Annotated in this window: 696 protein-coding genes, 5 tRNA genes, 16 pseudogenes and 1 riboswitch (2 of these 718 cut by a window edge); of the genes and pseudogenes, 351 read left to right on the plus strand and 366 right to left on the minus strand. The window is 46.3% G+C overall.

Annotated features, from left to right (window positions below; all coding sequences use genetic code 11):
- The 18 genes from AC51G0_RS22395 to AC51G0_RS22480 all read left to right on the plus strand — a co-directional run.
- Positions 1-609: the end of an undecaprenyl-phosphate glucose phosphotransferase gene (locus AC51G0_RS22395; protein WP_496304182.1), read on the plus strand. The gene continues 792 nt to the left of window position 1, outside the view; only the last 609 of its 1,401 coding nucleotides appear in the window; its start codon lies beyond the left edge, outside the window; its stop codon occupies positions 607-609.
- Positions 610-628: 19 nt separating this feature from the next.
- Positions 629-1,834: an outer membrane beta-barrel protein gene (locus AC51G0_RS22400; RefSeq protein WP_496303860.1), complete on the plus strand. Its 1,206-nt coding sequence runs from the start codon at positions 629-631 to the stop codon at positions 1,832-1,834.
- 35 nt (positions 1,835-1,869) lie between these two features.
- Positions 1,870-2,397 (plus strand): polysaccharide biosynthesis/export family protein, encoded by a 528-nt coding sequence (locus AC51G0_RS22405; RefSeq protein ID WP_496303862.1) that lies wholly within the window; start codon positions 1,870-1,872, stop codon positions 2,395-2,397.
- A 51-nt stretch (positions 2,398-2,448) separates the two neighbouring features.
- Positions 2,449-4,662, plus strand: a complete 2,214-nt coding sequence (locus tag AC51G0_RS22410; protein WP_496303863.1) for a GumC family protein — start codon at positions 2,449-2,451, stop codon at positions 4,660-4,662.
- A gap of 136 nt (positions 4,663-4,798) precedes the next feature.
- Positions 4,799-5,929, plus strand: coding sequence for a non-hydrolyzing UDP-N-acetylglucosamine 2-epimerase (gene wecB / locus AC51G0_RS22415; RefSeq protein ID WP_496303864.1), 1,131 nt, complete (start codon positions 4,799-4,801; stop codon positions 5,927-5,929).
- 28 nt (positions 5,930-5,957) lie between these two features.
- A complete protein-coding gene (wecC, locus tag AC51G0_RS22420; RefSeq protein WP_496303865.1) occupies positions 5,958-7,208 on the plus strand; it encodes a UDP-N-acetyl-D-mannosamine dehydrogenase in 1,251 nt (416 codons plus the stop codon).
- 38 nt (positions 7,209-7,246) lie between these two features.
- Positions 7,247-8,470 (plus strand): hypothetical protein, encoded by a 1,224-nt coding sequence (locus AC51G0_RS22425; protein WP_496303866.1) that lies wholly within the window; start codon positions 7,247-7,249, stop codon positions 8,468-8,470.
- Positions 8,457-9,716 carry an O-antigen ligase family protein gene (locus tag AC51G0_RS22430; RefSeq protein ID WP_496303867.1) on the plus strand — a complete coding sequence of 420 codons (1,260 nt, stop codon included), beginning with the start codon at positions 8,457-8,459 and terminating at the stop codon, positions 9,714-9,716. Before AC51G0_RS22425 ends, AC51G0_RS22430 begins: the two co-directional genes overlap by 14 nt.
- An 82-nt stretch (positions 9,717-9,798) precedes the next feature.
- Entirely contained in the window at positions 9,799-11,142 is a 1,344-nt protein-coding gene (locus AC51G0_RS22435; protein WP_496303868.1) for a phenylacetate--CoA ligase family protein, read from the plus strand.
- A 64-nt stretch (positions 11,143-11,206) separates the two neighbouring features.
- The gene (locus tag AC51G0_RS22440; RefSeq protein ID WP_496303869.1) at positions 11,207-12,391 is read left to right on the plus strand and encodes a hypothetical protein; all 1,185 of its coding nucleotides are present in this window, start codon (positions 11,207-11,209) and stop codon (positions 12,389-12,391) included.
- Positions 12,375-13,349 (plus strand): AAC(3) family N-acetyltransferase, encoded by a 975-nt coding sequence (locus AC51G0_RS22445; RefSeq protein WP_496303870.1) that lies wholly within the window; start codon positions 12,375-12,377, stop codon positions 13,347-13,349. Before AC51G0_RS22440 ends, AC51G0_RS22445 begins: the two co-directional genes overlap by 17 nt.
- On the plus strand, positions 13,327-14,352 hold the full coding sequence (locus AC51G0_RS22450; protein WP_496303871.1) for a polysaccharide deacetylase family protein: 1,026 nt from the start codon (positions 13,327-13,329) through the stop codon (positions 14,350-14,352). Before AC51G0_RS22445 ends, AC51G0_RS22450 begins: the two co-directional genes overlap by 23 nt.
- A 9-nt stretch (positions 14,353-14,361) precedes the next feature.
- On the plus strand, positions 14,362-15,099 hold the full coding sequence (locus AC51G0_RS22455) for a WecB/TagA/CpsF family glycosyltransferase (RefSeq protein WP_496303873.1): 738 nt from the start codon (positions 14,362-14,364) through the stop codon (positions 15,097-15,099).
- 282 nt (positions 15,100-15,381) lie between these two features.
- Positions 15,382-17,334 (plus strand): asparagine synthase (glutamine-hydrolyzing), encoded by a 1,953-nt coding sequence (asnB, locus tag AC51G0_RS22460; protein ID WP_496303874.1) that lies wholly within the window; start codon positions 15,382-15,384, stop codon positions 17,332-17,334.
- Positions 17,335-17,359: 25 nt separating this feature from the next.
- Positions 17,360-17,605 (plus strand): acyl carrier protein, encoded by a 246-nt coding sequence (locus tag AC51G0_RS22465; protein ID WP_496303875.1) that lies wholly within the window; start codon positions 17,360-17,362, stop codon positions 17,603-17,605.
- Between the two features lie 52 nt (positions 17,606-17,657).
- Positions 17,658-19,229 carry a class I adenylate-forming enzyme family protein gene (locus tag AC51G0_RS22470; RefSeq protein ID WP_496303876.1) on the plus strand — a complete coding sequence of 524 codons (1,572 nt, stop codon included), beginning with the start codon at positions 17,658-17,660 and terminating at the stop codon, positions 19,227-19,229.
- Positions 19,230-19,272: 43 nt separating this feature from the next.
- Entirely contained in the window at positions 19,273-20,271 is a 999-nt protein-coding gene (nadE, locus tag AC51G0_RS22475) for an NAD(+) synthase (RefSeq protein WP_496303877.1), read from the plus strand.
- A 249-nt stretch (positions 20,272-20,520) separates the two neighbouring features.
- Complete coding sequence (locus tag AC51G0_RS22480; RefSeq protein WP_496303878.1) at positions 20,521-21,645, plus strand: sugar-transfer associated ATP-grasp domain-containing protein; 1,125 nt, start codon at positions 20,521-20,523, stop codon at positions 21,643-21,645.
- Between the two features lie 138 nt (positions 21,646-21,783).
- On the opposite strand, the gene AC51G0_RS22485 is transcribed toward AC51G0_RS22480, so the two are convergent.
- The 5 genes from AC51G0_RS22485 to AC51G0_RS22505 all read right to left on the minus strand — a co-directional run bounded on the left by AC51G0_RS22485 (position 21,784) and on the right by AC51G0_RS22505 (position 28,566).
- Positions 21,784-24,696 (minus strand): heparinase II/III domain-containing protein, encoded by a 2,913-nt coding sequence (locus AC51G0_RS22485; protein ID WP_496303879.1) that lies wholly within the window; start codon positions 24,694-24,696, stop codon positions 21,784-21,786.
- Positions 24,697-24,940: 244 nt separating this feature from the next.
- A complete protein-coding gene (locus AC51G0_RS22490) occupies positions 24,941-25,420 on the minus strand; it encodes an acyl-CoA thioesterase (RefSeq protein ID WP_496303881.1) in 480 nt (159 codons plus the stop codon).
- A 95-nt stretch (positions 25,421-25,515) separates the two neighbouring features.
- On the minus strand, positions 25,516-26,937 hold the full coding sequence (locus AC51G0_RS22495; RefSeq protein WP_496303882.1) for a methyl-accepting chemotaxis protein: 1,422 nt from the start codon (positions 26,935-26,937) through the stop codon (positions 25,516-25,518).
- Positions 26,938-26,999: 62 nt separating this feature from the next.
- Positions 27,000-27,422: a hypothetical protein gene (locus AC51G0_RS22500; RefSeq protein ID WP_496303883.1), complete on the minus strand. Its 423-nt coding sequence runs from the start codon at positions 27,420-27,422 to the stop codon at positions 27,000-27,002.
- Between the two features lie 247 nt (positions 27,423-27,669).
- Positions 27,670-28,566, minus strand: coding sequence for a cation efflux transmembrane domain-containing protein (locus AC51G0_RS22505; RefSeq protein ID WP_496303884.1), 897 nt, complete (start codon positions 28,564-28,566; stop codon positions 27,670-27,672).
- 184 nt (positions 28,567-28,750) lie between these two features.
- On the opposite strand from AC51G0_RS22505, the gene AC51G0_RS22510 reads away from it, so the two are divergent.
- Positions 28,751-28,918 carry a hypothetical protein gene (locus tag AC51G0_RS22510; RefSeq protein WP_496303885.1) on the plus strand — a complete coding sequence of 56 codons (168 nt, stop codon included), beginning with the start codon at positions 28,751-28,753 and terminating at the stop codon, positions 28,916-28,918.
- A 247-nt stretch (positions 28,919-29,165) separates the two neighbouring features.
- On the opposite strand, the gene AC51G0_RS22515 is transcribed toward AC51G0_RS22510, so the two are convergent.
- From AC51G0_RS22515 to AC51G0_RS22545, 7 genes are all read right to left on the minus strand, one after another.
- On the minus strand, positions 29,166-30,044 hold the full coding sequence (locus AC51G0_RS22515; RefSeq protein WP_496303886.1) for a LysR family transcriptional regulator: 879 nt from the start codon (positions 30,042-30,044) through the stop codon (positions 29,166-29,168).
- A gap of 107 nt (positions 30,045-30,151) precedes the next feature.
- Positions 30,152-30,964 carry a nucleoside-specific channel-forming Tsx family protein gene (locus AC51G0_RS22520; RefSeq protein ID WP_496303887.1) on the minus strand — a complete coding sequence of 271 codons (813 nt, stop codon included), beginning with the start codon at positions 30,962-30,964 and terminating at the stop codon, positions 30,152-30,154.
- A gap of 65 nt (positions 30,965-31,029) precedes the next feature.
- A complete protein-coding gene (locus AC51G0_RS22525) occupies positions 31,030-32,202 on the minus strand; it encodes an Ldh family oxidoreductase (RefSeq protein WP_496303888.1) in 1,173 nt (390 codons plus the stop codon).
- Between the two features lie 255 nt (positions 32,203-32,457).
- On the minus strand, positions 32,458-33,597 hold the full coding sequence (locus AC51G0_RS22530) for an arginase family protein (RefSeq protein WP_496303889.1): 1,140 nt from the start codon (positions 33,595-33,597) through the stop codon (positions 32,458-32,460).
- Between the two features lie 134 nt (positions 33,598-33,731).
- Positions 33,732-34,880: an arginase family protein gene (locus AC51G0_RS22535; protein WP_496303890.1), complete on the minus strand. Its 1,149-nt coding sequence runs from the start codon at positions 34,878-34,880 to the stop codon at positions 33,732-33,734.
- Between the two features lie 236 nt (positions 34,881-35,116).
- Entirely contained in the window at positions 35,117-36,688 is a 1,572-nt protein-coding gene (locus AC51G0_RS22540; protein WP_496303891.1) for a hypothetical protein, read from the minus strand.
- A gap of 230 nt (positions 36,689-36,918) precedes the next feature.
- The gene (locus tag AC51G0_RS22545; RefSeq protein ID WP_496303892.1) at positions 36,919-38,154 is read right to left on the minus strand and encodes an MFS transporter; all 1,236 of its coding nucleotides are present in this window, start codon (positions 38,152-38,154) and stop codon (positions 36,919-36,921) included.
- 333 nt (positions 38,155-38,487) lie between these two features.
- Between AC51G0_RS22545 and AC51G0_RS22550 the strand changes: the two genes are divergently transcribed.
- Positions 38,488-38,838, plus strand: coding sequence for a hypothetical protein (locus AC51G0_RS22550; RefSeq protein WP_496303893.1), 351 nt, complete (start codon positions 38,488-38,490; stop codon positions 38,836-38,838).
- A 92-nt stretch (positions 38,839-38,930) separates the two neighbouring features.
- On the opposite strand, the gene AC51G0_RS22555 is transcribed toward AC51G0_RS22550, so the two are convergent.
- Positions 38,931-40,322 carry a diaminopimelate decarboxylase family protein gene (locus tag AC51G0_RS22555; protein ID WP_496303894.1) on the minus strand — a complete coding sequence of 464 codons (1,392 nt, stop codon included), beginning with the start codon at positions 40,320-40,322 and terminating at the stop codon, positions 38,931-38,933.
- Between the two features lie 715 nt (positions 40,323-41,037).
- On the opposite strand from AC51G0_RS22555, the gene AC51G0_RS22560 reads away from it, so the two are divergent.
- The 3 genes from AC51G0_RS22560 (at position 41,038) to AC51G0_RS22570 (ending at position 44,574) form a co-directional block, all read left to right on the plus strand.
- Positions 41,038-41,979 (plus strand): phosphate acyltransferase, encoded by a 942-nt coding sequence (locus AC51G0_RS22560; RefSeq protein ID WP_496303895.1) that lies wholly within the window; start codon positions 41,038-41,040, stop codon positions 41,977-41,979.
- Positions 41,980-42,041: 62 nt separating this feature from the next.
- Positions 42,042-43,100, plus strand: a complete 1,059-nt coding sequence (buk, locus tag AC51G0_RS22565) for a butyrate kinase (protein ID WP_496303896.1) — start codon at positions 42,042-42,044, stop codon at positions 43,098-43,100.
- Between the two features lie 97 nt (positions 43,101-43,197).
- Entirely contained in the window at positions 43,198-44,574 is a 1,377-nt protein-coding gene (locus tag AC51G0_RS22570; RefSeq protein WP_496303897.1) for an aldehyde dehydrogenase, read from the plus strand.
- Positions 44,575-44,727: 153 nt separating this feature from the next.
- On the opposite strand, the gene AC51G0_RS22575 is transcribed toward AC51G0_RS22570, so the two are convergent.
- The 11 genes from AC51G0_RS22575 to AC51G0_RS22625 all read right to left on the minus strand — a co-directional run bounded on the left by AC51G0_RS22575 (position 44,728) and on the right by AC51G0_RS22625 (position 69,613).
- On the minus strand, positions 44,728-45,609 hold the full coding sequence (locus AC51G0_RS22575) for a LysR family transcriptional regulator (protein WP_496303898.1): 882 nt from the start codon (positions 45,607-45,609) through the stop codon (positions 44,728-44,730).
- A 437-nt stretch (positions 45,610-46,046) separates the two neighbouring features.
- Positions 46,047-46,123, minus strand: a tRNA-Asp gene (locus tag AC51G0_RS22580).
- A 44-nt stretch (positions 46,124-46,167) separates the two neighbouring features.
- Positions 46,168-46,258 (minus strand) — tRNA-Ser (locus AC51G0_RS22585).
- Between the two features lie 124 nt (positions 46,259-46,382).
- The gene (locus AC51G0_RS22590) at positions 46,383-64,328 is read right to left on the minus strand and encodes an Ig-like domain-containing protein (protein WP_496303899.1); all 17,946 of its coding nucleotides are present in this window, start codon (positions 64,326-64,328) and stop codon (positions 46,383-46,385) included.
- A 64-nt stretch (positions 64,329-64,392) separates the two neighbouring features.
- Positions 64,393-65,220: a sulfotransferase family protein gene (locus AC51G0_RS22595; RefSeq protein ID WP_496303900.1), complete on the minus strand. Its 828-nt coding sequence runs from the start codon at positions 65,218-65,220 to the stop codon at positions 64,393-64,395.
- 117 nt (positions 65,221-65,337) lie between these two features.
- Positions 65,338-65,964, minus strand: a complete 627-nt coding sequence (locus AC51G0_RS22600) for a phage tail protein (protein WP_496303901.1) — start codon at positions 65,962-65,964, stop codon at positions 65,338-65,340.
- A 64-nt stretch (positions 65,965-66,028) separates the two neighbouring features.
- Positions 66,029-66,661, minus strand: a complete 633-nt coding sequence (locus AC51G0_RS22605) for a phage tail protein (protein ID WP_496303902.1) — start codon at positions 66,659-66,661, stop codon at positions 66,029-66,031.
- A 48-nt stretch (positions 66,662-66,709) separates the two neighbouring features.
- A complete protein-coding gene (locus AC51G0_RS22610) occupies positions 66,710-67,660 on the minus strand; it encodes a hypothetical protein (protein ID WP_496303903.1) in 951 nt (316 codons plus the stop codon).
- Entirely contained in the window at positions 67,657-68,964 is a 1,308-nt protein-coding gene (locus AC51G0_RS22615) for an SAM-dependent methyltransferase (protein ID WP_496303904.1), read from the minus strand. The genes AC51G0_RS22610 and AC51G0_RS22615 overlap by 4 nt, the downstream gene beginning before the upstream one ends.
- A 14-nt stretch (positions 68,965-68,978) precedes the next feature.
- Positions 68,979-69,467 (minus strand): GNAT family N-acetyltransferase, encoded by a 489-nt coding sequence (locus AC51G0_RS22620; RefSeq protein ID WP_496303905.1) that lies wholly within the window; start codon positions 69,465-69,467, stop codon positions 68,979-68,981.
- Positions 69,464-69,613, minus strand: coding sequence for a hypothetical protein (locus AC51G0_RS22625; protein WP_496303906.1), 150 nt, complete (start codon positions 69,611-69,613; stop codon positions 69,464-69,466). The genes AC51G0_RS22620 and AC51G0_RS22625 overlap by 4 nt, the downstream gene beginning before the upstream one ends.
- Before the next feature lie 306 nt (positions 69,614-69,919).
- Between AC51G0_RS22625 and AC51G0_RS22630 the strand changes: the two genes are divergently transcribed.
- Complete coding sequence (locus tag AC51G0_RS22630) at positions 69,920-70,642, plus strand: YebC/PmpR family DNA-binding transcriptional regulator (RefSeq protein ID WP_496303907.1); 723 nt, start codon at positions 69,920-69,922, stop codon at positions 70,640-70,642.
- Between the two features lie 178 nt (positions 70,643-70,820).
- Here AC51G0_RS22630 and AC51G0_RS22635 read toward each other — a convergent pair whose 3' ends face one another.
- Positions 70,821-72,212, minus strand: a complete 1,392-nt coding sequence (locus AC51G0_RS22635) for a carbohydrate porin (protein ID WP_496304183.1) — start codon at positions 72,210-72,212, stop codon at positions 70,821-70,823.
- A 602-nt stretch (positions 72,213-72,814) separates the two neighbouring features.
- Between AC51G0_RS22635 and AC51G0_RS22640 the strand changes: the two genes are divergently transcribed.
- Positions 72,815-74,938 carry a methyl-accepting chemotaxis protein gene (locus AC51G0_RS22640; protein WP_496303908.1) on the plus strand — a complete coding sequence of 708 codons (2,124 nt, stop codon included), beginning with the start codon at positions 72,815-72,817 and terminating at the stop codon, positions 74,936-74,938.
- Between the two features lie 14 nt (positions 74,939-74,952).
- Here AC51G0_RS22640 and AC51G0_RS22645 read toward each other — a convergent pair whose 3' ends face one another.
- The 7 genes and pseudogenes from AC51G0_RS22645 to AC51G0_RS22675 all read right to left on the minus strand — a co-directional run bounded on the left by AC51G0_RS22645 (position 74,953) and on the right by AC51G0_RS22675 (position 83,733).
- A complete protein-coding gene (locus AC51G0_RS22645) occupies positions 74,953-75,972 on the minus strand; it encodes a LacI family DNA-binding transcriptional regulator (RefSeq protein ID WP_496303909.1) in 1,020 nt (339 codons plus the stop codon).
- A gap of 146 nt (positions 75,973-76,118) precedes the next feature.
- Positions 76,119-76,649: an MltR family transcriptional regulator gene (locus AC51G0_RS22650; protein ID WP_496303910.1), complete on the minus strand. Its 531-nt coding sequence runs from the start codon at positions 76,647-76,649 to the stop codon at positions 76,119-76,121.
- A 125-nt stretch (positions 76,650-76,774) separates the two neighbouring features.
- A pseudogene (locus AC51G0_RS22655) lies at positions 76,775-77,809 on the minus strand (PTS mannitol transporter subunit IICBA); the annotation flags it as partial.
- 272 nt (positions 77,810-78,081) lie between these two features.
- A complete protein-coding gene (locus AC51G0_RS22660) occupies positions 78,082-78,444 on the minus strand; it encodes a hypothetical protein (protein WP_496303911.1) in 363 nt (120 codons plus the stop codon).
- A gap of 65 nt (positions 78,445-78,509) precedes the next feature.
- A complete protein-coding gene (locus AC51G0_RS22665) occupies positions 78,510-79,655 on the minus strand; it encodes a mannitol-1-phosphate 5-dehydrogenase (RefSeq protein WP_496303912.1) in 1,146 nt (381 codons plus the stop codon).
- 81 nt (positions 79,656-79,736) lie between these two features.
- Positions 79,737-81,686 carry a PTS mannitol transporter subunit IICBA gene (locus AC51G0_RS22670; protein ID WP_496303913.1) on the minus strand — a complete coding sequence of 650 codons (1,950 nt, stop codon included), beginning with the start codon at positions 81,684-81,686 and terminating at the stop codon, positions 79,737-79,739.
- A 610-nt stretch (positions 81,687-82,296) separates the two neighbouring features.
- Positions 82,297-83,733 carry a sucrose-specific PTS transporter subunit IIBC gene (locus tag AC51G0_RS22675; RefSeq protein WP_496303914.1) on the minus strand — a complete coding sequence of 479 codons (1,437 nt, stop codon included), beginning with the start codon at positions 83,731-83,733 and terminating at the stop codon, positions 82,297-82,299.
- A gap of 343 nt (positions 83,734-84,076) precedes the next feature.
- Here AC51G0_RS22675 and AC51G0_RS22680 point away from each other — a divergent pair, with 343 nt between their 5' ends.
- The 4 genes from AC51G0_RS22680 to ptsG all read left to right on the plus strand — a co-directional run bounded on the left by AC51G0_RS22680 (position 84,077) and on the right by ptsG (position 90,281).
- Positions 84,077-85,066, plus strand: coding sequence for a LacI family DNA-binding transcriptional regulator (locus AC51G0_RS22680; protein WP_496303915.1), 990 nt, complete (start codon positions 84,077-84,079; stop codon positions 85,064-85,066).
- Positions 85,067-85,289: 223 nt separating this feature from the next.
- The gene (locus AC51G0_RS22685; RefSeq protein ID WP_496303916.1) at positions 85,290-86,939 is read left to right on the plus strand and encodes a glycoside hydrolase family 32 protein; all 1,650 of its coding nucleotides are present in this window, start codon (positions 85,290-85,292) and stop codon (positions 86,937-86,939) included.
- 239 nt (positions 86,940-87,178) lie between these two features.
- Positions 87,179-87,943 carry a PAS domain-containing protein gene (locus AC51G0_RS22690; protein WP_496303917.1) on the plus strand — a complete coding sequence of 255 codons (765 nt, stop codon included), beginning with the start codon at positions 87,179-87,181 and terminating at the stop codon, positions 87,941-87,943.
- 949 nt (positions 87,944-88,892) lie between these two features.
- Positions 88,893-90,281 (plus strand): PTS glucose transporter subunit IIBC, encoded by a 1,389-nt coding sequence (gene ptsG, locus AC51G0_RS22695; protein ID WP_496303918.1) that lies wholly within the window; start codon positions 88,893-88,895, stop codon positions 90,279-90,281.
- 146 nt (positions 90,282-90,427) lie between these two features.
- On the opposite strand, the gene cscK is transcribed toward ptsG, so the two are convergent.
- Positions 90,428-91,354 carry a fructokinase gene (gene cscK / locus AC51G0_RS22700; protein WP_496303919.1) on the minus strand — a complete coding sequence of 309 codons (927 nt, stop codon included), beginning with the start codon at positions 91,352-91,354 and terminating at the stop codon, positions 90,428-90,430.
- Between the two features lie 310 nt (positions 91,355-91,664).
- Between cscK and AC51G0_RS22705 the strand changes: the two genes are divergently transcribed.
- On the plus strand, positions 91,665-94,706 hold the full coding sequence (locus AC51G0_RS22705; protein WP_496303920.1) for an EAL domain-containing protein: 3,042 nt from the start codon (positions 91,665-91,667) through the stop codon (positions 94,704-94,706).
- Between the two features lie 17 nt (positions 94,707-94,723).
- Here the strand turns inward: AC51G0_RS22705 and AC51G0_RS22710 are convergent, their stop codons facing one another.
- The 9 genes from AC51G0_RS22710 to glyA all read right to left on the minus strand — a co-directional run bounded on the left by AC51G0_RS22710 (position 94,724) and on the right by glyA (position 106,145).
- On the minus strand, positions 94,724-95,404 hold the full coding sequence (locus AC51G0_RS22710) for a DUF4336 domain-containing protein (RefSeq protein ID WP_496303921.1): 681 nt from the start codon (positions 95,402-95,404) through the stop codon (positions 94,724-94,726).
- Positions 95,405-95,608: 204 nt separating this feature from the next.
- Positions 95,609-97,051 carry a Na+/H+ antiporter NhaC gene (gene nhaC / locus AC51G0_RS22715; RefSeq protein ID WP_496303923.1) on the minus strand — a complete coding sequence of 481 codons (1,443 nt, stop codon included), beginning with the start codon at positions 97,049-97,051 and terminating at the stop codon, positions 95,609-95,611.
- A 178-nt stretch (positions 97,052-97,229) separates the two neighbouring features.
- Positions 97,230-98,102 carry a formyltetrahydrofolate deformylase gene (purU, locus tag AC51G0_RS22720; protein WP_496303924.1) on the minus strand — a complete coding sequence of 291 codons (873 nt, stop codon included), beginning with the start codon at positions 98,100-98,102 and terminating at the stop codon, positions 97,230-97,232.
- Between the two features lie 76 nt (positions 98,103-98,178).
- Positions 98,179-98,835: a sarcosine oxidase subunit gamma gene (locus AC51G0_RS22725; protein WP_496303925.1), complete on the minus strand. Its 657-nt coding sequence runs from the start codon at positions 98,833-98,835 to the stop codon at positions 98,179-98,181.
- Positions 98,828-101,848 (minus strand): sarcosine oxidase subunit alpha, encoded by a 3,021-nt coding sequence (locus tag AC51G0_RS22730; protein WP_496303926.1) that lies wholly within the window; start codon positions 101,846-101,848, stop codon positions 98,828-98,830. Before AC51G0_RS22730 ends, AC51G0_RS22725 begins: the two co-directional genes overlap by 8 nt.
- Positions 101,845-102,141, minus strand: a complete 297-nt coding sequence (locus AC51G0_RS22735) for a sarcosine oxidase subunit delta (protein ID WP_496303927.1) — start codon at positions 102,139-102,141, stop codon at positions 101,845-101,847. Before AC51G0_RS22735 ends, AC51G0_RS22730 begins: the two co-directional genes overlap by 4 nt.
- A gap of 17 nt (positions 102,142-102,158) precedes the next feature.
- Positions 102,159-103,409 (minus strand): sarcosine oxidase subunit beta family protein, encoded by a 1,251-nt coding sequence (locus AC51G0_RS22740; RefSeq protein WP_496303928.1) that lies wholly within the window; start codon positions 103,407-103,409, stop codon positions 102,159-102,161.
- Between the two features lie 57 nt (positions 103,410-103,466).
- Positions 103,467-104,843 carry an L-serine ammonia-lyase gene (locus AC51G0_RS22745; protein ID WP_496303929.1) on the minus strand — a complete coding sequence of 459 codons (1,377 nt, stop codon included), beginning with the start codon at positions 104,841-104,843 and terminating at the stop codon, positions 103,467-103,469.
- A gap of 48 nt (positions 104,844-104,891) precedes the next feature.
- Positions 104,892-106,145: a serine hydroxymethyltransferase gene (gene glyA / locus AC51G0_RS22750; protein ID WP_496303930.1), complete on the minus strand. Its 1,254-nt coding sequence runs from the start codon at positions 106,143-106,145 to the stop codon at positions 104,892-104,894.
- Positions 106,146-106,475: 330 nt separating this feature from the next.
- On the opposite strand from glyA, the gene AC51G0_RS22755 reads away from it, so the two are divergent.
- Positions 106,476-107,513 (plus strand): GlxA family transcriptional regulator, encoded by a 1,038-nt coding sequence (locus AC51G0_RS22755; RefSeq protein ID WP_496303931.1) that lies wholly within the window; start codon positions 106,476-106,478, stop codon positions 107,511-107,513.
- A 213-nt stretch (positions 107,514-107,726) separates the two neighbouring features.
- On the opposite strand, the gene hspQ is transcribed toward AC51G0_RS22755, so the two are convergent.
- The 5 genes from hspQ to AC51G0_RS22780 all read right to left on the minus strand — a co-directional run bounded on the left by hspQ (position 107,727) and on the right by AC51G0_RS22780 (position 111,825).
- Complete coding sequence (hspQ, locus tag AC51G0_RS22760) at positions 107,727-108,059, minus strand: heat shock protein HspQ (RefSeq protein ID WP_496303932.1); 333 nt, start codon at positions 108,057-108,059, stop codon at positions 107,727-107,729.
- 22 nt (positions 108,060-108,081) lie between these two features.
- Positions 108,082-108,525 (minus strand): GNAT family N-acetyltransferase, encoded by a 444-nt coding sequence (locus AC51G0_RS22765; RefSeq protein ID WP_496303934.1) that lies wholly within the window; start codon positions 108,523-108,525, stop codon positions 108,082-108,084.
- A 39-nt stretch (positions 108,526-108,564) separates the two neighbouring features.
- On the minus strand, positions 108,565-109,152 hold the full coding sequence (locus AC51G0_RS22770; RefSeq protein WP_496303935.1) for a hypothetical protein: 588 nt from the start codon (positions 109,150-109,152) through the stop codon (positions 108,565-108,567).
- A gap of 88 nt (positions 109,153-109,240) precedes the next feature.
- Entirely contained in the window at positions 109,241-110,161 is a 921-nt protein-coding gene (locus tag AC51G0_RS22775; RefSeq protein WP_496303936.1) for a DUF808 domain-containing protein, read from the minus strand.
- Between the two features lie 173 nt (positions 110,162-110,334).
- Positions 110,335-111,825 (minus strand): serine hydrolase domain-containing protein, encoded by a 1,491-nt coding sequence (locus tag AC51G0_RS22780; RefSeq protein WP_496303937.1) that lies wholly within the window; start codon positions 111,823-111,825, stop codon positions 110,335-110,337.
- A gap of 387 nt (positions 111,826-112,212) precedes the next feature.
- Between AC51G0_RS22780 and AC51G0_RS22785 the strand changes: the two genes are divergently transcribed.
- Genes AC51G0_RS22785 through AC51G0_RS22805 form a run of 5 tightly spaced genes read left to right on the plus strand, consistent with a single transcriptional unit; the run spans position 112,213 to position 116,803 of the window.
- Positions 112,213-113,322 carry a cytochrome c oxidase subunit II gene (locus tag AC51G0_RS22785; RefSeq protein WP_496304184.1) on the plus strand — a complete coding sequence of 370 codons (1,110 nt, stop codon included), beginning with the start codon at positions 112,213-112,215 and terminating at the stop codon, positions 113,320-113,322.
- 33 nt (positions 113,323-113,355) lie between these two features.
- Complete coding sequence (gene ctaD, locus AC51G0_RS22790) at positions 113,356-115,149, plus strand: cytochrome c oxidase subunit I (RefSeq protein ID WP_496303938.1); 1,794 nt, start codon at positions 113,356-113,358, stop codon at positions 115,147-115,149.
- Positions 115,139-115,759 carry a cytochrome c oxidase subunit 3 gene (locus AC51G0_RS22795; protein WP_496303939.1) on the plus strand — a complete coding sequence of 207 codons (621 nt, stop codon included), beginning with the start codon at positions 115,139-115,141 and terminating at the stop codon, positions 115,757-115,759. Before ctaD ends, AC51G0_RS22795 begins: the two co-directional genes overlap by 11 nt.
- Before the next feature lie 13 nt (positions 115,760-115,772).
- Positions 115,773-116,444, plus strand: a complete 672-nt coding sequence (locus tag AC51G0_RS22800) for a heme-copper oxidase subunit III family protein (RefSeq protein ID WP_496303940.1) — start codon at positions 115,773-115,775, stop codon at positions 116,442-116,444.
- 11 nt (positions 116,445-116,455) lie between these two features.
- Positions 116,456-116,803, plus strand: coding sequence for a cytochrome C oxidase subunit IV family protein (locus tag AC51G0_RS22805; RefSeq protein WP_496303941.1), 348 nt, complete (start codon positions 116,456-116,458; stop codon positions 116,801-116,803).
- Positions 116,804-116,879: 76 nt separating this feature from the next.
- Here AC51G0_RS22805 and AC51G0_RS22810 read toward each other — a convergent pair whose 3' ends face one another.
- Positions 116,880-117,437: an NAD/FAD-utilizing enzyme gene (locus AC51G0_RS22810; RefSeq protein WP_496303942.1), complete on the minus strand. Its 558-nt coding sequence runs from the start codon at positions 117,435-117,437 to the stop codon at positions 116,880-116,882.
- A 226-nt stretch (positions 117,438-117,663) separates the two neighbouring features.
- On the opposite strand from AC51G0_RS22810, the gene AC51G0_RS22815 reads away from it, so the two are divergent.
- Complete coding sequence (locus AC51G0_RS22815; protein ID WP_496303943.1) at positions 117,664-117,846, plus strand: hypothetical protein; 183 nt, start codon at positions 117,664-117,666, stop codon at positions 117,844-117,846.
- Positions 117,847-117,971: 125 nt separating this feature from the next.
- Here AC51G0_RS22815 and AC51G0_RS22820 read toward each other — a convergent pair whose 3' ends face one another.
- Positions 117,972-119,228 carry a D-amino acid dehydrogenase gene (locus AC51G0_RS22820; protein ID WP_496303944.1) on the minus strand — a complete coding sequence of 419 codons (1,257 nt, stop codon included), beginning with the start codon at positions 119,226-119,228 and terminating at the stop codon, positions 117,972-117,974.
- 126 nt (positions 119,229-119,354) lie between these two features.
- Here AC51G0_RS22820 and AC51G0_RS22825 point away from each other — a divergent pair, with 126 nt between their 5' ends.
- Together AC51G0_RS22825 and AC51G0_RS22830 are read left to right on the plus strand one after the other, a co-directional pair.
- Positions 119,355-120,251 carry a LysR substrate-binding domain-containing protein gene (locus AC51G0_RS22825; protein WP_496303945.1) on the plus strand — a complete coding sequence of 299 codons (897 nt, stop codon included), beginning with the start codon at positions 119,355-119,357 and terminating at the stop codon, positions 120,249-120,251.
- Positions 120,241-120,492, plus strand: coding sequence for a PTS sugar transporter subunit IIB (locus AC51G0_RS22830; protein ID WP_496303946.1), 252 nt, complete (start codon positions 120,241-120,243; stop codon positions 120,490-120,492). Before AC51G0_RS22825 ends, AC51G0_RS22830 begins: the two co-directional genes overlap by 11 nt.
- 11 nt (positions 120,493-120,503) lie before the next feature.
- On the opposite strand, the gene AC51G0_RS22835 is transcribed toward AC51G0_RS22830, so the two are convergent.
- The 4 genes from AC51G0_RS22835 to AC51G0_RS22850 are packed head-to-tail and all read right to left on the minus strand — an operon-like array spanning position 120,504 to position 123,621.
- Positions 120,504-121,406 carry a methyl-accepting chemotaxis protein gene (locus AC51G0_RS22835; protein ID WP_496303947.1) on the minus strand — a complete coding sequence of 301 codons (903 nt, stop codon included), beginning with the start codon at positions 121,404-121,406 and terminating at the stop codon, positions 120,504-120,506.
- A 19-nt stretch (positions 121,407-121,425) separates the two neighbouring features.
- Complete coding sequence (nrtS, locus tag AC51G0_RS22840) at positions 121,426-121,668, minus strand: nitrate/nitrite transporter NrtS (protein ID WP_496303948.1); 243 nt, start codon at positions 121,666-121,668, stop codon at positions 121,426-121,428.
- Positions 121,669-121,706: 38 nt separating this feature from the next.
- Entirely contained in the window at positions 121,707-122,636 is a 930-nt protein-coding gene (locus AC51G0_RS22845; protein ID WP_496303949.1) for a 3'(2'),5'-bisphosphate nucleotidase CysQ family protein, read from the minus strand.
- A 4-nt stretch (positions 122,637-122,640) separates the two neighbouring features.
- On the minus strand, positions 122,641-123,621 hold the full coding sequence (locus AC51G0_RS22850) for a phosphotransferase (RefSeq protein WP_496303950.1): 981 nt from the start codon (positions 123,619-123,621) through the stop codon (positions 122,641-122,643).
- A gap of 287 nt (positions 123,622-123,908) precedes the next feature.
- Between AC51G0_RS22850 and AC51G0_RS22855 the strand changes: the two genes are divergently transcribed.
- On the plus strand, positions 123,909-124,364 hold the full coding sequence (locus AC51G0_RS22855; RefSeq protein ID WP_496303951.1) for a tetratricopeptide repeat protein: 456 nt from the start codon (positions 123,909-123,911) through the stop codon (positions 124,362-124,364).
- Between the two features lie 661 nt (positions 124,365-125,025).
- On the opposite strand, the gene AC51G0_RS22860 is transcribed toward AC51G0_RS22855, so the two are convergent.
- Together AC51G0_RS22860 and AC51G0_RS22865 are read right to left on the minus strand one after the other, a co-directional pair.
- Complete coding sequence (locus AC51G0_RS22860; protein WP_496303952.1) at positions 125,026-125,796, minus strand: ABC transporter permease; 771 nt, start codon at positions 125,794-125,796, stop codon at positions 125,026-125,028.
- The gene (locus tag AC51G0_RS22865) at positions 125,789-126,430 is read right to left on the minus strand and encodes an ABC transporter ATP-binding protein (RefSeq protein ID WP_496303953.1); all 642 of its coding nucleotides are present in this window, start codon (positions 126,428-126,430) and stop codon (positions 125,789-125,791) included. The genes AC51G0_RS22860 and AC51G0_RS22865 overlap by 8 nt, the downstream gene beginning before the upstream one ends.
- Before the next feature lie 291 nt (positions 126,431-126,721).
- Here AC51G0_RS22865 and AC51G0_RS22870 point away from each other — a divergent pair, with 291 nt between their 5' ends.
- Positions 126,722-130,672: an AsmA family protein gene (locus tag AC51G0_RS22870; protein WP_496303954.1), complete on the plus strand. Its 3,951-nt coding sequence runs from the start codon at positions 126,722-126,724 to the stop codon at positions 130,670-130,672.
- 239 nt (positions 130,673-130,911) lie between these two features.
- Here AC51G0_RS22870 and AC51G0_RS22875 read toward each other — a convergent pair whose 3' ends face one another.
- The 6 genes from AC51G0_RS22875 to AC51G0_RS22900 form a co-directional block, all read right to left on the minus strand.
- Entirely contained in the window at positions 130,912-133,983 is a 3,072-nt protein-coding gene (locus AC51G0_RS22875; protein WP_496303955.1) for an efflux RND transporter permease subunit, read from the minus strand.
- 3 nt (positions 133,984-133,986) lie between these two features.
- Complete coding sequence (locus AC51G0_RS22880; RefSeq protein WP_496303956.1) at positions 133,987-135,066, minus strand: efflux RND transporter periplasmic adaptor subunit; 1,080 nt, start codon at positions 135,064-135,066, stop codon at positions 133,987-133,989.
- Between the two features lie 2 nt (positions 135,067-135,068).
- Positions 135,069-136,136 (minus strand): efflux RND transporter periplasmic adaptor subunit, encoded by a 1,068-nt coding sequence (locus AC51G0_RS22885; protein WP_496303957.1) that lies wholly within the window; start codon positions 136,134-136,136, stop codon positions 135,069-135,071.
- Positions 136,137-136,554: 418 nt separating this feature from the next.
- Positions 136,555-139,215 carry a M14 family zinc carboxypeptidase gene (locus AC51G0_RS22890; protein ID WP_496303958.1) on the minus strand — a complete coding sequence of 887 codons (2,661 nt, stop codon included), beginning with the start codon at positions 139,213-139,215 and terminating at the stop codon, positions 136,555-136,557.
- 9 nt (positions 139,216-139,224) lie between these two features.
- Positions 139,225-140,667: an ATP-grasp domain-containing protein gene (locus AC51G0_RS22895; RefSeq protein WP_496303959.1), complete on the minus strand. Its 1,443-nt coding sequence runs from the start codon at positions 140,665-140,667 to the stop codon at positions 139,225-139,227.
- Entirely contained in the window at positions 140,664-141,662 is a 999-nt protein-coding gene (locus AC51G0_RS22900; protein ID WP_496303960.1) for an ATP-grasp domain-containing protein, read from the minus strand. Before AC51G0_RS22900 ends, AC51G0_RS22895 begins: the two co-directional genes overlap by 4 nt.
- 179 nt (positions 141,663-141,841) lie before the next feature.
- On the opposite strand from AC51G0_RS22900, the gene AC51G0_RS22905 reads away from it, so the two are divergent.
- On the plus strand, positions 141,842-142,951 hold the full coding sequence (locus AC51G0_RS22905) for a M20 family metallopeptidase (protein ID WP_496303961.1): 1,110 nt from the start codon (positions 141,842-141,844) through the stop codon (positions 142,949-142,951).
- Between the two features lie 245 nt (positions 142,952-143,196).
- A complete protein-coding gene (locus AC51G0_RS22910; RefSeq protein WP_496303962.1) occupies positions 143,197-146,040 on the plus strand; it encodes an AMP-binding protein in 2,844 nt (947 codons plus the stop codon).
- A 111-nt stretch (positions 146,041-146,151) separates the two neighbouring features.
- Here the strand turns inward: AC51G0_RS22910 and AC51G0_RS22915 are convergent, their stop codons facing one another.
- Positions 146,152-148,188 carry a methyl-accepting chemotaxis protein gene (locus AC51G0_RS22915; RefSeq protein WP_496303963.1) on the minus strand — a complete coding sequence of 679 codons (2,037 nt, stop codon included), beginning with the start codon at positions 148,186-148,188 and terminating at the stop codon, positions 146,152-146,154.
- Positions 148,189-149,140: 952 nt separating this feature from the next.
- Positions 149,141-149,500 (minus strand): diacylglycerol kinase, encoded by a 360-nt coding sequence (locus AC51G0_RS22920; RefSeq protein WP_496303964.1) that lies wholly within the window; start codon positions 149,498-149,500, stop codon positions 149,141-149,143.
- A gap of 484 nt (positions 149,501-149,984) precedes the next feature.
- Between AC51G0_RS22920 and AC51G0_RS22925 the strand changes: the two genes are divergently transcribed.
- On the plus strand, positions 149,985-151,661 hold the full coding sequence (locus AC51G0_RS22925; RefSeq protein WP_496303965.1) for an amidohydrolase: 1,677 nt from the start codon (positions 149,985-149,987) through the stop codon (positions 151,659-151,661).
- 122 nt (positions 151,662-151,783) lie between these two features.
- Positions 151,784-152,332: a GNAT family N-acetyltransferase gene (locus AC51G0_RS22930; RefSeq protein ID WP_496303966.1), complete on the plus strand. Its 549-nt coding sequence runs from the start codon at positions 151,784-151,786 to the stop codon at positions 152,330-152,332.
- Positions 152,333-152,374: 42 nt separating this feature from the next.
- Here AC51G0_RS22930 and AC51G0_RS22935 read toward each other — a convergent pair whose 3' ends face one another.
- The 3 genes from AC51G0_RS22935 to AC51G0_RS22945 form a co-directional block, all read right to left on the minus strand.
- The gene (locus tag AC51G0_RS22935; RefSeq protein ID WP_496303967.1) at positions 152,375-152,806 is read right to left on the minus strand and encodes a universal stress protein; all 432 of its coding nucleotides are present in this window, start codon (positions 152,804-152,806) and stop codon (positions 152,375-152,377) included.
- A 122-nt stretch (positions 152,807-152,928) separates the two neighbouring features.
- Positions 152,929-155,439, minus strand: a complete 2,511-nt coding sequence (locus AC51G0_RS22940; protein WP_496303968.1) for an EAL domain-containing protein — start codon at positions 155,437-155,439, stop codon at positions 152,929-152,931.
- 14 nt (positions 155,440-155,453) lie between these two features.
- On the minus strand, positions 155,454-156,413 hold the full coding sequence (locus AC51G0_RS22945) for a phosphate/phosphite/phosphonate ABC transporter substrate-binding protein (RefSeq protein ID WP_496303969.1): 960 nt from the start codon (positions 156,411-156,413) through the stop codon (positions 155,454-155,456).
- A 635-nt stretch (positions 156,414-157,048) separates the two neighbouring features.
- Between AC51G0_RS22945 and AC51G0_RS22950 the strand changes: the two genes are divergently transcribed.
- The 5 genes from AC51G0_RS22950 to AC51G0_RS22970 all read left to right on the plus strand — a co-directional run bounded on the left by AC51G0_RS22950 (position 157,049) and on the right by AC51G0_RS22970 (position 162,790).
- Entirely contained in the window at positions 157,049-157,165 is a 117-nt protein-coding gene (locus tag AC51G0_RS22950) for a hypothetical protein (protein WP_164918460.1), read from the plus strand.
- Positions 157,166-157,175: 10 nt separating this feature from the next.
- On the plus strand, positions 157,176-158,354 hold the full coding sequence (gene torC, locus AC51G0_RS22955) for a pentaheme c-type cytochrome TorC (protein WP_496303970.1): 1,179 nt from the start codon (positions 157,176-157,178) through the stop codon (positions 158,352-158,354).
- A gap of 123 nt (positions 158,355-158,477) precedes the next feature.
- Complete coding sequence (gene torA / locus AC51G0_RS22960; protein WP_496303971.1) at positions 158,478-160,955, plus strand: trimethylamine-N-oxide reductase TorA; 2,478 nt, start codon at positions 158,478-158,480, stop codon at positions 160,953-160,955.
- A 136-nt stretch (positions 160,956-161,091) separates the two neighbouring features.
- A complete protein-coding gene (gene torD / locus AC51G0_RS22965; protein WP_496303972.1) occupies positions 161,092-161,745 on the plus strand; it encodes a molecular chaperone TorD in 654 nt (217 codons plus the stop codon).
- 232 nt (positions 161,746-161,977) lie between these two features.
- Positions 161,978-162,790, plus strand: a complete 813-nt coding sequence (locus AC51G0_RS22970) for a bestrophin-like domain (RefSeq protein WP_496303973.1) — start codon at positions 161,978-161,980, stop codon at positions 162,788-162,790.
- A gap of 377 nt (positions 162,791-163,167) precedes the next feature.
- Here the strand turns inward: AC51G0_RS22970 and AC51G0_RS22975 are convergent, their stop codons facing one another.
- The 9 genes from AC51G0_RS22975 to AC51G0_RS23015 form a co-directional block, all read right to left on the minus strand.
- Complete coding sequence (locus AC51G0_RS22975; RefSeq protein ID WP_496303974.1) at positions 163,168-163,383, minus strand: hypothetical protein; 216 nt, start codon at positions 163,381-163,383, stop codon at positions 163,168-163,170.
- A 118-nt stretch (positions 163,384-163,501) separates the two neighbouring features.
- A complete protein-coding gene (locus AC51G0_RS22980; RefSeq protein ID WP_496303975.1) occupies positions 163,502-164,953 on the minus strand; it encodes a bifunctional 2-methylcitrate dehydratase/aconitate hydratase in 1,452 nt (483 codons plus the stop codon).
- A gap of 201 nt (positions 164,954-165,154) precedes the next feature.
- The gene (locus AC51G0_RS22985) at positions 165,155-167,029 is read right to left on the minus strand and encodes a propionyl-CoA synthetase (RefSeq protein ID WP_496303976.1); all 1,875 of its coding nucleotides are present in this window, start codon (positions 167,027-167,029) and stop codon (positions 165,155-165,157) included.
- A gap of 79 nt (positions 167,030-167,108) precedes the next feature.
- Entirely contained in the window at positions 167,109-168,308 is a 1,200-nt protein-coding gene (prpF, locus tag AC51G0_RS22990; RefSeq protein ID WP_496303977.1) for a 2-methylaconitate cis-trans isomerase PrpF, read from the minus strand.
- A 12-nt stretch (positions 168,309-168,320) separates the two neighbouring features.
- A complete protein-coding gene (acnD, locus tag AC51G0_RS22995; RefSeq protein WP_496303978.1) occupies positions 168,321-170,906 on the minus strand; it encodes a Fe/S-dependent 2-methylisocitrate dehydratase AcnD in 2,586 nt (861 codons plus the stop codon).
- A gap of 112 nt (positions 170,907-171,018) precedes the next feature.
- Positions 171,019-172,179, minus strand: coding sequence for a bifunctional 2-methylcitrate synthase/citrate synthase (gene prpC, locus AC51G0_RS23000; RefSeq protein ID WP_496303979.1), 1,161 nt, complete (start codon positions 172,177-172,179; stop codon positions 171,019-171,021).
- Between the two features lie 324 nt (positions 172,180-172,503).
- Positions 172,504-173,373, minus strand: coding sequence for a methylisocitrate lyase (gene prpB, locus AC51G0_RS23005; protein ID WP_496303980.1), 870 nt, complete (start codon positions 173,371-173,373; stop codon positions 172,504-172,506).
- On the minus strand, positions 173,370-174,131 hold the full coding sequence (locus AC51G0_RS23010; RefSeq protein WP_496303981.1) for a GntR family transcriptional regulator: 762 nt from the start codon (positions 174,129-174,131) through the stop codon (positions 173,370-173,372). The genes prpB and AC51G0_RS23010 overlap by 4 nt, the downstream gene beginning before the upstream one ends.
- A gap of 253 nt (positions 174,132-174,384) precedes the next feature.
- Positions 174,385-175,641 (minus strand): multidrug effflux MFS transporter, encoded by a 1,257-nt coding sequence (locus AC51G0_RS23015; protein WP_496303982.1) that lies wholly within the window; start codon positions 175,639-175,641, stop codon positions 174,385-174,387.
- 239 nt (positions 175,642-175,880) lie between these two features.
- On the opposite strand from AC51G0_RS23015, the gene AC51G0_RS23020 reads away from it, so the two are divergent.
- The gene (locus tag AC51G0_RS23020) at positions 175,881-176,783 is read left to right on the plus strand and encodes a LysR family transcriptional regulator (protein WP_496303983.1); all 903 of its coding nucleotides are present in this window, start codon (positions 175,881-175,883) and stop codon (positions 176,781-176,783) included.
- A 190-nt stretch (positions 176,784-176,973) separates the two neighbouring features.
- Here AC51G0_RS23020 and AC51G0_RS23025 read toward each other — a convergent pair whose 3' ends face one another.
- Positions 176,974-177,252: a hypothetical protein gene (locus tag AC51G0_RS23025; protein WP_496303984.1), complete on the minus strand. Its 279-nt coding sequence runs from the start codon at positions 177,250-177,252 to the stop codon at positions 176,974-176,976.
- Between the two features lie 1,041 nt (positions 177,253-178,293).
- Here AC51G0_RS23025 and AC51G0_RS23030 point away from each other — a divergent pair.
- A complete protein-coding gene (locus AC51G0_RS23030; protein ID WP_496303985.1) occupies positions 178,294-178,650 on the plus strand; it encodes a nuclear transport factor 2 family protein in 357 nt (118 codons plus the stop codon).
- A 202-nt stretch (positions 178,651-178,852) separates the two neighbouring features.
- Here AC51G0_RS23030 and AC51G0_RS23035 read toward each other — a convergent pair whose 3' ends face one another.
- Entirely contained in the window at positions 178,853-179,185 is a 333-nt protein-coding gene (locus AC51G0_RS23035) for a hypothetical protein (protein WP_496303986.1), read from the minus strand.
- Between the two features lie 486 nt (positions 179,186-179,671).
- Here AC51G0_RS23035 and vcdP point away from each other — a divergent pair, with 486 nt between their 5' ends.
- Positions 179,672-179,758 (plus strand): small protein VcdP, encoded by an 87-nt coding sequence (gene vcdP, locus AC51G0_RS23040; RefSeq protein ID WP_496304185.1) that lies wholly within the window; start codon positions 179,672-179,674, stop codon positions 179,756-179,758.
- 258 nt (positions 179,759-180,016) lie between these two features.
- Here the strand turns inward: vcdP and AC51G0_RS23045 are convergent, their stop codons facing one another.
- A complete protein-coding gene (locus AC51G0_RS23045; RefSeq protein WP_496303987.1) occupies positions 180,017-180,892 on the minus strand; it encodes a LysR family transcriptional regulator in 876 nt (291 codons plus the stop codon).
- Between the two features lie 171 nt (positions 180,893-181,063).
- On the opposite strand from AC51G0_RS23045, the gene AC51G0_RS23050 reads away from it, so the two are divergent.
- From AC51G0_RS23050 to AC51G0_RS23065, 4 genes are all read left to right on the plus strand, one after another.
- Complete coding sequence (locus AC51G0_RS23050) at positions 181,064-181,687, plus strand: glutathione S-transferase family protein (protein WP_496303989.1); 624 nt, start codon at positions 181,064-181,066, stop codon at positions 181,685-181,687.
- An 11-nt stretch (positions 181,688-181,698) separates the two neighbouring features.
- A complete protein-coding gene (locus tag AC51G0_RS23055; protein ID WP_496303990.1) occupies positions 181,699-182,067 on the plus strand; it encodes a nuclear transport factor 2 family protein in 369 nt (122 codons plus the stop codon).
- Between the two features lie 19 nt (positions 182,068-182,086).
- A complete protein-coding gene (locus tag AC51G0_RS23060; RefSeq protein WP_496303991.1) occupies positions 182,087-182,293 on the plus strand; it encodes a tautomerase family protein in 207 nt (68 codons plus the stop codon).
- 405 nt (positions 182,294-182,698) lie between these two features.
- A complete protein-coding gene (locus AC51G0_RS23065) occupies positions 182,699-185,416 on the plus strand; it encodes a cation-transporting P-type ATPase (protein WP_496303992.1) in 2,718 nt (905 codons plus the stop codon).
- A 937-nt stretch (positions 185,417-186,353) separates the two neighbouring features.
- Here AC51G0_RS23065 and AC51G0_RS23070 read toward each other — a convergent pair.
- On the minus strand, positions 186,354-187,118 hold the full coding sequence (locus AC51G0_RS23070; protein ID WP_496303993.1) for a DNA repair protein: 765 nt from the start codon (positions 187,116-187,118) through the stop codon (positions 186,354-186,356).
- A gap of 215 nt (positions 187,119-187,333) precedes the next feature.
- A complete protein-coding gene (locus tag AC51G0_RS23075; RefSeq protein ID WP_496303994.1) occupies positions 187,334-189,517 on the minus strand; it encodes a bifunctional diguanylate cyclase/phosphodiesterase in 2,184 nt (727 codons plus the stop codon).
- Between the two features lie 376 nt (positions 189,518-189,893).
- Between AC51G0_RS23075 and AC51G0_RS23080 the strand changes: the two genes are divergently transcribed.
- Complete coding sequence (locus AC51G0_RS23080) at positions 189,894-192,080, plus strand: thioredoxin domain-containing protein (RefSeq protein ID WP_496303995.1); 2,187 nt, start codon at positions 189,894-189,896, stop codon at positions 192,078-192,080.
- Positions 192,077-193,828 carry a SagB/ThcOx family dehydrogenase gene (locus AC51G0_RS23085; protein WP_496303996.1) on the plus strand — a complete coding sequence of 584 codons (1,752 nt, stop codon included), beginning with the start codon at positions 192,077-192,079 and terminating at the stop codon, positions 193,826-193,828. The genes AC51G0_RS23080 and AC51G0_RS23085 overlap by 4 nt, the downstream gene beginning before the upstream one ends.
- Here the strand turns inward: AC51G0_RS23085 and sigZ are convergent.
- From sigZ to AC51G0_RS23100, 3 genes are all read right to left on the minus strand, one after another.
- Entirely contained in the window at positions 193,825-194,367 is a 543-nt protein-coding gene (sigZ, locus tag AC51G0_RS23090) for an RNA polymerase sigma factor SigZ (protein ID WP_496303997.1), read from the minus strand. The two genes, AC51G0_RS23085 and sigZ, sit on opposite strands and share 4 nt — an antisense overlap.
- Positions 194,368-194,621: 254 nt before the next feature.
- A complete protein-coding gene (locus AC51G0_RS23095) occupies positions 194,622-195,320 on the minus strand; it encodes a glutathione S-transferase family protein (protein ID WP_496303998.1) in 699 nt (232 codons plus the stop codon).
- A 200-nt stretch (positions 195,321-195,520) separates the two neighbouring features.
- The gene (locus AC51G0_RS23100) at positions 195,521-196,318 is read right to left on the minus strand and encodes a helix-turn-helix domain-containing protein (RefSeq protein ID WP_496303999.1); all 798 of its coding nucleotides are present in this window, start codon (positions 196,316-196,318) and stop codon (positions 195,521-195,523) included.
- Positions 196,319-196,508: 190 nt separating this feature from the next.
- Between AC51G0_RS23100 and AC51G0_RS23105 the strand changes: the two genes are divergently transcribed.
- The 8 genes from AC51G0_RS23105 (at position 196,509) to AC51G0_RS23140 (ending at position 203,939) form a co-directional block, all read left to right on the plus strand.
- Entirely contained in the window at positions 196,509-197,915 is a 1,407-nt protein-coding gene (locus AC51G0_RS23105) for a Na+/H+ antiporter NhaC family protein (protein ID WP_496304000.1), read from the plus strand.
- Between the two features lie 117 nt (positions 197,916-198,032).
- Entirely contained in the window at positions 198,033-198,536 is a 504-nt protein-coding gene (locus AC51G0_RS23110) for an asparaginase domain-containing protein (RefSeq protein WP_496304001.1), read from the plus strand.
- A 274-nt stretch (positions 198,537-198,810) separates the two neighbouring features.
- Positions 198,811-199,584, plus strand: coding sequence for a DUF3450 family protein (locus AC51G0_RS23115; protein WP_496304002.1), 774 nt, complete (start codon positions 198,811-198,813; stop codon positions 199,582-199,584).
- Positions 199,574-201,067 (plus strand): MotA/TolQ/ExbB proton channel family protein, encoded by a 1,494-nt coding sequence (locus AC51G0_RS23120; RefSeq protein WP_496304004.1) that lies wholly within the window; start codon positions 199,574-199,576, stop codon positions 201,065-201,067. Before AC51G0_RS23115 ends, AC51G0_RS23120 begins: the two co-directional genes overlap by 11 nt.
- A complete protein-coding gene (locus AC51G0_RS23125; protein WP_496304005.1) occupies positions 201,060-201,545 on the plus strand; it encodes a MotA/TolQ/ExbB proton channel family protein in 486 nt (161 codons plus the stop codon). The genes AC51G0_RS23120 and AC51G0_RS23125 overlap by 8 nt, the downstream gene beginning before the upstream one ends.
- Positions 201,545-201,949, plus strand: coding sequence for an ExbD/TolR family protein (locus AC51G0_RS23130; protein ID WP_496304006.1), 405 nt, complete (start codon positions 201,545-201,547; stop codon positions 201,947-201,949). Before AC51G0_RS23125 ends, AC51G0_RS23130 begins: the two co-directional genes overlap by 1 nt.
- Before the next feature lie 2 nt (positions 201,950-201,951).
- On the plus strand, positions 201,952-202,605 hold the full coding sequence (locus tag AC51G0_RS23135; RefSeq protein ID WP_496304007.1) for an energy transducer TonB: 654 nt from the start codon (positions 201,952-201,954) through the stop codon (positions 202,603-202,605).
- Complete coding sequence (locus AC51G0_RS23140; protein WP_496304008.1) at positions 202,605-203,939, plus strand: tetratricopeptide repeat protein; 1,335 nt, start codon at positions 202,605-202,607, stop codon at positions 203,937-203,939. Before AC51G0_RS23135 ends, AC51G0_RS23140 begins: the two co-directional genes overlap by 1 nt.
- A 123-nt stretch (positions 203,940-204,062) precedes the next feature.
- Here AC51G0_RS23140 and AC51G0_RS23145 read toward each other — a convergent pair whose 3' ends face one another.
- Entirely contained in the window at positions 204,063-204,875 is an 813-nt protein-coding gene (locus AC51G0_RS23145; protein WP_496304009.1) for an AraC family transcriptional regulator, read from the minus strand.
- Positions 204,876-204,957: 82 nt separating this feature from the next.
- Between AC51G0_RS23145 and AC51G0_RS23150 the strand changes: the two genes are divergently transcribed.
- Positions 204,958-206,145, plus strand: a complete 1,188-nt coding sequence (locus AC51G0_RS23150; protein WP_496304010.1) for an MFS transporter — start codon at positions 204,958-204,960, stop codon at positions 206,143-206,145.
- Between the two features lie 140 nt (positions 206,146-206,285).
- On the opposite strand, the gene AC51G0_RS23155 is transcribed toward AC51G0_RS23150, so the two are convergent.
- From AC51G0_RS23155 to AC51G0_RS23180, 6 genes are all read right to left on the minus strand, one after another.
- On the minus strand, positions 206,286-208,385 hold the full coding sequence (locus AC51G0_RS23155; RefSeq protein ID WP_496304011.1) for a TonB-dependent receptor family protein: 2,100 nt from the start codon (positions 208,383-208,385) through the stop codon (positions 206,286-206,288).
- A gap of 161 nt (positions 208,386-208,546) precedes the next feature.
- On the minus strand, positions 208,547-209,311 hold the full coding sequence (fecE, locus tag AC51G0_RS23160; protein WP_496304012.1) for a Fe(3+) dicitrate ABC transporter ATP-binding protein FecE: 765 nt from the start codon (positions 209,309-209,311) through the stop codon (positions 208,547-208,549).
- Entirely contained in the window at positions 209,312-210,331 is a 1,020-nt protein-coding gene (locus AC51G0_RS23165; protein ID WP_496304013.1) for a FecCD family ABC transporter permease, read from the minus strand.
- Positions 210,328-211,332: a FecCD family ABC transporter permease gene (locus AC51G0_RS23170; RefSeq protein WP_496304014.1), complete on the minus strand. Its 1,005-nt coding sequence runs from the start codon at positions 211,330-211,332 to the stop codon at positions 210,328-210,330. The genes AC51G0_RS23165 and AC51G0_RS23170 overlap by 4 nt, the downstream gene beginning before the upstream one ends.
- A gap of 4 nt (positions 211,333-211,336) precedes the next feature.
- Positions 211,337-212,221 (minus strand): Fe(3+) dicitrate ABC transporter substrate-binding protein, encoded by an 885-nt coding sequence (locus tag AC51G0_RS23175; protein ID WP_496304015.1) that lies wholly within the window; start codon positions 212,219-212,221, stop codon positions 211,337-211,339.
- 192 nt (positions 212,222-212,413) lie between these two features.
- A complete protein-coding gene (locus AC51G0_RS23180) occupies positions 212,414-214,444 on the minus strand; it encodes a TonB-dependent receptor (RefSeq protein ID WP_496304016.1) in 2,031 nt (676 codons plus the stop codon).
- Between the two features lie 346 nt (positions 214,445-214,790).
- Here AC51G0_RS23180 and AC51G0_RS23185 point away from each other — a divergent pair, with 346 nt between their 5' ends.
- Positions 214,791-215,810: a type III PLP-dependent enzyme gene (locus tag AC51G0_RS23185; protein ID WP_496304017.1), complete on the plus strand. Its 1,020-nt coding sequence runs from the start codon at positions 214,791-214,793 to the stop codon at positions 215,808-215,810.
- Positions 215,811-215,934: 124 nt separating this feature from the next.
- Here AC51G0_RS23185 and AC51G0_RS23190 read toward each other — a convergent pair whose 3' ends face one another.
- Entirely contained in the window at positions 215,935-216,627 is a 693-nt protein-coding gene (locus tag AC51G0_RS23190; RefSeq protein WP_496304018.1) for a 4'-phosphopantetheinyl transferase family protein, read from the minus strand.
- A 148-nt stretch (positions 216,628-216,775) separates the two neighbouring features.
- Positions 216,776-218,353 carry an N-acyl-D-amino-acid deacylase family protein gene (locus tag AC51G0_RS23195; RefSeq protein ID WP_496304019.1) on the minus strand — a complete coding sequence of 526 codons (1,578 nt, stop codon included), beginning with the start codon at positions 218,351-218,353 and terminating at the stop codon, positions 216,776-216,778.
- A 211-nt stretch (positions 218,354-218,564) separates the two neighbouring features.
- On the opposite strand from AC51G0_RS23195, the gene AC51G0_RS23200 reads away from it, so the two are divergent.
- The 5 genes from AC51G0_RS23200 to AC51G0_RS23220 all read left to right on the plus strand — a co-directional run bounded on the left by AC51G0_RS23200 (position 218,565) and on the right by AC51G0_RS23220 (position 223,884).
- A complete protein-coding gene (locus AC51G0_RS23200; RefSeq protein ID WP_496304020.1) occupies positions 218,565-219,017 on the plus strand; it encodes a hypothetical protein in 453 nt (150 codons plus the stop codon).
- A 285-nt stretch (positions 219,018-219,302) separates the two neighbouring features.
- A complete protein-coding gene (locus AC51G0_RS23205; RefSeq protein WP_496304021.1) occupies positions 219,303-221,009 on the plus strand; it encodes an L-lactate permease in 1,707 nt (568 codons plus the stop codon).
- Positions 221,010-221,025: 16 nt separating this feature from the next.
- Positions 221,026-221,811, plus strand: a complete 786-nt coding sequence (locus tag AC51G0_RS23210) for a (Fe-S)-binding protein (RefSeq protein WP_496304022.1) — start codon at positions 221,026-221,028, stop codon at positions 221,809-221,811.
- Entirely contained in the window at positions 221,804-223,234 is a 1,431-nt protein-coding gene (locus AC51G0_RS23215) for a LutB/LldF family L-lactate oxidation iron-sulfur protein (RefSeq protein ID WP_496304023.1), read from the plus strand. The genes AC51G0_RS23210 and AC51G0_RS23215 overlap by 8 nt, the downstream gene beginning before the upstream one ends.
- Positions 223,231-223,884 (plus strand): LutC/YkgG family protein, encoded by a 654-nt coding sequence (locus AC51G0_RS23220; RefSeq protein WP_496304024.1) that lies wholly within the window; start codon positions 223,231-223,233, stop codon positions 223,882-223,884. The genes AC51G0_RS23215 and AC51G0_RS23220 overlap by 4 nt, the downstream gene beginning before the upstream one ends.
- A gap of 208 nt (positions 223,885-224,092) precedes the next feature.
- Here AC51G0_RS23220 and AC51G0_RS23225 read toward each other — a convergent pair.
- The 6 genes from AC51G0_RS23225 to dbpA all read right to left on the minus strand — a co-directional run bounded on the left by AC51G0_RS23225 (position 224,093) and on the right by dbpA (position 229,539).
- Positions 224,093-224,183: transfer RNA gene (locus AC51G0_RS23225), tRNA-Ser, on the minus strand.
- Between the two features lie 171 nt (positions 224,184-224,354).
- Positions 224,355-225,827 (minus strand): C69 family dipeptidase, encoded by a 1,473-nt coding sequence (locus AC51G0_RS23230; protein WP_496304025.1) that lies wholly within the window; start codon positions 225,825-225,827, stop codon positions 224,355-224,357.
- A gap of 321 nt (positions 225,828-226,148) precedes the next feature.
- Positions 226,149-226,403 (minus strand): DUF2164 domain-containing protein, encoded by a 255-nt coding sequence (locus AC51G0_RS23235; protein WP_496304026.1) that lies wholly within the window; start codon positions 226,401-226,403, stop codon positions 226,149-226,151.
- Between the two features lie 77 nt (positions 226,404-226,480).
- The gene (locus AC51G0_RS23240; protein WP_496304027.1) at positions 226,481-226,969 is read right to left on the minus strand and encodes a GNAT family N-acetyltransferase; all 489 of its coding nucleotides are present in this window, start codon (positions 226,967-226,969) and stop codon (positions 226,481-226,483) included.
- On the minus strand, positions 226,956-227,846 hold the full coding sequence (locus AC51G0_RS23245; protein WP_496304028.1) for a PhzF family phenazine biosynthesis protein: 891 nt from the start codon (positions 227,844-227,846) through the stop codon (positions 226,956-226,958). The genes AC51G0_RS23240 and AC51G0_RS23245 overlap by 14 nt, the downstream gene beginning before the upstream one ends.
- Positions 227,847-228,150: 304 nt before the next feature.
- A complete protein-coding gene (gene dbpA, locus AC51G0_RS23250; RefSeq protein ID WP_496304029.1) occupies positions 228,151-229,539 on the minus strand; it encodes an ATP-dependent RNA helicase DbpA in 1,389 nt (462 codons plus the stop codon).
- Between the two features lie 289 nt (positions 229,540-229,828).
- Here dbpA and AC51G0_RS23255 point away from each other — a divergent pair, with 289 nt between their 5' ends.
- Positions 229,829-230,467 carry a glutathione S-transferase family protein gene (locus tag AC51G0_RS23255; RefSeq protein ID WP_496304030.1) on the plus strand — a complete coding sequence of 213 codons (639 nt, stop codon included), beginning with the start codon at positions 229,829-229,831 and terminating at the stop codon, positions 230,465-230,467.
- Between the two features lie 211 nt (positions 230,468-230,678).
- On the opposite strand, the pseudogene AC51G0_RS23260 reads toward AC51G0_RS23255, so the two are convergent.
- Together AC51G0_RS23260 and AC51G0_RS23265 are read right to left on the minus strand one after the other, a co-directional pair.
- A pseudogene (locus AC51G0_RS23260) lies at positions 230,679-230,870 on the minus strand (alanine:cation symporter family protein); the annotation flags it as partial.
- 452 nt (positions 230,871-231,322) lie between these two features.
- Positions 231,323-231,880 (minus strand): TetR/AcrR family transcriptional regulator, encoded by a 558-nt coding sequence (locus tag AC51G0_RS23265; RefSeq protein WP_496304031.1) that lies wholly within the window; start codon positions 231,878-231,880, stop codon positions 231,323-231,325.
- A 147-nt stretch (positions 231,881-232,027) separates the two neighbouring features.
- On the opposite strand from AC51G0_RS23265, the gene AC51G0_RS23270 reads away from it, so the two are divergent.
- A complete protein-coding gene (locus AC51G0_RS23270; protein WP_496304032.1) occupies positions 232,028-232,393 on the plus strand; it encodes a hypothetical protein in 366 nt (121 codons plus the stop codon).
- A 253-nt stretch (positions 232,394-232,646) separates the two neighbouring features.
- Here AC51G0_RS23270 and AC51G0_RS23275 read toward each other — a convergent pair whose 3' ends face one another.
- From AC51G0_RS23275 to AC51G0_RS23325, 11 genes are all read right to left on the minus strand, one after another.
- Complete coding sequence (locus AC51G0_RS23275) at positions 232,647-233,204, minus strand: TetR/AcrR family transcriptional regulator (protein ID WP_496304033.1); 558 nt, start codon at positions 233,202-233,204, stop codon at positions 232,647-232,649.
- Positions 233,205-233,481: 277 nt separating this feature from the next.
- Positions 233,482-238,056 carry an amino acid adenylation domain-containing protein gene (locus AC51G0_RS23280; RefSeq protein WP_496304034.1) on the minus strand — a complete coding sequence of 1,525 codons (4,575 nt, stop codon included), beginning with the start codon at positions 238,054-238,056 and terminating at the stop codon, positions 233,482-233,484.
- On the minus strand, positions 238,053-241,475 hold the full coding sequence (locus tag AC51G0_RS23285; protein WP_496304035.1) for a non-ribosomal peptide synthetase: 3,423 nt from the start codon (positions 241,473-241,475) through the stop codon (positions 238,053-238,055). The genes AC51G0_RS23280 and AC51G0_RS23285 overlap by 4 nt, the downstream gene beginning before the upstream one ends.
- Positions 241,475-249,466, minus strand: coding sequence for an amino acid adenylation domain-containing protein (locus AC51G0_RS23290; RefSeq protein WP_496304036.1), 7,992 nt, complete (start codon positions 249,464-249,466; stop codon positions 241,475-241,477). Before AC51G0_RS23290 ends, AC51G0_RS23285 begins: the two co-directional genes overlap by 1 nt.
- Complete coding sequence (locus AC51G0_RS23295) at positions 249,463-260,613, minus strand: amino acid adenylation domain-containing protein (protein ID WP_496304037.1); 11,151 nt, start codon at positions 260,611-260,613, stop codon at positions 249,463-249,465. Before AC51G0_RS23295 ends, AC51G0_RS23290 begins: the two co-directional genes overlap by 4 nt.
- Before the next feature lie 98 nt (positions 260,614-260,711).
- Complete coding sequence (locus AC51G0_RS23300; protein ID WP_496304038.1) at positions 260,712-262,028, minus strand: serine hydrolase domain-containing protein; 1,317 nt, start codon at positions 262,026-262,028, stop codon at positions 260,712-260,714.
- A 40-nt stretch (positions 262,029-262,068) separates the two neighbouring features.
- Positions 262,069-263,673 carry an aminotransferase class V-fold PLP-dependent enzyme gene (locus AC51G0_RS23305; RefSeq protein WP_496304039.1) on the minus strand — a complete coding sequence of 535 codons (1,605 nt, stop codon included), beginning with the start codon at positions 263,671-263,673 and terminating at the stop codon, positions 262,069-262,071.
- Entirely contained in the window at positions 263,670-268,952 is a 5,283-nt protein-coding gene (locus AC51G0_RS23310) for a beta-ketoacyl synthase N-terminal-like domain-containing protein (protein ID WP_496304040.1), read from the minus strand. Before AC51G0_RS23310 ends, AC51G0_RS23305 begins: the two co-directional genes overlap by 4 nt.
- A 71-nt stretch (positions 268,953-269,023) precedes the next feature.
- A complete protein-coding gene (locus AC51G0_RS23315; protein ID WP_496304186.1) occupies positions 269,024-270,130 on the minus strand; it encodes a class I SAM-dependent methyltransferase in 1,107 nt (368 codons plus the stop codon).
- Positions 270,131-270,152: 22 nt separating this feature from the next.
- The gene (locus AC51G0_RS23320; protein ID WP_496304041.1) at positions 270,153-271,511 is read right to left on the minus strand and encodes an HlyD family type I secretion periplasmic adaptor subunit; all 1,359 of its coding nucleotides are present in this window, start codon (positions 271,509-271,511) and stop codon (positions 270,153-270,155) included.
- Positions 271,493-273,604, minus strand: a complete 2,112-nt coding sequence (locus AC51G0_RS23325) for a peptidase domain-containing ABC transporter (RefSeq protein WP_496304042.1) — start codon at positions 273,602-273,604, stop codon at positions 271,493-271,495. Before AC51G0_RS23325 ends, AC51G0_RS23320 begins: the two co-directional genes overlap by 19 nt.
- A gap of 642 nt (positions 273,605-274,246) precedes the next feature.
- Between AC51G0_RS23325 and AC51G0_RS23330 the strand changes: the two genes are divergently transcribed.
- Positions 274,247-276,835 carry a beta-N-acetylhexosaminidase gene (locus AC51G0_RS23330; RefSeq protein ID WP_496304043.1) on the plus strand — a complete coding sequence of 863 codons (2,589 nt, stop codon included), beginning with the start codon at positions 274,247-274,249 and terminating at the stop codon, positions 276,833-276,835.
- A 125-nt stretch (positions 276,836-276,960) separates the two neighbouring features.
- Here AC51G0_RS23330 and AC51G0_RS23335 read toward each other — a convergent pair whose 3' ends face one another.
- Positions 276,961-277,605 (minus strand): TetR/AcrR family transcriptional regulator, encoded by a 645-nt coding sequence (locus AC51G0_RS23335; RefSeq protein WP_496304044.1) that lies wholly within the window; start codon positions 277,603-277,605, stop codon positions 276,961-276,963.
- Positions 277,606-278,126: 521 nt separating this feature from the next.
- Here AC51G0_RS23335 and AC51G0_RS23340 point away from each other — a divergent pair.
- Both AC51G0_RS23340 and adeD read left to right on the plus strand, forming a co-directional pair.
- Entirely contained in the window at positions 278,127-279,425 is a 1,299-nt protein-coding gene (locus AC51G0_RS23340) for an NCS2 family permease (protein ID WP_496304187.1), read from the plus strand.
- Positions 279,426-279,439: 14 nt separating this feature from the next.
- Positions 279,440-281,215, plus strand: coding sequence for an adenine deaminase (gene adeD / locus AC51G0_RS23345; protein WP_496304045.1), 1,776 nt, complete (start codon positions 279,440-279,442; stop codon positions 281,213-281,215).
- A 107-nt stretch (positions 281,216-281,322) separates the two neighbouring features.
- Here the strand turns inward: adeD and AC51G0_RS23350 are convergent, their stop codons facing one another.
- The 8 genes and pseudogenes from AC51G0_RS23350 to AC51G0_RS23385 all read right to left on the minus strand — a co-directional run bounded on the left by AC51G0_RS23350 (position 281,323) and on the right by AC51G0_RS23385 (position 290,985).
- Complete coding sequence (locus AC51G0_RS23350; RefSeq protein ID WP_496304046.1) at positions 281,323-282,879, minus strand: alanine/glycine:cation symporter family protein; 1,557 nt, start codon at positions 282,877-282,879, stop codon at positions 281,323-281,325.
- 407 nt (positions 282,880-283,286) lie between these two features.
- Positions 283,287-283,742 carry a methylated-DNA--[protein]-cysteine S-methyltransferase gene (locus tag AC51G0_RS23355; protein ID WP_496304047.1) on the minus strand — a complete coding sequence of 152 codons (456 nt, stop codon included), beginning with the start codon at positions 283,740-283,742 and terminating at the stop codon, positions 283,287-283,289.
- Positions 283,739-285,115 (minus strand): DNA-3-methyladenine glycosylase 2 family protein, encoded by a 1,377-nt coding sequence (locus AC51G0_RS23360; protein ID WP_496304048.1) that lies wholly within the window; start codon positions 285,113-285,115, stop codon positions 283,739-283,741. The genes AC51G0_RS23355 and AC51G0_RS23360 overlap by 4 nt, the downstream gene beginning before the upstream one ends.
- 176 nt (positions 285,116-285,291) lie before the next feature.
- Positions 285,292-285,492, minus strand: a pseudogene (locus AC51G0_RS23365) (alanine racemase C-terminal domain-containing protein); the annotation flags it as partial.
- A gap of 184 nt (positions 285,493-285,676) precedes the next feature.
- Entirely contained in the window at positions 285,677-286,942 is a 1,266-nt protein-coding gene (locus AC51G0_RS23370; RefSeq protein WP_496304049.1) for a RidA family protein, read from the minus strand.
- 398 nt (positions 286,943-287,340) lie between these two features.
- The gene (argF, locus tag AC51G0_RS23375) at positions 287,341-288,387 is read right to left on the minus strand and encodes an ornithine carbamoyltransferase (protein WP_496304050.1); all 1,047 of its coding nucleotides are present in this window, start codon (positions 288,385-288,387) and stop codon (positions 287,341-287,343) included.
- An 84-nt stretch (positions 288,388-288,471) separates the two neighbouring features.
- Positions 288,472-289,563, minus strand: coding sequence for an agmatine deiminase (gene aguA / locus AC51G0_RS23380; protein WP_496304051.1), 1,092 nt, complete (start codon positions 289,561-289,563; stop codon positions 288,472-288,474).
- A 15-nt stretch (positions 289,564-289,578) separates the two neighbouring features.
- Positions 289,579-290,985 (minus strand): APC family permease, encoded by a 1,407-nt coding sequence (locus tag AC51G0_RS23385; protein ID WP_496304052.1) that lies wholly within the window; start codon positions 290,983-290,985, stop codon positions 289,579-289,581.
- A gap of 400 nt (positions 290,986-291,385) precedes the next feature.
- On the opposite strand from AC51G0_RS23385, the gene arcC reads away from it, so the two are divergent.
- From arcC to AC51G0_RS23400, 3 genes are all read left to right on the plus strand, one after another.
- A complete protein-coding gene (gene arcC, locus AC51G0_RS23390) occupies positions 291,386-292,294 on the plus strand; it encodes a carbamate kinase (protein WP_496304053.1) in 909 nt (302 codons plus the stop codon).
- A gap of 133 nt (positions 292,295-292,427) precedes the next feature.
- Positions 292,428-293,054: a TetR/AcrR family transcriptional regulator gene (locus AC51G0_RS23395; protein ID WP_496304054.1), complete on the plus strand. Its 627-nt coding sequence runs from the start codon at positions 292,428-292,430 to the stop codon at positions 293,052-293,054.
- Between the two features lie 433 nt (positions 293,055-293,487).
- Positions 293,488-295,374, plus strand: coding sequence for a methyl-accepting chemotaxis protein (locus AC51G0_RS23400; RefSeq protein WP_496304055.1), 1,887 nt, complete (start codon positions 293,488-293,490; stop codon positions 295,372-295,374).
- A gap of 270 nt (positions 295,375-295,644) precedes the next feature.
- Here AC51G0_RS23400 and AC51G0_RS23405 read toward each other — a convergent pair whose 3' ends face one another.
- From AC51G0_RS23405 to AC51G0_RS23430, 6 genes are all read right to left on the minus strand, one after another.
- Positions 295,645-296,139 carry a YcxB family protein gene (locus AC51G0_RS23405; RefSeq protein WP_107282443.1) on the minus strand — a complete coding sequence of 165 codons (495 nt, stop codon included), beginning with the start codon at positions 296,137-296,139 and terminating at the stop codon, positions 295,645-295,647.
- A gap of 712 nt (positions 296,140-296,851) precedes the next feature.
- A complete protein-coding gene (locus AC51G0_RS23410) occupies positions 296,852-299,722 on the minus strand; it encodes an AAA family ATPase (protein ID WP_496304056.1) in 2,871 nt (956 codons plus the stop codon).
- Positions 299,723-300,200: 478 nt separating this feature from the next.
- On the minus strand, positions 300,201-302,531 hold the full coding sequence (locus tag AC51G0_RS23415; protein WP_496304057.1) for an ATP-binding protein: 2,331 nt from the start codon (positions 302,529-302,531) through the stop codon (positions 300,201-300,203).
- A 599-nt stretch (positions 302,532-303,130) separates the two neighbouring features.
- Positions 303,131-303,445 carry a heavy metal-binding domain-containing protein gene (locus tag AC51G0_RS23420; protein ID WP_496304058.1) on the minus strand — a complete coding sequence of 105 codons (315 nt, stop codon included), beginning with the start codon at positions 303,443-303,445 and terminating at the stop codon, positions 303,131-303,133.
- Between the two features lie 68 nt (positions 303,446-303,513).
- A complete protein-coding gene (locus tag AC51G0_RS23425; RefSeq protein ID WP_496304059.1) occupies positions 303,514-304,497 on the minus strand; it encodes a Gfo/Idh/MocA family protein in 984 nt (327 codons plus the stop codon).
- A 146-nt stretch (positions 304,498-304,643) separates the two neighbouring features.
- Entirely contained in the window at positions 304,644-305,381 is a 738-nt protein-coding gene (locus AC51G0_RS23430) for a dienelactone hydrolase family protein (protein WP_496304061.1), read from the minus strand.
- A gap of 137 nt (positions 305,382-305,518) precedes the next feature.
- Between AC51G0_RS23430 and AC51G0_RS23435 the strand changes: the two genes are divergently transcribed.
- The 4 genes from AC51G0_RS23435 (at position 305,519) to AC51G0_RS23450 (ending at position 309,574) form a co-directional block, all read left to right on the plus strand.
- A complete protein-coding gene (locus AC51G0_RS23435) occupies positions 305,519-306,490 on the plus strand; it encodes a glycosyl transferase family protein (protein WP_496304062.1) in 972 nt (323 codons plus the stop codon).
- A 164-nt stretch (positions 306,491-306,654) separates the two neighbouring features.
- Positions 306,655-307,380, plus strand: coding sequence for a beta-ketoacyl synthase chain length factor (locus tag AC51G0_RS23440; protein ID WP_496304063.1), 726 nt, complete (start codon positions 306,655-306,657; stop codon positions 307,378-307,380).
- A 138-nt stretch (positions 307,381-307,518) separates the two neighbouring features.
- Entirely contained in the window at positions 307,519-307,779 is a 261-nt protein-coding gene (locus tag AC51G0_RS23445; protein ID WP_496304064.1) for a phosphopantetheine-binding protein, read from the plus strand.
- A gap of 247 nt (positions 307,780-308,026) precedes the next feature.
- The gene (locus AC51G0_RS23450) at positions 308,027-309,574 is read left to right on the plus strand and encodes an HAL/PAL/TAL family ammonia-lyase (protein WP_496304065.1); all 1,548 of its coding nucleotides are present in this window, start codon (positions 308,027-308,029) and stop codon (positions 309,572-309,574) included.
- 121 nt (positions 309,575-309,695) lie between these two features.
- On the opposite strand, the gene AC51G0_RS23455 is transcribed toward AC51G0_RS23450, so the two are convergent.
- Positions 309,696-311,732, minus strand: a complete 2,037-nt coding sequence (locus tag AC51G0_RS23455) for a methyl-accepting chemotaxis protein (RefSeq protein ID WP_496304066.1) — start codon at positions 311,730-311,732, stop codon at positions 309,696-309,698.
- A gap of 562 nt (positions 311,733-312,294) precedes the next feature.
- Positions 312,295-313,053 (minus strand): TIGR01458 family HAD-type hydrolase, encoded by a 759-nt coding sequence (locus AC51G0_RS23460; RefSeq protein ID WP_496304067.1) that lies wholly within the window; start codon positions 313,051-313,053, stop codon positions 312,295-312,297.
- Between the two features lie 260 nt (positions 313,054-313,313).
- Between AC51G0_RS23460 and AC51G0_RS23465 the strand changes: the two genes are divergently transcribed.
- Positions 313,314-314,450, plus strand: a complete 1,137-nt coding sequence (locus AC51G0_RS23465) for a bactofilin family protein (protein WP_496304068.1) — start codon at positions 313,314-313,316, stop codon at positions 314,448-314,450.
- Positions 314,451-315,151: 701 nt separating this feature from the next.
- Positions 315,152-316,114, plus strand: coding sequence for a TDT family transporter (locus AC51G0_RS23470; RefSeq protein ID WP_496304069.1), 963 nt, complete (start codon positions 315,152-315,154; stop codon positions 316,112-316,114).
- Here the strand turns inward: AC51G0_RS23470 and soxR are convergent.
- Entirely contained in the window at positions 316,111-316,596 is a 486-nt protein-coding gene (soxR, locus tag AC51G0_RS23475; protein ID WP_496304070.1) for a redox-sensitive transcriptional activator SoxR, read from the minus strand. The two genes, AC51G0_RS23470 and soxR, sit on opposite strands and share 4 nt — an antisense overlap.
- A 123-nt stretch (positions 316,597-316,719) precedes the next feature.
- Here soxR and AC51G0_RS23480 point away from each other — a divergent pair, with 123 nt between their 5' ends.
- The gene (locus tag AC51G0_RS23480; protein ID WP_496304071.1) at positions 316,720-317,931 is read left to right on the plus strand and encodes an MFS transporter; all 1,212 of its coding nucleotides are present in this window, start codon (positions 316,720-316,722) and stop codon (positions 317,929-317,931) included.
- Positions 317,932-318,084: 153 nt separating this feature from the next.
- Here AC51G0_RS23480 and AC51G0_RS23485 read toward each other — a convergent pair whose 3' ends face one another.
- On the minus strand, positions 318,085-318,456 hold the full coding sequence (locus tag AC51G0_RS23485; RefSeq protein WP_496304072.1) for a hypothetical protein: 372 nt from the start codon (positions 318,454-318,456) through the stop codon (positions 318,085-318,087).
- On the minus strand, positions 318,449-318,772 hold the full coding sequence (locus AC51G0_RS23490; RefSeq protein ID WP_496304073.1) for a monooxygenase: 324 nt from the start codon (positions 318,770-318,772) through the stop codon (positions 318,449-318,451). The genes AC51G0_RS23485 and AC51G0_RS23490 overlap by 8 nt, the downstream gene beginning before the upstream one ends.
- A gap of 129 nt (positions 318,773-318,901) precedes the next feature.
- Here AC51G0_RS23490 and AC51G0_RS23495 point away from each other — a divergent pair, with 129 nt between their 5' ends.
- Positions 318,902-319,798: a LysR family transcriptional regulator gene (locus AC51G0_RS23495; protein WP_496304074.1), complete on the plus strand. Its 897-nt coding sequence runs from the start codon at positions 318,902-318,904 to the stop codon at positions 319,796-319,798.
- Between the two features lie 156 nt (positions 319,799-319,954).
- On the plus strand, positions 319,955-321,532 hold the full coding sequence (locus AC51G0_RS23500; RefSeq protein ID WP_496304075.1) for an alkaline phosphatase: 1,578 nt from the start codon (positions 319,955-319,957) through the stop codon (positions 321,530-321,532).
- A gap of 237 nt (positions 321,533-321,769) precedes the next feature.
- Here the strand turns inward: AC51G0_RS23500 and AC51G0_RS23505 are convergent, their stop codons facing one another.
- The 4 genes and pseudogenes from AC51G0_RS23505 to AC51G0_RS23520 form a co-directional block, all read right to left on the minus strand.
- Positions 321,770-323,659 carry a methyl-accepting chemotaxis protein gene (locus AC51G0_RS23505; RefSeq protein ID WP_496304077.1) on the minus strand — a complete coding sequence of 630 codons (1,890 nt, stop codon included), beginning with the start codon at positions 323,657-323,659 and terminating at the stop codon, positions 321,770-321,772.
- Positions 323,660-324,001: 342 nt separating this feature from the next.
- The gene (locus AC51G0_RS23510) at positions 324,002-324,844 is read right to left on the minus strand and encodes a putative bifunctional diguanylate cyclase/phosphodiesterase (protein WP_496304188.1); all 843 of its coding nucleotides are present in this window, start codon (positions 324,842-324,844) and stop codon (positions 324,002-324,004) included.
- A gap of 36 nt (positions 324,845-324,880) precedes the next feature.
- A pseudogene (locus tag AC51G0_RS23515) lies at positions 324,881-325,849 on the minus strand (diguanylate cyclase domain-containing protein); the annotation flags it as partial.
- Between the two features lie 28 nt (positions 325,850-325,877).
- Positions 325,878-327,827 carry a HAMP domain-containing methyl-accepting chemotaxis protein gene (locus AC51G0_RS23520; RefSeq protein WP_496304078.1) on the minus strand — a complete coding sequence of 650 codons (1,950 nt, stop codon included), beginning with the start codon at positions 327,825-327,827 and terminating at the stop codon, positions 325,878-325,880.
- Between the two features lie 624 nt (positions 327,828-328,451).
- Between AC51G0_RS23520 and AC51G0_RS23525 the strand changes: the two genes are divergently transcribed.
- Positions 328,452-328,670 carry a hypothetical protein gene (locus tag AC51G0_RS23525; protein WP_496304079.1) on the plus strand — a complete coding sequence of 73 codons (219 nt, stop codon included), beginning with the start codon at positions 328,452-328,454 and terminating at the stop codon, positions 328,668-328,670.
- Between the two features lie 277 nt (positions 328,671-328,947).
- Here the strand turns inward: AC51G0_RS23525 and AC51G0_RS23530 are convergent, their stop codons facing one another.
- Complete coding sequence (locus AC51G0_RS23530) at positions 328,948-329,559, minus strand: hypothetical protein (RefSeq protein ID WP_496304080.1); 612 nt, start codon at positions 329,557-329,559, stop codon at positions 328,948-328,950.
- A 1,050-nt stretch (positions 329,560-330,609) separates the two neighbouring features.
- On the opposite strand from AC51G0_RS23530, the gene AC51G0_RS23535 reads away from it, so the two are divergent.
- Complete coding sequence (locus tag AC51G0_RS23535) at positions 330,610-331,515, plus strand: chemotaxis protein (RefSeq protein WP_496304081.1); 906 nt, start codon at positions 330,610-330,612, stop codon at positions 331,513-331,515.
- Positions 331,516-332,577: 1,062 nt separating this feature from the next.
- Positions 332,578-334,581 carry a methyl-accepting chemotaxis protein gene (locus AC51G0_RS23540; RefSeq protein ID WP_496304082.1) on the plus strand — a complete coding sequence of 668 codons (2,004 nt, stop codon included), beginning with the start codon at positions 332,578-332,580 and terminating at the stop codon, positions 334,579-334,581.
- Between the two features lie 324 nt (positions 334,582-334,905).
- Here the strand turns inward: AC51G0_RS23540 and ohr are convergent, their stop codons facing one another.
- The gene (ohr, locus tag AC51G0_RS23545) at positions 334,906-335,328 is read right to left on the minus strand and encodes an organic hydroperoxide reductase Ohr (RefSeq protein WP_496304083.1); all 423 of its coding nucleotides are present in this window, start codon (positions 335,326-335,328) and stop codon (positions 334,906-334,908) included.
- A gap of 68 nt (positions 335,329-335,396) precedes the next feature.
- Between ohr and ohrR the strand changes: the two genes are divergently transcribed.
- Positions 335,397-335,873 (plus strand): transcriptional regulator OhrR, encoded by a 477-nt coding sequence (gene ohrR / locus AC51G0_RS23550; RefSeq protein ID WP_496304084.1) that lies wholly within the window; start codon positions 335,397-335,399, stop codon positions 335,871-335,873.
- A 310-nt stretch (positions 335,874-336,183) separates the two neighbouring features.
- Here the strand turns inward: ohrR and AC51G0_RS23555 are convergent, their stop codons facing one another.
- Positions 336,184-337,377 (minus strand): acetate/propionate family kinase, encoded by a 1,194-nt coding sequence (locus AC51G0_RS23555; protein WP_496304085.1) that lies wholly within the window; start codon positions 337,375-337,377, stop codon positions 336,184-336,186.
- 361 nt (positions 337,378-337,738) lie between these two features.
- Here AC51G0_RS23555 and fabV point away from each other — a divergent pair, with 361 nt between their 5' ends.
- A complete protein-coding gene (gene fabV, locus AC51G0_RS23560) occupies positions 337,739-338,941 on the plus strand; it encodes an enoyl-ACP reductase FabV (RefSeq protein ID WP_496304086.1) in 1,203 nt (400 codons plus the stop codon).
- A gap of 133 nt (positions 338,942-339,074) precedes the next feature.
- Here the strand turns inward: fabV and AC51G0_RS23565 are convergent, their stop codons facing one another.
- Complete coding sequence (locus tag AC51G0_RS23565) at positions 339,075-339,737, minus strand: CatB-related O-acetyltransferase (RefSeq protein ID WP_496304087.1); 663 nt, start codon at positions 339,735-339,737, stop codon at positions 339,075-339,077.
- Between AC51G0_RS23565 and AC51G0_RS23570 the strand changes: the two genes are divergently transcribed.
- Together AC51G0_RS23570 and yieH are read left to right on the plus strand one after the other, a co-directional pair.
- Complete coding sequence (locus tag AC51G0_RS23570) at positions 339,724-339,924, plus strand: hypothetical protein (protein WP_496304088.1); 201 nt, start codon at positions 339,724-339,726, stop codon at positions 339,922-339,924. The genes AC51G0_RS23565 and AC51G0_RS23570 overlap by 14 nt on opposite strands.
- A gap of 178 nt (positions 339,925-340,102) precedes the next feature.
- Positions 340,103-340,783 (plus strand): 6-phosphogluconate phosphatase, encoded by a 681-nt coding sequence (yieH, locus tag AC51G0_RS23575; protein ID WP_496304089.1) that lies wholly within the window; start codon positions 340,103-340,105, stop codon positions 340,781-340,783.
- Between the two features lie 25 nt (positions 340,784-340,808).
- Here yieH and AC51G0_RS23580 read toward each other — a convergent pair whose 3' ends face one another.
- A complete protein-coding gene (locus AC51G0_RS23580; protein WP_496304091.1) occupies positions 340,809-342,080 on the minus strand; it encodes a tetratricopeptide repeat protein in 1,272 nt (423 codons plus the stop codon).
- 324 nt (positions 342,081-342,404) lie between these two features.
- Here AC51G0_RS23580 and AC51G0_RS23585 point away from each other — a divergent pair, with 324 nt between their 5' ends.
- The gene (locus AC51G0_RS23585) at positions 342,405-343,775 is read left to right on the plus strand and encodes an L-serine ammonia-lyase (protein ID WP_496304092.1); all 1,371 of its coding nucleotides are present in this window, start codon (positions 342,405-342,407) and stop codon (positions 343,773-343,775) included.
- A 57-nt stretch (positions 343,776-343,832) separates the two neighbouring features.
- Here AC51G0_RS23585 and putP read toward each other — a convergent pair whose 3' ends face one another.
- The 4 genes from putP to AC51G0_RS23605 all read right to left on the minus strand — a co-directional run bounded on the left by putP (position 343,833) and on the right by AC51G0_RS23605 (position 350,547).
- Positions 343,833-345,329 carry a sodium/proline symporter PutP gene (gene putP / locus AC51G0_RS23590; RefSeq protein WP_496304093.1) on the minus strand — a complete coding sequence of 499 codons (1,497 nt, stop codon included), beginning with the start codon at positions 345,327-345,329 and terminating at the stop codon, positions 343,833-343,835.
- Between the two features lie 150 nt (positions 345,330-345,479).
- Positions 345,480-346,178: an aldehyde dehydrogenase family protein gene (locus AC51G0_RS23595; RefSeq protein WP_496304094.1), complete on the minus strand. Its 699-nt coding sequence runs from the start codon at positions 346,176-346,178 to the stop codon at positions 345,480-345,482.
- A 28-nt stretch (positions 346,179-346,206) separates the two neighbouring features.
- Entirely contained in the window at positions 346,207-349,335 is a 3,129-nt protein-coding gene (putA, locus tag AC51G0_RS23600) for a bifunctional proline dehydrogenase/L-glutamate gamma-semialdehyde dehydrogenase PutA (protein ID WP_496304095.1), read from the minus strand.
- Positions 349,336-349,761: 426 nt separating this feature from the next.
- Entirely contained in the window at positions 349,762-350,547 is a 786-nt protein-coding gene (locus AC51G0_RS23605; RefSeq protein WP_496304096.1) for a helix-turn-helix domain-containing protein, read from the minus strand.
- Between the two features lie 656 nt (positions 350,548-351,203).
- Between AC51G0_RS23605 and AC51G0_RS23610 the strand changes: the two genes are divergently transcribed.
- The 4 genes from AC51G0_RS23610 (at position 351,204) to AC51G0_RS23625 (ending at position 355,042) form a co-directional block, all read left to right on the plus strand.
- Positions 351,204-352,163: an AEC family transporter gene (locus AC51G0_RS23610; RefSeq protein WP_496304097.1), complete on the plus strand. Its 960-nt coding sequence runs from the start codon at positions 351,204-351,206 to the stop codon at positions 352,161-352,163.
- 109 nt (positions 352,164-352,272) lie between these two features.
- Positions 352,273-353,463 carry a putative manganese transporter gene (locus AC51G0_RS23615; protein ID WP_496304098.1) on the plus strand — a complete coding sequence of 397 codons (1,191 nt, stop codon included), beginning with the start codon at positions 352,273-352,275 and terminating at the stop codon, positions 353,461-353,463.
- 516 nt (positions 353,464-353,979) lie between these two features.
- A complete protein-coding gene (locus AC51G0_RS23620) occupies positions 353,980-354,690 on the plus strand; it encodes a helix-turn-helix transcriptional regulator (RefSeq protein WP_496304099.1) in 711 nt (236 codons plus the stop codon).
- Between the two features lie 187 nt (positions 354,691-354,877).
- Positions 354,878-355,042, plus strand: a complete 165-nt coding sequence (locus AC51G0_RS23625) for an addiction module component (RefSeq protein WP_496304100.1) — start codon at positions 354,878-354,880, stop codon at positions 355,040-355,042.
- A 78-nt stretch (positions 355,043-355,120) separates the two neighbouring features.
- On the opposite strand, the gene pdxH is transcribed toward AC51G0_RS23625, so the two are convergent.
- Complete coding sequence (gene pdxH, locus AC51G0_RS23630) at positions 355,121-355,756, minus strand: pyridoxamine 5'-phosphate oxidase (RefSeq protein WP_496304101.1); 636 nt, start codon at positions 355,754-355,756, stop codon at positions 355,121-355,123.
- 199 nt (positions 355,757-355,955) lie between these two features.
- Between pdxH and AC51G0_RS23635 the strand changes: the two genes are divergently transcribed.
- The 3 genes from AC51G0_RS23635 (at position 355,956) to AC51G0_RS23645 (ending at position 361,603) form a co-directional block, all read left to right on the plus strand.
- Complete coding sequence (locus AC51G0_RS23635) at positions 355,956-357,773, plus strand: sensor histidine kinase (protein ID WP_496304102.1); 1,818 nt, start codon at positions 355,956-355,958, stop codon at positions 357,771-357,773.
- Entirely contained in the window at positions 357,770-359,122 is a 1,353-nt protein-coding gene (locus AC51G0_RS23640) for a sigma-54-dependent transcriptional regulator (RefSeq protein WP_496304103.1), read from the plus strand. The genes AC51G0_RS23635 and AC51G0_RS23640 overlap by 4 nt, the downstream gene beginning before the upstream one ends.
- Before the next feature lie 528 nt (positions 359,123-359,650).
- Positions 359,651-361,603 carry an EAL domain-containing protein gene (locus AC51G0_RS23645; protein ID WP_496304104.1) on the plus strand — a complete coding sequence of 651 codons (1,953 nt, stop codon included), beginning with the start codon at positions 359,651-359,653 and terminating at the stop codon, positions 361,601-361,603.
- A gap of 268 nt (positions 361,604-361,871) precedes the next feature.
- Here AC51G0_RS23645 and AC51G0_RS23650 read toward each other — a convergent pair whose 3' ends face one another.
- The 6 genes from AC51G0_RS23650 to AC51G0_RS23675 all read right to left on the minus strand — a co-directional run bounded on the left by AC51G0_RS23650 (position 361,872) and on the right by AC51G0_RS23675 (position 370,109).
- Positions 361,872-363,551 (minus strand): flagellar assembly protein A, encoded by a 1,680-nt coding sequence (locus AC51G0_RS23650; protein ID WP_496304105.1) that lies wholly within the window; start codon positions 363,549-363,551, stop codon positions 361,872-361,874.
- 569 nt (positions 363,552-364,120) lie between these two features.
- A complete protein-coding gene (locus tag AC51G0_RS23655) occupies positions 364,121-364,516 on the minus strand; it encodes a hypothetical protein (RefSeq protein ID WP_496304106.1) in 396 nt (131 codons plus the stop codon).
- A gap of 363 nt (positions 364,517-364,879) precedes the next feature.
- Positions 364,880-365,620 carry a phosphatase gene (locus AC51G0_RS23660; protein WP_496304107.1) on the minus strand — a complete coding sequence of 247 codons (741 nt, stop codon included), beginning with the start codon at positions 365,618-365,620 and terminating at the stop codon, positions 364,880-364,882.
- A gap of 67 nt (positions 365,621-365,687) precedes the next feature.
- Positions 365,688-367,784, minus strand: coding sequence for a tRNA(Met) cytidine acetyltransferase TmcA (locus AC51G0_RS23665; protein WP_496304108.1), 2,097 nt, complete (start codon positions 367,782-367,784; stop codon positions 365,688-365,690).
- A 127-nt stretch (positions 367,785-367,911) separates the two neighbouring features.
- Positions 367,912-368,886: a ParB/RepB/Spo0J family partition protein gene (locus tag AC51G0_RS23670; protein ID WP_496304109.1), complete on the minus strand. Its 975-nt coding sequence runs from the start codon at positions 368,884-368,886 to the stop codon at positions 367,912-367,914.
- Between the two features lie 8 nt (positions 368,887-368,894).
- Complete coding sequence (locus AC51G0_RS23675) at positions 368,895-370,109, minus strand: AAA family ATPase (protein WP_496304110.1); 1,215 nt, start codon at positions 370,107-370,109, stop codon at positions 368,895-368,897.
- A gap of 1,286 nt (positions 370,110-371,395) precedes the next feature.
- Here AC51G0_RS23675 and AC51G0_RS23680 point away from each other — a divergent pair.
- The 5 genes from AC51G0_RS23680 (at position 371,396) to ptsP (ending at position 380,697) form a co-directional block, all read left to right on the plus strand.
- The gene (locus tag AC51G0_RS23680; protein ID WP_496304111.1) at positions 371,396-373,396 is read left to right on the plus strand and encodes a replication initiator protein RctB domain-containing protein; all 2,001 of its coding nucleotides are present in this window, start codon (positions 371,396-371,398) and stop codon (positions 373,394-373,396) included.
- A 264-nt stretch (positions 373,397-373,660) separates the two neighbouring features.
- Complete coding sequence (locus AC51G0_RS23685) at positions 373,661-375,949, plus strand: patatin-like phospholipase family protein (RefSeq protein WP_496304112.1); 2,289 nt, start codon at positions 373,661-373,663, stop codon at positions 375,947-375,949.
- A 489-nt stretch (positions 375,950-376,438) separates the two neighbouring features.
- Positions 376,439-377,506, plus strand: a complete 1,068-nt coding sequence (dhaK, locus tag AC51G0_RS23690) for a dihydroxyacetone kinase subunit DhaK (RefSeq protein WP_496304113.1) — start codon at positions 376,439-376,441, stop codon at positions 377,504-377,506.
- Between the two features lie 18 nt (positions 377,507-377,524).
- Positions 377,525-378,151, plus strand: coding sequence for a dihydroxyacetone kinase subunit DhaL (gene dhaL / locus AC51G0_RS23695; RefSeq protein ID WP_496304189.1), 627 nt, complete (start codon positions 377,525-377,527; stop codon positions 378,149-378,151).
- Between the two features lie 56 nt (positions 378,152-378,207).
- A complete protein-coding gene (ptsP, locus tag AC51G0_RS23700) occupies positions 378,208-380,697 on the plus strand; it encodes a phosphoenolpyruvate--protein phosphotransferase (RefSeq protein ID WP_496304114.1) in 2,490 nt (829 codons plus the stop codon).
- A 40-nt stretch (positions 380,698-380,737) separates the two neighbouring features.
- Here the strand turns inward: ptsP and dhaR are convergent, their stop codons facing one another.
- Positions 380,738-382,693 (minus strand): dihydroxyacetone kinase operon transcriptional regulator DhaR, encoded by a 1,956-nt coding sequence (dhaR, locus tag AC51G0_RS23705; RefSeq protein ID WP_496304115.1) that lies wholly within the window; start codon positions 382,691-382,693, stop codon positions 380,738-380,740.
- A gap of 229 nt (positions 382,694-382,922) precedes the next feature.
- Between dhaR and AC51G0_RS23710 the strand changes: the two genes are divergently transcribed.
- Together AC51G0_RS23710 and AC51G0_RS23715 are read left to right on the plus strand one after the other, a co-directional pair.
- Positions 382,923-383,996 carry an efflux RND transporter periplasmic adaptor subunit gene (locus AC51G0_RS23710; RefSeq protein WP_496304116.1) on the plus strand — a complete coding sequence of 358 codons (1,074 nt, stop codon included), beginning with the start codon at positions 382,923-382,925 and terminating at the stop codon, positions 383,994-383,996.
- Positions 383,996-387,118, plus strand: a complete 3,123-nt coding sequence (locus AC51G0_RS23715; RefSeq protein WP_496304117.1) for an efflux RND transporter permease subunit — start codon at positions 383,996-383,998, stop codon at positions 387,116-387,118. Before AC51G0_RS23710 ends, AC51G0_RS23715 begins: the two co-directional genes overlap by 1 nt.
- Here AC51G0_RS23715 and AC51G0_RS23720 read toward each other — a convergent pair.
- Both AC51G0_RS23720 and AC51G0_RS23725 read right to left on the minus strand, forming a co-directional pair.
- Complete coding sequence (locus AC51G0_RS23720; RefSeq protein WP_496304118.1) at positions 387,115-387,336, minus strand: hypothetical protein; 222 nt, start codon at positions 387,334-387,336, stop codon at positions 387,115-387,117. The two genes, AC51G0_RS23715 and AC51G0_RS23720, sit on opposite strands and share 4 nt — an antisense overlap.
- A 196-nt stretch (positions 387,337-387,532) precedes the next feature.
- Entirely contained in the window at positions 387,533-388,126 is a 594-nt protein-coding gene (locus tag AC51G0_RS23725; protein ID WP_496304119.1) for an HD domain-containing protein, read from the minus strand.
- A 193-nt stretch (positions 388,127-388,319) separates the two neighbouring features.
- On the opposite strand from AC51G0_RS23725, the gene AC51G0_RS23730 reads away from it, so the two are divergent.
- A complete protein-coding gene (locus AC51G0_RS23730; protein WP_496304120.1) occupies positions 388,320-389,231 on the plus strand; it encodes a LysR family transcriptional regulator in 912 nt (303 codons plus the stop codon).
- On the opposite strand, the gene AC51G0_RS23735 is transcribed toward AC51G0_RS23730, so the two are convergent.
- From AC51G0_RS23735 to def, 3 genes are all read right to left on the minus strand, one after another.
- Positions 389,228-389,359, minus strand: a complete 132-nt coding sequence (locus tag AC51G0_RS23735; RefSeq protein WP_496304121.1) for a hypothetical protein — start codon at positions 389,357-389,359, stop codon at positions 389,228-389,230. The genes AC51G0_RS23730 and AC51G0_RS23735 overlap by 4 nt on opposite strands.
- Entirely contained in the window at positions 389,352-389,564 is a 213-nt protein-coding gene (locus tag AC51G0_RS23740; RefSeq protein ID WP_496304122.1) for a dodecin, read from the minus strand. The genes AC51G0_RS23735 and AC51G0_RS23740 overlap by 8 nt, the downstream gene beginning before the upstream one ends.
- 162 nt (positions 389,565-389,726) lie before the next feature.
- Entirely contained in the window at positions 389,727-390,254 is a 528-nt protein-coding gene (gene def, locus AC51G0_RS23745) for a peptide deformylase (RefSeq protein ID WP_496304123.1), read from the minus strand.
- Positions 390,255-390,530: 276 nt separating this feature from the next.
- Between def and AC51G0_RS23750 the strand changes: the two genes are divergently transcribed.
- Together AC51G0_RS23750 and AC51G0_RS23755 are read left to right on the plus strand one after the other, a co-directional pair.
- Positions 390,531-390,842 carry a hypothetical protein gene (locus tag AC51G0_RS23750; RefSeq protein ID WP_496304124.1) on the plus strand — a complete coding sequence of 104 codons (312 nt, stop codon included), beginning with the start codon at positions 390,531-390,533 and terminating at the stop codon, positions 390,840-390,842.
- 112 nt (positions 390,843-390,954) lie between these two features.
- Complete coding sequence (locus AC51G0_RS23755; RefSeq protein ID WP_496304125.1) at positions 390,955-391,287, plus strand: hypothetical protein; 333 nt, start codon at positions 390,955-390,957, stop codon at positions 391,285-391,287.
- Positions 391,288-391,516: 229 nt separating this feature from the next.
- On the opposite strand, the gene AC51G0_RS23760 is transcribed toward AC51G0_RS23755, so the two are convergent.
- Entirely contained in the window at positions 391,517-394,867 is a 3,351-nt protein-coding gene (locus tag AC51G0_RS23760) for a S41 family peptidase (protein WP_496304126.1), read from the minus strand.
- A 525-nt stretch (positions 394,868-395,392) separates the two neighbouring features.
- Here AC51G0_RS23760 and AC51G0_RS23765 point away from each other — a divergent pair.
- Positions 395,393-397,240: a M3 family metallopeptidase gene (locus AC51G0_RS23765; RefSeq protein ID WP_496304127.1), complete on the plus strand. Its 1,848-nt coding sequence runs from the start codon at positions 395,393-395,395 to the stop codon at positions 397,238-397,240.
- 281 nt (positions 397,241-397,521) lie between these two features.
- Here AC51G0_RS23765 and glgB read toward each other — a convergent pair whose 3' ends face one another.
- From glgB to glgC, 3 genes are all read right to left on the minus strand, one after another.
- Positions 397,522-399,705: a 1,4-alpha-glucan branching protein GlgB gene (gene glgB / locus AC51G0_RS23770; protein WP_496304128.1), complete on the minus strand. Its 2,184-nt coding sequence runs from the start codon at positions 399,703-399,705 to the stop codon at positions 397,522-397,524.
- A 160-nt stretch (positions 399,706-399,865) separates the two neighbouring features.
- Positions 399,866-401,392 carry a glycogen synthase GlgA gene (gene glgA, locus AC51G0_RS23775; protein WP_496304190.1) on the minus strand — a complete coding sequence of 509 codons (1,527 nt, stop codon included), beginning with the start codon at positions 401,390-401,392 and terminating at the stop codon, positions 399,866-399,868.
- A 4-nt stretch (positions 401,393-401,396) separates the two neighbouring features.
- Positions 401,397-402,614, minus strand: coding sequence for a glucose-1-phosphate adenylyltransferase (gene glgC, locus AC51G0_RS23780; protein ID WP_496304129.1), 1,218 nt, complete (start codon positions 402,612-402,614; stop codon positions 401,397-401,399).
- A 780-nt stretch (positions 402,615-403,394) separates the two neighbouring features.
- On the opposite strand from glgC, the gene AC51G0_RS23785 reads away from it, so the two are divergent.
- Positions 403,395-404,261 carry a hypothetical protein gene (locus tag AC51G0_RS23785; protein WP_496304130.1) on the plus strand — a complete coding sequence of 289 codons (867 nt, stop codon included), beginning with the start codon at positions 403,395-403,397 and terminating at the stop codon, positions 404,259-404,261.
- 115 nt (positions 404,262-404,376) lie between these two features.
- On the opposite strand, the gene AC51G0_RS23790 is transcribed toward AC51G0_RS23785, so the two are convergent.
- The 6 genes from AC51G0_RS23790 to AC51G0_RS23815 all read right to left on the minus strand — a co-directional run bounded on the left by AC51G0_RS23790 (position 404,377) and on the right by AC51G0_RS23815 (position 409,173).
- Complete coding sequence (locus tag AC51G0_RS23790; protein WP_496304131.1) at positions 404,377-405,747, minus strand: sensor histidine kinase; 1,371 nt, start codon at positions 405,745-405,747, stop codon at positions 404,377-404,379.
- Positions 405,747-406,433 (minus strand): response regulator transcription factor, encoded by a 687-nt coding sequence (locus tag AC51G0_RS23795; RefSeq protein ID WP_496304132.1) that lies wholly within the window; start codon positions 406,431-406,433, stop codon positions 405,747-405,749. Before AC51G0_RS23795 ends, AC51G0_RS23790 begins: the two co-directional genes overlap by 1 nt.
- A gap of 131 nt (positions 406,434-406,564) precedes the next feature.
- On the minus strand, positions 406,565-407,107 hold the full coding sequence (locus AC51G0_RS23800; RefSeq protein WP_496304133.1) for a PepSY domain-containing protein: 543 nt from the start codon (positions 407,105-407,107) through the stop codon (positions 406,565-406,567).
- Between the two features lie 212 nt (positions 407,108-407,319).
- Positions 407,320-407,853: an NADPH-dependent FMN reductase gene (locus AC51G0_RS23805; protein WP_496304134.1), complete on the minus strand. Its 534-nt coding sequence runs from the start codon at positions 407,851-407,853 to the stop codon at positions 407,320-407,322.
- Between the two features lie 141 nt (positions 407,854-407,994).
- Positions 407,995-408,690, minus strand: coding sequence for a pirin family protein (locus AC51G0_RS23810; RefSeq protein WP_496304135.1), 696 nt, complete (start codon positions 408,688-408,690; stop codon positions 407,995-407,997).
- Positions 408,691-408,723: 33 nt separating this feature from the next.
- Entirely contained in the window at positions 408,724-409,173 is a 450-nt protein-coding gene (locus tag AC51G0_RS23815) for a DoxX family protein (protein ID WP_496304136.1), read from the minus strand.
- A 157-nt stretch (positions 409,174-409,330) separates the two neighbouring features.
- On the opposite strand from AC51G0_RS23815, the gene AC51G0_RS23820 reads away from it, so the two are divergent.
- Together AC51G0_RS23820 and AC51G0_RS23825 are read left to right on the plus strand one after the other, a co-directional pair.
- A complete protein-coding gene (locus tag AC51G0_RS23820; protein WP_496304137.1) occupies positions 409,331-410,236 on the plus strand; it encodes a LysR family transcriptional regulator in 906 nt (301 codons plus the stop codon).
- Between the two features lie 73 nt (positions 410,237-410,309).
- Positions 410,310-410,735, plus strand: a complete 426-nt coding sequence (locus AC51G0_RS23825) for a GNAT family N-acetyltransferase (protein WP_496304138.1) — start codon at positions 410,310-410,312, stop codon at positions 410,733-410,735.
- 100 nt (positions 410,736-410,835) lie between these two features.
- On the opposite strand, the gene AC51G0_RS23830 is transcribed toward AC51G0_RS23825, so the two are convergent.
- Positions 410,836-411,963 (minus strand): right-handed parallel beta-helix repeat-containing protein, encoded by a 1,128-nt coding sequence (locus AC51G0_RS23830; protein WP_496304139.1) that lies wholly within the window; start codon positions 411,961-411,963, stop codon positions 410,836-410,838.
- Positions 411,964-412,185: 222 nt separating this feature from the next.
- On the opposite strand from AC51G0_RS23830, the gene AC51G0_RS23835 reads away from it, so the two are divergent.
- From AC51G0_RS23835 to AC51G0_RS23870, 8 genes are all read left to right on the plus strand, one after another.
- Positions 412,186-412,992 carry a PEP-CTERM sorting domain-containing protein gene (locus AC51G0_RS23835; protein ID WP_496304140.1) on the plus strand — a complete coding sequence of 269 codons (807 nt, stop codon included), beginning with the start codon at positions 412,186-412,188 and terminating at the stop codon, positions 412,990-412,992.
- A 182-nt stretch (positions 412,993-413,174) separates the two neighbouring features.
- The gene (gene prsK, locus AC51G0_RS23840) at positions 413,175-415,247 is read left to right on the plus strand and encodes an XrtA/PEP-CTERM system histidine kinase PrsK (protein ID WP_496304191.1); all 2,073 of its coding nucleotides are present in this window, start codon (positions 413,175-413,177) and stop codon (positions 415,245-415,247) included.
- Positions 415,248-415,250: 3 nt separating this feature from the next.
- The gene (gene prsR, locus AC51G0_RS23845; RefSeq protein WP_496304141.1) at positions 415,251-416,600 is read left to right on the plus strand and encodes a PEP-CTERM-box response regulator transcription factor; all 1,350 of its coding nucleotides are present in this window, start codon (positions 415,251-415,253) and stop codon (positions 416,598-416,600) included.
- 170 nt (positions 416,601-416,770) lie between these two features.
- On the plus strand, positions 416,771-417,577 hold the full coding sequence (locus AC51G0_RS23850) for a hypothetical protein (RefSeq protein ID WP_496304142.1): 807 nt from the start codon (positions 416,771-416,773) through the stop codon (positions 417,575-417,577).
- 15 nt (positions 417,578-417,592) lie between these two features.
- Positions 417,593-417,862, plus strand: coding sequence for a hypothetical protein (locus AC51G0_RS23855; protein ID WP_496304143.1), 270 nt, complete (start codon positions 417,593-417,595; stop codon positions 417,860-417,862).
- A gap of 12 nt (positions 417,863-417,874) precedes the next feature.
- Complete coding sequence (locus AC51G0_RS23860; RefSeq protein WP_496304144.1) at positions 417,875-418,819, plus strand: HprK-related kinase A; 945 nt, start codon at positions 417,875-417,877, stop codon at positions 418,817-418,819.
- Positions 418,820-418,856: 37 nt separating this feature from the next.
- Positions 418,857-419,855, plus strand: coding sequence for a nucleotidyltransferase family protein (locus AC51G0_RS23865; protein WP_496304192.1), 999 nt, complete (start codon positions 418,857-418,859; stop codon positions 419,853-419,855).
- A gap of 228 nt (positions 419,856-420,083) precedes the next feature.
- Positions 420,084-420,890, plus strand: coding sequence for a PEP-CTERM sorting domain-containing protein (locus tag AC51G0_RS23870; protein ID WP_496304145.1), 807 nt, complete (start codon positions 420,084-420,086; stop codon positions 420,888-420,890).
- A gap of 12 nt (positions 420,891-420,902) precedes the next feature.
- Here AC51G0_RS23870 and AC51G0_RS23875 read toward each other — a convergent pair whose 3' ends face one another.
- Genes AC51G0_RS23875 through prsT form a run of 3 tightly spaced genes read right to left on the minus strand, consistent with a single transcriptional unit; the run spans position 420,903 to position 424,851 of the window.
- Positions 420,903-421,283, minus strand: coding sequence for a VanZ family protein (locus AC51G0_RS23875; RefSeq protein WP_496304146.1), 381 nt, complete (start codon positions 421,281-421,283; stop codon positions 420,903-420,905).
- The gene (locus AC51G0_RS23880) at positions 421,283-422,029 is read right to left on the minus strand and encodes a S1 family peptidase (RefSeq protein ID WP_496304147.1); all 747 of its coding nucleotides are present in this window, start codon (positions 422,027-422,029) and stop codon (positions 421,283-421,285) included. The genes AC51G0_RS23875 and AC51G0_RS23880 overlap by 1 nt, the downstream gene beginning before the upstream one ends.
- Positions 422,030-422,067: 38 nt before the next feature.
- The gene (gene prsT, locus AC51G0_RS23885) at positions 422,068-424,851 is read right to left on the minus strand and encodes an XrtA/PEP-CTERM system TPR-repeat protein PrsT (protein ID WP_496304148.1); all 2,784 of its coding nucleotides are present in this window, start codon (positions 424,849-424,851) and stop codon (positions 422,068-422,070) included.
- A gap of 166 nt (positions 424,852-425,017) precedes the next feature.
- Between prsT and AC51G0_RS23890 the strand changes: the two genes are divergently transcribed.
- On the plus strand, positions 425,018-426,145 hold the full coding sequence (locus tag AC51G0_RS23890) for a GNAT family N-acetyltransferase (protein ID WP_496302034.1): 1,128 nt from the start codon (positions 425,018-425,020) through the stop codon (positions 426,143-426,145).
- Here the strand turns inward: AC51G0_RS23890 and AC51G0_RS23895 are convergent.
- The gene (locus AC51G0_RS23895; RefSeq protein ID WP_496302035.1) at positions 426,090-427,604 is read right to left on the minus strand and encodes a chondroitinase-B domain-containing protein; all 1,515 of its coding nucleotides are present in this window, start codon (positions 427,602-427,604) and stop codon (positions 426,090-426,092) included. The genes AC51G0_RS23890 and AC51G0_RS23895 overlap by 56 nt on opposite strands.
- A 467-nt stretch (positions 427,605-428,071) precedes the next feature.
- Between AC51G0_RS23895 and AC51G0_RS23900 the strand changes: the two genes are divergently transcribed.
- The 5 genes from AC51G0_RS23900 (at position 428,072) to AC51G0_RS23920 (ending at position 434,962) form a co-directional block, all read left to right on the plus strand.
- On the plus strand, positions 428,072-429,811 hold the full coding sequence (locus AC51G0_RS23900) for an arsenate reductase/protein-tyrosine-phosphatase family protein (protein WP_496302036.1): 1,740 nt from the start codon (positions 428,072-428,074) through the stop codon (positions 429,809-429,811).
- A complete protein-coding gene (locus AC51G0_RS23905) occupies positions 429,801-430,781 on the plus strand; it encodes a polysaccharide deacetylase family protein (RefSeq protein WP_496302037.1) in 981 nt (326 codons plus the stop codon). Before AC51G0_RS23900 ends, AC51G0_RS23905 begins: the two co-directional genes overlap by 11 nt.
- A 103-nt stretch (positions 430,782-430,884) precedes the next feature.
- Positions 430,885-432,357 carry an oligosaccharide flippase family protein gene (locus AC51G0_RS23910; RefSeq protein WP_496302038.1) on the plus strand — a complete coding sequence of 491 codons (1,473 nt, stop codon included), beginning with the start codon at positions 430,885-430,887 and terminating at the stop codon, positions 432,355-432,357.
- 170 nt (positions 432,358-432,527) lie between these two features.
- Positions 432,528-433,832: a putative O-glycosylation ligase, exosortase A system-associated gene (locus AC51G0_RS23915; protein ID WP_496302039.1), complete on the plus strand. Its 1,305-nt coding sequence runs from the start codon at positions 432,528-432,530 to the stop codon at positions 433,830-433,832.
- Positions 433,833-434,062: 230 nt separating this feature from the next.
- Positions 434,063-434,962 carry a hypothetical protein gene (locus tag AC51G0_RS23920; RefSeq protein ID WP_496302040.1) on the plus strand — a complete coding sequence of 300 codons (900 nt, stop codon included), beginning with the start codon at positions 434,063-434,065 and terminating at the stop codon, positions 434,960-434,962.
- Positions 434,963-435,155: 193 nt separating this feature from the next.
- Here the strand turns inward: AC51G0_RS23920 and AC51G0_RS23925 are convergent, their stop codons facing one another.
- From AC51G0_RS23925 to AC51G0_RS23945, 5 genes are read right to left on the minus strand one after another with little or no spacing between them, the layout of a single operon-like run.
- The gene (locus AC51G0_RS23925; protein WP_496302041.1) at positions 435,156-436,277 is read right to left on the minus strand and encodes an XrtA/PEP-CTERM system-associated ATPase; all 1,122 of its coding nucleotides are present in this window, start codon (positions 436,275-436,277) and stop codon (positions 435,156-435,158) included.
- Positions 436,278-436,279: 2 nt separating this feature from the next.
- Entirely contained in the window at positions 436,280-437,740 is a 1,461-nt protein-coding gene (locus AC51G0_RS23930; RefSeq protein WP_496302042.1) for a TIGR03016 family PEP-CTERM system-associated outer membrane protein, read from the minus strand.
- Positions 437,709-438,605: an XrtA-associated tyrosine autokinase gene (locus AC51G0_RS23935; RefSeq protein WP_496302043.1), complete on the minus strand. Its 897-nt coding sequence runs from the start codon at positions 438,603-438,605 to the stop codon at positions 437,709-437,711. The genes AC51G0_RS23930 and AC51G0_RS23935 overlap by 32 nt, the downstream gene beginning before the upstream one ends.
- On the minus strand, positions 438,602-440,149 hold the full coding sequence (locus AC51G0_RS23940; RefSeq protein ID WP_496302044.1) for an XrtA system polysaccharide chain length determinant: 1,548 nt from the start codon (positions 440,147-440,149) through the stop codon (positions 438,602-438,604). The genes AC51G0_RS23935 and AC51G0_RS23940 overlap by 4 nt, the downstream gene beginning before the upstream one ends.
- Before the next feature lie 11 nt (positions 440,150-440,160).
- Entirely contained in the window at positions 440,161-440,805 is a 645-nt protein-coding gene (locus tag AC51G0_RS23945) for an XrtA/PEP-CTERM system exopolysaccharide export protein (protein WP_496302045.1), read from the minus strand.
- A 216-nt stretch (positions 440,806-441,021) separates the two neighbouring features.
- On the opposite strand from AC51G0_RS23945, the gene AC51G0_RS23950 reads away from it, so the two are divergent.
- Genes AC51G0_RS23950 through AC51G0_RS23995 form a run of 10 tightly spaced genes read left to right on the plus strand, consistent with a single transcriptional unit; the run spans position 441,022 to position 454,167 of the window.
- Positions 441,022-442,380: a TIGR03013 family XrtA/PEP-CTERM system glycosyltransferase gene (locus AC51G0_RS23950; protein ID WP_496302046.1), complete on the plus strand. Its 1,359-nt coding sequence runs from the start codon at positions 441,022-441,024 to the stop codon at positions 442,378-442,380.
- 3 nt (positions 442,381-442,383) lie between these two features.
- Positions 442,384-443,313: an XrtA system polysaccharide deacetylase gene (locus AC51G0_RS23955; RefSeq protein ID WP_496302047.1), complete on the plus strand. Its 930-nt coding sequence runs from the start codon at positions 442,384-442,386 to the stop codon at positions 443,311-443,313.
- The gene (locus AC51G0_RS23960) at positions 443,249-444,289 is read left to right on the plus strand and encodes a FemAB family XrtA/PEP-CTERM system-associated protein (protein ID WP_496302048.1); all 1,041 of its coding nucleotides are present in this window, start codon (positions 443,249-443,251) and stop codon (positions 444,287-444,289) included. The genes AC51G0_RS23955 and AC51G0_RS23960 overlap by 65 nt, the downstream gene beginning before the upstream one ends.
- 4 nt (positions 444,290-444,293) lie before the next feature.
- Positions 444,294-445,508 (plus strand): TIGR03087 family PEP-CTERM/XrtA system glycosyltransferase, encoded by a 1,215-nt coding sequence (locus tag AC51G0_RS23965; RefSeq protein WP_496302049.1) that lies wholly within the window; start codon positions 444,294-444,296, stop codon positions 445,506-445,508.
- Complete coding sequence (xrtA, locus tag AC51G0_RS23970) at positions 445,501-446,928, plus strand: exosortase A (RefSeq protein ID WP_496302050.1); 1,428 nt, start codon at positions 445,501-445,503, stop codon at positions 446,926-446,928. The genes AC51G0_RS23965 and xrtA overlap by 8 nt, the downstream gene beginning before the upstream one ends.
- 47 nt (positions 446,929-446,975) lie before the next feature.
- Entirely contained in the window at positions 446,976-448,856 is a 1,881-nt protein-coding gene (locus AC51G0_RS23975; protein WP_496302051.1) for an XrtA/PEP-CTERM system amidotransferase, read from the plus strand.
- A 2-nt stretch (positions 448,857-448,858) separates the two neighbouring features.
- Positions 448,859-450,112 carry a glycosyltransferase family 4 protein gene (locus AC51G0_RS23980; RefSeq protein ID WP_496302052.1) on the plus strand — a complete coding sequence of 418 codons (1,254 nt, stop codon included), beginning with the start codon at positions 448,859-448,861 and terminating at the stop codon, positions 450,110-450,112.
- Positions 450,109-451,320, plus strand: a complete 1,212-nt coding sequence (locus AC51G0_RS23985) for a glycosyltransferase family 4 protein (protein ID WP_496302053.1) — start codon at positions 450,109-450,111, stop codon at positions 451,318-451,320. Before AC51G0_RS23980 ends, AC51G0_RS23985 begins: the two co-directional genes overlap by 4 nt.
- Before the next feature lie 19 nt (positions 451,321-451,339).
- Entirely contained in the window at positions 451,340-452,758 is a 1,419-nt protein-coding gene (locus AC51G0_RS23990) for a mannose-1-phosphate guanylyltransferase/mannose-6-phosphate isomerase (RefSeq protein WP_496302055.1), read from the plus strand.
- Positions 452,755-454,167: a phosphohexomutase domain-containing protein gene (locus tag AC51G0_RS23995; RefSeq protein WP_496302057.1), complete on the plus strand. Its 1,413-nt coding sequence runs from the start codon at positions 452,755-452,757 to the stop codon at positions 454,165-454,167. Before AC51G0_RS23990 ends, AC51G0_RS23995 begins: the two co-directional genes overlap by 4 nt.
- A 183-nt stretch (positions 454,168-454,350) precedes the next feature.
- Here the strand turns inward: AC51G0_RS23995 and AC51G0_RS24000 are convergent, their stop codons facing one another.
- Positions 454,351-455,136: a class I SAM-dependent methyltransferase gene (locus AC51G0_RS24000; protein WP_496302058.1), complete on the minus strand. Its 786-nt coding sequence runs from the start codon at positions 455,134-455,136 to the stop codon at positions 454,351-454,353.
- A gap of 276 nt (positions 455,137-455,412) precedes the next feature.
- On the opposite strand from AC51G0_RS24000, the gene AC51G0_RS24005 reads away from it, so the two are divergent.
- Positions 455,413-455,613, plus strand: a complete 201-nt coding sequence (locus AC51G0_RS24005; protein ID WP_496302060.1) for a hypothetical protein — start codon at positions 455,413-455,415, stop codon at positions 455,611-455,613.
- Between the two features lie 465 nt (positions 455,614-456,078).
- Here the strand turns inward: AC51G0_RS24005 and AC51G0_RS24010 are convergent, their stop codons facing one another.
- On the minus strand, positions 456,079-458,934 hold the full coding sequence (locus AC51G0_RS24010; RefSeq protein ID WP_496302061.1) for a cation:proton antiporter: 2,856 nt from the start codon (positions 458,932-458,934) through the stop codon (positions 456,079-456,081).
- A gap of 120 nt (positions 458,935-459,054) precedes the next feature.
- Positions 459,055-460,389: an ABC transporter substrate-binding protein gene (locus AC51G0_RS24015; protein ID WP_496302062.1), complete on the minus strand. Its 1,335-nt coding sequence runs from the start codon at positions 460,387-460,389 to the stop codon at positions 459,055-459,057.
- 210 nt (positions 460,390-460,599) lie between these two features.
- On the opposite strand from AC51G0_RS24015, the gene AC51G0_RS24020 reads away from it, so the two are divergent.
- The 3 genes from AC51G0_RS24020 to AC51G0_RS24030 all read left to right on the plus strand — a co-directional run bounded on the left by AC51G0_RS24020 (position 460,600) and on the right by AC51G0_RS24030 (position 464,667).
- Positions 460,600-462,384, plus strand: coding sequence for an adenylate/guanylate cyclase domain-containing protein (locus AC51G0_RS24020; protein ID WP_496302063.1), 1,785 nt, complete (start codon positions 460,600-460,602; stop codon positions 462,382-462,384).
- A 12-nt stretch (positions 462,385-462,396) separates the two neighbouring features.
- Complete coding sequence (locus tag AC51G0_RS24025; RefSeq protein WP_496302064.1) at positions 462,397-463,533, plus strand: ABC transporter substrate-binding protein; 1,137 nt, start codon at positions 462,397-462,399, stop codon at positions 463,531-463,533.
- Positions 463,534-463,713: 180 nt separating this feature from the next.
- Positions 463,714-464,667: an alpha/beta hydrolase gene (locus AC51G0_RS24030; protein ID WP_496302065.1), complete on the plus strand. Its 954-nt coding sequence runs from the start codon at positions 463,714-463,716 to the stop codon at positions 464,665-464,667.
- A 207-nt stretch (positions 464,668-464,874) separates the two neighbouring features.
- Here the strand turns inward: AC51G0_RS24030 and AC51G0_RS24035 are convergent, their stop codons facing one another.
- Together AC51G0_RS24035 and AC51G0_RS24040 are read right to left on the minus strand one after the other, a co-directional pair.
- On the minus strand, positions 464,875-465,507 hold the full coding sequence (locus tag AC51G0_RS24035; RefSeq protein WP_496302066.1) for a TetR/AcrR family transcriptional regulator: 633 nt from the start codon (positions 465,505-465,507) through the stop codon (positions 464,875-464,877).
- A gap of 68 nt (positions 465,508-465,575) precedes the next feature.
- A complete protein-coding gene (locus tag AC51G0_RS24040; RefSeq protein WP_496302068.1) occupies positions 465,576-466,175 on the minus strand; it encodes a response regulator transcription factor in 600 nt (199 codons plus the stop codon).
- Positions 466,176-466,543: 368 nt separating this feature from the next.
- On the opposite strand from AC51G0_RS24040, the pseudogene AC51G0_RS24045 reads away from it, so the two are divergent.
- A pseudogene (locus tag AC51G0_RS24045) lies at positions 466,544-466,772 on the plus strand (ATP-binding protein); the annotation flags it as partial.
- Positions 466,773-467,148: 376 nt separating this feature from the next.
- Here the strand turns inward: AC51G0_RS24045 and AC51G0_RS24050 are convergent.
- Both AC51G0_RS24050 and AC51G0_RS24055 read right to left on the minus strand, forming a co-directional pair.
- Positions 467,149-467,310 carry a hypothetical protein gene (locus AC51G0_RS24050; RefSeq protein ID WP_496302069.1) on the minus strand — a complete coding sequence of 54 codons (162 nt, stop codon included), beginning with the start codon at positions 467,308-467,310 and terminating at the stop codon, positions 467,149-467,151.
- Between the two features lie 521 nt (positions 467,311-467,831).
- Positions 467,832-467,990: a hypothetical protein gene (locus AC51G0_RS24055; RefSeq protein ID WP_496302070.1), complete on the minus strand. Its 159-nt coding sequence runs from the start codon at positions 467,988-467,990 to the stop codon at positions 467,832-467,834.
- Between the two features lie 481 nt (positions 467,991-468,471).
- On the opposite strand from AC51G0_RS24055, the gene AC51G0_RS24060 reads away from it, so the two are divergent.
- The 5 genes from AC51G0_RS24060 (at position 468,472) to AC51G0_RS24080 (ending at position 476,172) form a co-directional block, all read left to right on the plus strand.
- A complete protein-coding gene (locus tag AC51G0_RS24060; RefSeq protein WP_496302071.1) occupies positions 468,472-469,035 on the plus strand; it encodes an outer membrane beta-barrel protein in 564 nt (187 codons plus the stop codon).
- A gap of 139 nt (positions 469,036-469,174) precedes the next feature.
- Positions 469,175-470,161: a DUF2860 domain-containing protein gene (locus tag AC51G0_RS24065; protein WP_496302072.1), complete on the plus strand. Its 987-nt coding sequence runs from the start codon at positions 469,175-469,177 to the stop codon at positions 470,159-470,161.
- A 141-nt stretch (positions 470,162-470,302) separates the two neighbouring features.
- On the plus strand, positions 470,303-471,394 hold the full coding sequence (locus AC51G0_RS24070; protein WP_496302073.1) for an efflux RND transporter periplasmic adaptor subunit: 1,092 nt from the start codon (positions 470,303-470,305) through the stop codon (positions 471,392-471,394).
- Positions 471,395-471,397: 3 nt separating this feature from the next.
- The gene (locus AC51G0_RS24075; protein WP_496302074.1) at positions 471,398-474,547 is read left to right on the plus strand and encodes an efflux RND transporter permease subunit; all 3,150 of its coding nucleotides are present in this window, start codon (positions 471,398-471,400) and stop codon (positions 474,545-474,547) included.
- A 38-nt stretch (positions 474,548-474,585) separates the two neighbouring features.
- Positions 474,586-476,172, plus strand: coding sequence for a phytoene desaturase family protein (locus AC51G0_RS24080; RefSeq protein ID WP_496302075.1), 1,587 nt, complete (start codon positions 474,586-474,588; stop codon positions 476,170-476,172).
- Positions 476,173-476,573: 401 nt separating this feature from the next.
- Here the strand turns inward: AC51G0_RS24080 and AC51G0_RS24085 are convergent, their stop codons facing one another.
- Positions 476,574-477,035 (minus strand): DUF2141 domain-containing protein, encoded by a 462-nt coding sequence (locus AC51G0_RS24085; protein WP_496302076.1) that lies wholly within the window; start codon positions 477,033-477,035, stop codon positions 476,574-476,576.
- Positions 477,036-477,724: 689 nt separating this feature from the next.
- On the opposite strand from AC51G0_RS24085, the gene AC51G0_RS24090 reads away from it, so the two are divergent.
- Together AC51G0_RS24090 and AC51G0_RS24095 are read left to right on the plus strand one after the other, a co-directional pair.
- Entirely contained in the window at positions 477,725-479,362 is a 1,638-nt protein-coding gene (locus AC51G0_RS24090; RefSeq protein WP_496302077.1) for an ATP-binding protein, read from the plus strand.
- Positions 479,355-480,062: a response regulator gene (locus AC51G0_RS24095; RefSeq protein ID WP_496302078.1), complete on the plus strand. Its 708-nt coding sequence runs from the start codon at positions 479,355-479,357 to the stop codon at positions 480,060-480,062. The genes AC51G0_RS24090 and AC51G0_RS24095 overlap by 8 nt, the downstream gene beginning before the upstream one ends.
- A 1-nt stretch (position 480,063) precedes the next feature.
- Here AC51G0_RS24095 and AC51G0_RS24100 read toward each other — a convergent pair whose 3' ends face one another.
- The 3 genes from AC51G0_RS24100 to AC51G0_RS24110 form a co-directional block, all read right to left on the minus strand.
- Positions 480,064-481,158 (minus strand): sensor histidine kinase, encoded by a 1,095-nt coding sequence (locus AC51G0_RS24100; RefSeq protein ID WP_496302079.1) that lies wholly within the window; start codon positions 481,156-481,158, stop codon positions 480,064-480,066.
- Between the two features lie 67 nt (positions 481,159-481,225).
- On the minus strand, positions 481,226-482,293 hold the full coding sequence (locus tag AC51G0_RS24105) for a sensor histidine kinase (protein ID WP_496302080.1): 1,068 nt from the start codon (positions 482,291-482,293) through the stop codon (positions 481,226-481,228).
- A 3-nt stretch (positions 482,294-482,296) separates the two neighbouring features.
- Positions 482,297-482,899, minus strand: a complete 603-nt coding sequence (locus tag AC51G0_RS24110) for a response regulator transcription factor (protein WP_496302081.1) — start codon at positions 482,897-482,899, stop codon at positions 482,297-482,299.
- A 407-nt stretch (positions 482,900-483,306) separates the two neighbouring features.
- Between AC51G0_RS24110 and AC51G0_RS24115 the strand changes: the two genes are divergently transcribed.
- A complete protein-coding gene (locus AC51G0_RS24115; protein ID WP_496302082.1) occupies positions 483,307-483,555 on the plus strand; it encodes a YciI family protein in 249 nt (82 codons plus the stop codon).
- Between the two features lie 415 nt (positions 483,556-483,970).
- Here the strand turns inward: AC51G0_RS24115 and rihA are convergent, their stop codons facing one another.
- Positions 483,971-484,906 carry a pyrimidine-specific ribonucleoside hydrolase RihA gene (gene rihA / locus AC51G0_RS24120; protein ID WP_496302083.1) on the minus strand — a complete coding sequence of 312 codons (936 nt, stop codon included), beginning with the start codon at positions 484,904-484,906 and terminating at the stop codon, positions 483,971-483,973.
- A gap of 335 nt (positions 484,907-485,241) precedes the next feature.
- Between rihA and AC51G0_RS24125 the strand changes: the two genes are divergently transcribed.
- The 4 genes and pseudogenes from AC51G0_RS24125 to AC51G0_RS24140 all read left to right on the plus strand — a co-directional run bounded on the left by AC51G0_RS24125 (position 485,242) and on the right by AC51G0_RS24140 (position 488,030).
- Entirely contained in the window at positions 485,242-486,255 is a 1,014-nt protein-coding gene (locus AC51G0_RS24125) for a manganese-dependent inorganic pyrophosphatase (protein WP_496302084.1), read from the plus strand.
- A gap of 369 nt (positions 486,256-486,624) precedes the next feature.
- Entirely contained in the window at positions 486,625-487,092 is a 468-nt protein-coding gene (locus AC51G0_RS24130) for a DM13 domain-containing protein (RefSeq protein WP_496304193.1), read from the plus strand.
- A 40-nt stretch (positions 487,093-487,132) separates the two neighbouring features.
- Positions 487,133-487,267: pseudogene (locus tag AC51G0_RS24135) on the plus strand (VOC family protein); the annotation flags it as partial.
- A gap of 121 nt (positions 487,268-487,388) precedes the next feature.
- Positions 487,389-488,030, plus strand: a complete 642-nt coding sequence (locus tag AC51G0_RS24140; protein WP_496302085.1) for an HAD family hydrolase — start codon at positions 487,389-487,391, stop codon at positions 488,028-488,030.
- Between the two features lie 50 nt (positions 488,031-488,080).
- Here the strand turns inward: AC51G0_RS24140 and AC51G0_RS24145 are convergent, their stop codons facing one another.
- From AC51G0_RS24145 to AC51G0_RS24180, 8 genes are all read right to left on the minus strand, one after another.
- A complete protein-coding gene (locus AC51G0_RS24145; protein WP_496302086.1) occupies positions 488,081-488,458 on the minus strand; it encodes a hypothetical protein in 378 nt (125 codons plus the stop codon).
- A gap of 508 nt (positions 488,459-488,966) precedes the next feature.
- A complete protein-coding gene (locus AC51G0_RS24150) occupies positions 488,967-490,385 on the minus strand; it encodes an aspartate kinase (protein ID WP_496302087.1) in 1,419 nt (472 codons plus the stop codon).
- A 69-nt stretch (positions 490,386-490,454) separates the two neighbouring features.
- Positions 490,455-490,841, minus strand: coding sequence for an ectoine synthase (locus tag AC51G0_RS24155; RefSeq protein WP_496302088.1), 387 nt, complete (start codon positions 490,839-490,841; stop codon positions 490,455-490,457).
- 11 nt (positions 490,842-490,852) lie between these two features.
- Positions 490,853-492,118: a diaminobutyrate--2-oxoglutarate transaminase gene (gene ectB / locus AC51G0_RS24160; RefSeq protein WP_496302089.1), complete on the minus strand. Its 1,266-nt coding sequence runs from the start codon at positions 492,116-492,118 to the stop codon at positions 490,853-490,855.
- 23 nt (positions 492,119-492,141) lie between these two features.
- Entirely contained in the window at positions 492,142-492,684 is a 543-nt protein-coding gene (gene ectA, locus AC51G0_RS24165) for a diaminobutyrate acetyltransferase (protein ID WP_496302090.1), read from the minus strand.
- A 539-nt stretch (positions 492,685-493,223) separates the two neighbouring features.
- Positions 493,224-494,159 carry an ectoine hydroxylase gene (gene thpD / locus AC51G0_RS24170; RefSeq protein ID WP_496302091.1) on the minus strand — a complete coding sequence of 312 codons (936 nt, stop codon included), beginning with the start codon at positions 494,157-494,159 and terminating at the stop codon, positions 493,224-493,226.
- Positions 494,160-494,169: 10 nt separating this feature from the next.
- Positions 494,170-494,310: an ectoine synthase gene (locus AC51G0_RS24175; protein ID WP_496302092.1), complete on the minus strand. Its 141-nt coding sequence runs from the start codon at positions 494,308-494,310 to the stop codon at positions 494,170-494,172.
- A gap of 497 nt (positions 494,311-494,807) precedes the next feature.
- Entirely contained in the window at positions 494,808-496,073 is a 1,266-nt protein-coding gene (locus tag AC51G0_RS24180; RefSeq protein ID WP_496302093.1) for a RidA family protein, read from the minus strand.
- Positions 496,074-496,935: 862 nt separating this feature from the next.
- On the opposite strand from AC51G0_RS24180, the pseudogene AC51G0_RS24185 reads away from it, so the two are divergent.
- The 3 genes and pseudogenes from AC51G0_RS24185 to AC51G0_RS24195 all read left to right on the plus strand — a co-directional run.
- Positions 496,936-497,022 (plus strand): annotated as a pseudogene (locus tag AC51G0_RS24185) (transposase); the annotation flags it as partial.
- A gap of 565 nt (positions 497,023-497,587) precedes the next feature.
- Positions 497,588-498,010 (plus strand): MarR family winged helix-turn-helix transcriptional regulator, encoded by a 423-nt coding sequence (locus tag AC51G0_RS24190; RefSeq protein WP_496302094.1) that lies wholly within the window; start codon positions 497,588-497,590, stop codon positions 498,008-498,010.
- Positions 498,011-498,747: 737 nt separating this feature from the next.
- Positions 498,748-500,343 (plus strand): methyl-accepting chemotaxis protein, encoded by a 1,596-nt coding sequence (locus AC51G0_RS24195; RefSeq protein ID WP_496302095.1) that lies wholly within the window; start codon positions 498,748-498,750, stop codon positions 500,341-500,343.
- Between the two features lie 129 nt (positions 500,344-500,472).
- Here AC51G0_RS24195 and aptA read toward each other — a convergent pair whose 3' ends face one another.
- Entirely contained in the window at positions 500,473-501,789 is a 1,317-nt protein-coding gene (aptA, locus tag AC51G0_RS24200) for an omega-aminotransferase AptA (protein WP_496302096.1), read from the minus strand.
- Between the two features lie 96 nt (positions 501,790-501,885).
- Positions 501,886-502,776, minus strand: coding sequence for a LysR family transcriptional regulator (locus AC51G0_RS24205; RefSeq protein ID WP_496302097.1), 891 nt, complete (start codon positions 502,774-502,776; stop codon positions 501,886-501,888).
- A 206-nt stretch (positions 502,777-502,982) separates the two neighbouring features.
- On the opposite strand from AC51G0_RS24205, the gene glaH reads away from it, so the two are divergent.
- Positions 502,983-503,942 carry a glutarate dioxygenase GlaH gene (gene glaH, locus AC51G0_RS24210; protein ID WP_496302098.1) on the plus strand — a complete coding sequence of 320 codons (960 nt, stop codon included), beginning with the start codon at positions 502,983-502,985 and terminating at the stop codon, positions 503,940-503,942.
- 250 nt (positions 503,943-504,192) lie between these two features.
- Complete coding sequence (lhgO, locus tag AC51G0_RS24215) at positions 504,193-505,431, plus strand: L-2-hydroxyglutarate oxidase (protein ID WP_496302099.1); 1,239 nt, start codon at positions 504,193-504,195, stop codon at positions 505,429-505,431.
- 60 nt (positions 505,432-505,491) lie between these two features.
- Here lhgO and AC51G0_RS24220 read toward each other — a convergent pair whose 3' ends face one another.
- Entirely contained in the window at positions 505,492-506,418 is a 927-nt protein-coding gene (locus AC51G0_RS24220) for a LysR family transcriptional regulator (protein ID WP_496302100.1), read from the minus strand.
- 146 nt (positions 506,419-506,564) lie between these two features.
- Between AC51G0_RS24220 and AC51G0_RS24225 the strand changes: the two genes are divergently transcribed.
- The 7 genes from AC51G0_RS24225 (at position 506,565) to AC51G0_RS24255 (ending at position 513,039) form a co-directional block, all read left to right on the plus strand.
- Positions 506,565-508,016: an NAD-dependent succinate-semialdehyde dehydrogenase gene (locus AC51G0_RS24225; RefSeq protein WP_496302101.1), complete on the plus strand. Its 1,452-nt coding sequence runs from the start codon at positions 506,565-506,567 to the stop codon at positions 508,014-508,016.
- Positions 508,017-508,383: 367 nt separating this feature from the next.
- The gene (locus tag AC51G0_RS24230) at positions 508,384-509,412 is read left to right on the plus strand and encodes a TRAP transporter substrate-binding protein (protein WP_496302102.1); all 1,029 of its coding nucleotides are present in this window, start codon (positions 508,384-508,386) and stop codon (positions 509,410-509,412) included.
- Positions 509,413-509,478: 66 nt separating this feature from the next.
- Complete coding sequence (locus AC51G0_RS24235; protein ID WP_496302103.1) at positions 509,479-510,066, plus strand: TRAP transporter small permease subunit; 588 nt, start codon at positions 509,479-509,481, stop codon at positions 510,064-510,066.
- Positions 510,063-511,385: a TRAP transporter large permease gene (locus AC51G0_RS24240; protein WP_496302104.1), complete on the plus strand. Its 1,323-nt coding sequence runs from the start codon at positions 510,063-510,065 to the stop codon at positions 511,383-511,385. Before AC51G0_RS24235 ends, AC51G0_RS24240 begins: the two co-directional genes overlap by 4 nt.
- A gap of 1 nt (position 511,386) precedes the next feature.
- A complete protein-coding gene (locus AC51G0_RS24245) occupies positions 511,387-511,812 on the plus strand; it encodes a universal stress protein (protein ID WP_496302105.1) in 426 nt (141 codons plus the stop codon).
- Positions 511,813-512,274: 462 nt separating this feature from the next.
- Positions 512,275-512,487 (plus strand): transcription antiterminator/RNA stability regulator CspE, encoded by a 213-nt coding sequence (cspE, locus tag AC51G0_RS24250; RefSeq protein WP_016960596.1) that lies wholly within the window; start codon positions 512,275-512,277, stop codon positions 512,485-512,487.
- A 342-nt stretch (positions 512,488-512,829) separates the two neighbouring features.
- Positions 512,830-513,039 carry a hypothetical protein gene (locus tag AC51G0_RS24255; protein WP_496302106.1) on the plus strand — a complete coding sequence of 70 codons (210 nt, stop codon included), beginning with the start codon at positions 512,830-512,832 and terminating at the stop codon, positions 513,037-513,039.
- 72 nt (positions 513,040-513,111) lie between these two features.
- On the opposite strand, the gene AC51G0_RS24260 is transcribed toward AC51G0_RS24255, so the two are convergent.
- Positions 513,112-513,993, minus strand: coding sequence for a LysR family transcriptional regulator (locus AC51G0_RS24260; RefSeq protein WP_496302107.1), 882 nt, complete (start codon positions 513,991-513,993; stop codon positions 513,112-513,114).
- A gap of 240 nt (positions 513,994-514,233) precedes the next feature.
- On the opposite strand from AC51G0_RS24260, the gene AC51G0_RS24265 reads away from it, so the two are divergent.
- From AC51G0_RS24265 to AC51G0_RS24280, 4 genes are all read left to right on the plus strand, one after another.
- The gene (locus AC51G0_RS24265; RefSeq protein ID WP_496302108.1) at positions 514,234-514,629 is read left to right on the plus strand and encodes a hypothetical protein; all 396 of its coding nucleotides are present in this window, start codon (positions 514,234-514,236) and stop codon (positions 514,627-514,629) included.
- 152 nt (positions 514,630-514,781) lie between these two features.
- Positions 514,782-515,708, plus strand: a complete 927-nt coding sequence (locus tag AC51G0_RS24270) for an ABC transporter ATP-binding protein (protein WP_496302109.1) — start codon at positions 514,782-514,784, stop codon at positions 515,706-515,708.
- Positions 515,705-516,466: an ABC transporter permease gene (locus AC51G0_RS24275; RefSeq protein ID WP_496302110.1), complete on the plus strand. Its 762-nt coding sequence runs from the start codon at positions 515,705-515,707 to the stop codon at positions 516,464-516,466. Before AC51G0_RS24270 ends, AC51G0_RS24275 begins: the two co-directional genes overlap by 4 nt.
- A gap of 168 nt (positions 516,467-516,634) precedes the next feature.
- Positions 516,635-517,417, plus strand: a complete 783-nt coding sequence (locus AC51G0_RS24280) for a regulatory protein RecX (protein WP_496302111.1) — start codon at positions 516,635-516,637, stop codon at positions 517,415-517,417.
- A 108-nt stretch (positions 517,418-517,525) separates the two neighbouring features.
- Here the strand turns inward: AC51G0_RS24280 and AC51G0_RS24285 are convergent, their stop codons facing one another.
- The 3 genes from AC51G0_RS24285 to AC51G0_RS24295 form a co-directional block, all read right to left on the minus strand.
- On the minus strand, positions 517,526-517,891 hold the full coding sequence (locus AC51G0_RS24285) for a LysR substrate-binding domain-containing protein (RefSeq protein WP_496302112.1): 366 nt from the start codon (positions 517,889-517,891) through the stop codon (positions 517,526-517,528).
- 110 nt (positions 517,892-518,001) lie between these two features.
- A complete protein-coding gene (locus AC51G0_RS24290; protein ID WP_496302113.1) occupies positions 518,002-518,169 on the minus strand; it encodes a hypothetical protein in 168 nt (55 codons plus the stop codon).
- A gap of 37 nt (positions 518,170-518,206) precedes the next feature.
- Complete coding sequence (locus AC51G0_RS24295; protein WP_496302114.1) at positions 518,207-519,952, minus strand: SgrR family transcriptional regulator; 1,746 nt, start codon at positions 519,950-519,952, stop codon at positions 518,207-518,209.
- A gap of 174 nt (positions 519,953-520,126) precedes the next feature.
- Between AC51G0_RS24295 and AC51G0_RS24300 the strand changes: the two genes are divergently transcribed.
- The 3 genes from AC51G0_RS24300 to AC51G0_RS24310 all read left to right on the plus strand — a co-directional run bounded on the left by AC51G0_RS24300 (position 520,127) and on the right by AC51G0_RS24310 (position 520,965).
- A complete protein-coding gene (locus tag AC51G0_RS24300) occupies positions 520,127-520,315 on the plus strand; it encodes a hypothetical protein (RefSeq protein ID WP_496302115.1) in 189 nt (62 codons plus the stop codon).
- Positions 520,312-520,701, plus strand: coding sequence for a VOC family protein (locus tag AC51G0_RS24305; protein ID WP_496302116.1), 390 nt, complete (start codon positions 520,312-520,314; stop codon positions 520,699-520,701). The genes AC51G0_RS24300 and AC51G0_RS24305 overlap by 4 nt, the downstream gene beginning before the upstream one ends.
- Positions 520,702-520,881: 180 nt before the next feature.
- Complete coding sequence (locus AC51G0_RS24310; RefSeq protein WP_496304194.1) at positions 520,882-520,965, plus strand: maltose acetyltransferase domain-containing protein; 84 nt, start codon at positions 520,882-520,884, stop codon at positions 520,963-520,965.
- Between the two features lie 249 nt (positions 520,966-521,214).
- Here the strand turns inward: AC51G0_RS24310 and AC51G0_RS24315 are convergent, their stop codons facing one another.
- Positions 521,215-521,850, minus strand: coding sequence for an alternative oxidase (locus AC51G0_RS24315; protein WP_496302117.1), 636 nt, complete (start codon positions 521,848-521,850; stop codon positions 521,215-521,217).
- A gap of 256 nt (positions 521,851-522,106) precedes the next feature.
- Positions 522,107-522,883, minus strand: a complete 777-nt coding sequence (gene deoC / locus AC51G0_RS24320; RefSeq protein WP_496302118.1) for a deoxyribose-phosphate aldolase — start codon at positions 522,881-522,883, stop codon at positions 522,107-522,109.
- 265 nt (positions 522,884-523,148) lie between these two features.
- Here deoC and AC51G0_RS24325 point away from each other — a divergent pair, with 265 nt between their 5' ends.
- Positions 523,149-524,564, plus strand: coding sequence for an aminotransferase-like domain-containing protein (locus tag AC51G0_RS24325; protein ID WP_496302119.1), 1,416 nt, complete (start codon positions 523,149-523,151; stop codon positions 524,562-524,564).
- A gap of 636 nt (positions 524,565-525,200) precedes the next feature.
- Positions 525,201-526,487 carry a NupC/NupG family nucleoside CNT transporter gene (locus AC51G0_RS24330; RefSeq protein ID WP_496302120.1) on the plus strand — a complete coding sequence of 429 codons (1,287 nt, stop codon included), beginning with the start codon at positions 525,201-525,203 and terminating at the stop codon, positions 526,485-526,487.
- Between the two features lie 390 nt (positions 526,488-526,877).
- Here AC51G0_RS24330 and AC51G0_RS24335 read toward each other — a convergent pair whose 3' ends face one another.
- From AC51G0_RS24335 to AC51G0_RS24350, 4 genes are all read right to left on the minus strand, one after another.
- Positions 526,878-527,069, minus strand: a complete 192-nt coding sequence (locus AC51G0_RS24335) for a YwbE family protein (protein WP_160650618.1) — start codon at positions 527,067-527,069, stop codon at positions 526,878-526,880.
- 153 nt (positions 527,070-527,222) lie between these two features.
- Positions 527,223-528,515, minus strand: coding sequence for a DEAD/DEAH box helicase (locus AC51G0_RS24340; protein ID WP_496302121.1), 1,293 nt, complete (start codon positions 528,513-528,515; stop codon positions 527,223-527,225).
- A gap of 527 nt (positions 528,516-529,042) precedes the next feature.
- Positions 529,043-529,396, minus strand: a complete 354-nt coding sequence (locus tag AC51G0_RS24345; RefSeq protein ID WP_496302122.1) for an NADH:ubiquinone oxidoreductase — start codon at positions 529,394-529,396, stop codon at positions 529,043-529,045.
- Between the two features lie 954 nt (positions 529,397-530,350).
- Positions 530,351-531,229, minus strand: a complete 879-nt coding sequence (locus AC51G0_RS24350; RefSeq protein WP_496302123.1) for a LysR family transcriptional regulator — start codon at positions 531,227-531,229, stop codon at positions 530,351-530,353.
- Positions 531,230-531,377: 148 nt separating this feature from the next.
- Here AC51G0_RS24350 and AC51G0_RS24355 point away from each other — a divergent pair, with 148 nt between their 5' ends.
- Entirely contained in the window at positions 531,378-532,070 is a 693-nt protein-coding gene (locus AC51G0_RS24355; RefSeq protein WP_496302124.1) for an outer membrane protein, read from the plus strand.
- 128 nt (positions 532,071-532,198) lie between these two features.
- Complete coding sequence (locus AC51G0_RS24360) at positions 532,199-532,612, plus strand: MoaF-related domain-containing protein (protein ID WP_496302125.1); 414 nt, start codon at positions 532,199-532,201, stop codon at positions 532,610-532,612.
- A 524-nt stretch (positions 532,613-533,136) separates the two neighbouring features.
- Here the strand turns inward: AC51G0_RS24360 and AC51G0_RS24365 are convergent.
- Positions 533,137-534,018 (minus strand): LysR family transcriptional regulator, encoded by an 882-nt coding sequence (locus AC51G0_RS24365; protein WP_496302126.1) that lies wholly within the window; start codon positions 534,016-534,018, stop codon positions 533,137-533,139.
- A gap of 117 nt (positions 534,019-534,135) precedes the next feature.
- Between AC51G0_RS24365 and AC51G0_RS24370 the strand changes: the two genes are divergently transcribed.
- Positions 534,136-535,212 carry an NAD(P)/FAD-dependent oxidoreductase gene (locus tag AC51G0_RS24370; RefSeq protein WP_496302127.1) on the plus strand — a complete coding sequence of 359 codons (1,077 nt, stop codon included), beginning with the start codon at positions 534,136-534,138 and terminating at the stop codon, positions 535,210-535,212.
- Between the two features lie 185 nt (positions 535,213-535,397).
- Here the strand turns inward: AC51G0_RS24370 and AC51G0_RS24375 are convergent, their stop codons facing one another.
- The 4 genes from AC51G0_RS24375 to AC51G0_RS24390 form a co-directional block, all read right to left on the minus strand.
- Complete coding sequence (locus tag AC51G0_RS24375; protein ID WP_496302128.1) at positions 535,398-537,353, minus strand: methyl-accepting chemotaxis protein; 1,956 nt, start codon at positions 537,351-537,353, stop codon at positions 535,398-535,400.
- Between the two features lie 427 nt (positions 537,354-537,780).
- Positions 537,781-538,974 (minus strand): diaminopropionate ammonia-lyase, encoded by a 1,194-nt coding sequence (gene dpaL, locus AC51G0_RS24380; RefSeq protein WP_496302129.1) that lies wholly within the window; start codon positions 538,972-538,974, stop codon positions 537,781-537,783.
- Between the two features lie 68 nt (positions 538,975-539,042).
- Positions 539,043-539,429 (minus strand): RidA family protein, encoded by a 387-nt coding sequence (locus AC51G0_RS24385; RefSeq protein WP_496302130.1) that lies wholly within the window; start codon positions 539,427-539,429, stop codon positions 539,043-539,045.
- Between the two features lie 24 nt (positions 539,430-539,453).
- Positions 539,454-540,131: a helix-turn-helix transcriptional regulator gene (locus AC51G0_RS24390; RefSeq protein ID WP_496302131.1), complete on the minus strand. Its 678-nt coding sequence runs from the start codon at positions 540,129-540,131 to the stop codon at positions 539,454-539,456.
- Positions 540,132-540,493: 362 nt separating this feature from the next.
- On the opposite strand from AC51G0_RS24390, the gene AC51G0_RS24395 reads away from it, so the two are divergent.
- From AC51G0_RS24395 to AC51G0_RS24415, 5 genes are all read left to right on the plus strand, one after another.
- On the plus strand, positions 540,494-541,660 hold the full coding sequence (locus AC51G0_RS24395) for a M24 family metallopeptidase (RefSeq protein ID WP_496302132.1): 1,167 nt from the start codon (positions 540,494-540,496) through the stop codon (positions 541,658-541,660).
- A gap of 19 nt (positions 541,661-541,679) precedes the next feature.
- Positions 541,680-543,266, plus strand: coding sequence for a BCCT family transporter (locus tag AC51G0_RS24400; RefSeq protein WP_496302133.1), 1,587 nt, complete (start codon positions 541,680-541,682; stop codon positions 543,264-543,266).
- 79 nt (positions 543,267-543,345) lie between these two features.
- Positions 543,346-544,500: a M20 aminoacylase family protein gene (locus tag AC51G0_RS24405; RefSeq protein WP_496302135.1), complete on the plus strand. Its 1,155-nt coding sequence runs from the start codon at positions 543,346-543,348 to the stop codon at positions 544,498-544,500.
- A 334-nt stretch (positions 544,501-544,834) separates the two neighbouring features.
- A complete protein-coding gene (locus AC51G0_RS24410) occupies positions 544,835-545,971 on the plus strand; it encodes a serine hydrolase domain-containing protein (protein WP_496302136.1) in 1,137 nt (378 codons plus the stop codon).
- Positions 545,972-546,146: 175 nt separating this feature from the next.
- A complete protein-coding gene (locus AC51G0_RS24415; RefSeq protein ID WP_496302137.1) occupies positions 546,147-546,563 on the plus strand; it encodes a VOC family protein in 417 nt (138 codons plus the stop codon).
- A gap of 264 nt (positions 546,564-546,827) precedes the next feature.
- Here AC51G0_RS24415 and AC51G0_RS24420 read toward each other — a convergent pair whose 3' ends face one another.
- The 7 genes from AC51G0_RS24420 to AC51G0_RS24450 all read right to left on the minus strand — a co-directional run bounded on the left by AC51G0_RS24420 (position 546,828) and on the right by AC51G0_RS24450 (position 552,921).
- Entirely contained in the window at positions 546,828-547,184 is a 357-nt protein-coding gene (locus AC51G0_RS24420) for a RidA family protein (RefSeq protein ID WP_496302138.1), read from the minus strand.
- A complete protein-coding gene (locus tag AC51G0_RS24425; protein ID WP_496302139.1) occupies positions 547,181-548,626 on the minus strand; it encodes an FAD/NAD(P)-dependent oxidoreductase in 1,446 nt (481 codons plus the stop codon). Before AC51G0_RS24425 ends, AC51G0_RS24420 begins: the two co-directional genes overlap by 4 nt.
- A 17-nt stretch (positions 548,627-548,643) precedes the next feature.
- Positions 548,644-548,946: a (2Fe-2S)-binding protein gene (locus tag AC51G0_RS24430; RefSeq protein ID WP_496302140.1), complete on the minus strand. Its 303-nt coding sequence runs from the start codon at positions 548,944-548,946 to the stop codon at positions 548,644-548,646.
- Positions 548,912-550,027, minus strand: a complete 1,116-nt coding sequence (locus AC51G0_RS24435; protein WP_496302141.1) for an NAD(P)/FAD-dependent oxidoreductase — start codon at positions 550,025-550,027, stop codon at positions 548,912-548,914. The genes AC51G0_RS24430 and AC51G0_RS24435 overlap by 35 nt, the downstream gene beginning before the upstream one ends.
- Before the next feature lie 68 nt (positions 550,028-550,095).
- A complete protein-coding gene (gene dctP / locus AC51G0_RS24440) occupies positions 550,096-551,121 on the minus strand; it encodes a TRAP transporter substrate-binding protein DctP (protein WP_496302142.1) in 1,026 nt (341 codons plus the stop codon).
- A gap of 14 nt (positions 551,122-551,135) precedes the next feature.
- Positions 551,136-552,434: a TRAP transporter large permease gene (locus tag AC51G0_RS24445; RefSeq protein WP_496302143.1), complete on the minus strand. Its 1,299-nt coding sequence runs from the start codon at positions 552,432-552,434 to the stop codon at positions 551,136-551,138.
- 4 nt (positions 552,435-552,438) lie between these two features.
- Positions 552,439-552,921 carry a TRAP transporter small permease gene (locus tag AC51G0_RS24450; RefSeq protein ID WP_496302144.1) on the minus strand — a complete coding sequence of 161 codons (483 nt, stop codon included), beginning with the start codon at positions 552,919-552,921 and terminating at the stop codon, positions 552,439-552,441.
- A 113-nt stretch (positions 552,922-553,034) separates the two neighbouring features.
- On the opposite strand from AC51G0_RS24450, the gene AC51G0_RS24455 reads away from it, so the two are divergent.
- Complete coding sequence (locus AC51G0_RS24455) at positions 553,035-553,958, plus strand: LysR family transcriptional regulator (RefSeq protein WP_496302145.1); 924 nt, start codon at positions 553,035-553,037, stop codon at positions 553,956-553,958.
- Between the two features lie 180 nt (positions 553,959-554,138).
- Entirely contained in the window at positions 554,139-554,831 is a 693-nt protein-coding gene (locus AC51G0_RS24460; protein ID WP_496302146.1) for a DUF4336 domain-containing protein, read from the plus strand.
- A 73-nt stretch (positions 554,832-554,904) separates the two neighbouring features.
- On the opposite strand, the gene AC51G0_RS24465 is transcribed toward AC51G0_RS24460, so the two are convergent.
- The gene (locus AC51G0_RS24465) at positions 554,905-555,978 is read right to left on the minus strand and encodes an SGNH/GDSL hydrolase family protein (protein ID WP_496302147.1); all 1,074 of its coding nucleotides are present in this window, start codon (positions 555,976-555,978) and stop codon (positions 554,905-554,907) included.
- 425 nt (positions 555,979-556,403) lie between these two features.
- On the minus strand, positions 556,404-556,877 hold the full coding sequence (locus AC51G0_RS24470; protein WP_496302148.1) for a hypothetical protein: 474 nt from the start codon (positions 556,875-556,877) through the stop codon (positions 556,404-556,406).
- 201 nt (positions 556,878-557,078) lie between these two features.
- Here AC51G0_RS24470 and AC51G0_RS24475 point away from each other — a divergent pair, with 201 nt between their 5' ends.
- The 5 genes from AC51G0_RS24475 to AC51G0_RS24495 all read left to right on the plus strand — a co-directional run bounded on the left by AC51G0_RS24475 (position 557,079) and on the right by AC51G0_RS24495 (position 564,636).
- Positions 557,079-557,822: a response regulator gene (locus AC51G0_RS24475; RefSeq protein WP_496304195.1), complete on the plus strand. Its 744-nt coding sequence runs from the start codon at positions 557,079-557,081 to the stop codon at positions 557,820-557,822.
- 9 nt (positions 557,823-557,831) lie between these two features.
- Positions 557,832-559,124 carry an ATP-binding protein gene (locus tag AC51G0_RS24480; protein WP_496302149.1) on the plus strand — a complete coding sequence of 431 codons (1,293 nt, stop codon included), beginning with the start codon at positions 557,832-557,834 and terminating at the stop codon, positions 559,122-559,124.
- A 492-nt stretch (positions 559,125-559,616) separates the two neighbouring features.
- Complete coding sequence (locus AC51G0_RS24485; protein ID WP_496302150.1) at positions 559,617-561,179, plus strand: BCCT family transporter; 1,563 nt, start codon at positions 559,617-559,619, stop codon at positions 561,177-561,179.
- A 171-nt stretch (positions 561,180-561,350) separates the two neighbouring features.
- Positions 561,351-562,310: a formate dehydrogenase accessory sulfurtransferase FdhD gene (fdhD, locus tag AC51G0_RS24490; protein WP_496302151.1), complete on the plus strand. Its 960-nt coding sequence runs from the start codon at positions 561,351-561,353 to the stop codon at positions 562,308-562,310.
- 10 nt (positions 562,311-562,320) lie between these two features.
- Positions 562,321-564,636: an FdhF/YdeP family oxidoreductase gene (locus tag AC51G0_RS24495; RefSeq protein ID WP_496302152.1), complete on the plus strand. Its 2,316-nt coding sequence runs from the start codon at positions 562,321-562,323 to the stop codon at positions 564,634-564,636.
- Between the two features lie 67 nt (positions 564,637-564,703).
- Here AC51G0_RS24495 and fbp read toward each other — a convergent pair whose 3' ends face one another.
- Together fbp and AC51G0_RS24505 are read right to left on the minus strand one after the other, a co-directional pair.
- A complete protein-coding gene (gene fbp / locus AC51G0_RS24500) occupies positions 564,704-565,750 on the minus strand; it encodes a class 1 fructose-bisphosphatase (RefSeq protein WP_496302153.1) in 1,047 nt (348 codons plus the stop codon).
- Positions 565,751-566,764: 1,014 nt separating this feature from the next.
- Positions 566,765-566,914 (minus strand): annotated as a pseudogene (locus AC51G0_RS24505) (IS6 family transposase); the annotation flags it as partial.
- Between the two features lie 413 nt (positions 566,915-567,327).
- Between AC51G0_RS24505 and AC51G0_RS24510 the strand changes: the two are divergent.
- The 12 genes and pseudogenes from AC51G0_RS24510 to AC51G0_RS24565 form a co-directional block, all read left to right on the plus strand.
- Positions 567,328-568,071: a methyl-accepting chemotaxis protein gene (locus tag AC51G0_RS24510; protein WP_496302154.1), complete on the plus strand. Its 744-nt coding sequence runs from the start codon at positions 567,328-567,330 to the stop codon at positions 568,069-568,071.
- Between the two features lie 374 nt (positions 568,072-568,445).
- Entirely contained in the window at positions 568,446-569,765 is a 1,320-nt protein-coding gene (locus tag AC51G0_RS24515; protein WP_496302155.1) for a methyl-accepting chemotaxis protein, read from the plus strand.
- A 307-nt stretch (positions 569,766-570,072) separates the two neighbouring features.
- Positions 570,073-570,465, plus strand: a complete 393-nt coding sequence (locus tag AC51G0_RS24520; RefSeq protein WP_496302156.1) for an MAPEG family protein — start codon at positions 570,073-570,075, stop codon at positions 570,463-570,465.
- 136 nt (positions 570,466-570,601) lie between these two features.
- The gene (locus AC51G0_RS24525) at positions 570,602-571,063 is read left to right on the plus strand and encodes a chemotaxis protein CheX (RefSeq protein WP_496302157.1); all 462 of its coding nucleotides are present in this window, start codon (positions 570,602-570,604) and stop codon (positions 571,061-571,063) included.
- A gap of 111 nt (positions 571,064-571,174) precedes the next feature.
- Entirely contained in the window at positions 571,175-572,398 is a 1,224-nt protein-coding gene (locus AC51G0_RS24530; RefSeq protein WP_496302158.1) for an HDOD domain-containing protein, read from the plus strand.
- A gap of 156 nt (positions 572,399-572,554) precedes the next feature.
- Positions 572,555-572,923, plus strand: a pseudogene (locus tag AC51G0_RS24535) (IS6 family transposase); the annotation flags it as partial.
- Between the two features lie 63 nt (positions 572,924-572,986).
- Positions 572,987-573,648: pseudogene (locus AC51G0_RS24540) on the plus strand (transposase); the annotation flags it as partial.
- Positions 573,649-573,896: 248 nt separating this feature from the next.
- Positions 573,897-574,172, plus strand: a pseudogene (locus AC51G0_RS24545) (ISAs1 family transposase); the annotation flags it as partial.
- A gap of 159 nt (positions 574,173-574,331) precedes the next feature.
- Positions 574,332-574,709, plus strand: a complete 378-nt coding sequence (locus AC51G0_RS24550; RefSeq protein ID WP_496302159.1) for a hypothetical protein — start codon at positions 574,332-574,334, stop codon at positions 574,707-574,709.
- A gap of 175 nt (positions 574,710-574,884) precedes the next feature.
- Positions 574,885-575,472, plus strand: a complete 588-nt coding sequence (locus AC51G0_RS24555; RefSeq protein ID WP_496302160.1) for a hypothetical protein — start codon at positions 574,885-574,887, stop codon at positions 575,470-575,472.
- A 401-nt stretch (positions 575,473-575,873) separates the two neighbouring features.
- A complete protein-coding gene (locus AC51G0_RS24560) occupies positions 575,874-576,455 on the plus strand; it encodes a TfoX/Sxy family DNA transformation protein (protein ID WP_496302162.1) in 582 nt (193 codons plus the stop codon).
- 41 nt (positions 576,456-576,496) lie between these two features.
- Positions 576,497-577,041: pseudogene (locus AC51G0_RS24565) on the plus strand (transposase); the annotation flags it as partial.
- Between the two features lie 153 nt (positions 577,042-577,194).
- On the opposite strand, the gene AC51G0_RS24570 reads toward AC51G0_RS24565, so the two are convergent.
- The gene (locus AC51G0_RS24570) at positions 577,195-577,695 is read right to left on the minus strand and encodes a transposase (protein WP_496302164.1); all 501 of its coding nucleotides are present in this window, start codon (positions 577,693-577,695) and stop codon (positions 577,195-577,197) included.
- A 74-nt stretch (positions 577,696-577,769) separates the two neighbouring features.
- On the opposite strand from AC51G0_RS24570, the pseudogene AC51G0_RS24575 reads away from it, so the two are divergent.
- From AC51G0_RS24575 to AC51G0_RS24590, 4 genes and pseudogenes are all read left to right on the plus strand, one after another.
- Positions 577,770-577,946, plus strand: a pseudogene (locus AC51G0_RS24575) (IS3 family transposase); the annotation flags it as partial.
- 676 nt (positions 577,947-578,622) lie between these two features.
- Positions 578,623-580,131 carry a group II intron reverse transcriptase/maturase gene (gene ltrA, locus AC51G0_RS24580; RefSeq protein ID WP_496302166.1) on the plus strand — a complete coding sequence of 503 codons (1,509 nt, stop codon included), beginning with the start codon at positions 578,623-578,625 and terminating at the stop codon, positions 580,129-580,131.
- Positions 580,132-580,689: 558 nt separating this feature from the next.
- Complete coding sequence (locus AC51G0_RS24585) at positions 580,690-582,477, plus strand: reverse transcriptase/maturase family protein (RefSeq protein ID WP_496302168.1); 1,788 nt, start codon at positions 580,690-580,692, stop codon at positions 582,475-582,477.
- Positions 582,478-582,643: 166 nt separating this feature from the next.
- Positions 582,644-583,096 (plus strand): annotated as a pseudogene (locus tag AC51G0_RS24590) (IS3 family transposase); the annotation flags it as partial.
- Here AC51G0_RS24590 and AC51G0_RS24595 read toward each other — a convergent pair.
- From AC51G0_RS24595 to AC51G0_RS24605, 3 genes are all read right to left on the minus strand, one after another.
- A complete protein-coding gene (locus AC51G0_RS24595; protein WP_496302169.1) occupies positions 583,093-583,392 on the minus strand; it encodes a transposase in 300 nt (99 codons plus the stop codon). The pseudogene AC51G0_RS24590 and the gene AC51G0_RS24595 overlap by 4 nt on opposite strands.
- Positions 583,393-583,511: 119 nt before the next feature.
- Positions 583,512-584,279: a substrate-binding periplasmic protein gene (locus AC51G0_RS24600; protein WP_496302171.1), complete on the minus strand. Its 768-nt coding sequence runs from the start codon at positions 584,277-584,279 to the stop codon at positions 583,512-583,514.
- 8 nt (positions 584,280-584,287) lie between these two features.
- Positions 584,288-585,769 carry a methyl-accepting chemotaxis protein gene (locus AC51G0_RS24605; RefSeq protein WP_496302173.1) on the minus strand — a complete coding sequence of 494 codons (1,482 nt, stop codon included), beginning with the start codon at positions 585,767-585,769 and terminating at the stop codon, positions 584,288-584,290.
- A 477-nt stretch (positions 585,770-586,246) separates the two neighbouring features.
- Here AC51G0_RS24605 and AC51G0_RS24610 point away from each other — a divergent pair, with 477 nt between their 5' ends.
- The 3 genes from AC51G0_RS24610 to AC51G0_RS24620 all read left to right on the plus strand — a co-directional run bounded on the left by AC51G0_RS24610 (position 586,247) and on the right by AC51G0_RS24620 (position 588,201).
- Entirely contained in the window at positions 586,247-587,257 is a 1,011-nt protein-coding gene (locus AC51G0_RS24610; RefSeq protein WP_496302174.1) for an AraC family transcriptional regulator, read from the plus strand.
- A gap of 68 nt (positions 587,258-587,325) precedes the next feature.
- The gene (locus tag AC51G0_RS24615) at positions 587,326-588,015 is read left to right on the plus strand and encodes an IS6 family transposase (protein WP_496302175.1); all 690 of its coding nucleotides are present in this window, start codon (positions 587,326-587,328) and stop codon (positions 588,013-588,015) included.
- Positions 588,016-588,201 (plus strand): hypothetical protein, encoded by a 186-nt coding sequence (locus tag AC51G0_RS24620; RefSeq protein WP_496302176.1) that lies wholly within the window; start codon positions 588,016-588,018, stop codon positions 588,199-588,201.
- A 38-nt stretch (positions 588,202-588,239) separates the two neighbouring features.
- Here the strand turns inward: AC51G0_RS24620 and AC51G0_RS24625 are convergent, their stop codons facing one another.
- The 7 genes from AC51G0_RS24625 to nosR form a co-directional block, all read right to left on the minus strand.
- On the minus strand, positions 588,240-588,812 hold the full coding sequence (locus AC51G0_RS24625) for an SOS response-associated peptidase (RefSeq protein WP_496302178.1): 573 nt from the start codon (positions 588,810-588,812) through the stop codon (positions 588,240-588,242).
- Between the two features lie 194 nt (positions 588,813-589,006).
- Positions 589,007-589,510, minus strand: coding sequence for a nitrous oxide reductase accessory protein NosL (locus tag AC51G0_RS24630; protein WP_496302179.1), 504 nt, complete (start codon positions 589,508-589,510; stop codon positions 589,007-589,009).
- Positions 589,511-589,567: 57 nt separating this feature from the next.
- The gene (locus AC51G0_RS24635; RefSeq protein WP_496302181.1) at positions 589,568-590,386 is read right to left on the minus strand and encodes an ABC transporter permease; all 819 of its coding nucleotides are present in this window, start codon (positions 590,384-590,386) and stop codon (positions 589,568-589,570) included.
- On the minus strand, positions 590,383-591,375 hold the full coding sequence (locus AC51G0_RS24640; protein WP_496302182.1) for an ABC transporter ATP-binding protein: 993 nt from the start codon (positions 591,373-591,375) through the stop codon (positions 590,383-590,385). Before AC51G0_RS24640 ends, AC51G0_RS24635 begins: the two co-directional genes overlap by 4 nt.
- A gap of 10 nt (positions 591,376-591,385) precedes the next feature.
- Complete coding sequence (locus AC51G0_RS24645) at positions 591,386-592,711, minus strand: nitrous oxide reductase family maturation protein NosD (protein WP_496302184.1); 1,326 nt, start codon at positions 592,709-592,711, stop codon at positions 591,386-591,388.
- Positions 592,712-592,961: 250 nt separating this feature from the next.
- The gene (gene nosZ, locus AC51G0_RS24650; RefSeq protein WP_496302185.1) at positions 592,962-594,866 is read right to left on the minus strand and encodes a TAT-dependent nitrous-oxide reductase; all 1,905 of its coding nucleotides are present in this window, start codon (positions 594,864-594,866) and stop codon (positions 592,962-592,964) included.
- Between the two features lie 145 nt (positions 594,867-595,011).
- Complete coding sequence (gene nosR, locus AC51G0_RS24655) at positions 595,012-597,144, minus strand: transcriptional regulator NosR (protein ID WP_496302187.1); 2,133 nt, start codon at positions 597,142-597,144, stop codon at positions 595,012-595,014.
- A 457-nt stretch (positions 597,145-597,601) separates the two neighbouring features.
- Here nosR and AC51G0_RS24660 point away from each other — a divergent pair, with 457 nt between their 5' ends.
- Entirely contained in the window at positions 597,602-598,093 is a 492-nt protein-coding gene (locus tag AC51G0_RS24660) for a hypothetical protein (protein WP_496302188.1), read from the plus strand.
- A 45-nt stretch (positions 598,094-598,138) separates the two neighbouring features.
- On the opposite strand, the gene AC51G0_RS24665 is transcribed toward AC51G0_RS24660, so the two are convergent.
- Together AC51G0_RS24665 and AC51G0_RS24670 are read right to left on the minus strand one after the other, a co-directional pair.
- A complete protein-coding gene (locus tag AC51G0_RS24665; protein WP_496302190.1) occupies positions 598,139-598,588 on the minus strand; it encodes a DUF3429 domain-containing protein in 450 nt (149 codons plus the stop codon).
- Positions 598,589-598,779: 191 nt separating this feature from the next.
- A complete protein-coding gene (locus AC51G0_RS24670) occupies positions 598,780-600,612 on the minus strand; it encodes an ABC transporter ATP-binding protein (protein ID WP_496302192.1) in 1,833 nt (610 codons plus the stop codon).
- A gap of 278 nt (positions 600,613-600,890) precedes the next feature.
- Between AC51G0_RS24670 and AC51G0_RS24675 the strand changes: the two genes are divergently transcribed.
- Positions 600,891-601,070: a hypothetical protein gene (locus tag AC51G0_RS24675; protein ID WP_496302194.1), complete on the plus strand. Its 180-nt coding sequence runs from the start codon at positions 600,891-600,893 to the stop codon at positions 601,068-601,070.
- Between the two features lie 36 nt (positions 601,071-601,106).
- On the opposite strand, the gene AC51G0_RS24680 is transcribed toward AC51G0_RS24675, so the two are convergent.
- Complete coding sequence (locus tag AC51G0_RS24680; RefSeq protein ID WP_496302196.1) at positions 601,107-602,330, minus strand: response regulator; 1,224 nt, start codon at positions 602,328-602,330, stop codon at positions 601,107-601,109.
- Between the two features lie 668 nt (positions 602,331-602,998).
- Between AC51G0_RS24680 and AC51G0_RS24685 the strand changes: the two genes are divergently transcribed.
- Positions 602,999-603,628 carry a LysE family translocator gene (locus AC51G0_RS24685; RefSeq protein WP_496302198.1) on the plus strand — a complete coding sequence of 210 codons (630 nt, stop codon included), beginning with the start codon at positions 602,999-603,001 and terminating at the stop codon, positions 603,626-603,628.
- A gap of 80 nt (positions 603,629-603,708) precedes the next feature.
- On the opposite strand, the gene AC51G0_RS24690 is transcribed toward AC51G0_RS24685, so the two are convergent.
- Positions 603,709-605,394 (minus strand): NAD-dependent malic enzyme, encoded by a 1,686-nt coding sequence (locus AC51G0_RS24690; protein WP_496302200.1) that lies wholly within the window; start codon positions 605,392-605,394, stop codon positions 603,709-603,711.
- An 86-nt stretch (positions 605,395-605,480) separates the two neighbouring features.
- A complete protein-coding gene (locus AC51G0_RS24695) occupies positions 605,481-606,668 on the minus strand; it encodes a dicarboxylate/amino acid:cation symporter (RefSeq protein ID WP_496302201.1) in 1,188 nt (395 codons plus the stop codon).
- Between the two features lie 391 nt (positions 606,669-607,059).
- Here AC51G0_RS24695 and AC51G0_RS24700 point away from each other — a divergent pair, with 391 nt between their 5' ends.
- The gene (locus AC51G0_RS24700; RefSeq protein WP_496302202.1) at positions 607,060-607,959 is read left to right on the plus strand and encodes a LysR substrate-binding domain-containing protein; all 900 of its coding nucleotides are present in this window, start codon (positions 607,060-607,062) and stop codon (positions 607,957-607,959) included.
- A 138-nt stretch (positions 607,960-608,097) separates the two neighbouring features.
- Here AC51G0_RS24700 and aspA read toward each other — a convergent pair whose 3' ends face one another.
- Complete coding sequence (aspA, locus tag AC51G0_RS24705) at positions 608,098-609,528, minus strand: aspartate ammonia-lyase (protein ID WP_496302203.1); 1,431 nt, start codon at positions 609,526-609,528, stop codon at positions 608,098-608,100.
- 953 nt (positions 609,529-610,481) lie between these two features.
- Here aspA and AC51G0_RS24710 point away from each other — a divergent pair.
- Positions 610,482-611,786, plus strand: a complete 1,305-nt coding sequence (locus tag AC51G0_RS24710) for an anaerobic C4-dicarboxylate transporter (protein WP_496302205.1) — start codon at positions 610,482-610,484, stop codon at positions 611,784-611,786.
- Positions 611,787-611,879: 93 nt separating this feature from the next.
- Here the strand turns inward: AC51G0_RS24710 and AC51G0_RS24715 are convergent, their stop codons facing one another.
- The 5 genes from AC51G0_RS24715 to AC51G0_RS24735 form a co-directional block, all read right to left on the minus strand.
- Positions 611,880-613,169, minus strand: coding sequence for a dicarboxylate/amino acid:cation symporter (locus tag AC51G0_RS24715; RefSeq protein WP_496302206.1), 1,290 nt, complete (start codon positions 613,167-613,169; stop codon positions 611,880-611,882).
- A 353-nt stretch (positions 613,170-613,522) separates the two neighbouring features.
- Entirely contained in the window at positions 613,523-614,932 is a 1,410-nt protein-coding gene (locus tag AC51G0_RS24720; RefSeq protein ID WP_496302208.1) for a sigma-54-dependent transcriptional regulator, read from the minus strand.
- Complete coding sequence (locus AC51G0_RS24725; protein WP_496302210.1) at positions 614,922-616,631, minus strand: transporter substrate-binding domain-containing protein; 1,710 nt, start codon at positions 616,629-616,631, stop codon at positions 614,922-614,924. Before AC51G0_RS24725 ends, AC51G0_RS24720 begins: the two co-directional genes overlap by 11 nt.
- Before the next feature lie 222 nt (positions 616,632-616,853).
- Positions 616,854-617,609, minus strand: a complete 756-nt coding sequence (locus AC51G0_RS24730) for a glutathione S-transferase N-terminal domain-containing protein (RefSeq protein WP_496302211.1) — start codon at positions 617,607-617,609, stop codon at positions 616,854-616,856.
- Positions 617,610-617,768: 159 nt separating this feature from the next.
- A complete protein-coding gene (locus tag AC51G0_RS24735; protein WP_496302213.1) occupies positions 617,769-618,701 on the minus strand; it encodes a LysR family transcriptional regulator in 933 nt (310 codons plus the stop codon).
- A 134-nt stretch (positions 618,702-618,835) separates the two neighbouring features.
- On the opposite strand from AC51G0_RS24735, the gene AC51G0_RS24740 reads away from it, so the two are divergent.
- The 5 genes from AC51G0_RS24740 to AC51G0_RS24760 all read left to right on the plus strand — a co-directional run bounded on the left by AC51G0_RS24740 (position 618,836) and on the right by AC51G0_RS24760 (position 626,045).
- Positions 618,836-620,296, plus strand: a complete 1,461-nt coding sequence (locus tag AC51G0_RS24740; RefSeq protein WP_496302215.1) for an aspartate ammonia-lyase — start codon at positions 618,836-618,838, stop codon at positions 620,294-620,296.
- Positions 620,293-621,657, plus strand: coding sequence for an MmgE/PrpD family protein (locus tag AC51G0_RS24745; RefSeq protein WP_496302217.1), 1,365 nt, complete (start codon positions 620,293-620,295; stop codon positions 621,655-621,657). The genes AC51G0_RS24740 and AC51G0_RS24745 overlap by 4 nt, the downstream gene beginning before the upstream one ends.
- Before the next feature lie 39 nt (positions 621,658-621,696).
- Complete coding sequence (locus AC51G0_RS24750) at positions 621,697-623,001, plus strand: anaerobic C4-dicarboxylate transporter (protein ID WP_496302219.1); 1,305 nt, start codon at positions 621,697-621,699, stop codon at positions 622,999-623,001.
- A gap of 267 nt (positions 623,002-623,268) precedes the next feature.
- A complete protein-coding gene (locus AC51G0_RS24755; protein ID WP_496302221.1) occupies positions 623,269-624,729 on the plus strand; it encodes a pyridoxal phosphate-dependent decarboxylase family protein in 1,461 nt (486 codons plus the stop codon).
- A gap of 41 nt (positions 624,730-624,770) precedes the next feature.
- Entirely contained in the window at positions 624,771-626,045 is a 1,275-nt protein-coding gene (locus AC51G0_RS24760) for a metal-dependent hydrolase family protein (protein WP_496302223.1), read from the plus strand.
- Between the two features lie 116 nt (positions 626,046-626,161).
- Here AC51G0_RS24760 and AC51G0_RS24765 read toward each other — a convergent pair whose 3' ends face one another.
- Positions 626,162-627,181, minus strand: a complete 1,020-nt coding sequence (locus AC51G0_RS24765) for a helix-turn-helix domain-containing protein (RefSeq protein ID WP_496302224.1) — start codon at positions 627,179-627,181, stop codon at positions 626,162-626,164.
- 102 nt (positions 627,182-627,283) lie between these two features.
- Positions 627,284-627,565 carry a hypothetical protein gene (locus AC51G0_RS24770; protein ID WP_496302225.1) on the minus strand — a complete coding sequence of 94 codons (282 nt, stop codon included), beginning with the start codon at positions 627,563-627,565 and terminating at the stop codon, positions 627,284-627,286.
- 130 nt (positions 627,566-627,695) lie between these two features.
- Here AC51G0_RS24770 and AC51G0_RS24775 point away from each other — a divergent pair, with 130 nt between their 5' ends.
- The 3 genes from AC51G0_RS24775 to AC51G0_RS24785 all read left to right on the plus strand — a co-directional run bounded on the left by AC51G0_RS24775 (position 627,696) and on the right by AC51G0_RS24785 (position 630,813).
- Positions 627,696-627,839 (plus strand): hypothetical protein, encoded by a 144-nt coding sequence (locus AC51G0_RS24775; protein ID WP_496302226.1) that lies wholly within the window; start codon positions 627,696-627,698, stop codon positions 627,837-627,839.
- A gap of 114 nt (positions 627,840-627,953) precedes the next feature.
- A complete protein-coding gene (locus tag AC51G0_RS24780) occupies positions 627,954-629,456 on the plus strand; it encodes a Mur ligase family protein (RefSeq protein ID WP_496302227.1) in 1,503 nt (500 codons plus the stop codon).
- A gap of 148 nt (positions 629,457-629,604) precedes the next feature.
- Positions 629,605-630,813, plus strand: a complete 1,209-nt coding sequence (locus tag AC51G0_RS24785; protein ID WP_496302228.1) for an MFS transporter — start codon at positions 629,605-629,607, stop codon at positions 630,811-630,813.
- Here the strand turns inward: AC51G0_RS24785 and AC51G0_RS24790 are convergent.
- Together AC51G0_RS24790 and exaC are read right to left on the minus strand one after the other, a co-directional pair.
- Positions 630,810-632,132 (minus strand): hemolysin family protein, encoded by a 1,323-nt coding sequence (locus AC51G0_RS24790; protein WP_496302229.1) that lies wholly within the window; start codon positions 632,130-632,132, stop codon positions 630,810-630,812. The genes AC51G0_RS24785 and AC51G0_RS24790 overlap by 4 nt on opposite strands.
- 627 nt (positions 632,133-632,759) lie before the next feature.
- A complete protein-coding gene (gene exaC, locus AC51G0_RS24795; RefSeq protein WP_496302230.1) occupies positions 632,760-634,280 on the minus strand; it encodes an acetaldehyde dehydrogenase ExaC in 1,521 nt (506 codons plus the stop codon).
- Positions 634,281-634,566: 286 nt separating this feature from the next.
- On the opposite strand from exaC, the gene AC51G0_RS24800 reads away from it, so the two are divergent.
- A complete protein-coding gene (locus AC51G0_RS24800; protein ID WP_496302231.1) occupies positions 634,567-636,363 on the plus strand; it encodes a sigma-54-dependent Fis family transcriptional regulator in 1,797 nt (598 codons plus the stop codon).
- Here AC51G0_RS24800 and AC51G0_RS24805 read toward each other — a convergent pair whose 3' ends face one another.
- On the minus strand, positions 636,364-637,233 hold the full coding sequence (locus tag AC51G0_RS24805) for a LysR substrate-binding domain-containing protein (RefSeq protein ID WP_496302232.1): 870 nt from the start codon (positions 637,231-637,233) through the stop codon (positions 636,364-636,366).
- Positions 637,234-637,481: 248 nt separating this feature from the next.
- On the opposite strand from AC51G0_RS24805, the gene AC51G0_RS24810 reads away from it, so the two are divergent.
- The 4 genes from AC51G0_RS24810 to AC51G0_RS24825 all read left to right on the plus strand — a co-directional run bounded on the left by AC51G0_RS24810 (position 637,482) and on the right by AC51G0_RS24825 (position 645,986).
- Positions 637,482-638,612: an S-(hydroxymethyl)glutathione dehydrogenase/class III alcohol dehydrogenase gene (locus AC51G0_RS24810; protein ID WP_496302233.1), complete on the plus strand. Its 1,131-nt coding sequence runs from the start codon at positions 637,482-637,484 to the stop codon at positions 638,610-638,612.
- A gap of 62 nt (positions 638,613-638,674) precedes the next feature.
- Positions 638,675-639,514, plus strand: coding sequence for an S-formylglutathione hydrolase (gene fghA, locus AC51G0_RS24815; protein ID WP_496302234.1), 840 nt, complete (start codon positions 638,675-638,677; stop codon positions 639,512-639,514).
- A 371-nt stretch (positions 639,515-639,885) separates the two neighbouring features.
- Entirely contained in the window at positions 639,886-645,003 is a 5,118-nt protein-coding gene (locus AC51G0_RS24820; protein ID WP_496302235.1) for a putative Ig domain-containing protein, read from the plus strand.
- A 23-nt stretch (positions 645,004-645,026) separates the two neighbouring features.
- Positions 645,027-645,986, plus strand: a complete 960-nt coding sequence (locus AC51G0_RS24825; RefSeq protein ID WP_496302236.1) for a hypothetical protein — start codon at positions 645,027-645,029, stop codon at positions 645,984-645,986.
- A 94-nt stretch (positions 645,987-646,080) separates the two neighbouring features.
- Here AC51G0_RS24825 and AC51G0_RS24830 read toward each other — a convergent pair whose 3' ends face one another.
- Entirely contained in the window at positions 646,081-646,281 is a 201-nt protein-coding gene (locus AC51G0_RS24830; RefSeq protein ID WP_496302237.1) for a hypothetical protein, read from the minus strand.
- A 1,119-nt stretch (positions 646,282-647,400) separates the two neighbouring features.
- Between AC51G0_RS24830 and AC51G0_RS24835 the strand changes: the two genes are divergently transcribed.
- The 6 genes from AC51G0_RS24835 (at position 647,401) to AC51G0_RS24860 (ending at position 655,955) form a co-directional block, all read left to right on the plus strand.
- A complete protein-coding gene (locus AC51G0_RS24835; RefSeq protein WP_496302238.1) occupies positions 647,401-648,801 on the plus strand; it encodes a tryptophanase in 1,401 nt (466 codons plus the stop codon).
- Between the two features lie 475 nt (positions 648,802-649,276).
- Positions 649,277-650,485 carry an ammonium transporter gene (locus AC51G0_RS24840; RefSeq protein WP_496302239.1) on the plus strand — a complete coding sequence of 403 codons (1,209 nt, stop codon included), beginning with the start codon at positions 649,277-649,279 and terminating at the stop codon, positions 650,483-650,485.
- A 204-nt stretch (positions 650,486-650,689) separates the two neighbouring features.
- Positions 650,690-651,175 (plus strand): copper resistance protein NlpE, encoded by a 486-nt coding sequence (locus tag AC51G0_RS24845; protein ID WP_496302240.1) that lies wholly within the window; start codon positions 650,690-650,692, stop codon positions 651,173-651,175.
- Between the two features lie 484 nt (positions 651,176-651,659).
- Positions 651,660-653,717: a DUF885 domain-containing protein gene (locus AC51G0_RS24850; RefSeq protein WP_496302241.1), complete on the plus strand. Its 2,058-nt coding sequence runs from the start codon at positions 651,660-651,662 to the stop codon at positions 653,715-653,717.
- A 151-nt stretch (positions 653,718-653,868) separates the two neighbouring features.
- Positions 653,869-654,774, plus strand: coding sequence for an N-acetylmuramic acid 6-phosphate etherase (gene murQ, locus AC51G0_RS24855; protein WP_496302242.1), 906 nt, complete (start codon positions 653,869-653,871; stop codon positions 654,772-654,774).
- Between the two features lie 200 nt (positions 654,775-654,974).
- Entirely contained in the window at positions 654,975-655,955 is a 981-nt protein-coding gene (locus AC51G0_RS24860; protein WP_496302243.1) for an aldo/keto reductase, read from the plus strand.
- 87 nt (positions 655,956-656,042) lie between these two features.
- Here the strand turns inward: AC51G0_RS24860 and AC51G0_RS24865 are convergent, their stop codons facing one another.
- The 7 genes from AC51G0_RS24865 to AC51G0_RS24895 all read right to left on the minus strand — a co-directional run bounded on the left by AC51G0_RS24865 (position 656,043) and on the right by AC51G0_RS24895 (position 666,231).
- On the minus strand, positions 656,043-657,896 hold the full coding sequence (locus AC51G0_RS24865; protein ID WP_496302244.1) for an MOSC N-terminal beta barrel domain-containing protein: 1,854 nt from the start codon (positions 657,894-657,896) through the stop codon (positions 656,043-656,045).
- A 175-nt stretch (positions 657,897-658,071) separates the two neighbouring features.
- Positions 658,072-659,127 carry a ferric ABC transporter ATP-binding protein gene (fbpC, locus tag AC51G0_RS24870; protein WP_496302245.1) on the minus strand — a complete coding sequence of 352 codons (1,056 nt, stop codon included), beginning with the start codon at positions 659,125-659,127 and terminating at the stop codon, positions 658,072-658,074.
- Positions 659,128-659,145: 18 nt separating this feature from the next.
- Entirely contained in the window at positions 659,146-661,242 is a 2,097-nt protein-coding gene (locus tag AC51G0_RS24875) for an ABC transporter permease (protein WP_496302246.1), read from the minus strand.
- 164 nt (positions 661,243-661,406) lie between these two features.
- A complete protein-coding gene (locus AC51G0_RS24880; protein ID WP_496302247.1) occupies positions 661,407-662,441 on the minus strand; it encodes an ABC transporter substrate-binding protein in 1,035 nt (344 codons plus the stop codon).
- A 167-nt stretch (positions 662,442-662,608) separates the two neighbouring features.
- Positions 662,609-663,937 (minus strand): MFS transporter, encoded by a 1,329-nt coding sequence (locus tag AC51G0_RS24885; protein ID WP_496302248.1) that lies wholly within the window; start codon positions 663,935-663,937, stop codon positions 662,609-662,611.
- A 90-nt stretch (positions 663,938-664,027) separates the two neighbouring features.
- A complete protein-coding gene (gene uhpB / locus AC51G0_RS24890; protein WP_496302249.1) occupies positions 664,028-665,605 on the minus strand; it encodes a signal transduction histidine-protein kinase/phosphatase UhpB in 1,578 nt (525 codons plus the stop codon).
- Positions 665,605-666,231, minus strand: coding sequence for a response regulator (locus tag AC51G0_RS24895; protein ID WP_496302250.1), 627 nt, complete (start codon positions 666,229-666,231; stop codon positions 665,605-665,607). Before AC51G0_RS24895 ends, uhpB begins: the two co-directional genes overlap by 1 nt.
- 492 nt (positions 666,232-666,723) lie before the next feature.
- Here AC51G0_RS24895 and AC51G0_RS24900 point away from each other — a divergent pair, with 492 nt between their 5' ends.
- From AC51G0_RS24900 to AC51G0_RS24930, 7 genes are all read left to right on the plus strand, one after another.
- Positions 666,724-666,999 carry a chaperone NapD gene (locus AC51G0_RS24900; RefSeq protein ID WP_496302251.1) on the plus strand — a complete coding sequence of 92 codons (276 nt, stop codon included), beginning with the start codon at positions 666,724-666,726 and terminating at the stop codon, positions 666,997-666,999.
- Entirely contained in the window at positions 666,986-669,472 is a 2,487-nt protein-coding gene (gene napA, locus AC51G0_RS24905) for a nitrate reductase catalytic subunit NapA (RefSeq protein ID WP_496302252.1), read from the plus strand. Before AC51G0_RS24900 ends, napA begins: the two co-directional genes overlap by 14 nt.
- A 179-nt stretch (positions 669,473-669,651) precedes the next feature.
- Positions 669,652-670,416, plus strand: a complete 765-nt coding sequence (napG, locus tag AC51G0_RS24910; protein ID WP_496302253.1) for a ferredoxin-type protein NapG — start codon at positions 669,652-669,654, stop codon at positions 670,414-670,416.
- Positions 670,416-671,282, plus strand: a complete 867-nt coding sequence (napH, locus tag AC51G0_RS24915) for a quinol dehydrogenase ferredoxin subunit NapH (RefSeq protein ID WP_496302254.1) — start codon at positions 670,416-670,418, stop codon at positions 671,280-671,282. The genes napG and napH overlap by 1 nt, the downstream gene beginning before the upstream one ends.
- Positions 671,272-671,706 carry a nitrate reductase cytochrome c-type subunit gene (locus AC51G0_RS24920; RefSeq protein WP_496302255.1) on the plus strand — a complete coding sequence of 145 codons (435 nt, stop codon included), beginning with the start codon at positions 671,272-671,274 and terminating at the stop codon, positions 671,704-671,706. The genes napH and AC51G0_RS24920 overlap by 11 nt, the downstream gene beginning before the upstream one ends.
- A 14-nt stretch (positions 671,707-671,720) precedes the next feature.
- Positions 671,721-672,311, plus strand: coding sequence for a cytochrome c-type protein NapC (gene napC / locus AC51G0_RS24925; RefSeq protein WP_496304196.1), 591 nt, complete (start codon positions 671,721-671,723; stop codon positions 672,309-672,311).
- A gap of 541 nt (positions 672,312-672,852) precedes the next feature.
- On the plus strand, positions 672,853-673,839 hold the full coding sequence (locus AC51G0_RS24930; protein WP_496302256.1) for a DHH family phosphoesterase: 987 nt from the start codon (positions 672,853-672,855) through the stop codon (positions 673,837-673,839).
- 62 nt (positions 673,840-673,901) lie between these two features.
- Here the strand turns inward: AC51G0_RS24930 and AC51G0_RS24935 are convergent, their stop codons facing one another.
- From AC51G0_RS24935 to AC51G0_RS24960, 6 genes are all read right to left on the minus strand, one after another.
- Complete coding sequence (locus AC51G0_RS24935; protein WP_496302257.1) at positions 673,902-675,239, minus strand: transglycosylase SLT domain-containing protein; 1,338 nt, start codon at positions 675,237-675,239, stop codon at positions 673,902-673,904.
- A 165-nt stretch (positions 675,240-675,404) separates the two neighbouring features.
- On the minus strand, positions 675,405-676,004 hold the full coding sequence (locus AC51G0_RS24940; protein ID WP_496302258.1) for an LPP20 family lipoprotein: 600 nt from the start codon (positions 676,002-676,004) through the stop codon (positions 675,405-675,407).
- A 12-nt stretch (positions 676,005-676,016) separates the two neighbouring features.
- The gene (locus AC51G0_RS24945) at positions 676,017-677,045 is read right to left on the minus strand and encodes a hypothetical protein (RefSeq protein ID WP_496302259.1); all 1,029 of its coding nucleotides are present in this window, start codon (positions 677,043-677,045) and stop codon (positions 676,017-676,019) included.
- Between the two features lie 29 nt (positions 677,046-677,074).
- Positions 677,075-678,058, minus strand: coding sequence for a hypothetical protein (locus tag AC51G0_RS24950; RefSeq protein ID WP_496302260.1), 984 nt, complete (start codon positions 678,056-678,058; stop codon positions 677,075-677,077).
- 4 nt (positions 678,059-678,062) lie between these two features.
- Positions 678,063-678,839: an ETEC_3214 domain-containing protein gene (locus tag AC51G0_RS24955; RefSeq protein ID WP_496302261.1), complete on the minus strand. Its 777-nt coding sequence runs from the start codon at positions 678,837-678,839 to the stop codon at positions 678,063-678,065.
- Between the two features lie 443 nt (positions 678,840-679,282).
- Positions 679,283-679,777, minus strand: a complete 495-nt coding sequence (locus AC51G0_RS24960) for a hypothetical protein (RefSeq protein ID WP_496302262.1) — start codon at positions 679,775-679,777, stop codon at positions 679,283-679,285.
- Positions 679,778-680,219: 442 nt separating this feature from the next.
- Between AC51G0_RS24960 and AC51G0_RS24965 the strand changes: the two genes are divergently transcribed.
- A complete protein-coding gene (locus AC51G0_RS24965) occupies positions 680,220-681,500 on the plus strand; it encodes a sensor domain-containing diguanylate cyclase (protein ID WP_496302264.1) in 1,281 nt (426 codons plus the stop codon).
- 605 nt (positions 681,501-682,105) lie between these two features.
- Here AC51G0_RS24965 and AC51G0_RS24970 read toward each other — a convergent pair.
- The 3 genes from AC51G0_RS24970 to AC51G0_RS24980 form a co-directional block, all read right to left on the minus strand.
- Entirely contained in the window at positions 682,106-684,862 is a 2,757-nt protein-coding gene (locus AC51G0_RS24970) for an EAL domain-containing protein (RefSeq protein ID WP_496302265.1), read from the minus strand.
- A 199-nt stretch (positions 684,863-685,061) separates the two neighbouring features.
- Entirely contained in the window at positions 685,062-685,184 is a 123-nt protein-coding gene (locus tag AC51G0_RS24975) for a hypothetical protein (RefSeq protein WP_496302266.1), read from the minus strand.
- Between the two features lie 518 nt (positions 685,185-685,702).
- Complete coding sequence (locus AC51G0_RS24980) at positions 685,703-687,778, minus strand: methyl-accepting chemotaxis protein (RefSeq protein ID WP_496302268.1); 2,076 nt, start codon at positions 687,776-687,778, stop codon at positions 685,703-685,705.
- Positions 687,779-688,296: 518 nt separating this feature from the next.
- Between AC51G0_RS24980 and AC51G0_RS24985 the strand changes: the two genes are divergently transcribed.
- Complete coding sequence (locus AC51G0_RS24985; protein WP_496302269.1) at positions 688,297-689,409, plus strand: methyl-accepting chemotaxis protein; 1,113 nt, start codon at positions 688,297-688,299, stop codon at positions 689,407-689,409.
- An 82-nt stretch (positions 689,410-689,491) separates the two neighbouring features.
- Here AC51G0_RS24985 and AC51G0_RS24990 read toward each other — a convergent pair whose 3' ends face one another.
- Positions 689,492-690,103, minus strand: a complete 612-nt coding sequence (locus AC51G0_RS24990; protein ID WP_496302270.1) for a LysE family translocator — start codon at positions 690,101-690,103, stop codon at positions 689,492-689,494.
- 130 nt (positions 690,104-690,233) lie between these two features.
- Here AC51G0_RS24990 and AC51G0_RS24995 point away from each other — a divergent pair, with 130 nt between their 5' ends.
- On the plus strand, positions 690,234-691,259 hold the full coding sequence (locus tag AC51G0_RS24995) for a GlxA family transcriptional regulator (RefSeq protein WP_496302271.1): 1,026 nt from the start codon (positions 690,234-690,236) through the stop codon (positions 691,257-691,259).
- 154 nt (positions 691,260-691,413) lie between these two features.
- Entirely contained in the window at positions 691,414-692,286 is an 873-nt protein-coding gene (locus AC51G0_RS25000) for a DMT family transporter (protein WP_496302272.1), read from the plus strand.
- Positions 692,287-692,339: 53 nt separating this feature from the next.
- Here AC51G0_RS25000 and AC51G0_RS25005 read toward each other — a convergent pair whose 3' ends face one another.
- Complete coding sequence (locus tag AC51G0_RS25005) at positions 692,340-692,885, minus strand: sugar O-acetyltransferase (protein ID WP_496302273.1); 546 nt, start codon at positions 692,883-692,885, stop codon at positions 692,340-692,342.
- 981 nt (positions 692,886-693,866) lie between these two features.
- Positions 693,867-694,787 (minus strand): DMT family transporter, encoded by a 921-nt coding sequence (locus AC51G0_RS25010; RefSeq protein WP_496302274.1) that lies wholly within the window; start codon positions 694,785-694,787, stop codon positions 693,867-693,869.
- Positions 694,788-694,960: 173 nt separating this feature from the next.
- On the opposite strand from AC51G0_RS25010, the gene AC51G0_RS25015 reads away from it, so the two are divergent.
- On the plus strand, positions 694,961-695,857 hold the full coding sequence (locus tag AC51G0_RS25015; protein ID WP_496302275.1) for a LysR substrate-binding domain-containing protein: 897 nt from the start codon (positions 694,961-694,963) through the stop codon (positions 695,855-695,857).
- A gap of 215 nt (positions 695,858-696,072) precedes the next feature.
- Positions 696,073-696,633: a sugar O-acetyltransferase gene (locus tag AC51G0_RS25020; protein WP_496302276.1), complete on the plus strand. Its 561-nt coding sequence runs from the start codon at positions 696,073-696,075 to the stop codon at positions 696,631-696,633.
- Positions 696,634-696,722: 89 nt separating this feature from the next.
- Here the strand turns inward: AC51G0_RS25020 and AC51G0_RS25025 are convergent, their stop codons facing one another.
- The 5 genes from AC51G0_RS25025 to AC51G0_RS25045 all read right to left on the minus strand — a co-directional run bounded on the left by AC51G0_RS25025 (position 696,723) and on the right by AC51G0_RS25045 (position 702,294).
- Positions 696,723-697,343: a nitroreductase family protein gene (locus AC51G0_RS25025; RefSeq protein ID WP_496302277.1), complete on the minus strand. Its 621-nt coding sequence runs from the start codon at positions 697,341-697,343 to the stop codon at positions 696,723-696,725.
- A 19-nt stretch (positions 697,344-697,362) separates the two neighbouring features.
- A complete protein-coding gene (locus AC51G0_RS25030) occupies positions 697,363-698,253 on the minus strand; it encodes an EamA family transporter (RefSeq protein ID WP_496302278.1) in 891 nt (296 codons plus the stop codon).
- 193 nt (positions 698,254-698,446) lie between these two features.
- A complete protein-coding gene (locus AC51G0_RS25035) occupies positions 698,447-699,301 on the minus strand; it encodes a LysR family transcriptional regulator (RefSeq protein ID WP_496302279.1) in 855 nt (284 codons plus the stop codon).
- Between the two features lie 195 nt (positions 699,302-699,496).
- Positions 699,497-700,057 carry a porin family protein gene (locus tag AC51G0_RS25040; protein WP_496302280.1) on the minus strand — a complete coding sequence of 187 codons (561 nt, stop codon included), beginning with the start codon at positions 700,055-700,057 and terminating at the stop codon, positions 699,497-699,499.
- Between the two features lie 461 nt (positions 700,058-700,518).
- Positions 700,519-702,294 (minus strand): acyl-CoA dehydrogenase family protein, encoded by a 1,776-nt coding sequence (locus AC51G0_RS25045; protein ID WP_496302281.1) that lies wholly within the window; start codon positions 702,292-702,294, stop codon positions 700,519-700,521.
- A gap of 818 nt (positions 702,295-703,112) precedes the next feature.
- Between AC51G0_RS25045 and AC51G0_RS25050 the strand changes: the two genes are divergently transcribed.
- Positions 703,113-704,300: a dicarboxylate/amino acid:cation symporter gene (locus tag AC51G0_RS25050; protein WP_496302282.1), complete on the plus strand. Its 1,188-nt coding sequence runs from the start codon at positions 703,113-703,115 to the stop codon at positions 704,298-704,300.
- Between the two features lie 114 nt (positions 704,301-704,414).
- On the opposite strand, the gene AC51G0_RS25055 is transcribed toward AC51G0_RS25050, so the two are convergent.
- Together AC51G0_RS25055 and AC51G0_RS25060 are read right to left on the minus strand one after the other, a co-directional pair.
- Positions 704,415-705,353, minus strand: coding sequence for a DUF3179 domain-containing protein (locus tag AC51G0_RS25055; RefSeq protein WP_496302283.1), 939 nt, complete (start codon positions 705,351-705,353; stop codon positions 704,415-704,417).
- 82 nt (positions 705,354-705,435) lie between these two features.
- The gene (locus tag AC51G0_RS25060) at positions 705,436-706,230 is read right to left on the minus strand and encodes an AraC family transcriptional regulator (protein WP_496302284.1); all 795 of its coding nucleotides are present in this window, start codon (positions 706,228-706,230) and stop codon (positions 705,436-705,438) included.
- Positions 706,231-706,435: 205 nt separating this feature from the next.
- Between AC51G0_RS25060 and AC51G0_RS25065 the strand changes: the two genes are divergently transcribed.
- The gene (locus AC51G0_RS25065) at positions 706,436-707,281 is read left to right on the plus strand and encodes an MBL fold metallo-hydrolase (RefSeq protein WP_496302285.1); all 846 of its coding nucleotides are present in this window, start codon (positions 706,436-706,438) and stop codon (positions 707,279-707,281) included.
- A gap of 88 nt (positions 707,282-707,369) precedes the next feature.
- On the opposite strand, the gene AC51G0_RS25070 is transcribed toward AC51G0_RS25065, so the two are convergent.
- From AC51G0_RS25070 to AC51G0_RS25080, 3 genes are all read right to left on the minus strand, one after another.
- Positions 707,370-709,241, minus strand: coding sequence for a methyl-accepting chemotaxis protein (locus AC51G0_RS25070; protein WP_496302286.1), 1,872 nt, complete (start codon positions 709,239-709,241; stop codon positions 707,370-707,372).
- A 538-nt stretch (positions 709,242-709,779) separates the two neighbouring features.
- Positions 709,780-710,196, minus strand: coding sequence for a GNAT family N-acetyltransferase (locus tag AC51G0_RS25075; protein WP_496302287.1), 417 nt, complete (start codon positions 710,194-710,196; stop codon positions 709,780-709,782).
- 147 nt (positions 710,197-710,343) lie between these two features.
- On the minus strand, positions 710,344-710,526 hold the full coding sequence (locus AC51G0_RS25080) for a hypothetical protein (RefSeq protein ID WP_496302288.1): 183 nt from the start codon (positions 710,524-710,526) through the stop codon (positions 710,344-710,346).
- 47 nt (positions 710,527-710,573) lie between these two features.
- Here AC51G0_RS25080 and AC51G0_RS25085 point away from each other — a divergent pair, with 47 nt between their 5' ends.
- Complete coding sequence (locus AC51G0_RS25085) at positions 710,574-711,395, plus strand: NAD(P)H-binding protein (protein WP_496302289.1); 822 nt, start codon at positions 710,574-710,576, stop codon at positions 711,393-711,395.
- A gap of 88 nt (positions 711,396-711,483) precedes the next feature.
- Here the strand turns inward: AC51G0_RS25085 and AC51G0_RS25090 are convergent, their stop codons facing one another.
- Positions 711,484-712,692, minus strand: coding sequence for a serine hydrolase domain-containing protein (locus AC51G0_RS25090; protein ID WP_496302290.1), 1,209 nt, complete (start codon positions 712,690-712,692; stop codon positions 711,484-711,486).
- A 153-nt stretch (positions 712,693-712,845) separates the two neighbouring features.
- Positions 712,846-713,766: a LysR family transcriptional regulator gene (locus AC51G0_RS25095; protein WP_496302291.1), complete on the minus strand. Its 921-nt coding sequence runs from the start codon at positions 713,764-713,766 to the stop codon at positions 712,846-712,848.
- A gap of 123 nt (positions 713,767-713,889) precedes the next feature.
- Here AC51G0_RS25095 and AC51G0_RS25100 point away from each other — a divergent pair, with 123 nt between their 5' ends.
- Positions 713,890-714,528 carry an NAD(P)-dependent oxidoreductase gene (locus AC51G0_RS25100; RefSeq protein WP_496302292.1) on the plus strand — a complete coding sequence of 213 codons (639 nt, stop codon included), beginning with the start codon at positions 713,890-713,892 and terminating at the stop codon, positions 714,526-714,528.
- A gap of 247 nt (positions 714,529-714,775) precedes the next feature.
- Here the strand turns inward: AC51G0_RS25100 and AC51G0_RS25105 are convergent, their stop codons facing one another.
- The 3 genes from AC51G0_RS25105 to AC51G0_RS25115 form a co-directional block, all read right to left on the minus strand.
- Entirely contained in the window at positions 714,776-717,835 is a 3,060-nt protein-coding gene (locus AC51G0_RS25105; protein ID WP_496302294.1) for an efflux RND transporter permease subunit, read from the minus strand.
- On the minus strand, positions 717,832-718,914 hold the full coding sequence (locus AC51G0_RS25110) for an efflux RND transporter periplasmic adaptor subunit (RefSeq protein WP_496302295.1): 1,083 nt from the start codon (positions 718,912-718,914) through the stop codon (positions 717,832-717,834). The genes AC51G0_RS25105 and AC51G0_RS25110 overlap by 4 nt, the downstream gene beginning before the upstream one ends.
- 87 nt (positions 718,915-719,001) lie before the next feature.
- Complete coding sequence (locus AC51G0_RS25115) at positions 719,002-719,622, minus strand: TetR/AcrR family transcriptional regulator (RefSeq protein WP_496302296.1); 621 nt, start codon at positions 719,620-719,622, stop codon at positions 719,002-719,004.
- Positions 719,623-719,810: 188 nt separating this feature from the next.
- Here AC51G0_RS25115 and AC51G0_RS25120 point away from each other — a divergent pair, with 188 nt between their 5' ends.
- The 7 genes from AC51G0_RS25120 (at position 719,811) to AC51G0_RS25150 (ending at position 725,694) form a co-directional block, all read left to right on the plus strand.
- Positions 719,811-720,245, plus strand: coding sequence for a MarR family winged helix-turn-helix transcriptional regulator (locus tag AC51G0_RS25120; RefSeq protein ID WP_496302297.1), 435 nt, complete (start codon positions 719,811-719,813; stop codon positions 720,243-720,245).
- Between the two features lie 148 nt (positions 720,246-720,393).
- Positions 720,394-720,999 carry an SDR family NAD(P)-dependent oxidoreductase gene (locus AC51G0_RS25125; RefSeq protein WP_496302298.1) on the plus strand — a complete coding sequence of 202 codons (606 nt, stop codon included), beginning with the start codon at positions 720,394-720,396 and terminating at the stop codon, positions 720,997-720,999.
- Positions 721,000-721,221: 222 nt separating this feature from the next.
- On the plus strand, positions 721,222-721,881 hold the full coding sequence (locus tag AC51G0_RS25130; protein WP_496302299.1) for a glutathione S-transferase family protein: 660 nt from the start codon (positions 721,222-721,224) through the stop codon (positions 721,879-721,881).
- 132 nt (positions 721,882-722,013) lie between these two features.
- Positions 722,014-723,231: a beta-ketoacyl-ACP synthase I gene (fabB, locus tag AC51G0_RS25135; RefSeq protein ID WP_496302300.1), complete on the plus strand. Its 1,218-nt coding sequence runs from the start codon at positions 722,014-722,016 to the stop codon at positions 723,229-723,231.
- Positions 723,232-723,412: 181 nt separating this feature from the next.
- Positions 723,413-724,294 carry an NAD-dependent epimerase/dehydratase family protein gene (locus AC51G0_RS25140; RefSeq protein WP_496302301.1) on the plus strand — a complete coding sequence of 294 codons (882 nt, stop codon included), beginning with the start codon at positions 723,413-723,415 and terminating at the stop codon, positions 724,292-724,294.
- 88 nt (positions 724,295-724,382) lie between these two features.
- Complete coding sequence (locus AC51G0_RS25145) at positions 724,383-725,111, plus strand: PhzF family phenazine biosynthesis protein (RefSeq protein ID WP_496302302.1); 729 nt, start codon at positions 724,383-724,385, stop codon at positions 725,109-725,111.
- Positions 725,112-725,295: 184 nt separating this feature from the next.
- A complete protein-coding gene (locus AC51G0_RS25150; protein ID WP_496302303.1) occupies positions 725,296-725,694 on the plus strand; it encodes an H-NS family histone-like protein in 399 nt (132 codons plus the stop codon).
- A gap of 102 nt (positions 725,695-725,796) precedes the next feature.
- Here AC51G0_RS25150 and AC51G0_RS25155 read toward each other — a convergent pair whose 3' ends face one another.
- Positions 725,797-726,357, minus strand: coding sequence for an NnrU family protein (locus AC51G0_RS25155; protein WP_496302304.1), 561 nt, complete (start codon positions 726,355-726,357; stop codon positions 725,797-725,799).
- A 1,164-nt stretch (positions 726,358-727,521) separates the two neighbouring features.
- Between AC51G0_RS25155 and AC51G0_RS25160 the strand changes: the two genes are divergently transcribed.
- The 5 genes from AC51G0_RS25160 (at position 727,522) to AC51G0_RS25180 (ending at position 733,288) form a co-directional block, all read left to right on the plus strand.
- The gene (locus tag AC51G0_RS25160; RefSeq protein ID WP_496302305.1) at positions 727,522-730,047 is read left to right on the plus strand and encodes a molybdopterin-dependent oxidoreductase; all 2,526 of its coding nucleotides are present in this window, start codon (positions 727,522-727,524) and stop codon (positions 730,045-730,047) included.
- An 11-nt stretch (positions 730,048-730,058) separates the two neighbouring features.
- Positions 730,059-730,760, plus strand: coding sequence for a 4Fe-4S dicluster domain-containing protein (locus AC51G0_RS25165; RefSeq protein ID WP_496302306.1), 702 nt, complete (start codon positions 730,059-730,061; stop codon positions 730,758-730,760).
- A 12-nt stretch (positions 730,761-730,772) separates the two neighbouring features.
- Positions 730,773-731,813 carry a hypothetical protein gene (locus tag AC51G0_RS25170; RefSeq protein ID WP_496302307.1) on the plus strand — a complete coding sequence of 347 codons (1,041 nt, stop codon included), beginning with the start codon at positions 730,773-730,775 and terminating at the stop codon, positions 731,811-731,813.
- A 343-nt stretch (positions 731,814-732,156) separates the two neighbouring features.
- Positions 732,157-732,702, plus strand: coding sequence for a 3'-5' exonuclease (locus AC51G0_RS25175; protein ID WP_496302309.1), 546 nt, complete (start codon positions 732,157-732,159; stop codon positions 732,700-732,702).
- A gap of 139 nt (positions 732,703-732,841) precedes the next feature.
- A complete protein-coding gene (locus AC51G0_RS25180; protein ID WP_496302310.1) occupies positions 732,842-733,288 on the plus strand; it encodes a hypothetical protein in 447 nt (148 codons plus the stop codon).
- 44 nt (positions 733,289-733,332) lie between these two features.
- Here the strand turns inward: AC51G0_RS25180 and AC51G0_RS25185 are convergent, their stop codons facing one another.
- Positions 733,333-733,788, minus strand: a complete 456-nt coding sequence (locus AC51G0_RS25185; RefSeq protein ID WP_496302311.1) for a hotdog fold domain-containing protein — start codon at positions 733,786-733,788, stop codon at positions 733,333-733,335.
- Between the two features lie 360 nt (positions 733,789-734,148).
- Here AC51G0_RS25185 and AC51G0_RS25190 point away from each other — a divergent pair, with 360 nt between their 5' ends.
- Together AC51G0_RS25190 and AC51G0_RS25195 are read left to right on the plus strand one after the other, a co-directional pair.
- Positions 734,149-735,036 carry a DMT family transporter gene (locus tag AC51G0_RS25190; RefSeq protein ID WP_496302312.1) on the plus strand — a complete coding sequence of 296 codons (888 nt, stop codon included), beginning with the start codon at positions 734,149-734,151 and terminating at the stop codon, positions 735,034-735,036.
- 171 nt (positions 735,037-735,207) lie between these two features.
- The gene (locus AC51G0_RS25195) at positions 735,208-735,387 is read left to right on the plus strand and encodes a c-type cytochrome (protein WP_496302313.1); all 180 of its coding nucleotides are present in this window, start codon (positions 735,208-735,210) and stop codon (positions 735,385-735,387) included.
- A gap of 71 nt (positions 735,388-735,458) precedes the next feature.
- Here the strand turns inward: AC51G0_RS25195 and AC51G0_RS25200 are convergent, their stop codons facing one another.
- Both AC51G0_RS25200 and AC51G0_RS25205 read right to left on the minus strand, forming a co-directional pair.
- Positions 735,459-737,039, minus strand: coding sequence for a DHA2 family efflux MFS transporter permease subunit (locus AC51G0_RS25200; protein WP_496302314.1), 1,581 nt, complete (start codon positions 737,037-737,039; stop codon positions 735,459-735,461).
- A gap of 4 nt (positions 737,040-737,043) precedes the next feature.
- Positions 737,044-738,087 (minus strand): HlyD family secretion protein, encoded by a 1,044-nt coding sequence (locus AC51G0_RS25205; RefSeq protein WP_496302315.1) that lies wholly within the window; start codon positions 738,085-738,087, stop codon positions 737,044-737,046.
- A 129-nt stretch (positions 738,088-738,216) separates the two neighbouring features.
- Between AC51G0_RS25205 and AC51G0_RS25210 the strand changes: the two genes are divergently transcribed.
- Positions 738,217-739,137, plus strand: a complete 921-nt coding sequence (locus AC51G0_RS25210; RefSeq protein ID WP_496302316.1) for a LysR family transcriptional regulator — start codon at positions 738,217-738,219, stop codon at positions 739,135-739,137.
- A gap of 84 nt (positions 739,138-739,221) precedes the next feature.
- Here the strand turns inward: AC51G0_RS25210 and AC51G0_RS25215 are convergent, their stop codons facing one another.
- The 3 genes from AC51G0_RS25215 to AC51G0_RS25225 all read right to left on the minus strand — a co-directional run bounded on the left by AC51G0_RS25215 (position 739,222) and on the right by AC51G0_RS25225 (position 743,741).
- The gene (locus tag AC51G0_RS25215; protein WP_496302317.1) at positions 739,222-740,208 is read right to left on the minus strand and encodes a DUF3187 family protein; all 987 of its coding nucleotides are present in this window, start codon (positions 740,206-740,208) and stop codon (positions 739,222-739,224) included.
- Positions 740,209-740,522: 314 nt separating this feature from the next.
- Positions 740,523-742,097: a hypothetical protein gene (locus AC51G0_RS25220; protein WP_496302318.1), complete on the minus strand. Its 1,575-nt coding sequence runs from the start codon at positions 742,095-742,097 to the stop codon at positions 740,523-740,525.
- 192 nt (positions 742,098-742,289) lie between these two features.
- On the minus strand, positions 742,290-743,741 hold the full coding sequence (locus AC51G0_RS25225) for a hypothetical protein (RefSeq protein ID WP_496302319.1): 1,452 nt from the start codon (positions 743,739-743,741) through the stop codon (positions 742,290-742,292).
- Between the two features lie 314 nt (positions 743,742-744,055).
- Between AC51G0_RS25225 and AC51G0_RS25230 the strand changes: the two genes are divergently transcribed.
- Positions 744,056-744,940 carry a radical SAM protein gene (locus tag AC51G0_RS25230; protein WP_496302320.1) on the plus strand — a complete coding sequence of 295 codons (885 nt, stop codon included), beginning with the start codon at positions 744,056-744,058 and terminating at the stop codon, positions 744,938-744,940.
- 14 nt (positions 744,941-744,954) lie between these two features.
- Here AC51G0_RS25230 and AC51G0_RS25235 read toward each other — a convergent pair whose 3' ends face one another.
- Together AC51G0_RS25235 and AC51G0_RS25240 are read right to left on the minus strand one after the other, a co-directional pair.
- Positions 744,955-745,773: an AraC family transcriptional regulator gene (locus AC51G0_RS25235; protein WP_496302321.1), complete on the minus strand. Its 819-nt coding sequence runs from the start codon at positions 745,771-745,773 to the stop codon at positions 744,955-744,957.
- Positions 745,774-745,783: 10 nt separating this feature from the next.
- Positions 745,784-746,389, minus strand: a complete 606-nt coding sequence (locus AC51G0_RS25240; RefSeq protein ID WP_496302322.1) for a LysE family translocator — start codon at positions 746,387-746,389, stop codon at positions 745,784-745,786.
- Between the two features lie 244 nt (positions 746,390-746,633).
- Here AC51G0_RS25240 and AC51G0_RS25245 point away from each other — a divergent pair, with 244 nt between their 5' ends.
- Together AC51G0_RS25245 and AC51G0_RS25250 are read left to right on the plus strand one after the other, a co-directional pair.
- On the plus strand, positions 746,634-747,377 hold the full coding sequence (locus AC51G0_RS25245; RefSeq protein ID WP_496302324.1) for a helix-turn-helix transcriptional regulator: 744 nt from the start codon (positions 746,634-746,636) through the stop codon (positions 747,375-747,377).
- Positions 747,378-747,446: 69 nt separating this feature from the next.
- The gene (locus AC51G0_RS25250) at positions 747,447-748,187 is read left to right on the plus strand and encodes a transglutaminase-like domain-containing protein (RefSeq protein WP_496302325.1); all 741 of its coding nucleotides are present in this window, start codon (positions 747,447-747,449) and stop codon (positions 748,185-748,187) included.
- A 383-nt stretch (positions 748,188-748,570) separates the two neighbouring features.
- Here the strand turns inward: AC51G0_RS25250 and AC51G0_RS25255 are convergent, their stop codons facing one another.
- The gene (locus AC51G0_RS25255) at positions 748,571-749,455 is read right to left on the minus strand and encodes an SMP-30/gluconolactonase/LRE family protein (protein ID WP_496302326.1); all 885 of its coding nucleotides are present in this window, start codon (positions 749,453-749,455) and stop codon (positions 748,571-748,573) included.
- A 15-nt stretch (positions 749,456-749,470) separates the two neighbouring features.
- On the minus strand, positions 749,471-750,085 hold the full coding sequence (locus AC51G0_RS25260; RefSeq protein ID WP_496302327.1) for a short chain dehydrogenase: 615 nt from the start codon (positions 750,083-750,085) through the stop codon (positions 749,471-749,473).
- A gap of 99 nt (positions 750,086-750,184) precedes the next feature.
- On the opposite strand from AC51G0_RS25260, the pseudogene AC51G0_RS25265 reads away from it, so the two are divergent.
- Positions 750,185-751,070, plus strand: a pseudogene (locus tag AC51G0_RS25265) (LysR family transcriptional regulator).
- 363 nt (positions 751,071-751,433) lie between these two features.
- On the opposite strand, the gene AC51G0_RS25270 reads toward AC51G0_RS25265, so the two are convergent.
- From AC51G0_RS25270 to AC51G0_RS25285, 4 genes are all read right to left on the minus strand, one after another.
- Positions 751,434-751,832, minus strand: coding sequence for a hypothetical protein (locus AC51G0_RS25270; RefSeq protein WP_496302328.1), 399 nt, complete (start codon positions 751,830-751,832; stop codon positions 751,434-751,436).
- Between the two features lie 99 nt (positions 751,833-751,931).
- A complete protein-coding gene (locus tag AC51G0_RS25275; RefSeq protein WP_496302329.1) occupies positions 751,932-754,391 on the minus strand; it encodes a glycogen/starch/alpha-glucan phosphorylase in 2,460 nt (819 codons plus the stop codon).
- A 368-nt stretch (positions 754,392-754,759) separates the two neighbouring features.
- Positions 754,760-755,923, minus strand: a complete 1,164-nt coding sequence (locus AC51G0_RS25280) for a glutathionylspermidine synthase family protein (protein ID WP_496302330.1) — start codon at positions 755,921-755,923, stop codon at positions 754,760-754,762.
- A 74-nt stretch (positions 755,924-755,997) separates the two neighbouring features.
- Positions 755,998-756,882, minus strand: coding sequence for a LysR family transcriptional regulator (locus AC51G0_RS25285; RefSeq protein ID WP_496302331.1), 885 nt, complete (start codon positions 756,880-756,882; stop codon positions 755,998-756,000).
- 110 nt (positions 756,883-756,992) lie between these two features.
- Between AC51G0_RS25285 and AC51G0_RS25290 the strand changes: the two genes are divergently transcribed.
- Positions 756,993-758,015: an NADH:flavin oxidoreductase gene (locus tag AC51G0_RS25290; protein WP_496302332.1), complete on the plus strand. Its 1,023-nt coding sequence runs from the start codon at positions 756,993-756,995 to the stop codon at positions 758,013-758,015.
- A 300-nt stretch (positions 758,016-758,315) separates the two neighbouring features.
- Here AC51G0_RS25290 and AC51G0_RS25295 read toward each other — a convergent pair whose 3' ends face one another.
- The 3 genes from AC51G0_RS25295 to AC51G0_RS25305 all read right to left on the minus strand — a co-directional run bounded on the left by AC51G0_RS25295 (position 758,316) and on the right by AC51G0_RS25305 (position 760,148).
- Positions 758,316-758,990: a ChrR family anti-sigma-E factor gene (locus tag AC51G0_RS25295; protein WP_496302333.1), complete on the minus strand. Its 675-nt coding sequence runs from the start codon at positions 758,988-758,990 to the stop codon at positions 758,316-758,318.
- Positions 758,983-759,552 carry a sigma-70 family RNA polymerase sigma factor gene (locus AC51G0_RS25300; protein ID WP_496302334.1) on the minus strand — a complete coding sequence of 190 codons (570 nt, stop codon included), beginning with the start codon at positions 759,550-759,552 and terminating at the stop codon, positions 758,983-758,985. Before AC51G0_RS25300 ends, AC51G0_RS25295 begins: the two co-directional genes overlap by 8 nt.
- Positions 759,553-759,632: 80 nt before the next feature.
- A complete protein-coding gene (locus AC51G0_RS25305) occupies positions 759,633-760,148 on the minus strand; it encodes a hypothetical protein (protein ID WP_496302335.1) in 516 nt (171 codons plus the stop codon).
- A 287-nt stretch (positions 760,149-760,435) separates the two neighbouring features.
- On the opposite strand from AC51G0_RS25305, the gene AC51G0_RS25310 reads away from it, so the two are divergent.
- The 3 genes from AC51G0_RS25310 (at position 760,436) to AC51G0_RS25320 (ending at position 763,696) form a co-directional block, all read left to right on the plus strand.
- Positions 760,436-761,779 carry a DUF4397 domain-containing protein gene (locus tag AC51G0_RS25310; RefSeq protein WP_496302336.1) on the plus strand — a complete coding sequence of 448 codons (1,344 nt, stop codon included), beginning with the start codon at positions 760,436-760,438 and terminating at the stop codon, positions 761,777-761,779.
- Between the two features lie 229 nt (positions 761,780-762,008).
- Entirely contained in the window at positions 762,009-763,256 is a 1,248-nt protein-coding gene (locus AC51G0_RS25315; RefSeq protein ID WP_496302337.1) for an MFS transporter, read from the plus strand.
- Positions 763,257-763,438: 182 nt separating this feature from the next.
- Positions 763,439-763,696 carry a hypothetical protein gene (locus tag AC51G0_RS25320; protein WP_496302338.1) on the plus strand — a complete coding sequence of 86 codons (258 nt, stop codon included), beginning with the start codon at positions 763,439-763,441 and terminating at the stop codon, positions 763,694-763,696.
- 47 nt (positions 763,697-763,743) lie between these two features.
- Here AC51G0_RS25320 and AC51G0_RS25325 read toward each other — a convergent pair whose 3' ends face one another.
- Both AC51G0_RS25325 and AC51G0_RS25330 read right to left on the minus strand, forming a co-directional pair.
- A complete protein-coding gene (locus AC51G0_RS25325; RefSeq protein WP_496302339.1) occupies positions 763,744-765,651 on the minus strand; it encodes a methyl-accepting chemotaxis protein in 1,908 nt (635 codons plus the stop codon).
- 429 nt (positions 765,652-766,080) lie between these two features.
- The gene (locus AC51G0_RS25330; RefSeq protein ID WP_496302340.1) at positions 766,081-766,692 is read right to left on the minus strand and encodes a TetR/AcrR family transcriptional regulator; all 612 of its coding nucleotides are present in this window, start codon (positions 766,690-766,692) and stop codon (positions 766,081-766,083) included.
- Positions 766,693-766,800: 108 nt separating this feature from the next.
- Between AC51G0_RS25330 and AC51G0_RS25335 the strand changes: the two genes are divergently transcribed.
- Complete coding sequence (locus AC51G0_RS25335) at positions 766,801-767,964, plus strand: MBL fold metallo-hydrolase (RefSeq protein ID WP_496302341.1); 1,164 nt, start codon at positions 766,801-766,803, stop codon at positions 767,962-767,964.
- Between the two features lie 166 nt (positions 767,965-768,130).
- Positions 768,131-769,798: an EAL domain-containing protein gene (locus AC51G0_RS25340; RefSeq protein WP_496302342.1), complete on the plus strand. Its 1,668-nt coding sequence runs from the start codon at positions 768,131-768,133 to the stop codon at positions 769,796-769,798.
- On the opposite strand, the gene AC51G0_RS25345 is transcribed toward AC51G0_RS25340, so the two are convergent.
- Positions 769,795-770,166, minus strand: coding sequence for a DUF3316 domain-containing protein (locus tag AC51G0_RS25345; protein WP_496302343.1), 372 nt, complete (start codon positions 770,164-770,166; stop codon positions 769,795-769,797). The genes AC51G0_RS25340 and AC51G0_RS25345 overlap by 4 nt on opposite strands.
- Before the next feature lie 122 nt (positions 770,167-770,288).
- Positions 770,289-770,388: riboswitch (purine riboswitch) on the plus strand.
- Between the two features lie 25 nt (positions 770,389-770,413).
- On the opposite strand from AC51G0_RS25345, the gene add reads away from it, so the two are divergent.
- From add to AC51G0_RS25360, 3 genes are all read left to right on the plus strand, one after another.
- The gene (gene add, locus AC51G0_RS25350) at positions 770,414-771,409 is read left to right on the plus strand and encodes an adenosine deaminase (protein ID WP_496302344.1); all 996 of its coding nucleotides are present in this window, start codon (positions 770,414-770,416) and stop codon (positions 771,407-771,409) included.
- 255 nt (positions 771,410-771,664) lie between these two features.
- Positions 771,665-772,225: an HD domain-containing protein gene (locus AC51G0_RS25355; protein ID WP_496304197.1), complete on the plus strand. Its 561-nt coding sequence runs from the start codon at positions 771,665-771,667 to the stop codon at positions 772,223-772,225.
- Between the two features lie 172 nt (positions 772,226-772,397).
- Entirely contained in the window at positions 772,398-772,673 is a 276-nt protein-coding gene (locus tag AC51G0_RS25360) for a flagellar basal body rod C-terminal domain-containing protein (RefSeq protein WP_496302345.1), read from the plus strand.
- 58 nt (positions 772,674-772,731) lie between these two features.
- On the opposite strand, the gene AC51G0_RS25365 is transcribed toward AC51G0_RS25360, so the two are convergent.
- Together AC51G0_RS25365 and AC51G0_RS25370 are read right to left on the minus strand one after the other, a co-directional pair.
- Positions 772,732-773,169, minus strand: a complete 438-nt coding sequence (locus tag AC51G0_RS25365) for a GntR family transcriptional regulator (RefSeq protein WP_496304198.1) — start codon at positions 773,167-773,169, stop codon at positions 772,732-772,734.
- 21 nt (positions 773,170-773,190) lie between these two features.
- A pseudogene (locus AC51G0_RS25370) lies at positions 773,191-773,238 on the minus strand (hypothetical protein); the annotation flags it as partial.
- A 286-nt stretch (positions 773,239-773,524) separates the two neighbouring features.
- Here AC51G0_RS25370 and AC51G0_RS25375 point away from each other — a divergent pair.
- Positions 773,525-774,817: a cytochrome-c peroxidase gene (locus AC51G0_RS25375; RefSeq protein WP_496302346.1), complete on the plus strand. Its 1,293-nt coding sequence runs from the start codon at positions 773,525-773,527 to the stop codon at positions 774,815-774,817.
- An 84-nt stretch (positions 774,818-774,901) separates the two neighbouring features.
- Here the strand turns inward: AC51G0_RS25375 and AC51G0_RS25380 are convergent, their stop codons facing one another.
- From AC51G0_RS25380 to AC51G0_RS25430, 11 genes are all read right to left on the minus strand, one after another.
- The gene (locus AC51G0_RS25380; RefSeq protein ID WP_496302347.1) at positions 774,902-775,519 is read right to left on the minus strand and encodes a DUF1190 family protein; all 618 of its coding nucleotides are present in this window, start codon (positions 775,517-775,519) and stop codon (positions 774,902-774,904) included.
- An 11-nt stretch (positions 775,520-775,530) separates the two neighbouring features.
- Positions 775,531-775,947 (minus strand): DUF350 domain-containing protein, encoded by a 417-nt coding sequence (locus AC51G0_RS25385; protein WP_496302348.1) that lies wholly within the window; start codon positions 775,945-775,947, stop codon positions 775,531-775,533.
- A gap of 30 nt (positions 775,948-775,977) precedes the next feature.
- The gene (locus AC51G0_RS25390; RefSeq protein WP_496302349.1) at positions 775,978-776,613 is read right to left on the minus strand and encodes a YjfK family protein; all 636 of its coding nucleotides are present in this window, start codon (positions 776,611-776,613) and stop codon (positions 775,978-775,980) included.
- 61 nt (positions 776,614-776,674) lie between these two features.
- A complete protein-coding gene (locus AC51G0_RS25395) occupies positions 776,675-777,703 on the minus strand; it encodes an ion channel (protein WP_496302350.1) in 1,029 nt (342 codons plus the stop codon).
- Between the two features lie 60 nt (positions 777,704-777,763).
- Positions 777,764-778,450: a PspA/IM30 family protein gene (locus AC51G0_RS25400; RefSeq protein ID WP_496302351.1), complete on the minus strand. Its 687-nt coding sequence runs from the start codon at positions 778,448-778,450 to the stop codon at positions 777,764-777,766.
- Complete coding sequence (locus tag AC51G0_RS25405; protein WP_496302352.1) at positions 778,447-778,848, minus strand: DUF2170 family protein; 402 nt, start codon at positions 778,846-778,848, stop codon at positions 778,447-778,449. The genes AC51G0_RS25400 and AC51G0_RS25405 overlap by 4 nt, the downstream gene beginning before the upstream one ends.
- A 342-nt stretch (positions 778,849-779,190) precedes the next feature.
- A complete protein-coding gene (gene tkt, locus AC51G0_RS25410; RefSeq protein WP_496302353.1) occupies positions 779,191-781,185 on the minus strand; it encodes a transketolase in 1,995 nt (664 codons plus the stop codon).
- A gap of 82 nt (positions 781,186-781,267) precedes the next feature.
- A complete protein-coding gene (gene tal, locus AC51G0_RS25415) occupies positions 781,268-782,218 on the minus strand; it encodes a transaldolase (protein WP_496302354.1) in 951 nt (316 codons plus the stop codon).
- 494 nt (positions 782,219-782,712) lie between these two features.
- Positions 782,713-783,105: a SirB2 family protein gene (locus tag AC51G0_RS25420; RefSeq protein WP_496302356.1), complete on the minus strand. Its 393-nt coding sequence runs from the start codon at positions 783,103-783,105 to the stop codon at positions 782,713-782,715.
- 79 nt (positions 783,106-783,184) lie between these two features.
- Complete coding sequence (locus tag AC51G0_RS25425) at positions 783,185-783,328, minus strand: hypothetical protein (RefSeq protein WP_496302358.1); 144 nt, start codon at positions 783,326-783,328, stop codon at positions 783,185-783,187.
- Positions 783,325-785,598, minus strand: coding sequence for a nitric-oxide reductase large subunit (locus AC51G0_RS25430; RefSeq protein WP_496302360.1), 2,274 nt, complete (start codon positions 785,596-785,598; stop codon positions 783,325-783,327). Before AC51G0_RS25430 ends, AC51G0_RS25425 begins: the two co-directional genes overlap by 4 nt.
- 342 nt (positions 785,599-785,940) lie before the next feature.
- Between AC51G0_RS25430 and norR the strand changes: the two genes are divergently transcribed.
- On the plus strand, positions 785,941-787,476 hold the full coding sequence (gene norR, locus AC51G0_RS25435; RefSeq protein WP_496302361.1) for a nitric oxide reductase transcriptional regulator NorR: 1,536 nt from the start codon (positions 785,941-785,943) through the stop codon (positions 787,474-787,476).
- Positions 787,477-787,548: 72 nt separating this feature from the next.
- Here the strand turns inward: norR and AC51G0_RS25440 are convergent, their stop codons facing one another.
- From AC51G0_RS25440 to AC51G0_RS25455, 4 genes are all read right to left on the minus strand, one after another.
- On the minus strand, positions 787,549-788,961 hold the full coding sequence (locus tag AC51G0_RS25440) for a YfcC family protein (protein WP_496302362.1): 1,413 nt from the start codon (positions 788,959-788,961) through the stop codon (positions 787,549-787,551).
- A 54-nt stretch (positions 788,962-789,015) separates the two neighbouring features.
- Positions 789,016-790,080 carry an alanine/ornithine racemase family PLP-dependent enzyme gene (locus AC51G0_RS25445; RefSeq protein ID WP_496302363.1) on the minus strand — a complete coding sequence of 355 codons (1,065 nt, stop codon included), beginning with the start codon at positions 790,078-790,080 and terminating at the stop codon, positions 789,016-789,018.
- 179 nt (positions 790,081-790,259) lie between these two features.
- The gene (locus AC51G0_RS25450; protein ID WP_496302364.1) at positions 790,260-791,186 is read right to left on the minus strand and encodes a LysR family transcriptional regulator; all 927 of its coding nucleotides are present in this window, start codon (positions 791,184-791,186) and stop codon (positions 790,260-790,262) included.
- Positions 791,187-791,389: 203 nt separating this feature from the next.
- Positions 791,390-794,134: a hybrid sensor histidine kinase/response regulator gene (locus tag AC51G0_RS25455; protein ID WP_496302365.1), complete on the minus strand. Its 2,745-nt coding sequence runs from the start codon at positions 794,132-794,134 to the stop codon at positions 791,390-791,392.
- A 703-nt stretch (positions 794,135-794,837) separates the two neighbouring features.
- On the opposite strand from AC51G0_RS25455, the gene AC51G0_RS25460 reads away from it, so the two are divergent.
- On the plus strand, positions 794,838-796,022 hold the full coding sequence (locus tag AC51G0_RS25460) for an acyltransferase family protein (protein WP_496302366.1): 1,185 nt from the start codon (positions 794,838-794,840) through the stop codon (positions 796,020-796,022).
- 235 nt (positions 796,023-796,257) lie between these two features.
- On the opposite strand, the gene AC51G0_RS25465 is transcribed toward AC51G0_RS25460, so the two are convergent.
- The 3 genes from AC51G0_RS25465 to AC51G0_RS25475 form a co-directional block, all read right to left on the minus strand.
- Complete coding sequence (locus tag AC51G0_RS25465) at positions 796,258-797,748, minus strand: transposase (protein ID WP_496302367.1); 1,491 nt, start codon at positions 797,746-797,748, stop codon at positions 796,258-796,260.
- A 380-nt stretch (positions 797,749-798,128) separates the two neighbouring features.
- Complete coding sequence (gene deoD / locus AC51G0_RS25470; RefSeq protein WP_496302368.1) at positions 798,129-798,839, minus strand: purine-nucleoside phosphorylase; 711 nt, start codon at positions 798,837-798,839, stop codon at positions 798,129-798,131.
- Positions 798,840-798,879: 40 nt separating this feature from the next.
- Positions 798,880-799,050, minus strand: coding sequence for a XapX domain-containing protein (locus AC51G0_RS25475; protein WP_128783553.1), 171 nt, complete (start codon positions 799,048-799,050; stop codon positions 798,880-798,882).
- A gap of 665 nt (positions 799,051-799,715) precedes the next feature.
- Here AC51G0_RS25475 and AC51G0_RS25480 point away from each other — a divergent pair.
- Entirely contained in the window at positions 799,716-800,231 is a 516-nt protein-coding gene (locus AC51G0_RS25480) for a porin family protein (RefSeq protein WP_496302369.1), read from the plus strand.
- Between the two features lie 110 nt (positions 800,232-800,341).
- On the opposite strand, the gene AC51G0_RS25485 is transcribed toward AC51G0_RS25480, so the two are convergent.
- Positions 800,342-802,144, minus strand: a complete 1,803-nt coding sequence (locus AC51G0_RS25485) for an ATP-dependent zinc protease family protein (protein ID WP_496302370.1) — start codon at positions 802,142-802,144, stop codon at positions 800,342-800,344.
- 469 nt (positions 802,145-802,613) lie between these two features.
- Here AC51G0_RS25485 and AC51G0_RS25490 point away from each other — a divergent pair, with 469 nt between their 5' ends.
- The 7 genes from AC51G0_RS25490 to AC51G0_RS25520 all read left to right on the plus strand — a co-directional run bounded on the left by AC51G0_RS25490 (position 802,614) and on the right by AC51G0_RS25520 (position 808,450).
- A complete protein-coding gene (locus AC51G0_RS25490) occupies positions 802,614-803,402 on the plus strand; it encodes a hypothetical protein (protein WP_496302371.1) in 789 nt (262 codons plus the stop codon).
- A gap of 154 nt (positions 803,403-803,556) precedes the next feature.
- On the plus strand, positions 803,557-803,763 hold the full coding sequence (locus tag AC51G0_RS25495) for a DUF3283 family protein (protein ID WP_496302372.1): 207 nt from the start codon (positions 803,557-803,559) through the stop codon (positions 803,761-803,763).
- Between the two features lie 362 nt (positions 803,764-804,125).
- Positions 804,126-804,854: a response regulator gene (locus AC51G0_RS25500; protein ID WP_496302373.1), complete on the plus strand. Its 729-nt coding sequence runs from the start codon at positions 804,126-804,128 to the stop codon at positions 804,852-804,854.
- A 35-nt stretch (positions 804,855-804,889) separates the two neighbouring features.
- A complete protein-coding gene (locus AC51G0_RS25505) occupies positions 804,890-806,332 on the plus strand; it encodes an ATP-binding protein (RefSeq protein ID WP_496302374.1) in 1,443 nt (480 codons plus the stop codon).
- 29 nt (positions 806,333-806,361) lie between these two features.
- The gene (locus tag AC51G0_RS25510; RefSeq protein ID WP_496304199.1) at positions 806,362-807,609 is read left to right on the plus strand and encodes an ABC transporter substrate-binding protein; all 1,248 of its coding nucleotides are present in this window, start codon (positions 806,362-806,364) and stop codon (positions 807,607-807,609) included.
- 142 nt (positions 807,610-807,751) lie between these two features.
- Positions 807,752-808,264, plus strand: coding sequence for a SixA phosphatase family protein (locus tag AC51G0_RS25515; protein ID WP_496302375.1), 513 nt, complete (start codon positions 807,752-807,754; stop codon positions 808,262-808,264).
- Positions 808,265-808,359: 95 nt separating this feature from the next.
- Positions 808,360-808,450, plus strand: a tRNA-Ser gene (locus AC51G0_RS25520).
- Positions 808,451-808,742: 292 nt separating this feature from the next.
- On the opposite strand, the gene AC51G0_RS25525 is transcribed toward AC51G0_RS25520, so the two are convergent.
- Complete coding sequence (locus tag AC51G0_RS25525; RefSeq protein ID WP_496302376.1) at positions 808,743-810,224, minus strand: lactate dehydrogenase; 1,482 nt, start codon at positions 810,222-810,224, stop codon at positions 808,743-808,745.
- A gap of 395 nt (positions 810,225-810,619) precedes the next feature.
- Positions 810,620-812,056, minus strand: a complete 1,437-nt coding sequence (locus AC51G0_RS25530) for a phospholipase D-like domain-containing protein (RefSeq protein WP_496302377.1) — start codon at positions 812,054-812,056, stop codon at positions 810,620-810,622.
- Between the two features lie 961 nt (positions 812,057-813,017).
- Between AC51G0_RS25530 and AC51G0_RS25535 the strand changes: the two genes are divergently transcribed.
- Positions 813,018-814,118 carry an HD-GYP domain-containing protein gene (locus AC51G0_RS25535; RefSeq protein WP_496302378.1) on the plus strand — a complete coding sequence of 367 codons (1,101 nt, stop codon included), beginning with the start codon at positions 813,018-813,020 and terminating at the stop codon, positions 814,116-814,118.
- A gap of 140 nt (positions 814,119-814,258) precedes the next feature.
- Here AC51G0_RS25535 and AC51G0_RS25540 read toward each other — a convergent pair whose 3' ends face one another.
- The 4 genes from AC51G0_RS25540 to AC51G0_RS25555 all read right to left on the minus strand — a co-directional run bounded on the left by AC51G0_RS25540 (position 814,259) and on the right by AC51G0_RS25555 (position 819,921).
- Positions 814,259-814,654, minus strand: a complete 396-nt coding sequence (locus AC51G0_RS25540) for a hypothetical protein (protein ID WP_496302379.1) — start codon at positions 814,652-814,654, stop codon at positions 814,259-814,261.
- A gap of 403 nt (positions 814,655-815,057) precedes the next feature.
- Positions 815,058-815,945, minus strand: a complete 888-nt coding sequence (locus tag AC51G0_RS25545; RefSeq protein ID WP_496302380.1) for an endonuclease I family protein — start codon at positions 815,943-815,945, stop codon at positions 815,058-815,060.
- 53 nt (positions 815,946-815,998) lie between these two features.
- Positions 815,999-818,635: an ExeM/NucH family extracellular endonuclease gene (locus AC51G0_RS25550; protein WP_496302381.1), complete on the minus strand. Its 2,637-nt coding sequence runs from the start codon at positions 818,633-818,635 to the stop codon at positions 815,999-816,001.
- 266 nt (positions 818,636-818,901) lie between these two features.
- Complete coding sequence (locus tag AC51G0_RS25555) at positions 818,902-819,921, minus strand: porin (protein ID WP_496302382.1); 1,020 nt, start codon at positions 819,919-819,921, stop codon at positions 818,902-818,904.
- 1,067 nt (positions 819,922-820,988) lie between these two features.
- On the opposite strand from AC51G0_RS25555, the gene AC51G0_RS25560 reads away from it, so the two are divergent.
- The 5 genes from AC51G0_RS25560 (at position 820,989) to AC51G0_RS25580 (ending at position 827,463) form a co-directional block, all read left to right on the plus strand.
- On the plus strand, positions 820,989-822,185 hold the full coding sequence (locus AC51G0_RS25560; RefSeq protein ID WP_496302383.1) for an RtcB family protein: 1,197 nt from the start codon (positions 820,989-820,991) through the stop codon (positions 822,183-822,185).
- Between the two features lie 61 nt (positions 822,186-822,246).
- Positions 822,247-824,193, plus strand: a complete 1,947-nt coding sequence (locus tag AC51G0_RS25565) for a Clp1/GlmU family protein (RefSeq protein WP_496302384.1) — start codon at positions 822,247-822,249, stop codon at positions 824,191-824,193.
- 175 nt (positions 824,194-824,368) lie between these two features.
- Positions 824,369-825,151: a hypothetical protein gene (locus AC51G0_RS25570; RefSeq protein ID WP_496302385.1), complete on the plus strand. Its 783-nt coding sequence runs from the start codon at positions 824,369-824,371 to the stop codon at positions 825,149-825,151.
- Positions 825,152-825,395: 244 nt separating this feature from the next.
- Entirely contained in the window at positions 825,396-826,079 is a 684-nt protein-coding gene (locus AC51G0_RS25575) for a winged helix-turn-helix domain-containing protein (protein WP_496302386.1), read from the plus strand.
- The gene (locus AC51G0_RS25580) at positions 826,054-827,463 is read left to right on the plus strand and encodes a sensor histidine kinase (RefSeq protein ID WP_496302387.1); all 1,410 of its coding nucleotides are present in this window, start codon (positions 826,054-826,056) and stop codon (positions 827,461-827,463) included. The genes AC51G0_RS25575 and AC51G0_RS25580 overlap by 26 nt, the downstream gene beginning before the upstream one ends.
- A gap of 42 nt (positions 827,464-827,505) precedes the next feature.
- Here the strand turns inward: AC51G0_RS25580 and pcaF are convergent, their stop codons facing one another.
- The 5 genes from pcaF to AC51G0_RS25605 all read right to left on the minus strand — a co-directional run bounded on the left by pcaF (position 827,506) and on the right by AC51G0_RS25605 (position 833,249).
- Positions 827,506-828,705: a 3-oxoadipyl-CoA thiolase gene (gene pcaF / locus AC51G0_RS25585; RefSeq protein WP_496302388.1), complete on the minus strand. Its 1,200-nt coding sequence runs from the start codon at positions 828,703-828,705 to the stop codon at positions 827,506-827,508.
- A 12-nt stretch (positions 828,706-828,717) separates the two neighbouring features.
- Positions 828,718-830,064 carry an aspartate aminotransferase family protein gene (locus tag AC51G0_RS25590; RefSeq protein WP_496302389.1) on the minus strand — a complete coding sequence of 449 codons (1,347 nt, stop codon included), beginning with the start codon at positions 830,062-830,064 and terminating at the stop codon, positions 828,718-828,720.
- Between the two features lie 14 nt (positions 830,065-830,078).
- Positions 830,079-830,831 (minus strand): 3-oxoacid CoA-transferase subunit B, encoded by a 753-nt coding sequence (locus AC51G0_RS25595; protein ID WP_496302390.1) that lies wholly within the window; start codon positions 830,829-830,831, stop codon positions 830,079-830,081.
- On the minus strand, positions 830,828-831,538 hold the full coding sequence (locus AC51G0_RS25600) for a 3-oxoacid CoA-transferase subunit A (RefSeq protein ID WP_496302392.1): 711 nt from the start codon (positions 831,536-831,538) through the stop codon (positions 830,828-830,830). Before AC51G0_RS25600 ends, AC51G0_RS25595 begins: the two co-directional genes overlap by 4 nt.
- A 103-nt stretch (positions 831,539-831,641) precedes the next feature.
- Positions 831,642-833,249 (minus strand): hypothetical protein, encoded by a 1,608-nt coding sequence (locus tag AC51G0_RS25605; RefSeq protein ID WP_496302393.1) that lies wholly within the window; start codon positions 833,247-833,249, stop codon positions 831,642-831,644.
- Between the two features lie 233 nt (positions 833,250-833,482).
- On the opposite strand from AC51G0_RS25605, the gene AC51G0_RS25610 reads away from it, so the two are divergent.
- The 3 genes from AC51G0_RS25610 (at position 833,483) to AC51G0_RS25620 (ending at position 836,815) form a co-directional block, all read left to right on the plus strand.
- On the plus strand, positions 833,483-834,325 hold the full coding sequence (locus AC51G0_RS25610; protein WP_496302394.1) for a LysR family transcriptional regulator: 843 nt from the start codon (positions 833,483-833,485) through the stop codon (positions 834,323-834,325).
- Positions 834,326-834,552: 227 nt separating this feature from the next.
- The gene (locus tag AC51G0_RS25615) at positions 834,553-836,550 is read left to right on the plus strand and encodes a HAMP domain-containing methyl-accepting chemotaxis protein (protein ID WP_496302395.1); all 1,998 of its coding nucleotides are present in this window, start codon (positions 834,553-834,555) and stop codon (positions 836,548-836,550) included.
- A 174-nt stretch (positions 836,551-836,724) separates the two neighbouring features.
- Positions 836,725-836,815, plus strand: a tRNA-Ser gene (locus AC51G0_RS25620).
- Between the two features lie 278 nt (positions 836,816-837,093).
- Here AC51G0_RS25620 and AC51G0_RS25625 read toward each other — a convergent pair.
- Both AC51G0_RS25625 and AC51G0_RS25630 read right to left on the minus strand, forming a co-directional pair.
- Positions 837,094-837,387, minus strand: a complete 294-nt coding sequence (locus AC51G0_RS25625) for a hypothetical protein (RefSeq protein ID WP_496302396.1) — start codon at positions 837,385-837,387, stop codon at positions 837,094-837,096.
- Between the two features lie 226 nt (positions 837,388-837,613).
- Positions 837,614-838,678 carry a LacI family DNA-binding transcriptional regulator gene (locus AC51G0_RS25630; protein WP_496302397.1) on the minus strand — a complete coding sequence of 355 codons (1,065 nt, stop codon included), beginning with the start codon at positions 838,676-838,678 and terminating at the stop codon, positions 837,614-837,616.
- A 244-nt stretch (positions 838,679-838,922) separates the two neighbouring features.
- On the opposite strand from AC51G0_RS25630, the gene AC51G0_RS25635 reads away from it, so the two are divergent.
- Entirely contained in the window at positions 838,923-841,025 is a 2,103-nt protein-coding gene (locus AC51G0_RS25635) for an alpha-galactosidase (RefSeq protein ID WP_496302398.1), read from the plus strand.
- Between the two features lie 297 nt (positions 841,026-841,322).
- On the opposite strand, the gene AC51G0_RS25640 is transcribed toward AC51G0_RS25635, so the two are convergent.
- From AC51G0_RS25640 to AC51G0_RS25655, 4 genes are all read right to left on the minus strand, one after another.
- Complete coding sequence (locus AC51G0_RS25640; RefSeq protein WP_496302399.1) at positions 841,323-842,579, minus strand: carbohydrate porin; 1,257 nt, start codon at positions 842,577-842,579, stop codon at positions 841,323-841,325.
- 538 nt (positions 842,580-843,117) lie between these two features.
- The gene (locus AC51G0_RS25645; RefSeq protein ID WP_496304200.1) at positions 843,118-844,347 is read right to left on the minus strand and encodes an ABC transporter substrate-binding protein; all 1,230 of its coding nucleotides are present in this window, start codon (positions 844,345-844,347) and stop codon (positions 843,118-843,120) included.
- 58 nt (positions 844,348-844,405) lie between these two features.
- Positions 844,406-845,257 (minus strand): carbohydrate ABC transporter permease, encoded by an 852-nt coding sequence (locus AC51G0_RS25650; RefSeq protein WP_496302400.1) that lies wholly within the window; start codon positions 845,255-845,257, stop codon positions 844,406-844,408.
- On the minus strand, positions 845,257-846,153 hold the full coding sequence (locus tag AC51G0_RS25655; protein WP_496304201.1) for a carbohydrate ABC transporter permease: 897 nt from the start codon (positions 846,151-846,153) through the stop codon (positions 845,257-845,259). Before AC51G0_RS25655 ends, AC51G0_RS25650 begins: the two co-directional genes overlap by 1 nt.
- 551 nt (positions 846,154-846,704) lie before the next feature.
- Here AC51G0_RS25655 and AC51G0_RS25660 point away from each other — a divergent pair.
- The 5 genes from AC51G0_RS25660 (at position 846,705) to galM (ending at position 852,967) form a co-directional block, all read left to right on the plus strand.
- Positions 846,705-847,832: an ABC transporter ATP-binding protein gene (locus AC51G0_RS25660; RefSeq protein WP_496302401.1), complete on the plus strand. Its 1,128-nt coding sequence runs from the start codon at positions 846,705-846,707 to the stop codon at positions 847,830-847,832.
- Between the two features lie 668 nt (positions 847,833-848,500).
- Positions 848,501-849,511 carry a UDP-glucose 4-epimerase GalE gene (galE, locus tag AC51G0_RS25665; protein ID WP_496302402.1) on the plus strand — a complete coding sequence of 337 codons (1,011 nt, stop codon included), beginning with the start codon at positions 848,501-848,503 and terminating at the stop codon, positions 849,509-849,511.
- A gap of 99 nt (positions 849,512-849,610) precedes the next feature.
- Positions 849,611-850,666 carry a UDP-glucose--hexose-1-phosphate uridylyltransferase gene (locus AC51G0_RS25670; protein WP_496302403.1) on the plus strand — a complete coding sequence of 352 codons (1,056 nt, stop codon included), beginning with the start codon at positions 849,611-849,613 and terminating at the stop codon, positions 850,664-850,666.
- A 24-nt stretch (positions 850,667-850,690) separates the two neighbouring features.
- Positions 850,691-851,881, plus strand: coding sequence for a galactokinase (gene galK, locus AC51G0_RS25675; protein WP_496302404.1), 1,191 nt, complete (start codon positions 850,691-850,693; stop codon positions 851,879-851,881).
- Positions 851,882-851,899: 18 nt separating this feature from the next.
- The gene (galM, locus tag AC51G0_RS25680; protein ID WP_496302405.1) at positions 851,900-852,967 is read left to right on the plus strand and encodes a galactose-1-epimerase; all 1,068 of its coding nucleotides are present in this window, start codon (positions 851,900-851,902) and stop codon (positions 852,965-852,967) included.
- 116 nt (positions 852,968-853,083) lie between these two features.
- Here the strand turns inward: galM and AC51G0_RS25685 are convergent, their stop codons facing one another.
- Entirely contained in the window at positions 853,084-854,088 is a 1,005-nt protein-coding gene (locus AC51G0_RS25685; RefSeq protein WP_496302406.1) for a substrate-binding domain-containing protein, read from the minus strand.
- A 527-nt stretch (positions 854,089-854,615) separates the two neighbouring features.
- Between AC51G0_RS25685 and AC51G0_RS25690 the strand changes: the two genes are divergently transcribed.
- The 9 genes from AC51G0_RS25690 to AC51G0_RS25730 all read left to right on the plus strand — a co-directional run bounded on the left by AC51G0_RS25690 (position 854,616) and on the right by AC51G0_RS25730 (position 869,112).
- A complete protein-coding gene (locus AC51G0_RS25690; RefSeq protein ID WP_496302407.1) occupies positions 854,616-856,067 on the plus strand; it encodes an SLC5 family protein in 1,452 nt (483 codons plus the stop codon).
- Positions 856,068-856,169: 102 nt separating this feature from the next.
- The gene (locus AC51G0_RS25695; RefSeq protein ID WP_496302408.1) at positions 856,170-856,307 is read left to right on the plus strand and encodes a hypothetical protein; all 138 of its coding nucleotides are present in this window, start codon (positions 856,170-856,172) and stop codon (positions 856,305-856,307) included.
- A 128-nt stretch (positions 856,308-856,435) separates the two neighbouring features.
- Positions 856,436-859,528, plus strand: a complete 3,093-nt coding sequence (locus AC51G0_RS25700; RefSeq protein ID WP_496302409.1) for a beta-galactosidase — start codon at positions 856,436-856,438, stop codon at positions 859,526-859,528.
- A gap of 126 nt (positions 859,529-859,654) precedes the next feature.
- Positions 859,655-861,517, plus strand: coding sequence for a DUF294 nucleotidyltransferase-like domain-containing protein (locus tag AC51G0_RS25705; protein ID WP_496302410.1), 1,863 nt, complete (start codon positions 859,655-859,657; stop codon positions 861,515-861,517).
- Between the two features lie 5 nt (positions 861,518-861,522).
- Positions 861,523-862,233: a 3'-5' exonuclease gene (locus AC51G0_RS25710; protein WP_496302411.1), complete on the plus strand. Its 711-nt coding sequence runs from the start codon at positions 861,523-861,525 to the stop codon at positions 862,231-862,233.
- Positions 862,234-862,536: 303 nt separating this feature from the next.
- On the plus strand, positions 862,537-863,901 hold the full coding sequence (gene melB / locus AC51G0_RS25715) for a melibiose:sodium transporter MelB (RefSeq protein WP_496304202.1): 1,365 nt from the start codon (positions 862,537-862,539) through the stop codon (positions 863,899-863,901).
- A 125-nt stretch (positions 863,902-864,026) separates the two neighbouring features.
- A complete protein-coding gene (locus tag AC51G0_RS25720; protein ID WP_496302412.1) occupies positions 864,027-866,138 on the plus strand; it encodes an alpha-galactosidase in 2,112 nt (703 codons plus the stop codon).
- A gap of 194 nt (positions 866,139-866,332) precedes the next feature.
- Positions 866,333-867,577, plus strand: coding sequence for an ABC transporter substrate-binding protein (locus AC51G0_RS25725; protein WP_496302413.1), 1,245 nt, complete (start codon positions 866,333-866,335; stop codon positions 867,575-867,577).
- Between the two features lie 14 nt (positions 867,578-867,591).
- Positions 867,592-869,112 carry a methyl-accepting chemotaxis protein gene (locus AC51G0_RS25730; RefSeq protein WP_496302414.1) on the plus strand — a complete coding sequence of 507 codons (1,521 nt, stop codon included), beginning with the start codon at positions 867,592-867,594 and terminating at the stop codon, positions 869,110-869,112.
- Between the two features lie 164 nt (positions 869,113-869,276).
- Here AC51G0_RS25730 and AC51G0_RS25735 read toward each other — a convergent pair whose 3' ends face one another.
- Positions 869,277-870,299: a PTS sugar transporter subunit IIC gene (locus AC51G0_RS25735; protein ID WP_496302415.1), complete on the minus strand. Its 1,023-nt coding sequence runs from the start codon at positions 870,297-870,299 to the stop codon at positions 869,277-869,279.
- Positions 870,300-870,439: 140 nt separating this feature from the next.
- On the opposite strand from AC51G0_RS25735, the gene AC51G0_RS25740 reads away from it, so the two are divergent.
- Positions 870,440-870,640 (plus strand): IS1 family transposase, encoded by a 201-nt coding sequence (locus AC51G0_RS25740; RefSeq protein WP_496304204.1) that lies wholly within the window; start codon positions 870,440-870,442, stop codon positions 870,638-870,640.
- A 157-nt stretch (positions 870,641-870,797) separates the two neighbouring features.
- On the opposite strand, the gene AC51G0_RS25745 is transcribed toward AC51G0_RS25740, so the two are convergent.
- Positions 870,798-871,742, minus strand: a complete 945-nt coding sequence (locus AC51G0_RS25745) for a LysR family transcriptional regulator (RefSeq protein WP_496302416.1) — start codon at positions 871,740-871,742, stop codon at positions 870,798-870,800.
- Positions 871,743-872,345: 603 nt separating this feature from the next.
- Between AC51G0_RS25745 and AC51G0_RS25750 the strand changes: the two genes are divergently transcribed.
- The 3 genes from AC51G0_RS25750 to AC51G0_RS25760 all read left to right on the plus strand — a co-directional run bounded on the left by AC51G0_RS25750 (position 872,346) and on the right by AC51G0_RS25760 (position 876,317).
- Positions 872,346-873,599 carry an OmpP1/FadL family transporter gene (locus AC51G0_RS25750; protein WP_496302417.1) on the plus strand — a complete coding sequence of 418 codons (1,254 nt, stop codon included), beginning with the start codon at positions 872,346-872,348 and terminating at the stop codon, positions 873,597-873,599.
- Between the two features lie 549 nt (positions 873,600-874,148).
- Positions 874,149-874,343 (plus strand): hypothetical protein, encoded by a 195-nt coding sequence (locus tag AC51G0_RS25755; protein WP_496302418.1) that lies wholly within the window; start codon positions 874,149-874,151, stop codon positions 874,341-874,343.
- A 66-nt stretch (positions 874,344-874,409) separates the two neighbouring features.
- Positions 874,410-876,317 carry a methyl-accepting chemotaxis protein gene (locus AC51G0_RS25760; RefSeq protein ID WP_496302419.1) on the plus strand — a complete coding sequence of 636 codons (1,908 nt, stop codon included), beginning with the start codon at positions 874,410-874,412 and terminating at the stop codon, positions 876,315-876,317.
- A 207-nt stretch (positions 876,318-876,524) separates the two neighbouring features.
- On the opposite strand, the gene AC51G0_RS25765 is transcribed toward AC51G0_RS25760, so the two are convergent.
- The 3 genes from AC51G0_RS25765 to AC51G0_RS25775 all read right to left on the minus strand — a co-directional run bounded on the left by AC51G0_RS25765 (position 876,525) and on the right by AC51G0_RS25775 (position 878,801).
- Positions 876,525-877,019, minus strand: a complete 495-nt coding sequence (locus tag AC51G0_RS25765) for a CreA family protein (protein ID WP_496302420.1) — start codon at positions 877,017-877,019, stop codon at positions 876,525-876,527.
- A gap of 208 nt (positions 877,020-877,227) precedes the next feature.
- On the minus strand, positions 877,228-878,274 hold the full coding sequence (locus AC51G0_RS25770; RefSeq protein WP_496302421.1) for a hypothetical protein: 1,047 nt from the start codon (positions 878,272-878,274) through the stop codon (positions 877,228-877,230).
- Between the two features lie 77 nt (positions 878,275-878,351).
- Entirely contained in the window at positions 878,352-878,801 is a 450-nt protein-coding gene (locus AC51G0_RS25775; RefSeq protein WP_496302423.1) for an META domain-containing protein, read from the minus strand.
- Positions 878,802-879,357: 556 nt separating this feature from the next.
- Between AC51G0_RS25775 and opgC the strand changes: the two genes are divergently transcribed.
- Positions 879,358-880,494: an OpgC domain-containing protein gene (gene opgC / locus AC51G0_RS25780; protein WP_496302424.1), complete on the plus strand. Its 1,137-nt coding sequence runs from the start codon at positions 879,358-879,360 to the stop codon at positions 880,492-880,494.
- Between the two features lie 86 nt (positions 880,495-880,580).
- Here the strand turns inward: opgC and AC51G0_RS25785 are convergent, their stop codons facing one another.
- Positions 880,581-880,892 carry a DUF1289 domain-containing protein gene (locus AC51G0_RS25785; RefSeq protein ID WP_496302425.1) on the minus strand — a complete coding sequence of 104 codons (312 nt, stop codon included), beginning with the start codon at positions 880,890-880,892 and terminating at the stop codon, positions 880,581-880,583.
- 64 nt (positions 880,893-880,956) lie between these two features.
- Entirely contained in the window at positions 880,957-883,071 is a 2,115-nt protein-coding gene (gene ovoA, locus AC51G0_RS25790; RefSeq protein ID WP_496302426.1) for a 5-histidylcysteine sulfoxide synthase, read from the minus strand.
- A 235-nt stretch (positions 883,072-883,306) separates the two neighbouring features.
- Between ovoA and AC51G0_RS25795 the strand changes: the two genes are divergently transcribed.
- Entirely contained in the window at positions 883,307-883,855 is a 549-nt protein-coding gene (locus AC51G0_RS25795; RefSeq protein WP_496302427.1) for a hypothetical protein, read from the plus strand.
- A gap of 36 nt (positions 883,856-883,891) precedes the next feature.
- Here AC51G0_RS25795 and AC51G0_RS25800 read toward each other — a convergent pair whose 3' ends face one another.
- The gene (locus AC51G0_RS25800) at positions 883,892-884,200 is read right to left on the minus strand and encodes a hypothetical protein (protein ID WP_496302428.1); all 309 of its coding nucleotides are present in this window, start codon (positions 884,198-884,200) and stop codon (positions 883,892-883,894) included.
- Between the two features lie 733 nt (positions 884,201-884,933).
- On the opposite strand from AC51G0_RS25800, the gene AC51G0_RS25805 reads away from it, so the two are divergent.
- Positions 884,934-885,425, plus strand: coding sequence for a GNAT family N-acetyltransferase (locus AC51G0_RS25805; RefSeq protein ID WP_496304205.1), 492 nt, complete (start codon positions 884,934-884,936; stop codon positions 885,423-885,425).
- Between the two features lie 22 nt (positions 885,426-885,447).
- On the opposite strand, the gene AC51G0_RS25810 is transcribed toward AC51G0_RS25805, so the two are convergent.
- The 3 genes from AC51G0_RS25810 to AC51G0_RS25820 all read right to left on the minus strand — a co-directional run bounded on the left by AC51G0_RS25810 (position 885,448) and on the right by AC51G0_RS25820 (position 888,457).
- Entirely contained in the window at positions 885,448-885,987 is a 540-nt protein-coding gene (locus AC51G0_RS25810) for a GNAT family N-acetyltransferase (protein ID WP_496302429.1), read from the minus strand.
- 343 nt (positions 885,988-886,330) lie between these two features.
- Positions 886,331-886,777, minus strand: a complete 447-nt coding sequence (locus AC51G0_RS25815) for an SRPBCC family protein (protein WP_496302430.1) — start codon at positions 886,775-886,777, stop codon at positions 886,331-886,333.
- Between the two features lie 1,086 nt (positions 886,778-887,863).
- The gene (locus tag AC51G0_RS25820; protein WP_496302431.1) at positions 887,864-888,457 is read right to left on the minus strand and encodes a hypothetical protein; all 594 of its coding nucleotides are present in this window, start codon (positions 888,455-888,457) and stop codon (positions 887,864-887,866) included.
- A 592-nt stretch (positions 888,458-889,049) separates the two neighbouring features.
- Here AC51G0_RS25820 and AC51G0_RS25825 point away from each other — a divergent pair.
- Together AC51G0_RS25825 and AC51G0_RS25830 are read left to right on the plus strand one after the other, a co-directional pair.
- On the plus strand, positions 889,050-890,258 hold the full coding sequence (locus AC51G0_RS25825) for a NupC/NupG family nucleoside CNT transporter (protein WP_496302432.1): 1,209 nt from the start codon (positions 889,050-889,052) through the stop codon (positions 890,256-890,258).
- A gap of 192 nt (positions 890,259-890,450) precedes the next feature.
- Positions 890,451-890,678, plus strand: a complete 228-nt coding sequence (locus tag AC51G0_RS25830) for a hypothetical protein (RefSeq protein ID WP_496302433.1) — start codon at positions 890,451-890,453, stop codon at positions 890,676-890,678.
- 90 nt (positions 890,679-890,768) lie between these two features.
- On the opposite strand, the gene AC51G0_RS25835 is transcribed toward AC51G0_RS25830, so the two are convergent.
- Entirely contained in the window at positions 890,769-891,641 is an 873-nt protein-coding gene (locus AC51G0_RS25835; RefSeq protein WP_496302434.1) for an NAD(P)-dependent oxidoreductase, read from the minus strand.
- 249 nt (positions 891,642-891,890) lie between these two features.
- On the opposite strand from AC51G0_RS25835, the gene AC51G0_RS25840 reads away from it, so the two are divergent.
- The 5 genes from AC51G0_RS25840 to AC51G0_RS25860 all read left to right on the plus strand — a co-directional run bounded on the left by AC51G0_RS25840 (position 891,891) and on the right by AC51G0_RS25860 (position 897,715).
- On the plus strand, positions 891,891-892,463 hold the full coding sequence (locus AC51G0_RS25840) for a hypothetical protein (protein ID WP_496302435.1): 573 nt from the start codon (positions 891,891-891,893) through the stop codon (positions 892,461-892,463).
- A gap of 246 nt (positions 892,464-892,709) precedes the next feature.
- Entirely contained in the window at positions 892,710-894,536 is a 1,827-nt protein-coding gene (gene secD, locus AC51G0_RS25845) for a protein translocase subunit SecD (protein WP_496302436.1), read from the plus strand.
- Positions 894,537-894,540: 4 nt separating this feature from the next.
- Positions 894,541-895,440 (plus strand): protein translocase subunit SecF, encoded by a 900-nt coding sequence (secF, locus tag AC51G0_RS25850; protein ID WP_496302437.1) that lies wholly within the window; start codon positions 894,541-894,543, stop codon positions 895,438-895,440.
- Positions 895,441-895,738: 298 nt separating this feature from the next.
- Positions 895,739-896,446 carry a hypothetical protein gene (locus AC51G0_RS25855; protein WP_496302438.1) on the plus strand — a complete coding sequence of 236 codons (708 nt, stop codon included), beginning with the start codon at positions 895,739-895,741 and terminating at the stop codon, positions 896,444-896,446.
- 81 nt (positions 896,447-896,527) lie between these two features.
- Entirely contained in the window at positions 896,528-897,715 is a 1,188-nt protein-coding gene (locus tag AC51G0_RS25860; RefSeq protein ID WP_496302439.1) for a cystathionine beta-lyase, read from the plus strand.
- A gap of 324 nt (positions 897,716-898,039) precedes the next feature.
- On the opposite strand, the gene AC51G0_RS25865 is transcribed toward AC51G0_RS25860, so the two are convergent.
- Positions 898,040-898,627: an HD domain-containing protein gene (locus AC51G0_RS25865; protein WP_496304206.1), complete on the minus strand. Its 588-nt coding sequence runs from the start codon at positions 898,625-898,627 to the stop codon at positions 898,040-898,042.
- Between the two features lie 201 nt (positions 898,628-898,828).
- Between AC51G0_RS25865 and AC51G0_RS25870 the strand changes: the two genes are divergently transcribed.
- Complete coding sequence (locus AC51G0_RS25870) at positions 898,829-899,170, plus strand: hypothetical protein (protein WP_496302440.1); 342 nt, start codon at positions 898,829-898,831, stop codon at positions 899,168-899,170.
- Between the two features lie 217 nt (positions 899,171-899,387).
- On the opposite strand, the gene AC51G0_RS25875 is transcribed toward AC51G0_RS25870, so the two are convergent.
- A complete protein-coding gene (locus AC51G0_RS25875; RefSeq protein ID WP_496302441.1) occupies positions 899,388-899,675 on the minus strand; it encodes a hypothetical protein in 288 nt (95 codons plus the stop codon).
- Between the two features lie 914 nt (positions 899,676-900,589).
- Positions 900,590-901,414: a substrate-binding periplasmic protein gene (locus tag AC51G0_RS25880; protein ID WP_496302442.1), complete on the minus strand. Its 825-nt coding sequence runs from the start codon at positions 901,412-901,414 to the stop codon at positions 900,590-900,592.
- Between the two features lie 180 nt (positions 901,415-901,594).
- Here AC51G0_RS25880 and AC51G0_RS25885 point away from each other — a divergent pair, with 180 nt between their 5' ends.
- From AC51G0_RS25885 to AC51G0_RS25915, 7 genes are all read left to right on the plus strand, one after another.
- Entirely contained in the window at positions 901,595-902,518 is a 924-nt protein-coding gene (locus AC51G0_RS25885) for a cation diffusion facilitator family transporter (protein WP_496302443.1), read from the plus strand.
- 195 nt (positions 902,519-902,713) lie between these two features.
- Positions 902,714-903,100 carry a hypothetical protein gene (locus tag AC51G0_RS25890; protein ID WP_496302444.1) on the plus strand — a complete coding sequence of 129 codons (387 nt, stop codon included), beginning with the start codon at positions 902,714-902,716 and terminating at the stop codon, positions 903,098-903,100.
- Positions 903,101-903,475: 375 nt separating this feature from the next.
- Complete coding sequence (gene astB, locus AC51G0_RS25895; RefSeq protein ID WP_496302445.1) at positions 903,476-904,810, plus strand: N-succinylarginine dihydrolase; 1,335 nt, start codon at positions 903,476-903,478, stop codon at positions 904,808-904,810.
- 263 nt (positions 904,811-905,073) lie between these two features.
- Positions 905,074-905,442 carry a hypothetical protein gene (locus AC51G0_RS25900; RefSeq protein ID WP_496302446.1) on the plus strand — a complete coding sequence of 123 codons (369 nt, stop codon included), beginning with the start codon at positions 905,074-905,076 and terminating at the stop codon, positions 905,440-905,442.
- Positions 905,443-905,450: 8 nt separating this feature from the next.
- Entirely contained in the window at positions 905,451-906,929 is a 1,479-nt protein-coding gene (locus tag AC51G0_RS25905) for an LruC domain-containing protein (RefSeq protein ID WP_496302447.1), read from the plus strand.
- 184 nt (positions 906,930-907,113) lie between these two features.
- Positions 907,114-907,635, plus strand: coding sequence for a DUF2058 domain-containing protein (locus AC51G0_RS25910; RefSeq protein WP_496302448.1), 522 nt, complete (start codon positions 907,114-907,116; stop codon positions 907,633-907,635).
- A gap of 409 nt (positions 907,636-908,044) precedes the next feature.
- Positions 908,045-909,754: a phospho-sugar mutase gene (locus AC51G0_RS25915; protein WP_496302449.1), complete on the plus strand. Its 1,710-nt coding sequence runs from the start codon at positions 908,045-908,047 to the stop codon at positions 909,752-909,754.
- Between the two features lie 67 nt (positions 909,755-909,821).
- On the opposite strand, the gene AC51G0_RS25920 is transcribed toward AC51G0_RS25915, so the two are convergent.
- Positions 909,822-910,277, minus strand: coding sequence for an exoribonuclease R (locus tag AC51G0_RS25920; RefSeq protein ID WP_496302450.1), 456 nt, complete (start codon positions 910,275-910,277; stop codon positions 909,822-909,824).
- Positions 910,278-910,645: 368 nt separating this feature from the next.
- On the opposite strand from AC51G0_RS25920, the gene mrcB reads away from it, so the two are divergent.
- The 9 genes from mrcB to AC51G0_RS25965 all read left to right on the plus strand — a co-directional run bounded on the left by mrcB (position 910,646) and on the right by AC51G0_RS25965 (position 921,894).
- A complete protein-coding gene (mrcB, locus tag AC51G0_RS25925; RefSeq protein ID WP_496302451.1) occupies positions 910,646-913,030 on the plus strand; it encodes a penicillin-binding protein 1B in 2,385 nt (794 codons plus the stop codon).
- 152 nt (positions 913,031-913,182) lie between these two features.
- Positions 913,183-914,856 (plus strand): asparagine synthase-related protein, encoded by a 1,674-nt coding sequence (locus tag AC51G0_RS25930; RefSeq protein ID WP_496302452.1) that lies wholly within the window; start codon positions 913,183-913,185, stop codon positions 914,854-914,856.
- A gap of 89 nt (positions 914,857-914,945) precedes the next feature.
- Positions 914,946-915,488, plus strand: coding sequence for an NUDIX hydrolase (locus AC51G0_RS25935; RefSeq protein ID WP_496302453.1), 543 nt, complete (start codon positions 914,946-914,948; stop codon positions 915,486-915,488).
- Positions 915,489-915,903: 415 nt separating this feature from the next.
- Positions 915,904-917,985 (plus strand): NHL repeat-containing protein, encoded by a 2,082-nt coding sequence (locus tag AC51G0_RS25940; RefSeq protein WP_496302454.1) that lies wholly within the window; start codon positions 915,904-915,906, stop codon positions 917,983-917,985.
- On the plus strand, positions 917,982-918,233 hold the full coding sequence (locus AC51G0_RS25945; RefSeq protein ID WP_496302455.1) for a hypothetical protein: 252 nt from the start codon (positions 917,982-917,984) through the stop codon (positions 918,231-918,233). The genes AC51G0_RS25940 and AC51G0_RS25945 overlap by 4 nt, the downstream gene beginning before the upstream one ends.
- A 23-nt stretch (positions 918,234-918,256) precedes the next feature.
- Positions 918,257-919,894: a methyl-accepting chemotaxis protein gene (locus AC51G0_RS25950; protein ID WP_496302456.1), complete on the plus strand. Its 1,638-nt coding sequence runs from the start codon at positions 918,257-918,259 to the stop codon at positions 919,892-919,894.
- A 144-nt stretch (positions 919,895-920,038) separates the two neighbouring features.
- On the plus strand, positions 920,039-920,623 hold the full coding sequence (locus AC51G0_RS25955; protein ID WP_496302457.1) for a YceI family protein: 585 nt from the start codon (positions 920,039-920,041) through the stop codon (positions 920,621-920,623).
- Positions 920,624-920,990: 367 nt separating this feature from the next.
- Positions 920,991-921,605 (plus strand): fumarylacetoacetate hydrolase family protein, encoded by a 615-nt coding sequence (locus AC51G0_RS25960; protein WP_496302458.1) that lies wholly within the window; start codon positions 920,991-920,993, stop codon positions 921,603-921,605.
- A 73-nt stretch (positions 921,606-921,678) separates the two neighbouring features.
- Positions 921,679-921,894 (plus strand): DUF3820 family protein, encoded by a 216-nt coding sequence (locus AC51G0_RS25965; protein ID WP_496302459.1) that lies wholly within the window; start codon positions 921,679-921,681, stop codon positions 921,892-921,894.
- A 70-nt stretch (positions 921,895-921,964) separates the two neighbouring features.
- Here the strand turns inward: AC51G0_RS25965 and AC51G0_RS25970 are convergent, their stop codons facing one another.
- A complete protein-coding gene (locus tag AC51G0_RS25970) occupies positions 921,965-922,387 on the minus strand; it encodes a DUF3010 family protein (protein ID WP_496302460.1) in 423 nt (140 codons plus the stop codon).
- 160 nt (positions 922,388-922,547) lie between these two features.
- Positions 922,548-922,746, minus strand: partial view of a M48 family metallopeptidase gene (locus AC51G0_RS25975; RefSeq protein ID WP_496304207.1) — the final stretch only. Its footprint extends 311 nt past the window's final position; 199 of the gene's 510 nt are visible here — the last part of the coding sequence; the start codon falls outside the window, past its right edge — the gene reads right to left on this strand; it ends in the stop codon at positions 922,548-922,550.

Here is a 922,746-nt window from a genome sequence, read left to right on the forward strand (position 1 = left end):
GATACACCATTTAACGGCCTGACGGCATGGGTGAAACGCACTGAAGATATTGTGCTGTCCTCCATAATTCTGGTGCTGGTTTCACCACTCCTGATTGCAATTGCTCTTGGTGTGAAGTGCTCTTCACCCGGTCCTGTTCTCTTTAAACAAGATCGTTATGGCCTTGATGGAAAAAAAATTAAAGTATGGAAATTTCGTTCAATGAGCACGACGGATAATGGTTACATAGTAAAACAAGCCACCAGAAACGATCCCCGTGTAACACCTTTTGGACTGTTTCTTAGACGTACTTCTTTAGACGAATTACCGCAGTTCATTAATGTTTTGCAAGGAACAATGTCTATTGTCGGACCTCGCCCCCATGCCGTGGCTCACAACGAAGAATACAGGGCGATTGTCGGGCGTTATATGCTTCGCCACAAAGTCAAACCTGGTATTACCGGTTGGGCTCAAATAAATGGTTACCGCGGTGAAATAGACACCTTAGATAAGATGGAATCAAGAGTGAAATTTGATCTTGCTTACATCCAACGCTGGTCATTAGCAATGGATATCAAAATTATATATCTCACTATTATTAGAGGCTTTACAGATAAAATGGCTTACTGATGTATAAAAGGACGTTAATATGTCAATTAAATACCATGCTCTGGCTCTGGCTCTGTTTCTTTTCTCACAAGCGACGATGGCTGCGCTTACACCCAATCCATATTTAACTGAGTCAGGCATCAAAGTAACCCCTTTTATTGCTGTTTCGCTTAAGCATAATGACAACATCACCAATGAGAAAGAGAGCCAAGACAAAATATCGTCAATATTATTAGAGCTAGAGCCTTCGGTTATAGCTGTTGCGGAGCATGGTGACAATACTTATTCGGCTAACTACATACTGACTAATGGATCTTATTTTGATAGCTCCGCAGATAACTACTTAGACCATCGTTTTAATTTAGCTGGATTATGGCGCATAAACTTACGAAATTCCTTAAACTTGAGTTACGAACTGAATCGCCTACATGAAGCACGTGGTAGTGGTATCTCTGAAGGTGTAAGCAATACCACAGAAGGATTTGATGAGCCTATCGAATATGTCACTAACTATGTCAATGCTAGCTATACTTATGGATCTGAAGATGCAAAAGGACGTTTAGAAGGCACGATTGGCTATTTCGACAGATCATACAAAAACTTTCGCAATATAACGCAGTTCCGTGATTTTGACGAAAATAGCTATGAAGCGGTCTTTTACTATCGGGTCGCTCCCAACACTGACTTGCTATTTAACATTAAAAAGGAAGATCGTCGCTACGATAAAATTTCATCAGGACAAGTGAGTCAAGATAACGATGCCATCTACTATTATATTGGTGCTGAATGGGACATAACAGGAAAGACAACAGGTACGGCTAAACTGGGGTTGCAAGATAAGAATTTTAAAGACGAACGGCGTGAAGATTTCGATGATACGAGTTGGGATATTGGTGTCACTTGGTCGCCAAAAAGCTATTCGACACTAAGCTTTGCCACCTCACAAAAAGCCAAAGATCCAGACCAGAATGGTGATTATATTAAAGAAACAATTTACGCCTTCGGTTGGCAGCATTCTTGGCGAGAGCGTTTTACTACCGATGTCAGTTATATCTATACCGATGAAGATTACACAGGTGTCCGTCGTAAGGATGAAATTGACACATGGGGTGTTTCGGCAAGCTACGACATACGCCGCTGGCTATCTATTACTTGTGGATGGGATTACACAGACAAGACATCGTCCCAGATCAATATCGGTCACGACCAGCAAATTTGGTATATCACTGCACTCCTTACCCTGTGATGTTTACCATAATGCCATTCTTAGTGAGGTGTTGTATGAAAACCATCAGCTATATTTTATTCAACCTATTAATAGTTTTTGCTGTAAATGCCGCTAATATTGAAGAAACATACAAGCTAGATGCCGGCGATAAAATTCAAATCCAAGTATATGGTGAAGAAGACCTATCAATCGATGAGTTGCTATTAAGCTCAAGTGGTACGTTCGACTATCCGTATCTTGGTCAAATTTTCGCAAAAGGAAAAACCCCTGAACAACTTAAAGATAAAATATATAACGGGCTTCTTGGTGATTATTTAATTGCTCCAAAAGTAAGAGTAAACATTGTCAATTTTCGCCAAATTTATGTCAATGGCGAAGTTAAAAGACCGGGTGGGTATGAATATAAGCCAGGGTTAACCGTAGAGAAGGCTGTTGCTTTAGCTGGAGGATTTACTGACCGCGCTTCACGCAATGCGATCAGTATCAGCCCAGCCAAGGGAGGAAAAGAACTTAAAAATGTCAATCTAAAGCATGCTATCACAGCAGGTGACATTCTTGTCATTGACCAAAGTTTCTTTTAACGAATGCCTTCTCCTCCTTTAATCGGTTCTGATAAATAACTGGGTATGCTTATGCTGGAAAAAACAACTGACAGCCTTCAACTTAAAGAAGAAGTGATTGACTTAGGAAAGTTCCTATTTACTTTGCAAAAATATTGGCTGACGATCTTTCGGCTCACTATCCTGACGACGGCCATTACTGTATTGGTGGTGCTATCTATCACCCCAGTTTATCGCGCTACTGCTGTCTTGCTAATCGAAGCCCAACAACAGAAAGCGGTATCCATTGAAGAAATTGTCGGGATCGACACCAGCCAAAAGGAGTACTACCTAACCCAGTTTGAAATCCTTAAATCGAACCAGATTGCAGAACGCGTTATCGATAAACTCAATTTATCCGCCTTGCCAGAATTTAACGGTCAGCATGAAAGTCAGGGTCTACTGGAAAACATTAAATCTAAGTTTCAATCCCTTGTACTTAACCAGCCTTACCGGCATGAAGAGCTGTCGCAAGAAGCACTCAAGCAGAGAGTTTTAACTACCTTCAAAGAAAAACTGACCATCGCACCATTACCACAAACCCAACTGGTGAACATCAGCTTTGAATCGGAAAATCCTAAGCTGGCTGCTCGTATCGCGAATGAAGTCGGCAACAGCTACATTGAGTCCAATTTGGAAGCCCGGCTAACAATGACAACTCAAACCTCTGGTTGGCTAACCGGGCGCCTGAGCGAGTTGAAGCAGCAGCTCGTTAACTCTAAACAGCAATTAGCCAATTTCTTGCAGCAGGAAGGGCTGATCGACTTAAGTGGCATTGACGGATTAGCATCAACTGAACTGTCTGATCTATCCACTAGACTATCAGCAGCGCGAGATCGCCGAATCGCCGCAGAATCATTATCGTACCTACTCAAACAAAACAAAAGTGCCGACTTAGCCAGCCTGTCATCAGTCTCGGAAATCTCTAATCACCCACAAATGCGTGATATTCGACTAAGTGAAATTGATGCTGAACAACGAGTATCTGAGCTATCAAATCGATATGGCCCAAAGCATGACAAGATGATTCAAGCACAGGCGCAGCTGAAAACCGTCAAAAATAGTGCAACCAAGCTGCTAACACAGCTTGTAAAAGGGCTGGACAAAGAACGCCAAATAGCCCGCCAACAAGAAGTCAGCCTACAGAAAACGCTGACCGCAAAAAAAACCGAATACCAACACCTAACTGTCAAAGAAGCGAAATACGATGCACTGAAGCAGGAAGTCGAGAGCAACCGCCAATTGTACGACCTGTTTCTTAACCGACAGAAAGAAACCAGTGCAACCAGCGACTTTAAAGCGGCTAACGCCCGTTTCTCAGACTACGCAATGACGCCATTGAAACCAGCTAAACCTCGAAAAGCCATGATAGTCAGTATCGCGGCTATCGCCGGAATGGTGCTAGCAACAGCACTGGTCTTTATGCTGGAATCATTTCGCAACACCATTGAACACACCGCAGATATTGAAGACAAACTCGGTTTACATCTGTTGGGGGCTATTCCCTCAGTAAAATCAAAAAAATTGCGCAATGAAGCGCTGGATGCGAGCCTATTTTTCGACACAAAACAGCGCCTCTTCACGGAGTCTGTTCGATCGATCCGGACATCATTACTGCTTAACCAGGCCAACCAGCCACATAAGCGAATTGCAGTGACATCTTCCATACACGGTGAAGGCAAGACCACGACGGCCATCAGCCTTGCTGTAGCCATGGCCACTATGGAAAAAGTGTTGCTGATCGACTGTGATTTGCGACACCCGGCCATTGGTAAACGTTTTGGCCTGGAAACAAACAACTTGGGCCTCACCAATTTACTCGTAATGGGGGCGGCTATTGATAAGTGTATCTATCATGACGACCAATCCGGCCTGGATGTACTATCGGCCGGCCAGCTACAACCAAACCCATTGGAGTTATTAAGCTCGAAGAAGCTAGCTGAATTACTGTCTCAACTTGAAGGGCAATATGACCGAATTATCATCGATACGCCACCCGCTCTAGTTGTAAGTGATGCACTTGTTCTAGGGCGATTAGCCGATGCAACCATCATTGTGGCGAAAGCAGGTGAAACTAAACTCAAGCAGCTCATTGCCACTACCTCAAATATGAACAAACACGATATAGCCATCGATGGCGTGATCCTGAATAAGCTAGAGAAAAAAGACTCCATAACCTACGGTCATACCGATAAGTGTGATGACTATGAAAAGAGTGAGCCTACTAGGCCTGATGCAGCAAGTTAACCAAACTTACACCTGATCAACACCCATTTTCTGCTATCTCAAGACGCTCAGCTTTATAACAGTACAAAATCCAAACAGCAGACAGTGGGCAGCGTTCGGCCTAACTGTTGATTTAGCCACACAGCGAAGTGAAAGTATGAAAAAGATCCTCACCATTTTCGGTACTCGGCCCGAAGCCATTAAAATGGCTCCTTTAGTAACGGCACTCAACAATGATCCCCGTTTTGATGCCAAAACGTGCGTCACCGGACAGCATCGAGAAATGTTGGACCAAGTTCTGGAACTGTTCGAGATCAGCCCAGAATACGATCTGAACATCATGCAACCTGGTCAAAATCTAGGCCAGGTTACGTCACGAATTTTGCAGAAATTGGAGCCTGTACTTGAAGAGTTCGATCCCGATGTCGTCTTGGTGCACGGTGATACCGCCACTACGTTTTCTGCCTCGTTAGCCGCTTACTACCGCCAGATCCAAGTCGGTCATGTCGAAGCTGGGCTCAGAACAGGCAATATCTATTCTCCCTGGCCGGAGGAGGCAAACCGCAAGCTCACTGGCTGCCTGACCCACTACCACTTTACACCAACCGAAAGTTCAAAAAACAATCTATTGAGCGAAGGTTATAATGCTAAAAATATTTTTGTCACGGGCAATACGGTGATTGACGCGTTGTTTATGATCCTTGAGCGCATCAAAAATAACCCGGACCTTTTCGCCACCATAGGATCTGTACTTCCACAGTTAGATTCCGAGAAAAAGCTGATCCTGGTAACAGGCCATCGTCGTGAAAGTTTTGGTGGCGGCTTTGAGCGTATTTGCGAAGCATTAGCAAACACAGCAAAAGCACACCCTGAGTGCCAGATCATCTACCCGGTTCACCTTAATCCCAATGTTCAGGAACCCGTAAACCGCCTGCTAGCTAGCTTCAGCAATATTCTGCTGATTGAGCCACAGCAGTACCTACCCTTTGTTTATTTGATGGATCAAGCCGATATCATATTAACCGACTCCGGCGGTATTCAGGAAGAAGCCCCGTCCCTTGGCAAGCCAGTACTTGTCATGCGTGATACTACCGAGCGCCCCGAAGCCGTTGATACCGGAACCGTGAAACTGGTGGGAACAAACAGCAAAACAATTACTAACGAACTACACAGACTACTAACAGATAAAGCTGCCTATCGCCAGATGAGCCAGGCAACCAACCCCTATGGTGATGGCAAGGCCTGTGCTCGCATTCTCGATGCATTAGCAACTAACACTTACAAGTAAAAATCCATTGCATAGCTAGGAGGTAATAATGTCTTTCAAAAAAGTCTCGGTGATCGGTCTAGGATATATCGGCCTGCCAACAGCTGCAGTGGTCGCATCACGTGGCATAGATGTTATAGGTGTTGATGTAATCCAAGCATCTGTAGAAACCATCAATGCCGGTAAAGTCCACATTGTCGAGCCTGACTTAGACATTATTGTTCGCGGTGTGGTGAACACAGGTAAGTTAAGAGCGACGACTAGCCCAGAGCCGGCTGACGCTTTTGTTATTGCGGTGCCGACACCTTTTAAACAAAATGAAGAAAGTAACCATGACCCAGACATTTCCTTCATTGAAGCGGCAGCAAAAGCGATTGCACCAGTATTGGAAAAAGGTAACTTGGTTATTTTGGAATCGACATCTCCTGTTGGTACCACTGAAAAATTATCCAACTGGTTAAAAGAGTTACGCGATGATCTAACATTTCCACAAGAAAAAGGGGATATTGCCGATATTAAAATAGCCCATTGCCCGGAACGGGTTCTACCCGGTTATGTATTGCAAGAGCTGGTTTCCAATGATCGTTTAATCGGCGGCCTGTCCAAAGCCAGCTCAGAGAGAGCTGTTGAATTCTATAAAACCTTTGTTCGTGGCGAGTGTATTATCACCAACGCTCGAACAGCTGAGATGGCAAAGCTGACAGAAAATGCCTTCCGTGATGTTAATATCGCTTTCGCGAACGAACTATCCGTTATTTGTGATAAATTAAAGATTAACGTGTGGGAACTGGTAAAACTATCTAACCGCCATCCACGTGTTAATATCCTAAATCCAGGACCTGGAGTCGGCGGACATTGTATCGCAGTTGATCCCTGGTTTATTGTCAATAGCTGCCCGGAAGAAGCTACGTTAATCCGTCAAGCGCGGGAGACAAATGATGCCAAGCCGAACTATGTAATCAGCCAGGTTATTAGAGCAGCAAATGAGTTTAAACGCCCGGTTATTGCCTTTTTAGGGCTTTCTTTTAAAGCTGATATTGATGATTTGCGTGAAAGTCCGGCTCTGCAAATCGTTGAAAGCTTGGTGAGTCAAAAGATTGGTCAACTGTTTGCAGTCGAACCAAATATACAATCTATACCAAAAGTTCTTGTTGAAGCAGGTGTCGAGTTATCCTCATTAGATGAAGCTCTAGAAAAGGCTAACATAGTCGTTATTCTTGTTGACCACAAAGAATTTCAGACTGTGGATAGAAGCCGGCTTGTAACTAAGGTTGTGATTGATACTCGCGGTATTGTTTAAAAAGAAGTTGATATATTTTTGTTATGGGCATCATAAACATGAAATATAAATGTTTAGCTGATAATTTGTTAATTATTTTTTGTACTGGCATGCCTGGTGTACAAAGAGTATTGATGTTCATAATTGTTGAACGCTTGTATACATTAATTGAATTAGGTAACTTTTCGAGCGACTTGTCTATTCTAAACGTAATATCCTATTTTACCGCTATAGGTTGGTCAAGTTTAGTCATGACAAAAATACCTAAATTACAGGATCAAGAACAATATTTATTTAGATTGATGATTACGAGCATTATTTATTATATTATTTTTGCACTCATGCTTTATCTTATATCTACATTCGGATTAGTTAAAGACATACTGGGATCTTTGATTTTTCTTTTTTCGTGGATGCTTTATCAAATACTCAGACATTTTAACCTGACATTAAGGGCATATAAAAAAATTCTCGCTGTTGACGTTTCATGCATTATAATAACAACGTCATTGATATTAACAGGTATAGCTCCATTGATATCAATCGGTGTTACTTATCTATTAGCAGCATTTTTATTTATTCCAAATTTATTCAATCATAAATTTCATTTTATTTCTATATCAGATCAAATTAAAGCCGGAGAAGTTGGACTCAGCAACTTTTTATTAAGTGCAGCCGCTGGCGGATTACCATTTATTTGTGGGTTAGTAATTGATATTAAATACTCTGCTCTAATTGGTTTTTCGTTATCATTCTTTTATATAATGCATTTAGTTCCTAGAGCTATCAGCTCTTATTTCGTGCCAAAAATGTCGAAGATGGTGGTAGATGATAAATATAAGTTCATGCAAGTGTCCTTAAAGCAATTCACCTTCAGCACAATAAGTCTGCTCCTTTTTTCCATATTGCTAACAATGACCATTTACATAATTCATCTGTACAAAACCCCACCTTTAATCAATGTCAGTGATTCTCTATACATTATGTACTTACTATTAGCTCACAGTATACTTATCGTATTTTCACAGCCAGCAACCGACTTTTTTTTGTCCATAGAAAAAACAACATATACTTTAAAATCTAGTTATCTATATTCAATAATAACAATTTTATCTGCTTCGATATTCCTTAAGTTTGGCAGCAAATCAGATGACATCATTTATTTATTAGTGATGCTGTGCTTTGCCGGAATTATACGCAATATCTATTTGTATATTAGTGTTTTAAAAAACAGAAGAGACTATATTTCAAACATAGGGAAAGCTATCAATGAACTTAAATAGCTTTATCATCGCAAAAAGAATTTCCATTGTTTTTATACTATTTATTCTGTCATTTTCAGTTTTTTTACCAGACGCCATTCGTGATGTTAAAGTCTTTATTGTTATCTTAGCCATGGGAATAGCACTTGCAGCATTAAGAATAAAAAATGGAATACCAAAAAATAACTCATTGATTATTCTCTTTGTATTTTGTACTTTATGTTTTATATACACATTGTTTTCTATGTTATTCGGTAATTGGACAGATAATTATCTATATGACTTTAACTATATATTTAGGCATTCATACTTTTCATTATTGATGCCAATCATTATTTTAGCTTCAATGCTTATTTTTAAAACCACCAGCAAGGATATAAATTCATTTATAACAAATAATGCTATAAAGATAATATTTTCTTTCATTTCATTAGATATGTTGCTTGCATACTATTTGGGTAGTCAAAACTTTTTGATTAACAATGATTATACATTTTATCAAGAAAAAGGATTTATCTGGCTTTTAGTTTGTTATGTGTTTTTCTTTTGCATGGCAAATAAAATAAGACATCATATTATATTTTTAATTATCACAATTGGCTTTTTCGCAGAAAGAACATTAGGCTACGGCAGTACTTTTAACGCTTCTACAGGGGCATTGTTTTATCTGATAATGGTCGCAAGTTATTTCTCATGGGGTCTTTTTACATTAAATAAATTATTCTATTTATACTTGAAATTGATGATCATTACCGCTCTGTTGTTTGTGTTTATCGCCCCATATTATTCTGATAATTTTTTATCTGACTTAAACACCTATTGGCGATTAGAATCATGGAAAAGTAATTTAGATTCAGTTGTTGATAATAATAGCTTTGGTTCTGGTTTCGGCATCTCATACTTCCCATTAAGGCAAGATGTAATCGATTGGGCTTATCATGCATATGACTCTGGAATATCAGATCTTTACCTAGTAGAACACATGTTTATTAGAGGTCAGCACTCTTCGATTATTAATATAACTTTCAGAGTAGGCTTGATTGGGGTTGCAATATTTTTGTCATTTTTAGCCTCAGTTTTTCTGAATTATTCACAGAAAGATAAAACTGCTGAGTACAAGTATCTTGCTCCAGTATTTACATGCGGAATTTTAAACATATCTGTACATGTTGGATTAGAATCACCTCCGTTTTTAATTACATTTTCTATAGCAACAGGATTTCTAATTGAAGCAGCACAAATCAAGAGCAGGAAGGTCTGTAATTAAAGCTAGATTGGAATCTCTTGTTCGTATGGGCCAGCTTGATATGAACCTAGCCACGAAAAATAACGCATAGGGGGAATTTATTATGTTTACAAGTAATATATATAAGCTCTCACCAATAATCATTCAAAACATAATGTTAACATGCAGAGGTTTTATACGAAAAGTAGCAAGGGAAAATAAATTACAGCGCATAATTTTAAAAGAAATAAAAAGAAATGAGTTTGATCGTAACATATCAAGTGATTTCTCAAAAAAAATGTTAAAAAGTGCATTGGTTAATGCAAAAGAAAAGGCCGCATTTTATAGCCAGAAAGATGAAATTGACAACAATAATGTAAAATCGTTTCCATTTATAGGAAAAACAGACTTACGAGATGATCCAGAAGGATTTTTGTGTGCTGATTATAAAGGAATTATTATCAATGGTTCAACAAGTGGAACCACAGGTACTCCCCTGACGATTAAGCAAGATATGATGTCAGTGATAAGAGAACAAGCTTTTATTGCAAGACATTTAGAGTGGGCCGGGTTTAAAAAAGGGGATAAGCGTGCCTGGATACGTGGAGATATGATCGTTCCTTTAGAACAAAAGCAACAGCCATTTTGGCGCTTCTCCTATTTTGAAGATATGATCTTACTCTCATCGTTCCATATGGCACCTGAAAACCTGCCTTTATATCTCCAGGCGATGGTGGACTATGGTGTTGATATTATTCAAGCCTACCCTTCTTCGATTCTTACTTTAGCAAAATATCTAGATATTAGAAATGAGTATTACCCGGGTAAGCTAAAGTCAATAATAACCAGCTCTGAATCACTCTCAGCCGATAATAAAAAGCTAATAGAAAAACGCTTCAACTGTACTATCTTTGATTTGTATGGCTCATTTGAACGAGTCGCGGCTATAGCGAGCTGTGAACATGGCCGCTACCATATTTTATCAGACTACTCCCATGTGGAATTACTAGATGCTGGAGATGGAAGGCACGAAATTGTTGGTACGAATTTCAACAACACTCTTTTACCTCTTATCCGCTATAAAACCGGTGATCATGTTATTTTATCTGATGAAGAATCTTGCCCATGTGGACGAGTATTTCCATTAGTTGATCATATTGATGGCCGAAATGGTGACTACCTTATTGGTGAGGATGGTCAGAAAATACATATACTTAATCACATTCCCAAGAATGTAATGGGATTGATTAGTTGTCAATTTGTCCAAAAATCACTAACGAGAATTCAAGTATTGGCAGTAGTCGATAAAAATTTGTTTACTACTGAACAAAAAACACAGTTGATCGCTAATACCAAAGAACGTGTTGGACGTTCTATTGATGTTGAAGTGAATATCGTTTCGCTATTACCAAAGAGAACAAAAAACGGGAAAGTTCGACAAGCCGTTAGGGAAATAGAGGAATGCTAGCTCGACATATTGCTATTACTTTTTTCATCGACTTGGTGTCAGGATTCAAATTGAGGACGCGTTAATGCTTATAGGAAACAACGTTATATTAGAAGAGTCTTTTCTTCGATTAAAAAAGTTTATCGAAGATCAGAATTATAAGGGTTATGACCCTTTTGATGGCCTCTCTGGAAAATTTAACAGTACTTTCCTTTTTAAATACAGACTCCCCCGACTCGTCATCCAGCAGCTGATCAAAAGGTCTCCAGTCAACCTTAGAAGGGTACTGGGGATCAAGAAGCAATATATACCCAAAGGGTTGGGATTGCTGCTGTCGGGTTATTCTGCCCACTATAAGCTCACAGGTTCGAAAGACTCATACCAACGTTGCTATGAACTGTTTGAGTTGCTAGTTGAAATGAAAACACCAGGTTATAGCGGTAACTGTTGGGGTTTTCCAGGCTACTGGCAAACAAGAGCTTTCTTTCAACCTTATAGCGCCCCACAAATCGTGGCATCAACATACATTGGTTGTGCAATGTTGGATTTTTATGAAATATCCAAGGATGAAAAAGTTCTTAATGAAGCAATTGGAATAATCCCATTTATTCTCAATGATCTGAATAACGTTGAACATGAGGATGGCACAATTTCTGTCTCCTATACCTGCTTCGACCAATCTGCGGTATACAATGCAACAGCCTTAGCATCCAGGTTCGCAGCTAGAGTGTACAGCTTCACCCAAGACAAATCGCTATTGGACTTTTGCAAAAAGACAATGGCATACGTTGAGTCCGGACAAAATATAGATGGATCCTGGCCATATAGCCCGCTACCGTTTCATCAATGGGTTGATGGCTTTCATAGTGGTTATAACCTGGAGTGTATGGCTCAGTACCAGGAATACACAGGAGATAATTCTTTTTCCGACTGCCTTGATAAAGGGTTTGATTATTATATAAATACCTTCTTTACCGATACAGGTGTCCCTAAGTACTACAACAATTCAACATACCCTATAGATGTTCATTCTCCTGCACAGTTGATTATAACGCTTTCAAAAATGAACCGGTTTAGTGAAGGCAAAGACGTTGCACTGAAAGTTTTACACTGGACAATTGATAATATGCAGTCAAAAAACGGTAACTTCTACTACCAAATCAACCGGTTATTTACTTCAAGGATACCGTATATAAGGTGGTCTCAAGCTTGGATGTTTTATGCTTTATCAACTTGCTTGCTGGAGTTAAATAATGAAAAGGCTTATTAAAACGGCTAAAGCGTATCTACCGATTTTTTTTCAAAAGAAAGTAGATAAACTTGTTCTCGATAGGAAGTTATCTCGTTGCAAGGAAAGAAGGCTCCGGGTACAAGTTCCTATCGAGGATGTTAGAGCCGTACTTGAAAAATTTGATTTTAACTCTGATGTTCTCATCCACTCTTCTATTTCAAATATCGGCAGGATTCGAGGTGGAGCGCCAGCAGTCGTTGCTACAATCACAGAGCTCATGGATCTCAATAAACGCACCCTTCTTGCACCTGCACTGCCCTTTATGGGTTATGTTCAAGATTATTTAGGTTCACTTGACAATTTTAGTGTTTGCTCCGCAAAAAATTGTATGGGTGACATTTCAAATTTGTTGATGAGAAGAGATGATTGTGTTCGAAGTTTGCACCCATCACATTCGGTCATCGCCGTAGGTAAAAAAAGCCGAGAATATATTGGTGAACATCATTTATCAAAAACGCCGTTTGACAAACATAGTCCCTACTCTAAGTTATCTCTATTCAATGGACAGATCCTGATGTTCGGCGTTGGGCTGAACTCTGTCACTAGCAATCATGTTTATGAAGACATGCTAGGCAGCCTTTTGCCATTCAACGTTTATTCTGAAGAGCTTTATGAGATACCTTGTATTGGTGTAAGCGAAGAAGACTATCATACTGTTTCAACACGGGCTCACAATCCAGCTTATTCCGCTAAACGAGATGCTGAATTAGCAAGGTGTTATTTAGAAAAAGCCGGTGCCATAAAAACGTTTAGTCTTGGAGATTCAGAGGTTTCTATGCTTAATGCAAGAAAACTGAACCAGGTTTTACTTGAAATGCTGTTAGATGGCAAAAGTATCTATGGCAAAGTCAGATTAAATAAATTGCAGCGAGATAAAGTGACGCAGCTCATTTCAGAGTTTGAAGAGGAACCTCATGAAGCCAATCTTAACGCTTGATTATGAGATTTTTTTCGGCCAGAAAGTAGGGACACCGCAGGTTTCCATGGTCACGGCAACCAATAAACTGCTTGAGACGTTAGATCAGTTCAAAGCCAAAGCCGTATTTTTTGTTGACGCGACCTACTTGCTCGCATTAAAGAGCAACATGCTGTCTCATCCTACTTTACAAAAAGACTATAGTGACATAATTCACCATATACAATTTCTCGAAAATTGCGGCCATCAGATACAACTCCATATTCATCCACACTGGATGAACTCACGTTTTACTGATGAAGGATGGCATATTGCTAGAGATCGTTTTCGTCTGTTTGACTGGAGCCCTTGCGAAGCTGCTGACATTATTAAGCAATCAACGACTGAACTAAACTCCCACTTGAACCATAAGGTTTTCGCTTTCAGAGCCGGGGGCTGGTGCATTCAGCCTTTTCCTCATATTAGCAGAGCTTTATCGAGCAATGGAATCACACTTGATTCAACAGTCTTCCAAGGTGGCTGTGCTAATTCTTCAAGTCATAGTTTCGATTTCACTTCCGCACCAGGCCTGGACTCCTGGTGGTTTCATCATGATCCGTGCATACCCGATAAGGACGGAGTATTCTACGAAGTTCCAATCTCTTCACAAGTCGTCTCCCCTTTATTCTTTTGGAAATTCGCGGCAACTAAGTTTTTTGGAAACAAATCAAAACATCGTTGTTTTGGTGACGGTGTGGCAATCAAAAACAGCAGGAAAGATACACTGAGAATGCTGACCCGGAGTTCGAGTTCAGTGGTCTCCGTTGATGGTTATAAATCATCTCTACTACTTGATAATTATAAAAAAGCAGAGCACAGCGGACCCAAGAACTTTGTTGTAATTGGACACCCTAAAGCACTCAGTGAGTTTTCACTTAGCAACATAACTAACTGGCTGTCCTATATTCAATCCCAAGGCCAGTCGCTAGGCTTATTCTCCAAGCCTAGCCCTATTCATCACTTACCGACTTCAACCAATTTGTAGGAGTGCATTATGCAACGGATTAACTTTCTGGGTGCGCCCATGGACTCTGCTTCTATGACAGATACGGTATGCCTTATTTCTGAAAGGATTAAAACACATCACTTCACCCAGCATGTGGTCGTCAATGTCGCCAAGTTGGTGAATATGCGGAAGGATGATGAACTGAAACGCTCGGTAACCGAGTGTGACATCATCAATATTGACGGTATGGGAGTGGTTTTAGGAGCGCGCTTTCTGGGCCATGATGTTTGTCAGAGAGTAGCTGGCATAGACTTGTTTCATGAACTACTCAAGATGTCTGCTGATGAACAGTTTCCGGTATTCTTATTAGGAGCAAGACAAGAAATAGTCTCCAAGACTGCACAGGCCGTACAAGAAAAGTACCCCACGTTACCGCTTGCCGGTTATCACAATGGTTATTTCTGGGATGATGAACAAGCCGTTGTCGACAAGATCAAAGCTTCTGGGGCTCGATTGTTGTTTGTAGCCATCACCTCCCCCAAGAAAGAAAACTTCATCAATAAATGGAAAGATGAGCTGGGAGTCGATTTTGTGATGGGGGTTGGTGGTACGTTTGACGTTGTGGCAGGAAAAGTAAAACGAGCGCCCCTTTGGATGCAAAAATATGGGCTGGAATGGCTGTATCGCATCATCCAAGAGCCACGTCGGATGTGGAAGCGTTATCTTGTCACCAATACTAAATTCGCTTATCTTCTGCTGAAAGAGAAGATTAGTTCTGAACGATAGCCTTATCACTAGAGAAATAGTGTTCTTTCTTTAACGCCCCACACATATTTCTCTATTTTTTGACACACTGGTGAAAGGGCTGCTGACCAATATCATATTACCCGTGAATAAATGGCAAAATTCTCGTCTTAGATTATGATTAATCCTATATGTTAAACACAAACTCAGTTTCAGGATCTTTTCCTAAAATAAGAAAAGAGAATCTAGCAATTACTGATCACTGAAACGAGACTACAATTCTAAATTGGCTGATTTTAAAAAACGGTCTAAAGGAATAGTACTATGTGCGGAATCGCTGGAATATTTGGTCTTCGAGAACAATTTCGATTAGAACGCGAAAGTCTTCAGGGGATGATCGAAATGCTCAACCATCGTGGTCCAGATGGTCAAGGCATCTATATTGATGAGAAAATCGGCCTGGCTCATGCCAGACTCAGCATTATCGATCTAGAAGGCGGTGCGCAACCTATTCATAATGAAGACAAGACAGTATGGACAGTGTTTAACGGAGAGATTTTTAATTACATTGAATTACGACAAGAGCTCATAAGTCGGGGCCATTCCTTTTATACTCATACGGATACCGAAGTAATCGTCCACCTTTACGAGGAGTATGGTGAGGATTTTGTCTCAAAATTAAATGGTCAATTTGCTATCGCCGTTTGGGATATAACAAACGAAAAACTAATTCTCGTACGAGACCGAGCAGGCATATTGCCCTTATTCTATACTGCCCTGAATGGTAAATTGCAGTTTGGTTCGGAAGTAAAGGCAATTCTTGCATCACAACAGGCCGCACCATCAATTAATCCAGCAGCTCTCGAGCAGCTAATGACATTTTGGTCTCCGGTCTCTCCCGGAACGATGTTTAAAGATATCTTTGAATTATCGCCAGGACATATTCTCGTCGCCCAACACGGCAATATTTCAACTCATCGCTATTGGGACTGGCGCTTCCCGCAAAAAAATGACTTCCGTATCGGTTCAGAATCAGAATTACGTGAAGAGTTGCTACATCTGCTTATTGACGCCACTCAAATTCGACTGCGGGCTGATGTCCCGGTTGGGGCTTATTTATCTGGCGGATTAGACTCTTCAAGTTTGGTCTCCTTGATTCATCACTTTAGTGATGCACCTTTGCGAACATTTTCCATCGGTTTTGATAGTAAATCATTTGATGAAAGAGAGCATCAAAAGCAGATGATTGAACGGATCAATGCCAACAATAGTCATATCATATGCCATGACCGAGACATTGCCGAACACTTCATCGATACCATTTGGCATACTGAATCACCAGTATTACGGACAGCTCCCGTACCTATGAAATTATTATCAAATTTGGTTCGGGATAAAGGCTACAAAGTTGTGCTGACCGGTGAGGGTGCTGATGAAATTCTTGGTGGTTACGATATTTTCAAAGAAAGTAAATTAAGGCAATTCTGGGCCAAACAATCTTCTTCTGCAATACGCCCAATGTTACTTAAACGGTTATACCCTTATCTGGATGTATCGCCTGGTCGCGCACAGACGTATCTGCAAAATTTCTATGGTGTGAGTCTTGATGAGCCTAATGCCGCTTTCTTCGGGCATATCCCTCGTTGGATCACGACATCAAAATGTAAGCATTTTTTCAGCTCCTCTTTCAAAGAGCAATTACAGGAAAATGCAGAAAACGTTTTAGCTGCGCATTTATCGCCGAATTTGAAAAACTGGCATCACTTTAATCGGGCGCAATATGTTGAGGCAAAGACTTTGATGGCAGGATATCTACTTTGCTCTCAAGGAGACCGTATGTTGATGGCAAATTCAGTCGAGGGGCGCTTCCCGTTCTTGGATCACCGCGTAATTGAATTTGCGAACCAACTTCATCCCAACATAAAAATGAAGGTATTAAACGAAAAATACCTACTCAAGCAGGCGATGAAGAAGTATATCCCAAAGAATATTGTACAACGACATAAGCAGCCCTACCGGGCACCAGACATAGCGGCATTCTTTTCAGGTAAAATACCTGATTACGTACACGAATTGCTAAGCAAAGATTGTCTCACACGTTATGGCTATTTCGATTCGAGAAAAGTAGAACTTTTGATGGCTAAAATCAAGGCTGGTCATGTCATCGGATTCAAAGATAACATGGCTTTTATAGGGATATTATCAACCCAAGTTTGGCACAATCTATATATTGAACAATTTTCGAGTAACTTCTCGAAACAGCAATATTATAAGTAATACAAAAAATAATTGGAGGTCAGTCATGACAATTAGCTCTATCATCCGAACCTATATTTTAGAAAATTTTCTGTTTACCGACGATGAGGCAGAACTAGATAGTAATGCTTCATTTTTAGAGAACGGTATCATTGATTCAACTGGCGTTCTTGAGATCATACTTTTTCTGGAGCAACAATTCGGAATTAAAATAAAAGATGAAGAAATGGTTCCAAATAACCTTGATTCTGTAGCGAACATAGTTAACTTCGTAGAGATGAAGCAAGGGTAAAAAGTAAGGATAATTAGTAATGTATCAATAACTCTGACAGGTATCGATGCTTATGATTAAGCCCAGAACGCATAGACTTGTTTCTGACAGTCTGAAATTTGCTACACATTCTTCACCTGATAAAGTTGCTGTGATTGCTAATGACGTTAGTTATACGTATCAGCAATTGCTTGAGGCAAGCCAACGGCTCGCAGCCCATCTATTATCGAGCGGTGTAAAGCGAAATGATCGGGTTGTATTATATATGGATAACACATGGGAATGTATTGTATCCATTTATGCCGTACAGCTCTGTGGTGCAGTGTTTGTAATAGTAAACCCACAGACAAAAACAGAAAAGTTGCTGTATATTTTGAAAGACAGCGAAGCCACCGCCTTGATTACCGAAAGCGCCTTGCACAAAGTATTTTTACCTACATTGTCTGAAACAACAAATCTCCAGACCGTGATCTGCTGTGGAGATCTCAAGGCACATACTGAACTTGTACGTTTTAAAAACATTGTGTCTCAGCCAGCGGATCTTGATATGCTGGAGAATGAGCAACCAATCACCTTGGATTTAGCTGCACTTATCTACACCTCAGGCAGCACAGGCGATCCCAAAGGCGTAATGCATTCACATCAGTCTATGGTGTTTGCGCTTGAAAGCATATCTGAGTACTTAAGGTTATCAAAGGATGATCGCATTTTATGTGTATTACCCTTAGCTTTTGACTATGGGCTTTATCAATTATTGATGTCGATATATATGGGCGCAACATTAATATTAGAGCGTTCATTTTTATACCCAGCTCAAGTTTTTCAAACAATGGTAAATAATCAAGTTACTGTTTTCCCAGGGGTTCCAACAATATTCTCAATGATAAATGAAGCTCATGGGCGAAGTCCTTTATTATTTCCAAATGTCACACGAGTTACAAATACTGCAGCAGCGCTACCGGCTGAATTCATTCCTATTATGAAAGATATTTTCCCCAATGCACTGATCTATAAAATGTATGGATTAACAGAATGCAAACGTGCAAGTTATCTTGAACCAGAACTTGTAGATAAGAAACCAACATCAGTGGGAAAACCAATACCTGGCACTGAAATGTTTCTATTAACTCCTGAAGGTGAAATATTGGAGTCAGGGAAAAAAGGTCAAGGAATTCTACATATTCGAGGTCCTAATGTGATGTTGGGTTACTGGAATAAACCTGAGCAAACAAACAAAACATTAAAGCCCGGTAAGTTTAGCAGCGAACGTGTCTTATGCACAGGCGACGTATTTTATCAAGATGAAGAAGGTTTTTTCTATTTCGTCGGTCGAAGTGATGACATCATCAAAACTCGTGGCGAAAAAGTCAGCCCAGTTGAAGTAGAAAACATCTTACATAGTATGGCTGGTGTCAAAGATGCAGCCGTAGTGGGTGTTGAAGATAAACTATTGGGTGAATTTATCCGAGCCTTTGTGTCATTTGAGGAAAATGTAATACTTGAGCAACAACATATAAAAAAACATTGCATGCAGCATCTTGAAAATTACATGGTACCCAAAGAAATCATCGTTATGCCAGAATTGAGCAAAACGACTAATGGTAAAATTGACAAGAAATCTCTGAAGCAATGGTCTAATACGTAAAAAACTAACTAAATGACCATTTTAAACAATGTCGAGGGATAACATGGATATTCGAGAAAAACTACAATTAGATGAAGCAGCGGAAGTTGACAAAATTTCAAAACAACTTCGTCTTAGTTTAAAAGGTAACTTGCATAAAAGGGGGTATATTATAGCGTTATCCGGTGGTGTAGATAGTTCAGTTTGTGCCGCTTTAGCTGTCAAGGCTGTTGGACCCAAGAAAGTATTTGCTCTACTTTTACCAGAAAAGGATTCGTCAGGTGAAAGTAGTCGTCTTGGCAAAATGGTCGCAGAGCAATTAGGCATTGAATACGAGCACTTTGATATTGCATCCACCTTAGAGGCTATTGGCTGTTATAAACAACGTGATCAAGCCATTCGTCGCATATTTCCTGATTACGCTGGTGATTGGAAATGTAAAATAGCCATCAGTGGTAGTCAAGATGGGCAATTCAATCATTTCAACTTAATTGTTCAAGATCCAGATGGAAACTTATTGCAAGAGCGCATGGGCTTAAATGAATATTTGCAAATCGTTGCTGCAACCAATTATAAACAACGAATTCGAAAAACAGTAGAGTACTTTCATGCCGATCGTTTAAATTATGCTGTTCTTGGTACCCCAAATCGTCTTGAATATGATCAGGGTTTTTTTGTTAAAAATGGAGATGGGGCCGCCGATATAAAACCCATTGCTCATCTTTATAAAACACAAGTCTATGCATTAGCTCGGTATTTAGATTTACCTTCAAAAATATGTGAAGCAGTACCATCTACCGATACATATAGCTTGGATCAAGGGCAGGATGAATTTTATTTCTCTTTACCCTACGACAAAATGGATATTGCATTATGGGGATATAACCACAATGTATCATTGAGTGAATTAAGTGAAAGCTTATGTATATCAAATGAACAATCCAAGCGTATATATTGTGATATTGAAACGAAACGTAAAACAACAGCTTATCTTCATTGGAACGCTTTACTCATCGAGCCAGTTAGTGGGCCGGTAAAAAAACCAGACCCAACTAGTCGTTAACAAGATAGTTGTATTTGGGCATTTACTCCTTACAGGGAAGATGACCCAATAGAAAGTTGTACTTACGGGCAAATGATATCGTTAGTTGCGAATTTAATCATAGATTAGTATATCAAGGTTTTCATTCATGGATATATATCAAGCCGTTTTGATTATAAAGGACTCAGACTCTGCCAGATCTTCGTCCGATCATTATAGAAAACAATCGAATTATCAAAGAATTAGTGAAATTATTGGAGCTACCAATCTATGAAATATCTAAGCCGTATTAAACACTTTCTTGTTGATTATGCGCGTTATATGTACTTTGCGACAAGCAATGACGAATATAAGGCGAACATGAAAAGATACAGAACGTGTCCAAACAAAAAGCCAAGAAATCAAATAAAGACTGAGCTGCGCGAATTACATAATTACTGGGGTTGCATCCCAATGCAATATTATGCACATGACTTTTACTCAAAAGATTGCCACCTCTCTCTCGATGAAATGAAGACATACATTCCTGGTTACTACTATTACAAAGTGCTTCACCCTGAATTTGATAGCATCAAGCAAGCATTGTTGCTTTGTGAAAATAAAATAATCATGCACACCATGCTTCAGGGTTTAGGGCTTCCGACAGCAGAGGCAATATTCATAAAGAAAGCAGGCACTCTATTAGATACATCAGGTAATGTTGTAGACGATTCCAAGTCGGATACAATATTGTCAAACAATTTAAGTGATAGAATTTTTGTTAAACCAATCGAAGGTCGAGGTGGTAAAGGCATCATTGTTGGCACTAAAAATGAGAAAGGTCATTACGAAGCTAAAGGAAATATCATAAATTTCAAATACCTATCTTCATTAAAGGGTGATTACATCATTGAGTCAGGGTTAAAGCAGAATGAATACTTAGATAAGGTCTATCCCAACAGCATTAACACATTAAGGGTTGTTACGAAACGTGATAAAAATGGTGACACCGAGATCGTTGCAATAACATGCCGAATGGGCATAAAAGGCATGCAGATAGACAATGGTTCTGCAGGTGGTATATCGATAGGGATTGATAAAAACTCAGGTAAAACTGCAACAGACTATGCTCAATATGCCTTAGGTGATGAAAAATTTTATTGTCACCCTGATACTGGCTTCCAATTTTCCCAGTTACAAATTCAGAACTGGGATGATATCAAGAAAGAAGTTTTGAGTTTTTCTAGAAAGTTGGTTCTCATTAATCTTGTTGGCTGGGATATTGCGCTTACCGATAATGGTCCGGTCGTCATTGAGGTCAATACATTATCTGCGTTAGATCCAATGCAGACATTACTCGGCGGATTTAGGGATATATTTGTCTCCGATAACCCGAAAGAGAAGCTATATTCATGAAGGTAACTCATGATGATCACCAAGCCTCAGTCATAAGTGAGGGCAGAAATTTATCTCTGCCCTAAAGTCATGCTGTGAACAGAAAACAATCAGCCACCCTATCCCCAGCTGATTGGTTTAACGAAAGTTACTTGCCTATCAATGCGTTCCGTTCGGAGAAACATTAACCAAGCCTTCCATCGCATCCTCTTCATCTAGATATAATGTGCCTTCCGATGTACTGCGATATCTCCCCAACTTATCTTCTGAAATCTGTACCTGCTCTTTTGTATTAGTGACACTATAGCGAGTGTAAGGAAGCAGACCAATCACCAGTAATTTGTGATAGCTCTTGTCGGCTGTGATATTAAGAACTTGGTCAAGATCAACATTACTTATTACAAAGACAACTAATGTTTTTTCAATATCATCCTTGTCCCTTACAAGTACAGCATCTAAATGTTCAGAGGAAATATAATCAGCTTGCACTTTTTCAACAACAGATCCGTTATCATCGGTAACAGAAAGAACATGTAAAAAACGGTCATCTAAGCTAGGATTTACCGGACTGACTTCTACACGCCACTGACCCGCTTCTCGCAGAACTCGCGCACTTGCGCTATTTTCATTGGCTCCCGTTTTCTTCTCAATATAATTACGCCCCTGAGGAATGCAATCACCTTTTATACCAACGCATTGACCATCATCATCAACCCAAAACTCATAACCTGGCCCTCCAATAATTTTTATATGATTCATGGTAGGCAATAATGTTTGCTGATAAAGGCTTGCTTTATCTTTGGAGTCCATTCCTCTATCAATAGAAACCTTCACTGTATCGGTCGTGTCAGATGCCTGTTCGCTGTTATCTATGAAAGTAGGCTTATTAATACTATGTAGTAAATATGTTTTCTTAAAGTCTTTATTTTTTGAAATCACCTTATCATATACGATAACTACAGGGTGACTGCCAGAGTGATTACGTAACGAAACCAAATGACGTTGAAACAGTTCTACTTTATTATTCTTGTACGCTTTTGTTGCATCTCCCATAGTATAGGTGAAATCTTTATGTTCCTGGAAATTTATAATACCATCAAGATGACTAGAACCTCCTGCTTTCATCTCTTCTAAGGTAGGGTAATGAGAATCGCGGATAATTTGTCCGCCATCGTTGGAGAGGTTATCTATCTGATTGATCCTGAATTTTTCATTTTTATCGTAAACCAACATAGTATTGTGAGCCACACTACGAGTGTAGTAATTTCTCCAATGTTTACTTCCATAACCTCCCATTACGCTGTAGCCACCGGAATCTATTGCCAATGGCCCCTTATAAAAAATCGTAAAAGAGTTTTGATCCCTATGATGGTGATTAATTGAAGAAAATGAAGTGGACTTAAAGACTGTTAACGTATTCTCTGAAGGTTCCCATGAATCACGAATGATTACTTGCCCAGAGTTGTAAAAATGGCGCGACAAAGGTAATTTTATGGCTTTAGGTACTCTTGTTAGATCAGACTCTAAGTAGAGCAGATCCCAGTATGAGCGGTCTTGCGGCATTGTTTTATAAAGCCACTTAGCATGCTCATTATTGTAATAAGTTAAAGCTATCAGTATTGGGAGCCCTTGGTTATGTCGATTGTAATTAGTCGCCCAGGTATCGCCATAATAAGGAAAGTTATGATAACCACCTGCTCTATAACTTCTATAGTTATTGGTGTTTCGCATTCCATATAGGTATATGAAAAACCTGTCACCATGTGATTTCTCAAACCATGAATCCTCGTTAGTCGCATATTCCCATATTAGATGCGCTTCTAAAGACCCATAACTTATGCCATAACTCCAGTCTTTTTCATTACCACCATTGGTCGACACCCATGATAAGTAAGGGTTATAGCCTGATTCGAAATTATTTAGTACTGTTTCCAAGTAATTATAATATCGTTGTTGAAATTCAGCAGTAGTGTTAGGAATGTCATGGTATATAGCCAATAAGGCCGCCAAAGCGTATATATTAGCTTTTCGGCTGTGCCCTCCTGTATATGATGGATTTGAGAAATAGTGTGATCGATTTTCCAAGTAATCCATTTGTTTTATTATTTCTTCACGGATTGCGCTCTTTTCATCTTCATTTAAATGTGCATATATCCAGTCATAGATTATGCCTAATACACCAAACGTTTTTCCACGCAGGTTGTTATCACTAGTTTTACTATTAAATTCTATAGTAGCGAGAGCGAATTCACGCGCATACTCTACAGATTCTGGCGTATTGTTAAAATAAGCTTTAATGCCATAATACATAGATGCATCAAAAAACTCACCGAAATTACTATAACGGCTCACTTTGCATACCATATATGCTCTAGTGTCAGCCCCCCCATTTGAACAAGGATCTTCTTTATTATTATCGATATAGTATCTTTTCATAACGCTATCGATAAATTGCAAATCTTCATATTTAGCTGGCGATGAAATCAAATCAATTAATCTTGTGTCTACAAAGAGATAAGGATGCTTTTTTTTGACATCAAGACTTAGCATATTACCGCCATTTGTTCTTCGCCATTTGATAGGCTCAACAACAACCTTAGTTTCAGCCCGTAATGAGCTTGCACCCACATCATCGATAGCTATCGCACTGAATCTTTGGCTTCCCACATTCGGTTTAAGCGCAACTTCATAAGGAGGCTGTTTAAGTGTCTCTATTTCGTTACCATCAAGCATAAACTTAACAGCAGAAATCTGGCCATCACTGTCGCTAGCTGTAGCAATTAGTTTGAGTGTCTCTTGGTGAATGATCGTCGATTTGTTGCTATTCAAACTTACCGTAGGAGGACTATTTTCTTTTCTTTCTAGTATCGTAATTTCTTCACTGTCCCTAAGCTTTTCATTTTTACCACCACATGTCGTCAGTATTAGGATTATGCAAATCAACATCCACTTAAGCTGGGGATGAAGCTTATCAAAGCTATAGGTGAGTTTGGCATGGCTCTCTTTCGGTATATCATAGAGGGTGCTTGAGAAATCAGACCAAATGACGTTGTTTCTATCATTTTCAGCCATGATGACACTCCTTTATTATCCTTATGTTAGCCATCTGATGAACTGAATTAAAGAATAGTTCGGATTGGTGTTCTGTGTGACTTATTTGTGCTCACACGAGCTTTTTTGATTTCACGCGTTATAACCTGACCTTCATGATGGAATGTATAGCACATTGCTGTCGTTTCTTTGTTTTGGGAGCTTTTTGGTCAAAGCCTCAGCATCTCTTCTGAGGCTTCATTATCATGCTTAACAAAATACACTATTACCCTTTTATATGCCCTTCCATTTCCTGACCAACGTTTTTACGTACATCCATTAACCTAACCGCCGAGGCATGCATTTTTTTCTCATCCTCAGTCTTCGGTACCCACTCAGGTACTCTAATAGGATGGCCTGATTCATCAACAGCCACCATAATTACAATACAGTGAGTCGTTAGCCTTAAATCCAGAGACTTAGGATCACAAGCCTGAACATCAAGCGCAACATGCATTGACGATCTACCGGTATAAATCACCTTGGCGCTGACTTCCACCAGGTTGCCAACATTAATAGGGGCAACAAACTGGATCCCTCCAACGTAAGCTGTAATACAATAACGTCCGCTCCATCCAGCAGCACAGGCATACGCGGCTAAGTCAATCCATTTCATTACCGCACCACCATGGACTTTGCCTCCAAAATTGACATCGCCAGGCTCAGCCAAAAACCTCAGTGTGACTTCACGCTGCTCTCCAACCATATAATGACTCCTATAAATCTGTTATTACGATGCTAGTGATTTCTATCAATTCACTCTGTTGGCTTAACTTTCATGTTCTTTTGTCAAAGAGCCCTTCATTCCAACCTAAATTTTCTGATAACAGATTTTAATTGGCTGTTTGCCGTTGCAAGGTTGATGGTTTCATTAGTCGTTGATTCTCCGTTTGTTGTAAGTTCAACAACGATTTCGCGAATAGCGGTCATATTGTGACTGATTTCATTAGTCACAGAGCTCTGCTGCTCGGCAGCGGTTGCTATCTGTGTACTTAACTCATTAATATGACCCATAGCTTGGTCGACTGCATCCAAGTCCTTTGCTATCAAGGTGGCGTTTTCTTCTGTTTTCTCGCATGTTGATTTGGTGATCCCCATAGCGTCAATTGTTGCGCCTGAACCTGCTCGCAGGTTCGCCAACGTTTGTTCGATTTCAGCAGTGCTGGTTTGTGTTCGAGCTGCAAGCGCCCTGACTTCGTCAGCGACGACGGCAAAACCTCTACCTTGATCTCCGGCACGGGCGGCTTCTATGGCTGCATTCAATGCTAGCAAGTTGGTTTGCTCTGCAATTTCACCAATGATTGTCAGTACATTAGTGATCTCCGTAGTACCTTTGCCGATGTCTGCGATACGGGCAGAGGTATTCTTAACCTCCTCAACCATTTGAGAGGCTGTATTTGTTGCTTCAGTCACACCATCTTTCGACTTTGATACTTGCGTATTTGTTTTTTCGATGAATTGTGAAGCTTCTGATGCGTTGTTCGCAACATCACTCGCTGTAGTGCTCAATTCTTCAATCGCGGTAACAATCTGTTCTGTCTCGGTAGTGTGGGCTATTAATACTTCGTTGTTTGCATCTGTTTGCTGTTTAAGCTGCTCAACACTGCGGGAAATATGCTCTGAAGAGTGTGACACTTCCAACATCAGGGATTGTAGGTTGTCGATAAAGGTATTAATACCTTCTGAGATTTGGCCCAAATCATCACTGCTTGTAACTGGTAGCCGACGGGTGAGATCACCGTCACCTTTCGATAAGTCAAATACAACGTCTTTAAGTAACACTATTGGTCGATAGAGAGCATTTAATATAGCAATGATAAGTAGCGCAGCAATGAATACCATCATCAAGGAATAGGTAATCTCTTCGCTCAACGTTCCATCAACGGCAGCGTAAGCTACAGCTTTGTCAACGCCAATAGATAGATACCACTTTTTACCATTCACCAACTCGATCGACTGGGTGAAAAATAGCTTTTCTACACCATCAAGTGAATACGTTGTATCGCTCTCGTCTTGCGATAGCATTACTCTCTGCACATCAGCCATTCCAATGTCGGTTAGCCGGGTTCCAACAGTTAAAACTGATGAATTAGAAGCTAATGCTGTTCCCGTTTCGTCAAAAACTGCTGCCACTGCGCCAGGGAAATCAACACCTTTCAGGGTCTCAGCCAGGATAGATAACGTAAAGCTGCCTAGAACCACACCGTCCCCGAGGTTTTCCACAATAGAGACAACGGGTTCTCTTGTGCCTGCATCAAGATATACATCAGTAACGTCTAGACCGTTTACTGTCTTGCTTGTTGATACCAGGGCTGAGAGCGAGGATCATATTTGCCAGGGATCACAACACCATCAATCCAACTATTACTAGTTGCTGTTGAATATGCTTTTCCATCATCAAAGCCGAAAAGGATGACGGTTAGATCGCTTGCTTCCTTAGAGAACATTGCGATGTCTACATAGTTGTTGTCAATTTTTCCACTTTTATAATGAGAAGCTAATGAGTCGACAGCCAGGGCTTTACTATGGAACCAGTTTTCAATTTTCCTGGCTTCATATTTAACAATAGATTGTGATTGGGCATTAATTTTTTGAATAGTGCTATCTTTGATATAAACATAGTAGAGCCAGTTCGATGTGAATAAGCACACAGTGACTAACACTATTGTCGATATTATTATTGTTCTTTTAAATCCTAGTGACTTCATTTTTTCTTCGTTATTTGTTTGATTTTAGGAATAGAGAGTAGCTGAAGACATCGGGATGACCATAAACGTTAAATTACTTCATATTTCTCTCCAGTCATATTGCTGTTGTTTTAAGTCTGTATTAACAGAACTAGCAACTCCTATCTAACCATACTTCCTGACAAATATAATAACTTCATCGAATATTACAATTCTGGCTGCCAATAATTTTGACACCCGGTGCTTAGATTGACATCAGACAGCTTTATTACTCTTGTTCAATAGCCTCAATAATGATTTCAGTATATGACTCGGTATAATGACGACTTATTAACGTCCTAGCCTTTTGTTTCAGCTCCATGAATCTGCGCACGTTTATCTCATCTTCTTCCGGATTCAATATAATGGTGACCCAGGTATGTCGCCCTGTTTTTATTATATCCAAAGCAACGATATTGAGCTTGTATTCTAAGCTTAACAGAGCAATCTCTTTCTCGATCGGTGCAACAAACTCTTCACTTGGCCTGGCCAATAGCAATTCTCGCACACCACCTCTTACTAGTTTTATCGGCTCACCAATAAAGGCTAGACTAAATAGGATCACTAAGATTTGGTCTATATACCTAGATATCCAAGCCAATGATGTTGATGCAAGCAACAAGACGATCACAAGAGCTAGACCAATAGCGCCAGAAATCACAGCATTAATCAGCCATGCTTGTTTTTCAGCTTTAAGTAAATCAGATGGATTGGCTCTGTAGCCTAAATAACAAATGTAATAAAGAATAAAACAGCCAGCAACAGCTGGAAATACATAAATTGCCATTAGCTCAATAGCAGGCTCTCTGCCTCCTGAAAGCAACACAGGTAAATTGGATGAGATTGCGATTACAATTAATACCAACATGGAAATGCCCTTAATCAACACGATTAACGACTCGAAAGAGTAATACCCAAGCGGAAATTCTTGATCGCTTCCTTTTGATGTAAGATGGGCAATCCGGATGGAAAAAAAGGCGACAATGGCTGAAATTAAATTAAATGCTCCATCAAGCAAGATTGCTTCTGACTGTGAGTAAATGGACATTCCCAGCCCCCATAGCGACAGAACAAATGCACCAACCATTGAATATTTGAGCGACTGCTGCTCAGTAAAATCAGACATAACCTCACCTATACATTAATATGAAATTCAATACTAACGGATCGAACAACTTATAAACACCCCCACATTTAACCTATCTATACAACAGATACTAGCCATCTTTCAGACAGAAAAATAATTTGTTATAACATCTAAATAAAACAGGCACCACACAATATACATCATGCTATTAGGTTGAATTTACATGCAAGAGACTAAAAAAGAACAAGTTTCAGACGTTGAGAAAGAAAGAATCGCATTAATGGAAAGACTTAAAAACACCAAAAGCACGCTTAATTCTTCATCTCAAAGTAAAACCGACTCAGGAGAGTTATTATCCGTCGTAGTTAAAAGTACAGCTACATTTGAATAAAATCAGTTATCTGTTATAGAGGAGATATGCCTACACCTGAAGAGGCATATCTCAATTTCCTTATTGAATATACCCAACTACCTCAAGATACTCGTTTCAGCGAGAATTACTTTGCTACTAGGTCGGGCCGCGCAGGCTAGGTGCCGATTAGAAAATCTAGTGGTTCTAAATTAAAAATCGGTAACAACGCATAGAAGCCAAGTAAACTCGCCCCTTGGGAGTGAGGTAGCTTGGGTATATGACCATTCTAGAGTTTTATTTCTTTTAACAACTGCAGTAAATTTTTTCCCGCTGGCCCTAATGCTTGCTGTGTCGACCAAGCTATATCAACCCCCTGGTGCCAGGGCTGTGACTCAAAGTCCAGTGAAAGCCTAGAAAGAATACCGGACTCTATGACATCGCGTACCATTTCAGCAGGCAACGCCGTCCAACCAACTCCACTACTGACTAGCTGCATGGCTGATATTACATTCTCTGTTTTCCACACCAAGTCAGCCACTTGCCAACGATGCTGATCCTGCCCGTAGCGTCCAGTAAGCAAGATCTGTCGGTGCTGTTGCAAATCTCTCCAGCTTGGCGCTTTGATCTTCGCAAGCGGATGGCTAGCAGCAGAGATACACCACATTTCTAACGTACCGATACCGTAAAACTCAAAGCATGGCTTAGGCTTATCTAACTGGAGCAAGACGGCAAACTGAGCTCTTCCTTCTTCAAGTAACTGAAGCACATCACCCGCTCCCGCGCTCAAAATTTCAACTTCGACTTGCGGATATGCCAATTCGAATGCTTTAAGTTTGTCTGCCATGGCCTGAGTCATCGCCATGGATTCCACTGCTAGAGTGAGCTTTTGCTCAACACCCCGTTGAAATTCATCAGCCGTAGCAAGCAAAATTCCACACTCATTAAGAATGCGCTTGGCTTTCACCAGCAACGCCTGCCCATGCATAGTTAATACTGGCGAGCGCCCTGTTCGCTCAAACAAGCTGAGATTCAAATCCATCTCTAGATTAGCCACTGCTGTACTGACTACAGACTGTGCTTTACCAAGATGCCTTGCCCCCGCTGAAAATGAACCACACTCAGCTGATGCGACAAAAGCTTCCAACTGTTCAACGGAAAAGCGCATACAACAACCTCATATTTAATGCTTTGTTTATGTAAGTAACATTAAAATTAAACGCAGCAAGTTAAAGAGACACAGCAGTGCCTCTTTTTTAGCAACTCGATAGCTGATTAGAATTTATACGATGCTGTAAAGTAATGAGTAAAACCAGTCGATTCAAATTCCTTTGAATCTTTAATAAGATACCCATCTTTAACATAGTCTAGGCTGTAGCCCAATGCGTAACGCTCTGAATGCCAGAAAATACCATTGGACATGACACCGCCTTGTTTTGCAATAAACTCATTTCCATAGGTATCTACATCGAACAACCAATCCAAATAACCCTGGTAAGAAATAAAGCTGCCGTTATCGAAAAAGTAAAATGGCGTAAACCAGTTCATACTAAATTGATAACCATTCCATTTCCCTTCTTCCTCGGTAAAAAAGGCATTATTAATTGAGTGACGTGCATACAGGTTCATTCCCATTTTGCCTAACACTGGCACTTCAACGTCAGCACCAAGGCCAATTAATGTATCAAAAGCTGGATCAGAGATATTGTTGAGGTTTGAAATATATACTTCTTTTACCGGACCAAAGGAAAGATCTTGACCTGTCAGTGCATCCAGTGAAAAACGTGGTGCCAACTTCATGAAGAGATTTTGCTCACCATGCATATCACTGCTTGATGAATTTGTAATATCAAATATATCAACATAGCCATACAAATCGAGAAAACCTGAACGTCCACCAAATTCTACCTCGAGGAAAGTATCACTGAACCCATCTGGTCCATGTGGCTTTTGATCGATAACATGCCATAAATTGAATTGTGACCATTGATAATCATTTTTATGGATGTCATCAGAGTAATCTGCAGCCCAGGCACTAGACATCACAATATTGGATATAACAAATAAAGCGGAGAATATTTTTTTCATAATTTTGAATTCGTTTTTATTTATATATGGAATGAGCCCTAAGAGTAGGGCTCAACTTTAAAAAACTAATTACGCACAGTCGCAGCCGCACGTTCAGGGCCAACGAGAGATTCCCAGCGCGCATTGATTTCGTCAATACAACAACCATGACGTTCCAAGAAGGCTTTGTATCCGTCCCAATGAGAGTCCATAACTTCATGCTCGGTTTTACCTTCACGCATTGCGCGCAAGCCCCACTCGTCAGGAATATACACCTCAGAAAAACCTTTGCGTGGACGATTTTCTTTAATGGCACGGACAAAGCGGTCGCTTTTACGTTTTACTTCTTCGATTGGGCCAAAGTGGCTAGGATCGATAACCAGAATGTAAGAACCACCAACCGGACACGGCGCATCTTCTTTCAGGTAATCCGACGGCATTGCAGGGAGATCTGAACAAATCACCCCTTTCGGGTTGACGATGGCGGTCATCGCTTCATTCCACAAGTTCAGTGAATAAAGACGTGGATTGGTAAAATTCCAAGGTGCCTTACAGTCAGCAACTCGACCGTAGCCAGGGATCAACTCTCCCCACTTACGGGCATCCGCTGTTAGTTCTCCCGTTTCCGGATCAACAAGTAGCGGTGCCTTGAGATCACGATCGTTAAGAATAGCGTCAGAAATATCGGCATCATAACCTTCGCACAACTTCACAGATGTAACGAGAGGCAGCTCTTCACCACCGACACAAGCGGCATCAAATGGTGGAACTGAAATACCAAAGTCCATACCACCGAATGGTGCCGATAGCGGAACTGAGTTATTTGAGGTCATTGCAAACATGCCGGCTTCCATCGCCATTTGCGAGTAAGAAGAGAAAGAGCCAGCATCACAGTGGTTATGACCATATACGATAGCAATACCATGCTCGCGCGCTTTCTCGATGGCTTTTTCAGCCATCATTTTCACGGTATAGTGACCAGATGACTTGTTACCATTAAAAACAGCCCAAGTCGGTCCTTCAGACTCCATTTCTGGCTCAGCTTTAGTATTCAACACACCGGCTTCATAAGGGATAGTAATCGCTTCAATGACGCCCAGCCCCTGATAGATTTTTCCCTGCATGCCTGCTCGTAGCAAGTTATCAGCCACCGCATCGGCATGCGGTTGTGATGCGCCAACATGTTTCCAGCCTTCTGATACAACGAAGTGAAAATACTCGTTGTCGAACATCGTCGTTGGACTACTTTGCGTCGTCATGTTATTCCCTCTCGATACTTCTTAAGAATGAATGAGTTCTGCAGTACACCTACAGACCATGAATTCAATCTAATGAATTGAAGTTCGGATTATGAGTATCTAACCGTTAACTCAGGTAACAGTTACCCAAGTAAAGAACGATTGGTTAACTTGGTGGCGCAGAATTGTTGTGATGGCAAGAGGGAAGAGAAAGATCGTAAAAAGGCAGCTCAGTGGCTGCCTTCATATTGTACTGAATATGAGTGAAAGGACACCCTAGAACTCAATGTTCCTGCCAAAGTTCATTGGCCAATGGGTTGGACGCTTGATACCTTCGCGAATATGGCGACACTCAGCCAGCCAAACCAATAGCTCCCAGCCAAATGCCGCGGTTAATAGTGCATCTTTTTCATCACTATTTTTCTGGGGGGCAAACTCAGCAATGTCGGCGCCGACCAGGTTAATACGCTTGCTGGCACGCAACTTACGGAAAATATCATAGTACATGCGTGCAGACACGCCGAAAGGATCAGGGCTTGAATTAGCACTATGATCGAGAAGATCTAATCCATCGAGATCGAAAGTAAGATAAACAGGACGGCCATCGCCTTGTTTTTCTAAGATCTGGTCGACGATATAATCAACCCCCAAATCATAAATCTCATCAGCCAGGTAGAAGTTACCCCCAATCGCTTTTGCTTTACCTTGTTGAGTGGCACACCAGCGACCTCGCATCCCTAAACTGATGCTTGATGTAGGATCAATGGCACCTTCTGAAGCGAGCCGGCAGTACCAGTTACCAGAATAAGACTCGTAGTCGAAATCTTTACGGGTTAGCAGATCAAAGTGACCGTCGATATGGATCAGTGACACTGGACCATGAACCTTAGCTAAAGCTGCAGGGGCTGGATAAGCTACCGTGTGATCACCGCCAAAAAAGAAAGGCGTACAGTTATGGTTGATCACCATATCATCAACAACTTTCTGAATAGCACGCATCTCTTCATCAAGGTTAAACTGGCCCAAACCGTCCCAGTTACCATAATCAATGATATTGCACAGCTCAAACGGCATGGTGCCATCCTGATGCATCATCCCCATTCCGGTTTTAGATGCGTCACGGATAGCGGCCGGGCCAAATTTATGCGCGCCAGCATTCGGTGAACACTTATCGACGGTCAGACCATACATAACAATATCTGCGCCCTCAACAGTGTTTATATAAGGCGCACCGTAAGCTCCTACATGTTGTTTGCCCAGTAGGCTATACGCTTCAACGCCTTGTTCTGACATACGCTGCTGCATCGGTGTAATGTCATCATTGATATAATAATCAGCGTCAGATTTGTTCCAATATATATCTTTGTATAATTCTAACTTCTCAGGCGCAATTTCAATCCGTTTAGGCTCAAACATTTCACTTTCCTCTCGTTAGCAATTTGTGACTTCTGGGTATAAGGAATTAAGCTTTGGCATTCGTACTTGTGGCGGCGGAGAACAGGTTTTTCTTGGAAAAGCCCGCAGAATACGGGCTTTATCTTTATATAGGCTTAGAGTGAAACTGAGCCAAAAGCCTGTGGCCAGACTGTAGGTCGGTTTTCACCATTCTCTTTTTGTTTTTCATCGGCCAGCCAGCACAATAGCTCCCAGCCAAAACCAGCAGCAATGATGCCGTCTTTATCTGTTGGGTCAGTATCTGGCGTGTACTCGGCAATATCAGCCCCCACCAGATGAACCTTGCCTGACTCTTTTACCTTACGAATGATTTCATACACTTGAAAATGTGTCAGACCAAATGGATCGGGGCTTGAATTGGCTCGGCAATAAGCCGTATCTAACGCGTCTAAATCAAAGGTCAGATACGTTGGGCCACCATCACCACAGAGTTCCAGGATCTTATCAATCACAGGTTGAACACCATGATCCCAGACCTCATTGGAAGTAAATGCTGTTGTGCCAAAGGCTATATGATTCCCTTTTACCATCGCCGTCTGGCGTCCGCGTACGCCAACTTGTACCGTACGTTCAGGATCGGCATGGCCTTCTGAATACAACTTAGGTAGCCAATGACCAGAGGTATAGGGATAATCGAAATCTGCGCGGGTTGACAGATCATAGTGGGCATCAAAATGAATCACACGCAGCGGGCCATAGCGCTCGGCTAAAGCTCTCATCGTTGGGTACGGAATTGTATGGTCGCCACCAAATACTAATGGGGTCAGTTGTTTTTCAACTACTAAATTTGTCATCAGTTCTGTGAGCTGCTCAACCTCAGCTTTAAGCTCAAACTGACCAAGACAATCCCAGTTTCCGTAGTCGATGATCCTGCACTGCTCGAAAGGAATTTCGCCGTTGTCACCGACAGTCCCCATCCCCATTTTGCTGAGATGGCGTAAACGCTGCGGGGCAAATTTATGAGAAGAACCTGTTGGTGAGCATTTCTCAATCCCCATCCCATAAATAACCAGATCGGCATTATCAACATCTTGAGAAAATGGAGCTTGATAAAAGCCCAAATAATCCTTGTTGATAAAACTGAGCTGCTCAATCCCTTTTCCGTTTCCCTGCTCTTTCACCCGAGCAAGATAAGCCGCAACATCAGCAGGAAGATTGTCGGCTGCTGAAACGTTTTCCCAGATATGCTTGTAGTTAGCAACGCGATCCGGTTCGATGGCTGGCCATTTTTTTACTTCAGGCATTTGTCGTATCTCCATACTGAAAGCAATCGTTGAAGACAGAAGGTCACTTCCTCCTGTCGGTACAAACAAGTATTGCGAGAAATGGGGAGGTACGGATAGTGTGTTACGGTTTGTATCCCAGTAACAGGCGAAGAATCTGTTAAGACAATATTGAAGAAAAATGCATGGGAGGTGGCATCAATGCTCGAACATAGAAACAACACACCAGAAGTGTATTCTGGCGTGGTTTTGCATCCTTAACTATTTCGAATCTCTTTTAATGCAATAATCAGCATCTCTGACAGATCGGGAGCCACAACGTAACTGCTGATCCGTTGGTCTGCAGTCTGATCAAAGTCAGGACAAAGGGCCAATACTTGGTGATAGGCCAATTTAGCTTCTTGAACCAAGCCTTGTCGCTGTAGCGCAGCGGCCCTTAGCAACGGGGACCAAAACAGCTCAGTATGAGAAAACTGATCCAGCTGTTTAAGCGCGACGTCAAATTCACCGCGCTTAAAGTAAAACAGATAATGAGCCAAATTAAACCAGGCTGGCTGGTATGCATTAAGCCGCATTGACTGAGACATCAACGCCATACCGCGTTCAAATTTGCCTGCCAGGCATAAAAGCTGCCCGGCCAGCCCAACCATGTAAGCATTATTGGGGTTCAGCTCAACCACACGTTCAGCACTGGTTATTACACCGTCTCTATCAGCTTCTGCCTGATACAACAGAGCCTGCATCATCGCAGTCCCTTGCCGGTTAGGCTCCATTTCAATGGCCTTATTGGCATATTGAATAGCCGTTTCCCTGGCGTTCGGAATATCTTCGATGCCTAACGTAAACGCATCAAGATATAAAACAGCTAAGATCGTCGAAATTCCGGCATGTTCAGGTTCATTCCGATAGGCTTGTTGGGCGCATGACAAAGCACTATTGAAAGTGTCCTTGGTGAGTGCCATCAAATAATGACGATATTTAAGGCTAGCCTGATAGTAATTTGGCAGGCACAACGCATTCTCGTTAGTAATATGAAGCTTATAAAGATGACGGTGTATAACCCCGAAAGTACTTGCGATCTCACCGACAACAGAGCTGATCACTTCATCCAGCATCGTAAATAAGTCATGTTCCTGGTAAACAAAATCATAGCGCTCGGCCCAGATTTGCTGCCTGGTATCGCTGCGTTGCAGCAAGGCATGGACCCTCACCCGCTCGCCCAACTGACGAATATTTCCAGACACGATAAACAATGTCTCATCCTGCCTATCTTGGAAATACCCCTCGTTCTGTGCCAGGTTGGAGACAACATTCAGATTATCAAAACGGCTCAGTTCAAGGCTAATCTCGTCACTGAGCCCGCCGCACAATAACACCAGTTCAGGATCGCTGGCATTACAAGTAAAAGGAAGTACCCCAATCTTCGGCACTTGGCCAAATTGTCCCGCTTTGGGGGCCTCTCCTAATTTCTCATCTATCTCATTCGTTTCAGCTTTCAAAAAACGGATGGCATAGGAACCCTTGGGGATATCAAATATTACCGCATCGTCTTTACCCAAGGTTAAATAATAAGTCTCTAAAGCCCGGCGTAATCGCCCCATCTGAACACGCACGATAGGATCAGACTGGGAATCAAAACTTTGATCGCGTCCAAACACTTCGACAGCAATAGTAAACTGCTTGAGCCGATCACTGCGCCCCTCTATCTCTTCTTTTACGACATAACGAAGCAAGTCACACATCCTTGGAGCATTCTGGAAAGTGTCACTGTTGGTTATATTTTCAAGCTGCTGATATATCGCCGACTGAACATCAGCCGACTGTAACATTGATAAATCGATAGGATGCAAGCTCTCTCTCCGCGACGGCTATAACAAGGAGTATATTACACAATTACACCGGGTCGACCCACATCAACTCAAAGACCGAACCAAAGGAAGGCTTAACTATGTGAAGAGGTTACAAATCGGTTTTATTCGTTAGCTAATCTAGCGACCAGGGGATTGGCAGAGGAAGGTGGCAAACAAACCCTCGATGGGGTTTGTTTGCACTAGTGAAATCACACTGATTGGGCTGCCGCGATCTTCTGGCGGTGACGAATGGTCAAAGCTGCAAAGACGCCACCGGCAAAAAGAAGAACCGCTACAATGTAGGCAATAGACTTCCAGCCAATCCCTTCAGCCACAAAGCCTGAAGCTGCATTCCCCGCAGCATAGGAAATCGATATGATAAACATCAGTAGCCCCTGGGTCAGGCCTGAACCTACACGTGACAATTTGGCAATCGAAGACGGTGTTGTCATATCCCAAACAGTAATAGACATAACAAAGAGTACCGACAGCCCAAGAGGAATATAGGCAGCTACAGCTGAATCACTCAATGACTGCAAATACATCGCCATCATAGCTCCACCAGCAACCAGTGAGAACAATACCCATACGGCCGTACTACCGATACGTTTGACCAAAGGCTCAACAAACATAATCAGGAAAAATCCAGCCACTGCAGATACCGACAGCGCAACCGATGAGTCGGCAGGAGCGATCTCAAAGACCTTTTCCATGTAGTTAGGATACTGCCCCATGATCAGGCCCTGTCCCGCAACCAAACAGAAGATCGCCATCAAGAAAATGCCAAACTTGGAGAACAGGATCTCAATCAGACCGATCTTGCTAGTGCCTTCTTTTTCACTGGCAGAAGCAATTTTCTCGTTTTGTAGTGCGACTAACGCTGCTTGTCGTTTATTGGTTGTTGCAGTAACCGCAAGCAATACCAATACAACGGCTGCAATCAAAGCCATTATATCGATATAGCCCCACCCGGCTTCCATCAACATGGCCAACACCAACCCGGCAATAATGGAACCTAATACGTTCATCTGGACCAGTCGGGTCAGCTTACGGGTCTCTGTAACATGATCATAACCGGCAGAAACAATAAACGCTGGATTCATCATCAGCAATGCAGCCGAACCCAGACCAAAGAAGAACGCCCCGGCACACATCATGGAAAAGCTGCTGCCTGCAATCATATAAAAGCCTAAGGCAATCAGGTAAAAAACAAAGCCAGAATTTTGTACAGCCCGATGACCTTGGTGCTTATCCGCCCAAACCCCCATCAAAGGCGCTAGCAATCCTGCCAGGCCAAAAATTGCCATCGCAATACCAACTTTCTCCGCACTACCTGTCATATCCAGAATAAAAAGAGGCAGGATAATGGGGATAAAAACAATTTGGACCACGCCGTAAGTGAAGTGCGAAAAAAACCACGCTTCAATACCTAATTTCTTAAACATAATGAGAACTCCTTAAATGTATTTTTTGCTCTCGCTGAACTTGCGAACGAATGTATCAGAACCAATAAGGAGTAACTGTGAACTAAAATTTTCGCTAACCACCCTTTGTGGCGCCCAGTGTCAGTAATGCTGACACCAAACTTTTCCCTCTTTAAATAGATTGATACCAATCAATTCATGCCTACTTTTACTGACAACAGAGGCAATCTAATTAATCCCAAGTTCAATGCCTCAATATGACAGCTCTAGTCATCCTACAATTACTATGGATGTCCAATCAGCCTTGCCAATTCAATCTGCTTACATTGGTGATTGATTTAAGAGGAGTATCAAATGTCATTAACTATCCAAGATTGCCAATTCATATTAGACAACCTGTCGTCCATCCCTGACCACCAGCAACCTGTAGTCGCATGGCTTGATGAGAGTGTAGAGAAAAGTATTGAAGCGGCTCAACAGCGCCTAGACAAAGGTGATGTACCGAAGAGTATGACTATTGGCGCCATAGACAAAACTGGCCAGCACTGGAACTACATTGAGATCAGCCGAACGCCAATCGGTTTCATACTAAAACCCGATGAGCACTCTGGTGTGGAGCATGCCGCCGTTGAAAGGTATGAGCAGATCTTTCCCGCAGTAAAACACCTACTGAAACTACAGGGCAGCATGCAAAGTAATGACTGAAAGGCATGGCGACTCCAAATAACCTAAAAAAAACCAGCCATTTTTGATGGCTGGTTTTTTTATATCTTTAACACTTTTTCGTGACAATACTACTAACGAACAATCTCTGCCTTCAAACGTTCAGGAAATACTTGTGTTGCAAACACATCTTCAATCGTTTCAGCTCTTTTGATCAAATCAACTTCACCGTTATTGACCAATACCGTCGCCGGGCGTGGTAGCGAATTGAACTGGCTAGCCTGAGATTCAGCGTAGTGGCCCACGTCCATGATCGCCAGGATATCATTCCTCTCAAGCTCCGGCATTTTAGCCGCACCAGCCCACAAAGATGGAATACAGATAGGACCAACAATGTCAGACGTCATTGTCAGCTCGTCATCCATCTTCGTCGCTGGCAGCACCATGTTCTTAGACTCTTGAGACTCTACCAAAATGGCCAGGTAAGTAGAGGCATCGCAGGTAGTATAAGCAAGATCCGCATCGCGCTTAACCACATTAACCGATGTCAGCAGGGTACCGATGTTTCCTGCGATATAACGTCCCGGTTCAAGCCACAATTGCGGAACTGGGAAGTCAGCCTTGGTGAACTCATCAAGCATCCCCTGACAAACCACTTCGGCGTATTGCTCAATGGTATGTGGGTTTTGTTCCACACCACGGGATTCCGGATCACGCTCACGAGGCCAGCCGCCCCCTAGATCCACCATAAATGGCGTCACATTGCACTCACGAGATATTTCAATCACATCTTTCGCATACTGGCGGTAAAGCGCTTCCCAGCCTTCCAGCTGCTTACCAAATCGACCTAGGTGAGTGTGGAACCCATAGAATTCAAATGCCGGGATTTCTTTCACTCGTTCGATAATCTTAATCGCTGTATCTTTAAGCAAACCAAATTTAATCCAGCGCATCGCACCCAGGAAATCAGGGAATGGATAAGCGTCAGCGACATAGTCTTTAAAGAACGTATCAGTAAGCACTTTTAGACGTACGCCGATTCGAACGCCAGTGGCACCCAGCTCGTTGGCGATCTGTTCAACAATATCTATCTCTTCATATGAATCCAAGTGAATGGCATAACCGTACTTAATCGCTCTGCGGATTGCTTCTTCGCTCTTCACCGTGCCATTCAATGCTATGCGTTTCGGATCGGCACCACCAATGTATGTCGCTTCTACTTCACCAGGACCGAAGCAATCACCACCAATACCTTCTTCATTACAGATTGCACGTACTGCAAAATTCGTATTGGCTTTGATTGCAAACATTACGTTCACTGGCTGCGGCCAGTTACTTTCGAAAGTGGCCTTTACTCGACGCAAATTGCTACGCAGTGTGTTCTCGCTCAGGACAAACAGAGGGCTGCCATGCTGGGCAACCAAGTCAGACACTTTACAACCGTCTATCGTCAACTCGCCATTGTCAGTCACACTCAGTTGATCCGTTGGTGTGGTTACGGCTTCAAGCTGCTTTCTATAAGACATCAGAGGTTCCTCATACTTATCTAACGATGCACCAAAAGCGGCAGAGTCCGGATCTGGCACGTTATAAATTGATAAGTATTTTAGAACTCAGAGGCTCGCTGATAACATCACTCAGTGTCAGTATTATTGACAGCAAAACCAACGCTGAAATGCTGGATTAGATCACAGGTAAACAGCACAAAGTGAATTGTGATAGATCTCTCAACTCTGTCACAGCAATCCTGCCACAGTCTTACAGAATGACGTTATTGATGTACCCAAACGGAACAAATATCACCCTTCAATCTGACACGAAAACAACCCAGAAAATACTATCATCAAGGAGCTCATGCTCTCTCTTCGTCGAGTCCTACCTGCCATTTTCGTTGGATCATAACGCTATACGTCATCGCTCTCTGCACTCAACTAGGTAACAGCCACCAAAACACTATAACCGCCTGTTTTCAAAGGCTACAACCAATCATAAAACTCATTCTTGCTAAATTTAATCCCACCTTTTTTAGCCCATATTTGCATACACCATTTATTTCTTCCGCTGTCACTGCCCCCAACGGCTGGACTAACAACCAAAGCTCCAATTTTGAGGTGACTGCTGAACTCGGCAAGCACGCCTTGCTGTCAATTAATTTGACACTCACTGAAATTTAAGCTGAGAAGGGTTCAGTAATATGGCGTTGAAAATTGAAGGCGTTATCAGAATTAAAAGGTAGAACCTATGTACGACAAGAATTTCTTTATTGAGCAGGCCAAAAAAGGCAATACCAAGCAACGAGTGGTTGTCTGCGCTGCTCATGATGAAGCAACCATCGATGCTGCAAACAAAGCATTCCTTGACGGCATCATTGATGTCACTCTGGTGGGAGAGCGCTCTCTAATCACTCAGGCTGCTCAGGCATGTGGTGCTAACTTGTCTCACTTTGAGATTATCGAAGCCAACGGCCTGGAAGCCATCGCTTACGAATCAGTAAACGCTATCGCCCAGGGTCACGGTGATGTACTCATGAAGGGGCTGATCGAAACCTCTACCCTGCTCAAAGAAACCCTAAAGAAAGAACATGGGCTGCGTACAGGTAACGTACTGAGCCACGCTGGTGTTCTATTCAAGGAAGGTGGCGAACAATTCCATATCTTCACTGACGCTGCAATGAACATCGCGCCTAACTTGGAGCAAAAGAAAGGCATCATCCGCAACGCCGTTGAATTGGCCCACTCTCTGGGCATCAAAATACCGAAGGTGGCCAATCTCTGCGCCAAAGAAAAGCCATACGACAAAATGCCAGCCACCCTTGATGCTGCCGAACTGCAAAAAGCAAACCAAGAAGGTGAAATTACAGACTGCATCGTTTCTGGTCCGCTTCAGCTGGACATTGCTATCTCCAAGTACGCCGCCAACCTGAAAGGCGTTCAAGATCCTGTAGCCGGTGAAGCCGACATCCTGATGACACCAAATATTGAAGTGGGCAACGTTTTTGCCAAGGCCCTTCAATACATGGCGGGCTTCAGCATGGCAGGTGTACTGCTGGGAGCCCGTATCCCTGTGGTTCTGGTTTCTCGTGCCGACGGCGAGGCGGAGAAAACCATCTCTATTGCACTGGCATGTGCAGTCGCTGCAATGAAAAAACCACAAGTTCAACCAGAACCAGAAGCAACCATTTAACTAAAGCCCACTGCCGCTGCATATCGGTAGCAAGCTCATGCTGTAAATACAGGTAGAAGCACATGAAAGTCTTAGCAATTAACCCAGGATCTACATCAACAAAAATCGGCCTTTTCGAGGATTCTACTGAAATATTCGAAAAAACCTTACGCCACAGTGCCGAGGAATTGGCTCAATACACACGAGTTGCGGATCAAAAAGAATTCCGCAAAGCCGCTATTCTGCTAGCGCTGGCTGAAAATGGCGTGTCCCCAGCCGATCTGACAGCGATTGCCTGTCGTGGCGGAGCATGTAACCCAGTTGAAGGCGGTACCTACAATGTTGACGAGAAACTGGTCGCGGATCTAGTCAATGCTCAAATTCAGCACCCTGCAAATCTGGCTAGCATCATTGGTAAAGAGCTCGCGGACGAGAATGGTATCAAAGCATTTTTCACCGATGCCCCTGTCACCTACGAACTGTCTGAACTAGCAGCGTTTTCTGGCCACAAAGCCATTAAGCGCAAAGGCCGCTTCCACGCACTAAACCAAAAAGCAATCGCTCGGAAATTTGCTGAAGAAAACGGCAAAAAGTACAACGACGTCAACGTGATCGTATGTCACATGGGCGGAGGTATCACTATTGGTGCCCATCAGAAGGGTCGTACCGTTGATGCCACTGACGCAATTTCTGAAGGCCCATTCACACCTGAACGCTGCGGCGATTTGCCAACCCGCGAACTAATTGACCTGTGCTTCAGCGGCCAATTTACCCACGCCGATATGAAGGGCTTCATTCAAGGCAAAGGGGGCGTATTCAGCTACACCGGCACCATCGACATGCGTGATGTTGAAGAGCAAGCACAAGCCGGCGACACCGCAGCAAAAGAAGTCACTGATGCAATGGCTTACCAGGTATCTAAACAAATCGCCGCAATGGGTGCGGTATTCGGCGGACAGGTTGACGGCATTTTGCTGACGGGTGGTATCGCATACAGCAAGTACATCACAGCTGAAATTGCCAAGCGCGTTGGGTTCATTGCCCCAGTCAACGTCTATCCGGGCGAGGTTGAGTTAGAAGCGCTAGTTCTAGGCACTCTGCGAGTACTGAACGGCGAAGAAGCAGCCAAAACCTACGCTTAATTCCATTTTTAACGATTTTGTTAAGGCTGAGCAGTGTGCTCTAAAGCCTTGCAACGCGGTGGTTCGCCACCCAATTAACCACTGAGGTATGTATACTATGTCTTTTGATATCAACACAGCTAAAGGCGTTTTCAATTCAGTTGAAGATGCAATCCAAGCCACTCATCAAGCTCAAGTTGAGTTCTACGCCAACTCAACCAAAGAATCTCGCGAAGCCATTATCGCAGCCATCCGCAACGCTGTGCTATCTCACGCTGAAGATTTCGCAAAAATGGTTCTAGAAGAAACCAAACTGGGTCGTGTTGAAGACAAGGTTGCTAAGCATCAACTAACAGCACTTAAAACACCAGGCACCGAAGTGCTGGAAACGAAAGTATGGTCTGGTGACCACGGCATCTCCATCGAAGAACGCGCTCCTTACGGTGTGATCGGTGCAGTAACGCCGGTGACAAACCCGACAGAAACCGTAGTTAACAATGCTATCTCCATGCTGGCATCAGGTAATGCTGTTGTATTCAATGTTCACCCGTCGGCAAAAGTTGTTTCTGCCGTGATGATCGACCTGCTCAACAAAACTATTGTTGAAGCTGGCGGTATTGAAAACCTGATCACTATGGTTAAAGAGCCGACACTAGAAACGCTAGGTGAAATCGCAAAATCACCTCTAGTAAACATGTTGGTAGGAACCGGTGGCCCGGGCCTGGTAAAAGCCATCTTACAATCCGGTAAAAAAGGTGTTGGCGCAGGTGCTGGTAACCCCCCAGTGATCGTTGATGCTTCTGCAAACCTGGATCTGGCTGCGGCTGGTGTCTACGCCGGTGCCGCTTTTGATAACAACCTGCTATGTATTGGTGAAAAAGAAGTTTTCGTTGAAGACGCTGTTGCTGACGAACTCATCGCGAAACTGTCAGAGCTTGGTGCTTACGTTCTGAGCAAAGACGAAGCTGAGAAACTAACAGATCAAATCCTGACAATGGACGAAATTGACGGTGCTAAACCTTGTACCGCTCAAGAAATCGCCCGCGTATGGCACCCAGTGAAACAGTTCGTCGGTCAAGATGCTGGTGAGATCCTAAAATCAATTGGTGTTGAGTCTGACACCCGCCTGGCTGTTATGGATGTTGATAACTGCCATCCGCTGGTACATGTTGAGCAAATGATGCCGGTTCTACCGATTGTTCGTTGCAAAGACATCAATGAAGCCATCGAGCGCGCCGTCGCTGCAGAGCGTGGCAACAAGCACTCGGCATGTATCTACTCTGGCAATATTGAAAACGTCACCCAGTTTGGCCGCCGTATTAATACGACGATCTTCGCTCATAACGGCCCAACCCTGTCAGGTGTCGGCTACAATGCAGAAGGTACTTCAACCTTTACCATCGCTGGACCTACTGGTGAAGGGATTACCAATGCATTGTCATTCACCCGAGCACGTCGCTTTGCGATTGCCCAAGGCGGCCTACGTATCGTCTAATTAAAAGTTACCACTACATTAACGGATAATTAAAAGCCGGGCTAAGCTCGGCTTTTCTATCTAACCCAAATAATATCCATTTCCCAAACGATTTTGACTAGTTTAATTTTCGTAAGCAATCAACGCATATATTCATAGACAACAACCGTTAAGTTATAAAATATCGTAAATACTCTCTTCAATATTCTCGGCTAACTGCAGTGCCAATTCTGGATGTTGCTCATTTGGCCTCGAGAGTTCTGCAAAGTTTTCATAAAACATGCCATTGGGATGCTTCACTACTTTCACCGTTTCTTTACGCAATTCATTTTTTACCAGTGGCTCGGGCACAATCGCCCAACCTAAATTATCCAGAACAGCATCAAGTACTTCATGGTAACTAGAAAAGCTGATATTGCTACTCGCCAAAGGCTTATACTCAGGGTGAACATCTTCAGATAAATGCGCCAATACAATCTGTCGATGTGTGCTGATTTCAACACTCGATACTTTGGGCATATCCGCTAATGGGTGATTAGCGGCACATACCACCATCATTCGGATCCGGTGAAGCACATTCACATTAAGGCTCGGATCATCCGTCGTGTTTATCATCAATCCATAGGCGACATCTACTTGTTTGTCTTTCACCAGAGTTGGAAGATCAGGGCTGGAGGCTTTAATCGCCGAAAACGTTGCATCTTGATCACTTTCAGATATTAGCGCCAACTGTTTACGCCAAAAGCTCAACGGCAAACTATCATCGTAGGCAACGCGAATATTATTACTCACGCCTTCAGCTAAACGTAGTGACTTGGAATAAATATTATCTGCAATATTGACGATATTCTTACAGTCAGCAAATAACTCTTGGCCTGCTTCACTTAACGTTAACTTGTTTTTAGTTCTATAAAATAACTCAACACCTAACTCATCTTCTAAGCTAGATAATGACATACTAAGTGAAGTCCGGCTTTTTCCCATGATCCTAGCAACATGTGACAACGAACCACTTTCAGCTGTCAACACAAACGTGCGCAATTTAAGTATATTCATAGGGTTTCCTATATCTACAGTTCTGTCATTATCCATGTCATTATACAGTTTATTATTACTTTTTTGATAGCAAAGATAGTGTGCGGTACCAGGCCTTGGTTAATATCATTTTTGATTAATGTCAGAGATTGGCTTGATAATAAAGTGTGCGCATTTTCCACCAATTATGACCTACACAATAACTAAATAAGCTTAAATTTTAATAATACGAATCCGTGTTATTAGATAATGATTACATTAAATAATCAGTTGAACGCATACCCAAAAGCCCCAGCATTTCTGCCGGGACGCGTAGTCTGAGGCTTCGTTGTAATGGCGGAACGGCGGGGACGCCCAGTCCGGGCTTGCGCACAAGCGGGACTCATTCGACCGTAGGGCGAACTCAAACGCAACACATACAAAAAAGCCTCAGCATTTCTGCTGAGGCTTCGTTGTAGTGGCGGAGCGGACGGGACTCGAACCCGCGACCCCCGGCGTGACAGGCCGGTATTCTAACCAACTGAACTACCGCTCCAATTCTGTACGAAACCCGATGGTAATCATCCAATTTCTAGAATGTGGCGGAGAGATAGGGATTTGAACCCTAGATACGCTACAAACGTATGCCGGTTTTCAAGACCGGTGCTTTCAACCACTCAGCCATCTCTCCGTAAGTGCGGCGAATAATACGGGGCAACCCGTTCCTTGTAAAGCAGTTTTTTCAACTTTTCAAACAAGCGCTTAAAGCTTGAGCGATAACGAATTGCCCAGTTTGGAAGTTAGCCTGGCTAGGGCTAATCTTCTTCGCTAAATCGGTATTTCAGCCTAAGAGCAAAGCTATCGACGTCATTGGCATCGATAAAATATCGTGTTGCCCCCAGCCCTATCGCCCAGTTTTCACCTATGTCATACCCAAGCTCAAGCCCTAGATAAGGATCAATGCCATCATCGCTGGATTTGATTGTGCTTCCTTGGTAGCGACTCTCAAAGTCCGTCTCCCAGTGCATTCCCCCTAGGCTAACGGCCACATTGAAGCGATCTGCTTGCCAGAGCGAATAACTGACATCAAGCCCCACGCCACTTACCAGTACCGGGGAAACTCGGGCCACACTCTGATGGTACTCATCAGGTGAGGCTGAACTGCTGCTGATTGTGGCACTGCCTTGCCCCTGATCGATATAGCGTGCTGTCAGCGCCCACTCCGTATTAAACGAATAGCCGACCCCTGCCGTCCAATATAAATCGGAGTCATCACTGTCGATGACAGTGTCCGCCTTCACATCTGAGCGTTCATGCGCATTGCTAAGCCCGATATCCGCTTCAACAAACCAATTGGCCTGGCTGTTAAAACTCAGAAGAAGCAGTAGCCCCAACCACAGTTTTCGACCATAGCGACGGGCAACACCAAGCAGTGCCAACAGCATGACCATACTTCCTCCTAAGCCTCCTCCGGCCTCATTTTCAATCACAACAGAACGTTTCAAGCTGGTCTGGACCTTAACCACAGCAGTCGCTTCCAGCCCATTCAGGTCACGAATACGATAGGTTATGGTATCAATCCCTTCGAAGCCCTTCTGAGGTGTATAGGTTAGTGTTTGGTCGGTATTGATACTCACCTGGCCGTTCTGAGCCGCTGCGGTGACCACCGTCAGGCTGTCGCCATCCGGATCACTGTCGTTGCCCAGCACATTAATAACCACAGCTGTTTGATCATCTGTTACAGCCTGATCATCCACGGCTACCGGTGACAAGCTATTAACAACGTTTACGGTGACATCTGCAAAACCTGTACCGCCACTATTATCTGTCACGCTGTAGCTGACGGTCGCAACGCCATAGAATGTGTCTTCCGCGGTATAATTCAGCTGATTATTTTCTATCACAACGGCCCCGAAATCTGAGGTTGCATTCGCAATGTCGAGCACATCACCGTCAGCATCACTATCGTTGGCAAGAACATCGATCATCGCACTGCTATTTCGGCTTATTGTGATGCTATCGTCCTGGGCGACTGGCAATGTATTATTGCTAGCCCTCGCAGCGACACCACTTGGGTCAATAACACTACCGTTAGCAATACCGTCATCATCGTTCGGGCCACCATCCTGAATTGTTATCTGTACACACCAGTGGCCTTCTGTCAGGCCAAGGCTCCAGCTATTATCGCCCGGAGGTGGACAATAACCTGCTTCTCCCTGAGTAGAAGACAGGTAGTTAAACTCATCGGTAACAAAATCAACCCAGCCTGTCTCTTGCTTAAACTTCCGATATACCGCATCAGCCGGAATAGGCAGGCGCTGTGGGAAGACAACCTGATAGTTCTGCCCTACCTGAGGTAAGCCATAGGCCACAAAATCAAAAATACCGCCAATATTATCCGCTTCAGAATCATCTCCGAGCTTGGTTAAAATTTCACTATCAAGCAACTGGGCACCGCCTGTTTCATTGCCAGCCAGAGTAACCCCTTTACGCAAGCAAACCCCGGGCTCCCCTTCAACAAGATATCGTTCAGACTCTATGGCTTGTTCCTGTATCACGTTACATTCACTAATGGCATCCTGATAATCGGGAATACCATCACTGTCTGAATCAGAGAAACCTTCCTGATTATCCGGGATCAAATCGCCATCAGTATCCTCACTGCCTAATACTGCTAGCTGCTCGACCACCTCAATATAGATATCTGTCGATACCGACAACGGCTCACTGGCATTATCGGTTACCGTCAGCTTGAGAAGGTAGATACCAGGGCTCAACTGTGACGGTGAGAATATAAACTGTTCAGGTGCTGAGCTAGTATTCGTCAACTGAGATTCTTCGCTTGTCCATAGGTAATCATGGCTATCGCCTTTATTAGCATCGGTCACCAGTGCATTGACTGTGACAAGCTCATCATTATTCTCAATAAGCTGTCGTTGCTCGGATTGCTGGGCGACAGATATCGCTACCTTCGGTGCGACATTCTGCTCATAGATAGCCAGAGTGTACTCTTTTTTGCTTCCAAGATTACTAGCCGAATCAAGAGTAACGGTCAGTGACTCCTGCCCTTCATCCTCTTGATCTTCAGAGATACTGAACAGGATCTCACCGACTGTACCGCTTTCGATCACGACATTGCCATCGCGCAGGTCGTGGTCACTTTCACCACTGGTACCCGACACGGTATAAGGGATCACTACCGGGTAGCTCGGCGATTGGCCATTAAGGTAAACCTGCACGCTGTGCGACGTCCCCTCTGTCGTTTCGCTATCCTTAGCAATCGTCACCAGCGGGTGGACTGTTACTTTCTGGCTAGCCTCAGCAATATTTCCCTGAGAATCTTCGGTGCGCCAGTACGCGATGTTATTACCCGGCTTGAAGAAGATCTGATTATCAACCAGTGAAACAGGCAAGGCGTTACCGTTGCTGTCACTGGCTGTCGCGACACCCAGATCGACCTTAGTAAACAACGCTGTGGCATTGAGCTCGACGTCCTCTGGCGGAGTGATCTCAGGAGCCAGCAGTGCATCGCTTTCTATCGTCAACCGAACCTGGCCAGTGTCACTGCCGCCATTGCCATCAGTGACACTATAACCAAGCGTCAACGTCCCGCTTTGCTGGGCAGTAAACACCACAGTGCCATTTTGAATAGAGGCTGATCCCCACTCGGCACTGACCCACTCAAGCTGCAGGCCATCATTGTCGATATCGGTATCATTGCTTAGTACATCCAGCGAGTAACTACCACTGCTGTTTGCCGTTACCACAAAGCTGTCATCTACAGCTACCGGGGTATCGTTGACCGCAACGACGGTAATATCCACCGAGTAGGTAGCAGATGCTAACTGGCCATCCGTTACCTGGTAGCTGAATGTATCATCCCCGTAATAGTTGGCCTGCGGGGTATAACGCCAGCCCAAACCATCACTTTCCAGCGAACCATGCTGCGGAGACGTTGTCACCAGCAAGCCTAGGGTATCGCCATCCACATCCTCAAGGTTTGGTGCAATCGTGACACTATTGTCTTCGGCAACGCTAGCAGACAGCGATTCACCAACCGGCATATCATTCACGTTACTGACCGTAATACCAAACGCTGGTAGGGAGGCACTTTCTTCACCATCAGTAACACTGATAACAATGCCGCTGGCAAGGCCAACATCACTGTTTGTCGGGGTACCGCTCAAAGTACCAGTTGATGTATCAAAGCTCGCCCAGCCCGGCTTGTTGGCAATAGTGAAGGTTAATGCATCATCTTCATCAATCTCTGTGGTTTGCGGCGTAAAGGTATAGCTACTGTCCTCATCAACCTGAGTCGTCGGCGTTCCCGTTATCGTCGGTGCATCATTCACATTGGTGACCGTTATGGCAAAGACCGGAAGCGATACCGACTCAGTCCCATCACTGACACTGATCACAATACCGGAGTGAACACCCACATCATCGTTATCCGGGCTACCGCTCAACGTACCGCTTGATACGTCAAATTCCGTCCATGATGGCTGGTTAGATATGCTAAAAGTGAGATTGTCCCCATCGATATCACTACCTTGCGGGGTGAAGCTATAATTCTCTCCCTGAGCGACTTCGGTTTCAGGTTCACCCGACAACGTCGGGGCATCGTTAACAGCTTCAATATCTATGGATACCGTCGCGCTATTGGATGCCTCGCCCTCATTATCGCTAATGGTGTAAGTGAAGCTGTCACTACCCTGGCTATTTTCATCTGGTGTGTAGATAAGTGTGCCGTCACCGTTATTGCTTAGCGAGCCGCTTGTCGGCGTGGTACCGATAGTTAGCGTCGTCGTATCCAGGCTGCCATCTACATCGCTGTCATTGACAATAACATTGATGGTAACCGCGCTGTCTTCTGACGTACTCACATTGTCATCGTTGGCTAGCGGCGCATCATTCACCGCTTGCACGGTGATCGTCACAGTCGCCGTATTCGATACAATGCCCAGTTCATCTCGCACTTGATAAGTGAAGCTGTCTTCACCACTGAAGTTTCCTGTCGGCGTAAATAGAATGGCTCCATTTTCGGCGACGCTTACACTTCCCTGTTCTGGTTGGCTGATAACGGTCACACTGCTGCTATCTAGCTGGCCGTCAACATCATTATCATTACCCAATACATTTATTGAGTGGGTACTGTCTTCCAGCAGGGTAGCAATATCATCACTGGCAACTGGTGCATCATTGACACTGTTGACGGTCAGGCTCACTGCTGCAGCTTCCGAAGTCGCTCCTTCATTGTCTTTCACGACATAGGTAAAGCTGTCTGCACCATTAAAGTTAGCCCTCGGTGTATAAGTCACCACACCGAGTTCGGATACACTGACGGTACCATTAGCTGGCTGGCTGACAATCGCGACAGTCGCGGCATCCAGAGAGCCATCAATATCGCTGTCGTTCGACAGCACCGATACCTCAACAGCTGTATCTTCATCCGTTACCGCTTCATCGGCGACGGTTTCTGGTGCATCATTAATCCCGACAATATTAATCCGGACCTCTGCAGCATTGGACAAGCGTCCGCTAGTATCGCGCACGGTATAGGTAAAGGCATCGCTGCCCGTATAGTTCTCATCCGGCGTGTAGCGTACCTGCCCCTCTTCAATGGTCGCTGCACCTTGTTCTGGCTGAATAACAATAGCCAAGGTACTGCTGTCTGCACCGTCCCCCGCATCAGGATCGGTATCATTGGCCAGTACGTCGATCAGCACTGATTGCTCTTCATCCGTCGAGGCTAAATCAGACACGGCGACAGGAGCATCATCCACAGCCGTTACCGTAATCGTAACCTTCACCGCTTCCGACTGACCGCCATACACATCTCCCACCCGATAGTAGAAACTGTCGGCACCGGCAAAATCCTCATCAGGCGTATAGGTCACAACACCTGTTCCTGTGTTCACACTGGTGCTGCCATAAAGAGGCTGAGTCATGACGATAACACTGGCAAGGTTTATTTCGCTGTCGCTATCACTATCATTGTCCAACACGGCAATCGCCACGCTATTGTCTTCAGCTACCGCAGCCGAATCTGCCGAGACATCAGGAATATTATTGCCAATGGTAAAGTTATAGCTATTGGCGTCATCGATACCGGTAAAGGCATTGCCCGCCGAATCAAACAGGGCATCTGATGAAATGTGGACATAGTAACTATGTGTCGGGGTAAAAGTAGCTACTGGGTCAATCGTCACCCGCACGCCGTCAATAGCCACTTGAACATCACTCAGGCTAATGGATTCAAGTAAGCTATCATCATCTGCATCATAGATGCTGATACTACCCTCACCTGCGACAACGGACTCGTTAAATTCCAACACCAGTGACGCATTATGCTGCACACTGCCAGCATCATCATCTGGTGTTAGCGACTGGAGATATGGCCGCGCGCCATCAAACTCAAGGCTAAACTGCTCAGCAGCTACGCTAGCATTGCCAGCACTATCAGACGCTCCTCCGGCAGCGATATCGAGAGATACCGTACCATCACTATCTGGCGTCACTGTGACTTGATAGCGGCCTTCACCCTGATGAGTAAACTCACTCAAGCTAGCATTAACAGCCGTGATCTTATCTAGGACAAACCCTGTAACTGTTTCACCAAAATCAATATCAGCAATGAAGTCAGCATTAGTAATCGTATCGGCACTGCTTGAAATAACCGGCTTAGGCGTAGTGATATCATAAGTGCGGCTCAGCTGGGTCGCCGCAGTATTGGTATTGCCCGCCGCATCGCTGAAGGCACCGGCCGCCACGTTTACAGTGACAACACCTTCATTATTCGGTGTTACCGTCGCTGTGTAACTTGTCCCATTGCCAATGAAGTCGCCCAGAATACCACCGCTTACCGCCACGTCCTCAGCAGCAAAATCGCTGCTCGACTCGGAAAGGGTAAAGGTCACCTCAAAAGCATCATTCAGCTCTGCATCACTGGTTGAGGCAATGGTGATTGTCGGTTCCGAGCTGTCATAGCCAAAGGACAATTGGGTTGCCGCTGTATTACTGTTACCAGACGCATCAGTAAACACATCGGCATTGATATCTACCGTCACTACGCCATCCGAGCTTGGGGTGACTGTCGCAGTATAGCTGGTATCTGAGCCAGCAAAGTCACTCAAAATACCGTTGACGACTGTCACATCCGAAGCCGTAAAATCCGTACTGGTTCCGCTGAGTGTGAACGTCAATGTTGCTATTTCACCTGCTTTCAACGTGCTCTTATCACTGGCCACCGACACGCTCGGCACCGCCGTATCGAGCGTAATGCTCAGCTGGCTTGCCGCGGTATTGTTATTGCCTGCCGCATCGACAAAGGTATTGGCTGCCACATCGATGGTCGCCGCTTCGGTGCGGTCCGTGTCCGGCGTGAATATCACCGTATAGCTGGTACCGCTGCCGGCAAAGCTGCTGAGGTTACCACCGACAACCGTAATATCCCCGACTGCAAAGTCACTGCTGGCCTCGCTTAGGGTAAAGGTCAGCGTCGCCGTTTCGCCTGCTTTCAACGTGCTCTTATCACTGGCCACCGAGATACTCGGCACCGCCGTATCTAGCGTAATACTCAGCTGGCTTGCCGCGGTATTGTTGTTGCCTGCCGCATCGACAAAGGTATTGGCTGCCACATCGATGGTCGCCGCTTCTGTGCGATCTGTATCTGGCGTGAAGGTTACTGTATAGCTGGTACCGCTGCCGCTAAAGCCACTGAGACTACCACCGACAACAGTAATATCACCCACTGCAAAGTCACTGCTGGACTCGCTCAGGGTAAAGGTTAAGGTCGCCGTCTCGCCCGCCTTGAGGCTGGCTTTGTCACTGGCCACCGAGATACTCGGCACTGCCGTATCGAGCGTAATACTGAGCTGGCTTGCCGCGGTATTGTTGTTGCCTGCCGCATCGGTAAAGGTATTGGCTACCACATCCACCGTCGCCGCTGCTGTGCGGTCCGTGTCCGGGGTGAAAGTCGCGGTATAGCTGGTACCGCTGCCGCTAAAGTCATTCAGGCTACCACCGACAACCGTGATATCACCGACCGCAAAGTCACTGCTGGCCTCGCTCAGGGTAAAGGTTAACGTCGCAGTCTCGCCTGCCTTGAGGCTGGCTTTGTCACTGGCCACCGACACACTCGGCACTGCCGTATCCAGTGTGATGCTGAGCTGGGTGGCCGCGGTATTGTTGTTACCTGCCGCATCGGCAAAGGTATTGGCCGCCACATCGATGGTCGCCGCTGCCGTGCGATCCGAGTCCGGCGTAAAGGTCGCCGTGTAGCTGGTACCGCTGCCTGCAAAGCCGCTGAGGCTACCACCGACAACCGTGATATCTCCCACCGCAAAGTCACTGCTGGATTCACTGAGCGTAAAGGTTAAGGTCGCGGTTTCACCCGCCTTAAGGCTGGCTTTATCACTGGCCACCGACACACTCGGCACCGCCGTATCGAGCGTAATGCTCAGCTGGGTGGCCGCGGTATTGTTGTTACCTGCCGCATCAGCAAAGGTATTGGCCGCCACATCGATGGTGGCCGCTGCCGTGCGGTCGCTATCTGGCGAGAAGGTGGCGGTATAGCTGGTACCGCTGCCGCTAAAGCCACTCAGGCTGCCGCCCACCATGGTGATATCACCGACAGTAAAGTCACTGCTGGATTCGCTTAGGGTGAAGGTTAAGGTCGCCGTTTCACCTGCTTTGAGGCTGGCTTTGTCACTGGCCACCGAGATACCCGGCAGTGCCGTATCTAGCGTAATGCTGAGCTGGCTTGCCGCGGTATTGTTGTTGCCCGCCGCATCAATAAAGGTATTGGCGGCTACATCGATGGTTGCCGCAGCAGTACGGTCAGTATCCGGGGTAAAGGTCGCCGTGTAGCTGGTACCGCTGCCTGCAAAGTTACTCAGGCTACCACCGACAACCGTGATGTCACTGGCCGCAAAGTCACTGCTGGCCTCGCTAAGGGTAAAGGTTAAGGTCGCGGTCTCGCCCGCCTTGAGGCTGGCTTTGTCACTGGCCACCGAGATACTCGGCACCGCCGTATCGAGCGTAATACTCAGCTGGCTTGCGGCGGTATTATTATTACCTGCCGCATCGGTAAAGGCATTGGCTGCCACATCAATGGTGGCCGCTGCCGTGCGGTCACTATCCGGGGTGAAGGTGGCGGTATAGCTGGTGCCGCTGCCGCTAAAGCCACTGAGGCTACCACCGACAACAGTAATATCCCCCACAGCAAAGTCACTGCTGGACTCGCTTAGGGTAAAGGTTAAGGTCGCCGTCTCGCCCGCCTTGAGGCTGGCTTTGTCACTGGCCACCGAGATACTCGGCACCGCCGTATCCAGCGTAATGCTGAGCTGGCTTGCCGCAGTATTGTTGTTGCCTGCCGTATCAGCAAAGGTATTGGCTGCCACATCAATGGTAGCCGCTGCCGTGCGGTCCGTGTCTGGGGTGAAGGTTGCGGTATAGCTGGTGCCGCTGCCTGCAAAGCCGCTGAGGCTACCACCGACAACCGTGATATCTCCCACTGCAAAGTCACTGCTGGCCTCGCTTAGGGTGAAGGTTAAGGTGGCCGTTTCACCTGCCTTGAGACTGGCTTTATCACTGGCCACCGAGATACCCGGCACCGCCGTATCAAGGGTGATGCTGAGCTGGGTCGCCGCTGTATTGGTGTTGCCCGCACTGTCGGCAAAGGTATTGGCTGCCACATCAATGGTGGCCGCAGCAGTACGGTCGCTATCTGGCGTAAAGGTCGCCGTGTAGCTGGTGCCGCTGCCGCTAAAGCTGCTGAGGCTACCACCGACAGCGGTGATATCCCCGACCGCAAAGTCACTGCTGGCCTCGCTTAGGGTAAAGGTTAAGGTCGCCGTCTCGCCCGCCTTGAGGCTGGCTTTGTCACTGGCCACCGACACACTCGGCACCGCCGTATCCAGCGTAATACTGAGCTGGCTTGCCGCAGTATTGTTGTTGCCTGCCGTATCAGCAAAGGTATTGGCTGCCACATCAATGGTAGCCGCTGCCGTGCGGTCCGTGTCTGGGGTGAAGGTTGCGGTATAGCTGGTGCCGCTGCCTGCAAAGCCGCTGAGGCTACCACCGACAACCGTGATATCTCCCACTGCAAAGTCACTGCTGGCCTCGCTTAGGGTGAAGGTTAAGGTGGCCGTTTCACCTGCCTTGAGACTGGCTTTATCACTGGCCACCGAGATACCCGGCACCGCCGTATCAAGGGTGATGCTGAGCTGGGTCGCCGCTGTATTGGTGTTGCCCGCACTGTCGGCAAAGGTATTGGCTGCCACATCAATGGTGGCCGCAGCAGTACGGTCGCTATCTGGCGTAAAGGTCGCCGTGTAGCTGGTGCCGCTGCCGCTAAAGCTGCTGAGGCTACCACCGACAGCGGTGATATCCCCGACCGCAAAGTCACTGCTGGCCTCGCTTAGGGTAAAGGTTAAGGTCGCCGTCTCGCCCGCCTTGAGGCTGGCTTTGTCACTGGCCACCGACACACTCGGCACCGCCGTATCCAGCGTAATACTGAGCTGGCTTGCCGCAGTATTGTTGTTGCCTGCCGTATCAGCAAAGGTATTGGCTGCCACATCAATGGTAGCCGCTGCCGTGCGGTCCGTGTCTGGGGTGAAGGTTGCGGTATAGCTGGTGCCGCTGCCTGCAAAGCCGCTGAGGCTACCACCGACAACCGTGATATCTCCCACTGCAAAGTCACTGCTGGCCTCGCTTAGGGTGAAGGTTAAGGTGGCCGTTTCACCTGCCTTGAGACTGGCTTTATCACTGGCCACCGAGATACCCGGCACCGCCGTATCGAGCGTAATACTCAGCTGGGTTGCCGCTGTATTGTTGTTGCCTGCCGCATCAGCAAAGGTATTGGCTGCCACATCAATGGTGGCCGCTGCCGTGCGATCCGTATCTGGCGTGAAGGTTGCCGTGTAGCTGGTACCGCTGCCAGCAAAGCCACTCAGGCTACCGCCGACAACAGTAATATCTCCGACCGCAAAGTCACTGCTGGCCTCGCTCAGGGTAAAGGTTAAGGTCGCCGTCTCTCCAGCCTTAAGACTGGCTTTGTCACTGGCCACCGACACACTCGGCACCGCCGTATCCAGCGTAATACTGAGCTGGCTTGCCGCAGTATTGTTGTTGCCTGCCGTATCAGCAAAGGTATTGGCTGCCACATCAATGGTAGCCGCTGCCGTGCGGTCCGTGTCTGGGGTGAAGGTTGCGGTATAGCTGGTGCCGCTGCCTGCAAAGCCGCTGAGGCTACCACCGACAACCGTGATATCTCCCACTGCAAAGTCACTGCTGGCCTCGCTTAGGGTGAAGGTTAAGGTGGCCGTTTCACCTGCCTTGAGACTGGCTTTATCACTGGCCACCGAGATACCCGGCACCGCCGTATCGAGCGTAATACTCAGCTGGGTTGCCGCTGTATTGTTGTTGCCTGCCGCATCAGCAAAGGTATTGGCTGCCACATCAATGGTGGCCGCTGCCGTGCGATCCGTATCTGGCGTGAAGGTTGCCGTGTAGCTGGTACCGCTGCCAGCAAAGCCACTCAGGCTACCGCCGACAACAGTAATATCTCCGACCGCAAAGTCACTGCTGGCCTCGCTCAGGGTAAAGGTTAAGGTCGCCGTCTCTCCAGCCTTAAGACTGGCTTTGTCACTGGCCACCGACACACTCGGCACCGCCGTATCCAGCGTAATACTGAGCTGGCTTGCCGCAGTATTGTTGTTGCCCACCGCATCAGCAAAGGTATTGGCGGCCACATCAATGGTCGCGGATTCAGTGCGGTCGCTATCAGGGGTGAAGGTGGCGGTATAGCTGGTGCCACTGCCAGCAAAGCCGCTCAGGCTACCACCGACAACCGTGATATCACCCACCGCAAAGTCACTGCTGGATTCACTGAGCGTAAAGGTTAAGGTCGCGGTTTCGCCTGCTTTCAACGTGCTCTTATCACTGGCCACCGAGATACCCGGCAGTGCCGTATCCAGCGTAATGCTCAGCTGGCTTGCCGCGGTATTGTTGTTGCCCGCCGCATCAATAAAGGTATTGGCAGCTACATCGATGGTTGCCGCAGCAGTACGGTCAGTATCCGGGGTAAAGGTCGCCGTGTAGCTGGTGCCGCTGCCGCTAAAGCCGCTGAGGTTACCACCGACAACGGTGATGTCACTAGCCGCAAAATCACTGCTGGATTCACTGAGCGTGAAGGTTAACGTCGCGGTTTCACCCGCCTTGAGGCTGGCTTTGTCACTGGCCACCGAGATACCCGGCAGCGCCGTATCTAGCGTAATGCTCAGCTGGCTTGCCGCGGTATTGTTGTTGCCCGCCGCATCAATAAAGGTATTGGCGGCTACATCGATGGTCGCCGCTTCGGTGCGGTCCGTGTCCGGGGTGAAGGTTACCGTGTAGCTGGTGCCGCTGCCTGCAAAGCTACTCAGGCTACCACCGACTACAGTGATATCACCCACCGCAAAATCACTGCTGGATTCACTGAGCGTGAAGGTTAACGTCGCGGTTTCACCGGCTTTCAACGTGCTCTTATCACTGGCTACCGAGATACCCGGCAGTGCCGTATCTAGCGTAATACTGAGCTGGGTCGCTGCGGTATTGTTGTTGCCTGCCGCATCGGCAAAGGTATTGGCTGCCACATCAATGGTGGCCGCTGCCGTGCGGTCGCTATCCGGCGTAAAGGTCGCCGTGTAGCTGGTACCGCTGCCTGCAAAGCTACTCAGGCTGCCGCCCACTACGGTGACATCACCCTGGGCAAAGTCATTGCTGGACTCGCTTAGGGTGAAGGTTAACGTCGCGGTTTCGCCCGCCTTGAGGCTGGCTTTGTCACTGGCCACCGAGATACCCGGCAGCGCCGTATCGAGCGTAATACTGAGCTGGCTTGCCGCTGTATTGTTGTTGCCTGCCGCATCAGCAAAGGTATTGGCGGCTACATTGATGGTCGCCGCTTCGGTGCGATCCGTGTCCGGCGTGAAGGTGGCGGTATAGCTGGTACCGCTGCCTGCAAAGCTGCTGAGGCTACCGCCGACAACAGTGATATCACCCACAGCAAAATCACTGCTGGACTCGCTCAGGGTAAAGGTTAAGGTCGCCGTTTCACCGGCTTTCAACGTGCTCTTATCACTGGCCACCGACACACTCGGCACCGCCGTATCTAGCGTAATGCTGAGCTGGGTTGCCGCGGTATTGTTGTTGCCTGCCGCATCAGCAAAGGTATTGGCTGCCACATCGATGGTGGCCGCTTCGGTGCGATCCGTGTCCGGGGTGAAGGTTGCCGTATAGCTGGTGCCACTGCCACTAAAGCCGCTGAGGCTACCGCCCACCACCGTGATATCCCCCACAGCAAAGTCACTGCTTGATTCACTAAGCGTAAAGGTCAACGTGGTGGTTTCGCCCGCCTTGAGGCTGGCTTTGTCACTGGCCACCGAGATACCCGGCACCGCCGTATCGAGCGTAATGCTGAGCTGGGTCGCTGCGGTATTGTTGTTGCCTGCCGCATCAGCAAAGGTATTGGCGGCAACATCAATGGTGGCTGCTGCCGTGCGGTCGCTATCTGGCGAGAAGGTTGCCGTATAGCTTGTACCGCTGCCTGCAAAGTTGCTCAGGCTGCCGCCGACAGCGGTGATGTCACCCACCGCAAAGTCACTGCTGGATTCACTGAGTGTAAAGGTTAAGGTCGCGGTTTCGCCCGCCTTGAGGCTGGCTTTGTCACTGGCCACCGAGATACTCGGCACTGCCGTATCGAGCGTAATACTGAGCTGGCTTGCTGCGGTATTGTTGTTGCCTGCCGCATCAGCAAAGGTATTGGCGGCAACATCAATGGTGGCTGCTGCCGTGCGTTCTGTATCCGGGGTGAAGATTGCCGTGTAGCTGGTGCCACTGCCGCTAAAGCTACTCAGGCTGCCACCGACAACCGTGATGTCACTGGCCACAAAGTCACTGCTCGATTCGCTCAGGGTAAAGGTTAACGTCGCCGTTTCACCTGCTTTCAACGTGCTCTTATCACTGGCCACCGAGATACCCGGCACCGCCGTATCGAGCGTAATACTGAGCTGGCTTGCGGCGGTATTATTATTACCTGCCGCATCGGTAAAGGCATTGGCTGCCACATCAATGGTGGCCGCAGCAGTACGATCGCTATCCGGGGTGAAGGTGGCGGTATAGCTGGTACCGCTGCCAGCAAAGCTACTAAGGCTACCGCCGACAACCGTGATATCTCCCACCGCAAAGTCACTGCTGGATTCACTCAGAGTGAAGGTTAAGGTCGCCGTTTCACCTGCCTTGAGGCTGGCTTTGTCACTGGCCACCGAGATACCCGGCACCGCCGTATCTAGCGTAATACTCAGCTGGGTTGCAGCGGTATTATTATTACCTGCCGCATCGGTAAAGGCATTGGCTGCCACATCAATGGTGGCCGCTGCCGTGCGGTCACTATCCGGGGTGAAGGTGGCGGTATAGCTGGTACCGCTGCCGGCAAAGCTGCTCAGGCTACCACCGACAACAGTAATATCTCCCACCGTAAAGTCACTGCTCGATTCACTCAGAGTGAAGGTTAAGGTCGCCGTTTCACCTGCCTTGAGGCTGGCTTTGTCACTGGCCACCGAGATACCCGGCACCGCCGTATCGAGCGTAATACTCAGCTGGGTTGCGGCGGTATTATTATTACCTGCCGCATCGGTAAAGGCATTGGCTGCCACATCAATGGTGGCCGCAGCAGTACGGTCGCTATCCGGGGTGAAGGTGGCGGTATAGCTGGTACCGCTGCCGGCAAAGCTGCTCAGGCTACCGCCGACAACCGTGATATCTCCCACCGTAAAGTCACTGCTCGATTCACTCAGAGTGAAGGTTAAGGTCACCGTTTCACCTGCCTTGAGGCTGGCTTTGTCACTGGCCACCGAGATACCCGGCACCGCCGTATCGAGCGTAATACTCAGCTGGGTTGCGGCGGTATTATTATTACCTGCCGCATCAGCAAAGGTATTGGCTGCCACATCAATGGTGGCCGCAGCAGTACGGTCGCTATCCGGGGTGAAGGTGGCGGTATAGCTGGTACCGCTGCCAGCAAAGCTACTAAGGCTACCGCCGACAACCGTGATATCTCCCACCGCAAAGTCACTGCTGGATTCACTCAGAGTGAAGGTTAAGGTCGCCGTTTCACCTGCCTTGAGGCTGGCTTTGTCACTGGCCACCGAGATACCCGGCACCGCCGTATCGAGCGTAATACTGAGCTGGCTTGCGGCGGTATTATTATTACCTGCCGCATCGGTAAAGGCATTGGCTGCCACATCAATGGTGGCCGCTGCCGTGCGGTCACTATCCGGGGTGAAGGTGGCGGTATAGCTGGTGCCGCTGCCGCTAAAGCCACTGAGGCTACCACCGACAACAGTAATATCCCCCACAGCAAAGTCACTGCTGGATTCACTTAGGGTAAAGGTTAAGGTCGCGGTTTCGCCTGCCTTGAGGCTGGCTTTATCACTGGCCACTGAGATACCCGGCACCGCCGTATCAATCACAATCGCCTTGTTGGCACCCAGGCTGTTAGCTGAACCTGGAGATGCCAACGTCAGATCTGCTGCATTACCATGACTGTCATTAATGGTAGCGCTGTTAAGCTCCAACGCCGATGTGCTGGCATAATCGAGATCACTGGCGGTATCACCCGCCTGCACTGTGTATTGAAAAACTAATGCCGTACTACCCGAACCAGAGGTATAGGTCGCATAGCGATCTGTGGTACCCGTCTCCAACAATAATCGCGGTGTGCCTGTTACTGTTACCGCTTCGTCAAAACTAACTGTGAGAGAAATCGTATCTCCTTCATTGTATTGACCATCAGCCGTACTGGCACTCACTCCCGTTACCGTTGGCGCCACACTATCAACCTGCACATTTGTCAGCGAACCGACTGAATTAAGTGCAACATTTAAGTCATTCCCTGCCGCGTCCTGGATCTCGTCCGCACTCATGCTCAATGCTGTGACTGAGATACCATCATTATCGAGCAGGCCGGATTCGACAGAATAAGTAAAGACCAATGCCTGAGAGCCAGAACCTGAAACATAAGCAGCTGATTTTGTGGTTCCACCAATATCCAGCGTCAGGCTGGGCGAGCCGCTGACTGTCACAATTTCATCGGTATTAACGGTAAAAGTGATTGATTGCCCCGCAACATAGGTATTATCAGCAGGTACAGACACACTGGCTATCACAGGCTGGGTTGTATCGTCATCATCACTGATCGTGATTGTCTGTTGCTGAGCGCCATTTTCGGAAGCACCGCCACCTGCAACATTGCTGACATCAATAATAATGGTTTCAGCACCTTCCTCGTCACCATCATCACTGCCGGTTATACCCGTTGCAGCATTGGCCGAAGTAGTGCCACTTGAAATGGTGATGCTACTGCTCGGTGTCGCAAAGTCGGTACCACTTGTCGCGGTACCCGAATAGCTCAGGCCAACTGTTACATCTTCATAGGTCGCATGATCCAACGTCGCCGTTATGCTGGCAGTACCATTGTTTTCGGCCACCGTACTTGAGCCCACGGACAGAGACACAGTAGGAGCTGCTTCGGCATCAGTAATTGAAATTGTCTGTTGCTGAGTACCATCTTCAGTGCCAACCGACACAGTAGAAACGTCAACAATCACTATTTCTGCGCTGGCCGCATCATACAAGGTATCCGCCACGCCCGTAACCGCAGCGGTGCCAGAACTACTGCCCGCTGAAATAGAAATACTGTTGGATTTTGTATAGTCCGTCGTGACCGTGGCTGTACCCGAATAAGACAAGTTAACGGTAATATCTTCGGGCCATTGGTTGTTTAAACTGTTTGCGAGTGAAGCCGTGAGGGTGCTGGCCCCGCCATCTTCATTGATAGTATTGGTATCGGCCCCCAGCGAAATTTTAGGGTAGTTAGCATAAATGGCATCACCTGACTGACTGATTGCTGTTGAATAGGTGCTAGAGGTATTACCGACGCTATCTGTGAGGGTAACGTTAACCGCTACATTACTGCCCGCAGCCACATCGGTACCGCCGTCGGTAATTGTGAACTGAGCAGTATAGGTAGTGTCACTGGTTCTCGATAAATTACTTAGGTTGTAACCATTAATAGTGCCCGAAATGCCACCGCTGCCCGAGGTGTAATCGTCAGTATCTGAACTGACTGTAATAGTTGCGGTAACCGTATCGCCGACTTTATGCGAAGAGTTGGGAATAGTAACGGAAGTAATTGTTGGCCCTTGCCTATCTACAGTATGCGTTGAGCCTGATGTATATTCAGCAACATAACCGTTGGTATTATTACCATTTCCTGAGTCGTCAGTAATATTGGTATTTGAATTTAGATCTAAGCGAATTGTCCCTGCGCCAGTAATACTATTTACCGTAACATCAATACTACTACCTGAAGATGCCGATATAGCCGAAACCGTACCTGTCGCAGTGCCTGATGCAGTAGTAACCGTAAAGTCATCGGTACTGATGTTATTGGCATTTTCATCAAATGCCACAGTAAACTGCATAGAGGCATCATTTGTGTTTGGCGAGCCTTTTACGGTAATACCTGTTACAGAGGGAGGGCTTGTATCACCAGCCTGAACACTCGCTACTACAATATCATCTAGTTTCAGCCATCTCATTTGGCTACCGTCAGAGTACTGAATGGTAAATTTATTAATTCCCGTCCAGCCCTCGCCAGAGAAATTGATGGTCGTGCTAGCATTCTGAGATAAACTCGAGCTTGAGTCCTGCTGCCCCCCCTTATTCGAAGTTACGCGGATAGTTTTGTTTGAGCTTGCTCCATTCCTGACATATAGACTAGTAAGGTTAAAGGTTTCACTACTCCCAAAATAAACATCTGCCGTGGTGTTGGTTGAATAGTTTGCACCTAAGTAAACATAACTAGAATAATTGTACAAATCCTTATCACCAGCCCCCCCCGACTTCACCGTAAAGACATAACTGGTTCCCGGTACGGTATAACTTTTCTTATTGGCGTAACCGGTTGGCATATTCCCTAGAGACAAAGTACCATCGTAAGCGAGCACATGGGTAAAATCGCGCATAGCGACTGAGTCAAACATCGGCGATGTCGATATTTCACCTGTGGCTATTTCTAATTCCCAATCACCACCTAATTCCTCTAAACCCGTTAAATCATCTGATGCAGCGACATTAACGCTGGCATTGGTGGCAATTGTTTCGAGTAGTGTTTTTCCCTTGTTACTTTTGGCTAGATCACACCCATAAAGTAATACATCAGCACCGTCTTTTAATGAAAAATCTATCGCAGATAACGCATTGATCTTTTCTTGTAACAAGGAGTCCGTCACTTGGGAAGAGCCAAGATATATAACACCATCATCAGCATGGGATATAATATGTAATGCATCTAGGTCTTGGTAATCTTTCAGAATATACTTGAGTTGATCCAACCCTTTTTGATCTGACTCTATGAGTCGAATATCGACGCCCGGTTTTACCTGACTATAAAATTGCTCTTTATCCGAAACGGATTCATCGATTATGACGAGTTCTCTTGTTTGCTGGCCAGCTTGTATTGCCAATAAACCGCTACTATTACTTTCTGCTCGCAAAATATCAGAGTTATTTACGGTATGATTTTTATGATCACCAAAGCCTCGAAAAGAGGTACTGGCCAAATAGCTCCGTTGATAACTACCAAGCTGTTGGGCTGAAGCTGCATAAATGCCTACTGAGGCAAAAGCTGCAGCCAAACCTGTAAACAAAATTTTATTCATCTCTTTGAATCCCTTTAAGACATGAAATATATTTTGGAAAACTAGTATCCTGTTTAGATACTAATCATAAATTATTACTTTTTGCCTTGATGATATTTGCTTTGGTGCCACTGGTATCTAACCAAAAAGCCATATCACTGTATTGCTTAAATAACTCAGGGGGTAAAATTGTGCTGCGCGGCTTGTAACAAACCTTCCGCTTCACGTCATGCAGTCCTTTAACACCAATATTGCAATCAAACTCATTTTCACTGTAATCGACATCATTAAAGTCATGACGATAGTCTGGTTCATCAATAAACTGATAAAGAAGTTGAATGCATTGTTCGGGTTTCTGAGCAAGCAGATCGTAATCAACCAGCAAAAGCCTATCTGAAAATTCACCATAGAAAGCTTCTTTCAATGCTGACCACGCGCTACCAAAAGAACCCGCGCTGCTGGCTAAAGATTCGCAGCGCGTATAGACAGTTTGCCTTGTATGAGGTGTATACATCTGGCTATAGTCAAACGGATTATTACGATAAATACGCTCAAAACTATCCATTACCCAAGCGGGATTGCGGACACAGCAAACCACTTTACAACCGTCATACATTTGCATTAATTGATGTAATCTTGCGGCCCACATCCGGTTGGTATCAAAGATAATATCCTTATCGTTTTTATCTTGATAATAAGAATCAAAAAGTCCCTGGCAGATCTGCTTTTTCTTCGTTGAGTCAAAGAAAGTGTTGAACTCTCCACTCGCTCCCATATATTCGAGAGCTCCGGTAGTAAGGCCCAACAGCGGACTTGTCATGGTTGCATGAATGCGTGGATTTTGACGAAGGATCCCGGCTAATAATGTAGATCCCGAACGTGGCAAACCCGCAATAAAATGATACTTGGGCACAATAATCTTCCATAATGAACTAGCAAAAAAGCACCTAGCTAAAACTACTAACCTGTATTTTTGAAGGCAGAATCTGAAAGTTACGTCGTATTTGTTTTCAGAACTGCCTCACTAGAATTATGATCGTGGCGGATAGGTGCCGACGTGGGCCATACAGTAATTCATGGCCAGCACCGGTTGGATAATGTTAAACCGCTGCGACCCGCCATTGGCGTTTACCGTCACATTACCGCCCGCGACGCCACTGACGGTGACCCCACCCAACTGAACTAAGCTGGCGCTATCCGGGCCGCTTTTGTATATCTGCTCCGGTTGGTCCGGCCCGCCCCCTGGGGGTAATGCGGCGGCAAGATAGGCTCCGGTGGACGGTGATGCACTGTCCCCGTTCTCTGTGGTGGCCTGCAACGTCACACCGGTGGTGCCGCTGGTTTGGGTAAACGTAGCGACATGAGAATGTTGCGCCATTTCCGGAATACTTAATGTGTGTGTCTCTTCGCCACCTTTAGTACCTATTCTCCAGTCATACCCACTACCGGGGTGACGTCCTTTGCTCATAGGAGTACGGCCGCGCAAATCCGGTAGTCCAAAGGTAGTACGACCGTCACCGCCATAAAACGTGCCAATCAAAGAAAATAGCGTGGAATTACTGGCTATGGGCAACAATGCACCAGCGCACATATACCAACCACGGGGATTAAAATTAAACGCCATAAGTGAAACTTGACCAATGAATGGATCTGCCATTATTAAACCCTCAAGCTGTTAAATTGGTTGTTAAAATTACAAATCGTTGTCTACTGTCAAGCCGCTATGAGCGAGACGGAAACAAGCCTTGCAACGCGATTGAGTAGTTCATCGCCACACAAGGTTGCAACAAGTTAAACTGAGTGCTGTTGCCAGTGTTACCAACAGTTACAACGCCATGCTCTCCACTGGTAAATGCAGTGATACCGCCAAGTGAAACTTTGTCTCCTTCCGCAGGTGTTCCGGAGAAATAAGTCAACTCCGGTTTGTCCGGTCCGCCACCTGGCGGCAAGGCGGTGGCACGATAGGCACCGGTGCTTGGAGCACTATTGTCCCCGTGTTCCTCAGAAGCCCTGACACTGACTTCCAAATCGCCTGCTGTTCCAGAAATTGTGGCAGTATGCGAGTGAGCAGCGAGTTCTGCGAGACTCATGGTATGGACCTCCGTGCCCTTACGGTCACCGACTTTGTAGTTGTATTGACTCCCCAAGCCTGCCCCTTGGCTCACCGCGATGGTGCCCCGCATGTCAGGCAGGCCGAAGCTGGTTCGTCCATCCCCGCCATAGGCCGTGCCAACTAGCGAGAACAGTGCCTGATTGTTACTGATCTGCTCTAATTGACCGTTACACCATGCCCACATTTCCGGCGCAAAGTCGAACCCGTACAGGTCCACCTGTCCGATAAAAGGTTCTGCCATAATGATATTCCCCCCAATTTACGGCGACCTAATAAGCCGTCGTCGTTACTATTTCGCAGGCATTATCTCAAACGCCATACCCGCACTGATTTGAAACCGTTCGGCAAACACATCACCGCCGAATACTCCGTCAATATTGGCTATCACATCTAGCCGTATCGCACCGTCACATGTAGCAACTATCAACCCGTCCGGCATACCGCTGTGGCAAATGGTACCGGGCTTGACCCCGTGTGTCGGAAAGTGCGATGGCGAGGCCTGCAAAAGGCTCAACGATGTTTGTCCAATTTGAATAACACAGCCATTGAACACCGGGTTACCGGCACGGGCCATGTCGACAATTTGTTTAGCACTCATGGTACTAAAGTCGACCTGCAAACCGACCTCATCAGGCACAGGGAAACCTTCGGCGTTCTCACTATCGCTTTGTATTGTCGATAATTGCCTGTCATTGATGACAGCCTCAACGAAAGCTTCAACACACTTAGCTGCCTTGCCGGCAACCTTGTTCTCAAGCAATTTATAGGTATCCAGCGGATCGATACGGTAATCGACTGTGAAGGCGATACCCGTACCATCAGCAGTCTTACCGACACGTTGCAGTGCTACTTTGCCTTGGCTTACGCCCTGGCGAATTTGCCAATAAAGCGGCACCGGGCCGTTAAAGCGGTTTGGGTCTGCCAGTAACAGGTTGTAATAACCGAACTCAGTGGCATCGCTTAGCACTGGTGGAACTTCGCCACTAAAACCAAACGCGAGTACCATATCTGCTTCCCAACGTTTGAGTTGTGCGGCGGCCTCTTCTTCTTCACCGAACTTTAGGTAGTGACAAGGTAGTTGCAGTTGTTGCAACCAGCTATGCAGTTGTTGTAAGAAAGGATCTGCCTGTGGAGCTAATACAACACCAGCAAGTTGGCCTTGCTCTGCCAGCATTTGCAATGTCGGCATAGCAGTTGGGTGGACAACGAACAAGGCGACCTTCAAGGGTATCTTATTCATGATGCATCTCCTTGCATCCAAGTAGCCAAAAAGCCAGGCAAGCCATTGATACGATAATAAAACTGTATTACATCACCACTGTTCACTAATAGATCACCTGGACGCGCTTCACGAGGGGTAAAGTTAATACAAACCTGTTGGTCCGGTAACGGGTGAGTAATGCCAGAGTCGTACTCATGCACCCATTCATCTTCGAAAACCTGAACTTCCGAGCACATCAGTAATACCTGCTCAGGTGTATCTTCAGGGAAGCTTGGGATCTGTACTTTTCCAAACTCAATCAATGTAGTGTGCTCATCAAGTACCCGCTCTTTACAATGGTTCAGTGAATCGCGATTAATTCGTGCCACCTCGCCAAGCTCAATACGCTCAGCCAATATGCCAGCATTGCTCTCAGCTCTAGAAACCTGTTTGGCATCTTGCCACTGGGCAACAAATTCGCGATTGGGATCATTCAATGCTGCTGTCACTATTACTTGCTGCGGCAACAAAATACCGTCTGGTTGCAATAGGCTGGCAAAATAGCGGGCGATACCAAAATGGCCTTCACGACTAAAACCATGTTGCATCGCTTCCAACACCACAATATCCACAGGCAGCTCGCCAGGGTCGTAACTCAACGCATCGATGCACAAATTCTGACGAATGTAACCTTTCACCCCCATCTGTTCGGCCAACGCCTCAAGCGATGCGAATGCTCCTGGCTGCATATCAATAAAGGTAACTTTCAACTGTTGCGGACTGAACAAACGGTGATGTAGGTAATAGCCTAGTAACGGCATTAACAACGGTGCAAAAGGTCCACAGGCCGGGTAGACCACATGTACAGGTCCTTCTTTCTCACCCGCCATTGCCGTTATCGCCTTGTTAACAGCCCGGATATAGGCTCTAACCCGCAGGTCGTCCAGTTGAGTGGTAATACAGTTATCCGGCGACATGACCAGCCCGCAATGGGTAATGTACTGGCGTTTACGTAAGGCAGGCTCAATGTCGATATCTTCATACACTGCTTTTTGCTGATGAAACAGTTGGCTGAGCTTGTCATGCAGCACTGTACGGTCAAAGGTGGTTGCGTTAAGGACTTCATACATCGCATCGACAGCAGTAGACAACAAAGTGATGGTTTGGGTGGAAGTTTGAGGCTCAACCACTCCCACAGGATCAGTTTTCGCCTTGGTCGGCATCAATTGCTCCCTTAACAGCTGGTTGAGCATACCTGCGCGTAATGAACCTGCCAGCAAGTCATCTTCTCTATCCAGCATGGGAGCATGGGTGTGCTCTAAGCGGTCGTTGTTTTGAGTCATAATTACCTTTGATATTATTTATGCCATTGTAAGTAATAATGTTCTTGCTCACTGCGGAGGCAGACAAAGCCTATAGCTTTATAGAACTTGAAAGCAGGATTGAGAAAATGCACGTTAAGAGAAAGCGTGGCATTTACTGAAGCTGCTCTTGATTTCAAGCCGTCGATAAAGAAACGGCCGATGCCCCGTCCGCGAAATTCCCTTAACAAGGTGATATCGATAATATGAAGCCTATTGTCTTTGACGTTAAAGTCGGTATAGAGCCTGCCTATCGGCTTGCCATCTTTAACGATGATCTTCAGATCGGCATCGCGATAGACTATGTCGTAGTGTTTTTTTTGAAGCGCAAACTGCTGACGCAAAAAGACTTTTTTATGATTATCAGGCATATCAACCTGGTTCATTTCATAGTCTCTAGATGTACAGTACAAATCACGTAAAAAGCGCAGATCGGATTTTCTGACTGGACGTAACACCAGATTGTCGAACGTCGGTTCTGTCATACCCCTACCCCCCGGAGGTACACCGCATGCTCTTGACTGGCATTGGGATCCCACAGCTCACCATCCGAAAGCGCTTCGATAGAAGCCAGTAACGTTGGAGAGATAGGAAAGTTTATCGGCAGACGACGGAAACCTATGTCTAACATTTCACACCAATATGCAAATAAATACATACACAATACTAACCAACGTATTCATGAGAGCAAATTTTAGCCTGGTGTTATTGGAACTAAATGCTACATATGCAACGCGAGTCACAATTGTATGCGAAAAACAAATATCGCAATTACTAACCATAACGACATCAATAGATTGCTTGCACACCATTCACAACGGCTGGAATCCCCCCAGCCGCCGTTATTACGCTTAAACCCCTAGCCTTTCCTACCCACAAACTGGTAAAATCCGCGTCCAACAGAAGTCCCAAATATCAGCAAAGAGAGTGATTCCTCATGGGAAGAAAGTTCGAAGTACGCAAATTGTCGATGGCAAAAACGGCAGGCGCAAAGATCAAGGTTTACTCAAAATACGGTAAAGAGATCTACGTCTGTGCTAAGAACGGTAGCACTGACCCAGATAGCAACCTTGCACTTAAGCGTTTGATCGAAAAAGCGAAAAAAGACCAAGTGCCATCTCACGTTATCGAAAAAGCAATCGATAAAGCTAAAGGCGGCGGCGGTGAAGATTTTGCAACTGCGCGCTACGAAGGTTTCGGTCCGGGTAACTGCATGGTTATCGTTGATTGCCTAACTGACAACAACAACCGTACTTTCATGGATGTTCGTCAAGCGTTCGTTAAGAACCACGCGAAAATTGGTGGCCCAGGTACTGTTGGCCACATGTTCGAACATCAGGCTGTATTTCAGTTTAACGGTGACGACGAAGAAGCCGTACTAGAAAACCTAATGATGGAAGATGTTGACGTAAGCGACATCGAATGCGAAGACGGTGTTATCACTGTTTACGCGCCACATACAGAGTTTTTCAAGGTAAAGAATGCGCTAACCGCAACTATGCCTGATGTTACGCTTGACGTTGAAGAGATCTCTTTCGTGCCTCAGACGATGACTGAAATTTCTGGCGACGATGTAGCAGCATTCGAGAAGTTCCTCGATGCGCTGAACGACTGTGATGACGTGCAGAACGTTTACCACAACGCTGAAATCGCAGACTAATCTGCTGTAGCGTTGCAGGAAGAAAGCCGGGCAATGCCCGGCTTTTTTGTTTTCTATACAGCCCGCACAAGAACGCAAATCAAAAAAAAACGGTGGCACTAGGCCACCGAAAAACTGAGAACATTCAAAAAATTACAAATTCAAAAAGGCTGCTCCAAAAGATTCATGAATGCTGATGTTAGAACCAAGTCTCCATCTGCATTGCAAACATCACTTCACCACCTTCACCCATCGTGCTCGCACCGTCAGCTAGGCTCACAGAGTAGTTGTTCAGATCTTCGCTCCAATCAACATAAGATGCGGCAAAACGAATTTCCGGACGCTGGAAGAAACCACCAGAAGTATCTAGCTTAAAGGTTGGTGCAACAGTGGCTTTGTAGAAACTACCGTCAGCTTGTTCGGTGCCGTTATCCAAATCCATGTACTGGTAAGAACCCTCGTACACCATTTCAAAGTTTTTGGTCAGCTCTTGAGCCAAACGAACATTCACCGTTGCCCACATGAACTCGTCACCGTCTTTTACACGGTCCTTGCTGTATTCACCCAAGAATGCAGGAGCGATACGCCAGTTATCGGCAAAACGAGTAACACCGTAACTAAACAGACGCACAGCCTGAGCATCTTCATTTAGGTCGCCATTGGAACCGATCCCCTTCAGTTCAGCACCTAGCCCCTGGCCGACAATCACACCAGATTTTGAGAAACCTTCGCCACCACCGTAGAAATTATTACCGTGATAGGCCAGCAATGCGTGGAAACCATCTTCCGCACGTTTGGTCGGTGATGTGGTCGTAACATCTCTACCTTCATTGTCAGCCGCTGTCATTGCGTTCAGCATCAACTGCCACTGGCCAATGTAGTTGTTCATCGTAACAATGTAGTTTTCCACTTCCAGGCTTTCACTGTCGATGGCGCCAAAGTCACGTCCGTAAACAGAGAAGTTGGTCTGCCAATCTTCACTGAACTGGACATCATAAAGACCAGCACCAGTTCCTGATAGGAAGACAATATCAGTATCCATGAAGTGAATATCGAAGTTATCACGGTCAAAACGCTTACCTGCCCAAATGGAAGCATATGACAGCGCACCATCAAAAGACTCCAATCCACCTAGCTCAGCATAGATTTGGCGAACGTTCAGCTTAGACTCATCAGCCGTCCATTCATTGTTGGTTTCTGTACTGTCGGCCAGCATTACACGGTACTTCGACCATGAACCATCATCCTGCTTGATGTTGTGATCAAGAATCACTTCCACATAGTTATCATCTTCAACACCCAGACGACCAACAGCACCACCTAGCGCGCCAGCCGCTGTCATGTACGGCCCTGTAACAGCTGATGCCCCATTCAAGTTGTCATCAATCAGCAAACCTGCACGGGCATAACCGTGAAACTCAAACGAAGATGCTTGGCTTTCAGCATCAGCAGCCACCTGCTCGGTTTTTTCCAGGCGCTGCTCTAAATCAGCAATCCTTTGCTCTAAGCTCGCTGCATCGCCTTGGGCCAAAGCGGCACCAGAGCAAGTTACGGCAAAAGACACTGCCAGTGATAAGAGGCTTTTTTTCATCATTCTAATTCCATCTAATTATTAATTTGTAAACTGCTAAACAACGGAACTGATTATTGCTAAACCGGTTTAGTTGATCGAGCAAAACTTGCTAAAACCGTTTAGCTTTGTGATCGTAGTGTCAAATTTGCACATTATGTGATCTAGAAATATGCCGGGTGCGAATATTATTCAGGAGGGAGATTGCTTACAAATCACACATAAGCCCAAAATGCGCTGTAAATGTGACTCTTATACTGACTGCTGGTTTATTAAGATCGCTAAGATCAAATGAGGGCAATATAATGGTGCATCCGCACTTATATGGTGCAAAGCTGAAAACATCTATCACTACGTTTGAATTCATACTGAAACTTTGAATAGAAGAAAGGTGCTAATCGCGTAATTTATCCTTTTAATCCCTTGTAGTTAGCTCAATCCCCTCCCTTTTTATTCATATTAATCATGGCACTAACCTTGCTTTAAACGCATATATACCCAAGTGACTTTAATCTGCTTGTTCCGCGAGAGTTTATTGGCTCTAAGCCAAGACGCTGAACTTACGCTAAATCTACATATTGAGGTTACTTGGGTATATAGCATCGAGTTAAGGAAGACATAAGATGAACTTGTCGGAAAAAGAAAAGCGTTGGTTACCTCTCTGGGGGGCGACGGGAAAAATAGCCATGCGCAAAGCCTGTCGGCTAAATCGATCCCGCCGCTCTACGCTAGAGCAAACTTTTGAAAGTATCGCCAATAACCGTGTTCAGATACTCCAGTCATGGGTTAATAGCCAGTGGGACTTCCTGGAAAATGCCGCCCTGTATGCCGCTACAAAACCAGACAATGAGAAGAACGACGTACTAAGACATTTGCTAGAACGCAACGGTGATTTCTCTGAACTGTTCATTGTTCAGGCTAATGGCGACGTGAGTTTCTCAAGCTACTCCAAACGTATCAGCACCCAGCATGCTGACAAAACAATGCTTGAAAAAGGGTTGAAGAGTCAGTTTCTGCATGGCCCCTATATCGATAAGGCAACTGAGCAGATCGGTCCGTCCAGCTCAGCCTTTCATGATGCGGTGACGCTGATGTTCTATCAACCTCTGATCTTTGACAACCAAGTTGTCGGCTGCCTCTGCGGCCGCGTTCCCAATGATGTGATGGGTGATTTGATCCAGCGGGAAGCCGGCCATATCTATAGCGAGTCAGGTGATAACTACATATTCATGGTCGAATCTCACCTCAATCCTAACATTCTGCCTGGTACTGCGCTCTCCCGCTCCCGTTTTGAAGACAATACTTTTTCCCATGGCGAGAACCTAAAATCAGGTGTGAATACTAACTGGGGAATGGTCAAAATCCACCAGCATACCGAGTTTGAGATCCGGTTTACCGATCCAGCAACCAAAGAGCTACACCCCGGCGTACGGGAAACCATCGCCAATGGATCTAACCTCTATATCAATTATCCGGGCTACTCCGATTATCGGCATATTCCTGTGATCGGAAAAGGAGTAACATTCCAGCTGAAAGGCTCTCCAGATCGCTGGGGGATGATGTGTGAAGCCGACCTAGAAGAGGTCTACCGCCACCGTTCTCTCGGCTTCACCCTAAGCAAACAATACACGCTGGCGCTGATATTCTCACTGCTTACACCGCTGATACTCACCCACTGGCTATCACTGTCAGTCTTTCAGCAAGGACTTGTCACCTTATTGACCATTGTTATCAGTACCCTGAGCTTTACCCTTCTGGCAGCGAAACCCATCACCAGGCAATTACAAAAAATGTCGGATGTGATTCAAACCATCGCCGAAGGTAATGGCAACCTCAAGCAGCGGTTAGATACAAAGCAGTTCAAGCCAGATGAATCTGGCGATATGGGTCGCTGGATCAACAGTTTCATCGATAACCTTGACGGGATCATGAGTGAAATGATCCATGCCTCCAATGAAGTTAAGCAGGTTAGTGAATCCATGTTAAGGCGCTGCGAAAACGTCGATGAGTCGACGATTGAGACCGCAAGTTCTATTGAGGCAATGCTATTACTTGCCGGAAGTCAGCAACAGGAAATAACCAATGCCACTGTAGCTGCCAATACGATGCAGCAAGAGATGCACAACACGGTTGATAACGCCCAGAAGGAGTATCAACAAGCCGTCAGCAATACCAATAAAATCAAGGAGATTGTTGAAGCATCAGCGCAGAGTGTCAACGATGTAAATAACCAGATGAAAGAGATTGACGATATAGTCAAGCTGATTTCGGAGATCACCGACCAGACCAATTTGCTGGCCTTAAACGCCGCCATTGAAGCTGCCCGGGCTGGCGAGCATGGCCGGGGGTTCTCAGTTGTGGCTGATGAGGTGCGAAATCTCGCGACCAAGACATCACAGGCAGCAAATCACATCGGTAGCATTATGAACAAGCTACGACAGGAATCAGAGACCGCCGTTAATTTCATGGAACAAGGAGTCAAGAATGTCGAGCAGAATTCTCTCCGCCTGGATGACGGACAACGAAGCCAGAAGCTACAGCAAGCAGTCGACACTATGTTCGATAATATCAGTCACATCGCCAGTACGAGTGAAGAACACACCAACACCGCTAAAAGGGCTCAGGCCACTACACAATCGCTGGAGATTTCATCACAGCAGCTAGGCCGAAGAACGACGCTACTCAAAAATGCGATCACCCGGTTAAACCAGCTCGTCGATCGGTTTGAGGTGTCTAAAGCCGCCTAGCTATCAAAGAGCTCTTATTGACTCCGCCAACAAATATTTGCATCAAGGGCAAAAGAGGTTGGCGTAACACGTTGGCTCGACAACAGTAGCCGGATCAGCTGAAAGCTGGTCTGGGCTATTTTTTCACTGTCTTGGGCGACGGAGTCAATATTCAGCGGTAGACAGTCTAGCAGATCATGGTTATCGAAAGTTGCCAGGCGCATCTCTTTGCTGACAAGTGCCTCGAGACAATGGTGCTCTTTAAGGTAGCGCAAAACCCCTTCGAGCAAGGTATATGATGCAGTGAACAATGCATCAGGCAAACGTCCTAGCTCCTGGTGCAGCTGTTGCATCAATATATAGCCCGACTCAGTCTGGTAATCACGATGGCGGATCCACTCTGGCTTTTCTTCAAGCCCTGCCCGTTTAAGGCCCAGTTCAAAACCGGCCAGACGATGGCGGCTCGGGGACAACTCTAACTGGCCGCCAAAATAGTAAAATTCGGAAACAGGCGAGGTCGCAATAGTCTCAACCAGATCTGCCGTCACTTTGGCTGCATCGGTCAATACCAGAGGCAACTCAGACTGGCCTATGTGTCTGTCTATCTGCAAAACGGGGAGCTGTTTGGTCAAGGTTTGGTAGAACTCATCCGTCACTTCACTTGACGCTACAATTAGCCCATCAATCTGACGGCGGATCAGCCCTTCTACCGCTTGTCGCTCTATGTCGGGATCATCCTCAGAGCAAGCAATCAGCAACTGCAGCCCTGCCTGACGGCAAAGACGTTCCAACTCGCGAGCTATCGATGCAAAACCAAAGTTGGTCAAGTCGGGAATAACCAAACCAATTGCATCAGAGCGGTTTGCCTGCAATGACTTTGCGTGCAAGTTGGGCGAATAATTGTTTTCTCGTGCAACAGCCATCACCCGTTCGCGGGTTTCTTCTTTGATCCGGAACGTGGATGCTCGGCCATTGAGCACCATACTCGCTGTTGTTTTAGAGACACCCGCCAGTTTGGCTATGTCAGCAATTGTTATACGTTTTCTCTTTTCCACAACTAAACCGTTTTAGCTATTTCCATCTACTTATTATCTGGCCTATTAACGCGAATGGAAAGCAAAACGAATTAAAACTGGCTTTGGATCAAAATAAATTAGGCAGGATTAATACAAATTCTGGACAATCAAGGCGTTAGTAGCGTTTAGAATGGACTATCTTTATCGAGTTCACCGCAAATCCCAGCAACCGCAAGTGCAAGTGCCGATTTGATAACCTGCTCCTGTCTGGCTAGCTGCATCTGATAGAAGGTGATATCTACATCATCGGTTGGCGGTGCAATTTCTAACTGAACCACTCCCATTTTTTGTACCATAGAGAGCTGTTTAACGGGCTCTAAAATAGCCGGATCAGTAAAACTGTACTCACTCCCCTCCTGATTCAGGAAGTCACGCATTTTGATTATGGCTTCAATATCATGGTAGACAGCATCAGGAACAACCCCCAAACCAAATAATAGCTTTAACCTTACTGTCAGCTCTCCAAGCGGGCCAGAATTCCCTAACAGTGGCTCAACCACTGATTTAACTGCAAAATCATCCTTGCGAAATACACGTTGGATCAAGCAATCGACCGCTTCATCAAATACGTCAACCGAGATAATAAAAAAACCTCGTACGGTTGGAGCATCATTTAAACGCTCTAGAATGTCAGACTCTTGGTCACTGTGCGCCATAACTATTTTATTCTCTATAAAGCAAAGAAGAGGACACCCTCCTCCCGTATTTCTCATGGATTATTTCATTTTTTGGTACTGGGCTTCAATTTATTTGGCATTTCCTCTCTGAAAACTCAAGCACTATCGGTCTCAGTATCATGATCCGGCATTTTCAACAAAACAGCTGCAAAGATAAAAGAAACCGCAGTCGCCGCAAAAATCGACAAGACAACACCAACAAATGATGTTTTTGGCGCCAGCAGTAAAATAGCAAAGATTGAGCCTGGTGATGCCGGCGACACAATGCCAGCTTCAAATATCGCCAATGTAAATACGCCAGCCACCCCCCCTGCAATCGCAGCCAAAATCAAACGTGGTTTCATCAAAATATACGGGAAGTAAATCTCATGAATACCGCCGAAGAAATGAATAATGGATGCGCCACCCGCTGTCTGTTTTGCCATACCGCGGCCAAACAACATGTACGCCAGCAAAATACCTAACCCCGGCCCCGGATTGGCTTCTATTAGAAAGAAGATAGACTGACCGACTTCAGCTGCCTGCTGAATACCCAAAGGCGAAAAAATACCGTGGTTAACCGCATTGTTCAGAAATAAGATCTTAGCTGGCTCAACAAAAATAGAGGTAAAAGGCAACAAGCCCACATCAACCATAACGTTAACGCCGCTCGCCAACCCTATGGAAATCATCTTCACAAAGGGGCCAATCATATAAAAAGCAATGATGGCGCAAGTCATCCCCACGATACCTGCCGAGAAGTTATTGATTAACATCTCGAAACCGCTTTTGATCTTGCCTTCCACCGCTTGATCGAATTTTTTTATTACCCAACCACCCATGGGACCAACTATCATCGCCCCCATAAACATTGGAATATCCGTCCCAACAATCGCTCCCATCGTTGTGACAGCCCCCACAACAGCACCACGCTCACCGCCAACAAGTTTACCGCCGGTATACCCAATCAGAAGTGGTAGCAGATAGGTGATCATAGGGCTGACAAGTTGTGCCAGAGTATCATTAGGGAACCAACCCGTCGGGATGAATAAAGCGGTAATGAAGCCCCACGCGAGAAACGCACCAATGTTGGGCAATACCATGTTAGAAAGGAAACGACCGAAATGTTGAATATTGATCTTAGTGGCAGGTGATAGCATGGCATTTCCCCGATGGTGTTCTGTGGTTACTTAATGTCAGATACTGTCTCACAAAAAGCGTTATATCTCAGTACCTCTCGAATCTAACACAGAATATTAAAACGAAGTGATGAGAACTACTTTATGGGGCTCCCTGTCACGACTCTCGATTTACTTCTCTTTATCATAGCTTCTAAATCGGTTATCTCACCTGTCAAAAATTAGCAACATCCGAGACTACCAATCAGTCAACTCTTACCGATACTTTCTATCCTTTATCAAGCTAGCACTTGTTATAACAAGTGCCTAGATAAGTACTCATTAATGATGTCATCAGGTTTTTTCACTCTTGCATAAGCATAGAAATAATCCAGGTCAAACCCGCCTGAATGGCACTCAATTTCACTTCCTGCTAGATACATACTTTCAAAATCAAGGCACTGTTCTACACAGGCCATTCTCAATGGGTTATCCATTATATTTAGTGTGTATCTGTCCCACTTGACGTTATATAAGAGGCCAAGCCTGTCATCTGCCTCTATATTACTGATAATGCCAGCCCAACCTCCTATTTCTCTGCCAAAGTCAGGATCAATGACACCTGCTTTTACAACTACCACATCACCTATTTTTAACTGATTGCGAATGACTTTCATAACAACAAAATATACTCAGGTTACAGAGGCAGGAAAGAGTACGACACACTTCCCTGCCAGATATTTTATAGGGTTAGATATAGCGCCTCGATCTCCTTCGCGGCATCACTGTCAGCATCAAGGCCAGTATAGTGAGCCAGTGTCGGGCGAAGTCCTTTCTCTTTCAGCGAAGCCTGTAATTCAATCGCCTGTGGATCGGTTTCGTTGGTGTATTTAAATGCAGCCGCGATCCCTTTTAACAGCGTAATATTGTCTGTACCGTATTCCATGGTTCCAAGCAGTGGCTTGATTAATCGATCATTGGCGCCAAGTTTACGAATTGGCTGACGGCCGACACGGTCAATTTCATCACGCAAGTAAGGATTGGCAAAACGACTAAGGATCTTCTCAATGTAGGCATTGTGTGTTTCGCGGTCAAAACCATAGCGACGGATTAATACTTCACCGCTTTCCTGCATTGCAGTTTTGACTTGCTCACGAATTTCTTCATCTTCAATCGCATCACGCACTGTCTCGTGGCCTTTCAACGCACCAAGGTAGGCAGTAATAATGTGGCCAGTGTTTAAGGTAAACAATTTTCGCTCGACAAATGCCATCAGGTTATCAGTGGTTTCCATTCCTTCTATTGCCGGGATGCCTCCTTTAAACTGTTGCTTGTCGACAATCCATTCACTAAAGCTCTCCACCGTCACTTCAAGTGGATCATCATTCGCGGCTTCTGAAGGCGGTACAATACGGTCAACCGCTGAGTCTACAAAACCCACCAATTCATCTGCCTGAGCGTGATAAATTCCATTGAGATGTTTATATACCTGCTCTTTCAGGTGTGTGGTACCACGCACCATATTTTCACAAGCAATGATATTCAATGGATTATTGTTACCCGACTCAAAACGGTGGGTAAGACCCGTTGCGATTGTTTTTGCAATAATGTCCAAGACATTCGGACCGACCGCCGTGGTCACCATATCGGTATGGATGATCTGTTCAATCACATCCTGGCTGGCTGAGTTAACCGCCGTTACGTGGGTTACTGTATCAATCTGGCATTCTATTCCAACCACTTTCACTTTATACGATTGATCATGACTTAATTGATCCACCAGAGGCTCATCAACGTCGGCAAATGTCACTGCAACATTAGCATCTGAAAGTAATTTGCCAATAAAACCGCGGCCGATATTGCCTGCACCAAAATGAACAGCTTTCATAATAATTCCTACCATATTAAAAATTGGGTTGAGACCGGAGGGAGATACCGGCCTCGGGGGTCACTTGAGGATCGTTCTGGATTAAGCCGCTTTCTGGCCTGCCAAAATGTTCAGCACTTCATTGACATCATGAGTACTGATCAGACGCTCAATCGCATCCGGATCATCAAGCGCATTGGTGATGGTAGTTATTACCTGAATGTGCTCATCATTCTTAGCGGCAATACCGATAACCAATTTAGCTACGTCATCTTCATCGTCGGTGAACAGGACTCCTGCAGGGTATTGGCAAATTACAATACCGGTTTTAATAACACGGTCTTTGGCTTCTACCGTGCCGTGAGGAACAGCAATGGATTCGCCAAGATAAGTGGGCACTAACTTCTCACGTTCAAACATGGCATCAACATACTCAGGCTCTGCATAGCCAAGCTTGACCAGCTGCTCACCTGCGTAGCGAATAGCCTGCTCTTTGTTGCTTGCCTTCAGGCCAAGGTGGATGTTTTCAGCCTGGATTTGGAACACCTGCGGTGCTTGAGCTTCGAAACTGTCATCGTTCACTGCCACTGGTGATACCTTGACCATCGCTGGGTCGTTTGCTGCATCCGGGCTTCCTGCCGCGACAATGCTCGTCACTAAGTCGTTGTACACCTGGCTATCAAGGAAGTTAGTCAGCGAAATATGTTTTGCATTGGCCGCATGCTTACGAGCACGGTCTGTTAAATCTTTATGAGTAATCACGATATCTACCTCTTGCGGCAAGCTGTTAATAGCACAGTTGGTCACACTAATGTTGAGTCCGGCTTCCTGTACTTTCTTACGCAGCAGGCTTGCCCCCATTGCACTTGAGCCCATTCCGGCATCACAGGCAACAATGATGTTGCGGACATTCGCCAGGTTGATATTGCTGTTGCCTTCAGCAAAAGCTGTTGCGCTACCACTTTTCGAGTCGGCTTTCATGCCTTTCATTTTTGACGTTGCCGAAGCCAGGGTATCGTCATCTTCATCGGTTACACGCTGGGTTTTCATCAGCAGCGCAGCGACACAAAATGACACAGTTGCCGACGCGATTACCGACAGGATGACACCAACAAATGACGCTTTAGGGGTCATCAGCAAGACTGCAAAGATTGAACCCGGCGATGCTGGTGACACAATACCGGCATCAAACATTGTCAGAGTGAACACACCTGTCATACCGCCAGCGATAACGGCCAGGATCAAACGTGGGTTCATCAGAATGTACGGGAAGTAAATCTCATGAATACCACCAAAGAAGTGAATAATTGAGGCACCACCTGCCGTTTGTTTTGCTGTACCGCGGCCAAACACCATGTAGGCAAGCAAAATACCAAGGCCCGGACCTGGGTTGGCTTCAATCAGGAAGAAGATAGATTGACCAACTTCGTTCGCCTGCTGAATACCCAATGGCGAGAAAATACCGTGATTAATCGCGTTGTTCAGGAACAGGATCTTAGCTGGTTCAACAAAAATGGACGTTAGAGGTAGTAGACCTGCTTCAACAAGGAAATTAACCCCACCCGCCAAACCTGCCGATAAGACTTTTACAAATGGACCAATCATGTAGAACGCCATAATGGCACAGATCATACCCACAATACCGGCCGAGAAGTTATTGACTAACATCTCAAAGCCGCTTTTTACTTTACCGTCGACCCAGCTATCAAATTTCTTAATTGCCCAGCCACCCATAGGGCCAACTATCATGGCACCCATGAACATTGGAATATCTGTACCGACGATAACGCCGATGGTAGTGATTGCGCCCACTACAGCACCGCGGTCACCACCAACTAATTTACCCCCGGTATAACCGATAAGTAGCGGCAATAAATACGTGATCATTGGGCCAACAAGCTTGGCTAATTCCTCATTCGGAAACCAGCCTGTTGGAATAAAGAGTGCAGTGATGAAGCCCCATGCGATGAAAGCACCGATATTGGGCATCACCATATTCGATAAGAAGCGACCAAAATTTTGTACCTTGATCTTTGCATCTGGTGATATCATTAGGATTCCCCGTTTGATGTTCAGTTTTAATCTGTTTTAGGTAACGGTTCGCCAAAACCGTCGATTGCTTAGTACCCAATTAATCTAACACAGATATTCAAAGCCGAACTGATAACGGGTTTTTCGTGACCCTCCTCAAATTTTTCTCTCATTTTATTAAAATCCACGTGATCTCCGCTGCAAACCTTGGTTGTAACTTTCAAACAAAATACACACTCAGAAAAAGTCAATCACTTTTTCAATACACAGATCACAAAAGCAAGATGAGCGAAATATAATCTCTTGGTGATCCAGATCACACATATAGCATTTCGACAACCTATAAAGAATCTCAAGCGTGATAAGGGTCACACCCAGAACCCTGTTCATCCCGAATAAATATCGAGTTCGATTTCAAACGCTTCATTTTGTAATTTTTTTTCATATGCTATCGTTGACTTAATAACTTATTGCCAGTCATACCCAAAACCGCAATGAAGCCCTTCTATTCACATCACGAAGCTATAGTTGTGTCTTATGCTTCGAGTCGGTCACACATTGTCACCAAATACAAAAAAGCCGGCGTAACGCCGGCTTAAAACAGATTCTGTATTATAGTAATGGGCTGTGATTAAGCGGTAGCAGCAACCGCTTTAAACTTTGCTCGAGTACCTAGTACCAGCGTCAAACTAAAGGCCACTGCAAAAGAAATCGCCATACCAATAACATAGAACCACACGCTATCTGGGCTGATTGATATGATACCCGGTAGGCCTGCCGCACCCAGCGCTGTTGCCTTCACTTTGAACAAAGTGATAAACGCACTGGCCGATGCTGCACCGATCACCGCAGCAATAAACGGGTAACGGTATTTAAGGTTCACACCAAACATCGCTGGCTCGGTAATACCCAGCAGAGCTGTAACACCCGATGGCATTGCAATCCCTTTTGCCTTCTTATCTTTAGTGGTGAAGCCAAAGGCCAGAGCTGCAGCGCCTTGTGCCACATTAGACATTGCTGCAATAGGGAAAATAAAGGTACCGCCAGTTACCGCGATATCTGCCAATAGCTGGGTTTCGAATGCAATGAAGCTGTGGTGCATACCGGTAATTACAAACGGCGCATAGACTAAACCGAACAATGCACCACCGATGAAGCCTGCTGATTCATACAGCCAGTTCAGGCCATCACCTAATAGGAAACCAGCATCACGAGTGATTGGACCTACTAAGGTGAAAGTCAGGAAACCGGTAATGAAGATAGCCAACATTGGAGTGAGCAAGTTATCCAACACTGACGGGATCACTTTGCGCAGGCCATTCTCGACTTTTGCCAGGATGAAGGCTGATACCAGCACCGGTAGTACCGAACCTTGATAACCCACTTTCTGGATTTCAAAACCAAAGATGTTCCAGACAGGGATGTCACCACTGACACTGGCGCCGCCGAAACCCCAGCCATTGAGCAGATCTGGGTGAACCATCAGCATACCCAGTGCCGCTCCTAAGAACGGATTACCGCCAAACTTTTTACTTGCCGAAAACGCTAATAGAACAGGAAGGTAAACAAAAGGCGCGTTAGCAAATGTGTTGATCATCGAGGCGAGATCGGCCATTCCCGGGTAGGCATCAATCAGAGACTGGCCATCAATAAACAGGCCCGTCGCAGTAAGAACATTAAACAGACCCATCAATAGACCGCCAGCCACAATGGCCGGGATGATCGGAACAAATATATCTGACAGCCCTTTGACCGCCCGCTGCACAATATTTTGTTTTTCAGCACCCGCAGAAGCAACGTCCTTGGTCGACATTTCAGTCTGGCCAGTTTGCTCTGTCATTGCGGCGTATACCTGGTTAACGATGCCAGAGCCAAAAATAATTTGGATTTGCCCCGCCACCTGAAACTGACCCTTTACGCCTTCGATGTCATCGATAGCTTTCAGATCCGCTTTGTTCTCATCATGAAGCGCCAAACGCAAACGCGTTGCGCAGTGCGCTGCTGCTGCAATATTATCTTTACCGCCCAGTTTTTCGATTAATTGTTGGGCAATGACAGGAAAATCCATCTTATACCTCCGTCGTGAACAGGATTCACGCTCAGACTGTTTTAATACATCTTAACCCTAAGCTTAGGTTAAGCACTTGTGTGGTTTGCATGGTGAACATTTCCAATCTCGCACTGCGGGGTGGAGCAGTGTTTTTCGTTTTCGGTAACGTTCCCGAAATTAAGTTTTATTGAAGCCCCCAATTACGTCAAGCGCCTAATTTTCTTGTGTGAGGGTGATCGGTAAATAAACGGATCATTGGCAGCGAACCGTGATCACGATCACTCTATTTGGGGCTAAATGCGGATCTCAATTGCAAACTATCCCAATAGTGGAGGATCATGGCCTAAACAAAGGAGTATCTATGGCGAGCTTACACGACGTCGCCCGTCTGGCTGGGGTCTCTAAGTCCACGGTTTCCCGGGTAATTAATGACGAATATGGCGTTAAAGAAGCAACAAAAATTAAAGTACGTCGCGCTATCGAAGAATGCGGATATGTCGTTAACCAGGTTGCAAAAGACTTAAAGTCCAATAAAACCAACCTGATAGGTATAATAGTGCCGCGGGTAGCCTCGAATGCGGTTTCACAAGGTGTCGACGGCCTCAGCAAAGCCTTTGAGCAGGCAGGCAAGCACGTACTACTGGCCAACAGCAATCTCGAAGCCGGCAAAGAGATCCAGTACATTGAGCTATTCAACCAGAAGCGGGTTGAAGGTATCGTGATGTTTGCCACCCACATAGACGATGTGCTGATCACGGCGATCAAGCGCTCCAAAGCGCCGGTGGTATTGATCGGCCAGGATGGTTCTAGCTACAACATCCCAAGTGTTATTCATGATGATTACCGAGTTGGCTACTGCGCCGCCGAACAGCTACATCAGGCAGGCTGCAACTCTGTCGGCTTTTTAGGTGTTCAGAGCGAAGATATCGCGGTTGACCGCCAGCGTTATGATGGATTTGCTAATTCATTGAATCATCTAGGTTTATCTGCCCCTCAATTTCATACCCAAGGCCAATTTTCCATTGATTCCGGCCGTGAGGAAATGACCCGGTTACTGGCGGCAGATCAACGTCCGGATGGCGTTTTCTGCGCTACTGACCGGATTGCCATTGGTGCTATTCAGGCCATTACTGCCGCAGGACTAAAGCCAGGCAAAGACATCAAGGTGATTGGTGTGGGTAACGATGAAATGGCATCAGTTGTTTCACCCGGCCTGTCGACATTTGCCTATGCCTTTGAGCCTGCCGGTAGCAACGCTGCCAAAATGCTGTTGGAAATCATTGAGCTAGGACGAAGCCAGGTTGCCAAGCTAGTATTAGGCTTTGACTGGGTATCACGACAGAGCTGCTAAGCAGCTCTGCTCTTCTTGCTCTCCCTTTTCTTCCTTTCCGATTTATTCACCATACCTGGCAATAATTAGATCCCCCGCACAATTTTTCGTTGAGTTTTACAGTTTATGCCATGTCAGCTTGCCTGGTTCTCATTTCTGCTTTATTTTTGGAACGTTCCCGGAAATTGGAACTAGACTAAATAATGCTAACGCGACATCGCCTATCAATTTAAGGCTATAACCAATGACACTGACAGAACTGATCACCGCTTGTGGTGGCAAAGAAAACTTACTGCGAGCACTACGAGTTGAAGAGCAGGTAATCCTTGAGCTGGCCGATCCTGCCCTTCGAACTGCAGACGCCAGCGGATTGCCGTTTAATAGCGTACTTTCCCAGCTCACTTGGCAGCCTGAAACCCTGCTCACTGAACAAGAATGGCAACAGCTCGGTCAGTCCATCGAAACCAATCAGCGCAAACAGCTGCTTGAGGTTCAGGAAATCTCAAGTTCTGCTCATCGCCCGGCTTGGCATATGGCCCCGCCACAGGGCCTGCTCAATGATCCCAACGGCTTTATCTTCCACCAGGGTGAATACCACCTGTTCTATCAGCTGTATCCTTTCGGTTGTGTCCACAAGGACAAATACTGGGCCCATGTTACCAGCACCGATCTGGTGAACTGGACAACCCAGCGTATAGCACTATGCCCTTCAGACTGGTTCGATAGCCATGGCGTGTTTTCCGGGCATGCTGTCAGCAACAACGATGAGCTGATGCTGTTTTATACCGGTAACGTACGTATCGGCGAACAACGTGACCGCATCACTACACAGTGCCTGGCAACATCAAAAGACGGGATCCATTTTACCAAGCATGGGCCCGTTATCAGTGAGCTACCACCATCTGTAACCCCTCACTGCCGCGATCCGAAACTTGTCCGAAATGCTGACCATTGGCTAATGTTGCTCGGTGCCCAGCAACAAACACCTGACAACCAGCTTCAAGGCCGCCTAGCTATTTACCGTTCTGATGATCTCTATAGCTGGTCATATGTCGGCCTGTATGGTGATGAGCTTGGTCAGTTTGGTTATATGTGGGAGTGCCCGGATCTGTTTGAGCTCAATGGACAGCTTTTGGGTATTATCTGCCCGCAGGGAATAGAATCAGGCAGCAAGCACTACAACGTCCCTCATCACAATGGATTCGTCAAAGCCAAGTTAGACCAGCAAGACAACCTGACCCTCGAAGACTTTACCACTCTCGATTACGGTTTTGACTTCTATGCACCACAAACGACCGAAGCCCCGGATGGACGGCGCCTGCTTATCGGATGGATGGGCTTGCCTGATGAAATAGATCAGCCTAGCACCCAAGATAACTGGCTTCACCAGCTAACCTGCATGCGCGAACTAAGCTGGGAAAACGGTAAGCTATACCAGCGCCCGACCCGCGAGCTGCGAACACTGCGGGGAATGGAGCAGCTCCATACCTTCAGCACCGAATCAATTCAACAAACTCTTGAACTCAATACCAAGAGCTATGAATTGAAAACCTCGCTGGCGTGGCCGGAAAAGGGGCTAGTCACGCTGCGCCTGATGAGTAATGGCAACCAATACTGTGATCTGATCCTCGATGCCGACAGCCAGCGTATCCTGCTGGATCGTAGCCACGCCCTATCAACTGATGGTGAGTTAATCCGCGAGATCCCATGGACAAGCGGTGATGATGTAGCTCTCCAGGTACTGGCTGATCATTCATCACTGGAACTGTTCATCAATGACGGTGAATTCGTTATGACAGCAAGGGTATTCACCCCAAAAGATGCGACCAATATTCAATTAATCGCCAGTCAGAATACACAGTGGCAGGCGATCCATTACTGGCCACTAGGATGATTGATTAACGTAATTTATGCCCGCTAGGCTTCATGGTGTTCATCAATAAACAGCCGCTAATTGCGGCTGTTTATCTCCCTAGCAAAGCACAATAGTTATACGGCCAACGTATAACTATTTCCAGCCCCATAGTGAAACAAACTGCATAGCACCACACTTCCTGATAGTATCTTATTGAAATACCCTGAAATCATATTTATGTCGGTAGAGTAAAATAACGTTGTGGTAAGGAGTGAAGTGTGCGATTTGACATTGAAAAGTTATTTAACCTGTCACTAGATATGCTCTGTATTGCCAGTGTAGATGGCTATTTCAAGCGTGTTAATCCTGCATTTAAACGCGTATTAGGCTGGAACCAAGAGCAGCTATTAAACAAGCCATTTGCCGACTTCATCCATCCCGATGACTTGGCTGACACATTACTTGAAGTAGAAAAACTCGTCCGTGGTATTCCGACGGTATCATTTGAAAACCGATACCGCTGCCTAGATGGCTCATACAAGTATTTAATGTGGACAGCCTACCCAGAGAAGCATTCGGGACTTCTTTACGCCGTTGCCAGAGATATCACCAAGCAAAAACAGAATGAGTCTATCCTCCACCTTGTGATCGAAGCTTCTCCGAGCGCGATGATAATGGTCGATACCCACGGTAAAATTGTAATGGCTAACAAACAAGCCACGCAGGTATTTGCAGCAACGCTTAACCAATTACTCGATAAATCTATCAATGATTTGATCCCTGAACGCTACCGGGCACAACACCCAGGTAATTTCCACGCTTTCTTGGAAAACCCTGGCGTACGAGCGATGGGAAAAGGTCGCGATCTGATGGCTCTACGCCAAGATGGCACTGAGTTTCCAATTGAAATTGGATTAAACCCCATTCATACCGAAGATGGCATGTTTATTCTAAGTGCAATTGTCGATATTTCTGAACGTAAACAGAATGAAGAAAACATTCATAGCCATGCCTCTTTGCTGGCAAAGCAGCTATTCCGATAACATTCATTTTTGCTCAAATTGCTACTGTAACTGATTATAAATAGACTGGTGTTCACCCTTAATAGCGATCATGAAGAAATGGAAGACAAGAAACACTTCACAAAACGTACTTTACATACGTTCATTATTTACTGTGTATCTAAATACCTCTGCAATATTCAACAATGAGTATATTAACTAAACCATTTAGGAATTGAGATAGGTTTATGTCAGTTTATATATCCCTCTTTGTGTTATATAAACATACAGACTCTGTATTATTACTGTGACATAATTTTCTCCCATTGAACTTACCACTCATATAAAACACAGCAGGGCATAAGTTATAAGTACCTTCCAATGATATGAGCGGAATATCACGACAACATAATGTAAGATCAATCACAAAAAACAATTCAACAGCGCAATTCAAGGCTCCTGACTGTAACGTAACAAAGTTATCACTCTCCTCGATAGAACATAACAACTTGATTTTAAATGAATTACATCTAAATCAACCAGCATTTTACTTACCTAAAGGCCCCGACCAATACGTTACATGTTACGTTTCACTTACATTAATCAGTTTTTTCGTTACCTAAAGAAACTATAAATTACACTATGTTACATCCAGTGTGACGTACAACTCGTAATTATTTTAAATCCTGTCATATGATTAGTTCCATCAATTGGAGAGGACAAAACGAGAGAACTCCAATTAATTAATCTTAAATCAAAGTAGCATTAAGAGGGTTCTTCACAGTATTTAATAATACGACGTGATTATTGAACAAGGATAATCAGAGTGTCTAATTAGTTTAATAGACAACTGGTATCTTAACAGTTACACCGCTGTTGTTTTATCTATATCACTCACTAGATAATTTATTTTCAGCGTTATTAAACATTTTTAATTATATATTTAATCTAAAAATATTGTCTTAAAAGTTCATAATGAATGGGGGTTCAAATGAACGTTTTTAGTACTATGCAAAAAATGGGGCGTAGCCTCATGCTACCTGTAGCATGTATGCCTGCAGCAGGTATCCTTCTAGGTATCGGTGGTAACTCAGAAGTTGCTAAATTCCTGCCAGAAATCGTAGCACAAGTTATGACCGAGGCCGGTCTGGGTGTGTTCGCCAACATGGCATTGCTATTTGCCATCGGTGTTGCACTGGGCTTTACCAAAAATGACGGTGTAGCTGCTCTGGCTGCTGGTCTTGGTTATCTAACGATGACCCGCGTTCTAGGTGTTGTTGCCGAAGGTACAGACACTGGTGTATTCGGCGGTGTTATCATGGGCTTGGTAGCCGCACATCTTTTCAACAAATATCATGCTATTAAGCTACCAACATACCTTGGCTTCTTCGGCGGTAAACGTTTTGTTCCAATCGTTACCTCGCTAGCAGCGTGTGTGGTTGCCGCTATCCTGGCTATCGTTTGGCAGCCAATAGGTGCTGGTATTGCTACATTCTCTGAGTGGGCTGCTTACCAGTCTCCAGAAGTTGCATTCGGTATCTACGGTATTGTTGAGCGTTCTCTGATTCCATTCGGTCTACACCACATCTGGAATGCACCTTTCTTCTACGAAGTTGGTGAGTTCACTACAGCTGCTGGTGAAGTTGTTCGCGGTGAAATCCCTCGCTACCTAGCAGGTGATGGCACAGCGGGTAACCTGGCTGGTGGTTACATGTTCAAGATGTTTGGTCTACCTGCTGCATGTCTTGCAATGTACGTAACAGCTAAACCAGAGAACAAACTAAAAGTTGCTTCAATCCTAGGTTCTGCTGCACTAACTTCGTTCCTAACAGGTATTACTGAACCAATCGAGTTTGCATTCCTGTTCGTTGCTCCTGTGCTTTACGTTGCTCACGCACTACTAGCTGGTTCTGCATTCGTAGTAATGATTGTTCTAGGCATCAAGCACGGTACAACATTCAGCCACGGTCTGTTTGACTTCACCCTACTATTCGGTCAGTCAACTAACGGTTGGTTGCTACCAGTAATCGGTGTTATCTACGCAGTTATCTACTTCCTAGTATTCGTAACGCTAATCAAAGCGCTTGACCTGAAAACGGTTGGTCGTGAAGACGAAGACGAGTCAAAAGTTGAAGTGAACACAGCTTCTGACGGCCTTGCTCAAGACATTACTGAAGCGTTCGGCGGCAAAGCTAACATCAAAGACCTAGAGGCATGTATCACTCGCCTACGTGTAACGGTTCTTGATGGCTCAAAAGTTGACACAGCTCGCTTGAAAGCACTAGGCGCAGCCGGTGTATTCGCTAAAGGTGATAACTTCCAGGCGGTATTCGGTACCCACTCTGAAATCATCAAAGGTCAGATGGAAGCACTAGCTTAATATTGAACAGTCTGAGTGAGACTTTGACAAAACCGGGCCTTGGCCCGGTTTTTTTATATCTGAACTTTGTTGTGTGCAATAAAGAAAAAGGGCAAACCTCATGTTTGCCCTTTGTGTTTTTCTGGCTCAATAATGTGTTCGCGTTGCTAGTCCGCGAGGTACTCACCTAATTGAATTGCCGTTGGCAATGCCGTCATTGCCCCTTTTGCCGTAGTCGCCAGCGCGCCACAGGCATTGGCTTGCTGAATAATACCCAACAACTGCTCCGCCTCTTGCCAATCATCGCTAGCAACAAGGCCAGCCAATAAACCTCCGACAAAGGCATCTCCAGCACCTGTCGTATCTACCGGGCTGACGGGCTTGCCTGAAACCAACTGCTGCTGTTCACCTTGCACAACCAACGCGCCTTTTTTGCCCTGGGTAATAATCACAAGTGGTAAATGGTAGCTACTGTTTAGCCACACCAAAGCAGACTGCAAATCATCTTTTTCTGTCAGGAACAATAACTCATCATCCGAGAATTTCACCACGTCAGCCAAAGCAACAGCTTCCAGTACCACCGACTTCAATTCTTCAGGTTTAGCCCATACTTCCTCACGTAGGTTAGGATCAAATGACACAAACCCACCAGCGGCTTTAATCGCTTTCATCGCACCTAATGTCGTCGAACGCGAAGGCTCATTTGCCAAAGCAATCGAGCAAGCATGCAACCATTCACCTGATTGGAATACAGGCACATCTTCTGGCGCAGTAAACTGATCGGCACTTGGCTTCACCATAAAGGTAAAGCTACGCTCACCACTATCATCCAGATCGACAATCACGGTAGAAGTACGCTGCAGCGGATCCAGGATCATTTTGTCGGTATTCACGCCCTCATCAGATAGCACCAGCTTCATAAACCGACCCAGCGGATCTTGTCCGACGCGGCCAAAGAAAGCACTCTCGCCCCCAAGCCGGGAAATACCTACAGCTACATTAGCCGGCGCACCACCAGGGCATTTTAAATAAGTCCCTTCTCCCTCAGGGATCAAGTCAACTACCGCGTCCCCGGTTACCCATACTTTTGTCATCTTTTTTACTCCAGAAGGTTAATGCCTTATTATTGCTAAACCGATTTAGCCAAACAATAGAAAACGATTCAAATCCGAATAAAATGTGATCTCAGTGTGGTTTTGAAAGCCTCTCGATCCAGCCATTCACAGCATATCTTTCATCGCTGAAACCAAATTTGCTGCACACAATCACATATCCAAACAATAATGATAAACAATACTATAAAGGGCTATATTCAACGCTTGGCTTAAGTTGTTATCATTGAGCATAGTTGTGCAACAAAAAAATTATATAAACAACACAAATCAATAAGGGACCTACCTTGGCATGAATCACGCCAGCCTTCTCGCCTTGACCCATAACGCCGCCTTATTACTGGCTATGATTTTTATCTACGACATGGCCACCAGCCATGGCCGTTCCGTATTCGATCAGCTCTGGAAGGTCTTTACCGGTATTGCCGTAGGGCTGATCGGCATTATCATTATGCTCACACCGTGGGAATACGCACCGGGAATTATCTTTGATACCCGCTCGGTACTCCTCGGGATCTCCGGACTTTTTTTCGGTCCAACCCCCACTATTATCGCCATGGCAATGACCGCAACATTGCGCCTTTTCCAAGGAGGTGAAGCCGCAATCACCGGGGTGACAGTCATAATGGCCTCAGGTGCTTTAGGTATTGCCTGGCACTATTATCGTCAACGTCCGCTGGCAGAGTTGTCAGCTCGTGAGATTTACCTATTCGGGATCATTATCCATGGGGTGATGCTAGCGCTGATGTTTACTTTGCCTTGGGATGTGGCACTACAGGTACTGTCCAATATTACCTTTCCGGTAATGCTCATTTACCCGCTGATAACAGTAGCAATGGGGATGCTGTTTGTCCGGCGGCTACAACGAGATCAAACGACAAAAGCATTGAAGGAGAGTGAGTTTTTATTTCGCTCACAATTCGATTTGGGCAACATAGGGATCGCCATCACCCATCCAGCGACAAACTGGCTAAGGGCAAACCCCCGGCTGTGCGATATGCTTGGCTACAGCGAAAAAGAGCTAACACAAATGACCTGGAAGGAGCTCACTCACCCTGATGATCTACTGTTGGATTTAGCCCAATTTGATCGAATGATGGCAGGTGAAATCGACGGCTACTCGCTAGATAAGCGTTTCATCCGCAAGGATGAAGGTATCCTTTATGTTCACATGACAATTGCCTGCTACCGTGTTGATGGAGATGTCCAGTTTGTGATTGCCGGTATGTTAGATACCACAGAAAATAATCATGCCGAGGCCAAACTGCGAGCCAAGAAAGAGCAGCTTATTTCCGTGTTGGCTGGCAGTGAGCTCGGCTTCTGGGACTGGGATATTGAGGCAAGCACAGTACAGAGGAATGCCCGTTGGGCTGAAATCCTCGGCTACAGCTACGAAGACATCAAAGCGGACTCCACCCTATGGCTTAACAACATCCACCCCGATGATAGGCCAGCTGCCTGGCAATCCTTAACAGACCATCTCGAAGGGCGCAGCTCACAGCATAAAGTCGAATACCGTATGCTCACCAAGCAGGGCGACTACAAGTGGATCTTGGACTGCGCCAAAATCGTTAACTTCAGTCAGGATGGCCGTCCGCTTCGTGTGTGCGGTACCCATACCGATATTACAGAACGCAAGTTAGCTGAAGAATCGATGCAACTGGCCTCTATGGTCTACCAAAACAGCAGCGAGGCAATGGTCGTCACCGACAGTAATGGGGAAATAATCACCACCAACCCTGCTTTTACTGACATAACGGGTTACTCGCTTGATGAAATCAAAGAAAGAAACCCCAAGCTCCTTGTTTCCCGCCATCAAGATAAAGACGTTTTCAAAACAATGCTACACACCTTAAATACGACAGGACACTGGCAGGGTGAGATACAGAATCGCCGCAAGAACGGTGAAACTTACATGGCCTTGCTGACTATCAACTCCATTCGTAACTCAGATGGTTCTATCCAACGTCGGGTTGCCCAGTTCTCTGATATTACCGACAAGAAGAAGTCCGACGAGATTATCTGGACCCAGGCCAACTTTGACTCCTTAACCGGGCTTCCCAATCGCCATATGTTCCTTAATCAGCTGGAACAGGAAAAGAAAAAGGCCCACCGTGCCGACAGGCCAATGGCCCTACTGTTTCTTGACCTTGACCGCTTTAAAGAAGTGAACGATACCCTAGGCCATGATATGGGCGATTTGCTGCTCAAGGATGTTGCACAACGCCTGCAAAACTGTGTAGGAGATACCGATACGGTATCACGCCTGGGAGGTGACGAGTTTACGGTGATCCTTGGCGAATTGGAAAGCTCCCATAGTGCCGAGCGTGTCGCTCAGGAGATCTTATACCAATTTTCTGAACCTTTCTTGCTCGGTGTTGAAACTATTTATATTTCACCCAGTATCGGTATTACTCTCTACCCCTATGACGGAACACAATCGACAACCCTGCTTAAAAATGCCGATCAAGCCATGTATGCCGCCAAGGAACAGGGGCGCAACCGCTATCGCTATTTCACCGCCTCGATGCAGGAAAAAGCACAACACCGCCGCAAGCTAGCCAATGATTTACGCCAGGCACTGCAAAACAACCAACTGGAGCTTCATTATCAGCCGATTGTTGAGCTGGCAACAGGTAATATCAGCAAAGCCGAAGCGTTGATCCGCTGGCAGCATCCGGATCTCGGCCTGGTAAGCCCTAACGAATTTATCCCGGTGGCAGAAGAAACTGGCATGATTGTGGATCTTGGCGACTGGGTGTTCCGCCAGGCCGCGCACCAAGCATCACGCTGGCGTGCCTTACACCACCATGACTTTCAGATCAGTATCAATAAATCCCCGATGCAATTCCGTGACAGGGGGAATGATATCTCAAGCTGGCTAAACCATCTCCAAAGCCTTGGCCTTCCCGGACAAGCAGTCACTGTTGAAATCACCGAAGGCCTGCTACTTGATGCCAGCAAAACAGTAACGGATAAACTGTTCGCATTCCGCGATGCCGGTATTCAGGTCTCACTCGATGACTTTGGCACAGGCTATTCTTCAATGTCCTATATCCAAAAGTTCCACGTCGACAATATCAAAATTGATCAATCGTTTGTTCGTGATCTCAAAGCAAATTCAGATGATATGGCGGTGTGCGAAGCCATCATCGTCATGGCGCACAAACTCGGTATGAAAGTCGTCGCGGAGGGGATCGAAACTGAGGAGCAGCGTGACCTGCTGGCCGCTGCTGGGTGTGATTATGGTCAGGGCTTCCTGTTTTCCACTGCATTGCCAGAGGAAGAATTCAACCGGCTGCTCTCCTCCCCTGCAGAGACGATGATGGAATAACACAAAAAATCAATAATTTACAAAAACCACTTAAATGAACGGTGCAGAAAATCGCTGGCATTGCAGTTAACAATTTCGCCGTGGGCCATCACGATCCTTTCTGGCTGCCAAAGTAGAATTTGCTGAATATGCGCTTTCACTTCTGCCTTCTTGAAGCTCAGTCGCCAATCTATCGGAGTTTTACCGTTGGGTGCGATGATCCCAGCACCCTTTGCCAATAGGCGTCGCCAGCCTTTGAAGTGATCCTGGGGAAAGTTTTCAATCAAATCTGTCACAATTAAAGTTCGTGTTGAGTGGTGAAAGAAAACACACTCTTGCATCAATTTTGATCCCGTCACCAGCCGCTGTTCGATCTCCGCTTGCCACGGCCACTGGAGATCATGATTCAAGGAACAGTCGAAATGCAGTTCAGGGCGCTTTTTGATTACTTCATCAGTTCCGCACACGCAGGCATCCGGATAATGTTCAATCCAGTCAGCCAAATAGAGATGGTGAAGATGATTGGGGGCCACAAGGTATTTAACTGTCCCAAGTACTGCTAATTGTTCAGCTAGCTGGTGGGAATACCGGATAGGACTGTGCAACCATAACTCACCACTTTGCAGCCGAACCACGGTCATTCTGGTTGTAAAAGGGCAGCAATAAAAAGAGACAGTATCCCCGTCGATAATCCAGAGATCATTCGCTAGCTGTTCCATGCCTTTTCCTTATTCAAGCTTTGGCCGTTTATACAAAACGCTGAATAATCATAACGCGCTAATGGCCCGGTTAATTAAACAAGTGGCTTAATAAAACAACATAATAAGAAAAATGAGAGCACCTCGTCATTCCATTGCAGCAAACAGACAATAATTCAGGGGGAGCTTGTAAAGCTCCCCCCTTTTCCGCTTAGACAACAGCCGCTATTTACCCTCCACCTGTGGCTCGCCGGGTGATGGTGCTAGTACGGTAAACTTATTAGTCGCCGCATACACAATGCTAAGTAACGGTGATATCCAACAAGCAAACGCCAACGGAATATACAGCAGGTTTTCGATATTGCCATCCGCAATACCCAGTCCCAGCGCACTGATCACCACCGAGCCGCCCGCATTCCAAGGAACCAGCGGTGAAATCAGCGTCCCGCCCTCTTCTACCGCACGGGAGAGGTTCAACTTCGAATACCCCCGTTCAACATAAACTGGAGCAAACATACGTCCCGGCAAGCTGATAGACAGGTAAGGGTCGCCGGCGACAAGGTTTGTCGCCATTGCGGTACCAATGGCCGAGCTTTGCAGCCGAACGAAAGACTGGGTTTTCTTAAGAATGGCCTCAACAATGGTTTCCAGGCAGCGGGTACGCTCCAGAGCGCCGCCAAAGCCCAAGGAAATCATTACCAGAGTGATCACCCAGGTCATTGACTGGATCCCGCCCCGGCCCAATAGCGAGTCAATTTCCGAAACCCCGGTATTGATTTCATATCCGCTTTGCATGTAGCGGAATACATCATGGATCGTCACACCTTGTGCGACAACCGCCAGCGCCGCGCCACTCACGACCCCAACAAACAGCGACGGCAAGGTTGGCAGGCGGGCGAACGAGCACCCGAAGACCAACAGTGGCGGCAACAACAACCAACCAGACAGGGTAAAATTGCTTTCAATGCCCTCAATGATCAGCGCCACCTTGGCGAAATCGGTAGACTGTAAACCGCTGGCATCAAAGCCAACAAAAAGGTAGATACCAAAGGCCATAAGCATGGCGGGTACCGTGGTGGGCAGCATGTTTTTAATATGGTCAAACAAGCTCACCCCGATAACCGCTGGTGCAAGGTTGGTAGTATCCGACAGGGGTGACATTTTATCGCCGAAAAATGCCCCGGAAACCACCGCTCCGGCCGTCCAGTAAACCGGAATATCAAAACCGACGCCTATCCCGACCAATGCCAGACCCACGGTACTCACTGTTCCCCAGGACGTTCCCAGTGACAGCGAAACAACCGAGCACAGCAACATACTGGCAGCCAGGAAAATCTCAGGGCTCAAGATATTGAGGCCGTAATAAATCAAAATCGGCACTGTTCCGCTGGCTATCCATACGCCAACTATCATCCCGACAAGCATCAAGATGGCAATCGACTGCAACGCCACCCGCACCGTGTGCAGCATGCCATCTTCAATATCATGCCAGCGGTAGCCCCGCATCCAGGCCAGAGAAGCCGTCAGCCCTATTCCGATAACCAATGGTATATGCGGAGTAAAGTCATCAAATACAAACAGCTGAACCGCTAGTACTGACAGCGTTAGCACTATCGGAAGCAGTGCCATCATCAAGCTGGGTTTTGCGCTTTGACTCTGTTTTGTCATACCTCATCTTCCTTGTTTCAAGTTTATGGCCGAATAACAGGTGCAAGCACCCGGGGCATGCCAGCCAGCAGTGATCTGCCGGCCTGACAACCCTTTCCTTTGTTGTTACGTTTACAGCATGAATACCAACAGCCGCATAAACCTCTCAGCGAAGCTGTTGGTAAAACTTACCTTTGGCTCACGAGCGCTCGAACACCACGGTTTTGTCGTTGAACAGGAATACCCGTTTCTCGACGTGATATTGAATAGCCCGGGCCAGTGTCAGGGATTCGACATCCATCCCTTTCCTGGCCAAATCAGCGGGGTAATAGGTATGATCTACCGTTTCCATTCCCTGGGTAATAATCGGCCCTTCATCCAGATCGTCACTGACATAATGGGCGGTAGCCCCCACCATCTTGACCCCTTTGTTATAGGCCTGGTGGTAAGGCTTGGCGCCTTTGAAACCCGGTAACAGCGAGTGGTGGATATTAATGGCCTTGCCCGCCCAGCGAACGCACATTTCATGGGAGAGCACCTGCATGTAGCGGGCAAGCACCAACAGCTCGCAGCCAGTTTCATCTAAAACGGCTTGAACCTGAGCTTCCTGCTGCGGCTTGGTGTCGGCGGTGATTGGAAAGTGGTAGTAAGGAATATCGTGCCACTGGGTCAGTGACTGTAGGTCGGGGTGGTTGGAAATCACGGCTCGAATATCAACCGGAAGATTGCCGGTTCGGTAACGGTATAGCAGGTCGTTCAGGCAGTGATCGTATTTAGAGACCATGATCACCACTCTAGGCCGATAATCTGGCGGCGTCAGCTCCCACTCCATCTCAAACGGTTCGGCCCGCTCGGCAAAGGTGGCGCAAAACGCAGATTGGTCAAGCGGGGCATTATCTTCCACGCGAAATACCGCGCGAATGAAAAAGCGGTGGTTCAGGGCATCGTCAAAGGAATTAAGCTCTGTGATATAGCAGCCAAATTCCCGCAGGAAACGGGTTACAACATCCACCGTACCCGATCTCCCGGGACAGCTTGCAGTCAAAATATACGTCAAACTTTGCTGGTTCATATCCTCGTCCTATTCAGTACCAAGTCCGGCAACATGGCTCTAGCCAGCCCACGCTGCCGGATCAATTACAGAAGTATCATCGCCGGTACGCCACACCATATTCCTGACAGGCATCCAGCAGCCACATCCACAGATAGTCGGCAAAACTGCGGCGCAAGATCAATTCAAACGCCTGCTCACCGGTGCGGCGCAGCTGAACTTGCGACTTCGCAAATGCCGTGCCGACCACCTTGCCGATGGGAAAGTGACTAATATGGACATCATAAAGCGTCGACTTTTTCAGCACGTTTTCAGCATTAATGCCGGACAATGACACTAACGTCTGTCCACCGCTGACATCGGTCACGGCAAAATGTCCGCTAAGGTGTTCACGCAATGCCGCTTCAATTCCGGCGGCTTGCTCCGGCTCACCAATGATCAGCCACTCATCAGGCGACTGCCAGTACACCCGCAACCCTTCGTTCTGCACTGTGGTGCCCGGTATCATCGGCAGTGCTATCCCCAGCGCGGCTTCTACCCCTTCGACAAAAGCCAGATTGGTCGCATTGCCTCTCAGCACCAGGTGGCTCATCCCTTTCAGCTCCTCGATACATACCGTCGGTTGCTGCGAGGGCTGGGTCAGCTTCACCATCTCGACATGGTGCAAAGGGGATTCCGACCGTGGCGACCAATCTGATCCAGGCTGCACCTTCACTTTGTTTTCGACCTTATTTACAGCTGTAACATCAGACATTCTGGCGTTCTCCTTTAGGATCATAGAATACGGAACTGGTTATTTCGGCCTCGACAGTGGTGCCGTCTGCCAGCGGGAAGTACACCTTCTCACCAATGCGAGACAAACCACCTTTAATCACACCTAGGGCTATTGAGCGACCAAGGCAAGCACTGTAGTAACTGGAAGTGATATGCCCCACCATGGTCATCGGAATAGACTCATTAGGATCACGCACCGCTTGTGCCCCCTCCGGCAGTACCTGATCAGGATTGGTCGTAAGCAGGCCGACAAACTGCTTACGGTCATCACGCTGATTGTCCGGCCGGGTCCACGACCGCTTGCCGAGATAACTGAACGGTTTGTTCTTGCCGACAATCCAATTCATGTCCATATCCTGAGGCGAGACGGAGCCGTCCGTATCCTGTCCAGCGATAATAAAGCCCTTCTCAGCCCGCAGAATATGCATGGTTTCCGTACCATAAGGGGTAATATCAAATTCCTTGCCGGCAGCCATAACCTGCTCCCAGACATACAGCCCGTGGTTAGCCTGAACATTGATTTCAAACGACAGCTCACCAGTAAAGCTGATCCGGAAGATCCGGGCATCGACACCGGCAACCTTGACCGACTGCCAACTCATATACGGGAACCCTTCATTCGAGACATCATGGCCATCAACCAGCTTTTCCAGCAGCTTGCGGCTGTTCGGGCCGGAAATGGTCATTGTTGCCCAGTGGTCGGTCACGCTGGCAAAATAGACCTCGAGCTCAGGCCACTCTGTCTGGTGCCACAGCTCCAGCCATTCCAGCACCGCCGCCGCTCCCCCGGAAGTGGTGGTCATTATGAAGTGGTTATCATCAATACAGGATGTCACGCCATCATCGAAGATCATGCCGTCTTCTTTGCACATGATGCCGTATCGACAACGTCCCGGTGCCAGCTTGCTCCATGGGTTGGTGTAAATACGATTGAGGAACTCACGGGCGTCTTTGCCTTGGATATCAATCTTGCCGAGGGTGGAAGCATCCAGGATTCCGACACTTTGTCGCGTCGCCAGACATTCGCGATCAAGCGTCTCCTGCATGGTTTCACCTTCTTTCGGGAAATACCACGGTCGCTTCCACTGACCGACATCTTCAAATTTCGCGCCGTGCTGAATATGCCATAGATGCATTGCTGTAAATCGGGCAGGATCAAACAAGTGTCCTGCATCCCGGCCAGCCAGGGCCCCGAAAGTCACCGGGGTATACATCGGACGGAAAATCGTAGTGCCAGTCTGTTCAATTGTCTGATTCAACGACCTGGCCGCAATGGCCATACCGTTAATATTCGAGGTCTTGCCCTGATCGGTACCAAACCCCATCGCAGTGTAGCGTTTGACGTGTTCGATAGACTCAAAGCCTTCCCGGATCGCCAGCTCGATCCCGGCAGCGGTGACATCATTCTGGAAGTCGACAAACTGCTTCGGTGCCCGACTGGTTAGCTGGGTATGCGGCACGTGATACAGCGCCATCGCCGGGGCTTCTTTGGGATCATTGGCAACCGGTGTAGCAAAATGCCGCTCAACCAACATACCACCCAGCGCTTCTCCGGCCGCGAGTCCGGCTCCAGCGCCCTCGGCCAGCACTTCAGTCAATTTATAAGTGCCTACAATACCACCAGCATTAAGGTGATTCTGCGTCGTCGCCCCCGGTACAAACCCTGCGATATCATCCCGCCAGACAGGCTTGCTGCCAGAGTGGCAAGACAGGTGCACCACCGGACTCCAGCCTCCCGAGCTGGCAATCGTGTCACAATCAAGCGAAGTCACTTTACCGGTAAGCTCGCTGCCATCCTCATTGATTGGTGCAATCTCAGCGGCTTTCATCCGCTTTTTGCCTTTAACATTTATCACGGCATGACCAGTGATCACCTTGATCCCCAGATCACGGGCAAGCGCCGGTAACTCGCCTTCTGCCTGCTGGCGGGTGTCAATCACCGCCACCACTTCCCGACCGGCGCGATGCCAGTCAATCGCTGCATGGTAGGCATGATCATTGGCCGTCATCAGCACCAACTTGTTACCGGGTACCACAGCATAGCGCTGAATATAGGTCGACACGGCAGAGGCCAGCATACAGCCCGGCACATCATTGTTACCAAATACCAACGGCCGCTCAAGCGAGCCTGTTGCAAGGATCACCTTCTTGGCCCGGATGCGATGCAAACGCTGGCGGGCACCGGGTACGCTCTCACCCAAATGATCGGTACGCCGCTCGACCGCGCCGACAAAATTCTGATCGTAATAGCCAAAAGCGGTGGTACGAGGCAGCAAGGTAAAATCTGGATCGGCGTACAACATCTCCAGCGTCTCTGCCAGCCATGCCGACGCAGGCTGATCATCCAAGGTCAAGGAAGTCGATAGCAACGCGCCGCCTAACTCGTTTTGCTCATCGACCAGCATGACTCGCAGGCCGCCGCCACACAAGGTTCGTGCCGCGGCCAGACCAGCCGCCCCACCGCCAACAATCAGTACCTCACAATGGTGATTCATTTTGTCGTAAGTGTCGGGATCAGGGGTGCCAGGCACCTTGCCCAAACCGGCCGCCTTGCGAATATACTTCTCATAGGTCGGCCACAGGCTTTGTGGCTGCATAAAGGTTTTGTAATAAAACCCCGGCGGCATCATGGCGCCCCCCACTTTGCCCACCGTTTCCATCAGGTCTAAATCAACATTGGGCCAGCCAGCCACAGAGGTTGCCTGCAGATTCGGATAGAGCTCCGCCTGGGTTGCCCGAATATTGGGGATTGTGGTGCTTTCATTACTGCCGACCTGCAAAATGGCATTCGGCTCTTCTGCACCCGCACCGAGAATGCCTCGGGGACGCGAGTATTTGAAACTGCGGCCAACGACATCAATGCCGTTAGCCAGCAGGGCCGATGCTATGGTATCGCCCTGGAAGCCCTGGTATTGCTGACCATTAAATGTAAACTGCATAGTGGTTCGGCGGTCAATCCGCCCACCGGTATCGAGTCGGTTTTGCTGGCTCATCCTTGGGCCTCCTCACAACTTGACGGTGCACTCTCGCCCATCTTGTATACGTGCTCAATTTGATAGGTCACCGTATTGCGGGTGACGTTAAAGAACTTGCGGCATCCCGCTGCGTGAAGCCACATCTCATGATGCTGGCCTTTGATGTTCTTTCGGTGAAACAGGTAACGCCCCCATGCTTCATCATTGAGTGACTCCGGATCGGCAGGCCGGACAATATGGGCCTCCCCACCATAGTGGAACTCATCCTCTTCACGCGTTTCGCCACAGTAAGGGCAGTAAATTTGCAACATCGTTTCTCCTCCCTGCGCTAGTGCGCGACACCGGCTGCACCGTGCTCATCAATCAGATGGCCGGTAACAAAGCGGTCGATATTGAATGGTTTGGCAAGCGGGTGCGGCTCATCATGGGCAATCGTGTGGGCAAACACATGACCTGATCCCGGCGTCGCCTTAAATCCACCCGTCCCCCAGCCACAGTTAAAATAAAGGCCGTCGATATGGGTCTTACTGATGATCGGACAAGCGTCCGGACAGGTGTCGACAATGCCGCCCCAATGACGGTTCAGGCGAACCCGACTGACAATCGGGAACATTTCGATAATCGCCGCAATAGTGTGCTCGATGACCGGGAACGAACCGCGCTGACCATATCCCAAATAGCTGTCTATTCCAGCGCCGATAACTAAATCACCTTTATCTGACTGGCTCATATAGCCATGGACATGGTTCGACATCACCACCGTATCAAGGCACGGTTTCAGCGGCTCCGACACCATGGCCTGCAACGGGTGCGATTCGAGCGGCAGGGTCATATTCACCATTTTCGCCAGCTCGCCCGAATTCCCGGCAGCGACGCAGGCGACTTTACTGGCTCCGATAAACCCTTTCTTGGTTTCCACCCCTTCCACTTTGCCGCCGCTAACACGGATGCCGGTGACTTCGTTTTGCTGGATGAGATCAACCCCTAGCTGATCGGCTGCCCGGGCAAAGCCCCAGGCCACCGCATCATGGCGGGCTGTACCGCCCCGCGCCTGCCAGCTGGCTCCCAATACGGGATAACGGGCATCCGGGGAGCAATTGAGGATAGGCACCATCTCCTGCACTTCAGCCGCAGTGAGTACTTCGCCATCAATCCCGTTGAGCCGGTTAGCATTCACCCGGCGCTCGATATCCCGCATATCCTGCAGGGTATGCCCCAGGTTCAACACCCCGCGCTGGCTGAACATCATGTTGTAATTAAGATCCTGGGACAAACCTTCCCACAGCTTCATTGAGTGCTCATATAAATGGGCAGCTTCATCCCACAGATAGTTGGAACGTACAATGGTGGTATTACGGGCTGTATTACCGCCCCCCAAATACCCTTTTTCAATCACCGCCACATTGGTGATCCCGTGCTCTTTGGCCAGATAATAAGCGGTTGCCAGGCCGTGCCCGCCACCGCCGATAATCACCACGTCATACTTTTTTTTCGGGGTTGGATTACGCCACACCCGCTGCCAGTTTTCATGGTAGCTCAGGGCATGTTTAAACAGCCCGAATCCAGAATAGTTGTTCATTCTTCACCTTCCGTAGAGCGGTACAGATGCCAGTTGCCTGCACCGAATAGGATTAACTCAGCACTCGATAACATTCACCGCCAGACCGCCGCGAGATGTTTCCTTGTACTTGTCCATCATGTCTTTACCGGTTTCGCGCATGGTGCGGATCACACTGTCAAGCGAAACAAAATGTTCACCGTCTCCCCGCATAGCGATAGCCGCTGCATTAATGGCTTTAACCGCTGCCATGGCGTTGCGCTCGATGCAGGGCACCTGCACCAAGCCACCAATCGGATCACAGGTCAGCCCCAGGTTATGCTCCATGCCGATTTCCGCCGCGTTTTCCACCTGCTCAGGCGTCGCCCCAAGCACTTCAGCCAGCCCCGCAGCCGCCATGGCACAGGCCGAACCCACCTCGCCCTGACAACCGACTTCTGCCCCGGATATCGACGCGTTCATTTTAATCAGCGCCCCAATGGCAGATGCCGTCAGCAAGAATCGGATCACGCCTTCTTCATCAGCGCCATCGCAGAAATTCACGTAGTAATGCAACACGGCAGGGATGATGCCTGCGGCCCCGTTGGTCGGTGCCGTTACAATCCGTCCGCCGCCCGCATTCTCTTCATTGACAGCCAAGGCATAGAGGTTGACCCAATCCATTGCCGCCAGATGATGATTTTTGGCACTGCCGGACTCCTCGATTAGCTGGCGGTGCATGGCCGCGGCTCGGCGCTTGACCTTAAGTCCGCCGGGCAAAATACCTTCCTGGGAAAGACCGCGTTGGACGCACCCCTGCATCACCTGCCAAAATGCCAGGATGCCCTGACGAACCTCATGCTCTGGACGAAGTGCCTTTTCGTTTTCCAGCATCAGCTCTGAGATCCGCAACCCATTCTCTTTACACAGCGACAGCAACTCCTCAGCTGAAACAAACGGATACGGCCACTCAACCTGCTCGTTGGCAGAAGGCTGTTCGATCTCCTCCTCATCCAGCACGAACCCGCCGCCGACGCTGTAATAAACCTTGTCCAGCAGCACGTTCCCGCCTTCTGAAAAGGCTCTCAAGCGCATGCCGTTGGGGTGTTGTGGCAGGCTCTCAAGCGGGATATAAAGCAAGTCATCGGCGTCTATAAAGTCAATCTGCCGCTCGCCAGCCAGGTTCAGCATGCCTTGGTGATAAATGGCTGCCACTCGTTCACTAACACTACCCGGGTCGATAGTTTCCGGCTCCTGGCCTTCCAGCCCCATCAACACCGCCGGCCCGGTCCCGTGTCCCACTCCGGTGGCCCCGAGTGAGCCGTATAAATGGCAGCTAACCCGTCGGGTATGCGCTAGCAGACCTTCAGAGCGCAGCTGGCCGGCAAAACGCCAGGCCGCACGCATCGGACCGACCGTGTGTGAACTGGAAGGGCCAATGCCAATCTTCAGCATGTCAAACAAACTGATAGCCATCACAATATCCTCCGTCGGGCCCATAGCAGGGCCCGTACTCCTTCGTGCTTAGCGATAAACCGGATATTCAGCGCAAAGTGAAGCCACTTGGCTGCGAACCGTTGCGATCACGTCATCGTTGTGCAGATCATCAAGAATGTCGCAAATCCACTCAGTCAGCTGGGCGACTTGCTCTTCTTTGAAGCCACGCGATGTCACGGCTGGGGTACCTATACGGAGCCCGCTGGTCACAAAAGGCGACTGCGGATCATTCGGTACAGCATTCTTGTTCACCGTGATATGTGCCTTTCCGAGCGCGGCATCGGCGTCTTTGCCAGTAATCCCCTGATGGATCAGGCTGACCAGGAACAGATGGTTATCGGTACCGCCGGAAACCACGTCATAACCTCGCTTGATAAAGCCGTCGGCCATGACACGGGCGTTCTTCACTACCTGAGCCTGATAGTCGGTAAACTCAGGTAACAGTGCCTCTTGGAAAGCAACCGCTTTAGCTGCGATCACATGCATCAGCGGGCCCCCTTGCCCGCCCGGGAAGACGGCGGAATTGAGTTTCTTCTCCAGCTCTTCATTGCGACGAGCCAAGATCAGGCCGCCACGCGGGCCACGTAATGTCTTGTGGGTGGTGGTGGTAACCACATCAGCAAACGGGATAGGATTCGGGTAATGGCCTGTTGCCACCAGCCCGGCAACATGGGCCATATCAACAAACAGGTAAGCACCCACTTCATCAGCAATCTCGCGAAAACGCTGCCAGTCTATGATCCGTGAGTAAGCCGAGAAACCGGCCACAATCATTTTGGGTTGATGTTCACGGGCCAGCGCCGCTACTTCGTCGTAATCAATTTCGCCAGTGGCTTCATTCAAGCCATACTGCACAGAGTGATAGATTTTGCCGGAGAAACTGACTTTCGCACCATGGGTCAAATGTCCACCATGGGCCAGGCTCATTCCCAGTACGGTATCTCCCGGATTCAACAATGCCATATACACGGCTGCATTGGCCTGTGAGCCCGAATGCGGCTGCACATTGACATAATCAGCGCCGAACAAGGCTTTAGCACGCTCTATCGCCAACACTTCTACCTTATCGACATGCTCACAACCACCGTAATAACGCTTGGCCGGATACCCCTCGGCATACTTGTTAGTCAGCTGGCTTCCCTGAGCTTCCATCACTCGCTTGCTGGTGTAATTTTCAGAAGCGATGAGTTCGATGTGGTCTTGCTGGCGCAAATCTTCAGCCTGCATCGCCTGCCACAGTTCGTCGTCAAATCCCTGAATACGATCATCGTTATAAAACATGCCTTGCTCTCCGTCCGGTCAAACGTAATTACAGGCCACAACCTGTAAAAGAATTGTTAAAACAGGATTAATAGTACAAGGCACGTGCCACAGACGAGTGACCGTTTACGGCGATAAATGATGATTTTGCGACAGGAGGCAATTAGCATTCAATTTATCTAACTCACCTAAAAAAGCCCTAAATGCTTGACACGACGGCATATAGAGTGACATCACACTTGTTTGGTTTTGTTATTCCTCTATCCAATGAGGTGATGTAAATTCATCATTTATGTCATTATTAACCGCAACTAAAAATTCAACAAAATCACAACAATCGAGGCTAATCCGATGAGCCAGAAAAGACAATTCACCGGCACACTACGCGATACCAACAGCTCTTTTCTCCCCCCTCAGCTCTCGGATAACGCACCGATCCATGTTGTCTTCGTGCTGCTGGATCACTTCTCATTAGTTTCGTTCACCAGTGCAGCCGATACCCTGGTTACGTCTAACCTGGTAACGACCTCGCAAAGATTTACCTTCTCGACTGTGGGGATCGATAGCTGTGCGGTTACCAGTGATTTGGGGATCACAATCTCTGCAGATCAAACGTTGGATGAGCTTTCTCATGATACGCAAATTGATTTACTGATAGTCTGCGGGGGATTCAGAAGTCAGCTTGAAGAAATACCGAAACTGTCCCGCAAATTGCGCCAGATTGCCGCTCGAAAAGCCAGGTTCGGGGGTATATGGAATGGGGCGCTTTCTCTGGCCCATGCCGGCGTACTCAAAGAAACCAGGTATGCCCTGCATCCTGACAATCATGCCTATGCCAGAGAGCACTTCCCCGTCAGTAAAGTCACCGACTTAGCTTATATCATCGAAGATAAGATCGTTTCTGCGGCAGGCCCGAGCAGCTCCCTGGAAATGATGCTAAAACTGATTGAACAGCTGCAGGGAGTAGAGATCGTTAATGCCGTCAGAGAAATCCTGTCCTGTGATCGTGCTACCCAGCCCACTGAGCTTCCAAAAGTCCGGGAAGTGTTTGCCCCCTCAACGCCGCAAGCTCTGAAGGATACGGTCCAGTTAATGGCTGGCAATATGGAGGAACCTCTATCCATCGACGAACTTGCCAGTTGGATAGGCTCTTCACGCCGTAAGCTAGAGCGCTTATTTCGTATCCACTTACAAACGTCCCCCTCCCGATACTACCTGGAGCTGCGCTTGACCCATGCCAGGCAGTTACTTCTGCAGTCAAATGACTCTATTGCCACCATTGCGGCGGCCTCCGGATTTGTCACAGCCACCTATTTCAGCCGCTGCTTTAAAGAGTTTTTCTCAATTTCGCCTCTGGCATTGCGAAATCAAAGACAGGGAAATGAATAGAAGTGGGGTTTAGGTAACTTTCAACTAAAAAATCAATGCCCTGCTCGCCACAAGACAAAAAAAGGCTGCCAGATATCGGGCAGCCTGTTCACATTTCGTGGTCTTCACGACACTAGAGCGGCCAGTGATCAAAATCGATATGGGCCTGCCTTCCAGCAAATTATGGGCCGCCAGTATCTTGAAGCCGGATAAGCACAAACAGGCCAAAAATCTTCAGTTAACTCTTCCAACATTCACATACCGCCCATTTTTTAAACCCGTAAAAAACTGCTCGATCATTGGATGATTAATTTTATCGCCACTCGGATCGGGCTCCAGGTTTTGTTCTGCTACATAGGTTAAATTTGTAGCGTCATGAACTAACACATGATACCAGGGCTCATTTTTCGGCGGTCTACTACGCGCAACGGCTTCGTACCATTCGTCAGTCAATTGAAAATGAGGGTCTATATCGACGATCACTCCTCGATAATCAAATAACTTGTGATGAACCAGCTCACCAATGAAATACTTAGCCATGGTAGCCTTAAACGTTGATTCTTTCATTTGTTAGCACCTCAAATAAATATTAGTTCTTTGCTGACAAACGCTCCATATAGATAAATTGCCTATCTTCCCCAACGTTATTGAAACCATAGCGCTCATAAAGCCTACCGACACGATTACCCTGAAGGTAAACCAACTTACATATTTTTCTATCTCGATCCGCTATATTGACAACATCAGACAATATAGCGCTACCGATTCCCCTGCCATGGTACTTAGGCAGCAAAAAGAACCGGCAAAAATATAAGTGATCCTCTCTTTCCTCAACCATAAAAGAGCCAATCGGTTTGTCACCAGCCAAGATCAAAGTGGGTTTACCTTCAGACCATTCTTGTTGATGAATCTTCTTTTGCAGTACCTCATCCCAGCCAAATACAGCCTTAATCGGTCCGTACTCAGCCGCTTTCTTGAGCTTGAAAGCAAATCCGAAATCATCATCGGTTGCTATTCTTGTTGTTATTTTCACGTCGGCTTCTACTTTTTATTGCAGCAATTTAACTTGTTATTACTCAACTTCCTCATACGTCTTGGCCATCTCTTCCGGGGCAATACCATAGCCGCCATCAGCAAGATAGCCGTCTTTATACACCGTCATCCCCTGCTCATTCCATTCAACAGCAATCACTGCGGTTTCTCCGTCTTCGCTGCCAAGCAAAGCTAATACTTCATCTGTGATCGGAATAGCTTTAATCATTTTAATCCGTTTAAAGGGTGCAAACTCGGTAAATTGCGGCAGTTCTCCGTAGGTCGTTTCCCACTTGTCTTTTGGCACCAGCCACTCATTGAACACTGCGCCACTAACAGGCTCGGGATTGCGGGCGATCACCATAGTATCGGAAACCTCATTTTCGGTTTCCAGCTTAGGCTTGCCATTTTCAGCAGCAACATACGTCGGGAATGCACGGCCCATTTCGCGTCGGTGTGGCAAACGGCCATAGGTCAGCGCCTTCTTGCGATACTCTTTGGCAGAGTCAAACTCGACCATAAGATCTGGAATATTCTGGAAGGCTACTGGAGCCGTTTCAGCTGCAACACTATAGCTCGAGAGCCCCATCAAGGAAGCCACGGAAGCTGCAAGCAAGACTTTTTTCATTCAATTTCTCTATCGGATCAGGCTGAATATACTGGGTTATATTAATGCCAAATTCCCCCATCGCATAATTCAGCAAGACAAGTTTAGGTCAGGTTTGTTTTGCCATCGCCTTAACCCGGCCAAAGACTGATAACCCTGCAAGCACGGTTGCCCCGGAAAGTAGTCCTATCGCCGCGTTAATCAACGCCGGTAGCATCAAAGCACCGCCCGGTACCATGGCAACCTGCTCTGTTAGATGATGAACCAACACATGGGAATTCGGGATACTGTGAACAACAATCCCCCCTCCCACCAGGAACATCGCAATGGTACCGACAACGGCCAGAAACTTCATTAGATAAGGTGCTGCATTGATCAATCCATTGCCAATGGCATGCTTGAATGAGGCGACATAGCTGTTTTTAACCAGGTACAGTCCTAGATCATCGAGCTTGACGATGCCTGCCACCAAACCATAGACACCGATTGTCATTAATACAGCAATTAAGCTGATCACCATTACCTGGGTAACAAGGGGAACCTCTTGTACCGTGCCCAGCGCGATCACGATAATTTCTGCCGACAGAATAAAATCAGTGCGGATCGCCCCTTTGATCTTTTGTTTTTCGAACTCAAGAATATCATCGGCCTTGTCCATCTCTTCCAGCAGATCGGACTCTTCAAGCCGGGGAGGGTGGAACAGCTTTTCGACTACTTTTTCAAACCCTTCGTAGCAGAGGAATAATCCCCCTAGCAACAGCATCGGGGTGATCAGCCACGGGGCTATTGCACTGATCAACAAGGCAGCCGGCACAAGAATTAACTTATTTCGAAAGGAGCCTTTGGCAACAGCCCAGACGACCGGAATTTCCCGCTCGGCCCGTACGCCAGAGACCTGCTGGGCATTGAGCGCCAAATCATCGCCCAAGACACCTGCTGTCTTGCGTGCAGCGACTTTACTCATCACCGCGACATCGTCGAGCACGGTCGCGATATCATCTAACAAGGTTAATAAACTTGCCCCAGCCACATATCACTCCTAACAATCAGATTTTATAAGAATATTTTCTAACCATAGCGAACATTCTCATTTTTTCACCTAACTATTCGTGATTGGTCACTCATTGTTTGATATCGATTGTCATATCAATAGCCGACAAGAATAGGGCCCGCACACTTTCAATACGGGCAAGGTTAATCCTATCAATTGGCAAACGTTGGCAATATGCTGTCAACCATCATCCGGCCCAGCAACGAGGCTGCATGGAAGTTTGCTGCGGTTTTGACCACGACCAAGTCAAGATCTTTGACAATCGCTATATCCTGGCCACCATACCCCCTGGCCAAGACCGCAGGGTATTGTTTGCCTTTATAGTAATAAGTGGTATTCCACCAGAAATAGCTATATTTCAGGCCCGGTACACCAGTTGTCAGCAACGGCCTGGTTGACTCGCTAAGCCACTCCGGTTCAATCAGCTGCTTGCCGTGCCATTTTCCCCCATCGAGCACCAGCTGGCCCAGCTTCATCATATCCCTAGGTCGCAATGAGATACCACCAGCAACATTAGGTCGCTGATCATTTTGCTTCATCCAGAAAGCATTATCGAAACATAGCACCGACAATGGCCCTTTCATGGCGTAATCACTCACCGAAGGCTGCTTAGTCGCGACACGGAGCGCTTCCCCTAACACGCTGACCGTACCACCACTGTAGGTAAATTGTTTGCCCGGAGCATGACTAACCCGCTGCGACAATGTAAAAGCGACAGAATCATCACTCTCGATCTCTTTTCTGCGCATATTTTCCGGGTCTTCATAGGTTTTCGACCACTCATCCCAATACAGGCCAGGTGACATAGTTAATAGATCGCGGAGGGTAATTTTCCCTTTTTCACCCTCAAAATACTGCTTGTAGCTTGGCAGGTAACGGGAGGCTGGCTGGCTGACATCTTCAATGTCGCCTTGCTTAACTGCTATTCCGGCCAGTAGCGACATTACGCTCTTGCTGATCGATTGAATGCTGTGGGAATCACTTGCCTGCCAGCCATTGAAATAGCGTTCAAATACCAGTTTTCCGTCTTTCAAAATCAGTAGGCTATTAATATTCGCGTAGTCAAAGCGGCTATGTTCAATTTTGTTGACCAGTGACTTCATCCTTGGCGACTGTGCAAGCAGCTGTTCACTGGCAGCCTCAACATCGGGATAGGGAGCGGCACACTGCTCATTGGCCGGGTGGCTAAACTCACTGAAGAAATGCTTGTCGCTATACAGAGCTGACATATAGTCTTGCTGTGCCATCTCTTCTCGCTCATACACATAAGGTGTCCCATAGAGGTTCACCGTTTTCAGCTGGTATAGGCCATCCACCTTGTTTTCGAATTGCCCGCTGATATCAATGCTCGCATTTTTGGCTTTGAAACTGCCGTTTGCTTTCACCACCAGTTCAGCCGAACCTGACGGCGTAACAGCAAAATAACGCTGCCCGTGCTTTTTGATCTCGGTATAGGGAATAAAGTCTATGTCGGCTTTGTACATTCCCACAAACGGATCAACATCACCGGCGATTGCACTCGCCTGGAAGATCAAGCCGGAAGTTAGCCATAACAAACACCGCTTCATCTGAAAAATAGAGCCTAAGCGTTGCTGAGTGACGGAGCCAATACTGTCGCCAGTAAAACTGATACGCAATTTCATACTTATCCTTGATTGAATACGTTGTAACTAAACAGGGGCACTCTTATTTAGTCATATGTAACAGTTAGTTATCGTATCAACGTGAGCTCTATCGTGTTGGTTACGAATAAAAAAGCCGCAGACAGTTCACGTAAAAGTGTGCTTTGTGGCATAACATTGCAGTAGCAGTTAGAAAGCGCACAATCAGCCTCTGATTTTCAACACCTAACAAGTAAACACTATTCTCAGTTCTGCGCCTGAAAGGCAGAAAGCTTTTCAGCCACTCGCAGACAACCAATTCCTCCACTAAGCTAATTGACTATTAGTTAACAAGAAAATTTAAAATCTTTGGGCTTTGTTTTTCCGTTCTTTTTTTCAGGGATGCTACCAATAATGATTTAAGGTGTGATGTGTATGGCTATTGCCATTGCCTTGATATTGATTGTTATTGCATCCATTGCATTTCATTACTACAGCCCGTGGTGGCTGACACCGGCGGCGTCCAACTGGGGCGAGATTGATGATGCTTTCACGCTAACGCTCATCATCACTGGCGCATTCTTTATTGTCATCAACCTATTGATTGCCTGGATGGTGATCCGCTATCGCCATAAGCCAGGTCGCAAGTCCACCTACCAGCCTGACAATAAAAAACTCGAAGCCTGGCTGATCGGCCTTACCACTGTCGGCATTGTTGCCCTGCTGGCACCAGGATTGGTCGTCTATGGCAAGTTCGTCAATGTGCCTGATGAAGCACAAACTGTTGAAGTCGTCGGCGAACAGTGGAAATGGAGCTTTCGCTTTCCCGGCAAAGATAACCTACTGGGCCAGAGCGACATTCGCTTTATTAGCCCCACCAATCCCCTTGGGCTAGACCCTGAAGATCCCGCCTCAGCCGATGACAGAATCATCCTCAGCCCAGAGCTGCATCTACCGCTGTTCATGTCATTCAAAGTCCTGCTGCGGTCGAAGGATGTACTGCATGATTTCAACGTGCCGCAATTTCGCGCCAAAATGGACTTGGTGCCCGGCACTGTTACCTATTTCTGGTTTACCCCAACCCAACGCGGTACGTTCGATATTCTTTGTGCCGAGCTGTGCGGAATCGGCCATTTCAACATGCGCGGGCGGGTCGTGGTGGAAGATGATGCCACCTTTGGGGTCTGGCTGGCCTCACAGCCCACGTTTGCTGACACCCAGCAACCACAAACTGTCGGCGATACCACAGACATTATTGCGCTGGGGAAAACCCTGTCTGAAGTGAACGGTTGTATCGCCTGCCACAGCCTGGACGGCAAACCGGGCGTCGGCCCCACCTGGCTTGGTCTGTACGGAAAGACTGAGCTGATGTCTGACGATGCCGAAGTGGTGGTTGATGACGCCTACCTGCGTACCGCGATCCTCCAAGCCAATGCAGAAGTCGTCAAGGGGTATCCGGCCATCATGCCGGTCTATCAATTTAGTGAGCAGGAAGTCGAGGCCTTGATTGCCTATATCAAAGCCGTGTCAGCGCCATAGCCAACGATCATCTATAACGGGGAGGAAGGGACTATGTCCAATTACAACACGTCACACTCCAGCGATTCTGACGACCATCCCCAGTCATTCTGGACCAAGTATATCTGGAGCCAGGACCATAAAGTGATCGCCATCCAGTATTCGATCACGGCAATATTCATGGGGCTGATCGCACTGATACTATCCTGGCTGATGCGCCTGCAGCTTGGCTTCCCCGGTCAGTTTGACTTTATTGATGTCAATACTTACTACCAGTCTATGACCCTACACGGCATGATCATGGTTGTGTATCTGCTAACTGCGTTATTCCTCGGCGGCTTTGGCAATTACCTGATCCCGTTAATGGTCGGCGCACGCGATATGGTCTTCCCTTTCCTCAATATGCTCAGCTATTGGTTCTACCTACTGGCCTCGCTGATCCTTATTGCCAGCTTCTTCGTAACCGGTGGGCCGACAGGAGCGGGCTGGACGCTCTACCCACCTCAGGCCATTATGCCCGGTACTCCCGGTACCGACTGGGGTATCGTCCTGATGCTGGTTTCACTGGCCGTGTTTATCGTCGCAGCCACTATGGGCGGGTTAAACTATGTCACGACGGTTCTTCAGGCCCGTACCGAGGGCATGACCTTATTGCGTATGCCTCTGACGGTATGGGGCATTTTTACCGCCTCCATCATGGCACTGCTGGCATTCCCTGCCCTGCTGGTCAGTGCCATCATGATGCTGTTTGATAAACTGCTCGGATCGAGCTTCTTCATGCCGGCAGTGATCTCAATGGGTCAGCAAACCGACTACGGCGGCGGCAGCCCAATCTTATTCCAGCACCTGTTCTGGTTTTTCGGCCACCCAGAAGTGTATATTGTCGCCCTGCCTGCCTTTGGAATTGTCTCTGATTTGATCAGTATCCATGCCCGCAAGAACATCTTTGGCTACAAAATGATGGTATGGGCGATATTGGGGATCGCCGCCCTGAGTTTTATCGTCTGGGCCCACCACATGTATGTCAGCGGCATGAATCCTTACTTTGGCTTCTTCTTTGCCACCACCACATTAGTGATCGCCGTACCGACAGCGATCAAGGTCTACAACTGGCTATTCACTCTCTGGCGCGGCGACATTCACCTCAGCCTGCCAATGCTTTTCGCCATTGCCTTTATGAGTAGCTTTATCATTGGCGGGCTAACCGGTCTATTCCTTGGCAATGTAATTGTCGACATTCCCCTGTCAGATACCTACTTTGTCGTTGCCCACTTCCATATGGTGATGGGTGTCTCACCGATCCTGGTTATTTTTGGCGGAATATATCACTGGTATCCAAAAGTCACCGGCCGGATGCTCAATGAGCCGCTCGGTCACCTGCATTTCTGGATCACCTTCCTCGGCACCTATGCGATTTATTTCCCCATGCACTATCTGGGGATCCTCGGTATGCCACGGCGATACTATGCTTATGATGACTACAGTTTTATTCCGGAATCAGCCCAAAGCCTCAATGCCTTTATAACCATTGCAGCCTTGATTGTCGGTGCCGCGCAGCTGGTTTTCATCTTCAACCTCTTCTGGAGCTATGTGAAAGGTAAACAAGCATCAGGAAACCCGTGGCTGGCCACGTCGCTGGAATGGCAGACACCGGATACGCCGCCCAAACATGGTAACTGGGGCAAAACGCTCCCTGTTGTCCACCGCTGGGCCTATGACTTCAGCGTGCCGGGGCATGACGAAGACTATATTCCACAAAACATCCCACCCAATGATCAACAGCCCAGTGAAGATGAAACCTCCGGCATTCCAGCAGACAACTTACGGAGTGACAGCGATGAAGCGTAAGCTCGACAACCCCAAGGCGGAGCAGCAAAAAGTAACCCTCAGCCCAGATGCCAACACGGTTTATTTCCCGTCACCGAAAAGGGCTTCCGCCTCAATCGGGCTATGGATCCTAATGGGCGTGGTCACCATGCTGTTTTTCTTGTTTACCGTCGCCTACCGGATCCGTATGACGCTTAATGACTGGCAGCCACTCAGCGAGCCGTGGCAGCTCAGTGTCAGCACTGCTATGCTTGTGATGAGCTGCGTGGCTATGCACCTTAGCTGTCGGAAAGCGGCCCTGTTGCCATCGATCCATGCGTGTCGCTCGTTACTAAAACTCGCGGTGTTTTTCACCCTAGGCTTTATCCTCGCCCAGCTATGGGCGTGGCAACAACTGCTTAACTTAAATTACAGTGTCGGGGGCAACCCGGCCAATAGCTTTTTCTACCTATTAACAGGCCTGCATGGACTGCATGTACTGGGAGGGCTGATAGCCCTGGCAATAGCGGTGTACCATGCTATCAAAAGGCACAGTGATTCACTCTACCCTTCTCTGAGCCTGTGTACCCGGTACTGGCATTTTTTACTTTTTATCTGGCTATTTTTATTGGGGCTGTTGCGATTTACATAAGAGGTAAATACGTATGGCCGACACCCCGTCTACCCAGCCCGGACAATGGTCTTCCATCGTCGCGGATTACTCCGCCGACCAAGCCGTGTTCAGGATCTCTTCCAACAAAGCCATGATGTGGCTGTTTCTGCTCAGTGACATCTTTGTCTTTGGCTGTTTTCTTACCGGCTATATGGCAGTACGGATGACCACCACAACCCCCTGGCCGATCCCCAGTGAAATCTTTGCCCTGACGATTGGCGGCCAGTCGATCCCGTTGATCCTGATTGCCATCATGACCTTCATTCTGATCACCAGTAGCGGCACCATGGCGATGGCGGTAAATTCAGGCTACCAGCGCAAGCGGCGTTTAACGGCACTACTGATGGTGATCACAGCGCTATTTGGGCTCAGTTTTGTCGGGATGCAGGCATTCGAGTGGACCAAGCTGATTGAAGAAGGCGTCAGACCTTGGGGCAATGAAGCCGGGGCAGCACAGTTCGGCGCCAGTTTCTTTATGATCACCGGCTTTCACGGCCTGCACGTCAGCATTGGGGTGATTTATTTGCTGATAGTGGCCATCAAAGTGTGGCGAGGAAACTATGAGCGCAGCGGTAATTACGAGATTGTCGAAATCGCCGGGCTGTACTGGCACTTCGTCGATCTGGTTTGGGTCTTTATCTTTGCCTTTTTCTACTTGTGGTAGGAGGGTCGGCTATGAACACGTCACTTTCGGGCTCAACCGAGCATAAGCAGCAACATCCCATTAGCCTGTACCTCAAAGTATGGGGACTACTCTTTATTCTCAGCACTCTGTCTTATCTGGTTGACTACTTCCACCTTGAGGGGTTGCTTCGCTGGAGCTTGATCTTAATCTTCATGGCACTAAAAGCCGGACTTATCGCGAGTGTTTTCATGCACATGATGTGGGAGCGGCTGGCATTGGTTTACACCATCTTTTTGCCGCCGTTGGTATTGTTAGTATTGGTCGCCTTAATGGCCAGTGAAGCAGAGTATATTTTCCAGCTTCGGGCTATTTTCTTTAATGAAGCAGGGGGGCCTTAACACACGTTTCTCGGGCGAACACAAACAGGGAGGGGAGGCTAACTCACCTCCCCTTTTTCTTTCCTGCTATGGGAAATTATGGGAGAGTACGCTTCATTTTCTCCCAATTATTTTGCGTTGATATCAGCCAGTGTGGGGGAGCCTTGCCGGTACCTGCAGGCTTCAACTTATCATGAGCCAATGTCACATTAGCCAATGTGATTTCCTGGTTAGGCTCCACATCCACCATCAGCACATGTTTGCCAGACTTCAGTACTTGCTTGAAGCGACGGAACTGATAGTGCAGTTCCTGAATGCCAAACAAACCACCTTCCCAGGTGATAAACCCCAACATGACAATGGCCAACATCACAAAGGGTACCCAACCTACCGTTTCTGTCGCACCTGACAGAAATGCCGCTAGCAATACAAAGGCAGCCGCACAAACACCGACGACAGCACCAATCTCTGTCGAGTGGATAATGTCGTTACGCATAATAGACTTCACAGGGTGAAGATGATGATGGCTGGCAACCTCAGCGTCATTGTCTGTAAGCACGTGGATTTGCGGAGAACTAATACCGCTCAGTTCTAGTTCATACTCCACCAGCTCCAGGTCGTCTAAGTCATCGCTAATGTAAAAGACCCGCTTCATTACGGCCTCCCATTATTGAATGCCAAACTGAGCAAATATCTAGTCCATTCAGAATGATGTCAGTGATTTAATAACAGTACAAAAAACTATTCGTAATTAAATTCTAATACACATTCAGCTGAATATTTTAGGTTACTGACATTTATCTGACTTTCACCTAACAATCACCAATACAACAACGCATATACTCGCAAGAACTATTGTTTGATTAACCCACTTTACAGCAATGAAAAAGCACACATTTTTTAGCCTAGCTCTGTTTACCCTGTTTCTCGGCGGCTGCCAACTGACACATGTCGAAGGTGAAGTTGACGGCGTAAATATTAAGGCAACAACCAACGAAAGCAGTAGCAATCACGGAAACGGAAACTTCTGCCCACCAGGCCAGGCTAAGAAGGGGAATTGCTAAACATCATCTACCCCGTGTAGCGTCATCCCCTAAAAAGCAGGATGAGGCTACGCAGGTGAGTACTATCGAGTTAACCAACTGTCTCATTCTTTAGGGGAAATTAAAGGGCTAAACCATAAGCACCTTTAGCTGGCATAGCGGAATACATCCAAACCATCAGGATCAATATCTGCAGAGCAGCCACTGACGATATCTGCCAGCATTTTTCCCGAGCCACATGCCATCGTCCAACCCAGCGTGCCGTGCCCGGTGTTGGTAAACAGATTATCAAAAGGAGTTTTGCCGATTACCGGCGTCCCATCCGGCGTCATTGGTCGCAGACCACTCCAAAATTCAGCTTGATTGATATCTCCCCCTTCAGGAAACAGATCCTGGATCACCATCGCTATGGTCTCTTGACGCTTCTGGGTCAGGCTAACATCATACCCTGCCAGTTCAGCAGTACCGGCAACCCGAATACGGTCATCAAAACGCGTCATGGCTACTTTATAGGTCTCATCCATCACAGTAGAAACAGGGGCTGCTCCAACATTGGTGACAGGCATCGTCAGCGAGTACCCTTTAACTGGATACACTGGGATATCAATCCCTAGCGTTGACAGCAGTGAAGCAGAATAACTGCCCATAGCGACAACATAGGCATCGGCTGTTAACTCTCCGGCACTGGTGGTGACAGAAGTAATTTTCCCACTTGTCTGATTGAGGCTGTGCACTGATATGTCGAACAGGAATTTGACCCCGGCCTGTTTAGCCAGTTCGGTCAGTTGCTGACAAAAGAGATAACAATCACCTGTTTCGTCATCCGGCAAACGCAGGCCGCCAACGAGTTTGTCTTTCACTTTGGCCAAGGCAGGCTCAGCGGCAATACAGCCCGCCACATCAAGCTCTTCATATTGGGTACCGCTTTCAGCCAGGACCTGAATATCCTTGGCAACTGCCTCTATCTGGGCTTCATTACGGAACACCTGTAACGTACCCTGTTGCCTACCCTCGTAGTTCAAGTCATGCTGCTGTCGCAGATCTAACAGACACTGGCGGCTGTAATTAGCCACCCGCAACATTCTGGCTTTATTCACCTGATACTTTTTCTGGTTGCAGTTCGCCAGCATTTTCGATGCCCACAAGTACAGCTCCGGTGATACCGACGGCTTGATTTTGAGCGGCGCATGCTTTTGCATCAGCCACTTCATTGCTTTCACTGGAATACCCGGCGCCGCCCACGGCGATGAATAGCCATACGAAATTTGTCCGGCATTGGCAAAACTAGTCTCTTCAGCACTCTTTGGCTGGCGTTCCACCACCGTCACATCGTGCCCCGCTTCGGCCAGATACCAGGCTGATGTCAGGCCAATCACACCGCTACCTAAAACAATCACTTCCATCTCACGACTCTCTTTTTTTGTAGGCGACTTTATGGAACGGAGAATGCTTTATTTACATTTGCATAACAATCGATAATATTTAACAGCAGCGTTTAGTTTTTCTAAAGGCAAGTAAAAAGGATATCCATGCAGCCGCTCAAAAACAGTACCCTGTCAGGCCTAGCAACCTTTGATATTGCCGCCCGCTTCGGCAGTTTCACCCAAGCCGCCGAACACCTGCACATCACCACGGGAGCGATAAGCCAGCAGATCAGACAGTTGGAGCAACAACTTAATTTTCCTTTGTTTTACAGGCATTCACGAGGGATCCGCTTAACCGAAAAAGGGCAACAGCTGTACAATGTAGTCAGCCAAAACCTCAATGAGATCAACCAGGCTATTACCCACCTTCAGCAACCTGCTGCCGAGGGAGAAATTCGCCTCAAACTTACGCCATCATTTGCCTTCAAGTGGTTGGTTCCCAGGCTTCAGGATTTCTATCAGCAGTACCCAGAGATCAAAATTCAGACCTTTGCCGAGGGCGCCCTGGTTGATCATCAAGACACCACTTTTGATCTGGTGATCGACTACTGCCGTCAGCCTCAAACCAGTGGCACATTGTTGCTTAATGAGTACTTACTACCCGTAATGAGCCCTGACTATAAGCAGAAATTCGACTGGAACAATAAGGCATGCTGGGAGAAAGTTGCCCTTTTGCATGATGCGATGCCCTGGCGAGATGCTCGCCAGGATTACGAGTGGCATTACTGGTTCAAAAACATGACAATCACCGCCAACAGCCAGCAGGGGCATTACTTTAACCGAACCGACATGGCAATGGCTGCAGCAGAGGCCGGACTCGGGGTGGCGATGGCACGTTGCGCGCTGATCAAAGACGACTTTGCGACCGGTAAGCTCGTCTCCCCTTTCGAGGCCATTCCTGCCAATGCTGGCTACTATCTTATCCAGCATCGGGACAGCCAGGCGATAACCTATTTTGTCGACTGGCTATCCAGTCAAGCTCAAGGTGCCGATGGCCAATAAGAACATTACCGAACTAGCAACAGCCTATGTTCAGGCCATTGGTGGCAAGGAGAATATCATCGAGGTTGATAACTGTATTACCCACCTACGTTGTTTAACAGCAAAAGACTCCTCCATTGCTGATGCAGCTACAATGAAAGAGCTGGGAGCTGGGAACTGCTACTGTGGTACCGCTATTTTCCTCAGGTTCAGCTCAATGCTCGAATCACAAAAAAAGAAGGATTCATATGCATCAAGCTAAACCTGCTTGCCTCAGTTTTTCAGCACCACCAGCTCTTTCATCAGGGATTCGCCCAGCTCATGGTTAGAAGCTGAAAGGGCAACGGCGCTGCGGGTATCTTCCACCAGCTGCTGCATATTTTCCTGAATGGTGGCCGAATTGACCAGCTGTTGTTGTACGCTGGCAATAACGGATTCAACCGCACTTTTACTCTGGTTAGCCATTGCGACCAACGACTCAATATCTTCCAGGGTCACTTCGGCGATGTCGACACTGTTATTGATAATGTCTGTCATCCCTTTTTGCTTGCTGATAATTGACCCCGAGATATCCATAATGGTTTTCATCTCACTGTTAATTTTATCAGCCGATTGATTAGCCGTATTCGCCAAAGCCCGGACTTCGTCGGCAACGACCGCAAACCCTCTCCCGTGCTCACCTGCCCGGGCGGCTTCAATCGCGGCATTCAATGCCAGCAGGTTCGTTTGGTCAGCGATGCCTTTGATTGATTCAACCAGCTGGCCAATATTTTTATTATTGCCATCTAGCGAGGAAAGCAATTCAGTGAACTCACTAATATTCTCTTTCGAACTGTGGATATTCGCAGAAAGGTTATGCAGCTGCTTGATCGACTGTGCACTCGTCGCGGCTGTTTTACTGGCGGCATCATAGGAGTCAGTGGATAAGCTCTCTATCTGCCCCGACTGGTTTATGAAGTCTTCGATCAATTCAAAGTTGTGGTTAATTGCATCCAGGCGGTTAGCCGATGCCTTGTTAACATTGCAGGCGTTATTGGCAATTTGGCTGGCAATATCTAATGGCTGGTTAGTACGCAACTGGTCAAACAGAGCCGCCTTGGCTTTCAGCTCTTCGAGCTCCGCTTTGTCTATCAAGGTTTGATGTTCAGGGATCGGGGCTGTAAAAATTTTGAGCATAATTCTAATCACCTAGTCATTATTTTTTGAATTCGAGCGTAGCAGCTACGCCAGCCTGGGTAGATACGAGATAAGGGACCATGTATGTCAGCAGTATCTTTGCTATCCGGTATTGATCTAGATCCCCCGCCAATATCGCATCACCATGATTAATAAACATTAATATCGAGCCAACAAGCAATGATACTTTGATGGAGCGCTGGACAATCGCTGGGGATCGTGCGGTATCGAGTATCTCTTTAAAAGAGTATTTTTTTGACATCGTTGGAGATTGTCCTTAATCATCACAAAGCGCTTGGGCTACTGTACGCTATCCATCTGCAGTAATACAGATAGATCCCGCAGGAATACTTCATGGTCAACACCGTGGAGGTACAAGGCACCCTTATGGTTCATGAAATTGGAATCGGAGCGATTAAGATCCAATGGCCCACCGTAGATATCGCTGGCCCATAGCGACGTTGATGCCTGGGCGATTGCCGCCGTTGCGGCGAAATCCCATAAGCTACCGCCCCCTTTCGCTGCCTTGGTGAGCTTGAGATAACATGCAGGGGCATTTTCAAATACGCCAATTGCATTCATGACCGCGCCGCAGCTGTTGACGACCTTCAGCCCGCTATAGCCTTGCTGCTGAACCATAGTGTCAATACTTTCAATACAGCGCGAATAACGCGGATCATTTTCAAAACTTCGGTCGATATACAAGGTAAAGTGTGAGTTATCCGCTGTGGGGAGCCAAGGCGAGCCGTTTTTCAACAATACTTTCGCACCAGAACCATCGATAGAATTGAGCGCCTGATAGGTATCTCCGGTTGACGGATTATAAACCGCACCAATGACAGGCTTGCCGGACTGCTCAACCAAGGCAACTGAAACGGCAAAACCTTCCAGGCCTTCAATAAACGGCAACGTACCATCGAGCGGATCGATACACCAAAAATAAGCTTTCTGAAACCGCGGATGGCCGGAGACATTGTCCTCGCTGGCATTTTCCTCACTGAGAACTGCGAAATCATATTGCTCAATACTTGGCTGGAGAATATCGAGGATGATGGCCTGGCTATCCAGATCAACCTGGGTCACAACCTGCGAGCTCAGGCTATTACCCGCCGCCTTGTGGTCGACCTGCAGCTGCGAACGATCAAAGGCCGCAATATAGTGCCCTGCTTTAACCGCCGCCTCGGTTGCCGGCGCCAGCAACTGCTGTAACTGCAAAGTGGAAAGCATCATAGTATTACCTCAATTGTGCCAGCGCTTGCTGGGTTAAACCTTCCGTATAAGCGTTGATCTTCCAGTGATCCGGGCTCCAGCCTTTAACAAAACGCTGAAAGTCCGCCCATGCTACGCAATACAGCGGTCGCCATTCTTGCTCAACCTGCTCAGGATCAATGTGAGGCTGCAGTAGTACAACGGCCTGCTTAAGCTCACTGAAATAATAATCCAGCAAACCTGGAACACGATTTTCACATTCTGCAAAAGGGATACAGCTGCTAATGAACAAAATGACATCTTTCATACCGCACCCTTTGCCCACATACTGGAAATCGACGCCAGCAGCCCGATCCCCTTCAGGCGTGAAGCAGAAATTGGCCAATTTGGCATCCCCGTGTACCAGGGTCTGGAAACGGCACTGTTTTAACGTTAAATCAATTTTCTCCGCCGCCTCTTTCAGCGCTGTGTCAGCCAATACAGCCAGTTCATCAGGACGGGTTTCCAGGTGCCAGTAGGTACCACTGTCCCACAGACCATGTGGTTCTACAGCTAGGTGCTGGGCATGAAAGTATGCCAGCCAGCGTAAACAAGCTTTTACCTGTAACTGTCCAACCGCTTTATGAACCTCACTAAAACCAAGTGTATTCAGATCTTCGAGAATGAGCAGGATCTCATCGCCCTGAATGTCAGCCAATAAACATTTCGGCACTGGGCATTGCGATACACAATGGTTGGCAAAATGCTGATACCAGTTCACTTCGACTTGATAAGAGGTGAGTTTGCGCTGGTGAGAAATTGCCGTATTCCAGCCTCTGGGATGATCTTTTGGCTGCGGGAGTTTGATATGTTTAACGATCACTGATGAATACTGGCTATTGTTTAACCTGACTCGGAAAAGATCACCATATCCACCCCACAATGATTGGATTAACTGCGTCTCGACAATGCTCTCAGCCTTCATCGCTTGAGTGATCCTGTGCAAGGTATCTGTAGAAATGGTCATAGGTCTCTATTGGTGAAGATCAGAAGTGATAGTGTACAAAATTGTGACGGATAAAGCCTTCATAAGAAGGCTGGCCGACGCAATCGTTCAAATAATAAGCAAACGAACCACATTTTCGTGATTATCACCGCATTTTTTCGACTTATTAAGCAACTGAAATCACAAATAAATTACAAAAAGCAAAAACTAGCATATTGATTTAATATCACTTTTCAAAAGCTAACACTATTTTATTATATTTTTTTGTTCTGTTATTTTATTCGCTCATTCTATTATCTGAGCTAGTTATGAAAAACAACAATACGAATTTATCCCTCGATGAAATTGAAGATAAATTATTAAGTCCTTCAGTTTCCGATGATTTTTTGGAGCTGTTAAAAGAAGCTTCATCAGACGATGCTGACATTGCTGAAGCATTGTATAAATATTACCTAGATTCAAATGATTACAATAATGCCGTTTATTTTCTTGAACTGGGTGCTAAGTTAAACGATAGCTATGCACAGCTATATTTATCCTCGCTATATCAACAAGGCAAGCACTGCTCTAAGGATGAAGAACGATCGCTTGCATTGCTTGAGAAATCTGCGCTGAACGGCGAATCTGAAGCCCAGTACGCACTCGGCACTAGCCTAGTTTTGGGGGCAAGCAGCCAAGAAGATATTGAACTGGGCTCATATTGGTTGAATGAATCTTTCCTAAACGGTAATGATGATTCAAAAATACTTTTAGATTCGTTCTAAAAGAAAATTTCAAAAAAATAGTGGCATTAAATAATAGGATAACAACAAATCAAACAAGAACCTGCGCTAACTTAATAACTAAACAACTCATATATAATACTATATTCCCCAATTCAACAAGGGGAATATTGCATTATTTCCACCACAGCTTTATCTCACGACATCATTCATATAATCTATTCAATCTTAAAACCTTTTCTATTATTTACTTCTTGAATACACCCAAACACCCCCCCCACCAATAATACCCATCAAAATCATAAGCCAGACAAATACCATATCGTAAGCATTTGATAATCTGTTGGCTGTAATTGTAACAAAACATCTCAATAGACCAAGTTACAGTTGCGAATAAAAACTCACTAATGCAGCATTAATAAGCAAAGAGAAGATGGCTACCCTGAAAAACGACCCTAAGAAAATTGCGATGGCAAACAATGAATGGAGATTAGAAAATGAAGCTAAAAGTGTATTTCCCATCAGGTAAAACTGTTACCTACTACAGGAATATTAAAGCCTTAATGGCATCATTCGATGATGCAAGTATCCGCTACGAACTTGTTTCATAGCAGGGTGCAAGCCAATGTTCAAATCGATGAGGTGGCAAGGATACGGCTTTTTCATTGCAATAAATGCCACCTTGCAAGGTGGAAATGAGAGCTTAAATTATCAGCTGTCCATAACGATTAAAGGCATAACGGCTGACTACGGCCAATGACGTAGCAACAGACAAAGTGGCAGAAATGAATATCGCCACCATGATCACTAGTTGGTACTTGACGGCAAGTAGTGGCTCTGTGCCACCCAGGATCTGACCAGTCATCATCCCCGGTAAACTAACAATGCCTAATGTGCTCATCGATGCCAATTGAGGGGCCAGTGCCGCTTTAACGGCAGTTTTAATAAATGGCTGTACCGGATTGGGAGCCCCCATTGCGAGATAGAACTGATAGTCATTCTGCTTCTCCCGCAAACTGCTATACCAACGCTCGATTGCCAGGACATTGGCGGTCAAACAGTTTCCCAACAGCATTCCCGCCACCGGGATCATATACTGTGCCTGCCACCAAGGCTCAGCCTTGATAACACCAGCCAGCAAAGATGGCAATATGACCAATAAAGCCACGACTTGCCCGGCTATCACCGCAGGCATGACTGCCTTCACTTTAACTTCGGCCCGGCGACAGATACTGTATCCGGCCACCATGATCATCACCGATAGCCACAGGACATTTAGCCCCAGGTTCTGAAACTCAAACAGGGTCTGTAAGTAAAGGCCAACAACGGCCAGCTGCAAGGTCATGCGCAACGCCGCTTCAACCAATGTACGGCTTAAGCCAAGCTGCCAGCGGTGAAAGAGAAACAGGGGGATCAACAGCAGCAAATAGAAACCGCCCATCGCAAGATTGCTGATATTCAAAGCGTTATCCATGACTTGTACCCATTGAATGTTGATAATCGCAGGCTTGCAACCAAACCGGATCATGCGAGACGGAAACCAGGGTCAGCTGTTGCTCAGCCAGCAATGCAATGACGTTATTACGGCTAGCCGGATCTAAAGCTGAGGTCGGTTCATCAAGCAACCACAACGGCCGTGCCATTAACAATGCCCTGGCAATAGCCAAGCGCTGTTTTTCGCCACCAGAAAGCTGGGAAACTGGTTGATTCAGGGGATGCGACAAAGCGAGCTTGTCGAGTACGGCCAAGCATTGCTGATCGTCCGGCACCGTTGATTTCATCGCCTTCAGCTGCCACGGCAGGCGCAGTACCTGCCCAATGCTATCTGCTCCCATAACGGGTAGTTGCGGCAAATAACAAAATTGCTGGCGCCACCAAGTTAGAGACTCCGCATCGATAGGCCTTCCTTGCCAGGAAAATGTTCCATTCGCCGCAGGACGTAAACCGGCAAGCACCTGCAGCAAGCTGGTTTTTCCACAGCCAGATGGGCCGGAAATAGCCAGGTGCTCCCCTTGCCGTAGTGCTTGGGTTAAGCAATAACGTTCAGAGCTTTCCAACCCTGATCCCAAGTGGCTTACTGCCAGAACGCTATTAAGCATTTGCGTCATAAATCCATAATCCAAGCCTTCCCCGACCTTTGCAGTCTAAAGAATGCATAACCATGATTCAAATTGATGAAAGGCATTCATTAAACCAATATGACTAATAGTTTACCGCTCTGCCGTGTGATTTCAGCTCAATAACAATCAACAGCGGATGTAGCGTCCATTTCGGGCGGTGTTATCTCGTTATCAATTTTCCTTGAGCCATACCAACAAACCCTACCAACATGGTATCTTTACAAAATAAAACGCCATCCAATAAATTACAGCCAGACGGATATATTTCGCACCCAGTCCATGACCCAAGAAAATAACAAACCTGATTCAAGTTCACCGCTGCCCAATCGCCGCTTCAGACTAAAAGCAGTCGCTAAATGGGCCGGTATCGCTCTGCTAAGCCCTGTTGTCATCGCGACCGCGGCTTTGAGCTATGGTATCGGGGTCGATCTCACCCCACATCGAGAACAGATCAACCAGTGGCTCTCAGATAACCTGCAGCGAGAAGCCAGCATCAGTGGCGATATTGAGCTAGTTCTGTCATTTAGCCCGGAAGTGCGCTTAAGTGGCGTCGAAATTGCCAATATCGATACTTTTAGTTGGAAACCCATGCTCTCCTCTGGCCAGCTCAATGCCAAAGTTTCGGTGCTGCCGCTATTGAACAATACGTTAGAAGTAGACTACCTAGAACTTGAGAATATCAGCCTCCACCTTGCGAAAAGCTATGATGGCGATAGCAACTGGCACTTTACCCAGCCAGTTCAACCGAAACAACAAGCGGCTCAACAAACCAAAACGACGAGCAGCCCATCTGCCTTTAAGCTCAAGCTGAACGACAAAATCAGCGCTAAAAATATAACCCTGCTTTATGAAGATCAGAGCCAGGGACAATTCGTTGACTGGTATTTGGAAACACTGGAGCTCAACAAACCCTCTTCTGAATGGCAGCTTACAGCACGTGGTTCGGCACTAGGGCAAGGATATAACCTTGCACTCACTGGCGAACTGGATTCTTTGGTTAACCACCAGCAGGGCAGTATCAAAGCCCATGGTGAGTTTGCAGGGGCCGAGCTAAGCATCGACGCAAACATTGTCCCGCCACAGCAGGGGCAATCTGAAGCAGATGTTGCCTTGCATTGGCAAAATACCCAGCCGATTGAGGATTTATTTGGTCTCGATGTCAAACACATCGCACCATTGACCCTCACCACCCATGTCAGTGCTTCGGCCGAACGTATCGCGGTACAAAATCTGGCTATCGACAGTCCAATTACCCAAGGAAAAGGCTTCTTAGACATTACGCTGGGTGATCACAATACCATTGATGGCGAACTGACCATTCCTTTGATTGATCTTCGCCCATGGTTACAACCAGAGCCCAAGCCTCAGCCTCAGCCTATGATGATGGCATATAGATCAGCACCGACTCAGTCGCCACTACAAAAAGCGCTGGATCAGTGGCTAATGAAGACGACCACCCAATTAGAGCTGGCTATCCATGAGGTCAAAGGGCTGGGTACCCCGGTAGAAAACCTGTCGCTGTCTGTTAAAGGCAAAGACGGCAGCCTATCTGCCCCCATGACGGCTGATATCGCCGAGGTTCCTTTCCGCGGTATAGCAACGGTCGATGCAACCGGGTGGGTCTCAACCGTTGACATTTCCCTGGGGGCCAAAGACTCCTCACTGGGTGAAATGGCGCGCTGGCTAACAGGTATGCCCTACGCCCGTGGTAGCCTGACCACTGCCGAGTTAACAGTTACCACCCAGGGCATCAAATTATCCCAATGGCTGAAAAACAGTGAAATAGCACTTTCTATTGATGAGGCCAACGTCGAATGGGGCAGCGAAGCCAATTTCAGTATTGACCAGGCAAGATTGAATACCGGGATAAACCTGCCTTTTAGCTCTGATATTCAAGGTCAGCTAATGGGGATCCCAGCCCATATTACAGCCAATGCAGGCACATTAGCCGATATTCTCAATGGCAACGACTGGCCAACCAGATTTAGCTTTACCAGCCCGGCAATCGAGATAAATGCGGAAGGCTTATTGAAAAATACCCGCTGGGAAGAAGGCAGCTGGTTCAACCTAGCCATCACCAGCGATGATGCCAGCAAGCTTAGTCCTTGGCTGGGCACACAAGCCGATATCAGCGGTGCAATCCGTATCGACGGCAAACTACACTACCAAAATGGCTGGATAGATCTCGTGATGCCCGAACTGTCGCTCATGCACAGTAAAGGGAGCGTGTCGATGCGCTGGCGCCCAGACCAAATGCGCCCATTTTTGATCTTCGACGGTCACTTCCAGCAACTTGATTTCACCCAGTTTGGCCAGTTCGTCAATGACCCAGAGCTACCTCAGGTTGAGAAAACGGTGCCGACGCAGGGTGTTAACCTTGATGTCCCTCTACTCAGCAACGAAATCGTCATTGCCGATGCCGATATATCGCTAGCCGTCGACAAACTCAACTGGGCCAACCAGCAGGTGGAAGCCATGGCCTTCAAGGGCCAGATCCGCAACGGACAAATGCCTGCCTCGCCGTTTTCAGCCACCTATGCTGGAAGCCAGTATCAGGGCGATCTGGCTTTTGCTATCGATGCCGCTACGATTGGTGCCCAGCTCAACCTTAGTGTAAACAACCCGGATATCGGCACCATTATGTCCCGGTTTGATATCACTGATGAACTCGACATGCGCCTTAAACGCGCCCAGATCGCAGTGGCCCTCTCTGGCCGTACTGTACTTGAACTGATGGAGCAGGCCGAAGTCGATGCTCGCCTGTTTGGCGGCGAGGTTAGCGTTACCGATGTCTATACCGGTAAAGCTTTAGATGTGTTTCTCGATAACGGCTATTTTGTGACTGGCCCGGACACGGCAACTCAGCTTGCACTTGCAGGCAAGGCGGCAGGACAAGCGGCTACCCTCAAGCTTGATTCCATTTCACTGAAACAAGCCAATGATGGTCGTAGCACCATGCCAGTCAGCCTGGCGGTTAAACTGGGGGACATGCACTTCAATGCCAGCTCTCAAGTCGCATTGCCTGTAAACCCGCAGCAGCTCAATATCGAGTTTGATGCATTTACCCCAAGCCTGGCCCGGTTTAACGCTTTTGCCGGCGTCGAGCTACCGCCGTATGGACCTGTTACACTGGCAGCCAAACTGTCACTGGACAAACTTGGCTACCACCTAAGCGATATGCTGGTGAAGGTCAATGACAGTAAGCTCACTGGCAACGGGACATTCCTGCCACCGCTAAAAACAGGTGCACGGCCGGAAATAGATCTGACTCTACACGCTCCGTTTATCCAGCTCGATGATTTCAAGGTTGATGGCTGGAAAGCCTGGGCATCCGACAGTGAAACATCTGCTGCCAATGAAAACCTGAATACTAACGATGATGTCGTATCGGTGATCAGCCCTGAAGGCCTAGATTTTGCCAATGCACGCTTTAAACTCGATGTCGACGAGGTGCGTTCCGGCAGTGATTGGCTAGGTGCCGGGCAGCTTAACTGGCAATTAAAAGACGGTGAGTTTGAGCTGCACCCCATGCACATCCAGCTACCAGGGGGCGATATCAACCTGGCCAGCCAGATCAAAGCCAAAGGTGAGCTGTTCGACATTGCCATACAAGGTGATATCAACAACTTCGATTATGGGGTACTCGCCAGGCGAATCGCCCCCGACACAGGTATGCATGGCCGGATCAGTACCCACTTCAACCTGACCAGCCTGGCTAACTCGCCCGATAGCCTAATGAACAATGCCAATGGCTTCATTGGCTTTGCCGCTTGGCCACAAGCCTTCGAATCCGATCTGATTGATCTGTGGGCCGTCAGCCTGACTGATGCCATTATTCCAAGTTTTACCAATAATGATCCTTCGGTACTGAACTGTGTAGCAGCAGGGGTAGATATCAATCAGGGTACGATGAAGCAACGCAACCTGCTGCTAGATACCACCCGTATTCAGGTCAACGGCCAGTTTGATGCCAGCTACGCCGATCGTGCCTTTTCTCTGTACCTGCGGCCACAATCAAAAAAGGCACAAATTTTCAGCCTGCAAACACCAGTGGAGATCTTTGGCCAGTTTGAAGATTTCGATTTTTCAGTACCGCTCTCTGCCATTTTGGAAACCTCAGTGCGATTTACCACCAGCCCAGTAGTATCACCCATACGCTGGCTGATCGAAAAGCCGCTCGCCAAAGATGGCAGCCAGCAGTGCGAGATGATCTGGCGAGCTAGAAGTTAGTACCCACTGCCGGTACATATACCCAAGCTACCTCAAGATGCAGGATTCAGAGTGAGACCAGCGTGCTCAGTTCAAGGAAAATAATGGTAGGAATGGCAATCCCTTTCAACGTTATTTGACACAGAAATGGGTTCGCTGGCTCACTCCCAAAGGGCGAGTTTACTTGGGTATAACGCCAAAACAAAAAATCCCCAGCGCTTCCGATGCGTTGGGGATTTACAGTTTGAAACCAGTAAAAACTAGAACTCTTTGTAACTACGGTACTGAATACTAAAGAATATTGTATAAAGCACTGGCACGATGATCAGCGTCAGTATGGTTGCAACGCCTAAACCAAACATGATCACCGCGGCCATAGATTCAAAGAAAGCATCTGTCACCAACGGCAACATACCCAGAATCGTCGTAATCGCCGCCATACAAACTGGACGGACACGGCTTACCGTTGATTCAAAGACTGCCTGAAACGGCTCTTTACCCTCAGAAATATCGAGATTGATCTGATCGAGCAATACGATACCGTTTTTAAGCAACATCCCAGACAAACTCAACATAGCAAGCAGTGCCATAAAGCCAAACGGGGTTCCCATTACCAGCAACCCCAATGTAATACCGATCATGGCCAAGGGAATACAGCACCAGATAACCAAAGGCTTGCGTACCGAGTTAAACAGGAACACAGTGATCAAGAACATCAACATAAAACCCATCGGCAACGACGCGAACAGCGCGGCACTAGCATCACCAGATGACTCATACTCCCCTCCCCAGGTTAATTCGTAGCCAGGCGGGAGTTTTATTGCTTCAACTTGAGGACGCATCTGAGTAAATAACTCAGCAGGCAAAATATCATATTCAAAGTCCGCATCGGCAAATACGGTTAAAGTCCGCTTCCGGTCGCGGCGCTGAATAATCGGATCTTCAAACTTAACATCGAAACCACTTACCACTTGCTGCATAGGCACAAAGACTGACAGCGCCGGACTCCAGATCCGCAGGCTATCGATAGACTCGATATCGACCCGCTCCTCATCGGGTAAACGCGAAATGATAGGTAAAAGTTTAGTACCTTCACGATAAAGACCGGTATTCTGCCCCGAAAATGCTTGGTTCAGGGCATTATCGATATCCTCTTTATTGATACCAAGGCGACGAGCCTGAGTCTCATTAAATTTAGGTTCAATAAACTTAGCCCTTTCTCGCCAATCGTGCCGTACGTTCACCGTGCCCGGTGTAGCATTGAATATCGCCATCACCTCAACGGCTATCGCGCGCAAGACATCAGGATCGGCACCTTGGATCCTGGCCTCAATTTTAGCATCCGTTGACGGCCCGATTTCCAGCCGTTTGAACTTAAACTGGGCTTGTGGGAAGTCTGCCTCAATGTCGCGACGATATGCCGTCATTACTGGTCCAAGCGTCTCAAATGCAGATGTACGTATCGCTATCTGAGCAAAGGCTGCATAGCTTTTCTGAGGCTCATAGGTCAGCATAAATCGCTGAAAACCTTTACCAACACTGGATGAGATAAATTCAACATTATCCAGCTTACTGGCTGTCTGCTCCATACTCGCAACCGCTTCCCGGGTTTCACGGATATCCGTTCCCTCCGGCAACCACACGTCCACCAGAAAGATTGGGGTTGTTGAAGGCGGAAAGAAAGATTGTTTGACGAAACCGAAACCAAGAATCGAAATGACAAAGACACCCACAACAGCAATAACCGATACCCAACGAAATCGCATACATACATCAAGCAAGGCTTTATAACTGACAAAGAATGCCCCTTTATAGGGGTCATTGTCTTCACCTCCACTCGGCGCCTCCCCCTCTTTGCCAAAGAAAAGCTGGGCGAAAAATGGTGTTAAGGTAATTGCGGTTATCCAAGATAAGAGCAGGGAAAAGAGCAGAACCCAAAATAAAGAGCCAGCAAATTCACCGGTAGAGTCTGGTGAAAGGCCGATAGGCGCAAAAGCAGTGATCGCAATAATCGTAGCCCCCAATAGTGGCCACATTGTCTGGCCAACAATGGCCTCTGCCGCTTTGAGCGTGGATAGCCCCCGCTGACGCCCCATCAAGATCCCTTCAACAACTACGATGGCATTATCGACCAGCATCCCCAAGGCAATAATAAGTGCACCGAGGGAGATACGCTGCAGCTCTATTTCTGCCTGAAGCATTAAAGTAAAGGTGCCTAAGCAGGTCAAAAAGAGAATGAGCCCAATCAGGATCCCACTCTTGATCCCCATAAATACCAGCAGCACAACAATCACAATCACGACAGCAGCCAGCAGGTTTAACACAAAATCACGCACCGAATTATCAACTTCCACCGGCTGGTTATACATAAACTTCATTGTCATGCCAGCAGGACGGGCAAAATCAATCTCGGCCAATCTATCGTTAACCGCTTTACCCACTTCAACAACATTTACCCCTTGGGTAAAGGAGATACCAATATTGATAGCTTGGCTTTGGTCAAAAGTAACAAGGTGATCAGGTATATCCTGAAAGCCACGATGGACAGTTGCGACATCTCTTAGGTAAATAAGCTTATTACCTGAAGTACCAGGAATAATAAGATCGCCTAGCTCTTCAACAGATTGAAAAGCCCCGGTAGGGCGTAAGTTTAAGTTTTCACTTGCAATTCGGATGCTGCCTGAGTCGACCACCATATTCTGGGAGTTAAGCAGGCTGGTAATCAATGCCGGATCAATTTGGAACGACGCCAGTTTATTTAAAGAGATCTCAATAAATACCTGCTCTTGCTGCTGTCCTGCCAGCGTCACCTTACTGACGCCCGGGACCAGTGCCAATTCACGTTTTACGTAATCAACATAGTCCAGCAGATCTTTGTAGCTGTAATCATCGCCACTGGCCATCAGCATGACACCATATACATCGCCAAAGTCGTCATTAACCAATGGGGCATAAACACCTGGTGGCAACTGGCTCGTCATGTCACCCACTTTACGCCGCAGCTCATCCCAAATTTGAGGTAACTCATCAGGGCCATAAGAGTTTTGCATGGTTACTGTAATTTGAGACATACCGGGGGTACTAATGGAAACAATCTCATCCACATAAGCCAGCGCCTGAATCGCTTCTTCTATGGGATAGGTAACCTCTTCTTCGACTTCTGTGGCCGTCGCCCCCGGATATAACGTCACGACAACGGCATCTTTTATCGTAAAGGGCGGATCTTCCAGCTGACCCAAACCAAAAAAGGACATTCCCCCGCCAATTAGCAGGATCAGTGCAAACATCCAACTGATGACGCTGTTTTTTACAAAATAGCTTGCAATATTCATCGGCTACCCTTCTATCCGCTCGACTTTCTGGCCTTCGGTCAAACGTGAAGCGCCGTCAGAAACAATCATTTCCCCGTCCTGCAAACCTTCCTTAACTTCTATCATATCGCCAACAAGAGTGCCTAAACGGACCTCCCGGCGTGTTACTGTCTGGCTATCACTGTTATATACCCAGACATTGGCAATTTGTTTATCTAACGACAGTCCATCTTGCATCATTACCGCATTAACAGGTACCAAGTACTCGCGACTATAGGTGTAAGTCACATCCCCTAGATCAACCTTTACCCTGGCCGGCATCCCTTCAAGCACCTTATGCTCAGGATCAAAGTCAACCGCCAGTGTGGCGATATAGCTTTGAGTCACAGGATCCTTGGCCATATTCAGTTCCAACGCTCGGCCTTGATAAGTGATATCGGGATAGGCTTCAAACGTCACATCAAATAGTTTCTTGCCTTGCCCATTTTCCTTTCGTACCGCAACAGCAAGGATCATATCGGGTATTTCCACATCCACTTCAATCAAGTTGATTTTGTGCATACTCAATACAGAGACGCCTGGCTGGATATTTTCAAACGCATCGAGGAACACATCGCCAACAACACCGTCAAAGGGTGCCCTTAACTCGGTATATTCAAGTGCAAGCTCTGCCATGCGGAGCTCAGCCTTAGCCACCAAATATTCAGCTCGCATCTTGTCGTACTCTGACTGTGACATCAGTTTTTTCTTAAGCATCGACCTGCCACGTCGGTATTGGTTATAAGTCTGCTCATTTTTGGCCTTGCGATCATCGAGCGCAATTTCATAGTCGCGCTTATCTAACACCGCGAGCAGGTCACCTTTTTTCACCCTCTCCCCTTTAGAAACAGGGATCGTCGCAACTTTGCCATCAACACGAAAGGAGAGCTCTGCCAGAGCATGTGCTTTAGCGACACCATTAAATATACGTGCTACTTCATTTTTAGGTTCTGGTAACTGATAAACCTGAACGCGAGTAATTGGTGTTTCAAATTCAACTTTATCGCTACACCCTAGCAAGGCTATGCAGCTCAGTAACGTAACCGCTATGAATGCCCTCTTCATACTCACAGCCCCCGCTCTTTAACCCAACGCACTGCGGCTTGGCCATCTTGCAATTCGGCAGCCCCCGTTAATACGAGCCAGTCGCCATCTTGTAACCCTTCCACTAAGCGGCCATCAGCAAGCTCCACGGCTACTTTTTCCAGTTTTTTGGTCTCTGGTCGCCAACGGAAAACAAAATCCTGACCATTATCGTTAACGAGCGCACTCGCCGGAATTTTAGGCGGCTTGCTATTGCCTAAACTCGGTACCAGTATCTTCACTTTTGCATTCATACCTGACAATACATTCACCTGTTCAGGAACTGGCAAAGTGACAACAACGGTATAGCTTGCCGTTGATGGATCAGCGACCGTACTCAACTCTTTAAGTCGAGCTTCAAACCACTGATCTCTCCCTTCGAAAAACACTCCGGCTTTAGGTGCCCCCTCACCTTGCTTCTGTACAACTTGAAATGCTCCTATATATTGCTCAGCCAACTGAAAACTTACATCAATGGAGGATTCTACTTGAATACCCATTACTTGCTGTTTCTCGCTGACAAACTCAAACTGTTCAGCGTAGCGAGTTGAGATAGCACCGCCATAAGGTGCCAGCAACTTGGTATAGTCACGATCGTTATCCGCCTGATCTAACGCTGACTTAGCGGTTGCAAGTTGACTCTTCGATTTGTCAAAATCATTTCTGGATATAAAACCTTTCTTCACCAGCTGCCTAGCGCGTTTATAAAGAACTCGCGCTAATTCATATCGGGCCTTTGCAACCTGATAAGACTGTTCGTACATAGCCGGATCTAAGGTTGCTAACAGATCACCGGCCCGAACTTCTTCACCGGGCCTTACCAATATTTTATTCACTTCACCCGAGACACGAAAAGAAAGTACAGCCTGATCTGAAGCCTGTACCTCGCCTGGTAATATTCGTTCTTTTTGACTATCGCCAATTTGAATCTGCATCAGCTTCACTGGCCTTGGGTAATCAGGCTTACTCTCGACTTCTTCCTCCCCCAAACACGCGGTAAGAAAGATCAATCCGGTAGCCAGCCAACAAGCCCTGATATAACGCGATTTCATAGAGAAAACACACCTTCAACAAATTTACACTATCAACCTAAACGTCACACACGAAATATTATTTCCCTCACTAATAATAACTTTCATTTCAAATGCTGATGAATTATTAAAGAGATTTATTCCGTCACAATAATGATTGTATTAAATATGAGTCACTGTAATAAATTTAAGAACATTCTCATATATTGGATATTAAGGTTGGTGTTATTTTGCGTTGGCAGCTTATCGTTATTTCTATCTATCGGTTATCATGATTTTGTGGAAAGTCTTATTAAAAAGGCTTGTGCATAGCAAAAACCAACAATATAGATATTTTCATCATCAACCAGTAGTGATAATAATTGACAACCAATTAATACAAAAAAGCCGTTCGCACCTTAGCTACAAACGGCTTTTTTAATTAGCTTAGTAAAACAATTTAATCACCATCGCGATAACGTTTCTCTACCTCATCCTGCGGCTCGAACTCGTCATACACAACTGGTGTAACTTCATCGGTACTGAATTTCAGCGTCGCCGGAACAGAATAGTTAGGCACATTATCGTAACTAAATACCGAGTAGTATTTAGGGATATTGGCATTGCCAAACCGATCGAAAGTGTAGCTGTCTTTGCCAGCATATAACTTCACCCCATCAAAAGGTGAACGCGGCGGATGAAAACTATTGCGAACCACATACGAGCCAACAAAATCCGGGTGATCCGGATTGCCCCAGGTCAGCTTCACCAAACCGTTATCCAGTGTCGCTTGAAGCTCCTGAGGCGTCTCAAGCGCTTGCTTGCGACGTTCAATATACTCGATGACCAGCTGCGGGCGCTTGTCACTATCGAGTGACTGCCAGTTCACCATTGCGTCTTTCTGGCGCGATGCAGAGGTGGCCCTAATGATCAAGTTGACGGTTTTCTTCTCGTTATGAAACAACTCAAGGTGCTGCCTTGCCGAGCTATCGAACATGAAGGTCTGCCGCGGCGCTTTTGCCAATTCCTGGCTGCTCACTTCATAACCAAGATACTCTATTTTTTCCCGGTGTTTAACACCACTAAAATCCAGATCATCCAGCTCGGCAATTTCCACGGTAAATCGCATTGGCTGCGATACCCCTGCCAATGATTCGCTCTCGAGTACAAAATAGGCCTGAGTGATCACAATGTCGGATTGGTCGCTGATACAAGCCATTGAAAATGCAACCTGACCGAAGACCGTATCACCTTCACCATCAAAACCACATTGCAGTACGCCTTGCTGCGGCCCAACCTCGCGGCTGATGGTATGACAATCACTCGCCGCGACGGCAACCTGATTGGGACGTCGGGTATAGATAAGATCAAGGCAAGGCCGATAATGGATACCACCGCCGAAGCGACCATAGCCAATATCAAACTGCATCATCTGGGAATCATTGCCCAGCGGCAGGCTGTCAGGCCCTTGCAGCCGCAGTAACAACCGGCCCTTTTCAAGCTGATCCTGTATCAATTGTTTCTCCAGCGCACTAAAGCGCCAGCTCTTCCAGATCCCCTGGGTCAGCTGATCAGAATCAATCGCATCGCCCAATGTCTGCAGCGGCATAGCAGCATGGATGTCTTCGTAATGGGTAATATCGTTGATATCATCCGGGTTCAGGATAGACACTGACCACTCGCCATAGTTTTCGATTTTGGCTCCAACCCGGTTCATCGGATAAAGGGAAAACATCGCATTTTTAATGATGGCATCAGATGGGATCCTATCCATATCGAACGCAATGACGCCGTAACACACGCCCTTGGTTTTATTGACCCCGATAAACAGAGAATTATGGCCAAAGTGATCGCTATTTTGCACTTGGGTCAGCTCACCGACATAGCCAATTTGCTCAGGCTTGGGGAACAAGGTGAATGCATACTCATCTTTCTCAAGGCTGGTCTTGATCTTCACCTCAGGCGCAAACGGCGACTTGACGCGGCTCACCCGGTTCACTTTACGCAAGTTGTAGTAATAACGATGGCCTGACTTTAACTGCTTGTCGGTGTATTCATTCTGCGAGGTAATAGCAATCAAGTTTTCACGGGTACAGTGATACTTTGGCGAATCACTGCGGTAGACCTGATAGTAGCAACCTTCGTCATCTGGCGAGTGATCCCAGACCAGCTCAACCTGATTGGCCGACACGCCTTTGGTCGAAAAGTTATCCGGACGCTTAGGGGCTAAATCAGAATAGTTAATCGCACTGCCCAGCGCGTACAGCAAGGCCGGGATATTTTCGTCCACACTTTGCGACATGTTGATCAAGTAGTCCGGTATATTCCTGCTACCCACTTCGACCACTGTCGAGAGGATCCCGCGATCATAGTAGTACTCACGGCCACTGCCGTGGATCAGGTTGGCTGGCGGTTTGCCACGATGAATACCATACTGGCGCTGGGTCACCTTATGGATTTCCTGCGCCATATTGGCGCACAAAATATTAAGATCCGTCCCTTCAATTTCTGCTTCGTGATTAAATTTATGCGCAGGGAAGAACACATTGCCCTGTGAATGATAATCCAGGGCAATACGGATATTGTTGTGGCTTTCAACAAACCCTTTGACCGCTTGCGTTTCAGGCTCGGAGAAAGGGGCTGGCCCGCCATAGATATTCGACTGGGTATCACTCGAGTGGCGGAAATTGATACCAAAATTGCGGTTCAAATCCACCCCGAACGTACCATCGCCATTATCTCTTCTGTTCTTGCGCCAGAAAGAAAAGTGCTTACGGGAATACTCAAAGCCATCCGGATTTAAACACGGCACCATGTAGAGCGTGTTACGCGTCAGCGCCTCAACCACATCCGGATTACTGGGGTAATTATTCAGCAGGTACTGAATGAAGTTCACCGCCAGCTCGATACCGATCCATTCCCGTGCATGGATTGTCCCGGTATACAATAGAGCCGGTTTGAGATCAGCATAGGCCACATCCTGTGACACCGTCACCATCATGATCGGACGGCCTTCATGGGTCTCGCCGATACTTTCAAGCCGGATCAGATTCGGGTGCTTTGCCATTGCCTGGGCCAGAAAGTCGATCGTCTCCTGATAAGACAGATATTGTTTTTTCATGACCGTTCCTTAACAGACCAGCTCACTGTCATTCCAATAGCTAAGAATAGCCTCTAGCTTCTTCTGCTTCAGATTCTTGAATGTTGTTAATTGCTGTGGCTCATGCTCCAGTGCGTATATGGCACCGTCAACCCCCAGCGTTTCTACTATCTCTTGCGCCAGAGTCTGGCCGATGCCTTTCACGCTATGAAAAAACGCCACCAGTTGTTCTGGCTCAAGTGTTTGAACGGATTTGGCTAGCTGTTCGCTGGCTTCAGCCACATGCGAGTGATCTTCAATACCGCTATCAAGCGGTTGCTGCAGCGATTGTTGTTCCTGTTTCTTTGGGGCTAGCTCAGAAGATTGCTCTTGATTTACGTAGGGGTTCGCTGTCCCAGTTGGGTACATCCCCTGAAAATTCCAGGCTTCACTTGGCCACTCTTCATTATGCAGGTCATGTATTTTTTGCAGCGAATACTGCTCATCGGCTGGAGCATACTCTCCGGTATCTGTCGAATGGCTGGCTTGGCCAAACGCAATATGACGCATTGTGCGCAGTAGCGAAGCGTCTATTTTGCCCAGCTCTTCCCAGTTCTTATGGGCAAAACACGGCTTGTCAAAGCGCTGTGGGGCCAACAGCCACATCAGGTATTGTCCGATCCAGTCGCGAATATATGGGAATGCCGCAAAGGCCGTCGCACACTCCAGGATGGTGTACTCATCTTTGGTGCTCACCGCAATATCGCAGGCCCAGTATTCGGCATTCGCCGCTTTCGATGCGCGCACCGCCAAGTCCAGTACCTCTTCAGGAACATCCTGGTAATCCATGCTGCCACCCTGGCTAGTATTGGTCAGCCACTCCCCTTCAGGAGGACGGCGCCAGAATGCACACACGGGCTGATGCCCCACCAGCATGACACGAATATCCGCCTTCATTGGCACAAAATCCTGGATATACGCCGGGTAATAGCGTTTTTCAGAGAAGAGACGCACCGCCTCCTCTGCACTATCGACCTTATGGACAAAGTAGCCGCCATAATTTGAAGGACCATAAGATCGCTTCACGATTTTGGGGTACTGAGTATTGTTGATATAGGCCAATGCTTCATCAACCTGATAGAAAATTTTGGTTTTGGGGATCGGCAGCTGGTACTTCTCGCAAAAGTGGGTGACGTTTTCCTTCGACTTGTTACTAAACTGGCTATCCAGCGTCGGAATAAACTTCACCTCGGGCAGTGCGCGGGCGATTTCACGAAATGTCTCATATGCCGTTGCCGGCACGTTGCCGATCAATACATCTATTTTCTTTCGTTTGACTTCGTCAATGAAACGCAGCTTGTCGTTCCCCCAATGGTAAACGACCTGTTCAATCTTATCAGGCCATCCTTTGAAGTTGGACTTGTCGAAAAAGCGCAGAACGTGGTCTAGATAAAGCATACCGATAGTTGGCAAAGACTGCTTTGGCGAGGTCATAGTGTTTCTTCCTTAACGAGAGGGCTTGAGGTTGAGGCTAGATCTATAGTGGCAAGGTCGATGGCTGAGGCTTCAAATATATCGGTCTTATCTTTGCTGACCGTGCGCTCAATAAGATCGACCAGGTACGAAATCTTGGTATCGTTGAAGTTAAGCCCGGCTTGCTCTTGATCGGGCGTCGCGAAGGCCGGGATCCCGTTCACTTCCAGTACCACATATTGCTGGTGTTCAATGTCATAGATAATATCGACGCCAGCCACTTCCAACCCCGTGACTCGGGCGGCCTTCAATGCCAGTTCAATCACCTCGGGGATCGGTTCCCGCCGGATCACGCTCCCCCCGCTGGTCACATTGGTTTTCCAGCTTCCCGACGCCGCTTTGCGGCCATAGCAAGCCACAAACTTGTTATCGACAATATCAATCCGGTAGTCAGTAAAGTCATTCTCTATCACCCGCTCGATATAAAACTGGGGAGAGCTCTGCTTGGTGATATAAGGATGGATCAGATCAAGATCGCGTTCACTTTCCAGCTTGATGATCCCATTACCGCCCCAGCCATTTACCGGCTTGCAAATCGCCTTGCCCTGCCAAAAACGGAGGTGCTCCTTGAGTTGCTCAATGTTGTTCTTGTTACACACAATATAATCCGCGGTGGGTATGCCGTGTTTCTTTAACAAGTGAGCAGTACGGAATTTGTCTTCGGTCAATTCAAACGCCACATAGTTATTGATAGTCGGGATCATGCTGCTCAAGGTCTGGTACAGATAAACCTGAAACGGACTCTGCTGACCCGCGTTATAGGAAAAAAACAGATCTAACTCATCCATCATATGGCCGTTACAGAAAATACTACCGTTATGTGCCGAGGCTTTACTCAAGTCCAGCCCGGTAATTGCTTCAATATTTCTGTCATTTAACTGAGCGACAATCTTACGCTCTATCTCTGTTCCGCCTGAATTTTGATACATCCACAAACCAACACGAGGGGAGGCCATGAGTTACTCCTTAATCACTCTAACTTCAAAAATATGCCCTGTGGGCACACATACAAAACAACAAGGTAGTAATATAGTTTCACATCATAGTGTTGCACATTTTTGATAACAGTGAGCCAGGTGGAAATTCTCTGTGAGGATTGCCAGCCAGGCGTAAATTCTGCGGAGGAAATCAAGTTGTGAAAAGTATCGATTTTGCTGATCTAAAAATCTTGATAGAGGAAAACTCATGGACCCAAAACAAAGCGGGAGTCGATGCGAACGGAAAGCTAATGCAAGGCTGGCTGGAAGTACTGGGAATGGAGACCACCATTTTTCATCGTGAGCATATCGGCAACCACCTGCTCTTTAGCAGCCCCAAAGTAAAAGACAAGCCAAAACTGCTCCTGATGGGGCATTTAGATACTGTTTTCCCACCGCATTCCTTTGAGGGGTTTCGCGAAAATGAGGAATGGATATACGGCCCGGGTGCCTGTGATATGAAAGGCGGCAATTTTGTTGCCCTTTCTGCCCTACGCAATGTCTTTGCCGAGCATGGGCAACTTAGCAACGTCGATTTCCTATTGGTCAGTGACGAAGAAACCGGCAGTGATGACAGCAAAGCAATCACCCGGGATCTTGCCGCTAATTATGATGCCTGCCTAGATTTCGAGGCCGCAGGTGAAGCTCATGAAGTAGTCAATGGTCGTAAGGGAGTGGCGACCTTTTGTGTCGAACTCAAGGGCGTCGCCGCGCATGCTGGCAACCATTATAGCCGCGGAAAAAATGCCAACCTCGCTGCCGCCAAGCTGCTCATTGCCCTAACTGAACTTAGCGATATCGAACAAGGCACCACCGTCAATGTCGGGAAAATCAAAGGGGGGATCAGCACCAACACTATCTCTCCTCATGCCCAACTTATGGTCGAGGCACGCTTTACCCAGACTGATCAGCAACAACGGATCCTTGAGGCTATTCCGCAGGTGATCAGCCAACATGGGATTGAAGGCGTCACAACGTCGATAAATGGCGGACTACAACGGGATGTCATGATGCCATCTGAAGGACAGCAACAGCTTATCGACACACTGTCGGATATACTCGGCTACCCACTAAAAACCGAGCAACGCGGTGGGGTGAGTGATGCAAACGTCACCTCTGGTGCCGGGCTGCCCACCTTAGATGGCTTTGGTCCTTATGGCGACGGTGACCATACCGAGTTTGAGCGGGCCTCCAAGCGCAGCTTCAGCCGCCGTATTGAGGAAGTTACCGCAATCGTCCACCACTACAGCTCTAGGCAACCGCTTTAACAGAATGCTCCTCCCCCTTTTCAAGGGGGGGGGCGGGAGTGGGTTATGTGAAACCAATCATTGACACCGATAGCGGTTAAGCCCGTACTCTTCCCTAACGTTCTCAAATTTAAACAGCAATTTCCCTAGATATCGCTGAAGTTAGCTACACTTCAAACAGACTCTACCAAACACAACCATACATTACGCGCGATGAGAACTTCATAAATTCGCCTGAAATAATACTCAGCTGCAGGATGCTTGCTATGCAGGTCAATACAAAGCGCCAATTCGATGAAACACCGGAGCACACGGCTGAATTAGTATTGCAGCTGGTTAAAGAGCTCGTGGATGAATTGCGGCAGGGGCAACAGCCTGATACTCCTTTGCAACTTGATTGCCGGTTTGATCAGGATCTGGGCTTCGACAGCCTGGCCCGGGCAGAGCTTATTCAGCGTACTGAGAAACAGTTTAGTATCACCCTACCCGATCAAACACTGGCAAGTATCGAAACGCCCCGTGACCTAGTGCGGGAACTGCTACAGGCGGTAAATCGCGGTAATACCTCGATTTCCGAACAGGTCATCGAGCAAATCCAGCTTGATGTGGTCGAATCGGCACCCGAGCATGTCCAATCCCTGCAGCAGGTGCTTGACTGGCATGTCAAAGCCCATCCTGACAGGCCGCACCTGTATGTTTACCAGACTGCCGACCAAGTCACCGAAATTAGCTATCGCACGGTCCGGGACAGAGCCTTGCAAATCGCCAATGGGTTAATCGAGCAGGATATAGCCCCGGGGGAATGTGTCGCGATTATGCTGCCGACCAGCAATGACTATTTTTACTGTTTCTTCGGAGTACTGTATGCCCGCGCCATTCCTGTACCGATTTATCCCCCGGCGCGACCTTCGCAGATAGAAGACCATTTGAAGCGCCATGCCAATATCTTGCAAAATGCTGAGGCCCGCCTGCTTATCACGGTGCCCGAGGCCAAACCCCTTTCGCAGCTACTTCGATTGCAGGTTCCCTCTATTAAAGCGGTGGTGACGGTATCAGAGCTCCAACAGGCACCTGAGCCACTTGATGTCGGGGATGCCAGTTCTTCAGATATCGCTTTCTTGCAATATACCTCAGGCAGTACAGGCATTCCCAAAGGGGTGGCTCTTACCCATGCCAACCTGCTGGCCAACATCCGGGCAATGGGCAAGGTCGTCAAAGCCAGTTCCAGCGATGTGTTCGTCAGCTGGCTCCCGGTGTATCACGATATGGGGCTGATCGGTACCTGGTTCGGTAGCCTCTACCATGCCATGCCGCTGGTGATCATGTCGCCTTTGGTGTTTTTATCAAAGCCCCAACGCTGGCTGTGGGCTATCCATCGTCACCGGGGGACATTGTCACCAGCACCGAATTTTGCCTATGAGCTTTGCATCAACAAAATCGATGAAAGCGAGCTTGAAGGGCTGGATCTCAGCAGCTGGCGACTGTCGTGGAACGGCGCCGAGCCAGTTAGCCCCAGTACCATTCAGCGCTTTAGCGAACGATTCGCCAAGTATGGATTTCGCCCCGAGACCATGTCACCGGTATACGGTCTGGCGGAATCAACGGTTGGACTGACTTTCCCAACCGAGGTAAGAAAGCCTCGCATAGAGCGGATTAAGCGGGAACCAATGACGCGCTTCGGCCGTGCCGAGGCTGCCAGCAGCGACGACCCTGATGCTATCCAAGCCATCGGCTTGGGCTTGCCGTTGCCTGGTCACCAAATCCGGATCATGGATGATCTTGGTCGGGAATTACCTGAACGAGAAGAGGGTGAATTGGAATTCAAAGGCCCTTCCGCCACCGCTGGCTATTACCGCGAGCCTGAAAAGACCAAGGCTCTGTACCACGGCGAATGGCTAGATACCGGTGACCGTGCTTTTACCATCGGCGGTGAACTGTTTCTAACTGGCCGCAGCAAAGACATCATTATTCGTGCAGGTCGGAACATCTACCCCCATGAGCTGGAAGAAGCCGTCTGCAGTATCCCCGGGATCCGCAAGGGGTGTGTTGCAGCCTTTGCCAGCCATGATAACCGTTCAGGTACCGAACGCCTTATTGTATTGGCGGAAAGCAGAGAAACAGACACCACCAAGCACCAACACTTAAAGCACCAAATCAATAACTTGGCATTGGATTTACTCGGCAGCCCAGCGGATGATGTCATCATTGGCCCCCCACATACAATCCCAAAAACCTCAAGCGGAAAGATTCGCCGGGCAGCCTGCAGGGAGCTTTATGAACAAGACAGCCTCGATATCCGCCAACGTGCGGTCTGGTGGCAGACGCTCAGACTGATGAAGGCCGGGATCTCGCCACAGCTCAAACGTTACTGGCGGATAGGACTGGATATCGGGTATGCCGCCTATATGTGGCTAGTGATGGGGATACTCGCCTCTTGTGTGTGGAGCTTTGTTGCCGTGGTGCCAAATAAAAACTGGTGCTGGTCTGTTACCCGGGCCGGAGCCCGGACACTCATTAGATTGACAGGCACCAAACTCACAATAAACGGCAAAGAAAACCGTCCCAACAACGAGACGCCCTGTATATTAGTCTCTAACCACGCCAGCTACCTTGACGGACTAGTGATGGTCGCGGCAACTGATTTCAAATGCCGGTTCGTGGCCAAGTCCGAGCTATTAAAAAATCCTTTTACCCGTATTTTCCTATCAAAACTGGATACCGAGTTTGTCGAGCGCTTTGATGTTGAGAAAGGCGTTCTGGACGCCAAGCGAATAGCCGATAGCGCCAACAGCAGCCAGCCATTATGCCTATTCCCAGAAGGGACTCTCTACCGAATGGCCGGGTTGCATGAATTTCATATGGGGGCATTTATGGCGGCAGCGGAGGCCGGACTCCCCGTTCTTCCCGTCACCCTGTTCGGTACCCGTTCCAAGCTCAGAAATAGATCACTATTCCCGAGGCGGGGTGATATCACTATCACTTTTAGCCCATTGCACTACCCGCAAGGTAAGGACTGGAATGCGGCCCTGCAGCTAAGGGATCAGGCCAGAGCCGAAATACTGCGCCACTGCGGTGAGCCGGATCTGGCCCACAGCACCAACAACCGCTAATAAGGAAGCATCATGGCGGTCGTCGATGATTTCATGGTTATAGAAGGCCATACAAAAACAGGAAGAGGCCCCAACCTCTTCCTGTTTGAATATAACCGTCAGCTTGACTAGCTAGTGGAAATAATCAACCTGTTGTTTCAGTTCAACAGACAGTTCTTGCAGATGATCCGCACTCTTCGACGTCTGGGCTGCAATATCCCTTCCCTGACGGTTCAAATTACTGATTTCTGTCGCATTGGTTGCGATCTCTTGTGTCACCTGAGCCTGCTCTTCGGACGTTGCGGCAATTGTCTCAGACTGGGCGGCGATAGCCGTTACCTGTGTCGTAATGCCCTCGAGCGCCAAGCCTGCCTGGGTTGCCTGCTCGGTTACCAGCTTCCCTTTCTTCTGGCTCTCGGCCATCATCGATACTGCACTGCTAGTACAGCCGCGCAGCTGTTCGATAATACTGACCACTTCCTTAACAGATTCCTGAGTCCGGTGTGCCAGGGTTCTGACTTCATCAGCGACCACGGCAAATCCGCGCCCTTGCTCGCCAGCGCGGGCAGCCTCAATGGCAGCATTAAGTGCCAATAGGTTGGTCTGCTCGGCAATCTCATCGATCATACGGGTGACGGTCTGAATATTGTCGCTTTCACGGCTAACCATATTGATCGCTTCAGCCGACTGCCTCAATTGCTCATTCAGGCTCGCGATTTCAACGCTAACCTGCGCAACCAGGTCAGATCCAGAAACACTGTCATCATTGGCCGAACGGACACTCTCGGCAATCGCCTCGACCTGCTCCGCCACCGACTTCGCCGACGATGCCATTTCTTCAATGGCAGTGACGACTTGCTCGACCTGCTCCTGCTGGACATCAGACTGACTCAAGCTATGCTGGGCATCACTAGACAGGCTGCTCGCCTGGGTCTGTACTGATTCACTGGTAGTTCGAATTTCACCGACCAAGCCATTTAGCTTAGCCGCCATCGAAGAGACGCCATAGGTCAGGCGTTCAATTTCATTGCCAGACTGACCATTGCCTTGCTCCATCAATAAAGTTACTTCACCTTTGCCCAAACGATCCATATAACCGGTCAGCGTCGTCAGTGGCCTTGTTAGCCTGCTCAGAAACATACTTAGGATCACAAAGGTAACCAGACCCGCGACTAAGGCCACAATAGCAATCACAGTCAATAGATGCTGGCTGCCCTTAGTAACCTCACTAATGAATGTGCCGCCTAGCAGCTTCCAGTTCCAGCCTGGTACTTCGGTATAAACAAGGTACTTGTCACCGACAACCCCATTATATTCATACGGATATGTCATCAGGCCGCTTTTGGACTCAAACAACTGGCCAAACGGCTTATTGCCTTCATAGTCCGCCACATCAAGGATAGATGCCCCTTCTTCCCTAAACTCCGGGTGGAAAAGGTATTCACCCCGCTCACTATCATCGTTGTCAACCACAATGGTATAGCCAGTATCGCCCCAACGGATATTGGCCAAACTCGAGAAGACCGCTTTAGTTGCTTCATCAATCGGAATACCAATAAAGGATATAGCAACCACCTGATTGCTTTGATCTTTAATCGGTGAGTAATAAGTCAGATAGGGATTACTGAACAGTTCGACTTTGGCGTAGTATGGCTGACCGCTACTTAGCTGATTAAAGCCTGGATGCCCATGGCCCAGCTTGGTCCCCAGCGCCCGTTTGCCGCTGTTGTTTTTCAACGATGTCGCGACACGAACAAAATCATTACCTGTTGCAACAAACAAGGTTGCAATCGCACCAGTGTCCTTGCTAAAACGATCAACGATATCGGTATTGTTGATCATCGACTCACTGTTCAGCGTGACATTTTGCACCTGCTGCCCGGCAAAACTTACCCTTTCATCTTCAAAAGACAAGCCGTGCAGATAACCCTGACGAAATGCACTCTCTAGCTCCCGAGCATTATCCAGGTAAATCTCAAACTGGCTGGATATCGTCACCGCCAATGCATCTAGCTTCGACTGCTGCTCTTTGAGTGTATGCTCCAGTAGTATTTCAGAAGAATTACGGTAAACAATTGTTGCTACTGAAGAAAAAGCAATCATGATTAACAAGCTAATCATCAGCTTTAACTGAAACCCTATACTTTTATTATTAATTTTCTTCCACATATCCCTGCCATAGAGGATGGTCGCCCTCTCACCTTTCTGTACAAAAAAGCAAATACTGTATTCACGACAAGTATATGTAAACCAATAATTATTATATTAGTTAATAATCATTCATTTTTTTGATCTTGGCGAGCCAAGAAGTGCAATTAGTGGATATGACCACAGGTGAATAGATATAGGGAAATATAAAGCAACGATATTCTTATCTGTATTCATCCCCCCAGATAAGCACAATGCACCTAATAATGGCTTATGCATTACTTCACTTAACCATTGCAACAAGGTTCATCAATTTTTCATACAGCAGCACATTCATTGCGTCCTTGATAATATAAAATACTTAAAAACACTTCTTACCAAGAGGAAAATGTGAAGTACTGATAATTACCTGTTAAATATCATAAGATAAGGTGGATTATTAGGATTTTCTATCAAATGCACAAATAATGACCATGATCAATGAATATATAATGAACATTCAACATCTATAGTCTTTTATCAATTGCAGTGATATTAAATACCCCATTATTGGTATAAACGTCCTATTTTTGATAAAAGGAGTGTTATTAAATGTTATGTCCAGACTGCAAACAGCCGATGGTGAAATCAACGGACAAAGATAATCACTGTGTCGATATTAACTGTCCACCATCTAGAACACAATGTCCAAAATGCGAATCATCTGATACTTATATCAAATCAAAAAGTATTTCGGATGCTGAAATGGAGTGTAAGAATTGTTCTGAAAACTGGACTATATCTCGCACTTAACATGTATAAACCTAAATACCATATCAACTTAATTAAATTGTAATAAAGAAAACTGCTTTCCTTTATTACAATTATTTTTCTGTCGTGATCTGTTATTTAATATGGCTCGACAGAATCGTATCGAACTGTCGAGCCTGGTTAATATTAAGCCATCCACATGGCATCCATGGGATAATAGGGCTTAAACAAACAACACTACAAACCAAGTGATCCCTGCCAATATCATTGCAACAAAAACAGCTGCAGACCCAATATCTTTGGCTCTACCAGACAGCTCGTGGTAATCAGATCCAATACGATCAACCACAGCCTCAACAGCCGAATTAAGCAGTTCAACAATCACAACCAGAAATAGGCTAGCAATCATTACCAATTGCTCAAGCTTGGTCACCGATAAAAAGAAAGTGATGACCGTGAGCACAATCAGTAACACAATTTCCTGACGAAATGCCGCTTCATATTTCCAGGCGGCTTTAAGTCCCTGGATTGAATAGATAGTGGCATCAAATACTCGTTTTAACCCTGTTTCTCCTGGTTTCATTCCCTTAACTCGCTCTATTATATATATTTCTTATCTTAATATTATTGCATGTTACTCAAACTATTATGCCTCATTCTGTCAATAGCCTTTCTCTACTTGCCACCTCTGTCACAACCCGAGTGCAAAAACCTTCTCAGGGACCTCTATCCCTATTTGATAACCATACAGAACTTCCTCACTCAGGCTTAATTGTTAAAAGTACTTACGGATATAGGCATACCCCAGTATCACAATTTCCTGATACTGGGTATTTTTCATTATCAACCCCTATCCCTTATGCTCTTCATCAACAAACAGATTGATACCTACCGTAATAAGCAAGTATTCAGATAATTGCGCAGGAAAGATCACTTAAGACAAGGATGAGTGATCAAATACTTCTGCAGGCTGGTATCATTTATTTTGTCAGGAATAACGAATGCAACCAGTAAGCGACTACAGTTCTGTTTTACTTGCAATCTTGAATGAAATTAGGACCATAATAATGAAAAAAGCCCAACTAGCTGCCCTGCTAGGCATTACTCTGATATCAACACCCGGTGCAATTGCTGCCGGACAAGCTGATACCATTTTCAAAAATGCCAACGTTTATGCTGACAAACCCGCCGAGGCTGTCGCTATCAGCAACGGGAAAATCCTCTATGTCGGTAGCAACCAAATAGCTGAACGTTTTCGCCAGGTACAGACTGACGTTATCGATCTCAAAGGTGCCATGCTCATGCCGGGCTTTGTCGATAACCATAATCATGTTTTTGAAGCCGCTTCGGAAGCAGGGGGGAATTGCGAACTCAATACAGACGCCTCCCTGAACGAGCAAATCCCCTACCTCAAACAATGCCGGAAACGTGCCAAAGAAGGCGAATGGCTGATGGGGTATGGCTTCACGCTCAATCTAACCCTAAACGAAGACAATGCCGAGACGCCGCTGGAAGTACTGGACCGCATTTTCCCGGATCAGCCCGTCGTCATCATGGAACAAACCTCGCATTCAATGTGGGTAAACTCACAGGCACTTAAGCGTACCGGGATCAGCAATACCTCACCAGAGCCCCAAGGCGGGAAAATCCTCAAAGATCCCGATTCCGGTGAGCTTAACGGGATCTTGCTTGATAATGCCGGTGACATTGTTATGGAGCTGGCCTGGAACAGCCTAAGCAATCCATTTAACCAAAGCTACAATGGACTGATGAACGGTTTGGAAGAAGCTAAAGCCTATGGGATTACCACTATCGGTGATGGTCGTCTGTATTGGAAGCGGGGATGGTATGAGGTATGGAAAGAGGCAGAGGCCACTGGCGATCTGACGGCCCGGGTTTCACTCAGACCATGGATCTATCCCGGTGAAAACCAGACACCACAGTTGACGTATCTGAAAGGTATTCAAAGCCGTGATCCTGAATCACGGCTCATTGTCGATCAGGTAAAAATGTACAGTGACGGTATCATTATCAACGGGACAGCCAAAACACTAGCCCCGTACCTGTTTACCTACATCGAGGATGAGCCATACGGCATTAACTACATCCCGCCGTCGCAGATGAAGAGCTGGCTGACCGCGCTGGATAAAATCGGCTATGGTGCCCATATCCATGCCATTGGCGACGGGGCAATTAGGGAGTCGCTAAATGCAATAGAATTTGCCCGCCAGCAAGGCGCTGACCGTAACTACACCCTAACCCATGTCGAAATGGTCAACAGCAGTGACATCAAGCGCTTTAAGCCCTTGCAGGTCACCGCTGATTTTCAGGTCGGCTCAGACTATATTGCAGAACATGATCATAGCTGGGCCGAGCCGTTCCTTGGCGCACAGCGTACCCGTTCATTGATGCAAGTCCGCCGCCTGTATGATATTGGAGCCAATGTCAGCCTGAGCAGCGACTGGAATGTTAATGATATCAATCCATTGGTTGGCATTGCCAACAGCCTGCGAATGGGAGGAACAGGTATGCCGGATATCAACGCGGCCATTGATGCCTATACGATCAATGCCGCTATCAGCCTGGGGCTTGACGACATCACTGGATCAATCGAAGAAGGAAAATCAGCCGATCTGGTGGTTCTCGACCGTGATATCACCCAACTTACCCCAGAAGACATTGCACAGTCCAAAGTGGTAATGACCGTTCTGCAGGGAAACGTCGTGTTTGATAACCTGGAATAACCATTAGCAATAATAACTCTCGCCCCTCGGACACCTTGGAATAATCGAGGGGCGCTAGTATTAGCAAGCACACGCTTTTATTGAACGTTGCACTCAGATAAAAGGAATTAGAAGGGTATTTAATGATTGAAATTAGGGTTGCCTCTACAAATGACATGGAACAGATTTCGGCTTTGCACTCTTCAAGCTGGCAAGAGGTTTACCGGGGAATATTATCCGATGATTATCTTTGTCATGATGTTCACAAAGACCGAAAAATAACCTGGCAACAGCGCTTCACTGCTCCCGAGCCCCACCAGCGAATTTTAGTTGCCAGCAAAGAAAAGGCCCTCTGCGGCTTTATCTGTATATATTTGGGTAGCCACCCTGAATGGGGTACGCTGGTTGAAAATCTTCATATTGGTAAACACTACCAAGGCCTGGGACTGGGCAAGCAACTCTTACAGTCGGCTGCTGAGCTTGCATATGACCAGGCTCCGGATGAAGGTATGTATCTTGAAGTGTTAGCTGAAAATCATGCTGCTCAAGCGTTTTACCAAAAACTAGGTGCCTTTAATACCAAAGCGCAATCATGGCAAGCTCCTGACGGCAGCGACATTGATGAGTATGTCTATCGATGGCAATCCATTGAGCAACTCATCGGCCACCAACAGAAGAGCAAACAAGACTAAATCGATAAACAACGCCGCATTTTTATTGCGGCATTAAAACCGCTATGTTTCTAATTTCAGCAATTGAATATCACACGGCATTTGCCTAACCAGTGGCTCGCTGAGCGATAGCATCAATTGGCGGAAAATATTGGACTGGTGGTGGCCTAAGATAAGCAAATCAACATCATACTGCTTTATCGCATTCACCATCTGATCTTCAATATAGCCGGTATAAAAGAGATGTTTATAGAGCGGGTAATTCGTCCCTTTTAGTAATCGCTTCATGGCTGCTACAGATTCGTAATGATTGCTCTCATCAATATTGACGGCGTCAAATTCCCGTACGCCTTGTTCCAGGTGCCCAAGATCAGGGTCAATGTGGATCACGCTGAACAACGCATGATGAATGCGGGCCATCTCGGCCGCTTTTAGCACCAAATACTCTGCATTCTCATCCAGGTTCAGTGCTAGCAATACATGCTTATATCCCATGGTGTCCTCCTTCGAAAAGCGCCGCCAATCGCGCGATATCACTATATAGAAACATAGAAGAAAATCTCAAACAGGGCCGGATAATAAAAGAAGGTAAGAGCCTTATTATCTAGATCTGATGATTAGGTCATAACAGAGAGGGACACACTTTTTCGATTCAGTAGCTTAGTCAACTCATCAGGGGCTAAAGGGCGACTAAAGTAATACCCTTGCATTTCATCGCAGCTGTTTAAGGTTAAAAACTCCATCTGGGATTGGGTTTCAACGCCCTCCGCAATCACTTTTAGGCCTAGACTGCGAGCCATTGCAATGATAGCGCACACAATGGCTGTATCTTCTGCATTGTTGGGAATATCAGTAACAAAAGCACGATCAATTTTGAGTCTATCGATAGGAAAGCGTTTTAGATAACTCAGGCTTGAATAGCCAGTACCAAAATCATCAATGGCCAAGCCTACCCCCATATCTTTAATCTTTTCCATACACTTAATCGCATGCTCAGCATTACGGATCAGCATACTTTCAGTGATTTCCAACTCAAGACTATGTGGAGCCAGACCGGTCTCCTGCAATATCTCCGTTATCACTCTTGCTATATTGGTGTGCTCAAATTGCCTCGCTGAAAGATTAACGGAGATACGTATAGCTGGGAATCCTATTTCCTGCCATTTTCTAGCCTGCTGACAGGCCGTCCTTAGCACCCACTCTCCAATAGGTATAATCAGCCCGGTCTGCTCGGCAATAGGGATGAAGGTGTCCGGCGGTATACTTCCCAACACCGGGTGGTGCCAGCGCAGCAAGGCTTCGCAGCCGATGATAGTATTTGTATTCAAATCAAGCTGAGGTTGGTATACAAGTTGGAACTCATCATTGGCTAGCGCACTATGTAATGACTGCTCTATTACAAGATGATTGAGATCCCCCATCCCCATAGAGGCATTATAAAGTTGATAGCAGCCTTTACCGTTATGTTTTGCTTCATACATAGCGGTATCGGCAAACTTAAACAAGCTTTCTATATCATTACCATCATTGGGAAAAACCGAAATACCAATACTGCAGCTAATAGAAATACTATAGCCGGAAAGCTGGAAAGGTTCTGTCAGGGCTTTTAACAACCGCTTTGCCACAAGTGAAGGGGTATCAGTATTCTCTTGATAAGGTAGAAGAATAGTAAATTCATCCCCCCCTAGCCGGGCAATAATCAAATTTTCATTTGACGATCTGTCGCCCACACCGGACAAGCGCAAAGTGCCCACTAGGCGCTGGCCAACCGCTTTAAGCAATAAATCACCCACAACGTGACCCAATGTATCGTTGATGCGTTTAAAGTTATCTAAATCAATAAACAGTATGGCGACTGAAAACTGCTCACGCTGGGCTTTGAGCAAAGTTTGCTGTGCAAGATTCTTAAAGTGGTAACGATTTGATAAGCCTGTGAGGCTATCGCTCTCTGCTAATCGCCGGATCTCTGCTTCAGCCTGCTTTATTTCCGTAATATCATGAAAAACATAAAGTGTTTCACCGCGGAATCCATTAGATTCTCCCAACCGGGTAGCAGAAAGGAGTACATGCTTATCGACATTTCCGCCCAGCGAAACTAAACCTACTTGGCTTGTAATTGTCCCATCACGCTCTATTACCTGAGCCAACTCGCACTTTTCACTGTCACTTAAATCCAAAAGTTCCAATGGCTTAAGCTCTAGCAGCTCCTGCTCCTCTAAATCAAACAGGGCAGTCATTGCCGGGTTCATCATGCGAATTTTTCCAGAACCTGACGTGACAATGATAGCATCCTGCATACTTTGGAGAACTTGATCCAGTTGATCACGGGTGATAATGGTTCGCCTCAAATCATCCACCATCGTACGGTATGCCGCTGCCAAATCGCCTATTTCATCGGCACGATTAACAACGATGTTGGCCTCATAATCCCCACGTCCAACACGCAGAAGTTGTTGGGTCAAGTTGATAATCGGCGCACTCAGGCTTCGGGACAGACACAAAGAAGCGACCAGGGAAATGATGATTAGCACAGTCCCCGTAATAAACAACGACCGTTGGCTCGCATCTCGAATCATCTCGCTATTGTTAATAAGCACGTTATGAAGATTATCAAGCTGTATTGTCAGCGATGTCAGCGGCATGGAGATATAAATACCGCCAATAGTCTCATCAAGCATCTGCACTGGCGAAAAAACATGAATAGAATCATTGTTGCGGAAAGAAACTAAGCTATCAGGCACACCTTTTAGTTCAGGCTGCAAGTCCAAGATGTTAGTACCATTTAGTTTCAGCTCTGCCGTTCCATCATGCAGAACTGAACCATTTTTATCGTAAACATAAACCTGAGTAATATCATATTCGGCATACAGAGCATGGAGCAACTCACCGATTGCATCAACATCATTCAATATTAATGGGTTAATGAGAGCACTTGCACTCATCGCTGATAGTTGCTGACCACGTTCCTTATACTGATCAATTATCGCCGAGCGTAATACGCGATCGCTCTCTTGCCTCATATTGCCAATACTCTTATATACCTGCTGACCAAGGATCACAGATACCATGCTGAACATAATCAAGAGTAACAGACCAATAACAATAAAGTACTTATAGCGAATACGCATATTAGCCGCCTTTATTATAGAGAATCCCCATGCTTTCTCAGTTGCTCATGGAACCAGGTTAACTCTCCCTCTTTGAGTAGCTCGTAACCGGTAACGCCTCGATAACGCTTAAGCTCTTCAATATCACTAGGGTTACTTTCTATAGCCAATAATACATCTTGAATCGATAGCTTTAGAGACTCTGGCAGGCCACTCCTAACCGCCCAAACAGCCCTAGGGAAAGGTTCTGTACGATGAAAAACGCGGAGTTCTTTCTTCACCCCTTCAGGTACACGCTTGGGGTTATTCCAGTCACGACTACTGATTGCTCCGGCATGTACCCGGCCAGAAGAAATCGACTGGACGATATTGATTTCTTTCTTTGCAAATAGGTAGCCAATTTGGGTCTGATCTGGTGTAGCGCCTCCGTCATTAGTATCCATTAAAGGCAGCCCCTGGGACTCAAGCACTATTCTTGGAACAAAATAAGAAGGGGTTGAATGACGAGTTTCAAAAGCAATGGTTTTGCCGAGCAAATCAGAAAGATCGTTAATATCACTGGTTTTGCTTGTGACAAAAAACGTCTGATAGCTCTTCATACCATTGCGCCATTCTTTCAGAAGCAACTCGGCACCCGCTTGCTCTTTAAGCACCATACCGGTATAAACAGCCGCTGGTACAATATCAACCTTGCCTTCGCGAAGATAATCACTCATCTGCTCCTGACTGGTAGCAAAAACAACTTCCCAATCAGAAACTCCCGCGCCTTTCAGACGTTTAACCAAAAAATCCCCAAGTGTCTTGTACTTAGGGTAGTCTTTACGGGGGTTAACCGATACTCGCCCAAACTTCAGTACATACCCCTTAGCCGTTGCGCCAGAGTCTGCCTGATTTTGCTCAGGCGCAGCCTGAGCTGGGACGGTAATACCCATCAAACAGATTGCGGCTGCCATGAGAAAGGGACGAAAAAAATAACGAAGCGAACTGATTTCCATTCCAATATCCTTTTGTTAAGGCTTATCCCCAAAAGCCACTGTGGCAAGATCCAGTTCTGTTACCTCTACTCAGCTTGAAAAATGACTGAATAAACAGACAACCACCACGTATACTTTCAGTGATCACCATTCCTACACGCATACTACATATTAGGCACAAGCATATAATTTTCGCGAACATTATTTTACATAAAATCAACACACCTTTATTCCAAGCCAAAGAAAGCCAACCTTTCTTCTTCTCGTAATGACTAGGAATGTGGACACTGACAATTGACAGGACAAGCGTTACAGAATTACCTAACTACATGTGCGAAAAATCAGTACAGAAAGGAAATCTAGCTGCCCGTTTATCAACGGCAATTATTTTCAAGCAGGCAACCAAATAGCCACAAAAGAGGTATTGCACATCGCTTTGATTTATGAGAAACCATACCGCCATCACATTCCCATCAATTATTGAAAATAAAATCAAATTCACCCACCAAATACCATAAATATAAAATGGTTATTTTTCATTAACCTACAAAAAATCCATTAACAATAATTCATAAACGCTCACATCCACTCGCAACCCAACACCACCCATTAATATTCGCTCACTAGAATAAACAAAAAAACGCAAGGTGAGCTTTATGACAGCAATAAAACAACAAGAATTGAAATCAACATTTCTTTATACATTTGTTATTTTTCCTGCACTTACAGTTGGTGCAGTAGGCCTCTATGGCATGGCAGCGTGGCTGTTGTAAGGGAAACGTAATGAAGTCAATTAAACAAATACTGCAACACTTCTTTACACCCAGTAAAACCATCGGTTTAGGCATTTTGATCTTAGCGGGTTTTATTGGCGGCGTAGGGTTCTGGACCACATTTGATGCCGGCCTTGAGTACACCAATCAGGAACAATTCTGTATTGGTTGCCATGAAATGGAAAACAACGTTTACCAGGAACTACAAAGCACAATTCATTTTAAAAACCGTACTGGCGTTCGCGCAACTTGTCCGGACTGCCATGTTCCACACAATTTTACCGACAAGATAGCGCGCAAAGCTCAGGCATCGATGGAAGTGTGGGCAAAGCTGACCGGCTCTGTTGATACACCAGAGAAATTTGGCAAACACCGCCTGGAAATGGCCAAGCGCGAATGGGCACGAATGTCAGCCAATGGCTCTGCTGAATGCCGCAGTTGCCATGACTATAAGAGCATGGACTTTGAAAAAATGTCCGTAGATGCCCGCGATCAGATGATGGACGCCGCTGAAAATGATCAAAGCTGTATCGACTGCCACAAGGGTATTGCCCATCACATGCCAGATATGTCTGCAGGCTATAAAGCCATCATGGATGATCTGAACGCCCAGGCTCTGGAAACGTCGGTTAATAAAGGCAACACCTACTATACGCTGCACAACAAGAAGCTGTTCCTGGATCCGGAGATGACAAAAAAAGCAGGCCTGATGATCTCATCAGTGCCAGTGGAAGTTGTCGGCAGCCAAGGCGAAGCCATTGAAGTTAAAATTACTGGCTGGCGTAAGAAAAAAGGCAGCGGCAAGATCATTATGCAAGACTTTGCCCGCAACATTCGCGTCGCTTCACTTCAGCGGAAGGTCGCAAAAACCAAGGGCTTCTTCAACGTACTTGATGCCAAAGAAGACGAGGATACCAGCATTACCTGGCAGAACGTCGACTTTACACTTTGGACCGATAAAAACGATCTGGTGGAAGACGTAGAGCCAATCTGGGAATACGCCAAAGAAGCCTACACAGCAACATGCAGCCGTTGTCACTCACAACCAGCAGAAGCTCATTTCGACTCAAACACTTGGGTCGGAATGTTCAAAGGCATGCTTGATTTCGCCGACTTTGAAAAAGAAGAAGAGCAAATCGTTTTACGTTACCTGCAGATGCACTCTTCGGACTATAGCGACGAACACTAACCAAGTTTGGAGGTCGTTATCGGCGGCCTCCTTCCCCTAATACCACGCTGAATAATCAGGCGCCTCTCGGCGAGAATTAATTGTTCAGCTTGGTATCAATAATAACTGATAAGCGAGGCTATCATGAGTGGTTCAAGTTTTAACCTGAAACGCCGTGACTTTTTGAAAGGTATTTCCGCCGGTGCCGCTGGCGTAGTTGTGGGCCCAAGTTTGCTAACTGCCAGCAAGGCAATGGCTTCTGAAGCACCTAAGTGGAGACTGACAGGCTCTCACTGGGGCGCGTTCCGTGCGCGTATCGAAGATGGACGCGTGGCTGAAATTAAGCCATTTGAACTCGATACCCATCCAACCGACATGCTAAACGGCATGAAGGGCATGATCTACAACCCATCCCGTGTCCGTTACCCTATGGTACGTGTGGACTGGCTGAAAAACGGCAGCAAGAGCGACACCAGCAAGCGCGGTGATAATCGCTTTGTTCGTGTAAGCTGGGATAAGGCTCTGGATCTGTTCCACAACGAGCTAGATCGTGTCCAGAAGACCTATGGTTCTTCAGCACTTCACGCAGGCCAAAGCGGCTGGCGCTCTACCGGTGCACTGCATAGCGCAGGTAACCATATGCAGCGTGCTGTTGCTTACCATGGCTCTTTTACTAAGAAAGTCGGTGACTACTCTACCGGTGCTGGTCAGCACATTCTTCCATACGTACTGGGCAACTCTGAAGTTTACGCACAGGGTACGTCTTGGGAGCACATTTTCAACGAGACCAAGTTCCTGGTGCTGTGGGCCAACGATCCAGTGAAAAACCTGCAGGTTGGCTGGAACTGTGAGACCCATGAAGCCTATCCGCATCTGGATGCACTGAAAGCTAAAATTGCCAGCGGCGATATCCGCGTGATCAGCATTGACCCGGTAGCAACCAAGACCCAGAAGTTCCTTGGCTGTGAGCAGATGCGTATCAACCCGCAAACTGACGTTGCTCTGATGATGGCGATTGCCCATACCCTGGTAACTGAAGAGCTGGCTGACGTAGACTTCCTTGATGAATACACAATGGGTTACGAAAAATTCGTGCCTTACCTAATGGGTAAAACCGAAGACAAGATCGAGAAAACGCCAGAGTGGGCAGCCAAGATCTGTGGCGTAGCGGCTGATGATATCCGTCAACTGGCCCGCGCTATGGCAGCAGATCGTACTCAGCTGATGCTGGGCTGGTGTGTACAGCGTCAGCAGCACGGTGAGCAGCCATACTGGATGGCGGCGGTACTGGCTTCAATGCTCGGTCAAATCGGCCTGCCTGGTGGCGGCATCTCTTATGCCCACCACTACAGCTCAATCGGTGTTCCTTCTTCAGGTGCTTCAGGTCCAGGCGCATTCCCTTCAACGCCGGATAAGGGCTACAAGCCGGTTCACGGCGAGAAGTTCAATGGCTTCAGCAAAGTGATCCCGGTCGCCCGGTGGGTAGATTGTCTGGTTAACCCAGGCGAAACTATCGACTATAACGGCAAGAAAGTGAAACTGCCTGAAGTCAAGATGATGGTATTCAGCGGTAACAATCCGTGGCATCACCACCAGGACCGCAACCGCATGAAGCAGGCGCAGAAGTCGCTGGAAACTGTGGTCACCGTTGATTACCGCTGGACAGCAACTTGTCGTTTCTCTGACATCGTTCTGCCTGCAACTACGCCATTCGAGCGTAACGATATCGACGTGTACGGTTCATACTCTGCCCGCGGTATTATTGCAATGCAGAAGCTGGTTGAGCCTCAGTTCGAAGCGAAAAGTGACTTCGAAATCTTCACCGAGCTGACTAAGCGCTTCGGTAAAGATCGTGAGTACACCCGTGGTATGAGCGAAATGCAGTGGCTGAAGGAAATCTACAAAAATTGCCGCAAAGCCAACAAAGGCAAGTTTGACATGCCTGAGTTCGACAAATTCTGGGAAGAAGGCTTTGTTGAGTTTGGTAAAGGCAAGCCTTGGGTTCGTCACGCCGACTTCCGTGAAGACCCTGAAGAATACGCGCTGGGTACTCCTTCTGGTCTGATCGAAATCTTCTCTAACAAGATTGCGAAATACGGCTACAACGACTGTAAAGGTCACCCAATGTGGTTCGAGAAAATCGAACGTAGCCACGGTGGTCCTGGCTCTGACAAATACCCGCTTCAGTTGCAGTCTTGCCACCCGGATCATCGCCTTCACTCTCAGCTATGTGAATCTGAAGAGTACCGTGCAACCTATACCGTTCAGGGGCGTGAGCCAATCTACATGAGCCCTGAAGATGCAAAAGCACGTGGCATTAAAGATGGCGACATCGTACGCGTACACAACGATCGCGGCCAGCTACTGGCAGGTGCAGTTGTTACTCCAGACTACATGCCTGGCGTAATGCGTATTCATGAAGGTGCTTGGTATGGCCCTCAAGACGAGAAAGTGGGTTCACTCGATACCTATGGCGATCCAAACACAGTGAGCCTGGATATTGGTGCATCTAAACTGTCTCAGGCAACCAGTGCCCACACTTGTATCGTTGAAGTTGAAAAGTTCGTAGGCAAAGCACCTGCAGTTACCGCTTTCGGTGGCCCACAGGAAGTTGAAGCTTAATACTTTTCGGACTCATTACTAAAATCAAAGCCTCACATATGCGAGGCTTTTTATTTTTGGCTCAACCTCAATATGTTTTATACAGTCCGGCAGGATAAAACCTAATAAGTCGGCACTGCTTTACTCTGGAGTACCCATGCAAGAGTTTATTGATTTCAACGAACAACGTGCAGAGATTTACTGGTGGATGTCTTCTCTACTTTCTCGTGAGCTGACAGAAGATGATCTTAATGAGTATCTCGGAGGTGAGATGCTCACCTTCTTATCTGGCCTTGGTATGACACCGGAGCTAAAACAACCTGTTGAAGCGTTCCGTGATGCACTGAATCGTCTAGACACTCGTGAAGATGCCCAGCTTGAGCTTGCCGCAGATTTCTGTGGTCTGTTTCTGAGTACACCAAAATCTGGCGCCCTACCTTACGCTTCCATATATGTTGGTGAAAGTGGCCTGCTTAATGATAAGCCCGCACAGGACATGAACAAGCTGATGGAAGAATACAGCATTGCTCAGCGAAAAGAATTCAATGAGCCTGCTGACCATATTGCGGTCGAGCTGGATTTCATGGGTAACCTGATCATTCTTGCTAATCAGCAAGAAAACGAAGAAAAAGCCGAAACGGTGATGCAAGCACAGCTTAATTTCATCAATACCATGCTGTTGAACTGGCTACCGACTTTTACCAAGTCCTGTGACTCTCGCGACAATTTCGGTTTCTACGCCGCTGCTGTGAATCTGCTGCTCGCGTTCTGTCAATTAGATGCTGCATTTCTTGCAGGCGAAGAACAATAATCCAATCCGTTATCATAAAAACTGAAATCACTATTTCGAGTTGCCGGCATATGGATTGCCGGCTTAATTAGATGGTCCGCCTCACTCCAAAGCCGCTATCAATAGGCAGTTGACACTTGTGCCACTATTCAATTATCCCTCTTAACCTCCTGTCTCTGCGTAAGCCGCTATACTTTTGACTTACCAAAAGCGTTAAAACGCTACCAATAAAAACAAAGGTTCGAGACTATTTATGTATCAAGAAACCTTCATTGATTCGTTGTCTATCTTTCTCGTTCTGGCACTGGTTTTTAGTGCAATTTCCATCATGTTTGAGTTTGGCTATAGCCTCACACGACGTTTCGCCTCTAGCCAGATCAGCAAAGCCATCAGCCCGATGGCTACTGGGCTTGCCAGCCTGCTCGCCTTTATCCTGGCAATTACTTTTAGCATGGCGGCATCAAAAAATGACGTCAGAAAACAGTTAGTATTAAAAGAAGCTAATGCAGTAGGAACTGCAATGCTGCGGACTGGGCTACTGGACGAGCCCTATCGAACCCAGAGTCGTGAGTTGTTAGTCAAGTATGTCAATATTCGTGTCGTTGAAGACCAAAGTCAGGCTAAAAAAATTGTTAATCAAGTAATCAGTGAAAGCGAACAAATCCAGCAAGAGTTGTGGCAAATTGCGATCAACGCCCACCACAGCTCACCACCAACCCAAAACTTGCTGTATATCGACTCCCTCAATATTGTCTTTGATATCCATAGCGAACGAGTCAACTACGGGCTAAGAGGACGGATCCCGATCAGCATCTGGATCACACTCACTCTTCTTACCTTCCTAACCATTGCCCTCAATGGGGTTCAGGTCGGTGCACAAGGGGAAAGCCGATTGCTGATTGCCGCACTTCCCTTCGCGATGGCCTTCTCTCTGGTACTCACCCTGATAGTCGAACTCGACCGGCCAGCACGCAGTATTATTGAAGTCAGCCAGCAAGCGCTGATTGATTTACGTGACAGCCTAGAAAACAAGCAACAACTCAACCCCTTAAATTCAAAAACTTAGCCAAAAAACACACAAACAATCAACACCAAACGTGAGCCCGATCGCACTTATTGAGATATTCGCTAAGGGCATTAACACCCACATACCACTTAGGTGGTAGATGGGGTATATTCCTTTTTAGCCTCTGCATTTGGAACAGATATCACCACTAGAGGCTAAATTTTGCATGTAATAGACGCCTATTACTGTTATTAATTAGCAACGTTAGTTAAGCATGCATGGAGTGCATTGAGTCATTACTATGAGTAAGGACACAAAGCTGGTTAGGAAAAAATTAAAAAAACAATCTCAGTCTGCACTGAGAAAAACAAAAAACTCTTTTTTGAAGAGATACGATCAAGCCGCCTAGTGCGGCTTTTTTTGTTCTGGGATCACAGTTACTGCTCGATAAACAAGACACCAAGAACAACGCCACGGCGGTGTTTCTCAACCAAAGCCTGGCCTTCATGTTTTTGTACGGTAGGGAGCATTGTCGCAACTTCAGCATCTCGATAAACAAATTGTGAATACCCAGCGGGATCACGCTCGTCAGCCAATTGACTCAGGGCCACAGCCGCTATTGCAATACATAACACTGATAGGTTCATTGACATTACTGCACGACTCCATGAGTGCTTTACAACTTCTATGAACTATAGTGCATTTAATAATACTTTGACTGCTTAACGCACGGCAGTAAGCCAATCCCTAGCCAAGTTATTAGTGATGCTGTTAATTGATAACGAACAATTCCATAAACTCGTTAACAGGTGTTGCTTCAAGCGCGGCCTGATCGCTACATAGTTCAAAGATCTTCTGGCTGGTCCCCACAGGGAAACGGGTCTGCAGGTTACGCTGGAACTTACGCTCCAGAACCGGGATCCCTTCTTCACGGCGGCGGCGGTGCCCAATCGGATATTCCACTGCCACTTTCTCCGTTGACGTGCCGTCATTGAAGAACACCTGGATAGCATTGGCGATCGCGCGTTTGTCCGGCTCCAGGTACTCTGCGCTGTAACGGGTATCTTCAATGATTTCCATCTTGTTACGCAGGGCATCAATACGGGCGTCACCCTTGTGGAAATCATCTTCATAGTGCTCGGCTACCAGATCTCCATAAAGCAGCGGCACCGCAATCATATATTGCAAACAGTGGTCACGGTCTGCAGGGTTAGCCAAATCACCAGCTTTCGAGATAATTCGAATTGCCGACTCATGAGTGGTGACGACAATACGCTCGATTTGATCGATCTTGTCCTTCACTTGCTCATGCAGCGTTACGGCGCACTCTACTGCTGTCTGGGCATGGAATTCCGCCGGGAAAGAGATCTTGAACAGCACATTTTCCATTACGTAACTGTTGAAGCCTTGGTCAACCTTGAACGGTTCGCCGTTGAACAACACATCGTAGTAACCCCATTGCGGCGCAGTCAGTACAGAGGGCAGCCCCATCTCGCCTTTCATGGTGATCATAGCCAGACGTACTGCACGTGAAGTGGCATCACCCGCCGCCCAGGACTTGCGAGATCCGGCATTCGGCGCATGGCGGTAGGTACGTAACGAGCAGCCGTCTACCCAAGCCTGCGAAACAGCATCAATGATCTGATCGCGGTTACCGCCCAGCATTTTAGTCACGACAGCGGTCGAAGCGACACGCACCAGCAACACATGATCCAGGCCAACGCGGTTATAGCTATTTTCTAACGCTAATACGCCCTGGATTTCATGGGCCTTGATCATCGCCGTCAGCACATCTCGCATAATAAGCGGCGCTTTGCCGTGCGATACGGCAACACGGCTCAGGTAGTCCGCTGTTGCCAAAATGCCGCCCAGGTTATCCGACGGGTGGCCCCACTCCGCAGCCAGCCAGGTATCATTGAAATCGAGCCAACGGATAATACAGCCAATATTAAAGGCCGCCATGACCGGATCCAGCTCATGGGATGTTCCCGGTACACGAGCACCATTTTGTACCGTAGTTCCCGGAACGATAGCACCAAGGTGCTTGGTACATTCTGGGAATCGTAGAGCCAACAGTCCACAGCCTAGGGTATCTATCAGGCAGTTACGGGCCGTGTTATAGGCTTCCTGCGATTCTATCTCGGCGTTAGCCACATATTCAGCGACCTGTACCAGCAGCTTATCCGGTTGCGGGCGTTCATTAATATCGACGTTCATGCTCATTGTTCTGCTCCTTTGATGAGCCAACCCTGATACTCCGGCCCCTTATAATCGGCAGAGAGTTTCTTCGACCATGCTTTAATTAAAGCATTACGAGGATCGGATTCATGATAAATTCATGCCAGCCAGACATAAAAAAACAGCCAGAGCATCTTTCGATGCAAAGGCTGTTTGCTCAGGGAGTCTTTCAATTATTTAGGGGAATTACTCCAGTACCCGCTCAATTTCCTGCAGGCTGGACGGATCATCAATCGTTGAAGGCACGACATATTGCTCGCCGTCGGCGATCTGGCGGATCACCCGGCGCAAGATCTTACCGGATCGTGTTTTTGGCAGACGATCAACAATCAATGCGCGTTTGAAGCAGGCTACAGCCCCAATTTCCTGCCGCACTTTTTGCAATAGCTCATTTTCGATGGTGCCGCCTTCTGACACGTAACCATCTTTCAGCACCACCAGCCCCAACGGCAACTGGCCCTTGAGCTCATCGTGGATACCTATTACTGCACATTCGGCAACCGCCTCATGACCACCGACTACCTCTTCCATTTCACCGGTAGACAAGCGGTGACCAGCCACATTGATCACATCATCAATGCGTCCCATGACAAACAGGTAGCCATCTTCATCGATATAGCCGCCATCACCAGAGACATAATAGCCCGGGAACTGGCTCAGATAGCCGGATTCAAAACGGTCATGGTTGCGCCATACCGTAGGCAGGCAGCCTGGTGGCAGCGGTCGCTTAATCGCAATATAGCCTTGCTCGCTGGCTTGTTTCTGTTCACCAATTTCATTAAGTACTTCGACCTGGTAACCAGGGATAGGCTTAGTCGCCGAGCCTGGTTTCACTGCAAAGTTCTCCAACCCAATCGGGTTTCCGGCAATTGCCCAGCCCGTCTCGGTCTGCCACCAGTGATCGACCACCGGACGCCCGGTCTTGCTTTCGACCCATTCCAATGTTGGTGGATCCAACCGCTCGCCTGCCATAAAAATCGTTTTCAGCGATGGCATCGGGTACTGCTTCAAGTGTTCGCCTTCAGGATCTTCTTTTTTGATTGCCCTAAACGCTGTTGGTGCCGAGAACAGAACTTTGACCCCGTACTCCTGACACACCCGCCAGAAAGCACCTGGATCCGGTGTACGTACCGGTTTGCCCTCATACATGATGGTCGTGCAACCATGGATCAGTGGTGCATAGACAATATAAGAATGACCAACAACCCAACCAACATCCGATGCCGCCCAATACACATCCCCTGGTTCGACATCATAGATAGTCCCCATGCTGTATTTCATCGCTACAGCATGACCACCGTTATCACGCACCACCCCCTTGGGTTTACCCGTCGTACCTGAGGTATAAAGGATATACAGCGGATCGGTAGCCTTCACCGGCACACAGTCATGTGCTTTCGCCGTACGCAATAGTGCAGACCAGTCCTTGTCGCGTTCCTGATTCAGATCCGCCAGACATGCTTTACGCTGATGCACCACAACATGATCGGGCTTCCAACGGCTGTCCATGATGGCTTTATCCACCAACGGTTTATAAGGGAGGACTTTATTGATTTCGACCCCACAGCTGGCTGTCATGATCACCTTCGGCTCAGCATCTTCAATACGTACCGCCAGTTCATTCGGAGCAAAGCCGCCAAAGACGACCGAATGGATCGCCCCCAGCCGGGCACAGGCCAACATAGCCATCGCGGCTTCCGGGATCATTGGCATATAAATCACCACCCGGTCCCCTTTGCTTACCCCCAAGCTAGCCAACATACCCGCGGTCTTGGCGACCTGGTCGCGCAAAACACGATAGCTATAACGGGCTTTCTGTCCGGTGACAGGGGAGTCATAAATCAATGCGGTTTGATCACCTCGCCCTTGCTCGACATGATAGTCCAGGGCTAAGTAAGCGGTATTGAGTTCACCGTCGGCAAACCAGCGGTCGATTCCATACTCATCCTGGCTGAGAATGGTTTGAGGAAATTTGAACCAAGCAATCTCGTTGGCTTGCTGTTTCCAAAATTCTTTCGGCGCTGTTTGAGCACACTGATATTCTTTTTGATACGCAGACATAATGCTTCCTCCAGTATGTCCTAACATTGCTTATTTTCGACTATTAAGCCGTGCAAAATTCTTACTCAAAGACTCTTATTCACAGGCTCGATTCAAAGACATTAGAGGGAACACGTACAAAGCCCTCCATCAAAATGCGAGCACTGCGACTCATAATGGCCTTCTCAACAACCCAGCCTTGATCCGCCTGTTTGGCTTGTGCGCCCACTTTTAACGTTCCGGACGGATGCCCGAACGTCACCGATTCTTTTTCACCGCCTCCAGCAGCCAAATTAACCAGCGTCCCCGGAACACAGGCTGCTGATGCAATCGCGACCGCTGCTGTTCCCATCATAGCGTGGTGTAACTTACCCATAGAAAGTGCTCGAACCAAAATGTCCACCTCACTTTCAGCAACCGTTTTGCCACTCGAAGACTGATACGTCTTCGGCTTGGAAACAAAGGCGATTTTAGGCGTATGCTGACGTGTCTCAGCATCTTCTAGGCGTTTAATTAAACCCATTTCCAGAGCGCCATAAGCACGAATGGTTTCGAACATAGCCAACGCTTTTTCATCATTGTTGATGTCATCTTGCAGCTCGGTTCCGGTGTATCCAATTGCCTCAGCATCGACAAAAATGGTCGGGATCCCCGCATTGATCAATGTGGCATTGAAAGTGCCAATACCCGGCACTTCAAGATCATCAACCAGATTGCCTGTTGGGAACATGGAGCCATCACCATCTGCCGGATCCATAAAATCCACCTGAATTTCGGCTGCAGGGAACGTCACCCCATCTAGCTCAAACTCACCGGTTTCCTGTACAAAGCTATTCACAATGGGCACATGTATCAGGATAGTTTTCTCGATATTAGCTTGCCAAACACGAACCGTGACAATGCCGTTTTCGGGAATACGATCTTGAGGGAGCAAGCCGGCATGAATCGCGAATGGCCCCACCGCCGCAGAGAGATTTCCGCAGTTACCGCTCCAGTCAACAAAGGGCTTATCTATCGACACCTGACCAAACAGATAATCGACATCGTGATCAACTTTGCTACTTTTGGAGACGATAACGGTTTTGCTGGTACTCGACGTAGCACCACCCATACCATCAATCTGCTTGGCATATGGATCAGGGCTGCCAATGACTCGCAGCAGCAACTGGTCTCGGGCTTTGCCAGGTACCTGAGCTTCAGGCGGCAAATCGTCCAAATTGAAGAACACACCTTTGCTGGTGCCACCACGCATATAGGTGGCAGGCACTTTGAATTGTGATTGAGGCGTTAAACTTGTCATAGTTACCTCCCCTTACTGAGCCAGAAAGTCTTGCGCAAAACGCTGTAGCACACCGCCTGCATCATAGACTTCCACTTCATCTGCAGTATCAAGGCGGCAAGTCACTGGCACATCGATTTTTTCACCGTTGGTGCGAGTTATCACCAGGGCTAAATCTGCACCAGGTTTAATCTCACCGACAACGTCGTAAAGCTCAGTACCGTCCAACGCTAAGGTGTTACGGTTAACGCCTTGTTTAAACTGAAGTGGCAGTACGCCCATACCCACCAGGTTAGTTCGGTGAATACGTTCGAAGCCTTCAGCAACGATGGCTTCCACCCCAGCCAAGCGAACCCCTTTCGCCGCCCAGTCACGGGATGAGCCCTGACCGTAATCCGCGCCTGCCACCACAATCAGAGGCTGCTTACGGTTCATATAGGTTTCAATCGCTTCCCACATGCGAGTAACCTTGCCTTCCGGCTCAATGCGAGCCGACGACCCCTGCACGACTTCGCCATTTTCTTTGACCATTTCATTAAAGAGTTTCGGGTTAGCGAACGTGGCACGCTGCGCCGTTAGGTGGTCACCACGGTGCGTTGCGTAAGAGTTAAAGTCCTCTTCCGGTACACTCATTTTGGCCAGATATTCCCCTGCTGCGCTGGAAGCCATAATCGCATTGGATGGTGACAAATGGTCGGTCGTGATGTTGTCGCCCAAAATCGCCAATGGACGCATGCCCGACAGCGTTCGCTCACCCGCTAAAGCGCCTTCCCAATAAGGTGGGCGACGAATATAGGTACTCATCGGACGCCAATCATAAAGCGGATTGCTATTGCGCGCTTCGTCATTCAGTTTGAACATCTGGATGTAGACCTGATTGAACTGCTCCGGCTTAACGCACTTGCCGACAACCGCATCGATCTCTTCATCACTTGGCCACAAATCATTGAGGTAAATGGGATTACCCTGACTATCACTGCCAAGGGCATCACGCTCGATGTCAAAGCGAATTGAACCTGCTAACGCATACGCAACAACCAGAGGTGGTGAGGCCAAAAACGCCTGCTTTGCGTAGGGATGGATACGACCATCAAAATTACGGTTACCGGACAATACAGCAGTTGCGTACAAGTCACGGTCGATGATCTCTTGCTGGATTTCTGGATCCAGTGCACCACTCATGCCGTTACAGGTCGTACAGGCGTAACCAACAATACCAAAGCCTAGTTTTTCCAGTTCAGGCAGCAGTCCTGCTTCTTCCAGATACAATTTGGCCACTTTCGACCCCGGTGCAAACGACGATTTCACCCAGGGTTTACGGACCAGACCCAACTCATTGGCTTTCTTGGCTAAAAGTGCTGCAGCAATTACGTTGCGAGGGTTGCTGGTGTTGGTACAAGAGGTAATGGCTGCGATGATCACTGCGCCATCTGGCAGTTCGCCCTCTTTCTCTTCCCACTCGCCGGAAATCCCCCGAGATGCAAGTTCTGACGTTGGTAAGCGACGGTGAGGGTTCGATGGCCCTGCCATGTTGCGGGACACTTTCGATAAATCGAATTCCAGCACTCGTTCGTAAACCGCGTCTTCCAGATCGTCGACCCACAAGCCTGTTTGCTTAGCGTATTGTTCCACCAGCTCTACTTGCTGCTCATCTCGACCGGTTAATTTGAGATAGTTAATGGTCTGTTCGTCGATATAGAACATACCCGCAGTGGCACCATACTCTGGCGTCATATTGGATATCGTTGCGCGGTCACCGATGGTGAGATCTTTCGCCCCTTCACCATAGAATTCCAGATAAGATGAAACCACACGCTCATTACGTAAGAATTCGGTGATCGCGAGAACAATATCGGTTGCAGTAATGCCTGGCTGGCGCTTACCTGTCAGTTTCACACCCACAATATCTGGCAGACGCATCATGGATGGGCGACCCAGCATCACCGTCTCCGCTTCAAGACCACCCACACCAATCGCGATCACACCCAGCGCATCGACGTGCGGTGTGTGGCTGTCGGTACCTACACAAGTATCAGGGTAAGCGATACCGTTCTTGGCCTGAACCACTGGCGACATCTTCTCCAGATTAATCTGGTGCATGATGCCGTTACCCGCTGGAATAACATTGATGTTTTCAAAGGCGGTTTTACACCACTCGATAAAGTGAAAACGGTCTTCGTTGCGACGCTCTTCTATCGCGCGGTTTTTATCAAATGCATCAGGGTCAAAGCCAGCGTGCTCAACCGCTAATGAATGGTCGACAATCAATTGAGTTTCCACAACCGGGTTAACTTTCGCCGGATCGCCGCCTTGCTCTGCAATAGCATCTCGCAGACCAGCTAAATCTACTAATGCCGTTTGTCCCAGGATGTCATGACACACCACTCGCGCTGGATACCATGGAAAATCAAGGTCGCGCTTGTGTTCGATAATCTGCTTCAAACAATCCGTTAATGAGTCTGGATCACAGCGTCTGACCAGCTGCTCGGCCAAAACACGTGAGGTATAAGGTAGGGTCTCGTACGCGCCAGGCGATATCTCGTTTACGGCTTCTCGGGTATCAAAGAAATCAAGTCCGCTGCCCGCAAGAGGCTTACGGTATTTTGTATTTATATTCATAGCTTCCATCCTGAATTTACTGCTCTCAGACCTATTGGGCGACTCATCCTCCCCCCCTTGATGGGGGGAGTTAGCGGAGGCTCCTCCTTCGCGCGAAGTCCGTGTTTAAGCGTTAACTTCGCTCTTCAATTGGCAGCCAATCCTGATGCTCAGGTCCTTCATAATCGGCGCTCGGACGGATAATCCGGTTATTGGCACGCTGCTCATACACATGGGCAGCCCAACCGGTGACTCGACTCATAACAAAAATAGGGGTAAACAGCTTGGTCGGGATCCCCATAAAGTGATAGGCCGAGGCATGGAAAAAATCAGCATTACAGAACAGGCCTTTTTCCCGCTTCATCACCTGCTCGACCCGCTCGGAAACAGCATACAGGTGGGTGTCGCCAACATCGGCAGAAAGTTTTTCCGACCATGTTTTAATTAAAGCATTACGGGGGTCTGATTCACGATAAATCGCATGGCCAAAGCCCATGATTTTGTCTTTGTTGGCCAGCATCTGCATGATGCCGACTTCCGCCTCATCCGCTGTCTGCCACTGTTCAATCATTGCCATGGCTGCTTCATTGGCACCGCCATGCAATGGACCGCGCAAACTACCGATAGCGGCTGTAATACAGGAATGAAGATCAGACAATGTCGATGCACAAACACGGGCCGTAAATGTCGAGGCATTGAACTCATGCTCGGCATACAGTACCAACGAGCAGTGCATGACCTGCTTATGCAGCTTTGACGGTGCTTTGCCAGTCAGCATTTCAAGGAAATAGCCGCCGATGCTGTCTTGCTGGCTATTAGCTGTGTCAATTCGAACACCGTCATGGCTGTAGCGATACCAGTAGCAAATAATGGCCGGAAGCATGGCTAGCAGGGTATCGGTTTTCTCATCCTGCTCGGCAAAGTCGAGCTCTTGATCCAGGTTACCCAACATTGAACAACCGGTACGCATCACATCCATCGGATGGGCATCGGCCGGGATAGCTTCCAGAACCTGACACAGTGCCGGTGGCAACCCGCGGGCATTCTTCAATACCTGCTTATAGCCATCCAATTCTGCCTGATTTGGCAGTTTGCCTTTCAATAGCAAGTAAGCCACTTCCTCAAACTCGGCATGATTGGCCAGATCGGTGATGTCATATCCGCGGTAAGTCAAACCCGTACCGCTTTGGCCCACGGTACACAGTGAGGTTGTTCCGGCACTCTGCCCACGCAGGCCAGCACCACTTAATTGCTTCTTGTCCTTATTCGTATCAGCTACGGCTATCGCAGTCATAGCAGACTCCTTTATTTTGTTCACGTTAATCTATTGCGACTTCGTTAGCTGCAGGTGATAAAACACCTCGCACCTAGTGAAATGGCAGCGACTGAATCAGTACTAAATAAATAGTCAATTATTCGTAATATTGTTATTGGTATTAAATTTCTTAGGCTTCCCGCTTATTAGCGAGGTGGCTTCCCTGCCTATATTTATTATTAATGTTGTTATCTGTATTTTTATTATTGGGTTATTTCTTATTGTTATTGCAGCTATTTCTTAAAATAAGCCACATCTACTACACCCGTTAAGTTATGTCCTATAACCTAACTGAATTCAGGTTTACTTCTCGTTGAACAGTTTGTCGAGCTTCTGCTCATAGTCGTGGTAACCCAGATAATGGTAGAGCTGTTCACGGGTTTGCATCTGATCGACCACATTGCGCTGATGGCCATCTTTTCTGATGTGCTGATAAACATTCAGCGCCGCCTGGTTCATGGCCCGGAAGGCCGACAACGGGTACAGCACCATATCGACACCGCACTCTGCCAGCTCTTCGCCACTGAACAACGGCGTTTGGCCAAACTCGGTGATATTAGCAAGGATTGGCACCTTTACGGCATCTGAAAATTGCTGATACTGCTCAAGGGTATTAATGGCCTCTGGGAAAATCATATCTGCGCCAGCTTCAACACAAGCTATCGCCCGTTCAATGGCTGCATCCATACCTTCCACGGCCAACGCATCGGTACGTGCCATAATGACAAAATCTTCATCAACACGGGCATCAACAGCCGCCTTGATACGGTCAACCATTTCAGATTGACTAACAATGGCCTTATTCGGACGGTGACCACAGCGCTTCTGCGCAACCTGATCTTCCATGTGTATTGCCCCAGCACCCGCTCGCTCCATCTCCTTCACAGTACGGGCAATATTAAACGCACCACCAAAACCGGTATCGATATCTACCAACAGCGGCAAAGTCGTTGCTGCGGTAATTCGACGTACATCTTCCAGGACATCATTTAAGGTTGTGATCCCCAGATCCGGCAGACCGTATGAAGCATTAGCAATCCCGCCGCCTGACAGATATATGGCCTGGTGTCCTACCTGCTCTGCCATCATGGCGCAGTAAGGGTTAACAGTGCCGACTATCTGCAGCGGATTGTTGGCAGCAACAGCATGCCGGAAGCTTTTCCCTGGACTCATGAGGCTATCTCCTTGTCATCTTTCAGTTGTTGTTCAATCAGCAGGCGGCTACGCATGATATGACGTCGCATCAGCATTTCCGCCAGCTCTCCATCCCTTTCCCGCAATGCGGCTAGCAAATGGAAGTGTTCGTTCAATGCCTGTTGTGGGCGCGAATGCGAACGCTGAGACTGGTAGCGGTACATCCGGAGCAAATGATAAAGCTCGTCACACAACAGGCTGATTAACTTACTATTCTTACTTGCCTTGATAATTCGATAATGAAAATCAAAGTCACCCTGTTGATGGAAATAGGAGGCGCCATCAACCTGATCGATATGCTGCTTATGGGTTTCCAGCAACTGCTGCAGGGCATCAATTTCTTCATCAGTTATATTGATACACGCCAGGCGTGCAGCCATGCCTTCCAGCGCTTCACGTACCGAATATATTTCAATCAGCTTTTCCTGGCTCAGGGTAACAACACGCGCCCCCACATGTGGTACACGCTCCACTAGCCCCAGAGACTCTACCCGCATCATTGCTTCGCGAAGCGGGCCCCGGCTGACATCAAAGCGGCGGGCTAGCTCGGGTTCGGAAATTTTACTGCCTGCCGGATAATCGCCATTCACGATTAAATCAATCAGCTGCTCTGTCAGGTTCTCTGACTTGGTCAACTCCTTGGCAACGAGGCCCTTGGTAACTGGATTTTTGGCAATCCCGTCATCAGCAAGATTGTCGACAGTTTTCAGTGTTACTTCTTGTTTACTCATCATCATTGTCAACAATTGGTTAACTTGAGTACAAATTTAGCCCTAAAATCGGGATTGATCAAGCCAATTGTTAACAATATGTATTAGACCTTAGTCTAGATTGTTGACAATGAGGAGTAAAATGAGAGGCGAGAGGCGAGAGGCGAGAGGCGAGAGGCGAGAGGCGAGAGGCGAGACAACCTCTCGAAGTATAGAAGGAGGGGCAAGCTATTTTTACAACTTATCAAGTCCGGCATATTCGATCAGCTCAATAACATTGTTATCGTCGAATTGGGGCTGGCCGCTTTGACTTCAAGAAAAGTACAAAGATCAAAGTCAACAAGCCACATACCGCCATCGTCGCGTTCATTGGCATCGCACCGGTACTTGTGCTCAAGCTGATCACTGCACTGGCTAGTGCTCCGAAACCGAACTGCAAGACTCCATTAATACCCGATACCAAGCCTGCGTTTTCACCAGCATTGGCCAGTGCTCCGGCAATGGCATTGGCCGACGTCAGGCCCAGACAACCGACATACATCACGACACCCACCACAACGAAAACCAGCGACAACTGCAGCCAGGCTACCAGTAACAAATAAACTGCGATCCCACCTAGCATCATTCCACCCGCAATCAACTTGCGTGTCGGGTCGATGTGGCTTAACAAGCGCGCATTAATGATATTCACGCTCACCATTGCCACTGCATTCAGGGCCACCAGCCAGCTATATTGCTGTGGGCTGAGCTCAAACAGTTCTATATAGACAAAAGGCGAGCCTGAAATGAAAGCAAATAGCCCTGCAAACGAAGACGCTCCGGCAAACACATAAGATAAGGTTACAGGGTCACTGAATGTTTGTTTATAGCCATTAAGCAGAGAACCGAGCTTCAACGGTTTGATAACGCTCTTTGACACCTTCGGCATCGTCTTTTTCTTCATAACGAGCAGAACCAACAAGGTGATCACGGCATAAATCGTCAACCCAAAGAAGATCCACTGCCAGCCCAGATGCGTTAAGATCTGGCTACCAATCATTGGCGCTACCATGGGTGCCACCACCACAACCGCCATAATATATGAGATGACCTGGCTGCTACGCTTGATGCCGTACTTTTGCTGGATCAAGGCAAACACCACCACCGTGGCACCACCGGAGAATGCCTGAACCGCCCGCCAAAAATACAGTTGCGCCGGACTGTCACTGACACCGACCAACGCACTCGTGAGGGTGAACGCCACCAGGCCTCCCAGCAGCAATTTAGTCTTATCAACACTGTCGGCCAGCGCACCAAGCACCAATTGGCCAAGCGCAAAACCAAAGAGATACACCGCTACGGAAGCCTCCATCGCATCGATTTTGGTACCGAAATGCATCGCCATATCGGGCAACGCGGGCAGGTACATATCGATAGCAAATGGCGACAAGGAAAAAATCATCGCCATCAAGCAAACAAATAGCCAGAACTCACGGCCAGTTCCCGCATCACTCCTGCTCTCTATGCTTTGTTGAGTGATAGCTTCCAGGCGACTCATGCTACTAGCTCTTTTGTTACATTTTTCATAATAATCTTCCTTCGTATCTCTCTAATTGGCGCTGTCTTGACGCTAAGAAAAGCTTAGATTGAGTACAAAAAATGATAAATAAGCCAAATGTAAATGCATTGTTTCCATATAGCTCTTAATAGCTGTTACTATCGGATGTAGCTCGCCTTATCGTCCTACTTCACAGTCGGTAAGCACCACAGAAGCCGGAAGCTAAACAGAGGGGATAAATGACTTTTAACGGCAAATTGCTTGATGGCATGGTTATTTTTACCGAAGTGATCAAGACAGGCAGCTTTACCAATGCTGCACTGAGCAGCGGCCACTCCACCTCTTATATCAGTAAAGAAATCAACAAACTTGAAGCACGCCTTGGGGTTCGCCTGCTGCATCGCACTACTCGTTCTATAAGCCTGACACCAGAGGGGGAGCTGTACTACCGTCAATGCCAGCAAATCATCGGTGATGCAGAACAGCTGGAAAATGCGGTCAGCGGACGCCAAAGCGAGCCCAAAGGAGAGTTACGGATCAGCTGCCCGCTCAGCTTCGGGCTGTCACATATACGGCCGATTTTGTCGACCTTCCTGAAAAAATACCCGCTGATTGATATTGAGCTGGATCTGAATGACCGTAAGGTCGATGTGGTTGCCGATGGGTTCGATGTCGTACTCCGGGCATCCGGCCAGCTAGAAGACTCCAGTTTGATCTGCCAGAAAGTCATGAGCTCGCACGGGGTAACCATTGCCTCGCCGCAGTACCTAGAGGAGTATGGTATACCAGAGCACCCCAATGATCTCATTCACCACCGGGCTATCTGCTACCGACATGCCAAGCAGCCCAACACCTGGGGCTATCTTTCTAAGGAAAACCAGCCATTTCAGGTACAGGTCAATAGCCGCGTTGTCACTAGCAGCCCGGAAATGGAACTCTCTCTGTGCCTCGACGGCCAGGGGATCACCCGGCTGCCGAAGTTCATTCTGACCGACGAGATCGAAACCGGGCGGCTGGTTCCCCTATTTACCGACCTACCGCCGATTGATGTGGACATTTACCTGGTCTATCCAAGCCGCAAATACATGTCTTCCAAGGTAAAATGTTTCATTGATTTTATTAAGGAAGAGCTGGGGAGTTAAGCCTGCAAGATAGATAACAACCTCAAGCTTTATTATTGTCACGAGCGCATTAAGCGTACATGGGAAATAATAGAGGAATGTCGACTCCTGTGACCTATGCAACCATCTTCCAGATTGGCTTTCATGGCAATTTCAATGTTGAGCTCTCGCATAAACCAACTCAGGCAATAAAGACGTTCACGCCACTGCTCTATATTTCCTGAGCCTCCCGGTGTTCGGCTTCAGACTTGAGCTCCTGATTAAGAAAACGCTGGATCAGTACCGGCTTTAAATGAAGCAGCGACCAGCGCTCTATCACTTCTATATCTGTCAGGGATTCAGCTTGTTCCTTATTGATATGAACAACCTGATGATAGTGGTTGCTCATTACCGCATAAGCGCAAATGTCGATGCAGTAAATGGAGCTCAGCTCCTTGATACGTACTTCAATCCAGCCTCTGCGATGCTCGTAGCTTCTGTTCGACTGCACATCATATTGTCATCTCGCTCTCCTTGCAGTTTTCAACAGCCAATATAGTTCGATGGGAGTTAATGGAAATACGCCCTCACCAACCGTACGACAGATAGTTTAATTTACTAAATTTAAGAAAGTTCTCTCTTTCAGAAGGTGCCTGTCCTGTTAAAATTAGCGAAATATCCCTGGATAGGGTGCAAAGAGGAAAAAACAGCCGTACTTGGCCCTGTTAATTTTGCCCTTCCATCAACTTCGATAATACTTGATAAGTTAGAGGTTCGAGTTGGTCATGAGGATTGAAAATATAGCCATTGTGACGGAAGGATTGGCATTGACACTGCTAAAGGTATGTCCATGCATATCGACTTCACCAATGCAACTTTTGATATAAAACATTAAGTTAGAACCCCGCAATTATGGCTATAATTAAAGTTCAGGGGTTTCATTTCCCGATAAGGATTTTCGCAAGTGGCAAATCAATATCGCGGAGTATTGCAATCACTTTTAACTGTTCTGTTACTACTTGGCATCGTATTCGGTGGAATATGGCTGGAGTATATCGGAGTTAAATCCAATACTGAGTGGGGAACAATTGTGGATACGCGCTGCACAACACTGGCCCATGGCAGTATATGTTACAGCAGCATAATGACCACAACAGGCGAGAACATTAGAGCCATCTCCAATTGCCATAATGATCATGACGGCCTTACCCTTGCCTACCTGGTGGGAACTGGGTTGTTTACTGGTAAAACACGCTATTCAGTGGACTGTTTCTAACAATTAGCCAAGTTTGGCGCACCTATATACAGTTAATGGTTAGGTAACTTACGTCAAAGATGAGTAGTTTAGCGGTATCCAATCGTCCTATAGGAAAAAGTTATCATTTTCATCTGAAATATCAATTTTCATTCACAACCATTCATCAATAAGATTATTCATAGTTTGGTAATGCTCAGTTACAACCTAAGTCAATTGCTTGCGTGCGCTTGCCAAATAAAGAACAACTCTAGTGAAGATAGTTATTACCTATCAATTAGTGAAGAGGAAATTAAAATGAAGAATACGCATGAATATATGGAAAAACTATACCAGGCAGTTGATAGCTTAGATGTAAATGCTCTAAGTAAATTCCTGCATGATGATGTTTTATTTCAATTTTCAAATGCCAATCCAGTGGCAGGAAAAAACGCTGTGCTGGATGTTAACAGGCAATTTTTCGACTCGACAACCAGTATGTCCCATACACTGAAGGGGAGCTGGCAGCAAGGCAGTGAACACATCTGCAACGGCCAAGTTGATTATGTCAGAAAAGACGGCAGTCAGTTTTCAGCCCAGTTTGCCACAATTCTAACTACCCGGGAGGGACTAATCACCAATTACCGGATCTACGCTGATGTGTCAGAGCTCTGATACCATGACCAGCGTAGCACCAGTATGCTTACCCGGCAGGTTGAATAAGATAAAACCAATCAGCTCAAAGGCCACCTGTAGATAAGGTGGCCTTACAATTATCGGCTTTAATTTATCAATTTAGCGATACTAATTTATACCGTTCAATAAACAGCATCTTAATGCTTAATCACTAAGATCGCATTGTGCAAAATACTCACAGTTATAATGCTTGCTTGCGTAACTCAGTGGCATGCCGAGTTGATACAGGTTCATCACGATCATATTGTACGGATGGCTCAACAGAGCGAACAGGTACATTCACTGCTTGCTTGCGTAATTCAGTAGCGTGCCGTACTGACACTGGCTCATCTCGGTCTACCAACAGCAGTGGACTTACTGTTACTTGATAACTACTCTGTCCTTCAAAGGCTTTCAGACGAAGTTCCTTCGCATAGCGATCAGTGTCGTTGTCATCACGATAGGTGTTTTGACCTGCAAAAGCACCAAAAGAAATTAGGCCCAATAGAGTTACTGTAAGTACGGAATTTTTCATGTTTATCTCCACGATCTTAATGTTAAAGATTTACGCAGTGTTGAAAACTTGTCATTCCCTCTAGAAGTAATCCCTTTTACCTTCTCGGTTCAGACTTCGTTCCTATTTATATAAAGCGTAAACTGTGATCGACTTCAAAAAAAGACGGAAAATTAGAACTAGTTGATTGAAAAATTCGTTGAAAGAAAAAGGCCACTTATGCGGCCCCGGTAAGATGACATGCCGATATGACACCGTAACGAGCGTTAAGAGAGGCGGCAGTGAAAAAAAATTACATCATTGGTTCAGCCATACGCTAGTTAACGTCTTTTTTGTGATCTACTTCAAATAAATGTTGTAATTAAATTTCATTGGGATATAGTAACCACATCTTCAAACGAAGTGACGAAAATGCTCAAAGGATGAGTCCGTTATTCGCCTCCAAGGAACCGAGATCAACAGAACTCAATGTTTAAACATAATAAATTGATTAAGAAGGTGATAATTATGAAAGGTTTAGTCTCTGCAACATTCTGGAATGCACGTTCTATTTACACAACTAACTTCCAGTACCCATCAAGCTTCGGCTACTAATTTCTGTTGCAGCTCATGCTGTGACCAAAAAAGCCGCCTCTCGAGGCGGCTTTTTTTGTTCTGCAACCTGTCGATTAGATCTACTGACAAATCTTGTGGCATACGGCAATAGCGATAGTGAGATCAGCATGTGATGAGGCTCTCTCCAGAACTTGTGATTATGTCGGCCCGCGCCAGTTTACTAATACATAATGGCGAGTTTTGCGCTTTACCTGAACTAATAGCTGATTGACTTATTGTGCTTAGTTGAAGCGGAAATTACTGCTTTTCAAACCACTGTTCAAGAAAGTTAATGCACTGTAAAACGGCAGGGGGCACAAAATGACGGGCCGGATAAAGAGCGTAAAGGGTAAGGTTAGGCTTTTCACTTTCAGGCAAAACCTCTACTAACTCACCTGTTTTCAGCAAATCTCGGCAGGCAAATTCAGGTAAGAATCCAATGCCTAGATCGGCTTTAATCACCTGCAGCATAAACAGCACACTGTTGACACGAAGTGATCCAGAGGTTGAAACAAACCCATCCACGGGCCAAATGTTTTTGCCTTTAAAGTAAGCGTACTCAAAACAATTGTGCGCTAACAAATCCTGTGATTTTTCAATTTTGGAGTGACGCTCTAGATAGCGAGGACTGGCACAAAGATGGTAACAAAAATCAGTTAAAGGCCGGCCAACATAACTGGAATCAAATGGTCGGCTAGAGGCCCGAAAACCTAAATCAAAACCTTCGGCGACCAAATCTACATCTTCATCTCCTAAATGAATATCGAGGTCTACATCTGGGTACGAATGCATAAAATCGGCAAACACCCTGGACAGGTCTGTAATGCCTAATGCCATAGGGGCATTAATCTTGAGTTTTCCTCGTGGTGTTTGTCGTAGCGCCTGTACAAAGGCATCCGCATCATCGAGTTTAGCTAAAATGTCACGAGCATATTTAAGATACCCCTCGCCAACATGGGTGAGCTTTATATTGCGGGTCGTTCTATGCAGCAACCGGGCACCCAGCTCATCTTCAAGACGGGTTATTTCTTTACTAATCATTGATTTAGATGTGTGATTTTGTTCCGCAACCCGAGTAAAACTACCCACTTCAGCTAAACGCACAAATAGCTCAATGGCTCTTAACTTATTCATTGTCTGCCCACGCATTGGCTCTATTGTTTTCAAATTGGAAACATAGGGTTCGTATTGTCACTATATATCGCACCAGTCTATTTCTCTAATCTTTTCTCTGTCAGCAAAGCAAAGCTGAAAAACACACTTCACCATGCCGGGAAGTCAATGTAGTCAATACGGAGATAAGATATGTATACCTTGTATTTTTTGCCTAGTGCCTGTTCGCTTGCCACTCAAGTAGTGCTCCGCGAATTGGGGCTGGAATTCACTCTAATAGATAAGCAAAAAGTTGAAAGCTTTACACAGATCAACCCTGTGAACACTGTACCTGTGCTGCTCGATGGTGATCAAACGTTGGCCGAGGGTGCGGCGGTAATGATTCACCTTCTAACCAAACATCCAAATCAGATATGGCCAGATAACGACCCTGTTGCAAAGCAATCCGCGATTCAAGACATTATGTTTGCCAACGCAACCATGCATCCTGCCTACGGTCGACTCTTTTTTGCGGCGAATTCAATTGAGAATATTGAACTAAGAAATCAGGTCGTTGAGGCAGCAGCATCGAATATTCGCACCCTATGGCAAGTGGTCGAAGATAAACTGATCAGCCATCCCTTCTTGGGTGGTGAGCACGTTTCTGCCGCTGACATCATGTTAGCCGTATACTCCCGTTGGTGTGAAGGGTTTCCAGTGGACATCACCATTCCCCCAAAAGCACAAAATATGATTGATCATGTCTTGTCTATGCCAAGTTTTACCGCCTCTCTTGCTGCTGAGCAAGACGCATCTGCTTTGGTTAGCGCTGTATAAAAGGAGAGGTGATGAAGCTTAGTGATCATAAATTCACCGAACTCAAGCAAATAAACCAAGTCATACAGAGCTACTTTGACGGCCTTCATCATGGGGATACAAAAAAACTGCGCGAAATATTTCATTCCGATGCGTTCCTCAAGGCACCTGGGTTAAGACGTAGCCTGGATGAATGGTTAACGCTAGTGAAACAGAGGCAGACGCCAGTAACCAATGGTGATGAGTATGCATACCGGATCTTGTCTGTCGATGTTGTCGGTCAGCAAGCGATGGTGAAGGTGTTGTGTCCACTGTTAGGAAGTATCTATATCGACTTTCTGGGTTTGTTAAAAGAGGACGGTCATTGGCATATCGTCAACAAAATGTACGCAGACGCATAGCGAATAAGGAAATAACCAAATGCCATATATTAATGTAAAAGTGACCGATGAAGGGGTAAGTTGTGAGCAGAAAAGCGCAATTATTAAAGGCGTGACTCAACTTATGGTGGATGTTTTAGACAAGGATCCGAAAACGACCTTTGTGGTGATTGATGAGATCAACACCGATAACTGGGGGATAGGTTTTGATCAAGTGTCCCAGTTACGAAAACACCAGTCGACATAATAGAGCGATGGCCAAGGTAGGTTACATGCCTTGGCTGTTTTCATTGGTCAAATGTTGTGTAGTATCCAACTCACAATGTCTCGCCTAGAGGCATTTTTTGTAACAAGCCCATCCGATGAAATCGATCGATCAAATCTGCACTAAACTACCGCGATCATGTAATACCAAAAGCGATTGCTTTCATTATTTACACAATGATCACAAACCGAAACATACCCCTTTAGGGGTGTGTTGACCTTTGATAATCTACATATCAACCCTTGCTCATATAAATAAAGTCGTGATGAAAACGAAAATGCCCACAAGCAACAGTCGCGTCAGCTTCTTGGTGCAATGCTTGGCGAGGGTGATCTGCAAGACAAAGAACTCTTTGTATTCAATCGTTGGTCTTTCGGAGCATAGGCAATGAACAAAGTCATCGAAAAAAAAATAAAGACTAACTGGCACGCTGCGACCATCAATACCGTGCTGGATACTTTGCATGTGGATGCGGATGGTCTCTCTAAGGACGAGGCCGCAGCTCGACTCGAAACCTGCGGACCGAATCGCCTGCCGGAGCCTGTCAAACGCAACTCTATCAGTCGTTTTCTTCGCCATTTTCACAATATTCTTATCTATGTGCTCTTGGCCTCAGCAGTTATTACGGCGACGCTGGAGCATATGGTCGATACGCTGGTTATTTTGACAGTGGTTGTCGCCAACGCTGCCATCGGCTTCGTGCAGGAAGGCAAAGCTGAGAAGGCGATGGACGCCATCCGCCGGATGCTCGCCCTTAAGGCCTCCGTGCTGCGTGACGGAAACCGCCGTTCAATTGAAGGCGATACACTGGTTCCGGGAGACATCGTCTTGCTGGAGGCCGGGGACAAGGTGCCTGCCGACCTGCGCCTACTTAAGGCGCATGGCCTTAAGATCCAGGAATCGATAATCACTGGCGAATCCGTGCCCGTCGAGAAGAGCACACCACAAGTGGCCGTCGATGCGTCTCTTGGTGATAGGATATGCATGGCGTATAGCGGCACGCTGGTGACCAGTGGACTCGGCAGAGGCGTTGTCGTCGCAACGGGCTGTGATACTGAGATTGGCCGCATCAGCGGTATGCTTTCCACTGTCGAGACACTTACCACTCCGCTTGTGCAGCAGATGAACGTGTTTGCGCGGTGGCTCACCGTACTCATCTTGCTTATTGCTGCAACACTTCTCGTATTCGGGTATTTCGTCCAACATTTCGCGTTCTCCGAAATGTTCATGGCGGTGGTGGGACTGTCAGTCGCCGCCATACCCGAGGGTTTACCTGCCGTCTTGACAATCACGTTGGCCGTGGGTGTCCAGGCTATGGCGCGGCGCAGTGCCATTGTCCGGCGCTTGCCCGCCATAGAAACGCTAGGCTCAGTATCGGTGATCTGCAGCGATAAGACTGGCACCCTGACGCGTAACGAGATGATGGTCGCATCCATTGTAACGCAGGCGCATACATTCTCGTTGGAAGGGGCAGGATATGAACCAAGAGGGGTCATCAAACTCAATGACGCCACCGTGAGCGCGCGCGAACACGTGATCCTCGAAGAACTTGGCCGTTCTGCTGCGTTGTGCAACGACGCATCGCTGCATAAACGTGGCGGCGTATGGGTCGTTGAAGGTGATCCGATGGAGGGCGCCTTACTGGCATTATCCGGCAAGATCGGCATGGATATCAGCAAAGAACTTGCGGGATGGACACGCACGGATGCCATCCCCTTCGATGCCAAGCATCGCTTCATGGCAACTCTCAACCACGACCATGAAAACAACGCGTTTATTTCCGTCAAAGGCGCACCAGAGCAGATCCTCTCCATGTGTAACGAGCAGAAAACTGTCTTCGACGGAACCGAACCTCTTAACATTGACTATTGGTACGAGAAAGCCGAGCGCATTGCCGAACAGGGCCAGCGTGTGCTGGCTTTCGCGGTCAAGCCGGTTCCGCCGAAGCATACTGTCCTCGAATTCACTGATGTCGAGGATGGGTTAATATTGCTCGGCCTAGTCGGGCTGCTCGATCCTCCGCGTCCAGAAGCTATCGAAGCCGTTGCAGAATGCCAAGGCGCGGGAATACGCGTGAAGATGATTACCGGAGATCACAAGGGAACGGCCGCCGCTATCGGCAAGCAAATCGGGCTGCAAAACCCCGACGCGGTGCTGACCGGCTCTGATATTGACGGCATGGACGATTCTGCGCTTACCGCCGCCATTCTCGAAACCGATATATTTGCCCGCACAAGTCCTGAACACAAACTCCGGCTGGTAATGGCGTTGCAGTTGCACGGCTTGTCCGTCGCCATGACCGGAGACGGGGTAAACGATGCGCCTGCGCTCAAACGCGCCGATGTGGGTATTGCTATGGGGATGAAAGGCAGCGAGGCGGCTAAGGAAGCCTCAGAGTTTGTTCTTGCAGATGACAATTTTGCCTCGATAGTCGCCGCAGTACGCGAGGGGCGAACGGTCTACGACAACATCAAGAAAGTCATCAGCTGGACCTTGCCGACCAATGCAGGCGAAGCTTTGACAATCGTTGTCGCGCTGCTTTTCGGCATGACCCTGCCGATTACCCCAATACAGATCCTCTGGGTCAACCTGATCACCGCCATCACGCTGGGTATCGCTTTGGCGTTCGAGCCGACGGAGGCGGACACCATGAACCGACCGCCGCGACCAAAGAACGAACCGCTTCTTACCGGAGAACTGGCCTGGCATATCGTGCTGGTGTCGGTGCTATTTCTTGGTGGCGTATTCGGCATGTTCACCTATGCGGTAGACCGGGGTTATTCGCTCGAACTAGCGCGCACCATCGCACTGAACACGCTGGTCGTTATGGAGATATTTCACCTGTTCTTTATTCGAAACATCTACGGCACATCGCTCACATGGATGGCAGTGCGCGGTACGAAGGTGGTTTGGTCTACGGTCATCGGCGTTACCGTTGCTCAGTTCGCCATTACCTTCTTACCGCCACTTCAGGAGTTGTTCGGTACCCGGACCGTACCTTTTTTCGACGGAGTGCTTATCGTCGGCGTGGGTGTCATGCTGTTCGCGATCATTGAAACCGAAAAGCAACTTCGTCTGCGTTTGTATAAATTGCGATCGATGTGAAATGAGTATTATTAATCCTGGGAAACACAATCATGCGTTACTTGGTTGCGTTGCAAAGTTATGCTGAAGTACAAACGTACTGATTTTCAGATGCAATTAGGTACAAGCACGTAAAATTCACCCCAAACAGATATACCTTCTTCAGGTAAGCCGTTATGGCCTATCGCCTTGTTGAAGAAGGCGAGAGCTGCTTTCTCATCATGAGGACCCGGTTGAGGTGCAACCTACTAGTGTGATGCCAAACGCTAAAATAGCAATAAAGCCAATTTTATATATAGAGCGACAGACTCTGTCGAAAGCTACCATCATTTTTTCCATTTGGTTAATACAAATAATGGTTTCAGTAGTTCAATCGAGGTGTTACCGGAATGACTAGGCCGTCTGGTGTGAGTTTGACAGCTGGCTCAAAAAAAAGCCCCCGCACAGCGAGGGCTAAATAAGCGAGATTCCGGCCTCAAAAAGTTGTCGAGACTCTAGCCAGAACAAGAAGCGTCAAGATTAATTCATCTAGTTAACGCAATGATTATACACCCTTTCACTATGCACACCTATGCCTAACAGGTCTGACCATCAAGTTCGCAAAATAGAGGCATAAACTAAATCAGAGTAAATACTCAGCGCAAGATTCACAAAAATTCAAAGCAAGCAGCATTAAATAACAGATCTGGCAAATAACTCAGCATAAAAGAAAGGCAGTCACTAATGTTGTTCAGTAAGCTATGCCCGGCTTGCAATCAGCGTACTAACTACTAACTTTTTACAGCTACATAGAACGTCTTTCGAAAAATATGTTGCTGCATATAAAAAACAGATGGAAAGAGAGAAGCAAGATAGAGAGCATATTGATTCGCAACAGCCAAGTTGCTATTGATAGCTTTATGGATTGGATCATGGCATTTCTTGAGCCAATGTTGTCCAGTCGCTCAAGTATAATTTATCACCACCACTTTTTTTTAGATTCGAACATTGCCTCAAATGAGTCATGATCTTGCTCGATCATACGCTGACACTCGTCTTCATGTTTTTTTGACTGGGTCACCCAAACATCACTGAGCATTTGCTGCAGAGTAGAGCACACCCTCTTCGAATAACTATCTGTCCGCAACTCCAGTATCGCAATTCCTTTTTGCAATAATTGAATGTATGTACCATATTGATATGCGCATTTTGCTTTTTCTGCACGATTTATAAGATTTTCAATATTGATTTTCATCCGAATGAAATCTAATCGTTGGTTCTCATTCACATAGTCATAAATGGGTAAATGACCTTTTCTGTATTCAGTCATGATTACGACTTTTAGAGCTTTGACAAATCTTAGCATTGCAATTGCTTGTTTATCAGAATCTGGGATTTTTATTTCTACATTAACTTTTTCACCATTGCCACTCTCGAGGTAGGCAACCTGCTTTTTCATTTCTATCATACGGTTATAATAGCTTTCATTGTTTTTATCTATCTCGCACACACTTTGCAAAGCAAAGAGTATTCGCCGGCTTAAGCAAAGTAACAATGTACGGCTATACGATACAGTATGAATGTTGCTTAGTAAGTCGTCAGTTGAATTAATAATAGAGCTATACATTGCAACTTTCTTTTTTCTTTCAGCAATAAGCCGCTCTTGTTGCTGCCTAAAAAGATTATGGCCAATAAATAAAATAAAAAGTAATCCAACAAGAATAAGTAAGGCTGTTATGTCCATAAGCCACCGCCTAATTGATCTCTTTCAGCATGGTTTAATGCTGTTTTCAGTCCTATTTCACCTTTGTAAAATACACTTTTCAACAATTTGAGGACTATATTCACCTCTTCATCTTAACAAAATATAGTCCATACCTATTGTAAGTTCACTCCTTAAGTTTGAATTACATTTCTTCTTAGCAGGATATAGTGAATTGAAACTGATAATGGTTTTATCTATCCCTCCTCGACTAAGGAATCTGACTTGTAACTCAAATATTGTGACATCTCAGCTTTACTAACTGGCCTGGCTTTCAGGAAACCCTGAATAGAGTTACAGCCATAGTTGTGCAGTGCTGTAAGCTGGCTTTGTGTTTCGACACCTTCAGCCACAACCTCTAACGAGATAGCATGAGACATATTAATAATTGCCCGGCACAGCTGGGCTGACTTATGGCCCTGCTGGTCAATATTACGAATAAAGCTGCGATCCATTTTCAGTATATCGACGGGGTACTCGCTGAGTATCGACAGGGAAGAATACCCCGTACCAAAATCATCAAGATAGATAACAGCACCCAGCTTTTTAATCTCCTCAAGCGCATTAAGCGTACATGAAGAATCACTGAGCAACAGCGACTCGGTGATCTCAATCCCCAGCAAATGAGGGGGAAAGTGGCACTGGCCAAGCGTATCTCGCAAAGTATCAATGATATGATCAGACTCGAACTGTTTTGCCGATACATTGATATTGATCCTAGGCATATAAGCCAATGACTGGCTCTGCCATAGCTTTTCTAATATCTGGCATGCTTGCCTAACCACCCAATCCCCCATTTTCAGGATCAGCCCCGTTTCTTCTGCAATCGGGATAAACTCAGCCGGTGAGATTGAGCCATGCTCGGGATGGTTCCAACGCAGCAAGGCTTCAAAACCAGAAACCTGATCGGTTTCCAGGCAATAGATCGGCTGAAAGGCAAGCGAAAGCTGTTCCAGCTTGACCGCTTTAGTCAGCTCTTGCTCTAACACAAATCGCTGCTTGGCCTGAGTAAACATATTCTCATCGAAAAACACCACTTTCTCAGTTCCTGAGCTCTTGGCCTTGTACATCGCTGTATCCGCTTCACGGAGAATATTAGCCACAGATCGCACATGTGAGGTAACAATGGATACTCCAAAGCTGGCACCCAAATGGCAAGCCTGACGGTTAATGTAATACGGCTTCGAGAGAAGCCTGGAAAAATGTTGGCATCTGTTCTGTAACGCAGGCTGATCAACAAGATTTGACATGCACACAACAAACTCGTCCCCACCAAACCGAAAGCAAGCATCGCCCTTGCGGATATTGGTTTTGAGACGACAAGCCATCTGCTGCAGAACTAGATCACCAAGCAAATGTCCCATTGAATCATTGATCACCTTAAACCGGTCGAGATCGATAAATAAAATCGAAAAGCCGCTGCTTTCTCCCGCCTTGATTTTTTCCAACTGTTGTTCGAGGTGCGTATTAAGAGCCGGCCGATTAAACAGCCCGGTAAGTTCATCCCGGGTCGCCTGGAACTCAAGGCTTCGAGTTTTCTCCTTAACTAGCTGATTTGATATTTTAAGCCGGTTGGCATAAAAACCAACGCCACACGAAACGGACGCTGTCAGCAACAAGATAAGTACAACGGCAACCGAGCTGTAGATCAGCAAACTTTGCTGGTTCTCTAAGATAGAGACCGATATTTGCCAGCGCTGCGTCACAATAGGTACCGTAAACTCTTTGGTGTAAGAAACTTCCTTTTCGTAGCCAGAGCTCTTCTTCAAGGCAACATTTTTATGTGACTGGAAAATGGATGTGAGTACCTCTTCACTGAGGTTAAACACTTCAATATTCAGTTTCTCCGAGTTGATTTCATTTTGCCAAGTCACACCGAGAAACTCGTGAACAAGGATACTAGCTACAACAAAACCTTGTAGCTTGTCTTCATTCTCCATCAGAGGAAGAAACAGCTTAATACCATGGTTACCATTTTCCTTGAAGCTGCTGGTCGTAATTTGCTGCAGCTCTAAGGCACGCTCCATCGCTGTTGCATCATTGCAATTGGTGTCTAACCGATACCCCAAATCATCACTGGCTTCGAACTGGGGCGAGACATAATAAACAGGTAGGGTGGCCTTCCCCAGCCAACCTGCACAAGGCCTTGGTTGCTGGATATTTGGCAACAGCTGGAAACCAAGCAAGCCACTTTTCCTCGCTTGCTGCTCAAACTGTTTCACGTCATCTAAAGCTGTGAGTGGCAACCAATATACCGAATGAATACCTGAGCCAATTCCCGTTCGGTTGCCCAAAAAGTGCTGGAACTGCTCCTGGGTAGGGCTGTTTCCATTTTGCAGAAAGTTATGGGTGGAATAGAGCAATTCCGAAAGGGATCTCATCGATTGTTCAAGCGATTTAACTTTACTGTGAAATTGAATTTCCACTTGGTCGTGTAACCGTCTCGACTCATAGAATTCCACAGTGAAGAAACTAAAAAGTGCGGCAATAAAGCCTACCACCCAGATATAAATGGATGATTTGTGAACAAACGAGAACTTCAAGGTAACCTAACTCGAATAGTGATACTGATTATTATTGATAATATATACAAACAGATATCATGCAAACGATAATTGTTATCAATATAAAGTATTGCCAACCAAGTGGGAATTTTTCAGCCTCGACAGCCCCCATTAGACAGGCTTCTACATTGTGCCTAGACTGATCTTCAGAGCCCTCTGCGACTCCCCCCTAGATACGTGTAGGTATCACCTTATGGCACTTCATCAGCTTGGTATTCCCAGTGAAGAGGAACTTCAAAAACTGCCTGCTAACGGTGGTGGGTACTGGAATCGGTTGGTCTTCCAGCAAAGTCCTTACTTGCTGCAACATGCGGCCAATCCTGTCGACTGGTACCCATGGTGCGAAGAGGCATTCGAGGAAGCCAAACGTCAAAACAAGCCCATTTTTCTCTCTATCGGCTATGCCACCTGCCATTGGTGCCATGTCATGGAACGCGAGTCATTTGAGAATGAAGAGGTGGCAGCACTGCTTAACCGCAGTTTTGTCGCAATCAAGGTCGACAGGGAAGAACGCCCAGATATAGACCAGCTCCATATGGCCGCCTGCCAGTCGATGACAGGCAGTGGCGGTTGGCCGCTGAACTGCTTCCTGACACCGGAAGGCAATGTCTTCTATGCCACCACTTACCTTGCCAAACAGAGCCGCCATGGACGCCCTGGTATGATGGAACTATTACCTAGCGTTGCTCATGCCTGGCAAAATCAGCGTAAGACGCTACTCAACGGTGCCACACAGCTAAACAACCAGCTCCAGGCCATAACTGGGCATACAACTAAGGACAAGCTTGCCGACAATATTGAACACCAGGCATTCGAACGGTTGAAAGAACACTTTGATGACATTCACGGTGGCTTTGGCAACGCCCCTAAATTCCCGACCCCGCACCAGTACCTGTTCTTGCTACGCTACTGGCATTACTACGGCAACAAGCAGGCGCTTGTAATGGTTCAACAATCACTGCAAGCCATGCGTCTGGGCGGCCTGTTCGACCACATCGGTTTGGGCTTTCACCGTTACAGTACCGACAACCACTGGCTGCTGCCCCACTTTGAAAAGATGCTCTATGACCAGGCCATGCTGCTGATGGCCTACAGCGAAGCCTATACAGCCACAGGCGATGATTTATTCAAGCAAACAGTCAGTGAGATTATCAACTACCTGACCTTACGGATGCAGCACCCTGAAGGTGGGTTTTACAGTGCCGAAGACGCCGACAGTGAAGGCATAGAGGGCAAGTTCTATGTCTGGCGACATAAAGAGCTAAAAGCAACCTTAGACAATAGTGAGCTAAGCTGGTTATCCCGCCATTTCAATATCTCCGAGCTGGGTAACTACCGTGATGAAGCAAGCGGCCAGTTGACCGGAGCCAATATTCCCCACCTTTCCCAGTTGCCGCAACAACTGGCAGGCCAAGGGGAGGCTGCATTCAATAACTGGCAAAACCAATGGCAAGCTATTCGCCTCAAACTGTTTCGACAGCGAGAGAAACGAGTACACCCATTGCTCGATGACAAGGTTTTAACCGACTGGAATGGCTTGGCGATCGCGGCGCTAGCTCGGAGCTCATTATTGCTGAACGACACAAACTGTCTTCAAATGGCAGAAAGGGCCTATGGTTTTGTTCGCCAATACCTAAGAGATGACAACGATCACCTTGTAAAACGCTACCGCAATGGCAAAACGGGCTTGCCAGCTCATTTGGACGACTATGCCAGCATGATCTGGGCGGCACTGGAGTTATATCAAGCCAGTTTGAAGCCGGATTATCTACAACAAGCGCTTGGTTGGACAGAAATCACCTTGAACAAGTTTTGGGATGACACAAACGGCGGCTTTTACTTCACCGAAGCCGATACCGAGCTCGCCGTCCGCGCCAAAGAAGCGTATGACGGTGCAATCCCCTCAGGCAATGCTGTCATGGCCCGAAATATAGCACACCTATATCAACTCACAGGGCAAAGCACCTGGCACACATACTTTGATAGTTTAGTCACTGCGTTCGCTTCCCAAATCAACCGCTACCCTCCTGGCTACACACTGTTTTTGATGGCACTGGATTTAATGCATAGCCCCGGCCACCGCCTGGTACTGGCAGGCCCGAAAGTGAGCGCCGATGTTATTGCCCCCCTCAAAGGGCATTATTTACCCAACACGGTTTGGCTCAAGCTAAATGACGATGATAGAACTCAAATAAACCAGCTCGCCAGCCGTTATACCAACTGGCTTGCTCCCTTCACCCCTGAACTCAGCGGGAATGATCTTACGCTTTTCCTCTGCCAGCAATTTTCCTGCGAGCAGCCGATAACTGGGAGCAAAAAAGTTCAGGCCAGATTGAAAGAACTTGCCGCCGACCATCACGTTTCAGGTTCGAGACAATGATCCAAAAATGCAAGACCGACAGACAGAGCCCTGCCGCTCAAGAGCCTGAAACGTCCGATCCCCTCGCCACAGTTTTCGACTACCACGAGCGCACCAAACATCACTTTCATCGTTATGCCATGGGACCAGAAGGCTTAGATTGGGCTAGCCAACCCTGTCCGTTTCGCCGCTATCAAGGGGCACCTGAAAGCCCGCTGCTACTACCTGAGCAGGATATCACTCCCGGCTATGACTCTTTCTTTGCCGGACAAACAATAGAGAGCCAGCCGCTTAACCTAGACAGCCTTTCCAACTTTTTCTACTTTTCGCTGGCTCTTTCGGCCTGGAAAAGCTGCTTTGACAACCGCTGGTCACTCAGGGTCAACCCGTCGAGTGGTAACTTGCACCCCACTGAGTGCTACCTGCTCACTGATTCGATACCAGAGCTGTCAGAACACCCCGGGCTCTACCACTATTTCCCTCTCCGCCACCAGCTCGAATGCCGGACACAATTTCAACACTCTAACTGGCAAACAATCACCGAGGGCTTATCTCTAGACAGGCCGCTACCAGAAGGCAGCTTTCTCATTGCCCTAAGTTCGATCCACTGGCGAGAATCCTGGAAATATGGTGAACGTGCCTTTCGCTATTGCCAGCACGATTGCGGCCATGCATTGGCGGCAGTAAACATTGCCGCGGGTTTGATGGGCTGGCAGCTGACCCTGATTGAAGGAATTTCAGATTGTCATTTAGCACGCCTGATAGGTGTCGATCGCAATGAAGACTTTCCCAACCAGCAGGAACGGGAAGAGCCAGATCTGCTCGCCGTAGTCACCCCTGGCAGGACAAGAATCGAAGCTGACTGGGCACCAAGCCAAGCTGCGCTAACCGCAATTGTCGCTGGCAAGTGGCAAGGAAAAGCCAACCAGCTCAGCAACAGCCACCGCCCCTGGCCATGGATCGATAAAGTTGCAGCAGCCTGCGAAAAGCCAGAGACAACAAACCAACAAGGTTATCTCTCACGACATGTTGATTCAAATAACCTAAGCCCCTCAATGTCAGGCACGGCTCCAAGTACAACACTCAATGCAGGGAAAATAATCCGCCAGCGGCGCAGCGCACTTGATATGGACGGTAAAACCCGAATTGGCAAGACAATGTTCTACCAGATCTTAAGCCGCACCTTACCAGAGCAAAACCCAAGGCTGTTTTCTGCCACCACATGGCCAGCCAGGGTTCACTTGGGCCTGTTTGTCCATCGTGTCGATGAGTTAACACCCGGTTTATACCTGTTGCTCAGAGATCCGGCCAAAGCCAAACAGCTGCAAGCGTTAATGAACAACGATTTTATCTGGCAAAAACCGCCTGACTGCCCAGAAGATTTACCGCTTTATTGCCTGTATCCAGCAGACACTCAGGAAGCGGCCAAGATTTTGAGCTGCCATCAAGAGATAGCCAGCGGCGGGGTATTCAGCTGTGCCATGCTGGCTGAATTTTCCGAGCCTCTGAGGCAACTCGGCACCTGGTGGTATCGGCGGCTGTTCTGGGAAACGGGCATGATCGGCCAGATGCTCTATCTGGAAGCGGAAGCCAAGGGCATTCGGGCAACCGGCATAGGCTGCTTCTTTGATGATCCTGTCCACCAAGTATTCGGGTTAAGCGATAACAGCTATCAGAGCCTCTACCACTTCACGATGGGTGGCCCAGTTGAAGATACTCGCCTGGAAACCCTCCCTGCCTACCATTTTCTTAAAGCCGAAAGCCACTAACAATTCTTGCATCTGTTTCTTTTTGCATGAAAGTCTATGATATTTCCATGCTTATCAATCGATAACTCACAACATTCAGTAAAGAGCATACTCAACTTCTCTCTGCTTTTTTGTACCCGTGACTTTAGTGTCGAGTACTTGATGCCAGTTTTCTCCGCATACTCTTTCTGAGACAGGCCGTGAATGTCTATTGATGTCAGCAGATCTGCCTCATCACCTGGCAGTGCCTGAATAAAGGGCAATACACATTTTGATAATTGCTGATGGACGGTGACATCTCCCTCGGTGTACCACAGCTCATCCTGGGCAAGATCTCTGTCTTTGCCCCTTTTGCGGTAAAAATCGATTATCGAGTTGTTAGCTACTTGGAATAACCAGGACTTAACCTTAGTCGCCTCCTTCACTTCCCCCAGGTTGTGGTAGGTCTTGATCAGGATTTCCTGCAAGAGATCGTCCACATCATCAGGGTTGGAAACATTGGAGTGCAAAAATGCCTTTAAGCTGGCCCGGTACTCTTTCCAAATCAAATCCAGGTTCATTTTTCTCTCTTACATTTTGATGTTTAGGCACGATACGATAACTGTCATAAGCTGCCATCTGTTCAATGACTAAAGGGATCACAGTATTCACATGAGTATACGGCAGATCAATGCGCCTTATTCTTTCAGAACAAAAACACAAAAAGGCTATGAACCCTGAGGCTCATAACCTTACTAATTAATCACTTACCTGAGTGAACGATAATGCCCCCCACAAGTAATGCTATTTGTCAGGATTTCACTGCCCTGACAGATTAACCACAGCAGCTGCTTGATGAGCAAACGCTGCTTTGCTGCACATCTTCACCCGTTCCGAGGTAGGTGTTAGAGAGATAGAAGTCGGTAAATTGCTGTTCAAAATCTTCCGATACTGTCTTTTCCGCAAGTCCTGTTTCTAATAACGCTGACTGCCAAGCCTGAGTTTTTGGCAAGCCACACAGGAAGTCAAAATCGGTATGTTTTTTAATAATTGCCGCACGGTGTAGCAAAGGAAGCCAGGCCATATCGACATTGCTTAGCGCATCAGATTTGAAGAACTTGGTCTCACCCGACAGGTGCGCTTCAACCTTGGCAAATGCCTTGGTAAATTTTTCAACACGCTCTTCAAACGTAGCCTTATCTTTGCTGCTCATCGTGCCGCACTGAGTCAGGTAATTTTTAGAACCCAGGTAGCTCCAGGCACGATCCAGAGCGCGTTGCTCGTTAGTCACGCCATCTTCGATAGGACCAAACTCGTCTTCGATGTATTCAATAATGGCATCTGATTCGAAAAGCGCCGTGCCCGATTCTGTGACAAGGACAGGAACCTGGCCATTAGGGGTCAAATCCAAGAACCACTGTGGCTTATCTTTCAGGCTGATATATTCGATTTCGTAAGAAATTTGCTTCGCTTCCAGAGCCGCAGTAACACGCTGGACAAACGGACAGATTTTAAAACTAATTACTTTGATCATCTTGAACTCTAGCTCTTATCTTTTGTTTAAGTACCTATAAGACGAGCAGGCGGCAGAAAAGACGATAAATATATTAATTTATTTATCAGACTTAACATTTACACTGTAAAAGCAACACCTTATGTGCAAGAAAAATTTCACCAACACTTTCAAATAGCCTGAGCTTGTCCGTTATTGGCACCCATTAGCCAACACCACCCTCACGATAGCCGATGTTTAATACTGGAACTGATGCTGTCTGAGTCAGGCGAATACAGGCTGCATGTTTTTAACGCTTTCAGCACATCAATGTTTTTCCCCAAATACTCAAATATCACCTTTGCCGACGTCGGTGTCCGCGCCCCGGTTGCTGCAACCCCTATTTTCATTCCTTCCAATAAAGATATGCGCTGCTGATAACTAGGAAAAAGAATGGTTTCAACAATTTCATTTTGGGTCAACGACTCATAATCGATCATAAAAATTCTATCGTTAAGGAAGAATGTCATTCCTTGATATTTACAATAACTTGTTTGGCCAAACTCCCCCTCAGCGGCGAGGCGCTCCGTACGCTGGTGATATACACCGCCCTGCTTGCGTTCAATACAGACTAATCCTTTTAGTATGTAGCCGGGTGAAGACATCGAGTAATAATACTCATAGTAATACCCTAAATAAGGCTCAAGCATTTCATTGTTTTGCCCACTTAATTGGTTAATTGGCACCGAAAAGGGTTGGTGTACGCCTTTAGTACTCCCATCAACCCGGCTATTCACCAATGAAACAAATTGACTATGTGGTAACAATAATTCTTTTTTGCTCAAGCCAAAATAATCGCAAATTTGCCGCATATTGTAACTTCGCGGGCAGTTTTCACCATTAAGATAGCGGTTAAATTGCTGCCGATTAATGCCGATCCCGCGACAAATTTCCGCAATTGATGGATAAAAACCACACAGATATTTCAAATTGTGATGTAGGCTCATTTTAAAAACCCTGTTTTTTTGACTGTTTATCAAACACTTAAAAACCACTATTCGTAAAGTGAAACAGTCACTGCGTCACTCTACGTCAGTTAAGGAAAAATTACGGAATTATCTTGCTTCACTTTTACTGTTGTAATTATTCCCACATCAACTCAACACCCAATAAAACCGGTACTTTCTATTTATCAAGCGGAAGCAAATATATATCACTGAGGGAAATATTATGAAAGATCATAAATTGAGTTTTTATGGTGGGCCATGGGTTTCATTTACCCCGATACTCATTTTTGTGGTTGTCGCTATTTATGTAGCGACAACGGTTGTAGGCGGTTCAATTCAAGGGATGTGGGTCGGCGCTATTATTGGCCTGCTGGTTTCTTTTTTACTTGCCAAAGACAAAGCTATTTTTGGAAAGACTGTTTTAAAAGGCATGAGTTCCGAAACGGCAATAGCGCCAGTTGCCTGCTGGATTTTTGCCGGTATCTTTGCAACCGTATTGCGAGACTCCGGTTTAGTGAATGGTATCTTATGGGCGGCATATCATACCGGCACAACAGGCACCCTGTTTATTATAATTACCTTCTTTGCCAGTGCCCTATTTGCAACTGCCGCCGGTACCGGGTTCGGGACAATCACCGCTGGCATGGGGATGCTGTATCCGGCGGGTGTATTATTAGGCGCCGATCCGGCGATATTGGCCGGAGCCATCATTGGCGGCGGGGCCTTCGGTGATAACTTGGCGCCGATCTCGGATACGACGATTTCTGCCGCTACATCGCAAAATACAGATATTGGAGGCGTTGTTAAACACCGCATCCGCTATGTTATTCCTGCAGCCACCATGACTATTATCGCCATGGTAGTTTTAAGCATGTTCCAGTCCAAATCTGCCGGCGCAGTCCCTCTTGAAAAAATCCAGGATGTTATGGACCCTAGAGGGTTATGGATGTTGCTTCCGGCGGTCGCTACCATTTATACCGCCATTAAAAAAGGCGACATTGTTTTTGCAACCATCATCGGTATTTTATTAGGTTCAGCTGTTTCAATCGTTACCGGTCTAAATACGCTTGCAAATATTATTGCCGTTGACGGCGGCTTATTATTACGCGGAGTCTCTGGTTGGATGGCTGATCTTTGTATTCTGGTGATATTACTGTCTGCTGGCATTCAAATGATGTTAGACGGTGGGGGGAGCCAGCGCCTGCTTGAGGCATTTGGTAATGTGAAAAGTGCGCGTGCCTATGAGATCATTTCAGGCTTCCTTGCACTTGTTATGTCATCTTTAATGAGCATTAATGCCCCCGCTATTCTGGCTGTCGGACTGTCATTTGCCAAGCCTATGGGCGAGAAGTTTGGCGTCTCTCCTTATCGCCGCGCAAATGTCATTGGCAACCTTGCTTGTACCCTGGTGTATTCTCTGCCTTGGTCCGCCGCACTGCTATTGGCCGCAAGCCTATCTCAGCAAGCTAGCGAAAGCTTTTCAGGGGTACCGGCTTTATCACCTCTGGAGCTGACCCCTATGGTGTTATACGCATGGTTCATGCTTGCAACAATGATCTTCGCCATCTTCACCGGCTGGGGACGAGGCGAGCTTGAAGCGCCTGAATTAAAGGTGAATGAGGCCATTTAACTCTCAAGGGTAAGAGGTAATTCCTTTTTATCTCTTGCCCTTCTGTGTGCCACACCATCACTATATTTTAATTACTCGTTACACTATTTATTAGCCACTTTTTTGTTGGAGACCCACATGAGCAGTACCAATGACAAGCAAAAAGTACAACTTGTAGTTACCGGGGGTACGATTGACTCCTATTATGATACCGACCAATGTACAGCGGTATGTCATAACGAAACCGCCATTCCTGAGTTCCTAACAAAATTTGCCCAAATTCCCCAAGATGAGCTAGAGCTTTCCAAGGTTTGCATGAAAGATAGCCGGGAGATCAAAGGCAAAGAGATCCAAGAAGTTAGCACTGCAATTATGAATAGCCGTTGCTCCCGTCATATTGTCACTCACGGTACCTTTACCATGTTTGAAAGTGCGCGAAAGCTGATGGCAATTCTGCCTGAAGATCATGGTCGTGTTATTGTTTTCACCGGTGCAATGTGGCCATTAGTCGGATTTTCTCCCAACGACGCCGGTTTTAACTTAGGCTCTGCGTTTATTGCCGCACGCTTGGCTGAACCAGGTATCTATATTGCCTTTAACGGCAAGTTATATCGGCCAAATGACCTCGAAGGGTTGCACTAAAGCCTTGCTACAAATCATGTTTCATTACGCCTGATAGCATGTATTGTCAGGCGTAATTATCTTAATCAAAAAGCATACGAGTTTCGGAAACTAATCTCTCGGTTGCTCACCCTCCTTTGCTATGACTGCCACTCTACTTCTGTAGAAATATTGGCAACCAACTCTTGCTTGCATTCAATTTACCTTTCCTTTAAGCAACACAATTCATTGACTCTATCAATAAATTATGTGTAAATACGAATCAAAATCATTAACACTCAAACCATAAAAAACCATGAACAAGCAACTACTTTCTTCAGTAGTTCTGTCTAGCTTACTTTGGTGCTCTCCGTCATGGGGGAATACAGCGCAGGAAATGGATGCCTTAGTAAAACAATGGATGGAAACTGAAACTGCCCGAGCCGACCTTCAGTCCCGCTGGGCTTTTGAAAAACACCAAATCTCTTCCCTCATCGAATTATATCAAGCCGAAAAAAAGGCCCTGACTGATAAAGTCACTTCAGCCTCCGTATCTGCATCCGAAGTGGACAAGGCTCGTATTGCCTTAGCTGAACAACAAGATGGCTATGAGGCTAATGCCACTCAGGCCGAGCTAGCACTAGTTAGCGCTAGCTCAACGATGAAGCAATTGTGGCCCTGGCTACCAGTACCATTGCAGCGGCAGCTAGAGGAAGCGAATGCATCCCTGCTCGATAACAGCGCCTCTTTGTCTAACCGCATGCAAAGCTTGCTGAGTATGCTCGATGAAATGCAGCGCTTTAACACCATGCTAACCCTGAATGAAGAAATCCTAAGCCTAGACAATGGCAAAAAGGTGGCTGTAAAACAGCTGTATTTGGGGCTAAGTCAAGCATGGTTTATTTCTGCAGACGGTAAAACGGCCGGTATCGGTTCTGCCTCGGCACAAGGCTGGCAGTGGCAGGTTATGCCCGATCATGCCGCAGCTATCGCAGAGGCGCTAGCAGTGTTTAAACGTACCCGGCAAGCAAGCTTCATCAATTTACCCGTCATAACGTCTAGCAGTGCGGAGAACACTAATGTTCAATGATCTCGTTCAGGTTAATCCCCAATCCAACTGCGCTCATCAACAAAAGCATCGTTCTAAAACCCTGGCTGCAGCTTTTCTCGCTATAAGTGCTTTTTCTGTCAATTTTTCAGGCCATGCCGCCACAATTTCTACTGTGGAAAACAGCATTAAAAGCGATTTAAAAAAATCGATTCAGCAGTATAAAGCAGCAGAAAAAAAAGTTCGAAATGAGCGTCAGCCATTATCTGAACAGCTTAATAAGCTTGAAAAAGAACTCTCCTCACTACGCATAGATGCCGCTGCGATACAGCGGCAAAAAGACGAACAGTATTTAGGCATAGAACAGCTTAAAGAACGGTTAGCCCAGTGGAAAGTGCAAGATGCTTATATCAATAATCTATTGCGGGAGTTTACCCATAATCAACCCAGCATAGCGGCTCCCCCCAGCCTGACAGTCCAAGCTAGTAAGCAAGAGCTGGCGGTACCATCTCCATTCAGGGCCATAGAGCTCTCACTCAATACCATTCAGCAAGCCCTAAGCCCCAAATGGGTAAGCAATAGTTCTGTCTTATCATCATCCGGTGAGATCATTCAGGGGCAGACATTAACCGCCGGCCCGGTGCAGTGGTTCTCCAATGCCACTCAGGCTGGCTTGGTGGATCGTACTCATCAACCGCTGCCAATGCTGACCTACGTATTCGATGACAACCAAAGCTCCCAGCTCAACCTCCATCAGCAAGGGCAAATGACACACCTGCCACTGGATCCGACATTGACTCGTGCAGCTGCGCTTGAGAGCCAGCAAGAATCGATACAAGATCACCTGACAAAAGGTGGGCTCTGGACTATACCGATCCTGGCTTTCGGTGCATTCGCACTGATCATCGCCCTATTCAAGGCGATACAACTTGTGCGCTTACCTAAACGAGAGCCTGCACTGATCAGCCAGCTACTTAGTGGCGAGGTTGCACCACAGCAGGCACTAACGCAGACAACAGGCTATCAGCATGAACTGATCCGGCTTGCCGTGACTCATCAGCATGGCGGACGAGAAGTTCTTGATGACCTGATGTACCAATACTTGTTGCTGGCCAAAGGCAAGCTCGAACGTATGCTGACAGGTATTGCCGCCACAGCTGCCGTTGCCCCTTTATTAGGCTTGCTGGGTACCGTAACAGGCATGATCAGCACCTTTAAACTGCTCACGCTATTTGGCTCCGGTGATGAAAGCATGTTGTCGACGGGGATTGCCCAAGCGCTGATCACCACTGAATTAGGCTTGATTGTGGCTATCCCAGCCCTGATCTGTCACGCCTATCTAACCCGTTACGCTCGTCGCTACCTGACCGCTCTGGAAGCTGACAGCATATTACTCAGCCAACTTGGTCACCCAGCCCATTCGGTAGAAACAAACCCTGTCACAGACAAAACTGAACCCGCTAAGTGCTCAACGGTAATGACAACATCAGAGAACACAATCAAAAGGGAGCCAGACTATGCCTGATCGTTTCTCTGACTATGAACTTATCCAGCCTATTGAGCAGCTGTTTAGCCAAGGCGGCATCATCATGCTGGTGCTTGCCGCCGTGGCATTCATCATTTATCACCAGGTCATTGAGCTCTGGCTGGCTATGCGGGATCACGCCTTCTGTCGGCAACACCATGATCTCAATGAAAAGACCAAAACACTTGCGGTATGGGTCTCAGTCGCTCCGTTATTAGGTCTATTAGGCACGGTCATCGGCATGCTAACCACTTTCCGGAGCATGGGAGCCAACCAAGATCCTATGGATGGTATCGCAACAGGAATATCCGAAGCATTACTGACGACCCAGGCCGGATTGATTATCGCGATACCGGCGCTACTGCTAAACATTTCATACCAGCGGAAATTGCAAACGCGCACAATGTCTGCAGCGACAAACCAGACTGCCAGCGCAACACCTTCTCACCATCATCATGCTAAGGGAGACGGGTTCTAATGGCACGACGCTCTATATTTAATGATGATCAGCAAGGGTTAGGTATCGATATGTCACCATTATTGGATGTGGTGTTTATCCTGCTGATCTTTTTCATTGTCACCACAGTTTTTGTCAAAGAATCCGGCGTCGACATTGATCGGCCTCAGGCACTATCCGCTTCTCAGCTTGCCAAAAAGAGCATCTTTATTGCAATTTCGAGCGATGGGGAAGTTTGGTATGGCGGCTCACGGATTGGTATCGCGGGCATTAAGCCAACCATCAAACAATTGATGGCGACTAAACCTCAGCCAGTCATTATCCAGGCGGACAAAAAGGTTTCAGCTGAACGGCTGATTAATGTATTGGATGAAATCAAACTGGCTGGTGCGACCCATGTGAATGTCGCCACTCAAGGAGAATAGCAGTGCGATTCAACCAACGTCTGCTGACCTACCTGTTAACGTTGATCCCACTGAGTATGATCCTGCTACTGATCATAGTCAGCCAGGGCATTTCGTTTTCAAAGCCAGAAAAGCTCACAGTCAGGCAAGTGGAAACCGTGGTATTACCCCCTCCTCCACCGCCACCTTCCCGCCCCCAACACCAGCCACAGGAAACAACAAAACCCAAGCTGGAACTCACTCAGGTAGCCAGTGAGATTAGGCTTGAAATTCAACCGATAGAGATTGACTTGAAAACACAAAAGCCGGATTTAAGCGTAGAAACCAATATCGAGTTCGATTTACCTCAGCAAGAGATCGTCCAGGAAGTGATCAAAACCGTAGCTAAGTTCGCGGTTGCTGAGCTCGATCAGGTTCCAACCCTAATTAACACACTTCAGGTACCCAGCCTACCACGCCAGCTTACTCGTCGGGGTATCAAATTCGCCGATGTGGTTTTACATATCGAGATTGACGAACACGGCCAGGCCAGTTTGAAGAATATCCGAAAAATGGAATACCCAATTCTTAAACCTATTGTAATAAAAGTGGTTAATTCCGCCCGTTTTACCGCCCCAACCAAAGATGGGATGCCGGTAAGAACAGAATTTCTATGGCCAGTACGGATCACTGAATAATGAAAATATTTTCCCAATCCATCGCATTATTAATGATGACGCTCATCAGCCCGGTATCTTATGCCAGTGTCACGGTGTCAAAACCGTCGATCACCGTTGATATCAGCCGTGAACCACTATTAAAGCGGGAAGCAACGTTCTCCGATAGCGAAGCCAGAGTCTTAGCAAAAATTCAGCCATTACTTGAAGAACTGCAATACGCTAAGACGTTAAAACAACTTAAAGCCAATCAGCCCAAAGAGAGCAGTGCTGCCTATGACTTTCTGCTTGGGCAACTGGCATTCAGCCAGCAGGACACCCGCACAGCAGAGACATATTTCCTTTCTGCACTGAAAAAACAACCGGACTTTGTCCGTGCTCACGACAACCTTGGCATACTTTATCTGCAAAAAAATCAGTACCAGAAAGCCAAACACCACCTGACCCAGTCCATCTCTCTCGGCGGCGCGAATGGTCGGCTATATGGCTATCTTGGTTACATTCACCTGCAATCTGAAAACTACCAAGGTGCAACTGCCGCTTACCAGCAAGCCGCGTTGTTGGATCCAGAAGATAAATCTTGGCAACAAGGATTACTGCAGAGCTATGTCGCATCAGGCGCTAACTCCCAGGCAAAATCAATGCTGGAGCCAATGCTGGAGAAAAGTCCGACTGACGCTCAATTGTGGTTGCTACGGGCAAATATCGCACTCAGTGAAGGCAACACCATCGAGTCAATCAGTAGCTTAGAAGTTGCCTACCGGCTAGGTAAAAAACAAAGTACGGCCTGGCAGCTAGCTGATCTGTACTTGCAACAGGAACAGTTTTCGCTGGCAAGTTACTATTATCTTAGCCAGCCCGCTGAGATAGCTAAAAACTACCAGAGACTAGATAGGGCAATTCAGTATTTGCTCAGCATTGATGAGCTCAACATTGCCAAAAAATTAATCGTAGCGGCATCGAAACAGCATCCAAAGTTATCAACCAATGCCAGCGGCAAGCTCTATACCCGTGCCGGGCAATTGGCACTCAAACAAGGGCAACTTAAAACGGCAACGATTAATCTCAACAAAGCGTTAAAGCGATCTCCTGTCAATGGCGAAGCATTACTGGCCCTGGCTGAAGTCAAAGCAGAGCAAGGCAATAATAGCGATGCAGAGCTGTTGCTAATTCGAGCGGCAGGAAACAGCGAGTACCGCCAGCAAGCTTTGTTGCAACATGCCCAGCTAGCCCTTAACCAAAGCCGCTATAGCAAAGCATTGTCATTGCTAGAGCAAGCTAAACAATTAGCCCCAGGCGATACCCGCCAATTCGATCAGCGTATCAAAGTCGTTGAACGGTTAGCGAGCCGTTAGAACAGTGGATGTATTGGTGTCGTGCCAGCATTCCAACAACGAGGGATGTGCAGGCTCTGAGCTTGCCCCCTCGTATCTTAAGCGAACATCATCATGTGCAAAATAGGATGGGAAGACCTATTTTCATTTAGTAAAATAGCCCCTTGGCGAGCAGTCGAAACACTGTTGAAAAGCGTGAGTAAAAGCAGAAGGAGAACTATAACCCACATCCAATGCCACTTGGGTCACGGGCTTGCCCTGCTCAAGCAAAGTCAGTGAATGCAGTAATCTTAACCTTTGCCTCCATTCTCTAAAGCCCATGCCTGTCTCAGATACAAAGATCCGGGTTAAAGTCCGACTAGAGACCCCCAGTTTGGACGCCCACGCTTGCATACTTAGATCGTTTTCCGGGCTGAGTTGCAGCGTTTTCACCAATGCATCTAGCCTGGCATCTTGCGGCATCAATAGCGACAACGAGTCCTGAGGCTGGGCACTAAGCTGGTCCAATAGTACTGTCAATAAGTTGAAGTCTGGCTGCTGCCACTCGGTATCAACATCACAGCGATCAACCACTGCCAATATCAGCTCTCGAGTCAAATTTGTAATACCAAATACTTTGCAAAAATGCCCTAGGTCTCCAACTTGATCTGGCCGAAAATACAGGCTTCGGAACTTAGCGCCGCTCGGTGCAAACGCCCGGTGGACACATTCAGGCGGAAGCCAAACGGCCCTTTGCGGCGGGACGACCATAGCCTGATCGCTAACATCTACATTTAATACCCCTTCAGACGCATACATCAGCTGATACCACGTGTGACTATGGAATGTCCCCTTGTGCCCGAACGGCATGTCCACCTGATGGGCCAAAACCCGTTTGTCACCGGCATCGGCTATCTGCTCATTGGAGCTTCTATGAGATAGCCCTGCTTTTACCTCACTTTGTCTTTTTGGCGACATAACTTGGCCCATTGTCGAAAGTAAGCCACCAACATACTTGATAGTCTACAAAGCATCAAATCCCTTGCAGTTAGGACAGCCTATGAAGACCACAGCGCCGAACAGATCCTGGCAAACGCCACAAACGTTTTTAATTCTTATCTCTATTGTCGTACCTATCGCCTTTGCCAGCTGGCAAGCTTTGCTCAATAACTTTGTGATTGAGAAAGCAGCATTTACGGGTGCCGACATCGGCATTTTACAAAGCGTACGGGAAATTCCTGGTTTTCTGGCTTTTACTGCAGTCTTTATGCTGTTGTTTATCAAAGAGCAGAAGTTCATCATTCTATCTTTGGCCATGTTAGCCATAGGCGTCGCGATCACGGGGTTCTTCCCCTCGTTCTCAGGGCTACTGTGTACGACCTTGCTGATGTCTGTGGGCTTTCATTACTTCGAGACCCTGAAACAGTCTCTCTCATTGCAGTGGCTGTCAAAAGAACAAGCTCCCGAGGTATTGGGCAAGCTGATTTCAATTGGTGCCCTGGCCTCGCTCATCACCTACGCCGGGCTTTGGGTTTTGCTTGAACAGTTAGCACTGGACTTTAAATGGGTTTACCTACTCGCTGGTGCTGTATCCTTAAGCCTTGTTATATTCATCTGGCTAGGTTTCCCCACTTTTGAAGCGAAAACCGTTCAGCATAAAAAGCTTATTCTACGCAAGAGGTATTGGCTTTATTACGCGCTCACCTTTATGAGTGGTGCCAGAAGACAAATATTTACCGTCTTTGCTGGCTTTCTAATGGTTGAGAAGTTTGGTTATTCCGCTGCCGATATTACGCTGCTATTTTTAATTAACTATTTGTTCAACTGGTTATTTGCAAGAAAAATCGGCCAAATCATAGGCAAGGTCGGCGAGCGAAAAGCACTAATATTTGAATACGTTGGCTTAATACTGGTCTTTGTGGGATATGCGTTTGTCGACTCCGCGCAATGGGCGGCTGGGTTATACGTTGTCGATCACCTGTTTTTTGCCCTAGCACTCGCCATCAAGACCTATTTTCAGAAAATTGCTGATCCGGCAGATATTGCCTCTACCGCTGGTGTCGCTTTTACCATTAATCATATTGCTGCTGTTGTGATACCGGTATCTTTCGGTTTGCTGTGGCTGATCTCACCCGCAAGTGTCTTCATTGCTGGTTCCTTGATGGCAGGTGTATCTTTGATTCTTGCTTTCAACATTCCCTGTCAGCCTGAACAAGGAAATGAGGTAAGAAAGCTAAGGTGGGCTTAAACTAATAAGCCCAAGTCAGATATGGCAATTGCCAGTATTACCGAGTTTTTAGCAATCAGCTAAACGAGTAAGCAAAATCAGACGGTAAAAGGCCGCTTTAACAAAGTTAAGGCGGCCTAAATTTAGCTTCTTACAAACAGTTAGAAGGTGTATTTAACATCAAGGCTAAATGAGCGCCCTGGTGCCGGGTAGCGGCCTACTGGGCTGACATCGATGCCACGGAAGTAATACTCTTCGTTAAACAGGTTATTGACCGAGATACCTGCACGCAGTACAGAGTCATCCTTCTTATACAGATCTTTGCTGATGTTGAAATTCCACACCGTGTAGGCTGGAACCTCACCTTTAGCACCCGTTTCATCTTCCTCTTTGGTATTTGCATTGTCACTGAAGGACTCGCTGAAATACACACCTGATACCGTTGTCTCAAACCCGTTCAGATCGTAGCTCGCATCCCACAATAGCTGATGCTTAGAGGCATAAGGCAGCTCATTGCCTTTGTTGTCACCCTCTTTTTGTTCTGTATCGAGATAGTTATAACCCATGTGCAAGGTTAGAAGCGGCAATGCCTCTGGGACATAGAAGCCTTCGACTTCAAAGCCCTGATGCAGGGTCCGGCCAATATTTTCAAAAGTCTGGTCTGTACTGTTCCACTGTAGCTGGTCATCAAAATCAATACGGTAGAGAGCAAGGTTCAGGCTGTTTCTTCCCAGGGTATAACGTCCACCCAGTTCATAGTTCCATGCCAGCTCTGCGCCTTCTTCGCCCTTACCTCGAATATAGGCAATTTGCGGTGCTCGCAATGAACGTTGAGCATTGGTATAAGCCAGCCAGGTGTCAGTTAACTGGTAAGAGGCGGAGAAACCAGGCAGCCACTCTTTGACGGTATTTTCATCCTCGGAACTTTTACCAATATCGGTAAAGTCCATAGCGATGTGTTCATATCGAATACCCGGAGTGATTGTTAACTTGTCGCCGGCCAGTTTGATCTCATCACTGATATACGCAGCCCATCCCTTGGTTTCCAAGTTCCAGTCACGTGGTACTGTCGTGGTGTTATCCGTAAAGCTGGTTTGGGTCAGCTTGTAATCAATGTCCTCGGTAACGAAACGTGTACCTACGATCAGTTTTTGATTAACCGCTTCACCATCCAGGTAGAAACTGGCTCTTGGCTCAACACCCAGCACATTGAATTCACGAGGTGATGTTCTCAGGTGCGTGGATGGTTTGCCCGGATCCGCCCAGTGGCCATCTCCGGCATTGAAGCCCCACTCAAAATTTCGTTTCGCAGTATGGCCAAAGACCAAGGCATCAAACTCACCATAGTCTGCAAACAAGAACTGGTTAAACTGGCGGTTATAACGCACATTCCAACGGGTTGTTTCCCCTTCAAAGTGATCATAAGGGCGGGTTGATTGGCTGCGATCCTGATCATAGTCCGCAGGCGTTAGTGCGCCCGGCATATCGGTGTCTGCATCATATTGCTGGATGAAAGCAGTCAGCATCTGCATGTCATCAATTAGCCACTCCGTTTTCACCTGGAAGTTGGTTACATCGGTATCGGTATTCTCCCGGAAAGTTTCACCTTGTAGTACATTACCTTCCAGCTGAATCGCAAACTCATCCGAAATCCAGCCACCCGTACGGATATACAAATCGTTTAGCGGCTTGTCCCCACCTTCAAATACGGTCAGCTTGTTCTCAATCGACGTTTGCCACTTCTCAGGAATAGATTTAGTGACCAGGTTAATAACACCGCCAACATTGTTCGGACCATATTGGACCGCCGCTCCCCCTCTGACGACATCAATACGATCAAGCATACTCAGTGTGGCCGGGAATATTGATTGCCCGGTATGGCCATAAGGTGCCAACGTCATTGGCACACCATCCATCAGGAACTGAGCATGCCCACTACGGCTCGCTTTCAACCCGCGCACAGAGATGTTTGGCAAGACCCCGGTTCCTGATTCGTCTTGAACCTGGACACCCGGTACTCGTTGCAATGCGTCATCAATGGATAGTACTGCTGTTTTTTCCATCTGCTCGCTGGTCACCACGGTTCGGTTACCGGCATAGTTTTTCACTTCATCAATGTGTGACTCACCAATCACACTGCTGTTCACGACAGTTTGTTCGAGAACTTGTAACTCTTGAGCTAAAGCAGCATTCGCCATGAAGCTAGCACCGATTGCCGTTGCCAGCATTGAATACTGAAAATTTGTCCTTGTTGATTTCATAACTTATTTCTTTAACCTTTATTAACTTTAATCAATTCAGCACCACAGCACTGATTGATGAGTAAAAGGCTCCATTGCTTTCCTTGTGGAATAATTACCGGGCTGATATCAGCCTCTTTTTATTGTGTAAATTCGTTGAATCCGCAGGTTCCAAAATCTATTTAATAGGGAACACACATTGGCGTGCCTGCAACCGGATCCGGTATGACGGTGGCTTTCAGATTAAATACGTCATTCAGTAATTCGGAATTAAAAACAGTACCCGGTTCGCCTTCTGTCACAATAGCTCCCTCTTTCAGTACCACCAGGTGATCGCAATAACGACAAGCCTGATTGAGATCGTGCAGCACAACGATCACGGTTTTCCCGTTGTCATTCATCGCTCGCATCATGTTCATCAGTTCAACCTGATGGGAGAGATCCAGATAGGTCGTTGGTTCATCGAGCATGACAATGTCTGTATTCTGAGCCAGGATCATTGCTATCCAGACTCGTTGCCGCTGCCCGCCAGATAATGCCTCCAATGGCCGCTCTGCTAAATCAACAACCCCGGTTTCTTCCATCGCCATTGCTACCTGAATGCGGTCTTCCTCACTTAACCGCCCCCAGTGTGACAAATACGGCGTGCGCCCATACTCCACCAGCTGTTGTACTGTTATGCCTTCTGGGTTGACCAGCGTTTGCGGTAACAGAGAGATTTTCTGGGCAACCGCCTTTTCTGACATGCCATGGACGGTTTCGCCATTGAGCGAAACCCTGCCAGATGATGGTGTTAAAATACGGGATAACGCTTTTAATAGCGTCGATTTACCACAGCCATTCGGACCAATCAGGGCGGTAATTTTACCTTTTGGTAGCCTTACGCTCAGCTCTGAAAGTATGGTGTTTCCATCGTAACCAACGGTGATATGTTCAGCTTGTAGCATTTACCAGCCCTTATAACGGGAAAGAAGGAAAATAAAGTACGGCGCGCCAATTAAAGACGTCAGCACACCTGCGGGTAACTCCATAGGTGGCTGGATGCCCCGAGCCAACATATCAGCCATTAAGACTAACAATGCGCCACAGCTCGCCGCGACTGGCAATAACCAGCGATGCTGGCTGCCAACCAGCAACCGCGCTAAATGCGGTGCCAGCAGACCAACAAAGCTGATGGTGCCAGACACTGACACACTAATGCTGGCCAGCATCACAGCCACCAGCAGCGCCAGCACCTGGGTACGGCTCACATTGACGCCCAGTGCCATAGCCGTCTGCTCACCAAGCGCCATGACATCTAAGCGCCATGCCAACCAAAATGCGAACGGGATGAGTACCAATAGCGTTACGAAGATAATAGGCACTTGTTCCCAGTTCCGTCCCCACAAGCTGCCCGTTAGCCACACCATTGCGGTATTGATTTCAACAGGATGTACGATAAGCAGGAAGTCGATTCCGCAGCTTAAAAAAGCACTGATTGCTATACCAAGCAGGGCGAGACGCGCCGGGGTTGGAACAATGGCTGAAGCGGCCAGGTAAATACAAAATGCAGCGCTAAATCCCCCAATAACGGCAGCTACAGGTAACCAGTACAGAGGCGCTGCCGGGAAGATAACCAGCAAAGATGTGGCTGCTAACCCGGCTCCGGCACTTATTCCCATCAAATCTGGAGAGGCTAGCGGGTTGCGAATAACACCCTGTACCAAAGCACCGGACAGGCCTAGCCCGGTACCGACCAAAATCGCCAGCACCATTCTTGGCAAACGGTAGTGGTTAACCGCGAAATCATGTTCACCACCAGCAACAATGGCTGACCATATTTCACCTGGAGATATATGCAGTGCGCCGATGTATAGGCTATAAATAGCCAGCAATGGCAACAAGGCGGACAACACCAGTAATGTTGTCCGACGCTTGCTTAGCTGCAGCTTGCTCTTATTCCGGTTCTGGTTAATTGTTATGTTCATGACAGCTTGCTCCTCATGGCCAACAGGATGAAACAAGGCGTACCAATTAACGCTGTAATAATGCCCACCGGGGTTTCGGCCGGAAAAGCAACGCCACGCGCCAGCAAGTCAGACCATACCAGCAAAGAAGCCCCTAATAAGGCGGCAGTGGGGATCAGGTGGCGATGGTCATGGCCTACGACTTTTCGACTAATATGCGGGATCAGCAAACCAACAAAGGCAATCGGCCCGGCAATAGAAACACTGACCGAGGTTAATAGCACGACGACAATACAGGCCAGCAGCCGGACTCTTGAAATATTGATCCCCAGGCCACAGGCCATGTCTTCCCCTAACGAGAGGATGTTCATTTTTCCTGCCAAGCTAAGTGCCAACGCCAATCCTGCCAGGCTCACCGGCCATAATAGTTGCCACTGTCCCCATCCGGCTTCTGATACCGAGCCTGCCAGCCAATGCAATACGCTATAAGCCAATTCGTCAGACATGATCACCGCTGCTCGGGTTAGCCCGGTTAGCAAAGCATTCACGGCAATACCAGCAAGGATCAGCCGAAGTGGATGGACCCGACCGGTAAAAAAACCGCCGAGCAGAAAGACCAGCGTGCCACCAGCAGTTCCACCTATTGCAGCAGTGACTACCGGAGGAAGGATACTCAGAGCCCCAACACCAATAGATGCTAACGCCATGCAACAGGCCGCTCCGGCATTAATCCCTAAGATCGCGGGCGATGCCAATACATTACGGGTGATCCCCTGCATCAGCACACCCGCTACGGCTAGATTTGCACCAATCAGCAAGGCCACAAGTGTTCGTGGCAAGCGAAGGGTGATGATCAACTGTTGTGATATAGAGTCTGGGTCAAAGGCAATCAAAGCCTGAAGAACATCGTCAAGCTGTAAACCAAAAGAAGACCAGGCGACAAGCGACAGAATCAATCCAGTTAGGCCCCATAAGCTGATCAGTAGTGCCTTCGTGTTAGGGAGAAGGGCAATATCATGCATGAGATTAACTTTGTTCCTGGAATAAACGGGCCAGATCCTGTGCCACCCCTTCGGCGGCCAACATGCCACGGCTTAAAGACCACAAGCCAGGAGACACTTCGATAATGCGATTATTTTTCTTCGCGGTGAGCATGTTGAATAAGGGGTTTTTCTGCCACTGTTCAAATACCGTGGTGTCATTATATCGCCCGAGCAATAGCCAATCAGGGTTGGCCTTTAATAACTGCTCAAGGCTTGTCGGAATATATGCGGTGCTAGCCTGCTCTGGAATTGGGCTACGCAATCCCAGCTGATTAACAACGCCTCCGGCATAGGAAGCCGGGCCATGCATCCACATACCTCGCTCGCTGATCACAGCAAACTGAATGGTATTTTTTGCAAACGTTGGAGTTGCTGAGTTTAATTGTTTTCTAAATGCAGCCATTCTTTCTTTGTGTAAAGTCAGCCGTTTCTTCATGGCGTTTTCTTTATTAATGGCTTTGCCGACTTTAAGTACCGCGTCTAAGTTTTCCTGATAGGTTTCACCACGACTTTTAATGATTAAGGTCGGTGCAATACGCTTCAAATCATCATAAATTGCACTGTGTCGTTCGACATCGGCAATGATCAAATCTGGCTTTAGATCCGCTATCACTTCCAAGCTAGGCTGGTAGCGCGAACCCACCGAGATCCATGTCGGTACGACCTTGGTCACTGCAGGGATCAAGCGTTCGGGTTTATTATCATCGGCAATACCAATGGGAGCAATGCCAACTGAAGCCATCGCATCGACAAATGAAAACTCCAACGCAACTATTCTGTTCGGGTTACCAGATATATGGAACAACCCCATTTCATCTTCAATAACTCTTGTCACTTCTGCCTTAGCCGGAATGGCAAATAACAGCATCAATAGACTTAACGACTTTACTATTTTTTTTATTATGCACATTGCCATGGTGAAACTATCCCTTATTAACCCAATAACGCTAACCGCATGGTAATAACAGGGATTAAGTCATCACGGGCTTAATCCCTGCTCTTGATAAAAATCACTGAAACCACAACTCAGCAAGAGTTGTCATTCCATATCAAGGTTTAATTACATGCTGTATCGATAGCTCAGCATCACCTCAAACGGCGCGCCATATCCCACCTGGTTCAGGCCAGAACCACCACCTGTTGCACCAAGCGCATATTTTTCGTCGAATACATTATCCAGATTTAGCTGCAGCTTATGTTGCTGCCACTGGTAAGCTGCCATCAAGTCGACCTTGGAATAGGCGTCTAGCTTGGTTGCCTCGTTATTGCCAGCATAACGGTCCCCGACATATTTAACGCCACCGCCGAATTTGAACTCAGGTGTTAAGTAATAAGTCGTCCATAATGAGAACAAGTGATCAGAAACATCATTCGGTTTAAAGCCTGTTTCTTTATCTTCAGCATCTAAATAGCTATAACCTGCAGAAATATTCCACTCTTCAGAAATCTGACCACGGGCTTCTAGCTCAATCCCTTTGTGCCGGAATTCTTTCTTATCGACAACGTCACCATTGGTGTCGGTTTGAGGCTGCTCCTGATCGATCTGGAACAATGCTGCATTTAGCATCAGGCGATCATCGAGCATAAAGGCTTTCACCCCAATTTCCTGAAGATCGGTTTTGAACAGCTCTGCCAGTTTCGGATTGATATAAATCCCGGCATAAGGTAGCTGCCATGAACGCCCTAAACTCGCATAAGCTGAGAACTCATCGGTCAACTGATACACCAAGCCGGTACGATAGCTCACCTTGTTATCATCCATGGTCTCAAGATCAGCCCCTTCCTTGCGCTGCTCAAGCTCCATCTTGTCATAGCGAAGCCCGCCTAATACCGACAGTTTTTTATACGTAAACACATCTTGCAAATAGGCACCGAAGGTAGCAGTCTTATTGGTTCGGAACGGGTCAAATCCAGGGTTTGGCGTTGCCCGGGTTACAGGGTCATTAATGTCTTGCGGTGAAAGGCTGGTATCTTTGGCTAGGAGTAAATCAATATCGATAACATTGTAGTCAACACCCGCTAATAACTGGTTTTGCTCTGTTTGCCAGGTGATTTCGGATTGTAGCGTACTGGTGGTTCTTGGATCATAACCAAAATTGTTTACCGTCTGGCTTACCTCATCATCGGTAACCTTGCCTTGACGGGTTCCTTTTTGCTCCAGTTCAATCTGGTTCCAGGATGCCCGGTTTACCCATTGGAGCTGATCATTGATGGTCATTTGATGATGGATCGCCAAACGAATACTGTCTGACTCTTGATAATCGTTGGTTCCACCATAAAAGGTATCAACAGGTACATCGACGGGCTTCCCATCTTTTGAAGGCACGCCTCGATATGGCATCACTTCCTGATGCTGATACTCAAGATCAAGATCAACCACATGCTGTTCACCTGCCGCAATACGAACCGTAGGTGCAATGAAGTAATCCTGGTAATCAACATGATCAACGTAGCTATCACCTTCACGGTATTCCACATTAACTCGGCCATTCACGTTATCAGTCAACTTTCTGCCAACATCAACCTGGCCTGAAAAACGACTATCGCTGCCCGCTGATGTTGTCAACGCGGTGATATCTCTACCATCGGCTCGCTTAGTCACAATATTAATCAGGCCGCCCGCAGAGCCTCGACCATATAGTGCCCCGGCAGGGCCTTTAACCACTTCCACCCGCTCAACATTGGCCAGGCTGCGAAACGACTGTAAGTTTCCGTCATCACGCATGCCGTCACGGTAAGTGTCATTCAAGGCATCAAAGCCCCGGATAACAAATTGATCCCGGCTTCCTTCTCCCAGAGTGTTATTGACACCTGCGACGCCATCAAGCGCATCGACTAGACGCAATGCTCCCTTGTCTTCCATTTCAGCCTTGGTTACCACCGATACTGACTGGGGTACTTTCAGCCAGGGCAAATCTGTTTTACTGCCTGAGGTCGGCGAGTATTCCGCATATCCCTGGTACTGCTGAGCTTCAACGCTAGCTTGATCGAGCATTACTAGCTCTTCCGCACAGACAACACTGGTACCGCCGGCCGCTAGTACGAGGGCGATACAAGAAACTAGAGGCTTCAACTTCAAAGAGCAATTCATTATCAAGAGTCCATTTGTAAATCTTATAATTGAGGATGCGAATGAAAACAAATCTCAAAATCATTTGCAACAATTATATTTTCAGCTATATTTTCACCCCAGATAATAAAACAGTGCTCATATCCATGCGGAAGATATGGAATTAGCTCCTAAAAGTATCCAGGAACAAATTTCAATAAATTGTTAGTTATGCCCAAAATTTAAGGATAAATAATGAAACCTGTCGCGATAGTGATAACTCATGTGCTTAATCAGGCTATTACTGATGGCTTCATTCCTGCGGCTCAGAAGCTTGGATATGAATTAATTTTGATCACCGATCATGGACTGAAGCATCACGGTCATTTTGCTCAACACCTTGGCACCGTATGTCGATGGATTTGAATCAGCATCAGGGGGCGAACTCGATTGGTTGGTCGCTCAGCAACACAACAAGCCGCTTATTTTCGGCGACCCGGGGAAGCTTCCGTCTGAGCTTAGAAAAGCCATGGATTATGGCGTGGAATCCATTCACGTCGAGAGCTTAACTGAGCTTCGTCGCATTGCCACCTTAGCCACAGAGCAAAAAGAAAAAGTTTCGATACTGCTAAGAATGAACATTTCTCTTGATGGTATAACAACCACCAAGCTGACCATGGGGGGCAAACCAACGCCTTTTGGCCTGGATCCCAGTGAACTTGACAGCGCTATGGCTATTATTCGCGATTATCCTCAGGTACACCTGCAAGGATTTCACTTTCACTTAATGTCTCATCAGCTGTGTGTCGAAAAACACCTGACGCTAATGGCGCTGTATTTTGAAACAGTGAAAGCGTGGCAGCAGCGATATCAGCTACCTGACATGTTGATCAATTTAGGTGGAGGGGTCGGTATCAACTACGTTGATCCCGAAAATCACTTTGACTGGCCCTTATTTTGCCAGCAGTTGCATCGGCTGATTGATGATCACGGCATGCAGCACCACCGCCTTCGGTTTGAGTGTGGCCGCTACGTCACTGCAGAGTGTGGTTACTATGTCATGGAAGTGATCGATATTAAGAAAAACCACGGCGAATTATTTGCCATAGGCCGAGGCGGCACACACCACTTTCGTACACCTCCCGCCCAAGGACACGATCACCCCTTTTTTGTCGTCGAGGGTGATGCTCCTAGTGAAGGTATTGAAGTCAACAACCAGCCAGTAACCTTAGTTGGCCAGCTGTGTACCCCCAAGGATGTCCTGGCAAGGCAGCAGCAAATCAAACGGCTACGCATAGGTGATTATTTGGTCTTCACCCTGGCAGGTGCCTATGGCTGGAATATCTCGCATCAAAACTTTTTAATGCACCAAGCGCCAACGGTGCATTACATAGGATTCAGAACATAGCAAAGACGGATCAGCTAAAAACTTTTTGATCCGTTAAACGATCCTATCGTTAGTATACTTAAGCCTCTTCTCTGTATGAGAAGAGGTTTTGTATAACAGTAAGCAAGAATCATTATCAATTCTTTTAGCTTTGTGTAAAGGTCCTTATCATCGTGCTTTGGTGTTGAATATGTACCGTAAAGGCACAACCTGCAGCTAAGTTTGGCGTTAAATTTTTCCGGAGAACCAGTGTTAAATTCTCTCGTCCCATCGCGACAACTTCTGCATCAAGAAAATCAAAATACGCCTTTACCTGAGGATACAATGCCTTAAACAAGCTCTCTTTCGCAGAGAACACCACTGCTAACCCTTGTGCAAAATCCACATAGTGGTTCATGATGAGCGTATATTCAGCGTCATTTATAATCGTGCTTTTAATAGACGTCGCCGTGCTGTCTGTCAGACACTGCTCAATATCAATACCGATGCCCTGGTCTGCCACTTCACACGACTGAACAATACAAATCGCGCGGTTATTACTGTGACTGATAGAACCCATCATACCCTTTGGCCACAAGGGGGCACGCTGCTGGCTGATCCCCACATGCGTTTCATTGCAGCCTAATGCAGTCAGGCACCGTTTTGCCAAATAACGCCCTGCAATATACTCCGCCTGACGTTTCACCACCGCCTTTTGCAAACTATCTGGTAACACAACCCCAAGCTGATGCGCTGAGTCTGCCGTATATAACGCAGGATCAAACGAGCACTGATAACCGACTCCAGAGAAATCAGGTAAAGCAACAGGCGTGACGTGCGAAATATAGGGGGTTTTCATGATGAGGGCGCTTCCATTACTTAGAAAGTGCCATCATAACAAGGGAATAGCATCAGTCGCTACTGTGGTTGCTGTATTACGAGCCCATAAGGGATGTTATCGGGAGGCTTCCGTCGCAAAATTAAGCTGAAGTACAAATAGACTAGACTTAGTTGGCTAGCAGTAACTTGCCAGAACGCACATCCTGGTATTCTCCCTGTACAACTTTACGCTTTCCGTTCACCCACAAGTCGCGTAACCCGGATGCATAGCGCTCAGGTTTCCCTACCGTCGCCAGATCGCAAAAACCATCATCAAACAGGCAGATATCGGCATAATAGCCTGGGGCAAGTCGGCCACGCTTAGGCAGTGCAAATGTTTCCGCACTCAAGGCGGTCATTTTACGGATAGCCTTTTCAAGTGGCATCAAACGCCGCTGATTAACAAACTGATGAATGATCCGAGGAAACGAACCACTCACCCTCGGGTGCAACTGGCCGCCGAAAATTGTATCAGTACCAACCATGCCCTGCGGATGCAAGAAGATCTGCTCGACCAACGCCTCGTCCATGAAATAGTCTATCATCCGCACGTTTCCACGCTCCAGGATCAACAGATCAAGCACGAAGTCTACCGGGTGCTGATCTGTAAGCTGGGCACACTCCGATACCGAGCAGCCGAGCCATTGCCGTGATCCCGAGGTCTCAACCTCGCAGATCATGATATTGTCCCATCCAACTAGGGCCGGAAGATTATCCCAGGGCTCGCCTACCTCTGGTAAAATCCGCTCAGCAAACCAGTCTCGTACCAAGTGCCTGACAGGCTGGGTATCCAGTGCCAGCATCAATTCATCCGGCGCGTACTGGCGGATCAATGAAGGCGGCAATATCGAAAATAACGTCGTGCTTCCGTAATGGTAAGGATACTGATCAAATGTCAGCCCATTTTGCTCAATCAATTCCAGCAAGCTTCCCAGTTTATCGGCATTACGGCGACCAATCAGTTTCAGATGGGAAATATGTAGCTGGCAGCCTGCCTGGTGCGATATAGCAATCATCTCCTTTAACGCTTCAAGGATCTCATCGCTTTCACTGCGCATGTGAACAACCAGTGGTTTACGGTGTTGCGCTGCAATTCGCGCCACCGTCAGCAGCTCCATTTGATCGCTAAACAAGGCCGGATGATAGATCAAGCCCAAGCTGATCCCTCGTGCGCCAGCGGCCAGGGACTCATCAGCCAACCGAGCCAGAAGCCGTCGCTGGGCAGCATCCATTGGTAAACTGCTGTTACCGCAAATTTGATAGCGCAACAGGCCGTGGGGAACAAAAGGAGAAACATTCACTTCCAGCCCCTGATGCTCAAGCGCAGTGCCGTAACTCGCAAAGTCATCCCAGCTCCATTTAACAGGTGGGTTACCAATGATCAATCGCTGTCTGTGCTCATACTGCAGTGCCTTGGGCAGCGGCGCTACACCCAGGCCGCACAAACCAACCAATTCAGTGGTGATCCCTTGCAATACCTTAGGCTTAAAGCCCTGCGACATAAAGGGGGCAAGATCAGCATGACTATGAACATCTATAAAGCCCGGACAAACATGGGCACCTTGTGCATCAATTACCTCATCAGCCGCAGCAGTGAGAGAAGGGGCAACATCAACAATCATATGCTCATCGAGCAGAACATCGCCTTTAAACGCGGCATGACCCGTTCCATCGATAACATTGGCATTCATGATCAGTTGACGCATTGCGGTACCCCTCCCTCAAATTCGTACGATATCAACACAGGATTATGTGTGACAAATGGCCAAATTGATATTCCAGCAACTTATATTTAGACGGCTGATATGTAATGAAATTTGTACAGCCAGCCAATAATTAGCCTAGGTATTAGGCAATCATATCAATGCCCATCACAATTTCCTGACTAGAATGTAAGTTGTTGAGGGGGAAAAAATCTTGATTAAATCGAATGAAGTAAACGAGATCACCGAACCCATTCTTATTCAGGCGCTGCTCGATCTCGGCTGCTCCATTGTGCACCGTAACCCTCAGGGAAGCCTGGAGTTAAGAGGGAAGGATTTTATCATCAAGCTCAGTGATCTCTGGCTCACCATCTACCATAGCGGACTTGAAAACCCCGAGAGTCGCAGCCACCTCCACCTGAAACGAGGTCTCTACCGTTATGCCGAGATCCGCGAAGATAAGGAGTATGCCCCCATCATCGAGTTTTGGGTTCAGGAGGACAAGAGCGATGGTATTGGTATCGACCAGGCATCTTCCCTGGCCTTCTACTTCCCCCCTTTCTATCGGTGGGAGCGTGGAGAGAAAACGCCTATCCCGGAAAACCAACTTTGCTACAAAGAATGGGTAGCCGAGCACGGTTGTCGGTTCCGCTTGATTAATGATTAGGTACCTTCAGGAGCGAACCTAGTGCAGTGATGGACGATGCCTCGAGGGCACACCGCCAGTGCGAGGGGTTTCAGTTAACCGCATTACAAAAATGGCAATCGCTGATGCAACCGCTATCTGTTCAATCCGCAGTCAAGTGCACCTATAAAACGATTGCAAATTTGAACGATATTGTTGCCGTATCTATACCCTTCCGGCTCACAGCGCCGCTCATAATCAAGACAGCTCGCGTAAACCAGCAACATATAATCAGGTGATGCATAAAAGCAATAAGGGGAGTTAGCCATGTCTGAAACCCTGCTGGCAATTATCGCATTTACTCCGATAGTGCTTGCCGCCGTCTTGCTGGTTGGGCTTCACTGGCCAGCTAAAAAAGCCATGCCTGTGGCTTTTGGCCTGACCGTGATCATTGCTCTGCTTTTTTGGGATATGAGCTTTAGCCGTGTCATTGCCTCCAGCCTGCAAGGGCTGACAATCACCGTTGCTGTACTGTGGATTGTGTTCGGCGCAATTTTATTGCTAAACACCTTGAAACATACCGGCGCTATAACGGTGATCCGCAACGGTTTTACTGAAATTTCAACCGATCGCCGGGTTCAAGCCATTATAATTGCCTGGTGCTTTGGCTCCTTTATTGAGGGTGCATCAGGATTTGGTACACCTGCTGCCATTGCGGCTCCGTTACTGGTAGCTATAGGCTTTCCGGCAGCCGCCGCGGTAATGATTGGTATGATGATCCAATCCACACCGGTTTCTTTTGGCGCAGTAGGTACCCCAATCATAGTCGGCGTTAACAAGGGGTTAGATACCCATAATATCAGCCAGGCGTTGGTTGATGCTGGCAGCAACTGGGATACTTTCCTCCAATTGATCACTTCCAATGTTGCCATTATTCATGCCATTACCGGCACCCTGATGCCTTTGCTGATGGCAATGATGCTCACTCGCTTTTTCGGCCAAAATAAGAGCTGGTCTGAAGGGCTGGATATTCTGCCCTTTGCCTTGTTTGCCGGCGTAGCCTTCACGGTTCCTTACGCCCTGACGGGGGTATTCCTTGGTCCGGAATTCCCGTCACTCATCGGTGGATTAGTTGGCCTTGCGATTGTCGTTACCGCAGCACGCAAGGAGTTCCTGGTTCCCAAATCACACTGGGATTTTATACCGGATGAAAAGTGGCCCGAAGAATGGTTAGGCTCAATAAAAATTGACCTCCATGAAAGAACGTCGGCTCATCCTCCCATAAGCCTGGCGCTCTCCTGGTTACCCTATGTGCTTCTGGCTATTATTCTCGTCGCCAGCCGAGTCAGCGCCGATTTCAAAGCCATGTTGCAGTCTGTCAGCCTCTCTTTCAGTAACATCTTGGGAGAAACCGGTGTAAGTGCCAGCCTGCAACCACTTTATCTGCCCGGCGGTATTCTCGTCTTTGTTTCGCTTCTGGCTGTGCTCATCCAATCTCGCTCTCTTGCCCCTTTGGGAAAAGCGCTGCATGAGTCGAGCAAAACCCTGATCGGTGCTGGTTTTGTATTGGTGTTTACTATCCCGATGGTGCGAATTTTTATCAACTCGGGCATTAACGGGGCCGATCTGGCAAGTATGCCAGTGATGACAGCAAACTTTGCCTCCGATCTGGTCGGCGATTTCTTTCCTGCATTAAGTGGCGTCATCGGCGCATTAGGGGCTTTTATTGCCGGTTCCAATACCGTCTCTAATATGATGTTCAGCCAATTTCAATTTGAAGTCGCCCAGACCCTGAATATTTCCGGTGCTGTCACTGTAGCCCTGCAAGCCGTGGGGGCTGCGGCAGGCAATATGATTGCGATCCACAATGTCGTCGCCGCTTCAGCAACTGTCGGCTTACTGGGCCGTGAAGGGGAAACCTTACGCAAAACCATCATTCCGACCTGTTATTACCTTATTGTGACAGGAACGCTTGGTTTGCTTGCAATCTATGCGCTTGGCGTTACGGATCCGCTTACGTTAATGGCTAAATAACGTTATGAGAGGTGCTATGACACAGACTGTCCGGATCTACCCAACCAAACCAAGTAAAGTCTACTTATACGCCACCTGTCTGGTTGATATGTTTGATCCTGAATCGGGCTTAGATGCAATCAGCCTGCTAGAGCACCAAGGGGTAGAGGTGATCTACGTACCCAAGCAGACTTGTTGCGGCCAGCCAGCTTACAGCTCTGGCTATGACGACGATGCCAAGGCCGTCGCTCTAAGCCAAATCGCGCTACTACCTCCGCCCTGGCCCGTGGTGGTGATGTCAGGTTCCTGTGGTGGCATGATGCACCATCACTACCGCCGCCTTTTTCAAGCCGACGAGAAACATCAGGGCAAGGTAAACGAATTCTGTGACCGCGTGTTTGAGCTTACCGAGTTTCTGGTTCATGTCTGCAACGCCGAATTGACCGACAAGGGGGAGCCAACCAGCGTGGTACTTCATACCTCCTGCGCTGCTCGCCGTGAAATGAAGGTGCATCTAACTTCTCAACACCTGTTGTCACAGCTAAACAACGTCGACGTTAAATTACAGGCTTACGAAAATGAGTGCTGCGGCTTTGGTGGCACGTTTTCTGTAAAACATCCAAATATCAGCCAGGCGATGGTTGAAGATAAAAGTCGTCACCTGAGCCAGACTGAAGCGAAAGAGCTGGTCAGTGCCGACTGGGGTTGCCTGCTGAATATTAACGGAGCCCTGGAATACCAAGGTAGAGAGATGAAAGGTAAACACCTGGCCAGCTTCCTGTGGCAGCGGATAAATGGCAAAAGTGGAGGCGATAATGACTAGTTCAGCCAGACAGTTTCACTCCCAGGCCAAAGCCGCCCTTTCCGACCAGCAGTTACGGCAGAACTTCCGTAATGCAATGGATTACTTGCGAGAAAAACGCGAACTTGCTTTTCTTGATAGAGAAGAAGAGGGAAAGCTGCGTGATTTGTGTGAGGCCATTCGCCAGCGCTGTCTATGCAAGTTGCCAGATTTGCTAGAACAGCTGGAAACCAAGTGTAATAACAACGGAATTGAGATCCACTGGGCCGAAGATGCCAAGCAGGCCAATTTACTGATCGCTTCGATTATCCGCCGCCACAATGGGCACCATGTTATTAAAGGCAAATCCATGGTCAGTGAAGAGATCGACCTGAACCATGAGCTGGCAGAACACGATATTGAGTGCCTGGAAAGTGATATGGGCGAGTATATCGTGCAGATGGATAATGACAGGCCATCCCATATTATCATGCCTGCAATCCATAAAAATAAGCAGCAGGTCAGCGACACGTTTGAGCAGAACTTAGCAGACTTTCAGGCCACTCTGGATGTCGACGAACTCATTCAGACCGGTCGCAATGCCCTGCGCCAAAAATTTCATGATGCCGATGTGGGTGTCTCTGGGGTTAACTTTGCCGTTGCTGAAACCGGCACGCTTTGCCTGGTGGAAAACGAAGGGAACGGCCGGATGTGCACCACTGTGCCAGATATCCATATTGCCGTTACCGGGATCGAAAAAGTAGTGGAATACTTATCGGATGTACCACCACTGCTCAGTGCCCTTACCCGTTCAGCAACCGGGCAAGCCATCACCACCTATTTCAATATGATCAGTTCGCCACGAAAAAAAGGTGAACTAGATGGCCCTCAAGAAGTACATCTTGTTCTGCTGGATAACGGACGTTCACAAGCCTACCGAGATCAGGAAATGCGTAAAACGCTACAGTGCATCCGATGCGGTGCCTGTATGAACCATTGCCCGGTTTATACCCGAATTGGCGGCCATGCCTATGGCACCGTTTATCCCGGGCCGATCGGTAAAATTATCTCTCCACACTTTTTGGGCTTAGAAGAAACCAAAGATCTTCCCACCGCTTCCAGCTTATGCGGCGCATGCAGTGAGATCTGCCCGGTAAGAATTCCGATCCCAGAGATCCTGCAACGGCTTCGGCGCGAATTAAAAAATCCTCCCAAGCCAGGAGCGCAGCCTCTCAAAGGCCAGCAAGCAGGAGCAAACTGGATGGAGATGGCTGCAATCAAAGGTTTTCGCTTTGCAGCGAGCCACGCCTTTATTTACCGAATAGGCACTTGGCTGGCAACTCGGCTGTCTGGCTTAATGCCCAAAAACTTAGGCCCTTGGACCCAGTGCCGGGCATCGCCACAGCTGGCTAAAAAAAGCTTAAATGAGTTAATGACCCAGCGCAGCAAAAGAGGTAAGCCATGAGCGCGCGAGATAAAATTTTAGCCCGGCTGCGTGAGGCAAAACCTCAAGCCATCACCTCAGAGTTACCTGTTTACCCGCAATGGAAGCCGGACAGCCCTGAGCAGCAGGTGGCTCACTTCGTCGAGCAACTGACTAATAGCCATGCTGAAGTTATACAAACCGCAGTGAACGACTTGGCTGCGCAGTTAGAAAATATCATCACCGAAAAGAGACTTAAGCGTGTCGCAACAGATACAGACGGTGAATTTTCTGACCAAATCATGGCACTTAGCCAAAAAACTGAAGCTGAATTCGTGAGCTTTAATGCGCCATTTAGACAGTGGAAAGACGAGCTGTTTGACACTATTGATGCCGGTATTACCCATTGCAGGGCAGCCATTGTCCAAACTGGCACACTGGTGTTATGGCCCGGTCCGACAGAGCCGCGTACAGTGTCGCTAGTGCCACCTTGTCATATTGCAATCGTCAAGCGCAGCACCCTGTATGACACCTTTGCCCAGCTGATTGCAGAGCAAAGCTGGCATGATGGGCTGCCCACCAATATCATTTTGGTCTCCGGCCCATCGAAAACTGCCGATATTCAGCAAACCTTGGCCTACGGTGCCCATGGCCCGGCGGAGCTGGTCGTGGTATTGGTTGAGGATCAGTGAGTAGTGTAGTTGGTTCAATTTGCAGCGCGGAATAGGTACATTGTCTCAGTCAATCCTATGGTGGATGCTAGCAATGCCCAGATATAAAAAAACTGCTGAGATATCAGCGGTTTTCTTGAATGTGGCGGAGCGCTTTGGGTATTAGAGGATTTGAACCCTACTTTACAATGCGAAAAAGCCCCAGCATTTCTGCTAGGGCTTTAGAACGTGGCGGAGAGATAGGGATTTGAACCCTAGATACGCTACAAACGTATGCCGGTTTTCAAGACCGGTGCTTTCAACCACTCAGCCATCTCTCCGTAAGTGCGGCGAATAATACGCAAGCTTGTGGGCGTTGTAAACCCCTCAACAAACCAACCGCCTAGATATCAACCAACCAAACCGTTGCGTGAATAAATACCAGCTTCCAGACAACTAAAAAGCCCCCGACAAACTATCGGCGAGGGCTTTACGATTGTATTTTCTCTTATCTACAAGCTCATGATCTTTTTAAATTCTTCTTCTGAATATTTCTTTTCGGTACTCTTAGTCAGATCCGTCATCATCTTGTAGCGAATATCTGTCGCCATTGATAGCGTGCGTTGCAACTGGCCATAAGAATAGTCAGAGGCCATATTCAAAGCCGCTTGCTTATCTGATTGATACAGTGATTTCAGGGTCATGTCCAAACTGCTGACCTGCTGGTACAGCTTGGTTTCTTCCTTGTCCCAGGTCGCTTTCAGCATTGGCAGATACTTGTCTGGATCAGCTGCTGCCAGTGCCGTCAGGCTACGGAACTGCCAGTAAGCGGATTGATCCGAATAGGTATCGCTACCTGTTTGGTAAGGCGTTGGATAGTCTTGCAGGCTTGAATACAAGGGGACAAGTACTGATTCAGATAACACCCCAAAACTCTGCCAAATCAAGCCCTGCAGCTCTTTCGGCATATCTTGGCGCAATTGAATAATGTGAGATTCCAGCTGGCGCTCAACACGCATTGGGCGTTCGCCCTTCTCTTCTAGCTGGGTACCTTTGTACGTTGCACCCAGTACATTTGCTACATCCTCAATTGAAATCTTCTCATCCGGCTTCATGAACAGCGGATACTGATCCTGGCGGGTTGGTTGCTCATGCGATGTCGAAAGCATATTTTGCCCCAGCCATTCACGGTCAACGTTATAAACATCCCCTGTTACACCGAAGGCTTTAGCAAAGTTAAACGATGCAGCATCCGGTTTTTCCAACAATTTGTTCTGCTCAACAAACGCCATCAGACCGGTTGAATGCAGTACCTCTTCGCTGTTGAGATCAACCCCATGGACACGCAGGCCATTCGCAATCATGGCATAGCTATCATCCGGCACCTTTACGGCAATCCAATGGTGGCCCGAGCCAATTTCAACCAACCAAGCCTCATTGACATCGGCGATGTAAAGGCTGTTTCCTTCCCCTGCACCATATTGCTCAATATAATTACCAAGCAGCTCGACACCTTCTTTCGCTGTTTTCACCTGCGGCAAGATTAATGTCGGTATAATGGCTTCAATAATACCGTCTTCAACCAACGGATCGGCCGCTTGTGCGTTATCGTTAACTTCGGCACTGGTCGTCGCTGAAATCGCGACGTTATATTCGTTGATCCCACGCTCTTCGTAAAATTTACCCTGGCCGTCGACAGTATTGGCATCCCAGTCAGGAATAGCTGAATAGCCATAAAATTTCGCAGGCATTGGCACAACCAAACCATTTCCTAACTTCCACTCACCAGCTTCATTTTCCTGTGCCGGGCGGTAAGCCAGATATTTATTCCAGTTATTGATACCAAAATCTTCATTACGAGCGATCATAATGCTGCCATCAGCTGATGCCCCCTTACCAACAATAAGACCCGTACACGCGTTAGCACTCAGGCTGAGCGCAGACAAAATTGCTGCTGATAACAGAGTCACAGACATTTTTTTCATCGTATATCTCCTTGTAGGAACAGAAACCAAGATGAATAAACATTCACACTTAGCTTGGTATTTATTTTTTTATGCTATTTATGTCAATAAATACCACTTTGGTAGTATATATACCTGCATTCTTGTTTATTGCTTGGTCAATCACGCTATTGAGAATCGAATAGACAGAGCAATAAAAAGAGGCGACATTCCTGATTTATGGTTTAGCAGCAAGATGGCTTCGAGGTGGGTATCACTGAAGGTGTAAAGACCAAGGGAATGGTCCACAAAATACACTCTATACATCACCGTATAGAGTGAAGAGTAGAAGATTATGATGATTTATCGAGTAAAATCGGTCGGCTGTTCAATCTGGTAGATCGCGTCTTTGAGATCTTCAAGTTTGTTGTCCAATACTGCCTGAGCATCATACAAGCCGCGATTATAAAAATAGACGCCGATTTCCTTGGTAAAGAAATCCAACAGAAAATCAGCATCGAATTGACCTAACTCTTGCTCCAGCTCCTCTTCAAAATAGCGCTGAATTTTCTGAACCAGAATCGCTTTTTCCTGTTTTGAAAAATCGATAGCCGACATTAGATATCCTTATTAAGTCTTTAATAGAAATTGAGTGAAAATCCGGCAGTTTACACTGTAAAACCCTACTCCATTGCTCAGCGAGTCAGCGGCAAATACATGATATTCTGAGGCCCTGCAGGACCGCCTAAATATACCGTTTGAGAGTCCCAAAAGCCGCAAGCAAGATATAATGCCTGAGCAGCAGTATTTCGTTGATTAACCGTCAATACCAAGTTAGATACTGCCGGATAATGACTAGTAACATATTGCCCCATTAATAGGCATGACTGACGGCCATACCCCTTTCCCTGATACCGGGCATCAATAAAATATGCCCGTAAACCCAGCTCACCAAACTTGCTAAATTCTGGGTGGCTGGCAAAGGAGTGATCAAGCATAAAGAAACCGATAATCCTGCTACCAAACTCGCTATGCTCAAAGCAGATCACATGAAAATCTTCATCCTCATCTTTGTTAGACAGTATCTCGGCAATGGGCAGGACAAAATCAGACTGGTGGTCAGCAACCGCCAACTCACACACTGAATGACGGTCAGCTTCCTGCATCCTTTTAATCGTTAACACAGTAGCTATTTTCCTCATCCAAGCACACACGCTGAGTCCCTTTATGCTTAGCGTAGCCGCCCACTTTCACCACTCCAATACGCCCTTCCTGCTGTTGAATCGATGCAGACAGTAGCGAAGTACGATTCATGGCCCGACCCTGCTCAAACTCATAGTGATAGCCTAAAAATGGTCGGTGCTTGGCAAGGTAGCACGCCAAGGCACCACTGGCACTGCCTGTTGCTGACTCTTCAGGGATCCCAAACAAAGGGGCGAAGTTTCTGCAACGAGCAGTAAACTCTGAGAGCGGACAGAACTCGAATAGGTGAACCCCCACCAACCGATTGTCGCGGCAGTAATCTGCCAACATACTGTCATCGGGGTGAATGTCGTCTAAGGTACCTGGCATCACAGGCACAATGGCATCGGCTAACCCCGTAGAGATCACTTCTACCGGAAGACCGGTATTGGTGATCACTTCGATTGGAACACCCAAAGCCCCAGCAACTTCAGACACATCCAACTCGCCGCCAAAAATAGGCAGCTGCTGATCCATCTCAACAAAGCCATCGGCAGAAACAGCGACATTCAGCAAACCTGCTTTGGTGCGCTGATTATATTGCCCTTCCTGAATCACACCCTGAGTAAACAGTTCTGAAAACGTGGCCAAGGTCGCATGGCCACAAAAATCGACTTCTGAGGTCGGAGTAAAAAAACGAACATGGAAATCACACTCAGGATCTGGCAATACAAATGCTGTTTCTGAATACCCTACTTTACTGGCGATTTGCTGCATCTGCATCTCGCTCAGCCCTTCAGCCTCGAACACTACACCAGCCGGGTTACCGCCTTTTCCGTTGAAAGTGAATGAGTCAACGAGATAAACATCCTTTTCCAAATCCTTGCCCTCTACATGGTTGTAGTGTTTCTAGTTACCGACATATCCTGCCTCAGCCACAACAAAAATAAAACCGCTTTGATGTGCCACTTACTCAGCATACTGCGCAAACTGAGTAACGAATCAGAAATTGATAACTTTCTAGACCAATATCAAAATACGCTGGGGGTTAATTTTACCGATGCCATATTTGCCCACATCAATGTCAGCAATACCGTACCCTGCAGCGAAAAAAGCCCGTTCCGGTATACCGGAACGGGCTTTTAATCATCAGTTTGATAAGCCTTAGGCTTGGAGAAATACCTTACGCGCGGATCTGGCGTACGCGGAACGAACGCCCTTTCATCTTACCATTTTCCAGCTTTTTCAGCGCAACACGGGCGACTTCGCGCTGCACGGCTACATATGCACACATGTCAAATACGTTGATCTTACCCACTTGATTGCCAGCAATGCCGTTGTCTCCGGTCAGAGCGCCTAGAATATCCCCAGGACGGACTTTCTGCTTCTTACCACCGCCAATTTGCAGTGTCACCATCGCCGGACGGTGTGTTGGCTGATCGAGAAGATGCATAGGTGGCAGCTCTTCACCTTCGATGGTTTTATCCAGGTAATCTTCCAGCAAAGCAATCTTGTAATGTTCTTTGTCGCTGAAGAACGAACAGGCAATACCTTTGCTGCCTGCACGGCCAGTTCGGCCAATACGGTGTACGTGAACTTCGGTGTCACGCGCAACATGGTAGTTAATCACCGCATCCAGCGCATCGATATCCAAGCCTCGTGCTGCCACATCTGTTGCCACCAACACAGAAGCACTCTTGTTAGCAAAACGCACCAGCGTCTGATCACGCTCACGTTGCTCCAAATCACCGTGCAAGGCAATTGCACTGAAACCGTAACGTTCAAGATCGTCGGCAACTTCCTGGGTTTCACGTTTGGTATTACAAAATACTACCGCCGACTCAGGGCGATGCTGTGAAAGCAACAGACGAAGACCTGTCATTCGGTCATCATTGCTGTCTACTTTATAGAAGTACTGCTGAATACTGCTGTTGTCGTGGGTTGATTCAACCTTTGCCATCACCGGCTTATGCATAATACGATTGGCAATCGACTCGATCTGCTTCGGATATGTCGCGCTAAACAACAATGTCTGGCGACGCTCTGGCGCAGCATCGATAATCGCATCTAGCGCATCCTGGAAACCCATTTCCAGCATACGGTCAGCTTCATCCAGGATCAGCATGTTCAGATCATCTAAATTCAAATTGCCTTTACGCACATGCTCTTCTACCCGGCCAGGGGTACCGACGATGATATGCGCGCCATGCTCTAGCGAGCCAATTTGCGGACCAAACGGCATCCCGCCACACAACGTCAACACTTTGATGTTATGGATAGCACGTGCCAGTTTACGGATCTCTTTGGCAACCTGATCCGCCAGCTCGCGTGTCGGACACAATACCAGTGACTGAACACGAAAGCGTTTCACATTCAGGTGATCGAGCAAACCCAGACCAAATGCCGCCGTTTTGCCCGATCCGGTTTTACCCTGTGCAATCACATCTTTACCAGCAAGAATATGCGGCAGACTCTGCGCCTGAATTGGCGTCATCGCGTCATAACCAAGCGAAGACAGGTTTGAAAGTAAATCTGGTTTCAGATTCAGGGTCGAGAAGGCAGTCTGGCTCAAGGGGAATATCCTATGTGATGCTGGAACGTCTGGCAGCAGTAAACAGTTAGCGTACTAGACGCTGTTTTAAGGGCTGCGACACTACCAGCCTTTGGCGGTAAAAGAAACAATTTAGTGTCAAGAGACGACAACTACTCACCCGACATTCATCTAAGGCTTTAATCACACTACTGCAGTAAAAGCCACTGGAGAACTCTGCTAGGCCCAACTATCGTTAGTTACTACCAAGTCTGTTGATGCCAAGAAGCCCGCAGGGCTCGAGCAGTGTATCTATTACAAGGAACACGCCATGAAACTGTATTTCAATCCAGTATCACTGTATTCACAGAAGGTTCTTATCGCTTTTCATGAGAAGCAGGTGGAAGTTGAACACAGCGTAGTAAACCTGATGGATGAGGAGGCCCGGGCGGCTTTCCGTGAAATCTACCCGATCGGCAAGGTGCCATTGCTGATGATTGATGACTATATGATCCCTGAATCATCAATCATTATCGAATACCTCGAAGGGCATTATCCGGTTCATGGGACCACTTTGATCCCAGTCGGTGTCGATGCCTCACGCAAAGTACGCTTTTTAGACCGAATCAATGATCTGTACCTGACCAATCAGGTTGGCAGCCTGTTCTTTGCCAGCATGAAGTCAGAAGCCGAACAGAACCCAACTGAGCTGGAGAAAACCAAGCACACCTTGGGTATTATCCTGGGCAAAATGGACAAAGAGCTTGCAGACAGAGAATGGCTGGCGGGTGATGATTTCACCATGGCTGATTGTTCGGCGATCCCTGCATTAGCACTGGCGACAAAAGTCTTCCCGTTTGCCGAGCAATACCCACAAGTGGCAGCTTACCTAGAGCGTGCAATGAAACGTCAGTCGGTCAAAACGGTGGTAGGAAACGCACAAGCAGCCATGGCCAAAGTATTTAGCTAGCCATGCCTTCTACTCAGAATCTAAGTTACCGATAAGACAAGAGATCATAAAAAGGCCTTCACTGTTTCATTAGTCGCTCTAACAAAACAGTGAAGGCCTTTGATCGTATTTCTGGGATGTTACTCCTATTGCTAGGAGATCCGGTATCTCTGGGGGGATACCGAATTCTTAGTTCAGTTATGAACGATTATTTTGTTTCTTTGGCTCCTACCTAATCTTCAGAGCACTTGGTGTGTTCTTTAACCTCGCTAGTGCGAAGACGGTCAATGTACGCTGTGATATCCCGTTTCACTTCAGGCGCCAGAATGTAAAATCCGACGATGTTAACCAGCGCCATTGCGAAAATCATCACATCAGAGAAATCAATAACCGGACCCAGGTCCATAGAGGCTCCAAGCGTTACCTACTTGTTACAAAACATTTTCATTTGTTACGGTACCAATGTAACCAAAATGAATAAATACCCATCTAGGATTAGCCACCTAAAAAACCTATATATTTGATTTATTTGCTATGCATACAGCCTACAGTGCAACACAAGTAATACATAAACTTTCACAACAACAGCATATAAGAACGAATTTATGCAACATAGCTCTCTATCCGGTGAATAATTCATCCCAGAAATGAGGCGGATACGAAAAAAACAAGAAACGTTTACTTCGAATGTGGAATCTAAAATTAACCAGTTCAAGCCTCATCGAAGATGGCTTTTTTGGCTAGTAAATACTACATATACAGGTTAAACAACTTGCTGCATTTCGTTTTTGTTGAATATGAAATCTAGTTTATGTCATGTACCGCGCACCGGACGCGCACCGTACATGGACCACCCTCATCATCGTTAGATGCACTTTAAAAAATTTCTTTAAGGTACATTTCTTTAGCGATGTCGATAAAGGCGGTTTCTTTGCTCATAGGCAATGATGCGATTAGCCCACTAAAGATCAGCTCTGCTTTCGTTGCCTTAAGTTGCGCATCTTCAACCTGATGTTGGACTAGCATCTTGGTGATCAGCTCCACCCTATCATGCCGGTACTGGGTACAAATAGAGGTGATATCCTCATCTTTATTACAAAATTCACTATAGGCTAATTGGAAGTAGCAACCGTAAAACTGCTTATCCCTCACCGATTGACGGAGGGTTTCAAATCGCTGCTCTATTTTTTCTTCCAGCGACAGCTCCAAGTTGTTGATAAGCGCCATCAGCGACTCGGTATGCATTTGGGCATAATGACCGAGAGTTGCTGCGATCAGGCATTCTTTTGACTTGAAATAGCGGTAAATCGTCGCTTTGGAGAATCCTGTTTTCGCTGTGAGCTCATCCATGCTCGTCCCTTGATACCCATTTCGAATACAGAGCTCTGCCGTCACTTCAAGTATCTTCTGTATCTTCTCGTCTTTCCTGCTCATCTTCAGTCTCCCACCAACTCTACACACAAAAACTAAACTAAACTGTTTCGCATTAAAAGTCTTGACTTATTATTTATGCGCGCTAATCTTAACCACAAGCAAAACGAAACGAAACAGTTTAGTTCAGTTAATCCAAAGGAAAATACTATGTCTATTAAAACAATTGCACTATCTACCTTACTATTGGTTTCAGCATCTGCAGTAGTAGCTGCTCCTGGCAATGATCACGATCGTATCACCGATCGCTCTGCTAAAGAGCTTCGTCTAAACGCACTGGCCAGTGAGCCCGCTTTTCTAGCAAAAGTAGCTCCACAACAATTTGTCGACCGAGATGAGCCTGTCTCAACGAGGCACGCCACCCAATTGCGTATACAAGCATTGAGTTCGCCTTCGCGAAATGCAGAACCATTCGTTCAACGCGACCGTGACGAGCCAGTTTCAACACAGCATGCCACCCAATTGCGCTTGAAAGCCTTTGAACAGAGTGCCGATACGCTAACGAAAAATGGTTAGAATGGTGGTTATGATTTCATTTTTGACATTACCGCTGATGAAGGGATTCAGCAAAATCATCACAAATCTTCAAGAAAAAACGGATTAAGGTCGCCTGTTTGGCGGCCTTTTTACATCCTTTCTATAGTCCGGCTAGCCATGGGTAGCTAATAATCTTGCGATACCTAGATATGAGAATTTTTATTCGCAGTGTCATATACGGCGCGCCGAAACGCACCGTACATGAACCAACAGCACCATCAATCGACGCGCTTTAAAAGATCTCTCTTAGGTACATTTCTTTCGCGATGTCGATAAGGGCTGCATCTTTGCTGATCGGTAATGATGCTATCAAGCCACTAAAGATCAGTTCTGCCTTCGTTGCCTTAAGTTGCGCATCTTCGACCTGATGTTGGACTAACATCTGGGTGATCAGCTCGACCCTGTCATGCCTGTATTGGGTACAAATAGAGCTAATATCATCGTCTTTATTACAGAACTCACTATAGGCAAGCTGGAAATAACAGCCGTAAAACTGTTTATCCATCACCCGCTGGCGGAGTGTTTCAAATCGCTGCTCTATTTTTTCTTTCAGCGACAGCTCCATGTTGTTGTTCAGTGCTATCAGCGACTCGGTATGCATCTTGGCATAATGCGCAAGAGTTGCTGCGATCAGGCACTCTTTTGACTTGAAATAACGGTAAATTGTCGCTTTTGAGAACCCTGTTTTCGACGTGAGCTCATCCATGCTCGTCCCTTGATAACCGTTTCGGATACAAAGCTCTGCCGTTACTTCAAGTATCTTCTGTATCTTCTCGTCTTTCCTGCTCATCTTCGGTCTCTCAACTGCATTTCTATATCTAAAATTAAACTAAACTGTTTCGTATGAAAAGTCTTGGCTTATTATTTATACGAGCCAATCTCGGCTCGCTCTAAATTACACTTAAAAACTTTTGAAGATACCGGCTATTCATTGACGAAAATAGGCCAGACCGCTGGCTTTGATTTCTCTTCTGATACTGCAGCCGATGGGGTGTATCGCAATCACCGCCACCACTACACAAGGTAATGGTGGCAAGTTAAAACTACAGCGTAACGCTCTGCAGAACTTAAACTGTATAATTCTGAAGCCAATCAAGATAGGCTGCATAACCTTCACTTGAAGGTTTGGGGTACACTATCCCCACTTCGTCCATCAAGCGCTCGGTCTCCTTTTGGCAAAAACGCTGCGTTGGAAGTACCTCATTAACACCGCTTTGTTCTCGCCACTGCTGCATCTGTTTCAGTTGCAATAAATAAGGTGCCATAGGAAGCGGTTGTTCTGTAGAAAGACTCCCTTCAATAAGATCAAGCCATTCTTTATGGCTACATGCCTGAAGCGTTTTTTTCGACATACTGAGCACGGCATTCCATCCGGATGCATATTTGCCGACCAGGTGATAATTACCGGGCAGCCCAATCTCGGCTAGGCTCAGCTGGGCAATTGATTGGCAGGCAATATCAACCGGTACCATGAGCTCGTTGGTTTCGTTCTCAGGATAACGCCCGAGAGCCAGGCAGGTCCGTAGATAGCGGCCCGGGATATCATCCGGCGTACCCACCGCAGTCTGACTATGAGGGCCAATCCGACCGAGGCGGAAGATATGGCACGGCAGTCCATGCTCTCTTGCTCTCATCACCAACTTTTCAGCAACCCACTTGCTACCAGCATATCCAGCATCTGACGGGTGTCGTTCAAAATCAATCGGTGTTGACTCGGTTATCGTCCGCGATGAATCCGGCGCCCCGAAAACGGCAGTAGCCGAAATGTAGCTGAACAGCTTCAGTCCCTTCTCAACTGACAGCCGAAGCAAAGCCTCGGTACCGTCAACATTGGCCGCTTTCAGCGCCTGATACGGCAGGACATGGTTGACTTGTGCCCCGTTGTGGATGATCCACTGGGTTCCAGCCGCAAGCTCTTCCCAGATCCCGGTAGCCAGCCCAAGATCCGGCAACGACAAATCTGCAGGCACGGCGGTGATTCTCACTGCATATTCATCATGCCAGATCCCGTACTGTTCAAGGTTGGCCTTAATCCTCGCCAACCCATCTGCCGCAAAGCCAGCCCTGACTAAACAAGAAACAGTGGCATTTCGATGTTCGTTTAGCAGGTGTTCGAGCAAGAAGGCCCCGATGTATCCGGTGGCCCCCGTCAACAAGATACCCTGAACGTCCCCAGAGCCAACTTGTGACATCAGATGCCTGTACTGGCTATCTATAACCTCGCGCGACGGTATCCAGGTCGGATGTTTTAGCAAAGCGGCCTCTTTTTCCAGGCTAATCAAACCGCCGACTGCTGGTGGTCTTTCCCGTTTATCTAGCCTTCTTTGCTTATCTAACAGGGCCGCCAGCTTTCTTATGGTCTGAGCCTCGAACAACTCCCGTATTGTCATCGTAATATCGAACTTCTCTTTCAAGGCTGCGATTAGTTTAATACCCAGCAGCGAATGCCCGCCCAGCTCGAAGAAGTTAGCCATGATGCTCACCTTATCGAGCTTGAGCAGCGACTGCCAGATTGATGCCAGTGTGTGCTCTATCTCAGTTTCAGGGGCGACAAATGTGGCCTCAGATAAACCAGTGAGCTTGACAGCAGGCAAGCGCGGCTTATCAAGCTTGCCGTTCACGGTCAGCGGGATCGTCTCTATGATCTGAATTTGTGCTGGCACCATATAATCAGGCAACTGTTGCTGCAAATACTCGCGCAGCAAGGACTCGGTCGTACTGGTTAGCCGTCTGTCGGTAAGCGTCACAAAAGCCACCAGCAAGGTTTGCTCCGACGTCGACTGGTGCGGGATTACGACAGCCTGCGAGATCGCCGGGTGCCTGCAGAGCTCAGCTTCAATCTCTTCAGGCTCAATTCGGTAGCCGCGCACTTTCAGCTGCTGATCGCGCCGACCGATATAGACCAGTTCTCCGTCAGCTCCCAACCGCACCATATCCCCGGTTCGGTAGACACGTTCGGTTACACCGGGAGCTCGCTCCAGTTCACCAAATGCACTTTCGTCAGGCCGATTCAGGTAGCCCCTGGCAACGCCGAGCCCACCAATACATAGCTCACCCACAGCCCCCAGGGGCAGCTGGTTATTGTATTGGTCAACAACATAGCCTTTGGCGCCGGCAATCATTCGCCCGATCGGTACCGGCGAGCCCGGTTGCCATCCCGCGGTATCGTAGGCTGTGGTGATAATAGTCGTTTCCGTCGGACCGTAGGTATTGAGCAGCTGAACATTCTCGCCAATAGCTTGTTTCCAGCGCTCCAGTCGCTCGGCCTTCAGGGCTTCCCCGCCCAAAATAAGTAGCCGCAGGGAGCCATGACCTGCTTGACGCAAGGCTCCCACATCATCACAGAACCCATTCCAGACTGCCGTAGGCAGTCCGGCAACAGTGATCCCGAAGTGTTGAGAAAAACGAGTAAACTGATCCCAATCTGCCAGGCAGACATCATTACGGTAAATCAGGGTCGCACCATGCACTAGCGCCATAAAGTGCTCTTCAATACAGGCATCAAAGCCAAAGGCTGAGGCCTGCATCACCCGGTCATTATATTCAATACAATAGTATTGCTGGGCCGCTCTGCAATAGTTGGCCAGGTTACCATGGGTGACCATCACCCCTTTGGGTTTGCCTGTTGTGCCAGAGGTATAGTTAATATAAGCCAAATCATCAGCTGCCACATCAACCACTAGCCAGTCGGTGCCTGATTCCGTTCCACCGCTTGCCGCAGACAGTACGGGGATAGCTGTATCTTCCGGGGCCTCGTTGGCAATCAATGCCACTGCACCGCTGTCCTCCAGCATATATTGACGGCGACCTGCCGGAAAGCGGGTATCTATCGGCAGATAGGCTGCCCCCAGCCGCAGGACCGCAAGAATTGCGATACTCATCTCCAGCGAACGCGGCAGGCTGATGGCGACAACCTGCCCTTTGGTTACCCCATGAACCGCCAATTGGCATGCTAGTTGACTAGACTTGGTTGAGAGCTGCTCGTAAGTGAGCACATCATCCCCGTTGACGACTGCGATCTTATCCGGCTCTCGTGCACTAAACTGGTCAATCGCGGTGCAAATATTCGCTACAGGCGTATTGCCATCTGAGCTCCCTGTAAGGCCTTCTAGCGGTAATATCGTCTGACTATGAACCAATGGCAGTGATTCGACAGGTTTGTCGGGAGCTGCAACTATCGACGAAATTAACTGCGCCAGCGCATCAGCAAAGCTGGCAATTGTCTCTCGCGAGAATAGATCGGTATCATAGCGCCAGCTGAGTCCCAGCCCCTCATCTTGCTCCACCGCTGTCAGGATAATCTCAAACTGGCTGGTTCCTCGTTTCTGCGGCAACATTTGTATATCAAGGTCGGGAAACTCTCCCTGCTGCTCAATTTTTTCCTGCAGCACAAACATGATCTGAAATAGCGAATTGTGACGTAGACTTCTTTCGATCTTCAGGCTATCGAGCAGCAGTTCGTAAGGAACACTCTGATATTCATAGGCATCCAGCAGATGGTTTTTACTTTCCGCCAGGAGTTGCCTGAAACTCGCTCCTTCCTCCCAGTGGGTACGCAATATGAGCGTATTGACAAAAAAGCCGATAACAGACGTATAGTCCGCCTGGTTGCGGTTAGAAATCGGCGATCCGATCACCACATCGCGACAATTTCCTAGCCGCCCGATCAGCACGGCAAACGCCGTTTCCAATACCATAAACAAGGTCAATTCACTATCGCGGGCCAATTGATACAACTGCTGAGACAGTAACTTGTCCAACTGGACGTAATGGACCTCGCCGGGATATTTTTTATCGGGCGTCCGCGGGCGATCAAGAGGAATGCTGTGGGTCGCCGGAGCGCCTGCAAGCGCGCCGCGCCAATAGTCCAGATGGGCATCCAGGGTTGGGCCGGTAAGGTACCCGCGCTGCCAGGCAGCAAAATCGGCATACTGGCGCTTCATCGGCGGCAGACTTGAAGCACGGCTCCTGGAGTAATCCGCATACAGAACTGAGAGCTCCTGCATCAGTACGCGCTGTGACCAACCGTCACTGGCTATATGGTGCATATTCAGCTGCAACACATGTTCATCCGGCCCCATGTGGTAGATATGGCAACGCAACATATAATCATCTGCCAGCGAGAACGGCACATCCGAATCGGCATCAATCAGAGCCAGCACCTTCTCCTTGTAATCCGCGTAACCACTGAGATCCGTTTCCGGGATCGGCATGTCTACCGAAGGCAACAGGCGAGGTTTAGGCTCGCCATTTTCGATCCGGTAGACGGTACGTAATACCTGGTGGCGCTCAACAATCTGGCGCAACGCCTTTTTCAGAGCTTCAACATTGCACAGTCCCTTTAATAAGAAAGAGGCAGGAAGGTTCAGGTAGTTACTGCCTCCGCCAAGGTGATCAATGAACCACAAGCGGTGCTGGTTAAACGACAGTACATCGCGTTGCTGTACCACTACCGGCTCCGTGGTCGATGCAGCAAAACGCATGGCCAATTCTTGCTTCAGGGTTTCTTTGTGCTCCCGCAAAAGCTTAACGATCTCCGGCGTCAGTGACCCTTTGGGCGCATTCACTTTTACGCTGCCATCTACCAGTGTCAACCGGATCCCCTGTTCAGAACATTGCCGCAATAGCGCAGTCAGGTTCATAATTCTACCTCTTCAAATTCCATTTCGTCTTCTGCGGCCAATTCGGTATGCATATGCAAATACAGTGACTGGCGGTCAATCAATGCCGCCTGATCTTGCAGTACAGGGTTATTGAACAGAGCTTTAAAGCCTAATTCATTTTGGAACTCGGCCCTAATCAATCCCAGCAGCTGTGCCAGCAATAAGGAATGTCCCCCAAGGTCAAAGAAGTGTGCCAGGCAGGAGGTCACCTCGACATTCAGCAAGCGCTGCCAAATTTGTGCGAGCCGTGATTCCGTTTCAGTCATTGGCCGGCCAGGTTCGGTTTCCGGCTGGCCAAAATTCGGCATGGGCAACGCCTTGCGGTCTAGCTTGCCACTCACGTTGAGCGGTAGTTGATCGAGCGGCTGGAACAGGGTAGGAACCATATAGCCGGGCAAAAGTCCCGCCAATGTTGATTTCAGATCCGTAGCAGCCAACTCATGTCCGTGTTCAAAAACGACATAAGCCACCAGCAACAGCTGGTCATTATGACGCCAGTCGATCACCGTTGCCTGGCGAACCGCGTCTAGGCTCATCAGTACTTGGTTGATCTCTCCCAGCTCGATCCGGTGACCGCGCATCTTGATTTGATGATCATTACGGCCAAGGTAGATAAGCTCATTTTGCTTGTTCCAGAAAGCCAGATCGCCACTACGGTACAGTTGTCCGTTACCAAACGGGCTGGCTACAAAACGGCCTTTTCCTAACTCTGGGTTGGTATAGCCAAGTGCCACGCCATCCCCTGCAATACACACCTCTCCAACACTGCCGTCAGGGACCAGCGAACCACGATCATCAAGCAAATATACCTGCGTATTGGCGATAGGACGACCAATCGGTACCCCCCGCGGGAACAGGTGCAGGCTTTCTGCATCGACTTCATAGTAGGTTGCATCGGCCGCCACCTCCGACGAGCCATACAAGTTAAGCAGTGTCGCCGATGGCAGTTGTCGGCAGAATGCCATTGCCAGCTCTGTCGATAGTGCCTCGCCACTTGAGGTCCACCACTTCAACGAAGAGAGGCTGGATACCTGTTGCGGTGGCAGGGCCAGAATCGCCTCAAGCAACGAAGGGACCAATACCAGCCTTGTCACAATATGGGATGCCAGCTTATTGACCAGCAGCTCAGGTTGCCTGACCGTTTCATCAGCCAGCAGCAATACAGGAACGCCCTGTAGCAAGGGGCCGAAAAGTTCCCAGACATGATCGACGAAACTCAATGCAGTCTTGTGGCAGCCAAGCTCTCTGCCAGCAAACGGGTAACGATGCCACATCCAGTGCAAACGGTTCAATATACCAAGCTGTCCGCCAACTACGCCTTTCGGCCGTCCGGTCGAACCCGAGGTGTAGATCACATAGACCGGAGCATTGGGTGAGCGACCTCCAAGCCCACAGCTATCCTCACTGGCATCAAGTTCCGGCCAGTTTTGATCCAACAACAGCTGCTCGGAAGTAAACCGGGAAAGCCGAGCCGCATGCTGCTTATGGGTAAGTACAAGCGACACCCCGGCATCACCAGCAATATAGCGAAGCCGCTCATCCGGATGCTGAGGCTCCATAGGGACATAGCAGCCCCCGGCCTTCAGTACCCCTAACAATGCAATCACCGAATCAAAGCTGCGTTCCAGGCAAATCCCTACCCGGGTACCAACCTTTACACCTTTATGCCGCAACCAGCAGCCCAGCTGGTCAGCTTTTTGATTCAAATCCCCGAAGCTGACTGATTGCTCCCCGTCAATCAATGCTAGGCATTCAGGATTAGCTGCGACCTGCTGCTCGAACAGCTCGATAAGCCCGGTTTCTTTGTTATAGGCCAGCTCAGTGTGATTATTTTGATCCGTCAGTGTCAGGTATTCTTCCTGGCTCAGCATTGGCAGTGCCAGCGCCGCCGTACGGGGAGAGCTTACCAGCGACTGCAGCAATACACTGAAGTTTGATGCCATTCGCTTGATCAAGTCCGGATCAAACAGAGACCGTGAATAGGTCCAGCTGATTGTCCCCCCCTGCTTGTTAGTTCTGACATCAACATGCAGGTCAAAGTTGCCGACCAAGTGATCATGGCCGACAGGAGAAACATCAACACCGGGCAGTGACAGTTGTTCGGTATCATAATCACTCAATGAAAATGCAATCTGCGCCAACGGATTTCGTTCGGAATGGCGTTCCGGATTAAGCTTTTCAACCAATAAATCAAATGGAATATCCTGATACTTGAAATCGGATACGGCTTGCTGCTGGCTCCGCTCGAGAAGCTCTGCAAACGTCTCCGAACTCCTGAGCTGTGTTCGGGATACCACCAGATTGGCAAACAGGCCAACGATCCCCTCCAATCGCTTATCATTGCGGTTGGACATCGGTGTCCCCAGCACAATATCGGACTCATTACTGTATCGGCTGATCAGAAGTGCAAACGCCGTCCTCAACAGCACAAACAGTGTCGTTCCGGAGGCGCGGTGAAAAGTCGCTAAGCGATCCAACATAGTGCTGTCCAGCGGCTCAATCCAAAACGCTTTTTCTTCTTGCTGGATCGAGTTTTGACCTGGCGGCAATATCGGCAGGCTGTGGGTCGACGGGCACTCTTTCAGGTAGTCCAGCCAGTAATCAAGATGGTTGCTAAAGCCCGAATTGGCTGCCAACTCCTGCTGGTAACAGGCGTAGTCGGTATACTGCAGCGCTAACGGCGGCAGGGGACTAGGCAATCCCTCCAGTTTGGCCCGGTAAAGCTGCTGCAACTCGCGGAGCAAAATATTGATCGAGAGACCATCCCCGGCAATATGATGAAGCACCAGCACCAGAATGTGCTTCTCGGCATCACATTCCAGCAGAGATGCCCATAGCATGTAGTCACTACGAAGATCAAAAGACACCGCCACCTGGTTTTGCACCCAGCTGGCAACAGCCTTATCTTGCTGATCGCCTTTATCTAGATGGCTTGTTTCCTTTACCAGGGTAAAATCAGCAGCAAGACGAACCTGTTGCTGTGCCTTGCCGTCGACTTCTGCGATCACGCAACGCAAGGCATGATGGCGATCGACAAGGTCTTTTAGCGCCAACTCCAGCACCGGCACATCCAACTTACCTTCCAGACATAGGGCCACCGGCATATTGAAGTGGGTGCCTCCGTCCATAAACTGATCGACAAACCACATCTGCTCCTGGCCGAATGCCAGGGGATAATACGCCTGCTCGTAGCGGCGAAGCCCCTCAGTACCTGCCGAGGCAGCAGGACGAGGGCGGCGTTTGCTCTGCAGATAGCCGATAATATCGACTTTGTGCAATTTAATTTCTTCGAGCTGGCTTGCTGTCAGTGCTCGCTTTGACTGATAGACCAATTCTCCGCGCTTTAAGCCAAACCGAACTCCCTCGGCAGCCAACCGTGTTACTAACCCATTGATCATCAAATAGTTCCTTCCTGTTCAAAACCTTCAGTAGATTCCCATTCATCCCAGTATTCGTCATCATCCGCCCATCCGGCCTTCTCGATAACCAAGGCTTCTATCTCCGCTAATGCCGGTCGGGCCATAATTTCTTCCAGCCCAAGGGAAATGCCGAACTGATCGCGAATCGCATTCACAAGCTGAATAACCAGTAAAGAATCCCCGCCAAGCCGGAAAAAATCGTCACCGGCTTTGATCTCTTGCACGCCAAGCATCCGTTTTAGCAATGCTGCCAATGCTGTTTCCGCCTCTTCCTGTGTCATTAATTCGAGAAGCTGCCCGGCCTGATTCCCGCTACTGTCAGGCCGCAGTCCGTCAGCAGGCGTTGCCGCAACAGTGCGTTGCCACCGGTGCAAATCGCGGATCGATACAATGACCCTTTCAAGACCGCTTGACAGCGCACGGGCAAACACCGCCTGGCCTTCCGGTACGGTTAAGGTAAAGCGGGCTTCTTCCTCGCTAAGGTTGTATCCAGCCTTGTCCCGGGTACGTTTCGACATACCGGTGTCACGCCAGTCGTCCCAATCAACGACAGTTACGGTACTGGTCGAGGTCCGTTTCTTGTAGCAGGCATAGGCATCAAGGAACTCATTGGCAGCAGCGTAGGCCACCTGCCCGTATTTCATCTGGTGAATAACAACAGACAGTGATGAGCAAAGAAGAATAAAATCAGGACTGTCCGGAGACACGAGTCGATCCAGCACCAAGGTACCGCGAACCTTGGCCTTCATTCCCTTTTCCAATGCCTCTCTGGTATTGCGCTGGATCACTCCGGCCTCATCGACAATACCGGCAGCATGGATCCAACCGTCAACCTTGCCGAACTGCTCATGAACCCGGGCAATGATCTGTGTCATCGCATCCAGATCATCAAGATCCGCACTGGCAACGACAACCCGGCACCCTTTCTCTTCCATCTGTTGAATTACCCGGATCTGCTCTGCAGTCTCATCCCCCAACTGCAGTCTGTTTGCCCACTCTGACGGTTGCGGAAATTCTCGCCGGGTAACTAGGAGCAAGTTTGCAGGAACCTGATCGGCAATATGTCGGGCAAAGGCCAACCCCATTCCTCCCAAGCCGCCTGCAATAAGGTAGGTACCACCCGGCTTGAACGGTTGCGCCATCTCTGATGATGAAGGTAGCTCGACCGGCTCAAACGAAGGCGCGAAGCGCAGCCCCTGACGATAGGCAATAGCGACATCTGTCGCAGAGTGCGCCAGCTCCTCAACCAGTACAGCGGCATGTTGTTCCGTCGTCTCCCCCGCAATACCAGTAGCAAAGTCGATGCTGCGAGCAGCGACTCCGTCATATTCAACATCAATAATTTTGCTGGCTCCCAGTAACGTTGCCTTAAGAGGGTTGGCAACATCCTGGCCGGAGACAGCCTGCTGACGGCTGGTCACGAAGAGCAGATCAGCCTGAACCTGGCCGCGGCCGAGCGATTGCGCCAGGGCAATCGCACTGTCAAAGCCCCTGGTTTGGCTCGCACCCAAGCTATCAAGCCCCGGCAGTTCGCGATGCTGCCCGTACTGCCAAAAATGGATAATGGTATCCGGCATGGCACCCGCTAGCTTCAGATCGGTAAACAAGTTATCAAAATCGTCTCCCGAATCCGGCCGAATGGAATAACGCCCCACCTCGTGCCGGACAAAACCGGAGCCTTCAGAAACTCGACAGACACGGCTCCCTTGCGTTTGCAATGCTCGGGACAACTGTTCCGCCATGGCACTATCATCGCCAAGAAGCAGCACGCTATCGCTGCTTCGCTGCTGATTGGCAAGAGAGCGCAATTGCCAATTCTGCTGATAAAACCACTGATCGCTGTTATTGCGCACCTGGGTACCCGAAACGGCTTCAGCCGATACCTTTTCCAACCAATAGGACTGATGCTCGAACGGATAGGAAGGCAGGGCGATACGTCGCCTTGTTGCGCCACTATGCAGTGCTGACCAATCCAGCTCTACACCCATACGCCAGCAGGCAGCAACTGCCTCTAGGGTTCCATTCTCACGCTCTTCACCAGCCCGGTCAGACGGGAGGCCTTGTACCATCAGCTCATTCAACTGCGGGTGAATAGCTGCAGCCATCCCGCTCAGGATCCGCCCCGGCCCGACCTCGATAAGAACCGGTGCAGATGAGGCGTCCCCCGCATAAAATTGCTCGACAAGGGTTTTGACCCCGTCATAGAACTTCACGCCCTGGCGCAGATGGGAAACCCAATAGTCAGCGCTACACGCCTCGTCGGCCGCTATCCAGCCGCCATGCAGATTGGACAAATAAGGGATCGCCGGAGCCTTCTTTTCATGACGGCCAACCACCTCGTGGAAACGCGCCAGTACCGGTTCCATCATATGGCTGTGGAAGGCGTGGGAAGTCGCGAGCAGTTTGTGCCTGAGCCCCTGTGATTCTAGCCAGTCCTGTACCGCTTCAATCCGATCTATCTCGCCTGACAGCACATATTGTTGCTGTCCATTGCGGGCCGCAACAGACAGTTCGAACCGCTCAGCCAACTCATTGACAAATGGGTATTCACCGTTAACCGCAACCATACCGCCGGTTTCAAGCTGCTGCATCAACCGTCCCCGGGCCACAACCAGTTCCAGCGCTTCCTCCAGTGTAAAGACACCAGCAATACAGGCCGCAACATATTCCCCCAGGCTATGCCCGATCATCGCTACGGGCTTGAGCCCAAGACTCATCCAGTAAGTTGCCTGGGCATACTCAATACAGAACAAGGCCGGCTGGGTATTTTCTGTCCTTTGCAGCGCCTCATCAGCCTGCTTGCACCATGCCTGGTAACGGGACGTGTTCTCCCCCTTGCCTTCGAGATATTCTGGTATTTCAAGCCACGAAGACAGGTCCAGCTGATGGTTTTCCCTAAGCAGCTCAAGGCAGCGCTGCAGGGTTGCCTTAAACAACGGCGACTGCCGTGACAGGCTATGTCCCATACCCGCATATTGGCTACCCTGCCCGGGGAAGAGGAAAATTACCGGACGTGGCTGATTTGGCACCGCCGGAGCAGCAGGCATTGCTTCGCCTAGCTGCGTGGCTGTATCGGTCATATCAACACCCACTAGCGCATCCCGGTACGGGTAAGCTGCCCGCCCCTGCTGCAGGGTAAAGGCGACATCACCCAGCGATACCGAAGGATGAGACTGCAAGTAGTTATGCAGCTCCTGTCTTAAGCTGTCCAAGGCTGACGGTGTCTTGGCAGAGAACGTCAGCACCTGGGCATCACTCGCTTTTTCACTCGCTTGTTGTGGCGGCTGCTCCAGGATCAGGTGGGCATTGGTTCCGCCAATCCCGAACGAGCTGATCCCTGCGCGGCGCGGCGATCCGCTTTCAGGCCAGGTACGCAAGTGGTCATTGACATAAAATGGTGTCGCGTCCAAATCGAGCTCAGGATTGGGGGCTCTAAAGTTAGCCATCGGTGGCAGCTGGCCATAGCGCAAGGCCTGGATCGTTTTAATCAAACCGGCCACCCCTGCCGCCGAGTCCAAATGGCCAATATTGGCCTTAAGCGATCCCAGTGCACAACTTGCCTTTTTTATTGGATCCTGGGCTGTGGCCCTATATGCCTGAGACAACGCCGAAATTTCTATTGGATCACCGAGAGGCGTGCCCGTTCCGTGGCATTCGACATACTGAACGGTAGTGCTATCAATTCCGGCATCCTTGCAGGCATCCTGAATAGCCTTCACCTGTCCCGTCACGGACGGTGCGCTGTAACTCACTTTGCTGGCACCGTCATTATTGATTGCCGAACCACGTATAACGCCATAAACGGTGTCGCCATCAGCCAGCGCCTTGTCCAAACGCTTGAGAACAACAATGCCAGCACCATAGCCACGCACTGTTCCGCTTGAAGCGGTATCGAACGGACGGCAGTAGCCATCTTGGGAGAAGATAAAACCGGGCTGATGCAAATAACCGATAGAAGGCTCACAGTCAAGAGACACGCCGCCAGCCATTGCCATCTCACAGTGTCCAGCGCGGATTTGCTGGCAGGCTTCATGCACAGCAACCAGCGAAGTAGAGCAGGCGGTAGCCAAGTTCAGGCTCGGCCCAGTCAAGTTCAGCTTGTACGATAGCAATGTCGCCAGGAAATCCTTGCCGATTGCCTGTCCCACCTCCATGTCACCGGCATTATTTGCCTGATTACGGCGGGAAAACACCCGTTCATGCCAAGCAAAGTGCTCGCTCTTGCCGACAAACACCCCAATTCGCTGGTTCTCAGGTTCTCCGGGGTAGCCTGCATTTTCCAGAGCCTGGACACCACATTCCAGCATCCAGCGATGCTGGGGATCAGTCAGCTGAGCTACGCGCTCATTGAAGCCAAAAAATCCGGCATCAAACATCGCCTGATCGTCAATGGCGATTTCCGAGCGTACATAATTTGGCAGGTCGAACCATGCCGGATCCGCCCCCCGCGCCAGCAAGGTGTCATCATCAAGCGTCTCAACGGCACAGTAACCTTCGGCAATACGCTGCCAGAAGGTTTCGACATCCCCGGCCTTGGGAAATTTTCCAGCCATACCTATCACCGCAATAGGTGCCGCAGGCATCACTGAGCGATTGTTTTTTTTCTCGTTCGCAGGCGGCACATCTGATGGCTGCTGTCGAGACAGTAAAAATTCGCCCAGGCTGGCAATATTGGGATTGGCAAATAGCTCAACGACAGAGACTTTGATATCCAGCAGCTTTACCAGGCGCTGCTGAAGCTGCACGATAAGAACAGAGTTACCACCGACTTCGAAGAAATTATCATTGATACCGATCTGCTCAGCCCCAAGTAATTGCTGCCAAATCTCACAAAGCTGGCGCTGGATCTGGCTCTCAGGAGCCGAATAGCCCTGTGCCTTGGTCTGGCTCGGTGCAGGCAAAGCGGCCACATCCAGCTTTCCGTTGACTGTCATGGGTAGCTGCTCGATAACAGTCAGAGACGAAGGCAGCATATATGCTGGTAGCCGTTCAGACAGCCGCTGGTTAAGCCCCTCCAGCGTCAGAGCCTGTTGCGGGCGAACAACCGCATACACCGCTATCGAAGGCTGGCCGAGATAATCGGCAACAGTAACCGCCGCCAGCCCAACTTCAGGCTGCTCAGCAATCAGGGATTCGATCTCGCCCAGCTCGACCCGAAAGCCGCGGATTTTCACCTGGGCATCATTGCGGCCAAGAAAGACCAGGCTGCCGTCAGCAAACTGCTTAACCCGGTCGCCGGTCCGGTACAGGCGGTCATAACCCAGCTGTTGGTCACGAACCGTCGCAAACGGGTTGGTGACAAAACGGTCCGCCGTTAACTCAGGTCGGTTCAGATATCCAAGAGCAACCCCGGCTCCGCCGACATACAGTTCACCAGATGCGCCGGGGGGCACAGGCCGTCCCATACCGTCAAGCACATAGAGACGGGTATTGCTGATCGCCCTGCCGATCTGGTTGGCATTATCCCCCGCTGAAAAACGGTGGGCAGTCGCACATACGGTGATCTCGGTAGGCCCGTAGGCATTGATCACATGGCAGTGAGAGGCAAAACGCTGCAGTGCCGATAGCGGCGGCGTCTCTCCAGCGGTCACAAGTACCTTGATGCCGGGAAAATCCGTCGGTTCTAGCGCAGCCAGCAGAGAAGGCGGCAGCGTCGCCAGCTCAACCTGCCAGCGGCTGCAAAGCACCTTAAGAAGCTCGGGATCCTGTCTGGTCTCGTCATCGGCCAGCACAGCAAGATGGCCGTTCGCCAAGGCGACAAACAACTCTGACACATGGGCATCAAATATCCCTGCCGCAAACAACAATGAACGGGTACAGCTTGCCGCGTCGAATGCTCCGGTCTGGGCACTGACCAGATGAACCGCGTTGCGATGACTGATCATCACCCCTTTAGGCTGGCCAGTCGTGCCTGAGGTATAGATCACATAAGCCGGATCAGAAGGACGGCTCAATGGCTCAGCAAACAGGCTGCCAGCATCTGGCACAGACTCGGAATACTCGACCGCTACGAGGCAAACCTGCACCTCAAAATCACACCAATTATCCCATTTCGCATGGTTCACCAACATTAGCGACGGCTTTGCATCCTGCAATATGAACGCGTTCCGCTGTCGCGGAGAATCAGGCAGCAACGGAAGGTAGGCACCACCTGCTTTCAGCACCGCCAGGATTGCAACCACCCAGTCAGGTGTTCGTTCAACATTAATCGCGATCAGTGTCCCGCCCGGCAACTGGCAGCCGTACTCTCTCAAATAAGCAGAGCGCAGATGGTCAGCCAGCTGGCTGGACTGCTCATCCAATTGGCGATAACTCAGGCATTGATCGCCGTGAGCCAGTGCAGGGGCATCAGGAATACGTTCAACCTGCTGTTCAAATAGCTGGTGCAGGCACAATCCAGCAGGATAGTCGGCTTCGGTCTGGTTCCAGGTCTCCAGGATCTGGTGGCGAAGCCCGGTTGGTAGGGTATCGATATCGGATATAGCCTGGTCCGGAACGTCGACCATTGCGAGAAGGGCCTCCAGAAACATCTGGCGGAAGATATCAATTGTCTCAGGCTCGAACAGGCTGATCGCATAGTTCAGACTGGCCCGTATTTCCGGCTGGCTATCATCAAGAAACAGGCTAATGTCAAACCGCGCCGGTGTTGGCTGCGGCAGGTAACGAGACAGCTCGACGGCCCGGAAAGGCAAACCGTCGACGGCCAGCCCCTCGGTACCGAAGCGCTGGACACTGAACATCACTTGATAAATAGGGTGGCGTGACAAATCGCGTTGGTCATCCACCACACTGACCAGTTGATCGAACGGCAGTGACTGATGTTCTTTGACAGCCACAATCCGACGATGCAAGTCATGGATCAGCGAGGATACCGATTGCACAGGATCCAGTTGGTGCCTGACTGGCAAGGCATTGACAAAAAAGCCAACAAGCGGGTGGAGCTGGGTCGATAACCGGTTATCGAACGGGCTGCCTATCACCACATCCTGCTGCCCGGTAAACTGGCTGAGCGCAATGAAGTAGCCGCTCAACAGTACCGTATACAGGGTCGTATCATTCTGGCGGGCAAGCTCTCTGAGCTGGGCCGATAACTTTTCATCCAAGGCAAATTCAACATCTTCCCCCTGATAATCGACCGTCGTCGGACGCTCATAATCCAGCGGCAACTGGAGCGGCTGGTACTCCGCTAATTCCTCGCGCCAGAATGCCTCGTCGGCCGCCATGGTCTCACGCCCCTCCAGGTCTCGCTGCCAACGGGCAAAATCCAGGTAAGACAGAGACAGTGCCGGTAGCCGCGACTCCTCACCCCGCAACCTTGCCTGGTAGCAGGCAGACAGTTCATTGAAAAAAACGCCGGCAGACCAGCCATCAAAGGCGATATGGTGCCAATTAAGCAGCAGGTACTGTTTCTCGCCGACTTTATAACGGTGGAGCCGAAGCGGCGGCTCCTGCTCAAGACGAAACGGTCTCGTGATAGCATCCCGCAACTCATCGCACAAGCCTGCCTCATCCTCAACAACCGTAAGTTTAATGGCCGGCGGCATAGTTAATACTTGCTGGTAATCTTGCCCACCCGAGTCAGTACAAAAGACCGTACGCAGAGCCGCATGCCGTTCAACCAGATCGCAAAGTGCCGCTTCCAACGACACCGTGCAAACCGTGCTGTCCAGCTCTACCAAGCTCGGCATATGGTATGCGTCCGACCCTTCGGTCAGACGCTCCACAAACAGCAAGCGCTGCTGGGCAAACGACAGTGGAGCCCGCAGCCATTCTTCAAGATGATTAAAGGCGAGCTGGGAAACCACTCCCCTTTGTGCCAGCAGATCTACCAGAGCCGCCTTGTTGGCTTTGAGCGCATCGATACATTCCTGTGATGGAGGATTATCGGCATAGGACAGCTCTAACTCCCCGTCTTCTAGCCAAAGAGAACAATTTTGTTTTTTTAGTTGTTTGAGTAGGGACCAGATCATAATTTCATCCTGTTGTGCTGCTGCTTGGCGTCATTTACTGCAATTTGAATCGTGGCTTGTTGGCGATCGCCCTCATTGACAAAAAAGGCGCTGAGCCCGGCAATGGTTTTGTGCTCAAACAAGACCGTGAGCGGAACGGGCTTACCGACGACAGGCTCCATCTGTGCCGCCAGCTTGAGGGCGGTAATTGAATTCCCACCCAGCGCGAAGAAACTGTCGTGGATCCCTACTTTTTCAGTCTGCAACTGGCGTTGCCAGACCGCACACAGGTCACGTTCAAGCTGGTTTCTCGGTGGGTGATAGCCCGCGACGGGCGCAAAGCCGGGTTCCGGCAGTTGTCGTCTGTCTACCTTGCCATTCGGCATCAGCGGAAGGCTGTCGAGCACCATGAATGCCGCCGGGATCATCGCCGACGGCAACCGCTCTATCAGATGTTCGCGAAGTGCCTCCGTATCAATATGGCTGCCCGGGGCCGGCGTCAGGTAAGCCGCAATCACGCTCTCGCCGTTGCGGCTGACAACCGTCGCCGCAGCCTGCCCGACAGACTCTGACATCAACAGCGCATGCTCGATATCGCCCAGTTCAATACGGTGGCCGCGGATCTTGACCTGATCATCATTACGTCCGATGTACAGCAACTTACCGTCCTGGCGCCAGCGGACAATATCGCCGGTTTTAAACAGCCGCCCTTCGCCAAATGGATTGTCGACAAAGCGCTCCCGGGTCAGGGCCGGGTCGGTATAACCAGCGGCTACCCCGGCACCGCCGACATACAGCTCACCCTGCACGCCGGCAGGCAATAACTGCATATCGCCATTGAGCACATACAGCCGGGTATCGGCTATCGGCGAGCCGATACATGACGCAGCACCGTTGTCGGTATCAATATCGACAGCCTCTCGGGTATCAGAACAGGTCACATCCGCTGCCACTTCTGACGAACCATAGAGATTAAGCAACACGGCTTGCGGGAACTGACGGTAGAAAGCCGGCACCAGAGGATCAGGCAGGCGCTCGCCGCTTGACGTCCACCACTTTAGGGCTCCGAGGCCAGCCAGGCTCTCGGTTGGCAGTGACAAAATGGCCTGGAGCAAGGTCGGCACCAGCACAATCCGGCTCACCTCAAAGCAGCTTAGTTTCTCCACCAAGCAGCGGGCATCGACCACATCATCATGATCCAGCAACACCAGCGGCACCCCCTTCAGCAAGCAGCCAAACAGCTCCCAGACATGATCGACAAAGTTAATCGAGGTTTTCAGGCAGCCAACCTCTCCCTCGGCAAACGGGTAACTATCCCACATCCAGTTCAATCGGTTGACGATACCGGCTTCAGTGCCCCGCACCCCTTTTGGCTTGCCTGTCGAACCCGAGGTATAAATAAGATAGCGGGTACGATTGACTCCGGTGGATAACGGCAGGGGCGTCGATGGATAAGCCGACAGGTCGATATCACTCTGCGGTCCGAACAGTACAACAGCCTCTGCCGAAGAGGCATGCCACGCTTCCTTGCGCTCGGCCAGTATTACGGCCAGCCCGGCATCACCCGCTATCGTGCTGAGGCGATCGGCCGGATAGGCAGGACCCAGCGGTACGTACGTTGCACCAAGCTTGATGACAGCCAGTACCGCAGTTACCATCTCGGGCGTACGGGACAGGTTGACACCGATCTGGCTACTTGCATCCAGTCCGCAGGAAACCAACCAGTTTGCAAGACGGTTGCTGGCCTGATCCAGTTCTTGGTAGGTCAGGCGGATATCATGATAATGCAATGCGACCGACTGCGGGCTACGCTGGCATTGCGCAGCAAAATAACCGGCCAGGGTCTGCTGCCCGGCGGGCTCGGTATGATAAGAAAGCGCCTGGTGCGATAGCGCACCTTCGAGCAAGTATGTACGCTCTTCGGCTGGCAGCAAGGCGCTGCTGCTGTGCAGAGCCTCGGGGGCGGCCACCATCTGCTCAAACACCCGCAGATAGTAGCCTGCCAGTTGGCTGATATATAGCTGGTTTTCACCTGACTCCTCATCAGCTCCCGGGTATTGCAACTCCAGTACCAACTCACCTTGCGGCATATTCATAAACTGAACAACCAGTTCAAAATTTGAAGACTCAAATTTTTCAACGGGCTCAAAGACAACCAGATCACCGGTCTCAAGCGCATCATAGTTATGGAAATGGGTATAGTTAAACAGCACCTTGTCCAAACTAAGCCGGGTATGCTGCTGAATATCAATCACCGGATATGCCCGATGAGCAAAGCTGTCTGCTGCCTGCTTGCCCACCTGTTTAATCAATTCCTGCCATGTGCCAGGCGTTAGGTGGTGACGAAATGGTATCGCATTCAGAAAGAGCCCCAGAGTCAGATCCGTACCGGCCACTGGTGGTCGGCCATTGGCGACAACCGAGCTCAGTATGTCAGTACTGCCGACAGCCAGTGACAGCACTTTAAAATGGCTGGCCAGCAGAACATGCTGCAAAGACACGTCGAGCCTGCTCGCCAATTCACTCAACTTTTCCTTCAGGGAGCCCGAACAGGTGATTTGGAAGCTTCGGCGACCATTTTCGCTATTCTTCACCGGTAAAGGAACCGAGGTCACATCAGCCCCCAACAACATCTCTTGCCAGTACTGTTTGCTTTGCGGGTTACTCCGAGCCTGTATTTCTTGTTGGATAAAATGGTGGTAAGCCGCAGGCAAGGCCGAAGCCCCATAAGACTGCTGCTCAAGCAAACTTAAATAACACTGCAAAAACTCGGTATTAAACTGAGAAAGGCTCCAGCCATCTAAAATGGCGTGTGAAAAGCTAATTGTCAGTATCCACTCCCGGTCGGAAGTGTGATGGACAAAAAGCCTGAGCAATGGCGCGGTCTGGTAATCAAACGGCCTCTCGCGCTCAGCCGTTATACACTGCCGCAAAGCCTCCCGCTGTTCAGTTGCAGTTTGCTGACGAAGGTCCAGTTCACTAACCGGTGGCTTGGCACGATGATAGACAGCCTGAAGTAAGCTTGCTTCTTCACTATCAATAACAAACCCTGTCCGTAATATTTCGTGGCGGGAGCTCATCGCCTCTAGCGCCTGATCGAAACAGCGGCGATCCCAGATGAGCGAAACACGAAACGCAAACACGTCATGATACATATCGGTCCCCGGGTGTAGGGAGCTATGGAAAATCATCCCACTTTGCAATGCTGACGCCGGGTAGGCATCTTCGATATCCGGTATGGTGCCTTGGTTAGCCAGACGATCCCTTTGCTCTGGCGATAACAGCGATAAGGGTTGATAGGTTGCGGAAGGAGCAGACTTCAGCGGCTGGAGCTTTGTTGCCAGTAAGCCGAGCGTCTCGGATTTGAACAGCTCCCCGACGGTGCAGTGGTAGCCTTTTTCTTTCAAACACGAGACGACACGCAAAGACAAAATTGAGTCGCCGCCGATGGCAAAAAAGTTATCAGATACACTGACTCTTTTCCTCTTTAGAACTTGACCGACAACGTCGGTTAATACACTCTCCTCCTCTGTTTGAGCTGCTATAAATTCTCCACCCGGCTCATCTCCGGCGAGCTTTAATAACGCATCTCGGTTGACCTTTCCGTTATTGGTCAACGGAATACCATCGACTCTAATTATTGTGGAGGGAACCATATAGTCAGGCAAGAGGCTGGATAGATACTCCCGGACGTCATCGCCACTGGTACCCTCGTCGGCTTCGATATAACCGGCAAGACGCTTATGGTTACCATCCGCCGCCAAGGCAAAAACCGCCGCTTGCCTTACCAATGGATGCTTGCGCAGAGTGGATTCTATCTCGCCAAGTTCGATCCGGAATCCCCGGATCTTCACCTGCTGGTCAATACGGCCAAGATACTCGAGGTTCCCGTCCTCCAGCCATTTGACCAAGTCGCCGCTACGGTAAAGTACACCAGTCTCACCTGACACCAGTGTCTTGGTGATAAAGCGCTCTTGGGTTAACTGGGGACGATTCAGGTAACCCCTCGTCACCCCGTTGCCGCCAACAAGCAACTCACCGGGCACCCCTGCCGGCAGGATATTCAGCTGGGCATCGCAAACATAGGCGCGTAGATCAGCCAACGGCTTGCCGATAACACTGAGCGGCTGCTCGCAATCTTGCTGCCGGATCCGCTGATAGGTGACATGCACGGTTGTTTCGGTGATCCCGTACATGTTAACCAGCATTGGCTGGTCATCACCGTAATCAGTAAACCAGTCGGATAATGAATTGAAGTCGAGCGCCTCGCCACCGAAAACCACATACCTCAACGCAGTTTTCCTTCCGGATCCAACCGCCGCTCGGCTAAGGTTGTAAAATGCCGAAGGCGTCTGGTTGAGCACCGTCACCTGCTGTTTGCACAGTAAATCGAGGAATTGCTCGGGCGAACGCGTTTCTTCATAAGTGACGATAACAAGACGACCGCCGTAGATCAGGGCACCCCACAATTCCCAAACAGAAAAATCAAAGGCATAGGAATGGAATAGCGTCCATACATCGGTATGATCGAATGAAAATTCAATATCGGCCGCTGCAAACAAGCGAACGACATTACCATGCTCGACCATTACGCCCTTGGGGTTGCCGGTCGATCCTGAGGTATAGATAACATACGCAAGATTGTATCCGGTTAAGTTAGGGATAACCGGGTTGACATCATCCTTTTCGGTAACCGTAGCGCTATCGATATACACAACGCAGTCATCAACGCCTGCATAATCAAAATGGCCATCTGTAACAATTGCTCCAGGCTTTGCATCGTCGAGGATATAGCGAACCCTTTGCTCTGGATAATTTGGGTCAAGGGGAACATAGGCTCCCCCTGACTTTAGGATCCCCAACACCCCAATCACCAGCTCAAATGAGCGCGAAGTATGCAAACCAACCAATGAATCCGGCTTGATACCAGCCCCTATTAATTGTCGGGCCAAGCGGTTGGCATGACGGTTTAGCTCTTGGTAGCTCATACGGTCGCTGCCTAGCTCCAGAGCGATAGCATCAGGTGTAGCTGCCGCTACCTGTTCAAACTTGGTATGAATACAGGTTAGGGTATCAAATGAATCCAGCCTCTCATCGAGCACACAGTTAAACGTCTTATCCAGAGGCTGCGCCATGAGTGAACACTCAGAAACTTTCTTCTCCCCTCCTTCGGCCATATTGCCTAGCAATGCCTTGAAGTACTGACCTAGCCGCTCGGCGTCAGAAGGCGCTATATAGGACACGTCATAGTCTATATGAATAGAGATCTTGGCCCCCGGGATCACAATCACGCTCAGGGGATAATTGTTTTGTTCAATTCCCTCAACGCTCTTATACCGTATGCCTTCACTCTCTATTTCCTCATCGTGACTGAGAATATCGGAAGGGTAGTTTTCAAACACCACCAGGCTTTCAAACAGTCCCCCCTTGGCATTGCACCAGTTTTGAATATCTAACAGCGAAGCAAAGCCGTATACCTCATCCTTGCTATGCGCCTTATGTATCGATTTGAGCCAGTCGGTGAGGCTTTCATTATTGTCCGGTATCCGCACCCGGACAGGTAGGGTATTGATACACAAGCCGACAATTTGATCGATATTTTTCAGGTCTGATGAACGTCCCGAAACTGTCTGGCCAAAAACAACATCGGAGCTATTGCTGTATTTGCTGAGCAATAGGCCCCATGCACCTTGTATTATAGAATTGAGTGTTACTGATGTTCCTGAGGCAAGCGCCTTCAGGCTATGGGTCAGATCCTCGGAAAGCACAACATTAATGGTTTCTTTCCTTGCTTCCCCGGCAGGGGTATTGGAACTGGCGAATGAAAAACGCGTAGCTTCCGAAAAATCGGCCAGCCGTTCAAGCCAATAACTTTTTGCTTCACGGTGATCCCTGTGCAGCAACCAATCCACATAGGTGCTGTAGGGTACCGGGGATCTTGGCCCTATGGGGGATTGCGCTACCTTAGCCGCGTACAGCACTTTTAGTTCATCGAGCAAGATGGGAATACTCCAGCCATCGAGCAACGCATGATGAAACGACCATATCAAGGTCCAATGATCATTATTTTCCCGGACCAGGGTGAATCGCATGAGCGGAGCATCTGCCAGGTTGAAAGGGGTATATTTTTCCTTTTCAATGAATGCGGCCAGATCGGCTTCAATGTGCTGGTTGCCACGCCAGTCAAGCTGACGCCAAACCGGATTGCACTGTTTGACAACGACCTGGTGGGCAAACTCCTCTTCTATTCCGTAAAAAACGGTGCGTAATACCGAGTGATTAGTTATCAGTTCCGACCAACTTTCCTTGAAAAGGTCGGCCTCTATAGGTCCTAAGCCAACCTTGAGAATGTTGTTATACATCGCTGTGTCAGGGTTGCTCAATGAATGGAATAACATGCCATGCTGTGTCGGGGTCACCCGGTAGACATCAGCCATATTGGGTATCAACTGTTGCAGTAAGGTCAGTTTGTCGCTGGATAGCTCGGCTAACGGAAAATCGGATGCGGTATATACCCGATCGGAAGCCAGGCAATGCTTGATAACAACCTTCAGTTGCTCAATAAAGGCATCAGCCTTCGCAATGATGGTCGAGCGGTTATATTGCTTGCTGCTGTAATCAAAACGGAACGTCAGGCATCCGTCTTTGGCCAGGCCATTGATACCCAGCTTATGCTGACGCTGGCGCTTGGGGCTGATATGGTCACCACCTAGGTGGCTATTTAATTCAACCACTCTCTCATCACCGACAAATTGGCCTAGATAATTGAAAACAACCTCTGCCGCTTGTCCCGATGACAGATCCTCATCGCGCAAAACATAACGCAAGACACCATAGCCAATTCCATTACTCGGTAATGCCCGGAGCTTTTCCTTAATCGTAACGATCTGTTCGCCGATCGAGTCCTGTGCGACCAGGGCGACAGGATAAAGAGAGGTAAACCAACCCGCTGTTTCGCTCAGGTCAATATCATCATCAATGTCCCGTCCATGCCCTTCCATGTCGATACGAAACTGGTTGCCACCTGCCCATTCAAGCAGCACCGGAGCCAATGCCGCCAGCAGCAGCTCATTGATTCTCGTGTTGTAGCTCTGTGATGCCTGCTGCAGCAAGCAGGATGTTTCTGGCTCAGGCAGGCTGACGGTAACAATGTCGGTCTCCGACTCTAAACTTGGCCCCTGAATATCATGATCAACGGGAAGATACGCACTAACTTTACTTTCGTTAACCCAGTATTCTCTTTCAGCCAGCCAACGCGGATGATGCTGTTTATCATGAAGGTACTCTGCCCAATACTGGAAACTATCGCCTTCAGGCCTTGCCAGCAGAGGAGATTGGGATGCTAGGTTAGCTAGCGCTGTCGTTAAATCTTCGGCGATGATCCGCCAGGTAACACCATCGGTCACCAGATGGTGCATGACCCATAAGAGTTGATCTCCCTGCTGCTGCCGGATCCAGATACAACGCGCCAGATCTCCCTTGTCCACGGCCAGCTGCTGTTGTGCCCGGGCGACCACATCATGAACAACCTTTTCATATTGGCTCCCCTCTTCTTCTCTCAAATCAAGCTCGACCAAGCCATTGTCGATCATCTCAGGGGTAAAAGGCCTATAAGCAGCGCTAGATTTGTGATAGTTGAACGCCAACCGGAATACATCATGTCGCTGCCACAACGCAGCCAGTACCTGATGCAGCTCTGACCGGGTTAGATCCGGCAGGTTGAACAGCATCGACTGATTATAATGATGAGCTCCTTCTTGTTCCTGCTCAAAGAAGGCTTGCATGATTGGAGTAAGCTTCTGTTCTCCTTCAGCTAGAGGTTGTACGGCTTTTAGCTGTGCCTGTTCAACATCAACAACGTTGGCAAGCTGCGCTATCGTTTGATGTTCAAAAATCAGCTGTGATGTCAGCTTAATACCGACCTTGCGCGCTTTCGATACTAGCTGAATAGCTAAAATAGAGTCACCGCCCGCTGAAAAGAAGTTGGTATTGACACCAAGTGCTTTCGCTCCCAGTACACTTTGCCAAATTTCAAATAGCGTTGATTCCAACTGATTTGCCGGCAAGACTAACTCTTCCTGCGGAGCAACATAATCCATAGCCTGCAATGCGTGACGGTCGACCTTGCCATTTTTAGTTAATGGCATTGCATCCAGCACAACAATGTGCCCAGGAACCATATAATCAGGAATCGCGTCATTGAGCTGATCACGAATGGCCAGCTTAGCCTGCTCGTTATCACCCTTCCCCGTATCGGTAAGGGTGACATAACCGACCAGGGACTTCTCGCCGCTATCGCCGATCTTGACAATAACAGCCTGCTCCCTGATGCCATCAAGACCCGACAGCGCAGATTCAATTTCGCCGAGTTCGATACGGAAGCCACGAACTTTTACCTGGTGATCCTTACGGCCGATATATTCAAGCTCTCCTTCTGCGCCCCAACGCACCAAATCGCCCGTTTTATACAGCCTCTCATGGCCCGCGATTACAAATGGATTGGCAATAAAACAACTTTGATTAAGGTCTTCGCGGTTCATGTAGCCCCTGGCAACCCCCAGGCCAGATAGATATAGCTCTCCGATAGCGCCCTCAGGCAACAGTGCCTGAGCATCATCCAGAACATAGGCAAATGTATTATCTATCGGTTTACCAATACACGGCTCTGCCTCTATGTAGCCGGTAAAACGCGCATACGTTGAGTACGTTGTATCTTCCGACGGACCGTACAGGTTATATAACTGCTGTATTTTTGACTTGGAAAAGGCCAGGTTGACCAGTTTGCTGGACAAGGGCTCACCGGCCACATTGAGCGTCTTCACGGAATCGGGAATCGCACTGGCTTCGAGCAAGGCATAGAGGGCACTGGGTACCGAATTGATCAAGGTCGGCTCCAGGCTAGCCTCTTCCGCTAGTCTGGCGATGTCATCGACGAGTAACACGGCACCACCGCTAAGTAGCGGTGCCCACAGCTCAAAAATAGACAAGTCAAAATTGAGCGACGTGCTGAACAGGACTTTCTTTAGTTCATCACTCTCATAGGTTCCTAATGCCCAGTCGATCAGAGCGGTAACATTCCGGTGTTCGACCATGACCCCTTTAGGTCTGCCTGTCGAACCCGATGTATAAATCAGGTGAGAGAGGTGGCGAGGAATAACCGCAGTCTCAGGGTTACCTTTACTTTCATCTACAATCGCAGGATTAATAAAGTCGCCATGATTTTCTAGGAGCAATATCTCTTTATCAAAATCCGAAAAGTTTCTATTAAACTCTTTTTCAGTGAGTAAAAGGTGGCAGTTGGAGTCAGCAAGAATAAATGCCTGCCGCTTAAGCGGGTACTTAGGATCCACCGATACGTATGTACCTCCAGCTTTTAGCACAGAGATCAGGGCGACAATCAAATCAGGAGTACGATTCATGCATAGCGCCACGGGGCGATCAGGCCCTACTCCCCGCTCTATCAATTGATACGCTAACTGGTTAGCCCGCTGGTTCAGGATAGAATAGGAAAAAGCCTCTCCTTGATATTCAAGGGCAGTCGCATCGGGTGTTTTGGCAACCTGCTGCTCGAATAAATGATGAATACACAGTCGTGGTTCAGAGCTCTGGGCTAGAGGGGGATTGTTGAGCAGCCGGGAGCGCTCAGCGTCTGTCAGCATCTCAATATCAGACAGCTTAACTGCCGAGTTCGTGATCACGCCCTCCATGGTGTTGCGCAGATGCCGGGTCAGCCTTTGGATCGTTTCTGGCTTGAATAACGCAGCGCAATACTCAACGTTCAGCGTCAATTGCCCGTGATCTTCAAAGCAAATCAGCGAAATATCATATTTGGTCTGGGAATAGACAGGCTGACCGATCGAAACTTGCCTCACCCCATTAAGCTCCAGCTGCGGCAAGTCCATATTCAGCAATACCAGCATGATCTGGAATACAGGGGAATACGCACTACTCCGGCTGTAATTCAGTTTGTCCACCAGCATATCGAAAGGCAGGTCCTGATGCTGATCGGCTTCCTTGATTGTCTGGCTGACCTGCTTGAGCACATCGCAAAACGCCGGATCGCCGTCAAGCTCGGTACGCAGCGCCAGCGTATTGACAAAAAAGCCAACCATAGACTCGAACTCGTAGTTGGTTCGGCCCGAGAAAGGCGATCCGACCACAATATCCTTCTCGCCGCTATGACGCGACAACACAACAGCAAGCAGGGCGTGCAGAACAGCAAAGAGAGTCACATTTTGCTCGCGGGCCAGCTGGTAAAGGGAGGCTGTTTCGGCGACCGATAGCTGAAGCGTCTCGACTTGGCTTTGATAGGACTGGTAATTCGCCCTCGGGTAGTCAAGCGGCAGGCTGTGCAGCTCCGGGGCCCCCTCCAGTTTTTTGCGCCAGTATGCCAGCGACGGGGCGATATTTTGTTCAAACTGCACTTTGCTCCGCCAATGGACATAGTCCGTGTACTGAAAGGCAGGCTCCGGGAGAGAAGGGGCGATACCGGCGGCAAAGCTATTGTACAGCGACTGCAACTCGGTGGTGATCACCCGCCAGGACCAACCGTCCATGGCGATATGATGCATGACCATAAACAGCAGATACTCATCGTCGCTGAAGCGAACCAGCCTGGCCCTGAGCATCAAATCCTTTTCGAGATCAAAAGGCCGGCATGATTCTGCCTCTAGGATTGCCCTTTCACGTTGGCTTTTTTCCGTTTCACCAAGCCTTCGCAGATCATCTATGCTGAGCTCAAAGCCGGATGCCGGCTGCACATTCTGCCACAGCCCCTGGTCGGTATATTGATAAGTAGTCCGGATAATTTCATGGCGGCGCACCAGTTCTGAAAACGCCCGGTTTAAGGCATCTTGATCCAGGTCGCCTTTCAGGTAATAACGATAGCCGGGCTCGAGATAGGCAGCTTCAGCTCCTTCCTGTTGGCTGATAATCCACAATCCTCGCTGCCCGTTATGGGCCGGGAATTTATCGGCATTATTTTTTGAGTTCTTTATTAAAGTCGGCTGCCTGTTATTTCCGAGCAGAGAGATAATCTCTTTTTTATGGGCAATAACTTGATCACGAAGCTGGCTGGGCAGTTTACCTTTCACCCTTAGATTACTTCCTTCGACTTCCAGCTTGCAGCCAGATAATTTTAATTTATTAAGTAACTCAATCACACTCATACTAAATTCCCGAATACAGCTAGCCAGCCACATGGGTAATGGCTGGTATGATTAGCTTCTAAATTATTGTGTTTGGTTTTATAGGAAGATAAAAATAATCAGGTATCCAAACTATCCATAGTTTTTCTGAGCTCGTTAATTAAATTCCCTCTGCCGCTATACTTCACAAAGAAATTATTAACAAACAAAACAAATCCACTCCTCGTCTCTGGGTCTATTTCTACCTTTGCCATAATCCCCGGCCCGCCCCCGTCATGCCCCCACATAACTCGGCCATTTCGGCCAGAAAATTGAAACCAGCCTAACCCAATTCCAAAACCTGTCCAGCTATCGTTGCGCTGCATAGAGAACATTTGATTGATGGTTTCAGGCTTTAATAACTGGTTGTGGTTTACCTTCCCGCTATTCAAAAATGCAATCAGGAATTTGGCAAAAGAATTAACTGTCGTTCCCAGTAATGCCGAAGGGTAAAACGGTGAAAAATAATCGCAGCTTTCGACTGCATAATAACCTTTTCCATCACCTGATTCGACTGCGCCAGTACTCAGGTAACCTTTATCTTGCATCGCTTTAGTATAAACCGCCATAATAGGTGCACGCTGGCTTTTGGTGGCCTCATAGGGAGTGATCAGCCGCATTTTATCCAGACTTCCTTTTGACCAGGCGGTATTATCCATCCCGATTCGGTCAAATATCTCTTCTTTGCAATATTGTTCGAAAGTTATTCCAGATACGCACTCAACCAGATAGGCCGCTATAACAGAGTTGATACTTGAATACCCTGACAAGACCCCCAGAGGATCATTCTTTATATTGTCAAAGTCACCCGGCCGGTAGTTATCAAACACCAAGTCAGGCGAATAGTGTTTTCCGGTTTCCAGGATATTTTCCAGCACCCACATCTTTAAATCCATCGTATAGGACTTACAGAACATATCCGCCATCGTGTTCGGGGCGGACATCAGCTTCCGGCTTGAAAACGAAGAGGAATGGGTCAGCAAGTGATAGGGGGTAATCACCGTATCCGGGTAACGTGGGTTTCTGATTTTCGCCCCGGCATAGCGGCTAATATCGCCATGCAGTTCAATCTGCTGTTTTTCAATCAGCTGCATCAGTGCCGTCCATGCCACCAGCTTAGACACCGAGCCGATTGTCTGCCATATGCTGTCGGCACTCATCGGCGTGCGGGTTTCGATATCCTGGTAGCCGTAACCTTTTGACCATACCAGTTCGCCACCTTTAATAATTGCGGCACCGATACTGGCTGCCGGTAGATCAGTAAGAGCTTCATTAAATAGTGTATCGAGCTTCTCCTGATATGTTTTTTCCCTATCATTGAGCATTACAGAAGCCGTTGCTCCCGCACCAGCTATTGCCGCAACTTTAATCAAATTCCTTCTCGATATTTTTTTCATTATCACCACCTAACCAAATTGAAAAATAATAATTATTTACTCATCCCAAGCTTTCAATTTCTGCAGCTATTTCTGCTTGATCAGCCAATAAAGCATTGAGATCTTTTTCTTGTGTTAATGGGTTACAGAATACAGCCCGAAAAACAACGTTTCTCACCTCACCATCGACGAGTGTGGTTGAGGAAACAAAGGTATTCCCTTTCATAAATTGCTGCTTTTGTATTTGTTGATTAATATCATTAGTTATCATAAGTTCATTGTTATTTAATTTTTCTCCCGCTTCATTTTTAGCGCGAAGTTTTGCGGGGATATAACGGTAAACAACAATATTTAGATCGGGTTCCTGAACCAAGGAAAAAATATTCGACGACTTTATCTTTTTTGTAAATAATTCAGCGGTCGACAGCGTCATATCCATGACGTGCTGTAGCCCATCATCTCCCCACATATTAATCAGGGCATGCAACATCAGTACTGAAGCCGGCCTTGAACCTTCAATGGTATAACGACCAAGATCGTAGCTGCCTTTCTTACACTGATAAGCCGTATTGTTCTCTGAATGTGTCGCGAAGGTTGGTGACTTAAAGATACAAAGGCTGGTTCCCATTGGGATATACAACTGCTTGTGAGCACAGATCGTCACCGTATCTGCGAATTCGATGCCATTCATTAATTCCCTGTGCTTCTGGGAGAACACGTATGCACCTCCCCACGCCGCATCAGCATGAAAGTGCACACCGAATTCTTTCGCTAGCAAACCTATTTCTTCGAGTGGATCGACACTGCCGGTTTCTGTTGCTCCGGCAATACCAATAACAGCCAGTACATGAACGTTCTCTTGACGACACTGGTGTAAACATTCTCGCATCTGCTCCAAATCGACCTGGCCGTTACGATGCGTATCAAGGCGAATTACATTCTTTTCGCCAAGTCCCAATAACTTGGCAGCCTTATCGATAGAGTAATGCATTCTCTTCGAGCCGATGATAACAACATCCTTGCGACCATAATGGTTTAGGGCGGCAACTAGGCCTTCCTTCGCCAGCCCTGCAAAATGCGCATCGGCACAAAATGCCGCATTAAGGGCATAGCTCAAGCTGGTAATATTGGCGAGTGTCCCTCCGCCGGTAATCACCCCCAGGCTTCGTTCCGGGCAGTGCATATTTTGCTCGTAAAACTCTGTAGGCTGGCGATAGATCTTATTATGAATAACCCCTAAGACCTGGCGTTCAATCAAAGTCAAAACGCTGGATGTTTCAACTTTTACCTGGTTTTGGTTCATACGAGATACAGCACTCGCAACTTCAGTGATAAATTCAGGTAGCGGCGCTGTCATGTGGCCAAGATACTTATTTGAAAATGTGTTTACTGTATTCGGAAATACAACATTTTCCAGAAATGCAAGGTATTCATCTGGTGAGGTTGGCGTTTTGTTTATCTCTACACTATCAAAACTATCCCTGCTATTTTCAAGTTTCAGGCCCGAATTGATCTTCTCATCATTATCATGGCGGGGCAGGTAATGGTTGAGCATCCCTGAAAACGATAACTGGTAAAGCTCTTTCACCTTAGCGTCATGATTTATCGATTTTTCTTTCTCAAAAGAAAGTAATTCATTTTCCAGCAGGCACTCCATAAGGCTCATAGCAATTCTCCCAGGTCCATTACAAAGTCTTCTGTTTCATCGGCGTGGTTTGTGCTTATCATTTCCGCAATCATGACCTGATCTTTAATTGTTTGTGCTTCCATTAGCGCTGAGACAGTTAGCCCTGTACCAAAGTGCTCATTAATTCGGTTAACCAGCCTTAGCATGACGAGCGAGTCACCACCGAGTTCAAAAAACGCATCATCTAGCCCTGGCTGGACTATACCCAGCTCATCGCTCCAAAAATCAGCGACTAACTTCTCATTGGGTGTTTCCGGTGCCCGGTAGGGAATGTCCGATATTGGCCGTTGCCGCTTTCCCAACATCTCCTCTTCAGAGGCTTCTATTCCATTCGCGTCATTTAAGCGGTAGTTTTCCTGGCCTTTTAAAACCAACTCAAATGTTTGCTTGTCGAACGGATACAACGGAAGCGAAATACGGCATGCATTCTCCTGCGGGTTCAACTGCATCCAGTTAATATCGAAGCCATTTTCGTACAACATTCCCGCGGCATTAAACAGCGGCTCAATATCTGAAATGGTCTCTTTTTGATGGCGTGTCAGGCTAATCACCAAATGCGAAGGCTGTATACCCGGATGCTGACGTATTAGCGAGCCAAGTGTTTTACCAGGCCCCATATCCAGAAAAACAGCATTTTGCGCTTTCATCATCAGCTCGATCCCCTTGTTAAAGCAGACCGTCTCGCGCAAGTGCCTCACCCAATAGTCTGGGTTTAGCACCTCGTCAGTTACCCAATACCCCGTCAGCGTCGAAATATACGGAATGGCCGGTGCCTGTATCGAAATAGAGGCGACATGGCTGGCGAATTCAGCCAGGATCCCGTCCATCATATAAGAGTGATAAGCATGGCTGACAGGTAGACGCTGGAAGGATGCTCCCGCCTTACCCAGCAGGCTCTCTACCTGTTCAATCGACTCCTCCTGACCTGACAGCACACACTGGCTTGGTCCATTGACAGCCGCCAAATTTACTGTCTCGGACAGGTATTGCCGCACTTCATCTTCAGTCAAAGAGACACCCAGCATGCTGCCTTTTTCGGCTTGTGACATCAGCCGACCTCTTGTTACTACGAGGTTCAGCGCATCATCAAGTGTCATCACTTGCGAGATACAAGCTGCTACATATTCGCCAAGGCTATGGCCAATCATTCCCTTGGGTTCGATTCCCCACCTAATTAACACCTTCGCCAGTGAATACTGAACAATAAACAATGCCGGCTGGACCAGCCTGGTATCATTAAGCTTGTCGGCATCGTGTTGTTCACCGCTTATTATTGCAGCCAGATCGTCGCGGAGCTGTTCAGGTAACAAGGCTAGGCATTGGTTTACTACATGGCGAAACGGCCTGTAGGCCATGAATAATTCGCCGAACATCCCCTGGTACTGGGCACCTTGGCCCGGAAACATTAGAAATACGTCTTTTTTCTGATCCAACGGCAGGGAACGGGAGGGTTGCTCCAATACTTGTTGAGCCTCTTTTGCCGTTCGGCAAACAACGGCTTGGCGCCGGGCAAAATGACCCCGCCCCGCCCCTAATGTATAGGCAACATCAGCTAGCGACACATGCGGAGATCGATTCATGAAATCGGCCAACTGGTGTTTAGCTGCACGCAATGCATTGGTTGACTTTGCCGAAACAGGGAGGACAACCCAACTCTCTTCATTATTGCTTTTCGCCGGGGCTTGCGGTGGCTCTTCTACAATCACATGCGCATTGGTTCCGCCGATCCCGAACGAACTCACCCCGGCACGGTATGGCCGCAGTGCACCCTCCCAATTCCATAATCGACTATTGACCTGAAACGGGCTAGATGCGAAATCAATCTGAGTGTTGGCATGTCGATAATGCAGTGAGGCCGGAACCTTCTTGTGGTGAACAGCCAAAGCACTTTTTATCAGGCCCGCAATCCCGGCAGCTGCTTCAGCATGACCAATATTGGACTTCACCGAGCCTAACCGACATAGTGGTGTTTCTCGGCCTTTAAATACATTGGTCAGCGCCTTGACTTCTATCGGATCGCCAAGCTGGGTTGCTGTGCCATGGGCTTCGATATACCCAATCGAATCCGGGTCTACTTGGGCATCGGCAAATGCGCCACGAATGACCGCCTCCTGGCCATGAATACCCGGTGCCAAATATCCCGCTTTTTGCCTTCCGTCATTATTAACCGCAGCGCCTTTTATGACCGCAATAATGTTATCACCGTCATTAAGAGCACGATCCAGAAGCTTCAAAGCAACAACGCCAACCCCTTCGGTAAAGACGGTCCCATCAGCCTCGGCATCGAAAGGCCGGCATATCCCGCTTTCCGACAGCATCATGCCACTCTGGCGCGTATAGCCTTGCTTGACAGGTTTGACCGAAGCCGCACCAGATAAGGCAATATCACAGCTGCCTTCACGCAGTGACTGAATGGCCGAGTGCGTTGCAACAAGTCCGGTAGAGCAAGCGGTTTGAACCGTAACAGCAGGCCCCGTCAGGCCAATGGCATACGCTATCCGGGTAGCAATAAAATCGCGGTCAGCCAAGGTATGCAATGTCATAATGTCTGAGAACTGCTCGCTTTCAACCGCTCGAGAAGCCCGGTTCATCCAGTCAATATTGCAGCTGCTGCTAGCACCCACATACAGGCCTATAGCACCAGGGTAGTTTGCTGGAACATACCCTGCATTTTCGAGCGCATGCCAGCACTGCTGGTGCAATAGACGAGACTGGGGATCCATCAATTCGGCATCTTTTAACGGATAATTAAAAAAGGCCGCATCAAATTCATCGGTTCCTTCTACATACCCTCCCCGGGCAACATAGTCTTCATGGCTATAGCGCGAAGATGACAGACCTGCCTCAGCCAATTCCTGATCGGAGAATTGAGTCATGAGCTCTTCACCTTCGAGCAGTTTTTGCCAAAATTCATCAATATTGGCCGCGCCTGGAAAAATGCCGGCCATGCCAATAATGGCAATATCCTTGCCGCCTGTTTTATGCTCCTTTTCGACTTGGCCTGCCTGTGCATTATTGCCGAACAGTTCTGGCTTGCGATTGGATAGCATCTCTCCCATCGCAGCGATATTCGGGGCTTCAAACAGCGCGACGGTATTAAGGCAAAGGTTGAAGTGATGATTAACTTGACTAATCAACCGGGCTGAAAGCACTGAATTGCCGCCAAGCTCAAAGAAGTTAGCATGATCATCGATTCCCTCGACTCCCAGGACATCCATCCATATAGATCGAAGATCAGAAATAATAATCGAAGAGTGATGCCGGCGGGTTGTATCAAGCCATCGTGCTGATAATAACGCCGAGATTGTATGAATGCGTTCGACAAATTCCCCAGCCTTTAAAGCATGCTGAAGCGAGGTCCGCTTTATCTTGCCGATGCTGGTTTTAGGAAATTGATCTTCTGTGACAGGCAGGACAACCGATGCGGCCAAGCCAACGCTTTTACCCAGTACCCGTTTAATTTGTACAATCTGGGAGAGGTAATGCGTATCATCTGTTGCTATAAATGCCTCGTCTTCAGGGACGTAAAATACAGCGATAGACTCCGAATCATTGTGGCTGTAGCCGACTACAGCCACAGAACCGGATCGTACCCCGTCAATGTCGGCAATCATTCCTTCCAGCTGGTGGCTATAATGGTTAGCTCCATTGATGATAATCACATCCTTAAGCCTACCCGTTACAAACAGCCGTTGTTGATCAATAAAACCCAGATCGCCCGTCCTGAACCATCCATTGCTGCCGTGACACAATTTATGCCCTGCCAGCTGTATCTCTCCCACTTCCCGCTCTTTGAGCACCTGCTGATCTGAATCGACAATTTGCATAGCCAATCCCGGCAATACGCATCCAAGCGATGTGACTCTGGCCTCCGTATCTCCAGCGCCATCAATTGCCTTCAAATCTTTAACGCTGTCCTCAGGCGTCCACGACTGCTCAAAGCTCACTCCAGCAGCTGCTTCGGCCATTCCATACGAGGGTTGGATCACCGTATTCCTGATGCCTGCAGAATCGAATGCCTGAAGAAAATGCGCCACGCTATCGGCAGCAACAGCCTCGCCACCGCTGACAATCTGTTCAAGCCAGGAAAGATCACAGATCTTATGATCAGGCTCTTTCACCAACTGCTCAAGAACCTGTTTGAAGATAAAATTAGGCGCAAAGCAATGTGTTACCTGATGCAGCTCTAGTTGGCGTACCCAATACAGCGGATCGGCTAATACCAGTGACGTCGCTAGATGGATTTGCTGGCGACCGAGATAAACATCATGTAAATGAACAGCCAGTAAAGCGATGACATGATCAAACGGCAGCCAGTTCAATGAAACATGATCACAATGATAATGGCAGTGCTGATTTACAGAATGGATTTGCCCCAGTACTGCCGCCTCACTAATGGCTATAACTTTCGCTTCGCCAGTGCTGCCAGAGGTAAGTTGGTAAAATAAAGGTGATGCAGCGCCAGCAGTTTGAAGATCCGGCATGGTTGTCGGGGGCATATCAAGCAAGGCGCCAGATCTAAGTAGTTCAGCTCCGATGATGACGTCTTCGGCTTGGCTAATTCGTCGGAAACCTTCGTCACAGCAAATGACGAACTCTGGCTCTAGTACTGAGATAGCCTGGCATAGTTTAGTTTTATTGATATCGTCACCGGTGTACTCAGGTGCTAGCATTACCGTCAACGACGGCCTGCCTGCAAGTACACACCCCCAAAACGCGGTAATATAAGCAGACATCTCCCCAGCAACTAAAACAACTGCGCGCTGACTTTGACTATCGGCCTGGGCTAGGCAAGCCGCCACCGTGCGCGCATTTTGATACAGCTGTTGATAGGTAATCGTTTGTTGATCGCCAGTAGCTTCACTGAAAGTTAACGTTTTCTGAGGAAAATTAGCGGCTGTTCGTGACAAGGCATCAGCCATCGATGTCGGTGCTTTTTCAGGCACAATAACATCTTCACCTTTGCAGATTGCATCCTGTTTTAGGCAAACAACGTTGACAATTACTCTATCGACCAAAATGGGGGCATGCCTGACGAGATAGGCATATACTGAACTTTCATCGATGTTAGTTGATGTACTCGAGAATAATGTGAACGTTGCAATATCATCGTTTATGCAAACCAGTATATCTACAATATTTTTCTCATGGGAAAGCAACGATTTAAGTTTCTTTTCAATGTCATATGAAGTAACAACAGTGGAGTGCTTATAATAAGACTCCATTAATGCCGAAAACTCACTCCACAGTTCAACCATTCCTATCTCCTCGGAACTATTAGATGCGTTATAGAAATATAATTCTTTACTGGTATATGTTTATAATCAATTTAGCCATCATTTAGATGCCCAGATATCATGGCCTGATAGGTATATGATTCATTATTATAGGATGGATAATAAGCAGATATGTTTTTGAATCCGGCATCTGACAACAGCTGTTTCCACTTTTGAGCTTTAATAAGTGGAGAAAATGAGATCCTTTCATCATCCTTAAATAACCACCAACCATCGGTAAGACCAAATGTAACAGTGGCAAATATCGAGAAATCCGTTAACTCATTAATGATAACAACCCCTCCCGGACGTAATAGTTTTACAATGTTATCAATAACGGGAGTTATATCCGATGTGGCATGTAAAACATTGGCCGCATATATAACATCAAACAGCCCATTCTTTTTTATGACGTCTTCATTTTGATTTTCAATATCAACAACTGAAAATCGAGTGAAAGGATATTGAGCAGAAAACCTCTTTTCAGCTTCTTTCACCAAACTTAGAGAAATATCACTTACACACAGCTCCGCCTTGATATCAGACTGCTCAAGCGCCTTCATTACCGGTAAGGTTGTTGCGCAGGTACCCGCACCGATTTCAAGAACTCGAGGTATAGAATTTCTTGATGTCTCAATACGTCTCAGCTCATCAACAACTTGCTTGCCTATAGTCAAGTTAAGATCATCTTGCAAAGCGTTACCTTGGTAAGTTCGTGCAACTAATTCAGACTGACCGTCAGGAAAAAGAACTTGCAATCCATCAAGTTTCCCCGCAATAACTGCGGGGAGGCTTCTTGCACACTGAAGAAGTAGATTCAAGTGTGAATCGATAGAGGGGCAATTATCGATAAGACTCGCTTTAAGCTCCGCGAGCTCTTTCATCGATTTTACTGCAGACTTATCTATCGTATAGCCCTGCTCGTGACTGTTCCATTGTAATATCCCCTCTTTATCAATAATAAAAAGGCATGCTTGAAGTAATGCTTCTTTCTCTTTACAAACAGGTATTGAAGATATTGGCCTGGCTAAACCTGTACTGTCTTCAAACCCTAACGTTAACATCGCGTGAGCAACTAGGTGAGTCGCCATTATTTCCACACCAGAAAATGCATCGATGTAAGCCGTTAAGGCTTTTTTTTCCAATTGATTGTTCTTCATCACAGGACGAGCCTTTTATTTACTAACGTTCACTAAAAGCTTTATCTTTCATTTGAATCAGTGGTGATAAAAAATATTCAACAAGCTTTCTCTCGCCCGTTTTTATCTCACTCAACACTGACATTCCTGGTGTTAACTTAAGCCGATTATCATGATAGTCGATATACTGCTGGTCGAGTTTAACCTTCACTTCAAAATACAAACCATTGTCAACAAGCTCTATTGCATCGGGAGACACAGCCTTTACAGTACCAGTCAACTTTCCATACTGGGTATAAGGATAACTTTCAACTTTTATGATGGTATCGGCTCCGAGCCGAACAAACCCTATATCTCGGTTGGGTACATACACAACAACTTCGAGTTCAGTTTCATCTGGAATAATTTGCATTACCGGCTGTGCTTCAAGTAATACCTCTCCTGCTCGGTAAGCCTGCAGCTGATGGACGACACCTGAAACCGGAGACCTTAGCTGACTATGGGCTATGCGGGTTTGAATTCTTTTTAGCTCTTCCTTGGCCGTAGTATACTCTTCTAAAGTACTTAGCCGCTCTGTTGCAACTGAGCTTTTCATGGCAGCTTTGAAACTCAGCTTTTCTTGCCTTACTTGATTAATGGAGGCATCGATACGCCTGATCTTTTGCTTGAGTACATACAGTTCCTGCTCATCTGCAATCAAGTTTCTTCGCTCATCAAGCCATGATAGCCGAGAAAGCACTTTTTGCTCACTGAGCACTCTCTTGGCACCTTCTTGCTCGGTGGATATTTCCAAGAATTGCTCGAGTTTATTAATCAAGGCCGTAACTTCATCTTTCTCGGCAATTTTTTCTTGATTTTTTCCATCAAATCTTTGGAGTTCGGCGAAATAACTATTTATTTCTGAGTCCATCTTCAGTTGTTGGTGCTCAATAAATCCCGGATCAATCTGCATTGAACCCGTTAGCTTCTCCTTATTTTTACGCTCTTGAGTGATAGCAGCATCAGTCAGCGTCAAGCGCGCTAAGACAAGCTCCTGATACGCTATTTTTCTCTCAAGATGAGCTCTATCGACATCATATTCTGTACTATCTAGCTCTACCAGCAATTGTCCAGCTGAGACATGTTCGCCCTCCTCAACCAGCAATCGGCTAATTTTGCCCACCGTTACAGGTTGTATCCTTGTCAAGTGAGAAACTGTCTCAATCTTGCCATATCCGGATACCAAAATATTGATATGCCCCATTGAGGCCCACAACACGAATGCACCAAATATCATACAGATGAGTATCAGCATCAGCTGGGCTCCGATAGCAGGAGGACGCTGTTGCAGCCGGATCATCGAAGGAGAGAATGACATTTCGTCGGCATAAAATAGTTTTGCGCTTAACCATCGACCAAACATAGCTCACCCCCTGCCTGCTGCTTATACAATTGGGCGTAAGTGCCACCAGTAAGGCACAGTTCATCATGTGATCCTTGCTCGACGATCTGGCCTTGATCCATCGTAATGATCCGGTCAGCATCCCTGACCGTCGATAAGCGATGGGCAATAATGATGACTGTTCGCCCTTCACTGATCTCTTTCATTCTTTCTTGAATAATGTGCTCGGACTGATAATCCAGCGCACTTGTTGCTTCGTCGAAAATAAGAATCCTAGGATTAGTTACCAAAGCTCTTGCAATAGCAATCCTCTGCCTTTGTCCTCCAGAAAGGTTGCCTCCTCGCTCCTCTAACACCGTGTCATAACCATGAGGCATCTGCATGATAAAATCATGGGCTCCAACCATTTGCGCCGCCTCAATAACCTTTTCCAGGCTTAATGTAGGATCTCCCATCGCGATATTATTTTTGACCGTTGTTGCAAACAACACATTATCTTGCAATACAACGCCTATCTGCTGACGTAGCCATACCGGATCAATCTGATTTATGTCTTGGCCATCAAATAAAATCTGGCCGTTATCAGGCCGATAAAGTTTATTCAATAAACGGACTAACGTACTTTTACCCGATCCCGAGCGTCCAACCACCCCTACGACTTCCCCCTTTTTAATGGTGACTGAAACCTGATCCAATGTTATTGGTCCATCGGGTAAATAGGAGAAGCAGACTTGGTCAAGCTCAATGTTTCCTTCAAGCTTAGCCGGGGTAAGAAAGTGTTGATTAGGTAGTGACTCTTCTTCGGCGTTTAAGATCTCTGCCAAGCGAACAACAGCAACGCGTGCTTTCTGTAAACTTTGCCATAAATGAGCAAGACGAATTACAGGCATCATAATATTCGTTGTTAGCATACTAAAGGCAATTAGCTGACCAATTGTCAAACTTCCAGAAATAACCAGATGAGCACCAAAGAACAAAACAAACACCGTTGTTAACTTACTTATTAACTCAACGCCTTGGACTCCTCTCGCCTGAACCATTTTCCCCTTGAAAACAGTTTGAACAAACTCTGACAAGATGGTGTCCCAATGTCGGCTCATATTACCTTCAATACCAAGGCTTTTCAGCGTTTCGATACCGGATACATTCTCAACAAGAAAGGAGTTATTTCTAGCGCCTAATCCAAACTGGCGATCAAGGTTTTTGAAGAAAGCGGGAACATTCAAAGAGAGCAATACTACGTATAGTATAATTGACGCAATAACAACCATCGTTAAAGTCGGGCTGTATATATACATCACGGCTATTAACACTAATGTGAATGCCAAATCAATAATCATAGTGACCGTCGAATCATTCAGAAACTGACTGATATTTTCAAGCTCTCTCACTCTTGATAAAATTTGCCCTACAGAGTTTTTTGAAAAGTATGAAAAAGGTAAAGACATTAGCTTTGCAAATACTTTTGAGCCAAGACTTGCATCTATTCTAGTTATTGTATGGTAGAATATATAATCTCTCAGCAATGCTAATGTGACATCAAAAATGGATATAACAACCATTCCTGCGGTGAGTAAAATCAGGGTATCAATGTTATGATGGACAAGTATCTTGTCAACCACAACTTGGAAAAAGAACGGCGTAACCAAGGCAAAACATTGTAGGAGTAAAGTAGCGAGAAGAAGCTGCCCAATAACAGCCCGGTGCCTTAGAAAAGTAGAAAACAGCCATTTAAAACCAAAAAGCCGCTCCGGCTCTGCCACAGGCTCAATAGAGACGACCTCACCACTCCACAACTCAGAAAATTCATTTACATCAATATCTTTTGCACTATCATCCTCGAGTATAACAGTAACTTTACTGGGCAATACATTGATCACTACAGCCCATTGGCCACTTTTAGCTCTTGCCATTAGAGGTAAATTGAAGTGCCCCAGTTCTAGCAAGTTGGTGTGTTCGAATTTAGCCGTCAAACCATATTTTCTGGCGGATTTAATAATAGACTTGATACTTAGCTCATCGTCCAATCCAGAGTGCTTTTTTATAAGTTCATCTTCAGAAACAGATATACCTTGATTGCTATAGAGTTTATACAATGCCTGGTATCCAGTCATGACGTTTGTGCTACTCACCGTATTAAGAACCTGTTCATATCATCCTGCTGACAAGGATTTTTAATTAATATAATCATCATAACAATTGATAAGTTTCTGTCTAAATGATTACTCATGAACAGAGGCATAACCTCGGCTCAGTTCACAAAACAGCCTATTCTCTTATCAAAAAAATAATTAAACAGACCAAACCAATCGCAGTTCAAATAAAAAGCAAAATCACATATTGACTTATCCATATTTAAATACAGAATAGTGAAAATTTCACACAGCACGCTGATTGATAAGATTTTTTGTGAAATTTTTATAACAAAAAAGGACACACACCACTCTACAAGCATTTTTATCAAATTCGCAATAGGAATAAACCATATGCCAACACGACAATCTGCAAGTTTCAAATGATACCCTTTATTCTCAAAAATCACGCATAAGCAATTTCTTTTAATTTTATTCACTAAAATGTAAATAACGTGTTCTAGCTCGCAAAGAAAATTCCCATGCCTGATTTAGAACACATTCAATTTAGAAGCACTTAATACATTTAACAATTAAGTCATAATTACACACAGTAAAACTTCTCTTCCCATTTATTTCTTCTTACTCTTTATTTGTTTCGCAAATGAATAATAAGGAAGGCATATGTTACAAAAATCACTTTTGTCAATTGCATTGGCGGCCACATTCTGTGCGCCATCATACGCAATCACGCAATCAGATCTTAATAAGCTCGGTGAAGGCCTTGATGTTAAATACAGCGTAATAGATAACACCCAAGATGATTGGCGCACTTTCCGCGGTGGGCTGTCAATTACCAACACCAGTCAACAAGAGTTGCCGGCAGCAGGGTGGGGCATCTACTTTAGCCACATCCGAATGATCAAAGCGCTATCCACACCAACATTAAAATTTACCCACGTTAATGGCGACATCTTTAAATTAGAGCCTACAGCACAATTCAAGCCGCTCAAACCCGGACAGACATTCAACTTCGAGTTCGATGCTGGGGACTGGCTAGTCGCCAAGACAGACGTCATGCCAAACTGGTATCTGGTCTCAGAAGACGGCGGCCAGGAAATCACAGCCCTGATCACCAGTACAAGCAACAAGATCAACAGCAAAATACCTGTGAAGCCAAGTGAAGAATTACCCTTCGTTACAGACTTTGATACCCCCCAACAATGGAAACGCTATGGTAGTGCAGCTATAACAGACTTCTACGACCCATTTACTGCCCAAGACCGCTTCGATCGCAACGCCGACCTGTCCATTATCGAGAACATTTCAGGCGTGATACCAACCCCGGCCTCTATTACACTTGGAACAGAAGTACTTACTCTTGATCCGTCATGGGTGGTTGTTTTTGATGACGGTTACCAAGAGCAGGCCAAATACCTAGCAAGCCAGCTTGGCATCACTGCACTACCTTGGTCACCCGCCACCAATAACGTTATTCGTGTTGGCTGGGGACAAGTAACAATTGACGGGCAGGCGAAGTGGTCCGAGGCTTATAATTTAGATGTTGATACCACAGCAAGTAAAATCAACATTAAAGCTGTTGACCAAGCAGGCGCCTTCTACGCAGCTCAAACACTGCTTCAGCTAAAAGATGGCGCATCCATCCCGGCTGTATCTGTTGTTGATGCACCTCGTTTCGAATACCGTGGCCTATCGGTAGACTCCAGCCGAAATTTCCGCAGCAAAGACTCCCTGCTCCAGCTACTGGATCAAATGGCCAGCTTCAAGCTTAACAAACTCCATCTGCGCCTTGCCGATGACGAGGGCTGGAGACTTGAGGTCGCCGACCTGCCCGAGCTGACCGAAGTCGGTGCCAAGCGCTGCCATGATCTAACCAGCACCAAGTGTATCCTGCCATTCCTGGGCGCTGGCCCTGAAGGGACGACCGAATCTAATGGCTATTACACGACTGAGGACTACCGCGACATCCTACGTTATGCCAATAGCCTGAATATCGAAGTCATTCCGGAATTGGATATGCCGGGCCATGCCCATGCTGCCATCAAGGCCATGGAAGCCCGTTACGCCAATTTCATGGCCAAGGGTGATGAAGTACAAGCCACTAAACACCTGCTGACAGACCTCAACGACAAGTCTGACTACCTCTCTGTCCAGATGTTCACCGATAACGCCATGAATGTCTGTATGGAGTCGACCTATACCTTTGTCGATACCGTCGTGGGCAACCTTGTTGCGCTGCACCAAGACATCCAGCCGCTCAAGAGATTCCACTTCGGCGGTGACGAAATTGCAGGAGCATGGAAAGACTCTCCAGTCTGTAAGGCATTCCTGGCCAACAATAACCATGGTATTACCAGCATCTCAGATCTCAGCCGCTATTTTGTCGAACGTATTTCTGTTATTACGGCAAATTATGATCTCAACCTCGGCGGATGGGAAGATGGCCTGATGAATGAAGGGAAAGTCTACCCGCGCGGCCAGCTGTCAAATACCAGTGTATCCGGAAACGCATGGCAGAATATCTGGGAATGGGGCGTGGCAGATCGCGCCTACAACCTTGCGAACAGTGGCTATGATGTGGTGCTCAACCAGGCTACCCACATGTATTTCGACCACCCATACGAGCCTGATCCAAACGAGCGTGGTTACTACTGGGCTCCGCGCTTTACCGATACCCGCAAGACCTTCGGCTATATGCCGGATGATGTATACGCCAACGCAGACTTCACCCGTGCCGGTGCACCGATCACCAAGGAGGAGGTTGTTGCCGGCGCTGGCGTTAAATCTTTGGAACGTCCTGAGAATATCCTAGGTCTTCAAGGCTCGCTGTGGGCTGAGACGGTTCGAACCGAAGAGCAATTTGAAGGCATGGTGTTCCCACGTCTTCTGGGCGTAGCAGAAAGGGCCTGGCACACTGCACCATGGGAAGCCAATGATCTAGCCAAGGTCCCAGCAGATGAAGCCGCACGTAATGCTGACTACAATCAGTTTGCCAACCTGGTGACACAAAAGGTCTTCCCGAAAATGGAAGCAGACGGCATTACTTTCAACCTTCCGGTTCCTGGTGCAGTCATTGAATCAGGGTTGCTCAAGGCGAACTCACCATTCCCTGGGCTATCCATTGAATACTCAGTCGATAATGGCAACAGCTGGAAGATCTTGGATCACAAGAACCCGCCTGCAGTAGCGGCTGGTGTCAAGGTCCGCACCGTGTCAGGTGATCGTACAAGCCGTATTGCCGTTGTTAAGTAATCACAGCATCTTCTAAGATATCGCCCCGGTTGATACCGGGGCTTTTTTTAATATCAACCTGAATAATTAACACACAATCGCACACAGCGGCAGGTCAATCACGGCTCCCCAAAAAGCCTCAACATCTAATCAACCGCACAGCCATATAAAAACAATCGGATATTATGCCGATACAGTCTTTCCAAATACCCAATTGTCTCAGCTTTCGATTGGCCTTCCCTTTTTAGCGGATAGAAGAAAAAAGGCATCATCACCAAGGCATTGAAACTGTCTTTGAGTAAGTGGGTATCCAGGCTCGGGTCTAAAAAACCTTTTTGCTGCAGCACGGTGAAGATCTTGATATGGAAAGCATCGGTGTAGGACAGTATCGATTGATCAATATAACTGCGCCTTGGGCCGTCATTCAGCACTAGCGTCTTATAGATAATACCCAGCAATTCCGGGTGCTCGATATCCAAATAGAAAATAGTCATAAACAGCTCTTCAATGGTATTTCGGTTTGAAGAGGCTTTCTTTAACTGGTTTAGTTTGTCAAAAAACGGTGAGTAGATATCGTCGAACACGGCTTTGTACAACCCGGCCTTGCTCTCGAAGTAATAGCCAATCAATGCAACATCAACCCCGGCTTCCTGTGCTATCCGGCGAGTGGTCACTTTATTATAGGAATGCTTCATAAACAAACGCCTGGCGACATCGAGAATGCCCTGCTGGCTACAAGGCAACTCGGCTTCTTGTTTCGGACGACCGCGAGACTTGGCTAATGCATTCATGATATTCCGTTACCATTCATAATTCAGGCTCTCAACATTTTGGCCCTGCACTGATTAAACATTAACCAACCGTATGAAAACTAAGGGCTGTTCAAATTTTCCACATTTCACCTTCAATACCACTGCCGCATTTGATATGAATCAATATTGCTATCTACGAATTCATCAAATGTCGAGGTTTGCGGAATAATAAACCCAGTGAAATGAGACCCACATCAACCCCACTTAGCCTGCCCCTTCCTTAGAATAACCTTGAGTAAAAAACACACAACCCAATAATCATAAGTCGTCAGCGCCTTGATAAATGTCCCGTTTAACTGTGATCCCCTACAAAATGCAATGACTGTAGCATAATCATTTACAACAACTCGGGACAGCCTAGATACCACAGGTGCTCATCTGCTGGATGGAAGACGGAAAAGGAATCAATTATGAACACACCGAGCAATGAAAACAGCGCGCCCATTAGCGAGCTCCCCAAAGATTCAATCCCCCAGCCACAAGCCGAAGATCAGCATGGCCTGCTCGAGCGCTATTTTAAACTGAGCGCCCACAACACCACAGTATCCACCGAGGTCATCGCGGGGATCACCACATTTATGACCATGGTTTACATTGTGTTCGTCAACCCGCAAATACTGTCTGCCGCCGGTATGGATCCGAGCGGTGTCTTTGTCGTGACCTGTATGATCAGTGCCATCGGCTGTATTGCCATGGGGCTGGTTGCCAATTTGCCAATCGCCCTGGCACCCGCCATGGGGCTCAATGCCTTTTTTGCCTTCTCTGTGGTCGTCGGTATGGGGATCAGCTGGCAGATCGGTATGGGGACTATTTTCTGGGGTGCAGTCTGCTTTACCCTGATGTCCGCGCTTGGCATCCGCTCCTGGATTTTGAGCAACATTCCTACCTGCCTGCGGATAGGCATTCCTAGCGGGATCGGCCTGCTGATTGCGCTGGTCGGACTGAGCAATGCCGGAATAGTCGTCGCCAGCCCGGCCACCATGATCACCGTTGGGGATCTAAGCTCGCTGCAGTGTGTCTTGGGCGCGTTGGGCTTCTTTATTATCGTGATCTTATCCTCGCGCGGCATTCATGCTGCCGTTCTGATCTCTATTGTGGTGGTGACCTCGATTGCTGCACTGATGGGCGATGTCGAGTACACGGGGATCATCTCGATGCCGCCAAGTATTGAAAGTACGTTCGGCCAGCTCGATCTTGCCGGTTCATTCGATGTTGCCCTGGCCGGAGTCATTTTCTCCTTCGCCCTAGTCAGCCTGTTCGATAGCTCCGGTACCATGATTGGCGTGACCGAGAAATGCGGCATTACCGACGAGCGAGGACGTTTCCCGAGAATGAAGCAAGCCCTGATGACAGATTCTGTTACCTCAGTCACGGGTGCCTACATGGGCACCTCCACTGTCACTGCCTATATCGAAAGCTCGGCAGGCGTTGCCGTCGGCGGCCGTACCGGGTTGACTGCCATTGTCGCCGGATTGCTGTTCATTATAGTGATCTTCTTCTCTCCGCTGGCCGCAATGGTGCCGGGATACGCTGTCGCGGGTGCGCTGATCTATGTCGGGATCCTAATGTCGTCAGGGCTGGCGAAAGTCAACTGGACCGATATGACCGAAGCCGCCCCGGCCTTTATTACCACCGTCATGATGCCGTTTAGTTTCTCTATCACCGAAGGGATCGCCACCGGCTTTATTACCTACTGCGTGATGAAAGCCGGCACCAACCGCTGGCGTGAGATCCACCCAGGGGTGGCCATTGTTGCCCTGCTGTTCATCATCAAATTTGTCTTTGTCGACGGCCATTAATCAGGAGTGCGAGGATGTCGAACCTAAAGCACAAACACACCCAGCAACTCGGCCGGGAGCAGTTATTGCACCTGCTGGCCGTGCTGCGTGGAGAGAAAACCGCCGATCTGAAGCTCACTAACCTGTCAGTGCTCGATCTTGTCAATGGTGAAGTCGCTCCCGGCCCAGTTGTTATCGACCAAGGCTATATCGCCGCTATCGGCCCGGAAGCTGACATGCTGCAGGCCAAGCGCAGTGTCGACTGTAACGGCCAGATTGCCGTACCAGGCTTTATTGACGGCCACATGCATGTTGAAACCTCGACCATGACACCGTTTGAATTCGAGCGCACCACCTTGCCGCTCGGTACCACCAGTATCGTTTGCGATCCCCATGAACTCGTCAATGTGATGGGCAAACCAGGGATCGAGTGGTTCCTGCGCTGCAGCGAGATGATGAGGCAGAACATGTTTGTCCAGGTAAGCTCCTGTGTACCGGCCGTGGCCGATCTGGACATTAATGGCAGTGACTTCACCCTGGATGAAATGAAAGCCTATCTCGAGCACCCGCATGTTCTGGGCCTGGCCGAGGTCATGGACTACCCCGCAGTTCTCAATGGCAATCCGACAATGCTCGATAAGCTGGCGACATTTAGTCAGCTCAATATTGACGGGCACTGTCCGCTACTCAGCGGGCGGGAACTGTCGGCCTATGTAGCCAGCGGGATCCAAAACTGCCATGAAACCACCAACTACCAAGAAGGAAAAGAGAAACTGGCCAAGGGCATGGCTGTGATCATGCGCGAAGGCTCGGTTGCCAAGAACCTGGATGCACTGGCCCCCTTGATCACCGACTACAGCTCGCCGCAATGCCTGTTGTGTACTGACGATCGCAATCCCCACGAGATCGCCAAAGAGGGCCATATCAACTACATGGTCAAGCGGCTGATCCAACACCACAAGATCAAGCCCCACCTGGCTTACCGGGTGGCTTCCTGGTCGGCAGCCCAGCACTTTGGCCTACATCGGCTAGGACTGATAGCACCGGGGTACAAGGCCGATATCAATCTCGTCAAGACGCTCGAACAGGTGGATATCCAGCGGGTTGTGATTGGCGGACAGTTTGTTGATGAGCTGAACCTGGCAAACTCGGTCACCGATAAGCTGAATGCTTCCGTCCCGCCCTTGCACACCACGATGGAACATCAGGCGGTAGCAGCCAGTAAATTGGCCATCCCGCTAACAGCCGGAGATTATCATGTCATAGAGATAGTCAAGGATGAGCTACTAACCAACCACCTTATTTGCCACTTTGACGGCCAGCAATTTGACAGCAAAGGCATTAACCAGCTGGCGGTAGTCGAGCGCTATGGCCACCAGCTACCGCCCGCCATGGGGTTGGTAAAAGGGTTTGGGCTCAACCAAGGCGCGATTGCAACCAGTGTCGGCCATGACTCGCACAATATCGTTGCGATTGGTGTCGATGAGCAAAGCATGGCTCTGGCGATCAACCATCTACTGGATTCCGGTGGCGGGTACTGTGTGGTGCAAAGTGGAGTAGTCACGGCCGATCTCATGTTGCCTCTGGGCGGGATCATGAGCCTGGACAGCTCGGAAGCAATAACCGACCAAATCATTGCCCTAAAAGCGGCGGCGCAAGCGATTGGAGTCACCGTTACCGAGCCCTTTGTGCAAATGAGTTTTCTTGCTTTGCCCGTGATCCCGTCGTTAAAGATGACAGTAAAGGGCCTGGTCGATGTCGAGCAGTTCAAGCTAATCGATCTAAAGCTCAGTGATCCAGTCGTCTCCTAGAGCGGGTGCCTTTCCTGCCAATACAAAAGGCATCCAAATAAAAAACAGGCCAGCCAATTACCTTGGCTGGCCTGCTCAGTGCAGACAAGAAAGTCTAACTATATAAATTAACTGTCAGTCTCTTTGGAGAAGGCCAGACCTTTTTCACCTTCTTTGCTGTAGTCTTTGATTTCGCCCGACTGAACACGTGCCAGGAACGAGTTCAGCTCTTTCTTCACGACCGGCATCAAGAAGTACAAGCCGATGATATTGAAGATAGACATGGCGAAGATAGCCGCATCAGAGAAGTCAATTACCGCGCCGAAGCTAACACTGGCACCGACAACTACAAACAAGCAGAAGATAACTTTATAAACCAGGTCCATTGCCTTGCTTTCACCAAACAGGTAAGTCCATGCTTTAAGGCCGTAGTAAGACCATGAGATCATGGTTGAGAAAGCAAACATAACCACTGCCACCGCCAGAATATACTGGAAGATATCAGCTGTTTGTGTAAACGCTGCAGCGGTTAGTGTTACGCCGCTTAGCTCACCAGTATTCATGCCTGAAATCGTGATAACCAACGCTGTCATGGTACAAATCACTACGGTATCGATAAATGGTTCCAGAACAGACACCAGGCCTTCAGTTACAGGCTCTTTGGTTTTTACTGCCGCATGAGCAATCGCTGCCGAACCGACACCAGCTTCGTTAGAGAAAGTCGCACGTTTCATACCTTGGATAAGGGCACCAACAAAACCACCCGCAACACCAGCACCAGTAAAAGCACCATCAATGATCTGGCCAAAAGCATCACCTATCATCGACGCATTCGCAGTTAGAACAATCGCCGACATACCCACATAAATCAGTGCCATTGCTGGAACCAGCTTTCCAGTTACCCGGGCAATCGATGGCATACCGCCAATAATGACCGACCCCACCATGCCAGCCATAATAAGGCCTGTCACCCAACCATAGCCTTCAGGCAAGCCCAGTGTCTGAACAATCATCGCATTGGCCTGGTTGCCCTGGAACATGTTACCGGCACCCAGTGCACCCAAGATGGTCATAACCGCAAAGCCCACAGCCAAGCCTTTACCCAAACCACCAAACCCACGCTCTTTCAAGCCACGGCTCAGGTAATACATTGGACCGCCCGACACATCACCATTTGGCAATTCGTTACGGTACTTAACCCCAAGGGTACACTCACAGAACTTTGAAGCCATCCCCAACAAGCCACACAGGATCATCCAGAATGTTGCCCCCGGACCACCAATTGCCAGCGCCGCACCCACACCGGCAATATTACCGAGCCCGACCGTACCAGAAAGCGCTGTTGCCAGTGCCTGGAAGTGAGTAACCTGACCCGGTTCCTTGTTGTTCGGATCAGTAAAATCACCTTTAACGATTTTCACTGCCAAGCCAAAGCGCTTGAACTGCACAAAACCGAAATACAGTGTGAAGATAATGGCTGCTACGAACAACCAGCCGACGATAACCGGGAAGTTTGCTCCATTGACAGGCACCGATGCAAAAATGGTGTTTGCGAACCAACCGAGGTTTTCGCTAAAAAAGTGATCGACAGCCTTATCAAATCCAACTTGCTCACCTGAGGCAAAAGCCGAAGAGGTAAACATGGTTAACGCTACAGCAAGATAACAACTAATTTTTGATATCATATTCCGTTCCACCTGTATGATTATTTTATGTTGGCAGAACACGGCAGGATCTTTCACCATTCAGCACCGTGTTTACATTTCCACCAACATTTCCCTGTGGCGAAAAAAATTAGCAATAAGGAAACATAATCTCAACAAGGAATGGCGTACAAATGCAGGCGTTTATCCTGATGAATGATGAAAATTAACGATCATCACCCAGAAAAAGGTCTGGCACACAGCCTGTATCATTATTTTTAAATGCCTGAGTAGTGAATGTCGATCGAACCTAAATATGTTAACATTTCGTTAACCTCGTCACCTTTTGATACAACTATCACTTTCATCGGCCTATTTAGACCAGCAACAAACACTAAAAAGGCCCAACCTTTTGGTTGAGCCTTGCAATAAGTTCCATAGGAAGCAAACTACTCACTTTGTTTTTCATGCTCTAGCAGCCAGACTTTCAGATCCAAACCACCAGCATAACCCGTTAGCTTGCCAGAACTACCAATCACCCGGTGACACGGTACGATGATCGGGATCGGGTTCTTACCATTGGCCGCCCCGACGGCCCGTACCGCCTTGGGGTTACCGATACGGTTGGCAATATCGCCATACGAGCATGTTTCACCATAAGGAACCTGATTGAGCGCCTGCCAAACCTGGCACTGGAAGTCGGTACCGACCATGTTCAACGGTACATCAAAATCTTGGATCTCACCGTTAAAATAGGCTTCTAACTGCAGGCAGCACTGTCGGGAGATAGCATTAGGCACTTCGTCGGCGCTCGGATCGGCATCAAACTCAATGGCCATCACAGCCGATTCATTAGCAACAATATTCAACCAGCCGATCGGGGTCTGTAATAGTTGGTTGTTCATGACAAAGTACTCCATAAATACAAAGTTAAATAGCTGCGCCACGGCGCGGCCAGTGAATCATCAAAAGACTCCGGCATCATTGCCAGCGCTTTTTTCACGCCCAAATCGCCGGCTAGAAAAATATCAGGATCACTGAGCCCACGCATCCGTAAATAGTCAACCGTCCAAGGACCAATACCCGGCAGTGCCAGCAAGCTTTTCGCATCATCCAACGGGTTGGTTTCTGCAAACGCCGAAAACTGCCTTAGCGTTTCCCGTCGACGTTGCGGCATACCGAGCTGCTCCAGATCAAACTGACCAACCTGCTCCGGGGCTGGGAAGTAACAATAGTTACCGTCATTATTGGGGTTAAGGGCAACAAACTGCCCGACCAGGTTACGGGCCGCCTTCACCGAAACCTGCTGGCCGAGAATTGCCCGGATACCCGCTTCAAACGGGCTCCAGATCCCCGGCAGGCGGACACCTGTCATCCCGAGCGGTTCGCCGTTTATAGCCTGCTGCAAACGCTGTTCAATCAATGATGAGTCAGCATCCAGATCGAGGCAGCGCCGGATTGTTTTTATCACCCGGGGGAGGTATTTCAGATCTAATAGGTGTATTTCAACTCGAAAAGCTGATTTTTCTGCCAGGTGGAAAGCCGTGAAGCGGCCAACGCACTCCTGATACTGAAATGTTCGGCCATAGCTTTGCTCATCGAGCCATTCCAGGCCGGGGATCAAGCGCGATGCGAAGAACTGGTGCAAGTACGCCCAGTTATACGGCGGACGATAGGCAAGTGAAATTACGATCCCTTTTTCTGCCACGGTTGTCACAACACCCTGTTTACGGATCTGGGAAGGCGTCAGGGAGAACTGCTGCTTGAAACAATCATTGAAGCGGCGGATGCTGTTAAAACCACACGCCATCGCCACATCCGTCACCGGCATGCGGGTATCATGCAGCAGCTTTTTTGCCAGCAGGCATTGCTGGTACAAACTATAGGACTTAGGAGACAGGCCAATTTCATCCACAAACAACTGGCGAAGGTAACGCTCGGTAATGCCCAGCCTGTCGGCAAGGTGGGTGAGCGGTTGCTCCGACAACGCCCCTTCATCGATCAGTCGCAATGCCCGGTTCAAAGTCGCATTTTTACCCTGCCAGGCCGGGGAGCCCGGCGCACTGTCGGGGCGACAGCGCAGGCATGGACGGTAACCCGCATTAGCCGCCGCGATCGCTGTTGGAAAATACTCGACATTTTTTTCTTTCGGTGCCGGAGCCGGGCAGATCGAACGGCAATAGATCCCGGTTGTTTTCACTGCGGTAAAAAACAAGCCATCATAGCGGGTATCTCTTGCTAGCCTGGCCTGCTGGCACTGGGTTGGGGTCATCTCCATGACAATACTCTCGAGGGTTATCTTCTGTTAAGTCTAAAGACTTTCGAGAGCAAAACTAGCCAGAATCGGCACTGAACCCCAATTGTCGCTGAAGAAAAAAGATGTCCTTTTTGCTAACACTACAAATTAACACCTAAAGGCAAGTCGGAAACTTCCATAAAATATACAGGCCCTATTCAGGTAGCGTTTAAAAACCTGCCCATGAGCTTGATCATCAGCTCGTAGGCGATGGTCCTGATATGTCGGGCTACCTTTTCAATAGGTAGCTCTTTGCCCCATAAAACCATAGGATCGCCAGCTTTATCATTGGCTTCTGGACCAAGATCCACGGCTAGCATACCCATAAATACCAGACCGACGATGGGCATGATACGGCCATAGGGACTTGCAAGTATGTGGAGAGTCATTTATCAACGTAACGTCCGTTTATTTGTAGTTCTGAAAGGTCATCTTAGGTGGCATTTTACCTAGAATGGTATTGCATCAAAACCTGAACACCCATTAAACCAAGCCCTCAGGTTAATGGGTGTTCTATCGTAGTACTATACTATTTGCTGCTTTTTATAGTTTTGGTTGTGTCCCTTCACCGTTAGACACAACGGCATCAATTTGAACTGATGCCGACATAGGAATAGACACAACGCCAATTGTTGTTCTTGCTGGTAGTTCATCTTGGAAGTAGGTGGCATAAACCTCATTGACGGCATCAATATCAGCAATATCTGTCAGTTGAACGTTCACTTTCACAACATCGTCCATAACATGATCAATGCTTTCAACGATCGCCTTGATGTTATCCAGGCATTGTTTGGCCTGAGCTTTTACATCACCAGCGACAACTTCGCCTGTTATAGGGTTTAAGGGCAACTGTGCTGCGATATGGTTGTAATGAGAAAACGCGACCGTTTGAGTGTAGTACGGGCTTTTTGGCGCGTTCTCTGTATTGTTGGCTTTGATAACGATGCCATGGCGATCTTCTACTTCTTGCGGTGGAGTGCCGTCACCGTGTGATACCACTGCGTCTATCTGTACCAACGCATCCATTGGTAATGCAGAAGCAGCAACCACTGAGCGAGCGGGTACATAGGCGACAGCTCTCGCAATTGCGGAATCTGGGAAGTAGGTGCAATAGATCTCGTTGACGGCTTCGATATCGTTAAGGTCTTTTAGGAAAATGTTTACTTTGACAATATCGTCAAATGGAACATCAATGCTCTCTAAAATCGCTTTGATATTCTGTAGGCACTGCCCTGTTTGCTCTTTGATTCCGCCAGAGACAATCTGACCCGTTTGGGGATCAATCGGTAATTGAGCTGACACATTATTGTAGTGAGAAAACGCCACCGTTTGTGTAGACAAAGCGCTTTGTGGCGCATTGTCTGTATTTCTTACCAGTTTGATGAGGTCACACGGCTCTTGTGATGGGGTACCTTCGCCATTAGAGATAACGGCATCGATTTGAACCAACGCATCATTTATTGGCAGCGCAGCCACCGCAACAGTTGTTCGAGTCGGGAGGTAACGGTTGAAAAAGCTTGAGTAGACGTCATCTACGGCGTCAACATCAGCAATATTTTTAACAAATACATTGAGTTTAACCACATCGTCCATAATGTGGCCGATGCTTTCAACAATGGCTTTGATATTGTCTAGGCACTGTTTGGTTTGATCTTTAATCCCACCAGTTACAATAAGCCCAGTGGCAGGGTCTATCGGTAATTGAGCTGAAATATTATTATAGTGAGAAAATGCAACAGTCTGTGTGGAGGCTAAGTCTTTAGGTGCGTTCTCAGTATTTCTTGAAAGTTTTACGATCTTGCTGGTCATGTCGATATTTATCCTGTTGTAGAGTAAGTGAATATTTGCTTCGTATTGGCGTGGTTTAAGTCTTTATTCGTTATTGTCTTGTTTAAATGACAAGTAATTGCGGATAGTTAAAATCGTGAATAGCTAATGATTTTATAATAAATGAAGTAAGGTTTAATTGAATTTGATTAGAATCAACATTCCGGATTAAGCATTAGTTTCGAATAAAAAGTGTTAGCTTCATTTAAATATATTAAAGAAATAACATAGAAAAACCGATAGTGTGTTTTTATCAGTGGAGAGGTAACTGATAATTTGATAAGGCTGTTTCTTATCTTATTCCAGTGCTCGCTACAAATATAAAAAGACCTCTAATAGATAGAGGCCTTTGTTAATTAAGCTTGGTTAGTCGCTATGTATTATAGCGTTTTTAAGAAACCGTTGATCTTCTCTTCGTGATGCTTGATAGTTTCTTCTGTTGGGATCACCGCATGCTTGTGCGTGAAGTATACCAAGATAGCCATTTGAGCCGTTAAGCGGTTTTCAGCTTCGTCGAATGCGACAGAGTATTCACTTTCTAGCGCACCACGAGTCACCTCTTCTTTGTCATTGGCAGGAAGACAGTGCAACAACATTGCGCCCGGACGAGCTTTCGCCATCAATTCTTCGGTAATCACATAATCAGGCATGAAGGCAGCAAGACGCTCTTCTTTTTCATCCATTTGCGTTACCCAGTAGAAGCTGTCGCCATATACCACATCACACTCACTGATCTGCTCTACATCATCAGTGATCTCGATATGACCACCAGACTCTTTACAGAAAGACTCTGCAAGTTCTACCCACTCTGGTTCCATATGGTATTTCTTAGGACCAATTTGCTTAAAGCCCATACCGTATTTTGCACATGTCAGCATCAGTGAGCGACATACGTCAGTCGCATCGCCCATAAAGGCAAGGGTAAGATCTGATAGTCTGCGGCCATCCGTGATGTGCTCTCTAATGGTATAAAGATCTGCAAGCATCTGAGTCGGGTGGAAACGAGTATCCAGGCCGTTGATCACCGGCACGGTTGACATCTCTAACAGGCCATCAAGTGTTTCAGGACTATTCGTACGCGCCATGATGATGTCACACATGCGCGATAGTACACGTGAAGTATCATCAATAGACTCCTTACCGCCCAGGTGGATGTCTTTAGGAGAGAGGAACAGTGCGTGTCCGCCCAATAACGTCGCTGCCACTTCAAATGATACACGAGTACGCGTAGAGCCCGCCTCAAAAATCATCCCTACTGATTTGCCCTTGAAAAGTTGAGGGATGGCGTTATCTCTGCGCGCTTGTTTGAGGTATGTCATCAGCTCCATCATGTTGTCCATCTCTTCAACAGAGAAGTCTTTCATTGACACCATGTGTTCCATGTTTGCTTTGTTTAGTTCAGTCGCGCTTGAAGAAGGTAGTTTCATGATAATGTTCCTTGTTTTATCCGGGGGATCTTCTTGTCGAACATCCCCTTTTGTTTCATTGAAAGTTGTTGGAGTAGATTTAAATTAAATTTTTGGTACTTGCTGGGTAATACAGTGGATGTTTCCGCCGCCAAGCAAGATTTCACGGGCAGGTACCCCATTGACCTCGTAACCCGGATAGATGTCCTCTAATATCGCTTTGACGTCGTTGTCGTATCGCTCATCAAGCAGAGGTAGTACTATCTGCTTATTAGTAATGAGATAGTTGGCATAAGAAGCGGCTAAACGTTCGCCTGCCTCTCGCTCCATTCCCTCTGCGATATCAATACCAGCTGCTTCTTCAGCAGACATAAACAGTGGGCCAGGCATCGGCAGTTTGTGCACAATGATATTTCGCCCTTTGGCATCGGTTTGGCTGGACAGGTAATCGTAAGCTTCACGGCTTATTTCATACTGGGGGTCATTTTCATCGTCACACCAGGTCAATACGACTTCCCCAGGCTTCACGACGTGAAGAATGTTGTCGACGTGACCGTTAGTTTCATCGTTGTACAGTCCTCGTGGCAGCCAAATCACCTTGTCAACATTGAGGTGTTCGCACAAAACGGCAGTAAGCTCTTCTTTGCTTAAGCCTGGGTTGCGGCTTTCATGAAGGAGGCACTCCTCTGTGGTGTAGAGCGTGCCTTCACCATCAACGTGGATTGAACCGCCTTCCAAAACAATAGGTGCTCTGTAGCGTGAGTCTCTGATGGCTTCACACATTTTTTGTGCTACCTGATCATCACGATTCCATGGTGAATAGAGACCATCAACAAACCCACCCCATGCATTGAACTCCCAGTCGACACCACGGCGTTCACCTTTGTCGTTGGTGACGTATGTCGCGCCAATATCACGCATCCATGAGTCATCAGTAGAAATCTCAAGCACCCGAATATCATCTGGTAAACGTGAAACCGCGTTATCGTATTGCTCTGAACTTACCAGCATCGTCACTGGGGTGGTTTTGCTGATTTGCTTAGCGACATCGGTAAACACTCTTTGTGCTGGCTTGGCGCCATTGCGCCAGTTGTCCGTGCGCTCCGGCCATGCCATCCAAATTTCACCATGAGGCTCATGCTCACCGGGCATTCTGAAACCATCTTGTTTTGGAGTAGTTGTAAACACTTTTTTCATGATTTTTCTCCTGAACTAAGCCTTCGCTTCTTGCTGTTCTACTTGTTCTTTTTTTCGTTTTAGTGCACCTAGCAAAATCCACTCACCAATTAAGATTGTGGCGATGACACCTGCCAATACGGGGCCGGTATAGCTCCAATCTGCGACCGTAAGGTCGAGTGCTTCCGGGAAGATAAACAATACGACTGCTTGGAAGATGGCAAAGAAACACACGATGGACATTAGCCATTGGGCACCTATGCCACCTGGCACTTGAAATGGACGCTCACGCTCGCCATCAACGAGGCGCAGTTTTAGATACGCCGGGAACATGAACAAGTAAGGTAGTAGGAAGATACAGCTAGAGAAGGCGAAGATTGACCAGAATAAGTCATCGTTACCTTGTGCAAACAATGCGTAAGACAAAATCACCACGGTAGAAACGATACCAGTAATGTTGTTTGCCCCTACTGGCGAGCCTTTTTCTGACACTTTTGCTACAGGGGCTGGCAGCTCACCTTCTTGTGCCGCTTCTGCTGCTGCTCGGCTTGCACCCATAGTCCAGCTCACCATGTTACCAATAAGGGTTAGCAGGGCGAGTGTGCCAAACAGGTACACCATGGCAGTACCGAATACGCCGTCACCAAATAAAGTTTTGAAGGTATCGATAAGGCCGGCGACAAGGCCAATGCTTTCAACAGGCAGAGCCATCAAAATACCAAGGGTACCGAAGATGTATAGGAAAGCCGTGATGCCAATAGAAAGGAATACCGCTTTAGGCATGTCGCGAACATCTTTCATCTCTTTGGTCATGGTCGCAACAAGTTCGAAGCCCATTAGGTTAAAGACAATCGCGGGTAAGAAGGAAACTGCCGAATCCATATTTGGAACCATGGCTGAGAAGCTAAATTCATTAGCGACACCATTATTCATCGCATAGACAAAGCCACCCACACCGAGTGTTCCGATCACTATGATTTTCAACACCGCACCGACGTTTGTTACCCAGACGCCAATATCAGCAGAAACATTACAAATCCAAACGGTTAGCCAGGTTAGCAATACACAGATGGCGATCTGTCCCCAAAGGGAGAGATCCGGCATAAATAACTCCGCAAACATTCCGGCAAACATGATGTAAACCGCAGGCATCCATAAGCCAACATTGATCCAATAGAACCATGTGGTGCGGACTGCCCATTTGAAATTAAACGCTTGTTTTACCCAATCGTAGATCCCCCCATCGCCTGGGTAGGTTGTGCTTAATTCGGATGTGATCAACCCATAAGGGATGACAAAAAAGATTAACATCAACACCCACCAGCCAATGGCACTAACACCGATACTGGCAGAGGCGGTTAATGTGTCGACTACCAATACTGCACATAAAGTAAATAGTGCAATAGCCGTGACTCCCATTTTACCTTGAGTTTCGTTACTCATCTCTCTTCTCTCCTTAATTCCAACTCGCTAGTTATTAAAGGAGAAATTTCCGTAAAGAACTTTGATGAAAACTGGATATCGGCTTTGGTGAAGTTAATAAGGACTAAAAATAAAATGACTTCAACATAAACAGAGAAAATATACCTAATAAATCGAATAGTTGATTTTGATCAATATTTGTCACCTTGGTTGTCGATAAAAGGCTGGGTTATTAAAATGACTACGAGATCACATATCCAATTTGGAATGGAAATTAATAATAACTATGTGATTTAGGTAAGATTTAATAATCCAGATTTTGGGCAGGAACCGATTTGTGATTTTTATCCACAATCACAAAGATATATTTCAATACAGTGTGACGAGTCTTTTTTGACTTCACTTATTTGGAGAGTTCGATATGTCTAAGCCTATTATTGTTGTCGCTGTAGGCGGAAATGCTTTGCTACAACGCGGTGAAATCATGAGTTGTGAGAATCAACAGAAAAGCATCGCACAGACAGCAAGCTCATTAGCAGAGCTCAGCAAAGATTATCGTTTGGTTATTGTTCATGGCAATGGCCCTCAAGTGGGCTTACTTTCGTTGCAAAATGATGCTTACAAAGATTGTCCATCATACCCGTTTGATGTACTTGGTGCTGAAACGCAAGGGATGATTGGCTACCTTATTCAACAAGGACTGAATGCAGCAATTGAAGACCGTTATACCACTACTATTCTGACTCGTATTGTCGTGGACGAAAATGATCCCGCGGTGGCTGATCCTTCTAAATTTATTGGGCCTGTGTATACCGAAGAGCAAGCCAAGCAGCTTGCTGAGCAAAATAACTGGATTGTAAAACCAGATGGTGCGCATTGGCGTCGTGTTGTTCCGTCTCCAACGCCACAGGAAGTATTAGAAATCAAAGCTATTCAAGACCTATTAGAGAAAGAGCATCTAATCATATGTGGCGGCGGTGGTGGTGCACCTGTAATCGAAAAAGACGGCGCCTATGTGGGCTTTGAAGCCGTTATCGATAAAGACATGACTGCAGCATTGATTGCTCAGCAGATTGGTGCCGAACACCTACTTATCCTGACAGACGGTACTCATGTGTGTTTGAACTGGGGAACACCAGACGAAGAGAAACTGGAAGATGTATCCGTTGAGCAAATGAAACAGTACAACTTCCCTGCGGGTTCTATGGGGCCTAAAGTGGATGCTTGCTGTCAGTTTGTCAAAAAAACGGGTCAAAAAGGACATATCGGTGACCTGACTTGCGCGTTAGAGATTATTGAAGGAAAATCCGGTACTCATATCCAACGGTAGAACAATTACTGTTTGATAAGCAGTAAAAGAAGATTAAAGGGGAGCGAGCCAAACTTCTCATTCACTAAATGGATCTTTGGCAAGTGCTCCTTTATCTTTCTAATTAGTATTAGACTTGATGTATGGCAAGCATATGCGAAAAGTTAAGACAGAAGAAAAATTACAGAGAATTCACGAAGCTGTTGTCCGGTTGATGGAGAGACGTGAAGCAACGGATATCTCTATGTATGATGTCGCTAAGGAATGTGGCATGGCGACATCGACGTTGTACCATCACTACCCCAACATAGAGGACTTGTTTCATATCTTATTAAAGAATGTTTTTGAAGAGTTCGAACTATTATTGGAACAATGTATAGATGAAGAGAAAGTCTCGCATTGGACTGATATTAACAGGATGATAGAAAATGCATATGTGGAATATTATAATAATAATCCTATTGCGAAGAAGCTAATATTAGGGCGCCATACATTCTCTGAATTAGGCCATGCCGATACCGAGCATGATCTTGAATTAGGTCATCAGGTAGAAATGATTTATAGGCATTTTTTCGATATCCCTCAACTGTCGCAACCTATTAATATTTTTGCAATATCACTACAGGTTGCAGATAAAATCTATTCTCTTTCCTATCGGAAATTTGGTTATATCACTCCAGAGTTAGCTCAAGAAGCGGTGCTTCTTACCGAGTCGTATCTTCAAATCTACATCCCAAAGATTTGTCAAAAATCGATTCAGGATGTAACGCCTAAGCACTGAGCAATGCCTACTTGATGGTTAGGAAATTGAATTCAACTTCAGGTACGATATTTATCTAAACGGGCTGCAAAGTGGGCTTTGATAGACATACACGTTACTCCTATACCGATAATTGCACTATAAGTATGGTATAGCGACGCAAAAAGGGAGGTGCGTCCATCACATCAAAGCCTATCGACTCTCCCCTGAGACACTCTATGACTAACCAGAAAAGAGAAGTCCATAAGCAATATGATAGTATTTGAATCTTGTAATCTTAAATGGTTGGTGTGTCCATCGTTTCTATTGAAGATAATGGACTTTTATATAAGTAATTATATGGGTATCAATATTTTGACGAAGGATTTATTAGGGTATTGTCGCTTTTTCGATTTACCGAAGGAGTGATCGTTTTCTAATTGTTACTAGTAATTATGAAATTTGGTATGAATATATGACGTTTAAAAGTCTTAGCTTAAAACAATTGCTTACCTCAATAATCGGAGCCGTTCTGTCTGTTATAGTACTGGGCTTATCATTAATAAGTTTTACAACCTTCCAAGATTTTAATTACGAAGAAGCGATCCATTTTAGAAAGCAGCAAGGTTTGTCGGTATCGATTCAAGTAGATCAATACATTTCTGGTGTTGAGCAACAGCTAGGTATGATTAGTGATGCTATCCAATATAAAGAAGGGGTAGTTACTAACGAAGTCGCGGTGGTGAACTTGTTAGCCAAACTAAACAAATCTGCAAACGGTACTGCAACTTATATTGTATTTGATGATGGTACTTCTCTAGAGTATTCTGGTGAAAAATACACTGATATACAACTTAATAAGCATTGGTATACCGGACCAAAATCTGGATTGCCATTCGTTCTTACCGAGCCATCGATTGATCAGGTAACAGGAAAACTTCTATCTTCACTTGTTGTGCCTCTGACTAAAGACGGCCAATTCATCGGTGTCATTGGCGTAGATATTTCATCAGATGTATGGAAAAAATTAGTCTCAGAAAATGTTCCTGATGGGCAAATTATACTTACCGATACTGAAAACAAGGTTTTGTACGCCCCTTACCCCGAATTCCTAGGAAAAGACATTTTTGAGTTTCGACCTATATATCGCGACTTTTCTGGCTCCCATTTGCAATACCAGGTAGATGATGGAAGAGAGTTCGTAGCCACTAAAAACGGTCCAACAGACTACGGTTTGAACGTTTACACCTTCGAAAAATTAGATGTTATCTTAGCTCCTAGTGAAGATATGTTGAGCGTATCATTGCAGTCTGCAGTCGTGTTTATCTCGATCAGTTTAGTGGCAATATACACGATTATTGTTAAATTGATTTATGTTCCTATCGGTGGTGAACCTAAACAAATACAAAGCATTATCGAACGAATTGCAAAAGGCGACCTGACCGTTAATGCTGTAGATAGGGGAAATGACACGGGGGTTTATGCTGCGACAGTCACTATGGTTGAAAAACTAAAGGTGGTGGTTGGTAGCATCAACAGCCAGTCAACTCAAGTTGAACACACTTCGAGTGAACTGACATCGTTGGTGGAAGAAACAAGACAGAGCTCAGATAAACAAATCTCCCAGATGGAAATGACGGCAACTGCGATGAATGAGATGGTTTCTACAGTAGAAGAAATCTCAAGAAATGCACAACAAGCTTCAAGCTCTGCAACTGACGCATTTGAACAAGCCAAAAGTAGTGCAGATATCACGAATAAGACGTCTCAAGTTATGGATTCGTTGGGGCAAGATATCAACTCTGTATCCCAAACAATTGATGAGCTAAGGGTTGAGACAGAGAATGTGGGTGATGTACTGGGAGTCATTAGAGGTATTGCCGACCAAACAAACCTACTTGCACTAAATGCAGCAATAGAAGCCGCTCGTGCTGGAGAGCAAGGCCGGGGCTTTGCTGTCGTAGCCGATGAAGTTCGTTCACTAGCGAGTCGTACACAAGATAGTATCGAAGAAATTAATCTAACGATTGATAAGTTACAAAGAGTTGCAACTTCAGCCGTAGACTCAATGGAACAAAGCCAAAGTAATACGAAAGGTGCTATCTCAATGGCAATAAAAGCCAGAGAGTCGTTGAATGCTATTTTGGCCTCTGTTGGACAAATACAAGATATGAACACTCAGATAGCAACGGCAGCAGAAGAACAAAATGCAGTGGCTCAAGAAATCAATCAATCGGTCATCGAAGTAAATGGCCTTGCTAAAGCAACCAATGAGAATGCGGAGAGTACTGAGAAGTCAACGAAGCAATTATCTAGTGTAGTGGAAAGCCTATCTGAAATTACAGGTAAGTTTAAGTTGTAGGAATTTATCACACACAGCACACATCCACGTCAGCACACCTCTGGACAAAACCTTGTTGCAAATTTCAAGAGACTGAGAAATTTCGGATAATCTCTGCTATTGCAAAGCAATCGGTTTACCGACAAAGTAGTGGCCAACTTAACTCATCCACTACACTTGGATAACCTCAGCTACTGCACCCCTAGCTAGAAGCTCAACCATTCTAATCAAAAGCAAAATGAAAGACCTAACCGTATTCGTTTCATTACCTCTATTTTGCGCGCATTGACGTTAGTTCATTTTTGATACTGCGTGCTGTTCTACCATGAACGCGATCACTTCATCATTTAAGCAAGATTTACTGACATATTGGCGCTGTTTACCCATATGAAGGATAAAACCTAAATCGCTTTGTTGAAGTTGGTCGATTTCACTCCAGGCGATGTTACGGGTGTTTTTACCGCTTTTATAGCTCACACCATTAGAGTCAACATGAAATACCACTTTGCTGCCAGAGCTCATGCTGAGTGTTTGTCGCCATAACCACCAGGTTCTCTTAAAATAAACACTAAGCGCCTCAATAATACTCAAAACAATAAAGAACCAACCAACGTAACCGCTGGGTAGTAGCTCAAATTTTACTAAAACCACCCCAAAAAGAAGAAAAAGTATTCCTTTTAAATAGGCTTTGGGAAATTCAGCAGGACGACTAGTTTGATCATAACACTCTGCAAAAAAGGCCTTGTCGAGGGTGTATTCTGTGGTGAAATCAAAATCTTTAGACATATGTGGCTACTTTGAGGTTTTCTGTGAATGAGTATCCCATGCTGCGACCTCGCAACTCGAGTATTGTATAGCTTCTCGGTGCTTTTCTTTAGCTGTTTTGATCCTCTTTTGTAAATCAATAATACCGACAGGGTCTACTCTCACCATAGCCAGTTTGCTATCCAAACTGGTATTAAATGATGCATCAGCCAGCTAAAAACCTAGGCGCTCTGTAATGCTATATAAAGCTGATAGCTGGTTGAGGGTAGCTGGTGCGCACAAACATTAAAGGCTAAAGGCTGGCTCCCTCAACAAGAAGTTGAGTATACGTACGCATCTAAATTTGAATTGATTAGCTACTTTGCTAATACGTGGATTCCTATACCGAACACGACAGAATCGCTTGGTGATCACAATGTCAGCAGCAACTAATGTCAGCAGCAACTAAGCTGACTCGCAGTTGGACAAAAATACGTTAGACAAATCACTCTATCGAACAGTGCTCAGATAATTTGAAGTATGGAGAGTGCCATAAGCCCTAAGTATATCGAAGGCAAAAAATCTGACTGGTGTTCAAAATTCAGTCTGTATAAAACACCAACAAAATAGCTAGCCATTCAGCGGAAATCAAGGAATTGCCCCGCTCAATATCACGGGGGAAATTCCCCCGCAACTACTGGTTGTCACCTTACTAAGTACTACGAGGTGAAAGTAATGTTCATTTCTTACGCATTTACACTTCAGGTTCCACTTCCACTTCCACTTCCACTTCCACTTCCACTTCCACTTCAGCAGCAATTTTCGCAGCCATTATTGAGTCAACATATTTGATAAATTTTTTAACGGCAGCTAGTTGTTTTCTTAATTTCTTTCTAAGGTTTTTAGCTCCTGTTACTTGTTCTTCAGGGGCATTATTTACAAACCCTTGATTATCCAATCGAGTATTAACGGTTGATAACTGTCTATCTAAAGACGCTTTCTCTTCAAGTGCTGACACTCTTGATCTCTCTGGGAATAGCTGTGCTTCAAATTTCCACAACTTTTCATAGATCAATTGAATTTCTTTACTTGTTGAAGCGTGAGAAAAATTGAAACTAGATTCATCAAAAGCATGGTGCTCTTGGTTTTGTCCTTGCCAATTAATTAAATCGTTCTTAAGGGAATCATAATTAGAGGTATCACTTAAGTAAGGTAAAATTTCGATATACGTTTTTTCCAAGCTCAACTCTAAAAAGTTACCTTTCTTTAACTGCCTTTCGTTAAATTGTGCTGTTATTTCAACTTGATTCCTAACGCAGAATTCACTTACTACGGATTCAAACCAAATTCTACAGTAAACCAAGGCTTGTCGAATATCATATGTTTCAAGCGCCTTCTCTACTTTTTTCTGAAATCCGCTGTCGTATGATATTTGAATAATCCCCATTTGGGTGTTTTGTAATATATGGCTTGAGAAACGATCACTATCAGGAAGATTTTTATTTGAATTACAAATTCTCTCCCAAAACAAACGATCATGTGTAGTAATTATTCTTTGTACGCTTTTTAAATAACTATCACTAGTAAACAGCTCAATAATATTAGCTCTATGCTCAGAATCTATAGCGTTTACGACATCGTCAAATACAATTATTTTTAACTTATTCTTGGCTGCCACAGAGAGTAGTAAAGCTAGCCCTAACGCTCTCAAATGACCTTCACTTAACTCACAAAATGCATCTACTTCAGAATTGTCTTTTTTGACCAGCATTATTCTGTATGCGTCGTTCTGAGAACTGAATCTAATTGCTTTAACAACTTCATAGTCATGATCGTGCTTATTGATCGCTTGATAGTACTGACATGCAGCAGTTTCAATTCCAACAACGTTAAGCTCTTCAACTGATTTCTTGTATAAAGATAACTCTTTATAAAGCACTGCATATGAACTTTCTAACTCATCGAGGAAGTCATTATAATGGCGTTCTTCAACGGCTACACTTTCTAAATCAAACAATTTTTTATATTGTTGCCCTATAGATAAACCGCGTTTTTTAATCGTTTCACGTGTTGTTTTCAAAGAGCCGAATAATTCGGTTACTTTGCTTTGAGTGTCATCAATTTCTGCAATCTTGTTATTTATCTTGTTTATAGTTTGCTCAGAATTTTTGACTGCTATGTTGTTAAACTCGAGATGCTTTACATAATCCAAAATAAGTTCATCGTTTTCAGAAACAAAATATTCAAGTTTTTCTACGTTGTCACTAGATAGTTCAAACTGAAACACCTTCTCTAGATCAACTGTTTGAGCCATGCTCTTGTCGTTATTCTTCTGTTTTTCAATATAACTTCTGAAATTAGACAGTGCAGTGAGTATAACGATGGGAATAGATTTGAGCTTCTTCTCTAGCGCTTTTTGTTTATTTTCTAAGTCACTTAGATGTTCTAGCTTAGTAAGTTGCTCAGAAGCGTACTCAAAAGGGTTTTCATTGACATTTTCTAAGATTGTATGACATGCTGGACATACACCATTTGGAGTTAGTTTGTTTATAGCTTGATACAGGGCTTTGTAATCAAGCTCTTTGGATTTGGTATCTAGTTCGTTACTGTAGTCTTGGTATTGCTTTAGAGCTGATTTAGAAAATCTGATATATGCTTTAACTCTTTTATGGTCAAAGTATTCGATCTCATTTAATTTAGGTAGGCTCTGAGATTTGGTAGTTAGAAATTTCTTCCTTCTACTCAAAGACCTCATCTTAAAAAAAATCTCTGAGTATTCGTATGTATCGATCTTAAGGATTTCGACAAGCTCATTTTTTAATTTATTTAGTGATGCAATGTTCGCATCTAAATATTGTTTATCATCTATTATATGATGTGCAGTTATATCACTTTGATTAATGCCGCCTGTTTTATAGTATGCATTAGCTTTAAATGAAGCAGGTTTGACCATTTGCTTTATTATTGAGTCGATTTCTTCAAGACCGAATAAAGTAGCTAGTACGTCTTCAGTGTTGAACTTTGTGTCTCTAGACCCTAACAGTGAAAATTCTTGGAGTCTGTTTCGATCTATAAAACAAGTACTCCATTTATGATTTTGCTCAATCTGAGCATCATCTACAGTTAGATGCTGTATCTTCTTCGTACCAAGTGAGTTTTTTATATACTTACCAATTCTCGTACCTCTCCTATCAGCCTCCTTAATATGATTTGTCAGAATGTATTCTATTGTTTCGCACAATGAACTCTTGCCGCCTCCATTTGGAGCGAAAAAGACATTCAAACCTCTAGTAAATTCAATAAGAGTTCCTTTATCTCCTCTTCCTAAGGAACCAAACCCTCTAAAATTTGCTACTTGTAAGTTCTTTAGAGGCTTTAATTCTTGATTATCTTCGTTTACTTGTTGAAGAGTATTGTAATTGAGGCTTTTGTAGCGTTTAGAATTCCTGTCAATTTTTCGAATTAGCTTGTGAAGATCTACATCTTTAAGCTCTAGAAATATTTTGTTAGTTAGCTTGTTTCTGTTATCAGCAGACGTACCTTTTAAAAGGCTTAGCAAGTAAAGGTAAGATAGGTTGTCGGAATTAATTTGGTTAGACAGAAAAGTATTTAAGTGATAGCTCATTAACAAGCCTCCATTTATGCAACTGCAAGCCATTCTATCACTTAAGTGTATATAAAACAGTAATTTACAGCATTAATAAGTAGAGGAATATGTATCACTTAATTCGTGCAATGGTCGCGGTAGGAATAGGGGTTTGGTGTCCAACGGAACAGAAGCCACGCTAATGATCTAGTTCTCATGACATTTAAGTTACACCCTTTGAGGCAAAGATGATTTTGACGTGCTACTTGTCACGGAGTTGGACAAAACGAGCTAGAGTCTTCGCTCTATCTCAGGTGGTTTGGATTCGGAAAAGTTATAAGTAGTAAGAAACAATACCTGAGCCATCACTATGCTCTGAATACAAATTTTTCAATTGAAGTAGAACGCTATGAACATATTTGTATAATTTAGGACTCATAGGGAACCGTGAACTTTATTCAAGGATGGTTTTATTTCTGACTTGAATACTAGTAAAGTGAAAAATAATTTTATAATTCTAATTTATAGCGAATAAATTTCTGATTTTTATCATTTCATCATTTTGGATTTTCTTTTTCTTTCTACTATAAGAACAATTTAATGATTTAAAATAATGCCTCTCTTCAACATCAACAAAATCAAATTTTTCGATTAACCTTTCTATTATGTGATCGGACATTACTTCATATGAAAGCAATCTGCTTTCAATTTCAGAATGTAATATTGATGAGATGTCATAAGCATTTTTGCTAAAGTTGAAATTGTTTGCAAAATTCAGATAGTTTTCACTCCAGTAATTAACCACTTCGTGCTCAAACAATGACAATAAATGCTCATATTTCTCTTGAAAATCCAAATATAATAATTCTGGCCCATCATCGAGGATATAATTCTCATCCCAGTCTTCGGCATTGAAAAGTGGTAAATCAGATTCTATTAGATACGAATCTGATTTATATTTTAGATCATCACGAACTTTTCTAAAGTGTTTTACTATTAAACTGATTTGTAAAAGATTATCTTCAGATTTGTCCTTAAAAGCTCTTTTAATTAAAAGCTCATAGATTTCATGAATCTCAAGCTTACTTGAATGCTTATTTATCGCCCTATTAATAAGGACTAATCTAGAGTAATCAAGAGCAAGCCGTTCTTCTTCAAGAATTACTTGATGGATTAAGCTTAAGCAAAGGTCTTCGTTAAGACCATAGCCAAAGTTAATTGTATTTGTAGAGCATCTAATTAATAGCTCTTTATGTTTTGTATTGCTTATTTCTTGGGAAGAACTGATTATAAGTTCAGAAACTAGTCTTTGAAAATTATTTACAGGGAATTTAACCTCAATAGTTTCTGGTTGATTGAGAAATAGAAATATTGACTTTGCTAAATCAATGTTATCTTTAAGCTTACTCATCAAGTAGTCTTTTATTGAAGGGTTAAAAAGGCGATAAGACTGTGTATTGAATGATATTTCATTTAATATAAAAGAACCAACTATAGTAGTTAGAGCTTTATTTAAATCCTCATCACTTAATGAGGTGTTTTTATGACTAAAATACTCACTAACTAATTCGATAAGATTTTGCTTATTCAACTTGTAATGGCTAAACGAAATAAAGTATATGATTATTCGTTCTACCTCCCTGAGTTGTTCAGTAAACGCATGCGCCCAAACTTCGCTTGGATTATCAAGGCTATCAATAATATGGTCAACATATTTGTCATTTTCTATATGACTTACTCGCTTATCCGACGTGATAAACTCAATAAGTCTGGGATTGAAATTTTTATGTTTGATTATTTTGATATATAAATCATTTTCAAAAAACTTATTTAAATGTTGTTGTTCTAATTTTGAAAAGTAAATATGATTATAAAGAATAGAAGCTTTATCAAACATTGTAAGCGTATCGATATTCAATAAGAATTTATTTGACTCTACATTATTACAATTCAGTTTTGCTGATCTTTTTAATCCTTGTGAAAAAATTGAAGCTCTAGATGTTAGAATAAAATATTTTTCATTATCATCTCTACTAGTTATGACATTAATGAATTTTACGATCTTGGAGTCTTCGTTATTGACAAATGCTTCTAGATAGTTTGAACCTAAAAAGTCGTCATAATAAAAAATTTGCTTAACGTCATCACTGTATACGTCAAACGCTGCATCTATGTCTCCATCAATATCAATAAACTGATAGCCATCCGATACAAATTCATTGCAAATTTGTTCTGCTAGAGTAGTTTTACCTACTCCAGGCTCCCCTGTAATAATAATACATTTTTCGCTGATTAATCGTTGTTTTGCAATACTGTGAGTGGCAGTCTTAGTGTATCTCTTGACTTTTTCTCTAGCAGTATCTAGTGTGAATTTGCTCAGGTTGTAAATACTTCTGTTTATTAGATGATCTAAAACATTAGTACTTGTTAACCAAAGTTTGTAGTGATTCCGCTCCACATCTGGGTAGTCTTTTAATAAGTCGTTTATTCTCTCGTTAAAATAAACGTCATCTTCTTTAAGATATGGATTTAAAGCTGCTACAATCTCATTAACATTTTGTGGAGTCAGATGTAGTGATGTAGCTACCATATAGCGGTGAGGCTTTAACTTATCAAGTTTTGGCTTTTCTTTTTTTAATGATTGAATTAGTTTAGAAACACCAGACCGAATGTAGTGCTTAGATTGGACAATTATCGTCCCATTTGCCCCATTGATTTTCCCGTCAATCCCTAAATCTCGACCTGGAGCATAGCGTATCACTTGCTTTCCAAGTGCCTTACTTAGTAAGTCATTCACTAATTCTTCAAATTCTTTATCGTGAAGAGAATCAAAACTGTAATTAATCATATTCAAGGTACAAAGATTCAGTGGTTGTCATCATACAAAAATAAATGGGGTCAGGTCTTGATATTTGCCCGTATGTTGACTTGAAAATACAACTAAAGCATGGTGATAACCCCACTTATACTCCGACAAAAGCTACAGCAAAACACCGATACACGCAGTGAGTCATATCAACATTTCAACTCGACTGATTATTATTTGAGCTGTTTGATAAATACTTTGTGTAAAGTAAGATAAGCAAAAATCATGTGCTTCAGAAGGGACGACTTACCCTATCTATTAACTTTTCTAACCCAAACGGGAGTAAGTGGTATGCGTAACAGTGTTTGAGCAAACACGGAATGGGGCAAATCCGTCTTAGAGCCGTCACCCTAAGACTGTAAACACCAAGGGACTTTAATGGGTAAACAAACAGACAATATTCAAAATAAAGCCCCCGATTAACGGAGGCTTTGATACATATCTCTTTGCATTGTAACTGTGCGTGATTATTTCTTACTGCCCGTTTGGCAGGTCTCATTTCAGATGCACCTTGCATAATGGCGCTGGTATTACTAACTACCTATGCGGCAGATCACCTTACCGTAGCAGGGATACCAGGACTAACGTAATTTAACTGCAGTACCATAAACCAAGATTTCAGAGGCTCCCTGCATGATAGCACTGGTGGTAAAGCGCATATTGACGATGGCATCGGCCCCCATGGCTTCTGCCTCGGCAATCGCCCGGCTTAAGGCTTCCTCGCGGGCTTCGGTAAGCATTTCGGTATAACCACGGATCTCACCACCGAAAATCGTTTTAAAACCCGCCATGATATCGCGGCCGACATGCTTGGACTGAACGACATTACCCGTTACCGTCCCCAGTACTTCCTTGATAGCCTGATTGGGAATATCAGGCGTTGTTACACACAGCATACATCCATCCCTCATATTAAAAACAGCGTTATGATTTTGACTTAAATCTAGCAAAAAGGTTCAGCATCTCAGCCGCTTAAGATCTGCTCCATCACCCAATTCGTATGCGTGGCAGTGTCACCGGTTGAAGGATGACAGGCCTGATCCCGTAAATGTCTATTAATTGCTGCCACATGGTATTGCTGAATATGCTTGGGATTGTCGATAAACCGGCTTTGTTCACCATCACTGTTAATCAGGCACACTGGCGCTTCATCAAAAACAGAAAAAACCAATTTGCCCTGGCTACCGATGATCTCCACCCGGTCTTCCCGTTTTGCCGAGCCAAAATTCCAGCTTCCAGAGCCCGTGATACCACTTTGGTGCAACCAGCACCCCGTCACCGCATCACTGGCGCTATATAGCGCCTGCTGGTTAACGCTAAAACCTGACGCTTTCTCAATATCGCCCAGCAAATAGATCAACAGATCAATTCCATGGCTGGCAAGATCGTCAAAATAGCCGCCAGGAGCGATTGCAGCATCCGTTCTCCAGTTATATTGACCAGATAAATCAACGGGATTGGCGGGCTTGCTCAAATGCCAGCTGACATGGCGCACATCACCTATTTTGCCTTCGTTCAACCAGGCCCTTACCTGCTGGAAACGCGGCAATGAGCGGCGGTAATACGCCACAAACAAAGGAAGCTGTTGCTGCTCAAAGGCCGTTACAATCGCCGTGCAGTCCTCATGGCTCGGTGCCAACGGCTTTTCGATACAACACGGCTTGCCTGCCTCGGCCACTTTCAATGCGTAGTATTTATGGCTATCAGGCGGCGTAGCGATATAGACCGCGTCAACCTCATCATCGGCAATGAGCTGATCGGCGTCTGAATAGTATTTTTTTACCCCATGGCGCTCGGCATAATCTCGGGCCTTTTCCTCGTCACGGCGCATAACAGCCACCAGCTCAAAACCGTCGGCCTGCTGATAGGCCGGGCCACTTTTCACCTCGGTCACATTGCCACAACCGATGATCCCCCAGCGGATAGTGCTGTCATGGTACTTGTTCATTGTTCTGCTCCTCATCTCTTCTGTCAGCATGAACAACAAGTCTCTAGAAATCAATCGTAAACCCATGACATTGATACGAATTATATCTTTCTGCCAAAAATGGCTCCAACATGGAGCCATACACCATTGCCCTATTTATTGCGGTGCTAAAGGTGTGCCTTAAGATATGCCAGAAAACGCTGCCAGGACTTGTTATCGGCCACTTCGCGGTAGTTATCGGAGCCGTAGACAGTAAACGCATGAGGCGCACCACTATAGACAATCATTTCATTGTCGAGCGACGTCTTTTCCAGCTCCTGCGACAGCGCGACAAAATCATTCATCGAAATCGCCTGATCAGCAGCGCCATGCATGATCAGCAGGCTGCCTTTGGTTGTCGTGTAATCCTGGCCCTTGGGTGTTTTGAGCCCGCCATGAAAAGTGACAAAACCTTTCATCTCTGCGCCAGAGCGGGCCAGCTCCAGCACGGCGGCCCCACCAAAGCAGTAACCCATTGCGACCGCCTGCTGCGTATTGGCACCCAGCGAATCAGCCATCGCCATCGCGCCGTTGAGCAAGTCACGCATTTTTTCCCGGTCTTGATACAGCTCTCCGGTATGCTGGCGTTTATCCTCGACCTTGGTCGGCCGGACGCCTGCGCCAAACAAGTCCGCCGCAAACACGGCATACCCTTCCTCAGCCAACATCTGGGCTCGCTTGACTTCATAATCAGTCAGGCCATCCCAGTCGTGCACCAATAGTATCAACGGCGCCTTGGCATCTGGCGAAATATAATAACCTTCATATTTCTCACCATTGACTTTGTAACTAACAGAACGTCCTTCCGCCATTGCCGGAAAAGAAAATAATAAAGAGATGATTGTTATCATTAACTTGGTGTTCATCGGTTCACCTTCCATCCATCCTGATTTCAAAGCAGTTCTATCAGTGTAGGTTATTAGCCACTAACAGATTAATTCGCTTTCTTCACTGATCAGATATATTTACTATTATTTGAATAACTCAATAATCAGGGATAGAAATGCCAGCCTTTTCAGAATTTATTAAACATGTCGGCCGAGGTGAAAAAGGCCGTCGCCCGCTCACCCAGGAGGAAGCGCGAGAAGCGCTATCCATGTACCTTGACGGAAAAGCGGAACTTCTCCAGCTTGCTGTCCTACTGATGCTGCAGCGTGTTCGCTGTGAAACCGGTGAAGAAGCCGCCGGGTATATCCAGGCCTTGCGAGCTCGTGTAGACGATGAATGGCAAGAGCTTGATATCGATCTCGACTGGCCATGCTTTGCCGGCAAGCGACGCCAGCCACCATGGCTGCTGCTGGCGGCAAAACTGCTGGCACAAAATGGTGTTCGGGTTCTGCTCCATGGCCACGCCGCAGTCGATGCGGTGAAATACCAAATTGAGTCGGCCTGCCCGGCCCTGGGGATCCGGCAGGCAGAAACGCCTGAGCAGGCCAAAATTATCCTCGCTCATGACAATATCTGTTACGTGCCACTTTCTGCTTACTGCGAACCATTAGTCGAGCTACTGGCATTGCGCAGCAAAGTAGGGCTACGCACCCCACTCAATACCGTCGCCCGTGGGCTCAACCCAACGGCTGCCCATTTTGCGATACATGGGATCTTCCACCAAGGCTATGAGAAGCTCCATGCCGAAGCTGCAGCGCTCGTAGGGGATGCCAATATGGTAGCCTTCAAGGGCGAAGGAGGCGAAAGCGAACGCAGTCCGCGTACCGCCTGTCGAATCGCTGGCGTATCAAATGGCCACATTTTCAATGAGGAGTGGCCAACGTTCCTGGAAGGCGCTTCCGGCAAACACGGGGAGATCAGTGGCGACTATCTTCAACAAGTCTGGAGTGGCGAAGTCGACAATAACTATGGTACTCATGCCGTTGTCTCAACCATGGCCATTGTCCTTAGAATGATGCAGGTTTGCCCTGATCAACAATCGGCGTTAGAGCAGGCACAGCAGTGGTGGGATACACGCCACCAGTAACCTGTTTGCCAAATAGTCCGCCCTACCTCGTAACCTTACGGTGGGCGGACTCATCTCGTAACAGCAAAAAAGTGAAGTGACTCAATAATATAACTGCCTATGCTGGGTTTAACCTCGCCTCATGTGCAACTATAGCCATATTTTTCTAACCTACGGCTATTGCAATGAATACGATCTCTTTTAAGCTAATTGACTGGTTGGCTCTGTCACCAGGCCTGACCGATACCGATAGCTGGAAAACCTGGGCCGATCTCGACATGACCTGGCCGGAAAACGCTCAGGCTGTCCCTGCCCACTTGATCCCGACAATGATGCGAAGGCGAACTAGCAGCTTAAGCAAGCTCGCCCTGCAAACAGCCCTTTCGCTAACAGAGGAACAGCAAGTCGACTATATTGTCTTTGCCAGCCGTCATGGCGAGCTCACCCGAACAACAACATTGATAAAGAATATCCTACAAGGCGAGGATGCCTCCCCCACCCTTTTCTCTCAAACTGTCCATAACACTGCAGCCGGTCTGTTCACTATTGCAGCCAATCGCCCCACACCCGTCACTTCATTGGCATCGGGCCCAAATACACTCCATAGTGCTCTAATTGAAGCGGCTGCCTACCTAGCTGAATTCCCACAACATCAAGTGCTCGTTGTCGACTTTGACGAACCGTTGCCAGAACCTTACCGTGATTTCGACCATGGCCAATACCGTGGTTATGCGCTGGGAATGCGACTGACAAGCGGCACTGATTATCAGATCAACTGGGAAGCAAACCCAGAGCTTTCACCACTCTCTTGCCCGCCTACGCTCGAGGTGATCAAACAGCTTGTTGGTAATGCTAAAGCGTGGACATTCCCAACCAATCGGCAGCTTTGGCATTGGCAGCGCGCTCTTTGATAGTCGTGCCCTCACCCAATATTGTTCTGTTCATTGTTAATTGGCTCGAACTTATCAGGCCCCGCTCTTCAGAAAATAAAGCGTTATGGCACAATACAACATATGAATCAAATTGAATAAAATAGGAAATAGGCCAATATGGAACAACTGCATACCGAACTAAAGAAGCTCATCATCGACTCCCTAAACCTAGAAGATATCACTATGGACGATATCAACACCGACGACCCACTGTTCAATGACGGGCTGGGCTTGGACTCCATCGATGCGTTGGAACTTGGCCTAGCCATTAAGAAACACTACAACATCGCTATTGATGCCGACGATAAAGATGCCCGACAGCATTTTGCTTCAGTAGCCAGCCTGGCTAGCTATATCTCGACAACCCGAGCCGCTTGATCGTTTACAGGCAGAGGATGCCGTTCAGGCAACAAGCATAAGCCGATAGGTATTCCTCGTCCTTCCTTAATTTCCGGCTCTTCCCCCAAACCATCTTCCTGATTGCTTCAGTACCATTCGTTCTACGTGATAAGACTCGAAAAAAATAACACACCAATATGCCATGCGTCCCATAATGTGTACGATGTGTAAATCGTCATTATCGCTATAAGCGCTTATTAATCTGATACTTACGTGGAATTTATACATGACAGCATATACCCAGGACTCTATACTCTTTGGTGCCGATCGCCTTACGATTGAAGACGTGATCGACATTGCAAACGGGGCACCGGCAGCATTAAACAGCTCGCCAGAATTCACAAACAAGATTGACCGGGGTGCAGCCTTTCTTGAGCGCTTACTAAAAGAAGAAGGTGTGATTTACGGTGTGACAACAGGTTACGGCGATTCTTGCACCGTGGCTATTCCACCGGAGCTCGTCGATGAGCTGCCACTCCACTTAACCCGTTTTCATGGCTGCGGCTTGGGTGATAACCTGGATCACCAACAGGCCCGCGCCGTGCTTGCTACCCGGTTGTGCTCACTGGCACAAGGCGTATCGGGAGTTAGCCGAGAGCTATTAGGGCAGATAGTGACGTTGATCAATCATGATATTTCACCTCGTATTCCCCAAGAAGGCTCTGTGGGAGCCAGTGGCGATCTCACTCCGCTCTCTTATCTCGCGGCTGCACTGATTGGTGAACGAGAAGTGCTGTTCAAAGGAGAAGTCCGCCCAACGTCTGAGGTGTATACCGAGCTAGGCCTTAGCCCGATCAAGCTAAAGCCAAAAGAAGGGCTGGCTTTGATGAACGGTACATCGGTAATGACCGCATTGGCTTGCCTGGCCTATAAGCGGGCTGAATATCTGGCACAGCTAGCCACCCGGATCACGTCAATGGTATCGGTTGGTATGCAGGGTAATGACTTCCACTTTGATGAAGCACTGTTTGCTGTCAAACCCCATCCGGGGCAGCAGCAAATTGCCAGCTGGTTACGTTCTGATTTGCAAGCTTCCCAGCCGCCACGGAACAGCGACCGCCTGCAAGATCGTTATTCTCTTCGCTGTGCCCCTCATGTAATTGGCGCTCTGCAAGACAGCCTGCCATGGCTACGTCAGCTGATCGAAAATGAGCTAAACAGTGCCAATGATAATCCAATCATCGACGGGGACAACGAACGTGTCTTGCACGGTGGGCATTTCTATGGCGGCCATATTGCGATGGCGATGGATACGCTGAAAACGGCCACAGCCAATATTGCCGATCTGCTCGATAGGCAGATGGCTCAATTGATGGACTACAAGTTCAATAACGGCCTGCCGTTCAACCTCACGGGCGCAACCGGTAGCCGCAAACCTATTAACCACGGCTTTAAGGCAGTGCAAATCGGAATATCAGCATGGACAGCCGAAGCGCTTAAACATACCATGCCCGCAAGCGTTTTTTCGCGCTCGACAGAATGTCACAACCAGGACAAGGTGAGTATGGGAACCATTGCCTCCCGTGACTGCCTGCGCGTCCTTGAACTCACCGAACAAGTGGCATCAGCTTCGTTACTCGCTGCCACGCAGGCCCTGGTACTTCGACAGCAACAGGGAGAGCTGGATGAAAGCCATCTCAGTCCTGCGCTGCAGGCGATGCTGGGATCGGTGCTGAAAGATTTCGAAGTGGTTAACGAAGACCGGCCGCTAGAGGGCGACCTACGTTTGTTCATCAGCAAGATCCAGCAACAATCCTGGAAAATGTACACTTAGGGTAGATCATACCGTAGGCTTCAGGGCTGAGTCTGACACCCCTGTTTATAACACGCAATATATAGAAAAACACCGGGCGATATGGCCCGGTGTTTATGTTTATGACGCAATTGCCTCACGCTTATGAGCGTATCATCGGCACACTAGTATCCACGTCAGATCCACTGATAGTAAACTTATTAACCTCATCTACCAGCTCGGTCATCCGCAGCTTCACCAGCTCCATTTCGTTCTGAATATCAAAAATAGTCTTCTTGGTATTATCAGCCATTTCCAACAGTTCATCGACATCGGTATCGACACTCTTCGCCGTTTGTGACTGCTCATTCGATGCCGTGGCAATACTGGCATTGAACTCCGCAATCTCATTCACTGTCAAAATCAGGTTTTCAACGAGCGATTTGGTATCAGACACCACTTCCTGGGTTTCATAACTCGCTTCCCGGCTCTGCTGCATGTTATCGAAAGAGTCCTTGGCATTTTGGCCGATACCGCCAAGCAACTGACGGATATCTTCTGTCGATTGCTTGCTACGCTGGGCCAAGGTACGAACCTCATCCGCCACGACAGCAAATCCTCGTCCCTGCTCACCGGCACGAGCCGCTTCGATAGCCGCATTCAGCGCCAATAAGTTTGTCTGCTCAGAGATCGCGTTAATGGTATCTAGAATTTCAGACACATTGCCCATCTGCTTCTCCAGCGTTTCGATACAATCGAAAGTATGGTTTACGCTCTCAAGCAGTGTTGTTGTCGAAGTAAATGACTGCTCACTATGTTCGTGGCAAGCTTCAGCATTGGTTTTCACCGAATCCGTCCCGCGCTGGGCCTCAACAGTAATACCGGCAACCTGCTCGCTAGTCTGGGCCATCTCCGTCATCGCCGTAGCAATGTTATCGCAGCGTAAATGAGTTTGCTCACTGGCATCACGGGCTTGAGTAACAAGGTTGACCATCGCAACCATTTCTTTCTCTGTCTGACTGGCCACCTGTAGCGCCTTGTTCAACGTCTCGCCTAGGCTAACCGCCAAATGGTCAAAATGATGAGCAATCTCACCAAATTCGTCCTGGCTGCCATCTGAGAGGCGAATTGTCAGATCCTTGTTCGAGGCCATTTGATCAAGCTGGGCTGTAAAGCTCTTAACCCGACGGCGCACGTTGTTCACTACCCTAACCGTCAGCAAGATCAGGGGTAGCACAACCAGCAATGTCACCGCGATATACACCATGCGCATCATGCTCGCATCGGCCCGGTCTTGGGTCGCTTTATCAGTAATTGCAACGGCAAGATTATCCCGCAAGCCTTTCACCATACCGATGCGCTTTGTCGCCAACGCAAACCAGGCTGATGCTTCAGGGCCCTCAATTACTGACAGGTTACCTTTCTGAGCCTGGTATTGCTGCTGAATTGTCATAACCTGTTGCCAGGTTGGCTGACGGGTGATTGATTGCAACTGTTGCAGCATATCACCGGTCAATAGCATCTCCGCCTGCCTTAGTGCATAGCGCTCAGCCTTAATGTAGGTGGTGATTTGCGCATACCGATCCAGTGTCGATGTTTTGCCTGCAAACACACCATTCAGTGCGCCTCGCGCCATCCCCGCCTGCTCTTTAATCACCAGCAACGAAAGCAGCCCCTGTAATTCCTGCTTCAACTCCCGGTTACTAACCTGGGACATAACAATTGCCAGGTTATCCAGCGACAACCGGTTCACGTTAGAGTAATAGGCAAATGGCGAATCAACCAAGTTTAGGCTGTCAACCTGGGAGCGAATGTTCTGCCGCTTATCCAACTCTGCCCTCACCTCGCTCAGCAAGGTATTTACCACGAGAGGGGAAAGGCTTTGAGGCTGAAAAGCCAGCAGGTTATTGTAGGCAGCATCAGCCGCCCGACGCTGCTTTAGCAAGGCATCACGTTGCTTACTCTGACCTTTCGCAGCGATTACACCGGCAGTCAGGCCTCGTTCAACCGCAAACTGGTGCGCGACATCATCATAAAGATTAAACAGTGCTACGGTTTCTTGCGAAAGCTCGGCTTGCGCTAGCTGTTCATTGGCACTTTTTATCTGCATGCCAATAAACACCAATAGCAAAGTCGTAGGGATAATAAAGACAGTAAAAAGCGTAGTTCTAATATTCAGAGCACGGGTCGGATTAAACATAGTGCAACCTTAACGTTATAATTATTTTCATTTCTCATACAAAATAGCAAAGGCAACAAGCATGCCAAAATACTGTTTGCGCATATTATAGAGAATTATGAGCCAGCTCAAACCATACCAGAACGATAGCACAAACATTTACAGCACATGTGTGTAAAGTATTTATAAAACATGACATTACATGTAGATTACATGCAATTTTCATCATATATGGCAGATGGCCATAGTAACATTAATGAGTATGCATATTCTGTCACTGCTCTGTATCTAAGATAGCCACGTTAACAGTGAGTAACCCTTAAGTTAAACAACGCTCTACCACCTCAAAAAATGAGTATGTCACACCAATACTGCTAACACTGGCTGACAACGCATTGACAATCGATATTCAAGCCCCGTTTTAAACGATGAAAAAACAATCAACACGCTGTGGCATTTACCATAAAGTTACCCACTGTTTTTGTGGATAAAGTTATTTTAACAAGTAAAAACAAGCACTTATTGATTGCAATGTTATTGGTGGGATTTTTTGGGTAAATTATCGATGATAAAAGTGTGACGCTTATCCAGAACTCAGAGCAGTATCGACAGCCTCAACGACCGAATCGACACACCCAAAAGGCTTCCCGACCAAATCCTCGTCACCAGGCTGGTATTTCCCGGTTTTCACCAGGCAAGCCCGCAATCCGGCATTCAGCGCACCTTCAACATCACCAAAAACATCGTCACCAATCATCAACACCGATGCAGCAGTACTGGAGGTCGAAGCTACAATCTGGGCAAAAAAATCAGCCGATGGCTTACCGACAATAATCGCCTCAGTACCGGCAGCATACTCTATCGCCTGAATAAAGGGCCCGGCATCAAGATGCAGCTGGCCACCGAGCTTAAAATATCGATTACGGCCAATACCGATCAGCGGTGCCCCGGATTGGCACAATTGGAACGCGCGATCCAGCCCCTGGTAGCAAAATCCCTCTTCGGCATCAGCGATAAACACTGCATTCGGCTTTGACTGGTCGATATCGGCAAACTCAGGTTGGATGTTACTGTGGATCAAGCAATAAGGCCTCCAACGGCGCTGCCGTAGCAATGCCTTAACCGCAGCGGGCGCGGTATAAATCTGCTCTAGGCCGATATCGAATCCCAAGCTTGTCAGATCCTGATATATCTGGGCACAGGTTCTGCGCGAGGTGTTGGTAACAAAACGAATATCCAATCCGCTCGCCTGGGCCCGGGCTATCGCCTCGACGGCACCGGGGATCGCCTGTTCACCATCATAGAGCACCCCGCTAAGATCAAAAAATAATGCGTTGAACATCCTTTATTCTCCCTTTTGCTATACCAACCAATGGTTCAAATTGGTACCTCTTGAGTATAGAGCGCCCGTCCCTCTCCCCGGCGAAACCGACTGAAATTGCTCGCAACAAATCCTACACAACATAGCCGCTCTTTGTTCTCGCTCAATGTTTATACAGGCATACCTTATCCCTCAATTTTTTTGTCCTAAAATCAAGGGTGGACAGACCTGGCTGTACAACAAGCCTACTAAGGTTGGCAATTTAAGAGGACACGGATGCCATGAACCAGATAATACTCTCCTTTACCTATTTTCTTTCCACTGCGCTTGCCCTGCTCTGGGGCCCATTACTACAAGCACAGGCCTATGATGAGACAGTATTGATCCGAACTCCCGTTACTCACGATCTCTATACTGCAGGCCGCCATATTGAGCTGCAGGCCGATGTCGCCGGCGATCTGGTTGCTGCTGGGCAGCTGATCACTGTCAATGCAACTGTCGAGGGCGATGTTATCGCTGCCGGTGAAACCATCAACCTGCGTGCCAATGTATTGGATGATGTACGTGCCGCCGGGCGACAGATTCTCATCAGTGGCGAAATTGCCGATCATCTTGTAGCAGCAGGTGAAAATGTCACGCTGGAAGCAAGCAGCCGGATTGGTAGCTGGGCATGGCTCGCCGGCGAGACGGTGCGGATATCAGGCCAAGTCGGAAGTGAACTAAAGGCGGCAGCCCGGCGAGTGATCATCAGCGGTGAAATCAAAGGGGATGTGGAGCTGTTCGCCGAGCAGATCGACATCCTCGACGGAGCCCGTATTGACGGCGACCTGATCTGGCATAGCAAGCAACCGCCCAGTATCGAAGAAGGAGGTATTATCAATGGCCAGCTTGTTGAAAAGCCGCTTGATTTTGAACATAAAGAGCATGGCAGGGGGATCCCGCTGGCTGGCACCCTATTTTTTGCCATCAGCCTGATGGCGACAGGTACGGTATTTTACCTATTGTTCCCTCGGCTAACGGAAAATGCCAGCACTGAGCTGCAACAGCGCCCCTGGGCCAGCCTGGGAATAGGACTGGCGGTGCTGTTGATCACGCCGCTCGCCATCCTGCTGCTGTTTGCAACCCTCATCGGCTCCCTGCTAGCACTTTCGCTGTTAGCCTGCTATCTGGTGATGATCTTGTTCAGCGTGCTGATCAGTATATTTGCTATTAGCGAGCTATGCCTACACCGCTTCGGCAAGTGGGAGACAGCAGGCAGGGGGCGGCATCTTATCGCCTTTTTCACTGTCATCATTGCGCTCTGGGTACTGCAGCTGATCCCTATTATTGGCGGCCTGATCCAGCTGGCAATCGTATTGTTTGGCCTAGGCGCTCTTATACAGAGCGGTTATCGCAGGCAATTATCTCTTGATAACTAATCAGGATATCTCACAAACCAGAACGTTATCAGAATCCAATATGCCCAAATGATCTGATAGGTACCCTGTCTCTGGTCGAAGGGGGACCAGAGTAGTCTTCCCAATCAATAAACATGGGGTACCAAAACTAAATTATTATTTATTAATACGTTAAACAAAGAAAAGCCGCACCATTGCAGTGCGGCTTAGTTATATTTTTTCTCACCTTAGTCTACCTACACAGCACACTTAAGGCTTTTACGATGTACATTTACATCTTGAGGCTTCGCCACTCATTACGTTGAGTATGCCGTGTCCGATACAGTCACTTCTTTAAATCGGACATCTTTGTCATTTGGCGAAGAAGTATAAATATTTTTTGTCACTTAACCAAATTGTAAGTCACTAAGCAATAAAGCACTTAGCTTTTCGCTCTATTGATGTTGATTCACATCAGCACCAACACGAAACTTGCACCCTTGAGCATCATGAATACAGCTTAATCCTCCAGAAGCTAAGCAAGAAACGGCTCAACACAAGCTTCATATTAAATATGGTATGAAATTCTACTTTTCGCAAATTCAATTTATACAAAAAACCGTTTAAAACGTGACGTACAGCACTTTTCGACTCAAATCAAAAGAGCGCTTTTTATAGCCATTGTGGTGTAAACTCCAACGTCACATGACAATCAGATCGTTAAGAGTAGGAAAAGTATCTTCATGGCGGCAATCGGGAATGGGCTGAAACATATACCCACTGCACAGGCTGCATTGGCACTGGCAACAACAGGGACAGGGCTGGCCTGGTCGCTATTTTTGCCTAGTGGCGGAGAAATGATCCGCAGTATCTGCGCCTTTCTCGGAGCCTGCCTGCTAGCACCTGTCGTACTCAAGTACCTGCTCAACCCACAGCGTTTTATCCAGGATCTCCGCCACCCGCTATATGGCAGCCTAATGGCACCGATGACGATGACGATGCTGGTACTGGCCGACTACCTGTCATCGATCCATGTTGAGAGCGCCCGCCTGCTATGGTATCCAGCGCTGATGCTTCATTTTGCCATGCTGATTTACTTTTTCAGTTTTCAGCTCAGAAGGTTCCGCCTGACCAACCTCTACCCGAGCTGGTTTCTGTATCCGGTTGGGGCAATCAGCGGTACCCTGGCCGGGCCTCAGCTAGGCCACACTGAGTTTGCCATCGCGATGACCAATACCTGTGTGGCTATCTACTTCCTCATGCTGCCCGTCGTACTGTACCGCCTCTGTTTCGCCGGACGCCTTCCGCGCCCGGCAAGGCCAACACTGGCAATTATGGCAGCGCCGGTCAACCTGTCCCTCACCGCTTACCTGCTCAATGTCGAGCAACCTGATCCGGTGCTGACGGGTGCACTGGCCGGGGTCGGTATTACCATGACGATTCTGGTTTACCTGTGCTACTTCAACCTGCTCAAGCAGCGGTTTCAGCCCTCATTGGCTGCCGTTACCTTCCCGTCAGTGATCAGTGCCGTCGCGATTGAACGCCTGACCCAGTGGCTAGTCGTTGATTTTCCCCACTGGGCCTGGCTAGCAAAACTAGGACTATTTGAACTGATGGTTGCAACAAGTTTGGTCATTTGGGTCGGCTGGAATTATGTCGGCTACTATTGGCCGAGAGCGACTAAATCAGAACAACAAGCAGCCTAGTTATCTCTATCAATACCAGTCTCTATTTCCTCTGGGCTACCCTCAATGATGTACCGTGCGCCGCTACCATGCGATGCAACCTCATCGCCTGGATTAAACAGCAAGCAACTTTTCAGAGACAGGCAACCACAACCTATGCAGGTGTCGAGGTTGTCTCGTAGTCTCTGCATCTCAAGAATTTTTTGGTCAAGTGTCTTAGCCCATCTTTTAGACATTCTTTCCCAGTCTCTTTTATTTGGCTGCCTGTTATCAGGCAATGACGCAAGTGCTTGCCCAATGTCCTCAAGTGACACACCGAGCTGCTGGGCGGCACGAATTATCGAAATAGTACGTAGCGTCGGAGCCTGATAACGGCGCTGATTACCGTTAGTCCGAATCGATTTGATTAGCCCCTTTGTTTCGTAAAACCTAAGGGTTGACGTCGCCACGCCACACCGTTGAGCCGCTTCACCTATGGTAAAAAACTTCTTTTTTGTCTTCATCGAAACCGTTACCAAAATGACCATTGACTTAAAGTTAAGTTTAACTTTTAGAATATTTCCCAATCAAGTTTTCGTACGGGCAGCTTTCAGGCAAGCACTCATCACCAAGGAAGAAGGAATAAAATGGAAAATAAAACGTTACTGTACTTAAGCGGCCGCTTCTTTGATGGTATCTCGTCTGGCATGTTTATGATGGCGCTGCCCTGGATCATGCTGGCCGATGAAGGGATGGGGACATTCGTCGCAATAATAGCGCTGGTGTGCACCATCACATCATTCCTGCTAACACCCATTCTTTCAGCACTGGTTGATCGTTACTCAAGAAAAGCCATCCTCGTCATTGTCCAGGTTGTTCAGGCTACGACCGCCCTAGTTATCCTGCTCTCTTTTCTTATTGAACTGCCGCCTTTCTGGTTGCTGGCTTTGGCACAATGGGTATTTTGGCTCAGCAATGATCTGGCTTGGAGTACCAACAATGCCTTTACTCAGGAAAACTACACCCGGGATGAATATAGCCGGATCACGGGCCACCAAGAGGTGGTGATGCAATTAACCATGTTGGGTGCAGGCGGCGCAGGTATCATCCTACTGGAGCAATGGTCGATGCTAGAATTCTCTCTGCTGGCTTTCATTGCCTCGAGCCTGTCTGCGCTAAGCTATGCAATGACACCCTACCAGAGGAAACTCTCTGCAGCGGAAGCGCAACAGCCTTTTTCTCGCCAACTCTTAGAAACAAAGCATATTTTTGCCCGACAGCCCCGCTTTTACCTGTTTCTGGCACTTTCATGCTTGTCTTATCCGGCCCTGACCTTTTTGGTAAAGCTAGTGCCGATCTATTTTGCCGAACAAGCCATCAGCGGAGCCTGGTTTGCAGGCTGGAAGATCAGCTACGGTATCGGTGCTCTACTGTGTGGCTTCACTGTCGCCCGCCTACTAGACAAAATCCACCATGAGCATGCCATGATGCTGTCGATGACAGCAATGAGTGTGCTGTTGGTCTTATTGGCGCTATTCCTGTCACCTTTCGTTATGGTTCTGCTCACTGTGATTATTGGCTTCTTCAACTCTTTCAACCGTATTGCCCGTACCAACAAAATGAACCACGAAGTAGCGGTGAGCCAACGCGGCAGAATTGAAGGCGGGCTAAAACTGTTCTCCACATTCAGCCAAAGTGCAAGCTATGTACTGATTGCCCTACTGTCTCACTTAAACCTAACGGCATATGGCTTTATCACTATTGCTTTAATTCTTCTGTTAGCCAGCCTATTGATGGTTAACCTCTACCGCAATGGTGCGCACATCGAAAATCGGAGTGCAGCCATAGGGACAACCTAAACTCATTGGCTTCAAATAGAATAGGAAATATATGATAGGCCTAGCCTAGAGAGTGATTTATCTCCCGCACTTAACCTAACCGTGATGAGAAAGCTGCTCGACGGCTTCCATGCCGTGAGCAAATACCATCCCCCGGAGATGAAGAGACCAGTTTTACTGCTTTTTCAGCTGCTGGTAACTCAGCACCGAAAGCAAGGTAAAGAAAGCGGGATCACTCCATCCAAAGCCAACAAATATTCCTTTAACGCCAGCATAAACGGTAATAATGACACCGAGAATATTGGTGATCACCAAAGCGGTAAACAGCTTCTTCGCAACCACACCCGGCTCGATGTCCCTCAGCATCAGGCTAACTGCAGCGATACCGCCAAGAAAGATACTTGTATGCTGCGAAAGGAAATACGCGTATTGGTCATTTATCTCCACACCATACATGGGCCACATCAGGCCCGGTGCAAAAAACAACGCCAGTGCAAATACCAGGTAAATACCACCATGCAGGGTTAAAAATGTGTTGTTACTCATGATTGCTGCTCTGATTGACCGGACCGTTATTGATAGCCGTTAGCGACTGGTTGATGTCAAAGATGTGTCCACGAACCTCACCGATACCCATTTGCTGTAAACGTGCGGTGTGCATCTCCAGATAGGCCTGCGCACTGGCTTCGTCTTCAAACAGATAGATGCCGCCACCCAACTGATCTTTTTCACTTTCAGTCCAGATTTTCCAAATCATGCCCGGTTCACGGTTAATAGACTCAGCAAGCTCAACTAATGCATTTGCCATTTCTTCACCAAACGGACCGCTAAACCCAAAATCAACCTGCAGTAATTTCGCCATCGTTATATCTCCACATTTGAGGAAGCCACTTTTATCGGCTTCGTTGTCTGTTGTTGGGTCTATTCTTATCTATAAAAAACCAACATAAAAGTTCATAATATTGCGACTTACTGTAGAAAATTTAGACCAATGAGATTAAAGACCACCCTCGACCAATGGCTGACACTGTATGCGATTGATCGCGCTGGCAGTATTCAAGCTGCTGCAACGGAATTGAACAAAAGCCATACCACGCTGATCTACGCCGTCAAAAAGCTCGAAGAGCAACTGGGTGTTTCACTGGTAGAAGTGCAAGGGCGCAGAGCGGTACTAACCGAAGATGGAAAATCATTACTGCGCCGGGCCAATGCCATGCTGGAGCAGGCACGTGAGCTGGAAGTGATCAGTGAGCAGTTATCAAAAGGGATCGAGGCAGAAATCACCATCGCTATCGATCACCTTTGCGATCCGGAATGGTTATATCACCCTATGGCTGAGTACTTATCGCAAAACAGCACCACGTCGATTCAGGTAGTGGAAACCTCACTGTCGAAAACCACGGAAATGGTCACCAATGAGCTAGCGGACATCGCTATCATTAATCTGCCCATTACCAATTACCCGGCAGAAGCTTTTGGCGTCACCACCATGATCCCGGTATCCGCAGCACATCACCCTCTGGCGCAGAAGCCCTCTCTCTGCCTTACCGAACTGTCCACTATCAGCCAAATTGTGATCCGGGATTTAGGCGATGAAACTGACAAAAACAGCAAGCAAGACGTCGGCTGGCTAAAATCACGCCAACGCATTACGGTGGACAATTTCGACCATGCTTTTCGGGCCGTTGAGCAAGGGGGGGGATTCTGCCGCTTACCAGAGCATATAGTTAAAAGCCGTGCTGACGACAGAATTGTGGTACTCAACATTGAAAACGCTGAGCGCTACCAAGTGCCGCTGCACCTGACATTACCCAAGGGAGCAAAAACCGGGCCGGCAGCAAAATGTTTCTATGATATGTTGCTAAATGCCGCCAGAAAAAGAACGTAACAAAGCAGAGCTAATAAAGATGCGATGAGGGAAAATGCGTATTAGCCATATCGTAGATATACATCGGCAAGGGTCATATAAAATACTTATAACGGCCATAAAAACTTCATAAGTCCTTGATTAACTAATGCCGTATTTAGACATCAGGATTATGAAATGAAACACATTGTTAAACCTCTCATTCTTGCCGCCGCAACGTCTACGCTCTCCTTTTCAGCATTATCGGCAGAAATCAAAAACGTTATCCTAATGATTGGTGACGGTATGGGCCCCCAGCAGGTTGGACTGTTAGAAACATACGCAAACAATGCACCGCACTCAATCTACAACGGTGAGACCACTGCATTGTATAAACTCGCTCAAGAGGGTGTCATCGGCTCATCGCTGACTCACCCAGAAGACGCTGTTGTTGTCGACTCAGCGTGTTCAGCAACTATGCTTGCCACGGGTATATACAGTGCATCTGAGGTGATTGGCATCAACTCAAACGGTGATCATGTTGAAACGGTGCTCGAGAAAGCAAAAAGCATTGGTAAAGCAACTGGCTTAGTTTCCGATACCCGCCTAACTCATGCCACTCCAGCGGCGTTTGCAGCTCACCAGCCACACCGCTCTTTGGAAAATGATATTGCTTCTGACATGCTCGAGACAGGTGTTGATGTCATGCTCTCTGGGGGCCTACGCCACTGGATCCCTAAATCGACAAACGACAAAGGGGCGATCTACAAAGAACTTGAAGCACTTACGCAGGGAGATGTGAAACTAAAGTCCAAGCGTAAAGATGACCGCAACCTTCTAACTGAAGCAAAACGTGAAGGTTACAATCTAGCATTTAATAAAGACATGCTAGAAGAGGCACAAGGCGATAAATTACTTGGCCTGTTTGCCTATTCAGGCATGAATGACGGCATCGCTTACAGCAACTCCAAAAACGATCCTAACCGCACTCAGCCAACGCTGAAAGAGATGACGGAAAAAGCACTAAAGTTGCTTTCAAAAGATAAAGACGGTTTCTTCCTAATGGTTGAAGGCGGTCAAATTGACTGGGCTGGCCACAGTAACGATGCGGGCACCATGCTGCATGAAATGATCAAGTTCGACGAGGCTGTAGGCTCTGTCTACGAATGGGCTAAAGATCGTGATGATACACTAATCATCGTAACCGCCGATCATGAGACAGGATCCTTTGGCTTTAGTTATTCTTCCAAAGATTTGCCAAAGCCTGAAAAACGGCTTGGCAAAGCATTTCAAGAGCGCGACTACGCACCTAATTTCAACTTTGGTAAATTCGAGATCTTAGATGGCCTCTATAACCAGAAGATGAGTTACGCCACTATGTTCAGCAACTTTGATAAGCTTGAAAAAGCACAGCAAACACCTGAAAAACTCGCTGAACTCGTCAATGCAAATAGTGATTTCCCTATTACGGCAGATCAGGCGGCTAGCGTGATGACGACAAAACCAAACCCATATCACCATGAAAACCATAAATACCTATCTGTTGAGGATGTGCCAGCAATCAACGATTTTGATGCCTTCTTCCCCTACAACGATCGTGGAAACTTGTTAGCCCGTGAACACGCAACTGGCCAAAACACCGTTTGGGGGACAGGTACTCACACCCACACTCCAGTCAACGTTTTTGCTTGGGGCCCACTCAAAGAGATCATTCCTGTCTCGAAAATTATGCACCACTCAGAGCTTGGTGAATACATTAAAAGCATGGTGAAATAAGCATCTAGCGCCACATACCCAGAAAAGAAAAAACGGCCCTGAGCAGATGCTCAGGGCCGTTTTCCGTTCCGTAATATCCTGTGTTCCAAGCAGGATTTTAACCAAGCTCATAGGCAGCTTGGTTAAACCAACCTTAGGGTTGGCCTGAACCATTAAGCGTGCAGTAACGCCATAAATTCTTTTGCGATAACCCACTCTTCATTGGTTGGGTTTGCTTATGTATAGCAAGAATTTTTGCTACACCTTAAACATCCTGACCGTATCACTAAGACGATTCGCCATTAAGTCTAGCGATTCCGATGTACGAACGTTCTCCTGCACATCTTCTCCTGTGCTGGTAGCAAAATCATTCACATTAACGACATTTTCATTAATCTCTGTAGCTACATTGGATTGCTGTTCCGCAGCCGTTGCAATTTGATTGTTCATGTCTTGTATTTTCTTGATTTCCAGCTGAATCACCTGAAGCGCATTGCTCGCATCATCCGATTTACTCAATGTTTGTTTTGCACTGTTGGCATTTTCTGTCATCAGTCTGACTGAGCGGGTGGCTTGATCTTGAAGAGCTTCAATCATAGTCTGAATTTCATTAGTACTTTCTTGAGTTTTAGTCGCCAAGGTTCTCACCTCGTCCGCCACTACCGCAAATCCCCGACCGTGCTCTCCCGCACGTGCCGCTTCAATTGCCGCATTCAATGCAAGCAGGTTTGTCTGATCAGCAATACCTCGGATAACATCTAAAATCCCTCCGACGCTTTCTGTCTCACTTTGTACATTCTCAATGGTTTCTTGAACCTGAACGATATCTGCAACCAGTCGGCCTATTTCATCATTCATCTGACTGACAACACGCAGTCCTTGATCTGTGTTCTGACTCGCATCATTTGATGAACGAGAAGCCTGCACCGCATTTTGGGCCACATCTGTAACGGTAGCAGTCATCTCATTCATTGCAGTGGCCACTTGTTCAAGTTGCATCATTTGCGATTTAGAAGAAGTATCGACTTTGCGAGAAGAGTCACCAAGTTGCCCCGACACTTCAATAAGTTGTGTTGATGATTGGTTAATGTCAGTAATGATGCCTCGAAGCTTATTTGCCATGATAAGCGTCGAGCGATATACCCCAACACTGTCACTCCCAACAGATGGAATACCCGTCAAATCGCCATTGGTTATTCTATCTACCAGCATTTCAATTTCCTTCGGCTCACCACCAATCGGAACATACATCAACGTTGTGATGAAATAGTAAATAGCTGCAACCCCAAAAACGATGAACATAAATCCAGCAATGACGTTGGCTTTCACCGCTGACTGTGATGTTGCATTAATATCATCCCACATCGCCCAAGCCCAAACAGTCCAGTTAAGTGACGCTATTTTTGAGGAGACGACATAGAACTCCCCTTTTTCTGGTACCACATAAGAATGTTCACTTCGGCTTTTATCAGCATATTGCTGATAGCTAGGACGCAGTTCAAACAAGTTATTTCCGACAAACTCTGGATAACTGGCTGCCATAGTGAACCCATCCTCTCTGGCAACAAATAGGTTCTTTTCTTCAGACAGCTCATTAACATAATCAGTAATATCACTCGTTTTCAGGCTCATACCAACAACAGCAACCACTCTTCCACTTTGCTTCAGCGGTACAACCATTGCCATAGTGAGGTCGCCAGTCGTTGCCATAAACGGGTTAGTAACGGTTCTCGCCGCCCCTGATATCCCCTTTACATACCACTCGCGTTGCTTTTGTTTGGCGTTGAAATTGGGGATGAGTCCATGATTGGACGCATCAAACGTCGTTCCGTCTGGTAAGCCAACAAATACGTTCAGCACTTTCATGTTATTTTTGCTGTTCACCAATGCATCCAGCACGTGGTCATCGACCACTACACTCCCCTGATTTATCTCTAATCCTGCAACTAAGCTGTCCAAAGCAACAAAATAGCTATTTACTTTTTCCTCAACCGCTTTTGCAACCAAAAAAGATTTATTCGATAAATTGTTTCTATAGTCACGAGTCGAAGAGTCGTTGATTTGGGAGTATCCCAATACCGACAATACTGAGATTATCAGTATAATCAGCATTCCAATAGATATCATTAGCTTATTTCTAGCGCTCACAATTCGTTCCACTTCTTAATTTTCTTTACTACTTAGAATCATAGATATTGCTTATCTAATGATAGATTCATCCACGCTTTACACTCTTCATCATCTGATTGAACGCTTAATACACATTTCCCCCCAATGTATCAGTCAGCTCTTTCGTTTCTAAAATTCATTTTTAAGAATAAGTAACATGATCTGATTTATTATTGTTCCCGTAGCATCAAACGCGTTCTCTACGTTGCGTCTGTAATAAACCAAATAAAACAGTGTATCTTTATCTTGGTTAGATTGAGTATTCATCTGTTTTTTGTCGTACCTAAGTAATATTAATCAAAATCTAATGCTGATTTATGATTAAATCTTAGCATCCAACATTGACGCAAATTTATTTGCACTTAACGGATGCGAATATAAGAACCCTTGCGCCATATCACAATTAATCGCTGAGAGATAATTGGCCTGACTTTGCTGCTCTACACCTTCAGCTATAACTCTCAGGCCTAGGTTGTGAGCCATCTCAACGACAGACTGAACAATGGTTTTATCATCCGCATCACTGGTGATATTTTTAATAAATGATCGGTCTATTTTTAAAATACTCGCCCGTATTTTTTTAAGATAAGCTAATGAAGAATACCCCGTACCAAAATCATCAATGGCGATAGTAAAGCCAAATTTTTCCAGGGAGGCCAATATCTCTGACGTTCTTTCTGGATTTCTAATCAGAACAGACTCTGTGACTTCGAGTTCAATCTGAGATGGAGAGACTCCCTCATTCTCAATATTAGCAACCAGTTGCTCATAAAAATCAGGATGCTCTACCTGTTGAACGGAGATATTGACAGCCAAACGCCCTGGTAACACAAAACCACTTCGTTCCCATACCTTTAACTGGTTGCACGCCTGTTTGATGACCCACTGTCCGATAGTACACATCAACCCACAACGCTCTGCAATGGGAACAAACTCAGCAGGACTGATCTCGCCTAACTCAGGCTCATTCCAGCGTAGCAGGGCTTCAGCCCCCACCAGGTGTCCCGTATTTAAATCCATTTTAGGCTGGTACATCAAATAGAGTTGATTGGTTTCTACTACCTTTTCAAGTCTGCGGGCAATGTTAAATTCTCTACGTGATTTTGCACCCAACTCATGCTGATAAGCACTGTAAGCATTTTTTGATGCTTTGGCATGATACATTGCGATATCAGCATACTGTAAAAGCTGTTTTACAGAATTTCCATCTGCTGGGCATGTCGAGCTACCTATGCTCACTCCTATATAGTGCTCATGCCCTTCAATCAAGATAGGACCCAGAAGAGAGTCTGATAATCACTCAGCAAGTTCAGAGGCACTGGTTTTTGAAGTATGTCGATGCAGAAAGACAAATTCATCACCACCAATTCGGGCTAATAAGTCTTCAGCATTAGCCACCTCTTTAAAACGGCAGGCTACTTCCCTTAATGCAATATCACCTGACAAATGGCCATGCGTGTCATTGATTTCTTTAAACCGATTTAAATCAGCAAATAACACAGAAAAATACGGCTCTTTATCCAGACCTGATAAATTAATCTGTTTTTCCAACTCTTGAATAAAGTACGCCCGATTGGGAAGACCCGTTAATGTATCGTAGTAGGCAAGGGTGCGGATTTCATTTTGAGCGAGTTTAAGTGCGGTAATATCTGTTTTCTCCGCCAGGTAGTACACAACTTTACCCGTTTCATCTCTGACAGCCGATATCACCGCTTCCTCAATATACTCACGCCCATTTTTATGAATATTGGTAAACTCACCTTTCCACTCATTGCCTTTCGCAAGCGTTTGGTTCATCAGTTGATAAGTGCTTTCTGGTGTTTTCCCTGACTGGAGTACTCTCGGGTTTTCCCCCAATACGTCACGAAGTGCATACCCGCTAATTTCTTCAAACTTCTTGTTGACGTACAGGATGTTCCTCTGGGTATCTGTAATGACAATCGCATTTGAACTCTGATGTACGATGGCGGAAAGAAGCCGTGGTTTTTTATCCAATTCTTTCATCTTTTCAGCTAACACTGCTTGAGCGTTTTTTTGAGAGCCATCACCGGCATTAGGGGATTCATGTGCAATCGAGATATTGTTTCTCCGTCCCTTAACATTCATTGTTAACCCATTATTTTTATAATTCGACTCATTGTAATCAGGTAAAGTGAGGGCGCTTAACATAAACGCCCTTCATTCCCCATGTTCTTTTTTAAATCTTAAACTGGGCAACCAACTCTTTCAGCTGCTCTGACAGCTGTGCGATTTCACTGGTTGAGGCCCTGGTCTGGTTCGCGGCAACCGCATTCTCTTCCGCAACACGTTTTACGTTTATCACATTTTCGTTAATATTCTCAGCCACCGAACTTTGCTGCTCAGATGCACTGGCAATCTGAATATTCATATCGTTAATAACACTGATAGCGTGAGTAATGGCTTGCAATGCACTGCCAGTTTCCTTGGCCTGCTCCACACTTTGAGCCGCTTGCTCTTTCCCTTGATTCATAACGGCAACGGTGCTTTGCGTACCCACCTGAAGCTGCTCGATAATCTTTTGGATTTCCTGGGTAGATTCCTGTGTACGCTGAGCAAGGGAGCGAACTTCATCAGCCACCACGGCAAAACCGCGACCTTGCTCGCCTGCACGAGCGGCCTCAATCGCTGCATTAAGTGCCAGTAAGTTCGTCTGGTCGGCAATGTCTCGGATAACATCCAGTATTTTGCCGATGTTCATAGACTCCTGTTCGACCTCACCCAGTTTTTCAGAGGATTCATTCACCCTATCAGCCAGCGTATTGATGGTTGAAACCGTCTGTGCAACCACCTGAGCACCGACACCTGCCTCGCTGTCCGCTTGATTGGCTGCCTCGGCAGCTTTGGCTGCATTATCTGCAACATCATGGATAGTCGTTACCATTTCATTTATAGCAGTAGCAACCAAATCCGTTTCGGTCTGTTGGTTGTCAATTCCCTGGGTGGACTGCTCTGTCACCACCGCCAGCTCTTCAGATGCTGAAGCTAGCTCAGCACTGGCTCCCGATATAGTAGTAACAATATTTCTCAAATTGGTCGCTGTACTCTGGATAGATGCCAGTAACAGGCCGGTTTCATCGCGGCTGGCATTTTTTAGCTCGATAGTCAGGTCACCATCAGCCAGCTGGTTGGCGGCCACAACGGCCTGGCCTATCGGGCGGGTAATTGAGACCGTCAACAAATAAGCCGCAATAGCACCAATTGCGATAGCAGCAACGGACAGAAACATACTGAGATTAACGCTGGCATCAGTACTTGCGGCTAATTCAGGCCCTAGCCTATCTTGTTCGGCCATGACCGACAGTTTTACATCTTCTGCATTTTTCGCAATCTGCGGGCCGATTCGGTTCAGTGTATTTTCAATCAGTTCATTTCTCTCTTCAATAAGCCTGTCAACTTCAACCAAGCCCCTCACATAACCTTGTTGCGCCTTATTAAATTGCGACAGTAAATTTAAGTAAATTGAATGTTGCAGGTGTTGTTTCAGCTCAGTCGTTTCAGCTACCAGCTTCTTATCTATTGCAATGACAGCAATGCTGTAATCTTCCTGGCTATTGGAGCTGAGAAATTTGGAGACATACAGGCGCCCGAACAGTAATTTCTCCTGGACATGAGAGGCATGGTATACAGCCTCGGCATCATTATCATCATAAGCCAAGTCGATAATGTCAGCGATAGCCTTTCTCATCACCTCCCCCTGAGGAACAAGTTGGTCATTCACCACACGATTTCGCTGCTCGATTAATGATACCACCTTAAAGAAAGCGCTTTCGTACTCAGACACAAAAGAATCGATACCTTTTATCAATTCAGCGCGCTCTGGCTTTTGAATTTCCTTTTTGGCCTCAGCCAAAAAGGTGTTCATCTTTTCAAGATAGCCTTCGTATTGGGCTAAGTCTTCATCACTTTGGCTGATGAGATAATCTTTCACATTCATCCGAGTCATCAGCATATTGGCCTGCAAACGTCCTGAAAGGTTGGTGTCTCTCGCCAGACCTCGGTATGCAGTAATACCCTCGTCCGTTTTTTCAAGCGCAACAATACCAACCCCAAGTACCACCGACAGCAAGGCTAAGATGAGAGAGAAACTCAACCCTATTTTCATTCCTAATCGCAAATCTTTAAACATACACTCACTGAACCTCTACACCAAATCAATAAGAAGCTGGACTCATAAGAAAATAATACCCAGATATGCAAGAAATCGCTTTCATTATGGATTTCAATAGTTTTGACTCATTGATCTGGATCATCATTATTTGCCTGGTGAATGCTTATTGAAGTAAAAACTCAGCTCCAAATGGTGCATTAATACTTACAAACAAACCGATAACAAAAACATAACACAACAAAATTAAAACAGTACCTGACTATGAATGTGTGAATGTGTGAATGTGTGAATGTGTGAATGTGTGAATGTTAAATATAAATCTCATCACTGGCTCATTGGTATGATTTTTTTAATAATTTTATGATTATTAGCAAGTCATAGGGTGGGCATTCAGATACACAAAAGGCGTATCTGTGTTGTTTGATGTTAAAGTTAACATTATGCCCTCACTAGATAGTAGCGCCCTCGGTTCTTTCCCGCCTTCCTACTCTTTGCTAGGCAGCCTATATAATTGCACTTCTCGCCGGCCACACGTGCTTCAAAGTCTGCATTAGGTAGCTGTTAGCATTCATCAGGTCATGAAAAATAAACATTCACATCTCCTGATAATATATTCATTAAGCACTATTCCTTGAGCGTGCGATGCAAAACGCAGACGTGAAGGGCGGACATGGTGCAGATGACTTCAACGTGTTAGAGACAGAACTCGATATGTTGAGCCTGATCGTTGATGAGGAGAAGGCTAAGACTTTTCAGGATGGATATTGCCTTTGTAAAAGGTATTTTATGCAACTGGATGGTCTCACTTGGAGTGATTGGCGCAATGGTGTCAATAATCGCTTGGGGGTAAAGTCATCGTAATGTGGCTACCAATTTGATTTTCTTCGCTCTGGCCTTCGAGCATATTATAACCAACATGTATCGAGTCCGTTAGACATGCTAATGGGTACCGATATCACCATAGCAAACTGACGAATACAGGACCAGATTCCTGTGCCCCATGGCAACTTGGCAGATGGTTTGCGTTACAGGCTTAAGCCTTTATGCCACTCATAACATGACCGCCCTCAGCATCGCTTCGCCTGATCTAGATTTAGACAAAAAACGTACACCTTACACATCGAATTAGATCTTTCGGCTAGCCATGATTAAACTCGCATTTGTTTCGAACAAGACTTACAATCCTGTCATGTTGTTTGGGTCTATATAGTTCATTATCTCCGCTAGACCACTCTTCAATACGCTGTAATATATTAAACTCTAAGGCTCGACGATATGATTTAGCAGCTAGCTCTGGTGTAGTGTGATATCCAAGAAATAACGTATTCCCATTAACAATGATGTTTGCCAGATATTTACCTTTACTTGCGTTCCAAGTCACACCTTTCGAGTACTCACCCCATGTTGTTTTACTATCAATATAAAAATCATTTAACCACGCTGGCACATAGATACAGTATTCTGGAGAATAGATTTTATTACTCTCCAGTAGATCATTGTCTAACTGATAATCTTCAATATAGTACTCATCAAACCATGCCTTAAACTCACTCAATCGATGCCAACATGGATCCATTGAATAACCTATATTTACACGTTTTTGTTGGTGTTTTTTTCCGCTATAACACCGCTCCATCATACTTCGCCATGATAGATAAAATCGCCTTTTCCGATACTTGCCTTCGGTGTTTTGATAACTACACTGGCCCCTCATATCATTAATTCCGACACCAAGTACTAAATTAATCATGACTAAGTTTCCTTCTGCCCCTCTTTTCGCTCATTTCATCAACAGTTCATGAAACATGTTATCTTGCCTGCTTACGTACGACCTTTTCAGTAAAACCATTATCTTTCAGTTCTTGAAAAGACGATCTACCGTATTTAAGGTGCTCACATAGAAATATAATGAAGTCATCTTCCATCAGCACCTCAGACCCACATGGTCATTAAGAAACAAGAGGCTCCCTTGCTAATTGCGAGCAGTGTCCCATTTATTATCATTTGTTTGCAATCACAATGAAAGCGCTTTCTTTATGGTGATGTATAAAACATAGTGTTCAAATCAACACGCAACAAGTTTTATGACTATTAATCAAGGTGTTAAGCTGAAACAACTTTACATTTACAGTAACCAAAGAGCGGAGTAGATAAGTTCTTTAAGAGGCAATCTTATTAACAAAAAGAGTCAAAATCGATTTAATTAGCTAACTTGCAAACAATATGTAACAATACACAAAGAAAGCGCTTTCAACGGCATGAAGTATAACAAAATGAATCGGCACTCATCTTGTTTCGGGTTGTCGAATAATTGGAGTTGGAGCGCTAAGTCGTCACATTCTCTATGTCAGCACAACAACTACAGTGTGTTTAGTGCTTGTATTGTCAAATCAGTACAGAACGGACGTGATAATGTACAGCACAGAGACAAGAAAGGCGGCCCTGATACGACTAACACTTAGCGATGCTAACATATTGAAACAAATCTATTTTACTCACTTATATATCATCCATGTTAAAAAAATACGCACTCTTTATTCAAAAACACACAAAAGCACACTGGTGCATATCTTCACTTCTAATATTACTCATAATAACAAGTGCCTTTTTACTACTGTTTGAAGAAAAGCTAGTATTCTCACTTGGTTTAGTCCTACCAATATTCCCACTCTCCTTTGTCGCAAAAGCTTCTGATTACAGAAAAAAGTACCTTCATGGCTAGCCTCAAAATTAAGCTTACAAAACTTGTTTAATCTCATGAGCATGATAATGCCATGATCAAAATATCTAGGATATGTTAATGAAAAGCAAAGCGAATCAGTCCCAAGGGATGCTTCTGTTTAAGTTGTCACTTCAGCAACAGAGTTTTGCTATTGGAACGCTCAAAGTGCGTGAAATCGTACCTTACATGCCAACCACGCAAATTCCATATTCTCACCATCATGTTATTGGCGTTGTTACCTTTCGTGATTTAACCGTCCCTGTAATTGACATGGCGGCAGCGATTGGATTTAGACCGATAGCTGAAGAAGAGTATGAAAGCTGCCACCTTATCGTAACTGACTGCCTGCGCACTGTTGTCGCCTTTATGGTTCGCACCATAGATAGAATCATTGAATGTAACTGGCATTCAATTGAAGCATCACCAGAAACAGCGGGGAGAAATGTATTTGTTACAGGTATCACTCGCCATGAAGACAACATTGTGCAAATGTTAGATGTCGAGTTACTCCTTTCAAAGATTTACCCTCAAGATGCATCAGCCAAATTCCCTATTCTTACAGATGTAGAGCGCGAGCGCTTAAAACCATTGAATATTTTACTGGTTGATGATTCCAGTGTTGCTAGAAAGCAACTCTCTGATGCATTAGATAGCATTAATATCTCATACTCGGTCTGTAAAAACGGACTAGATGCACTGGAAACAATGCGGAATTTTACCGCAGAAGGAAAGCCTGTCGATATTTTAGTCAGTGACATAGAAATGCCAGGACTAGATGGATATGAGCTAGCGTTTGAAGTACAAAATGATCCCAATCTTAGCCATGCCTACCGAATCCTACATACCTCATTATCCAGCGAAATGAGTGCAGACAAAGCCCATCAAGTAGGGGCGCATGAAGCACTAACTAAGTTCGATGCAACTGAACTAGTGCAGGCAATGCTACGAGGTGCTGAGAAAATGGAATCAGTACTAAGTAACTAAATTATTTCAAGTTCCTTAATGCAAAAACGGCCCCGAGCAGATGCTCGGGGCCGTTCCGTATTTCCCTGAGTTCCAAGCAGGGAATCAACTAGGCCCTTGGGCAGCCTGGTTGCCTGTAGTCTATTACGCATGCAGCAACGCCATTGACTCTTTGGCAATAGCCCACTCTTCGTGCTCAGGATTACTTATATACAGCAAGAACTTTTACAAAAGGACACGCACAAAATAACTTTCGCCTTACATACCTGTAATGATGTACACATAATAACCCTATGTTCCAAACAAGATCTAACCAAACTGATAGATCGCTTGGTGGTGCAAGCCTAATTACTAAGCCTCCCAGAGAGGTCACTTACTCTCCAATTCATAATCACATCATGACCGCTGTAATCACTTTGTAACAATTCCTGTGTAACTATAGAGTTGTCTTGTTGCAAGACATATCTAACTTTTAGGTTGTTTTTATTTGATTAGCTTATTAACTTAGTCGTCATTAACGGCTCTTATTGTTTCTAGCTGTTACACAACTACATCCGTTTGTGGAGGATTTAACACAAAATGAAAGCGCTTTCTGACTTTCCGTGTTAGATTGGTTGCGTAAAGTCAATTTGATTTCCATAGCCACCATAAGACCTCCTTGTATTGGTGGTTTTTGATCAAGCCGTTTTCTTACGGCTTTTTTTTGTCACTACATCATGCTCGTTCTGCATAGATTTAACGTAATAGCCACTTAATGCAAAAGAAAAAGCATATATGTAGTTGTCGTGCGTAGTAGCAAAGAAACCTTCAACTCGACATATTGCCAAGGGTGTCCATCAATTAGTTCAAACAGAGAAGAATTTAGTTTATTCAAAATGTGTGATTGGAAACATCCAAAACATGCACTGCCTAATTGCTCCTCTCCCCACCAAGTGCGATAATCCTTAATGAAAGCGCTTTCACTAGGCATTCAAAGACCAGTTCATTAATGAGCGCCTTGTCAATTCAAGCTACAACCAATGGTAAAAACACTGCATGTTACGAAGTCCCCATTAATCACTATTACTGAATCAGGAACAAAGGATGAAAACAAAAAAAATGAGATCTATACGGTATAAATATCCACTTTATTTTGTCTTTTTCATGTTGGTTGTAGGATTAATGACCACTTTAGGAATAAACTACTGGGTTTCTCCCAAACTAGTCGCAAATGAAGAAGCCATTATCGAAGGCGCACTACAAGATATCAATGATGTAATCTTAACGGAACTAGAGCAAGTTCAAGCACAACAGCGGACAATCACCCAAACCATTCCTCTCGTCTCTAGTGAGCAAATTGATCAAATTTTGCCAAGTATGGTCGATCAATACGGAAAGCTTCAAGTTTTCGGTGGCGGTATCTGGCCTTTGCCAGGGAAACGCCAACAAGGCGTTGAAAAATACAGTACATTTTATCACCGTGATGCCAACAATAAGCTTGTTGAAAATACCTATTGGAACTCTGCTGACTCAGCCAATTACTACGAACAAGTTTGGTACAAAAATGGCCTAACGGCTCCTCAAGGGCGATGTGCTTGGGCACCTGCATACCAAGATTCGGCCAGTAATGAAGCTAGAACAAATTGTGCCATGTCGATATTTAAGCAGGGCGAACGCTATGGTGTTGCTACGATTGATCTTACATTGGGTTTTTTCAATAACCTTGTCGCTGAAAAAGAGAAAATGTTAAACGGGGATATCCTTATCATTGAATCTGAAGGTAAAATACTAAGCAACACACGCAGCATTAATCGCCCACTCATACTTGAAAATCTATCTTCTATTACTCAACAGTCTTCATTTGCAGCTAATGTTAACCGTCACCTAACTCAGATTAATACGAGTAATCAATTACAAGTCAACTACGTTAATAATGGTATAAATCACACTCTTTTCATGCATCAAATTACAGGCACGCCATGGATAGTCGCATTTAGCATTGAAACAGATCTAATACAATCAACAACCAACTCGATCATGATGGCCTTAGCATCAATTCAACTTCCCATCGTAGCCGCTATTATTATTTTTTGCTTTATTGTATTTTCAAAACTAACTCAGCGCCTTGAATCATTACGAAACAACATTCGGTCGCTGTCATCAGGAAATGCCGATTTAACAACTGTTATCAAAACAAATTCATCTGATGAAGTTGCAGATATTGCGGAATCTGTCAATCACTTCATTATATATTTAAAATCCATGATCATGGATATTTCACAGGCCTCTGCTCATATCTCTGATGGAATCAAGCAACTTAATGTGCAGTCAGATAACAATAACCAGGCATTAAACGAACACGCAACCGAGACCGATCAAGTCGTTGCTGCCATCACTGAATTGAGCGCAACGGCTGAGACAATCGCACACAGCGCCAACGACACTGCCGCAAATACTAATAAAGCCAGTGACGATGCACAATTAGCAAAAAGTGATGTAGTTGAGGCATCTAGCAGCATGAGTATCTTAGTGGAAGAAGTGGCCACAGCATCATCAAGCATTAATACTATGAATGAAAATACTCAACAAATTGTTAGTGTACTAGGTGTAATAGGAGAAATTGCAGATCAAACAAACCTTCTGGCACTCAATGCCGCAATTGAAGCAGCACGAGCAGGTGAGCAGGGGCGAGGTTTTGCAGTTGTAGCCGATGAAGTGCGATCACTTGCAGCGCGTACTCAGACCAGCACAACAGAAATTAATGAAATATTAACGAAGTTACATCAAGATGCGACCAATGCAGTTACCGCAATGGAAGTCACCAAAGCAAGCTGTGAACGTACAGCTGCAAATGCAGAGCGCGTATCAAACAGCTTGGATGCAATGACAGGTTCTATCTTTGAGATTAGTGACTTAAGTACTCAAATTGCAACTGCTTCTGAAGAACAAAGTTCAGTAAGCGAAGAAGTGAACCGTAATATGAACAATATCCGTGAGATGATTTATGAATTGACTCAAAATAGTCAAGCGACAGTAGACAGTACACAAAGCCTGTCTGCTGCGAACTCACAGTTAGACACTCTAGTAAACAAATTCAAACTTCAATAGCCTGAATATTACTCTTTAATTGTAATTATTGATTATGTAGCTAAAACTTCTTGTACAAAATAAATAAACGGCCCTGAGCTGATGCCCAGGGCCGTTCTCCGTTCCGTACTATCCTGTGTTCCAAGCAGGATTTTAACCAAGCCCTTAGGCAGCTTGGCTAAACCAACCTTGTGGTTGGCCTGAATCTATTAAGCGTGCAGTAACGCCATAGATTCTTTTGCGATAATCCACTCTTCATTGGTTGGGTGTGCTTATGTATAGCAAGAATTACTTGTACAGAAAATTACTAACAACACTTACTAAAATCAAATTGACCTGACAAAACTACAGGGATTGACCATTTACGCTTAATTGCACATCAATATTGCCTTTCACTGCATTGGAGTAAGGGCAAACATGGTGCGCTGTTGTGACTAACTGTTGCGCTTCTTCTTCAGGTAAATCGAGGGTAATTGCAAGGCTTACTGATAATGCAAATCCGCCAGTGCTATTTGGGCCAATACCAACTTGAGCTGAAACTGGCGCTGAACTGATCTTCACTTTATTTTCACGGGCAACGTGCAAAATGGCATTTGAAAAACAAGCAGCGTAACCTGCTGCAAATAATTGTTCTGGGTTTGTCGCCTCGCCGCTCCCCCCCATCTCTCTTGGATAGCTTAAGTGTAATTCCAGTTTGCCGTCATCTGTCGCAACCTGTCCATTTCGACCTGCCGAAGCCGTTGCCGTGGTTGAGTAAAGCGTTGTCATCTGCATCTCCTTGGTATGGGTTCTTTGAATATCTCACACAATAAACATTGCGCTGTGAGAGTGTGAGAATGCCAGATAGCAAGCAACAACTTGATGATAAGAAGGGTTCTTTGGATGTAAAATCGTCAGGTTTAGTATTAGAAAACCAAGTCTGTTTTTCCCTGTACAGTGCTGCAAATGCCATGGTTCGTGCTTACCGCCCAATGTTGGAGCAACTCGATTTAACCTACCCTCAGTATTTGGCAATGATGGTGCTTTGGGAGAACAATGGCATAAACGTCAAAGAGTTAGGCGCAAAACTGCACTTGGATTCTGGTACGTTAACCCCATTACTAAAACGCCTTGAAAGCAAAGGATTGGTAACCAGACGACGCAGTGAGAAAGATGAACGCGTGAGAGAGATGTTTTTAACCCCAACAGGTGTCGAACTCAAAAACCATGCCGAAGGCATTCCCAACGCCATGTTCTGTAAAAGTGATTTGCCACTTGATGAATTGCTCGCCCTTAAAGCAACCTGCGAGAAATTAGTTAATAACTTGTGTTAAAGGTCACGCTTTTGGATTCAACTAAATTGCTGAACAGGGACTAATTACAACTAGAACTCAGTCAGTTTGTACTTCTGTAGCTATGTGGCAAAAAGGTGAAGTCTTTGAACTCACACTTGATGAGGTGATTTGACCCAGAAGAAGTGTTACAGGTCTATCAAGATTTGATGCGTACGCAGAAATTAAAAAACGGCCCTGAGCAGATGCTCAGGGCCGTTTTCCGTTCCGTAATATCCTGTGTTCCAAGCAGGATTTTAACCAAGCTCATAGGCAGCTTGGTTAAACCAACCTTGTGGTTGGCCTGAACCTATTAAGCGTGCAGTAACGCCATAGATTCTTTTGCAATAACCCACTCTTCATTGGTTGGAATAACCATTGCCAGAGGGGTGTTAGGCATAGTGATAACACCTTGATTACCGAAGCGTGCAGCAGCATTTGCAGCTTCATCTTCACGGTAGCCAAAAATCTTCAGATTTTTCAGAATTTGGCTACGGATCGGTAACGAGTTTTCACCAATACCTGCGGTAAAGATAATACCGTCGAGTTCATCCAGTGCCACCATGTAAGAACCGATATACTTAGCAACACGGTAAGTGAAGATTTCAAACGCTAGCGTTGCGCCCTCATGACCTTCTTCCATCGCTTCAATGATGCCACGGCAGTCACTTGTTAGGCCGGAAACACCTAGCAGGCCAGATTTCTTGTTCAGCTCGTTAAAGACTTCTTCCTGAGACCAGCCTTTTTTCAGCAGAAACTCGATGATGCTTGGGTCAAGATCACCACAACGTGTACCCATCATCAGGCCAGCAAGTGGAGTAAAGCCCATGCTGGTGTCAACGCTCTTACCGTTCTTAATGGCACAGACAGATGCACCGTTACCCAGGTGAACGGAGATGAAGCTGCTTTCTTCAACAGGCTTGTTGATAATTTTAGCGGCTTCACGGCTGACGTAGTAGTGGCTGGTACCGTGGAAACCGTAACGGCGAATACCGTAGTCGTTGTATAGCTTCTGAGAAATCGCTCCCGTATAAGCCTTAGCCGGCATCGTCTGGTGGAAAGCCGTATCGAATACCGCATACTGAGCCAGCGCAGGGAATGCCTTCATTGACGCACGCATACCAATAACGTGAGCAGGGTTGTGCAGTGGAGCAAGATCGCTTAGCTTCTCGATTTCTTCAAGAACGCTCTCGTCTACTTTCACTGTTTTAGTAAACTTCTCTCCACCGTGTACAACACGGTGACCAACAGCTACGATATCTTGCTTGATACCCAACTCTTCAAGCAAAGCTACGATGCGGTCAACCGCCTGCTGGTGATGGTTACCAGAATCATCAAGTTTGTATTCTTGTTTCTCGCCGTTGATCTTCCAGCTAACATTAGCTTCAGGCATGCCGAAACACTCACCCAAACCGCTCAGGGTTGCTTCACCGCTAACAGTATCGATTAGGGCGAACTTCAGTGAAGAACTACCAGAGTTGATTACAAGTACTAGAGAATTGCTCATAGTTATCTCATCAGAATATTTAGGGCTTAAGGACAAGTGTTGTCCCGTTACACGTCTTTTTCTAGACTGCAGAGGAAAATGTGTGGAGCAGCATTTTCTCAGCATTATATATTTTGATTACATTATTCAATTTTTTTTGAATAACTCAACTTTTGTTTTCAAAAAAATCAAAAAAATTGAAAAATCACTGGTTCAGATCAAGTTTGCAGCAACGAAAACGTTTAACCTTGAACAAATTTCGCCCATCACTTAAATTTTTGTTGAATGTTTCAGGCTAGTTTTCAAATTTTTTGAGTGCCAATTTGAATGGGCCATACCTGTACTGCATTCAAATTGGGATTTACAAATTTAGGAAGTACATATGATCATTAAACCGATTGTAAAAGGGGTAGTTGCACGCTCTGCACATCCCCTCGGCTGCCAGGAAGCCGTTCGCCGTCAAATCGATTATTGTCAGTCTTCACACGCTGTAACAACGGGTCCTAAACGCGCCCTGATCTTAGGCGCGTCATCAGGCTTTGGCCTTGCGACCCGAATTGGCCTGGCCTTTGGCGGGACACGCACCGATACCCTTGGCGTCTCGTTTGAACGAGGCCCGTCAGAAAAAGGCGTTGGCAGCGCCGGGTGGTACAACAATATTTACTTCAAACAGGCCGCAGAGGAATTCGGCCTGCAGGCAGGCAACCTTGTGGGTGATGCTTTCTCCGATAAGTTACGTCAGCAGGTCGTTGAAAGGATCAAGTCAGATTTTGGCGGTAAAATCGATCTGGTGGTATACAGCCTCGCGTCCGGTGTGCGTCCAAACCCAGAAACGGGCGAATTTTGGCGCTCTGCCATCAAGCCTATCGGCCAGTCCGTCCAAGGCGCAACCATCGACCTTGAACATGAGGTCATGAAGGAAGCCACTCTGCCTCCGGCTTCAGAGCAGGAGATCCATGACACCGTGAAAGTCATGGGCGGCGAAGACTGGGCAGAGTGGATGCAATTTCTAGCCGACGCCGGCGTGCTGGCCGATGGCTGCAAAACGATAGCGTACTCCTATATCGGCCCAGAAAGTACCTACCCAATCTACAATCACGGTACGCTAGGAAAAGCCAAGCAGGATCTTCACCATACAGCCGATATCATCCACCAGCAGCTTCAGGCGATAGGTGGTGAGGCTTATGTGGCCGTCTGCAAAGCCCTTGTAACCAAAGCCAGCGTATTTATCCCGGGATTGTCTCCCTATATTCTGGCATTGTTCAAAGTAATGAAAGAAAAGGGGCTACATGAAGGGTGTATTGAGCAGATACAGCGCCTGCTCAGTGCCAAACTCTACCCAACGAACAGCAAGGCCGTTACTGATGACAACCGCCTGATAAGGCTCGATGACTGGGAGCTACGTGAAGATGTTCAAAGGGAGGTCACCGCCCTGATGGAGCAGATCACACCAGATAACTTTAAACAGCTGGGTGACTACGACGGCTACCTGAGTGACTTTTTACAACTGAACGGTTTTGGCTTTGACAATGTTGATTACCAGCAAGATATCAGTGTTGACTTTCTCAGCAGTCTAAAACCGTAATACGGGGTGGAAACAGTTAATGCCAGGTCCTCCAATTATATGTAGTACCTGGCAAAAAACTGGCGAAGCCACTCCAATTACAGTTAATTTGTTGTATCAGAACGAGCCCGTTCGCAACCTGCTGATATACAGCTCACCTCTCAAAGTGGCGATAACGCTCAAACAGGCCTTCAATATCATTGCTGCACATCAGGTCCATGTTTTGTTGCAGGGTCTGCAGCGGCCAATCCCACCATTTCATCTCCAGCAGCATCTCAACCTGCTCATCACTGAAGCGTTTCTTCACCCTTTGCCCGGGATTACCCACGACAACGGCATAGGGTTCGACATCTTTCGTTATCACGGCCCGGGCGCCAATCACTGCCCCGTCACTGATCTTGATACCGGGCATAATCACGCACTCAGAACCAATCCACACATCATTGCCGATCACCGTATCGCCGGCCCGCTCAAAACCTGACTTTACCTTGTTGCCAAATTGGCTGACATCAAAGGGAAATGAAGAGACCCAATCATGGCGGTGGCCCTGGTTACCCGCCAGCATGAAGGTGGCGCCAGAAGCGATCGAGCAATACTTGCCAATGATAAGCTGGTCAACCTCACCAAAGATGCCCGACTCCCAGACTGCACGGGTGGAATGATCCCCCAGCAGGTACCGCACACATTGATCCTCAAAGTGCTTGTCGTGGTAGTAACCGGAGTAATACGTATGCGCCCCTACGCTAATATTCGGATTATTGATATGTTCCCGCACCTCATAACCGCCAAGCCATGAAGGAAATATGGATGATGACATAGCCACCCCTTTTTATAATGTATCGCCGCCTGCCTGCCCCGAAGAACTGTACGGCACTGCCTTTTTCACTGCTTTTGCTGAAAAGTATAGTGATGATAATCATATCAACAAATGGCAGACGCTGATTCTTGTCGAGCGCATCACAGCCCAACACCTGAATTCAGGTCAGTCGTACAATCGTGACTAGCCATTCGTCATGTAGGTTATAGATTCCTATACAGCATGAGTTTCAAATCTCAGAATTCATAGAAAAAATAGGGTAATCGCGATAAAGATAGCAAAACGTTAATATGCACGTTGTAGAACTTACTAGTGTGTATTAACAATGAGATGTAAGCGACAGGAAGCCTATTGGAGCGCCCTATATGGATGGATTCGAAATCATGACAGCAAAAAAAGAAACAGATATACGCTGTGTCATTTTTGATTGTGACGGCACCCTTGTAGATAGTGAAAGGCTCTGTAATCAGGCACTTGTTAATATATTCAATCAGTTTGGCGCCACGTTGAGCCTTGAAGAATGCATGAGCCATTTTCAGGGCGGTAAGATGGCCGATATTCTTGCCGAAACCCGTGAGCGCGCGGGTATCCATGTCCCTATCGATACTCTTGAACCGCTATACCGCGAGGAGTGCCGGCAACTATTTGAGCAGGGGCTTGCTCCGATCGAGGGGGTGCCTGAATTACTGGAGGCCCTGTCGGCGATAGGCTGTGATATGTGCATTGCTTCCAATGCGCCGATCAAAAAAATAGAGCATACCCTGGGCCTGACAGGGCTACTGCCTTATTTTGAAGGTAAATTATTTAGCGGGTTTGAGGCCAACAGCTGGAAACCAGAGCCGGATATCCTGCACTTCGCCGCGATGAACATGGGGGTCATGCTGAAAGAGTGTGTCTTTGTCGATGATACGATTAAAGGGGTCCAGGCTGGGATCAATGCCGATATGCGTACTTTTCACTTTGCTGCGACACCGCATTCGGCCCAAATCAACCACCCTTGTGTCACAACCATCTCGGCCATGCCGCAGCTGCTTGACTACCTCTAGCCCTGTACCATACCAACAGTCAGCACTATGACTTGTCCTCATCCCCGGCAAAGCTATCCCAGGATGTTGCCCAGTTTTGCTGCTGGTACTCCTTGGTTGCGGTAACATTCTGCGGTCCGACTTCACATTCCGGTTCAGTACTGTCTATTGCCAAGTCATTGGCGAGCTCAGGCGACAATGCCGGAGCAAGTTGAACTGTATGCTCGGTTTCACCATCACGGCTGGCAATTGCATCAGCTTGCGCCATATCCCCCATAAGCTCACCAGCAGCCAATGATGCCAGCACATCCTCGTCAGGACGATAGCTTCTCCGGCTATACACCTTGTCCAGAAGTTCGATCACGGCATGTCGCGCAACAGGTTGGTGCTTGAGGATCTTATAGACTGAATTAGCGACACTCTGGGCTGCCAGAATGGATTCAATCCCAACGTACTGCGCTACCTCGTCACGCTCGGCCTTGGCTGTATTATGGCCAAAAGCATGGGCTAGCGAAAACCAGACATAAGCAATGGCTGCATCATTGGCATCCGAGCCTAAATGCATTTTTGCCGTCAGGAACTGCGCTTCGCTGCTTCCGGCCTCGGCCGCCCTTTCCAGCCAGTAGATAGCCCGGTTCTTATCCTTGGCAACCCCGACACCACTTTGATAGCAAAAAGCCGTTTTGATACACCCCCTGACATCTTGGTTGATCGCAGCACGCACACGCCAGCCCATCGCCATCAGTGGTTCTTTTTCTGGATTGTTCTCGGCAACATACCAATCTCCCAGAAACAGCTGCGCATCAACAACCCCTTTCTCTGCTGCAGCGGTGATATTTTCTATCCCTGCCTTGGTATCAACTTCGGTACCTTGGCCCTGCACTTGATAACTGCCCAGCAGGTAAAGCGCTTCAGGCTCTCTGCTCTTGGCGGTAACCACCTGCTGCCAGTAAGTTGATTTTGCCTCGCCATCGGAATCTGACGGATCAAGGCGGCATAGCCGGGCAAGTGCATTCTGGGCGATATCATTGTTTAAATCCGCCGCCTTTCGATACCAATATATCGCCTTGCTAATGCTGATCAGCTCATACTCTTTGGCCAACGACAACTGGCTGGAGACATGCCCAGTCCGCGCCTTGAAGATTTTCTCTTCGCGCTCGGCAGCTTTGGCCTTTTCCAAGACCCGCTTATATTTTTGATCTTTGAGGAACTGCTCCTGTACCCTGCGATGCTGCTTTTTCACCACCGCAAAATATCGAACAATCACCCAAACCAGCACTACTCCGGCAAGACTCAAGCCGATCACCAGGTTTGACATAACCCCTCATGCAAACAATTTTCTACATTCTATATAACGGCAGCTTGCCGCATAACTACACCTATTATGCCAGAGGAAATACCCACACAATAAATGCCGTTTGGAAATAGTGAGATAGAGAAATATAGCAAATGAAGATAGCACTGTTATTCGGGGGGGCTTTACGGCAGCGATCTATTACTCCGCCAGGGGCGTCCGTTGGTTACACTCAAAGTAACCAACGACCTGTTCCTTGATCATTGATCCGTGCAAGTGGATGGCAATCACTGTGTTTATCTAGCCAGGTTGATTGTCTGGCTGATATACAGAATGAGGGAAGTGACCATGTTATCTATTTTTGATATCTACAAAGTGGGGGTTGGGCCATCTAGCTCTCACACCAACGGCCCGATGCTGGCCGGGTTCGATTTTTGCCAGAAAGTGGAGGCGATATTGAACAACATCGACCGTATTCAAGTCGATCTTTACGGTTCACTGTCCCTCACGGGTAAAGGCCACCATACCGACCGCGCCACCATTCTCGGCCTCATGAGTAACACCCCGGACAAGATTGATATCGAGCAGGCCAACAAGGCAATGGCCGAAGGCATCCAGGCCAAGGCAATCAAGCTTGCTGGCAAAAGAGCCATAGGCTTTGATCCGGACACCGATATGCTATTTCACAGCAGCAGCCTGCCGCTGCATGAGAACGGCATGACCATCAGTGCGTTTGATCCAGGCGGTAACCAGCTCTTCATCGAGACCTACTATTCAATTGGCGGCGGGTTCATTGCCACTGCCGATGAGCTACAACAAGGTAAATCCTCCGATAAAGTCACCGTCCCTTACGGCTTTCACTCTGCGGAAGATATCCTCAATAACGCCGAGAAAGCAGGCCTGAGTATTGGGGCTATGATCCTGAGCAACGAGCTGGCTTTTCGCTCTCAGGAAGAGCTCGATGCCAAAGCCGAACAGATTTGGGCTGTGATGTCTTCTTGTATGCAGCGTGGATTTAAAACCGAGGGAGTCTTAGAAGGCGGCCTACATGTTATTCGCCGCGCCCCGGCACTGCTAAAAAAACTTCAAGCCAATAAAGAGATTGAGAATGATCCAATGACCATTCTTGACTGGGTAAACCTCTTTGCCTTTGCCGTCAGTGAAGAAAATGCAGCGGGCGGGCAAGTCGTTACCTCACCGACCAACGGGGCTGCCGGGGTGATCCCTTCTGTTTTGATGTATTACAACAAGTTTGTCTGCGAGCTCGATACGCCTCAAATAGAGGATTTTTTGGCCGTTTCAGCGGCAATTGGCATGCTGTATAAAATGAACGCTTCAATCTCTGGTGCTGAAGTCGGCTGCCAGGGTGAAATCGGCGTCTCATCATCCATGGCGGCAGCAGGCCTGACCGCAATACGCGGTGGCAGCAACGGGCAAATCTGCATGGCTGCAGAAATTGCCATGGAGCATTCTCTGGGTATGACCTGCGATCCAATTGGTGGCTTGGTACAGATCCCATGTATCGAACGTAATGCGATGGGGGCGATAAAGGCTATCAATGCCTCACGCATGGCTCTCAAGCGCAATAGCAAATCGTTGATCTCTCTTGATAAGATCATCGAGACCATGTACCAGACCGGTAAAGATATGAACAAGAAGTACCGGGAAACCTCGCTTGGAGGCCTCGCGATGATCCACCTTGCCCCACCTTGTGAATAAAAAAAACCAGCCGCTAAACAGCGGCTGGCTTTTTCATCACGAAACGTAACGTTTCAGTTAATCAAACTCAATCAAGTTCGTTTCATACTGACCAAACTGCGCTTGAACTTTTTTCGACGCACCGCCAGTCATTGAGCTCACGGCAATGATTGAAATCGTCGCGAAGATGAAGCCAGGAACGATTTCATATACATCGAAGATACCGCCTGTTAGCTGTTTCCAGATAACCACAGTCAGCGCACCAACCACGATACCCGCCAGGGCACCGTTACGGTTCATCCCAATCCAGAACAGGCTAAGCAGTAGTGCCGGACCGAATGCCGCACCAAAACCAGCCCAGGCATAAGACACCAGGCCGAGTACCGTGCTATCCGGGTTCATCGCCAGAACAAGCGCAACGATAGACAGAACGATAACCGCCACACGGCCAACCAATACAATCTCTTCTGTTGAAGCTTGTGGACGGAATACCTGCTTGTAGAAATCTTCAGCCAGTGCCGATGAAGACACCAACAGCTGTGAGTCAGCCGTACTCATAATTGCCGCCAGGATTGCCGCCAGTAGAATACCGGCAATAACTGGGTGGAAGATTGAGTTCACCAACAGCATGAAGATTTTCTCGCCGTCAGCCAGTTCACCGGCCAGCTGGTTGTCGACGAACAGAATACCAACTAGGCCAACTAACATCGCACCAGCCATCGACAGTGCAGTCCACGTCACCGCGATGCGACGTGCAGTACCGATGTCTTTGTTAGAGCGTGTTGCCTTGAAACGAGCCAGGATATGCGGCTGGCCAAAGTAGCCAAGGCCCCAGGCCGCCAGAGAGATGATCGCAATCGCTGACAGTGGCTCACCTTTCACATCATTGAACACTGTCATCAGCTCAGGGTTCTTCGCTTCCAGTGCCATAGCCAGCTCACCAAAGTCACCGCTCATCGCAGCAATCGGCACAATAAGCAGTGCAGCTGACATCAACAGGCCCTGAACAAGGTCAGTCCAAGACACGGCAAGGAAACCACCAAACAGGGTGTAGGAGACAACACAAACGGTACCGACAATCACAGCGACGGTGTAATCAAGACCGAATACGGTTTCAAATAGCTTACCACCGGCAACCAAACCTGAACTGGTATAGAAAAGGAAGAACAGCAAGATAAAGAATGCTGAAATGGTTTGGATCAGTTTAGATTTATCGTCAAAACGGCGAGCAAGGAACTCAGGCAGCGTTAACGCATTGTCTGTAGTGATACTGTATGTACGCAGGCGCTTGGCACAGATCAGCCAGTTTAGCCAAGTACCGATCAGCAGGCCACCAGCCAGCCACAGTGATTCCATACCTGCAGCGTAGGCATAACCCGGAAGGCCAAGCAGTAGCCAGCCACTCATGTCCGATGCACCAGCAGACAATGCTGCAGGCCAAGGGCCAAGAGTACGGCCGCCTAGGAAATAGTCGGCTGAGTTTGCTGTTCGCTTGTAAGCAATATAACCAATCGCCATCATACCGATCAGATAAACGATAAACGTTCCTGTAATAGCAAAGCTATTTTCTATCATTGTCGAGTTCCCTCACTGAGAGCCCCTGTCCATAGCAGGGGCTTTTGTTTATGGTGCTGAAAAGGTTTCAGCTAAGTTGTTAAAAGTACATTCCACCGAGATTTGTTCCATTCAAGTCATCGGAGAGAAGACTTGTGATAACAACTCTCGTTAGTGTTCTTCACCACTCCCCAATTCAAGCAGTGTCGCGTTACCGCCAACCGCTGTGATATTGATGGTTCGTGTTCTTTCGGTCACGAAGCGTAGTGAGTACGTTGGGCTACCGATAACAGGCAGTGACTCACAATCAGTCTCGCTGATCAGCTGAGCCAGTAGTCCGTCACGGGCAGCCAGTTGGCGTGCCAATGCCTGTGATGTTGATAGCTTACCGGCATACGCCACGCCAGCAACAGCCGGGTGACTAACCAGATCAGCAAGCTGATCACTATCAATTGCAGTGATAACACCGCGAGCACAGCCGCTTTTTTCCAGCTGTGCAACCAGTTCACCCGCCGACAGCGCAAAATCTGACGGTAGGCAAACGAAAACCGTATTTCCTGTTACCAGGGCAGCAGCAACCTGCCCGGCAACAGCCACCAATGATGCCTCGGCATCGGCGGTCACAATGAAACTGCCGCGCCCTGCGCAGTACAGCTCATTGGTTTCACCCGTAGGCCCCGGCATCAGCAGCGTTTCCGCTACATGCTCGGCAGCATTGCGGCACTGGAATTCCACCATTGCCCGCACCTCAGGTGCCAGTTCTTCCGTCCAGCGCCCCAGGATCTGAGTACGAGCCTCATAGCCCAGGCCGTTCCAGCCTTCCCAGGCCGCTGAGCTGTTATCTACCATTGCTTGAATACTTGTCGTCATAGCTTTTTCCTTCTCAACTCAGCAGCCATTAAGCGTTAAACACATCTTTGGTAAAACGGTACAGGTAGCGCGGACCACCGGCTTTCGGGCCGGTTCCCGACAATCCCTGCCCACCAAAAGGCTGTACCCCAACCACGGCACCTACCTGATCACGGTTGATATAGCAGTTACCAACACGGGCACGACGCTCGATATGGCAATACGTACGCTCGTTTCGGCTATGGATCCCCATTGTCAGGCCAAAGCCGGTATTGTTGATTTGATCGATCACTTGTTCCAGCTCGCTGGCCTTGAAGCGAACGATATGAAGGATCGGGCCGAAATTTTCATTCTTCAGTACATCAATACTGCTGATCTCAAACGCTGTCGGCGCGACAAAATCACCATGCTGGCATTCTTCGCCCAATTTCGCCTGTGCCACGACCTTGGCCTGGTTCTTCAGTGTCTCAATATGCGTCAGCAGCTTCTCACGGGCACCCGTATCAATCACCGGGCCAACATCTGTACTGTGCAGCTCTGGGCGGCCAACCGACAGCTCGGCCATCGCACCCTTGATCAGGGCAGTAATGCGATCGGCAATATCTTCCTGAACAAACAGCACCCGCAGGGCCGAACAACGCTGGCCAGCAGAAGCAAAGGCAGAGCGCACGACATCACGAACCACTTGCTCAGGCAGCGCCGTACTGTCGACAATCATTGCGTTCTGGCCACCAGTCTCGGCAATAAACGCCGCCGGCTCACAGTCTCGCGCAGCCAACGAGCGGTTGATCCGCTGGGCTGTTTCGGTAGAACCGGTAAAAGCAACACCAGCAATACGCGGATCCGATGTCAGTGGCGCACCTACCTCCGCACCAGTACCTGGCACGAACTGGATAGCACCAGCCGGTACGCCGGCTTCCAGCATCAACTCAATCGCACGAAAAGCGATAAGCGAAGTCTGCTCTGCAGGTTTCGCGACGACGGTATTACCAGCCACCAATGCAGCAGAAACCTGGCCAAGGAAAATCGCCAATGGGAAGTTCCATGGGCTGATACAGGCAAATACCCCGCGTCCCTGATAGCTCAGCAGCTTGGTGGTGCCATCAAAACCGGCCACTTGCTTCGGCTCAGCAAAGTCCGTCGCAGCCTGATCGCCATAGAAGCGGCAGAAATCAACCGCTTCGCGGATTTCGTCAATGCTGTCATGAATCGTTTTACCTGCTTCGCGGTGACAAAGTGCAACCAGCTCACCGGTATGCGCTTCCATCAGATCCGCTAGACGGCTCAGGCTTTGAGCGCGTTCAGCTGCCGGTAGCTGTGACCAAGCAGGATACGCTTCAGCCGCCACTGAAATGGCCGCTTCAACCTGCTCGGTATTGGCAAAGGCGACAGTGCCGACGGTCTCACGACGGTCATATGGCGCTGTAACCGTCAGTGCCTCGCCCGATAATGTTTCACCATTTACGATTGGAGCAGCCTGCCATTGGTGCTGGCCAAATGCCTGAACGGATTCCGAGAACGGGCGCCATTCAGACTCAATATCAATGTTAATGCCCGCCGAGTTCTTGCGCTGCTCACCAAAAATCTGTGGTGGCAGCGGGATCAGGCTATTGTGCAATGTCGGGCGCGAACGTAGCTCATCCACCGGATGCTGCGTCAGGGCTTCAACCGGGCAGTTAGCATCAACCAAACGGTGAACAAACGAGCTGTTGGCACCATTTTCCAGCAAGCGACGTACTAAGTACGGCAGCAAGTCTTTATGGTTGCCCACCGGCGCATAAATACGGACATTGGCCTGGTGCATGTCCATCACATGGTTATACAGGGCATCACCCATACCATGCAGGCGCTGGAATTCGTAATCACGATTCGAGCTTGCCATTGCCACGATAGCCGACACGGTATGGGCGTTATGGCTGGCAAATTGCGGGTAAATCAAACCGCGCAGATGCCCAGACAACAAGAATCGGGCACAGGCCAGATACGAGCTGTCAGTCGCTTCTTTGCGGGTAAATACCGGGTAATCCGAAAAGCCGCTTTGCTGTGACAATTTCAGCTCGCTATCCCAATACGCACCTTTAACCAGGCGAAGCGGGATCACGTCACCTTGTTGTTTGCTCAATGCCGCAAGCCACGCCAATACTGGCAAGGCACGCTTCGAGTAAGCCTGTACAACCAAGCCAAAACGGCCCCAGCCACGTACCACGTCAGAGCGGTACAGCTTCTCGAACAATTTCAGCGACAGCTCCAGGCGGTCTGCTTCTTCGGCATCAATGGTGATCCCGACATTCAGTTCACGGGCACGCTTGAGCAAAGACAGTACCGACTCATACATTTCGTCCAGCACGCGAGTTTCATTAGCAACTTCATAGCGCGGATGCAACGCCGACAACTTAATTGACACCGTCGGATCCGGTGATTTCGGGTTACTGCCCTTCTGGCTCGAATACGCATCACGGCCAACGGCCTCGATCGCCATGATGTAATCTTTAAAATATTTCTGGGCATCTTGTGCCGTCAGTGCTGCTTCACCCAGCATATCGAAGGAATAGGTGAAGCCTTCGTCACGCTTGTCTTTCCCGTTCTTCATTGCTTCGGCAATGGTGCGGCCCAGGACAAACTGGTGGCCCATGATCTTCATTGCCTGGTTCATTGCCTGGCGGATCACCGGCTCAGACATTTTGTTCACCAAGCGGTTGATCACATGGCTCGGTGTACCATCTTCCTTGGCATCCATAGTGACCACTTTACCGGTCAGCATCAGGCCCCAGGTTGACGCATTTACAAATAGCGAATCCGAGCTTTTCAGGTGTGATTTCCAATCCGCTACGCTGAGTTTGTCACGGATCAGCGCATCTGCTGTTGCCGAATCAGGAATGCGCATCAGCGCCTCAGCCAGACACATCAGCAAAATGCCTTCTTTGGTATCTAGACTGTATTCCAGCAACAACGCATCAATCATCTGAATGGCGTTCTGATCGGCACGTACACGCTCGATCAGCGTCGCAGCTTGTTCCGTGGTGTGTTTACGTTCTTGCTCTGAAGGCTCAGCCAAAGGCAATAGCTGCTTGAGCAACTGAGACTCATCAACAGAATAGAGCGGCGAAATCAATTTCCAGATTTCATCCAATGGTCGCTCAATAAATGATGGCTGAAGTACATCTGCCGCATTGAACATAATCATTCCCTCAATAATGAACCTGATTGAATACCAGCATAAGAATTACGAGGTGCGTTCGCCCAGGTTAAATGTTACACCAGTGTTAGCATTGAGGGGATTCTATTTTCCACCACGCCGTGAGTCTTGCTACATTCTCCGATAGTTTTTAGGAAAAGTCCGTTTTTTAACAAAAATCGACACAAAACTACAGCAAAAACTTCAGTTTCATATAGCGAAAAGCTAAATCTGTTCACTTATCTGGTGTTGTTGACTGGTCAGTAAATAACGATTTTCTGCAACAATGATCAAGGCAAGGTTGTGGAGGGGTAAATAGAAAGAAGCGATTGCGGGGTGAAAAATGCCGATTAACCAAAAATAAAATGGCTCGAGTTCCATAATAAACGCAAGCCATTGATTAAAAACAGATTGAACAGTAAGTAAGCGCTAGCTGTGGATTTTCCGGTAGCGGGCAGGGGGCATACCGTAAAGACGGGAGAAGGCCTGGGTAAAACTACTTTGGCTCGCAAAACCTGAGCTTTGCGCCACCTGAGCCAAGCTAAGCTGAGACTCTTCAATGAGTTGTTTCGCCATCTCAAGACGCTTTTTCAGCACGTATTGATGCGGCGTGACACCTGTCTGTTCTTTGAACAAAAAATGAAACTGGCTTTCGCCAAGAAAAGCGAGCCCCGCCAACTGTGTTACTGATATTTTACGGGTAAGATGCTGAAGTATGTACTGATCGATAGCATCCATGTTCAGACGCTTAGCCGGGCGCTCGCCATTCAACGGCTTAAAGTGACGCTGTAATACACACATCAAGGTATCAGTACAGGCCTTACTGAGCAGCAGATCATCGGGATGGGCAGTCATCTCCGCAGTCAACACCTGGATCAAATTCTGCGCCTGGCTGTCGAGGTGAAAATAGCTAGACTGATCAAATAGCCGTTCCATCCTTTCTACCGAATAGGAAGGCTGCACCTGATCAACAGGCACATTTAGCACCAGGATCTCGTTTTTACCGATCCCGGAAAAAGCATGCTCTGAATCTGCTGTCACCAGGCACCCCTGTCCAGGACAGACAAGATTACCGTAACCTTCTATGTCAAATTCCGTCTGGCCGGACAGCCCAATCACCACTTGGTTATAACCATGGTTATGGTGATCCATATGCTCCGGTAACTTTACAATTTCTGAAGGCTTAAACACGGATAGATTTAGCTTATCTTTCATGCCGCATCTTAATTAGGGAAATTAAGTTCTTAGTCATAAGAGCAGGATACCACAACTGCTTATCGAGCAGACTCCATTTAGCCGTCAAATCAGGGAGGCTTCTATCTATTGAGTATAGCAAGGCCAGTATGGAGAAAGATCCACCAGAGTTAGCGTCATCAAGCATTACCCTACCCCCAGCTTAACTGGGCAGATTATAGCCACAATGCCACGTCCGCTCTGGAAAAATGATCAAGAGCAACATTTTTACGGCTATTGTCATTTCAATTTTCAGCTATAGGCGTAACGCACCGGAAACTCAGCCTTTCACGGCAACAAGCTGCCTAATCTCTTCTTAGGCCACTTTCATCGTTCTGAATACACAGCTAGTGTTGTTCATTATGTTTCAATGACTTAGTGAAATAACACCTTGATCATGCTTACGGATCAGTATCGTCTAACGGTGGCGATAGCGCCCTTTTGCCATCAGAAGCATGATCATAGGCCTTGATCATCTTTCCATGATTGGAATTGATCAGGCAAGGATCATGCTTGATCATCGTTCCAATTGAAATCACACTCACCGTTAATTAGCCTCTCTTGATCATTTTTCCGGAGTTAATACCTCTGCGATATTTTTTGTGTTACAAATAGGTTGAACAGTAAGGATATTGATCATGAACGGATTTCTGACTCAACTTGGCTACTCTTTCTCGGTCACCGGCCCTATTTTCATCATGCTAGGACTCGGCGTCGCGCTCAAACGCTGGGGGCTGATCGAAGACAAATTCATTGAGTCCGGATCCAAGCTGGTATTCACCATCACTCTTCCCGCGCTACTCTTTCTGAGTGTCGTAAAAGCGGATTTGCAGCAAATTGGCAATGTCAATCTACTGTTTTTTGCAGTTATTGCTAACATACTGACTTATCTAATCTTTGAACTAATCGCCCATTGGCTGATCAAAGATAAAGATGAAACTGGCGTTGTCGTTCAAGGGGCATTTCGTGCCAACACAGGGATCATAGGCCTTGCCTATGTATCCAACGCCTTCGGTGAGACTGGTCTGGTGGTGGGTTCTTTATATGTTGCAGTGATCACTGTGCTTTATAACATCTTGGCTGTGATCACTCTGACGCGTTCTTCTCCAGGCAGCAAGCCTCTTGGTATCGGTTACCTGCTCCGTTCCATCGTCAAGAACCCATTAATCCTCAGCATCTGCGCTGCTGTGCCATTTTCGCTATTACAAATTGATATTCCTGATGTTTTACTACAATCAGGTAGCTACTTTGCTGATATGACACTACCACTGGCTCTACTGTGTACCGGTGCTAGCCTAGATCTGAAGCAACTGCAGCAAGACTCCTCAAACGCCAACTATTCAACCTGCGGGCGCTTGATCATCGCTCCGGGCCTGATCACTCTCGCCGGCTACCTACTTGGTTTCCACGGGCTGGAGCTGGGGATCATATTTTTGATGAGCGCAGCCCCAACCGCGGCAGCCAGTTATGTCATGGCACGATCAATGGGAGCCAATGCAAAGCTGGCAGCCAACGTGATCGCCATGACGACCCTAGGCTCCTTATTCACCTGCAGCCTGGGGATCACCGTCTTAAACAGTGCAGGACTGTTACTGTGATCAACTAATTAGCGTAGATCCTCGAAAACACTTGATAATCATTCTCATTTGCATTTAAATGAGAACTGTTCTCGTTTTATCTCGTATCTCTTTTCTTTCGGGGTCCACTATGGCATCGCTGCAAAAAGCCTTTAGCCAGCAACTGCAAAGCCAAAAATGGCGTCTGGCAAATAAACGTTTGATTTTACCCGTTATTCTATTCGCGCTACTAGCCACACCTAGCACCAAAGCGCTCACCGTCTCAGTCTTGTCTGACGCTTTCTGGCAAGTTGCCAGTTACGTGGCAGCCACCTTAGCGCTCTACCATGTCATTTCCGCTAAATTGAACCGCAGCAGTAATTTAAGCACGCGGCTTGAAAGCCGCTCACAATACCAGGTGCTGTTTGCATCCTTTATGGGAGCATTGCCTGGCTGCGGTGGGGCCATTGTCGTGATCACTCAGTATGTCAGCGGCCGCCTTAGCTTTGGTGCTGTGGTAGCGGTATTGACTGCCACCATGGGCGATGCTGCCTTTATACTGCTTGCCGCAGAGCCTTCTACCGGGCTGGCCATTATCGTCATCGGCTTTATGGTCGGCTTAGTCTCTGGCTGGACCGTTGATGCATTGCATGGCAAAGATTTCATGCGGCCCGATCTGGCACATAATAAAAAGGCGCAATTGCCAGAAGACGCGACGGATAGCAAGCAACCCGCCTTGAAGCTCCAGGGGCTATTCTGGAAATGGGCACTTATTCCGGCAGCAATCATTGCCATTATGGGGTCGCTGCAAATCGATATTGATCAAGTCTTTCGCCTTCAAGCTGGCACCACCAATAATATCGGTGCTATTGCAGTGATGATTGCCATGGTGCTTTGGGCAACTAGCCGAGATGTCACCGACTACCAGTCCGCCGTATCAGAAGATCCCAAAGCAGGAAGCAACAATTTGTTCCAGCGTGTAGCCCAAGACACGAACTTTGTCACCAGTTGGGTGATTGGCGCGTTCCTACTTTTTGAGCTCTCAATTTTCTGGACAGGGTTAGATCCTACGGCTGTTTTTTCCAACTGGGCAATTTTACTACCACTAATGGGCGTTGTGATCGGGTTACTACCGGGCTGTGGCCCGCAAATTCTCGTAACCAGCCTATATATCACTGGCGCAGTGCCACTGTCTGCACAGTTAGGCAATGCCATCAGCAATGATGGGGATGCCCTTTTCCCGGCGATCGCGCTTGCTCCGAAGGCTGCATTGATGGCAACACTATATTCAACTTTACCAGCCTTAATTGTTGCCTATAGCTACTTCCTTATTTTTGAATAATCACCCGGTGGAAGCGCATAGAATTAAAGGGATTAATTTCCCTTTATCTTACTTAGTGTTAGTTTTCAATGATATGCACATAGTGTCTTTGCATATCATTGCTTTCACAAACAAATACCAATAAAGCAACGCACACTTTACCGCCCATGTCAATAGGTGATTTCCCCCCTTATCCATCCTGCCTCTGTCAGTTATAGTTTCTCTCGTAGACAGGGAACGCACTTCACTGTTCATTGTCTGCAGTATCCAGCATTGGATACATGCCAATAAAGTTTTCTTTGATATACACCCTCATATTAAAGAGATGAACTTAATTGGATACCTCTTCTACACGTCGTACAGGATTGTGCTCTTCGGAGTCAAACTCTTGTCTTTGCCGGTCTCTCTAGACCGGCTTTTTTTTCATTTATGAAAAAATGTGCCCAATATTCCGTCATCTGGATATTGTAAGATTTCTTCTTTCTATTAAACTCTGTACAGTCCAATTAACCCAGCCAATTTCATCAGGCACAAAGAGTGAAAGATAAAGTCGATCCTGCCCTACTACATATTTTTAATCAGCTTCCCGGATGTTGGGGTTGCAAAGACAAAGATTCGGTCTTTGTTTATGCCAATGCCGAATACGGGAAAATAATTGGCGTCGATCATCACCTCGATTGTATTGGCCGGACTGATTTTGATATGCCTAGTCCGACAGTCGAATGCGCTGACTCTTTCCGCGAGCAAGATAACCTTGTCCTTTCTACGGGTAACCGGATGCGTGTTCTCGACATTCACCCTTATTCGGATGGTAGCTGGCGTGCACATTTATTCACAAAAACACCGTGGAAAGATGAGCAAGATGACACCGTCGGTACTATTTTTTCTGGGGTCGAGCTAAAAGATACTGCCATTCTCGAGGTTGGGCATTGGATTTGCCGTGCTGCTGGATTGAATAATAAAGAACAGGCTTCTTTCAACCTTGATTTACATAACCAACCGGTTGCCTTAAATACCCGTGAATCAGAAGTTTTGTTCTTACTGCTTTACGGAAAGAAGCCGCAATATATCGCAAAAGTGCTTAATGTTTCAGTGAAAACAGTAGAGAACTATGTTTTGCGCCTACGTGAAAAGTTCAATGCCAATTCAAAGGGAGAACTGTTGGATCTCGCGTTGGATCTTGGTTTTGGCTCCCACATCCCAGAAAGTATGCTCAAACGCCAACTATCGGTAATCCTTAAAGAATAAGGATCCGGCCGCAAGAACTTTTGTTTCGTGCACTCTAAGTTTGAATTTTTGCAATTAAAAGTCTGTTTCCAGATCAAATTCTGGGGGATAAACCCCGCCTACAATAGCGCCAGTTTTAATTAGCCATAGTAGTTATACGGTCTTAAATGACCGAGGCTTAATATTATTATTTTAACTGGAAACAGGTATGAAACAGTTCACTATTACTTACGTTGTACACCCACATTTTAATATTCCGTGTAAATACGAAATCTCAGCAGAAAACGAAGTTGCCTCGATTCAGTCCGCTGAAAAAGCGCTGAAAGTCCGTCACCCTGAAGGGGTGAGCATTGTAACGAGCAGCCAACGTTAATCACTTGCTTCAAAATGTTAGTACATAAAAAAAGTGTAGCCAGACAGCTACACTTTTTTATTTTAAACAAGGCTGAACTTAGGGAGCCAGGCGTTCAATGGCCCAGTTTTCACCTTCATCACTATACAGGAAGCGATCGTGCAAACGATTTTCTCCTCCCTGCCAAAATTCTATTGAAGTAATTTTTACCCGATAGCCGCCCCAAAATGTCGGCAAAGGCACTTCTCCCGTAGCAAACTTCTGTTTTAATTCCATAAATTTACTTTCCAGCGCCTGACGGGCAGAGATCCGGCTACTCTGCTTGCTCGCCCAGGCGGCGATCTGGCTTTCTTTCGGACGAGACGTGAAATATTTCATCACTTCCATCTTAGATAGCTTTTCTGCCTCACCGGTGATATGTACCTGGCGCTCAATCGCATGCCATGGGAAGTGCAAGCTGATCTTGGCATTATGGCTCAAGTGCATTGCTTTACGGCTGCCGAGGTTGGTATAGAAGACAAAGCCTTCTTTATCGTAGTGCTTTAATAACACAATACGCTGATACGGCTGACCGTTTTCATCGACAGTCGCCACCGTCATTGCAGTGGGATCACTCAACTGCGCATCAATGGCCTGCTTTAGCCATTTGTTGAATAAGCTTAGCGGCTCATCTGGTAAATCATGACGACGTAAACCACCCCGCGTGTACTCGCGACGAATATCAGACAATTCCATTGTTAACTCCGCTTATTTATCATTCAGGGGAAATTGTGCGCTTTGCTTACAGGAAAAACAAGTTCCTCTGCAATTATGAATGATTTTTCAGCTATTTATATTCTCACCATCAGCTTCATTTCATCTCTGCTACCTGGCTCGAGTTTTCATTCGGCAAAGTTTGCTAGTTTCCATCAAAAAATGCCCTCGGAATATTCAAGTGCAAAAAAGTAAATGCCTCGCTCTCATCATTGCTATCGGCCTAGTGCTCAGTGCCCTTATCGCCCAGCTCACTTACCAGCAGGTCAAACAACACCTGGCAGATAAAGTCGCCATTGATGTAAACCAGCTCGGACAGAAGCTTGATGCCCAATTAATGCGCTATAGCAAACTGCCAGAAGTTCTCGCGAATGATCCCCGTCTACTGCAACCGCTGCTGGCCGATCAATCATCGGTTATCGCGGAAAACAATCAGCACCAGCAAACTAGCCAACTGTTACAGCAATGGGCAAAAACCCTCGGGGCAGATACGATTTACCTGATAAACCATCAGGGCAATACGTTAGCCGCCAGTAACTGGCAACAACCTGATAGTTTTGTCGGACAAAACTATGCCTACCGCCCCTACTTTCGCCAGGCGATAGCCGGCAGCCCAGGCCAATACTTCGCGTTAGGCGCCAGTTCAGACAAGCGGGGATATTACTTTTCGGCACCGATCTATAATCAACAGTCAATCATTGGTGTCATGACCATCAAAGTTGATTTATCACTGATAGAAGATATTTGGCAGTATGAAGATATCGAATATGCCATTGCCGATCCGCTTGGGGTGGTGTTCTACAGCTCGGAAGCTAGCTGGCTATACCGCTCCCTGATCCCACTCGATGACAAGCAAAGACAGCAAATTCTAGCATCGCGCCAATATGGTAATGCCAGGCTCGATCCACTAACCGGGTATTCACAGCTGGTTGATCTTAAGCTGCATGAAATCATCGACATCGAGCAGCCCCTACAAAATAAAGCCGAGGCGTTTGTCGTCGCCAATCATGATATGTCACAAGCCGGTTGGGCTATTTATGGCTTCAGCCCAATCAGTGCCGCCTACCAGTATGTCACCCAGGCAGTCCTGATGTTCATCGTATTTTACTTCTTGCTGTGTCTGGCCATCACATCATGGTGGCAGACGCTCAGGGCTCAGAAAGCCCTGGCACAGCTCAACGATAAACTCGAGCAGCTGGTGATCAGACGTACCAATAACCTACTGGCAAGTAACCAGCAACTTCGCGAGACCATTGAGCAGTATGAACGCAGCCAGGCTGAGCTTAAGCAAACCCAGAGTGAGCTGGTACAGGCCGCTAAGCTCGCGATGCTAGGTGAGCTCTCTGCAAGTATTAATCACGAAATCAACCAACCTCTTGCAGCCATGCGTACCTATGCTGAGAATTCGCGTAAGCTGCTACAAAAAGAACGCTATGATTCAGTAGCAGGAAACATTGACGAGATCATCAAGCTTAACCAGATGGTGGCAGAGATTATCGCCCGATTTAAAGTTTTTGCCCGCAAGGCTAATGAAAATAACAACCGTACTGTCGCGGCTGATTCGATTCGGGCTTCAATCAGCCTATTGCGCAACCGCCTGATTAAAGAAGGGGTCATTTTACGCGTCGGAGATCTCTCCACAGATATTCTGATCAATGCCGATGCCGTACAACTTGAGCAGGTCTTAATTAATCTGCTTCATAATGCGATTCAAGCACTGGCATCGGCTCCGCAACCCCAGGTAGGTATCCAACTTGAAGCTATCGATAATGTGGTTGAAATCCGAATCTGGGACAATGGCCCAGGGCTCGACAATGACCAGAAAAAACGGATTTTCACGCCATTTTTTACCACCAAGAGTGATGGCCTGGGGCTTGGGTTGACTATTTCGCGCCGGATCATCGATGCATTCTCCGGCACCCTGACTGTTACCGATCATCCCGGTGGCGGCGCCGAATTTGTGATCACTCTTCCCCGCAGCACTGAGGACACCCAATGAACCAACAAGTAATTTTTATTGATGATGAAAAATCCATCCGTGATGCTTTGGGGCAAACATTGGAGATCGAAGACTATGACGTCAAATTGTTTTCCAGCGCCAAGCCAGCATTAGAAACGCTCGACAGCCATTTTCCCGGCGTTATTATTTCTGACATCAACATGCCAGGTATTGATGGTATAGAGTTCCTCAAGCAGGCCCTGTCTATTGATCCGGAGCTGTCTATTATTTTACTGACTGGCCATGGTGATATCTCCATGGCCGTCGATGCAATGCGACTTGGCGCCTATGATTTTCTCGAAAAGCCATTTTCAACAGACAACCTGCTCGATGTCGTCAAGCGCGCCGCTGACAAGCGGGAATTAGTACTCGAAAACCGTGACCTACGACGTGAACTCGAGGCGCAGAGTGGCCCGGGCCCCCGGATCCTTGGTAACAACCCGCAAGTCAAACAGCTCCGGCGCATTCTTTCCCACATCAAAGACACCCCTGCCGATGTCATGATCCACGGCGAGACGGGTACCGGCAAAGAGCTGGTTGCGCGTTTTCTTCATGATCACAGCATACGCCAAAACCATCCCTTCGTTGCTATCAACTGTGGAGCGATCCCCGAGACGATGATCGAGAGCGAGTTGTTTGGCTACGAGCCCGGCGCCTTTACAGGCGCCCAGAAGAAGCGAGTCGGTAAAATAGCCCATGCCAACGGCGGTACCCTGTTTCTCGATGAAATTGAATCAATGCCGATGCCACTGCAAATCAAGCTGCTTCGGGTGCTTGAAGAAAGAAGCGTCGAGCCACTCGGCACCAACAAGTCAGTCTCACTTGATATCCGGATCATCGCCGCAACAAAAGACGACTTGAAGTTAATGAGTGATCGCGGGCAGTTCCGGCACGACCTCTACTACCGCCTGAATGTGGTCAGTGTCGATATTCCCCCACTTCGAGAGCGAAAGGATGACATTCCAATGTTATTCCAAAATTTCACCCGCTCTGCGTCCACCCGATATGGAATAGAGCCGCCTTCAATCAGCCTTGAGCAGCAACAAAAGTTGCTTGAGCATGATTGGCCCGGCAATGTCAGAGAGCTACGAAACCTTGCCGAACGATTGGTGTTGATGGGGGATACCTCCACCCTCAGTGACAGCAGTCAATTCAATGAAGCTCCTCTAACCCACTCGTTAGCAGAACGGATGAATCAGTTTGAGTATACTTTACTCAGTGATGCATTGAAGCGTCATAACGGGCGACTGAAGGAAGTTCAGACAGAACTTGGGCTTGCTCGGAAAACGCTCTATGACAAGATGAGAAAACATCATATCGACAAAGAGGATTTCAAAATCTCGGGCTAAGCAATTACCAGGCTAGCGATGAGTTATATCTTGTACATTCATAACTCATCGTTTTCCGACTCATACCAATCGGGATAAGTAAGTGTTCAGATAATTGCGCAGGAAAAATCACCTAAGGCAAGGAAGAATTTTTGTAACTAGTGGTTCTAATTACAAAAATTCTGACGTAGTAATAGGTGATTTTAACCAGCAAGAATGATCAAGTACTTATGCTGATTGGTATCAACTGCGATATGAAACAAACCTCTCTCTTACAAAATATCTTCGAACCATCTTCAGAAACCGTTATCGCAACATAAAACAACACATTGATAGGCACGAAGTTTTGTTAAATTTAGTCAGTTAATTATCCGATCTTGTGCAAGCTTAGAATCGCCATCTCTGTGGTGCAAATTCCTACTTTGGCCTGGTATCCGACGATGCAAGGTAATCTCTAAGTCGTCGATGTCGGAAATAACAAGCAACTTCAATCTCACTACTGCTAGCGAATCTAGCCATTCATAAAACACCCTAGCTAGAGCACGTTCTATGACCTTATACAGACAGCTAATTACATGGATCCTGGCAATTGTCTTCTTACTGATCTTTGCTGTTACAGCCATTCAATTGACTTCCCTTAAAGCCAGCATTCATCAGCGAACCCTGAGCGATTTAAATCATGACCTGTCAACAGTCGATCTCGCTGTGCGGCCTTATTTATCGTCACCGAATACCACTGAACTCTCAGCGGTAATAGAACAACTATTTGCCAGTGATACTTGGTCACATATATCACTTTCACTAAACCAGACAAACCAGCTCATAGAGCAGCATCGATTACCCTCCTCGGATGACGTCCCCAGATGGTTTGTGAACCTGGCCCTTTTTAAGCCACTCACCAAAACCCTAACCATCAATGATAGCTGGGATCCGTTGGCCCAAGTTTCTGTAACGATTAGCCCCATACCGTCATATCGCCAGCTATGGCAAGCCTGTGTTCGCTCTCTTTACAGTGTCCTGATACCATTGGTCATTGCCTGCATGGGCCTCATAATATTGTTAAGGCGCAGGCTCAAGCCATTAGCCAATATCATTAATCGGGCCCAAACGATCAGCAATAATCAATTTGGCTCACCGATCCCGCTGCCAACCGCGCAAGATTTGAAAACCATCGTCAAACTCATAAATCACTTAACCTCTCAACTCGAGGTTAACTTTAAAGCCCAGGCCCGTGAAGCCGTCAAATTAAGAGAGCAGGCATACCGAGATAGCGTCTCAGGCCTTGGTAACCGTAGCTTTTTTATCAGCCAACTCAACTCCTGGTTATCCAAGTCTCCCAAAGGAGGGCTCGCTCTATTAAAAACCGAATTAATCGATGACTGTTACCGCAACAAGGGATTCGATGATGGAGACCAACTGGTAAAGAATATTGCGATAGGCCTGAATGAAGGGATCATATACAGTGACGTGACTCTTGCTCGCCTCTCCTACGATGAGTTCGCATTACTTGTCCCAAACATTAGTGCAGAAAAACTAAAAGTGATCGGCGAGACGATGCTCTCAGTTATCGACGATTTACAAAACGAAGATGCTTCAAATTCTCCGCAAATGGCGCATGTCGGCCTATTGATGAATAACCAATCCCCAACCTCAAGCACCTTGCTAGCCCAGCTTGATAATGCACTAACCAAAGCCGCGCTAACCCCGCAACAGCCAATTGCCTTGATAGAAGAGTCATCAAGCCATAGCACGCTTGGTAAGCAACAGTGGAAATCATTGCTGCTCGAAGCCATTGACAATGATCTCTTCAGCTATCATTTCCAACCCGTCGCCAATGAGAAAAAAGGTCTTTATCATCACGAGGTCTTTAGTGCGATTAAGAATAAAGGTGAAGTCTATAAAGCCAGCCAATTTTTAGGCGCGATTGAAGACTTGGGCGTCGGCAGCTTATTCGACCGACATGTTGTCGCACAGCTTATCAATCGGCTAAATGCCGATCACCAACTGGGCCCACTGGCCATCAATATCACCAACAGTAGTATTACTGATCCTGCCTTCATACGTTGGCTCAGCCAGATTATGGAAAGAAACCAGAACTTATCATCGCGCCTGTTGTTCGAATTGCCCGAGGCCAGCTTTGTGCGTCATCCAGACTCTACTAGCTTGCTTTGCTCTGCTATCCGTTTCTACAAATTCCGGTTTGGTGTTGACAACTATGGCCGGCATTTCAAATCATTGGACTACCTGAAAGAGTTTCGTCCTGACTACGTCAAAATTGATTTTGCCTATACGCATCAACTTAACGATCAAACCAAATCAAGTGTATTGTCTTCAATATCTAGAACGGCGCATAGCCTAAACATCATGACGATTGCGACTCGGGTCGAAACCGAAACTCAGCTCGAACGATTATCGGAACTCTTTGTGAGCGGCTTTCAGGGCTTTATTACCGAGCGTACTCACTGTAACCGGAATCAAAAGCATACTGAATTAAATGGCTAGCGGAATTGAACGGCGAGGCCCCTATCAGTTGAGATCAAATCTTTTTGAGAAAAATGCCGATGTTAGAATGAACTGCAGCCAGATTTTCAGTGGTGGGTTCTCAACCCACACATCACGAATCGCGTTACTCAGAAAGGGAATGTGTCTTTATTTACACTGTAAATTGTTATTCATTTCAGTCAAAGATTTCATATCTTCGACTGTGTCATAGAATTGATAGCAGAGATCGTTTTGTCACTGTAACGCTGAAATTTACACTGTAAACTCATCATGCGTTGTAGGAGAGACGCTGCAAGGCGCGATCTCTGTATAACACGGTCGAGGGGCCATGTTCTTGCAGGATATTCAGTTTTTCTTTTTCAATCTGACAGCACACCCCAGAAAACAGGCGGCTAACAGCAGTAATAGATGCAGCCTCCAACGACGTTTCATACTCTTGCTTGAGCTTTAGGTAATCATCGCTAAGCTCAGCCATCCGCTGCTTATGAAGCAGTGCCGTACCTTTAATTTTATCAACCAGTTCAGGAGGGCGCTTCGAAGGTGGGATTTTTAGTAACTTTGATTGTGCCTCTTTTATTTTATGCAGCTGCTTTTGTTCAAGCTCAACAGCCTGAAACGCTTTATTGAGCAGTTCACGTAACTTTGAATATTGGCTAAAGGCAATAATTTCAGTGGGCACACCAGCAAGCGCACCGATATTCAACGCTTGGACACTAGAGCCCGCTTCAATATACCCCCCGCTCAACGTACCATGTCGCTTGATCTGATCGATGACACTCACTTCGCCTTTGGTGCGAATAATACAATGTAGGGCATGAAGGGAAAAACAGACATCATGCCCGGCATCGATCTCGACAAACTGCGCAAACTTACTGGTAACCTTCCCCGCAGCCTGCAAGTAACAAGCTAAATGTTTCCCTTCCTGCTGGCGACCAATAATTCCTTTAGCCACCGCAATATCGCCGCCAGCTCTCAGTTCGCCAAGCTCGACAAAACCTGTGACAGTAATGTTCCCCGTTGCGCTGACCTTCATTCCCGGCGTAACATCGCCAGTTATTAAAATGCTGCCATCAAAATCAACGTGCCCTGTCGTCACATTCACGCCTTTCAACGTTAACGCATCATCAACCTGCATCCCACAGGGTTTTCTGACGGGCATTCCCGCTTTGGTAGCAATCAGCAGTTTATCATCCGTTTCGCTAATTGCCGTTCCCTCGCCAGATTCAAAGCCATGATCTTGACCGGGAATGGCCAAGATTTCTTTACCTAACACATTAAAACCATTGGTTCCTGAAGTGGCAGGGATTAGTTTCATGAGCGGCTGGCCTGCTTTCACGGTAATAAGCTCACCGAGATTGAGCATATCGACTTTACCATCCTCAGTGGATTGCGGGCGTAAGATGCGATGGCTAGCATCCTCAACAAGAGGTTCAAACACGGTATCACGGCCGTGCTCTGGCAGGCGGCCGAATGCCACAGGCAAAGTGAGTTTTTCTCCAGGCGCTAACAGCCTAGACTTTGAGAGTAACTCCTGCAGATGTGTCTTGCGGATCCCTTTGACGATGTTATTGCCTTTGAGCGCATTAATCAGCATCGGCCCCGTGATTGGTGCGCCACCAAATGCCCCCACAACCGTTATCGATGTCTGCATCAAATCAGGCTCAGTTTTGATCAACAGGGTGGCATCACGTCGTTCAGCAATTACAAATTGCTGAACTTTAACTTCAGTCTCGACCCCATCATCAGTTTCTGTTTGCTCGGCATTGATAACATTTAGAGCGGAATCGATTGCGTTTTCAAACAGGTAAAAATCTGCAGCATCAATTTCAACCAGTTGGCTATTTATGTCACTGCGAGAAATCCTATTCTCGGGATCCTCCCGAGCTGGCTTGGCTATCAAAGATATAGTCAGACCATCTTGAGACAGCTGAAGAAGCTGTTGCGACATAGAGCACTCCTAGCACGAAAAAACATAGCATTGCTTAGCTCCACAAATGGAAATTGGAAGCGATTGTGGCGACATCGCTCATCTTAACCCAACCACATGCTAAGCATGTAGATGCCAAGTCACAGATCCGTTAGCAATTTACGCGATAAGTGTAAGAATCTATGCAGATATAACAAAATCAATTGGCTATCAACCATCAACTAAACAATAACTTATCAACCTGATGAATAAATAGATGCTCAATTACTCATTAGAACAAAATTTAGCGCTGCCTTCATATCCAATAGCAACTTTCTTGATCTCATCGATACAAAAATGGGTAATAAATGACACGTGGATTACAGTGAATGGGTGGGATCCCACCCTTCGCGTAGAAGGACACGGAGGAATTAAATACAATATACTTTATATTTCAGTAACTTAATAAATCACTAAGATGGCTGTAGATGTGGCACGGTTCTAGCAATAATAACGTTATCCTAGGACTGTTAAATATCCATTGCTGCTGTTCCCCCCGATTGAGCAGCAATTACTTAGTCCAAGCTTGCCCCGATTTTCGGGGCTTTTTTTTATTCAAAATCAACGACTAATCGCATCAACTGCTCATCGGTCAACCATGTATTCGAGTGGAATTTATACTGATAAAAAGCTTCATCCTCGCTTGGCTGCTCGTGTGGCGTAAGATAACCCGCTAACACATAGAAACCTTGTAGAGTCAGCTCATACGATGCTTTTAATTCCAACGGAGACGTTGTACGTAGATATACACAACGCTTGCTCAAGCGAGAAACAGTGACCCTATCGCCAACATCAAACCGGCTGATATCAGTATGAATTGAATGCTTGTGGAGCCGAGCTGCAAACCCGCCCTTGCCTGGAGAAAAGGCAATATCAGGCTGTACACATTGATGCGCGGAAGCCATTAACTTCTGAAGGGCTTTGTTTTGAACTTTAACTAAACTCATGACACCCCCATAAAACTATAAATCTATTCCACTTTATGGGCCGAATTTACAACAAATAATTCCTCCCTAAGTCTTTTAACTCTAGACTATTTTTTGGGACCAATACCAAATTTTTTCAATCACAATATACCGAATGAGGTACCATTAATTTAATTGGATGGACATACAAAGCTGAATAGATAGGAAAAACTACAATATGTTAGAAGTGCAGGCTGTTAAAGCGAGAATGTCATGCTATCGGAAAGGAGGGAAGTTACTAACGCAAAATAGCACTATGCTAGATTTACACTGTAAACTAAACTTTTCTCAATTGACCAACAGTCTAATTTACAGTGTAAATAACGGGTGAAAACAGCAAGCAGTTTACAAGGCAGAAAACGCCTCAATTTTCTGCTGTCCGCGCTCCTGAAGGAAATCAAGAAAACAGCGGGGATGGTGAGTGACAACCTGCTCAAGCGGAAAAGCAACTTTAGCCAATAGCTGGCTTACATGAGAGAAGTTGCCCACATCATGGGCAAAGTGCGCATCCGAACCCGTCGTAACTCTAGCCCCCATATCTCGAGCAATAGCCGCAATCTCTTCGCATCGAACTTCACTTCCTTTGCGCGAACCACACAGTGAGGAGTTATTTATCTCAATTAAGACATTATGCTCGGCAGCCACTGAAATGACGGCCTCAAAATCAAAATCAAAATTCGGATTGCCAAGATGGCCTAGCGCATGGATCCGACCTGAACGGATGACATTCAATAATGCCTCAGTATGCAATTGCTTATTACAAGGAGCAAAGACTGGCTCATGCAAGCTACCTATCACCCAGTCCAGTTGCTCAGTGATCCGGGGATCAATATCAATCTCACCCTCAATGTTTAAAATATTGGCTTCGACACCACGAAGGATACCAACACCATGGAGAAAACGTGGCAGCACACGCTGATTAGCAAAGTGCCAAAAGTGCGGAGCCCCCGGCATCGTCGGTGCATGATCGGTTACACAAAATAAAGACAGTCCATTTTCCGCAGCCGCATGAGCATTTTCAAGCAACGTACTGTAAGCATGGCCACTTGAAATAGTGTGGGTATGGGTATCTATCACAAATTGCATTTACTCGACTCCTTAAGGGCTACTACTTATTCAATCAAATCTCTTAGATATACTCTATTTAGCTAAGCTAGTTCAAAGGCAGTACATCCTGCTTGGCGACAAAATCACGCAGTGCTTTGGCAGCTATTTTTCGGCTAGCAAAACCATAATCGGCCATTATCTTTGTCCAGTCTTGCCTCTGAAGTACCTTCGCAACCACCATTTGTGCAGCATCATCCACCTCAGTACCGCGCGTGGAGAGTAACCTAATTAACCAACTCTCCAGGCTGGCTACGACCAGATCATACCCTAACCCGCCACGCACATAAATTTTCAGCTGCTGCTCGGCAATGGGATTATAGTTTGGAATGTATTGCCGATGAGACAGAAGAGCACACCGATACAGCTTAATAAATAGCTGGGTATCCAAATCGCGAAACTGCTCAACTCGTTGACCCTGAAAGTTTACTGCAAAAAGCTCGGTAGCCTGCTGATACCAACTTTTTGCTGCCGGGCTAATGGGCAAGACAGCCAACAATGAGTGAGCCCCACTCGCTGCATCTTTGCTGATACCAAGACGAACAGGTGAATAGTCAGCTTTGCGCCAAAAGTCGAATAGCTCAGGAACCAAAGCAAAACTGGTACCCAGGTAATCGAACTTTTGCGCTTCGGCCCACTCACGACAATACTGCAAGAGAGATAAACCTATCCCTTGCTGCTGCCTATCTGGATGAACAGCAATCCGCATCACCCGGGCACACCGCTGCACCGCACCCGCCTCAAAACCAATATGCGCCGCAACGGACTGCGCCAGTAAATGCCCTTTCGGGCGACGTTGTCCAAGCATAATTTGCTGGGCCAGATCAGAGGCAAAGCCCCCTTCTAGGCTAAGCAGGCAGCAACCAACAATCTTGGAACCAGATTCAGCGACGACGAGTTTAACCGATTCATCATCGAGTAGCTGGACAACATCTGATGGCGACGTTTGATAATGAGCATTCACCAATAGCCCAAACAACTGAGACAATCGCTCTTCATCATCAATTAAGGTGTCAGACTCGAGCTGGCGGTAATGGACAGTTTCAATGTCCTCACACTCTGGCTCAAGTACGGCGTACTCAGCGTCAAGAAGCAAGGTCTTAAAAATCCATTGCTCAAGGGGATCCTTGTCAGCCCAACGTATTGGCTGGGTTAATCTAAACTGACGCCACTGTGGGGCTATAACATCAAGCTGTTGGCGAAACTTAATTGCAAAGCCTCGTCCGGTACCTTCATAACCATGAACGGTACTGGCAAAAGCAATCCGGTTATATTGCTTCAGCAGCTGGCTTAGTATCGGTGCCGGGATGGCAGCAGCTTCATCCACGATCAAAAAATCAAGTGGTTCCTTGTTTGCCAATAGGGCATCAGGCGCAAAAAATTGCAACTCGCTATCTGCAATGTTCAACGCCTTCTGCTGCTGATACTCAAGGCCAAGGCGTCGGGCTGCGTGTGAAAATAGTGTATCCGCATTAGCAAAAGCGGGGGCAGTAACCCCGATCCGAATGCTGCGCTCGGCCATTAAACTTGCCGCCGCAATACCCATAGCCGATGATTTCCCCCGCCCGCGGTCGGCCGTCATAACCAGTGGTCGCTTACGATGTCCAGTCACAACTCTACGAATAGCTAATACAGCCTCATACTGATCTGGTGTCAGGCAGCTAAACTCGTCATCAAAGTACGCCTCTTCCGCAAGCGACGATGGCGGCAGCTCGGGCAGTGAATGTCCTTGGCGCAGGTGAATAACTTCCGGTTGAGACATTAAACGCGTCAAGCGGCGGATGAATGGAAGCTGCTCCTGTGTCTGGTGGAACCATGCCGGCGGTACCAGCACCAGCAACACACCGCTCCCTATCACCGTTCCTGATAAAGCGCCAAGCGCTTCAGCATCAAACATTTGATGGGCGTTGTAGATCAAGCAATCACATTCCTGACCAAGAAACTTTTTGGCCTTTTTCAACGTGACCGAGGGCAGGTCCCCAGGAGCAGCATCACCCGCCCATAAAGGGGCCGCATATTGAGCGGCAAATAGCTGGGCAACCTCACTTCCCCACTGAAAATCGCCTTCAACGGCAATAAGGTAGCGGATATTGGCCAGCTTGGCTGTGTGGATTAGCGCAGCGCTAAAACCGATGAGTTCAGACATTACAATACTCGACGATGACTAACGCACGGATCATAGCATGGCGGTGTTAATGGCGGCAGGTATTAAACAACAGCGGAAAAGGGAATGAGAAAAAAAACCACGCCAGGCGTGGTTTTCATTGTGGGTACTATTTTAAATAATCCGACAGGTAAGCCAGGATATCATCAGCCTGTCTTTCGGTGAGCTTTTTAAGCTTGAGCTGCAGCTTGTCACCATCACGGGTAAAGCTGACTTTGCCCTTTATCAGATCCTGAGCCTTTGGCTTTTCAACCTCGATCTTAGGCTGTAGCGCATCACTGATCTGCTCAAGTTGCATCGTCACTTCGCGGGTAATGCGGGTAATACCCTGAGCATCGATAGTCTTCCACATCGCGTCATCGCCATCGGTAAGTTTACCGACCAACTGCGTACGTTGTTCGGTGTTTAAACCAAAGAACAAACGGTGCAACTTAACAATCGTCGGACGGCCTAACTCACCGACACTCGGATAGGCCATCAGCAATTCCATCGGCAAGCTTGCCGCTTTTAACGCCCCGCTCACCAATGCTTCACTGCACTGGCAATATTTTGCGAGCTCTTTCTGATCGGCGACTTTGCCAGACGTCAGCAGCAGCTGCATCTCCTTGCCCCTTTCATATAAAGAGAGCGGCTTATGGGCATTGGCGACATCCGATAGGAATTTAGCATGCTCGCCATTGATCCCTTTGGCCACATAAATAAGGAAATCTTTCTCGGCCAGAATACATGACATCCGACGGCGACTACCGTCCAGTACTTCAATACAACCATTATCCAACCAACGCCCAACAGCGGGGTACTGCTGGCCTCGATCTTTCAATGTTGTCAAAATATCGGCCAGGGCATGCTCATTCAAAAAAGCCTGCTCGCGGGCATTTTCAGCAAATACCCGGGTTTTCTGCTCAACGTCGGTTGCACTGATCTTAACCAGCTCGAATGCCACCGTATCTTCACCAGCAACCGCAAGCTCAATCACCGAGGCTTTGTCGCGGGCCGCTGTTTGTGCTTCGGTAACATTCGTCGCGCGGCGTTTATCTGCTTTTCCGAACAGACGAGCATTGAGATCTTTGGTTTTAATTGCCATCTGCTATATTACTCCTGATTCAAATTCGCCCAGTGACTGTGCATAACACGTTCTAACTCGAGCCCTACTCGCTGAATCGCATCCTGAGCTGTCGACAAGGTTTTCTTGCCACCTTCAAACTCAGCCGCCGTCAGATCAAATACCGTACTGTAGGTATCAGCACAGGTTTCAAACGCGCGGCTACGGGGTACTGTCGCCATCATGACTTGATCGCGCAGTAAATAGTTCATTTCGGTCAGTACCGATACCTGCTTTTTGTTATCGTCTTCAAACATCGTCGGCATCAGGCGTATAAATTCTAGACCATGCCACTGCTCGGGAAACATTTCGTAAACCGTAGGCAGATGCTGGAAAAAATTAACCGTTGATGCCCAGTCAAGACGCTTTGCCGCACACGGGATAATAAGCGCGTTCGAGGCATACATAGCATTCCAAACCAAGGGATCGATATGCGGCCCTGTATCAATCATTATCATATCGAATTCATCGGCTATCGGATCGATCATGCGCTCTTTCAATAAGCGGACAATATCCAAATCTTGATTGACCGCCAGGTCTTGCCACGCATCGGCGTTAAACATGGCATCTTCCGGGAAGGCGGCTATCGTCTTCAGGTTCGGATACTGGGTTGGCATCACAACATTGTCCATCAGGAAATCTTTATCCATTTCCTGGCCTTCGGGCACATTGCCCAACATCACATCGACAGCAGAATAAATCGTTTCCTGATCACCGACACTGATCTGCGGATTTAGAAATAAACGCAGCGATCCCTGTGGATCAAGGTCAATAAGACAAATGCGGTAGCGCTTATCAAGATCTAGCGCCAGACAGGCTGCAAGATGGACCGCCGTCATCGATTTGCCCGTGCCACCTTTTTGGTTTTGTACATTGACGATCCATGGCTTGCGGCCCGCACCTTCTCGCTCGTGAAAAGCTGGCTTTTTAGCCGCATCCATCAACTGGTGGGCTTCTTCGAGCGTGATGGAATAGTGGTTAGCATTATTCTTGGTAAACTGATGACCTGTCGCTTCCATCCGTGAAATCGCATCGTCAAGCTTACGACGGGTAAGGCCAGATCGTGTTTCCATTAGCGCTTTCGACATTGGTGGAAAAAGCTCTTCACGACGTTCTTCTAATACGATTTCAATTCGGTCAGCCTGAACCTGTTTTGTTTGCTCAGCAATGTTGAGCAAATTTTGAATCGTCTGTTCCCTATTCATTATTCTCGTTCGCCATTATTAGTATTTGCCCATATTGTACAGCAACAAACAAGCCATACAATAAAAAGCTGAACAAACCAGTGTGATATTCATCTCAACTAAAAATAGGCAAAGATAGCAAAAAACATAATATTGGAACGAATACAAACGTAAATATTTGTTGGTAATCTACTTAGAATGACCATTTGGCAAAAGTGTTACAGCGTCACTATTTTACAATGTAAATTGCCAGTTAGCAGCCCCAACACCGGAAACGTATAAATGAACGCTCAATTTACGGCCAGTGTCATTTCAATTTGAAATTCTGATCTGCAACCTAGATAGTAATTTTTCCCATTTCACCATGAAAGTTATCGTTTTCAATAAAATCAGCGTGAAACAGGGGACTTGAATGGGATCCGCGAAGGAAATGTACAAGATTCAGCCAATCTGTCTTGATCATTGTTCCCGCTAATTAGCACCGATCTGAAACGATGATCAAGGAGAATTAGACTGTAAAACACCCCAGCCAAACAAAATTGATCGCATTGCTAGATTCGGAACAATGATCAAGATGATGATCCCCATTGACCTTGCACGCTCTCCACCTCCGGAAGCATGACGATACACCGCTAAATTACGGTGAATGCAGGTTTCAACTGGGCTAATGGGTGATATTCCCTCGCAACGGAGCAATAGAACAGCCGTAATAGGACTAATTGGGTAAAAGTTGAAATACACAATAGGCCACTTGATCATTTTTCCGGGCTCGGACACATGATAATCAGATGGGTAATTACGGCGAATGGCATTTCAACTTTGCTCGGTTTTCAGCCATTCGAATTGCTAATGATAGGATCTAGAGTTGAAATGACGCGGCTATGATCATTTTTCCGGAGCTAAATTGGAGCGACAGTCTCTAAATAACAACTCACAAGTCACAATTACTGAATAACCCTGTGGATAACCTGTTTCAATTTCATGATCATTGTTTCAGAGAGCCAATGATCATTGTTGCGACACCATGATGATCATACTTCCATACCCTATTTGATCATCGTTTCAAGATGTGTATGATCAGCGTTCCGAACGAGCGTTGATCATCGTTCCATAACGGACAAAAATAAAACTATATATAATCAGTGACTTACAAACATTTTTCTGGCCGGATCATAAGATCACTATATCAATAAGATCATATTAAACATAAAGATCAGTATTTAAATAATTAAATAAAAAGAGCTTTCTTTCTTGATCTTTTTCTATTAATCTTTCCGGAAAGATGATGCTTCTACGGCTAATGACAAATGAAAGCCCCTGGTAACAACGATAATAAAACCGGCGAAAAGATTCTGATCCTAGCACCACGATCCCACAAAGACGGGCACTTGTTTTCCATTCCACCAGCACTTGTGGACTGGCTTCCGCAATACCAGCACTTCAAGGGTGTGACCAAAAGTATTATCGAATTACTTAACTTGATTTCACTTCGAGGCCTATCTAGCCAGGACGGAATGGTCTCCACCACTGAACTCGTAGAAGCAACCGAAGGCCAGCTAACCCGCGCCGCTATTCAGCAACGCCTGCGGGCTGCTGTGAGCATTGGTTTATTCAACCAGCAACCAGTCCGGTTTGAAGAAGGCCTAGCTGGTAAGACTATGCTGCATCATTTCATCAATCCGGCCTTGCTGATCTCCCAGCTAGGGACGGGAAGCCTACATTCAGAGCAAACCAAGGCTAAGGAAAAACAAAAACGTTCCAAGGCACTGGCACAAAACCATGTTAACCGTCGCCTGCTGAACGAATACGGCCTCGGTACACCGCCAATGATGCCTGATGAGGCGGATCAAATTGTGGTATCGCCAACCAGCTGGGCCGGGATCATTGATCAAGCGTTGGCACCGCCACGAACCAAGAAAAGTTACCAGAAATCGATGGTCGCTATCAGCGGTACCAAGGCGATTATTGAGACACGATCATCAAAGTCGATCATGACGGTTGATGATCTGATGACCTTATTTGCCCTGTTCACACTGACGGTTCAATATCACGATCATCACTTGCCGGACTACGAGATCCAATCGAGAAATATGGGGAACAAAACCCCGATCTATATCACTGATATCCTGGCGCTGCGGGGCAAAAAAGACAGTGGCCCGGCGCGTGACTCTATCCGCGAAAGTATTGATCGTATTGAATTTACTGACTTCCAGTTGCACGAACTTACTGGTCGCTGGCTAAGTGAAAACATGCCTGAAGGGTTTAAAAGTGATCGTTTCCGCTTCCTCGCCAGAACGATCACGGCTTCAGAAGAAGCGCCTCAGGAAGGGGATGATGGCGAGATCAGGATCAAGCCCAACTTATACATTCTGGTGTGGGAGCCGTCGTTCTTTGACGAGTTGCTGACCCGGGATTATTTTTTCCTGTTTCCACCCGAGATCCTTCGACAGCATACCTTGGTATTTCAGCTGTATACGTTCTTCCGGAGCCGAATGTCACGCCGGATCAATGATTCTATGCTGCTCAGTGAGCTGAACCAGAAGCTAGCGCGCAACATTGAATGGCGACGTTTTTCATCTGATCTGATCCGCGAGCTGCGCAAGTTGGCAGAAGATAAGATCACCGATCATGTGTTCGCCGTCAACTTATGGGGCTACCATTTAACGATCACCCCGGAAGATCAGGACAAGCGCTATTGTGATTATCAGATCGATATCAAGTGTGATGCCGATGAAGTGATCCGTTATTCCCGCGCGAAAACGACCAATGAAGGCAAGCGTTCTATGGCACCGACAATGCCAAATCCACTGCGCAATGAAATAATGCCCAAGCAGGAGCTTGATCAGCTTTCCGAGATCATCGATGGTGAATTTGAGCCGATCCAGCGTAAAGAGGGGCGAAGCAGAGGTCGGCTGGGGCGTCGGGTTAAACTCAGGAAGCATTTGGTGGAGATCAATGCCGATGAGCTGACCATTACTCTGTCTAAGTATACCTCTCCAGAGGCGCTGCAACGCAGTATAACGGCTTTATCGGCAATGACAGGTCATTCAGCTACTTCTATCACAGAAGAGTGTCACAGCCTTCTAGAGAAGCTTGATTGGCTGCGTGTCGGTGGCGAGGCGATGACTTACGATACCTTGAGCAAAACCATCGAGCTCTACAACAGCCAGCAGGAAGAGAGCCACCTTTCCATTGAAAAGTTGATCTCGGGGCTTGCCGTACGCCGTAAGGTTTGTAAGTTTGTACAAGATGGCCACATGAATGAACAGGTCATGAAGGCTCTGGATGATATGGCGCGCGGGGTCTGATTTATCGCAGCTCGCTGCATGGACGATATTTACACTGTAAATTAAATCACCGATTTGGGCGCTAACTATACGCCTGAAAAGCCGGGAAAGATTCGTATCTTTCCCGGCTTTTTTGATCGTGCTGTATTGGCAAATAGCGTTGCTACCTACAAGGCACATTCTTGGGATCAGTAGCAAAGTAGATTTTTGGCCGTTGCGATAAAGGATGGAGGAGGGTAGTTTTAAGCGGTAACTCTCTGTTTAGCTAGTATTGAAGGACTCATCATGTCATCAACGGGAAGGATCAGCTGCGGTATTGGGCTTATCTTGCTGACTCTCACCAGCTCGTATGCACCGCGGGTACAGGCGCAGACGGCTGTTAGCGGCGAAAGAGATAAAATAGGCCTGGTACTCAGTGGCGGAGGTGCAAAAGGTGCCGCCCATATCGGGGTGCTTGCCGTGCTGGAAGAGAACCGCATTCCGGTTGATGTCATTACCGGAACCAGTATGGGGGCATATGTCGGTGGCATGTATGCGATGGGGCTATCGTCAGAGGAAGTCAAGAACCGTACTTTGGCTGCCGACTGGCAAGGTGGCTATGAAGACCGAGCCAGCCGCAATGATTTGATCCTCAGGCGTAAAAAACAAAATGATGATTATCAGATTTATGCCGATATTGGCTTGGATCTTAATGGTGAGTTTCAGGGTCGACAGGGGGCTTTCCAGGGGCAGGGAATGGCTGTCCTGCTACGTTCGCTGACTAGCAATTTGCCTGAGATGGCCAGTTTTGATGACTTGGCCATTCCCTATCGTGCGGTGGCGACAGATATTGCCAAGGTTCAGCCTGTGGTGATTGACAGCGGCCACCTTGCTACCGCGATGCAGGCATCAATGACGGTACCGGGGGCATTAAAGCCGGTTAACTGGCACCAGCATCTGTTGGTCGATGGTGGCGTGGTAAACAATATGCCGGTTGATGTGGCCCACCAGCTGGGGGCCGATGTGATTATTGCGGTTGATTTACGTGACGCCCTATTTGGGGAAGCCGAACTCGACAGTGCACTGAATATTGTTGCCCAGCTAACTACCTTCATGACCAACACCAGTGCGGACCAGCAAAAAGCACTGATGAAGCCGGATGATGTGTACCTCCTGCCCGAGGTCTCGTTTATGCTCGCCCCGGATTTTGACAAGATGGAGCAGGCTTATATCGCTGGAAGAAAAGTGGCCCTGGAGGCGTTGCCTGAATTGCGCCGTTACCAGCTGTCTGTGGAAGCGTATCAGGCTTATCAGAAGCGCAAGCATGATCGCCGGAGTCAGGTGATTGCCAGCCCTGCCTACTATATCGACCGGATAGAGCTGGAGAACAATACTCTGCGTTCGGATCAGGCCTTGATTGCCTTGCTTGATTTGGAAATCGGGCGGGTGGTATCGAATGAGGAGCTCGAACAAGCGGTCAACCAGCTCAATGCCCAAGATATCTTTGCCCGTATCACTTATCAGATCAAACAGAAGGATGATGAAAATATCCTGGCTCTCAAGATTGATGAGAAATCCTGGGGACCGGGTTACCTGAATTTCAAGTTTGCCTTTGAAGATGACTTTGCCAATCGCTCGGATTTCTCGTTTGGTGCCCAGTATATTTATACCGACTTGACTGACAAGGGGGGGGAATGGCAGTTCGAGTGGTTGCTCGGCAGCTGGAAGCAGATTAATACCGAGCTGTATTTCCCGCTTGACTACAAGAAACAGTCTTTCACCGCGTTGGGGGTTGGCTGGAGTCGGGAGAACCGAGAATTCAACTTGTCGGATGATCAGAGGGAACAAATTGGCCGCGTCGACTCAGGTACCATCAATGCGGAATACCTGCAGGCGACAGCATTTGCTGAAGTCGGCTGGAATATCCAGCCATGGAGTGCCTTCGCGCTTGGCTATCGTTTGATTGATGGTGAAGCGAATGAAATAGATGGCAATGATCAGCAGGATTATACCTCCCACGGGCCCTACGTATCATGGGCTTATGACGATCTGGATAACTTTTACTTTCCGACGGAAGGGATATTGTTTGAACTTGAGGTCGGGCTTGGAATGAGCCGGAGCAAAATCAACCAAGATGCCCGGCTTAAGGACGATACTATCTATTATGATGCCGAGCTGACCGTACCGTTTAATTACCAGCGTCATACCTTGCTTGGGCTCCTCAAGCTAGGCGGATCTGAGTCGGATGAGCTGATCCCTATCTATGTTCAGGATCTCGGCGGCTTGTTCAACCTTTCTGGTTTTCACCGTTATGAGCTGAATGGGCGCTACCGTACCTTTGGCGGGCTGATTTATCGCTACCGCTTGCTGGACAATAATTTCGGTGCTTTTTCAGCGCCAGTGTATGTCGGTGGTTCGCTTGAGCGGGGCGGGGTATGGAATGACAGCAGCGATATTAGCTTCGATAGCAGCATAGGGGCGGCCAGCTTGTTTCTTGGTGTGGACTCGCCGGTAGGCCCGTTGTATTTCGCCTACGGTAAGGCTGAGGCCGGAGAGAATTCATTCTATCTGTCAGTCGGTAGCCCGTTAAATTAACTAAATGAATATTCTGACATTTTGCTGACATTCAATTCGACAGTACGGTCAAAATAGCTATCGATATAACCTTTGTCCCTTTCGAAGGGGGATGGAAGGTTCTTGCATGGATGTCAGGAGTTTTCCCATCTTGCTACCCTGTCGAAAAGTAATATATGAGTTTTTTGCGAGCCAATCACCGGCTCGCTTTTTTTTTGCCTGCTCATATGGCAATTTTCTTTGTGAGCCAACTTGCAAATTTGCCAATAAAAACATTGCGATCAGCCTGTTTTAACCGTTTTCTAGTGTCACCCTTCCTCTGTTGCTCCCCCTAAACCATGACTAAGTTCAAGGATCTGCCGTTTGAGTGCAACCGATGTTTCATTGTGGAACGGATTGGCGAATACAAGCGTCTCAATTTGAAACAAAATAGGTTAAATAACATCTCTTTCCCCGCCGGAATACCATCGGTCTTAACGCTACCCCATGCAGAACAATAAGGATATAACGATGAAAAAGATGATTAACCAAGTTGATAACGTGGTTAGAGAGCAGCTTCAAGGTGTTGCCCTGGCGCATCCTGAACTCGACGTGAGCCTGGATCCTATGTATATCGTCCGCAGTGAGCGCAAGGCTGCCAAGGTCGCCCTTGTTTCTGGTGGTGGTAGCGGCCACGAGCCGATGCATGGCGGTTTTGTGGGCAAGGGTATGTTAGACGGAGCCTGCCCGGGGGAAATGTTTACGTCACCAACCCCTGATCAAATGTATGAGTGTGGCCAGAAAGTGCACTCTGGCGAAGGTGTCCTGTTCCTCATTAAAAACTACACCGGTGATGTGCTGAATTTTGAAACGGCTGTAGAGCTCCTTCATGCTGAGGGCGTCAAAGTACAGGCGACATTGATTGATGATGATGTTGCGGTCAAAGACAGCCTCTATACCGCTGGCCGTCGTGGTGTCGCAACAACAGTATTGGCCGAGAAAATTCTGGGTGCTGCTGCAGAGGAAGGCTATGACCTGGATAGAATCAGCGAGCTGGCAAAACACATCGCCAACCGTGGCCGATCGTTGGGTGTCGCACTTTCTGCCTGCACCGTTCCGGCTGCAGGCAAGCCGAGCTTTGAGCTCAGTGATGACGAAATTGAGTTTGGGGTTGGGATCCACGGTGAGCCAGGTATTGAGCGCAGGGCCTTTACCGGTGGGGATGCTATCACCACAGACATGATGAGTGAGATCTTAGATAACCAGCCCTATGAGCGCGTTGTCCGTCGCTGGAACAACGATAGCGGTGAATGGCTGGATGAGTCCTGGATCACCGAACCACTTGAGTCTGGCGATAAGGTTATTGTGCTGGTGAATAACCTCGGCGCCACCCCACAGTCCGAGCTGTATATGGTTTACCGCAAAGTGGCAGAGATCCTCAAGCCACTTGGGATCACTATCGAGCGCAACCTTATTGGTAGCTACTGCACTTCCTTGGATATGCAGGGTATTTCGATCACTGTGCTGAAAGTTGATGATGAGATGCTATCGCTATACGACATGCCGGTTAATACCCCTGCAATGCGCTGGGGCTGCTAATCGCCAAGGAGAACTATGATGACAATAACGAAACAGCAAATTGTTCAGTGGCTGGAGCAATCAGCCGAGGTATTTAACGCCGAGCAAGACTTTTTAACCGAGCTGGATCGGGAAATTGGCGATGCGGATCATGGCCTCAACATGAACCGTGGCTTTCAGAAAGTCAAAGAGAAGCTTCCTAGTGTAGCTGACAAAGATATTGGCACCATCTTGAAGACCACAGGGATGACCTTGCTTTCGAGCATTGGCGGTGCCAGTGGACCGTTGTACGGCACCTTTTTTATCCGCAATGCTACCAGTGTGATGTCCAAAGAAGAGCTGAGTTTGGCCGAGCTGACCAAAATGCTCCAGGACGGTGTGGATGGGATTGTGCAGCGCGGCAAAGCTGAAGTGGGCGACAAAACCATGGTTGATACCTGGAGCGGTATTATTGCCTGCCTGAAGCAGAACCAGGAAGCGACCATGTACGAGGCCCTTGACAGTGCTGTTGTTGAAGCGGAAAGGGCTATGAAAGATACCATTCCGATGCAGGCGAAAAAAGGGCGTGCCAGTTACCTTGGTGAGCGCTCTATCGGGCATCAGGATCCCGGTGCGACATCCGCCTTCCTGCTCTTTTCTGCACTGCGGAGTGCTTCCGCGCAATAAACGTGTTTGGTTTGCTGTTTGAGGTGGCGCGACGCCACCTCCGTTAAGGTTTGAATATGGTCAGTATTGTCATTGTTTCTCATAGCCCGGATTTGGCGAAAGGTGTTCATGCCTTGACCGCCCAGATGACCCAGGGGAAAGTGAGTATTGCCGTCGCGGCAGGAGTGGACGATCCCGATAACCCAATTGGTACTGATGCCATTGCGGTGATGATGGCGATTGAAGAGGTATATTCCCCACTGGGGGTGTTAGTGCTGGTGGATATGGGCAGTGCGATCCTCAGTACCGATACGGCGCTGGAACTGCTCGATAGCGAGCAAGCCGCCAATGTACATGTTTGTGCAGCACCGCTTATTGAAGGTGCAATGTCTGCAAGTGTTGCTGCCGCGGCGGGCATGTCCTTAGAGCAGGTGGTCAATGAAGCCCACAGTGCGTTGCTGGCAAAATACAAACTGCTGGATCAAAGCGCCAAGCTCCCTGGTACTGCTGGTTTACAGATAGACCAACAACCGGAGCTGGCAGACAGTGAAAATGATATTGAATTCGAGTGGCTGGTAAAAAATCCCCATGGTATTCACGCCCGGCCAGCCTCTACGATAGTGGGGGCTATCAGCCCATTTGATGCTGAGGTGTGGTTGGACTGCCATGGCTCGCGAGTCAGTGCGAGGAGCATCAACAGCATTGCGCTATTGGGCGTAAAACAGGGGGATCGCTTAACGTGTATTGCCAGCGGTAGAGAGGCGCAACAGGCACTGGCGGCATTTTCCCAGCTTGCCGAGAGCCATTTCAACGAATCTATCAACGATGAAAACGCGAAAGCCCCTAGTGCTCCTCGCCAGCAATCAATACACCAGGATGGTCGCCTGAGTGCGATCGGCGCATCTGAAGGCATTGCGATCGCGCCAATCCGGCACTACCGGGCCACAATGCCCAAAGCCCGGGAAGGCGATTTTCTGGGCTATGAGCGGGAATGGGCGATCTTTTCCGAGGCCTGTGAAGCCGCCCAGCAGGCGCTTGCCGAGCTGGCGGAGCAAACAGCAACTACTGGCGCAACATCGGAAAGTGGGATTTTTACGGCGCACCGCCAGATACTGGCCGATCCTGAGCTGGTAGAGAAGGTTCAGCAACGACTCGAACAGGCCATCAATGCGGAACTGGCCTGGACCCAGGTCATTGAGCTAACGGCACAAGCCTACAAAGACTCGCCAAGTGAATACATGCAGGCGCGAGCCCATGATGTTTACGATGTTGGCTGCCGGGTGATGGGATTGCTTAGCGGTGAAACCAAGCAAGGTATTGTATTGACCGAACCGGTTATTTTGGTTGCGGCAGATCTTTCGCCGTCAGATACCGCGCAGCTTGATCCTGCATTGGTCCGGGGTATTATCCTCGAGCAGGGCGGGAGCACATCACACTCTGCCATCCTTGCCCGTTCACTCGGTATTCCGGCTGTGGTTGGACTTAGCGCCATCATGTCACTCAGCCAGGCAGGAAAAATGGCAATGATGGATGGCGGTAGCGGCGAGGTTTGGTTAGATCCGACAGCACACCAGCTCGACGATGCTTATCGGCGGCTTGATGAGCAAACACAGCAAAAGAAGCGAGACTTGGCGCTGGCGATGGAAAAAGCTAAAACCCAAGATGGCAAGGCGGTGGATGTTTTTGCCAACCTTGCCTGCCTTGAAGACGCAGAGCAGGCCCTTAGCCATGGCGCTGAAGGGGTTGGATTGGTTCGAAGTGAATTTCTGTTTATGGAGAGCGAGCAGGCTCCATCCGAGCAGAGCCAGTATGAATTCTATAGCCAGATTGCAGCGGCGTTCGGTGATAAGCCGGTGATCATCCGCACCCTGGATATCGGCGGTGATAAGCCTTTGCCTTATCTGCAGCAAGGGCAGGAAGACAACCCGTTCTTGGGCTGCCGTGGCTTGCGTTTGTGCCTGCAAAATGTCGAGGTGTTCAAGCTGCAGCTCAATGCGTTGCTGCGTGCCCGGGCTGAGCATCCTAACCTGCAAGTGATGTTCCCGATGGTGTCTACCCTTGAGGAGCTGAACCAGGCCAAGTACCTGCTCAATAGCTGTTATGAAGCCCTGCAACATTGCGATATTCCGGCAGTGGTACCAGAGGTCGGCATTATGATTGAAGTGCCTGCTGCTGTCGCCAATGCCAGGTTGTTGGCAAAAGAAGTCAGCTTTTTCAGTATTGGCACCAACGATCTTACCCAGTATGTCATGGCAGCAGACAGGGGCAACGATACGGTTTCCTATCTGGTTTCTGCTGCCCAGCCTGCGGTATTGCGGATGATCGAACAGGCTGCACAGGCTGCCCACCAAGCTGGGATCACCATCGGGATCTGTGGCGAGATGGCTGGCGATCCCAAGCTAACGGCGACGCTTGTCGGGATGGGGATTGATGAACTGAGCATGAGCCCGGTCAGAATTGCCGCGGTTAAGCAGGCGGTTCGGGCAACACATAGCCAGCAAGCTAAGCACACCGCCACAGAGGTGCTGGATGCCGGAACATTGAAACAGGTAATGGCATTGTTGTAAGCCTGGGTTGTAAGTCATGCATCGGGGGAAGGCGTATTGGTTATTTGTAACCGCCGACCTCGATACCGTAGTTTTTCAACTTGCGCCACAAGGTTGTGCGGCTTACCTGCAGATCTTCGCACATTTTGCTGATGGTTCCGCGACAATGTACGGCAGAGCGAATGATCGTGCTTTTTTCGGCATCGGCCAGACAGTTAGAACGATGCGTCTGGTCGCCAGCTGTTACAGGCTCTGTGGTGGAGATAATGTTCTCGGGGAGATCGCTGTCCCGGATGATATCTCCTTGGGCAAAGTTTGCCGCGCGTTCGATAACATTGCGAAGCTCCCTGTGATTGCCAGGCCAGCGATAGCGCATCAACAGTGACATGGCTTGCTGGCTGATGCTAAGCGGCATCTTTTTTTCAGCTATCAAATGAGTGAGCTTTCGCTTTGCCAGGATTGGGACATCTTCCAGGCGATCGCGAAGCGGCGATACTGGAATATTAAAGGTTTGCAGCTCAAGTAGCAGCTGCCCGCGGAAATGTTTTTCTGCGACATACCGCTCTAAGTCGATATTAGAGGTGGCAATGATCCGCACATCTACCGAGACAATATTGCCATTCATGCGGTTGAGCAACCCTGTTTTTAGCAGGTGAAGCAAGGCCGCCTGTACCTCGGAGGACAGGCATTCTACCTGGTCGAGAAATAAGGTGCCGCCATGGGCCAGTTCGAACTTTGATGGAGAGGCTTTGTCTCCGTCCAGGGCGGAGCCCAAAAACTCGGTGGCCATGAGCTCTTTGGGGATCGCCTGGCAGTTAATCGCGATAAAAGGCTGGCCATGCCTGTCACTGGCGTTATGGATTGCCTGGGCAAGATGGCTCTTTCCTAGCCCGTCTTCTCCGCGGAGAAGGACTGGCCCCCGCCCTTTTGCGGCATGGCGGGCCTGGCGGATCACGCGGTGCATCGCATCCGAGCTCCCGGCGATATCATCAAATGTGAGCCTCGCCCGGTTGCCGGCATGCTGATGGACTAAATCACGGATATGCTTGAGCGGATAGAGCAGGGCAATATAGCAATGGGTATCGTTTTGGTCATTTCTGACAATCTTGAGCGATATTACCAGGGACGTTAGCCTCCCCCTGCTCTCTATCGTCGTCTCGATCATATCGAGCTCTTTGCCGTGTTTGATGGCCTGGTTGACAGGCTGGGGCAGAGTTAGCACAGTGCCGATTTCCTTACCCAGCTCGCTGGAGGTCAACCCCAGGAGATCACAACCTTTTTGGTTCAGGTAGTGGATCTTTCCATTGGGGTACCAGGCCAGTACGCCTTCCTCAACCCCTTCAAGCAGCACATGTACTTCTGATAAGTGCTGGTTAGACTCCGTGAGCATGCTTTCGGCCCGCATTTGGCTGGCAATATCTCGGGCTGCAGAGTGGATTAAGCCCAGAGCAGAGACACTCGCTTCTTTTGCTGGCAGCACAAGGGCGATGCACCCTTGTGCCGAGCCGTTACCGTCGAAAATAGGGGCGGCATAAATGGCAAAACCGTGCAGTGCTTGTTTAAAGTGTTCGAAGCCTGCTGTTTTGGTCGCTTTAGCCAAATGCATTGCACTGGAAATTGCGTTATTGCCGATAAAGCCTTCCCGCCAATACATTCCTTCCTGGATACCGAGTGCCTGTAATTTCTCCTGCATATCAGGAGCTGCACACAAATAAAGGGTGCAACCCGTCTCATCGCAAATGAAGAAAGCACAGCTGTCATTTTCCAGGTACTCATAAATATCTTCGATAGCCGGTACGGCGACATTCAAAAACGGTGCTTTGCTTTTTTGTATGGAAGTAAATGTGACCCCTTTGGCCCGGTGAGGCATTGACCAGTGATCGTGACGCTGCTGGCGACGGCACCGCTCCCAAACCTGCTGCAAGTGAGGGTCAATATCAGGGAGCTCTGCTTCTAATGAGGGCAGGGAAACAAAGCGGTGCCAAATCTCTTTGGTCAATGTAGGGCGAGAGCGCATAGGAAATATAACGATTTGTTCAATTCTAGGGGCATTGTAGCGTTTTGGCTGGCAAAAGAATGATGCCCGGATTGGAAAATCAGGTTTAGGAAAAGCTCAAAAAGTGACGCATTTACTCACTGCCGAATCATGGGATATCAGCCAGTTATCGCCGCACTATACTTAAAAAATAACTATCTTCTAAGTTGGAGTGTGTTGGCGCAGGCACTCTATTTATCAGGCAGGGATCATGAAAATAACCTTAATTATCGGCTTTGTTTTGTTGGCCAGCCTGGCGGCTGGGGTGTGGTACAAAGAGCAGGGCCGTAGCCAGAGTCCCTCGTTTTCCCGCGGTGGCACCCCGAGTGTCGTGGTTACTGTCGTGAGCAGGCAAAATGTCCGGCGAGAGGTTGAGGCGCTCGGTACCATAAAGTCCCGCGAGTCGGTGGTATTGTCGGCAAAGGTAACCGAAAAAGTCGAGCTGGTACATTTTAAGGATGGTCAGCAAGTCCGTGCCGGCGATTTGCTGGTGACTCTGAGATCTGGCGAGCAGAAGGCCAAGGTACGGGCCGCCAAGGCTAACTTGCAAGAGCATCAGCGGGAATACAAACGGATTGAAGGGCTGGTCAAGCGTAATACAATAGCTAGCTCCGAGCTCGATAAGCTGTATACCGACATTGAAATAGCCCGTGCCGTATTGGCGCAGAACCAGGCTGAGCTGGACGCCCGGTTTATCCAGGCACCGTTTGCCGGTGTACTGGGATTTCGCCAGATCAGTCCCGGGGCGCTGCTAACGCCGGGCACGGTGATCACTACACTCGATGATCTTGCCAAAGTGAAACTGGATTTTACCATCCCGGAGCAGTTTATCGGCCAGCTCAGGCTCGGTTCGGTCATTGAAGGGGGGGTTGCTGCCTTTCCTGAACAGCCGTTTGCCGGGATTGTGACAGGAATAGACAGTCGGGTAAATCCGCTCACACGGGCGATTGTCGTCCGGGCTGAGATCAACAACCCCAAGCTATTGCTACGCCCCGGCATGCTGATGACCCTACGGTTGATTGTTGAACAGCGGCAAGGGCTGGTGGTGCCGGAGGAGGCCCTGGTACCACGCCAGCGGAATAACTTCCTGTTTGTTGTTAACAATGACAATGTGGTTGAGCAGCGCCAGGTCGACGTTGGCTTCCGCAGCCGGGGAACGGCAGAAATTCTCAGTGGCGTGACAGAAGGTGAGCAGATCATTACCCGGGGGATCCAGCGGGTGAGGCCCGGTCAGACTGTCGAGACCCGTTCGGGTGAGCGTTTTAGCTATCAGGAGGCGGGCTGATGTTACTGACAGATATTTCGGTCAAACGGCCGGTGTTTGGCTCGGTGATCAGTCTGTTGCTGATCACTTTTGGCCTGGTGGCCTATGAGAAGTTGCCGCTGCGCGAATACCCCAATATTGATCCGCCTATCGTGACGGTGTCCACCAGCTATCGGGGGGCCTCGGCGGCGATCGTCGAAACCAGTATTACCCAGTTGGTGGAAGATCGGATCTCCGGTCTGGAGGGGATCCGCAATATCAGCTCGCGAAGTCGCGATGGCCGCTCGACGGTGACGTTGGAGTTTGGGATCGGCCGCGATATCGATGCTGCCGCCAATGATGTCCGGGATCGGATCTCCGGGATCTTGAATAATTTGCCTGACGAGGCCGAGCCGCCGGAGGTACAGAAAGCGGCCGGCAGTTCGGAAGTGATCATGTGGCTGAATTTGGTCTCTGACCGGATGGGGACGCTGGAGCTGACGGACTATGCCCGGCGCTATCTGGTTGATCGTTTCTCGGTGATTGACGGGGTCGCCAATATTCGTATCGGCGGCGGCAAGGAATATGCTCTGCGGATCTGGATAGACCGCCAGAAGCTGGCGGCCCGGGGGCTGACCGTGACCGATATTGAAGATGCCTTGCGGGCGGATAACGTCGAGCTGCCAGCCGGTTCGATTGAATCGCAGAGCCGGCAGTTTTCTATTCGTACCCAGCGCAGTTTTGTCGCACCGGAGGACTTTGCCCGGCTGGTGGTCGGGGTCGGGAGTGATGGTTATTTGATCCGCCTGGGCGATGTTGCCCGGGTGGCGCTGGCGGCCGAAGAAGAGCGCATAACCTTCCGTGGCAATACCCAGGACATGATAGGCCTGGGGATCAATCGCCAGTCAACCGCCAATACGTTGCAGGTCGCCAAGGCCGTCAACGCCCTGGTCGATCAGCTGAATCCGACGTTGCCGGAAGGTATGGAGATCAAGCGCTCCTATGACTCCTCGGTGTTTATTCAGGCTTCCATTAATGAGGTGTATAAGACCTTGTTGATTGCGCTGCTGTTGGTAGTGCTGGTGATTTACCTGTTTCTCGGCAGTGTGCGCGCGATGCTGATCCCGGCGCTGACCTTACCCGTCTCCCTGATTGGTAGCTTTACGGTGCTGTACGCCCTTGGCTTTACTATTAACCTACTGACTCTGCTGGCATTGATCCTGGCCATTGGCATTGTGGTCGATGATGCCATCGTGATGCTGGAGAACATCCACCGCCGGATAGAGTTGGGGGAACCTCCCTTGAAGGCGGCCTTTCTTGGTGCCCGCCAGGTCAGTTTTGCAATTGTGGCTACCACGGTGGTGTTGGTGTCGGTCTTTTTGCCGATTGGCTTTTTAGAAGGGGATTTGGGCAAGCTGTTTCGCGAGTTCTCGATTGCTATCAGTACCGCGGTGATCTTATCGTCACTGGTTGCCCTGACGCTAAGCCCGATGATGGGGTCGAAAATCATGCGCCGGGTCGAATATGAGCCCTGGCTGGTACAAAAAGTTGGTCATATTTTGGCTTCGGTAACGCGCTTTTATCGCCTGTCGCTCGATAGCTGGCTCAAGCGGCCCTATTTAGTTGCCGGGATCATGGTGCTTGCGTTGGCGGGCAGTGGCTGGCTAGCGAGCCGGATCCCGTCGGAATTTGTGCCACGGGAAGATAGGGGAGCGATGTTCATTATTATTAACGGCCCGCAGGGAGCCAGCTATGAATTTATGCAGCCCTATATGAATGAAATCGAACATCGGCTAATGCCATTAGTCGAGTCGGGAGAGATCAAGCGTTTGCTGGTGCGTGCGCCGCGTGGCTGGGGGCGGATTGAGGACTTTTCCAACGGTTTTGCCATCGTGGTGTTGGAAGACTGGGCACAAAGGCGCAGCGCTTCAGCGATCATCGGGGATATTCATAGTAGGTTGTCTGATTTGGCCGGGGTCAGGGCGTTTCCGGTGATGCGGCAGCCGTTCGGACGAGGGGTCGGCAAGCCTGTGCAGTTTGTGTTGGGGGGCGGCAGTTATGAAGAACTTGCGCAGTGGCGGGATATTTTGCTAGACGAAGCTGCGGCCAATCAAAGGCTGGCCAGCGTTGACCATGACTATAAGGAAACCAAGCCTCAGCTTAGGGTTCAGATCGACCGCGACAGGGCTGGCGATCTTGGGGTGTCGCTGCGCGATATCGGGCAGACCCTGGAGTCAATGCTTGGCTCGAGGCTGGTTACGACCTACAAATGGCGCGGCGAAGAGTACGATGTGGTAATTGAAGGCCAGCGGGATAGGCAAAATACCGCTGCCGATCTCAGCAACTTGTATGTACGCTCAGATCGCAGTGATGAGCTGATCCCGCTATCAAGCCTGATCACCGTGACAGAGTTCGCGAGCGCGCCGCAACTAAACCGCTATAACCGGGTACGGGCCATCACCATAGAAGCAAACCTGGCAGACGACTATACCCTGGGAGAAGGACTGAATTATTTGAATGAGCTGGTCAGGCAGCACCTGCCTGCCGATGCGGTAGTGAACTATAAAGGAGCCTCGCAAGACTACCAGGACTCCAGTACCTCGGTACTGTTTGTGTTTGTCTTGGCATTGGTGGTGGTTTTCCTGGTATTGGCGGCGCAGTTTGAAAGCTATATTCATCCGTTGGTGATCATGCTGACGGTACCGCTGGCAACATTCGGGGCGCTAATGGGGCTGTATTTCACCGATCAGAGTTTAAATATCTACTCGCAGATAGGGATCATTATGCTGGTGGGCCTGGCGGCGAAAAACGGGATTTTGATTGTCGAGTTTGCCAACCAGCTACGGGATCAGGGGATCCGGTTTGAACAGGCGATAGTGGATGCGGCGGCGGCTCGGCTACGACCGATCCTGATGACGGCCATTACCACGGCGGCCGGGGCTGTGCCCTTGATTATGGCTAGCGGTGCGGGGGCGGAAACCCGGTTGGTGATTGGGATTGTGGTATTAACCGGGATATTGGTTGCGACCTTTTTTACCTTGCTGGTGATCCCCGTTGTGTATAGCCTGCTGGCCCGTCATACCAATAGTCCTGAGTTTGTAGCTCGCGAACTGGAGCAGCAGCTGGCAGAGGACAATACTGTAGAATTTAAGAAAACCGGCTAGGCTGCCTGGTGATTGGCAAAGCCTGTATCCGTTCTCCAGAGATCTGATCCTGCTGCCTCGAGGTGGCTGGCTTGCTGGGGACGGGGGTTACACGGTAAGCCTAATAGTAAAATATCAATGCAGTGGTTGAATTCGCTGAAGCCCATTGGTTTTTGATAAGAGCTTTTTTGGTGAGCGGTGTTAGACGCTTTGCTTTGTACAATGTTTAATGTGCGCATATTGCTATCCACAGCCTTAGGTAGCGATGAGTGACAAACATAATATGGGCACATTATCGAAAGTGAATATGACATCTAGATGTCGCAATGATGAGAGATTTGTCACATTGCACTTTGTTGTTATCTAATATAACCAACCATTTATAGTGACTGGGTAGTTCTCGTCTGATGTGGTTATATAGTTTGCTTTACAAACCTAATCGGCAATAAGCCATCCTCGTTCCAGAGCAGTATCTATTTGTTCGCAAACATAACACCATAGTTCTGGAGCCGCTTCGGCCAGGTACTGGTTACGCTTGAGTACCTGCTGCCTGGAGACGTTATTCCCAACCCAGCTGCCGCCGTGGTTGGCCATGTTTTGCAGTAGCGGCAGTACTCTGTCCATCGCTTTGGCAAAGCGGGCATCGGCGGTGTCTGCTTGCTCGAACTCTAGCCATAGGGCTTTCATCGCTTGAAACTGGTGTTGCGGTAATAATCCAAATAGCCGTTGTGCCGCCTTGAGCTCTTTATCTGGTTGGCCGTCCAACTCGTGTTGCTCGGCAAAGGCAAAAGTATCGCCGGCGTCAATTTCGACAATATCATGGATCAAGAGCATGCTGACGACACGGTTGATATCAACCGTTTCTGCTGTATACGGCTGCAGTACCTGGGCCATCATGGCGATGTGCCAGCTGTGCTCGGCACTGTTTTCACGCCGGTTGTTGTCGGTTTTGACTAAAGCCCGTCGGTAGACGGCCTTGAGTTTGTCTAGTTCGAGAATGAAGGCAAGTTGTTGATTTAATTCTTCCATTATTTTCACCAATTCATAACGGCTAGCTTTCATCGGCTGCCTGGACAGTAATACACCTAGTGGCTTTTAACGGACGTCATTGGTTTCGCCATAGGCAGCTGTTTTGATGGGCGAACTTTATATTGTTTTTGTTTGACTGATAATCCTAGTAAAGAGAAACTAATTGTTGAGTTAAAGTTGACAGTTGGATGCTATGGATACCTTTTCTGCAATTCCCATTTTTGTTGCTGTTGTTGAGTGTGGCAGTTTCTCGCAGGCTGGCGAAAGGATGGGGGTATCGAAATCAGCCATCAGTAAACGGATTGGCCAACTGGAAGAGGCTGTTGGCGTGCGGCTATTGCACCGGACGACGAGGCGCCTAAGCCTGACCGAGGCTGGCGAGCGTTACTATGACTATGCGCGTAATGCCTTGAGAGTAGCCAATGAGGGGCTTGATGCTATCAGCGAGCTGCAGGGCTCTCCTCAGGGAAAGCTGAGGGTCAATGCCCCGATGGCATTTGGCCGCTTGCATCTTGCGCCGCTAGTTCCTAAGTTCCTGGTCGAAAACCCTAATATCAGCATCGATATGATGATGGATGATAAAGTGGTCGATATGGTGGAGGGAAGTTTTGATGTGGCGATCCGGATTGGTAAGCTGCCTGATTCGAGCCTGATCGCGCGCCGCCTTGCACCTTGCCACAGTGTGCTGTGCGCCTCATCTGACTATATTGCCAAGTTTGGCGCGCCCGAAACCCCAGCAGATCTGCTCAATCATAATTGCTTGTTTTATTCCTACTTCCAGGCGGGGACAGAGTGGACGTTTCATGGCCCTGACGGGACAGTCAAGGTATTGCCGCAAGGCAATTATCAGGTCAACAACAGTGAAGTGCTCTATGAGGCTCTGCTGGCTGGGCTTGGGATATGCCAGATGCCGACATTTATTGTCGGCCCGGCATTGGCATCAGGAAAACTGGTTCCCCTAATGCCGGAGTATTCGCTGCCTTTGCACTCTATCTATGCCGTATTTTCTGAGCGTAAGTACCTTCCCGCCAAAGTGCGGGTTTTTCTCGAGTTTCTTAAGACCAGTTACGGGGAAGATAGGCCATATTGGGATGAGGCTGTCTAGCTGAGCTGTACGTTACTTTTCTTTATGTATACATCGTCGGATTGCGGATTAACCTTGCCTTGCGGCTGGCTACGCTTGTTATGGACACGTAGCCAGCTGATTGCCAGCGCATAAAAAGGATCACTCATCTTTGAGGGTGAAGCCAACTTTTATGGTTACCTGCCAGTGGTCGACATGTCCATTTTCGATATTGCCTCGAATATCACAGACTTCGAACCACCGCATGTTGCTTATACTGTTGTCGGCCTTGCTAAGCGCTGAGTTGACCGCATCTTCCACGCTTTTCGGAGATGAGCCGACCAGCTCTATTAGTTTGTATATATGGTCAGACATATCTTACCCTTTTTGAAATGTTTGCAATTATGAGCGTCAAATCGTTTGTAAAGCTGTAAGTAAAACCGTAGTGGTGAAGTGGTTGTTGGTCAACCGAATGGCCTGAATGCTCAAACCTGTCGGGTGTACGAGGCGTGCATTACTGCGGGCATTAGCCACAAATTAGCTGATGATCTTCATAAACTCTGCCTCGGTGGCGTAATCATGTTTTTCGGCCCGGTCGAGAAAAACGATCCCGTTGAGGTGATCCAGCTCGTGCTGGAAGATCCGGGCAATGAATCCTTCCATATTGGCTTTAACCTCATGGCCGTCGAGGGTGGTATAGCGTACCTCAATCTTTTTATGGCGGCTCACTTTTGCCCGCATACCGGGAATGCTCAGGCAACCCTCCCAGTCTTTCTCGGTTTCTTTGCTTGACCAGGTAAGCTCGGGATTGAGCATCAGGGTAGGCTCCATTTGCGGCGCATTGGGATAGCGCGGATTGGGGCTGGAGGCAACGATAAAAGCACGGATCGACTCGCTGACTTGCGGCGCGGCAATACCGACACCATTGTGTTCAAGCATCTTTTTCTCTAGTGAGGCAAAGAAAGGGGCGCACTCCTTGAACTGGCTTGGGGTCAGCGGGGCGGCCAGCTGGCGCAAGATAGGATTGCCGAGCTGGGCGATTTCGAGGCGGTGGGTTACAGACATAACTGGGGCTCCTGGCGCAAGTACCTTTGCTTTAAGCGTACGCATAAATTCGCGAGTTAGGAATGGTATCAGCGCCAGAATCCCTGATATTTTCTTCAGCGCCAATTAAGCAATTTTGTTCAAGTTTTCTTTCGTTCAGTTTTCTATATTGTGGGAGAATCGATGCCGAACGAGGCGGAAAATTTCTTTGGAGATATCGCGTGAAGCAAGAAAATCATTTTCAATTTGTCGGAAGCGCGCACCTGGATAGGGTGACGGTGCTTAATGCAAATATGAGTGACTTTTCGTGACGGGCTCGTGATGCAGCTGCTCAATCCCAAAGCATTGCTGGCAACACTGCCGATAGCGACAATCCAGTTTCCGGCTGCAGGTATTAGCGGGATAAGTGCGGTTGGCTGGTCGTTTGTGTTGACGGTGCTCGCCTTTGGGGCGCCGGGCAGTTATTCCGTCGTCGGCACCTTGGTCGGAAGACGTATTGAGGATCCCGAGTACTTCAAAATCTTTAATATCCTGATGTCAGGCTTACTAGTCTATGTGGCAGTGAGCATTGGGTATGAGCACGCTTATCAGCCTTTGTTTTTTGGTTGAGACGGGTAGCTGCGAAGAGGGATACTTCTTGGTTGGTTTTCATTATCATACCTAGTTTGCTATATATGCATAAAATCGCTTTTGTGTAAGAGGAGGCAGCAAGGTAATGAAGATGCGTATTTGGTTAGCCGTGACGATTTCGCTGTGCGCTTTGACCGTACTGGCCGATGAGCGCGAGCTGGGCGAGATCTTTATTGATAAAGCCGCCTCTGAGCAAGCGGTTGAGTTTATCGGCGGTGGTAACAGGCCGGTCAACAATACGATGGTCGACAAGGATAGTATCTATCAAGATAGGGACCGGACGGATCCGACTGAATTCGGTGCGGGGTTGAAATATAACGCTACCGATGATTTTAGCATTTCGGTCGAAGCGGGGGGCGAGGTGATCAACAATGAGGCCCTTGAGGTTGATAGCGGCGCGGTGGTGTTTGAGCTGAGCTACTAATGTAGATTAGTTTGGATTTGAGGTATTAGGTTTGATTTCAGAATCGCAGTAGATCTGGGATTGGCATGAGATCATTGCATGGCTTGATATGGTGAATGGTCGCTGCCACATAACTATCTAAAACCTTTCATTAAATACAACAAAGCCGGCGCAGAGACCGGCTTTGTATCGTATGGCTAAGGTTATGGCGTATTTTTTCCGTTATCCTCGTGGGGGATCGGCTCGCTGTTTATATTTGCTTTAGCGCTTCTTCGATAGCGGCATCGAGCTGACGGTCCTGGCCTACCGCGATATCTGATGGGGAGTTAAATACCTTAACGTCGGGTTGCAGTTCTAGGTTTTCATATAGCTTTCCATCGACAGTGCGCAGTGGTTGGTAGGGGAACATATACCCAATACCTTTATAGACTTGAGACTCAACACCCATCACCGTGGTGCCTGTACCCGGTACGGGTTCGCCCACAATCGGGCCGACGTTAAGATCTTTGTAGTATTGGCTAAAGGCTGAAGCTTCTGAGTACGATGCTGAGTTTGCGATTACAACAGAAGGTTTTAGCCAGCTACGACGGCTTGCATCTGATGCAGGTTTGCCGACATGAGGCACAATATCGGCCACTTTTCGCGCGGTTAAGAATTCAATTAACGTATCAGCCAGGAAGCCGCCGCCATTGAAGCGAACATCAACGATAAGTACTTCGGCATTTCTCAATCGGCCCAGCGCCTCTGAACGCAGGTGTAAAAAGGCGGCGTTGCTCATGTCGGGTAAATACACATAACCGACTTTGCCATTGGTTTTCTGCGTGACATAGTTTCGACGCGCGATCTCCCAGCGCTTTAGGAGCAGTGAGTAAGCATCGTAACCATCAATAGGCGTGATACGTTGATACCAAGTGTTGTCATTGTTGCGTTGTAATGTCAGCTCAACAGGCTCTGTGGCCTTGTTATTTAAAACAATAGCAAGATCGGCCAGGGTTTGGACCGGCGTGTTGTTGACGGCAATAACACGATCACCTTGCTGGATCACGTAGGCTTCATTATCTGCTGGGCCGCCCGGTAGAATGCCGTTGATGATCAAGCCGTCTGTCTGGTTGTGATTGTTGGTACCAGGCTGTGAAGGAGAAGGGGCTTTGTGCTGGTTGAAGATCAACCCAAGATCTGCTGTTGCATCTTCTCGCATTGCCAAATCTGGATCAGCGAACGCACCTGTGTGGGAGGCATTCAGCTCGCCACTGAGTTCTTTTAGCAGATCCGCAAAATCGCGGTTGTTATTGATATGCGGCAGAAAGCGTTGATAGTTGCTGCTATAGAAAGCCCAATCGACACTCCCCATGTTAGGTCGATAATACAGATCTTGCGTTTGCCTCACAAACTGCTGGTAGGCTGCCAGTCGTCTCGGCTCTTCTTGGTAATCAACCGGTAGCTCGATAGGTAAACTGGTTGAGTCACCTGTTGCAATATCAATTTCGGTCACTTCACCTTCTGATAAAAGGTAGGCATAGCTTTGGTCTGCCGCAATATAGGTCGCTGTTGCCATGGGCAGGTCGCTAAAGACAGGATAGGATTCCTCGGTTCTCAGGTTATAAACAAAGCCTCGTGTGGTTTCCTCGCCAGAGGGGGAGGCAACCAAGTCGATCACCAGCAGCTCATCGCCCAGTAAGTGTGTTTCCAGTACCACTGTAGAGAAAGGTAGGTGGAAAGCGTCACGGTATTCGATGTTCCTTGCCGAGAATGGATAGCTTTCGACCTCTTCGGGCAGCTTACTATCATCCTTGAAATTTTTCATCGCAGTGCTATTGGTAAAAATACCCGTGACAGTTTCGTCCCAGTCTTCACCATCTGCGGTTTTCAGGCCATATTTAGAGGTTGTCCAGGTGAGTATGCGGTTGTCCTGGCTCCACTTGGGTTTGCCGTTGTAGAAACCGCTTTGAGACACATTCACTGCCGGTTTTTTACCCTCGGCATCGACAACGTATATCTGCTCAACATAGGGGCGGGGAGAAAGGTGCACGGCCAGTTGGGTCGAATCGGGTGACCACACAAATTCCAAGCGGTTTGACTCACTTACCATGTCTGGGGCGATCAGCTCTTTGCCGGTGCTTGGCCGTGTGTTGGTATCCACATTGCCTGCTTTGGCATCGTGATCTGTTGATAGCAGCGAGGGGCCAGTGCTAAGCCAGGATGACACGGGTGTATTGGCATCGTAGGCATCAAGCTCAACCACATGCAGAGCACGGCCATCCACAACAAAGGCAAGTTTGAGCCCGTCTGGTGAATATACCGGTTGCGAGATATCGTGATCCGGCAGCACCAAGAAAGGCTGCTCATTGATCACGGGGGCATTGGACAGCATCTCTTCCTCGCTGACAGAGCTGGCAATGTATAACCCCCAACGTCCATTTCGCATTGCAGAGTACATCACGCCATACCCATCCGGGGTGAACGTCATCTGCTTTTCTTCAGTGGCAGAGTGGGTAATTTTCCTAACTTTGCTGCTACGCACATTCATCGCATAGATGTCGCCATAGCTACTAAATAACAGCTCGTCGGCATCAAAAGCAGAAGGCATAAAGCGTGTTGCGCTATCGCTGTGGAAGAACTGGCTCTGCTTGACTGCAAAACTGTTGATATTGATATCCAGTTTTTTCGGCGTCGTCTGGCCTTTTTCTAAACGGTATAATTCACCGTTATAGGAAAAGGCCAAATCGTCATTTTCAGACACTGACAGGTGGCGTATTGGATGGTCGGTCAGTGAAGTGATTTGCGTTTCTTTGTTGGTGCCCAGATCATAAAACCAGACATTGAAATTGCCACTGCGTTCGCTCAAAAAATAAAAGCCCGTATTGTCGCGGCTCCAGAGCGGGCGTTGTGCGGCGATTTTATTTTCTGTCAGTTGTTGGTGCTGCCCTGTTGCGGCATCAAATAGCCAAATGTTCGGTACGGCAAAAGAGGTTTGATGCTTCCTGAACGGCTGATCTTTATGCGGCGAGTTATAGAGTAGCTGTGTTTTGGCTCCGTTCCATACCGCATTTTTGGCCGGTATCGGCAATAAGGCATGTGCCGCTTTTTCCTTTATATCTACACTGTAGAGTTGGTTTCCTTCGCTGCCAAACGAATAGGCTGGCAGGCTGTAAAAATCCTGTTGCTTAGTGGTCAAGCGGGTGGTATTGAAAAGAACCGTATCACCGCTGTCGGCAAAGGCGGTTGGAACATCGGCAGCAGAATGGTAGGTGAGGCGGGTCAATTGTCCCGTTTCTAATGAAACCATGAATACATCATCGTTGCCATAAGGGTTGGCAGCAAAAGCCAGCGTTGTGTTGTCAGGAGACCAAACCAAGGCATGTGGGTAAAACTCACCATTGGTAATCGCACGTGCTTGTCCACCATCACTTGATACCAGGTAAATGCGGCTCTGATAGGTAAATGCGAGCTGTTTGCCGTCTGGTGATAAGGCGGTATTGCGTAACCATAGCGGCTTCTCATTATGTCGCCCTGAGTCTATTTGGGTGTTACCAGCAACTGCCGGAGAAAGCGAACTGATAATAAGTGCGGCCAGGAGTGAACAGCGTGTGAAAGGTCTCATGACATAATCCTTGTTTGTCGTTATAAGAAAGTACAAGCCACGATCATGTTGTATTGTTTTTTAATGAACGTCGTTCATATATAGCACGAATGCAGGGCGGTTCAATATATGTTTTGCGTATGTTTTTGTCATAAGGCTTTGTAAAACTTGGTATTAACAAAAACTGAAACAAGGCTCAATAAACAACAACGAATGGAAGTGTCGTTATTGCCTGTCTCTCGGCGCGCAGGGTTGTTTTTCAAACGTTGATGACTGAAACCTTACTCCTGTTTAGCTGGTGGGAGGTTTAGTTGACCACTTCAAGATACCGCCTAAGTTTGGCAGAGTACATTGGAAGGAAAGTGGATTTACAATGTAAAGTGGTGTGGGCGGCAAGGATGATAGCCTGATAAATGGCTCCGGAGTGAACTCTTGCTGGTGTTGCGACAAAGCGCATGGATAATTACGAGCTGCCACTACTGCACCATCATGAGATGAAATATAATACTTTAAATTAATCAGTCTGTTACGATTATAGGGAATATAATGACTGCTACAACTTACCTTGACTCACTGAACCAGCGTTATTTATCTATCCATCGAACCAAAGAGGACTTCTTTTGGGAAACCTATATGGGGATAAGTGATGACCATGATGGTTCGGCGAAAGCAGAAACGGAATGGACGACATTCTTAAGCTCGCCTTCCCAGCTTACTGAGCTTAAAAAGCAAATAGAGGCGGCGAATTCAATTGCTGATCCTGACGAAAAAGCACAAACACTGATTGGGCTAAACGGCTGGCTCAGTACCTTTCAGGCGCATGCATTAGAATCTGAGCAAGCACAGACGCTGAAAGCTGAGCTGATTAAGTTCGAAGCGGATCTGTTTGAGAAAAAACAGAACTATGTGATGAAGTATGTGGATGAACAGGGGAATGAGGCAGAAGGTTCATTGCCAGTTCTTTCCGCAAACATTCGTACCAGTACTGACGAAAATGTTCGTAAGACTTCGCATCAGGCCCTGCTTGATTTAGAGCAATGGCTACTTGAAAACGGTTTTTTAGAGTTAGTAAAACTGCGTAACAAGTTTGCCCGGTCACTCGGCTATGACAACTTTTTTGACTACTCCATCGTTAAAACCGAGCAGATGACAACAGCAGAGCTGTTTGCGATTCTCGATGACTTTGAAGCAAGAACAAAAGCTAGCCACCAACGCAGTTTAGATCAATTAGCCGATTCCAAGGGAGACCAATCCTTAGAGGGGCATAACTTTGTTTTCTCGTTTGCAGGCGACGCAATGCGTGACTTAGACCCTTACGTTCCATTTTCTCAGTCTTTGCGTCGCTGGGTCGAGTCGTTCGGACGTCTGAACATTGATTTTTCCGGCGCAGAGCTCACACTTGACCTGCTCGATCGCAAGGGGAAATACCAAAATGGATTCTGCCACGGCCCGGTTCCTTCGTTTTACGATCAAGGACGCTGGGTGCCTGCCAAGGTGAACTTCACCAGTAATGCCAAACCGGATCAAGTGGGTAGTGGGTATGACGGGATCAATACCTTGTTCCATGAAGGTGGGCACGCTGCGCATTTTTCTAATGTGAAGATGAATGCGCCGTGTTTCTCGCAAGAATTTGCCCCGACGTCGATGGCGTATGCAGAAACTCAGTCGATGTTTTGTGACAGTTTGCTTAACGACGCTGATTGGCTGAAGCAGTACGCACTCGATGCCAATGGCAATACCGTGCCGGATGAAATCATTAAATCGATGATTGACAGTAAACAGCCCTTCAGGGCTTATGGCGAAAGAAGCATTTTGGTTGTGCCTTACTTTGAACGAGCACTGTACCAACTGAGTGATGATGCACTGAGTGCGGAAACGGTGACAGCTTTGGCAAGGGCAACAGAGAAACAAATTCTTGGTCTGGCGTGCAGCCCACGTCCGCTCATGGCTATTCCGCACCTATTGTCTGATGAGGCGGCCTGTGCTTACCAAGGCTACTTGCTGGCCAACATGGCGGTGTACCAGACAAGAGCGTTTTTTACCGAGAAGTTCGGCTACCTGACCGATAACCCGAAAATCGGCTCGCTACTGGCAAAACACTATTGGAATGGGGGTAATAGTGTTAACCATAACGCCACAATAGTTAACCTGACGGGAGAGGGATTTAACGCCAAATACCTTGCTGATGAATGCAACTTGTCGGCAGAGCAGGCTTGGGAAATCGAGAAGAAGAAGATGTCTGCACTTCAATCCAGATCGCGAGCGGAGGTTGCCCCGTTAAATGCCAGTATCAACATTGTCGACGGTGCTAACCAGCTAGCCAATAACCTTAGCTCTGACAGTGAAATGTGCAGTGAATTCGAACAATACATTGTCTCGACGTACGGCCGATAATTGATAAATGGCTATTCTACGGTTGTGGGGTAGCCATTATTTTATGTGAACGGAAAGCGCATCTAATACCATATATGCTTTTTTCTAATTGCAAGGCATTTTATTGGTATTAAATGATTAGTATCTAGGTGGTTATGAGCCTTTAACCATTGGCCAAAGTTTGATTCTAATGGGCTCTGTTGCAGTACTAAAGATACGTGGTCTTTAGTGCCGCAACAAAGCCGACAGAGCCTGACAAAATCAGAAGCTCATTTATTGAGTAAGTGTTCTGCAGAGGATGTTCAACAAGCTGGAGTCATGACCCAAAATTGGGTAGATAACGGCGGTAAGTTCACCTTGATGGAATACGCCAGGCCATGACTTGGCTCTTCCACTGCTTCAATGTACTCATCGACAGGGTAACCGCTACCCCAATAGCAGGTGGCATCCGTATTGAGTACAAGGCGGTATTGCCCTTTCTTCGGTACACCCAGGGTATAGCCATTCCGAGGTTCTGGCGTAAAGTTACTGATCACCAACACTTTGTCGCCATTCAGCGCAAAACGCTCATGGGCCAGTACGCTTTGATCGGCATCATCTTGCACTCGCCATTCGAAACCTTCCGCTGAACAGTCTAACTCATACAGTGCCGGAACACTGGTATACAACCGGTTTAGATCTCGCACTAAAGCTTGCATCCCGTGATGACGAGGATACTGCAGCCAGTGCCATTCAAGCTGGCCATCGTGGCTCCATTCGGCACTCTGAGCAATTTCGGTCCCCATAAAGTTCAGTTTTTTACCTGGCTGACCGTACATATACCCCATATAGGCACGCAGGTTAGCGGTTGTTTGCCACTCATCCCCCGGCATTTTATCCAGCAACGACCCTTTGCCGTACACCACCTCATCATGAGAAAGCGACAGGACGAAATTTTCACTGAATGCATAAATCAGTGGAAATGTGATGGTATTGTGGTGGTATTTGCGGTTAAGAGGCTCTTCCTTGATGTATGAAAGGCTGTCGTGCATCCACCCCATATTCCACTTGAACCCAAAGCCTAAACCGCCCATTGTTGTTGGTTTGGAAACCCCAGGGAAAGCGGTAGACTCTTCGGCAATCGTCATCGCATTGGGATAGTGGCGGTAAACTTCTTCATTTATCCACTTTAGCAGGCTAATGGCATCATAGTTTTCATTACCACCATCCTGGTTGGGTATCCATTCACCGGGCTTACGGGAATAATCGTAGTAGAGCATTGAGGCAACGGCATCAACACGCAAGCCATCGATATGGAAATGCTCAAACCAGTACAGCGCATTCGACACCAGGAAACGGCGGACATGATCCCGGCCATAATCGTAGATATAGCTGCTCCAGTCCTGGTGCCAGCCACGACGCGGATCCGGATCATTGAACAATGCGGTACCGTCAAAGTTTGCCAACCCGTGATCATCGGATGGGAAATGTGCCGGCACCCAGTCAAGCACCACACCCAAACCGGCCAGATGACACTCATCAATAAAATGCTTTAAATCATTAGGCGAACCAAAACGGCTGGTAGGGGCAAATAGGCCTATCGGTTGATAGCCCCAAGAGCCATAAAACGGGTACTCTGACACTGGCATCAATTCAACATGGGTGTACCCCATATCGGTTAAATAAGGGATCAGTTCTTGCGCCAGCTCCCGGTAAGTCAGAAATTCACCGTGTTCATTCCTGCGCCATGATCCTACATGCAGTTCATAGAAAGACAGTGGCTGTTGGTGCTTTGGTGTTTCTTCCCGGGTTTGCCATGCCTGGTCTTGCCATTTGTATTTGGCCTGATCAAAAACTAGGGATGAGAAAGATGGGTACTGCTCGGCATGGTAACCCCATGGATCAGCTTTATGCGGCAGCCCACTGCCAGCACTGTCTTTCAGCTCAAACTTGTAACACTCCCCTTCTGCCAGCCCGGGAATGAATAATCCCCACAGGCCATGAGCCATGCGTTGCAAGGGATGACGTCGGCCATCCCAGGCATTAAATTCACCCACAACACTGACAGCAGAAGCATTGGGTGCAAAAACAAGAAAACGAACACCTGAAACCCGCTGGCCTGCTTTTTCCAGTGTGATGAGCTGTGCACCCATTTCATTGTGCATTTGTGACGGAGTGAAAAGCGCCTCATCTGAAGGCAAAATACGATGATACTGATAAGGATCATTAATTGATTGCTCGCCGTTTGGCCAACAAACATGTAACTGATAATTTGTCGTAGTCAGGTCTGTTTTACCTTTAAGAATAAAACCACTGGCGGATTCACGTTCCATCGTGAAACGTTCACCAGTTTTGAGCTCTACCTCAACCTTTTCAGCGCCCGGCATCCAAACACGAAGTGAGATTTCTTCAGAATTATATTGTGGCCCTAGAAATGAAAATGGGTCTGAAAGTGCGGCTCTTTCTAGCTGGCTGTATTCCTTTTCACCCTGCGTTTTTCTATTCAACGAATTACTCCTTATTGATCATTGAAGAGCTATAGCTCGTACTTCTACTGAGCGTCGAGTTCAATCGATAATTTCCTGATGGGCAAATACATCACCCAAAGCTTGCAATAGAACTTCAAGAAGCCCTCTAATGAAGGCTTAAAGAAGTTCGGGCAGGTTATTAAACACCGGACGTTGACTCTGTCGATGTAACGCCTGGCAACAGGTAACTATCGAGATACATCTCAAGGTACTGTTGTGCCGACTCCTGCCAGCTAAACTGGCATACCATTGCATTTTGTTGCAAGCGTTTAAACTCCTGTGGTTTTTGGCCGTACAGCAGAAGACTTCTTTGCAATTTTATCAATAGAGCCTCTGGCGTTGGATCGTTAAATATAAACCCGGTCGCGATTTGAGGTTTTTCGTCATAATCTATGACGGTATCAATTAATCCGCCAACCCCGCGAACAATAGGCAATGTACCGTACGCCAAGCTGTACATTTGATTCAGGCCGCAAGGCTCAAATTCAGAAGGCATCATAAAAAAGTCAGCCCCGGCTGTAATACAGTGAGCCAATGGATTGCTGTATGCCTCAACAAATGCGAATTTATCTTTATGCGTTTCGCTAATATGACGCAATGCCGATGCCAATGTCGGATCGCCGGTTCCAACAATAACTACCTGAACCTCATTAACCAGGAAGTCTTTTAAAATCGGGATCAGATAATGTATGCCTTTTTGCTCGGTTAAGCGACACACCATGCCATACATTGGAATATCAACAACCGGCAAACCTACCTGCTGCTGCAAATCTTTTTTGCAGGCCTTTTTACCCCGAGCCAGACTAATCTTATTCGCTTTGAATTTTTGCTTGATATAAGGATCGGTTTCCGAATTCCAATCGCCATAATCACAGCCATTCACAATGCCATATAAATCACTGATTCGGTTTTGAAAGTCAACATCCATCCCGTGTGAGCCCAGGTGAGTCAGTAATTCTGAGGCATAATTAGGACTCACCGCATTGACTTTATCAGCATAAGCAACCCCCGCTTTTAGCATACTGATATGAGAGGGATCTATTTCAATATTAATGTAACGGTGTTGAATCAATTCAGGGATCAAACGGTATTGTTCGTAATTGAAATTACCTTTAAATACCGCATTATGGATAGTGATCACACTCTTCGTACCAGCAAAAAAGTCACTCTGAGCATAACGAGTTTTCAGTAAGAAAGGCACCAGGCCAGTATGCCAGTCATTACAGTGAATAATGTCTGGCTGAAAACCGACTTTCTCACACATGTCCAGCGCAGCCGCGCTCAAAAAGGAAAAACGTTCACCATTGTCTGGGTATGCCTTGTTATTTTCGGCATACAGTTCAGGACGATCAAAGTACTGTGGTGCATCTAGCGCATAAACGGGTACATCGCCACTTGTTAACTGCATTACCTGATAATCAACGGCTGTAGGTTGCGGTTCAACGTATAGTTTTGTCGAGAGTAACGAAACCGCCTGTTCACGACCTATTATGGTCTTGTAAAACGGTATGACAATTCGAACATCGTGCCCCATCTGCTTTAAAGCGGCCGGCAAAGATTTTGCCACATCGGCGAGGCCGCCAGTTTTCACCAGCCCCTCGACTTCAGATGAAACAAATAAAATCTTCAGTGGCTCTGTTGGCACTGCTTTCTTTTTAGTAGCCAACTTCTTAGTAGCCAATTTTCGCTCCTTTCGGGATCACGACAACTCCGTCGTCAGATACGTAATATTTCTTTTTATCTTCTTCAAGGTTATCACCAATCACTGTACCTGGGGCAATCAGCACATCTTTATCGATAATTGCACGACGAATTATGCAGTTTGCACCTATTTTTACATCACCTAAAATGACAGATTCAGAAACCGTGCTGTTGTGATCAACGTTGGTGCGAAAGCCCAGTACCGATTGATGAATACTAGCGCCTCGAATATAACTACCCGCAGAAATCATGCAATTATTAATTTCTACCTTACAATTTTCAGCATCTAAAATGGTCGCCGGTGGTAATGGTGGATAATAAGTATGTAGCTGCCATTGGCGGTTATACAATGAAAAAGGGGCATCTTCCGAAAGCAAATCCATATGTGCTTGCCAGTACGCTTCGATGGTACCTACATCACGCCAATATCCAGTGTTTTTTTCACCAGGGATAGTGTTTGAATTGAAGTCATAAACATACACTTTTCCCTGCGGAAATAACTTAGGAATAATGTCTTTGCCAAAGTCATGGCTGGAATTTTCGTTAGCCGCATCTTCTTTCAATTCGGCGCACAAAGTATCTGTTTCGAAAATATAATTACCCATTGAAACCAATGCATGGTTAGGGTCACCCGGGATAGATTTCGGTTTAGCTGGCTTTTCTTCAAAACCAATCATGCAGCCTTTTTCATCAACTTCAATAACACCAAAGGCACTGGCTTCGTTAAGAGGCATACGCAATGCAGAAACTGTCAGTTCAGCCCCTTTTTCTTGATGGAAATCCAGCATTTGTTTCACATCCATTTTATAGATGTGATCGCTACCAAATATACATACTTGGTCTGGATCAGCCAGTTCAATAAAACCAATGTTTTGATAAATAGCATCAGCTGTTCCATCATACCAACGCTTGCCCATACGCATCTGCGCTGGGATAGGGTCAATAAAACGGTCAGTGATACCAGAAAGGTTCCAACCCTTTTTCATATGGACATACAATGACTGAGACTTGAATTGAGTCAGTACATATATCTTCAGAAGATCAGCATTAACAAAGTTGTTTAGTGCAAAATCGATAAGCCGGTAACTCCCCCCAAATGGGACTGCGGGTTTACTACGTTTATCCGTCAAGGGACGCAATCTAGAACCCTCGCCGCCAGCCAGTATCATTCCTAAAACGCCAGACATCCTATGCCTCCTCATATTATTTTAGTATATACATGTTCCATAAGTGTTATTCCTTGCCATATTTCACAAGGGACTTTCCCTTATGGACGCTTCGAAAGAACATAATTCACATTAATACAATCAACCCCTCCATGGGATCGTTCCCATTAATTATTGCAGAAAATTGTATAGAAATATAGGGTGCTCTGTCGCAAAGTTATACTGAAGTGGCCGAACACTCCTAATTAACAATTAAAATCAAGCCTTTAATAGAATCGATTGATAGTTGGCTCCATAGTCGTAAAGATAGCCAGCCGTCTACCCTCGTATAATTTGACCTCTGCTAGTGAATAGGAACAATTCACATCCCATCTTATTTAAAAGACCGTTATTCATATCTTTTTATGTCCGTTGAAATATCTCGTTCGATCATGTGACAACGATCAAAAATATTCATGAGGCTGATGAGCTTGCAAGTAATAATTGAGATGCCCATTAGCCTTTAGCTATTGGTTAATCTATATTTTTAACTGATTTTTATATCAGTAAGTAGAGGGTTTTATGATAAATAGAATAGTAACTTTAATTGAAATGGTTCTACTTTCCTCAAATAGTGCAATTGTGCAAGTCACAAATGGCAGCGTTTAATATGGCAGGGAATCTATCAAATCACGGGACAACTTTGCCATCAATACAAAGAGTCACAATGTCGTGCTCCTGTTTGCTAATCTATATATAGATTGGCTTACTCAGACTGCCGATGAACGTATACAGCGGTTGAACCTATGGTAGGAGTAAAGTATGCGTAGCCTTTTTACAGAAAGCCCTAGTATCGAGATTATTTTTGAAAAACCCATTCAGCAGTATCTGCGCTCGACCAGTAGATACGCCACCAATCGCCAGGATCCCGCTCCCAAGGTAACAATCAAAACCCGGACGACCACCGAAATTCAAAACGATCCTGAGCCTGTTGACAGTGTTGACAACTTAGAACTGTCTCCTTCTTTGAAGCTCAATCGACTGGCCGAACGGTACCTGTGGCTGCGGCAGGCTAACTGGCCAATGTTATCCAGAGAAGCGTGGAAAATCGCTTGTGTTGCCCACAGAAATCGAACCAACTTTGACCTGAGTGAAATAAAGAGTTTCGTCTCTGTCTGCCTCCATGATCCGATCTTCGGTGTCGATGAACAAATCTGGGATAACCGGACTTCTGTGGTCGACCCCGAAACACTGGAGAAACTCCGCCCGCTAATAGAGCTAGCTGCATTAAATAGGCAGCAACTGCTGATCGTGATGGAGTTTGTTGAGTTTCACTGGGGAGGTGAGTATTCGGATCCGGATACTGATACCGACTCTTCAAGACTTGCATTAGCTCAATTCAGTGGAATATGGCATGGACATACCTTACCCGAGTCCAAAGATAACCCATGGCGCCAGTATTGGCACTACCAACCTCTTGATGGTAGCCGTTGCGAGCTGGTCCATGATTCTGGCCATATCACATCAATCACACTAGAGCATGATAGGTTGCGACTGGCAGAAAGGCAGACAGACGTTACGGCAATTGTGGACCCACAGCGATTAGCCAATGAACAGGAGATGATCCTGAATTATATTGCAGAGCATGGTATTGGCAGCGCATTGGAGACTTGGCTGGCAGAGCGCTGATGAACAAATCAGTGTGTTGTTTGTGATTGGATCGAGAAGTTACTTCTCGTCGAGTTGCGGTAATTGAAGTATCTCAATAATGGTATCGAGATACGGCCGATAATTGATACATGGCTTAACCCAGATCTGACACGGGGAGGCTGATGCTGACTGCCAGTCCCGGGCGGCCCTGGGTGCAGCAGTTTTCAATGTCGATATATCCCTGCATTCGTTCGATGGCAGCTTTGACAAAGCTCAATCCCAGCCCGTTACCGCAATGGTGGCGGCTGCTGTCGAGACGATAGAACTTCTCGCACAGCTGAGGCAGTGCGCTATCGTCAACACCACCACCTTGATCGCAGATGGTCAGGCTAACGACATTGGTGTTCAGCTTAGATTTGATCAGAATCGTGCTCTGTGGCGGGCTATATTTGCCCGCATTATCAAGTAAGTTGCAAAGTACCTGAAACAGCAAATCGCTATTTCCGATCACTTTTTTCTGGTCGGAAATGTCAATGTGCAGCCGTTGCTGCTGGTCTTCCAGCGCTGGCAGGTAGAGCTCTGCCACATCGTCAACCAAGGTACGTAGCTCTATCGGTTCAAGCTGCGGTGTTTCACCATTTGATTCCAGGCGGTTGATCCGAAGCAACAGGTTAAATGTCTGCAATAGTCGGCCGAGCAATCCCTCAAGATCCGACAGCCCGGGGTTTTCTCGCGAGGCTTGTTGTACCCTTTGATATACAACGGTCAGGGGAGTACGCAAATCATGGGCAATATTGTTGGCTTGCTGCTTGGTTTGATCAACCGTAGTCGCGATGGTGGCAAGCATTTGATTGATTTGGGTGATAGTGTCAGCAAGTGGTCCAGCCAAATTATCGATTGGGATTCGGGTGCTTAGGTCCCCGACGCTCTGGATTCGCTTGCTGGTGCGGTTGATATCGGTGAGGTGCGTTTTGATCCGCTGTACCATGGCCCAGGCAATAGCAAAACCCAGCAGTAAGATCCCGCCAATGGTGTAGATTAGTGTGTTGAAGGATAAGAGTTGGTCACGGAAATAGTTGGTATTGACAGCAATCACCAGCGGTTGCCAGTTTTCGCCATCAGGCAGATAGGTTTCCAGTGCGACGAAGCTTTCAAGGCTGTCTCCTTGGCCTGTTTCAAAAGAAAAATAGCTATAATCTTCGTCGATATAGTCCATGTCGGCTGCAATTTGTTCCGGCTCCATCATTATTTCTTCCGGCAACATCTGCTCGGTGATAACAGGCTTAAAGTGGTATTGGAATAGCGAGGAGCTCTCTTCAGCCAGTATTATTCTCGCATTTTTCGACCCTTCCTCATCCCAGAGCTGTTCCACTAGTACCGCTTCTGCCTCAAGCAAAGGCTGCGCGCTTTGCTCCAGGAACCAGTCGTTCATATTTTGTTTCGTGATCAACAGCAGGCTGATCGCAATCGTGATCAGCCCCCCGTAGATAATTAGAAAGCGACGAAACGGATCTTGTAACCACATTACGGCCTGACCTCCAGTACATACCCAGCTCCACGAATGGTATGGAGCAGAGGTGTCTGGTCCTCAAGGTCGATTTTTTTGCGCAAACGGCTGATGTGAACGTCAATGACATTGGTTTGCGGATCGAAGTGATGACTCCAGACGCGTTCTAGCAACATGGTCCGGGTGATCACGCGTCCCGGGTTAGCCATAAAATACTCGAGGATCTGAAACTCACGGTTGTTAAGCTGAATAGGCATGTCCCCCCGTTTGGCTTTGCGCGATAGCAAATCCAGCGTCAGTGTGTCCAGGGTATGGATATGGGTTTCTTCGGCAATGTCTGCCGCAGGCGCCCGGCGGGCCAGGATTTCAGCTCGGGCAAGGAGTTCACTAAAGGCAAACGGCTTTATTAGGTAGTCGTCTCCACCGCTGCGTAGGCCTTTTACGCGTTCGTCAACACTATCTAAGGCACTGAGGATCAGTGTCGGAGTCTGGTTTCCGGATGCACGCAGTGCTTTGAGCATCTTGAGGCCATCCATCTTCGGCATCATGCGGTCTGTGATGATCAGATCATAGTCAGTTTGGAGTGCACAAAGCAGGCCGGCCTGACCATCACTGGCGAGGTCGGTCTGATGGCCGGCAGCATTTAGGCTCTGGCTGATAAACTGAGCTTGTTCTGTGTTGTCTTCAACGACGAGTATTTTCATGTTTCCTCACTACTCCCAGTTAATCAGCCGTATCTATTTGTGGGGTAACGAATTGATTTAGCGATTATCCGCGTAGGGCTACCCGGTGATTATATACGCTGGCTGAATTGCTCCGGATATTATCATGGTGCTTACCAATCATCACCCGGATGCTGCTCAAAGAAAGCAGCCGATGAGTCGAAATCCGACTCTTCCATACTGTCATCTATTGTTTCAACCTCGATGACTTGTAATGTGTTGGGATCAAGTAAGATCATCAGCTCTTGTGCATCTTGTTCAATCACGACGGTGTAGATGGTTTCGTAATAAGGCATAAACTCTTTGGATGCACTGATTACCTTTCCGCTAAAAGCATTTCCGGCAGCCTGGATCGCTTCAGTTAGGCTTTTATCGCCGTCCTTCATGGCTGGGGAGAGCTCTTTGCCAGTGCTGGCGTCAACTACAGTGAGCACTGGGCGTCCGTCTTTCTCGCCTTCGGCAAGGTATAGCATCCGGCTGTCTTTGCCCGGAAGTAGCTCTATGGTGGTGTAAGTGGCGGGTTGAGCCTGAATGGCTTTTTCTAAAGCTGCTTCGGCGCTGATCAGGTTGTCATCTGAGCTTTCTTGTGCCAGCAGGCTGGAAGAGAATACTAATACGCTCATTAGGCAAGCGGTAATGATTGGGGTCTTCTTCATCTCGATACTCCTAGTGGTGTCTGTGTTGTCGAGGAGTGAGAATAGGCAGTAGAGTTAACCAGTCTCTATACGGAAGATGACAAATTGTTCATGTATGCTGATGGGGATAGATGTAATGATGGCGGTTCTAGGTCGGTTGAGGGGGGAGCTAAGCACAGCGATTAACTGTCGTGCTTAGCTTGGAAGCTACGATAACAATTTGATGTAGATATTTATTTTAAATGGTTTAAATGGCTGACGGCATCTTTGAACTGCTCGTTGAGTTCTTCGTGGGTCAGCGCTTGTTTGTCGACATCGAAATTATCATAAAAGCTGGGGATAGACAGGCTGGCCTTGACGACACCGTCGAAGTAGGGGGCGGAATTGACAGCCGCTGCCAACACGCTGGCACCACCCATCGAGCCGGGTGATGTTGATAGCAATACCATTGGTTTGTTTTGGAATACTTTAGGTTCGATGCGTGAGCACCAGTCAAAGATGTTCTTGTAGGCAACGGAATATGAACCGTTATGCTCGGCGAATGAAATGATAATACCGTCACTTTCTCCGAGCTTGGCGAGAAAATCTTTGGCGAGCTGGGGGTGGCCAAGCTCTGCTTCTTTGTCCTGGCTGTATAGTGGCAATTCGTAATCGTTGAGATCCAGCACTTCAACATTGACTTTATCCAGCAGCTGACAGGCATAGTTGACCAGCTGTTTATTGATTGATTTTGTGTGGGTACTTGCAGCAAAAGCAATAATTTTCATGCTTACTCTCCAGGTCTGAATTAAGCGCCAAGGCTTGTGAGCCATGCTTTTGATGGGAATTCAACATCCTAGAGTTTAGCAGCTCCTAGCCATTCGCCCCTGGGAATGGGGCTGATGGCAATACATGGTTCTGGAATCACATTATGGCAAATCGAAAATCAGTGCCCTGGCAGGTTCCTCCCCGTTGTTGTTCAGCGTTATGGTTGATAGCTTGCTGATCTTGGCACCATCGCCCGGTGCTAGTGTTATTCCGTCAATAGTGAGCTGGCCGCTGATAATATGGACATAAACATGGCGCTCTGACGTCGCTCTATAGTTTTCCTCTGTTCCCGGAGCCAAATTCAACTGGCTGAGGATCGCATCTTGTTTGATCTGCAGCGTACCGTTGCTGCCGTTTGGCGTTGCAATTGCAGTGAGCCCCTGCTTGGTATCAAACGGCTTCTGCTGGTAGCCAGGTTTCCCGCCAAAGCGATTAGGCTGGATCCAGATTTGCAGAAAACGCAAGTTGTCAGTGTTGGAGGCATTGTACTCGCTGTGGGTGATCCCCCAGCCTGCCGACATCAACTGGAACTCGCCGGCCGGTAGTTCTTGCACATGACCTTCGCTGTCTTTATGGGCGATCCTTCCTTCCAGTACCAGGCTGATGATCTCCATGTCTTTATGGCCGTGGGTATCGAAACCCGCTCCGGGTTTGACGATGTCATCGTTGATCACTCTCAGCGCGGAAAAGCCCATCTGTTTCGGATCGTAATAGTGGCCGAATGAAAAGGTGTGCTGGCTGTCGAGCCAGCCGAAAGAGGCGCGGCCTCTCTCGGTGGCTTTTCTGATTTCAATCATAGGGTGCTCCTTGGTACTAGGGTTGGTCAGTCTTTAGCTCGACAGTTTTTGGGCTAGCAAGGCATCGGCAGAGAGTTTACCCGCACCGGAGAACATCAGTGAAACCGAGGTGGCTAACAGGGCAAGGCCGAATTCATAGCCGTTGTTGGCCATAAAGAGTCCGTTTGACAGGTGAACCGATGCAATAGCGACAACCATGGTACCTGCTAGCGCCAGTGCCGCTGGGCGGGTTAGCAAGCCGATGAGGATAAACAGCCCACCGAAGAATTCGGCGCTACCTGCCATCAAAGCCATTAGCATGCCAGGCTCTAAACCAATAGAGGCCATCCATTGTCCGGTGCCTTCCAGGCCGTAGCCGCCGAACCAGCCAAATAGTTTTTGTGCGCCGTGGGCCATAAAAATGATCCCGACTGGAATGCGAAGGCTTAGGGCGCCAAGTCCAGCTTTGCTGGCCAGAAGGTTTGATAGTGTTTGCTTGTTCATGGTGATTACCTCAAAAAATTTAAATGTTACTTTTACTGTTTGAAGTGAGCTATAGCTCTCTCCTTAGCGGTTGATAAGCAGTGTAGGTGAGCTAAGATGAAGAAAAAATCGGAACGTTTTGACTATTAACTTCAAATATTTTGAACAAAGGAAAGGCATGCTAGGAACTGCTCATCATTCGATTACGCTCGACGCCCTGCGGGTGCTGGATGCCATTAATAGCAAAGGCAGCTTTGCTGCGGCTGCCGAGGCCTTGTATAAGGTGCCGTCGGCGCTGACCTACACCATGCAAAAACTGGAATCGGACTTGGGGATCCCGCTGTTTGACCGCTCGAAGCAACGGGCACGGCTGACACCGGCGGGACTGTTGGTCCTGGAGCAGGGGCGGGAGATCCTATTGGCAGCCAGCCGCCTGGAAGAGGCTGTCAAACAGCTCGATTCTGGCTGGGAAACCCAGTTGTGTATTGCCCGGGATACTATTATCCCTGAGCTGCCGTTGCTGGAGTTGGTGAAAGAGTTCATCGCATTGGACAAAAATGTTGAGGTATCGATACTGGAAGAAGCGCTAGGCGGGGGCTGGGATGCCCTGCACACCCAGCGGGCCGATATTGTTATCGGGGCCTCCGGTGAGCTACCCAAGGGGTTGTTTGAGGTACGCAGTATTGGCGAGATCGAATTTATTTTTGCGGTTGCCCCTGATCACCCTTTGGCGACGGTTGACGCCCCCATTGATGGCACGCAAATTCGTGACTATCCGCTTATTGTCGTGGCAGATTCATCGCAAACCTTGCCTGGCCGCTCGAGTGGCGTTTTTGATAATAAGCAGCTGATCAGGGTCAATAGCATGGCCGCCAAAATCAATGCTCAGCGGCTGGGGATAGGTGTCGGCTTTATCCCTCGGCATATGGCGCAGCCTTATCTTGCTAGCGGTGAGCTGGTTGAAAAAGCCTGCGCTGTGCCACGGCCAAACCAGCCGTTGTATGTGGCTTGGTCGAAAGAAAGCAATGGCAAGGCATTAGGGTGGTTTAGCCAGGCTATCTGTCAGGTGAAGTGGGTGTATTGAACTATCGAACGTTATCGCTTTAGTCGGGTGCTAAGGCTGCATAGATGTAATGGATTGAACATATAGGCTATCAATGATTAAAGTTAGAAAGTTTACTGAACAAGATAGGGTTGCTTTACGTGATATTTACCTGGCCTCACGACGTAAAGCGTTTTGGTGGATGGAGCCGTCATCACTGAGTTTGGATGATTTTGATCGTGATACCGAGGGAGAGGTGATTTGGGTTGCCGAACAAAACGCTAAGGTTACCGGGTTTATTTCGGTGTGGGAGCCGGATAACTTTATTCATGCTTTCTTTGTTGCTCCCGACAGTACTGGTTGCGGGGTTGGCACAGCCTTGCTTGAAGCCTGCCTGGATGAAATTGGTAGGCCTGCAAGCTTAAAGTGCAGTGCGCCTAATAAGGATGCGAAAGCATTTTACCTATCAAAAGGCTGGCAGGTTGTCTCTGAGGGAGAAGGGGCAGATGGCCAGTATTACCTTATGCATTTCAAGCTTTAAGTCTCCTCAGAGCGACGTTGTGATAGTGAGTTCAATTATCATAACGTCGCTGTCGATTACAGATATAGCGAACAGCATAACAAATGGCTAGCCTTCTGACTTAGAGGCCGATACTGGGTAGCTCGGGGTATGCTCCTAGTCCATAGTCAGAACGGCTGTTATATAAATTATTATTCTGCTCGATATTATGCTTGTCTTTATCATTGAACTTGTCGCCGATAATATCATTGCCTGTAATTGATATTTGAATAGAGGAACTGTCAGAGGGCAGGCCCAATAGCACATTGCCACTCTGTCTTTCCAATAACACGATGTTGTTGGTTAATTCGACAGATTGGGAAACGGCTTGATCGATCCCTTCCAGGCCAAACCCGATCAACTGGCTGTTAGAGGTATTCGGTCCTTGCTCGAGAAGGCTGTTTCTGATGGTGAGCTTGCCACCATTGGAAATATCAACCAGCCGACTGTCTACGCTATCCAGTGAAGCGATTTCACTGTATTCAATTAATGTTTCCTTCGCTCGGGACTTAATTTCATGGCCTTGATCCTTCGAGCTATAAAACTTGCTGTAGCGGATCTCAAGGTGGTCGTTATTGCAATAGACTGCGTGGGCGTAGCCAGCTTTGCCTAGCCGCTCGAAGGTACTGTATTCAATAGTAAGGCTGCCGCTTTCCGAATTTGATAAGACCCCTTGTTCACTGTCATGAAAATAGACGTCGGTTAGTCGTAAGTCTTTGCCTTCCTGCCTGACGCAGGCACCATTTTGGTCCGGTACGCTGACCTCGCTGCATTCAATATTATCCATGGTGACATTATCGCCCGAGACCACAAATGTCGCCTTGCCTTGAACCTGGGCGCCTTTGAAATGGGTGCCGTCGCTACCAACGATTGTTACGTTATCTTGGCTGATGGTCATCCCCTGGGTGTAAATGCCGCTGCCGAACTGGACCAGGCTGTTATTTTTTATCGCATTTTGGGCTTCACTGATGTCGGTATAGCTTTGTCCGTCAACAACGATCACCGAGTCATCAACCGGGGGAACTGGAATGGTGGGCTTTTCAGGTATGGGGTCGGCCGGATTATTGGGGCTCCCTCCAGTTGGGGTGCTTGGTGAAGTGCCAGGTTGTTCTGTTGCTGCCGAAGTGGTTGTTTCAGTGCCGTTACAGGCGGTAAGGAATAACAAACATGCCAGTGTGCTTGCCTTAAACTTAACTTGTTGATTTTTCATTGTAATGTAAAGGTTTGCTGCTTATATTGCCAGATAGTGTGAACAAAAAAACACCACAATTTGTCAGGCTGGTGTCATCTTTCTAGGGACATTAGAGACGTAGAGTGTCGATAAATTTTACATGTTTGTTATTGGCATTTTTTAACTGTATGAATAGTAGCGATTATTTACTTGGTATCCATTTTGCTTAATCTCAGCATATGCAAACTAGGAGTGTGGGATATGAAGTATTTAGGTATAGCAGCTACCTGCTTAAGCCTTTTGTGTGTGCCCTTAACCGTGACGGCCAATATTTTAACCACTTGTACTGGGTACTTAGGGCCAGGCACTTGTACTGACAGTTTTTCCTGGACGACCACGGGAGCGCCTGATTCACCGGATCCACCTGCTTTTATTAGCGTTGTGCGACTTAATGATGACGCGAACCCATCTGATACCATCATTGACTCTTTTGATCTACACGTAAATATTGCCGGCGATGAAAAATTTGGCATTTTTGCTTTAGAGTTTGCAGATGGTTCAACGCTAGAAACCCTTGCGAAGATAATGAGTAACTGGTCGATTTTTGAACATTCAGCTACTCCTACCGGAGATGCCAATACATTGTCAGGTGGCACCCTTTTGACAGAGGATGACACCCCTACCGGAACCGGAGAATATGATTTTGCGACAGATAGCCTAACTGCAGGAGGCAACAATTTTAACGGATTGCAAAACCAAGGCGATTTTCCTGGTTCAGATGGTACTTGGGATACGCTGTTTGGATTTTCGACTGCTGGCGCTGCAACCAGCGGGATCAAAGGCGTGCGACTACACTTCGATCCTGGTACTGCATTTGATATTGCAGATCTGATTGGGCTAGGGGTGAGGGCACAAAGTATTGGTGAAGATGATACTAGCTTTAAAGGGTATACGGATGCTTCTATTTTTACAGTCCCTGTGCCTGAGCCTTCCCCGCTAGCATTTATGGGGTTGGGAATATTGGGTATTGCTATGTGGAGGCGTAGCCAGCACAAAAGAGATGTTTGATTGATGCTTCCCAGTTATCAGGGGTTACAAAAGAGGTCGCTGACGCGGCCTTTTTTATACTACTAGGCTGGGGGTGGCTGATTACAACGTCGGGCAACCAAGGCTTCGAGGCATTATGAGTGTTTAGATTTTGACTATCATTGAGAAGTCAATTCCCTAAATTGAAAGGACTCGGTTTGGAAATGTTACTTGGCCCGGCAGGGTATATTGCAGCGGCAACCGGGTTTCTTACCCTTATTTTGTTATTGCTAACCACGCTTAAGCAAAAAAGCCTACAAAAATGGTTCTTGATTTTATCGTGTATGTTAGGGCTTGGATGGTCAGTGATAACAAGCATTCAACTGATCTACCAGCTATCTATTTTGCCATCACTACTGGCTGAGTCTCTGTTCAACCTGGTAGTTTGTTTGTTGGTGATCAGTACCCTGTCAGGAAAGCAAACTGTCCGGGAAATAGTCACGGAAAGGGTTCAGCTTTACTTGTGCCTGGTAATTGGAGCCGTTGCCCTGGTTGACCTTGTGAGGATCATGACTCCGTTCATATCACAAAAAATCATATTTCTTAACCACTTAGGCTTGGCGGTGATCGGCCTGTGGTTTGTTGAACAGCTTTATCGCCGCAGTCATCGTACGGAGCTCTGGGCAATCAAACCGTTATGTATCGGGGTTGGATTGATCCATGGCTATAATTTCGCTCTCTATTCAGATGCGATATTGACCAACGCAATTTCGTCTCCTTTCTGGCTGGGACGAGGTTGGATACTGCTTGCATCAACGCCTCTGATATTGCTGACTGCAAGGCGAATGAAAAACTGGGCCAGCCGAGTATATGTTTCTCGGGAGATCATCTATAACAGCACTTTGATGATGGTTGCCGGTGGTTACTTGATGATCATGGCTATTGTAGGTTTCCAGATAAAGTCGATGGGGATGGGCTGGAGCAGTACAATACAAATCGTCTTCTTTGCCCTGAGCGGAGTAGTATTAGCGAGCCTTTTTCTCTCTGATACTTTCAGAAATAAGATCAAGGTATTTATCAGCAAACATTTTTTTGCCAATAAATATGAATATCGGCAAGAGTGGATGAAGTTTTCAGCAGAACTTGAAAATAACGCTCAATCCCCTTATGAAAACGCATTGACGGCAATGAGCCGACCATTTGGTAGTGAGCATGCCATTCTCGTCATTCAAAAAAACGGCAAGCTAGTTCCCCAGTCTGGCTACAACATTGAAATAACACACCCTGAAGCCATCATGTTGAGTGAACAATTTGCCAATAAGGCGATTGAGCACCAGTGGATTGTCGATATCCAGAGGCTTGCTGCTGGTGTTGAAAAGCCACCGTTTAGCTATGATCCGCAGCTGCTGTGCAATATTCGAAAGTTTAGCCACATTATCCCGCTGGGCAACCAAAGTGGTGTTCGTGGGGTGTTCCTCCTGTCGAAGCCGACTTCCACCGATAATATTAACTGGGAGGATCGCGACTTGATGAATGCGATCAGTCAGCAGCTTTCCGTTTATCTCAATGTTTATGAAACCAATAAGAAGCTGGCTGAAAGCCAGCAGTTCGATACTTTTAACCGTATGTCTGCTTTTCTTGTTCATGATTTGAAAAATGTTGTTGCTCAGTTGGATTTGCTGAGCAAAAACGCAAAAAAGCATCGCAGTAATCCGGAGTTTATTGATGATGCTTTTGAGACCGTTGATTCTGCATCACAGCGCTTGAACAAAGTCCTTTCTCAGTTGAGCAAAAAAAGAATAGAGGCTGACAGTCAGCAGCACTTTCAGATTGATGATGTTCTCACCCAAGTCTGCCAGTTACGGTCGGTAAATACACCAGCTCCAGAGTTTATCTGTTCTGAGGGCGGGCAGGGTTTCTATCTCTTGGCCAGTAAAGAGCGGTTCCACAATATTCTCTCGCACCTGATCCAAAATGCTCAGGATGCGACCAAAGAGGATGGTTATGTCAGGGTCTCACTTGACCGTCATAACCAATATTACAAGCTAGTCGTCAGGGATAGTGGAGAAGGAATGAGCCAGGATTTTATCGACAATAGGTTGTTCAAACCTTTTGATACCACCAAGGGAAATGCCGGAATGGGAATTGGTGCCTATGATGCCAAAGCCATGGTTGAGCAGATGGGGGGTTATGTTGAGGTGAAGTCAGCCCCTAATGCCGGCACCTTATTTATTTTGTACATTCCTACACCACAAAAAAGTCCACTATACTCAAAAAATCACCATATCAAGGAATGACCGATGGAGACATTACTCGTCATTGAAGATGATCCTGGGATCCAAAAGCAGCTAAAGTGGTGCCTGTCTCAGTATAACGTTGTGACAGCGGGTAACTGTGAAGAGGCGATTACCGCGCTGCGCCGTTTTGAACCTAAGGTGATCACGCTTGATCTGGGATTGCCGCCTGATGAAGCCAATGCATCTGAAGGGCTAAAGACCCTGCAGGAAATCAATGAACTGTGCCCTTATAGCAAGATCATTGTGATCACGGGTAATGATGACAAGGAAAATGCGCTAAAGGCCATTGAGCTGGGAGCACATGACTTTTATCAAAAGCCGATCGATGATGAAATTCTCTCTGTTATTGTCGAGCGGGCATTTCTTATCGCTAATCTCGAACTTGAAAATACCCGATTGAAGCAGTCTTCACTCGAAACTCATGGTTTTATTGGCCATAGCCCTAAGATCCAGCAGGTCTGCCGTATGGTGGAACGTATTGCGGTGACTGAAATCAGCACTTTGATCCTGGGGGAAAGCGGAACGGGCAAGGAAGTGCTGGCACGGGCGATCCATGAGCGGGGCCCCCGTAAAGACAAGCCTTTTGTTGCGATAAACTGTGCGTCTATTCCAGAGAACTTGCTGGAAAGTGAGCTGTTTGGCTTCGAAAAAGGGGCTTTTACCGGTGCCAATAAAACAACCATGGGAAAAATTGAATATGCCGACGGAGGGACGCTTTTCCTGGATGAAATTGGTGACATGCCGTATCCGCTGCAGGCAAAGATTTTACGCTTTCTTCAAGAGAAAGTGATTGAACGGGTTGGGGGGCGCAGGGAAATCCCTGTGGATGTGAAAATCATTTGTGCGACACACCAAAATTTGCAGCAGATGATGTCTGACAAGACATTTCGAGAAGATTTATTTTATCGGATCAGTGAAATAACCATTGAGAATCCGCCACTTCGAGATCGTGGAGAAGATATTGTGTTACTGGCGAAATATTTTTTGCAGATCGCCAATCAGCATATGCCGCGTAAGATTTCGGGCTATACCCAAGAAGCCCTGGCAGCCCTTACCCTGCATTCATGGCCGGGTAACATTCGAGAGCTCCAAAACAAGGTAAAGTCAGCGGCCATCATGGCTGACGGAAAGATGATCACCGAGCAGGATTTGATGCTCTCTTGCTCCGGGGTAATACAGGATAAAATGGCACTCAATCTCAGAGAAGTCAGGGAAACGGCAGAAAAAGAAGCCATATCGAAGGCGCTCACGCTGAGTGAGGGCAATATGTCAAATACAGCCAGATTGCTGGGTATCACGCGGCCTACGCTCTATTCAACTATGGAGAAGTATGGCATGAATGTTACGGATTGAATTATTGCTGCAGGCTATGTGTGCGAAGGAGTCTGGCCACTGAACCTATTGATTCGATATTTATAAACTTGCAAGGCCAAAAAATATGACCTTTACTTTTCTTGTGAGTTTATGTGGTAAAAATTTGACTCATGTTTAGCTGATTTGTCACAGTTTTGATAGGGGCCATTATGGATCAAGGTAAGTCGAGTATTCAGCATAATAGTGGCCGAAATGTGGAAACGGTGAACGAAGAAGAGGAGAACGTTGGTATAGGACCCCCCTCCCGTTTTTCTCGACGTCGATTTCTTCAGTCCTCGGCGGCCATTTCACCGGTATTTCTCTCACTAAAAAGCCATGCTGGCTGGGGGAGCGGGGCTGGTGGGCAAAACTGTACAATCATGGTGTCTGGAAATGCATCTAATCCTCAGCCATGTAGCTATGATGCGATGGGGCCTCAGCGTTGGAGCCGAATAATTCAGTGCCGAAAGGGGGATGTCTCATACCCGTTGAAACAGGCTTTAAATAACAGCCAAATCAGTGGGAATACCCACTTTAACCAACTTTTTCTCAGCCCTTTTTTTCAGTGGCGCACTCTACCTATGAAAGGCTGGAAGTTTAAGGTTAACCTGCAGCAATCAGGCCATGTTAAAATAAAGCGTATTCTTAATACTCATCACAGCGGCGGCTTTCAGCTAGATATTAAATTGAAATCTACACAAGGGAGTTACCCTAGAGAAAGTATTAATATTTCCCTTAGGCCCAGGCGTTTTCATAAAGTGGTTGTTGCTGCCTACCTTAATGCTTTCTTTTCCTCAAGTTTGATCAACTATCCATTTAATACCCGGCAAATTGAAAGCGCAGTCATCGAAATGATGATGGTCTTAGCTTCGACGTTAGCGGATGAGGCTAATACAGATGCAGGTATTAACGAACACTCCCCTGCTATCAAAAAAACCTTTAATGATTTAGTCAGCCAATTGAAGCTATGGGTGTGATAGGCAAGGAGACTCATGAAGGAAAGACAACCGACAAAATTTGTGCTGAACCGTGAATTCGTCATTTCACCGTGCACTTTTAGGCACCAGTCACGAGGCGTTGTTTTTAGTCCATTTACTTGTGAAGCGATCTTATGTGATATCTCTGTTGTGGAATTGCTGGATCGTTTGACAGCCACCGAAGATATTACCGATGAAATAGACCGTTACACCAAACAGCAGCCAATATCTGCAGCGGATGTTATCAAACAGTTGGTAGCGATGCAGATCTTATTACCCAGCTAAAGGATTAGCAGGATGCTCTCTTCTAAACAGCGATATTACTTGCAGACCGGTCCCTTCATCACTGAGGTGGAGACAACGCTCCCAAGTGTTCAACGCTACCTGCAAACCCATTATCAAGAGAGCCTACTTGGTGGATCCGAATCGCAATTTGTCGACTTTCATGTATCAATGACACCTGGATCTGCGTGGCGTCGATGGCTAAAGCCCCAGGTTCGTTTTTATTTCAACGGCGGTGAACCATTCAAACCGCTGCCACTTAATCAGGCGCCAGCGATGCTGGAGTGGGGAATGAACTGGCTTATTGCAAACTATGCCCATCATTTTTTGATTATTCATGCGGCTACCCTGGAAAAAAACGGCAAAGGGGTCATTATTTCAGCGCCGTCAGGTTCGGGGAAAAGTACCTTGTGTGCTTATCTGGTCTCGCAAGGCTGGCGATTACTCTCTGATGAGCTGGCGTTGATTTGCCCTAAAAGCAGGCAGCTTCATGCCTTGGCAAGGCCGATAAATTTAAAAAATACCTCAATTGATATTGCCCGTCGCTTCTTTCCTCCAGCGAGTTTCAGCGAGGAAATTATCGATACTCACAAAGGGAAAGTCTGCCTGGTAAAACCGCCTGCATCTTGTGTGGCCAAAGCTCATATCAGTGTGCCTGTCTCGTTAATTGTCTTTGTAAAATATTCTGCGGCCAAACAATGCTATGTCGAAGAGGTAGAAAAATGTGAAGCTCTGATGGAGTTGATATCTAATAGTTTTAACTTTGGCTTACTAAGCCAAGAGGGATTTACTTGCGCAAAGCAGGTGGTACAGGCTGCTGATGCTATCTATATCGAGTATAACCAGCTAGCAGACTGCGAAGCTGCAATCAGGAAGGGGATCGATGAAAAAGGTAACGGCAGTACAATTAGTCGATATTCTTCGGAGCCCGGTCACTCTGTTATCATTGAGCCCTCGTGAGTTGTCGCAAATCGTCGCTGAGGCAAGGTTCTACAATATGCTGGCGCAGCTTAAGCCATTATGTATACAGGCTGATATTTGGTTTGAACTGCCTGTTGAGTTTCAACGGCACGTGTTATCTGCTGAATGTACCTATACCAATCAGCTAAGGCTGCTTAAGCAAGAGCACCTACACCTTAGCCAGCTTTTTAATCAGCTTAACATCCGCTGGGTATATTTAAAGGGCGCTGCGTACCAGCTGTCTGGTATCACGTGTATGCGAGGTCGGCTCATGAGTGATATTGACATCTTGGTTCCTCAAGAACAACTTAAAATGGCTGAGCTGGCTTTAATTGAACACGGTTGGTTACATAAAAATCTGACTGACTATGATGATAAGTTTTATCGAGAGTACTCACAGGAGATCCCGCCATTAAGGCACTTTGAACGGCAGACAGAACTTGATGTGCATTTTAACATCTTGCCAAAGATTCTAAGTCATGGCCCCGATCCCGTCACGCTGCTTGCTCACGCTCGTTCCCTTGTTGGTGGAAACGGTGCTCAGATACTTAGTCCTGAGGCTATGGTACTTCACAGCGCTATACACCTTTTTCATGAGAGTGAATATCATAAGGGAGTTAGGGATCTTTTCGATATTTATCAGCTTATTAGTAGCTTTAGCCAAGATAAGTTTTTTTGGGGAAATCTAATAAAACTACAGGGAGCAATAGGGAGCGGTGAGTGCATGTATTACGCTATCCGATATTGCCGCATTATCTATAAGCTCGATATTCCCTGCAGTGTAATTGAGTATTATGAACAATTTAAACCGGGGCGATTGGCTTTTTATTTAACCGATGATGCCTTTATTAAGGTATTCCACTCGACATACCCAATTCACTGTAATTTTAGCGACCGACGCTATCTCGTTTACCTTTACTTTAGGGGACACTTAAAGCGTTTGCCTTTCTCTGAGCTTGTTTCGCATTTATTCAAAAAGTCTATCGTAAAGTTATTTTCTAAAAGGAACGAGAATGACCAAGATATGGTGATTTAGAAGCAAACGATAGTACTATCTTGGATAATCAGAAAAGCAACAAAGAATGTATTTGATTTTTGACCTTTACTGTCAGTTTTCTTTACAGTTTTAGTAAGGCATGAAATATAAACATAGCATTCGTTACATAAATCATTGTAATTATTAGTGATATTTTAAGATCAAGTTATGGCACAAAGCATGCTACATATAATTAGTTGAGATTTACAATAATAAGCGGAGATGAGAATGGCTATTTATCAAAAGCTGAAATCTACGTGTTTGGCCTCGTCGATATTACTCTTTAGTATCAATGTGAATGCAATGGTAATAGATGACTTTGAAACGGCGCAAGGTCCGTTAACAAGCTCTTCTGTGGGGGTTGGGGCAGCCAGTCAAGCTGGTGTTGCAGCGGGCATTATGGGTGGCTCCCGTGACATGCTTGTTGAGAAACTAGATGGGACTAGTAGTCTTTCTGCCGAGGTTAAACCGCTTGGGAGTCCCGTCAATGAAGGTGTGCTAGAAGTAAACATTGATTCTTTCACTTCAGGGTTTCTTGTCCTTACTTATGATGGAAGTAATGCTGTTGGTGTTGATTGGGATAGCGAACTAGGGATCGGTGCTGGCGTTGATACTGATGGCTTGGGAGGAATCGATTTTACCGAAGGGGGTATTAATACCGATTTTGTTTTCTCTACCTGGTTTGTCGATCAGAACAACCCTTTTACCGTGAATATATGGACAGAAAATAGTGGTAATTACCAGTTGACCTCTGTGGATTTTTTAACGGAAGGCAAACCAGCCTCTCCGACACCTGAAGACCGTTTTTTTTCTTTCTCCCAATTTTCTAGCTTAGGGGCTGACTTGGAGGATGTCGGGGCAATTCAGTTCATCTTTAATCTAGATAATAGCTTAGGGCCTTCTCAATATTCAGCTGATTTGACTATAGGCCTGGTGAGTGCAATACCTGAGCCTTCTGTAATTGCGTTATTTGGTGGCAGTATGTTGCTTGTAGGCTTTGCAAGTACGCGACGCCGCAAGTCTAGTGAAAGGTAAATGGGATGATGTTCATTTTAGAGCCGTCGTTCTTCTGTACACTAAGACTGTAAGGTAACCAATTGAAATACCAACTATGTTTGCAATAACGTCAGAGATCGATGCTTCTCGCCCTATAGTGAATTTGACTTGGAGGTATTCAAGCAAAATACCATGCAGCATCAGCAAGCAACACATAGGTAAAGTATGTTTTCCATTAGAAGCGATCAGCGCCAGCATCGCATAGAGCCAGTAAACCCCAATGTGCATCACTTTATCGAAATACGGTATTTTATATTGATCAAAGTTGGCTATATCCCCTTCAGTTTGGCTGGAAATTAACGATAGATAGGTGATTACAATGGAGTAACAGATCAGCGCTATCCATAAGATGGCTTGGCGGTTAATCATCATTATTGATAGTCAGCCAATAGGCTTTTTAAATGTTTGATCGGGATGGCATAGGTAATGGCGCTAGGGTTAGTTAATGCGGACTCGCGCCCCTTCTTGACTAATACTTTATTAATTACGGCAACCACATCACCTGTATCCGGGTGGTAAACTGGGCTGCCACTGTTGCCCGGATAGGCTGTGGCATCAAGTTGGTAGACAGAATACGGTTTTTGTTTCAATTGCTTTAATTGCATTGCTGTTAGCGCTTTGGCATTGTTTGCTGGAATGGCTATGGGACTAATGCTAGAGACCATACCACGGTGGGTGACAGGATAGAGGCCAAGGATTGAGCCGATCGGAAAACCGGTAAAGCTATACTCTTCGCCTTCCCGTACGCTATTGTTGGATAGTGTCACAGCGGGGATCGCCTTTCCCTGTACTGTTAGTAGTGCCAAATCATGTTGTTCATCCCGTATCACCACCTCAGCAAGACGGACTTCGGCCTGCCTTCCGCTACCGATAAAAACAGCAAACTGGCTATTTTTCTTAAGGATGTGAGGTGATATGACATGGGCATTGGTAGCAATGAGGTTTCCTCGAACGGCAAAACCTGTCCCGTTTATCGTTGTTCTTGGGGCCGAGAGTTTATTATAGGTTCCGATACCCACAACCGAAGGCTTTATACGCTCGATAGTTTCAGGAAGGCCCGCGATTGTCTTTGCGGAGTAAAAAGCCAATAGAAACACGCATAAATAGTAATTAACCATATTTAGATCCAATGCCTCAGACTTCCCAGGGCTTAGTGCTATTCGTTGTCTTGAAGCAGTTGCTTCTCAAGCTTGTTTTTAATGGATATGTGTTCTGAGTTTGAGGGTTTAAGCGTCGACAGGACTTCCCTGGCAATACTGCCTTTTTGGTTGGCAATAAGGCTCTCTGCATAGTGCAGGGCGACTTCGTCGTTGTTGCTAAGGCTCTGGTAGGCAAGGCGCAAGGGCTCTAGAGAACGTTGGCTTTGCCCTGATTTCAATAGGCAGTAACCGTAGGTATCCTGTATTCCGGCATGATTGCCTGCAAGCTTGTATGCTTTTGATGCGGATTGGCAAGCATTGAGATAGTCGTTTTTCTCAAGGTATAGCCAAGTAATATTATTGAGGGCAATAACATTATTCGGCTCGCGTTTAAGAATAGCCTGATATTGGCTAATGGCTTCTTCTGACCTGTGTTGTTGCTGTATCTGCGCAAGGGTCAGTTCAAGGGGGTGGGCAGTGGAACCTTGCTCGGAAATGACTTGCTTGAGGAACGCGATTGCTTTGTCGGGTTGGTTATTGATGACATAGGCAGCAGCTAAGTCTTGTGCCGTCGAAAGGCGCTGCAGCTTGTTGTAACGTTGCTCTTGTACTGCTACCGCTTTGGCTAATTCTCCTTGCTCGGTATAAATAATCGCCTGCAGTTTCAGGAAAACCGGTAATGATTTGACGGTTTCATCCTGTGAGTCTAGGACTAGCTGGCTTTCATCAAGCTTATTTTGTTTGATCAGCAAACCTGCTTTCATCAGAGCGAAACGGCTTTGCTTTGGAAAAAGACGTTCAGCCTTTTCCGCTATGCTTATGCCTTTTTTGTAATGGGTATTTAGTTCATGCAGGTGAATCGCCTGTGAGTAAGCATTTAGGTTCAATTCATCCATTTCAAGCCACTTTTCAGCAGCCGCTAACGATTTGGTATAGTTATTTGTATTTTTATAAAGAAGTGTAAGCAAGCGCCAAACAGTTGCATTCTTATCCTTATGGGGTAAATCATTCAGTAGGTTAATTGCTTGGGAATGGTTACTGTTCACAGCATAACCTTGGGCAAGTATGATCTTAGGTTCCAGAGAGGATGGGCTTTCATTGATCTGCTTCTTGTATAGCGATATAGCTTGATCAAATTGATTCGTACGTAGGGCATAGTTAAAAAGCTGCTTGGCCACGGATTGGTTATCAGGATGTTTGGTGGCAATCGCGATGACATCCTTAAATGCGTCATTTATCTGGTTATCAAGTGTTTTAAGATGTGCTAGAGCTAATGCGGCAGGTATATTTTCAGGATCCTTGTCCAAAACTCGATTGTACCAGGTTTTAGCTGCACCATAATCCTTTTGCAATTGCTTTGTCATACCTTTTAAATGCATCGCGTTAATATTTTCAGGCTGTGAGGTCAGCCAGCTCTCTAAAGCTGTGTTTGCTTTTTCCAGTTCCCCTCTTTTCAGGTGAAAATAAATCATACCTACATTGGCTTCTAATAATGTAGGCTCTATTTTCAACACTTGCTCAAGTGTACTTAATCCGCTGGTGTCATTGTTGGCTAGTTTAATGAGTCCGAGACGTAGCTTAGAATTGGGATCACTAGAATCAAATTTAGCCGCTTTTTCGGCTAAGTTAAGGGCAATATCATTTCGGCCAATTTTTGCAAACTCCAAGCTAACGTCTGATATGAATTTGCTATTTTTCTCTGATGATGATGGTAGGGCGTTCAGTGTTTCTATCGCCCCTTCTATATTGCCAAGTCTTAGCTGGGTAGCAATATAAATCTGATTGATATAGTGATCATCAGGGATAAATGAGGCTACTTTTTTAAGGTGTGTATTGGCTTGCTCTATCTTATTTTGCTTAAAGGCAGCAATACCCGCGATTATATGGGTACTAATATTATTAGAACCATACTGTATAGCCTGGTCAGCAAACTCTTTAGCCGTATCAAAGTCTTTGTTTACATAGCGAACGGTCGCTTTTATTTCATTTATTAGCGCATTGTTGAAGGATGCTTGTAACAGCTTGTCAACCTGCTCTTCAGCTTTGCTATACTGCTCGTCTTTCAGCAGGGCCTGGGCTAGGAAAAGCGTATAATGAATCGCATTTGGCGTTAGCTCTATCGCTTTTTGATAGCTGTCGGCAGCGAGTTGGTGATGACCTTTTGAGGTTTCCAGATGGCCTTTTAATAACCAGGCATCGCTACTGTCTTGAAAGGCAGCAATGACTTGATCGGTTGTTGATATCGCTAAATCAAGATTGCCTTCAGAGGCAGCAATACTGGCTTTGCTCAGTGAGTGATAGAGTGAATCCTGCCCGGCGTTTTCGGCGAGCTCAAGCGTGTACTTAGCCTCCTCCAGGCTACCTTGCTTTAACTGGGCGAGTGACTTTAGTGCCAATAGCTCTGATTTGACCCTGGGATGGGTGACTGTGGATTTATCGACCAGCTTACTAACGGCTTCATTTTTTTCCTGTGAAAGCAAGGTCCTTGCAAGAAGAGGTTCAATCATCTCGCGGCTAGAACCATTATTAATCGCTCGGGAAAACTCTTTTTCGGCACTAGCAAATTGACCATTTTGTAGATAGATTTGCCCTAGTAATTGCCTAGGTTCACTAAGGCCTGGGTCTTGCTGAATGGCATTTTTTAGCTCGATCACAGCAGGGCTGGTTTCATTGTTATCAAGGTAACCTTTAGCTTTGGTGAGATGTTCTTCAGCGGTGATGTCGCTACATGCACTTAGGGTGAGCAAAATAAGACTGGCTAATGTAATATTGTTGATTTTTCTACAGTTACTCTTATTCATGCTCATCCTTGTAATGTCAGAAAAATACCAATAATTTTTATCATAGACAGAAAAGTGCAATTTGACCGAGTTTGTTCGCCACTTTATTCAAGGCTTTTTATGATATTCAGCTGCTATGCTTATGCTAAATAGGGAAGTTACCACTTATAATCGTGAGGTGGATTTCATGGGCCGAGATGATAATTCTGTTCAATGTGAAATTTTTTATAATCCGAATAGAGATTGGCTTGAAAACGCATGGCAACAGCTCGAACTCATTGCCCAGCCAAATATTTTCCTGTCATGGCTTTGGATTGGCTCATGGTTAGATTGTTTTATTGATGACTTTTATCTTATCGAGGCAAGATACAAAAACAAGGTTGTAGGATTGGGAATCATTGTTGCAAGAAAGAGCAAATATCCTTTCAATTCAAGTAAGAATTATTACCTCCATCGCACCGGAGATAATGAATTAGATAAAGCGTGGATTGAATATAATGATTTCTTATTGTTACCAGAATTGGCTGAATTAACACGTAATGGGATGATGTCAAAAATAATGCATTCCTTAATTGGGAACGGTGCTTTCATTGTTGGCGCTTCCTTGAGGGATGTTTTTGATGGGGTCTCTGATCTGGGTGTTGAGCAGAGAGCGACATGGGAGACAATGGCCTACAAGCTTGATCTGGATGAGCTTAGGGATAATCATCGAACTTTAGATCAGAGTATGTCTCGCAGTGGCCGTTATCAGATAAAAAGGAGTATGCGAAAATATGAAGACAAAGGAAAAATAACCATCTCGACGGCAACAACGCCGAGCGAAGCTTTGCAGATGTTCTCGATAGCAGAGCCTTTTCATATTAAGCGGTGGGGAGATCGACTGGGTCAGAGTGGTTTTGTCAACGCTCATTTCAAGCGCTTTCACCGTACATTGATTGAGCGGGGAGTTAATAGTGGTAATGTTGTTTTCCACCATATATGCGTAGGAGGGGAAACCCTAGCGGTTATTTATAATTTTCATTATGGCAATACCGTTTACTTCTACTTAAGCGCACTGAATTATGAATACCAAGACAAACACTTGAAACCAGGTTTGGTGGCACACTATCTGTTAATCAAGAAGGCATTATCGGAAGGCATGGTTTGCTATGATTTTATGGGCGGTATTACCCGCTATAAGAAGACTTTTGCCAACCGTGAATCATGCTTGGCAGTGTTTCACTACCAGCATCCCCAGCTCGCGTTGAAAGTTGAAAATACTATTCGAGACCTGAAGCGGCGCTTAACTGCCGAAAGCAGCCTTCACTACTCTTGAACGGACCGCTAAATCGGTCATCGGGGCGGATGGTATTGCCACAAAAATCTTTGTTCTCTTGGCGAGAAAGATGCTGAAATGGCACGGCGAGTGCGTGTAATTGTTCTCTGAGCTCATCATTCTTGAAGCTAAAGTTACCAATGCTAGGAGAGCTGAACCAACTATCGATTTTTTCTCGGCCGGTCCAATAGCTTTGGGGTACAACATGATTGGCTGCTGATTCGGCTTTTCCATGATCTCGAAGTCGGATCTCTCCGGTTAAAATATTATTTTCGATAAGGGCATCAGATTGAGGGTATCGAAGATCAATACCTTGAGTATGGTATAAAAGGTTATTGTTTATTGTTGATTTCTTGCTTTTATTTATATATAGGCCTACATCATTGCAATGCATCACGATATTGTTCCTGATTACGGCATTAATAGTCTCGGCGCTTATCTTGCCTCGCCGATGCTGTTGCGCCATACCTCCGCCACCAAGCGAGAGCCCTACCTGCGAGCCGGCAAAGCGGTGGTGTTTAGTGTTACAAATAACAAGATTGTTCTCGAGTATTCCTCTTTCCGCCCCACCTTTGATAAAGGCCCCATAACTGACCTTGTTGCCACCTGACTTGATAAAGTCACGGATAATATTTCTGCTGATCAGCCAGTTGTTACCATGATCAACATTTATCGGCGTGACGGGGTTGCTGACTTTTCTGGGGCCAGTGAAGTGGAAATGGTTATTTTGAATAATGCCGTGATCAGGATAGGCATTGTTGTGTTTATTCACTTTTATTGCGGCATTGAAGTCAATGAACTCGTTATGTTCGATAACGATATGATCGGCGTCACCAACAACATGGATAGCATGCTCACAGCGGGCCTGGTTGTTACATTTTCCAACAAAGCGTATTCCTGTTATTCGCCAATACGGCTGGTTGAGATAGAGCCCTTCAGCAGTATCGAGTTCAAGAGTGACTTTTCCCGGCTTTAATGCCCTGAGTGTGATGGGTTGTTGCGCACTGGGTGTATGCTTGCTGATCTGAAGGCGTTTGCTTTGGATAGAGTATGTACCAGGAGCTAGAATAATATGCTGCCCGGGCGAAACATTTTTTAAGGCCTTGCTGAGTGCTGATGGATCGGAGACGAAAATAGCATTGTTAACAGTGCGGTTAGCATTTTTTGAGGGTGACCAGTCAGGCCCTACAGTCGGCCAGTAGTCAGGCAAAAATGGCCGCCAAAAGTAGTTGGGTATTTGCAACTTGTCACCGACGGCTGAAAGGCTATCTCCCAGAAGGGCAAAGCTGGGGTAGTCGCGATTGATTTTATTAGCGGCGATGAGGACAGCTTTCGGGAATGTTTCAGTTTGTGAGAGAAAGGGAGAGGTGAATGAGTAAAGGCAATATCCAATAAGGAGATGGGCGATAATGCCTATAACAATAAAATAGCGCTTTAACCCCATATATTTATTTCCCATCAAGCCCCTCATCAATTAGTAACCAGCCCAGAACTCGCAGGAATGGGCGAGATGGCACTGGCTCTACAGTAATATTCGTTGCAATTAGTATAGAGAATCAGTGGCAAGAAACTTCATCATGCCCATAAATAAGTAACAATTACCAGGAGCAGGGAAGAACAATGAAGACTGGGAGGACACTGACTTACAAGTTTGCAGTAAACGACCTGTGGAATGTATTTACGAGTTGCTTCAGTTAGGTAGCCGCAAGGTATCTAAGTGAATTCATGTATTTTAGGCCAGACTTTAGCTTCAAAAACCTTATAGATTAAAGGTTCTTATGGTTGTGAGTGTTTTGTTGTTTCTTGGTTAAATTCTTGGTGTTGTGCCATTATCAATTAGATGAAAAATTTGATGTAGCGTGTATTTTTTTGTTTTGACAAGGTTGAGGTTGAAACGTGATAGAAAAGGGATGCAATGAAAAGTCGATGAAAGTGTTAGTCCTTGGTGAGGACACACGCAGCTTTTTATCCGTTATTCGCTCATTGGCTGTGGCTGGGTACGAAGTTCACGTTGCCTGTTACAATAAGACTAGCCCAGCCTTGGCTAGCAAATATATCACGACGGCAAAATACTATAATTATCAGTCTTATAGCCAAGATGAATGGTTGGCTCACGTGTTGGCTCTTGTTGAGCGCTATAGGTTTGATCTTGTAATTCCTTGTGATGAAAGAGCGATTTATCCCCTTCACTCGGCAAGAAAGCAATTGCCGCCGCATACGAAACTGGCCGTTGCCAATTCAACAGCCTTAGATCTTCTGTTTGATAAGTGGAAGTCCAAACGTGTTGCTATAGCCTGTGATATTCCTGTGGCCCAAGGTGAGGTATTGGCTGTAGCCGACTACGATTATCACGATTTGGCAGAAAGATTCAGCTCGAAGTTTGTTGTGAAGCCCTTACAGTCATTCCGTAAAGCAGCACTAAAGCAGCGTCAGAATGTTGCCATTATCAGTGATCGAGCTGAATATGATGCGTTTAAAAAGGAAGCAGGGAGTGGCTCGTACTTAATTGAACCGTTTTTTTCAGGATACGGTGAAGGCGTTTCTGTTTTTGCCGTTGAGGGGGTTGTATATGCTGCTTTTGCCCATCGGCGGGTTGCCGAACCTAATGAGGGAGGAGGCAGCTCTTACCGGCAGAGTATAAAACTGTCCCCTGAATTGCTGGCAGCAGCGAAACAGATGTGCACATACACCGCTTTGACGGGTGTTGCTATGTTCGAATTTCGCCGCAACCCTGAAAGTCAGGCTTGGATATTGGTTGAGGTGAATGCCAGGTTTTGGGGTTCCTTGCCGCTGGCTATTTTTTCGGGCGTTAACTTTCCTCTCTATTACGCTGATTACCTATGTCATGACACATTGCCTCATACCCCAAGGTTCCATTACCGAGAGTGTTGCTACGCCCGCGCATTACTGCCTGATATTTATGAAATAAGAAGGGAGATAGAAGAGCTGAAGGATAAGCAAGGTAGAATACGCTCCCTTGTTTATATGCTTCAACGTATTGGTAGCCTGAGCCGGGTACTGGCAGGCAGAGAAACAATAGATAGCTTCAACTGGCTTGATCCTGGACCATTCTTTAAGGATATTGGCCAAATAGGGCTGCTATTTGTCAACATGCTCTATCGTAAGTACCCGGCACTGACAGTGTTCCGTCGTTACCGATCTCGGCGAAGTTTGAAAAGGTTGCTGAAGGTGAACCCGAAGCGTCGGATCCTCTTTGTGTGTTATGGCAATATCATGCTCAGCCCGTTTGCTGAGCTGGTGCTTAGCAAAGAGCTGGCTAACGTCTTAACCGCAGAACAGTGTGTATCATATGGCTTCCATTCCAGTGAAGACAGAAGTAGCCCGCTCAAAGCTTGCCAGGCCGCTTCAAGCCTTGCATTGGATTTAGAAGGGCATAGATCGAAATGGTTACACCAAAAAGATCTTCGGGATAGTGATATTGTTATTTATTTTGATGAACAGAATAAACGCCTGTTAGATGCATACTACGATGTGCATTTTTCATTTTGCCTTGCTGACTTAACCCCTAGCTATACTCATTTATATTTTGAAATTTCAGAACCGTACCTCCAGAGCCAAGAGGAAGTCGTCGATTGTTTCAAACTGATTAGAAACACCGTCCAAAGGCTGTCTGAATTTTATCCGGAGGTACGCTATGACAGCTAAACTTGCCGTGGTTATTCATGCTGAAGAAGAATTTGACTGGAATGGCGGGTTTAAAAATACCAACCAGTCAGTGACCCACCATCAAGAATTAATACAGTTTGTCGATGAGCTGCTGGCTGTAGGAGCGAAAGTGACACTGGCAATGGACTTTCCCTTTATATCCAGCCCGGGAGGAATGGCTGTTGTTGAAAAATACCGGGAATTAGCTGATAGCAAAGTTGAATTTGCTACTCACCTTCACCCCTGGGTAAACCCACCCTTTGAAGAACCGTTTATAAATAATGAAGTTGCAAGTGTATATTCCTACCCTGGGAATCTACCAGAGGACTTGGAACATAAGAAGTTAGAGGTTCTGACAAATAAGATAGAATCTGTCTCCGGAGTAAGACCAGTAACATACCTGGCTGGTCGGTATGGCATTGGTGGAAACACGGCAAAACATTTAACGGCATTAGGATATAAAGTAGACTTAAGTATAAGTGCTTATTATGATTTTTCAGAACAAGAAGGACCGGATTTCAGTAGTTATGGAAACACTGTCTTTTCAAAAAATAATATCGTTTATATTCCTCATACGGGTTCGATTATCTCTCCAATTAATTGGATTGAGAATAAGATGAATAGAAACCCACAAGTATATAAAAAAATGGGAACTAAGCTATTGACGAAAATGTTGAAGAGAATATTTTATATACGGCGACTTCGTTTATCTCCAGAAGGGTTATCTTTACGACAATTGAAGTTAATAACAAAGTCACAATTATCAATAGGGCAACAAGTTTTCGTTTTATCATTTCATTCGCCCAGTGCTAAGTTGGATTTGACACCTTATGTCGAAAATAAATTGCGGTTGGATGATCTAAAGAAGACAGTATTGACTTATATAGAATGGTTCAATGGATTTAATGACAGTCAGATGTTTCTGCCAAAGCAAATTTTGCAAGAAGGTGTTAGTAATGACAAGTCGTGATAAATTTTTTCTTTCTATTGTGAATCCTACAAGAAATAGACCTAGGCGGTTAAAAGGTGCTTGCTTTACTTTTATCTTACTCAATTAGATATATCGGAGAAGGATGGTGGCTGATAAATATGGAAAGGCACTTATTTATGGAGCCAAGTGGGCGATAGTATCTACATGGTACAATCGGCTTATAGGGTTAGCTAGTACATTAGTTTTGGCCAAGCTCCTGTCGCCGGAAGACTTTGGTATTGCAGCTATATCTTCTTTTTTTATCTTCCTATTTTTGGCTTTTACTTCTATGAGCACGACCCGAGTAGTTGTACTTGAGGAGGCGTTATCTGATGAAAGCCTCAATAGCCTCTGGTCATTAAATTTAGTCTTACGTGTTTTTAGTGCACTATTGCTTTTTATTTCAGCTCCGTGGATAGCCTCTTATACCAATGAAGCTAGGGTGGAGCTAGTTATCCAAGTTGTTGCTATTATTCCATTTGTTAAGGCATTTCGTAATATTGGGTTAGATATTTTTGAAAAAGAGCTCAATTTTAGAACGACAACAATTATCCTTATTGTTGTGAAAACTATTGGGTGTATATTTTCAATTTCTATTGCTGTTATATGGCAAAGCTATTGGGCATTGATCCTTGGTAGTGTGGTTTGCGAATTCACTGAAGTTGTCATTGGATATATTGCTTGTAGTTATCGCCCTAAGTGGTCGACTAGCCGATGGCGTGAGCAATGGCTGGTTTCAAAATGGTTATATTTAACAACAATATCAGGATATTTACGTTCTCGCATTGATGTAATGATTTTAGGTAACCTGCTAAACAGCCGAATGCTGGGTGTGTACAACTTTGCGCAGGAGTTAGCATGGTTGCCCTTTACTGATTTGGTGTCACCACTCCAGCGCGGCTTTTTTGCGGTACTTTCACAGCTAAAGGACGACCAAAAAGCGTTTAGTCAAAGGGTTTACCAACAACTAACCATACTGATGTTGGTTGTTTTGCCTTGTTCTTTCGGTGTGAGTGCGATTAGTGAGCCCTTTGTTAGGGTGGTATTAGGTCAGCAATGGTTAGATGCGATCCCTGTGATGAGCAACTTGGCTGGGATCATGGTCGTTATGACTTTTTATAATCCTTTAATGGTAATACTGATGGTTACAAAAAGAATGCCAATTCTCGTTCTTTCTGATTTGTTCATCGTTATTATCATCTCAATAGTATTTTTTTTCTTATCTGATAGAACGGTTGAAGCACTCTCTCTGAATCGATTATTAGTTGGTGTTTTATTTATGACTATAATGATGGGGCTATATGTGCTTTTCGCAAAATTAAATTTTGCACATTTACTTTATATAGTTCTGTTGCCATTTGTTTGTTCTTGGTTAATGTATGAATTCGTATCTATGTTAACTAACCATGTTGAGCATGATATTACAAAGCTGTTTGTTGCTATTATTTCTGGTGCCATTTTTTATGTTGCCGCAGCTATTGTCGGTATGTCTATGCTTAAGAGTAGGGTTTATGAATATTATATTATTCTTGATCATTTGAAAAAACAGTTTTATTACCGCTTTGGCCTATTGTGAGATTTGTAGGTTTTGGGTGGCTTAAATTGAGGTGTTGCTATGGAGTCATTATTATTTTTATTTTGTTTGATAATGGTTGTCTATGTTTGTCGCCAGTCAATAAAGCTCGATGACAAGCAAAAAAAGCAGCAGAACCTTGGAGCTGACGCCATAAAAGATTTGAGAGGAAAATGATGAGAGATATTGTCTTTTTGATTTTCTCTGCCTATTTAATTTTCCTCGCATTTCGTAGGCCATATGTTGCAGTATCACTATGGCTTTGGGTAGGGTTGTTTGTACCTGTACACTGGTTATACGGGGTTGCTCAAAGTATTAGTTTTAACTCGATTTTTGCTTTTATTGCTATTGCTGGATATCTTTTCAACATTAAAAAGAAAACCATGAGCTTTAATTTTGTATTTTTGTGTGTGCTGATTTTTTGGCTTTATACTTTTATTACTAGTGCAGCAACACTTGGTATCTCTGAGCTTGTATGGTTTGAGTGGATAAAGCTGTCGAAGATCATGTTACTCACCATTATGATTGTCCTGTGCATACGCGAGCGGTATGAATTTGAATTAATATGCTGGGTTGCTATATTGTCCATAGGTTTTTATGGTTCTGTTGAAGGGTTGAAGTTTATTCTCTCAGGAGGCGGGCATAAAATTTCTGGGCCACAAGGTCATTTACTCTCTGATAATAATCATTTTGCAGTAGCACTTTGTATGCTTATCCCTATTATCATTTTTATGTTTCAAGCTTGTAGTGAAAGATGGCTGAAAATAGGTTTGGTTGGAGTGTTGTGTTTGTGTGTTATTGCGGTTCTTGGCACCCACTCTCGCGGTGGGTTTATCGGTTTATTGATTGTTAGTGGATATTATTGGTTTAGATCAAACCATAAGTTAATTACTGCTTGTGGACTACTTGTAGCCATTTTTTTTGGGGCGTTATTCTTACCGCAGAATTGGTCTGATAGAATGAGTACAATAGAAACGGCTGCACAGGATAGTTCATTTACAACACGGTTGAACTCCTGGAAGATTCATACTTTATTAGCAATGGATAGGCCTCTGTTAGGTGGGGGGTTTAAGACTGGCTCTTACGATTACATTTGGCAGGAGATGGCACAAGAATTCGATACATTGGATTTTATTAAAACATCGTCACCAGGTGAAAAAGGCTGGGCTGCGCATAGCATCTATTTTCAGGTATTGGGTGATCATGGCTTTCTCGGGCTCACCCTTTATCTCGCCATCATGATTACCTGTTTTCTGAGGTTAGGATGGATAAATAGAAAAGTGAAAGCCATGAATGAGAAATACCGGTGGAGGTCCGATTTGGCTAGAATGCTTCAGTTATCCCTTATTGCGTTTGGGACAGCTGGAGCAGCTCTATCTTTATCTTATCTTGAGTTTTACTGGTCACTGGTTGGAATATCAATTAGCCTGATTATTTCTACCCACCAACTACTAATTCAAAACCGATTGGAAGATTGACAGACAGAGACGATGAGTTGTTTTAATGAGCTAAAGGTTGAATTTTCAGGAGGGAGAACATTTAGAGTGTGATTTTTTGCCTAATTTAGAACAAAAAAATTAGATTTATACTAACTTTATATTTACTAAAGCATGTTTAGTCAGAAAAACATATAACAAATGTAAAGGTAATGAACAATGTTATTCCATTATTGTGAGTGGGTAACCATAAGTTTAAAGGATAGGTGAGTATGAATCGTAATATTAATGATGGTATTGATCCTAATAGTGAACGTGCTCATTATCTCCTTGGACGAGGTGGCTGGCCTGATTTTCATCGAGTAAATTTTAATATAGAAGATATTTTCGCTGCTGCTGAAGAGTGGAAAAATGATTTGGCAGGAATTGAAAACCCTTGGTTAATTTGGAATGCTCATGACGAATGGTGTTTGGTTCAGCAAAAATTAGTAGAAAGCGTAGGGTGGACGCCACTTGTTGGTTGTGATCCTCGAGTTGGTAAACCCTCGCAGCTAACTAAAAGTGCAGTATATTATGATTTTAATAAAAGACTGAAACTTCCCTTTATGAATCCGTTGTTTGTTATGGAATTTGTATTTTTATTTATAGACAAATTGGCATTCTGGCATTCTGACTTACTTATTCCACCAAAGAAAATGCATCGACTAGCTGAAATGTTCTCTGACTTAAATGATGGACAAACCTGTGCAGTAAAACTATGGCACCGTAAAAGGTTTTGGAGAAAACCTCAGAGAGCATGGGAGTTGGTATGCTGCACGACTAAGAGCGCTTCACGTCATCAATATGAAGTTGGGGCTGGTTGGTGGTGCAAAATATACGATCATATTAATTGTATAGATAAATATGAATCAGATTATCGTAAGAGTAAGCTATATTGGGATCATGGTTCTGGAATTATGTACTGGCGTGATAAATATGGTGGCGATTTAAAGTATATACCTTTGGAGTATGTAGAGAAGGGGCATTTTTCTCCCACCTCTCACCCTCAATTATTCAATCGTCTTGAAAATAAAACTGGTAGAGATCTTAAAGCCCAACTCGATTCACAATGCGGAGTCGCAGCAGCATGTAAGAAAGTTGGCATTGATTATAATAAGCTAATGAATAGTTAGCCTGTTAAAAACTTGATCTTGAAGTCAAGGTGTTGCAGTGACAGCGTCTTGACTTTACGATTTATAGAATATGTCATGTTGAGTTGTTTTTGTTAATAGGTTTGCATTAAGAGTAGATTACATTATAAGGCCTATATTAATGGCATAGATGTATTGCTGTAAGTTATTCTGGTTATGTCAGTAAAATAAGAGGTTATGACTTTTCTAGTGACATTAGTTTTTTGAACCAGTATTTCCTCTTAAGCCGATTGTCCTTCGGATCGTTTTCCAATACAGTCTCATCATGTAGTTTTGCTCCTGCCTCTGATAACAGTTTTCTTTTTTGATTTAGTAGCTTATCTAAGTGACGAATTGTGGCCAGTTTTCTTTCAATAACCGTGTCGAGCACGTCTGAGATAGCTTTTAGTGTTTGACTGGCTTTGAGCTCATTGTGCTCCGGCTCGCTTGTAGCTTGCTGGTTTAAGTGATTCTGGTTGAGGACGGTTCTTTGCGTCATCATGGATCCAGATAACTCACTCTGCATTTCTTGGAGAACATGATGAACATCATCCGCTCTGATGACTTTCAGATCTTCCAGGTAGGCAAATAAGAACAGCCTATCGGCGAGGATATTGATCTTTCTTGGTATCCCTTGAGAATAATTAGCAATGATTTTGTCGACACCCTCTTCAAGCGTAGGAACACCTTGCCATCCCACCTGTTTAAGGCGATGGTGGATATACTGGCCGGTTTGTTCGCAATCGAATGGTTTAAGGTGGCATGACGCAATGATCCGTTGCCTGAATTGCTCCATGTCAGGCAGCTCAATGATCCCCTTTAGTTCTTCTTGCCCTAGCAAAAAACTCTGAATCAGTGGTTTGTCATCGAGCTGAAAGTTAGACAGCATGCGCAGCTCTTCGACTGTCTCTGGAGGCAGATTTTGTGCTTCGTCAACTATGAGCAGTGCCCGTTGGTGTTGCTGGTGCAGTTTCAATAAATACTGTTCTAGCCGTTTGAGTATTTCCGCTTTGCCCAGCCCCTCGACAAGGATGTCAAACTTGGCAGCGACCAGACGGACCAGCTCTTCGGGGGTAAGGCGAGTCGTTGCGATATGTACTGCCACAATTGATTCGTCCAGGGAGGCAATCAAGTTTCTTGCGATTGTTGTCTTACCTGTCCCTATTGGACCCGTGATCACAATAAACCCTTCGCCCTGTGATAAGCCGTACTTTAGGTACGAGGTTGCCTTTTCATGATGGGGACTTGAAAAGAAAAAGCGTGGGTCTGGACTGAGTTTGAAAGGCTTATCGGATAGACCAAAATGTGATTCATACATAACTATAATTGCATCCTTATATCGACAAAGAACCGGGTTTCATCGTAGTTATTGGTATTCAGTGATGATGATTTATTGTTGTGGCTGAGCCCTAATGAGGTTGAAAGGTGCCGGTTGAGCTGATATTGGCCTTCTAGTTCATAGGCTCGATAATAGTCGTTTTGATCGTTACTACTGCGACGGATAAACTGGTAATAATCATAGTCAAATCGCCCTGTTACTGTCAGGCGCCGGGCGAGGCGATGATGAACAGCGATGCCGATACCGTTCACTTCGTCATTCTGATTTTCGGTACTGGGGTTGAGTGCTTCGCGTTCATCCCGGTAAATGGACAGCTCATAGTCAGTCCGTCGGGCTGCTAATACCGATGACCATTCTAGCCGGCGGCTTAATGATATTTCTTCTATCGTTGCCCCTGAGGTAAAGAAATCACGATCAAAACTAACGGCCTCTTCGGTATAGGTAATACTGTTGGTTAATCGCCGGGAGCGATGGGACAGCTGCAGTTCATAGGCATCACCAAAAAATCGCTTGTCGTAGGAGGCAAATAGCCTGGTCCTCGGTGATGGAATGATATTAATTGCCCCTGCCCAAAAATCAGGGTTGTTATCATCTTCCGAGAAGTTATAGCTTAGCTCTAAGTACGCTTGCTTAGTCCAGAAATATCGCAGTGCCGGCCCCCAGCTGAATGTGTCGGCGCTATCTGCATCTGATGAGCCTTCGTAGTCTTCATAGTTGAGGCGGAGAAAAGGGACCCACCCGGATAGGGTTTGAAGCCCGAATTCTTCTCTTAATATTGTAAAGCGAGTATCTGCATTGCTATTTTTGTCGTCTTTCACATCGTAGTAGCCTTCAAACAGCCAGAAAAACTCTTTGACGGTTTCACCATTGGCAAAACTAAATTCGGCACCATAGCCGTTGTAGTTGCCGATATCATCCTCGTTGTTTGTGAAATCTGTATACGCCCTGGCCGAGAAGTCTACTTTGCTTCGAGGGTTGGAGCGGTAATTTAGCCCTATGTTTGCATGTTTGTTTTCGATGGTATCACCAGAAATGACATCGGCAGTGGCGTTCTGATCGGCGGCTTTGGTGATGTTGTCGATTGATGCATTGGCATCGAGGCGAAAACCACTCCGGTTGATACCTTTATCGGCGGAAAAGGTCAGAGTTTGGTATGTTTCATTGCTTTCTGAGTTATGGCTATAAAATAGTTGGCTAAGCGTATAGTCGAATTCAACGACCCCGTCGGCTCCTTGGATATTTGTGGCGATACCTGCATTGAGTTCAGAGATCAAGCTTCCCTTTTCGTTTTGAGAGTCCTGGTCGATGTTATCGGTATAGGTGAAGCCTCCACCTATAGTTGGCTGAAATTTAACATCTGCGGCAAGGCTACGGGTTGTTACCAAGAGCAAGCTGCAAAATAGCCACCATCTATGATTGGCTCTCATTGGAATTATAGCCATATCCATATCCATACCCATATTGACTATATGTGCCACGCATGGCTTTGTTGACAATAAACCCTATTGCCATATTTTTATTGAGCTCTGACACAGCCTTTTCTACTTCTGCCATTTTTGTTTTCCCATGCTCGACCACTACCATCGCTTGTCCAAGCAGTTTCGAGACTGTTATTGTTTCGACAACCCCTAATAATGGTGGGCAATCAAATAGCACGATCCTATCGGTATAGCGTGAAGCGAGCTCTTTGGTTAGCTCCCTCATTTTGTCACTTGCCAAGAGCTCATTGCTAAGGTGATGGGGAGAGCCAGCAGGCAGCAGGCGAAGGTTCGGAATAGAGGTTTGATAGATGATATCGGATATTGATTCAACATCACCAAGCAGGTAATCAATCAAGCCCGTTTTTTCTTCAATATCTAACACTTTACTGATTGTCGGCCTAAGTACATCAGCGTCGACCAGCAACACCGTTTTATCTTTTTCTGAGGCTATACTCAGCGCGAGGTTAATGGCGGTGAAGGTTTTGCCTTCCGAGGGGCGTGAGCTTGAGATCATGACCAAATTGCCATTTTCATGGTGCGAAGCTGCAGGCCCGAGTGCATTGTGAATAATCTTTTGTTTGATTGAGCGATACTCATTGGTGATTCGTGAATTAGTATTGTTATCGGTGTGCGACACCATTCCGAGCTCTGTCAGTCTGGTGGTATCAATAGGCACAAAGTGACCTGACGGAGTGGGGCTGACATCTATTTTCGGCTGTGTGACAGTTGGCTCTACGGTGTCGTTATTGCCATCCGTCGCCTGGCTGATGATGCTTGATTTAGCCCCGTTTTGCTGCTTTTGCAGCGCCTTTTCAATAATACTCATAGATATTCAATCCCCTGAAGAATACGAGAATGAATGGATGGCGTTAGATTAATGGCCAGAAAGCCAATATAGAATATAACCAACACGGTACTGAACAGCGCAAAATACCAGACTTTGCGCCGCTCTTTGGCAATTAACCCAGAGCATTCGGTGAGAGAAACAACACCAAAAACTGGCAATTGAGTTTGGCGGTACAGCTGCATGGATGACACAACAACGGGAGAAACCTGGCTAGCTAAAAAGGCGAGGGTTCCTCCTATACCGATGCCAACGATTAGGACGGCGGTTAGCAACAGAGGCCGTACTGGCCCCGATGGTTTTTTAGGGAGCAGGGGAGGATCAATGACACGGAAAGTGATTTCATCGGAAGCGGCATCAGCTCGTTTTGAAATGAGTGCAGCCTCACGGCGAGATAGCAAGTCTTCATATTTGGACTTGGTAATATCATAGCTGCGCATTAGGCTGGTTAGCTGTGCTTCAACGTGTGGTACCTGATCGAGTTTTTGAAGAAGAAAGCTATTTTTTTCGATCTGGTTAGCTTCGCGTACTTTCAACGAGGCGGCTTGATTTTCGAGTTGGCTGATATTGAGCTTGATATCTTGCAAGACGGCGTTTGAATAGGTCGAAGATGCCGATGCCCGTTGTTGTGAATCTTGTTGTAATGATTTTAGATCGGCAATTTGACGTTGGGTTTCTCTTACGTCAGGGTGTTTGTCTGTGAATCGAAAGAGCAGCTCATCGAGACGTGTTTCGAGGCTGTTAAGCCGCAGGTCATATTCAGTGCTGAAGCCTGTTGTTTGCTGAGCAACAATGGCGGTTTCATTACTTAATTGCTTCTGGGCTGTGGCAAGCTGTATTTCGGTTTCCTTCAAGGCCAATCGTGTTGTCTCTAGCTGATCTTGCAGTGTTTGTAGACGATGATAATAATTTCGCTCAGAACCAGGCATATAATCGGTATTTTTTCTTTTAAAGTTAGCTAGTTGATCTTCAGCGTCGATGAGGCGATCTTCATATTCTTTAAGCTGGCTTGTGAGGAATTTGTCTGCTTGATTGGTGTCTTGACGTTTCTGGCCAACAGTGTTCTCAACGAAGACATCAATGGCAGCCTGGACAACTTCTTTGGCATATTGAGGCTCGGCACCAGAATAATTAATGGAAAATAAGTTTTCTTTACTGGTTGATTTTATGGAAATATTTTCTTTTAAATCATTAATTATATTTTCATACTCCTCACCGGTGTTGGCGCGGATATCTGCATCGGTATAGCGGGCAATTTTCTCTAGGTTGGGGCGGCTTAAAAGGGTTTTTACCATCAGAGCCAGCTCTTGCGATGGATCGGTATTAACCGTAATGCCCCGGAGCAAAGGCTGCAAAATGGATTGTGTATCTGCGTAGACTCGCGCCTCGGAGGTGTATTGGTTGGGCATTAAGGTCACCATTACCCAACCAAGCGGGCAAACAATCCAGAGAGTAGAGACAATCCACCGACGCTGAAACCAGAGGCCTTGTAGGTACTGTACGAGGAGATCAAACTGCTCTTTCATATGAATATCTCCTAGAACCAGGCTTCAGGAATAATGATGATATCACCGGGGAGGATGTCGACATTCGCCTGGATATTACCATCCCGGATGAGTTCGCCCATTTTCAAACCAAATTGATGCTGTTGACCGTTAATGACTCTTATTAAGCGGGCATCATTACCGTCTGCATATTCTGTCAGCCCGCCAACAGCGACCATGACATCGAGTAGTGTCATATTCTCACGATAATTAATGGCCCTCGGCTGGGAAGCCTCGCCGATCACTCGAATCTGCTCGCTGTAAGGGCCGACAAAGCCCTGTACAATGACGGTGACAATAGGATCCCGAACGTATTCAGCAAGATGTATTTCTAGGCTGCGTGCTAATTCTGTTGGTGTTCGACCGGAGGCGTCAATATCATCGACGAGAGAGGTAGACAGTTTACCGTCTGGTCGCACGGTAAAGGTTCCTGATACTTCTGGGTTACCCCAAACAAAAATATTTAAACTATCACCAGGTCCAATTAAATACCTGTAATTATTTATGTTTTTCGTTAATGAAGGGTGAGTAGTCGCTGAAGGTAAAGTTTGCAAGCCAGATGGTGAACATCCAGTTAATAATGTCGACAAAATAAATGCAACGGCAAAGCATTTATAGCACTTTCCTTGTTTTATCATAACGATATCCATCCTGCACACGGTTACACATATTTCATGTCTATGTTTACTATTGTAGTTGAACAAAACGATTTAACTTATTTAACTATATGATACTTTTTTATTATGCAGCTTTTTTATTCTGTACAATAATCAGAGGTGTATGTTTCTAGTTGTTATATCAATAGGTTTGAGACGGCCAATATGCGATACCATGATTTAAACAGAAGTAATACTGTGCTAATTGTCACCGACTTCCTTGTCATTTTTATTGTATTTGCGTTTTGCTTGAGTTTTATGGAAGCGTATTATTCTGCTAGCTTGCCGAAAGTTGGAGGATATCTATACTTCATTCAGCTTTTTATCTTTTCATCAACGTTACAGATAGCCACACTTTCGGTAGGTCTATACAACGAAAAACTAAGGGCCACATTTCGGGGGGTTGCTATTAGAATTATTGTGGCTATAGCCCTTGCATATGTATTATCTACTTTTGTTAACATTATTACACCAATTCCATCTTTTCCTCTTTTGTTACGTGAACTACTATACTTTCTTGCCGGAACAGGGTTGTTAATCAGCCGTAATATTGCAGTATCAACTGACTATACTAATATTAACCGCAAGAAGGTTCTTGTGCTCGGGACTGGTGAGCGTGCGAGCCTGATAAACTCCTGTATGAAAAGAAGAGCTGACAGGGTGAATTTTAACTTGGTTGGCTATTGGCCAATGAATGGTGATAACCCTGATATTCGTTCGACAGTTCCAAAAATTGATGTGAACATCTCGTTAGATAAGTATGTCATTGATAACCAAATAGAAGAAATTGTTATTGGTGCGGATGAGAGACGCGGAAATCTGCCGACAGATCTGTTGTTTAACTGCAAACTTAATGGGGTTTTAATTACAGATATCATTGGCTTTATTGAGCGGGAAACTGGACAGATAGCGGTAAGTCACATCAACCCATCATGGGTTATATACAATACTCAGATATCAAGTGGCTATTTGACGAAATTTGGCAGCTGGTTTTTTAATTGTTTCATCTCTTTCTTTGTTTTACTTCTGAGTTGGCCTTTACTTATTATTGCAACACTGTTCATTAAACTTGAGGACGGTATATTCTCCCCTGTTCTGTATTCCCAACAACGAGTTGGTAAGCAGGGAAAAATTTTTTCAATTTATAAATTTCGTAGTATGCGGGTCAATGCCGAAGAGAATGGTGCGCAAATGGCAACTAAATCCGATCAGAGGATCACAAAAGCGGGTGCTTTTTTAAGGAAGTATCGGATTGATGAATTGCCGCAGCTATATAATGTCATAAAAGGGGATATGAGCTTTGTTGGTCCTAGACCAGAGCGACCTGAATTTTGCCAGAGCTTTGATAGCCATATTCCATTTTATAACCAGCGCCATGATGTAAAACCGGGGCTCACCGGGTGGGCTCAGTTGAAGTATCCCTATGGGGATAGTATTGATGATGCGATTGAAAAATTGAAATTTGACCTTTATTACATCAAGCATCGTAGTTTCATGCTCGATCTTCTGATCCTGATCAGAACATCAGAGATAATTCTGTTTGGGAGAGGACGGTAGGGTATGGCTAAGGCAGTAAAGGAAAGCCTGCAGGTAAACGCTCTGACAATTGATGTCGAAGATTATTTTCATGTCGCGGCATTTTCTTCGGTCATTACCCCCCCTCAATGGGGGAAGAAGTATCCTTTGCGAGTCGAAGCCAATACGCAGCGGGTATTGGCTATTCTCAATGAGCACGATATCAAGGCAACCTTTTTTGTCTTGGGCTGGGTCGCACAGCATTGCCCCGCAATTGTTCGGGCAATCGTTAATGAAGGTCATGAGGTGGCCAGCCACGGGTACTTTCACCAGCGGGCCGACAGACAATCCCGCCAAGCTTTTTATAATGATGTAGCAAGTAGTAAACAGCTTCTTGAAGATATAAGCGGCCAAGCTGTCTTTGGCTACCGTGCGCCGAGTTTTTCAATCAACATCAGTAACCCATGGGCCTTTGACGTATTGAAACAGCTGGGGTTTATTTATTCCAGCAGTACCTATCCGGTAAAACATGATTTATACGGGGCACCCGATTGGCCCCGGTTTAAATATGTACGTCAGGAAGGCCTGGTTGAAGTGCCAATCCCAACCTTTCAGAAGCTGGGTAGAAAAATCCCTATCGGGGGAGGAGGCTTTTTTCGACTCTATCCCTATTGGCTGAGCAAGTATCTTATTCGCACATTTATTGCTGAGACATCCCAGCCTTATAGCTTCTATTTTCACCCGTGGGAGCTCGATCCGCAGCAGCCGAAAATTATGGGCGCGCCTATAAAGTCGAAGTGCCGTCATTACTTGAACTTAACCAGTATGGAAGCAAAACTTCGCAGGCTTTTGAATGACTTTAGCTGGAGTACGATGTGCGATGTTTATCAACTAGATAGGTTTGAAAACGATGCAGGATATAACAATAAGGAAGTTATCAAGAAACAAGCACTCAGCATGGGACAGCTATGTTGACAATCACCAAGATGGTAGCTTTTTCCATCTATCGGGCTGGCTTGATGTAATTGATTCGGTCTTTGGGCATAAGCACCATTATATGCTGGCAGAGAATAATGAGCGTCTTGTTGGGGTGCTACCGCTCTTTGAGCAAAAAAGCTGGTTGTTTGGCCATACCTTGGTGTCTACACCATTTTGTGTTTATGGCGGCGCATTGGCCGATGATGTAAATATCAGGAAAAAGCTGGAGGCGGCAGCCTATAAGCTAGGGTGTGCGCTGAACGTCGATTATGTTGAACTACGTGATAAGAAAGATATCGAGTCTGAAGCTCCTTGGGTGAAGCACTGTCACCACACAGGCTTTCAATTGCCGCTGCCTGATGAAGCGAAAACTATCTTAACCTCGATAAAGCGCAAACAACGTGCTGTTATCCGGCAATCCCTGAAGAACAATCTTCGCTGGGATACATCTGACAATTTAGAGTTATGTTATGACATTTATGCTGAGAGTGTTCGGAATCTAGGAACGCCGGTATTTAGCTATCAGCTGTATTCCAAATTAAAAGAAAAGTTTGCCGGTAAGTGCGAGACGATGCTGATTTATGACAAAGACCAGCGGCCGGTATCAAGTGTACTGAGCTTTTACTATAAAGATCAGGTGATGCCCTATTATGGTGGAGGTAAGCATGAGGCCAGGGCATTGAAAAGCAATGATTTAATGTACTTTCAGCTGATGCATATTGCCCATAAAAAGGGAGCCTGCGTGTTTGACTTTGGACGCAGCAAGAATAATGCGGGAGCCTACCACTACAAAAAGCATTGGGGGATGGAACAACAACCGCTTAATTATAAAGTGGCACTGGTAAAAGCCAAGTCACTGCCTAACCTGTCACCTGACAACCCAAAGTATAAATATTTTATTAAAGCCTGGAAGAAACTCCCGCTTCCGCTTAGTCGCCGAATTGGCCCTATGTTGTCAAAGTATCTGGGGTAGTGGTATGAAAGAGCCGTTATTATATCTATGTCACCGTATCCCTTTTCCTCCCAATAAGGGTGACAAAATTGCCAACTACCATATTCTTAAGTATCTCAGCCGACACTTTGATGTGTACTTTGGGTGTTTTATTGATGACGAGTTTGATCTGCAGTATCAACCCCAGGTAGAGCAATTTTGCAAAGAGAGTCTGTTCATTCCTATTTCTCCTGCCTATTGCAAGATAAAGGGAGTTAGCGCGCTGTTTACTGGCAGGCCGATCACCCTTCCATACTATTCACGAAAAGAGATGCAGCAGTGGGTTGATACGATTATTGTGCGCCATCAGATTAAAAAGGCGTTTATTGTGTCTGGCTGCATGGCCCAGTACCTGCTTTCTAGTCGACATAATCCCCACACGGTGATGCATTTTGTTGATATTGACTCCGATAAATGGCGTCAGTATGCCGAAAAAAAACAGGGAATTATGCGGGCTGTCTATCAGAGGGAGCACCGAACGCTCGAAAGTTTTGAGAAACAAGTTGCCTCGACTTTTGATGTCAGCTGTTTTGTCACCAAAGCCGAAGCTGAGGCCTTTCGCGGCCTGATTGACAAACAGGTGCGGGATAGGATTAAGACGCTTGAGAATGGCTTGGATAGCCAGTATTTCTCACCGGCTTCTGTGGGTACGCTGGCCGAGAATTATTCCCTTTGTGATGAAAACTATGTTGTCTTTACCGGCGCAATGGATTATTGGGCCAACGAGGATGCTGTTGCCTGGTTTGCCAGTCATATCTGGCCGCAGGTATTGGGCAAGGTGCCTGAAGGTAAGTTTTATATTGTTGGTAGTTCACCGTCAGCAAAGGTTAAGGCGCTAGCAGAGATCCCGGGGATCACCGTCACCGGGCGTGTAGCAGATGTCCGCCCGTACCTACAGAATGCCAAAGCGGCAGTGGCTCCAATGCAAATTGCGCGAGGTGTCCAAAACAAAATTCTGGAAGCAATGGCGATGGCACGCCCCGTTATTGCGTCGTCGTTGGGGATGGAAGGATTAGACGGCTACCCTCTTTGCCATGTTGCAGTTTCCGACGATCCGGAAGGCATTATTGACTGGGTTATTGAGAAGCTTCAGGCCTCGCCGTCAGTTGCAACAGAATCTAGGGAGTGGATAGAGCAACACTATAGTTGGGATGCGCAGCTTTCTCCGTTGCTTGGATATTTGGGAGGCCGTCATGCCTAAGCCCAAGCGATTGCTATTTTTTCTGCCGATTGTGGCCTGGCTACTGGTGTTTTATCGCACAGGCATGGATATGGTGGGCGTTTGGGGGCAGTCAAAAACGTTTGAGCATTGTTTTCTTATTATTCCGATCAGCTTGTGGGTTGTATGGCACAAGAGGGATCACCTGAAATCACTTTCAGTATCTTATGCCTGGACGCCTGTTTTATTAATGATCTTCCCGGGAGCACTATGGCTATTAGGGCGCGCGGCAAATATAGCATTGTTTGAGCATACCGCCGCTGTTACCAGTATGCAGCTGCTGATCTGGGCCTTGCTTGGCAACACCATCACCAGACAGCTTTGGTTTCCGGTTCTTTACCTGCTTTTTTGTGTGCCGGTTGGTGAGGAAATCATTCCTTACCTGCAAGATGTTACGGCAGATCTGTCGGTGATACTGCTCAATGCCAGCAATATTCCGGTTTATCGCGACGGACTGTATCTCACGATTCCCAATGGCCAGTTTGTGGTGGCTGAAGCCTGTTCGGGGATCCGTTTTTTAATTTCCAGTATTGCCCTGGGAACCTTGTTCGCCTATTTACAATTCCACAAAGCATGGAAGCGAATTGCCTTTGTGGTTTTCTCTTTTGTATTTCCTATTGTCGCCAATGGTATAAGGGCATACGGGATCATCATGATTGGCTATTTGACCGATATGGAGTATGCAACGGGGGCGGATCACCTGGTGTATGGCTGGGTCTTCTTTAGCCTGGTGATGGTGGTGATCTTCCTAACAGCCAATGTGTTTGCCGATCCGCCCAAACCACATCGAACCCGCCCCGGCAGCACACATTATTCACCGCAATCAGCAGCAAAAGTCACTGGGGTGATCACTCTGATGCTGTTATTTCTTGGTACATGGGGGCAGGTGATCACACGGCAAAGCCCATTGGTGACAGAGCCTAGCGTGTTGCCCGCCAATACCATCAGTATCGCTGAGTCGAGATGGGGCATTCATTTTCCGGATGCCCAGCAAAGCGTATTGGTAGAAAGCAAGACTGGAGATGCCCTGTATTTTACCGCCCGTTTTGCCCTGCGTCAGCCACAAGGTGAGCTTATCAGCAGCGAAAACAGGCTGTATGACAAAGAAACATGGTCGGTCAAGCAAGCATCTGCTCTCGAGCTATCAGTTAATACCAGTGCTACAGAAATTACCTTGACTAACCGGTTGGGAAGTTCTCTGAAAGTGGTTTATTGGTATTGCATCAGTGACTACTGCTCGAGTAATCCGCTGTTGATCAAACTGTTCAAGGCGACGCACCTCTTGGCTGGTGGAGGAGGGTTTGCCGATGTCTATGCGGTGGCCAGTCCGCAACTCGATACCCAGCAAATTGAGCGCTATGCGCAGCACTGGCAAGACCTATCGCTTCGTTCAAGGTTATAGCTGGGCGCAGGGAAGTCGAATTATAGAAGCCATAACGGAGGCTGATAATGTGTGGGATTTCAGGGATTTTCAATTTGCGCCAGCCTTACCCTATTGATAGGCCCTTGCTTGAAAAGATCAACCAATTGCAGAGCCATCGCGGCCCCGACGATGAAGGGTATTATATCGACGAATATATTGGGCTGGCTCATCGCCGCTTGTCGATCATCGACCTTTCCGGGGGACATCAGCCGCTGTTTAATGAAGATAAATCGGTTGCTGTCGTATTCAACGGGGAAATTTATAATTTTCAAGAGCTAGCCGATGAGCTTGTCGGACTCGGCCACCATTTTACAACGGTTAGCGATACCGAAGTGATTGTCCATGCCTGGGAATCCTGGGGCGAAGACTGTATTAAACGGTTTCGGGGGATGTTTGCGTTTGCTGTGTGGGATAGCAATCAGAAAAAGTTGTTCATTGGCCGTGATCGGCTGGGCAAAAAGCCGCTCTTTTATACGGTGACACCGCACGGGCAGTTCCTTTTTGCCTCTGAGCTGAAAGTTTTGCTAGGACACCCTGATGTCGATACCACGCTCCGTGATGAAATGGCGGAAGAGTTCTTTATGTATGGCTATATTCCCGAGCCATTTAGTGCCTATCAACAGATTTTCAAGCTAAATCCCGGATACCATCTGACATTAAACCCTGGGAGTGATATTTCACCGAGGCAATACTGGGATTTGCACCCACCCAGCCAGGTACTGTCCTGGGATCAGACCCAGGAATCACTGATCGAAAAACTCCAGGAGGCAATACAGCTTCGTCTGGTTGCTGATGTTCCTCTCGGTGCCTTTCTCTCCGGCGGGGTCGACTCAAGTGCCGTGGTATCGTTAATGGCAACCTTAGCCCCCGAGCCTGTTCATACCTGTTCTATTGGCTTTAGTGAGCAGGCTTTCGATGAAAGTGAGTATGCCCAGCAGGTTGCCAACCGCTACCAAACCGATCACCGTCTGCAGATGGTTGATCCAAATGATATTAGCCTGATTGACACCTTGGCCGATATTTACGATGAGCCTTTTGCTGATAGCTCAGCGTTGCCAACCTTTCGTGTGTGCCAATTGGCCAGCCAGTCAGTAAAAGTGGCGCTGTCTGGGGATGGCGGCGATGAAGTCTTCGGTGGTTATCGTCGACATCGCATGCACCTGGCTGAGCAGCGGCTCAGAAACGCGCTTCCCCGGCCAATCAGGAAACCTCTCTTTGGCGCTCTGGGGCACTTGTACCCGAAGGCGGACTGGGCGCCTCGCCCATTGCGGGCCAAAACAACCTTTCAGTCGCTGGCGCTGGATGCCGTTGAAGGTTATGCCAACTCGATATCGAAGCTGCGTCAAGATGAGCGGCAAACCTTGTTTAGTGCGCAGTATCAGCAAAGACTGAATGGCTACAACGGCATTGAGATCCTCCGCCATCATGCCCGCTCTTTTACATCGGATGATCCTCTTAAGCAAATTCAATATCTTGATATGAAAACATGGTTAGTCGGCGACATTCTTACCAAGGTTGACCGAGCAAGCATGGCTAATTCACTAGAGGTCAGATCCCCGATGCTGGATCACGAATTTGTTGAATGGGCGTATTCGATCAACAGCAAGAACAACATCAGAAAGCGCGAGGGAAAATACGCCTTCAAGCGATCGCTTGAAAACTATGTCGACCATAACATTTTATACCGTCCCAAAATGGGGTTCAGTATGCCTATTTCAAGTTGGTTCAGAACCAGTCTCAAGGAGATGCTAACTCGGCATGTATTGTCGGCCAATATGTGTGACAGCGGTTTTTTTGACGTTGACTGGTTAAGAAAAATGGTTAGTGATCATCAGCATGGATACCGAGACCATGGTGCTTCATTGTGGTGTCTGCTGATGTTTTCTCAATTTATGGCGAGGCAGTAGCAATGAAAATCTTAACGATTTCGAGCCTGTTTCCTAATGCTGTGGACCCTAATCACGGTGTGTTTGTCGAAACTCGACTGAAACATTTGCAGCGCCGTTATCCTGATGCCGAGATCACGGTAATTGCACCGATCCCCTGGTTTCCTTTTAAATCACCGATTTTTGGCCGCTACAGCCAATATGCCAGGGCTCCTTACCAAGAACAGCGTTTTGGCATGACGGTCTACCATCCGCGTTATTTGGTTGTTCCAAAGCTTGGGATGACATTGACGCCAAAGACAATGGCAGTGAGCCTTTATCGGCAAATCAAGGCTCTTATGGCGGTGGGTTATGACTTCGACCTCATCGACGGACATTATTTTTATCCTGATGGCGTAGCGATTGCCGAGGTAGCCCGAAAGCTCAACAAGCCATTTACGGCAACAGCAAGAGGCACAGATATTAACCTCATTCCACAGTTTAAAATTCCGTGTCGGCAAATTCAGGATGTCTTTCGTGCCAGCGATCATAATCTTGCTGTTTGTGAAGCACTTCGGCAGGAAATGATCAGCCTGGGTGCCGAGCCGAAGAAGGTTTCAACCTCCCGTAATGGCGTTGATCTGGATCTCTTTTCATTTGCCGATGAGCAGCAGCAACAGCGACTACGACAACAGCTGCAATTACCTGCCGATGCACCGGTTTTACTTTCGGTAGGACAGCTTATTGAGCGTAAAGGCCATCATTTGGTTATAGAAGCTATGCAGGCACTTCCCGGTACGATTTTATTGATAGCCGGGGCGGGGCCAGGCGAATTTCGCCTCAAAAAGATGGCTGAGAAATTGCGGGTATCGGATCGAGTAACTTTTCTCGGTGGTCTTTCCCAACCAGAGCTTGCCCGCTACTTCCAGGCAAGCGATGTTTCTGTTTTGGCGTCAAGCCGTGAAGGATGGGCAAATGTGTTGCTGGAGTCTATGGCGTGCGGGACACCTGTAGTAGCGACTGATATCTGGGGGACACCCGAGGTGGTCAAAGAGCGGGCTGCAGGTGTACTAGTTAAGCGCGATAGCCGGGATATCGCCACCGCAATTGCTGAGTTCCTGCCCTCTTTGCCAGTGCGAGCGGAGACTCGGCGATATGCCGAATCGTTTTCTTGGGATGAAACCACAGAGCAGCTTTATCGGATATTCACCGATTTGATTAATCAAGACCAGCACGGTGAGCTTAAAGCCGATAAAGGTACGGAATCCGAGAAAAGTGATAAGGAGGCCGTGATATGAAAATACTCTATCATCACCGGGTCGCCTCTAGAGATGGACAATTTGTTCATATCGAAGCGATTATTGACTCGCTGAGGCAGCAAGGGCATGAGGTTGTTATCGTTTCCCCGAAGATAGCTGATGCGACTAAATTTGGCGATGATGGCGGTTGGATGTCGAAAGTTCGCCACAACTTACCAGGGTTTTTTAGTGAATTGCTTGAGTTTGGCTACAGTCTCTATGATTTTGTCGAACTTTTCCTAGCGATCAGAAGACACCGGCCTGATGTAATTTACGAGCGGTATAACTTATTTTTTCCGTCGGGAATTTGGGCCAAGCAGTTGTTCAAGATACCATTGATCCTTGAGGTCAACTCGCCGCTGTATAATGAACGTGGCGCCTATGGTGGGATCCACTTTCCCATGCTTGCCAAATGGTCAGAATTTTATACCTGGCGCAACGCGGATCATGTATTACCGGTTACGCAGGTACTGGCAGAGTATTTATATCACGCAGGTCTTAAGCCAAGTACAGTGACAGTAATTCCTAATGGGATTGATGCCAGGCAATTTAACTCCACAAATTATCATGCCAGATTGCCTGAATTTACCGGAAAAACCGTAATTGGTTTTGTCGGTTTTTGCCGGGAATGGCACCGTTTAGATTTAGTGATAGAAATTGTCGCCGAGATGGGTGATCCCAATCTGATGTTGCTGATTGTCGGCGTCGGCCCGGTATTGGATGATTTGCAAGACAAAGCCCGTCAGCTACACATTGGACATCAAGTTCATATTACCGGACTAGCCCGTCGGGAAGAGATGCCGAAATGGCTGGCGCAAGTGGATATTGCCCTGCAGCCAGCAGTTACTCCCTGGTGCTCACCATTAAAGCTTATTGAATATCTTGCGACAGGCAAGGCGGTGGTAGCACCTGATTTACCCAATATTCGAGAGCTTTTGACCCATGAATCGAACGCAATGCTATTTGAAGACGGTAATATTGACCAGATGCTTGAGACGATCAGGCGGCTGGTTACCGAGGATGACTTAACGGCCAGTTTGCAACGTAGGGCCCAGCAGACAATCGATAGCAGGCAATTAACGTGGGATCAAAATGCCACAAAAATACTAAAACTCTTTCAGCTTTTGCTGAAAGGGCAAGCCAGGTCGGCTGGGAAAGAGACGATTAAATCAGAGAAGATGAATACCGATGTAATTGAGTCTAAATAAGACAAAAGGATATTTGAGTATGGATAACACCGAACTTCTTCCTTTGATCATGGCTGGTGGCTCGGGATCCCGCTTGTGGCCGCTTTCACGCACTCTGTATCCGAAGCAGTTTTTATCCCTGATGGGTAAGGGTTCGATGTTGCAAGACACGATAAGCAGGCTAAATCACCTTCCTTGTCTTGCGCCGATGATTATCTGTAATGAAGAGCACCGGTTTGTTGTTGCCGAGCAGTTGAGACAGCGACAGCTCTCCCACAGTGGTATTTTGCTCGAGCCCGTGGGGCGCAATACAGCACCTGCAATTACGGTTGCGGCACTGCTTGCCTTGGAGCAACAGACAGATCCATTGTTGCTTGTTCTGGCAGCAGATCATGCAGTATTAAACCAGGCTGGCTTTACTACCGCTATCTCTCGGGCCATTCCTGTTGCTGAAACAGGAAAGCTCGTCACATTTGGTTGTCCTGCCTTAACGCCAGAAACGGGGTACGGTTATATCAACAAAGGTGAGGCAATCTCGGACGGCACCTATCACGTAAAAGCCTTTGTCGAGAAGCCGGATTCTGATACGGCCAAAGAGTACGTTCGTTCGGGTAATTATTTATGGAATAGCGGTATGTTCTTGTTCAAGGCCTCAGCTTTTATTCATGAGTTGGAAAAATACCACCCAGAGATATTGTCGCATTGCAAGGATGCCATTGAGGGGCGTTCCCTTGATTTGGACTTTATTCGGTTGGCAGAAGCACCTTTTCAAGCCTGTCCGAGCGACTCTATCGACTATGTCATGATGGAAAAATCGCACAATGTGGTCGTCGTCCCGATGGAGGCAGGCTGGAGTGATATCGGTTCGTGGAATGCGCTTTGGGATATCAGTGACAAGGATGGTAATGGCAATGTAATTACGGGGGACGTGCTTACCCAAAGTAGCCGCAATTGCTATATCAATGCCCAGCACCGCCTGGTATCGGCGGTGGGGGCCGATGATCTCATTATTGTTGAGACAAAAGATGCTGTCCTTGTTACCAACAAGAGCAATGTGCAAGAGGTCAAACATATTGTGTCGCAACTGCAGCAACAGGCGCGACATGAACACCTGCAACATCGGGAGGTATTTCGGCCCTGGGGCTCGCATGATGCAATCACTGAAGGTGAGCGTTATCACGTGAAAAAAGTGAGGGTTAAACCCGGCGAAAAAACGACCACTCAAATCCACTATAACAGGGCCGAGCATTGGATTGTGGTAACGGGAACGGCTAAGGTAACAAACGGCAGCAAGTGCTATCTGCTCTCTGAAAATGAATCCACCTATATACCAATTGGCTCCCCGCATTCGTTTGAAAATCCTGGAAAAATTATGCTCGAAATTATAGAGGTGAGAACCGGAAGCTATTTGGATGAAGATGACATTGAGCGTATTGATGCGCCGGGTGACTATTCATGAGTCGTCATAAATCAATCGTCAGCAAGGAAAGTGCAAGGGCTAAAATGACCTGTTTTAAGGCCTATGATGTGCGCGGTGAACTGGGGAACAATTTTGATGCAGGTATCGCCTACCGGATTGGCCGGGCGTTTGGTCAGCACCTAAAACTGAAAACGGTTGTTATCGGCGGTGATATCAGGTTGTCTACCAATGAGATCAAGCATGCCGTCGCTCAGGGGCTGCTTGATGCAGGCGTCAATGTTATAGACTTAGGATTGACCGGGACGGAAGAGATTTATTTTGCTGTCCAGCATCTCAAAGTAGGCGGTGGGCTTGAAGTTACGGCGAGCCATAACCCAGTTAACTATAACGGTATTAAATTTGTTGGTGGTGGAGGTAAACCGATCGGGAAAGAGTCCGGGCTGCACGAGATCAGGCAGATAGCAGAGAGTGGTGTATTCGATGAAAGCAAAGCAAAGGGCCGATATAGTTTCAATAACTTTGTTTCAGCCTATATTGATCATCTGCTTAGCTATATAAATCCCGAAGAAATAAAGCCGATGCGGATTGTCGCCAATGTTGGCAATGGCGCAGCAGGGCATATAGTGGATGCGCTGGAAAAACGGTTTGCTATGCTCGCGATACCAATTAAGTTGGTCAAAATACACCATGAGCCGGATGGGCACTTTCCCAACGGGGTGCCGAATCCGATGCTGTTAGAATGTCGGGAGGTGACATCGAGGGCTGTGCTTGAGCATCAGGCAGATTTGGGGGTGGCCTGGGATGGGGACTTCGATCGCTGTTTCTTTTTTGACGAAAAAGGGCAGTTTATCGAGAGCTACTATATTGTCGGTCTGCTAGCTGAAATGTTCCTATATAAGCACTCCGGGGCAACAATTATTCATGATCCGAGATTAAGCTGGAATACCATTGATATTGTTCAGTCTAGCGGTGGCCTGCCAGTACAGTCGAAGGCCGGGCATACAAATATCAAACAGGCAATGCGCGATAACAATGCCATTTACGGTGGTGAGATGAGTGGTCACCATTACTTTCGGGACTTTGCCTGTTGTGATAGCGGAATGATCCCGTGGCTACTTGTTGTTGAGTTGCTGAGTATTAAACAGGTGTCGTTGTCGCAGGTGGTGGATAAGCGGGTTAAGGCATTTCCATCATCCGGTGAAATCAATACTTCGCCTTCATCGCCGGAACAGGCGATATTACAGATTCGAAAATATTATCAGCCAGAAGCAAGATCAGTGGATGAGATGGATGGCATAAGCCTTGAATTTGACGATTGGCGGTTCAACCTACGTCAGTCAAATACCGAGAACTTGGTGAGATTAAATGTTGAATCGCGCAGGAGCGCTGATCTGGTTAAGCGAAAAACGAGTGAAATTGTTTCTTTGCTGATGGGAACGGATCGTTGACTGGTAAAGCTGTAATGCTTTTATACGGAGTTGTACTGATTGCAGAGAAAGGCTCAATATCTTGTAGGCCTGTTTGTTGCTCTCCTTGAAGTGGTTGGGCGTTGCCATAGAGTAGTTCGGAGGCTGAGCGTTATAACTCTCAGCCTCCGAACTGTCTTTTAGGGTTGCTATATAACTATAAGCTCACTGATTTTTATAATATACTCCGAGCAGATTATTTTCAGGGTATCTAACCCCGATAGTCTTAAATACTTTCCAAATCCAGAGTTCTATTAAATTCAACATCTTAAATTTATAAAATGATGACAAATCATCTAGGTAGTGGAAACTCTGCTCGCTAAATCCATGTTTGGTGAATAAACCTTTCAGCTCTTTTCTTGTGTTCATTTTGTAAGCAATAGGGAATGTGTCTCTTTCTTCTCCACCCCATAAAAACTTTTTGACTCTATAGTGAAAATGAAATGGTGTTAGTTTGGTAATAATGGGGACGGGGCTATGTTTGTTTATTGTATATATAACGACTATCCCGTTCGGCTCTAACAATTCATGTAGCTTTAATATAACGTCTTCAGGGTTTGTTATATGCTCTGCCACCATTCTGAAAGTGGCAAGGTTGAATTTTTCATCAGTATCAAAATCTTCAATCATGCACATTGATTTATCATGAGCATATGGGTTTTCTAGTACATTTTCACTTGGATCAACGGCAACTAACTTGCGACAGTTATTTGATAGCCTCTCGGATAAAGTATTGTTAAAAGGAAACAGTGCCCTACCTCCACCAACATCAATCCATTTAGTCTCTGCAGTGACTAAATTTCTGACCATAGCCTCATAAATATCTCCAGGAGAATAGTAGTTATATTTCAATCTTCTACGTGGTGACCACCCTGTTGTATCAGGTGAGCCATACTTGATTTTAAATATTTCATATAGCTCGCTTTCTGTTAATCCACCAATATTTTTCATCACCTATCCTTAGACGTATGCTATGCAAAGTGTTTCTTTAGGTTCCAAATACAACTCTAAGAGTAGGCTAAGTTTTCGCTCTTTTCCTATAATAAGGTAATTGATTTATTGAGATAATTCACCTCAAGTATTTACCACAACCTAGGTGTTGAAGGTTGATGTCTTAACTATGATTCGAAATACAAATATATTTTTATCTATTGTTAATTGTTAGAAGAAGGAGTGGAGATACAAAAGGAATATGAGACAAATAATATCCTAAAGAGGTAAAAGGATATGCTTAAAAAACTATTGGTTATTATTTTAATCAATGCCATTCCATTTTTTGCTTTTCTAACTAGTAACTTAAGTATTGACTGTTATTTATCATCAAAAGAGGTTGTTAATATCGAAGTGGACCAGGAAAGTCGTGCCATTGCTGGTGTGGAATGTGATATCGAAAGTAATGATGTGCAGCTTTATTTTGAAAATCAATAGATTACATGGTTTTTAACTTAGGGCTGTTAGCCGAGAATTACAACAAGCAAATTTAACTAAACAACTAGCGTTATTCAACTACTTACCCTTGATCATGCTTCCGATTGTGCTGTCATGATGCCGTTGTTGAAATTACCACTTACCTTCCTGCTTCTATAGACGTCGACACAACCTGTTCTATAGTTTATAAGTAGTTAGTTTGTGGGTGATTAAATGCATATAAAGTTAAGTAACATACAGCCTCCGCAGCGAGGTCAGTTGAAGTGCCAGGCTTGCGGTGATTTTTACAACTACCTCTTTTTGTCATCGGCAACTGTGGTTTACTGTCCGAACTCCAGCCCTTCTAAGTTAGATGAAATGGTGGACTCGATTGCTTTCTCTGCTGAAGGCGAATCATGTTTTTATTTTGGGTGTAGCAATGATGATTGAATATCATTGATAAATGTTTGAGGTATTCTAGGTTCATCAATGCTTCTTACCACCTTGACGGAGACTGATACGCGCTTTCAGCTCCGGCTGTGTCTCAAGCAGCGTGTCGAAATCATTTTTTTGCAAGACCAGCAGTTCGCAGTAGCTGGCTGCACTGACGTCAGCATTGCGAGGCTCTTCAGTCAGCAATGCCATCTCACCGAAGAAACTCCCTTGGCTGAGGCTCAATGGCTCTTGGCTACCCGTTATGACCTCAACAGTGCCTGCGGCAATAAAGTACATAGCATCTCCTTTCTCGCCCTTAGAGACTATTTTTTCTCCCGGTACGGTCATTCGCGGCCTGAGACACTTGGCGATTTTATTGATATCGGCGCTGCTTAGGCTTGTGAACAAAGGGACCTTGGCAATCAAGTTACTAAGATCCAGCCGCTTGCTGGCAGTTTCGGTGATACGTTGCTTCAGATATGGGTGAGCTAAAGTGATGCGCTGGAAATCATCCAGCTGCAGAACCAATAATTGGCAGTAGCTAATTGCGGTGATATTGGCGTTGCGGGGCTCTTGGGTTAACAGGGCGATTTCGCCGAAGAAATCGCCGCTACCAAGACGGACGGGTTGGTGCTTGGTTGCAGCCTCTACCGCACCGCTGGAAATAAAGTACATTGCGTTTCCCGGATCGCCTTTTGTAATAATACGTTCACCCGGGACGACAAGCTGGGGCATTAGTAGCGAGGCAATTTCGCTGATCCGGTGGGTGCCTAGGTCGGCGAAGAATGGCACCTTGGCGACTAGATTGGCAGGCTCCAATCCGAGATCCAGCTTCGGTTGGCGATCCATGATGCGGTTGCGTTTATCCAACTCCCGCACTAGATCATTGAACACCTCCTGGCTGATAATATTTTCGTTGAGCATTTGGTGATAGCTCGCTTCCTCAAGGCGTAAGGCAACGCGGACTAGATGGCGCTTTTGCAGTGTTTCGGCATATTCCGGATATTGTAGTCGAAGGGCGTCCAGTGCTTGCTGGGTCGCTTTCAGGCGTTTGGTTAGCAAGGGCTCTAGATCCTGGGTCAGGCTTTCACCAAACAATGGTGGAATTTTGTCATGGCTATAGTCAATAAGTGCGGCTACTGCGGTTTCATGAACATTCAGCACCTCAAAGCGGTTGGCAAGCTGGATCGCCAGAGGGCGGGTTAGCTTCATATGCCGTTGTAGCCACAGGGCTACCCGGAACAACAACCCGAATCTTAGTGCGTCCATATAGGCTTCCTGATAGCCATTTACTTTGCCAATTTTAAGTCCATCTTGTAGATCATCAGCATGGAATAACAAGGTGCGGGTGATCTTGGCCGAGTCCAGCCCGTCTGAGAAGCGCTTCAGGTACAGATGGCGTTCGTGGTTGGTCAGGGTACTTAATCCGACGCTGAGAGTAACCGTATCAGGTTGTTTCTCGCCTTTCGACATTGAGTGTTCGACGCGGCTTAAGCGCTGTTCATAGATATCGGCAACGCCGGTTGCAATGGTAGATTTGATGTTGTCTATCTGGGCGGCATTCTCGAGCCCTTCACGGATATGCTTTATTGACAGTGCCATCACCCGGTTGCGGATCAGCCGCTCTGTAGGTGGCAGTTGGTCGAGCCCGAAAAAACGCATCATCATCCCCATGGTCGGGGCATTGACAAAAAGGGTAAACAGAACAAAACCGGTGACCAGCGAGGCGACAAACGCCTTGATCTCAGGCGCGATCCCCGGCGTTTCGAGGATCACCAGTGCCAGTGCCAGCGAGACAGCGCCGCGTAACCCTCCCCATAACATGACAGTGCGAAAGGCGATGCTGATTTGTTGCCCCAGGCCGATTCGATTGAGCAGCGGCAGAACCAGATACAGCACAGCGGTTCGGGCCGAAAATGCGGCAATGGTTAGGGCTATCAACGAGAGAAATTGGCTGGCGGTAAATTCGACCAGAACTTTGGGTACTAGCAGACCCACTAAGAAAAAAATCAGTGAATTAGCCCAAAAAACCAGTTCTTCCCAGGTTTCGGTTAGGGTGTGCCAGGTATGAGGGGATATTTGGGTACGCCCGAATGAATTGATCACCAGGCCTGCAGTCACGACAGCCATTACGCCGGAGACATGCAGATAGTGCTCGGCAAGCAGGAAGCTCAGGTAGGCCAGGCAGATGGTGAGTGTTATCTCGACCAACGGCATGTTGCGTAGTCGTCCGATCAGAGAGGCGACGAGCCATGAAGCAATTAGCCCAACCAAGATCCCGCCCAGAAATACTTCGAGAAATTTTCCAGCCGCAGACATGGCGCTTGCTTCCGTACCGCCAATCAGAATTGCCACTAAAATCGTAAATAGCACGATCGCTGTGGCATCGTTAAACAGGCTTTCACCTTCAACCAGAATGGTCAGTCGCTTTGGGGCACCTAGGTTCTTGAAGATAGCAACAATAGCGACGGGATCCGTGGCAGATACGATGGCACCGATCAACAGGCAGGCAACCAGGCTGATATCCGACACACTCCAAACAAATACGCCGACCAGCATCGTGGAAATCAGCAACCCGAGTACCGCTAGCAGTAGGATTGGGCCGATATCGGTCATCAGGTGGCGGGCATTGATATTCAGTGCCGATTCAAAGATAAGCGCGGGTAGGAATACAAAAAAAACCACTTCGGAGGTAATGTCCAGTGCTTCGAGTGATGCCAGGAAGTCGCCTAATATCCCTGGGGGCTGAAGACCACTGGTTGCTAGTACAATTGCCCCCAGCAGGCTTCCAGCTACAGCCAGCAACACGGTGTAGGGAAAATTGATACGGTTGGCAATTGGCAGTAGCAGGCTGGCAATCGTCAGCAGGCCAACGAGCCCCAGCACCAGGAGAAATGTTTCATGCATGCCTTAGTCTCCGATTGTTTATTGTCTGCTTGGTGCTGAGAGCGACCGTGCAGATACTATATAAGTGCTACATACGTGCTATCGCCGCGTGCGATGGTACAAGTGATTCCGTTAGCCAACCTAGATCCACGGAGGCTGCCTAAATCGCTGCTCGGCATATTTGATCGGCCAGATTATTTTTGCCTGCCCTCCGAATAACTGAACCATCGGGAGGTAAAAGCCTTTCATAAAGTGGCCTGTCATGACCTCGTTGGCAGATAGCGCATGCGGCCCGGGGCCGGTCGAGAATTGGTAGTAATTCCAGATCCCCTTGTATGAGAGCTGGCTGAGGGTCGCTGTCAGTGCCTTGAAATCCAACGTATTTGCTGTATTGAGGGCCCTAATCGCCATCCGGGTATAGTCATAGTGCAGGCCGGCTGCCGGGATACTGGGGGCCTCGTTATATTTGGCTTTAAATCGCCTGACCCACCACCGTTGCCAAAGTGCGATAGGCATCGCTGAATCCATGGCGATCACAAAGTCCGAGGCATCACCTGTCATTGCGTGCCAGTTACTTAACCAGCGTAGCCCGTGCCCGAGTAACAAGGCTCTAACGCCACGTTTTTTGAACTGCCTGACGAAGTTGCTGACGGCGACATCACCGCTCGAGGTCATCGCTACCAGCGAGGCTTGCTCGGACTTGTATTTATTCAGCAACGGAGTGAACTCGGTTTCGTCCAATGCGGCCACATCGTAGGGCTGCGGATCAAACCCGACATCTTTCAGGCTGGTCATCAGGGCTTCACCCCAGCTTCGCCCGAAAGCACTGTCTTCCACCAAGATTGCGGCACGGTTATTAGCAGGCTGCCACAGTCCCTGATCCAGTAAGTACTTCAACGGCTCGCCGTATAGGCCGGCCAGCTTGGTGGGGGAGGGCCAGCCTTTAAACCAGCCTTGGTATCGCTGGGGGCTTTCGTTGATCTTGGCGGCTATATATTGTGAAGCCCCTAGGTGGCCGAGATGGATGGTGTTGAGATCCGCCTCGGCATCCATCAGCGCAAGTGCGACGGATGAGTGCCAGCCACCAATCATCAGTTTCACGTTCTGGTGGGTAATGGCATCGGTCGCTGCTTTGACGGCGCTGGCAGGGTTTGACTGGCTGTCTACCCAGATAATATCAATATCACGCAGCGTACCATCAATAGCAACGGGGATTTCACCGGCTGTTCGGGCATCTTCAAGTGCCATCAGGATCCCTTGTTTTATAGCATCTCCCGTACGTTTTGCCGGGCCGCTAAAGGGGCCGCAGGCTCCGATCATTAAGGGGCTATTGGTGTCTTGGGCGCGAAGGATCCCAGGAGCAAGCAAAGAAAGCGCTCCGGCCGCACCTATCACACTGGCGGTACGGAGAATACGCCGCCGGCTGAGTGGGCTTAATTGCGCTTGCAAGTCTCTTTTATTAACGTTCTGAGTCATTGCTTTTCCCTAGATAATAATTGGTGCCAAAGTGTTGCCTGCAGAATTTCTTGTTGATTTAGGCATTCGGCGCGATATCACCTATCTATTCAGGTTAGCTTAAGCGCTGACGGTTGCTGGAGGAGAACCAGTACGTAATTGAGAAAGGGAGATAATCAGGGAGTCTATACTGACTTTGATTGGAACACTTTTTGTTTTCAGGGGGATTCAATGGGGCTTTTGCAAAAGAGTCTGAAGGCCCGAATGACTGCTTACTTTTTGTTGGTGTCAGTACTGGTAGTGGTGGCGCTGGCGTCGGTGACTTATTTTCTTGCTGCAGAAACGCAAAAAGAGATGGCGATTGCGCAGTTTGATGTGACTGCTGAGCATAAAGAGTTCGAGATTGATCGCTATATTTCCGAGCAGGTTACGATTGTGAGGAACATTGCTGAACTTGATGAGCTGCGTAGCGCCGCTGATGCCTTATTAGCAGAAGAACCAGGAACCGCGTCATACAAGAGGGCTTATTTCAAGCTGGCTGAGGTACTGTTTCTGTCCACCTTTCTTGATTATGGTTCGGCAACAGCATCGGATCTGACTGAAATTTTCATGATGACCCAGGTTGGTGGCAGGGTTTTTTTCTCTACCCAACCGTCTGATGAGGGAGAATACCGGCTCAACAATCAGTATTTCACCCAAGGACGTCAGGGGACTGTTTTGCAGAAGGTATACCCGATACCGGGAACCGCCGTGCCTACTTTAACCGTGTCTACCCCGTTGCTTAGTCCGAAAGGAGAGCCGCTGGGTGTTCTGGCTGCTCATATCCGTTTGTCAGTGTTGGTTGAGATTGTCAGCCGTCGGACCGGATTGGGGGAAAGCGGTGAGGCCTACCTAATCGATGCCCATAACCGTTTTATTTCTGCCGAACGGTTCGGTGATGGAGTCTATCCTCGAGGGGTCCATAGTCAGGGTATTGAGGCAGCGCTGAAGGGAGAGAGCGGCGCAGGGCTCTATGACAACTATGCCAATGTACCCGTGATAGGCAGCTACCGCTGGCTTCCTAACCTGGGATTGGCATTGATCTCTGAAGTGAAAGCGTCGGTTGCTCTGGCACCCGCCAATCGGTTTGGTGGGATGATCCTGGGTGTTGGCTTGCTGGCGGTTGGCTTGTTGAGTGTGGGCATATATTTAATCGCCGCTCGGATCACAAAACCTATTTCGGCGGTGACAGATACCACGTTGAAAATCACCGCAGGGGATCTCACCCAGACTGCTCCTGTGCTGACTCAGGATGAAACAGGGTTATTGGCACAAAACTTCAACCATATGATCGGGCGGTTGAAAAACACCCTGGAAGATTTGGCCGAGGAGCAGGAAAGATCTGAGCACCTGTTATTGAATATTCTGCCAGCACCTATCGCAGAACGCCTGAAGCATGGCGAAGGTACTATTGCTGATAGTTATTCAGAGGTCACCATTTTGTTTGCAGATATTGTCAACTTCACACCACTGTCAGCGGAGCTGTCGGCGGCGGAAGTAGTGGGCTTGCTTAATGAGATCTTCTGTGAGTTCGACCGCTTGAGTGAACGTCGGGGATTGGAAAAAATTAAGACCATGGGAGATGCCTACATGGTCGGAGCCGGACTGCCTATTCCGCGCGATGATCATGCCGAGGTGGTTGCCGAGATGGCGCTCGACATGCTGGACGTGATTGCGTGTTTCAACCGTAAGCATGATAAAGAGCTGAGTATACGAATTGGGATCAATAGCGGGCCGGTGGTGGCCGGGGTGATTGGTACGAAAAAGTTTATCTATGACATCTGGGGTGATGCCGTCAACACGGCTTCCCGTATGGAATCACAGGGGTTGAAAGGGGGCATACAGATCACCGAAGCCACATACAGGCATTTACAAGGCCATTATGTGTTTACTGATCGCGGAATGATAGTCATCAAAGGAAAAGGAGAGATGCACACCTATATGCTGAAAGGGCGTAAGGAAGAAGCGATTAATTGAGAAGGAATGGGTATGAAGTTAATGACCGCCTTGCTGATCATGGCAGGCCTACTACTGAGTGGCTGTGATGATCGGCCTGCACAAAATAGAGAGCTTAGAATTGGCTTGATTGCACCGATAAGCGGGCAGATTTCGGAAGTGGGTCTGGCAACGGTCGAAGCTGCCAAGCTGGCGGTACAGGAAGTGAATAATAGCGGAGGCCTGATCATCGATAATAAGCAATATCAAGTAGCGTTGTTTATAGAAGACAATCAGGATAATCCCGAACAAACGGTAAGTGCCGCACTGAGGTTGATTAACCAGAAGAATGTCAGTGCCATTGTCGGCCCTCAGGCAAGCCGAAATGCGATCCCTGCAGCTAGGTATGCAGAATATGCCAAAATCCCGTTGATCAGCCCTTGGTCGACAAACCCGGAAACCACCCGGAATAAAAGTTGGGTCTATCGCGTTGCCTATGTTGATACGTTTCAAGGCCAGCTAATGGCGAAGTTTGCGTATGAAACGCTCGGATATAAAAAAGCAGCAGTGCTATATGATGTTTCCAGTGAATACAATCGCAATTTGGCTGAGGTGTTTCGTGCCGCCTTTAAGTCCGTGGGGGGCAGAGTCGTGGCTTTTGAGCTATATACCCGTGATGCGCCTGACGTGACAGAGCAATTGCGCCGTATTCAGGCTGCAACCCCTGAAGTACTATTTCTACCAAATTATTACAACGAGGTGCCGGGCCAAGCCCGCCTGGCAAGAAAGTTGGGTATCACTGCCCAATTGCTTGGCAGTGATACTTGGAGCCAAATTTCTAAAGCTGAGCGTGATGCGCTCGAGGGGGCTTTTTTCAGTACTCACTATGCGGTTGATAAAGCCGATGGCGAAGCGTTGAATTTCAGAGCGCGTTACCGTCAGGCCTATAACAAAGATCCGAGCGATGTGTCTGCGCTGACTTATGATGCTTTTGGAATGTTGTTTGAAGCGGCGAAACGTTATGGTGGTATAGAGCCGGAAGGCATTCGTGATGCGTTAAATACACTCGGAGGGTATGAAGGGATCACCGGGCGAATCGAGTTTCGTGATTCCGGTGATCCAATTAAAAGTGCAGTACTGCTTGAGGTTATAGAAGGCGAGTTTGTATTTAACCAGTGGGTCAAGCCGTAACGGCTGAGTGCACAAGTTGACAACAAAGTGACAAATATCATCAATAATTGCAGACATAACGCCACATCAACCTTCGCCATTATTTACTATCATGGACTTCACCTATTTGTACTTTCAGCTTGAAGATGGGAAGCACAAGAACTGTGTATTCACATTTGGATAACCGAAAAAGGATTTACGATGAAAGCTGCACTTTATTCCCTTGCTCTTCTGAGTATTTCAGTTTGTGCAAGTAGTGATAACAATGAAACGTTTTTTTCTCTTCAAGAAGTACAGCAAGCCAAACCGGTAGAGCTCGCTGATAGCTTCACGATCAGGGCTTCAGATGATCTGGCGTTGGCTGTTCGCTCTTATGTTCCACCAAGCCCTAAAGCCGTATTTATCTTTTATCATGGTGGTGGAGCTCATAGTGGTGTGCTATATAACCACTTAGCCATTGGCCTTAATAGTAAATATGATATCGCTGTTTATACTCCTGATCTTAGAGGGCATGGTGACTCTCAAGGTGACAGAGGTGATGCCCCCTCGAAACAACGGGTTTGGCAAGATATCAGCGATATGATTGATTATGTGAAATCCAAGCATCCTGGTAAAAAAGTATTTCTCGGCGGGCATTCTAGCGGTGCTGGATTAGTGCTGAATTACTCGTCATGGGAAGAACGAGTTTCTGTAGAGGGTTATAGTTTTCTCGCGCCTTATTTTGGCTATAAATCTGAAACAGACAAAGAAGGCAGCCATTATCAGTTTACTGAAGTTAAAACTTCCTCATTCATTATCAATAGTATAAGCGGTGGGTTTTTCTCTGGTCATGATAAAGCGGTAAAGTTTAGTTATCCTATTGATGTGCTAAATAAAAATCCCAAGTTGGTTGCCTTTAACACTGTAAATATGGCAAATGCTCTGACGCCAGATAACCCGCAAACACAGATATCATCGCTAGCAAGTTTCGGGGTCTGGATGGGACAAAAAGATGAAGCATTTGATGCTCAGAAGACAGTCGATTTTGTAAAACAATATCAGAGCAAGCAAGCAGACAGTGATATCTTGCTCGTGGACGATCAAAATCATTTCTCGATAATCCTTGTGGCTGATGATTTTGTCGGAGGCTGGTTAAACCACCGCCTTAGTGATTAATTGGGTATAAGGAGCAACGTGTGAGTGAGCAACAACCAGCCTCTGGCAGTTGCCTCTGTGGAAAAGTGACCATGAGGCTACATTCGCAAAGTTACATGTCGTGTCATGCCAGTGCTGTATATGCCGCAAATGGAGCCGTGGTCCATTACTATCTATTAATGGTGGATTGGACGTTGTGATTGGTGGTGATACGTTTGTAAGCTGTTTTTATTCTTTCCGATCAGTTGTATGCCACTCAATCAGTGACTGAATACCTGCAGCTTGGTATGCCCAACTTGAGGAGAATGCCTCAATGATAGATTTCTCGCTCTCAAAAGTTTTTAATATTAGTGCGATGCCCGAAACTGTATCTGATAGCTGTTTTCTGAAGGTGAATCGAAAAATTTCGTTATCAGCAATATCAGGACGAAAATTAGGCAGGTTCTTAATTGACTGCTCATACATGGAATCTATGTAGTTCTGCTGATAGTTATCGTATTCTGTTCCCATGGAGCCAGATAAAAGGATCACCATTTTCTTTCTATTTGCTATCCAAAATGCAAGAAGGCGCCCTGCTGCTGCTTCTTCCATTGAAGAGACTTCACTCCATTCACTAGTTTGGTTGAGAACTTCAACTCTCTGATGTGTTAACCTTTCCAACTCTTTCACAAATTCTGTTGTGATCACGGCATCAAAAATGGCCTTCTTTGTACTAAAATATCTGTACACATTTCCGGTAGCAATATTTGCGTCCCTAGCGATGTTGGCTATCGTTGTCTTTGAATATGAATTTTCTGCGAATAATATCTCAGCTGATGCCAAAATTCTCTGGCGAACACTTTCTTTTAATACCTGAGCCATGCTAGACGTATCCAATGTACTATTAGATGCTGAAATTATCACTTTTAGTTTATTATAACAAATAGGAGCTACAGCCAACCACTCTGTCTTGCTTTCTTAAATGCAGCAGCACGATTTGTTGTGTATAATTTGCTCATTGCAACAGAGATATAATTGCGAACTGTCCCTTCACCTAAACAGACCGCTCTTGCAATCTCTCTGTTTGACATGTTGCGGCCAACAAGTCTAAGCAGCCTCTTTTCAGTACTACTGAGCGGATCCTCATCTCTTAAAGCAGTAATGGCCAATTTGGAACCAATAGCTATCTCTCCTTTATCAACATCTTCAACAGCATTAACTAAGTCTTCAAAGGGAGAATACTTCGAGATATAACCATCGCCCCCTTCATCTAAAACTTTCTTTATGTGCCCACTTTGAGCGAACCTAGATAGAACAATTACTTTTGGTGAAACATGGTTACTCTTAAGTTTCTTCACTATCGATTCACCTTCATCGCAAAAAAACAATTCTGTAATAACTACATCGACCTCATTATTTTGTAGGAACAGAAGTGCACTTTCTGTGTCTGTACAAGTTTTCACAACCAAGAAATTATCATGACTATTCAGTGATTTAGCTAGAGAATCTGCGAGGATGTTATATTGTTCAACAATCATTAATTTAATCATGTTACTGCCCAACTGGATACAAACACTGTGTTTTAAGATGAGGTACTGATAGAGTACAATAATGAATTGTACATTCATTATTGCCTTTTTCAATTCTTTTGTCGATCTAAAGCTTTTATGGACAAGTAACCTCTCTAGCTCACATGCCACGTACTTTGCGCCATTCAATAATGGGAGATGAAAGAAGTTGAACTGCATTGATAAAGAGCGGATACACAAATCCGTGAATATACTTACGGAAATTAAATAGACCTATGTTACTGATATCTTTAAGTGACAAGCGCTGTTTTTCATTTACTGAGGTGGATGTAGTGCTCGAAGTGAGCACACTATCGGGCACTTCTGGTTATAGAGCCAAGAGAAAATCTGAGGCCGGCTCCTTACCTTTCGGGAGAGAAGAAACAAATTTGTTCTTTAATGTGATAGGAAAGTGCTACGAGCCAGTATCATCGTGGCGAACAACCAACCTTCTTGCAACGGTCAAACGTACTCACAGCACTGCTTGATCGTTTATTGCATCATTCCCACATAGTGCAGATAAATGGTGATAGTTATCGACTTAAGTCAAGAGTAAAAGGGCTATGGGGATGGTTTTAACCATGTTAGTAGTGAGCAAGAGTGAAATATTTAGCTTCATAGACTTTGAGATTAAAGAGCAAATTTCAATGTGCGGTAAGTATGTTTTCTTCAAAAAAAAAGCCACAGGCTGTGGCTCATCAAACGTAGATGAAAATTTATCACAGGTTATAAATAAAGGTTCAATTTTCGAGAAATAATCGATTAATTATCTCTGATAATAATCTAATCCTCATAAAGTAATGATTAAGAATATTAACAACAAGGGAATATTAATTTACTATCTCAGTGAAAAGAAGAGCATATTGAATCAAGCAACATGATGTCACTCTCCTAAATATAACATCTACCGCTTTATAGCGAGAGCTCTCTAATCGTCTGGTAACCGATCTGTTGGCTATTCTGTTTCTGTATCCACATTACGATTACAATGTGTTTCTCCATCTCCATCTCCATCTCCATCGGTGGTGGCCGTTTCTGTGAAAGGTTCACCATCGAGGAGGCGGTTGAACTCGTCAAATCCCATCGGGGAGAGGTCAGTACTATCCTTTAGTGACATGACGGCTCCTTAGTCGGACTGACTATTTCTTGTCATGGTTGTTAGGAGATGGACCTAAAGTTGACGGGCAAGTAGTTGATACAAATTTATTTTTTATTAACAAAACCAGTTTTCGATATGACTCGTGAATTTTTATATACCCAAATCTTTCTTTAAATGATCTGATAAGTAATTATGATATATGGCGTAGCTGTTAAATTTACCATAAAGAATTGAGTGCTTTGTTATATATCGAATCACGTTTAAATAAACAGTCTTCATTTGTGTATCCTACTTGACTAATTTAAGAATAGAAAGATAATGGTTTTCAACGCGCTAAACTAAGACTTTATTTATAGTCATCTTTGGTCAACCTTTATGGCTGAGTAGCAGATAGTCCAGCTCATAATTTTATGATCTGTTTGCATGTTGTACATTGATAGACGCCTTTATAGAAAAAACGCTGCCATAACTTTCTTTTTACTCTGAATACTGTTGAGTGATTACAAAACATTGTTGATCCCTATAAATTTAAATAATAATTATAATTTGAAGATAAATTTACTGCCAGACATCTGTTGCGTTGCTTCATAAAACTTGGTGCTAATATTTAAAGCTTTAATTTCTGCGTATTTTCTATTTCTAACTGTAGTAATCATCTTTGCTTTATCGTCACTCAAGAGATATTGTTCAATTGCCATTATGTTTATCTTTTCGACCTACACGTCAATCATAAAAACATACCCTATATCTTATGGTCACATTATCTATAAAGCTTTTGATAAATAACCTCCAATGTTTAAACAATGTTACACCCTTGGTTTATTTAAAATAAGTGAATTTTGTAATAAGGTCAATGTGACAAATGTCATTAATAAATGGATACATAACATAATATGAAAATGAATTGAGTGGAATTATCATCTTTCGCGTTTGTATTGAATGTTTCAAATGAAACAAAAACAAGTCGAGTATTTTCACTGTTACTTTAAGTGTTTGATTTTAAATCAACTTGTGTTTCATTTTATAGATGATTTTTCGTTGGTGATAATTGTGGATAATAGCTGACAATCTAAGACAATGTCAGATAGAAGTTGGTTTTTCTTGCCTGTAATATTACCCGTATTCGGCAGGGAGATAAGATATTTATTGTGTTACATTTTTGAATTGATAAGGATTGAAATGAATAAGGCTATAGCGGTACTTTCTATATTTCTCACTACAACTTGCCTTAATGTAGAAGCTTCTACAAGTAGGATTAGTGGTTTTTTGGGAACGAAAAAACTCGATGATAATCCTTGGAAACCATTCGATGAACAGCTTGAACTAGGCGCTATGCTGGATATTAAACCTGACAGTTGGCCTGTTAGTATCGCGACTGGTGTGTATTGGTCGGCTGATGCGCACGATGAACAAAATAGTAATCAGAGCTATACAGAGAATAATGGAACAACGACTGAACTACTTCTAGGGCTTAGGCGAACTTGGGATTTCTACGGAACTAATCTTCATCCCTACTATGTTGCCGGTTTAGCGTATATATCGGGAGAGAAAAAAGACTTTGGCCATACTCAGAAAGATTCGGCATTAGGGTACTGGCTGGGCACCGGTATTTACTGGACATTTACTCAGCATATTGATGTTGGCATTGAAGCTCGGTACTCAAAAGCAGAAGCTGAATTTTCAGGCAAGGAAGTTGAGCTAGGTGGTACTCATTTAGGTTTTACTTTTGGTTATAGCTGGTAAATGAAAACTGGAATGTTGAGTTAAGAGATTCATACAATAAAAGAATGGTCTATTTTGCACACTGTATTGAACTTTGAAAGTAAAACTAAGTCTTTTGACCTGTTTTTTGGTCGTATTAAATAGAAAGGAAAATGAAATAATGGGAAAGCTAACATATTCGGTTATATCGCTTTCGTTGCTTTATTCAGGAATGATATCGGCAGAGCTGGCTGAGACACAAGGTCTTAGTGGTGAAGTGTCAATTAACACTGGCTACATGTCGTCGACATCTAACTTCAATACAGACGGTGAGAAAGTTAAGACCGGTGAATTAAATACAGCTGGTAGCTCTGAAGGTGAAGTTGCATTCATTCCTTTTGGTAGTCTGCAATATACCTTTGGCGCAGGTTTAGATAAACAATTCTACATTGGTACTTCCCGGGATGATGTTGCAGTCGGCGATTTCGCCCTTGAGATCGGCTATAGCCAAGAGTTCGCCTATGGTACCGTAGTGAGTATTTCCTATGTCCCATCCATCATGGCTGGCGAAACTTGGGAAGATCCCTACCTGACGGGAACCGAAAGGAAAACTACCGATCAATCAACAGATGCATTCCGCTTCAAGCTCAGTACTATCGCAGGAACCGGTTTGTCTCTCGATCTGGCCTTCGCCACTACAGATATTGAAGAGGAGAAGTCAGGATCTGTTCTTTCGGCGACTGAGCAGAAGCTGCTTGATCGAAACGGCAACAGTATTTACATCAAAGCAGAATACAAATCTGAACTTGATCGAACATCTGCACTTGTGCCATCTATTACCTATATTTCGCATTTAGCAGATGGTGAAGCGATGGCTTTCTCTTCATATAGAGGGGAGCTTACTTATTATAAGTTAATAGAGCGCCATTTACTTGCCGTAACTGCCGGGTATGGCCATAGCGCGTATGATGCAACCAACCCACTCTTTAATAAAACTCGTTCTGATAACAGCTATGGTTTGTTTGTCGCTTATGAGTATAACTCGGTGTTTGGTTGGAACGACTGGTCCTTTGTTTCGTTTGCAGGATACGGCAAGAATGCCTCAAATATAGAATTCTATGATGAGAAGGGCTACTTAGCTTTAGTCGGCATGAACTACAAATTTTAATTTTGTGCCTAATAAACCGGCGAGCAACGTTTTTATTACCTGATACCACTTTGGCTGATTCTTAAAGTCTGATGGTTCCTTAATTGAGCAAGGGTACCAAGAAGCGATCGCTAGCCATTAATAAATACCAAGGAGTTGCTCTTGCCAATTTTATCTCAATTATCTGCCAAGTTGGCAGCTAAGCCCTATTTGCTTGCTGCCGCTCTGACATTACTTATTGTTGCCTGGATGGCATCAGGCCAAATATCACAGGTTGAAGCAATAGGTGCTCCCGAGGTAGAAAAGCCTCTTAGAGCTTTTCCTAGTGTACGAACGAAAGAAATTAATACTGAGCTTGTTGCCCGAAATGTGATTCTGTATGGCCGTACTGAACCTGATCGCTCCGCTACTGTAGCGGCTGAGGTCGTCGGACAGGTCATTGAGGTTGTGGCGCAACGCGGCAGTGTTCTGAAGAAAGGCGATTTGATAGCTCGAATTGACAAGAATGATCTGCCTAAGCAGCTTGAGTACGCTCAGGATCGCCTCAAGCAAAGAGAGGTAGAATTCAATGGTATTCAGAAGCTTAATGCGAAAGGGTTTCAGGGGAAGGTTCGACTGGCTGAAGCTGAAGCATCACTCACACAAGCTCGCGCTGAATTGGCCAGATTACATCGTTTGCTCGGCAAAACTGAAATTAGATCGCCGCAGGCGGGGATACTCAACGAACGCTTCGTAGAAGAGGGGGATTTTGTTTCAGTAGGGACTGCAGTGGCACGCATTACTGATATTGATCCCTTGATCGTTAGGGCTGATGTAACCGAAAAAGATATTTATGCCATTTATCTAGGCCAGACAGCCACAGTTCGCTTGCTAAACGATCAGCTTGTCGATGGCAAGCTGCGGTATATCTCGCGAATTTCAGACGCCGAAACCAACACCTTTAAAATTGAAGTCAGTATACCTAATCCCGATTTTACCCTCTGGGCTGGAGTCAGTGCCGAGCTAAGTTTACCACTGGAAGAAACGCGGGCTATCAAGGTATCACCTTCGGTGATGGCACTGGATGAAACAGGCAATATTGGTGTTAAGACAGTAATCGATGGTGTGGTTAATTTCCATCCGATTGATCTCGTTAAAACAGAGAAAGACGGGGCGTGGCTTGGAGGTTTCACTGAGAATGCAGAGATCATTGTCCTTGGCCAAGGTTTTGTAAAGGTCGGAGATCGTGTCAAGGTCACCAAGGTGGGGAACTAAGCTATGTTGAATGTTATTGATGCCGCCCTCAGTCGGGGGCGTACCGTCGTTGTATTGCTGTTGCTGTTGCTCACGGCTGGTTCAGTTAGTTATTTCTCGATCCCTAAAGAATCTGATCCCGATATCCCTATTCCTTATGTCTATGTTGCCGTAGAACATAATGGAATTTCACCTGAAGATGCGGAGAGAATGCTGCTGCGTCCCTTGGAACAAGAATTACAGGGATTGGAGGGGCTGAAAGAGATGAAGGGCTCTGCCATAGAAGGGCATGCGTCAATATTCCTAGAATTTCAGCTGGATGTAGATCAGAAGCAGGCATTAGCCGATGTACGTGAAAAGACTGATCTAGCAAAAGGTAAACTCCCTGCCGGAACCGATGATCCGACAGTGCATGAGATCACTATGGCTGGCTGGGCTCCTGTTGTGACGGTGGTGTTATCTGGGTCTGCGCCCGAGCGCACGCTGATTATGATGGCTCGGGAATTACAGGATAAGCTAGAAACCTTACAGGCGGTATTGGAAGTTGATATCGGTGGTGACCGAGATGAAATGGTCGAGATTCTAGTCGACCCTTTGTTGATGGAAAGCTACAACCTTGATCAGGCAGCTATCTATAACTTACTGTCGCGAAACAACCGTTTGGTAGCCGCTGGAAATATGGACAATGGCAAAGGGCGCTTTCCTATTAAGGTGCCTTCTGTATTCGAGAGTATTTCTGATGTGCTTTCGTTGCCTGTCAAGGTCGATGGTGATCGGGTGATCACCTTTGGGGATATTGCCGAAATACGCCGTGTCTTTGCCGATCCTAACTCGTTTGCCCGGCTAAATGGAAAACCGGCCATTACGCTAGAGGTAAAAAAGCGAGCAGGAGAGAATGCGATTGAAACGGTCAATCAGGTTCGCGATATTGTAGCCGAAGAGTCAAAGCAGTGGCCCTCTAATGTCCAGGTGGACTTTACTGGCGATACGTCTGAAAACGTTAAAGACATGCTGGCAGATCTTCAGAACAACGTTGCCTCGGCAGTACTGCTGGTGGTGATTGTGATCATTGCCATTTTGGGGGTTCGTAGCGCTGCATTAGTGGGCATCTCTATCCCAGGCTCTTTTCTCACCGGCATTCTGGTTCTATCTGCTTTCGGTATGACGATGAACATGATGGTGCTATTTGGACTGATCATGGCTGTCGGTATGTTAGTTGACGGTGCGATTGTTGTGACAGAATTTGCCGATCGTGAGATGAGTGAAGGAGCACATAGAAAAGAGGCCTATCGTAAAGCGTCTAATCGTATGGCATGGCCGATTATCGCATCAACAGCAACGACATTAGCAGCATTTGCCCCATTGTTATTTTGGCCTGGGCTGATGGGTGAATTTATGAAGTATCTGCCGTTGACGCTGATATTTACCCTCAGTGCCTCATTGGTTATGGCATTAATTTTTGTTCCGACTCTCGGCACCATATTTGGTAAGCCGAGGTTGATTGCATCTACTGTAAAAGAGCCGTTTAGTGCTGCCGAGCAGGGTGAGCTAACAAAGTTCAACGGGTTCACTGGCTTGTATGTGAGAACGTTGAAAATCGCAATATACAGGCCTTGGCTGAGCCTTGGTGCCGCGCTGGTATTTTCTACCTTAGTATTCATGGCTTTCGGTATGTTTGGTAAGGGGGTTGAGTTCTTTCCTGAAACTGATACGGGGGCTTTCAATATAACGGTACGTTCGCAGGGCGATCTCTCTGTGTTCGAAAAAGACGCTGTAATGCAGGAAGTCGAGGCACAACTGTTGGGGATGGAAGAAATTGAAACCCTGTATGGCAAGACTGGGGGGGAAAATAAAGTTGGCCATATCCGTGGCAACCTGACGGACTGGCAAGGGCGTCGCAATATTGATGATATTACTACCGAGGTATTTAAACGTACGGAACATCTGGCCGGTATTAAGCTAGAGGTTCGTAAAGATGGTAACGGGCCACCATCAGGAAAACCGTTCCAGTTGGAGATCGGTTCGCGTTTCCCTGAGTTATTACAGCCAGCGTTGGAGAAAGTGAAAGCGGAACTGGAGCAGCATCCCGCGTTTACCAATATTACAGATAATGGTAACAAGCCCGGTATCGAGTGGCAGATTAAGGTTGACCGAGAGAAGGCGGCTCGTTTTGGCGCAGATGCCGCACTTGTCGGGGCCAATGTCCAGTTTGTGACAACAGGATTGAGGATTGGTAGTTTCCGGCCTGATGATGTCGATGATGAATTGGATATCAAGGTGAGGTTTCCCGAGGAATACCGCCATGTCGATAGCTTGCAGCAACTTAGGTTAAAGACATCGACCGGGCAGGTTCCTATCAGTAATTTTACTGAACTCAGGGCTGCCAACAAACAGGGGACAATCAATAAGGTTGATAGTCGTCAGGTGGTCACGCTTGAAGCGGATTTGGTACCCGGCTATAACCTGAATAATGTCCTGCCCGGACTGATGGAAAAAATGCCAACACTAGGATTGGATCACAGAGTGGCCCTGAAGCTAAGGGGAGAGAATGAAGATCAAAAGGAGTCTGAGATTTTCCTTATACAGGCTTTCGCTGTCGCCCTGGCTGTAATGGCTCTGATACTGATCACCCAGTTTAACTCCTTCTATCAGGCGTTCTTGATCCTCAGTGCGGTACTCTTTTCTACCGTTGGTGTTTTCCTGGGGTTATTACTTACTCAGCAAGCCTTTGGGGTTGTAATGGGAGGCCTTGGGGTTATTTCCCTTGCGGGCATCGTTGTTAATAATAATATCGTTCTCATTGATACCTTTAATGTACTGTGCAAGCAAGGGGTAGCACCGATGGAAGCGATCCTCAGAACTGGGGCAGAGCGCCTGCGGCCGGTGCTCATGACAACGGTAACGACGATTTTGGGATTGATGCCGATGGTACTAGAGATGAACCTCGATTTCTTTAACCGAAGCATTGAGTTCGGTGCTCCCATTTCAAAATTTTGGGTTCAGCTAGCGTCAGCTGTCGCCGGGGGACTTGCGTTTGCAACGGTGCTCACGTTGGTATTGACCCCTTGCCTGCTTGCACTCCGCCTAGACCGGAAAAGAAAGCAGCAACCTTTACCCCTAGAGGTCGATATTCAATTAAAAGAACCAAAGCTAAATATAGTAAGTGTGCCGTAAATATATTATTTGGCTTAACCTGCCATCATGGAGTATCAATGTTACATAATCCAAGCGATGTTTTGAGTGATCCCTTTGATGTACACATCATCGGTTCTGGTATTGGTGCGATGACAGCGGCACTACTGTTGGCAAAAGTTTATAACAAAAGGGTTTGCTTGCTCGAGCAACACTGGACGGCTGGCGGGCAAACCCAATCTTTTGAGCGCAAAGGGAACTATGTGTGGGATGTTGGCGTTCATTATGTTGGTGATTTGCAGGGCCAGGAGCTGGAAGGGATTATTTGTCGATATATCTCTAACAACCAACTCAAGTGGCGACGACTTGATAAGCACTACGACAGGATCCGGTTCCAAGATACCCAGTTTGACGTCGCACAGGATATGTGTACTTACCGCAGGGATCTTAAAAACAAATTTCCAAGTGAACACCAGGCTATTGATACCTATTTTAATGACATACATGATACTCAGGAATGGCTGCGGCGGGAGTTTGTCACTCAGTTAGTGCCATCTATAGGAATACCATTATTACTTGGCGTTAACTGGTTTGGTAAGGAAAAGGCGCAGCAGACTCTAGAAACGTACCTAGAGCAGAGGTTTACTTCCCCGGAACTTAAAAATTTGATTGCTGCCCGTTGGGGGGATTATGGTCTGCCACCTCAACAGAGTAGTTTTGCGATTCATGCATTAGTCTTGGGTAGTTATTTCAAGGGGGCTTATTATCCGGAGGGGGGGAGTAAGGCAATAGCCCAATGCTTGTTGCATGAACTTCGGGCTCATGGCGGGGAGTGTTTTACGAATGTGAAGGTTAACAAGATAGTCACTGAAGGCAAACAGGTGATAGCATTGGATCTGACCGAGCATTACCACACTCCGAAAGCTCAACCACGCCGCATATCGGTAAGTCAGGTAATATCCAATGCAGGTTCTTACAACACATACCGCAAGTTGCTCGACAAGCCACAGTTTGAGCAACTTGAATCACAGCCTCGAGGTACCAGCATGCTTTGCCTCTATCTGGCATTGAATAGAAATCCTGAGGAGCTGGGTTTTAAGAACAGTAATTATTGGATAATTCCCCATGAGGCCAATGACAAATTACTAAGTAGCGATCTCAATTATTATTTTCTCAATTTTCCATCAATGAAAGATAATAAGCAGGATCATCATGTTGCCGAAGTAATGTGTAACATCTCTCCAGATCTATTTAAGCAATGGGCAGGATCGGCATGGAAAAAAAGGGGCAAGGACTACCGACAACTCAAACAACACCTAACACAAGAAATGCTCGATGCTGTGTGTGAATATTATCCGCAATTACGCGGTGCCGTTTGTTACACAGAGTTAGCAACACCGTTGAGTCTAGAGTTTTTTACTCAGCACCCAGCTGGCAATATGTATGGGGTGCCTTTTTATCCTGGACGGGAACGCTTAGCCTACTGTAAGGCGAAAACGCCGTTTAAGAACCTCTACTTGAGTGGGCAAGATGTCGCTAGCCTTGGCGTTGTCGGAGCGATGATGGGCGGTGCGATGGGCGCTGTTGCAAGCCAAGGAAGTCTGGCTGTTCCGACACTGCTGTCAGTGCTAACGCGATTTGTGAAAAGCGGCCATTCTGAGAGCTAAGTATCGACGAACCTTTATCTCCTACAGCATTCGTATTCTGGATGTAATGAGGGATAGCTAGAATTTTGTCTTTAATTAATAGTTAATTTTGAGGAAGTTAGTTATATGGACTGTACTAACTGTAAATTTAAGAGAGTCAAACGTACCTTTTGGACCAAAATTTTATTTAATGAAGTCTACCGTTGTAGTCAATGTCGGAAGCTGAAATATGTGAGGAAACGTTTAATCTAGAATATAACCATATTATGATGCAGTTGGTTTAGCCAATTAGCCTCCCTCAATTTTTAATGGTAACATGATGGCGAGATAAAAGAACAACTAGCATCGTTGTTCTTTTATCCTATAGCTGAAGCCATATAAAATATAATTTCAGAGAGTTAATTATAAAAATCAGTGACCCATCAATAAACTATATCTATAGATAACTTGTTAGTTGTTTTGTCAGCAACAAAGGCTGCATCTTTATATGATGGAGGGCCCAGAGAACCTGTAACATTGTTGCTAAATCCGTATCCTTCTGTGGGTATTCCAAGGAAGTTGGTTTCCAAATCACCGTCAGTATTTTCATCATGGATGACAGCTATGGCATACTCTCCTATAGGTATAGCGTTAAAACGTGCTGATAGCTTTCCTGATGCTAAATTTGTGATAACAGTATTATATACAGCGCCTGAACCTGGGAATCCTTCTCCATTATTATGAAGTGCTATTAACACAACACCTGCAGTGTTCCTCAGGGCGTTAACTTCAACCTCTAGTTCTATTTTATAATCAATATTATCTAGATTTAATGCTTCATTTTGTTCTGAAGCGATACTCATACTTGTGAGAAAAAACAAACTTGAAATGATTGCGTTTTTCATTTTTATCCTCTATTTTCGGTGAAGTGAAAATGAATTTTTATTGATAATACTGTATTACTCTAAATTTGAAAATAATGCAAAGATATATTTCCTTTAATAAAGGTGGCTAGGTTAAACTTATTAAGTTGCGTTATACTAGTTCCGGTGTTTTAAAAAAATGACAAATGTCATGGTTTATTAGTGCTATAAGGCTCTTTTCAAAGGTTGAGAAATAAGATGTAATGTGTATGTTCATTAACCCTAGATATTCAGTTTTATTGGGGTTATACACAAGCTCTGTATGTGAGGTAATATGGAGATTTCATATAAGAACAAAGCACAGGAAATTTTAATTCAAGTTAAGAAAAAGTTTCTTGATGGGTATTGTGGATCTACATGCAACAAAGATAAGAGTGAACCCAAGTCTAAGTCATCGAAGAAATTGAAGCTGTAAGATTCAACTAAGATGTTAACTTCATTGTGAATGAACATACTTTCAAACGAGACAGTAATTGTTATTGAGTTTTCAGAAAACACATTATACCGAGTAATAGCAACTTGTCAGTTTTAAAACTCATTTAATATATTCAGGTGTAACGACAGTTCCCGACAATTCCGGATAAAACATGGCGGAATCAAAACACAACTTGATAGCAATGTTATCGACATATGATAAGTTTAAATGAATACCGCTAGGCGTGGTTAGATATATGAAACAAGCTCTTTTAATGCTTTCAGCCCTTGTTATTTCATCAGTGGCGACTATCCAGCTCATTGTTTTTCCAGCTTTTCAAGACATGGTGCTTTATCCTGCCCGACAGTTGGAACTTGAGGTTTTGGCTTCTGGCGCCATAGATTTGCTCAGTGAAGAATTAAAAGAGCTACCAACAGAACAACGAGCTGCATATCTCGATCAGGTACGAACTGAGTTTGGTTTTATTCTTGCAATACAGCCGTTTGATCGTCAGTATTTTTCATATGATGATCTAAAGACGTTGGAGATGGGGGGAACTCTAGGCGATCCACATACCGACTCGGTATATAAAAGTATCGACTCAGAAGAGTTACTGGTTTTTGTGAATACCGATGCTCAACCTGCGCATCTTGTCTCTAAGGCTCAACGCTATACGATGGGTACATTTTTTGTGCTTCAAAGCCGACTTAGTCAGGCGCCGGAAAGTGATTGGCCTGGCATTATTGAATCAGTCGGTACTGCCTTCAAATATCCTGTCTCACTTGTTGCAATCAATGAGCTGGATTATGAGGAGGAGAACATCGCAGGCTTAATAGCTGGCAAACTGATGAGTGTCTCAACAGAGTATTCAGAATTCATAGGTTATCCTGCCGATATGATCATGCAGCGTATTGGGAGTAGTAACAAAGCGATAGTGCTTGGCCCTGTGACGGATAGCTTGAAGACATCTATGAACTTTGTGTTTAGCTTGTATTATCTGATATTCGGGCTGTTTCTTCTTATCCCCATTGTAATATGGCTGCTGCCTGCATGGTGTTCCATGCGTGCACTTAAAGATGCCACCTCTTTATTTGGGCAAGGCCGATTTGAAACACGAGCTAAATTATATCGATTTAGTCAATTGAACCACTTATCTCAGACTTACAATACGATGGCCGAGAAAATTCAGCGCTTGATTTCATCCCATAAGAATTTAACTAATGCCGTTTCTCATGAGTTGCGTACCCCGATAGCTCGCATCGAATTTAATGTTGAATTACTTAGAAATAGCTCAAGCAATCCGTATCAGCTAAAGCAGCTTGATCATATTGAGTCATCGTTGAATGAGTTAAATTCCCTGGTTTCGGAGATGTTGACATATGCTCGATTTAACCGAGAAGCACCCAAACTTGAATTTGAAACGGCCGAGCTTAACCACTGGTTAGAACAGGAATTGAAGCCTTGGCGAACAAACAGCCTTGAGAAGGATATAGTCTTACTCGAAAGCGAGACTCGTACTGCTACCTTTGAGCGATTTTATATGAGCCGGGCTTTCAGCAATTTAGTACGTAATGCGATTGCTTACGGACGGTCAAGTATCCGAATCAGTCACCATGAAACCCCGACCGATTGGCAGCTATGGGTAGAAGATGACGGTGATGGAATTGAACTCGATGATCGTAAGAAAGTGTTTGCACCATTTTACCGTCAGGATGAAAGCCGTAATCGGCAGACAGGCGGAACAGGGCTTGGGCTATCCATCGTTCAGCAAATAATGGATTGGCATGAAGGAAATGCCATTGTGAGCTCTTCATCTCTTGGTGGGGCATGCTTTATCCTTAGTTGGCCAAAACAATCTCCGCTGTGGGTTAAAGGTTTGGAAGAAAATGAATAATAAAATACTGATTGTTGAAGATGATGCACCGCTTGCAGAGTCGATTTGTGAATATTTGGTTTTCGAAGGCTATCAGGTCGAAACGGTATCTAACGGAAATCAGGCTGTTAGTAAAATATTGAGTTGGAATCCTGAGCTTGTCATTCTTGATATTATGTTGCCGGAGAAGGATGGCTTAACGGTCTGTCGAGAAGTCAGACCATTTTATAACGGTTACATATTGATGTTTACTGCCAGAGAGGAGGAAATTGATCAGGTTGTGGGGCTTGAAATTGGAGCCGACGATTATTTGCTAAAACCAGTAAAACCTCGGTTATTGTTAGCGAAGATTAAGGCTTTTTTAAGGCGAGGTCATTCTGTCGAACCGCTGAATGCTATCCAGCAGTCAAATGACACACTTGTTTTTGGTATACTGCACATTGATATAGTCAAGAGAACCGTAACTCTAGATCGAGCCCATGTACAACTCACCGATGGAGAATACGATCTGTTGGTGCTACTCGCACACCATGCAGGACAGATCCTCTCTCGTGAGGAGATCATCGAAAAAACCAAGGGATACAGCTACGACGGCGTAGAGCGTAGTGTTGATAATTATATTAGCCAGCTTAGGAAGAAACTAGGTGATAATGGCCGAAACCCATTTAGGCTGAAAACAATTCGCTCGAAAGGATATTTATTTGTTCCAAGCGGATGGTGATTCAATTTGAAGATGTTATTGGTAGGGGGATTTGGATTTTAATCATGGCGCCAGCGTTGTTAATGATGAGAAAGCTACCATTACACTCTGTAACTCTGTGCCTCATTCCAATAATTCCCGAACCTTCATTATGACTAATTCCTATACCATTATCTTGAACGACTAAGACCAGATCTGTTTCTTCATTAACCAAAGAAATAGAAACATGACTCGCTCTAGAATGACGAATTATGTTTGTTACTATTTCTCTGAATATCAATGACAGCGCTGTTTCTAGTTTTGAGTTAATAGAGAGTTTATCAATTTTCATTGATGTCGTAATACCAGAGCTTTTGAGCATTTTCTCTCCATTGTTAATTTCAAAGATCAGTCCCTTAGAGCGATAGCCTAAAATAGCACTATTCACGTCTGATTTGGCTTTCTCGGCGATGGCTGCAATATCGAGAAGTTCAGATTGACATTTTTCAGGAGCAATAGAGCGTAGACGGATTGCTAGCTCCGACTTCATAACTATCATTGATAGAGAATGGCCAATTAGATCATGCAAGTCCCGAGAAATTCTTTCACGTTCAACAAGCGTTGCCATATATTTGAAGTTCTTATGTTGCTGTTTGAGTTTGAAGTAATCTAAGTTTGAACCGGCTCGATATTTACTGACGACAGTGAAAAGGGTAATTTCAAGTAAAATGAGCAATATCGAAACCCAATGGTAATCCAAGATAATAAGTTCTGCTGCCACAATGGTAATCATGATCGAGTACATTGTTAACAGTATATGTTTTTGAACGACCAGCCCTAGCATTATTGCTGAATATAGAAGAAACATTCCCCCCCAGAAGTTATATGTAGCCCCAACGACACCGATGATAAATACGGGTATTACATGTATCCAACGATATGACTTCTTAGTATGAAAAACATTAAGAAAGCAAAGTAAAAAAATCATTATTGCAGATATAGAAAAATACTTTTCTGTAGGTGATATTGGCCAAAACAAACAGTAGGCAATGTAAAAAGATAAATAGCATAGAGTTAAATACATCAGTCTGTATTCGTTGAATAAATCTTTGCTTGGAATAAGTCTTAAAATTGTCATGCTATTTATATTCCATTTTTGTTGTTAACTTCCGTAATGACGATATGTCTATTGTAAGTAGGATGAATTAGTTGATAGGAAAAACAACATTTAATCTTAATAAATCACTACAATGAAGAGTAAAATCCACGGGCTTGTTGTTTTCTTTAAGTGCGTCAATTTTTTTATGAATTTTTGAAGTTCTATCTATAATTCTATCGGTATTGAATGTGCATAAAATCCGATTGTGCGACGAAGAGATCTTTAATTTTATGTTTGAACATTCAGGAATAAATATTAGTATGTTAAATACATCTGATATTATCCCTGATAAATGTCTTTCTATTTCTGGTCTGATGGGGGGGATATCTAGGTTGATTTCCAGCTTTATACCATGTTCACTCAACAGAGTATCACTATCCTGAAGTGTTCTTTGAACTGTTCCTTGCCGATAATCTACTACGATTCGTCTGACTTTAGATAAGGTTTCCCGAGTTAGAGTTTGAATGCTCTTAATGTTTGCTTCTGCCTCGTCACTATGGCGATTAATACTCTTTATAGATTGATTACTTAACTCGTCAATGGTGTCAAAAAAACCTAGTAAATCATCACTAAGATCTTCAGCGACTCGTTCTCTTTCAGCTATTTTAGCCAGGTGATCGACTTTTGCTGCACCTAATACTAAGTCATTTTTTTGCTTTATCTGGTGAATATAAGCCGTTTCGATAATTAAAGTCGTAATAACACCTAAAACAAAAACAGCAATATAACCATTGAAGATATTCAAGTAAACCGCTTGTAATATGGCAGATAATATAATCAATGAGCAAGCTAGGAAGCGTAGATACCTTTTGTTGAGTCGTGTGACTGGTAAAACGGCACAAAAAAACATCGGAAATGTGTTGATGTTAAAATGAAATAGAGTCGATGAAATAATCAAAATTCCAAGACTATAAAACATGATTCCAAGGTCATTTGATCCTACTATTTTGTAAGCGAAATAGATGACTGAAATTATACAGTATGAATATAGTCCAAGCATGCCATCATTAGATGGCATTAATATTATACTTAGAATTAAAAGAAGGATTAAAGTGACCATTTCGCTGATATAAATCATTAATAATTTTTTGTCTAAATCCAGCGAACTAAGCATGCGTTATAACCATCCATTTTCTTTTGCAATTCTAAACGCGTCAACTCGATTTGATGCATTAAGCTTGCTCATTGAGATTGAGATATAATTTCTGACCGTTCCTTCACCTAAAAAAAGTGTGCTTGCAATTTCTTTATTGGATAGGTTATTTCCCACAAGCCTTAATATTTTTCTTTCCTTGTCTGTAAGGGGATCCTTATCAGTCAACGCAGCAATAGCTAGGCTTGATTCAACAACTGTTTCGCCTTGATGAACTCGCTGAATTGTATCCACTAATTCTTCGAAAGGGGAATCTTTCAATAAATAGCCTTTTACACCGCAATCCAGTGCTCTTTTCAAGTAGCCACTTCGTGAGAATGTAGTAACCACAATAACTTTAATGTTTGGGTAGTGTTGTTTAACGTCTTCGGCTAGTTCAAGCCCTGTCTTATTGGGCATTTCTAAGTCGGTAATTATAATATCGACAGGGTTGTCTTTTAGGCAGTTTATCGCCTCAACGCCATCCTTAGCTTTGCTTATGACAGAGAAATCATCATACATATCCAACAATGTTGCCATCGTGCCTAGTAACATTGTTTGGTCTTCAACCAGCATTATTCTTACCATTTTACTCTTCCTAAGAGTGAATATTTCACCTAACCGTATATAAGCTCGGTTGTATATATTTTGCTGTTATTTACGTTATCTGATGATAACAAATTTTCCATTCGTCATCACAATGTTAAATTTGAAGTGAATTCGGAGCATGAATAAAACAATGGATATCCACATCGCTCAAATACTGAGTTGTCATGTAGACGGAGACTGTTGCTATTGGCTATTTGACGACTCTTTGACTGTTCTAGGGCTCATAACACTCGACGGATGAAAACCTTCTGAAAATGTGACATTTATCGGTCAGCTGGAGTGTGCTTATATGAAAGGCGACTGTATACTTATACAGTATTTTGTTGTCTAAAGGGTATAAAGTGAAAAACTTTGTGGTGTTGTTATCTGATAAGAATAAAGAGCTTATGAACGAGGCTCTCATCAATGGGCATGTTGATTATCTGAGAACGAAATGGGATCAGGGCAGCCTGAAGTATTGTGGCCCTTGTACTGACGGCTCTGCGCTCATGGTATTGGAGTGTAAGACACGTGAACAAGCAGAAGATATCGTATCTAACGACCCATTTTATAAAGTGAGCTACTACCGGAATGTAGAAATTAGGGAAATACAGCCAGCCAATCCTGACAATAACTTTCTGTTAGAACAGGTGTAGTTTTTCCGCAAAGTTTTAATCTGGTATTGGGGGGGCTGATTTGTTCTACACTGCTACCAACCACTTGTGTTCCAGTAACTGTGATCAGTCTATCGCTTTGCCTAAGCCGGCAGCAGATATGATCAAATTTCTGAGTTGGGTCAGTTTGAATGTCTGATTCTAGCTGATTGATGTTATTCAGAAATTGCACCTTTCGTAATTGCTATTCACAATTAATCATTATACAAATCCCTCCATCTTTATCGGGATAGAGTAGTCAATTAAATCAGTCAATGATTAAGGTTGTCAGCGAATGAGTTTCATGGTTTTGCTTAACTCGAGTTGTTTGCAAGTAGTGTAAAACTACAGGTGTTTAAAATTCAATTTCAGGGAGATGGAATATCTCCCTCATCAACGCTAAATAAGTGTTCTTACTTTAACCGTAATAGCGCAGGCTCTTTGCCAGTAAATCGACAAATCCTTCCCGGTCAACATCGAACAATACGGTGGCATTGGCAGGCTGTCCGGACAGTTGGTAACGATCAACCACGGTCATGCCCTGAGTATATTTCCCCTCGGTTTCAATGCCGACCCAGCAGTCTTGTGTCGTGAACAGCTCAGGATTTAGCAGCCAGGCTATCGTGCATGGATCGTGGAGCGGAGCCCCTGCCAGTTCCCATTTCGGATCACGGTGGTAGATCATGAAAAAGTCCAGCAGATCGGCGACGACGTCGGAGACTGAATTACCGATGCTGCGGATATGTTCTATATCTCTATTCATAATGAGGGCGCGGTGGGTAACATCCAGCCCGCACATGGTGATCGGGATGCCGGAGCGGAAGACCACATCGGCTGCTTGCGGATCGACATAGATATTGAACTCGGCTGCCGGAGACCAGTTACCGGTTTCAGCCCCGCCGCCCATCAGCACAATACGTTCGATCTTGTCAGCCAGTTCTCGATGGGTTGCTAGCAGCAGGGCAATATTGGTGAGTGGCCCGGTTGGCACGAGCGTCACTGGCTTGTCGCTTTCCCGAAGGATGCGCGCCATCAGCTCAATAGCATGCTCCTTTACGGGCTCAAAACCAGGATCCGGAAGTTCTGGACCATCCAAGCCACTTTCACCATGTACATTGTCTGCAATGATCAGCTCACGGGCCAGTGGTTTTAGTGCGCCACCAGCAACAGGAATATCACTCCGTCCAAGTAGAGTCAGTATACGCAGGGCATTGTTGAGGGTTTTGTCCGGTGTCTGGTTGCCAGCGCTGGTTGTCACCGCTTTGATATCTAAAGATGGGGAGGCGCAGGCAAGAATTAAAGCGATGGCATCATCGTGACCAGGATCGCAGTCAAGGATTATTGGGCGGCTCATATGGGTACTCCATTGTTTTTATAATGAAGAATGTACCTTGTTAGCGTGGCTGAAAATGTGAGTCTGGTAGGGAAAAAGAGAAAGCTGAATGCGACAAGGTTACCAAAAATGAGAGGTTTTAAGCTTTATCTCTTGAAGAGAGAGATACTACCCTACTAGAAATGGTCACTATGCATCCATTGTGAAACATTCTTCCCCAATCATTAGTTTTTTGCGAGTCAGTATATGTTTTTATAATAAATTCAAATAGATAAATCCTACTCTCTGTAACTAATTTGTCACGAATGTAGAATATATTTCTCGGTCTTAATTATCTGATAACCCAAGGTAACGTTATGAAATCGAGTCACCTTTTTCTTCTTCTGTCATTGGCTAGCACCGGGGCTGCCGCATTTGAGCTGAATGTGCCTAAGTACAATGATGCTGGCAACCTGGTGTGGACTGGGCATCTTAGCCCAGATACCGACTCTGTTACTTCAGCTCTGCTGGCTGCCCATATCTATGGCGGCACAGCTGCTGTTCCGGATGTTATTAACCCTGAGAGCAAATTTGTGCTGGAGTATTGTCAGGTCGAACATCCAAAGTTGTTGAGTGACTTTAGCCAGTCTGCGGTTGGCTTGGTTGATTTTAACCAAAAAACACAATTACACCCGACGGTAGATGAAAGCAGTATCGTTGCCATTGTCGACCACCATGCTATAGGTGGCAGTCCTGTTAATATGCCACAAGTGGCGGCGATTGATATTCGTCCATGGGGCTCTGCCGCGACCATTCTTGCCGACCGTGCCGAGCGCCTGAATATTGAATTGCCGAAGCATTTGGCTTGTACGACATTGGCGGGGATCCTGTCAGATACCGTTGTTTTCCAATCTGCGACAACGACGCAATATGATCGCACCAATGCAGAAAAATTGGCGCAACAAGCTGGAATTGATGACTTGGATGCATTTGGCCAAAAGATGCTAGAAGCTAAGTCTGATCTTAGCCATGTCAGTGCTGCTGATGTTTTGACTATGGACTACAAGAACTTTGCCTATGCGGGCAAAAAAGTGGGTATAGGGGTGGCTGAAACCCTGACAGCCCAGCAGCTGCTTGACCGCCGTGATGAGTTTGTTGCTGCAATGAAGGCGTATAAAGAAAGTCAGCAACTTGATCATCTATTCTTCTCGGTGACAGATACAAAAAATAAACGTGCGAACCTTTTGTGGATTGATGAGGCCGATTCTTCTATTGCGGCATTAGCCTTTGAAGGCCAAACAGAGGCAGGCTGGCTGGTTCTAGACGGCGTGACATCACGTAAGCGCCAGATTGGCCCGGCTATACAAAGCGCTGTGGAAAGCTTGGAGTAATATGATCTTGGCCGCTTATCAGATAGCGGCCGAGTATTGCCAGACGCACTGATTGCTCAGGGTTCATCTTGGCCAAGCAGCAATGAAGGACAAGAGCCTAAGCCCTTGTCTTGATTAGCAGCAGGACAACATGGTGTTACCTGCTCAAGCGCCAAAGATGGCGTGCCGTTTCAGACCGAATCATGGCAGTTCTCCCAAGAGTTTTTGAAGTTCTTGAACTAGCTTCCTGCTGAGCAGTAACTTCTAGATATCATTCAAGCCCACTTTATCAGAGTGGGCTTTTATGTTCCGGTTAGTATTATCTATCTCTACACCATTGATTTGCTATAGTGATTTCAGAACCAACTTGCTGGGAAAGCGATAGTTATGATGAAAGCAATAGGATTAATGCTAAGCCATTTAGTTGTGCTGGCATTAGGTTTCGCTGCGGGGATTTATGCCTTGCCTATTCTGATAGCACCCGATAACCCTTCATCGAGTGAGGTACTGAAGGTCGCGCAGAGTGCACAATTTAGCGGTGAGTTTCGCCGTGATCTTATCGACAGTGATTTTCTCCATTGGGGAGAGGGGCAAGTATCAATTAGCCCTGATGTGATTTCGTTTCAGGGGGATCTTGCACCGGGGCCTGACTATAAACTGTATTTGTCACCACGGTTTGTTGAGACAGAAGCCGATTTCAACCGCTTGAAACCCAGCATGGTCAAAGTCGGTGAAGTTAAAACCTTTTCGAGTTTTATGGTGCCGTTGGAAAAGGGTATTGATACCACCCAGTACAATACCGTGATTGTCTGGTGTGAAACCTTTGGTCAGTTTATTACGGCCGCGCAGTATCAATAGGTGATTTTCGAAGCGGTGAGTAGTTAAGAAGAATATAGATATGAAAATTGAACATGTTGCAATGTGGGTCAAAGATCTTGAACAGATGAAATCGTTCTATCAGACGTATTTCAATGCCGCATCAAATGATAAATACATCAATGCAACCAAAGGTTTTTCGTCTTATTTTTTGAGCTTGATCCAGAAGGTAACCGCCTGGAAATTACAGCTTAACATTCTGGAGCGGTATCGAAAGACGGTTGAGAACAGCACCTTTTTAGGGTGTAAATTAATTGGCTATGAGACTTGGAGCGGCAATGGATATAAAAGCTGTTTTATTCGATATGGACGGGCTGATCTTCGATACCGAAGGGCTCTATAAAGTTAGCTGGCAGCATGCCGCGACTGAGCAAGGCTTTGTTTTGGATGATGAGTTCTACCGCGCTTTCATCGGGGTACAGGATGCAGAGTGTGAGCGCCGAGTTACTGACAAATTTGGTGACAAGCTTGATCTGGAGCGTTTTAAGCAAGTTCGCGACACTGACTTTCATGCCCGACGAGATAAAGGCGTTGATTATAAGCCCGGGTTTGACCTGTTGTTTGAGCAGTTGAAAACCAAGGGGCTCAAGTGCGCGCTGGTGACGTCTTCGGCACTAGCGGAAGTAAAGCACCACTTTGCGGGCTCTGAGTATTTGGCACAGTTTGATGTGGTGATCACCTCGGAAGATGTTAAAAACGGCAAGCCACATCCGGATTGCTACCGGATGGCATCTGAGCAACTGGATATTGCTCCTGCTGAGTGCCTAGTGTTGGAAGATTCCAATAACGGTATGCGGGCAGGCCTTGATGCAGGCTGCAAGGCGGTGATGATCCCTGATTTGCTGTTGCCTAGTGAGGATGTTGCCGAAAAGGCCCATGCGGTACTGGACAGCTTAGTGGATGTATCTCGTTTACTTTAGTTGAAAAACAATAAAGAACGCTAAAGTTGTCAATAAGAAAAATCAGAGTGTCAGCCTTGATGCCGAGCAAGTAGGCTGAGTTTGCGGATCTTTCTTTGGGCATGCGTATACGAGATGTGAAGAACATCCGCCAGCATGCGGGTGATTGTGGCCCGTTTCATTCCTGCATTCGACATGGATTCAAACAGTGCTTTAGTGATCTGATTGCGCCAGGCTTCCCGGGAGGGTAAGTGGTACCGGAGAAGCAGCGCGGAAAACTGTTTATGACTGATCGGCTTGCCGTGCCGGAATAGTTGATGCTTTTTAATGATCCGCTTGAGTTCGGTGGTCGATAGGGCCGGGTGGGTGAATGTGTTGGTATAGTCGGCATAAGATGCCAGAAATCGCTGGTCAAAATCTACTTGTTGTGTAGTCGTTGGCAGTCCCATAGCACATGAAATCCTTCTTATTCTCGTATTAACTATTAGTTTAGCCTCTTTCTACCAGACTCCGTCCTTCAATTGGTTCGGTTTTATCTCCCTTACAAATTGAGTAATTATTCCTGTCATGCCATGCTTCTGTATGGCCTTTGAGTATTTATAAAACGAGCGCCCAGCATGTTCGTGTAAATTTCAGTCCTTGCCATCTGTATGACCGAGAAAATCATGAACAGTCCTAATCTCGGGTTCTGCTTTATGCAATCATGTAGCAAGGGAATGTGTAAAAGTATGGGCTACTATGCACATGTTCTGAGAAAGTAGTGAGTTGAGTGACATTGCTGGAAGCACATCAATAAAATCAGCAAAAAGTGGCACTTACCATGGGAAAAATCGGAATTCATTTATTGTATTCCGATTTATCATAGTAAAAAGTGATCACCCAGGCCTTAAGTGAGTGGCATGGTCCGGCTGGGGAAGCTTTCCTTTAAAGCAACTAAGCAACTAAGCAACTAAGCAACTAAGCGACTTTGCACGTTTTATTTTCTGATGGATTGATAAACTCGGAGTGAAGAGCACATATCGCTGCTTTGTAATATTTGTCTTCCACAACAAACTGTACGTTAACATTACGCATGGAAGAGTGGGCCGCTATTGGTGAAATCTGCTTGTCTGTTAAGGAGAGTATGCCTTTGCTTAAAGCGGTATTGGTATTGATAGAGGCACCAATAATTGAAATCAGCGCGACCATGCAGCCTGTGATTGTCGAATTTGGATAGCGTTTCTCTGCTTTGTAGAGCAATTTGTTTAAGCTTTCTGTACCACCACTTAAATAGTAGGTAATAGAGTTGGCGTTCATCTCTTTACCTATTAATTTCACCCTGGCATCTGAGATGATTTCCATCATCTCGTAGCTTACATTATCTACCTTGCCAACCATGGCCTGGTCAAAAATGTGTAGGGCAAAGACTTTATTTTTGCCTGCAATAATTTCCACTCTTTCAGCGTCAGACTTGTAATTTTGTGAAATGAGTGTGCCCTGATGTTCGGGTTCAAAGGTGTTTTTGATACATAATTCAATGTTATTTTGGCGTAGTCCAGACGCTGCATTGGGGTGGATAGCTTCCATTCCCAAATTGGCCAGTTGATCGGCGACATCAAAGTTGGTATGTCCCATAGGAAAGACGCTTTCTGGGTTAACGATGCGCGGGTCGGCACTGCTTAGATGGTATTCCTTATGGATGATGGCCTGAGTAGCGTGAGTTAAACAAGCGATACGACTAAAGGTAATTTCGCTGTAGCCGCGATCATAGGTTTTCATCAATCCTTCATCACAATAGGCATAACCAGTGACTATAGGCAGTTCTTTAGTTACATCAATATCAGCAAATGCACGTTTGATGACTTCATCCAGGCTGCCATAGCTTTTGTCATCCCAACCGGATAAATCAACAAACTTGGCGTTAATACCAAGTTTTTTTAACTTCAGAACAGTGTTATAGGCACTGTGCGCCTCGCCGAGCGACGATAAAAATTCTCTTATTTGCGGCAAGTAATGACGCAAAGAGAATTGGCCGTACTGACAAGTTTCCATAATATTAGTGATACAGTTTACCGCATCAGTGATCCTTGACTTGATAAACTTATCTGCACGTCTGCGACTAAGGGGATCGGCAAACATATTTTCGTTGACGAGTAGCATGCGCATTTCTAAATCAGCGACAGCTTTTCGCCATGTTTCATCACGCTTGGCAATATACTGGTAAATGCCTGATTTTCCAGAACGCTTGCACTCTAGCAGCGAATCGGTGATACCGCCGAAAGCCGATACCACAAAAACGCGATTATAGGGAGATGTGGGGCGTAGTATAATGTTATCTAAGACAGCATCGAATGCTGACATTGATGTACCGCCGATTTTCTCTACGGTATAGCTCATGAGCGAATCCTTTACTCATTTTATTAAATCCGGATAAGAAGGGGCATTGACAGCCCCTTGAAAAGAAGATTATTCCACTAACGGGTATACTCCATTTTCGTCATGGACCTCTGCACCAGTAATCGGCGGGTTAAACACACAGGCCATTACCATTTCTTTGTCTTTATAGGCTCGTAAGTAATGTTCATCGTTGTTATCTAAGATATACAGTGTCCCTGGTTTAATTGGGTAGGTTTTATCGCCGATCACTTCGATCTCCCCCTCGCCTGAGATACAGTAAACTGACTCTAAGTGGTTTTGGTAATGAATATGTGTTTCTGTGTTGTCATAGATGGTGGTGATGTGGAATGAAAACCCCATCTTGTCGTCTTTTAATAGCATACGGATACTTTCCCAGTTGTCCGACACTACACGACGTTCGCTGTTTTTACACTCTTCTAGAGTTCTTACAATCATGCTTAATGCCCTTAAGACGCTTTCTTGATCAGTTTCGTGGCGACGATATCTGCTGCTTGCTCGAAAATATGCAATCCTTGTTCAAGCTCGGACTCACTAATAGTGAGTGGACAGAAGAATTTAACGACTTCGTCATCTGGGCCTGCAGTTTCAATGACCATGCCTTTTTCGAAACATGTTCTGGCAATGGCTGATGAAATTGAGCCGCTTGTGCACTCGATACCTTGCATCAGGCCTCGGCCTTTTCCACGGATAAATAATGAAGGGTAACGGCGCAGGGCGCGTTGAATTGCGGTGTTGACTTGGTTTGCACGTTGGCCAATATGCTGTTCAAGTTCATTATTTGTCCAGTAAGTTGTAATTGCTTTAGTGGCGGTAACAAAGGCATGGTTATTACCACGGAATGTACCGTTATGTTCACCTGGTTGCCATATATCGAGTTCAGGTTTGAATAGCACCAATGCCATTGGTAATCCGTAACCACTGATAGATTTGGACAAAGTAACGATGTCTGGTTTGATTCCGGCAGGTTCAAAGCTAAAAAAGGTGCCGGTACGGCCGCAGCCAGCCTGGATATCGTCGACGATCAGTAGGATTTTATGCTGCTGACAAATGGTGCTCAGTCGTTTTAACCATTCATTTGAAGCCGTATTCAGGCCGCCTTCGCCTTGTACCACTTCAACTAATACTGCTGCGGGCTTGTCTAAACCACTTGAGTTATCGTTTAGCATGGTTTCAAACAAAGCCAGACCATCAACACCAGCGTATCCTTCGTACGGAATACGTGAAGTGCCTGTCAGAGGTATGCCTGCACCGCCACGGTGATGTTGGTTTCCCGTTGCTGCCAGTGCGCCGGTTGTACAGCCGTGAAAGCCGTTAGTGAAAGTGATGATGTTTGTGCGACCAGTAACTTTTCGTGCAAGCTTCATCGCCGCTTCTACGGCATTTGTGCCAGTAGGGCCGGTGAACTGCACTTTATAATCAAGATTTCGGGGTTCGAATATGTGATTACGGAGTACGGTTAAAAATTCCGCCTTGGCTTGTGAATGCATATCCAGACCGTGGGTAATACCATCACGATCGATATAATCGAGTAGTGCTTGTTTTAGTACTGCATTGTTATGGCCGTAGTTCAACGAGCCGGCGCCAGCAAGAAAGTCGAGGTAACGTTTATCATCTTCTGTGTATAGCCAACCACCTTTTGCTGATGAAAACACAACAGGGAAGTTGTTTGCATATGATTGTACGTTTGATTCTTGCTTTTGGAAGATATCCATTTTAGGACCATTTATTCAATGAATTAATGAAATTTGACAAGAGGGATGTGATACAAGTATTCGGTATCGTGCTTGCCTTTAAAGTGTTTGTGCTCGTCCAGAAAAGTTGTCACTGAACCTTGGTTATCATTTGCCTTGTCTAGCTTCTTGAATAGGTTCCAAGAACCATGATTGTCTTTTGTGATAGTTGTTTCAACAGCCTTAACGTGTTCCAGGTTGTCGCGCATTAAAAGCTCTTTTAGCATATGAAATGCAAGCCCTTTCCCTCTGTGCTGGGGGGCTACGGCAACCTGCCAAATAAACAGCTCACTATTATTGTCCGGCTTGAGGTAGCTAGATATAAACCCTGCTATTTCATCATTGCATACTGCCATGATGCAGGTTTGTTTAAAGTGGGTAGATTGTAGAAAGTTGCAGTAAGACGAGTTCACATCCAAGGGAGGGCATGAAGCGATAAGCTTATGCACTTGGTCACCATCACTAATGTTTGGTGTTCTAAATACCCACTTGTTTTCTTCCTTGGCTAATGTTGTCGGGCATACAATCCAAGGTGCTGACGTAATCATTTTGTACCCATAATCCTTAGTGGTCTAAACAATTAACGTGTAATTATTACGCCTGATGGTGAATACATCAAGACAAATTATGGATAATATTTCGCGCTTATGCATTAAGTTATTTATTTTCAATGGCTTGATGGTGATAATGAGTGTGCTATCAAATGTTTCGTGTTGTAACTATTGGGGTAATATTTTTCAATCAACGCAAGACAAGACGCAGTGGAGATGGGAGTTCAAACGTGGTGACTGGGAGGTGGAAATGCTAACTTGTACTTTATTGTATTGCGGTGAGTCTTATTTCTATCTGGATGCAGATCTTAATGCCTACGAGGGTGGTCAGCGGGTCTATTCGCAGAATTGGAATCTTAAAATCAGGCGCGATCTGGTTTGATACAGCAACGTTTGTTAAGTACTAACGAGTTGTGCGGAACTTTCTTGCCAGTTAACCCAAGGATAACTCTATGTGAGCCCTTGGGTAACTGACAATTCGAATTGCTCAATGTGTTTTAAGCAATACACTTAAAGTTTGTTATATACCATTTTGCCTAGCGCGCTTCAGTAGAGATCTGAATAGGGTTAATGTTTTCTCGTGTACAGATATGTTCGGGCCGAGGAGTTTGTGTACAAAATGGTTTAATTACCTTGTTGCTTTGCGCGTTGTAAACAAAAAAGATATTGGATCTGGGGAAGGGGGTGATATTGTTGTTGGAACCATGCATTACATTACAATCAAATATGATGACACTGCCGGGCTTACTTGTTAGTGCGACGATTCCCCCCCGTTCCACCATCGCCTGGAGGCAGTTGTCAGAAGGTATGCCGCACTCCTGTTTTTGTAGCGATGCCAGGTGATGATTTTCTGGCGTCTCACCCTCACAGCTAACATATTGTCGGTGTGAGCCGGGAATTATCATCAAAGGCCCATTATCAGGGTAATTTTCGGTTAGCGTGATCGACATGCTTAAGGCCCGCATACGTGGCATACCATCTTCTACGTGCCAGGTCTCAAAATCTGAGTGCCAATAAAATTCTTTACCTCGAAACCCTGGTTTGTAGTTTAGTCTTGATTGGTGGATATAGATTTCATCTGCTAACAGGTACCTCGCAAGGCCAACTAGGCGCTCGTCTACTGAAAGCTGCTTGAAAATAGGGCTATTATCATGAACGCGGAAAATTGAACGTACATCACTGCTACCGGACTCAGTAATGGTTTCATTGGATTGTTGTATTATTTCATCGGCTCTAAGACGTTCTGATTCCTGTTGCAATAAGCAGATCTCTTCAGGCGAAAAAATATCATCCAAGACCACAAACCCTTGCTTTTCATATTGATCAATCACCAGAGGAGCAATCGGTGGTATTACACCTTTGGCTGCATAAACAACAGGATCCTTTCTTGGAATTATTGTTTCTTTTTTCCCATTACGAGAAGGGTAGACGTCAAATTCTGTCATTTGGTTATTGGCAGTTATATTATCCATAAGATTGATTTCACTCCGTAATTGATTTCGTTTCTAATTCATAAACCCCTTCAGCATTGTGAACTTCTTTTCCATTCAGAGGAGTGTTAAATACACAAGTCATTTTCATCGCCTTTAACGTGAGTAAAATGTGCTTGTCATGTTTATCCAAGATATAAATTGTGCCGGGCTTAATTAGTTTGTGGCCTAATTATTTTATGTTAACTAATATATCATATAAAATCACAACTTATTGTTTTTACTGTATGGTATAAATTTTTGCTATCGTTTAATTCTTTGAGTACTAAACATAGCACATAAAATGAGACTTGGTTGAATTGAAAAATATATTTAAAACGGTCAGGGTGAGGGTTTCTATTTGAAATGATTATTATTGTAATTTTTGTCTGGAATGCCTTTAATAAGGCATCTTCTTTTTAACTACTTTTGTTCATATCTGGCGGTCACCCTATGACGCTCGGTTTCTCCCAATTTCGAGAATTACGCAATAGGGACTTGTTCTGACAAAGTGAATTCAGCCAAAAAAAGGGGCAGGATTTTATCATTTGACCGTTATATAAACTATCAAATAATAAAAACCTGCCCAATTTTTATAAGCTGAATTCAGCTGGTAGTAATTGAAGAACTATCAGCTTAGTCAAATGCTTATTATGCTTGTGGAGGTGTACCTTCAGCGTTAGAAACAACAGCGTCGATTTGTACTAAAGCGTCCATTTCAATTTGAGAAACACCAACAACTGTGCGTGCTGGAAGGTCGCTTTGGAAGAATGTTGTGTAAACTTCGTTTACAGCATCAATATCTGCGATATCTTTAAGTTGGATATTGATTTTAACTACATCGTCCATCACGTGATTAACACTTTCCACGATTGCCTTGATGTTTTTCATGCATTGCTCAGCTTGCTCTTTTGCACCGCCAGCAACGATTGCATTTGTTTTCACGTCAACTGGTAGTTGAGCTGCAATGTGGTTGTAGTGAGAGAAAGCAACAGTTTGCGTGTGTAGTGCGCTTTGTGGTGCATTTTCAGTGTTGTTTGCACGAATTACGATGCCGTGACGATCTTCAACTTCCTGTGGTGGTGTACCGTCGCCGTGAGATACAGAAGCATCAATCTGCACTAGTGCACCCATAGGTAGCGCTGAAGCTGCAATAACTGAACGAGCTGGAACGTAAGCCACTGTGCGAGCAATAGCTGAATCAGGGAAGAACGTTGAGTACACTTCGTTTACTGCATCAACATCAGCTAGATCGTTTAGGTACATGTTGATTTTAACGATGTCATCGAAAGGAACATCGATGCTTTCTAGAATCGTTTTCATGTTCTTCAGACACTGAGCTGTTTGCTCTTTCACGCCGCCTTCAACAAGCGCACCCGTTTTAGGGTCAACTGGTAGCTGAGCAGAGATGTTGTTGTAGTGAGAGAAAGCTACAGTTTGTGTAGATACAGCACTTTGTGGTGCATTTTCAGTGTTGCGTGAAAGCTTGATAAGCGCACAAGGATCTTGTGGAGCAGTACCTTCACCGTTTGAGATAAGCGCATCCATTTGAACTAACGCATCGCTCATAGGTAGAGCTGCAACTTGAACCGTGGTACGTGTTGGAAGAAGGTTTTCAAAGAAAGTTGCGTAAACTTCGTCTACTGCTTCAACATCTTCGATGTTCTTAAGGAATACGTTGATTTTAACAACGTCGTCCATCACGTGGTCGATACTTTCAACGATCGCTTTAATGTTAGTTAAACACTGTTTAGCTTGTTCTTTTACATCACCAACGACGATTTCACCAGTTTTAGGGTCTACAGGTAATTGTGCAGAAAAGTTATTATAGTGAGAAAAAGCCACTGTTTGTGAAGATAGAGTGCTTTGAGGTGCATTTTCAGTGTTTCGAGAAACTTTGATGATCGTGCCGGTCATGTCGATGTTTATCCTTTTATGTAGTTATATAGTACAGAAGTATGTATTTATCTTTAATAGATTTTATTTGGAAGAATAATTAAAGTGATGCAATGGTAAGTTAAATTATTTAGGGTAAATGTGACACACATCAAAATATCATTTCACTAGAATACATAAATCAATAGGATAAATAGTCAATTTGCGAATAATTATCCGCAATTATGTTAATAATCTGGCGGCAATAACATTTTTTATGCGAATAATTCGTCAGTTGTGAATATAATCTCAGTGATTTAAATGCCAGATTTGCTGAATTTAGTCCAATTTTGATAAATTGATCACACAAATTCAAGAATAAGCTCCATTGGTGCATCATTTCTGTCGTTATAAATGCATAAATTCCCTGGGGTGTCTTACGGAGTTCCTCTTCTTCGTAATAAAGGTTTTCGACAGAGAAAAATATGACTTTAAAATCAATGACAAAGCTTATATATATCGAGTGGGGTGAAGCGTGGCCGCCTTATCCGTCACATGGACTCCCTAATGAAATTAACCTTTAACTTAACAGTAATTCAAAACGAATTTAACACTTTAACAAGGCTGGCACATTATGAATGAGAGGACTTTTTTAATTTTAGTAAATTAAACTATCTGTCGTACGATTGGTGATAGCGTATTTCCTTTAATTCCAATCGAACTATATAGAAATCTAACAGAATAAAAAATATAACAGGACGATCTAACAGGACAGGTACCATATAAAAGAAAGAACTTTCTTAGTTTCAGTAAATTAAACTATCAGTCGTACGGTTGGTGAGGGCGTATTTCCTTTAATTCTAATCGAACTATATTGGCTGTTGAAAACTGCAAAGAGATCGAGATGACAACAGCCAGAAGCCAGCAAATCTGTTTAGAAGCCACCCCTTATTATCATTGTGTTTCACGTTGTGTACGCTGCACTTTTCTGTATTCCGTTCAGGCTAATGGATTATATTGAGCTGGCCGACTGGACAAGCAGAGAGTTCCAGGAGGGTAAGTCAGGTATTAGCGAAAAGCTTCCGCCACTATTGGAAAGGCTTAGCCTACCGGGAAAAGAATGGCTGAAAGTCTGCACGCAACTGGAAAGAAAGCGTTCCTTGCTCGTGGGCAGCAAACACAGTTTCTGTTTGGCGAAACCTCAGCTTCAAAGAGGCCGAATGTGCGGGTATCAACTAAGCTAAGTGCCCCCTGGTTATCCTTCTTCATCAAGCACGGTATGTGTTGTGATTTGTCACGTCTTGAAAATATGAAAATCAGGTAACTCACAGAAAAATTGTGCCGACCAAGCTGAATAGCTTGCGTTAAGAGTTGGAGGTGTCAATTCAGGGAGTGGGTGGTAGAGATTGTTTTTGGGATGCCTGTCCTGTTAATTGTTGTTAATTGTTAGCGCTATCAGCTTTTCTGAGGATCTCTTCACGGCATAACTCTTAGTTGATAAAGTAAATCACATTGGTTTATATTGTTAACTAATTTGGGGCTTTTAAAGATCATTAATGGACAATTCAACGGGTAAGTATTTGTTTAAGCTGATTCAGAGTTATCGCTCTGAAATGCGTAGTGCAATTGATGCAAAATCATTAAATATCAATGCAATGCATATTCAATGTTTGAGGTTTATTGCGGAAACACCAGATTGTACGGCCAACTGTATCGTACAGGGGCTAGCACGTGATAAGTCGCAGATCTCTATCTTAATTAAGGACATGGTCAGCAAGGGCTGGGTTGAGCGAAAGCCGAATCAGATTGATAAACGCAGTAAAATATTGGTACTGACAGCAGCTGGCAAAGAGTTGGTAGGCAAGGTTTGTGAAGAGGAAGCAGTCGTTAGTCAGCGTATGCAAGAAGGACTGTCTGAGGAGGAGCTCGCTACATTTCAAGCAATAATCACAACCATGATTAAAAACCTGAAGTCATAAGCTTAAGGTGAATGTGACTGAAATGAGCACGCACATCGACTAAGCTCGTATTGATCATTTGCCTCGGGTTGAAGAAAATGCGTTTATCCGAGGCATAGGCTTTTAATGACTAGAGTATCTTGGAGTGTCTGCTCTGGTTCAAAGAGCTGTTCTTGCCGACGGTGTGCAAGCTCACATTGTTGTTTAACAATCCTTGTAGGCGCTTAAGTTCAGCCACATTTGCTCGTAATCTGCAGCGTCACGCTCGCCACTTTATTGAAAAGAAGGGAAACAACATTCACTAAACGGCACTAAACAATGGCCCGTTATTTAATCATGAAGGTAGCCATATACAGCTAGCTACATGATATTAATTGCCCTCCCTATTAAGAAAACATTACCTGATCAACGCTAAACTGTCATAAAGAGTGTTATGGCGCTATTAATATCATCTCAATCAAATTTTCTCGCCATTAATAAGCTATAAGGTTCATATTAAGTGCTACTTTATTGACCTAGAGTCATACTTTATGGGTACATTTCTGTTGTAAGATGTCTAGGTTTTGACACAGTCGCCATTACCTTGACGGCGTCTTGGCAGTTTTTCCATAGTTTGCCAGCTTGTTGTCATGACTCGGTTATTGCGTAAATTGGATTATGGCGTACCAATTTAATCATGGTGTATAGCGGCACCATTGCAGAGGTTAACTGAAATTAATTCTGTCTAATTTAAGTTAAGAGTAGTCAAGAGAAATACAATGAAAATAATAAGAAAGTTATTACAAGCAATCGGCCTCAAGAGTATCCAAGCACAGCTGTTGTTACTGAATATTGTGTTAGTTCTATCCGGCTTCAGTGCAATGGCAATCATTTATAACGGAATGGAAGCAGACGCATCGACAATTAATATTGCAGGGCGTCAACGCATGCTGTCGCAGCGGGTAGCCAAAGAAGCTCTGCTGGTACAGTCCGGGATGGGGCAGGAGGCAGGGGTCCATAAGACAATTGAGCTGTTTGAATCCTCAATGCAAATGTTACTGGATGGAGATAAAGCGCTGGGCATTTCACCGCCTATGACGTCTGAAATTACAGATCAGTTAAAGAAAGTGAATGCGCTATGGCGTAATTATCGGGAAGGTATTCAGATGTTACTGCTCGTTGCTGATAACGACCCGCGTAGTACGGAGCTGATAAGAGATCTCCATCAGCGATCTCCGGTTATCCTCAGCGAAATGAACCGGGCTGTGAAGATGATGGAGGGGGCCAGTAATGCCAGCGTGAAGAGCAAGATGCAGATCACTTTGGGTTTGATTTTTTTGTTGATGCTGCTTTCCGGGATCTTTTATCTCTATGTATACCTGTTCCTAATGACTCCATTGCTGCCGCTTCGCGAAGCATTGAAGATGTTTGCCAAAGGTGATCTGACTAAAGCGTTACCGTCAGATGATAATGGTGATGAAGTCGGGGCTCTCTATACCGATTACAACGAGGCTCGGAAAGGTTTTTCCAATATGTTGGGAAGTGTTATTAAATCTAGCGAGCAGCTCAGTGTTTCCAGTTTGCAGCTTAAAAAGGCTGCAATGGAGAATGCTGGCGGGATGGAGCAGCAATATCAGGAGATCGAGCTTCTCTCTACGGCAATGAATGAAATCACAGCCACCATTCAAGAGGTTGCCGGTAGTAGTGCTAATGCCTCGGAATATACCAATCGTGCCGAGAAGGAGGCTAACAGCGGACGTGATGTTATGGGAGAAGCAGCCACTGCGATAGGGGAGCTCAACCAACAGGTTCAGTCTGTGGGAGCCGTTATCAATACATTGAATGACGATAGCATGGGGATTAATAAAGTGCTGGATGTCATCAATGATATTGCAGATCAGACCAATCTATTGGCGTTAAATGCAGCGATAGAAGCAGCTCGAGCTGGTGAGGCAGGTCGCGGCTTTGCGGTTGTCGCCGATGAAGTTCGTGGGCTTGCAGCAAGAACCGCGAATTCTACCAGCGAAATTCAACAGATGGTTGAGAAGCTGCAAACCCAGGCACATCAGGCGGTACAGGCTATTAGTAGTGGTCAAAAACAGGCTGCTATTGGGGTTGATCATATGCAGCAGGCAGACAAGGCGCTGGAGCGGATCGTCGAAGCTGTCGCAGCTATTAATGAAATGAATGCCCATATAGCGACAGCGACAAGAGAAGAGAGTGACGTGGCCGATGACATGAACCAACGCATTGTTCATGTGGCTGATACCTCGCGCAAGACCCGTTATAACGCGACTAATAATCAGGAGCTTGCTGAGCATCTATCTGAGGTGGGTGAAGAACTACGTAATTATACGGTTCGTTTTCACATCTAGCGTCAGCGTGTCATTACCTGTGAGGCCTTGCGGCTTTAAGCTAGCTATATGTGCCATACAATAGAAAACCGTTTTGCCCTTTCCCCTTATTTAGGAGTGAGGCAAAACGGTTCATTTTATTTCTTCATCTTATGCCGGAATATCTTTAGCCACGCTGGCTAGCGTATCGATAATCACGTCGATGTGCTGCTTCTCGATGATTAGTGGCGGCGACAGCGCGATGGTGTTGCCCATACTACGTACCATTACCCCCTTGTCGTAGCATTGCTTCAAGATATCAAAACCAATCGGCTTACCGTCGGCAGGGGCGGCAAACTGTACCGCACCAATCAGGCCGTAGTTACGGATGTCGACAATAGATGGAATCCCTTTTAGCGAATGGAGGCCTTGTTGGAAGTATTGGCCGATTTCGCCGCTGGCACGCTCAAGCAAGCCTTCACGCTGGTAAATATCTAAGGTTGCAAGGCCCGCTGCACAGGCAACAGGGTGGCCGGAGTAGGTATAACCATGGAAGAACTCGACCGCTCCTTCTGGCGCACTGTTAACAACCGTCTGGTAGATTTCGTCTTTGGCAAATACGGCACCAAGCGGTACTACACCACTGGTGATCCCTTTGGCCGAGGTGATCAGATCAGGCACCACGTCGAATTCTTCTGAGGCAAAAGAAGAGCCCAAGCGTCCCCAGCCAGTAATGACCTCATCGAAGATCAGTACTACATCGTGCTTGCTACAGATCTCACGCAGGCGGCGTAGGTAGCCTTTTGGTGGCAGGATCACACCGCCGGCACCGGCAACAGGCTCGACAATCACTGCCGCCACGCTGTCGGCACCGTGGAACTGGATCAGTTGTTCCAGTTGCTCGGCTTTGTCTGCACCATGCTCGGGAAGTCCTTGGCTGAAGGCATTGTTGGCGATATCTAAAGTATGTGACAGGTGGTCAGTTGGCAGCAGTGGGCCAAAGCCCTTGCGGTTTGGGGTCAGGCCACCGACGGAAATGCCACCGAAGTTTACCCCGTGGTAACCGAGCTCGCGGCCGATAAACTTGAACTTGCCGGTATTGCCTTTGGCCTGCTGGTAGGCAAGGGCAATTTTCAATGCACTTTCTACTGCCTCTGAACCTGAGTTGGTGAAAAATACCTTGTTCAGCCCCGGAGGGGTGAAGGAAACCAGGCGCTCAGCAAACTCAAAACCGATATCGTGACCGAAGTTGAATGGTGAGCTGTAATCGAGCTCGGCCACCTGCTTGGCCATTGCCTCGCCAATTTCGCTGCGGCCGTGGCCTGCATTGACACACCACAGCCCAGCAGTGGCGTCGAGCAGCTGGGTACCGTTATCTGAATAACAGTACATGCCCTCGGCACGGTTGATGATCCGGGGATTGGCCTTAAAGTTGCGGTTAGCCGTAAACGGCATCCAGAACGCATCGTAGCTGACTTTCTTTTCCATGTGCTGGCTCTATGGTTGTGTTGGTATTGAGCTAAAGGTTAACGAGATGTTGCATTGTGGAAAATCACTGCAAATAAAAATAAAGGTTTATCTCCGTCAAACATTCCCTGAAGGGGGGGCTAACTCATCCTGCATGAAGCTGACGAAGGCGCGCGCGGCACTGGAAAGATAGTGGCTGGATTTCCAGCCGATCCCTAGGTGCAGTGGGATCGCTGGCTCAAAGGGAACCGTGACGAGATCCGGCTCATCCCGAAGGATGATTGGCAGGCAGGTACAAATGCCAATTTCCTTGCGAACCAGTGATTTTAGCAGCTCGATAAGATTGGTCTCGAAGCGAATATCTGGGGTGATTTTATGTTGCTGGCAGTAACTGCTGACTGCTTCGCGGAGAAAATACCCATTACGGAATAATACTAGCGGCTGCTGGCAAAACTGTTCGAGGGTAATGTTTGCTTGCTGGGCAAGCGGATGTGAGTAAGGGAGGCAGGCGACAATTTGCTCCTTAGCCAGGGTGATATGGCGGATCTGATCATGGATGCGATCAGATCGTATCAGTGCCAAATCCAGCTGGCCGTCGAGCAGCATTTTTTCCAGTGTCGCGGTGCCTGCTTCATGGATGTTGACCTGAATACCTGGGTAGGTCTGCTTAAATTGCGCCAGTGTATCTGGCAGATAGTAAGAGCCGAGCATGGCAGACACACCGAAGTTAATGACCCCGCTTTCCAGCCCCTTCAATTCCTGTAGTTCTTTTTGTGCCTGGTCAACATCTTCAAGAATACGTTTGGCATGGCGAAGCAGTACCTGGCCGTCTGCGGTCAGGCTCATCTTCCGCTCGGCACGGTTGATCAGCTTTAGCTCTAGCTGCTGTTCCAGTTTTTGGATACTGATACTCAATGCCGATTGGGCAATGCCGAGCTGATCGGCGGCTTTGGTAAAGTTACTGGTCTGCGCTAGCACGGTGAAATAGTGTAGCCGTTTGAGATCCATTTGCACTCCTTTGCGATGGTCTGTCCGTTGCTGTCTATCAATTAAATATATGGAAACTATATTTACCATATATTGTTAATATTATCCTGCTCTCGTTATAGTTTTGTTAATCCGATTGGCCGGCGATGCCAGACGGCAATCCAATAACAGTTAAGTCAACCTCACCGGGCCGGAGAGTCTGGTAAAGAGATAAAAGGAAGCTACCCATGAATATTGCTCCAGCAGTGAACGAGAAGATGACCCAGTACTCAGGTTTTATGCTTTCTCCATATCCGGCTAACCCGCGCTTGCAAGTGGTAACGCTGGACAAAAATACCTTGGATCGTTTTATTGATTTGAGCGCCAACTGGAGCCTGCAGTCGCTGGAGTACAAGCCGTTTTTGCGCTATGCCGTGGCTGATGCATTGGACAAGGCTTGTGATTACCAGCTAGGTGAATTGCTGGTCGCGACAATGGAAAGCCGTGAAACCGGTGCCTTCCTGCTTCAGGCAGACGAGCAAGCACAAGCTGCTTTTGAGGACACTGACGAGCAGCGTGATTTCTTCGTTAAGCTTTCAACGGCGGTATCTCACCTGATCGGTATCCCGAACTTTGACGCAATGTATGGCAAGTACTACGCCCGTTTCACGGTTAAAAATGACGACAACAGCGACAGCTACCTGCGTCAGGCCCACCGCCGTATGGAGCTGCACAATGACGGAACCTATGTGAATGAGCGTACCGATTTTGTCCTGATGATGAAAATGGACGAGAAGAACATGGAAATGGGCGATTCGTTGCTGCTTCATGTTGATGAGTGGCAGGATCTGGAGCGTTTTTATCACCACCCGATGGCGAAGCAAGACATTGTCTGGGGCGCGCCGCCAAGCAAAAACGTCGGTTATACCATCGAGCACCCGGTGTTCTTCGAAGAAGACGTTAACGGCAAACCTCACATGCTGTTTATCGACCAGTTCGCCCAGCCGCAGAACATGCAGCAGGGGCTCTACCTGCACCAGATGAGTGAGTCTCTGGAAACTGACACTAACTGTTTCAATGTTCGGGTGAAAGTCGGTGCAATGCTGGTGGTGCAAAACCACTGCTGGCTGCATGGCCGAGATAAGTTTGTTGCCCACGAAGGCCTTAAGCGCGAACTGCTGCGCCAGCGTGGCCACTTTACTCGCTAAGTAACCGTCAACTGCTGAGAAAAAATATAATGGAATAATACCAATCGGGATAAGTAAGTGTTCAGGTAATTGCGCAGGAAAAATCACCTAAGACAAGGAAGAATTTGCAGTAACTAGTGGTCCTAATTACAAAAATTCTAACGTAGTAATAGGTGGTTTTAACCAGCAAGAGTGATCAAGTACTTATGCTGATTGGTATAAGCCTCGCCGCAGCTATTGCGGCGAGCTGGTATCAATGGAGTGGTAATTAGTGAGTATGATTTACGATTACATCATCATCGGTGGTGGGATTGTCGGGGTATCAACGGCTTGGCAGCTGCAGCAGCGCAATCCTGGCAAATCGATTTTATTGATTGAGAAGGAGCCAGGTCTGTCACGCCATCAGACGGGCCATAACAGCGGAGTGATCCATGCCGGGGTGTATTATGCGCCGGGCAGCCTGAAGGCGGAATTTTGCAAGGCTGGCGTTGAAGCGACAATCCAGTTTTGTGCCAGGCATCAAATACCGGTAGAGAACTGCGGCAAGTTGTTGGTTGCGACCAGTGAGCTTGAACTGGAGCGGATGCAGGCACTGTACCAGCGCTGCGAAGACAATGATATTGAGGTTGAGTTGCTGGATCAGGCGGCATTAAAACAAAAAGAACCCAATATCGAGGGGCTAGGTGCCATTTTGGTCGATACCACCAGTATCGTGAACTACCGTTTGGTCACTGAGAAGATGGCCGAGGAGTTCAGGGAGCTAGGCGGTGATCTCATGCTGGGGACAGTGGTGAAAGGGCTGAGTGAAAGTGAAGAGCAAATCACAGTAACTGGCATAAAAAACACAGAAAAAGTGTCGTTATCATGTCGCTTTTTGATTGCTTGCTCGGGGCTGATGGCTGATAGGGTTACGCGAATGCTGGGGATCAATACTGATTTTCAGATCATCCCCTATCGGGGTGAATACTACCAGTTGCCGGAAAAATACAACCAGATCGTTAATCACCTGATCTACCCAATCCCTGATCCAGATTTGCCGTTTCTAGGTGTCCACCTAACAAGAATGATTGATGGCTCGGTAACCGTTGGCCCCAATGCGGTACAAGGCTGGAAACGTGAAGGTTACGGCAAAGTGAATGTCAGTTTTAAAGACATACGTGACATGGTCACTTTTGGTGGGTTCTGGAAGGTCACGGCCAAGCACCTAAAAACAGGGCTGATTGAAACGATGAACTCCTGGTGGAAACCCGGTTATCTCAAGCTGGTCAATAAATACTGCCCGAAGATTGAAGTCGGTGATCTGCAGCCGTATCCGGCCGGTATTCGTGCCCAGGCAGTATTGAAAGATGGTACATTGGTTCATGATTTTTTGTTTGCTGAAAGCCGCCGTAGCCTACATGTCTGTAATGCGCCTTCGCCTGCCGCGACGTCTGCTATCCCAATCGGGGATTATATCTGTAACAAGGTAACTGAGAAGCAGCAGCCTGATGAGGCTGTTGCCGCTATCTGATTGTTCATTCATCGCCTCATCCCCGCCATGGCGGGGATGAGGCATTAGATTAACCGCGGATCAGCTATCGCGATAAAAATCACGCAACGTCTTGATAAACAAAGAGCGCACCTTATTGACGGTACTGGTCTTTTTGGTAATTGCCATGATTTCCAGGGTATAGAAGCGCCTGTCCGGGGCAATGGCTTTCAGCTCGCCGGCATCGACATAGGGCTGGGCGTAGTTCTCTGGTAAGAAACCAATGAACTTTGATGACAGCAGTAAGGCTAACCGAGATTCATAATTATAGGCGGTGGCCTTGAGGTTCATGTTTGCCAGGTGCCCGTTGATATTTTCCTGGGTTTTCATCCCCGCATAGACCACCGGAAAGCCATCAATGATCTCGTCACTAAGCTCTTCCTTGCTAAGCTCGAACAGTGGGTTGTCGTGGCTGCAGTACAGGTAGCAGTGATCGGAATAGATATGCTGGTACTCCAGCCCATCAAGGCTGCGATGGTAGGGTATGAACCCGATATCGGCCTCCTCACTCATCACTAGCCTTTCTATTTCGGTCATCCTGGCCACTTCGGATGTGAGGTATACCTCGTTCGCCAGTTTCGAGAATTTCCTGAACACATCGGGGATCCGGGCACGGTTGTCCAGGCTGATGGTATCACTGAACAGGACGGTCAGGCTGCCGGATAACTGAGTATCGAGGTGGTTAATGGTATTACGAAAATCTTCCAGTTCGCCCAATAACTTAATGGTGGCATCGTAGACTACAGAGCCTTCCTCTGTGAGGGAAAAACCAGCGCGTCCGCGGCGGCACAGGGTGAGGTTGAGGCGGGATTCAAGGTTGGAGATATGAATACTGATGGTTGAACGGCTGATATTGAGCTCTGTTTCGGCTGCAGAAAAACCACCGCAATCGGCCACTGTTTTAAAAATCTTTAGCTGCTTGATTTCGTAATCCCCGATCTGTCCTATCGGGAGAGAGGCTCTTGTCATTGTTTTATGCCCATAAAACTTCAGGTTTATCAGTGAATATTTATTCACCAGCTGTAATTGTTAATATTCTGTATACGCATTATGAATGGATTTGAAACATCATTCTTTGAACCCTGTAATAGTTCTCAGCAGCGGATGGTTAAGTTATGGAAGATTTACGTTTGGTCCTATCACATGCCTATATAGATGGGCACTGGGTGGCGGCAGATAGAGGCGCTAGCATGCCAGTGGTTAATCCGGCTGATGGTTCGTTGATAACCGATGTTCCGAATATGGGAGCCAGTGAGGCCGAAGCTGCCGTTGTTGCTGCTGACAAGGCTTTTCAGAGCTGGCGGAAAACCACGGCCAAATATCGAGCGGGCTTGCTGAAGGCTTGGTTCGAGCTGATTGTCGAACACGCAGATGAACTGGCTAAATTGCTGACCACTGAGCAAGGCAAGCCGTATAAAGAAGCCTATGGCGAGGTAATGTACGGTGCGTCATTCATTGAGTGGTTTGCCGAAGAAGCTAAGCGTACTTACGGCGATCATATTCCTGCGGCTATGCCGGGTAACCGTTATCTCACCATCAAGCAGCCGGTGGGGGTCGTAACTGCGATTACTCCCTGGAATTTTCCGGTTGCGATGATCACCCGTAAGGTCGGTCCGGCACTGGCTGCGGGTTGTACCGTAGTCGTGAAGCCGGGCGAAGATACCCCCTTATGTGCATTGGCGATGGCCAAATTAGCCGAGCAGGCCGGGATCCCCAAAGGCGTGATCAATGTGGTGACAACGGCCAGGCCAGCAGAAGTGGGGCAGGTACTGTGTACCCATCCGCTGGTAAGGAAGGTGTCGTTCACCGGATCGACGCCAGTCGGTAAACATATTCTTCGTCAGGCTGCTGATACGGTAAAGAAAGTATCGATGGAGCTGGGTGGCAACGCACCGTTTATCGTTTTTGATGATGCCGATTTGGATAAGGCTGTTCAGGGGGCATTGATCTCCAAGTACCGCAATGCCGGGCAAACCTGTGTGTGTACCAACCGGCTTTATATTCATGATGCGGTTTATGATCAGTTTATGGCTCGCTATATCGAGGCGGTGGCTCACCTCAAACTCGGTGACGGCCTGGCGGAAGGCACCGAGATTGGTCCTTTGATCAACGCCAAAGCTGTCGCCAAGGTGGACGGGCTGGTGGCCGAGGCAATCAGCCAGGGGGCCAACCTAGTATTAGGCGGCGCGGTTTCTGATGTCGGTGAGCAGTATTACCAGCCAACTATCTTGGCGGATGTGACTGAGCAGATGGCTATTGCCCACCAGGAGCTATTTGGCCCGGTGACTACCGTATTCCGGTTCACTGACGAAGCTGACGTGATCCAGCGGGCGAATGATACGCCATATGGTCTTGCTGCCTATTTTTACTCTCGGGACAACAGCCGGATCTGGCGGGTAAGCGAGGCTTTGGAATACGGCATTATCGGCATCAATGAAGGTATTATCTCGACAGAAGTCGCCCCGTTCGGCGGCGTTAAGGAGTCGGGCTGCGGCCGTGAAGGCTCTAAGTATGGTATCGAAGACTATTTGGAAATTAAGTACCTTTGTTTGGGCATCGAACAATAATCGATAGTTGCCTGAGTATCGTTTTTCTTTTCAACCCTTAGCTTGTGTTTGTGTCGTACCTAATCGAACGTTTGTTCTAGTGGTGACGTGTTTGGCAATACCTTTTGGTATTGCCTTTTTTTTTGCCTGCAAATAGCCAAAATTGTTTATCTATATTTTGTTTTTAAAGGAGTTTTCTGGCCGATAAAGAAAGGTTTGAGGGGCTTAAAACTTTAGGTGGATAAATAGGAATTTAAAGGTTGTGAACAAATTGTAATGATTGATAACAACATGGCAACGGATGAAGTTAAGACGTCATGGCGCTTATCTCTGTTTGAACCGATGGATTTAAACAGGTGAAGGATAAAAATAACAAGGAGACAAATCCATGCTCAACACCCTACGTAAGTTGCGAAAGAAGAGTTTGAAGAAAACCCTGGCTGGTTACACGCTTGCGGTGTCTGCCACCCTGTCGATGGTGCCCGAGGCATTTTCAGCCGAACACAACTGGCGCTTTGTGAACCTGTACTCGAGGGGAACCGCCTACGGTGAAGTGTACAAGAGCTTTGCTGAAAACATTGAGGCCATGTCTGGCGGCCGTATTGCTGTCCAGGTGATGTATGCCGGTGAGGGTGTTGGTCAGACGGGGGTTTTGGGCTCGGTGAAATCAGGCCTGATGTCTATGGGTGCACCTTTCCAGCCGATGCATGCTGGTGAGTTTCCTCCTGGTGTGGTTGAAGTTGGCCTGCCGGGCATGACAGATGATGTGGGTGAGCTAAGTGCATTGTTCCATGAAAAAGGCTGGGGCGAAGTATTGGAAGAAGCCTATGCCAAGCAGAATCTTGTATGGCTGGAACCCTACATTCAGTTACCTGTTTATGTACTAACCAAAACCCCGATCAATTCAATCGATGATTTTAAGGGAATGAAGATCCGCGCACCGGGTGCTTACGGAAAATTCCTGCGCAAACTAGGCGCGTCACCAGCCTCGCTGTCTTGGAGCGAAATTTACACGAGCCTGGCAACAGGTGTTATTGATGGCTCGATCGGCAGTAACCTGATTGATCACCGCGATGGCAACCACGTGGAAGTCGCCAAGTATATGTACCGTTTGCCTATTGCAGGTGCTCAGGCGCTGCCAATTGTCGTGAACAAGAGTGCATGGAATAAGCTTCCGGCTGATCTACAGGCGATTGTGCGTGGTGCAAGTGCCCAGCACGCCCGCGAGCAGATGACCAAGTCACGTCTGTGGGAATCTCAGGCTGTGGCCGATATGCAAGCGAAGGGCATGAAGTGGAGCCCGCAGCCAAGCAAAGAAGATATCCAAAAATGGAATACGGCGGCTAACTCGCTATGGAGTGAGTATGCCAAGGCTGACAAATATAGCAGCCGCCTGGTTGAGATCCTTCAGCAGTAAACGAGTTAATAGCTGGTAAGGGGCGCAAGCCCCTTTTGTCTTTCTCCGGCTTCAAGGATGATGAATATGTTCAAGATGGCAATGAAGGGATATTGCCTTGGGGTAAATCGCCTGGTTTACCTGATTGGTTTTTCCGCCTCGGTACTGATGCCATTGTTGGCACTGACTGTGGCGTTTGAAGTGTTTTCCCGCTATGTGCTGGATAGCCCGACGATTTGGGCCTACGACGTGTCGCTGTTTTTGTTCGGCTATATTGCTGCACTTGGCGGCGCTTTGGCCCAGCAAAAGAAGGCCCACATCAATGTTGATGTTTTCTATCTGTCGGTCTCTGCCCGGCTTAAATCGCTATTCAATTTGTTCTCATACTCTTTGGCGATCTTCTTTCTTGCAGTAGTCCTGATGATGAGCTTTGGCAAATTTGAAGAAGCCATCGAGTTCAATTATCGCCGCCAGTCTGAATGGGCACCGACCATGGCACACTTCTGGATAATGATGATGGTGGCCTGTGGTTCGTTCATCCTCCAGTACACCAGTGATTTATTGCAGGATATCTACTTCTTGTTTACCGAACGCCAGTTGCTGGCACAACAGGAAGAAATTTGTGACAACCAGGCTGAATCGAATTATACGCCAGCAGGGATGGAGGACGTATGAGTATTGAAGTACTGACATTGCTGCTGATCGGCTGCATTTTGGCAAGTTTTGCTCTTGGGGCGCCGGTTGGGCTTGCATTGGGCGGGATCGCCATGGGAATGGGATACCTGACCTGGGGTGAAGGGATCTTCAACCTGATCCCGACAACCATTGAAAGCAATTTTTTCAGTTTTATTCTGCTGGCGATCCCATTGTATATCTACATGGGCCAACTGCTGACCCGTTCTGGGATCGGGGATGCGATGTTTAATGCCAGTCAGATGCTGATTGGCAAATTGCGAGGATCGCTGGCGATCAGTGTGATCGGCGTGTGTTCGATGATCGGTGCCATGGTCGGTATTATCGGTGCGGGCATCATGACCTCGGGCAGTATTGCGCTAAAACCGATGCTGGATCGCGGCTATGACAAGCGCCTGGCACTTGGGGTGATCATGGCCGGCGGTGGGCTGGGGATCCTGATCCCGCCAAGTATTCCGATGATTATGTATTCGGCCACCACCCAGAACTCGGTCGGTCGGATGTTCATTGCTGCTATCATCCCGGCGTTGATTTCAATTACCCTGCTGGTGGCCTACGTCATTATCAGCTGTAAACTAAAGCCATCGAAAGCGCCGTTGGGCACTGGTGAGGAAAGCCAGATGACCGGCAAGCAGAAGGTGCGCACTGCCCGTGATGGCCTGTTCTCGCTGCTGCTGATTGTTGCGGTTTTGGGCAGTATTATCACCGGCATTGCAACACCGACAGAGTCGGGGGCGATAGGGGTTGTTGGGGCTATTTTGCTGGCGGTGGTTTTCAAACGGTTCCGGTTTGAGATGTTCAAATCCTCCGGTTTTGAAACTGCGATGCTGGTTAGCGTCTCGATGTGGATCATCCTCGGAGCTTCTATTTTCAGTAATTTCCACATGCTAAGTGGTGTGCAGAATATGGTCGCTCAGCTAACCCAGGATCTGGGGCTGCCACCGCTGGGCATGATCATCTTGCTGCAAGTGATCATGCTACTGCTGGGTTTTATTATCGATGAGCTGATCATCGTACTGATGTGCGCACCGCTGTTTACACCGATTGTGGTCTCTTTGGGTTACGATCCTATCTGGTTCGGTATTCTGATGATCCTCAATATTGAAATTGCGGTCCAGACCCCGCCTTATGGTTTTGCGTTGTTCTACCTCAAAGGGATCGCACCACCCGGGGTTACCATGATGGATATTTACCGATCGATTGCACCGTTTATCCTGCTCAAGCTATGTGTCTTGATCCTCTGCATGTTATTCCCGGAAGTGGTGCTGTGGTTGCCGAACAAGATAATGGGAGCGTACTGATATGAGCCTTAGACATGTATTGATGCCCGTGGATCTGGCTTTTCCGGATGTGGTAGAAAAAGAAGTGGATATGGCACTTAAGCTGCTGGCCGATGACGGGGTGATTGACATGTTATTTGTCGATGATGTCAGGGTACACCACAGCATGGTACCGACGGTATCGGGCGATACTTTCTCGGGTAAACACGCCAATACCCGCTTTGCGGTACAGGCGATGCTAGAGCGCTTGGTGCCAGAACAACATCGAGGCAGTAGCATTATTCGTAATGGGGTGGTGTTTGATGAAGTGGTGGCACAGGCGAAGAAAAGTAACGCCGATGCCATTGTCATGGCGTCGGCCAAGCCGAAGTTTCGCTCTTACCTGCTAGGTTCAAATGCCGCCAAGGTAGTGCGTCATGCTCCGTGCTCGGTGTTTGTGGTGCGCTAGCCCTATAGAGGAAGCATGTTGAGAGCACAAGGGATCGCCAATGTGCTCTCGATATGATGACTCTATTAACAACATTAATATTCTAACTTGTTATAGTCTTTCTTAGAGCGCAAACTCATCCATATCCTGTTCATTTCGAGCTTAGATACTTGAAGTAATATAGTGATGAACGATGCTACCTTTGTTAGCGGGAGTGTAGTACTTCAAAGTTGGATTCTAGTGTTATCGTTAAATAAATTTAAATAAACCTTTACAATATTCAAGACTAAGGTATGATCCATCTCGCTCTGTTGTTCAGAGTTATTAATGAAACATCAAGTAAAGTAAAACCTTAGAATTTCTTCGTTATTGTTGTTATCCTCAGTGTTTCCCTTAGCTTCATCGTAACATTAAATAATTCAAGCTTTCAGCGCATCGCATTATCGCGATAATTTTATGAATTTAATATATAAGGGACACATCATGTCTAATAAAACAACTGGTCTAGTAAAGTGGTTTAACGAAGAGAAAGGTTTTGGTTTCATCACTCAAGACAACGGCGGCGCTGACGTATTCGTTCACTTCCGTGCAATCGCTTCAGAAGGTTTCAAAACACTAGCTGAAGGCCAGAAAGTATCTTTCGAAGTTGAGCAAGGCCAAAAAGGCCCTCAAGCTGCTAACGTAGTAGCGCTATAATTTCGTAAGTCGGCGTAAATGGTATCATTACCATTTACGTCACTTTTAAATCATCATTAATAATCTATTTATACCATATCTTAGAAAATATAAACATTTCAAACATCTGCTTTCTGTATTTGTCGTTACGTTCCTTATTTACTTCGTCATATTTATATAAATAAAAACTATTAAGCTTAAATATCAGTATATTAAGTCATCTTTAGGTCTAAACTTATTGTGGTTTTATCATACTGATAATAAATGTAAGGACACTTATGTCTCGTTCAATAGGTCGCAAACGATTTTGGTTTCAGCAATGTCGCCAAGAAAATAATACAACAAAAAAACAGAGGTAGTTGAATGATAGTGAACTTTAATATTTTTAAAGATAAAGCTTCTTGGAATGCATTGATTCATCAATTAAATGGCGATGTATTATTACGTCATGTTTTAGTTAAAGGCAATGTAGATAATATGGACCTTAAGTTTTCGTATTGTGAAAAATCATGTGAAGGCAATATTATAAATGACGATAATCAAGTCATTGGCAATTTTTCTATTTCCTTCTAATTTTGCACAGTATTTATGCGTTCAATTGTTTACTCGTCTAAATTGAACTTTCCCTTTAATTTTTTCGCTCATTTATTTTACGTCAAAGTAGTGAGATGTTTTTCCTTCTACTAAGTCTCGTTGTTGTTCCAGAATATCTTCTATAAATTCCTTACACACTCGTACTTTTGCTGTGGCTCTTAAATCAACGTGACTCAGCAGCCATAAGCCCCAAGTAGAAGGTGCTAAAGGCACGTCGAGGCGTCGTAAATTCGGTTCAAGATCCGCGACGAAACAAGGTAACCTTGCCAACCCCAAATGATTGTTAACGCAAGCGAGCAATGACGTCATTTCATCGACCTTCATGATGACGTTGGCATCGCTAAAATGCTCGTGAATCCATTCTGGTTTTCCTTCTTGATCGTGAAAAATAACAACGTCATGCACGTCCTTTTGCTTATTCAAATAATCGGTACTGCCATAAATGCCTTGGACTAAAGGCAATACTTTTTTTCCTACTAAATACTCGGGCGGTTTGTCGGTGAGGCGCAAAGCGATATCGGCCTGGCGTGCAGATAAATCTAACAATCCGGCAGAGCCCATTAAATGCAAATCAATACCGGGATAGTCGCGAGTAAATTCTCCTAATTGCGGGATCACTAAACGGCTCATCACATCGTAGGCGCCAGTTAGTTTAAGCGTTCCACATAGTTGGTGATCTAAACCAAACACCCGCCTGTCGATCGCTTGCACTTGTTCTTCCATTTTCAGGGCGTGTTCATACAGCCCCTCGCCTGCATGGGTCATGGCATAACCATCGCGTAAATGGTCAAATAAGCGAGTGCCTAAACGTTGTTCTAACGCGGCGATTCGTCTTGCCACAGTCGTATGTTTAACGGATAGCTCTCGCCCCGCGGCACTGACTGTACCTGTTCTGGCCAATGCCAGGAAAAACTTTAAATCATCCCAATTCATCTTTATCTGCCATTCCACCAATATGCCGCGAAAAGTGTATCAGTTTCCTATTGTGCATATTTGCACATCTACTGTGCTAAATCGACTATTCCAACCTTAATACGCACACCTTAATCTATCACTATCGAAACGGTTGGCAACTAGAAACATTAAGAGGTATGGCAGGCAACCCAGTCAAAGCCCTCTTAATCTCAACCACATTAAAACGAAACAGTTTTAGCTATTCAAAAGGGTTAAAGTATGTCTATTAAAACAATTGCACTATCTACATTACTATTGGCATCAGCATCAGCATCAACGGCGATGGCCGCTTCAGGAAATGACCATGATCATAACGTCAGTGATCGCTATGCGAGTGAACTTCGCCTGAAAGCCCTTGAAGCTGAGCCGGCTTATCAAGTAACAGCTACCCCGCAGCTGTTAGTAGACCGTGATGAGCCTGTATCAACACGCCGTGCCACTGAACTACGCAAGCAAGCACTGAATGACTCTGTACGAAATGCTGAACCATTCGTACAACGTGACCGTGATGAGCCTGTATCAACGCAACATGCTACGAAGTTACGCCTGAAAGCCTTTGAAGATAGCTCTATTGCTATGACGTTAGTTGGTCAAGCCGGTGCCCATACTCTGTAGTCAATTGCCTAATCGCTAGTTAGGAACTACTACTCATGTAGCTGGATGGGATAATTCGGTTTTATCCCGCCGACTGAGGTTGCAGCAACACGACGAAAGCGCCAGCGTGAGCGTTCAACAAATTTTGCACCGCCAGGGTGTAAGGAGAAACAGTGCATCCCATCATATCTGTAAAGGGCCTTTACAAGCGTTACGACACTGGCTTTACAGCGCTCAAGGACGTCGACTTGGATATCCAGCGCGGGGAAATTTTTGCGCTGCTTGGGCCTAACGGCGCAGGTAAGACAACACTTATCAGCGTGATCTGCGGTATCGTCAACGCCACTCAGGGCAAGGTGAGAGCTGACGGTCACGATATCATCACTGACTACCGTGCAGCTCGCAATAAAATTGGTTTGGTACCACAGGAACTTACCACGGATTCCTTTGAGAGCGTCTGGGACACAGTGAATTTCAGCCGTGGCTTATTCGGCAAAGCGGCCAATCCGGCCTATATCGAACAGCTACTGCGCCAGCTTTCGTTATGGGATAAAAGAAAAGCGCGGATCATGGAGCTGTCCGGGGGGATGAAACGGCGGGTAATGATTGCCAAGGCGCTGTCCCACGAGCCTGAGATCCTTTTCCTTGACGAGCCCACTGCTGGCGTTGATGTAGAGCTGCGCCGCGATATGTGGGAAATGGTGCGCGAAATGCAAAACCGGGGTGTGACCATTATTCTGACCACCCATTACATCGAAGAGGCGGAGGAAATGGCAGATCGAATCGGTGTGATCAACAAAGGTGAGCTTATCCTTGTGGAGGAAAAATCTGCCCTGATGGATAAGCTGGGCAAGAAACAATTGAAGCTTCATTTGCGAACCCCGCTCATTCAGCTGCCGGAGAGGCTGAGCAGTTATCAGCTGGAACTCGATGATGATGGCAATACGCTGACTTACACCTTTGATAGCCAGCTCGAACACACCGGCATTACCGATCTGTTGCGCACGCTAGACGAGCAAGGGATGGACATAAAGGATCTTCATTCCAGCGAAAGTTCCCTGGAAGAAATTTTCATTAATCTGGTGAGGGAGCAGGCATGAATATCCACGGTATCCGGGCTATCTACAAATTTGAAATGGCACGTACCAGGCGGACTCTGATGCAGAGCATCGCTTCGCCGGTATTATCTACTTCGCTCTACTTTATTGTTTTCGGAACCGCTATCGGATCTCGGATGGGTGAGATCGACGGTGTCAGTTACGGCGCTTTCATTATTCCCGGGCTGATCATGCTGTCGCTGTTGAGCGAAAGTATCTCCAACGCGTCCTTTGGGATCTTTTTTCCTAAATTTTCCGGCACCATTTACGAAGTGCTTTCGGCACCGGTTTCGCCGTTTGAAATAGTTGCCGGTTATGTGGGCGCAGCGGCAACCAAGTCGATACTGCTTGGCCTACTGATCCTTGCTACCGCCAGCTTTTTTGTCGACTATACAATCCTCCACCCTGGCTGGATGATAGCGTTTCTGGTACTGACCGCGATCACCTTTAGCCTGTGCGGGTTTATTATCGGTATCTGGGCAGACGACTTTCAAAAGCTGCAGGTTATCCCTTTGATGGTGATTACGCCGCTTACTTTTCTCGGTGGGGCTTTTTATTCTATCGATATGCTGCCAGAACCTTGGCAGACAGTAAGTCTGTTTAACCCGGTGGTATATCTTATCAGCGGCTTTCGTTGGGCATTTTACGGCGTGGCAGATGTGAATGTGGGTATCAGCCTAGGCATGACGTTGATGTTCCTGCTGCTGTGCCTTGGGGGCATTGCGTGGATTTTTCGTACTGGTTACCGGATTAAACCCTAGTTTTCTAACCCAACGAAATGGAAGGCATGAGATAGGGGCGTATTCTATGCGTCCCTATTTGGTTTGATTGTGTCGTTATTGGCCTCTTATTACCAGAAGTTCAAAAAAGACAACAAAGTTATCGTAAAAACCATAAAATGATGGTCATTGAAGTGAAGTGGGTAAGTTATGCCATCAGAACCTGGAACGAAAAGAAGAACCGAGCCAAAGCCAGCAGAGAAAATTGAACATCTTTATGAATATGCAATTTGGTGGTTAAACCAACGTGGCTACTCAGTGATGAAGCTGAAGGAAAAACTGACTCGAAAGACTAATAATAATGAATGGATTTCACTTGTCATTGATAAGTTATTAGAGCAAGGATATTTATCGGATCAAAGATACGCAGAAACGTTTGTTCAGTCGCGATGCCAGTCTTACGGACCGAAAACGTTAGCACAAAAGCTGAAACTTCAAGGTGTTGGTCAAGCTGACATCGAGCAGGCTCTCGGCCTCATTAATGACGCTGATACTGATGCTTTGATCACTCGTGTTGTAGCAAAATACTCAGGCAAAAAAAGTATCAGGGATATTACAATGCGACTTCGAGGTGAAGGTGTGGATGATGCTCGCATTCGCTTAGTTATGAGTACGACAGTCGATACTGAGCATGAATCTCAGCTTGCTGCTCGTTTGATCAATAAGCACGCTAAAAAAATGGGTCGCAGCGGATTGCTTCAGAAATTGCGTAGTGAAGGGATCAGCCAGGACACTATTGAAGCCATGCTCAGTGGTGAGACGGAAGAAGAAGTCACTGAAGATGATCAGCAAAAAGCATTAGCGCTATTAAATAGGAAATATAAGAAAAGTTTGACCGATTTTTCTGAAAAAAAGAAGGCGACCGCTTTCTTAGTACGTAAAGGCTTTAGCTTCTCTGAGGCGAATTATGCGATTGAGCATCATTTGGAATAGTGTCTCAACCAATGACTACTCCACAATTGTAGAGTAGTCATTCATTCATTAGTTGGTTTATGTTAGATGCAATTTGGCATTTTGCTCTATAACCACCCACAAGGAAAGCTATGTAGATAATGTAGTTGAAACCATTTGTGCAGATCTTTCTCTAAGTAGTTCCCTGAATGCTATTACTGCGGGGCTGACTTGTTTTCTGCTTGGGCAGATTAAGTGGAGTTCTACAGATGGAGACTGATAATCAGGTAAAAGTTGTACCAATTTCCCACTGCGTAAATCTGAAAAGACATCTATCTGAGATCTATATGCAATACCTTTCCCGCTAATAGCCCAGCGTCTAACAATATCTGTATCATTAGTTACTTTATTACTGCTAACTTTGATTCTGTAGCTTCCGGACGTACCCATATACTCCCAGTTGCTGAATAGGCGGCCATCTTTCCTGTGTAGCAAACAATTATGATGAAGTGTCATAGTTAATTTTGAGCTCTTACCTAATTAGCAAGGGACAAATTCTCCCTTGATAATTTTCTCCCAATAACAATCAAAGCAGCATATGTCAGTTCCGATTTTGGTATTAGAGGTTAAGCAAATACAGTTTTCACGCGATACCACAGTCGGCCATCAATAGCCGACAGACCTAGTGCAATCAGTAACATTCCGAGAAAATGAATGAACTCCAGAGACTCATTTAGAAACAGCGAACCAAGCAAAACTGCTGAAACCGAAACCAATAATGTATCGTTGCCCATCTACTATTCTCTGATAACACTCTCTATCTTCCATAATTTAATCATCAGACCAAACATCCTGAATAGATGGCCAGCCCCAAGCTGTAATGGATACCCCTTTTAGTATCCCTTCAAAACGCAGAGTCTGCCTGTGGTGAAACAGTGGTAATAACCAATGCTCGCCAATCATTGCCGTTGCAATAGGCTCTAACTCACGCATATATTCTGTCAAAGGGCTTTTCTGCCGGATATTGATTAACTCTGTATTCAACCATTTACTATTGTCAGGCGTTAAGCTCTGATGCAGAACCGGATTGGATAGCAACCAGCGAAATGCTGAGGTAGGGCGGTTGTCGTCCAAGTTTAGGCTAGTCAGTATAAGATCTTCGTCAAGACTGTTTGCGCCGGCCTTTTCGTGAAACTCTTCAAAGGAATAGAGATTGATCTGGCATTCTACCCCGACTAGCTCCAGTAGCTCAGTTATCGCTTCAGAACAGTCCATCAGCGCCTGATGTTTGAACACTGCAATGGTTAGTTTTTCTGGTAACGGCTGTTGCGCCGTTGGTGCGCCAAAGGTTTTTATCCAGCTTGGTAATAAGTTGCGCGCGGGGATAGCCTCTATCTGATTCTTCGTTTTGCTCAATTGCTTCATTAGATTATTGGTAGCCAAGATCTGGCTTAGATACTTACGTTGCAACATTTTGAGCTCAGCCTGATGGTTGAACAGCATAAACATGCAACCGTCTTCGATTCTGGTCTGCTGGCCATTTTCGGCTTCTTTATTTTCTCCATTGATGGAGAGGTAGTGCGAGCAAACAGAATGTTTTTCCTGTCCGATATCCGCCTGAAGTGTAGTCTTACCAAATGAATCGGCTTCTTGTGGAGATACTTGCCAGACTGTGGCAGTTTCAGTGATCGCACGGCATCCGTAATAGTTGTCGAATGCTTGTAGCTGTAATTGCTTGTCGGAGTGCTCCTGAACCTGAAATGCACCACTTCCCACAGGCATTGTTGGTGAAAAGAGCTGTGAAACTGGCTGGATCGAGTATCTTGCATCAGCAATTAGCCCAGCAAATCCTGGATCAGGCTGGTTTAGTTGAAACTCCATGCAGTAAGGATTAATGACGGAGATACTTGTTACGTGAAGCAGTTCATTCTGGTATCCCGGTAGTTCTTTTAATTTGGTAAAAAGCTCGACTATTTTTTCTGCACTGATTTCACTTCCATCATGAAACGAAAGCTGTGGGCGCAGATAGAAGCGCCAGCGATACTGCTCTTCGTTATAAGCCCAATGATGCGCTAACTGAGGAGTGACAATACCCTTCTCATTACACTTAGTCAGGCAACAATATACTTGGCGTAAAAAGAAGCGCTCACTGTTTCTTAGTGGGATGTGAGGCAGGAGGTCTGCAAAGGGACGACGGTAGGTTAGCTGAATATGCAGGTGTCCTTCTCGCCGGGTTGCGCCAGAGGTATTTTGCAGTAACTGCCCAAAGAGAGTTTGGTCATTGTCGATAAGTGCCAGAGCTTTTTCATACTTTCCTTCTGAGATCATCTGGCTGGCGAGCTTTGCCTTCAGCTCGTCCGGTCTGTATTTAAGATGGAGAATGGAGCGCTGATTACGGCCAACTTTTGGAGTCCACTCGAGCCACCCTACACCTTGCATCTCCTTTAATAGGGTGCGGCAGTGTCTGGCACTGGTAAACATGGCTTCCGCCACGTCGTGCAGAGCGATGAGGATTTCTTTTCTTACGCTAAGTCTGGCTATGCGTAGGTAGTAAAGAAGCAGTTTATCCTTAGACAAAATCAGTACCATTTCATAATTAATACTTCCTTATTTTAACCGTTAATGGCTCATAAATGGATGGTTTAAGTGAAATGCAGCTAAAAACAGGAAGTAAATAAGATTTTATTCCAAGTATATCTAATCCATATTTTGGCTAATAATTTAGATGTAGACGCAGATGAGGATGTGGTTATGTTAGAAGCTATCAAAAGAACCTTTCAGCAGAAAGCAGGCAACCCGGGTGAAACAACATTAGCTGTGTATTATCAATCTCGGCTGGCAGCCACTCGAAATGTGATTGAGGCAGAGGCGATTCTCTATATGTCTTCACTATTATCACTTTACGATTGGAATGCGCAGGATAACAAGGAGATAAAATGAAAATTGAACATATTGCGATTTGGTGTAACTGTCTGGAAAGCATGCGATTTTTTTATCAGCACTACTTTGATGCAAAGAGTAGTGAAAAATATGAAAACCAGTCTAAAAAATTTTCTTCCTACTTCCTGGCCCTTCCAGAGGGGGCCAGAATCGAGCTGATGAATATGGATTCATTTCAAATATTACCAGCGGATCCTTACATTCAGTTTACCGGACTGGCGCATATGGCATTTTCTGTTGGCTCCGAGGACAAAGTGAATAAGATGACTGAGAAATTTATCGCCGACGGTTACGAAGTCCTTGATGGCCCACGTTGGACGGGGGATGGTTACTACGAAAGTGTGATATTAGATCCGGAAGGGAACCGATTGGAAATTACTGTGTAAATGTCGATAGCTTGCTCTGTAGGGTTGCTGGTTTACTTTGACCGTGAAAACTTATTTAAAGCTGCCATTGAATTTGAAAATGAGGAATTTTCTCGCCACTGCCCTCTGAGCAGTCTGTACGTTAAATAACCTAAGCTTAATGAAATTATGAGTGAATTAGAAAAAATGATACTGGGTGAAATGTATGATCCTAGTAATGAAATCTTATCTGAGATGCGTAAGAAAGCTAGAACTCTTACTTATAAATATAATCAGACAACATAAATAATTAATCATGTCGAACCAGAGGTAAATTGGCTGGGTTGTAAAATATGGATAGTTAAATTTTTTGTTTGTTGCTCTATGTGGCCAAAAATAATATCTTTCCACAGATCAAAATATAAGTTTTGAATCGAAAACGGTTGGTGGTTATGTTGTTTGTCTGGCGACCACACAATAACCTATCCAACCGCTTTTCGTATCTGCTCTCTGAAAATGCGTGAAGAACTTTTTTTAGGGTTCAATGAGAAATAATTAATGTTGATGTTCTGGTAAATTATGGCTTTCGTATGCATCGGCAAATGAATGGTTTCGATCGCGATGTTCGGCTTCATCGTCGCGGATTTTCACAATGACATCTCGCAACATGGCATCTGACGGTAACTTGTAATAGTCGATGGCAATTTTCGGAGCGGCTACGTTTTCTACTTCACCGTCGTCAATTTTGCTCAGGTATTCAGTGTAGCTTTTACAGGCTTCTTCTTCAAAATAACCTACTACGCGGTGCGCAATCTTAGAAGACAGCACATAAATCAAGCTATACACCATAATGAAAGCGGCTTGGCCGAGCAGTACTAACGTTCGTTCAACCCAGCTAGGTTTGGCAATATCCAAGAATATCATCAGATGCATTCTCTCATTCTCTGCCTCATCCAGTAATTCACGGATCCATCCCTCATCATCTTTCATCCGGCGTAAGGCTTTTAGATGATTAAACATGCCTGCCACCATCCCTGGTACTGCGGCAATGGTTTCCAAAATCACTGCTCGTTTCGCGTATTTTGTTCCATAGAATATATTTAAAAGAAACTTGAGGCACTGCGTTATTTTATACGCAACGTGCTCAGAGAGTTTGGAAGCGGTTTTGTGTTTCAATTCAAAATCTGACATGTGCGGGCCTTTCTAGTCTTAAAATGGTAGTGATTTCATAGTGTTGATTAAATCGTAATATGTTATTAACTCAGTCGAAAAACGACTGGGTACAAGTCATATAAACGAATGCATTAGTTAGCAAATGCCTTAATTAACGGATCGGAATCACTACCATGTTTTTCACTAAATTATCTTCAGCTATTTAATACGTTTCTGTTGCCGTATTTAGAACAGGTAAATACGATGGTAATCAATGTCACCACAAGAGATACGATTAGTAACCGCTCTTAGCTACTTTCTCACCTTCACCCAGCGTATAAAGTAGATTTGTTAGTAAGCTAGACGCACCAAAACGGTAGTGCATGCTGTTATCAGCCCATCCGGCACCAAAAATGCTATCAACCATATCTAAGTATTTTTTCGCGTCTTCAGCAGTTTGTACGCCACCAGATGCCTTAAAGCCAACCGTTTTTTCAACACCCATGTCTTTGATAACTGACAACATGGTTTCGGCAGCTTCAGGGGTTGCATTAACTAGTACTTTACCAGTGGACGTTTTGATCATGTCAGCCCCTGCCTTGATTGAAATCTCAGATGCTTTTCTGATCAGATCATCAGTTTTCAGCTCACCAGATTCAATGATGACTTTCAGAGGGGTATCACCGCAGGCTGCTTTACATTGCTTAACAATCTCAAAGCCCACTTCTTCGTTTCCGGCCATCAGGGCACGGTATGGGAATGTTACATCTACTTCATCAGCACCGTACATGAGGGCAGCTTTAGTTTCGGCAACAGCAATGTCGATATCGTCGTTCCCGTGAGGGAAGTTAGTGACAGTTACAACACGAATATCTGGTGTACCTTGTAAACGTAATTGCTTTTTTGCGACAGGAATAAAACGTGGATAGATACAAACTGATGTCGTGTTACCTACAGCTGTTTTAGCATTCTTACACAACTCGATGATTTTTTCATCAGTGTCATCATCGTTTAAAGTAGTAAGATCCATTAATTTAAGTGCACGTAGTGCTGCAGTTTTTAAATCGCTCATAGATTTTTCCTGTTGTAACATTTTTCAATATATTTCAAACGCTTGGTACTTATTATCACTACTCTGTTAAATGCGCCTAACAGTTAATGTAGTGCTAAGTTAATAGGCTATCCAAGGCTTGAAATGATTTTCGGTTCAAACCGAAAGTGGGGTGATTATAAGAACAGGCTGGGATCTATAATAGATACAGAAATGGTTAATTTAGGTATAACAGATTGGCGTGTGTGCTATAGTGCAGGAGTAGGATATAGAAGGCGTTTTTTCGTTGGCAAAATATGACAAGCTCGTAGAGCAAATTCGTAATCAAATTCAAAATGAAATTTGGGGAGTGGGTGAAAAGCTCCCTTCGTTGCGAAAACAGACTGAAATCTCAGGCATGAGCCTAATGACGGTGCTGCATGCTTATCAGGTACTAGAAAGCCAAGGGTGGATCGTTTCTCATGCTCGATCAGGGTACTTTGTGGCACCAAAAATCCAATACTCGAGTCCGAAAAGTTCAGCTGAGACGGTTCAGACAGCTGAAGCTATCGATATTAATGATTTTATTTTTGATGTTTTGCAAGCGACCCGGACGCCGCATATCGTTGATTTTGGCTCTGTTTATCCCGATCCGAAACTGTATCCCCGACATCAAGTGAACAAATCTCTTATGACTGCGGCGCGTACTATGCCAACGTCGAGTGCGTTGGATAATCTGCCTCCAGGGAATAAAGATTTACGCCAGCTCATTGCTAAGCGCTATGCGGCACAAGGAATGAATGTGCACCCGGAAGAGATTGTAATCACGGCTGGTGCGCTAGAGGCGTTGAATTTGAGTCTTCAAGCAGTGACACAAGCTGGTGACTGGGTTGTGGTGGAGTCGCCTACCTTTTACGGAGCATTACAGTCTCTGCAAAGGCTTAATTTACGTGCGCTATCAGTCAGAACCCATCCTCGAGATGGGATTGATCTTGATTCACTTGAAAAGGCGCTGCAATCTCATCCGGTAAAAGCGTGTTGGTTGATGACTAATCACCAAAACCCTTTGGGTTGTACTTTCTCAAATGAAAAAAAGGAACGTTTGATTGAGTTACTGGCAGAGTACAATGTCTACCTGATTGAAGACGATGTATATAGTGAGCTGTATTTTGGTGGAAAAAAACCATTACCAGCAAAAGCATTTGATCAGCAAGGTATGACGATGCATTGCTCGTCTTTTTCTAAAACTCTGGTAGCTGGGTTCCGCATTGGTTGGGTGGCGGCAGGAAAAATGGCACTGCCTATCCAAAAACTCCAATTGATGAGCACATTGTCTGCCAGTGCTCCTATTCAACTTGCCCTTGCTAAATATCTATCTACTCGTAATTATGAAAACCATTTACGTCAATTGCGGAGGAAACTAGAACAACGTAAATTCGCAACTTGGCAGATGCTACGTTCTTATTTCCCTTCTAATGTGAATGTAAATTACTCAGAAGGTGGATATTTTTTATGGGTTGAATTGCCGGAGCATCTGGATGCGACAGAGCTATACCAGCGCGCATTGAAAGAAAATATTAGTATTGCTCCTGGGAAAATGTTCTCTGTGAGTAAACAGTTTAATCATTGTTTTCGGCTAAATTCGTCATTTGAATGCTCGGAGTCGGAAGAAAGAGCGATTAAACGATTAGCCGAGTTAATCCAAAACATGTTGGATCAATAAGCTGAACTTCAAAGTTCTATGGTCAGAATAATATCGATAACGATTTTTGAACGACTGACGGTAAGTGCAATCTGCACTTAACTCAGATTTTACCTACATAAACTTATCGAAGACTCAATGTTGGATTCAAAGCCCTAAGTGAATTATGTCCCTCAACAGCTTAAAGTGTTCACAGAGTCAGCCAATCTAGGGCTGACTCATACCTGCCTCATAGTGAGTTAACGTAATTACTCATTCATAGACTGTTAATATTTGTTTTGACCTAACTATTCTCATGAGCTTTCATGGCAAGTATGAAGCTCAAATATGTTTATCAGCTAATGATATAACCTATTATTTGATGGCCAAATTCAGCCCCCCTAAATGACTTACATGCCATTGCTTTTGACCAAATTCAGAAAATAAAAACGAAATATTTCAACACCTTGCGAATGGGTGAGGCTTATGTATAGCTGGAAGGCAGTTTTTCACCAAAGGGGGAGGTCAGCATGGCTTGCCTGATAACCGACCTCGTGTGACTCACTTAGCCTCATTAGATATAAAATATACTAATCTTTTTTCTGGCAGAGAAACAGTTTTTATCGACGCTGAAGAAGCTGTTCTCAATATTTTCTAACAATAAGGATACCTTACACGATGAGCATTCTAATGAGTCTAATTGGTATGGTCGTTCTTTTGGCCATAGCTGTACTCCTTTCTGACAACAGAAAGGCAATAAACCTTAGAACTGTTGGAGGTGCATTTGCTATCCAATTTGCACTCGGTGCATTCGTTCTTTATGTACCTTGGGGGAAAGACCTGTTAGGTGGTTTCTCTAACGGTGTTGCCAATGTTATCAATTACGGTAACGATGGTACGTCTTTTCTGTTCGGTGGTCTTGTTTCTGACAAGATGTTCGAAGTATTCGGTGGTGGCGGTTTTATCTTCGCATTCCGAGTTCTTCCAACACTAATCTTCTTTTCTGCATTGATCTCTGTGCTTTACTACATCGGTGTGATGCAGTGGGTAATCAAGATTCTTGGCGGTGCACTGGAGAAAGCACTGGGCACATCCCGCGCGGAATCTATGTCTGCGGCAGCTAACATTTTTGTAGGTCAGACAGAGGCACCTCTGGTTGTCCGCCCGTTCGTTTCTCGAATGACACAGTCTGAGCTGTTTGCGGTTATGTGTGGTGGTTTGGCTTCTGTTGCTGGTGGTGTATTGGCGGGTTACGCGTCTATGGGGGTGCCGCTAGAATACCTTGTAGCGGCATCTTTCATGGCTGCACCAGGTGGCCTGTTATTTGCCAAAATCATTAAGCCTGAAGCCGATAAGTTCAAAGACGATATCCCTGAACAAGAAATTGCTGGTGACGACGAGAAACCAGCTAACGTTATTGATGCAGCTGCTGGCGGTGCTTCTGCGGGTCTTAGCCTGGCGTTGAACGTTGGTGCAATGCTTATTGCATTTATCGGTCTTATCGCACTTATTAACGGTATTTTTAGTGGTATCGGCGGCTGGTTCGGTTATGAGCAGCTAAGCCTGGAGCTCATTCTTGGTTGGCTCTTGGCTCCTCTGGCTTTCTTAATTGGTGTTCCTTGGGAAGAAGCAACACTGGCTGGTTCATTTATTGGTCAGAAGACCATAGTGAACGAATTTGTCGCCTACGTTAACTTCGTTCCTTATCTTGGGGAGGATGGTAAGGTTGTACTTGCTACAGGTGAAGTCATGACCGAAAAGACAACTGCAATTATCTCATTTGCGCTCTGTGGGTTTGCCAACCTGTCGTCTATTGCGATTCTTCTTGGTGGTCTGGGGGGGATTGCACCTAACCGTCGTCATGATATCGCACGTATGGGCCTTAAGGCCGTGGCTGCTGGTACACTATCAAACTTGATGGCGGCGACGATCGCAGGATTTTGCATCAGCCTTGCTGGGTTATAATACTGTAGTCTATCCACTACTATCTCTTTACAAACTGAGCTACCGTAAAATCGAAGAGATACTAGAAGAACGAGGCATTATTATTGATCACTCGATGTTGAACCGATAGGTTATTAAGTGTTCACCATTGCTAGAATATTGAGCGCGTAAAATGAAGAAACCACAGTAGCCTTTTCCCAAAGGCTACTGGCCATCAAGGTGATGCGTTACGCTCGGCATTTTTGGTATGGAGTTCAGTGTGCTTTAGGGCACATTTTATGGCTGGTGTTTCCCGAATTAAACTAATGCCATCCAGCCCCAATAGATCAACAACTCTAACGTTCTTTTGAGATACTTCTATTCATACCTGTAGACTCCATTTTGAAAGTGACAGCCATTTGAGAAAAATGACTAACAGATCACTTTCACACGACCAACATCACCATTTTCTAAGCGGACTTTTATTCCGTGAGGATGATTTGGTGACTTCGTTAAAAGGTCTTTTACAATACCAGAGGTTAGTGTTCCGCTTCGTTGATCTTTTTTAAGGACAATTTTTACTTCTAATCCAGGGTGAATATTGGCTCGATTGGTTCCACTCATTCTCTCTACCTTATTGTTCAGTGTATCTTTGATTAAATACTTCTCAAATCAAGCTTTATCTACCAAATGACTATACCCAAGCAACTTCAAGGTGCTTGGGTATATAATCGCATCAGCAACTATCAACTGACACGATGTTTATCGATTTTTTGGTTATGAATTCCTCAACCAAACATCAGATTTGCCAAGTCCTTTCTTCTTACGTTTTTTCTTACCCGTGCCTTCAGGTTTTGCCATCGGCTTATTTGCCTCTAACATCTCTTGGGTAATGGTTTCATCGAGTTCATAGCCTTCTACCTGTTCACGTTCAAGGCGGATTTTGTTCTTCTTCTCGATAACTTTGAAATGATGAAAATCTTCATAATCAATCAGCGATAGGGCTAGGCCAACTTCACCAGCACGGCCACTTCGGCCAATGCGGTGCATGTAGTCTGATGGGCTTCTTGGTAGATCAAAGTTGATCACCACTGGCAATTTTTCGATATCTAAACCACGGGCTGCTATATCTGTCGCTATTAATACATCAATCTCACCTGACTTAAACGCTTCAAGTATACGAGTACGATAGCCTTGCCCTTTATCACCATGAAACACTTCGGCCTCAATGCCACGCTTATAAAGTTTATCGGCTAAGTGTTCACAGCTGTTCTTAGCATTTACGAAAACAAGTGCTTGTCGCCATTTATGCTGTTTGATCAAGTGCGCTAACACCGCTGTTTTCTCGCCCTTATTTACGTTAAAAACACGCTGTACTACGGTGCTGGCATCATCACTTTGTAGTTGTATTTCAACGGGGTCAGTAAGCAGCTCTTGAGTTAAAGCCTGTACTTGCTCAGGGAACGTCGCAGAAAACAATAGCGTCTGCTTCTGTTTTGGCAATTGACCCAACAATTCAGATAGCTCTTCAGTAAAGCCAAGGCTTAACATTCGATCGGCTTCATCAAGCACTAAGGTCTTTACCCTATCTAGCTTTATCGCATTACTTGAAATTAAATCGAGTAATCGGCCTGGCGTTGCAACCAAAATATCGGTGCCGCCACGTAGCGCAAGCATTTGAGTATTTACAGATACACCACCAAAAACAGCCACCGTTTTAATTGCACCGTTAAAGTGCACTGCGTATGACTTAATGCTGTCAGCAACCTGTTTAGCCAGTTCACGCGTTGGCACCAAAATAAGATCAGTAACATAGTTACCTCTGCTGCCCTTCGTATTCTCTTTGTGTTTTTGTGTGAAAAGATCCTGCAACATTGGCAGTGCAAAAGCCGCCGTTTTACCCGATCCTGTATTTGCACCTGCAATTAAGTCACGCCCCGCTAACACACTTGGAATAACTTGCGCTTGAATAGGTGTAGGCTGTTGATATTCCAGCTCTGTTAGTCGAGCTAACAAAGGTTGAATTAGGGCAAGTTCAGTGAAGCTGGCTGGCGTTGTGGCAGTTGTCATTGGGTAATAAAGGCTCTAGCTAGAATAGTGGCGAGCATCTTAGCGTATTTGAGCCCAGTGAAGTAGCACAATGTTAAGTCTAATCGTTCAGTGAAGGCCTATGGTTCATATATCGCAAAGACACAGCAAATGCATTATTCTTCTTTTGAAGAACGCTCTGAAATTTGTCCTCACTATAAATTTACTGGCTTCGACTAACTCTTTTTTTGTCCCACGTCAGCTTCTCTCGTGCTTCCAGCATTCCTCGAAGTCAATGAGCAAGTTCCAGAAACGTTCTGCCCTAATCGGAAGAGCGTTATCGTAGTTTCAACGCCGCTGACACGGGTCTACCCTATTCCTGCTTAGAGTCGTCACTCATACACATTCTGTTTATCTGGATTGGTATTACCCCAACATGACGCCCGTATTCCTTCCAACTGGCGTAATCATCTTTTCGGGCTGCCATCACAGAGTCTCCACTAAAGGGCTCCTATTAATTACGGCAACTGTAAACCTAGTGAGTTTCTTTAAATGTGCTCAGTGGTTATTTAGGCAGCGACTGCCGCTCTCGTCATCTGAAACTCGCGCAACTTGGAATACAGATATGTAACAACAATAGAGAAGAACAAATAGGACAAGGCAAAAACGATTGGCGAATTGATTATGTTTGCTTCAAGCCCCCACATTACGCCGATAATGGTGACCCCCATCTTAGCCATCATCCCCATTAACAACAACATCAGAGCCAGATGAGGGTATTGTGTCGAACAGCGGAAAGCCAGCCAGTAGCCGATGCCGACAGCAATTGACGCAATACCGAAGCCTGCCATAAACGAGTGAAAATGTTCACCAGATAGCACCCCACCTAAAGAAGAAAGTAAAAAAATCAGACCGAACTTCATCAACATTTCCCAATCGCAACCAAGACAAATCGCCCTTTCAATACGAATTACTGTTTACACAGTTATTTCCACATGTTTTGCTTAAAATTAATACTTTAGCTAGTCATTATGCCCATTCCGTTAAATTTGGTGCCTAACTAAACTCGTTACTAATAAGTTATATATGAATGGTATGATTATTCACTGGACTTGTGAAATGCTGAAAAAGAAGGCTTAGTTATTAAAGTGCATCAGGATAAATTCAATCTTTGTGAACAAGTTAATAGACAGGTTTTAATAAATTAGTTTACCCATACAGCCTTTTGCGATATGTAACCTTATTCGAACTCAATCAACCAAAATTGTTCTGAGTATGAAACTTTATTTCCATCTGGCATGAAAATGGCCAAACCAGCACTAAGCTTCAGCGAGTTCTCAGTGTGCTTCTTTATTCTTCACCAACACATAGCGAAGATTATTAATTGAGTGTTCAATCTGGGAGCTGGTATGCTGGAATCACAAAGTCCCTCGTTAATCACACCGCGGCCGATGTACGGACAAGCGTTGTCTTTGAGTGAGTATTGTCCCCTTTCTACTTAGATTGATTGTCATTCATAGCCTGTTCACTTAGATTTTCAGTACCTAAACTAACGCGGTGTTGACAGCCTACTCAAGTATCAGCATCTCTTACTTTCTCCTAATAACGAGCGTAGCTCAAAATTGGATGGGATTAATACAGTGATCCCTTATCTCATGCATTAAACAAAGCGTGCCATGATGGTAGAGTTGGTAGACAAAAGGGGGGTTATATCCCATGAATAATTGCACTGTAGTAGTCAGTAAGAATCACATCAGGCCAGCTTTATGCTGTTTTTTTTGTGCCTAAAACTCAGTAAATAGGTTTTCATTTATCTTTTCTCCGGTCAATCTATCTTCTGCTCTCGGTGTGATTTCTCTCTGCAACTCTGACTGTTATCAACTATTCAGCCAATTATTAATTCCAGGCTCAACAAAAGCAACAAACTGTTTGACCAGAGGATTACGTATGCCGTTGTCTGCCCATACAAAGTGGAATCCTGCCGTCTTTGCTTGCCATTTAGGTAGAACATGGATCAGAGTGCCGCTTTCGATTTCTTTCCGGACAAGGTATTCAGGCACAACGGCCAGCCCGAAACTGGCATGCAATATTTCACGCATTATGTTCGCACCTTTAACATGGATTCCTTGGCTGATGGATACCTTTTCCTCTTTTTCGCTGTGAAGCTGGTACAGCTTAACGGAATTCTGAATGACTTCTGTTCTTATCCATTGGTGCTCACTTAACTGGGAAGGCCTGCTAATACAGGAGTGCGAATGAATGTATTGCTCACTTGCGCAGATGATCCGTTTTATGTCGGTAACTTTCCTGGCCCGTAAGTTCGAGTCTTCCAGCCAGCCGATGCGAACGGCAAGATCGATCCCTTCTTCTATTAAGTTGTGTTTGCGGTTATCAAAGTCCACGTTGAGCTGGATCTTGGGAAATTGATGGCAAAACTGGGCAAGTAAGGAAGGCATTTCGCCTGTGGCCAGGATTGCAGGTAAAGCGATAGTTAAACTCCCGCTGGGTTCGTCTGAATCTGAGCACAGCGCATTAAAACCGCTGGAGGCTGCATTGGTCATTTCCAGGCAATAGGGGTAGAAGCGGCGACCGTAATCGGTCAGTGACAGTTTTCGGGTTGACCGGTACAGCAAGGGAGAGCCGAGGTGTGCTTCCAACTGGCTTAGATGATGGCTGACTACGGAAGGAGACATTGACAGTTTGATCGATGCCTGACGGAAAGAGCCTTCTTCAACAACACAGGCAAACACGGCCATAGATTTTAAAAACTCAATAATATTAGCAACCTATCTTTTATTTGTAATATTTTCAGAATAGAGAATTCGATTGTTTTGGATTCTTTAACTATAAGGGCTTTCTTATACTCAGTCACGAAAATAATGACGTATAGAAAGGAACAACATAATGAAACATAAGTATTTTGTAGCGGTGGTGATCATTGCAACGGCGTCTTCGGCAATGGCTGCCGAGCAAGAGGTCGACAATTCAATGGAAGGGCTATATGCAACTGGCGTATTTGGTTTCAACTATGGTGATACCGTTGCCGGCAGCCATAATCTTAAAGATTTTACTGATTACGGTAATGATTACGGGGAGAGTTACCAGCTGGGCCTGGGCTACCGAATTGACGAGAATTTCCGTGTTGAAGCGCGGGTCAGCCACCGTAATAATGATTCCAGTAATACGCGAATCGGCTTTAGCCCTCTGGCGGGAATGGACGTGACAGGTACGATTGATGGCGAATTATCAAGCACTTCAGTAACGATCGAAGGCTTCTATGATTTTGTTAACCAAACAGCTTTTACGCCATATCTAAAAGCCGGGCTCGGTTTTGCTCGCAACAGTTATGAGGCCTCTCTCTTTGTTAAAGAATTTAATGCCGGCTTTGATTATGATGAAGAGACATCGACAGAGTTTATTTGGAATGTTGGAGCTGGTGTGTCTTATCAACTGACTCAGAGCTCGGATCTATTTGCTGAATACCAGCTTCAAAGCTTGGGTGAGGTGAGAACTGCGGTAGATAGCAGTGGCGATACGATTGGTAATGATGATTATCTGATGCAGGAAGTCAATTTCGGTATTCGTTATCATTTCTAAATCCGTTAGTTACGCCTAACAGCGTTAACCTTCAAGAGCAGAATGAATGTGATGAGCAATTGAAATCTCAGGCAACTCATTCTTTTCTGCTCATTAGGTATTTATCGTTACTCAGTGGACTAAGTATTATGAAAAGAACAGTCAATTTGATTTTTATGGCTCTGCTGTTTATCTGCAATAGTGCTTTCGCCGGGAAAAAATATAGCGAACATTTGTTGGATGGCACCAAGATGGACTATTACTACCAAAATGGTGCAGGGATCCATTTGGAATTCTATAACGGGATGTTGAGGTATGAGTGGATAGCAGGACCGAGAAAAGGGAATAAAAACCACGCTCTTGCGTATAACTCACGTAAGATTGGCGATAAGGTGTATGTTATCAACTGGTTGGAAGAAGCCCATCCGGACTTTATGACTCTGATCTTTAACTTCAATAATAATGTTATGTACTCTTCAGGTATTCTCAGGTTTGGTTCTGAAAAACAATTTACTGTATTTGATGGCGGTATCATTGAGAACCTTACTTTGATAGAAAAATAATTACGTCTCAACTGCTAACAACAGAGTATAGGTAAAGGTTGGTCTTGGCACGCATAAATCATCGATAATTAAGTGTTGTTCAAATAAATGATCGAAGAGATACCGGTAGTGTTTTTACAAATCTAGTAGCAATGGCTGGACACCAAGCCTAATAAAATTTTTTATTTATTAAGTCTTAGTATCCATTTTCCTGAGTGAATGGTAGTTCAAAAATCCGGTCAACCTCTGCTCTAGTTCCACTGAACGAAAAAGTAGTTGTTTTAGTGCTAAATAGCTTGTGAAAGTTTCTGTGCCACAGCGTGTCAGCCCGAAAAAGCTGACTCGAAATACACCAAACCAAGTTAGAATAATTGCTGATTCATATCGTGTTAACAGTGATTTGGATTAGCTTTGATAATGTTGGTCAGGTACACCAAATCTCTACAATCTTCCGCCAAGATAAAACATTATCCCAAAAATCATGACTGAAACTTTCTTCAGTTTATCAGCCTATATTGGTAGAAATAATATCTGTATATCTATACTCAAATTTTAATGTTAATAGGTTTATCTTTGGGATTTCGTAATACATCGATAAATGCTTTGATTTTGGATAGGTTGAACATGTCTCTGTGTACCAGCGCCCATACTGGAAGGTGCCAGCGTAAGTTTGGTGAAATTTCTATCAGGTCAGAATCGTTATCGACAACCTCTTTTGGTAGAGCGCTAATACCGCTACCAGCTTCCAGTGCCCTTGCTGCGACTTGCAGGCTTGAACATAGGAATACAATGTTCTTCTCGGGAATATTGTTGTGAATCCACTCGTTCCATAGCAAATGCGGAGGCCTTTCCTTCATGGCGATAAATCTGTGCTGGGGTAACTCCTGTTCAGTCGGCACTCCCATTAGTTCGATGTAGTCTTTGTGGGCGCACAGTACTATCTCCACATCGGCAATGGGAAATACGATGTTGTCTGGCGTTGTAGGTTTTTCTCCGCTTCTAATTGCAATGTCGGCTTCGCCGTATTCAAGGTTGTAGTTTCGAATATCACCAATAAAATCAACACGCATGTTGGGGTAACGACACTGGTACTCTTTAATAAAAGGCATAAGCATGCCGGCGATATCAGTGATGGCGGTAATCGTAATTGTCCCTTCCAGTGCCTGTTCTTTACTCATTATTCGAGAGGTGAGCTGTGAGAAGTGGTTTTCGGTAACCTCTCCCAACCGCATGATTTCTAGCCCAGCCTCTGTGGGTATATACCCTTTGTCATTGCGTTGAAAAAGCACTACACCCAGCTCTTCTTCTAGGGTGTCAACATGTCGCATGACCGTAGATCTATGTACGCCCATGTCCTGAGCCGTAGCACTGAGGGTCTGGTATTGAGCTAGTTTGTACGCGGTTCTTATCTCATTCCATTTGTTCATTTTTTGGTCGTTGCATAAATGCACATCATTGTCGTATTTTCGCTCATTCACCACAAAAATAAAACACGTTAATTTAGTCCCATTGAATAGTACTGGGTGTAAAGAGTAGGGTAATTGATGATGAAAAAAGTCGATGTTTTAATCATAGGTGGCGGTTTTGCTGGTGTTTCTGCGGCTCAGGAATTAGGAAAAAATGGCGTAGAAACGTTGCTGGTTGATAAAAAGGACTACTTCGAAGTTACCTTTGCCACTCTGCGCAATGTGGCAGCTCCTGACATCACGAAAAATGACGCCAGGAAACAATACAAAAGCTTTTTGTCGGGATCGTTCATTCAAAGCGGAGTTACCGAACTTAAAAGTGGGGTTGCGACTTTAGAAGATGGCACATTGGTTGAGTTTAAGATCGCCATTATTGCATCAGGAACGCGTTATCCAACCATGCCTGTAGCTAAGTCAAACACGGCATTGGATTTAGAAACACGAAATGGTGAAATGCTTGGATACCATGACGAACTAAAATCCGCAGACAAAATACTCATTATCGGAGGCGGTGTTGTTGGCGTAGAGCTGGCTGGCGAAATTGCCTACACATTTCCTGAAAAGAAAACCGTATTGGCTCATAACACAGGTGCGCTATTAGACGGCTTTAAAGAAAAAACACGCAAAATTACACTCGAACAGTTGAAAAGCCTTGGTGTTGATGTTGAGTTTAATACCAGCTATCGCAATGTCGATGGGGCATACATCGATAAAAACACAGGAAAAACCAGTGATGCAGATTTCGTTTTTCAGGCAGTGGGCACGTTGCCGAACAGTGAATTTTTGCAATCCCATTTGCCTCATATCTTAGACAGTAAAGGATTCGTCAAAGTGAATGAGCAGTTGGAAGTCATTGGACAAAACAACTTATACGCGTTAGGTGATGTTGCTGATGTGGGTGAACCTAAGTTGGGTTATCTTGCTCAACAACAAGGTGAGTATGTCGCAAAGTCGATAGCCAAAAAACTGAAGAATAAAAAGGTGAAAGGGTATAAACGCAACCCGTTAATCGCGCTCATTCCAACAGGGCAAAAAAGCGGCGTTGCCGAACTCCCTTTTGTTGTGACGACGTTTAAACCGCTCATCACTATGAAGCAAAAAGACTTATTTATAAAGAAAGTGTACACTGCATTTGGGACTTCTACTGCCCCATAGTTATTACCTTGTCGAAACTGAAATTGTCGGCAAGGTACTTGGCGCATATGGATTCACGTTTCTATTTAACGATTAAAGTTAATGCGACTTTCGATAAAATTTAGAAGTGTAAGACCATCATCGATGACCTTACACTCCTGAGACGATTATTATTAACCTGAACCGTTACAGTTGCTTGATAGTCATCAGGTTCTAAACCTTGCGACTAAAGATGTTAGCTCAGTTGCCACTTCACCCAGACGCTCTGAGTTTATTTTCGCTTGGCTGGACATATCATTAACAGCAGAAGCATCTGTATGTATTTGATGGATGTGGCGGTTAATATCTTCAGCAACTTGATGCTGCTCTTCTGCTGCAGTTGCGATTTGAGTATTCATATCTCTGATCACTTCCACTGCACTGGAGATACCTTGGAAATTATCACGTACGGATGCAGTAATACCTACAGTTTCTTGTGAGGCCGTGAGACTGTATTTAACATGGGTCGAAGCTCCCTGTGTACGTACTTGCAAGCGTTGAAGTAATTCGTTGATCTCTTCTGTCGAGTCAGATGTACGTTTTGCCAGCACTCTTACTTCATCAGCAACTACGGCAAAACCTCTGCCTTGATCTCCCGCACGAGCAGCCTCAATGGCGGCATTTAGCGCAAGTAAGTTCGTTTGATCAGCAATTGCTCTGATGGTATCCAAAATAGCTGTAATACCTTGGCTATCTTGTTCAAGCTCGCCAATAGCTTCGGAAGATTGAGACAATAAATCAGCTAATTGATTTACGCTTCCTACCGCTTTATCAATATGAGCTTGCCCTTTACCGACTAACTGTTGTCCTTCTTCGGCAGCTCCCGCCGCCGCGCTACAAGAGTTTGCCACATCATTCGCTGTCGCTACCATTTCGTTGAAGGCTGTTGATACCATTTCCACAGCTTGGTTTTGGCTCTCGGCGGTATCTGCCATATTTTTTGATATTGAGATAGCTTGCTGTGAAGATTGCTCCATCTCTTGACCAGCATTTCCGATTTGAGCAACAAGGCTACGAATCGCTTCAAGGAACTGATTGAAGTACAACGCTAGCATACCTGTTTCGTCATTTGAGCGGACTTGCAGTGTGTTGGTTAAGTCACCCTCACCGGATGCTATTTCGCGTAGACCATGTGAAACGGCAAGCATCGGCTTGGCGATCCGGTTTGCCAATAGTGTTGCACCAACAATACAAAGGGCTGTTAGTAATATGACGATAAATACGATCAGTTGAGTTATGTTATTGCTGGAGCTCATTACCTCGTCTTGACTAATGAGACCAATAAATTTCCAACCTAACTTATTAGAATGAAAAATATTGGCCATATAGGTTTGACCATCGAGTTCAACCTCTACAAGACCAGAGTCTGTCTTTTCCAAGAGCTGATAGGCATCACCCAAGCTAGAAAGCTGTTTAAAGTTATTAGCTGGATACCCTGCATCAACTAGTACGTTGCCAGTATCTTCAACTAACATTAGGTAGCCTTTTTCACCAAGTTTGATTTGCTTGATGATATCGGTCAGGGTTTTGAGTGATACATCAATGGCAATAACCCCTCCATTGCTGCCACTTTGGGTCGTGTAGCTTAGTACAGTACTGAGAATTACGGCGTCATCCGGTTCCCAGTAATAAGCTTCCCCTCGAACAATATTTCCCGGGTTAGCCAACGCGGTTTTGTAAAAGGGGCGAGAGCGCGGATCATAATTCGGTGGATTCGATCCCACAGGCCATTGAATGAACCCACCATATTGGGTTCCCATGTAAATATAGGCATAGTCTGGGTGTGCGCGGCCTACACCATCGAACACTGAAAAAATATCACTTTCAATGCCGCCATTTTTATCAGGCATCATTGTGATACTGCCCTGTTCTATATAGTTGGTGATGGTGTTATTTGCTTGATACAAAGCAGAGTGCTTTGCCAGGTAGGTAATGTTTTCTTCAATACCTTTAAAATATAGTGAAATGGCATTATCTACCTGACGCATTTCATTACTACTGTTTTCAACAAAACCGTCGATAGCTTGGCTGCGAAGAAGATTAATAACAAATATGGAAACGATCAATACCGGTAATATGCTGGCAGCTATTAATGCCAGTAACAACTTCTTTTTTATATTCATATAGCTGTACTTTGATCCTATGATTTGAGGCTGGCAGCCATTCCAATAGAAAAACAGTATGTATAAATGTAGTTTGTCAGGTCTAGTGGAATATTATCCAAGAGGGGAGCAGTTAAAATTAGCTTTTATAACTGATGCTTCCTGCGGCAATCCCTGACGCCAAGCTTAAGACACTTTATTATTAGATGTGGATCATCAAGTAAAGTGATCCGGCTTAGCTTTATAAGGAAGCTAAACTATTTTTCTTGTCGGCCTACCTAAAGTAAGTCACTTATTCAGTTCAGTGACATGCGTATTGGTTAACTTTAATAAGATATCCCCTCCAACCTTATCGTTTAGAGGGGATAGTATTTTGTGGGTTCAAAATAATGACTTTTTGAAGCTAGAGCAGCATTTTTTGCATAATGGCTATGAGCTTCATATATTGTTATGCCTGGCCGTTAAGTGCTAGCATCCCTTCCCAAACAATTTGACGGTAACGATCGGCATTGGTATCACCCTCTGTGCTGAAAATCATTACTACGGCGTCTTGGTTAAGGCCAATTTCCTTGGCGATTTTCTGTCCTTCTGGGTGGTTAGCCAGCAGGTATAGAAGACCTGTTGTGATTGCACCTGATTCACCACTGGTAATAGCCTGATCACCTTTCAATGGATTACCCAAAAGACGCATGCCCGTTGCCGCGACATTGTCGTCAACGGAGATAAACAGATCGCTACAATCACGAAGGATTGGCCAGGTGACAGGATTCGGTTCACCACATGCCAGTCCGGCCATGATAGAGTTCAAGTCACCAGTCACATTAACCATGTTGCCATCTTCACTAGAACCTGAGCGGAAGATACAGTCAGCCGCGCTTGGCTCGGCAATGATGGTTTTAAAATTGTCAGCCCCTAGCTTGTCAGCCAAATAGCCCAGAACACCACCAGCCATTGCGCCAACGCCAGCTTGGAGCATTACGTGTGTTGGCAATCCTTCCGGCATCTTAGCAGCCTGCTCGATCGCTTCATCGGCCATGGTCATATAGCCTTGTGAGATCCAAGTCGGGATCTTATCGTAACCTTCCCAGGCGGTATCTTGTACCAGCATCCAGCCGTTTTCTTCTGCCGTCTTGTTGGCGAGGCGAACTGTATCATCGTAGTTGACGTCGGTAACGATACACTCGGCACCTAGCCCTTTGATTCGGTTGACACTGGTTTGCGCCGACCCTTTTGGCATGTAGACGACGGCTTTTTGACCCATTTCGCGGGCAGCCCAGGCAACACCTGTACCGTGGTTACCTGCAGTGGCAGTGGTAAAGACCAGTGGTTTTTCTAATTTCGAAGCAACGGTTTTCAGATCGATCTCAGAAATATCCATTTCCAGATGCTCAGCAAGAAGTCGACCCAGTGCATATGAACCACCGAGTACCTTGAATGCATTAAGGCCAAAACGGTGCGATTCGTCTTTTACCAGAATGGATTTGACGCCTAGCTTGGCCGCAAGCTGAGGTAATGAAACCAAAGGTGTTGGCTGGTATCCATCAATTTGACGATGAAATTCACGGGTACGTTGCGCTATTTCTGTTGTGAACAGAGAACAGGTTTTTCCGGTATAAAACTGGTTATTAGAGACTTTTAGCATAATCATCACTTCGAAAGGTCAGAACAGGGATGAGGCCATCATCAATACTGGACGGCCTTACTTCAATATTACTGGTTGATAAAAGCCACAGCTTCAACTTCAACGAGGGCATCTTTTGGTAGGCGTGCCGCCTCAACACAAGAACGAGCCGGTGCGTTCTCGGTACCGAATACTTCGGTATACACTTCATTGAACGCCGCGAAGTTTTCCATATCAGAAAGGAAGCAGGTTGTCTTTAGAACCGAATCCATTGATGCGCCGCTTTCTTCTAGTACTGCCTTTAGGTTTTCCAATGATTGGCGAGCTTGCTCTTTAATACCACCTTCGACAAACGCCATTGTTTTTGGGTCAAGTGGTAACTGGCCTGAAGTGAAAACCATATCTTTGAATGCAGCGCCTTGTGAATATGGGCCAATGGCTGCAGGGGCTAGATCCGTGTGAATTGTCTTTTTCATTGTCTACCTCTTTAGTGTCAGTTATTACGATTTAAATTCGCGGATATATTTATAAACAGCATGGCGAGTGATCCCGAGGCGTTCGGACACCAATGCTGTCGCTTCTTTTAATTCAAAAATGCCATTTTCCAGTAGTAGCTTGGTGATCGTCTTATTTTTACTTTTAAGATTCACAGACGGATCATTTTCAATTTCTTGTATCGCGTGGTTCAGCGCCTGCTCAATCACATCTGTTGCACTGGAACTAAAGTTTTCATTAACGGCCACACTGCTATGAGCCACATCTGGCATTAATGTTTTAATAATTTCAGGAAAAGGGTGGGATAAGTTCATATTGATACAGAACAGCCCAATTGGCTTACCGTTTTCGCCGGCTAATACACAGGTTGTTGATTTCAATAAGGAGCCATCTTTGCTGTTGGTGAAATAACATTTAGGCGTTACCTCTCCTGTTTGCTCAAAATCACGCAACATCTTCAAACCCATATCCGTGATCGGTGAGCCAACCTTACGGCCGGTATGGTGCCCGTTGACGATTTTCACTACTGATTTTTCAAAACTCTCAAATGAGTGAATGACGACCTCGCAATGAGGGCCAATAAAATCAGCAATCGTGTCGGCTAACCGAAAATTGGTAACCAAGAACTCTCTGTCTTTGTCGGTAAATTCAATATTGAACGATTTATATGCAGTCTTATTCATTTGAGGCCACTATTGTGAACTAATCATGATGTCATTGTGATACTCAAAGTTTAAAATTTCAACCTTAAAATCAACTTTATGTAACTATAAAACCACTTACCAATTGCTTATACAAGTACAAAGTTAACTAAAAGTCACCGCAAGCAAGAAAAGTGTGACTAAATTCAAAATAAATGTCCTGAGACAATGTCGCTGGTTAACAAAAGTTAACTGTGGGATTCTGGTCACATTATTTGACTGAATATTGGGTAATATTCAGCACCGTAAAGTGAATAATATTTAACTGTGTAGCGACTAATCATTTACCTCTGTGCTCTATAGCCAGTCGCTTCACAGTAATAACAATAAGGAAGAGGTTAAACATGACGAACTATCTACAACGCGGTTTTGAGCAGTCTGAATTTGAAAACAGAACTGTACGCGCTCAAAAAATCATGCATGAGATGAAACTCGATGCGATGATTTTTACCACTGAACCAAATGTGCGTTATTTCACGGGTTTCCACACCCAGTTCTGGCATAGCCCAACCCGTCCATGGTTTGTCGTGGTGCCTGCCGAAGGTAAGCCAATCGCGATTATTCCTGAAATTGGTGCCAGCGGTATGGCTGGTACCTGGGTTGAAAATATTATTACCTGGCCATCCCCGCGCCCTGAAGATGACGGTATCAGCCTTGTTGCCAGTGCATTGAATTCATTGCCATGCCGCTATGGTCGTGTTGGTGCAACGCTGGGGATTGAATCTCACTTGCGTATGCCTGTTAACAATTACTTGAAACTAACCACCATGGTTAAAAAAGACTTTGTTGATGTGTCATTAGCCATGCACGAGCTACGTCAGGTTAAGTCTCAGGCTGAAATTGAGAAGACTCGCGAAATCTGCCGAATTACCAATATTGGTTTTAATAAAATTCCTGACTATGCCCGTACTGGTATGACTGAGCGTGAAATCTGTAAGCAATTCCGTATCGACATGCTGCTAGAAGGCGCCGATGAGTGTCCGTACATCATTGCAGGATCGGGACCGGATGGTTATGACAGCATCATTATGGGACCGACAGATCGCATCATCGAAGAGGGCGATGTGCTGATCATTGATACCGGTGCGGTTCGCGATGGCTATTTCTCCGACTTTGACCGTAACTGGGCATTCGGCCATGCCAGCGAGGAGACCAAAGCAGCATACCGTGCAACCTATGAAGCTACCACCAAAGGTTTTGAAGCTGCCCGTCCTGGTGCAACAACCACAGACATCTACAACGCAATGTGGAAGGTATTAGAAGCTAATGGCGCGCTTGGCAACGATGTAGGTCGCCTGGGTCACGGCTTGGGTATGGAGCTGACTGAGCGTCCATCAAATACTGCTACCGATAACACTGTACTGAAACCCGGTATGGTCATGACCCTAGAGCCAGGCATGGTCTATGCGCCGGGTAAATCTATGGTTCACGAAGAAAACATCGTAATCACAGAAGATGGTGCAGAGTGGCTGAGTGAGCGCGCTGAACCTGAACTCATCGTAATCAAATAAATTCGCAGGAGAACTATTTATGTCAGCGAATAAACCACAACTCAAGCAAGGCCGAATGATATTTACCAGTACCATTGGCTTTATCCTACTTGTAGTCGCAGCAGGGATCTTATTCCCGGATCAGCTATATTCAGTCGGTATCGGAACAATGAACTATCTGACTGACACCTTTGGTTGGATATACATGGCAGGCTCATTTGCCTATGTAATGGTGATGTTCTTCTTTGCATTTAGTAAATATGGCAACATCAAGTTTGGCCCTGATGATGCGAAACCAGAATTCAGCACTTTCTCATGGATAGGTATGCTGTTCTCCGCGGGTATGGGTACAGTAATGCTTTACTGGGGTGTTGCAGAGCCTGTTTACCATTATATGAACCCACTCTCTACAACAGGTATCGATGCTCAAACTGCAGAAGCTGCAGAGTTCGCGATGAAGCAAAGCTTTATCCACCAAGGTATTCAAGCTTGGGCTGCGTTCTCAGTGGTTGGTCTTGTACTTGGCTATCTGATGTACCGTAAAAATGAGAATGGCTTAATCAGTAACATTCTTATTCCTTGGGGCCGTAATAAAGCGAATGGAACACTGGGTAAAGTCGTCAACTTAGTTTGTGTATTTGGTGCGATTGCAGGTATCTCGACTTCACTTGGTCAAAGTGGTTTGTCATTAGGTATCAGTTTCTCTTACCTGTTCGGCACGCCTGATGCGCCTTGGGTTATTTTCCTGCTGGTTGGGGTTATTGCCTTAATCACTATTCTATGTACCACGACGGGACTAGAAAAAGGTATCAAGATCCTTTCAGACTACAACGCATACCTATTGGTTGGTTTGATTGCCCTTGTTGCGATTGTTGGTCCAACGACCACTATGATCAACGTTTACTTTGATGCTATTGGTAACTACATAAACGACTTCTTTAAAGATGCGTTGATGCTGCCAACATTTGCAGCAGAAGAAGAAGCATCTTGGATTCGTGGCTGGCCAATCTACTACTATGCATGGGCGATTGCATGGGCACCGTTTGTTGGTCCATTCATTGCACGCGTATCTAAGGGGCGAACAGTACGTGAGTTCATTCTTGGTTCAATGCTTATCCCTTGTATTGGTATCTTCATCTGGGTAGCGTTCTTCGGAACTATCGGTATTCAGTCTGAGCCAGAAGTACTTAAAGCCGCTGCAGCGTCTTCAAAAGCTGCAACCTTTATTGTGCTGGAAGGCTTCCCTATGGGTACAGTGATTTCCATCGGGGTAGTGATTGCTCTGTTTACTTGCTTCATCACTTCACTAAACAGCTCTACATTTACACTAGCAAGTATGTGTGAAGATGGTTCAGAAAACCCAAGTAACAAGATGAAGATCATCTGGGTAATCGCTCAATCAGCAATGGCGCTTACATTGATGATGAGTAGTAAAACAGGTATCGATTTACTGCAAAGTATCAGCTTGATCTTCGCGCTTCCTCTGATGTTCGTACTGTTCCTGTGTATCTTCAGTACATTCAAAATGTTCAGAGCTGAGTTTGCGGAAGAAGAACCAGAGTTAGAAACTTCTGAAGACGCTGAGGTATTGATTGATACCAGCTCTCCGGCAGAACAAATTAGTTAAGTAATAATTGATTTGTAAACAAAGCCCCTTGTCCGAATAGGCAAGGGGCTAAATGAATAAGTAAAGCAGAGATATATAAATGAGTATTCAAGAGCAAGTTGTGAACTGGCGCCACCATATTCATAAGCACCCTGAGTTCGGTTTTGAAGAAGTATTAACTTCAGAAATGGTGGCACAAAAACTGGAAGAGTTTGGTATTGAAGTTCACCGTAACATCGGAAAAACAGGTGTTGTTGGCATTTTGAAATGCGGCGACAGTGATCGTTCGATTGGATTACGTGCCGACATGGATGCGCTTCATATAGAAGAACAGAACTGTTTTGCTCATGCGTCTGTTCATAAGGGTGTGATGCATGCGTGCGGTCACGACGGCCATACTGCGATGCTGCTGGGAGCGGCTCACGAGTTGGCAACGACACGGAATTTTGATGGTACGGTTTACTTTATTTTCCAGCCATGTGAAGAGCACGGCCTTGGCGCAAAAGCCATGATTGCAGATGGCCTGTTTACCAAATGGAAAATTGACTCGGTATATGCCATGCATAACCTTCCGGGGATCCCTGAAGGCCATTTCCATACGCGGCCTGGTTCTTTAATGGCAAGCGAAAGTAGCTTCGAAATTGATGTTATTGCTACTGGAGGCCATGCGGCTTTGCCTCATATGGGAACAGATCCAATTGTTGTTGGTGCGCAGATCGTTACAGCAATGCAGGCGATTGTTTCACGGAACTTAAGTGCCATTCATGAAACGGCGGTCATTTCCGTGACCGAATTTGCCACCAATGGTACGGTAAACGTTATTCCTTCACAGGTGAAAATTAAGGGCGACACCCGTAGTTTTACCGATGAAGCGTTGCATAAAATCGAAAAAGCCATTGAGCGTATTGTTGCGGGTCAGTGTATGTCGGCTGGGGTTGATTACAAATACAGCTTCAATAATACCTTCCTTTCTACCATTAATACGCCGGAAGAAACCCAGCATGCGGTTAAGGCGGCGGAAAAAGTTGCAGGTGAAGCTTGTGTGAATGGTAGCTGTGGACCATTCACCATCAGTGAAGATTTTTCTTTTATGCTGCGTGAAGTCAAAGGCTGTTACATTCTGGTCGGTAACGGCGAAGGCGAATGTGGTGGCACAGCACTTCATAATCCAAACTATGATTTTAATGACAACATTTTGATGAAAGGTGTGAGTTACTGGCAGGCGCTGGTAGAAGATCGGCTCTGCACAGAGTAGACAGCTAGATTAGTAGTAATTTATCCCATTAATAACGGCAGTGGCTTGTGAATTATCAGGTCGCTGTCAGTTTTCAAAGATATTAAGACTCAATGTGTAATACAAAACATCATGTCAACATAATAATAATGCACTTATTTATTGTTAAATTGTAATTATACTCCTGCGGAATATTGCCCGGCCATTTAATTCCCTCTCAAGCTATATAACCTGCTTATTACCTTTAATTTCATTGTTTTGATAACTATCTTCAATATTTTAATTGTCGTGACAACTTTGATTTTGCTCTCATATATACTTTTTGAAATATTGAAAGTAAGAGTAGTGATAGTCTATGATCAAGAACACAGTATTAATGCTAGCGGCATTATTGGTGCCGTTTTATAGCTTTGGTGAAGATGATATATCAATGTCTTTTGCCCACCTTGACTCTAAATCAGCGGGATGCGCTATCGGTGTGGTAAAAGGGGATAAACTAGTTTATGAAAACTATTTTGGGCAAGCGAACTTACGTTACCAGGTACCAATCGATAACAAAACGGTGCTAAACATTGGCTCGATAAGTAAGCATATTACCGCTTCTTTAGTCTTGATGTTTGAGAGCGAAGGAAAGCTCTCCCGTTCAGACACCTTGAAAAAATACTATCCAGATAGCCCTGATTGGTTTGAAGAGATCACTCTCTACCATCTCATTCATCATCGTAGTGGGTTGCCTGATTACATTAATGACTATAAAGCAGCTCCTAGCTTAAGTGGTAAGTTGGCCTCTTTCCCTGAACTGATGTCTGGGTTAATAATAGGTCAGCCAATACCGCGTAAGGTTATGGTCAAAACTGTCGTTGACTATATGGCAAGCTTAGAAGCCCCACCTTTGCCCGCTGGTGTTGTAACAAGATACAGTAATACCGGTTATTTAATGCTGGCAGATATTCTGGAAAAAGTCAGTGGTGTTTCCTTTGAGGATTTGGCAGAGAAAAGAATATTTACCCCTTTAGGAATGTCATCAACCACGATCACTAGTGTTAACGATACGGAAATTCCGTGGAGTGCAACAGGTTATATAGATAGTGGTTATAACCGTAGTGAATTGCGGAGTGCAGCGTCAAACATTATCACTGCGGGGGATGGCGGTATACTGACTACACTACCTGATTTTGCAAAGTGGGTGAGCCACTTGCTCAAACCTAAAGATAACCCGTCACTGTGGGCATCTTTTCTCAATGAAGATGATCCTGTATTTGGCCAAGCCCCAAACTTTTCGTCGCGTCTTGATCAATATGTAAATGGTCTTATTTTTATGCGTAATAATAAAAATAAGTTTTATATGCATGGTGGCCTTTCTATTGATGGGATGGAGAGTTATTTTTGGTTTTCACCTGATTTGAATATTGGCTATATCCAATTATGTAATTTTGATGGAGTAGTATCACCAGACAGAGATAAGGTTATTAAACTATTCGCTGACTCGTGATTATGATGAGTAATATGTGGCCTACCATATAGTGGGCTTTCTCGGTTTCAAGTGATGGGCATCTACCTGAGATATACCCTATCTGTCCGATGCTAATGCTTAATGGGTTGTCTTTTTTTAGTGCAACTGTGAGATACTCTCGGCCTGATTTATCGTTGCTATTGGAGCTCTGAGCGTGAAACAGTCCCTTATCCATATCGCCCTGGTCGTAAAAGACTATGATGAAGCCATTGAGTTCTATACCAACAAACTAAAGTTTGAATTGGTTGAAGATACCTACCAGCCAGAGCAGGACAAGCGTTGGGTAGTGGTTTCCCCGCCGGGATCAAATGGCGCGACCATCTTGCTGGCAAAAGCATCGAAATCCGAGCAGGAACCATTTATCGGTAATCAGAGCGGCGGCAGGGTGTTCCTTTTTCTTAGCACCGATGATTTCTGGCGTGATTACAATAGAATGAAGGCTGAAGGCATTAACTTTGTGCGTGAGCCCAAGGAGCAAGATTACGGCACGGTAGCGGTGTTTGAAGATTTGTATGGCAACCTGTGGGATTTGCTTGAGCTTGATCCAAGCCACCCGATGGCTGGGCGTTAACGGCTTTTTTGTTGGCTAAGGATGATTAGGGCTGCCTGTGGCAGCCCTTTATTATTGTAATGTAACTCATACCAATCAGCATAAGTGCTTGATCATTCTTGCGGGTTAAAATCACCTATTACTACGTCAGAATTTTTGTAATTAGAACCACTAGTTACTGCAAATTATTCCTTGTCTTAGGTGATTTTTCCTGCGCAATTATCTGAACACTTACTTATCCCGATTGGTATCAACCATGACGCTAGTTTGTGGAAATTGCGGCAATCAGTCTTTGATTACTGCCGCTGTCACGAGTAACTCAACTTTCAGCTCCGGACGTGCCAGCTTGGCTTCGCCACAGGCTCTGGCTGGCGCGAAGCCTTCCTCGAACCATTGGTCCCACACGGCATTCATTTCGTCAAAGTCACTCATGTCGGCCAGCCATACCGTGGTTTGCAGGACATGCTTTTTGTCACTACCAGCTTCGGTAAGCAGGGCTTCGACACGGCGCAGTGCTTCGCGGGTTTGTTCTGCGACACTGGTATCGGCGACACCAACCTGACCACACAGATAGATAGTGTCGTTGTGAATAACAACTTTACTCATTCGCTGGTTGGTGTACTGCCTCTGGATAGCTGTCATGCTTCCTGTTCCTCTTGTTGGTTGGTTACGTTTTGATTGGTTTTATATCGCTGAATAAATGAGTGGTTAGCCGGCGTTAGGCTTGCCAGCTCGCCAAGCTTCAGTGGCTTGATGGGATGACGGATCCGGTAGTAGCCCACATCGGCAGTCTTGGTCTGGGTCTCGTCGGCAATGATCTCTGCCACAGTCTGGCCGCAATAGCGTCCCTGACAAGGCCCCATGCCGCAACGGGTATAGGTTTTAATCTGGTTAATACCGTTGCTTTGGTTGCGGGCGTGGTGGCGGATTTCGCCAGCGGTGACTTCTTCACAGCGACAGACAATGGTTCTGTCTGGTGGTGTTAAGGCCTGCTGTGGTGGTGCATACAAGGTATCTAGGAAAGGCCGGATGGCGCTTTCGTGGATGATTTTTGCCCCGAATGCTTGGGTGCGTTTGTGCCGTTGCTCTTCGGTGATTTTGCCCAGCGCATACAGCGCCTCGGCAGCTACCAGATGGCCCTGGTATTCAGCCACCATGGCTCCCCCAATTCCGCTGCTGTCTCCGGCAACGGCAACGCCGGATAACGATGTATTGTTGTATTCATCCAGCCTCGGCCGCCAACATCGCTGAACCTGATCCCAGTCATGCTCAAGTTCCATGGCTCGGGTCAGCTGAACATTGGGGATCACACCAATATGGCTCAATATGGTGGAAGCCGGCAAGGTGATTTCCTTACCGCCGCTACGGAAGCTGAGCTGTTCAACCTTATCATCGCCGTGGGCACAGATATCGCTGGCATGGGTATAGTGCGCGACCCCGGCTTTTCGGATTTGCCCGAGCAGCTTGAGGCCTTTGGTGATGTATTTGTGTCCCTTGAGGGCATTTGCCAGATAGCGGCTGGCCTGAAGATATTGCTTCGGTGCTTGGGTGTCGACAATCGCAGCAGGTTTGGCTCCGGCATTGATCAGCTGAGCTGTAAGCAAATATAGCAACGGGCCAGTACCGACCATGACCGCATCCTTGGGCGCGATACCGGCTGTTTTCAGCAAGATCTGGCTAGCCCCGGCCGCCATAACGCCGGGCAATGTCCAGCCAGGAAACGGAAATGAGCGTTCAAGTGCACCCGTGGCCAGAATAATACGCTGGGCTTTGAGTTGGTCGGCCTTACCTCGACGGCTCCAGAAAACGGTTTTGTCCTGATCCACCCGCCAGATTGTCGCCTCGGTAATATGCTGTAGCTTGGCGGCTCCCAGTGCCTCTACCAAGGTGGCACCATGAAGGTAGTCAGGGCCGAATACATCACCAAGCGGGTGGCCATCGGCTTGGATAGCACGATAAATCTGGCCGCCCGGGCGGGCCTGCTCATCGAGCAGTACAACGCTGGCTCCGGCCTTGGCGCAGTCAATTGCGGCCGCCATTCCTGCTGGCCCTGCACCTATGATGCAGACATCAACATTGAGCATAATGATTCCTTATCTATTTAACTACGCTGGCGTTTGACATTGATGCCAGGCTCGACAGGGCGCATACAGGCCTGAACGTTGTGTTCCCCGTCAACCTCCACCCGGCATTCGAAGCAGCTTCCCATCATGCAAAAAGGTGCCCGGGCAGACTGGGATATGGGCGTCTCTCGGGTATGGGTGATCCCGGCGGCCAGCAAGGCGGCAGCGATGGTATCGCCTTCCTGCGCGGTAATTTCATTTCCTTCCCAATAGAAGCTAACTTCGCGGGAAGTGTCCTGTGAGGCGTTATTCAGCCTCAGAAAGTTCGAATCGGTCTTCACTGAATAGCTCCAAGTCAGGTGAATTGTCATCGTTTTCCAGCCAGTGCGGCAGTAGGTAGCTATGAGCGGCAGCAAGCGTGATACCGCTGTGGCAGCTGACCATATACGCGCCAGGGTGGCTGGATGATTGTTGGTAGATAGGCAGGCCGTCCGGCGAAATAATTCGCAGTGCGCCCCAGCTTCTGATCAGGCGGGTCTGGGCCAGGAACGGGTAGACGGCAATAGCCCGCTCGGCAATGGCGGCAGTAACGGCCATGGTTTCCTGATCATCTAATCCGGCATCTTCCTTAGAGTCACCAATCTGGATACCGCCTTCGTCGACTTGGCGGATAATGCCGGAAGGGCGGTTGATCATCGTCGGTAGTTTCTCGGTGATCAGTACCTGGCCTTTCTGAGGCTTGACCGGGGCCTTAAGGCCTATTTGCGGACCAAGCTCAGCCGCGCCTAATCCGGCTGCCAGGACAATTTTGTCACTGGTAACTGTCTTTCCTTCGCGTAGCTCGACGGTAAACCGGCCGTCCGCTAGCTGCTGGATTCGCTCAACATTGACTTGGGTGATAATCTCGCCACCTAGCGCCTTGATAGCTTTGTTGTAGGCCTTGAGCAATTTGAGCGGGTTAACATGGCCGTCTTCCGCGCCAAAGATCGCACCGACCACGTCCGGGCCGATTTGCGGCTCTTCTTGCTTGAGTTTGTTTTGGTCCCACACTTCATAGGGATGATCGGAACCTAGCACCTCACGAAGGTGTTCGTACTGGGCAACCCGGGCCTGCATCTCCGCTTCGGAGAAGTGGAAATCATAGCCGCCGTCTTGAACTAGGTTGATCGATTCTCCGCTGGCTTGCTCAAGCTCGTCGGCCAGCTCGCGCCACATGCCGACAGAGCGCCGAGTCCAGGCAGCATAGTGAGGCGCATCAAGGCCTTTGCATGAGAGCCAGACCAGGCCAAAGTTACCTCTTGATGCGCGGTGCGCACTGTCTCCACCGTCCAAGACTGTGACGTGGTGGCCAGCCTTGAGCAGTCCGTAAGCCACGGCGCAGCCCACCACGCCGCCGCCGATAACGACATATTCGGGTTTCATGTGAATTCTCTAAATTAGTTTAAATTTGGCAAGGGTCGGGGAATAAGCGTCATTCCCCGACGAAGTGGTTAGTTCAGGGCTTTATCCAGAATGTCCTGACTCCATTTTGCGCCGATATCATCTAAGATCTCTGGCCATACTGTGCTACGCACTTTTTCTGCTGTTTGTGCTAGCTGTTGCGGGCTAACTTTGATGATTTCAGCGCCGTTGTCGGCCAGTCTCTGCTCATTGGCGGCCTGATCGTTTTGCGCATTCAACCAGCGGCGGTTTTCGAAGTTGGCAGAAGCCGTTTTCAATGCTTGTTGCTCGCTGTCAGACAAGTCATCAAGACGCTCGCTGTTGATCATCAAATACCAGATCTCGAAGTGGGTATTGAGTGGGATATAGGTTTTGGTTACATCACGGAAAGAGGCGTAGTAACCTTCGGCGCCGGAACCAATCACGCCATCAACCACGCCGGTCTGAACGGCGGTGAACGCTTCTGAGAATGGCAGCGGAGAGCCAATATAGCCGACATTGTCTGCCAAGAGCTGGAAGCTCTTGATTGGTGGAACACGTAGCTTGATCCCTTTGCTGATATCTGGCTGACCTGGCGACTTGGCACCGCGATTGAGGGAGATGCCACCAAAGTAGACCGGATAAGCTGCCAGTAGGGTAATATCCTGCTTGGCAAACAGCTCTTCCATCGCTTCACGGACAGGTGCGCCGTCACCATAGATGTTTTGCGCTTCTTGCCAGTTGTTTGCCAGGTATGGCAGCAATCCTAGCTGCATCTTGCGGTCAGTTGCCGTCGAGGCCGGTTGCACCGCCATATCGATGGCACCTACCGAGATACGCTCCTGAACTAGCGTGTAGTCGCCAAGGGCGTTGGCAGCGTAAACACGAAGCTTCACATCACCGTCGGTAGCCGTTTTGATTTCTTCTCCTAGTTGTTTGATATCGTTATCAATCACGGTGCCCTGCGGGCGGACGTGGCTGATCTTCAGGGTAGCTGCCGATGCTGGCAACACGCTGAGCGCGGCCATTGCCAGAGTCACGACCTGAGCACACTTCTTAAGCTTTGTTGATGGAGTAAACATGCTTGTCAGTTTCATTGTAAATATCCTTATTAGTAACCAAACACAGTAGGGAGGAAGAGCGATAAATCAGACCAGAACGATGTCAGGACAACGACTGGCAGGTAGCCGAACAGAATCAGCATCATTGCCGGGCCAACGACTTCGGAGAACTTGACGTTACCGATGCGGGCACCGAGGTACAGGATTGAGGCGTATGGCGGTGTAACCCCGCCCATTGCCGTATTGACGCCCATAATGGCGGCAAACTGGATAGGGCTGATGCCGATAGCTGTCATCAGAGGTAGCAACAGTGGGGCGATCAGGATGATAGCGGTGATATCGTTCACGACCATGCCCACAAGAAATAGCAGGACGTTGATAAAGATAAGTAACAGGGCTTTGTTTTCGGTGATGCCGAAGATGCTATCCACCAGCTCCTGGGGCACGTTTTCAACCACAAATATCTGGCTTAGGATCAGGCTGAACAGGATCATAAACATGATAGAGCCGACAGCTGTGGCTGACTCTTTACCTGATGCCAGCAATGACTTCCAGCTCAGCCCTTTGTAGATCATAAACCCGACCGGGATTGCGTAGATCACTGCGACGGCCGCGGCTTCCGTTGGCGTCATAATGCCGCCGTAGATCCCGCCCAGAATGATGATCGGCATGAACAGCGCCGGAATAGCATGAACCGTGCGTGATGATGCTTCTTTGATTAGGCCCGACATGGATGGCTTGTCGTCCAACACTAGCGGGAACTTGCGCGCCATGATGAGGTTAATGACGGCAAAATTGAAGGTAACCAACAAACCGGGGCCAAGTGTCGCCAGGAAGCAAGCCAGGATCGAGGTATCGGTGACCCAGCCATACACAATCATGGTGACACTCGGTGGGATCAATAGGCCCAAAATTGATGAGTTGGCGATCAGTGCCGTTGCATAGGCACGTGGGTAGCCGCGCTTTTCCATCTCAGGAATAAGCAGCGGACCAATAGCGGCAATACCGGTCAGGCCACTGCCGGAGATCGCACCGATGATGGCACAACTTACCGAAGCAACAATGCCGAGTCCGCCACGGATATGGCCGACAAACACATTAACGAATCCGAGCAGGCTGGCGGCAATCCCGCTCTGGCTCATGATGGTACCGGCAAGGACAAACAAAGGGATCGCGAGCAGAATGGGGTTTGTCAGCTGGCCGGCTCCCCACATCATGTTGCCCTTCATGGAAATATCACCCATGTAGGTCATGATCATTAGCGCGCCGCCAAAACAGAAGGGCAGGGGAACCCCGATAGTGAGCAGCAGCACCAGGGCACCGACTGCGAATAATGCAACTTCAACCATAACTTTATGCCTTATTTACTGAGTAGGACGGAGACTTCAATTGGCGGACCAACCTGACGATGTGCAGCGCGATAAAGGCGGTTACCAAAACCAGCCCGATAAATAGCGAGCACTCGTGAAAGAAGGTTGGGATATACAGCGTCGGGCTTTCTTTCCACACCCGCAGGGCGTATTTGAAGTAGTCCCAGGCCCAATAGGTCAGCCATAGGGAAATCACGAAACTGATCACTTCACCGACTAGCGCAAGAATAGTGTGGCCACGCTCGGTTTTGATGAAGATTTCCAGTACGTTGGCACGAATTTGGGTGTCTTCCCTCGAGGCATTGACCGCTCCCAGCATATACAGCCACAGGGTCGGGATGACGATAGATTCCTCCAGCCCCATGATAGGGATTTCGAAGACATATCGGGTAATGACCTGGACGAATTGCGTCAGTGCTACTACGCCAATCAATCCGGTCAGTAGGTATCTGAATGTTTGCTCCACTGCACATTTCCTTATTGTTGCGTTTGTGAATACGTTGTTAATTTAAAGGTGACAGCCAATAGAAACAAATTTATTATTTCTCTAATTCGATAAATTTTTCTTATAGGATGAGTATGGATACCAATCTATCGATAAAGCAGCTGGAAACTTTTCGGGCCGTTATGCGCTCTGGCTCGGTATCTGTTGCCGCCCGAACCTTGTGCCGTACCCAGCCGGCAGTTAGCTCAATGATTGTCAGCCTCGAAAACGAGTTGGGTTTTAAGCTGTTCGAGCGCAACAAAGGACGCCTGGTCCCCAAGCCCGAAGCCTATTTTTTGTTGGAAGAGACTGAAGCGGTGTTGGAGCGCCTGACACGTTCGGCGCAGTTGATGGCGGAGGTGAAAAACCTGTCACGAGGCAATTTGCGAGTGGCCTGTATGCCTGCTGCGGCCTTGTTCTTTATGCCTCATGTTATTGCCGACTTTGTTAAAGATCGGCCGCAGGTCAATGTATCGATGATGATGCGTAGTTCGTCCATCGTGCATGATTGGGTGGCATCGCAACAATATGACATTGGCTATTCCGAGCTACCGAAAGAGCGGGATTCCATCAATGTGGAGCCCATTCGGCTTGAGGGTGTATGCGCGGTTCATCAGGATCATCCGCTGGCAAAGCTTCAGGTGATCACCCCGCAAGATTTGGACAATGTGCCGCTGGCGACCTTGTTTGCCCAGCATCCCATTAACGAGCTTGTAAAGTTTATGTTCGAGGAGAAAGACGCTCGCTATCATGCTCGGTTTGAACTACAGAACTATATTTCTGGTTTTGAGTTTGTCGAGCAGCAGCTGTGTTGCTGCATCTGCGATCCGATCAGTGCGGCTAGCTATAAGTTGTATAAGTCAGGACAGGGCAAGGTAGTGTTTCGTCCTTTTGCCCCGACGATAGCGTTTGATCACGCCATTATTACCCCAGCACATAAGCCGTTGTCACGGCTTGCCCAAGCGTTTGCCGAGAGTATCCGGGGTGGAGTTGATAAGTTCATTCAGATTGATTCATAGGGATAAATCAGTAGTACTTGATGGCGAAACTGATCGTTGGGACAGTAGAGATATCAAGCCTGCGATGGTGATCATGGTTTGAGTCGGATCTGAGTGATGTTCTGTGATCGCGACAGGATGCGAAATGCTAGCGGTCTGGCAATATAATTGAATAGATTCAGATAGCTAACGAGGCCAGGAATGCAGAAAATCGGAGACGATCTTTGGGTACACGATGATTCAATGAAACTAGCTGGCACCAAGCTCGGGCTGCGGATGACAGTGGCGAAGCTAGCGGATGGCGGATTGTGGATCCATTCGCCGACAGCACTCTCCCCTGAGTTGAAAGCTGACATTGACCAGCTAGGCACCGTCAAGTTTATTGTTGCTGCCAGTAATGCCCACAATAACTGGTTACAGGATTGGTGCGATGCCTACCCGGAAGCTGAAGCGTATGTCAGCGCCGGGATCCCGAGAAAAGTACCGCTGTCGAATTATCATATCCTGCAAGAGGGCTATGAAAACGCCTGGCCGGAAGATTTTGAGTGGGAAACAATGCCCGCCGTTCCTTTGTTCAACGAAACCGTGTTTTTGCACAAAAAGACTCGCTCGTTAATTGTCACCGATCTGATCCAGAATTATTCAGATAAAGTGCCAACGGGTTTTGCCGGTGTCATGACCAAATATGTCTTCCAGCCGATTGGCTTCAAGGGAACTTGTATTGCACCGCCGCTCAAAATGGGCTTCATGATCAAAGATAAGCCAAAGTTCACTGAGTTCATTCGCAATGTTCAGGGATGGGATTTTGAGCGGATCATCGTGACTCACGGCAATATCATTGAGGATAACGCGAAGTCAGTATTTACTGATCTCTGTGTTCGTTTTCTCAAGTAATGGTTATATGTACTAGCAAAATGCGGCTAATTACGCCGCATTTTTTCGTTGAGCTCAGCCTAGTTTTATTAACTTAAAGGAGCTGGTTAGCGCGAATAAAGTCACTCAGATCCTTCGCAATTGACTTGTGCTCCTGAGTGGTCGGATGCCAGATACAGCCTTCCAGCGGAGAGGCAAAAATATGGCTGTAGATACCTTTCTGCCCTTGAGAATTGAGAATTTCAATCGCTTCATTGGTTGCCGGAATGATGTAATCGTAAGGGTAGGCAGGGCGAGGCATCAAGATGACATCGGTGTTGTTATAGCGATACTTAAGATCACCGACAAACTCCACCATACGATCGACCCAGGCTGTTTTGACTTCCTCAATGTTGGCCCACGGCTCATGAGGTTGGGGATCTGTGCTGAAATCATTGGTACCGACTTCAACCACAATCAGATCCGGGTACTTGTCTTCAAAATCCAGTTTCTGACCGTAGATTGCACTAGCTTTGTCAGCATAGTAAGTCAGATCATGGTAAGACTGATTGCCGCTCCAGTTACGAATCAGCCCAAGCCCGGAGAAAGATAGCTGGGTGATACTGGCGTTCAGTTCTTGACCTGTCTGATAGGGAAAGGCTAAACGTGCGTTCGACGAGGAATAAATTTCTTCCCATGTGCAGTCCCGTTTGGTGGACTCACTACCAAATCCGGCACTGATGGAGTCGCCGATGAACAGAATATGTGGTTGATAGTTCCAGGCTCCTTCTAGGTAGCCATCGTGTTCAACGGAAACGATTTTGGTCATGGCTTCGTAGTTTTCAGTACGTTTTACCACTTCCACCAGTACTGTTTGTGGCTGTTCACTTTCAAACAATACGAAAGTCTGCTTCGTACCTCCCGAGTTGGTGATGATTTTATTGGTCAGCTGGCCATTGTTGAAAACATCAAAGTGGTCTCCGTTACCTATCATGTCAACCGTCAGTTTGCTGCCGACAAAGTGGGTTTTCAATGTGGTGCCAGGCCAGTTGATCTGAACCGTGCCGGCGTTGTAATCCTTCGAGTTACGCCCTTCATATTGCAGAGCATGATGCGTTGCCGGAACAGCCTGGGCGAATACGCATGCTGAGATGAAAAGTGAAGAAAGGCAACCTAGGGTTTTAAGCATGTTAAGTCCTTTTAATCGTGGGTTTAGATGGAACAACATTGCAGAGCTCACCAATATCCCCCTGAAAAGTGGCATACCACTTTTTTGACTTTTCGACATCAAAGACAACTGACTTGGTCAAAAGCTCTGTTCCAACGACACTAACTTATAACCCTCTTATATGACTGATAAAGGACGTAAAAGGATTTATGAGAATGAATGTTAAGAAGTTTGCGATACCTGTTAGATAGTGCTGTTGATAAATCAATCAGGATGCATTTTGTTATGAAGTGCCTCGAGATAAAATGATGGGGAAAATCCACGCAAAACACTGCTTTTAACTGGCAATCAGTTGTTAACTGAAGTTGAACCTAACGTCTCGAAACTGCTGTGATGTGTGTAAGTCAGTACAATTTATACTTACCGGCCAGAAATTCTGGTGGGTATTACTCTTCCTCCGGAACCAGTTGAATAATTACATGCTCCTCTCCTCGAATCCGGATTGTGAATTGATATTCCTGCTCTAATTGCAAAACCTGAACTTGCAGATAATCTTTGTTGTGCGTTGCAAAGGTCACCTTGTCGGAGCTAGTGCTAATAGCCGATAGATTTATTGGTGTTTGATTTCCGGCAAAAGTAGAAAGAAAGCTAAGCTTGGTTGCATCTTCATCAAACTGGAAGCGCCAGTGGTGTTGGGAAACCGTCAATTCTGCCATACCATAGAGCTCATTGTTTTCATCCAATGCAAAGCAGATCGGGTAAGCCCGAGGCCCTACCGGGGTCTTGAGAGCTTCGCCATGCCAGCAACCTTGCAATGAGCTGAGTAGGGCGTTGTCGGCTGAAATAGTGAATGGGGCTAGCACCGTACTGATCCCTACCGCTAATACGATCGAGAGCTTGTCAGTGAATAAACTCTTCATATTGGTATGTTGCGCCTAGCTGTAAGTAATAGTTTGATACTTCAAGTACAGGAAGAAATTGCCATTGGGTCAATTTGAAATAGTTCTGCGTGATATAACATGATGAGTTATTTATGAGGGTTATCCGCTTAGTTGCTTGATAAAATTGTCATTTCATTATGTAATGCGTGCGGCATTATTTTGAACGGTGTTTAATTTATGGTGGGGGAGATGAAAAAAATTGTATTGGTAGAGGATGATCTAAAGCTCTGTGAACTGCTGGCACACTATTTCAGGCTGCAGCAATTTGAGGTTGTGACTGTCTCCGACGGGCGTTTGGCTACAGATACGATTATTCAGCATCAGCCAGATCTTGTTGTACTTGATTTGATGCTTCCTGGCGTGGATGGACTGACGATTTGCCGGAACGTGAGGCCCATGGTTAACAGCAAGATCCTTATGCTGACTGCAAGCGACGATGATATTGACCATGTTGCCGGGCTGGAAATCGGTGCCGATGATTTCGTCAACAAACCCATCAAACCCAGAGTATTGCTAGCCCGTATTCGTATGTTACTGCGCCGTGGTGACGAGGATCTCGCAACAGCGGATTCTGGGGGTCTTGCAGATGGTGAAAAGATACCAGAGGAGCTTGTTTCAGAATGTCGGCATGGCGGTTTGAACCTAAATGGCCGCCGAAAGTCATGCATTCTCGATAGCGAAGCTGTATGCCTGACTGATAGCGAGTTCGATTTGTTGTGGCTGCTGGCTTGCCGTCCTGATGAAGTGCTATCCCGTGAGTTTTTGGTTAAAACTACCCGGGGTATTGAATATGACGGCCTTGATCGCACTATCGACAATAAAATCGTGTCGCTGCGTAAAAAGCTCAAAGACAATCCGGCACTGCCACGGAAAATAATTACCGTACGCGGCAAAGGGTACCTTTTTGTACCTGATAGGTGGTAGCAGCAGACCATGAAGCGATTGTATTGTGAATTTTTTATAAGCGTTGCGGTACTCTTTTTCTTGAGTGTTCTGGCCTATATCTATATTACCCAAGACTTTACGCCGGATTACGAAGAGATTGTCGAGGTCAGTCAGGTACATAGTTCGATGATGATCCTTGATGATGTCGCCAGAGTCCGAGGCCAACTCCCTGCCGATGAGTTGCTTGCCAATTATGCCAAAGAAAACCGGTTAGTAATGACTGCGTATCAATGGAGCAGTCCCGAGTTAGATGTTGAGATCATCGATAATTTAAAACAGCACGGCATTTTTTCTGATGATGACTACCGTTACTATGTCATCTATGGTGATAAGCAGCAGGTCTATCTACTTTCGCCTGATCAGGCTGAACCCATATGGGAAAAACTCGATTTTGAATCCGATTTGCTGTGGGCTGTTTTCTACACCACCTTTGCTGTCTATAGCGCTTTGATGCTGTTTATTTTATCTCGTCGGTTTCGCGCCCTGGAGCTGGCGACTCTGGCATTTGCTGAAGGGGACTTTGCTGTCAGGGCATCGGAAAAGGCAGGCGATCGGTTAGGGCGGCTTAATAGCAGTTTTAACCAGATGGCAGATAAGATTTCAGTGTTGATAACCAGCCACAAGCAGCTGACCAATGCGGTTGCCCATGAATTGCGTACGCCTATCTTTCGGGTCCAGTGCCAGCTTGAAATGCTGGAAGACTCCGGGCTATCACCAGAGCAGCAACATTATGCTGCTGGTATTCATGATGATATGACAGAGCTGGAGCAATTGATTGAAGAGCTTCTCTATTTTGCCAAGATGGAGCGGGCGGCTATTCCACTGAATCTGACATCTGACCATGTTTCTTCTTGGCTGGATAAGCTGGTAACGAGTTGCCAGAAAGATACTGATATCAATATTGCCTTAGATTGTGATCCCGAGAAGCAAGCCAGTGTGGATGTGCACCAGTTAACACGTGCAGTTTCGAATATCATCCGCAATGCTTCCCGCTATGCTGAGCAGCGTATTGATGTCAGTGTTTTTAGCAAGGAACAAGCGCTGTATATTCAAATCGATGATGACGGCATCGGGATCCCCAAAGCGGAAAGAGAACGAATTCTAGAACCATTTTACCGGGTAGGGACAGCAAGGGATCGGGAGTCCGGTGGGCATGGGCATGGGCTTGGTTTGGCTATCGTGGCGCAAATTGCCGCACGGCACCAAGGAAAGGTAGAGATTGGCTTAAGTGACTCTGGCGGGGCGCGTTTTACGCTTATCTTGCCGCAAGACTGTCAGTAGGCTAAAGCCACACACGCTTGCAACCTCATTGAATTTGGAAATCAGTACACTTCTACTTCAGCATACCTTTGCGACAAAACCGACTGTACTCACTATAGTTATTTAACGCGTAGGAATACTTCTGAAAATGATAGCGTTTGGCGTTATTGCTACCCTTAATTCAGGCTTATTCCTTACTGTCCGCTTTTGATTGATAAGTAAAATTTATCAATTGTCAAAAATAAAGCATTCGATTTATCACCATTTCCTGCGCATGATTTACCTGTGTTGAAACATTTTTGTTACATAACAGGTGAGGTATGTCAGCCAGATCATGGGCAGTAACTGGTTCAATTCCCTGGGAGATGGCCTGATTCCTGAAAACCAACAATGACCAACTCGTCTGCAGCCTGAATAAGAGGCGCTTTAGTCATATAAAAATAAGATCCCGAAGCAGGCAGTGGACCATGACGTTTTTGTGTATGCAAATCCGATAACGTTTGGAGACATAACATGTCCGACTTAACAAACACTGTAAAAGCAGAACATGTACCAAAACAGCAATCTACCACCGAAAAACTGGGGTTGGATAATCCCGCATTGTGGATGAGTGGCGGTTTCATTGCGTTATTTGTTGTACTGGCTCTTTACGACAATGTACTCCTGTCATCTATCGTCAATTCAGGATTCACCTGGGCAGTTAAGGTTTTTGGCCCTTACTGGCAAGTGCTGCTACTGCTTACTTTTCTGATCAGCCTGGGATTAGCTGCTGGCCGAACCGGGCATGTCAGACTTGGCGCGCTGGACAGGCCTGAAATTGATGCATTTCGTTGGATGGCCATAATTCTTTGTACCCTGCTGGCCGGTGGCGGGGTGTTCTGGGCTGCCGCAGAGCCGATTGCACATTTTGTCAGCCCACCACCGCTATATGGTGCTCAGGAAAATCTTCAGCAAGCCGCGGTTAATGCCCTGTCGCAATCATTCATGCACTGGGGGTTCCTGGCCTGGGCAATCCTTGGCAGCTTAACCTCCATCGTATTAATGCACCTGCATTATGATAAAGGCTTACCACTGCAGCCTCGTACCCTGCTTTACCCGATATTGGGTGAACGCGCACTTAACGGCTTGACCGGCGCATTCATTGATGCCTGCTGCATCATCGCGGTTGCTGCCGGTACGATCGGTCCAATTGGCTTCCTTGGTCTGCAAATCAGTTTTGCCCTCAATGCGTTATTTAGCATCCCAGACGGCTTTACCACTCAATTCATCGTTATTCTTTTTGCTATTGCTATCTATACCATTTCGGCATTGAGTGGGCTAAACCGCGGTATTCAGATCCTCAGCCGTTATAACGTGATCCTCGCGGTCGGCTTGATGGCGTATATCTTAGTCTTCGGCCCGACGAGCTTTCTCGTCAACAGCTACCTGCAGGGTGTTGGCACCATGCTGGATAACTTTATTCCTATGGCCACCTACCGTGGTGATGAAAGCTGGCTAAGCTGGTGGACCGTCTTTTTCTGGGGGTGGTTCCTCGGTTACGGCCCGATGATGGCAATCTTTATTGCCCGTATATCACGTGGCCGCACCATTCGCCAGCTGGTGATGGCAGTCAGTATTGCGGCTCCTATTATTACCTGCTTCTGGTTTACCGTGGTTGGAGGTTCGGGGGTTGCATTTGAAATCGCCGAACCGGGCTCTGTCAGCAAGGCCTTTGAAGGGTTCAACTTACCCGGGGCACTGCTGGCGATTACCCAGCAGTTGCCAATGCCAATGCTGATCTCCATTCTGTTTTTGATCCTGACCACTATCTTCATCGTGACCACAGGTGACTCGATGACCTACACCATCAGTGTTGTTGTCAGCGGTGATACAGAGCCCAATGCCATTATTCGTGTTTTCTGGGGGGTGATGATGGGGATCACCGCACTCATCCTGATCTCCTTGGGCTCAGGCGGTGTTTCGGCACTCCAGTCCTTTATCGTCATCACCGCTGTTCCCGTTTCTTTAATCTTGCTGCCATCACTTTGGAATGCACCGCAGATGGCAATAAAAATGGCGAAGGAACAAGGTTTATAACGAGCAGTTTATAACGATCAGTTTATAACAACCCATTTATAGCTACAGGCCGGGCAGCAACCGTTGCTGCCCATAATAATAACGAATGCCTATACTCAAATGATATTGAGATGGTGAGCAAAATGGATATGTACAACATTGTAAAGTCAACCTATTAGAGTGAATAAGCCCATGGCTAAACGGAAAAGAAATCAGGAAGATTATGGGGTGAGCTATATAGGTTCAGCCTGCAATGTAGACCATGAAAAAAGTGGTCAATGGCAGCATCAGCCCAGCTCACATTCCGCAGGCGTAGTGACATGTTCACGCCAGCAAATAAACGGTGCTCATGTAACCTTGTCAATTGATTCAGTGATAGTGGAAGAGCCGCTTCAAATTCGTCTGCTTTATGTTGATCTGCAAGGCAAAGAGCAGGACAGAGTCTACTTAGTGACAATGCGGACACCGGGCGATGATCACAACCTCGTCACCGGATTACTGTTGGCTGAAGGCATTATCAAATCCGCAAGTGATATTACTGGCATCAATGATCAATTGGACAGCGATGAAATCTCTGGTAATGAAATCCATGTTTCCTTAGCGCCAGATGTGGTTGTTGACTGGTCATTGATCAACAGAGATACCACATCATTTTCCAGTTGCGGGGTGTGTGGTAAAGCATCGATGCAATCATTAGAGCTGCGTGATATTCCCCAGTTAGACACCCGTGAACACTGGCTATCAGGCCATATTATTTCTTCCTTGGCCGATAAGTTGCGCCAATCCCAATCGATGTTTGCGATGACCGGCGGTGTGCATGGTTGTGGTTTGTTTGATGCCGAAGGGGAGTTGCTGCTCAGCTGCGAAGATGTTGGGCGGCATAACGCGTTGGATAAGCTGATGGGGAGCATGGCGCGAGAGCCAGATCTGCATCAGCGGGGGAAAGTTGTTCTACTTAGCGGCCGTATCAGCTTTGAGTTGGTTCAGAAAGCGCTGGTTTCAGGGATTTCGGTATTGGTTGCAGCCGGTGCGCCATCAAATCTCGCCATCAATATGGCCAAACGCTTCAATTTAACGCTCATTGGTTTTACTCATGGCGGCGGATTCAATGTCTACCATGGTGCTTTTCGCTTAAACCTGACCAAACAGTAAGAGAACGGTAATGACGATAAAAAAATATGACGGATCGGCGGGTGGTTGGGGTGCCTTGCTGAGTACGACCAAACATTTGGTAAAAAGCGAGAATGTTACTCGTAATATGCGTAACTTGCTGAAGACAAACCAAGACAAAGGGTTTGACTGTCCTGGCTGTGCGTGGGGGGAAGCTGAAGAGCGGGGACGCATCAGCTTCTGTGAAAATGGTGCCAAAGCCGTTAACTGGGAAGCAACCAGTCGGCGTGTGACACCGGCTTTTCTCCAGCAACATCCTGTGGGTTGGCTTGCCCAGCAAAGCGACTACTTTTTGGAGTATCAGGGCAGGCTTAGCCATCCAGTAAGATACAACCGCGAAACTGACTGTTATGAAGAGGTAAGCTGGCAGCAGGCATTTGCATTGATAGCCAAGCATTTGAATGCGCTTGAGCACCCGAGTCAGGCAGAATTCTATACCTCTGGCCGGGCGAGCAATGAGGCTGCATTTTTGTATCAACTCTTTGTCAGGAAGTTGGGGACCAATAACTTTCCGGATTGCTCAAATATGTGTCATGAAGCCAGTGGTATTGGGCTTAAGCAATCAATCGGCATCGGCAAAGGCACCGTCACGCTTGAAGATTTTGATCACGCCGATGCCATATTTGTTTTTGGTCAGAACCCTGGCACGAACCACCCGAGAATGCTGGATACGCTGCGTCATGCATCGCGTCGTGGTGCTGCTATTGTCACCTTTAATACGCTGAAAGAGAGAGGGTTAGAACGTTTTACCAATCCCCAGTCACCAGGAGAAATGCTAACCGGCGGCGCAACGCAGATCAGCCAGCGTTATTTCACGCCTAAACTGGGCGGTGATATGGCCGTTGTGCGTGGGATGGTAAAAGCACTCTATGCGATTGATAAATTAGAGCGCAAGGAAGGGCGAGCGTCGATATTTGATCAGCCGTTCATTCGCGAGCATACCCAAGGTGTTGAGGAGTATCTGAAAATCGTTGAGGCGACGCCATGGGAAGAGATCACCGAGCAAGCGGGATTGTTGCAGTCTGAAATTGAGCAGGCTGCTGATACATACCGGCAGGCGAATAACGTCATTATCACCTGGGCGATGGGCATTACGCAGCATAAGCACTCGGTGAAAACCATTCAGGAGATTGCTAACTTGCAATTGCTGTTTGGCCAATTGGGCAGGCGAGGTGCTGGCCTTTGTCCTGTTCGAGGGCACAGTAATGTACAGGGCGACCGTACCATGGGAATTGATGAAAAACCCAGTGCGGCATTCCTGGAAAGCTTATCCGATGCTTTTGACTTTAAGCCACCGGCTGAGCCCGGGCACAATACTGTCGGTGCGATTAAGGCAATGTTGGCGGGTGAGAGCAAGGTGTTTATCGGTTTGGGGGGCAACTTTGCGGCAGCCACCCCTGATACATCGTTAACCCAGCAGGCACTTTCCAATTGTATATTGACCGTGAATATTGCGACAAAGTTGAACCGTACCCATTTGATCCCAGGGCAAGAGGCATTGATTTTACCCTGCCTGGGGCGAACGGATGTTGATATGCAAGCCGCCGGGGCGCAGTGTATAACAGTCGAAGACTCGTTTAGCATGGTTCATGCATCTGCCGGTGTTGTAGAAAGTGAAACGGCTGAAATGCGCTCTGAGCCAGCGATTATCGCAGGGATCGCAGAAGCCACCCTTGGTAAGGAACCGGTGGACTGGAGCTGGTTAATTGAAGACTATGACAGAATTCGGGACTTAATCGCCAAGGTCATTCCGGGCTTTACTGGCGTTAATGACAAAATCAAACAGCCTGGCGGATTTTACCTAGGCAACAGCGCGGCAGAGCGCCGATGGCAAACACCATCGGAAAAAGCGCAATTTAAGCATCACACTTTACCGCAGCATTTGTTGCCTGCGAACCTGCGTGAGCTGAGTAAAGATCCGGTGTTTGTATTACAGACGATGCGATCGCATGATCAGTACAACACAACCATCTATGGTTTTGAAGACAGATACCGTGGGATTTCTGGTGAGCGCAAAGTCCTATTAATCAACATCAATGACATTACTGCACTAGGTATGAAAAACAATGATTTGGTTGATGTTGAGTCATTGTGGCCTGATGGTGTCGAGCGCAAGGTCTTTGGCTTTAAGCTAGTGGCCTACGACATCCCATCTGGCAATATCGCGGCGTATTTTCCTGAAACCAACCCACTGGTGGCGATTGATGGTAAGGGTGATCTGAGCGATACTCCGACATCCAAAGCCATTCCGATCATTTTAGTACCGAGCTCAGTGAAGGACGATAAGATCGACATCGTCAGCTCTTAATTGGATAGCAAATAACCCCCAGAAAGAGCAGGGCGTTCTTTCTGGGGGAAATGATTAAGCCAAAATATCAGCGAGTATTTCGACTCTGTATTGATGACAATTCTTTATTATCTTGTTCGGTGAGAAATTGCTCGAGCTTGCTGATCATCGCTGTAGAACCCGCAAAAAAAGGCATTCTTTGATGTAGTGATGTCGGTTTAATATCCATGATCCGGCTCGCCCCATTACAAGCGTTACCGCCTGCTTGCTCCATAATAAAAGCCATAGGGTTGCATTCATATAGTAGGCGGAGCTTACCGTTTGGATGAGCAGCGGTGCTTGGGTAAAGGTAAATCCCTCCCTTAAGGAGGTTACGGTGAAGATCTGAAATGAGTGACCCAATATAGCGTGACGTATACGGACGGTTCTCCTCGGGAACATCTTCCTGGCAGTATTTGATGTATTTCTTCACTCCGACAGGAAAGCGGATATAGTTGCCTTCGTTGGTTGAGTAGCAACTGCCATTTTCACTGATCTGAATATTTTCATGGGAAAGACAGAATACGCCCAGAGAAGGGTCATAGGTAAAACCATGAACCCCTTTTCCTGTGGTATAAACCAACATGGTTGAAGAGCCATAAATGACATATCCTGCGGCAATCTGGCAGTTGCCAGGCTGGAGAAAGTCATTTTCTGTCGCGGGGCTGCCAACTGGCGATAGGCGGCGATAGATAGAAAAGATAGTGCCGACGGATGCATTCACATCAATGTTTGAAGAGCCATCCAACGGGTCAATCAGGACAACATACTTGGCATTACGATTTTGCTCTTTACTGAAAACGACAACTTCATCTTCTTCTTCACTGGCAATTCCGCATACCTGGGCATGGGCTTCTAGTGCGGCCTTAAATTTGTCATTGGCGTAAAGGTCGAGTTTTTGCTGTTGCTCCCCCTGAATATTTTCCGTGCCTACCGCTCCTGTGATATCAATTAATCCCGCTTTATTGATTTCACGATTTACAATCTTGGCTGCCAATTTTATTGAGCCAAGTAGTGAAGAAAGATCGCCACTGGCATGGGGGAAGTCATTCTGCTTCTCGATGATGAACTCACCAAGTGTTTTAATGTCGGACATTTTCTATCCTTGATATCCTATTATTTTGTTTTTGGTAAACTAAAAACAACGTTCAAAATAATGATGTAACTCTTTTGTAGACAAGTTTAATTCCACAATTAACAGCGTGCTTATTCTTAATGGTATAGAGCTTAGCTGTAATATTGGTTGAAATTTATATTAACCAATACTCACTTGTTGAAACACATTTAATAGGTAATAAGAGTGTTTCGCCATGTGCACAAAACTATTTATTAAATACTCTGATTGTTTATCCCAATTTAAAATGGTTTGGGTAAATACGGCCTTAATTCAGCAATAGATACAAACTAAATCGTGGTGATATAAACGCTTTCGTGATTATTAAAGAGGAAGGGCACAGCTTTCGCTGTAACAATGTATGGCTTTGTATCGATAGCGACAAAGCCCCGCTATTTAAACAAAAATGGACAGATCGACAACCCCGAAGGCTTATCTGCTTGGGAGCAGTTTTACGCACTGGCGGCCTAATTGTATCTGAAAATCAGTGTGCTTGTACTTCAGCATAACTTTGCGACATACCACTTTTCGACACAACCAGAAACTAAAGAAAGCGCTTTCATTTTTGTGTTAAGCTAATTTTGTTTATAGAGCATAGGTTTGGTCAACTGCATAAAGATTCCTGTGAGATGTCGTTTAACTACGAAGGGCGGTAGCATGAGAAAAGTTATGGAGGCTTTGTTGGGGCTGTGTTGCAAACTGGAGTACTGAGTTATTATTGATCTGCCCCAACAAGATTGGGCACCAAGTTAAGCGACATTTTTCTGTTCAACCACAATGGGGCTAAACTACCCAAGATCACTGTGCCTTTTTGATGGTTAGGATATTGAATCCTACTTTCTTAGCCAAATGGCATTAAATGCCGCGATTGCTAAGGCGAGTCGTTAGCTATTGGGCATCTCTAGGTGGGTGAAGCGATTTAGAACGAAACAACCTATTAACATTTTCTGGCGCTGATTTTTTCCTGTGTAAGATGGGCGAGAACTGAACAACTCATCGGTTGAGCGTGGAGCGATGCACGGAGATCCCTCGTTCGACCAACATATCACTGAGGTTAGCGTAGCTCATCGGGGTAGAGCCATACCAACGAATGCTCCAGAGAATGATTTCAGGGGCAAAATGTTTCCATTTGAATTCGTTGGTCATTTAACGGTTCTCAGCTCTGCCTATATCACATCAGTCTCTCGCTTAGAGGCAGTTTTGCAACATTAAGCCCATATACATATAGGTGTTAGTGAGATCTATAACATTATTACTGATGTTTGCTATTTCGCAGTGATAAAGCGAGGCTTAAAGTAGGTGGAAGTGATTACCAGATTGAGCAATGGAATGATTGTGCCCGCCTGATTGCCAACTGAATTATCTACTATAATTCAGCGCGGTTGTCGGGTCTTGTAGAGCGTTTCGAGAAGCAGAAAAATGACAGCGCAATCGAGTCATTATCGAATATTTCGGGCGCAGTGGATGTAAGTGACTAGGGATATGTTAACTTCTCGACACATGACGCCATACAAAACAGCGCTAATACGCAGCTCTACATATCACTAGCCATGGGCTTAGTGAGCCTGGTCATCACTCTAGGCATTATGCTGGCAATCATTGACAGGTTTATTATCAAACCTGTTGGCGGACCGCCCAATGAGATTGCATCGCTCATGGCATCAATTGCCTCAGGTAACCTGAAAGCCGCTAACCAAAAAAACGATGGCCAGTCTGGCATCTACAAATCATCGCTTCAGCTGTCTCATGAGTTATCCAAACTGATTAAAAGCTCTTACGACATTTCTCAACATGTCTCTTCTGCTGCAGACGAGCTCAACCAGGCAATGAATAACACCCTCTCCAATGCCGGGCAGGAGCGAGAGCAGATAGCCACTGCCATTGAGGAGTTATCAAACACCTCCCTTGAGGCGAAAAATCGTGCTGAAAGAGCCGATGAGCAAACAAACAAAGCAAAAGAGAGCGTGAACTCAGGTCGAGCTAACCTTGAATCCAATATTGCTCTTAACGACAACATCAATACCTCTATAGACAATACAACCAGCTCTCTGAGTGAGCTACATGGTTTTGTAACAGAGATTGGTAAAGTGACTGACGTCATCAATGGCGTTTCAGAGCAAACCATTCTCTTAGCCCTCAATGTTGCTATTGAAGCGACCAGAGGTTTTGCGGTTGTGGCCGACGAAGTAAGTGAGCTGGCGTCTAAAACACAAGCCTCGACAACCAACATTCAACAAATCATCGACAAACTTCAGAAGAAGTCCGAGCTTGCCAATAAGAATATGCAAAAAATGTTGAGCTAATCACTGAGTCAGTGCAACTAGCTGATGGCATAAAGGCATCCTTTGAAGACATCTCAAGTGCGGTAGCATCAATGTCCTAGTTCAACTCTCAAGTGGCAATAGCCTCTCAAGAGCAGCATGGCATCGCACAAGCGTTGTCAATTAACATTACTCAAACAAGCCAGCTCGATTCGCAGAATGTATCAGCCGTTAATCAATCCCTTGCCGCATCTGTAGCGCTAAAACAACAAACTCAATTACAGGAGAAAGCGCTAAATACATTCAGTCTATAACCTATCATGAATTTAAGCGCAAGCAAGCCGCAGGTTTAATCCCTAGTTAAACAGCTTTAGTCGCACGCAGCTGCTAGTCAATAACAATCACGAGGATCACTTATGTCCGACGAATGCATTAAATTTTCCGAATCAGATAATCTGATTTCAACGACCACACCTGATAGTCACATCACACACTGTAACGAAGACTTTTGTCAGGTGTCCGGTTTTACTGAAGCTGAGCTTTTAGACAAACCGCACAACACGATTAGACATCCGGATATGCCCAAAGCCGCGTTTGCGCAGCTTTGGGAATACATCCAATCAGGTAACAGCTGGATGGGGCTGGTGAAAAACAAATGCAAAGGCTCCGGTCACTACTGGGTATCCGCCTTTGTAACCCCCATCCCTGGCAAAGATGGCAAAGTCTACGAGTATCAATCGGTGCGAACTCAGCCCAGTGATGAGCAAATCAAACGCGCCACTTCACTGTATGCGAAACTCAAACAAGGGCCAGTGAAACCTCGCCGGATAAACTGGGTAAACCTTGCGCTGTGCATTATCCCCGTGCTGGCTCTGCTTATCCTCTTACAGAGCGCGCAGGCTCTCAATGGTGCTATTACAACAACGCTGTTTCTTGGGCTACTTGCTGTACAAACCGGCTTGCTATTACGCTTAAAAAACCGCCTAAACACGCTTAAGTCCAGTGCAAACAGACAATATTCAAACTCACTCATGGAGCATCCTTACACAGGTTACTGTGATGACCTCTCAGGTATTGAACTTGCCATGATGATGAAAGAAGCCGAACTCAGGGCGGCGACAGCCAGGGCAAACGAAACGTCCGACAACATTTTACTCAATGTGGAAACTGAGTTTGCTAACAGCAAACGTATAGACGAGGAGCTCAAAGAGCAAGATTTAGCAACAGATGCGATTGCCGTATCCGCAGAAGAGATGCTCGCATCAATTGATGAAGTTTCAGAGCAAGCCAAGCAGCGTACCGAATACGCATTAAGCGCAGAAAAAGCAGCCAAAGCGGGTGCCACAACCGTCGATACCGCTGTTGATGCGGTTCATACGCTGGGTGAGCAGTTATCCGACTCATCCGCCGCCCTGGAAAAGCTTCATACTGACGTTGAAAGCATCGAATCGATACTGAATATGATTCAGGAAATCGCCGAGCAAACTAATCTGCTGGCACTCAATGCCGCCATCGAAGCTGCCAGAGCCGGTGAGCAAGGGCGTGGTTTTGCGGTGGTGGCCGATGAAGTGCGCGCCCTGTCAGCTAAAACCAATGCCTCTGTTGAAGAAATTCGAGCCAGAATCAATGTACTCCAGGAGACCGCAACTAATACCGGTAACCTGATGAAAAACGGTATTACATCTTCAGAGAAAAGTGTCGAGCTGTCACTGCAAAGCAAGCAAGCAAGCTTTTGAGGCGATTGTTGCCGACCTCACTCACATTGGAGAACAAAGCGGCACAATCGCACATTCCATCGCTGAGCAAGTACAGGTAACAAAAGGAGTCACAGGGCACACTCATCGCATGAGAGATGCTACTAGACTGACCAAAACGCTCTCAAGCGATTCGGTCAACCGCACCAAACAGCTGGTTGCTGATTTAGAAAGTCTTCAACGCCTCGTCAAACAGTTCAGCGGAAGATAGGTCTGTATTCTGTCAGTTTGAGCTGCTACAGCTCAAACCCTGTCGTCAAATTAACGTTCACTTAGGTAAGGAGTCCCGATGCCTGTCCCTCTCATTGTTTTAATTTTTGTTGCATTTATGCCCTACGCCCTGGCAGGTTTGGGTGGATACATAAAAGTTAAGCAGCTAGGACATTTAGACAACCACCATCCACGCCTCCAGGCCAATGAACTAGTCGGCTCAGGAGCACGGGTAATCGCCGCGCAATCTAACGCCTGGGAAGCCCTGGCATTTTACTCAGCAACAATTGTAGCGGTTGTTGCCTCTGGCACTTCCTGGGCCGAACTTACAGTGCCATCACTGCTGTTTGGTGTAACCAGAGCGCTCCACCCATTTTTGTATATTACTAACTTCGCTACAGCACGAAGCATCAATGTTCTATTTGGTGTGGGATGTTGTGGCTACATGATGTCTCTTGTCCCACAAGGTTAGGCACCTGAATGCCCATGAATAGAAAGCAACAAAGCCGAAATTAGTACGTTTGTACTTCAACATAACTTTGCGATACAACCTATTAAACTTAGTGAGTAAGCTAAGAGAAGAATATCCAATATTCAAGGCCAAAACTATGCGTGTGGAATTTGTAAATCCTTTTTTATCTTCCTTTTTAAATGTATTGAAAACAATGGCAGAAATAGAGTTAAGGCCTCAAAAACCGCGCATCAAAACAGATGAAGTTGCTCGCGGTGACGTATCTGGCTTAATCGGTATGATAGGTCCAAAAACCAAAGGTTCAATGTCGGTTACTTTTGATAAACCCCTTGCACTTGAAGTCATGCAGCAAATGCTGGGTGAACGAGCTAATGGGATTAATGAGGAAGTGACGGATATGGTCGGTGAAATTACCAATATGGTAACAGGGGGAGCTAAGCGAGTTTTAGCCGATCAAGGATATGATTTTGACATGGCAACACCTGCAGTAGTCTCAGGAAAAAACCATACTATCACCCATAAATGTGATGGGCCGATCATTATCATGCCATTTGACTCCAAATATGGTAGAGCATTTATCGAAATTTGCTTCGATTAATAGTACCAAACATTTAGAGATAGATGCGTCGTACCGATATTGATACATGATGTATTTAATGTATCACATAGCTATCAGTTTTAGTTTCATATAGAGTGAAGGTTTAGCCTCGTGGGATCTATTTTCTCAGATAAACGTTACACAACAGAAGCATTGAAAACGGCCTCGAAGGTGAGTAAGCAAGTTGAATCTCGTTATGCCAAATGGCTGGTGAGCTTGCGATTTCTTGTTGATCAAAGCACTGTTGACCATGCCTTTAGCCGCCAGACAGAATTCTGCGATACTATAATTCTCAATGAGAAGGAACGGGTAACAGGTAACCAACGCTTATTGCTTGAGTGCGAGCGCAAGCGTGTGTTGGATAAACGCGTTGAAAGTTTAGTCAAGCAACAACAGTATAAGAAAAATGTAGATCTGATAACTAATACCGCCAGGCAAGTGATGGAAGAGCGCTTTGAAAAGAAGCCTATTGAACGCCTGTCTGGGATTCATGATGGCTTCGCACACTTTGCTTCATTTGCCTATTCCCCTACATTGAACTTCCAGAAACTAGGGGCTATGACGATTATGTATCATTCATTATCGAAGGACATTCTAGATTTAGTAAATAATCAAAAGTTCTGTGAGCAAATGGGAAAAGGGGAAAGGAATATTTCAGACGCTAAAACTGCCATTGGTTTTATTGGTATTGAGAATTGTCGTATGTTATTTCCGGTATTGATGATAAAACCCTTACTAAAATGGGCGGATAGCAGCACCAAGTTAATAACTCCCAAGGTATGGCAACATGCGATTATGATGGCCAATGTAACAAGACTTCGTCTAAAGGCCTCTGAATACAAAGAACCGGATGAAGGGGTGTTTCTGGGCGTTTTACGTAGCATCGCGTTATTTGTTGTTTGCAATCATTTCTTAAATTGCTTTGAGGAAGCTAAGGAGATTGTTACTCAAGATTTTCGCCAACGTGAATTGCGCGATGATTATTTTTCTTGCATGGATATCACTCCGAAAATGGGTTTTTTACCTGATATTATTCACAATTGGGAAAAGAAACTTACTCGTCGAATTGTTGATTATATTAACTGGGGGCCTCGTAACCTTCATTTGAAAAATGCCTTGCTGGAAGATATTGACGATGTACCAGTGCTAGATCGAGATGTACATGGTGCGGCTTTAGGGCAGGCCAGAGCATTTACCATTTATGATATGATGGAACGTAGTAAAGGGTTTGAACCTAAACACACGCCCTTTTGGCTGGCAAATATGCAACTTGATGGGAAAATTGTTGCTGATGTTCGGAAACAAAATCCTGGTAAGTTTGTTTTCCCTAGTTAAACCCGATTTCAGATAATAACTGCGGGTTCTGTCGCATCTTGGTGCTTAATAAATTGCCATCTTTACAATTGTCATCTGTTTTGACGAACGGATGACAAATCAACAGACCTATCAGAGATGATAGACCTGTTCCTTTATCTAACCATGAGCTCCCCGATGATCCTGAGTTTCGCCAACAAACAGTTCCCTCCCGCCACCATCCTGATGGCGGTCCGCTGGTATGCTAGCTACCGAGATATTGAAGAGCTGTTGGCAGAGCGCGGGGTTCAGGTGGATCATGCAACTATCCATCGCTGGGTATTGGAGTATGCCCCTCAGCCGGAAGCCGCGTTCCGTAATGGCAAGAAGCGTGCTGTTTCTGGTTCGTGGAAAATGGATGAGACCTATATCAAAGTCAAAGGCCGCTGGTACTACCTCTACCGGGCTGTCGATAAGTACGGTGACACCATCGATTTCATGTTGACTGAAAAACGGGATGAAGCCGCCGCTAGAAGCTTCTTTGATAAGGCGATAGGGTGTAGTGGCACACTAAATTTGGCCACCTGATTAGAGGTGATATCATCACCTCAGAAGTTAACAGGTGACACAATGACAAAACGTAGTAGAAGAACATTTAGCCCCGAGTTTAAACTTGAAGCCGCACAGTTGATTCTTGACCAGGACTACTCGGTAGCTGAAGCAGCTAAGGCCATGAATGTAGGCAAATCCACCATGGATAAGTGGGTTCGCCAACTAAAAGAAGAACGACAAGGAGTTTCACCTAAAGCTTCTCCGATGACGTCTGAGCAAATCGAGATCTGTGAGTTAAAAAAGAAACTGGCTCGCCTCGAAGAACATAATGAAATATTAAAAAAGGCTACTGCTCTCTTGATGTCCGACTCGCTGAACAATTCTCGCTAGTCGAGAAACTCAAGCAGAGCCACAGTGTAACTACACTTTGCGAAGTGTTCAGCATTTACCGAAGCAGTTACAAATATTGGTCTGGCCGCCCCAAGGTGATTAATCCTGACTACATTGAGTTGTGTGGCGAGGTTAAAGCCGCTCACCGCATCAGTAATGGCTCAGCGGGAGCCAGGACTATCGCGGATATTGTCACAGCAAAAGGAATACCACTGAGCCGGTGTCGTGCTGGTAAGCTCATGAAAAAGCTTGCTCTAGTGAGTTGTCAGTTGCCTAAACATGCCTACAAGAAAGCCACTAAAGAGCATGTTGAAGTACCTAATAAGTTAAACCGACAGTTCGCTGTGACAGTTCTACCGTTATCCGAGCAATAAAGGTTTACAGTAAGGTCGTAGATAAAGCCTAAATCAAGCACTTTATCTAACCTCATTAGCAAATGATCATCTGGAATAAAATCAGCCAAGTTGACCGGAAAAATCTGCTCTGACTGATAACTATGTCGCCCTTGCATGCATCTTGCCTCACGAGGAGTTCATACACCTAGTTGCAAAGCTTAGTGCAGTTGAGCAATTAAACTGGGCTTTTTCAACAGCCCGATTATATCAGTTCACGTAATCTCAGCGCGCGAGAGTTACATGATGCGACTCGTTCCCATTGGTTAGTGGAATCAATGCACTGGCAGTTGGATGTGGCGTTCAAGGAAGACGCTTGCCGAGTTCGAGTAGATGATCGAGCAGAGGCTTTTGCAAGAATCAGGCAGGTCTGCTTAAACCTTTTAAAGCAAGAAAAGAGCTTTAAAGGTGACATTACGCGCAAAAGGATGATGTGCGCAATGGATGAAAACTATTTAAGTCAGGTTCTTGGAAGCCTTTAATGGCGGGGATGTTCGTGCGATTTCCGTGGGTTTACCAGTAATCATTAAGCCCATTACTGGGTAGATCTGCATTCTCTGATTAGTTGCAACTACCCCTTTCATAATATTATACACATCTGTATTTATATTGGATATTTATATCTTTAGAGGAAGTCATCAATGACTAGATTACTTGAAAAACCTTGTACTTTATGCGGCAGGAACGATGTGAAAGTACACTGCTTTTCTGATCGATATATATGTGAGACATGTATTGACATTGCTTATCACATGGTTAGCAATTATGATATAAAGCCCAAAACTATAATAGAAGAAGCTCTTTTTTCAACTATATTTTTAATCGAAAAAGAGCTTGTCATTTTAAGGAAAGTTCTTATTGGTACAAATAAGTCTGAAGTTGATCATAATATTATGAAGGAAAATTTAAAACTTGTTGATGAGTTGAATTTTGAGTTGGATGGTGTTAACCCCATCTTGCTAGATACATTGGTTAAATTGAAACAGCAATATCATAAGACACTAGAAATGTATTTGTAGATGTTGCCGCTTTAATGCAGCCAGGACACGAAGGCAAGTTGTATGAAGTTACCGGACCAAGATTACTTGCTCTTCTAATCAACTTGGAACGTGACAGTTTCCAGCAGATTTTTTTACTATAGTAAACTTAGAACTGAGTAGTTTATTTGAGTGGGATTATTGCTCAGGTAACATATTGATCGACAGTCAGGGGAAAATAAAACTATTCGATTTCGGCTATATGTACCAGTTTGCTCCACTAAAGGATTTTAATAGCAACGGACAAGACGTACCGATTTTCCATGGTGTAGAACGCTTTGAGACCCGCTTCTTTTTCGATTATTTATTGAAAAATCCACTTAACTTATCGTCTCATGCTTTATTTGAGTTATATCGAATTGAAAAACAGTGTGCATTGGATGCTTATCAATACAAGCTGACAAAGCTGATTGAACTTAGGATTGATGAGTCCGTGCTCACCCGTCAACAGTCTATCAATAGTCGGTGGCAGCAGGCGCTTGCTAATGAGACAGCTTTGCAAGAATTGTACTTACTAGAAAGCTATCGATCGAATGTGCTGGATTTGTTAGATGACTTGCATGGCAAATCCTGCTCTCCTATTACAATCAAGAAAGCGAACTTAGTACTAAGTTTAATTGAAAATTATTTTGAGCCCTTACAGGTAGGCAATGCGTTCTTCTTCGGTGATGAAGAGTTGGACAAAAACGAGTTAATGACCAAGTATCGAAAGTTGCGTAAAGATGCTAAGCGTTATCAACATTGACAATGTGGTCATAATATAATGAACCATTCCTCTCCATAACGTACCGCGGTGCTATGATTATGGTGAAAATCGTTTTTTTTCAGAAATTGCAATGCAACGGTAAAAAAAGGTCATCGACAACCAATTATACAGTAGAGTTTTAAAAATCAGCGCCAGGAAATGAGCCATAATTTTAGCCATGCTGGTGTCCCATCATCCACCTAATCTAAATGTGGTTTATGAGAGCTGAGCTTTAGTGATAATCAAGCAACATTATTCAATCTTGCCTTAACTAATAATTTTAAACTACTCCCGAACTCGATACTAACATTGGAAATCAATATAAGACTACAATGAACAATATAAAATTAAACTCTTACACATCACTATTGAACAAGCTTGGAAGTATACAGGTTCGCTCTATGTTTGGTTTTTTTGGGATTTTTATTAATGATACTATGGTTGCTTTATTCGCTGAAAATACACTTTACGTACGCACTAGCACCACAACCAGGAAACACTATCAAAAACGATCGCTTAAGCCATACTCTTACATGAAAAATGGCCATCTTTTCACAACAAATTACTTCGAGTTACCTAAAGGTGTTGATAATCAACCAGAACTAATCATCAGCAAAGTAAACGAGGCGCTAATTGCGGTAAATAATGAGAAAGATACAAATCGCGACACCACAGTTGAAAGACTTAAAGACCTCCCAAACTTACAGATGAAACATGAACGTATGCTGAAAAAAATAGGAATCAACTCGACGGAAAAAATGAGGCAAGTAGGTGCATTAAAAACCTATATGATGTTACAAAAAGAATTCAACTCGGTACCGTTAGACATCACTCTTTTATGGATACTAGAAGGCGCAATAGCCGGCGTTCATTGGGCGACCATCTCCCCAAGTCGACGAAATGAACTATTAAAGGTTTTGTCGCAAGCTAGAGTGGTAGGTTATGATCTCCATCAACATTCTGATCTGAGCCAGCAGTTTTAGACACCGAGTTAAGCGAGTAAAATCACTTAACGAGGTAAACAATGACAAACACTAAAACACGTATCAAGCACACCGAAGAGTTTAAGGAACAGGCGCTTAAGCTTGCTGAAAGAACATCGGTTCCAGAGGCAGCACGACAACTCAATTTACATGCTTCCCAAATATACGGCTGGCGTAAGAACGCAAGGAAGGACTCCGCCAGTGAACGCGAGGCTGACCTTGCAGCCGAAAACGCTCGTCTGAAGCGCCTCCTCGCCGAGCAAGCGGAGGAGCTTGAAATAGTAAAAAAATCCGCCACCTACTTCGCGAAGCATCTAAAATAGCGAGCTTTGAGTTCATGCAAGTGCACCTTGAGCAGTTCTCCGTAATGAGAATGGCCAAGGTTCTTGCTGTATCGCGTAGTGGGTTTTACTACTGGCTAAAGCATCGCCATGAAATTAGTCAACGAGATAGAGCACGTACGCTGCGTGACATAACGGTCAAAAAGGCGTTCGAAGCTAGCAAAGGTCGTGACGGTGCAAGACGTATCCAGGTAGAACTGGCAGAGCAAGGCAGAGCAAGGCAGGCTCGGGGCGTGGTGTTATCGGCCTTTCATCTTCCTGTACTTCACCACCTTGATACCAGCGGCGGTAAGTCCGTAAATCGATCTCAGCTTCGTTACATGCATTTTCTAACCTACTGCCGTTCTGGCGAGCCTCATGGATTAGCGCAACCAGGCTTTGCCTTTCATCGGTCGAGGTTAGTCGTCCTCTGGTTCTTCCCCGTAAAAGGCTCTCAGCTTTTTTCTCAATACCAGTAAGGCAGCTGTTTCCGCTAAGGCTTTCTCTTTATGGCGAAGTTCTATCTTTAACTCTTTGATTTCCCGCTTATCCGCTTTGGCTTGCTTCTTCGCTTCAGCTTCTCGCTCCTTACTGGACATGAAGCCTTGCATACACTCGCCGCGCCATTCCTTAACCTGAGCAGGATAAAGTCCTTTTTCACGGCAGTACTGGCTCAGTTCATTCTCAGTCATGGAATAGGTTTCTGCTACAACTGCCAGTTTGGTTTGAGCTGACCACTGCTCGGAAGAAGTATTACTATCTGGCACAACGGCTCCTGATTCTATGAGTTGTTTTCGCCAATTGTACAGCGTGGCGTCACTGATGCCTTCTTCTTTTGCTACTTCCGCTATCGACCGAGAGTACGGAGGTAACAACTTCTTCAATATTGCTTCTTTTCTTTCCTGCGGATAACGAGACATTCTTTACTCTGCTACCGCCCCTAACTGGTTAAATTTTAACAGTGACATCTATCCTGCCAGAGGGGGGGAACAAGCATAACCTCAAGACGATATCAGATAGCATGAAAAGGCAGAGCCTGGTTGCAAAAGCTGCGCGTAAATTTAAGGTCACAACAGATAGTAAGCATTCCTTACCCGTTGCGCCTAACCTTCTGGAACAAGATTTTACTGCTGATGCACCGAATCAGAAGTGGGCTGGCGATATCACCTACTGTGTGCCCGGAGTTCAGGGCGAGCATGGATGCTGAAATTGAACCACAAGTCTATCTGAAATCTACAGGTGACAAGGCTGGAGCCGAGTCACTGTGGCTATGCTGGGTTGTGACAGCATATGAGCCTGAGCGGCAGTGATTTATCGATGCTGGTAAAGTGATGTAACCCGCTGACAACGGGGGAGTGAGACGAACTCGTTACGTCAAGATGCTCCTCTAGGTTGAGTATTGGACGGATGAAGAACATGAACTGATTAACCCGCATCTATGGGCTGAAATGTCGCCACTGCCTACACGAGTTAACAGGCAGTATGACGTAGTGTGAGTGAGACAAGTACGCTCAATCACACCAATTTGCAGAAGATATGTATGTTTCTGGCAATGGGTAGAAGTGCTAACACAAATCAACTTCTTAGCGTCATCACCTTACAGCACGATAAGGCTAAAGACTGCGATCAGCGTCCACCCCAATATGTTCGAGTTCAGGTAGGTAAACCGGGGAAGGTCTGTTTGAATGCCAAGGGAGCATGCCCCCGATGACAAACAGGCTGACGGAGTTCTCGTAGTAGTCCGAGATGGGGAAAGCCCATTACATGGCGCAGGAGAACAGTTTAATTAACTTGTGTCAGCAGATTAGTTGACTGTAATTAGGTGAAGACCTCTGATAATCAGCGAAATGCAACGCAAGCTAGCAACATGGACGGCAGACGATGAAAACCGCAGGGTAAATCGCCTGCTTCGTCTAATTTCTCATCCTGACTGGCTGTATCATGCGGCGGAGAGAACACTCTCTTCCAAAGGGGCCAAAACACCAGGCGTGGACGGTATCACTAAATACCACCTGAAAGAGAAATTGGGTGACTATCTTCGTGCACTTAGACTGGAGTTGCAGTCAGGTAATTACCAGCCTATGCCTGCACGACGCATCTATATCCCTAAAGCGAATGGGAAACAGCGCCCATTGGGGATCCCGACTTTGCGCGATCGCATAGTACAGCGAGCAATGCTAATGGCCATGGAGCCAATATGGGAGAATGACTTCCACTCATTATCCTACGGTTTCAGGCCAGAGCGCAGTGTTCACCATGCTATGCGCACAGTTAAGCTACAGCTTACCGATAATACTGAAACACGGGGCCGATGGGTGATCGAAGGTGACTTAGCCAGTTACTTTGACACTGTTCACCATCGACTGCTCATGAAGTGTGTACGTAAACGAATAAGCTGTAATGGGTTTAATACTCTGCTTTGGCGGTTTATCAAAGCGGGACATGTTGAACGCAACCTTTTCTGTGCGACAAGCGAAGGTGTTCCTCTGGGTGGTGTTATCTCCCCATTGCTATCGAATATCATGCTTAATGAGTTTGATCAGTATCTTAATCAGCGTTATTTGAGTAAGAAAGCACGCAAAGACCGATGGTACTGGAATCACAGCATTAAAATAGGGCGAAAACCAGCGTTGGAGAACAATCGGCAATGGCAGCCTGCCGTAGCCTATTGTCGCTATGCTGATGACTTCGTTGTTATTGTCAAAGGCACCAAGCTAGACGCTGAACACATTCGGGATGAATGCCGTTCTTTCCTTGAGGGAAAGCTACAACTCACACTGAATATGGAGAAAACCCATATTACCCATGTGAATGATGGCTTTGTCTTCCTGGGACACCGGATCATCCGAAAGCGCGGCCCTAAAGGCAATATGCGAGTGGTCTCCTCTATACCGAAGATTAAAGCAAAAGCGTTCATTTACTCTCTGATAAAAGAACTGTCCGGGGATTTCAGTTGCAGCAAGATAGACAAGGTGGAGAAGATTAATCAGAAACTCAGTGGCTGGTCACAGTTCTATCGCCACACTGACTTTACGGCTATGACATACAGACGAATAGACCGGGTCGTCTTTTGGAAATTAGCACGTTGGCTCACTCGCAAATACCGTTGCCGAATCAAAGCACTATTGATGAAGTGGTGTAAACGTCCCGAGCCGACAAAAGCTAAGACATGGGTATTATTTGGCAAAACCAACTTGGGGAATAAATGCGGCGTATCGTTGTTCCGCCTAGTGAGTAGTCCCAAGATGCCATTTCGGTGGCGACTGCCAGAGAGCAATCCCTATCTTAGGCAAGAAGTCAGAAATACGGTTACTTCCCGCTACGCTGATGTTGCTATGGCCGTTGGCCATAATTAAATGGAGAGCCGTATGCGCTGAAAGGGTGCGCCGTGGTACGCACTAAATAAATAGCCAACTAAGTTGGCCGGAGGTCAGAGGAAATGTCTCCGAGGTGAACAACTTACCCGAATTCGAAAGAATGAAGGGACAAGAGCATGTTTGTAAAGCGGGGAATAACAGAAAGTGTGTATGTTGTGGCCCTGCAACGCCTGAATGATATGGTTAAAGCTAAACTGCCTGAACCCTAATAGCCAGTGGTGGTGCGCACACTCTTCGGTAGCACACTTGTACGCCGAAGTTATCAACAGTCATCAGTTCACCTTACGCTGGTGATACCCTCTGGTTGATAAACGATGAATAATGAATTCATTTAAGGCTATGAGTGGGGAACCTAAGTCATTCTAGAGACGTTTATTGGTGACGGAACACGGGATTGCCTAACGGGCGAGAGCCCTATGGTGACGGAGTTTCAATAGTAGTCGAGGGAGTAACGCCCCTCCGGGGAGAACAGGAAAGCTGTTTACAGGGCAAAGTGGAACAGGTAATTGGATAAAGAGGCATTATGAGGTACGCGTGATGCGAAGCGCCGAAGTAATACTAGATATCATACATAAGCGTGGCCAACAGGCCTTACCGTTACAGAAGGTATATCGGCTACTGTATAATCGGGACTTTTACCTAAAAGCCTATGGCAAAATCTATCGAAATGATGGTGCCATGACTTCGGGTAGTACGGAAGAAACAGTAGACGGAATGTCTCTAGAGAAAATCGATTGTATTATTGATACTCTGAGGCAAGAACGATATAGATGGACACCTGTTAGAAGAGTCTATATTCCAAAGAAGAATGGAAAATCTAGGCCGTTAGGTTTACCAAGTTGGTCGGATAAATTACTTCAAGAAGTTATTCGATCAATTTTGGAAGCGTACTACGAGCCACAGTTTTCTGATTGTTCACATGGTTTTCGCCCAAGGCGTGGCTGTCATACTGCATTACGACGTGTTATGCAGAAAGGCAGAGGAACAAAATGGTTTATCGAGGGAGACATTAGCGCCTGCTATGATTCAATAGATCATGCCATATTATTGAATATTCTGCGTGAAAAGATTCACGATAATCGTTTAATTCGTCTAATCGAAAATCTGTTGGAAGCGGGGTATTTGGAGAATTGGAAGTTCAACGCCACATTCAGCGGTGTACCGCAAGGATCACTGGTTGGGCCGATACTTTCAAATATCATTCTCGGAAAACTGGACCAATATATCGAAGACCAAATCGTACCGGCATATACCTGTGGGCAACGAAGAAAAACAAACCCAAAATATCGCGCCATCACTCTGGCGGCATCCAAAGCTCGAAAAAATGGTGATAGGGATCTGGCAAAAACACTGAACCAACAGGCTCAGAAATTGCCGTCTAAAGATCCAAATGATCCAGACTATCGACGCCTTTGGTATGTCCGATACGCGGATGACTGGTTGTTGGGACTAAGTGGTCCCAAATCCGAATCAATGGAAATCAAGCAAAAAATTGCTCACTATTTAGAGCATGATCTGAAATTTCAGCTTAGTGACGAGAAAACCTTAATCACTCATGCGCGCAATGAAAGAGCAAAATTTTTAGGTTATGAGATCCACATCCTACATGCTGACGAAAAACATGACCACAGAGGTCAACGCAACATCAACGGTAGTGTAGGTCTTCGGGTGCCAAAAACAGTAGTTAAAAACCAAAGTGCCAAATACCGGCGCAGAGGTAATGCGATTCACTTAACTCAACGGGTCAATGATCATCCGTACAGTATTGTTAGACAGTATCAAGCAGAGTATTGCGGGATAGTGCAATACTATCAGATGGCATACAACCTCCACACTATGGGTTACTTAAAGAGGAATGCAGAGTTGTCACTCGTGAAGACTCTGGCAAAGAAGTACAAAACAACTTGCCCTAAAATTTACAAGAAGTACGGCACAACGCTGGAAACTGAAAATGGAACTTTCAAGGCATTAGAAGTTGTTGTTCCTCGCCCAGATAAACCACCATTAAAGGCGCACTTTGGTGCGGTCTCTTTAAAGTGGAATAGATGGGCATCGTTAAATGACTCTGTAATAGTGAATATATGGAACCAGAGAAGTGAAGTGGTTGAGCGCTTATTAGCTCAAAAATGTGAACTCTGTGAATCCACAGATCGCGTTGAAGTACACCATATACGCAAACTGGCTGACTTGGAGAAAAAGGGCTGCAAAGTTCGTCCCGAATGGATGAAAATAATGGCAGCGCGTCGGCGTAAAACATTAGTCGTTTGTGAAAGCTGCCACCAAAACATTCATACGGGTAGATATGATGGGAAAGCTCTAATGTAATCAATTACTGGAGAGCCTCGTGACACGGAAATCGGTCACGCGGGGTTCGGTGGGGGGCAATTGGAAAAGTGTCGTTGGTAACTCGCTGGTTGCCTACCCTACTGCACGTACGGTTCGGGGAGGAGAGGTAGAGAAATAGTACGACTACGCTCTGCCTCTTACTCTACTGATGACAAGTGAGGGCTGGCTTTATCTTGCTGTAATTATTGACTTGTACTCTCGACAGGTAGTCGGCTGGTCGATGGATAATCGTATGACAGCAAACTTAGTCGGAGATGCGTTGAAGATGGCACTGTTCCGTCGTGGACTGCCTGAAGAGGTCATCGTTCACAGTGATCGTGGCAGCCAATACTGCTCAAAAAGTTACCGCGAGATAATCAACTCTCATAATTTAAAACAAAGCATGAGTCGAAAAGGAAATTGCTGGGATAATGCTTGTGTGGAAAGCTTCTTCCACTCGCTAAAAGTTGAAGCTATCCAATACGAACCGATTATGACCAAAGAAATGATGCGGCAAACGGTATTTGAATATATTGAGGTTGATTACAACCGAACAAGAAGGCACAGTGCTCTTGGGTATCTAAGCCCCGTCGTATTTGAACAGAAGAATGTCGCTTAACTTAGTGTCCAATCTTGTTGGGGCAGATCACGCAAGCCTACATCCATCAGACTGAACAACGAATCGATAAAACCTTCTAAAGCGTAGAGTGGTAAGTTGAAGAACCCTATCAATATCAGAGCCGTTTCAATCACAGAATCGCCGAACTCGTTGTTTCGACTTCTGCGCCAAGAAGGGGTATAGCAGTACCAGTTGGAGATAGCTACTTCTTCCATCAAAACGTCAACGACCCTCTGCTTATTGATGCTTAATTGTAGGCACTCCAGTTCGTGACTTTTCCCTCCGATTTTATCCATCCGCTTCAACCTTTGCTCTGTTCTCATGCCCATCTAAATGGGCACGAAAACCAAATTAGAACTTTGGGTATACTCTTGGTCTATATGGAGAAGTCGCTATACATCATGACCGACTTCATTTAAAGAAAATCCTGCCAATCTTCTAGCCCATAAGACTTCATTATCTCACCAATTTTCCCAGACGCCTTAAGCTCCTTCATCCGATTATCAAAGTAAGTCATCATCTCTTCTACTTTTGCAGCTTCATTTGCACTAGGCGTGAATGCCATAAAAATTTTGGCACTATTAACACAGCCAGATACTTTATAATCATCTGATAAACCGAGTTCATTTAGTTTATACATCGTCGAGTTATGAGTGAAAACGAATGCATCTATTCTATTTTTATCTAACTTTTTTATACTTTTATTGATATAGTTTTCACCATATGGTAGCGAGTCAAACTGGCTGGAGTTTTGTTTGATATAGTTATCTAATTCTTCAATAGATGTATCTGAAGCAATTCCAACTTTCATACCATTCAAAGATTCAGGACCACTATATGACCATGCGGAATCATTTTTTGTGATGAAGCACATCCTTTGGAGCCCAACCTCTTGCATAGGAAATTTCAGGCCAGGAGCTTCTTGCTTCGCAGGTGAAAGTAATGCGTGCGACTTTCCAGTTTCTACGTTATTGATCGCCCTGGACCATGGGAAAACACTCACATCCAGCGTATAAGGACTATCCCTAAAAACCTCTTTTACAGTATCCATTACGTAACCAGCTTTACCTCCACTACTACATAGCTGAGGACACCAGTCGATAGAACTCACTTTCAAAGTCTCTGCACTATGACTATGTGCCGAAACTAAAATCGAAGCTGCTACAAATAATTTTTTCTTCATATATATCCCTAATTAACTTTAAATCTTGACACATTAACTACAAGTTCACCGGCAGAAGTGTTTATTTCACTTGCGATGGACATTATTTCGTTTAACTGGTTTTTACTTTCAAATCCTGATCTCACAATCACTGTTGAACTCTTGCTTAGCTCCGTCGATATGACATTTTGCTCCTCTGCTGCTGATGAAATATTCTCTGTCATCATTCCAATATTGGTGATTCCGGATTGCATATTTTCAAGTAACTGTTCCGAGCTCTGAGCGTGGTCAACACACGTTCGACTTGCGTTGTAAGATTCAGCAATTAACGTTGTAACATCACTTGTACCATTTTTTAGATTCGTCAATGAGTTATGGATTTGCGTTGTACTCTCCTGAGTTCTGTTTGCCAACGCCCTGACTTCATCAGCTACAACGGCAAACCCACGCCCCTGCTCTCCAGCTCGTGCCGCTTCTATCGCAGCATTCAGGGCTAGTAAGTTGGTTTGCTCCGCTATATCTCCAATTATTGTAAGTAAGGTGTCTATTGACTCGACATCTGATTTTAGTACTTGGACAGCTTTGGACGCACTACTAAGCTGTTCCAAAAGTGAAACATTCAGGTTAACCATAGATTGAGTTGCCGAAGAAATGGCTGTTGCATCTTCAGTAGCAGTGGTAGCACAATCAGCTGTTTCTTTCACATTCTTGGCAATTTCGTTCACTGCTTCAGAAAATTGATTTGTGGCTGTATTCAGCAACTCTGTTTCTTCATGCTGCGCCACCAATAACTGATGACCTTTAGACGATGAATCCGTCAATTTGTCAGATAAAATCACTGAGCGCTCAACAGAACTCTTAATCTCGGAAACTAAGGTTTCAACTTGCCCAACAAATTGATTGAAGTACTTGGAAAGGAGACCAATTTCATCACTACTACTCAATGGAATTCTTTGGGTTAAATCAGCCTCGCCAGAAGCTATTTGTTTCATTCGTTCTGTAATAGCGCTTATGGGTTTAACCACCACGATAGTTAGCGTTAAATGGACAACAGCGACCATAACGAGTATGAGTATCAGCTCCTCTACTATTAAGGACACAATTAGACTGTGCAGTTCACTATTTATATATAAATCATCTTTATAAATAATTAGTGTACCAACAAATGTTGAATCACCATCGCTTTTATATTCTAGGTTATATTTTCTATAATCATCTTTCACACTAAGCTTTCGTTCATCTTCATCTTCTTCTAATATTATAATATTACTAATATATCTTGCCCTAGTCTCGGATTCTATTAGAGTCTGTATTAATTCTTCATCTAGATCCCAAATTGCTGTTGGCAAACTAACTTTTAGTCTATCAGATACTAATTCTATCTCTTCATTCTGCTCACTGAGTAATTGGTGTGACTTCATTAGGTACTCATAGAAACCAAAAATGGCTACTAAAAGTGAAATTGAAATCAACATCCATATTCCAATTTTTGTTGATACTGAATATTTCATCCTTATACCTTCCAACGTCCCTTTTCTGCTTATAACTTTACATTTGGCTCATGTTCTATCTTCATCATTCATTACGATAAATGACAAATCTTCCAATTGTTATGTCCTGCGGTCTCTCCGTTGCGTCCTTGTGTCTCGGAGGGTTTAATTATGTGATACTGTTACTTCGATAGCCTGCAAAACTACTTGCTAGGTTGTTAGTAATGATTCTCTTGACCAGACCTCTCCTAAGCAAAGAGTGGCTCAAACTTATTGTCACCAATGACAGGTGGGTGAAGCGTCTGAATTTATTACCATTTCCATTCTTATAACTTTTATATCTAGGGTATACCCAATCAACTTGAAGATGCAGGCTTGAGCAATCTTTAATGATCACTCCCATATGTTATTTGTATGTCTACTATTGTCTTGCCTCATTTGTTCACATACCATGTGAATAACATAAATAACTTTCACAGACCACGAAAGGGAATTAAATTGAACTTGTTTAGTCAAAACACTGTCTCTGTTGCAGCAGCAGTGGATCTAATTGAAGAGATTATTTCTATCGATTCAAATACTCTAGATTACGAATCGAACAAAAGACTTTCAAAAATATTATCACTGGACTTGAAGAGTCGAATAACTGAATCAGATTTTTTGCATATTTGGCATACCATCGATACTTTTCACCCAATGCCTGAAATAGGACTTATTCTAGGAAAAAAAATCATTCCTAGTTCCAAAGGTTTGCTTGCTAGCTGGGTTAGTCAGGCTAATTATATCGAAGAAGCACTGGATATATTCATTAAAAATATCTGTCTAATGAACTCGAGTGAACACTGGACGAAAACGATTAGCGGAACAACTTGCACGATAGCCTTAAACCTTGACCACAACAAGAGTTATCCAATAAAAGCAATTGAAAGAAGTATGAGTGCTATGGTGTCGTGGGCCAATGTGTTAAGTGGAAAAGATTTTCCCCTCATTCACGCAACCTTTAATTTCTCTAAACCAAGTTATATTCAGATGTATAAATCAATATTTGGGGAGAATCTACACTTCTCATCTGATTACAATACTTTGGTTTTTCCTTCAAAATATCTACAGATACCAATCATAACCAGTAGTCTATTACTAAAAAAAGTAGCAGAAAAAGAAGCCAAACAAGCTATCAATAAGCTTCAAGAACCTTTAACTAACTCCGCCAGAGTAAGAGCTCTTATTGTCAAGCAATTAGATACAGGGCAACTACCACTTGTGGATAACGTTAGTCAATACATGCATATCAGTAGGCAAACTCTACACCGTCGCTTGCAAGCTGAGGGGACTAGCTACAAAGTGATTGTTGACAGCATTCGCAAAGAGAAAGTAAAACACTCTCTAGATAATGGAGAATGCAGCATTACTGAGTTAAGCTACCAGCTTGGCTTTAAAGACACTAGTAGTTTTTACAAAGCTTTTAAGAGATGGTTTGGAGTCAGCCCGATAAGCTATAGCTCGTTATAAATGATGGCTTTGTCGCAAACTGGAGTCGTAGGTTATGATCTTCATCAACATTCATCACTTCCAATATCATGACCATCAAATTCACAGGCTGTCATTTTCCTTCCGAGATCATACTGCAGTCTGTTCGTTATTATCTTTCCTACAAACTGAGCTACCGTGAAATTGAAGAGATACTGGCAGAGCGTGGCATCATTGTTGATCACTCAACATTGAACCGGTGGGTACTCAAATTTTCGCCATTGCTGGAGCAGCGAGCGCGCAGAAGAAAGAAACCGGTGGCTTCCTCGTGGCGGATGGACGAAACGTATATCAACGTAAAAGGTCAGAAGTATTACTACCGGGCTGTTGATAAATATGGTGATGTGATTGATTTTCTCCTGCGTAATAAGCGGGATGAAAAGGCAGCGAGAGCCTTTTTCAACAAGGCCATCGGCCAACACGGACTACCAGAAAAGGTGGTGATTGACGGCAGCCATTCCAACGCATTAGCACTGCACAATATCAACGTTGAGCTTTGGCATAGCAGACGCATGCTGAGCCTTATTGAGATCCTTTCAATTAAGTATCTGAACAATATTGTTGAGCAAAGCCACCGCAGAGTGAAGGGTAAAATGAACCAGGCACTGGGCTGGAAATCTGACGAAGGCGCAAAGGCTACACTTGCTGGTGTCGAACTGTGGACGATGATTAAAAACGGGCAACTCGACAACCCTGAAGGCTTATCTGTTTGGGAGCAGTTTTACGCGCTAGCAACCTAATTGTATCTGAAAATCAGTACGCTTGCACTTCTAGAGAACTTTGCGACAAAGCCGCTTGACGTGCCCATTGAGGTTGAACCGGGCGCTTATGTGCTAATGTGGCACAAGCACTTTGAGCTAGACCTTAGCCACCGTTGGCTACGGGAGATGATTGCCGAGAGTGTTAACACCAGTGACGGCCAGTAGCTAGCTACGCATTTTGCACTAAAGCCCAGCATTACGACTTAGTGTATAGCGGTAACCGTGATTGGTAGTTTACTGCTTGTTTTTAGCAATGGGGCGATGGCGGTGATGTTCTCTTCCAGCCACTTCCATGCTGCATTTTTAGGGATCAGCACCGGCATTCTGTCGTGGTAGGGGCTGCAGATTTCATTGGCGGCGGTGGTGAGGGTAATCAGTTGTGGTACGTCTGCCGGAAACCAGATCCCTGCCATGTAAAATGGCCGTTCGTCGCTATGGCTAAACAGGTACTTCTGTTTGCGCGGTGCTCCCTCGTCATGCCATTCAAACCAGCCACTGCAGGGAATTAGGCAGCGGTGGTTCTGCATTGCATGGTGAAAGGTTTTTTTCTCGTTTACCGTTTCAGACTGGGCATTGATGATCTGCCGCTTGGCCCAGCTTGGCTGGATACCCCATTGGACATCTTGCTGTTGAACCGACCCTTGCACATAAATAATGGTTGATACGGTTTGGCTTGGTCGAAGATCCAGGTTTTCCTCGGCTTTAAAATCACACCCGATCTCGTCGCTGACCATTTTGTTGAACATCCCGCCTGACACACTGAATCGTCCGCACATGCTGAGTACCCCTTCTTCAGTTGGTGGCCGCTTGGTGCTTCCTGCCTGAGTTTTTTATAGTTTTTTAGGAACAAGCCTGCGTATAAAAAAGTATGAACGCTATAGAAAGATGTGCAAATGCAGTTATGAGAGAATGTGAAAGCCCGCTAGGCTGCGGGCTTGTTTTCATTGAACTAATTGCGACTTAATTGCCCTTACAGTACATCAATAGTGATGTCGTCAAAGCTGTAAAGTTCCCCACCGAACTCATTGATAAAGACTTCAGCATCGGTTTTCTTGCTAAAGCTGGCCAGTGTCTCGCCCATAGCGCCTTTTTTTTCTGAGCCTATAACAAACCAGGCCTCTCGTGCATCAATGAAGTAGCCATCTTCCGGATGCTCCCATGGGGTCTTGCTCATATCATGAACGAAGATTTCTTTAACCTGGCGCTTGTTCTCGGGCTGCAGGACAAAGCTGAATAAATCTCGGGTTGAGCAGAACTTGTTCACTGTATCTGATGACTTACTATAATTCTCCCCTTTAGGACCCGGGAAATTACTGATGATCATGCCGCACAGGTGGCACTCATCTGCCTGTTCTATAGCAACGGCTTGCCGAACCATGGCTTGTTCCGCTGACTCCTGTTCGCTGCAGGCTGCCACTCCCAATACAAGCATTAGGGCAACACTGATAGTCCTTAGAGGGTGTAAACTACGCATTTTTGTTTCCTTACTAATTGAATCGTTAATTATTTTCTTAATTTGAGTTATTGGTTCTTATAGCTTTTTCTTTTTGAATACCACTGAGGCAATTGCCAGCGGTGTGATCACCCAGCCGACCATCATTAGCAGCAGGGTTGTTGGCGAGCGGCTTTGGTCGATAGCGACAGCCAGCACGCCATTAACATCACCCGTATCTAATGCGGCAAGGTTAATAAGCCTGAACAAGTCAGCTGGATTGAACATCATCAGCTGTACCAAATGCTGCTGTGATAGCCCTTCTTCGACCCCAACCAAAATAGCCAGTAACGCCAAGTCAAAGACCAGGACAAAGAAAAACCAGATCATCAGGGCAATACCCGCCGCCTTGGATTTTTCTGATACCGCCAGGCTGATCACATAGGCAATCGCGATAAAACAGAGCCCCAAGAGGGTTGCCGTGAGAATAAACAGGCTGAATGCTGGGACGACAGCCACAAAGTCGGATTGTACTGCCAGTAAGAAAGCGGCACTGCCAAAGCCGAGGCAGGTGGCCAGGGTGATGATGGCACCCTGTCCTAAGAACTTCCCGAGTAACAGTTGGACATGGCTGATAGGGTAGGTCAGCAATAGCAGCAAAGTACCGGATTCCTGCTCGCCGACAAAGCTGTCATAACTTAACAGCAGTGCAATTAGCGGGATCAGAAATACCGCGAGGCTGGACAGGCTGGCAATGGTCGATGATAACGATGCCATGCCTAATTGTCCGGAAGCAACCGAGCCGTAATAGCTCAGCCCTAATGAGAGCACGGCAAAAATCAGGGTGATGGAAATTAACCAGCGGTTGCGCAGGCCATCCTGAAACTCTTTTATCGCGACAGCAAAAACAGGGTTCATGAGCTTACAGCCTCCGATTTATTGAGCATATTAGATGGGTTTGATGCGCCTGGTTGCTCTGGCGCTGTTGAGCTAAGGGTTGTGCCATCATTGAGATAGTATTGGTAGAGCTGGTTTAAGTTGGCTGGCTCGACATGTAGATCACCTAACTGATCATAGCTAAGCAGTTTACGCAGTACTGCCAGCTTATCGCCTTCGGGAACCAGCAACTGACTGTCACCAGCCCGATATTGACTGAGGGCTGGATCATCTTGAAGTACGTTGCCAAGCCCCCGGGTATAGATCGTAACAGGCAAACTGGCCTGTTCGCGCAATTGTGCCAGGGTTCCCATTGCCTGCTGCTGGCCACCTGACAAAATCATTGCCCTGTCGATATGCTGCTCCACCCCCGGCAGAATATGGGAGCACAGAATGATACTGGCACCGTTGCTCTTGAGGTTGTCTACCGTCTGGTAAAACTCTTTGGTCGCAATGGGATCAAGGCCGACAGTGGGTTCATCAAGCAATAGCAGTTTGGGCTCACCTAAAAAAGCCTGGGCCAGTCCCAGCCGCTGACGCATGCCTTTGGAGTAGGTTTTCACCTTGCGGTTCATCGCTGCGGTTAGTCCTACCTGTTCCAGCAAGGCGATGACCTGTTTTTTGCTCACCGATTTAAGCCGGGAGAAATAGGTCAGCACTTCCAGCCCGGTTAGGTGATCATAGAAACTGACGTTTTCTGGCAAATAGCCGATATTCCGCCTGCTGTGCCAGGCTTGCTGGGACTGCGGGTCGACACCGAAGATTTTCACATCACCGTGGCTGGCTTCGATAACGCCGAGGATGAGCTTCATCATTGTGGTCTTGCCAGCCCCATTGTGGCCAAACAGGCCGAGTACTTCACCAGCATCCAATTGCAAGTTGATATTTTTCAATGCTTCAACCTGCTGATAGTGCTTGCTCGTATTGCGCAATGAAACAATTGGAGAGGTCGCTTTGTTTGAAGAGGTCATAGTAATGCTGTTACCCCGCAGCTCGGTCGTTAGTAGGTCGCTTATTGTTTGTTGACAATGCGTTGTTCTCCGTTGCTGAAGGTACTGTCATCAATGGAAAGCTGTCTTTGACACCGGCAGGTTTTAGTACCGGAAATTGTTTTTGTATCCAACGCAACATCAAGATAGCCGGGCTATCGAGTAATACCTTGGCCTCCGGATACTGCCAAACTAATTTATCGATCCCGTCATTGGGCTCGAAAGGTGTATCCCCGCGGCCATCGTTGTCTAGATCCCAGCCAAGGTAGTTACTCCAGAAGTTACCGATGCCGTTTTGGCTCCACTCTTGCTCTCGGTTAGATACGTACTTTACCTGTACCGGGTTATTGATGAAGCTATTGCCGAACACTTTGACATTTTCAGAGCCGGCCGTGAGGTGAATACCGATTTCAGCGGTATCGATACTGTTGTAGCTGAGAGTGTTGTAGCCCGAGTTATAGACAAACAACCCTTTGCCGTCACGCCCCATGACTTTGTTTTCAGGCTTGGTCCAGACGTTCTTAATCCGGTTGTGGCTGATATCGGAATAGGTAATAAAGTTCATCAAGAAGCCGTAATCTTCGCTGTTGCGGCTTTCATTGCCATGCACCGTTAGCTTGCGGGAACTCATCAGTGCGTATCCTGCCCGGGTGTTATAGGCCAGGTTGTCCAGCACTTGGTTGCTGTGGGAGTACATATAATGGATCCCATAGCGAAGGTCATGCATGGTATTGTTTTTCAATACGTTGTGTTGGCTGGCAATGATGTACAGGCCATCACGGGTCTTGCTGACTGTATTGCCTGTGACTTCGACATCTTCAACTTTCGACAGTTGAATACCATTGCCCCTGTCGGCTGAACGTAGCTTGGGGTTGCCTTCAACCTCGTTGCCTTCAACCTTGATATGTTTTCCGCCCTGTAGCCAGATCCCGAAACCGTCGCCCTGTAGTTTGTTATTGCGAATGATCAGGTTGTTGGCTTTTTTATCAGAATAGATACCGGAATTTTGCGCGGTTAAATCACTGCCCCAATTAATGATGGTTAGATCTTCAATTAGGATGTTTGAGCTTTTTAGCCGCAGAGCATGCCCCTGTCCGCCCGCGTTGATGGTGGCGGTATTATTACCCGTCAGGGAGATGGCATGGCGAAGGATAAAGTTCCCTGAATATTCGCCGGCAGCCAACGAGACGACATCGCCATTTGAGGCAGAATCCAGCACTGCCTGCAAGTTGTCGTTGGTTGTCACCTGTAAGGTTTTAGCCAATGCGACGGGCTGGAAACAGAGCAGAGTGAGCAGAGCTATTATTGGTTTCATCATCGGCTGTTTAATTTCCTGCATAATCTTTAACGCATAGTCTTTGCATAGAGATGGTTCAAAAATAGTAAGGCTCGAAATAAGGAGGCTCCAGACTATAGATACATAGGGGATTATTGTGCTGATAAAGAGTGAGAATAAAGTGCCAGGCCGGCTGGCACTTTATCAGTTAGGTTATACCAATCAGCATAAGTATTTGAACACTTACTTATCCCGATTGGTATTGCAGTTCTTCCTATACCGGATTAGCGGGTTAGGCCTCAACCAGCATACGGCCACGCATTTCCATGTGTAGCGCGTGACAGAACCAGTTACAGTAGTACCACTGAACACCAGGTTTATTGGCAATAAAGGTAATGGATGCTGTTGCCTGAGGAGCAATTTCCATCTGAACGCCATGGTTAGTCATACAGAAACCGTGGGTTACGTCTTCCACCATGTCGAGGTTGGTGACAACCATAGTAACCTCATCACCCAGCTTGACCTTGAATTCATTGAGCCCGAAGTTCGGTGCAACCGATGTCATGTAAACACGCACTTTGTTGCCGTCACGAATCACCTTATTCTGGGTCATCACATCGACACCATCTTTTTTCGCCATGGCCACTGTTTCTGCGAAGATAGGATCATCACGTGTCCACAGTTTTTTAGGTTTGACCTTGCTACGGTGAACGATCATACAGTCATGCGGTTCGGCATAAGTCGGGCCGTCATGAACCAGTTTCATTTCATCGCCGGAGATATCAATCAGCTGATCATTTTCAGGACGTAGTGGACCGACTGGCAGGAAGCGGTCTTTGGAGAACTTACACAGAGATATTAGCCATTTGCCATCAGCATCTCGGGTTTCACCCTGAGACGTATGGTTGTGGCCAGGCTGGTAATGCACGTCTAGCTTCTGGCGGATGTAGTTAACTTTCTCGCCGTTATAAGCCTTGATGGCATCTTCAACATTCCACTTGGCAATCTGGCTATCAAGGAACAAAGTCGTGTAGGCATTGCCACGGTTATCAAAGGCAGTATGTAGAGGACCGAGGCCTAGCTCCGGCTCTGCAACGATTGTGTCACGCGGCTTGATTTTGTCGTCGAACAGAGCGTCTAGCTTATTGATTGCAATAACAGAAACTGTTGGCGAAAGTTTACCGTTAGCAACAAAGTACTTGCCGCTTGGCGATGTGTTCAGTCCATGCGGAGACTTAGGTACCGGAACGTAGCGTGTTAGGTCTGAACCTTTACGGCCATCAAGAACAGGAATATCATTGCCATTGTAAGTCTTGAACTTGCCTGCTTTCAGAGCTGCTTCACAGCGCGCCAGGTTGAAGATAACTACGTGGTCACGCTCTGCGGTGATCATCTCGCCCAGGTTCATCCCCATTTCAGAGTTATAGCAGGTTGAAGCGAAGTACTTACCGTCGTAGTCTGCATCTGTGTTATCGAGGTTACCATCGACCATCACCTGGAAAGCCACTTCCATCTTTTCGGCATCAATCACGTTAAACAGTGAACGGTAGGTGCTGACATCTTCAAGTGACGACTTGCCGTCATTGTTCATTGGAATTTCAAATTCGCCGTTACAGATCACGTACTTGGTTTCAGGCACCTTCTGAACACGTAAACCGTGGATAGCCTGAACATTCGGGATCGTGATCATTTTGTCTGTTTTCATCACATCACAACGGATACGGGCAACTCGGCTGTTGGCCTTGTCGTTAATGAAAACATACTTACCGTCGTATCTACCATCAGTCATACTCATATGAGGGTGGTGGGAATCCCCCGCCAGCATATCGACACTGTCGCCCTTGATACGCTTACTTTCGTTGGTTAGGCCCCATCCCGTTGCACTATCAACGTTAAATACAGGGATACGCATTAATTCACGCATCGATGGCAAACCCATAATACGCACTTCACCGGAATGGCCACCACTCCAGAAACCATAGTATTCATCTAGGTCACCAGGGTGAACAAACGGGCTATTACCGGCTTCTGCTGCCTTGGCTTGCGCCATTGAAGCAAACATTGCTGCTGACATTGGAGCAACCGCCGCGCCCAGACCGATAGCGGCAGTTTTACCGAAAAACTTACGTCGCTCTTCGTTTGGCAACGTTTCCTGGTTAGCTTGCTCTATCAGATCATTGTTTTTGTTATCACTCATGGTTGGCTCTCCATACCGTTATAAATTACGTGATCACTATTATTAATATGTGCAGTGCCACGTATATCAGGTGTTATGTATTTCTTCTTGTTTTCACGTTATTTCGTAACTATTCGATAGTTACTCGATATCTATTATTCGGCACTTACTCGGTAACAACGACTGGAATATCCTGCTGTTTGTCACGGCGTTTTTTACGTGCCAGTTTTTTCAGCGGCGGACATTTTTCTTCGTTGTAATAGGTGACCTGGCAGTCCAGGCAATAATGACATTCACGCATATTGATCACGCCATCGGGCTGGATTGCCTGGATTTCACACTCTTTCGCACATGTCTTACATGGGGTGCCACAGTCAGGACGACGTTTGAGCCAGTTAAACAGGCGTACGTTGTTGGTAACCGACAGTGCAGCACCCAGCGGGCATAGGTAACGACAGAACGTTTTTCGGTTAAACAGATTTAGCAAGATCAAGAATGCAGCCCAGGCGATAAACGGCCACTCACGATCAAACTTCAGTAAGAAGGTGGTTTTAAACGGTTCGATTTCGGCAAACTGCTCAGCCATTGCAAGCGAGTCGAGTGAGATGCCGAATAAACCCAGCAATATTATATACTTAATAGCCCACAAACGTTCATGCACGGCATACGGCAATTCGAACTGAGGGATTTTAAAGTGACGGGCAAATTGATTGACCAGCTCTTGCAAGGCGCCAAACGGGCACAGCCAGCCGCAGTACACAGCGCGGCCCCACAGCAAAATGGTAACTGCCGCAGCACACCACAGAATGAAGATAATCGGATCCAACAGGAATAAATCCCAGGAAAAATCGCTCATCAGTGCCTGTAAAAAGGTGAAGACATTCACCACAGACAGCTGTCCGCCCCATGACCAGCCGATAAACACCACTGTGACAGCCAGGAAGCCATGACGCAGGTTATGCATAAAGGTAGGGTGGCGAACCAGTATGTCCTGGAAGAACAAGATCATCAGTAATACGCCCAGCAGGATAAGGAGTATCACGACCTCGACCTGACGTTCTTTCCATACCTGTTGAGTCAGTGATAATTCTGGTTCTGGCACAATGGCTGGTGGGGTGTCGACATACTTTTCCAGCATGTCATAACGGCCCTTGAAGCTGGTAAAAATGCTGTCCACAGGGCCAGTCTGGCGCCTTACCAGCAGCTCAAGCTGCCAGCTTGCCCCCGGGTCAAGTTCGTGGTGCGCCTGTACCCGAAATACTGACATCTCCTTAAATCTTGGTGCGCCGTCTATGTAGAGATCGGTAATGCGGTTATGGTCGAGGTCACGAAATGAAACTTCATTATCACTCTGGTGGATTTGGATGCGATCGAAGATCCCGCCACGAACATAACCCGAGCCTTTAAACGAGTAACCGTTGCCCAGCACTGCCACAAGATGTTCACCCGGCTTTAGTGATTTCATTAACCATTCGTAGTCGGCATCACCGAACAGGTTTCGGCCGATAGTGGGCACGTCGGCAAGTGCAAAGTAGATTTCGGCAAACATCTCCTGTTTTTCATCAGCCGGGGCATTATCAATATGCTCGGCTACTGTGCCAACAAAGGCTTCATCAATTTTTGCATTGGTCAGATAGAGCTTTCGTATTGAGCCGTCACCCGTTAACTGGAGCCAGTCTGCTTTTTCAAACTGGTCTTGATGAATGGTTGAAGGTGGCTGGATGATAGTTTGTTGTTTCTTAATAATGCCGAGTGCCTGGGCCACTTTTGTCGCTGCTTTGGTCACAGCTACATTCATTACCATCACTGTTACTGTCGCACCGGACAGGCCGTCAACCGCGACATAACCCTCATTTTTATTGCCACCGACTTTGATTCTGTCTTTCACAGATAGCCCGGTGTACTGATCAGCAAATCCCCATAGTTTTGTCTCCGGAATACCCGCTAGAATAATTGGTTCATGGTGTTCGAGAACCTTGGCTGTCAGGTAGTTACCTTTCGGGTCGATAGCCACCAGCATATTGACCGGCTCGCCGGAATAGGCAGGAATGTTGGCGATGTCATTGGTTTCAAAGGCGTAGCCAATGATCTCTTGATCGTTATAGATACGCCAGACAGGGGGCTCCCCTTCCTTGTCTGCAATTTTTGTTGCACCGGGAAAAGTTTCTTTGATCAGGGGAATAGGATCTTTCGGTGGGCTAACAAACAGAGCGCTTGCCGGTGTGATACCTCCAACAAAGAGCGAAATGAGTAAGATCACACGAAAAATCATAGTACTGAATATGTTGGATGTTTTCACCAATGAACTCCCAGGTACTGCTTTACCTAAGTTACCACCTAAAGTCGCATATTAAATGCAACTTTGATGGGTGCACATGATTAAGATCAATTTCTTCATATGTTATTACATTTGTATAAACAAACTGTGACATGTCTTGCAGAGGTATTATTTGCAATGCGTGCAATTAATTACTCAGCTTATGGTTGAGTAGTGGCTGAGAAAGTGACGTAAGTGCTTTGTTGATGGTGATTAGTGATTCAGGGCACATTGTTATGAATATCAATGGCAGTTGCATATATCCATTTATAGCCAGAGTGTGGCACTCTATGCTCGATTATGGGATCAGGCTGCGAGCTGCGTTATTTTCGCTGTCTGGCTAAAGAAATTTTGTGTTCAACCGAAATAAAATGAGTTAAAGCAATGTGGATGATGATCCACTACCTGCTGTGTTGAACGGATATCAAAAGGAACCGTGGTGATCCGCTTTTTTCAATTCTTAATCGCTATCGCTTTGCTTGGGGTTGTCGGCTTTTTTGTATTACAAGATGCGCCTGAACCAGACAGTGGAGAGCCAAAGTACAAGTTTTTGACCGCTAAGTACCGGCCTGAAAGCGAGGAATACAAAAACCTGTACCTCCATTATTCAAGCTTGGAGAGCATTCCTATGCCTGTAGGTACTTGGGAAGCCTATAGTAGCAAAAATCATCACTTCATCTTGAAGGTCAATGAGAGTGGTGGCTTTGTTCTCTCGGTGAATCCCAATGCCAATGATCATTCTGAGGGGGCTGTTACAGGTGTGCTGAACATAACAGGCCAAGCTTTCAAGGCCCACCATGTTATCGGCTCGGCAAAACATGTTATTCCCAAGAGCGGCCACATTGTTGTGAAGCAATACACGCCGAATGAAGTGCAGGTTATCCATCCGCAATCCCTTGAGGTGATCAGTTTTAGCTTGATTGCAGGCTAGGAGAAAGCCCTCTTTAATAACGGGCAAGCTGAAGATAGTACCTCGTCAGCTTGCCAGTGCCACTAAGTGTATCAAGGCCACAATTCCCGTTAGGCGATTACGCATAGGTTGGTAACCCTCTGGTTTTTTTTCCTTTTCGACTTGACGAATTTTCATTTCAGCAAACCATACCGCAACAAAACCAAATAGCAGCACCAGTATGGAAGCCACGTAGTTTTCAGGAGCGTGCAGCAGGACGCCCCAGGCAATGAGGGAAAATAGGATGCTGAGGACCAGGGCATTACGGCTGAGTTTGTGTTTGATATGGTCGATTGCATTCCCCCACAATATCCCCGCAAGAAAGCTCAATATGACCGCACTATAGGCTATAAACACTTTTTGTGCACTCAAGCCAAATAGGGTTTTGTCGGCCCAGATACAGAGAATACTGATAATAAATGGTAGTAGGCCGAGGTAGGCGAGCCGGGCCATGATCTTGTCTGGTGATTGCTCCATGGGGTTCTCCCTGCAAAAGAAATGACATTGAAAAGAAAGGCGCTTTCAAAGCATAGCAGAGCTTTAACCCCCTCCCAGTAGTCCTCTTGAAAAGGGGGAGGAGCATTCTTTGGTCATGTTGAATCACGTGCTTATACTAACAATTCGCAGGCTTTTAGTTCCCTCCCCATTTTCCAAGGGGAGGGTTAGGTCTATACCTCGCTGGCAATAAACCCGCCAGTCTGATGCTCCCAGAGCTGGGCATAAATGCCATCATGCTCTATGAGCTCCTGGTGCGAGCCCTGTTCGACCACCTTACCCTGATCAAGCACAATCAAGCGATCCATTGCCGCAATCGTGGACAACCGGTGGGCAATAGCAATAACTGTTTTGCCTTCCATCAACTGGTACAAGCTTTCCTGAATAGCCGCTTCGACTTCAGAGTCGAGTGCCGATGTAGCTTCATCCAGAATGAGGATTGGAGCATTCTTTAGCAGCACCCGGGAAATCGCCACGCGCTGGCGCTGGCCGCCTGACAGTTTCACCCCGCGCTCACCTACTTGGGCATCGTAACCGGTGTTGCCGTGAGGGTCGGTCAGGGTCGAGATAAACTCGTGTGCATGGGCTTTTTGGGTAGCAGCCAGCAAGTCAGCTTCTGTGGCATCCGGGTTGCTGTACAGAATGTTGTCACGGATCGAACGATGCAACAGCGAAGTGTCCTGTGTTACCATGCCGATTTGTCCGCGCAGTGAGTTCTGGGTAACTTCAGCAATATTCTGGCCATCGATTTTGATTGTGCCGGATTCCACATCGTAAAAACGCATCAGCAGGTTGACCATGGTCGATTTACCAGCCCCTGAACGCCCAACCAAGCCAACTTTCTCACCGGGCTTGATGTTCAGGTTCAGCTTTTCAATCACCCCTTTGTCTTCACCATAATGGAAGCATACATCGTCAAACTGGATGCCGCCTTTGTGCACATCTAGCTTAGGTGCATTGGGTTTGTCTTCGATCGCCACAGGTTGTGCTAGCGTTTTCATGCCATCGACAACAGTACCGATATTCTCAAATAGGCCGCCGACTTCCCACATGATCCATTTAGACATCCCATTGATACGCAATGCCAGGCTGACTGCGATGGCAATTGCCCCAATGGTGATTGCCGCGTCCATCCAGAGCCAGATTGATAGGCCAGCAATAGCAAAAACCAACAAATAGTTAATGGCTTCAACCGAGATGTTGAAACCCGTCACCAGGCGCATCTGGCGATAAACTGTATCCATGAAGCCGCTCATGCCTTGTTCGGCATATTCAGTTTCGCGGTTGGTATGGGAGAACAGCTTGACGGTTGAAATATTGGTGTAGCTGTCTACGATACGGCCCGTCATCATCGAACGGGCATCGGCCTGTTCGGTTGCGATATGTTTGAGTTTTGGCACATAGCGTAGCTGGATACCTATGTAGGCAGCCAGCCAAACCAGCATCGGCAGCATCAGGCGTAAATCCGATTGGCCAATCATCACCACCATGGAGGTGAAATAGACGGAAATGTAGACCAGCACATCGAGCAGTTTCATCACCGTTTCCCGTACCGAAAGTGCCGTTTGCATCACTTTGGTCGCAATGCGGCCCGCAAATTCATCCTGGTAGAACGAAATACTCTGGCGCAGCAGGTAGCGGTGTGCCATCCAGCGGATAGACATCGGATAGTTGCCAAGCAGAGTTTGGTGGACTATCAGCGAATGCAGAATAATCAGCAGGGGAACAACAATGACAACCAGCAGCCCCATGCCCATCAGCTTGCCGCCTTCTTCTGCCCAAAACGTATCCGGATTATGGGTCGCTAGCCAATCGACCAGTTGCCCCATAAAGCCAAACAGGGAGACTTCGACAATGGCGATAAGCGCACTCAGAATGGACATTGCGATGAGTGGACGTTCAAATCCGCGGGTGTAGTAGCGGCAGAAAGCAAATAAGCCGTTAGGCGGTTGTTCGGGTTCATGTGGGGGAAACGCTGATGACAGCTTTTCAAAACGTTTGTACATAGAATGATGTTTCCAGTCGAGCTATTCAGTAACGGCTAAAGCCGGTCAATACGGTTGTTCGTCTTAGAGGTGGCGATTTTACAGTCAATAGCAGTTTGTAAAAGGCTAAAGTATTTGTTTTAGGTATGGTGGGGTTACTATATCAGAAGCGGTAGCGCGATATATGCCCGTGATGTATATCTATTGTACATTTTGATGATGTTAGGGGTAAGCCCCAATTCTACCTAGAGCTTGCCTAATTTTGCTTCCTAAATGTTGATAAGAGATATTGGAGAATAATGGTTGTGAAGATCGAACGTATTACTGCAGAGCAAACTCTTCCGGTCCGCCATCAGGTACTTTGGCCTGATCAGCCAATTACATTCTGCAGGGTGCCAGAAGATGATGAGGGGAAGCATTATGGTGGGCGTTCTTACAAAGGTGACATCCCTTATTTTAAGATGTCAGTAGATATCTAATAAAGCCATCAGTGCAATCTGATGGCAGTGTCATTTTCATCCTTCCAGTACCATTTGATTACGCCCGGCAGATTTTGCCTGGTATAGGCATGTATCGGCACGGCGGATCAGTTCATGAATATTGGCATCGGCATTAACGACACCAAGACTGATAGTGTATTGAATGGTGTTGCTTAGAATATTGAGCTTAGAGTTGGCAATCTCTTCTATCAGAGCCTTGAGGCGCTGGTGGAATACGTGCGATGAATTACCATAAAGCACACAGAATTCTTCGCCGCCAAATCGGGCTACCAGTGCATCCGGAAAAAAGTTATGTAGTGTATTGGCCAGCTCAATTAACACCATATCACCGATATGATGCCCGTAAGTGTCGTTAAGTGTTTTAAAGTAGTCAATATCTAGCAGGGCCAAACAGCGCGGCCCTTTATGATGCCGAACGAGCGAGTGATCAAAAAAGTAACGGCGGTTCCAAGTCTGGGTCAGGTAGTCTTGGTTCGCCAGGTGGTAGAGGCGTCGTTCAGAATCAAGAATGTTAAGGGTGCTGTGCAGGCGACAGTAAAATTCTTCTTGGTTGAATGGTTTTTTCAGGAAGTCGTTGGCTCCGGCTTTTAGGAACTTGGCGGTTAATGCGGCTTCGTCACTGGCTGACAGGCCTATTGCAGCAAGTTGTCCCGGCCGGTGGGTTTTACGCAGCTCTTTGATCAAGCTGACACCATCACGTTCCGGCATCGAATAGTCTGTGATCACCAAGGTAATATCCTTTTTCTCGTTGATCACCTCTAAGGCCTGAGCGCCATTGCAAGCCTCGACTACCGTCAGGTACTGGCGTTCCAGCAGGCTGCGTATATAGCGTCTGGCGGTTACAGAGTCGTCGACGACCAGTACTTTATGGCTACTATTATTTTCGAGCCGTTTAAGAATAGGAATAATTGACGAAATACAGGTTGGGCTGTCTTTCGGGATATAGTCGATCACCGTTTTGGCCAGCACTCTTTCCCGAGTCATATCATCCATTAAAGCGGTCAGTACGATTACTTTAATATCGACAGAGAGGCAAACATCAATTATTTCGCCGTCTTGTCCGTCTGGCAGGCAGTAGTCAAGAATAGCGCACAAAAAGTCGGTACTTTCATCGAGTACTTTTTCAGCTTCAGCAATATTATTCGTAAGAACAGGAGTGAAACCTGCTTTTCTTAGTTCAATTTCAATAATACGTCGAAAAGGTCGGCTATCTTCTACGACTAGTACTTTCTGTTCCATTTACCACAACCTTCGGGAGCGCAGCCTAATTGTTGAGCTGACTTGGCGGCGTATTATGATCCATTTTGTAAATAGATACAAATATCTGTATGCGTTTATAGCATTTGGCACCATCAACACTAGCGCTATTAACAAACCAGGAATGATAACTGTTTGTGAATCATGTTATAACCTTTTATTCTATAAGGGTTATATATCAAGATTAAAACTTGATTTGTAGTTGAATTATAAGAGTCTTTTGTATTTACAATCCAAATTTGACGCGCCTTAACCATTGCTTGAGTGTATGGCGATGTGGCATTTGTTGTTTGGTGTATATTCCTCTGAGGTAAATTGTGTTGGTAAGTGCAAAAGTTGCATTATTTGTTTGTGCTAAAGCATTTAGCCTGCCAATTAATAATGTTCGCTGATAAGAAGGTGAATGTTGAATTTATAAAGTATTTAGCGATAAAAAGATAAAGAAAAAATTGGTGAAAGAAGTTAATTTTAGATATTAAATAATAACTCTATCAGTAGTGGGATGGGGGCTCACTCACTTTGATTACAATAGAAAAAACAAGTGCGAGGTTATCAGTTAAATTTTTAGGCCGCTAAATTTGAATATGGTAGCTGTATTGTCTGTGCTAATTTACTCAATATGATATCTGCTGATAAATGGACATTTCAGAATGGCAAGCTATTTGGATGTTGCTTCTCATATATTAATCATCTGGGTGCTGGCGTCGATCACGCCGGGTGCCAATGTGCTGCTGACTATGAATACGGCACTGCGTTTTAAGCGCCAGTTAGCCGTTTGGTCTGCTATTGGTGTGAGTGCTGCCGTGATGGTTTGGGGCGCACTGGGGGCTTCCGGCGTGTTAATTATATTAAAGACATTTCCCTGGTTGTTTACCGCGATGAAGCTTTTGGGGGGCCTGTACCTGTTGTACCTCGGGGTATCGCGTATGCTTGCCGCCAGAAAGCAAAACATGCAGGGGATACAGACAGGAGAAGCAATCAGCCTTCTTTCTCCCTTGCAGCTATTTCGCCTATCATTTGTGACGAGCATCCTAAACCCTAAAACAGGGCTGTTTGTGGTTAGTTTGTTTTCTGTTGCGATGCCAGCTTCGATGACCGCAGAGTTAACGCTGATGAGTATGGCGTTGATGGGAGGGATCACGTTGGTCTGGCATTTGCTTCTGGTTGCTGTGTTCTCAACACCGCCAGCACAGCAGTTTTACCGCAAATCAGCCAACATGATTGACTACCTGACTGGTGGCTTGTTTACCCTCTTTGGGATAAAAATTATGGCAAGTTAACCGTTCTACTTGTGGTAATACGAAGAACCCTCACGCTATGAGGGTTCTCTGTTTCAGGGTAAATGATTTGAGGTCAGCCGCTACAGGGCAGTTCGTTTGTACTTCAAATATTCCGGTTCCCAGAAAGTAGCTTCGATTTTCTCGAGTAGTTGCTCGTCGGTGCGTTTTGGCGCTTTATTCTGCTCGACGGCTTTTTTAGCGACAGCTAACGCTATATGGCGCGAGACCTGCTGGATAGACTCTAATGGCGGCAGCAGAGCGCCTTGTCCATCTTGGGCAAGCGGCGAGCACTCAGCCAGGGCACGGCTACTTTCCATCAGCATTTCATTCGTCACCCGAGTAGCACCGCTAGCCAGCACGCCAAGGCCAATGCCCGGGAAAATGTAGCTATTGTTGCACTGGGCTATGGGGTAGCTGTTTCCATCAAATGCTACTGGATCAAACGGGCTGCCGGTTGCGATCAGTGCATCGCCTTCTGTCCAACGAATAATGTCGGATGGTGTCGCTTCAACCCGGCTGGTAGGGTTTGATAGCGGAAGCACGATTGGACGCTTGCAGTGGGCATGCATTTCCGTGATCACTTCCTGGCTAAATAGGCCGGGAACACCAGAGACCCCGATCAGAACCGTTGGTTTAGCATTGCTGACCACATCCATCAGGGAGATGCTATCGGTGTCATTCCATTGATCGACCGTGGTACTTTTCTGGGCCAGCTTCTGTTGGAAGCTGAGAAGGTTCTGCATGTTGTCGGTCAGCAGACCCCAGCGGTCAACCATAAATATCCGCTCACGGGCTTCGCTGTCGCTAAGCCCTTCGGCGGTCATCTGGGCAACAATGGCTTCGGCAATCCCGCACCCGGCAGAGCCTGCGCCGACAAAGGTGATTCGTTGCTCGGAAAGTTTTGAACCTGCCGCTTTACAGGCAGCAAGCAAGCTGCCTACGGTAACCGCGGCCGTTCCCTGAATGTCATCGTTAAAACAACACACTTTATCTTTATAGCGGTTAAGCAGCGGCATGGCGTTCTTCTGGGCGAAGTCTTCGAACTGGATCAGGGCATTTGGCCAGCGGCTCTTTACGGCCTGAATGACTTCTTCGACAAAATCATCATATTCCTGTCCGGTAACACGTGGGTGACGCCAGCCCATATACATAGGATCGGACAGTCGCTGGGTGTTGTTGGTGCCGACATCCAGTACGATAGGTAGCGTGTTGGCAGGGTTGATCCCCCCACAGGCGGTATACAGTGCCAGCTTACCAATAGGAATGCCCATACCACCAATTCCCTGATCTCCTAGGCCAAGGATCCGCTCGCCGTCGGTGATCACGATAATTTTTACGTCCTGACGGGCAGCGTTATTTAAAATATCAACCATATTGCCGCGCTCGGGATAGGCGAGGAACAGGCCGCGGCCTCGGCGGTAAATGTTCGAGAATTTCTCACAGGCAGCGCCAACTGTAGGGGTGTAGATGATCGGCATCATCTCCTCGATATGGTTGACGATCAACCGATAGTAGAGGGTCTCGTTGGTATCTTGGATGTTGCGCAGGTAAATGTGCTTATCGAGATCATTATTAAATGTCTGGTATTGGCTGTATGCGCGTTCTTCCTGCTCGGTAATGGATTCAATCGTTGCCGGCAGCAGGCCCATCAGGCTGAAGTTTTGTCTCTCCTCTGGCGAAAAAGCACTGCCTTTGTTGAGTAGGGCATTTTCTAGCAGGGTTGGGCCTGCATACGGAAGATATAGTGTTTTGTTGTTTTCGTACATGTAACCGTGAATCCTATTGTTCTTAAAAAAAGAGCTGTCCGAAAACAGCTCTTATTGTGATAACCAGTGATGAAAGTTTTGCTGGGTTAGATAGCCTCTTCTGCAGGTACTAACCCTTCTTCAACCTCTTCCGGCGCATCGGAAACCTTGTCAATCAGCAGGGCAATCACGCCATCACCTGTGACATTACAAGCGGTACCAAAGCTGTCCTGGGCCAGGTGGAGTACTATTTGCAGGGCAATCATCTCTTCGGTAAAACCAAGCATAGAACCGAGTAGGCCGACAGAGGCCATTACGGCACCACCCGGCGCACCTGGCGCAGCCACCATGGTGATACCCAACATGGCAATAAACGGTAGGGCTTCAAGTAGGCTAGGTACCGGGCCTGCACCCGTCATGATAATGACGGCGACAGCCACACTGGCGATACTGATCACCGAGCCAGACATATGGATGTTGGCGCACAGTGGCACAACGAAATTGGCAATGGAGTTTGATACGCCATTGCGTTTAGTCTGCTGCAGGGTTACCGGAACCGTTGCGGCAGAGGACATGGTGCCGACAGCGGTAAAGTATGCTGGCATCATGGTGCGTAGGATCTTTAGCGGCGACTGCTGCAGGGCAACACCAGCGGTTACAAACTGGAAGCTTAGCCAGAACCAATGCATGGCGATAACAGCAAGTAGCACTAGGCTGAAGGTTTGCAAGGTCGCAAATACCGTGCCTTTGATCGTCATATCGGCAAACACACCAGCGATATAAAATGGCAGAGCTGGGATCATGACTTTATTCAAAAACAGTTCGATGATGTCACGTCCCTGATCACTGACTTTCTTCAGCTGCTCGGCACCGGTATTGGAAATACCCAGGCCAAAAATGAAGGCTACAGTTAGTGCCGTCATGATGTTCATGATCGGTGGGATCTGAAGCGCTAAAAATGGGGTGAGAACAGTTTCGGCTTCAGGAAGATCTCCGGCACCACTGAGCAAAATAGGGAATAGGCTCTTGGCTACCATGAAGGCAAGAATACCGGCTCCTAGCGTCGATAAATAAGCCAGGCCAACGGTCTTTCCGAGTAATTTTCCAGAGTTTCTTGGTAGGCTTGCAATTCCACTGGTGACGTAAAACAAGATCAGTAGGGGGATGGTAAATTTAATTAGCTGACTCACTAAATACTTTATAGTGATCAGGGCTTGAACAATTATTTCTGGTGCAAACATACCCATCAGTATGCCTATTAATATTCCACACAATAACTTAATTATTAAGTTCATTTTATTGACCTTTAATTTATTAGGGTACGAGTTTCTTATAATAATATGTTGGCTTGTTTCTAATTGGGATTAAACGGTTAACATTGAATCTAATTGTACGCTCACTACCCATTTGTTAATGCAATGAGTGAGTGGTTCTTTATAATGTTACATATGGATAATATGGTTATCTGCTATGGATGTGAAATGCTGAAAAAAAAGGCTTGGTTATTAAAAAGCATCAGGATAAATTTAAAGATTGTGATCAACTTAATAGACAGATGTTAACGACTGATTGATCCTTACTGTCATCTGCTAATGGCCTATAATTATCTATGTAATAGCTGTTTTTTTATACAGAGTTATTTTTGGATGATGACTGCCGTAGAGTCAATATTATTGAGAAAGATAAATGAAAAACATAGAAACAAAATGGCTGCAAGATTTTCTTACCCTTGCTGAACTACAAAATTTCTCTCATGCAGCTGCTGTTCGTAATGTTACTCAACCGGCATTTAGCCGTCGTATAAAGTCGCTTGAAGCAGAGCTAGGTTTAGTGTTGATCGATCGGAGCAAAACGCCAATCGAGCTGACTCTCAATGGAAAGCAGTTTAAAACAACGGCACAATCCATTTTAAATCAGATAGATGAAGAGGTTAACCGTCTTGCTGGAAGCTCTTTTCATGGGCGGCATACTGTTCGGTTAAGCGCCGCGCATTCTGTGGCTATTAGTATCTTGCCTAAGTTACATTCGTGCCTGTTCAACTCGAAACTGAATACCAGTTTATCTGTTGACGCCAATGAAGTTGATGACGCTGTTGAATTGCTCATAGACGGGAAGTGCGATTTTTTATTCTCATTCTACGAAGACAGGCTGCAAATTGCGCCGTACCGTTCAATATACCTTGGCCGCAGTTATTTATACTGTGTCTCAGCGGTGGATGAAAGCGGAGAGTCGCTTTTTGATCTTGCAAAAAATGATGATGTTCCATGTCTGGATTATACTCCAGAAAGTTATATGGGAAGAGCACTACACCGAGCGAACGGAAAACTTACACCCAATACAGTTTGTTCATCTTCAATGACAGACTTCATTAAAGCACTCGTATTGCAAGGCAAGGGAATTAGTTGGCTGCCAGACTATGCAATAAAAGAGGAGTTAGCATCAGGTCAGTTGAAAATATTAACTGAAAGAGAACCGGTTCCTCTCGATCTGTATGTTTATCGCTACTATTCTAAATTGCATTCATCTTGTGAGGCAATGTGGAATGAGTTGAGCAAAGTGAGCCCTCTAAAAGAGTTGAGTGGCTAATTAAGAGGTTTATTTTCAATACTCCTTAATCATGAAAGCGTTTATTTACAACATGACCAATCGATAAAATTAGGAAGTGAATATAATAAAAGGGCTAATATCTAGCCCTTTTGTTTTTGGTGTTATTTACAATCTATATTAGTTATATAGTTTCGCTTTGTATTCTGGGTGCATGAGGTTTTGTACCGAGAAGATTTCTTCCAGTTGCTCTTCGTCCAGCAGCTTGCGTTCCAGTACTACATCTTTAACACTGCGACCCGTTTCTGCACAAATCTTACCGACAATATCGCCCTCATGGTGGCCGATGAATGGGTTTAGGTAAGTGACGATACCAATCGAGTTAAAGACAAAGTCTTCACACACTGTTTTGTTCACTGTGATCCCGCGGATACACTTATCAGCAAGGTTGATACAGGCGTTGTTCAGCAGTTGAATAGATTCAAAAATCGCCTGGCCAATCACTGGCTCCATCACATTAAGCTGAAGCTGGCCGGCTTCTGCAGCGAAAGTGACCGTTGTGTCGTTACCGATCACTTTGAAACAAACCTGGTTAACAACTTCAGGGATTACCGGGTTAACCTTGGCTGGCATAATTGATGAGCCAGCCTGCATTTCTGGCAGGTTCAGCTCGTTAAGGCCTGATCGTGGACCAGAAGACAGCAGGCGAAGGTCATTACATACCTTGGAAAGTTTAACGGCCAGGCGTTTTAGCGCAGCATGAACGGTGACATAGGCACCACAGTCAGAAGTAGCTTCAATCAAGTCTTCAGATGGTATGCAGTCGAGTCCAGTTGCTTCGGCAAGGTATTTTACCGCAAGCTCCTGATAGCCTTCAGCAGCGTTAAGTCCGGTACCGATAGCTGTTGCACCCAGGTTTACTTCCAGAAGCAGCGAGGCAGCATATTTCAGGTTTTTGATTTCTTCTTTTAGCAAGATGCTGAAAGCATGGAATTCCTGGCCCACAGTCATTGGTACGGCATCTTGTAGCTGGGTACGGCCCATTTTCAGGGTGTCCTGGAACTCATCGCTTTTCGCATCGAAGGCTGCCTGAAGATATTGAATCGAGCCGATCATTTTGATGATGCTGTTGTATACGGCTACACGGAATCCAGTTGGGTAGGCGCAGTTCGTCGACTGGCTCTTGTTCACATGATCGTTAGGGTTGATGATGTGGTACTCGCCCTTTTCGTGTCCTTTCAGTTCCAGGGCAACGTTGGCGATCACTTCATTGGCATTCATGTTGACAGATGTACCGGCACCACCCTGGTATACATCTGAGATGAACTGATCCATGCACTTGCCGGTATCGATGATCAAGTCGCAGGCTTCAACAATGTACTTGCCTACATCGCTAGGGATAGTGCCCAGTTCCATGTTGGCCTTGGCGGCCGCTTTTTTGGTAAACACCATACCGCGAACAAACTCAGGGACGTCAGAAATTCTCGTCGATGAGATAGAGAAGTTCTCATAGGCACGCAGTGAGTGGATCCCATAATAAGCAGATGCCGGAATTTCAAGTTCACCTAGTAGATCTTCTTCAATACGTACCTTGTTTGAATTGTCGAGCATAGCCTTTACCTTTATTGATAGTGAAATGACACCGACACAATGGTCTTTTTGTTATGCGAAGTGAAATGCTTAAAAGTAAGCAATGATGCTTTTATTGCATAGGGGAAATAATTGATTTTAATGGCGATGAGATTATCTGTTATTAGTGATTGTATTAACTTTTTAGATTGTTGCTAAATATTGAATGTTGATCACTCATTTTATTACGTGATTGATGTATGAGTTATATGTATTACAAATAATTGATTGATATAGTTAATATTAAAATTGTGATGTTTAACCTTATTAAAGCTTGCCACATTCTGTTGGGATAATGTTGGCTTTTGGGTTTGATTTTATCGCGTTGGCTCTGTTTGGTTAACGAGTGGTGAGTGAAAAGTATGCATTTGGTTGTAGAGTGTGATCATCCAGAATATTCTGTGACCTGGCCTAGAGTATGGTGATGCTGTTTTCGCATGACAGAATATATTTAGGCATTTCAAACACTATAGAAAGCTAAGTACAGTCCTCATAGATTCATTGGGTGAATGGTTTATGGTGAAGTAAGGGTGTGGGTTTTTGTGAATATTTAACTTGTTGACTTAACAGGATTTCATGATGTGTGTGTCATCGGTAATTCTAGTGATAGAAGATGAGTATAAATATTTTTCCATAAAAAAACATATAAAAACTTTGAAACGCATGCTGAATTATAATTATTGTTTCTTCATAAACATTCACTTTTTTTAGCTTTTATTTTAGCTAAAAAGCAGAGGTGACATGAAAATCAATCGCTTAATGATTTCATACTAATAAATTATTTTTTAAAGGGTTGAGTCTATCGATCTTTATCAGAGATAACAAACTTGCAGATGAAGTTTGTTAGCTGAGGGCTGTCTATACCTAATTACTTTGCAATTCAGTTTAATATTGATGTTGCAATATGAATATAAAACAAAAATGAAGGACTTATTATGCTGTTACTGGAAATTATTCTATTGTTGGGGTGTATTATACTTGCTGCCCGTTTGGGTGGTATAGGTGTTGGATTGGCAGGTGGTGTCGGGATGGTGATCGCCGTCTATATCATGGGGCTTTCTCCTGGTTCGATACCTGTTTCTGTTATTTTGATCATTATGTCGGTCATTCTTGCTTTATCGGTTATGCAGCAAGCAGGCGGAATGGGTTATATGGTTAAATGCGCTGAAAAGATGCTGCGCAATAACCCTAAATACATCAATATTCTTGCACCTGCTACCACTTTTACCTTAACAACTCTTGCTGGTACAGGTTACACCGCGATGTCGGTGCTCAATGTTATTCAGCAGGTCGCCAAAGATAATGGGGTGCGCCCAAGCCAGCCGTTAAGCTCTGCTGTTGTTGCCTCACAAATCGCAATTACGGCTTCGCCAATCTCAGGTGCGACGGCGGCGATGTATGTGGTGGTCGAGAAGATGGGAGTTAACTTCTTCGACGCCATCTGTGTGATTTTGCCAGCAGCACTTGTTGGCTCAGCAGTTGCTGCTTTTGTTGCCAGCAAGCAGGGGGTGGAACTGGCTGAAGATCCTATCTATCAAGAGCGCGTGAAAAAAGGCTTGGTAAACTTTAGCTCAGCCGAAGATAAAGATGCCGAGCCAACTCCGGAAGCCAAACGTTCAGTGATGCTTTTCCTAGGCGGTGTGGTCTTTATTGTTGCCATGCTGATGTTCAAATCTGTGATTGGTCACACCCTAGGCTCTAAAGATATTATCGTCATTACCATGTTGTTTATCTCTTTCGTGATGGCGATGACCTGCAAAGTACAGCTGACAGACATCAAACATGCACCAATATTTAGAGATGGTGCTGAATCTTTGATTGTTATTCTTGGCATTGTATGGCTTAGCTCTACCATCATCGGTGCCCATATTGGTGAAATTAAAGATGTTGCGGGCAGTGTGTTAAATGAGTATCCGGCATTGCTATCTGTCGTTTTCTTCGGAACCAGTGCCCTGCTGTTTAGCCAAGGTGCTACCAGTGCGCTACTCGTGCCAATTGCGGCCACTTTGGGTGTTGATGCCGGTACTATCCTGGCAAGCTTTGTTGCGGTTAGTGCGCTGTATATGACAAACATCTACCCAACGACTGCATTTGCGATTGCAACGGATGATACCGGCTCGTTCTTGAGCAGCCGCTGGAATGGCTCGTTGATCGTCAACCACCCGTTCTTCCTGCCAGGTATGCTGGGTATTGTTAGCGCCGTGCCTGTTGGTTTCTTCTTGTCAGGTATCTTGATCTAATTATTCATCCAATTCGAATATGGAAAAAGGCCAGGTGTTATTCACCTGGCCTTTTGTTTATGTTGGCGTATTAACAGAAGCTAAGAGTTGGCTTTATGCCGCCTCTTCACTGGTACGGGTATAGACTTCGCCAGTGTTGTTATAAACGTCTGTATCAAGCTCGTTTTCGCTGCGGCCAACTAAGATAGATACCATTAGGTCACCACATACGTTCACACTGGTACGTGCCATATCGAGGATACGGTCGATACCGGCGATGATTGCAAGACCTTCCATCGGCAAACCAACCGTTGTCAGTACTAGCGATAGCATGATCAGGCCGGCACCCGGTACGCCTGCGGTACCGATAGAAGCCAGGGTTGCAGTCATAATAATGGTCAGGTAATCAGCAAAGGCAAGGTCAATACCAAAGGCCTGGGCTACAAACAGTGCAGCTACACCTTGATAAAGAGCAGTACCGTCCATGTTGATGGTTGCGCCAAGCGGCAGTACGAAGCTGGAGATCCCTTTCGACACACCCATTTCTTCACGTGCGCACTTGATGGTTGCTGGCAGGGTACCCGAGCTGCTTGTTGTGGTGAAAGCTACCGCCGCTGGGTTTACCAGGCCTTTGATGTAAGGAACAGGGTTCAGGCGACCAACAAACTTAATCATGCCTGAGTAGAATATCAACACATGCAGCAGGCTACCGATATAGGCAACGGCAATGACTTTGAACAATGGCAGAAGAATATCTAGGCCGTATTTACCGGCTACCCAGGCCATTAGACCGAAGATACCGTAAGGAGCAAGCTTCATAACTAGTTCGGTCAGCTTGTACATCGCTTCGGCTAGGCTATCGAATACGGCAATAGCAGGTTTGGCTTTTTCGCCACACAAGTTAAGGGCAACACCCAGACCTAGGGCGAAGACAATGATTTGAAGGATGTTACCGGCTGCTAGTGCACTGATAGGGTTTTTAGGGACCAGATTAAGAATGGTTTGCACTAGGGTCGGCGCTTCTTTTCCATCAGCTGCAGCAGCGGTCGCAGCCATATTCAGGCCTTCTCCCGGAGTCAGCAAGGTCGCCAGGCCAAGGCCGATACTGATAGCAACGGCTGTAGTACCAAGATAGATCGCAACGGCCTTAACGCCGATACGGCCCATCTTACGGGTATCCTGCATCGAAGTGACACCCACTACGAGCGAGCAGAAAACCAGAGGGACAATTAGCATCTTGATGGCGTTGATAAACAGGGTGCCGATAGGTTTGAGCACTTCTGCATCAGGCCCGAGTATGCTTCCTGCAATCACACCCAGTACCATACCGACTAGAATTTTCTTCCACAGGGCGAGATTGCCCCAAAAGCCGCGTTGGCTTTGTTTAACTTGTGCTTGTTCCATGTTAGTTCCTTGTCCGTTGCTTATTCAATACCAACCTGGATAAGTAGATTGGTATAAGTGAAGTCGGGTTATTACCTGTATCTTCTTGTATGTAATACGTTTAATAAGCGGCTGAACGGGTGTTATCCCACTGTGCCTAGGTATTAATAGAGCAAGCTTGATGCCAATCTTGATAATTTGATTTATGTGATTGTTTTTAAAGGATAAATGTGGAGTATTAGGTAGTGGTGTTCTTTATAGAAGGGGTATAACCAAAGTAATAAGTTACTGATGTAAATGTTATGTTATCCATTTGTGATCAGTAACTTATCTTCTATCACCTAGGTTATAACTTTTCTTTTGGTTATAGGGGTTTAGGATTGGGCTTTTTTGATCCGCTTGCTTAAGGCAGGCTGTGAAATTCCTAATAACTTGGATGCCAGTGACTGGTTGCCCTGAGCCCGGAGCATGGCCTCATTCACCAGAAGATCGCCAACTTCCTGTAATGTTGGCAGCGGTCTGTCCGGATTGAACAGCATGACTTCAGTATGGGCCTCGGCTTCCGTGGCGGGTACGTCTTGATCAAGTACCTGGCGGAAAACATCCATAGAGAGCATCCGGGAGCGGTGCAGGCTCATTGCATCAAAGGCCAGTGCCCGCAGTTCCCGCACATTGCCGGGAAAGGCATAGTTGGCAAGCAGTACTGGCAGTTCTTTGGGGATGGTAGGTTTGTTTTTCCCGAGTTCGTCCGCAGCCTGCTGAAGAAAGTGCTCTAGCAGCTGCGGAATATCGCTACTTCGTTTGCGTAGGGGAGGGATGTCAACTCTGTGGGTTTTCAGGCGATAAAAGAGATCTTTGCGGAACTCGCCCTCTTTCTGCTTTTGGGCTAGATCTTGGTGAGTCGCCACGATCACTCGTGCCCGCAGGCGCTTGGGCCTGTCGCTGCCCAGCGGATAATATTCACCTTCTTGTAGCAAGCGCAACAGCTTAACCTGAGAGGCCTGGCTTAGGTCGCCAATCTCATCGAGAAATAGCGTCCCGCCTGCGGCCTGCTCGATAAGTCCGGCCCGGGCTTTGTCTGCACCGGTAAATGCTCCGCGGTGATGGCCAAACAGGGTGTCGGCGAAGACATTGTCATCTAGCCCGGCGACGTTGACAGTGATCAATGAGCCTGTGCGGTTGCTCAGGGTGTGAATGGCCTCGGCAATCAGCTCCTTGCCGACACCGCTTTCGCCGCAGATCATCACTGGCTGCCTGCTGGGTGCGACGGATTCGAGGTACTGAAATACTGAGCGCATTCCTTTGTCTTCGGTAATGATCGACGAAAAGGCTTCCGGGCGTTCCAGGGTATCGGTGAGGAACCGTCGGCGTAGCTCCTGGTTCTCATGGCGCATCTCCTGCATCAGGATAGCGCGCTTGATCCCCTCGATCAGGCGATCCTCTTCGGTGGTTTTGACAAAGTAGTCGTAGGCACCAAGCCGGATACAGTTCACGGCAGTTTCCAGCTGGTTCAGGCCGCTGATAATGATCACGCCGACTTCTGGGTATTCCTCGACAATTTGCTGGAGCAGATCTTCGCCGGAGACATTGGGCATGGTGAGATCAAGCAGCACCAAGCCGATATTTTCCCGGGCAATGATCCCCATTGCATCGCGGCTGTCCTGGCACTGGAAAATATGGTTAATTCCGCCCCGTCGCTCGAGAACGATACTGAGGCTGCGCAGGAAAGCAGCCTCGTCGTCGACTAGCAATACGCCGAAAGCGGGATAGCGATTAATATTCATTACGAAGTGGTTCCTTTAATGCGGGCAGCGAGAGTGTCACACAAGTCCCTTGCTTGAGTTTAGAATCGTAGGCCAAGGTGCCGCCATGTTCCTGGACAATGCCGAAGGAGACAGACAGCCCAAGACCAGTACCGCCTTGCTCTCGCTTGGTAGTGAAGAAAGGATCGCTCAGGTGGGGCAGGTGCTCGGGAGCAATCCCCCGTCCCTGATCGCAAATCTCGAACTTCAGCATGTTTTCTTGGGGTTGATAGAAGGTACGGATTGAAATGCCGTTCTCCGGGCTATCAATTGCCTGGCAGGCATTGATGATCAGGTTGATCACCACCTGTTCAATGCGCTGGGCGTTGCCTTCAAAGCAAGGCATCTTGTCGGCATACTCCACCTTGAAGTGGTGGGTAGATTTTGAGATCGTGTTATCGACCAACCGAACAGCAGTAGCCACTACATTATTGAGATCAACGGTTTCACTGAGCTCGGTCGGCTCCTGGCGGGCGAAATCTCGGAGATCATCAACAATTCTGCGGATCCTGTGGGTGCCTGCCAGCATATCATCGAGCATAGATGGGATCTCGTCGCGCATGCGACTGTACTCCAGCCCGCCGATAAGGAAATCACCGTGCTCCTGGTAATGATCTTCGAGGATGTCCTCGGCGTCATGATAAGCATCTTTAAGGATTGGCAGGTTAAGTAGCAGCAGACTGCTGGGATTATTGATCTCGTGGGCAACCCCGGAGACCAGAATACCCAGCGAGGTCATTTTATCTGCCTGGATCAGTTGCTGCTGTTGCAGCTGTTGTTCCTGGGTGCGCCGTGCTACCTCCCGGCTGAGTGCCCGGTTCCAGAACATGATGATGCTGAGGATCATCAGCAGCAAGGTAGCAATAAACGCCGCCGCCATCCCGATTTTTTTCCAGCTCATGCCTTGATTTTCCAGCGGGCCCAGCCATTTGTCATAAATAGCCTGCTGCCGCCCAGTATTTTTGAGGATTGCCAGCCCCTCGCTGAACTGGGCCAGTAACTCCTGCTTGCCTTTTAATACCGAATAGCCGTAATGCTGGGCGCTGAAAGGTTTGCCAGCCGGAATGATGTTGGATAGCTCAAGTACCTTGCCCGTGTATAGGCCGGGCAGGTTGGCCACCAGGGAGTAGTCATGCTGGCCGGATGCCAGCAACCTCAGCGCATCGGCATGGGTATCGACCAGGATAAGCTTGGCCCCGACGTTATTTTGCAGCAGGTAGTCATGCATGATGCCGCCGTTTTGCACGATCACTTCCTTGCCGCTTAACTCTCTGAGCTCCGAGATAGTCGGCGAGCCTTTTCTGGCGAATACTGACTGGTGCACAATGGCATGTGGTGGTGAGAAGTCGTAATCTTTTGCCCTGGCCTCGGAAAATACCATTCCCTGCAAAACATCAATATCACCAGTTTCCAGCTGCTTACGCATCTCGTCCCAACCCGCCAGCTGAATGTCTACGCGCATCCCCATCACTTCAGCAATTGCCCGCGTGAGCTCGGTGTTGTAGCCATCAGGCTCGCCGTTCTCGTTAAGGAACTCATAAGGCGGGTAGTTGTGATCACCACCAATCCGGACGGTATCGCCGTGTCCAGACGCTTCGGCAGGAACAAGACAAGCAGTCGCCAGCCATAGGAGAACCAACGTTAGGGATCTGGATATGGCCTTGGTTGAAATAAATATCATGCTGTTGTCCCTTAATGCTGAACAGATTACGTTTCTGGAGGACGCGTCGTCAGGTTGGTGGCTTTGTTATTGATATTTTATATATTTGTAGCTGATAGCCAAGATACATAACACTTGCGGCAAGGTAAATGCCGGAAGTGTATGCCGGGGGAAGGTGAGGGATATAAAGCTGAAGCCTGTTACGACCTTTTGATGAGAAGAATGTCGTGGGTGTTGCTGCTATCACATCCCATAAGTCCTCTCCAAATACCGCAAAATATCCTTAGATTCAAACATCTCAGTACTGGTATTGGGATCGACAAGATAGGGCACCTGCACATTACCGTGTTGTTTAAAAAATTCATCCCGCTTGGTATTTGGTAGTGGCTTGTAAGCTGTAAGGCTCCAATGAAAATTGGCGGGCCCCATATCTGAAAATTGTTGTTTACCTATGTTGATCAAGATATAGGTCAGCTCTAGCTCGCACAGTTTTTCGCGGACAGGGCGGGAAAACGGGCTGGATTCAAAGCTGTATAGGATCAGAGGGAGATCCGGCTGTTGAGATGGCTTCGCTTTTATGCCAGCGCCTAAACGCACGCCTGTAGCCAGTTTGGATGTCAGGGCGCTTCTGAGTTTTCCAAGGCATGCCTTGGGAGGTTGTGTCCCTTTGTATTGCCTGTACAGGTGGTGGATTATTTCCTCTGCCCCTTTGGCTATGTCCGGGCTGTTGGGATCAACCAGCATTGGTGGGCTGATACCATTGAACGCCGATTGGAGTTTGGCGATATTTTGCCCGTTGTCAGGACAGGGAGCGATGATCACATCTAAATTCAGTTCGGTCAGCACTTCACGTACAAGACGGCATTTTGAACAGCCTTCTTGATCAAACAAAATGAGAGGTTGTTCTGGTTGTACGGTGGATTTGCTGGCCACCGTTCCACGCCAGAACCGATAGGTCGAAGCCAGTGTTGATGTTGTGATATTCAGCCAATGAATCATGTGATCACCTGTCATCCCTATTGAGTCAGCTAGAGTGTATGTCTAGGACATGTAAAGCAGTTGCACTGAGTATTTAATCTAAAAAAGTCGAGCGTGGCTACTTTTTGTTCATACCTGACTTTGATTTAGTGAAGTTATGACGAAATTAGCTTGGTGAAGTTACTCTTCCATCCATTCCCAACGCCTTTGTACTTCTTGGACCTTCTGATTAAAAATAATATTACGAATATCAGCAACAAGTTCATCGATCATGGAGCCAAATTCTCCTTTTCTGCAGATAACGGCCAACTGCCGGGTGATCCCGGGAACAGGCAGTGGCTGGCATTGTAGCTTATCCAATAGCTCAAGTTGTCGGGCCAAGAATGTGGGCGTAGACAATGACCAACCAAGCCCTTCTGCCACCATTCCTAGCACGTTGTCGGCGCGATCGAGGGAGAACTGGCTTTGTGGTTTGTAGTTTCGCCACCTTAGCCAGTTGTTGGTTTGGGTGCCTGTTGGCGTCCAGTTCTCATAGGCGATGTAGGGCTTGTTTTTTGCTAGCCATTGAATGTCTTTCGGCTCCCAGCCAGCAGGTGTTACGACTACGTACTGCTCGCTCAGCAGTGGGAACATCGCGAGTTCCTGTGGGATATCCTGATTGGTCATGGTGATGATGATATCGGCCTTGCCCGATTGCAGTGATGCCAGCAGCTCCGGTGCAGTGCCTGTCATCTGGTGGATTTGGGCGACCTTGGGCTGGAGGTACTTGAGCAACTCGATACCGGCAACTTGGGTGACGGAATCGACCATCCCGATCCGAAGCTGTGGGAATTTGCCTTTTTCTATCGAGTGCATCCAGTCTTGTAGCCTCCTCGATTCCGTTAATAGTTTGCTTCCCTGCTGGTAAAGCTCCCTGCCGGATAGGGTCAGTTTTATCGGCCGCTTGCTCCTGTCCAGCAATTTACAGTCAAGTGCTTGCTCAAGGCTTTGGACTAGCTGTGATACAGCAGATTGGGTCTGGTTGAGGTGCTGGGCGGCTTGGCTGAACGAGCCCGTTTCTACCACCGTAATAAACGTTCTGAGTTGGCGAAGATCAAATGCAATTGTGTCCATATCAGGCTGCAGTATAAGTCAAACTAATACTCTTCATTATATTGTCCACTGCTATTCAAGTGCGGAGCTAGTTCAAACATTCCCTACAGAGCTTGCAATAAAATCCTAGGCAACAGAGAAAAATGCAGGATTGAATGATGAGAAAAGAAACTGATGTATTAGGCGAGATGATGTTACCGGATGAGGCTTACTACGGTATCCAGACTGTACGTGCCCGCGATAACTTTGCTGTTTCCGGCCGTACGGCGGTGGATGTTCCATATTATTTGTGGTCGGTGGCAGCGATCAAACAGGCGGCAGCCAAAGCCAACTGCCAAATTGGTGCGCTGGACGAGAAGTTGGCAGCGGCTATTGTCCAGGCCTCGCAGGAGGTGATGGAGCAGCGCTTTGATGATCAGTTCCCAATCGATATCTTCCAGGGCGGTGGCGGCACGTCGACAAACATGAATGCGAACGAGGTGATAGCCAACCGTGCTAACGAAATCCTTACCGGGCATAAAGGCTATGATGCCGTGCACCCCAATACCCATGTCAACATGGGGCAGTCGACCAATGATGTGATCCCGGCGGCAATGAAAATGACCTGCCGCCTTAACCTTCACCAGCTGCTCCAAGAAGTCGCAGCATTGGAAGCTATGCTGGAAGAGAAGATCCGGGCTTTTGATCATGTCGTGAAGCTGGCAAGAACCTGCTTGCAGGATGCAGTGCCCATCACACTTGGTCAGCAGTTCAGTGGTTATCTGCATCAGGTACGTCGTTTGCACCTGTCGCTCAAAGCTGCCAGCGAGCAGACCCTGGATTTGCCTTTGGGAGCAACCGCGGTCGGCACCGGACTGTCTACTCATGAAGGCTATCTGGAGCAGGTGTATGTCGAGCTTCGTGATATTACCGGTGAGCAGTTTGTGGCCGAGGAGAATTTCTTTGATGGGCTGCAAAATGGTGATGCCTATCTTGAGGTCGCTGCCCAGATCAAAAAGCTGGCGGCCTTCCTGTCTAAAATGGCGACGGATTTCCGTCTTCAAGGGAGCGGCCCGCGTGCCGGGTTCAACGAGTTGTTCCTGCCTGCAGTGCAGCCGGGCTCTTCGATTATGCCGGGCAAAATCAACCCGGTGATGCCGGAGCTGATCAACCAGATCGCCTATCAGGTGATTGGCAATGATGTTGCAATTACGATGGCCGTCGAAGGCGGTGAGCTGGATCTGAATGTCTGGGAGCCGGTGATCATTAAGGCGCTGTTTGAATCCTGTAATCTGCTGACCAACGCCATTCCGCTGTTTGTCGAGAAATGCCTGAGAGATCTGCTGCCCAACGAGCCTGTCTGCCGCGAATATGCCGAGAAGAGTACGGCGCTGGCAACCGTGATTGCGACGTTGTTTGGTTACAAGGTGGGAAGCCGCATTGCGACCACTGCGTTTGAGCAGAACCTCAGTGTTCGAGAAGTGGTACTGGCCGAGCAACTGTTAACCCCGTCGCAGGCAGATTACCTGCTGGATCCTATGGTGATGACTGATCCCAAGGCAAGTGCAGCCGCGGTGAAACGTTATCAGCAAGAGATGGCGGCAGCAGAGGAAGACAGCATTGGGGAGCCTGCATGATGTCTGAGCCCTTGTTAACGCAAATTGCACGCTGGTGCGTGAATCTTAGGTTGGAAGATGTGCCGGAAGACGTGCTCAACGTAGCTAAGACTGCCTTGACCGATTATGTCGCCGTTACGATTGCCGGAAGTGAGATGCCTGTTGCCACAAAGCTTCAGCAGTTTGCCAGTCAGCGAGCTGCGCAGGGAAATTGCAGCGTATTGGGTACCAGCCAGACAACCACGATGGCCTATGCCTGCTATGCCAATGGCGCAGCCTCCCATGCCCTTGATTTTGACGATGTTAGTTGGGCGACGATCGGTCATCCAACGGTGACGGTAGCCCCTGTTGCCTTCGCTGCTGCTGAGGAGTGCAAGCTTGGTGGTGAAAGTGTCTTGCTGGCCTATATCGCTGGTGTTGAGGCCCAGCACCAGATCGCAAGGTGGGTAATGCCACAGCTGTCGGAGCAAGGCTGGCATACCACTCCGGCAATCGGGGTCTTCGGGGCAACAGTGGCGGCAGGGATCCTGCTTGGGCTGGATGAATGCACACTGACCCATGCACTGGCCATCTCAGCGTCGTCGGCTTCTGGCGTGCGTGGCAACTTTGGTAGCCAGACAAAGGCGATGCATGCCGGGCTAGCAGCGTTTAACGGCGTCAATGCCGTCGAGCTGGCGATGCTGGGAGTAACTGGGCAGCCCAATGTGATTGAGGCGGCTGATGGCTTTGCTCAGTGCTTTACAAGTATAACTTCGCTTGAAGGGGCTGAAGTGACGCTCGGCAGGCAGTGGGATTTGCTGGAGAGCGGCTTGGTGTTCAAGCAATACCCGTGCTGTAGCGGCAGTCATCCTGCCATCGACTGCTGGGATGCATTGCTTAGCAAAAGACAGCTGGAAGCTGATGAGATTGAATACCTGCAGGTTGGCGCGAGTTTGCTTGGGCCTCGGGAGCTGGTGTGTGAATGCCCGAAAAATGCCATCGAGGCCAAGTTTTCGATGCAGTATGCACTGGCTGCTCGGCTGATCCATGGCGGGGTCGGATTGGCCGAGTTCACCGATGAGGCCGTGCGCGATCCCCGTGTTCAGGCGTTGATGCCTAGGATCCGGATGCGGGTTGACCCCGATCTCGAAAAGCTGGGTTTCATCGGCACAGCGCCGGTCAAAATCCGGGTGTACCTGAATAACGGTGAAACGCTAACGATTGAGAATGATCTTGCCAAAGGTAATCCGGAAAAACCGCTGTCACAGGCGGAAATCGAGAAGAAATTTACCGCTTGTGTTTTGCCCAAGATCGGCGAGAGCAAGTGTCAACTTTGGCTGAGAGTGTTAGCCAATTTCGAAGCTGCAACCTTTGCAGAACTCAACCAACTTCTTAGTTTATAACAGGAACTCCTGAGCGTATAACAGGAGAGGAGATATCCAATGATTATTATCCAAACGTGTCTGTTGTTAGGGGCCATTATTCTGGCGGCCCGCCTTGGCGGGATTGGTGTCGGGCTAGCCGGTGGCCTGGGAATGGCGATTGCCGTCTTTGGCCTTGGCCTGCCGCCAGGCAGTATTCCAGTATCGGTGATCCTGATCATTATGTCGGTGATCTTGGCATTGTCGGTGATGCAGCAGGCTGGTGGTATGAGCTACATGGTTAACTGCGCGGAGAAAATGCTGCGAAACCATCCCAAGTACATTAACATTCTGGCCCCGGCGACGACCTTCGTACTGACCACACTGGCTGGTACGGGCTATACGGCGATGTCAGTACTGAATGTTATCCAGCAGGTTGCCAAGGAAAACGGTGTGCGTCCAAGCCAGCCGTTGAGCTCTGCTGTCGTTGCCTCGCAAATCGCCATTACCGCTTCGCCAATTTCGGCTGCGACTGCTGCTATGTATGTGGTGGTTGAGCAAATGGGAGTGAGCTTTGGTACGGCACTGAGCGTGATCATGCCTTCTGCCCTGTTCGGGGTTGTTGTAGCCTCGTTTATTGCCAGCCGTCAGGGATGTGATCTAAAAGACGATCCGATCTTTAAGGAGCGAGTCGAAAAAGGATTGGTGAACTTCACACCGGAAGAGCAGAAAAAAATTGAGCCGACGATCGAGGCCAAGCGTTCGGTATGGTTGTTCCTCGGTGGTGTGATGTTCATTGTCGCCTTGCTTTTGTTCAAGCCGCTGCTGGGTCATACCTTGGGCTCTCGAGATATCATTGTCATCGTGATGCTGCTGACCAGCTTCATTATGGCAATGGTGTGCAAGGTGCAGCTTACTTCAATCAAGAAGGCGCCGATTTTTGCCGACGGGGCAGAAAGCCTGATTGTGATCCTCGGTATTGTGTGGCTGAGCTCGACTATCATCGGAGTCCACATCCCTGAGATCAAAACGCTTGCAGGTGATGTGCTTAGCGAATATCCGGCGCTGCTGGCCGTCGTATTCTTCGCGACTTCTGCATTGCTGTTCAGCCAGGGAGCAACCAGTGCCTTGTTGGTTCCGATTGCAGCATCACTCAATGTAGATCCGGCGACCATTCTGGCAAGCTTTGTTGCGGTGAGTGCGCTTTACATGACCAATATCTACCCGACAACGGCCTTTGCCATTGCAACGGATGATACGGGCTCTTTCCTGAGCAATAAGTGGAATGGTTCTTATATCGTCAACCACCCGTTCTTCCTGCCAGGCATGTTAGGTATTGTTGCTGCTGTGCCATTTGGCTTTGTTTTGGCTAATATCTTCGTCTAGTCAGTTCGCTAATCGACAGTGAATACCAAGCCCCTAGTCAAAAGGGGCTTCATTTTATCTCACGTAAACTATCTACTTTCTCTTGAATCACGCCTTTTACTCGCTCTGTTAGCCATTGCATTCGAGGGTGTTGGCTATCGCGCTTGCGGCTCATCATATCAATATCAAAATCCGGGATTGGAATAGGTGGCGCGAAATGATAAATAAAGCATGGCGAAATCTTTAATTTATGGCTGTAGACACAGTCATTAACCAAAGAGGTACGTCATGTCTCATCAGTTTAACCAGTACAGCAAGCTGCTGAACCGCTCACTTTCCCATGCTGTTGATTATCTGGAATCTTTGCCGGAAAGACCTATAGATAGCCAGATCAGTTCCCAATCACTGCGTCGGCAGATCGGCGGCAGTCTGCCGCAACAGCCGAGTAATCCGGAGCAGGTGCTGGATGAGCTGGTGGCCAATGTTGAAAACGGGCTGATCGGTTCGGGTGGTCCGCGCTATTTCGGTTATGCCATTGGTGGTTCCTTTCCGGTAGCTCTCGCTGCAGATTGGCTGGTAAGTGCCTGGGATCAGAACGTGCCATATTACGTTTCCAGCCCAGGCACTTCGGTTGTCGAGGAAACCGCGGCCGAGTGGATGTTGGAGTTGCTCGGCCTTCCCGATACGGCCGGGGTGGGTTTTACCTCCGGCGCTCAGGAAGCGATCTATACCGCACTGATAACGGCCCGTAATAGTCTGCTGCAAAAAGCGGGTTGGGATGTGGTGACTCAGGGACTGTATAACGCCCCGCGTATTCATGTTGTGGTGAGCGACCAGATCCATTCGACAATTAAGCGTGCGCTCTCGATGATTGGCATCGGTGTGAACGATATCCAGACCATTCCGACTGACAGCAACCTGAGAATTATCCCCGGATACCTGCAGGAGATCCTGGGCCGGTGCGATGGCCCGACACTGGTTTGTGCCCAGGCCGGCTGTATCGATTCCGGGGCATTCGACCCGTTCGAGGAGATTGCCGGCCATGTTCAGGCCCACTCTAATGCTTGGCTGCATGTCGATGGGGCGATTGGCCTGTGGTCGGCCGTGAGCGACAACCAGAAGCACCTGCTTAAGGGGATTGAGAAAGCGGACTCGTGGGATACCGACGGCCACAAGTGGTTCAACATGCCCTATGACAGCGGGATGGTAATTGTCCGTGATGCTTCCTTGCTGGCAACGGCCATGGGGGGCAACAGTATGGGTGACTACCTGACCGATGCGATTGCCAAGCCGGATCGCAATGCCATTAACTTCGGAATTTCGGCGTCGCGCCGGGCCCGCGGGGTACCTGTCTATGCCGCTATCAAGACGCTGGGCAAAGAGGGGATCCAGGCACATCTCGACAATTGCTGCTCGCTGGCACAGAGAATGGCTGACAGGCTGCGCAACGTCGACGGGATCACCATTCTCAATGATGTTGTGTCCAATCGCTTTTCGGCCCAGTTCGGCATCGGTGACGACGTGTTCCGAAATCGCCTGACCGAGCAGGTTGTCCACCAGTTGCAGCAAGATGGCTTCTGCTACCCGTCAACATCTGGCTACAAGGGGCTTAAGACCATGCTCTTTTCTGTACTGAATTGCCATACCTCGGCAGAGGATATTGACGCGACGGCGGAAAAAATCATCGAAATCTACCATTCCGAATTGGAAACGTGCCAGCTGGGCGAAGCGGCTGCACTGTGCGAATAACCTGGCAGATTGCCTGAATGACTATTGACAGGAAATTGATTATGAAAGTGCTACTAAAGAACGTTTCATTGTTTGACGGGGTTAATGAGCTGGTAAAGCCGGGGCGTTTTATCAGTGTTGAAAATGGGGTGATCACCGAGATTGCCTGTCAGGAAAATCTCGGGGTGGACTATGACCAGGTGATTGACGCGGCAGGCTATACGGTGATCCCGGGATTGATTGATGCCCACACCCATATTTCATTTTCAGGGACCTTCCAGGCTATGGATAACATGACATCGGAAGAGGTGGCGGTGCGCTCTACTGTGATAGCCCGCCAGATGCTGGAACGAGGCTTTACCACGGTCCGGGATGTCGGTAGTAACTGCTATGGCCTGAAACAGAGTATCGATAATAATTTTGTGCCTGGTCCGCGGATTTACCCGAGTTACGGTGCGATTTCACAAACCTGCGGTCATGCTGATTATAGGCAAAGCCGAACCCAGCGTTCCAACTTCAACCAGAGCCTGGAGGACTCGAGCTTTATGCGTCAAGGACATCTGGTGCTGGCTGACGGAGTGCCGGAGTGCCTGAAGCGGACCCGTGACCAAATCTTCATGGGCGCTTCTCAGATCAAGGTATTTGGCGGCGGCGGGGCGTCATCGCTGTTTGATCCGCTCGATACGATCCAGTACACCCGGGATGAGCTGCGGGCTATTGTAGAGACCGTGACCAATTACGGTTCCTATGTCTGCAGCCATATTCATGCCGGGCCAGCCATGAAGATTGCGGTTGAAGAAGGGGTGAAGTCTCTTGAGCATGCCACCTTTATGAATGATGATATTGCACGGATGTGCCTGGACAAGGAAGTGTGGATTGTTCCGCAATATGCGACGGCTGAGTTGATTGCCAATCGGATGATCCCGCTAGATAGCGAAATTCTCTACCAGAAGACCGAGCGTGTCGGCAAGGGCTTGCTCAAGCAGGCTGAGCTGGTCGAGAGATATAACCTCAAATGTGCATTCGGAACTGATTTGGTCGGAACGCCGGAAGTTCATGCTAAACAAAATTCAGAGTTTTCCGCGCGGAAGAAATTCTTCGGCTCTTTCCGCGGAATCAAGCAGGCGACGTCGGATACCGGAGAGTTGCTGAAACTGTCTGGATTGCTGGATCCGTATCCGGAGGGTGATATCGGCGTGATCCGTGAAGGGGCGTTTGCTGATATGCTTTTTGTCAGCGGCAACCCGGTTGAGGACTTGGATATTCTTGCCAACCCGGACAATATCAAGGTTGTGATAAAAGGCGGGGATATTTTCAAGGATACCCGCGCCCTGTAATCCAAACGCCTTGCCTGATTTGAAGCCGCCTCCCGTGAGGCGGTTTTTTGTTGCTGCTAGCCGCGGCTGAGTTTCTGTCGGGACAGGGGCAGTTGGCTCTATTATTAGCGGTGCAGTCAGCGAGCATTTTGCTCCTTGGGCCGGAAGCGCTTGCGGTAGTCCTTGGGCGGAAAGCCTGTCAGCTTTTTGAATGCTCGCGAGAAGTGGGCAATATCGGCATAGCCCAGCTCGGACGCGATATCGGTCAGTGAGTATTGCCGGTTCTCCATCAGCTGGCAGGCCGTTGCCAGCATGATGTTCTCCCTAATGTTTTTGAAGCTGGTGTTTTCCCCAGACAAGCGGCGCTGCAGGGTACGGGGACTGGTATTCATCAAATCAGCGGCCTGGTGAATAGACAGGGTATGCCGGGATAGGTAGGGGGCCAGGGCTAAATAGACAGTTTCGACATAGCTCATAGATTTTGGGGGATTGGTCATTTTGTCGTGTGGGGTGAAACGGGCTGGCAGGTTAAAGGGCATGGCCAGCATGTCGGTGGATAGTTCGACGGCGGCCAGGCTGCGGTTGGTATAGAGGACGGTTTGGGGGCTGTTTAGTATACCAGCCAGCTTGTCGGCATTAGGTGACTGTACGGCAATGCAGTTTGGCTGCCACCGGGTTTTGCTGGCAAAGCGGATAAATTCGATGAGGAACAGAATGGCAAAAACCTCTGCCCACAAGAAGCCTTCTGACATCTCTTTTGTCTTGTGGCGACAGAACCACGGCGTGCCGTTGAAGTATTCGAGACTGACTTTGGCGGTTGGGGAGTCGTGCCGCACCGCTGTTTGCATTTGCTCTATCGCTTCGCCTATTGTTTCCGGGTTACGTAGGTGTTTGAGCATTTTCGGAATAAAGTACTCCCGGATAGCGGTCTGGAGCAAATCGCCATAATGAACAGGATCGGCCTTTTCGGCCATCATAGCCAGCAGGTGTTTGATTGGGGTTTCCGGAATATATTCATGACGTGTCTGGAGGATGTCTTCGGGCAGTCCCGCTGTTTTGAGGAGTGGGTAGATATCAGCCTCGAAATGCTTGAGCATTTCAATCAGGGTAGCAGCGTGGGCGGTCTTTATCAGCGGGACCAGTTGACCTTGGTTCATTCCTTTAGCTCCGCGAGTGCAGTGATCAACAGATAGTATACTGGATCGGCGGACTGCATCCTTGCAGCCTGAGAGGGAAGGGGAGAATTATTCAGCTTGGTATCAGGCCTGAGTCATCTGTGGCTTCGGTGAGCTGCGGAAGATGCTGATAACGGCTTCGACAGTATAGTAGCCGCAGATAGCGGTAAAGCTCAGTACGCTGACGTTTTCTCCCATCGAGACTGAGGCACCAATCATTTCAAATAGCTCACCGCCAAATTTTCTGACATAGTCCAGCGCCCATTTGTACACCAGGTAGAGTTTGGTAAGAGTAATAAAGACCAGGTAAGCCTTGCCGTAGGGAGTAAGCAGAAATTGTTTGATTTTGGCCCAGATGTTTTTCATCTTAATTTCTCACTGTGATGTTGGTTTGTTTGTTGAACGAGATGAAGTATAAAAAATGAGCGGTTAGGTATTTATCATTTTGCGCCATGGCAATCATTCAATCTATTTCTTCTGATGGAGGTAATCGCCTATGAGCTTTTGGTTGCGGATCCCTGGTTCCCTTTCTGCCGTCCTGGTCGTGTTCGGCTCGGTGAGCTCCGGTAGCGGCAAAGAGATCAACACCACGCCAATTGATATTACTCATAACTTTAATCAATCCATTCGATTACATTGATGGCCTGAGAGCCATTACAATAGCAGCACAATCACCATGAAATGACTTTGTTTTGCCTTTATGGCTGAAACGAAGCAGGTTCATATCGCTTACCTCCAGCGACAGATAACAATTATGAAAAAATGCAATACAGCAAACTTAGAGCAACTTCGCCAGCTGGATCTAGCCCAGTTCAAGTCCAATAGCCAGACTATTAAACCCGGTGATGTCTTCGTCTGTCGCCAGGGGCCAAACTGGGACAGTCATCAATCTGTCGATGAGGCGACTCAGAAAGGCGCTATTGGAGTGATAGCCAACAAGCCACTCGAGCTTGATGTTCCCTGCCTGTTGACGCCGAGTTTTAGCAACAGTGTCAGTTTGATTAATCAGTATTACCAATACCCGCAGGATAAGCTGGTACAGATTGGCGTCACAGGGACGAACGGCAAAACTACGGTTGCCTATTGTCTTAATGCATTGCTGAACCGAATGTTCAAGTCTGCCTATACCGGTACGCTGGGTTGTCAGTTCAGTGATGAACAGGTTGAGTTGGATAATACTACGCCGGATGCGATTAGCCTGCTGAACCTGTTCCATGCCATGGAGCAATCGGGGGTGACTCACAATGTGATGGAGGTCAGCAGCCATGCGCTGTCACAAGACAGGGTGAGTATTGTCGATTTCGATGTGGTGGCGATCACCAATATTGGCAGTGATCATCTCGATTACCATAAGAGCCGGGATGAGTATATCCAGGCCAAACTTAGGTTGATTGATCGCCTGAAGCCCGGTGGTATTGCGGTGATTAACCTTGATGATGAGCTTGCGCTGGCGATGATTGAGCGCTGTCGCAGCAAAGCGAAGGTGATCACTTTTAGCATGTTTGATCCCGGGGCTGACATTTTTGCCTCTGATATCACGTCATCTTGCCATAGCGGTCAGTTCAAGCTGGCCTATCGGGAGCAGTCATTTCCGGTTACGACGGCTCTGCCATTTACGTTCAATATTGAAAATTCTCTCGTGATGTTGGCAACGTTGGCAGCAATGGATATTAACATGTCGACGGCAGTTGAGATGCTCGCCACCATGCAGCATGCCCCTGGTCGCTGCGAGGTCTACCCGCTACAAAATGGTGCGACGGCAATTATCGACTATGCCCATAACTACGATAGCCTGCTCAACTTGCTGGAGAATGTACAGCGTCACAGTAACGGGCGGATCTATACCGTGATTGGGGTTACGGGTGACCGTCTGGCTGACGCGGCCGCGATTGGCGAGCTGTGCAGTGAGCGCTCTGACCATGTATTTTTTACCACAGATAACCCGCTGGGTGTATGCCAGGATGCGTTGTTCGCTGCAATGAGCAGTAAGGTAACTACCGGTAACAGCAGTGCCAACCATGATCGCCAGAGTGTTATCGAGCTGGCCGTGTCGTGCTTGATGCCAGATGATGTGTTGCTGCTATGCGGCAAGGGGCCGGAGAAGTATCAATACATAAGTAGTAACAAGAATGATCCCCAGCCATATATTGGTGACTTTGCGGCTTTGATGTCAGCAGCAGGTCTGCCGGCACCTGAAAATCTCGAAGCGTTGCCAGCAGAAAATGTAGCTACAGCATTAAGTGGTGCATGTGCTTAGAAAAGTTTGGGTAATAGGCTCGTAGTGACCTGTGATACCCGGATATTGTCGAGTAATAACTGGGCATAGCAAGCGGGCTTGGCTAACACTTATGGAATCCACGCCGTTTTTTTTAATGACGGCCACGGATGCTGTCAGGACAAAGAACATGGCGACTGAAACAATAAGTACTCCGCTGCCTATGCGGAAAAATACCACCTATCTGAAGCTGCTCAGTGCCCAGGTCATCTCATTGATCGGCACTGGGATCAGCTCGGTGACTCTGGCTTTGCTGGCTTGGGAACTGGAAGCTGAAGATGCCAGTGCGGTGTTGGGCACGGCTTTTGCGCTGAAGATGATCGCTTACGTTGGTTTGGCACCGATGTTTGGTGCGATAGCCCACAAGCTGCCACGAAAGCAGTTTATGTTTGTGCTAGATATTATCCGGGCGGGCTTGATCCTTTGCCTGCCGTGGGTGACCCAAAGCTGGCAAATATATGTGCTGGTATTTGCAATCAATGCCTGTTCTGCTGGTTTTACCCCGTTGTTTCAATCCACATTGCCACAGGTATTGCCAGATAGGGAGCAGTACGTCCGCGCTTTGTCATATAGCCGTATGGCGTATGACTTGGAGCAAATCATTAGTCCTTTGCTGGCTGCGGTGTTGCTTATGCTGGTTGGTTTTCGTGACCTGTTTATTCTTGATGCGCTGACATTCCTGCTGTCCGGTGTACTGATCATCCGCTGTACTTTACCTGCTGTTATGCCAGTAGATCACGGCAAGGGAGTATGGAATAACCTTAAGTTTGGTATCCAGTCTTATTTGAGCACGCCTCGGCTTCGAGCACTATGGATGGCCTATCTTGCAGCTGCCGGAGCGAGTGCCATGGTGATTGTAAATACCGTGGTGTATATCAACCAGGTGCTTGATGGCGGTGACAGAGAAACAGCACTGGCAATGGCTGTGGTCGGGTTCGGCTCGATGATCGTCGCATTTAAACTGCCTGGTTGGCTGGAAAAGCGGAACATTCGGCCATTTATGATCGCTGGCGGTATCAGTATCGTTCTGGCGCTTTTTTTAGGCACCCTGACGCCTTCTTGGCCTGGTTTTATTGCTATTTGCTTATTGTTAGGAATAGGGATGTCGTGTATTCAAACCCCTGCCGGGGTCCTGGTGACTCATTCTTGTGAAGAGCCGGATGCTGCTGCTTATTTTGCAGCACACTTTTCTCTGTCTCATTTTTGGTGGTTCTTTACATATTTGCTGGCTGGGTGGAGCAGTGCATCTCTTGGTTTGCCGAAATCCTACCTTGTGATGGCGGTGCTTTGTTCGCTTAGCTTGCTCTTGGTGGCGATTTTGTTTCCTCATGAAGATTAGTTAATTGGCTTCTCACCCTTTTCTTGGCGGTTGCCCTCAACAGGCAATCGACTCGCCTTTACTTTGTCGACTCGGTTGCCATCAAGCGCCAGGATCTCGAACTGCCACCCTTGCCACTCGGTGATATTACCGATGTGTGGGAGGCCACTGATAAGCAGCATCATCATTCCGCTTAGGGTGTGGTATCTGCCCTTTTTTTCTTCGGGCATACTTTTTAGTTCCAGCATGTCTTTGAGCACCAGAGCCGGGATCAGTCCATCTAGTAGCCAGCTACCATCGTTATTTTGTACCGACCATAAATCTTCGGGATCACTGGTATTGAACTCGCCGACCAGTGCCTCGAACAAGTCCAGAGGGGTGACGATACCTTGAATATCGCCATATTCGTCGACCACAAAAGCCATAGGATCACCGGAGGCCCGGAACAGCTCCAGCAACTGGGTTCCGGTCCAGTTTTCGGGCACATATACAGCCGCTAGCAGAGAATCGGAAAACTGGTTGATGTTGCCGTCGAGCTGCTTCTGAAGTAGATGCTTGGCAGAAACTAGGCCTTGTACATTGTCGAATCCTCCACGGCAGACCGGAAAGTAGGAGTGTTCAGATCCGAGTAGCTTGTCAAGGTTAGCCTCCAGAGGGTGATTGGTGTCCAGATAGATAGTTTCGCTGCGCGGGGTCATCAGCGACACCACCTTGCGGTCATCGAAGCGGAACACATTGCGAACCATGTCGTGCTCTTGCTTTTCGATGATGCCATTTTGTTTTCCCTCGTCGAGTACTGCTTCAATATCGTCCTCGGTCAGATGAGTGCTGTCTGCCCCTTTTTTGCTAATTAGAGTAAGGATCATATCGGTAGATACTGTCAGCAGGAACACAAACGGTCGGGAGACTGCAGCCAGCAAAGAGATAGGGCGTGCCATCACCCTTGCTATGTGCTCGGCATTGAGCTGCGCGAGTCGTTTGGGTACAAGTTCGCCGATCACAATAGACGCGTAGGTAATGGCGATAACGACAATGGTTGTCGCAACTGTCGAGCTGGTTTTTTCGTTAAAGCCGAATTCATTCATGAAAGCGGCAAGCGGCTCTGCCAGCGCGGCCTGGCCAAAAATACCGTTTAAGATGCCGATGGCCGTAATGCCTATCTGAACGGTGGAGAGAAACTGGGTGGGTACCTGTCCGAGCTTGATGGCGCAGGCTGCGGATGTGTCCCCGTTTTCAGCAAGCTTTTGCAGGCGACTCTTGCGGGCTGTCACCAGGGCGATCTCAGACATGGCAAAAACACCATTGAGAAAAATAAGCATAATGAGTATGGCAATATCCATGCTTTTCTCCTGTTCTGCTTCTGTATATGCCCCAATCACTTCAAGGTACTTGTCACAGGGAGAGCTCTGGGCAGATAAGGCGTGGGATAGAAAACATATTGGTATTATTTACATTATGTTGTTTTATCGGGCAATAATGTTAGCTATCTAGAAGATTGGGAAAGATGCGGCGTATTGCAGGGGCTGAGTTAGGCAGAGCACACAAGAAAAAAGCCACATTAAGAAGCGGCTCTTTTCTTGTGTGTTTGCGCTTGTTGTTATTTTGCCGATCACTAAATCTTGAAAACCTTGCCGCATTGCGTGCAGCGGTGAATCGACTTGTAGACAAAGCGTTGCCAGAAATTCCGTTTTATACGAATTATATGAGCGCAGTGGCATTCCATATGCAATATCCTTGTAACGAACTAGTGCAATAAGTTTCTCAGTCGCATGCTGAATATTAGCTGAATATTACGTGTGGTGAGTGCTTATTCTCGGTGTAATTAATGATTTCTTACAAATAACAATGGGTTGAGTGGTGAGGCTGCCTACTCAAGATGCAATTTTGGTCTGAAATAAAAAATACAGGCCGGTATTGTAGGCATACCGGCCTGTTACGAAGAGCTTATTTAAACTAAATAACGTAGATCAGAAGAACCCTAATGGGTTGACATCATAGCTGACCAATAGGTTTTTGGTGTTTTGGTAATGATCAAGCATCATCTTGTGGGTTTCTCGGCCGATGCCGGACTTTTTGTAACCACCGAAAGCAGCATGTGCAGGGTAGGCGTGGTAACAGTTGATCCAAATACGACCGGCCTCAATATTGCGTCCCATCCGGTAGGCAAGGTTAGTATCACGCGTCCATACACCTGCACCCAGGCCATATTCGGTATCGTTGGCAATTTCCAATGCTTCAGCTTCATCCTTGAAGGTAGTGATGGCGATCACCGGGCCGAAAATCTCCTCCTGAAAGACGCGCATTTTGTTGTTGCCTTTGAGCATAGTCGGTGCAATGTAGTAGCCTTGCTCCAGCCCGTCGCTCTGCTGGACGGCATTACCGCCAACCAGTACTTCTGCCCCTTCATTGCGGCCGATTTCCAGGTAGCTCAGGATCTTATCAAACTGTTCTTTGGAAGCCTGTGCACCAACCTGGGTATCCGTATCCAGTGGATTGCCTTGCTTGATGTTTTGCGCGCGTTCTACAACTTTGGCAATGAACTCGTCGTAGATCGACTCATGGATTAGTACTCGTGAAGGGCAGGTACAAACTTCGCCCTGATTGAAGAAGGCCAGCAACATCCCCTCTATGCACTTGTCTAGGTAGGCATCTTCATGATCAAAGATATCGCCAAAGTAGATATTCGGTGATTTGCCGCCAAGCTCAACTGTCGATGGGATCAGGCTGTCGGCAGCACATTTCAGGATATGGTTACCCACTTCGGTTGAACCGGTAAAGGCCAGTTTTGCGATGCGGCTGCTGGTTGCCAGTGCCTGACCTGCTTCATGGCCATAACCGTTGACGACATTGATGACACCTGGCGGGATCAGATCACCGATAGTCTCCATCAACACCAGAATTGACGTTGGGGTTTGCTCGGCGGGTTTTAGTACTACACAACAGCCAGCCGCCATGGCCGGTGCCAGTTTCCATGCCGCCATCAGCATTGGGAAGTTCCATGGAATGATCTGGCCGACGACACCAATTGGTTCAGGGAAGTGATAGCTCGCAGTATTAACGTCCAGCTCGGCTGCCGAGCCTTCCTGAGCGCGGATACAGCCAGCAAAGTAACGGAAGTGATCGACAACCAGTGGCAGATCGGCAGCGAGCGTCTCGCGTACTGGCTTACCGTTTTCCCATGTTTCGGCAACAGCTAGCATTTCGATGTTCTGCTCGATACGATCGGCGATTTTCAGCAGAATGTTGGCACGCTCGGTGACACTGGTGGCAGCCCAGCTAGCCCGCACGTTATGGGCAGCATCCAGCGCCAGATTGATGTCGGCTTCCCCTGATTTAGCCACCTGACAGTAGGATTCGCCGTTAACAGGCGAAATGTTGTTGAAATACTCACCGCTGACAGGTTTTACCCATTCGCCGCCAATATAGTTATCGTATTGAGGCTTGAATGTAATAACAGCATTGTCGGTTCCTGGTTGTGCGTAGATCATAGGTCGTTCCTTCTTTGCTTCTGTTCATCAAATCGAGGCTGCTTCATCGCAGCTGATTGTTTTTAATAATGTTCTGTTGTGTTGCTCTTGTTGTTACTTTCGATTAGTACTAACGCAAACAGCAGGCCAGAATTACAGACTTGTTGTTAATAAAATGTAACGCTATGATTAATAAAATTTTATGTAAGAACATCTGCAATCACAGATAACAGCGCCATCTCGTTGAAATTGTTCAACTGTTACAAAATGGCACACCTGCACTGTGACAACATGGAACAGTTAATCTATGCACTCATTTGTTGATACCCCCCAACAGGACTGGCTGGAACAGTCTTGGTACCGTAGCCAGATGGCCGGGCTTGAAGAACAGCATGCTCCCGAGCATGTTCGGCTCGACCGAGAGCAGTTGGCACAGCGACAATACCGCGCAAAAAAATTAACCGCTGCAGTTGAACAGTTGGCCGTGCCTTTGTTCAACCAGATGTTTGCAGGTACCAATAGCCGCCTGTTACTGACTGATTCGGAAGGGGTGATTATCGGTGCATGGGGGCAATCACGGTTTGAACAACGCTTGACCAGTATTGCCCTGGAATCGGGTGTCTGCTGGCAAGAGAGCCTTAAGGGTACCAATGCCATTGGTACGGCCTTGGCCGATCAACGTTTTGTGGCAGTGATCGGTGATCAGCACTTTATCCGCAAGCATCGTTTCATCAGCTGTTCGGCAGGCCCGGTTTTTAGCCCGTCAGGTGATTTACTGGGGGTGCTGGATATTACCAGTGAGCAACAGGTGCACTCTGAGCAGACGCGCTTGTTGATTCAGAATATGGTACAGCTCATTGAAAACAGCCTGTTGTGCCAGGTGCCCAATGGCAAAATACGGGTTGATTTGGCATTTGATAAACAGTTGCTTACTAGTGGTTGGCAGGGCATTGTTATTGCAGACGAAGACGGGCATGTGGTGGCGCATAATGCTGTTGCTGCCCGTTTGCTGGATCAGCAAAAAATGCTGGGGTGCCATATTGATTCCTTGATGGATAATCCACTGCAAACAGTAAGCCGCTCGTTGGTGCCTTCCGGCGGGTTGGTGTTCAGTTGCCAGCCGATCCAGAAAGCCTCCCCAACGGTCAAAAAGTCTGCAGTCTATTCGCCGTCGTGTCCGCTCCATTATGGCGATAGCCGAATGGAGCAGGCGTGGCAACAGGCCTGTAAGTTGATCAATAAAGATGTCAGCTTGCTGATTTTGGGTGAAACCGGGGTCGGCAAGGGAGAGTTTGTCAAACAGCTACATAGTCATAGCCAGCGTCATGCCGGCCCGTTAGTGGCGGTGAATTGCGGGGCATTGCCGCAAGATTTGATTGAGTCTGAATTATTTGGCTATGCCCCGGGAGCGTTTACCGGTGCCAGTAAACAGGGGTACCAGGGCAAGGTACGCCAGGCAGACAAGGGCATTTTGTTCCTCGATGAGATTGCTGATATGCCGTTGGCGGCTCAGTGCCGATTACTGCATGTGCTGCAGGAAAAAGAAGTGGTGCCGATTGGTTGTAATCAGCCGACAAAAGTTGATATTCAAATAGTGGCCGCGACCCACAAAAATCTTGATGAGCTGGTGGCACAAGGATTGTTCCGGCAAGATCTGTATTATCGCTTGAACGGACTGATCCTGACATTGCCCGCGCTTCGCGAGCGTCAGGATAGCGAGGCTCTGATTGCGGCTATCCATAGTAAACACCGCAGCGGTGAGCAAGTAGTGTGTGATCACCTGATGAACTTGCTGACAGCTTATCACTGGCCGGGCAACATCCGTGAGCTGGACAATGTCTTGCGGGTGGCATCGCTACTATCAGACGATGCCGAGCAGCTTACGCTTGGCCACCTGCCACAGCATATCGCCGAACCATTATTAAAGCTGCCTGCAAAGCTTTCGTCAGAGGCCACAGAGGCAAAAGATCTCAGAACAACAATCTCTGATACCCTGCTTGAGACCTACCGTGCCAACAAAGGCAATATCAGCAAGACGGCAAGGATGTTGGGCGTCAGTCGAAATACCTTATATCGCAAGCTCAAGAAACTGGGGGTTAATTAATCAACCAAGTTGCTCACTCAAATAATCAACCAATAGCCGGACTTTAGGCGATAGGTGGCGGTTATGTGGGTATAGTGCCCAAATCCCGTCATCACTTTCGGTAAATTGGGTCAGCAGCGAAAGCAGCTGGCCGCTGTCGATATACTGTTGGACGTAGTAATCCGGCAACTGAACAATCCCGATCCCCTTCAGTGCCGCGTCGGTAAGGGCATGGCCGCTGTTACAGCGCAGGTTGCCTTTGACCCGGATATTGCGTGGCTTGCCATTTTCCTGGAAACGCCAGTAATCCAATGTGCCTTGCAGGCAGTTGTGCTGCTCTAGCTCAGACAATGAATAGGGTACGCCATAGGTAGTCAGGTACGCTTCAGACGCACAGACATATTGGGTACGCGAACCGAGTCGTTTAGCCATCATGCTGGAGTCCTCCAGCTTTCCGAGCCGGATTGCCAAGTCGAATCCTTCATCAATTAAGTCGATTTTTTGGTTGGACAGTTGCAATTGGACTTCCAGCTCCGGGTATTCCAGCGCAAAGTTGTTGATCAGCGGCGCGATAGTGCCTTCCCCGTAGGTGACGGGGGCAGTCACTTTCAGCCTTCCTCTTGGTGAGCTTTGCAGGTTGCTGATGGCCCGCTCTGCTTCTTCCAATCCGTCGAGAACCTGCCGGCAGTGTTGGTAATAAGTACGGCCAACATCGGTGACTGACACTTTGCGGGTGGTACGGTAAAACAGCTTGGCGGCAAGCCTTTTTTCTAACGCACTGATCTGGCGGCTGACCTGAGCCGTTGATATTCCTAACCTTTTTGAGGCCGCGGTAAAACTTTCAGCCTCAGCGACAGCGACAAATTCGCTTACACCTTCCCAGTTAAACATTGCTACTACCACGTAATAATTACCTGCGATTGGGTTGGATTATCGATTAAATGGCAATAAATGCAAGGGATTTACAGGCGATGAGCTGTCGATATAGTTTCTCTGTTTAAGGTTTGATTATTACCTATGTGTAAAAGTTATTTGTAATTTGTCAGGATTATCATCACCAGTGAAGTCAATATAATGCACCCCATCGAAACGGAACACACCGTTCGCAGATTATAAAAGACTGAAGATAGGAAAAAGAAATGACCGCACAAACACTTAAATCACGCGCTGCCGTTGCCTGGGGCCCAGGCCAACCACTGTCAATGGAAGAAGTTGATGTGATGCCGCCGCAAAAAGGTGAAGTACGCATTCGCATGATAGCAACGGGTGTTTGCCATACCGATGCATTCACACTATCTGGCGATGATCCTGAAGGTATCTTCCCTTGTATTCTTGGCCACGAGGGTGGCGGTATTGTTGAATCTATCGGTGAGGGTGTCACCAGTGTTCAGGTTGGTGATCACGTTATTCCGCTTTATACCCCAGAGTGTGGTGAGTGTAAGTACTGCAAATCTGGCAAAACCAACCTGTGCCAGAAAATTCGTGAAACACAGGGCAAAGGCCTAATGCCAGACGGTACAACCCGTTTCTCAAAAAATGGCGAGCCTATCTATCACTACATGGGTACGTCGACATTCTCTGAGTACACGGTACTGCCAGAGATCTCACTGGCGAAAGTAAACCCAGAAGCGCCACTTGAAGAGGTGTGCCTGCTTGGCTGTGGCGTAACCACGGGAATGGGCGCTGTGATGAACACGGCAAAAGTGGAAGAAGGCGCAACAGTGGCGGTATTCGGCCTGGGTGGTATTGGCCTGTCAGCCATTATCGGTGCTGCAATGGCGAAAGCGAGCCGTATTATTGCGATTGACATTAATGAAAGCAAGTTCGAACTGGCACGTAAGCTGGGTGCAACCGACTGCGTTAACCCAATGAATTTCGATAAGCCTATTCAGGACGTTATCGTTGAGATGACTGACGGTGGTGTTGATTATTCATTCGAATGTATCGGTAACATTAACGTGATGCGCTCTGCACTTGAGTGCTGCCATAAAGGCTGGGGTGAATCTGTGGTGATCGGTGTTGCCGGTGCCGGTCAGGAAATCTCAACCCGTCCGTTCCAGCTGGTAACGGGTCGTGTATGGCGAGGTTCTGCATTTGGTGGTGTGAAAGGCCGTTCTGAGCTTCCTGAATATGTAGAGCGTTATATGAAGGGTGAGTTCAAGCTTGATGACTTCATTACTCATACTATGGCACTTGAAGATGTTAACGAAGCCTTTGATCTGATGCATGAAGGTAAGAGCATCCGTACTGTACTTCACTTCGATAAGTAATTACTCGCTTATATTTCAGTTCCCTCGAATGAGGGGACTGAACCGTGCCGAGGGGCATTAAGATGACAATTGAAAATATCAGTGTAAACAAGAGCTTTGGCGGTTGGCACAAGCAATATAGCCATTACTCCAATACCTTGAACTGCACTATGCGGTTTGCCATTTTTCTGCCGCCTCAGGTAGCGTGCGGCAAGAAAGTCCCAGTGATCTATTGGCTCTCTGGCCTAACGTGCAGTGATGAAAACTTCATGCAGAAAGCTGGTGCACAACGCTTGGCAGCTGATCTTGGCGTTGCTATCGTGGCGCCGGATACCAGCCCCCGTGGTGACGATGTTGCCGATGATGACGGCTATGATCTGGGTCAGGGCGCGGGCTTTTACGTCAATGCTACTCAGGCTCCTTGGAACCGCCACTATCGCATGTATGACTATATGGTTGATGAGTTGCCACAGCTGATTGAGTCACACTTTCCGGTCAGCGAAAAGCGCTCAATTGCCGGCCACTCGATGGGCGGGCATGGTGCGTTGGTGATTGCGATGCGTAATCCCGAAAGGTATAAGTCGGTATCGGCATTCAGTCCGATCAGCCAGCCGGTGAACTGTTCCTGGGGACAGAAGGCCTTTATGGCTTATTTGGGGCAGGATCGAGAAAGGTGGGCTGATTACGATGTCAGCTTGCTAATGCGGAAAGCAAAACAGTATGTTCCTGCCCGGGTGGATCAGGGCGATGCCGATGAGTTTCTGGCCACGCAACTGATGCCCGAGGCTTTGTCTGAAGCAGCCCAAATTAACGGTTATCCGCTAGAGTTGCATCGGCACGAGGGTTATGACCATAGCTACTACTTTATTAGCAGCTTTATTGATCAGCACTTGCGTTTCCATGCGAAATACCTGAACAGCTAGTCTCTCGTTAATTTTGTTTTAATACTGCCTTTCCCGCCCGGCTTTTGCCCGGCGGGCTTTTTGCGTCTTTCCTTTTGTCTCTAACCTCAAAGCTTTCCCTCCTACTTTTTACCCACGCATATTAATGCAATTACTCTAATCCGTTAACTATCAACCACCTGTGGGTGTATATCTCTCGCTCGACCCATTCGCCGTATGAATAACAACCATTTGTTGGACAAAATAGTGCCCAGAGTCACAGACATGAAAGTGAGATATTGCTCGCAAAATCAAATCCGCTATATATGCGCGCGCACTTATAAGTAAATCCACAAATATAAAAATTAAGAATCACGGTGCCATTGCATCAAAATGCATTACCAAGGAAATATATGCACTTTAAATATTCATTATTAACCGCGTCGTTGGCTGCCGCATTAACCGTATCGGGTTGTGGTGGTGGAGAAGGCGGTAGCGAGCAACCCAAAAAGCCAAGCATTCCAGTTGGCGTTCCTCCAATTACCACTCCTGTTGTTGGTGGTGTTGTCATCACAACCATCGATGGTTATTTGAAAAATGCCTTGATCTGTTCCGATCTTAATGGCGATGGTGATTGTCAAGTTAACGAAATCATTACTGACATCAACGGTAATCTGGTTTTGACCAATGAAAAAGGTCTGCTGGATATCAAAGTCACGAAAGAAGTCGAGAACAACTTCAATAGCCATCCTGTTGTGGTAAAAATTCTTGAGCCCTATGCCGACTACAGTCAATTTGGTGTTCAGCCTGGTATTTATACCGTTGATATGGACCAACCCTATCAGGCCATGGGCAAGAGTGTTGTTTTCCGTGCACCAGCCGGGGCTAAAATTGCCAGCCCGATTACCGACCTAGTCGTTGCTGAAATGAGCAAGGGCAATGATAAAGCAGTCGCTGAAGCCAATGTCCAGGAAATGCTAAGTAGCTTGAAAGAGCCAGATAGTACTGCTGAAATTGACTTGTATGCCGATTATATCGAGGCAAAAACGGATACTGACGCTGATGACGCTGAAAAAGAGCTGGCCAGCAAGCTTCATAAAACAGCCCAGATTTTGACCGAGACCCATCACCAGACAAGTGATGAGATCGAGCTCGATGAGGTTATGGAAGATGTCGTGAGCAAAGTTGTCACCGAGGTCAACCAAACCAGTGAAGCCGACCTTAACAACCCTGACTATAAGCCGGTGGTTCCGGTTGAGAAGGATGAAGAAGGTAATGTGACCGTTGAGGCTCCGGTTGCCAACTATGTCGCCGTTGTTGATGACACTAAGCACGCACTACTTGTTGGAGAGCTTGAGAAACTTGAGCTAAATAACAAGGATGAATTTGCCCAAACAACTTCAGAAAGTGTAAAGGGGCTATTTAAAGACAGTGACTTGGATGAAGATACTTACCCTCGGGTGGACCTTACTACTGCTAGTGTAGAGTATCTGGCGGAGCATGGCATTTCAGTCACACTGAATGATAGTCAGCAGCTAGTGATCCGCAGTGATAAAGATGCTGAAGGTAATTCTATAGCCGAGGCAGGTGAGTACTATATCGAGCTGGCGTCAGAGGATATAGATGCAGATGGTGAGGTTGTTGGCCTAGTTAATACGTTGATTAAATTTAACGTAGCTGCTTTCCAGAGTGCGCCAGAATTAGATGCCTCTAAAGTCGAATTGCTTCAACAAGAAATCAATAAACTAGATCTTCATGAAGGTCAGTTTGTTGATGCCTTTATTAGTATTGAAAATCTGTTCACAGACAAGGATGGCGATTCGCTATCTTATACTGTTGCAGCAGGCAACACTGGCCTGCGTTATGAGCTTGTCAATTCAGATCTGAATATCTCTGGTACGCCTAATGTACCCGGTAGTTTTACCCTGACAATTACCGCTCGCGATGATGACAATAATCAGGTCGAAGCGAAAGTCACCCTGAAAATCGCTGAGAAACCGAGAAACCCGCTGTCGGATCTTCTTGTTGGCCTGAATCTGTATAGCTTCGAGGCTGAGGGAATCGAGCAAGGCAGCCCTAAGCTGAACTGCTGGGCAACTCGCCTGACGGATGATAACAAGGTTGTATATGCAGAGTCTTACAATGGCACCTGTCCGGGCGAAGGCGATATCGTTACACCAAAGGGCAGCTGGGAAATTGATGGTAACAACATCAAGGTGAGCCTCGACGAAGGTCTCACCGTGACTTGGATGCTAAACCATGATGCTTCCGGCGCTGCTACGCTACCACGGGTACACTTGAACGAAGTTACCCAGCAGGCAGCCATTGCCAAAGACGGTACTGACTATACGCTTGAGAGCGAAAACCAAAGCAAGCCAATTACTTTCTTTGTCGGCCAGCAAAGTGCCGAGGCATACTGGCAACAGTCAGAAGCCGAAGTCATCGTCAATGGCGAGCTAACCACAGTTGATGCACAAAGCAAGAGCCGTGCTGCAGTCATATACGAAGACGATTTCCTCGATGTTGATGTCTTCTTTAGTACAAGCTGTGAAAGCCTTGGTTTTGTTAAAGATGGGCACTCATCTGTTGATAATCCTAGCTATACGTTTGGCGAGAACATGGCCTATGAGTTCTATTTGCTGAACACCAAGTTTGAAAATGGCATGTATGGCCTACATCAGCAATCGGTACAAAGTAGTGTGGCTTTCGGGAACGACAGCAATACCGAGTGTGGTATCGATTTTGACTACCCAGGCTTCAGTTCTTCTCCGGCAGATATCAAACCGGGTGAGTCCGTCATGGTTTTCGCAGAGCCAACCAACAGGACGTCCAGCGAAGCGTTGATTATCAATACTCATGTTGTAGACCGTAACGAGAGCATTGAACCACAAGCCTCTTTATCGATTAATGCAACCGGTATCTATATTCCAATTGCTGAAGAGCTGGCTGTTGAGCGTTGGTATCGTGATGCACAAGGAAATATTCGGGCTGAACTGATCGAGTATTCCCCACTGAATGCAGAGTGGAATACAACACGACGTAATGATATTGAATTTACTGAATACGATGTCAAAGGTAATACGTTAGTTCAAGTCCTGGAATGGGAAATAAAATCCGGTAATACAGAGTATGATTCATTCACTGCCTGGACCGATGGCGGGCAGGTGATGAAAACTGTTTACGCAGGTGCAGAGAACACGACTGAGACCTACAGCTATGTCACATCTTTAGCGACAGCAAAAACAGCTGTGCTCAATAGCCGTGACACAATTATCACTGCAGCTGACGGGACCACGTTCGCGGTTTACAACCCTGTTACCCACATTGTAAAAGCCGCTGACGGGATCACTGTTATTGGTAGTTACGATTCAACTACTGGCAACATCACGACTGCTGCTGGGCAAGTTGTCTATCAACACGATCTTGCTACTGGGGTGATCACCGATGCGAGTGGCAAAGAAGTGGGAACTGTTAATGAGGACGGAACCATCGCTCCTCCTTCTGAACCGGATGAAGGTGAGAAGAGCGTACCTGTGGTTAACACAGAGCGACTGTCACAACTTCAGACAAGCATCGATGGCCTAGAGTTACAGGAAGGTCAATCTATCAATGCCTCCGTCAACTTTGCAGAACTGTTCACTGACGTGGACGGCGACAAGCTTACCTATACCGCTATTGATGGAAGTACAGGCCTTAGTTATGAGGTTCTAAACTCGGCACTAAATATTACAGGAACCCCTCAGATCTCGGGTAAGTTCACTCTAAAAATCGTTGCCAGTGATGATGATAGCAATCAGGTCGAGGCGTCAGTACAGCTCAATATCAAGGAGAAACCAGCAACCAGCAACACATTGACTGAGCTTCTTGTTGGTAAAGGTCTGTATCGTTTCGATATTAATGGGATCCGACAAGTTAATGGGCAGCTCAAGCCGAATTGCTGGATTACTCGATTCACAGAGGATAACAAGCTCTTTGTTGCGGACTCTGCTGATGGTACTTGTCCTATTGAGGATGGAACTCAATTAGAGATCAGTAGCTGGCAAGTCGATGGTGACAAGCTGGGCATTGGCGAAGATGGTACACCGCTATTGTCGCTAATACATGACGCATCTGGTGATACAAAGCTTCCCCGGGTGCATATGTATGAGAGTTACTCAAATGCCGTTATCGAGACGCTAGAAAGTGAGTATCAAAGCAAACCGTTTACGTTCTTTATCGGGAAGCAAAGTGCCGAGGCATACTGGCAACAGTCAACCGCCGAGGTGATCATCAACGATAAGCTAACTTCTGTTGAAGCTGAAAGTAAGAGCCGTGCGGCAGTTACGCATGAGAACGATATCTTGGATGTCGATGTCTTCTTTGATACAAGTTGTGAAAGCCTTGGCTTCGTTGCTGATAAACACTCATCCTTGGATAAGCCTAGCTATACGTTTGGCGACAACATGGCTTATGAGTTCTATTTGCTGAACGACAAGTTCGAAAATGGCATGTATAGCCTTCGCCAGCAATCAACACAAAATAGTGTGGCATTCGGAAATGACAGCAATACCGAATGTGGTGTCGATTTTGACTATCCTGGTATGAGTTCCTCTGTGGCAGATATCAAGCCGGGTGAATCTGTTGTGTTTTATGCAGAACCTGCCGATAACAGCGTCAGCGAAGAGTTCATCATCAACACCTCTGTGATCAGTCACAACGACACTATTGTTCCGAAAGCATCTTTAGCGATTGATACTACTGGCATCTATATCTCAATCCAGGAAGAGCTGGCAGTTGAACACTGGTATCGCGATGCAAACGGTCAGATCCAGGCAGAGTTGATTGAGTATTCTCCATTGACAGAATCGTGGAATACAGCGCCACGCAATGACGTTGAATTGACTGAATATGACATCAACGGTAAGTCGTTGGTTCAATACTGGGAGTGGGAATATACACAGTCAGGTGAAACGAAGTATTTCGCGTCTACTGTCTGGACTGATGACGGCCAGACAATTAAAGCGCTAAATGCAGGTGATGGGGAGACCGTCTGGAGTTACCCGTATGCTACCTCTTTAATGGCGGCACAGACCGAGTTGACCGAAGGCCTTAATAGCAAAGATAAAATTATCACTGACGCAGATGGAACCTCGATCGCAGTCTATAACCCTGTCACTTTCATTGTAAAAGCCCCAGATGGCAATACTGTGATTGGCAAATATGACCCACTTAGCGGCGAGGTGTTTGATGCAGCCGGGAAGCTGGTCTATCAGTATAACTTAGCGACAAGGGTAATTACCGATGCCAGCGGTAAAGAAGTCGGCTCCTTGAATGAAGACGGCACTATCACCCTTCCTTCTGACCCCGATGGTGGCGATGGAAATAATGGTGGTGATAATACCGGCATCATGACGCCTGACCAATTTATATCGCATGGCGATGTTACAGAAACAGAAACGATCACCGTTCAATCAACATCAGGTCCAACGGTTGTCACGATTAATAGCGATGTCACTGTATTTGGCAACCTAACGATTAAAGATTCACAATAATTTTAGATTTAAGGATTAAAACAATGAAAAAAACAATTCTATGTACAGTGATCGGTTCTGTTTTCTCACTGAATGCATCTGCTGCCATTCTTAATGTGCAAGGTGAAATTCAAGTTAATGGTACAACAGCGCTATCAACGGTAAATCTGAATGACTATATGGCGCCTTCTGGTACAGTGCAAACTTATACCTCTCATGGTTGTATCTATGCCTATAATGGTGAGTCTTCTGAACCAGATTGTGGCACTTTTACTAAAACAGTAACAATTACCACTGGTGACGGAAATTATTTTAGTGAAGACGAGGTTGTAAAAGATCACCATGGTGACCTCACATTCCGTAATACATTTACCCGCAATGGTACTCAACTTACCGATAATGGTGAAAGCCGCTCGAAAGGATATGAATATACACAGGAACCAGATAACTGGGTTAATGCTAGTGGAGAACCTATTATTATCAATGGTATGCCTGCGTATGAAGGAATGCAGTATCAAGAGTGCGATGATCAGGGATGTGGTGAGTTGTTAACTTGGTACCCAGATTTAGATAACGGTGATAAAAACTTGGGGGGTACCAAATATAAAAATACGGTTTCTGTCAATACATGGAACCAATCTTGGACTGGTGTTGAATTAACGGCACGAAACTATAATTCAATTGTTATGGGTGTTCCATCAGCATCACTTTGGGCAAATACAAATTTTAACAATACATCGGAACACTGGAGAGAAGTTGAAGGTGTGAGGGAGTCTGAAGATTACCCGGTAAATGATGACTCCTCGGACGGTGTATACAATGACACTTTCACTGTAGTTGGACAGATTGCCGAATATAATGGTCATAAAAATTGTATCGCCATTGAGAGAAAGGGTGATTACAAAATTCAGTGTGCCAATGTCGGAGTGGTGTATTTCACTGAAGGAAATAAGTGGGGCGGTGGCTTTAATAGTGGCTACAAGGAATGGATGTTGACTAAATAGTAAGGTTTATCTTTCATAACTAAAAAAGGCGACTTCTGAGTCGCCTTTTTTATATGCTGTCGATCGGACTGTTATCTGCCGGATTAATTCAAGCTTAGATAAAGCGAATCTTAACCGCCTGTAGCTTATTCGCCGAGTCATCCATAATGAACTCAACCAGGCTGCCAGAAACAGGCTGACAATTGCCATTCACATTGGCGACATCAAAGCGGATATCTCCACCTAGATCGCAAGTGATCAGGCCAGTTTTGTCTTTAGAGTTGAAGCTACGGATAATACCGGTTTGTGAAATCATAGTGCTTTCCTTATTTGCCCAAACAATGCTTTAAGAGCGTTATGCTTGTGGCTATCAAATTGAGTAGATAATTTTGTTCCGCGCACGTCAGGTGGCGGTTGTTATCGTTTTAACTCATTGACCTTTATCTATTTACCGCTACGAGATCACCCTACTCAATAGCGCATCACTGCATGGTCGATTGCAACGATACCAAATAATTATTTATCTGAACCAATCAGAGCGGTTCAGGCAATTTGGTATACACGACGGCAGTGGAAATAAATCATGTATATGATTTTTTTTGAGGTTCTTCTTTACAGCAGGCTTTGGCGAGAAGCTAGGAGTGTGAAGTGTTCTTCGAAAATCATTTTTCAGGTCTGAGTTGCAGACAACAAAACACTAAACATAAATTTGTCCGCTGTAAACATCTTTCTTGCAAATAAATGTGATGCAGATCGATGAATGTTATGGTTGGTGATAGTAAGGTGTTGATTTTATTGGTTTTTGACTGCGTCGAAGTGAATTCGATTTTTTATATTTAGCTTGAAACTATAAATCGATACCCTCTTTCAGACCGGATCACTCGCAAGATTCTTGCTCAATTTTTTCGAACAACACCTCTCAAAATAGGTTATGGAGTGTGAGCAGTGTCACACCTATGATGAATATCAACACGCAGACAGCCGCAATAAAGGGATTTTGTTGCGGCTGTTTCGTTATTAAGCGATTAGAATCTGTCATAGGCAGCAAGTACAACATTTATCGATGTCTCACTTTTAAACTTCCTGAGTGGTTTATTGGCCAAACGTCTGACTATACTGATTGCAAGTATTCACCCACCATCAAAGGAAGGATGACATGATGAGCACAACCTACTTGGTTACGCCAGACATCACACTCGTGTTGTCATCTTGGTACAATCAAGACTTCCGTCTATCCTACGATTTCCCGTCTGCATAAGCCTTTTAACGCATCTTGCGTTTTCTTGTGCTTGTTCATCAACAAGCCAACCCAATAACACTAACAGCGCAGCCTTTGGCTGAATATCGTCGTTGGTAATTTGTTGAACCCGTTATGGATTCTCACTACCTGTAAGAAGCACTGCAGAACATAACGGTTGCTTATGAGGCAATATCTATGAAACGTATTCCAGAACCTTTTCGCATCAAAATGGTTGAGTCGATCCGCATGACCAATGAAGACGATCGTCGCGAGGCTATCATCGAGGCAGGCTACAACCCGTTTATGTTAAAAAGCGAGGATGTCTATATTGACTTGCTGACTGACTCCGGCACAGGTGCCATGAGTGATGTGCAGTGGGCTGGCCTGATGATGGGAGATGAGTCCTATGCCGGAAGCCGAAACTACTTCAATCTGTGTGATGCTGTGCAGCATTTCTTCGGCTATAAACTGACCGTACCAGCACATCAGGGGCGTGGTGCCGAGCAGATCTTGTTTCCGTGTTTGATAGAGCGGATGAAAACCGTACGTGGTGGCGATAAACCGGTATTTATTTCCAACTACCATTTTGACACGACCGCAGGTCACATTGAACTCAACGGCGGCAAGGCGCTCAATGTACTGACCGAGAAAGCCTTTGATACCGACACCTATGAAGACTGGAAGGGCAATTTCGATCTCGATAAGCTCGAATCCACTATAGAGCATTACGGCTCGAAAAATATCGCTGCCATTATTACCACTGTGACCTGTAATAGTTCAGGTGGTCAGCCCGTGTCGATGGCAAACATGCGGGCGGTGTACGAGATTGCGAAGAAGAATGATATTCCGGTGGTCATTGACTCTGCCCGTTATTGTGAAAATGCCTACTTCATCAAGCAGCGCGAGTCGGGCTATGAGAACAGCTCGATCCTCGAGATCATCCGTGAGATGTACCAATATGGCGATATGTTGACGATGTCGGCAAAGAAAGATCCTATGGTCAATATCGGCGGCCTATGCTGTATTCGTGATCATGAAGAATTATTCCAGGCCGTTCGGACCCGTTGTGTACCGATGGAAGGCTTTGTGACCTATGGCGGCATGGCTGGGCGTGACATGGAAGCATTGGCACGCGGATTATATGAAGGTGCTGATGAAGACTTCCTGCACTACCGGATCAGCCAGGTTGAGTATCTTGGCGAGCGGCTCCGTGAAGGTGGTGTTCCTATCCAGTATCCGACGGGCGGCCATGCGGTGTTTGTCGATGCTAAGAAGATCCTGCCGCATATTCCGCCGGAGCAGTTCCCTGCCCATGCGTTGTGTAATGAGCTCTACCTTGAAGCGGGTGTTCGTGCCGTAGAAATTGGCTCGTTGTTGCTGGGTCGTGATCCAGAAACAGGCAAGCAGAAGGAAACGCCACTGGAGCTTATGCGTCTGACGATCCCGCGTCGGGTCTATACCAATGATCACATGGACTATATTGCTGATGCGTTGATTGCGGTATGTAAGCGTGCTCAAGAGATCAAAGGACTGACGTTTGAATACGAGCCGCCGGTATTGCGACACTTCACGGCCAAGCTCAAGCCGGTGGAGTAGGCCGTTAATCTTGAGTATGGCAAAGCGAGCACTGCGACTGCGTCATGCTTCAGGCTGACACCACAAGATAGGCAATGAAATCTAAGCCTCAGCTTATACCAATTGGGACAAGCTGGGGCTTTGTGTTATCAGGACAATCTGCTCTACGGAAAGTTGTCACATTTTTCCCGCCGCCTTTGGGGATAACTCACCCAGCCTGAGCACTATAAAGGTGCGTTTACAACTTATTCGCCCTATTTTGGGGCGTGTTGTTAGGCTAAAAAAGTGCATTTAATATTTGACTAACATCTGTGTTACATCTGTGCTGCACAGAACTCGTGCATCTATTTTCTTACTTATATCATTATAAACAATGGTTTAAGTTAAAGCGTAACCTTAAGTGCTATTTTGGAACCCAAGAATGGTTCACTGTGGCACAGAATCTGCTTATTCCACATTGCAAACATGATTTATCAACAAGGATGTGGAGACGTTTGTGGAAGACATCAACAGCGCTGTAGAAATACTGACCCAAAGCTCGAATACATTATTTATTTTACTGGGGGCGATCATGGTTTTGGCCATGCACGCCGGATTTGCCTTTCTGGAAGTGGGTACCGTTAGGCAGAAAAACCAGGTCAATGCTCTGGTCAAGATTATCGCCGACTTCGGCTTTTCTGCCATAGCTTATTTCTTTATCGGTTACTGGGTCGCCTATGATGTTACCTTTTTGTCCAGTGCCGATCAGCTCAGTGCCAACAATGGTTATGAGCTGGTGAAGTTCTTTTTCTTGATGACATTTGCTGCGGCTATCCCGGCGATTATCTCGGGGGGGATTGCAGAGCGTGCTCGTTTCTATCCTCTGTTAGTGGGCTCTTTCTTCACTGTCGGTTTGGTATATCCGTTCTTCGAGGGAATTATCTGGAACGGTAACTATGGATTCCAGGACTGGCTTGAAGCGTCATTTGGTGCGGCCTTCCATGACTTTGCCGGTTCGGTGGTTGTTCATGGAGTAGGCGGTTGGATCGCCCTGGTCGTCGTCGCTATGCTGGGGATCCGGAACGGCCGTTATCGTGGTGGCCGCCTTGTTGCTTTTGCTCCATCCAATATTCCGCTGTTGGCGCTGGGCGCATGGATCCTGACTGTTGGCTGGTTTGGGTTTAACGTGATGTCGGCACAGACGATGGATGGTATTAGCGGCTTGGTGGCGGTGAACAGCCTGATGGCGATGGTCGGCGGGATCATCACCTCGCTCTTCGTCGGAAAGAATGACCCGGGCTTTATCCATAATGGCCCGCTTGCTGGCTTGGTAGCGGTATGTGCGGGATCCGATCTGATGCACCCTGTGGGAGCATTGGTGACAGGCGCCGTTGCGGGGGCATTGTTCGTTTGGCTATTTACCTATGTTCAGAACCGACTCAAGCTTGATGATGTGCTGGGTGTATGGCCGCTGCACGGTGTGTGCGGTGCATGGGGCGGTATTGCCGCGGGTATTTTTGGTAGCGAAGCTTTTGGCGGTTTAGGTGGGGTTAGCCTTGCGAGCCAGTTCATTGGCACAATTGTAGGTATTGTGGTTGCCGTGGTGGGATCCGCAATTGTTTACGGCATTATTAAGAAGACCGTTGGACTACGTTTGACCGATGAAGAAGAGTATAACGGTGCCGATCTGTCTATCCACAAGATTGGTGCAATTAACGAAGATTAGACTTATTTCGTTATCTATACTGATTAACAACAAAAGGGCAGCATGGCTGCCCTTTTGTTATTTGTGATGGAGAAATGACGGTCAAACGGGTAGCCAGCTGATTGGTATTATTGACTGACCCTTAACATAGCGATGACGTGGTCCAGACAAAAGCCTGCTTATAATTGCACCGTGTTCGATACTTGAGTATATAGAGGAGTAGTTATGAACAAGACATTATTAGCCCTGATGCTGGCAGGCCTCGTTATAGTTGGCTGTGATCAAAAAGCTAGCCAAGAGCCTGCATCGCAAGAGCCACAGCAAACAGAAACGGCTGCAGGATCTCAGGAGTCAGTAGAACAGCTTCAATCTGTTGATACGGCGCATAATGCCCTCAATTCGCTTGATTGGAATGGCACCTATCTGGGCACTCTGCCTTGTGCTGATTGTGAGGGTGTTGAGACAAAACTCGAGATAAACTTCGATGGAACCTTTGTGCTGACTGAGAACTATCTTGGTAAAGAAGACAGCCAGTTTGTCTACCAAGGTAAATTCAATTGGAACGCTGCTGGCAACACGATAGCGGTGCCGAGTGAGAGTGAAGAAATCATACAGTTTTTTGTCGCAGAGAATCAGTTGTTCAGATTGGATGATAATGGCCAACGTGTAAGTGGTGAACTGGCCGAGCAGTACGTACTGAAAAAGCAATAAAAACTCCCATATAGTTTATCGATACCTGACTTTTCCAGATGGAAATAGTCAGGTATTCAATTTTTTATTACTATGTTTAAAAACTGTCATCAGAATAAATTAGAAACAACATTCTTATTTTCTAAATGTATGGTATTGATCTGTTATATTCGAAATAATGAATTCTTATTAGTCTTAAGTTCACATTTAATTATTAAAACTCGATCTTGGATCAATAACTAATAATTTCCATGTTTTTTATCGTTTTAAATTATTCATGGTTTATATCTATCTATGCAGGATGACACTGCATTTCCAATATAAAACTTACATGTCGGTGAATAATCTCGCCTTTCTGAGAGTATGCATATCATGAATAAAGATAATGCCGTGTATAACGTGATATTTTTCACAACTTTATAGCCACTGTTCTTTTACCCTCTTCGTTGTAATGCATACCCATCAAGTAGATACGATTAAAAAATAATACAAAGAGGGACATGTAATGAAAGGCAGTGATATGCGTAGTTCACCATTAGCCGTTGCAATATTTGCAGTAACAGCACTGGCTGGTTGTGATGATGATACAACTAATATTATTGAGCAACCGAGTATTATTGAACAACCAAAACAAAATCAGGATGTAGCGGCTGAAATGCGATCTGTTTTCTCCGCTTATCAAGATGCAATGGATATTTTGGATAATACAACATTCAGCCAGATAACGGATCAGATGGCATCTTCTCGTCAGGCTGTAGATAGGCTGTATTTGGACAAGCTTGAAGCTCTCGACCGAGATGCGTTATCGGATGAAGATAAAATCTATTTCGACACCTTCCGCTTTGACCGTAATATAGGCCTTCGCGGAACATCACTGCCAAATACACGGTTTGGTAACTTTGCTATTCCCATTACTCATTTTTATAACTATATCGAATGGAATGCCTGGACGGCGGGGGCGGTACAAGATAGCGCTGATGATTATCGTAGTCATGTTCAGGTTATACGAGAATTCACGTCATGGGTAAATAACCTGTACTCCCAGTATGCGATGGGACAGATTGAACGATCCCAACTGCCGAAAGTGCTGACGGCTAGATTGGTAAAAAGTACTGTCGATACGGTTGGCGCGGATAGTTACCAAATGTTGAAAGCCGGGCTGGATGATATAAAGGGACACAGCAGTGACTATAAAGCTGATTTCATCAATGAGTATCAGCGTGCAGTTGATGATGCTATCACTGCAACCGATGAGCTTTTGGTGTATCTGAATGGGGACTACATAGGTGCAGCGCGTGGTAGCGGTGAGAAAGGCGACTTGACGGATACTAATATTGGCTGGGGCGATCTGCCTAACGGTCAGGCGTGGTATCAGTGGCACTTGGACCGTAACAGTACCACAGGAAAATCAGCGATGGAGCTCAGCCAACTAGGTGAAGATCTGGTTGCCGATGCCAAGGCAGAAATGGAGCGTGTTGCTGAGTTGATTGTTGCTAAGTACGGTAAAGATATCACAGCAGACTGGCGTGGTGCGGATGGCAACGTTGTGAGCCGGACATTCCATATCGAAGGTATGGATGGCAATATAGATCTTGCTGAGTTTTTTGCTTACCTAAATAGCGAGAAGTTTTTCTATGGCCGTGATGGCCGGGTGATTACGGGCACACCGTATGCCGATGCCTGTACTTCGGCTTCGATACCGACTGCCTGTGAAGCCGCGCTGGTGGATTATTACAAGTTTAAAAATGATGCTAATGATGTTGTCGCTAAGTACTTCAAGCCTATAGCAACGGATTACAGTATTGTTCCTGTTCCGGCCAGTCGCGAGTTGTATGACGGGGTAGCTTCCTATGGCAATAATGAATTTAACCTAAATACCAACCCGGACTACAGCCTGCAAAAATGGAATGTCTCGACCTTGTTGCTGCATGAAGCAGCACCAGGCCACCATTTCCAAAGTGCCTATGCGATTGAGTACCCACCGGCGAATAAGCCTGAGTATATAGAGAACGTCTGGTATACCGCGTATGCCGAAGGCTGGGCACTATATACCGAATGGTTGGGTATGGAGATGAATATTTACGGCGAGCTTGATGCTAACGGCAAGCCGACTTTCGCTAATGCAACCGGTATGTGCAAACAGGATCTGGATTATAGCCAGTTCCAGGGTGGTATTTATAAAGATGCGGAAGAATGTAATGCTCTGCAGTATTTCGGCAGCTTGAACGAGGCGCAACTGCGGAATATGCGTCTGGCCGTTGATACCGGAATTCATGCCAAGGGCTGGAGTATCCAGCAGGCGCGTGATTACATGAGTGAAAACTCTGCATTGGGTGAAGGTGATATTGAATCAGAAAGCTTCCGCTATGCCGCGTATGTCGGTCAGGCTGTTTCTTATAAATCTGGCTACTTGGTGATCAAGGAGATGTTGACGAAGGCACAGTCTGAGCTGGGCAATGAGTTTGATTGGACTGAATTCCATGATCAGTTACTGAAATATGGCGATCAGCCAATGGAAGTCGTTCAGACCAGTATTGATAATTGGATCCAATCCCCAAAATAAAGTTGTCTGAATTGAGCAGCCTCTGGCTTTAGGGCCAGGGGCTTTGTTATTCCTGCTTTATTTCGATAATTCCCTTGATATATCCCCTCTACCATTTATCCCTTACAATGATCGGTAACTCCTACTTGACTGAAGAGCACCCGAGATCCCGATGAAGATAGATTTATCCAAAATGGTAACGGAAAGCCGCAATGCCGCGAGCCAGTACATCGATACTTTATCGACGCTAGACATGTTGAAAGTGATCAATGATGAAGATAAAAAAGTGGCATTGGCAGTGGAGCAAGCATTACCTGAAATTGCGCAGGCTGTAGATGTGATTGCAGCTGCATTTCGTCAGGGGGGGCGTTTGATTTATTCTGGTGCAGGCACTTCCGGTCGGTTAGGGATCCTTGATGCCAGTGAGTGCCCGCCAACCTATGGCACTAGGCCTGAACAAGTTGTTGGCCTGATTGCAGGTGGCCATCAGGCTATTCTCAAGGCTGTAGAAAATGCCGAAGATAACCGGGAGCTTGGCGCTGACGATTTGAAAGCGTTGGGCTTCAACCAGCATGATGTCTTGGTGGGGATTGCAGCGAGCGGACGTACTCCGTATGTATTGGGTGCAATGTACTATGCCAAATCTGTTGGTGCTGCGGTTGCTTGTATTAGCTGTAACCCGCAGAGCCCAATGACCGAAGCGGCCGATATCAGTATCACCCCGGTAGTGGGGCCTGAGGTCGTCACTGGCTCTTCGCGAATGAAGGCGGGCACGGCTCAGAAACTGGTGCTGAACATGCTGACAACGGGTGCGATGATCCGAACTGGCAAGGTGTATGGCAACCTGATGGTGGATGTCGAAGCGACCAATGCCAAGCTGGTGGAGCGGCAGAAGAATATCGTGGTTGAGGCCACAGATTGTAGTCGGGAAGAAGCTGAAATAGCACTAGTTGCCTGTAATGGACACTGCAAGACGGCCATTGTGATGATCCTCGCGGGTCTCGGTGCCGATGAAGCCCGAGAACTTTTGGATCAAAAGCAGGGGTTCATACGGGAGGCTATCAGAGCGGCGGATTAAGAATACGACAAGGTCACGATATAGTGGCCTCATGGTATCTATCACTTACCCATAATTTTCCTTTTTTGTCATAGCTATCTATAAAGCTAACACTAATACTCAGGCCATGTCACTTTAATGGTAAAAAGTATTATATTTTATTGACTTACACCTAGGTTAGGCTTGTAAGCTCATGCTGTTAGTTGATAGATGGAGCTCGTATGAGAAAGGTAGAATTAGGAAAAACAGGGCAGCTGGTCAGCCAAATGAGCCTTGGTTGTATGTGGATGGGCAGCCGTATAAATCAGGAAAATTCTTATAAACTGCTAGATTGCTACACTCAAGCCGGTGGACGTTTCCTTGATACTGCCAACTGCTATGCCTGGTGGGAGGGAAATGGCCGGGGTAACGACAGTGAGCTGTTATTGGGGCAGTGGATGAAAGCCAGAAACAATCGCAAAGATATCTTTCTGGCTACCAAAGTGGGGGCCAATCCGACAGATGCCGAAGCCGCAAAGCTTGATTTTCTAAACAATATTGAAGGCCTGTCAGAAAAAGCGATTCTTGCTGCCGTAGATAAAAGCCTGACAAATCTTCAAACCGATTATATCGACTTGCTCTATATCCATATCGATGATCGTAGTGTCCCGCTACAAGAAACCATGTCAGCATTAAATAAACTAGTCGATTCTGGTCGGGTGAGGCACATAGGTTGCAGCAATATGAAGCCCTGGCGGATTGAGCAATCAAGAGGTATAAGCCGAGCCAATGGGTGGGCAGAGTTTAGCTGCGTCCAGCAAAGTCATACGTACCTTAATCCACGTCGCGGGTTAAATATGGGCCTGAGTGAGTACGTGGATGATAACTTGCTTGATTATGCTAAAGATAATAAGGACTTGTCGATTTTGGCATATTCGCCATTGATGGGGGGCTATTACACTCATCCTGATAAACGTGAGGCCTACTGGCTAAAGCACTTATATGAAAATGCCGGTAACGAAACACGTATGAAGGCACTTTCTCAGGTTGCTGGAGAGTTAGGTGTGTCGGAAAATCAGATTGTTCTTGCCTGGATGCTGCAAAAAGAGGTGCCCGCTATCCCTGTAATTGGTGCTTCGCGGGTTGAACAACTAGAGCAAAACATAGAGGCTGGCGATCTAACATTGTCTACAGAACAAATTGCACTGCTTGAAAACAGTTAAGCTGGTAGTCTGATTGATGAGTTGGTCTAGGTATTATGCGAGAGACTTCCGCCTCTCGCTTTTAATGCTTCAACTCGGCCAAGAGCTTTAGGATCGAACCTCCACATCCGTCTTAGGGATACAGCAGCATGCCAGTACCTTACCTGCTTCCTTCTCTCCCGGTAGCAGTGCTGGTACATCCGGTTGTTCGACCTCGCCAGATTCCAGCGTCACTTTGCACGCGCCACAAAACCCGGCCCGGCAGCTATTTGATACCGATAGTCCGGCATTTTCTGCCTGCTCTAGCAATGTTTGCTGGTTATCGCCTTGGAACAGGTTGCCATCAACACTGATAGTAACTGCCTTTGTTTCTTCACTATTACCTCGGCTAGGGCCGAAAGCTTCCTGGTGGTAGCTCGATTCATCCAGCCCAGCTTCAGTTAGCAAGTGTTTGGCATCAGTCATGAAGGTGTCCGGCCCGCAGACAAAGACCTGGCGCTCCGTCATGGTCGGGATATGCTGAAGGTGTGACTCTGAAAGGCGTCCGGTTAGGCCTTTCCAATTCTCATCGGGACGGCTGAGAGCGATGTGCACTGTTAGTTGCGGATATTGTTCAGCAAGTTCTTTAAGCTCCTGCTGGTAGGGAATATCTGCCTGGCTTCGGCATTGGTGATAAAACACCACATCGCGTACCTGATCGTGATCGGCCAGGTAGCGCAACATCGATAGCATCGGGGTGATCCCACTGCCAGCAGAAAGCAGAAGCAACTTGTCGGTGTGCAAACCGAGGTGGAAGCTACCATCGGGTTTTTCAGCAACCAGGGTATCGCCGACCATCAGGTGATCATGGAGCCAGTTGGAGACTCGGCCGTCATCAATTCGTTTGACAGAAATAGCGTAGCGTCCCGGCCGTGATGGACTGGAAGAGAGCGTATAACGGCGGGCAATATACTCACCGTTAATTTCCACCTGAAGTGGCAGGTGTTGCCCCGGCTGATAGGCTGGCAGTGACTGCTGTTTGGTTGGTTCCAGCCAGAATGTACAAAAGTCGCGGGCAATGTCTTCACGTTCAACGCAGGTTAGTGTCAGGTTGAGCTCACTGCTGTCGGGATAAATTTCCTTGGGTTTGGATTCCAGTACCTCGATGGTGTCGCCAGCCTTGATCACACCTTCATTTAATGCCACCAGATTTTGGCCAAAGAAGACATCGCCGGAGGCATCGGAGCGGAATTTTGACAGGGTCGCCAAGGGCTCCTTCAGTTCGTTGAATAGACCTGTTTTTGGATCGACAGTAGTCAGAATACACCTGGCACAAGGTTTAACGGCTTCAAATTCGACCTCTCCGATACGGATACGTTTCCAGCCGTCCTCGGCAAACGCTTCGGTGCTAGAGACAACTAAATTGGTTCTGAACTGATCCATTGTGTGGTGCTGAGAGCTGCGTTCATTTAATGCCTCAAGCGAGGCCTCACTGATCACCAATAACGGGTAACCATCGGCAAAGCTGACATTTTGCTGGATCTTGGGACGAACGCGGTTGGATTGCTCGCCAGTGTAAAGTAGGCGAACTGATTCACCAATGATATGGCTAAACCAGGCATCGGCTTTCGATAAGGTGGTATAGGCACTGAAGTTATCATTCCATACCTGGGCGTTGGCCTCATTCATCGTAAAGTCGGCGTATTTCAGCACTAATGGTGACATATCGGGGAAGCTTAATGTCAGGCCATGGGGTTGCAGTGTGGCCGTCACTTTTACCAGCTCAGGGTACTTGCGCGCTGTGATCATACTGCCGTCTTTTTTTGCCACCATAAACCGACGATCGAAGCATAATCCTTGCTTTTCGACCCAGGCCTGAGATTGGCTTAGGCCTCCGATGGATTTGACGGGGAAGACGTGTATTTTCGAAAGAACGGGGGCTTGCGAAAGAGCCGGGGATCCGGTTGAGGCTGACTTGCTCACGATGACTGTCCTTGATGTTGTTATTTTCATGCGCTGTTGCAACGTATTTTACCAGAGCATATAAAAGAAAATGACTACAGACAGCGATCTTAATAGGTTTTATTAAATAAAAAGCGCCTCGAGAAAGAGAGGCGCTTGAGGATAGTCGTGAAGGCTGTTAATTAACTCTTTCCTATTAGCTATTGTCGGCCAGCAGGAACAAGTTGCTTGGATTGATGGTCAAATACGCATGGTCTGACAGGTTGGCATCGAACTGTGAGGAGTTAAGCTGCAACAATAGTTCCTGATCATGCCAGCGAACCGAGACTTCGTACATCGACCCCATATACACCACACTTTCAACGATACATTGCTGGCAAGGCTCACCTTCATGAGCCAGCAAGATAGCTTCCGGCCGGACGCCAACCTTGTAGCTACCCGGTGCCTTGCCATCAACAACGTTTGGATCGGCCGGGATCCGATAGCCGTTGATCTCAATATGCTGGCCGTCATAACTTCCCGAGAAAATGTTGGCATCACCCATGAAGTTCGCCATAAACATCGAGGCAGGTGTTTTGTACAGCTCATCAGGCGAGCCCTGCTGCATGATATCGCCGTCTTTCATTACGATGACCGTGTCGGAGACCGCAAAGGCCTCAGTTTGGTCATGGGTCACGTAAAGTGAAGTGATGTTGAACCTTTGCTGCAGTTCGCGGATCGTTTCCCGCATATTACGGCGTAAGTTGGCATCTAGGTTACTTAAGGGCTCATCAAACAGCAGGACCTTGGGCTTGAGTACAAGCGCACGTGCCAGTGCCACGCGTTGCTGCTGGCCACCGGAGATCTGGTCAACATAGCGATCGCCGAAGCCTTCCAAATCGACCAGTTTTAGTGCTTCGTCGACCCGTTGTTTGATTTCGGCAGCAGGCAGCTTGAGCATCTTCAGGCCGTAACCGACATTGTCGTGTAGCGACATGTGCGGGAACAGGGCATAGGACTGGAAGACCATGCAGATATCACGTTGTTGAATCGAGGTGTTGGTAACATCCTCACCGTCGATAAAGATCTGGCCGCTGGTTGGCTTTTCCAAGCCCGCAACCAAACGAAGTACCGTCGTTTTACCACAGCCGGAAGGGCCAAGCAGGGTGATCAGGCTGCCTTTTTTGATTTCAAGATCAAGGTTGCCAATTACCGTGTTGTCGCCAAAGCGTTTGCAGACATTTTTCAGTACTACAAAGTTGTCATTTGCCATGAGAGTTCTCTCCAGTTGTTATTCTTGGTTGTTGGCTTTTGAACGCGAGACACGGGCTTCGCCGACAAGGAAATCAAAAGTAAGGATGATGCCAAGCATCACGAAAATCAGAATCGAACCGTAGGCGATGGCAATACCGTATTCGCCGTCTTCGACTCGATTAAGGATGTATGAGGTCGCAACGCGGGTTTCCGGCGTGACCAGGAAGATGATTGCGCTGACGGTAGTCATTGCCCGGACAAAGCTGTAAATCAGGGTCGATAGGATCGCCGGGCGCAACAGCGGGATCAAGATATGGGTAATGGTCTTAAACGAGTTGGCGCGCAGGCTGAGCGAGGCTTCATCCAGTGACTTGTCGAGCTGTCCCAGGCCTGCCACACCAGCACGGATCCCGACTGGTACATTACGCATCACCATGGAGATCACCACGATAGCAGCGGTGCCTGTCAGGTAAACCGGGGCATCGTTGAAAGCCAGGATGTAAGAAACACCCGCCACTGTACCCGGGACGGCAAAACATAGCATGGTAGCAAATTCGATCACTTTCTTGCCGTGGAACTGCTGGCGTACCACGATGTAGGCAATCAACAGGCCGAATAGAGCCGTGATTGGTGCAGCGATCCCGGCATAGGTCATCGTGGTGATCAGTGATGGCCAGGCACCTTCGCCCATTCCCATACCGAACAGGTTGATATAGTTATCCAGCGTCAGGCTGTAATCCACACCCCAGTTTACGGTGAAGCTACCGTAAACGATGCTGCCGTAGAGCAGGATGTTGAACGCCATCCAGAAGTACAGCACACCTGATACACCGTGTTTCAATGATGTCGGTAGTGGCTGTACATCACCTCGGTAGGATTTACCGGAAATGGTGACGTAGGAGCGTTTACCAATCCACACATATTGGATCACGAAGATAGCCAGCGAGAACAGCAATAGCACTGCACCTAAGGTACTTGCTGAAGCGTAATCCAACTGAGCTCCTGCAATGTAGAAGTAAATCTGGGTGGCCAGTACGTCGAAACTACCGCCGAGTACCAGCGGGTTACTGAAATCGGCCAGCGACTGGACGAAGATGATCAGGAAGGAGTTAGCCAGTGCCGGTTTAAGCAGTGGCATGACGATTTTGAAGAAGGTCTGGTAGCGGTTGGCGCGCAGGGTATAGGACGCTTCTTCCAGTGATGGGTGCAGTGATTTCATCGCCCCGTCGAGGATCATGAAAGACATCGGCGCAAAGGCCAGTACCTGCGCCATCCAAATACCGGTAAAACCGTACAGCCAGTTGGTATGCTGCAAGCCAAACCAGTCGGCCATCAGCTCGGTGATATAGCCTGAACGGCCGAGCATCAGGGTAACCCCTAATCCGACTACAAAGGGGGGCGTGACGATAGGTAGGATAGAGAAAATACGGGCAATGAAGGCTGAGCGCTTGGCTATCCGGGTGGTGTAGATGGCAAAGACAAGGCCAAAGAAGGTGGCAGTAATACCTACCGATGTGCCAAGGGTAATCGAGTTAAGGATGATCTGAATAATCTGCGAGCGCGATAGGATCTCGACAAATTGCCACAACACGAAGTTACCCATGTCGTCTTTGAACATGGGAACAAAAATGGCGATGCTCGGGTAGATAATAAAAATAGTGATCAGCGAAACAATGCTGACGAGTGCACCGATAACAAAAACATCGCCGCCAAGATATTCCAGCCGGGCGAGTGCCAAGGTGAGAACACAGCCGAGAGCGATGAACAATATGATACTGGCATAGCCAAGGCCTTGCTCGGTGTACCAGGATGAGAGCAAGGTAAATAGCATACAGAAGCTGGCATAGCCGATATCGAGGTGATGGCGCTTCTTGGCGTATTTGTTTTGTGCCTTGAATGGACGGATCAAAAGCGCCAACGGCAGGGCGAACCACAGCCACGAAACATTCATGCTGCTCCAGCCCATCGCATCTTTGAATTCCTGCGAGGTAGATTCAAAGATCCCGTAATCCAGGGCAAAGGATGGCAGTAACACAAAAGCTCCGACTAACGCGATGATCCAGTAAAAAATAGGGTCACGTTGTTCTGAACTTTGGAGCTGCCTTGACGGGATGTCAGCTGCTAAGTCATTCATTATTAAGTACCAATTTTTGTTGTTGGTGTGGTTTGTTTGGTGTTGTTAGGTGTATTTTTTGTCAATTTCAGGGTGTAAAAAGCCCCAAGAAAATATCTTGCTTAATAAGCTGGTGGTAATGAGCAGCAGGAACTGCTGCTCATTGTTTGGGGTGTTAGTGAGGGTTACTCACCCATTTTGACGACGTTGACCCACTTGTTGATCAAACGCTTACGTTCGGCAGACGAACCATAGGTTTCCATGTCGTAGTTGATGAGCGATAGCTTTTTAGGATCCAGTGCGTTAGGCGACTGCTCAGCTTTGATGTTGGTGAGGATCTGGAACGATTTACCTTTCTGCCATGCTAGTTGCTGGCCTTCTTTTGATAGTACCCAGTCAACGAATAGCTTGGCGTTATCCATGTTGCGGGCACCTTTAATGATGCTGACACCGCCAATTTCATAGCCTGTACCTTCACAGGGTGAAATCAGCTCAAGTGGCGCGCCTTTTGACTGCTCCAGAGAGTAATCGTGAAGGAAGCCGATACCAATGGCGATTTCGCCGCGGGCAGAGTTGCGTGATGGGGTAACACCGGACTTGGTGTATTGGGAGATATTCTTATCAAGCTTTTTGAAGTAATCAAATGCCTTGTCTTCGTCCCACAGCTGGATGAAGGTCGCTAGCGCGGTATATGCGGTACCCGAGCTTTGCGGATCGGCGATCTGGATTTCTTCTTTGTATTCAGGTTTGGTCAGATCATTCCAGCAGCGTGGGATTTCCAGGCCTTTTTCAGCCAGGCGCTCTTTGTTCACCCCGAAGCCGAGGATACCCATATAGACAGCAGAGGAATAGTTGCCTTTACGCTTGGCTGGGTCTTTGAAGTCGGCCATGATGTTTTCTAGCTGAGGTGACTTATAAGCGTGGAGCAGATCCATTTCGCCAGCCTGTGATTGCGGGTCAAGCGTACCGCCGTACCAGACATCAGCGCGTGGGTTTTTCTTCTCGGCTTCGATCTTCGCTAGCGTACTGCCCGAGCCATTACGTACGAATGAGGTCTTCACATCATATTTGTCAGAAAAAGCTTTCGTCTCCGCTTCACACATTGCATTGGTAGCACTGCAGTAAACGACTAGGCGACCATCAGCCATGACCTGGGGAGCAGCCATTGCCGAACCAAGGATGCAGGCTGCAAGCAAGCTGCGTTTAGTATTTGCTTTCATTATTGTTTCCTCTGCTTTTGTTATACCAAGCAGGTTATCTTTCTGCTTGTTATGTAGTCTCAATGCCAGAGATCGTTGGTAGGATGCATTGAGCTGATCACCGCAACCCTGCGGTAAATATTTATTCGTCAGCAGATCCGCAATAACAAAAGGGAGAGCCCGAAATGTTAGTTCATTGTTGCTACAGAGCGCTGTTGTGCTTTAACAAAAGGCAAGATCAGCAGGCCAATAGAAGCCGCAGCCAAGGTAATTACGCTGAAGAAGCCTTCCCAGCTAAATTGTTCAATAATCAGTGATACCGGATAACTGGCCAGTGCCGCACCAAGGTAGCCAAATAGGCCGACAAACCCGGTTGCCGTGCCCGCCACATCTTTGTGAGAGCATTCGGCTGCCGCCATCCCGATCATCATTTGCGGGCCGAAGACGAAAAAGCCGATGGCAAAAAAGCATCCCGACAGTACGGCAAAACTGTCCATCGGAGTCAGCCATAGCGCGGCCACAGAAATAAATATCCCCAAGGCAAAAATCAGATTCATCGGTGCCCGGTTACCATGAAAGAAACGGTCAGATCCCCAGCCGCCAAATAGCGAGCCCAGAAAGCCGCCGACTTCAAACATCGACACCGCGGTATTGGCCGTCAGCAGATCAAAGCCATGGCGCTCGGTAAGATACAGATTGCCCCAGTCGTTGATGGCTATCCGCACCACATATACCAGCAGATATGAGCTGCACAGTAGCCAGATGTACTTGTTGCCGAGCACATAGGTTTTCAGGATCTGCCGAAAAGACAGCCCTTGACCTTCTCGCTCCTGTTGCAGCTCGAGCTCATCATTGCGCCATTGCCCGACCGTCGGTAACCCCATAGTGGTCGGCTTATCCCGCATGTGAAAGCACAGCATTAGGCCAATACCAATCCCTACAGTACCGGGAATAATAAAGCCGTAACGCCAGCCCCATGCGACGGTGGCATAGCCAATGATCAGCGGTACCATGGCACCACCTAAGTTGTGGCAAGTGTTCCAGATTGACCACCAGAAACCACGTTCGGAACGTGAGTACCAGGTGGTAAGCAGCTTGGCACATGGCGGCCAGCCCCAGCCCTGAAAGAAAGCATTAAATGTCCACAATATGGCGAACATGGTCAGGGACGAACTCAACCCGAAACAGATGTTGATAATACCTGTTGCTATCAAACCCAGCCCCATGAAATAGCTTGGGTTTGACTGATCACTCACCATACCGGATACAAATTTCGAGATCCCGTAGGTGATATAGAATAGGGTGCCGAGAAAGCCGATATCTGAATGCGTCAGGCCAAGATCTGCCAGCATAGCCGGCATGGCGAAGTTCAGGCTTTTGCGGGTGAAATAAAAAACGCCGTAACCGATATACATCGAAAACATCAGATGCAAACGCCAATGCCTGTACGTGGCATCAATTTGCTGCTTGTCCGATATAGTCTGCGCAGGTTGTTCTGATGTAAGAAACCCCATCATGGCGGCGCTATCTCCCTATTGCTGAATCGATAGTACGTAAAGGGTTACGGAAATGAATGAGACAGGTTTTTAAATCACTAGGAAAATTTCCTAGTTGGCCTCGGTTGTTGGCATTTTTGTGGGCAAGTTAACAATAAAACGCGTTCCCGGGCCGGATTGAATCGAGAGGTTCCCGCCCAATGCGCTAACCCGCTCTTCTATGCCCCTGAGTCCCTGGCCCTTGGTACGCCAGTTGTCTGGCAGGCCACAGCCGTTGTCGCGCAGTTCAAGGCAGAACATGGTGCCCGGCATCAGGCTGAGCTGGACTTCAGTGGCCTGTGAGTGCTTAGTGACATTGTTCAATAGCTCCTGGACGATGCGGTATAGGGTAACGGCGGTAATGTCATCGAGCTTATGGTTGGCAATACCGATATTGAACTGGAAATTGATGTGCCGTTCGGCAAATTTCATCTCGTGAGCCAATTGGCGTAGGGCATTCTCCAGACCGAGTTCGTCGAGGATTTGGGGGCGAAGCTGGGTTAATAATTGTCGGGTAGCGCCATGGATCCGCATTGATAATGAGTGGATGGCCTCGGCAATGTTCTTGGTGTTTTCTTCCTGGGTGGTGCGGTTGGCAAGCATCGCCTGAATTTGAATGGCGGTAATATTCTGGCCGATTTCGTCGTGTAGCTCTCTTGCGACGGATTTTCGTATATCTTCCTCGACCTGAATCAGCTGGCGGGCAAGGTGCTGCTTGTTATTGAGTTCTTGCGCCAGCTCTTGGTTTACCTGCTGGAGTCTCTGTGCCAGCAGATATTGGCGGCTGATAGCAATACCGAGCCCCAGTCCAACTAGCGCCTGGGTGGTAATAAATACCTTTAGCTCCTGATCGCTGGAGAATGATCCCGAGATCTGGCGCGCTGTGGTTAGCAAAATACTGTTCATCACCGAGGCCAGCACGCCACCTTGCCAGCCGTAGCGGTATGCCATAAAGATGTTGGGTAACAACATCACCAGCAGCACCAAAGGTTCCATCTGCTCAATGAAGGTGAGTTCGGCCATCAGGCCGACAGAGAAAAAAACGACTGTCCACAACAGGGCAGAAGGCCGAATGGTAATTTCCTGGTGGATCAGAGTTGGGCTCAGAGGTTCCCAGACTTTATTGAGATAGTCATAGAGCAGGTAAAAAAACGGCGTCAGCAAGATCCCACCGGTGATGGCGGAAATCGTACCGGAAAAGGCATAACCTGCCGGGAAAGCCAGTGGTTTGCTGAGCAGCAGTATCATTAAACCGATTGCCAAGCCATGCACCAATACCAACGCAACCAGAGTCAGTAATCGCTGCCAGTATGTTGTCAGCTGTTGCCAAATAGTGGCAAACGGGAAGGCAAGGAAATAACTGATGAACGGGCTGAGAAGCAATAACCAGTCGTGGGGATCGTTATCAAGCAATGACAACAGCCAGCCGCTGATGGCCAGCTCACTGAACAGGAATAAGGTCCAGAAGTGGCGGGGGGTGAGTACGACTACTGCCAGCTTGAGTCCGATAGGCAGAAATAAACCTGCGAGAAAGAGATCGGGCGAAAGGTAGCTGCTGATACTCCAGAGGCAGAACCAGCTGATATTAAAAATAACGAAGCTAAAGGCAAATGAAAAATATCGTCCGACGAATTGTTTTTCTTTTTTCATTACTCGACCAGTAGCTTGTGCTGCAGAGCGAAGCGGATCAGATCGACGTTATTGGACAAGCCGAGTTTGCTGAGAATATTGGCCCGATGAACATGGATGGTCTTATGGCTGATTGCCAGTTCCACCCCGACTTCTTTTACATCCATGCCTTTGATGAGGTGATTGAATACTTCCCGCTCCCGTTTGGTGAGTTCATCCAGGGCTTTGGGCTCTGCAGGGGCATTGCTGAGGTTGAACAGGGCATCGGCACACAGGTAGCGATCGCCCTGGGCAACGGTGCGGATGGCCGTTACAAGCTCCCCCGGACCGCAGCGTTTAGATAGATAACCACAGGCCCCAGCTTCAATTGCCTTGCTGACAAAAGACGCTGAATCATAAATGCTGAGGATAATGGCGCGGAAGTTGGGGTTGGTTTTTCTCAGACGTTCGAGCAGGCTCAAGCCGCTTTCATCCGGCATTGAAATATCAATCACCGCGACATCGACTGTTGTTCGTGACAGAGCGGAAAAAGCGTCTTTGGCAGAACTAAATTCCCCCTCCACTTCAATATCCGACTCTACGTTAAGGAGCTGGGCAAAACCGGAACGAACCATGATGTGGTCATCGACCAAAGCGACAGAAATCATTATTACATCCTTTGTTATTGGGGGAATCGTCGCAAATTGATTTAGTGCATTCAATCCACTCATAACGTGATGTGATGCCAGTCGCGAAATATATTTCAGAAGTGTGGGTATGTCGCGGCGTAAAGGTGAAATACACCCAATTTGCGTCTTCTCCGCCTGATAGCAGATTACCTGTAATTAATTAATACAAAACAATTTAAATGCACAGTGGTGACAGTGTAACCATATGCAATTTGTGGTAATTGTGAACTTGGTATTGTTGGTTTTTTGATCTATCTCAAAGAGGTATAACCTTTACTCCATAAGGGGTATGCCCTGGCCAAATATTAAGCATAAATTATTAATAGTCCCCACGAAATGTGCGTATATGAGTGGCTAGCTTGCATTTTGTCTATTCCAAAAATCTACATGCTAAACAGAGCTTTGCCACTAGAAATGCTTTTCTCCACTGAAATGGGAATGGGGCGTACCTGTTCTGGGAGGGTTCAATAAATGAACGATTACCATATCTGTAGCTTGGTTGTGTATGTATCGGCTGAGCATGCTGAATCAGTAAAGAAAACCATAGAGAGCCTTGAAGGGGCTGAAGTACCTGTAAGCAATGAAGTAGGAAAGATGGTAGTGGTGCTTGAGAGTGATAACAAAGACGGGTTGGCAGAGCGCTTCAATACAATCAAAACAATACCCGGCGTAATAACAGTCACTCTGGTGTACCACCAAATGGATGAGCAACCTGAGCTTAAGGAAGCAAAAAATGACAGTCAGTAGACGTAGTTTCTTAAAGGCCAATGCGGCAGCAGCGGCAGCGGCGGCGGCAGGCCTGACTTTGCCAGTGTCTATCGCCCAAGCTGCTGGTGAAGACAAGGATGTTAAGTGGGACAAGGCGCCTTGTCGGTTTTGTGGAACCGGCTGTAGTGTGCTGGTCGGTACGAAAAATGGCCGGGTAGTGGCATCACAGGGTGATCCGGATGCACCCGTTAATAAAGGTTTAAATTGCATCAAGGGCTACTTCCTGCCCAAGATTATGTACGGAAAGGATCGCTTAACCCAGCCTCTGTTGCGCAAAACTGATGGGGTTTATGACAAAGACGGTGAGTTCACGCCAGTAAGCTGGGATGAAGCCTTCGATGTGATGGCGGATAAATTCAAGCAGGCTTTAAAGGAAAAAGGGCCGACTTCTATAGGGATGTTTGGTTCAGGCCAGTGGACGGTATGGGAAGGCTATGCGGCAGCGAAGCTATACAAAGCCGGCTTCCGTTCCAACAATATCGATCCCAATGCCAGGCACTGCATGGCCTCTGCCGTTGTGGGCTTTGCCCGTACCTTCGGTATGGATGAGCCTATGGGGAGTTATGACGACCTGGAGCATGCCGATGCGTTTGTGCTCTGGGGCTCAAATATGGCTGAGATGCACCCTATTTTGTGGACTCGCCTTACCGACCGCAGGCTCTCTTCGGACAAAGTGAAAGTGGCCGTATTGTCGACCTTTACCCACCGAAGTTATGAGCTCGCCGATAACCCGATGATCTTTACTCCGCAAACGGACTTGGCGATCCTCAATTTCATTGCCCATTACATTATTTCTAATAATAAGGTAAATAAGGCATTCCTCGACAAGCACGTCAATATTCGTAAGGGTGAGACGGATATCGGTTATGGGCTGCGTCCGACCCATCCGCTGGAAAAAGCAGCCAAGAATCCGGGCAGCAAGAAATCGACGCCGATGAGCTTCGACGAGTACGCCAAGTTTGTTTCGACTTATACTGCTGAATATACGTCAGAACTGTCTGGGGTACCGGTTGATCAGCTCAATGAACTGGCAGAGCTCTATGCAGATCCTGATATTAAGGTTGTTTCCTACTGGACGATGGGCTTTAACCAGCACACTCGCGGTGTCTGGGCCAATAACCTGGTTTACAATATTCACTTGCTGACAGGGAAAATCTCCAAGCCAGGTTGTGGTCCCTTCTCGCTAACAGGGCAGCCATCGGCTTGTGGTACCGCGCGTGAAGTCGGCACCTTTGCCCACCGCCTACCAGCCGATATGGTAGTGATGAATCCTAAGCACCGTGAAATGTGTGAAACCAAGTGGAAGATCCCGGCCGGTACGATTCCACCGAAACCTGGTTACCATGCCGTTCTACAAGACCGGATGCTCAAAGATCGTAAACTCAATGCCTACTGGGTGATGTGTAATAACAATATGCAGGCCGGACCAAATATTAACGAAGAGCGTCTGCCCGGCTACCGGGATCCGGCTAACTTTATTGTGACCTCCGATCCGTACCCTACTGTCACGGCAATGGCATCAGACCTGATTTTACCTACTGCAATGTGGGTCGAAAAAGAAGGGGCCTACGGTAATGCCGAGCGCCGTACCCAGTTCTGGCGCCAGCAAATTTCACCACCGGGTGAAGCAAAATCAGACCTTTGGCAGCTGATGGAGTTTTCCAAACGCTTTAAGGTCGAGGAAGTCTGGCCGCAGGAATTGATTGCCAAAAAACCTGAGCTGAAAGGCAAGACATTGTTCGAGGTGCTGTACAAGAACGGCAATGTCGATGAGTTTAGTCTTGATGAGATCCCTGCCGATCAATTAAACGACGAGTCACGCGATTTTGGCTTCTATGTTCAAAAAGGGCTGTTTGAAGAATACGCCTACTTTGGCCGCGGTCATGCCCATGACTTGGCACCGTTTGATATGTACCACCAGGCTCGTGGCCTTCGCTGGCCTGTTGTTGATGGCAAGGAAACTGTATGGCGTTACGCCGAAGGTTATGATCCTTATGTCAACAAAGGCGAAGAGTTTGCCTTCTACGGTAAGCCGGACAAGAAAGCTGTGATCTTTGCCCTGCCGTATGAACCTGCCGCTGAATCGCCAGATGAAGAATACGATCTCTGGTTATCGACTGGCCGGGTGCTTGAGCATTGGCATACCGGTTCAATGACCCGTCGGGTGCCTGAACTCTATCGCTCGTTCCCTGATGCTGTGGTTTACATGCATCCGCTTGATGCGAAGAAACGCGGCCTGCGTCGGGGTGATGCTATCAAGATAATGTCACGCCGCGGGGAAGTACTGTCCCATATCGAAACCCGTGGCCGAAACAGGGTGCCGCAAGGGTTGGTATATATGCCTTTCTTTGATGCCGGGCAGCTAACCAACAAGCTAACACTGGATGCAACGGATCCACTTTCAAAAGAAACCGACTTCAAGAAATGTGCGGTGAAAGTGGTTAAAGCCTAATACCAATCTGGATAAGTAGATGGTCGATTTTTCATGAGGGGAAATTGCCAAGTACAAGGCGGAAATTACAGTAACTAGTGGTTCTAATTACAAAATTTGCAACACAGTAATTGGTAATTAAAGCCATGAAAAACGATTAGATACTTATTTAGATTGGTATAAATAACGGATACAGAACGATGAAGACTCCGCGCTTTAGAACTTCTGACAGTCGCCGGCGTTTCTTGCGAGACGCTATGCGGACAGCCGTCGGTGTCGGTACGGCAGCAACCGTACTGGGTTTGCAAACCAAGCAAAGCCAGGCGGATGTCGGTGTGCCGATCCGTCCGCCGGGGGCGCTAGATGAGCCTGATTTCCTTCAGGCTTGTTTGCGCTGTGGTTTGTGTGTACAGGCCTGCCCTTATGACACGTTGAAACTGGCAACACTTGTTTCGCCGGTAGCGGCTGGGACACCGTATTTTACGGCCCGGGATATACCGTGTGAGATGTGTGAAGACATTCCTTGTGTTGTGGCATGCCCAAGTGGCGCCCTTGATCCTGCGTTGCAGGACATTGATGACGCCAGAATGGGGACGGCAGTACTGATTGACCATGAAACGTGCCTGAACTGGCTGGGTTTGCGTTGCGATGTTTGTCACCGGGTTTGCCCGCTGATTGATGAGGCGATCACCTTAGAGCCTGTCCGCAACCAACGAACGGGCTATCACGCCAAGTTTATCCCAACCGTACATTCTGATGCGTGTACGGGGTGTGGTAAATGCGAGTTAGCCTGTGTGTTGGATGAAGCGGCGATCAAGGTGGTACCAACAGCGCTTGCCAAGGGACAAATGGGGCAGCATTACCGATTAGGCTGGGAAGAGAAGGCACGACAAGGTGAAAGCCTGATCCCTGAAGATCTGACGTTGCCAGTCCGAAAACCTGAGAACTCAGGGGGAGGTCTGTAATGGCAAAGCGCTTTGTGAAAAACCACGCAAAAGATGCCGGCAAGGCGGCAGTTAAAACGCTGGGCTGGTGGAAAGCACATCGCTTTTTTCTGCTGAGACGTAGCTGCCAGCTGCTGATTATCGGCTTGTTTATGGTAGGGCCAACTCTGGGAGTGCTGCGGGGCAACCTGTCATCAAGTTCCTTGTTCGACACCATACCTATGACAGATCCGCTGATCTTGCTGCAAACCATTGCTGCAGGTCACCTGCCTGAGCTGACTGCATTGCTGGGGGCACTGATTGTGGTGGTGTTCTATGCCGTGATTGGGCCGCGAGTATTTTGCGGCTGGGTCTGTCCGCTGAATATGGTGACGGATTTAGCAGCATGGCTGCGGCGGAAGCTTGGGCTTAAGGTCAGCTACAACTGGTCTCCCCGTATACGTTATTGGCTGTTGCCGGTTTTGCTGCTGGGCAGTGCTGTTTCTGGCACCGTGCTGTGGAGCTGGATTGATCCGGTTGCTGCATTGCACCGGGGGTTGATCTTCGGTATGGGCGCAAGCTGGATCCTGATTGTTCTGGTGTTTGTGCTGGATTTGCTTCTGGTTGAACACGGTTGGTGTGGGCATTTATGCCCGCTGGGGGCCGCTTACGGCGTGATTGGCCGCAAGAGCCTGCTCCGGGTAACCGCCACTAACCGTGAGGCATGCAATAAGTGTATGGATTGCTTCAATGTGTGCCCCGAGCCAGAAATACTGCGGCAGCCACTAAAAGAAGGTGATCGGCGGGTCATGAGCCAGGACTGTATCAGTTGCGGGCGCTGCATCGATGTCTGTTCCGAAAGGGTATTGGAATTTAAAACAAGAATTGGAGCCAAATATGAAGGGTAAGTTTGTTGTGCCTGCACTGCTTGCAGCATTTGTTAGCGTGACAGCATTCGCTGAGGTTACCTCGCTACGCGGCGATCAAGATATTGGCGATAGCAATGAGGTCGCTGCGATTAAGCAAGTACCGAAAAAGCAGGATCGCTTAGCACTTGATTATGTTAACCAGCCGCCGTTAATCCCACATTCGACCGATCAGGTACAGCTCAACCCGAGCAACAATGGTTGTTTGGAATGCCATGATGTGGACAAGTACCGCAAATCGGGCGCACCTCGAGTTAGTCCGACTCACTACATGGATCGTGACAACAAGATGTTGGGAGACGTGGCACCGCGTCGTTACTTCTGCTTGCAGTGCCATGTTACACAGGTCGATGCAACGCCATTGGTTGAAAATACCTTTCAGCCTGCTGGTAAATTTGGCCAATAGGAGGTTGTATGGGAATTAAGCTACCCGGCTTTATTCAGCGCTTCTGGATATGGTTCAGAAAACCGAGTCATTTCGCTATCGGAAGTATACTGACGGTAGGTATTGTGGTAGGGATCGTTTTCTGGGGCGGGTTTAATACCGCCATGGAAATGAGTAACCAGGAAGATTTCTGTATCAGCTGCCATGAAATGGAGAATAACGTTTACCAGGAATATGTCGGTACCATTCACTACAACAACCGCAGCGGCGTGAGGGCAACCTGCCCTGATTGCCATGTACCCAAAGAGTGGGTACCAAAGATGGTACGTAAGATCCAGGCCAGTAAAGAGCTGTATGCCAAGGCGTTTGGTATTGTCGATACCCCCAAGAAGTTTGAAGAGCATCGATTTGAGATGGCTTCACGCGAGTGGGAGAGAATGAAAGCCAATGATTCGCAGGAATGTCGAAACTGCCATAACTTCGAATATATGGACTTCACTACCCAGAAGCCAGTTGCTTCCAGGATCCACAATGATGCGGAAGATGAAGGTAAAACTTGCATCGACTGCCATAAGGGGATTGCGCATCAGTTACCGAAGGGGCATAAAATAGAAAAAGCAATTTAACTATATTGCCGATACTTGAAATGACAATCCCCAATTGAGTAATCAGTTGGGGATTTTTTTATATTTACTTAAACTAGTCAAGGGCATTGATCTAGATGAAGGCTGGAACGAGTGAGTAGTGATGATTATTACCAACACCTTTCTGGAGAAACAAAGCCAGAAACGTCACTTTTTCTGATTTTCATATTGTTCACAAACATATACCTAAGCAGTTAATGGTTACGACAGTACGTTTAATCGATGGATAAATTGTACGCTCTCTTGTGAGACTATAATAAAATAGACTGAATATTTATGATGACGATGATGTATAGTGGGCAATGGTTCACGTTAAAATACTTTATTAAAAGAGATAATTAATTAACATAGGGTTTAAATCCACTTTCAGAGCTAGCTCTAATAGTTATATTGAAGTTTAGCTATTTACAGGCTAGGTTTCAGAATAAAGGGTGTTAATTACCCTGTTGTTTTCATGTTTTTATAAAATAGCGTGTCAAATCTTTGGTATTTTACTAGTTATTAATTTCAGGATGGTCTTTAAATGGATTTTTTGCATGAATTTGTTTACTACGCTAAACAGTACCCCCGAGTAGTAATACAAGCCCATGACTTTCCAGACCATGATGCTATCTCATCCGCATTTGCCCTGAGCCATATCCTTGCTCAGCTTAACATCGAAACCGAGCTAGTATATAACGGCAGTATCGATCGCGTTTCGATCCATAAGATGATAAAGAGGTGCGGTATTCCGATAAAGCACTGGCAGGAGTCGGATCTGGTCCCCGAAGATATCATCATCACTGTGGATGGCTGTGTTGGTGAAAAAAACCTGCTTGATCTGCCTGGTAATGAAGTGGCAGTTATCGATCACCACCAGGTGGCTGTTCCTGATAACCTTTGGTTTAGCGATGTACGGCCAGGTTATGGATCTACAGCCACAATAATGGTGGAATATTTCGATACATTGGGCCTAGAAATGCCCCAATCTGTGGCAACTGCATTGCATATTGGTTTGAATATCGATACGGCAAATTTAACCAGGGGCTACTGTGCAGCAGACATTGCTGCCTTTTCATATTTGCACCAGGTAGCCGATTTTGATTGGGTGAACCGCATATGTTGTAACACACTGCAGGAGATGGATCTTGAGTATTTTAGAGCAGCTCTCAACAATATATTTATTGAAAGTCGGGTGGCATTTGTTTACCTGAAAGGAGATTGCTCAAAGAATATGCTGGGTATTTTGGGGGATTTCGTATTGTCTGTTGAAGAGATTGATGTCACTATTTTAGCCTTATCGACAGGCGGTAATATCCATGTATCACTGCGCTCGGAACATGCAGGCTGCAATGTGGCAGAACTGGTTAAAGAAACACTAAATAAGAAGGGAATCGGTTTTGGTGGCGGGCACGGGCATATGGCTGGTGGTGTGATTAGCTGTGAAAAATTCCTGAGAGAAGAGGACACCGAGTCACGGTTACGAACTATTTTCTTTGATCAGATCAATTGGAGTAGGCTGGCTGGTTAAACAACAATATAAAGAGTGCTCTAGTTTAAGAGCACTCATTCTGATTTGATTTTTCAAATCAATTAAATAACCTTTGTCTTATACAAATCTATTCTAGACGTAACCTTCTTGAGGTAATATTTAGTTTCATCATAAGGTAAGTTACTCAGTAATTTTTGATATACTTCATCTGCTGACATTTTATTGATAATTACAGCTGCACGATTGATATTACGGGAGCCATCCGGATTAAAAGCCTTAGCCACATTACCTGCTCCGGTGTTATATGCAGAAATAATGCAATATAATCGGCTTTCAGGGTTCTCAATTCGTTTCAAGTACTGAGTGTCAAGAATATTAAGGTAGGCCGTTCCGGTTTCAACATTGGTTTCTGGAATGTAGAGATCTGTTGAGCGCATTGGACTATCGATTTTGCGAAACTTCCTATTTACATCGTGACCAGCAGTTGTCGGGACTATTTGCATTAATCCATAGGCTGGTACCAGTGATTTAGCCTTCGGATCAAAACTCGATTCTGAATGCATTATCGCCATAATAAGCGAAGCAGGGACTTCCCACTCCTGGCTTTCTTTTTCAGCTAAACCAACGAACTTTTCAGCGCGTTTACTCAGGCTATTTTTCGGGAGGCTGACACGGTATTCCACCACTTTTTTCTTAGCCAGCTCAGAATTATCACGCTTATTTCGATTTTCTTTATATACTTGATTCAGATCGCTCATGCGCTTTTTGGCATTGGCTATCAAGGCTTTTTTCTGTGTATGGGTAGCTTCTTCTACCGCTGCTTCCAGCTGAGCTCCTCCTTCTCTGAATCGCTCGGCTTCTTTGTCAAGTTCATTCAACTGAGTATTCGTTTGAGTAATAATAAGTTGCTTTGCTTCTTTTTCATTTTTCTCACTAAACTCGACCGGTTTCGTGGCCACCTTACCTTGTGTCAACTCTGCTGTATTCTCAATACCCGCAGAAGTAAGCAACAAGGAATTCTTGTCTTCCATTACTTGGGAAAGTTTTTTTTCAAGCTGCTGCTGAGCAGCGTCTTCAGATACGGAAGCATCAACAAGCACGGCTACTCGCAGTTCATTATTTTCATAATCAACTACGGTCTTACTTTGCTTATCCTGTGAGTATTCAACCTTAGTTAGCGATTTTGAAATTTCACCTGTACCCCATTCGCCAATAACTGCCGCTCGATATTGGTCAAATTCTTCAAGGTAAGCGGTACGCCATCCTTGATACTCTGTAAGATAAGTTGCCATCCATTTAACAAACTCTTCTTGCTTCTGTTTTGGCGATTGATTTAATTGGGCAACCTCAGAATCAAGTTCAGAAAACAGATCTTTCTCAGCAAACGTAGACGTCGGCACTAACGCCAGAGCGATCATGACAGAAAGTACTTTTTTCATTAAATGTCCTTTTTACATATTGGCATAAAACCGAATATAACCGTAAACTTAATCCACCTGCCGAAGTCGTAGGATTAGCATTACACCTGATTGCATCAAAGAGATTAGTTAAATGCTGCATTCGGACGAAAGAAAGGCTGGCTAAGCAGCCTTTTGTTTTTCAGGTTACTGGGTACTTAGCGAGCTCAATACTGCTTTTAACTCTTCAGCGGCTTTTTCATTGCTGAATTTCTGCCACAGTTCTGACTCACGATCCCCGACGGTTGTAGCAATTTTAGATACATTTGCATCATAAGCTGCTTTATCCATACCAACGAGTGTGTACAAACCACCGACTGGACTCATTTGAGTGCGCAAAATACGGCTGTTGGCTAAAGTACGCGAAGTTACGTTTTTAGATACAGACTTAAACTGCTCGGTCGCTTCTTCGATTACGGCTTCATTGGTCGATTTAATGCTTGATTCGGCGGCCTGTTGGAACAAATTATTCACATTAGTTTCAAAGTTCTGTGCCAGACGCTTACGCGCATCGTTAGCAGCGATATCACGCATTATGCCCATACCTGCGACACTCTTCTTCGCATAACCGACGCCGCCTATTTCAACACCTTGTGGCATAACATCACAAATCCAACGTGGTGCTTCTGTTTCAGGAGCGTCGGGGTAGGTACAATTCATTAAAGTCACGTCTTCAATTGTTTGATGACTCTGACAACCAGCAAGAGCAGCAGTTACAGCTACAATCAGTAACGTTTTTTTCATCATTATTCCTTATCACTAAAATATTTTGTCTGCCGACTCGGTTACTGTATTACATAAATATTCGGTAAAATCATTGCCATCACAAACACCGTTAAAATCTGTTTTTGCGGTATCACCTTTTTGGACCTGTTTTGCAATTTCTTTATCAATAACTACCCATGAATACTTCGCCTTGATCGCGTCATTTGCATTATCAACTACATAACCATCACCGTATTGATGAGTTTCAATCTCAATATTGCCTTCACCATCGTCCACTTTTTCTCGTGATGTAAGTAGAACAGTCTGGTTAGGCTCAACATTACGCTTGGAACCAAGAGAGACTTTAATCATGTCAGCTGACTCGCAAGAGCGCATTTCCATCACAACACCAACAGGTGCCAATGCATTCTTAATTTTTTGATCGACGCGAGTGAGTGCATTTTTGGCTGCTGTTGTTAGCATGCTATTGTAGTCTTCTTTTGTATACGGGCAATTTGAGTTACGTGTATCACGGGATTGGCTATCATCACCATCAAGTTCAATCCTTGCTACTGTCTCCATCGATGGCATAGCAACAATTTTTGTTGTACCCGTTACTTCTGCTTTATAGCGGCAAGCGGCTGGCACATAGTGACTTTTTCCATCATCATCTTCCCAACTGTATGCCTCTCTAAATGAATGGTCAAAATTAGCGCCGCTTACATCAGTTATAAGTGCAAAGTCGGCAACCGGAACCTTTCCTGAATTATATTTTCCGGTCGATTCGGCAAGTCGGATCTCATTTTTTAGTTTTTTGGCAAGAGAGCGATCAACCACGTCAGTACCTGTTTTGCTTACCTCGTTTTCAATAAGTGAAGTAAGCTTCTTACTCATACGTGCCGACGCTATATCATCAAATTCAATTTCAGCAGGAAGAACGATAGCACTGTATTTTTCGGTATTCTTTCCAGGGACCTCACTAACAGGAATATTAACACGCGAGTTGGGGGGACACACCTCTTTCACTGCACAACCACTTAAAACTGCTGCTGAAAGTGCAGCCACTACAAATTGCTTTTTCATTAACCTAAGTCCTCTGACGATTAGTTTTATTATTTAATACCCAGCGCCTTCCACACTCCTTGTTCTTCAAGTTGTTGTGAGAAATGTCTGGCGGCCCCTTCCTGAGCCATTTTGTAGCTTGATACTGAATTGCCAGTGGCAATAAGCTCATGGCTTCCTAGTACACTTTTCGTCTTACTTTGGGTTAGCAAAGTGGCGCTGACTGTTGTGATGTAGGCTTCCATTAAATATTGTTGGCGCCAGTCAGTATCAAAAACTAATACGTGAGAGTATCGAGTCGCATTTGTGGAAGTGGTTGAAATACCTTCCTGACTCAATTGATTGGCAAGCATTTTAACCATCCACTTATCTTGCTTGCCACCTTTAATATAAATCACCGTAGATGCCTTCACTGCATCCACTTTTCTCTGTAACTCGTCGATGACAGGCATCCACCCCTGCTCAGGCTGCTCTGAAACTACAGCCAGCATTGTGGTCCGTGTTAAAGCGTTTGCACGTACCTGATCGATATTTCGGTTTTGTAACCACCAAACTAATGAGTCAGTTGATTTAAATGCTTGCAGCTGGCGATTTGCATCCGCTTCAATTTCTTTTAGCTCACGGCGTAGCTGAGCAGCAATGTCTGCTTTGGATATTTTAGCTTCTACATAATAGGTGTAATCATCAAGCTGCTCACTTTTTGTGAATTGAGCACCAGTAAGTATAACAGGGGCCGTTTTTGTTTTGACTTTCAAGTCATTAAAACTTTGGAAGTTTTCCCCATTATTAGTCTGCCGCAAAATATTGCGTGAGTAGCTTGATGACTCAACTTGTGTCCATAAACGTTGTGTAATCTGAGACAGCGCATTTTTTTGAGCTTGAATGATATTGCGCCCTTGACCTACAACAAAATAGTGTTGATTAGTTTCAACTTTAGGTTGTGTAGCCCATTCTGGAATAGTCGTTGACTGGCAGCCAGTTAAAGTTAAAGCCGCTCCTAGAAATAATGCTTTTTTCAAATTATATGTGGTCATCTTATCAACCCTTTGCGAAATAAGCGTTATATTCAAAACGGGTCAAATAACTTTCTGCCATTACTGAAGGAAAAAGTTCAGTGACTGCATACGCATTTGGCTGCTGCATTCGAACTGTCGTTAACTCTCCAGTCAAAGATTCCTGACCTTGGTTTAAGGCATGATTAAGTGACTTTAGACTGTTAACAGTTATTTGTGGAGTCTCACCATAATCAACAATACCAACCATCAACGTATAAAACATGGCATTACGGCCAAGCTCTTGGCTTTCTAAGTAATAATTAATATTGCCGCTATCTGTGAAGTAAGGGCCGGCCTGATCGAAAAGTTGAACAAGTGATATGTCATTAAGTTCACCATTGTAATATGGCAATGAAGCTTTGAAATCGTTGACAAGAGACACAACTGAAATACCAACAATACGATCGTATTTTACTGCCAGCGACATCAAGTATTTATCGTCTTTATAATACCGGAAGGTTACATCCGATTCTAATTTTGATTGTTTTATTGCTTGTGCCACACCAAGCTCTGACTCTGCATATTCAAGAGTATGACCAATGCTAATTTTACTTAATCGGGCATATTCTACTTCATTAGTCCAAATCGCCTTAATGCCTTCATAGGATGTGACCACGACTTCTTTAGTATCGTTCCACTGGCCAATTGACAACATAATCGCAACAACGGTAAGTGCAGTGCTCTGCACTTTCTGCCAAAAGCTGATTTCATCTCTTATTTCACAGAGTTCTTCGAGATCTGTTGTTTGGTTGCTTTCCATTTTGAGACATTGATCCAATATCAGAAGATTGGATAACATCTTAATCTATCAATTAGCCGCAAACATCAAGATAAAGTATGAAATGGCGCTCACATCACACTGTATGCATATGTATAGTGATGCTTATCACTAATATCTATAGGTTGCGATATGCTTGATAACCATTATGTAACATCCTTGCAGTAATGTTGTTCTGGTTATAACTCACTGTGACCAATTCCATGTTGGAAAACACCTCTGCAGGTACTGCCGATGCTGTTCCTTCAGTCAATAATACGGCTATGATTGCAGCCAGACGACTCCCGCCCTGCTACTTGTTCTTCAAGTAATCTGTCTACCCGTTGTCTACGGCTGAGACGATGCCGTTTTGGGAGCAGATAGGTTTTCATCGCCAAAACTTCTTTCGTAACGGCTATTTCTCCTTCTTGTCTATAACGTGACTTTCATTCATTAGCCCCTGCTTTTGGCTTATCCTCCAGTGCAAAGTAAATCTTGCTGACGCTGATTTCAGCGATGAGAATCACAAAGATAACGGCAAAGAATGCTACCACGCCATTGAGCGGTCCGCTGAACGCCACCTTGTCACCGAATAAAATATTGATAGCTTCCAGCATGATGATTTTTGAGCCAACCAAAATGATATAGGTAGAAAGGCCGCGATAGATCTTGGGAGCGACACCTTCTTTGCTTTTGAAGTAATTGGCAAGGCGATGCTCGGCAGCAATCGATAGCTTTAATAGCACTTGCAGCAAGATGGCAGCGGCAAGGGAGATAGTGAAAGATTTTATCGTGACATAGCCCCAGTATTCCTCGAACAAGTTCAGCACGGTTAGGTCAACTAAGACTGCGAGCGTGTAGCCGACGAATAGTCTCTGAGGAGTATTAAATCCATATTGACGCTGTGCGTTATTCCCTAAATTTTCACTTTGATCTGTCATAAAGGCTTCCGAGACGCGTGGATTTTTCAATAAATAAACTTGGCATGGACTAGAAGTTTTGTCCAATTCTTGAGGGAGCGGTTAATTGTTCATGACGTATAATATGTGCAAACGATTGCGTTCTCATGTGGTGATATTTGTGACAAGCGTTCCAACTATTGTGGGTATGATCAACTTATAGTGGTCAAGATTGCGCTATTTTAGCTTTGGATTGATGCTAATCAGGGATGTCGATTAACGCCTTTATACGGTGCATTTTCGGGTGTGCTTCGTTTTCATGAATGGCAGGCAGTAGGAGGGAAATTGGTATTCCCCTACCGAATGCTGTATTTTTAGGTGTCACTTTAGAGCAAAAGGTCTAAGTCTCCGTGGTGCCATGGATTTTCAAAATTGTATCAATCCAATATTATTTCCGGTTCAATACTAAAAAGGTGATGCGCCTGTGAGCCCAAACACTGCCTTTAACGAACAATTATTTATCGAATCCCACTACGGTGTCGTTATTCACCGGGATTTCAAGCCGCTTTATGCGGATGATAATTATGCGCGTTATTTTGGCTACCAGAGTGCTCAAGACATCCTCTCCCTACCGAGCCTATTGCAGCTGATTGCTCCGTATGAACAGCAAAATGCCATTCTTGCCAATGATGCAACCATGACAGGTAAGGCAAGGCCGGGCGTACGGACTTACAAGAATATTGACAATGAGGGCAATGAGCTCATTGTATTGACGGTTGATCACGTTATTGAATGGCAAGGACAAAAAGCCATGCAGGTAACGATTATTGATTTAAGCCAGCAAGTTGAAACTCAACGTAGGCTGCAAGCCAGTGAAGAGCGCTACCGTGAACTGGTTGATGGCTCTATCCAAGGCATTCTTGTTCACAAAAACTTCAAACCGCTATTCTGTAACCAGGCTTATGCACGAATGCTGGGCTTTGCCGATGAGCATGCTTTGATGGCTCAAAGCTCGATCCTTCCGCTTATTGGTTCTGAGCATCATCTCCAAGCACATAAAGATAACCATCAGTTGTTGATAGGGGATAAAAAGACAATAAAGACTGAAGCCAAAGGGGTTCGCAGTGATGGCTCGACGGTATGGTTGAGTCTATTATCAAGGCCCATTCAGTGGAATGGCGAGCAAGTAGTCCAGGTTACTGCGATGGATATTACCGAACAGCAAGTGCTACGTGAGCGGCTTGAGCACCGAGCTAACTACGATGGATTAACCAATCTACTCAATCGCCGTGCCGTCATGGAGCTACTGGAAAAGCAGTTTGATCATGACCAACGCTATGCTAATTCCTTGTGCTGTGTTTTGATAGATTTTGACAACTTTAAATCGGTCAATGACCAATACGGTCATCATGTCGGTGATGAGGTGCTCAAGCTCTTTGCTGCGACCTGTAAAAAAAGCATCAGAAAAAGTGACTTTATTGGTCGCTGGGGAGGCGAGGAGTTTGTGTTGGTCTTACCCAATACTGACGTTGAGCAAGCTGTGGCTATCGCCGAGCGCATTTGCGAGAGCATGACCAAACTGAGAGTAGCAGCAGAAAATGTGTACGTGGGCTTTTCTGTCAGTATGGGCGTGTCATTCCTGTCTAATGACATATCAAGTGTTGAACAATTGGTGTCTAAAGCCGATAAAGCGTTATACCAGGCTAAGTACCAGGGCAAGAATCGTGTTGTGATTGCGACAGAGGAAATGGCTGATTACATTTAGCAATCTCTTAGAAAACGTTCAATATAAAGGAAATGAAGGTGTTCATCGACTATGTAACGATAGTTGTTACAAAATCAATCAGATATGATATTGGTTTTAACTAAGTTCGGCATAACAAGCTATTAAAGTCATTATGCCGAGGTTATATCTTCAAGTTCAAGTTCAGGTTCAGGTTCAGGTTCGAATTTATGAACTATCCTTTGTTTTTATTCATAAATCTTTCCCTTGTCTTTATTAAAATACTTTGAGATTCACGTTTGATTTTATCCCTAATTAACTTTGAATCCTTACTCATACTTTTATAACCTTACCGCACTTACCACAACGATAAACTTCTTTATAGAATAAACGCTGCCAAAAATTACGTTTAATTCGTCTTACAGTGTTATGTGTACACTTCATGAATCAACCTAGCATTACTTTATTTTTAGAGTTAATACTCTAAAGTAGTATAACTAGTTTATCAGGGGGTTCTGTGACCTTCATCCAAAAATCCGATGAATGCTATGCGGCTGGTTTGCTATGTTGGTGGTGCAATTGCGCTCATATGAGTGACAAGTGTAGTAAGGGTTGCAGGATCTAAAAGAAGTACTGACTTTTTGCAATCAGCTTTCGTGACGCTCACACACCACTTCAATAGGGATCTCATTCAGGATATTATCGATAGGCTCCGGTTTGCCAATACCATATCCTTGCGCAAAATCTACTCCAATTATTTTTAACTGCTCTTTTATCGCATCATTCTCGACAAACTCAGCAATTGTTTTCATGCCCATGACATGGCCAATTTCATTGATTGATTTGACCATTGCGCCGTCAATCTGATTCTCCAATATATCTTTAACGAAAAGGCCATCTATTTTAAGCGTACTAACCGCTAAATTTTTGAGGTATGCAAACGATGATAAGCCACTGCCAAAATCATCTAAGGCAAACTGGCAGCCAAACTCTCGTAATGTATTTATAAATAAGGTTGCATCGCGTAGGTTGCTAATCGCGGCTGTTTCCGTGATTTCAAATTTGATCTTACTAGGGGCTAGGTTATTGCTTTCAATCTGCTGCATGATGTGACGAAGTAAATCGTTATCGCCTAGGGATGCACCTGATAAATTAATCGTTAGGTGATCTAAATCATCAAGCTGGGGCTGGTGTTTGTTTAACCATGAAAAGGTGTGATCGACGACCCAACGGTCAATCGGCTGAGATAAGTTATAGCGTTCTGCGGCAGGAAAAAAAGCACCGGGAGGAATAATATCGCCATCCTTAGTTCGCAGGCGTAATAGTACCTCATAAATGCGCTTATGAGGTAAATCTGATAAGGGCACAATGGGTTGTGCATACAGCTCGAACCGATTTTCGTTTAAGGCGTCTTTTATTTCATTAACCCAGCGGAATTCACCTTCTCGTTTAGCGAGCAGCGCATCATCAGAGTGATAGATATGGATCCTATTGCGGCCTAAATCTTTGGCGGCATAACAAGCCGAATCGGCATGGATCAGTACTTCTGTGGTATTCCCGGAGGTCTTGTTGACTTGAGTTAAACCAATACTTGCTCCAATACTGAATGTGTTTTTCATCCACATGAATTGAAATTTTTTCACTAATTCCAGTACAGTATTAGCCGCTTTCTCAGCCTGTTCTAGGTTGCAGTGCTTCATGAGAATAGCAAATTCATCACCACCAATTCTTGCTAAAGTATCTTGTGGTTGTATGGTTTTTTGTAATAACAAACTTAATTGACGCAATAATTCATCGCCAGCCACATGGCCACAAGTATCGTTAATAATTTTGAACTGATCGAGATCCAAGAAACAGACAGCATGTGTAGAATTTGTTTGTTGTGCATCATCGACTAGCCGGGCAAGTCTATTTTCAAATTCATACCGGTTGATCAACCCCGTAAGCATGTCGTGCGTAGCTTGGTATGATATTTTTTGCGATACAACTCTTACTTCTGTTACATCCTCTTGAATGCAAATGAAATGAGTAATAAGCCCTTTATTGTTTGAAATAGGTATTATATTAACTCGAGCCCAAAATAACTCGCCATTTTTCTTTTTATTATGTAGTTCTCCGCACCATTCATGACCTGACAGTATTGTATTCCATAACTCTTCATAGACACTTTTATCTGTGTCTCCAGATTTAAGGAGGTTAACGTTTTTTCCTATCGCTTCGTCATAGGAATAATCCGTAATTTTGGAGAACTTGGGATTAACATATTCAATAATACCATTAGTATCTGTAATGAATACGCTGTTAGGGCTACACTCTACCACCAGTGAAAGTTTATTAAGGTTGTCTGTACTCTGTTGTTTTTCAGTCGTATCATCATATACACCAACACCGCCCTCTATTTCACCACAGCTTGAATACAGGGGGACAAAATCAGCGTGGAGATACATGAATCTGTTACCGGTAATTGATGTGTAGGCACCGTCAAAAGAACTGAATTTTCCAGACAAAGACTGCTGAACGGCTTTGAGCATTTGGGGATCTTTAAGGTTTGTTAGCATGTTGAAGCCAATCAACGTATCCCTGCTGGCACCAATAATTTCCTCAAAACGTTTGTTCGTCTTAATCAATTGACCATGAGCGTCATAGTGAAAAATACCCACGGGAGAATGCTCAAGAATTGAGTTAAGTTTTGCCTCGCTTTGAACGAGCTCTGATGTTCGTTGCTCTATCCTTTTTTCCAAACGTTTAGCCAGACTGCGGGACTCTAAGGTGAGCACAAGAAACAGAGGGTAAACCAATAGTAAGAATAACGCTGAAATCACAAGCGTCTGGTACAAGTTTTCACTAAGAAGTGCTTCAATATGATTTATAGGAAGGTCGGCACCAGCGACATAAACTGTACCATCATCAGCATAGAGAGGAATAAAAATACTACGAAAACGTCCCCACTTATCGGTATATTCAAGAAAGCTTGTTTCGCCATTGCGAAATACTTGGTATACCAAAGGGTCCACATCATTATAGTGATCGAAAAAAAACGTTAGGTTTTCATGGCTCTTTAGTTCATGGTCGGATGCACTCGAGGAAGTAAAGAAAATTTTATCATCCTGCAATATCAGAGTATAAATGTAAGCGATTGTACTGTTACGTGTATATTCTGATAACTTCAAGGTGTTTTCTATATCCTGCTGCGCTGAGAGATCACTTTTTGCCATTTCCTTATTATGAAACTTATTTGGCAACAATAACGGAATGGTAAGAGCAGCAGTTTCAAGTTGCTGATCTAAAGCAGAATAAAGCTGTTTCTTTTCTTGATAGTAACTGAAAGCAGCAAAGGCAATGACCCAGGCCACGTAGAGCGTAATGGCGAAGTAAATTCGTTTATTATTTTTTATACGCGGCATTTAGGCAAGAGGAGTCAGATTGATAGTGGAGGATAAATATTGCTCTCCTTGTGATTGAATTGCAATAGGAAAGTGCCATTTCTGCCTATAAATACACCAAAACTGGTGTGGGCTAGTTGCACAAGTGCGTGCTGTGTCCACTTTAGGTGATATAGGCCAGCCTAGTATAGCTGACCAGGCAATCCAGTCTTTTGGATGTTTATAAAGGGCTAACAATAGACTTGGCTGGGTTACCAACAACCCTATCGCCAGGTGCAACATCTCGGGTAACCACAGCTCCTTCGCCCACAATCGCTTCTTTTCCAACTCTTACCCCTGGCAAGATTATCGCGCCACCACCGATCCAGACTCTATCTTCGATAACGACGGTTTTGGCTGTTTTCTCACCGGCTAAGCGCCGTCAGCATCCAACGCATGGGCTGCAGTATAAATCTGAACCCGAGGGCCAACATGACCCCAGAGCCAATTTCGACCCAACCGTTGTCCAAGATGATGGCATCACAATTGATATAACTTTTCTTTCCTAGGGATAGGTGGCAACCGTAACGGCCTTGCCTTGTAGTTTCTGTAATTCAGGATCCAGGCAATTGTAGGTTTTACCCGTTCTCATTTGAGTTAGTTCTGACATTGTATAGCTATATTTGAAACGCAGGATTTTACTTAAATATATTGCTAGATAGTGAGATCGAACTCATGGAAAAGTAAATATACTCAAAGTTATTTTCGGCTTGGTAAACTAGGAAGCTGTCGGGTTTATATGGGTGTTATTATTTTTATAGTGTACTTATGATAAAAAAAGCCCGCTTAAAAAGCGGGCTGATATCTAATGGAAGACTCCGGCTACTGTAACTTGAACTTATTAACCAGTATATCTAGCTGCGCATTAGCGGCCGCTAGGTTTTGGGTACTATCTACCGTTGCCTGTCCGTTTTGGGTCAACTCGAGAACCATATCGCGAATGTTGTTCATATTACGGCTGACTTCTTCGGTGACCGAGCTTTGCTCTTCTGAAGCGGTTGCAATCTGGGTACTGAGGTCGTTGATTTTGACAATAGACCCCGTCATCGTATCCAAACTATCTGTCACATTGGCGGTGTTAGCCGCTGTTCGCTCACAGCTTGTCTTGGTTACTTCCATTGCAGAAACAGCGTTGGTGGCATCTTGGCGTAGCTTGGTTAAGATCTCGTTGATTTCTGCCGTGCTGGCCTGAGTGCGTGCTGCTAGTGAACGTACTTCGTCGGCAACTACTGCAAAGCCACGTCCTTGCTCTCCGGCACGTGCTGCTTCGATTGCCGCATTCAGTGCCAGCAGGTTGGTCTGCTCGGCAATGTCACCAATCACGCCCAATACGCTAACAATTTGCTGGGTATTTTCGTTCATGGTGTTGATGCTTGATGAGGCGGCGTCTACTTCATCAACAAGGGCAATGACGCTATTCGAAGCTTCGAGGACGGTGTCTTTTGATACCATTGCCTCTTCATTGGCTTTCTGGGTATTGGCTGCGGTTTCCGTGGCGCTTTGGGCGACAGTATCAGCCGTTGAGCTCATTTCTGTAACGGCAGTAACCACCTGATCTGTTTCAGATGCATGGTTGATTAAGGCTTGGTTATTTCGCTCCGACTGTTCTGTCAGTTGGTTGATACTTTGTGTAATATGCGTAGAGGCTTGCGAAATATCCAACAGCATTGACTGGAGATAGCCGATAAAGTTATTGACTGACTGGCTGATATCGCCCAGTTCATCTTGGGAGGTAATATCAATTCGCGATGTTAGATCTGCTTCCCCGGTAGATAACGTATCAATTCGCTGCTTAAGAGTGACTAATCCTTTGATTATAGAATTAATGGCCCACCCAACAGCTAGAAGAGCGACGACCAGCAGGACAGTTGCAATCGTGATGCTCATATACACTTTGTGATCGAATATTTCTGCCGTGGCGCTGGTTAACCCTTTTTGGATACTGGTGATATCACTTTCATAAGCACCAGTGGCAATTGTCCATCCCCATTCAGGGAAAATCTTCCTGGCATAGGCAATCTTGTTTTCAGTTTTCTTGGTTGTCGGGTTTTCATAGGCAATTTTTACAAAAGCCTCTGGTTGACCGCTTAGCATGCCTGCAATCTTGCCTGTTGTGTCAGGAATAACGGTGCCGATAATCGAGGCCTTCGGGTGGGACAGGATTTTACCGTTTTTATCCTGTACCCAGAAGTAGCCATTCTGACCATATTTGCTTGAGCTGATTGTATCAAGGGCGGCCTGGATTTCATCATGTCGTAATGTACTGATGTACTCACCAGTAGCGATGACCAGATTGAGTGGCTTGAAGTAGAACGATGCTGTTAGCTTTTCTTCGATTTCTTTGGTTGCCGGGTTGCTAAAGTAGTAGCTGGTGAATCCAACAGTATTGTTTTTGGCAGCTGAAACGATGTTTCGGGCGTAGTAGTTTCCTTTGGTATCTTGCGAATCATAGGAGCTGGATCCGATAATCTTGGCATTGATCCCGTTGGCCTGGTTCACAATTGATGTCGCATCATAGGCAAAGAGGTAACGGCCACCGTTCCAGCGATACTGGTTGATAAAGGTGTAGATCGCCGCTTCGGCGTCTACGTTTGAAGTGCTGTTGTTATATATATTGTCAAAAGTGGTTTTAAAATCGGTGATCTCCGCTGCTAGCTCAGCTTTGATATTGTCGAGTTTGGTGTCTTCATAATATTCGGTAAGGGCTAAGGTAACGGTATCAACCTGACCTTTTAAGTTGTCATTTAATAATTTTTCAACTTTGTTACTTACGTTCTTCTCTTCTGTCTGTAGAACTGTTTTTTCGGTATCAATAAGACTTGTGATAAAAAAGCCCCCCATAATAAGCAACGGAAGGCATAGCATTGTTATAAGTTTGGCTTTTATTGTTAGTTTCACAATGTTAACTCTTTGATTTTATATGTATCAAGGTGGATGTATAGCTGAAGTGTATTATACAGGGTTTGTAATTGGTGTAATTATTTTGTCGTCAAGGAAATAGGAAATTGCACTCTTTATAATCAAAAATACCACATCAAATGCAACTTGTTGTTTATCTGTGGTGCTAGGAAAAATACCGGATAATAAATGCGAATTCAATTATGTATTAATACTTATGTGTTGAATCTGTCGTTATAAACTACCCGTTTGATTAGAGCATTGACTTAATTTAGTGTGGCGCAAAATAAATATATTGATAACAGTCATTCGCTTATTGCACTAAACGGGATTTAAAAACATCCTCAACACAATGCTCGCCGAAAATATTGGGCTGCTGTATCTCGAACGCTAAGTCTAAATGGCTATTTTGTTGAAATATGGCCATAAAGCATCGTGCAAGCTAATAACTTGCATGTATAATGCAACTTATGTTGTGGCGCAGGCCATTACCAGGTTCATGCATGAGGTGCAGTTTAATGGGTGTTGTTTCTTTTCTGTTGAGCAAAGTAGGTAAGCGCGGTGAGTCCGAACGCGATCAAATTGATGTTGCATTCAAACAACTTCAAGGTGAGTTGCAGCAAAAGTGTGAGTTGATAGAAAGCCAACAGGCGCAGCTTCTCGAACATAAAGAGGAGCTACAGAGCGCACTCGATACTAAGCAACACTTTGAGGCTGAATTATCCGCTTTGTATCAGAGAATGGGACGGATGCGTAAGTCTTTTGAGTGGCTGGATGAAAACTTGCTGCAAAGTAGCCAGGCAATCGGTACAGCCGTTGCTGTTTCTCATGATGCCAAAGAGCGGATTGAGAAGCTTGCGAGTGAACTAACTGCTCTGACAGAGCTTCAGGGGCAACAAATGTCGACCTTTGATGGGTTGCATGAAGAGATCAAGAAAACATCGGCGGTGATCAGTGATATCAGCAAAATTGCCGAGCAGACGAACTTGCTGTCTTTGAATGCTGCCATTGAAGCGGCCAGGGCCGGTGAACACGGCAGAGGGTTTGCGATTGTAGCCAATGAGGTACGTGCGCTGTCAGGTACGACGGGCGCATCAGCCAAGGATGCAGATGTATTCTTGTCTAGCTTGACTCAATGTTCTTCTCAGCTCGGCGATTTGAATCAAACTTTGTCTGGTCGGGTTGATCAAATTGCCAGTGATACCGCAACCACCATGAATAACCTGGGGACTCAACTTGAGCGTATCGGTGAGACCCAGACTGATCTGGAAGCGGCGAATTGGCGTTCTAAGCTTGAACTTGCAATGATTGATGAGACCTTTTTACGCAGTGATATCATCAAGTTCGCTAGTAGCCCAGATAAGCCAATTCCACCATCAGTGATCTCTTCTCGAGACTGCGGTATTGGCAAGTGGTACTACTCGGATAGCGTCAGGAAGGAATTTCAAGGCAATCGCTTATTTATGTCGCTGGAGGTACCTCATAAGCGAGTGCATGAGCATGCTGAAGCAGCGGTTGAGCGAGCTGTGCAAGGGGATGAGCAGGGAGCGCGAGAGCAGATCGCTCTGATGGAAGAGCAGTACCTTATCGTTGAAAAGACGCTGTTGAAACTAACGGGAGAGTTGGGGTAGTCGATGGCGGCAGTGCGGATAAGCGAGGTTCCTATTCCGTAAGTTCCGTATTTCGCTTACCCGCACAAATTTCTTAAGAGGGCTATTGAGCTAAAGGCAGGCTGGCACCGAGCAAGGCAAAGATACCACCGCAGCCTTGGTTGAAACGCTTGCCGCTGCGCTCTAGCCACGGTCGGACTTTGTAGGCCACCCGTGCAAGCAGGTACTCAACGGTAAACTCAACTACGGCAAATGTAGCGGCCATCACAACAAATTGAGGTAGCAGTGCCTGCGTTGGCTCGATGAACTGTGGCAAGAACGCGCCGAAAAATAGTAATACCTTAGGGTTCGAAAGGGCAGCAAGGCCGCCTTGCCTGAACAGGGCAAACTGACTTTTACTCGCCCTGTTTTCGATTGGGGCTAGGCTGATTGCTGGCGAGCGCCAGAGTTGGATCCCCAGCCAGATCAGATAAGCCCCACCCATCCATTTAAAGACCGTTAACACTTCAGAAGAAGCCAATAGAACGGCTCCAATACCAAACATAGACAGTGCGATTAACACAATAAAGCCAAGTACACCGCCACAGATAGTTGCGAGGGTTTTTCTATGGCCGTACATCGCGCCATGAGTAAGCGCTAACAGACCATTAGGCCCGGGTGCGAAAGATAATCCGATAACCGTGACCAGATAAATGAGCCAGGCCTCTAAAGTCATATGCGTTCCTATTTTTCACGTATTGGTTTGAAGCGATGGGCCAAGTATAAGGTGGAAAGCACCTATGTTCAGGGTGTTATTTGGCTGTTTTGAGGTAATATTTAGACATGCAAACAATGGATTTATCCTTATGTCGAAATCAGACACACTTCAACAACAGTTGCCGCCACATGGTTCGTCGCCTGACGTACGGTTTCTATTACTGCCGCTGCCTGAATTCAATATGCTGCCGTTTGGTGGTTTCCTCGATAAGCTGCGTTTTTCTGCGGACGAGGAGGATCACAGTCGGCAGCGGTATTGTATGTGGGAGATTGTTGGTGTTGATAAGGAACATATAACATCCAGTAGCGGCGTGCCTGTTGCCGTGCAGCGGACTATCGCTGACATTGATTTGGCGAGTTACGACTATTTGGTAGTGTTTGGCGGTCGCAGTGCGCGAAGTAGCCAGCAACTGATCGATCTTTACGGTGGCGTGTTGCGCCAGGCTGCGGCCAAAGGCGTCACCTTGGTGAGTATTGATAATGCCTGCTTTCTGTTTGCGGCTGCAGGCTTATTGCATGATCACAGCGTGGCGGTGCACTGGCGCCATATACAGGAGTTTCGAACGGCTTTTCCTCGAATAGATATCCGTACAGAGCAACTCTATTGCATCGATGGTAAAAGGATAAGCTGCGCCGGAGGCAGTGCGGCGGTTGATTTAGCTGTTGAATTGGTAGCGCGTCATTGTGGACGTACCAAGGCATTGAAAGGGTTGGCAGATATGTTGGTGGATGAAGCCCGGGATCAGCTTCACCAGCTTAAATCTCTGGATGAGGACATTAGGGCAAACAATGCGGCAGGGCGGCATGTCGGACGAGCAATAGGCCTGATGCGTCAGTTGCTGGCAGAGCAAAAAACGGTGGACGAGCTTGCCGGTATGCTGGGCATTAGCAGGCGTCAGCTCGATCGGCTGTTTAAGGAGCATTTAGGCCAAACGGCTCGTGAGTACTGGGCTGAGATGCGCTTGAAGCATGTTCACTGGCGAGTGATAAATTCTGATCATAGCTTGCAATACCTGGCCGACGAAGTTGGGATCCAAGATGTCAGCTACCTGTGCAAAGTTTTCCGCAAGCGCTTCGGCGTTAGCCCGAATACTTTGCGTAAATCAATCTCTTAGCTGTGACTCTGTTAACAATAATAAACTCAAAAGCTGATATCGTTGGCCTTTCTGATAGGAGGTCTGTGTCTGCTTTTAGTATGGCTGGTGGCTGGAATGCTGAATAGATAAAGGCACGACTCATTTTCTAGTTTTATGGATTATGAGGTATTTGATGACTGCTGTGTACTGGATGATTGGCACCCTACTGTCTTTTTCACTAATGGCAATTGGTGTGAGGGAGCTCGGGGATCGTATTTCACCATTTGAAATGCTTTTTTTTCGTAGCATGATTGGTCTTGCGGTGATCACCGCGATTGTTATGTACCGTCGTCAGTGGTCTTTGCTGAAAACAGAGAGGGCTTCTTTGCAAGTCGGCCGTAACCTCGTTAACTTTTTAGGCCAATATTGCTGGTTTGTCGGTATTACTTTGCTGCCACTGGCTGAAGTATTCGCGCTTGAATTTACGGTTCCTTTGTGGACATTATTGATTGCCTGCGTATTTCTTGGTGAGCAGTTGACCAAAGTGAAGTTAGCTTCTATGGCGATGGGATTGTTCGGCGTTATCATCATTATTCAGCCGAGTGTCGCTGTGTTTAACCCCGGATCCTTGATAGTCCTGCTGGCTGCGATCAGCTTTGCGGCGGCGTATGTCGCGACCAAGCCCCTTTCTCAAACCGAAATGCCCCTCACTATCTTGTTTTATATGTCTCTTATCCAGCTGCCGATTAGTTTGGCTTTCACCCTGATGGACTGGCAGACGCCGCAAGGGGCTGATTGGCTGTATCTGCTGGTTGTCGGGCTTACCGGCTTATCAGCCCACTTTTGTATTGCCAAGGCGATGCAGCATGCCGATGCCAGTGTTGTGGTGACGCTCGATTTTCTCCGTCTGCCGTTGATTGCCGTGGTTGGTATGCTGTTCTATGGCGAAGCGATTGAGTTGGCTGTTTTGCTGGGAGGCTTGCTCATGGTGGTAGGTAATACCCTCAATGTCAGGGAAAGTAATAGGCAAGTACCAGTGGATAGCGAAGTAGTTGTAAATGGGTAGGAAATATTAATAACGTCCTTGTTATTATTCCTTCCTTTGGGTAAGTCTTTTCTCTAATTGATCTTCTTAATGATCTTGGCTGGCGAGCCGCCAACCATTGTATCTGGCGGGACATCTCTGGTAACCGTGGAGTTGGCCGCGACGACTGAGCGGGCGCCTATTGTGACACCTTGGCAAATCACCACCTGGCCGCCAATCCAGACATCGTTTTCGACAATGATGGGCTTGCAGGTGGTCTCCCAGCGGCGGCGGCTCTGGTAGTCCAGTGAATGGGTTGGAGTGTAGAACTGAGCGTTTGGCCCTATAAGCACATTATTACCAATTTTTATCTCGGTATTGTCGAGCATAGTGACCCCCATATTGAGGAAGGTATTGCTGCCGATATGAATAGTTTTGCCGAACTCGCACAGGAACGGTGGTGTGACTATGCTGCTTTCTCCAAAGGAGCCTAGTAGCTGCTGTAATAGGGCCGGTAACGCTTCACCAGGGTTATTGTTGATCTGTTGTTTCAGTGTCGAGGCACGCTCTCTGATTGCGGTGATTTCCGGATCCAGGCCGTTAAAATCTTCCCCGCTTACCATTTTTTCAAATTCGGTCATCGTATTACCTTCGCTGAGTCTACCAATATGATGCTGATTGGATATAAGTGTAATCTGAAGAGCGGAGCAGGTATTGATAACCCTCAAGGGAATGTGATTTGGGAGCTAATAGTGTCGAGCTGATACTGGTCGGGTAACTTTGAGTAAAGAGCCTCTAGAGAGGCTCTTTTTTAACACTACAGCGTTGTTTGAGTAGTATAGCGATCAAGGCGAATATGCAGTTATCGTTTTATAGCGGGAACTGTTAACAACACATTACTTCAAAACATAGGTTGATTGTAATTCTGAAATAGCTTGTTCCAATGAATCCAAAAGGAAGAGTGTCTTTCTTGCGTTTCCGGAAGCTACGGCACTTTTTAACTTATTGTTAATGACTCTGATTTTCTTCTTGCATAGATTTCTTTCTATGAGGCATTGAGATGTTTCATGCTTGTGGTCATGTATTTTATCTAGTAAGTCCATTTCTATATGTAGCCAACGATTAAATATCACTCAAGGCGATTGTTTTCTATCTGTTTCTCAGTTGAGAATTGACAATAATGCTTGTTATTGATTCTTACTGGAACGTTAATATTTGTAGTACTTGTTTATTCACATAAGTAAGAAATTATGAAATGTATTTTATTCTTTCCTGGATATTCGATTGTAAGCAGTTTGAATAATTTCAATTGTTATAACTTAACAATTGAACCGCAATTTTTGCAGCGATACACAGCTTTGAAAAAGAGCCGTTGCCAAATGTTTCTTTTGACCAGGCAAACGAAAGGTTGGTTGCAGCAATGCATTAATAGCCTATTGATTAGTATTTAGTATGGATGAGGGTGGTATTATGCATCAACCTACCGGCTTTTGTGTGATATTGCTCCCAGATTTTTATATAAAAGTGAGTGCTCATAGGTAATAATGCAGGGGGGCATACTGTTTGCATTGATAATTGTGCTTTGATGTATGGGTTTCTTCTGTTCTTTCATGTTGTTTAGGCTACTTTACCGGAACATTATTTTGCATTGATAACCATTTTGGACAAAAGGTATTAATAATAGTCGCGAGAACAATCAAGCCAATTCCTACAATTTTTGCCCCTGCCAGTTGCTGGTCAAAGAAGCTGATTTGCCAAATTACCGCAAACATCAGGTTAGTAAATATGAGCGGTGCGAGCTGGGATCCTGAATGGGCAAGGCGGTAGGCTTTTGCCCGGAACATCTGGGTACTGACTATGCTGACTGTCAGCAAAATAAGCAGAGGAAAAGCCAGGTTGTGCAGGCTGGTGGCAGAGGTTTGTAGGATGGCAAAGTCATTGTGGCCGATATCAACCAGTGCCAGCGGGAGAACAACAATACCGGCAATGAAGAAGCACCAGCCATTGAGGGCGGCTGCCGGCAAGTTGCCCTTGCTGCTTTTGAATAAGGTGATCTGAGAGCAGGCGTTGAAGAATCCCGCAGCCAGGCCAATTAGTAGCTCTGGTCGAATATCCATACCGGCTGGACTGCCAGCCTGGAGGAGTACACCAATAAACGTTAATACCAAATTAAACAGGGTAAGGGCCTGAATAGGTGTTTTTAGTAACAGTTTTTCTAACAAAGGCATGAATAGCGGCCCTGTGCTAAACAGCACTACACTTTCCACTAGTGTGAGGTTATTCAGTGCTATCAGAAAACACATCTGACTGCCGACAACGCAGAGTGAGCGTATAAATATGGTTCGCCAGTTATTACGATCCGGTACTATCCACCCCGTTATTTTCAACATCGTAAGCATGAGCAGGGCTGGAAGGAAAAAGCGCAAGAATCCCAACACTTCTGTGCTGAAACTATCACTGAGCAATTTAGCCATCAAGCCGTTCAATGATAGGCTGAAGGTGGATGCAAGCATGAAAATAACGGGTCGTAAGTCGGTGGTCATTCTGTCCCTCCACAGGACTTGCCTGAGCGATTGGCTGAATAAATGTCAAAAATCGGTATCAAACGGCATGGTGATACTGTGGTTGCTCAGTCAGGGGTTATAAATAGTCTAGTCAGCTTGCACCCGACGAAAAAGCGAATAATACTAACCTAAACTGTTAGAAAAACTTACATATGAGAAAGTTAATCCCACTCAAGTCTATTTATGCTTTTGTCGCGGTGGCCGAAACCGGGAGTATGACCGAGGCGGCCGATGTACTGAGTGTCAGCCACTCGGCAGTGAGCCAGGCTATTAAGGCATTGGAAGGCCAGTTAAACCTGCCATTGTTTCGGCGTGTCGGGCGTCGGGTCGAGCTCAATCATGAGGGGCGCAAGTATTACCGCAAGGTTGCCCCGGCGCTGACACAGATTGTCGAGGCCAGTGAATCGTTAGCCCGAGAAGGGCAGGGTAATCGACTGACACTGAACATGGTTAATTCGCTGGCCCTGCATTGGTGGATCCCGCGGGTTCCTGACTTCCAGCAACTTGCCCCGCATATTGATATTCGTATTTCCAATCTTATTCAAGTATTCGACCTCGATCGTGAAGGCGTTGATGTTGCTCTGCTTCATGGCAAACCAGACGAGTGGCAGAACTATTACTGTGAAAAGCTGGGGGATGATGAGCTGATCATGGTGTGCAGCCCCCATCTGCTTGATCAGAGTGCCCTGTTGGCACCAGAGTTGTTGCTGTCCCGATATCCGGCAATTTACGCAGCAAACCCCCGGCGAAAAAATGACTGGCAGGTGTGGTGTCAGGCTAATCAGATGTCAGTACCGAGCCAGCAGAAGAACCTCACTTTTACGGCATCGATTCAGGCTGTGCAGGCGACCATCCGACGGCTTGGGGTGCTTATTACCCATAAGCAATTTGTTCGTGATGATATTAAACACGGTATGCTGGTACAAATCGGTGAGCCTGTGCCCAATCCTTATCAGGATTTCTACTTTGTCTGTACGCTGGAAAAACTGAAACTGGAGAGCGTAATGACGTTGCGTAATTGGCTCAAAAGTGAATTTGCCAAGCCTTAAATGCAGAAAATGGTTGCTGATGCATAGCTTTCGCTAATGGTCTGCCTTTGCCTGATTTTCAGCATGATTAGTTTGTTGCTGTGCTAGAAATACAAACCTTACCAAGTGTGATCATACGTGGATTTTTGTATGCAGAGAGCCAATATCATCGGGCTAAAATGGATGCTTATCTTCATAATATCGACAGTTTGGTATTAGTAATATATGGGATCAGCATGACCGAGAAAGAAAAGATGATCTCAGGCCTGATGTATCAGGCCTGGGACCCAGAATTGCTCGAAGAGCGCCAGAAAGCCAAAGAGCTATGCTTCAAGATTAACCACCTCAGCCCTGCACAGGGGAAAGAGCGTCGGGAGCTGATCAGCGAGCTGCTGGGGAAAGAGAGCGATGCCTGTATCGAGTCACCATTTAATTGCGACTACGGGTACAACATTAAGATTGGTAAAGGCTTTTACGCTAACCATGGCTGTACCATCCTTGATTGTGCCCCGATCCACATTGGCGATAACTGCCTGCTGGCACCGGGAGTGGTGATTTCAACGGCTGGGCACCCGTTAGATCCGGTCGAGCGGGCTTCCGGCGAGGAATTTGCCAAGAGTATAACCATAGGTAACGATGTCTGGTTTGGTGCGAATGTGACTGTCTGCCCGGGCGTGACGATTGGTGACAATGTGGTAGTGGGGGCCGGGAGCGTAGTCAACAAAGACTTGCCAGCCAATACAGTGTGTGTCGGGGCGCCGGCGAAACCGATAAAAGAAATAACGCCTAAGCAATAGTATGTTCATTATTAGCGATTATCTGACAGGCAGTCGTTGCGAATGGTGAGCGATTGCTTTGATCACTCACCGTTCAGGCCCGTTTTAAGCTACACAACTTCCAGTACTTCCTGAAGCGGCTTACGTAGTTTTTGTGTCCAATTTCCTTCTGCCCTATAGCCGACAGTAACAAGCATCACAGGGACGACAGACTGAGATAGTTTGAACTCTGTTTTTACAGCGTCAGGATCAAACCCACCGACAACACCGGTAGCGAGCCCTAGCTCGTTGGCTGCGAACATTAGGCTCATTGTCGCCAGAGAGGCTGAGCGAATTGCTTCATCTCTTCTTAGTTGCGAGTTGTCCTGGTGGGATCCTGTTACCATGCCGACCCACAGATTTTTGATCTCTTCAGAGATAATTCCCTCGCTTACTGATGGTTGGAGGGTGTGGTCTAACTTCTTGTAACCATCAAGATCGCCGCAAACGATATAGGTGACGGAGGCGTCTTTGACTTGTTGTTGGCCATAGGCTGCCTCGCACAATTTCGCTTTCTGGCTATCTGAGCGAACAGCAATGAATCTCCAGTTCTGCATATTAAATGCAGATGGTGAATAGGTTGCTAGCCTGACTAATTCAGAAATGGTGTGTTTACTTACATCCTTTGTCGGGTCAAATTTTCCAGTAGTTGAGCGGTTTTCCAAATAATTTTGTATAGTTGCTGGTTTCATTATTAAATCTCCATGAATTCTAAATGTTTGGTGATGAAATTGGCTCTGGTGTTTTATTCTGAGTGTTTGTTTTGTTAACAATAAATAAGATTGATATCAGGACAATAATGACGCCAGATGTTTGTTTTAGCTCTAAGCTTTGGCCCAGGAATAACCAACCAAGAATTATTGCTGTTACCGGACTGAGTAAGCCTAAAGATGATACAGATGTTGATGGTAACTTCTTAATGCCTCTAAACCACAAAGCATATGCGAGTAGGGCACCGAAAGAGCTTAAATAAAAATAACCAATTATATTATCGAATGTGATTTCTACTACGGGGCTATCAAAGGCAATGGAAAATGGAACAAGGCATATTCCACCGAGTAGTAATTGCCACCCTGTGAACGACATAATATGCATTTCCGAGCCCCATCGTTTTGATAGAAAAGTGCCAAACGACATTGAGACTGTGCCAATGAAAGCAGCGAGTAAACCAATCTGATCCCACAACGCCCCCTTATTGAGGAATATTGCCGACATCCCGATGACGGCAATGAGACCGCAGGCTAAGACACTTAGCTTGGGCTTGGTATGATCAATCAACCAAATGATAGCCATGATCATGATAGGCTGTAGTGCACCAACAACGGCGGCAATCCCACCGGGTAACCGGTAGGCCGCAACGAAAAGCAGCCCCTGGAATATGCCAATGTTAAGTATGGATAAAAGGAAGATTTTAAATCCATTGTCTCGATTTAATTTGGCGGGAAAAAGTAGCAATAAAACTAAACCTGCAGGAACTGCACGAATAACAGCAGCCGTAAATGGCTGGTTTTCCGGAAGTAACTCTGTCGTTACGATATAGGTTGAGCCCCAAATTACGGGTGCAAGCGCGGTCAGTAATATATTTCGTATACTGTCTAACATAGTTAATGCCTGTTATCTTGAACTAAGTTAACTCTGACAGGTAATTATGGGTTGATCAATGTTACTGGCTTTAAATAAACATCGCTATTTATTATGATGATTATAAGGTTTGGTTATGTGTTGATTATGGGGTTTAAATAATAATAGTAAAGGCCTACTTCTATTATCTAGTGTTCAGGCCATTAAAGTTTAATTATTGTAGTAATGTTTTAAGCTCTATGAGTAAATCGGCATCTTTATTCTTAGGGTGGTAAGTATACTGGAGTAGTAGCTCACGAGTAGCGTAGTCTTCGAGATTAATTCTCGACATTGTCTTTTCATCGATAGCGCTTTCGGGTAGCCAGGCATAGCCGATACCGTGGCTAACGAGATTAGCTGAACTTGAGATATTACTTGTTGCTATTTGATGTTTGCCAGGAAGTAACCCGGTTGAGAGGTTGGATCTTGAGCCGAGATCGGTCAGGAGTATCTGGCAATATTCTGTTAAGTCTTGCAGTTCTACGCTTTCCATTGCTGTCAGAGGGTGTGAATGAGCAGCAACCAGGTATTTACTGACAGAGGCAATCGGCGTTGAGGTATGCCCTGCGAGAGTCAGCGAAGAGATAATAGCGCAAACTCGGTTATCCTCTAGCATTTCTTTGGCGAGTGACAGGGTCGATTCGTAGACTTTAAGGTTAATGTTAGGGTGATACCGGGTAAAAACCTCGAGGGCATGGGCCAAGCGGTGTTGGGGGAATAGGGTATCAATTGCGAGTGAAAGCGTTCTATTTGCCTGCTCACTAGGCTGGCAGGCTGTTTGTTCGAGTAAGTTAGCCTCGGCAAGGAAGGTTTTGACTAATGGCAAGAGTTGAAGCGCAAAAGGGCTGGGAACGGCTCGTCTTCCTTCCAGAGTAAATAATTTTTTCCCGGTAATAGCTTCAAGATTTTTTATCGTCGAGCTTAACGCGGGCTGCGATTTGAACAGCATTTTTGACGCATTGGAAAAACTGCCCGTTTCGATGATCGCTGCAAACACACGCCACTGATCGATGGTCGTTTTGTTAAACATGGTTCAATTATCCTTAATGTGATCCATAGGCAGTATTCAGTGATAGATAACAAAAAGCAACCGAGATAATGATTGAGAATGCAAGACTGGGTTTTGAAATAAGTGGCAAATATTAGTGTTATGGATGAACGTGAATAAGCCTGAAAACTATGAGGATATCCTTCATGAAGGATGTCCTCATAGTTTTTACTATTGTTAGAAGTGGTATGCAAAGCCAATAGACATGAGATCTACATCTTGATCATCAAGCATATAACGCTCGTATTCGGCACGAATTGAAAGTTTATCGAATCTGTAAGCGGCACCTGCACCATACATTATATCGCTTCCATCGGCAGCGTTGATAGACACGTCATCTGAAAGCTCTATCGTAGAGTCCCATGCATGGAAACCCAATTTACCAAACAGCTCAAAATTCTTTGATAGAGGTATTAAGCCGACAAACGAAGCACCGAGGCTATCGGATTCAATGGCAATTTCTTCAGTGCTTGATGACATTGATATTTCACCAAGGTTTGTATAAAAAACTTCGAGAGCTACATACTCACTGGCGCGGTAACCGCCAAAAAACTTGAAGCCAGTGTCTGAGTCATCAAGTTCCACACCCACATCAGAGGCTGCTTCTTCAAGTTCTGATGAAAATACATCGTTATAGGTGGCTTGTCCGAATGAGCCACCGATGTATCCGTTGCCTGCGTTTGCTAAGGCTGGAAAGAGTGCTGTAATGATCCCTAGACCAATAAGTGTTTTTTTCATTTTTATTTTCCAATACAACAAAGATTAACGCGGTGAATGATAGAGTTTAAACTGTTGGTTATAAATGGTTTTTTGCCTTTTTTTACCTTTTTTTTGATGGGCGTCATGAGTTTTTATTATTTTATTACACTGTAGCATGCTGTTTTTTCTTATTTATCTTGGTGTTTTATTATGTATGTTATAGGTATGTAAATTGCAGAGTGTTAATAATTAGATTTGTTATTATTGGCGATTAGAACGTATGGTGAGTAATACTTTTGATGCCAATTAGTAATTTAAATATGGTGTTAAAGTGTAAAGGGAATAAAAGGTAGGCCTACCCGGACGGTGTTGCCTAAGAAAAACAAACCGATGTGCGCTTGTTTGATCCAAGACGCTGATACTAATTATATCCTTATTGATGTAACAGCCCGTGAATACGGGCTGTTATTAGCGACACAACTACGGTGTTCTTAAAACGATCATGGGTTCATCTCATATTGGTCTTTTGTCACATACACATAATTATCTAACACCCGTTGATAGCGTTCATCGTCAACTGTTGGGCGCTTGATCATACGATCACAGATTTTCTGCTGGATCAGTGTTGCGCTAGATTTCGCACCGAGCTGCAGAGCAAATTTTGAGAAATCCCGGATAATAAAGTCAAAGATCTGTTCAACCATATCATCATCGAGATCCATCATTTGGGCTTTTTCCAAAATTAGCTGCCCGTACACCACTAGTGTGAACAGCTCGCCTAAATTCAACAGAAAATCGAAGTCTTTGGTCTGCTCTTTGGTGGGTTTACCCACGAGCAATAGGATCTTCAACAGGCGGATCTGCTTTTTAAACAGGTTGACGTTGAGTAAGTCCACTTTGCCGTAGACCTCGCGATAATCATGGAATTGCGTTTTACCCAGTCCCTTGGTTGCCCCCTGATTAAACAAAAAGTCATCATTGGTTGCTTGATCCATTTGCGGGATTTCCGGGAACTTACCTGGCTTAAAGAAGTAGTTGCCCATAAATTTGAGTATCAACGCCATATTGACGTGAACGGTACCTTCCAACTTAGGTAAGGCGCGAATATCCTTTACCGCCATTTCGAAGTACATGTTTTTCTCAAAACCTTTGGCGGCGATTACATCCCATAGCAGGTTCATTACCTCTTCACCCTGGGTGGTCACCTTCATTTTTACCATTGGGGTGAATAACAGATAACGCCGATCGTCAGGTTCTGCCGCGCGCATATAATCGATCGCTCGTTGGGCAAATAGTTTCATTGCGGTGAGGCGGGCATAGGCCTCGGTAAATAACAGCTTGATATGAACAAAGTCTGTCACATAGTGATCGAATAGACGTCGCTGAGAGGCATGGTTAATAGCTTCATAGAAGGAGTGGGTACAGATGCCGATGGATGCCCAGCCAAGGTTGAATTTACCGATATTGACGGTATTGAGCGCCATATCCCAGGCATCCCGTCCTTTTGCCAGAATGTCCTCTTCGCGGATCGGGTAGTCATTGAGGCGGTATTCGGCCACATAGTTTTGCGAATTAACAACATTTTGGACTAACTCGTAGTTTTCATGCTGAGAGTCCACGACAAAGAACACGTATTCGTCGGTATCTGTTAATTTACCAAAGGTGGAAACCAGTGCGGCCTTGTTGCCATTCCCGATATAGTACTTGCTACCGTTAGCTCGGTAAGTGCCATCGTCTTGCGGTGTCAGATACATGTCACTGGCGTAGATATCAGCGCCATGTTCTTTTTCTGATAAACCAAAAGCAAAAATGCCACCGTCTTTCAGTAAATTGACTGCTCGTTGTTTTACTTTCTCATTGTTGCTGATCCAGATTGGCCCGAGGCCTAAAATGCTAACCTGCCAGGTATACCAGTGAGCCAGCCCATAAAATCCTAGTACTTCGTTTAGCGCACAGTTGCGGAACGTATCCCATCGGGCATCTTTATCGCCGTAAGTATCAGGAGTAAGCAAGGTCGCAAAGAGTTGTTCTTTCTTCACGAACTCTAAAAAGTCCGCATACCAAAGCCGTTCATGATCGTCATGTTTAAGTTTGGCTTTTCCTCGTTGCTCAAAGAAGGCAATGGTGTTTTTAATCAACTTTTGCGAGGCTTCGTCCAACTGCTCGTAATTATCGGTCTTTGGGTTAAGTAATACCCCTTTCGTCATGGCCGTGGAATGACGCAGAGTAGGTTGTTTTTTGAATAAGAAATTTTTTGGCAGGTTTAACATTTTCATTGAAACTCCCTCAATAGCCGTAAAGATATTGCGCCCTAAAAAACGTTAACGTTACAACGTGTTAACCAAGCTTAACATTAGGCTAAAAAACGACCTTTTCACATGAGTAATTACTCTAGTGTGGAGGGGGTCACATTAAACTCAGTAATAATGGCTTTCAGTGTGCGAGGTCTTTCGATTGATTGCTTGATCATAAGTGCCATATTTCATATTAGTAATTGGCTTTCAAACAGATAACATCACTTATCTTGTTCATGTTTCGCCGTTCTTACCGAGAGAATGTTACAAGTCAATGGGTAACCAGTGGCATATATTAAGGCACATTATCATGACCTTATCGCCGAGAGGGGTAGTAGCCTGCTGTTGTTCGATAAATGATCTAGAGGTGAATAATATTTAAAATATCCCTATATAAAGGGGCTTTATTAAATATTATTCAGTTGGCCCTCTCATTCTGTATGTGATAGCGCTTTTTAGTTGCATTCGCTTGATGAATGTCTATTTTGGCACAGCTTTCATCGACCGATTAGGAATGAACCGTATTATTAGAATATTCAGTAGACAGCAATCCGTTCCTAACATTGGCGTTAAATGTTACAGGTGTAACGAAATTGTTGGGTTGGAACTATGTGTTCAGTTCTTAAGATTTTGATACGTTTTTTCATAAACTAATTAATTATATTTATTATTAAATTAATTAACACAAACTATTTTCAATTAGCTTCCATTACTCTCCGCCAAATGAAGGGAGAGCGGGCGGCTAGTTAACATTTTATTTGTCACTTTGTGAAATCAAGAAAAAGTTATAGGTCAATATAATGAAGTTAATTATAAAGCTACTGTGTGGAATAGTTGCAGGTATCCTGCTGGGGATGTTTGCCCCAGATATAGTCATTAGAAGTCTGATTACGGCAAAGGTATTTATTAGCCAGCTTATCAAGTTTACCATTCCTTTGTTAATACTATTTTATGTAACCAGTGGCATTGCAAATCTACCTAAAAACTCAGGAAAACTACTGGGAAAAACGGTCGGTTTGGCTTATTTATCCACGTTAGGAGCCGGTATTTTTGCGTTCACTATCGCAGAGAGCCTGTTCCCTGCTTTGCTTAGTGGAGCCGGAGAAATGCCTGAGGCGAAAACCGTTCTCGCACCATTTCTTGAGCTTAAAATCCCACCGGTAATGAACATTATGACGGCATTAACCATTGCCTTTATGTTCGGTTTGGGGATCTCAAGCACAGGCGCAGAGCACCTGAAAAAAGTCAGCGATCAGGGCCGCGATATTATTGAGCTGTTTTTGAATAAAGTGATCATTCCGGCACTGCCATTTTATATCGCTGGCGTATTTGCTGATATGACCGTAAAAGGCACTGTATTTGCGACCCTACATACGTTCAGTTTGGTGTTGCTTGCCGTTATTGCGATGCACTGGTTCTGGCTGTCGGTCCAGTTCGTTACCGCAGGCATGGCTCTACAGCAATCTCCGCTTAAATTGCTGCGTACTATGATGCCGGCCTACTTAACCGCTATTGGTACAATGTCCTCCGCTGCAACCATTCCGGTCACAATGCAGCAAACTAAACGCAATGGTGTATCAAATACCATTGCCAATTTCGTTGTTCCATTGTGCGCCAATATCCATATGTCAGGCTCGGTGATCAGTATCGCCAGTGTGGCTGTTGCCGTTATCATCATGACGGGGGCAGGCGCGGTACCTAGCCTGATCGAAGCTTTGCCGTTTATCGCTATGCTGGGTGTTACTATGGTTGCCGCGCCGGGTGCGCCGGGTGGTGCAGTCATGGCTTCTGTCGGCTTGCTGGGCTCAATGCTTGGCTTTACCGAAGAAATGATAGCCCTGCAAATTGTACTGCACTTGGCCCAGGATAGTTTTGGCACTGCCTGCAATGTGACTGGCGATGGCGTGATTGCTTTGCTTATTGACAAGCTTTCAGGTGCACAAGGTGAGGTACAGGAAGAGTTGGTGCCGGTAGAAGACGCAATCTAACTTATTCTTATTTTCTTAAGCTAATAGAGAAGGCAAGGAAGCCTTCGATTTAACCAGACAACCATCCCTTTCTGTATCACATTCCTTTCAGTATCAATAGCTACCTGCTCTTGACTAGTTAGCAGCCTTGAACACTTCAGTGTCAGGATAAAACGCATACCAGGCAAACCAATACAACATGGTTGAGGCTAGCGGTTTTCCACTTGGATCGGTGATCCAGGCCGACTGGTTTTGACTATCCCAATGAATGTTCAGCTTTTGTCCATCAAATTGATAACCGAACTTTCCTTGATCATGCTTCCGCAATTCTGACAGGGGAAAAGCGATTTGTTTCTGTTTTCCTTTGTATCCCAATACCGTTTCCTTGGTCGCATAACTTGATGGTGCCTGGTTGGCTACCGGGAAATACAGGCGAGGAGTACGGCTATAGCCTGCATAAGGGTCTTGCGAATAACTTCGGTAATAACCTGTTTTGGTTGATAGAACCAGAGTATCTGGATTATCTGATAGCCATTGTTTCCAGCGGGTCAGTTTCAGTGGGTATTGGGTTAATGACATGCCCGAAGAAGCCCCGCTGATGGCTTTGCCTCGAATTTGCGACCACAGTGATTCCGTTTGGTGATCATACATGAGGACGTCGGAATTATAGAGCAGGCCTGAAACACCAAAAGTCAGTGTTTGGTTACCTTGCTGGGTAAGAAAAGCCATCCCCGATCCACATAGCGGGCAATAGCTGATCACAAATTTTTGACTATCCATACTGTCGTTAACGACTTCATGCCAGTTGAGAATTTTGATGGGGTAGGCTTTGCTCTTGCCGTTCATTGTAAGGCCCAGCACAGTATCGTGGTTTTTTAAGAACCGTACTTTGCTTGCATCAATAAAATGCGGGTTGAGAATGGCGGGTATGCCATCTCTACCCGGACCGCCTGAAAGGATTTGCTCGGTAGGAACGGTAAGGCGATCAAGATTAAAGCCGTTAAGCGATGCAGCATGCATACTTAACGGCAGAGTGAAGATAAGTCCGTAGAAAAGTGTGAACAACAGCTTCATTATTCCCCCTTATCGCGCTTCTAAGATACAGACCGTGGCTTGATGGAGATCTTTCAATAAACTGTAGGGTAATTTTTGTCGTTTATCGCTCCGTATTGGTATAGAACCGCTGCCGGTATTGCTCTGGTGTGCACTGGGCATGCCGTTTGAATAAGGTGATAAAAGGGGAAGCCTGATGATAGCCCAAGGTTAGGGCTATTTCCTTTACTGACATGCCCTTGCGTAATAAATGTAACGAGTAAATAAACTTACGGCGCTGCCGCCATTCGGTGAAACTCATTCCTAGCTTGTCCTGGCAGTGTCTCGCTAGGGTCCGCTCCGTCGTATGGAGTTGGTTCGCCCAGTCTTTGATCGTTTTGGGTGTCGTTGGGTTCAGTTCCAGTTCCTGTAAAATAGGTTTAAGCAGCTTGTCATCGCTATTGGGCAAGAATTGATCGTGCTCCTTGGCTTTTAAGACCTGATCCAGCAGGACTTTTACCAACCGCAAATCTTGCTCCGACTCCGGTACGGCAATGCGTCTGTCTTTCAGATCGCCAATGATTGCCTCCATGATAGGGCTGACTTCGAGCAAGCAGGCATAGCGGGGAAGAGCATCGGCCAGTGGTGATACGATATTCATCGAACAGTAATTTAAGCTGCGCCGCATATAGCTTTCGTGCTCGATACCTGCGGGCACCCAAACCGCATATTGTGACGGTGACAGAAAGCGCTTCTCATCGGTAGTGAGCTCGAGAATACCACCATTGATCAGTTGCAGCTGGCCCCACGAGTGGCTATGCCTCGGAGTGGTGGTATTGGGAAGAAATACTTCGTGACCAAAGAAAATCTCTCCTGGGGGATTATTGTTATCAAATAATGGCTGGTAGATTTTCTTCATCTTAAGTTTGTTTCTATACAGGGTGGAAGTAGCTAAGTTAATCAGCGATTCGTAGCTTGGCAAGGATTTATCTTTATTGTGCCTACCAAAATATACAGGCGTAACAGTTCTTCAGTTTTGATGGGGGCTATAGCGAAGGCTAGACTTATCAGATCATTCTACTTTCACGCATCAAGCTTATTTTGTTGGCGAGGAGGAGCACCTTATGACGGTTCAGGTTAAAAAATTCTATCACCAGGATACATCCACCCTGAGCTATATTGTGTTTGATTGTGTCGGTGGCCATGCTGTTGTGATCGATAGTGCCTTAGATTTTGCCGTGAACTCTGGCAAGGTGAGGACTTGCTTTGCTGATCAGATCATTGCCTTTATTCGAAACAAAGACCTGATGTTGGACTGGGTATTAGAAACCCATGCGCACGCTGATCACCTCTCGGCGGCAAGTTACATAAAGGATCAGCTTGGCGGGAAGATTGCGGTGGGTAAAGGGATTATAGAGGTTCAAAGTGCGTTTAAGGATCTACTCTCTATCCCTGATGAAGACTTGGTTGATGGCCGTGATGGTTTTGACCACTTGTTTGATGACAACGAGAACTTTTCGTTTGGCACTGTAACGGGTCAGGTGCTAGCAACACCGGGCCATACAACTGATAGCGTTACTTATGTGATTGAGGGAAATGCTTTTGTTGGTGATACCCTGTTTATGCCTGATTTTGGTTCGGCGCGCTGTGATTTTCCCGGAGGGGATGCGGCACAGCTGTACGAGAGCATCCGGCGGATCTATGACTTGCCAGATGAGACTAAATTATGGGTTTGCCATGACTACCAGCCAGGTGGCCGTGCTCTAGCTTGTTTAACGTCCGTTGCAGAAAGTAAAGCTGAGAATATTCACCTCAACCACTGTGTGACAAAAGATGAGTTTATTAAGTTTCGGCGAGAAAGGGATAGTCAGCTCGATGCCCCGAAACTGCTGTACCCTTCGGTACAGGTGAATATTAGGGCTGGGCAGCTCCCTGAGCGATTTTTCAAAATCCCCGTTAGGTTCTCGTGAACTGAATATAGAGATTGTTCGACTTACGTGTCGCTGTTGGGGGATAAATAAGGGTGAGGCTTCCCACCCTTATTTTGTTGATGTATGGCTAGTGACTGAACTGATCCAGTAGTTCCTGTTGTTGTTTTGATTGCTCCTGAATGGACTGGCTCATGTTATGTGTATCGGTTGCACTTTGGTTAAGTGCGGCAGTGGCTGTGAGAAGTGCATCGGAGTTGCGGTTGATTTCTTCGGTTGCTGAACTCTGTTGCTCGGCAGCGCTGGCAATTTGAAGTGTCATGCCAGAGATTTGCTCAATGGCGCCGTTGATTTTATTTAGTGAATCTCTGGCAAGTTCAGCCTCTTCAACGGTATTTTGGGCTCTAGTGCGACTGGTCTCAATCACGTCGACTGTCTCGTTGGTTTTTTCGCGAAGTATACCTATCATGGTGTTAATCTCGCTGGTGGCGTCCTGAGTCCGAGAAGCAAGGCTTCGAACTTCATCTGCCACTACGGCAAAGCCACGTCCTTGTTCCCCAGCTCTGGCAGCCTCTATGGCAGCATTCAGTGCTAGCAGGTTTGTTTGATCGGCTATGGCGCTGATAACACTAGTAATGGATTCAATTCCCTCACTGTGCTCGGCAAGAACATTGACTGTCTGGCGGGCTTGCTCAAGTTGTTCCGACAGGGCATTGATCGCGACTGCGGTATTATGCACGATGTCACAGCCCTCAGATGCAGCGTCATTGGCATCTTCTGTGTAGTGCGCCACTTGTTGGGCGTTGTTGGCAACGTCGCTAGAGGTTGTTGCCATCTCATTGATAGATGCCGCGAGTTGATCAATTTCTTGGCGTTGGTTTGAGATATGGCAGGCTGCGTCGCCAGCGGTTGTCTTGGCCGACAGGCTGGTGTCGCGCAAGCTGCCGCCGATAGCCTGAATTTCGATAATCAGTTTTTGCAGTGAGTCCATGAAGTGATTGAAGTTATCGGCTAAATCTTGAAATTCATCGCCGCTGCGGGTGTGGATGCGCTGGCCGAGGTTTGCTTTGCCACTGGCTATCTGGCGCATGGCATCGCTAATTAATTGCATTGGTTTAAGCAGCCGTGCAATGACCATCTGGTAAAAGATAAAACAAAGCGCTGCCGTACCGAGTGTAAAGCCAATAATGAGATTTTGCATTTGGCTGACGGATGCATAGGCGGCTGAAGAGTCCATCACCATGCCGACTTTCCAGCCTGCCCCTTTGATATTGACTGGTGCAAAAGAGAGCAGTTTATCTTCGCCGGCTATTTGGGCAACCTGAAGTTTGTTCTCCATTGCAGGCGTTTGTCCAAAAAGATCAGAAAGCGGCTTGCCATTATAATCGGGGTTTGGATGGCTAATGATCATCCCGTCACTTCCTACGAGGTAGGCATAACCGTTGTTGCCTAAGGAGTGGTGATTAAGGATTGTCAGCAGAGCATCTAATTCAATTTTACCGTTGACGACCCCATCAATGCCACGGGAGTCGGTAATCGGTGCCCCTATTGCGATCATCAGTTTCTGTGTTTTGGTATCGAGATACGGCCTTTTGATATTAATGTCGCCTTTTGCTCTGGCTTCCTTGTACCAAGAGCGCTTTCGTGCGTCGTAATCCTTTTTATTGAAAGGATGGTTAATAATAAGATTTGGTCGATCTTCGAGGCCTACATAGGCTACTGAAAACTCCTCCTTGAGCAGTGGTAGGTCGATGAGCTTTTGAATATCCTGATCATTAGCTGCCTGCGAAATGCCTTGCCGTAGCATTCGAACTTGCTTCTCTTTACCCTGTAACCAGGTGCCAATGTGGTTGGCCATGGAAGCTGAGTACGTTTCCATACGGTGGGTGACATTCTCGGTAATATCTTTGTATGAGTTGTAATAAAGAACAGCTGACAGTGCAGCAATGGCACCTGTCGCAATTAATGTGCTTGAAATAACCAGTTTATGGGAAAACTTCATTGTTCAAAATCCTGATCAGAAGTAGCTATTAACAATTAGCGTAATAAAATCATCTCGGAGATATTCAATAATGGTTCTGAGCATTCATTAACCATAACCACTGAAGTTGTAACGGCTGAAGTGTGTTGTTGCCATACATGAAAAGTGTATTCATAAAATGGAGTGACCTTATTTCTATCGATTACAATAGAAAACAAGGAATATAGCTTAAAGCAAACAACAGCGTACTTTGGGTTTAACTTAATGACTGCTTGAACATATGGCTTTATTTTGACTAATCTCTCACTAATATATGACTACTTTATTCGATGTTATGCATATGTTCTGTGGCAAAGATCTCGCTTTCTCTGTGTTTTTAGGAGGTTGAAGCTCAGAATTTGAAGTTAAGTATAAAATGGTTGTACCCGGGTAGTTTGATAATGAGAAGCCAGCTTCTGAAGTTGTGACTCCATCACTGACAACGCTTTGCCCCCCTACATGTAATGATTCATATTCTTCTTGCCGCTATGAAAGCATGCAGCTAGCTTAACCAACTGATTTAGTTTAATTCCTTAGTCAAAAAGTGCAGTTGATCGGCGACAGGATAATCATTTAAGGTCATCTGACAGCGGTAGCCATGTTTTTCATAAAAGGGTTTTGCCTGAAAGCTGAACGTATCAACCAGTACAGAACTGCAACCATTTTGTTTTGCATGCTCCTCCAGTGTTGCTAATAACCCAGAGCCAATACCCTGGTGTTTGATACTCTGATCAACCCATAAAAATTTGATTAACAGCCAATGCCCCCAGATCCGCCCTGTGATACCGCCAACTTTGGCCCCATCCGCCGCATAGGAAAAACATGCAACTTCGTTATCACTAATATCACCAAGAAACGGTAGGTTGTGATGCCTCAGCCCCTGACGTATTTCGAAGATATCCTCATCGCTGGGGTTCTCTGTAATGATAAATTCCATTTTATGCCTCAGTTACGGTTAGCTTGAATAAAGAGTTATTGACAGAATACAATAAAAGACCTTAATTCAAATAGCTAATATTTTTAACAGTCTTGAGAAGGTGATAAATCATATATCAACACAAATTATACTTATTGGGCAGGTTGATCATAAAATAGCAATATATTTTTGTCGTTTAGTATCCGCATTAGAAATAACCTTATAAAAGCTGCTCTTTATTAGCTTGATATGATAAACACTATTACAATCTGAGCCTTGAATAATCACTAATTGTTGAATGTTTTCTGGCTCTGATGGTTTGTAAGCCGGCTGCTGTTGACTCTGCCCCATAGGACATACTTTAAGGTGTATGCCTTTATATGCTTACAAGGTCAACAATGAATAATCAAAAACGTCATTTCCTCGTCATCGCTGCTGCATCTAGAGGAGCAAGGATTTTTATCAAAAATGCTTTGATGCAGGGGCATGATGTAACCGCTATGTGCCGGGCACAAAGTGATCAAGATGCTTTGAGTCGAATGAGCAAAATTCTAACGGAAACAAAACTAACTGCGGGAAATATGACTTTGGCACAAAATAAGGGAGTTCTGAAAGCAACCAATATCAGCATACTAAGCGCTGAATCATACAAAACTATCCTTACTAATGACTCTTCAATCAATGCTATTTGCTGCTTTGTTGGTGTAACCAAAGTAAGAGATATGCTTAATTCACAGTATTCAATTTATACAGATACCATTGGGGCAGTTGTCGAGGGGATGAAGCAAAGCCGGTGGGTAGAGACATTCTATCATGGCTCTGTAGGCACAGAAGGTCTTCCTGGCGCATCCGTGACAGCTTGGCCTGCTAACTACAATGTAATAGCTAATATACTACCTGTTATTTTTCCTGTTTATAGAAATGTCACCGAGAGTGAAGCTATTCTCGCTCAAGCAGCCACTGAAGGGCTAGAGTTTGTGATTTTTCGACCTGCTGCACTCAAAGACAGTCCAGCGAAAAGGCACTATGGCTATAGTTTTGATACAACAGGATTAGACAAAGCAGATCTTCCACTTAAACATGCCAAGATCAGCATCAGTAGAGAGGACGTAGCAGAAGAAATTTTACGAGTAACAACGCTACCAGAGCTGGAACGAAAAGAATGGCATGGGCATGGTGTGTATCTTGTCGATATGAAAAAAAGCTATACCATCCACTAATTATAAAGAGACTGGGTAGTTAATTGTGTACTGTGCAGGGGAATGTGTTCCTCTGCACAATGCTAAATCTAAGGTTTGTGGACTTTATTTATTGCTTATTAGCAAGTGATTGCGCAATAGTTCTAAAAGCGGCTATAGCATATTCCATGCTCTCATAGCCGTTATCCATAAAGCCGATGTCAGCACTGTTTTTCACAATAACCACATCAATCTTTCGGTTTATGTAAATGTATTGACCGTAAATGCCCATAGCTAGAAACTCTTCATCCGCGTCTTCAGGTATCCACCACTGGTAGCCATAACCCCAACGTGTATCAGCATTATCTCTTTTACCTGGTATTAAATGGGGGGCATCAGGTGTAATACTGTCTTCAATCCACTGAGCGGGAATAATTTGTTCCCCATTTAACCGGCCGAAATCACGATAAAGTTTACCCATACGAAGATAATCACGGCTTATCAGGTTTAATCCTCCCAGTACCATAGGCTCACCTGTGCTGTCGGTAATATATATGGCATCACGTTCAGTATCTAATTTCGACCAAAGTTGTTCATTGAAGTAATCGATAATCTCCATACCTGTTGCTGCTCGCAACACCATGCCTAACACATGAGTATCAATACTCACATAAGACATATAAGTACCTTGTTCTCGAAAGCTCGTTAGCGACGCTGCAAATTCATCAAAGCTACCACCCAACGCCATAATCCGACCAAATCGATTTATATCACTGTTAAAATCACCATAATCTTCATTGAAAAAGATACCACTGGACATTTGTAGTACGTTTTTAATACTGACACCGTCGTAGCCAGAACCGATTAAGCTCGGTACATACTTTGTGACTGGCTCATTTAAATCTGTAATCAAACCGTCTTTTACTGCGACACCAAAAATTGCACTGAGAAACGACTTGGCCATTGACCAAGAAATTCGTTGATCAAACTCACCGGTGCCTTGGTAATATTGTTCAAAAGTAATGTTATTACCTTTCATAACCACTAAAGCTGTTGTACTTGAGCGTGTTAGCCAACGCTGCATGTCAAACATTGTATCTTGATAGACAAACTGCTGAGGAAGGGGAAAAGGTTGTTGGCCTAGCTTATCAACAGTCCCTGAGCGTTTAATGGTTTTTGCCGGAGCAAGTTGCTTCATATTGGAGAAGTTGTTGACGATCACATCATGATCGAATAAGCGAACTGTATGATAAAGCTGCAATAACTCATTTTTATAAAAACCTGCAACGCTCAAAGCGAGGAGCAAGACTACGGATGTATAGCCAATCAGTTTTTTCACCGTTAATCCCTTAAGTTAATTTAATATGTTATCCCTTTTGTACTGAGTCTAGCAGCCTTGAGTTTACCTATAATCCAGTTGTTTAGCTTTTCTCCAAGAGCATCTATGTATATATGCTTCGCATACCCGGCGTATCAGTCATCTAGTTCAATATTACTGAGCTGGTAAAATGTATTTCTCCCCAAGAGTGAGCTTGATATCTTTCTCCCAGCACTCCGCCATATAGTTAATAAACTGACGCACAACTGGCAGCTGGTAACTCCTTGACAAATACACCGCCCAAAGGGAACTGTTTGGAATGGTATAGTCGGTTAACAAGGGAGTAAGCTGGCCACGGCATATAAGGGGATTGGCTAAATCACAAGGTAAGCGCACAATGCCTTTGCCGCGAATGGCTAATTTGGAAAGCGTACCTAAGTCATTCGCTTTCATATTGCCTTTAACATCCACCGAGTAATGCTGGTTATCTTGAATAAAGTTCCACCTTGTTGCCCCCAAATGAATGAAACAGTTATGTTCACGCAGATCATTGGGCACATTTGGTATCGAGTGCTGCTGTAGGTAAGCGGGAGAGGCGCAAACTACCGAATCGATCACCATCAACTTTCTGGCAATCAAATTCTCATCAGGTTGGTTCGTAAAGCGCAGAGCAATATCAATACGCTCGTCAACGAGCTGAGAAAAGCTATCCGACGCCAGGATCTCAATCGTCACATCAGGATTATTCTCGGTAAACTCCTCAACCACGTCAAGCAGTAAGCCTTGCGCCAACCCTATCGGTGATGCAATTCGAATGGTTCCCGATAAATGCTGGGACTGGTGCAATGCGTTGACTTCGAGTTCAGCCGTCTCGTGCAGGATCTGTTCACAACGTCTTAATGTCTCTTCTCCCGCTATCGTTAGGCTGACTTTACGAGTCGTCCGATGTAACAGTCTCTGTTGTAGCCACGACTCTATCTCCTGAACATGCCGTGAGACTTGCAAGCGACTAAGCTCAAGTTGCTCGGCAGCTTTCGTAAAACTAGCTGAATTTGCCACTTCAACAAAGCTGCGCATTGCCGTTAGTCGATCCATATCGCCCTCATTAGTAACTTGTATTGATACAATCTACATCAATAATTGATATTTATCGCAAAATAGTCATCTATTAGACTGCAATTGTCGTCGAGAGACAGATTAATTATGAGGAGAGGCAAGATGAAAATTGCAGTATTAGGTGCTTCAGGCTGGATCGGTAATCACATCGTTAGCGAAGCTAAAGCACGAGGTCATGAAGTGGTGGCCCTGGTTCGTGATACCAACAAAATAGAAGATCCAAGCCTTGAAGTACGTCAGTTTGACCTGCTCGATAGCAATGCAGACTTGGCTCAAGCAACCAAAGGCGTTGATGCTGTGATTTCTGCCATCGGTGGGCGCTCTGCCGGTAATCACGAGATTGTAAGAAATACTGCTCAAAAGCTACTGGCTGAACTGCCGACAGCTGGGATCAACCGACTTCTTTGGGTTGGTGGCGCGGGTTCACTAGAAGTTGCACCAGGCGTTGAGCTGGTGACTGTCCCTGAATTCCCAGCAGAATATAAAGATGAAGCTGGCGCAATGGGAGAAGCACTAGATGTGTTCCGGACGTCAAATAGCGAACTTAATTGGACATTTATCTGCCCGGCTGCAGAGATTTTCCCAGGAGAAAAACAGGCACTATACCGCATTGGTGGCGAGCAGCTGCTAGTCGACGATAAGGGAGCTAGCCGAATTTCCGTGAGTGACTATGCCGTTGCGATGATTGATGAGCTTGAAGCAGGGAAATACCCAAGTCAGCGTATTGGTGTGGCTTACTAAATCTTGCCCATATTCTCAGCCACATCACTATTTTGTTATGTAGCTGAATTGTTTAAAAAAGCCTCCCCAGAAGGGAGGCCGAGCTTATAGCGAGAGTTACAAAAGAAGCTCAAAATGAGACCGGCAGTTTCGTCAAAATTGAATAAAGAATGGCAGTATTAACGTCATCAAAAAAAATCCCGCGACCCAGAGCAAGGCCAAGAAGATGAAAATCCCACCTGCCTGAATCAACAAACGCCTAATGCCGCTAATGTTCTTCATGATGGCTAACCTTGAACCAGATGGCATATAGAGCCGGCAGGAACAATAAAGTCAGAACGGTGCCAATTGCCGTACCACCAATGAGAGTGAAAGCCATAGACCCCCAAAATATTGAATGGGTTAGCGGTATAAAGGCTAATACGGCAGCTAGAGCTGTAAGAATGACGGGGCGAGAGCGCTGTACTGTCGCTTCTATGACTGATTCATATTGAGTCATACCGGATTCTAGATTGTCTTTGATTTGCTGGATTAAGATCAGTGTGTTTCGCATCAGAATGCCTGACAAACCAATCAAACCAAGAATGGCATTGAAACCGAAAGGCTGATCGAACAGTAGCAATGTAGGAACAGCGCCAATCAACCCTAGAGGTGCCGTAAGGTAAACCATTGTCATCGCAGAAAATGAACGAACCTGAATGATTATCACCAGTAGAGTCAGCAGTAGCATGATAGGGAAGACCGGTAATAGCGCCTTATTAGCCTTCTTTGACTCTTCTATAATCCCGCCTTCTTCAATTGAATAGCCCGATGGCAGATTATTGATTATCGGAATCAACGCATTTTGTATCTCGGATGACACCTGATTGGGTTGCACACCTTTCGCAACATCACCTCGCACAGTGATGGAGGGAATACGGTTTCTGCGCTTAAGCACGGGGTCTTCAGACGCAATTTCGACCTGGCCAACCTGGCTTAAAGGGATGATCTTTCCGCTTGAATTAACCAGGTTAAAGTCCTGGAACAGGCTTGGATCGAAGCGTTCGTCGCCGGAGCTGCGAGCAAAAATACCTACGTTACGAATATTTTCGCGCATCGTGGTAACTGTGATCCCGCTAACCAAAAACTGTAGCTGTTCAGAAACTTCTGCTGATGACATGCCAATCTGACGCAGACGCTCATGATTAATAACAAAATGCGCTTTTGGCTGACGCTCGCCCCAATCATGATTCACGCTGCGCATGTTCTGATTGGCGCGCATAACATTAGCAACTTGCCCCACAATCTGACGAAGCGTATCGGTATCAGGGCCCATGACGCGGAATTCAACTGGATATGGGGTGTATGGCCCGAACACCAACTGAGAAACACGCACTTGGGCTTCTGATGCCAGTCCCTGCTGGATTTCTTGCCGTAGCCTTAGCATCAGGCGATCTCTGGCCTCTTGATCTGGCGTTAATACGACAATCTTAGAAAATGCTGGATCGGGTAGTTCTGGGTTGTAAGAGAAGAAGAAACGCGGAGCACCTTGTCCAACATAAGAGGTGACAACTTCAGCCTCCGGTTGCTCTTTTAGCCAAGACTCAACTATCATGGTTGCTGCATCTGTCAGGCCAATCGAAGAGCCTTCTTGCATTTGAAGCTCGACGAGCACTTCTGGCCTGTCAGAGTTAGGAAAGAACTGCTGTTGAACAAAACTCATTCCAAAGCCAGAAAGCATAAACAGACTGAAAACAATACCTGCGACAGAGAACTTGCGTTTGACGGTCCATTTCACTAACCGGCGGAACCTTTCATAATTTGGCGTAGAATAAATCGCATCATGCCCCCCTGATACCTTTTTGATATTTGGCAACAGTTTTACGCCCATATACGGTGTAAATACAACGGCAACAAACCATGAAGCAATCAGAGCGAAGCCGACTACCCAGAAGATGTTTCCTGCATATTCGCCAGCTGTCGAACGGGCAAAGCCGACAGGCATAAGGCCGATGACGGTAATAATTGTTCCAGAAAGCATCGGGGCTGCTGTGTGGCTCCATGAATAGGCGGCTGCTTTGGCCCTATCCATACCTTCTTCCATTTTTACGACCATTGTTTCAATCGCGATAATGGCGTCATCAACTAAAAGGCCTAATGCTAAAATCAGTGCTCCCAAGGTTATACGATCAAATACGCGGTCAGTGATGAGCATGATGACAAACACGATTGCTAACGTAAGCGGAACGGCCGCTACAACAACAATTCCGACTCGCCACCCCATACTTATCAAGCTCACCAACATGACGACTGAGATAGCCGCCACGAATTTGAGCATGAACTCATCTACCGCATTGTCGATGTTGACGGCTTGATCTGTTATTTTGCTAAATGTCATACCGATAGGCAGTTCGCCGGTTATTATATTCGCTTCATGGCTTAAGGATTCGCCAAGCTCAAGACCGTTCCAGCCATCACGCATGATGACCCCAAGAACAATGGCAGGCTCGCCTTCGTGACGAATGGTAAAGGTAGCGGGATCTTCATATCCTCTCTCAACGGTTGCCACATCTTTAAGCTTGAATGTTCGACCATTACCTGAAATTGCCGTATTACGTATTTCATCAACATCGTCAAAGGAGCCATCAAGGCGAACAAACACCCTTGGGCCATCGGTTTCGATTGAACCTGAGGGAGTTAGCCTGTTTTCATTTTGTAGGGCAGAAAAAATAGCTTTAGGGCTTACACCTAAGTTAGTGAGATGGGCATACGAAAATTCAACAAAAATGCGTTCAGGTTGCTCGCCTAAAATATTGACTTTTTTCACACCCGGTACATGCAGCATTTGCTGTCTAAGCTCTTCCGCTTTGCGCGAGAGGTGACGCATAGGAAGTTCTGGTGCTTTTAACGCATAAAGCGCGAAAGTGACATCGGAGTATTCATCATTAACGAATGGACCCATAACGCCACGCGGTAATGTTCTTGCCTCATCACCAAGCTTCTTTCTGGCTTGGTAGAATTGCTTGTCTAGTTCTTCTGGCGGCATTGAGGATTTCAAGATAAGCGTCATCAAGGCCATGCCGGGCCTGGTGATGGTTCTGACATGATCATACCATTGCAGTTCTTGTAGCCTCTTTTCCAGCGGCTCAGCAACTAAATTCTGCATCTCTTCCGCAGTAGCGCCAGGCCATACTGTAGTAACCGTCAGAACTTTAATCGTAAACGCAGGATCTTCTGCCCGCCCGAGTTTTAAGAAGGCGAAGGTACCAGATAATATAACGGCGATAATGAGAAACAACGTAATTGATTTCTCTCGTACAGCTAAAGCCGAAAGATTAAATCCACTCATAGTGCCACCTTCTGACTACCAGCGACACGAACAACTTTACCGTCGTGTAAACGGTGAACGCCCATTGCCGCGATTAGTTCACCGGCTTTAAAATCACCACGGATACTGGCTGTCTCAGCGGAAATTCGACTGATTTCCACCCGGCGTAAATTTACTGTGGAGCTTTCTTCGTCAAGTACCCAGACAGCACTGCCTTGGCCATCGTCATACAAAGCACCGATCGGCACCAAGACGTTATCCTGATCGGCCGGAAGACTCAGGGTAATACTCACGGTCGATCCCAAAGGAGGTTCATTACCGCTTTCCAAGACATAGCGAGCTTGATAGGTTCGAGTCACTGAATCGGCAGAATTGGATAACTCTCGAAGATAGGTTCGGGCAGAGGGGATCTCAGAATTAAAGAAATTGGCTGTCGCTTCAGAGCCCAATGCTGGGCGCAACGTTTCTGGCAGAGCAACTACCGCCTCTCTCAGGCCGTCTTTAGCGAGCTTCACAACAAGCTGACCGGCCGATACGACTTGCCCAGGCTCTCCATGAGTACTGACCACAATACCATCAGCATCGGCGACTAGCTCAGAGTACTTGTTGGCATTTTCTACTACAGATGCATTGGCTTCAGCCATTGCCAGTTGAGCTTTTGCGCTGCGCAAGGCGGCTAAAGCGTGATCATAAGATTGTGCCGATACCGACCCCTTCTTAACTAGGCCGCGCATCCTTTTTTCATCTGTTTGGGCTTTGAATAAATTGGCTTTTGCTGCATCCACGGCCTTGCGGGAGGCGATGACTTGCAAATCAAGGTCTTCAGTGTCCAGCCGCATCAAGGCTTGGCCTTTTTTCACATGCTGACCGGAATTCACTAAGCGTTCTGTGATTTTGCCTGAGACCCGAAAGCCTAAGTCACTTTGAACCCTAGCTTCTACGGTGCCTGTAAATGTTCGCTGTTGGCTGGTATCGGGCTTAACCGCGACAAACTGTACCAGTGATGGCTGCAACCTGGGATCTGTCCCGGTTTCAGCCTCTGCACCACAGCCAGTTAGTACCAGCGTCCCAACAGCGAATAATATGAGTAAACGTAACATAACAACAAAACTCCTTAGTCTAGGAGTTTTATTATTGGTTACAAGTTACAAAAAATCAAACTTGTAACCTGTGTTTTTTTATATAAGTTATACCGAGAGGCTTCGAAGCACCATGTTGGTCAGGGCAGCGAGGCTTTCTTCCAGCATTTCCGGTTCTTTTTGTTCAAGCAGTAATGGGTTTGAAATCGGGATCATTGCGTCAACGATACCTCGGCAAACTTCATCGAGAGGGGCTTTGCGATCAAATACACCTTCTTCTCGACCATCAACAATGATTTGTTCAATCACAGAAAAGAGTACGGCTTGGTGATTGGTATTGGCGCACCAGTTATTGGCACTGCTCAAGGCTGCTATTTCATGCAGTTTTCGCTCTTCGAAAAACAGCTCTAAGCTCTTTTCCATCAGTGTTTTAAAGGTTAGTCTCAGTCGAGTTGTTGCGCTCGATTCCAACTTAGATATTGCTATTAGCTCATCATCTATTTTGCCTAGTGTTTCAGCGCAGACGGCTTCGGCAATATCTTGCTTAGATGAGAAAAATTTGTAGATGTAGGCATTAGACACGCCAATCAACTTAGCGATATCACCAACGGACGTTTTGCTGTATCCATAGTGGCGAAAATGCTCCTTGGCCGTGTTGATGATTTGTTCTCTGCGTTCATGGCCTTCAGGGCCTCGTTGCGGAAGCGGGACTTTTTTTGCAGGATTCATAGATACCCTAACCTTGGTTACAAAATTCAATATTTGAAACTATCATAGTGTAATTTTAGGGAGGGATCTATTTATTGGCACTCGCCTGTGTTGCTGTGATCCACTTTCAGCGGACAACGGTTTTGGAACAGGCTTGTGACTTGACAGGTAAATGCATATGCATGTATTCTTTTCGTATGAACGATAATATGACTGATAGTATGGCGGGCGAACAGCTGCCTTGTTTGAACCTGAACCATAGAAAAGCGACACGGGTGCTAAACCGTATCTACGACGAACACTTGTCGCGAGCTGGGGTGAATGTTGGCCAGTTCAGCATTTTGCGCGCGGTCTCAACGTTGGGTGAAACCACTAACAAAGAGCTGCAGTCACTGCTGGCCATGGATCAAACCACGTTAACCCGAAACCTAAAACCACTGTTGCGTGATGGACTGCTTCTGGCGACCCCGGGAGAAGATCGTCGTCAGCGTATACTCACGTTAAGTGAGCATGGGCAAGCTGTCTATCGTGATGCCAAAGTTCACTGGCAGCAAGCACAACAAAAGATCTATCAACACCTGGGGCCGGAGCGCTGCCAGCAACTATTGGAGCTGAGCCAGGCAATCGTGAGTTTGAATAAATAGTATTGCCTCTTATTAGGCATGCACTAGGACCAACGCTCTTTACAGACTGAGATGCTGTGAAGAGCATTTCGATTGTTCAGTTTTTTTAACTTAAAGCATGCATATACATATATAGGAAAATAGGAAAATAGGAAAATAGGGAAATACTATGACATACGATGACAACATTAAACGTAGCTCTTGGGCTCTGGTGACAGGTGCATCAGGAGGGATTGGGTTGGCTTATGCCGAGGAACTGGCAAAGAACAAACAGCCGGTTATTTTGGTTGCCAGAAATGAAGACAAACTCATAGAGCTCAGTAAACAATTAAACCAGCAATATGGTGTGGAGACCAAAGTCATTGCTGCCGATCTTTCCTCTTCGCAAGGTATACAAAAGCTTATCAGTGAGACTGATGAGCTGAAGGTGGACGTGTTAATTAATAATGCCGGAAAGGAAGAGTCCGGGCATTTTTTGTCATTACCCATTGATGAGATGCTCAGCTCGATTGCATTAAACTGTTCAGCACCATTACTGCTTACTCACCACTTCGCCAACAAAATGGCGAGGCAGGGAGGCGGTAACATTCTCTTCATTTCCTCTATTGTTGCCTTTCAAGGTGTGCCTTTGATTGCGAATTATGCTGCAACAAAGTCTTACCTATTAACCTTTGCTGAAGGTATTGCGTTAGAGCTGGAATCGCAAGGAGTCAACATTTCCATTGCCGCTCCGGGTTTTACCAAAAGCAACCTGGCACCGCATCAAAAATTTTGAAGATACCCCGTTCAAACCATTAGAAGCTGAGTTTGTCGCCCGTTACACCTTAAAGAAACTCGGTAAACAACGACTGATCATTCCTGGCTTCATTAATAAAGTTCTATTCTATTCCGGAAAATACCTGCTACCTCGTCGGAGAAATTCTAAGTCTTTCGGCAAGGTATTTAGTTTGGTACTCAGGGATAAACTGGCGATTAAAAATCCGACAAAGGTGAAAGCATGACAGCTAATTTAACTCTGTATGTGAACCCGGTGACCGTCAATAGCCTAAAAATGCTTTTGCTCTGTAACGCATTAGGTATCAAACCTGATTACAAACGCATTGAATTGCATCGAGGAGAACAACAGTCAGAACCGTTCCTTCAGCTTAACCCTGAAGGAAAGGTCCCTGTATTGGTTGAGGGTGATTTCGTCCTCAATGAATCTAATGCGATATTGCAATACCTCGCGAATAAGTACCAGTCACCACTTTGGCCGAGTGACATGAGGGCTCAAGGCGAAGTTCTGAAATGGCTTTTCTGGCAGGCGAGTTATTGGAATGCTGCAGTTGGCATTTTTGGCCATCGCCGTGTGGTTTTACCTCATTGGGGGTTTGAGGTTCGGCAGAAGCTGTCGTCGAAAGAGATGGAACAATTTCATCTCGCCCTGAGTAGGGTTGATCAGATTTTAACGAGCAAACAGGCGCTTGTCGGAAATGACTTTAGCATCGCTGATATTAGCCTTGGAAGTTATCTTTTCTTTACCGAAGAAGCCCAAATTCCCCTTGAGGAATACACCAATGTCTGCCGTTGGTTGGATCAGCTGCGTGAAATGCCTTGGTGGCAGAAAACCCGACAGATGCTATTGGAAATTCTAAATGAACAGGTGCATGAGGAGTAATTGGTTACCGTAGAAACCTGTTTCTGGAGGCCTGCGATTAATGATGATTTAGCCATCAAATATTAAAACAGAGCAATGAAATATGTTCTGGATGCCTTGATAAGGCCAAAAGTGAAGTAAGAGGTTTATATTATGAGACGCGTTGTAGTTACTGGTTTAGGTATTGTTTCTAGTATCGGAAACAATCAAGAAGACGTTTTCCAGTCGTTAAAAAACGGTAAATCAGGCATTAAGTTCAAACAAGAATATAAAGATATGGGGTTGCGCAGCCACCTGGCTGCGAGCATTGATATTGATATCAAGGAGCATATCGACCGTAAGCTGTTACGCTTTATGGGGGATGCGGCGGCCTACGCCTATATTGCGTTGACTGAAGCAATTAAGGATGCTGGCTTGATTGAGGATCAGGTATCCAACGTCCGCACCGGCCTGATTATGGGATCGGGTGGCGCATCATCTTCCAACCTAGTGGAAGCTGCTGATATCTTGCGAAGCAAGGGGGTAAAGCGTATTGGTCCCTACCGTGTAACGCAGACCATGGGCAGCACAATTTCTGCCTGCTTGGCGACACCATTTAAGATCAAGGGCGTCAATTACTCCATTTCGTCAGCCTGTGCCACCAGTGCTCATTGCATTGGATCGGCAATGGAGCAGATCCAGTTGGGCAAACAAGATGTCGTTTTCGCGGGTGGTGGAGAAGAAGAACATTGGACGCTATCTTGCTTATTTGACGCGATGGGCGCTTTATCTACGCGTAATGATTCACCTGATACCGCCTCCAGGGCCTATGACGCTAACCGAGATGGTTTTGTTATTGCTGGTGGCGCTGGCGTGTTGGTGTTAGAAGAGTTGGAGCACGCTAAAGCGCGCGGTGCGACCATTTATGCAGAACTTGTTGGCTATGGGGCAACCTCTGATGGCTACAATATGGTCGCACCCAGCGGCGAGGGCGCAGTACGGTGTATGCAGCAGGCATTAGCCATGGTTAATGGGGATGTTGACTATATCAATGCTCACGGCACTAGTACGCCAGCCGGTGATTTACCTGAGCTACGAGCCATAAGAGAAGTATTTTCTGAACAGGCCCCAAAAATCAGTTCAACCAAGTCATTAACGGGGCACAGCCAAGGCGCAGCCGGTGTGCATGAAGCAATTTATTCACTCATCATGATGAAGAATAACTTTGTCTGTGCTTCTGCCAATATAGAAGAACTAGACGCTGAAGCGGCTAATTTGCCCATCGTTCAAGAGAGTATTGAACACATCAAGTTAGACAGAGTAATGTCCAATAGTTTTGGGTTTGGCGGTACCAATGCATCGCTGATCTTCCAACGCCTTAATGTTTCATAGACCGGAAATAAATCAATATAAGCTGCTTAAACATGACTCACAACGTGTGGTATTTTCCATTCCAATTGAGTTTAGTGTTTAAGGTATAATGCAGTGGTTTAGTCATCGCGTTGCTCACAGCTTAATAGGGCGTGAGCGGATAAACTTTATTGGGCTCGGGCATTTTAATAGGCAGTAAAAATTGAAAGTTTTAATCACAGGTACAGCGGGTAGGATTGGGCGTGCTATCTACATTAACCTAATGAAGAAACACGAAGTCGTTGGGGTAGATAGAACGCCATGCTCGACAGCGGACTATGTTGGAGATATCCGTGATACAGCTTTATTGGCGAAAGCTTTAGAAGGTGTTGAGGTCATTATTCATACCGCAGCCCTGCATGCTCCCCATGTTGGGTTGGTGTCAGACCATGAATTTGAAGAAATAAATATCAAAGCCACGGAGCAGCTAGCCTTATTTGGCGTAAAAAAGGGGGTTAAACATTTTGTATTCACCAGTACCACAGCCCTTTATGGTTTTGCATCAACCCCAGAGGGTATAGCGGGTTGGGTTAATGAAACCGTGACTCCAAGCCCTAAAACGATTTACCACAAGTCAAAGATTAAGGCTGAACAGTTACTAGAAAATATCTCAAACGTATTCAACTTACCTGTTACTGTGCTTCAAATGTCTCGCTGTTTCCCAGAGCCTGCAGACTTAATGGCTGTGTATCGTTTAACGCGTGGTATTGATGCTCGAGATGTCGCGAGTGCTCATGCTTGCGCAGTAGAAAAGCGACTGTCAGGGTTTAGACGTTATATCATTTCCGGAGCAACGCCATTTAATAAAGCATGTTGTGACCAGCTGTATCGAAATGCTGATGATGGTATACGAGAGTATGCCCCAGACCTAGCTGAAGACTTTGCAAACAGAGGATGGTGTTTGCCTAAAACCCTCGACCGAGTTTATGACTCAGCGTTGGCACAACAAGAACTAGGCTGGAGACCTAAATACGGTTATAAAAGTGTATTAAGCCTGCTAGACAATGAATTCGCGGAGGTTCTTCCGGTAATGAGTCGCAGCTAGCAAAGCCTTCAAGGAGGAATACACAATCAAAGCGTATATACAGAACGTATTTACTGGCCGGGAAGCAAAGGGCAATCCTGCAGCTGTCTTGGAGTTCAATGCCTGGCTTTCTGATGAAAAATTGAAACAGTTATCTCGAGAGTTAGCCCAATCAGTTACATCTTTTATTGTTGCTCGTCAGAATCACTATGAAATTCGTTGGTTTGCCGGTGAGGTGGAAATTAATCTGTGTGGTCATGGTAGTTTAGCGGCCGCAGCGACCATTTTTGCTAAAGAGCCTGATCATGGCCCAGTTGTCACACTGGCTAATCCGCATGGCACAATAACAATAACCAAGTGTACTAGCGCCTATACAATGACGATGCCAAGTTGGGAGCCCAAGCGTAATTCAGAGTTGCAAAAGTACAGCAAGTTGCTAGCTCTGGATCCCGTAGATATTTTTGGCACCAGGGATCTAGTGCTGGTTCTGGACAGTGAAGAGCAAGTTCGTCGCTATACTCCTGACTTTGATGCCATTAAAAATATTAGCGATTACCACGCAGTGATTATTACTGCTCAGCAAGGAGCCAATGGCTATGTACTAAGGTATTTCGCTCCTGGTATTGGCATTGATGAAGACATTGCAACGGGTTCGGCTCAATGTTCATTGGTTCCATATTGGTCGCAACAGTTATCGGAAATATCATTGGCAGTTACTCAATTATCACATCAAGGTGGATATTTCCTCGTGACAAAATGCTCAAATGGCCATATCGAACTGACTGTGAATGTTGAGCTACAGCAAGTAATTAAACTTGGCGTTGAACAAGAAATCTAACAGTCAATCAAGCTGCAGTCGTGCGTTATATACCTGCTGTGTTAGGTTGGTTGCTTTTTAATCATGTAATCGGTTGTTAGATTAGGTATCAGGTGGGGATAACGACCGCAGGTCAGGAGTCATAGGTAAAAGGCAGCTTGTATTGTAAAATAGAATTTCATTCAATTGAGTAAAAACAGAAACCATGACAGACGCTATACAACTATTAATGAACATTCGCAGCTTGCGCGCTTTTACTCGTGAATCAATGACACTGGAGCAGCTACAAGAAGCATTGGCAAAACTGACTCAGATTGTCAATGAGCGGACAGCAGAAGAAGAACAAGCTAAAGCAGCAAATAAAGATCATGAAGAAAAATTAGAAGCATATCGTCAAATGTTACTGTCTGACGGTATTGACCCAGAAGAACTGTTAGCTACGGAGGTTAAAACACCCAAGAAACCTCGCGAAGCGCGTCCAGCTAAATATAAGTTCATCAATGAGAAAGGTGAAGAGAAAACATGGACAGGTCAAGGCCGTACACCACGTGATTTAAAGAAAGCCCTTGATGAGGGTGCCAACTTAGACGATTTTCTTATTTAGCGATAATCCAATTCAAAGCCGCGGCTACACACGCGGCTTTTTTCCTATCATAGAGCGGATGTGCTCGTGTAACGGCAATATACGAAAAAGGCCGTATGCCACCTAAATAACCACCGCTGAAATACCAAATAAAGCCATATGATAGAAAGACAGTAGGCCGGTCAACACGATACCTATCGCGATAGCTGCAATATCTACCCACCAGGCAGAGTGGCCCTGATAGGTCGCTGCACCACGTGTGAATACGGAAATCAGGTCAAACACGGCATAGGCGATAAAGCTGCCAAACAACAAAAGGGATGCCAAATCACCATTAATCAAAATATGCCCGCAGGCCCATAGCAAAACGCCCAGTAGCATAGGGTGTTTTATAAGTCGACGTAAGTTACAAGGCACCTGTGAAATAACGATCAGGGTAATGCCTATAGCGACTAACAAGTAAGTCAGGTGACGTAATCCAGGCACTTCAGAATAAATGTGAATATAAGGCGCTGTGGCTTTGCCGTAGATGATCAGTCCCAGCCCGGTTGCTGCAACCAGCGAGAACAGGCCTTTATAACCGTTTTCACCCAGACGTAATTGTAACTTTTCACGCTGTTGGGGAAAGCAGGGTAGCAAATGGGCAGCAAAAAATACCAGTAGTCCGGTGATCATTGACAACATATTCAACTCCTTTTGATGTTGATTTTAAAACCAACAATATTGATTATAAGAGCCTAAATAATATCTCATTTGGACCCAATCAATTACAAGTTTCTTACGTTGTTTTGTATGAAAATAGCAGCTGCTGTGCCTGTAACATAATTACTGGACACAGCCTAATATCAGCTATTCTTGGCCTAATTTCTAGGCTAGTCGTGAAGGTATTTGTTTCTGTAATCTGACGCTTTCGCAACAATGATTAATGGAAATATTGGTGCGATCAAACCCAGTGTGAATACTATTTTTTCTTCCGCGAGCAACAAAAACATACTTGTTATGATGATCGATACCAGAAGCACTACAACGAACATGTGTTTTTTTTGATTTTTCTGAGAAAAGAGAGCGTATTTTCTGATCATGGGCAGTAAATAAGTAAATAAGTAAATAAGTAAATAAAGAGAAGAAGTTAAGACTTAAGCGATTAGATCAAGGTATATCAAGCCGTACCAAAAATTTGATAGGGATTTTGATATTATGTGCTGCTTCCGTGCAGCTTTATTTTTTTCCTACTCTACACGTCATGTAGATGATTCACTATGTGTATTAGAGCGCACTTTTAAATTGATGTAAATAATATGTATGTTATTAAGTGTGATGAATCACTCAAGGCTGCGAAATGACCAGCCTCTTGATCACATCTTGCGCGACCCCCTGAGATGACCCATGCCAAATACTGCGTTCAGTCTTGTATACAAAATCTTTCTGTTTGACCTCGACAGCCAGAGCTCCCTCTTTGAATGCCTTATGATCGTCATTGGCAATACAGCGCCAAGCGGTGTAAACAATCTTATAAGTTTGCTTACACTCAGGAGGGAGGGGGAATGACAGCTTACCTAATAACGCCCCCCCAAGAGTGTTAGAATTACCGGTCCCCACATCGTCTCGCTCACGATTATCAGGACGACTTAACCTTATACCAATCAGCATCATTGTGTTGATTGATGATACTCAACCAGTTGTTGATCCTTGTCAATAAATCGCCACTCTTCAATCAATTACGACTCTAAATTCTGCCTATAGTTATTCCAGCGTTGTGGGTAGTGACGGAAACCCGCTTGTTATACCCACTGTACCCTGGTTTTAACAAGATGAAATGGAGTTGAGTCTATGAACAAAAAGGATGGTTTGAGCCTATCGAGGCGACAGCTGCTGTTGGGGACCGGCAGTCTGGCTCTGGTTTCTTTGTTTGCCGCAACGCCGATCATGATGGCGATGGCCAAGGCCGGCATGGTATATGAGCCAGGCAGTGGAAAGTGGATAGGGACCACCTGCAATGGCTGTACCTCGTTCTGTGCCAAGCAGGTTTACATTCAGGATGGCCGTGCCCTTCACATCCGTGGCAACGAATATTCCAAGGTACATGGTACCGCCAGTTGTCCGCGCCAGTACCTGGCTTTGCAAGAGCTTTATGATCCGGATCGGGTGCGCACCCCGATGCTGCGCACCAATCCAGAAAAAGGCCGGGGCATCGATCCTAAATTTAAGCCCATCAGCTGGGATGAAGCAATCAAGTTGATGGCAGATCGCCTGATGGCGCTTCGTGAGCGCAACGAAACTCATCGTTATGTAACCCTTCGCGGGCGTTACTCCTACCTGAGTGATCTGCTTATCAAGAATTTTACCCAAGTTCTGGGTTCTCCTAACGCTATCACCCACAGTGCTCTTTGCGCAGAGGCGGATAAGCTGGGCAGCTTTTTTACCGAGGGTGACTGGGGATACCGCCAATATGATATCAAAGATACTCGTTATATCCTTTCGTTCGGCGTGGATCCTCTGAGTGCCAACCGGCAGGTTTCCTACTATTGCAGCCAGTGGGGCAATACTCTGGATCATGCCCAGGTTGCTATTGTCGATCCGCGTTTTTCTGCCTCCGCAGCCAAGGCCGATGAGTGGCTGCCGGTCGTGCCGGGGCAGGACGCGGCTCTCGGTTTAGCTTTAGCCCATCAGCTCTTGGTCGATGGCGGCTGGCACCGACCTTTTATCGGAGATTTCAAAGATGGTCAGAATCATTTTGTCGCTGGCCAAGAGGTAGATCCTGCGACCTTCGAGGAGCTGCACTCCCATGGGTTGGTACGTTGGTGGAACCTTGAACTGAAAGAACATAAGCCGGAGTGGGCTGCTGAGCTGTGCGGCATAGAGGCGGCACAGATCCGTCGCCTAGCTGCAAAACTGGCTGACGCGGCACCACGGGTACAGATCTGGCGGGCTCGCGGGGCTCAGATGCAACACCGTGGTGGCTATACCGCCATGGCCTTGCATGCGTTGAATGGCCTGCTCGGTGCCATTGACCAGGAAGGTGGCGTGCTTAAGTGGGCCTCGGTACCGCTGGGGAAAATACCTTCTTCTAAGGAATACGCGGACGAAATCGGTCAGCAAGGCCTCAAGAAAGAGAAGATAGACCGCCGTGGTCGGCTTGAGTTTCCGGCGCTCAAGAAGGGCAAGAGTGGCGGAGGTGTGGTCACCAACGCAGTGGCCGAGAGCATCTTGACCGAAGACCCTTACCTTCCGGATTTCGTACTCGGTTATTTCAACAACTTCACTTTCTCGGCTCCGGGTGGTCAGCTGTGGGAAGAAGCGTTGAAGAAGGTCCCCTTTGTAGCTCACATCACGACCAATATCAGCGAATTCAGCTGGTATGCCGATCTGCTCCTACCGGCGCCACACTTCATGTTTGAGCGCTGGGGTATTCAGAAAACTGCAGGTAATCGCCACACCCAAGTCTCGATTAGCCAGCCGATGATCAAGCGTCTGGGGCTGTCTGTCGAGGATGAGTGTGGTATCCCTTGGCTGATAGCAGAAGAACTGGCCCGACGCGGATTCAAGGATCCGATGCGCTATCTGATAACGGAATTCAAGGATCCGGAAACCGGCAAGGAGCCAACCAATGCCGATGAAGTGGCACTGTATGCAACCAAAATCCTGACACAGAAGCTTTGGGATCCGCTCCAATACAAGGAAGGGGATCGCTTTAGTAGCTGGCAGGAGTTTCAGGATAAGGGGGTGTGGAACTCTAAGCCCTATCCGTTCCGCAAGCGCTGGAGCCACATGAAGACGGCTACCAAGAAGTTTGAGTTCTACAGCGAAACCATGAAGGTGGCTCTGGAGAAACACGCCAAGAAGTATCATACCGACGTGGATCGGGTGATGGAGGTCACGGGTTACTTAGCTCGTGGTGAACAGGCTTTCGTGCCGCACTACGAGCCTCCGTTCCGGTATGGGGATGAGAAGGCGTTCCCCATGTTGTTCGTCGACCACAAGTCACGTCTGAGCCGGGAAGGCCGATCGGCCAATACGTCCTGGTACCAGCAAAATCTAGATATTGATCCAGGGGTTCGCAAGAATGCGGACGTCGCCAAATTAAACCCGATAGATGCGAAAATGCTGAGTATTGAGGATGGAGATACCATCCGCATCACTTCGATACAAGGCAGTATTGTCTGTAAAGCGGCTCTGTTTGAGGGCGTGCGCCCCGGAACAGTCGCCAAGGCGTTTGGCCAGGGACACTGGGCCTATGGCCGAATCGCTTCCCGGCAGTTCGGCAAGACACCATTCGGTGGCAACAACAATGAACTTCTGCCACCAGTCTATGAGCAATTGTCTGGATCCTCGGCCTTCTACGGCCAGATTGGTGTCCGGGTTGAGAAGGTATAGGAGGCTAGACGATGCGATATGGAATGGTAATCGATCAACAGAAATGCGTGGGTTGTGCAGGTTGTATCTTCGCCTGTAAGGCGGAGAATCATACTCTGCCCGAAATCAACTGGTGCGACAAGATCATCACGATCAGTGGTAAGTATCCGGACGTTAGTTTCGAATATATATCTACCATGTGCAATCACTGTGATGACGCCCCTTGTGTCAAGGGTTGTCCGACCCAGGCGATGCACAAGGGAGAGGGAGGACTGACCCTCCATGATCCGGACAAGTGCATCGGCTGCAAGGCCTGCATGGTGAACTGCCCTTATGGGGTGATCAGCTTCAACTGGGATCGACCGCATAAGAGGTGGCAGGATAACACCGGATTGGCTGCAGGTACCTTCACGCCGATCAGCATGTTGGAGGAAGCGGGTGGTGAAGGTAGTCCCCATAGTAATCCGGAGGGTGCCAACAGCTATCCGCTGGTGCGCGCGCGCGGCACAGTGGAGAAGTGTAACTTCTGCGATCACCGACTCAAGGCGGGGCAGAATCCGGTCTGTGTGGACGCTTGCCCGTCACAAGCACGCGTGATAGGCGATCTGGATGATCCCGACAGCCAGGTGTCACGGCTGATCAGGAAGTACGATGGACAGCCACTCAGACCGGAACTGGGGACTGGCGCTAAGGTCTATTATATCCGTCGCTACACTCCACAACATCGCTCATAGGAGATCAGCACCATGAAAACCGACAATTTCAATATGTTGTTTCTGGCACTGTCCGCCGCCGGGCTGCTGTTCGGAGGCTACTTTGCCGTTGAGGAGTGGTTCATTGGCCCCTCCTTTGCGGCCAACGATGGCCTGGTATGGACTTTGCCACTGGTGACTTACATCTTTTTGGCGCTGGCCAGCACCGGGATATCTATCCTCCTGACGTGTGGCGAATTACTTGGCAACGAGACCCTCAAGGCCCACAAGTCCTTGTTGTTAATTACTGCCTTGTCGCTGCTGATTGGTGCCTTCGCGGCCTTGGCCACTGAGTTGGGATCATTGTTCCACGTCTTCTGGCTGGTTCTGACTCCCAACCTCAAATCCCCCATTTGGTGGATGGGAACGCTCTACGCTATCGAGTTGATGCTGCTTGGCATCAAGTTCTACGCTATGCTGAGCGAACGCACCTTCAGCTTTGAACGTTGGCTTTCTGCGGGCACTCTGTGCGTGGCGGTAGCGGCTTCCTTGGTATTGGGCAGCGTATTCGGGACGGTGATCGGGCGGATAGGCTTCCATGGCGTGGATGCATCCATTCTCACCTTCCTCTGTGCCCTGGCCAGCGGACTGAGTTTGGCACCGCTACTACTGATTCCGGAGAAACGTACTGTACTGTTACTGCCTGGACGGTTAGTGCTCGGTATTCTTGCTCTGTTGTTGGCGGTCAACTACGTCTATTTAGCTCGCGGCAGCATCCTGGCAGAGCAGCCTTGGGTCGCACTCTGGATGCCGCTGCTGCTTTTGGTGGCGTTGATAACTTACCAGACGAAGCCGGCAATAAGCGCGATGGTTGCCTTACCGACCCTGTTGTTGGTAGAACTGGCCTTTGTCACTCAAGGACAACTGCAGGTTCTGGGGCCCAAGCAGACTTGGTTGGGTGCAATGCAAAGCTACCAGCCCAATCTGGCTGAGGTGGGGATTCTCATCTTTGGCTGTTCGGTCGCCTATCTCTGCTTCTTTGTGTTCAAGCAGGCGATAGCCCGATTTGGTGAACAGATACCCTCGGATCGCTAAGTTCTCTGTTTGTGTATCGCCATAAACCTTTGCTGAAACCCCCAATAGCCCGGCCGATATGGTCGGGCTATTGGGGGAGGCAGACAAGCTGGACTTGATGTGTGACCTCTACGGTTGACCTTTTGTATGACCTCCTGTGTTTTGATACAAGTATGCTGCTGTTTAGCCCGAAGCGCTGTGGGTATTAATCCTCTCTGCATCGTCATGGTTGTCACCCCATTAATTACAGCGAGTTACCTTGTTATCAGCAGCCTAGCAGTATTTTCCCTCACGCCTACTTTGGCTAACCGGGCACTAAATGGTATCCTTCCTGCCCAGTTTTAGCGTTGTGCTCGGAAAAGTAATGAATTTTAATCGTATTGTCTGCTTTGACCTCGAAATGTGTTGTTGGAATGATGATCGGGAGTCGAGAACCGGAGAAATCATCGAGATCGGTGTCGCCGAGTTGGATCTGACAACCGGTGAGATTGTTCGGCGGGCACAGCACTATGTAAAGCCAGTACATGATGAAGTGTCACCGTTTTGCACTGAGCTGACAGGTATCAAGCCGGAAGTCATCGAGAAAAACGGAAAGCCTTTGGCAACGATCCTGAAGTCAATTGAGCAGAAGTTTGGTGGTCGCCATAAAATTTATGCTGCCTGGGGCCGAGATGACTTAATTTTGCGGGCTGAGTGCAAAGAGAAGGACATTAAGGTGCCTTTTAATGAGTATTTAAACTTGGCCACATTGTTCCGTTTGCAGCGTCACGTAAACAACAAGCGTTGCGGTCAGCGTGCGGCAATGGATATGGCAGGTGTTGAGTGGGAAGGTCGTCAGCATTCTGGCTATGTTGATGCTTACAACTTGGCACGCCTGGCTAAGACGATGTTCATTCCACCAAATGAATAACGGTTAATGGTATTTTCTAAAGTCGCGTAATGCGGCTTTTTTATTGTTTTCTATAACTTAATTTTGTAGATAATCATCTGCTTAATTGGACTTTATGCTGTAGTATTCATATCGGTTTTGTCAGGCTGGATGAAAAGGCATGGAGATTGAGTTTACCGAGTGTAACATCCCCATTCGAAATGAACGTACACAGGACTTGTTTCCGCGTTGCGATATCATGAATGAAAAAAGAGATCATGATGAATTGAGGTGCTGGTGGAATGTTCCGTTTGTCGATGAACTCAGTTATATCGAAACGGGATTAATTGGTGTATATGTTCTTGATGGTGCGACGTGGGATTGTCCAAGACGAATATCGGAACATCAGACTGTTAGCGAAGCGTCTACGGCGGCACGCTTTTATATTAGTCATTCTCCGATATTCCGATTTTTTAATGAACCATACCAGCCCGTAGCAAAGGTGGGGCATCTATTGGAAATGAGCTCGTTGATCAATGGTAAGCTTGGCAGGCCAACTGAACAGGAATTGTTTGATTTTATGTTTAGCTGGTTGCCTGAAGTAGCTTGTGAGCCAATGGAGCAATGAGGAGTACCGCCATAGTTCACTAGTGGCGGTATTTATTAACCTGATTAAGCCATGCGGACATTCATTGTGATCTCGGCGCGAAATACGAGGTTGCCTGCCGTATCTTTGACTTCAACAGGGACTTTTTTATCCCCTTCTGTATCCCACTCTATTCCCTCTCCTAAGGCAACGGCTGTTAAATCGGTGGTGGCTTTCTTTAAATATTCCACCGTCATTCCAACAGGGATCCAGCGGCTTTTAATGGGTACAGATACATCCGTCATCATTCCACCAGCAAGTTCGGCCATGTTGCACATTGCTATCGCATGGACTGTGTTGATGTGGTTGGTGACTTTCCGGCGTTTTTTGATCGCAACTTCAGCATAACCGGGTTTGAGCTCACGGATCTGTGGCTTGATTGAGGAAAAGTACGGCGCCATTCGACAGACAATGAAAGTAAAAAGCTGGCGGCCAAAGGGCAGACTGGATAAGCGCTGATAAATCTTGAGGTTTTTACGCACTGAAAATTCCTTTTTCCAATTAATGCTGGTCAGACCACGGTACAGTGTGGTGGTATGAAAATCAATCAAGCTGTTTATTTTCCTGTGAGTATGATCACTCTTTCTTATCAGGAATGATTATTATAAGTATATTTTACTGGCTTATGTTTTCGTTAAAATTCAATGGCTTGTTGGTGTGCGGCTTGTAAAGGTCGTGCGAGATTCTTGCACGATATATAAGTGTTTCTCACTAATGTCTGACAATAGAATCATGATGTCTTTTTAGAGATATTTATATCTAAAATGACCTGCCAGAATATGTGCAACATGAATAACTTTTCATTCAAATAAATAATCGTAAACGCATTTTAAAGGCAGACCATGTTCTATTTATTTCCTTTATTGACAGTTTCAATCTGGGCAGGGAACGCCATTGTAAACAAGCTCTCGATCAGTGTGATCGATCCGGGCGCGATTTCATTCTATCGCTGGTTTGTTGCCATGTTGGTACTCTCACCATTTGTCTTGGGCTCGGTATGGCGCAACTGGTCAGTGATCCGCCCTCACATACCAAAGCTGGCTTTTTTGGCATTGCTTGGCATGGTGTTAAACCAATCTCTGGGTTATTTTGCCGCTGAAACGACCACGGCCACTAATATGGCATTAATCATTTCCTTGGTACCGCTCATTAGTATGTTTCTCAGCGTGCCCCTGCTGGGGCAACGGTTGCTGCCGTTGGCAATTATTGGGGCAACCTTATCGCTGGCAGGGCTGGCCTTGATGCTTAGCCATGGTGATATTAGCAATCTTGTAGCAAGAGGGATCACTGAAGGCGATGGGCTATTGTTATTGGCGGCGTTTGTCTATGCATTGTATTGTGTGCTGCTGAAACGCTGGCAGATGCCTCTTAGTACCTGGCAATCTGTCTATATACAGGGGGTGATTGCTGTAGTGATGCTGATCCCGCTGCTAGCCAGCAGCGAACGGGTCGCGATCTCCTCGGAATCTTTACCTTTGATAATGTATGCCGCAATCCCGGCATCAGTGATTGCACCCTGGTGCTGGTTGCAAGGGATCCAGCGCCTGGGAGCTGATCGTACTGCAATGTTTATGAACCTGATGCCTGTGTTCACGGCGGGTATCGCGAGTGTGATGCTTAATGAGCAGCTAGCGGCGTATCATTATGTCGGTGGTGGTATGGTGCTGGCCGGGGTGGTTCTGGCACAGCGTAAACCTAAGGCGATACCACAACAATTGGTAACGGCATAAGCTGATTGGGTTTCAGTGCAAAACAGACAGCGGCAATGACTTTTGGTTATTGCCGCTTTTTTATTGTGTAGCTCTTAGCTATCAGGCATTGGCAGAATTTACGATTTTTTCACTTATTGTATTTCTTGTCATGGCGAACGAGGTCATGGCGATGGTATTGCCGGGGCTGCATTGCCTGAGAAACCGTCAAACATTTATAACGGCATCACATCTCCTTTTGAGTTTGAAAGCGAGTTATTCAGTACAGTTTTAAATGGCAATGAAGGAATGCCAGCCTGGGGGGCGGTACTGTCTAGAAGTGATATAAAAGATATCTTTGGCTATGTCATTGAAGTAAATAGTAGTAAGTAATGTATTGATTGATGGGATGAGCATAAATGGGCACCTTGTCATTTATGCCATCCCACATTTTCCTATCAAGGCTAATCTTTCGAGCCCAGCATAATGACCGCAGCGAGAGCCAAAAAGGCACTCATCATCAAGAAGGCATCGTTATAGGCCATAATGGCAGCATCACGCTGCATGGTTGCCATTAAAGACGCCTGCGCTTGCAACATGGCGGTTCCGGTATCACTACCGGCCTGCACAAAGTAATTGCTTTGCTGCAATAGTTGTTGCCAGGCGTTGGTGCTGATACTAGGCACAGATTCTTTTATGTGGGCCAAGTGCTCCCGGGTTTTGTTGTCTAGCATGGTGGCGATGATCGCGATGCTGAAAGCGCCGCCAAGGTTGCGCATAACATTGGTGAGTGTCGATGCATCCGGTGTATCTTCTTTGCTGATCCCCTGCATTGCCACTAGCGATAGCGGCACCATGATAAACGGGCTGCCGATGGCACGCAGCAGCATTGAGAAAATCAGCTGTTGGCCGCCAAAATCAATGCTCATATGGGTATTAACAAAGCAGCTTAGCCCGAACATCACAAAGCCAAATGTCACCAAATACTTAGGTTTGATGATATTGGTTAGCTTTGGCACCAGCGGAAAAATAAGTAGCTGCGGAAAGCCCATCCACATTAGCACTTCGCCGATCTCTAAGGCGTTGTATTGCTGGATCTGGGTCAGATAGAGCGGCAGGACATAAATAGAACCTAGCAGCGCCATCCCAAGGATCAGATAGGCCAGGCATGACATGGCAAACTGCCCATTCTTCAGCAGCCGCAGATTAACCAGCGGCTTTTTGTGCTGCAGCTCATTGATCACAAAATACACCAGGCTGACAGCTGAGATGATTGCCAGGGTGACAATGAAATCAGAGCTGAACCACTCTTCGCGGTTACCGTCTTCCAATACTACTTCCAGGCAACCCAAACCCAGTGCCATCGTAATGATGCCAACCCAATCGGCTTTCAACAGGCTCTGAATATTCAGTGGCTCGTCATCCAGACCATAGCGCACCATGGCGATCAGCAAAATTGCAGGTGGGATGTTGATATAAAAAATGTAGTGCCACGACAGGTTTTCCGTCAGCCAGCCCCCCAAGGTTGGGCCAATGGATGGGGCAAAAGTGGCGGTAACACCGAACATGGCCATCCCGATTGCACGTTTATGAACTGGCAGCAGCTGGACCACCAGGGAAAAAGCCAGCGGGATCAATGCACCGCCACTGAACCCTTGCAGTGCCCGGAACAGGATCATCGAGGTCATATTCCATGATATCGAACATAATAGCGATGATAGGGTAAAGATCACTGTCGTCCAGGTAAGGTAACGGCGCTTACCCAGTGCCATTGAAAGCCATCCACTCAAAGGGATGGCAATCATTTCGGCCACCAAGTAAGAGGTTGAAATCCAAGAGCTCTCATCCAGTGTTGCCGAGAGCGCACCCTGAATATCTTTCAGGGAGGAGTTGGTGATCTGGATATCTAAAATAGCCATGAATGCGCCGATCAGGCCACCGATCAAGGCTATCCAATTACGACGAGGCACTTCATCTTGAGTTTGGGCTACCGGCTTGGTGTGTGGTGCCGCTGCCGGATCCCCGGCGGTGACTGACGTACTCATTGGATTAACCTCGGGTATCGACAGTGGCAACAACAGACAGGCCAGGGATCAAACGCCCTTGAAGCTGGGCAGGTTCGGCGATAGTGATTTTGACCGGTACGCGCTGGACAATTTTGGTGAAGTTCCCGGTCGCATTCTCTGGTGGCAATAGTGCAAATTTAGCCCCTGTTGCTGGCGAGAAACTATCGACGATACCTTCCAGCGGTTGACCTGGAAATGCATCTAGCTCGACTTTCACTTTTTGGCCCTGATGGATCCCTGCCAGCTGGGTTTCTTTGAAGTTGGCCTCAATCCAAACATTCGATGTAGGTACCAGGCTCATCAGCGGCATGCCTGGCTGTACATACAAACCAATCCGCAGGCTGCGTTTGCCGACGATACCATCAACAGGCGCATAGATGTTGGTGTAACTCAGGTTGAGATCCGCCTGTTCAAGTTGGACATTGGCTTCGGCAACGGACGCTTCTGCCTGTACGATCTGGCTGGCAATGACGGCCAGTTGATCTTTGGCGGCCTGGTAGCTAGCGGTCGCTTCGTCGAGCTGGGCTTTGGTCACTTTCAGGTGAGAGGTGGCACTGTCCAGTTCGTCTTGCGAGGAGTAATTGCGCTTCAATAGGCTATGTGTGCGGGTGACTTGTTGTTGGGCCCGTTCATACTCAGCATTGGCCGATGCGATTTGGCTTTCAGACTGGCGGATCATGGTTTTTTGCAATTGCTGCTGTGCTGTCAGGTTATCGATCGCGGCCTGGCTGACGGCAAGGTTTGCCTCGGCCTTGTCACGGGCAGCGATAAAATCACGGTCATCAATTTTGGCTAGCAGTTGTCCTGCTTTAACTGTTTGGTTATCAATGACAAACGACTCGGTGATATAGCCGGATACCTTGGGGCTGATATTGGTGATATCGCCTTGTAGGTAGGCATTGTCTGTCGATTCAAAGTATTGTCCATAGCTAAACCAGTACCCGCCGGCACCAAGACCTAAGGCCAGCATGATTAAGGTTGCGATCAGCGGCGCTTTGTTCTTTTTGGTTTGTGGGGTATCAGTCATGAGGGCCTCTTCTGATTATTTGGAATACTGAGATTTTTTTGTGTTACAAAGTGTAAGTGAAAAAGATTGGTTGATTGGATAGGAAAAAAAGGAAACACTGTTGCAGATTTTTAACCAATAGGTGGCGAAATGGATCTCAATACCATTGCTATTTTTTCTCAAATTGTTGAATGTGGAAGTTTTACTCAAGCTGCAGAGGCTCTGGATCTGACAAAATCGACGGTTAGCCGGAAAGTGGCCGAGTTAGAGCAACACCTAGGTGTGCGTTTGATCACACGTTCAACCCGTAACCTGGCTCTTACTCCTGAAGGAGAGGCTTTCTACCAGTCCTGTATGCAGATGCTGGAAATCATGGAGCAGGCTGAACTTGAAGTGACAGCCAATCAAGATTTGATCCGTGGGAGACTGAATGTCGTTATGCCTGTTGAGTTGGGCCAGCAGGTGTTTGGGTCTTACATTAATGACTTCATTAAGTTGTATCCAAACGTCACGATCCACCTTGAGCTGACAAACCGTGAGGTCGATATTATAGGGGAGGGTATCGATCTGTATGCTCAGGTTGGTGAAGTGTCTGATTCCAGTATGGTCGCGCGGCCGTTTTATTCCTCTCGTCGGGTGATGGCTGCCAGCCCACACTACCTTGCACAATATGGCCAGGTTACAGCTCCCGAAGACCTAAAAGCTCCCCACCATCAGGTGAAGATTTACAATAAGGCGGTTAAGTTACCCAATTGGCACTTGATACAAGCCGATAACGACGTGATTGTTGATTTACCTTATCGGCTCAGGGTTAACACGATTACGTCTTCCCTGATGGCTTGTTTGGATGGCTTGGGTATTGCGCTGCTGCCTGAGTTTCTCTGTCGTGAACATTTTGCCAGCGGCAAACTGGTGCGATTATTACCAGACTGGGAGATGCCGGAGGCAACGATTAGTTTTGTCTATCCACAGCGTCAGCTGCTTCCTAAGCGGCTGAGAATATTTATTGATTATTTGATTGAGCGTTTCGAACAGCGTGATACGGCGAGCCTGATGAGAGAAAAGCTATAGGTAGGAAATGTAGGTATTAAGGCCGAGAACTATCCATGTTCCAAGCCACAAAAGAAACGACAACGGTGGACTTTACAATGTAAATCAAAAACGATGACGGTAACCAAGGGTGAAAGCAATATCGGTACTGTTGTCCATATTGACGACATTTTCTATCACCGAAAACTCGATGGCACTGTGTTTCATGTGATAGCGATAGCCGAGCAGGATTTCATGTGAAGGCTCGGAAAGATCCGAAGCGGCATCGGTAGCCCCTTCATAGATATGATACTCGGCAAGCAGGCGGTGTTTTTCCCTTAGTTGGTATTGATAGCCAGCGCCGGCTGCAAACGCAACCGTGTTATAGGGAACATCTCCAAGTACCTCGTCGTTGCGTCGGTATGATAGTCCAAACAGGCTATAGAACGTATGTTTCTTGTTGCGATAACTGTAGTTGAGCTGGACGGCTTGTTCGAAGTTACTGGTGGCAAACGGGCCGCTAGGCACATAGTTATAGTACAGCGAGCCGCCGAGCGATAAGCCATGGTGGGCGTTTTCGAAAAGCTGGTAACTGGTATAGAAAGTCACAGCGCTGCTTAGTGTTTCCCCGCTGAAGTCGTGAATTTCAACACCGTACTGCGGAACGGAGATATCAAAGGAGTGATCATCGACTTCGTCCCGGCCATTAGCGCCTATGCCAAAGAGATCATGGAAAGAGTTAGTCAGGTTGTCCAGGTGGTTATTGGCGGCAAATCGCCAAGTATAATCCAGCTCGACTACCCATTTGTTATTGATCTGCCACAGGCCGCCTATGGAGAGTGCATTCTGGTAATAGTCAGCACTGTATTCGTCTGTTTTAGCAAAGACGCTGGCAATGGTTCCAGTCGTGTACAGCTCGACCGTTCCGGGCTGATAGCTAAAGCCATTGCGCATCAACGGCGTTAGGCTATTCGATTGTATGGGGGATTGGGCGTAGGTCTTTAACGGACCATAATCATCAAAGCGGCTAACGCTATCTGCTATCGCATAGCTAGAAGAGCAGAGTGCTGCCACCCCTGACAAGGTATATACCGTGATACTGCGTGTATTCATCACAATGCCGTTTGGTGTTGGTTATTATTTTAGTTATGAATGGTTTGATGGGTATCTTGTATAACCTAGCTTGCCTGACCGCTTTCTGAACCAGCCTGAATTAGTGATGAAATTGTTACTTTTACTGATGAGCGGGGCGGATTGATTCCTTGGTAATTAACCTTGAGTGTAGTGAACAGGTAAAGAGGTTGGTTGCTCAGTTGTGCAACCCTTTCTCAAACTCGAGAAGGCATGGAATGAGTGTGTCACTATCCAGATAGGGGCGTACGGAGCCGCAGTCACACGGCTCCATACCAGTTATGAGAATGGCTGGGTTATGGAATGAGAAGGGTTGGTTTTGCTTCGTAGGAGAGGGCAAAATCAATCTCCCAGCTCATACCGTTCATATTGAGGCGGCCATCAGGAAGTCCGTCTAACCCAGGCTGGCCGGTATCAGCCACTTCCCACTGCTGGGTACGAGGGGAGGTTAGGTTGCTAAAATTGTCGCCTTGGCTGCCGTCGTCCAAGGTATAGATATAGCGCTTGTCATTAAATCTGGCTGCACCATACACCCTGACGCTATGCCCCCCCATCCACTCGCCGTTAATGTCATACCAGCTGAACAATATAGAGACGGCCCGACCTTGAACTAGCTCGTTGAACATCCATTCCCAGGTGGGGTTTAGCCCTTCCCGTTGGGAGGTATTGTCGCCCATCAGTACGAGGCCGTTATCACAACCCGCACCGCTGCCTAGTGTGATTTCACCACTACCTTGGTGACGGAATTCAGAGGCATCAAAGGTACCTGATACGTCGTCAGCCAGATAACCAAATAGCCCTTGGACCAGTCCGCAAAACGAGGTATAGCTACCGGTATCAAGGTTGATTACACCAACCCGCCGGCCGTAGCGATCGATATTGGCAACTAGGCTGTTCTCTGGCTCCGGTACCCAGATTATTACATCGCCTGCAGAGCTGACTTTCCCTATACCACGAATATGAGGCTGCGGCACACGCCAGGCAAGAGGGAGGTTGTCATACCTGTCTTCCAGGTACTGCAGGGCATTGGCATGGGCCATCGGTATACACTGGTTACGACCAGCATCTAAGTTAGGTTGGTCAGATTGAAAAACCTGAATAGGAAACAGTATGTCACTGGGCAGTGTCGGCGCCGGGATCACTGGCTGCGGTGGCCGGCCCAATGCCAGTAAGCTGGGGATCGTTGAAGATACAGGGCTAATACGGCCATCAACATGGCCTGCTCCTTCGGCATTAACAATGGTGTTGGCTACGATGAAGCTTCTTGGCACGAAGCGGTTTGCCAGCAGGGCAATATCTTCAATTGTTGGTAATGGCTGAGGTGAAAAGAGCACGGTTGCGCGCAGCCGGTCTATTCTGCCCTGGCCGTCTTGCCCTGGACGTAGGTCGAAGTAAATAGTCGAATCGGGCTGGGCTGAGTTTCTTTTCTTGGAGCCATCTCTGAGGTAAGAGGAATGAAAATTATATTGTAAATCTAGCCAATCAGTAACAGGCTTTAAATTGATTGAAGTGCGGTCGCTGATAGCTGACTGTCCTGCCGGGACAAAGTGATTATCGATAATCCAATCAGCGATGTTTCCGGAGCTTTCGGTATAGATAAAGACGTTGATATAGCCGGGGCCAAGAGGCTTGCCACTACTGTTTCTCAGTTGACTTGGCCTGACCCGGAGCTGACCCCAGTCGCTATTGGTGATAGTTCCTATTTCGAGTTCAAAGGTAACCTGTTCGAAGTTGATCGCGCCGGAGCTGGCATAAAGCTGAGTGACAGGTAGCTGATCAACAGAAGGGGAGTGATTATACGCTGCGCTCACTAATGTGGGGGCAAATAGTGGTAACAATAAGATAAATATTACACCCTGGATGATTTTCATGGCCGTACTCTCTGAATCAATCAGTACTTCTGGTAAAAAGCCCAGAAGCCATACAATGTTTGTATAAACCGTTTTCAGAACGGAGCACATTCCTTTGAAAAAGCTCTAATGAGTATAGTTAGGCTGGCTTGCCGACAATTTGTGATCCCGAAAAATACCCAGTAGGGAGTAGCGAACACTTCTGCGAAATAGCTACGGGCGCAAGAACAGGTCTTCTAACACAAAGGCGTCATCAAAGTGCCTTTCACCAATAAAGGCAATGGCATGGTGGCCGACTTGACGCATTGTCCCCGGCGATTTAACACCAAATGGCCATAAATACAGGCTTTCTAATCGTTGGCTGGCCATCAACATACCTTGTTCATCAAATAGGCTTTTGTTCTGTCCTGTCGGGGTTGGCAGGCTACGTAACTGGTTATCATTGAGTGTGGCTAACTGGCGGGCCTGCGTGTTGTGATGGTTCCAGTCTACCCCCTTAATCATATGCTCACCGTTAGACAAGGTGATGCGTAACGAGTTTGCATTTCGCCTTGGGCTCACATGCATACTAATCGGGGCTTCAATCTCGGTGTTCCTTACTGCAAATTTCAGCTGCTGATTTAGGGCGAACACCATATGGTAGCAGCCGCAGTGATGAATACTGTCGAGAATGTAGGGCTGCCCTTGATGGTCTAAAGTCAGCCGGAACAGAACCCCATCGAATTGTCCTGCATAGGGATCCCAAGCAGATTTGGCCGTTCGGTTAGCAAACCAGAGGCTGTAGTTAAGCTGGAGTAAAATCTGGCCATGGAACCGGGTAAAGCTATGACTAACATAGAGGGTAGGCTTATTGGTTATCACACTAGGTTGGCCATTTTGGCGGTACTCTAACTGTCCTGGTTTATCGTCTAGCGATACCGATTCAATGAGAAATCTCGGTGCATGAAAATCGGATAAGCGGGTTATTTGCTCATCTGTCAGCAACGGCCAGCCCAGGTTGGATTTTCCCTTTGCCTGTTTGAACCAGGTGCGTATTTCTTGTTGGATAAGTGCTGGTTTGTCGGCCGTCTCATAGGTGACGCTATAGTCATGCAACGGCTCGATAAAATCACTGATCATCCGTTTTTTCTCTGAGTCGATGGCGGGGGTAGCCAGTGGTTTGCTAATGGGATACAGGCCGACTACACGTTGCCAGCTTTGATAGTCAGAAGGGATCACAGGAGGAAATTGCCGTAGCTGACGCCAGAAATTATCGTCATTGAGTCCTGCATGGGTGAGCTGCTGGGCACAGTTCTCCTGGCTTTCAAATTTTACCGGGTGTTTGTCGGGTAAGTTCTGATATTCAACTTTTCGCTGAATTGCGGCCTGCTGGGCGACATAATCTAGCCACTGTGCTTTGCTTTGGGGCGAATTCAGGTTTTGTAGCAGCGATAGGCTAAAACGATCAAAGGCCAGGTGAGGATAGCGGGGCACCCACAAGAGTTGTGCATCTTGTATTCCTTGTTGCTGCACGGTCCGCTTGAAATCAACCAGCTGGAATGCACAATTTTGTAATGATGGCGGGTAATGTTCAAGCTGATTTGAGACTGTTTTGGGTATTGGCTCGGGCAGGTTAGTGCACGAAACGATAGCAAAACAGGTGACGAGTAGAGCCAATAAACGCATAGAGTGAACCTAAAGACTTATCTCTGTATTAGTTTAACCATGGTACAGCTCTATTGGCATCATTGTTGTGTGCGGCAGTTCATATTAAGGGTAAAAAAGCCGGGGTCTGGCCGTAAAAATCGATCTCAGTGACAGCTTTGCCAGTTGTATTGTCGAAAATACCCAAGCTTTCAAATTCGTCGTCATAGCTGACTTCTGGCCATAGACTGTTTCCTTGCTAGGTAGGCGAGGGTCAGAAAGAGCTTGCTTGACTTCTTGGGGCAAAAAAGACGATAACATTCAGCTAAAGGCTACTTATAACTGGGAATACCTTGATGCTTGATTATATCGAACCTGTATTTCGTCCCCCTTCTGAGTGGAAATCACTGATACTGCAAGTGACCAATGGCTGTAGCCATAATCGCTGTACGTTCTGCGATATGTATACCCAGCCGCAGAAGAAATTTCGCCCGAAAAAACCAGATGTGATCGAGCTGGAGTTGCAAGCTATTGCTGCATCGGGTGCTCGCGTACACCGGGTTTTTCTTGCCGATGGTGATGCAATGACATTGCCGTTTCACCGTTTGAAGCAAATCTGCGAGTTGATTAACCGTTACTTGCCCGGAGTGCAGCGGATATCCAGTTACTGCCTGCCACGCAACCTGACCAATAAGACCACCGAGCAGCTAGCAGAATTGCGCCAGTTGGGGCTAAGCCTGATGTATGTCGGCTGTGAAAGTGGTGACGACGAGGTCTTGGAAAAAGTGCAGAAGGGCGAGACGTTTGAATCCTCGCTGGTGGCCTTGAATAAGATCAAAGCCGCTGGCATGAAAAGTTCGGTAATGATCCTCAATGGCCTAGGTGGGCCGGGATTGAGCAAACAGCATGCCCTCCAATCTGCTCGGCTGATGAATGCAGCGCAGCCTGACTACCTATCGACGCTGGTAGTGTCGTTCCCGCTTGGCGAGGAACGTTTTGCCGCAGGATTTAATGGCCAGTTTCGCCAGTTGACTCAGCCAGAGCTATTTCAGGAAATGCAGTGGTTGTTAGAGAGCCTGGAGCTGGAAAAAACGGTGTTTCGCTCCGATCATGCGTCGAACTACTTGGTTTTGAAAGGTATCTTAGGGCGTGACAAAGACAAGTTGTTGCAGCAGGTTAATCTGGCGATTAACCACCCGGATGTGATGCCCTTGCGTCAGGAGTGGCAGCGCGGCCTGTAGTCGTCAAAAAAGAGTTAAACAAAAAACGATTGGTACTGCTTAGGTGTCACCGCGACTCGTTTTTTGAAATGCCGCTGGAAGTGAGCCTGATCGGCAAAACCGAGCTGAGTTGAGGTATCTGCCAATGTATTGCCGTCTTTTAGCAAGGCCCTGGCCTTTTTGATCCTGGCATCGAGCTGTAGGGCATGGGGCGATAAACCATATGTTTGGTTAAACTTGCGAATAAGATGATAACGGCTCAGGCCAGCCTCTTTTGCTAACTCATCCAATGCCAGGTTGCTATCGAGTTGGTCCAATAGCATTTCTCGTACCCGGTTAACATGCGGTATAGGGAGTTTTTCCCGTCCGGAGCTGGCACTTGATGCCTGCCCGAAGCAGCTTTCCAGATAGAGGATCAACTGGCTTTCGGCAACAAGTGGATCCGGCTCGCTAATGAGTGCCTCATACAGGGTGTTGAACTGCTGGTACAACCTGGGAGTCGTTTCGTAGAGGTTTTCAAAGGGGTGGTAGTCGGTGCCTTCACTGCCACGCATTTCGGCCTGAAGCTGCCCAATCCAGCCGGTATCCACAAATAACATCCTGTAAGACCATTTTCCAGCATCCGGGTTGCAGGAATGAATATCCCCGGGATTTATCGTGACAGTGTGGGTGCTGGCTATGCGGTTTGTCTTTTTCTGATTGATATATTGGGCCGAGCCATTATCAATCACACCGAAAGAAAACTCATCATGGGAGTGGGAGTGATAACAAGCAGATGATTGAGAGGCTTGCCGGATCTCAACCCAGGGCAAACTTTCACATTGTGTCAGAAAAACAGTGTCATCTTGTTTCATACTTCTTTCCCTAGTACCCCAACAACATACTCATGACCGTTCCACTCAATAGTGTTCCCATCATGATATTAAAGGTGGTTTGCCTTCTGGCTGTTGATAGGTAACGTCCAATGTAATCTCCCGTTGCTGCCCATACCGAAATCCCCACGAAGCAGGCTACAAATGAGATGGCAGTTAAGCTGAATAAATATAGCATTGTAGGGGAGTGATTTAATACAAATAGGCTCACGCCTGACATAGCCACTAGCCATGCTTTGGGGTTTAGCAGTTGTGATAAAGCACCTTCAGTAAAGGTCGGCGGAGTTGTATTCTTTTCGCAGGCTTGGCTTCCTATGCCTGTGGCGGTGGCAATTTTGAAACCCATGTAAAGTAAGAACGTTCCTCCAAGCAGCTTAAGAGCCCAAATGATATCGGGCAGGATTGTTGAGACTTGCTCCAGTCCTAGCCCGCATAGGCAGACAATCAGTGCATAAGCGAGTGTCGCTCCGGATACATGGGAGAGTGCCTTCTGGTAGCCAAACTGAGCGCCTGTACTGGCCGCTATGATATTAACAGGGCCTGGTGAAACCGCACCGACCAAGGCAAAGACTAGCATTGAGAATAAAGCTGACAACATAATGTGCACCGATGATGAGAAAGAGCCCATTAGATTAAGTCGAGACGGGTAAATGGTATTGAACGAAATTGCGCTAGTGGTTACCGGTTAGGTTTTCCAGTCACGGAATCGTGGGTCTTATATCTCTTATCTCGACGACACTTCACTCGCACACTGCTTCCCCTTGCTGTTTCTAGTACAATCAAAATAGGCAAATACAGTCGAATACTTGAACAAAATGCAACTTTTAGAGAGATGAGAAGTGATGACGTCTAATGTTTGGATCAAGGCTGGTATAGTGATTATATATGGTTCATCTATAGATGCATCTCCTCATCGTCACCATGCGATTCAGCTAGCTTGGCCTAGAAGTGGCTATAGCTGCAAACTAGATAATGATGAAATATCGACACCTGTCATTATTGATTCTAACATCGAGCATCAGCTACAAATTGATGAAGGTTGGATCTTGTTGGTCGAGCCCACTAGCGAATTAGGAGTGGCATTATCCAAGAAGTTGGCGGGGCAACCTTCAAAAGTCTTCAAAGCTCCTTCACCCACTTTTAAACATATAGAACACACTGATGATCTGACTGTATTACTTTCCCCATTATTTGAAGGTTTAGATCTTTCAAACCGATTTCCTCTCATCAATGAAAGTCAGATCACGGATCATCGCATTAAGAAGTTACTGCATGAACTTAACCAATGCTTAGATGGGAAGTGCCTTAAACCTAGCAATTGGCGGGCATCTGATGTTGCTCAAAAACTTGCTCTATCGGAAAGCCGTTTTCTTCACTTATTTAGCAAAGAGCTTGGCATTCCTTGGCGACCATACCTGCTGTGGTGCCGAATGATTTGTGCTGTAAGAGCAATACTAAATGGAGAGGCTGCGACAGATGCCGCTCACATGGCAGGGTTTTCTGATAGCGCGCATTTAAGTCGAACTTTTCGAAAGACATTTGGAATGACGATTCGCCAAGCAAACGCTATTTTTCTAAAACGTTAGCCAGTTTATTCAAGTTTTGCTACGGAGCATTGGTTACTCTTTTCATGTATTCGATGAAAGGAGTTTCCCATGAGCGAGCTATCAAAAGATTATCTACAAGAAACATCAATGTTGGATTTCATGCATCCACATATCCAAAGCCTGGTTGAGAAAAAAGAGTGGAAAAAACTGTCTCAGTACGACGCTATTGGTGCAATTTACAATTATGTCCGTGATGAAATCCATTTTGGTTATAACGCAGATGACCGTTTAGCAGCCAGCCAAGTATTAAGAGATGGTTACGGGCAATGTAACACCAAAGGAACGTTATTAATGGCGCTACTTCGCGCTGTAGGTATTGCTACACGTTTTCACGGCTTTACCATTTATAACGAGTTACAGCGGGGGGCAATTCCTAACTACTTATTTATGTTCGCGCCAGATCGCATCATCCATAGCTGGGTGGAAGTTTACCAAGGTGGAAGGTGGGTCAACTTGGAAGGCTATATCTTAGATGCCGATTACTTAAAGCAAGTTCAAAGTCGATTTGCCGAACAAAGTGAATCGTTTTCAGGCTACGCAATTGCAACCAAGTGCTTGTCTAATCCTAATGTTGACTGGAAAGGGCAAGATACCTATATACAAAGTGAAGGGATTGCTGATGACTTTGGCGTATTCACTCAGCCAGAAGATTTTTACTCAAGCCACGGTAGTAACCTTTCAGGCCTTAAAAAAAATCTGTTTCGCTATGTGCTTCGCCATTTAATGAACTTAAATGTGAATAAAATCCGCTCAAATGGCGTCGGTAAAAAGGTTAAAGCTAGAACATAAAATCTTGTTTAATATTTATGCTAGGTATTAAGCTTTCATAAACCAATCTGTCAGCTAAGAATCAGGATGTGACCTAAGCAGACAGGTGTTTTCGCAGATCCTATCAAGAAATTGCCCCAAAGCAATTTACGTTTCAATATCGATACACATTCTTGCTTACCTTTTCGGAATATTTTTACTAATGCAGTAATATTATGCGCGTTTATAACTGTCTCATTGAGGAAGGGGATTGATGTTACTGGTGAGATCATCACTATAAAAAAAAGAGCTCCCTTTTTCTTTGATTAATTGTACTGATATTAATCAAAGGAGGTAACTCTCTTATTATCTAATTGAAGCAACAGATCTAGTCTGACAAGTTGCACATCAATTAATAATGGTTGTTATTTCATCTGGAATAATAACACTTTATTGTATGCAGTCACCATTAATAGGTCTTGGTGCTTGCCGCCAATTTCGAGGTTACTGATATGGCCTGCATCGATTGTAATGTAGTCAAGCTGGTGACCCTCTTTGTCGAAAACACCGATACCGCCTGGCCCGGCTATATAAACATTACCTTTCTGATCAACCTCAACTCCGTCAGCCATGGGCTCTGTTGCAGAAGGTGCATTAACCTTAGCAAAAGGGGTCTTATTGCTAATTGCTTGACCGTTTACGTTAAAACGGTATACCCAGCCATCCGAGGTATCAGCAACGTATAAGTATGATTCGTCAGGAGAGAATGCAATACCATTGGGTAATTTCAGATCCCCGGAAACCATTTGAAATACGCCATCTAAGTAACGATAAATGCCTCTGACTGGTTGCTCTTCTTCCGCTTTTTGCGGGCCATATCCTTGAATGCCGAACGGAGGATCGGTAAACCAAACACTTCCATCGCTTTTGACAGTCACGTCATTCGGGCTATTTAAAGGTTTACCGTTGTATGTTGCAGCAGCGATCACTTTTTCGCCGTTATCTTGTACGTATGACAGTTTTCTGTCATGACGTGCCGCCCAAAGATTTCCCTTTGGATCGATAGCGAGACCATTAGCATAGCCAGAGTTTTCATCAAAGACGCTCAGTGTGCCTTTCAAGTCATATGAATATGTCTTGTTGTTTGGTATATCGCTAAATAGGAAGCGCTGGTGCTTCGCCTCCCACACAGGACCTTCAACAAACCCGAAAGAATCACCGACAAGGATCGGATCGTCTTTCACAACCGAGCCAGCTGAAGCGTTAATGGAGAAGGCCGTTAAAGCGGCCATAAACATGACTTTTTTCATCTTAAATTCCTCTTGCTAACTCAGTTGCCTGCGGAAGGCCTTAATTGTCTGTCCTGATTCAGTGCCTAATGCAGAGCGGATATAGGATTTGGCGACATCCTTTGCATCGATAGCGTGGAATCCAGGGAAATAATCACCGTATATATCCAGTGATTCGGTGACTACAGTTGGGCTTACAACATTGATGCGTATACCTCGTGGCAACTCGTTCGATACCGCTTTGGCGAAATGTTGTATTGCACCGTTGAGTGTTGCTGCACTTGTTCCATAGGCAATTGGATAATCAGCCATAATGCCGCTTGTCAAAGTGATGCTGCCGTTATCATTCAGGTATTCGGCACCAATTTGGGTTAAGTTCACTTGCCCCATAAGACGGCTGTTAATGCCAACATCCCATTCTTCACGTGATAGATTGGCAAAAGCGTTGAAGGCGACATCACCAGTAGCACAGATGATTGCGTCCAGCTGGCCTATTGAATCAAGTGCCGATCGGATTGAGGCGGGGTTGGTAATGTTAATCTGCACATCGCCACTTCCTTTGCCTGCTTTAACAATTTCGTGTGTTGTAGCTAACGCTTCGACAACTTCACGACCAATTGTGCCTGATGCACCAATTACGAGAATTTTCATCGTTCACTCCTTTCTGTTTACATTTTGTATATTAGTTGGTTGTGTTTGTCGAAAAAACAACAGAAAATGAGCTCATTGTTTACTAAATGGTGCCAATTGATGAATCTAACTTATTTGCAGACCTTCTTTGTGGTAGCCGAAGAACGTAGTTTCACTAAAGCCGCAGAGGTACTCGATGTGTCTAAAGGCCTGGTGTCTCGCCATGTTCAGAGGCTTGAGGAGGCATTGAACTCCCGGTTGTTCCATCGGACTACCCGTTCGATCAACCTTACCGAAGTGGGGGAAGAGTTATATACAAAAGCGAAGCAAATTCAGTTACTGGCCACCGAGGCGAAAGGATATTACGCAGGAAGTCAGTGGTGACCTGAAAATTACAGCGCCAATTGAGTTTGGCCGAGCGCTTTGTCGGCATGTGATCCCATCTTTTAGAAAGCAATACCCGAAGGTAGATTTAGTCCTAGATTTTGGCCCCATAAAGAAGAAAATTGAGTCGGGGGATTTTGATGTTGCTTTTAGGGCTTATGATGAATTACCAAACGATGTTATTGCCAAAGATCTGGGCTTCATCCGAAATGTACTGGTTTGCAGCGCTGATTACGCAAAAGGGAATAGACTGGCTGCTATCGAAGATATTCATCAATGCACTTTCATTATTAACAGTCAAAATGAGCGCTGGAATCAACTGGAACTGATCAGTGAAAAACAAAAGTATAATGTTGAAGTGACAGGGAACCTTCACTCAAATACTTATAATTCAATATTAGAGTTAGCGAGAAAGGGGATGGGGGTCGCAAGCTTGCCGTATTATCAAGTTGAAGATCATCTCGAGAATGGTGAACTTGTTCATGTTTTCCCTGAATGGTCAGTGAAAGCTCATAAACTGAGTCTCATATATGCACAAAGGCGAGTAACACCCAAGAAGCTGGTTACTTTTAATCTTGTGGTAACACGATGGCTGACGTCTAACAACTTATACATGATATGAGATTGGATATTTATATAGATTGTGTCCACGGTATTTAGTAGGTAGGTGAGAAGTTCAGAACCTGCAATAGTTCAATAAACGCTTTCTTTCAGAGGTGAGCTGAAGTGAATAATAAGAGCCAAGGCTTCTGGGGGTAACATATTGGGAAGATGAACACCCTAGAAATCATGCGGTCGCGAACCAACGAATTCATGGCTGTAATCAACAGTGGAAATCCCTCGTTGTCGATGAGATTATGATGCATAAGTAGCAAAATCTGAATTGATCAACAAAGCCGATTGTAGCAGATAGTTCAGTCATAGCCTTATCATGCTTATATTTTGAGGGGGCATTCAGTTCCTTAGAAACTATCTATAATAAAAGTCAAATAGTTATATTAACTTGTGTTTCTTGTTCAAAAATATGGCCAAAGAAAGTATCAAAATTGAAACGAACTCTCTTACCTATATAATTGGATGAAATCTTATTGTCTATAACTCGTGAGCTTACTTCTTCTTTAGCAATCTTAAATTTTAGCAACTGAACACCATTATATTCATCCAATGAAGTTAACAGTCCGTTGCAAATATTAAATTCGTCAGTGTCATCAGCAAGAGATATAAATTCTGGTCGAATGCCGAACTGTACTTTATGGTTAATAAAGGTATTTAACTTTTCTTGATGAGATTCAGGTATAAATAAGTGAGTGCCATCCTCAAGCTCAATAATGATGTCATGATCAATCCGTCGAATTGTTGAAGAAATTAGATTAATATTTTCCATAGTCATTTCATCGTTCTCTTCAATAGCGGCCTTGCGGCCGCTACGATGTTAGGGTTTTGCTGATATCAATTCAGACTCTAAATCACCAAAGGGGGTGAATTAACGCGTTACTGCTTCGAGTTTCCATATGTTATTGGCGTAGTCTCGAATACTACGGTCTGAGCTGAACTTGCTCATCAATGCTGTATTTAGAATTGCTTTGCGTGCCCAGTTTTTCTGGTCACGGTATTCAGCATCGATTTTCTCGTGAGTTTTCACGTAGTCGTCAAAGTCAGCCAGTACCAGGTATGGGTCACCGCCGTCCAGCAGGTTGTGGCGAATTGCCGCTAGCTGGCCAGGGTTGCCTGGTGTGAACTCATCAGTTTCCAATAGATCCAGTGCTGCGCGCAGTAAGCTATCAGCTTGGTAATAACAGTAAGGGTCGTAGCCCTCTTGTTTTAGTTTTTGCACTTCATCAACCTGCAAGCCGAAGATGAAGATATTTTCATCGCCAACTTCTTCGCGCATTTCCACGTTTGCGCCATCCATGGTACCGATTGTCAGGGCACCGTTCAGGGCAAACTTCATGTTACCGGTACCAGATGCTTCTTTACCCGCAGTAGAGATTTGCTCGGATACATCGGCAGCAGGGAACAGGATTTCTGCAAGGCTTACGCGATAGTCAGGAATAAATACAACCTTCAGCTTACCGCCAAGACGAGGGTCATTGTTCACCTTGTCAGCAATCTTGTTGATAGCGAAGATGATGTCTTTCGCCAGTGCGTAACCTGGTGCTGCTTTCGCGCCAAAGAAGAACACACGAGGATGCATATCGAATGTCGGATCATTGATCAGGCGGTGGTACAGCGACAGAATGTGAAGCATGTTCAGGTGCTGACGCTTGTACTCGTGCAGACGCTTGATTTGGATGTCGAAGATAGCATTGGTATCCAGCTCGATACCCATGTTCTCTTCAACCCAGTCAGCCAAACGCTGCTTGTTTTCTTTTTTCACTGCCATGTAGCGCTTCTGGAACGCCTTGTCGTCTGCGAATTTCTCAAGACCGGCAACCTTATCCAGATCTTTTGGCCAGTCACCACCCACTTTCTCGCTGATCAGTGCAGAAAGACCAGGGTTACAGTATTTGATCCAACGACGTGGGGTTACACCATTCGTTACGTTCTGTAGACGACCTGGGTACAGTTCGTTGAATTCAGGGAACAGGTCGCGCTTAACCAGTTCAGAGTGAAGAGCCGCGACACCGTTAACGGCATACGTACTTACAACACATAGGTTAGCCATGCGAACCATACGTTGCGGGCCTTCCTCAATGATAGATAGCTTGCGCTTCACTTCATTGTTGCCTGGCCATGTCTCTTCCACCAACGTCATGAAGCGATGGTTAATTTCGAAGATGATTTCCATGTGGCGTGGCAACATCTGAGAAATCAGTGCTTCACTCCACGTTTCCAATGCTTCTGGAAGTAGCGTGTGGTTAGTGTAGGCAAATGTCTTAGAAGAAATTTCCCACGCAGCATCCCAACCTAGCTTGTATTCATCAATCAGAATACGCATCAGCTCAGGGATGGCGATAGTTGGGTGAGTATCGTTAAGCTGAATAGTTTCCAGTTTCGCCAGATCTTCAATCTTGTTACCTGCACCGATATGACGGCGTAGGATATCGGCTACAGAACATGCACAGTGGAAGTACTGCTGCATCAGACGCAGGGCTTTACCCTGATCATGGTTGTCATTCGGGTAAAGAACCTTAGTAACGTTACCAGCTTCAAGTGCTGAGTACTGAGCGCCAACATAGTCACCGTCGTTGAAACGCGCCAGGTTGAAAGGTGCATTAGAACGGCATTCCCACAGGCGAAGCGGGTACACGCTTTTGTTGTCATAACCGACAATCGGCAGATCCCAGGCTACGCCTTCTACGGTCATGGCTGGAACCCAGCGACGGCATTCATGGCCGTTTTCATCGGTATAAGTTTCAACATGACCGTACAGGTTTACAGTTTGGTTCAGTTCAGGGCGAACCACTTCCCAAGGATAGCCTTCAAGGCCACGCCATGCGTCAGGGGCTTCTACCTGATGGCCATCTTCAAATGATTGACGGAACAGACCGTACTCATAATGCAGGCCGTAACCTACAGCAGGGTATTCTTGTGCCGCTAGAGAGTCCATAAAACATGCCGCCAGACGGCCAAGACCACCATTGCCAAGGGCTGGATCACGCTCTTCTTCAAGCAGGTCAGTCAGGCTGTGGCCCATTTCTTTCATTGCATCAGCAACGTCCTCATACAGACCCATGCTGATCAGGTTGTTGCCTGTCAGACGACCAATCAAAAATTCAAGAGACAGGTAGTTAACGCTACGCACTTTCTCTTCAGCCAGCTGCTGTTCCGTTTCTAGCAAATTACCGGTTGTAATTTCAGCCAATGCACGCCCCATTGCCAGATACCAGCTGCGTGATGTCGCTGTTGCAGACGTATTCGCGTAAGTCGTAGTAAGGTGCTTTTCTACAGCCGCTTTGAAAGCTGTCTTATCAAATTGTTGTGTCTGACTATTGGTAGTCATGGTTCAATATCTCTCTAGGATTATTTCCAACTGGTGACCATGTTGCCTTCGTTTAGCTGGTGAAACATCCTCCTGGCTAAGGGAGGATTAGGAGTAAGTGGGAGGGGCGTAGTTACCCAATCTTCATCCCAAATGTGATCTCCAGCAAAGTATTGAGGTGTAGAAAGCTAACTTTTAAGCCTAATTTGCAACTTGATTCACATAAGTTAAATTGAATTACATGCGCAACAATAGGCTTAATTTTTAGGTATGAGAAAGCATAGAATTGCTGATTTCAGTAGTAATGAACTTGGATTTATATACTAAATGCAACACTCAAAACTAAAACAGTAAGCTGTTATAACCCTTGTATTTTCCTCCCGCCAAGATTACAAAATCACATGTGGCAGATAGCGTGACATGTCCTGGGTGACGCGTGAAGTATCTTCCCGAATAGAGATCCCACCGGCTTTGTCATTTACCAGCCAGCTGCCAATCAAGGTGTAATAATCGTTGAACTTCGGCAGCGGATGGTAAGCCTGGTAGATCACGCCTTCATCGCCATAAGGGCCATCAACCCGCAATGTCTGCTGGCCGTTCTGGACAATTGCGATATTGGCCCCTTCACGGGCGAATATCGGCTTGATGACATAATCGTTGAGGTTGCCGAGTTCCCGGTCATCAGGAAAATAGGCGGGTAGCAGGTTGGGGTGGCCTTTGAATTTTTGCCACAGCAGCGGCAGCAATGCCTTATTGCTAAGCACTGATTTCCACATCGGCTCCAGCCAGTTGACCTTGGCATCGGTGAGGTGCTGTCCGTATTCTTCCCGGAACATAAACTCCCATGGATAGAGCTTGAACATCCAGCGGATCGGGCGATCTTTCATATCGGTAAACTCGCCCTTGCCGTTTAGGCCAATATCTTCAACATGGACAAAAGCGGTCGAAAGCCCGGCTTCCTTGGCGCAGTCTTGCATGTATTGCACGGTGCCACGGTCTTCTTCGGTATCTTTGCAGCAGGAAAAATGCAGCGTCTGGCCTGGTTGTCGGCTTGCCAGCTCCTGAAAGCGTCCCATCAGCAGTTCCTGGAGCAAGTTGAACTGATCGACATCACGCCTTAGCGAGCCGTTGTTGACCATATCTTCCAGCCACAGCCATTGCCAAAAGCCGGTTTCATAGAGTGAAGTAGGGGTGTCGGCATTGTTCTCGTACAGTTTGGCGTGCCCTTTACCGTCATAGGCAAAGTCTAATCGGGAATAGAGCGAGGGCTCTTTGCGCTGCCAGGAGTCGAGCACGTTTTGCCACATTGCCTCGGGAATTTGGAAGCGTCGTAACCAGTATTCATCGTTAACAACGGTATCTACGATCTCGAGGCACATCTGGTGGATTTCCTCGGTGGGATCTTCCAGATCCCGCTCGATCTGATCGAGGGTAAATTGATAGTAGGCGGTTTCATCCCAATAGGGCTGATCGTACATGCTATGGAAGCCGAACCCGTATTCTTTGGCCAGATCCCGCCAGTGTGGCCGCTCTTTACTGTCAATTCGAAGCACAGTCCTATCCTTATCCTGCTGTTCCTTAGGCAATAACCTTCAGTGTACATGGCTTGGAATTGATAGGCTGCGGCTCAAATAGCAGAATTGGGATTCAGCACTGCCTTCATTTCATTTAACCAACCCGTGCGAATAGGTTCATGCATACACACCCAGATAGCCTGGTTGCAATGATAGGGACATCCCGATGACTTTATTGTTACCAACTGGGTGCCTGTGACTAGGTATTCAGGCAGGTAGGCCAGATATTGTCCACTTTCAATCAGTGCCATCAAGGCTGATATGTTATCGACCCGGGCCCCTGTACGGCGTGGAAAAGCTTCTTCATGCCAGCCATCCGGGCTTAGGCGGCTTCCGGTATCGCCATAGATCATCCGTGATGGGATCACAAAAGGGTATTCCAGGATATTTTCAATGGGAACTCTTTCACCGTTTTGCTGTGCGAGCGGATGTTGCGGGCTTGCTGCTATCACGAAGTGGCTTTCGGCTAGACAGATGCTGCTGATCCCAGCAGATTGCGGCGCATCGCCCGTGGTGCTGATCAACGCCATATCGACCTGGTTGCGTTTTAGTCTCTCTAGCCCTTCATCCTGGAATGTCTCTAGCGTGAAATCACCATAACGTTGGTAGAGAGGAGCGAGCAAAGGGGCGATATATCTAGCCTGCAGTACCTCTGGGCCACTGAGCCTGACATGCAGACGCTGGGGCAGGCCAAGCTCTGTCTCTATGGTCTCGTTGATCGCCAACAGCTGAAGTGCTCGGGCATGAAGCTGCTCACCGGCGGTGGTTAATTGCCAACGGGTGCCAGTTCGCAGAAACAGCTCTTGTTTGTAGTACTGTTCAATGCGGCGGACGGATTTAGATAAGGTGCCGGGCTGCATATCGAGCGTCAAGGCTGCTTCCCTCAGGCTGGGCTGGCTGGCAACGATGACAAATAACTTAAGATCATCTAGCTTCATCTGTGTCCTGGTCTGTTTCTATTTTGGAAACGGCAATTGAAAATATGTTTCTTTATATTGCGGGTGAAGTCAATACAATTCCTGCTATGAAAATATAAGGATGATATGTCATGACAGTGTCCCGTTTTACCCCACTGATTCTCGATCAAAAAACCAGACTCAAGAATCGTTTGGTGTTGCCGCCAATGGCATCTCAGACGGCAGATATTAATGGGTTGGTGACCACAGAGACACTGAAGCACTATGCCCGATTGTCGCTGTCAGGAGCCGGCTTGCTGATGGTGGAGTACAGCTTTGTATCACTTGATGGCCGCAGTGAGCCCAACCAGCTGGGGGTGCATGATGACAGATGTATCGTCGGACTTGCTAAGTTGGTTAACGTGCTTAAGCAGGGAGGTGCCAAGGCCGGTATTCAGCTGACACATTGTGGTGGCAAAACAACGCCAGACGTGACATCGGATATGATGGGGCCATCAGGGATCACTGTGCCGGCTTATGACCGGGATCTGGTTGCGCCAAGGGCGATGACGCGACGTGATATTACTAACTGGGAACAAGCATTCATGAGGGCTGCCGGGCGGGCTGCTGAAGCGGGATTTGATTTTGTAGAGCTGCACTGTGCCCATGGCTATGGCCTGAACCAATGGCTGTCACCGCTTACCAACCGGCGTGATGATCGCTATGGAGGATGCTTGGAAAACCGCGCGCTTATCGTGCTGAATATTGTGCGGGGTATTCGTCAGTTTTACCCAAATCTGAAAATCATGGTTCGAGTGCCTGGGCAAGATGGCTATCCGAAAGGGTTGAGCCAAAAAGAGATGGCACTGGTTTGCCAGTGGTTGGCTGATGCAGGTGCTACGATCATTGATGTTTCTTCGGGGATTGGTGGATGGAAGCGTCCAAAAGAGCGACGTGGCGAGGGGTACTTGGTTGACGAAGCCGCTTTCCTTAAGCCTAAGTTGAATGTGCCTGTGATCGGGGTCGGTGGTATCGAGACGGCTGAATATATGGAAAAGGCACTAAGCAGTGGCTGGTTAGATCTGGTTGCTGTTGGGCGGGCTATTTTAAACGATCCAGCCGCTTTTGAGCGGGAGCAGATGCAGCAAGTAGAGCTGTTGGCTGAAGCATCATAGATATGCACTGTTAGCGAGCATATTTGCTTGGAGAAAGTAGAAGAAGGCCTCTTCAATGGTTGGTTAGTGATGGATGGAAGAGGCCCTTTGTACCAATAGCGGACGCTAGCTACGCGTAATTGTTCGGTACTAACATCCCGAAGGAATGCAAGGTGAAGTGTATTTGATAGGTTTAGAGTAAAAAACCTAATTGAGTGCTTTTTAAACAGTATTATTGATATGGTTGTAATTCTTACCGAACTTAAGAAAATGCCAGTCGGTTTGGCTGGCATTTTATCGCTTGGTTGGCTGTGGTATGCGCTAGCGGAAGAACAGCTGGCTAAACGGGTTGAGCAGGGTTGCAAGCCCGGAAGTGAAATGCAGCGGTGCATCCAATAGTGTTAGGCACAAGCAATCCTGATCAGCACGGGTTTTAGGTGAGTGCTGGTGTTGGGATGTCTGGAGAATAAAATCGCCTGGCTTGTACGTTGCGTGCTCATCCATAAACTCTCCCGCAAGAACCAGGGTAATTTCTTGGCCTTGGTGAGTGTGCTGCGGCAAAGAACTATCACAATCCATATAGATGAAGTTCATTTTGCTGTGGCCACTTGTTGCTACATGGGCCCGTTTGATATTGCCTGGCAAGCGGCTCCAGGGGCCGATTTTGTCTTCATGCCGTTGTAATGCCCGGGGCAGCCGAAATGCTTTGTTATTGACTTCAATATGCGCGTCAACGGCTTCTTCAATCTTATTCTGAGGCGTTTGCTGTTGACTGAGAATGTTCTCAAGCATGTCATTGAGTTCATTCGATAAGGGCTCTGATGGGGTCAATGCCAGCTCTCTGGCTTGGGTATCTTCAAGCTCTGCAACACGTTGGCGGCAATGGCTGCAAAATTCTAAGTGTGCGCTCATCATGATGCTTGAAGCAGGATCCAGATCACCTGCCGAATAGCATGTCAGGGCGTTATCGGTTGGGTGGAAACGGATATTAGTCATCCAAAGCCTCCTTCATTTTTTGCAGTGCTAACCGAAGCCGGCTTTTCACAGTGCCGAGCGGCACACCTAATGCTTCAGCAACATCTTGATGCGACGATCCTTGTAAACAAATAAGTCTAACGACTTCGGCCTGGGCTGGCGGTAACGTTTTTACAAGCTCCTCAAGCTCTTGGCTGACAATCGAGTGGAACTCTTTGGGCAAACGGTCTGGGTCTTGCTCTTCGCTAAGTGTTGGCCAAAGGTCGTCTCCCTGGATCCAGTCGTTTTGATGTTTTGATTTACGTAACAGGTCAAATTTAACGTTACGCGCAACAGAGTAGATCCATGTAAGCGCTGCACCTTTAGACTCATCATAAAGGTGGGCTTTCAACCAGATCTTTAGCATGGTTTCCTGAACTACTTCCATTGCCATCGCTTCATCCCTCAACTGTTTGCGCGAATAGTTGAGTAATTTGGGAGCTACCAGAACAAATAATTTCTCATAGCTCTGCTTACATCGCGAATTAGCAATATCGAACAACAGGGCTGCCACATCAGTTGTTGGCAAGGCTTCGTTGAACATAGGCTCCTTGGTCTTCTCGGAGTGAGCACATCGACTAATTTTTATCATCGTTCTACTGCAAGCATGGGATCCATACCTGTTTAACGCAATAGCCCGGCGTAAAGATCACTTTGTCGGATCAATCTTTTTAGATACCGCAGGCAGGGGCGGGGGTTTGGGTGTTTCAATAGCCGTTGCTTGATATCTATCGGCAGTGGCAGTAACTCTAACCAGCGCCAGCATAGCCAGCCGGGATCTGATATCGATACTAATTCACTGATACTTAGGGGCGGCTGGTGGTTACTTTCTAATAGCCATTGTTTTAGCCGAACCACGAGCAGATCATTTTCAGACAGCTTCTGGTTGCCTTTCCATAGAGGAAAAAGGCTTGCCTTTAGATATCGGCCAGTCCCTTCCTTTGGTTCGTTATCTACCATGCCCCAATGGGCAAGCTCAATGTCGACCCGGATTTGGGCATTGGACAGCCAGTCAACAGCTATGATGCGCGCAAGCACGACAATGTCGCCCTTATCTGCGGCAGTGTCTCCGTCACTATCTTGCATGATGAGCCAAAGTCCTTTAAGGCGGATTGCCTCACGGATTGTGTCGCTAAACATTAGCCCGCTTCCCCGAAGTTGCCCATGGCCTTGAGGGAGTAAGTGATCGGTAGTCGCCCAAAAAGGGAGTAAACGTGATTGAGAGCTGCCCTGGTGCACATCGTTCTCCAGCTATTCGTTTTCTCTCAATACGCAGGAATTGCGACTTTAGATGACTGAAATAAAAATATCAGTGGAATGATTGACCTACAGACTAATGGGGGAATAAACCAAGATATTGATGATCGAATTGATCTTCGTAGCCGTAAATTATCTCGACCAACAAAAAACAGGAAGAGGATATTCGGATGAAAGCCAATTCGTTAGCGTTAATGTTCGGTTCGGCAATATTATTATCGGGCTGTTTTCACGAAGATGAACCGCAGCTCCGAGTTACGCATGCCAGTAGCGATGCACCCTTGGTAGCCATTACGCTAAATGGCAAAGTGGTTGAAGGGCTAGAAGAGGTTGATTATCAGGTTGCAAGTGGATTTTTTAACTTAGAATCCGGTACCTATGATGTCGGTGTAAAAGCTTTACTCCCTGGCGGGGAAAGTGTTGAAGTTATTGGGGCTAATCTGGATTTTGCGCCGGATATGCAATATGACATCATTGCCCTGAATAATGCAGCCAGCATTGAGCCTGTGGTACTCAGCAGAGAAACCATTGCGCCAGGTGCCGATGAAGTACGCATTGACGTGCTGCATGGCCACCCAGATGTGCCGGGAGTCGATATCTACCTGGCAACCGATGACAGTATTGATAGTGTGGAGCCTGCGGTTAGTGGGCTTGAATTTAAAATAGATAGTCCGGATTTGCCTGTCACAATCCCCGCAGGCACCTACCGAATTCGAGTCACCTTGAGTGGTGACAAAGCGGTTGCCTTCGACAGTGGTGAGCTTGAGTTGGCTGGCGGTAGTGACTTGATGATCACCGCGGTACCGAATGTCAGTGGAGGGGCTGTTTCACCGGTCAATCTTTTGGTTGCTAACGGAGAAGGCGCTGCAGTACTTCGAAGTACCACCGAAAAAGCCGCCGTGAGAATTGTACATGCCGTCGATGATGCCCCCGAGGTGGATGTGCTGGCATTTGATACGCCTGTTGATGGCTTGACCATGATTGCCTTTCGTGAGTTTCGCAGCCTGGATCTTGATCCCGACACCTACGACTTGAGTGTTGCCGCGTCGATAGACAACAGCTTGGTTGTTATTGATGCCCCGGATACAACTTTTGAGGCCGGAACAACGACGAGCATCTATGCGGTAGGGAAATTGAATAGCATCACTGACTCGACGATTGAACCGTTGGTGATCGCAGAGGATCTCCGCTCTATCGCCTTATTCAGCCAAGTTCGCGTTGTACATGCCAGTCCGACAGCCGCGGGGTTAGGCCTAGTCGATATTCATGCTTCGGCCGATGGGGTATTTGATGAGACGACAGCCGTTCTAAAAGGCGTTGATTTCAAAGACACAGCCAAATTGAATGTGCCTGCAGGCACCTATTTCCTCGCAGTGATTCTGGCCAGTGATGACACCTTTACACCTGCTGTAGAAGCCATGGCCGTGGTCGAAGACGGTGGGGTATATTCGGTTGTTGCGACGGATGATTTTGCAGGCGGCTTAGTACTGAATGTCGATAATACTGCGCCGTAATTAACTGAACTCTGTATTGAGAGAGAGCCAACTTTTGCCAGCCGACAGGCTGGCTTTTTTCGAATAACGATAAGTGACCCCAAATCATGTTCGGTTTCACTACCTCCCGTTATCCCACCCCCTGTATCATCATAACTTCCAGCTCCAACCTGAAAATGCACCGGTTTGCATGTCAAACAAAAGAACGAAACTGCTCGCTGAGTACCCGTACTCGAACAAGGAATGTTAAGTGGATAAGAAAAAATTACTTAGGGTATATGCTGGTCAACAAGGCTTTCATTGGACAATAGTGGGTATTGCGATCCCCGTTTTGGTCTTGATTTTTCAGTCTAGAGGATTGAACCTTCAGGAAATTGGCTATGTTATGGCTGTATGGGTTGGAAGCACTGCCGTTTTGGAAATTCCGTTAGGTGGTGTCGCTGATAAATTCGGCCGGAAAAGAGTTTATTTACTTTCTTTAGTGGTAAATGTTCTTGGTTGTATTGCTCTGTATCTTGCTTCTGATCTATTGCTGTTAATGGCTTCAGCCATCCTGCTAGGCGCTTCTCGTGCTATCTATTCTGGTACATTGGACGCGTGGTTTTACGATAGTTTTAGCAAAGCACAAGGTCAGCTAACCTATCATCAAGCGATTTCAATAATTAATGTTGTCGTTACAGTAGGGCTGGCTTTAGGTTCGCTCATTGGTGGCTGGTTGCCAAACTACTTTGGTGACGTTTCATTATACTTGGGCAGTATTTATGACTTAAATATTTTCACGATTGGTGTAGCTAACATATTTTTGTTTGTTGTTACTCTTTTCATCATTCATGAACCTAAAGTTGTACACCATGAATTGTCGGATATTCACTCCTTAGGCATTATTGCTCATAGCCTTGAGGTTTTCCGTGAGTCTTTGACTCATGGTGTGCTTAAAAGGCTAATGCAGACTATGTTTGTTTATGGGCTGGTATTGAGCAGTATTGAAAACTTCTGGCAGCCTTTTCTTTCTGACATTATCGAGAATACAGACTATGGTGTTGCTGTTTTCGGTGTAATTTCAGCTCTGTATTTTCTAATGGATAGTTTGGCGTCTTTGCTCTCGGTTCCTCTTGTTAGATTGCTTGGCGGCTCCCACAAACTACTGTTGTCTATAACACGTGCATTGTCTGGGTTGGGCTTAATCGGCCTTGCTTTTGCTGACAGTATCTATTCTTTCGGCTTGTATTATCTGGCTTTCTTCTTCTTGTTTACAATAGGTAACAATTCTGAAAGGGTATTGCTCAACGACAATACCCAGGAAAATCATCGCTCCACGATGCTGTCAGTCAGCTCATTTATTTGCACGAGTGGAGCACTGATTGCTTCTTTATTATTAGGTTATGTTTCTGAACAATATGGTATTAAGATTAACTGGATAATGTGTGGTGTGTTACTTGCTCTTACCTCGGTGTTATTTGTATCTATACCAGATAAAAAAATAGTGGCAGCTGGATAATTGGTTATGCGATATCCTGTGATGTTGATGGTGTTATTAATGATTAAATAGCGTTCTTATGAGTAAGGAAGCTTAAAAAATGAGAACTGAATCAATATTTGAGTAAAACCTCTATGATATTCATTGCGCATGGCTTGCACATGATTACTTAGTCCAAATAGGACAAATAAAGGTTTTACACTATGACTAACTATAAGAAAAAAAGATTAACAGGTATGGCGTTAAATGCGATTTTGATGGTTGTCTGCTTTATTTTCTTACAAATGGATTTACTGGGTTTGATTCCTATGATTGTAATGGCCTGCTGTGCGATTGCGATATTTGGTAATGCCATGTTCTACTTCTTTAATTATGATGAAGAAGCAGCGGATTTAGACGAAGTAGGAAAAACAGTCGCACGATCGGGAGTCGATGGGTTAGCTGAGCTTCGGAAAAAGTAGTTGTATTTAGAAAAGGCCACTTAAGGTGAAGTGGCCTTTGCCGTTTTTTAAAATTTAAACTTACTAACCAGGTTAGATAGATGCTCGGCTTTTAGTTTAAGCTGACTGCAATCTCTAGCGGTTTGTTCAACCATGGCATCGCTTTGATGGGCAATCTCCGCAATGCTGGCAACATGGGGAGATATCTCATTAACTACATTGGACTGCTGGTTCGTTGCAGAGGCAATCTGCATATTGATCGCATTCATTTCACTGACATTGGCTGAGATTGCTGTGAGTTGCTGCTCGGAGTGCGAGGCCTCCGTTTGGCATGTTTTTCCTAGTTCTGAACTTGTCGCTATAGCGCTGACAACCGCTTCGGTACGCTTTTGCAGCTTCTCAATGATTACACGGATTTCTTCTGTCGACTCTTTGCTTCTTGACGCCAAGGTTCTGACTTCATCCGCCACGACGGCAAACCCCCGGCCTTGCTCTCCGGCTCGTGCGGCCTCAATGGCAGCATTTAACGCCAGTAGGTTAGTTTGCTCAGATACACCGCTAATTACATCCAAAACGGTATCAATGGAATTCGCATCCTGGGCCAACTGGGCCACGACTTCGTTAGAGTTACTCAGTTGTATATTCATGTTCTCGACGCTTTCATAGGTAGCTGTTACCGATTGATGGCCTGTCTGAATCGCGTCGGTGGCTGATTTTGCACTGGTGGCGGCATCATTGGCACTTTGAGCCACTTCATCAGAGCTTGCCCCCATTTCGTGTATGGCGGTGGCAACTTGTTCTATTTTGCTTGTCTGATGTTTGATTTCCTGCTCCATAGAGCTGGCAAGCTGATCGACATTTTGAATGGACGATGAAATTTCTTTGCCCGTATCAGAAACATTCTGGAGCAATTCACTGAGGTATTGCACAAATTGATTGTATCCCTTGGCAATTTGTCCAACTTCGTCACGCCGAGAATCATCCAGCCTTTGGGTTAGATCCCCTCCTCCTTTACCAATGTCTTCTAACAGCTGAGCAACCTGAACAAAGGGTGATAGAAGTTTATTGATGGACCAGGCGGCGATTGGGATAAAGATAGCAGCGATAACCAAGGCCATAATGATCATGTTGAAGCTGAAGTCATCGAGGTAGGCTAATACTTCCTGCTGTGGTACTTGGCTGATCAGGGTCCAGCCAATGCTTGGCATTGCCTTGGCCCCTACGACCTGAGGTTTACCACCAAGTTCAAACTCGCGTACTGTGGACTCCTTGGTTCCTAGTAATGATTTGAAGTCACTCATTCCTAGATCTGAAAGAGACTTTCCAACGAGCTGCTTTTGGGGGTGCACTTTGATCGTACCTTGGTCGTCAACCAAGAAAACAATACCGCTTTCACCAATACGATATTGGCTGATGAGTCGGGTAATACTATCGAGCGTTAGTCCAATACCAGCCACACCAACACGGCGGCCGTTGTTCATGACGGCATAGTTTACAAACATGGTAGGGATACCCGTGGCACCCTCGGTATCAATAGACAGTTCAAACGGTTTGTCTGTTTTCATGAACTGATGGAACCACTGATCAGTTTGGTTAGTAGCGCTTATCGTTTTAAGGATACCAGCAGGGACATAATAGGTATTGTCTTTGGCGGATATGAAGTAAGAGGTGATGGCATTAAACTCAGTTTTTACATCAGTAAGATACGATGAAATTTCTTGTTGTGAAGCGTTGCCGGAATATTGGGAGAATAGGGGGGATAAGGCAATAACTTGAGAAGCGGAGACAGGGACTTGTAGCTGAGCATTCAAATCATTACTCACCTCACCCAATACCGCGGGCAACTCGCGATGAAACGTTTTGTCGATGAGAATATTCCAACTCGAATTATAGGAATAGGTTCCCATCGCAGTAATAACCGTTAAAGCAGCAAATACTGTAGCCAGTATTGCTTTGTTTCTAATCGTGAGATTCACCGTTATACCCCTTTTAATAACTTAATAGTATGACTATTCCTTAAGCATGCTATAAATAAAAATCTAATTACTAAATTAATGCTTTATAAGGGAGAGCATTTAAGTTTGGTTTCATGGCGATAAGAGACCAAAACATGAAGCTGATATAGTTATTCCCTAATAACGTCAGTTAGCATTATTTTTAGTATCGTTATTGCGAGGATACATCACGAAATTGTTCGAAACTGAGACAATATCAACACATTTATCAAAAGTAATTGAATGCTGCTCAGCCTTAAGGGCACGGCAGGGCAATAACAGTTTTGCTGAGAACTTTGTGTTATCTCAACGGCCAGAACATAGTTTTTCTGACCGTTAATATGTGAACTGATCTAGAGGGGCATCGCTATTAGAAGAGAAATAGTGCCAGATACAGTATTTTTCTTCCTGTTAGTTTTCTTTCAGGTAGGCACTTAAAAACTGAGCTACAGCCATTTCTATTGCAATGTCCTTTTCCTGTTGGCTGGCAGGTGGAATATGGGCCAGTAGTTGGGGCCAAAAGACAATGGATTTTAATGAGGCAATAAACTGCTCAGAGGCAACTTCCGGGTGGTCGACATCGAGTTTACCGGCTTGTATGCCGGCTTTAATCCAGTTTGTGAGGCCTTGGCAGCCTTCTAGCTGCTGAAATTTTTGCACCATAAGCGAAGCTAAGTCGCTTGAACGCATACATTCAGAGAACACTACCCTGGCTAAAGATAGAAAATTTGGGCAGCAGAGAAGCTCAACCTCCTTTTTGGCAATGGTGGTGAGTTGCGCCTTAACTGAGCTTTCAGAGTCGAAGGGGATCTGGCTGATCACCCGTACATTTGAGAACAAGCGTTCAACAATGGCACTGAACAAACTTTCCTTGGTGGGATAATACTTATATAGCGTTCGCTTTGAGACTTCGGCCTTTTTCGAAATGGCTTCCATACTCGCTTGTTCCAGTCCTTTATCGGTAAAAATATCTATTGCAGCAAGAATAATATTTTCTTGTTTTATTTCAGCGACTTTAACCATTTCAGCACCAATGATGAACTAAAAAGTAAACGAGTGTGTTTACTTTTCAAGAGTTCCAGATATGATTGAAAGTATACACCATCGTTTACTTTTGAGGCTAGCTAAGAAATGAACACAATACTAAAAACATCTATGGTCGCAGTATTGGCAGCGCTTGGGGTTGCAGTCAGCAGCAACGAAAATGTTGATGGCGATTACGTTCGGAGTGAGGACCTGAGGCAAGAACGTATCGCGAGTTCTCCACAATTCGTTGATGGAAAAGTGGTTTCTAATCTGCCAAAAGTAAACGCTGAAGAGGGCATGCTGACTACGATGTGGAAGTTTTTCATGCAGCGAGATCGGTATAAGCCTCAGAACCCCCTTCAGTTTCAGGCTGTCGATACCCAGCAGCTTGCTAAGCCCAGCCAATCGCTCAGGGTGACTTGGCTGGGACACTCTTCGTTGTTTGTTGAGGTGGATAATACTCGCCTGCTGATCGACCCAGTATTTGAGTATGCCGCCCCTTCATTTTTCTCTCGTTGGTTTGAGCGGAATGTCGATGCGCCAGTAAGCCGAGAGGAGCTGCCTGTACCTGATGTGATCCTAATTTCCCACGACCACTACGATCATCTGGAAGAAAATACCGCTCGATACTATGCCAATAAGGGCGTCAAGTTCTTTGTCCCTCTGGGGGTTGGCCGCCACCTTGAAAAGTGGGGAGTGAAACCATCAAATATTCAGGAGTTTGACTGGTGGGAAAGCCAGCAGCTCAACAGCGTAACTATTACCTCGGCACCGGCGAATCATAACTCGGGGCGTGGCTTGTTTGATTCCAGCAAGACCTTGTGGTCATCATGGGCGATCCAGGCTGATGCGGGCAGTGTCTTCTTCAGCGGTGACTCAGCCTACGGTGAGCATTTTAAACAAATTGGTGAGCGTTTAGGTCCGTTTGATTTATCGTTCATTGAAGTGGCAGCCAACGTGAAAGAAGGAAAAGGCTATCCTGTCGAAGGTTGGGGACATATGCAGGCTGCCCATACCATGCAGGCGCACCTGGATGTCAGGGCTGAGAAGTTGTTTCCGGTGCATTGGTCGACCTATGAGCTCTTTCTTCATCGTTGGGACGAGCCTGTCAATGATCTGATTGCCGAAGCTGAGGTGCATAATGCAGATTTAGTTACACCTTTAGTTGGTGAGTCACTGGACTTTTCACAGCCGATACGCACTACATACTGGTGGCAAGATAAGCTTGAATGGCTGGATTATTCACAATTAGCGCAAGTTCAACCTTAATATTTGAGCTAGGAGTCAGCTCCTTTATGTAGTAGGGGCTGGCTGCTGTCGTGTATTTGTATTTTTCAACCAAAACCTTCGCATCACTCTGCTGTAATGTGGCAAAATAGTGATTATTCAGGTTTACCTGATAATTATATAAAAATAACACGAATGAGCCCCTTTAATGAGTGATGTTGCATATATGTTGTTGCCAACTGTAACTGTGAGCAACGGCACTATTACAGCTTGTAATGAAGTATTTACAGACGTAATTGGTTTTACCCTGCATAAAATTGTGGGTATGAAATTACAAGATATACTGTCTATCATTGATGACCACAAGCATACTAGGCTTAGTGTTGAGCAACTGCTTTCACATTGCGGTAAAAGCAAGCAAGGTATGCTCGTATCGGCAACAATTACAGATAAACATCATTATAAATTACCCGTCAAAGTTCATTGTCAGTGTTGTGAGAGAGCAAAAGATACGTATACGCTGTCTTTTCGTGTATTGGAAAATAAATCTATTGATCCTATTACAGGCCTGCCTAATGGCTGGGCTATACGTTCTAAAGGAGATTATCTACTTAGTTTGCCCGATATTGATAAAAACAATTTGGCGCTGATTATTTTAAGTGTGGATAATTTTTCGACCACAAACTTTCGTTATGGCTTTGATGTGGGTGATAACTTTTTACTTGTATTGGGTAAAAAGCTACAACAAACCGTAAAAAATGATGGCCTGGTTGTGCGCTATTCTAACGCAAAGTTTGGAGTATTAGTTGAAGACGGTAATGGACTGTCAACTGAAGTATTTCATGCGCATGTCACTGAACTTTGCCAAAGGCTGTGTCAAATAGCGGCTAAACCCTTGGAATTAGATCAGGGCCTTAGGGTGGGTAAATCTTTTAGTATTGGGGCCAGTTCAGAAAGTGCCGCTTATGAAAGCTATCATGCTATGGAAGTTGCGGCTGAAACAGCAATGCGTGAAGCTAAAAAATACAGTGTGTCTAAATACTGTTTTGCTTCGGTAGAGACAACAGGCGATTTGATTCATAACAAACTTATTATTGATGAGTTTCCTCATGCGATAGAGCAGAATCAGATAAAAATCCATTATCAACCCCAATATGAACTGAGTAGCGGTAAGCTTATTGGCTTCGAAGCATTATCTCGTTGGACCCATAAAGAGCTTGGTAACATTACACCTGATGTGTTTGTCGGTATTGCTGAAGAGATAGGTTTACACTTTGAGTTTGACCTATGGGTATTTAATCAAGTGTGCTCGCAAATTGTTGAATGGCAACAACAAGGCCTAAAGACACCTAGAATAGCAATAAATATCTCATTTAAGACTCTAGAGATGACGACATTCATTTCTCGTATCACTGATATCATCGAGTCATCAAAGTGTCCAACTTCGCTCATTGAAATAGAAATCACTGAAACGGCGAGTGCCAAAAACATCAAAACATTAAGCGATAATATTGCTCAGACTAAAAAGCTGGGTATTCATATTGCTGTGGATGATTTTGGTACGGGCTATTCATCATTAAACTTAATTCGTACTTATCGCCATTCGTTAGATAAATTAAAACTTGACCGTACACTTATTGAAAATATTTGCAATACGACATTAGACAGAGAGTTTACTCGGCATATTATCGATTTAAGTACAGTGCTCGACGTTAAGGTACTTGCAGAAGGGGTTGAAACCCTTGAACAAAGAAACCTATTGACCCAGCTAGGTTGCGATTATGCTCAAGGGTATTATTTTAACAGGCCTCTTACTAAACAAGATACGGAACAGTTAATACGTGATGGGATGCGTGAAGTAGTTGCAACATGTTAATTATCTGACTTATGAACTCTGTAATGATAACTAACAACAACCAAAGCTTGGTAGTCTATTTTACCAGGGAGCCTTGATATCTCCTGAACTGTTACGAAACTGTCGTCAATACGGACAGACCTGACATCAAGACGCGACGGTGATATAAGTAATGTACGATGTAATTCATATGGACTTTGTTGAGTAATACTGGACATTATCTTATGCCCGCTTTGATACGCACTCTCTTTGCTTTCTACAAGCTCAGATCTTAACGTTGAAGTACCACTTTGATATCTATAGTTACCTAACGTATTGAAGTGCTCTGCCATTGATTGTGAACTTAATAGAATAAAGGCAGGGATAAGGGTAACAAGTGCTTTTTTCATTGCATTGATCCTCTGCGATATTTTCATCCTGATTCATGCCTACTATTAATTTTAACCTGAAAATTAATAGTTGCTGTAAGTGTACTAACCATATGAATTGCAGGGGGCTGGACACAATGATAGACTCATTCGTCAAATTGCTTCGTATAATCCCAATGATATGGTTTGGGAGTTTCTACCAAGAGCCTTAAACTCTTGATTATGAAGTCTGTAACTTTATGAACCAATACAATAAAGGTAGAGACTCATGAACTACTTCAACTTGCCTAAGATCGATCTGCATTGCCACCTAGATGGAAGTGTCCGCCCGCAAACAATCATTGATCTTGCACACCAACAAAACTTACCACTGCCAAGTGAAGACATTAGTGAAATCAAATCACTGATGGTTGCGCCTGAGACTTGTCAAAACCTGGATGAGTACCTGAAGCGATTCGAGTTGCCGCTTTCTGTGATGCAAACCGAAGAAGGCATCGAGCGTATCTCATTTGAGGTGTTCGAAGATGCAGCCAAAGAAAACGTGAAGTATTTGGAAATGCGTTTTGGTCCTTTGCTTCATCTGCAAAAAGGCCTAACTCTCGACCAGATCATTGGTAGTGCCGTTAAAGGTATGAAGAAAGCCGAGCAGTTATACGACATCAAAGGTAACTATATCCTGTCGATTTTAAGAACTATGCCTAAAGACAGAATTATCGAAGTTCTTGATGCCGGAGCAAAATATCTGAATGACGGCGTTGTTGCATTCGATTTGGCTGGTAGCGAACTATCTGGGTTCTGCCATGAGTTTGTGCCATATGCCAAATATGCCCTAGATAAGGGCTACCGAGTGACTATCCATGCCGGTGAGCAGGGTGATGGCCAGAACGTACATGATGCAGTTTCACTGCTTGGTGCCGAGCGTATCGGACATGGTATCCATATTAAGGGCCATGCGGAAGCTTACGACCTAGTGAAAAGTGAAGCCATTGCCTTGGAAACCTGCCCTAGCAGCAATATCCAGACTAAAGCCGTGGACAACCTTAGCAGCCACCCGATTAAAGCCTTCCACAAAGATGGTGTACTAATCACTATCAATACTGACAACCGGACGGTTTCCAACACCACCATGACGGATGAAGTTCGTAAAGTGGTTGAGGAATTCAACCTAAGTCGTGAAGATTACTTTGAGATCTATAAAGTAAGTGTTGAGCACTCCTTTGCTTCTGAGTCAGTAAAACAGCATCTACTTCAGTTTGCTGAATAATCCTTATCGCGTTATTTCCTATCGTTGAGGGCTGTCAGTCCTCAATAGGGAAACATCAGCTTTACTCGCAGGTTTATTATTAGGCCTGCGAGTCATCCCTTTTCTAGTCTGTAATATTCCAATCTAAATAAGTATCTAACTACTTTCATAGCTATATCCCCCTTTGTGTACTTAGATTGGCATTAGGCTGGTCAAATGAACGATATTCAGGCCGAAAACGCTATCGCCGAAAAATAGGAGATGACATTGGAAGATGTGAAATTACAAGGCGTGCTGGACTTTCTTCGTGCTGCCGAGCAGCTCAAAAATACGTTGCGTAGTGCCCATACATCTCAAGGAAGAAAAGAGAGTACGGCGGAACATACCTGGCGGCTATGTCTGATGATCATGCTGTTTGAGGCTGAGTTTCCCGAAATGGATATCAGTAAATTGCTCAAGATGTGCATTATCCATGACTTGGGCGAGGCGATAAGTGGTGATATTCCCGCTGTCGACCAAGTGGCCGGAGAAAATAAAGCATTAAAGGAAAGGCTGGATTTACAACTGCTGATAGCACCGCTATCTGATGATCTTAAGGTAATGATCCTGGCGTTATGGGATGAGTATGAGTTAGCACAAACACCAGAGGCGAAACTGGCTAAGGCGATGGATAAGCTGGAAACATTGCTCCAGCATAGCCAGGGAGATAATCCTGATGACTTTGATTATGGTTTCAATCTGAGTTACGGCAAAAAATACACAGATAGTTATGATCTGACTGCCAAAATTCGAGCTCTGATAGATGTGGAAACCAAACAGCTAGCCGGGAAGCGCTGAGCCACTATTTCTGCAATGGATTGTCGACAATATATTGGATTAGTGCTTTTAGTGCCGCAAGCTCTTTTGGATGATTGGGCTATTTAATTCTGTGATTGTTTAGTGGGTTTGACAATGAATGGTTCCTTACCCATTATGAGGTTCATCTTTGGTATTTTGACGGGCTCTTTGTATGACTATCTCTGCGCATTATTCTGGTGTGAACATGCTAAACCAGGCTCAAAGTATGGCGACATCGGCTGCGAAAGAGATTCAGCAGTCAAGCCTGATCTCACCGAATGCAGTTGAACAAGCCCCAGAGGTGAAAGGAGCAGTCCCAATCGGTACAAATAATCCAATCGATGCCAGTGTCGATTTAATTCAGGCCCAGACATACAACCAGGCGGGAGCCAATGTGATCCGCCGGGCTGATGAAATGGCTGGGACACTGTTAAACATGAAAGTCTAGATAATCCTCTGGCAACTATTGCTATTACTTTCTCGCGGTAATGCTGCGGTAGGCCATATCAGTCAGGTAGTCGTTGAGCCTGTGTGACGGCCTCTTCGGCATCGGTATGGCTCACTGCCCTAAGTACTGCTGCATGCAACGATGAGGCTTCCGTTAGGTCCGAAGTATCATTTTTGTAGGCAAACCAAAACCGGCGTGATAGCCCTTGCAGTGGTGCCATCGCAAGCTGTAGATATTCATTACTTGCTGCTTTTACCAGCAAGGTGTGGATCTGCTTTAACAGCCCAGCATATGTGAAGTCATCTTTGTTATTGGCACACTCTTCCAAGCTCGACGCTAGCTCAAGCATCTGCTGCTTTTCTTGTACCGTCGCACGAGATGCGGCGTAGCTAACACAAAGCGCTTCGATATCTCGGCGCACTTCCAAGATTTTTAGTTGGCTTTCTAACGAAATCGCAGGAATTTGGATCCCGCGGCGTGGATGGATCTCAGCCATTCTTTCATAAGAGAGTCTCTGTAGCGCTTCTCTTACGGGTGTCCTTCCCAGCCCAAGGCTTTCGACCAATTGCTTTTCGCTCTATGCTTCTATTTCTCACCCACACATCGCGAAGATTATTAGTTGAGTGTTCAATCTGGGGACTGGTATGCTGGAACGACAAAGTCCCTCGGTAATCACATCAGTACACATTATTTACTGTCCGATCACCAAACATATATAAATTTCACTTCTCATTAGTCAGAACTGAGATGCCCAATCTACTGCTATTGTGACTGAAACAGAGGAATAGGCTAATTGCCTGCTTTCCCATACATAACAAGAATATTATATAGGCTAGGTTGGAGTGTTTATCATGAATACTTCCATGTGTATGCTATTGGCCGTCGTTCTAACGTCGGTTGTTTCATGTCGCGATAATACCGGTGATGGCAGTGTTGCTGACGGGGCAAATGCTGTTGCGAGTGGTGGTAATGAAAGCGAGGCAGAATTGCCAGGGGAAACATCCCCGGGATCTCCGCCTCAAAATCTGCCGCCAGAAGAGGAGGAACCTGCGCCCCGTGTTGATATTGACGGGCTGCCTTTGCCTGATTTAGCGGTTAGCCATAACTATGAAGGGTACCTGGAAGCCCGGCCTAGGTATTACACTTCAACGACGTCGCCATTTGGTAATGTCCGCTCGCAGGATAATACGCCTTTCTTGAATAAGGTTAGCAATGCGGGTGCAACTTTGGGCAGAGTGCTGTTTTACGATGTCAGGCTTTCCGCCAATAGTACTATTTCCTGTGCTTCCTGCCATATTCAAAAACATGGGTTTACCGATCCGGCGCAGTTCAGTATTGGGTTTGACGGTGGACAAACCGGGCGTCATTCAATGAGCCTGACCAATGCAACTTACTATACCCCGAAGAGCTTTTTCTGGGATGAGCGGGCCGCGACGCTTGAAGAGCAGGTATTGATGCCCATTGAGGATCCGGTCGAGATGGGGATGAACCTGTTTGATTTGGAAGTGAAACTGGCGGAGACAAGTTTTTACCCGGGGTTGTTCGAGCAGGCGTTTGGTGATGAAGCTATTACCAGCCAACGTATCTCTGAAGCGATGGCGCAATTTATTCGCTCTATGGTTTCATACCAGTCGAAATATGATCAGGCGTTTACTGCCGGGGAGTGGAACGATCCGGATTTTGCTGCGGTGTTTACCGAGCAGGAGATGTTGGGCCATCAACTTTTTTCGGGCTTCCCTTTAGGGAGTCAGGCATCTATTGGCTGTGTTGAGTGCCACCAAACCTCGGCACACACAATGGATCGTTCGCATATTAACGGCCTGGATGCCGATACCAGTGGGGATCAGGGAGCCGGAGGAGGGTTCTTTAAATCACCGTCACTGCGAAATATTGCGGTAGGTGCACCGTATATGCATGATGGCCGACTCAAAAGCCTGATGGAAGTGGTTGAATTTTATAATAGCGGTGTACAGCCGCACCCGAATTTAAGCCCAGATCTGAGGCATAACGGAAGCCCGACAGGCTCGCCGGTGAGGTTGAACCTGGATCAGGAAGAGAAAGAAGCGCTGGTGGCTTTTTTACAGACCCTGACGGATGAGACTTTTCTCACCAATCCTATCTTTAGCGATCCGTTTGCACAGTAACCAAAGAAGGGAAGGGGAATACGGGAAAAGGGAGACAATAAGCCAGTTCAAACAGTCGTTGAGCTGGCTTATTAAGGAGATGCTCTAACCACCCCAGCTTTTGCTACCACTGGATGATTTACTCCAGCTAGATTTTGCTGAAACGGTAGAGCCAAAGCCGCCGCGTGAAATGGTCCGGCTCACCGCAGGTTTAGGCTTCATCTGATCTTTTGATATCCGGACTTTGCTTTTCTTGTAACTGCTGCGGCCATAATCGTAGCCGTCAGCGGTTGTCCAGCGATCATAGAAGATGCTGCCCGGATAGTATGAGCGGAACATTGGCTGGGAATAATAGCCGCGGTCTCTGTCCATCATCCGGCCAAACATAAACCCGGCCATCGCTGGCATGAACCAATTATTATTGGGTGATTGCATACAGGCATTGGCCCCAAATTCAGCAATACAATCATTTTCGGTGCGGTATTTGGGTGCAGTCCGCTCAGCTTCTTCTAATGCGTACTGATAGGCTGCCCGACATTCCTGACTGTAGTTGGGGTTGTCATCGATACAGTCATCCAAGCCTTGATAGATAGTGGCCTCGTTGCTGTTGTCACTACACCCGGAAAGGAAGGCACCGGCAAAGGCAACTGAAATGGGTTTGACCGAGAAAGTACGCCAGTTCTTGCGCATACTTGCGAGCACGACCTGCTTACTTCGTTTCATCGTGGCAACTCCTAGTAAGTCATGCAGGCGGCGTTGAGCAGGCCAACCGATACTGAGGTCGCAGCCATCACAATACCCGCAGGGATCTCGCCAGCCTCAATGCGTTCAACAATCTTGGGCATAAAGCCAAAGCGCACGATATAGAAGGCAATGAGCTGGGCAAACAAGGCCACAATCCCCCAGAGGGCAAAGTCGATCAGGTTGACAGAGTTGCTGGCAGCGCCAGCGATAGCCAAACAGTAACCAATAATTGAGCCTGACAGGCCAATGGCTGCAGCAACATTCTGGCCTTCTTTAACTAGCTTCCACTCGTCATGCGGGGTGAAGCGGACATAGACAACCTTGAACAGCATCAAAAAGGCGATTGATAGTGAGAAGTAGAGTAAAAAGGCACCGAGGCCAGCGAGTGAATTTGTAAAAACTTCCATGTGAATTCCTAATAATTAGAGTATTACAAACTAGCCAATGAGCTTGAAGTCTGTAGGAGAAAGATTGATGCCCGTGCTGGTGACCAAGCTACGCTCAGCACGGTCATGAATGATTTTTTCTTCGCCAGCAACAAAAACGGACTCAAAAATGTCATTACCGATCTCGCGTTCATAAATCATGACAAATTGATCAGTCTCGCTTATGGATCCATTTTCAAGCCAGGTTTTTTCCGTCATTACAACAGGTCGGGTGTTTTCCCATACTTTTTCAAAGGTATGGCCTTCTAGTTCCCAGGAGGGCTGGACGAGTTGGTTATCCAGTAAATGATTCCACTCTGAGTCGGAATCAATCGGTTTGGTATCGTAAAAATAATAGAGCTTTACTTCGCTAATGTCGGCATCGCTTTGGCCGTGGGCCAGTACCTGGATAAAGCCGTCATCATCGGTGTAATAGCGCAGGATCCGAGTTTGTTCATCAAGCTGAACTTCACCTACTGCTTTGATGAGCTGAGTGCGTGATGCACCTTCAATCACCAGATCTGGTTCAATAAGGCGAAGCTTTAAATCATCTAATTCGAAGGCGCCACCTAGTCTCAATCCCAATATTTCCGGGGATTGAGGGAGTGACGTTTTTGGTGCTTTTTTCTTTTTAAACCAATCAAACATAATGGCTCCTGAGCTGTAACAGCTGTCTGCTCAATGGCTGATTTCGCTGGTTAATTAGGTTCTAGTTTTGCCATTTAAAATCAATGACACGCTCATCTGAGATATAAAATAGCTTACTGCCGGGAGGCACTTCGCGCTGTAGCGATGGGTTTAGCTCGACGCCATCACCGCTATCAATTGCGATCAAGGTGGCATCATATTGCTGCTTGAAGGTCGCGAATAGTGCTTCGATTGTTGTAATGGCAGCACTGGCAGGATAGGTGACAGAATATTGCGTCATCCCTTGGGTTGTACTGAGTAGCTCATGGTGTAACTCACTAGAACCCGGGTCGACGGCTGCTTTTGCGAGCATTTCTACCGCTACCGAGGGAATACATTCGGCGTTTGGGCAGTGCTGTTTTAATAGTTGGCTCAACGCTTCGTCATTAAAGTAAGCCAGTAGGTGGGCATCGGGATTCTTGCTGGCGCAATACAGGGCGGCCGACAACGTAATATCGTCTTCCGGGTTGTCGATGAGGATACAATTCGCGCTCTCTATACCTGCCCGTGCCATGCCTTCATTGTCAGTAAAACTGGTAACACGAACAAACTCCACTTCGCCTGGTAGCGGATTTTCGATTTCAGGGCGGACACACAAAACGATCGGACGGTGGCCCTTTTCTTCGTGCTGCAGCATTTTGATCAGGTGCAAGGTTCGCTGCTCGTTCCAACCCAAGACTAAAATATGATTGTTCACATTGAGACTCCGTTTTCCCAACAGGCTACTTTTCCAGTAGTAAATAAAGAAGCTGGCGACACGCCCGACCCCCAAAGCAAATAATCCGAGGCCTCCAGGGATCACAAATAGGGAGGCGACCCATTTACCCATTGTCGTTGTCGGGGACATATCACCGTAACCGACAGTTGAAGCGGTCACAAATAGGTAATAGATAAAATCGGTAAACGAGCGGGTGAGATCGCCTTCACCTGCAAACGTTAATAACAACCAGCTTATTACACTGTAGCCAAGCAGGGTAATCAGAAGGTTTCGTCCATTCAACTGGGTGAAGTTCCGTACGGCCCATCGTTGAAAGAGAATCCACAGTGACATGACTACCTCCGCTTGCCTAAGTGCGGGCTGTATTTAAGTAATAAAACCAAAGTGACAGCCTTATTTGCCTAAAATACGGGCCAGCTCGTCTTCTGCTGACGATTTGCTACCTGGTGTGATACCTGCTTCGGCAAGTTTTTTGTCTAGGCTGCTGCCTGATTGCTCTTCTGCCATTTCTGCGGCCGCTTCAAGCTGGGCTGACTTTTCTGCCTGGCGTTGCTTGATGCGCTCAAGTGATTCAACAGCAGTATGCATTTTGGCATTGGCACCGACGTTGGTGGCCGATACGGCTGATTGGGCCTTCTGTACTGCTTCATTGGCCTTAACAACGTCGACCTGCTGTTCTAGCTGGCGAAGTTTGTCCTTGGCCTGTGCAATGTTGGTCCGCATGCTTTGTTCTGACGCGATAAATTGGTCGAGGTAAGTCTGTTCAGCCTGCTGCTCATTACGCAGGGTTGCGACTTTTTGCGCACACTCAAGCGCCAGGTCTTGCTGGCCTTTGTCCATTGCGCCCCGGGCGTGGCCTTCGTATTCTTCAATACCGTTATTAATCGCATCGACTTTCTGTTGTGACATCTTACGTTTGGCAACAATGCTCACCAATGCTTCATCAGAGCGGCGTAGCTCTTGCTTGGCTTCACGGATTTCTTGGTCAAGGATACGCAGTGCCTGGTTGTCAGCGACGCTTTCGGCTGCTTCGTTTGCACCGCCCTTAATGGCAGTAAAGAGTTTTTTCCATACACTCATGATGTGCTCTCCGTTAGGTGATCCTGGTACAGGTCGATAAAGGCTTCGACGTTACGAAATAGGGTAGCGACTTCAATCAGGACGCTCTCAGCTTTGGATTGGGAAGAAAGAGAACCAAAAGCGACATAGTAGCTGTCACCATCAATTTCATTAATACCAATGGTAGAGAGCGGGAACATCTTGTGTGTACGCAAGATCAAATTGTTCAGTGCAGGAACATCACTGACCTGCTGGTGCGGGAAAAGCAGAACTTCTACCAGAATTTGTTCGCCGGCAACGGCAAGATACGCGTCGATATTATCTTCATTGCTGATGACAAGTGTCTGGTCATGCTCTTTGACTTGCCAGCCATCATGGCCAGACAGTACAGGAAGGAGATCTGTTAATTGCCACGTCATAGTCATACCTTATTGATAAAGTGAGTCGGGCTGAAGAAAAAACGTACTCTTATTATGAGTTTAAACTCATGAATTACCATCACTCATTAAAGGATTTATTGCTGTTTTGTGAGCCGATGTGAGGTTTTATTAGGCTGCCTTGCGGCTGGAAAGGCGAGTTACCGTCACTGTTTACGGTTGATATAAGGCGGTTTATGAAAGGAAGTCTGCTCAGGGGCGGTGGTGGCAGTCAGTGAAAAAACAGCAAAAAAAAGCCGGGCTAGAAGCCCGGCAATTCAGTGGATAAGAGGTGCAATACATAGCAACACCTCTATTATTTTGTCTCTAACGAACGATTGGCGATTAAGCCAGTAGTTCTTTTGCTGTGCTTACAACATTTTCAGTTGTGAAGCCGAACATCTTGAATAGCTCGCCTGCTGGTGCAGATTCACCGAAGGTAGTCATACCGATGATACGACCGCCGAAACCAACGTACTTGTACCAGAAGTCAGCGATGCCCGCTTCAACAGCAACACGTGCAGTCACATCAGATGGTAGTACCGCTTCACGGTAAGCTGCATCTTGCTTGTCGAACAGGTCTGTTGCTGGCATAGAAACAACGCGAACCTTACGGCCTTCAGCTGTTAGCTGTGCGTATGCTTCTGTTGCTAGCTCAACTTCAGAACCGGTAGCGATCAGGATTAGCTCTGGCTTGCCTTCACAATCTTTCAGGATGTAGCCACCCTTCGCGATGTCAGCAACCTGTGCTGCTGTACGCTCTTGCTGTGCTAGGTTCTGGCGCGAGAAGATCAGCGATGTTGGGCCATCTTTGCGCTCGATTGCAAATTTCCAAGCGACTGCAGATTCAACCTGGTCACATGGGCGCCATGTGCTCATGTTAGGCGTTAGACGCAGCGATGAAACCTGCTCTACTGGCTGGTGAGTAGGGCCATCTTCACCCAGACCGATTGAGTCGTGAGTGTAAACCTGGATGTTCTGCACTTTCATCAGTGCAGCCATACGCATTGCATTACGTGCGTATTCCATGAACATTAGGAAAGTTGCGCCGTATGGTACGAAACCACCGTGTAGGGCAATACCGTTCATGATAGCCGTCATACCGAATTCACGTACACCGTAGTGGATGTAGTTACCTGTGAAGTCGTTTGCTTCTAGCGACTTAGAACCAGACCACATAGTCAGGTTAGAAGGTGCAAGGTCAGCAGAGCCGCCCATAAACTCAGGTAGCATCTGACCAAACGCTTCTAGTGCGTTTTGAGATGCTTTACGTGATGCGATGTTAGCTGGGTTTGCTTGAAGATCAGCAATGATTGCATTGGCTTTTTCTTCCCACTCAGCAGGAAGGTCGCCAGCGGTACGACGCTTGAATTCAGCTGCTAGCTCAGGGTGAGCTGCTGCGTATGCCGCAAACTTCTCGTCCCATGCAGCTTCTTTTGCTGCGCCTGCTTCTTTCGCGTCCCACTCAGCGGCTACGTCTGCAGGGATTTCGAAAGGACCGTGGTTCCAGCCTAGGAATTCACGTGCTGCTGCGATTTCTTCAGCGCCTAGTGGGGCACCGTGACAGTCGTGAGAACCAGCTTTGTTTGGTGAACCAAAACCGATGATAGTTTTGCAGCAGATTAGTGTCGGCTTGCCAGTTTCAGCTTTCGCTGCTTCGATAGCCGCGTTGATTGCTTCTGGATCGTGACCGTCTACTGCTGGGATAACGTGCCAGCCGTAAGCTTCGAAACGCTTAGGTGTGTCGTCAGAGAACCAACCTTCAACTTCACCATCGATAGAGATACCGTTGTCATCCCAGAAAGCAACCAGCTTGCCAAGACCTAGCGTACCAGCCAGTGAACATGCTTCGTGAGAGATACCTTCCATCATACAGCCGTCACCCAGGAACGAGTAGGTGTAGTGGTCAACGATGTCGTGGCCGTCGCGGTTGAACTGGTCAGCCATTGCTTTTTCAGCAATCGCCATACCAACAGCGTTTGTAATACCCTGGCCTAGAGGACCAGTAGTGGTTTCAACACCTGGTGCATAACCGTATTCTGGGTGACCTGGTGTTTTCGAGTGAAGCTGACGGAAGTTCTTCAGATCATCGATAGATAGTTCGTAACCTGTTAGGTGAAGCAGAGAGTAGATCAGCATTGAACCGTGGCCGTTCGATAGGATGAAACGGTCGCGATCAGCCCACTCTGGGTTTTGTGGGTTGTGGTTCATGTGGCTACGCCATAGTACTTCAGCGATATCTGCCATACCCATAGGTGCACCTGGGTGACCTGAATTTGCCTGCTGTACACCGTCCATGCTTAGGGCACGGATTGCATTTGCTAACATTTTACGTTCCATATTGGTTTCCACTATAGAATTTATTTGAATCAGAAAAGGAAGAAAGCGGCTGATTGGCCGCTTTCTGAAATATTGTTAAGGCTTACAGACGCTCTGCAATCATTGTCTCAAGCTTGCCCTGGTCAACCGCGAAGTTACGGATACCGTCAGCCAGTTTTTCTACGGCCATTGGGTCTTGGTTGTGATCCCATAGGAATTCTGCGTGTGTCATAGCCGCTGGACGCTCTTTGATTTCAACGTCTGCAGATAGCTTCTGAACCACTTCGCCTTCAGCGTCGCTTAGTTCTTGTAGCAGCTGCGGGCTGATAGTCAGGCGGTCACAACCAGCAAGTTCTAGGATTTCGCCCGTGTTACGGAAGCTTGCGCCCATAACAACAGTGTTGTAGCCGTGTTCTTTGTAGTAGTTGTAGATACCTGTTACAGAAACTACACCTGGATCTTCTTGAGCTTCGAAGTCACGACCTTCTTTCGCTTTGTACCAGTCCATGATGCGACCAACGAAAGGAGAAATCAGGAATACACCAGCTTCAGCACAAGCACGCGCCTGAGCAAATGAGAATAGAAGAGTAAGGTTACAGTTGATGCCTTCTTTTTCTAGCACTTCAGCTGCACGGATACCTTCCCAAGTAGAAGCCAGTTTGATCAGGATACGGTCGTTAGTGATACCAGCATCGTTGTACATTTTAATTAGCTGGCGAGCTTTTGTGATGCTGCCTTCAGTGTCGTAAGAAAGACGAGCGTCAACTTCAGTAGAGATACGGCCTGGTACAACTTTTAGGATTTCTTTACCGATGTTTACTGCAAGCATGTCGCAAGTGTCTTGAACCTGCTGTGCTTTGTCGTCGCTCTGAGTTTTAGCATAAGCGATTGATGCATCAATAAGAGGAGCATACTCAGCAATCTGTGCAGCTTTCAGGATCAGAGATGGGTTAGTAGTCGCATCTTCAGGCTGATACTTACTGATAGCCTCAATGTCGCCAGTGTCAGCAACAACAGTTGTTAGCGCGCGCAGTTGTTCCAGTTTAGTGCTCATATCTTTCGACCTTCAAAGTGTTAGGGCTTGTCTGATTGCTAGCTAAAGTGTAGCCAGAAAAGGTATTTTTACCTGTAATTAACCCAAATGTTTCAAACCAAAAACACAGCCTGTGAACATATGGATCATCAAAGAACAATTGATGTGATGATAATTAGCTTTTTGATGCAAATTGTCAATCAGCAACGATGTTAAATTGTGTTTAGATCGCATTTTTATATGAACTTTAGATTATTTTGAGAGTTTGGGGTGAGGTTTTTTAGCTTTGACGGATTGGTGTTTATGGTTATGGGGTGAGCATATGATCTGGTGTGTGAGCTTTTGCTCGCCGTGTGGGCATAAAAATCACATTGATTCCGCCAGTGAATAGCGTTCATCGATACATGTCTATGATGCGCATACGCATCGGAACAGGGTGGTTATGTTGAGTGAATAGTAGATCGAGGGGCATCAACGAAAAGAGCGCACTGTGCGCTCTTTGTCATAATTATCGGTTATAGCCAGGCTAATGTATCTAATACTAGGAATTTGCCAATGGCCAGATTGAGTATGAACACCAGCCAGCCCATTGCCCCGGCGAAAAAGCCCCAGCGTTGCCAGTTGTTTTTCGCTTTAAGGGCAAACGCGCCGCAAAGTATGTAGGCCACAACACTCATCAGTTTTACCGATAACCAGGGGGCGGCAGGTGTAAACGGAACAAAGCCTGTGATACCAATCAGGGCAATACCACTGGTTAGCAACAGGGAATCATTCACATGCGGTATGACTTTCAGTATCTGGTTATCAGCCCAAATGGATTGGCGACAGACTAAACCATATCGAAGTAAAAATAACCCGATACTGATCATCACGGTAATGACATGAAATGTTTTTATAGCTAAATACATAACGTTCTTACTCTTAGAAATCAGCCCTGGCTGCCTGATATCCTGAGTCTGATATCTACGCGGCCAGGGCTGAAAGAGGTTACAGAATAGCGGGGGTCATCCATCCCATCTCAACAGACAGCTGAACTAATAGCTGTGGTAGGCTGGTTAGGAAGGCACTTCCTAGGTAGATGCCAGAGATGGCCAGCAATACCTTAAGTCCTGATAGGATGTGATAACTCATCGTGCCAGCACCTCTGTGTCTTTACCTAAACCTTTCTTGATTGCTGGAATGATAAGCTTAGCAAGGAAGATGCCTAAGAAGATCCCGCCTGCACCGAACATCATATCGCCAGGTACGCGTAGCCAAACCAGAGTTTCAACAAGTTGACTGTGCATAACTTCCGGCGAACGTGCAAACCAGTATCCGTTCTCGATGACCGCAAAGAACTGAACCAGACCGACAGGCAGAAGCGACATGGCTATCATCGCAATCAGACCAATGTTCATTGACCAGAATGACCACTTAAGCCATTTGTCATCCCAGCCTTTGGCCTCACCGAACAGACCGCGCAGGCAGAACAGCATCAGGCCGATACCCAGCATGCCATAGACGCCCATGAAGGCACCGTGGGCATGGGTTGCTGTGGTGTTCAGACCCTGAATGAAGTACAGCGCGACAGGTGGGTTGATTAGGAAACCAAGTACGCCAGCACCGAACAGGTTCCAGAATGCCGTGGCGACAAAGAACATGATTGCCCATTTGTAGCGTGTCATCCAAGGCGTTGCATTACGCATGCGGTAGCTTTCGACGGCTTCAAAACCAATGAGTGCCAGCGGTACGACTTCCAGTGCAGAGAAGATTGCACCCCAGGCGATTACCGATGTCGGTGTGCCGGTGAAGTATATGTGGTGCAGGGTACCAATCAGGCCACCGGTCAGGAATACTACGGTGGCGAACAGAACCGCACTGTTGGCTGTTGCAGCACGTACTAGGCCTAGGCGAACGAACATCAATGCAATAACAGAAGTAGCAAAGGTTTCGAAGAAGCCTTCAACCCATAGGTGTACTACCCACCAGCGCCAGTATTCAGCAATTGCCAGGTTAGTGTGCTTGCCTTGGAACAGACCAGCACCATAGAACAGGCCGATAGCCACACAGGATGCATACAGGACCCAGATAACAGCGCGCATCTCACCTTGTTGTGAAAGGGCAGGGCGAATAGCACGTGTAACCAGTGCTAGCCAAATCAGTAGGCCAACGAGTAACAGAACTTGCCACAGGCGGCCAAGGTCAATGTATTCCTGTCCTTGGTGACCAAGGATATAGCTGGTATCAAGATCCAAGTACTGTTGAACGGCCAGCCACTCACCAGTCATTGAGCCAAGCACCACAACAACTAGTGCTACCCAAAGGACATTAACGCCCAGGCGCTGGAACTTAGGTTCATAGCCGGATAGTGCCGGAGCAATGTAAAGGCCTGTACCCAACCATGCTGTTGCGATCCAGAATACCGCTAGCTGGGTATGCCAGGTACGTGTTACAGAATATGGCAGAATTTCTGATAATGGGATCCCGTAGAAATCTTGTCCTTCGACCCCATAGTGAGCGGTAATACCGCCGAGGAAAACTTGCAGCAGGAATAGGCCAACTGCAGTAAAGAAGTACTTACCTACTGCCTTTTGCGAGGCTGTTGGTTTGCCATCGAACAGTGGGTCATATTTTGGTGGTGTTGGCAGTGGCTCATGTTTTAGGGCTGCATGGTACCAGGCCAGTGCGCCAACACCTGCGATAAGAACCACAACACTCAAGATAGACCAGACAATATTGCTCGATGTCGGTGTGTTACCCACTACCGGATCATATGGCCAGTTATTGGTATAGGTATAGTTTTGATCAACACGTTCTGTGGTTGCAGCCCATGCACTCCAGAAGAAGAACGCTGTTAGCTGTTCACGACGCTCGGCAGTTGATATCGTACCTTCTTTCATTGCGTAGTCTTTACGCAATGGCTGATAGGCAGGATCATCACCAAACAGGCCAATGTAGTGTTGCTGCAACATGGAAATCGCGTCAGAGCGTAGTTGAGAAATGGTGATGACACCGGTTTCCACGTTGTAGTTGTTAGGGCGCAAGTCATCGCGCAGCTGTTGCTCTAGCGCTGCCTGCTGACTCTTTGAAAGCTGAGGGAACGGCTTGTTAAACTCATCCCTTGCTTTGAGCTCTAGCCAGTTATTCGCCTCGCGGTGCAACCAGTCAGCCGTCCAGTCAGGTGCAACGTAAGAACCGTGCCCCCATATTGAACCAAGCTGGTGGCCACCCATTGAACGCCATACCAGCTGGCCGCGCTGGATGTCATTTTCCGTAAAGATAACGTCACCAGCCTTGTTCACAACCTGGGTTGGGATCGGCGGTGCCTCTCGATAAATGTCGCTTCCGATGCTGAGCAGAACTGAAAATGAAGCTAAGCACACAATGAGAAGCGATATGATTGATAACTTTTGTTTAGTCATATCTGATTACTCGAAATAGTTGTTTTAATATCGAGACTATATACCCAAGTATCATGCCAAAAGTTAACCTATTGAAATTTAAGAATTATAGCTTAGATTGGTGTCAATTTGACACTGCTAAGGTAGTGTCATTTATACACACTGGTGTCGTTATGACATTGTTGGTATTAAGTGGCGATTTACTGACTGCCTTTCCAGTGGTTATTTTGTCGGAATTATTAATAGCTAAAAAACACTATGTTAGAAGTTGCATCTGATTCAGTCCTTGAGGTTTTCACGATTAGTGTCATAGTGACATCGTATTTTTGACACCCCTGTTTAATACCTGCGGAGATGACAGACATGGTTTTGCCTACGCGTGACTTTACCCATATCGCCCTGGATCTGACGACCAGTATTTCCAACCAGGATCGCTTTCAGCGTTTACTTAACACTATTCGTCAAACCTTAAATTGCGATGCGTCAGCATTGCTAGCGTTTCAGGGGCAGCAATTTACACCTCTGGCTATCGACGGCCTGGTGCCTGATGTTCTTGGCCGCCGCTTTACGATTAATGAGCACCCGAGGCTTGAAGCTATTGCTCGTGCCGGTGATATTGTCCGGTTTCCTGCCGATAGTGAGTTGCCCGACCCATTTGATGGGTTGATTCCCAACCATGAGGATGAGTTGAAGGTCCATGCCTGCATCGGCTTACCACTTTGGGCGGATGATAACCTGATCGGGGCACTAACCATCGACAGTTTTGATACCTCGTCATTCACTGAGTTTAGTGATCAGGATCTGCGGACAATCAGTGCTCTGGCTGCCGTGTCGCTGAATAATGCACTGATGATGGAACAACTGGAAAAAGTGGCGACTGAAAGCCCTGCCCAGCGGCCGTCTATCAAGATCAGCGATAGTGACAATATTGAAATGATTGGTCAGTCGGCACCAATGCTAGCGCTTAAAAATGAGATTGAGGTGGTTGCCAAGTCGGATCTGAACGTATTGATCTTGGGCGAAACAGGTGTCGGCAAGGAATTGGTGGCCAAAGATATTCATCGTAATTCAAGCCGGGCAGAGCAGTCTCTCGTCTATCTAAACTGTGCGGCCTTACCAGAGTCAGTTGCCGAGAGCGAGCTGTTTGGCCATGTGAAAGGTGCCTTTACCGGTGCTATCAGTAATCGTAGCGGGAAATTTGAAATAGCCAATGATGGGACACTGTTTCTCGATGAGATTGGTGAGCTGCCGCTTTCCCTTCAGGCCAAACTGCTTCGGGTATTGCAATATGGTGACTTGCAGCGAATTGGTGATGACCGCAGCCTGAAAGTCAATGTTCGAATCATCGCCGCCACCAATAAAGATCTCAAACAAGAAGTGATTGAAGGCAGGTTCCGTGCCGATCTCTACCACCGCCTCAGCGTATTCCCGCTTCATGTTTCCCCGCTACGGGAGCGCGGCGATGACATCGCTCTGCTGGCCGGGTATTTTATTGAAAAGTGCCGGGCTAAATTGGGCCTGCAGACCCTACGGTTAAGCCAGGCAAGCCTGACGACACTTTCTCAATACGGCTGGCCCGGTAATATCCGAGAGCTGGAGCATTGTATTCACCGCGCAGCGATCCTTGCCCGCTCGGAGTATGGTGCAGAGGCACCTCAGATCCGCCCTCATCATTTTAATTTTGACGGTAGTCGCCAAGGAACGGCCAAGCACACCGGCCATCCGGTAATGCCTGTTTTTACGGGTGAGAACTTACGGGATGCGACAGACTCGTTTCAAGCTCGCTATATCCAGCAGGCGCTGGAAGCAAACAGCAATAACTGGGCTGCGACAGCACGGCAGCTTGGTATTGATAGCGGTAACCTGCATCGCTTAGCTAAAAGGTTGGGTTTGAAATAACAGTAATACAGAACAGCCCCCCGGAAGACGGTGATCTTCCGGGGGGAGTCAGCGATAAGCTATCTACTTACTTTACAGCGTTGCACCGATTGATAGAACAATACAGTTTAGCGCGACAAAGAAAGCCACTAACGGAGCAATGAACTTCAGCCAGGTGATATAAGGAATACGTGCTATTGCTAGTCCGCCCATCAATACGCCATAGGTTGGAGTGATAAACAGGACAGTGCCGATCCCGCTCATGAAGGCGGTAACCACAAGCTCGCGGCCAGTATTGGCAAAATCACCCAGTGGCGCCAGGATAGGCATGCTCATTACCGCCAGGCCAGAGGTTGAAGGTACGATGAAGGAAAGCAGCATTTCAATCCAATAAACGGTGTTAATGAACAAGACAGAGCTTTTGCCCGCCACAATCCCTTCGGCATAGTTAAGAATGGTATCGGTGATATTGCCTGCTTCCATGACCACCACAATGCCGCGTGCAACACCAACAATTAATGCCACCCCAATAAGATCTGCAGCCCCGGCGACGAATGAGTTGATCAGGTCGTCTTCGCTTAGGCGGCCGACAATACCGCAGAGTATGCCCATGAAGATAAATAGCGTCGCCATTTCAGCCATCCACCAACCGAGCACAGAAACACCGTAGATCATGATACCGAACGTCAGGATAAACAGTACCAGTACTGCTTGTTGCGGGCCGGTCAGTACTGGCAGGCTATCGGTTACATCTTTGTCGCCCAGGAAGTGTTTTTCGTGGTCATCACGAAGGTGGGCAAGCAGTGATGAATCCGGATTATTCTGGATCTTCTTGGCGTAGCGCATGACATAGCCGATACCGACGATAAGGGCGATAGCCAGGATAGCAAAGCGCAACTCAACACCGCTGAGGAAATCGACACTTGCCGCGTTTGAGGCAATAACAGTACCAAACGGATTGATGGTCGAGCCTAGGGTACCGATACCGGTTCCCACGAAGATAACGGCTACGGCAACCAGGGGATCAAAACGAGCGGTCATGAAAATTGGGATCAGCAGGCCGTAGAAGGCAAGGGATTCCTCGGCCATGCCGTAGGATGTTCCGCCCAAGGCAAATAGGAACATCAGGATTGGGATCATGTAGATCTCTTTGCCTTTCAGGCGGACCATGATCCGGGCAATACCGGTATCAATTGCACCGGTTTTGGTGACGATACCCAAAAAGCCACCGACCATCAGGACAAAAAGGCTGACATCAATGGCACCGATGACCCCGCTGACTGGATCATAAAAGCCGGAGATCGGCGCCATCAAGGTGTCAAAGAAGCCCTGTGGCGAGGATTCAATGACATGGAATGAGCCTGGCAATGGTACTTCCCGGCCGAGTTGTTCATTCATTTCACGGGTGTATTTACCTGCTGGCAGTACGTAGGTCAGCATGGCAAAGAACGAAATTAAAAGGAATAAGATCGTAAATGTATTGGGAAACTTTTTAATTTTTAACATAGTGTATCCTCAGCGAGATGACTTGCACTCACCTGCATTAACGAAGGGCTTGATTTAGATAAAGCGTTTTGTAATGTATTCAGAGGTCATGCACTGCAAGACACCGCCGTAAGACAGGTCAAATTCAACCAAGTTACCAATTTGGTAGTCGAGCTCGCAGTCATTGATATCGAGAATAAGGTGATCACTACTACCGCCAATGACGATGATGTTAGGGTCTTTCGGGGTGATTTGGCTGATGTCGACATCTTGCTTGCCGATAGCGCAAATAGCGCGTTTGCGCAGCCCGCGATCAATAAACTCAGGTGTGTTGCCGAAAGCATCAAGTGCGGTGGAATTTACCGGAACCGAGGGTTTTACTTTGATCTCAACGATTTCAGCTGTGAGGTCAAAGGTATCTTGGCGGGTATTGGGGATCGGGTCATCGTTTAATCCAATCCCCATCAGAAGTGAAGCCCCTAATCTTAGCTGGTTGATCCCTTGCGGAAGCTCGCCGTTGAGCATCAATGGCAACCCGGCAGAGCTTGCCCCCGAGATATACTTCAGCGTGATGCTGAATTCAGATTCAATCTGCCTGGCGAGTGTAACCAGCTTATTTTGATTGTCTGTGGTTGGTTCTACGCCGCCATAACAGGCGAGGTTGGTGCCGAGGCCGACAAGGTCGATACCGGGTAGCGTCACTGCCTTGCGAGCAAGGGCAAGCGTCTCTTCCTCATAAAACCCTCCTTCTCGAAGATCGCCTAAGTCATGCATGAGGATAACCTGATGGGTTTTGTGCTGTTTGACTGCTTCAGTCGACAGGGCATCTAGGGTGGTCATTTCGGAGTTTAGGGATATATCGGCATATTGGATAACCTCGCTGATCTCACTGAGCGCCGGCAGGCGAAGAAGCAGGGTTTGAGCCTTGAGGTGACGGATTTTTTTTAAATTTCCGATGCGTGAATCGGCAAGAAGTTGGATACCGCCATTTAAGATGGCTTGTCCAACGTCCGGGTTGGCGCAGGCCAGTTTGGTAACCCCGGCAGGCGATACGCCTTGGGCTTGGCACGCTGTAACCATATGTTGGGTATTTTGGGTGATCGTATCTAAATGAATATTAATACATGGATAAGTGCTCATATATTTACCTCTAGGTAATATTGTTCTTTAGAAACATTGAGCGCTTTTTATTGATAAAGATAAATAATGAGTTTTGTATGGTTACTTTGTAGTAATTCGATGTAATAAAATAAGTGAAATAATATCCACGGAATAAATAATTATATCCCGTGGATTAACGTAAATAACGCTTTATTGCATTAAACAGATAGAGGTACCGGTGATTCTTTATTCAGGTGGGCCGTAGAGATAGCATGCATTAATTGGGTAGCCGCTAATGAAAGCTCTTTTGATTCAAGGGTCGTTAAATGAAATTCAGCAAAGTATTCAAGAGAAGGGGCGTTGACTTTGATCATCTCTCCCCGTTGCTCCCAAATCGATGCATAGTGATCTGGTAGGTAACCGACAAAATTGCCAGACAATAATAGGTGGGCGGTTGCCTCCATATTGGTGCTGCTTGCCAGGTGAAGCAGGTTTTTAGTGTTGCTAAGTGGTGTGATTTTGTGGGAAAGCCCTCGCTCAACCACAGGAAACTGAAGCAGGTTTTCAGCAGTGATCTCACCTGAAATAGAGAGTATCGGATGGTCTGGTGCACAATACAGGCACTGTTTCTCTCCAAATAAATAGGTATATTTTAATCCGTCTTTGGGTACCTCAGAGGATGTGATCCCCAGTTCGGCCTTTCCATCAAGTATCATCATCTCAATTTGGTAGGAATCCCAAATATCGGTGTCGATGGTAACCTTCGGGTGGTCATTGCAAAAGAGCCTGATCGCCTGCTGGATTTTACATTGTGGGTTGGTAGCCAGGTTATCGGTAAGGGCCAGTTTGATATGGCCATGAGAGACATTTCTGATGCCATCGAGTTGATCTTCAAAATACGCAATATCATTAAACAGCGTCTGGCAAAGCTGGTAGACCTTGTTGCCATCATGGGTCAGGCGAAAACCTCTTCGTCCCCGGTGGCACAACGTCATGCCGAGTCGGGTTTCCAGATCGTTCATTCGTGTACTAATTGTCGACTGGTGCATGTTTAATTTAAATTGTGCCGCGGAAAAGCCTCCGGAATCAACAATGGTCACAAATAAGTGAAGGAGTTTAATGTCAAAGTCATTTATTTTTCGCATCTCGTTATCTCTTTTTTATTTTATTTTATTCTTTATAGGGATGATGTTCTGAGATGTATCGCACTGGATTAAATTTTGATGCTTACTGATTGAAGCGTCAATAATAGGTGGCTGTAGATAGATGGAAACAGAATGCAGGGTAAGTCATCAGTGTAATAAAGGCGTCATTTTTATAACGGAAATAAAAAGGACGCCTTCTTGAGTTAGTCGGTGAGTGCAACCTGCTGGTGAATTTCCTCAATAAGCACCTTCAATAACTCATCGAGCCGCGATAGCTCAGTTTCAGTGGGGTGTTCACCAGCCTTGACCTTCTTTTCAACTACCATAGCAGCCTGGCGAACATGAACGGCACTAATGCTACCTGATGCGCCTTTTAATGAGTGGCTGAGCAGGATCGCTGAATCATAGTCTTCTTGTGCCAGTGCATGTCTAAGCTTCTCTATGTCCTGGCCGTGCTCTTCAGCAAACATCAGCAAAAACTGCATAATAATGTCGTGATCTTGCTCCATCATTTCGAGCAGGGCATTGAGTTCGATTTGCTGGAAACTAACAGGATTAAGCTTATTTTCACTGTCGTCTTCTTGAACAATGGTATCAAGAGTGAGTATTGCTTCTGGTTCGTTATCAGGCGCCTTCTCTGCCTCCTGGGCTGCTCGCAGTAAAGCCATATGGGTGATTTTGTTCTTAAAGCGCTGGAGAGCATCGAGCAGTTTCTGTTCATCCAATGGTTTTGTGATCACACAATCTACGCCAGCAATAATCATATTTTTTTGCGTTTCTTCAAACACATCTGCAGTGCAGGCAAAGATAGGGATCTGGCTGATTGGGGATTGCAATGCCCGGATCCGAGTTGTCGCCTCGATACCGTCCATAACTGGCATATGGTTATCCATCAGAATGACATCGAAATATTCATGTTCAAGAATAGCGAGGGCTTCGGCCCCATTGTCGGCAACACATGTTTGAAATCCGCGTTGTTTGAGGAAAGAGTCGATAATCAGGACATTGAGGTTGTTGTCTTCGACGATCAGTACCCTGAGGTTAGCAAACGCGCTGTGATCGAACTCTACGTTTTCCTGCTCAGGCAGCATGTACTGCCCCTGATGGATGCAAAGGGTTACGGTGAAGGTTGAACCAGCACCTGGTATGCTACTGAGACTGATATTACCATTCATGAGCTCCGCCAGTTGCTTAACAATGCTGAGTCCGAGCCCTGTCCCACCAAAGCGGCGGCTGGTAGAGGCTTCTGCCTGGGCAAAAGGATCAAAGATATACTGGATTCGTTCAGGATCGATACCGATACCCGTGTCTTGGGTGATAATCGTCAGGATCTTCTCGCCGGGATTCGCCCCATTTTCCATCTTCAGAGTAACCAGCACCTTGCCCCGCTCCGTGAACTTGATGGCGTTATTAATCAGGTTAAATAGGATTTGGCGGATCCTGGCTTTATCGGCATAAAACCAGTCATTGTGATTGAATTCACAATGGATATCGAAGCCAACCCCTTTCTCTTTTGCTAGTGAGTAGTAAGTACTTTCGATGGTGCCAACCAGATCGGTGAAGCAGAAATTGGTCGGATCCAGCTTAAGCTGTCCTTGCTCAATTTTTGAAAAGTCGAGAATATCGTTGAGCAGTGACATCATATGTTTACCGGAATCGAGCAGGGTACGCAGGTGGTGCTCCTGTTCCTGGGTCAGCTTGGTTTTCAACAATAGCTGCGATAAACCGAGCATTCCGTTCATCGGGGTCCGGATCTCATGGGAAAGGTTGGCGAGAAATGCCGATTTTGCACGATCTGCTGCTTCTGCTTTGTGCAGTGCCCGGTTAAGCCGTTCGGTATCATAAGTAATTTTAGTTGCTCCTTGATTAAGGGCATCATGGAGTACCTGGAATTCATGTGGGCCGTCAAAGTGATCGCTGCGGGCGTAGTTGCCGAGTTTAAACTGGGCTGCAAACCGGGATAATTTTGCCAGCGGTATGGTGATCCGCTTTGTGAGGGCGAAAGACAGTATCACGACAATGCCGGCAGTAAGAAAGAGGGCCAGCATGAAGTAGCGGTGCAGGTAGTCGACAGCGTGGGTTACTGTATGCTGCGGGGTTATCGACACCAGCGACCAAAGAGGTTGGTTATCATTTCCTTTCGTATCAAGACGGGTGACTGTGGCAATCAGCGTTTCATCATAGCGGTCGGCATAGCGCATGATTTGGCTATTAGAAGAAAGATCGTTTGCGGCACCTTGCTTATATTCCTGCTGAAAGCTATCGAAGGCTTGGAGTGAGTGGCCTTGATTCGCACCCGACAGGATCACACTCCCTTTTTGATCGATAAGAATGACGTAGTCGGTATCACTAATACGCTCGCCGAGAAATGTCAGCTGGCGGTTGAGTTCGCTTAGCTCGTATTTAACCACCAGGAGCTGTTCAGGCTGTGGTTGTTGGCCTGGATGCCGTTGTTTAACCGAAGTGATGAGGAAGAGATACGGATTGCTCTCTAACTGTTGCGGCTGCGAGATGTAAACCTTGTTTTTTGACGTTGTGAGCTTGTTAGCAACGTTGTTTAGCGGGGGAACATCGGCTTGTTCGAGTTCCTCTGCCAAGGCTTTAATGGTTCGGGACTGGGATGATTCTACAAGGTTGTAGCTTGTTTGTTCACGTTCAAGCAGATAAATCGCGGAAAAAGCCGTATCTATGCTCGTGAGCTCTGATAGGTAGTGGCTGAGAAACCCCTCGCCAGCTTGCATGGAGTGGGGCTCTAGTTCAAATATGGGGGAATTGGCTAGGTTTTTTATACTTAGAATACGCTTGGTAATAATGTCATCAATATTCTGTGCGGCCAGCTCGGTCCGGCTGCTTAACCCTTTTGATATTTGGGAGAGGGCAACGGTTGACAGCTTTTCACTACTCACCCAGCTATAAATAAATGCCGGAATTATACCGACAAACAACATGCTGGAAAGCAAAATTGGCTTGATTCTATTTGGGACTATCCTTATCAAACTACACCCCGATATTCTTGTTCAGTCACTATTTCTTGCGCGGCCAGTCGATTCCGCCATGGAATCCAATACTAACATTATGTCTTTAGAGCTGTATTGTACATGTAGTCGGGGATTAACATTGGCAAATTGTGAAACAAACGCTTTTTTTGAATCATGCTAATACTGTCATGGCGACATTGTAGATTTGGAAGGGAGTGAGAGTAACAAAGCAAGATAAAAAGCTGCAGCTTGCTGGTTCTGACTTCATCGTTGATTCGATAATCAGTAGCAGTCACCGATATTGCGGCAGCAAGGATTGGGCTGAAAATAACAGCAAGAAAATAAACAATCCTATTCTACGTATTGGCATACAATATGCTTTACTGGACTATATTTTGGTGGTTTTGATATATTTTAAAAATAATTAACATGATGTTCAATAAAACTAATGGATTTTAAATATCATATTGCCAATGTTTCATTACTCGAGTTATATATCATTAATAAATGTAATTTCATTCTTTGTTAAATAATAACTTGGACAGGGTTTACTTAAATGTTGTGTAATGTGATTTGAGTTAAAGCGTTGTTTTATAAGGGGTGATTTTTGTTTTGTAACACAAATAAAGGTGGGATAATATTTGTATTGTTCGTTTGATATAAAAAGGGAATTATGAATAAGTCAATACCTATATTAACACCACTGCGTGGTATTGCTGCACTTTGTGTGGTGTTTTTTCATGCGCGCCTTGTTATCTTTCCGCAATGGAAAGAGCCAGTAGGTGAATATACCCAGTTTATTGAGAATAGTTATTTGTGGGTTGATTTGTTTTTTATTCTCAGCGGGTTTGTCATGATGCATATTTATCAGCAAACTTTCTCTAAAGGGATCACCTTTTCTAGCTGGCGTCAGTTTATGTGGCTCAGGTTTTCAAGGATATACCCCTTGTTCCTCGTCACATTATTGGTATTGGTACTGTGGGAAACGATCAAATCTTCGGCTGGAATCGGTTTTTACGGTGGCGCATTATTTGAAAGCTGGGGCGTATCTGGGATCCCTGCCTTTGCTGGCCCGTTTAACCGCGCAGAAGCCTTGCTGCCAAATGCGCTGATGCTCCAGGGGGTATTGGAAAAGGATCTATCATGGAATATCTCATCGTGGTCGCTGAGTGTTGAGTGGCTTAGCTATATGGTATTTCCTTTCTTGGTGCCTGTTTTGGCTGCGCGGAAGCAAATGACGCTGTGGGTTCCTGTGGTATTTCTTTTGCTTCTGATGGGAATTAACGCACATCATGGCTCGTTGGATGTTACCGGAGGCTTCCTTGCCTACCTACGAGCAATAGCAAGCTTCGCCTTGGGATCATGGATGTGTACCATCATCGTTTCTCAAGCTAGGAAGAAGCTGTTAAATAATGATGGCCTGCTTTTGCTCGTATTCTCGGCCAGCTTGTGGATGTTGCATTTACCAAAGACCTCTCCTCACAATGTGATCACTGTGGTTGTGTTTGCCCTGTTGGTGTTTGTTGCAGCCCAGCAGACAGAACGCAAAACGCCTGTATTTAAGTTGCTTGATAACAGGGTAACCCGTTTTCTTGGGGATATTTCCTATTCGCTATACCTGTGGCATGCCGTATTGATGTTGGCGGGTATCGAAATCATCCACCTTGCCATGCCTGAGTTGCTGGCATGGTGGAATACACAAACTGAGTGGTGGGTTGGCCTTACCGGAGCTGCAGTTTTCATTGCTGTGACGATTGGTGTCTCAACGCTGAGTTATTATTACCTTGAGCGCCCGGCCATGAAGTTGCTTAGGAATAAATTCAAACGCCAACAGGTGTCGGCCTCGGTTGTGTCCTGATTTACGGAGCCAATGCAGAACTGTTTGCGCGGTGATGTTTCGTTCCAGAAAACGGATCGAATATGGTGATTGCTCAGTCCTCTGTGCGACATGATTTAAGATAGCTGATCAGATCGTGCAGTTTGGACTGAGTTCCTTTTGTTAATGATTCCGGTATGGTCCCAGTGTGTTCCCAGGATGGTTCAGAAACGGTTCCATTAATGAAAGGAACCGTTCAAGTTTTACAGGCTGCCAATTAGTTGAGCAGTTGTTCCAATGTCAGTGGTGCCGATGTTAAGCCCATCTGCTGGGCTGGCGTCAGGCCGGAACGGTCTTGACGGCAAAGGTTATGCCAGGCTCGGTAAATATCGAGCAGCGGCAACAAGCCTGCCGGGCGTAACTTTCTACGGGGCTCGTCAACCAGTTGCGCGAACTGATCATGGAACCGGTTTTGGTAATCACTGATCGCATCGTGCGAGGCCAGCTCCAGCCATTTTTGTTCATTGCCTTTTTCACCACCTAAGTGGCAGATCCCTTTACTGATGTCGTCATGTCGGGTAAATGCCCAGCGATCTCGCCACCAGCCCATGAGAACGATATCAACTCGACCTGCAGATTGACCATGCTCCCAGTTGTTATCTGCTTCGACGTAGACAGGGTGAACTGTTTTCTCTTTTATCCGTTTCATAAAAACAGAGATGCAGGCAGAGCGTAATAGCGTTTCCTGTGGCATAAAGATCGAAAGCGATTCGTTGTACTCCAGCATTTGTGCAAGGTGGAGGTAATGGGCATACACCGTATATTGTGGTCGGATCAAACAGCCTTTAGTCGGATAGTTGATCCGTGGCATGCTAGTGAGTGGATCCTCAAGATTGGGGCGAGACATAATTTCACGGTATTTGGTATCGACCCGGGCAAGGATCCCTTGCGGAGTAGGTGGTGGAACTTCGACCAGCCTTGCTCCTGGTGCGGACATAAAGCGGGTGCCATCCACATACGGGTCATGGTGCTCGGTTGGGTTTTCAACATCGTTTTGCTGGTAGTTCACATGTTGGCCTACCACGTAACCGGATGTAGCTTCACAGCTGGCAATCCAGTTGACACCGTTGCTGCTGTGCGGCTGAAGAGGAATCAAATCAGATGCGAGCGACAAGGTTTGCGCATGTTTAAATAAACGTGCATCGAACATGGAAAGCTGGCGGCGGCAACGGCTGGCAATATGAGACAGCTGATCGTAAAAGGACTTAGGGTTCATGCTCAGGCGGCGGCAGATATCCCTTACCGAATAACCGGTAAAAAGCAGAGCCAGGAGTTTTTGTTGGATCTGATTTTTGCCATTGAAACCCGACCAACGGTCAACAAACGTTGCTTGGCAGCATTTACAGCGATATCGCTGGCGGTCACCACTGTAACCAAAGGCATGATATAGATGACGATGAGTGAGAACCGCGAGCCCGAGGTTTTCACAGTCAGGGTTGCTGCAGGCAGGCAGGCCGCTGCTTTGCATTAGCTTAAGGCGGGAAACTTCTTCCACGACATCATGATTGTTCAGGATTGGCGGGAAGGCTCCGCATTCGCGGCAGACTAGGGTCGGTCGCTTGGGGTTGGTGCGCTGCAGCACATAGTGATGCTTGTCCTCGGAACCAAAATTGCAACAACCGACTGTTTTACAGTGGTTAAGCTGAAGTTGACCGCTAGCAGGAGGCAATAGGGAATCATTGCTATCGGAGTGAAGTTTTTTCATCATATCAGCCTAACCTTATCCTTGTGCCTGAGCAATATGTGTGGTGATCCATACAGCCACACACAGAAGGGGTAGGGAAGGGTACTGAATAAAAGGAGCGAGCCTTTTATTCAGTACAAAATTAGATGCGATGATTTTGCAGGTATATTACTTAGTACGCCTGAGAGATGCCTTACTGGCAACACTCAGTTCAAATTGTGTAAGACGCCACATTTTACAAAATTTTTGAGCCGCGACTAAATGGTATACTTGCATCCTCGTCAGCACTAATTGTCCCTAGTTTTCACTAATACCAATATAATCAAAATGTTAATAACATTAGTATTAGCGCTAGCTAGTGGAAAAGAGGCCAGTGCATCGGGGCGCACCAGCCACTAAAGTTGTTAGATGTTAATCGCTGTTTCTAGCGCAACATTCATCATCTGAGCGAATGACTTCTGACGGTCTTCAGAGCTTAGTTTCTCGCCACGTTTGATATGGTCAGAAACAGTCAGAATAGTCAGTGCTTTTGCACCTAGCTCAGCAGCAACACCGTAGATACCAGCTGCTTCCATATCCACACCCAGCATGCCTAGCTTTTCCATTTTGTCGAAAAGATCAGCTTCAGGGCTGTAGAACAGATCCGCAGAGAATACGTTACCAACACGAACTGGTACATTTTGCAGGCGTGCCTGGTGGACAGATGTTTCCAGTAGGTGGAAATCAGCAATCGCTGCAAAGTCATGGTCGTTGAAGCGGATACGGTTAACTTTAGAGTCTGTTGAAGCACCCATACCGATGATGACATCCATCAGTTTTACGTCATCATGTACGGCACCACAGCTACCGACACGGATAACATTCTTCACACCGAAATCTTTGATCAGCTCGTGAACGTAGATAGAGCATGATGGGATACCCATACCATGGCCCATTACAGAGACTTTCTTGCCTTTGTAGGTACCGGTATAACCGAACATGTTGCGAACGTCACATACTAGCTTTGCATCATCCAGGAAGTTTTCTGCAATGAATTGTGCGCGTAGTGGGTCACCTGGCATTAGGACTGTTTCTGCAAAATCACCAAGTTCAGCATTGATATGTGGGGTAGCCATAGCTTACTCCTAGGTATTTGATAAAAAGAATACGGGGGACTTAAGAGAAAAAACGTTCAACAATATTTTGGTATGCAATACCACCAAGGTAAACACCTACGATACCCATAATGCCTGGCAGAACAGGTGGAGCTGGTAGTGGCAGTTTGATGGCAGAAAAAAATACGCCAACAATTAACCCTGCAAAAACAGCAAGCAGAATCTCGTTCATGTGTTTACCCTCTATGTGTTGCATATGTTTGTGACGGCTTGTGAGGCTGCTCTTAATTGGCGCCTTTTACATTGTTGCCGTTTGATGGAGCTAGTGTAAGGAAGCTGCTCCTTTATTCTCGCGATCTTGATCACATTTTACCTCCCTATTATCCAAAAATAGCACCTTGATTACCAATTCTGTTGAAAATGGGAGGGAAACCGTTTGCCTGGACAGACCAGGCATTCAGGCTATAAATTCATGTTTCATGTTGGTATTTGTTATTTTTCAGCAGGTTGAACCTGGTTTGGTGCTTGAGTATGCGATTGAAAAGCTAGTGTAATGAGAGATGTAAATATGTGATCTTGTAATGGATTTCATAGGGTGTAAAAACAAAAATGGGGCAATAAAGGTGTTTATATCTTGTTGAACTAGGGGGTGTTATTGAACTGAAATATGAAGAATAGCGGCTAGTCGACCACCTCGTAACTTGCTTTTCTTTTTCCAATCTATGGGTGGACGCGTTGAGTAAAAAATAAAATGTGATTTTGAGGTGAGTATCAGCACGGAATTGAGCTAACGTACTGGTATTTAGGTATCTTCTCGGTTAACCATAATAGATAATAAAGAACAATGTCATCATCGTTCGATTTTACAGCGCATATTTTAGACGAGGGAATGTAACCATGAAGAAAAGTTTGCTAGCAGCCGTGTTGGCACTAACAGCTTTACCTGCGAGTGCTGATATTTTTGGGTTGTCCGTGGGAGCAACGTTAGGGGCCGCCCAATTAGATTATGATGGGCAGAGTGAATACGGCTATGAATACGGTGTGAATGCAACCTACCGGCTAAATGATTTCTTCAGTGTAAATGCTGGTGTGGTTCAAGGGAGCGGCGAAGTGGACTCTGATTTATCCGAGGCCCAAAATGATATTGATTATACTGCTATTCCCGTTACGCTACGTGGCGATATCCCGCTTTTGATTGGTAGCCTGTACGCCAAAGCCGGTACCAACTATTACGATGTTGATATTGAAAGATCAGGTGTGAAGCAAAATGATGACGGTTGGGCGTTTACCGGTGGAGCTGGGTTTGTCTTGACCCTGTTGCCATTGATTGACGTAAGTATCGGGTATGAGTACCGCGATATGGGTGATGTTGAAAATAACGCGGTTGTATTAGGCGTTGATCTCAACATATAACCCCAATGACTATTCATCGGGTCATGGTAAAAAAGCTGCATTGCGCAGCTTTTTTGCTTTCTATACCGGTCTATAGAGTAATAGTTATAACTTATACGGCTTGAACTGATTTATAGCTTGTCGGTTAAGATAAATTGTTGATCACTGCTTACGACAATGTCATGTTTCAAAAAGTTTTTACCCAGGATCATACTGTATTGAAAACGGCTACGATCGCGCAGGTTAACTGCCAGCTCCTTTTCAATATCGCCTAGTTTAACCTTCATTTTAACCACTGGTCGAACATTGGCCCGTTCACCCTCGCGGGCTCTGATCCGCATCTCATCAATCACTTCACGGCTGAATGTTTGTTTAACTCCGTCGCTATTGCTATAGGTAAAGTTGACCCAGTTGCGACCATCTTTAGTAAAGTACTCAATGTCAGTAGCATGCATTGAGCTAACGTCGGCACCGGTATCAAGCTTTACCGCGAAGGACATATCTTCAACGTTCGCTTGTTCAATATAACCCGCTTTAACTGGCGGTTGTTTATCTATTAGGTTATCGGTGCGGGTGTTGACCAGCAATGAGCCATGAACAAGGTTTGGACTAACGAGAAACCTTGTTTCCTTTCCATCTTTATCGTCTGACGTTTCCAGAGCCACTTCCTTAATCAGCAACGAAGAGGGTAGCTGGATCTCAGTGTTAATGATTGGCCGGACTTGATCACCAACTTTGATCTTTCGTTGGATATTTTTCGTTAATACATGCTGCTTGCCTTCAGCATCAAGAACTTCAAATTGTACAAGGCGATTTTTGTCTGATGTAGTCTCATTGAGGCTGGTGACTGCCAGTAGTGGTGTCTTAATGGTGACTGATGGTTCGGCAGTGATCTTAACACCATCTATTGTGAACTGCTCTTGTGTGCTCATCATGAAGGAGATCCCTTCGTCCGACAACGTGCTAAAGCGGGGTAATGGCTCATCACCCAGGTAGCTCTTACTTAAATTGACGATGAAATATTGATTAAGCGCTTCTTTACCGAGGCGAAGCTGGCTACTGCTGCTTGAGCGGTCGCGTAAATAGACAAGGATATACTCATGGAATCTATTGCCCTCAGCATCAACGGAGCCAAGTTGGATCGGTATGTAAACCAGCGGGCGTTTTGAATCGCTAAAATTAAGCACCCGAACCAGTGGCAGTGTCATTTCTTGGCGTTGCTTATTGTTACCTTCAAGGATGAAACTAACTTGCTGTGCTTGTTCGTCAACCTTGATATCCAAGGCATGAAGGCTGCTATAACGATTTGCGAAGGACAGGCTGACATCAATAGGTAATGTGCCAACCGTCGCGCGCTCTTTTCGACCGATTACCCTCGCTTGGCTGTGCTCCTGGAGATAGTTATAGCTGGCATCTACCCAGGCAGTGTCGCGCAGAAAGGTTTTGCCAATCAGGATAGGGTAGGAAAAACGGCTGCGGTCTGACAGGTTGACTTCAGTTCGGACTGTTTGGTCAGCTATCTTAAGATCAAGCTCTACGACGGGGCGGTGCAGATGCCCTTCGCCCCGGCGTTTAATCAATGCCAGGCGAAATAGTGGCAAGGTCATAGAAACTTTTTCACCACTATAGGGGTGCACTAAGTCAAAGCTCACCATAATATCGGTTTTGTCTTCACGGTCTCTGAGCTTCGTTGTGGTCAGTGCGTCGAATTCGTCGGCAATGGCTTTGAGTAGCTCTTCACCCTCAAGGCCTGTGAAGATTGGATCTTGTGCTGTGATAGTAATATTGTCAGCATGTATGGAGGTAGAGTCCGCACCAGTATCGATTTTGGCGGGGATCCCAATACCGTCAAGGCCTTTTATGGTTGGAAAATACACTTTTTCAGTTCGTCCTAGAACCATCTTACCGTCAATCGTTGTGCGTTCTGAAAGCACCTCTCCGTTAGGGGCGGAACTGGCAAAACTCGAGAAGGCAGTGAAAAAAGATAAACACAATAGAGTGAATATTCGAAGGTAAACCATAATTGTCCTGTAACAATGAAACCTAATTGTTGTATTTGGATATATAGTACTTCTTGCCATTATTTAGCGCGTCGCTTTATGGATAATATTCAGTATATGTTCAGTATTTTTTGATGGTAAATATGACGAAATATTTCTTAGTGAGCCTGTATTTTGATGAAAAATAATTAATGTGTTGTTTTTACAGGATTTGTTGATTGGCGGAAGTATATGCATTTAATTGTTAGTTTAACCCCTGCTTCTAGTGATTTTATTCAGCTTAAATTCAGGCTTAATTAAATTGGAGTGTATTTGGTTAAAACTCGAAACTGATCAATGTTGCTGAGCATATATTCAATTATAATGTACTTAATAATAATGGGTACAAATCGAAGGGTAGAATATGTCAAACTATGAGCATTATCAGGCAACAGTCGCAAGAGTTAATGCTGCTATCCTCCGTAAGCTTACACGTCCATGGCAGGTTCAGTATCAGGCTGTCGATGAGACCTCAAATATACAACAAGATGAACAGCAATTATTATTAGTGGCACCAAGTGGAGCCATTTGCCAACGGCTCACCCTACCGAAAGTAATGGCTGAGTCATTCTGGGCAGACAATGAGTCTGTTAGTAATTTGGTGACTGAATATGTTGTACGGGGTGCTGCGCGACTTGCCCCGCTTCGCCAACCGTCTTATCGCAATAACTTCCCCCATTGGCTGGAACACTGCCTTCAGCAACTACATTATTTAATCTCTTCCAAAGAACAGCTGCTGCAGGTTGTGTCAGATCCTCACTACCCCTATCCGAGCAAAGTTAATATAGAAGGGAGTTATTTGCCTTGCTGGGTGTGGTATCAGGAAGAAACACAACGCGCGGTATCTGTTATAGATCGGCGTACCGGCCAATTTAGCAAGCCAAGAATTATCGAATCTAGCCAGTTGGTAGACAGCGAAAAATGGTTTGGTGCCCAGGTTATAGATTCCGCTGAAGAATCGATCGAAACGGTTACCTATTATGTGACTGAACAGGTTAAAGCTCAGAAGGTGCTCGATGAGAGCGAACCGACATTGAGCGATGCTCTGCATAACCCCTGTACATCGACATTAAGTCCGCTGCTTAGCGTTGCTTTGATGATGGGGATCTTGGCTGGCTTCTTTATCATTTTGAAAGTGTACCTTGGATTCTGATTATGATGCCATTATTGCCAAGATCATGGCTATAGCATGGTAGGGCTTTAGGGAATCTGACGTCAATTAGCGAGTGTATTCGGTGGGTTAATCATTGGTATGAAGTGAAAAATCAGCTAATATCGGCGCTGTGTTTTACCGCTGGTGCTGGGTTATGCATAATTTAACGCTTTTATCTCAAGCTGAAAAGAATCGAATTGAATTGGACAAGCAGGCGGCCTATGCCGTGTGGCAGGTAAAGAATGCCAAGAAAGGGTATGAGGTATTTGCTGAGCTGAGTAACAATATTGATGATGACGACGACCGAGAGTTCTTTAACCACGCTGTGAGTAAATATAAAGCTCAGATGGGTGTTGCATAATTCAAAGGCTTGATAGGAAAGCTGCCAGTGGCAGCTTTTTTTGATCATGGGTACGAAACAGGTTGCCTTCGAATTAGATTCATAAGGTGAACCGCATCTCCTGCGCTTGATACCAATATTGACCAATACGTCAATACTAACCGCGAAGTTCATGATTCTGAGGCATAATGCGCGCCTTTTCCTGTGCGGTCTGGTATCTTAGGTAAAGACATAACCGGATGGGAACCGCTGATCTCTGACTTCAGTAACCTTGATATTCTGGTTTAACGATTTGGTAATACACCGGTGTCCGTTAGCGCAGGCAGAGTGCTCAGTAGCACTTGTTGGCAAGTTGAGGCAGCCCGGTACAAAAGGAAGACGAAATGAGTGCGAGCAAGAAGGTCCTTGTTGTTGATGACGATCAGGAGATTCGCGAGCTACTGGATGAATACCTGACGAAAGCAGGTTTTACGGTAACAACAGCCGCCGAAGGCGAAGAAATGAAACGACGGTTGGCGCTGGGTTACCCCGATCTCATTTTACTGGATGTCATGATGCCCGGTGATGATGGTTTTACCCTGTGTCAGCACATTCGCAAAACTTCCGATGTACCTATTATCATGTTAACGGCAGTTTCAGATGAAATGGACCAAATCATTGGCCTTGAGCTGGGGGCGGATGACTATATTGCTAAACCTTTTAGCCCTCGCCAGCTTATGGCGCGGATCAAAGCGCTGATGCGCAGGGTGCAGCCAACAGAAACACAGCAGGCACCTCCTGCTACCCCAAAAGCTATCCGGTTTGCCAACTGGCGTTTGGAGACCGCATCTCAGCGCTTGTTTGATTTGGAAAAAGGCAAAGAGTATGAATTGTCCGGTAGTGATTTTACGCTACTGATGCTATTTCTCACCCGTCCGAACGAAGTGCTGGATCGCGACACAATTTCTTTTGCAACCCGTGGCCGTGAAGCGCACCCTTCAGAACGCGGTATCGATGTGCAGCTTAGCCGTTTACGCCAACGTCTGGGTGACAAAGGCACACAGCAAAGGTTGATTAAGACCAGCCGTGGTAATGGCTATTCCTTTAATGCTGAAGTCACTTACGAAGAATAATTTTGCACTGATGTGACAGCAGAAGGCATCGTAACATGAATTGGAAAAAATGGTGGCCGAAGTCCCTTTTGGCACGCACCTTATGGTTTACCTTATTGGCGGTATTTCTGGCCCAGCTGATCGCCACCATAATTTGGTATGGACAGTCGAAACAGCGGGATTTGGAAGGGCTGGAGTCAGCCTCTTCCAGTATGGCCACCATGTTCGCATCGACGGTGACCTTCTTTCAGTCACTCCCTCTTGAGTACCGTCATATCGTATTGGATCAATTACGGAACATGGGGGGAACCCGTTTTTTTGTTTCGTTCAATGAAGAAGAAATTCTCATTGATCCTATCCCTTCCTCGCAGATGAAAAATACCGCAGTCAGGGTGTTTGAAGAAGTCTTGAGTGAAAAGCTGCCGCGGTTAGATGTTATTCGTGTCGAGTTCTCTCGCCCTGAAACCCTGCACGTCCTCAAGAATGATATTTTGTTGAGCGATTTACCGCGCTCATGGGCGCATTACACCCTAAGCCTGGAACCCTTTAATCCGCCGATCTTGGTAGTACAGTTAGAGCTGGCAACCAATGAATGGCTGTATATTGCGGCTTTGCTACCTTCACCATATGTGACATTGGAAGATGAGATCATCACCAAACAGCAGGTTATTTTCCTGCTCTTTATCACAGCACTGCTGCTGGTCTTTACCTACTTTATGATCCGCCGCCAAACCAAGCCGTTAAAGCGCCTAGCTAATGCGGCCAATGCATTGAGCCTTGATATCTATCAGCCTCCGCTAGTGGAAGAGGGAGCCAGTGAGCTGGTGACGGCGACACAAGCATTTAATCGAATGCAACTACGCCTGCGGCGCTATATTGACGATCGGGAGCACCTGTTTTCAGCTATTTCGCATGATCTGAAAACGCCAATAACTCGGTTAAGGCTGCGGGTCGAGCTTATCGATGATGAAGCGAAGATTGAAAAGTTTAACCATGACCTCGATGAGCTGGAAATGATGGTTAAAGGCGCACTGCAAACGGTGAAAGATACCGATCTTCATGAAAACCTAACCCAGGTTGATTTATCAGAAATGCTGTGCAGTATTGCCGAGAGGCATAACACCAAGCAGACAAGAGTTCACATTCCCAATACTAAAATCGCGCCAATGACTGGTAAGCCGTTGGCACTGAAGCGTTGTCTGAGTAACTTGATCGACAATGGGGTGAAGTACGGGCATGAAGTCAGTGTGATTGTCTCAGATGAGTCTGATGCCCTGGTATTGATCATTAAAGACAAGGGCGAAGGTATTCCGGAAGAAATGCTGGAGACAGTATTTGAACCTTATTTCCGCATTGCTAAAGATGATGAGGGACATGGCCTGGGTATGGGGATTGCCCGTAATATTATTCATGCTCACGGTGGCGATATGACCATTCATAATGCCAAAGAGGGTGGGTTGGAAGTCAAAGTCTATATTCCACGCCTGTTGGAAGAGTAGCGAGCCTTTTTTGTCGTAAGAGCGAAATGATGAAGATAAAACAGACACTTTCAGCAATAACCCTAACCCTAATGACTACCGCAGTACATGCCGGCGAAGTTGAAGTGTTGCACTGGTGGACATCTGGCGGTGAAGCCAAATCAGTATCGGTGCTGAAAGGAATGATGGAAGAGCAAGGCAATAGCTGGAAAGATTTTGCTATTGCAGGTGGTGGTGGCGAAAGTGCGATGACCGTACTTAAAACCCGCGCCGTGTCAGGTAACCCACCGTCGGCGGCACAAATTAAAGGTCATGATATCCAGGAATGGGGTCGGCTGGGTTTTCTCACTGACCTGAGCGATGTCGCTAATGCCGAGAACTGGGACAGTGTATTGCCCGAGGTCGTCACCAAGGTGATGAAATACGATGGTGATTATGTGGCCGTGCCAGTTAACGTCCACCGTGTTAACTGGCTGTGGGTCAACCCCGATGTCCTGAAAAAATCAGGAGCATCAGTACCGACTACCCTGAAAGAATTTTTTGCCGTCGCCGACAAAGTTAAATCTGCAGGCTATATCCCGTTAGCGCATGGTGGCCAGCCGTGGCAAGATATCACGTTGTTTGAAGCGGTTGCGCTTGCCGTATTGGGTGCGTCAGATTATCAAAAAGCCTTTGTCGATCTGGATATGGATGTGCTGTCAGGCAAGAAAATGACAGATGTGTTCGTTCAGTTCAAAAAGATGCGTGATTATATCGATCCTCAATTCCGGGGGAGAAATTGGTATTCAGCCACGTCAATGGTCATCAACGGCGAAGCTGCCATGCAAATCATGGGTGACTGGGCAAAAGGGGAGTTTGCCGCGGCCGGTAAAACCCCGGGGAAAGACTATCTTTGCGTTGCGGCGCCGGGCACCCAGGGGCAGTTTACCTACAACATTGATAGTTTTGCATTCTTCAAGCTAAGTGAGGAAGAAAACCGGCAGGCACAAAAGGATTTAGCGCGAACCATTCTTGATAAAGATTTCCAGGAAATATTCAACTTGAACAAAGGATCTATTCCTGTGCGTCTTGATATGGACATGAGCAAATTCGACAAGTGCGCGCTAGATTCTATGGCAACGTTCAAGTCGACATCGACTAACGGTGGGCTTGTTCCAAGCGTATCGCAGGGGCTGGCTACGACAAGCTATGTTCAGGCGGCCATCTTTGATGTGGTGACCAATTTTTTCAATGCTAAATCACCGGATCCCGATAAGGCAGCCAGCAAGCTGGCTCGGGCCGTTAAATCCGCGATGTGATCTATTCCGGCCCCGGACTCCTGGGGCCAAATGTTACTACTTGTCTCTTTCCCTTTACGACGGTTCTCAAACGTTTCTATATACTTAATACCAAACGGGATGAGTATTACTATTTTGCGCTTCGCTGGAGGGGACATTGAGAATGAAGCTACTATTTCTAGTTCGCCATGCAAAGTCTTCCTGGGACGATCCGACGCTCGATGACCATGAGCGGCCTTTGAATGATCGAGGCATGAAAAATGCGCCAGAGATGGTACACCGCCTTAACGCCTGGCAAACCGGCCCTCAGCTTATTGTTTCCAGCTCGGCCCTAAGGGCAGCCCAGACCGCTTATGTCTTCTCGAAGGGGCTTGCCAGCCGGCCAAAACTTGAAACCCGGCCCGAATTGTATACCGACTCGGCATTCGAACTGCTGGACATAATCAAGAATAGTATCGCGCAGGTCGACCGTCTGATGGTGGTGTGCCATAACCCGGCCATCAATGATTTGGTCAACATGCTGGGACTGAGCATTGATAATATACCAACCTGTGGTGTGGTCGTGTTTGGCTTTGAAGTCGACTGCTGGCAGGCCATTGTCAGTGAGCAGGCAGCGACAATTTATTATGACTATCCGAAGCGTAAAAAGGTCTCAATTGTGCTTGGTGAGGATTAAATCAACCAATTGGTGAGATCTTCATCATTTGATTGATAATAATATCAATGATGCTTTACAACTTAGGCAGCGCTCTGTATTATCCGCCGCACAAAGGAGAGATGGCTGAGTGGTTGAAAGCACCGGTCTTGAAAACCGGCATACGTTTGTAGCGTATCTAGGGTTCAAATCCCTATCTCTCCGCCACATTCAAAAAAACCGCTGAAGTTTCAGCGGTTTTTTTATATCTAAATTAGGCACTGAAGAGGTAGGGTGCAGAACCCTTGAGTGGGGTTCACCTGAGCGAAGCGAAAGCACATCGGCTTTGCCGATAGCCCAAAGGGCGCGAGCTTGCGAGCAGTAAATCCCTATCTCTCCGCCACATTCTAAAGCCCTAGCAGAAATGCTGGGGCTTTTTCGCATTGTAAAGTAGGATTCAAATCCTCTAATACCCAAAACGCTCCGCCACATTCAAAAAAGCCAGACTGCGCGTCCCGGCTTAATTGCTAAGCAACTGATCCAAAGTCAGAGGTAATGAGGTTAGTCTCATTTTCTGAGCGGGTGTTTGACCCAAACGATCTTGGCAACATAAGTTATACCAGGCTCTGTGAATATCTAGTAAAGGCAATAGACTAGCTGGATCTAGCTTATGTTTAGAGTCATCAAGAAGATGAGAAAACTGGTTGTGAAAATGCCTTTGGTATTTTGATGCTTCTCTGTGTGTCGCGACTTCTAGTAGTTTTCGCTCATTGTTGGTTCTCCCATTTAGGTGGCAGACCCCTTTACTTGCTTCACCATTTTGAACGATAGCCCATCGTTCAAGCCAGCTTCCCAGTAAGACAGTACTTATATTTTGAGTCGCTTTAGTACCGTGTTTCCAGCAATGATCTTCAGTTACATAAACGAGGTCGATGGTTTTATTGCTGATTTTATTTTGAAATACCGAAAGACAGGCTGATCTTAATAAGCCCTCTTGAGGCATATATATCGCAAGATATTCGTTGTCTACCAACATCTGTTCTAGACGAAGAAAATGAGCATAGACGGCATACTGCGGGCGGATTATACCGCCATTTAAAGGGTAATACTCTGGGATAAGATCGGAAATTGGCTCTTCAACGTTAGAGCGCGCCATGAGTTTATTATGAGTAGCATTAATTCTAGCTAAAATACCTTGGTGGGAAATATCTTGTGTTGCTTGAGATAGAGCCTTGTCGACTGGGGTCATAAAGAGATTGTCAGGTGTGTAAGCGCAATGATGCACGGATGAGGTTGTGGGAGTAACTTCGCTGTAGTTTAAGTGCTGTCCAACAACATAACCCGAGTTTGCTTCGCAAGTAGCGACCCAAAGGATGCCATTTTGATAGTTCGGTTGGAATGGTTTTATATCAGAGGAAAAAGTAAGCGATTTGGAATACTGATTAAAAAAAGTGGTATCAAACATCGATAACTGACGTCGGCAAAGACTAGCAATATGAGATAGCTGGCTGTAAAAATATTTTGTGCTTATATTTAGTCGCTGGCAAACTTCAACGACTGAATAGCCGATTAAAACCAATGCCAAAAGCTCTCGTTGGAGAGGATGATTTTGATTGTGGCTAGATAATTGATCCGTGAAGGTTACTTGGCAGTACTTGCATCGATACCGCTTGTGTTCTCCGTTGTGTCCAAAGGAGTGGTATAGATCTCTGTGAGAGAAAACGAGTTTCCCTAAGTTTTCGCAATCCGGATTGCAACAAGCTGGTAAACCAAGGCTTTGAACAGCTTTTAAACGAGAAAGCTCTTTTAGTACCCCGTGGTTATTAAGTAAGGAAAGAAAAGCCCCACACTCTCCACAAACCAGCTCTGATCTATCTTGAAAAGACCGTTTTAATACATAGTAGTGTATCTCATCTGTCGAATTATAATTTCCGCAACTTACTGTTTTACAAAAGTTAAGTTGTAAACCATTCGCCGCTGGTGGCAGTTTCTCTTTAGACATGAGTAAGTCCTTTTATACTTGGCAAACTGGATCACAAAACTAGTAAGCTAGTACTTGTTTAGAGGCCTTTTTATATCAGGATTGAGAACGTCAGTCTCGAGAGCTAAATCACAAATCAGCCCATGAGTTAACGTTTTTATAACATCGGTTACGTTATATGTGGATAACGTGAAGATGGACGGTGTGTTTGTTAGGTGTTAGGTTTCGTAACAAATGCTTTAAAAAGGCGAGTAAATTACCTGATTTAAGGCTTTATAGGGGTGTTTAGACTTATATTTGTGAATCAAAGGGGGGAGTGGTTCTGATGGTGAGAGGTGTAATCAATTACATAACATATTGGCTACCAAATAATAAAGCACCAATTAAAAAAGGTGCTTTTATTTGGCTAATTACTTTTACCAGTTAGGAATATAATCTTTAAGATCCTGCATGGCTGCAGCTCCGACATAAGATACAGCTGCAAGCTGCTCCATATCAAGAATCGGTCGTGCATTAACAATATTGTTTGCAGCGGTCGCATTCATTGCAGCATCAATATCTAGCTCTTCGAAAGAAGCATTGTTAACGATATCCAGCACACTGGCAACTTCTTCCCCAGTAAACGAAATACCTTCCCATGTACCACCTTCAGGCAATGGTTCGGCGTCACAATTTCCTTGTCCGCCAGCCTCACAGAAACGACGGCTGAACTCACCTTCAAACTGAGCAGCAACATTGGCGTCATGTATTACAAGGACGTTCTCATCGTTTCCAAAGGCTGCTGCACCAGATACGTTGTGAGAACCTGTTATTACAATATCGTCAATAATCCAGTATTTGTGGTGAAATTTATCACCGCCATCGAGGTTAGCTATTCGTACATCTGCAGGCGTACTCCATGGATTGTTTGGCGCCCCTGTGTAACTGTCAGTTTCATATTCTCCTTTTGTGTTAACTTTTTCAGTGCCTTGCATATCCATGAATTCACTGTAATAACGACTAAAGAAACTAGGATCTCCAATACCTTGGATTTCAACTCCGGCAATATGTCGATCTTGCATCTTATCTGCGACATCCTGTGCGCTGAATACAAATTGAGCAGTATGAATTCGTGTATTTGCGGCAGACACATAGTTCTCAAGGTTTGCCAGCGTTGATGTGCTGTACAGAGTTGATGACTGTGGTGTGAACTGTACGTCTAAGCGAATATTCTCGTTGTCGGTATAGGCTGTTTCAATCTGATGATCAACCTTTCCCAAACCAAACAAAGAATCTTGAGCCCCACCAGGCCCATCTCCCCACATTTGTAAAAACTGGGTTGTATAAATAGATGCAAGTTGAGAAGACTGAACTGTTACCAGGTGATTGGCGTTACCATCACTAGTTAGATTACCTGATGAATCGAGATCGCCATGTATACCGCTTTGTGTGAAATTGCTTGAAGCAACCAAAACTTGCTTGTTATCAACAACTATAAACTTATTATGTTGAATCTTAGAACCTGCACTTCCATTTTCTGTGTCATCTATCCAAGGAACACCACCAGCATTAAAAATATTAATCGCTTCTTCGTTTTCTCCGGCAATATTATCTTCATCGGTGATAAACCGTACTGTTACACCTCGATTCTTTGCTGAGACAAGTGCATTTGCAATACCCGGCAAATCTAAATCATATACGGCAAGATCAATAGATGTTTGTGCACTATTAATAAAGTCAGTAATGACTGTTTCAAGATTGGCTTGTTTAGCTGGAGCATTAACTGGGTGGTTAAAGTAAACATCAATATCACCAGCATACGTAAAAGATGCTGATGTGAGTAGCGATGTGACAATTAGGTTTCTAAGTAGCATGTAATACCCTCATTAATTTTGTTTGTATTTATCTCTGTTCTTTTGTGAAGCAATAAAAAGCTCGCATAAAGAGAGGGTAATAAAAAGTAATTATTAATAAGGTTATCAAATGTGTGATGAGATTATATTTGATTTATTCAAAATGTGTTGAAATCGTGATTGGACTCAAAATTAAAGTTTATATCAGCGTATTTATATTAAACAGATTTCATTTTATTATATGACGTGATGTTGATATAGTGATATTTTTTGTGATGCCCCTTTGATTATCAACAGTATGTGTTAAAATTGTGATGAAATTTAATGAAACATCTGTGTTCACCAATCTTAATTATGAACTCTAGTGCTTAGTGTGTATTTTATGAAATAAACTTATAGTTAATTGTCGAAATTTACTTAGAACCGATACCCTCGTATTGATATCGATAGCCTAGCCTTTTATAAATATTATATTTATTTGGAAAAGATAGAGGTAGGATGAAAATCTAAGCTGGAGGGGGATGACTAGCTGTAATCTTTAATTGACTGGTGACTGGTGACTGGTGACTGGTGACTGGTGACTGGTGACTGGTGACTGGTGACTGGTGACTGGTGACTGGTGACTTGAGACTGACTCTGCGCAGTTTAGGAGTGCAATGTTCGAAGAGAGTCAAAACAGCTTTCATGATGGTTGCGTATCGCTTCAATTAAACTCCATGGAAAAAACTCAACCACAAAGGAGTATCTTTAATGCATCAAATATTCTTGCTTGACTATAATCACAGTAGAAATATTCGTGTTTAATTTTGAATTAAGTCAATTTATCAATATTATTATCTATTATGTTGATTGTTTCTCACACATATGACCTCATCCCCAATGAGTGTTTAACAATCAATTATCAAAATTGTGACTAAAACTCTTTCAAAGTAACATCAAGTGATTACAATTGCATAATATCTATTTGCATATTGAGGTTACTGTGGCAACACTCAAGGATACTGTTAGGCAACTTCACAAAAAATTGTTGAACTCTGGATTAGGTGAGCTAAGCCGAATATCGATTGCTTTGCTTGATGATGATCATATCCGCACTTATGTTGATTCAACGGTAGGGAGTGTTCCTCTAAGCCACCATAGTAAAAAGCTTAATTCATCACAGTCATTAAGCCAGTTAGTTAAGCATAGGAAAGCGAGAGTCGTTGATGACTACTCATGCTATCTGACGAACAGTAATGATGGCGCTAATACATGGCTGATAGAAAACAAACTATTCTCTTCCTACACCATTCCTGTTTTCTTCCGTGGAGATTTTCTTGGCTTTATCTTTTTTAACTCCCATAGAAAATCATACTTTGATGATTTAACATTAGGCCTGTTAAGTGATGCTATAAAAGAGATACAAGAAGAGATTTTTCACGAACGGATACTCTTTGATCAAATTTCCTCTTTGAGTCGATTTGCAGAAAAAGCCTCTGAAATCAGAGATAAAGAGACAGCAAGACATTGTGCACGTTTGGTTGAGCTAACTCGTATTATTTCATCTCATGTCGCCAAATATGTAAAAATAAAAGACCGTGATATTTATTACCTCACCCGATTTTCGCCTTTGCATGACATTGGTAAGATAGGAGTGGCTGATAAGATCCTGCTAAAGAGAGGCCCTTTGACATCTGATGAGTATGCAGTAATGAAGTTACATGTTGATCATGGTTTAGAGATGATCAACTCTGTTTGTGATAATAAGATCAGGCAGCATGATGCCTATAAAATGATCTGCAATATCATCGGTGCTCATCATGAAATGATAGACGGAACGGGGTACCCGTATGGTTTAAAGGCGGATGAAATTACTATTTTCGCTCGAATTATTACTGTTGCAGATATTTTTGATGCATTGACGAGTGAGCGACCTTATAAGAAAGCTTGGCCTATTGATCAAGCTTTGTGTGAAATACAAAAGATGGCAGATGATAATAAACTCGATCATCTCTGTGTAGAAGCCCTTACTCGTTATTTTGAGAATGCTGGTGAAATTGGTGTTTCCGCTTTGCCATCAGAACATTGTACTATTTCTGCCTAATTATTTTCTGTATTTAATATAAATAGAATCAGGATATTAAAGCGATTATATCATGAAGTTGATATAGCCGCTTTGTATTTTAATTAGCTGTGTTGAGCAATAGATAGAAATAACTAATGAAGGTTGAGAACGTGAACAGCTTATAGATAAAAGTTCCATTTTTTACTGCGGTCGAGATAGGGGGGTAATGGACTTGAAGCTGCGAAAACCCACTGGCCGTGTTCCCACTTGGCAACAAATTTTATTAATTCATCTACGTGTTTACCTGTGCCACGAAGGACTTTTCCGCCGCAATCCGGGCAGGGTTTTAAATCAGATTGGGCTGAAGCCATGGCTGTACGATGGCACTTTGAACAAACTGTGACTGCCTTGTGTTGGCCAAAATGGCAGTGTGCATTGGGTTTTATTTGTTTAACGATGTCTTTTGAGTGGATGCAACGAACAGCCGCTTGATTGTTTTTTTTAATTTTGTTCGATGTGGCAGAGCTGTTTTTTTTACTCTTTTTCTCAGTACGACCAAATAATTTTGATAACATATTGCATCCCTAGCATAGTAAGTATGTTAACCCCTCACATCAGCCTAAGAGTTTGTAACTTAAGCGTTATTCTCTCTCAATCATATAAGTTGGACCTATAAGCATTTTATTGTACGACTAGGCTAGAGGTCTTTATCTATAGGGCTATCATTGTTGGTTTAAAAGTGTATCAATAATGCATGATACGCTGCAATTGATTATCATATTTTTAACTTAAAAATAACCTTTCGTGAGTGAGGTGCTCATTTAGTGCTGTTAATTTTTATCGTTTTATGATGAGTGCTGTTAGCGATCAGGTTTATTCGGAAGTTGGTTTGTCGGTTTGCGGTAGGTTGTAGGGCTGTGGTTTGTGCTTGACGATATTATGATATGGTCGCCCCAGCTGGCATGCTGGGGCTTTGGATTATTTGCAGTCTTTTCTAAAGATCTCGTCAGCCCATTGCGGGTTATCAACAAACGGGTTCCGGTTACCCTGGATGTCTTGAATTTTCCCGTTTCGGCTATATTCAAATTCATCAACCGGATCGAAGGCGTTCCACTCAAGAAGTGCACAAACGTTACCCAGCGCATTTCCGTTATTGGTTACCGATGGTACCAGCTCCAAGTCAGGTGTTTTTGAGTCAAAGCCTTCGTAGCGTGTTGCCATATAAAACATCATACGTGCCACATCACCTTTTACCTCGTCGCGAGGCTCGAACGAATTAGCATCGACCAGGTTACCTGCTTCTGGGGACTCTTTGGTTGGTCTGCCGCCTTCGTCAAACTCCAAGTTGCCGCGTTCACCATTGATTGATTTGTCTGTTGGCCTTAGGTGATGGATATCGGTGTAGCCAAATGCACCCTTGTCGTTAAACCCGCCATTAGATTTCGGGTAAGTATGCTCCCGGTTCCACAGATCACCGTCATTGCTGCCATTATCTTTGGCTAGTTTGCTTTGCGAGCGGCCTGTGTACATCAGAACCACATTACCTGGGTTCAACGGATCTTCATCGGTAACCATCAATGCCTTCCATACATCCATGGCTTCTGGCGATGAATTGTCGGTATAAGGCAGCTTCTTATGACCTGTTGAGATGATGGTATTAAGTTTGGCTTTTAGCTGATCACCAGTGAAGCCAATCGCAGCGTCATAGTAGCCATCGGGGTTGTTGATATCCTCGGAAGGAGGCGTGACTTCTGCTTGGCATGACAGGGAAAAAGGCGCAACAACATGCGGGTCATGGGCTTGAATATAGGCAGCATTAGCACCGGAAGATGCCATCGCAAGTAGTGCAATTAGTTTAATTTTCATTATTTTCTCGATACAAAAGGGAGGCATTTACCTCCCTTTGATAAGGCAATCAGTTATTTCTGTATCTTACGACGCAGGAAGCCAAGGCCCAGCAGGGACATCAGGCCAAACAGGCCAATAGAACCACCGTGGCCACTTTGTGGGTTACGCTTGAACGAAGGAACTTCTGGGTCTGTATCTGTACCGAACTTCAGGTCGATAATAGCCGGATCATGATCAGAGGCACGGTACGGATCAGCATAGCGGCGTGAACACACACCATTTAGGCAATTGTTCTTGTCGGCGTATTGAAATAGCGTTGATTCACCAGCATTGATGTTCCAGTCAGTGGCATCGACGAATTTGCTCTTTAGCTCTGGAGAGATAAGGATGTAGTCCAGCGTTCCGACTTCATCGTTGTATGAGTAGCTGTATGAGTGCGGGTGGTTAATCGTAACGGCATTGATATAACCGTAAGCGTTATCAATCACTGCGCCATCGGCACCATGCAGCGGGTTGCCAGAAGATGCATCACCGCCGATAAATGTGTCACGGGCAGCCTTAATGACATGGTCTTCCGGCGCATTATCACGGTTAGTCAGCACCATGATTGGATCTTCGTTGCCGTAAGAGTTCAAGTCACCCAGAATCAGTTTGTAGCCATCAATGCCTTGTAGAGTTTCCCCTAGGTGGTACGCGGCAGAGACACGGAAGTTTTCACATGAGCCTTGCTTGTCAGAGTCTTTATTTGCCTGGCCGCCTTCTTCGACAGGCGCGGCATCTTCCCAGCAAGTCGAACCCTTAGATTTCAGGTGGTTGACTGAAACGGTAATCTTCTCTTTGGTGCCGTTGATCAGGAATGTTGGGGTAATTGCGTCACGCTGGTAGTTTTTACCGTCTTCTTTACCTGTTGCTGGAGCATGCTGCTGTGGCATTTCGATCAGGCGGTAAGTATCAAGGGTTACTTTGTTCGCTCTGAAGATCACCTGGTTTGCAATGGCGTCAGAGCCGACAAACTGGTCGCCTTCATTGCCGACAACATAAGCATAGTGATCTTTAGGATCGTCGATGAGGTTGTTGATCTTGGCAACCAGGTGGGCAACTGCCGAGTCATCGCCAAAACCGTTGTTTTCGATTTCCATCAGACCGACAATATCGGCATTGATAGCAACAATAGCATTGGCAATCTTATTACCTTGAAGCTCAAACTCTTCTGATGATAGGGCTCCGCGGTTTTGCCCTGTCGGGTTCGGTGCGCCATTTCCATAAAGTGAGGTGAAGTAGTTGAGTACGTTGAACGTCGCAATACGCAGATCGCCGCCTTCTTTTAGCACAGGCGCGTCGGTTCGGTCTGAGGTTTCACGGGCGAAGTTGTCTTTAGTTACCGTATTGGTGACATAGAAACGGAAATCACTGTAGGAATAACCAATTACGCCTTCGAAGCCATCAAGTACATCGCCGATGCGAATATAGTCATCGGTTGTACCTGTGCCATTATCCGAGCCAAAGTCTGGGTACCATGGCACATGGGTACCTTTCGATACTTTTTCGAAAGACTCAACAACAATACGCTTGTCTTGGTTGCAATCGGCCTGGCGTTCCGGGGCGGTATCAATAACACCGTCGTGAATGACAGGTGCATTGTTCTGGTTAGGATGAAGGTTAACCTGGCCGTTAGACACCACCATGTTATTGCGCTTCGGGCCGTAGTCAAAACCATAGGTGCGGGTAACACGCATGTCGGATTCTTTTTGGAATGCGACCAGCATGCCTTCATGGCGTTCTAGGGTGAAGTCAAAATCTTCGTCGGTATCAAGTGCGACAACTGTTATTGGCGCTATAGTACCGGAACCAATATTTTCGACCAGGTTAGGTTGGATTTTGGTCCAGCCATAGTCTTCTTTAACCTTACCGGTGACATCAACTTTATCGCCGACAGTAAGGCCATCAACTTTACCGGAGACGAAGATACCGTCAGAAGTGCTTGGATCACCATCACCGTTTTCGTCTTGGATAAAGAATCCGACAGGTAGATCACTGCCAAGTGCAGTGGTCTGGATAGCGGTCACGATGCCTTCTATGATGAAAGTTTCGTCTGAAATGAATTTTCCATTGGCCGGATCAGTGTATGGGGAGGCCCAAGAGTTCCCCTGAAGGCCCATAATTGTTTCCGGCGTTGCGTCAGCTGGTGGGGTTGTCCCGTTATCATCGCCAATAATACCAAGATGGTTATAGTCAGTTTTGGCATGGTGTGACCATTGGTCTTGATTCCAGGTAGCTGACGGATTATTCGCTTCACGGCGCATATCTGTATCTTCAGCAAACTTCACCTTTCCCGGTTCGCCGATGTGATCGATGATCTTACCGTTGCTATTTTTTAGCGCTATCTGGTCATCGCCATTAAAGCCGATTTTTGATGATACTAATTGAGCTTTCGACTTTAGTTCGTCACTAGCCTGTGAATAAGCAATGACGATTGTTTTCTGAGGATCCAAGGTGCCTGATAGGGGGGTAATATCACTGTAGTCATCGTTACCGTTGATATCTTTAGTGATGCTGAAGCCATCCAAAGATATCGGATTTGCACCAACGTTTGCGATTTCCAACGCCTTTTCATTACCATTTTCAATGTATTCTGAAATGATGAGTTCGGCCTGAGCGCCGAAGGACATTGCGGCACCGATTGATGCTGCCAAGATTGTTCTTTTCATTATTGTCTTCTCGAGTTACTACTCTACTTTCTATAGAGCAGCAAAGGTAATAGTGAATTGTTTCAATTAGTTGACAAGGTAACTTGTTCGCTCAAAGCATCGCCACTGTTTTGACGCTGTAGCCTATTTGGCCAAAACACAGCCACTCTGGGAGTAATGAGATGTGAATTACGAAGGCAGGCACATCTTTATTAGGGCTGTTATGAAAAGAGCCTCACAATGCAGTAGAGGCTCTTTATTATTAGGCGAAATGATTCAATTTTTGATTAGAACCAGAAGTATGTTTTCGCGTAACCGTATGTACCTGCGTCAGTACCTGTTGCGATTTCAGCAGAAAGCTTAACGTTCTTGGCATACTGGTAGTTCATACCGATAGTGCCCCAAGAGTCGTCATTCTTGCTGTTTTCTGCATCGATATGAGAGAAGGTTGCAACGGCTTGTAGCTGCTCAGTAATATCGTAAGAACTAGATGCTACGAAAGTGTTGGTGTCTTTGCCTTTTCCTTCGCGATCAGAAACGGAGAACAGGCCACCAAGACCAATTTTGCCAATCTTTGTTTCACCGTGTAGAGAGTAGATCTCGCCACGGTCTTCAACGGTTTCAGCTCCAGCAATGATGGTGAACTGCTCAGAGAAGTAGCCCACATAACCGTTGTACACTTCACCGAAGCGAGAATCTGTTGTGTAAGAGCCTTTGTCTTTGTATACAGGGTTACCGTTCTTATCAAGAACTAGCTTGCCGTCTTTATCGAATACAGGGCGGATATCTTCTTCGTAGTCGTTGCCTTCCATCGAGTAAGAGATGCCAACCTTGATGTTGTTGAACTGACCGCGGTATTTGATGGTGTTGTCCTGGTCGCCTGCTTCAGAAACGCCAGCTGCTTCGTTAACCGAGAAGTCACCAAGTGAATCATAATGATCGTAAGCAGTATCGGTACGGCCTAATTCAATTGAATGGCCTTTAGCAAGGTTGTAACCAACATAGACTTTGTCCATCACTAGCTGGAAGTTGTTGTCTTCAGTCCAAGGTGTACGTTCAGCATCAAGTTCAAACTTACCGAAGAAATCACCCGTTTGGCCTTTGATACCGATTGTTGCGAAAGAATCATCAACATATTTTGTGCCGTGGTTTACACCGTCAGGCGTATCATTAGCAATCCAACCACCGACTTCTGCGCCACCGTAAACTTTAATATTATCGCCGTTGTCGTTCTGATATACCGTGGCAGCATGTGCTGTGCCAGAAAGAAGAGTAGTTAATGCGACTGCTAAAATTGTTTTGTTCATTATTATTTCCTAATTGGGTGCTATTTAAAAGCGCGCTCACTCTAAACGTTTGCGTGTTGATAGCAATATTTACATGTATAAATTTGTTATTAATATTTCCGCTGTGTGATCTTTATCACGCAAACGCTTGCTAATATATTTGTTATTAATTTAAATAACGAACTGTTATTTGTTTCATGAATATAACTTTAATAAAAAAATCCCCGCACTTGCGGGGATGAAATAAAAAGGATATTCAAACAATAAACATGAAATAGGAAAAAAATCTACAATTAGCGATTTATCAGTAGCGATAGATCGTGAGTGCAACTTACACTTAAAATCGTAATTTCAATATGTTGCTTATGCTTTTGGTGTGTTTTTTGCTGTCTAGATCACTGTTTTTATTTGTTTTGGTTGTTTTTGACGCTTGTTAGTGGTCGTACTTTGATCGAGTTGGCTGAGGGGGGAATATGACTAATGGTTAATGATGTATTAATTACTACCATTCTGGTTGCTAATTGTTCTCAATTAATAGGGGTGAGTTGGGTAGTTAGCATCTATGTTTAACATAAAATATCTATAAGATATTTTTATATAACCTATGCTTTTATTATTTATTTTGGTTTATTTATCGATTTATTTTTCAGAGTAGGGGTATTCTTGTGTGGAATGATATGGGTTTATGAGTTTTTGTTAATAATGACACTTATGGTTTAATGGTTTTTCGGTTGTTTAGGTTATTAATATGAGGTCGGCAATGCCTAAACAGAAACAATAACTGTTGGTGGAGCCCTATATGCTAATCTTACTAGTGAATAACAATACAAGGAAAAGCCATGAGAGTTCTTTTGCTAGTGTTACCTTTATTCATTCTGGGGTGCTCGACGCCTGCGATTTATGAAAACTCCTATCAACCCGAACCAGACCAAATGCACGAAAAGCGAGACAAGCGATCCGTTTCTGAACATTATTAGTTGAGCTGGAGGGGGCGATTTCCATGCGCCTTCTCCGGATTTACGGGCATAAAGCTTATCCTATACTGATTAATAGTAGCCTGCTGTAACAAGGTAAAAGGCGCATAGACAATGCCAGTGCTAACTGTTTATCCACCGACCAAACACCAGCCCCATCCAGTCAAAGTCTGGACTGATGACATTGACTCACAGACAGCGGAGCAGTTAAGGCGCACGGCGTCTTTGCCTTTTATCTATCACCATGTTGCCGGAATGCCGGATGTCCACCTGGGCAAAGGAGCAACGATTGGCAGTGTTATTTCAACGGTGAAAGCCATTATACCAGCAGCGGTCGGCGTTGATATTGGTTGCGGTATCAATGCCACTCGCTTGTCGCTGACAGCGTCTGATTTGCCGGAAAACCTGAAAGAGCTTCGCCATGCTATCGAGTCGGTGATCCCTATTGGCCCTGGTCAAGAGCATCAAACGGCCAAGATCAGGGGGGATTCTCCGTTGGCTAAGGGGCTGGACGACATACTTCATCTCAACCCTGAATTGAGAAAAATGATCAAGCCTGGGCGCTGGGCCCATCAGGCCGGAACATTGGGTGGGGGAAACCATTTTTTCGAACTGTGCCTCGATGAGGTCGATAATCTCTGGGTGATGCTCCACTCGGGAAGCCGTGGCATAGGCAATGCGATTGGCCGCCATTTTATCGCGCAGGCAAAGCGGGATATGGAGCACCATCATATCCATTTGCCAGATGCCGATTTGGCTTATTTTCAAGAGGGGGCAAAACACTATCATGGCTATATAGAAGCCGTGAACTGGGCTCAGGAATATGCCCGTATCAATCGTGAGCTGATGATGAAAGCGGCCCTGCGGATTTTAGCGCGCTATCTGCCATCATTTTCAGTAACGCAAGAAGCAATTAACTGTCACCATAACTATATCGAACATGAAGAACACTTTGGCCGTGAGGTCTGGGTCACCCGTAAAGGGGCTATCCGAGCAAGGGTCGGTGATCTGGGGGTGATCCCGGGAAGCATGGGAACCAGCTCCTATATCGTTCGCGGGTTAGGTAACCCGGATTCATTCTTTAGCTGTAGCCATGGCGCAGGCCGCAGGCTTTCCCGCACCCAAGCCAAGAAACAATACACAGTACAGGATTTGATTGCACAGACTGCCGGGGTTGAATGTCGCAAGGATAAAGGGGTGATCGATGAAATTCCCGAAGCATACAAAGATATCGATACGGTGATGAAAAACCAGAGTGACCTGGTCGAGATCGTCCATACCTTGCGCCAGATTGTAAATATCAAGGGTTAATTATACTTAAAGCAGTAGGTTGATTAATTAATCAACCACCAAAGGTATAGCAGATCTGACTATGGTATCTCCGGCAGTACAACTCACCTACGCCCAAGGCGTGGAACAACTAAGCCAAGCACTGTTACGAAAGACCGAACGGGTATTGCTGTTTGGCCCGACAGGGGCAGGAAAAAGTCACTTGGCTGCAGAGCTGGCCAGGCGACTCCAGGCAGAAAAACGATCTTGTGTTTGCCTCAGCGCGGATCCCGGCTCGCCGAAATTCGGTATTCCTGCAGCCATCAACTTTGGCGCTTGGAATAGTAATAGCTGGCAGCTTCAAGACTTTGAAGCCTTGTGCAGCCTTGATGCCGCGCGTTTTCGTTTGCCGTTGGCTGAGGCAGTGAGTCGCTTGCTGTTAAGAGTTTCCATCCAGCACCCTTTAATCATCGATGCCCCCGGTATGACAAGAGGAGTTGCTGCGGCGGAACTGCTTACCACACTGGTCAACTTAACGGCAGCTACCTTGCTGGTAGTGCTAGATAATCAAGACGGTTCAATAACGCTTGAGCCGGAAATTGCCAGTCTTCATTTGCCTGTAATACGGGTTTTAATGTCTGATGAGGCCCATCCGCCCAGCCGGTTTGAGCGTTTATCATGGCGAACTCAACTTTGGGATCGTTACATGGAGGGTGCCGAGGAAACGGTATTGTCACTCGAAGAAATAGCATTGCTTGGTACACCACCTCCTATTGACCTCCCGGAAAAATGGTGTGGCAGGCTGATCAGTCTGGGCGATGCTGATGGTGTGATCACTATGGGAGAAGTCCTTGAATTGCAGGATCAGCAGTTGCGGTTACGATGCCACATTTTGAAGCGCACTCCTTCCCAGCTGTTACTACGTGATGCCTGGCACTTACCTGGTCAGAAGCTGGTAACGGTTAATCACTATAAAAAATTAAAATCCGCTTCCACATCATTTTCAGGATCTTCTTTGGTTTACCCTTCTGATCATAAAGAGACGGCCTGCAGCACTCAGATCCGCAGGAGAGATGTAACCGCCGAGCTGGTTAACAGTCTTTTTGAAGATCCTCTTTTATTGATAAAGACCAACTGGAGTCGGCGTTGCCTTCTTTTTGATCTTGGAAACACCTCAAGGTTGCCAATGCGCCATACCCATAATGTCAGTCATATTTTCATTACTCATGCTCATTTTGACCATATTGGCGGGTTCATGGGGCTGCTTAGGGTGCGATTGGGAACGCCTGCATCTTGTACTTTGTATGGCCCGCCTGGGCTAGCCAGTCATATTGCCGGTATGCTAAGTGGCATTCTATGGGATCGGATTGGTGACAACGGCCCCGAATTTAATATCGCCGAGCTGCACGGAGAGCAGTTGCGATGCTATCGCCTGAAAGCAGGGCAGAAAGCAATGATTGCTCTGCCCGACAAGGCCGTTAAGGACGGCATCATTTATCAAGAGGAACGTTTTTTGATACGCGCCGTCGAATTGGATCACGGCACGCCTGTGCTGGCTTATGCCTATGAGCCCGTTGCGGCTATTGTCGTTTGTGAAAAGGCGCTTTCAGAATTTCAGTTACCGCCCGGTCGCTGGCTGGGAAAACTTAAATATACCTACATGGCTGGTGAGTATTCATGTTTGATTGAGTTACCTAATGGCGACAACCAGACGGTTGGAGTGCTGGCAAGCCGTTTGCTGCGTAAACAGGCTGGTAAGAAATTGGTGTACGCCACTGATCTGGCAGATACTGCCGAAAATAGAGAAAAGCTCATCACCCTGGCTCGCCATGCAGACACATTCATTTGTGAAGCTGCTTTTTCCAGGGATGATCATTTTCGGGGGGTTATCAATGGCCACCTGACTACCACTGCGTGCGGTGAAATCGCGGCAGCTGCCGAAGTTGAACAGCTCATGCCTTTCCACTTTTCCCGTCGTTATGAAGGGGATCCTGAAAAGCTCTTTCGTGAAATTGAAGAAGTCTTCCCTCGCATAGTCAGAATTTCCTGAGCATGAGTTGACCTGAACTATTCGGTCTATCAGTAAGTGATTTGATGCAGAAATCGGTCAACGTTCAAAGATGACCAAATGGTAATGTACCGGTCAGTTAGCGATAAGGTTAGTCGGCTTTACTTTTGAATGTAGGGAGTGTCCCTTACTGAAAAAGTACATTGGAGTAACCGTAATGACCAGGAACAAGAACATGTTACCGATTTGCTCTGTCACCGTGGCTAGCTTCATGTTTGCTTCGTTGGCACCGCAGGCGTTGGCTTATGGCAATAACGAGCCTCCGTTTGATGAGGCCAGTATTTTCTTTGAGCTAAATGATACGGATGGGGATTTAGGTATTCATGCTTTGATTGATGGTGATCCCTGGAAGAAACTTACCATCGAAGATCCGCGAGACCGCAATATGCTCAAGATTAAAGTCAAGGGGCGCCTGCGCAACCAAGGTCTTACCGAATTATTCTTTGAGAGTGCCGAGCCTTCCTTTGATGAGTTGTTACCGGCAGACTTTTTCGAGCGTTTTCCTGCTGGTGAGTATGATATCGAAGGGGTAACGCTTGAAGGAGAAGACCTTGAAAGTACCGTTATACTAAGCCATGTCATGCCAGCACCTGCCGACAATATGATGGTAGCCGGACAAATGGCGGCGGAAGATTGCGATGCCGATGAGCTTCCAAGCGTGGAAGGGGGAGAATCTGTCGTCATCAGCTGGGATCCCGTTAATAGTTCACACCCTGATATCGGTGAATGGGGCGATGTTGAGGTTGTGAAGTACCAGGCTGTTGTTGAACGGGAAGAGCCAACCTTACTGATATTTAGTGTCGACCTTCCACCGTCAGTCACCCAAATAGAAGTGCCTGCCAGTTTTATCGCTCTTGGTGATGAATTTAAGTTTGAGGTGCTGGTGAGAGAAGCTAGCGGTAATCAGACGGCAGTCGAAAGCTGCTTTGAAGTCGAATAGCGATATACCGAAACCACCCAAGTAGCTTGGGTATATACACACATGGACTCCATTAAGCCGAATTATTCGCTACTCGCCTTATGGAGCCTTTTTCATTGGGGGCAACCTCCTTGCTCAGAAGACTACTATTAATATGAACTATGACTAGTATTAGCTAAGAGAGTTGCCTCCTTTTCTGGTAGCGCCTTTTCGAGTGGAAGCCCGTTTGCATCAATATTGAAATGGGAAGTCGCGAGGCCAGTGGATGATGAAAATTTTACTGATAGAAGATGACCTGACAATTGCCGACTTTGTCTGTAATGGCATGAAAGAAGCCGGCTATGTGGTTGATCATAGTAGTAACGGTGAGAGTGGCTTGAGTATGGCCAGAAGTGGGCAATATGACGCTGGTATTATTGATATTATGCTGCCCGGACTTGATGGCCTTTCGGTGATTGAATGCTTACGTAGAGATAGGATCCCCCTGCCAATTATTATCCTAAGTGCTAAGCGAACGATTGATGATCGTGTTAGGGGATTGCAGAAAGGAGGGGATGATTATCTGACCAAGCCTTTCTCTTTCAGCGAACTGCTGGCGCGGGTTCAAGCCTTAATCCGCAGAGCACATAATGGCCTGGAGCCGACTACATTATCGGTCGAACAATTGACGATTGACCTGTTGGCGCGTACCGCGGTCAGGGCAGGGAAAAAAATTAACCTGCAACCGAAAGAGTTCGCACTGTTAGAGTACTTAATGCGAAATGCTGGGCACCTAGTTTCAAAAACAATGATCATGGAACGCGTTTGGGACTATAATTTTGATCCTCATACCAATGTGGTCGAAGCCCGTATCAGTAAGCTCAGGGAAAAAGTGGACAAGGGCTTTGATAAACCTCTGATCCACACAGTTAGAGGTTTCGGTTATGTTCTTAAAATACAAGATGCTTAAATTTCCTCGCACGCTGACATTTCGCCTGACCCTTTGGTATGCATTGGCATTTACATTTTTCTGGGCCTCTGCTTTTTTAGTGATTTACCTGTCTTTCAATAGCATTCTCGACAACCGGGTCGACGAGGATTTGCAAGAAGATATCTATGAATTCAAACAGCTTTTCGAGGCCGAAGGGATGACGGGGGTCGAGCGAGAAGTGGCCAGTGAAGTCAAACCCGGTGATGAAGAGGATATCTTTATTCAGCTGTTTAATCCCGCCGGAAAGCCGATCCTTTCAACTGATCTCAGCGCCTGGCAGGTACTGGATAATAATCCTCAACGCCTTCAACAAATGGCTATAAACGGCGAACTTGAACTAGAGACCGTAATAAGACCTGATCAGGAATATGATGCGCGAATTGTATATGGCCTGATAGCCCCAAACCTCCTTCTCCAGATTGGCGAATCATTGGAAGAAAAAGAGGATATTATGGAAATCATGCTAGCGGTGCTGCTGGCGTTGTTTATCATTGTTATTCCTCTTACCTCCCTTGTTGGTTGGTTCATGGCCAGGCAGGGGGTGAAGGGAATTGAGCAAATCAGCCGGACAGCCCGTGAGATAGAGCTGGGCGATCTTGGTCAGCGAGTGTCGGTGGCAGCTCGGGGGGATGAAGTCCAGCAACTTGCAGATACCTTCAATGCCATGCTGGATCGCATTAACGTGCTGATTTCAGAAATGCGAGAGCTGACTGATAATGTAGCCCATGACTTGCGTAGCCCCTTGGCCCGTATTCGGGTGATTTCAGAGCAGTCGCTGACCAAAAGCAGAACGGCTGATGAGCACCGCATCGCGGCTGAAAATACTATCGAAGAGTGCGATCGGTTGCTGCAAATGATCAATGCAACCCTTGATTTGGCCGAGCTAGAAGCCGGTGCCGCCCAGCTGACAAAAAGTGAGATCGATATAGCGCAGCTGACCAGTGATGCCTGCGAGCTGTTTCAGCCAGTGGCAGAAGAGAAAGATATCGATCTGTCATTTAACCTGGCTCCTGCTGAACCTGTTTGGGGAAATATCCAGAGCCTGCAGCGTATGTTGGCTAACTTGCTGGATAATGCTATTAAATATACCCCGCCAAAGGGAAAGGTGCGGGTCGACTTAGCGAGTTCGAAAAAAGACATCACCCTTTCAGTCATCGATACTGGTTTTGGTATTCCAGAGGCGGATCAGGGCCATATCTTCAAGCGCTTTTTCCGAGGTGACCAAAGCCGCCAAAATGACGGCTGTGGAGTAGGGCTGAGCTTTGCTCTTGCGGTTGCCCGGGCACACGGGGGCGACATAAACTTTTCCAGCGAGCCTGGCAAAGGCAGCCAATTTAATATTATTCTGCCCTCGAGCGGTTGATGCAAAGCTTCTAGGCCAGGGATTTGAAGGAAAGAGCGTTACCTAAATGCGTTCAATCACCATGGCAATACCCTGGCCGACTCCAACACACATGGTGCACAGTGCCAGCTTGCCGTTAGTACGTTGTAGCTGATACATGGCGGTTGTTGCCAGCCGGGCACCACTCATACCTAGCGGGTGGCCTAATGCGATAGCCCCGCCTTGAGGATTAATTCTCGGATCATCGTCTGCCAGCCCTAGCTCCCTGGTACAGGTGAGAGCCTGCGCGGCAAAGGCTTCGTTAAATTCTAATATATCGAAATCATTGAGTGTCATACCGAGTCGGTCAAGCAGCTTTCTTGTTGCGGGCACCGGGCCTAACCCCATGATCCGGGGAGGGACGCCAGCGACGGCCATACCTAGCACTTTGGCTTTAGGTACTAAATTATGTTTTTTTAGCCCCGTTTCCGATGCCAGGAGAAGAGCCGCAGCGCCATCATTGATCCCAGAAGCATTGCCAGCCGTTACCGTGCCGTCATTAAAAAGAGGGTTCAGCTGGGCAAGCTTTTCGAGGCTGGTGGAGCGCAGGTGCTCATCCCTGTCGACGATCATCGGTGGGCCTTTTCGGCTCGGAATAGTGACGGGGATAATTTCTTCACCCAGCCTTCCGTCTTCTTGCGCAGCAGCGGCCTTTTGCTGGCTCATCAATGCAAACCGATCTTGGGCATCACGGCTGATCCCATATTGCGATGCCAGGTTTTCAGCCGTTTGGGGCATCGCATCGGTACCATATTGCTTATCGAGTTCGGGGTTAATAAAACGCCAGCCCATGGTGGTATCAAATAGCTCCGTCGAACGGGAAAAAGCATTGGTGGCCTTGGCTATGACAAACGGCGCGCGCGACATGCTTTCAATGCCTCCGGCGATGACTAAATCAGCTTCGCCAGATCGGATTGAACGGGCAGCATCACCGACTGCATTAAGGCCAGAACCGCACAAGCGATTGACGGTACAGCCCGGTACTTGCTGTGGCAATCCGGCCAGCAACCCAGCCATCCTGGCAACGTTGCGGTTGTCTTCACCAGATTGGTTGGCACACCCTAGCAACAAATCGTCAGTTGCCTGCCAATCGACCTGCGCATTGCGAGCCATTAATGCCTTGATTGGCAACGCAGCCAGGTCATCGGCCCTAACTGAAGACAGCGTACCGCCATACCGGCCGATTGCTGTACGTATCGCATCACAGATATAGACATCACTCATAGTTTTAATCCCTTAATACTTTGCAGTGTTAAACAGAGGCTTGATCTGGCGGAAACCGTCTAGCAGCACTTCGCTGAATATGTTGATCTCTTTCTCGGTCATGGCCGTAGACAAGGTACCCGAGCAGGTATTGATCATCATGAATCCGTGATTGAACAGGTGATCGAGCAAAGCGGTGCGGATCCTAATTTCTTCTGGATCGGCATAGGCGGATCGGTAGTTGGTCGGGGGCTGCGGTTTCATGTGGATCCGAAACATCGAGCCATTGCCCGTGACGCAAGCCGGAACATCGGCAATCGCAATGGCTTCGGCAATCTGCTGGCGCAGTTTATCGCTGAGCGTATTTAAGTTAGAAACTGCTTCCTCATCAAATAGCTGCATCGCTGTCAGGCCTGCAATCATAGTGATAGGGTTGGCAGAGAATGTCCCCGAATGCGGGAAGAGCAGCTTATCAGCCAGCGGGTTCATCACCTCCATGACCTCTTTGCGTCCAGCTAGCGCACCAACCGGAAAGCCACCACCAATCATCTTGCCCATTGCGGTTAAATCCGGCTGGACCGCGTAGTTTTCCTGGGTGCCGCCGTAGTTACCACGAAAGGTGATCACTTCATCGAATACCAGTAGAGCGCCGTTTTTCTTGGTCCAGTCTCTAAGTGCCTTCACAAACTCTTCTGATGCCGGGATCAGGCCCACGCGATGGGGTAACAGATCAACCAGTACACAAGCTAGTTCGTCGGCGTGTTGATCCAAAATAGCAATGGCCTTTTCGGGATCGTTGAACGGGATCACGACCACATCGTTTAAGGCCGAAGCGGGGGTGCCGTGGGCAACGGGGACACTGGCCGGATTATCTTCTTCTCCCCAGTTTGTCGGACTGGCGGTTTGGCTGACTTCGGCGTAATCATAAAGGCCATGATAAGCACCTTCGACTTTGGCGATTTTGGCGCGCCCGGTAAACGCTCTTGCTGCTTTGAGGCTGCTCATTACCGCTTCTGTTCCAGAGTTAACGAAGCGGATCATTTCGAAGCCTTTATTCCGGCTGCAAAGATGTTCGGCATACTGGATTTCGGTTTCGGTAGCCAGGGTAAATGCGGTGCCTTTTTGTAGTTGTTCGGTGACGGCTGTCACTATGTGTGGGTGAGCATGGCCGTGGATCAAGGCTGCCATATTGTTGGCAAAGTCGACCCGTTGAACCCCTTCAATGTCGGTGACAAAGCAGCCCTGACCGCTCTCGGCATAAAGGGGATGAGGCTGGCGTAACACTGTATTGCGGCTGCAACCGCCGGGCATGACGTTGAGTGCCCGGTGATAAAGGGCTGCACTGCGCGTTGACGATGGTATTTGTTTTTGTTGTTCCATGGTTCAATTCCGGCTTACTTGAGGGTACATGTTGCAGGAGGAAGTCCCTCTGCCTGTTTAGCTGCATTTGTTTGGGTAGCAGCAGAGCCATTGAGTTGCTTGCTTAGATGGTCGCTAAGCAGAAGCTCACAGCCAGTGCGCTGCTGGACGTAGTCAAAATCAACGCCCGGTGCCAGCTCCAGTACTTCAAAGCCCTGCGACGTGACAGCAATGACGGCGAGATCGGTATAGATTCGGCTGACAACTTTCTGGCCTGTGAGCGGGTAGCTACAGTGATCCACCAATTTTGGCTCGCCGTTTTTGGTAGTGTGCTGGGTGATAACAAAGATAGTTTTGACGCCCGCAACCAGATCCATTGCTCCACCAACTGCCGGGATCGCATCTGCTGCTCCTGTCGACCAGTTTGCCAAATCACCTTGCCGTGCGACTTGCATCGCGCCCAGCACACAAATATCAATGTGTTGGCCCCGGATCATGGCAAAGCTGTCGGCATGGTGGAAATACGCCGCGCCGGGTATGGCAGTGACTGGCTTTTTACCTGCATTGATCAGCTCGCAGTCTTCATTGCCTTGCTCGGGTGCAACGCCCATTCCCAGCAAGCCGTTTTCAGTGTGGTAGATCACTTCGCGTCCCTCGGGAACGAAGCGGGCGACTTTTTCTGGGATACCAATACCCAAGTTGACGTAGGCCCCATCTGGAATATCAAGTGCCGCCCGCTGCGCCATCTGATCACGGGACCAGCCTATAGTTTGTGGTGTGGTATTCATGGGTAGCATCTCCCCTCGGCAACAAGTCTGGATTCATGGGCAGGATCGGAAACCGTTATAATACGATCTACAAAGATCCCGGGGGTGATGATCGCTTCAGGATCAATATCGCCAGCCTCGACCTGCGAGCCTGTCTGAACAATCGTTGTCTTAGCCGCCATCGCCATGATAGGGGCAAAATTACGGGCGGTTTTGTTATAGACCAAGTTGCCATAGCGATCGGCTTGCTGGCATTTGATCAGGGCAAAGTCTGCGGTAAGGCCTGTTTCAAGAACATATTCACGATTATCGAATACTCGATGTTCTTTGCCGTCGGCGAGCGGTGTGCCAACCGAGGTGGCGGTATAGAAGGCAGGGATCCCAGCGCCTCCGGCTCTGATCCGCTCGGCAAGCGTACCTTGGGGAACCAACTCTAGTTCAATCTCTCCTGCGCGATACAGATCTGGGAAGACGGTGGAGTTGGCGGTGCGGGGGAAAGAGCAGATCATCTTACCGACCTGGCCGTTTTCGATTAATGCTGCCAGGCCGACATGGCCACTGCCGGTATTGTTGTTGACGACGGTGAGGTTGCGGGCACCGTGATCGATAAGTGCATGGATCAGCTCTATCGGGCTTCCTGCTTCTCCGAACCCGCCAATCATCACAGTTGCGCCATCAAAAATGTCAGCGACGGCTTGGGCAGGGGAAGCGATATGTTTATTTATCATATGAACAACGCCTTGTTTGATTATTCGTGGTTAGCTTCCAATAGCCACTGCTAAGCAGTGGCTATTTTGAAAGCAAAATACGTTTATTGCCTCAACCAGTGCATCAAGCGAGTCGCTGGCGAAGGGCATTGGCGAGTTCAAATTCGATATTTTGTAGCTCGTCTTCGAAGAAGAACTTATCGGTATCGAGCGGGGTCAGGAAGTCGACCTTGTTTTCTTGTTCGTCATACTTGGCATGGAAGACGCGGTCCATCCATTTCATATTGCGGGCTTCGGTAAACTTCAGCGCAAAGCATTTCTCGCCATTGATGATGGACGTGCCGAGAATGGCCAGTTTGCCTGCCGAGATCGTCATTGAGATATGGCGCGAAGGACGGTTTATCGACGATAGCGAGCGATAGATCAGGTTGAATATTTTTTCAACCTCGGCCAGAGGCGCAGTGTAGTAATGGTGTTCACCCGTCGGGCGGGCACAATACATCGAGTGGAACCCAACAGACATCATGCCCAGGATGTTGGCAAGATCGATCCAGTTTTGCGCCGAGCGATCAATATCAATTTCACCGTTCTCATCAGCAAACAGGCTGATATGGTTCATCATCGGGCTCTGGCTACGGATATTAACGCCATGATTTTGCAAGCGGCGAATGGCGGCAATCGTCGTTGGGTTCAGCAGCTCCCGCGGGGTTGAAAAGTGTGCCATCCAGGCTAGCTGAATACCGTTATCACGCAGGGTGTCAAACAGCTCGAGCATCGCATCGTATTTATGGCTCAGGATCATCTCCGGGTGGAAGGTGAGTGAGCGGGTGGCAAGGCGAACATTTTTAACATGGAGCAACGAAGGATCTTCAATGAGCGGCATGACGTACTGCTTGAGGCGGTTAACGGGCATATAGCCACCGTCACCACCAGTGATCAACAGATCGGTTACTTCTGTATGTTGTCTCAGGTATTGGTGAATTTGCTGGATGTCTTTTTGGATAAACATGTCTTCATCACCACGCACTTGTGCATGACGGAAGCAATAGGTACAGAACGAGAAGCAGTTTTGGGTGGTTTTATCGAAGATCAGCTGGCATTGCGGGTATTTGTGCTGGCTGCCGTCAAGGAATTCTATTTCCCCCTGATCGTTTTCAAACCAAGGTTTGTTGAGCTGCTGGTTACCGTCATGTGGATTGGTTTTTTCCATATAATCCAGCGCAACCTGAGTGCGTTTCTCTTTACTTTCTGCTTGCAGGTAGGCTTGGGTTGTTTGCTGGTTAATCATACCCGGCTGCGGGAAGACTAGCTGAAAGACTGAATCAGTAGCATAGTTATCCCAGTTAATACTGTTGAGGGTATGACGGGTGGCGAGGAAACGGTAAACCTCGACAAAGAGCTCTCTTTCTTCGATATCCCCCAGGTTGATCCCATTTTTGTGGAGGATGCTGACGACTTCACGGAAGCCGGATAGTCCGGTGTAGTGCTCTTTGTCGACAAATAACATAGGACGGGTTTCCAGCAAACCGGAATGCTGGGGGTAAGAGGCATGTAGCCTGCTGAGAAGCCCTGCTGGTAGGAGGTTCTCTTGCTGGATGATGGCTGATGTTGACTCGTCATAGCCATAGCGCTCCATCGCCGCGAGGACATTATCAGGAGTGACAACGAGGTGTTTTTTTATTTCCGAAGGTGTGGTTACAGCAATCTGCTCAGCCGTATTTTGTGTGCTCATGTGCTTGTCCTATGTCGGTCCGTCCTTTGATGGTTATTACCTTAGGAGATGTAGGTGATTATGAGAAATATGAAATTTTTATGCTGGATATAGAAAATCCCTATAGCTCAGAAGAGTTTTGAATGTTGCCCGTATAGCTAAAGCGGCGTAGGATTGTTGTGTAATTGTTAATGCAAAAGGGTTTTGGTGGTTCTTTTTTGGGTTAACGAGGCTAGTGAGCTAGGGAATTAGCAATGGAATTGCGCGCTTTAAAGTATTTTCAGGCAGTGTACGAACAGGGCAGTGTGAGTGGGGCCGCCCGCAAGTGTTTTGTCTCCCAACCGTCAATCACGGCCGCGATCAAGCAGTTGGAACACACGCTTGATACCAGCCTGTTTGTTAGGCATGCCCGCGGTGTGCTGCCCACGCCAGCAGCCGACAAGCTCTATCCGTTGGCACGAGAAATGAGTGCGAGCGAAAAAAACATTTTGAACCTGTTCGGTGATGGTCCTACGCCAGTTCCTCTCAGGTTGGGGCTGATGCGCTCTCTCGGGGCCCAGCGGATGAGCTATTTGCTGACAGAGCTGACAGAGAGAATTGATAACCTGGAGCTCACCTTAGTGGATCCGGATGAGCCTTGTGATGCCAGAATTATTTTGCAGCAATCGGCGACGAAAAACGAAAACTTTGTACCGATTTGGCAGGATGACTATCGGCTTGCTATACCTGAGTCTTGGCCCATGGCGGCTAAACCGGTGTTCAAGATTGAAGACTTGGATGGCCTGCCTTTCATAAACCGTAGCCCATGTGATGTGCTGGAAAGAGTGAAGCTGGCAATGGCTGTGGCTGGTGTGCACTTTCAGCTACGGGCCAATATTCGGACAATTGAATACGCCTGGCCTCTGGTGAGTGCCGGAGTCGGGGCTGCTTTGTTACCTGACTGGCGTGAGATCTGCGAGGCGGATGGTATAGCTTTACGGCAGATTGATAAGCTCGATCTCAGCAAGTCTATCGGTTTGGCCTTTAGAGCCAGCAAAATTGATGATCCGATAATTTCGTCGGTTATCGAGGTTTGTAATTCTGCCAGTTCAAACTGATAGTTGGCCCAATTAGTCATTCTGATTAATTGAAAGGGTGATCTTTATTCCTTTTATTATTGAGTTAATCAATACCCTTTCATCATAACTGTTTCACTTTATTTGGCTATCTATACCTTTTCGTGATTAATCACTATCTTTGGATGATTAATCCACATGGATTATTTATTATTAACTGAATTAACATTATATTAACCTTTTATTGGTTGAAAACGGATGTACTACCTATGAAATTCTCTATCGCCAGAAAGCTAAGGATAAGCTTTTTGTTGATCACCGCCCTGTTTCTTTGTGCTGCGGTTATCCTCTATCAACAAATCAAGCAGGTCGAAGAGAATTCGCACTCACTTCTGAATGACGATCTCCCTACAGTGGATGCCAGCCGCTCTCTCCAGCAGTCCGCACAGTCGTCACTTTTAGTATTACGGGCCTATATGCTGCAAGGCGGGGATGAAGGATCTGCACAAGCTCTGAAGCAACAACTCACCGACACATTTGCGCATGTTGACAGCCAATTGGCAGAAATTAAGCGCCATTTAACCGAAGTGCAATTCAACAAGGTAAGCCAAGGTTGGCTTACGTTGATGGAGAGTGAGCAAGCTATCGTCGATATCAGCCACACGCAGGAAAACCTGCCTGCTCACGCACTGATGCTAAACGAGGCTGCCCCTATTGCGGAAGTGGCTCTTGATCAGCTGCAAGGCTTGATCAATGAGGAAGAAAACAACTCGTTTGGTGGCGAAAGAAAAAGGCTCATGAAGCTCTATGCAGACAGTTATACCTCGCTCTCTAACGCACTCGGTGTACTGCGTGATTATCTGTTTGATGGTAACCAAGATCACCTAGATAAATATAAAGGCTTCATGCAGCGACATGATAAATCTGTTGCTGAGGTGAATAGTCATCTTGCTTTGCTCAGCGAAAGCCACTTGAGCCTGTGGCAGATCTTTGAGGAGATGCAGAAGATGTATCTTCCGCTTGCTGAACAGGTTATTTCCCTGCGCCAATCACCGGAATGGAACAAAGCCAATTACATAATGGCGCAGCAAACAGGGCCAGCGGCAGCACAATTTACCCGTATTCTTGATGGGATTGTCGTAGCTCAGCAGGACAAGGCACAGCAAGGTGGTGTCGCCATTAATGAGAGTGTTTCGCGGGTTATTACCACCTTGGTTGTTATTGCCGTTATTGCCAGTGTGTGTTCGCTGCTGGTTGCAACCTGGCTTGGCCGGAGTATCGGCTCAAGGCTGACTCTTGTTGCCCAGCGGGCTGAAGAAATCTCCCACGGTAATTTTTCAGGGCAAGCACTGACAAATAATGGGGATGATGAAATTGCCACCCTGGTTGATGCTGTGAACCGAATGACAGCATCGCTATCAGCACTGGTTACTGGCGTTACAGATAAGGCCAAAGACGTTGATTCAAGCATGAATCGGTTGTTGGCCAACAACAGTAACACTGCCAATGAAGCCACCAAGCAAGCAGAGAAAATTAGCTCGATGGCAACGGCGATCGAAGAAATGTCGGTCACAGCCAGTGAAACGGCACAGAATACCCAAGCGGCTTCAGACGATTTGCAGCACTCATCATCTTTGTTGACCAACGGTGAAAAAGCGCTGGAACAAAATCAGCAAACGGTTGATGAGTTGAATGTACTGATTGGCCAAGCCAGTGAGATGGTACAGCACCTAAGCGATGAGAGTGACCGAATCGAGCGGGTGACAGAGGTTATTGAAAGCGTTGCTGAACAAACTAACTTGTTGGCACTCAATGCCGCCATTGAAGCAGCTAGGGCGGGTGAGCAAGGCCGGGGGTTTGCTGTTGTGGCCGATGAAGTTCGCCTGTTGGCCCAGCGTACGACGGAGTCTACTACTGAAATCAATGCGATTGTTGATGCCATTCAAAGCTCGACCGAACAAGTCGTCACGGTGATCAGTAATAGTCAGTCACTGGTTAAAGCGGGAACCGAGCACACGGCTAAGGCCAATACCATGCTACAAGATACGATTCACTATATGGATGATGTTGCCAAGAAAGTCAGTGATATGACGGTTGCTACCGAGCAGCAGTCTGGCGTATCTCAGTCTTTAGCTGATTTAGTCCACCAACTGTCTGACTCGGCAGGTGATGTTTCTAATAACTGTGACAGTGCAAACAAGACATCCCAGGATATCAAAGCGCAGGTGGATGACCTTAACCAAGAAATGAGAAAGTTCTCTGTGTAGCAATGGCGGTACTTGCCATGAAGCGAGATTAAGCTAAATCCTCAAAAAACGCCCTCCAATTGAGGGCGTAATTATAAAATAATGTGTTGTTGTTCAAGGTTTAACCATACAGGCTGGAATTGAAAGAATCTGCTTTACAACCTTAACGTAGCTCCGTATTATTCGCCGCACAACGGAGAGATGGCTGAGTGGTTGAAAGCACCGGTCTTGAAAACCGGCATACGTTTGTAGCGTATCTAGGGTTCAAATCCCTATCTCTCCGCCAAATTAAAAACAAAAAAAGCCGTTGATTATCAACGGCTTTTTTTGCTTCTGCACTTCGAACATGTCGCACCAGGATAAATCGGTGGGACAGATGTACTTACTCAAAGAAACCAGCGCGCCTACTATTTTCGCATCGCGATGCCTAGGGCTCGAGTCCGTTCAGTGTACCCTAGGCAGATAAAAGCCTGTTGACAAAAATCGATGTGAGGCTATCGCCCGAACTTTATATCGCATAATAACTTGGGCATTAATAATCCCAGACGATTACCTTGCTACCTGTCAATCATCGTATAAACCAAGCACCTTGGTCATTTGATTGTACTCCCGTTCAATCCGTTTTTTCGCTAACTCTCTACGGGCTTCAATAGGCGCTTTGTGAGAGATGGCATCTGCCTTTTTTTCCAGGAGAGCGAATTGGTTCTGTTTCCATTGCTCTAAAGATTGCTCTATTTGACTACGACTAAGTGTGCTTTTAATACTTTCTGCACTAACATGGCCAAGTGCAGATTGAGCTTGCGCTGGAATAGCTAATAGAGAACTAGAAAAAGCTAGAGCGATAATGGTTGCTTTCATAGTGGTTTCCTTGCGCATACATATTTCGTTGATTCGGATCGGGCATCTCAGATGAACCTGATCACCTGCCCCTGCCTGTATCAGCTTAGTTGTTGCCTTAATAATTAGTTCAACGTTTATACGCTGCTCAGGTTAACTTACTTAGTCTGCCGGTATAATCCGTCCTCTTATCATCCCAAACTCGGCGATGGTATCAATCTTGCCCATCACATGAAGATTATCTGTATTAATCGGGTAAAAGATCTCGAATTTCGTCTAGTCGGGCTAGAATGGCCTGTTTTTGGTAGTCGATTTCTTTCTTGGTAGCGGTGCTTTGTCGTGCTAATAAGCGAACAGGTACTGTTTTCTGCATTTTGTTGATTGATTGATCTTTATTTTCCAGAGATAGCTTTACTGCCTGTTTACCGATTTCGACAAAGTCTTGTTCTACCGTAGAAAGGGGAGGAGTAAAGAAGGCACTGTCTCTTATTCCATCAAATCCCATTACAGAAACTTGATCGGGCACATAAATGTTTAACTCATTGAGCGCACAAAGTACGCCAAGCGCCATTTGATCGCTTGCTACCAAGACCGCATCGAACAGTACTTGGCGTGCGACAAAATCTCGAATAGCCATGTACCCACTGCTTGCTTCCCAATTTCCTTCAAATTGACCAAGAATGCTCGCATCACTCACTTCGAGCGAATTGACCCAATTAAGGTAACGGATTTGTGAGGCGGTGGACTCGTTTGGCCCAGTGACCAATACAAATTTCTTTCTCCCTAAACCTATTAGATGTTGAGCGGCCAATTTAGCGCCATCTGCATGGGCACCGCAAACATAATGTACTTTGGCAGTATCAGGCACATCGATAAACATTAAATGCAAATGCTGATATTGCTCAACAAGCGATTCCGCGGTTTGACTGTCAAGGGGAACATTCAGAATGATTGAATCGGCTTGTTGTGAAATCAGTTCTCGAATCGCTTCACGGACATTATCTAAGTGATTGCTTTCGACAACAGACAGGGCGGTTGCATAGCCCATATCGTGTGCTTGGGAGCGTATGCCGTTGATAATCAATGCTACGCCGTGCAATGAGATATCGAGTGATACGATACCTATAATTTTGGACTTTGCTCGGCTGAGCATCTGAGCACCTTTGTTAGGAATATAGCCCAGTTGCTTTATGGCATTGTTCACTTTTTTACGAGTGCTTTCTGCAACATTGTCCGCACCGTTAGTGACTCTTGATACGGTTTGGGTAGAAACACCTGCAAGTTTTGCGACATCTTTAAAGGTGACAGTCATAAATGATTACATCATGTTTTCGATTGGCGTGATTGTAGATCTATTCCAAATTTTTTTCTGGGAAGTGGGTCAGAAAATGTAGTGATAACATTAATATTTGTTCTCGAAAACAAATCGATCTACCTCACATAGGTCTCATAATAAGTAGTCATCGATCACATAAATACGGCTTCTTTCTCGTTTGTTTGCTGTTCTTAAACACAATTAAGCCATTACCTGTTTACGCAAACATTGAGAGATCACTATGAATCAATTTATCCATCTCAAAAGTAAAAACCACAGTTTGATCATTAAAGTTGACCGTGTGCCAGAGATCCTTCACTGGGGAGCTCAGATCACTCAGTTAGATGACGATCTTCTGTTGTCTACAGAGCGTCCTATTTCACAAGCACGTTTGGATGTCGATGTTCCATTGTCATTATGTCCAGAATTGGGCAGTGGACACTTCAATGCCCCAGGTATTGAAGGGCATAGAGATGGCAAGGATTGGGCTCCTGTCTTTGAGGTTAAGACTCATCACGTATTTGACAATCAAGTTTCCTTTAAATTAGCTGACGATATTGCTGGTTTGGAACTCGACATAGAGTTGAAACTAGATTTTGAGACAGATGTTGTTCAAAAGCGTTTAACAATCATAAATAGAGGTGAGGGGGTTTATAACCTAGAGAAACTCTCCTCTACGCTTCCCCTACCTAATCATGCCAATGAGTTGATGACATTCCATGGTCGTTGGTGTCGAGAATTCCAAACGCAGCGTCAACGGTTTGAGCATGGCGGGTTCATGCAGGAAAACCGTCGTGGCCGTACTTCTCATGAAAACTTTCCGGGATTGTTTGTAGGTACCAACAGTTTTAGTGAGCAACAGGGGCATGTTTGGGGCTTCCACCTGGGGTGGAGTGGTAATCATCAATTACGTGCAGACGTAAGAAGTGATGGTAGACGTTTTGTCCAAGCTGGCGAGTTGTTACTGGCTGGTGAAAAACGTTTGGAGCAAGGGGATTCTTATCAAACGCCATGGATTTACGGCTGTTATAGTGCACAGGGTTTGAATGGTATTTCTGATCGTTTTCATCATTTTGTTCGTGAGAACATTCTCAGTTTCCCGGTGAGCAAGCCGCGCCCAGTTCACCTTAATACCTGGGAAGGGATCTATTTTGACCACAAGCCAGAATACATCATGCAGATGGCAACCGAAGCGGCTGAAATGGGCGTTGAGCGTTTTATTATTGATGATGGCTGGTTCATTGGCCGTAATGGAGAACGTGCAGCGTTAGGTGATTGGTATTTGGATGAAGAGAAATACCCTGATGGGCTAGAACCTGTGATCGCTCATGTCAATGAGAAGGGGATGGAGTTTGGTCTTTGGGTTGAACCTGAAATGGTGAGCCAAGATTCTGACCTTTACCGGAACCATCCAGAATGGGTGCTTAGTTTACAAGGTTATCACCAGCCATCAGGCCGTTGGCAATATGTACTGGATTTGCAAAACCCTGACTGTTTCCAATATTTGTTTGAACGCTTAAATGACTTACTGGTGTGCTACAAGATCAGTTACTTAAAGTGGGATATGAACCGTGAGCTGGTACAACCTGGTCACAATGGTAAGCCTGCTGTTCATGGCCAAACTCAAGCGCTCTATAAACTGTTTGACCAACTATTGGCTGCTCATCCGGCAGTTGAAATTGAATCATGCTCTTCAGGTGGTGGGCGGATTGACTTTGAAATTCTTAAACGCACTCATCGCTTCTGGGCATCTGATTGTAACGATGCATTGGAGCGCCAAACCATTCAGCGTGGCATGAGTTATTTTTTCCCACCGGAAGTCATGGGTGCCCATATTGGCCCGGCAGAGTGCCACTCAACCAATCGACGCCATCACATTAATATGCGTGGTGTTACTGCGCTTGGTGGGCATATGGGGGTAGAGCTCGACCCGGTAAAAGAATCAAAAGAAGAAAAACAAGCGTTTGCTCACTACATTGAGTTACACAAACAATATCGTTCTCTGCTTCACTCCGGCCGTTCATTCCGTATCGATCCTGCTGATTTGAATCAACGCATTTATGGTGTGCACAGTGAAGACGAAATGTTGATTACGGTATGTCAACTTGCCATGCCTGATCATGCGTTGCCATCACCGCTTCGTATCAGCTGTGTTGATACCGAGTCCCGCTACCAGGTCAAGTTGGTGGAAATGCCGCAAACGAGTTTTCAGTTAATGAAACAACGTCCTCAGTGGTTGGATAAAACGCTGACTCTAAGTGGTGACAACCTAAAAGAAATTGGATTGACATTACCGATTCTAGATCCGGAATCGGCGTTGATTGTTCATCTTAAAAAAATCTGAAGCTAGGTCAGTTTACTTCTAGCTACACATTAAAAGGGTGGCAAAGGTGTTGCCACCCAGTGGATTGACGAAGGGATATGCCGATGACAGTACTACTATTAACCATCAGTCTGCGGGGAAGTTGAATGGAATCGTTGCTGTGTTGAGTTGGTAGTGTAGTTAGACAAATATGGCTCTCTTGTGAGCTAGTCTAGCTGCGACTAAAGGGTCACAAAAAGAGCCATTTCCCTATTATTAAACCGTTCTGTAATTAATAATATCTACTTTACGATTCTGTTATTTATTTAAATAAAAAACTTAGAACCAGATTTCGAACTCGTAGCCTAGGCGGAACTCAGAGTCGTCACCGTCATCATTGATACCTTGACCGCCGGTTAATTCGTCGTCTACACCTAAGTATGTCAGTGTAATGCGGCTAACAGGGCGAGCCCAGTATCCTGCGTCCATTTGGAATGATGGTCCCACTGCCAGCTTGTATTTAATACCGTCAGCTGCATCATCACCGCCTTCATTGTTAAAGTCTGATACAGCACCTTCTGCGACCCAGGCAAAGCCTTGGCTAATTGTTTTGTGTAGACGTACCGCGACAGTTAAGTGGGTTTCAGTATTGTCCCAAGCATCGGCCTCAAATGATTCATATAAGAATACAGGGTTTATATCAAGGCCTTGGCTTGGGCTAAATAGACCATCGAGTGCAATTTTATAAGCGGTATCATCTTCATTAGCGCTTAACGATTCGTTCCAGCCCAAGTGGTCTTCAGTTACGCCTTTACCATATTGGGCTACTATCTTCGAATAGCCATCGGCCAGACCGTAGTAGGAGTCAAAACCGTAGTTCACTGTCAACTGAACCGATGATTCCGCAACACCTTGAGCCTCAAGATCGACGTCATTGAAGTCAGCGACATCAATGTACATAAGTTCGGCTTCCAGTTTTCCTTGTCGGACCCTGGCAGCAAGTGCATGGCTTGCGACATCACCATGCCAATTCCAAGTCGTTTCGGCACCAGAGTCATTTTGTAAGAACTGGATATCAAAGTTTTTGGACTCATAGCCGATACCTGTTCCCATCAGACGACGCCACTTATAGTCTAAAATATGGAAGTCAGCTTCTTGCTTGCGACTACCCACCCAGATGTTGGAGCCTTCGGGCATGAAATCAAAACCGCCCATCTTTAAATAGTTGCGGTCATTTTCCCAGTCACCCGAATCACCGTAACCATCACTACTATTTTGATCAGACGCCCCACTTTTATGCATGTCGCCATCCCAGCGGTTAAATTCGAGGTGATAGTATGCCCAAAGGCCGTTATCAAAATCGAGGTCTTTAGTAAATGCAGCGGCAATATAGGTGTCAAACTCGTTGCCGAAACGCCCCAGGTGATGTTCGTCTAGCTTGTTAACATTCTGTCCACTGGCATTCAAACCACCACCTGTACGCATGTAACCAGTAAAATTAAACAGGTCATTTGATACTGCAGACTCTGCTTGTGAAGTTAAAGGCATTACAAGAAGTGCTAAGGAAAGGGAAGATGCTACTTTTTTCAGTTTCATGAAACGTCTCCATATTATGATTTTTTATGTATGGGTCCTAACTCATTCAGGATCCTAACATTGCCATGGAAGCGTTTACATTCTTTCTGTTGTTTTTTTGTTCGGTTTATTAATTAAGATCCTAATTCTAAGTGATTGGTCACAATATTATCATTTATGTGGTAATAATTTGCCTTTTGAACATATTTATTTATAAGATTGAAGTGAAAACGATTTCACTTAAGGCTTTAATGGAAGGGCAAAAAAAAAGCTCAAAGAAACAGTGCTTTGAGCTTCATGAGAAATGGAAACAAACTTATATTATTAATGTTATTAGCGCTGTAAAGCGATATAACCTTAATAAAAAGCTATCAATGAGATGGTTTGAGTTAGGACCTCAAAGATGACGTTTCATTTATGATCATGTAAGACATAAGAATACGTTAGCCATTGCCAACAATTCAAGATTTACCGTGATCGAAACGCATTGAGGTCCTAATCAAGGTTGCCACATTAGTGGCAACCTGTTTGGCCAAGCTAACAATCGAGTGATTGCACCTTAATTTTTGAAGGTTCTCGCGCGAACTCTCTCTAGGCGTTTTAGGATTTTATCTAAGCGATCGGGGTGAACCATGAACTCCTGGAAGGCCTTCATTCCTTCCTTAGCCATGGCCGGATTGGTATCACGGTCATAGAACTGTGCGGTACCGTCGGCCTTATTGAGCATTGCAATCCCCTTATTCAGGTACTGATTGTCATGAACTTGTGCCTTGTTATTGGTAGGGATCTGAAGCAGTGCCTTGTTGATCGCCGTCTGGTTCTCTGGTCTTGCCATGAAGGCAAGGAATTTGCGGGCTTCGTCTTTATTTTTTGCCTTGCTAGGGATATGGATAGTATCCATCGGAGCATCTTCAGCCATACCCACATCAGGATTGATCGTCGGGAACTGCATAAAGGCCATCTTGTCACTCATCTCCTCTGGGAAATTAGGAACAATAAAATTGCCGATTAGATACATCGCGGCCTCTCCTCTATACAGGAAAGGCTGGGCTTCCTGCCAGGAGTAACCTGCGTGATTTTCAAGGAAATAACCATTATCGATCAGCTGTTTCCACGTTTTGAATGTGTTCTTAACCCGTTCGTCGGTATAGGCAATTTTCCCGGCCATTAAATCATTATGGAACTGTAGGCCATTAACCCGAAGGTTTATGTAGTCGAACCAGCCTGCTGCTGTCCATAAGTACTTGGTACCAATAGTGATTGGTGTAACGTTATTGGATTTTAGCTTTTCGGAAGCGGCCAGGAATTGATCCCAGGTCTTGGGCTCTGCAATGCCAAATTTATCGAAAATATCCTTACGGTAGTAGATACCCCATTGATAATAAGTAAATGGTACTCCCCACTGCTTGTCATCAATAGTCATTGCAGGTGTTGCGCTCGCAAAATCCTGATACATATTATTCTCGGCCCAGAGATTACTGACATCTTCTAGCAGGCCGCGATCAACAAATGCTTTCATGCGGTTACCGGCATACCAAAACACGACATCCGGCGGGGAAGTAACCAGCCAGTTACGGATAGTTGTTTTGTAGCCCTCTTTGTCATACAGGTTATATTTAACCGTAATATCCGGGTTTTCTTGTTCAAACTGCTTAATGATGTTCTCGAAAGCAGCTTTTGGTGCTGGATCAGCCTGATCAGAATTTATAACCAACTCTGCAGCATAAGCGGTAGATGCCATCGACACCGCTAAAGCAGTAGTGGTGATGAGTTTTTGTATTTTTTTCATCATATGTCCTTACGGGTAGGGTAGTTATTACACTTCACTCAATCAACGAATCAGGTATTTATCCTTTGGTTGCGCCGAGGGTAAGCCCAGCAATAAAGTGCTTTTGCATTGCGAAGAACAGTGCAACAGGGGGAAGTGCTGCAACAACAGCGCCAGCAGAGATGAGGTTCCAAGATGCTAGCCATTGGCCTCGCAGAGCACTGAGGCCAGCAGTAACTGGGCGAACCTCATCACTTTGAACGAGCACAAGTGCCCAAAAGTAATCGTTCCAAATAAAGGTGAAAACGAGTACAGAGAGTGCAGCGAGCGCAGGACGTACTAAGGGTAAAATGATATGCCAGAATATTTTAAATTCACTGACACCTTCCACTCGTGCCGCTTCTATTAGCTCATTTGGTAAACCAACGATGAAGTTGCGCATGAATAGCGTACAAAAACCAGTTTGAAATGCGATGTGGAACATAATCAAACCAAGGTGGGTATCGTACAAACCTGCACTTATGGTCAAATCCCTAACTGGGATCATTAGTATCTGGAACGGAACAAAATTACCTGCAATGAAAGTAGCCAATAGCCAAATGTTAGCTTTGAACTGATATTTAGCGAGTGCAAAACCAGCCAGTGTCGATAATGCAACAGCCCCCATAACTGCAGGCAAAGTAATAATTAACGAACTAAGTAGGTATTGGCCCATATCAGTACTTTGGAAAACCATTAGATAGTTATCCATCAGATTAAAGCTGGATGGCCACCCCCAGTAGTTACCTTGGTTTATATCTTCAATAGAACGAACTGATGTCATCAATACGGCGATTAAGGGCATTAGCCAGAGTATAATCGTAAAGGGTAATGCCGCACGATAAGTAATATTTACAAAACGTGAAGACTTGTTTATTGGTTGCGGGAACATTACTTTTCACTCCTTAACATGCGTGTTAAGAAAAAGGCGATATATGCCGCCATGATGAGGAATAAAACAACGGCCACAGCCGCGCCATACCCCATGCGATAGTTAAAGATGGACTCTTCATACATCATGTATGCTAGTACTGTCGAGCTGCCCCATGGTCCGCCTGCTGTCATCGTCGCCACTAAGTCGAAAGAGCGAAGGGCCCCAATAACAGTAACAACAACAGCAATGAAGGTCGCAGGTGAAAGCTGTGGCAAAATAATGTGTCTCAATAGTTTGAAACCTTTTGCATTATCAAGTCTTGCTGCTTCAATGAGTTCAGGGTTTAGATTATTTAAGCCGGTTAAATATAGGATCATGCAATAGGCAATTTGCGGCCATAATCCGGCTGCAATAATCCCAAACGTGACGTATTCTTCGTTTGATAACAATGCAATAGGCTCGCTACCAAAGAATATAAGAATACTATTTAATAACCCTAAACTAGGATCATAAAACCAGGTAAATACGAGTCCGATAATAACCTGAGAAATGACAAACGGGAAAAAGAACAGTGCTTTTACGAGCCTGATCCCTTTAACTTCCTGGTTAAGAAACAAAGCAATTGCCAAGCCCAAAGGAGGGGCTAGCATGAAAAGTAAAAGCCATAACATATTGTTAGTAAGGGCTTGGTAGAAAACCTCAGAGTCAAATAGCTCAATATAGTTATCAAGTCCTACCCATACTTTGTCACCCATGCCATCCCAGCTATATAGGCTGAGAGTAAAGCTTTCTATAATCGGATATAAGACATATAGAGCAAATAGCATTAGTGCGGGGGCCATGAAAACCCATGGTACTAAGGATATTGGAATAACTCTTTTATTCTGCTTGTTAGAGTTATCTGCTCTATCCATCATTGTTTCTGGTGGAGAAGTTTGAGTCATAGTGTACTCCGGTTCCATTCTTAGCGGAGATGCCTGCTACTGTAAGTATACTTATCTTTACTGTTTCACTTGTTCTAGGCGCTGTTCTAGTAGCCGATTAACTGACATTGAATGATAAAAGTCATTTCATGCTAATTAAGATAGCGACATCTATGATAGGAAAATGTGCGCAAGTAAACGTTTCCACGGATTTTTAAGGTTGGATGTACAAAATGTGATGGTGATCTTACTGTTTTGTATTGAACTTGTGATTGCTCTGTGTGAATTGGTAACTATGCGTATGTTTGGATTTTGATATTAACTGTATGTTTTTATTTGTATTACATACTGTTGGTGATTTTTTTGGCAGCAGCGTTATGGGGAGGGGGGAGTATCTGCTGGATCACAAAAGCTTAACCTTTATGAGTAAATTGCGCTGGTAACGTTTACTTTTTTTTGAGCTTGTCATAATCTGTTTAATGTTCTAGTTGTTCTCCTAATAGCCTATAAAACTGACGTCCGACAATCATAAGGATGTAACAATGGCAGATATAGCACTAAGCCGTGCGGTAAAGCGCTTTGGTAAAATAGAGACGATTCATGGCATCGATCTTCAGATTGATGATGGTGAATTTACTGTATTTGTTGGCCCATCTGGCTGTGGTAAGTCAACGCTTCTGAGGTTGATTGCAGGGCTTGAAGACATTACCGAGGGTGACATCCATATTGGCGGGCGAAACGTCAATAATGTCGAACCTGCAGATCGTGGTGTGGCTATGGTCTTTCAGTCCTATGCGCTGTACCCGCATATGACTGTTGAGGAAAATATGGGCTTCGGGTTGAAAATGGCTGGCGAACCAGCCGGAAAAATCCGTGATCGAGTGAGGCATGCCAGTGACATTTTGCAACTTGATCAGCTGCTAAAGCGAAAGCCTAAGGAACTTTCAGGTGGCCAGCGCCAGAGGGTAGCCATTGGACGCGCAATTGTCCGTGACCCTGAAGTGTTCTTATTTGATGAACCGTTATCGAATTTGGATGCCGAACTACGTGTCGAGATGCGTATTCAAATAGCTAAACTGCATAAGCAACTTGCTAACACTATGGTTTATGTCACCCATGATCAGGTTGAAGCCATGACGCTGGCAGATAAGATAGTGGTGCTGCGAGATGGTCGCGTTGAGCAGGTGGGATCACCACTTGAGTTGTATTATCGCCCTGCAAATGAATTTGTAGCGGGTTTCATCGGTTCACCAAAAATGAATTTTATTCCGGTGGTAGTGATAGCGAAAGATAGCACGCAGGTAACACTGAGTCTGCCTGACGGACAATTACTAGAGTTAGATGCAAAAACTAACGGAATAAATGTTGGCCAAAAATTGAAACTGGGTATTCGGCCTGAACATATTCTTACTAATGGAGAAGGAGATTCGGCACTGAGTATCGAGTTTAATTCTGAAGTGGTTGAGCGTTTGGGTAATAGCACTTATTTATTTGGAAGTTATGCTAATTTGGATAATTTCAAAATCCATATCCCTAGCGATAAGGCAATAGTGACAGGTAATGTGCTGCCAGTGAATATGGAGAGTAAAAACCTGCATCTTTTCGACGAAGCAGGCCTGTCAATAAGAGAATATTCTAATATTGAAATACCCTCACAAATTTGTGCCTGAGGAAGAGGTTATAACTTGAACGAGCTGCATAGCTGTACTGGCTATGCAGCCTATGTTCAATTTTAATACTAATCCAAATAATTATTTGGCAATTGTTCCTCATGGAAAACGACTATCTAGTTATTTAGATAGGTTTACACGATATTTAAAAATAAGTAGCAATAAAAAAAGTCTTCTCGGTATTTGCAATACAACTTTGCTGTATATGAAGGGCTGTCCTGTGAAAGCGTAACTTTGCTTGCTTGGTTTGTCGGTTGTTATTTATTCATTACTCCATGTGACAATTGAGTGAGCACTGGCGCTTTCATTTCACTGAGCATGTATCTGCTGGGTAGCTCCTTTCCGAGATGTTATTGAGTTTATATACCGTATCTTTATCGAACAGCGACTACTCTATGCTTGCGGTGAAACGATTACACCAATTTGGTGGTTTGTTAACATGATCTATCGTATTACCTCGGATTTATAACGTTATTCATTGAATTTGCCATGTTTACTCTGATAGATTTGCTGTGTGATTGTGGAAACGTTTACACTAACTGTGGGTTTGATCACGGAATCATCGCCAGTTTGGCTGTTACACTCGCTGTCAGTTAGAGGTGGTTGGTTCTTCTCTGGTCGGTACGTTAGCCGCCAACCAACCGGCAATCAGAATTGGGAGAGAAATCGTGAAGGTATTAGTCACTGGAGGAATGGGGTACATCGGCAGCCACACTTGTGTGCAGATGATAGAAGCCGGTTTAGAGCCCGTTATTCTGGATAACCTGTGCAACAGTAAAGAAGCTGTTCTAGGACGCATTAATCAGCTGACTGGTGTGACACCAGTCTTCTATCAAGGTGACATTCGTGACCGTGAAATTCTCGATCAGATTTTCAGCGAACAGAACATTCATTCTGTCATCCATTTTGCTGGTTTGAAAGCGGTTGGCGAGTCTGTTGAAAAGCCGCTTGAATACTACGATAACAACGTACACGGCACCTTAATGCTAATGGATGCAATGAAGAGCGCAGGCGTTAATAGCTTGGTCTTTAGTTCTTCAGCAACCGTTTATGGCGATCCGGCTGACGTACCCATTAACGAAAATACACCAACAGGTAATGTGACTAACCCTTATGGCCGTAGCAAATACATGGTCGAAGAATGCCTGCGTGATATCCAGTATGCAGCACCAGAAATGAGCATCACCCTACTGCGTTATTTCAACCCTGTAGGCGCGCACCCATCGGGCATTATGGGTGAAGACCCACAAGGTATTCCAAACAACCTAATGCCGTTTATCGCGCAAGTTGCAGTAGGACGCCGTGAGTTCCTATCGGTATTTGGTAACGACTACCCAACACCTGACGGTACTGGTGTGCGTGATTACATCCACGTGATGGACTTGGCTGACGGCCACATTGCGGCATTGAATGCGGTGGGGCAGAAAGGTGGTCTTCACATATACAACCTAGGCACCGGCAAGGGCAGCAGCGTACTTGAGATGGTCGATGCGTTTAGCGAGGCATGCGGTCATGACATTGCTTACAATCTATGTCCGCGTCGCCCTGGTGATATCGCAGAATGTTGGGCTGATACATCAAAAGCAGCACAAGAGCTAAGTTGGAAAACGAAGTTGGATGTGAAAGCCATGGCACAAGATACATGGCGCTGGCAGTCAAACAACCCGAACGGTTACTAAACAGATTGTAAACCGGGAAGGTAAGGCTTACCCCGCTTTTTCCCGGCTTAACCCAAAATTAAATCGCTCGTCGTTGAGCAACTAAATATTGAGAGCCCTATGTTTGATAATACATTCAACCCGGTTGATCACCCACATCGTCGCTATAACCCACTAACTGATCAGTACATCCTTGTTTCTCCTCACCGTGCTAAGCGTCCTTGGCAGGGGGCAGATGAGACACCAGAAGTCGCGGATGATACCAAATACGATAGCGGTTGTTTCCTGTGTCCGACGAATACTCGGGTATCTGGCGATAAGAACCCAGACTACCAAGGTACGTATGTATTCAACAATGACCATGCAGCACTAACGGTTGATACACCGGATGCTCCAGAGTCAGGCAACCCGCTATTTCGTTGCGAAAGTGCACGTGGCCTTAGCCGCGTGATTTGCTTCTCGCCGGATCACAGCAAAACGCTCCCAGAGCTACCAGTGACAGCTATCCGCAGCGTTATCGATACCTGGAACGATCAAATTGAAGAGCTTGGCCAAGAGTACATCTGGGTTCAGGCCTTCGAAAACAAAGGTGCTACTATGGGCTGTTCACAGCCTCACCCACACGGTCAGATCTGGGCAAACAGTTTCTTGCCAAATGAAATTGCGAGCAAAGACGTTAATCTACGTGCTTATTACAAAGAAAACGGCACCAACCTGCTAGTTGACTACGCGAAAGCAGAAATGGAAGACGGTTCTCGCACCGTTGTTGAAACCGAGCACTGGATCGCTGTTGTTCCTTACTGGGCGGCTTGGCCTTTTGAAACTATGCTGATGCCGAAGACACACATCCGTCGCATAAATGATCTGACTGACGAGCAGCGTGACGACCTGGCACTTGCTATCAAGAAGCTAACTAGCCGTTACGACAACCTATTTAAATGTTCATTCCCGTATTCAATGGGCTGGCACTATGCGCCGTTCTTCAAAGAAGGCGACACATCAACTGACCATTGGCAACTACATGCATTGTTCTACCCGCCACTACTTCGCTCTGCGACTGTGCGTAAATTTATGGTGGGCTACGAAATGCTGGCAGAAAGCCAGCGCGACCTGACTGCTGAACAGGCAGCAGACAAGTTACGCACACTAAGCGACATTCATTTTCGTGAACAATAAGCAGAAATTAGCAGGAATAAAAAAATGACCAATCCAAAATTACAAGCACTAATCGATGCAGTAAACACTTCTTTTGCTGATGTACTCGGCTACAAAGCAACGCACATTATTCAAGCTCCGGGTCGTGTAAACCTGATCGGTGAGCACACAGACTACAACGACGGTTTCGTTCTACCATGTGCGATTGACTACCAGACAATCGTTGCTGCTGCACGTCGTGACGACAACATCGTTCGTGTTGTTTCTGTTGATTATGCTAACGAGACAAAAGAATTCGATCTGACTGAAGAGATTACTTTTGACAATGACTGCATGTGGATCAACTACATCAAGGGGGTAGTGAAGTGCCTACGTGGTCGTGGTTACGAGTTCAGCGGTGCTGATATCTCTGTCAGCGGTAATGTACCACAGGGGGCGGGCCTCAGTTCTTCTGCTGCGCTTGAAGTGGTTATTGGCCAGACATTCAAAAGTCTGTACAACTTGTCTATCTCTCAGCTGGAGATCGCCCTAAATGGCCAGCAAGCTGAAAACGAATTTGTTGGTTGTAACTGCGGCATCATGGATCAGTTAATTTCTGCTGAAGGTGAAGAAAACCACGCGCTGCTTATCGACTGCCGTTCACTCGAAACCAAAGCGGTTTCAATGCCAGAAGACATGGCAGTTGTGATCATCAACTCTAATAAGAAGCGCGGCTTGGTCGACAGTGAATACAACACCCGCCGTGAGCAGTGTGAAGAAGCGGCGCGCATCTTCGAGGTGAAAGCTTTGCGTGACGTGAATATCGAAAAGTTCAATGCCCGTGTGGCAGAGCTGGACGAAATGGTTGCTAAACGTGCTCGCCACGTGATTACTGAAAACGACCGCACAGAAGAAGCCGCTATTGCGCTAAGCAATGGTGACATGAAGCGTATGGGCGAGCTGATGGCTGAATCCCATGCATCTATGCGCGATGATTTTGAAATCACAGTGCCTGAAATCGACTTTATTGTAGAAACAGTAAAAAAAGTGATCGGCGAGCAGGGCGGTGTCCGTATGACTGGCGGCGGCTTCGGTGGCTGTGTGGTTTCAATTATGCCACCAGCGCTAGTTGATGACGTGAAAGCGGTAATCGAAGCGACATACGAAGCAGAAACAGGCCTCAAAGAAACGATTTATGTCTGCAAAGCCATGGCGGGCGCCGGTGTGGTTAACGTATTAAGTGCGGTAGCGGCTTAGGCCAAGTGAGGTGTTACCATGGCGGTAGAAAATAACTTGAAGGAAACCATGACAGCGGAGGTGGCCTATGACGGTCGCCCTGCCGAGGTGTTTAGCCTTACCAATGCACAAGGCATGACAGTCACTTTTATGGATATCGGGGCAACCTGGTTGAGCTGTCAGGTGATGGTGGAGGGCAAGGCCAGGGAAGTGCTGCTGGGTGTTAGCTCAATGGTACAACATCAACAGCAAATGGCCTATCTTGGTGCCACGGTTGGTCGTTATGCCAACCGTATAAAAGCTGGGCAGTTCAGTTATCAAGAGCAGGATTACCAGCTGAAAACTAACCAGGCAGGTAACTGTCTGCATGGTGGTCCTAATGGCTTTGATCAGCGTCGTTGGCAAGTTGAGCAAGCTGAACCACAAGCATTGGTATTTTCATTACAGTCGGTAGACGGGGATCAGGGTTTTCCTGGCAACCTCACCACCCGGGTATGCTATGAACTATCCGATGACAATGAGGTGACTATCCGTTATTTCGCCACGGTTGATAAGCCTTGTCCGGTAAACTTAACCAACCATGCCTATTTTAATTTAATGGGGGCCGAAGCGGGTTATGATTGCCTATCTCATCAGTTACAAGTGAATGCGGCATACTATTTGCCAACCGATAATCGAGGTATTCCGCAGGATGGGTTGAAGCCTGTTGCTAATACAGGGTTTGATTTTACGGCAAGCAAAACGATCGGCAGGGACTTTTTGGTTGATGGGGATCAGAAACGGGTATCCGGTTATGATCACTCCTTCTTGCTCAATGATGAATGTCAAGGTGGTGAAGGGATAGCTGCCCGGTCGATTTCGCCGGATCGTAAGCTTATGTTGGAGGTTGTGACGACAAAACCAGCAGTACAACTCTATATAGGGAGTTTTCTAGTCGGTTGTCCCAATCGTTCTGGTAGTGAATATGCTAATTTGGCAGGTTTTGCGCTTGAAACGCAGTTTTTGCCCGACTCGCCGAATCATCCTGAGTGGCCACAGCCATCATGCATTTTGCAACCTGAGCAAAGCTATCAGCATAGTACCGTTTATCGGTTTGTAACAGCTTAAGTCAATTTCCCCGAGGACTTAACTGATAATAAAAAAGCCCCAGCTGTTTTGTTTCAGCTGGGGCTTTTTTATCGGCTCAATACCCAAAGAGTAAGTAGTGCCGCCTAAATATTCAATTAGCTGTCAATTTTACTTACTGACAGGCGACGAACTAGGGTAGGCACAAACATGCGTGTCTCACTTTCAACGCTGCCACCTTTTGCCAGTCGCAGAGAAAGCAGGGCGGCTTGTTCAGCCATCATCTGAATTGGGTATCGTACTGTTGTCAGTTTGGGGTGCAAGTACTTGGCAATGAGACCATCATCAAAGCCGATTAACGACATTTGGTCAGGTGCGCTGATCCCGTTTTCATCCAATACTGAAAGTGCACCGGCAGCCATATAGTCGTTGTATGCCGCTACTGCAGTAATTGGTAAATTCTTCGCAAGCAAGTTTGTCATCGCACTCTCACCGCCTTGCTCATCAGGGCTGGCAACTTCGATATAACTCTCCGAGCTGGTAAGGCCATGTGCATGCAGCGCATCAAGATAGCCAGCTTTACGTTGCTCGACATCTTCAATGTTATGGTTCGAGCAAACATAGCCAATATTTTGGTGGCCGTGGCGAATTAAATACTCGGTGGCAAGGTATGAACCCTTATGGTTATCAAGTGCGATACATCGTTCAGCGATTTCAGGAATATATCGGTTAATTAACACCATCCCAGGTACTTCTTGAGCAAAGGCAATCAGCTCTTCGTTACTTAGCCCTTTACTATGGATCACTAAAGACTCACAACGGCTATTGATGAGTAGCTCAATGGCTTCTCGCTCGGTATTGGCATGATGATACCCATTACCGATCAGAAGATGCTTGCCATTGTGGCGGGCTACACCGTCGACAGCTTTAACCAGGGCACCGAAAAAAGGATCGGAGACATCACCCACCAGTATTCCCATGGTATTGGTCGATTGACTGACCAAGGCGCGTGCATTGGCATTCGGACGATAACCCAGTTTGCGCATAGCCTGATTGACAGCATCTATCGCCTTTAGGCTGGCTTTGGGAGACTTGTTGATGACTCTTGAAACAGTCGCAACGGATACTCCAGCCTCTTTTGCTACATCTTTTATGGTTGCCATAAATTACCTCTATATTGCCAGCGACGCCATTAAACAATGGTTGTGAAAATAAGGCAAATCGAGATTACATTATTGAAGGGTTTGTAGGTTTTAATCTCTTACTAATCATATCACAACGACGTGTAAACGTTATCATATCGTACTGACTAATAAAACTCTAAAACTATCATATGACTGGGGCTTGTGATGAATGACAGGGTTACTCTGTTTTTTAATGGCTTGTTTCAATAGAAATACTGTCTTTACTTTGAATCAGAATGGTCAGAAAAATGTGATCAATTCGTAGTTTTTCATCAAATTATCGTTAGTAGGGTAAACGTTTCCATTAGTGTTGCTTTGATCACAGATCATTTGGCTAACACATACTAAGCTTACTCTCAGTGTAAAGGAGAAAGGGGTTTATAACTTAGTAAATAATAGTCGAGATTTATTCTCGTTTTTTATTGCCAAATTGTGTAAACGTTTCCACTTTATGTGTTTAAGCTTCATCAATAACATGAAACAGCTCTACAAATAAGGAATTAACCATGGATTCAGCAATTCAGCTAACAGTGTTTATCGCACTGACAGCGCTGGTCGGCTATTTAACATATCGCAAGTGTGCCGAGGCCGGTCCGCGTGGCGATGGAACAAAAGATTACTTTCTGGCTGGCGGCGGCTTGTCTTGGGTATTTATCGCCGGTTCTATTACATTAACTAACTTAAGTACTGACCAGTTGGTGGGTATGAACGGTAACCAAATGGGGCTACTTGCCATTTGGGAACTATGTGGCTTTATCGGCTTGTTAATTCTGGCTAAAGTCTTTGTACCGATTTACTACAAGTATAATTGTACAACGACGACGGAATTACTTGAGCGACGCTATAACAGTAAGCACATTCGTGCGACGGTGGGTAGCCTATTCTTGCTTGGTAACATTTTCATCTACCTGCCAGCAATGTTGTACGGTGGTGCGCTATTTATGCAGACCATGTTCAATGTTGAGATTGGTCTGATGCCTATCGCCATTATGTTTGCTGTTGTCGGTTCAGCTTATGCAATCTTCGGTGGTTTGCGTGCTGTTGCCGTATCGGATACCTTCAGTGGCGTAGGCTTATTGGTTATGGCGTTGCTGATTGTATTCCTTTCGCTAAGTGCGATTAACTTTGATTTCTCAGGTATTCCTGCAGAGCGTCTAACACTGATCGGTGGCCCAGACTCGCCTGTGCCATGGCCAACACTGTTTACCGGTATGTTGTTTATCCAGATCTTCTACTGGAGCACAAACCAGACCATTACTCAGCGTGCAATGGCTGCTAAGAATGTTAAAGAAGCACAGAAAGGTGTACTAGCCGCAGCCACTATTCGTATCCTTATTGTTCCGGCAATTGTGGTTATCCCTGGTATTGTCTCTTACAAATTGTACGGTCAAATTGGTGATGCGGCATACGGTCGTATTGTTGGTGACCTACTGCCTAGCTGGCTATCTGGTGCTTTTGCAGCCGTAATGGCGGCAGCGGTATTAACCAGCTTTAACTCTGTACTGAACTCATCAGCTGCACTTTATGTGTGTGACATTCACCAGAAATACTTCAATGAAACACCGAATGTAAAACGCCTGAGTACTATCGTATCAATCAGCTTTGTACTGCTTGCAGTGTTCCTTGTTCCAGCTTTTGCAACCGCAGATAGCCTGATTAACTTGCTGCAGCAGCTAAATGGCCTATTGAGTATGCCAATTCTGTCTGCCTTCATTACTGGTCTGTTGTTCCGTAATGTTCGCGCAGAAGCTGTGATTATGGCCGTGGTCTTTGGTACTGCTCTATATGGCTTCTTTACCTTTGGCTGGACGCCAATTCACTACATTCACTTAATGTTTGTCACTCTGATTGCTTGTGTAATCTTTGCTCTGGGTGTGAACAAGTTTGTATTCAAGAATAAGGCTGAGCTTGTATACGGTAAGAATAAAGAGCTGGAGACGGCAACTGAAACAAATTAATCAGTTAGACATTGGCTATTGTTTCTAAAGTCTACTATTGAATCGGGCGCTTCTTCGGAAGTGCCCGTCTTTCGCAAGATGAAGCGAGTAAAAGGTTGCGATATGAACGGCGAACTTTTTCACCTCCAAAGTAAAGCCATCAGCCTAATCATCAAGCCCCAGTCTATGCCGGAAATTGTATATTGGGGCAAATGCCTTCAGAGCCTGGCCGTAGGTATTATTTCTGCTGGTGACCGGTGAGACATTCAATGAAGTGGGCTTAACGATGACTGCGTTAGATCCTGAATATGTAATACTGCTGCATGTTCAGGCGCTGTAATAATAAAAAGTCAGGTGGTAGTTAGCCGCCTCAGGATGAAAGATAAAATATGACAACATTTGCTGAAGTTCTTACACGTAGAGACTGGGAAAATCCACAGTCGGTTCAGGTTAACCGCATTGCCGCGCATAGCCCTTTATTTGGCTTTAGCTCACAGGATGAAGCATTAACCAACCAATCATCGCAGCGTGTACTGCTAAACGGTGATTGGCAGTTCCAGCTGTTTGCAGCACCGGAAGATGTGCCGGCCGACTTTGTTGAAAATACGTTTGATGCCAGCGGTTGGGACACGATTGCAGTTCCTTCAAACTGGCAGTTGCAGGGCTTTGATAAAGCGATTTATGCCAATATAAAGTACCCGTTTGATGTCAATCCGCCTTTTGTGCCGAAAGAGAACCCAACGGGGTGCTACCGTACATCATTTGCAATGACAGCAGAGCAAATGCAGCAGCAAAACCGAATTATTTTTGACGGGGTTAACTCGGCTTTCTACTTGTGGTGTAACGGTCATTGGGTGGGCTATTCACAAGATAGCCGCCTACCGGCAGAGTTTGATCTTTCCCCGTACCTGGTTGAAGGCAGTAATACCCTGGCGGTAATGGTATTGCGTTGGAGTGACGGCAGTTATTTAGAAGATCAGGACATGTGGTGGCTCAGCGGTATTTTCCGTGATGTAACCCTGCTAACCAAGCCCGTACACCAAATCAAAGATGTGTTTATTACCCCTAACCTTGATGCCTGTTACCGAGACGGCTGGCTTGATGTTAAAACCCGTTTTGCCGGGCCTGAATCGTATCAGGTTCAGATCCAATTGTTTGATGGACAAACTGCCGTTTCAGAGCCATTGACAGCGAAACCTAATGATCGGGTTGTCGATGAAAAAGGCGGTTGGAGCGATGTCTGTTTCCATCGTCTTGACGTGCGGGAGCCTAAAAAATGGAGTGCCGAAGTTCCGACTCTTTATCGCTGCGTCGTTAGCTTGTTGAATGAAAATGGCGTTGTGGTTGATATTGAAGCTTATGATGTTGGTTTTAGAGTCGTAGAAATACGTAGCGGGCAGCTGTGCTTAAATGGGCAACCTTTGCTGATCCGCGGGGCCAACCGTCATGAACACCATCCTGAGCATGGTCATGCTGTGACTGAAGCCGATATGATCTGCGATATCAAGCTGATGAAGCAATATAACTTCAATGCGGTACGGACTGCCCATTATCCGAACCATCCTCGTTGGTATGAGTTGTGTGATGAGCTGGGGCTATATGTTTGTGATGAAGCCAATATCGAAACTCATGGTATGTTCCCGATGGGACGGCTGGCTTCCGATCCAAGCTGGACGCATGCATTCATGACTCGTCTGACCCAGATGATAGAGCGTGATAAGAACCATCCTTCTGTGATTATCTGGTCGCTGGGTAATGAGTCTGGTCATGGAAGCACGCACAACGCCATGCATGCCTGGGCCAAAGATTTTGACCCTTCGCGCCCGGTGCAATATGAGGGTGGCGGGGCTGATACGTCTGCTACAGATATCATTTGCCCTATGTATTCACGTGTTGATCAGGATCAGCCATTTGATGCGGTACCAAAATGGGCCATTAAAAATTGGATTTCCCGTCCGGATGAAAACCGTCCCTTGATTCTATGCGAATATGCCCATGCGATGGGTAACAGTCTGGGAAGCTTTGACAAATACTGGCAAGCCTTCCGCGAATTTCCTCGCCTGCAAGGTGGGTTTATCTGGGACTGGGTTGATCAGGGAATAAGCAAATGGGATGAGCAGGGCCAGCACTACTGGGCTTATGGCGGCGATTTTGGGGATGAGCAAAATGATCGTCAGTTCTGCATCAATGGCTTGGTATTCCCAGACAGGACACCGCATCCTGGGCTGGAAGAGGTCAAATATGCCCAGCAGTTCTTCCAGTTTAATGTAGTGGAAGCAGCAGAATCATTTATCACTGTTGAAGTGCAAAGCGAGTGGCTTTTCCGTACCACGGATAATGAGCTGCTGCGATGGAGTATCTTAGAAGACGGGAAAGTGGTAACAACCGGCGAGCAAGTGGTGTCAATTGCACCGCAAGGTAAGTACAGCATCACGATAGATACCGTTTTTGAGCGCCAGGCTGGTAAGGCGTACCACCTCAATCTGGATGTGGTAACCAAAACGGCTTGCGCCTGGGCCGATGCCGGCCACAATATGGCAACAGCGCAGTTCCCGCTTGCGAATAAGCGCTCTTTGTTTGCACCGAAGCAATCAACAGTAAGTGCGCCAGAGCTTGTAACCAATGATCAAAGTATGAGTGTTTTAGGGCAGGGTTTTCAGCTCGACTTTGATTTGCAAACAGGTTTGCTAACCAAGTGGCTGGTGGAAGGGAAAGAGCAGCAGGTGTCAGGCTTGGTTGATAACTTCTTTCGGGCACCGTTGGATAACGATATCGGAACCAGTGAAGCTGACAATGTGGATCCTAATGCCTGGGTATCTCGCTGGCAAGTTGCCGGACTTGGTGAATGGCAACAAGAGTGCGTAGAGTGCCGGGCAGAGAGCTTATCTGACAGTGTAATGGTGACGGCTATCTTTGCTTATCACCATGACGGCGAGCTAGTGACGACTTCACAGTGGCAGTACCGGATCACGGCAAACGGCACTGTTACCCTCGATGTCGATGTACAGGTGAGCGAATCCTTACCTGAGTTGCCTCGAATCGGTTTGGAGTTTGCAGTACCAGAAGCAGCACAGCAAGCACCTGTTGAATGGTTTGGTCGGGGACCGTTTGAAAACTATCCCGACCGCAAGTCAGCAGCAAGGATGGGGCACTATGTTCTGCCGGTAGATGGGCTGTATACCCCTTATATCTACCCAAGCGAAAACGGTCTGCGCTGTGATACTCGCTGGCTGAAAGTGGGAGAGCTTCAAGTATCTGGAGATTTCCAGTTTGCAGTTAGCCGCTATAGTCAGTCCCAGTTGACAGAAGCACGTCATACCAACGAGCTGACTGCGGGCTCTCAGTTATATGTCAGGGTTGATCATAAACATATGGGAGTCGGTGGTGATGATTCATGGAGTCCGAGTGTCCATCCGGAGTTCCTTCTGAACGATCAGCGTTACCGCTATCAGCTGGTATTCTCACACCCTGAGAACAAGTAAGTTAGCCCGTACGACACTGTACTAGTCAAAGCCCGTCACAATTGTGACGGGTTTAATACCAAGCTGGATAAGTAGAACTGCTGGTTATCCAAGTTGGTATTAACTTTCACATCAATTGGTTTTCCCATGCCGCAAACGCTATTACCTAATATTCTTGATTTCATCTCCCAGATTGATCCCTTTGATAAATTGCCATCTATGCTGCAAAGGAAGATTGCGACTTCTATCAAAATTACCTATCTGGGACGGGGGGAGCAGATACACTTTAATGCCGATATAGCTGAACGGTATCTCTATATTGTCAGAACCGGTTCAATGGAGCAGCGTCAACCCAATGGTGTCCTGAGGGCTAAACTGGGAGCCGAAGATTTGTTTGGCTTCACCCTGTTGGAGTCAGAAACCCAAGCGGAAAGCCGTTATAGCGCTACTGCAATAGAAAACACCTTGCTGTATTTGGTTCCTCATTCTCAGCTTAAGCAACTACTTTTGGAGCATCCTGAATTTTCAGAGCATTTTGCTTCTCAAGCACAGGTACGTCTGCAATCTGCACTGAATGTGGTTTGGTCTGAGAACGAAAAGGGACTGTTTGTAAAAACAGTTGCTGAAGTGGCAAGAGGAAAAGTTGCAGTCGTTTCTTCCTGTCGTTCTATTCGGGACGTTGCACAGGCGATGCGAAAGGCCCACTCATCAACTGCTGTGGTGATGGAAGCAGAGCAAATCGCGGGAGTGATCACCGACAGGGATATGACTAAGCGGGTTGTGGCGAAAGGCATTGAGACCAAACTGCCTGTATCCCAAGTGATGACGGCATCACCGTACACGATAGAACCTGAAGAGCTTATTTTAAAGGCGGTATCATTAATGATGCAGCATAATATTCGAAGCTTGCCTGTTGTTAGCAATAATAAAGTTCTTGGATTGTTAACGACGTCTAATTTGGTTCAAAATCACCGGGTACAGGCTATTTTTTTGATAGAGAAAATCAAAGATGCCGACAGCATTGAAACATTATCTCGGTTAACATCTGAGCGTCAGGCTATTTTTGAAGCTCTGGTCGAAGGCAAAGTAAGATCGGAAATTATTGGCCAGGTGATGGCTATGATTATGGATGCCTATAATCGCCGCTTGATTCAGTTAGCCGAAGAAAAACTGGGGCCGCCACCCTGTGAGTATGCCTGGGTGGTTGCAGGCTCGCACGCAAGAAATGAAGTACATATGTTATCTGATCAGGATAATGCCATTATTCTTTCCGATACGGCGACGGCCAGTGACAGAATGTACTTTAACCACTTGGCTATGTATGTTTGCAATGGCCTAGACGCATGTGGGTATCCTCTGTGTACAGGCAAATATATGGCAGCTTCTCCAAAATGGTGCCAGCCATTAAGAATATGGAAGGAGTATTATCGCAAGTGGGTAGCTAATCCTGAATACGAAATGTTGCTCAATGCCATTGTGTTTATGGAGGTTCGCGTAATTTATGGTGAAACGGAACTTTCTAACCGGCTGCAAGCATATTTACACCAGCAAATAGCGACGAATGGGCCGTTTATTGGCTCCTTAGTAAGGGGCACGGTATCGGTCAATCCGCCTTTGAGTATTTTCAATAATCTGGTAGTAGAGAAAAGCGGAGATAATAGTAATACACTCAATATTAAGAAATATGCGATCAACCTGATCGTTGATCTTGCCAGAATTTATAGCTTGTCAGAAGGTTGCCAGTTAACAGGCACTGAAGAGCGGCTTCGTTATGTGTTTGAAAGACAAGTCATTGCCGAAGATAGCTTCCAAGACATTATTGGTGCATACCGTTTTATTACTCAAGTACGCTTTACTCACCAGTTTGAAGCCCTGAAGCAGGGAAAAGAGCCTAACAACCATATTGCGCCAGATGCGTTTGGTAGTTTTGAACGCAAACACCTGAAGGATGCCTTCAGGATAATCTCTAATTTTCAAGACCTTGCTAAACTACGGTTTAATGGGGAGTGAGAACATTGGAAAAATTTTTGCGTTACTTTCATCCATTGAGCACTATAGATCGAGAAAGAGAGAAAAGACTCAATCAGGGTGATTTGCCCGAAAACTTAACGGCATTACTTGCTCAGCCCTATCCTGAGTATGGTGCTAACCTCAAAGATCTTGAGTATTTAGTGCTGGATTTTGAAACAACCGGGTTTGACCCTAAAACTGACGATATTCTGAGTGTGGGGTACTTGAATATCAAGAAGTCAAAGCTGGATATGAATACGGCAGTACATACCTACATCCAGGGGGCTGAAGGGGTTAAAGCAGAAACGGCAGTTATCAATCATATTGTTCCGCAAATGTTGGTCAACGGACAATCACTCGATGATGCAATGATGCAGTTATTTCAATGTATGAAAGGTAAAATCTTAATTGCCCATGGCTCGACGATAGAAAAGAGATTTATTGATCACTATTTGTTCACTCGCTATAAAATAAAGCCTCTTCCTCTTCTCTGGATTGATACGCTGTTACTGGAAAAATCATTAACAGTTAACAAGAACTACCAGCAGAGCGAAGATTACCGGTTAGCCGCCGTAAGAGCACGGCATGGACTGCCTGAATACTCAAACCACGGAGCACTTATTGATGCCGTCGCTACTGGCGAGCTTTTCTTCGCGTTAATTAACCACCTCTTTTCTCATTCCGCCCCCCGGTTGGGAAGCGTTTTTCATTATTAATAATTAACTTGAAGTGGAATGAGCTCTTGCTTCATCAAGCTCGATGGTAACGTTTTCATTTTCATTTGATTTCTCTCATCTACCACAAGGCGGCGATGAATGCATTACTGAAATATCAGGTGCGCATACTGAAATGTGGGATGCGTGCCATCCGTTATTATCTCTATGATTGGTTTTGTGGTTAAATATTGTGATGTTGAATTTGTAAACGTTTCCATATTTAGTGCTTGGGTCACAGTTTCTAGGTGATTTTTAGTAGATTATAAGCGCAGCTAAATTAATAACTTTAAAGAAAGGCTTATGATGTCTGATTCTGCAATTACATTGAAAACAAAACTCTCCTATGGCCTAGGGGCTTTAGGTAAAGATTTTGCCTGTGCTCCTATTTATATTTTCTTGATGTTCTATTTTACGGATGTTGCAGGTCTTTCTGCCGCATTCGTTGGTACCATCTTCCTTGCTGCCCGTATTATCGATGCTATTACCGATCCTATGATGGGGGTGATTGTCGACAACACCCGCTCTAAGTTCGGTAAATTCCGTCCTTGGATTGTTATCGGTACGCTACTAAATGCCATAGTACTTGTTGGTCTTTTTAGTACGCATATGTTTGAAGGTACCGCGTTATATGTTTATGCAGCGGCTGCTTACATCTTGTGGGGTTTGACCTACACCATTATGGATATTCCGTACTGGTCGATGATTCCTGCACTATCAAGCTCACGTCAGGAGCGTGAAAAGCTCGTAGTTTGGCCACGTCTGTTCGCGAGCCTAGCATGGTTTATTACCGGTACTTATGGTCTACATATTGTGGGGGAGCTAGGAAATGGTAATCAGGGTGAAGGCTTCTTCAACGTAGCAATGTTGATCGCTGTTCTGTTTGTAATGAGTGCATTCCTGATTGCGCGTAATGTAAAAGAGAAAGCAGCTCCAGCGACTGGCGCTGCAGCAGAGAAATTCAGCTTTAAAGACGTATTGGTTATTATCGGTAAGAATGACCAGCTAAAAGCATTGATTGGTACCGTACTTTCTTTCCAGATTGCTAACCTTCTTGTAGGTGGCTTTGCTATCTACTACTTCTCTTACGCTTTAGGCAATGCAGACCTGTTCCCTGTTTACATGATGGTTGCAGGCGCTGCTGAAGTGGCGGGTGTATTCTTGTTCCCACGAATCGCTACGCTATTGCCTCGTAAGCACCTATGGCTGGTTGCTTGTGGCTTCCCGATTCTGTCTTGCTTAGTGCTTCTGGTAATGGGTTTTGTTGCACCCGGTAGTGCACTATTTATTGGCCTGGCCGGTGCGGCTATTAAATTTGGTGTAGGTATTGCGAACGCACTTCAAACAGTAATGCTGGCAGACGTCGTAGACTACGGTGAGTACAAAACCGGTCGCCGCAGTGAGAGCGTTATCTTTTCAGTGCAGACTATGTTGGTGAAGTTCGCTGGTGCCGCTGGTGGCTTTATCGTTGGTATTGGTCTGACAGTTGTAGGCTATGTTCCAAACGTCGAACAGTCTGCAGAAACAATCATGGGGCTGGAATTCATGATGCTAGGTCTACCAGCAATTCTGATGGCAGTGAGTGGCTTTGTTTATCAGCGTTACTACTACCTGCATGAAGGCTTCAATAAAGAACAAGTAGAGGCTGAGCTAGAGCTAGCGCAGGCATAACCACAACCGGACAAATGGCCTCATATTGTTTATGGAGCCATTCTTTATTATGAATATCCATTTCTGGATAGCAATCGAAAAATAATTTCCATCTAAAATAACTAACACAAACTAAGCGGCAGAATATGAATACTCAAATCCTCTCAATTACAGGAAAAGAAACAGAACTCATTGTCAAAGTCTGCGAGTACGTTGAGATTTTGTATTGGGGCAGCATTATCAATACCAAATCAGAGGGTGCTGAGTATTCATTATCAAGGCCTGTACCTTATGGTCGCTTAGATACCGATATCCCAATGACGCTGCACCCAGAGCTTGGCCGTGGGTTATTCAGTAGCCCTGCTTTGGAAGGGCATCGCAACGGTAAAGACTGGGCGCCTGTGTTTCAAACAACAAATGTGAAACAGAGCAGCAAAGAGCTCACAATATACAGTGAAGATAAAGCCGCTGGATTGCAGTTGGTGACTGAATTACGGTTGGATGAGTGCGATGTTATTAAGCTTAGACATAAATTGATTAATACCGCGGATGGTATTTATTCAGTTAACCGCCTTGCCAATACGTTGCCACTGCCTGAACGCGCAAATGAACTGTTGACCTATTACGGACGATGGGTAAACGAATTTCAACAAACCCGTATGAGATTGACTCAAGGCGGCTACCAGCAAGAGAACCGCCGAGGCCGTACCTCGCACGAACATTATCCGGCACTCATTGCCGGTACCCAACATTTTAATGAAACTCACGGCGACGTTTGGGGCTTCCATTTAGCATGGAGCGGGAACCACCGTATGAGGGTGGATGTTAAAGCCGATGGGCGTCGGTTCATGCAAGCCGAAGCTATCTATCTGCCGGGTGAAATAGCACTGGAAAAAGAGGAAAGTGTTGCTACGCCTTGGCTTTATGCCACACACAGTGAATGTGGCTTAAATACGATGAGCCAGCATTTCCACCAACATGTGAGAAGCAACATTCTTAAAGACCGGCTGACAAAGAAAGTGCGTCCTATCCATCTCAATACCTGGGAAGGGATCTACTTCGACCATGATCCACAATATATTATGGATATGGCGGCCGAGTCGGCAAAGATGGGGGTAGAGCGCTTCATTATTGATGATGGCTGGTTTAAAGGAAGAAACGGCGATAAAGCTGGCCTTGGTGATTGGTATTTGGACAAGAGCAAATATGCCAAGGGACTTAAAGGTGTCATTGAACATGTGAATGCCCTTGGCATGGAATTTGGCCTCTGGTTTGAGCCTGAAATGATAAACAAGGATTCAGACCTATACCGTAGTCACCCCGACTGGCTGCTAGCCATGGACAATTATGAACAACCAACAGGCAGAAACCAGTACGCTATCGATCTGCAAAATGAAGATGCATTTAACTACCTTTTTGAACGTCTGGATTACTTTCTGACGGAATACAACATCAGTTACATTAAGTGGGATATGAACCGGGAAATTGTTCAGCCTGGTCATGATGGTTATGCGGCAGGTCATAAGCAGGTTGAGATGTACTACTGGCTGGTAGATAAACTGGCAGCAAAGCATCCAGATGTAGAAATTGAATCCTGTGCTGCAGGTGGAGGACGAATTGATTATGAAGTACTTAAACGTACGCACCGCTTCTGGGCCTCTGACAATAACGATGCGCTAGAGCGCCAACAGATTCAAAGAGGAATGAGTTATTTCTTTCCCCCGGAAGTGATGGGTAGCCATATTGGTGCTAAGCATTGCCATTGCACCCGAAGAACACACGACATAAATTTCCGCGGTTTAACAGCCTTGTTTGGTCATATGGGGATTGAGCTTGATCCGGTGAAAGAGTCTGAAACCGAGAAGCAAGGGTTTATGAAGTATATTCAGCTTCATAAGCAGTTACGCCCGCTATTGCACAGTGGAGATTCGATCCGTTTTCCAACTGATGACGATGCTCACCTTGCCCATGCTGTCATTGCCAAGGCACAGGATAAAGCGGTAGTTATGGTGGCGCAGTTGTCCATGCCGACTAACTCATTAAGTAGCACATTGCGTATTCCTGGGCTGAACAAGGATAAGCTATATAGTGTTGCCTTGTTAGATCACCCGGAGAATTTCTATGACATCGTTAACCAGCAGCCTTTCTGGACGAAAGAGCCGGTTGTTGCTTCGGGGGAATGGTTGAGGAAAGCAGGCGTTGCAATGCCAATCCTAGATCCGGAGAGCGCAATACTGATTGAACTTAAAGAAGTTTAATGTAGACGTTATAGCTTTGCTCGACGTCCATTAATATGTTCTTGAGCTGGGCGGTATTAAATATCTAAGGGCTTATTATTAATAATAAGCCCGCTATCAGCTTATATTCCTGTAAATCAAGCCCGTAATTTTCCTATTGCTTGTAGTATGCAGTAGTTAAATTGTGCTATTAAAAATAAAGTTCAGAGGTACTTATGAGTCTTGGTGCTCGGTTAGTAAAATTGCTCGTCATTTGCGCTTTGTTTTCTCCTGTCTCTTTGAGTGCCTCTGAAACTATAAATGTAGTTTCTATCAATAGTGGTACCCAAAAAACCATTGCTTCTGCGTTGTTCCGACAGTATGAAGCCAGCCACCCTGAAGTTAAAATAAACTTGGTTTTTTTACCGGATCAAGAGTTTAAAAGTCAGCTTCCTCATTGGCTGCAGGGTGAACAAGCAAAATACGACTTAATATTCTGGCAAGGTGGTAACCGATTATTCCGTTTTGTAAATAAAGGCCAGATAATGCCTCTAAATGAATTGTTGGGTAGTGAAACCCTAAAACAGTCATTTACAAAGGGAAGTTTAGGCGCAGTTACCTATAACAAAAACATATATGCCGTTCCGACTTCGTATTATCAGTGGGGTATATATTATCGTAAGTCTATTTTTTCAAAGTACGGACTGCAGCCTCCCAAAACCTGGGATGACTTATTGCGGGTTGGAACTCAACTAAAGCGAAATAATATTACACCATTTGCATTAGGAAATTCGGGGAAGTGGCCTGCTGCGGCATGGTTTGATTACTTGAACTTGCGTATTAATGGGCTGGCGTTTCACCGTGAACTGCTCCAAGGCAAACACTCCTTCTTTGACGAGCGGGTTGAAAAGGTTTTCTTATACTGGAAAGAGTTGATTGAGAGCGGTTTTTTTATTTCCTATCAAGATGTTGTTGACTGGAATGAAGTCTTACCCTTTATTTATCACCGTTATGCAGCAATGATACTTATCGGAAACTTTGTCTCTGGTGAGTTTCCCAAATCACTCGTGCAAGACTTTGATTTCATTCCGTTCCCAATCATAAATAGCTCAGTTCCTTTGTACGAAGATGCGCCTCTCGATGTGTTAATGGTCCCTAGTAATACCACTATCACCAAGAACATTAAGAACCTGGTAAGTTACGTTGCATCAGAGCAATTTCAGTCTGAATATAATCAAGGTATGGGGATGATATCACCTCATCTAGAAGCGAGGTTATCCGATGGTGCATTTATCAGGGATGGCGCTACGTTGTTAAAAAAAGCATCAGGGATGGCTCAGTTCTTTGATCGCGACACACAAAATGAATTTGTTGCTCCCGCGCTTGATGTATTCGCCACATTCTTAACATCTGGTGATGTAAATACTGCGCTACAACAGCTAGAGCAACTGAGAAACCAACACCTTAAGTCGGATTACTAGGGGCAAGAATTTTAATGAAAATCAGACAGAAGTTAAATTTAGCCGTGTTAATAGCTATTACTATTACCTTAGTAGCTTCGACGTTGGTATCAATATATATGAACCAACAAAAGTTGGTAGAACAAGTACATCATGATGCTGAAAGTAGTGTAAAAAGGCTCGGTATTACGCTCTCAAGTCCACTTTGGAAGGTTGATCTCGATACAGCAAAAAAAATTGTTGAGTCTGAGTTGGGTACCAACGATTTAATGGCTGTGGATGTAATGGGGAGTGATCAAAAACCGCTCTTTTCTTTTACTCTCAATCATGAAAATGGCCAAATTGTTGAACAAGCCTTTAATGGAGGTAGTTACCTCACTATAGCTGAAAAGGTATATTTTGAAATACAGGACGAGCCATTTGAAGCAGGCTCTGTACGTCTTCATTTTACAGACGCTAGAATTAAAGAAACTTTGATAGGGGAGATCTACAGTAGTATCGTGCAAGTGGTCATTTTGGTTATGATCATGCTAATATCCCTTCGAACACTGATCAATAGAATCATTATTGATCCATTGAATAGTATAAAAAATCGCATCTTTGATATTGCACAAGGTGAAGGTGATCTCACTCAACGTGTTATTGTGCAGGGCAACGATGAATTGAGCGAGCTAGGTAAGGGGATCAACCAGTTTATTGATAATGTTCACGCGATAATCACAGAGCTGAGTGATGTTGTCAAAATAATGGACAATACAACACAGCAAGGAAATGATACGACAAGACAGCTCAATAAGTATGTGGCACTACTTAGTGACGAAGTTCATCAAATAGCAAACTCGATGAATGAAATTAGCCAGACATCAAGGGATGTCTCTTCTCAAACCAGTGAGCTCGCAACCATTCTTGGTAACACAAATCAGGTTGCGATTGATGGTACAGAGTTTATCAATTCAGCATCAGACATGACGAGTGCACTAGCAGAGTCCGTACATACATCAAGTCATCAGATGGAAGAGCTGGACAACCACACCCAACAAATTGGTTCTGTCGTCACTGTCATCAAAAATATCGCCGAGCAAACAAACCTCCTCGCACTTAATGCTGCGATTGAAGCTGCGCGAGCGGGCGAACATGGCAGAGGTTTCGCCGTGGTGTCTGACGAGGTAAGATCGCTTGCTCATAAAACGCAAAGTTCTATTAGTGAAATTGTCAGCATTGTTGAGCATTTGCAGCAGTTATCTAAGGTTACATATTCAGCAATGGATAACAGTTTAAGCAAGGCCGAAACGAGTGTCACTTCTGTGAAGAGCGCGGGCGACTCTTTTGTGAATATTAGCCAATCGGTCCGACAAAATTTGACCAGTTCAGATATGATCGCAACAGCAGCGGAAGAGCAGTCTCAGACACTTGATATGATTGGAAAGAACATCCAAGAGATCATCCGTATTAATGATGATACTCAAAAAGTATCGTCAAATAATGCCAATTTAAATGCAGATATCGTTGCATCAAGTCAAAAGTTGGCCGCTTTAGTTGCTAAATTTAAAATCTGACTAATTATTTTTTGTTTTAACAGGAAAAGCTGTACATCCGAACAATGAAATACTCGAGAGCTTGCAAGATTTTGCAAGCGGTAACGTTGATTTGACTCAGCGCCTTGCTGCCACATTTAGAAAGCCCAGCAGAAATGCTGGGCTTTTTTCATGCTGTTTTTTAATTAACCATTAGCAAATTGCTGTAGTGGAACTCGTTCTGCTAACAGGCGCTTGTAAATCTGATTACCAATCACACCGCCGACCATTCCGGCAAAGGCCGCTGCGACCACTGCCATAAATAAAGTTAGTGGATCGTTGAAAGCGATGGAAGCCAGTAGTCCCGGGATTGGGGCTGCACTACCTGGAGCGTCGTTGACTATGCCAAAGTACGCGGCAAAGGTTCCCGCCAGTGCGCCACCGAGGAAGTTCGACATAAAGACAGGAACAGGGTTACGGGTGACAATATGTGCTTGTGTAAGCGGTTCAAGCATAACGCTAATGGTATTACTGGATTTTCCTAGTTTAAGGGTATGGAAAATATAACCGTTGGTGAATGAGCCACCGACACAGGCAATGGCCGCAATGCCCATTGGTAAGCCGGTTAAGCCAAGCATGGCTGTTAATGCCATCGAGCTAAGAGGGGAGGTGCAGACCATTTTGATCAATCCGCCAAGCAAAAAGCCCATCGCAAGCGGTGATAGTAATGTTGCATCAGTGATCATATTTGCCAGGGTGCCCATCAGCATATCGAGCCCAGGACTGATGAAAATACCCAGTAGTCTTGCTAGTGGTGCCAAGGTCAACACACCGACGATGACATCGACACCTTCGGGTAAGTATTTCTTAAACAGTGGTGTTGCGAATGAGAATAGGTAGCCGGCAATAAAACCTTCTAGGATCCCGAGGTTGGCCATCGCTAAACCTGTGACGATCGCAAATACGGGTTGTACGCCCATTCGCAGCATCACTAAGGTTGCAGCAGCAACCCCGCCCATGCCACCGACCATGTTGCCAAATTCAGCAAGATACTCGATGCCAAGCAGGTTTCCCATCACATATTTATGGATAGCTTCGACCAGAAATGTTGCGATTGCGGCATCGGCTAGGCCACTCATGGCTGCACTGCCATTTGGGGCCTTAAAACTAAATAGAGAAAACAGACACAAAGCTGCTAATAAGGCAGCAACGCCTAAAACAATTTCCATATTATTTCCTTAAGTTTATTTATCACGATCGCAACACCTCGTTTCGAGGTTGTTACCTATTCAATGATTTTGCATAAATAATTTAACATGACTGCCCTGTGTGATTTTTGAGCTGTTTCACGTTCCACTATATTCGCCATTTGTATCTGTTTGGGGATTATGTTTCTTATAATGATCGGGATAAAACGAGGAAAGACACTTCAGTTCCGTTCGATAGTGCTGAAATTGAGTTTATCTGTGAAGTCGATGAGCAATGGTCATTTGTCCTGAACAAGAAGAGCCAAACCTGGATTTGGTATGCTCGGGAGCTAGGGATAGAGGATAATCACCCATACTTTTGAACATCGCAGTGAGGAAACGATTTAGGCTTTATTGGTGTCAATAAAGCCATTTAAAATCAAATCCTTATGTTGTGGTTGTCGCAGGGGGATTCATCAAGCCCCCTGCCGAAAATTATTTACCTGACGTATAGAGTGGCAGAATCTGACATTACACATTTCAATCTCTGAACATAGCGGAGTGGCCTGCATCGGATTCCAGTACCTCGATGGTCTTTTGCATGGTCTGCTCGACAAGCGACAGTAGGAGGCTAACTTTTTGCGACTGAAATTGACGATCGTGATAGGCCGCATAGATAGGGGTAGCACTTTGGTAACGCTCGTTGAGCAGGGGTTGTAAAATGCCTTGCTTGACCAGTGGATTGGCCAGCATTTTGGGTAGTTGTGCTATGCCCAGCCCCGCTTGTGTCAGGCGAAGTGCTAACTCCGGTGAATCGACAGTACATTTCGGTGACAGAACAAGGCGTTTTTGCTCTACTCCATCGCTAAACTGCCAGTGCGGAGAGGTGCTAGGTTGATAGCTAAGGAAAATGCAGTCATGCGTTATGAGCTGTTCCGGGGTCTTGGGCTCGTCAACGTACTTGAGGTAATCAGGACTGGCGTAATAGCCGGTTTGGAATGTCGCAACCTGCTTGGCTATTAAGGTTGAGTCTTGAAGTTCGCCGGGATTGAGTAACAGGTCGAAGCGGCGTTCCGACACCTCATTCGGGTTAGATTCAAAGGATCGAAGATCCATCTCTATCTGTGGATGGTCGCGGCAGAAGCTCGTGATTTCCTTAGTGAAAAAATAATGGAGCATGATCGGGGCAAAAACTCGCAATCGGCCTGATGCATGCTGTTTTTGATGGCTTAACATCAGCTTGGTATTTTCCACATCCTGCAAGATCTGCAATGCGCGTTCATGGAACTTTTCACCAAGCTCTGTCAGAGTGAAGTGGCATGTTGTGCGATGAATTAAACGCACACCTAAGCTGTTTTCGAGTTCACGGATCCGCCGGCTTAAGGTGGATTTGGGAATACCGCAGTATTCCGCTGTCCTGGAAAAACTACCGTGCTCTATCACCTTAATAAACAGCTGCGTATCGTCGAGGTTCAATGAGCTCATGGTTAAAACATTCCGTAAACATTTGGTCGCTAGAGTTTACATTTGGTGTGGGAATGTTTTCTGTGTCGGATCAAAATTCAGTGGAAATCTGTTGTGCTAATAAATTAAATGCGAAGTCTAATGTGCAACCTGTTTAATTTATTTTCGCCTTATTATAGAAAAGAGTGGGTTTAGCTTCATTTGCCCCATTCTGGCAGATGGCTATTGGTGTTCTCGATAGTAGGCTGTTCATACCAGTCTGGTTCAGTTTGTATTCAGATAACAACGGCGATACTCAGTGCTAATCGATCTGTTTGGCGATCAACCTCTCATTTGCAAAAAGAGGGAATGAGCCAGTAACCGCTTGCTGGTAATCACTGTTCCATAATATGGAACAGCATAAACGCATCTTGATCCCCTCAGGAATGCAGAAGCCTTGAAGATCTTAAGCAGACAAACCACCTTCCGCTAACACATTTATTTCCCCTCTTGTTCCATATAATGAAAAACGGCTTACCATTTTTTGTAACTACTCCTTAAGAGGGAGGCAAGCTAGGCTAGCGACAGTTCTTGTTAACCACAGCTGTTATAAGGGTATTTAATGGCTGTTATGAGGTGAATGAAATGAATCGTCATAGCTTATCTTGTTACTTGGGGGGAGGAGCGTTATTGCTGGCTCCTGTACTGGCAGAGGCCGGCGGTGGTATCCACACCCTGGTTGCTGTTACAGAATACACCGCAACCGCTGGCGCGGGCCATGCCACAGATACCGGGGCTACCGCCTCTTACAATAATCCCGCTGGCTTGGGATTGTTTCAAGGCAGGGAGCTATATGCAGGTGTGACGGTACTTGAGGACTCGCTGCACTTTTACGATGAAGGTTCCACTGGTCCTGATGCTGATGTGCGATCTCGGGATATTGACTACTCCGCTGGACTATCGGTTATCCCGTCACTCTTCTACGCTTCGTCTATTAACGACAACTTGGCTTATGGCATCTCCATGGCCCCCTTGGCTGGTGGTGAGTCAGACTTTGGCTCTGGCTGGGTCGGCTCCAACTATATCAACAAGATTGATGTCAAGATTGCCGGTTTATCCGTTGCATTGGGCCACCGTATTAACGATTCCTGGTCTCTGGGCGGGTCGCTAGGGGTGGCTTACCTTACCTGGAACCTGGATAATGAAGTACCAGCTAACGTTGCACCCAACTCGACAAACTCATTTGAACTCGAAGATTTCAAGCCGTATTGGCAGTTAGGTGTTATGTATCTGCCGACAGATACTACTCGGATGGGCTTACGTTATCTGTCAAGTGTGGATTTTGAGCCTAGCGGTGATAACAACATGGTTCTGGACGGTCAGAAGGTAACAACCGATGCCAAGCTGACAGGCTTCAATTTGCCAAATATGCTGTCGTTCAGTATCGAGCACCAGCTGACTGAGCGCTTGTCACTGTTGGCAGATATCAAATGGAATGAGTGGTCGAGGATGGAGGAAAACACCCTGACCATGGGTGATACGCAGATCGTGATCGATAGAAACTGGCGCAACACCTGGGGAGGTGCCGTAGGCGTTGCCTACCAGCATAGTGAAGCGCTTAGCCTTAAGGCGGGTATCAGTTATGATGAATCGCCAGTGTCGACAAAAGACCATAAGGTGGATCCGCCAATGGATCGTCAGGTGCGTTATGCCCTCGGTATGGGTTACGCTCCGGCCAATCAGAACTGGAGTCTTGATTTGAGCTATCAGTACCTGGATCTTGGTGATGTGGCAGTCAATCAGGCAATCCCTGATGAGTCAGCGCCAGTGTATGTTGTTAAGGGGAGCAGTGAAGCACACTGCCATATAGTCAATCTGGGGCTTGGCTACCGCTTTTAATGATAAGTCCTTTATTTAGTACATAACAAGTACCAACCATAGCAGAATATGACGCTTATAATTAAGGTATTAAATTATATAATTTAACTTTCCGTACTGGCTATTACACTATTTTATCCCACATTAAGCGGAGATTCAGCAATTTAAGCTATTCTCATAATCAAAGGTTTATGATAAACCGCTGCTAATTGTTTATATGTTGTTGTTTTTAGCTGAGCAAAATGCTCAGCTTTTTTTTGCCTGTAATCTAACAAAAGATATTGCTTTGGCTTACTAATCTTATGCTGAATTATGTGAATCAACGGTATGACGGGTACAACAACCATTGGTTCGTCGCAGGAGAGTGAAATCCATACATCATGCTGATCCGAAGTCTCTCTATAACTTGATCGGTGAAAACCCTAGGTGCGTTTGATATTTATCAGGATGTAACACTCATTAGTACGATTTAAGTGTTGCAATCATCTTTCCCTCTGAAATAGGATACAGTACCCATATGTACCGATCGGTACATCGTGGTTAAATTGGGATCACGAACATGTTGATTCAGTGCGACGTGCCGGTCAACAAGGTCGTCGGTTTGAAATTGTTGCCAATGATGTACGCGTATTGAGCCTGCGTACTCATGTTTCGATTAAGGATATTCAGGTGGTGATTAAAATGCTACAGCAAATTATAGCCAAGCAGGATGTTATGAATAGCAACCTGCAGCAAGAGATCAGCCGTTTTAAGTTGAACTCTTAGAGTGAAATAAAGGTTAGCTATCGCTGTAGTTATACAATTATTCATCCTGATATAGGAAAAATAATAATGAAACTCCTCGGATTTAAAAAAACATTAATTATAACAATAATATTGTTAGTTACTGTCTGCTTACTCATCTCTAATTGGTTTTCTTTTACTCGCCTCAGAGATAACACTATTGAGAGCATTAATACTCAGTCAATGTCTATTGTGAGATACGAAGCCAATAAACTTGAAACCTGGTTTCATGGAAAAGTTCGCGCAATTGACTCATTGGCTAGCCACTATAAAGCCGGACAACCTGCTAGTCGCTATATCGAAACAGCCAAAGTGACTAAAGATGCCAGTGATCTAGCTGCTGTGGTTTTCGGTTTTGATGATGGTCGTGCGTATTCAACCATAACAGCTGGTGCCTGGGTCAATGGTATTGCAGATCCTGACCAATATGATCCTCGCTCTCGTCCTTGGTATCAACCGGCAAAAGCGATCAGTGGTGTAGAGGTAACTGATTTTTATACTGCTAAAACTACAGGAAAACTGGTTATCTCTGTTGTAAAGAGCTTTGGAGATGGTGTGGTTATGGGAAATATTGAACTGGACATACTGGCTGATACCGTCAGAAATGTTAATTTCCCAGGTGCGGTGACTGCAATTTTAGACGGGACAGGAAAAGCAGTAGCATCTAACTCATCAGCACTCGCAGTAGGAGCTCGTTTTACTGATGTTGGAATGGCAGATGTGCAGCGTGCCATGCTATCTCAAGACGAGAGCACCTTACCGTATACGCTTAATGGCGTTGATAAATTATCTTTCACTAAAGCAATAAAGCTTGTTAATGGCAAGAAAGGGTACCTATTTATTGGGATTGATAAATCTATTGCCTATGCATCTGTCGATGAAGCGCTAACCGATGCAGTTATTGCCTCACTGGTTATGCTTACCGTTGGAATTCTGTTAGTCATCACTATTTTAAATGTGCTTTATCGTCCCATTCTCACACTTAAAGAAGTGGTACTCGATTTATCCAAAGGAAACGGCGACCTCACTCGACGACTGCCTGTAGCGAACAATGATGATCTGGGCCAAATCTCAGAATGCATCAACATCTTTACTGGCAACTTACAATCTTTGATGTTGGAAGTATCGCAGTCTTCAGAGCATATCTCTCGTAGTGTCGAGCAACTTAAAAAACAAACAGATGAAAATAACGAGGTACTAACAGCCCATACTACAGAGACAGAACAAATTGTTGCCGCGATTGAGGAAATGAGTGCCACTGCGAATGATGTCGCGAATAATGCATCAGAAGCGTCTCAATTTACCCAAAATACAAACACACAAGTTTCTGAATCGAAAGCTAAGGTGACCGAAGCTACAAATACGACTTCGCAATTATTAGAGGAAGTTGATAACACTTCAGCCCAGATCTCAGAAATTGACAAAGATACCTTGGAAATCACCAATGTGCTGAAAGTCATCGGTGAAATCGCCGATCAAACAAATCTACTTGCGTTGAACGCTGCCATAGAAGCCGCTCGTGCTGGAGAATATGGTAGAGGTTTTGCTGTCGTTGCTGATGAAGTTAGAGCGCTTGCGGCCAGAACGCAAACTAGCACTGCAGAGATTGAGCAAACGTTGGAAAAATTACGTAATGGATCAAATGCGGCAATTGCCGCCATGGGCCCCACGAAATCAATATGCGAAAAAGTTGCAGAAAACTCCATTGAGGTGGCAAAGGATCTGGATACAGTGAATCAAGCCGTGACTCACATTAATGACTTAAGTGCGCAAATTGCTACCGCCGCCGAGCAGCAGAGTTCTGTTACAGGTGAGATCACCCGTAATACGAGCGCGATTCGTGAAATCGTTGGCGAGATATCTGCAAACGGTGGAGCGATAACAAGTGAAACCCTTAACCTTGCTGCTGCGAATAGTCAGCTTAAATCTGTTGTAGGTAAATTCAGGTTGCAGTAGGCCTGTTTACCTGCAGAGAAAAATACCCACGAGATGGTTATTTGAGCTACACCAATCTAGAAGCAATATCTAATGCAAGGCCTCTACATAAGAGGCCTACATATTAGTAAAACCAAGGTCACAACGTATGCTAGAAATGAAAATGCCGCTCACCTTAAGTGAGCGGCATTAACCATAGTTGGCGCTTTTTACTTAGGGAAAGAGGTATTACTGTTGTTTCTTGGCCTGCTCTTCTGCCATCAGTGCTGTCCAGGCTTCAGAGCCATAAAGAGGCACAGTTGACATAGAGTGTTTGTAGCTGCCCTGTGTTTCTTTGGTTGAGTAAGACAGATACATCAATGTCTTGCTCTTACTATCGTAAATGCGGCGAATTTTCAACGTCTTGAACAAGAAGCTTTTCGAGGCTTTGAAGATCACTTCACCATTTTTAGAACGATCGACATCGGCCATCATCGCCATCGTGATCGGCCCAGTCTGGCGGCAGGAGATCCCCATATCTGACGGATCGGCAAAGTCGAGATCGGCTTTAATATGGCTGATATGACACGTAACGCCATCAATTTCAGGATCGTTGAAAGTTTGGATCTTAATGTCTTTGGTGGTAAATAAGCCCAGGCTAACATCACCAACCTCATCATCGGAACAGCCTGTTAGCAACGTTGTTACTGCAAGTAAGCCTGCGATTAACGGCATTTTTTTCATTCTTCTTCTCCATGTCGAAGGACTTTGGCTGGGCTAATGGTATAAAGTGCAGCCGGATATTCATGTAATGATACCAAGTTCATTGAATTAACCAATGAAAAACGCCCAATTATCTAGATACTTCCAGCTGCATTTTTTATTTATGCCGACATTAACAACTTGGTACCAGAGCACGTTTTTAGTGCACCATCAAGGATGGTCAAAGTGATTACTTTGCTGGTTTGGGATGGCTGCCAATCTGCCATAGCTTCTCTGCATGTGATCCTATCAACCAGAAGCTGAGGGCCAAAACGGCAAAGAATACGGTTTTATGGAAGGACTCCCAAAAGTATTCAAAGTACCGTGTGTATAGATTGATCAGAAGGAAAGTGATCCCGAAACTACGGCATAAGGTGTTGTCTGATCTAATACCAGTATAGAGAATGACGATACAAGCAATTCCGGCAATGAAAGACCAGTGTAACAATTCAATCTGCCTTACTTTCGACCAGCTAGCCAGATCTTCATAGTTGCCGAAAATGGACAACAACCATAAAGCCGTCAATAAATATAACAAGCCGACAAATAGGGTCGGTTCCTTTAAGTGGCTGTACTGTGGTTTGTGTGTAGCGCCTAGGCTCAAGGCGCTAACGAACAGCCCAACAAACACAAAGCGGAACGGTAGGTTCATGCCAAGGAAATAACCACTTGTGCCAGCTAAATAGCTTGTTTGGGACAGAACCCAAGCCCCGAAACTCAACAAGGCAAAGAGCCAGATAAGCACAGAGGATAGCCGGAGGCCAAGTACGGTATAAATGACGGTGAGTAGCAGTAGCAAAAAGGCATCATGAGTGGTACTGAGAAGCGCGGTTTCACTGAGAAAGCCAATAGAAACAGCTGTCATGAATACACCAAAAAAGAATGTTGCTTCGTTGCTGATATTTTTTACTGGGTATTTTTCACGACGGCGAATACCGGCCCGGTAAAAGAGCACTGCAATACCAGCACTGATTACGGAAAGAATGCTTGCCGGGGTATCGATAATTTGGGCTAGCAAATCCATTAAGTAGTCATCGGCGAGCAATACACCAATTGAGATGATGAAGCAGGTGATGGCAATCCAGAATGAGTACACCGCCAGTAGTTTCCAGTCAAAGCCAACTACTTGATAACTATTGCGAAGCTCATTGGCCTGTTCGTCAGAGATGAGCTGTTCTTTCTCCCAGCGGCTGATGGCCGAATTCAGGACTTTTGCTTTTTGTTTGCTTAATTTCATGTTAACCATTGGTTTGGTACTTTTTGTGAATCAAAAAGGCGCTAACAAGCGCCTTTAAAAGAGAAAATCACCCAGTCTTACTGGGGAGGTTCTGAATCCGTGACCGCTTCAGGCATGAACGTTAGGATATGCTGCTTGGAGGTCAGTGTCAGAATATTATTTTCGAGTGCGATGCTATTCCACTTTTGTAGTGACTTGGTCATGATGGATTCGACGGACGCTTGATCATCTTGAATACATGCCATTTTAGTCGAGCCCATCGCGGTTATCCGGAGCTTACTCTCTTCTGTGACCTCGACCTGACCGAAAAAGCGATTACAGCCGCTAAAGCCAGAAACTTTTAACTCCGCATCAATTGCCATACCTGGTGTGGTTCTTGGTTCTTCAATATTGACATCTTTGCCGTCAATCTTTGTCAGAACCCAGTTATTTTGAAGATCCTGCTTTGAAAAACCTGTTTGCACTTCAGCCTCACAACCAACCAAAAAAAAAGTACTAAGAATCCCTGCTAGCAGCCACTTTTTCATAGGAATTACCTCATCACCACGATAAAAGCCCCGTGTGCTAATAATAGTATACCCACCTTACGGGGCGACTTGTTTGGGGCGAGTAAAATAGTTTAGATATTGCTCCTGGCAAAATAGTTCACATTGTCAGCACGAAAATGGAAATTTCCATCGTTTCAGGTTGGCAAGCCTGAAGGGCTAAACCTTTATCACTTTGAATTGAAGTATGTATTTTGCTATTAAAAGAAATTTGTTATTTCCATAAGTATTAACGTAACCAATATTATACGTCATACCAATTGAACAGGCGGCGAAATTCCCTCAGCAAGAATGAGTGTAATAATATTAAGTACAATCTCCCAGTTTTTAATTTTTCGTATGTCATTTTTTGAGTTTTAACCACAAAGTTACCCTAATAAATAGTCAGAATTACGTGGAAAGTTGTAGTTATCTGTTGTTATCACCTTTGTTGGCCATATTTTTATGGCTGTGCTGATCTGAGTTCAAGCTAAGTGATTAAGGTAGCCAGCTACTGCAGAGTGTTAACAAGTCGATACCTTAATTGGGATAAAAAACTATGACAAGGGTAAAATCCAGCCTCCGAAACAAGTCCCTTGATGGATTCAGAGGGCTACTACTGGTCATCATGGCCACCAATCATATCGAAAGTGCATTGCTTACTCCTTTTACGCGGCAGCCATTCGGCTTCGTATCCGCATTCGAATCTTTTATCCTGTTGTCGGGTATTGTTGCGGCTATGGCTTATGGACGCTACGTCGGTCAACCTGCAGAGTTAAAGCGGCGAGTATGGAAAAGGGTCGCTATTCTCTATACAGCAACCCTAGTAGGTGTTTTTACGGTGACCGCTATGCTCCATTTACGGTGGTTTGAGCAACTCTGGTATTACGACTGGGGTAACTATTTTCTGTTAGAGAACTATTTGCAGTACCCGTTTGAAGCTTTAACCATGTCGGTATTGCAAATACACCAGATGGGGTACCTAGATATTTTGGTTGCCTACATGGTTCCGATGCTCTTTTTACCCTGGGCGTTAATACTGCTGAAGCAAGACAAATGGTGGGTGGTTGCTGGTATCAGTGTCGCTGTATGGCTAATGGCTCAAGTGCTGACTGATGCCGCGTTAATGCCCATCTATCATTGGTTCCAGCCCGAAATGAAGATGGATGCGGGCTATTTAGATGTTTTTGCATGGCAGCTGTTGTTTTATACGGGTGTCATTATCGGCTATCAATATGAATTTAATCAGCTGAAATTGACTGACAATCGCAGCGTGACTGTGGTTGTTTTAGTGCTGGCATTACTGTATTTCGTTGCTTATCGTTTTGACTTGGCAAGCCAGGTGGAAAACAGTTTTATTCAGGCCCAGCTAAGCTGGCAAGATGTGGGGTTAATACGCTACACCAATACTTTGCTACTGGCCTATCTGGTGTCGAAGTTAATCCAGTCACGGTTTCCGCTTTTTAGCTTTAAGCCTCTTGTGTTTCTTGGTCAACATTCGTTACAAGTATTTATCTATCATGCTGTCGCTATTTATTTCTTTTTACCTTGGATGTATCAGCAGAATGAAAGTTATACGTGGTGGGGCGACTTGTTGCTAACCGCTTTATTTATAACCAGTTTGTATATTCCGGCTGGTTTACACCATGTTTATCGGCAGCGTAACGCTTCGAGGACGCTGCTCTCAACGCGTTGATGTTCCTAAATCAGCCTGCTTTGGTATTGCAAGCTATTGCGGCAGTACTTGCAGGCTGCTTTAAGCATATTCATGCGAATCGATTGTTATTGTTCTCTTAATGGTAGTGTTGCCAGGCACTCGCGGCAGAGACAATTTGGTGATTCAATCCCTGAGGTATCTCTCTTGGCTAGTTCAAAGCACCAACAGGTCGATTTTCCGGCGCTGATATCGCAAAAGGCAGGTTTGCCGCATAGGCTGCAGGTATGCGTTGAACGCTCCCCTTGGATCTTATCGATTGTATCGCTCTGTTTTACTTCATTCATATGTCGCCACTCAGTGATTTCAGCCATGGTACGGAAACAACCGCTACAGATCCCTTCGTTGTTCTTACATTTTGCGACACAAGGCGTTTTCACGGTGTTATGCTCTGTACTGCTCTTTGGGAGCAGTACAGTAGCATTATGCCCAAGTATAGCCAAGTCAGCGTCTACGCCAGATGGTCATTTCCGACAGGCTATGCTGGAATTTTCGTTTGGTTTCGCGGATCACAAAGGGAATTTCTTTCACCGCGATCAATTCAAAATTGGGAAACAAGGTTTCTGTCAGGCCGTCTAAGGTTGTGAAGTTTTCCCCGTGTATTTTAATCCCGCCAAGCCAGTCGGCTTTGTCTGTGTATTCTTCTAACCAGGTGTAGGGAGAGGCAATAACCAGATATCCACCATCATTAATACGCTGGTGAATTGTCGACAGAAAAAGTTTGGGATCGCCAAGCCTGTCGATCAGGTTTGACGCATATACCAGATCATACCCGCTAAACTGTGGCTTCAGGTTACAGGCATCGCCTTGGACAAAATTGACCTTATTGACGACATCGCCATAATTTAATTGAGTCAAAGTAACACTCTTGAACTCGACCAAGTCCCCTTCGGTACGGATGGTATAACGCTTCTCACCCTGTTCCGTCAGAGTGTATGCCTGCTGAATAAAGCGAGCCGAGAAATCTATGCCGTCGACATGATCGAATGTTTTGGCTAGTTCGAACGAAGCCCGGCCGACTGAGCAGCCAATATCCAGTGCTTTGGCAGTGTGGCTGAGCTGGATTTCATGAAGACTCTGTTTTACCCCGTTGAGGCAAAAATTAGGGACTGAAAAATACTCGTCACCGTAGTGAAACTCGAGATATTGGGAGATCAGCTCATCAGTTTCATAGATGTTCAGCGAGGTCATACTATCAGGATCTTGATCGGACTCGACATAGCGGAATCCGGCATGTTGGTAAAAGTGACGGCGGAATGCGTAGCGTGAAGATTGAATCGACTCATTACCGGTAGAGATCCATGAGCCCCCTTTGATCAGGTTATGTTTGCCATCAAAAGTGGGCGTCGAGAAATCATCATAAAGAGGGTGAACTTTAAACCCCTGAAAGCCATCGATACTGGTTTCCGTCCACTGCCAGACATTTCCCACAATGTCGCAAAAGCCTTCATGTTCGAATCGGTCAACCGGGCAGGAAGATGCATAGTATTCCAACTCGATATTACCGGGAGCTTCATGCCAGGTAGGGGAGTCTTGTGGAATGTTGTTACGCAATAAATACCATTCGGGTTCGGTCAGCAGGCGAATGTTGGTTTGTTTTTGTTCAGCTTTCCAATTACAAAAAGCTTTGGCTTCCAACTGGTTGACTTCAACAGGCCAATTTAACGGTATGGGAATCTCTTCAGTAAGGTTACGCTGTAACCATTTCCCGTTGCGATATTGCCAGAAACGTGGTTTAGTCGCCTGGGTAAACTCAAGCCATGCCTTGCCTTCCTCGTTCCAAAAACGGGGTTTCATATAACCATCATCTTTCACAAATTCCATAAACTCTTGGTTAGAAACCAGATATTTGGATGCTTTAAAATCGGATATTGTGAATGTTTGCTGGCCAAACTCGTTGTCCCAACCGTAGGTATTGTCCTCCTCGTGCTTGCCTAGTGTGATAGTATCGCCGCAAATTGATAACAGCTGGTTGCTGGCAGGCAGTCCGACATCAGTGCAAGGTTGCCAGTCAGGGTGTGGGCTGATATCACAAAGAGGGAGCTGGCGAATAATGACAGAGGAGGTTTCGAGGTGAATACGCTCATGCTCAATCCCCATTAAAATAACCCAGCCTGGATCTGTGTGTGAGATGGGTAGGTTCACTGGTATGGTATCGATCACCGCGTTGACTAACTGGTTGACATTGTTTCGATACTCTTTCACCTCGGTCACCGAGGGCCACTCATAATGCCTTTCATCAAGATCATCCCATGACATTTCATCGACGCCGATGGCAAACATCGACTCAAAATGCTTGTTGATCCGGCTATCAATGTACTTGCCGAGTTTGAGCTTGTTGATGTAGAAGACAGCAGTATGACCGAAATAGAAAATTAGAGGGTGGCGAAGCGGTTCGGGCTTGCTGAAATATGCAGCTTCGTTGCTGATCACCTCAAAGAGAGACTCATACAGTGCCCAGGTATGGTTAAAGGCTTCTTTAAGCTCCTGACGCTTGGTATTTTCGCAGTGGCCTGACAGTAACAGTGTGCGCGTTGCTTTAGTCAGTTTGCTATCCATTGAGACATATCCTTCATAAATCGTATCTTTAAACGTAGTCAGTGACGAAATGGTTCACAAAGAAGTTCTGTTTCACTTTTGCATCACTTTAACTTCTAAGGGCGGATGGCGAACTGCTAGGCGTTTGCATGTATGATCGAAAAAACAGAGTGGTTAGTGATTGATATTGATAAATTTTGCCATACTGAGTAATGAGAGTAGAACAGTGGTTGTCTGGACAGGGATATAGAGTGATATGAGAAAATGGACAGTACCTACTTGGATATTAGTTGCTACTGGATTGCTGCTAAATATTATATCGGCATTGATGACTAATTTTTATATAGATGATGCAACGCGTCAGGCTAATGAGCTTATTCAGAAGCAGCAAAGCAATGACAAGCTGATTAGTCTTACCTGGCAACAGGTTGAAACAGTCGAAAGAAAAAGAGAGTATGCGTTGCAATTGATTTCATCTAGTGAGTTTCATAAGCAACCTATTGCTAAAGAAATTAGTCTCCAAGTAATTAATGAATTGAATTACTGGTTGGAAGATACCATAGACAACTTGTCACTTATTAACATTCCTGATCTAATGCTCGCACTGGATACAGTGCAATTTGAGCAGAGAGAAAAAATCAATCAGTTATATTTGGAAAACTTAGGTTTGATTGAAATACACTCAGATAAAATGAAATCAATCTCTCAGTTAAGAAATCTGGCTTTATTCTTACAAATTATTGGGTTGGCATTGGTACTGGCAAGAGATTTAAACCGACGTGATTATCGGGAAGATGAGATTTAAGGCCCTGCTGTAGGGGCAGGGCCTTTATAGTATTCGCTATTTGTTAGTAGAGTGGAAAGCAAAGCGTGAGGATTCACGACCACTTTCAGTTTTCGCTTTATATTTGATAGAACGTGAGTTTTCCAGGGTTAGTGGAATAAATACACGACCTTTTTCGTCAGTTTGGTATGATTTCTTTTGTTGTGGTACATTTGCAACAGAAACCGATGCATTGGCAGCAGGTTGTCCGTTTTCTGTAACTGTAATCCATGCACCATTATGCGTATCAGCAACACGGATATCAGCAAATGCTGAAGACGACATAACGATCACAGCGGTAGCAGTTAGTACTTTCAAGCTAGACATAATCTTCACCTCATTAGTCTGTGGCATCAGCCATTTTGTTATATGTGCATAGTGTCCACATTCAAAATATAAGACCTGCCATCAATATATATATTTCAAAAAATCGTATCATTTTTCGTTTTTATTGTTATTACAGTAGGTTATAGCTAGTTATTAGTATCCAGTTGTAGCTGTAGGGTAAAATAAGTGCCACTACGTGCTGGATATATGTAGTATTCCTCTTTGTAGCTCATCAATTTCATTATAGTCCGAACCGGAAAATACACATTAGATTTTTGATTGATACAATACTCAACACTTTGTTTCTTTATGTGTTATTTTTTATAGCTTATCTTTATATAAGCTAATCTCAAACGTTGTATTTTTATAATGATAAGAAACCACATTTATTTCATTGTTATTATTAAGTGTTATAAAACAGGTGTATTCCGCTTTTCTTTTATAAAATAAATTTAGTTTTGCCTTCTATCTATTACATTAAGGACAGGATTTCTGTTATTTTTACGGTTATCTGTTAATAAGCTATTTATATTGGTGATAACGTCAACTATTCGGCTTGCTTTTAATTGATTACCACAAGTTCTGTTGTTTTTAAAATGGCTGTTCCATATGCAATTACTGTGATTGTTCCGCCATGTTATAACTTAAGAGAATAATATAACTTATTGTTTTTCTTGATTAATTCTTGAGTGCATGGGATGTTTATTGAACAGGAACCAAATGGAGAGTGATGATGGAAGTAATTGTGCGCCATGTAGAAAGCAGAGATATTGAAGCCATAACAAACTTATATGCTGGGAAAAATGCTTACAGCGGTACACTCCAGCTTCCATTTCCATCACAAGCGATGTGGGAAAAGCGACTGTCTGATATTCCAGATAACGTGTACAGTTTGCTGGCTGAAAAAGACGGTGTAGTTGTCGGGCAAGCAGGAATGGAGGTGATCACCAGGCCAAGGCGTAAACATGTGGCCCATTTCGGTATGGCGGTACATGATGACTATCAAGGGCTGGGGGTTGGCAGCAAACTACTGTCGGCGATTGTTGACCTGGCTGATAACTGGTTAAACGTTAACCGGATTGAGCTGACGGTTTATACGGATAACCAAGTGGCTATTGCCCTCTATGAAAAGTATGGCTTTGGTATTGAAGGGGAAGCCAGAAATTATGCTTTTCGCAATGGCGAGTATGTGAATGCGTACCACATGGCTCGTATCAAGGACTAAGCAGCTAGGAAATGGCAGAGGATTAGGCCTCTGCCAGTGCTTTGAGCTCATAATATTCTAAATTTTCGGTGATCATGTTTACCCTTGTTGCGTCGTTTTTTGTCATAACATGTTCCATGCCGATCTTTTGCAAGATTTTCCCTGATGAAGAATCTCGGCTTAAGTGCTGGCCATAGATCATTTCCAGATCCATGCGCTTGAAGCCAAACTCCGTTATGCGTTTTGCCGCTTCAGTGCAATAGCCTTTTCCCCAAAAAGGGACGCCAATCCAATAACCAAGCTGTGCGGTTCGATCGGCAATATTGTGTAGTCCGACACAGCCTATTAGCTGATAATTAGATTTCAGCGTGATGGCATAGATAGCAGACTGCTGGCTATGCCAGCTAGCAAGGTGTTTGCCTATCCACTGACCAGCAATACCATCTGTATATGGGTGAGGAATGTTGATCGTGCCATTAGCAATAAGCTCATTGCCAGCAAGGGTTTGTACTTTGGTAGTGTCTGATAACTGGAAAGGTCTTAATATGAGCCTTTCAGTGGTCAGTAACGGTTGATGTCTCATTGGCCTGTCCTAACGTATTGGTAATACATATCAAAGCCGCTTTATTAAATCGTTTTCATAATATTTGTGCAATCGATTAGATCAAATAACTGAACGAATATCGACAGCATCAATTCTTTTTTGGTTGAGCCTATCAAGCATTTTTGATGCCAAGATGTCATAGTGATTACAGTTATGATCTTGATGCGAAAAGGTTCTCCGGGGATTTCCTAAGGATCAATGACGGGTTTCGTACTCGTAGCCGATGGGGGAGAACGATTGGCAGATCTCAAAGTCGCGACACCTGCCGTAGACGACGAATAGTGCTAAAAGACGGTTCCTATGCTAACTGGAGATACGACGTTCAGGCACGTTTCCACTCAGATTCACCGTACTGAGCAATATTGAAGAGTGCCTTTTTGATATCTTTTTCAAGTAGCAGTTTTATCAGCCACCCTGTTCCTCGGATACGTGGTGAGAACTTGATCCGATAATGAATCAGGCTTTGGTTGGCATTCAAGCTCTTAAAGCGAATCCAGCCGCCATGCTCATCGACAGGCCCTCCCTGGATGACTTTATAATGGAGGTGTTCATTTTCTTTATAGTCGATGATTTGTTCTTGAAAAGTAAATGGCCCGGCAATAACTTTTCTAACCGCACCAATGCCATTCATTTCAGGCTTTCCATGCTTAACGAGTGAATACTCGGCGTCAAAGAAGCGTCCAAGGTTTTCATGGTCAGAAAGTAACTGAAACAGTACTTTCTTGGGCACATCAGCGGTCTGCTCTAAAGTGATGGTGTGTATACCCATGTTTCTGACCTCTTGTCAAGATGTAATGCTAATGTTAACAAAAAGTACAGGCGTGTCAACGAGTAGTTGAGTGCTACTTAGATGCGGTTGAAAGCGGGTATGTACAGCAGTGATAGTATCAAGTGTGTTATCTGTTGCTAGCGGGCCGTTTCGTTTGGTCGGAATAATTTGCTATTTACCCGAGTGTATATTTCTTTGCGATTTAATTAGTTACGTGATTGAACTCGTGACAGGAAAGAGAGGCTTTGTTCAAAAAAAGACAACGGTCACAAAAATAATGCAAGATAGTAGTTGCAAAACAAATCATTGGCTCTTATATTAAATTGGTTGATATAAATCGGATGGTGAAAATTATTTAAGAAAGTGGACTGCCTTACTCCGTTAAATAAGGTCGCTTCTAGTATCACATCTACGAGATATCACACTGTTCTTTAACCCCTGAGCTTTTTATTGAACCTAATCGTAATTGGTTGTTCTATTTTAGAAAGTTGATTTGCCAGGGAGTACTGAAGTTTTATTGTGACCTAACTGTCATAAGGATGTCATGATTCGTTAGGTATAGTAAAGCTGATTAGATGAGTAAGACGGTATTAATAAGAGAGATATCAACCTTACTCGTTTTTGGAAAAAATGAGAGGTATAAAAATGGCTAATAGAAACCGCAGACAATGGTTCTATCATCAGTCGCAAACGACAAATGAGAAAGGGAAATCAAAGTAATAGATTAAGCGCAACTGCGCTAAGCTATTGATTTTCATGGGCTATAAGATGTAAAAACATGCCAGAGGCACAAGAAGTACATGGAGTGTTTCTGGCAAATATCCCTTCCTAATCAGCCTTGTTACCAATCTTTATAGTAACCTTTTAAGTACTGATGATTTATTATTGCTTTTATCAAAAAAAGCAAACGTTTGCCTTTTGGTGTTATTCACTGATTAAAGTCGAGAGATATTTGACTCTTTATTGATAATAAGACCAATATGTAAGCCTGTTTGGAAGGATATTAAATTTCAAGGAAGTAAATTGTATTATTGGCACTCTTAATAGGATAACTCGGCTAAAGACTCGTTCGTCTATATTGAAAAGTTATTTAAAAATGGTACCCCCGACTGTGATTTGTTCAGGGAATACGTTGATGGGGGCGCCACCCAGATAGATATTGCCTTTAACCACTAAAAACTTTGGTAGCTCTGTAATGGCTGTGTTGGCTAGATATAGATTACCGCCTACATACAGATAAGGCGGAAGCTGTGTGATCCTGGTTCCCATGAGGCTTAGATCTCCCCTTACCTGTAAACCATTATTTAGGTAAGTGATCTGCGAGTGGGCAAGATTAATATAGCCGTATACGACTATTTGAAGAGGGAGCCGCTTGATAGCGCTGTAGGCCAAGTTGAGGTTTCCTTTGACGGTCAACTTACGAGGCAAGCGCTCTATCTTACTATATTCAAGGTTAAGGTTGCCTTTGACTGTCATCGGGTCGGGTAGCTCTACGTTTTTCGCATAGCGTAATGAGACATTGCCATAAGTGTCAGTGTAGTTAAGTAACTTAAGCTCTGAGACATACTGATTGGCGAGAGCGTGTGGTGAAAAGAGTACAGTGAATAATATGCTGGCTATACCTATTGCCCGATGTCGGTGAAGGGTAAACGTTAACGCCTGTTTCCGAGCATTTGCCATTGTGATCAGCCTTTTATTAGTATTTGCAAATTATGCCTTGCTATTGGTAATAGTCAATTCTCGGCATCTGCTTCAGGCCTTTTATGGCTACCAGATCCCAGTGCAACAGAAGCTGAATCCCTTCGATGCATCGATTCCTCTACTATCCCACTCCTAATGCTGTATGAAATTTGAATGTCAGCCAAGCTATCGACAGGGTGGCAGAAATAAATACACAATCCCTTACAATTGCTCACTTCATGCCCGTTTAAATCTAGATCACAAAAAAAAACCGCTTTTGGGTTGTTAATGTGATCTGCATCTCTATATACTCCGCTTCCGGCCAGAACCATCGAGTTCAGCCACCTTAGTTACAAGCTGTCACCATGGATATGTGAACGACCCACGGAGTTGGACCGGCGATATTTTAGCTTGTTATCAAGGTGACTTGTATGTTGTACATGTGGGCGGACAAACACGCATTTCCTGAGCATTTTTGTTCAGAACCCTCCTATTTCGCTTTCTCCCCGAAAGCTAGTGTTCCCCTATTGCAGCAGGCAGTAACACCTTCATATTTCGGCATCCCATTTATTAGAAGCAGCAGGACGAAATAATGCAGTTGTTAATTAGTATGGCCGGTATTTTAGTGCTGGTAGTATGCGCTTGGGCGCTATCTGAAAACCGTAAAGCGATAAACTGGCGCACTGTCGGTGGAGCGTTGTTCTTACAGGCAAGTTTTGCCGCTTTGGTACTTTACGTACCGGTTGGGCAAATGATGCTGGGGGCCATGAGCAGTGGTGTTGCCAGCGTGTTGGGTTTTGCTGATGAAGGGATTAAATTCTTGTTCGGCGACCTAGCTACTTCCGGTTTCATTTTTGCTATCCGTGTTCTTCCCCTCGTTATTTTCATTAGTGCCCTGATTTCTCTTCTTTATTACCTAGGTGCGATGCAGTGGATCATTAAAGTGATCGGTGGTGGTATCCAGAAAGCGCTGGGTACAAGCCGTGCTGAATCACTGGTTGCCACAGGTAATATTTTCCTTTCTCAGGGTGAATCTCCACTATTGGTAAAACCATTTCTGCCACAAATGACCCGTTCGGAGCTATTTGCAGTGATGACCGGCGGTATGGCCTCGGTTGCCGGTAGTGTGCTTGGTGGTTACGCGGGCTTGGGTGTTGATCTGAAATACCTTATCGCGGCTAGCTTTATGGCAGCGCCAGGTAGCCTGTTGATGGCAAAAATTCTTGTGCCAGAGCAAGGTGTTGCGGTTGAGCAAACTGATATCGAAATGGCTAAGAGTGATCACAGCAATGCGATCGACGCATTGGCTGCTGGTGCGATGAACGGCATGAAAGTGGCTGTGGCAATAGGTACTATGCTGATTGCATTTGTAAGTGTAATTGCAATGGCAAACGCTGGCCTTGAAATGGTTGGTGAGTGGTTTGGTATGCAGAACCTGACTATGCAGAGCATTCTAGGTTACCTGTTCTCACCTCTGGCATTCATCATTGGCGTACCTGCTAGCGAAATGCTTCAGGCAGGTGCTTTCATTGGCCAGAAAATGATCCTGAATGAATTTGTTGCTTTCCTTGATTTTGTGAATGTTAAAGAGGCGCTTTCTTCACAAAGCCAGGTGATCATTACCTTTGCACTGTGTGGTTTTGCCAACATTGGTTCTATCGCTATTCAGATCGGTTCTATCGGTGTGATGGCACCAGAGCGTCGTGGCGATGTAGCAAGCCTGGGTATTAAAGCGGTACTTGCTGCGACCCTAGCCAACCTGATGAGTGCAGCATTGGCGGGCATCTTTGTTAGCCTGTAAGCAATAACGTTTGATTTGAAACCGCCATCTTCATGGCGGTTTTTTTATATCTAATTACATATAAAACATTGTTTTATTGTGGTAAGGTCTTAAGCAGTAAATTTAAGCGAGTGAGTGAAGATGCGATACTTGGCAAGAGGGGTAGTGGTATGTATTTGTGTGGTATCCACATACCTTAATGCGGAGACATTTTTGAATGATTCTGCTTTGCTGGATCAGACGCTAGAGAGTGCACAGGCTACAGTGCAGGAAAAGACAAGAGCAGAGGTTGATGACGTTTATGAGGCGCCACTCGAGCGTTCATCGGCGGAAGAGCGGGTCGATCCAGGTTTTACACCTAGCCATGAGGTGATGCGTGAAACAGAACAGAAACGCGAAGCCAATGACCGATTATGGCAGTCCATCTTTAGTTTATTCTAAAAGTTGGACATAGATACTAATCTCAATAGTTGGTTGGTATCTATGCCTCTCGTGTAGTTAGGCTCTCAACAAATGAATAGTTGGGGGAAATTACTTATCAAACTGCTTGATTAAAACAGACGTATCAGCCCGGTTTAAACCACGTTTTTGCAGCTCAGCATACTTCCCATCAACCTGTTTTGCCAGCGGCAACTCTACTCCTAGCTTTTCTGCGGCTTCAAAGCAGATCCCAAGATCTTTTCGCATCCAGTCAATAGCAAAGCCAAAGTCGAACTTATCTTCAGCCATTGTGACTGCACGGTTTTCCAGCTGCCAAGAGCCTGCTGCACCGTGTTTAAGTACATCCGTCATTTTCTCAATATCAAGGCCTGCTGATTTGGCAAGGGTGATTGCTTCAGACAGCCCTTGCAGGACTCCGGCAATACAGATTTGGTTTGCCATTTTGGTGATCTGGCCATAGCCCACACCCCCCATCAAGGTTGTTGCTTTGGCAAAGCAATCGATGATTGGTTTTGCTGCGTCAAACACTTCACTTTGGCCGCCGACCATCACTGTCAGGCAGCCATTAACTGCGCCTGCTTCACCGCCTGATACTGGTGCATCGAGGAAGGTGGCATCTACTTCTGCTGCAGCGAGGGCAATTTCACGAGCCACTTCTGCCGATGCAGTGGTGTTATCGATTAAGATAGTCCCCGGCTTGGCAGTTGACAGGATACCATCTTCACCTTTGTAAACCTGGCGGACGTCTTTATCGTTCCCTACACAGGTAAAAACAAGGTCAGCGTTTTGTGCTGCAGCTGCTGGTGTTAGTGCGACGGATCCTTGATATTGTGTAACCCACTTTTCAGCGGTAGCGGTGGTACGGTTATAGACAGTGACATGGTGGCCGGCATTGGCCAGGTGACCTGCCATTGGGAAGCCCATGGTTCCAAGCCCGATAAATGCGATGTTTTTTGTAGTCATTGTTTAGCTTCCCTGTATAGCGATATGTGGATGAAATATAACGATCAATAAATTTACATTCAATGAGAAATTGCTCATATCACTGATGACGGATTTTCAGGTTTGCATCTTTTTATAGCAATGCCCCGTATCAAGAAGTGTTGCAGGAGGTTTAATTGCTTGTTCTAAAGATTGTTACTGGCATAACCGCCTAAATTAAAAATGTGATCCAGTGCAAATATTCTCTTGTGCATTGGGTACTATCACCATATGATGCTTTTGATTCTTATTGATGATGTTGAGTATATGCTGGCGACTTTAATCCGAGTGCTGATGTTAGTGGTTTGTCTTGGGGTAACCTCGTTTGCTCATGCTGAGACCGATCATGCAGGCACCGAGTTATCATTGCCAGCCAGTGTCTCCCTGCATATTGGTGAGTCTGCCAAGTTTGACTTATTGTTTGCCCAGGCTCATTCGAGTGCTAATAGTGATCAGCTGCTGGTTGATAGAGGAGCACTGATCTGGGATTTTCCTCAACAAGCCACACCTAAGCCTCAAAAGCAGCACTCTACAGAAAGTCGTCAATATGATCCTGCATTAAACAACTCTTCACGAATGGCTAATTTGCTACGCCATGATCCTGAAGAGGTCCAGCCATTTTATCAATTGGCAATCGAATTGCCTGTCGACCCAGTGCCCTGCCTGGTGAAAGGCTATCGTGTTGATTTCAGCGAAAGCTTGAATTGGATGTTAAATACGAGCCCGCCTTCTTGCCGGATATCTGGCTGGAAGGAGAGTAATCTCACCTATATCACCTACCATCACCGTTTTCTCCGTACCTGAGAAAGCATCATGCTTTATTGCTGGCTATAGCAACAAAGGGTGACCGCTTTGGATTTTATTACCCAGCGCTTGGAGCTTTCGGCTATTGCCGTCTGAATTTCTAGCTGTCTGGTTCCGACTGAGTCTAATGTCAACTTATCGCAGGTGCTTCGTTACCTGATCTCGATAGTATGATGTTCTGATCTCAGTAAATAATCCCATCAACATCAGAGAGCTATTTCTGGTGGAGAAAATGGTGCATTTATAATGAGAAAACCGAACAAACAACGACTGCTTAATCACTATCCGGCCTGGAAGTATGTGGTGCTGGTGGTTTCAGTATTTATCATGCTGCTAAGTGCCATCCCAACATGGTACGGGGAGGATGCAGCTGTACAGATTGCAACCAAGGATATGCAAATACCCTCTGCTTTGGTGTTGCAGCAGCAACTTTCAGACAGGGGGATTGAGGTTAAGCGCATTAACCAGCAAGCAGATAAAACGATCGTCGTACTTGATGATGATAGTAAACAAACAACAGCAAGAGCCGTTCTGGCGGATCTAATTAACGATAAAGCTAATAGCAAGTCCCAACTAACATTGGCCTTGGAGCCTGCAGCTCCATTGTGGCTGCAGAGCATGGGATTTTCACCGATTAAGCTTGGCTTGGATTTACGTGGAGGTGTCCAGTTTTTGCTGGATGTTGATATGGATCAGGTGTTCAAGGCCCAGGGTGAACAACTGCGTGATGAGCTTCGTCTGCAATTTCGCCAACAAGGGATCCGGGGAGCGCGTATTGACGCCTCGGGGGTTGATGCACTGAGTGTACGTTTGCCTGACTCGAAGGCAAACAGTGCGGTTAGAAAGTTCATCCGTAGCAATTATCCGCAGTGGCAGGTGACAAACAGTGTAGGTGCTGGTGTGAAACTGACACTGAAAGATGATGAAAAAACAGCACTACGAAACCTGACTGTTCAGCAGAACCTACAAACAATGCGCAGCCGAATTGAAGAGCTGGGCATTACCGAAGCGCTGGTTCAGCGGCAGGGTGAAAACCGTATTCGTATTGAGTTGCCGGGAGTTCAGGATCCGGCGGCGGCGAAGAATGTGATTGGTGCGACAGCCAGCCTGGCTTTCTATCCGGTGAAAGAGCCAGGAACCGGCAGCACCATGGAAATGAAAGGCAAAGATGGCCGTCCGGTACGGGTTTCGCGTAAGCCGATCCTGGGTGGTGACCATATTGTCGATGCCCGTGCCAGCTTTGGCGAAATGGGGATGGCTGAAGTGAACATTTCGCTCGATCATGCCGGTGGAAAAATCATGTCTGATTTCTCCCGCCACAATATTGGCAAAGCGATGGCGACAGCTTTCAGCGAATACAGCCGGGATAGTGCAGGGAATACCAAACAAACGAGTGAAATCATCAGTGTTGCCACGATCCAGAGCCAGCTGGGAAATCGTTTTAGGATCACAGGTGCCGGCTCAATCCAAGATGCCCAAGAACTAGCATTATTACTTCGTGCAGGCTCATTGACTGCGCCAGTTACTATTGTCGAAGAGCGTACGATTGGTCCGACATTGGGGGCAGAGAATATCGAAAATGGATTTGCAGCGCTTGGTTTGGGGCTGGGGATGACCTTACTGTTTATGGCTGCCTGGTACCGTCGACTTGGTTGGGTGGCAAATGTTGCACTGATCATGAACATGGTGGTGCTATTTGGTTTGATGGCTCTGATCCCAGGCGCGGTACTGACGTTGCCGGGAATTGCCGGGTTGGTTTTGACGGTTGGTATGGCCGTTGATACCAACGTACTCATTTTTGAGCGTATCAAAGACAAACTCAAGGAAGGGCGCAGTTTTGCCCAGGCAATTGACCTGGGCTTCAGCAGTGCCTTTAGCACTATATTTGATGCCAACTTCACCACGATGATCACTGCCGTGGTTCTGTACGCCATCGGTAATGGTCCGATCCAGGGTTTTGCTTTGACATTGGGACTGGGGTTATTGACCAGTATGTTTACCGGTATTTTTGCCTCCCGCGCCATCATTAATTTGATGTGGGGACGTGATACAAGTCGTGAAGTGAGGGTTTAAAGCCATGCTTATTAATATGAAAAATGCAACCAAGTGGCGCCACTTCACCAGCACAGTCTCTATTTTATTAATGGTGGTATCGATCTTTATGGTCGCGACCCGAGGATTGAACTGGGGACTGGATTTTACTGGCGGGGTAGTCAGCGAAGTACAGCTTGACCCGTGCATAACTAGCAGCGAAATAGAACCACTGTTAAAGGCCGGGCTCAACCAGGAAGTCAGCGTGGTCTCTTCTGGTGAGCAGGGACGCTGGGTATTACGCTACGCAGTGCCAGAAAATGCAGAGCAAGCACCAACAATTGAGCACCTCCTGCTCCCTTTGGCAACAAAGGTTAATGTACTGAATACCAGTATCGTTGGCCCGCAGGTGGGTCAGGAGTTGGCCGAGCAGGGAGGTTTGGCGTTACTGGTGGCGGTGTTATGTATATTGGGATATCTCAGCTATCGCTTTGAGTGGCGACTGGCATCGGGAGCGCTGTTTGCGCTTGCTCATGATGTGATTTTTGTACTGGGATTTTTTGCTGCGACACAGATGGAGTTTAATTTAACCGTGCTGGCTGCCGTCATGGCTATCTTAGGCTACTCGCTCAATGACTCGATCATTATTGCCGATCGGATCCGGGAGATATTAATCGCTAAGCCGGGCAAGCCAATAGATGAAATTAACAACGAAGCGATTGCCGCGACATTCTCACGTACCTTAGTGACATCCGGTACAACATTGATGACGGTCGGTGCCTTGTGGTTACTGGGTGGAGGGCCTTTGGAAGGCTTTGCGATCGCACTGTTTATCGGCATTATCACAGGTACCTGGTCATCCATTTCGGTGGGGACGTCATTGCCGGAACGGTTTGGTTTACGGGCTGAGCATTATATGCCTAAGCCTACAACTGATGAGCCATAGGTAGTAACCAGTAAATTAAGGCCGCCTTAAGCGGCCTTGTATCTATTACTAGGCACTAGAGTGTATAAAAGTAGAGATTTGTTGAAATTTTTTGTGATTTTTTACTTTTTAGCATGCAAAAAGCGAATAACTTGTCGATAATTATTTCTATATTTGTTTGCAAGTTGAGGGTTTGGTCACAAATGTGCCTGGTTGGGCAGTGATAAAGGTAGATATTAACAGGTATTAATATTGCATTTATCAATAGTGAGCGTGAAGAGTACAACTTAATACACTGATAAATGACAAGGGCGACATTATGTATGATACAGAAATGAAGCTAAACCATCAGATTGTCCAATTTGTAGAAACGCAATTGCACGAGCTGCTACCGCCTCAATCCAAACAGGTGCTACCGGCGGTGAATAACGAGCAGAATATGCACGCAGCAATGCTGTCGATATTGGTTCAGTATCTTTCAGGATTGAAAGCCATCAACTGTCTTCTTAGCAAAGGGTTTGTTGCCCAGACCCGCGGTATTTTTCAGACTCTGGGTGATGACTATGAAGACATCATATTTCTCAGCCTGCCTAGCCAAGATGGCCAGATCACACCGCTGCACCAGGAGTATTTAAAAAGTGCCGCCGGTGATGAATGCCATGGTTGCTACAGTCCCGTTTCACGCTGTGAAATCCGCAATATGATCAAGCGCGCGAAGAATATTAATCATAATGTGTTCCAGCTGTACCCGAAGAAGCAGGCATTGCAAGTGCTTCGGCCTCATGGGGGAAAACCATGCTCAGTTGATGTGGCTATCGATCTTCACCGCCATTTTGCCTATAAGGCAATTCTATTAGCGGTGCTCACTGCCAAGGTTGCAGAAAATGTGGAAATCATGCGTGCATGCCTGAATTACCGAGCCCATCTGGAAATGATTGATCCGCGTACCGTGGAGTTTAACCCTTCGGCCTACCGACACCATCATAGTGAGATCAGTGCGGCTCCTCGTTATGCTGCTGCAAGGTAAAGAAAACGCAACGGCTACCCAAGGCTTGATCAATTGTGTTAACGTCATAGCATGCTGTTAAAAAGGAAATTTGGGTAGATCATGGGAAAGAAAGAGTTAGATACAAAGATTGTCACAGCCGGGCGCTCGAAAAAATGGACGCAACATTTAGTTAATCCACCGGTTAGCCGGGCTTCGACGATTGTTTTTAATTCCGTCGAAGAGATGAGGCATGCAACGGCGAACCGAGCCAATAAAGAGCTGTTTTATGGCCGTCGTGGTACCAATACACATTTTGCTTTCCAAGATGCGATGGTTGAGCTGGAGGGGGGAGTAGGTTGCGCACTTTACCCATGCGGTACTGCGGCCATTTCTAATGCGATCCTGTCGTTTGTGAAAACCGGCGATCACATCTTAATGGTCGATGGTGCGTATGAGCCAACTCGTGATTTTTGTGACAAGATACTGGATAAAATGGGCGTAGAGACAACCTATTATGATCCGATGATCGGTGAAGGGATCCGGGATTTGATCCGCCCGAATACCACTGTACTTTTCCTTGAATCACCGTGTTCTATTACGATGGAAGTACAGGATGTACCGACCTTGGCGCGCGTTGCCCATGAGCATGATTTAGTCGTGATGCTGGATAATACCTGGGCGTCGCCAATTAACTTCCAGCCATTTGACCATGGTGTAGATATTTCGATTCAGGCAGCAACAAAATATATCGTTGGCCACTCCGATGTGATGCTCGGCACCGCAACAGCCAATGAGCGTTGCTGGGATCAGCTTCGTGAAAGTAGCTACCTGATGGGGCAGTGTACGTCACCGGATGATGTCTATCTTGCAATGCGGGGTTTGCGAACACTAGGAGTGCGGTTAAAGCAGCATGAGCAAAATAGCTTGAAAGTGGCGAAGTGGTTGGCTGAGCGCGAAGAGGTCGATCATGTTCGCCATCCAGCACTAGAAAGCTGTGAAGGGCATGAGTTTTACAAACGTGACTTTAAAGGCTGCAACGGTTTATTCTCGTTGGTGCTGAACCGAGGAAACACAGAGGCCTTAACGGCACTGCTTGACGGTATGGAGCATTTCAGTATGGGATATTCGTGGGGTGGGTTTGAAAGCTTGATTCTGGCGAATGAAAATATTAACTCGATACGTTCAGCTAAGAAAAAAGACTTTGCCGGACCGATGCTGCGCCTGCATATCGGATTGGAAGATAGTGATGATTTAATCCGTGATTTGGAAGAAGGTTTTGAGCGCTTTAATGCTGTGTTAAACAAGTAGTTTGGTGTTTACACTTCCATAGACAGGCCGCAATTGCGGCCTGTTTGCGTAATATACCCAAGTAACCTCAAGGTGCTCATTTCAGCGAGAAATTATAGGCTTTTAGACAAGGCGCTGATTTGTAGACATAGTCGCTCTACGTTAAAAATCTGCAACGTAGAATAAGAGCCTATAAAACTCGCCCTTCGGGAGTGATTCAGCATATTCACTTCTGTGTCAAATGCGTTTGAAAGGACTAGCCATTCCTACACGCACTTTCCTTGAATTGAATGCGCTGAGCTCACTCTGAAACCTGCATCTTGAGGTCACTTGGGTATAAGCACCTTAGGTGTGTCCTATTTCATGGCGTAACTGTTCCAGGAATCCTTTCATGTAGGCGGTACGCTTATGAGCTTCTTTTTTCCCTGCATCTGTATTCATTGTTTTTTCTAGTTCAAATAGCTTGTTATAGAAGTGATCAACACAGAAGGCTTTGTCGTCATACTCGCGAGATTGGCAAAACGGATCGGTATCTGAATAGAGACGGGCGTTAAAGGTGCTGCTAACCTGGATACAGCGGGCAATGCCTATTGCGCCGAGTGCATCAATACGGTCGGCATCTTGGACAATGGCTGCCTCCAAAGTTCTTACAGGAATATTCGCGCTGTAGCTGTGAGCTTCTATCGCATGGCTTATCTCGTCAAGGTAAGTCTCAGGATAGCCAATCTCACGTAAGAAGCGGATTGCCTCAATGGCTGCCAGTTTAGATCCTTGATGGCGCCTGGGGTGGTTTTTAGGTAACGAAATACAATCGTGAAGCCAGGCGGCGGGAATAACAACAGCCAATTTGGCCTGCTCCGTTGTAGCAAATGATTTTGCTGCTGTGACTACACGTTCAATATGGCTGAGATCATGTGCGGGATCTGTGGTCATTTGTTTCAGGATATAGCTTTTGAGTTGGCGTTCGAGTTGGTCTAGTTGTTGTTCAGTCACAGTTGTAACCTTAAATAAGTCAATGAGATTTCGAGTTTTTGTCTAGACTAATACTACATGCATATGCAAAAGTAATTAAGCGATCTAAATGGTATCTATCGTAGATGCTGGCTTTGGTACTAAGCTAACTGAGGACACGGAATGAAGATGACTTATAGATTGGCGGTAGTCGTAATACTGGCATTTGGTGCAATAGGTTGCAGTAGTTCTGATTATGAAAACTATCGGTTGTTTCCTGAAGAGTATGTCAATGAAGTCGAATATGACAGCATTTATTATTATGGTTATAACCAGGGATGTGAAAGTGCTTTGAATGTGAAGGGCATGCCTGATATGGATTATCTGAAAGATAGCACCCTAGATAATAGCGATACCCGGTTTAATGAGGGATGGGATGCAGGCAATACTGCTTGTAAAGACGGTATACGCAGAATTATGCCTTCATTGATTATTACGGCGAATTCATCCGGAACTAAATATTGAATTAAAAGTAGTGTAAATAAACGCTAACCTTAAAGATCTGCCTGTTAACGTTTTTCTACTGATATTCTTTATAGGGTATTGATTATAATAAAAAAACAGACCCAAGGGTCTGTTTTTTATTATGCTCAATATTCCTATCGGCAATGACGAAATAAACCTAGCCTGATTTTTTTCTTGATCATTGTTGTTACCGATATTTATATCTTGCAACTGATGCTTACGCAGCAGTAGGTCTTGTCAGTGAATGTACTTGGCCTTCGTGGAAGGCTACAGGTACAACCGCATGGACTTCAGGAAGCAGTAGAAATGCATCATCTTTTGCATCATTATTCATTTCAACAACAATTTGCAGATGTTGCTCTATCGCTTTATAAAGGTTCGGTGTACGTAGCTTATTACCTTGATTGCCAAACTGACTATAGTGACCTTTACTGGAGTATACCCAGATATTGAAAGGGTCTTTTCCCCTTTCAAGCTGCTCGATAAAATCGGCAATATGTCTCATAAAAGTCCTTTTTGTAAATATCAATATCTATGTATTGATGGTTCTATTATGGAATGAAGACAGGATTTTTCAATTTAAAATCAGTGGTTTTCTTCAGTTTATGTGATCTTTGTTGTGTTTTCATTGAAATTTATAAAGCGGAGATATTAAATTTCATATCTTCAGTGATAGGGAGCAAATAAAACCTTGTCTTAATATATAAAATAATAATAAAGATTAAGCGTTGTTTCATATTAAGGTGGTCCGTTTCAATATATTTCATATTAAGTTGATTGAGTATGGGTGTATTAATATGGTTGAATGATTGGTTGAGTGTTTGTTATCAAATTGAGGCGTATGTATGCACTGTTTTTGAATTCAACACCACATACGATTTGTTTGCTGTAATAGCTTGAAGAAAATATGCTGAAATTAGTGATAACAACAACAGCTTCAGCGTTGAATATACGTGCATGGTATATGCATCAACCCCTCAGTGTTTTACTCGGCTTCAAAATAATAATGGGCTGTGGCTGCGGCATCATATCCATTGTCCTATACAACTCCATCTGCTGGTTACGAAATTGCTGTGCTGCAGGATCTTCTGACGATCGGGAGCTCGAGGGTGATGTACAACCAAATAGGCATAAAGCAAAGGCTAAAGTGAGCAGGAATTTATACATAATAAGCACTCATTTGCATGGCGCTATCAGACAAGAAAATCGTAAACTTCAGCCAGAACGGCATGGGAGGATTTAGATGAGAATAGGCCAGCTACACCTATTAAGTTTAACTTATCGGGGAAAATCACACTAACAAACTAAGCGCATTCTGGGGAAGCGGTCTCCCCCTGCGTATAGAATGGCAAACCCTCGCATTGAAACATGATTGAAACATGATTGAAACTGCTAAATCACCCGACAATTGCCGCATGGCTACTTGTTGGAGTTAATGTCATCACAAACTGTGCTTTGTAACTTGATGCTATATTGGTTAAGCCACTGCTCATATTTGCCGTTTTGACACAGCAAACTCAACGCTTGATCAAATTTGTCCCGTAGTTCAGCATCTTTAAAGCTGGCTTTAAAGATGGTAACGGGGGGGAATAAATTGTGAAATGTTACCTTATCCATTGAATGGCCCATTTTCTTGCTGAGGTAAGTGAAAATACTCTGGTCAATCACGATGACATTACCTTCGCCATGCCAAAACATTTGCACCTGTTCAATCTGATCAGCGATTTCGATGTAGTTTTTTCGGTGTGGTGACTGAGGGGAAAACAAGCGCTTAAACTCAACGCCTAAATCCAGATAGGCATTCTGCCAAGTTAAAACCGGGTGATCTCTCAAATCTGCCACCCGCTCAATTTTCCATTCACTGGATTTTTTACTGATGGCCACGTTGGCAAAAGTGATAAGGTTATGCGAGTAAAATACCCCGCTGTCGTCAACCAACACACCAACTGAAACATCCGCCCGCTTTTGCTGTACAGCTGTCTGAAGCTCGCCATATGGCATCTGTACAAAATGTACGGTGTAATCGGCTAAGGCCGCAGATACGATATCTACCTGCAAGCCACTAGTGGCATTACCCATCACATAGGGGGGCATATCTAATGAAATGGCAACAGAGAGATCTGGTTTGGCCGCGAAGGATTGAGTATTGAACTGTATTACAGCCAATAGCATCAACATCTTAATGACGAGAATAGTTTTGCTATTTACAGCAAATACGTAGGTAAGCTTATGAAAAGTAAACATGATCTTAACTGCCTCACGGTAGGGTAAACTGGTGCAGCTCTTATCAAGTTTAACAGCTGTTATGTTGGGGGGCTTATTTTATGCTTGCTAGCAAAAAGCCATGAATAGCCCGCCAGAATAGTTCATGAAACCATTACTATTCAGGTATCATAATTATCTGTTTCATAATGAGTTGGAAAGATGTCAGAGACACCAGTAAAAGTCATACAGAAAGCCACATGGGTTGGCTCGATAGCCAACGTCGGCTTGGCCATTTTAAAGATCACGGTGGGCAAGATAACGGGAAGCCAGGCACTGGTGGCTGATGGAGTCCATAGTTTTTCAGATTTGGTGACAGATACAGCCATTCTTATAGGATCAAGATATTGGACTGCCCCTGCAGATAAAGGGCATCCCTATGGCCACGGGCGCTTTGAGACGTTAACCAATATCTTTATTGGCGTACTGTTAGCTTTTGTTGGCCTCGGGATTGGTTGGGATTCAATTAATTCTCTGGGCCATGAATCAACGACTACACCGGGGTTGTTAGCGTTTGCTGCGGCGATGGCTTCAATTTTGGTTAAAGAAGTATTATATCGCTGGACGGTAGTACAGGCGAAGACAATCAATAGCCGGGCGTTGCATGCCAATGCCTGGCACCACCGCTCTGATGCACTGAGTTCTCTGCCGGTTGCAGTGGCTGTGGTGGCGAATTTCTTTATACCCGACCTCCATTATTTGGATCAGGTGGCTGCGCTACTTGTTACTGCGATGATATTGAAAGCGGCATTTGAAATATTATGGCCGGCACTGCAGGAGCTGACAGAAGCGGAAGCTGATAGCGAGATTGAAAATAAGATCCAGAGCTATGCTGAAGCTGATCCGGACATACGTGAGGTCCATGCTATCCGTAGCCGCCGTACAGGCAGCACCATTTTGCTAGATTTTCATCTGCTGGTGGAACCAACAATGAGTGTTGATCGGGCTCATACAATTAGTGAGAATTTCAAATCTCATATTCTCGACCAAATTGATGAGGTTGTTGATGTGATTATTCACATTGAACCCGATACCTGTGCAGAGCGGGTAATCAACCCTTGTTGCGAAGACAAAAAATGCGACTAGGCACAACTGAATAGATTAAACACCTGCTATATGCAGGTGTTTTTTTATCATAGAGTAATAGTATTTTTTTATCGCTGTCTCAATAATGAGATGGCGTCTTAGTGGTGATTTTCACTAGGCTATTAACTAAGTCACTTATCAATTACTCACCTGGTATGTGTCGGTGAGGGTGTCGGTTCCGATGAGGGGTAAGTTATGCCGTTAGTTCGAATCAAATCATTGCCGTTTGAGCAGGAAGTTCGTATTCCGCAGGTTATCAGCGCGTTGTCGCAGGCTGTATCTGATGCAGCCAATATAGAGCAGCACCATATTATGGTGACATGGGAATATCTTGCCCAGTCACATTATGTCCATGATGGTAAAGTTACAGATACCCAGCCTGTTAACACCCACCCATTACTCGTTGACTTGATTGCCCCCAATTTTAATACGGAAAAGCAGATAGCCTCGATGCTGGAATTGATTGCCCATACGATTGCTGAGCAGATCCCTATTGCTAAAAGTAATATTTTTATTAACTTTACACCCGCTTATAGCGATGGTGTTTACGATGAAGGGCATGTGGTTGAGTGGGATATGTAGTGCTTTTTGATAGAAAGATGCTCAATTCATGGCCTCTAAGTCTGATCTGGCACACAGAATTGAAAAAAGTCAGCCATTGTAGGGTTGGCTTTTTTGTTTTAGTAAGTGAGTAAATATGTATTTAGGTTTTTGTTTTTCTCTGCGGTAATGGATTTATCAGGCAACAGGTAAGAAAGAATGGCTTGATGGCTGTAGCCTAGAGTGAAAGCTTTCACACAAGGGCTCAGTTTTGACCAAAGAGAGAGATGAATAGTCATGCTCTGAATTAGTGTTTATATCTAGTGAATATCACTCGACTGGTTTATTGTGCCACCCTTGTTGTAATTGTAAATGCTTTGTTATCTTTAAGGGATGGAACACAAACATGGAATGTCTATGAAAGCACTTGAAGCAAACTTTGATGGATTGGTAGGGCCAACTCATAACTACAGTGGGCTGTCATTTGGTAATGTTGCCTCAGCAAAAAGCCAGGCTGCACCATCGAACCCTAAGCTGGCTGCCAAGCAAGGTCTCGCAAAAATGAAAGCCCTGTCGGATATGGGGATGGTTCAGGGGGTGTTGGCACCGCAGGAGCGCCCTGATGTGAAGACGCTGCGCCAGCTTGGCTTTACCGGTAGTGACAAAACTGTAATTGAACAAGCGGCGAAACAGGCACCGAAGGTGCTGGCGGCTTGTTGTTCGGCTTCAAGCATGTGGACGGCTAATGCAGCAACGGTTTCGCCATCGGCAGATACGGCTGATGGGAAAATCCATTTCACACCTGCCAACTTAACCAATAAGTTCCATCGCTCGATTGAGCACGAGGTAACAGGACGTATCCTGAAAGCGACCTTTGCTGATCCTGCGCATTTTGTTCACCATCCGGCATTACCGGCGGTTGAGCACTTTGGTGATGAAGGGGCAGCGAACCATACTCGTTTTTGCCATCAGTATGGTGAGCAGGGGATTGAGTTTTTTGTTTATGGTCGCCATGCTTTCGATAGTCGTTATCCGGCACCTAAAAAGTTCCCGGCCCGACACACATTTGAAGCCTGTGAGGCCGTTGCTCGTTTGCACAGGCTTGAGAGCGATAAGGTTGTGATTGCGCAGCAAAATCCTGCGGTAATTGATCAGGGTGTATTCCATAACGATGTTATTGCGGTCGGTAACAAAGATATTCTGTTCTGTCACGATCAGGCATTTTTGAATCAGCAAGGTGTTTATGATGAGCTGACCAAAAAAATGTCGGATGATTTTAAAGTCATCGAGGTGCCAACCAGTGCGGTGTCTGTCGATGATGCTGTGACAAGCTACCTGTTCAACTCCCAGTTGCTTGCATTGCCTTCAGGCGAAACCTTGCTGGTACTGCCTGAAGAGTGCCGTAATAACCCGAATGTCTGGGCTTATATTGAACAGATGCTGGCAGACAAACGTGGTATCGACAAAGTCCAGATTTTCGATCTGAAGCAGAGTATGGCCAATGGTGGTGGTCCGGCTTGTTTGCGTTTACGGGTTGTACTGAACGAGCAAGAGCAGCAAGCTGTGAATCCGGCAACCTTGATGAACGAGGTATTGTTTAATCGCCTAAATCAATGGGTTGATACGCACTATCGCGATAGCCTGGTAGAAGCTGATTTAGCCGATCCGCTGCTCCTTGATGAGTCTCGCACTGCGTTAGATGAACTGACTCAAATCCTCTCCCTCGGCGCGGTTTACCCTTTCCAGCGCTAAGTTAGCTAAAAAGCGGTACATCAGTACCGCTTGCTTTTTGAACTGTCGCCCAGTGTCTATATGACCGGAAAATGTTTGTTACTGCCTGATAGTAATAACAACTCTTTAATCTTGAGATGCCTAAAATGCTATTTCTTTTGCAAAATCAATCCTGTATTGCAAGGTTGACCCGTTGATGTTTATAACCTATTGATTTTATTAACACTGTAGATTGGCATAGCATGTGATTCCCTCAGCCAAGGTATTTACTTTGGAGGAAGGGAATGAAAACTACGCTATTTTTCACTATTTGCTTTATTCTGACAGGATGTGGTGGTGAATCTTCATCGTCGTTACCAGACTTACCACAAAGCACGCTACTCGCCGACAACAAAGCACCTCTCAATGCATTATTTCAGCAATACCGGATCAGAGAGTTTGAACTCGATCCAGGTGAGTTTGGACTTGCTGGAGATAGGTTGTTCCTGAAAGTATATTTGCCTTCAGGCAATGTGTTGTATCTCGGACAAATCAATAAGCTGGGGGCTTTTCAGCTTCCTCTCTCTTTACCAAATAATGAAGCAGTGGTGAAGTTTGATCTTTTTAGTGATTTTGAAGGAGATAAAAGCATTTCAAGGGAGATGCAGCTATGAGCAGGTGTATGACAGGTATACTGTTGCTGGCGGTACTAGTGATCCCATTAGCGAACGCAGAGGTACTATCCGTACAACTGAAAGATACTATTAAACAGGGTAGTGGAAGTATTGATCTATTTAGGGCTAAGCAACAGAAGAATAATTTATCTGCTGTTGATCTTGAAGCGATGAGAACAGAGCATGGCGGCTCACTGGTATTTGCCGTTGATGTGAATGAGGCTGCAAGCGGATCTGAGAAGGCCGCTTGCCAGGGGGTGGCGATTGAGTCAGTGGCTTTAACGATTGTTGTGGGTGGAAACAGCTTTATCTTTAGCGACTATTCTACGCCAACTGAGTCAATGCTTGCCAAGAGCGGCACGACAGAGCGATCGAGTTACTATACCTTGATTGGTCAAACTGGCTCATCACTGATCACACCGAGTAGCAGTAGTGATTTAAGTGGAACCTCCTACGATGCGTTGCTCACTATACCGGTGAACATTGCCTTGGACAGTGCGACTGCCGCGACGTTAGATGTCACTTTGTTGGAGACAAATACTTCATTGGGCGATCCTGAGGCATTTTACGATTTTTCGGCTGGTTTTGAGGACCTTGCACTTGTTAGCGCAGAAGATTCCAGTTTTCTGGCTGATTTGGCCCCGGGCCAGAGTGAGGCGCCACTGGTGATAACTCAAGGTCAGGTACAAAATCCTATTGATTCATGGGTCTATTATCCTTCCTCAATTGAATATTATATTGCAGCCTACGAGGATAACTACCCGGCCAAGAGTGACTATGATTTTAATGACCTGGTTGTCGGTTACCGAGTTGGTCTTGGTATGGAGGCTGATAAAGTCAGCTCCTTAATTATCTACGGCTATATTATTGCCAGGGGATCAGGCTTTACTCATGATTGGTATTTACATATTGGGTTACCTGACGGGGCATCTGGAGCAGGGACTGTGAATTTGTTTAAAGCCGATTCTGTTGAGCAGGAGAGCGGTTACCCGAAAACTATCTCTCAGTCGGGCAGTTTTGACCAGCGTATACTGCAGGGGACCAAGTCATTGATGCAAATACCTGGTCTTGAGTTTGCTAATACTGAATCAGGAGTATCTTTAATCAAAGGGCAAAAATTCAGTGTTGCGTTTGATTTCAAGGCTCCATTGAACCTTGCCGATGTTGCTCTTCCTCCCTATGACCCATATTTACATGTCACCAATACTGGTTATGAAATTCATCTACCCGAGTATGCCTCTAGACTGGGGGGATCAGTAAACAATGCTGAAGGTGTTGGAGGGTTTAAAAATGAACAAGGTTATCCTTTTGCTGTCATCATTCCTGAAGATTGGGAGCCGCCGCTAGAGCATGTTGATCTTGGCGAAGCTTATAGTACCTTTTTGGGTTATGTATCCAGTTCAGGTGATCAGAATACGTCCTGGTATATGACGCCTTCAACGAGCAAAATTAAGGGGATTGGTAAAGCATTTTGGAAGTGGGACTGATTCAGCTTCATTAGCAACCTAAAGTGGTCGCTTTTTAACCCGAGTAACGGCCACATAGGCTTGACCTGTTTCTCGTTGCCCAGTGATAATATAACTATCTATTTAATTAGTCGGCATCGCCCTTTTAATGGCATTGCCGGTTGTTATCATTGTTTAATGAAACTGTGCCCGCGACGGAGTCAAAATGGCAAAGCTAACGTTACAAGAGCAGATGCTGAAAGCTGGTCTTATCGATAAAAAGAAACTGAAAAAGGCAGGGAAGACATCTAAAAAATCCCGGACTCAGGCCAAAGAAGCCAAAGCGGCTGTTGAAGCAAACCGTACGGCTCAACTAGCTCAGGATCAAGAACTAAACCGTCAAAAGCAGGCTGAAGCTGAGAAGAAAGCCATTGCCTCGCAGGTGAAGCAGCTTGTAGAGATGAATAAGATTGACTGCAAAGACGGTGAGATTGGCTACAACTTCACTGATGGTACGCTGGTTAAAAAAGTGTATGTCGACAAATCTATTCAAGATCAGCTGGTGAGTGGCCGCTTGGCGATTGCCCGTTACCTTGATAGCTACGCGATAGTTCCTGGTGTAGTTGCGGATAAAATTAGCCAGCGTGATGAAGCAACGATTATCGTTAATAATACTGCTACCGAGCAGGAAATGGATGAAGATGATCCGTATGCGGACTTCAAGATCCCTGACGATCTGATGTGGTAATAGTATTGCGTTTAGTCTATATCGGAGTGCCAGACGGCACTCCGATTTTGTTTGTATAACCCCTTTTTCTCCCTCCTATACGCCAGCCGATCCCCTAAGTTTGCTATTCAAGTTACTTACACCGATATCTTTTTCTAATTATGTAATGCTGCATACGCGCTAGTTAGTGGTTTGTAAGGCATTTTTGCACAGATAGTGCCTGCAAAATTGTGGAGAACGGTATTCCCTCTATACTTCATTCATTGGTTTCGCTTTTTAGCCAAGCGTAATTATCGGCCTGTGAAACATAAACACAGGTTGTTTTTTGAGCGTTTGGTGTTTTTGAAATAGGATATAGAAACAAGTCAATGCGAATGAATATCATTTGTAGTAGATTGTAAATGTAATCAACGTCGTAGGAACATCAATAATGAAGACAGAAATTTCTCGTTGGTTAGCGCGAGACCCTGACCCGAAAACTCGTGATGAGTTACAACAGCTTATCGATTCGAATGCTGAATCGGAACTAGCAGAACGTTTTTCTGGGCGGCTAGCGTTTGGTACAGCAGGGCTACGCGGTATCGTGGGAGCCGGACCTAACCGGATGAACCGCTTGGTCATTCAGGAAACAGCAATGGGGCTTGGTAAGTATTTGCTGGCAACAGAACAAGATGCGGCTGATCGTGGCGTTATTATTGGATTTGATGGTCGCCCTGACTCTAAACGCTTTGCGCATGAAACCGCATCAGCCCTAGCGGCGCAGGGCATAAAAGTGTATATGACCACCCATGTTGCACCGACACCGATGGTTGCGTTTGGCGTTAAGCACTTTGATGCCGCAGCTGGTGTTGTTGTGACGGCAAGCCATAACCCGCCAGCCTACAATGGATTTAAAGTGTACTGGGGCAATGGCGCGCAGATTATCCCACCTCATGATTCAGGTATCGCAGCGCAAATTGATATCGCTACCCAGCAGGAAGTTGAGTTGCTTGACTTGGAGCTGGCCAAACAGCAAGGCCTGTTGTTTTGGTTAAGTGAGTCGTTTTACGATACCTATCGGCAGACCATGAATAAAAGTAAGTTGCTGTCAAATCATACCCAGCCGGGTGGGATCAGTTTAGCCTATACGGCCATGCATGGCGTTGGGGCTAATATGGCAGAAGCGCTGTTAGCCGATGCTGGTTTTACCAAGGTGTACAGTGTTGCCGAGCAGCGAGAGCCTGACGGGCGTTTTCCAACCGTAAACTTCCCGAACCCGGAGGAACCGGGGGCGATGGATATGGTGATTGCCGAAGCAAGCAAACACAGTGCGACACTGGCATGTGCCAATGATCCTGACGCCGATCGCTTTGCGGTTGCCGTTAGAACAGAAGAGGGCGGATATCAGATGCTGACCGGTGATCAGGTCGGTGTGCTGCTCGGGCATTATCTGTTGACCCATGCTGAACCTGGACAAAACTTGGTTGGGGCAACAATCGTGTCTTCCAGCTTATTAAAGCAGGTAGCCAAATCTGTTGAAGCGAGGTATTACCAAACATTGACTGGCTTCAAGTGGCTGACGAATGTTGCGATGCAGAAGCAGACAGAAGAAAACCGTTTTCTATTTGCTTATGAGGAAGCGCTTGGTTATACCGTAGGCAGTGAAGTATGGGATAAGGATGGTTTGTCAGCCCTGGTGGCCTTTGCCCAGTTGACAGCTGAGCTGGCTGCCAACGGAAAAAGTATCTGGGATCAGCTGGAGGCTATTTATCGAGAGCATGGTTTATACCTGAACGCGCAGAAGAGTATTGCCTTGCAACCAGGATCGCCACCGATTGGTGATACCCTAAGAGCGTCTCCCCCAGAGACAATTGCTGGCCGCCATGTCGTTGTAACCGATGATTTGAAAACATCGCAAAAGATAGCGGCAGATGGCACAGTTAAACCGATTGATCTGCCTGTCAGTGATGTGCTGATTTATTATCTTGATGATGATTCGAGAGTAGTCGTACGTCCATCAGGTACTGAGCCGAAGCTAAAATGCTATTATGAAGTCGTTGAGGCAATGAGCCACGAAGATACGTTGGAACATGCGCAGCAACGTGCAGAAGCATCGATGGAAGAGTTGATCCGTCACCATCAAAACTCATTGGCTGGCTGATAGTTTGTACTTGAAATGGAAACCGCCGGATAAGTCATTATTCGGCGGTCTTTTGGCTTTATGAGGGCTATTGCTGTTTTTTTTGCTCACTCAGCTCAGCATATTTGTGCAGTAGCTCTGTGAGAACCTTTACCCAACCAAAGGCGTCATCAGGTGATTTTTCCAGGATCTGCTCTACCTGCTCACAGTGTTGCTCTAGTGAAACGGCTTCTTCAAGGTTGAAAGACATAGCATAGAAGTGCCATAGGATCAGGCGGATCATTCGCTCGGCATTTTGCTGCGCGTTGTCGGATTCAGAGAAAGCCACTTTGACTTCACCGAGTGCGATGGCTGTCATTCGTAGCATGGCATCAAATTGCGCTGATTTCAGACGTTCTTCGCTATCAACTTCTTCCTGCTCGAAGGTGTATAGCTCCTGCATCACGTCTTCAGGAACCATACGGCCAATCACTCTCACACTGAACTCTTCCAGCTCGTGGCGTGGCATTGTCAGCAGGCAGTCAAGTTTGTAATCGCGTTCCATTTTCTTTCTCGGCAGTAAGCTAAAACAGGGCGCGTATTCTGAGTGATTTTGCGGTGAAATTCCAGGTTATACCAACCTAAATAAATATCTGATCATTTTTCATGGTTAAAATCACCAACTACCGCGTTGGAAATTTTATAATTAGAGCAACTAGTTACTGCAATTCCCGCCTTGTATTTGGCAATTTTCCCTCATGAAAAATCGACCATCTACTTATCCAGGTTGGTATTATTTCAATTCCCCGGTTTGAGTGCTGAGCGACTCTTTGACAATGGGATGACATCTTCGCAGGGTATTTTGAGTATTGTCTGCGCCGAACTCATATCCGAGGACAAACAATTACCCAGTAATTGACTGTACAGAACATAATGGCAACGTCAGATAAACAACCGCGACAAGACACAGAACAACAGTCGCCAAATATACCGGGTCAACATACCCAATCGACCACGTCTTCTTCATCACCTTCTTCAGATATATCTCCCCAAAACTCTCCAGCGAAGAGACGTAAGTGGCTTAAGCATAGCTGCTTGGTGGGTGTTTTACTGCTTGGCGCCGGTATGGTGTGGATGGGGAATACCCTAAACCACATGGTGACGGAGAAATTCGAAGGACAATTATGGCAGCTGCCTTCGGTCGTTTATGCCCGAGAGTTAACACTTCAGCCGGGGGCTATGATCCGGTACGAAGATCTGGTGAACGAGCTCGAGGTGCTGAAGTATCGCAAAGTCGATCGCCCGAAAAAAAGTGGTGAATATTCAACCAGCCGCTTGAAAGTCGAGTTTATTCGTCGTCCGTTTGAATTTAGAGATGGTGTCCAGCAGCAGAGGCATGTGATTGTCGAGTTTGGTTACTCTAAGGTCAAGCGGGTTTCTGAAGCCGGAACAGGGCGTGAATTAGGTATTTTCAGTGTCGAGCCAAAGTTACTCGGGATGCTGGAAGCAAAAACCGATGAGCAACGGATCTATCGACCGAAAGATGAAATGCCCCAGCCGCTGATAGACGCGCTGATAGTGACGGAAGACCGGGATTTTTACCAGCATGATGGGGTGTCACCTGTGGCGATCGCACGTGCCTTTGTTGCTAACCTAAAAGCAGGGCGTACGGTTCAAGGGGGAAGTACCCTAACCCAACAGCTGGCTAAAAATATGTTTCTGACTAGCGAGCGTAGTTTATGGCGTAAGGTTAAAGAAGCCTATATGGCGTTGATCATTGATTATCGCTATAGCAAAGATCAGATTTTGGATGCCTATCTTAACCAGATCTACCTAGCCCAAAGTGGATCAGATGCCGTTCATGGTTTTGCGTTAGGATCACGATTCTATTTTGGCTTGCCACTGTCGGAACTGCGGGTTGATCAACAGGCCTTGCTGGTGGGGCTGGTGAAAGGGCCTTCCTATTATAACCCGTGGCGATATCCGGAGCGTGCCAAGCGACGTCGGGACTTAGTTTTACAATTGATGATGGAAAATGGTGAACTTGAAGAGGCGGACTACCAAGTAGCCATTGAAAAGCCACTGGATTTGCAGGAAAAAGGGCAAATAGCCCATCGTCAGCCAGCATACTTTGGCCAGCTGCAGCGCGAGCTTAAGCAGTATGTCGATAATTACCAGCCTGGTCAGGGATTGCGCCTGTTTACTACTTTAGATCCCGATTCGCAGGCCAAAGCTGAACAAGCGGTTCGCCATATGATCCCTCAGCTGGAAAAACGAGCGGGTAACGAGTTGGAAACAGCTGTCGTTATAGCCGATCGTCTCACTGGTGAAATTCGTGCCATGGTGGGAGGAAGCCGTCCGGGCTTTGATGGCTTCAATCGAGCCATTGATGCCAAGCGGCCAATTGGCTCGGTGGTAAAACCCGCGATCTATCTGGCAGCCCTAGAGCAGCCAGGGCGTTTTTCATTGGCGACAAGCCTGCAGGATCGCCCATTAACGTTGAAAGGACAGAATGGCGAAAATTGGTCACCACGTAATTATGATCGCAAGTACCGTGGTCAGGTACCGTTATACCTTTCGCTAGCAAAATCCTACAATATTCCCACGGTGAACCTCGGTATGGCGGTGGGATTGGATCAGGTTATCGATACAATGGAGAGGCTGGGGGTCGATCGTAACGAGATCCCCAAGTTACCGTCGATGTTGCTGGGGGCTTTTACCCTCACCCCTGTCGAAGTCACGCAGATGTACCAGACGATTGCCAGTGGCGGACGAAAAAGTGAACTGACTGCGCTTAGTGCGGTGGTTGATAGTAACGGCAACGTGCTTTACCAAAGTTTGCCGACATCTGCTCAGGCTGTGTCCGAGCAAGCCTCTTGGCTAACCCTGTATGGAATGCAGAAGGTAGTGACAATGGGGACAGGTCGTTATCTGAACTCAATGTTACCTTCTTCACGTTTGGCAGGTAAAACCGGTACCTCTGACAAGGGGCGTGATAGCTGGTATGTCGGGGTTGATGGCCGGGAAGTTGTTACTGTTTGGATGGGACGAGATGACAATAAAAGTGCCAAACTGACAGGCTCTTCAGGGCCACTACGACTATATGCTGACTATATTCAGCGACGCGATCCCGAGCCATTGGTCTTGCGTACGCCACCGCAGGTGACAGATTTCACGTATCACCAAAATCAAAGGGGAAGACTGGATCAAAGCTGTATCGGTTCGACAAAGTTACCGGTGTGGGATCCGAACGGAACCTTGAAAAAGGGATGTGTGAAGAATGTAGAGAAATTCTTCAAGCGAGTCTTTAATTGGTGATGAGGTGCCTCAATTTGCTATGCAATTAGCAAGTTGAGGCACATCCCATTAGGTGTCTTACTTTTTTGTATCATAATATCAAAGTGTTACACGATGTTTCTATTATTGGTCTGCTTATTGCGATATAAACTTTGAGCGAGTAATAGGAGCAGATGATGAGTATTGTTGCAGGGATTTTTACCCCAAAATGGACACCTGAGTTAATTCATATTCAGGCACAAATTGATCGTCATATTTCTCGGAACCCGACTGACCACCGCCATCGTTTCACCGATAATCACTTGTTTTTCTGTCAGGTAGATTACCAGTGTTATGGTGGTGCCGCCTGGGGTGAGGATGAGGCGAGTTTTATTTCAGTCATCGGCCATACGCTCTTATCTGCTTCTATTACCCATGATCTGAATACTTTACTTACTGCCGAAGATTGGGGGGCCACTCTTGGGCAGGCTCAGGGGACCTTTTGCGCTTTCCAATATCAAAAAGGCCAAAATCAATTACAGGTATATTGCGATACACTGTCATTGCGGCCGTACTATGTCATGTCCTACAAGGGCGCGGTGATTTTTAGCTCTTGCTTGCGGATCTTTCCCCAGCTAGGCATACCGTTGGACAATAACTTTGAAGCCATCACAGAACTTGCAACCTTAGGCTATACCTTGGGCGATAAGACCCAGTACCAGCAGGTGTGTGTGGCAAGGCCTGGTGAGATGATGACCATTTCACTCGATGGAATGAAGCGTCAACGGTACTTTCGCTGGGCAGATGCGCCGATCAGCGAGTGCTCATTGAATGAGGGGGTTGAGCGGCTGGATCGTGCGTTTAAACAGGCTGTGGGCCTCTACCTCGGCGCGGACAGGTATGCAGTCAGTACGTTATCTGGCGGCTTGGACTCACGCCTAATTGCGACTGAACTGAAACAGCAGGGAGCTGAGCTGGAATGTCTGAACTTTTCCCGCGATGCCAGTCTCGATGCGCAGCTAAGCCAACAATATGCCGAATATCATCAAATCCCTTTTCATAGTATACAAGTCACCGATACTCAGGCGTTGACGATTGAGCAGCGACTGGGTATTCATTGGAAAGCCGAGGATTTTCCCTATTACGCTGATGTTGAGCGGCCTCGCTTGTTTTGGTCGGGAAACGGCGGCAGTGTCTGTGTTGGGCAAATATACACCAATGATGCAATTGTCGCGGCTTGCGAGCAAGGCTCTCCGGAATGTGTAGTTGATTGTTATCTTAAACAGCAGATGGCCTATATTCCCCATCGCCTTGTAAAGCAGGGAGCGGATTTACAGCAAAAGCTAAAGGAGAATTTACTGGAAGCGCTGGCTGAATACGCGCATCTTCCGCTATTGAAGGCATTTCAGTTATTTCTCTGGGAGAACGATCAACACCAGCATATAACCTTACCTTTTGAAGAGGTTGATAGATACCGTTTGGATTTCTGTTTGCCTTTTTACAGTAAGGCGGTGCTTGAAGCGATGTTTTCAATGAAAACTGAATGGGCGCTCAAGCATGGTATTTATATGAAGTGGCTTGAGAACTATTACCCTCAGGCGCTAGTCACACCTTGGCAAACTTACCCCGGTCATATTCCCTGCCCACACCCCACGAATGGACAGCTTTCGAATCAATGGCAATTTCGTACTCCGCTTAGTACCAAGTTCACCTTGATAAAAGAAGGCTTGAATACACTGTTTGGTTCTAATCGTGCTATTTACAATCGGTATTATCTTGGCGCCCAATGCGCCTTGACGGCGTTGGGGCTCTACGACTGTACACCCAGCCTCAGGCTGGTTAAAAGGATGAACCAGCATATGGTCTGATATCGATTCAATAGGGAGAAACTGGCATTACGTTGGATTTCAGATAGAATGCACGGCTTGTTATTGTGCAGAAGTAGATGAACTGAGCCATGCGATTACTGAAATCAACTGTTCACCCTGATATTGAAAAGCTGGAAGGCCGTATTTTTCACCGTAAGGCGGCTCGCGGTATCATCCTGGATGGTGAGAATATCCTGATGTTATATACTGCCCGCTATCATGACTATACTCTGCCAGGAGGCGGTATAGATGAGGGCGAGGATGCTATTCAAGGCCTGATCCGTGAGCTCGAGGAAGAAACGGGCGCGCGCAATATCCGAAATATTTCAGCATTTGGTATGTATGAAGAATTTCGGCCTTGGTATAAGGCAGAGCACGACATCATGCACATGGAATCTTATTGCTATGTATGTACGATAGATGCTGAATTGGGCGATACACAATTTGAAGACTATGAAATCAATAACGGCATGAAACCTGTTTGGCTTAATATTTATGATGCTATTGCCCACAACGAAGAAACGATCGCAAATAGTGAGAAAAAGGGCATGTCGATTGAGCGTGAAACCTTTTTGCTGAAGCAGATTGCTGCAGAGCTTCTGTCTAGCTGTATGAACCAGAAAGCGTCATAATTTGACCTGATCCCTTCAACTCCCTGCTTTTGCTTAATATGAGGAGGCTTAAGCCTCCTTCTATTGAGTATGTAATAACCCTACGCTGGCTGCTTAAGAAAACCTTACCTTTTTTAGTCATCGTTAGCCGTTCAACATCACGGGTGAACCTTTCATGCCCAGCGTAATTGATACCCATGTGATTACCGTATCGATAGATAGCTTATAACTATAAGCAATTGCCAATCATTTGATAAAAGCATTAATGTCAACTAAATGCCTATGCATCTGAGTAGAGCTTACTCATACTTTGAGCAAGTTCAAATTCTAATAATATTGTTAGTTCGGATGTATGTTTCTTCATCTATTGCTGCCTAATATGTGATTAGTCACATAAAAGTTATTTTTTTGATAATAAAGTCAATAGGCTAGAAAGATGGGAATAGAATTTCAATCATACATAGGTAGTTTTATTGACCGGCTACCCAAGCTTCCTTGTGCTGCTGAAGGAAATGTTTCGCTTAATACACCGGTAGGGAGTTGCCTTGACCGATTTGGCAATGTCTGGCTTGCTGATACGGCACATAACAGGATCCTTGTCTTTGACAGTGAGCTCAACGAAATATTAGCTCAGTTTGGTACGACAGGGGATGGGCCCCAGCAATTCAATATGCCTTTTCGCCTTCTGCCGCACCCGAGTAAAAACTGGGTGTATGTGAGCGATATCGGCAATCAGCGCCTCCATATCTTGCAATATGATGAAAACCTATCTATTCAATCAATTCACTGTTTTGGTAATGAGCAAGAGGTCGACCTGAAAGGTCCAAATGGTATCGTTTTTTATCAAGGTGAACTTTGTGTCGCCGATGAGTTTTATGAAGGGCAAGGAGGGGCCAGCCGGCTGGCCATCTTCTCGGAAACCGGTGAGTATTTACGGTCAATACATCAGATTGAGGGGAGGGGTGAGCCTATTCACCTGTTGTGGCCACAAGGGTTAAGTATCGACTCAAAAGGCCTCCTCTATGTTGCCAACACTGGTTTTGCTACGGTAGTTCGCTGTGATTGGCATGGCAATGGTGCCCCTTTTGCGAGTAATGATAAATGCTATATCGATGGGCTGGAACTGGCGCGTGATGTTTCCGTTATACAAAACCGGATCCTCATACCGGGTGCTGAACCCAACGCCATATCGGTGTACAACATGGATGGTATTCAGCAAGGCACATTGGATGGCTTCTTTGCTCCTATTCAGATCACCCCAATGAAAGAAAAAAATCGGCTGTTGATCACCGAGCCGATTCTAGCCTCAGTCCAAGTTCACCAAACTCACTTACCTTCACTCCGGAATCAATCGAAGCGTGCTACTAAGGTCATTAAAAGCATTGGTGACGAAAGAGATAACCCGGGACAGTTTCATTTTGTAACGGCCGTCACTGGCGAGGTTATCCCTAATAATCAACAAGGCTACCAGCAAAAATACCCGATTGTTGAAAACTGGATCTCTCATCAGTTCACTTTGCAAGAAACACTGTTTAAAGCGATGCAGCCAACAGGCATGCCTTCGTGGCTAAGTTTGGCTGTAGCAGCACAAACAGAATGGGTGCAGCGTTGGCAGCAAACTTGGCTGAGAGTGATTTTGAATGATCGGTTTGACGATCCTAAAGATTTACTCTGGATGGTTGATGCAGGGAACTACCAGCTTCAGGCAAGTGAAAATGGTCACAAGAATTCGGCCTCCCCAGTTAGCCTGCCACTGTTACCGGGCTCTCTGGGTATTGCTGGCTACACCCCTAAATCACCGTTGCCAGGCCAGGTTGACTACGAAATACCCATGATTGTGGTTGGTAACTACCTAAGTGGTATTGTCACAGTGTTTCAATATGACGATCGCATTGGAGAACTGGTTCCCTATACCTTTTTTGGTGGTCTAGGCGCTGAGCCTTGGCAGCTCAACAAACCTCAAGGCATCGCTATAGATCCGGCTACCAATGACATTCTCATTGCAGATTCCGGCAATAACCGTATTGCCCGTTGGCGTATTAATTCGGTGGGTGTTGCAAGTTTGGTGGAGGTGTTTGGCAAGCTTGGTACGGGGCATGGTGAGTTTCATACACCGACAGATATTGCTGTCACTCCTGATGGCAGCTGTTATATCACGGATCAGAATAATAATCGCATTGAGGTTTACGGTTCAGATAATCAGTGGAAGTGGAGTTTTGGTCAAGAAGGTTATGGGGTAAATAGTGACCATTTCTTGTTACCGACCAGCATTGATTATGACTCGGACTATTTATTTATATCTGATTTGGTGAACCGGGCGGTTAAGGTGTTCGACATTGAGGGGAATTTTGTCGATAGCTTTAGTGGCTTTGGTGCAGATCCTGAAAAAGGACAGCTGTGGATGCCATACCTGTTGCATGTCAAAAATAGCAAAGTCTATTTACCAGACTGCGCATTGAATCGAATCAATGTTTACCAATTTAAAAAGAACAACAAGTTGGAAGAGGTTTCAGGATGAAGAATGTGTTTAAGCGAGCACAGAGCAAGCGGCTGGATCATCAAGTAAAGAATCCGACACATACCGTTTGTGAACAATCCCGGCAACATTCACAGCAGTTGATGGCGCGATTTGAGGAAGTTGTGAATCACTATGCCGCTGAAGAAGACTTTGATGTTAATGCCTGCAAACAAAAATTACAGGAATTGCATCAGCATCACCATCAGTGCTTTCGCAATCAACGTCTTACAGGGCCAAATGAACGATAGGGATAGCAGAAGGGATTATTGTTATGAATAGTAAGTTGTCAAGAATGACTATCGCAGCTCGTGTCTGGACGATCCTCGCGCTATTTGCCATTGGCTTAGTCGCCAGCACATTGATTAACTCGGCAAAAACACGTGACCATATGCGCGAAAATTATGAGAGAGGGGTTGCTACTTTGGTCGAAAGCGCGGTGGGCATTGTCGATCATTATTATGGTTTGAGTGTGTCAGGAGCGCTTACAGGTGAGCAGGCCAAGCAGGCTGCACTACAGGCTATAACTGCGATGCGCTTCGATAACGGAAATTATATTTTCGTGGGGGATGACCAAGGTGTCCAGTTGGCTAGTGGGGTCCCGGCACTTGTTGGAAAAAATATTATGGGTTTGAAAGACCCTAATGGCATGCCTTTTGTCCAGGAAATGTATAAGAAAGGGCGCAATGGAGGAGGCTTTGTCGACTATGTATGGCAAAACAGCAGTAATAAAGATCAGCTAGATCCGAAAACCAGTTATGTTATGGAGTTTGGTCCATGGAAATGGTTAGTTGGTAGCGGAATGAATATGGAATCCTTGCAAGCGGACACCCGTCGCTCAGAGATCATTGCCATGACCAATGCTGCCATGATCCTAGCTGTTCTCTCTCTGATCATTTCGTTTTTTATTCGCTCTATCACCTCGCCACTGAAACGTACAGTAAGAGCCATGGAAGCGCTCTCTAAAGGTGAGGGGGACTTGACCCAAAGGCTCGAAGAAGAAGGGACGAGTGAACTTATTGATCTTGCCAGGCACTTTAATCAATTTGTCGCCTCTATTCAAAGTATTATGCAAAACATCAGTGCTGCGGGTTTGCAAGTATCTGCATCGGCAAACCAGATGTCATCATCAATCAATACTGTAGATGAGAATTTAAATCAGCAACAGAATGATGTGGAGCAACTTGCTGCGGCAATGACGCAAATGTTAGCGACAGTCGAGGAAGTGGGTAGAAGAACGGTTGAGGCTAATGATGCTAGTATTTCTGCGTCAAAAGAGACGAAGGGCAGTAAAGAAATCATCAATCGAAACATCTCAGAGGCTAATTTACTGGCAGCAGATATTGGTAGTGCCAGTGACGTGGTTGCCCAGCTAGCTGCAGACAGCCGTAATGTCGATACGGTGCTAGAGGTGATTCGAGGCATTGCAGAACAAACTAATCTTTTGGCGCTTAATGCGGCGATTGAGGCAGCCCGTGCAGGAGAGGCAGGAAGAGGGTTTGCTGTGGTTGCAGACGAAGTTAGGACTCTTTCTCAGCGAACTCAGGAATCGACGCTAGAGATACAGAAGATTGTTGAGAAGCTTCAGGCAGGGGCGGAAAATGCCGTCAAGGTAATGAGCAAAGGGGCTGATAAAGCGGATAATGCGTCTAAGATTTCAGCCTCTGCCGGTGATGCCTTAACGGGCATTAATGAGGAAGTTCAAACCATTCAGGAAATGAACCAACACATAGCAACAGCGACAGAGCAGCAAAGCCTTACGGTAAACGATATCAATAGAAATGTGGTGAGCTTAAAAGACATGTCATTGTCTGTTTCACAAGAATCAGCACAAATGGCGAGTGCGAGTGATAATTTGAGCAAAGTGTCAGCAAATCTTATCGGGATGATCAACCGGTTTAAGCTCGGCTAGCATTGTTATTGGTATAGCTACAGCTACAGTGATAAACGCCTGCTTATGCAGGCGTTTTTCTTACTTTTTTAAAGCCGATAGTAAGCGCAACCAAAATAGATGACCTATAGTGATGAAATCAGACTATTAACTAGGGTAATTAGAATGCGCTTTTGCTTTAATTTTTTATTCGCTGGGCTGTTGCTCCTTGGACTCAATGCGAATGTCTTTGCTGGCTGGAAGCTGGATAATAACCACTCTAATGTAAACTTCTTATCAGTAAAAAATGATTCAGTGATAGAGCAGCACTACTTTAGGAACATTAGTGGTTCGGTTTCTGAAGAGGGTAAAGTAAAAGTTGTTATCGATCTTTCAAGTGTCGATACCCAGATCTCGATACGTGACGAACGGATGAAAAAGGAGCTGTTTGAAGTAGAGGGATTTCCGCTTGCTACATTGACGGCTCAAGTTGATCCGGCGATGGTAAGTGAAATAACACCGGGTAAAACTCAGCCTGCTGATGTTGAGTTTACACTTGACCTTCATGGTATGAAGCAAACATTAGCGGCGAAATTGCAGGTAACTGGTTTAGAAAACGGTGGTTTGTTGGTTTCGACAACCTGGCCGGTAGAGGTCAAATCGTCACTTTTCGGGCTGGATAAAGGCATTAAGGTGCTGCAGGAAATTGCCAAGTTGAACTCAATTTTATTGAGTGTCCCTGTAAATGCCCAGCTGATATTTGTTCAATAAGATGCTGGAATAGTACCAAACTGGATAGTCATCTGGCCTTTCAGCATTTTGATTGGGTTAGATAATTGTTCAATTTGGTGTCGAATGAGCTGGCAACTGCCAGCTTTATTTATATACCCAAGCTACTTCAAGATGCTGAATCACTCCCAAAGGGCGAGTTGGCTGGGCTGGTATGCTTTGTTGCTGCTTTTTAACGTAGAGCCACTATGTTTTCAAATCAGCGCCTTGCCTACGCGGCCCGACCTACCAGTCCAGCCATTCTCGCTGAAACGAGCATCTTGAGGTAGTTTGGGTATATGTGCTTTATACGATATTGTTAGCTTTCATAATGTCTAAGGACGACTTAATACCGCTTAAAGGAATAAGTATGAATACGGTTAGTTTTAGGAATACCCTCATTACACCGAGCAAAATTGTCTGTATCGGCCGTAACTATGTGGCGCATGTTCATGAGCTAGGGAATGAGATCCCGGACGAGATGGTGATATTTGTTAAGCCAAATTCGGCGGTAAGTAACACCTTATCTGCTGCTCACCGGGGTGACGAACTACATTATGAAAGCGAGATAGCCTACCTGTATAAAGATGGGCGTTTTGTTGCTGCAGCTCTTGGGCTGGATTTAACGAAGAGGGGTGTTCAGAGCGAGTTGAAAAGTAAATCACTACCCTGGGAGCGAAGCAAGGCCTTTGATGGCTCGGCCGTCTTTAGCCCGTTCGTGCCAATTTCGGATGTTGGTTTGCCGTTAGGGTTGGCACTGTCGATTGATGGGGAGTTGATTCAGCAAGGTGACACGTCGTTGATGATGTATAAGCCAGAGCAGATCCTTGAGGAAATACAAACCTTTATGCAACTGGAAGATGGCGATATTGTAATGACCGGAACGCCGGCAGGCGTTGGAAAAATACGCCAGGGATCTGAATTTGTTGGCGCCCTGATCTGTGATGGGCAAGAATTAGTCCGTCAACGTTGGTTAGCTGAGTAGCTTGGCCACGGCGATGGGTTATTGCTTGAATATGATGGGGTGATCAACGATCCTTAAGGACGAGGAGAACACCATGTTTCAAAAAGAACACTTAATCAAAGTTGCTAACGTCAAGATGCCGTTTGGCAAATATAGCGGCAGGGTGCTGATAGACTTGCCTGAAGAATATTTATTGTGGTTTCAGAAAAAAGGCTTCCCGGAGGGAGAGCTGGGAATACTGATGGCGCTTACGCTTGAGTTTAAAATAGAAGGCCTTGAATCGGTGATCAGGCCGTTGAAACAGGACTAGTTTCAATCGTCGGCGTCTCGGGCAACGCATCGAGCTTTAGAAAGGGGAGAACATCCCCTTTCCCTTTGGCCTATTTGCTTAGGTAAGCATAGCCTGTCGTAAATGCTGCTTCCTGGAACTGACGCAGGCCAGTATCACGGAAGTCGATAGCCAGTGGGTTACGCTTTAGTTTTTGCTTAATGTCACTGCTTGACATGAAATCAACGTTAACACCGTCGATTAGCTGAATGGCCGCTTCTAGTTTGAAGCCTACAGCGCTACCTGCAAATTTTCCGCGTGTTTCGCGAGTACGGATAACGACGCTGTCAACTTGATAATCGTCAAGTAGCTTTTTAAATGCGAACTGGAAATCTTTCATCTCAACATTGTCGAGAGAGTCTTTCATAATGAACTTTTGAGTTCGGCACTGAGGGATGTCAAACAACCCATTGGTTTGTGTAAGAAGGCAAATCACAGCCTCGTTGCTTCTTAACTCAACAGCACAAATTTTCATGTAAACACCTAAATTTCTAATTAGCGGTATATTGTAGGCTAAAACTTTGGCCTATGTCAGATTTTTAGCAATAATCTTTTATTAACTGGCGAGTCGATGATCAATTGCTGGTTGATAACTTTCAATTTTGTCGGCACAAAGTGGCTATATCTTTTAGTTGTTAAGGATAGATTTGCCCGGTTAGCTCCTGCTGGGTCAGGAATAAGCGCATATCAAATTCGAGCTGGTGATAATCAGGTTCCATATGGCAGCACAACTGATAAAAAGCCTTGTTATGCTCTTTTTCTCTTAGGTGAGCGAGCTCATGGACGACAATCATTCGCAAAAATGGTAAGGGAGCATGCTTGAAAATCGATGAA

The organism is Photobacterium sp. HL06, assembly GCF_059552575.1.

Bases quoted from the DNA above. Each gene is read 5' to 3' on its own strand.
- AC51G0_RS22400 (WP_496303860.1), top strand. From the start codon at position 629: ATGTCAATTAAATACCATGCTCTGGCTCTGGCTCTGTTTCTTTTCTCA.
- AC51G0_RS22405 (WP_496303862.1), top strand. From the start codon at position 1,870: ATGAAAACCATCAGCTATATTTTATTCAACCTATTAATAGTTTTTGCT.
- AC51G0_RS22410 (WP_496303863.1), top strand. From the start codon at position 2,449: ATGCTGGAAAAAACAACTGACAGCCTTCAACTTAAAGAAGAAGTGATT.
- wecB (WP_496303864.1), top strand. From the start codon at position 4,799: ATGAAAAAGATCCTCACCATTTTCGGTACTCGGCCCGAAGCCATTAAA.
- wecC (WP_496303865.1), top strand. From the start codon at position 5,958: ATGTCTTTCAAAAAAGTCTCGGTGATCGGTCTAGGATATATCGGCCTG.
- AC51G0_RS22425 (WP_496303866.1), top strand. From the start codon at position 7,247: ATGAAATATAAATGTTTAGCTGATAATTTGTTAATTATTTTTTGTACT.
- AC51G0_RS22430 (WP_496303867.1), top strand. From the start codon at position 8,457: ATGAACTTAAATAGCTTTATCATCGCAAAAAGAATTTCCATTGTTTTT.
- AC51G0_RS22435 (WP_496303868.1), top strand. From the start codon at position 9,799: ATGTTTACAAGTAATATATATAAGCTCTCACCAATAATCATTCAAAAC.
- AC51G0_RS22440 (WP_496303869.1), top strand. From the start codon at position 11,207: ATGCTTATAGGAAACAACGTTATATTAGAAGAGTCTTTTCTTCGATTA.
- AC51G0_RS22445 (WP_496303870.1), top strand. From the start codon at position 12,375: ATGAAAAGGCTTATTAAAACGGCTAAAGCGTATCTACCGATTTTTTTT.
- AC51G0_RS22450 (WP_496303871.1), top strand. From the start codon at position 13,327: ATGAAGCCAATCTTAACGCTTGATTATGAGATTTTTTTCGGCCAGAAA.
- AC51G0_RS22455 (WP_496303873.1), top strand. From the start codon at position 14,362: ATGCAACGGATTAACTTTCTGGGTGCGCCCATGGACTCTGCTTCTATG.
- asnB (WP_496303874.1), top strand. From the start codon at position 15,382: ATGTGCGGAATCGCTGGAATATTTGGTCTTCGAGAACAATTTCGATTA.
- AC51G0_RS22465 (WP_496303875.1), top strand. From the start codon at position 17,360: ATGACAATTAGCTCTATCATCCGAACCTATATTTTAGAAAATTTTCTG.
- AC51G0_RS22470 (WP_496303876.1), top strand. From the start codon at position 17,658: ATGATTAAGCCCAGAACGCATAGACTTGTTTCTGACAGTCTGAAATTT.
- nadE (WP_496303877.1), top strand. From the start codon at position 19,273: ATGGATATTCGAGAAAAACTACAATTAGATGAAGCAGCGGAAGTTGAC.
- AC51G0_RS22480 (WP_496303878.1), top strand. From the start codon at position 20,521: ATGAAATATCTAAGCCGTATTAAACACTTTCTTGTTGATTATGCGCGT.
- AC51G0_RS22485 (WP_496303879.1), bottom strand. From the start codon at position 24,696: ATGGCTGAAAATGATAGAAACAACGTCATTTGGTCTGATTTCTCAAGC.
- AC51G0_RS22490 (WP_496303881.1), bottom strand. From the start codon at position 25,420: ATGGTTGGAGAGCAGCGTGAAGTCACACTGAGGTTTTTGGCTGAGCCT.
- AC51G0_RS22500 (WP_496303883.1), bottom strand. From the start codon at position 27,422: ATGAAGTCACTAGGATTTAAAAGAACAATAATAATATCGACAATAGTG.
- AC51G0_RS22505 (WP_496303884.1), bottom strand. From the start codon at position 28,566: ATGTCTGATTTTACTGAGCAGCAGTCGCTCAAATATTCAATGGTTGGT.
- AC51G0_RS22510 (WP_496303885.1), top strand. From the start codon at position 28,751: ATGCAAGAGACTAAAAAAGAACAAGTTTCAGACGTTGAGAAAGAAAGA.
- AC51G0_RS22515 (WP_496303886.1), bottom strand. From the start codon at position 30,044: ATGCGCTTTTCCGTTGAACAGTTGGAAGCTTTTGTCGCATCAGCTGAG.
- AC51G0_RS22520 (WP_496303887.1), bottom strand. From the start codon at position 30,964: ATGAAAAAAATATTCTCCGCTTTATTTGTTATATCCAATATTGTGATG.
- AC51G0_RS22525 (WP_496303888.1), bottom strand. From the start codon at position 32,202: ATGACGACGCAAAGTAGTCCAACGACGATGTTCGACAACGAGTATTTT.
- AC51G0_RS22530 (WP_496303889.1), bottom strand. From the start codon at position 33,597: ATGTTTGAGCCTAAACGGATTGAAATTGCGCCTGAGAAGTTAGAATTA.
- AC51G0_RS22535 (WP_496303890.1), bottom strand. From the start codon at position 34,880: ATGCCTGAAGTAAAAAAATGGCCAGCCATCGAACCGGATCGCGTTGCT.
- AC51G0_RS22540 (WP_496303891.1), bottom strand. From the start codon at position 36,688: ATGTTACAGTCGGCTGATGTTCAGTCGGCGATATATCAGCAGCTTGAA.
- AC51G0_RS22545 (WP_496303892.1), bottom strand. From the start codon at position 38,154: ATGTTTAAGAAATTAGGTATTGAAGCGTGGTTTTTTTCGCACTTCACT.
- AC51G0_RS22550 (WP_496303893.1), top strand. From the start codon at position 38,488: ATGTCATTAACTATCCAAGATTGCCAATTCATATTAGACAACCTGTCG.
- AC51G0_RS22555 (WP_496303894.1), bottom strand. From the start codon at position 40,322: ATGTCTTATAGAAAGCAGCTTGAAGCCGTAACCACACCAACGGATCAA.
- AC51G0_RS22560 (WP_496303895.1), top strand. From the start codon at position 41,038: ATGTACGACAAGAATTTCTTTATTGAGCAGGCCAAAAAAGGCAATACC.
- buk (WP_496303896.1), top strand. From the start codon at position 42,042: ATGAAAGTCTTAGCAATTAACCCAGGATCTACATCAACAAAAATCGGC.
- AC51G0_RS22570 (WP_496303897.1), top strand. From the start codon at position 43,198: ATGTCTTTTGATATCAACACAGCTAAAGGCGTTTTCAATTCAGTTGAA.
- AC51G0_RS22575 (WP_496303898.1), bottom strand. From the start codon at position 45,609: ATGAATATACTTAAATTGCGCACGTTTGTGTTGACAGCTGAAAGTGGT.
- AC51G0_RS22590 (WP_496303899.1), bottom strand. From the start codon at position 64,328: ATGAATAAAATTTTGTTTACAGGTTTGGCTGCAGCTTTTGCCTCAGTA.
- AC51G0_RS22600 (WP_496303901.1), bottom strand. From the start codon at position 65,964: ATGGCAGATCCATTCATTGGTCAAGTTTCACTTATGGCGTTTAATTTT.
- AC51G0_RS22605 (WP_496303902.1), bottom strand. From the start codon at position 66,661: ATGGCAGAACCTTTTATCGGACAGGTGGACCTGTACGGGTTCGACTTT.
- AC51G0_RS22610 (WP_496303903.1), bottom strand. From the start codon at position 67,660: ATGAATAAGATACCCTTGAAGGTCGCCTTGTTCGTTGTCCACCCAACT.
- AC51G0_RS22615 (WP_496303904.1), bottom strand. From the start codon at position 68,964: ATGACTCAAAACAACGACCGCTTAGAGCACACCCATGCTCCCATGCTG.
- AC51G0_RS22620 (WP_496303905.1), bottom strand. From the start codon at position 69,467: ATGACAGAACCGACGTTCGACAATCTGGTGTTACGTCCAGTCAGAAAA.
- AC51G0_RS22625 (WP_496303906.1), bottom strand. From the start codon at position 69,613: ATGTTAGACATAGGTTTCCGTCGTCTGCCGATAAACTTTCCTATCTCT.
- AC51G0_RS22630 (WP_496303907.1), top strand. From the start codon at position 69,920: ATGGGAAGAAAGTTCGAAGTACGCAAATTGTCGATGGCAAAAACGGCA.
- AC51G0_RS22635 (WP_496304183.1), bottom strand. From the start codon at position 72,212: ATGAAAAAAAGCCTCTTATCACTGGCAGTGTCTTTTGCCGTAACTTGC.
- AC51G0_RS22640 (WP_496303908.1), top strand. From the start codon at position 72,815: ATGAACTTGTCGGAAAAAGAAAAGCGTTGGTTACCTCTCTGGGGGGCG.
- AC51G0_RS22650 (WP_496303910.1), bottom strand. From the start codon at position 76,649: ATGGCGCACAGTGACCAAGAGTCTGACATTCTAGAGCGTTTAAATGAT.
- AC51G0_RS22660 (WP_496303911.1), bottom strand. From the start codon at position 78,444: ATGAAAGTCATTCGCAATCAGTTAAAAATAGGTGATGTGGTAGTTGTA.
- AC51G0_RS22665 (WP_496303912.1), bottom strand. From the start codon at position 79,655: ATGAAAGCTGTTCATTTTGGTGCAGGCAATATCGGCCGCGGTTTTATT.
- AC51G0_RS22670 (WP_496303913.1), bottom strand. From the start codon at position 81,686: ATGATATCACCAGATGCAAAGATCAAGGTACAAAATTTTGGTCGCTTC.
- AC51G0_RS22675 (WP_496303914.1), bottom strand. From the start codon at position 83,733: ATGGATTTTCCTGTCATTGCCCAACAATTAATCGAAAAACTGGGCGGT.
- AC51G0_RS22680 (WP_496303915.1), top strand. From the start codon at position 84,077: ATGGCGAGCTTACACGACGTCGCCCGTCTGGCTGGGGTCTCTAAGTCC.
- AC51G0_RS22685 (WP_496303916.1), top strand. From the start codon at position 85,290: ATGACACTGACAGAACTGATCACCGCTTGTGGTGGCAAAGAAAACTTA.
- ptsG (WP_496303918.1), top strand. From the start codon at position 88,893: ATGAACGTTTTTAGTACTATGCAAAAAATGGGGCGTAGCCTCATGCTA.
- cscK (WP_496303919.1), bottom strand. From the start codon at position 91,354: ATGACAAAAGTATGGGTAACCGGGGACGCGGTAGTTGACTTGATCCCT.
- AC51G0_RS22705 (WP_496303920.1), top strand. From the start codon at position 91,665: ATGAATCACGCCAGCCTTCTCGCCTTGACCCATAACGCCGCCTTATTA.
- AC51G0_RS22710 (WP_496303921.1), bottom strand. From the start codon at position 95,404: ATGGAACAGCTAGCGAATGATCTCTGGATTATCGACGGGGATACTGTC.
- nhaC (WP_496303923.1), bottom strand. From the start codon at position 97,051: ATGACAAAACAGAGTCAAAGCGCAAAACCCAGCTTGATGATGGCACTG.
- purU (WP_496303924.1), bottom strand. From the start codon at position 98,102: ATGAACCAGCAAAGTTTGACGTATATTTTGACTGCAAGCTGTCCCGGG.
- AC51G0_RS22725 (WP_496303925.1), bottom strand. From the start codon at position 98,835: ATGTCTGATGTTACAGCTGTAAATAAGGTCGAAAACAAAGTGAAGGTG.
- AC51G0_RS22730 (WP_496303926.1), bottom strand. From the start codon at position 101,848: ATGAGCCAGCAAAACCGACTCGATACCGGTGGGCGGATTGACCGCCGA.
- AC51G0_RS22735 (WP_496303927.1), bottom strand. From the start codon at position 102,141: ATGTTGCAAATTTACTGCCCTTACTGTGGCGAAACGCGTGAAGAGGAT.
- AC51G0_RS22740 (WP_496303928.1), bottom strand. From the start codon at position 103,409: ATGAACAACTATTCTGGATTCGGGCTGTTTAAACATGCCCTGAGCTAC.
- AC51G0_RS22745 (WP_496303929.1), bottom strand. From the start codon at position 104,843: ATGGCTATCAGTTTGTTTGACATGCTGAAGATTGGCATTGGCCCTTCC.
- glyA (WP_496303930.1), bottom strand. From the start codon at position 106,145: ATGTTTTATAACGATGATCGTATTCAGGGATTTGACGACGAACTGTGG.
- AC51G0_RS22755 (WP_496303931.1), top strand. From the start codon at position 106,476: ATGAGCCAGAAAAGACAATTCACCGGCACACTACGCGATACCAACAGC.
- hspQ (WP_496303932.1), bottom strand. From the start codon at position 108,059: ATGAAAGAATCAACGTTTAAGGCTACCATGGCTAAGTATTTCATTGGT.
- AC51G0_RS22770 (WP_496303935.1), bottom strand. From the start codon at position 109,152: ATGAAAAAAGTCTTGCTTGCAGCTTCCGTGGCTTCCTTGATGGGGCTC.
- AC51G0_RS22780 (WP_496303937.1), bottom strand. From the start codon at position 111,825: ATGAAATTGCGTATCAGTTTTACTGGCGACAGTATTGGCTCCGTCACT.
- AC51G0_RS22785 (WP_496304184.1), top strand. From the start codon at position 112,213: ATGTGTATGGCTATTGCCATTGCCTTGATATTGATTGTTATTGCATCC.
- ctaD (WP_496303938.1), top strand. From the start codon at position 113,356: ATGTCCAATTACAACACGTCACACTCCAGCGATTCTGACGACCATCCC.
- AC51G0_RS22795 (WP_496303939.1), top strand. From the start codon at position 115,139: ATGAAGCGTAAGCTCGACAACCCCAAGGCGGAGCAGCAAAAAGTAACC.
- AC51G0_RS22800 (WP_496303940.1), top strand. From the start codon at position 115,773: ATGGCCGACACCCCGTCTACCCAGCCCGGACAATGGTCTTCCATCGTC.
- AC51G0_RS22805 (WP_496303941.1), top strand. From the start codon at position 116,456: ATGAACACGTCACTTTCGGGCTCAACCGAGCATAAGCAGCAACATCCC.
- AC51G0_RS22810 (WP_496303942.1), bottom strand. From the start codon at position 117,437: ATGAAGCGGGTCTTTTACATTAGCGATGACTTAGACGACCTGGAGCTG.
- AC51G0_RS22815 (WP_496303943.1), top strand. From the start codon at position 117,664: ATGAAAAAGCACACATTTTTTAGCCTAGCTCTGTTTACCCTGTTTCTC.
- AC51G0_RS22820 (WP_496303944.1), bottom strand. From the start codon at position 119,228: ATGGAAGTGATTGTTTTAGGTAGCGGTGTGATTGGCCTGACATCAGCC.
- AC51G0_RS22825 (WP_496303945.1), top strand. From the start codon at position 119,355: ATGCAGCCGCTCAAAAACAGTACCCTGTCAGGCCTAGCAACCTTTGAT.
- AC51G0_RS22830 (WP_496303946.1), top strand. From the start codon at position 120,241: ATGGCCAATAAGAACATTACCGAACTAGCAACAGCCTATGTTCAGGCC.
- AC51G0_RS22835 (WP_496303947.1), bottom strand. From the start codon at position 121,406: ATGCTCAAAATTTTTACAGCCCCGATCCCTGAACATCAAACCTTGATA.
- nrtS (WP_496303948.1), bottom strand. From the start codon at position 121,668: ATGTCAAAAAAATACTCTTTTAAAGAGATACTCGATACCGCACGATCC.
- AC51G0_RS22845 (WP_496303949.1), bottom strand. From the start codon at position 122,636: ATGATGCTTTCCACTTTGCAGTTACAGCAGTTGCTGGCGCCGGCAACC.
- AC51G0_RS22850 (WP_496303950.1), bottom strand. From the start codon at position 123,621: ATGACCATTTCTACAGATACCTTGCACAGGATCACTCAAGCGATGAAG.
- AC51G0_RS22855 (WP_496303951.1), top strand. From the start codon at position 123,909: ATGAAAAACAACAATACGAATTTATCCCTCGATGAAATTGAAGATAAA.
- AC51G0_RS22860 (WP_496303952.1), bottom strand. From the start codon at position 125,796: ATGGATAACGCTTTGAATATCAGCAATCTTGCGATGGGCGGTTTCTAT.
- AC51G0_RS22865 (WP_496303953.1), bottom strand. From the start codon at position 126,430: ATGACGCAAATGCTTAATAGCGTTCTGGCAGTAAGCCACTTGGGATCA.
- AC51G0_RS22870 (WP_496303954.1), top strand. From the start codon at position 126,722: ATGACCCAAGAAAATAACAAACCTGATTCAAGTTCACCGCTGCCCAAT.
- AC51G0_RS22875 (WP_496303955.1), bottom strand. From the start codon at position 133,983: ATGAATATTGCAAGCTATTTTGTAAAAAACAGCGTCATCAGTTGGATG.
- AC51G0_RS22880 (WP_496303956.1), bottom strand. From the start codon at position 135,066: ATGAAGAGGGCATTCATAGCGGTTACGTTACTGAGCTGCATAGCCTTG.
- AC51G0_RS22885 (WP_496303957.1), bottom strand. From the start codon at position 136,136: ATGAAATCGCGTTATATCAGGGCTTGTTGGCTGGCTACCGGATTGATC.
- AC51G0_RS22890 (WP_496303958.1), bottom strand. From the start codon at position 139,215: ATGAAAAAACAATATCTGTCTTATCAGGAGACGATCGACTTTCTGGCC.
- AC51G0_RS22895 (WP_496303959.1), bottom strand. From the start codon at position 140,667: ATGACCTCGCCAAAGCAGTCTTTGCCAACTATCGGTATGCTTTATCTA.
- AC51G0_RS22900 (WP_496303960.1), bottom strand. From the start codon at position 141,662: ATGGCCTCCCCTCGTGTTGGTTTGTGGATGTATCAAAATTCAGGCGGA.
- AC51G0_RS22910 (WP_496303962.1), top strand. From the start codon at position 143,197: ATGCAGGTCAATACAAAGCGCCAATTCGATGAAACACCGGAGCACACG.
- AC51G0_RS22915 (WP_496303963.1), bottom strand. From the start codon at position 148,188: ATGTGGAAGAAAATTAATAATAAAAGTATAGGGTTTCAGTTAAAGCTG.
- AC51G0_RS22920 (WP_496303964.1), bottom strand. From the start codon at position 149,500: ATGAAACCAGGAGAAACAGGGTTAAAACGAGTATTTGATGCCACTATC.
- AC51G0_RS22925 (WP_496303965.1), top strand. From the start codon at position 149,985: ATGAAAAAAGCCCAACTAGCTGCCCTGCTAGGCATTACTCTGATATCA.
- AC51G0_RS22930 (WP_496303966.1), top strand. From the start codon at position 151,784: ATGATTGAAATTAGGGTTGCCTCTACAAATGACATGGAACAGATTTCG.
- AC51G0_RS22935 (WP_496303967.1), bottom strand. From the start codon at position 152,806: ATGGGATATAAGCATGTATTGCTAGCACTGAACCTGGATGAGAATGCA.
- AC51G0_RS22940 (WP_496303968.1), bottom strand. From the start codon at position 155,439: ATGCGTATTCGCTATAAGTACTTTATTGTTATTGGTCTGTTACTCTTG.
- AC51G0_RS22945 (WP_496303969.1), bottom strand. From the start codon at position 156,413: ATGGAAATCAGTTCGCTTCGTTATTTTTTTCGTCCCTTTCTCATGGCA.
- AC51G0_RS22950 (WP_164918460.1), top strand. From the start codon at position 157,049: ATGACAGCAATAAAACAACAAGAATTGAAATCAACATTTCTTTATACA.
- torC (WP_496303970.1), top strand. From the start codon at position 157,176: ATGAAGTCAATTAAACAAATACTGCAACACTTCTTTACACCCAGTAAA.
- torA (WP_496303971.1), top strand. From the start codon at position 158,478: ATGAGTGGTTCAAGTTTTAACCTGAAACGCCGTGACTTTTTGAAAGGT.
- torD (WP_496303972.1), top strand. From the start codon at position 161,092: ATGCAAGAGTTTATTGATTTCAACGAACAACGTGCAGAGATTTACTGG.
- AC51G0_RS22970 (WP_496303973.1), top strand. From the start codon at position 161,978: ATGTATCAAGAAACCTTCATTGATTCGTTGTCTATCTTTCTCGTTCTG.
- AC51G0_RS22975 (WP_496303974.1), bottom strand. From the start codon at position 163,383: ATGTCAATGAACCTATCAGTGTTATGTATTGCAATAGCGGCTGTGGCC.
- AC51G0_RS22980 (WP_496303975.1), bottom strand. From the start codon at position 164,953: ATGAGCATGAACGTCGATATTAATGAACGCCCGCAACCGGATAAGCTG.
- AC51G0_RS22985 (WP_496303976.1), bottom strand. From the start codon at position 167,029: ATGTCTGCGTATCAAAAAGAATATCAGTGTGCTCAAACAGCGCCGAAA.
- prpF (WP_496303977.1), bottom strand. From the start codon at position 168,308: ATGACAAGTTTAACGCCTCAATCACAATTCAAAGTGCCTGCCACCTAT.
- acnD (WP_496303978.1), bottom strand. From the start codon at position 170,906: ATGAATATAAATACAAAATACCGTAAGCCTCTTGCGGGCAGCGGACTT.
- prpC (WP_496303979.1), bottom strand. From the start codon at position 172,179: ATGACTGCGATAGCCGTAGCTGATACGAATAAGGACAAGAAGCAATTA.
- prpB (WP_496303980.1), bottom strand. From the start codon at position 173,373: ATGAGTCCAGGGAAAAGCTTCCGGCATGCTGTTGCTGCCAACAATCCG.
- AC51G0_RS23010 (WP_496303981.1), bottom strand. From the start codon at position 174,131: ATGATGATGAGTAAACAAGAAGTAACACTGAAAACTGTCGACAATCTT.
- AC51G0_RS23015 (WP_496303982.1), bottom strand. From the start codon at position 175,641: ATGAGTCGCCTGGAAGCTATCACTCAACAAAGCATAGAGAGCAGGAGT.
- AC51G0_RS23020 (WP_496303983.1), top strand. From the start codon at position 175,881: ATGACTTTTAACGGCAAATTGCTTGATGGCATGGTTATTTTTACCGAA.
- AC51G0_RS23030 (WP_496303985.1), top strand. From the start codon at position 178,294: ATGAAGAATACGCATGAATATATGGAAAAACTATACCAGGCAGTTGAT.
- AC51G0_RS23035 (WP_496303986.1), bottom strand. From the start codon at position 179,185: ATGAAAAATTCCGTACTTACAGTAACTCTATTGGGCCTAATTTCTTTT.
- vcdP (WP_496304185.1), top strand. From the start codon at position 179,672: ATGAAAGGTTTAGTCTCTGCAACATTCTGGAATGCACGTTCTATTTAC.
- AC51G0_RS23045 (WP_496303987.1), bottom strand. From the start codon at position 180,892: ATGAATAAGTTAAGAGCCATTGAGCTATTTGTGCGTTTAGCTGAAGTG.
- AC51G0_RS23050 (WP_496303989.1), top strand. From the start codon at position 181,064: ATGTATACCTTGTATTTTTTGCCTAGTGCCTGTTCGCTTGCCACTCAA.
- AC51G0_RS23055 (WP_496303990.1), top strand. From the start codon at position 181,699: ATGAAGCTTAGTGATCATAAATTCACCGAACTCAAGCAAATAAACCAA.
- AC51G0_RS23060 (WP_496303991.1), top strand. From the start codon at position 182,087: ATGCCATATATTAATGTAAAAGTGACCGATGAAGGGGTAAGTTGTGAG.
- AC51G0_RS23065 (WP_496303992.1), top strand. From the start codon at position 182,699: ATGAACAAAGTCATCGAAAAAAAAATAAAGACTAACTGGCACGCTGCG.
- AC51G0_RS23070 (WP_496303993.1), bottom strand. From the start codon at position 187,118: ATGGACATAACAGCCTTACTTATTCTTGTTGGATTACTTTTTATTTTA.
- AC51G0_RS23075 (WP_496303994.1), bottom strand. From the start codon at position 189,517: ATGAGATCCCTTTCGGAATTGCTCTATTCCACCCATAACTTTCTGCAA.
- AC51G0_RS23080 (WP_496303995.1), top strand. From the start codon at position 189,894: ATGGCACTTCATCAGCTTGGTATTCCCAGTGAAGAGGAACTTCAAAAA.
- AC51G0_RS23085 (WP_496303996.1), top strand. From the start codon at position 192,077: ATGATCCAAAAATGCAAGACCGACAGACAGAGCCCTGCCGCTCAAGAG.
- sigZ (WP_496303997.1), bottom strand. From the start codon at position 194,367: ATGAACCTGGATTTGATTTGGAAAGAGTACCGGGCCAGCTTAAAGGCA.
- AC51G0_RS23095 (WP_496303998.1), bottom strand. From the start codon at position 195,320: ATGATCAAAGTAATTAGTTTTAAAATCTGTCCGTTTGTCCAGCGTGTT.
- AC51G0_RS23105 (WP_496304000.1), top strand. From the start codon at position 196,509: ATGAAAGATCATAAATTGAGTTTTTATGGTGGGCCATGGGTTTCATTT.
- AC51G0_RS23110 (WP_496304001.1), top strand. From the start codon at position 198,033: ATGAGCAGTACCAATGACAAGCAAAAAGTACAACTTGTAGTTACCGGG.
- AC51G0_RS23115 (WP_496304002.1), top strand. From the start codon at position 198,811: ATGAACAAGCAACTACTTTCTTCAGTAGTTCTGTCTAGCTTACTTTGG.
- AC51G0_RS23120 (WP_496304004.1), top strand. From the start codon at position 199,574: ATGTTCAATGATCTCGTTCAGGTTAATCCCCAATCCAACTGCGCTCAT.
- AC51G0_RS23125 (WP_496304005.1), top strand. From the start codon at position 201,060: ATGCCTGATCGTTTCTCTGACTATGAACTTATCCAGCCTATTGAGCAG.
- AC51G0_RS23130 (WP_496304006.1), top strand. From the start codon at position 201,545: ATGGCACGACGCTCTATATTTAATGATGATCAGCAAGGGTTAGGTATC.
- AC51G0_RS23140 (WP_496304008.1), top strand. From the start codon at position 202,605: ATGAAAATATTTTCCCAATCCATCGCATTATTAATGATGACGCTCATC.
- AC51G0_RS23145 (WP_496304009.1), bottom strand. From the start codon at position 204,875: ATGTCGCCAAAAAGACAAAGTGAGGTAAAAGCAGGGCTATCTCATAGA.
- AC51G0_RS23150 (WP_496304010.1), top strand. From the start codon at position 204,958: ATGAAGACCACAGCGCCGAACAGATCCTGGCAAACGCCACAAACGTTT.
- AC51G0_RS23155 (WP_496304011.1), bottom strand. From the start codon at position 208,385: ATGAAATCAACAAGGACAAATTTTCAGTATTCAATGCTGGCAACGGCA.
- fecE (WP_496304012.1), bottom strand. From the start codon at position 209,311: ATGCTACAAGCTGAACATATCACCGTTGGTTACGATGGAAACACCATA.
- AC51G0_RS23165 (WP_496304013.1), bottom strand. From the start codon at position 210,331: ATGAACATAACAATTAACCAGAACCGGAATAAGAGCAAGCTGCAGCTA.
- AC51G0_RS23170 (WP_496304014.1), bottom strand. From the start codon at position 211,332: ATGCATGATATTGCCCTTCTCCCTAACACGAAGGCACTACTGATCAGC.
- AC51G0_RS23175 (WP_496304015.1), bottom strand. From the start codon at position 212,221: ATGCTGTTATTTGCCATTCCGGCTAAGGCAGAAGTGACAAGAGTTATT.
- AC51G0_RS23180 (WP_496304016.1), bottom strand. From the start codon at position 214,444: ATGAATTGCTCTTTGAAGTTGAAGCCTCTAGTTTCTTGTATCGCCCTC.
- AC51G0_RS23190 (WP_496304018.1), bottom strand. From the start codon at position 216,627: ATGAAAACCCCCTATATTTCGCACGTCACGCCTGTTGCTTTACCTGAT.
- AC51G0_RS23195 (WP_496304019.1), bottom strand. From the start codon at position 218,353: ATGCGTCAACTGATCATGAATGCCAATGTTATCGATGGAACGGGTCAT.
- AC51G0_RS23205 (WP_496304021.1), top strand. From the start codon at position 219,303: ATGTCTGAAACCCTGCTGGCAATTATCGCATTTACTCCGATAGTGCTT.
- AC51G0_RS23210 (WP_496304022.1), top strand. From the start codon at position 221,026: ATGACACAGACTGTCCGGATCTACCCAACCAAACCAAGTAAAGTCTAC.
- AC51G0_RS23215 (WP_496304023.1), top strand. From the start codon at position 221,804: ATGACTAGTTCAGCCAGACAGTTTCACTCCCAGGCCAAAGCCGCCCTT.
- AC51G0_RS23220 (WP_496304024.1), top strand. From the start codon at position 223,231: ATGAGCGCGCGAGATAAAATTTTAGCCCGGCTGCGTGAGGCAAAACCT.
- AC51G0_RS23230 (WP_496304025.1), bottom strand. From the start codon at position 225,827: ATGAAAAAAATGTCTGTGACTCTGTTATCAGCAGCAATTTTGTCTGCG.
- AC51G0_RS23235 (WP_496304026.1), bottom strand. From the start codon at position 226,403: ATGTCGGCTATCGATTTTTCAAAACAGGAAAAAGCGATTCTGGTTCAG.
- AC51G0_RS23255 (WP_496304030.1), top strand. From the start codon at position 229,829: ATGAAACTGTATTTCAATCCAGTATCACTGTATTCACAGAAGGTTCTT.
- AC51G0_RS23265 (WP_496304031.1), bottom strand. From the start codon at position 231,880: ATGAGCAGGAAAGACGAGAAGATACAGAAGATACTTGAAGTGACGGCA.
- AC51G0_RS23270 (WP_496304032.1), top strand. From the start codon at position 232,028: ATGTCTATTAAAACAATTGCACTATCTACCTTACTATTGGTTTCAGCA.
- AC51G0_RS23275 (WP_496304033.1), bottom strand. From the start codon at position 233,204: ATGAGCAGGAAAGACGAGAAGATACAGAAGATACTTGAAGTAACGGCA.
- AC51G0_RS23280 (WP_496304034.1), bottom strand. From the start codon at position 238,056: ATGAACCTGACTGCGCTATTGCGGCAATGTTCTGAACAGGGGATCCGG.
- AC51G0_RS23285 (WP_496304035.1), bottom strand. From the start codon at position 241,475: ATGATCAATGGGTTAGTAACACGGTTGGCTGCCGAGGGAGTTCGGTTT.
- AC51G0_RS23290 (WP_496304036.1), bottom strand. From the start codon at position 249,466: ATGATCTGGTCCCTACTCAAACAACTAAAAAAACAAAATTGTTCTCTT.
- AC51G0_RS23295 (WP_496304037.1), bottom strand. From the start codon at position 260,613: ATGAGTGTGATTGAGTTACTTAATAAATTAAAATTATCTGGCTGCAAG.
- AC51G0_RS23300 (WP_496304038.1), bottom strand. From the start codon at position 262,028: ATGAAAAAAATATCGAGAAGGAATTTGATTAAAGTTGCGGCAATAGCT.
- AC51G0_RS23305 (WP_496304039.1), bottom strand. From the start codon at position 263,673: ATGAGCCTTATGGAGTGCCTGCTGGAAAATGAATTACTTTCTTTTGAG.
- AC51G0_RS23310 (WP_496304040.1), bottom strand. From the start codon at position 268,952: ATGGTTGAACTGTGGAGTGAGTTTTCGGCATTAATGGAGTCTTATTAT.
- AC51G0_RS23315 (WP_496304186.1), bottom strand. From the start codon at position 270,130: ATGAAGAACAATCAATTGGAAAAAAAAGCCTTAACGGCTTACATCGAT.
- AC51G0_RS23320 (WP_496304041.1), bottom strand. From the start codon at position 271,511: ATGTTTGGTCGATGGTTAAGCGCAAAACTATTTTATGCCGACGAAATG.
- AC51G0_RS23325 (WP_496304042.1), bottom strand. From the start codon at position 273,604: ATGACTGGATACCAGGCATTGTATAAACTCTATAGCAATCAAGGTATA.
- AC51G0_RS23330 (WP_496304043.1), top strand. From the start codon at position 274,247: ATGTTACAAAAATCACTTTTGTCAATTGCATTGGCGGCCACATTCTGT.
- AC51G0_RS23335 (WP_496304044.1), bottom strand. From the start codon at position 277,605: ATGAATGCATTAGCCAAGTCTCGCGGTCGTCCGAAACAAGAAGCCGAG.
- adeD (WP_496304045.1), top strand. From the start codon at position 279,440: ATGTCGAACCTAAAGCACAAACACACCCAGCAACTCGGCCGGGAGCAG.
- AC51G0_RS23350 (WP_496304046.1), bottom strand. From the start codon at position 282,879: ATGATATCAAAAATTAGTTGTTATCTTGCTGTAGCGTTAACCATGTTT.
- AC51G0_RS23355 (WP_496304047.1), bottom strand. From the start codon at position 283,742: ATGAACAACCAACTATTACAGACCCCGATCGGCTGGTTGAATATTGTT.
- AC51G0_RS23360 (WP_496304048.1), bottom strand. From the start codon at position 285,115: ATGGAGATGACCCCAACCCAGTGCCAGCAGGCCAGGCTAGCAAGAGAT.
- AC51G0_RS23370 (WP_496304049.1), bottom strand. From the start codon at position 286,942: ATGACCAGCAAGATCGTAAAACTTTCAAGAAATACTGAGAACGCACCT.
- argF (WP_496304050.1), bottom strand. From the start codon at position 288,387: ATGAAACTACCTTCTTCAAGCGCGACTGAACTAAACAAAGCAAACATG.
- aguA (WP_496304051.1), bottom strand. From the start codon at position 289,563: ATGAAAAAAGTGTTTACAACTACTCCAAAACAAGATGGTTTCAGAATG.
- AC51G0_RS23385 (WP_496304052.1), bottom strand. From the start codon at position 290,985: ATGAGTAACGAAACTCAAGGTAAAATGGGAGTCACGGCTATTGCACTA.
- arcC (WP_496304053.1), top strand. From the start codon at position 291,386: ATGTCTAAGCCTATTATTGTTGTCGCTGTAGGCGGAAATGCTTTGCTA.
- AC51G0_RS23395 (WP_496304054.1), top strand. From the start codon at position 292,428: ATGCGAAAAGTTAAGACAGAAGAAAAATTACAGAGAATTCACGAAGCT.
- AC51G0_RS23400 (WP_496304055.1), top strand. From the start codon at position 293,488: ATGACGTTTAAAAGTCTTAGCTTAAAACAATTGCTTACCTCAATAATC.
- AC51G0_RS23405 (WP_107282443.1), bottom strand. From the start codon at position 296,139: ATGTCTAAAGATTTTGATTTCACCACAGAATACACCCTCGACAAGGCC.
- AC51G0_RS23410 (WP_496304056.1), bottom strand. From the start codon at position 299,722: ATGAGCTATCACTTAAATACTTTTCTGTCTAACCAAATTAATTCCGAC.
- AC51G0_RS23415 (WP_496304057.1), bottom strand. From the start codon at position 302,531: ATGATTAATTACAGTTTTGATTCTCTTCACGATAAAGAATTTGAAGAA.
- AC51G0_RS23420 (WP_496304058.1), bottom strand. From the start codon at position 303,445: ATGCTGTGTGTAACAACGCCTGATATTCCCAATCAGGCTATCAAGGAA.
- AC51G0_RS23425 (WP_496304059.1), bottom strand. From the start codon at position 304,497: ATGAACAAGTACCATGACAGCACTATCCGCTGGGGGATCATCGGTTGT.
- AC51G0_RS23430 (WP_496304061.1), bottom strand. From the start codon at position 305,381: ATGAACACCAAGTTAATGATAACAATCATCTCTTTATTATTTTCTTTT.
- AC51G0_RS23435 (WP_496304062.1), top strand. From the start codon at position 305,519: ATGCCAGCCTTTTCAGAATTTATTAAACATGTCGGCCGAGGTGAAAAA.
- AC51G0_RS23440 (WP_496304063.1), top strand. From the start codon at position 306,655: ATGAATACGATCTCTTTTAAGCTAATTGACTGGTTGGCTCTGTCACCA.
- AC51G0_RS23445 (WP_496304064.1), top strand. From the start codon at position 307,519: ATGGAACAACTGCATACCGAACTAAAGAAGCTCATCATCGACTCCCTA.
- AC51G0_RS23450 (WP_496304065.1), top strand. From the start codon at position 308,027: ATGACAGCATATACCCAGGACTCTATACTCTTTGGTGCCGATCGCCTT.
- AC51G0_RS23455 (WP_496304066.1), bottom strand. From the start codon at position 311,732: ATGTTTAATCCGACCCGTGCTCTGAATATTAGAACTACGCTTTTTACT.
- AC51G0_RS23460 (WP_496304067.1), bottom strand. From the start codon at position 313,053: ATGTTCAACGCATTATTTTTTGATCTTAGCGGGGTGCTCTATGATGGT.
- AC51G0_RS23465 (WP_496304068.1), top strand. From the start codon at position 313,314: ATGAACCAGATAATACTCTCCTTTACCTATTTTCTTTCCACTGCGCTT.
- AC51G0_RS23470 (WP_496304069.1), top strand. From the start codon at position 315,152: ATGGCGGCAATCGGGAATGGGCTGAAACATATACCCACTGCACAGGCT.
- soxR (WP_496304070.1), bottom strand. From the start codon at position 316,596: ATGAAGACAAAAAAGAAGTTTTTTACCATAGGTGAAGCGGCTCAACGG.
- AC51G0_RS23480 (WP_496304071.1), top strand. From the start codon at position 316,720: ATGGAAAATAAAACGTTACTGTACTTAAGCGGCCGCTTCTTTGATGGT.
- AC51G0_RS23485 (WP_496304072.1), bottom strand. From the start codon at position 318,456: ATGAGTAACAACACATTTTTAACCCTGCATGGTGGTATTTACCTGGTA.
- AC51G0_RS23490 (WP_496304073.1), bottom strand. From the start codon at position 318,772: ATGGCGAAATTACTGCAGGTTGATTTTGGGTTTAGCGGTCCGTTTGGT.
- AC51G0_RS23495 (WP_496304074.1), top strand. From the start codon at position 318,902: ATGAGATTAAAGACCACCCTCGACCAATGGCTGACACTGTATGCGATT.
- AC51G0_RS23500 (WP_496304075.1), top strand. From the start codon at position 319,955: ATGAAACACATTGTTAAACCTCTCATTCTTGCCGCCGCAACGTCTACG.
- AC51G0_RS23510 (WP_496304188.1), bottom strand. From the start codon at position 324,844: ATGTATCATGCCAAAGCATCAAAAAATGCTTACAGTGCTTATCAGCAT.
- AC51G0_RS23520 (WP_496304078.1), bottom strand. From the start codon at position 327,827: ATGTTTAAAGATTTGCGATTAGGAATGAAAATAGGGTTGAGTTTCTCT.
- AC51G0_RS23525 (WP_496304079.1), top strand. From the start codon at position 328,452: ATGCAAAACGCAGACGTGAAGGGCGGACATGGTGCAGATGACTTCAAC.
- AC51G0_RS23530 (WP_496304080.1), bottom strand. From the start codon at position 329,559: ATGATTAATTTAGTACTTGGTGTCGGAATTAATGATATGAGGGGCCAG.
- AC51G0_RS23535 (WP_496304081.1), top strand. From the start codon at position 330,610: ATGAAAAGCAAAGCGAATCAGTCCCAAGGGATGCTTCTGTTTAAGTTG.
- AC51G0_RS23540 (WP_496304082.1), top strand. From the start codon at position 332,578: ATGAAAACAAAAAAAATGAGATCTATACGGTATAAATATCCACTTTAT.
- ohr (WP_496304083.1), bottom strand. From the start codon at position 335,328: ATGACAACGCTTTACTCAACCACGGCAACGGCTTCGGCAGGTCGAAAT.
- ohrR (WP_496304084.1), top strand. From the start codon at position 335,397: ATGCCAGATAGCAAGCAACAACTTGATGATAAGAAGGGTTCTTTGGAT.
- AC51G0_RS23555 (WP_496304085.1), bottom strand. From the start codon at position 337,377: ATGAGCAATTCTCTAGTACTTGTAATCAACTCTGGTAGTTCTTCACTG.
- fabV (WP_496304086.1), top strand. From the start codon at position 337,739: ATGATCATTAAACCGATTGTAAAAGGGGTAGTTGCACGCTCTGCACAT.
- AC51G0_RS23570 (WP_496304088.1), top strand. From the start codon at position 339,724: ATGGATGATGACATAGCCACCCCTTTTTATAATGTATCGCCGCCTGCC.
- AC51G0_RS23565 (WP_496304087.1), bottom strand. From the start codon at position 339,737: ATGTCATCATCCATATTTCCTTCATGGCTTGGCGGTTATGAGGTGCGG.
- yieH (WP_496304089.1), top strand. From the start codon at position 340,103: ATGGATGGATTCGAAATCATGACAGCAAAAAAAGAAACAGATATACGC.
- AC51G0_RS23580 (WP_496304091.1), bottom strand. From the start codon at position 342,080: ATGTCAAACCTGGTGATCGGCTTGAGTCTTGCCGGAGTAGTGCTGGTT.
- AC51G0_RS23585 (WP_496304092.1), top strand. From the start codon at position 342,405: ATGTTATCTATTTTTGATATCTACAAAGTGGGGGTTGGGCCATCTAGC.
- putP (WP_496304093.1), bottom strand. From the start codon at position 345,329: ATGATAGAAAATAGCTTTGCTATTACAGGAACGTTTATCGTTTATCTG.
- AC51G0_RS23595 (WP_496304094.1), bottom strand. From the start codon at position 346,178: ATGACGACAAGTATTCAAGCAATGGTAGATAACAGCTCAGCGGCCTGG.
- putA (WP_496304095.1), bottom strand. From the start codon at position 349,335: ATGTTCAATGCGGCAGATGTACTTCAGCCATCATTTATTGAGCGACCA.
- AC51G0_RS23605 (WP_496304096.1), bottom strand. From the start codon at position 350,547: ATGAAAGATAAGCTAAATCTATCCGTGTTTAAGCCTTCAGAAATTGTA.
- AC51G0_RS23610 (WP_496304097.1), top strand. From the start codon at position 351,204: ATGAACGGATTTCTGACTCAACTTGGCTACTCTTTCTCGGTCACCGGC.
- AC51G0_RS23615 (WP_496304098.1), top strand. From the start codon at position 352,273: ATGGCATCGCTGCAAAAAGCCTTTAGCCAGCAACTGCAAAGCCAAAAA.
- AC51G0_RS23625 (WP_496304100.1), top strand. From the start codon at position 354,878: ATGAAACAGTTCACTATTACTTACGTTGTACACCCACATTTTAATATT.
- pdxH (WP_496304101.1), bottom strand. From the start codon at position 355,756: ATGGAATTGTCTGATATTCGTCGCGAGTACACGCGGGGTGGTTTACGT.
- AC51G0_RS23640 (WP_496304103.1), top strand. From the start codon at position 357,770: ATGAACCAACAAGTAATTTTTATTGATGATGAAAAATCCATCCGTGAT.
- AC51G0_RS23645 (WP_496304104.1), top strand. From the start codon at position 359,651: ATGACCTTATACAGACAGCTAATTACATGGATCCTGGCAATTGTCTTC.
- AC51G0_RS23650 (WP_496304105.1), bottom strand. From the start codon at position 363,551: ATGTCGCAACAGCTTCTTCAGCTGTCTCAAGATGGTCTGACTATATCT.
- AC51G0_RS23655 (WP_496304106.1), bottom strand. From the start codon at position 364,516: ATGAGTTTAGTTAAAGTTCAAAACAAAGCCCTTCAGAAGTTAATGGCT.
- AC51G0_RS23660 (WP_496304107.1), bottom strand. From the start codon at position 365,620: ATGCAATTTGTGATAGATACCCATACCCACACTATTTCAAGTGGCCAT.
- AC51G0_RS23665 (WP_496304108.1), bottom strand. From the start codon at position 367,784: ATGTCTGAACTCATCGGTTTTAGCGCTGCGCTAATCCACACAGCCAAG.
- AC51G0_RS23670 (WP_496304109.1), bottom strand. From the start codon at position 368,886: ATGGCAATTAAAACCAAAGATCTCAATGCTCGTCTGTTCGGAAAAGCA.
- AC51G0_RS23675 (WP_496304110.1), bottom strand. From the start codon at position 370,109: ATGAATAGGGAACAGACGATTCAAAATTTGCTCAACATTGCTGAGCAA.
- AC51G0_RS23680 (WP_496304111.1), top strand. From the start codon at position 371,396: ATGAAAGCCCCTGGTAACAACGATAATAAAACCGGCGAAAAGATTCTG.
- AC51G0_RS23685 (WP_496304112.1), top strand. From the start codon at position 373,661: ATGTCATCAACGGGAAGGATCAGCTGCGGTATTGGGCTTATCTTGCTG.
- dhaK (WP_496304113.1), top strand. From the start codon at position 376,439: ATGAAAAAGATGATTAACCAAGTTGATAACGTGGTTAGAGAGCAGCTT.
- dhaL (WP_496304189.1), top strand. From the start codon at position 377,525: ATGACAATAACGAAACAGCAAATTGTTCAGTGGCTGGAGCAATCAGCC.
- ptsP (WP_496304114.1), top strand. From the start codon at position 378,208: ATGGTCAGTATTGTCATTGTTTCTCATAGCCCGGATTTGGCGAAAGGT.
- dhaR (WP_496304115.1), bottom strand. From the start codon at position 382,693: ATGCGCTCTCGCCCTACATTGACCAAAGAGATTTGGCACCGCTTTGTT.
- AC51G0_RS23710 (WP_496304116.1), top strand. From the start codon at position 382,923: ATGAAAATAACCTTAATTATCGGCTTTGTTTTGTTGGCCAGCCTGGCG.
- AC51G0_RS23715 (WP_496304117.1), top strand. From the start codon at position 383,996: ATGTTACTGACAGATATTTCGGTCAAACGGCCGGTGTTTGGCTCGGTG.
- AC51G0_RS23720 (WP_496304118.1), bottom strand. From the start codon at position 387,336: ATGCGCACATTAAACATTGTACAAAGCAAAGCGTCTAACACCGCTCAC.
- AC51G0_RS23725 (WP_496304119.1), bottom strand. From the start codon at position 388,126: ATGGAAGAATTAAATCAACAACTTGCCTTCATTCTCGAACTAGACAAA.
- AC51G0_RS23730 (WP_496304120.1), top strand. From the start codon at position 388,320: ATGGATACCTTTTCTGCAATTCCCATTTTTGTTGCTGTTGTTGAGTGT.
- AC51G0_RS23735 (WP_496304121.1), bottom strand. From the start codon at position 389,359: ATGAGTGATCCTTTTTATGCGCTGGCAATCAGCTGGCTACGTGTCCAT.
- AC51G0_RS23740 (WP_496304122.1), bottom strand. From the start codon at position 389,564: ATGTCTGACCATATATACAAACTAATAGAGCTGGTCGGCTCATCTCCG.
- def (WP_496304123.1), bottom strand. From the start codon at position 390,254: ATGTCTGTAACCCACCGCCTCGAAATCGCCCAGCTCGGCAATCCTATC.
- AC51G0_RS23755 (WP_496304125.1), top strand. From the start codon at position 390,955: ATGCGTATTTGGTTAGCCGTGACGATTTCGCTGTGCGCTTTGACCGTA.
- AC51G0_RS23760 (WP_496304126.1), bottom strand. From the start codon at position 394,867: ATGAGACCTTTCACACGCTGTTCACTCCTGGCCGCACTTATTATCAGT.
- AC51G0_RS23765 (WP_496304127.1), top strand. From the start codon at position 395,393: ATGACTGCTACAACTTACCTTGACTCACTGAACCAGCGTTATTTATCT.
- glgC (WP_496304129.1), bottom strand. From the start codon at position 402,614: ATGTCTGGCGTTTTAGGAATGATACTGGCTGGCGGCGAGGGTTCTAGA.
- AC51G0_RS23785 (WP_496304130.1), top strand. From the start codon at position 403,395: ATGCGTAGCCTTTTTACAGAAAGCCCTAGTATCGAGATTATTTTTGAA.
- AC51G0_RS23790 (WP_496304131.1), bottom strand. From the start codon at position 405,747: ATGTGGTTACAAGATCCGTTTCGTCGCTTTCTAATTATCTACGGGGGG.
- AC51G0_RS23795 (WP_496304132.1), bottom strand. From the start codon at position 406,433: ATGAAAATACTCGTCGTTGAAGACAACACAGAACAAGCTCAGTTTATC.
- AC51G0_RS23800 (WP_496304133.1), bottom strand. From the start codon at position 407,107: ATGAAGAAGACCCCAATCATTACCGCTTGCCTAATGAGCGTATTAGTA.
- AC51G0_RS23805 (WP_496304134.1), bottom strand. From the start codon at position 407,853: ATGAAAATTATTGCTTTTGCTGCAAGTACCCACACAAAATCAATCAAT.
- AC51G0_RS23810 (WP_496304135.1), bottom strand. From the start codon at position 408,690: ATGATTGAAATCAGAAAAGCCACCGAGAGAGGCCGCGCCTCTTTCGGC.
- AC51G0_RS23815 (WP_496304136.1), bottom strand. From the start codon at position 409,173: ATGAACAAGCAAACACTATCAAACCTTCTGGCCAGCAAAGCTGGACTT.
- AC51G0_RS23820 (WP_496304137.1), top strand. From the start codon at position 409,331: ATGCTAGGAACTGCTCATCATTCGATTACGCTCGACGCCCTGCGGGTG.
- AC51G0_RS23825 (WP_496304138.1), top strand. From the start codon at position 410,310: ATGATTAAAGTTAGAAAGTTTACTGAACAAGATAGGGTTGCTTTACGT.
- AC51G0_RS23830 (WP_496304139.1), bottom strand. From the start codon at position 411,963: ATGAAAAATCAACAAGTTAAGTTTAAGGCAAGCACACTGGCATGTTTG.
- AC51G0_RS23835 (WP_496304140.1), top strand. From the start codon at position 412,186: ATGAAGTATTTAGGTATAGCAGCTACCTGCTTAAGCCTTTTGTGTGTG.
- prsK (WP_496304191.1), top strand. From the start codon at position 413,175: ATGTTACTTGGCCCGGCAGGGTATATTGCAGCGGCAACCGGGTTTCTT.
- prsR (WP_496304141.1), top strand. From the start codon at position 415,251: ATGGAGACATTACTCGTCATTGAAGATGATCCTGGGATCCAAAAGCAG.
- AC51G0_RS23850 (WP_496304142.1), top strand. From the start codon at position 416,771: ATGGATCAAGGTAAGTCGAGTATTCAGCATAATAGTGGCCGAAATGTG.
- AC51G0_RS23855 (WP_496304143.1), top strand. From the start codon at position 417,593: ATGAAGGAAAGACAACCGACAAAATTTGTGCTGAACCGTGAATTCGTC.
- AC51G0_RS23860 (WP_496304144.1), top strand. From the start codon at position 417,875: ATGCTCTCTTCTAAACAGCGATATTACTTGCAGACCGGTCCCTTCATC.
- AC51G0_RS23865 (WP_496304192.1), top strand. From the start codon at position 418,857: ATGCTGGCGCAGCTTAAGCCATTATGTATACAGGCTGATATTTGGTTT.
- AC51G0_RS23870 (WP_496304145.1), top strand. From the start codon at position 420,084: ATGGCTATTTATCAAAAGCTGAAATCTACGTGTTTGGCCTCGTCGATA.
- AC51G0_RS23875 (WP_496304146.1), bottom strand. From the start codon at position 421,283: ATGATGATTAACCGCCAAGCCATCTTATGGATAGCGCTGATCTGTTAC.
- AC51G0_RS23880 (WP_496304147.1), bottom strand. From the start codon at position 422,029: ATGGTTAATTACTATTTATGCGTGTTTCTATTGGCTTTTTACTCCGCA.
- prsT (WP_496304148.1), bottom strand. From the start codon at position 424,851: ATGAATAAGAGTAACTGTAGAAAAATCAACAATATTACATTAGCCAGT.
- AC51G0_RS23890 (WP_496302034.1), top strand. From the start codon at position 425,018: ATGGGCCGAGATGATAATTCTGTTCAATGTGAAATTTTTTATAATCCG.
- AC51G0_RS23895 (WP_496302035.1), bottom strand. From the start codon at position 427,604: ATGGGAAATAAATATATGGGGTTAAAGCGCTATTTTATTGTTATAGGC.
- AC51G0_RS23900 (WP_496302036.1), top strand. From the start codon at position 428,072: ATGAAAGTGTTAGTCCTTGGTGAGGACACACGCAGCTTTTTATCCGTT.
- AC51G0_RS23905 (WP_496302037.1), top strand. From the start codon at position 429,801: ATGACAGCTAAACTTGCCGTGGTTATTCATGCTGAAGAAGAATTTGAC.
- AC51G0_RS23910 (WP_496302038.1), top strand. From the start codon at position 430,885: ATGGTGGCTGATAAATATGGAAAGGCACTTATTTATGGAGCCAAGTGG.
- AC51G0_RS23915 (WP_496302039.1), top strand. From the start codon at position 432,528: ATGATGAGAGATATTGTCTTTTTGATTTTCTCTGCCTATTTAATTTTC.
- AC51G0_RS23920 (WP_496302040.1), top strand. From the start codon at position 434,063: ATGAATCGTAATATTAATGATGGTATTGATCCTAATAGTGAACGTGCT.
- AC51G0_RS23925 (WP_496302041.1), bottom strand. From the start codon at position 436,277: ATGTATGAATCACATTTTGGTCTATCCGATAAGCCTTTCAAACTCAGT.
- AC51G0_RS23930 (WP_496302042.1), bottom strand. From the start codon at position 437,740: ATGGCTATAATTCCAATGAGAGCCAATCATAGATGGTGGCTATTTTGC.
- AC51G0_RS23935 (WP_496302043.1), bottom strand. From the start codon at position 438,605: ATGAGTATTATTGAAAAGGCGCTGCAAAAGCAGCAAAACGGGGCTAAA.
- AC51G0_RS23940 (WP_496302044.1), bottom strand. From the start codon at position 440,149: ATGAAAGAGCAGTTTGATCTCCTCGTACAGTACCTACAAGGCCTCTGG.
- AC51G0_RS23945 (WP_496302045.1), bottom strand. From the start codon at position 440,805: ATGATAAAACAAGGAAAGTGCTATAAATGCTTTGCCGTTGCATTTATT.
- AC51G0_RS23955 (WP_496302047.1), top strand. From the start codon at position 442,384: ATGGCTAAGGCAGTAAAGGAAAGCCTGCAGGTAAACGCTCTGACAATT.
- AC51G0_RS23960 (WP_496302048.1), top strand. From the start codon at position 443,249: ATGCAGGATATAACAATAAGGAAGTTATCAAGAAACAAGCACTCAGCA.
- AC51G0_RS23965 (WP_496302049.1), top strand. From the start codon at position 444,294: ATGAAAGAGCCGTTATTATATCTATGTCACCGTATCCCTTTTCCTCCC.
- xrtA (WP_496302050.1), top strand. From the start codon at position 445,501: ATGCCTAAGCCCAAGCGATTGCTATTTTTTCTGCCGATTGTGGCCTGG.
- AC51G0_RS23975 (WP_496302051.1), top strand. From the start codon at position 446,976: ATGTGTGGGATTTCAGGGATTTTCAATTTGCGCCAGCCTTACCCTATT.
- AC51G0_RS23980 (WP_496302052.1), top strand. From the start codon at position 448,859: ATGAAAATCTTAACGATTTCGAGCCTGTTTCCTAATGCTGTGGACCCT.
- AC51G0_RS23985 (WP_496302053.1), top strand. From the start codon at position 450,109: ATGAAAATACTCTATCATCACCGGGTCGCCTCTAGAGATGGACAATTT.
- AC51G0_RS23990 (WP_496302055.1), top strand. From the start codon at position 451,340: ATGGATAACACCGAACTTCTTCCTTTGATCATGGCTGGTGGCTCGGGA.
- AC51G0_RS23995 (WP_496302057.1), top strand. From the start codon at position 452,755: ATGAGTCGTCATAAATCAATCGTCAGCAAGGAAAGTGCAAGGGCTAAA.
- AC51G0_RS24000 (WP_496302058.1), bottom strand. From the start codon at position 455,136: ATGAAAAATATTGGTGGATTAACAGAAAGCGAGCTATATGAAATATTT.
- AC51G0_RS24005 (WP_496302060.1), top strand. From the start codon at position 455,413: ATGCTTAAAAAACTATTGGTTATTATTTTAATCAATGCCATTCCATTT.
- AC51G0_RS24010 (WP_496302061.1), bottom strand. From the start codon at position 458,934: ATGCATGAAACATTTCTCCTGGTGCTGGGGCTCGTTGGCCTGCTGACG.
- AC51G0_RS24015 (WP_496302062.1), bottom strand. From the start codon at position 460,389: ATGACTCAGAACGTTAATAAAAGAGACTTGCAAGCGCAATTAAGCCCA.
- AC51G0_RS24020 (WP_496302063.1), top strand. From the start codon at position 460,600: ATGGGGCTTTTGCAAAAGAGTCTGAAGGCCCGAATGACTGCTTACTTT.
- AC51G0_RS24025 (WP_496302064.1), top strand. From the start codon at position 462,397: ATGAAGTTAATGACCGCCTTGCTGATCATGGCAGGCCTACTACTGAGT.
- AC51G0_RS24030 (WP_496302065.1), top strand. From the start codon at position 463,714: ATGAAAGCTGCACTTTATTCCCTTGCTCTTCTGAGTATTTCAGTTTGT.
- AC51G0_RS24035 (WP_496302066.1), bottom strand. From the start codon at position 465,507: ATGGCTCAGGTATTAAAAGAAAGTGTTCGCCAGAGAATTTTGGCATCA.
- AC51G0_RS24040 (WP_496302068.1), bottom strand. From the start codon at position 466,175: ATGATTAAATTAATGATTGTTGAACAATATAACATCCTCGCAGATTCT.
- AC51G0_RS24050 (WP_496302069.1), bottom strand. From the start codon at position 467,310: ATGTCACTAAAGGATAGTACTGACCTCTCCCCGATGGGATTTGACGAG.
- AC51G0_RS24055 (WP_496302070.1), bottom strand. From the start codon at position 467,990: ATGGCAATTGAACAATATCTCTTGAGTGACGATAAAGCAAAGATGATT.
- AC51G0_RS24060 (WP_496302071.1), top strand. From the start codon at position 468,472: ATGAATAAGGCTATAGCGGTACTTTCTATATTTCTCACTACAACTTGC.
- AC51G0_RS24065 (WP_496302072.1), top strand. From the start codon at position 469,175: ATGGGAAAGCTAACATATTCGGTTATATCGCTTTCGTTGCTTTATTCA.
- AC51G0_RS24075 (WP_496302074.1), top strand. From the start codon at position 471,398: ATGTTGAATGTTATTGATGCCGCCCTCAGTCGGGGGCGTACCGTCGTT.
- AC51G0_RS24080 (WP_496302075.1), top strand. From the start codon at position 474,586: ATGTTACATAATCCAAGCGATGTTTTGAGTGATCCCTTTGATGTACAC.
- AC51G0_RS24085 (WP_496302076.1), bottom strand. From the start codon at position 477,035: ATGAAAAACGCAATCATTTCAAGTTTGTTTTTTCTCACAAGTATGAGT.
- AC51G0_RS24090 (WP_496302077.1), top strand. From the start codon at position 477,725: ATGAAACAAGCTCTTTTAATGCTTTCAGCCCTTGTTATTTCATCAGTG.
- AC51G0_RS24095 (WP_496302078.1), top strand. From the start codon at position 479,355: ATGAATAATAAAATACTGATTGTTGAAGATGATGCACCGCTTGCAGAG.
- AC51G0_RS24100 (WP_496302079.1), bottom strand. From the start codon at position 481,158: ATGACAATTTTAAGACTTATTCCAAGCAAAGATTTATTCAACGAATAC.
- AC51G0_RS24105 (WP_496302080.1), bottom strand. From the start codon at position 482,293: ATGCTTAGTTCGCTGGATTTAGACAAAAAATTATTAATGATTTATATC.
- AC51G0_RS24110 (WP_496302081.1), bottom strand. From the start codon at position 482,899: ATGGTAAGAATAATGCTGGTTGAAGACCAAACAATGTTACTAGGCACG.
- AC51G0_RS24115 (WP_496302082.1), top strand. From the start codon at position 483,307: ATGAACGAGGCTCTCATCAATGGGCATGTTGATTATCTGAGAACGAAA.
- rihA (WP_496302083.1), bottom strand. From the start codon at position 484,906: ATGAGCCGCCCAATAATCCTTGACTGCGATCCTGGTCACGATGATGCC.
- AC51G0_RS24125 (WP_496302084.1), top strand. From the start codon at position 485,242: ATGAAATCGAGTCACCTTTTTCTTCTTCTGTCATTGGCTAGCACCGGG.
- AC51G0_RS24130 (WP_496304193.1), top strand. From the start codon at position 486,625: ATGAAAGCAATAGGATTAATGCTAAGCCATTTAGTTGTGCTGGCATTA.
- AC51G0_RS24140 (WP_496302085.1), top strand. From the start codon at position 487,389: ATGGATATAAAAGCTGTTTTATTCGATATGGACGGGCTGATCTTCGAT.
- AC51G0_RS24145 (WP_496302086.1), bottom strand. From the start codon at position 488,458: ATGGGACTGCCAACGACTACACAACAAGTAGATTTTGACCAGCGATTT.
- AC51G0_RS24150 (WP_496302087.1), bottom strand. From the start codon at position 490,385: ATGAGCTATACCGTAGAGAAAATCGGCGGTACATCAATGTCAGCATTC.
- AC51G0_RS24155 (WP_496302088.1), bottom strand. From the start codon at position 490,841: ATGATTGTAAGAACTCTAGAAGAGTGTAAAAACAGCGAACGTCGTGTA.
- ectB (WP_496302089.1), bottom strand. From the start codon at position 492,118: ATGGATATCTTCCAAAAGCAAGAATCAAACGTACAATCATATGCAAAC.
- ectA (WP_496302090.1), bottom strand. From the start codon at position 492,684: ATGATTACGTCAGCACCTTGGATTGTATGCCCGACAACATTAGCCAAG.
- thpD (WP_496302091.1), bottom strand. From the start codon at position 494,159: ATGGATAATATAACTGCCAATAACCAAATGACAGAATTTGACGTCTAC.
- AC51G0_RS24180 (WP_496302093.1), bottom strand. From the start codon at position 496,073: ATGACCGGCACGATCATCAAAGTTTCTCGAAACACTGAAAATGCACCT.
- AC51G0_RS24190 (WP_496302094.1), top strand. From the start codon at position 497,588: ATGGACAATTCAACGGGTAAGTATTTGTTTAAGCTGATTCAGAGTTAT.
- AC51G0_RS24195 (WP_496302095.1), top strand. From the start codon at position 498,748: ATGAAAATAATAAGAAAGTTATTACAAGCAATCGGCCTCAAGAGTATC.
- aptA (WP_496302096.1), bottom strand. From the start codon at position 501,789: ATGGAAAAGAAAGTCAGCTACGATGCGTTCTGGATGCCGTTTACGGCT.
- AC51G0_RS24205 (WP_496302097.1), bottom strand. From the start codon at position 502,776: ATGGATCTCAAACGGCTACACTATTTCACCGTGCTAGCGCAGACCAGT.
- glaH (WP_496302098.1), top strand. From the start codon at position 502,983: ATGAATATTGCTCCAGCAGTGAACGAGAAGATGACCCAGTACTCAGGT.
- AC51G0_RS24220 (WP_496302100.1), bottom strand. From the start codon at position 506,418: ATGACAAGAGCCTCTCTCCCGATAGGACAGATCGGGGATTACGAAATC.
- AC51G0_RS24225 (WP_496302101.1), top strand. From the start codon at position 506,565: ATGGAAGATTTACGTTTGGTCCTATCACATGCCTATATAGATGGGCAC.
- AC51G0_RS24230 (WP_496302102.1), top strand. From the start codon at position 508,384: ATGCTCAACACCCTACGTAAGTTGCGAAAGAAGAGTTTGAAGAAAACC.
- AC51G0_RS24235 (WP_496302103.1), top strand. From the start codon at position 509,479: ATGTTCAAGATGGCAATGAAGGGATATTGCCTTGGGGTAAATCGCCTG.
- AC51G0_RS24240 (WP_496302104.1), top strand. From the start codon at position 510,063: ATGAGTATTGAAGTACTGACATTGCTGCTGATCGGCTGCATTTTGGCA.
- AC51G0_RS24245 (WP_496302105.1), top strand. From the start codon at position 511,387: ATGAGCCTTAGACATGTATTGATGCCCGTGGATCTGGCTTTTCCGGAT.
- cspE (WP_016960596.1), top strand. From the start codon at position 512,275: ATGTCTAATAAAACAACTGGTCTAGTAAAGTGGTTTAACGAAGAGAAA.
- AC51G0_RS24255 (WP_496302106.1), top strand. From the start codon at position 512,830: ATGATAGTGAACTTTAATATTTTTAAAGATAAAGCTTCTTGGAATGCA.
- AC51G0_RS24260 (WP_496302107.1), bottom strand. From the start codon at position 513,993: ATGAATTGGGATGATTTAAAGTTTTTCCTGGCATTGGCCAGAACAGGT.
- AC51G0_RS24265 (WP_496302108.1), top strand. From the start codon at position 514,234: ATGTCTATTAAAACAATTGCACTATCTACATTACTATTGGCATCAGCA.
- AC51G0_RS24275 (WP_496302110.1), top strand. From the start codon at position 515,705: ATGAATATCCACGGTATCCGGGCTATCTACAAATTTGAAATGGCACGT.
- AC51G0_RS24280 (WP_496302111.1), top strand. From the start codon at position 516,635: ATGCCATCAGAACCTGGAACGAAAAGAAGAACCGAGCCAAAGCCAGCA.
- AC51G0_RS24285 (WP_496302112.1), bottom strand. From the start codon at position 517,891: ATGACACTTCATCATAATTGTTTGCTACACAGGAAAGATGGCCGCCTA.
- AC51G0_RS24290 (WP_496302113.1), bottom strand. From the start codon at position 518,169: ATGGGCAACGATACATTATTGGTTTCGGTTTCAGCAGTTTTGCTTGGT.
- AC51G0_RS24300 (WP_496302115.1), top strand. From the start codon at position 520,127: ATGTTAGAAGCTATCAAAAGAACCTTTCAGCAGAAAGCAGGCAACCCG.
- AC51G0_RS24305 (WP_496302116.1), top strand. From the start codon at position 520,312: ATGAAAATTGAACATATTGCGATTTGGTGTAACTGTCTGGAAAGCATG.
- AC51G0_RS24310 (WP_496304194.1), top strand. From the start codon at position 520,882: ATGTATGATCCTAGTAATGAAATCTTATCTGAGATGCGTAAGAAAGCT.
- AC51G0_RS24315 (WP_496302117.1), bottom strand. From the start codon at position 521,850: ATGTCAGATTTTGAATTGAAACACAAAACCGCTTCCAAACTCTCTGAG.
- deoC (WP_496302118.1), bottom strand. From the start codon at position 522,883: ATGAGCGATTTAAAAACTGCAGCACTACGTGCACTTAAATTAATGGAT.
- AC51G0_RS24330 (WP_496302120.1), top strand. From the start codon at position 525,201: ATGAGCATTCTAATGAGTCTAATTGGTATGGTCGTTCTTTTGGCCATA.
- AC51G0_RS24335 (WP_160650618.1), bottom strand. From the start codon at position 527,069: ATGAGTGGAACCAATCGAGCCAATATTCACCCTGGATTAGAAGTAAAA.
- AC51G0_RS24340 (WP_496302121.1), bottom strand. From the start codon at position 528,515: ATGACAACTGCCACAACGCCAGCCAGCTTCACTGAACTTGCCCTAATT.
- AC51G0_RS24345 (WP_496302122.1), bottom strand. From the start codon at position 529,396: ATGAAGTTCGGTCTGATTTTTTTACTTTCTTCTTTAGGTGGGGTGCTA.
- AC51G0_RS24350 (WP_496302123.1), bottom strand. From the start codon at position 531,229: ATGGCCGTGTTTGCCTGTGTTGTTGAAGAAGGCTCTTTCCGTCAGGCA.
- AC51G0_RS24355 (WP_496302124.1), top strand. From the start codon at position 531,378: ATGAAACATAAGTATTTTGTAGCGGTGGTGATCATTGCAACGGCGTCT.
- AC51G0_RS24360 (WP_496302125.1), top strand. From the start codon at position 532,199: ATGAAAAGAACAGTCAATTTGATTTTTATGGCTCTGCTGTTTATCTGC.
- AC51G0_RS24365 (WP_496302126.1), bottom strand. From the start codon at position 534,018: ATGAACAAATGGAATGAGATAAGAACCGCGTACAAACTAGCTCAATAC.
- AC51G0_RS24370 (WP_496302127.1), top strand. From the start codon at position 534,136: ATGATGAAAAAAGTCGATGTTTTAATCATAGGTGGCGGTTTTGCTGGT.
- AC51G0_RS24375 (WP_496302128.1), bottom strand. From the start codon at position 537,353: ATGAATATAAAAAAGAAGTTGTTACTGGCATTAATAGCTGCCAGCATA.
- dpaL (WP_496302129.1), bottom strand. From the start codon at position 538,974: ATGCTAAAAGTCTCTAATAACCAGTTTTATACCGGAAAAACCTGTTCT.
- AC51G0_RS24385 (WP_496302130.1), bottom strand. From the start codon at position 539,429: ATGAAAAAGACAATTCACACGGATCTAGCCCCTGCAGCCATTGGCCCA.
- AC51G0_RS24390 (WP_496302131.1), bottom strand. From the start codon at position 540,131: ATGAATAAGACTGCATATAAATCGTTCAATATTGAATTTACCGACAAA.
- AC51G0_RS24395 (WP_496302132.1), top strand. From the start codon at position 540,494: ATGACGAACTATCTACAACGCGGTTTTGAGCAGTCTGAATTTGAAAAC.
- AC51G0_RS24400 (WP_496302133.1), top strand. From the start codon at position 541,680: ATGTCAGCGAATAAACCACAACTCAAGCAAGGCCGAATGATATTTACC.
- AC51G0_RS24405 (WP_496302135.1), top strand. From the start codon at position 543,346: ATGAGTATTCAAGAGCAAGTTGTGAACTGGCGCCACCATATTCATAAG.
- AC51G0_RS24410 (WP_496302136.1), top strand. From the start codon at position 544,835: ATGATCAAGAACACAGTATTAATGCTAGCGGCATTATTGGTGCCGTTT.
- AC51G0_RS24420 (WP_496302138.1), bottom strand. From the start codon at position 547,184: ATGACAGCTATCCAGAGGCAGTACACCAACCAGCGAATGAGTAAAGTT.
- AC51G0_RS24425 (WP_496302139.1), bottom strand. From the start codon at position 548,626: ATGCTCAATGTTGATGTCTGCATCATAGGTGCAGGGCCAGCAGGAATG.
- AC51G0_RS24435 (WP_496302141.1), bottom strand. From the start codon at position 550,027: ATGAAACCCGAATATGTCGTTATCGGCGGCGGCGTGGTGGGCTGCGCC.
- dctP (WP_496302142.1), bottom strand. From the start codon at position 551,121: ATGAAACTGACAAGCATGTTTACTCCATCAACAAAGCTTAAGAAGTGT.
- AC51G0_RS24445 (WP_496302143.1), bottom strand. From the start codon at position 552,434: ATGGTTGAAGTTGCATTATTCGCAGTCGGTGCCCTGGTGCTGCTGCTC.
- AC51G0_RS24455 (WP_496302145.1), top strand. From the start codon at position 553,035: ATGGATACCAATCTATCGATAAAGCAGCTGGAAACTTTTCGGGCCGTT.
- AC51G0_RS24460 (WP_496302146.1), top strand. From the start codon at position 554,139: ATGCAGAAAATCGGAGACGATCTTTGGGTACACGATGATTCAATGAAA.
- AC51G0_RS24465 (WP_496302147.1), bottom strand. From the start codon at position 555,978: ATGCTTAAAACCCTAGGTTGCCTTTCTTCACTTTTCATCTCAGCATGC.
- AC51G0_RS24470 (WP_496302148.1), bottom strand. From the start codon at position 556,877: ATGAAGAGTTTATTCACTGACAAGCTCTCGATCGTATTAGCGGTAGGG.
- AC51G0_RS24480 (WP_496302149.1), top strand. From the start codon at position 557,832: ATGAAGCGATTGTATTGTGAATTTTTTATAAGCGTTGCGGTACTCTTT.
- AC51G0_RS24485 (WP_496302150.1), top strand. From the start codon at position 559,617: ATGTCCGACTTAACAAACACTGTAAAAGCAGAACATGTACCAAAACAG.
- fdhD (WP_496302151.1), top strand. From the start codon at position 561,351: ATGGCTAAACGGAAAAGAAATCAGGAAGATTATGGGGTGAGCTATATA.
- AC51G0_RS24495 (WP_496302152.1), top strand. From the start codon at position 562,321: ATGACGATAAAAAAATATGACGGATCGGCGGGTGGTTGGGGTGCCTTG.
- fbp (WP_496302153.1), bottom strand. From the start codon at position 565,750: ATGTCCGACATTAAAACACTTGGTGAGTTCATCATCGAGAAGCAGAAT.
- AC51G0_RS24515 (WP_496302155.1), top strand. From the start codon at position 568,446: ATGTCCGACGAATGCATTAAATTTTCCGAATCAGATAATCTGATTTCA.
- AC51G0_RS24520 (WP_496302156.1), top strand. From the start codon at position 570,073: ATGCCTGTCCCTCTCATTGTTTTAATTTTTGTTGCATTTATGCCCTAC.
- AC51G0_RS24525 (WP_496302157.1), top strand. From the start codon at position 570,602: ATGCGTGTGGAATTTGTAAATCCTTTTTTATCTTCCTTTTTAAATGTA.
- AC51G0_RS24550 (WP_496302159.1), top strand. From the start codon at position 574,332: ATGACTAGATTACTTGAAAAACCTTGTACTTTATGCGGCAGGAACGAT.
- AC51G0_RS24560 (WP_496302162.1), top strand. From the start codon at position 575,874: ATGTTTGGTTTTTTTGGGATTTTTATTAATGATACTATGGTTGCTTTA.
- AC51G0_RS24570 (WP_496302164.1), bottom strand. From the start codon at position 577,695: ATGTCTCGTTATCCGCAGGAAAGAAAAGAAGCAATATTGAAGAAGTTG.
- ltrA (WP_496302166.1), top strand. From the start codon at position 578,623: ATGCAACGCAAGCTAGCAACATGGACGGCAGACGATGAAAACCGCAGG.
- AC51G0_RS24585 (WP_496302168.1), top strand. From the start codon at position 580,690: ATGCGAAGCGCCGAAGTAATACTAGATATCATACATAAGCGTGGCCAA.
- AC51G0_RS24595 (WP_496302169.1), bottom strand. From the start codon at position 583,392: ATGGATAAAATCGGAGGGAAAAGTCACGAACTGGAGTGCCTACAATTA.
- AC51G0_RS24600 (WP_496302171.1), bottom strand. From the start codon at position 584,279: ATGAAGAAAAAATTATTTGTAGCAGCTTCGATTTTAGTTTCGGCACAT.
- AC51G0_RS24605 (WP_496302173.1), bottom strand. From the start codon at position 585,769: ATGAAATATTCAGTATCAACAAAAATTGGAATATGGATGTTGATTTCA.
- AC51G0_RS24615 (WP_496302175.1), top strand. From the start codon at position 587,326: ATGACCATCAAATTCACAGGCTGTCATTTTCCTTCCGAGATCATACTG.
- AC51G0_RS24625 (WP_496302178.1), bottom strand. From the start codon at position 588,812: ATGTGCGGACGATTCAGTGTGTCAGGCGGGATGTTCAACAAAATGGTC.
- AC51G0_RS24630 (WP_496302179.1), bottom strand. From the start codon at position 589,510: ATGCGTAGTTTACACCCTCTAAGGACTATCAGTGTTGCCCTAATGCTT.
- AC51G0_RS24635 (WP_496302181.1), bottom strand. From the start codon at position 590,386: ATGAACCCTGTTTTTGCTGTCGCGATAAAAGAGTTTCAGGATGGCCTG.
- AC51G0_RS24640 (WP_496302182.1), bottom strand. From the start codon at position 591,375: ATGACCTCTTCAAACAAAGCGACCTCTCCAATTGTTTCATTGCGCAAT.
- AC51G0_RS24645 (WP_496302184.1), bottom strand. From the start codon at position 592,711: ATGATGAAACCAATAATAGCTCTGCTCACTCTGCTCTGTTTCCAGCCC.
- nosZ (WP_496302185.1), bottom strand. From the start codon at position 594,866: ATGAGTGATAACAAAAACAATGATCTGATAGAGCAAGCTAACCAGGAA.
- AC51G0_RS24665 (WP_496302190.1), bottom strand. From the start codon at position 598,588: ATGGAGCAATCACCAGACAAGATCATGGCCCGGCTCGCCTACCTCGGC.
- AC51G0_RS24670 (WP_496302192.1), bottom strand. From the start codon at position 600,612: ATGTACAAACGTTTTGAAAAGCTGTCATCAGCGTTTCCCCCACATGAA.
- AC51G0_RS24675 (WP_496302194.1), top strand. From the start codon at position 600,891: ATGGTTGTGAAGATCGAACGTATTACTGCAGAGCAAACTCTTCCGGTC.
- AC51G0_RS24680 (WP_496302196.1), bottom strand. From the start codon at position 602,330: ATGGAACAGAAAGTACTAGTCGTAGAAGATAGCCGACCTTTTCGACGT.
- AC51G0_RS24685 (WP_496302198.1), top strand. From the start codon at position 602,999: ATGGCAAGCTATTTGGATGTTGCTTCTCATATATTAATCATCTGGGTG.
- AC51G0_RS24690 (WP_496302200.1), bottom strand. From the start codon at position 605,394: ATGTACGAAAACAACAAAACACTATATCTTCCGTATGCAGGCCCAACC.
- AC51G0_RS24695 (WP_496302201.1), bottom strand. From the start codon at position 606,668: ATGAACTTAATAATTAAGTTATTGTGTGGAATATTAATAGGCATACTG.
- AC51G0_RS24700 (WP_496302202.1), top strand. From the start codon at position 607,060: ATGAAAAACATAGAAACAAAATGGCTGCAAGATTTTCTTACCCTTGCT.
- aspA (WP_496302203.1), bottom strand. From the start codon at position 609,528: ATGCTCGACAATTCAAACAAGGTACGTATTGAAGAAGATCTACTAGGT.
- AC51G0_RS24710 (WP_496302205.1), top strand. From the start codon at position 610,482: ATGCTGTTACTGGAAATTATTCTATTGTTGGGGTGTATTATACTTGCT.
- AC51G0_RS24715 (WP_496302206.1), bottom strand. From the start codon at position 613,169: ATGGAACAAGCACAAGTTAAACAAAGCCAACGCGGCTTTTGGGGCAAT.
- AC51G0_RS24720 (WP_496302208.1), bottom strand. From the start codon at position 614,932: ATGAATATTAATCGCTATCCCGCTTTCGGCGTATTGCTAGTCGACGAC.
- AC51G0_RS24725 (WP_496302210.1), bottom strand. From the start codon at position 616,631: ATGATATTTATTTCAACCAAGGCCATATCCAGATCCCTAACGTTGGTT.
- AC51G0_RS24730 (WP_496302211.1), bottom strand. From the start codon at position 617,609: ATGATTCATTGGCTGAATATCACAACATCAACACTGGCTTCGACCTAT.
- AC51G0_RS24735 (WP_496302213.1), bottom strand. From the start codon at position 618,701: ATGGACACAATTGCATTTGATCTTCGCCAACTCAGAACGTTTATTACG.
- AC51G0_RS24740 (WP_496302215.1), top strand. From the start codon at position 618,836: ATGATGAGAAAAGAAACTGATGTATTAGGCGAGATGATGTTACCGGAT.
- AC51G0_RS24745 (WP_496302217.1), top strand. From the start codon at position 620,293: ATGATGTCTGAGCCCTTGTTAACGCAAATTGCACGCTGGTGCGTGAAT.
- AC51G0_RS24750 (WP_496302219.1), top strand. From the start codon at position 621,697: ATGATTATTATCCAAACGTGTCTGTTGTTAGGGGCCATTATTCTGGCG.
- AC51G0_RS24755 (WP_496302221.1), top strand. From the start codon at position 623,269: ATGTCTCATCAGTTTAACCAGTACAGCAAGCTGCTGAACCGCTCACTT.
- AC51G0_RS24760 (WP_496302223.1), top strand. From the start codon at position 624,771: ATGAAAGTGCTACTAAAGAACGTTTCATTGTTTGACGGGGTTAATGAG.
- AC51G0_RS24765 (WP_496302224.1), bottom strand. From the start codon at position 627,181: ATGAACCAAGGTCAACTGGTCCCGCTGATAAAGACCGCCCACGCTGCT.
- AC51G0_RS24770 (WP_496302225.1), bottom strand. From the start codon at position 627,565: ATGAAAAACATCTGGGCCAAAATCAAACAATTTCTGCTTACTCCCTAC.
- AC51G0_RS24775 (WP_496302226.1), top strand. From the start codon at position 627,696: ATGAGCTTTTGGTTGCGGATCCCTGGTTCCCTTTCTGCCGTCCTGGTC.
- AC51G0_RS24780 (WP_496302227.1), top strand. From the start codon at position 627,954: ATGAAAAAATGCAATACAGCAAACTTAGAGCAACTTCGCCAGCTGGAT.
- AC51G0_RS24785 (WP_496302228.1), top strand. From the start codon at position 629,605: ATGGCGACTGAAACAATAAGTACTCCGCTGCCTATGCGGAAAAATACC.
- AC51G0_RS24790 (WP_496302229.1), bottom strand. From the start codon at position 632,132: ATGGATATTGCCATACTCATTATGCTTATTTTTCTCAATGGTGTTTTT.
- exaC (WP_496302230.1), bottom strand. From the start codon at position 634,280: ATGATCTACGCACAACCAGGAACCGACAATGCTGTTATTACATTCAAG.
- AC51G0_RS24800 (WP_496302231.1), top strand. From the start codon at position 634,567: ATGCACTCATTTGTTGATACCCCCCAACAGGACTGGCTGGAACAGTCT.
- AC51G0_RS24805 (WP_496302232.1), bottom strand. From the start codon at position 637,233: ATGTTTAACTGGGAAGGTGTAAGCGAATTTGTCGCTGTCGCTGAGGCT.
- AC51G0_RS24810 (WP_496302233.1), top strand. From the start codon at position 637,482: ATGACCGCACAAACACTTAAATCACGCGCTGCCGTTGCCTGGGGCCCA.
- fghA (WP_496302234.1), top strand. From the start codon at position 638,675: ATGACAATTGAAAATATCAGTGTAAACAAGAGCTTTGGCGGTTGGCAC.
- AC51G0_RS24820 (WP_496302235.1), top strand. From the start codon at position 639,886: ATGCACTTTAAATATTCATTATTAACCGCGTCGTTGGCTGCCGCATTA.
- AC51G0_RS24825 (WP_496302236.1), top strand. From the start codon at position 645,027: ATGAAAAAAACAATTCTATGTACAGTGATCGGTTCTGTTTTCTCACTG.
- AC51G0_RS24830 (WP_496302237.1), bottom strand. From the start codon at position 646,281: ATGATTTCACAAACCGGTATTATCCGTAGCTTCAACTCTAAAGACAAA.
- AC51G0_RS24835 (WP_496302238.1), top strand. From the start codon at position 647,401: ATGAAACGTATTCCAGAACCTTTTCGCATCAAAATGGTTGAGTCGATC.
- AC51G0_RS24845 (WP_496302240.1), top strand. From the start codon at position 650,690: ATGAACAAGACATTATTAGCCCTGATGCTGGCAGGCCTCGTTATAGTT.
- AC51G0_RS24850 (WP_496302241.1), top strand. From the start codon at position 651,660: ATGAAAGGCAGTGATATGCGTAGTTCACCATTAGCCGTTGCAATATTT.
- murQ (WP_496302242.1), top strand. From the start codon at position 653,869: ATGAAGATAGATTTATCCAAAATGGTAACGGAAAGCCGCAATGCCGCG.
- AC51G0_RS24860 (WP_496302243.1), top strand. From the start codon at position 654,975: ATGAGAAAGGTAGAATTAGGAAAAACAGGGCAGCTGGTCAGCCAAATG.
- fbpC (WP_496302245.1), bottom strand. From the start codon at position 659,127: ATGGCAAATGACAACTTTGTAGTACTGAAAAATGTCTGCAAACGCTTT.
- AC51G0_RS24875 (WP_496302246.1), bottom strand. From the start codon at position 661,242: ATGAATGACTTAGCAGCTGACATCCCGTCAAGGCAGCTCCAAAGTTCA.
- AC51G0_RS24880 (WP_496302247.1), bottom strand. From the start codon at position 662,441: ATGAAAGCAAATACTAAACGCAGCTTGCTTGCAGCCTGCATCCTTGGT.
- AC51G0_RS24885 (WP_496302248.1), bottom strand. From the start codon at position 663,937: ATGATGGGGTTTCTTACATCAGAACAACCTGCGCAGACTATATCGGAC.
- uhpB (WP_496302249.1), bottom strand. From the start codon at position 665,605: ATGAAAAAAGAAAAACAATTCGTCGGACGATATTTTTCATTTGCCTTT.
- AC51G0_RS24895 (WP_496302250.1), bottom strand. From the start codon at position 666,231: ATGATTTCTGTCGCTTTGGTCGATGACCACATCATGGTTCGTTCCGGT.
- AC51G0_RS24900 (WP_496302251.1), top strand. From the start codon at position 666,724: ATGAACGATTACCATATCTGTAGCTTGGTTGTGTATGTATCGGCTGAG.
- napA (WP_496302252.1), top strand. From the start codon at position 666,986: ATGACAGTCAGTAGACGTAGTTTCTTAAAGGCCAATGCGGCAGCAGCG.
- napG (WP_496302253.1), top strand. From the start codon at position 669,652: ATGAAGACTCCGCGCTTTAGAACTTCTGACAGTCGCCGGCGTTTCTTG.
- napH (WP_496302254.1), top strand. From the start codon at position 670,416: ATGGCAAAGCGCTTTGTGAAAAACCACGCAAAAGATGCCGGCAAGGCG.
- AC51G0_RS24920 (WP_496302255.1), top strand. From the start codon at position 671,272: ATGAAGGGTAAGTTTGTTGTGCCTGCACTGCTTGCAGCATTTGTTAGC.
- AC51G0_RS24930 (WP_496302256.1), top strand. From the start codon at position 672,853: ATGGATTTTTTGCATGAATTTGTTTACTACGCTAAACAGTACCCCCGA.
- AC51G0_RS24935 (WP_496302257.1), bottom strand. From the start codon at position 675,239: ATGAAAAAAGTACTTTCTGTCATGATCGCTCTGGCGTTAGTGCCGACG.
- AC51G0_RS24940 (WP_496302258.1), bottom strand. From the start codon at position 676,004: ATGATGAAAAAAACGTTACTGATTGTAGCTGTAACTGCTGCTCTTGCT.
- AC51G0_RS24945 (WP_496302259.1), bottom strand. From the start codon at position 677,045: ATGAAAAAGCAATTTGTAGTGGCTGCACTTTCAGCAGCAGTTTTAAGT.
- AC51G0_RS24950 (WP_496302260.1), bottom strand. From the start codon at position 678,058: ATGACCACATATAATTTGAAAAAAGCATTATTTCTAGGAGCGGCTTTA.
- AC51G0_RS24955 (WP_496302261.1), bottom strand. From the start codon at position 678,839: ATGGAAAGCAACCAAACAACAGATCTCGAAGAACTCTGTGAAATAAGA.
- AC51G0_RS24960 (WP_496302262.1), bottom strand. From the start codon at position 679,777: ATGACAGATCAAAGTGAAAATTTAGGGAATAACGCACAGCGTCAATAT.
- AC51G0_RS24970 (WP_496302265.1), bottom strand. From the start codon at position 684,862: ATGCCGCGTATAAAAAATAATAAACGAATTTACTTCGCCATTACGCTC.
- AC51G0_RS24985 (WP_496302269.1), top strand. From the start codon at position 688,297: ATGGGTGTTGTTTCTTTTCTGTTGAGCAAAGTAGGTAAGCGCGGTGAG.
- AC51G0_RS24990 (WP_496302270.1), bottom strand. From the start codon at position 690,103: ATGACTTTAGAGGCCTGGCTCATTTATCTGGTCACGGTTATCGGATTA.
- AC51G0_RS24995 (WP_496302271.1), top strand. From the start codon at position 690,234: ATGTCGAAATCAGACACACTTCAACAACAGTTGCCGCCACATGGTTCG.
- AC51G0_RS25000 (WP_496302272.1), top strand. From the start codon at position 691,414: ATGACTGCTGTGTACTGGATGATTGGCACCCTACTGTCTTTTTCACTA.
- AC51G0_RS25005 (WP_496302273.1), bottom strand. From the start codon at position 692,885: ATGACCGAATTTGAAAAAATGGTAAGCGGGGAAGATTTTAACGGCCTG.
- AC51G0_RS25010 (WP_496302274.1), bottom strand. From the start codon at position 694,787: ATGACCACCGACTTACGACCCGTTATTTTCATGCTTGCATCCACCTTC.
- AC51G0_RS25015 (WP_496302275.1), top strand. From the start codon at position 694,961: ATGAGAAAGTTAATCCCACTCAAGTCTATTTATGCTTTTGTCGCGGTG.
- AC51G0_RS25020 (WP_496302276.1), top strand. From the start codon at position 696,073: ATGACCGAGAAAGAAAAGATGATCTCAGGCCTGATGTATCAGGCCTGG.
- AC51G0_RS25025 (WP_496302277.1), bottom strand. From the start codon at position 697,343: ATGAAACCAGCAACTATACAAAATTATTTGGAAAACCGCTCAACTACT.
- AC51G0_RS25030 (WP_496302278.1), bottom strand. From the start codon at position 698,253: ATGTTAGACAGTATACGAAATATATTACTGACCGCGCTTGCACCCGTA.
- AC51G0_RS25035 (WP_496302279.1), bottom strand. From the start codon at position 699,301: ATGTTTAACAAAACGACCATCGATCAGTGGCGTGTGTTTGCAGCGATC.
- AC51G0_RS25040 (WP_496302280.1), bottom strand. From the start codon at position 700,057: ATGAAAAAAACACTTATTGGTCTAGGGATCATTACAGCACTCTTTCCA.
- AC51G0_RS25045 (WP_496302281.1), bottom strand. From the start codon at position 702,294: ATGAAAATGTTAAACCTGCCAAAAAATTTCTTATTCAAAAAACAACCT.
- AC51G0_RS25050 (WP_496302282.1), top strand. From the start codon at position 703,113: ATGAAGTTAATTATAAAGCTACTGTGTGGAATAGTTGCAGGTATCCTG.
- AC51G0_RS25055 (WP_496302283.1), bottom strand. From the start codon at position 705,353: ATGAAGCTGTTGTTCACACTTTTCTACGGACTTATCTTCACTCTGCCG.
- AC51G0_RS25060 (WP_496302284.1), bottom strand. From the start codon at position 706,230: ATGAAGAAAATCTACCAGCCATTATTTGATAACAATAATCCCCCAGGA.
- AC51G0_RS25065 (WP_496302285.1), top strand. From the start codon at position 706,436: ATGACGGTTCAGGTTAAAAAATTCTATCACCAGGATACATCCACCCTG.
- AC51G0_RS25070 (WP_496302286.1), bottom strand. From the start codon at position 709,241: ATGAAGTTTTCCCATAAACTGGTTATTTCAAGCACATTAATTGCGACA.
- AC51G0_RS25075 (WP_496302287.1), bottom strand. From the start codon at position 710,196: ATGGAATTTATCATTACAGAGAACCCCAGCGATGAGGATATCTTCGAA.
- AC51G0_RS25080 (WP_496302288.1), bottom strand. From the start codon at position 710,526: ATGGGGCAGAGTCAACAGCAGCCGGCTTACAAACCATCAGAGCCAGAA.
- AC51G0_RS25085 (WP_496302289.1), top strand. From the start codon at position 710,574: ATGAATAATCAAAAACGTCATTTCCTCGTCATCGCTGCTGCATCTAGA.
- AC51G0_RS25095 (WP_496302291.1), bottom strand. From the start codon at position 713,766: ATGGATCGACTAACGGCAATGCGCAGCTTTGTTGAAGTGGCAAATTCA.
- AC51G0_RS25100 (WP_496302292.1), top strand. From the start codon at position 713,890: ATGAAAATTGCAGTATTAGGTGCTTCAGGCTGGATCGGTAATCACATC.
- AC51G0_RS25105 (WP_496302294.1), bottom strand. From the start codon at position 717,835: ATGAGTGGATTTAATCTTTCGGCTTTAGCTGTACGAGAGAAATCAATT.
- AC51G0_RS25110 (WP_496302295.1), bottom strand. From the start codon at position 718,914: ATGTTACGTTTACTCATATTATTCGCTGTTGGGACGCTGGTACTAACT.
- AC51G0_RS25115 (WP_496302296.1), bottom strand. From the start codon at position 719,622: ATGAATCCTGCAAAAAAAGTCCCGCTTCCGCAACGAGGCCCTGAAGGC.
- AC51G0_RS25120 (WP_496302297.1), top strand. From the start codon at position 719,811: ATGACTGATAGTATGGCGGGCGAACAGCTGCCTTGTTTGAACCTGAAC.
- AC51G0_RS25125 (WP_496302298.1), top strand. From the start codon at position 720,394: ATGACATACGATGACAACATTAAACGTAGCTCTTGGGCTCTGGTGACA.
- AC51G0_RS25130 (WP_496302299.1), top strand. From the start codon at position 721,222: ATGACAGCTAATTTAACTCTGTATGTGAACCCGGTGACCGTCAATAGC.
- fabB (WP_496302300.1), top strand. From the start codon at position 722,014: ATGAGACGCGTTGTAGTTACTGGTTTAGGTATTGTTTCTAGTATCGGA.
- AC51G0_RS25150 (WP_496302303.1), top strand. From the start codon at position 725,296: ATGACAGACGCTATACAACTATTAATGAACATTCGCAGCTTGCGCGCT.
- AC51G0_RS25155 (WP_496302304.1), bottom strand. From the start codon at position 726,357: ATGTTGTCAATGATCACCGGACTACTGGTATTTTTTGCTGCCCATTTG.
- AC51G0_RS25165 (WP_496302306.1), top strand. From the start codon at position 730,059: ATGCGATATGGAATGGTAATCGATCAACAGAAATGCGTGGGTTGTGCA.
- AC51G0_RS25170 (WP_496302307.1), top strand. From the start codon at position 730,773: ATGAAAACCGACAATTTCAATATGTTGTTTCTGGCACTGTCCGCCGCC.
- AC51G0_RS25175 (WP_496302309.1), top strand. From the start codon at position 732,157: ATGAATTTTAATCGTATTGTCTGCTTTGACCTCGAAATGTGTTGTTGG.
- AC51G0_RS25180 (WP_496302310.1), top strand. From the start codon at position 732,842: ATGGAGATTGAGTTTACCGAGTGTAACATCCCCATTCGAAATGAACGT.
- AC51G0_RS25190 (WP_496302312.1), top strand. From the start codon at position 734,149: ATGTTCTATTTATTTCCTTTATTGACAGTTTCAATCTGGGCAGGGAAC.
- AC51G0_RS25200 (WP_496302314.1), bottom strand. From the start codon at position 737,039: ATGAGTACGTCAGTCACCGCCGGGGATCCGGCAGCGGCACCACACACC.
- AC51G0_RS25205 (WP_496302315.1), bottom strand. From the start codon at position 738,087: ATGACTGATACCCCACAAACCAAAAAGAACAAAGCGCCGCTGATCGCA.
- AC51G0_RS25210 (WP_496302316.1), top strand. From the start codon at position 738,217: ATGGATCTCAATACCATTGCTATTTTTTCTCAAATTGTTGAATGTGGA.
- AC51G0_RS25215 (WP_496302317.1), bottom strand. From the start codon at position 740,208: ATGAATACACGCAGTATCACGGTATATACCTTGTCAGGGGTGGCAGCA.
- AC51G0_RS25220 (WP_496302318.1), bottom strand. From the start codon at position 742,097: ATGAAAATCATCCAGGGTGTAATATTTATCTTATTGTTACCACTATTT.
- AC51G0_RS25225 (WP_496302319.1), bottom strand. From the start codon at position 743,741: ATGCGTTTATTGGCTCTACTCGTCACCTGTTTTGCTATCGTTTCGTGC.
- AC51G0_RS25230 (WP_496302320.1), top strand. From the start codon at position 744,056: ATGCTTGATTATATCGAACCTGTATTTCGTCCCCCTTCTGAGTGGAAA.
- AC51G0_RS25235 (WP_496302321.1), bottom strand. From the start codon at position 745,773: ATGAAACAAGATGACACTGTTTTTCTGACACAATGTGAAAGTTTGCCC.
- AC51G0_RS25240 (WP_496302322.1), bottom strand. From the start codon at position 746,389: ATGTTGTCAGCTTTATTCTCAATGCTAGTCTTTGCCTTGGTCGGTGCG.
- AC51G0_RS25245 (WP_496302324.1), top strand. From the start codon at position 746,634: ATGACGTCTAATGTTTGGATCAAGGCTGGTATAGTGATTATATATGGT.
- AC51G0_RS25250 (WP_496302325.1), top strand. From the start codon at position 747,447: ATGAGCGAGCTATCAAAAGATTATCTACAAGAAACATCAATGTTGGAT.
- AC51G0_RS25255 (WP_496302326.1), bottom strand. From the start codon at position 749,455: ATGAAAAAAGTCATGTTTATGGCCGCTTTAACGGCCTTCTCCATTAAC.
- AC51G0_RS25260 (WP_496302327.1), bottom strand. From the start codon at position 750,085: ATGAAAATTCTCGTAATTGGTGCATCAGGCACAATTGGTCGTGAAGTT.
- AC51G0_RS25270 (WP_496302328.1), bottom strand. From the start codon at position 751,832: ATGGAAAATATTAATCTAATTTCTTCAACAATTCGACGGATTGATCAT.
- AC51G0_RS25275 (WP_496302329.1), bottom strand. From the start codon at position 754,391: ATGACTACCAATAGTCAGACACAACAATTTGATAAGACAGCTTTCAAA.
- AC51G0_RS25285 (WP_496302331.1), bottom strand. From the start codon at position 756,882: ATGAAGCTAGATGATCTTAAGTTATTTGTCATCGTTGCCAGCCAGCCC.
- AC51G0_RS25290 (WP_496302332.1), top strand. From the start codon at position 756,993: ATGACAGTGTCCCGTTTTACCCCACTGATTCTCGATCAAAAAACCAGA.
- AC51G0_RS25295 (WP_496302333.1), bottom strand. From the start codon at position 758,990: ATGACTAATATCCGTTTCCACCCAACCGATAACGCCCTGACATGCTAT.
- AC51G0_RS25300 (WP_496302334.1), bottom strand. From the start codon at position 759,552: ATGTTCAACGAAGCCTTGCCAACAACTGATGTGGCAGCCCTGTTGTTC.
- AC51G0_RS25305 (WP_496302335.1), bottom strand. From the start codon at position 760,148: ATGTTTAGCGACACAATCCGTGAGGCAATCCGCCTTAAAGGACTTTGG.
- AC51G0_RS25310 (WP_496302336.1), top strand. From the start codon at position 760,436: ATGAAAGCCAATTCGTTAGCGTTAATGTTCGGTTCGGCAATATTATTA.
- AC51G0_RS25320 (WP_496302338.1), top strand. From the start codon at position 763,439: ATGACTAACTATAAGAAAAAAAGATTAACAGGTATGGCGTTAAATGCG.
- AC51G0_RS25330 (WP_496302340.1), bottom strand. From the start codon at position 766,692: ATGGTTAAAGTCGCTGAAATAAAACAAGAAAATATTATTCTTGCTGCA.
- AC51G0_RS25335 (WP_496302341.1), top strand. From the start codon at position 766,801: ATGAACACAATACTAAAAACATCTATGGTCGCAGTATTGGCAGCGCTT.
- AC51G0_RS25340 (WP_496302342.1), top strand. From the start codon at position 768,131: ATGAGTGATGTTGCATATATGTTGTTGCCAACTGTAACTGTGAGCAAC.
- AC51G0_RS25345 (WP_496302343.1), bottom strand. From the start codon at position 770,166: ATGAAAAAAGCACTTGTTACCCTTATCCCTGCCTTTATTCTATTAAGT.
- add (WP_496302344.1), top strand. From the start codon at position 770,414: ATGAACTACTTCAACTTGCCTAAGATCGATCTGCATTGCCACCTAGAT.
- AC51G0_RS25360 (WP_496302345.1), top strand. From the start codon at position 772,398: ATGACTATCTCTGCGCATTATTCTGGTGTGAACATGCTAAACCAGGCT.
- AC51G0_RS25365 (WP_496304198.1), bottom strand. From the start codon at position 773,169: ATGGCTGAGATCCATCCACGCCGCGGGATCCAAATTCCTGCGATTTCG.
- AC51G0_RS25375 (WP_496302346.1), top strand. From the start codon at position 773,525: ATGAATACTTCCATGTGTATGCTATTGGCCGTCGTTCTAACGTCGGTT.
- AC51G0_RS25380 (WP_496302347.1), bottom strand. From the start codon at position 775,519: ATGAAACGAAGTAAGCAGGTCGTGCTCGCAAGTATGCGCAAGAACTGG.
- AC51G0_RS25385 (WP_496302348.1), bottom strand. From the start codon at position 775,947: ATGGAAGTTTTTACAAATTCACTCGCTGGCCTCGGTGCCTTTTTACTC.
- AC51G0_RS25390 (WP_496302349.1), bottom strand. From the start codon at position 776,613: ATGTTTGATTGGTTTAAAAAGAAAAAAGCACCAAAAACGTCACTCCCT.
- AC51G0_RS25395 (WP_496302350.1), bottom strand. From the start codon at position 777,703: ATGTCACTGTGGATTCTCTTTCAACGATGGGCCGTACGGAACTTCACC.
- AC51G0_RS25400 (WP_496302351.1), bottom strand. From the start codon at position 778,450: ATGAGTGTATGGAAAAAACTCTTTACTGCCATTAAGGGCGGTGCAAAC.
- AC51G0_RS25405 (WP_496302352.1), bottom strand. From the start codon at position 778,848: ATGACGTGGCAATTAACAGATCTCCTTCCTGTACTGTCTGGCCATGAT.
- tkt (WP_496302353.1), bottom strand. From the start codon at position 781,185: ATGGAACGTAAAATGTTAGCAAATGCAATCCGTGCCCTAAGCATGGAC.
- tal (WP_496302354.1), bottom strand. From the start codon at position 782,218: ATGAGCACTAAACTGGAACAACTGCGCGCGCTAACAACTGTTGTTGCT.
- AC51G0_RS25420 (WP_496302356.1), bottom strand. From the start codon at position 783,105: ATGTATTTAGCTATAAAAACATTTCATGTCATTACCGTGATGATCAGT.
- AC51G0_RS25425 (WP_496302358.1), bottom strand. From the start codon at position 783,328: ATGAGTTATCACATCCTATCAGGACTTAAGGTATTGCTGGCCATCTCT.
- AC51G0_RS25430 (WP_496302360.1), bottom strand. From the start codon at position 785,598: ATGACTAAACAAAAGTTATCAATCATATCGCTTCTCATTGTGTGCTTA.
- norR (WP_496302361.1), top strand. From the start codon at position 785,941: ATGGTTTTGCCTACGCGTGACTTTACCCATATCGCCCTGGATCTGACG.
- AC51G0_RS25440 (WP_496302362.1), bottom strand. From the start codon at position 788,961: ATGTTAAAAATTAAAAAGTTTCCCAATACATTTACGATCTTATTCCTT.
- AC51G0_RS25445 (WP_496302363.1), bottom strand. From the start codon at position 790,080: ATGAGCACTTATCCATGTATTAATATTCATTTAGATACGATCACCCAA.
- AC51G0_RS25450 (WP_496302364.1), bottom strand. From the start codon at position 791,186: ATGCGAAAAATAAATGACTTTGACATTAAACTCCTTCACTTATTTGTG.
- AC51G0_RS25455 (WP_496302365.1), bottom strand. From the start codon at position 794,134: ATGTTGTTTGTCGGTATAATTCCGGCATTTATTTATAGCTGGGTGAGT.
- AC51G0_RS25460 (WP_496302366.1), top strand. From the start codon at position 794,838: ATGAATAAGTCAATACCTATATTAACACCACTGCGTGGTATTGCTGCA.
- AC51G0_RS25465 (WP_496302367.1), bottom strand. From the start codon at position 797,748: ATGATGAAAAAACTTCACTCCGATAGCAATGATTCCCTATTGCCTCCT.
- deoD (WP_496302368.1), bottom strand. From the start codon at position 798,839: ATGGCTACCCCACATATCAATGCTGAACTTGGTGATTTTGCAGAAACA.
- AC51G0_RS25475 (WP_128783553.1), bottom strand. From the start codon at position 799,050: ATGAACGAGATTCTGCTTGCTGTTTTTGCAGGGTTAATTGTTGGCGTA.
- AC51G0_RS25480 (WP_496302369.1), top strand. From the start codon at position 799,716: ATGAAGAAAAGTTTGCTAGCAGCCGTGTTGGCACTAACAGCTTTACCT.
- AC51G0_RS25490 (WP_496302371.1), top strand. From the start codon at position 802,614: ATGTCAAACTATGAGCATTATCAGGCAACAGTCGCAAGAGTTAATGCT.
- AC51G0_RS25495 (WP_496302372.1), top strand. From the start codon at position 803,557: ATGCATAATTTAACGCTTTTATCTCAAGCTGAAAAGAATCGAATTGAA.
- AC51G0_RS25500 (WP_496302373.1), top strand. From the start codon at position 804,126: ATGAGTGCGAGCAAGAAGGTCCTTGTTGTTGATGACGATCAGGAGATT.
- AC51G0_RS25505 (WP_496302374.1), top strand. From the start codon at position 804,890: ATGAATTGGAAAAAATGGTGGCCGAAGTCCCTTTTGGCACGCACCTTA.
- AC51G0_RS25510 (WP_496304199.1), top strand. From the start codon at position 806,362: ATGAAGATAAAACAGACACTTTCAGCAATAACCCTAACCCTAATGACT.
- AC51G0_RS25515 (WP_496302375.1), top strand. From the start codon at position 807,752: ATGAAGCTACTATTTCTAGTTCGCCATGCAAAGTCTTCCTGGGACGAT.
- AC51G0_RS25525 (WP_496302376.1), bottom strand. From the start codon at position 810,224: ATGTCTAAAGAGAAACTGCCACCAGCGGCGAATGGTTTACAACTTAAC.
- AC51G0_RS25530 (WP_496302377.1), bottom strand. From the start codon at position 812,056: ATGCTACTTAGAAACCTAATTGTCACATCGCTACTCACATCAGCATCT.
- AC51G0_RS25540 (WP_496302379.1), bottom strand. From the start codon at position 814,654: ATGTTATCAAAATTATTTGGTCGTACTGAGAAAAAGAGTAAAAAAAAC.
- AC51G0_RS25545 (WP_496302380.1), bottom strand. From the start codon at position 815,945: ATGAAAATTAAACTAATTGCACTACTTGCGATGGCATCTTCCGGTGCT.
- AC51G0_RS25550 (WP_496302381.1), bottom strand. From the start codon at position 818,635: ATGAAAAGAACAATCTTGGCAGCATCAATCGGTGCCGCAATGTCCTTC.
- AC51G0_RS25555 (WP_496302382.1), bottom strand. From the start codon at position 819,921: ATGAACAAAACAATTTTAGCAGTCGCATTAACTACTCTTCTTTCTGGC.
- AC51G0_RS25560 (WP_496302383.1), top strand. From the start codon at position 820,989: ATGCCAGTGCTAACTGTTTATCCACCGACCAAACACCAGCCCCATCCA.
- AC51G0_RS25565 (WP_496302384.1), top strand. From the start codon at position 822,247: ATGGTATCTCCGGCAGTACAACTCACCTACGCCCAAGGCGTGGAACAA.
- AC51G0_RS25570 (WP_496302385.1), top strand. From the start codon at position 824,369: ATGACCAGGAACAAGAACATGTTACCGATTTGCTCTGTCACCGTGGCT.
- AC51G0_RS25575 (WP_496302386.1), top strand. From the start codon at position 825,396: ATGATGAAAATTTTACTGATAGAAGATGACCTGACAATTGCCGACTTT.
- AC51G0_RS25580 (WP_496302387.1), top strand. From the start codon at position 826,054: ATGTTCTTAAAATACAAGATGCTTAAATTTCCTCGCACGCTGACATTT.
- pcaF (WP_496302388.1), bottom strand. From the start codon at position 828,705: ATGAGTGATGTCTATATCTGTGATGCGATACGTACAGCAATCGGCCGG.
- AC51G0_RS25590 (WP_496302389.1), bottom strand. From the start codon at position 830,064: ATGGAACAACAAAAACAAATACCATCGTCAACGCGCAGTGCAGCCCTT.
- AC51G0_RS25595 (WP_496302390.1), bottom strand. From the start codon at position 830,831: ATGAATACCACACCACAAACTATAGGCTGGTCCCGTGATCAGATGGCG.
- AC51G0_RS25600 (WP_496302392.1), bottom strand. From the start codon at position 831,538: ATGATAAATAAACATATCGCTTCCCCTGCCCAAGCCGTCGCTGACATT.
- AC51G0_RS25605 (WP_496302393.1), bottom strand. From the start codon at position 833,249: ATGAGCACACAAAATACGGCTGAGCAGATTGCTGTAACCACACCTTCG.
- AC51G0_RS25610 (WP_496302394.1), top strand. From the start codon at position 833,483: ATGGAATTGCGCGCTTTAAAGTATTTTCAGGCAGTGTACGAACAGGGC.
- AC51G0_RS25615 (WP_496302395.1), top strand. From the start codon at position 834,553: ATGAAATTCTCTATCGCCAGAAAGCTAAGGATAAGCTTTTTGTTGATC.
- AC51G0_RS25625 (WP_496302396.1), bottom strand. From the start codon at position 837,387: ATGAAAGCAACCATTATCGCTCTAGCTTTTTCTAGTTCTCTATTAGCT.
- AC51G0_RS25630 (WP_496302397.1), bottom strand. From the start codon at position 838,678: ATGACTGTCACCTTTAAAGATGTCGCAAAACTTGCAGGTGTTTCTACC.
- AC51G0_RS25635 (WP_496302398.1), top strand. From the start codon at position 838,923: ATGAATCAATTTATCCATCTCAAAAGTAAAAACCACAGTTTGATCATT.
- AC51G0_RS25640 (WP_496302399.1), bottom strand. From the start codon at position 842,579: ATGAAACTGAAAAAAGTAGCATCTTCCCTTTCCTTAGCACTTCTTGTA.
- AC51G0_RS25645 (WP_496304200.1), bottom strand. From the start codon at position 844,347: ATGAAAAAAATACAAAAACTCATCACCACTACTGCTTTAGCGGTGTCG.
- AC51G0_RS25650 (WP_496302400.1), bottom strand. From the start codon at position 845,257: ATGTTCCCGCAACCAATAAACAAGTCTTCACGTTTTGTAAATATTACT.
- AC51G0_RS25655 (WP_496304201.1), bottom strand. From the start codon at position 846,153: ATGGATAGAGCAGATAACTCTAACAAGCAGAATAAAAGAGTTATTCCA.
- AC51G0_RS25660 (WP_496302401.1), top strand. From the start codon at position 846,705: ATGGCAGATATAGCACTAAGCCGTGCGGTAAAGCGCTTTGGTAAAATA.
- AC51G0_RS25670 (WP_496302403.1), top strand. From the start codon at position 849,611: ATGTTTGATAATACATTCAACCCGGTTGATCACCCACATCGTCGCTAT.
- galK (WP_496302404.1), top strand. From the start codon at position 850,691: ATGACCAATCCAAAATTACAAGCACTAATCGATGCAGTAAACACTTCT.
- galM (WP_496302405.1), top strand. From the start codon at position 851,900: ATGGCGGTAGAAAATAACTTGAAGGAAACCATGACAGCGGAGGTGGCC.
- AC51G0_RS25685 (WP_496302406.1), bottom strand. From the start codon at position 854,088: ATGGCAACCATAAAAGATGTAGCAAAAGAGGCTGGAGTATCCGTTGCG.
- AC51G0_RS25690 (WP_496302407.1), top strand. From the start codon at position 854,616: ATGGATTCAGCAATTCAGCTAACAGTGTTTATCGCACTGACAGCGCTG.
- AC51G0_RS25695 (WP_496302408.1), top strand. From the start codon at position 856,170: ATGAACGGCGAACTTTTTCACCTCCAAAGTAAAGCCATCAGCCTAATC.
- AC51G0_RS25700 (WP_496302409.1), top strand. From the start codon at position 856,436: ATGACAACATTTGCTGAAGTTCTTACACGTAGAGACTGGGAAAATCCA.
- AC51G0_RS25705 (WP_496302410.1), top strand. From the start codon at position 859,655: ATGCCGCAAACGCTATTACCTAATATTCTTGATTTCATCTCCCAGATT.
- melB (WP_496304202.1), top strand. From the start codon at position 862,537: ATGTCTGATTCTGCAATTACATTGAAAACAAAACTCTCCTATGGCCTA.
- AC51G0_RS25720 (WP_496302412.1), top strand. From the start codon at position 864,027: ATGAATACTCAAATCCTCTCAATTACAGGAAAAGAAACAGAACTCATT.
- AC51G0_RS25725 (WP_496302413.1), top strand. From the start codon at position 866,333: ATGAGTCTTGGTGCTCGGTTAGTAAAATTGCTCGTCATTTGCGCTTTG.
- AC51G0_RS25730 (WP_496302414.1), top strand. From the start codon at position 867,592: ATGAAAATCAGACAGAAGTTAAATTTAGCCGTGTTAATAGCTATTACT.
- AC51G0_RS25735 (WP_496302415.1), bottom strand. From the start codon at position 870,299: ATGGAAATTGTTTTAGGCGTTGCTGCCTTATTAGCAGCTTTGTGTCTG.
- AC51G0_RS25745 (WP_496302416.1), bottom strand. From the start codon at position 871,742: ATGAGCTCATTGAACCTCGACGATACGCAGCTGTTTATTAAGGTGATA.
- AC51G0_RS25750 (WP_496302417.1), top strand. From the start codon at position 872,346: ATGAATCGTCATAGCTTATCTTGTTACTTGGGGGGAGGAGCGTTATTG.
- AC51G0_RS25760 (WP_496302419.1), top strand. From the start codon at position 874,410: ATGAAACTCCTCGGATTTAAAAAAACATTAATTATAACAATAATATTG.
- AC51G0_RS25765 (WP_496302420.1), bottom strand. From the start codon at position 877,019: ATGAAAAAAATGCCGTTAATCGCAGGCTTACTTGCAGTAACAACGTTG.
- AC51G0_RS25770 (WP_496302421.1), bottom strand. From the start codon at position 878,274: ATGAAATTAAGCAAACAAAAAGCAAAAGTCCTGAATTCGGCCATCAGC.
- AC51G0_RS25775 (WP_496302423.1), bottom strand. From the start codon at position 878,801: ATGAAAAAGTGGCTGCTAGCAGGGATTCTTAGTACTTTTTTTTTGGTT.
- opgC (WP_496302424.1), top strand. From the start codon at position 879,358: ATGACAAGGGTAAAATCCAGCCTCCGAAACAAGTCCCTTGATGGATTC.
- ovoA (WP_496302426.1), bottom strand. From the start codon at position 883,071: ATGGATAGCAAACTGACTAAAGCAACGCGCACACTGTTACTGTCAGGC.
- AC51G0_RS25795 (WP_496302427.1), top strand. From the start codon at position 883,307: ATGAGAAAATGGACAGTACCTACTTGGATATTAGTTGCTACTGGATTG.
- AC51G0_RS25800 (WP_496302428.1), bottom strand. From the start codon at position 884,200: ATGTCTAGCTTGAAAGTACTAACTGCTACCGCTGTGATCGTTATGTCG.
- AC51G0_RS25805 (WP_496304205.1), top strand. From the start codon at position 884,934: ATGGAAGTAATTGTGCGCCATGTAGAAAGCAGAGATATTGAAGCCATA.
- AC51G0_RS25810 (WP_496302429.1), bottom strand. From the start codon at position 885,987: ATGAGACATCAACCGTTACTGACCACTGAAAGGCTCATATTAAGACCT.
- AC51G0_RS25815 (WP_496302430.1), bottom strand. From the start codon at position 886,777: ATGGGTATACACACCATCACTTTAGAGCAGACCGCTGATGTGCCCAAG.
- AC51G0_RS25820 (WP_496302431.1), bottom strand. From the start codon at position 888,457: ATGGCAAATGCTCGGAAACAGGCGTTAACGTTTACCCTTCACCGACAT.
- AC51G0_RS25825 (WP_496302432.1), top strand. From the start codon at position 889,050: ATGCAGTTGTTAATTAGTATGGCCGGTATTTTAGTGCTGGTAGTATGC.
- AC51G0_RS25835 (WP_496302434.1), bottom strand. From the start codon at position 891,641: ATGACTACAAAAAACATCGCATTTATCGGGCTTGGAACCATGGGCTTC.
- AC51G0_RS25840 (WP_496302435.1), top strand. From the start codon at position 891,891: ATGATGCTTTTGATTCTTATTGATGATGTTGAGTATATGCTGGCGACT.
- secD (WP_496302436.1), top strand. From the start codon at position 892,710: ATGAGAAAACCGAACAAACAACGACTGCTTAATCACTATCCGGCCTGG.
- secF (WP_496302437.1), top strand. From the start codon at position 894,541: ATGCTTATTAATATGAAAAATGCAACCAAGTGGCGCCACTTCACCAGC.
- AC51G0_RS25855 (WP_496302438.1), top strand. From the start codon at position 895,739: ATGTATGATACAGAAATGAAGCTAAACCATCAGATTGTCCAATTTGTA.
- AC51G0_RS25860 (WP_496302439.1), top strand. From the start codon at position 896,528: ATGGGAAAGAAAGAGTTAGATACAAAGATTGTCACAGCCGGGCGCTCG.
- AC51G0_RS25865 (WP_496304206.1), bottom strand. From the start codon at position 898,627: ATGACCACAGATCCCGCACATGATCTCAGCCATATTGAACGTGTAGTC.
- AC51G0_RS25870 (WP_496302440.1), top strand. From the start codon at position 898,829: ATGAAGATGACTTATAGATTGGCGGTAGTCGTAATACTGGCATTTGGT.
- AC51G0_RS25875 (WP_496302441.1), bottom strand. From the start codon at position 899,675: ATGAGACATATTGCCGATTTTATCGAGCAGCTTGAAAGGGGAAAAGAC.
- AC51G0_RS25880 (WP_496302442.1), bottom strand. From the start codon at position 901,414: ATGTTTACTTTTCATAAGCTTACCTACGTATTTGCTGTAAATAGCAAA.
- AC51G0_RS25885 (WP_496302443.1), top strand. From the start codon at position 901,595: ATGTCAGAGACACCAGTAAAAGTCATACAGAAAGCCACATGGGTTGGC.
- AC51G0_RS25890 (WP_496302444.1), top strand. From the start codon at position 902,714: ATGCCGTTAGTTCGAATCAAATCATTGCCGTTTGAGCAGGAAGTTCGT.
- astB (WP_496302445.1), top strand. From the start codon at position 903,476: ATGAAAGCACTTGAAGCAAACTTTGATGGATTGGTAGGGCCAACTCAT.
- AC51G0_RS25900 (WP_496302446.1), top strand. From the start codon at position 905,074: ATGAAAACTACGCTATTTTTCACTATTTGCTTTATTCTGACAGGATGT.
- AC51G0_RS25905 (WP_496302447.1), top strand. From the start codon at position 905,451: ATGACAGGTATACTGTTGCTGGCGGTACTAGTGATCCCATTAGCGAAC.
- AC51G0_RS25910 (WP_496302448.1), top strand. From the start codon at position 907,114: ATGGCAAAGCTAACGTTACAAGAGCAGATGCTGAAAGCTGGTCTTATC.
- AC51G0_RS25915 (WP_496302449.1), top strand. From the start codon at position 908,045: ATGAAGACAGAAATTTCTCGTTGGTTAGCGCGAGACCCTGACCCGAAA.
- AC51G0_RS25920 (WP_496302450.1), bottom strand. From the start codon at position 910,277: ATGGAACGCGATTACAAACTTGACTGCCTGCTGACAATGCCACGCCAC.
- mrcB (WP_496302451.1), top strand. From the start codon at position 910,646: ATGGCAACGTCAGATAAACAACCGCGACAAGACACAGAACAACAGTCG.
- AC51G0_RS25930 (WP_496302452.1), top strand. From the start codon at position 913,183: ATGATGAGTATTGTTGCAGGGATTTTTACCCCAAAATGGACACCTGAG.
- AC51G0_RS25935 (WP_496302453.1), top strand. From the start codon at position 914,946: ATGCGATTACTGAAATCAACTGTTCACCCTGATATTGAAAAGCTGGAA.
- AC51G0_RS25940 (WP_496302454.1), top strand. From the start codon at position 915,904: ATGGGAATAGAATTTCAATCATACATAGGTAGTTTTATTGACCGGCTA.
- AC51G0_RS25945 (WP_496302455.1), top strand. From the start codon at position 917,982: ATGAAGAATGTGTTTAAGCGAGCACAGAGCAAGCGGCTGGATCATCAA.
- AC51G0_RS25950 (WP_496302456.1), top strand. From the start codon at position 918,257: ATGAATAGTAAGTTGTCAAGAATGACTATCGCAGCTCGTGTCTGGACG.
- AC51G0_RS25955 (WP_496302457.1), top strand. From the start codon at position 920,039: ATGCGCTTTTGCTTTAATTTTTTATTCGCTGGGCTGTTGCTCCTTGGA.
- AC51G0_RS25960 (WP_496302458.1), top strand. From the start codon at position 920,991: ATGAATACGGTTAGTTTTAGGAATACCCTCATTACACCGAGCAAAATT.
- AC51G0_RS25965 (WP_496302459.1), top strand. From the start codon at position 921,679: ATGTTTCAAAAAGAACACTTAATCAAAGTTGCTAACGTCAAGATGCCG.
- AC51G0_RS25970 (WP_496302460.1), bottom strand. From the start codon at position 922,387: ATGAAAATTTGTGCTGTTGAGTTAAGAAGCAACGAGGCTGTGATTTGC.